The sequence below is a fragment of the Achromobacter sp. B7 genome, assembly GCF_003600685.1.
GTDB lineage: Bacteria > Pseudomonadota > Gammaproteobacteria > Burkholderiales > Burkholderiaceae_B > Achromobacter > Achromobacter spanius_B.
In genome coordinates this window covers 1,254,443-2,166,916 of record NZ_CP032084.1, presented here as the reverse complement: position 1 = coordinate 2,166,916, position 912,474 = coordinate 1,254,443, and the positions used below count along the sequence as shown (strand labels likewise).

Below are 912,474 nucleotides of genomic sequence, written 5' to 3'. Positions count from 1 at the left end.
CGCCCAAGCTGACCCTGGAACAGCGCCTGTTCAAAGACCTGACACCCAACCGCGAGTTCAAGGGCGACCTTAACGGCCAGCCGGTGCACCTGATCGTCAACGATTGCGAGGTCTACCTGAACGAAGCCGATCCGGAAAGTACATCCGGCGGGCGCCGCTGGACCAAGGTGCTGGAACCCGAGTTCTACCCATCGTTCATGGACTGCCAGCGGCAGTCGTTAAGCCGCGTGGGCAAGATGGTGGAAGCCGAGATCGGCGAAATGGCGATGGGCGCGGGCGGATGCTGCGCCACCGGCGGCCGCTTCCGTTCCACGGATGGCCGCGTATGGAAGCCGCAGTAGGCTGCGCGCACCGCTGCCGGATGCCGCGCAGCGTCGCGACCCCGACGCCCCGACGTCCCGACCCGCGTCAGCCCGCCAGGCCCACCGACATCCCGCCACAGACATACAGCAGTTGCCCGGTCATGAACCCCGCCTGCCGGTCCAGAAACATCGCGACGCTGTGCGCAACTTCTTCCGGCTGGCCCACCCGTTGCACGGGAATGGAGGCTTCCAGGGCCAGCGTCTTCGGCGCCCCCGGGGGGTTGGACTGGTTGAACAATTCGGTGGCGATCGGCCCGGGCGCCACCGTGTTGACCGTGATGCCGTCGGCCGCCAGCTCCAGTGCCCAGGTGCGCGTCATGCCGGCCAGCCCGGCCTTGGACGCGCCATAGACCGTGCGCCCGCCCTTGCCCAGCGCCGCGCGGCTGCCGATATTGACCACGCGCCCGTACTTGGCCTGGCGCATCGCGGGCAGCAGCGCCTGTAGCAGCAGCACGGGCGCGGTCAGGTTCAAGGCCAGGGTGCGCTGGAGATCGGCCTCGGTCACGTCCGCGATATCCGCCACCTGGATCATGCCGGCGTTGTTCACCAGATGCAGCACGCGGCGCTCAGCCGCAAGCGCTTGCGCGGCCTGGCGCGTGGCGGCCGCATCGCCCAGGTCGACCGAACGGAAGGTCTCGCCCGGCAGCACCACATCGGGCGGACGGCGGCTGAAATTGACGACCTGATAGCCGTCGCGAAGCAGGCGGGCCACGATGGCGCGGCCGATGCCGCGGCTACCGCCGGTGACAAGTGCGATGGGCGTGTTCATTGCGCGGTGATTCCTTGGTCTTTGATGAGCCCGCCCCATTTCTTGCGCTCGGCGCGTTCGAAGGCGGCCAGGTCGGGGCCGAAAAGCGTACCGGGTTTTGCGCCCATGGTGGCGAAATTCGTGGCCACGGCCGCGCTTTGCAAACCGCTGCGCGCGGCCTCGATCAGCTGCTTGACCACCGGCGCCGGTGTGTCGCGCGGGGCATACAAGGCGAACCACGCCGTCACGTCGAAACCGGGCAGGCCGGATTCGGCAACGGTCGGCAGATCAGGCACCGACGTGTCGCGTTCGGCCGACGTCACGGCCACGCCGCGCACCAGGTTGCCGTCCTTGATCTGCGCCAGCGCGCCGGGCAGGTTGTCGAACAGCAGGTCCACCTGCCCGCCCGCCACGGCCGGCAGCGACGCCGACGTGCCCTTGAACGGCACGTGCAACATCGTCACGCCCGCCATCGCTTCGAAATAGGCGCCGGTCAGGTGCACCGACGAGCCGATGCCCGGCGATGCGTAGGTCAGCTTTTTGTCGGGCGATTGCTTGGCGGCGCGGATGATGTCGGCCACCGTCTTGTAGGGCGACTTTGCGCTGACGGCAATCACATTGGGCGTAGTGGACACCAGGGCAATCGGCACCAGGTCGCGCTCCGGATCGAACGCCATGTTGCTGTACAGGAACTGGTTGATGGTCTGCGTGCCGATGGTGCCCAGGCCCAGCGTATAGCCGTCGGGCTTGGCGCGCGCCACATGAGCCATGCCGATGTTGCCGCCCGCGCCGGGCTTGTTTTCCACCAGCACTGTCTGCTTCAGCCCGGGCTGCAAGGCGTTGGCGATGGCACGGCCGAAGATATCGGCACCGCCGCCCGGCGGATACGGCACCACCACGGTCACGGGGTGGTCGGGATAGCCGGCGGCATGCGCCACGGGCAACGCCAACAACGCCAGGGCGGCCAGCGCCAGCAGGCGCCGCCCGGCGCGCGGGGAAACGGATTGGGTCATGAACTTGTCTCCTGTCGAACCCGCTGTTTGCGGATTTCTTTTGAATTGAACGGCGGCGAAAACGGCAGCTAGTGACGGCGCCTGCTCAAAGTACGTAAATACGTACTATAGTTATAAAAACATAGAAATCGGATAGGAGACAAGCAATGAAACGTTGGACGCAACGCCCGGAAGGATCCACCTGGGGCGACTTCGGCCCGGACGACGAGCTGGGTCGGCTGAACCTGCTGACCGAGGAAAAGGTCTTGCAGGCGGTGCGCGAAGTGCGCGCGGGCAAGGTGTTCTGCCTGTCGCTGCCGCTGGACCTGCCCGGCGGCAACGTGCTCAATCCCCGCCGCCATGCGCCCACGCTGAAACCCACGTTCCGTGAAGGCACGCCGTACCTGAACTTTGCGATGTCGCAGTTGCAGCCCGAGGCCGTCGACGTGCTGTCCGACGACCAGGTCACGCTGTCGATGCAATATTCCACGCAGTGGGATGGCCTGTGCCACGTCGGCGCCTTGTTCGACATCCAGGGCGACGGCGAAGCGCGCCGCGTCTACTACAACGGCTACGCCGCGGGCGTAGACGTGTTTGGCGGCGCTGACCCGGATACGGCTGCCGATGCCTGCTGCCCACCCGGCGGCTCGTTTGCGCGCAAGCTCAGCGTTAGCCGCTATGCCGAAAAGGGCATGCAGGGGCGTGGCGTGCTGGTGGACCTGGAACGCGCGTTCGGCCCAGGTCGCACCTTGGTCGGCCATGAGCAGCTGCAAGCGGCCATGCGCGAACAAAAGGTGCAGGTGGAAACGGGCGACATGCTGGTGCTGCGCACCGGTTTTGCCGACCGTTTGATCGAGATGAACGGCCAGCCCGACCCGCACGCGCTGGAACAGACCGGCGCGGTGCTGGACGGCGCCGACAGCGCCTTGCTGGACTGGATCAGCGCCAGCGGCGTAGCCGCCATCTGCGCCGACAACTACGCGGTGGAATCGTATCCGGCGCGCACGTCCGGCCCCGGCCATTCCATCCTGCCGCTGCATCACCATTGCCTCTTCAAGCTTGGCGTACCGCTGGCCGAGCTCTGGTACTTGAAGGACCTGGCCGACTGGCTGCACGCCAACGGGCGCAACCGTTTCCTGCTGACCGCCCCGCCGCTGCGCATGCCCGGCGCGGTGGGCTCGCCGGTGACGCCCATTGCCACGGTGTAAGCCATGACGCCGCCTTTTTCGACCTTTGCCGCGCACCTGGACGCGCTGGTTGGCAGCCGCCCCGAGTCCCCGCTGCTGATCGACCAGAACGTGCCGATCAGCGCGCGCCAGCTACGCGATCAAAGCCGCGCGTTGGCGGCGGGCTTGGCGCATATCGGCGTGCGCCCCGGCCACCGCGTGGCGGTGTGGTTGCCCAACTGCGCCGCCTGGGTGGAGTCCTTTTTGGCGTGCGCGCATCTGGGCGCGCTGGTGCTGGCCGTCAACACGCGCTTTCGCGCGCTGGAAGTGGCCGACATATTGGGACGAGGCCAGGCCGACTGGCTGGTGTTCTGGCCGGGATTCAAGGGCATCGATTTCGCGGGCATTCTGGCCGATGTGCCCCCACAGGAATTGACGCGCCTGCAAGGGGTCGTGGCCATCGCCGACTCCGACGCGGGCGCCCGCTCCGCGTCCCTGCACGGCAAGCCCGCGCATCGCTATGCCGACCTGCTCGCCACCCAGGCCCCGCCCCCTTCCCCGCACGGCAACGCCGGGGTGCTTTGCTTCACCACGTCCGGCACCACGTCCAAACCCAAATTTGTTTTGCACGACCAGCAAACGTTGCTGCGCCACGGCGCGACGGTGGCCGACGCTTTCGAATACGACGAGGACAGCTGCATCCTGGCCAGCGCACCGTTCTGCGGCGCGTTCGGTTTTGCCACGCTGGTGGGCGGCCTGGCGCGCGGCGTGCCGGTCGTGTGCGCGCCCGTGTTCAACGCAGCCGAATCGGCCGACGCCATCGCGCGCCATGCCGTCACGCACACCTATGCCAACAACGAGGCGCTGGTGGGCATGATGCAGGCGGCGCCGGCCAGCGCTTTCACGTCCGCGCGGCTGTTCGGCTTTGCCAGCTTTACCCCCGCGCTGGACAACATGCTGGACCTGGCGCGCCAGGCGGGCGTGCCGCTGACCGGCCTGTACGGCTCCAGCGAGCTGATCGCGCTGGTGGCGGGCCAGCCCCGCGATCCGGCCGAAGGCGACGTGGCCGCGCGGCATCAGCCCGGCGGCACCCTGATCTATCGGGACGCCCGCGTGCGCGCCCGCGACCCCGACAGCGGCCAAGTGTTGCCGCACGGCCAATCGGGCGAGATCGAAATCCTGTCGCCCAGCCTGATGCAAGGCTATCTGGACAACCCGGATGCAACGCGCAACGCCGTCACCGCCGACGGCTATTTCAAGACGGGCGACCTGGGCTACACCCTGACCGAGCGCCAGTTTGTGTTCCAGACCCGCATGGGCGATTCGCTGCGGCTATCGGGCTTTCTGGTGAACCCGGTGGAAATCGAGCAGGTGGTTGAAACGCTGCCCGGCGTGCGCGCCTGCCAGGTGGTGGGCGCCACGCGCCACGGCAAATTCGTGCCCTACGCCTTTGTGCTGCTGCAAGACGGCGCGCACGCCGATCCCGCCGCCTGGACCGCTGCCTGCAAGGCGGCGATGGCCGGCTTCAAGGTGCCGGTGGGCTACACGGTGCTGGACGCCTTTCCCTCGGTGGAAAGCGCCAATTCGGTCAAGATCCAGAAACATCGGCTGCGCGACATGGCAAACGCTATGCTCTCGGATCCTTCCTCACCGCCCGCGCCCTGACCCCATGCCCGCCCGCAAGCTTTTTTCGCGCAGCCCCCAGCCGCTTTACCTGCAAGCGGCGGCGCTGTTTCGCAGCCATATCCAGAATCGAACCTGGCGGCCGGGCCAACAGATTCCACCGCTGGAATCGCTGATGGAAACCTATGGCATTTCGCGGGCGACCATCCGGCAGGCGTTCGGCCTGCTGGAGCAGGACGGGTTGATCCGGCGTTCACGCGGCTCGGGCACTTTCGTCAACGCCGAACTACCGGAAACGCCCACGCTGCTGATACCCAAGACCTGGGCCGAAACCGTGGAACTGAGCAACCAGCTGGGCACGGTGTCGCTGGTGGAATCCAGCGCCGACTCGCCACTGCCCGACACGCTGGGCATGCCTTGCGAGGCCGACCGCGGCGGGTTGTTCCAGTATTTGCGGCGCGTGCACACGACGGATGCCGGCCCCTTTTGCTACAGCGAGGTGTTCCTGGAAAGCGGACTGTTTCGCAAGCATCGCACCCGCATTCAGAAAAGCACCGTGGCGCCCGTGCTGGACCAGTTCTACGGCACCCGCATCACCGAAGCGCGCCAGGTGTTGAACGTGATTGAAGCCGGCCAGGAGTCGGCCGAATCCTTGCAGATTCCCGTGTCGTCCCCGGTGGCGGAGCTGCGTCGCTACGCCTGCATCGACGGTCGCGTGGTGTATTTCGCGCGGCTGGAATTTCCGTTTCGCAAGGTGCGGATGGAATTCGATTTGCTGGCCCAGCGCTGACGGGTCAACGCCCCCACGCCCCCGACCACCCCGCCCCCGCCCCATCGCCCAAGGAGCCCATCCCCGTCCACGCCACTTTCGCGGCCCGCCCCAAAAAGCCAGAGCGCCATCAAGGCGCCAGCAGGTTTTCACATGATCCGGCACAAGAGGAGACAAACCATGGCTTACGCCAAGATGCCCCGGATTTCCATGCAATGCCGCAGCACGATTACCCGTTTATTTGCCGCTTCCGCCCTGGCGGCGGCCGCCGCCACCCCTGTCTGGGCGCAGCAGCCGGCCGCCATCTCTGACGATATCGTCAGGCTGGGCCTGATCCTGGACATGAGCGGCGTCTACGCCGACGTGACCGGCAAGGGCAGCGCCACCGCCGCCCAGATGGCCATCGACGACTTCGGTGGCACGGTGCTGGGCAAAAAGATCGACCTGATGGTGGTGGACCACCAGAACAAGGCCGACATCGCCGCCGCCAAGGCGCGCGAGTGGTACGACACGCAGAAAATGGACGCCATCATGGACGTGGCGGGGTCCGCGCCCGCGTTGGCGGTGCTGGAAGTGGCCCGGGAAAAGAAGAAGATCGTGGTGTTCAGCGGCCCGGGCACCGAACGCATCACCAACGATTTGTGCTCGCCTTATTCGGTGCACTACACCTACGACACCTGGTCGCTGGCCAACACCACGGCGCGCGCCACTGTCGAGAAAGGCGGCAAGAGCTGGTACTTTCTGACGGCCGACTACGCCTTCGGCCACACGCTGCAAGCGTCCGCCACCGAGGTGGTCAAGGCCAACGGCGGCACGGTCCTGGGCGCGTCACGCCACCCCTTGGGCTCCAGCGATTTTGCGTCGTATCTGCTGCAAGCGCAGGCCAGCAAGGCACAGGTGATCGGGCTGGCGAACGCGGGCGGCGACACGGTCAACGCCATCAAGGCGGCCAGCGAATTCGGCCTGACCAAGGGCGGCCAGAAAATGGCCGGCCTGCTGCTGTACATCAACGACATCCACGCCATCGGCCTGGACGCCGCCGCCGGCCTGACCCTGACCGAGGCGTTCTACTGGGACATGAACGACCAGACGCGCGCCTGGTCGCAGCGCTATTACGACAAGCTCAAGAAGATGCCCAACATGAGCCAGGCGGGCACGTATTCGTCGGTGATGCACTACCTGAAGGCAGTGCAGGCGGCCGGCACCGACGCGCCGCAAGCCGTGATGAAGCAGATGAAGTCCATGCCCATCAACGACTTCTTCGCCACCAATGGCCGCATCCGCGAGGACGGGCGAATGGTGCACGACATGTACTTGTTCGAGGTCAAGCAGCCGTCGGAATCCAAGCGGCCGTGGGACTACTACAAGCTGGTCGCAACGCTGCCGGGCGACCAGGCGTTCATGCCCTTGTCGAAGTCGACCTGCCCGCTGGTGAAAAAGTAGCAAACGAAGTAGCAAACGAAGTAGCACACCCGCTCCAGGCGGTGCCGCGTCCGAATACGCTAGGATGAGCGCCACCGCTTGGAGATTTCCGCATGCCCACCGCCGCGCCGCCCCCCGACTTCCCTTCCAACGCCGCCCCGCCTTCATCCGCTGCCAAGCGTGCAAGCGCGGCCTCGGAGTCATCCACGGCGACCACGCCATCCGATCCCGCCGCCGCTGCGCCCGAGCCGGCGCGCGGCCCGATCGCCGCCACCATCGCCGCCGTCATCCGAGATGGCCACGTGCTGCTGGTGCGCCGCGCCAACCCGCCCGACGAAAATTGCTGGGCTTTCCCCGGCGGCAAGATCCACGCCGGCGAGCCATTGGAAATCGCCACCGCCCGCGAACTGCTGGAAGAAACCGGCGTGGTGGCCGAGCCGCTGCACGTGTTCGACGCCGTCGACGTCTTCGATCGCGACGATGCCGGCGTGCTGCGCCGCCATTTCATTTTGATCGCCATGCTGTGCCGCTGGCAGTCCGGCGAACCTGTCGCCGGCGACGACGCACGCGACGCGCGCTGGGTCCCGCTGTCGGACCTGGAAGGCCACCGCCTGGCCACCAGCTTCGGCGTGGCGCGGCTGGCACGCAACGCGGCGGCATTGATGTCTATGTTGTGAACCCGGGTGTCCATGCCGATGTTGGCTGGACCGGCGCCGCTTGCTGCAATGGGTGGTGGCGTGGTGCGGCTTGTCTGCCGCGTGGTATCTGGCCGACGGTGACGACGCGGCGGTCGACCTGAACATCGCCCACCAGGCCCACGCGCTGCTGCGCGCCTGAACCGCGCCCGCGTCACATGCCGGCCGGGATGATCGGGTAAGGTGTATGCCCTTCACCCCTCATCTCTTCATTCCTGGAGTCCTGAATGACCGGATTGTTTATCGTGGTGGCGGCGCTGGCGTTTCTGATGCTGGCGGCGTATCGAGGCTATAGCGTCATTTTGTGCGCGCCCATCGCGGCCATGGGCGCGGTGCTGTTGACGGACCCTTCCGCGCTGGCCCCGGTGTTTTCGGGCATCTTCATGGAGCGCATGGCGGGGTTTGCCAAGCTGTATTTCCCCGTGTTCCTGCTGGGCGCGGTGTTCGGCAAGCTGATCGAGCTCTCTGGATTTTCGCGCGCCATCGTGCAGGCCGTGCTGCGCATGATCGGGGCCGAACGCGCCATCATTGCCATCGTGCTGGTCTGCGCGGTGCTGACCTACGGCGGCGTATCGCTGTTTGTGGTGGTGTTTGCCGTTTACCCGTTCGCGGCCGAGATGTTCCGCCAGGGCGGCATCCCCAAGCGCCTGATGCCGGGCGCCATCGCGCTGGGCGCGTTCACCTTTACGATGACCGCGCTGCCGGGCACGCCGCAGATCCAGAACATCATTCCCACCACCTTCTTTGAAACCACGACGTGGGCCGCGCCATGGCTGGGGCTGATCGGCGCTGCCTTCACGCTGACGGTGGGCGTGACGTATCTGGAATGGCGCCGCAAGCGTGCGGCGGCGGCCGGGGAAACCTATGGCACCGAACTGCGCAACGAACCCGCCACCCCGGCCACGGAACGCAACCACCACCCGCTGATCGCGTTGCTGCCGCTGGTGGTCGTGGGGGTGATGAACTTCCTGCTGACGCGCTGGATTCCGGGCTGGTATCCCGCCGGTTCCGAAGTGGACCTGCCCGGCCTGGCCAAGCCCATGCCCGTGAACGCCGACGACCAGGTGGCGCTATGGGCCGTCATGGGTGCGCTGATAGCCGGCATTGCCACCATCCTGCTGTTCTCGTTTTCGACCATCAAGGCGCATTTTGCCGAAGGCAGCAAAAGCGCCGTGTCCGGCGCGCTGCTGGCGTCCATGAACACGGCCGCCGAATACGGCTTTGGTGGCGTCATCGCGGCGCTGCCGGGTTTCTTGCTGGTGGCCGATGCGCTCAAGGCCATCCCCGATCCGCTGGTGGGCGAAGCCGTGGCGGTGACGTCGCTGGCGGGCATCACCGGGTCCGCCTCGGGGGGCATGAGCATCGCGCTGGCCGCCATGGCGCAGACGTTTATCGACGGCGCGGTGGCCGCCGGCATCCCTATGGACGTGCTGCATCGCGTTGCCGCAATGGCCAGCGGCGGCATGGACACCTTGCCGCACAACGGCGCCGTGATCACGTTGCTGGCGGTTACCGGCCTGACGCACCGCCAGTCGTACGGCGACATCTTCGCCATCACGCTGATTTCGACGATGTCGGTGTTCGTGGTGATTGCGGTGTACTACCTGACCGGCATCGTCTGATCGAACGCGGTGGCGAACACCTGGACCAGCCACTGCGTGAAGACGCGCACCCGCGCGGACACCTGCCGGTTCTGCGGATACAGCACCGACACCGGCATGGGCGCGGGCGGCAGATACGGCAGCACGATGCGCAGATGGCCGGCCGCCAGTTCGCGCTCGACGCGATAGCGCGGCACCTGCACCAAGCCCAGCCCGGCCAGCGCCGCGCTGGTGTAGAGCTCGGCACCCGTCACACTGACCACCGACGCCGGGCGCGCCGTGACGTTGCGCCCGTCCACCATGAAATCCAGCGCAATGGCCCGCCCGCTGGCGCTGGACACGTAATCCACCGCGCGGTGGTGCGCCAGATCGTCCAGGCCGGCGGGTGTGCCAAAGCGCGCCAGGTAGGCCGGGCTGGCCACGGTTACCTGCGGCATCAGCGCAATCTGGCGGCCCGCCAGCGAAGAATCCTGCAAGGCGCCCGCGCGCAGTACGCAGTCCACGCCTTCGCGCACCAGGTCCACCAGACGGTCGTCTTCGCCCAGGTGCAGGACGATATCGGGATAGCGTTCCAGAAAGCCGGGTAGCCCCGGCATCACGAAATACTTGGCCAGCGTGCCCTGTGCATTGACCCGCAGCAAGCCGGTGGGCGCGGTGTTCAGGAACGCGCCGTCGGCCTCTTCCAGGTCGGCCAACAGGCGCACGCAACGCTGGTAGTAGGCCTCGCCGTCGTGCGTCAGCCGGACCTGCCGCGTGGTGCGTTCCAGCAGCCGCGCGCCCAGCCGCTGTTCCATGCGCTTGATCAGGTTGGTGACGGTGGCACGCGGGATGCGCAGGTCTTCGGCCGCCTGTGAAAAGCTGCGCCGCTCGGCGATGCGCACGAACACCTGCATTTCCTGGAATCGGTCCATGTCTTGGCGGGGATTGTTAATGCAAATGAAATGATGTTAGCGATTATCGGGTAATTATTTTCGGTTTGGAATAGTTCATGATTCGTCTCAAGCCGTACGCCCTGCGGCCTGCGCCCTACGCCCTTTTTGAACCGGAGATTCCCAATGAACAAGCAAGCCCCCGAACAAGCATCGCAACGCGTCGCCCTGGTTACTGGCGGGTCGCGCGGCATTGGCGCCGCCATCGTGCGCCGCCTGGCCGCCGACGGGTACGCCGTGGCCGTCAACTATGCCTCCAGCGCGGCGCACGCCGACACCCTGGTCAGCGAGATTCGCCAGGCCGGCGGACGCGCGTTGGCGGTGCAGGCGGACGTGGCGCGCGCCGACCAGGTGCGCGCGATGTACGACAAAGTGGAAGCCGAGCTGGGCACAGTACACGCGCTGGTCAATTGCGCCGGGGTGTTGATGGTGCAGCCGCTGGCGGAAACCACCGACGAGGCCTACGACCAGACGTTCGACATCAACACGCGCGGCACCTTCAACACGCTGCGCGAAGCCGCCACGCGGTTGGCGGACGGCGGCAGCGTCATCAACGTGTCCAGCACCACCGTGGCAACCAACCTGCCGGGTTACGCCATCTACATCGCCAGCAAGGCGGCAGTCGAAAGCCTGACGCGCGTGTTCTCCAAAGAACTGCGCGGCCGCCGCATCACGGTCAACGCCGTGGCCCCCGGCCCCGTTGCCACCGAGCTGTTCCTGAAAGGCAAAAGCCCCGAATTGATCGAGCACTTTGCCAAGATGCCGCCGCTGGAACGGCTGGGCCAGCCGGACGACATTTCAGGCATCGTGTCGTTCCTGGCCGGCCCGGATAGCGGCTGGATCAACGGGCAGGTGCTGCGCGCCAACGGCGGGCTGGCATAGCGATGCACCGGCGCGGGCGGGTGGTCAGGCGCGTGCATCGTCATGATGCGCGCGCCGATATATGGCCGCCCTGCCCCGCGCCAACCGTGCCTTTTCAGAACAGTGCCTTTCAGAACCGACACTGCGCGGTCGCGACCGTCGGCCGGCTTGTAGGTCAGGAACGCGCTGCCGTTGCGCCGCGCCACGTTGCTGACGCGGTTTCTGCACATTTTCGACCTTGCGCCGTCTGGGCTAGGGCCTGCGGCAAGGCGGATGACAGGGCTAAGGCAAGTGCCCAGGACAGGCGGCGGGGATAAACGGCGGATACATCGCAAAGCCCTTGTTCGATTCAGGTTGACGAAAGCCGATGCTGTCGAGCATCGATTTCATTTACCAATAAGAATTATTTTCCGTTGCCCAAAGGCAACCAGCTCATCCGTCTGCATGACGCACGACGCCGACACGCCCCCGCCCCGCACCGCCCGGAACGTCGCGAATTTGCGAGCTTGCTCATCCGTTGCGGCGATGCGGGCCCTCGCCCGTGAGGGCGAGACCAACCATGCGTTGTTGTGGATTTTGCTTTCTTCACTCGGGAGTTCGACCTACGGCCAAGTCTGGCCAGCCGGACGAGATTTGCATGAGACGGCACCCGGAAGGTCTGGTTTAGGCTGACCCGGCAGTACTCCGACTCACCTTGATCGATTGGACGAAAGCAAATGAATCAACTCATTCATACAGACTGCCATCCCTTCACCGCCGCGGGAAACATGAAGCAGATATCCGCCTTTTATGAGGAGGGACGCCGAGTCATGTGGATGATGCTGCGTGCGCAACCGCGGCCGTGCTTCAACCACGAACTTATCGACGAAATCATGACCCTGGCGCGCGCCGCCAAGGACTCCGGGCTGCCGATCGACTTCTGGGTCACGGGCTCGCTGGTGCCGCAGATCTACAACGTGGGCGGCGACCTGAACTTCTTTGCCGAGGCCATCCGCACCGGCAAGCGCGAAGCGCTGCGTGCCTACGCCCGAGCCTGCGTGGACTGCGTACACGCCGCCTCGCGCGGTTTCGACACGGGCGCGATCTCGCTGGCCATGATCGAAGGCACGGCGCTTGGCGGTGGCTTTGAAGCCGCGCTGGCGCACCACTTTGTGCTGGCGCAGAACAATGCGCGCATGGGCTTTCCAGAAATGGCGTTCAACCTGTTCCCGGGCATGGGTGGCTATTCGCTGGTGGCGCGCCGGTCCGGTATGAAGCTGGCCGAAGAGCTGATCAGTTCGGGCGAATCGCACACGGCGGAATGGTTCCACGGCAAGGGGCTGGTGGACACGCTGTTCGAGCCGGGCGAGGCGTATCGCGCCACCCGCACGTTCATCGATGTGATGCGACCCAAGCTGAACGGCATGCGCGCCATGTTGCGCGCCCGCCAGCGCGTGCTGAACCTGTCGCGTTCCGAATTGATGGACATTACCGAAGACTGGGTCGAAGCCGCATTCTCGATTGACCCGAAGGACCGTGCCTACATGGAACGCCTGGTGCTGGCGCAGAACCGTCGCAGCGCCGTCAGCAGCGACGCCGCGCAGGAAGCCACCATGCACTAAGCGCGGCTGCCCACGGACCCAGCAAGCCTGCCCCTCGGCGCGGGCAGCATCAGGCGATCAGATGCAGCCGGCGCCGTTGGGCCAGCCAGGTGACGAATTCGGACGCGGGCATGGGCTTGGCGTACAGATAGCCCTGCTTGGCGTCCACGCCCAGCGTGTCCAGGAAACCGGCCTCTTCGGCGGTTTCCACGCCTTCGGCGATCACCTTCAGTTCCAGCGTGCGCGCCACCGCCACGATGGCGCGGGCCAAGGCCTGCGACACCGGGTTTTCGTTCACGCCGCGCACAAAGCTGGCGTCCAGCTTGATGGCATCAAGCGGTATGCGCGCCAGCTGCGACAGCGACGAATAGCCCGTGCCGAAGTCGTCCAGGTGCACGCGCGCGCCCAGTTGCCGGAACTGCTTGATCAGGTCGATGGCGGCGCCCTCGTCTTCGATCAGGCAGCTTTCGGTAAGCTCGATATCCAGCATGCACGGGTCCAGCCCCGCGTCGCCGATCGCGCGCATGAAGTCGCTGACCACGCCCTTGTCATCCAGCTGGCGGGCCGACATGTTGATGGCGATGCGAATGTTCAAGCCGTCGCGTTTCCACGCCGCGGCCTGACGCGCCGCTTCGCGCATCACCCACACGCCCAACGGCGAGATCAGGCCGGATTCCTCGGCGTAAGGGATGAAGGTGCCCGGGCAGACCATGCCGCGCTCGGGCGAGCGCCAGCGCAGCAAGGCTTCAACGCTGTGCACTTCGCCGGTGCGGCCGACCAGCTTGGGCTGGTAGTACAGCATCAGATGATTTTCGGCCAAGGCCTTGCGCAGGTTGGTGTCCAGCCACACGTAGTCGGCGTTGCGCCGGTCCATGTCGGGTTGGAACACACGGTAGGTGTGGCGCCCCGCTTCCTTGGCCACGTACATGGCGATGTCGGCGCTGCGCACCACGCTGTCCAGATCGGCGCCGTGGTCCGGGTACATCGCGATACCGATCGAGCAGCTGGTGTAGACCTCGATCAGGCCTTGCCGGAAGGGCTCGCGCAAGCGTTCGATGATGCGCTCGGCGGTGGATTCCAGTTCCCAGGCCTGCGCCTGTTCCTGCAACACGATGAACTCGTCGCCCCCCAGCCGGGCCAGCGTCTGGCCGGGTGACAGGCAGGTGGAAATCGCCACCGATACGGCCTTGAGCAGGCGGTCGCCAAAGCCATGGCCGTAGTGGTCGTTGATACGCTTGAAGTTATCCAGGTCCAGGAACAGCACGCCGCCACGCCCCTCCTGCCCCGCCGCCAACGCCGCCTTCAGGCGCGCGGTGATCGCGTGGCGGTTGGGCAGGTTGGTCAGCATGTCGGTGTTGGCCAGCACGCGCAGGCGTTCCTGCGCCGCGCGTTCTTCGGTGATGTCGGTGCCCGAGCAGATCAGGTAGACGCGTTTTTCACCGCTGCCGCTGGTGACGAATTTATTGCGGAACAGGAACAGGCGCGGACCCTTGACCGTGTTGATCAGGCGTTCCACTTCGTAGGACTGGCCGCGCTTGTAGAACTCGGCGATATTGCGACGCGAGGCAATGGCCTCTTCGCGCGTCATGAACATTTCGAACACGCTGCGTCCGACGATGTCCTGTTCGCGCTTGCCCGTGTATTCCTCGCTAAGCTTGTTAAAGCGCTGCACGCGGCCGTTCTGGTCCACGATGACGATCACCGAATTGGCCTCGGACACCACGGTTTCGGCAAACGACAAGCCTTCGACCAGGTCCTTGGCCACCGATTCAGTATCGGAATGGGCGGACGCGGTACCGGCCCATTCATTCGGATTGATCTTGCGGCCCACCAGGTGCAGGCGCAGCACGTCGCCATACAGGGCGATGTCGATGCGCACGCTGGAGGTAATGCCCGTCATCGTTCGAATAATGTCAGCCTGATCCGGCCTGAGCGCCATCGCGACATTCGTCGCCCCCTTGATGGCGGCCAATTCCATGGCGTCGCTATCGGCCGACAAGCGCCAATAAGGGCTGTGCGTACCGAAGTGCGTGTACAGGATCGACTTTTCGTCTTGATTCTCTGTCATCGTGGTATCCCCCCACTGTCCTAGGCTGGACCGCAAAGAACATTACGGCCTAGTCCGAACAGGGTCAATACCCGGGTGCAGCGCACAAATCCTGTATTGCGAATTATTGCATCGGCTTTTCCGGCGGCACGGCGCACGAAGGACTTCCCGCCCGGAATTAATGCGTGCTTGCCCCCTTCCACGAACGTGTTGTTGCGCGAGGCCGGGTGGCGTTGCACAAAAAATTTCGCCGAAGATTCGCGAGAATCTTCGGCGTGCGATCAAAAACAATAAGGCGACACCAGGTCAATGTCCCGGTCTATGAAGCGGGATCAGTCCCCCTTCACACCTGCCTCGTCGATGACCTTGGTCCAGCGGGCCAGTTCGGCCGAGATCCGGGCCCCGGCATCGGCCGGCGTGGTCCAGGTGGCGATGGCGCCCTGGTTCAGCAACGAGGCCTGCACCTGCGGCTTGGCCAGGATCTTCTTCAGTTCGCCATTCAGACGGTCGATGACCGGCGCCGGCGTATTGGCGGGCGCGACGATGCCGAACATGGAACTGACTTCGAAGTCCTTCAAGCCGGCTTCAGCGGCGGTCGGCACGTCGGGCAGCGCGTCCACGCGCTTGGGCGAGGTCACCGCCAACGCGCGCAGCTTGCCCGCCTTGATGTTGGCCTGCGCGGCGGGCACGGTTTCGATCATGCTCAGCACCTGCCCGCCCATCAGGTCGGTCATGGCGGGGCCGCTGCCCTTGTACGGCACGTGCAGGATGTCGACGCCCGCCGTGCGCTTGAACATTTCGCCGGCCAGATGCTGCGGCGATCCGTTACCGGCCGAGGCCATGGTGATGTAGCCGGGCTTGGACTTGGCCAGCGCGATGAATTCGGACAGCGTCTTGGCCTGCACCGACGGGTTCACCACGAACACCAGCGGCACGGTGCCCACGATGGACACCGGCGCAAAGCTCTTTTCCACGTCATACGTGACGCGGCCGCGATACAGCGCGGCATTGATGGAGTGGCTGGTCAGCGCGCCCATCAGCAGCGTGTAGCCGTCGGGTTGCGCCTTGGCAACCTGGTCCGCGCCGATGTTGCCCGCCGCGCCCGCGCGGTTTTCCACGATGACCGATTGGCCCAGCGCGCCCGTCAGTTCCTGCGCCAGCACGCGGCCGATCACGTCGGTGGCGCCTCCGGGCGGGTACGGCACGATCAGGCGGATGGGCTTGTCGGGATAGGCATCGGCGGACAGAGCCGGGGCGGACACGCCGGCGCACAGAGCCAGCAGGGAAAACAGGACGGCACGGCGCGGCCGCAGACGCAGGTCTGACATATAGGTCTCTCCAGCCGGGATGAGTATAGGAATGGACGGACGCCCGGCTCGTCAACCGCGCCAGTGTAGGAGCCGAAACTTGATTGAAGAATCAGAATTTTTCTATCGACTGATCGGGAATAACGATCAATATTCGTCAGCGCGAAAACCGCTTGCAGCAGCTTTCAAAGGCTGGCTATGATCTTGGACCTGGATTATCAATAATATTATCGGGACTGAAAATGACGGACGAGACCAAGGGCGCCAAGCCCGTGATGGGCCCTTTTGACAGCGACAGCGCCACCGCGCAGGGCGTGGCGCGCGGGCTCACCAACTACGGCGACAAGGGTTTCTCGCTGTTCTTGCGCAAGGCCTTCATCAAGGGCGCCGGCCTGTCGGATGACGCACTGGCTCGTCCCATCATCGGCATCGTCAACACGGGCAGCAGCTACAACCCGTGCCACGGCAACGCGCCGCAACTGATCGAAGCCGTCAAGCGCGGCGTCATGCTGGCGGGCGGCCTGCCGATGGACTTCCCGACCATCTCGGTGCACGAAAGCTTCTCGCAGCCCACCAGCATGTACCTGCGCAACCTGATGTCGATGGACACCGAGGAAATGATCCGCGCGCAGCCCATGGACGCCGTGGTGCTGATCGGCGGTTGCGACAAGACCGTGCCCGCGCAGCTGATGGGCGCGGCCTCGGCCGGCGTGCCCGCCATTCAATTGGTCACGGGGTCGATGCTGACTGGCTCGCACCGTGGCGAAAGGGTCGGCGCCTGCACCGACTGCCGCCGCTACTGGGGCCGCTACCGCGCCGACGAGATCGACGCGCCGGAAATCGCCGACGTCAACAATCAGCTGGTGGCCAGTGTGGGCACCTGTTCCGTAATGGGCACGGCCAGCACCATGGCCTGCATCACCGAAGCGCTGGGCATGATGGTGGCGGGCGGCGCGTCGGCCCCCGCCGTGACCGCCGACCGCGTGCGCGTGGCGGAACGCACCGGCGCCACCGCCGTGGCCATGGCCGCATCGCGCCTGACGCCCGACCAGATCATCAACGGCAAGTCCATCGAAAACGCCTTGCGCGTGCTGCTGTCGATCGGCGGGTCCACCAACGGCATCGTGCACCTGACCGCCATCGCCGGCCGCCTGGGTATCGACATCGACCTGGCCGGGCTGGACCGCATCAGCCGCGAAACCCCCGTGCTGGTCGACCTGAAGCCGTCGGGCCAGCACTATATGGAAGACTTCCACGACGCCGGCGGCATGCTGGCGCTGCTGCGCGAGTTGCGTCCATTCCTGCACCTGGACGTGATGACGGTATCCGGCCGCACGCTGGGCCAGGAACTGGATGACGCGCCCGCGCCCTTCAAGCAGGACGTGATCCGCACGGCGGCTGCCCCCATCTACCCCGTGGGCGGCTTGGCCGTGCTGCGCGGCAACCTGGCCCCGGGCGGCGCCATCATCAAGCAGTCGGCCGCCAACCCCAAGCTGATGGAACACGAAGGCCGCGCCGTGGTGTTCGAAGACGCCGAGGACATGGCGCGCCGCATCGACGACGACGCGCTGGACGTGACCGCTGACGACATCCTGGTGCTCAAGCGCATTGGGCCCACCGGCGCGCCGGGCATGCCGGAAGCCGGCTACATGCCGATCCCCAAAAAGCTGGCGCGCGCCGGCGTCAAAGACATGGTGCGCATTTCGGACGGCCGCATGAGCGGCACGGCGGCCGGCACCATCGTGTTGCACGTCACGCCCGAATCCGCGATCGGCGGCCCGCTGGCTTACGTGCAAAATGGCGACCGCATCCGCCTGTCGGTGGCCAACCGCGAAATTGCGCTGCTGGTGGACGATGCCGAACTGGCGCGCCGCGCGGCGGAAAAGCCCATCACCCGGCCCACCGCCGACCGAGGCTACCGCAAGCTGTTCCTGCAAACCGTAACGCAGGCCGACCAGGGCGTGGATTTCGACTTCCTGCGCGCTGGTGTTACGCATGACACCGTGCCGAAGAAATAAGTGGGCCCGGCGTCAATTACCTGGCTTGAAACCCCTGGCGTAGATCGCCGTAAAGCAAACCGACCCGGCAACCTTCCGACATGAACGCCATCACGCCCGACGCCCTGCAAGCAGAGGCCCCCGACGCCACGCAATCCGCGGTGGCAGCCCTGGAAGAAGACATCGTCTTCGGCCGGCTGCACCCGCGCGAACGCCTGACCGAAGACGAGCTGATGGCGCGCTTTTCCATGAAGCGCCATGCGGTGCGCCAGGTGCTCACCGAGCTGGAACTGTTGGGCGTGGTCGAAAAAAAGCGCAATGTCGGCGCCGTGGTGCGGACATTTTCCGCACGTGAAGTCATGGAGCTGTACGCGTTGCGCGAGGTGCTGGAAGTCCACGCCGCCAGCCAGATGCCGCTACCCATTCCCGAAGCGCGGCTGGCGGCTTTGATCACGGTCCAACGCGAACACGACGCCGCCGTGGCCGACGGCGACGCACGCCGCGTGTTCCGCAGCAACCAACGCTTTCACCGCGAATTCTTCGGCCTGCTGGACAACGCGGTGCTGGGCCAGGCCATCGAGGAATACGCCCGCCGCACCCACCCGATCCGCTTCGGCACCCTGGTCGCCGCCGGCCCTCGCGAACGCGCCAGACAAGAACACTGGGCCATGATCCACGCACTGCGCGACGGCGACCGCGAGGCCCTGATGACAGTCTGCCGGGACCATTTGCTGCCCTCGCGCGATGCGTATCTGGCGTCGGAACAAACGCGGCTGCGGGCGTGATGCGCGCCGCAGGCAGGGCCGATGCGGCAAAAGCCCCGGGTTCGGCCAGGACCCACGGCCTGACTGTTACCCAATTTGGCGACTCGCATCGCAAGCCCTCGTTGAATATACGGATAAGAAGCCTATCCATGATGCCCAAGGGTAAGGTTCAGAAGCCAGTCCTCTGACTTTCCTATTCGCCCTATAGCCACTGTCTGAAAGGCAAAGCGCTTTTCATAATCTTCCTATAGCCCTGCCCCGGCGATGTGGTCGACCATGTCGGCATCTCGCGTCCCGGGGGGGCTATCGTGACTCATCTGTGCGACCTGCGCTTTACCTTTGGCGTCGTTGGCGGCTTGGATTTCGAGCTTGTCGAGTTCACGTTTGACGAGGCGCTTTCCGAACCGTTTCGCCTGGAGCTGGAACTGGCCAGCACCGATGCGTCGATCGACTTTGCCCGAATCCTGGATCAACCCGCGCTGCTGACCATTTGGCGCGACGATGCCCCGTTGCGGTACATCCACGGCGTCGTGTCCCGTTTCGAACAAGGCACGACCGGCTTTCGCCGCACGCGCTACCGCGCCACCGTGGAACCGCAGCTGGCCCGCGCGGGCCTGTGTTCCGATTGGCGCATCTTCCAGCACCTGTCCGTGCCCGAGATTCTGCAAAGCGTCCTGAAAGAGCACGGCATCCTTGATTACGAGCAGACGATCACGCACGAGCACCTGACACGTGAATACTGCGTGCAGGCCGGCGACACGGACCTGCACTTTGTTGAACGTCTGGCCCGAGAAGAAGGATTCTTCTACGCCTTTCACCACCACGCCAAGGGTCACCGGCTGATACACAGCGACCGCCTGCACATACACGGCCGTATCGACGGGGATCCCGTGCTTTATCAACCGGCACCCGGGGGTGCCCAAACTGAACCCGCGCTGCGCCGGTTCTCTTATGCCGAACAGGTCCGTACCGCCCGGCAAACCCAGCGCGACTACACCTACACCCATCCGCGATACGCCCAGGAACACAGTCACGACGGCAGCGACCTGCAACATCAGCACGCCCATTACGAACGCTACGACTACCGCGGTCGCTACAAGCGCGACGAAGCGGGCAAACCCTACACAGAAAACCGGTTGCGCGGCCTGCGGCGTGACGCGCGCGTCGCAACTGTCGAGGGCGACGACCCTCGTCTGGAGCCAGGACTTTCGTTCGAACTGGTCGGCCATCCGCGCAACGACTTGAACCAAGGCTGGCGTCCGATACGCATGCGCCATCATGGCGTCCAGCACACCAGCCAACAAGAAGACGGCGCCGATGCGCAACGCGGCACGCAATACCGCTACACCGCGGAACTCGTGTCAAAGCACGCCGAATGGCGAGCCGAGCCGTTGCCCAAGCCTCGGATCGACGGGCCGCAGGTCGCCACGGTGACGGGCCCCGCGGGCGAGGAGATCTATTGCGACAACTACGGACGGGTCAAGGTGCAATTCCCCTGGGACCGCCTGGGCAATCATGACGAGCACAGCTCATGCTGGATCCGGGTATCGCAAAACTGGGCGGGCGCCACGTGGGGTCACATGGCAATACCCAGGATCGGACAGGAAGTCATCGTGAACTATCTGGACGGCGATGCGGACCAGCCGGTCATCACCGGCAGAACGCACATGGCGCTGCAGCTGCCGCCGTATGAGCTGCCCCGCCACAAGACACGCATGACGATCAAGAGCCAGACCCACAAGGGCCAGGGCTACAACGAACTGCGATTTGAAGATGAGCGGGACCAAGAAGAGATATACGTCCACGCGCAGAAGGACCAGAACATTCACGTCAACCACGACGAGAACACGTTTGTCGGCCATGACCGCAGCGAAAAAGTGGAAAACGACGAAACCATCGTGATCGGCCATGACCGCGAGGAAACGGTGGGCAACGATGAACGCGCCGACATTGGCCGGGATCGCCGGCACCGGATCGGCCAGGACGAGGTGCTGGAAGTCATACGGGACCACAGCATCATCACTGGCAAGGACCGAACAGACGAAGTGGGGAACAATCGTCGCGACAAGACGTTTTCCCATCACTGGATCGAAACCGGCGGCCACCTCGAACACCGGATTCAAGGGCATCACCGCATCGAAGCCGGACAGGCGATTGAACGCGCCACCACCGTCTACCGCCTTCAAACCCGCGAGCGGATCGTATTGCAAAGCCCCGGTGGCTCGATCACGCTTGATGAAGGCGGCATCACGCTGGACGGTGTCGCCGTCAATATCAAGGGCCCGCTTAATCAGCGAGGCTCGGGCGCGGGCGTCGCGCTCAACATTGACGGCACGCCAAACGCCGACGAACCCATTTGCCTAAGCTGCTGGCTCAAAGCGGCGAAAGAGCGCACCGCGCTGATGAAGGTGAGCCCATGATTCCGTCCCAACTGCAACGGGCTCTGGCGGAAGACATACACGGCGCACCGCCCGGGCACGCGCGCTATTCGATGGTGTTGATCGATATGGCGGCGTTATCCGACGCGCAACGCGACAAGGTCCACCGCGACATGGCTGGCATGCTCCATCCGCTGTTGCTGGACCCTGAGTTCGCGGTCTTACGGCCGCTGGGCGCGATGCTGGCTGGCCCGGGCGAAGGCGGTCTTTCTTCGCTGAACGGTTTGGTATCCATAGCAAGCCCCTACGACACCGACATCGCCCAAGCCTGGATCACCAGCACCCTCAGTCCGGCCGACCTGGCCGTCCATTTAAGCCAGGCCAGCTTCGCGGTCGATCAAAACGGCGAACGTTACCTGCTGCGCTTCTACGACCCGTTGATCACCCCCGTTTTGCACAGGCAAGCCGACGCTGCCTGGGTAGACGGCGTGTTTGCGCCCATCATTTCATGGTGGTTTACCGGTGCCGATCTCAAGCATCCGCAATGGCACCGCATTCCGGGCGGTGCAAATGCCCAATGCCGTCCGCCCACGCCCCTGGTGTTGACGGAGGCGCTGTGGACGGCCCTGGCGGCGGATCCGCTTGAGCACCGCTTGCTTGACGCGCTCGAACGAGCCTCGGCTGACCTGTTCTCTTCCTCGTGCCGTGGGGTGCGTTTGGCGCATATTCGGACCCACCTTGCGTCGGCCCATCAGATCGGGCTGCGCCGCCATGACGATTTGATCGCCTTCGTATTCACGGCCTTGTCGCGGCCGGCCGCCAGCCTTCAGGCCGACCGCGCATGGCAGCAGGCGCTGCAGCATGCCGTCGCTGGCGGAACACCCCTAGCCGTCGCCACCTCGATCCCTACTCCGCGCAACAGGACTTCCCGATGACGATGCCGACCCTTGAATCCCTGGTGCCGGAAATTCTCCGCATCGCTGATCAGACGCGCTGCGACGCGGGCCCCAGCGCCGTGGTCGCGTGCAAGAGCGAAGTGGCCATCCTGCCCCTGCGCTATGCCGTTGTGACCGACGCCGGCCCGGACCTGGATACCTTGGCGCCTGCGCTACCGCCCCACCTTGGCGCCGATTTTCCGCCGCTACAGGGCAAGCACGCGCGCTATGCCGTACGCACGATGCGCAGAGGATATCTGTACCTGTTCACGAAGCGCTACATGAAGGACTGGTTCTGCGAAAGTGCCTATCGCACCTATGACACCGGTCTGTTCAAGCGTGTCTTTCCCTATGCGCCCCAGCACCACGCTCTTGAGCCGATTCATGAACCCACAGCCCGTGTGCACGATCTGCACGGCCCGGCCGAAAGCGGCCCCGGTGCCTGGACCGTGTGCCTGAAAGCCCCCGAAGACATCGAAGAACTTCGCGCGCTGTTCACGCCCGATCCCTTGACCAAGCGCATGCTGGACTTGATATCCAGCTTCAGCCCGCTACGCAATCAACTACAAAACTTCGATATCCGGAAGCTGCTGATGTCGTGCTCGCGTACGCCGGACGTGCTGGACCCCAGCATCATCGACGACACGCTGGCGGACGCCATCGCGCAAGAGGAGCCTGACACCGCGTCGGTCCCGGCAGGCCAGCTTTATTCCGATCCCGAGAACCGCTACGCGCGCCAAATCGTCGCCCTGGATCTGAAGGAAAGCGCACGCCGTGCTCGCGGCTTTGGCATCGTGCTGCACGACGCCATCGGGATCACGCAGCAGCTCAATAGCTGGCGCAACGACGCCTATGAAGCCGTGCAGCGGTACTTGGACAAGAAGGACGGCAAAGGCGTTGAGAACCAGCGCAAGGTCTTGGTGGCCCAGGCGTTTACCGACGTCAAGCAGCAGTTCGAAACCCGCTCGGCGGCGCTGGAAGCCCAACATTTCATCGATATCGAGCGCGCCAGGGTTTACGACCCCGGCATGGCGATGGGCCGTAACTGGGTCTTGAACGACGACGAGCGTGAACGCTGGGACAGCGCCGCAGACCAATACATCACCCAGTTCGAAGACGCGATGCGCGCCAAGATGCAGGCGAAGCTGGACAGCGGTGAGTACCGGCGCAGGTTCGACAGCAAGTATCTGTCTCCGGCAAAACCGGGGCAGGCGCTGCGCGTGGCAGACATGGACGTGGAGTTAACGACGTTCGACGCCGTGTCGGCGGCCGCCGAAAACGTCGGCGCCAAGCGCGCCAAGGATCACGAACGATGGCTCACCAGCGAACAACTGCTGAGCGCGCTGGACGTCTACGACGACCGGGATCTGACCAGCGGCTGGCGCTTTGCGGGCCAGACGGGCTTGTGCGTGCTGGGCGCGGACGGGTGCGCAAGCACGGCGGATCTGATCGAACAATGGTGGACGGGAAACCCGACCGACCGCGCCAACCTGGCGATGCGCGGCTTTGCGCTGAACCAAACAGAGATTCAGGCGGAATTGCAACGCACGCTGGACGCGGCGCGCCTTCAAGCGCAAACCCAGGCGCGTGATCCTATTCTGTCTAACGACAGAATGATCCAGCAGGTTCAGGCCGGGTTCGTCGCCGTTCAACATCTGGCTGATCTATTCGACAAGGCGAACGGATTGTTCGAAGCCTTGTCAGCCGCAGGCGAAACGAACCTGGCGGGTGGCGCCCTGGCTTGGTACTCCAGCCTGGGCCGCCAATCCCTGCGCTACGGCTCGACCGGCAAGGAATGGGCCTTCCATGGCATCACCCGAAGCTGGCTGGCGGCCAGCGTCAGCAAGCGGGCCACGAACTTGCGTATCGACGAACTGACCAAACTAGGGCGTAGCGCGGATCCCAAGCAGTTGCGTGCACAGATTGGCCGGAACACCAGATTCGCATTTGCCACCGAACTTGTGGACGCCCATCGCAGCGACTTTTACAAGCTGCGCGCCAGCAGTTGGTTGCTGTTCTTTGAAGCGGCGTTGATTGCAATGCGGGTGCGGGATATGCCGGACGATGAACGCGGCGCGGGGGAGTTGATCGCCCATGGGTTGCTTGCAGGTGCTGCGGGGACGGAAATACTGGCGGCCGGGACGGAGTTGGTATTGCAGCATTACAGCGCCGCCAGCGTCACCGGTACGGGAGCGACGGTCTTTCTGGGGCAGCTGAAGCTGGTCGGTGGCGCGTTGGTGGCGGTGGGTGGGGTGGTGTTGATGGGGTATGACCTCAAGGATGGCCTGGGAGCATTGAAAAAAACCAAGCATGAGTTGGCATTTGCCCATTACCTTAGATTCCTGGCCGCTATTGCGATGGTGGGCAGCCAATCCAGCATTGCCTTCGCCGCCGCCGGTCCGATGCTGAAGATCCTGGCAGAGCGAGGAGGAAAATCATACGCGTTGACCTCGCTCCTTCTCGTGGCGGCAAGGGCTTCCTCATTTCTGGGAAGGCCCGCCATGCTCGCACTATTGCGTAGTCTGCTTCTGCGCAGCACGTTGATTGGGATTGCCGCCACCTTGGCTATAGCCGTTTTTGATGACGACGCGCTAGAAAAATGGTGCAAGCGCTCTACCTATCGCGGCGTCGAGTACCAAGGCAACAGCCCGCACAACGCACTGGAGAATGAGTTAGCCGATTTGTACAGCGCCTTGCTGGAGATAATCTGATGTACCTGATGGAATGGATTTTGTGGCTTTCCGTCATCAAATCCGATGCCTGGCTGCAGGAACAGGCGGATGAGAATCCGAACGACCTTGCCAGCAGGCCTTTGGAACCGGTTTATGAGGATCTACTCGTCGCGGAATATGCACGATTGCGTGCCGCGCGATCTGACCACGCCGAATCCAGAAGCCCGGTATATGCCTGCGACAATACCATCCTCGAGATGCGTTGCGGCGCTATGGAAGAAAAGCGGGGATTCATGACTCTCATGTCCGCGTTTTTCTTTTGGCCCACTCTCGTCGCCATCGAGGGCATTCCTATACTTTTTACTGAGCCAAACGCTGGCCACTGGAGTATCAGCAAGGCGGCCGTTTTGCTTCTTCTTGTCGTAATGAGCGCAGCATCGCTCTACGTCTACTTCAAATACCTCTTCCGCTTCACCCGCCTGGAATCCCTTACGTCCCGCCACCTGCTCATCCGATTCAACCGCATCACCCGCCAGGTCTACCTGCACCGCCCCCCCAGTTGCGGCGGTATCGCCGTGCTGCCCTGGGATGACATTCATCACGATGCAGTCCCCGGCGTGAACCTTGTCGTTGGCTGGTACCCGCCCTATTCCCCGCTGCCTTTTCCCAACATGGTTTTCGTCGGCAAGAAGAGCGTCAGCGAATTCGAGATGAAAGCCGAATGGGAGTACATCCGCCGCTACATGGATGAAGGCGGTCTGGATGCGGTATCCCCGCCGCGCCTGAGTTCGCACCTGCCTTTGCCTTGGCCCGCCTTCGCGGCGCAGTTTGAGGCGTTGGGTCCGTACCTGCGTCACAGCGGCCCGTTGACCTGGCTTGGAATGCTATTGATATCTCCGGCCCTGATGGTTATCGGCCTGGGGCATTGGATGTCGCTCATGTTGTGCTGGCGTCCGCGTTGGCCAAAGATCATTCGGGAAGCCGGCTTGCCCGGCAAGCCGACCCCGCCGTTGACCACTATCGACGACTACCCGCCGGAGGTTCGTGCGGCGCTGCTGGAAAACGCACATCGATGGGTCGTGCGACCGGGTTCGCCGCCACCACGACCCAAGCGATTTTCCTTCAAGGGAAGCTGGGAGAACCGCAAGCGCTGACTGCCAGTCGCTTGCCGCTAACGACCAGCAGCCGACGTTGACGCGGCCCCATGTGTGCCCATAAACGCCCCTATCAACGCCCCATCAACGCCCCATCAACGCCAGATCAACGACTGAGCAACGACTGAGCAACGACTGAGCAACGCCCCATCACCTCCCCTGCAACGCCAAATATTCCTTCAACGTCCCCACCAACGCCGCCGCCGCTGGCGACAGACTGCGGTTGCGTGACGTGACCAGGCCAATCGATCTTTCCGCCACCGGCCCGATCAGCGGGCGTTGCACGATGGCTGTCTGCGACACCGCGCCGGCGGCGATCTCGGGCAGGGCCGCCACGCCGAAACCGCATTCCACCATCGCCACGATGGTCGTCAGGTGTTCGGCTTCGAACGCGGGCGTGAAGCGGATGCGGTTTTGCAGGAAGGCCCATTCCGTGTATTGCCGCACGCTGCTGGGCTGCACCATCGATACGTGCGCGGCGGTGGCGGTGTCGGCCCAGCGCAGCGGGCCACTTGATCTTGCCAAGGCGTGCGACTCGGGAATCAGCAGCAAAAAGCTGTCGGACATCAGCGGCACGTAGTGCAGGTCGGCGTGCTGGGGGTCGGCGGCGGTCAGCGCGAAGTCCACCTCGCCTGCGCGCACAAGGTCGAACGCGGGGCCGGACAAGGTGTCGCGCACCTTCAGGGCGACGTTGGGGTGTTCCTGTCGATACGCCATCAGCACGCGCGGCAGCAGACGCGCGGCCAGCGACGGCAAGGCGGCGACCGACACTTGGCCCTGCTCGGCGCTGGTGACGCCGCTGACGGCGGCAATGGCGTCGCGGAACGCAACCTGCAAGGTGGCGGCCTGCTGCATGAAGACCTCGCCCGCCGCTGTCAGGCGCACCGTGCGCGTCGTGCGGTCGAACAGCCTTACGCCCAGCGCTTCTTCAATGCGTTGTATCTGCGTGGACAGCGCCGACTGCGACAGATGCAGTTGCGCCGCCGCCTGCCGGAAGTTCAGCGTGCGGCCCAGCACTAGCGTGGTATCGATGTCGCGCATCGAAAGATTGATCTGCATGTCCCCAAAACCTCGGTTTGTATTGATCTGGTTTGTCGATCATTCTATCCAAAAAATCTGATTCATCTATCAAACCGGCTTCTCTACACTCGCCCCCAACGACGATGCAATAACAGGAGCAAACCATGCAGACGGACGCAACTGCGCTGCCCAACCCGGGCGCGGCGCATGCAGTGGTGGTGGGTGGCGGCACGATGGGCGCGGACGTGGCGGTGGTGCTGACGCGCGCCGCCTGCCGCACCACCGTGATCGAATCGAACGCCGAACGCGCGGCGGGCCTGCCCGCGCGCGTGGCCGAAAACCTAAAAACGATCGGGCGCGAGGCCAACGCCCCGCTGCTGGCCACGGCTGCCAGCCTGCATGACGTGGACTGGTCCACCGTGGACCTGGTGATCGAGTGCATACCCGAACGGCTGGACATCAAGCAGGCGCTGTTTGCCGACCTGGCGCGGCGCGCGCGCCCGGACGCCATCCTGGCCAGCAACAGCTCCAGCTTTCCGATCAGCGCCATCAGCCAAGGCCTGGACACGCGTGGCCGCATGTTGGGCCTGCATTTCTTCATGCCCGCGCACCTGGTGCCGCTGGTGGAAGTGGTGCTGGGCGAGGCCAGCGATAACGCCTGCGCCGATTCGTTGATTGCGTTCATGCGCCGTTGCGGCAGCGTGCCGGTCAAGGTCAAGCAAGACCTGCCCGGTTTTCTGGCCAACCGCTTGCAGCACGCGCTGTCGCGCGAGGCGTTTGACCTGATCGACCGCGGCATCGCGTCGCCGGAAGACGTGGACGCCGCCGTGCGCTTCGGTTTCGGCTTTCGCTTCCTGGCGGCCGGCCCCGTCATGCAGCGCGATCACGCCGGCATCGACGTACACGCAGCCGCCGGCGCCACCATGTACCCCACGTTCTGCAACGCCGACCACCCCGCGCGCTGCCTGACCGAACGCGCCGCCGATGGCCGCCACGGCATGAAGGCGGGCGAGGGTTTCTACGCCTGGACGCCCGAAACCATTGCCGCCGAACGTGCCCGCTACGATCGCTTGCTGCGCGCTGGCCTAGACCTCATCAACCCGGAACTGCCGGAGATCCAGCCTTGAACGCCTCTGCCCTGCCGCGCGCCGCGCTGGCCGATTCCCCCGTCATCATCACCGTGGCGCCCAACGGCGCCTACAAAAAAGCCGCCGACCATCCGGCCGTGCCGCTGACCGCCGACGACCTGGCGCGCGAAGCACGCGCCTGCCTGGATGCCGGCGCGGGCATGATGCACATGCACGTGCGCAAGCCGGACGGCAGCCATCTGCTGGACGCCACCGCCTATCGCGACGCCCTGGCCGCCGTGGAACGCGCGGTGGGTCGCGAGTTGCTGGTGCAGGTCACCAGCGAAGCCGCCGGCGTGTACAAGGCGGCCGAGCAGATTGCATTGGTGCGCGAACTGCAACCCGAAGCCGTATCGATCGGGCTGCGCGAAATCGCCGTGCCGGACATTCCCGAAGCCGAGCTTGCGGCGTTTCTGGCGTGGCTGGCCGAGCGCCGCATCATGACGCAGATCATCCTGTACGACGAAGGCGACGTGCGGCGCTGGTTGTCGTTGCGCGCGCGCGGGCTGGTGCCGCCCGGCGCGTGGTCGGTGCTGTTTGTGCTGGGCCGCTACAGCGCCGGGCAGACGTCGTCGGCGTATGACCTGCTGCCATTTCTGGGCGCGTACGATCAGTCCTTGCCCTGGGCGGTGTGCGCGTTTGGCGCCGAGGAAAACGCTTGCGTCACGACGGCGGCGGCGTTTGGCGGCCACATGCGCGTGGGCTTTGAAAATAATTTGAAGCTGCGCGACGGCGGCATCGCGCCGGACAACGCCGCGCTGGTGCGTCAGGCGGCGGACGGCGCACGCGCACTGGGCCGCCCGATCGCCACCGCCGCCGACGCGCGCCGCATCTACGGGGCCATTGCCTGAACCCGTAGACGTATCCCCGCCGCTGCCGGATTGTGGATGGCGGATCGCGTGCCTGATGCCTCGCCGGATCAATCCGGCCAGCGCGTCCGGCACGCTTTTTTTATCGCCCGGCAATCGCGCGTGCGTCGCCGCGCCATTGCCGCGTTCTCGCCTGCCCCCGCCGCGATAGCGCCGCGCCGGGCTTGCTTATTGCAGCGCCGCAAAAGTGTTTCGCCGTCATGCAACATTGACGCAATGTAAAAGCACTGCTAAAAACTTCGACATCCGCACGTTCAATGCAATACCCCGACTTTTCAAGTGAGGTGGTGTGTGCAAAACGAGTCTGATGGCTACACCAAGCCTCAGGAGCTGCGAAGTTTTCTGTTCCTGACGGCTGTCATGGCCCCCGTCCTTACGGTCATCATCGTGGCGGGCTACGGGTTCATCGTCTGGTTCTATCAGCTGATCGCCGGCCCCCCGGGCAGCTGATGCCACGCGACGGAAACCCCTCCATGTCCGCGTTCCCCCCCAATGCGCCGCCCCCGGCGCCGCCCGAGCTGCACATCGCCAGTCTGGTTGTGCATGCCCTGCCCCACCGCTTGCCCGACGTGCGCGCCGCCATCCTGGCGATAGCGGGCTCGGACATCCACGGCGCGTCCGACACCGGCAAGCTGGTCGTCACGCTGGAAGCGCCCACCACCGACGACATGATGGCGCGGATCTCCGAGATCCAGCGCCTGGATGGCGTACTGGCTTCGGCGCTGGTCTACCAGCATGCCGACACGCTGGCCGCGATGAACGAGGAGATTGGCGATGTCCATGGCTCGTAGAGATTTCATCAAGCAATCCGCCGCCGCAGCCGCGGCCACCGTGGCGGGCATTCCCATCGTCGGCATGACGCAAAACATCGTGACCGAATCCGAAGCGGCCAAGCTGAAATGGTCGAAGGCGCCCTGTAGGTTCTGCGGGACCGGCTGCGGCGTGAACGTCGCGGTCAAGGACAACCAGGTCGTGGCCACGCACGGCGATTTCAATGCCGACGTGAACAAGGGGCTGAATTGCGTCAAGGGCTATTTTCTGTCGAAGATCATGTACGGCAACGACCGGCTGACCACGCCGCTGTTGCGCATGAAAGACGGCAAGTACGCCAAGGACGGCGAGTTTGCCCCCGTGTCCTGGGACCAGGCCTTTGACGTGATGGCCGAACAGTTCAAGCGCGTCCTGAAAGACAAGGGACCGACTGCGGTTGGCATGTTCGGCTCGGGCCAATGGACCATCTGGGAAGGCTACGCGGCACTCAAGCTCATGAAGGCGGGGTTCCGGTCCAACAACCTGGACCCGAACGCGCGCCACTGCATGGCGTCGGCGGCGGTGGGTTTCATGCGCACCTTCGGCGCCGACGAACCCATGGGCTGTTATGACGACATCGAGAACGCCGACGCCTTCGTGCTGTGGGGCTCGAACATGGCCGAGATGCACCCCATCTTGTGGACCCGCGTGACCGACCGCCGGCTGTCCGCGCCCAAGACGCGCGTGGTGGTGCTGTCCACCTTCGAGCATCGCTCGTACGAACTGGCCGACCTGACGCTGACCTTCACGCCGCAGACCGACCTGGCCATCCTGAATTACATCGCCAACTACATCATCCAGACCAAGCGGGTGAACCGCGATTTCGTCGACAAGCACACCGTATTTCACGAAGGCAATACCGACATCGGCTATGGCCTGCGCCCCGACCATCCCTTGCAAAAGGCGGCCAAGAACGCGGACAAGGCGGGGGGATCCAAGCCCATCACCTTCGATGAATTCGCCAAGTTCGTCTCGAAATACGACTTGGAATATACGTCCAAGCTGACCGGCGTCCCGCAAAAGCAATTGCAGAATCTGGCCGAACTGTACGCCGACCCGAAAATCCGCGTGACCTCGTTCTGGACGATGGGTTTCAACCAGCACACGCGCGGCGTCTGGGCCAACAACATGGCCTACAACATCCACCTGTTGACGGGTAAGATCTCGACGCCCGGCAACAGCCCGTTCTCGCTGACGGGCCAGCCGTCGGCCTGTGGCACGGCGCGCGAAGTGGGCACGTTTTCGCATCGGCTGCCGGCCGACCTGGTGGTGACCAACCCCAAGCATCGCGCCCACGCGGAAGAAATCTGGCAGTTGCCGGACGGCACCATCCCCGACAAGGTCGGCGCGCACGCGGTGTTGCAGAACCGCATGCTGAAGGACGGCACCATCAACGCCTACTGGGTGATGGTGAACAACAACATGCAGGCCGCCGCCAACCTGATGAACGAAGGGCTGCCCGGCTACCGCAACCCGGCCAACTTCATCGTGGTGTCGGACGCCTACCCCACGGTCACGACCATTTCGGCCGACCTGATCCTGCCCACCGCCATGTGGGTGGAAAAAGAAGGCGCCTACGGCAACGCCGAACGGCGCACGCAGTTCTGGCATCAACTGGTGAACGCGCCCGGCGATGCGCGTTCCGACCTGTGGCAGCTGATGGAGTTTTCCAAGCGCTTCAAGGTGGAAGAAGTCTGGCCGGCTGACCTGCTGGCCAAGAAGCCGGAGTATCGCGGCAAGACGCTGTTTGACGTGCTGTACGCCAACGGCAAAGTCAACAAATTTCCCAATAGCGAATTGAATGCGGAATATGAAAACCAGGAAGCCCGGGCATTCGGCTTCTATGCGCAAAAGGGCTTGTTCGAGGAATATGCCGAGTTCGGCCGGGGCCATGGCCACGACCTGGCCCCCTTCGACACCTACCACGAGGTGCGCGGTTTGCGCTGGCCGGTGGTCAACGGCAAAGAGACGCTGTGGCGCTACCGCGAAGGCAGCGACCCCTACGTGAAGGCGGGCGCGGGCTTTGAGTTCTACGGCCACCCGGACGGCCGCGCCATCATCTATGCCCTGCCTTACGAGCCGCCGCCTGAATCGCCGGACAAGGAATACCCGTTCTGGCTGTCTACCGGCCGCATCCTGGAACACTGGCATTCGGGGTCCATGACGCGGCGCGTGCCCGAGCTGTACCGTGCCTTTCCAAACGCGGTCTGTTTCATGCACCCGGACGACGCGCAGGCCATGGGATTACGGCGGGGCGTGGAAGTCGAAATCGAATCGCGCCGCGGCAAGATGCGCACCCGGCTGGAAACGCGCGGACGCAACAAGCCGCCGCGCGGCCTGGTGTTCGTGCCCTGGTTCGACGCCGGCCAGCTGATCAACAAGGTGACGCTGGACGCCACCGACCCGATCTCGTTCCAGACCGACTTCAAGAAGTGCGCGGTCCGGATCGTCAAGGTTTGACGGCCACGGGGAGACAGCCATGAACCACCGCGCCGCCGCCATCGCCATCGCCATCGCCCTAGTTGCGGGTGTGCTGTTGACTTGCGCCGCCCGCGCTGCCCCGCCGCTGGAGGTCGAAGACCCCATGCGGGGCCCCACGCCCATTGCCGACGAGACCGACCCGCCCTTGATCAGCCCCATCGAGAACAAGGACATCAAGCGGATGCGGACGTATTCGATGCAGCCGCCCACCATTCCGCACAAGATCGATGGCTATCAGATCGACAAAAACTACAACCGCTGCCTGTCCTGCCATGCTCGCGTGAACACCGAGGAAACCCAGGCGCCGCCGCTCAGCGTCACGCATTACATGGACCGCGACAGCAACGTGCTGGCCGAGGTGTCGCCGCGCCGGTATTTCTGTGTGCAATGCCACGTGCCGCAGGCCGAGGCCAAGCCGCTGGTGTCCAACACCTATGAGGACATCGACGTGATCCTCAAGCGCCTGACCGCCCCCGCCACAGGCAAGAAGTAACGGACAGGATGCCGCCATGGTCAAGCTTCTGAAGCGCTACTGGAACATCATCCGCCGCCCCAGCGTGCATTTCAGCCTGGGCTTTCTGACGATAGGCGGTTTCATCGGCGGCATCCTGTTCTGGGGCGCCTTCAACACCGCGATGGAGCTGACCAACACCGAAAAATTCTGCACCGGCTGCCATGAAATGCGCGACAACGTCTACGCGGAATTGAAGGGCACCATCCACTTCACCAACCGCTCCGGCGTGCGCGCGCTGTGTTCCGATTGCCACGTGCCGCACAACTGGACGGACAAGATCGCGCGCAAGATGCAGGCGTCCAAGGAAGTGTGGGGCAAGATCTTCGGCACCATCGACACGCGCGAAAAATTCGTGGACAAGCGGCTGGAACTGGCGCAGCACGAATGGGCACGCTTCAAGGCGAACGATTCGCTGGAATGCCGCAACTGCCACAACTACGAATACATGGACTTCACGCGCCAGAGCGTACGTGCGCAGAATATGCATTCCACGTATCTGGCGGACAAGTCCAAGACCTGTATCGACTGCCACAAGGGCATCGCGCACACGTTGCCGCATATCCCGCCGGCACAAACATCGAACGCAGCGCCGGCGGCCGGCGCAACGAAGGAAATCGCCAAGGCCGGGCCAGCCAAGGTGGAGCCCGCCAATGCGGCCCGCTGACGCGCCCGCGCCCCTGCTGGCCGCCAACGGCCTATGCTGCCCGCGCGGCGGTGTGCCGGGGCAAGGCGTGGGCCCGTTGCACTTTGATGTGCATGCCGGGCAGTTACTGCATCTGCGCGGCGCCAACGGCAGCGGCAAAAGCAGCGTGCTGCGCATGCTGGCCGGTTTGCTGCGGCCCATGGCCGGCTCGTTGCAGGCGCTGGGGCGGGATGTGTTCCGCGACCCGTCGTCGTACTACGCGCGCGTGGCGTATCTGGGCCACGCCAACGCGCTGTGCGGCGACCTGACCGCACTGGAAAATCTGCGCTACTGCCTGCATGTGGCGGGCGTGCCGCAAAGCGATGACGCCATCGCGGCAGGGCTGACGGCCTGGCGCCTGAACGCCTGCCTGCACACACCGGCGGCCCGTTTGTCGCAAGGCCAGGCGCGCCGGGTGGCGCTGGCCGCCGTCATGCTGGGCGGCAAGCCGTTGTGGCTGCTGGACGAGCCCGATGGGGGGCTGGACGCGGCCAGCCTCGAACAACTGTGGACCGAACTGAATGCGCACCTGGACGATGGCGGCGCGGCGGTGGTGGCCTGCCATCGGCAGCCCGCCACCGCTTCCAATCGCTTGCAAACCCTGAACATGGATGACTACGCGGATGCTGGCTACGCTGTCTCAGTTGGTGTTGCGTGACATCCAGCTGGCCTGGCGGCGACCCGCCGACACGCTGGGCGCGACGTTGTTTTTCGTGGTTGCCGGATCGCTGTTTCCGCTGGCGGTCGGCCCCGACCCGGCGCTGCTGCGCGCCATCGGGCCGGGGGTGCTGTGGGTGTGCGCGCTGCTAGGCATCCTGCTAAGCCTGCATCGCCCGTTTTCGCAAGACCACGACACCGGCGCGCTGGAGCAGCTGCTGGTCTCGCCGCATCCGTTGCCGCTGCTGGTGGGCGTGAAGCTGGCGGCGCACTGGTTTAGCGGCTGCGTGCCGTTGATACTGGCCAGCCCCATCCTGGCATTGCAATTCGATCTGCCGCCGCAAGCCATCGGCGTGCTGGTGTTGTCCCTGCTGCTGGGCACGCCCACGCTGGCGTTGGTGGGCGGCCTGGGCGCGGCGCTGACGCTGGGCCTGCGCGGCGCTGCGCTGTTGCCCCTGCTGGTGTTGCCGCTGTATGTGCCGGTGCTGATATTCGGCGCGGGCGCGGTGTCTGCCACGCATGCCGGGTTGGGCGCGGGGCCGCAGCTATCGCTGCTGGGCGCATGCCTGTGCCTGGCGATTCTGCTTTGCCCCTGGAGCGCGTCCGCCGCGCTGCGCGTGGCGTTGGAATGAGGGACCCCATGCAGAAGCGACCTGTCTTCGATTCCGGTTCCATTGCAAGGGCGGACGCAAGCGCCGGCTATGGCTGGATGCGCTATGCCTCTGCCGCGCTGTTCTACCCGCTTGCCGGTCGGCTGATTCCCTGGCTGGCGTTGGCGGCCGCGCTGTTTGGTGCAGCGGGCTTGTACGTGGGCCTGGTCGTCGCGCCGCCGGACAGCCAGCAGGGCGAGGTCTACCGCATTCTGTTCATACACGTGGCGGCCGCCTGGATGTCGATGTTCCTGTACCTGGTGATGGCGGCATATGCCACGCTGGGCCTGGTCTACAACACGCGCCTGTCCTTCATGATGATGCGCGCGCTGGCGCCCACCGGCGCGCTGTTCACGTTCCTGACCTTGTGGACCGGCGCGCTCTGGGGCAAGCCCACCTGGGGCGCGTGGTGGGTCTGGGACGCGCGGCTGACCTCCGAGCTGATTCTGCTATTTCTGTACCTGGGCTTCATCGCGCTGCAAGCGGCCACCGACGATGTGCGCCGGGCCGACCGCGGCGGCGCCATCCTGCTGCTGGCCGGCGTGGTCAACGTGCCGATCATCTATTTTTCGGTGCAATGGTGGAGCACCTTGCATCAGGGCGCATCTATCGGCCTGACCACCGCGCCCAGCATGGCGCGCATCATGGTGGCCGCCATGCTGCTGATGGTGGCGGCGTTCTGGCTGTACAGCGCGGCGGTGGCGCTGGCACGCGTGCGTGGCCTGATCGCGCAACGCGAACCGGGCGCCGTGCGCCCCAGCCGACCGGAGGCGCCATGAGCTGGGACGCGTTGTTCTCGCTGCAAGGCCATGGCCCTTATCTGCTGGGCGCCTACGGCGTGACGGCGGCGCTGATGGCGCTGGAGGTATTTTCGCTATGGCGCCGCGCGCGCAAGCGGTCCGGCATGCGCACGCCGCGCCAGCAGTTCAGCCCGCCCCCATCGCGCGGTTTGTCCGACCCGCCCGCTTCGTCGGGGCGCCCATGAGTCCGTCGAGGCCCCGGTCCATGAGTCCCGCACATGCGCCCGTCCATGAGGCCGTCCATGAGGCCCGTCCATGACCTCGCGTAAGCGCCGCGCATGGGCCATCGCGGGCGGCCTGGCGTTGTTGGCGATGGCCACGGCGCTGGTGCTGAACGCGCTGCAATCGAACCTGGTGTTCTTCTTCAGCCCCAGCCAGGTCGTGGCGAACGAGGCGCCACGCAGCGGCAGCTTTCGCGTGGGGGGTTTAGTCGAACAAGGCTCGGTGCGGCGCGAACCGGACGGCGTCACCTTACGCTTCATCGTGACCGACACCGCGCACACCGTGCCCGTCACCTACCAGGGCCTGCTGCCCGACCTGTTCCGCGAAGGCAAAGGCGTGGTGGTTGCCGGCAAGCTGGATGCCGACGGCGTGTTCCGCGCCACGCAGGTACTGGCCAAGCACGACGAAAACTACATGCCGCCGGAGGCCGCCGACGCGCTCAAGCGCGCGCGCAACGCCCCCAGTGGCGTCGATGGCGCCGATGGCAAGGCCGGCGGCACGCAGGGCAGCGGGGCCAACAACCTTGCCGCTGCCGGCCCCTTGCGCCCGGAGGCCCGATGATTCCCGAGATCGGCCTGTTCAGCCTCATCCTTGCCCTGCTGGTGGCGTTGGCGCAGGCGACGCTGCCACTGATCGGCGCGGCCACCGGCTGGCAGGCAGGGTTGCGCGTGGCACGCCCCGCCGCCGTAGGCCAGTTCTGCCTGACAACGCTGGCCTTCGGCTGCCTGGCGTGGTCGTTCGTCGATAACGATTTTTCGGTGTTGTATGTGGCGGGCAATTCGCATGCCGACCTGCCCGCGGCCTATCGCTTTGCCGCCGTGTGGGGCGGGCACGAGGGCTCGCTCCTGCTGTGGCTGTATCTGTTGTCTGCCTGGACGCTGGCGGTTGCCGTCTTCAGCCACCGCCTGCCCCTGCCCTTTACCGGCCGCGTGCTGGCGGTCATGGGCTGGATCAGCGTGGGCTTTCTGCTGTTCATGCTGTTCCTGTCCAACCCGTTCGAACGGTTGATGCCGCCCGCCATGGCCGGCCGCGACCTGAACCCGCTGCTGCAAGACCCCGGCATGATCGTGCACCCGCCGATGCTGTACATGGGCTACGTGGGTTTTTCCGTGGCCTTCGCCTTTGCCATCGCGGCGCTATTGTCCGGTGAGCTGGACGCGCTATGGGCGCGCTGGGTGCGGCCATGGACCTTGGCCGCGTGGACGTTCCTGACCGTGGGCATCCTGCTGGGCAGCGCATGGGCCTACTACGTGCTGGGCTGGGGGGGCTGGTGGTTCTGGGACCCCGTCGAAAACGCGTCGTTCATGCCCTGGCTGGCTGGCACTGCGCTGATCCATTCGCTGATCGTCACCGAGCGCCGGGGCGCATTTCGCAGCTGGACGGTGCTGCTGGCCGTCTGCACGTTTTCACTCAGCATCCTGGGCACGTTCCTGGTCCGGTCGGGCGTGCTGACATCCGTGCATGCGTTTGCCGTGGACCCGGGACGCGGCCTGTACATCCTGGCCTTCATGACGGTGATCGTCGGCGGCTCGCTGGCGCTGTACGCGTGGCGCGCGCCGTCGGTGGGCCTGGGCGGCGGGTTTTCGTTGCTCTCGCGCGAATCCCTGTTGCTGTCCAACAATGTGGTGCTGACGGTGGCGGCGGGCGCGGTGCTGTTGGGCACGCTGTACCCCGTGGTGCTGGACGTATTGGACTGGGGCAAGATATCCATCGGCCCGCCCTACTTCGAAGCGGTGTTCGTGCCGCTGATGACGCCGGCGATCTTCTTGATGGGCGTGGGCCCGGTCGCGCGCTGGAAACAGGCCGAAGTGCCCGACCTGGCGCGCCGCCTGCGAGCGGCCTTCGCCGTCAGCGTCGCAACCGCCGTGGTTCTGCCGCTGGCCATGCCCGGGCCGGCGCGGCTGGGCTCGCCGCTGGTCATGCTTGGGCTGTGGCTGGCCGCCTGGTCAGTAGCCTCCTGCGGCGCGCACGCGTGGCAACGCTTGAACGACGGCGCCCACGGACAATGGCTGCGCCGCCTGGCTCGGCAGCCGCGATCCTGGTACGGCATGCTGCTGGCGCACGCGGGCATCGGCGTCTTCATCGCGGGCGTCACGTTGGCCAACGGCTATGAAGTCAAACACGAGATCCGCATGGACGTCGGCGCCACCCAGGAAGCGGGCGGCTACGCATTCAAGTTTGCCGGCATCGCGCCCGCCACCGGCCCCAACTACACCGCCCAGCGCGCCGAATTCATCGTCACGCGCGATGGCAAACCCGTGGTGACGCTGTATCCCGAAAAACGCCTGTACACCGTGCAGGACATGGCGCTAAGCCAGGCCGACATCGACACCGGCCCCACGCGCGACCTGTTCGTGGCGCTGGGCGAACCGGTGGACGATGCCGGCGGTAACACGGCCTGGACGGTGCGCATCCAGGTCAAGCCCTTCATGACGTGGATCTGGGCCGGGTGCCTGTTGATGGCGCTGGGCGGCTTGCTGGCGGCGGGCGACAAGCGCTATCGCCGGCAGCAGGAAGCCGTCGCACGCCAGAACCCGCCCGCCGTGGCACCGGCCCGGCGTCAAGCCCGGGAGGGCTATTGATGCGCTACGCGCTGCCGCTGGCTGTCTTCATGGCAATGGCCGTGTTCCTGGCGATGGGGCTGTCGCGAGACCCGCGCACCGTGCCATCGGCGATGATCGACAAGCCCGCCCCCGCCATCAACCTGCCCGTGCTGCAATCGCCCGGCGAACGGCTGGACGTGCAAGCGCTGCGCGGGCAGGTGTGGCTGCTGAACGTGTGGGCATCCTGGTGCGCGCCGTGCCAGGAAGAAGTGCCCGTGCTGCGCGAGGCCGCCCGGCAATATGCCATTCCGCTGTACGGGCTGAACTACAAAGATCAGCCGGACGACGCCGCCGCCTGGCTGGCACGCAACGGCAACCCGTACGTCGCGTCGGCCAGCGACACGGACGGGCGCGTGGGCATTGAATATGGCGTGTACGGCGTGCCGGAGACCTTCGTGATCGACGGCGCGGGCCGCATCCGCCACAAGCATCTGGGCTTGATCACACCCGACATCTTTCGGTCGCGGATATTGCCGATCATCGAGGCGCTGAAATGAGACGGCGGCATAAACCCGGGATAGCAGGATTGACGGAGCTAAGGCCAACGCTGCCGTCGGAACCGGCGCGAACATCGACGGCCGTCTTGGCGTTCTTGCCGCCGTTCTTGCCGCCGTTCTTGGTGTCGTTCGTGATGCCACTCGTGATGTCACTCGTGATGCCAGTCTTGATGTCGCTCGTGATGTCATTCGCGTTGTCATTCGGCGCATCAGCTGTGCAGGCCGCTTCGCCGCCCGCCCCTGCCGCCCTGCCCGCGCTATCGCCCGCCGACCAGCAACGCGCCGACAAGCTGGCGCACGGGTTGCGCTGCCTGGTCTGCCAGAACCAGAGCCTGGCTGACTCCAACGCGCCGCTGGCGCATGACATGCGCAAGCTGATCCACGCGCAACTGGCCGACGGCCGCAGCGACGCGCAAATCATGCGTTTCTTTGAAGACCGCTATGGCGACTTCGTGCGCTACGACCCGCCCTTCAAACCCATAACGTGGTTGCTGTGGCTGGGGCCGTTCGCCCTGCTGGCGTTGGGCTTCTGGGTGTTGCTGCGCACCCTGAAGCGGCGCGCCGTGGCGCGCGCGCCGCTGACGGCCGACGAGCGCGCACGCGCCGCGAACTTTCTGGACACCGGCCCATGACCACGCTCTGGATCGTCGTCGTGCTGCTGTTGCTGGCGACCTTGCTATGCCTCATCCCACCTCTGCTGCGCCGCGCGCCGTCCACCGCGCCCGCCGCTGACGAAAGCCTGCGCGCTTTCTATCTGGCGCAGCGCGAGCAATTGCAGCGCGACGTGCGCAGCGGCAGCCTGACGCCCCAGGCCAGGCTGCGCGCGGAAGAAGAATTGCAGCGAGAACTGCTGCAAGACCTGGCGGCCAGGCAGCCCCGCGTGGGACCGGCGGGCGGCCAGCGCGCCGCCTTGGCCGCCGCCTGCCTGTTGAGCGTGCTGGTGCCCGTGGCTGCCGTGTTGCTATACGGCAAGCTGGGCAATCCGCGCGCGGTGGCGGACATGACGGCCACGCGCGCAGCGCCCGCGCATGCCAACATGGCGCGCGGCAACGCGGCGAACGGTGTACAGAACGGTGTGGGGATCGACCCGTCGATTGGTTTGCAGAACGGTGCTGCGAGCGACCCGGCAATCGGTGCGGCGCCGAATAATCCGGCAGCCAATGACAACGACAGTGACAGCGCCAACGACATGGCCATGGCCATCAACGCCTTGGCCCGGCGGCTGCGCGCCGCCCCGGACGATGCCGACGGCTGGTACATGCTGGCGCGGTCCTACGAAACGCTGGGGCGCTATACGGACGCCGTGGCCGCGTATCGGCAGGTGTTGCGCCTGGTGCCGGGCCAACCCGTCGTCTTGGCGGACCTGGCCGACGCGTTGTTGTCCGCCAACCAGGGCAAGCCCGACGCCAACGCCATCGCGGCGGTGGCCGAGGCGCTGGCCAATGACCCGGACCAGCCCAAGGCGCTGGCGCTGGCCGGCATGATGGCGTTGCGTCGGGGCGACGCCGCCGAGGCGCTGGGCCATTGGCAGCGGCTGCAAGCGTTGCTGCCGGCGGACTCCGACGCCGCGCGCCAGATCCAGTCGAACATCGCGCAGGCACGCGCCATGGCGGCCGGCGCATCGGTCTTGCCGACGACTGGCGTCAAAGACGGAGCACCGGTCATGCCGGCAACTGACGCCAAAGACAACGAACCGAGCATGCCGACCCGTGGCGCCCCAGGCGGCGAACCCGTCATGCCGGCCAGCGGCCTTCAGGCCGGCGCACCGTCGGCCAACAACGCAAGCGCTAATGGCAACGCCACGGCTAGCCCCGCCCGTCTATCCGGCACGGCGCGCATCGCCGGCGCGCTTCGCGATCAGGTGCAGCCTGGCGATACCGTCTTCATCCTGGCGCGCCCCGTCACGGGCTCGCGCATGCCGCTGGCCATCACGCAGTGGCGCGTCTCTGACCTGCCGCGCGCCTTTGTGCTGGATGACGGCAGCGCCATGTCGCCGGACGCAACGCTGTCCAAGGCCAGCCGCGTCCGCGTCGAGATCCGCATCAGCCGCTCGGGCAAGGCGGCGGCCCAACCCGGCGACCTGTCGGGCGTGCTGCCCGACGTGGACATCCGGGCCAGCGACCTGGAGCTGGTGGCAGACACCGTGGTGCGCTGACGCGCGCCTCAGACCCGCTCGATCCGCGCCGGCAAGCCCTGGCGCACGGCGGCGCCGGATACCCAGTCGATCCACACGTTGGCGTGCACGCCACGCGTGGCGTCGCCAAAGCCCAGGTCATTCAGGTTGACCCCCGCCGCCAGCGACGCGTCGTGCGGCATGGGTTTGCCGTCAATGAGGTGCGCCCGCGCGCCCAGCTCGGTATGGCCGTATCCGTGTTCGATGCCGACCGCGCCCGGCTGGATGCCATCACGCAACAGCGCCAGCCCGCTCACCGCGCCGCCCGGCGTCACGATGCGCACCGCGTCGCCGTTGCGGATGCCCAGCCGTTCGCCGTCCTGGCGGTTGATCGACACCGGGTTATGCGGATGCACCTGCCGAAGCCGGTTCACCCCGATCGACATCGAGCTCATCAGATTCGACTTGAACGAAGTCAGCAAGAACGGCCAATCCTGCGCGGGATACTCGGCGCGCACGTCGCGGCCATCCGCCAGGCGCGGCGGATACCACGTGGGACAGCCGCTATAACGCTCGCCGGTCATGGCGTGGCGGAACCCGGCAAGGTCCTCGCTCCATACGTGCAGCGGCTTGGTGTACGCGGCGCGCGTCTGCCGGCCCGAACCGCTTTGCACCCAGGCGTCGTCCATCTTGTCGAAACGCCCGCCCCGGCTCATCAGCATCGCCACCTGCCGCCACTCGCCCGGTTTCAGCTTGCGTTGCAGCAGGTCGCGATAGCGTTCCACCCCGGTCAAGGCCATGTCTTCGTCGGTGGCCTCGGGCACGGCGCGTCCGCCCGCGAACGCGATATTGGCCATGCCGCGCAAAAAGAAGTCCTGGGGCGTGTCCAGCGCGTGCTTGCCGCCGTCCTTGTCCGTGATGGCGTTGGCGCCAAAGCCCGGCATGCCCAGGCGTTTGGCGCAGGCGATCAGGAAGGTTTCCAGGCAGACCGGTTCATCGGTGGCGGTGCGCGCCACCAACGGCTGCACGGCCGGCCAGCGCACGGTGGACGCCTTGGCGACCACGTCGGCCCACGGCGCCGACACGCCCCAGCTTTCATAGGTAACGGTGTCGGGCACGATGTAGTCGGCCAGCGCGTTGGTCTCGTTGATGAACGGGTTGATCGACACCGACAGCGGCAGAATGCGCGGGTCCTTCATCTTGTCGGCCAGCAGGGACTTGAAGCCCGCGATGCCGTAGACCGGGTTGCTCATGTGGTTGAACCACACCTTGGCGCGATACGGGTACCCCGCCAGCGCGGAGGCCAGCATCTCGGAACTTAGCCCGCCGGTGGCCGGATACCACGGCGCCGATGCCGGATAGGCAGGCTGGCCCGCCGCCTTCTTGCGCGAGAATTCGCTGGATTTCTCGTAGGGAAAACGGTTGCGCGACAAGGCAACGCCCTTGGGCGTGGCGCGGTTGGCAAAGCCGGCGATGTTGTAGCGCGGGCCCGGGCCGTAAGGCGGGAACGGGCCGGCGTCCAGCACCAGGCCACCGTCCACGTTCAGGTTGCCCACCAGCGTGTTGAGCATGGCGATGGCGTAGGCGGTGTAGAAGCCTGCGCCGCTCATCGTGCCGCCATGCGCGTCGGCCACGGCGCGCTTGCCGTAGCTGGTGAAGCGCTGCGCCAGCTGGGCGATCTTTTCCGCCGGCACGCCGCACAGGTCGGCGTATTCATCCAGCGATTTGCGATGCGATTCCTCGCGCAGCAGGGTCAGCGACGAACAGACGCGCAGCGCATCGGGCGCGCCCGCCAGGCCCGGTGCAGCGATGCGTTCGTCCACGAACAACGTCGCGGGCGATGCGTCCGTGTGCGGGGCCAGCGTGCCATCATCACGACGCACCACGTACACGTCTTCCCACTTGTCGCCGGCGTCCGTGGGGCGCGGCCAGCCCATGTCCGCGCCTCGCAAAAAAGTGCCCAGGCGCGGGTGGCCGGGTTCGGCCACGACCAGATGCGTGGCGTTGGTCCAGGCGGCCTCGCCCGCCGCCTTCATGGCCTGCGGCCCGGGCTGCGCCAGCGCCTTGGCGTCAAAGCGTTCGTTGTCCAGAATCCAGCGGATCAGGCCCATGGCCAACGCCAGGTCGCTGGCGGGATTCACGGGCACCCATTCATTGCCGGAACCGGCCGACAGGCTGGACGAGGCCGGCAATACCGGCGACACGACCACGTAGGTAAAGCTGTCGGCCTGCGGACGCACGCGCGCCTCGGCCAACTGCCGGGCCTGGCGCTGGAACGGATTGCCGGCCTGCGCGGGCGCCGCCCCGATGAAGAGGCCGAAACGCGCGTTGTCCCAATCCGGCTTGCCATGGGGCATGCCCTTCAGGTCGCCCAATGCGGCGCCCGCGCCCACCCGAAAGCTCTGTCCGCAATACGACCCGTGATTACTGAAATTGACGGTGCCGAAAGACTGCGCGGCAAAGCGCTGGATCAGCGGCGTGCGGCCTTCGTTGGACGCATCCGTGAACAGGAATTGGTTGACGCGCGCGCCGTACTCGGGGTTTTCCGGGTCCAGCAGCGTGTCGCGGTCATAGATGGCGCGCAGCCCGTCAACATGGCCTTCGCCGAACAGGTCGCCGCCTTCGCACACTTCCTGCACCAGCTGCTCGAACGAAATGCTTTGCCACTTGCCTTCCCCGCGCGCACCCACGCGCTTTAGCGGTTGCAGCACGCGGTACGGGCTGTGCATCTGTTCAAGCATGGCCGAGCCGCGCGCGCAGGACGTGGCGCGCCCTTCCAGCCCGTTGTCGCCGCCCAGCTGCGCGTAGACCTCGCGCACGGGCGCTTCCATGGCCGCCGGCCGCGTCGTGGCCAAGGGGTGGTATGGGTTGCCGGCCACACGCAGAATGCGGTTTTGCGCGGTGTCCACGCGCAGGCGCACGCCGCACTGTGTCCAGCAGCCCAGGCAGCTGGACGGGCTGACTGTCTGGCCCGGCTGGGCGCTCAAGACGCCGGTCAGCGGGTCGATGCGAAATTCGGGCGTCAACGAGTTGCCGCGCACCGCGTGCGCGGTCGGCACACCGGCCGTGCCCTGGGCCAGGCCCTTGACGGCCCGCGCCACCGTTTCGCCGTAGCCGGCCGCGAAGGCGGCCATGCCACCGGCGACCATGCCGCCGCGCACCATCAGCTTGCGCCGGGCCGTGTCATCCGGCGTGTCCACGCCGGGCTTGTCGTCTTCGTGTTGCTTGTTCATTGCTTCGTGTTCCATTGCGGTCAGCCCGCCAAGCCGCGCTTGCGCGCCGGGTAGCTTTCCAGGGCCCAGGTCACCGCCGTGATCAGCGCCGCGCACAGCCCCAGCACCCCAACCATGCCCAGCAGCCCATCGCTGCCCCACGGCATGTCGTACAGATACAGGCCCGCGCCATACTTGGGCACGCCCTGCACGCTCATGAAGACCACCCAGCGGAAGATCCAGGCGGCGCCCAGCATCATCAGCGCCAACGTGGCCGAGGGCAGCGGTGCGGCAAGCGCTTGGGCCGGCCGTTGCAACAACGCAATCATGCAAAGGCCCGTGATAACCGCGCCCGCCAGGCTGATGCGCCAGATGGGAAAGTCGGCGAACAGCCGCAACGCCGCGTCAAACGACGGGTCCGCGCCCAACAGGCCCAAGCCCGCCCAGGCGCCCGCGCCCACCGCCATCAAAATCACGGCGGACAAGCTCAGCCCGCGCAACGTCTCCACCGGCAAGGCCTTCATGCCGCCGGGCAACCAGCGGCCCACCAGGAACATGGCGCCCAACGCGCCCAGCCAGGCCGTCAACGCGAAGTTCACGGGCAGGAACGCCGTGTGCCACAGGGGCCGCGACCGCAGCACCATGACTTCGGCGCCGGTGTAGACCAGGATGGACGCGGCAGACAGCGCCAGCCCGACCGCCAACACGCGCAGCCAACCGATGCGCCCCCACCACCACGCCGCGCAAAACAGCACCGACAGGCCGACGAATACAGGCAGCAACAAGGCGCCCAGCCACATCCACGACCAGGGCGTCAGGTGCGCATAGAAGTGCCAGAATCGGCCGGGCTGATGCAAGTCGGCTAGCAGAGAAACTGGCGCGGCGATGGCGCTGACCAGCAGCACGGCCACGGCGGCCGGCAACAAACGGCGCAACGGCGACCCCGCCTGGCCGAAAGCGGCGAAGGCGGCGGTCAGCGCCGTGGTGGCCGCGATGCCGATAAGAAAGAAATACTGCACGGCCCAAGGCAGCCAGGCGGCGTCGTAAACCGGCGTGAGCAATTCCGAGATCTGCATGAAAGTCCCCTTTGATGGCTCAATGTCCGCCAGCCAGGCGCACGCCGGCCTGGCCGTCGACCTGGTGGACGAACGCATCGGGCAAGCCGATGTAGTAGACGTGGGGGTCGGTCTTCATTTCAGGTTTCAGCACCTTGATGTCGGCCTTGTGCTCCACCAGCAGCTTCGAGATGGCGCTGTCCGGGTCGTTCATGTCGCCGATGACGCGCGCGCCGCCCACGCAGCTTTCCACGCACGCCGGCAGCAGCCCGGCTTCCAGCCGGTGCTCGCAGAACGTGCATTTGTCGGCCGTTTGCGTGTCGTGGTTGATGAAGCGGGCGTCGTACGGACAAGCTTGCACGCAATAGGCGCAGCCCACGCAGCGTTCGTTGTCGACCAGCACGATGCCGTCTTCGCGCTGAAACGTGGCCTGCACCGGGCAGACCGGCACACAGGGCGGGTTGTCGCAGTGGTTGCACAGGCGCGGCAGCATCACCATGGCGCACGGGCCGCCATCGTCGGGAGTCACTTCGTATTGCAGGACGGTGGTGCGGAACTGGCCGATGGGCGGCAGGTTTTCCAGTGAACAGCTGACCGTGCAGGACTGGCAGCCAATGCACTTGCGCATGTCGACGACCATGCCGTAGCGCTTGCCCGCCATGCCGGGGCGGCGCGGCGGCTGGCCGTTCAGGCCTGTGGCTTCGGCGTGGATGGGGATGACGGTGGCGGCGGCGCCAAGGCCGAGCAGCCCTTTGAGGAAGCCGCGTTTACCCCGCAAAGGGGGGTCGGAAGAGACGGGGGATGGGGGCATTGCGGATAACTCCGGACAGGTAACTTCTTGTTGTTATTACCTTATCACCGCAAGTTATATAGACCGTTGATCTGAATCAAATCGGGGACAGAGATCCGTGCGCCCTTTCCCCCGTAACCGATGGCCGGGATTACAAAGTCAGCGCGGCGCGCCAGGCTGCCAGCTTCATGTCGAAGGACGCGGCGGCATGGGCCGGGCTGGTCGATGGCAGGTCCACGTAGTCCAGCGCGCGTGCCTGCGGCGGCAACGTCGGCAGCACGTACCGCCGATACAGCGCCCCGGCCTTGGCCCCGTTGAAACACACGCGCGCGACGGCCGGGTGGGCGTCGAAAAAGGCCGCGAAATCATTGGGCACCAGGGTGTCGTGGCGGATGTCGGCATCCAGGCTGCCCGGCCGCTCGCAGGCATCCAGCACGTCCCACAGCGCGACGCCCGCGGCGCGCAGCGCTTGCAGCCGCTGCGGGTATTCCAGCGCCGCATCAAAGCCCAGCACCTGGGCCGCAATGGGCCAGAACGCGTTGCGTGGGTGGCCGTAATAGCGCGCCTGGCGTAACGAAGCCACCCCCGGCATAGACCCCAGCACCAACACCCGCGCATCGGGCGCGGCAACCGGCGCAAAGCCCCGGACATGGTCGGTGGGGCCGTCGGGCGCGAGAGTCTCGTCAGGTTTCATGGCGGCAGGATACGCCAGCTGGCCGAAGCGGCGATACGCCGGTCGGATGAAAGCGGGATACCGCCGGCGGGCTCAAGGCGGGATACCGCCGGCGGGCGCAATGCCGGGTCAGGACAGCGCCTGCCACAGCATCCAGATCTTGCCGGTCAGCACCCCCACGGCCAGGGCGACGGCGGCCACGGACAGGTGCGCGGCGTGGGAACGGAGGCGGGAAAGCAGAGGGGTCGTCATGGATCTGGGCGTCAGGTATTGGGTGTCGGATATCGGGTGGCAAGAAGAAAAGCCGGGCCGGGCAACGTCGTGCGTCCGGCGGCAAGGGCTTCACGATAGGGAGACAAGCCCGTGCGAAAAATCGGATTATTCTTAAAAAATGGCGCCTCGTTCTTCTGGCTGATAGCCCTAAGAATGAGCCGCCGTTCTTCAGGATCCGCGCAAGACAAGGCCGGGGGTCGTCCGATTCATGGAACAGTCCTTATCAAAATCCGAACTACTGAAAGCCCTGTTCCGCCCTAACCTTTATCCCCATGACGAACGGCTCCGAAGGGGCCGCGCAATAGGAATAGACGCCATGAAAAAGATCCTCGGCCTGCACGCCGCCCCCCGCCCCCACTGGGTCGGCGACGGGTTCCCCGTGCGCTCGATGTTCTCGTACAACGACAAGGGCAAGAATGTCAGCCCCTTCTTGCTGCTGGATTACGCCGGCCCGGCGAAGTTCGAGCCGGCCGACCACCCGCGCGGCGTGGGCCAGCATCCCCATCGCGGTTTTGAAACCGTCACCATCGTCTACAGCGGCGAGGTCGAGCATCGGGACTCCACCGGCAACGGCGGCGTCATCGGCCCGGGCGACGTGCAATGGATGACGGCCGCCTCGGGCATCCTGCATGAGGAATTCCATTCCCCGGCGTTCACGCGCACCGGTGGCGAGCTGGAAATGGTGCAGCTGTGGGTCAACCTGCCGGCCAAGGACAAGGGCGCGGCGGCGGGCTATCAAGGCATCTTGAACGCGGACATTCCGGTGGCGGCATTGCCGGACGAGGCAGGCAGCGTCCGCGTCATCGCGGGCAACTTCGACGGCCACGCCGGCCCGGCCCGCACCTTCACGCCGATGGACGTGTGGGACGTGCGCCTGAAGGCGGGCAAGTCCGCGACCTTCCCGGTCGCCGCGGGCCGCAACAGCATGCTGGTGGTGTTGCGCGGCACGCTGCTCATCAACGGCGAATCCGTGGCGCGCGACGCGCAGCTGGCGTTGTTTTCACAAGACGGCGAAGACATCACCGTTGAAGCCAACAACGACGCGGTGTTCCTGGTCTTGAGCGGCGAGCCCATCGATGAACCCGTGGTGGGCTATGGCCCCTTCGTGATGAACACGCAAGCACAGATCGTCGAAGCCATCCAGGACTTCAACGCCGGGCGCTACGGGCAGATGCATTGATGCAGAAGGGTGTGACGGGCAAGGGTGGGGATCGCACGCGGGGTGAAGCAGGTGATAGTCTCGCCTTTTTCCCACCTGGTTTCTCTTTCCCGTATTCATGTACACCGCAACCTTCACATTCATGCCCGGCGAGTACGACAGCGCCTTCCACGAAATGGACAACGCCATCGCGGCCATCGCGCGGTCCATTCCCGGCTATCTGGGCGAGGAAGCCTGGGAAAATCCGGCGACGGGCCTGGTATCCAACGTGTATTACTGGAGCAACCGCGAAGCCCTGCAGCAGCTGATCGACCACAAGGACCACCTCAAGGCCAAACGACAGCAGGCCAAGTGGCTACGCGGTTATCAGGTGGTCATCGCCGAAGTCATCACAAGCTATGGCGACGGAGGCATCGCGCATCCGTTGAACCGCCCCGTCCAGTAACCGCGCAAGGCCGTGGAACCGGCTTTGGGCGACCGGCGGCGGGCGACCGGCTTCGGGCGACCGGCGGCGGGAGATCGACTTCGGGCGACCGGCTTCGGGCGACCGGCGCCAGGAAGCCGGCAGTTGAACCCGGCGCCTTACCCCGGACGGCGCCATACCGTCGCCAGCCACGGCTGCTGGTCGCGCGGCAGGCCGTCGGGGCGGTAATAGTGTTCCAGTTCTTCGAAGCCGGCACCCTCCATCAGCGCGCGCCAGCCTTCCAGGTCGTGGTACGCGCCGTAGCGCCCACGGTTCCAGCCTTCCTGGTTGCCGCCACGAGGGTTTGAGCAGAACAGCACGCCGCCGGGCCGCAGCGCGGACCATAGCTCGCGCAGCACGCGCGGCAATTCCTGGCCGGGCACGTGGAACAACACGGCGTTGGCGAAGATGCCGTCAAAACGTTCGGCGGGCAGCGACAGTTGCAGGAAGTCCTGGTGCCAGACCTCGCAGCCGGACGCGGCGCGCGCCATCTTGACGAAGCTTTGCGTACCATCCAGCCCCACCGGCCGATGGCCCAGCGCGGCGAACGCCATCAGGTCGCGGCCGGGGCCGCAGCCCAGATCCAGGATGTCGTACGGCGGCTCGACACGGATGTGGCGCAGCAGCGCGGCAATGTTCTGCGTGACATCGTGTCCACGCGTGTTGGCCGCGAACGCCTCGGCGTTCTCTTCGTAGTTCGCCAAGGTCAGCGCGGTAATCTTGGCCAAGTCTTCCGGATCGAGTTTCATGACGGCATTGTGCTCGATTGCGACGCGCGTTGCTCAAGTCGCGCCCGGGCGCGCCGCGCCGCCTGCTGCAAGCGCTGCGCCAGCACCGCGCGGGGTGGCAGGTCGGTGGGATATTGCGCCGCTTCCACGCCGGACGGCGTCAGCGCAAGCAGCTGGATGTATTCGGTTTGCGTGCCGGCGCACAGGATCATGCCCAGCGGCGTCGCTTCTTCGGCCCGGCGGTCGGATTTGTCCAGCCAGCGCAGGCAAGATTCCATCTGCCGCTCGCTGATGACGCAGGACTCGTCCAGCGTCATGACAAGGGCCACCAGCCGGCGAAGCTTGCGGTGAAAGAACAGCAAGTCCAGGGTGTGGTCGTCGTTGTCGATGCGCAGGCGCTTTTGCCTGGCCACGAACGCGAGGCCGACATCCAGCTGCATCAGGAAGGATTCCATATCCGCCACGATGGCCATGTGCAGCGCACGCGCCGGTGCTGCATCGGCGGGCATTGCGCGGCCTGCCCGACTGCCGGATTCGCCCAGATTCCACTTCGTCACGACGACTACTCCTTAGATTCCCAACGAAGCGCCCATCATGAAATAGAAAAGCCCGCGCGCCTACCGGGCACGCGGGCTTCTAGGACCAAGTCAGACTCAGGCGGCCAGACGGCCTTCGATCTTGGTCTTGGTGGCGGGCAGGTCTTCCGGCAAGCCTTGGGACAATTGGCCGAACAGTTCGTGGTGCAGCGCCAGCTCGTCGCGCCAGGCGTCGGCGTCCACCGACATGACCTGATCGAACTTGTCGGGCGTGAACTCCAGGCCGGTCCAGTCGATGTCCTGGTAGCTCGGCGATACGCCGAACACCTGGTCCACACCCTTGGATTCGCCGTCGATACGGCCCAGCATCCAGCGCAGCACGCGCATGTTTTCGCCAAAGCCCGGCCAGACGAACTTGCCGTCGGGACCCTTGCGGAACCAGTTGACGCAGTAAATGCGCGGCAAGGTGGCGCCGGTGGCTTCCAGTTGCTTGCCCAGCTTGAGCCAGTGGTTGAAGTAGTCGCTCATGTTGTAGCCGCAGAACGGCAGCATGGCGAAGGGGTCGCGGCGCACCACGCCCTGCTGCCCGACGGCGGCGGCGGTGGTTTCCGAGCCCATGGTCGCGGCCATGTACACGCCTTCCACCCAGCTGCGGGCCTCGGTCACCAGCGGCACGGTGGTCGAGCGGCGGCCGCCGAAGATGAACGCGTCGATGACCACGCCCTTCGGGTTTTCCCATTCGGGGTCGATGGACGGGCATTGCGCGGCCGGCGCGGTGAAGCGCGCGTTCGGGTGCGCGGCCTTGCGGCCGGTCTCGCGGGCGATGGCGGGCGTCCAGTCCTGGCCTTGCCAGTCGATCAGGTGCGCGGGCGGCGTGTCGGTCATGCCTTCCCACCAGACGTCGCCATCATCGGTCAGCGCCACGTTGGTGAAGATGACGTTGGCCTTGAGCGTGGCCATCGCGTTGAAGTTGGTCTGCTCGCTGGTGCCCGGGGCCACGCCAAAATAGCCCGCTTCCGGGTTGATGGCGTGCAGGCGGCCTTCGGGGCCGGGCTTGATCCACGCGATGTCGTCGCCGATGGTGGTGACCTTCCAGCCGTCCATGCCCTGCGGCGGGATCAGCATGGCGAAGTTGGTCTTGCCGCAGGCCGACGGGAATGCCGCGGCCACGTGATACTTGCGGCCCTTGGGCGAGGTAACGCCCAGGATCAGCATGTGTTCGGCCAGCCAGCCCTGGTCGCGGCCCATGGTGGACGCGATGCGCAACGCGAAGCACTTCTTGCCCAGCAGCGCGTTGCCGCCATAGCCCGAGCCGAAGCTCCAGATTTCGCGGCTCTTGGGGAAATGCACGATGTACTTGGTGGGGTTGCACGGCCACGGCACGTCGGCTTCGCCGGCGGCAAGCGGCTTGCCCACGGAATGCACGCACGGCACGAAGTCGCCGTCGGTGCCCAGCACGTCGTACACGGCCTTGCCCATGCGGGTCATGATGCGCATGTTCACGACCACATACGGGCTGTCGGACAGTTCGACGCCGATGTGGGCGATGTCCGAGCCTAACGGGCCCATCGAGAACGGCACGACGTACAGCGTGCGGCCGCGCATGGCGCCGTCGAACAGGCCGTTCAACGTGTCGCGCATTTCAGCCGGATCGGCCCAGTTGTTGGTGGGGCCGGCGTCTTCGGCGCGGTCGGAACAGATGAAGGTGCGGTCTTCCACGCGCGCCACGTCGGACGGGTCCGAGCACGCCAGGAAGGAATTGGGCCGCTTGGCGGGGTTGAGCCTGCGCATCGTGCCGGCCTGAACCATCTGTTCACACAGGCGGTCGTATTCTTCCTGCGAACCGTCGCACCAGACCACGCGGTCGGGCTTGGCCAGTGCTACAAAACTGGCTACCCAGTCGATCAGGCCGCGATGCTTGACGTAGGCGGGCACGTTCAACGCAGCCAACCCCCCATCCAATGGCTTATTCATTGGGGCTATCTCCATGCTTAGACGAATGGTGATACGGCCCCAATTGCGTGGGGCCGTATGTAATTTGCGCCATCATACTTGCAGCGCGGGGCAACCCGTCAACCCATCCTCATGGACGAGATTGTCACGGGTTGAGACGAGCTCAACGGTAGTTACCGTCGCGCAACTCCCGGCGGATGATCTTGCCGGTTGCCGTGGTTGGCAAACTGGTTACAAACCGGATGGCGCGCGGGTATTCATGGGCGGCCAGGCGGGTGCGTACATGCGCCTGCAAGTCGCGCACCAAGGCGTCGTCGCCGGTGACGCCATCATTCAACACGACATAGGCCATGACGATCTCGGTGCGCTGCTCGTCGGGCACGCCCACCACCGCCGCCATGCGCACGGCGGGGTGGCCGATCAGGCAGTCTTCGATGGGCGCGGGGCCGATGCGGTAGCCCGCGCTGGTGATGACGTCGTCGTTGCGGCCGACAAAGCGGATAAAGCCACGCGCGTCGCGCACGCCCAGGTCGCCGGTCAGCAGGTAATCACCCACGAACTTTTCGGCGGTGGCCTCGGGGTTATTCCAGTAGCCCAGGAACATGACGGGGTCCGGCCGCAATACGCCGATGTTGCCCTCCTGTCCATCGGCCACTTCAACGCCCTGGTCATCCACAATAGCCACCCGGTGACCGGGCGCGGCGCGGCCGATCGAACCGATTTCCGGGTCGAACAGCGACGAACACGACGACACCAGCATGTTGCATTCGGTCTGGCCGTAGAACTCGTTGATGGTCACGCCCAGCACGCGGCGGCCCCAGTCGATGAGCTCGGCGCCCAGCGACTCCCCGCCGCTGGCCACCGAGCGCAGCGCCAGCGGGCCGGCGCCATCCGGGTAGGCGGACCCGCGCATCATCTTCAGCGCGGTGGGGGGCAGGAATGTGTGGGTGACGCCGTGGCGCGCCATGAGCGCCAGCGCGGCGCTGCCGTCGAACTTCTCGAAGCGGCGGGCCAGGACCGGCACGCCGTGATGCCAGGACGGAAGCAGCACGTCCAGCAGCCCGCCGATCCAGGCCCAGTCGGCCGGCGTCCACATCAGGGCGGCGTTTTCGGGGAAGAATTCGTGCGACATTTCCACGCCGGGCAAGTGGCCCAGCAGGACGCGATGCGCGTGCAGCGCGCCCTTGGGCTTGCCGGTGGTGCCGGACGTGTAGATGATCACGGCGGGGTCGTCGGCGCGCGTGGCGACCGGTTCGAAATCGTCCGATTCCGCGGCCAGTGCGGGGTGGAACGGCACGGCGGCGCCGTCGTTGTCGCCAGCGTCATCGCCGTCGCCATCCCCATCGATGCAATAAATGACCTTCAGGCCGGGCAGGCTGGCGCGTATCTCGCGCAGCTTGCGGCAGCCCTCGGTGTCGGTCACCAACGCCACCGCGCCGCTGTTGGCCAGCCGGTACTGGATGGCGTCCACGCCGAACAGCGTGAACAGCGGCACCGCCACCGCGCCCATTTTGTAGACGGCGATGTGGGTTACCGCCGTTTCGGGCGCCTGGGGCAGGTACACGGCCACGCGGTCGCCGCGCCGCACGCCATGGCGGATCAGGCTGTGCGCCAGGCGGTTCGATTGCGCCTTGATATCGTCGAACGAGTAGCGGGTTTGCGCGCCGTCGCTTTTTTCGAAGATCAGCGCCAGGCGGCCGCTGCCGTCCGCCCATTTGTCGCAGGCGTCCACGCCAATGTTGTAGGTGTCCGGCACCTGCCATTGGAATTCGGACACAAGCTGCTTGTAGGATGCCTTTCGGGACAGCATGGTTTTGTCTCTGATGTTGTTATGGAAATCGCCCAGGGCTTGCTGAACTTGCTTGACCCTGGCTCAATAATAAGCCTCGCCCCACCGCCCTTTTGCCGTTCGCATGGAAAAAACTCCCGTCGTTCCGATCCGCCGCCCGCCCGCCAGCGCCAAGTCCGAACAGCGCATACGGGACATCCTGCACATGGCCCGGCAGGTGTTTTCCGAGGCCGGCTTCCAGGCCGCCACCACCACCGAGATCGCCCAGCGCCTGGGCGTGTCCGAAGCCACGATCTTCACGTACTTCGGCGGCAAGCGGGAATTGTGCGTGCGGGTGATCGGCGACTGGTATGACGAAATCATCGCCAAGGTGGAAGACAACCTGCCACACGTGCACGGGGCGCGGGCGCAGCTGCATTACCTTGTGCATACCCATTTGCGGCATCTGCTGGCCGAGGGGCCGGGGCTGTGCGCCTTCATCCTGTCCGAAGGGCGCGCGCGCAACGACGATTTCGGCGAGGTCTACGCGGCCCTGCAACGGCGCTATACCGCCCCGCTGATGCGCATCCTGGCACAGGGGCAGGCTGATGGCGACATCCGGCAAGACATGCCCCTGCGGTTGTTGCGGTCCACGGTTTACGGCCCGATGGAGCATGTGCTGTGGGACGCAATGTTGCGCGGCGCGCGGGTGGACGTGGCCACCACCGCCGACCAGCTGGTCGGGTTCTTGTGGCAGGCCCTGCAACCGCCACACCGCGACGCGCTGGCGCTGGCGCAGTTTCGGGGCGAGGTGCGCAACGCCCTGCACCGGCTTCACGCGTCGGAAGAATCGGCCGAGGGTTTCGCTTCGGCTGCGCGCGCGGCATCGGTCGCGCCCGCCGCTTCGCCTGCATCTTCTGCACCGCCCCCCTCCCCCGCATCGGCAAACAAGGACGGCGGCACGTACTGAGGAAAGCCGTTGTAGACCTCGCCCCGTTCGGCCGGCTGCAAGGTCCAGGAATGGCGTGCGTTCGGCACGCCGCCATCCACGCGGATGACCGTGCCATTGATGAAGGCGGCCGCCGGCGACAACAGGAACACCACGGCCGCGGCCAGTTCGGCCTCGGTGCCAAAGCGTTGCAACGGCACCTTGGTTTTCAGGTCGCGCAGCACCGCGCGGTAGTGGTCGTCGTAGCTGTCCATGCCGCTGGAGGCAATCCAGCCCGGCGCCACCGCATTGACGCGCACGCCGGCATGCGCCCATTCGCACGCGGCGGTTTCGGTCAGGTTCCAGACCCCGGCGCGGGCAGCGCCCGAATGCCCCATGCCGGGCATGCCGCCCCAGATATCGGCCAGCATGTTGACGATGGCCCCGCCGCGCCGGCGCATGTGCTGGGTGTAGACCTCGCGCGCCATCAGGAAGGTGCCGTGCAGGTTGTTTTGCACGACCGCGTTCCAGCCGTTCAGGCTGATGCGGTCCAGCGGCGCGGGGAACTGCCCGCCCGCGCAATTGAACAAGCCATCGATGGCGCCGTGCCGGGCCAGCACGTCCGCCACCGCGCCGCGCACGCCGGCTTCATCACGAATGTCGCAGGCGTGCAGGCTGACGCGGCCGGCGGCTTCGGGGTAGACGCGGGCGATTTCCGCGCCCACCGCTTCCAGCTTTTCCAGCTTGCGGCCCACCAGCGCCAGGTTCGCGCCCAGCGACGCGAGCTCGTGCGCCGTGCAACGGCCCAGACCGCTGCCGCCGCCTGTCACGACAACAGTCTTGCCATCGAAAAGCCCCGGTCTGAACACCGACGCATAGCGCGACGTGGCGGCTTGGCCGCCCGCTGTCGGGTCTGCTGTAAAGCCCGAGGCGGAGCCCATGGCGGGGTTGGCCTGCACATTCGATTCTGGGTTCATGCCTCGCTCCGTTATTTTTTTGAGGATAACTCAATATTTATATCGAACCCATCCCTGCAATCCCGATTCCGTCCTAGAATCTTTCGGTTGCAGCACCCTATTTCTTGAGCACAAATCAACAAACCAGGAGACCCGCATGACTTCGACAGCCCCGCTGAATGTCTCGCGCGATGGCGCCATCGTTCGCCTGACCCTGAACCGGCCGGACATGCGCAACGCCTTCGACGAAACGCTGATCGCCGCGCTGACCGACGCCGTGCGTGACGCCGCGCGCGACCCCGACGTGCGAGTGTTATTGCTGACGGGTGCGGGCAAGGCGTTCTGCGCGGGCGGCGATCTGAACTGGATGCGCAAAATGGCCACGCATACCGATGCGGACAACCGCCAGGATGCGACCCGACTGGCCGACATGCTGCACACGATCTGGACGTGCCCGAAACCCGTGGTGGCCTGCGTGAACGGCGACGCCTACGCGGGCGGGATGGGGCTGCTGTCGGCGTGCGATATCGCTATCGCGGCGGATGGCGCGCATTTCTGCCTGTCTGAAACGCGCTTGGGGCTGCTGCCTGCCACCATCAGCCCGTACGTGATCCGCGCCATGGGCGAGCGCGCCGCCAACCGGTATTTCCTGACAGCCGAACGCTTCGACGCCGCCACCGCGCTGCGGCTGGGGCTGGTGCACGATGTTGTGCCGGCCGACGCCCTGCCCGACGCGGCCGACGCCCTCTGCCGCGCGCTGTGCGCCAACGGGCCGGACGCCGTCAAGGCCAGCAAGCGGCTGGTGCGCGATTTTGCGGGTCGGGCCATCGACGCCGAATTGATCGCCGACACGGTCGAGCGCATCGCCGCGTGCCGCGCCACCGACGAAGCGCGCGAAGGCGTGGCGGCCTTCCTGGAAAAGCGCGAGCCGTCCTGGCGGCAGCGCTGCTGAGACCATGGCAGGGAGGGAAGCCCGGGAGGCCCAACACGCCATGACATAATCCCTGGCGCATCTTCAGGAATTTTCATGCCGCATCCGACTTCCCCTTCCCCCGCCTTCCCGCCCCTCAATGCCGACCGCCTGTGGTCCCGCGTTGAAGCGTTGTCCCGGTTTACCTTGCCCGATGTCCCCTGGACGCGACGCGCCTTTTCGCCGTTGTTCGACGACGCCCGCGCCTGGCTGCGTGGCCAGTTCGAAGCGGCCGGCCTGGCGACTCGCCTGGATGCGGGCGGCAACCTGGTCGGCACGCGCGCCGGCCGCGACCCGTCGCGCAAGCCCATCGCCACGGGCTCGCACTGCGACACCGTGATGGAAGGCGGACGGTTCGACGGCATCATCGGCGTGCTGGCCGGCATCGAAGTCGCGCATACGCTGAACGAGCACGGCATCGAACTTGACCACCCTTTTGAAGTCATCGACTTCCTGTCCGAAGAACCCAGCGACTACGGCATCTCGTGCGTGGGCAGCCGCGCCCTTAGCGGCCAGTTGTCGGCGGACATGCTGGCCGCCTGCAACCCCGCCGGCGAATCGCTGGCCCAGGGCATCGCCCGCATCGGCGGCGACCCCGCCGCGTTGAGCGCACCGCTGCGTGGCGCGGGCGGCACCGCGGCCTTCGTCGAACTGCACATCGAACAGGGCCCCGTACTGGAAAGCCGTGGCCTGCCGATCGGCGTGGTCACCAACATCGTTGGCATCCGCCGCGTGCAGATCGTGGTGCAAGGCCAACCCGACCACGCCGGCACCACGCCCATGGACATCCGCCGCGACGCCCTGGTGGGCGCGGCACGCATCATCGACGCGGCCAGCCGCCAGGCCAGCGCCGCCAGCGGCAACCCGCATTACGTGGTGGCCACCGTGGGCCGGCTGTCGATGACGCCCAACGCCGCCAACGCCGTGCCGGGCCGCGTCGAGATGACGCTGGAAATGCGCAGCGACAGCAACGCCGTGCTGGACAGCTTCCCCGAAACATTGATGGCCGGCGTCGCCGACGACCTGAAGGCGTGGCGCCTGACGGCCGGCTTCACCCAACTAAGCCGCGCCCAGCCCACCGACTGCTCACCCCTGGTGATGGACGCCGTGAAAGCGGCGGCGGACCAGCTGGGTTACGCGTCCATGCGCCTGCCCAGCGGTGCCGGCCACGACGCCGTCTACATGGCGCCCACCGGCCCCATCGGCATGATTTTCATCCCGTGCCTGAACGGCCGCAGCCACTGCCCGGAAGAATGGATCGAACCGTCGCAGCTGCTGGACGGCACGCGCGTGCTGTATCAGTCCGTGCTGCAACTGGACCGCGTGCTGCGCGGCGCCTGACGCGCCACACCCATTCCGCCCCCACGGTTATCGCCGGCCACGGGGCGGCGCGCTGCCATAATGGCTGCCTTGCCCCGGATGAATCCCCATGGAACAGATAGAACTGAACGACAGCACCGCCGACCGCTTCCTGCTGGACGCGCCCGGCTTGTCGCTGCTGGTCTTCCATAGCCGCACCTGCGGCACCTGCCGCATTGCGCGCGAACAGCTGCCCGCGCTGGAACTGCCGGTGGAACGGGTCTGTTGGGTGGACGCCGGGGACAACCGTGGCCTGGTTGAGCGCTACGAAGTCTTTCACCTGCCCGCCATGTTTGTGACACGCGACGGCGCCTTTTTCGGGCCGGTGCAATCGACGCTGGCCGAATGGGACTTGCGCCAACAGATCGGCCTGGCGCTGGACAGCTACCCCGCCGAATTGCCGTGACGGCGCCCGCGTCCAAACCGCTGCGCTTGCCGCTGGACACGCTGGCCACCACCGGCATGCTGGCCCTGTGCGTGTGCTGGGGCTTTCAGCAAATTGCCATCAAGCTGGTGGCCGCCGACATCGCGCCCATCATGCAGATTGCGCTGCGATCCAGCTTTGCCGCGCTGGTGCTGGCGGTGGTGGTCTGGCACGCCGAAGGCCGGGGCGCCGTGCGCGACGGCACGGCGCTGCCAGGCCTGCTTGTCGGCTTGCTGTTCGGCGCGGAATTCCTGTTCGTGGCGCAGGGGCTGCTGTACACCACGGCCTCGCACATGTCGGTGTTTCTGTACACCGCGCCCATATTTGCCGCGCTGGGGCTGCATTGGTTGCTGCCCGAAGAACGCATGCAGCCGCTGCAATGGCTGGGGGTCGCGATTGCTTTCGGCGGTATTGCGGTGGCGTTCCTGTTCAAGGGCGGCGCACCGCGCGAAGCCGCCGGCGCCGCCAACATGCTGCTGGGCGACGCCATGGGATTGGCGGCGGGCTTGCTGTGGGGCGCCACCACGGTCGCCATCCGCGCAACGTCGTTGTCCGAGGCGGCCCCGTCCAAGACCTTGCTGTATCAGATGGCGGTGGCGGCGGTGGGCCTCTTGGCCTATGCCGTGGTCACCGGCCAGCACACCATCCGCCCCACGACGGCGGCCTTGACCAGCGTGGCGTTCCAGGCGGTGGTCGTGGCCTTGTCCAGTTACCTGGCGTGGTTCTGGCTGTTGCGCCGCTACCTGGCGTCGCGCCTGTCGATCCTGTCGTTCATGACGCCGCTGTTCGGGGTGAGCTTCGGCGTGCTGATCCTGGATGAACCGCTGGACGCGGGCTTCGCCATCGGCGCGGTGCTGGTGCTGTCGGGCATCACCCTGGTCAGCGGCGGCGAAGTCGTCAGGCAGTGGCTGCGCAGGCGGCAGGACTGAGCTGGCAATCCGGGCAAGGGCCGCTTTATCCTGCTGCCCCATCCTGCTGCCCTATCTCGGCACCCCATGCTGTGCTCTCTCGGCGCCCTGGCCCTGCCTACCCCCGGCTCCGGCCCAGGTTCAGCACGATCAGCGCGGCGCCTGCCAGCACAAAGGCAAAGCCCCACCAATCGGCGGCGGCGGGCCGGTCGCCCACCAGGGCCATCGCGCCCAGCACGCCCACCACCGGCACCATCAACGTGGTCAACGCCGCCACCGTAGCGCTGACGCGTTCGCTCAGCACGAACCACAGCCAGTAGGCCACCGCCGTGCCCAGGATGATGTGAAACGACAGCGCCGCCACGATGCGGCCGTTCCAGCCTTGGGTAGGAAATGACTCGCCGGCGATCAACACGCCCGTCAGCGCACAGGCGGCGCCCACGGCCAACTGCCATGCGGTGACGACGATACGGTGGCCGTCCACCGGCCAGCGCTTCAGATACACCGTGCCCGCCGCCCAACCAAACGCGGCCACCAGCGGAAACACCAGGCCACGGGTGGCGGCCAGGTCGTGCTGCCCGAACACCGCGCGCAACACCGGCCAGGCCAGGATGGCCACCCCGATGGCGCCCAGCATCAGCGCCAGCGCGCGCCGTCGGTCCAGCCGTTCGCCCAGCACCAGCCAGGCCAGCAGCGCCGACATCATGGGCATCGTGAAGGTCAGCACCGCCGCGCGCGACGTGCTGGTGCTGAGCTGCGCCCACGCCACCGCCAGGTTGAAGACCGCCACGGCCAGCACGCCGCCCACGACGATGCCCGGCCACGCATCGCGCGGCGGCAACAGGGGCAACCGCTTGGCGCGCGCCAGCAGCAACAGCAGGACCGCGCCGCTGCCCAGCCCCAGCACGCGCAGCGTGAACGGCGGGAAGATGGCGAGGATGATTTTCACCGCCGGCCAGTTCAACCCCCAGAACAGGGCCAACGCCACCGGAATCAGGCGCACGCGGCTTTTTCCCGGGCGGTCAGTTCAGACAGGCTTTGGCGTTGATTGCCTTCGGCGTCGAAGTTGGCGGGGTCCAGCCAGCGCTCGTAGGCGGCGCGCAGCGCGGGCCATTCGCTGTCGATGATCGAGAACCAGGCGGTGTCGCGGCTGCGGCCCTTGTAGACCGTGGCCTGGCGGAAGATGCCTTCAAACTGAAAGCCCAGCCGCGCGGCGGCCTGGCGCGACGGCGCATTCAGGCTGTCGCACTTCCATTCATAACGGCGGTAGCCCAGCTCGTCGAACGCGCGGCGCATCAGCAGGAATTGCGCTTCGGTGGCGATCCGGGTGCGCTTGAGCCGGCGCGAGAACGACACGAAGCCGACTTCAATGACGCCATTGGCCGGGTCGATACGCATCAAGGCCAGCGTGCCGATGGCCCGGCCCGTTTCCAGGTCGATGATGGCGTGATGCAGCGGGTCGTTGCCCGCCTGCGCGGCTTCGGCGAAGGCGCGGTAGGCGTCCGCGTCGGCAAACGGGCCAACGCCCATGTAGGTCCAGTCGCTATCGTCCGGCGCCTGGCTGAAGGCCTGGTACAGATCCGCGGCATGGCGCTCGGCGGACAAGGGTTCCAGGCGGCAATAACGGCCGATGGCCGGCGTCAGCGGCGGGCGCGGGCGTGCCGTCCAGCCGGGTACGTCGGGGCCGATGGGTTGTTGGAATGCATTGACGCGGGCTTGCATTGGGCGGGGCCTCATCCGGTTAAGCGCGCGCCGCCGGCCGTGGCGGACGCAACACGCAGGGCCTCACAATATCGGAATCGTGGCATCATAAAAAGCACCACGGATCCCGAATTTAATAGGGCCACGCCTCAAGCGGCCCGCGATCAGCGCGCCATGCAAACGCCCAGCCGAAGCCTACCCGCCCACACCGCCCTGCTGTCCAGTCCGCTTGCGCGCGGCCCCGGCGCGCCGCCGCGCCAACGCCAGCTTATTCAACGCCTGAAGCAGGCCATCCTGGCCGGCCAATTGCCCGCCGGCGGCAAGCTGCCGTCGTCACGCGCGCTGTCCGAAGAGCTTGAAATCTCGCGCAATACGGTGCTGATCGCCTACGAGCAGTTGACGGCCGAAGGCTATGTCATCGCGGACCGCCAGGGCACCCGGGTGGCGCCGCTGTCAGCCGCCCCGTGGGCGTTGGCGGCCCGCGCCACGGCCAGCGCAACCGCAGCGGCAACCGCGACCGCCGATGCAACGACGGCCCCCACCGCCACCGCCACGCGCTTGTCGCGCATCGTTGCCACCCGTGGCGCCACCGACAGTTCTTTGCCCATGACCCCCGGCACGCCGGCCCTGACGCAGTTCCCCATGAACGCCTGGCGCCGCGCGCAAGACCGCGCGCTGCAAGCCGCCCCCGCCACCACGCTGGGCTACGGCCATCCGACGGGTGAGCCGGCGCTGCGCGAAGCCATCGCGCAATATCTGCGGGTGTCGCGCGGCGTGCATTGCGACGCCTCGCGCATCATCATCACCGAAGGCGCGCAGGGCGCGCTGGCGCTATGCGTGCAACTGCTGACCAACCCGGGCGACACCGCCTGGCTCGAAGAGCCCGGCTATCGCGGCGCCAAGTCGGCCTTTCATGGTGGCGACCTGAACGTGGTGGCCATGCGCGTGGACGCGGACGGCATCGTCATACCCGACGACGCCTGGCGCACGCATCCGCCGCGCCTGATCCAGACCACGCCCACGCATCAATACCCCACGGGCGCCGTGCTGTCGGTGGCGCGGCGGCTGGACTTGCTGGAACGGGCCGGGCGCGCGGGCGCCTGGATCATCGAAGACGACTACGACAGTGAGTTCCGGCATCAGGGCGACCCCATCGCGGCCATGCAGGGGCTGTTGCCCAACGCGCCCGTGCTGTACGTGGGCACGTTCAGCAAGACGCTTTTTCCGGCGTTGCGCCTGGGCTTTTTGGTGCTGCCCGAGGCCCTGGCCCAGACCGCCTTGCCGTCCATTATCGAGATGCTGCGCGGCGGCCACCGGCTGGAACAGCTGACGCTGGCCGCCTTCATCGACAACGGCCAATTCTCGCGCCACCTGGGCCGCATGCGGCGCCTGTACCGCGAACGGCAGTCGGCCTTGCGCGATGCGCTGGCCACGCATTTCAAGGGGGATCACGAGGTCCTGGGCGGACACAGCGGCCTGCACCTGACGGTGCGCCTGCCACCGGATTGCCCGGATCAGGCCATTGTGGCGCTGGCGCGGCAGGTGGGCATGAACCCCAGCGCGCTATCGACTTTCGCCATGGCGCCGCGCGCCGAAGACAACGGGCTGGTGATCGGCTATGGCAACACCAGCGCCGACCGCTTTCCCGCGCTGGTCAAGCGCCTGGGGGAACTGGCGCGGCAAGCCCGGCGCTAATTGACCAGGCCACCCAGCACCAGCACCGCCAGCACCGCCCAGAACAGAAACCCAAGGATGGAGCGGCGCAGCAAGGCCTTGATGGCGGCCCACAGGAACATCAGGCCCAGCACCAGCAAGACAAAATTGAAGATGGACGGGCTCATGCCCATTGCCTTGGACAGCCCGCCGTAGAAGTCGCCCAGCGCACCGCCCAAGCCGCCCAGCAGCCATTTGATGCCGCCCACCACCGCGCGCAGCGCTTCGCCCAGCATGACGCCCAGCGAGCCGAAAAATCCGTCGTCCTGCGGCATCAGCGTCGCGCGTCCATCAACATGCGCACGGCCAGGCCGGCCAGCACGGTACCCATCAACCAGCGCTGAATCACCAGCCACAACGGCCGGCCCGCCAGGAAGCCCGCGATGGACCCGGCGGTAATGGCGATGACGGCATTGACCGACAGGCTGATGACCACCTGCGTCATGCCCAGCGCCAGCGACTGCGTGAACACGCTGCCATGGTCGGGCTGAATGAACTGGGGCAACAGCGACACATACATCACCGCGATCTTGGGGTTGAGCAGATTGGTCACCAGCCCCATCGTGAACAGCGTGCGCGGGCTGCTGCGGGGCAGTTCGCGCACCTGGAACGGCGATCGCCCGCCGGGGCGGATGGCCTGCCACGCCATGTACAGCAGGTACATGGCGCCGCCGATGCGCAAGGCGTCATAGGCGTAGGGCACCGTCAGCAGCAAGGCCGTAATGCCGAAGGCCGCGCAGCACACATAGAAGATGAACCCGACCGCCACGCCGCCCAGGGAGATCAGGCCGGCGCGCGCGCCTTGCGAGATGGAACGGGACACCAGGTAAATCATGTTGGGGCCGGGCGTCAGCACCATGCCCAGGGCCACCAGGGCGAATGTCAGAAGATGAGTCAGGTCGGGCATGATGAGCCGGCGCGAGCCGGACGATGTCGAACAGGGATGCGCACACGTTATCGCAAAACTGTATCGGAACAGGAAACTTTTTGAACGCGGCACGGCCGCCCGGCAAACGTATCGCCCATGCCACACCGGCCCGAACCCGCGCCGTGATTGGCATCCGCAACTTTACGGCCCCGGGCGCGTGGCGATACAGTGAACCGATTCGTTGCACTGCATGGAGCACCGGAAGATGCCGAAACGTCATCCGTCCGTGGTGGAAAGCCCGCCCGTCATTCGCGTCGGCATCGGCGGCTGGACGTACGCGCCGTGGCGCGGCACCTTTTATCCCGAGGACCTGCCCCATGCGCGCGAGCTCGAATACGCCAGCCGGCAGCTCACCGCGATTGAAATCAACGGCACCTACTACAGCACCCAGAAGCCCGCCACTTTCGCCAAATGGCGCGATGAAACGCCGGACGGCTTCGTCTTTTCGCTAAAGGCGTCGCGCTACGCCACCAACCGGCGCGAGCTTGCCGGCGCCGGCGATTCCATCCAGCGCTTCGTCCATAGCGGCATTGCCGAATTAGGATCCAAGCTGGGGCCGGTGGTGTGGCAATTTGCGCCCACCAAGACCTTCAACGCGGAGGACTTCGGCGAATTCCTGGCGCTGTTGCCCGACAAGGTCGATGGCTTGCCGCTGCGCCACGTGCTGGACGTGCGCCACCCCAGCTTCGCCTGCGAGGAATACCTGGAACTGGCCCGCCGCCACCGCGCCGCCACCGTCTATACCGATAGCGAGAACTTTCCGGCCATTGCCGACCGCACCGCCGATTTCGTCTACGCCCGGTTGATGCGCGCCAGCACCACGTTCAAGGCCGGCTATGCGCCCAAGGTACTGGACGCCTGGGCGGACAGGCTGCACACCTGGTCGCGTGGCGACGATCCGGCGGACCTGCCTCGGATCGGTTCCGCGCCGTCCGGGCCACCGCGCGCGCAGGACGTCTACGCCTTCTTTATCAATGGCGCAAAAGAACGCGCGCCGTTTGCGGCGCGCGCCATGATCGAACGCTTGTAGTGCAGGCCGGCGCGCGGCGCGTTTTTTGGCGCCCTTATTGCGCGACCGGCGTGCGCAGGGTGACGAATTCTTCCGCCGCCGTCGGGTGGATGCCGATGGTGTCGTCGAACACCTGCTTGGTGGCGCCGGCCTTGAGCGCCACCGCGATGCCCTGCACGATTTCGCCCGCATCGGGGCCGACCATGTGCACGCCCAGCACGCGGTCCGTCTTGGCGTCCACGATCAGCTTCATCAAGGTCTTTTCCTGCGATTCCGTCAGCGTCAGCTTCATCGGACGGAAGCGGCTTTCGAAAAGCTTGATCTCGTAGCCTGCTTCGCGCGCTTCTTCCGTGGTCATGCCCACCGTGCCGATGTTCGGCAGGCTGAACACGGCGGTCGGAATCAGCTTGTAGTCGACCTTGCGGTATTCCTCGGGGCGGAACAGGCGGCGCGCCACGGCCATGCCTTCGGCCAGCGCCACCGGCGTCAGCGGCACCCGGCCGATGACGTCGCCAATCGCCAGGATGGAAGGTTCGGCGGTGCGGTATTCGTCGTCCACGTCGATGAAGCCGTCTTCGCGCAGCTTGACGCCGGTGTTCTCCAGGCCCAGGTTGTCCAGCATCGGACGGCGGCCGGTGGCGTAGAAGACGCAATCGGTTTCGATGACCGCGCCGTCTTTCAACGTGGCCAGCAGCGAGCCGTCGGGCTGCTTGTCGATGCGCGCCAGGTCGGTGAAAAAGCGCAGGTCGACGCCCTTTTTGGTGAGCTCGTCGCGCAGGTGTTCACGCACGCCCTGGTCAAAACCGCGCAGGAACAGCGGGCCGCGATAGGCCTGCACGGTGTGCGCGCCCATGCCGTTGAAGATCGACGCGAATTCCACGGCGATATAACCGCCGCCCACCACCAGCACGCGGCGCGGCAACCGCGGCAGGAAGAACGCCTCGTTCGAGGTAATGGCGTGTTCCTTGCCGGGAATGTCGGGCACGCGCGGCCAGCCGCCCGTTGCCACCAGGATGTTGGCGGCGGTGTGGCGTTGGCCGTTGATTTCGACGGTGTGCGGGTCGACGATGCGGGCGTGGCCTTCCAGCAGCGTCACGCCGCTATTGACCAGCAAGTTGCGGTAAATGCCGTTAAGGCGTTCGATTTCGCGGTTTTTGTTGGCGATCAGGGTGGGCCAGTCGAAGGACGGCTTGCCTACATTCCAGCCAAAGCCGTGGGCCTGCTCGAAGTCTTCGCTGTAATGGGCGCCGTAGACCAGCAGCTTCTTGGGCACGCAGCCCACGTTGACGCAGGTGCCGCCCAGGTAGCGGCTTTCCGCCACGGCCACGCGCGCGCCAAAGCCTGCTGCAAAACGGGCCGCGCGCACGCCGCCAGAACCCGCGCCGATCACAAACAGATCAAAATCGAATGCCATGTTGTTTCCTTCGCTAAAGCCCGGGGGCCCGCGTTCACTGTCCGGGAAAACCGTATTTAACACTACCGGCGCGCGCCCGGGTTCGCGCGGGCGGCATGGGCGCGGCGCGGACGCACCCATGCCGACGGCGATACGCCCCTGTGCCTAGGGCAAGGCCGCCGACACGGCCTCGGCGTCGATGCCGTATCGGACGATGGCCTGGGCGGCCTGGGCCGGGTCCACCTGCCCGTCATCGGCCAGCGCCTTGAGCGCCGCCAAGGCGATGTGATGGCGGTCCACGCCGAAGAACGAGCGCAATGCCGGGCGCGTATCCGAGCGGCCGAATCCGTCGGTGCCCAGGGTGACGTAGCGCCGGCCCGCCAGGAACGGCCGGATCTGCTCGGGCACCGTCTTCATATAGTCGGTGGCGGCCACCACCGGCCCCACGCTCGCGGCCAGCGCGGTTTCGGCATGACCGCGCCGCGCTTCGGCCTGCGGATGCAGGCGGTTCCAGCGTTCGACCTCGTGGCCGTCGCGCATCAGTTCGGAATAGCTGGTCACGCTCCAGACGTCCGCCGACACGCCGAAATCCTGTTGCAAGAGATTGGCGGCGGCCAGCGTCTCGGCCAGAATCGCGCCGCTACCCAGCAGCTGCACGCGCAAGGCGCCCGGTTCGCCCTGGCGCAAGCGATACATGCCTTGCAGGATGCCGGCCTGGGCGCCTTCGGGCATGGGCGGATGCGCGGTCTTCTCGTTGACCAGCGTCAGGTAATAGAAAACGTCTTCGCCGTCCGTGTACATCCGGCGCAGCCCGTCCTGCACGATCACCGCGATTTCATAGGCGTAGGCAGGGTCATAGGCGCGGCAGGACGGGATGACCGAGGCCAGCACGTGGCTATGGCCGTCGTCGTGTTGCAGGCCCTCGCCTTCCAGCGTGGTGCGCCCCGACGTGGCGCCAAGCAAAAAGCCGCGCGCGCGGATGTCGCCCGCCGCCCACGCCAGATCGCCCACGCGTTGAAAGCCGAACATGGAATAGAAAATGTAGAAGGGAATGGTGGCCAGCCCATGCGTGCTGTGCGCGGTGCCCGCCGCGATCCACGACGACATCGCGCCGGATTCGTTGATGCCTTCCTGCAAGATCTGGCCCTTGCGATCCTCGCGATAGACGCTGAGCTGGTCCGCGTCCTGCGGCGTGTAAAGCTGGCCGACGTGCGAATAGATGCCCACTTGGCGGAACATGCCGTCCATGCCGAACGTGCGCGACTCGTCGGGCACGATGGGTACGACGCGCGGGCCGATATCCGGGTCTTTGAGCAGCTGCGCCAATACCCGCACGAAGGCCATCGTGCTTGAAAATTCGCGGCCGTCGCTGCCCTTCAAATGGGCGGCGAACGCCGTCAGCGGCGGCGTGGACAACGGCCCTGGCCCCGCCGAGCGGTACGGCAGATGGCCGCCGGCGCGTGCGATGGCGGCCTGGAAATAGTGGTGTTCCGCGCTGCCGGGCGCGGGCTTGATATACGGAATCTCTTCAAGCTGATCGTCCGGCACGGCAATGGCGAAGCGGTCGCGGAAGGCGCGCACGGCCGGGTCGGCCATTTTCTTTTGCTGGTGGTTGGTGTTGGCGGCCTCGCCCGCCGCGCCCATGCCGTACCCCTTGACGGTCTTGGCCAGGATGACGGTGGGCTGGCCCCGGTGCGCCACGGCCGCCGCATAGGCGGCATGCACTTTGGCGGGGTCGTGGCCGCCCCGGTTCAGTGCGCCGATCTCGTTGTCCGACAGATGGGCCACGCGGTCCAGCAACACCGGGTCCGCCCCAAAGAAATGCTCGCGCACGTAGGCGCCGCCCCGCGCCTTGAACACCTGGTATTCGCCGTCCACGCACTGCATCATGCGGCGGCGCAGGCGGCCGTCGTGGTCCTGCGCCAGCAGCGCGTCCCAACCGGCGCCCCAGATCACCTTAATGACATTCCAGCCGGCGCCGCGATAGACGCTTTCCAGTTCCTGGATGATCTTGGCGTTGCCGCGTACCGGCCCATCCAGCCGTTGCAGGTTGCAATTGACCACGAAGATCAGGTTGTCCAGCTTTTCGCGCCCAGCCATTGCCACGGCGGCCAGCGTTTCGGGCTGGTCCTGTTCCCCGTCACCCAGAAAGCCCCATACCTTGCGGCCCTGCGCGGCAATCAGCTCGCGGTCTTCCAGGTAACGCATGTAGCGGGCCTGATAGGCAGCCATCAGCGGGCCCAGGCCCATCGACACCGTGGGAAATTGCCAAAAGCCCGGCATGGTGCGCGGGTGCGGATAGGACGCCAGCCCGCCGCCGCCGATTTCGCGGCGAAAGCCGTCAAGCTGGTCTTCGGAAATTCGGCCTTCCAGGTAGGCGCGCGCATAAATGCCGGGCGCGGAATGGCCCTGAATGTAGAGCAGGTCGCCCAGGAAATCGGGCGTGGCGGCGCGAAAGAAATGGCGGTAGCCGGTTTCGTACAGCGTCGTGGCCGACGCGTAGGTGGCGATGTGGCCGCCCACGCCCGAGGTCTTGCCGGCGCGCAGCACCATGGCCATGGCATTCCAGCGCAGGTAGGCGTCCAGTCGCTGCTCGATGCCGATATCACCCGGAAACACGGACTGGCTCGCAACATTGATGGTGTTGACGTAGGGGGTGACGCCCGGCGCCGTATAGCGCCCATTGGCCGCGCGGTCCTGCTGGATCAATTGATCCAGCAAGTAGTGCGTGCGCGGCCGGCCTTCGTGGGCCAACACGGCCTGCATGGCTTCCAGCCATTCCTGGGTTTCCTGCGGGTCGGCGTCGGTGGAATCGATCGGGGTGTCCATGGGAGTTCCTTTGGTGATGGGGCTGCGCCACGCAGCAAGGCGTTGGCGTTCCACGCATTTCACATCGTGAATTGCAATTGCATCATGTGCAATTGCAATCGTATGGCCGCGCCTGAACAATTGCAAGTGCAACTATCTTTGCCAGCCGCTGTTCACGTTTTCCACTTCGATCACGCGATCCCGCAACGCCGCTCTTACAATCGCGGCTGCATTCCCGATATCAAAAAAGGAACGACCGCATGGCCACGGGCAAGCCCGACGCATGGAGCCTCTTCCTGACCGCGCACGCGCTGGTGGTAGAGGAGATTGAAAAACGGCTGTCGGCAGCCGACCTGCCGCCGCTGGCGTGGTACGACGCGCTATGGGCGCTGGAACGCGCCCCGGACGGCACGGCGCGCATGTTCGAAATGGCCGAACGCATGGTGATCGCGCGCTATAACCTGACGCGCTTGATGGACCGGATCGAGGCGGCCGGCCTGGTCGAGCGCTTTCGTTCCGACGAGGACAGGCGCGCCACCTATGCCCGCCTGACGCCCAAGGGCCGCGCGCTGCGGCGCGAGATGTGGAAGGTGTACGGCCCGGCCATCGACGAATTGTTCCTGTCGCGATTGCCCGCCGCGCAACAAGCCGCCATGGCCAAGAGCTTTGTCGACATTGCCCGCCACGTGCGGGCGTTGAACCAGGACCCTGCCTCATGAACAGTGCGCCGATGACCACCAACCCCACGACCACCGGCCCGGTCGCCACCGCCGCCCTGCACATCGGCATCGTTGCCTGTTCGGCCGAAGGCGCCGCGCTGTGCTATCGCACCTTGTGTGCCGAAGGTTCGCAGCGCATGGGGCCGCACGCGCACCCCGAAATATCGCTGCATACCCATTCGCTGGCGGACTACGTGGTGTGCCTGAACAACCAGGACCTGGCCGGTGTGGGCGCGTTAATGCTGTCATCGGCCAACAAGCTGGCGCGCGCCGGGGCTGACTTGCTGATCTGCCCCGACAACACCATCCATCAGGCGTGGGGCCATGCGCTGCCGCGTTCGCCGCTGCCCTGGCTGCATATCGCCGAGGAAGTTGCCTTGCAGGCCGCCGCGCAAGGCTTTCGGCGCATTGGCATCCTGGGCACGCGGTGGCTGGTCGATAGCGAGGTGTATCCGGACAAGCTGGGCGCGCAAGGGCTGCAATGGGTGCGCCCCATCGAAGAAGACCGTCTCACGCTGGGCCGCATCATCATGGACGAACTGGTTTACGGCGTATTCCAGCCCGAGTCGGTCGCGCGCCTGCAAGGCATTGTGGAACGCTTGCGCGATGCCGGTTGCGACGCCGTGGTGCTGGGCTGCACCGAACTGCCGCTGGTGCTGAACGACGGCAACTGCGCCTTGCCCACGCTGGATTCCACACGCATCCTGGCGCGCGCCGCGCTGTCACGCGCGCTGTCCGGCGCCCTGTCGCCCGCGCCCTCACCCGCCCCGGCGCCGCGCTGACGCGGCCCGGTTGGCGCTAGATCTGCTCCAGCCCGAACTGCCGCAGCCGGTTCAAATCCAGCACCTTGATCTGGTGATACGCCAGCGCCAGGATCTGCGCGTCCGCCAGGGTCTGCAACGCCTGGTTCACCCGCTGGCGCGACAGGCCGGTCAGATAGCCTAGTTCTTCTTGCGAAATCGCCAGCGTCAGGTCGGTCGACGGATACAGCTGCGGGTTGAACAGCTGGGCCAGCGACTGCGCCACCCGCGCATCGGCATCCATCAAACGATGGTTCTGGATCGATGCAATGAATTCCCCCATGCGGTCGTTCAGCTGGCCGATGACGAAATGCGAAAACGGCAGGCTGGCGGCCAGCAGCGCATGGAACGTGGCGGCCGGCACCAACATCACCAGCGACGGCTGGATCGCCACCACATCGTATTTGCGCAGCTCGCGCTTGATGACGCTGCCTTCGCCAAACCAGCCGCCACGCGGCACACCGGAAAACGTGCAACTGCGGCCCGACTCGTTATAGATGGCCAGCTTGAGCAAGCCCGTGTGCACGCCCAGCCAATAGTCCGATGGCGCGTTGCGCCGCGCGATCCAGGCGCCATTGGCCACGTGTTCCGCGCGCGCCGTCGCCAGCACCAGTTCCTGGTGGCCGGCCTCCAGTGCGGCGAACCACGAACAGGCGCCAAAGAGCTCGGCCAGCGCGGCGGCGGAAACAACGTTTGAAACATCGGACATGGGCGGAACCGTGTAAAACTGGCAGTTTGCGAGGTCGGCTGGCAGGTCTGTCATGCAGGCGACAGACAGTATTTTCGGCTCGCCCCTACGCTCACGCAAGCGACGGAAATCAAGCTTTCCGCGATCAGCAAACCTCGAACAAGACAGGGGCCACCCACGCGCCCTACTCGGAGACGACGCATGAGCAGCATGTTCGACCACGGCCTGGCGCGCCGCGACGCCAACTACACGCCCTTGACCCCGGTGGACTTCATTGCCCGCGCGGCCGAGGTGTACGGCCAGCGGCTTGCCGTGGTGTACGGCAAGGTTCGCCGCACCTGGGCCCAGACCTATGAACGCGCGCAGCGCCTGGCCAACGCGCTGGAACGGGCCGGCATTCAGCGCGGCGACACCGTCGCCGTGATGCTGCCCAACATTCCCGCCATGGTCGAAGCCCACTTCGGCGTGCCGATGGTCGGTGCGGTGCTCAACACGCTTAACACCCGCCTGGACGCGCCCAGCGTGCTGTTCATGCTGGGCCACGGCGAAGCGCGCGCCCTGATCATCGACACCGAATATGCCGACATCGCCCAGCGCGCCCGCGCCGAATACCCGCACTTGAAGATCGTCTCGGTCCACGACCTGGACGGTGCCCCCGCCACCTCGGCAGGCGCCCGGCATAGGGACGCCCCTGAGCCGGGCGCCCCTGTGCCGGGCGCCCCTATGCCGGGCGCTACCGACTACGAAGCCTTCCTGGCCGACGCGCCCGCCCATTACAACTGGCAGCCGCCGGCCGACGAATGGGACGCCATCGCGCTGAACTACACCTCGGGCACCACCGGCGACCCAAAGGGCGTGGTCTACCACTATCGGGGCGCATACCTGAACGCCGTCAGCAACATTCTTGAATGGGACATGCCCAAGCACGCGGTCTATCTGTGGACGCTGCCCATGTTCCATTGCAACGGCTGGTGCTTTCCGTGGACGGTGGCCGCGCGCGCCGGGGTGAACGTGTGCCTGCGCAAGTTCGACCCCCAGACCGTGTTCGACCTGATCCGCGCCGAAGGCGTCACGCATTACTGCGGCGCGCCCATCGTGCAAAGCGCGCTGGCCAACGCGCCGGCCGAGATGCGCGCGGGCATCACACATACCGTGCGCACCATGGTCGCGGGCGCCGCGCCCGCGCCCGCCGTCATCGCCAAGATGCGCGACATCGGCTTTGAACTGACCCATGTCTATGGGCTGACCGAAGTCTACGGGCCGGCCGCCGTCTGCGCCCGCCAGGAATCGTGGGACGCGCTGGACGACGAACGCCGTGCGCAGCTGACCGCGCGCCAGGGCGTGCGCTACCACTTGCAGGCCGGCGTATCGGTGCGCAACCCCGACACCATGCAGGAAGTGCCCGCCGACGAACAGACCGTGGGCGAAATCATGTTCCGCGGCAACATCTGCATGAAGGGCTACCTGAAGAACGAACGCGCCACCGACGACGCCTTCGCGGGCGGCTGGTTTCACACCGGCGACCTGGGCGTGATGACGGCGGACGGGTACGTGCGCATCAAGGACCGCAGCAAGGACATCATTATTTCCGGCGGCGAAAACATCTCCAGCATTGAAGTGGAAGACGCGCTGTACCGGCACCCCGCCGTTGCAGCCGTGGCCGTCGTGGCCATGCCCGACCCGAAGTGGGGCGAAACGCCTTGCGCGTTTGTCGAACTGAAACCGGGTTGCAGCGCCACCGCCGAAGAGATCATCGCGCACTGCAAACTGCTGTTGCCCGGCTTCAAGGTGCCGCGCGCGGTGCGCTTCGGAGAACTGCCCAAGACATCCACCGGCAAGATCCAGAAATTCGAGCTGCGCGCCGCCGTGGGCTCAACGCAGGCCATTGATGTGGCCGACCCCAACAAAGCCGCCTGAACGCCGGCAGCCCGGCACCTTCATCAAAGGAGTTTTTCGGCCATGACGTACCAAGCCCCCGTGAAAGACATGCTGTTTGTGTTGAACCACCTGGCCGGCCTGCGGCAAGTTGCCGCCCTGCCCGGTTTCGAGGAGGCCACGCCCGACACCGCACAGGCCGTGCTGGAAGAATCCGCGCATTTCGCGGCCGAAGTGCTGGCCCCGCTGAACCACCCGGCCGACCGAGAGCCCAGCACCTGGCGCGACGGCGCCGTCACCACGTCGCCCGGCTTCAAGCAGGCGTTTCGCCAATACACCGAAGCGGGCTGGCAGGGCATGTCGCATCCAGTGCAATACGGTGGCCAGGGCTTGCCCGGCCTGATCGGGTCGCCCTGCTCTGAAATGCTGAACGCCGCCAATCTGTCGTTCGCGCTATGCCCCTTGTTGACCAACGGCGCCATCGAAGCCTTGCTGACCGTCGGCTCGGCGGAAATGAAAACGCGCTTCATCGGGCCCATGATCTCGGGCCAGTGGACCGGCACCATGAACCTGACCGAACCGCAAGCCGGCTCGGACCTGGCCATGATCCGCACGCGCGCGCAACCGGTGGGCGACGGCACGTACCGGCTATCCGGCACCAAGATCTTCATCACCTACGGCGACCACGACCTGACCGAGAACATCCTGCACCTGGTACTGGCCCGGTTGCCCGACGCACCCGAAGGCGTCAAGGGCATTTCGCTGTTCCTGGTGCCCAAGTTCCTGGTCAACGAAGACGGCTCACTGGGCGCGCGCAACGACGTCACCTGCGTGTCCATCGAACACAAGCTGGGCATCAAGGCCAGCCCCACCGCCACCTTGCAATTCGGCGATGCGGGCGGCGCGCTGGGCTATCTGGTGGGCCAGGAAAACCGCGGGTTGGACGCCATGTTCATCATGATGAACGCGGCGCGCTATGCGGTGGGCGTGCAAGGCATCGCCATTGCCGACCGTGCCTACCAGCACGCGCTGGCCTATGCCAACGACCGCGTGCAAAGCCGCCCGGTGGACGGGTCGTCGCGCGATGCCGTCACCATCATCCACCACCCCGATGTGCGCCGCATGCTGGGCACCATGCGGGCGCTGACCGAAGCGGGCCGCGCGCTGGCCTACGTGACGGCGGGCCACGCCGACCTGGCCCACGCCAGCCCCGACGCCGACGAGCGCAAGCGTCATCTGGCCATCCAGGAATTCCTGGTGCCCATCGTGAAGGGCTGGTGCACCGAGATGTCGCTGGACGTGACCAGCCTGGGCGTGCAGGTGCACGGCGGCATGGGCTTCATTGAGGAAACCGGCGCGGCGCAGTATTACCGCGACGCCCGCATCCTGACCATCTACGAAGGCACCACCGCCATCCAGGCCAACGACCTGGTCGGCCGCAAGACCTTGCGCGACGGCGGCGCGGTGGCGCATGCGCTGCTGGAGGCCATCCGCCAGACCGAAACCGAGCTGGAATCGCGCAGCGAGCTGGCCGCCAACCTGGTGCTCAAGCCACTGCGGCAGGCGCGGCTGGCCCTGGCCAATGTCGTGGACTTTGTGCTGGCCAACGCCGCGGGCGCGCCCAACGCAGTCTTCGGGTCGGCCGTGCCGTATCTGCTGCTGGCCGGCACGACGCTGGCCGGTTGGCAGATGGCCCGTGCGCTGCTGGCCAGCCTGGACCACCAGCAGGAAGACCCCGACTTCCATCAGGCCAAGATCGCCACCGCACAGACCTATGCGCTGCACAAGCTGACCCAGGCGCCGGGGCTGGCGGCCGTGGTGCTGGGGTCCAAGGACTACGCGGTACAACCCTGACGCGACGGCGGCGGCGATGCCTTGCGGGGCAACGTCGCCGCCCAGAACAACAAGGCCGTCACGCTGATGGCCGCGCCCAGCGCGCACACACCCAGCCAGCCGGCGCGCGCGTACACCGCCGTGGACGCAATGCCGCCCAGCCCGCTACCCACCGCGTAGAACATCATGTAGCTGCCCACCAGGCGGCTATGCGACTGGGCGCTGATGCTGAAGATCATCGTTTGATTCGTCACGTGCAGCGCTTGCAGCGCCACGTCGAGCACCAGCACGCCCAGCGCCAAGGCCCACAGGCTGTGATCCAGCAAGGCAATGGGCGCCCACGCCAGGCACAGCAGCACCAGGCCCGCGCCCGTGGTGCGCTGCCCCAGCCCGCGATCCGCCCAGCGGCCGGCCCGCGCGGCCATCAACACGCCCAATACGCCCACCAGGCCAAAGCCACCCACCGCCGCGTGCGACAACGAATGGGGCGGCGCGCTCAAGGGCAGCACCAGCGCCGTCCAGAACACGCTGATGGCGGCGAACATCAGCAAGGCGATCATGCCGCGCACGCGCAGCACGGGTTCCGTGGCCAGCAGCGTCGCCATGGACCGCAGCAAGTCCCAGTAGGACAGCGTTGCCGTAGGCAGCCGGCGCCGAGGCAAGCGGCGCAGCAGCACCCACGCCAGCAACGCCGCCATCGCGGCGGACACCACGTACACGGCGCGCCAACCCCAGGCGTCGGCCACCACGCCGGCCACCGTGCGCGCCAGCAACAAGCCGATCACCACCCCGCCCTGCGCGGCGCCCACCACCCTGCCCCGTTCGCCGGGCGCGGCCAGCGCGGCGGACAGCGCCAGCAGGCCTTGCGTCATCGCGGTACCCAACAGGCCCAGCGCCACCATGCCCGCCAGCAGCCACGGCGTATTGGCCGACATGGCCACCGCGCCCAGCGCCAGCACCAGCAGGCCCAGTTGCGCCAGCATCAGGCGGCGCCGGTCCAGCAGGTCGCCAAGCGGCACCACGAACAGCAGCGCCACCGCGCAGCCCAATTGCGTTGCGCTGACGACGACGCCCACGGCGCCTTCGTCCAGCAGGAACTCCCGGCCGATGGCATCCAGCAAGGGCTGCGCGTAATACACGTTGGCCACGCTTAGCGCACAGGCTACGGCCAGCAACATCACCAGCGATGTGGGCAGGGGTGGCGACGCGTCGGCGGCGTCGTTGGCCTCGGCGCCGTCGTTGGCGGCCGGATTGCGCCCCGCATCGGCCGGGGTGCCGCGGGCGGCAGCCGCCGCGGGTTGCGCGCAGGCAGCGCTCAAGGTGTTGGCGCCGGGCGGTGGAGCATCGGGCATGGTACGTCCTTCTAGTTTTATTACGAAACCAGAATGCTAGACCCGAAGGTTTTATAATGCAACCATTGCATCCCAATCCTAGGGTCAGACATGGTCAAACGCACCAGCCTTGAAGGCGCCGCCTGCCCGGTGGCGCGCTCGTTAGACGCCATCGGCGACTGGTGGTCGCTGTTGATCGTGCGCGACGCGTTCGACGGCGTGCGCCGGTTTGGCGAATTCCAGAAAAGCCTGGGCGTGGCCAAGAACATCCTTAGCGACCGGCTGCGCACACTGGTTGCCCACGGCATCCTGGCCGTGGCCCCTGCCTCGGACGGCAGCGCTTATCAGGAATACGTGCTGACGGACAAAGGCCGCGCGCTGTTTCCGGTCATCGTCGGCTTGCGGCAGTGGGGCGAAGACCATTACTACGGCCCTGCCGAAGCGCACTCCACGCTGATCGACCGCAAGCGCGGCCAAGCCGTGCGCCGCCTGGAAATCCGCGCCCAGGACGGGCGCCTGCTGGAACCGGACGACACCGTCGTGCAGAAAACCACGCCCTCGCCCGGCTAGCCCGGCTGCCCCGGCCATTGCCCCGTGCCCAGCGCGGTTGGCGAATACGCGCCGAATTGCCAGCGCAGCGCCAAGGCGCCGGGCCGCCGCAGCACACGGCGCACGTGCACGCGCCACAGCCGTTCAGCGCCCGCAAAGCTTTGGATTTCGGGGCTGTCCAGCACCACCTCGGCGCGGCCCGATACCTGAAGCAGGTCGCCCCGTTCAAAATCCACAAAGACCAACCCCGCGCGCGGGTTCGCCATCAGGTTGCCCAAGGTATTGAAAAAGCGGTTGCCGGAAAAATCGGGAATGGTCAGCACATTGCCGTCCACCCGCACAAAACCGGGTTTGCCGCCGCGATGCGACACGTCAACCGCGCGGCCACCCCGCGCATCATCGTCCACGTAAGAGGCCACGAAAAAGGTGTCGGCCGATTGGATCAACGCGCGCGCGGCATCGTCCAATTGATCGGTTTCCGGCAACGCGGCTGCAAACCGCATGGCGGGCGAACGCGAGAAATGAAAATCGCGCGCCTGGATGTACTGCGGGCAATTGCCAAAGGACTGCGCCACGGCTACATCGAAGCGCTTGCCGTCCCATGCCGCGATGCGACCGTTCATGCGATTTCGCCGGCGCGTGTGCAGCTCGATGCCCAGCAGCCCCACCGCCTGCCCGGGGCCCAGGCCCGCGCGCACCGGATCATCGGCATCCGGCATGACGGTTACCCGCAAGGTGTGCGGGTCGGGCGACATGGCAAAGCCGGGCTGGCCCTCCAGCACGCCGGCCCACGGGTCGCCCTGGGGGTCCACCGTGCCAATCACCAGGAATGGCAACTGCGCGAAAAAAGCGCGGTGCTGGTCGGGCATGTGGTCGCGCACGATCTTCGGGCCGATCTGCGCCATGCGTTCGGCCACGCCGGCGCGCGCTTGCAACAGGCGTTCGCCCGCATGCCAGGGCAAGCCGTCGTCAAGAGGGGTATCAGTGGGGATCATGGTGCGCTCCGGGCCGTGGTGGTGATGGCGGTGTCAGGCGGCCTGCAAGCCGGCGGGCGTGCGGGCCATGGGCACGAAGCCCGGCAGGCTTTCGATGCGGTCGAGCCACGCACGCACATGGGGGTAGTCGGCCAGCGACACATTGCCTTCGGGCGCGTGCGACACGTAGGCGTAGCAGGCCACGTCCGCGATCGTCGGGCGGGAACCGGCCAGGAAGGCACGGGTGCCAAGCTCGGCGTTCATGACGCCCAGCAAGGCATGCGCGCGCGCCAAGGTCGTTTCCACGTCGTAGGGCGCGCCAAATACCGTGATCAATCGGGCCGTTGCCGGGCCGCTGGCCAGGGGCCCGGCCGCCACCGACAACCAGCGCTGCACCGCCGCCGCGCCGGCCGGATCGGCGGGCAGCCAGGCCTGGCCGTCGTAGCGGGTGGCCAGATAGACCAGGATGGCATTGGAATCCGCCACCACCGTGCCGTTGTCGTCGATGACCGGCACCTGGCCGAACGCGTTCAGCGCCAGGAATTCCGGGCGCTTGTGCTCGCCGCCGCGCAGGTCCACGTCGACGCGCTGGTGCGGAACGTTCAGCAGCGACAGCATCAGCGCGACGCGATGCGCGTGGCCGGACAGGGGAAAGCTATAGAAGGTCAACGGGGCAGCGGACATGGGAATTTCCAAGGTGGATGAACATGGCTCCATCTTGGTCCGATGCGCGCCCCGCGTGAACGGCCAGCCGCGACAAGACACTATTGTCGGATTTGAAAGGACGGATGGAAGGCAGCGGTGGCGGGCACGGCCGAAGGCTCCCGGTCAAAGGCACGGTGAAGGCACGGGAAGGCACCGGCCGAAGGCTCCTCATCCCCCGGCAGCGCTGCCCAGCTCCAGCCCGTCAGAGCGGTAATTCGGCCAGATCGCGCCGCAGGGCTTGCACGCAGAATTCGACAAAGCTGCGCACTTTGGCGGAACTGCGGCGGCCCTCTGGGTACACCACATGCACCGGCATGGGCGGCAATTCGAAGTCGCGCAGCACCACCTGCAAGGCACCGCTTTTGAGGTGCCGCGCCACCTGGTACGACACCACCTGCGTCAAGCCCCACCCTTCGCACGCGGCCAATACGGCGGCCTGAAACGACGTGACGGCCAGCTGCGATTCCACGTTCAGCCGGCGCGGCTCGCCGGCTTGCTGGAAGCGCCATTGCGCGCCCCGCCCTTCCATCGCGGCCGTGATGGTGCAGAAGCGGTGCAGCGCATCGGGGTCCTGGGGTTCGCCGTGTTGGCGCAGGAATTCAGGCGTGGCGCACACCACGCGGCGCACGTGGCCGACCGGCACCGCCGTCAACGTGGAATCGGGCAACGCGCCGATGCGCACGGCAACATCCACGCCTTCGTCCAGCAGGTTGACCACCCGGTCCACCAGCAAGGTGCGCACCGACACGGCCCGATGCGCGCGCAGATAGCCCAGCACCACCGGCATGACGTGCAGTTCGCCAAAGAACGCGGGCGCGGTGACGTGCAGCGCGCCACGTGGTACGGCCATCGCACCGGCGGCGGCATCGTCGGCTTGTTCGACGTCTTCAAGAATGCGGCGGCAGTCGGCCGCGTAGCGCTGGCCCGCCTCGGTCAGGCGCAGGCTGCGCGTGGTGCGTACCAGCAGCAAGGCGCCCAGCCGCCGTTCCAGCGCGGCAACGCTGCGCGTGACCGACGGCGCGGACATTTCCAGGCGGCGTGCGGCGGCGGCATAGCTCTGGGCTTCAGCCACGGCCAGGAACACCGACATTTCTTGGAATCGATTCATGCTGGGACCGTGGCGGGCAAGGTGGTGGGCAGGGCGGATGGCGTCGCCCAGGCGGCGCTGCTGTCCCGGACACACTGCCGCACGATATCGGCCAGCGCGGCGGCCACCGGGTCCGGCTGCGCCTGGGCACGATACAGCGACAGCGGGATCGACGGCAAAGGGGGCAGGCCCTGCTCGCCCGCCGCCAGCGCGCGCACGCCGGCGGGCAGGCCCAACGGCGTGCGCACGGCCAGGCCCAGCCCCGCCGACACGGCCGCCCACAAGCCGGCCAGGCTGGGGCTGGTGAATGCCGCGCGCCAGTTCACACCGGCGCGGTCCAACGCGTTGGTGGCACAGGTGCGAAACAGGCAAGGCGCCTCGAAGGCCACCAGCGGCAGTTCGCCATCGCCGTCGCCGCGCGGCGGATCGGCAAGCTGGCTGGGGCCGATCCAGCGCATGGGCAGGTCCAGCAGGCGTTCGGCATGCGGCAGGCGCGCATCAAAGTCCCAGGCCAGCGCCAGGTCCAACTGCCCCAGCGCCATGCGTTCCAGCAGTTCGCCGTTGCGCGCCACCCGTGCTTCGATCCGCACATGGGGATGCGCGCGGGCGAATTGGCCCAGCACGCGGGGCAACAGCATTTCGCCGAAGTCTTCCTGCATGCCCAGGCGCACGCGGCCGGACAGCTCGGCGCCTTGCACGGCGCGGGCTGCCTGGTCGTTCAGCTCCAACAGGCGGCGGCCGTAGGCCAGCATGGTCTGGCCCGCGTCGGTGAGCACCAGGCCGCGGCCGGCCTTGCGCAGCAGCGGCACACCGGCCTGCTCTTCCAGCTTTTTCATTTGCGCGCTGATCGCCGACGTGGATCGGCCCAGGCGGTCGGCCGCCCGGCCGAAGCTACCCAAATCGACGCCCGCAACGAAGCTGCGCAGGATGTCCAGGTCAAAGGTTACGGGTCGCATGGGTCGCCTTGGCTGGTCTTAATAGTCCAGTTTTCCAAAACTATTGAATCAATATTTCCTGATTTTCAGAACCATAGCAGACGCGCAAACTGGCCGGGTCCTTTTTTAAAAGCTCTGGAGTTTCGCATGTCCGACATCCCCGCCCCTGCGATTTTGCTGTCCGCCCCGGCCGCGCCCGCCGCGCACCGCTGGAAAGTGCTGGCGGTCGGCGTGGCCGCCAACGCGGCCTTTTCGGCCGCCGCCGCCGGCCTGCCGACCACGGCGGTGTTCATGCGTGCCGGTTATCGGCTGGACAACGATCAGCTTGGGCTGGCGCTGGGCTTGATGGGCCTGGGCGTGGCCTTGTTTGAATTGCCCTGGGGCCTGCTGACCGACCGCTGGGGCGACCGCCCCGTCCTGCTGACGGGCCTGAGCGCCACGGCAGCCGCGCTGGCCTGGCTAAGCGTGTTCGCCTCGCCCACGGCCGGTGTGGTGCCCAGCTTGTGGCTCTTGGCGGCGGGTCTGGTGCTGGTGGGCGTATTGGGCGGCAGCGTCAACGGCGCCAGCGGCCGGGCCGTGATGGCCTGGTTCGGCGATAGCGAACGCGGGCTTGCCATGAGCATCCGCCAGACCGCCGTGCCGCTGGGCGCAGGCCTGGGCGCCCTGCTGCTGCCTTGGCTGGCGGCACGGTCCGGGTTTGCCGCCGTCTTCGGCGCACTGGCCGCGATGTGCGCAGCGGCGGCGGTGCTGGCGGTGTGCTGGCTGCGCGATCCGGGCGGATTGCGCGGTCCGGGCGGATTGCGCGGTCCGGGCGAACTGCCCGGTCCGGGCGAATTGCGCGGTCCGAGCGGCCCGTTGCGCGATGCGCGCGTCTGGCGCGCGGCGGCGGCGATCGGCCTGATGTGCTGCCCGCAGTTCGCGGTGCTGACCTTCGCCACGGTGTTCCTGCACGACTTCAGCCAGGCGGGCATCGGAACGCTGACTGCCGTGATGGTGGCGGTGCAGTTGGGCGCGATGGTGGCGCGCATCGCCAGCGGCCGGTGGACTGATCGGCACGGCAACCGACGCGCCTTTTTGCGCCGCTGCGCGCAACTGAGCGCGCTGATGTTCGCGGCGTTGGGCGCGGTCGCTTGGCTGGTCAGTGGCGGCCCCACCACGCCGGGCGCGGTGCTTGCCACGGCAGCCCTGCTGACGGCGGCGGGCGTGTGCGCGTCGGCCTGGCACGGCGTGGCATATACCGAACTGGCGACGCTGGCCGGCGTGAACCGGGCCGGCACGGCGTTGGGCATGGCGAACAGCTGCGTCTACCTGGGCCTGTTCCTGACGCCCGTTGCGCTGCCGCACGTGGTGGCGGCCAGCTCGTGGCCCGCCGCCTGGGTGCTGGCGGGCGTGGCGATGCTGGCCGCCCTGCCGCTGTTGCCGCGCGCGTCATGGCGGGCGAGCTGACCACGCGCAGGTCACGGCAGGCGACATTGCCGCGGGCGTTGCCGCAAGCGCCAGTACCGTTTGCATCGCCGCCGGTGACATTGCCACGTGCATCGCCGCCGGCGACATTGCCTGCTAGTTGCGTGTCGACGAGGCTGCAACGCGCATCGCGGCAGGCGACCGCTACGCCTGGAATTCCCGCGTCAGCCACGCCAAAAAGGCCCTGACTGGGGGATGGCGTTCGCGCCCGGGCGCGCACAGGGCCGTGTAGGCTGCGCCGGGCACGCGCACCTGCGGCCGGTACGCGGCCAGGGTGCCGGCGCGCACGCTGTCGGACACCATGACCGAACTGGCCAGCACCAGCCCCTGCCCCGCGATGGCGGCTTGCAGCGCGTAGTGTTCTTCTGCGTAGGCGTGCACGGCCGCGGGTTGGCGCCAAGCGGGCATGCGCGCCGCCTGGCACCACGCCAGCCAGCCTTGTTCGTACAGATCCGAATCGCGCCAGCGCACCGTCACCAAGGCAGGCGCCGCTTTGGCCGCGCGCGTCTTCGCCATCTGCGCGATGAGCCCGGGCGCGCCGTAGACGCCAAACCACTCGGGCAGCGTCGCGGCGGTGTGCAGGGCGGGATAGGCGCGTCGGCTATAGCGCACCGCCACGTCCACGCTGGCGTCTTGCAGCAGATCCACGGGGTCGGCGCCGGTTTGCAGGTTCAGCTGGTATTGCGGAAAGGCCTGATGAAAGCGCCCCAGTCGCGGCACCAGCCACAGGGCCGCGAAGGAATGCGTGGTCGATAGCGTCAAGGCGCCGGAGGCCGGTTCGGGGCGCAAGCCGTCCAGCGTTTGCGCAATGTCCAGCAGCGCGCCGTGCACGCTGATGAAAAGGCGCGCGCCTTTGTCCGTCAGTTTTACGCTGCGTGGCGCGCGGTCGAACAGCGCAAATCCCACCTGCCGTTCCAGCGACTTGATCTGGTGCGACACCGCCGTGGGCGTCACCGCCAATTCAGCGGCGGCCAGCTTGAAACTGCGCAGCCGCGCGGCGGCCTCGAACGCGCGCAGGGCGGTCACCGGCAAGGTCGAAAACATGGGGACTGGACAGCCTTATGGATGAAATGAATTCATCTTAATCAAGGATTCATCATTTGTCGTCGACAAGCCGGATTTCTATATTGAAGGCACGAACTCATTCGGAGCCATCATGAATCAAAATCATCCATCCCAACGCCTGCTGGTCCTGGTCGGCAGCCCCCGCCGCGACGGCAACAGCGCAGCATTAGGCGCCGCCGCGCAACGTGGCGCAAACGCCGCCGGCATATCCACCAGCCTGCTTTTCCTGGACGATTACCTCCACGGATTCCTGTCCGACCTGCGCCACCAACCCGCGCCCAATGACCGCTATTCGGAACTGTTTCTTGAACACTTCCTGCCTGCCGATGGCGTGCTGATCTGCACGCCCATTTATTGGTACGGCATGTCGGCGCAGACCAAGGCTTTCTTTGACCGTTCGTTCAGCCACTATGCCGGCAGCGGCCCCGAGCCGGAACGCGTCAAGGCACGCATGACGGGCAAGCGCCTGGGCCTGGCGGTGGCGTCCGAGGAAACCTACCCCGGGGCGGCGCTGGGCATCGTGCATCAGGTGCAGGAATACGCGCGCTATTCGCATTCCGAATTCGTGGGCTATGTGCACGGCGCGGGCAACCTGCGCGGAGAAATCGCGGCCGATCCGCGCCAGCCCTTATTGGCGGCCGAGCAGCTGGGCGCGTCGTTCTTTACCCGGAAATATTCCGATTACCGCATCGAAACGCCCCGCCCTCACAACGTCTGGGAACCCGCGCGCAGCAGCACGCCGGGCGTACTGCCGTAGACCTGCTTGAACACGCGCGTCAGGTGCGCCTGGTCGGCGAAACCCACGGCCTGGGCCGCTTGCGCCAGCGGCACGCCGCCACGCAACAACACCCGTGCGCGCGCCACGCGCCAATTGCGCAGCCACGCTTGTGGTGGAAGCCCGTAGCGGCGGGCAAACTGCTTGACCAGCGTGGTGCGGTGACGGTCCTGCGCGCGGGCCAGCGCGTCAAGGTCCGGCGCGCAGGCGGGATCGGTCGCCATGCGTTCGCGCAGCAACGCGCAGACGTCGGACGCGTCGCTGTCCGCAGGCGCGGTCGCGTCGCCGTGCGCGCCAAGCAGGCCTAGCAGCGCGGCCGAGATTCGTTCGCGGCGTTCGCCGTCGTCCATGGCGCCGGGCGCCAGCGCGTGTAGCCATTGTGCGCACAACGCGGGCGCGCGGATCACGGGGCCCGATATGCGCGCGGCGCCTCCCAGCATGGCGCGCGCGTGGTCATCGAACCAGGCCGGGTCGATGTACGCCATGCGATAGGCCAGCGGCGCGTCCGACGTGCCGCCCGTGTGCACCTGGCCGGGTGCGATCACCACCAGGTCGCCGGTGGCGGCGACGTGGGTGTGGCCCTGTACGGTAAAAGAGCACCGGCCGCGTTCGATGGCGCCGATCGACCAGGCATCATGAAAGTGCGGCGCGTAGCGATACGCCCGCAGGTCCGCGATCAAGACGTCGCCGGGTAGGCCCGCGCCGCAATGCCAGATATGTTCAGATGCAGCCATCAAAGAGCCAGAAGTGGATAGGCAGAAACGGATAGCGAGAAGTGGATAGCCAGAAATAGATAGCCAGAAATAGAGGGCCAGAAGTCCTTGCGCGACTGCCGCCAGGCCGGACGGCAACGGCGTGGCGTGGCCCATAGCCCGCCGGCCTGTCGCCCCGCCGTCTTATCGCATTCCTCCGCTACGCTAGCCGAAGTACCGTCCATCCGCGGTCAGCGAGCGCGCCAACAGCCACGCATTGGACGGATTTTCGCCGACGCGGCGGATGGCGTAAGGCCACCAGTCGGCACCGAATGGCAGGTAGACCCGGACGTTATAGCCCAGGCCGCGCAGCGCCATTTGCCAGTCGGGGCGCACACCATAAAGCATTTCAAATTCGAACGCGTCGGGCGACCATCCCCGCTCGCGCGCCAACGTCATGATGGCGCCGGCCAGCCTGTCGTCATGCGTGCCGAACACCGGATAAAACCCCGCTTTGCGCGCGTCGTGCGACAGCATGATGGCGGCCGCGTCCAGATAGGCCAGGTCGATCCGGGCGCGGCCCGCATGGTCCAGCGCGCGCTCGGGAAACGCGCCTTTCACCAGCCGCAACGACGTGGGCCGGCGCACGGCCCAGGCCAGGTCTTCGGGCGTGCGCCGCCGCCGCGCCTGCAAGGTCAAGCCGACGGGCAAGCCGTCTTCCAGCAAGGCACGATGTAGCGCGCAGGTGCGATCGCGGATGGTGGAATCTTCCATATCCAACATCATGCAGTTGCGGCGGGCGATGGCGGCGCGGGGGCTTGCGATGGCGTCGGCGATACGGCGCGCGTTGGCGGCGCCCAGCGCGTCGCTGGCCATGTAGCCGATGGCGGTGGGGTCCACGGATACGTGCACGTCCAGCCCGGCCGCGCCCAGCGCGCGACAGGCGTCCAGGGCTTGCGACACGTTGTGTTCGATGGCGGCGGGGTCGGCCACGTATTCGCCCAGGTAGAACAACGATGACCGGATGCCATGGGCCTGCCACAGCCGCAACGCGGTGCGAACGGCGGCGTGCACATCCGTGCCGCCGACAAAGCGCTGCGCCAGCGACGAGCGCGCCGCCACCGCCCGCATTGCGCGCCCCATGACGGGGCTGCGCGCCAGCGCGATGGTGGTTCTTTGGAAAATGCTCATGAGTGCTCCCGCTAGAGAGCCGCACTATGGCGTGGCCGAACGCGCTTGTATTGAACGCCCGTGAACGCGGGGAATGGCGCCTGGGGGACGCGGGCTCAAGGCCGAAACGGCGCCGGGTCCAAGGGCAGTTCCAGCCCGGCCATCTGCGCCGTCAGCAACGCGGCGCTGCCGCAGGCCAGCGTGAAGCCCAGCGCGCCCTGGCCAATGTTCAGCCACAGGTTGTCGGCCGCCGGACTCTGCCCGATCAACGGTTTGCCGGTAGGCGTGGCCGGGCGCAAGCCGGCCCAGGGGATAGCTTGCGTCAGGTCCAGCGCGGGAAACGCCTCGCGCACCTGGCGCTTGAGCAGTTCCACGCGCGCCGGATCGATATCGGCGTTGGCGCTGCCGATATCGACCATGGCGGCAATGCGCAGCACCTTGCCCACGCGCGCATAGACGATGCGGCGCTCGTAATCCGTCACGCTGATACGCGGGGCAACCGTGTCGTCGTCCGCCAAGGGCACGCTCAGGCTGTACCCCTTTAGCGGATACAAGGGCACGTCATGCCCCAGCGGCTTGAGCAGCGCACGGGTGCCGATGCCGGTGGCCAGCACGATGGCGTCGGCGCCGATGTCGCCATGGCGCGTGTTCACCGCGACGATGCGGCGGCCTTCGCGCTGCAAACCCGTCACGGGGTTGGACATGGCGCACTCAACATTGCCCAGCGCTTGCAGGCGGTCGAACAGGCCTTCGGTGAACTGACGGCAATCACCCGCCTCTTCGCTGGGCGTGTAGATCGCGCCCGCCAGGTTGCGGCCCATGGCGGCCAGCGCGGGCTCCATTGCCAGGGTTTGCGCCGCATCCAGCACCTGCTGCTGCGCGCCGTGCCCCGCCTGGTAGGCCACCAGCGCGCGCGCCTTGTCCAACAAGGCGGCGCTGCGGTAGGCGATCAGCTTGCCGTTTTTCAGATGGCCAAAATCCAGGTTTTCCTGTTGCAGCAGCGTGTGCATGACGTCGCGGCTAAGGTAGGACAAGCCCAGCAACTGCGCGGTGGACGCCTTGGCCACCGACGCGCGGCAGGCCAGGGCAAATTGCACGCACCAACGCCATTGGTGGGGGTCCAGCCGGGGCCGGAAGCGCAGCGGGGAATCCTGGCGCAACAGCCAGCCGGGCACGCTGGGCAAGACGCCCGGACCGGCCAGCGGCGCGACGTAGCTGTAGCTGAGCTGGCCGCCGTTGGCGTAGCTGGACACTTCCGCCGGCCGCGGCTGGCTGTCCACCAGCACCACATCGTGGCCCTGGCGCGCCAGGAAATACGCAGACGTCACGCCGACAACGCCCGCACCGATTACGCAAACGCGCATGCCTTCATCCAATCAGACAGGGAATCTCCCATTTTGTAACGGCCATGGGCAGCGCGGCAAATGCCAAACGCCGCAGCATCCATAACAAAACATCATGGGATTGAGGGGGGCAAGCGGGCCGGGTCAAGACAGACGGGCCAAGGCTGACGGGTCAGGCCGTGCGGTGCAGCTTGATGATGGCGGCGGCGGTGGGGTCGCGCACCAGATCGGCCAGCGTGTAGCCGTTAAGCGCGTCGTAGAAGGCGTTCAGGGTCTGGGCCAGCACGCCCGCCAGCCGGCAGGCGCCGTCCAGCGCACAGGGCGGTTCGCGACAATCGATCAGCGGACCCTGCTGTTCCAGCTCGCGGATCAGGTCGCCGACGGGATAGCTGCACGCGTCGCGCGCCAGCCGCAAACCGCCGCCCTTGCCCCGCACGGTACTGATCCAGCCGCGTTGCGACATGAAGTGCACCACTTTGACCAGATGATTGCGCGACACGTCGAAACGCTCGGCGATCTCCGGGATGGTCACGGCGCTGGGCCGGTCTCGGCACTGCGTCAGATACATCAAGACGCGCAGGCCGAAATCGGTGAATCGGGTCAGTTGCATGGCAAGGTTCGGGTGGCCGGGCGGCCCGAAAAGTTCAGGCCGCCAGGATACACCGCTCAGGCTGGAGCGCCGCCGGTGCCAAAGGCCTCGGCGTGAATGCGCGCGGGTTCCACGCCCAGCTCCAGCAAGGCAGAGCGTTGCGCGGCCATGAACGGCGCCGGACCGCACAGGTAATAATCGGCGCCCGGCACGATGGCCTCGTCCGCGATGGCGCGCAGGTTCACGCGGCCACGGTGGTCGTAGTCTTCGCCGGCCTTGTCGGCGTGGCCGACTTCTTCATAGAAGACCGTCTTGCGTACATTGCCGCGCTCTGCCGCGATGCGGTTCACGTGGTCGCGCATGGCGTGCACCGCGCGGTTGCGACAGCCGTGCACGAACCGGATCTGGCGCTTGTCGTCGGTGCGCACCAGATGATTCAGCATCGACACCATCGGCGTCAGCCCGACTCCGCCACTGAGCAGCACCACGGGCGCGTCGCTGTCTTCTTGAAGATAGAAATCCCCTTGCGGCGGCGCCACATCCAGCACGTCGCCCTCTTGCAGCCGGTCGTGCAAAGTGTTGGACACCCGGCCCGCCGGCGTCTGGGCGCCCGCGGCCTCGCGCTTGACCGAAATACGCAGGCGATCTTGCCCGGGCGCGTCCGACAAACTGTATTGGCGCGGCTGCATCAGGCCCAGCTCGGGAATGTAGACGCGCACGGACAGGTATTGGCCGGGGCGATAGGCGGGCACCTTGCCGCCATCGGACGGCGCCAGATAGAAGGACGTGATTTCAGCGCTTTCCGGCTGCTTGCCCACGATGCGAAAGGCGCGCCACCCCGTCCAGCCGCCCGGCTTGGCCGCCGATTCGGCATACAGGCGCGATTCTTCGGCGATCAGCAAGTCCGCCAATTGGCCATAAGCCGCGGCCCAGGCATCCACCAGTTCGTCGGTGGCGGCCTCGCCCAGCACTTCACGGATGGACGCCAGCAAATGCTTGCCCACAATAGCGTAGTGCTCGGCCCGGATACCCAGGCTGACGTGCTTGTGCACGATGCGCGTCACCACGGGGGCCAGCACGGAAGGGTCGTCGATATGTTCCGCGTAGGCGGTCACGGCGCCGGCCAGCGCATGCTGCTGCTGGCCGCCGGCCTGATGGCCCTGGTTGAACACGTGCTTGAGCTCGGGGTTGTGCTCGAACATGCGCGCGTAGAAATGACGCGTCAGCGCCACGCCATGGGTTTTAAGGACGGGGGCCGTGGCTTTGACCAGCGCGCGGACTTCGGGGCTCAACATCTTGCTGCTCCTTGAATTGCGATCGGGCTCGCTTTAAACATATATTCATAATACATCTTTAAGAACGAAGGGTCATCTTCAAGAACCAAGGACACATCCCGGCGCACCCCTTAATCGATGTCGCGTCGCCATTCGCCAACAAGTGTTAGCGCCGGCAAGGCGCAGCCGGCGCCCCCGCGCCAAATTGGATACCTTGTGGCCGGGTCCGGGCCCTGCCACACCACGGAGGCCATCCATGCGTCCCCCACCATCCAGCTGGCCGCCTGCCACGGGCCGGGCGGCGCGCGTAGCCGCCATGTGCCGTCGCCATCCCTGGCGAGGCCAACCGTGGCCATATCCGCTGGAAAAGCCAATTTTGCTGCCTTGATCAAGGCTTCTTTCAAGGTCCACAGCAGGTAAAAACGATGGCATTGGGCCGGCCCCTCCAAGGCGGCCAGCGCCACGGCCTCTTCCTTTGAGCACACCCAAGCGGCCAGCGCGGCAAAATCCCGTGTGCGCAGGCGCTCAAGGTCGGCGCCCACTGCCCAGCCGTCCGGGGCGCGGGCGCAGACGGCGTGCCCGCCGCTGTGGCTTAGCGACGTCACGCCGCCCGCAGGGGTGGACCGGCGCACGTCATGCAGCAAGGCGCGGCTGACCCGCCAGTCTTCGCGGGCCTTGGGGCCGGATCGGGCGGGCGCCAGCAAGGCGTCGTTTTGGGACAGGTCCTGCACCCGATAAAGTTCGGCGGCGCTTTTGTCCGCCCAATACATGAATAGTTCCTGAATTTCCACGGCAATAAGTAACCAATTACATTTCGAAGACGCGAAACCCCTTGCTGTGGCGTCGACACAAAGTTACTACTGAAAACAAATTCCATGAGCGATGACATAGTAGAATCGCGCGCTATGTTGACGTTTTCAATCGCGCAATGGCAAGGTTGGACGCAAGGAATGGAGTCGCCCGAAGACTGGTTTCATTGGGCGCAACACCCTTACTGTCCTCTTGATGACGCACGCGCGCCCCGCCTGGACTTTCTGCCCCCGATGCAACGCCGCCGGCTCAGCCCGCTTGCCCGCGCGGTGTTCGAATGCGCCTGGCCGCTAGCCGCCGGGCGCCCGGCGATGCCGTTCGTGTTTGCCTCGCGGCACGGCGAAACCACCCGCAATTTCGGCCTGCTGCAAGCGCTGGCGGCGGATGAACCGCTGTCTCCCACCGCGTTCGGCCTGTCGGTGCACAACGCCATTGCCGCGCAGTGGTCGATCATACGCGGTGAAACCACCGAATCCGTCGCGCTGTCGGTGGACGACGACGGCCTGGAGCACGCGTTTGTCGAAGCCGCCATGCTGCTCGACCAGGGCCATGACGACGTCCTGGTGGTGCTGGCCGAAGAACGCCCGCCCGCGCCCTATGCCGCCTGGATCGATGACGTGCCCTACACCTACGCCGCCGCGTTTCGTTTGCGCGCCGGCTCGGATTGGTCACTCGCCCTGTCCTCTGGCGCCGGCGGCCACCGCCCGCCACCCACGTCGTCCTTCGACTTGACGGCAGCGGAGCACGCCTGGCCCAACCCCTTGAACCTGCTGCGCCACCTGACGCTGCGCACCCCCACGTGGGGGCACGCTAATCGCGCCCGACGCTGGACCTGGACCCGCACCGCATGACTAGCACCACCCAACCCCGCCAGGACTTCTGGCTTTGGCGCCTGCTGGCCACCGGCATGGCCTTCACGATGTTCGGCGTGGGCGGCGTGCTGTTGCGCGTGCTGGTCTTCCCGCCGCAGCGCCTGCTGCCGGGCGGCCGGATCGAACGCCAGCGGCGCGCGCGCTGGGCGCTGAACCGCACGTTTCGCCTGTTCATCCGATTCATGGTTCGGGTGGGCATCCTGACCGTTGAATTCAAGGGTGCCGACCGCCTGGGCAAGCCCGGCCAGATGATCCTGGCCAACCACCCGTCGTTGCTCGATGTGGTGTTTCTGGTGGGACACGTCAAGAACGCCAACTGCATCGTCAAGCATGGGCTGGCCACCAACCCGTTCACGCGCGGCCCCGTTGCCAATGCGGGCTACATCACCAACGACGAGAGCTTCGACATGTTTGACCGCGCCGCCGATGTGCTGCGCAACGGCGAAACGCTGATCGTCTTCCCCGAAGGCACGCGCACGCCGCCTGACGCATTGCCGCAGTTTCACCGTGGCGCCTGCGCCATTGCGCTGCGCGGTGCGCGCATCGTCACGCCCGTGGTCATCCAGATGAACCCGCGCAGCCTGACCAAGGGCGAACCCTGGTATCGGATTCCCGCGCGCCGCATGCGCTATGTCATCCAGGTGGGCGAGGACATCGACCCGACCGTCTGGAGCAGCGCGCATCCCCTGCCCGCCGCGGGCCGCAAGATGAATGCCTGGCTGCATGCCTATTTCGAAGCCGAGCTGGCGCGCACCGCGCCGGCCGGCGCTGTCATGAACGAACACGCCACCCGGGACGGTGGCAACGGAGTCAAAGCGGGATGAACCAATTGGAACTTGAGCTCAAGACGCTCGTCATCGAATCGCTGGGTCTGGAAGACATCACCCCCGACGACATCGCGTCCGACGCCCCGCTGTTTGGCGAGGGATTGGGGCTGGATTCGGTCGATGCCCTTGAGCTGGGCCTGGCGCTGCAAAAGCGCTACAGCATCGCCATCGATCCCGAAACGCGCAACATGCGCGAGCATTTCACCAGCATCAGCAGCCTGGCGGACTTTGTCGCCGCGCAGCGCCGCGCTTAACGCAGATGGAGTCCACGATGCATACCCGTGAGGACATCTTCAATACGTTGCGCGACGCGCTGGTCGAGCTGTTCGAGATCGAACCCGAACGCGTTACGCCGCAAGCCAATCTATATACCGATCTGGAAATCGACAGCATCGACGCCATCGACCTGATCGACCACGTGCGCCGCCAGACCGGCCGCAAGTTGGACGCAAACGACTTTCGCACGGTGCGCACCGTCGAGGACGTGGTCCAGGCCATGTGGCAAAAGCAGGCTCCCGACGCATGAGGCGCGGCGTTGCGGCCGGCTTGGCCGTGGCCGGCGTCGCGTACCCCTTTGTGGTGCACGCGACGCTGGGGCGCGTCAGTCCCGCCTGGCTGGCCTTGCCGCTGGCGCTGCTGTGGTTGCTGCGTGGCTTGACCGCGCGCGCCGGGCAACCCGGCGCGCGCTTGCTGCCGGCCGTGGCCGTGACGTTCTGCGTCGTGTTGGCGCTTTGCAATTCCGAAGCATGGCTGCGCTGGTACCCCGTGATGGTCAACGCGATGATGCTTGCCATCTTCGGCGCAAGCCTGCGCGTCGGCCGTCCCGTGATTGAACAAATCGCCCGCCTGCGTCATCCGAACCTGCCGCCCGAGGGCGTGCGCTACACGCGTAACGTCACGCGTGCATGGTGCCTGTTTTTTGCGGGTAACGGCGCGGCGGCCGCGGCCCTGGCCGCCTGGGCGCCCTGGAGCTGGTGGGTCGCCTACAACGGCGCCATCAGCTATGGCTTGATGGGCCTGCTGATGGCAGGCGAATGGCTGCTGCGCCCGGCAGCCGCGAAGGCGGTTTGAGCCATGCGCTGGACACCGCTAGAACACCTGCTGCTGCCAGACGCAGCCGCCCACGACGTCCTGCTGGCCGACGAGCCGCCATTGACTCGCGCCGCTTTCGCGCAGGCCAGCCTGCGCGCGGCCGGCGCCTTGCAGGCACGCGCGCCACGCCGCGTGGCGCTGTGGTTCGACGACGCCGTGGCGCTGGCCATTGCGCTGTTCGCCTGCTGGCGCGCCAACGTCATCGCCGTCTTGCCCGGCGATGCGCAGCCCGCCACCTGCGCCACGCTGGACGCGGATGTCGACGCCTGGCTGACCGATACCGCCCTGCCCGTGCCGCCGTCGCGCCAATGGCGGCTGCACGGCTTGCAAGACCATGCGCCGCTTGCGCCCGCCAGCCTGGACCCCGCACGCACTCTGGTGCTGTGCACGTCGGGCTCCAGCGGCGCGCCCAAGCCGCTGCACAAGCAATGGCGCCAGCTGTCGGCCGAGGTCCACGCCTTGCAGCGACAATGGCCGGAACCGAACGCGCCCGTGCTGGGCAGCGTATCGGCACAACATATGTACGGCCTGCCGTTTCGCGTGCTGTGGCCGCTGTGCGCGGGCCGCTTGATCGACCGCCTTCAGCGCCACTATCCCGAGGAATTGCAGCAAGCCAGCCTGCGCTATCCGTCCTTCACCTGGATAGCCAGCCCGGCCATGTTGCGCCGGCTGGGTCAACGGCTGGACTGGGTGCAACTACGCGGCCGACTGCTGCGTATTCATTCGTCGGGCGGTGCGCTGCCGGTGCAGGTATCCGACGACATTGAACGCGAACTTGGCCTGCGTCCCACCGAAATCTATGGCAGTTCGGAAACCGGTGCCGTTGCGTGGCGCACCGGGGCATCTGACTGGCAAGCCTTGCCCGGCGTTGCGCTCAGCACAGGCGCCGACGGCGCGTTGCGCGTGCAATCGCCCTGGGTCAACGCCGCCGACGAACACACCTCGGATGGCGCCCGGCTGACCGGCAGCGGCTTTGAATTGCTGGGCCGCCTGGACCGCATCGTCAAGATCGAAGAAAAACGGATCTCGTTGCCAATGCTGGAACAGGCGCTGATGCGCCACGGCTATGTGGCCGATGCGCGCGTGGGCATCGCGAGCGGCGCCACGCGCCTGACCGGGCTGGTCGCGCTGTCGAGCGCGGGACTGCATGTGCTGCGCAACCAAGGCCGCAAGACGCTGGTGGACGCGCTACGCACGCATCTGGGCACGGGCTTTGAGTCGCTGGCCATCCCGCGATCGTGGCGCCTTTTCAGGCATTTGCCCACCAATGCGCAGGGCAAGATGCCGCAGGTATTGTTCGACGCGGCGGCGGGTCCGCGCCCGGTGAACCCCCATGTGGTCGAACTGCCCGGCCAACCCGGCAACGAACGCCGCTACACGCTGGATATTCCCTACGACCTGGCGTTTTTCAGCGGGCATTTCCCGACGGTGCCCGTGGTGCCGGGCGTCGCGCAAATCAGTTGGGCGCTGTCGCTGGCGCAGCGCGGTCTGTGCCCCGGCCTGCAATTTGGCGGCATGGAGGCCCTGAAATTCCAGCGCTTGCTGCGCCCCGGGGATCGGGCCGTGATGGCCTTGCGCTGGGACGAGGCGAAACAAAAGCTGTATTTCACCTTGACGGTGGACGACGCGCCCTGCTCGTCGGGCCGCATGATTCAAAGGGATGGCCATGCCGCAACCCCATAAGCTGTGCGCGGTCATCCCGGTTTACAACCATGGCGCCACGGTAGCCGCCGTGCATACGCAGATGGCGGCGCAGGGCTTGCCCTGCGTGCTGGTGGACGATGGTTCCGAGCCGGGCTGCGCGGCCGTGCTTGACACGCTGGCCGGGCAGCCGCGCACGCACCTGGTGCGCCGCGCCGTCAATGGCGGCAAGGGCGCGGCGGTACAGGACGGCCTGCGCGCCGCCGCCGCCTTCGGCTATACCCACGCCTTGCAGGTGGACGCCGATGGCCAGCACGCCTTGCACGACGCCATCGCCATGGCCGAGGCGTCGCGCGCCCACCCGCAAGCCGTGATCTGCGGCGCGCCCGTCTACGGCGACGATGTCCCGCGCAGCCGCCTTTACGGGCGCTGGCTGACCCGCGTCTGGGTCTGGATCAATACGCTGTCGATGGACATCCCCGACGCCATGTGCGGCTTTCGTATTTATCCATTGGCGTCCGTGCTGCCCGTCATTGACCGCGCCGGCGTGGGCCGCCGCATGGATTTCGACATCGCCATCCTGGTGCGCCTGCATTGGCGCGGTGTGCCAATGGCGTGGCGCCCTACCCGCGTGACCTACCCGGCAGGCGGGGTGTCGCATTTCAAGGGCCTGCGCGACAACGTGCTGATCAGCCGCATGCACGCGCGGCTGTTCTTCGGGATGCTGGGCCGCGCGCCGGCGTTGCTGTGGCGCCGCCTGGCACGCAGGGCGCACCGCCTGGCAGGAAGGGCGCCATCTTGAGCGCCGCCGATTCCCATTGGGCCCACCAGCGCGAGCGCGGCAGCCCCCTATTGATGCGCCTGACGGCCTGGGCCGCGCGTCGGCTGGGCCGCCGCGTGGTCGCGCCCGTGGTGTGGATCGTGGTGCTGTACTTCTACGCATTCGGTGGCCGCGCGCGCCGCGCCATCGCGCAGTACCAGCAGCGGCTATCCGGCACGACAACGCCCGACATGCCCGACATGGCCAACATGCCGCCCTTGCCGCACGTGCCGCTGCCGCGCACCCTGCCCGTCTACCGCCAATACCTGGCCTTCGCCGACGCCATGCTGGACAAGCTGGACGTGTGGCAAGGCAAGATCACGCTGTCGCACCTGGACATCGCCGACCCCGACGGCCTGCATGCGCAAATGGGCACCGGCCGTGGCCAGATCCTGGTGGGCTCGCATCTGGGCAACATCGAAGTGTGCCGCGCGCTGGCCGAACAGTCGGGCGCGCTGCGCCTGAATGTGCTGGTGCACAGCAAGCACGCCGTGCATTTCAACCGCCTGCTGGATGAGGCCGGCGGTGGCTTGCGCATGATCCAGGTCAGCGAACTGGACGCCGCCACCATGCTGGACCTGGCGCAGCGCCTGGATCGCGGGGAATGGCTGGCCATTGCCGGCGACCGCGTGCCGTTGCAGGGCGACCGCACCACGCGGGTCAACTTCCTGGGTGCGCCGGCCGCGCTGCCGCAAGGGCCCTGGCTGCTGGCGGGGCTGCTGCGCTGCCCGGTCAATGTGCTGTTCTGCACGCGCCATGGCGGCCGCTACCGCGTCGCCATGCAACGCCTGTGCGACGGCATCGAATGGACGCGCGCCACGCGCCAGGAACGCATCGCCTACTGGGCGCAACGCTATGCCGACCAACTTGCCGCGCACTGCCGACTGGCGCCGCTGCAATGGTTCAACTTCTACCCTTTCTGGAAAGACGATGCGTAAACGAGGCCTTATCGGCGCACAGGTCGACATCCAGGTCCCCTTCTTCGACGTCGACTCGCTCAATGTCGTGTGGCACGGCCACTACGTGAAGTACCTGGAGCAGGCGCGTTGCGAACTGCTGGACCAACTGGGCCACAACTACGACGCCATGCGCGCCAGCGGCTACGCCTGGCCGGTCATCGATCTGCATTTGCGCTATGCCCAGCCGGCCGAGTTCGGCCAGCGCCTGACGGTCCGCGCCGAGCTGGTGGAATGGGAAAACCGCTTGAAGATCAATTACCTGATCCTGGATACGGCAAGCGGCAAGCGGCTGACGCGCGGCACGTCGGAACAGGTGGCCGTCTGCATCGCAACTCGTGAAATGCAGCTGACCTCGCCACCCGCGTTCGTGGACGCCGTGCGGCGCAAGCTGCATGCCCTGGAGGCGTCGGCATGAAGGCGCCTGCTGCCAAGTCGTTTGCACTGGGGCTGAAACACGGCTTGAAACGCGGCCTGACACTCGCACGACATGCGGCGCTGCGGCAGTTGCAGTGGCTCTTGCTGTTGCTGATCGCGCTGCCGTGGACCGCGCACGCTTTCAGCCTGGACGACCTGCAAGCCCAGCTGCGTGCCACGCCGGTCGTGCGTGGCCATTTCATCCAGCAAAAATTCCTGCGCTCGCTGCCGCAGCCCCTGACCAGCCGTGGCGACTTCACGCTGGCAGCCGGCAAAGGGCTGTTGTGGCTGCTGCGCACGCCCATCGCCCAGGACCTGCGCATCGACGCTGGCGGCATATCGCGGCGTGATGAATCCGGGGCCTGGCAGGCGTTGCCGCAACAGACCGGGTCGGGCCGCGAGAACAGGCTGTTCCTGTCGGTGCTGGCCGGCGACACCAAAGACCTGCAAGACAACTTCGACCTTGCCCTGACGGGCGACGCCGCGGCATGGCAGCTGATGCTGACGCCGCGGTCCGCTTTGCTGCGCCAGATTTTCGACAACATCCAGATCAACGGCGGCAAGCTGGTCGACCGCATCGAATTGCGCGAATCCCAAGGCGACCGCAGCGTCCTGCAAATGACGGACGCGGTTGCCGCCGACGCCCTGACTTCAGAAGAACAACGTGCGTTTTCCCATTGAGCGCTGGCTGCCCCGGCTGTTCAAGCTGGGTCTGCTACTTGTCCTGTGCGTGGGCGCGTGGCAATGCCGCCATGGCTGGCCGGTGTCGGCCAACCTGATGGAGCTGGTGCCGCACACCCAGACCGACGCCACGCGGCAATTGGCCGAAGCACGCATCCAGGAACCGCTGTCTCGCCAGTTGCTGGCGCTGGTGGCGGCGCGGCCGGGCGCGGACCCGGTGGCGCCCGCGCGCGCCTTGGCCGACCGCCTGCGCGACAGCGTCCTGTTCGCCTCGGTGCAGCTGGAATTGAATGTGGACGTGGCCGCGCTGCGCGCGCAGCTGCTGGCCGGACGCCTGGCCATGCTGCCCTCTGCCGACCGCGACCAACTGGCCGGCGACCCCGCCGCCTACGCCCAACGCCGCGCGCGCGAATTGTCCGACCCGTTTTCGTCGTCGGGACTGGTGCCCGTGGACCAGGACTGGCTGGGGCTGACCCGGCGCGCCGAACAAGCGTTGCGGCCCGGCGGCGTGGTGCAATACGACATGGGCACCGGCACGTTGCAAGCGGAACATGCCGGCCGGCGCTGGGTGCTGGTGCGCGCCGAAACGCGCGCTGACGCGTTCGACACCGACGCGCCGCAGGGCCTGGCCACCCGCATCGATGAAGCCCGCCAGGCGCTACAGGCCGACGGCGCAGAACTATTGGTTGCCGGCGGCCCGCTGTACGCGGCGGCCGGGCGGGCGCAGGCCGTGGCCGAAAGCTCCTGGATCGGGTCCATCGCCATGACCGGCATCGTCCTGGTGCTGTTGCTGGCCTTGCGCCGCGCGCGTGCGTTGCTGGCGTTCATCCCGGTGGCGGTGGGCCTGTTGACCGGCGCCGTAGCCTGCGTGGCGGTGTTTGGCTCGATCCATGTGCTGACGCTGGTGATCGGCGCCAGCCTGATCGGCGTGGCGGTGGACTTTCCCATGCACTGGCTGGGCAAAAGCTACGGCATGGCCGACTGGCATGCATGGCCCGCGCTGCGCCGCGTGTTGCCCGGCCTGACCATCAGCCTGGCGGCCAGCCTGGTCGGCTACGTGGCACTGGCCTTTACACCGTTTCCTGCCCTGACGCAGACGGCCGTCTTTTCAGCCGCCGGGCTGTTGGGCGCCTACGCGTGCACGGTGTGCCAGCTTCCGTCATGGATGAACGGCTGGCATCCGCGCCCATGGCCGCCGCTGTTGCACGCCGCCGAAGCGGCTTTGCGCTTGCGCGAACGCGTGGCGGGCCGACGCCTGCTGCTGGCGGCGGGCGCGCTGGCGCTGGTGGCCGCTACCGTGGGTGGCGTCAGCCGGCTGGTCATCCAGGACGACCTGCGCCAATGGTTGAGCCTGCCCGCGCCGCTATTGCAACAAGCGCGCCAGATCGGCGAGATCACCGGCTTCACGCCAACCAGCCAGTTCTTTCTTGTGCGCGCGCCCGACGCGGACGAGCTGCTGCGCCGACAAGCGCGGGTGGCCCGCAAGCTGGACGCGCTGGTCCAGCGTGGCGACCTTGCCGGTTACAGCGCGCTTAGCCAACTGGTGTCGCCCGTGCAAGACCAGCTGGCGCTAGGCCGGCAACTGACGGCGCAGGCCGCGCGGCCCGACCCCTGGAAGCCCCTGACCGACCTGGGCATACCGTTTGAGGCCTTGCAGCGCGAACTGAATGCCTTCGCCACCTTGCCTGCGTTGACCATCGACGCCGCGCTGCAAGGCCCGCTTGCCGAACGCTGGCGCGGCCAATGGCTGGGCGTGCACGACGGCCAGGCAGCCGGCATGGTCACGCTGCTGGGCCTGCGCAGCGCCGCCGCGCTGGACGGCATCGCGGGCGATTTGCCGGGCGTCGAACTGGTGGACCGCAGCGGCGACTTGAACCGCATGTTCGCCTCAACCCGTATCGAAGCCGCCGAACTCAAGCTGCTGTCCTATGGGGTGGCGGCCGTCTTGCTGCTGCTGACGCTGGGTCGCGCGGCCACCTGGCGCATCCTGGCGGTGCCGCTTGCCGCCACCGCCTGCGCCTTGGCCGCGTTGGGCTATCTGGGCCAGCCCCTGACCCTGTTCAGCCTGTTCGGCCTGCTGTTGGTGTCCGCCATCGGCGTGGACTACGCCATTTTCATGTACGAACGCGTGGCGGGCGCCGCCGCCAGCCTGGTCGGCGTCCTGCTGGGCGCCGTCACCACCTTGCTGTCCTTCGGTCTGCTTGCCGTCAGCCAGACGCCTGCCATTGCGAACTTCGGCATGGCCGTCGCGCTGGGCGTTGCCTTTTCTTTGCTGTGGTCTCCCTGGGTGCGTCCGCCCCAGCGCGGCCGCTCCCATTAGCCCCCCCCTACATGGAATCACCCCACATGGAACATCGTGAAGTCGTCGTCATCGGAGCAGGTCCCGCCGGTGCGGTTGCGGCGGCCCTGCTCAAGCGGCAAGGCCATGATGTGCTGATGCTGGAACGCCAGCAATTTCCGCGCTTTTCAATTGGCGAAAGCCTGCTGGCGCACTGCCTGGAATTCGTTGAAGAAGCCGGCATGATGCCTGCCGTCAACGCGGCGGGCTTTCAGGTGAAAAACGGCGCCGCCTTTGCGCGGGGCGACGACTACACCTACTTTGATTTTCGCGACAAGTTCACCGCCGGCCCCGGCACCACCTTCCAGGTGCAGCGCGCGCAGTTCGACAAAGTGCTGGCCGACGATGCCGCGCGCCAGGGCGTGGACGTGCGCTACCTGCAAGAAGTCACGGCCGCGGATTTCAGCGGCGACCAACCGCTGCTGGACGTGCGCGGCGTCGACGGCGCCAGCTACCAGGTCAAGAGCCGCTTCGTGCTGGACGCCAGCGGCTATGGCCGCGTGCTGGCGCGCTTGCTGGATTTGGAACGCCCTTCCTCGATGCCGCCGCGCAAGGCCATCTTCACGCACATCGAAGACCGCATCGACGACCCCGGCTTTGACCGCGAGAAAATCCTGATCAGCGTGCACCCCGAGCAGCCGGGCATCTGGTACTGGCTGATTCCGTTCTCGAACGGCCGCTGCTCGTTCGGCGTGGTTGGCGGGCAGGATCTGTTCGGTGGCCCCGACCAGGACCTGATGTCGACCCTGCGTGAGATGGCCGCAGCCGCGCCGAACCTCAAGCGCGTGCTGGCCAATGCCGTGTGGGACACGCCGGCCAATACCATCGGCGGATATTCCGCCAGCGTCACCCGGCTGTACGGGCCCGGCTACGCGCTGCTGGGCAACGCGGCCGAATTCCTGGACCCGGTGTTTTCATCCGGCGTGACCATCGCGCTACGCTCGTCCAAGTTGGCCACCGACGCCCTGCACCGCCAGCTGGGCGGCGAAGTGGTGGACTGGCAGGCCGATTTTGCCGACCCCTTGATGCTGGGCGTAGAGACCTTCCGCGCCTATGTGCAAGGCTGGTACAGCGGCGAATTCCAGGACGTGGTGTTCCACAAGAACCCGCAGCCCGAGATCCGCCGGATGATCAGCTCGATTCTGGCCGGCTACGCGTGGGACACCGCCAACCCCTTTGTCGCCAGCCCGCAACGCCGCCTGCGCATGCTAAGCGAGCTTTGCCGCGGCGCCGCCACGCAAGCCGAACCCGCCTGAGACCGATGATGCAAGCCGCTTCGCCACGGCCGCCCGTATCCGTGCACACACATGGCGTTTTTGCACGCCTGCCCCTGCCCGTACCACGCCTTGGCGTGGTGCCGCGCCTGCCCTTGCCCGTACCGCGCCTTGGCGTGGTGCAGCGCCTGCCCTTGCCCGTGCGCAAGTCGGCCCGGCGCGCGCGGGCCACGGCGGCGTTGCTGGCCGTGCTGATCGGGCTGGCCGGCTGCGCCGGCGCGCCACCCTTGCCCGCCCGCGACGCCGGGTTTGCCGTGCCGCGCCAGCTGCACGTCGTGCAGATGGCCGCCGACCAGCCCAGCGTGGACACGATGCTGGTGGTGCAGCGCGAAGGGGCGGCGCTGCGCTGGTCGCTGTTCGACCCGATGGGCGTGCCGCAAGCGCGGCAGATGCTCGAAGGCGGCCACTGGCGCAACGACGGATTCATGCGGCCCAACGCCCAGGCGCGCGATCTGTTTGCCGCACTGATATTCGCGTGGACGCCGCAGGCCCAGCTGGACGCCGCTTATGGCGCGGGCGCATGGCGCGCGCGGCAGCAAGATGACGGCACGGCGGTACGCAGCCTGCTGGATCGCGGCGCGGTGCGCTGGACGGTGCGTTGGGCGCAGCCCTCGCAGCCCGACGTTTTTTCGATTACCGGCGCCGATGGCGTCACCTGGCGCGTCGCGCCGCTCAAGGAACTGCCGTGAACACTTGGCTAGGCACCCCCGGCATCGTCTGCGCGTTGGGCGCAGGCGTGAACGCCGTCGCCCAAGCCGCCTTCGATGGCGACACGCGCGGCATGCGCGCACAGGCCGGCTGGGTCCACGACCGCAGCCTGACGCTGGGCGCTTATGTCGGCCCCTTGCCGGCGTTTCCTGGCACCGCCGCCGACACTCGAGCCCCCACCGCCGCCAACACAGCTGGCGACATCCCACCTGGCACCTCGGCCGCCGCCCCGCGCGACATGCTTGCCAAGGCCACCGCTGGCTCCTCAGACGCCCCGCCCGGCGACATCCTGGCCATGGCCGCGGCCCCCCCCTTGCCCGACCATCTGCACAGCCGCAACAACCGCTTGCTGCTGGCCTGCGCCGAACAGATCGCCCCGCAATTGCGGCGCGCCATCGCCCGCCACGGACCCGGCCGCATCGCGGTGGTGCTGGGCACCAGCACGTCAGGCGTCAACGACAACGCGCCCGCCTTCCGCACCTTGGCGGCGCAAGGCGCCTGGCCCGCCGACTACGACTATCGCCGTCAGGCCCTGTCCTCGCCCGCTGCGTTCCTGGCGGCGCATCTGGGCCTGACCGGGCCGGCTTACACGCTGTCGACCGCCTGCACTTCCAGCGCCCGCGCGCTGCTGTCCGCGCGCCGACTGCTGAGCCTGGGCCTTTGCGACGCGGTGGTGTGCGGCGGCGCGGACACGCTTTGCCGCCTGACGATCAATGGCTTCGCCACGCTGGAAGCGGTGGACGACGCGCTTTGCCAGCCGTTCTCGGTCAACCGCCGTGGCATCAATATCGGCGAAGCCGGCGTGCTGTTCGTGATGCAGCGCGACGCCGATGACGCCAACGCCGTGGCGCTGCTGGGCGGCGGTGCCAGCTCGGACGCCTGGCATATGTCGGCGCCCGAGCCGTCGGGCGCGGGCGCGCGCCAGGCCATGCTGGCCGCCTTGCAGGCCGCGCGGCTGGCGCCTGCCGACATCGGCTGGGTCAACCTGCACGGCACCGGCACCCCGCACAACGACGCGATGGAAAGCCACGCCATGCATGCCGTGTTCCCCGAAGGCGTACCCTGCGCGTCCACCAAGGCGTTGACCGGCCACACGCTGGGCGCGGCCGGCGCCATGGAAGCCGCGCTGGCCTGGATCACGCTGTCCGCCATGAATCCCGACGGCCGGCTCATGCCCCACACCTGGGATGGCCAGGCCGACCCGGCGCTGCCCGCGCTGAATTTCAGCAACGGCCAGCATCGCTATGCGTCGGGCCGCCCCCGTATCGCAATGAGCAATTCCTTTGCGTTCGGCGGCAACAACGCCAGCCTGATCCTGGGAGCCCGCCCATGAAAGCCTGCCCGTGGCCCGTTGCCGCCCTATTGCCGCATGCCGGCAACATGATCCTGATCGACGCGGTGCAAGGCTATGACGCCGACAGTCTCTCCGCCCGCACCGTCATCAAACCCGGCCCGTACTCGCTGCCGGACGGCTCGTTGCCGCCCTGGCTAGGCATGGAGCTGATGGCGCAAGCGGTGGGCGCCTGGGCCGGTTGCCAGGCGCGCGAAGCCGACGCCCCGGTCAAGCTGGGATTCCTGCTTGGCACCCGGCGCTATGACTGCCACGCGGACACCCTGCCCGCCGGCGCGGCCCTGACAATCCATGTCCAACGCGGCTTGATCGATGCCAGCGGCATGAGCGTCTTCGAATGCGAGCTGCGCGACGAATCCCGCCTGCTGGCCCACGCCCGGCTGAACGTCTATCAGCCCAAGGACCCCGACGAATTTACCCAGGAAGCTTCCCTGACATGAACGCAGCCCCCATTCTTGTAACCGGATCAAGCCGTGGCATCGGCCGCGCCATTGCCTTGGCACTGGCCGACGCCGGCCACGCTCTTGTCCTGCACTGCCGCCAGCAACGCGAACAGGCCGAGGCCGTGCAGGCAGAGGTCATCGCGCGCGGCCGCCAGGCGCGCGTGCTGCAATTCGACGTGTCCGACCGTGCACAGTGCGCGACCGTGCTGCAAGCGGACGTAGAAGCGCACGGCGCGTATTACGGCGTGGTGCTCAACGCCGGACTGACACGCGACGGCGCCTTCCCGGCCTTGACGGCCGACGACTGGGACCAGGTGATGCGCACCAACCTGGACGGCTTCTACAACGTGCTGAGCCCGCTGGCCATGCCCATGATCCGGCGCCGCGCGCCGGGCCGCGTGGTCTGCATGGCGTCGGTGTCCGGGCTGGTGGGCAACCGTGGCCAGGTCAACTACAGCGCGTCCAAGGCGGGGCTGATCGGGGCGGCCAAAGCGCTGGCCGTTGAACTGGCCAAGCGCCAGATCACCGTGAACTGCGTGGCGCCGGGCCTGATCGATACCGACATGATCGACGAGCACGTGCCCGTGGAAGAAATTCTGAAAGCGGTGCCGGCCCAGCGCATGGGCAAGCCCGAAGAGGTGGCCGCCACGGTGGCCTTCCTGATGTCGCCGGGCGCCGCCTACATCACGCGCCAGGTCATCGCCGTCAACGGAGGGTTGTGCTGATGAAACGGGTTGTGGTCACCGGCATGGCCGGCATCAGCGCGCTGGGTTCGGACTGGGCCAGCGTGCAACAAGCATTCGAATCGGGCCGCAGCGCCATCCGCGCCATGCCGGATTGGGCGCGCTTTGCCGAACTGAACACGCGGCTGGCCGGGCCCGTGGAAGACTTCAAGGTGCCCTCGCACTGGACGCGCAAGCAATTGCGCAGCATGGGCCGCGTGTCGCAACTGGCCGTGCGCGCCGCCGAGTTGGCGCTGGCCGATGCGTCGTTGCTGGGCGAGCCCAGCATCACCGATGGCCGCATGGGCGTGGCGTGCGGGTCGTCGGTGGGCAGCACCGCCGAGATCCGCGCGTTCGGCAACATGCTGCTGAACGGCGTCACCGACGACCTGAACGCCAATTCCTATGTGCGCATGATGCCGCACACCACGGCGGCCAACGTGGGCATCTTCTTCGAGCTGAAGGGCCGCATCATTCCGACCTCCAGCGCCTGCACCTCGGGCAGCCAGGGCATCGGCTACGCCTACGAGGCCATCCGCTATGGCCGCCAGGACATGATGCTGGCCGGCGGCGCGGAAGAACTGTGCGCCAGCGAAGCGCTGGTGTTTGACGCGCTGTATGCCACCAGCCAGCAGAACGACACGCCGGAACTGACGCCGCGCCCTTACGACCGCGACCGCGACGGCCTGGTCATCGGCGAAGGCAGCGGCATGCTGGTGCTGGAATCGCTGGACCATGCACTGGCGCGCGGGGCGCACATCCATGCGGAAGTGGTGGGATTCGGCAGCAACTCGGACGGCACGCATATCACGCGGCCCGAGGCGGCCACCATGCGCGTCGCCATGCAGATGGCGCTGGCGGACGCCGGCCTGCCGCCGGAAGCCATCGGCTACGTGAACGGCCACGGCACCGCGACCGAACAAGGCGATATCGCTGAAACGCAGGCCACGCACGCGCTGTTTGGCGCGCGCATGCCGATCAGCACGCAGAAAAGCTATCTGGGCCACACGCTGGGCGCCTGCGGCGTGCTGGAGTCGTGGTTCAGCATCGAGATGTTGAACCGCGACTGGTACGCGCCCACGCTGAATCTACGCAACATCGATCCGCGTTGCGGCGACCTGGACTATCTGCAAGGCGAAGGCCGCCGCATGAGCAACGAATACGTCATGAACAATAACTTCGCGTTCGGCGGCATCAACACCTCACTGATTTTCCGGCGCTGGTCCTGAGCCGCGTCGGGCGTTGCCTGGCCGGGCTTGCCGGGTCGGCATTGACCTGTTCCGTCCATTCGCCTTTTTTCACCGACTTTTCACCTTCTTTTCACCTTCTTTTCACCTTCTTTTCGCCTTCTTTCTGCCTTCTTCCCAACTTTCATTCTCGGAAAACGCACTTCATGAAGATCACCCACAAGCTCTTTGGCGCTCTGTCCCTGTCGCTGGCCTGCTCGACCCAGGTACTGGCCGCCGACCGCACCGTCTTCCTGCCCCTGCAACCGGCCATCGACGCCGCCCTGGCCGCCGGCAAGATCGACGGTAGCGTCAAGTTCTACCTGGCGGGCACGGGTCCGAAGGGCCAGGTGCTGGAAGCCAACGTGGTCACCAACCGCAAGACCAACGCGTTTGCCAAGAAAGACCCGGAAGCGTGCCTGTGGGCGGCGCAATCGGCGGTGATCTCGCTGCATGAAGCCGCCAAGAAGGCCGGCGCGAATGCCGTGACGAACATCGTCAGCTACTATCGCAAAAACGAAACCAGCAGCAAGACCGACTACGAGTGCCACGCGGGCGCCGTGGTGGCCGGCGTGGCGCTGCGCGGGGATCTGGCCCGCGTGAAGTAAGCCGGGCCGAAGCCGGCCCGACGCCGGCTAGATGCTGGCCCGATCCGGGCCCGCCCGATTTACACTTGCGAATTGCCGCAACACCACCCAAAAGGTTCACATATGAGCACTGCTACGCTCAAGACCCGCCTGTCCGATGCCGTCAAGGACGCCATGCGCGCCAAGGCTTCCGAACGCCTGACGACCCTGCGTTTCCTGCTGGCCGCCGTCAAGCAAAAGGAAGTGGACGAACGCCGCGACCTGAACGACGCCGAAATCACCGCCATCATCGAAAAGCAGGTCAAGCAACGGCGCGAATCCATCGCCGCCTTCGAACAAGCCGGGCGCACGGAAACCGCCGAACAGGAAAAGGCCGAATTGCTGGTGCTGCAAGAGTTCTTGCCGCAGGCCGCAAGCCCTGAAGAAGTGGCCGCCGCCATCGACGCCGCGCTGGCCGAAGTGGCCGCGCAAGGCGTGACGGGCGCGCCCGCGATGGGCAAGGTCATGGCGCTGCTCAAGCAGGCGCTGGCCGGCCGCGCCGACATGACGGCGTTGTCGCAACAGGTCAAGGCCCGGCTGGCCTGACCCGGCGCCGGGCAGTTAAAACGTGCCGCCGAACAAATCGGGCTGGCGCGACTGCTCGGCGGGATCGGCAAAATTGCTCATCCCGACTCCTGCCAGCCGGTACAACGTTTCCGGCGGCAGTTCCACCCGTTCGCACAACAGCCTGGCCAACGCCGCCAGTTCGGCCGCCGACCCCGGCGGATTCAAGCTGGTCTGGCTGCGCGTCAGGATGCGAAACCGGTCGGTCTTCAACTTCAGGACCACCGTGCGCCCCAGCGCGCCTTTCTTCAACGCCTGGTCCCACACCTTGCCCGCCATGCGGTCGATGGCATCGCCCAACGCGTCCAGCCGGATATCTTCCGAAAACGTGGTCTCGGCCGACACCTGCTGCAAGGGCTGGTCGGTTTGCACTTCGCGATCGTCGATACCGCGCGCCAGCTCGTACAGGCGGCGCCCGTAGCGCCCGAAATAGTGGGCCAGTTCTTCCAGGCTGTGCGTGGCCAGGTCGCCCACCGTGTGGATGCCCAACTGCTCCAGCCGCGCCTGCGTCACCTTGCCCACTCCCGGCACTTTGCGCACTGGCAGCGGTTGCAGAAATTCCAGCACCTTCGTGGGCCGGATGACGAACTGCCCGTCGGGCTTGTTCCAGTCAGAGGCAATCTTGGCCAGGAATTTGTTGGGCGCGATGCCGGCCGACGCGGTCAGGCCGGTTTCTTCGCGGATCTGATGGCGGATGACCTGAGCCACTTCGGTCGCCGAGGGCAGCCCGCCTTTGTTATGCGTCACGTCCAGATAGGCTTCGTCCAGCGACAGCGGTTCGATCAAGTCGGTATGGCGGCCGAATATCTGCCGGATCTGGCGCGACACCTCGCGATAGCGGTTGAAGTCCGGCGGCACGTAGATGGCTTGCGGGCACAGGCGTTCGGCGCGGATGGCGGACATGGCCGAATGAATGCCGAAGCGCCGCGCCTCGTAGGACGCCGCGCAGACGACCGAGCGCGGCCCGGTCCAGGCCACCACCACGGGCTTGCCGCGCAGGTCGGGGTTGTCGCGCTGCTCCACGGATGCGTAGAACGCGTCCATGTCCACATGCACGATCTTGCGCAAGAGTTCAGACATTCCAGTGAAGACGATGCGCCCGTCGCCGTTGCACGCTGGCGGGCACTGCAAAAAAATATATTATGACCGGCTCTATCCGCTTACCCATCTTGCCCACGCTCATGACCGCCTCTGCCCCTGCATCCACTGACTATTTCGGCCTGACGATACCCTTCATGCACTTCATCGGGCTGGTGCCCGAGAGCGTTGCGCCGGGATTCGCCCGCACCACCCTGCCGTGGCGCCAGGACCTGACCAACAGCCGGGGCGACGTGCACGGCGGCACGCTGATGAGCGTGCTGGACTTTACCCTTAGCGCGGCGGCACGCGGGTCCGCCGATGCCACCGAAGGCATGGCCACCATCGACATGAACACCACGTTCCTGTCTCCCGGCACGGGCGACCTGGTCATTGAAGCGCGCTGCCTGCGCCGGGGCGCGTCCATCGCCTTCTGTGAAGGCGACATCCGACGCGCCGACGGCGAACTGGTGGCGCGCGCCACGGCAACCTTCAAGATCATCCGCCGCCGCCCGGGCGGCGATTGAACGGCGCCGCCCTTGGGATGTGACGCGCGCCGCAAGTTGCACAGGTCGCGCGCGGCGCAAGTTGCACAGGTCGCGCGCGGCGCTTAGTTGCACAGGTCGCGCGCGACGCTGAGTCGGGCAGGTCGCGCGACGGCGCTCAGTTGGGCAGGTCGCGCGACGGCTTGACGGGCGGGCGCGGGTCCAGCGGCATGTAGGTGCTGCACGACGTGATGCTGTAGTAGATGGCGTCCTGCATGGCACGCATCGCGGCGGCGTCCCAGGTGCCCTTGCCCCACATCACGATCTTCACGTCGGTGCTTGCCGGGCCATTGGCCTTGAGGTCCACGCGTGACATTTCGTTGTCGGTATATGGGGCCAGCACGCGCACCACGCCCGACTGCGCCGCCTCGTTCAGGTCGGACACCACGCGATAGGCGTTGTCGGTGCTGCGCAGGCAGTTGTTCGACTGCCGGATCACGGTGGCGTAGGCGTCCTTGAACGCGACCGGCGCCTTGAATTCGCTGTGCGGGGATGCGCTGTCCTGCGAGATGCCCAGCGAGCAACCCGCCAGGCCCAGCGCCAGCGCCGATGCCGCGACCAGATTCCTGTACATGTAATTCTCCAGATGAATTGCCGCGATTATCCCGCAAACGGCACGGCGGCATAAGTGGGGTCGGTTCGACACCGCCCGCGCGACTATGGCATTATCGACCGCATTGAAATCGCGGAGGTCCTGCCTTGTTTTCCTTCATGACGCGCACCATTCTGGCCGCCAGTATCGTCGGCACCACGCTGGGCGCCTGCGCCACCCAGCCCCCGCCCCGCGCCTATCCCCTGAAGGACTTTTTCCGCAACCCGGAACGCGGCTTCTTCCGCCTGGCCGACGACGGCCGCACCCTGGCCTTCATGCAGCCCACCAGCGTGGACGGCAACCCGGCCCGCATGAACATTTACGTGCAGCCGCTGCAAGGCAGCCAGCTGGTGGGCGAACCCCGCCAACTGACCAGCGAAACCGCGCGCGATATCTCCAACTACTTCTGGAAGGGCGCCGACGTGGTGCTCTATCAGAAGGACTTTGGCGGCGACGAGAACTTCCACGTACTGGCCGTGAACGCCAAGACGGGCAAGATCACCGACCTGACGCCCTATGAAGGCGCGCGCGCCAGCATCGAAGACGATCTTGAAGACGACCCCGACCACGTCCTGATCAGCCACAACCAACGCAACCCCGAGGTCTTTGACGTCTACCGCGTCAACGTCCACACCGGCGCCGCCGTGCTGGTGGCGCAGAACCCGGGCAACATCGTGGGCTGGCAGACCGACCATGCGGGCAAGGTGCGCGCCGCCGTCACCAGCGACGGCCTGAACACCACCCTGCTCTACCGCGACAACGAAGCGTCCGACTTCCGCCCGCTGATCACCACCGATTACCGCACCAACGTCAGCCCGTCGTTCTTCACGTTCGACGACAAGAAGATCTACGCCCTGAGCAACCGTGGCCGCGACAAGCTGTCGCTGGTGGTCATCGACCCGGCACAACCGGATGTCGAAGAAGAGATCTTCACGCCCGACACCGTCGACCTGGACGGCGCGGGCTACTCACGCAAGCGCCGCGTGCTGACGCTGGCCGCCTACCAGACCGACAAGCCGCAATACAAGTTCTTCGACGCGCAGTCCGAAGCGCTGTTCAAGAAACTGTCCGACAAGCTCAAGGGCTATGACATCGCCCTGCAAGGGTCCAACCGCGACGAAACCGTGTTCATCGTGGCGGCCTACAACGACCGCACGCCGGGCTCGCGCTACTTGTACGACGCCAACACCGACACGCTGACCAAGCTGGCCGACATCAACCCGGCCATTCCGGAAGCCGACATGTCGCAAGTGCGGCCCATCAGCTACCAAAGCCGCGACGGCCTGACCATTCACGGCTACCTGACGCTTCCCGCCGGCCGCGATCCCAAGAACCTGCCTTGCATCGTCAACCCGCACGGCGGGCCGTGGGCACGCGACGGCTGGGGCTACAACCCCGAAACGCAATTCCTGGCCAACCGCGGTTTCTGCGTGCTGCAAATGAACTTCCGGGGTTCGACGGGTTATGGCCGCGCGTTCTGGGAAGCCGGCTTCGGGCAATGGGGCCTGAAAATGCAGGACGACATCACCGATGGCGTTCAGTGGCTGGTCAAGCAAGGCATCGCCGACCCCAAGCGTATCGGCATCTATGGCGCCAGCTACGGCGGCTACGCCACGCTGGCTGGCGTGACGTTCACGCCGGACTTGTACGCGGCGGCCGTGGACTACGTGGGCGTGTCCAATCTGTTCACGTTCATGAAGTCCATTCCGCCGTACTGGAAGCCAATGCTGGACAAGATGCAGGACATGGTCGGCCACCCCGAACGCGATAAGGACCGGCTGGCCGCGACCTCGCCCGCGCTGCACGCGGACAAGATCAAGACGCCGCTGTTCGTTGCACAAGGCGCCAAGGACCCGCGCGTGGCCAAAGACGAAAGCGACCAGATGGTGGCGGCGTTGAAGGCGCGCGGGGTTGAAGTGGAATACATGGTCAAGGACAACGAAGGCCACGGTTTCCACAACGACGAGAACAAGTTCGAGTTCTACGAAGCGATGGAAAAGTTCCTGACGGAACACCTCAAGCCTTAGTTCCCCGCGCCTTCATGAGTCACCAGCGGCGCGTTCGCCGCTGGCGCCATGCCGGCCAGCCCGCCCACGTGCACGCGGCCCGCGCCGCGCGCGCCAAACGCCATTTCCACCCGGTCGCGCCCTTGCTCCTTGGCGCGGTATAGCGCCACGTCGGCGCGCGCCAGGATCACATCGGCGCTATCGCCGGGCTGGTACGTGGCCAGACCACCGCTGGCGGTCATGGGCACTTCCACCCCTTGCAGGTAAAGCGGCGTATCGCGCAGTGCATCGCAGACGCGCTGCGCGTGCACCAGCGCCCGCGCCGGGTCGCAGTCCACCATCAACAGCACGAACTCCTCGCCGCCCAGGCGGCCGAAGCGGTCGGCGCCGCGCACGGCGTGCTGCGCGACCTTGGCGAAATGGCGCAGCGCGGTGTCGCCCGCCGCATGGCCGTAGCGGTCGTTGATGGATTTGAAATGGTCGATGTCCAGCACCAGCACGGCCAGCGGACCGCCGGAGCGGCTACAGCGCTGCAACTCGCGTTCCAGTTCATCCAGGATGCTGCGGCGGGAATAGGCGTGCGTCAGGCTGTCGAACGTCAGGGCCGCCTGCATCTGCTCGGATAGCCACGTCTGCACCAGCAGCAGCAACGCCAGGAACAGCGCCGGCACCGTCACCGAACCGCACACAATGAAGAACAGCCCCCAGGATGACGGTTCAAGCAAGGACACGGGCTTCACGAAACCGAACCCATAGACCACCACCCGCGTTGCGTGCAGCGCCGCCAGCCCGAATATGGCCAGCATCAGATACAGCATCACGCCGGGAGTGCGGATCTTTGCGCGCTGCTGGTAGATGACCCGCCCGGTCAGCAGCGCGCTGATGCAGGTAAAGCCGGAATTGAGCAGCATGCGTTCTGGCAGGTGGTCCGCGCCATACAGCAGCAGCGCAAAGGCCAGCACACCCGCCGCCGTGACGCCGGACGTGCGCGCGATATGCGGCCGCAGCCCGAAGAACTGGCGCACGCCCACATACACCAGGCTGATTGCGCATACCCAAGCCGCGTTCGACGCCATGATGTAGGCGCCCGGCGGCACAAGCTTGGCGGCGGCGAAGGCCAGCAGCGCCAGCACGGCCAGCGTGTTGGCGGCGATGAACGCACGCACGCCCTTGACCCCGCGCGACTGGAACGGCAGCAACAACGGTAGCGCCAAGGCCGTGGCCAGCGCCCACATCAGGAAGAACAAAGAAGTCGTCATGGTTTTTTGCCGGCCGCGCCTTGGGAACAAATGCCGTCGGTTCAGACCTGCCGTTGCACTGGGTTCATGGATGGATACGCGTTACACGTCAGCATGCTTGATGCTTTTTGTTACCAGAAGGACGAAAAGCCGCCGCCCCGCGTGACGGCGATCCGCCGAAGCGAGGGCGCGACGTTGTCCTGAACCTTTACCTCCCGCGCCAAGACGATAGCGCGGCATGTCCAGAAGAATACGCCAAGCCAGGAGCGCCCGGTTCACCCGTTTGCAGTATTTGACAGTTAAACCTTTCAGGTAACTGACAATCGAAAGGAACGAAGGGCAAACCCTAGATTAATTATTGTGGTTCGCCCCCGCCAGTCGGCCAAAAGCACTACCCCGTCGTCCGAAGATCCGTGCTGGTTTGGCGTAGGGAATCAACGCGGGACTGCATCAGCGCGGCTTTTCCACGTTAGGCAGCAAGATTGCCACCACGCCCAACAGCGGCAGATACGCGCACACCTGGTACACATAGCCAATGCTGGTGGCGTCGGCCAGCTTGCCCAGCGCGGCCGCCCCCACCCCGCCCATGCCGAAGGCAAAGCCGAAGAACAGCCCGGCAATCATGCCCACCTTGCCCGGCACCAATTCCTGCGCGTAGACGACGATGGCCGAAAACGCCGACGCCAGCACCATGCCGATCACCACCACCAGCGCCGCCGTCCAGAACAGATTGGCGTGGGGCAGCAGCAAGGTGAAGGGCGCTACGCCCAGGATCGACACCCAGATGACGATCTTGCGGCCGATGCGGTCGCCCACCGGCCCGCCCACCACCGTGCCCACCGCGACTGCGGCCAGGAACAGGAACAGGTACAGCTGCGCCTCGCGCACCGACAAACCGAACTTGTCGATCAGGTAGAAAGTGAAATAGCTGTTCAGGCTGGCCAGATAGAAGTACTTGGAAAATATCAGCACGCCCAGCACCGCCAGCGCACCGATCACCCGATTGCGCGACAGCCCATTGCCGGCGCCCGCCGTGCGCGCGCGCGGCTTGAACATGACGCGGTTGGCGCTGTACCAACGGCCGATACCGATCAGCACCACGATGCCGAATAGTGCCGCGAAGGCAAACCAGGCCACGCTGCGCTGGCCGTGCGGAATGATGAACAGCGCCGCCAGCAGCGGCCCCAGCGCCGACCCCACGTTGCCCCCCACCTGGAACAGCGACTGCGCCAAGCCGTGCCGGCCGCCCGAGGCCATGCGCGCCACCCGCGACGATTCCGGGTGGAACACCGACGACCCCGTGCCGACCAGCACGGCGGCCACCAGCAGCCAGCCGAACGACGGCGCCACCGACAGCAGCAATAGCCCAGCCAGCGTGAAGCTCATTCCCACAGGCAGCGAATAGGGCTTGGGATGGCGGTCGGTGTACAGGCCGATGAAGGGTTGCAGCAGCGAGGCCGCCAACTGATAGACCAAGGTGATCAGCCCGATCTGTGCGAAGGACAGGCTGAACGAATCCTTCAACATGGGGTAGATGGCCAACAGGATCGACTGGATCATGTCGTTCATCAAATGCGCCACGCTGATCGCGCCCAGCACTTTATAGGCGGTGGATGGGGGGGTGGATGGGGTGCTGGACGGGGCGGCGGTCGCCTGCGCAGCGGGCGCGGGCGCCATGGCGTCCGACATGCCGGCAACGGGATTTTGGGCGGGGGTCATGGGCGGCTTTTGCGATGGGGTTGTGTTTGGCTGACAGCCAAAGCCAGCCATCAGTGTAGAAACCGGCCGCTGCGAAGATCTGCCAATTTTCATCGACCAAGTGACAAAATAGCGCCACCCTGCCCGCCGTCGCGGCCTCATCCTTTGGTTGGAAGTGACATCATGGCCACCCGTCTTGCCCCGCCCGACCCCGCCCGCAGCATCAACGCGCAGGACTACCAGGACCGCCCGCGCGTCGTCACCGCGATGGCCAAGGAATTTCGCGCGGGGGCGCAAACGGGCGCGCACTCGCATCCCCGCGCGCAGCTGATCTACGCGGCCGAGGGCGTGATGCGGGTCACGACGCCCAGCGGTTTCTGGGCGCTGCCGCCGCTGCGCGCCTTGTGGGTGCCGGCCGGCGTGCCTCATGGGGTGGACATGGTGGGCGCCGTGTCGATGCGCTCGCTTTACATTCAGGCCGATGCCGCCGCCGGCTACTGGCGGCAACCCCAGGTGGTGGAAGTGAGCGGCCTGCTGCGCGAACTGATCCTGGCACTGACGGCCGAGCCCATCGACTACCCGCTGGGGGGCCGGGCCGAGCAGATCGCCGCGTTGATCCTGTCTGAACTAGCGGCCGCGCGCGTGCTGCCCATACAAATCCCCTGGCCGCGAGACCGCCGCTTGCAGACCATCTGCGCGGCCATCCTGGACCAGCCCGGCCTGCAACGCGGCATGGAAGCCTGGGGCAACGAGGTCGGCGCCAGCGCGCGCACGCTGATCCGGCTGTTCCAGGCCGAACTGGGCCTGAATTACCGGCAATGGGTACAACAGGTGCGCCTGGCCGACGCGGTCTGCCGCTTGTCGGAAGGCGTGCCCGTTGCCCGCATCGCGGCCGACCTGGGATACCGCAGCATCAGCGCGTTCAGCGCCATGTTCCACCGCGCGTTGGGCGCGCCGCCGCAACGGTATCAACAGGGCTCCTGGCGCCTTACCGAAAGCTGAATCACAACAGGCGCATGCAACCGGCCTTGCTGTTTGTCACGGCGCGCAATACATTTCACAGCGCAATTCCCGTCGCTCGCGCACGCAAGCCGCGTCGCGCGTATGCTAGACCCCGTCCCTATATCTACCGCGGCACACGCCCCCCACTTGGCTTCGGCAAGTTTGGTTACTGAAACCTTATGACGCCATGGCCGGTCTATAGCGTTCTGTCCTAGAATCGCCTGCAATGAGCACCCCCCAGCAATCCTCCGCCAACCCGGGCGGCAAATCGGGCCTTCCCTGGAAACGCATCCTGGTCAAGACGGGCATCGTCGCGGCCGGCGTCGGCGCGTGCGGGGCCGTCGTGCTTGGGCTGGCATTGGCCCTGGCCTGGCCCAGCCTGCCCGACCTGCACGCCATGACCGACTACCGGCCGCGCGTGCCGCTGCGCATCTACACGGCCGACAAGGTCCTGATCGGCGAATACGGCGAAGAACACCGCAACGTGCTGCGGTTTGATGAAATCCCGCCGGTGATGCGCCAGGCCGTGCTGGCGGCCGAGGACGACCGCTTCTACAGCCACGGCGGTGTCGACTGGATGGGCGTGGCGCGCGCGGTACTGACCAACGTGGTCAAGGGCTCGAAGTCGCAAGGCGGCAGCACGATCACGATGCAGGTGGCGCGCAATTTCTATCTGTCTTCCGAAAAGACGTATTCGCGCAAGCTGTACGAGCTGCTGCTCACGTTCAAGATCGAAAACGAACTGACCAAGGACCAGATCCTTGAGCTCTACATGAACCAGATCTACCTGGGGCACCGCGCCTATGGCTTCGCGGCCGCGTCGCGCGCCTACTTTGGCAAACCGCTGTCGGAAGTGACCCCGGCGGAAGCCGCCATGCTGGCCGGCATCCCCAAGGCTCCGTCGCGCTTCAACCCCATCACCAATTTCCCGCGTGCCGAAATTCGCCAGCACTACGTGCTGGGCCGCATGAAGGCGCTGGGCTACCTGACGCCCGAGCAGGCCGACGAAGCGCTCAAGCAACGCCTGACGATCCGGGGCGCTGACGGCACCAGCGCGCGCGGCTTCGCCGTGCATGGCGATTACCCGTCGGAACTGGCACGCCAGTTGATGTACGGCGTGTTCCAGGAAGAAACGTATTCCAAGGGCATCGACGTCTACACCACCATCGATTCCAAGGCCCAGGAAGCCGCTTACCGCGCGGTGCGCGATGGCGTCATGGACTACACGCGCCGCGCCGTATATCCCGGCCCGGAAGATCAGATCGACCTGCCTGACGGCGTCGAAAGCGATGCCCAGGCGCTGGACGAGATCCTGGACGGCGTGCAAGACAAGACGCCGGACAGCGAGGACCTGCTGGCGGCGGTCGTCCTGTCGGCCAGCCCTACCGAAGTGAAGGTAGCCCGCAGCGCGCGCGACATCATCACCATTTCGGACAAGAAGGCGCTGGCCGTGGTGGCGCGCGCCTTGAACCCCAAGGCCAGCGACAGCCAGCGCATCCGTCGCGGTTCGGTCGTGTACATCCACAAAACGGGTGGCAAGGACAGCGACACCTGGGAAATCATCAACATGCCGGCGCTGCAAGCGGCGTTGGTGTCGATGGCGCCGCAAGATGGCGCGATCCGCGCCATGATCGGCGGCTTTGACTACAACCGGGGCAACTTCAACCGCGTGACGCAGGCCTGGCGCCAGCCCGGTTCCAACATCAAGCCGTTCGTGTACGCCGCGGCGCTGGAACGCGGCTTTACCCCCGCCACGCAGATCTCCGACCAGCCGTTCATGCTGACGGCCGCGCAAACGGGCTCCAAGGACTGGCAGCCCAAGAACGACGGCAACAAGTACGAACCCATGCTGACGTTGCGCCAGGGCTTGTACCGGTCCAAGAACATGGTGTCGATCCGCATCCTGCAAGCGATTTCGCCGCAGTACGCCCAGGACTACCTGACCCGTTTCGGCTTTGACAAATCGCGCTGGCCGGCGGTGCTGCCGCTGGCGCTGGGCGCGGGTGGCGCCACGCCGTTGCAAGTGGTCAATGGCTATGGCGTCTTCGCCAACGGCGGCTATCGCGTGACGCCGTACCTGGTGGACCACGTCACCGACCGTTCGGGCAAGGTGCTGATGCAGGCGCAGCCCGTCAAGGCGGGCGACGAAGCGGCGCGCGCCATCGACCCGCGCACCGCCTGGGTCATGGACGACATCCTGCGCGGGGTTACGACTAGCGGCACGGCCGCGCGCGCGCACCAGGTGCTGAAGCGCAACGACGTCGGCGGCAAGACGGGCACCACCAACGACGCGGTGGACGTCTGGTTCTCGGGCTTCACGCCCGATCTGGCCACGACCGTCTGGATGGGCTTTGACCAGCCCAAGTCGCTGGGCACCAACGAATTCGGCAGCGGCCTGGCGTTGTCCACGTGGCTGGACTACATGCAGCCGGTCTTGAAGGGCATGCCCGAAGCCAAGCAGTCGCCGCGTCCGGACGGGCTGCTGGTGGAAAACGGCGAATACTATTTCGCGGAATTCCCGCCCGGGCAGGCGGTGGCGTCGCTGGATTTGTCGTCGGGCGATGCGCTGACCGATTTCCTGAACAACAACCGCAGCACGGATGGCGTGGACACGTCCGTCAAGCCGCTGCCGAGCCCCGGTGGCGCCGCGCTGCCGCAAAATTCGAACAACAGCGCCGTGCAGCCGCCATTGCAGCCCATTCCGGTACCCAGCGCTGCGAATGTTGCGCCGGGGGTCATGGCGGGCGTCGCGACGTCTGGACTACCGGCGGCGGGCATACCGGCTGCTGGCGTACCGGCTTCGGGCGTACCGGCGGCGGGCGTACCGGCTTCGGGCGTACGGGCTACGGGAGTACCGGCGGCCACCCTGCCTGCTGCCGGCAGCGCGGAAGATGCCGCTGCGCGCGCCAGCGCGGTAACTACGTCCAGCTCGGTCATCGCCCGGCCGCTGTAACCGACCAACGCTGTAACCGACCAACGCTGAAAAACGACACGGGCGCCCTTTGCGGCGCCCGTGTCGTTTCCCTGCTTTCTCGTTCCACGGTGACCGTTAAACGGCCCCCTCCCTCGTCCCCCGCGCCCGTCGGCCTATTCCTCTACCGCCAGCTCGGTCACGACCTCGCGCGGCCAGGCCGTCAGCGATTCCAGGTCCAGGAACGTGAAGTAGCCGGATCGCCAGCCTTCGGTATCAATGTGATAAACGTTGCCCAGAACCAGCGGCGCGGCCACGGGCGTGTGCCCGGCCACCACCGCCCGAACCCCCTGGATGCCGGTGCGGTTCATCTGCCGCAAGCGGTCGCGCGACCACTGGCACGTCGCGCTGGTGCGCTTGTAGCGATCTTGCAGCGCGAACTCCAGGCGCGGCCAGAACAGCACCGGGCAATCCGCATGCAGCAGGCCCACCGCGCCCTCGCGGGTTTCGACTTCGATCGCGATGGGAAGCTGGGCAAACGCATCGGCAAACACTTGCTGCTGGTCGACGGGCAGGTCCAGGAACCAACCGCCGCCGTAACCGCGCCAATTGGTCACGTCCACCTTGCCGGTGCGCACATGACGAATTGCATAGTCTTCGTGGTTGCCCTGGACCGCGTAAAACCAGGGCTGGGCCAGCCATTGCAGCGCGGCTTCGCTTTCAGGTCCGCGATCAACCAGATCGCCCACGGAAAAGAGCCGGTCGCGGGCCGGGTCGAAACCCAGCCGGTCCAGGCTTTCCTGCAAACGCGAAAAATGACCGTGCACGTCGCCAACCGCGAAATCGCGGCCATGCTCGTTACGCGGGACTTTTAAAAATCGCTGCTCCATGATGCTTCTCGACTGCCGGTTGCGGGGCGAGCAAGACCCGTCCCTTGAAACAAATCGTGGCGGCTCGCGCCCAGTATCTCCCGACCTGTCTTTTTAACCCGCTTTAGTTGACGCCGGCCTTGCACCCCTGACCATCCGGGGGTCAAATATTCCGTTACGAGAATCGCTATTATTCGTGATAATGTTCCGCCTTCCTCACAAACAGCTTAAAGAGGGCCGCGCGCGCCGCCGCCCCCTTCCGCCGCCATGACAGCCGCGTCCACCATCAAAACCTGGTACTGGATCCACAAGTGGACCAGCCTGGTTTGCACCATCTTCCTGCTCATCATCTGCCTGACGGGCTTGCCGCTGGTTTTTCACCATGAAATCGAGCACTGGCTGGATGACGCCAAGCCGCTGTCCAACGTGCCGGCCAACACGCCGCCCGCCAATCTGGACAAGCTGGTCGCCAGCGCCCTGACCATGTATCCGGGCGAAGTGGTTGATTACCTGTTCTTCGACCCCGACGAGCCCCAGGTGTATGTCGGCATGGCCAAGAAGCCAGGTGATGGCCAGGCGTCCGGGCACGCGGTCCGCATGGACGGCCGCACCGGCGACGTGCTGCTGGAAGGCCCGCTGTATACCGAAGACAAGTTCTCGTTCATGGGCATCATGCTGGCGCTGCATGTGGATTTGTTTGCCGGCTTGCCGGGCGAGTTGTTCCTGGGCTTCATGGGGCTGCTGTTCTGCGTGGCTATCGTATCGGGCGTGGTGTTGTACGGCCCGTTCATGAAAAAGCTGGAATTCGGCACCGTCCGCGCCGCCCGGTCCACGCGCCTGAAATGGCTGGACCTGCACAACCTGCTGGGCATCGTGACCCTGGTGTGGGCCTTCGTGGTGGGCTTCACGGGCGTCATCAACGAGCTGTCGACCCCATTGTTCCGCCTGTGGCAGTCCACCGAATTGGTCCGCATTCTGGAACCCTACAAGGGCCAGACCGTGCCCACGCAGTTGGCCTCGGCGCAACTGGCGGCCGACACGGCCAAGAAAGCCATGCCGGGCAACGAGGTGTCATTCATCGCATTTCCGGGCAACGCTTTCGGCAGCCCGCACCACTACATCGCCTGGATGCGTGGCGACACGCCGCTGACCTCGAAGCTGAACACGCCCGTGCTGGTCGACGGCAGAACCGGCGAACTGACTACCGTGGCCAAAATGCCGTGGTACCTGACCGCGCTGGAAGTGTCGCGCCCGCTGCACTTTGGCGATTACGCGGGCCTGCCGCTGAAGATCATCTGGGCCTTGCTTGACCTCATCACCATCGTGGTGCTGGTCAGCGGCCTGTACCTGTGGATTGCGCGGCGCCGCGCCACCGAGGCGCGCATCAACGAGCTGGTGAAAAAGCACCAGGCCGCCGCCGCCCCGCAAAGGAATCCGGCATGAGCGCCCGCCACACCAAAGGCCGCACAGGTCGCGGCTTCATGTTCGTATGGGGCGCGCCCATCCTGCTGGGCGTGCTCAGCGTCTTTGGCCTGTTGGCCGCGCTGTTGGGCACGGGCGCCTGGCACTGGGCGTCGTGGATCACGTTGACCATCCTGCTGGGGGTCATCGTCCGGTACTGGGTGTTCCCGCTGAAACACTAGGCGGTTCATGGGGCCCCGCTGCCCCATCCCGCGCCCCATCCCGCGCCCCGGTCTCGCACCCTGTCCTGGGCCGGTCCTGGACCCGATCCCGGGGCGTTGTCCCCGCCCTTGAGCCAGACCTTGAGCCCGGCCCTTGAGTCCGGCCATTGAGCCCGGCCATTGAATCCGCCTTCCCCAGGCCGGCTATCGGCCGAATTGTTCCGGGTCCGGCCCCAGCCGCGCGCCGCTCTTGATGCCGTCAATCGCGGCCATCTCATCCGCCGACAGTTCAAAATCAAAAATGTCGATGTTCTCGCGGATGCGGGCGGGCGTGACCGACTTCGGGATCACGATAAGGCCGCTTTGCACGTGCCAGCGCAGCGTGACCTGCGCCGGAGACTTGCCGTGCTTGGCGGCCAGGTCCACGATGACTTTTTCTTTCGTCACGCCGCCCTGTGCCAAGGGGCTCCAGGATTCGGTGGCGATGCCGTGCTTGGCGTGGAAGGCCCGTAGCGCCTGCTGGGCGAAGCCCGGATGCAGCTCGATCTGATTGACCGCCGGCGTGACGCCAGACGTCTCGATCAACTGTTGCAGGTTGGCCTGCGTGAAGTTGGACACCCCGATCGAACGCGCGCGGCCGTCTTCCTTCATTTCGACCATCGCGCGCCAGGCATCCAGGAACTGGGTGCTGCCCGCCACCGGCCAGTGGATCAGGTACAGGTCCACATAGGCCAGGCCCAGCTTTTCCAGGCTTTCGTCCATGGCCTTGTGGGCGTCGTCATAGCCGTGCTTGTCGTTCCACAGCTTGGTGGTGATGAACAGGTCCTTGCGCGCCACGCCCGATGCGCGCAAGCCCGCGCCCACGCCTGCCTCGTTGCCGTAGATGGCCGCCGTGTCCACCGACCGGTAGCCGGCCGCCAAGGCTTCCTTGACGCTGGCGGCCGCCTGGTCATCGGGCACCTGCCAAACGCCCAGCCCCAATTGCGGGATGTTGCTGCCGTCGTTCAATTTCACTGCGGGTACCTTCGCCATAAGCCCTCCGAAACATGCAACGCAACGCTCGCACGGCGAATACGCGCCAGGTCGCGCAATCCAGGGGCACAGCCCGGCCAACCCCGGATTGAAGAGATAAAAAAGCGGGCTTGCCGAGCTGCGCCCACATTGCGATACCGGTCCGACATCCCCAGGCAATGGTCCGCAAATACCAGGGGTTATCACCCAAATAATAGCGCCCGTGCCGGATAATGCCCTTCACACCGCTCCACCCCCCGCTTTCGCCCCCCAAGGCCAGCCATGAATTCCCCTGACGCGCCCCCGAAGAATCGCGGCGGTTTTTCTACCTTGCGCACCCTGTTCCCGTACTTGTGGCCGCCCGGCAAGACCGGGCTCAAGGTGCGCGTCGTGGCCGCATTGCTGTGCCTGTTCGCGGCCAAGGCGGCCACCGTTTATGTGCCACTGATCTACAAGCACGCCATCGACGAACTGGGCAAGGGTGCGCCCGGCGCGGTGACGGTGCCGCTGGGCCTGATCCTGGCCTATGGCACCGCGCGCGTGCTGTCGCTGCTGTTCTCGGAATTGCGCGACGCCATCTTTGCCCGCGTCGGCCAGCACGCCATCCGCGCGGTGGGCTTGCAGATCTTTCGCCACCTGCACGCGTTGGCGCTGCGTTTTCACCTGTCGCGCCAGACCGGCGGGCTGACACGGGCTATCGAACGCGGCACCAAGGGCATCCAGACGCTGCTGTCGTTTTTGCTGTTCAACATCCTGCCCACGTTCTTTGAAATCGGGCTGGTGTGTATTGTGCTGTGGAAGATGTTCGACATCTGGCTGGCCGCGGCCACCGGCGCGACAGTCATCCTGTACATGGCCTATACCCTTGCCGTCACGGAATGGCGCGCCAAGTTCCGGCGCCAGATGAACGAAACCGATTCAGAAGCCAACACCAAGGCCATCGAAAGCCTGTTGAACTACGAGACGGTCAAGTACTTTGGCAACGAAGAGCACGAGGCGCGCCGCTACGACGCCTCGCTGACGCGCTACGAGCGCGCCGCCGTGCGCAGCCAGGTCAGCTTGTCGATTCTGAACGTGGGCCAGGCCGCCATCATTTCGGTGGGCCTGACGCTGGTGATGTGGATGGCCGCCACCGGCATCGCCCAGGGCCGCTACACGCTGGGCGATTTTGTCCTGGTCAACACCTACCTGTTGCAGCTGTACCAGCCCCTGAGCTTCTTCGGCTTCATCTACCGCGAAATCAAGCAGGCCATGATCGACATGGAACGCATGTTCGAACTCTTGGGGCAGGACCGCGAAGTGGCCGACCGCCCCGACGCCCTGCCGCTGCGCGTGGCGGGTGGCCAGGTGGAATTTCGCGACGTGTATTTTGGCTATGACGCGCGCCGCCCCATCTTGAAGGGCGTGAGTTTCACCATTGCGGCGGGCAAGACCGTTGCGGTGGTCGGCACGTCGGGCGCGGGCAAATCCACCATCGCCCGCCTGCTGTTCCGTTTCTACGACGCGGACAGCGGCGCCATCCTGGTCGACGGCCAGGACGTGCGCAACGTCACCCAGGCCAGCTTGCGCGCCGCGATCGGCGTGGTGCCGCAAGACACCGTGCTGTTCAACGACACCATTCACTACAACATCGGCTACGGCCGGCCCGGCGCGACCGAGGCCGAGATCCAGGCTGCCGCGCGCTTGGCGCACATCCACGACCTGATCATGACCATGCCGGACGGCTACCAGACCATGGTGGGCGAGCGCGGCCTGAAACTATCTGGCGGCGAAAAGCAGCGCGTAGCCATCGCCCGCACCATCCTGAAGAGCCCCGCCATTTTCCTGTTCGACGAAGCCACCAGCGCGCTGGACACCCACACCGAACGCGAGATCCAGGCGAACCTGCGCGAAGTCAGCCAGGGCCGCAGCACGCTGATCATCGCGCACCGCCTGTCGACCGTGGCCGACGCCGACGAGATCATCGTGCTGTCCGAAGGCCGCATCATCGAACGCGGCCGCCATCCGCAGCTGCTGGCGCAACGCGGCGTCTACGCCGGAATGTGGGCGCGCCAGCAGGACGGCGCGGCGTCCAACGAAGACGCCGATGTCAGCGACGCCCCGGCCAGCAATCCGGTGAACAACCCAGCCAACAGCCCGGCGGATTGACAAGCCCCATCGCCCTGACCGAACATCGCACCCTTTCGTAAAAGGCCCGCCATGCAGGAACCCTCGCTTGCCCCCGAAGTCCGCGTCTGCGCGGCATCCGACCTGGCCAACGGCGGCCTGGGCGTCAAAGTGCCGGTGTCCGACGGCTCGGGTCAGACCACTGCCTTTTTCGTCCGCTACCAGGACCGCGTGCATGGATACCTGAACCGCTGCGCCCACGTGGGCGTGGAACTGGATTGGGAAGGCAGCTTCTTCACCCGCGCGGGCGACCTCATCATGTGCGCGCGCCACGGCGCGACCTATCAGCCGGACACCGGCTTGTGCGTCGGCGGGCCTTGCAAGAACGGGCGCCTGACCGCACTGACGGTGTCGGAACGTGATGGCGCCGTGTACTGGCACCCCACCGGCAAGATCGTTCCGCGCGACGGCGGCTGACAGCTGGCCGACGTTGGCGTTTGGCGTTTCCGACTTGCCGTAACCATCGTCGCTGACGCTACGCCCCCGCCACGGCTGCCTGCGCCGGCGGCTGCCGTTCCGCGTAGCGCCGCGCCAACACGGCGCACACCATCAGCTGCATCTGGTGAAAGATCATCAAGGGCAGCACCACCACGCCCATCTGCGACGTGCCGAACAGCACGGTGGCCAGCGGAATGCCGGACGCCAGCGACTTCTTCGACCCGCAGAACACCAGCGTGATTTCGTTCTCTTTGGACAAGCCCAGCTTGCGGCTGCCCCAGGTTGTAATCATCAGCACCGAGCCCAGCAGCAACGCATTCACCAGCACCATCGTGGCCAGGTCGATCGCCGGAAACGCGTGCCAGATGCCCTGCGCCACCGCCTCACTGAAGGCCGTGTAGACGGCCAGCAAAATCGAACTGCGATCCACCTTGGACAACGTGCGGCTGTTGCGCTGCGCCCAGGCGCCGATCCACGGCCGCAACAGGCTGCCCACCGCAAACGGCAACAGCAGCTGCGCCAGGATGCGGCCCGCGTCGGCCAGCCCGTGTCCGCCGCCCTGCCGATGCAGCAACACCGCCACCAGCAACGGCGTCAACACGGTGCCCAGCAAGTTGGACGCGGTCGCCGCGCAAATGGCGCCCGGCACGTTGCCCCGCGCCATCGACGTAAAGGCAATGGACGACTGCACGGTTGAAGACAGCGTGCATACGAACAGCACGCCCAGCCACAGTGAAGGCGTCAGCAGACCGGGGAACAGGGCCCGCAAGCCCAGCCCCAACGCGGGAAACAGAATGAAGGTGCAGGCCAGGATCAACGCATGCAGGCGCACGTCCTTCACGCCGGCCACGATGGCATCGGTGGAAAGGCGCGCGCCGTGCAGAAAGAACAGCAACGATATCGCCACGTTGCTGGCCACCATCATGAACGTGGCGCCCTTGCCCACGGCGGGGAAAAAGCTGGCAAACGCCACGGTGGCGATCAGGATCAGCGTGAATTGGTCAGGTAAAAAGCGGCGCATGGCTAGGTTTCCAGGAAATTACGGAAAACTATAGGCGCGCCCCTTGCCATCGTGAAGGCCATTGATTACTTTGACTGTCATCGAAAAGTCCTATGACCCTATCGGCTTGCCATGCTTAACCCCTTGTGGCTCAAGACCTTCACGGTGGCCGCCGGCGCCCCCAGCTTTACCGAAGCCGCCCGTCGCCTGGGTCTGACCCAGCCCACTGTCAGTGAACATATCCGACAACTGGAACAGTCCGTGAACCGGCGCCTGTTCTTGCGCGACACGCACTCGCTGGCGCTGACCAGCGACGGCCGAAGTTTGCTGGTGCATGCCGAGATCATTCTGGACGCGCACGAACGCGCCGCGCGGCTGTTCGATGCGCCGCGCCTGCGCGGTCGCGTACGGCTGGGCACGTCGGACGATCTGGCGATGGGGCCGCTGCCGGATGTGCTGGCCGCGTTTCGGCTGGCGCACCCCGAAGTGGAACTGGACCTGACCATCGGCGTCACCAGCGAGCTCTACAAACTGCTGGACGACAACGAGCTGGACGTGATGATCGGCAAGCGGCGCCGCGGCGATCGCCGGGGCCAGACGCTGCACAAGGAAGCGCTACTGTGGCGCGCCAAGGAAGGCCTGCGCTTTGCGCCGGATGCGCCGCTGCCATTGATATTGCTGCGCGAGCCGAGCGTGACGCGCACGCTGACGCTGGACGCCTTGGCGCGCGCCGGCCGCAGCTGGCAGATCGTTTGCACAAGCACCAGCTACGCGGGCTGCCAGGCGGCCGCGCGCGCGGGGCTGGGCATTACCGTGCAGCCTTCGCACCTGTCCACGGCGGGGCTGGCCGCGCCCGGTGGCGCGACGCAACTGCCCGCTTTACCGCAAGTGGAATTCATCGTCATCTCGGCTCCGGCCCCCAACAAGCCCACGCGGGCGCTGACCGACATCCTGATGCGCAGCACCTTGACCTGACCTGGCCACAAGGTGCGGGTGCGGCGGCGGCGGGCCGTCAATACACGCCCGCCCGGCCTCCCGCTTATTCCGGCAGCGGATCCGGCACGCCGTCTTCGTCCACGCTGGTCACGCGGTCCAGCGCATTGCGCGCGGCGGACATCGCTTCGATGGCGCTGCGAAAGCGGCGGCTGACAAAAATTTCGAACGGCTGGCCTTCGGGCGGTGCGGCGGCCGGCTCGGCGCCATCCGGGTCCGCCGCCTGCGGTGCACCGGCCTCGCCTTCCTTGACCTTGGCCACCAGGCGCCGCGTCTCCAAGAACGCCCGGGGCGGCGTGCGCCCTTCGGGTTGCGTCGCGTACGCCACCACCGAAAATCCGTTGATCTTCTTCTCTAGCATTACGGTTCCCTTGCGCCGCGGCCACAGTCGGCGCAGCTTGTTCCTAGCGACAACGGCGCGGCAAACGGAAACTTAAGCGGCATGCAAAAAGCCGGCGTTGATCTGCATCAACGCCGGCTTTTTGCCTGGGCACAGCCACACAAACGACTCTATTTTGTCGACTGTTATGTTGTCGACCGCTACTTGGTCGCCGCAACCGCGTCCATGCGCACACGCACGTAATCGGCCACCTGGGCAAGCACCGTCGTCAAATGCCCGCGCAACAAGTCGAACCCGGCGTTGCGCTCGCGCGTGGCTTCGTCCATATACAAGGGGCGCCGAATCTCGACCTGCAAGCTGTGCCGGTTCAACGCCGGCTGGCCGATCTGCGCAATCAGTTGCACGCCCTTGTAGGGGTCGTTACGCGCCACGGTATAGCCCAGGTCGCGCAGCGCTTTTTCGATCAGCGCGATGAATTCCGGCTCGCACGTTGTACCGTCCCGGTCGCCCAGCACGAAGTCCGCCAGCGGATGTTCGCTTTGCCGGCCCAGGCGTTCGTACGCGTCGTTGGGCATGGAATGCAGGTTCAGGTGCCACACCGCGCCAAAGCGTTGTTCGGCGCTGCTGATGGCCTGCGACAACGCCGCGTGATAGGGCTCGTAGTAAGCCTGGATGCGATGCCGCACCTCGGCCAGGCTCAGCTTGCGATCGTAGATGGGCGTGGCCTTGTCCATGCGGCGCCAGATCAGCCCCTTGCCCAAGCGGGTCTTCTCGCCCGGCGACAGCGGCTGCGGCCACGGTTCAGCCAACAGGTCGGGGTCCAGGTCCTGCAAGGTGCGGTTCGGGTCGATGTACACGCGCGGAAAGTGCGCGGCAATCAGCGTTGCACCCAGCGTGGGCGCCGCCGACCACAACGCGTCCACGTGCGTGTCTTCGCCCTGGCGCAATTGCGCTTGCGTTGCCACCGCCCCGAAATCGTCGGGATAGCGTTCACCGCTATGCGGCGAATCACAGACCAGCGGCAAGGCCGGCCCCTGAGGTTCATGCACGGAAACCACGTTGAAATCGGCAAGCGTCATCGTCAGTCAGCCTGAATGTTGGCGGCTTTGGCCACCTTGGCGTAGCGGGCCAGGGCCTGTTCGATCTGGACCTGGAACTCTTGGGGCGTCGTGGGCATCAGCGTACCACCCACGTCTTCGGCCTTCTTGCGGAACTCGGGGTCTTGCATCGCCGCGCGCACCGCCTGGTTCAGGCGGTCGACCACGGCCGTCGGCGTACCAGCCGGAGCCACCAATCCGAACCAGCCGCCGGTGCCCATGTCGGGATAACCCAGTTCGATATAGGTCGGCACGTCCGGCAGCAGCGGCGAACGGTCGGCGCCCAGCACGGCCAACGCACGCAGCTTGCCGCCCTGCACCTGCGGCAGCGTGGACGACAGGTTGTCGGTGATGGCGTCGACCTGCCCGCCCATCACGTCGTTCAACGCAGGACCCGCCCCACGGTAAGGCACGTGCAGCAGCTTGATGCCGGACAGCATCATGAAATTCTCGATGTTCACATGCCCCAGCGATCCCACGCCGGGCGAGGCGAAGCTGTAGCGGTCAGCCGGCGCCTTCTTGGCCAGCGCCACGAATTCCGCCATGTTCTTGGCCGGGATATTCGGGTTGATGGCAAGGATGCTGGGCACCGCCAGCACGTTCGCCACAGGCGCGAAGTCCTTGATCGGGTCGTAATTCATCTTGCGATACACGGCCGGGTTCGAGCCGTGCGTGCTCATCGTCGCCATGCCGATCGTGTAGCCGTCGGGCGTGGATCGCGCCACCTGTTCCATGCCCATCGAGCCGCCTGCGCCCGCCTTGTTTTCAACCACGATGGTTTGCTTGAGGTCGCGACCGGCATATTCCGCGACCAGGCGGGCAACGATGTCGGTCGAACCGCCCGCGGCGAACGGCACCACCAGCTTGATGGGACGCGAGGGGTAGTCGGCGGCTTGGGCAATGCCGGCAAAGGACAGCGTGGCGAACATGCCGGCAAGCGCAAAGCGCGCGGACCGGCCAAGCAGGCGGCGAGACATGGATCGACTCCGAAAGGGAAACGTTGAAGTAAGGGTCAGAACGGGTTGTCAGACAGAGACAGGCCGCCAGTGTCCAAACTTTACGGTCCCCTTTCAAACGACTATATTGCACTCCTTCATTACCAAAGGTCATGCTAAATGCGGCTGCATTCGCCGTCCATGTCCGAGCTGCACGCCTTTATCGCGGCGGCACGCTTGGGAAGCTTCACCCTGGCGGCCCAGACGCTGTGCGTCACCCAAGGAGCCATCAGCCGTGCCATTGCCCGCCTGGAGGCCCACTTCGGGCAGCCGCTGATGCATCGCAATGCGCATGGTCTGACCCTGACCGAGATGGGCCAGAAGTTGTATGACGGCGCGCACACGCCGCTACAAGCCATCGAAAAGCTCAGTGCCGACCTGCGGGCGGATGACCGCCGGTTGCGCTTGACGCTATCCACCGTGCCGACCTTGGCCAGCGCGTGGCTGGTGCCGCACTTGCCGGACTTTCATCGGCGCTATCCCGATATCCAGCTTAATTTCGCAGCCTATCGGCGCAATGAGGACTTCTCTAGCACCACGCCAGACGCCAGCATCTTGTCCGGCACTCCGGAACAATGGCCCGGATGCCAGGCCGATTACGTCATCGGCCGCGAAGTGGTCGTTATTTGCCACCCCGACCGCTTGGCCGCCCGCCAGGCGCAAGGGCTATGGAGCACCCCGCACGGCCTGCTGGGCGAACCCCTGCTCTTTCACACCAACGGCCAGGACAACTGGGCGCAATGGTTCAACGCAGCCGGCGTGCCACGCCATGCCGTTACGCTGTCCAAGGGGTTTGATCAGGTGTCCATCTTGATCCGCGCGGTCATGGCGGATATGGGGGTCGCGGTATTGCAACGCTGCCTGGTGCGCGACGAACTTCAATCCGGCCGGGTGGCCGCGCCCTTCCCTGATCTGCCCATTCGTCTGAGCCGGGGATACCACCTGTGCGCGCCGGCGCAGCGTCGCGACCATTACGCGCTGGAATGCTTCCGGCAATGGTTGCTGGACACGGCGCAAGCCGACCCCGACGTTATCGCGGCCAGATCGGCGTCGTGAAAACGGCGAAAGGCCGTGAAGTGCGGGACGTCTCCATCGACACTTCTGGTTTCACCGCGCGCGGTATACTTGAAACCAAATAAAACGGGCCTCTTTACAGAGGCCCGACTTTAAGTGCGGCGATAAAACGATCAAGGTGCCAGCTTGAATCCCAGGTCCACGCCCCACTTATCGGTTTCACGCAACCATTTCGCCCCGCAGCTCAGGCACCGGAAGTGATCTTCGCGACTCTCTTCGCGCCCTTTCTGCGTGGGATTGGTGAAACCTTGATGTCCCAGGTGCGAATGCGGCGCGACGCCGGCAAGGCCCGGGTTAATGCGTTGGCAAGCCAAACACATAACGCTCATTGATGCTTCCCCACAAACAGTGTTAGCAAATTGTAAGGGATTTCACCAATGTTTTTCTATCGATTTATAACAATTGAACGACAATAATTGTTAACAAGGGCGTTTAAACAACGTTAGGCATCGCCGCCAGGCAAGTGGCCAAATGGTACGGCGATGTCGACGGCATGTCGGCACGCACGACCTCGCCCTGCCCGTTCAGGCATTCGTACCAACCGCCGTCATGGACGAAATGGGCACGAAAACTGGCCAGCCCCGACTCCAGCGCCGGCCAATCGCCCAGCACCGCCAGCGCCCTCAGGTATTCCGTCTGCGCCCAAATCCGCCGCGTACCGTCCACCACCGCCCCCGACTCATCCAAGGACGCCAGCACGCCCGGGCCTTGTACGTCCACCCCGTGCGCGCGTGCCCATTGCACCGCGCGCGGCAAGGTTTCCACCAGCTCCAGCCCTTCAAACACCTGCGCCGCGCCGTGCACCAGCGACAGCCATTCAAACTGGTGACCCGGTTCAAGCCGGTTGCCCGCCGTGCCTTGCAACGCTTCGGAAATGCACTGCGTGGGACCGTGCACGAAGAACTGGCTGACACCTTGCGCCAGCGTGCGCAGATGCTGGGCAAACAGCGCGGGCTCGGCAACCTGGGCGGCCGCCAGATACGCTTCCGTAAGGTGCATCATGGGATTTTGCGCGGGCGGGCGCAGCGGCGTCAGCCAGTTGGCGCTAAGCGCCGCATGGTAGAGCCCATCATTTGTCTTGAAGCGCGCCTCAATTGCCGACGCCGTCGCCAGCATGAGCTTGCGCGCATCCGCATTACGGCTGCGCTGAAAATACGCCGAACACGCCAGCACCACGAAGGCGTGGGTATATAAGTCCTGGGTGTCGTCCAACGGGCGCGCCTCGGCGTCCACGCTGTACAGCCAGCCGCCATGTTCATTGCGAAACACGCGGCACAAGGACGCAAACAAGCGGTCCGCATGCTGGCCCGCGGCAGCACCAGACGCTTCTGAGAAAACATAGAGTTGACGCGCGCATGCCATGGCCCGATATCGGCTGGGCGGCAGCGGCTTGCCCGTTGCGGCATCCAGCGATTCGTAGGGCAGACCCAATACGCCGTTGAAACCCTGCCCCATCCAGAGCGGCAGGATAACGGAGTCGAAATGTGCGCGTAACGCGCGGACATGCTCCGTCAGAATAGGAGTGGTCTGTGCGGCAATCATCTTGGAACGACCCATACCCGAAAAGGGCCCCAGGTTTTGGAGCAGCAACGATAACCGAAAATTTCGTCGCAAATTTTGGAGTATTTTCCGCAGCCTCATGCACACACAGACCGGTACCACCGATCAGCTCCGTCCAGGGCGGATAAGCCCTATCGGAAGATGTTTTCCTCGACCCAGTTCTGCGCGAATACTTCCGCGCGATCTCGTGCTTCGTCTAATGAAGCGCAGTTGCCCAAGTGGGAAAACGCGGCATCCACTTCGGTGCCGCCCTCGGCCGTTACCGTCAGCAAGACGCCATATCCGCCGGTATCCATGGCCGCTGTGGAAACGTCGATCAGTACTTCCTGGTCACGATGCTGCATGTGCTACCTCCCAGTCGGTTACCTAAACGCGTGAACCACGCGTGACGTGGCGGGACGAAATCCCGCGTAATTGAATAGACCTGAAAGCGTCACGCAAGTTCATCTTACTGGCGAGATAACAAGCGCGATACGTCCGGAAGATGCCAAATCACACATTCCGTCTCAGGAGATTCCCGTACTGCCCTATAAATACCCCCTGCCGTGCGACATAACGCGAAATCATTCGCAAACTATGCGGCAATTGGGCGCAACTTGCTTCAAAGCGCAGCAAGCGCACGCGCATAAGGGGGATCGATATGTGCTGCAAGAAAGCCGGCGAGCGTGCCGGCGGGCAGCGTTCAGCGCACGTGGATGGCGCTGGGCTCTTCCATGCGAAGGGCGAGCTTGCCCTTTTCGGTGATCAGCCAGCGGCCATCTTCGCCGGGCTGAATGCAGCGCAAAGTTTGAAGTGCCTGCGAAATTTCGACAGGCACTTGTGCTTGCGCGGCGCCGGGTTCGCTGTTGTCAGCCACGATGCGCAGCCAATGACCCAGTTCGCCTTTCTGAAAACGATGCAATGCCATGCTGATTCTCTCTTCAATGGCTTTAACGATAGCATGCTCGTCAAGCCCGCCCGGCTATGCAAAAAGCTTGGGCACCGACGACACCAGCAAGGCAATGCCGGACAACGTCAAGAGGCCCAGCACCACGCGCCGAAACGTCACGTCGCTGATGCCGACATACACCCGCGCGCCCAGTAATGTCGGCACCAGCATGGCCGGCACGATGATGGCAAACAGCGGCAGCATGTCTGTCGTTACCACCCCGGTGACGATGTAGCTTGCCATCGTCACCGCCAGCATCGACAAGTTGAAATTCTGAATTACCGAGCGCTGCACGTCGCGCTCGAAGCCGCGCAAGGTGCACCACAACGTCGGGATGACGCCCGTGAAGCCGCCGATGCCGCCCATGATGCCGCCCATCGCCCCCACGACTCCATCCGCCACTTTGCCGCCCGCCGTAATACGCGGCAAACGCGTGGCGAACAACATGATCGGACACCAGACGGCCAGCAAGCCGCCGATGAAGGTCTTGAATATCAAGGGGTCAAGATGCGGCAAGACTTTTACCCCGATGGGGATACCCACCAATCCTCCTAGAACGAACGGCAGCAGGTTCGACCATGAAAAGCCCCGGCGCACGGTGAATGCCGCCAGCAGCTGGCCGGTCAGTGCGCCGAAGACCGTCATCGCGGCAGCCAGGCGTGGGTCGATGGTCCACGCCCAGAACGACATTGCCACCATCCCGAAGCCGAAGCCAGACAATCCCTGAACGAAGCCGGCAGCCACCGCGCCCAACACGACCAGCACATATAGCGAATCCATTTCTGCCCCATTTGCCGCATTTCTGCCGCGCATCCCCACGCGTTGCCAGGCCCCTCCCGGCGCGACATTCTAGTGCGTTCTACGAAGGCCGCAGTGCAAGCGGGCGCTTCACTCGCGCGGCCACCGCCGAGGCGGCGACGCTGATGCCGATCAACGTCAGGCCCAGCGCCAGGTCGGCCGACAGGCGTTCATGAAAGACGACGGACGACACGACAAGGCCGATCACCGGCACGCACAGCATCGCAATGGACGTAGCCACGGGCGGCATTTTTTGCGTCATGCCCAACACCACGATGAACGTCAGTGCCGTCGCAAGCGGACCGGTGTACAGGATGATCGGCCACGCATCGGGCACCGTCAAAAAGCCGGGCGCGCCATCGCTCATCCAGGCCAACGCCGCCAACGGAATCGTGGCAAGCGCGGTTTGCCAGGGAATCATGTCGGCGCCCAGGCGCACGTGACGATTGCCGCGCAGCTGGATGATGTTGCACGCCCACGCGAACGAGGCGCCCAGCAGCATGACCAGGCCCACTACGGTATGCGCCTGCCAGGGGCTGAATGCCGGCGCCACGATCACACCGATGCCCGCATAGCTGAGCGCCGTCGCCACCCATTGGCCGGCGTTCAGGCGTTCTTTCAGAATCAGTGCCGACAAGGGGATGACCCAAATCGACGTCGCGTAGGCGACCACGGACGCTCGTCCCGGCGCCACGTACTGCAAGGCCCACAACGCCAGCGCGGTAAACGCGCCCATCTGCAACAGCGCCACGCCGGCCACCAGCGGCCATTCCTGGCGTGTGGGAAACCGCAGTCGACCCAGCGCCGCCAACACCAGCACGCTGACCACCGCGGCCGACCCGAACCGGCTGGCGGCAAGCCACAACGGGCTCATGTGTGCCAACCCCATCTTCATGACGGGCCAATTTCCGCCCCACACCATGACCGCGCCCACCAGCGGCAAAAACTTGCGCAACGTGCTTTGCTGACTTATCACCACAGGATCTACCGCTTGAATATTCCGCACTTCGGCCCATTTGCCGAAGAAAGAAATAGTCTATAGGGTTAACCCCAGCATATTTCACCTCAATTTGCTCCGATACACTGCTTGCCCAGCACGAACGAATTGCCAAGCAACGACAACTAGGTGACTTATGCCGGAAATCAACCTGGATGCGACCGACATCCGAATCCTGAACGAACTTCAACGCGATGCGCGACTGACCAACGTCGAACTTGCCGCCCGCGTGAATCTGTCCGCTTCGCCTTGCCTGGCGCGCGTGCGGCGGCTGGAAACCGACGGACTGATCGACCGCCGCGTCACCCTGCTCAATGCGCGCAAGCTGGGCCTGAAGGTCAACGTCTTCATCCAGATCTCGCTGGACAAGCAGCGCAAAGCCGCGCTGGACGTGTTCGAACGCGAAATCGCCGTGCTGCCGGAAATCATGGAGTGCTATCTGATGTCGGGCGACGCCGACTATCTGATTCGCGCCTTGGTGCCCGACGTGGACGCGCTTGAACGACTGATCGTCGAGCACATCACGCGCATCCCCGGCGTGGCCAGCATCCGTTCAAGCTTCGCGCTCAAGCAGGTGCTGTACACCACCGCCGTTCCGCTTGCCTGACGGATACCAGGCGACGCGTTCCGAAACTTGCGGGATCAGGCGGCCGCCCGCACAATGATTCGTCGGCGCGGCATGCGCGCCGGCTTCCCTCCCATCGCTTAGCAAGGAGCAACCATGCCCGAAACAGAATGGTCACCCGGCAGCGCGCTACCCGATCGTCAGGGTTACTTCGAAGTGGAATTCGACACAGGCGAAACTGAAATCACCCGATACGGCATGCTGGGTTGGGAACCCGAGGCCGAACGCGGCCGCATACTGCGGTGGCGCGGCCTGGATCCGGCTATTGAAGAAGCCGAAATCCAGCGCGAAAGCGCCGTGCGCAATAACGGCGACACGTTGCTCGGCTAACCCATAGCCCCCGCAAAAAAAACGCCGCGGAGTTGAATCCGCGGCGTTTTTCTTGGCGAAAGGTTTTCAGCCGTCAGGCTTACCAGTCAAGCTTCGAGATCTTGGTGCCGGCCAGCGAAACGCCCGCCATCAAGCCACCGTTGTTCATCACGAAACCCACGATCGGCTGCTGCGCCGTATTGGTATCGATGCGGCCGTTGGCTCCGATGTTCACCACGGCAACCGTGGCGTCCGCGCCGACGGTCCAACCACTGCTGTTGCGGAACTTGTTCAAGGCGTCATCCGTCATGAACAACAACACCATGGCCTTGGACTGCGCGCCGGCCTGGAAGCCGATCGAGCCCGCCGTGGTGCTGTAGTAACCGGCATTGGAGCCGCCCACCCGCAACACGCCGTTGCCATGCTCGGCGCCCACGATGAAGCTGCCGCTCAACACGTCGGGGAACACCAGCACACCCTTGGCGCGCGCCACCAATTCCTTCGATTGCGGCGAAGCCTCGTACAGCTTGGTCAGTGTGGCGTTGGCCGCGCTATTCATGGAATCGCGCTTTTCGGTTGAGGTAGCCGAGGACTTCGGGGTGGTCGTGGTGCAACCGGCAAACAGCACACCGGCTACCCCGATCGTCGCGGCAATACCTACACGACGCAGAACAGGAAAAGTGTCAAGCATGGAACTCTCCTTTATTGTTGTCAGCCAGTACCACTGTACCGGTCAAACCCGCTGAAGCAAGGCACACGATTGTGTAAAACGAAACAAAACCTACCCGCCTTCATCTCGTGCGCAATGGCCCGGATCCAACAGCCATGGGCCTGCGCGGGCCGAAACTCTTGCCTTGCTGCTGCAACATTTAGTAGAGGCTGCCCCGACAGGACCTCATGCCCGGCGTTGCCGCGCGCCTACAGAATGCCGTACCTCGGTTCGCCGGTGGACGCATCCACAGACACGATTCCAGACAGCACCAATTCCGCATGACGCCGCGCCACGTCGGCATCCGCGAACGTGACAAAGCGGGGCAAAGACCAGCGTTGCAGCTGCGCCCCTCCGTTGCCTGGGCGGCTCACGATGACCTCGATAGCCATCACGCCAGCATCCAGACTCACGATCTCACAACCCACTTGAAAACCATCGATATGGCGTTGCGGTCCCGCCCCCATTCCGCACTCCTGAAATCAAACACTCCGCGCGCAATATGCCAAAAAAAAATGGTACTGAAAAGCAGTGCTTTTAGCGGGTCATGAAGCACTAGTACACCTAGTACTCCAGCATCTTGCACACGCCCGCATGACATCGAAATTTCGTCTTTTGAAGCCGATGCGGTCTTTTTTTCATTCATGCGATCACAGCGGGCGATTTGCTCGGCGCGGTCGGGGGGTATATTGCAACGTTCACCAAGAGGCCTTTCGTTCCATGCAAACATTACCTTTTGAACCCGACACAGCCCCCCTCGAAGTCCTGCCCCGCGACCTGTCTGCATACCGCGAAGGCAACACCGGCATCCCGTACGTGCATCGCTTTGAATCCGGCGTCGCGGGTCCTCACGTGCTGATCAACGCCATCACGCATGGCAACGAAATCTGTGGCATGGTCGCCGCCACGCATCTGCTGGACACCGGTGTGCGCCCCAAGATCGGCACGTTGACCGTCAGCTTTGCCCATGTCGAAGCGTATGAAGCCTTCGACATCGAGAACCCGTACGAGAACCGGCAGCTGGTGCATAACCTGAATCGCATCTGGTCGGCGGCCATGTTGGACGGAACAGAAGACAGCCCCGAACTGCGCCGCGCCCGCCAACTGCGACCGGTGCTGGACGCCGCCGATTTTGTGCTGGACATCCACTCGACCCGCGCCCCCGTGCAGCCGTTCTGGGTCTACAACGAGATGGACCGCAATACCGCCCTGGCGGCCGCCGTTGGCGCGCCCGCGGTGCACCTAGTGATGCCGCAGCATAAATTTCCCGGCACAGGCGTCATGGGCTACGGCCATCATGGGGACCCGCTGTCCGACAGCCAGGGAGCCCTGGTTGTCGAATGCGGCCAGCATTTCGCACGCTCGGCCGCCGAATTGGCCACCGACGTGACGATGCGCTTTTTGGCCCACACCGGCCTCATCGATGCGCCCCTGAACGCCCCGCCGCCGCCCGTTCCGCAACGCTTCCGTTTGCTGGAAGTGCACATGGTCAAGTCCGAAGAGTTCCATTTCACTCGCCATGTCATCGGCTTTGAAACCTTCGACAAGGGCGAACTCATCGCGATGAACGGCGACGAGGAAATCCGGTCCCCTTGCGACCGCTGCACGATCTTCATGCCCACGCGCATGCCGATCGTCGGCAGGGAAGCGGTCTACCTTACCGAAGCCATCTAAGCCACCTGGCGCACGATGCGCCTGGTGGCAACGCGGCCTACCTGTCAGGGATCAGGCGCTTGCCCATGCTGATCACTTCATCCAGCTCAAAGCCCAAGCTTTTGTAGAAACCCTGCACGGCGACGTTGCCGGACCGGATCAGCAGATTGATCTTCGGGCAGCCCATCTGAAGCAGCTTGGCTTCGACAGCGCGCATCAGCTCGGTGGCATAGCCCCGCCGCTGGTGTGCGGGCGCCACCGCCAGATAATTGATCCAGGCGCGGTGCCCGTCATAGCCACCCATCAGCGTGGCGACGATCACGCCGCGGATCTCACCAACCAGAAGCAACTCTGGCTGCACGGTCAGCTTGCGGGCAATATCCTTGGTGGGGTCGTTCCAGGGACGCGTCAGGCCGCAGTCGCGCCATAGCTGGATCAGCGCCGCTTCGTCAGCGGGTTGGTAGGGCCGGATGGCCAGGGAATCACAGGTCATGCTTCGTTCCTTCAATCAGGGAAACGAAGGCCCGGCGATACGCCTCGGAAGCTACAGGGCGGCAAAGGACTTACCGCAAAAACAAAAAGGCCACGAGAGGTATCGTGGCCTTCAGGGAAAGCGCCGAAGGGTCGGCGCCTGTGCGTGACTAGCCACTCAACGTAAACGTCGAGCGGCTCGTCGGTTGTCTGCCAAGCATGCGGCAGGAAAATCATGGGGATTCATGCGGGCAAGCTTACACGAGCGCCTGCCCTGGGATCAATACCGGCTTACTGTGAATGCCGGCTTACTGGGCGCCGGGCGCCGGCAACGTGCCTTCCATGACCACCACGGCATGGCCCGCCACCCCGGCCCACACGCCGTCGGTGCGCGGCTCGGCATGGGCCAGCAGCAGGCTTGGCCGCCCCATGTCGACGCCCTGCCCCACGCGCAACGTCAGTTTGCCCTGGTCCCGCAACGCCGCGCGCAGCGCCGTGACAGCAGCCGTCGCGCTACCGGTGGCGGGGTCTTCCGTCATGCGGCCGGTGAACATGCGCGCCTGGATATCGGTGGGCGCATCAATCGTGTCGCTTGAGGTATCGGTGGTGTAGACGTAAATGGACTTTGCGCCATCCAGCGGCAGCAACGCGGCGTAGCCCTGGGAATCCGGCGATGCGCGGCGCAAGGCATCGCGGCTGGCCAGCTGCGCCACTAGAAAAATCAAACCCACCGACACGACTTGCGGCGCATGCTCGGACGTGTCCACGTCCTCGGGGTTCAATTTCAACGCACGCGCCAGATCCGCAGCCGACACTTCGCTGGCGCGTGACAGCGGTTGCGGCGCCAGAAGCTCGACGCTTTCCACACCCTTGGCGCCCGCGCGCAACGTAATGCGCACCAAGCCTGCTTCTTCTTCGAAGACAAACGCGTCCGGCATCGGGCGCCCCGCCGCGACCATCTCGCGCGCCAGCACCACGGCGGTGCCTACGTTGGGGTGCCCCGCGAACGGCACCTCGCGATCAGGCGTGAATATCCGAACCCAGGCCGTATTACCGGCGTCCTTGGGTGGCAGCACGAAACTGGTTTCCGAATAATTGAACTCTCGCGCAATGCGCTGCATCTGCGCGCCATCCAGCCCCTGCGCGTCCAACACGACAGCCAATGGGTTGCCACAATAGGTTTGGCCGGTAAACACATCGGCAGTGACATAGCGGTAGCGCATGCGGTCTTCTCTTTGGCGGTGGTAAGGCGACGAGTATGCGCGCGGTCAGCCACGTTGCAACAGGCACAGAAGACGGAGATTTTCGCCATAACAGCAGGGGCGGAGTCGAGTACTCTGTGGTGCTGGATCGCAATCGCGCGCAGCGGCACTCACGCCAAGCCGCCATTGCGTTCGCGCACTACCGCGCCGGGCCGCAATCGCGCACCCGAACGCGTTTACTTTTGCAAGGAATGCATCATGGAAAACCCCTTTGGCGACGCCGAAGAACCTGCAGTCGGCCACCGGCAATACCTGGTCCTGATCGCGGCATCAAAAGACAACGCGTCACTCGCGCAAAAGCAGCTGGAAAACCTGAAGAAGTTTGTCGACGATCGGGCAGCGCCGCTATGGATCGACGCCAAAGGCATCGGCGTGCTGTTGACCACCGATATGGTCGCCTCGGAAATCTGGCGCGTCATGTTGCCAAAGGACGCCCCGGACCTTGGCGACACCCGCAACATGCTCGTCCTGGAAATTGGCAAAGACTGGGCCGCCCGCCGCGACGACAAGATCGAACACTGGCTGGCCTCACACGTCGGCTCCCCACTACCGCCCATGCCGCGTGGCGCGGGTAAGAAGCGTTAAGCCACCACGGCCGCGCCGCCGATCTTCTCCTCGCTGCCGCGTGAGGATTCGCGATAGGCGACCGCGGCCATCACCGCCGCTATGACCATCATGGCCGTGCAGATCAGCATGCCGAGCAGGCCATAAGCGGTGCCGGACAAGGTAACGCGGCGCGCAACGTCGACGACCAAGGTCTTCGTGACGCCCGCCGACACGACAAGGCCAAACAACACAATGGCCAACGGCCAGCGCCGAAAGATCATGCTTTGGCGCACCTCCTTGAATCCGTATTCGCCTGATGACGCGGCGCGCGGCTGGCTCGGCACATAGACCGCGCCGGCGTATATCGTTGGCACCCAGATCAGACCAAGCAGGCTGAACAACGCGACAAAGAACTTTGCGTCGCCACCGCTATTCAGCGCGAAGTAGAGCCACAGCGGAATGTCGGCGGACGCACGCAACACCGCGCCCGCCACGACGACGAATAGAACCAGCAGCGCCAAGTGCTTTGCCTCGGCATTGGCCGCAAGCTTCGGCTGTTCGATCACGACGTCCCTACTCGCGACGACATCCATCCATGCGAACGTCATACGTGCCAATGCCAGCAAATTGATCAACGCCAGCAGCAGGAACACAAATTGGATCGCGCCCACAGACTTGGACGCCAGCAATGCAAAAGGAAGCGATAGAAAAAACACGCACAAGGACCATGGCGCCGCAGCCACCATGTTCCTGCCGTATTGACCAATGGCATTGAAGGTCAACGCGATAAGACGCCTACCAGCGAGTTTGCGAGCCACGGGAACCCTTTGCGAACGAAGTCGGGACGCTAGTTATACCAGCACATTGATGAACAGAATATGTGGGGGCTGCTGCGCATTTTTTCCTGCCAGCATGCTGTTCGGCCATGATGCCGTTCGGCTAAGCTGCCATAAGGCTGATATCAAAAACGGGATGCCCCTATGCCCTTCGCCCGCACCTACTTCATGAACCAAATCAGCGAAGCGCAGTTTGCACAGCTGCTTTCGAATGCGCTTTTCGACAAGCAGAACTTCTATATGGAAAACGTCCATGACATGGAAGCAACCCTGCTACGCGCGGGCGCATTGGTGGCTCAGGCCGGCCTGAAAAGCCGCGTGGTGGATAGACCGTCGAACCCCTTTCCAAGCTTGCATCACAGCGCAATCTCGTCGATACCTATCATCGGACTGGTATGGACTGCCGCGATGGCAATGATGGCTGGGATGTCAGTGGGACGCCCCACCGCCGACGTGACGTTCGTGCGCACCGCGGATCATTCGCTAAGCGTTGTTTTCAGCAGAAAAATGCGCGCGGGGAAAACGGCGGAGAGCGCGGGCGCAGGATAGTGAATGGGCGATGAGTGCTGGGTATATGTCGGCGCGATAGGTGCAGATATCGATGCAACCAACCTGATTCGGAAATGAGAAAGGCCGTTAGTGATTTCTCACTAACGGCCTTGGAACTTCTGGTCGGGACGGCGGGATTCGAACTCGCGACCCCTTGCACCCCATGCAAGTGCGCTACCAGGCTGCGCTACGCCCCGAAAGAAAAAGAGTATAGCAGAACAAAAATAAGTTTGCACGCATTGGTGCAAAAAAAGTGCTGAATACTCAAAAAAATTTGCGCTTCATGTTCGTCGTCTGCACTAGCTATCTATCAGACGGCGCATGAAGCGCAATGCACTGCTTGTTGCCGCGCGCGAAGCGGATCAGCGACGCGCGTTGCGGATAACGCTTTCTATCAAATGCGGGTTGGCGCGGATGAGGCCAACCGACTTATGCCACCGTGCTGACGGTGCCGCTGCTTGCGCTGGCGGCCACGTTGGTCACGTTGGCGGGCAGGCCCAAGGCGTCTGCCAACATCGTCGAGACGCTGGCAAGCTCGTTGCGCAGGCCTTGCATTTCGGCGCCCGACAAGCGAACGGCGGCGTCTTGATCGTGCGGCATATCGCGCGCATCGCCCAGGCGATTGCGTGCACCGCTGATCGTGAAGCCTTGTTCATACAGCAAGGAACGGATGCGGCGAATCAGCAGCACTTCGTGATGCTGATAGTAGCGGCGGTTGCCGCGCCGCTTGACCGGCTTGAGCTGGGTGAATTCCTGTTCCCAGTACCGCAAGACGTGAGGCTTGACGCCACACAGCTCGCTGACTTCACCAATGGTGAAGTAACGCTTGGCGGGAATGGGCGGCAGGGTAACGGTGGATTCAGTACGTGTCATAAGCGAATTTTATGCCGCGAGTAAGCTGGGTGCCGATAACAATTACCGACAAAGCGTATCACTCCGCGGCGTCGGGTGCAGCAGGGGTCGCCTGCTCTACCACGCTCTTGAGTTTCTGACTCGCGTGGAACGTGACCACGCGGCGTGCGGCGATGGGAATGGTCTCGCCGGTTTTGGGATTGCGGCCAGGTCGTGGCGGCTTGTCGCGCACCTGGAAATTGCCGAAACCCGAAAGCTTCACGGAATCACCGCGAGCCAAGGCGTCACGGATTTCTTCGAAGAAGGTATCGACGATGTCCTTGGCCTCGCGCTTGTTCAAGCCGACCCGCTCGAAGAGCAGTTCGGCAAGCTCAGCCTTGGTCAGGGTGCGTGGCTCGGCAGCAAGCATACTGTTCCCCATGGTTCATGTACGCTGGCGCGCGCCGTGGGCGCCGACCAATGCATCCTTGATGCGGGACAGGCAATCCGCCACACGGGCTTCGTCCAGGGTGACCTCAGTGTCCTGTAGCCAGAAACGGAAAGCAAGGCTTTTCTCCGTGACGGGCTCGCTGCCATGGGCCTTCTCGCGCCACACGTCAAACACGCGCGCGTCCTGCACAACTGCCAGTTGCGCATCCGCCTTGACCGCGGCAAACACCGTGTCCAGCATCGATTGCGTGGACACCGAAGCGTCCACCCACAGCGCCAGGTCGCGCACGACCACGGGCTGGCGCGAGAGCTCGCGCACTTGAGGCAACTCGCCTTCGGACAAGGCTTGAACGTCAAGTTCGAACACGACGGGCGCGTGCGCCAAGTCTGCCTGCTGCGCCCAGCGCGGGTGCAGTTCGCCGACCCAGCCCACTTGCTTGCCATCGAGCTCGATGCGGGCGCTGCGGCCCGGATGCAGCGCGGGATGCGACGCAGCTTCGAATCGCAGACGACGACCGCGGGCGCCAAACAATGCCTCGACGTCCATCTTCACGTCAAAGAAATCGACTTGGCGCGTGGCCACGCCCCACTGCTCTTCAACGGCCGGGCCCCAGGCAGCGCCCGACAAGCGCATCGGTTGGCGCACACCCGCAACTTCCAGCGGACCATCTTGTGCGCTGGCGTCGCGCATGAAGACGCGACCCAGTTCGAACACGCGAACGCGCGACTGCTTGCGGTTGGCGTTGTGGCGGATGTTGGCGACCAAGCCACCAATCAGGCTGGAACGCATGACCGACAAATGGCTGGCAATAGGATTCACCAGGCGAACCGGCGTGTCGTTGCCGGCGTAGTCGCGTTCCCAATCGGCTTCAACGAAGCTGTAGTTCACGACTTCCTGGTAATCCTGGGCGGCCGTCAGGCGACGCAGCGCATGCGCGCCACGATGCACTTCGGGCTGCGAGAACATCTTGGCGCGCGCCATCGGCGGCACATCGGGAATGCTCTCGAAGCCGTAGATGCGAGCCACTTCCTCGATCAGGTCTTCTTCGATTTCAAGGTCGAAGCGGTACGACGGCGGGCTGACGATGAAGTCATCGCCTTCGACCGTGAATTCCAGACCCAGGCTGGCGAAAATCTTGGCGACCTGCTCTTGCGTGACGGGCACGCCAAGCACGCGATGGCAGCGCGCCAGGCGCATGCGGACCGGCGCGCGCGTAGGCAGGTTGACGATCTGGTCATCCACCGGGCCGACCTGGCCGCCGCAGATGTCGACGATCAAGCGCGTAATGAATTCGATGTGTTCGGGAATGCTGGCGTAGTCCACGCCGCGCTCGAAGCGATGGCTGGCTTCCGAGCTGAACTTGTAGCGGCGCGCGCGACCCGCAATGGCCTGCGGCCACCAGAACGCGGCTTCCAGATAGACGTTCTGCGTGTCCAGCGTCACGGACGTGGCTTCACCACCCATGATGCCGGCCAGGCTTTCCACCTGGTCGCCGGCCACCACCACGCCGACCTTCGGATCCAGCGTGATGGTCTGGCCGTTCAGCAGTTCCAGCGTCTCGCCTTCGCGCGCCCAGCGCACGGAGATATCGCCACCGATCTTGTCCAGATCGAACACGTGCGACGGGCGGCCCAACTCAAGCATGACGTAGTTCGAGATGTCGACCAATGCCGACAACGAACGCTGGCCGGCGCGCTCAAGGCGCGTCTTCATCCAGTCTGGCGTTGCGGCGCGAGCATTCACGCCACGAATAACGCGGCCGGCAAAACGGCCACACAGGTCGGGGGCTTCGATCTTGACGGGCAGACGATCTTCAAGCTGCACGGGCACGGCAACGGCCGTGGGCACCGACAACGGTGCGCCCGTCAGCGCAGCCACTTCGCGCGCCACGCCAAGTATCGACAGGCAGTCGGCGCGGTTAGGCGTGAGCTTGAGCGTGAAGAGCGTGTCGTCCAGGTCCAGCGCTTCGCGGATGGACTGACCGGGCACCATGTCGGCGGGCAGTTCCAACAAGCCTGCGTGGTCTTGCGACAAGCCCAGTTCGCGGGCCGAGCACAACATGCCCGACGATTGGACGCCGCGCATTTTTGCTACGCCGATCTTCATGCCGCCAGGCAGTTCAGCGCCCACGCGTGCCAATGGCACCTTCAGGCCGGCCGCCGCGTTCGGTGCGCCGCACACGATTTGCAGGCGTTCGCCGGAGCCATCGTCCACTTGGCACACGCGCAGCTTGTCGGCGTCGGGATGCGGAGCGATATCGACGATGTGACCCACGACAACGCCACTAAAGGCCGGTGCGGCAGGCGCCGTCTCTTCGACTTCCAGGCCGGCCATGGTGAGGCGGTGCGCGAGTTCGTCGGTTGCGATGGGAGGGTTGACCAGCGTACGCAGCCAGGATTCGGGAAATTGCATGATCAGCCGTCTGTTATTCGTTGAACTGGCGCAAGAAGCGCAAATCGCCTTCGTAGAACTGGCGCAGGTCGTTGACGCCGTAGCGCAACATCGTCAGGCGCTCAAGGCCGGAACCAAAGGCAAAGCCGATGTAGCGCTCGGGATCAAGGCCGAAGTTGCGCACCACTTCGGGGTGCACCTGGCCCGAGCCGGAAATTTCCAGCCAGCGACCACGGTTGGGACCCGAGGTGAACATCATGTCGATTTCGGCGGACGGCTCCGTGAACGGGAAGAACGACGGGCGGAAGCGCACGACAAGATCATCGCTTTCAAAGAAGCAACGCAGGAAATCGGTGTACACGCCCTTCAGGTCGGCAAACGAGATGTCCTCGGCGATCCAGAGCCCTTCCACTTGGTGGAACATGGGCGAGTGCGTGGCGTCGCTGTCGACGCGATAGGTGCGCCCGGGTGCAATCACCTTGATGGGCGGCTTGTGCATGCGGGCATAACGCACCTGCATGGGGCTGGTGTGCGTGCGCAGCAGCAGCGGCAGGCCGTCGGCGTCGTTCATGTCGACGTAGAACGTGTCCTGCATGGAACGCGCCGGATGGTCCAGCGGGTTGTTCAATGCGGTGAAATTGGTCCAGTCGTTTTCCACTTCGGGGCCGTCGGCCACGTCGAAGCCAATGGAACGGAAGATAGCTTCCACACGTTCCCAGGTCCGGATCACCGGATGGATGCCCCCCGGCGCGCGACCGCGGCCCGGCAGGGTGACGTCAATGGTTTCAGAAGCCAGTCGGGCGTCCAGTTCCGCCTGCGCCAATGCAGCGCGGCGCGAATTCAGGAGCTCTTCGACTTGTTGCTTGGCCTGATTGATACGGGCGCCCATCTCGCGCTTCTGCTCGGGATCGAGCTTGCCCAGACCCTTGAGCAGCACCGTCAGTGCGCCTTCCTTACCCAGGAATCGAGCCTTTGCGTTCTCGAGCGCGGCGGCATCCGTAGCCGCGGCGAACCGTTCTTGCGCCTGGGAGACCAGGTCGTCAACCAATAGAGTCATGAAATCCAGCCTTCAAAACGCAAACGGGGCTATTACAGCCCCGTTTGCAGCGATGCGCGATGAGTTAAAGCGCGCGATCAGGCAGCCAAGGCAGCCTTGGCTTGCTGCACGATGGCGGCAAAGCCGGCCTTGTCGCGCACGGCCAGATCGGCCAGGACCTTACGATCCAGTTCAATCGAAGCCTTCTTCAGACCAGCGATGAACACGCTGTAGCTGACGCCATGTTCGCGGACAGCAGCGTTGATACGCGTGATCCACAGAGCACGGAACGTGCGCTTCTTGTTACGACGGTCGCGGTAGGCGTATTGGCCAGCGCGCATGACTGCTTGCTTGGCAATACGGAACACATTACCGCGGCGGCCACGGTAACCCTTGGCGGCGGCAATGACTTTTTTGTGACGTGCGCGGGCAGTTACGCCGCGTTTGACGCGAGGCATATTAAGTCTCCCTTATCAAGCGAAAGGCATCATGGCCTTGACGGAGGCCACGTTGGATTCATGAACGGCCGTCGAGCCGCGCAATTGACGCTTGGCCTTCGTGGTCTTCTTGGTCAGAATGTGGCGCTTGAACGCCTGACCGCGCTTGATGGAGCCGCTGCCGCGAACCTTAAAGCGCTTGGAGGCGCTTTTCTTGGTTTTCATCTTGGGCATGATGATTCCCTAAACTTAAACTCGTTGTTGATTTGACATGACGCGAGGTGCTTGGGCGCTGGTGGCTGGCAGCCCGAAGGCTGGTACCGACACAACGGCAAAACTTGTAAACCTGTTGCCACTTCTTGGGGGGTACTGCTGGGTATTGCTGAGGTATTGCTGGGTACTGCTGCCGAGACATTGCTGTACTACTACCGGCAAACGCCTATTGATTTTCAGCGCGGCCAGCTTGGCTTATCTCTTTGCTGCTACTTCTTTGCTGCTACTTCTTTGCTGCTACTTCTTTCCTGGAACGTCTGCCGCTAAAAAGCACGCCAGATCCGGGAAAGCCTTTGATTATATGGTGATTTCCCGGGTGTTGTCGAGCCGGAATGCGGAAAAACCCCAGGTGGACGCACAGCCGGCTTCCAAGGAACCCTACAAACCCGGCCGGCGGTACTGAACCGCCTGGGCAACATGACTGGCAGCCAGCGCGTCGGCCCCTTCAAGATCGGCGATCGTGCGGGCAACGCGCAGCGCCCGGTGCAGCGCCCGCCCGGAACCCGACAAACGCCGCATGGCCTGAAAGAGTAGCGCCTGCGCATCCGCCTGCATCACACAGTGCTGATCCAGCTCGGCGCCGCTCAACGCAGCGTTCAGCTTGCCCTGACGGTCGTGCTGCCGCTGTCGGCAGCGCGTGACCCGTTCAAGCACGTGCCCGGAGGCTTCGCCAGGCGGGCCCGCCATTGATTCGGGGTCAGAGGGTGGCAGTGCCACGTGCAGGTCGATCCGATCCAGTAGTGGCCCCGATATCTTGCCCACATAGCGCGCAATCTGGTCCGGTTTGCATACACAGGCCCGCACCGGGTGCCCGCGCCATCCGCACGGGCAGGGATTCATTGCCGCGATCAATTGAAAACGCGCCGGAAATTGCGCCGCGTGTAACGCCCGGGCGATAACCACCCTGCCCGCCTCCAAGGGCTCGCGCAAGGCTTCCAGCGTGCGCCGACTGTACTCGGGCAGTTCGTCCAGGAACAGCACGCCATTGTGCGCCAGGCTGATCTCGCCGGGGCGGGGCCGGCTGCCCCCGCCCACCAAGGCGGCGACCGAGGCGGAATGGTGTGGTGCGCGAAACGGCGGCTGGCCCATCAACGTTTGCGGCAAGCCCGCCAAGGCGGAGACGGCGGCCGCTTCCAACGCCTGAGATCGATCCAGCGGCGGCAGCAAGCCCGGCAAACGCGACGCCAGCATGCTTTTGCCGGCGCCCGGCGGACCCACCATCAGCAGGCTATGGCCGCCCGCCGCCGCCACTTCCAGCGCCCGCCTTGCACCCGCCTGCCCCCGGACATCCGACAGGCACGGCCCGGGTGGCGCCTGTGGCCATGCCTTGGGGACGGCATCGGCAAGGCGATGCGAGCCGGCCGCATGCGCAGCGACATCGGCCAGGCTGCGCGCGGACAAAACGCGCAGGTCCGGCACCCATGCGGCCTCTTCAGCGCTGCCCGCCGGCAGTATCAGCGTGGCGCCGGGTGCATCCCGCGCCACGCTCAAGGCAATAACCAAGGGTGCGGCAACGGGCACCAGCGCGCCGGTCAGGGATAGTTCGCCGGCGAACACCAGATCAACCAAAGAGGGATCAGGCCCCCTTGGCTGCCCCTCCCCTTGGCCCGCAACGGGCGCGGATAGCTGACCGGAAGCCAGCAGCAGGCCTAACGCGATAGGCAGATCAAAGCGACCTGATTCCTTGGGGATGTCGGCCGGCGACAAATTGACAGTGATGCGGCCGGGCGGGAAATCAAACCCGCTGTTCAATATCGCGGCACGCACGCGTTCACGGCTTTCGCGCACTTCGGTGTCCGCAAGCCCCACGACGTTGAAGCTGGGCAGGCCGGGGCCCAAATGGGTCTCGACCCGAACAGCGTGCGCGTGCATGCCACTGAGCGCGCGGCTGGCAAGTACGGCAAGCGTCAAGACAGTCTCCGTGAATACAAGACCGTCAGTATCGGCAATTCCGTCCGGCGCGATGGGCCGAGCGGGACAATGATGTCCCTTGTTCCTTGCCCCCCGTTCCTGTTCCCCGTTCCTGTTTCCCCCTCCTCTGCCCCCCCTGCCCCCGATCGCCAGGCCCCGATCACTTCTCCGAGATCGCTTGCGCGTGCGCCCCCTTCCCTGTTCCCCAAAGCAAAACGACCGCACGGTGCGGTCGTTCTGCTTTGCTTTGTGACGGGGACTGCCGAGCGGCTCACGGTGAGCGACTCACGGCGAGCGGCTAGCTGCTAACGGCTAGCCCCTGACGGCACATCACTTGTCCAGCGCGGACAAGCGCGATTCCATCTGTTGTACCTGTGCGGCAAGCTGGTCCACGCGGGCGCGCGTACGCGCCAGCAAATCGGCTTGTACGTCGAATTCTTCGCGCGTGACCAAGTCCAGCTTCGAGAACGCCTGCGTCATCATGGCGCGCACATTGCGCTCCACATCCGCAGCCGGGCTGCGGGCAATCAGGTCAGAAATATTTTTCTGGATGTCTTCCATCCACTGGGTGCGATTATTCATAGCGGCCTCTCTGGTTCTTGATGCCTCAAGTGTAGTGCCTTGCCGAGCCGACGCAGCCACGCCTCGCCAGCGCGTGCCAAAAAAAAGGGCGGGCCGCATGCGGTGACCGCCCATCAAAGCACAGGAGAAAACCGGGCTGCCATGGCGGCAACCCCCTACCAACATCGTTACAGGCAACCCATCTGGCTTGCCGATCGCGCATATAAATCCGACGACTGCTTGCATTGCGCCGCTAGCGGCGTCGTGCCAGCAACGGCAGCCCACTGCGATTTGGCCGCCTGACGTTGCTTGCTGCTTACTGCTTGGCGCTTGCCTCAGCCGGAGCTGTCTTGATTCTTCTTCACCCGTCCCCCGGCAACAAGCCGACGCCTGTAATCCCTGGTATCAAGGGAATCCTCCATTTGGCCAATTGAATAGCCGCCCGAATACCGAACACGGCGGCCTTGAAACCCGGGTCACCGTTGCGCCGCAACGCTTCGCGGCCGGTTCACACCGACCGGGCAAAGCGGGCACCGAAGAAAACGGCAATACAAACCGCAACGGCCACGGCATCAACTGGCTACAAATGCCGCTTTTGAAACATATTTCGTTGCATGCACCCAATGGCGCGCATCACGCACCATATTGAGGCCGCTCCGTGGTGCATAACGCCCCATATTGGTGCGTACAGGCACAACATGCGCGCGTGCAGCCCGCATTCCACGCGCCAGGAAACATGGCATGGATATTGCTTGATAGTCGGAGCCAACGTGCAACCATGAGAGGAAATGCCATGAAACTCATCATCGCCATCATCAAGCCCTTCAAGCTCGACGAAGTGCGGGTGGCTCTATCCGGGATCGGCGTCCAGGGCCTGACTGTTACCGAAGTAAAGGGTTTTGGCCGTCAAAAGGGCCATACCGAGCTGTATCGCGGCGCGGAATACGCCGTGGACTTTCTGCCCAAGCTGCGTGTCGAAGCCGCCGTGCCCGATCACCTTGTGGACCAGGTCATCGAGGCGATCGAGCAAGCCGCTCGTACCGGCAAGATCGGTGACGGCAAGATCTTTGCCGCCCCGCTGGAACAGGTGATCCGTATCCGCACAGGTGAAGCTGGCGAAGCTGCGCTGTAAATAAATAAAGAAAGACTCATTGGAGCCTGAAAATGGATAAAGCAGATATCTCCTGGTTGCTCGTCTCTACCCTGCTCGTATTGATGATGGCCGTACCCGGTCTGGCGATGTTCTATGGCGGCCTGGTACGCAGCAAGAACGTGCTGTCTGTGTTGCTGCAAGTGTTGTGCACGTTCGTGTTGGGCCTGGTTCTCTGGTTCATCTACGGTTATTCGCTCGCCTTCACCGAAGGCAATGCATTCTTCGGCGGCCTGTCGCGCGCCTTCTTCTCTGGCATGTTCACACCGGCTGACGGCAAGTACGCCATGTCGAACACCCTGACCGAGCTGCTGTTCGCCTCGTTCCAGGCCACGTTCGCCGGCATCACTTGCGCGCTGATCGTGGGCAGCTTTGCCGAGCGCGCCCGCTTTTCGGCCGTGCTGGTGTTCACGGTGATCTGGTTCACGTTTGCCTACGTGCCGATCGCCCACATGGTGTGGTTCGCGTCCGAAACGGCGCCTGGCCTGCTGAACGCCAAGGGCGCACTGGACTTTGCCGGCGGCACGGTGGTGCACATCAACGCCGGTGTGGCCGGCCTGGTGGGTGCTTATGTGGTGGGTAAGCGCGTGGGCTACGGCCGCGAAGCGATGCAACCGCACAACCTGCCGATGACCTTCGTGGGCGCCGCCCTGCTGTGGGTGGGCTGGTTCGGCTTTAACGCGGGTTCGGCGCTGGCCGCCAACGAGAACGCCACGCTGGCCTTCTTCAACACGATGATCGCAACTGCCGGTGCCGTCCTGGCCTGGTTGTTCACGGAATGGGCCGTCAAGGGCAAGCCGTCGATGCTGGGCGCTGCGTCCGGCGCGATCGCGGGTCTGGTGGGCATCACGCCGGCAGCCGGCCTGGTCGGCCCGGTGGGCGCACTGATCATCGGCGTGATCGCCGGCATCGTCTGCGTCTGGGGTGTGAATGGCCTGAAGCGTTTGCTGCGTGCCGATGACGCGCTGGATGTGTTCGGCGTGCACGGTGTGGGCGGTATCGTCGGCGCCTTGCTGACCGGCGTGTTCAATGCGCAGGTCCTCGGTGGCCCCGGTCTGGCCGAACCCGGCATGATCGCCCACCAACTGTGGGTGCAGCTGGAAGGCGTGCTGCTGACCATCGTCTGGTCCGGTGTGGTGGCGTGGATTGCCTACAAGATCGCCAACGCCCTGTGCGGCCTGCGTGTGCCGGAAGATCAGGAACGCGAAGGTCTGGACGTCACCAGCCACGGCGAATCGGCTTATCACAGCTAAAGCGGTTTGCAAGCCTGCGGCTTGACTGCCGCAGGGCTTGCCAGAAACGGCGTCGGGGGCTGCCCCCCGACGCCGTTTTTCATTGGTGACTCCGGATGCAAAGGCAAAGAAAAACGCCCCGTTCAGGGGCGCTCAACGTCTGGCAGGCTCGGAATGGCCAATACAGGCCAATACAGGCTAATACCGGAAAATTCGGCCCGCCCGGCCGATTCAGGCCGGGTCCAGCGCGTCCAGGTCGACAGGCAAGGCACGGTTGAGCGCGGTGGCCACTTTGATCCGCAAGGCGTTCGAATGCGCGCGCCGCACCTCGCGCTTGACGTCCAGCAACTGCTGCGGGTGCATGGAAAATTCCGTCAGGCCCAGGCCCAGCAACAGGCGTGTCATGCGTGAATCGCCCGCCATTTCGCCGCACACCGCTACCGGCTTGCCGGCGCGCTCGCCCGCGTTGATGGTGTTGGCCACCAGGCGCAGCACGGCGGGATGCAGCGGGTCGTACAGCGCGGCAACATCATGGTCGCCACGGTCAATGGCCAACGTGTACTGGATCAGGTCGTTGGTGCCGATAGACAGGAAATCCAGCGCCTGCGCGAAGGGCTCGATGGCGATTGCGATGGCGGGCACTTCCACCATTGCACCCACTTCCATGTGCGGCGCATACGCCTGCCCACGCGCATCAAGCTCGCGGCGCGCCGCCTCGATGGCAGCCTTGGTGGCCACCACTTCGTGCATGTGCGCAATCATGGGGATCAGCAACCGAACCGGGCCGTGCGCCGATGCCCGCAAGATGGCGCGCAGCTGCGTGGCGAACATTTCCGGACGCGCCAGGCAGTAGCGGATTGCGCGCTGGCCCAGCGCGGGATTGGTAGCCACGGTGGCTTCGCCGTCCAGCGTCTTGTCCGACCCGATGTCCAGCGTGCGGATCGTGACGGGCCTGCCGGCCATGACCTTGACCACTGATGAATAGGCTTCGTATTGCTCTTCTTCGCCGGGCAGGTCCGGCCGGCCCATGAACAGGAATTCGCTGCGGAACAGGCCGATGCCGTGCGCGCCGGACGCCAGCGCCAGCGCGGCCTCTTCCGGCAGTTCGATATTGGCGTGCAGGACGATGTCGATGCCATCCAGCGTCACGGAAGGCTCGTCGCGCAATAGGCCCAGCTCTGCGCGTTCATCGGCGTACACGGCCTGGCGGCGGCGGTATTCCTGAAGAATGCGGTCAGACGGATTGACCACCACCGCGCCGGCCGCGCCGTCGATGATGAGCATGTCGCCATCGCGTACCAGCTCGCGTACGTTGCCCATGGCAACCACGGCCGGCACGCCCATGCTGCGCGCCACGATGGCGGTATGGGACGTGGGGCCGCCCAGATCGGTCACGAAAGCGGCGAAGCGGCCGCCGCGCAAGCGCAGCATGTCCGCCGGAGAAATGTCGTGAGCCACGACCACCAGCGCATCGTCGCCGCCCATGTGGGACATGTCGGGCAGGATGGCGGACGTGCCGGCAAGCACATGCAGCACGCGCTCGATGACCTGGCGTACGTCGGCCCCACGCTCGCGCAGGTACTCGTCTTCCATGGCGTCGAACTGCTGGCCCAGCATCTGGCCTTGCGTGGTCAGCGCCCACTCGGCGTTGTAGTGACGTTCGGCGATCAGGCCCAGCGTTTGCTCGGCCAGCAAGGGGTCACCCAAGAGCAGGCTGTGCACGTTGAGCATGGCGCCCAGCTCGCGCGGCGCGTCGGCGGGCAAGGTGTCGGCCAATAGCCGAAGCTCTTGTTGCGCCGATGCCAGGGCCTCGGTCAGGCGGCTGCTTTCGGCGGGCACATCTTCGGGTGATATCCGGTAGTGCGCCACTTCCAGCGCCGCGGCGCCCATGACGACCGCGCGGCCGATGGCATATCCCTTGGCAACGCCTTTGCCATAAAGACAAACGACGGGGCTGGCGCGGCCAGCCCCGTCGTGGGCGATGTTCAGGGTCGTAGACGGGCCGGCCTCGGCAACGCCAGGGCCGGCGGATTCAGGGGGTGTTCTATTCCTGCTCACCGAATTTGCTGTCGAACAGAGTTTCGATTTCGGAAAGGGCTTGATCGGCGTCATTGCCGGAAGCCTCCAGTTTGACCGTCACGCCAAGCCCGGCCGCCAGCATCATGACGCCCATGATGCTTTTGGCGTTCACGCGTTGCGCGCCACGCGAGATGAAGATCTCGCTGGAGAACTTGCTGGCCAGTTGCGTCAGCTTGGCGGCGGCCCGCGCATGCAAACCCAATTTATTGCTGATGACGATGTCTTTAGTAGGCATAGGAAATATTATGACCGCGGATTAACGCCGCAGTGTTGATCGCAGCAAAGAGGCAAACCGTCAACCGCATTTCGACCGGAAATACCAGCCGACATAATAGGGCAAATTCCTGCCCGTCAGTCTACACGCAAGACACCCTGCACGCCGCCGGCCAAGGCCTTTTCGCGCGTATCGGCAAGCGGTAGATTGCGATAGGTCAAGGCGCGCAGCAGCATGGGGGTATTCAGGCCGGCCAGGACACAGCACTGAATGCCCTGCGCCTGGGCATCGGCCACGGCGCGCTTGGAGATATTGGCGGGGGTGGCGCCGATCAGGTCCGTCAGCACCAGCACACCGGCGCCGTGATCCTGTTCAAGAATATCTTTCAGGACGGCCGGTGCCTGCTCATCGGGCCGGTCCTCGGGCAGGATGTCGTGAATGGCCAGCATGCCGTCAAGGTCGCCCATGACGTGGCTGGCGCATTCGCGCATCGCCGCGCCCAAAGGCGCGTGCACGACGATAACAATACCCGTGGTCATGACGGATTCCAGAAAGATCAGGCTGCCGGGGCAGTATTCGCCACGGCTTTTTCAAGCGCCTGGACGAACATGCCCGCGACATCGAAGCCAGTCTGTTCGGCAATCTCGACGAAACAGGTGGGGCTGGTGACGTTGACTTCGGTGACGTAATCGCCAATGACGTCCAAGCCGACCAGCAGCAGGCCGCGAGCGGCAAGCTTGGGGGCGACGGCTTCGGCGATTTCGCGATCGCGCGGCGACAATTCCTGCGCCACGCCACGGCCGCCGGCGGCCAGGTTGCCGCGCGTTTCACCGGCCAGCGGAATGCGCGCCAGCGAATACGGCACCGGCTCACCGCCGATGAGCAGGATGCGCTTGTCACCCTTGACGATGTCAGGGATGTAGCGCTGAGCCATGATGGTGCGCGCGCCGTTGTCGGTCAGCGTTTCCAGGATGGCGTTCAGGTTGGGGTCTTTGGGTTGCAGGCGGAACACGCCCGTGCCACCCATGCCGTCAAGCGGTTTGACGATCACGTCGTGGTGCGTATCATGAAACGCCTTCAGGCGAGCCATGTTGCGCGTCACCAGCGTCGGGGCGGTGAACTCGCTGATTTCGGTGATGGCCAGCTTTTCGGGATGGTTGCGAATGGCCGCGCCGCTGTTGAACACGCGGGCGCCCTGCGCTTCGGCGTATTCGAGCAGATGCGTCGAATACACGTATTCCATGTCGAAAGGAGGGTCTTTGCGCATCACGACGGCGCCAAAATCGGCCAGCGGCAGATCTTGTGCGGGGGACTCGGTCCACCAGTCGTGGCCGTGCAAGTCGGCATCCGCGACCAGCGCGATCGGCGTGGTAACGGCCTTGACCGTGCCGGCCTCGATGTAGAGATCGCCCTGCATGGCCACGCTAAGCGTGTGGCCGCGCGCCACGAGGGCACGCATCATGGCAACCGAACTGTCCTTGTACGCCTTGAGAAGCGGCAAGGGATCCAAAACGAACAAAACATGCATCGCGACACCCTGAACGTACGCCGCCTTCCCTGGCGGGAAGGCGGCTTTATGACATCGTAGCGCAGAGCCGCCCAATAAGCGAACCCGCCGGTCACGTGACGGACGGCGGGTCGGATGGGAAGCGGCCAAGCCTTCTTGCAAAGGCTATGGCTGGAACTTACGCGGCAGATTCAGGCTTGCCCGCAGCGGGCACGGCCTTCTTCTTGGGCGCCAGCACCATGACCATCTGACGGCCTTCGAGCTTCGGCATGGCTTCGACCTGGGCAAGTTCCAGCAGATCGTCACGCACACGTTCAAGCACACGCATACCCAGTTCCTGGTGAGCCATTTCGCGGCCACGGAAGCGCAGGGTCACCTTGGCCTTGTCGCCCTCTTCGAGGAAGCGGCGCAGGTTGCGCAGCTTGACTTGGTAGTCGCCCTCGTCGGTGGCCGGACGGAATTTGACTTCCTTGACCTGGATGACCTTCTGCTTGGAACGAGCTTCAGCTTGGCGCTTCTGCTCTTGGTACTTGAACTTACCGTAGTCCATCAAACGGCAGACCGGCGGCTCGGCGTTCGGCGCGATTTCCACCAGATCCACGTCGCTTTGCTCGGAAAGACGGAACGCGTCGGCGATCTTGACGATGCCCAGCTGTTCTCCGTCCAGACCTATCAGGCGCACCTCGGGGACGCGGATTTCACCGTTGATGCGATTGGCTTTTTCAGTGGCGATGTTGAAAGCTCCTAGAAATGTTAAGCAGCACTGCTATCAGGTTGATTGACGTCGCGACGGGCAGAAACATCCTCGGACAATCGCGCGACGAATTCGTCGTATGCGATGGCGCCAAGGTCCAATCCACCCAGACCGCGGACGGCTACGGTGCCGTTTTGTTTTTCCTTGTCGCCGACGACAAGAATGTACGGCACCTTTTGCAGGCTGTGCTCCCGGATTTTACGAGTGATTTTTTCACCACGCAAATCGGACTCTACTCTAAAGCCTTGTTTTTTCAGGCTTTGTGTTATTTCAGCCGCATAATCGGCCGAAGGTTCAGAAATGCAGCATACAACGGCTTGCACCGGGGCCAGCCAGGGCGGCATCGCGCCGGCATGGTTTTCGATCAGCATGCCGATGAAACGCTCGAGCGAACCCAGGATGGCACGGTGCAGCATGACCGGCGGACGACGCTGGTCGTTTTGGTCGACATACTCGGCGCCAAGGCGCACGGGCATGGAGAAGTCGACCTGAATGGTACCGCATTGCCAGTGGCGCCCGATGGCGTCTTTCAGGGTGTATTCCACCTTGGGACCGTAAAACGCGCCTTCCCCCGGGGAAATCTCGAATTCGCAACCCGTGCGGCGCAGGCTTTCCGTCAACGCCTGCTCGGCCGTATCCCAGACTTCGTCAGAGCCGATGCGCTTTTCAGGACGCGTGGCGACCTTGTACAGCACTTCGGTAAAGCCGAAATCGCGATAGACCTTCTGTAGCAGGGCCGTGAAGTCGGCGCATTCGTCTTGCAGCTGATCTTCGGTACAGAAGATGTGGCCGTCATCCTGCGTGAACCCGCGCACGCGCATCATGCCGTGCAGCGAACCCGAGGGTTCGTTGCGGTGGCACTGGCCAAATTCGCCATAGCGCAGCGGCAGTTCGCGATAGGAATGCAGGCCGGCGTTGAAGATCTGCACGTGGCCCGGGCAGTTCATCGGCTTCAGGCCATAGACGCGGTTCTCGGACTCGGTCGTGAACATGTTTTCACGATAGTTGTCCCAGTGGCCCGTCTTCTTCCACAGCGAAATATCAAGGATCTGCGGCGCCTTGACTTCCTGGTAGCCGTTGTTGTTGTAGACGGCGCGCATGTATTGCTCGACCTGCTGCCACAACGCCCAACCCTTGGGATGCCAGAAAATCAGGCCCGGCGCTTCATCCTGGAAGTGGAACAGGTCAAGTTCGCGGCCGATCTTGCGGTGATCGCGGCGCTCGGCCTCTTCCAGCATGTGCAGGTAGGCTTCCTGTTCTTCCTTGGTGGCCCAGGCCGTGCCATAGATGCGCTGAAGCATTTCGTTCTTGCTGTCGCCGCGCCAATAGGCGCCGGCCACCTTCATCAGCTTGAACACCTTCAGCTTGCCGGTGGACGGCACGTGGGGGCCGCGGCACAGGTCGATGAAATCGCCTTCGCGATACAGGCTCAGGGGCTCGTTGGACGGGATCGACGCGATGATCTCGGCCTTGTACTTTTCGCCGATACCCTTGAAGAATTCAACGGCATCATCGCGCGACCATTCTTCACGCGTCACAACCTCGTCTTTCTTGGCAAGCTCGGCCATCTTCTTTTCGATGGCGACCAAGTCTTCGGGCGTGAACGGGCGCTTGTACGAGAAGTCGTAGTAGAAGCCGTTGTCGATCACGGGACCGATGGTGACCTGAGCGTCCGGAAACAGCTCCTTCACGGCATAGGCCAGCAAGTGGGCCGTCGAGTGCCGGATCAGATCCAGGCCATCGGCGTCCTTGGCGGTCACGATTGCCAGGCGCGCATCGCCTTCGATGCGATAGCTTGTGTCGACCAGCTTGGACGACTCGCCTTCAAACGTCACGCGGCCGCCCAAGGCGGCCTTGGCCAGGCCCGTACCGATCGACTGAGCCACTTCGGCGACCGTGACCGGCCCCGGATATTGGCGTTGCGAACCATCGGGCAATGTGATCTGTACCATCGGGAGTGCTTCCTGGGGTTCTTGGAACGAGAAAAAAATCAATGAACGAAAACGAAAAACGCGGCCTGATAGCCGCGTTTTCTGGTTGTCTTGCTGAGTCTTACCGCTGACCTGACACGGTGAAACCCGACGCACGAAAAACTAACGCGACATAGGGCGAAAGTTCCGGGTCGTAGTTCGTGCCAGCAGGAAAAGCATGATTCTGAGCCTGTTCAAACGCGCCAGGACGGCGCGTTGCAAGGTTGCGCGATCGATACCAACCAAGACCGGGCCGGGGGCACCCCAGCAACCAACGGATCGACCGAAATTAATGTGTCGATTGTAGCACCCTTTGCGCCTTTTCCGGGCGCCAGTCAAGCGAATATGCCCAGTCTTGCGGCTGATTGAATGCTCGTTCCAGGGTGCAAAGGTCCGATATTCGGGTGATTCCCGTCCGGACAGGCTTTCGAAAACGTAACCTTCCATCGCAAATTTATGACCAGGCGCGGAGCGTGCTCCGGACTTCAACTCTGGCCGAGAAAAGCGCGACGCGGTTCGCGCTACCGGCTTGTGGAGCATCGATGAAAGCTGTCCCAATACGTGTGACCAAAGCAGCCTCTATTTCCAACCCGCCACGCTGCGGCGAAGGCGTGCGCTCAAGCGGACGCAGGCATATGCTGCTGTCGCGGCTGCCGTCGGTTATCAAGGTGGCGATACTGGACGATCACCCCGTCGTCGCCCTAGGCGTGGGTGCATATCTTGAAAGCCGCCCCGGCTTCCGGGTGCTGCACCGAGAGACATCGGCGCGCGAAATGCTTGAGAAGCTGCGTCATACGCCCTGTGATGTAGCGCTGGTGGATTTTTATCTGCCCCAGGAACCCTGGGACGGCGTCAATTTCCTGCGGCGGCTGCGGCGGCACTACCCTGCCCTGGCGCTCATCACGTTTTCGGCGGGCAACCGGCAGGAAACGCAATACGCCGCGTATCGCGCCGGCGCCAACGGCTATTTGGCCAAGCAATGGGGAATGGTGTTGCTGCCCGAAATCATTCGAGCCGTACTCAACAACAAGAAGACCTTTCTGTCCGTGCAGGACGGCAAGGTTCGCCCCGTGCTGCCCGACCACCCCCACGCGATGCTGACCACATCCGAAATCGAGATCCTGCGCCATATCAGCCAGGGCCTGTCCGTCACGCAGATAGCCGCGCGCCTGTCGCGCAGCAAAAAGACGATCAGCACCCATAAGCGGCGGGCGATGCAAAAGCTGCAACTGGCCGACGATCTATCGCTGGCTCTATACCTGCGCGAGAAATTCGCGGAATGAAGCCGCCCCGCGCACGCGCCGCGTCAGATGATGCGGGAATAGCTGGCGCCGCTGCCGGCGCTGCCCAGGTAGCCGTCAAACGCCATGGCGACCGCGCGCACGAAGTACCAGCCCAGCCCGGTAACCTCTACTTCGCCCGCGCGCAGATTGACCAGGCCCAATTCGGCCAGGTTCGCCATTTGCAGCAGTTCGCGGCTGAAGTAGTCGCCAAAGCGCAGGTCGTGGCGCGCCTCGACGGCAGCAAAGTCCACCCGGCCCTGGCACATGATGTCCATGATGACTTCCCGCCGCACCAGGTCGTCGCTGGACAGGCTGAGCCCGCGTTCCACCGCGAAATGGCCGGATTCGACCGCGCCGTAATAGGCGTCCAGCACTTTTGCGTTCTGGCTGTACGTGTTGCCGATGCGGCCGATGGCGGACACGCCCAGGGCGACCAGATCGCGGTCGGGCTGGGTGCTATAGCCCTGGAAATTCCGGTGCAGCTGCCCACGCTGCTTGGCGATGGCCAACGCGTCGGTGTTCAGCGCGAAATGGTCCATGCCGATGTACGTGTAGCCCTGCTGCAGAAAGCCGTCGATGGCCGCGCCAAGCAAGCCCACCCGGGTCTCGCGATTGGGCAGGTCCGCTTCATGGATGCGGCGTTGGGGCTTGAAGCGCTCGGGCAGGTGCGCGTAGGCGTACAGCGCAATGCGGTCGGGTCGCAACGCCACCACCTGTTTGATCGTGCGCGCGAACGATTCCGTGGTCTGCAACGGCAGCCCGTAGATCAGGTCCATGTTGACCGAGTCGTAGCCCAGGGCGCGCGCGCTTTGCATCAGCGCCCGCACGTCGTCAAAAGACTGCACCCGATGCACCGCCTTTTGCACCCGCTCGTCAAAATCCTGCACGCCGAAGCTCAGGCGGTTAAAGCCCAACTGCCGAAGGTGCGCCAGGCGCTGGGGCGTAGCCGTGCGAGGATCGACTTCGATCGAAATTTCGGCATCGTTCTCGAACCGGAATGCCGATCTCAGGTCCTGCATCAAACGGGTGAGCTCCGCATCGGACAGAAACGTAGGCGTTCCGCCACCAAAGTGCAGTTGCGACACCGGCACGCCCGGGCCAAGCTCCTTCACGTGCAAGGCGATCTCTTGCGCCAGCGCTTCCAGGTAGCGCACCGCACGGTCGTGATGACGCGTGACCACCTTGTTGCACGCGCAGTAATAGCAGACCGAATCGCAGAACGGGATGTGCACATATAGCGACAGCGGCTCGGTCGCGGCGTTGGCGCGACGCTGCCGCAGCGCGTTGCGATAGTCCTGCTCGCCGAAATTGCCGTGATAGCGGTCGGCGGTGGGATACGAGGTGTAGCGTGGCCCGTTCTTGTCCAGCCTCGCCAACAATCGAGGGGGAAAGAACGGTTCGGCGGCGGCAGGCGCGGGCGATGAAACGACGGGGCTTAGGGCGGCTTGCATAGCCTGGATTATTCGCCCTTGCGGGTCACCGCAACTTGATCTGGCGCAAACCCGGCGGCGTCTTGGGCGGGCGCCGGGTCACGCCCGTAAAATGCGGCTTTTACGTTGCACAACAAGGACACCTCATGGGCACTGAACTGGACGGCCGCCTGTTGGCCATGCGCCAGGCGGTGGCAATTGCCATCGCCCTATCCACCCGCAGCAGCCCGCAAGCTACCGACATGGCGCTGGAACTGCTTAACGACCTGAAGGCCGGCATGGACAACGCCCCGTCCGACAGCCCCTTTGAAAAGCCCGAATGGGTAGAGGGCGCCCAGGACGAACTGGACGGCATCGCGCGCCTGGTCCGCGCGTTCACGAACGAGCCCTAAACCGGGCATGCAAGCAAGCGGCGCTGGCGCAACGCCAACGCCCGCTTCAGGCCAGACACTAACGTCGCCTAACTGGCCTGACCACCGGATAGGAAGACGTAGATTCCCTCTGATCGTTTTCCCTGAAAACGTAAATTTCCCCTTCTATTTCAAAGGCGGCGTGCCTATATTGGTGGCCTGACCACCAGGCCATGACAACTCCACGCCACGATGAGCACCTTTCAGGCCGTCGCCGCCACCCGCTTGTATCGCATGATTGCCGACCAGATCGCCGGCCGCATCCGGGCGGGTGATTTCCTGCGCGGCGCGCGCCTGCCTTCCGAGCGCGAGCTGGCCGAACAACTGCAAGTGAGTCGGGCCTCGATCCGCGAAGCACTGATTGCGCTGGAAATCGAAGGCTACGTCGAAGTTCGCGTCGGCACCGGGGTGTTCGTCACGACCTCGCCGGACGGCGCCGCGTTTCCCGCAACGGCCGCCATGGGCGCGCCGGCCTTGGCCGAACAGGACGACATCGGGCCATTCGACCTTCTTGAAGCGCGCATGCTGATCGAACCGGAATGCGCGGCGCTGGCCGCGCACCAGGCCACGCCCGCACAGATTGCCGGCATCCGCGATGCCCATGCCGCCATGTCGCTGACCGACTCGCCCGGCCGCCATGACCGCGCGTTCCACAGCGCCATCGGCGCGGCCTGCGGCAACGCGGCGCTGGCGTCAGCCGTGGCGCATCTGTGGAATCTAAGCCAGTCCAGTTCGCTGTATAGCCGCATGCAGGACTATTTCGTCACGACGCAAGCGTGGGTCGCCGCCCATGCCGAGCATCAACGCATCCTGAACGCCATCACGGCGCGAGACCCGATTCGCGCGCGCCACGCCATGCACACGCACCTGCTTGGCATCCTGGCGCGCCTGCGCGAAGACTTCGATCCCCTTACCGACCATCGAGGCAACCCATGACTACGTCTTCCCTGTCCATCAACGGCCAACGCCTGTGGCAGTCGCTGATGGACCTTGCGCGCATCGGCGCCACGCCAAAAGGCGGCAACTGTCGATTGGCGCTGACCGCGCTGGACGGCCAGGGCCGCGACCTTGTCACTGGCTGGATGCGCGATGCCGGCATGACGGTGCGGGTGGACCAGGTGGGCAACATCTTTGCGCGCCGCGCCGGCCGCAATAACGACCTGCCGCCCGTCATGACCGGCAGCCACATCGATACCCAACCCACGGGCGGCAAGTTCGACGGCTGCTACGGCGTGCTGGCCGGCCTGGAAGTCATGCGCACATTGAACGACGCCGGCGTCCAGACGGAAGCGCCGCTGGAAGTGGCGATCTGGACCAACGAGGAAGGCTCGCGCTTTGTGCCCGTGATGATGGGGTCCGGCGTATTCGCCGGCAAGTTCCCATTGGAAACCGCGCTGTCGGCCCGCGACGCGCAAGGCATCTCGGTACGCGATGAGCTGGCCGCGATCGGATACGCGGGCACGGACCCGGTAGGCGGGCGCCCGGTGGACGCCTACTTCGAGGCCCATATCGAACAGGGCCCGATTCTTGAACACGAGAAAAAGACCATCGGCGTCGTGACCGGGTCGCTGGGCCTGCGCTGGTACGACGTCACGGTGACCGGCATGGAAATGCACGCGGGCCCCACACCGATGGCGATTCGCCGCGACGCGCTCTTTGCCGCCAGTTTTCTGGTGCAGACCGTCATCAACATCGCTAACGCGCACCAGCCGCACGGGCGTGGCACCGTGGGCGAGATCCACGCGCACCCGGGATCGCGCAACGTCATCCCCGGCCAGGTTCGCTTTACCGCCGACCTGCGCCACGAAGACGAAGCCACGTTGACGCGCATGGACCAGCAATGGCGCCGGGCTTGCGATGACATCGCCGTGGCCCATGGCGTGCAGGTGGACTTGAAAGACGTGCAGTATTTCCGCCCCACGCCCTTTGATACCGACCTGGTGGACAAGGTCCGGCAAGGCGCCGCCAGTCGCGGCCTGCCGGCGATGAACATCGTGACGGGCGCGGGGCACGACGCCGTCTACATGGCCGCGGTGGCGCCCACCGCCATGATCTTCGTGCCCTGCAAAGACGGCATCAGCCACAACGAAATTGAGGACGCGCAACCCGAGCATCTGGAAGCCGGCTGCAACGTCCTGCTTGACGCCATGGTGGCGCGGGCCAACGCCGCAAGATAGCGGCAACTGTTTCCTCGCGGATCGCCGCGCGGCCGATGCCGACGACACCACGTCTTTCGGCTCGCCGCGCGTGCACCGCCGATTTCGCCGCATTGGTGCGCGGCCTGCCTTACCCAGCACCTGTACGAAGCATGGCGGTAGCGGCTTTACCTGTAGTACCCCTGATAAACCCAGGTGGCACAAGGTTTGCTTGTCAAAGCACGGCATCCGCCGCGCAGCGGCGGTCACCTGTCAGTCCCTTTCCAGCCCGGAGGCTCGCAGTGAAATCGAAGAAATGGTTCTCCCTAAGCATCGGCGCATTGGTCCTTGCGGCCGCGCTACCCGCCACGCAAGCCTTGGCGCAGACCAAAGGCGGCACGCTGAACATGATCGTGCAGCCCGAGCCGCCCGTGATCGTCACGGCCATCAACCAGCAAGGCCCCACGCAATTTGTCGCGGGCAAGATCTACGAAAGCCTGCTGACCTATTCCACCGGCCTGAAGCCGCAGCCCGGCCTGGCCAAATCGTGGGAAGCGGCGGCCGACGGGCTGACCTACACGTTCCACCTGCAAGACAACGTCAAGTGGCATGACGGCAAGCCGTTCACGTCGGAAGACGTGGTGTTCTCGCTTTCCGAGATGCTGCCCAAGACGCATGCGCGCGCCCGCGTCATCTTGAACAAGTTTGTCGATTCGGTGACCGCCCCGGACGCGAAAACGGTGGTAATCAAGCTGAAGACGCCCTTCCCCGCTTTCATGCTGATGTTCGAACCTGGCTTTGCGCCCATGATGCCCAAGCATCTGTACGCCGGCACGGACTTCATGACCAACCCGGCCAACCAGAAGCCCGTGGGCACCGGTCCGTTCATGTTCAAGGAATGGAAGCGCGGCGAATACATCAAGCTGACGCGCAACCCCGATTATTGGAAGCCGGGCAAGCCGTATCTGGATGAACTGGTGTTCAACGTGATTCCCGACGCGGCCTCGCGCGCGGTCGCGTTCGAACGCGGCAGCGTGGACGTGCTGCGTGGCGGTGACGTGGACAACGTCGACATCAAGCGCCTGCGCGCCCTGCCCAAGGTGGAATACACCACTGCCGGCTGGGAAATGTTCTCGCCGCAGGCTTACCTGATCTTCAACATGCGCAAGCCCCCGTTCGACAACCTGAAGGTGCGTCAGGCCATCATGGCCGCGATGAACCGCAACATGGTGGTCAACAATATTTTCTTCGGCCTGGGCAAGGTGTCCACCAGCCCCTTCGTGACGACCGAGATGTTCTACGACAAGAACATGCCGGCGATGCCGTTCGACATGAAGAAGGCGCGCGCGCTGATCAAGGAATCGGGCATCAAGCCCGAGGACTACACGATTCGCCAACTGAGCTTTCCGTACGGTTCCACGTGGGATCGCCTGGGCGAATACACCAAGCAGGCGCTGGAACAACTGGGCTTCAAGGTCAATGTGGAATCCACTGACGCGGGCGGCTGGGCCAGCCGCACGGGCAATTGGGACTTCGACCTGACCACCACGTTCACCTACCAGTACGGCGACCCCGCGCTGGGCGTGCAGCGGCTGTATATCTCGTCGAACATCGTCAAGGGTTCGCCGTTTGCCAACGTGCAGGGCTACAGCAACCCCGAGACCGACAAGCTATGGGAAGCCGCCGCCTCTGAAGTTGATCCGGCCAAGCGCCAGGAAATCTACACCAAGCTGCAAACCACGCTGGTCAATGACGTGGCCAACGGCTACCTGGTGGATATGGAATTCCCGACCCTGTACCGCGCCAACGTGAAGAACCTGGTCAAGACCGCGATCGGGTTGAACGAATCGTTCGACGACGTCTACATCGAAAAGTAAGCGCAGCAAGACGCCGCCGCAAAGCCCTTGCGGCGGCGGATCCCGGCAGCGCATGGGCACGCCCCCGGCCGCCCGCGTTCAGCCCGAGAGGACATCCCAAGCATGAAATTCCTTTCCTTTTTCTTGTCCCGCGTCGGCAAGGCCCTGGTGGTCGTGCTGGGCGTGGTCATCATCAATTTCTTTCTGATCCGGCTGGCGCCCGGCGACCCGGCTGCCGTGCTGGCGGGCCAGGCCGGCGCGGGCGATGCCGCCTATGTCGACCAGCTGCGCGTGGCTTTCGGCCTGGACAAACCCATCCTGACGCAGCTGATGCTGTACCTGAAGGGCGTGGTCCAGCTGGACCTGGGCTTTTCGTACCGCAACCACGTCCCCGTGCTGGACTTGATCGTCGAGCGCCTGCCCGCCACGTTCCTGCTGATGTCCTGCGCCTTTTTGTTTTCCATCGTGCTGGGTGTCTTCCTGGGCGTGGTCGCGGCCAAGGCGCGTTACCGCAACAAGCGCCGCTGGATCGACAGTTCGGTGATGACCGGCGCGCTGCTGCTGTACGCCACGCCGCTGTTCTGGCTGTCGCTGATGGGCATTTTGCTGTTCTCCGTCGTGCTGGGCTGGCTGCCCGCATTCGGCATGGAAACCGTGGGCTCGGGCCTGACCGGCTGGGCGCGCGCCTCGGACATCGCCCAACACCTGATCCTGCCCACCGTCACCCTGGGTTGCTTCTTCATGGCCGTGTACGTGCGGCTGACGCGGGCGTCGATGCTGGAAGTGATCGGCATGGACTTCGTGAAAACGGCGCGCGCCAAGGGCGTGAGCCCCAGCCGCGTGATCCGCGTGCACGTGCTGCGCAACGCACTGCTGCCCGTCATTACGTTCGCCGGCATTCAACTGGGCCAGATGGCGGGCGGCGCGGTGCTGACCGAAACCGTGTTTGCCTGGCCGGGCATCGGGCGCCTGATGTTCGACGCCCTGCTTCAGCGCGACTATCAGCTGCTGCTGGGCATCTTCCTGGTCACCTCCATCATGGTGGTGGTGTTCAACCTGCTGACCGATGTGTTGTACCGCCTGATTGATCCGCGTATCGCCGCGGGCGCGCAGCAAGGAGCCGCCGCATGAAAGCTTTTGCCCGACGTTATATGCGCAACTACGGCGCGGTGGCCGGTCTTGCCATCATGCTGGTCGTCGTCATTGTGGCGCTGGCCGCGCCGCTGCTGTATCAAGAATCCCCCTGGATGATGGTGGCCGACCCGCTGATTCCGCCGTTCACCAATGCCGACTTCCCGTTCGGCACCGACATGCTGGGCCGCGACATCACCGCCGGCCTGGTGTGGGGCGCGCGGGTGTCCCTGATGGTGGGCCTGCTGTCGACGGCGGTGGCATTGCTGTTCGGCATCCTGGTCGGCTCGGTGGCCGGCTACTGCGGCGGCCGCGTGGACGACGCGCTGATGCGCTTCACCGAGTTCTTCCAGACCATTCCGCAGTTGGCCATGGCCGTGGTGCTGGTCGCCATCCTGAGCCCATCGGTCTATTCCATCATGGGTGCAATCGCCGTCGTGTCCTGGCCCCCCGCCGCGCGGCTGGTGCGCTCTGAATTCATGACGCTCAAGCAGCGCGAATTCGTCCAGGCGGCCATCGTCATTGGCCAGACGCCGGCGCGCATCGTCAGCACGCAGATCCTGCCCAACGCCATGTCGCCCATCATCGTGTCGGCCTCGTTCATGGTGGCCACCGCCATCCTGACAGAATCGTCCTTGTCCTTCCTGGGCCTGGGCGACCGCAACCTGATGAGCTGGGGCTTCATGATCGGCGCGGCGCGCACGATGATCCGCGAAGCGTGGTGGATGAGTGTGTGGCCCGGCGTGGCCATCCTGTTGACGGTGCTGGCCATCAACCTGATCGGCGAAGGCTTGAACGACGCCCTGAACCCCCAACTGCGCAAGCGCGGCGAATAGGAGGCCAACATGACGACCGAAGCCACGCCCTTGCTGTCCATCCAGAACCTGAGTATCGCGCTGCCTCGCGGCGGCGACCGGCCCTTTGCCGTGCAAGACGTTTCCTACGACATCCGCGCCGGCGAAATCCTGTGCATCGTGGGGGAATCCGGATCGGGCAAGTCCATGAGCGCCAACGCCATCATGGGCCTGCTGCCGGACTACCTGACGCCGCAGCAGGGCCGCATTCTCTTTCGCGGCAAAGACCTGTTGCAGCAGGACGAAGCCACGTTGCAAGCCATGCGCGGCAAGGACATGGCGATGATTTTCCAGGAACCCCTGTCGGCGCTGAACCCGTTGATGACCGTGGGGGAGCAGATCAGCGAAGTCATGCGCGTACACGATGCCTACCCGGGCGCCGAGCGTATGAAGCGCACGCTTGAATTGCTGGATTTTGTGGGCTTGCCGGACCCGGCAACGCTGTATCACGTGTATCCGTTCCGGCTGTCGGGCGGCCAGCGCCAACGCGTGATGATCGCCATGGCGCTGGCGCTGGAGCCAGCCCTGCTGATCGCGGACGAGCCCACCACGGCGCTGGACGTCACCACGCAAGCGCAGATCCTGGCGCTGATTGCGCGCATCCAGAAAGAGAAAGGCATGGGCGTGATGTTTGTCACGCACGATTTCGGCGTGGTGGCCGAAATTGCCCACCGTGTCGCCGTCATGGAAAAAGGCGTGTTGGTGGAGCAAGGCCCCGCCGAAGACGTACTGAACCGTCCGCGCCACCCGTACACCCAACGGCTGATCGCGGCGGTGCCGCATCGGCGTGGCGAGGAACGCGTGGCCACCGCCAATGACGCGCCCGTGCTGGAAGTGATAGACCTGAAGAAGACGTACGTCATCGGCCACGGCTGGCTCGGCGGCAAACGCGAGGTGCATGCCGTTGACGGCGTCAGCTTCAGCGTACGACGTGGCGAAACACTGGGCATCGTCGGCGAATCCGGGTCGGGCAAATCGACGATCGGCAAATGCCTGCTGAAGCTGGTGGGCATCAACGGCGGGCAACTGATCTTCAATGGCCAGGATATCGCCGCGATGTCGGAATCGCGTTTCCGCCCGCTGCGCCACGATATCCAGATGATCTTCCAGGACCCTTTTGCCTCGCTCAACCCGCGCCACACCGTGGGCCGCATCATCAGCGATGGCCCCGTGGCCAACGGCGTGCCGCGCGCCAAGGCCGAGGCGCGCGTGCGCGAACTGCTGTCGCTGGTGGGGCTGGACCCGTCCGCCTTTGATCGCTACCCCAACCAGTTCTCGGGCGGGCAACGCCAGCGCATCGGCATCGCGCGGGCGCTGGCGCTGGAACCCAAGGTGCTGGTGGCCGATGAATCCGTGTCGGCGCTGGACGTCTCGGTGCAGGCGCAGGTGCTGCAACTGCTGCACGACTTGCAACAGCGCTTGCAGATTGCGCTGGTATTCATCACCCACGATTTGCGGGTCGCGGCGCAGATCTGCAATTCCGTGCTGGTAATGCACCGTGGCAAGGTCGTGGAATACGGGTCGCCGACCCAGATTTTCGACAAGCCGCAGCATGCCTACACGCGCCAGTTGATTGCCGCCGTGCCCGGTCAGCACTGGGACCCCACGCAAGCGACAATGGCCTGATCGCCCCCTACACCCACACCCACACCGACACCACGACGCATGACCACTTCAGGAGCATCCCCCGTGCAACGCCCCGCCGCCATTCCCACCGTGCAGATCGACAACGACCGCGTCACCGTCACCGAATGGCGCTTTCCGCCCGGTGGTGAAACCGGCTGGCATCGCCACGGCATGAACTACGTCGTGGTCCCGCAAACGACCGGCCCGCTGTTGCTGGAAACGCCCGACGGCGAGGTCACCAGCCAACTCACCACCGGCATCGCCTACTATCGACCGGTTGGCGTTGAGCACAACGTCATCAACCCCAGCGACACCGAATTCGTTTTTGTCGAAATCGAAATCAAACAGGCTTGACGCGTCAGCGAGGACCACCATGAAGGCGTTTTTCTCGGAAGAACAATTGCTGCACACCCCGCAGCAGTTCATGCGCTTGGGGCGGATCAGCGCGCCTACCGACCTGCCGTCCCGAGCGGAAAGCCTGCAAGGCGCTTTGACAGCGCGCGGCATCCAGGTCCAGGCGCCTTCGGACTATGGCCGCAAACCGCTGGAAAGCATCCACAGCGCCGACTACCTGAACTTCCTGGAAACCGCCTACACGCGCTGGCAATCGTTGAAGGCGCCCGGCGTGGACCCGGGCCCGGAAGTGTTGCCCAACCTATCGCCTTACTACAACGGCCGCGTGGAGCAGGCGGGGCGCGGGCCCTGCCCGTCTCCGTCCATCGTGGCGCAAGCGGGGTACTACCTAAGCGACCTGTCTTGCCCCATCGGGCCGCAGACCTGGCGTTCGGCGCTGCGCTCCACGCACAGTGCGGTGGCGGCCGCCGATCACGTTGCCGGCACGTCGGGCATGGCGTACGCGCTGTGCCGGCCGTCAGGCCACCACGCACACCGGGATCGCGCCGGCGGCTTCTGCTATCTGAACAGCAGCGCGGCGGCGGCCAGCCGCCTGCTACAGACCTGGTCCAAAGTGGCGGTGCTGGATGTGGACGCCCACCATGGCGACGGCACGCAGAACATCTTCTACCAGCGCGCGGACGTCATGACGGTGTCGCTGCACGCCGACCCCGGCGCCTACTACCCCTTCTACACCGGCTACGCCGAGGAACGTGGCCATGGCGCGGGCGAAGGCTGCAACCTGAACCTGCCGCTGGCGCACGGTTCAGGCAACGACCCGTTCCTGGCCGCGCTGGACACCGCGCTGACGGCACTGTCTGGGTACGCCCCGCAAGCGCTGGTGCTGGCGTTGGGCTTTGACACCTACAAGGACGACCCCATCAGCGTGCTGAAGCTGGACATCGACGCGTACCGCGACATTGGCGCGCGCGTGGCCAGCTTGCGCCTGCCCACCGTCGTCGTGCAGGAAGGCGGCTATATGGTGCAGGCGATCGGGCCTGCGCTGGACGCATTCCTGCAAGGCCTGGGCCACGCCGGCGCCTGACGCGCGGCAAGCACCATGGCCTCTGTTCCCGCCGCCGTCCTGCCTCCCCCTGCCGCCTCGCGCAATGCGGGCATCCTGTTGTTCTTCGCCGCGCTGGTGGCCTTTGCCACGTTCGACGCGGGGTCCAAGTACATGCTGGAACGCTACCCCGCGCCGTTCTTGAATGTGATGCGGTATCTGGCGGTGATTGTTCTGGCCATCACCATGCTATGGCGTCACGGTAGCGGGATGCGCCTGCGCGATGCCCCCGAAAAACCGCTGTTGATCCTGCGCGGCGTCACGCTGGCCACCGTGGCCACGTGCTTCATGACCGCGCTGATCTGGATGCCTTTGTCGGAAGCCACCGCCATCTACTTCACGTCGCCGCTCATCATGGTGGCGCTGTCGCCTTGGCTGCTGGGCGAGCGCGTGCGCCCCGTGCAATGGCTGGCGGTGGCCGTCGGCTTTGCCGGCATGCTGCTGATTGTGCGGCCCGGCGGCGACTTGCCGCTGTTGGGCACGCTGTTGATGGCGGTGTCGGCAATCTGCTACGCGATCTTCCAGGTGCTCACGCGCAAGCTGTCGGGCAAGGTGCCCGGGCCGGTGCAGTATGCGTATACGGCAATCATCTGCCTGATCGTCACGGCGCTGCCGGCGCCCTTCTTTCTGCCCGACCCCTGGCCCACGCCTGGCGACGCCGCGATCATCATCGCGCTGGGCGCATGCAGCGGGTTGGCGCAGGTGTTGTTGATTGCCGCATTCCAACGCGTCTCGGCAGCCACCCTGGCGCCGTTGAACTATTTTCAACTGCTGCTGGCCGTGCTGTTCAGCACCTTCTGGTTCCAACGCCCGCCCGACGCCCTGGCGCTGGCGGGCATGGCGTTGATCATGGCGTCGGGTGTTTTCCTGGCCATGCGTCGTGCAGGCTAAGTCCGCCGTTCAGCTGGTTTCGCGCTGCACCAGCGTGAAACCCAGGTCCACGTGCCGCTGGGCGATAGGCTCACCCGCCAGGTGCTGCATCAGCAAGCCGGCTGCGGACACGCCGATCTGGTAACGCGGCGTGGCAATCGTGGACAACGGTGGGGTCGTCCAGGCTGTGCCGGCCAGGTCATGAAAGCCGACCAGGGCCATCTGCTCGGGTACGCGCACGCCCAGCCTGCCGCACTGAAACACGGCGCCTTGCGCCAAGTCATCGTTGCAGAAAAAGACCGCGTCGCAATCCGGATGCTGCTGGCGCAAGGATTCCAGCAAGGACGCCCCCAGACTGATCGACGACTTCTCCGGCGTCATGATTTCAAGCGTGGCGTCGTAGCAACCCGCATCACGCAGCGCCTGCCGCGCCCCTTCGCAGCGGCGCAATGAACGCGGGTCCAACTGCGCGCCGATGATGCCGATGCGTCGACGGCCACGTTCCACCAAATGGCGGCAGGCGGCATAGCCGGAGTCAAATTGCGAAAAGCCGACGCTCATGTCCTCGGCGCCCGCCAATGTTTCGATGGTGTGCACCGTGGCCATGCGCTGCGTGCGCAGCAAGGCCCATGTGCCGGGGTTGTGGTCGATACCGGTCAGGATCAACCCGTCCGGCGAATGCTGTAGATACTTGCGCAGCAAGGCTTCCTCGGCATCCGGCGAATACCCCGTTACCCCGATCAGCATGTGATAGCCATGCTGGTCCAACACTTCCTTGATGCCGGAAATAATGTCCACGAACACCACGTTGCTGAGCGACGGGATCAGCACAACGATGGTCTGCGAGCGCGCCGAAGCCAGCGCGCTGGCGGCATGGTTGGGCACGTACCCCAGCTCCTGGCAGACGCGCGCGATGCGCAGGCGCAGCGCCTCGGCCACTTTGTCCGGTGTGCGCAACGCGCGCGACACGGTGATGGCGCTGACGCCGGCGCGGCGCGCCACCTCTTGCATGGTGACGCGGCCAGCGTGCGAACTGCGGGGTTTACGGATGGACATTGGCCTTCGTGGTCGGGTGGGAAGCGCGTAGTCTGACTCAAAAAACAGGGGCTTGCCAAAAGCGAAATGTTAGCGCTAACATCCGCCAAAGCATAAGCGAAAAAAGCCCAGAAAAACCGGGCAGGAGACAAACATGCAAGCCTTCCCTTCCGGGCAGCGCGGCGGTTCGCCGCTGGCCCGTGCCGCCGATTGGTGTTTTGCGTTACAGACCTGGCTGATGGTCGCCTGTCTGGTCGTCATGGTCGTGCTGCTGTTCGGCAACGTGGCGCTGCGCTATCTGTTCAATTCCGGCATCAACGCGTCCGACGAGGTATCCCGCCTGGCGTTTGTGTGGCTGATCTTCCTGGGCGCCGTCATTGCATTGCGCGACCACCAGCACATCGGCGTCACCATGCTGGTTGAACGCTTCGGCCCCGCCGCGCGTCGTGTCTCGCACATCTTCTGCCAGTTGTTGGTGTTGTGGGTGCTGTGGCTGATGGCACGCGGCAGCTGGGTACAGACCGTGATCGGCATGGACACGGTGCTGCCCGTCACCGGCATGCGCCTGGCGGTGTTCAACACGGCGGCGCTGTACGCGTCCGTGGCCATGGGCCTGTTGACCGTCATCGACATTATCCGTGTGCTGGCCGGCGGCCCCCTGCCGGCGGAATCCAGTCCCGAAGACCCCTCGGTCTGAGTCGGGCTCCGCCCGCCCCCAACGCGCCCGCCCCCACCCCGCCCGGACCTTTGCAATGATTCTGACCCTCTTCCTGCTTGTACTGCTGGGGCTGATCGCCCTGGGCATGCCGATTGCCTTCGCGCTGCTGCTCAGCGCGCTGGCCATGATGTTCCAGCTGGACTTCTTCGATACCCAAATCCTCGCGCAGAACATGCTGACGGGCGCCAACAGCTTCACGCTGATGGCCGTCCCGCTGTTCATGCTGGCGGGCGAACTCATGAATGCCGGCGGCATATCCCGACGTATCGTGCGCCTGGCCAGCATGTTTGTCGGGCACGTCCAGGGCGGCCTGGGCTACGTGGCCATTTTTGCCAGCGTGCTGCTGGCCGCCTTGTCCGGCTCGGCGGTGGCCGACGCCGCCGCGCTGGGCTCCTTGCTGATCCCCATGCTGCGTGAAAAGGGGTACGACGCCGGGCAGGCGTCCGGGCTGATCGCGGCGGGCGGCATTGTTGCCCCCATCATCCCGCCGTCCATCTCGTTCATCATCTTCGGGGTGGCTACCAACGTATCGATCACCAAGCTGTTCTTCGCGGGCATCGCCCCCGGGCTGATGATGGGCTTGACGCTGGTGGCGGTATGGACATGGGTAGCGCGCAAGCACGGCAGCATCAAGCCGTCGCCGCGTGAACCGTGGCGCAACCGCCTGAAGGCGCTGCGCGAATCGATATGGGCGCTGATGCTGCCCGTCATCATCATCGGCGGGCTGCGCGGCGGGGTGTTCACGCCGACGGAAGCCGCCGTGGTGGCCGCCGTGTACGCGCTGGGCGTCAGTCTGTTCGTCTACCGCGAGATCGGGCTGCGCGACCTGCTGCCGTTGTTCGTGAACGCCGCGCGCACCACCGCCGTCGTCATGTTCCTGGTGGCCGCCGCGATGGTGTCGTCCTACATGATCACGCTGGCCGACATGCCGCAAGACCTGATTGCGCTGCTCGAACCGGTCATGGACCAGCCCAAGCTGCTGATGTTCGCCCTGCTGCTGCTGCTGACATTGGTGGGAACGGTCATGGACCTGACGCCCACCATCCTGATCCTGGCGCCGGTGCTGATGCCCGTGGTCACCAAAGCCGGCATCGACCCCGTCTACTTCGGCGTCATGTTCGTGATGGTGGGCTGCGTGGGCTTGTTGACTCCGCCCGTGGGCACCGTGCTGAACGTGGTGTGCGGCGTGGCCCGCATCAATATGGAAACCATCTGCAGGGGCGTGTGGCGCTACGTCGTGGCCTACACGGGCCTGCTGGTCCTGCTGGTGATCTTCCCCGAGCTGATCACCGTACCCGCACGCTGGATGCACTAGCGGCAAAAAAACCCCAAGGAGGAGCACCATGACCTATCGATTCAAAACCCGTTTACTCGTGCTGGCCACCGCGCTGTCCTGCGCCGTTGCCGGCGTGGCCGCCGCGGCCGACGTCAAGCCGCGCCTGATCCGTTTCGGCTACGGCCTGAACGAAGAAAGCGTCCAGGGCCGCGCCGCGCGCTTCCTGGCGCAAGAGCTTGAAAAAGTCAGCGGCGGCAAGTTGAAGATGAAGACCTTCGGCTCGGCCAACCTGGGTTCCGACGAACAGATGCAAGGCGCGCTGGCGGGCGGCGCCCAGGAAATGATGGTCGGGTCCACCGCGCCGTTGGCCGGGATGGTCAAGGAATTCGGCGTGTTCGACCTGCCCTTCCTATTCAACAGCGAAAAAGAAGCCGATGCGGTGCTGGATGGGCAACTGGGCCAGGACCTGTTGAAGAAGCTGGAAGCCAAGGGGCTGGTCGGCCTTGTCTATTGGGAAAACGGCTTTCGCAACATGACCAACTCCAAGCGCCCGATCGCGCGCGCGGAAGACCTGCAAGGCATCAAGCTGCGCGTCATGCAAAACCAGATCGCGCTGGGCGTTTTCAATACGCTGGGTGCCAATGCCGTGCCCATGCCGTTCTCGGAGCTGTTCACCGCCCTGGAAACGCGCACGGTCGACGGGCAGGAAAACCCCATCACGACAATTCAAAGCAGCAAGTTCTACGAAGTGCAGCCCTTCCTGACCATCACGCGCCACGTCTATACGCCGTGGGTGGTGCTGGCGTCCAAGAAGTGGTGGGACACGCTGTCGCCCGACGAACAGAAGCTGGTGCGCCAGGCGGCCGAGGCATCGCGCGAATTTGAACGCAAGGACAGCCGCGCGGATTCCACCAAGGCCATGACCACCCTTGAAAAGGCCGGCATGAAGATCAACACCGTCAGCCCCGAGGAAGTCGCGCGCATGCGCCAGAAGGTCCAGCCGGTGGTCGACAAATACACGCAGGAACTGGGCCCCGACCTCATCAAGCAGTTGAATGATGAGATCCAGAAGGCGCGCAACTGACGCCTTTTTACTGATCGCCCACGCGAAGCAAGCGAGCTCCATATGTCACAGATACCCCGCAAATTGCGCAGCCAGAAATGGTTCGACGATCCCGCGCACGCCGACATGACGGCCATTTACGTCGAACGCTACCTTAACTACGGCCTGACGCGGCAGGAACTGCAATCCGGGCGGCCGATCATCGGCATCGCCCAGACCGGCAGCGACCTGGCGCCCTGCAACCGGCATCACTTGGCGCTGGCCGAGCGCATCAAGGCGGGTATCCGCGACGCGGGCGGCATCCCCATGGAGTTCCCGGTGCATCCGCTGGCCGAACAGGGCCGGCGGCCCACCGCCGCGCTGGATCGGAACCTGGCTTATCTGGGCCTGGTCGAGATCCTGCATGGCTATCCGCTGGACGGCGTGGTCCTGACCACCGGTTGCGACAAGACCACGCCCGCCTGCCTGATGGCCGCCGCCACCGTCGACCTGCCCGCCATCGTGCTGTCGGGCGGACCGATGCTGGACGGCTGGCACGACGGCCAGCGGGTGGGTTCCGGCACGGTCATCTGGCATGCACGCAATTTGATGGCGGCGGGCAAGCTGGACTACGAGGGTTTCATGACGCTGGCGACAGCGTCATCGCCATCGGTCGGGCACTGCAACACCATGGGCACGGCGCTGTCGATGAACTCGCTGGCCGAAGCGCTGGGCATGTCCTTGCCCACGTGTGCCAGCATTCCCGCCCCCTACCGCGAACGCGCGCAGATGGCCTACGCCACCGGCATGCGCATCTGCGACATGGTGCGGGAAGACTTGCGCCCGTCGCACATCCTGACGCGCGAGGCCTTTGAGAACGCCATCGTCGTGGCCTCGGCGCTGGGCGCCTCCAGCAACTGTCCGCCCCACCTGATCGCCATGGCCCGCCACGCCGGCATCGACCTCAGCCTGGACGATTGGCAACGGCTGGGCGAAGACGTGCCCCTGCTGGTGAACTGCGTGCCGGCCGGCGAACACCTGGGCGAAGGCTTTCACCGTGCGGGCGGCGTGCCCGCCGTCATGCACGAATTGCTGGCGGCCGGCCGCCTGCACGCCGATTGCCCCACCGTATCGGGCCGCAGCATCGGCGACATCGCCGCGGCGTCCAAGACGAGGGACCCCGATGTCATCCGCACCTGCGAGGCGCCGCTCAAGCATCGCGCCGGATTCATCGTGCTGTCGGGCAACTTCTTCGACAGCGCCATCATCAAGATGTCGGTGGTGGGCGAGGCATTTCGCCGCACGTATCTAGCGGAACCCGGTTCGGAAAATGCCTTCGAGGCACGCGCCATTGTTTTTGAAGGCCCGGAGGACTATCACGCCCGCATCGAAGACCCGTCGCTGAACATCGACGAACACTGCATTCTGGTGATACGCGGCGCGGGCACCGTGGGATACCCCGGCAGCGCCGAAGTGGTCAACATGGCGCCGCCGTCGCACCTGCTCAAGCGCGGTATCGATTCACTGCCCTGCCTGGGCGATGGCCGGCAGAGCGGCACGTCGGCCAGCCCGTCGATTTTGAATATGTCGCCCGAAGCCGCCGTGGGCGGTGGCCTGGCGCTGCTGCGCACGGGCGACAAGATCCGCGTAGACCTGAACCAGCGTAGCGTGACCGCGCTGGTGGACGACGCCGAGATGGAACGGCGCAAGCAGGAACCGCCGTATCAGCCGCCGGCTTCGCAAACGCCGTGGCAGGAAATCTATCGGCAAATGGTGGGTCAATTGTCGACCGGGGGCTGCCTGGAACCGGCAACGCTTTATCTGAAAGTGATCGAGACGCGGGGCGATCCCCGGCATTCGCACTGAACGGTCAGGCGATAAGCAGCACGGCCCGGCAAGGGCCGGCGCAACGATACGCGCCATCCAGCGCTATCGTTGCAACGGCCGGCCACCGGCATCGGACACCTTGGGCGCCGGCCGGCTCAATACATAGGCTGCGCTGGCAACGAAGAACAGGCCTACACCAACGGCCAACGGCCACGACGGGTGCGCGCTCCACCAAAACAAAGCGTATCCCACGGCCATTCCCAGGCAGGCGTACGTCTTGCCTTTACGCGACACCGCCTTCTGGTCGCGCCAGATGCGTAGCGGCGGTCCGTAAGTCGGACTGTCCAACAGCCATTTTTCCAGGCGCGGGGACGACCGCGAAAAGCAGCCCACCGCCAATATCAGGAAAATCGTCGTCGGCATGACCGGCAAAAATGCGCCGATGACGCCCAATGCCAGCATCACGCAGCCCAACGCCAACCATAGAGCTTTGATCATGATGGTCAGCAGAATATCGCAAATGCCGCATTGCCGCCGAAGCTGCGCTGATCACCAGGCAGCCGCGAGGCTAACCGCGAGGCTCCGGCATTTGGGCGCGTAGCATTTCCATGAATTTCGGGCTGGGCGATCCGCCCGCCGCGCGCGCCTTGACCACCATTGCCCACGCCTGATCGTATTGCCCGCGCCAGTAGTACGCCGTGGCCCAGGACGAATACAGATACCCCTTGTCGGGCTCGACGGCTTCGCCTTTGCGATACCACTCGTCGGACCGCGCGGTAGCCGCCACTCGCGCCTCTGGCGGCAGCGTCTTATCTTCCGCTGCGCAACGGGCGGCAATGCGGCCCGCGTCGGCGTAAATGCCCTGAAAGGTAGGGGGATCATGGCTGATCGCCAGATCCATCATGCTCATCGCCTGGCAAAACTTGCCCTGGTCGTGCAGCACCGCGGCAAAGCCGGTATAGGCCTCGGGGTTGTCCGGGTTCAACAGCCAAGCCTGATTGAACCGCCGCATCGCCATGCCCAATTGGTCCGCTTGGTAAAACCGGTATCCCTGCGACACCCAGGCCTGCGACGCCTTGGCGGCTGAACCAAATGCCCGGACGGCGTCCTCGGCCAGCTTCTTGTCGCTGGCCTGCAACTCGGCTGCGGCAGACCGATCCATGCCCCCATACATCGGCAATTCGTCAACGCGCGGCTGCGCTTGCGTTGCCGCCGGCGGTTTGATGGCGCAAGCGGCAAGCCAAACGCAGGGAGCCAGCAGGAGTGCTTTGGTGAATGTGTGCATGGTGTAAGCAGGCGGAAGATACGCCGGACCTTATCAGATAAGCCCTGCCTGCGCGAAACGGTGTTCGCTTCCCCGGGCCACGCGTGGCATGTCACTTGCTGAAGAGAAGCGGCTTCTTTTTTTGGGGGAACTGCGATGCAAACCGATGACGTAGTGGAAATGGAACCCGTGGGTCGCGATGACCCATCGCTGACGCGGCAACTGAAAGACATAGACGACCGACGCCCCGACTTCCCGGGCGAGCACCTGATCGTATTTGGCCTGGGCGCGCTATTGATCGTGGCCGGCATGAAAGGCCGCACGCCATTCAAACGCGCCATGCTGACCGCGGCCGGCACGGCGCTGATGGGACGCGCCGCAAGCGGCACCGGCGGCATCGCCAAACTGGCCCGCGTCGTCAAGAAACTGGGCTGATCGCTCACGCCGCAACGGAGGACCCGGCTTACATCATGGACGCGCTATGGAATTTTCTTCAATGGCCCGCGATGGTGACATCGCTGGCCGCCGCATGGCTGGTGGCATCGCAAGGCAAAGCCAAACGCAAATGGGGATTTTGGGTATTTCTATTAAGCAATGCGTTGTGGATTGCGTGGGGATTGCACGACGGCGCGTATGCATTGATTGCGCTTCAGCTGGGCTTGGCGGCGCTGAATATTCGGGGGGTACGGAAAAATCAAAAAAAATGCAAGCAGCTGGAAGCCGTGCCGAAGCCATAAAATCGCTCCTGCACATACACCTGCGCCCTAGGCGACTGCAGGATAATCACGCGACTGCGGGGGCTGCGGCCTGGCACGAGGTGATTAAAATAGAGCCCCCAACAATTCAAAATAATTAGCGCGACGCTACACCACAAAATTAGCTTTGCGCTATGTAATGCCGCACATGAAGACCGTCGAAGAAAGTCGGGTAGCGAGATTACGCATGCTCATCGCGGAGGTTGGTTCAACCGCCGCCCTGAACCGCTTGGCAGAAAGAAATGAGCGTGACTCAACGTTGAGTCAAATTCTGAATGGTGCGTTAGGCAGTAAGACTGGTAAACCCAAAACCATGGGTCCGGACTTGGCGCGGACCTTAGAAATCGCCACCCGGAAGCCTCGGGGATGGATGGATACGGACCCTGACCTTCAACGTGGTTCCTGGCCATTCCCGTCGCTGCTTATCGAACGATTCGAAGCGCTTCCAGATAGATGGAAGGGTCGCGCTGAAGAGCGCCTATTGGCGGTAATAGAGGACTGGGAACGCGAGCGTAAAAGCCTTCAAAGCTCTCCCTCCGGGGACCTCCTACGGACAGACGATCAACTCCTAATCAGTCCCGCAACGTCCGAAAAATAAGAAAATGACTGACTCCGGAGCGGTCGCATATTTACCGTGGTGCACTGTCAGTGTAACGATTTGATTTTTTTTTATTAAACCTTAACTTAGGAGCAGGCTGTGGCAGCAACAAAGCCCAAAAAACCTTTCTACAAAAGCTGGATCTTCTGGCTTATTGTGGTCGTGGTAACGATCGCCTTCAACAGCGGCGACAAAACAGGGGCCCCCACAACAGTAAAGGCTGCGGCGCAACCGTCTGCTCCCCTGCCTGAACCTCAACTGCAATTTGTGCGAACCGTTAGCGACGCCCAAAGCAAAGCGCGCTCGGCCGAAAATGACATGCAGCGAGGCGGAATAAAAGCGGCTCGCGACAAGCAAATGTGTTCGCAATTGCAGACGCGATCAGCCAAGGATTGGATAGGCAAAGTCGAGCGGGTAGGCGCGAACAGCGATGGAAAGGGCGTATTTTCGGTCGAGATCGCCAAGGACGTAGAGGTGAAAACCTGGAACAACGCCCTCTCCGATGCATTTCACAAGACCATGCTGGAGCCCGGAACTCCGCTATTCGACACGGCAGCGTCCCTCAAGAAAGGCCAAATGATAAAGTTCTCTGGCACATTTTTTAGTGCGTCTGACGGCGACTGCCTCGTCGAGTCCAGCCTGAGCCTGTCGGGCAAGGTGAAGAACCCAGAGTTCATCTTTCGGTTTACAGCCATCGAAGCGCTCTAGAACGACAATATTACTTTACAGATTGCCACCCAGAGGGTGGCTTTTTCTTTATCCCAAGACGCTAAGGGTCCGGAGTTAGCGCTACGATGTCTTCAAATAATACGCAGTATGCTACTACCGCCGTGGTGCACCTGGCGCCACGGCATGGACCGTCACCGCCGCTCGGCCCATCATGACCAATTACTGGCGAAGCGTCAGCCGCCCAAGGTTAAAAAGGTCCGGGCCGAATAGCCCCGCTCCAGATTCGCGCACACTGCCCGCTCGGACCTGAAAATCTCAACATCCCTCACATCTGCCAGCGCAAATTCGCTGGCAGATGCAAAAAAGCCGCAAAGTCATAGACTTATGCGGCTTTCATGTCGGTGCGTGGCACCTCTTGCAAGTATTCTGGTAGGCGGTATTGGGTTCGAACCAACGACCTCCACGATGTCAACGTGGCGCTCTAACCAACTGAGCTAACCGCCTGCAAAGAAGAAGAATTATATAGTGCTTTTTTGAACTGTGCAAATCGTCTTTACTGATTTTTTGCTGTGTTCATTGCGCTGTGCGTAAATTGCAGCCTAACCTCGGTTACCGCCAGCTTAACTGGCCACAAACTGCATGACCACACTACTTTTTTCCCTTCATTTTCGCGTCTGCGGCGTGTGCCGCATCAACGAAGAACGAGATTCTATCAGAACTTTTTATTCCTTGCTCAAGCTCGACGCCGCTGCTCACATCGACGGCCCAGGGCCTGACTTGCTCGATCGCCTGGCCGATGTTGTCGCCGTTCAAACCACCCGACAAAATCAGGGGACGCGACACGGGATCAGCGCGCACGTCGTCCAGCAACGCGTAGTCAAAGCCGTGGCCGCTGCCACCGTATCCCGAGCTGTAGCTGTCGAACAACCACCCCGCCGCTTCGCCGAATGCGCGGCAGTACGACGCCAGGTTTTCAGCGGTTTCCAAACCCGGTGCCCCCGCGCGGAATGCGCGCAGGAAGCGTTGGCCGTAGCGGGCGCAATCCTGCGGGGATTCGTCACCGTGAAATTGCAGCAGTTCAGGATGCACTTCGTCCAGCACGGCCTGCACGTCGGAAGGCGCCGGGTTCACGAACAGCGCAACGACGTCCACAAATGCCGGCACCGCACGGCGCAATTGCGCCGCGCGCGTCGGTGTCAGGCAACGCTTGCTCTTGGGGTAGAAGACAAAGCCGATGGCATCGACGCCGGCCGAAACGGCGGCTTCAATGTCCTGTTCGCGGGTCAATCCGCAGATTTTGATGCGTGTACGCATGGCATTAACGATCAGTGGCCCGATGAAAAATCGGTGTATCAGTATATCGCGCAAGGTTTGGGCGGCGATCAGCCGGCCGGCTGGCCCAGTGTGGCGATCATCGAGTCAAAGCCGCCCTCGGCGACGCGGAACCAGGGCACTTCCTTATCTCGGAAAGCGACCATGCTGTCGTAGAGCTTTTTGAACATCGGATCCTTGACGCCCAGCTCTTTATAAGCCGCCAACGAGGCGTCATAGCAGGCTTGCAGCACCGGTTTGGGAAACGCCTTGAGCTGCGCGCCGCGCGAGACCAGACGACGCAACGCGTCCGGATTGCCAGCGTCGTACTTCGCGATCATGTTCGCGGTTGCCATGCGGCACGCCAACGCCAGGGCCGACTGATACGGCTTGGGCAGTTCGTCGTAGGCGTCCTGGTTCACGTACAGCGACAACTGCAAGGTGCCGGCCCACCAACCCGGGAAGTAATAATTGCGCGCCACCTTATACAGCGCAAGGCTTTCATCGTCGTAAGGACCAACCCAGGCCACCGCGTCCACGACGCCCTGCTCCAATGCGGCGTACGTGTCGGCCACCGGCACATCGACAGGCGTGGCGCCCAACCGCGCCAGCACGTGCCGGGCAAATCCGCTGGCCTTGATCTTCAAGCCGCGCAAGTCGTCCACGGTCTTGACCTCGCCCCGGAACCACCCGCCCATCTGCGCACCGGTGTAGCCACAAGGGAAGTTCACGATGTTGTACTTGTCGAACAGCACACGCGTCAGCGCCAAGCCTTCGCCCTGAAGCATCCAGGCGTTCATCTGCCGGGTATTCAGCCCGAACGGAACGCCGGCGTCAAAACTCAGCGCAGGGTCTGTATCGAAGTAGCGCGTCGATGCGGTGTGCCCGCAGTCCACGACACGATGCTGCACGGCTTCAAGCACTTGGCCAGGCTGGACCAAATCGCCTGCCGGGAAAATCTGGATCGTGAAACGACCGTCGGTCACTTCGGACACATACCGCGCAACATCTTCCGCGCCCGCGAACAAGGTGGGCGATTCGCTTGGAAAACTGGACGCAAGCCGCCATGCGACCGTTGGCGCCTGCGCTGTACTGGGCGATGTCTGTTGTGCGACGGGTGCTGTATGTTGTGCGACGGCCGGCGTCTGCTGTGCGACGGCCGGTGTCTGTTGTGCGAGGACTGGCTCCTGTTGTCCGATGGCCGTCGCCTGTTGTGCGATGGCCGGTGCGGCCAACGCGGCACTGCCTGCCGCGCCGAGGGCGGCTTGTTTCAAAAACGCGCGGCGTTGCATGGCAATGGTTCCTTTAAGCGCATGGAAGGCGCGATGGCGACGGCGGCTTCCTGGAAATTCCTAATAAGACTGCGTAAACGGCGACAACAACGTCGAGCCGCCATCAAGCTCTTCCAAGCCGAACTCGGCGGGGTAATCAATGGCCGCCAAGTACAGGCCGTCAGGCGCGAAGGTGGGCGCTCCGCGCGTACGGTCACGCCAGGACAGCAGTTGCGCCATCCAGTCCACCGATTCCCTGCCCTGCCCCACTTGCAGCAGCGCGCCCATGATGTTGCGAACCATGTGATGCAAAAACGCGTTCGCCTTCAAGGTGAAAACCAGGAACGGCCCGCGTTCCGCGATTTCCAGCCGGTGCATCTGGCGCACCGGATGCTTGGCCTGGCATTGCGAAGAACGGAAGCTTGAAAAATCGTGTTCGCCGACCAGGGCCTGCGCGGCGGCACGCATGGCTTGCACATCCAGCGGTTGAAAGCACCAACCGGCCCGCCCGGCCCACAGAGCCGGCCGCACCCGGCCGCGCCACAGCAGGTACACATAGGTGCGGGCGCGCGCGGAAAAACGCGCATGAAATTCGTCGGACACTTGTTGCGCCCATTGCACCGACACGCTGGACGGCAGAAACGCATTCACACCGCGTACCCAGGACTCCATGCGCCGGTCCAACTCGGTGTCCAGGTGTACCACCTGCATCGCGCCGTGCACCCCGGTATCGGTGCGGCCCGCGCATATCGTGGGCACCACGCCCTGCACGCCGGAGAATTTTGCCAAGGCAGACTCCAGTGTGTCCTGCACCGTTTGCCGGTGCGGCTGCGTCTGCCAACCCTGCCAAGCGGAGCCGTCATACGCCAGCCCCAATGCAACTCTAGACATCGTTCAAACCCGTGGACCGCTGACTCGGCGCGGTTCGTCCGTGGGCGGTTCGTCCAGGTCGAGATTGATCGTATCGAGCTTGCGGTTCAGCGCTGCCGTGTCCAGCACCGGCTCGTTAAAGGCGTAGGTATCCTCGTCATCGTCGTCGCGACGCGCGCCGGCGCGACGCAGCAGCCAGGCGATCGCGAAGGCGATCAACGCCAACAAGGCGGTAACGATGACGAGAAGATTGTCCGCCAGCCAGCTGGGCATGCTGCTGGAGAGGTCTTTGGCGTTGTCGGGCGGCGTGCCCGTACGGGCGCTGTCCGAGGAGGATGCACCAGGCGCGCCGGGTGATCCGGTGGCGCCTGGAGAGCCGGTGGCGCCTGGAGAGCCTGCGGCGCCGGTTGCGCCCGCTGCACCTGGAGCTGCGGCGCTACCGGCCCCGCCCGGTGTGCTGGCCGGACCCGCCGCGCCCGCGGGCGCCGTGGCGCCTGCAACGCCGGACGCGGCCGGGCTACCGGGCGTACCAGTCGCACCCGCCGCGCCGGTCGCGCCGGTATTATTCGTCGAACCGGCACCGCCTGGGGTGCCCGCTGCGCCGGGAGTACCTGCGGCGCCGGGAGTGCCCGCTGCACCCGGAGTACCGGCTACGCCGGAACTGCCCGCCGTACCTGGGGTACCAGCTGCGCCAGAAGCGCCCGCTGCACCTGGGGTACCCGCCGCGCCAGAAGCGCCCGTTGCACCTGGGGTACCGGCCGCGCCGGAAGCGCCCGCTGCACCCGGGGAACCGGCCGCGCCGGAAGCGCCCGTTGCACCCGGGGTACCGGCCGCGCCGGGAGCGCCCGTCGCGCCGGGAGCGCCCGCCGTGCCCGGAGCACCAGTTGCGCCCGGAGCACCAGTTGCGCCCGGAGTACCGGCTGCACCCGAACCGCCCGCTGCGCCCGAACCGCCTGCCGCACCGGAACCGCCCGTCGCACCGGAAGCGCCCGTCGCGCCCGTGCCCCCTGCGCTTGCGGAGGCTCCCGCACCGCCCGCCGCGCCGGTGCCGCCCGCGCCCGAGGTTCCCGAACCGCCCTGCTGCGCCACGGCCTTGTTCAACTCGTCCACATTGCTTTGCAGCTGATTCACGCGGCCTTCAACGTCTTTCAGTGCGCGCTCGTTCGATGTCTTCGCGTCGGCTTGCGCATCCGCCTGCGCGACCGCGCCTCCTGCCGCCAGCCCGGTCGACAAGCGCACACGGTCCTGGGTTGGAGCGGGCGTTGCCACGCCCGTATCACCAGGTTGCGCCACGGAGCCGGATGCCGCGTCCTGCCCCTTCACCACCGACGGATTGGCGCCTGCCGCCGCGCCGACCCTGGCGCGGTACTTGGCAAACGCTTCGGCATGTTCGTTAAAGATGCGGCGCGCTTCGGCCGGATCAATCGCCCGAACCGTGGCCGCATCCGGAATCTTCAGCTTTTGCCCGGCGCGCACCAGGTTCATGTTGTTCTGAATAAAGGCGTCTGGATTCGCGCGCCACAACGCCACCAGCATCTGATACACCGAGGCGTTGGGCACGGCGTTGCGCTGCGCAATGGCAAAGAGATTGTCGCCCTGCTTCACATTGACCGTCGCGGTACTGCCCCCCGCGCGCGCCGCGCCGCCCACCGAGGCCGGCGTCACGTCGGCGCCGGTGCCGCGCAGGGGCACCAATACGCTGACCTGCACCTGGCGCTGGCCGGAACTTGAAGTGATGTCCAAGAGCAGGTCGACCGCGCCGCTGGCCGGCGGCTGCGTGCCGCGCACGCGCAGGTTCTTGCGCGTGGCGTCGATGCCGTCTTCAATGCGGACCACCATGCTGGCCAACGGCACCGGCGGCTTCAGGCCGGCGCGCTGCCAGGCGGCTTCATCCGCCACCGACACCTTCAACGACGACACCTCATCGGGCGTCAATTCCTGCAAACCAACCACCGCCTGCAACGGCGCGCCCGGTGCCGACACCACGCGGGAATGCCCGACCCGCATGGCCAGCGCCGAACTGCACATGCTCGACCCAATCGCCAACGCGATCGCCCATTGAAGGGTTTTCAAACGGCGGGCATGCTTCACATGGCGCGAACGCTGGGTCATAAGCTGGAATTCCGTTCTTGTAGTCGAATTACGGGCTGGCCGGGTCGCGCCACATATTAGCGAAACAGGCCTCAATTCACGGGAAAAGTGTAATGGATGATGCCGGTTTCACAAACCTGAAAGGCGCTTCGGCGTTGGCTCTCGGGCACATCCGCCGCTTCCCTTTTACGATTGTCCAAACGTCAAGGGCACCCGAAGGTGCCCTTGCTTGTCTACACGGCCGATCAAACCACTTTTATCGACCGTCCACACCTGCGCGTCAGGCTTCGGCCAGCGCGATGCGCAGCATGCGGCGCAGCGGTTCGGCAGCGCCCCACAGCAGTTGGTCGCCCACCGTGAAGGCGCCCAGGTATTGCGAGCCCATCGACAGCTTGCGCAGGCGGCCAACCGGGATGTCCAGCGTGCCGGTCACGGCAACCGGGGTCAGCGCCGAAACCGTCGCTTCCTTGGTGTTGGGAACCACCTTGGCCCATTGCGTGCCTTGCGCGATCAGTGCTTCGATCTCGTCCAGCGGCACATCGCGCTTGAGCTTGATGGTCAGGGCCTGGCTATGGCAGCGCATGGCGCCGATGCGCACGCACAGACCGTCGATCGGGGTGGCGGGCGTGCCGAAGGCGGCGCCGCGGCCCAGGATCTTGTTGGTCTCGACTTCGGCCTTCCATTCTTCCTTGGACATGCCGTCGCCTAGATCCTTGTCGATCCAGGGAATCAGGTTGCCGCCCAGCGGAACGCCAAAGTGTTCGTGCGGCAGCGACGCATCTTTCTGCTTGGCCAGCACGCCACGATCGATAGCCAGAATGGCCGACGCCGGATCGTCCAGCAAGGGCTTGACGGCCTGGTTGATCTCGCCGAATTGGGTCAGCAGTTCGCGCATGTGCTGCGCGCCGCCGCCGGACGCCGCCTGGTAGGTCATGGACGTCATCCATTCCACCAGGTCGTTGTTGAACAGGCCGGCCAGGCCCATCAGCATGCAGCTGACCGTGCAGTTGCCGCCGATGAAGTTGCGCACGCCGCGCTTGAGCGCCGCGTCGATGACCGGGCGGTTGACCGGGTCCAGGACGATGATGGCGTCTTCTGCCATGCGCAAGGTGCTGGCCGCATCAATCCAGATGCCGTTCCAGCCCGCGCCGCGCAGCTTGGGATAAACCTCGGACGTGTAGTCGCCGCCTTGAGCCGTCAGAATAATCGGCAGTTTTTTCAGAGCATCAATGTCGTAGGCATTTTGCAACGGGCCCGCGCCTTCGGCCCACGTGGGCGCGGCGCCGCCAGCATTGCTGGTGGAAAAGAACACCGGTTCGATCAGTGCGAAGTCGTTCTCGTCGCGCATGCGTTGCATGAGCACCGAGCCGACCATTCCGCGCCAGCCGACAAGGCCTACTGCTTGATTCATTTCAATCGCTCTATAAAGGTGGATACAAGGTCCGGGTAGAAAAAGTCGTGCAATTCAACAATTTATCAGAATGCACGCGCGTATGTTGCGGCGCAGCTAGAAAAAATTGGGGCCGGAAGACCGCCCAATGGCTTTCGCGGCGCCGTCACAACACGGGCGAAAAAAGGGCCGCTACCTGCAGCGGCCCCTTCCAAGATGGGGCGGCGCCGCAAGGGCGCGCCCCTTGCCCGGCGATCAGGCCAAGGCTTTGAGCACGGCGTCGCCCATGGCGGCCGTGGTGACCTTCGTGGCGCCCGCTTCAAAGATGTCGGCGGTACGCAGGCCGTCGGCCAGCACGCGGCGCACGGCGGCTTCGATGCGGTCGGCTTGCGGTGCAAGGTTCAGCGAATAGCGCAGCAACATGGCGGCGGACAAGATGGTTGCCAACGGGTTGGCGATACCCTTGCCCGCGATGTCCGGGGCCGAACCGTGGCTGGGTTCGTACAGGCCCTGGCCGCCGGCGTTCAAAGAGGCCGACGGCAACATGCCGATCGAACCCGTCAGCATCGCCGCTTCGTCCGACAGGATGTCGCCGAACAGGTTGCCCGTAACGATCACGTCGAACTGGCGCGGGTTGCGCACCAACTGCATCGCGGCATTGTCGACGTACATGTGCGACAACTCTACGTCCGGATATTCGCGCGCCACTTCAATGACGATATCGCGCCAGAACTGCGAGGTTTCAAGCACGTTGGCCTTGTCCACGCTGCACAGCTTCTTGTTGCGCTTTTGCGCCGACTCGAAGCCGATGCGCGCGATGCGGCGCACTTCGGATTCGGCGTAGCGCATGGTGTCGTAGCCTTCGCGCTCGCCCGCAAACGAGCCGTCGGGCGACGAACGGGCGCCGCGCGGCGTGCCGAAATAGATGTCGCCCGTCAGTTCACGAATGATCAGGATGTCCAGGCCGGACACGATCTCGGGCTTGAGCGACGATGCGCTGGCCAGCTCGGGGTACAGGATGGCCGGACGCAGGTTGGCAAACAGGCCCAGCGCCTTGCGCAGGCCCAGAATGGCTTGTTCCGGACGGAACTCGCGCGGCAGGCTGTCGTACTTCCAGTCGCCAACGGCGCCGAACAGCACGGCGTCGGATTCCTTGGCCAGCTTGAGCGTGGCCGGGGGCAGCGGGTGTTCGAACTGGTCGAACGCGGCGCCACCAACGGGCGCCTGCTTGATGTCGAACGGCACGTCCAGCGCTTGAAGCACGCGTACGGCCTGTTCGACGATTTCCGGTCCGATGCCGTCACCCGGCAAGACTGCAATGTTGTGGGTCATTTGAAAACGATCCTGTGATCAGAATGGGTTCAGGCGATGGGACGGCTTTCCAGCCACGGGTGGCGGGCCAGGCGTTCGGCCTCAAAGGCGCGGATCTTGTCGGAATGGCGCAGCGTCAGGCCGATATCGTCAAAGCCGTTCAGCAGGCAGTACTTGCGGAACGGTTCGATATCGAAGCCCATCGCGCGGCCGTCCGCGGCGATCACGACCTGGCGGTCCAGGTCGATTTGCAGCTTGTAATTCGGGAACGCCTTGACTTCGTCGAACAGGCGGGCCACTTCCAATTCAGACAGCACGATCGGCAGCAAGCCGTTCTTGAAGCTGTTGTTGAAAAAGATGTCGGCATACGACGGCGCGATGATCGCGCGAAAGCCGTACTGCGTCAGCGCCCAGGGCGCGTGCTCGCGACTGGAGCCGCAGCCGAAGTTCTTGCGCGCCAACAGAATCGAGGCGCCTTGGTAGCGGGGCTGGTTCAGCACAAAATCCGGGTTCAGAGGACGCTTGCTGTTGTCCATGCCGGGCTCGCCGTGATCCAGGTAGCGAAGCTCGTCGAACAGGTTGGGGCCGAAACCGGTGCGCTGGATCGACTTGAGGAACTGCTTGGGAATGATGAGGTCCGTGTCGACGTTTTCACGGTCGAGCGGAGCCACCAGGCCTTCGTGAGTGGTAAATGCTTGCATGATGTCGGTACTCGGTGCGTGATCGCTTAACGGAACGTGCGGACGTCGACGAAGTGGCCGGCCACGGCGGCGGCGGCGGCCATCGCGGGGCTGACCAGATGCGTGCGGCCACCCTGACCTTGCCGGCCTTCGAAATTACGGTTCGACGTCGACGCGCAACGTTCACCCGGTTCAAGGCGATCGGCGTTCATGGCCAGGCACATCGAACAGCCCGGTTCGCGCCATTCGAAACCGGCTTCGATGAAAATCTTGTCCAGCCCTTCGCGTTCGGCTTGTTGCTTGACCAGGCCAGAGCCCGGCACAACCATGGCTTGACGCACATTGGAAGCCACGCGCTTGCCGCGTGCCACGGCGGCAGCCGCGCGCAGGTCTTCGATGCGCGAGTTCGTGCACGATCCAATGAACACACGATCCACGCGGATGTCGGTCAGCGGCGTGTTGGGCTTTAAGCCCATGTATTGCAACGCGCGTTCCATGCCGCTGCGGCGCACATCGTCTTTTTCGCGGTCGGGGTCCGGCACGCGGGAATCAACCGGCAACACCATTTCGGGCGACGTGCCCCAGGTGACCTGCGGCTTGATGTCGCGCGCGTTCACTTCCACCACCGTGTCGAACTTGGCGCCTTCGTCGGTGTGCAGCGTGCGCCAGTACTTGACGGCCTGGTCCCACACCACGCCCGTGGGCGCGAAGGGGCGGCCACGGAAATATTCAACGGTCTTGTCGTCGACCGCCACCATGCCCGAGCGCGCGCCGGCTTCAATCGCCATGTTGCACACGGTCATGCGGCCTTCCACGGACAGGGCGCGGATGGTGCTGCCGGCGAATTCAATCGCGTGGCCCGTGCCACCGGCCGTGCCGATGATGCCGATGATGTGCAGCACCACGTCTTTGGCCGTACAGCCAAAAGGCAAGTCGCCGTCGACCTTGATCAGCATGCTTTTGGCTTTCTTCATCAGCAGCGTCTGCGTGGCCAGCACGTGCTCGACCTCGGACGTGCCGATACCGAATGCCAGTGCGCCCAGCGCGCCGTGGGTGCTGGTGTGCGAATCGCCACAGACCACGGTCATGCCCGGCAACGTGGCGCCCTGCTCGGGGCCGATGACGTGCACGATGCCTTGGCGCAAGTCGTTCATGCGGAATTCGGTAATGCCGTATTTCTCGCAGTTGGCATCCAGCGTGTCCACTTGCAGCCGCGAGATCGGGTCGTCAATGCCCTGTGCGCGGTTTAGCGTCGGCACGTTGTGGTCGGCCACCGCCAGGTTGGCGCCGGTGCGCCAGGGCTTGCGGCCGGCAATCGCCAGACCTTCGAAGGCCTGCGGGCTGGTGACTTCGTGCACCAGATGGCGATCGATATAGAGCAGACAGGTGCCGTCTGATTCCTGGTGGACGATGTGGGCGTCCCAGAGTTTGTCGTAAAGGGTTTGGGCCATGGATGCGCTCTGCAAATAGACAGTCCGGCTCGAGCCTCGCACGGTTGATCAGCAAATCGCTTCCGTGCCGGCCACTGCGGCATGCGGGAATTATGCCCAGGCTCTGAACCTAGTACAACCACACCATACATACTAGTACCACCACTACCATGTTGGTTACGGAATCCGTCACCTCCAGCGCGGCAAACAGTGCGAGAACACTGTGGAAAATTAATCACAAATTACAAATTCGATAAGAGAAATCAGATACAGAATTATCAAACCGATATAATTCTGTTTCACTACAGACACGTCACTTTCGAAATAATACGAAATAAACCGTATTAATAAAGCTGGCACTTTTCACGGTCTGTGAAGTTCGTGCAAATTCAGTCAAATTAGGTGATGTTGCGCGAAGAAACGTTGTGGCGAGTCATTTTGCCTTCTGCAAGACTTAACAAATCTTGACTAGGGAAATATGACATTTACATACAATATGGCCGCCATTCAATCCCACTCCGACACGCGAATAATCACTATGGCTTCGTTTTTGATCAAACGCACGACTTCGCTTTTCGCCTTGGCTTTTGTTCCCGCCGCTTTTGCCCAGCCCACCCCGCCCGCCGCTCAAGGCGCGCCGGCCGCCACCGTATCCACGGTGACGCTGAATCAGGTTGTTGAGCAGACGCTGTTGAGCAACCCGGAAATCCAGGCCAAGTATCACGACTTCCAGGCGTCGCTGGAAGGTCAGTCGGTTGCACGCGCCGCCTTCTTCCCGCAAATCAATGCTCAGGGCTATGTAGGCCGCGAATATCGCAGCAACGTGCCGGACGTGGGATCGCAACGCTGGAGCCGCCCGGGCTACAACGTTGAGCTGCGCCAGTTGATTTTTGACGGCTTCCGCACCAGCAACGACGTCAAACAGGCCGGCTTCGACAAGCTGGCGCGCTTCTATGACGTATTGGCCACCAGCGACAGCACCGCGTTCGCCGCCGTGCAGGCGTATATCGACTTGCAACGCTACCGCGACATGGAACTGCTGGCCCGCCAGAACTATTCGCTGCACGAAGAAACGCTGAAGCAGATCGGCGAACGCACCGAATCCGGCGTGGGCCGCCGCGTTGACCTGGAACAGGCAGGCGGCCGCCTGTCGCTGGCCCAGACCAACCTGATGACCGAAACCGCCAACCTGCTTGACGTGCAGCAGCGCTTTCAGCGCGTGACCGGCGCTTTCCCGCCCGAAGCCATGCAGCCGCCGCCCGACATCGCCGCCAAGCTGCCCGTCAAGCCGGGCGACTTCAACGAGTCGCTGCGCCGCAACCCCAGCTTCCTGTCCAAGCAAGCCGGGTTGCAAGCCGCGCAAGCCGGCGTGGCCTCGTCCAAGGGCGCTTTCTCGCCCAAGTTTGAATTCGTGGCGTCCTCGGGCCGTGACCAGAACGACCCCACGCCGGAAACGCGCGACATCCAAAGCTCCAGCGTGCAAGTTGTGATGAGCTACAACCTGTACCGCGGCGGCGCGGATTCGGCCCGCGTGCGTCAAACCGCCGCGCAGTCGTACGCCGCGCGCGACATCCGCGACTACACCTGCCGCAACGTGCAGCAGGACCTGGCCGTGGCCTGGAACAACATCACCAGCCTGAGCCAGAAGCTGCCGTTCCTGCGCGACCACGAAGTGGCCACGACCAAGGTACGTGACGCATATCGACAACAGTTCCAGATTGGTCAGCGCTCGCTGCTGGACTTGCTTGACACTGAAAACGAACTGTTCGAGTCGCGCCGCGCATTGACCAACGGCTTGTATGACCTCAAGCTTGCGCAGTACCGCTGGCTGGCGCTGTCACATGCGCTGTTGCCCGCGCTGTCGCTGCAACCCGCGCGCAACGAGATGCCCGAGGAAAACGGCAAACTGGAGGTAACCGACGAAGTGATCAAGCTTTGCAATTCGACGGTCCCCGACTCTGCCCGCCTGGCTCCCGTGCGCGTTCAATACAACGAAGGCACGCTGCCGCCCACGCTCGTGCCGCTGAACGCACCCACCGCCAAGCCTTGAAGGCGGCGGGCGCAAGGAGGCCATATGACGCCCCAGGGCAACGAATTTTCGCAGTTGGACGCGGACTTTGTCCGCGTTCTTGAAGACCTGATCGACGCCTTGATCGCCAATGGCACCTTGCGCATGACAGACCTGCCTATCCAGGCACAGCAAAAGCTCTCCCAGCGCAAGCAGCAACGCGCGCGCCTCTCGGAACACCTAGACCTCTTGGATGACGAAGATGGACAAGTTATCTGAAAAGGCGGCGCGTGATTGGCGCGCCGACGCCCGAGCGGCGCATGACGACCCCTTGCTGGACTGCCTGGTTGAAATTACGCGCCTGCATGGCGTGACCGCCACGGCGCAGGCGCTGTCCGCCGGCCTGCCCCTGGAAGAACACCGCCTGACCCCTGCCCTGCTGCCGCGCGCCGCGGCGCGGGCCCAACTTTCCGCGCGCGTGGTCAAGCGCACGCTGGACAGCATTTCCCCCGACCTTCTGCCCGCCATCTTGCTGTTGCAAGGCGAACGCGCCTGCCTGCTGCTGAAAAAAGAAGACGGCAAATATGTGGTCAGCCATCCCGAGCTTGGCGGCAGTTCCGTCGAGATGACGCCCGAAGCCCTGGCCGCGCAATACACCGGCCTGGTCTGCTTCGTGCGTCCGCAATTCCGGTTCGACGCCCGCGCGCCCGAAGTGGCCAAAGTGCGCGAACGCCATTGGTTCTGGGCGGCCATCATGGAAAACCGGCGCCTGTACCGCGATGCGCTGGTCGCCGCGCTGCTGATCAATATCTTCGCCATGGCCATGCCCTTGTTCACCATGAACGTGTATGACCGCGTGGTGCCCAACAACGCCGTCGAAACGCTGTGGGTGCTGGCTATCGGCATCACGCTGGTGGTGATTTTCAACATGGTGCTGTCGACCGCCCGCTCTCATGTGGTGGACAGTGCAAGCAAGCGCGTCGACGTGCGCCTGTCCGCGCAGATCATGGAGCGCGTGCTGGACCTGCGGCTGGAAGGCCGCCCCGTGTCCGTCGGATCGTTCGCGGCCAACCTGCGGTCGTTCGAATCCATCCGCGACTTCATCGCGTCGGCCACCATCACCACGCTGGTCGACCTGCCCTTCATCCTGCTGTTCCTGGCCGCGCTGGCCTGGATATCGCCGTGGATGATCCTGCCGCCGCTGGTTGCCATCGTGCTGATTTTGCTGGTGTCGCTAGCCGCACAGGCACGCATGGAAGCGCTGACGATGGCCAGCTTCCAGGCCAGTTCGCAGCGCAACGCGACACTGGTCGAAGCGCTGACCGGCCTGGAGGCCGTCAAGACGCTGAACGCGCAAGGCTCGGTGCAACGCAACTGGGAACGCGCCACGGAATTCATCGCGCAGACAGGCGGCAAGCTCAAGCTGATTTCGTCGTCCACCGTCGGCTTTGTGCAAGCGATCCAGCAACTGGTGTCGATCGCCGTGGTGATCATCGGCGTGTACCAGGCCCAGGAATCGGCCATGTCCATGGGCGGCATCATCGCCGCGTCCATGATCGCCAGCCGCTGCCTGGCGCCGCTGGGCCAGGTTGCCGGGCTGTTGATGCAATACCAGAACGCCCGCACCTCGCTGGGTTCCATCGACAACTATATGAAGCTGCCGATTGAACGCCCGGCCGAAGCCGAATTCCTGCACCGCCCCGTGTTTCATGGCGGCCTGGAATTTCGCGACGTCACCTTCGCCTACCCCGGCAGCACGCAGCCGGTACTGAAGAAGGTGTCTTTCAAGCTCAAGCCCGGTGAAAAGGTCGGCATCATCGGCCGCATCGGCTCGGGCAAGACCACGCTGGAGAAGCTGGCGCTGGCGCTGTATCAGCCCACCGAAGGCGCTGTGCTGCTGGACGGGGTGGACGTGCGCCAGATCGACCCGGCCGACGTGCGCCGCGCCATCGGCCATGTGCCGCAAGACCCCACGCTGTTCTACGGCAGCCTGAAACACAACCTGGCCATGGGCGCGCCCTACGCCGACGACGCCAGCATCCTGGCCGCCGCCAACCTGGCCGGCGTGACGGACTTTGCCAACCTGCACCCCAACGGCTTCGACATGGTGATCGGCGAACGCGGCGAATCGCTGTCGGGCGGCCAACGCCAGTCCGTCGCCGTCGCCCGCGCGCTGATCAACGACCCGCCGATCCTGCTGCTGGATGAACCCAGCAGCAACATGGACCACCAGAGCGAAGCGCAGTTACGCAAGCGGCTGGGCGAGGCCAGCGCCACCAAGACGATCCTGCTGGTCACGCACCGCACCGCGCTGCTGGACCTGGTGGACCGCCTGATCGTGATCGATAACGGTCACATCGTTGCGGACGGCCCCAAGGAGCAAGTTGTCGAAGCACTGCGTCAAGGACGCGTTGGACGCGGGAGTTAAGGGCGCCATGCTGAAAAATCCTGGAGAGACCCGGCACGGCCTGCTGGGCACCCTGTGGCGCAAATTGCGCAACGTCTTCGTATTCTTCTTTGACCGGTTGCTGGACGGCACCGAAAAAGGCAAGCGGGAAAAGCGCTCGGACTATGTCGGCAATGCCGAATGGGTGATCCAGGAGTCGCAGGCCCGCAGCTCGCGCGTGCTGCTGTGGGTGGCGCTGCTGGCGACCTTCCTGCTGATCGTCTGGGCGGCCACCGGCAGCATCGACGAAGTGGTTCGCGGCGAAGGCAAGGTTGTGCCGTCGCGCCAAGTGCAGATCATCCAAAGCCTGGACGGCGGCATCGTCGAGGAAATCCTGGTCCGCCCGGGCCAGGAAGTCCAGGCCGGCCAGACCCTGCTGAAAATTGATTCCACGCGCTTTGCCTCTTCCCTGGGCGAGAACAACGCGGAATACCTGTCGCTGCTGGCCAAGTCCGCACGCTTGCAGGCCTTGGCCACCGGCGAACCTTTCGTGGCGCCGGAAGAAGTGCTGAAGCAGGCGCCCGGCCTGGCTGAAATGGAACGCAACGCCTGGCAAGCGCGCAACACCGAGCTGAACGCCACCATCAACGTGGCGCGCGAACAGCTCAAGCAACGCCAGGAAGACCTGCGCGAAACCATCGCCAAGCGCGATCAAGCCTCGGCCAGTTGCGCACTGACCTCGCGGGAATTGCAGGTGACCCGGCCGTTGCTCAAGAGCGGCGCCGTGTCCGAAGTGGACCTGCTGCGCCTGCAACGCGACGTGGCGCGGTATTGCGGCGAGCAAAAAGGCGCCGAGGCGCAGATTGACCGGTTCCAGGCGTCGATCAAGGAAGCGCAAAGCAAGCTGGAAGAGTCCGAGCTCAATATTCGCAACCAGGCCCGCAGCGAACTGTCCGAGACCAACACCAAGCTGTCGACCCTGCGCCAGGGCAAGCTGGCCCTGGCCGACCGCGTGAAGCTGGCCGAAGTGCGTGCGCCGCTGGCCGGCACCATCAAGACGCTGTTCAACAACACCGTCGGCGGCGTGGTGCAGCCGGGCAAGGACATTATCGAGATCGTGCCCAAGGACGACACGCTGCTGCTGGAAGTGCGCATCCAGCCGCGCGACATCGGTTTCCTGCATGCCGACCAGAAGGCGGAAGTGAAGTTCACCGCTTACGACTTCTCCATCTACGGCGGCCTGGAAGGCAAGGTCGAACAGATCGGCGCCGACACGGTCACCGACGAAAAAGGCAATTCCTATTACGTGGTGCGGGTCCGCACGGACCGCAGCACCGTGGGCGACAAACTATTGCCCATCATCCCCGGGATGGTGGCCGAGGTTCATATCCTGACGGGTAAACGCACCGTGTTGCAGTACCTGCTCAAACCGATTCTGCGTGCCAAGGCAAACGCCTTCACCGAACGTTAAAGGAGAGCTGCAAGGCTTTATGAAACCCGTTCCCGTCTTGTTGATTACGCACGACGACCTGCTCTGGCAACACTGGCGCGCGTTGGATTCCACGCGCTGGCTGGCTGCCCGCGGGCGCGGCCTGGCCGACCTGCAACGCTGGCGAGAGCAAGGCCGCACGCTGGCCGTGCTGGATACCGACGTGCCGCGCTTGCCATCGTGGCAGGATCCCAGCTGGGGCCCTGCCCTGGCCGGCCTGCATCTGGTGGTCGCCAGCCCCAGCCCCAATGACGAGCAAGGCACGCAAGCGCTGGGCGCGGGCGCCCATGGCTATTGCCACAGCTACGCGCCCGCCGCCGCGCTGTCGCAAGCGCTGGAAGTGGTCTTGTCCGGTGGGATATGGATGGGCCGCTCTTTGGTGGCGCGTTTGCTAAAGCTGGTCACCGAGCGCGCCCAGGATTCGCATTCCTGGGACAACGGCCTGCTGACCGAGCGCGAGATCACCGTGGCGCGCTACGCCGCCAGCGGTCAGGCCAACGCGCAGATCGCCGAGGCCCTGGGCATCACCGAACGCACGGTCAAGGCGCATCTTTCCGCCGTCTTTGAAAAGCTGGGCGTGTCCGATCGCCTTCAACTTGCCCTGCTGGTGCACGGCATTTCGGCGCCGGCCGACACACGCAGCAAAATTACTTCCTGAAACTGTCCTTAAGGACAATATCGCGCCCGCCCGGCGCTCTTTAGTATCTGGCCATCTTGGATAACTCCCTGAAACGGAACCCACATGGCCAACACTACTCCCGCAGTCGTCAATGAAATCTCCGGTCGCGCGTGGATACGCAACAGCGACGGCTCGCTGACCGAACTGCATCAAGGCAGCAAAGTCCCCGCCGGCAGCGACATCGTTACGGCCTCGGGCGCCACGGTTTCCCTTCAGGTTGAAAACGGCATGCCGATCGTGATCGGCGAAAGCCGTGAAGTCGCCGTCAACGGCGACATCACGGGCCCCTTGGCCGACCCCAGCGAAGCCGCGCTGACGCCGCCCACCGGCACGGATTCCGACCGCCTGCTGGCCGCGTTGCAGGCCGGCCGCGACCCGTTTGACGAACTGGACCCCACCGCCGCCATCGTGGCCGGCGGCGGCGATGCCGGCGGCAGCAGCTTCGTGCGTCTGGCCCGCATCCTGGAAACCACCACGCCGCTGGACCTGGCCTACGCCAACCCCGGCCGCGGTGACGACACCCTGCCCCGCGCCGGCGCCGCCGGCGCCACGGGCGACAACAACGGCGATGCCGCTGTCCCGGCAGCGACCAACAGCGCCCCGTCCGCACTGAACGATGCCAGCACGGGCGACCAGAACGCGGTCCAGCGCGGCAACCTGCTCAGCAATGACAGCGATCCCGACGGCGATCCCCTGGCCATCGTGTCGGTCAGCGGCCGGCCCATGACCGCGGGCGGCGTCACCGTCAACGGCTCCAACGGCGGCACCTTTACCGTTCTGCCCGACGGCAGCTACGTCTTCACGCCCGGCACGGGCTTTCAGAACCTGCCCGCCGGCCAGACCGCCACCAGCACGATTTCGTACACGGTCACCGATCCCAGCGGCGCAACGTCCACCGCCACCGTCGAAGTGACGATTGTCGGCGTGAACGACCCGGCCCAGATCACCCCGGCCAACGCCGGCGACGATGCCGGCACGGTCAAGGAAGACACCACCTTCACCGCGAACGGCAAGCTGAACGTCACCGACGTGGACGACGGCGAAGCGCGCTTTGTCGTGCAATCCGGCCAGGCCGGCCAGCACGGCACGTTCTCGATCGACGCCAGCGGCGCGTGGGTCTACAACCTGAACAACAACGACACCCGCGTGCAAGCGCTGGCCGTTGGCGAGACCCTGACCGAGACCTTCACGGTCACCACGGCTGACGGCACGACCGGCACGGTCACCGTCACCATCCAGGGCACCAACGACGTCCCCACGATCAGCGGCCAAGCCGCCGGCGCGGTCACCGAAGACACGGCGCTGGTCGCCACCGGCAAGCTGAACGTGGCCGACGTCGACACGTCCGACACGCACACGTGGTCCGTCAACGACAATGGCGCCGGCCAATACGGCGCGCTGACGATTGCGGCCGACGGCACGTGGACCTACAACCTGGCTAACGCCAACCCCGCCGTCCAGGCACTGATCGCCGGCCAGACCTTGACCGAGACGTTCACCGTCACGGTCAACGACGGCAACGGCGGCGTGACGACGCAAGTGGTCACCGTCACGATCAACGGCACGGACGACGGCGCGATCATTACCCCGGGGGCACCGGGTGCTGACGCGGGCCAGGTCGTCGAAGACGAGAAGCTGTCGGTCGGCGGCAAGTTGGAAGTCACCGACCCGGACGCGGGTCAAGCGGTGTTCCAGGTTCAGACGAACGCCACCACCACGCACGGCACGTTCTCGATCGATGCCAACGGCAACTGGACGTACAACCTGAATAACGGGGATCCGGCCGTCCAAGGCCTGGGCGCTGGCAAGACGCTGTCGGAAACCATTACGGTTACGACGGCTGACGGCACGACGGGCCAGGTGGTGGTCACGATCGTCGGGACCAATGATGTTCCGGTGTTGACGGGCAAGGCCGACGGTGCGGTCACGGAAGACGGCAGCCTTGTCGTCTCCGGCAAGCTGGATGTCGCGGACGTTGATACGACCGATACGCATAGCTGGTCCGTTAACAACGATGGCAAGGGCACGTACGGCTCCTTCTCCGTTGATGGCAACGGCAACTGGACCTACAACCTGGACAACGCCAACAAGGATGTTCAAGGTCTGAAGACCGGCCAATCGATCACCGAGACCTTCACCGTCACCGTTGATGACGGCAATGGCGGTGTGGTCACCAAGGATGTGACCGTCACGATCAACGGTACCGATGACGGCGCGATCATCACGCCTTCTACCCCTGACAGCGACAAGGGCGAAGTCGTCGAAGACAAGACGCTCTCCGTGGGTGGCAAGCTCGACGTCACCGACCCGGACGCCGGCCAAGCCGTGTTCCAAGTTCAGACGAACGCGCCTGGCCAACACGGCACGTTCTCCGTCGACGCCAACGGCGCATGGACCTACAACCTGACCAACAATGACCCGGCTGTCCAAGGCTTGGGTGCTGGCAAGACGCTGACCGAAACGTTTACCGTCACCACCGCTGACGGCACGACGGGTCAAGTCGTCGTCACCATCGTCGGTACCAACGACATCCCGGTCCTGACCGGCAAGGCCGACGGCACCGTCACGGAAGACGGCAGCCTGGTCGCCACCGGCAAGCTGGATGTGGCCGACGTCGACACGACCGACACCCACACCTGGACCGTCAACAACGAAGGCAAGGGCACGTATGGCTCCTTCTCCGTTGATGGCAACGGCAACTGGACGTACAACCTGGACAACGCCAACAAGGATGTCCAAGGTCTGAAGACCGGTCAGTCGATTACCGAGACGTTTACGGTTACGGTCGATGACGGCAACGGCGGCGTGGTCACTAAGGATGTGAAGGTCACGATCAACGGCACGGACGACGGCGCGATCATTACGCCCGCTACGCCTGACAGCGACAAGGGCGAAGTCGTCGAAGACAAGACGCTCTCCGTGGGTGGCAAGCTTGACGTCACGGACGCGGACGCTGGCCAAGCCGTGTTCCAGGCTCAAACCAACACGGCCGGCCAACACGGCACGTTCTCTGTCGACGCAAACGGCAACTGGACGTACAACCTGACCAACAATGACCCGGCCGTTCAAGGCTTGGGCGCTGGCAAGACCCTGACCGAAACCTTCACGGTTACGACCGCTGACGGCACGACCGGTCAAGTCGTCGTCACCATCGTCGGCACCAACGACATCCCGGTCCTGACCGGCAAGGCCGATGGCGCCGTCACGGAAGACGGTTCGCTGGTTGCCACCGGCAAGCTGGATGTGGCCGACGTCGACACGACCGATACCCACACCTGGACCGTTAACAACGAGGGCAAGGGTACGTACGGTTCGTTCTCGGTCGACTCGTCGGGCAACTGGACGTACAACCTGGACAACGCCAATAAGGACGTCCAAGGTCTGAAGTCCGGTCAGTCCATTACCGAGACGTTCACCGTCACGGTGGACGACGGCAACGGCGGCGTAGTGAGCAAGGACGTTACGGTCACGATCAATGGTACCGATGACGGCGCGATCATCACGCCTTCTACCCCTGACAGCGACAAGGGCGAAGTCGTCGAAGACAAGACGCTCTCCGTGGGTGGCAAGCTTGACGTCACGGACCCGGACGCTGGTCAAGCCGTGTTCCAAGTTCAGACGAACGCGCCCGGCCAACACGGCACGTTCTCCGTCGACGCCAACGGCAACTGGACGTACAACCTGACCAACAACGACCCGGCCGTCCAAGGCTTGGGTGCTGGCAAGACACTGACCGAAACGTTCACCGTCACCACCGCTGACGGCACGACCGGTCAAGTCGTGGTCACCATCGTCGGTACCAACGACATCCCGGTCCTGACCGGCAAGGCTGATGGTGCAGTTACCGAAGATGGCAGCCTGGTCGCCACCGGCAAGCTGGATGTGGCTGACGTCGACACGACCGATACCCACACCTGGACCGTTAACAACGAGGGCAAGGGCACGTACGGTTCGTTCTCGGTCGACTCGTCGGGCAGCTGGACGTACAACCTGGACAACGCCAACAAGGACGTCCAAGGTCTGAAGACCGGCCAATCGATCACCGAGACGTTCACCGTCACCGTCGATGACGGCAACGGCGGCGTGGTCACCAAGGACGTGACGGTCACGATCAACGGCACGGACGACGGCGCGATCATTACGCCTTCTACCCCTGACAGCGACAAGGGCGAAGTCGTCGAAGACAAGACGCTCTCCGTGGGTGGCAAGCTTGACGTCACGGACCCGGACGCTGGCCAAGCCGTGTTCCAAGTTCAAACGAACGCGCCTGGCCAACATGGCACGTTCTCCGTCGACGCAAACGGCGCATGGACGTACAACCTGACCAACAACGACCCGGCCGTCCAAGGCCTGGGCGCTGGCAAGACGCTGACCGAGACCTTCACGGTTACGACCGCTGACGGCACGACCGGTCAAGTCGTGGTCACCATCGTCGGCACCAACGACATCCCGGTCCTGACCGGCAAAGCCGATGGCGCCGTCACCGAAGACGGCACGCTGGTTGCCACCGGCAAGCTGGATGTCGCGGACGTTGATACGACCGATACCCACACCTGGTCCGTTAACAACGAGGGCAAGGGTACGTACGGTTCGTTCTCCGTTGATGGCAACGGCAACTGGACCTACAACCTGGACAACGCCAACAAGGATGTCCAAGGTTTGAAGTCCGGTCAGTCCATTACCGAGACGTTCACCGTCACCGTCGATGACGGCAATGGCGGTGTGGTCACCAAGGATGTGACGGTCACGATCAACGGTACCGATGACGGCGCGATCATTACGCCCGCTACGCCTGACAGCGACAAGGGCCAAGTCATTGAAGACGAGACGCTGTCTGTTGACGGCAAGCTCAACGTCACCGATCCGGACGCTGGTCAAGCCGTGTTCCAGGCTCAAACCAACACGGCCGGCCAACACGGCACGTTCTCCGTCGACGCCAACGGCGCATGGACCTACAACCTGACCAACAACGACCCGGCCGTCCAAGGCCTGGGCGCTGGCAAGACCCTTACCGAGACCTTCACGGTTACGACCGCTGACGGCACGACGGGTCAAGTCGTGGTCACCATCGTCGGTACCAACGACATCCCGGTTCTGACCGGCAAGGCTGATGGTGCAGTAACCGAAGACGGCACGCTGGTGGCCACCGGCAAGCTGGATGCCGCGGACGTTGATACGACCGATACCCACACCTGGTCCGTTAACAACGAGGGCAAGGGTACGTACGGTTCGTTCTCGGTCGACTCGTCGGGCAACTGGACGTACAACCTGGACAACGCCAACAAGGACGTCCAAGGTCTGAAGACGGGCCAATCCATCACCGAGACGTTCACCGTCACGGTTGATGACGGCAATGGCGGTGTGGTCACCAAGGATGTGACCGTCACGATCAACGGTACCGATGACGGCGCGATCATTACGCCCGCTACGCCTGACAGCGACAAGGGCCAAGTCATTGAAGACAAGACGCTGTCTGTTGACGGCAAGCTCAACGTTACCGACCCGGACGCTGGTCAAGCCGTGTTCCAAGTTCAGACGAACGCGCCTGGCCAACACGGCACGTTCTCCGTCGACGCCAACGGCGCATGGACGTACAACCTGACCAACAACGACCCGGCCGTCCAAGGCCTGGGTGCTGGCAAGACGCTGACCGAGACGTTCACCGTCACCACCGCTGACGGCACGACGGGTCAAGTCGTGGTCACCATCGTCGGTACCAACGACATCCCGGTGCTGACCGGCAAGGCTGATGGTGCAGTCACCGAAGATGGCACGCTGGTTGCAACCGGCAAGCTGGATGTCGCCGACGTCGACACGACCGACACCCACACCTGGTCCGTTAACAACGAGGGCAAAGGTACGTACGGTTCGTTCTCGGTCGACTCGTCGGGCAACTGGACCTACAACCTGGACAACGCCAACAAGGATGTCCAAGGTCTGAAGACCGGCCAATCGATCACCGAGACGTTTACGGTTACGGTCGATGACGGCAACGGCGGTGTGGTCACCAAGGATGTGACGGTCACGATCAACGGCACGGACGACGGCGCGATCATCACCCCGGGAGCACCGGGCGCTGACAAGGGCCAAGTCATTGAAGACGAGACGCTCTCTGTTGACGGCAAGCTCAACGTCACCGACCCGGACGCCGGCCAAGCCGTGTTCCAAGTTCAAACGAACGCGCCTGGCCAACACGGCACGTTCTCCGTCGACGCCAACGGTGCATGGACGTACAACCTGACCAACAACGACCCGGCTGTCCAAGGCCTGGGTGCTGGCAAGACGCTGACCGAAACGTTTACCGTCACCACCGCTGACGGCACGACGGGTCAAGTCGTCGTCACCATCGTCGGTACCAACGACATCCCGGTGCTGACCGGCAAGGCTGATGGTGCAGTCACCGAAGATGGCACGCTGGTTGCAACCGGCAAGCTGGATGTCGCCGACGTCGACACGACCGACACCCACACCTGGTCCGTTAACAACGAGGGCAAAGGTACGTACGGTTCGTTCTCGGTCGACTCGTCGGGCAACTGGACCTACAACCTGGACAACGCCAACAAGGATGTCCAAGGTCTGAAGACCGGCCAATCGATCACCGAGACGTTCACCGTCACCGTCGATGACGGCAACGGCGGCGTGGTTACCAAGGATGTGACCGTCACGATCAACGGTACCGATGACGGCGCGATCATTACGCCCGCTACGCCTGACAGCGACAAGGGCCAAGTCATTGAAGACAAGACGCTGTCTGTTGACGGCAAGCTCGACGTCACCGATCCGGACGCCGGCCAAGCCGTGTTCCAAGTTCAAACCAACACGGCCGGCCAACACGGCACGTTCTCCGTCGACGCCAACGGCGCATGGACGTACAACCTGACCAACAACGACCCGGCCGTTCAAGGCCTGGGCGCTGGCAAGACGCTGACCGAGACCTTCACGGTTACGACCGCTGACGGCACGACGGGTCAAGTCGTGGTCACCATCGTCGGTACCAACGACATCCCGGTTCTGACCGGCAAGGCTGATGGTGCAGTCACCGAAGATGGCACGCTGGTTGCAACCGGCAAGCTGGATGTCGCCGACGTCGACACGACCGACACCCACACCTGGTCCGTTAACAACGAGGGCAAAGGTACGTACGGTTCGTTCTCGGTCGACTCGTCGGGCAACTGGACCTACAACCTGGACAACGCCAACAAGGATGTCCAAGGTCTGAAGACCGGCCAATCGATCACCGAGACGTTCACCGTCACGGTGGACGACGGCAACGGCGGCGTAGTGAGCAAGGACGTTACGGTCACGATCAATGGTACCGATGACGGCGCGATCATCACGCCTTCTACCCCTGACAGCGACAAGGGCCAAGTCATTGAAGACGAGACGCTTTCCGTCGGCGGCAAGCTCGACGTCACCGATCCGGACGCTGGTCAAGCCGTGTTCCAGGTTCAAACGAATGCTCCTGGCCAACACGGCACGTTCTCTGTCGACGCCAACGGCGCATGGACGTACAACCTGACCAACAATGACCCGGCTGTCCAAGGCTTGGGTGCTGGCAAGACACTGACCGAGACCTTCACGGTTACGACCGCTGACGGCACGACCGGTCAAGTCGTGGTCACCATCGTCGGCACCAACGACATCCCGGTTCTGACCGGCAAGGCCGATGGCGCCGTTACCGAAGACGGCACGCTGGTTGCCACCGGCAAGCTGGATGTCGCGGACGTTGACACGACCGATACCCACACTTGGTCTGTTAACAACGAGGGCAAGGGTACGTACGGCTCCTTCTCCGTTGATGGCAACGGCAACTGGACCTACAACCTGGACAACGCCAACAAGGATGTCCAAGGTCTGAAGACCGGTCAGTCGATCACCGAAACGTTCACCGTCACCGTCGATGACGGCAACGGCGGTGTGGTCACCAAGGACGTTACGGTCACGATCAACGGCACGGACGACGGCGCGATCATTACGCCCGCTACGCCTGACAGCGACAAGGGCCAAGTCATTGAAGACAAGACGCTGTCTGTTGACGGCAAGCTCAACGTTACCGACCCGGACGCCGGCCAAGCCGTGTTCCAAGTTCAAACGAACGCGCCTGGCCAACACGGCACGTTCTCCGTCGACGCCAACGGCGCATGGACGTACAACCTGACCAACAATGACCCGGCTGTCCAAGGTTTGGGTGCTGGCAAGACGCTGACCGAAACCTTCACGGTTACGACCGCTGACGGTACGACCGGTCAAGTCGTGGTCACCATCGTCGGTACCAACGACATCCCGGTCCTGACCGGCAAGGCCGATGGCACCGTCACGGAAGACGGCACGCAGGTGGCCACCGGCAAGCTGGATGTCGCCGACGTCGACACGACCGACACCCACACCTGGTCCGTTAACAACGACGGCAAGGGCGCCTACGGCTCCTTCTCCGTTGATGGCAACGGCAATTGGACCTACAACCTGAACAACTCCAGCGCCAAGGTGCAAGCCCTGGCTGCCGGCCAGCAAGTGACGGACACCATCACCGTGACCGTTAACGACGGCCATGGTGGTACGGCGCAGCAGCAAGTGACCGTTACGATCACGGGCTCCAATGACGCCCCGACGATCTCGGGCACGGCCGTCGGCACCGTCAAGGAAGATACTGCGCCCAGCAGCATCTCTGGCCAATTGTCCAAGTCCGACGTTGACGCGACCGACACCCACACCTGGTCGGTCAACAACGCCGGCAAGGGTACGTACGGCACGTTCTCGGTTGATGCGACCGGCAAGTGGACCTACAACCTGGACAACGCCAGCGCCAAGGTGCAAGCCCTGGCTGCCGGCCAACAAGTGACCGACACCATCACCGTGACCGTTGACGACGGCCATGGCGGTACGGCGCAGCAGCAAGTGGTCGTGACGATCACTGGCACCAACGACGCCCCGACTATCGATGGCGTGGCCAACGGCGCCGTCAAGGAAGACGGCACGCAAGTGGTCACCGGCCAGCTGACCAAAGCCGACGTTGACGCTACCGACACGCACACCTGGTCGGTCGGCAACAACGGCAAGGGTACGTACGGCACGCTGACAGTGGACAACACCGGCAAGTGGACGTACACGCTGGACAACGCCAACGCCAAGGTGCAAGCCCTGGCCGAGGGCCAGCAAGTGACCGACACCGTTACCGTGACCATCGACGACGGCCATGGCGGCACCGCGCAGCAAACCATCACGATCACCGTTACCGGCACGAACGACGCCCCGACCATGGGCGGCGTCATTACCGGCGGCGTGACCGAAGATGGCACACAAGTGGTCAGCGGCCAGTTGACCAAGGCTGACATCGACACGACGGACACCCACACCTGGACGCTGAACAACGCCGGCAAGGGCACGTACGGCGCCTTTGTGGTGGATGCGAACGGCAAGTGGACCTACACGCTGGACAACGCCAGCGCCAAGGTGCAAGCCTTGGCCGACGGGCAGAAGGTGACCGACACCATCACCGTGACCGTCAACGATGGCCATGGCGGTACCGCCACGCAGTTGATCACCGTGACGGTGACGGGCACGAACGACGCCCCGACCATCGCGGGCAACGTCACGGGCGCCGTGAAGGAAGACGGCACGCTGACCGCCAATGGCCAACTGACCAAGTCGGACATCGACCTCACCGACACGCACACCTGGTCCGTCAGCAACAACGGCGCGGGCACGTATGGCACGTTCGTGGTCGATTCCAGCGGCAAGTGGACCTACACGCTGAATAACACCAGCGCGAACGTCCAGGGCCTGAAGGAAGGCCAGCAGGTCACCGACACCATCACCGTGACCGTCAACGACGGCCACGGCGGTACGGCGCAATTGCCGGTCACGGTCACCATTACCGGCACGAACGACGCCCCGGTCATCACCGGCCAGACCTCTGGCACGGTGACCGAGGACTACAGCCTGTCCACCACCGGCAAGCTGACTGTGGTGGACGCGGACGTCGGCCAAAGCGGCGTCCTGGCGCAGACCAACGTGGTCGGCAAGTACGGCACGTTCTCGATCGATGCCAACGGCAACTGGACCTACACGCTGAACAACAGCCTGGCTGTGGTGCAGAACCTGCCGGCAGGCGCCCTGCTGTCCGAGACGTTCAATGTGACGACGGGCGACGGCACGACGGTGCAACCGATCTCGGTGTCGATCGTCGGCACGAACGACGCACCGGTCGCCGCGGACAACTCGGCCAATGTGGAGATCGGCGACAGCCACGTCTTCACCCTGTCCGAATTCAACTTCAGCGACGGCGCCGAAGGCAATGCGCTGCAAAGCGTGATCATCTCGCGCTTGCCGACCGACGGCACGCTGACGTTGAACGGCAACCCCGTGGGCCTGAACACCGCTGTCTCGGCAGCGGACATTGCCGCCGGCAAGCTGATCTTCACGCCTTCGGCCAACGGCCTGGATACCTCGATCGGCTTCCAGGTGCGTGACAACGGCGGTACGGACCACGGTGGCCAGAACACGTCGGGCACGTACAACTTTGTGTTGAACACCAACAATATGGTGACGGGCGAAAACGTCGGCAGCGGCACGGGCACGACGCCGGTGCTGAACGGCGGTTCGGGTGACGACATCATCCTGGGCGACAAGGGCGGTACGGTCGTGACCGTGGAGCCGGGCAAGAACTACAACATTGCCCTGGTCGTGGATACGTCGGGCAGCATGGCGTATGGCCTGAACGGCAGCGAAAACGTCAGTTACGCCAATTCGCGGATGAAGCTCGTCATTGACGCGCTGAAGTCCTTGGCCACCCAGCTGGCGGGACACGACGGAACGGTGAACGTGACGCTGATCGGCTTTGCCGCCGGCGCTCGGCAGAACCTGACGCTGCAAAACCTGTCACAGTCGAACCTGAAGCAACTGACGGACGCCATCGGCGACCTGTCGGCTAATGGTGGCACCAACTACGAAGCCGCATTCAATACGGCGGTGTCGTGGTTCAACAGCCAGGCCACGGCGGGCAAAACCGCGGCGGCAGGCTACGAAAACGTCACGTTCTTCCTGACCGACGGCGATCCGACGTACTACTACGACCGCTACGGCAACCTCGGCGGCACGGGTAGCTCAACCAGCGCCACGACGCTGCAAGAATCCGTCAACGCCTTCGATCCCTTGTCCAAGGTAAGTACCGTGCATGGCATCGGCATTGGCAACGGCGTGAATGCAGACTATCTGCGTCTGTTCGATAACACGGGCGGCGGCGGCACTGCCTACACGACGGTCGGCGACAGCAACGACTCTTCGTTGGCTGCCTTTGGCAGCAGCAGCAACTCGGGCTTGAATAACATCAACAACTGGACAACGACCGGTACGGGTTCGCAGTCCGGATCGGTGTCCAAGACCAACGGCGTGCTCAGGCTTGTGGACTTTGCCGGCGGCAGCAGCACCACCGCGACCAACGACACGAAGATCTCCATCAGCGAATATGGAAAGTTGAGCTTCACGGTTCAGACGTCCAATTTCAGCACGGGCGACCAATTCACCTGGACGTTGCAGCGCTACGATGCCGCGTCCAAGACGTGGGTCGGCGTCGATGGCGGAACATCGAACTCTGGTTTCAGCAGCACGACGACCATCACATCCAAGATGTTGACGTCGGGCGATTACCGCTTTGTTTATGAAGTGGTGGATGGCACGAACAACAACTCGAATGCAACGGTGAACATCGACAATATCTCGTTGGCAGCCTACGCCGCCAGCCAGGTCATCGTCGCCCCCGCGGGCCAAGTCGACATCGTGCTGAAGGGTTCGGACCTGGCTGCCGCCCTGCAAGGCGGCAGCTCCAGCACCGATCCGGCCGTGGTGGGTAATGACGTCATCAACGGCGGTGCCGGCAACGACATCATCTTTGGCGACACGATCAATACCGATCATCTTGCCTGGGGCAATGTGGCCGCCGGTTCGCACGATGGCCAGGGCCTGAAGGCGCTGCAAGACTTCCTGGCTTACCAGAATGGTCATGCGGCAACCAGCGCCGAGGTCTATGACTACCTGAAGGCCAACCACGCGCAGTTCAACATTGCGGATGATCCGCGCGGCGGCAACGATACGGTGCACGGCGGCACGGGCGATGACATCATCTACGGCCAGGGCGGCGACGACTCCCTGTACGGCGATGACGGCAACGACATCCTGTACGGCGGCGCCGGCAACGACCTGCTGCATGGCGGCGCGGGCAACGACACGCTGGACGGCGGCGCTGGCAATGACACCCTGATCGGTGGCAAGGGCAACGACACGTTGTACGGCGGCCTGGGCAGCGACACGTTCAAGTGGGAGTTGAACGACCAGGGCTCGGTTGGCGCCCCGGCCGTCGACACCATCAAGGACTTCTCGGCGGACACCCTGGCCAATGGCGGCGACGTCCTGGACCTGAAGGACCTGCTGATCGGTGAGAAGGACGGCACGCTGACCCAGTTCCTGAACATCCATAAGGAAGGCAACAACACGGTCATCGACATCAACACCAAGGGCCAGATCGCCCAAGGCGTCGACCAGAAGATCGTGCTGGAAAACGTGGACCTGACGGGCAACGGCACCATGAGCAACCAGGCCATCATCAATGACCTGCTGCAGAAGGGTAAGCTGAACGTCGACCACAGCTAAGCCGTAGTCGCGTAAGCACCGGGGGGACGACGGGCAACCGCCATCCCCCCGATATTTTTTTCAGGCGAGCCTTATACGCGCTGGAAAAATGTGAAAATCCGTTTCATGTCTTCGACTCACCGTTTCCGCAGCCTGCGGGGCCTATGCCGGTTGGTGTTGCTGTGCCTGGCTTGCGTCTGGGGCGGAAGTTTCGCCCTGGAGGTCAGCTCGGACCGGCTGCAAAGCCTGGCCGCCAGCCGCTACGGCCCGAAAGGCGCGAAGGCGGTGGGCAACTGGCTACAGCTGTTGCGCAACCCGCCCCCGCGCGAAGAGCGGGACAAGCTGACGACCGCGAACGATTTCTGGAATCAGTCCCTGCTGTCCGGCGAAGACATCACCCTTTGGAAGCAGGCAGACTACTGGGCCACGCCGCTGGAATCCCTGGGCAGGGGCGCCGGCGATTGCGAAGACTACGTCATCGGCAAGTACTTCACGCTGCTTGCGATGGGCGTGCCCGCCAACAAGCTGCGTTTCATTTACGTCCGCGCGCGCGTGGGCGGACCGGCCAGCAGCAGCCAGGTCGCCCACATGGTGCTGGGCTATTACGACACCCCCAACGCGGTCCCGCTGGTGCTGGACAGCTTGATTTCAACCATCCTGCCGGCTACGCAGCGACGCGACCTGACGCCGGTGTTCAGCTTTAACGCGGACGGCGTCTACGTGGACGGCAAGCCCGCCGCGCCGGTTGACCGCCTGAGCCGCTGGCGTGATCTACTTCAACGCATGGAACGGGAAGGCATCCGCCCCTGATGTCCGGAAATAAGACTATGTCCATACTTCGACAGTTACTGCTCAGCGTTACCTTGGCAATCGGCGTCATTTTGCTGGGCACGCTGGCGCTTAGCGTGAATTCGGCGCGGGAATACCTGTCCGGCCAGTTGCAGGTGCAGAGCACCGACGCGGCCGTGTCGCTGGCGCTGTCCTTGTCGCAGCCCGCGAACAACGACCCGGTGTTGCAGGAATTGCTGGTGTCGGCGCTGTATGACGGCGGACATTTCTCGTTGGTGCGGCTGGCGGATCCGGATGGCAAGGTGCTGATCGAACGTCGCTCCACCGCCACGCCGAAGTCGGTGCCGGCATGGTTTCAAAAGCTGGCGCCGCTGGACACGCAGCCAGCCAGCCACGCGGTCAGCGACGGCTGGCGTCAGGTGGGTGAAGTGACCCTGATCGCCAACGATTCTTACGCCTGGGAAGCGCTGTGGCGCAGCAGCTTGAAGATGATCGCGCTGGTGATCGGTGCGGGCGTGCTGTGGGCGGTGTTTGCGTTCGTGCTGGTGGGCTGGATCAAGAACCGCCTGCTGCGCGAAATCAGCGACCACGTGCGCAGCATCGGGCGCGACACGCCGCCCGAACAGGTAGAGGCACGCGTACCCGAGTTGTCGGGCGTGGTGCAGGCACTGAACCAGACGCGCGAACGCGTCTACGCCAGCGTTGAGGAACAGAACGCCAAGATCGAATCGCTGGAACTGGAACTGAACCAGGACCCCGTCACGCGTCTGCCGAACCGCAAGTATTTCGTGAACGAATTCCGCCGCGCGCTGGAAGCGCCTGGCGTGACGGGCGGCCATGTGCTGGTGTTCCGTCAGCGCGATCTGGCCGACCTGAACCGCCACATGCCGCGCGAATTCATCGACCAGTGGCTGCGCGCCGCTTGCGAACGCATCCAGGGTGCCTTGAAGGCGCTGAACGTGTCGGCCCCGTTGCTGGCGCGCTTGAATGGTTCGGACTTTGCATTGCTGCTGCCCGGTTGCGCGGCGCCCCAGGCGATGATGGTTGCCGAACGGCTGCGCACCGATCTGCATGCCACCCGCATTCCCGTTGGCGAAGGGCATTTGTGCCGCTGGGCTCTGGCCATGACGGACTATGGCCAAGGCAGCCAGGCTGGCCCCGTGTTGGCAAGGCTGGACTTTGGATTGATGCGAGCCGAAAGCGCCAATAGCGATCAAGTGGTGATTGCGGGTGCGACCGACATGCAGTCCCCGTCGGAATCGGGTGAACGGGCGTGGAAGGACGCGATTCTGACCGCGCTGGAAGACCACCATTTCGAGCTGGCGACCGAGCATCTGTTGGCTGCCGACGGCACCGCGCTGCGCACCGAAGCGATGCTGATGCTACGCACGGCGCCCGACCAGGTCGCCATTCCCGCCACGCTGTTCATACCGCCGGCGGTGCGCCTGGACCTGGTGGCCGACTGCGATCTGGAATCGGTGCGCCTTGGCCTGGACTGGCTGGCGGACAACCCGGGTGAACTGGCGGTGCGCGTGGCGCTGCCGTCGCTACGGGGCCAGAAGTTCTTCCGTCAATTGGCGCTGTTACTGACCGAACGCCGCCCGCTGGCGCACCGCCTGTATCTTGAAATCGACGCGCACGGCTTGGTGGAATGCCACGAACAGATCGCCACGCTGGCGCGCGTGACCTCCGAGTTTGGCGCGCATATCGGCGTGCGCCGCCTGGCGCAGCAGTTTGGCGCCGTGGCGCAGCTGCACACCCTGCCCCTGTCCTATGTAAAACTGGGCGGCGGTTTTGTGGGCGGGATGTCGCAAAGCCCAGGCAGCCAGCAGTTGACGGCGTCGGTGCTGGAGACGGCACGTTCGCTGAACATCGACGTCTACGCCGAGGACGTGCCCGACGCCGAAACGCAGCGCATCCTGGCCGGCCTGGGCATTGCCGTGATGCGCGGACCGGGCGTCAAACCCGCGGCCGGCGCGGCATCGGCATAGGCGCGGGCATAGACGTAGCCGGCACCTGCATCAACAAATACGCCGCCTGGATCTCCAGGCGGCGTATTTTTTTATTCCCCGCGATCGCAGGACGATGCGGCTATTTCTTTGCTTGCTGATACAGCGGCAGGACTTGCTGCGCGGCAGCTTGCAAGTCGGTGATGCGGGACTCTGCCGACGGGTGCGTCGACAGGATTTCCGGCGGTGCGTTGCCGCTGCTGGCCGCGCCCATCTTCTGCCACAACGTCACGGCGGCGCGCGGATCGAAACCGGCGCGGGCAGCGAGTTCGACGCCCATGCGGTCGGCCTCGGTTTCGTGGGTGCGGCTATTGGGCAGCGAGAACATCACATCGGTCAGTTGGCCGCCCAGGTCAGACGCGGCGCTGGAGCCCGTGGCGATGGACAGCACCGACAAACCCAGGTTCGTGGCCATTTGCTGCGAGACGCGCTCGCGCGCATGTTCACGCAGCGCGTGGGCGATCTCGTGGCCAAGCACCGCCGCAAGCTCGTCATCGGTGGGCTTGATCTTGGTCAGCAAGCCGGTATAGACGGCAATCTTGCCGCCGGGCATGCACCACGCGTTGATTTCATCGCTGGAAATCACGTGTTCTTCCCATTTCCAGCCCACCGCGTCTGGCCGGAATACGCCAGCCTGCGCGATCAGCCGCTGCGAAATGGCGCGCACGCGCGACAGCTGCTGCGCGTCGCGGTCCAACAGCCCCTTGGCCTGCGCCTGCTTGAGGATGTCGGCGTATTGCTGGCTGGCTTCCTGCTCCAGCGCCTGGGACGGCACCAGGCTGGACATGTATTGCGTACGGTTCACGCCGATGGCACCGGATTGCGTGGTGTTCATGCCCGTGCAACCGCCCAGCAGTGCCAAGGCAAGCACGGCGCCGGCGCGGCGCAACAGATGACGATTACGTTTCAAGTCGGCCTCCTGAAGTCGATGGCAAGAGTATCGGGGATCAGAGCGGATCGCCGCACTGGCCGCGATGACGCAGCGCGTGGTCGATCAGTACCAACGCCAGCATGGCTTCGGCGATGGGCGTGGCGCGGATACCAACGCAAGGATCGTGACGGCCCAGCGTCTGCACCATGACGGGCTCGTTCGCACGATTGACCGAGCGGCGTTCAACGCGAATGCTGGACGTGGGCTTGATGGCCAGCGACACCGTGATCGGCTGGCCCGTTGAAATACCGCCCAGCACGCCGCCCGCATGGTTGGTCAGGAAACCATCGGGCGTGATCTCGTCGCCGTGCTCGGAACCGCGCTGTGCGATGCAATCAAAACCCGCGCCGATGGAAACGCCCTTCACGGCGTTCAGGCCCATCATCACGTGCGCGATGTCGGCATCCAGGCGGTCGTAGATGGGTTCGCCCCAGCCGGCGGGCAGGTTTTCCGCGACGACTTCAATGCGGGCGCCGACGGAATCGCCATCGCGGCGCAACTGGTCCATATAGGCTTCAAGTTCCGGCACGATCTGCGCGTTGGGTGCGTAGAACGGATTGTTGGGCACCTCGTCCCAGGACTCGAACGGGATGGCGACGGGGCCCAGCTGGCTCATGTAGCCGCGCACCTTCACGCCATATTGTTCGGCCAGCCATTTCTTGGCGATGGCGCCGGCCGCCACCGTGGGCGCCGTCAGGCGGGCCGACGAACGGCCGCCGCCGCGCGGATCGCGCACGCCGAATTTGCGCCAGTAAGCGTAATCGGCATGGCCCGGCCGGAACGTGTCGGCAATGTTTGAGTAGTCCTTGCTGCGGGCGTCCGTGTTGCGGATCAGCAGACCGATGGGGGTCCCGGTGGTGACGCCTTCGTAGACGCCCGACAGGATTTCGACCTGGTCGGCTTCCTGGCGCTGCGTGACGTGACGCGACGTGCCAGGGCGGCGGCGATCCAGTTCAAGCTGGATATCGGCGACGTCCAGGCTTAGCCCCGGGGGACAGCCATCCACGACGCAACCGATGGCCGGCCCGTGGGATTCGCCGAAATTCGTGACGGTAAAAAGGGTACCTAGGGTATTGCCGGGCATAGGGAGTCAACAGGTCGGATTTGCAAGCAACCCCGATTATGACACCGCCGAAGCCAAAGCCTGGATTTCCGAGGCGGGAGCGGGCCGGCCCAACAGGAAGCCCTGCATCACCCGGCAACCCAGCGACTTCAGAATTTCACGCTGCCCTTCGGTTTCAACGCCTTCGGCCACAACAGGCAGACGCATCGCCTGGCACAAACCGAAAAGAGCGGATACCACTTCGCGGCTGCCGGCATCGGACTCCAGCGCGGAAATGAAGCTGCGGTCGATCTTGACCCAGTCGATGGGCAGATGACGCAGGTGGTTCAGGCTGGAATAGCCGCAGCCAAAATCGTCCAGCGCAATGCCGATGCCCTGCGCGCGCAGCGTGTTCAACATCTTCACGTGGCGCTCGTAGTGCAGGATGAAAATCGACTCGGTAATTTCCAATACCAGTTTGCGAGGCGACAGCTGCGTGGCCTTCAGCACGTCGGCAATCAGCTGCACCAGGCCGTCTTCATTCATCTGCTTGACGGACAGATTCACATGCACGCGCCACGCCGGGGGCCACAGGGCGGCCTGCGAGCATGCACGCTCCAGGATCCAGGCGCCCAACGGCACGATCAGGCCGCTGCGCTCGGCCAGCTCGATGGTTACGGCGGGCGACACGCTGCCCAGCGTGGGGTGATGCCAGCGCAGCAAGGCCTCGCAGCCTTGCACGACGCCGGAGCCGCTATCGCAAACGGGCTGGTAGAACAATTCGAACTGCTCCATGGCCGGCGTGGTCAGGGCCAGGCGCAGATCATTTTCCAGGCCCTGCTCATCGCGATGCCGCGCCAGCAGACGGAAGTCAAAGAGATTCCATCCCGGTCCACCGCGCTCTTTGAGCGGCACCATGGCCACCTGCACGCAGCGTTGCAGTTCTTCGACCGTGCGGCCATGCTCGGGATAGAGCGCCGCCCCCACCCTGAATACCGCAATCAGGGTGCGCCCGCCAAGCGCGTAGGGTTCGCTAAGGTCTTCCAGCAGCTTGGCCGATACCTGGGCGGCGCCCACTTCGTCCACTTCGGGCACGCAAATAGTGAATGAATCCGTACCGCTTCGGGCCACCATGCCGCCCAGCGTCCGGGTGATCAGGCTTAGGCGATCGGCAACCAGCACCAGCAATGCCTGGTCTTCGCCGGCGCGCAGCATGGCGCTGATCTCGGCGTATTGTTCAAAGCTGACCAGAAAAAAAGCGCCTCGGCGCGCGGGCCCCTCTTTTTGCGTCAGCCAGGCACGGGCGCGACGATGCAATTCCTGCTGACTCAAAACGCCGGTCAACTCATCGCGCATCAAGCGACGACGCAGGGCGCGTTCCCTGCGCACGAAAAACAGACTGATCGCCGCCAAAGCGCCTGCGAGCGTCAGACACAGTGCGAGCAGGTAACTCTCACGCACGGAGCCCCCTATCTGGAAACCCTTGGCGTTGCGGTCCAGAAGGAAACCCAAGGGCTGTAACATTTTTTAAATTATGCATTATTTTCGCAAAAAAACGCCACACTTCGAAGGCAACGCGCCTCTTTTCCTTGTATTTCGAAGGTTCTTAGGATGCTCGAGGGGGGTCATGTCGGTCCTTGGATAGCGTTAGCCGGCCGGTCCGCAGACCCATGCCCTACCCTTACTACGACAGGCAAAGCCCAAAAATTAATACGTGGTGTCTCAATAGTTCTCAATGGGACGATTATCACGATCGAAATAATTGCACAGCTTGTCTGACGTGGCGCCTAATTTCGTAATATTCTGTACGTTCTGTGACATGCCGAATTACAGTGTAAGCGGCGCTGCTGAGGTATTAGTAACGTGTGTCACGTTTCTTATCCAGCTTTTTTCGCGCTGGGCACGTTCTTTGCCCGGCGCCCCCTTTACCCGGGCGACCCAGTAATCTTGGCTTGCTTGCTGCCCGCGAAGGGAATTGACCGACATGTCGACATTACGCCGATTACTTTTCTGCACTGCCCTGCTGGTCGGCTTCATTCTGCTTGGCGCACAGGCGCTGGGGATGGTCGCTGCCCATCGCTATCTGAATACGCAACTTGCCCAACAGAGCGAAGGCGGCGCAAGCGCCTTGTCGTGGGCGTTGGCGCACGCCTCGTCCCGCCCCGATGAGCGGGCGGCGTTGGCGGATGACCTGTTTGGACAGGGCCTGTATTCCATGGTGCGCATCGCCGATGAAGGCGGCGCCACGGTACTGGAACGGCACAAGGCCGCAACGGCCGGTCGCGACAGCGACTGGCGTACGGCCTGGCTAAACGTGCAGGCCCCCGCCGTGTCGCGCCCCTACGTGTCGATGGATGGCGGCGCGCGCGGCACCGTCACCGTGCAGGCGGATGGGCGCTTGGCTCGCGACACGCTCTGGCAAGGCGGGGTACGCGTTCTGGGACTGGTGCTGGCGGCCGGCGTGTTCTGGTCGCTGTTTGCCTTCAACCTGGTGCGCTGGATCGAGACGCGCACCTCGCGCGACATCTGTGATCGCGTACGTGCGTTGGCGCCGGGCAGCAGCGCGCCGCCCGTCGGGTCTTGCGAGCTGGCCGGGGTGGATCAGGCGTTCGTCGACGCGCAGCGTCGGGTGGCCGCGACCGTCGAGGAGCAGAACGCAAAGATCGAGTCGCTGCAAAGCGAGATTTACCGCGACCCCATCACCCGCCTGTCCAACCGCAAGCACTTCATCGACCTTTTCCGCGCGGCGCTGGCAGACAAGTCCACCGATGCGGGCGGCCACATCCTGATGTTCCGCCAGCGAGACCTGGCCCAGATCAACCGCCATCTGTCGCGGGCGTTCACCGATCAATGGCTGCGGTCTTCGTCCGACCGTTTGCGCAAACTGGTGGCGGAATTTGGCGGGCCCTCGGCGCAGCTGGCCCGGATCAGCGGGTCGGATTTTGCGTTGTTGCTGCCGTGCACCTCGGCGCCGCAGGCAAGCGTCCTGGCCGAACGCGTACGCCATGAACTGCGCGCGCTGCGCGTGCCCATGGACAAATATGGATGGTGCCGGTGGGCGCTGGCGATGGCCGCTTTCGCGCCCGGCGACAACATGAGCGATACGCTGGCCAGGCTGGATCACGCGCTGATGTGCGCGGAAAGCGCCGACGACGACCAGATCACCCCAGCCAGCCAGGCCGCCGACAGCACGCGCATCGGCGAGTACAGCTGGCACGACGCCCTGGTCACCGCACTGGAGCAACACCGCTTTTCGTTGTCGGTGCTGCCGCTCTACGCCGTGACGGGCGAATTACTGCATCACGAGGCCAGCCTGACGCTGCATGACACCACAGACGGCGACCCGGTCCCCGCCTCGATCTTCATGCCACCGGCGGTGCGGCTTGGCCTGTCGGCGGAATGTGACATCCAGGCGATCCGGCTGGGGCTGGACTGGCTGTTCACCCGTTCTGCCGCGCTGACGGTGCCGGTATCCCTGGCCTCTTTGACCCAGACTTCTTTCCTGTCGCGGCTTGAACGCATGTTGGCGGATCGCCCGGCGTTGACCGGACGGCTGTTCATCGAAGTGGACGCCGATGGTTTGATCGAACAAGCCGGTGACCTGCGTCAGCTGTGCCGCATCGTGACCACGGCGGGCGCCCGCGTCGGCCTGTCCAGGCTGTCGCAGCAATTCGGCGCGATGGAACGGCTGCACGAATTTCCGGTTTCCTATTTGAAATTGTGCGGCAGCTTCATTACGGGTTTGCGCCATAGCCCGGGCAGCCAGCACCTGGCCGCCACGGTCATGGCCACGGCGGCAACGCTGGACATGGCCGTATACGCCGAAGACGTTCCCGATTCCGCCACCCAGCTCATTCTGGAAGACCTGGGCGTCCGCGCGATACGTGGGGCTGTCGTAAACTTCGCCCATACGCGCGAGCTGGCGCCGGATCACCAATGGGTTACTAGTTGAAGGAAGGATTGTTTCTTCGCATCCACGGCCTTTTCGGCGCACGAGGTGAACGCCGCGCCGCGACAGGATCGCAAGCCCTGTTGTCGCCACTGGGGCTATTGCTGGCGTGTGCATTCTTCTTGCCGGCGGTCGCGCGGGCCTACGGTGTCTCTCCCCCAATTGCAGGACTACAGCTTGGCCTGACGGCGGGCGTCGCCATTGCGTGCGGCCTGGCGTGCGCGCTTGTGTGGGCGTGCGCCCGCGCGTCGATTTACGGCGCCGGCCTGGCCTTCGTGACACTGGAAGGCGTGTTTCGCACCTTGCCCACATTGCTGCCGCCGGGCGCCCTGCAAGCCGGCTCTTATGCCGCGTTGCTGGCCGTGACGGCGCCGCTGGTGGCAGGTGCCGGCGTGGCCCGGTCCGCAACCATCGCGTCCGCATGCCGTGCCTTGAGCATGGCGCTGGCCGGCGTGGCCGCATTGGCGCTGATATTCGTCTACGAGACCGAGGATGGGCTGATTCCAACCCTGATCGCGGGACTGGGAGCCGGCATCAGCGCGGGCCTGGCCATCTGGTTCGCCGTCCAGGCCGCAACGCAAAAAAAAGGCCGCCCGCTGGCGCTGACCGTGGCGTGTATTCATGCCACGACCGCGTGGATGCTGGGCGGCGAGGCCTGGCTATCGAACGGCGCAGACACGTCCGGTTCGCTGATTGAAGTGGCGCGGCTGTTGTTGGTGACCGGCGCCCTGCTCGGCTTGGCGCTGATCGGCCAACGTCACGGAAGCGCCGGCGACCGCCGGGCGGGTCAGGACCACGCGGATGCCGAACATGTTGCCCAGGGCGAACTGCGCGTGGCGGAACTGGCCGGCGCGCTGGACACGCAACGCCAGATGAACGCGTTGATTTCGCACGAGCTGCGCGCGCCGTTGGCGACCATCAGCGCGGCCGCGCAATCGCTGGACATGATCCTGTCCGACAGCGGTGAAGCGGTCGACACGCGCCTGGCTCGCATCCATCGGTCCGTTTCGCGGATGACGGAATTGATGGACCAGCTGCTGAACCAGGACCGCCTGGGCGATCAGGCCTGGACGCCCAGGGGCGAGCACACGGATCTGGCGGAGTTGGCACGCGATGTGGTGACGGCGATGCGGCCGGACACCGCGCACGCGCTGCTGCTGGACGCCGACGACCGCTTGCCGGTGTTCTGCGACCGCCCGCTGACCAGCGTGGTCGTGCGCAACCTGATTCACAATGCGATCAAGTATTCACCGGCCAACGAGCCGGTCCGGATTGAAGTGGGTCAGATACGTGAAGGGGATGCGCCGATGGCGTGGCTGGCGGTGGTGGATCGCGGGCCGGGCATCGAAGATCAGGACCAGCCGCGCGTGTTCGAACCGCATTTTCGGCGTTCCGCGCATCGGGAAACGCAAGGCATGGGCATCGGGCTATATCTGGCCCGGCGCATTTGTCAGAACCAGGGCGGCTGGTTGACCCTGCACAGCAAGGTGGGCGTGGGGACGCGCTTTGTAATCACCCTGCCCGTCAATGCCCCCGGAGAACCGGGCGCGGATCAGGCCGCGAAAACGTAACCCTGACCGCGCACCGACAACACCGGCAACTTCAGGCCCGCGCTTTGCGCCTTGGCGCGCAGGCGGCTGACCAATACGTCAATACGGCGCAATTCGAAACCGCCCGGGCTTTCAGGCAAAAACAGTTCTGCCAGCACCTGCCGGCTGACGGCATTACCTGCCGCGTCCATCAGCGCCATCAAAAACGTCCGTTCTTGGGCGCTAAGGTGCAGTGAGGCGCCGTCCGGGGCCACCAGGATCCAGCCCCCGTCTTGCAGGGACCAGGTGCTGTCGGCAGAGGCGCGGGTTTCAGCATCGGCGGGGCGCGGGGCCTTGGCCAGCCGCATCCGGCGCGCCAGGCTGCGAATCACGGAACTGAGTTCCAGCAGGTCGACGGGCTTGGTCATGTAGACGTCAGCGCCGCCTTCCAGCCCGCGCACGCGGTCTTCAAGCGCGCTGCGGCCGGTCAGCATGACAATGCCCACGGGGCTCAAGGCTCGTAAACGCGTCGCGACCGAAAAGCCGTCCTCGCCAGGAAGATGCGCGTCCAGGATGACAATGTCGCACGGCTGTTCCTGCAATCGGCGATAGAACGCCGCAGCATTGTCACAAGCAAACGCTACCCGAAAACCATAGCCGCCCAAGCCTAACGCCAATTCCTCGCGGAAGTCAGCGTCATCCTCGAGCAGACCGATACATAGCAAACCATCTGCGCCAGGCATATTCAGAGTGCTTTATATTGAAAATTGTCGACAAATGCCCCATGGATGCGGTATGCGATCCTGAGTGTCCCGCAGGCGACAATCTTACGAGATTTACAATGGAAACGAATGATTGCAGAGAAAAAAAGCGTGATATTTCGCTCTCTATCATCGCTTTTTCGCGTAAATCGCCGGAAAACGCCCCCGCCACCGCCCACCTTTGCGCGATTCGGGATAATCCGCTCGTCAAGACGAGCAGCTGACTTCCAAACTTCCGGCCCAATCCGGGGGCAACCCGGCGTAACGTTCGTACCCGGCCTGCGCCGTGTACGGGTCGCGCAGCAGCCTCATCAATGTGTCGATTTCGCTGGCGTCGCCCGTCTTGGCAGCCCGGATCGCCTCTTCAGCCAGGTGATTTCGCAATACATATAGCGGGTTCACGCGGTTCATGCCGTCGGCCACTTCTTGCGCGGGGCGGCCCTCTTGTGCGTGGCGCGCCAACAGACGATCCAGCCATGCGCCGGCAGCGGGACGGTCGATGAACAGGTCTTCGAACCCGCTGCGCTGACCCAGCACCGCATCCGCCAATCGGCGCCACGACAAAGTGAAGTCCGCTTGATTCGCGTCCATCAGTTTAAGCAGGTCGTCCAGCAGCGGCTCGTCGGCCGGCTGCCAAGCGGCCAGCCCCAGTTTGGCGCCCATGCGGTCATGGAAAGCGCGCGTGAACACCGCCTCGAATTCGTCCAGCACCGCCCGTAGCGGCTCGACGTCTTGCACCAGCGCGTGCAGGCTTCCGCCCAGGCGATACAGGTTCCACAGGGCCACCGACGGCTGACGATTCCACGAATAACGCCCTTCCGAGTCGGAATGGTTGCAGACGTGCCCCAGCCGAAAGCCGTCCATGAACCCATAGGGGCCGTAATCCAGGGTCAAACCCAGAATGGACATGTTGTCGGTGTTCATCACGCCATGGCAAAAGCCCACGGCCTGCCAATCCGCCATCAGCCGCGCGGTGCGGTGCGTGACGGCACGCAGCAGATTCAGATAAGGGGCAATCTGGGCCTGGGCCGGATCGGCCGGCGCTTCGCGGCATTCAGGGTAAAAGCGGTCGATCACATAATCGGCCAGCGTCTTGAGCAGTTCGGGCTGGCGGCGTGACGACCAATGTTCAAACGAGCCGAATCGCACGAAGCTGGGGGACATCCGGGTCACGATCGCGGCCGTCTCGACGGTTTCCCGCATGACCGGGTCGTCAGATGTCACCAACGCCAAGGCCCGCGTGGTGGGGATGCCCAACCCATGCATGGCTTCGCTGGCCAGGTATTCGCGTACCGAGGATCGCAACACGGCGCGGCCGTCGCCCATACGCGAGTACGGCGTCATCCCGGCGCCTTTCAACTGCAATTCCCAGCCGCCATCCGGCCCTTGGACTTCGCCCAGCAAATGGGCACGGCCATCGCCCAGTTGGCCGGCCCACACGCCAAACTGATGGCCGCTGTAGACCGCCGCCAAGGTGTCGCCGCCCGGCAAGGGTGCGCGGCCGGAGAACACTTCGAGGAATTCCGGCGTATCCAACGCGGCCGGGTCCAGGCCGATCAACGCCGCAGCGTCCGCATTGGCGTGCAACAGGCGCGGATTATTCAGGCCTTGCGGCGCCAGCCGGGTGTAGAAAGCAGCGGGCAACGCGGCAAAGCTGTTGACCGCTTGAAGTTCGGAAAGAGATCTGGCATTCATGCGCGTTGGCTCCTGGCGGCGCGCTTGGCGGGCCGCACATAGAAAATGGCGCTAAGGAAAAAGATAGCCGAAAGAACGATTTCGCCCCAGGCCATCAGGACGGAAAGCGGCGCCGGATCCGACATCGCCCGCACCACGCCTTCCATCAGATATAGCAGCGACAACATGGACGCCCACTGATAGGTATAGAGGTTGCCGCGCAAAATGCCGCGCAACGGAAAGGCCAGCGGCAACGCCTTCAGCAGCATCCAGGACCCGCCCGGCCGCAGCGGCGCCACCACCGTTTCCCAAGTAATGCACAAGACGATCAAAGCGAACAATGACGCCGAGGCCAGCAGGCGTAGACGGGGGTTGAGTTCGGGATTCATGCTGCTATTATCGCCTGATGAATCGCCCCGCCGAGCCCGGCGCCGCTACGCCGGTGGCCCCCGAACCCTCGACCGCGCGCTCTTCATGGGTAGCAAGGGCCGGACGCGTCTTCCGGTTCACGTTGCAACGCGCCGGCGAAGAAAAGCTGCTGCAGGTTGCCTCCAGCCTCACCTTCACGACGGTGCTGGCCATCGTGCCCATGCTGGCAGTGGTGCTTTCCCTGTTCACCGCCTTTCCGGTGTTCCAGGAGTTCCGTGTCGCCCTGGAAGACTTCCTGACCAACAGCTTGATGCCCCCGTCCGTCTCGGACAACATCATGGAATACCTGAACCAGTTCGCACGCCAGGCGTCCCGCCTGACGGCGATCGGCGGCGCATTCCTGCTGGTGACTTCCCTGCTGTTGATCATGACGATCGACCAGGCTTTTAACGACATCTGGCATGTGTCCCGCCAGCGGCCCTTGCCGCAGCGGGCGCTGGTGTATTGGGCCATCATCACGCTGGGCCCCGTCCTGGCAGGCGCCAGCCTGTGGGCGACCTCGTTCGTGGCGCGCGAATCGCTGGGGCTGGTCCGGGACGTGCCGGAAGTCGTCAGCGTCATCGTTTCTTTTATCCCGCTTGTCCTGACCGGGCTGGGCTTTGCGGCGCTATTTGTCGTCGTGCCGAACCGCGACGTGCTGTGGCGCGACGCGTTGGTGGGCGGCGGGGTGACGGCGGTTGCGCTGGAAATCATGAAGTCGGGTTTTGCCTACTACCTGACGCGGTTCCCCACCTACACGGTCATTTACGGCGCGTTCGCGACGCTGCCCATCTTCCTGTTGTGGATTTACCTGTCGTGGCTGGCCGTCTTGCTGGGCGCCACCCTGGCCTCAAGCGCCCCGCTGATCCGGCTGGGCCGCTGGGAAATCAACCGCTACCCGGGCGCGCAATTCGTCGACGCCCTGGATGCGCTACGCGCGTTGCGCCGTGTGCAATCCGCCAACCCGCCCGGTCTGCCCGCCAATGTGCTGGCGTCCCAGTTGCGGCTGCATCAGGACGAACTGAACGAGGTGCTGGAAACGCTAAGCGCAATGGGCCTGGCCACCCGCAGCCCCGACGACCACTGGGTGCTGACCTGCGATGCCCGCGAAACGTCGATGGCGCCGGTGGTCGATAATTTCCTGCTGGACCGCAGCCAGCCCAGGGTCCGTAACGACCCGGAAATTCTGCGAGTCGCTTCGGCCGTTATTTCACAGCAAAATACACCCACGCTGGAAGAACTGTGCGGAGAAGCGCAGAATACCGAAAATGGAATCGCTCCCTTACTGCAATTGGAAGCGAACAAGAAATAGCAAAGCATCAGGGCGCAGTCCGCCCGGGAGGAACCGATGTTGAAGGTCAGTGAGATTTTGCGCGTCAAGGGCGATACGCTCTATACGGCGTCGCCCGACATGCCTGTGTCCCAGGCTGTGCAAACCATGAGCGAGCAGGATATTGGCTCGCTTGTCATCATGGAATTCGGCACCCTGACCGGCATGCTCACGTTCCGCGAGATCATCCGCCACATGCACGCGCACGGCGGGGCCGGCGAAACCACGATTCGGTCGATCATGGACGACGCGCCGGTCAGCGTTTCGCCCAATACCAGCGCCGATGAAGTCCAGCGCCTGATGCTGGAAAAGCATGCGCGGTACATCCCGGTCATGGACGGCCCGACCCTGATGGGCGTGATTTCGTTCTACGACATGGCGCAGGCGATCGTCGCGGCGCAGCAGTTCGAAAACAACATGCTGAAGGCCTATATCCGCGACTGGCCGGCTGAAACTGCCGAACCGGCAAAGTCCTGATTGTTCTGATTAGTTCGGTCAGGCTAGGGTTCAGGCAGCGCTAGCCGCCACCCCGACGCCACGCTACACCCCTGCCGGCGCCGCTTCCAATGCGGCGCCGCGCACGTCAGGCGCCTGCCGCTGGCTGCGCCATGCGTCGTAGATCAGTTCGGGGTTGTTAGCCGAAAGCAGGGCCGGGTCGGACAACATCCGGCGCCAGCGACGCGCGCCCGACTGGCCGTTCACCAAGCCCAGCATCGGCCGGGTCATCACCCGCAATGGCACGCCCTGGGCCACCTGGCGGGCGGCGTATTCCGTCATGGCGTCGACGACTTGCGCGTCACTGGGCAAGCGTACCGACGGCCACAAGCGCAGCGACACCTCGGACAGCACGCGCGGCGTGTGCCAGGCCGCGCGGCCCAGCATCACGCCATCGAATTCGCCAGCCGCCTGCACCGACTGGTCCGCATCCGCCAAGCCACCATTCAACACGAAGGTGCAATCGGGAAAATCCCGCTTCAGCTGCTTGACGACGTCGTAGCGCAGAGGCGGGATTTCGCGGTTGTCCTTGGGCGTCAGGCCCTTCAACACGGCATTGCGGGCGTGTGCGATGAAAACGCGACAGCCGGTGTCGTAAATCTTGCCGACGAAATCTCGGACAAAGTCGTAGGAATTTTCGTAATCCAGACCCAGGCGGTGTTTAACGGTGACAGGAATGTCGACCGCGTCCTGCATGGCTTTGATGCAATCGGCGACCAGGTCGGGTTCCGCCATCAGGCAAGCCCCAAAAGCGCCTTTCTGCACGCGCTCCGATGGACAGCCGCAATTGAGATTGATCTCGTCGTACCCCCATTGACGGCCCAGCTTGGCCGATTGGGCCAGTGCATCGGGCTCGCTGCCGCCCAGCTGCAACGCAACGGGGTGCTCGGCTTCGTCAAAGTCCAGGTGGCGCGGGATGTTGCCGTGCTGCAGCGCGCCCGTGGTGATCATTTCCGTATACAAGCGCGCGCGGGGGGCCAGCAGCCGGTGGAAGAAACGGCAATGGCGGTCGGTCACGTCAATCATCGGGGCGACGCACAGCCGCCAGTCGGGGGAGTCCAAGAATCACTCTACAAAACAAGGGGATGCGGTATTTTACGGGCTTCGCGGCATTATGTCCGGGACGCCCTGCCAGACAGTGCCCGGCGCTTCCGAACGGCCGGACGCTATGTGGTCTAAAATTGCGCCGCCGCCGCCGCACGGGCTTGTCCCAGCGTCCGTTAACCCCTATTCCCTGCATATCAATGGCCGTATTTACTCCCGTATCCGACGACGACGCGCGCGCCCTGCTGGCGCAATTCGATCTGGGCGAGTTCGTCTCGCTTCGAGGGATTACGGCGGGTATCGAGAACACCAACTACTTCTTGTATACGACCCGCGGCGAATATGTGCTGACGTTGTTCGAAGTGTTGACCCACGCCCAACTGCCGTTCTATATCGAATTGATGTATCACTTGGCGGAACGCGGCATCCCGGTGCCTCGGCCGCAGAACCTGCGCGACGGCACCCGCCTGACGACGCTGCACGGCAAGCCCTGCGCCATCGTGTCGCGCCTGCCGGGCGGGTACGAGCCGGCTCCCGGCGCCGCGCACTGCGCCCTTGCCGGCGCGACCCTGGCGCGCGCCCATCTGGCGGCGCAGGACTTTCCCATACACCAACCCAACTTGCGTGGCTTGAACTGGTGGCTGGATACGGCCCCCAAGGTGATGCCGTTCCTGGCGCCCGCGCAAGCCGAGCTGCTGACTGCTGAATTGGCTGCCCAGCAGGCCGCGGTGGCCACGCCCTCCTGGCAAGCCCTGCAAACCGGCCCGGCCCATTGCGACCTTTTCCGCGACAACGTCCTGTTCGCGGGCACCTTCGAAGATCCGCTCATGGGCGGCATCATCGATTTCTATTTCGCTGGCTGCGATACCTGGCTGTTCGACGTGGCCGTCAGCGTCAACGATTGGTGTATCGAACGTGACACGGGCGAGTTCGTCCCCGAACTGGTGCAAGCCTGGCTGTCGGCCTATGCCGCCGTGCGCCCCTTCACCGACGCCGAACGCCAGGTATGGCCGCTGATGCTGCGCGCCGCCGCGTTGCGGTTCTGGGTGTCGCGCCTCTACGACTTTTATCTGCCCCGCCCGGCCCAAACGCTTAAGCCGCATGACCCCCGACACTTTGAAAGAGTGTTGCAGGCGCGCCACCGCCCGGGCTTGCCAATATTGCCGTAACCGTAACGCCCCCCATAATGGGGCTAGCGCGTCCCTTTTTGAGAGCTATCCCTCCTTTAGAGAGCCATGCAAGCAGCATTCCTACCCGCGACATCCGGCTGGCAATGGGTTCGAGACGGCTTCCGCCTGTTCCGCAAGCAACCCCTGGCCATGTTCACCTGGGCCATGTTCATCAGCCTGCTGGTCGTTTTCGCCAGCGCGACACCGCCCGTCGGCCCCATCCTGGTCGTGGCGTTCATGCCCATCATCACCCTCATGACGTTGTCCGCGTGCAAGCACGTCGAAGCCGACCGCGTCATGTTGCCGTCGATGTGGGGCAAGCCGCTGAAGCAACCGGGCGTGTTCAGAAAGCTTTTCGTCATGGGCCTGCTGTACGCCGGTTTGAGCATGGCGGCCGGTTTGCTGACGTTTATGCCGTTCATGGATTCGATGGCGGAAGCTTATCGGATTGCATCGGTCGAACGTTCCCTGGACCCGATCCTGATGGCCATGCGCGTGCCGCTGACCATCTTCGCCATTATTTATGTGGTGATTGCCGCGTTGTTCTGGCATGCACCCGTTCTGGTCGCCTGGCACGGCCTGCGGCTGGTGCAAGCCCTGTTCTTCTCTGGCATCGCGTGCTGGCGTAATAAGTGGCCCTTTCTGGTGTATGGCGCCACGTGGGCCTTGGTGTTTCTTTTCATCGACCTGTGCGCGGGCTTGTTGGTCTACATGGGGTTGTCGCCGCAGTTTGCCGGCACGTTGCAGATTCCGTTCAACATCGCCGCAGGCGGCGCGTTGTATTGCAGCTTCTATCCTGCCTATACCTCCGTGTTCGGCATCAATAACGCCAGCACGCATCTCGACAACGGCAATAGCGCCCAGGCATAGGGCGATGCGGCATGGCGGCAGCGCCCGGCGCACCGCTATCACGCCTAAATCGCGCGACACAAACGCCACGTCGATGGCGTAGCGCATGCCAAAGGTATGCACAGCGGCACAAGGCATCAGCATCACACCGGACCGACTGCCGGGCGGTCGACGCCCGAGCAGTCCGCGCATCCGCCCTTTCCAGTCAAGCACACGCAAGAATCGCAGCCGGGCCAGCGGCAAGGGGCTTTGGCTTTGGCTTTGGCTTTGGCTGTTCCGGTTCATGGAATGCTCTGAAGCAGCTGAACCGCGATCGGAAAGGCCAGCACAATGAACGTGCACGGGAAGATGCAGCCAATCAAGGGCAACAGCATTTTTACCGGCGCCTGCATCGCTTGCTGTTCGGCCCGCACATGCCGGTCACCACGGCACTGCGCCGCCTGCGCACGCAGAACGGGGCCGAGGCTGATGCCCAGCGTCTCGGCTTGAGCCAGCGCCGCAGCCCACGTCCGGGCGATCGGGCTATTGCTGCGGTCAGCCAGCGCTTTGATGGCCACGGTGCGCGTCACGCCCGCCCGCATTTCCGACAGTGCTTCTGACAGGGCATCGCGCAACGCACCCTTCGGCCCGCTTTGCGCCGCAACTTGCAGCGCCCCCTGCACGCTAAGGCCCGCTTCCACGCATAGCGTCATCATGTCGAACACAAAGGGCAAGTCGCGTTCAATGCTGCGGCGCCGCGCTTCGCTCAGCCCATGCAACCACAGGCGTGGCGCCACGCCGGCCACCATGGCCGCCGCTATCGACCACAGCCACCCGCTTTGAAAGAAGGCGTCAAAGGCCGTCGTCAGGGCTGCGCACACACCGCCTGCAAGCAACGCCGCACTGACGCCCAACGCCGCGACGTGCGCGTAGCCAACCTCGGCAGTCAGCCCGGCCAGTTCGACTGCACGGGCCAGGCGGGCACGCAGACGCCACGAACAAAGCGGCCCCACAAGGGGCGCCACGGCCGACACCCACGGCCAAGCCACCCGCCACCACCATGGCAGCCCGGCCAATACCAATCGGTTGCCGCCCAGCAACGGACGCAATGCGGACCAAGTCAACCAGCCCACGGCCGCCGCGGCCATCATCATGCTCAAAGTCAGCAACATGGTTCCTCCCAGTCAGAGTTCGATTCGGACGATGCGCCGGATCAACAGCACCCCGGCCGTTTCCAGCACGGTCAATATCGCGAGGACGCCCCAACCCATCGGCGTGTGCCACAGCACGGCCATCACATCGGGCTCCAGGCGGTCCAGCACAGCCAGCAACAGCACGGGCAACGCGCCGACGATCCACGCCTGCAAGCGCCCTTGAGAGGTCAAGGCGAGCAATTTCGCCTGTAGCTGCAGGCGAGCCCGCAGGGTTTGCGCGATGCTGTCCAATGCTTCTGCCAGGTTCCCGCCGGTTTGCGCCGCGATACGCATTGCCGCCACCACCAATGCAGTGGAATCCCCCGGCATCCGCGCTTGCAGGTTTTCCAGCGCGACGTCCCAGGGCACGCCCAAGCGCTGTTCCCGCAGCATCAACCCGAATTCCTGCGCCAGGGGTGCGCCGCTTTGCTCGACGACATGGCGCAACGCCGTCGTCAACGCGACGCCCGCGCGCAGTGCCGCCGCCAGCATCAACAAAGCCATGGGCAACTGCTGTTCGAAACGTCGTGCCCGCCTTCGCCGCAACAGATCAACTGTCATGCGGGGAGCCCTGGAGGCCACGCCCGCGAACAAGGCAGCCAAAATGCCGCTGCCGGTCAATGAAAAGACCAGCGCCCCCGCCATTGCCGCAAACGCCATGGCGGCGGCCCATAACTGCGCGGGGTCAATGAACAGAAAGACCTCGCTCAGGCGCACCCCCGCGTCCTGCGTATAAAGCGCCCGATAGCGGCGTAACGCTGGCGCAAACCAGGCCTGCGCATGCCAAGCCAGCATCGCTGCGCAGCACATCGCCGCCCCAGCCGCCAACCAGATCATGATGCCCCCCATACGCCATGGGCATCTACCGGCGCGGGTATGGAGGCGGCCTCGGAGAACCATGCCGGTTCCAGCGACACACCCTCGTCGGCCCAATCCTGCATGAAGCCGGGCAAGGCTCCGCATCCGCTGAAGCCGGCTGCACGATCAAACCGAAATAGCTGCTGGATCTGTATGCGACCGCTTTCCATGCCCGCGACCTCAACAATGGATGTCACCACTCGCCGGCCGTTTGCCATTCTTGCCTGCTGCACAATCACGTCCACACTGGCGGCTATCTGTTCGCGCACCACCGACAGAGGCAAATCCAGGCCAGCCATCAAGATCATCGATTCCAGCCGCGCCAGTGCATCCCGGGGGGAATTGGCGTGCAGCGTGGTCAAAGAGCCCTCATGCCCGGTGTTCATGGCCGTCAGCATGTCGAACGCCTCGGCCCCTCGGCATTCGCCTACGACGATTCTGTCGGGCCGCATGCGCAGCGCGTTGCGAACCAATTCGCGAATCGCGATATGCCCCCTGCCCTCTTGGTTGGCGGGACGCGCTTCCAGCGCAACCAGATGATCGTGATTCAGCCGCAGTTCGGCCGCGTCTTCAATGGTGACGACACGCTCGCCCTCGGGGATTTCGTCGGACAGGATGTTCAGCAATGTCGTTTTCCCCGACCCCGTTCCGCCGGATACGACCACGTTCTTGCGCATCCTGACGCATAGCGCAAGGAACCCGGCCATGGGACCGCTTAATGACGCCGCCGCAATCAAATCCGCCATCTGAGGCCGACGCTGCGGAAACTTGCGGATGGTCAGGCTTGCGCCCTTCATCGCGACGGGCGGGATGATGGCATGCACGCGCGAGCCATCCGGCAAGCGTGCATCCACCATCGGGGAGCTTTCGTCGATGCGGCGGCCCAGCGGCGTGACGATACGTTCGATCACCCAACGGACCGACTGTTCGCTGGTGAACGCGGCCGGATGCCGCCATAGACGCCCAGCGCGTTCAACATAGATTTCGTCATAGCGGTTGACCATGATCTCGGTGATATCGGGCGCGGCCAGCAGCGGTTCCAGGGGACCCAGGCCCACAGCCTCGTCCAGCACCTCGGCGCACAGGGCCTGCCTGTCGGCGTCCGGCGGCAGATCGATGTCCGACGCCACGATCCGCGTCAGCAGGCGCTCGGCCTCGGCGCGCAACGTGCCATCGCTCATGCCTGCCACATCGCGCCTGCGCAGGTCCAGCGCGTCCAACAGCGCCGCATGCAGGCGGCGGCGCGCCTGCACCTGCTGTGGCTGAAGTTGAGGTTGAAGTCGAGGTGGGGGCGTTGGCTCCTGTTGCGTTGCCGTAGTCGCTCGGGTTGATGCGTTTGATGCGTTTGATGCGGTCAATGGAGCGGGCGACGGCAGGCTCGATGGCAATGGCGATGGGGATGGGGTTAACCGGGAGACGGCGGCCAGCGGCAAATGGGCGGTTGCAACGCCGCCGGGCGCGGCGTGGCAATGCGCCGAAGCACTGGCGGACGGTTCCGGCAGCGCGGCTGCGTCAGGGGTTGCCAAGCGCACCCTGAGGCGGCACGGTCCAATCAGGATGGCGTCGTCCGGCAGCACCGGCGCATGCCGCACGACACGAGCGCCATTGACAATGGTGCCGGCAAGCGTACCCAGATCCTCCAGGACGATATGGCCGTCCTCGCGCAGCAGTCGGGCATGCTGCCGCCCCACTCGCCAATTGACGATACGAAGGCCGCACTGGGCACCTCGCCCGATCAGTACCGGCGCGGTGGTGGCCAGGCGGCGAACGCCGGCATCTTCATAGGTCATTTCGATGTCCAGCATGGCTTCAGGGCTGATCTGGCGGCTGCGCAGGTTCATCATTCACGGCCCACTGGGAGCCCGCGCCGGAATAGGGATCCCATCCCTGGCTGGCGACCGGAGCCGCCGTTCCCAGGCGGGGCGGATCCGGGAACGCGGCGTCAATAACGCCCCGCCCCCGCTGCACGCGGTCCATCAGGGCCGGCTCGCTTTGCGACACGATTTTTGGCGTCACGAATATGGCCAGTTCCGTTTCGCGCTGCTGGAATCGTCGGGACGAAAACAGCGCCCCCAGAATGGGAATGTTCTTCAACCACGGCAGTCCGGTGGACTCTTGCCCCTGCTCGCGCGACAAGAAGCCGCCAATAACCAGCGTGTTGCCCGACCTGACATTGAATTCGGTAGACGCCCGCCGCGTGCGCAACGCTGGTCCTCCTGCGACGCTTATCGAGCTGTCCACGGAACTTGCCTCGACTTCAATCAATGAACGGATCACGCCGTTGCGGTCGATGCGGGGCGTAATGTTCAGGGACACCCCATACGGTTTGAACAAGGTGGTAGGGTTGCCACGCGAGTCCGTCGATGTGTAGGGGACCTCGCCACCAGCCAGGAAAGTGGCGCTGGCGCCGCTGCGCGCCAGCAATTGCGGCTGAGCCAACATGACGGCCTCGCCGCTTTGGGCCAGCGCGGCGATACGCGCGGACAGCAAGGCGTTGACCCCGAAGTATCCGGCCGCGGTCGACATGGGACCCGGCGTCTCGATCACAGGTTCGCCCGGACGCGTCATGCGTCCTCTGGAGCCGGCGTCCCAGGCGACGCCGGCATTCACGCCCCCCTGCGAAACACCGTCCCAGCGCACACCGAACTCTCGCATCCGCGAGGTGGGGATTTCCACGACTTGAACATCAAGAAGCACCATGCGGTCCCATCCCACCTGCCCGGTGAAGTCCAGGATGGCGGGATAGCGTTCAGCCAGGGCGGCAATGCGCGCTCGGTCGTCGTCAGACAAGTCATCCCCTTCGATCACGATACGGCCACCCACGTGCGTGCTGCGCGCCCCGGGAATTCGAGAAAGCAGCGAGTCGACCTCCGCGCGCAGGCGTGGCGCCCCGGCAGGCACCACGCGCAGCTCGTACGCAGCCGCGCGGCCGGCGGCGGTCCAGACGTGCACCGACGACATTCCTTCCGCGCGCGCGAAGATCACCACGTCGCGGCCCTCGGCGGCAATGGCGCTTAGTACCTGCCCGTTGCCGATCGCCACGCGCTTCACACCAGGGTGGGAAAGAACACGGGTTTCGCCGACCTGTAGCTCCAGCACTTCCGAGTTCGCCAGGGCGGCCGCCGTGCTGGGAGTCAGAAGCGCAGTGACAGCCGCCACGCAGAGAGTCCGCAAAATCACCATGACTTGTCTCATGGCCGCCTCGCGGAATAGTCCGGCGCGTCGACGGCTTCCGGTGGGAACATCACCGACTGCTTGTCCATACGATCTCCATACAAAATGGTCACGTCCGGCGCGCGCTTGGGCTCGGGGTCAAGCCCGATAAGGGACGCCAGGTCCGTTTGAGTCGAATCAGCCACGGTGGCCACATCGTCGCGATGCCGCAGCATGGCGGTTAGCGCGCCTGCCTGCCTGGCAGCAACAAACTTCATTGCTTGATCGGGATCGGCGGCAAGCGTGATGCTGCCGGCCGAGCCGACGATGCCGTCTTCGTCCGCCCCGGCGCCTACGGTCAACACGCGCATCCCTTGCAGCAAGGGCACAGTGACCTCTCGTTGGTGATGGACGAAGGTCACGTAAAGGTCGATCAGGTCGTCGGCGCGCAAGCTATCGGCCAAGCCGCCAAGGTCCGAGGCGCTGACGGTCAGCGCCCGTTGGCCCGATCGCAATCGGGATGCCAACGCGGGCGCCGGCGCCGTGAACGTCACCTGCGACTTCAGCAGGGGTTCGCCCTGGGCGACATCCACGACCAGCGTGCCGCCAAGAAGATGGTTCACGGCCTGCGGCTCCAAACTGGCGGCAGACGCCCACTTCACCGGGATCTCTCGCACGGCCAGGTCGATTTCTTCAAGCTGCGCCCCCGCCGCCAAGTCATACGCCGCCACCAGGCGCTCGACGACAGGCGCCCGAGCTTCGGCTTCCAGCGCTTCCACTCGCTGCTGCACATGCTCGCGCACGGCCCACGCGGATACCAGCCCCGCCGCCAATGCCAGCCCATAAACGCCAACGCGCCGCAACCGCAGAACGCCGTGCATCAGTGCGGCCTTCATGGCGTCCACCTTCTGACGTGGAGCCCGCTGCCCCCATCCAACGCAGTCAATGATATCTGCAGGCGCTCGCCAGCCTGTGCCCACGACTGCTCTGCACCACTTTCGGTTTCGGTTTCAAATACCCATCCTTCGCGGCGCAACGCGCCGTGCAGCAACGGCCCAAGCCGGGCGGGCGGCAGGGCCAGTTGCCAGATGCGATCAGACACTTTGCCTCCCTTTTCCTGCACCGCAAGATCCAGCCTCGGTATTGCGCCCCGCGGCAGCCAGGCCGGTGTCGCAAGGCCTGGAACGGAATTCATGCGCAGCGTAGAAACCGTGCCGACCGTGCGGCTCGGGCCCGCACCTTGCAGCTGCACCGCCCATTGCATGTCGTCGACCCAGCCAGACAAAATGATTTGATCGGGAAGCACATTCAAGTCGACCAAGGCCGGCTGCTGAGTCGACAAGTCGCGGATCAGGTCGGGCACTGCTACAGGCGAGTCGAACACAAGCACCTGGGCAGGAAGCCCATGCAGCCATATACGATCCGCCAACATGTCATGCCGGCTTCCTTCGGGAAAACGTAGTCGGTTCAACGTAACGCCAGGCGATACCGCCGAACGCCCGGACGGCCACGCGACGGAAGATACGGCCATACAGCCAAGCAGCACGCCGGCCGTCAGCGGACGAAGGCCGGCGCTGACAGCGCGCCTTCTTTGTCTCTGAGTAGTGTTCGTAGCCGTGGTCATCGGGATCGTTCCTTTTGTTGGCCCAATCGGCCCGGCGGGACGACGTCGTCCCACGCCGACAACCAATCAGTGTGGATCGCCGCCCTGCCCCATGCGCGGTCCATGCGCTGGACGTACGGCGCCATCCGACGCGCCTCGGCAAGAGACGTTTGTTCGACGTGACGCCATGCCGTGGGCGCGTTGGCGATGCGTCGGCGTGCATCGGCGTCTCCGTGTGCGTGTCCCGTGCCGACCGCCACGTGCGTATGACGCGTGATTAAAGGCGCCGGCGGTCCGTCTCGCCCTGAAGGCGCCGACCGGGCGTACACCGCAAGCAAATGGAGCCCGGCTCCAAACCACTCGTGCTGCAAGCGAGACAGGTTTGGCGCTGCGACGTCAGCAAGGCCGAGTACCCGGCGAGTTTGCGCGGCGGCTGCGAAAGAGTGTCGTGGCGTCACCGGTTCGCCCAACGCGCCGGCCATCGCCGCCTTGCGGCTGGCGTGCGCCAACTGTTGCGCCGAAAACTGCAACCCTCCGATCCAGGTGACACTCCACACTAGCGCCGCCATCAATGGCAGCATCAGCAGCGCTTCAATCATTGCCTGCCCTTGCTGGGCGGCCGGAAAGCCCGCGCGAGTCGACATCGAGCTCATCGTGCCTCCCGGATTCGCAGCGCTTCGTCGCGAGTGATTGCGGATAGACGTGCCCGCCAATAGGGTCGAAACAATGTCGGCAATTCACTTTTTTTGTCGGCTCTAGGTTCCGGCCGCAGAAAGTACGTTTCGGCGGCGCTGACGACGGTGATGGCGCCCGACTGGCCCAAGCCGTCATAGCGAAAGCGACCACGAGGTTGTGCCAGTGCGCTATCCGCATCCGTCGTCTTGAGCCGGGCGCCTGACCAGGCCACGCGCACGGCAAAACGCAGCGGGTCGCGCATACGCTCAGTCGGTATTTCCAGATAAGACGGCAAGCCACCGGCGGGCCAACGCTGCGCTGAAGCCATCGCATAGGAGTTGGCCATGGGATTGGTCGCGCCGCTGAAAATGTCCCACCCGGTGGACTGCTGCACCCATCGCCAAAAATCCTCTTGGGAGAAATCCGCGGGCGCGTCATCCACGTAATCGATGCCGTCAGGCGTCTGGGACTTTTTTCCTTGGGCCGTGCCCCAACCCATGGCGTACTCACGGAAGTAGCACCCAATCCAGCGATTGGAACGCAGCGCATGGAACGATTGCGTATCCAACGCGCCCCATCGCCCGTCCGGGCCAAGCCAGGTCATTCCACGACGGCGCAATTCATGCCTTTTCAACGGACATCGGCGGCTGACCGGCCAGGCATTGCGACGCGTTGCATCGCGGCTATTCAGAAAGCGATAACGTTCGGTGGCCTGCTCCACGGCCGGACGCAGGCCCGCTTCTCGGGTAGCTGCGCTGCGCCCAATGAAGCCGGGCCAGTTGTCGGACAGCAGATCCAGCGCCAAGCCCGACGAACGTGCGCCTACGCCGGAATCGGAACCGGACCCGGAGTCGACCATGTTGGCTTCAAGCACCTTGCGCATGATGCGATCGCGAGTAGCGACAAGACCCGCCCTGGCCGATTCCGCACCCGCCTTCAATACGCGATGTACCGCCCGATCATGTTGAGCAAACGCGCCGGCCAGCCGCGACTGTGCGTCCGATGAGGCTTGCCCGGCCCGATAGGCCAGGCCCATATCCGCGCCGAACAGCATGGCTATCAGGCCCGCCGGCGGATTGCGGCGAGTGTGCTGCGTGTGCAAGGCGCCGCCGTACTGCGCGGCCGCTGCCAGCGTGACCAGATGCGCCATGGCGACCTGGTGGGCAATGTGGGTGCGATTGACGTAGGCGATCGCGTTGAGCGTGCGCGCTTGTTCCAGCGCGCCGCTGTACGCCGCCGCATCCGCGGCATGCGTCAGCCGCACGCGTCCCTCGACGGTCTGGCCCAGGTTGTAAAGCACGACCAGGGACGCCACAGCCACTGACACAACGACCATGCCGAGCACCAGGGCCTGGCCATGTTGAAGGGACTCTGGCGTACGAGTAAACATCTTCACTTCGCTTCCGTCGCATTGCCGGTGAAAGACTTCAACGAGCGGGCCTTTGCCTGCGCGCCCGCCTTCTGAGCCGCTTGCTGCGCCGCGCGCGTCTGCGTCCCGCCGTCTTCTCCGGCCAGCTCGCGCGCCATCGCGGCGGTTTGCGAGCGAACCACTTGTCCGAAGTATTGATAGACGGCGATCGCCGCGACCGCCACAAGCGCTACGACGACGATGTATTCGGTCATGCCCTGCCCAAGCTGACGTTTTCGACTGCTCCACATTTCTGCTCTCCGCTGCATTGAAAGTAGGCGTCAGTGTCGACGTCGCACTCAGGCGCCACAATTCGCACAAGCCGAGGTGGGCAAATGTGTCCCCGGGCCTTGACGCGTTGGAAGAGCGCCACAGCGGGCAAAAAATTCGTTAACGCCGGACGGTCATAACGGGGTTCAGAGCGGAATGAGCTGCGTAAGACCGAGATCTTGTAACCCGCTAATTCTTTTGGGGTTTTCCCTATTGCCGGTCGTTTTTTCCAGCAGTAGATTTGAGTTGCCGGGCTGTCTGACACCCATCGCGTGCGAAGCCGGGCAGGAGCGCCTCAGACTCATCTTGAGCTGGGGCGCTCTTCCGTTTTGGCGTCGACTTTTCAGCCATCGAGGCACGCATGTGTTCCCACTATCAGACGCTGAAAGACGCAGAACTGCTGCTGCAGAAATTCGGCGTTCGCGCCCCTTCCGTCAGCACGAAGTACGACATGTGGCCCCGTTACGAAGGCTTGTTTGTCCGCCGGCCGAAAGAGTGGGATTCAGGTGATGAAGCGGTGCCGGAACGAGAGGCCGTCATCGGCCGATGGGGCCTGATCTCGGCGGCGACGCGCCCGGATGCGGTGGATAAAGCCGCCAAATTGTCCACCTTCAACGCTCGTAGCGAAACCGCAGCAAAGTCATACACGTTCGGCAACGCTTGGCGCCGCGCGCAACGCTGCATCATCCCCGCCCAAGCCATCTTCGAACCCGACTGGCGATCAGGCGCGGCCGTTCCGACTCGGATCAGCCGTGCCGACGGCATGCCGCTAGGCATCGCCGGGCTTTGGGACAGGTGGCGCGACGCCGCGGGCCACCTGTACGAAAGCTACACAATGCTGACCATCAACGCCGACGACGATCCGCTGTTCAGTCGATACCACCGGCCAAACGAGGAAAAGCGGATGGTGGTGATCCTGTCGGAAGGTTCGTACCAAGACTGGCTGAGCGCGCCTCCGGAAGAGACGCGTGACCTTCTGGGCGCCTATCCGGCCCTGAAACTAATTGCCGACGCCGTGAAATGACCCCGTTTCTGGTGGAATATACTGGATATATAAACAGTGTCTTTCGCCATGACGTTCAAAGCCCCCCTCACCCTAGACGACCTCCGGACGATCCGCGAGCGTCAACCCTGGAACTCCGACGTGATCTCGCTGCTTTGGGAGGTCAAGCGCCTAAGGTCGGTGATCCTGCGCGCCTATCAACTATCGGGAGACTTCAAGCGGCCCGCCGGCGTGACGGGCGAACTGTACGATGATTTCGTCAAAAGTCTGTGCGACGAGCCCTGTGTGCAAGAGCGCGACAGCCTGGCGGCCTCGCTGCTGGAGGCTCCTGACAAGCTTCGCAAGGGAATGGCCCCGCGCTGAAAAGGCAAGGCCACAAGCCCCGGAGCGCCGCGCATAGACCCGTCAATCAGTCCTAGTTCCGGGCTTCAGACGATACAGAAGCGAATCCCGTTGCTAGAGTGTCTGAATGAACACATGGCCCTATCCCGATTTCCCGCCCGCCGAATTCCGGGCGCTCTCCGAAGCCGACAAAGAGCTTTGCATAACGATGATCCGAGCGTTCTGCGCAGAGATAGCGTTGCAAGAAGCGAGAGGCATGCGCCCGGATCCGAATGAATAGGCAGGCGACGCCCGCAGGCATTAGATAAGCCCACGGAAACCCACCATACGGATGTGCCTTCAGCAGTTACCGACCTTGAAAAGGCAAGGGCGCGTTTCACACGCTCCCGAACGAGGCGGTAAAGGCCATATCCGTATGACTTTTGCACAATGAAGACTGCGAACGCACCGGCAAAGCCCATAGCTTTTGTCGGGGCCGCCGCATACCTTTCCGCATACCCGCCTTGGCTGCACAAAGAATCAGCCAAGATTCACACGATCTGGTCTGTTGGCCCTGTTGTTAGCCCCCGTGTTAGCCCAAGAGCGAACGCTAGACCGGCCTCACAAACAAAAAGGCCGAATCCATTGTTCCAATGGATTCGGCCCCGCAGCTTGCTACCTACCTGCCCGCCTGACAGCGGGCAAACAGGTTATTAAATCGCTTTGATCATGGTCGCCTGAGGACCTTTCTGTCCTTGGCCGGCGACGAAAGAAACGCGCTGGTTCTCTTCAAGAGATTTGTGCCCGTCACCCTGAATTTCCGAGTAATGCGCAAAGAGGTCTTTACCACCCAGTTCCGGCGAAATAAAGCCGTAGCCCTTGTCGTTGTTGAACCACTTCACGATACCAGTTTCTATCTTCAATGTATGTCCTAGATGTACAGGGAAAAAATATTCCCGCAGCCACTATGGGCGCTTAACGGCAACAAAGATATCGCTGTTTCTCAATGACACATATTCTGCACACACTGAAGGCCCCTCTTCGCTCCAAAAACGAAACAGCCGCCATTGCTGGCGGCTGTACGTACCTGATTACTCAGGATTTTCTTGGTAGGCCCCCCGAGAGTCGAACTCGGCACCAACGGATTATGAGTCCGCTGCTCTAACCAGGCATGAGCTAGAGGCCCAGGAAACGATTACTGCCCTTCGAGGAAGCTTTTCAGCTTATCGGCGCGGCTGGGGTGACGCAGCTTGCGCAGCGCTTTAGCCTCTATTTGGCGGATGCGCTCGCGAGTCACGTCGAACTGCTTACCCACTTCTTCCAGGGTCTGGTCGGTGCTCATTTCGATACCGAAACGCATACGCAGAACCTTGGCTTCACGCGGGGTCAGAGAGTCTAGCACTTCCTTGACCACATCACGCATGGAACCATGCAAAGCCGCGTCCGAAGGCGCCAGCGTCGAGGTGTCTTCGATGAAGTCGCCCAAGTGCGAATCATCGTCGTCGCCGATCGGCGTTTCCATCGAGATCGGTTCTTTAGCGATCTTGAGGATCTTGCGGATCTTGTCCTCGGGCATGTCCATCTTTTGCGCCAGGGTCGCGGGATCCGGCTCAGCGCCCGTTTCCTGCAGAATCTGACGGCTGATCCGATTCATCTTGTTGATCGTTTCGATCATGTGAACCGGAATACGGATGGTGCGCGCCTGGTCAGCGATGGAACGCGTGATGGCCTGACGAATCCACCACGTGGCGTACGTCGAAAACTTGTAGCCGCGACGGTACTCGAACTTGTCCACGGCCTTCATCAGGCCGATGTTGCCTTCCTGAATCAGATCCAGGAATTGCAGGCCACGGTTCGTGTACTTCTTGGCAATCGAGATCACCAGACGCAGGTTGGCCTCGGTCATTTCGCGCTTGGCCTTGCGAGCCTTGGCTTCGCCCGTGGCCATGCGCTTGTTGACGTCTTTCAGGTCCTTCAGCGGCAGCACGACACGCGTTTGCAAGTCGATCAGCTTTTGCTGCAGTTCCTGCACCGCGGGAATCTGACGTTCCAGCGTTTCGGCATAAGGATGGCCGGCGCTGACTTCGTCAACGACCCATTGCAGGTTGGTTTCGTTGCCCGGGAAGACCTTGATGAAGTGCGTGCGCGGCATGCCGGCACGGTCCACACACGTGTGCAGGACGGCGCGTTCAAGCTGGCGTACTTCTTCCACCTGGTTGCGCAACGTGTCAGCCAGCTTCTCGACCATCTTCGCGGTGAAGCGGATGCCCATCAGTTCGTTCTGGATGGATTCCTGCGCGCGCACGTAGATATCCGACTTGTAGCCGTCTTTCTCGTACGACAGGCGCATCTTGTCGAACTGCTTGCCCACTTCGTCGAACTTGGCCAACGCCTTCACGCGCAGGTCTTCCAGCTGCTTGCTGGACATCCCGCCCGCGGGGCCGTCATCGCTTTCGTCTTCGTCTGCGGTCACACCGGCGCCGGCGTATTCTTCGCCGTCTTCCGGATCAACCAGGCCGTCGACAACTTCGTCGATCTGCGCCTGGCCTTCCCGCACGCGCAGGATGTGGGCCAGGATTTCGTTGATCGTGGTCGGGCAGGCCGAAATGGCCATGACCATGTGCTTCAAGCCGTCTTCGATACGCTTGGCGATTTCGATTTCGCCTTCGCGCGTCAGCAGTTCAACCGAGCCCATTTCGCGCATGTACATACGCACGGGATCGGTGGTCCGGCCAAAGTCGGAATCCACGGTGGTGAGCGCGGCTTCGGCTTCGTCTTCGACATCGTCGTCGTTGGACGCAACCGGGGCGTTCTCGCTCATCAACAGCGTTTCGGCGTCGGGGGCCTGGTCGTAGACCGCGATACCCATGTCGCTGAACGTGCTGATGATGCCGTCAATGGCTTCGGCGTCGACCAGGTCGTCAGGCAGATGGTCGTTGATTTCGCCGTATGTCAGGTAGCCGCGGTCTTTGCCCAGCTTGATGAGCTGCTTCAGACGGTTGCGGCGAGCTTCGTATTCTTCAGGCGTGACAGGGCCGCGCGCGATCAGATCCTTGGGATCTGCCTTGCCGCGCTTGCCGCCGCGCTTGGGCGGCTTCAGGTCAGGCAGCACTTCGCCTTCACCGTCCATCGTGTCGTCGAAACCATCGCCGTCGTTATTGGCGTTCTTGGCGGGGCGGCCCGGGCGGCGGCCGCTGGGTACCGGACCCGAACGAGGTGCGCTACCGCCGACCAAGTCGGCGAGTTTGTCCTCAGCCTTCTTGGCGCGAGCCTTGGTCACTTTTTCGGGCTTGTCAGCCGCGGCCGTCTTGGTTGCCTTTTTGGCAGCCGTCTTGGCGGCAGGCTTGGCGACCTTCACCGCCGTCTTGGCGGGCGCTTTTTCCGCCGCCATGCTTACGGCACGCTTGGCCGCGGGGGCCTGAGTTTCAGCCGCATCAATTGCAGAGGAGGATTTGCCGGTGGATTTGGTCATAGTCGCTTCCGTGGTCGTCGCAACCCGTTTGGGCATGTTGCACCGCGCTGGTTCACCCTGGACGGTGGCCCAGCGCGACGCAGATACGGGTAAAACAGATAAACCGGCCAAGATCACGCGGCTGCGTTGTTCGCAGCGCCAGCTCTTGCGAGCCCGCTTGGCGCCTTGCCGGTGCAATACCGTTCGGGCGCTTAACGTGCATAACCTCATCCTGCGGCGGATTCCGGGCGTCGGGGGGGCTGCCTGCCTATAAATAGGCTTTGCTTGCTTATGGGGACGGTTGCCCCTAGCAGCTATGTAGACACAGCACCCAGACCACTAACGCTACGCAAAAATGCTCACCGCTGAACTGCCTGATTCACCGCTCAGCCTTCGGCTCCAGCCGTCGGCCATAAAATCACTTAAAACAAGTACCTTTGATGTACTTCGGTCTTTCTCAATACTGCTTTCGCATCAATCTTCATCACTACGATTCATCACTACGTCTTGCACTGCACATTCATGCACGCCTGCGATGCCGTCCTGCCTGCACCGTCCTGCGGGCCTTACTTCCTGCCAAACCGCTTCAAGCAAAGACGGCGAAAATCTATTAGATTCATCTAGCCGAAATTGATTCCGCCGGCTTGGACGCATCCTTCAGCACGAGCGCTCTCGGGCCAAGTCGTCTTAGGATTCAGAAATATTTCAGGAATCTTTGCGCTGCAAGCATCGATGCATAAAATGCAAGGCTACGGTCGGAAGGCTATGCTTCAAGGCTATATGCTCCAAGGCTATAGTCTCCAAGACTATGCTCGATGGTCGCACCACTCTCGGAACTACACAGCTTCGCATGGCCCTTGCCAGCGGACAACCTTCGATTTTAGCGCATTTACCGTATCCCAGCACCTTTCAACACCGCCAATCGGCTGGACAGCTCCAGATAGCGCTTCCGAGCTTCCTCGGAAGACAGACCCGTCGCCGCCAGTTTGGCCATTTCAAGCTTCGCTGAATCAAATTCAATGCGCCGCAAGGCGTCATCCCACTCGGTTTGGGGATCCGGCAAATCTTCCTGAGACAGGATGTCCGCGCGCAGCCCCTTTAGGACCGTTGCCAGGTCCGAATCGGGCTCGGCTGCCTCCAACAGGGCGCCGACATGGCGCGCGCCGCTGGACTGAGCCAGCATGATCAAGTCCCGTACCAAACCTAGATGGGGGCCATGATCGATGACTTCAAGTTGCTGATCGCCCATCGAGTCGACAAGTTCGGGGTGAGCCAGCAAAAGCCCCAGCAGACGCTTGGCCAGGGACGGCATGGTGCGGCGCCCCTCAAAGCCGCCGACATCATTGTCCCGGCGCCCTTTCCAGTTGCCCTTGCCGCCCTTCCAGTCGCTTTTGCCTTTCCAATCGCCTTTGCTCTTCCATTCGGGCTTCCCGCCGGATCGTTGGCCGGAGCCCGCCGCCGCACCCCCACCCGCCGACGGAAAATGCCCGTAATCGGCAAAATCGGGCTCTTCGGCGGGAATATCGTGGAAATCATGGCCGGCAAAGTCATACCCCATATCGGAGTGACCGCCGTCCTGATCCGAACCCGAATGTCCTGACGGTGCACCGGCCTCGCCTGCGCTGGCTTTCGCCGCGCCAGGCGGGGCAAAAGGTTTGGCCGGCTGCTGCGCCAGGATCTGCGACATTTCCTCGGGCGTCAGTTGCACAAGCTTGGCCATTTCGCGCTCGATCTGGACGCGCAACGCGCATTCCGGAATCGCTGCCAGCAAAGGCTTGGCCTCGTGCAGGCAACTGGCGCGGCCTTCCGCTTCATTCATGTTGTGGCGCGAGGCCAATTCGTCCAGCAAAAATCGGGACAGGGCAACAGCGTCGCCCAGGCATGCGCGGAATGCTTCAGCGCCCAGCTCCCGCACGTACGAATCCGGATCGTGCTCGGACGGCAAGAACAGGAAACGGATCGCGATATCGTCGCGCAGAACGGGCAGACAGGCTTGCAGCGCGCGCCATGCGGCACGCCGACCAGCGCCGTCACCGTCAAAGCTGAATATCACCTTGTCGCTGGCGCGCAGCAGCTTCTTGACGTGGTCCGGCGTCGTTGCCGTGCCTAACGTCGCGACCGCGTTGGCGATCCCTTGCTGCGCCAGCCCGACCACGTCCATGTAACCTTCCACCACGATCACCTGGCCTTCCTGGCGGATGGCTTGGCGCGCCTCCCACAGGCCGTACAACTCATGGCCCTTCGAGAAAAGCGGCGTCTCGGGAGAATTCAGGTACTTGGGTTCGCCTTTGCCGATGATGCGACCGCCAAACCCGATCAGACTGCCTCGCGCGTTGCGAATCGGAAACATGACGCGCTCGCGAAAGCGGTCATAACGGCGCCCATCTTCGGATTCGATGACAAGCCCCGACTCCACGAGCGTGGGGTCGTCGTAATTGGGAAAGACCTGCGCAAGGCCGTGCCGGTCGGTTCCCGACCACCCCAAGCCGAAATGCGCGGCAATTTCGCCCGTCAGGCCACGCTGCTTCAGGTAGCGGATGGCGGCCGGAGAGGCACGCAACTGTTTCAGGTAGTGCGCCTGGGCGGCATCCAGCACCTGCGTATGGCGGGACTCCTCGGCCTTGCGGCGCGCGGTTTCCTGCTGCTGACGTGGACTGCGATTTTCTTCCGGGACCGTCATTCCCGCCGAAGCCGCGAGCGTGCGCACGGCTTCGGGGAAACTGGTACCCGTATGTTCCATCAGGAATGTGATGGCGCTGCCATGGGCTCCACAGCCGAAGCAGTGATAAAACTGCTTGGTGGGGCTGACAGTGAAAGACGGACTTTTTTCGTTATGAAAGGGGCACAGGCCAAGCAAGTTGGCCCCACCCTTTCGCAACTGCACATATCGCCCGACTACGTCGACGACGTCGACTCGGGCGAGTAGATCCTGGATGAATGATTCTGGAATCAATAGATTCGGGAATCAAAAATCAATACAGGCGCGGGGGCAGTTGTTGGCTACGAATGCGCTTGTAGTGGCGCTTCACGGCGGCGGCGTGCTTGCGCTTGCGCTCGGCCGTGGGCTTCTCATAGAACTCGCGCGAACGCAGCTCGGTGAGCAAACCGGTCTTTTCGATGGTGCGCTTGAAGCGGCGCAGAGCGGCTTCAAACGGTTCGTTTTCCTTCAGTCGAACGATAGGCATAAAGTGATTGGCCTGCTTGTAGGGTAACAAAAGTTGATGACAAACCTGGCTTGCTTACCAGCAACGCTGCGCGGGTCCAGGTCCGCGGTAACCAATAACCGCGGAACGAGGAACCTTGAAAGCGCAACCCAAGATCTCGAAAAACGACGTAGCGGGAAAACATGCAGCGCTGCTTTAGCAGTACTGATGCGTACCCACTCTTGCCCGTTTTTTTACGTATTTCTCGGATTTCCGCTGGCTGTTTCCGTTACCCAAAGACTACCCAAAGAGTAACAAGCCAAGTTCGGTTTAGCGATAACCAGCGATTCTAGCATGGTCATGCCCGCTTTGACTACTAGGAGGGACGCTTGACGCATACATGCATCCCTCCTTTCCCGCCTTGGACTTCAGACCGACCGAGCTCAGCTCTTGTAACCCTTGCGGATCCACGCTTCCAGCTGATGTGGTCGCAGGCTGTCGTAATCCTCGAACGGCTGGTGAATCCAGGGGTTCGTCGGCAGCTTCTCGACGTAATAGTCGGGCGTGGCCTGCGAATGCCCTTTCCACCAGAGGACGGCGCTGCGCAATTCCGTGATGTCGGCGAATTGGCTCTTCAGATGGTCGTAGACCTTGCTGAACGTCTTGCCGGTGTCGACCATGTCGTCCACCAGCAACACCCGCCCGGACAATGTGCCGCGCGTGATGGTGATGAACTGCGCGATGTCCATGTCGCCCTGCTTGGTGCCGGCGGCTTCGCGATAGCTGCTGGTGGCCAGAATGCCCAGCGGGACATCAAAAATACGGGACATAACGTCGCCCACGCGCATACCGCCGCGCGCCAGGCAAAGAATCTTGTCGAACTTCCATCCCGACTGGTGCACCTGCAAGGTCAGGCGCTCGATCAGCCGGTTGTAATCGTCCCACGTCACCCACAGATGGCTCTCATCATTGGTCGGTGCGCTCATAGGTAAGCATCTCCTGCTTAAAAATACGAAAAGGCCGCCGCCGGTATGAGACCGGCGGCGGCCTTTGGAATATTAACCCGATCAGCCCTTCAGGGGATGACGCAGGACAATGGTTTCATTGCGATCCGGACCGGTCGACACGAGGTCGATCGGCACGCCGCAAACTTCGGCAACGCGCTCCAGGTAGCGACGGGCCGCGGCGGGCAGCTTGTCGTACTCGGTGATGCCAACAGTGGACTCGGACCAGCCCGGCAATTCTTCCAGCACCGGCTGCGCTTGCGCAACGGCGTGCGCGCCGTAAGGCAGCACATCGCGGAATTCACCGTTGACGCGGTAGCCGACGCCCAGTTGGATCGTTTCCAGGCCATCCAGCACGTCCAGCTTGGTGATGCACAGGCCGGAAATGCCATTCAGGCGAACCGAGCGCTTCAGCGCAGCGCCGTCGAACCAGCCGCAACGACGCGGACGGCCGGTGACCGATCCGAATTCCTTGCCGATGGTTGCCAGACGCGTGCCGATTTCGTCGACCAGCTCCGTGGGGAACGGGCCCGAACCCACGCGGGTGGTGTAGGCCTTGGTGATGCCCAACACGTAATCCAGCTGCTGCGGACCCACACCCGCACCCGCCGACGCCGCGCCAGCCACGCAATTGCTGCTGGTGACGAAGGGGTACGTACCGTGGTCGACGTCCAGCAATGCGCCTTGCGCGCCCTCGAACAGGATGCGCTTGCCTTCCTGCTGCATGGCATACAGGTTGCTGGACACGTCCTTGACCATCGGAGCAATGGCCGGAGCCAGGGCCATGGCCTGATCGCGCACTTCATCAGCGGAAACCGCTTCGGCGCCCAGGTACTTGGTCAACACGAAGTTGTGGTAATCCAGGACTTCGGCCAGCTTCTCGTCAAACAACGACGGGTTGAACAGGTCCTGCACGCGCAGCGCGCGGCGGGCAACCTTGTCCTCGTACGCCGGACCGATGCCACGACCGGTCGTACCGATCTTGCCTTCGCCCTTGCGCGCTTCGCGCGCCTTGTCGATGGCCACGTGATAAGGAAGGATCAGCGGGCAGATTTCGGAAATCTGCAGGCGCGAGCGCACGTCCAGACCGGCGGCTTCCAGCTCTTCGATTTCCTTGAGCAGGGCTTCCGGGGACAGCACGACGCCATTGCCGATAAAGCAGGTGACACCGGGATGCATGATGCCCGACGGGATCAGGCGAAGAATCGTCTTCTTGCCGTTGATCCACAGCGTATGGCCGGCGTTGTGACCGCCTTGGAAGCGGACCACGCCTTGGACGGATTCCGCCAGCCAATCGACGATCTTGCCTTTGCCCTCGTCACCCCATTGGGTGCCGATTACGACTACGTTCTTGCTCATGTTACGAATCAATATCGAGTTTCTCGGGAAATCCGGAAATCTCCCCGCGGCCCTCTCGTTTCCAAGAGGGAGTTAGTCACAGCGTTCTGACCGTCCAGGCACCATCTTGCAGCGCCAGCTCGCGATCGCAAACGAATTCGTCCTGATCCTGCTCGTGACCGGGCAATACCTGAACGACAATTTCCCCTGACCGGCGCAGACGGCGAACCGCCTCGGTCAAGGCGGGGGCCTGCCCCCAGGGCGCGCGAACCGCACGCGCCCGCTCTGCTGGCGGCAAACCCGCCGCCAGTTTGCGTAAATCCAGACTGAAGCCCGTGGCGGGACGGGCGCGGCCGAATGCTCGGCTGACATCGTCATAGCGTCCGCCGCTGACCAGCGCGTCGTGCCACCCTTCGGCGTACAGCGCGAACTTGACGCCGGAGTGGTAGCCATAGCCGCCCACATCAGCCAGGTCGACGCCGAATGCCACGTTGGGCATCGCATCCACCAGAGCCTGCAGCGCATCCAACGCCGCCGCCACGCCAGGCAACAAAGGCAAGTCACGACGTGCGTTCTTCAGCACTTCGGGGCCACCATACAAATTTGGCAGCAACTTCAGCGCATTCAGCGTTTCTTCGCGCATGCCGGGCGCCTTTTCGGCCAGTTCACCCAGCCCTGGCACGTCTTTCTCGCGCAGCAGACGGATGACATCTTCGGCCAAAGCGACGGCGGCAGGGTCGGATTCGACGATGGCGCGCACCACACCCGGATGGCACAAGTCCAGACGGGGGTTGCGCACGCCGGCGATTGCCACCGTTTCCAACACGAGCTGGATAATTTCCAGATCGGCTTCAAACCCGGCATGGCCGTAAATCTCGGCGCCGATCTGCAGAAGCTCGCGGCTGGACAGAAGGTCCGCCGGGCGAGCGTGCAGCACGTTGCCGCAATAGCACAGGCGCGTCACGCCGGCACGGTTCAACAAGTGCGCATCAATGCGCGTGACCTGAGGAGTCATGTCGGCCCGTACACCCAGCGTGCGACCCGTCAGCTGGTCAACCAGCTTGCACGTGCGCAGATCCAGATCGCTACCGGTGCCGGACAGCAATGAATCGATGTATTCGACCAGGGGCGGCGCGACCAGCTCGAAGCCGTATGTACGGTACAAATCGAGAAGTTCGCGGCGCAATTCCTCGATGCGCCGGGCCTCTGCCGGAAGTACGTCGGCAAGGCTCTCGGGCAGCAACCAGTTACCCATGAATGTTTACCTGAATAACGCCAAGTGATGCGTGGGCGTCGCCCAAACGAAAAAGCGGCTGAGGGGGCGTAAGCCCGCTCAGCCGCTGCGGAATGTTTTCTAGCTTACGCGGTATTGTACATGAGTCGGCCGGCAGCGCCAGCCGGGATTATCAGGGCCGAAAGCCGTCCCCGCTTGTTCGAACAAGCGCCGCAGCCCAGCCCTTCAAGGTCTCTTGCTGCAATAAAAAACCCCTTGGACTTCCAAGGGGTTTTCAGTGTGCAAGGCGCGTGGCGACTTACTTGGCGGGCACGGTGACCGGCGCCAATGCTTCGCCCGCCGGGTCCTTCATGAACTGGAAGAAGCTGGAGCTGGGGTCGACCACCAGCACGTCGCCCGGCTTCGAGAACGAAGCGCGGTAAGCCTCCAAGCTCTTGTAGTACGTGTAGAACTGCGGATTCTTGCCGTAAGCCTGGGCATAGATCGAAGCGGCGGCGGCGTCGCCTTCACCCATGATGCCCTGCGCCGTGGCGTAAGCCTGAGCCACAATCACTTCGCGCTGGCGATCCGCTTCGGCGCGGATCTTCTCGCCCTCGGCGGCACCAATGGAACGCAGCTCGTTGGCGACGCGCGTACGCTCCGCTTCCATGCGGCGGTACACCGATTCCGAAATCTCGGGCGCGAATTCAATGCGGCGCAGGCGCACGTCGACGATTTGCACGCCCAGGGGCTCGGCGCGCTTGGCCACGTTGGTCAGGATCTCGGCCATGATCTTGTCGCGTTCGGTCGAAACCACGTCACGCACGGTACGCACGTTGACCGAGGCGTTCAAGGCGTCGCGGATCAGCGCTTGCAGGCGCTCTTGTGCGACGCGCTCGTTGCCACCCGTCGAAACGTAGTATTGGCGAGGGTCCGCAATACGCCATTTCACGTAGGAATCGATCAGCAGGTTCTTCTTTTCAGAAGTCTGGATGCGTTCGGCTTCGTTGGTTTCGATGGTCAGAATGCGCTTGTCCAGCGTCACCACGTTCTGGAACGGCGGCGGCGCCTTGAAGTACAGGCCAGGTTCATTAATGGTCTTGCGCACTTCACCCAGTGAGAACACCAGGGCGTAGTCGCGCTCGCGCACGACGAAGACGCATGACGACAGGGCAGCCAGCACGATAAGCAGGCCGACCAGGATGGGCATAAAACGTTGCATGATCAGAAATCCTCCGGGTTAGCGCGACGTGCGGTCGCGGGGCAGCGTGTTGCTATTGCTGCTGCCGGAAGACTGGGGCGCCGGTGCCGCGTTGCTACGCAACGGCGGTTGGACTGGCGGGCTGATCAACGCAGGCGAACCCGGGTTGCCGACGCTGGACTTGCTGGCGTCCTGGGCAGCCAGATGCATGATTTTGTCCAAAGGCAAATACAACATGTTGTTGTTGCTCTTGGTGTCGACCATGACCTTGCTGGCGCGTGTGAAGATGTCTTGCATGCTTTCCAGGTACATACGCTGGCGCATGACTTGCGGCGCCTTTTCGTATTCGCCCAGGATGCTGGTGAAGCGCGAGCTATTACCCTGCGCATCGCCCACCACCTTGGCCTTGTAGCCTTCAGCCTGCTCGGTCATGCGCGATGCCTGGCCGCTGGCCAATGGCACGACCTGGTTGGCGTAGGCCTGGCCTTCGTTGATCTGGCGTTCGCGGTCTTGACCTGCCTTGACGGCGTCGTCGAAGGCGGCTTGCACCTGTTCGGGCGGCTGCACGTTCTGGATGGCAACGGTGCTGACCTGCACACCGCTTTGATAGCGATCCAGGATTTGCTGCATCAAGGCCTGCACTTGCGTGGCGACAGCGGTACGGCCCTCGTACAGGACGAAGTCCATCGACTGCTTGCCCACGACTTCGCGCATCGCCGTTTCAGAGGCCTGGCGGACGGATTCGTCCGGGTCGCGCGTCTTGAAGAGATAGTCAGGGCCACCGTCGGCACGCAGGCGGTATTGCACGACGAACTGCATATCGACGATGTTCTCGTCCGTCGTGAGCATCAGCGCTTCAGGCAGGACCTTATTGCGCGAACCGCCACGGAAACCGACTTCGAACGTGCGCAGTTGCGACACGTTGACGATTTCCTGGCTTTGAATGGGGTACGGCAAGCGCCACTGGAAGCCGGCTTGCGACGTGCTCTTGTACTTGCCGAACTGGGTCACAACCGCGACCTGGCCTTCTTGCACGATGTAGAAGCCACTGGCCAGCCAGATACCCGCCGCGACCAGGGCGATGACGCCCAGGCCGATGCGCGTACCGCGCGGCGATGGCGGCGTCATGCCGCCTCGGTTACCGGGGCGGTTGTTGCCACCGCCACCGCCCTTGCGACCGAACAAGGAGCCGATGCGATTATTGAAATCGCGCCAGACTTCGTCCAGGTCAGGTGGGCCGTCTCCATTGCCTTGAGGCCGCTTCGGCGGCGGCTCGGAGCCATTGTTGTTCCCACGACCCCAACCGGGGTCATTCAGATTGAAGAGTTTGATAATTCGCGGCATTGTTTCCCACAATCTGTCCGGTCTCCGCAATTGCCCCGCGCAACGCATCCAGACCGGCGCGCTCGGTGGCGCTTACAAATACTCGCGCAATCGTACCATGTGCATCGCGCTCCACCCGGGGTTCCAAACCCGCCCGGTCAATCTTGTTGTATACCAGAATGGTCGGAATCGCGGAGGCTCCGATTTCGGCAAGAACCTTGTTGACTTCAAATATCTGTTCGTCGCGCTGCGGGCTGGCGGCGTCGACCACATGCAGCAGCAGATCGGCGTGAACAGTCTCTTCGAGTGTTGCGCGGAACGCGGCGATCAGGCCGTGAGGCAGGTCGCGGATGAATCCGACGGTGTCTGACACCACCACCGAGCCGGCTCCATCGATCCAGATACGACGCGTGGTCGTGTCCAGCGTGGCGAACAGCTGGTCGGCGGCGTAGCTGTCAGCACGCGTCAGCGCATTGAACAGCGTGGATTTGCCGGCGTTGGTGTACCCCACCAGCGACACCGACAGCGCACCGCCCCTGGCCCGGGCGCGCCGTTGCGTTACCCGCTGGCGCTCGACACGATCGAGCCGCTCGCGCAGCGTCTTGACCTTGGCGCCGATCATGCGGCGATCCATTTCAAGCTGCGATTCGCCCGGACCGCGCATCCCGATACCGCCGCGTTGACGTTCCAGGTGGCTCCACATGCGGGTCAACCGCGTGGCCAGATGCTGCAACTGCGCCAACTCGACCTGCAATTTGCCCTCGTGGCTTTTTGCGCGCAGCGCGAAAATGTCCAGAATGAGGGCCACGCGATCCACCACACGCAGATTGAAAGCGCGTTCAAGGTTGCGTTGCTGAGCTGGCGACAAAGGTTGGTCGAAAAGAACGATATCAGCCAGCAAGGCTTGCGCCATCGCCACGGCTTCGTCCGCTTTGCCCGAGCCGATGAAGAACTTGGCGTCGGGGCGATCGCGCCGAGCAGTCAGCGTACCGACGACTTCCGCGCCCGCACCCTTGGCCAGCATGGTGAATTCTTCGGCGTGGGCAGCGTGGTCCGGGTCACCCAGATCCACGCTGATAATCAGAGCGCGCATACATGCACCATATTGGAGCCAAAGCGAAAATGCCCGCCGACGTCAACCGTCAGGCGGGCAAAAAAAGGTACAGCTGGAGCGAGATTATTCAGCAGGGACTTCCACCTGAAAGTTGACGGCGCGCGCGGGAACGACGGTGGAAATGGCATGCTTGTAAACCATTTGCGTAACCGTATTGCGCAGCAGCACCACGTACTGATCAAAAGATTCGATTTGCCCTTGAAGCTTGATGCCGTTTACCAAGTAGATCGACACGGGCACATGATCCTTGCGCAGCGTGTTCAGAAACGGATCTTGCAGAGTTTGCCCTTTATTGCTCATTGGCCAGGCTCCATTTGTTTGTTATTGAGTGATGATGTGCTTTCTTGTGCTGGTGGAGCACACCGAAACATGTACTCTACAGGGTTTTCCCGGCCCGTGCTACTTGGCCAGGAAGCAAAAGTGACACCAGAAATTTCAAGCTGAAATGCCCCTGAAGATCACGCTTTCAGGACCTCTTCAAGCGCCTTCAAAAGCAGGTTGACCTGCTCGTCAGTGCCCACAGTGATGCGCAAAAACTGATCGATGCGAGCATGACGAAAATGACGCACGATGATGCTGCGCTCGCGCAAGGCGGCGGCCAGGCCCGAAGCGTCTTTTGAGGAATGGCGCGCGAACACGAAATTCGCGGCCGACGGCAAAACCTCAAAGTTCAACGCTTGCAAGCCCGCCGTCATCCGCGACCGGGTTTCGATCACGGCTTGGCGAGTCTTGTCAAAGTACTCTGTATCCTCCAATGCCGCTACTGCGCCGGCCGACGCCAGGCGATCTATCGGGTAGGAGTTGAAACTGTTCTTTACGCGTTCAAGGCCATCGATGAGTTCGGCGCTGCCCACGGCAAAACCAACGCGCAACCCTGCCAGCGAGCGCGACTTGGACAGCGTCTGCACGACCAACAGGTTGTCATAGCGGGCCACCAGGCCCACCGCGGATTCCCCGCCGAAGTCCACATAGGCCTCGTCCACCACCACAACCGCCTCCGGGTTGCCGGCCACGATGCGTTCAACATCGGCCAGGCTTAGCGCCCGGCCGGTCGGCGCATTGGGATTGGGGAAGATGATGGCGCCTGCCTGCCCGTTTGCACCCGGCAGGTAGTCGTCGACATTGATGGAAAAGTCCGCCGCCAGCGGCACCGTTTCGTACTCGATACCGTACAAGCCGCAGTAGACCGGATAGAAGCTGTAGGTGATGTCGGGAAAGCGCAGCGGCTTGTCGTGCTTGAGCAGCGCAAGAAATGCGTGCGCCAGCACCTCGTCGGATCCATTGCCGACGAAGACCTGGTCGGCTTGCACGCCGACGGTGGTCGCGATTGCCTGGCGCAGCCGGTCCGAAGCCGGATCCGGATACAGCTTTAGCGTGTCGTCAGCGGCCGCGCGGATGGCCTCGAGCACCTTGGGCGACGGCCCGTACGGGTGCTCGTTGGTATTCAGCTTGACCAGGTTCTGAAGCTTGGGCTGCTCGCCCGGGACATACGGACTGAGCGTCCCGACCACGGGACTCCAGAAACGGCTCATGGATCAGCTTTCCTGCGCGTAGGGGTTGTGCGACGACTTGAATTCGATGCGCAGCGGCGTGCCGGCCAGATCGAACGCATTGCGGAAACGCGTTTCCAGATAGCGGCGATACGAATCGGGGATGGCATCCAGGGCATTGCCGTGAATGACGACCAGCGGCGGGTTCTGCCCCCCTTGGTGCGCGTAGCGCATCTTGGGGCGGAAGATACCCTTGCGCGGCGGCTGTTGCTGTTCGATAGCGGCCTGAAGTTCACGCGTCAGCTTCGGCGTGGACAGCTTGGCGAACGCCGCGGCGTGCGCCGAGTTGATGGACTTGAGCAACGGCTTGATGCCCTGGCCACGCAGCGCCGAGATGGTATGCATGCGCGCGAACGACAGGAACCGCAGCTTGCGTTGAAACTCGCGTTCGATGCGTTCCTTTTCCTCGCCGTCCAGGCCGTCCCATTTGTTGATGGCGACCACCACGGCACGACCCGTTTCCAGCACGAAGCCCGCAATGTGGGCGTCCTGCTCGGAAATTTCGGTGTGCGCGTCCAGCATCAGCAACACGACGTTGCTGGCCTCGATGGCCTGCAACGTCTTGATGACCGAGAACTTCTCGACAGCCTCAAAGACCTTGCCGCGCTTGCGCAGGCCGGCCGTGTCGATCAGCGTGTAGCGGCGGCCATCGCGATCGAAGTCGATCTCGATGGCGTCGCGCGTCGTACCGGGCAAGTCGAACGCAATGACGCGCTCTTCGCCCATCAGCGTATTGATAAGCGTCGACTTGCCCACGTTGGGACGACCGACGATGGCCAGCTTGATGCGGTGATCGTGCTCGCCCTCGCCTTCTTCGAACGCCTCGTCTTCGGCCGGCGGTTCGGCCAGGTCCTTCAGGGCCAGTTCGATCAGGTCGACGATGCCGTCACCGTGCGCTGCCGAAATCGGAAAGGGTTGGCCCAAGCCCAGTTCGTGGAATTCGGCAATGGCGGGGCCCAAGCCCATGCCTTCGGCCTTGTTCACCGCCAGCAGCACGCGCTGCTGGCCAGACTTGCGCAGCAGTTGGGCGATCTGGTGGTCGTGGGCGTTCAGGCCGGCGCGAGCGTCCACCAGGAACACCACGACGTCAGCCTCGGCGATGGCCTGCCGGGTCTGGCGCGCCATCTCCAGCAGGATCCCGTCCTTGGCGACGGGTTCGAAACCACCGGTATCGATAGCGATGAACGGGATCTCGCCTACCCTGCCCTCACCGTAATGGCGGTCGCGGGTCAGGCCGGAAAAATCGGCCACCAGCGCGGCGCGCGATCGCGTCAGGCGGTTGAAAAGGGTCGACTTCCCCACATTGGGGCGACCGACCAGGGCAACGACAGGCTTGAAAGACACGGTGTAAGGCTTTGTTCTATAGGTTTTTAGTTGGCGCCGATCATGACGAGATTGCCATTGCCCGTCTGGACCAGCACACCTTGGGGGGTGGTTTGCGGCGGCGAAACGACGGCGCCTCCACCCACGGACAGCCGGGCCATCAGGCTGCCATCACTACGCGACAGGAAGTGCAGATAACCTTCCAGGTCGCCCACGGCAAGCGCGCCGCCCAGCATGGCCGGGGCGGTCAGCTGGCGATTCTTCAGCGCCGCTTGCTTCCACACATTGCCGCCATTATCCAGCGCAAACGCGTTGACAACGCTATTTTGATCTGCCGAATAGGCAAAACGGTCATCCAGCGTCATGCCGCTGACGCTGGAGAAGTCCTTGGCCCACAACGGACGGCCGCCGGCGGTCACGTCAAAGCAGACGATACGCCCTTGGTAGGCGACTGCGCAAAGAAGATTGCCCGTGATACGCGGCGTGCCGACGACGTCGGTCAGGCGTTCAAGGTCGCTGGCGCCGCGCGGCGTAGCCACGGTGCCTTCCCATTGCACGTTGCCGCTGTCGGACGCGATTGCCATCAGCTTGCCGCCAGGCAGCCCGGTGATCACCAGGCCTTCGGCCAGGACCATTTGCGACACGCTGCGCAAGGCCAGCGACGGACCGGGGCGTTGCACGTTCCAGACGCGTTCGCCGCTATTGGCGTCGAACGCCTGAATGCGGTAGTCGCCGCTGCGCACGACGACAATGCCATAGCCCACCACCGGCGGGATCGTGACGTCGCTGGTCGCGCGGACCTTCCACTTGACCTTGCCGGTGTCGTCGAACGCGATCACGTCGCCATCGGGCGAGGCGACTGCGGTCGTGGTGCCGTCGCTGCCGGCACCGGCGGACAGCTTGCCTTCGGTCTTGGCCTTCCACAACGGGCGGCCACTTTGCAGGTCGAACTTGCCGACCGAGCCATCCGGCGTGGCGGCGTAGACGGCCGTGCCCAGCACCGTGGGCGCAAAGCCAAGGCCCGAGCCGCTGCCGATCGACGTGGACCAGATCTGGCGCACGGACATGCCGGCCTTGTATTCGGTCAGCGGGGCGGGATCGTATCGGCCGTCATCGTGGGAGAACAAACCGCAGCCGCCCAGGGCAAGCAAGCTTGCCAGGCAGACCGCGCCACGCCACGTACGACCAGGGGCAAATTTACGCATTACAGTTACGCTCCGCTCAGGGCATCCAGTTTCAATTGCACAACCTGGGTCAGCGGATTCGCCGTGCCCAAGCCATCAATGGCGCTTTGCCAGGCCGCACGCGCTTCATCGCGCTTGCCTTGCGCCGCGAGAATATCGCCACGACGGTCAGCAAACAAGGCGGCAAAGGCAGCCGGCGGATTGTTCAATTGCGCAAGCGCTGCATCAAACTGCTTTTGATCCAGCAGCATGCCGGCCAGACGCAGACGGGCCACGGCCTGCATTGACGGATTCTTGCCTTGCGCCGCCAGCCATTCCAGCTGCTCACGCGCGCCGGCTTCGTCCTTCTGGGCTTGCAGGGCCTGAGCCGCCACCAGCGCGCCGCGCGCGGCATAGCCGGTGGCCGGGTACTGCTCGCGCAGCGTGGCGGCCGCCGTCTTGATGCGCACCGCCGAATCGGCGCCGCCCAGGCGTGCCGCATCTTCCAGCGCTTCGAAGTAGCCCATGGCCTGGTTGGCACGGTGCGATTCATAGGCCTTCCAGCCCCACCAACCACCCCAGGCCAGCGCCACCACGGCAAACAGCGTCACGACCAGCGTGCCGTATCGAGCCCACCACGCCTTGATGGCGTCCAGCTTTTCCTGTTCTTCGAGATCGTATGCCATGCCTTAACCCTTGTTGTTCAGTACCGCAGCCAGATCCGCAAGCGGGACCTGCTGCTGCGCCGCGTCGCCTTGGGCATCCGCACGCAAATATTTGACGCTGGCGGTCTGCGATGCGACTTCGTCGGCGCCAAGAATAACCGCAACGCGGGCGCCACTGGCATCAGCGCGCTTGAATTGCGACTTGAAGCCGGCCGAACCGGCATGCACGATCACGGACAGGCCGGCATCGCGCAGCGACTCGCCCACACGGGCCGCCAGGCGCTGCGCGTCTTCACCCTGATGCACCACGTACACGTCGCATTCGGCAGGGGCGTCCAACTGAACGCTCTGTTCCCAGAGGTCCAGCAGGCGTTCCATGCCGATGGCAAAGCCGACCGCGGGAGCGGGCTTGCCGCCCAGCAGTTCAATCAAACCGTCGTAACGACCACCGCCGCACACCGTGCCCTGGGAGCCGAGGCGATCGGTGACCCACTCGAACACGGTCAGGTTGTAGTAGTCCAGCCCGCGCACCAGGCGCGGATTCAGGCTGTATTCAATGCCGGCTTCCGTCAAGCGCTGGCAAACGCCTTCGAAGTGCGCGCGCGATTCGTCACCCAGGAAATCGAACAGGCGCGGCGCGCTGTTAGCCATTTCCTGCATGGCCGGATTCTTCGTATCCAGCACGCGCAGCGGGTTCGTGTACAAGCGGCGCTGGCCGTCTTCGTCCAGAATGTCGCGGTGCTTTTCCAGGTGCTCGATCAGCGCGGCGCGGTGCGCGGCGCGTTCGGCGGGCTGACCCAGCGAATTGAGTTCAAGGCGCACGTCCTTCAGACCCAGCAGCTTCCACAGGCGGGCAAGCATGACGATGAGTTCGGCATCCACGTCGGGGCCGACAAAGCCCAGGGCTTCGACGTCGATCTGGTGGAACTGGCGGTAACGGCCGCGCTGCGGGCGTTCGTGGCGGAAAACCGGGCCGATCGAATAAACGCGTTGCGGGCGGTCATAGAGCAGGTTGTGCTCGATGGAGGCGCGCACGATGCCGGCCGTCATTTCAGGGCGCATCGTCAGCGACTCGCCATTCAGCGCATCGGTGAACGTGTACATCTCTTTTTCGACGATGTCGGTCACTTCGCCGATGCCGCGCGTGAACAGGCGCGTATGCTCAAGCACGGGCGTACGCACGTTGCGATAGCCGTAGCCGCGCAGCCAGCCGCGCACGATTTCCTCGAATTGTTCCCAGCGGGCGCTCGGCCCGGGCAACACGTCATTCATGCCGCGTATGGCGGCGACTTTCTGGAAAGCTTGAGTCATCTTGATCATGCCGCATCACGCGCCTGCCGGCGCGTTTGCGGCTACACCCTTTCTTTTAATGAGAGGCGAGCACGCCGTAACGGCGCGCCACGTAGTCTTCGACGATGGCCTGGAACTCTTCGGCGATATGGTCGCCTTTGAGGGTGACCGTGCGTTCGCCATCCACGAATACCGGCGCCGCGGGCACTTCGCCCGTTCCCGGCAGACTGATACCGATATCGGCATGGCGGCTTTCGCCCGGCCCATTGACCACACAGCCCATGACCGCGACGTTCATGCTTTCGACGCCCGGATATTGCGACTTCCAGACCGGCATCTGACGACGCAGGTAGGACTGGATGCTGTCGGCAAGTTCCTGGAAGAACGTGCTGCTGGTCCGGCCACAGCCGGGGCATGCGACCACCATGGGGGTGAACGCGCGCAGGCCCATGGTCTGCAGGATTTCTTGCGCCACGATGGCTTCGCGGCTGCGGTCGCCGCCGGGTTCCGGCGTCAACGAAATGCGGATGGTGTCGCCAATGCCTTGCTGCAGCAGCACGGCCAGCGCGGCGGTGGAGGCCACGATGCCCTTGCTGCCCATGCCGGCTTCGGTCAGGCCCAGGTGCAGCGGATAATCGCAGCGGGCGGACAGGTCGCGGTAAACGGCAATCAAGTCCTGGACATGGCTGACCTTGCACGACAGGATGATCGCATCGCGGCGCAAGCCCAATTCCTCGGCACGCTGGGCATTGCTGATGGCCGACACGACCAGCGCGTCACGCATCACGGCCTGGGCCTCCCAGGGTTGCGCGCGACGGCTGTTTTCGTCCATCTTGCGCGCCATCAGTTCGTGATCCAGGCTGCCCCAGTTCACGCCGATGCGCACCGGCTTGTCGTAACGGCAAGCCACTTCGATCATCTGCGCGAAGTTGTCGTCGCGCCGCTTGCCGCCACCCATGTTGCCGGGGTTGATCCGGTACTTGGACAGCGCTTGCGCGCATTCCGGGAACTGCGTCAGCAGCTTGTGGCCGTTGTAATGGAAGTCGCCGACCAGCGGCACGTTCACGCCCATGCGGTCCAGCTGTTCGCGGATGGCGACCACTTCGCGGGCCGCCTCGGGCGTGTTGACAGTGATACGCACCAGCTCGGAACCGGCCTGCGCCAGTTCCTTGACCTGGATCGCCGTGGCGATGGCGTCGGCGGTATCGGTATTGGTCATGGACTGCACCACGACCGGGGCATCGCCGCCAACCATGACGACGCGATCACCCCACTTCACCGCCACCGAACGGGTGGCGCGGCGCATGGCGGCCCCCACAGAGGGAGGCGGCGCATCGTGGCAAGGCAGAGAGGAATCTTGCATCGGTGGAACCGGTTTACTTGGTGGGCTTGGGCAGCCAGTCGAACGGCAGCCACTGCTGCGGCAACCAGCCTTGCCAGAAGGCGTACGCCACGCCGGCGGCCAGCACCAGCACAATGGCGATCAACCAGCCCCAGGACGTGGACGACGAACGCTCGTCGTCAGCACTGGATTGGGGAATGGAATGCGCCGAATGCAGGGCGCCCGGGCTCAGCTTGACGGGGCCGGTAACGCGGGCCTTCGGGTCAAGCGAGTCGACGATGGCCTGGGAATCGGCACCCAGCAAACGCGCATAGTTGCGGACCAGCCCGCGCAGGGAAACGCCGGTGGGCAAGTCTGCCCACGCTTCGTTTTCAAGGGCTTCGATCTGCTTCGTGGAAAACTTGATCCGGCTGGACACCTCGTCCAGGGACCAACCCTTGGACTGTCGCAGCGCGCGCAATGCCGAGCCGATATTGCCCGCGGAACCGGCGGGCGTTTCAGAAACTGCAGAAGCGAATTCCTGCGTCATGCATGCACCTGTTTAATTGGTATGGTCTGGCGCTGTGCGGCGTTGCGCTCGGTAATTCGAGTGCGATCGCGCACTTCTCCGGCCAATTGACCACAAGCTGCATCGATGTCGTCGCCCCGGGTCTTGCGCACGGTCGTGATGATGCCGGCGTCCATCAGCCGCTGCGCAAATACCTTCACGCGGGCGGAGTTGGAACGCTTCAGGCCCGACTCGGGGAAGGGGTTGAACGGAATCAGATTGAGCTTGCAGCGCAGCTGGCGTGCAATTTGGATCAGTTCCTTGGCGTGCTGGTCGGTATCGTTGATGCCGTCCAGCATGCAGTATTCAAAGGTGATGAAGTCGCGGGGCGCAAACGCCAGATAGCGCTCGCAAGCCGCCAGCAACTCTTTCAGCGGGTACTTCTTGTTCAGCGGCACCAGTTCGTCGCGCAGCGCATCGTTGGGCGCGTGCAGCGACACCGCCAGCGCCACCGGACAGTCTTGCGACAGGCGGTCCATCATGGGGACCACGCCCGAGGTGGAAACCGTGACGCGGCGACGCGACAGGCCGTAGGCGTTGTCGTCCAGCATCAGGCGCAGCGCCGGCAGGACCTGGTCGTAATTAAGCAAGGGTTCGCCCATGCCCATCATGACCACGTTGCTGATGACGCGCGTATCTTCGGTAGCCTTGGCGCTTTCCAGGCGGGCGGTGCCGATATCGGCTTCCAGCACGCGCTTGGCCCACCACAGCTGGCCGATGATTTCGCTGGTTTTCAGGTTGCGGTTAAAGCCCTGATGCCCGGTCGAGCAAAAGCGGCAATTGACCACGCAGCCGGCCTGGCTGGAAATACATAGGGTGCCGCGATCGTCTTCGGGGATGAAGACGGTTTCGATGGCATTGCCCTGCCCCACGTCGAACAGCCACTTGCGCGTGCCGTCGGTCGAGCGTTGCTCGATATTGACGGGCAAGGCCTCGATACGGCAGTTGGACGCGAGCTGGCTGCGGAATTCGCGAGCCAGGTCGGTCATGGCGTCGAACGAATCGGCGCCGCGCTGGTGCATCCAGCGCTGCAGCTGGCGGGCGCGAAACGGCTTGCCGCCCCACTGCCCGACAAGTTCGGACAGGGCGGAGCCATCCAGCCCCAGCAAATTGATTCGTTCGACGGATTCCATGACCTGGGTAACGCTAAAAAACTAATTCAGTGCTTACGCGAAAATCAACGGCTGTGGATGTTGATTTCGGGGAAGAAGAAAGCGACTTCAACGGCAGCCGTTTCCGGAGCGTCGGAGCCGTGCACGGCGTTGGCGTCGATGCTGTCGGCGAAGTCGGCGCGGATGGTGCCGGCTTCAGCCTTCTTCGGGTCCGTGGCGCCCATCAGGTCGCGGTTCTTCTGGATGGCATCTTCACCTTCCAGCACTTGCACGAACACGGGGCCCGAGATCATGAAATCGACCAGGTCCTTGAAGAAGGGGCGTTCCTTGTGCACGGCGTAGAAACGCTCGGCATCGGCGCGCGACAGTTGCGCCAGGCGGGCAGCGATGACCTTCAGGCCGGCTTGCTCGAAGCGGCCGACGATCTGGCCGATGACGTTCTTGGCGACGGCGTCGGGCTTGATGATCGAGAGGGTGCGTTGGATGGACATTAGGAACTCCGAAAGCTGATTTCTGACTGGTTTCTGATGAATTGCCTGGCGTGGCTCTGCACTTGTCGGTGTCACCCTTGAAGTGTCATCGCGCGATGGGCGCGCGGGCGGTCCGGCGTGTTTGAACGATGTCGTTGAACATTCCGGGCCGGCCCGAACCGCTTGCCAAGGCAGGGATTCGACACTGGCCACCGATCGGACGTGCCGTGGATTCTTACCGAGGATACCGAAACGGGAGCTTTTAAGCGCACATTTCTGAAGGAATCCTCAATGAATTCAGGGACTTCTAAAAGGTTTACAGTAACCCGGTATTCTAACACGCTGAGAAGACCGCATTACATCTTAAAATGAGCGGTTTGCTGCCCGTATCCCTATGCCGGGCGCCCTGTCTGCCGGAACCCTGTAATGACTCAAGCTGCTCCCCCCACCGCCGCGAACCCCGCGAGCGACGCCCCGGAACTCTCCAAGAGCTTCGAACCTTCTGAACTGGAATCGCGCTGGTACGCCGAATGGGAAAAGCGCGGCTATTTCACGGCGGGTCAGCACGTAAAAACGGGGACAGAAAGCCAGCCCTATGTCATCCAGTTCCCGCCGCCCAACGTCACGGGCACGCTGCACATGGGCCACGCGTTCAACCAGACCATCATGGACGGGCTGGTGCGGTATCGCCGCATGTCCGGCGACGACACGGTGTTCATTCCCGGCACCGACCACGCCGGCATCGCCACGCAGATCGTTGTTGAAAGACAGCTGGATGCCCAGAAGGTTTCGCGCCATGACCTCGGCCGCGAAAAATTCGTGGAAAAAGTCTGGGAATGGAAGGAAAAGTCGGGCAACGCCATTACCGAACAGGTGCGTCGCCTGGGCGCCTCGGCGGACTGGCCGCGCGAGTATTTCACCATGGACGACCGCATGTCGCGAGGCGTGGTCGAGACCTTCGTGCGCCTGCATAAACAGGGCCTGATCTACCGCGGCAAGCGCCTGGTCAACTGGGACCCCAAGCTGCTGACCGCCGTGTCCGACCTGGAAGTGCAGTCCGAAGAGACCGAGGGCCACATGTGGCACATCCTCTATCCCTTCGTGGACGGCCCGCAAACCATCGTCGACAAAGACGGCCAGACCGTCACGCTGCGCGGCATGACCATCGCCACGACCCGCCCGGAAACGATGCTGGCCGACGGCGCGCTGTGCGTGCACCCGGACGACCCGCGCTACCAGCACCTGGTCGGCAAGGAAGTCGAGCTGCCGCTGTGCGACCGCAACATCCCGATCATCGCCGACGATTTCGTTGACCCGGAATTCGGCACGGGCTGCGTGAAGATCACCGGCGCGCACGACTTCAACGACTATGCCTGCGCGATGCGCCACGATCTTCCCTTGATCGTGATCTTCACGCTGGACGCGCACATCAACGAAAACGGCCCCAAGCAGTTCCAGGGCCTGGAACGCTACGAAGCCCGCAAGGCAGTCGTTGCGCAGCTGGATGCGGAAGGCTATCTGGTCAAGGTCGAACCGCACAAAATGATGCAGCCCAAGGGCGACCGCACGGGCGTCGTCCTGGAACCCATGCTGACCGACCAATGGTTCGTGGCCATGAGCAAGCCCGCGCCCGAAGGCACGCTGAACCCGGGCAAGAGCATCACCGAAGTGGCCCTTGAAGTGGTGGCCGATGGCCGCATCAAGTTCTACCCGGACAACTGGACCACCATCTACAACCAGTGGCTGAACAACATCCAGGACTGGTGCATCTCGCGCCAGCTGTGGTGGGGCCACCAGATTCCGGCGTGGTATTCGGAAGACGGCCAGATCTTCGTTGCACACGACGAAGCCGGCGCCATCGAGCAGGCACGCGCCGCAGGCGTCACGGGCGATCTCAAGCGCGATCCTGACGTGCTGGACACCTGGTTCTCGTCGGGCCTGGTGCCCTTCACGACGCTGGGCTGGCCTGAAAAAACGCCCGACCTGGAACGCTACCTGCCGTCCAGCGTGCTGGTTACCGGCTTCGACATCATTTTCTTCTGGGTCGCGCGCATGGTCATGCTGACCACGCACATGACCGGCCAGATTCCGTTCAAGCACGTCTATGTGCACGGCCTGATCCGCGATGCCGACGGCCAGAAGATGAGCAAGTCCAAGGGCAACACGCTGGACCCGGTCGACCTGATCGACGGCATCGACCTGGACGGTCTGGTCACCAAGCGTACCTACGGCCTGATGAACCCCAAGCAGGCCGGCGCCATCGAAAAGGCAACGCGCCGCCAATACCCGGACGGCATTCCGGCGTTCGGCACCGACGCGCTGCGCTTCACGATGGCGGCCTACGCCACGCTGGGCCGCAACATCAATTTCGACCTGAAGCGTTGCGAGGGGTATCGCAACTTCTGCAACAAGCTGTGGAACGCCACGCGCTTCGTGCTGATGAACACCGAAGGCCATGACCTGACGGGTTCCGACGCGGGCGAAACCTCGTTTGTCGACCGCTGGATCATCAGCCAGATGCAAACGCTGGAAGCCGACGTGGCGCGCGGCTTTGCCGACTACCGCTTCGACAATATCGCCAACTCGCTGTACCGCTTTGTCTGGGACGAATACTGCGACTGGTACCTGGAACTGGCCAAGGTCCAGATCCAGACCGGCACGCCGGCCCAGCAACTGGGTACGCGCCGCACGCTGATCCGTGTGCTGGAATGCGTGTTGCGCCTGGCCCACCCGATCATTCCGTTCATCACCGAAGAACTGTGGCAGAAGGTGTCGGTGGTGGCGGGCAAGCGCAAGGAAGGCGTTGCCGACAGCGTCAGCGTGCAGCCGTATCCGCAAGCCAATCTGGCCGCCGTGGACGCTAAGGCCGAAGCCGACGTGGCCGAGCTGAAGGCGCAGGTCGAGGCCGTGCGGGCATTGCGCGGCGAAATGAACCTGTCGCCCGCCCAGAAGGTGCCGCTGTGCGCCCAGGGCGATGCGCCCGTGCTCAAGCGCAACGCGCCTTACCTTGCCGCGCTGGCCAAGCTGAGCCAGGTGGACGTGCTGGACACCCTGCCCGACGCCGGCGCACCGGTCCAGGTGGTGGGTGCCAGCCGCCTGATGCTGCACGTTGAGATCGACGTGGCCGCCGAACGCGTCCGTCTGGACAAGGAAATCGCGCGTCTGGAAGGCGAAATCGCCAAGGCCAACGGCAAGTTGTCCAACGCCAGCTTTGTCGAACGCGCACCCGCAGCCGTTGTCGAGCAGGAAAAGGCGCGCATGGCGCAGTTTGGCGAAACCCTGCAAAAGGTGCGCGAACAGCGTGCCAAGCTGGCGGACTGAACCTGATCGGTTCTGGCCAAAACGCCCGCCAAACAAAAACCCCGGAACGCGTTCCGGGGTTTTTTTCTGCTTGGCCGGTGGCCTACGCTTACACGCCCCCGTCCGTCATGCGATACCACGTGACCACCGCGTTCACGTACAGCCGGCGCAAACCATAGAGCGGAAACGGCACCACCGGTGACAAAGGCACGGGCAGCGCGGTTGCGTCGCCCGTGGCCACGTACTGCGCCATCGCGCGCCCCATGCTGGTTTGCAGACCCACCCCGCGCCCCTGGCAGCCGATATCCACCAGCAGGCCAGGCTGCGGCTCGTGCAAATGCGGCAGGTAATCGCGCGTGATGGCCACGCGCCCGCACCAGCGGTATTCAAACGGCGTGCCGGCCACCTGCGGGAACATCTTGAACATCACGCGTTCCAGGTGCGCCCAATCCTGCGGCCCCTTGGGTTCACGAAACGGCCCGCGTCCGCCCATCAACAGGCGGCCCTGATGGTCCAGACGGAAGTACAGCAGCAGGTTGCGCGTATCGGACGTGACATGGCCTTCGGGAAAGATTCCGGCGCGCACCGATTCCGGTAGCGGCGCCGTCGCCACCTGGAAAGTGTTGGCATCGATGATGGACGTCTTCAGGCCGGGCAGCAGGTCGCCACCGTAAGCGTTCGTGCACATGACGACGCGATCCGCCATCACGCTTGCACCGCGTGCCGTCGTGGCTGTCCACTTGCCGCCGTCGCGCTTCAAGCCCGTGACCGGCGTTTCCGTGTGGATCAGCGCGCCCGCGTTCAACGCGGCGCGTGCCAGGCCACGCACATAGCTCAAGGGCTGCACCGCCCCCGCCCGGTTATCGACCCAGCCGCCCAGGTAGCGGTCCGTGCCCAGCAGGCGTGCAACCTGATCCTGATCGAGCGGCTGGGCGTCCACGCCGTGGCGCGCCCATTGCGCCGCGCGGCCATGCGCTATGCGCAAGGCCTCGGCGGTGTGCGCGCCCTGGATCCATCCCCTGCGCACATGCGGCACGTCCATCGCATGACGGTCGATCAGGTTGAAGACTGAATCGGCCGTGGCGCCGGCAAACCGCAACAGCCGCTCGCCCTTGTCGTGTCCGAACATTGAAATCAAATCGTCCGGGTCGTATTTCAGCCCAGGAATCACCTGACCGCCATTACGCCCGGATCCGCCGAAGCCGATCTCGCGAGCCTCCAGCACGATGGTCTTCACGCCCCGCTCGGCCAGGTGCAAGGCCGTGCTTAACCCGGCGTAGCCACCGCCTATCACCAACACGTCGGCTTGCGTCGACGCGGTCAACGGCTCGGTCGGAGGCGGCGGCGCCGCAGTGGCGGCCCATAAGGACGGAGAGAGGGGAAACGGCGCTTGCGGCATGACGGTTCCTTACATGGGATGCAGCACGCGGTGCAGGAAGTCCTGCGTCCGGGGATGCTGCGGATGATTCAGCACTTCGCGGGCGGCGCCCTGCTCTACCATGACGCCGCCATCGAAGAACATGACGCGGTCCGCGACCTCGCGGGCAAAGCTCATTTCATGCGTGACGACCACCATCGTCATGCCCGCTTCCGCCAGCTTGCGCATCACGCCCAACACATCGCCGACCAGTTCAGGGTCCAAGGCGGACGTGGGCTCATCGAACAGAATGGCCTTGGGCTGCATCGCCAACGCCCGCGCGATGGCCACGCGCTGCTGCTGGCCGCCGGACAGTTGATTGGGATGTGCGTCGGCCTTGTCCGCCAGGCCTACGCTGGCCAGCAATTCGCGCCCGCGTTCCATCACCTGAGCGCGGGGCTCCTTTTTGACGAAGATGGGCCCTTCAATCACGTTTTCCAGCGCGGTGCGATGCGGGAATAAGTTGAAGCGTTGAAACACCATCGCCACCTGCGTGCGAATCGACACAATGGACGCCGCGTCGGCATCCACGAGTTCACCATCCACGGTGATGCGGCCGGCGTTATAGCGCTCCAGCCCGTTGATGCAGCGCAGGATCGTGGACTTACCCGAACCGGACGGGCCGATTACGCAGACCACTTCGCCCTTGCGGACTTCGGCGTCGATACCCTTCAACACCTCAAGCGAGCCAAAGCTCTTGCGCACTCCTTGCAGTTCGATCATTTGGTGGCGCTCCTTTTTTCCAGGTGACGCACCAGCAGGATCAACGGCACGCACATCACCAGGTACATCAGCGCCACCAGCGAAAAGACGGTCGCGTTCTTGAAGGTGGAGACCGCAATCAGCTTGCCTTGCAGCGCAAGCTCGGCCACCGTGATCGTCGACGCCTGTGACGAATCTTTCAACATCATGATCATGATGTTGCCGTACGGCGGCAGCACGATCTTGACTGCCTGCGGCAAGACCACGCGCCGCATCGTCATGCTCCAGCTCATGCCCATCGCCATCGCCGCTTCGATCTGACCGCGGTCGATGGCCTGGATACCGGCGCGGAAATTCTCGGCCTGATACGCGGAATACGCGACGCCCAGACCAATGATGGCCGCCTGCACGGCGGTCAACGAGACCCCCATGTCCGGCATCACGAAATAGATGTAGAACAGCAGCACGATAATCGGGATACCGCGCAGCAGGTTGATCACCCCGCCGCTGATCTTGGACAGGATTTTATTGCCCGAGACGCGCATCAGCGCCCACACCAGGCCCAGCACCGTGGACAGCGCCAGCGAACCGAGCGTGACCAGGATCGTCAGCTTGGCGCCTTGCAGCAATATCGGCAGGTACTCCGCCGCGTCGTTGAAGAATTCCGTCATGACCTCATCCACCCAGGCTCGACCGCCAGCAGGGACGCGGGATGCGTCCCGCCCGCCGACGCGCACGCACGCACGCGCGTCAGCTTGGCAGTTGCTAAAACGTTGGTTGCCTGCAAGCAGCCGGCGTTATGCGCCGGACAGCCCCCACTTTTTCAAGATGGCGTCGATGGCGCCGTCGGCCTTGAGCTTGGCCAGCGCTTTATTGATGCGTTCCAACAGCGCGGTATCTTCCTTGCGCGTGGCCAGGCCCAGGCTACCCATCACGGTAGGTTGATAGGCTTGTGCCATCTTCAGATTGGGGTAGTTGCCTTGCGTCAGGATGTAGGCGGCGATCGGGTAGTCCATGAACCCGCCCTGGATGCGGCCGGCGTTGGCGTCGCGCATCATGTCCGGCGGATTGTCGTACAGCTTCACTTCCTTGAACACACCGCTCTTCTGGATGGGTTCGACAAACGCCGTCCCCACCTGCACGCCAACGGTCATGCCCTTCATGTCCGCGAACGACTTGTATTCCTTGTTGTCGGTCTTAAGCACCATCAGTCCTTCGCCATAGCGATAGACCGGTTCGGAAAAGCTCACGACTTGTTGGCGCTGCGGAGTGATGAACATTGCGGCCGACACGATATCGATGCGCTTGGATGTCAGTGACCCAATCAATGCGGAAAACGCCATGGGTTCGATCTGAACCTCGAAGCCGGCCTCTTTGCCCACGGCCTTCACGATGTCCACCATCACGCCTTCGATGCTATTGGCTTTGGTGTCCAGAAACGTAAAAGGACTGCCGGTGGGCGTGGACCCCACCTTCAACACCGTTTGGGCTTGCGCGCCCGCGGCCATGGACAATGCTGCAAATACAGAGACAACAAGAGTCTTGAATTTCATGACATTTCCTCATCGTGGCAAAGAAGTCCGGGCAACGCCCTGCGTGTCCGGTGGCGCGACAATCCCCAGTGTCGTCGCGCGGATGTGGCTGCTGCGCGCTTATGGCGCCTGTTGCGTGTCGTCCCCCGCGGCTGGTGTGATGTTGGAAATGGCCCAGATCACCTCGGTCGTCTGCGAGCCGGGATTGCGCCAGCGTCGCGGCGTGCTGCTGGCATAACAAAAGCTGTCGCCCTCATTGAGCAGGACCACGCGATCGCCCACCCACAATTCCAGAGACCCCTTCAGCACAACACCGATCTGCTCGCCCTGCCCCGTCACGAACAGCTCGTTGCCGGTGGAGCCGCCGGGCTCGATACTGGCGCGGCAAAGGTCCATGCTGCGGCAGGCCGGCGGCGTGTACATCTCTTTGCTGATGCCTTTTTCACTAAGGTCAATGAAGCGGTGCGTGCCGGCTCGCGCCACGCGGCCCCCATCTTCGCCCTGCGTCGGCTCGGCATTGCGCAGCAGCGAATTGACCGAGACATGAAATTCGCGCGCCAGCAGGTGCAGCACTTTGACGGAAGCGGAACTCAGGCCGCGTTCGATCTGGCTGAGCAAGCCCAAGGACATGCCGCAGGCACGCGCCACTTCAGCCAGTGAACGGCCTTGCTCTTTACGCAGCTGCCGCAGCTGTTGGCCCAGCCATAAGTCCACGGCGGACTCGGGCCGATCGGCCGGCAAGGCCTTCGACGCAGGCGACGACTCGGGATGGCTATCAAGGGCGGTCCGCGTCGAACGCGAGCCGCCAGGCTCGGATCTGCTCATGTGAAAATTTCACGGTGGTGTAATTTTCAATACTAAGGAGCACGCGAAAAGCTCACAACCTAGGAACATCCCTAGCGGTTGTGGACGGGTGCCGGACAGCGGATAGGAGCAGCCGAAGTTGGCGGCAACACGCCGGGACGCGGAAGCGAAATGCTCAGGACGCGTCGGGCGCTTCGGGTTTTTTGGAGGGAGATGCGGCGGACCTGCGCCGGCGCTTGGGTGCATCGGCTGTGGGGTCGTACGTGCCGGCCAATTCGGCCAGGTAGCGCTCGTCTGCCTTGTTCAGCCAGCCCTTGGCGCGCGCGGATTCAATCAGCTCCGGGCGGCGCGAGGCCGTCAATGCCAGCGAACGCTCTCGCCGCCAGCGGGCGATGTTCGCGTGATGGCCGCTTAGTAGCGGCGCGGGCACGGATTCGCCCTCGTAGACTTCCGGGCGCGTGTAATGGGGGCTGTCCAGCAGACCGGACAAGGTGTCGTTGAACGAGTCCTGCAATGCGGAATCGCCGTCGTTCAGCACACCAGGCAACAGCCGCACAGCGGCGTCGATGACGGCAAGCGCGGCTATTTCGCCGCCGGACAGAACAAAGTCGCCCAGCGAAATCTCGTGCGTAACGCAACGTTCAATGAAGCGCTGGTCAACGCCTTCGTAGCGCCCGCAAATCAAGATGATGCCGTCGCTGGCAGCCAGGGTTTCGGCGCCCGCCTGGTTATAGCGCTGGCCGACCGGAGCCAGTAGCGCCACGGGGGCACGGCCCAGGCCTTGCGCGGCGCGCGCCTCCTGGGCGGCGTTGACGGCAGCTTCCAGTGGCGCTGCCATCATCACCATTCCGGGGCCGCCGCCGTAGGGGCGGTCGTCCACCGTGCGATGGACGTCCTGCGTGAAATCGCGAGGATTCCACGCATGAAGGGACCACCGGCCCTGGGCATGCGCCCGGCCGGTGACACCTAAATCGCGCACCACCCCGAACATTTCGGGAAAGAGCGTAATGACGTCGAATCGCATCAAAGATCCGCCGGCCAGTCGCTGTCAATGCGGCGAGCAGCCAGATCGACGGCGTGGATGTGCGCGCGTACGAACGGAACGAGCATTTCGGCGGGTCGGCCCTTGGCGTTCAGAATAGGTTCGGGCCCTTCGGCTCCAACCTTCTGGCACAAGACCTTCAAAACGGCATGAGCGCCGTTATCAAGGACTTCGTCCACCACACCAATCAGCGTGGGTTCACCGTCGGCGCTGGTATACAGCGCGCAGCCGATGAGGTCGACCCAGTAGTATTCGTCTTCTTTGGGCGCGGGAAAAGAACCGCGCGGCGCCTGGACGGAATATCCGCGCAAGGCTTCGGCCTGATCGCGGTCCGCAATGCCCGCCAGCTGGGCCACCACTGTGGCGCCCTGTGAACGGGACTGCAATACCTTGATTGCGACAGGCGCAGACGCGACAGCGCCCCGCGCCAATTCAGGCACAGGGCGAGTCAACCACCATTGAGATGCTGAGAGCAGCACTTCGGCATTGGCCGAATGAGGCTGCACCTTAACCCAGCCTTTCACACCGTAGGCTGCAGTGATGCGGCCCAGCTCGATCAAATCCGTAGGCGCCGCGTTAGAGGTTGCGGCATCAGACATGTATCGTGCTCTTGGTAATTATGAAACAGCTAAGAATGGTAGCTTTACAGCTGAACTAACGGTTCGGTTGTACGACGCAGGCAATTAAGCTGCGGCGGAAACCTTAGCCGAGTAGTCCTTGACCAGACGCTCGACGGCGGGCGACAGTTGGGCGCCATTGCCGGTCCAGTACTGCACGCGATCCAGCGCAATGCGCAGGTTTTCCGTGCCTTCGCTAGCTACGGGGTTGTAGAAACCCACGCGCTCGATGAAGCGGCCGTCGCGACGGTTGCGCGAATCGGTGGCCACCAGGTTGTAAAACGGACGCTTCTTGGACCCACCGCGGGCCAGGCGAATCACCACCATAGGTAATCCCTTGAATTAGTTGTGAAAAACGGGAAATTCTAGCACTTAAACAAGCCAGCTGGCAAATGCAGGTGCTGAATCAGTCGGGGCGGCGCAATTTGTATCGTAAAACACCGCATCCGGGTATTCTACAAAACGGGCCGAAGCCCGCCGCAGGCCAAAGTGTAGCCGCCTGGCCGCGCTTTCGCCCGCATTTCCTGCGAATCACCTTAGTGCGTTTGAAGAAATAACCGGTTGGAGAGATCGGATTTATGTCGTCCTACGCCAGACCCCCCGTTTGCCTGCCTTTCGCTGTGCCCCTTCGGCGCGGCATTTCCCCTGTTTTCCAATCTTCATCCTGACGACGGATTTACTCCTTCCGGCATCGTTACGCCTGTTCGTTCGTGTTTTTTCCCCCACACTTCCTCTCTCGGAGGGTGCCACACCATGAAGAACCCGACATCCGTCTTCAAACCCGTCGCACGCCTGGCCTTGACGGGCCTATTGCTAGGCACGCTGGCGATGCCCATCACCGCTTCTGCCCGCATCGTCGGCGCGGCGATGACCACCGCTACGGGCGAGGTCACCGCCGTGGACCCGGCCACGCGCGCCATTACCTTGCAAGGCAACAACGGCAATACGGTCGAGGTCGTCGCCGGCCCCGAGGTCCGCAACTTCCAGCAGATCAAACCGGGCGACATGCTGACCTTGGACTACTACGAATCCGTGGGGGTGGATGTGCGCCCAGCGGGTTCGGGCGCCCCCGAAGTCAAGACTGAAACGGCGGCGACACGCAGCGCCGACGGCGCCAAGCCGGGCGGCGCAGTGGGCCGCCAAACCACCATCACCGCCGAGATCTGGCACATCAACAAAAGCGCCAACCTGGTCACGCTGAAGGGGCCGCAGGGCGGCATGCGCACGATCCAGGTCAAAGACCCCGCCTTGCAAGCGCGCCTGCAACAGCTCAAGGAAGGCGACTTGGTGGATTTCACGATTACCCAAGCCGTGGCCGCGGCCATCCACAAATAAACCGAGCACCGGCAAAGAAAAGGCCCGCTTGATGCAAGCGGGCCTTTTTGCGGGTGCGTATCGGATAGCGGGTAGCGGAGAGCGGACTGCGGACCTAATGGCGCTTCTGCGCGGCGCAATCCGGGAATAAACGGCTGCGCCGGCTATCGGCGGCGCAGGTAATGCACGCCGCGCCCCTCGGCCTCGTGCTGCGCGACCAGCGTATTGCCGGTTTGACGGGCAAACGCCTGAAAGTCTCGGATTGCATTGCGGTCGGTGGTGACAACTCGCAGAACTTCGCCGCTGGCCATCTGCGCCAACGCCTTCTTGGCGCGCAGGATGGGCAGCGGGCAGGTCAGGCCGCTGGCATCGATCTCGTGCTCGAAAGTCGGCGCTTGCACGCCGGCGTCGACACCGGTATCCGCGCTGCTCATCAGAGACGCTCGTCCACCCACTTTTGCACACCGGCGATGGCGGCCGGCAAGGCGGCCAGGTCGGTGCCGCCGCCCATGGCCATGTCCGGACGTCCGCCGCCCTTGCCCCCCACCTGGCTGGCGACGAAGCCAACCAGGTCGCCCGCCTTGATGCGGTCGGTCAGGTCGGCGGTGACGCCGCCCACCACGCTGATCTTGCCGTCGGCCGAGCCGGTGGCAAGCAGCACGACAGCCGGCTTCAGGCGGTCTTTCAGGTTGTCGACCATGCCACGCAGGGCCTTCGGGTCCACGTCGCCAATGCTGGCGGCCAGGACCTTGATGCCCTTGACGTCGACAGCGGCGCTGGTCGCCAGGTCGTTGCCGGCACTGGCCGCCAGCTTGTTGCGGGACTGCTCAAGGTCTTTCTCAAGCGCCTTGATCTGATCCTGCACCTGCGCGATACGCGCCGGCACGTCGGCCGGCGTGCTGCGCAGCATGCCGGCGATCTGGGTCAGCAAGGCGTTCTGGTTCTGCACCCAGGCCAGCGCGTTGTCGCCGGTAATGGCTTCGATACGGCGCACACCCGCCGCCACACCACCTTCGGACACGATCTTGAACAGACCGATGTCGCCGGTGCGGCTGACGTGCGTGCCACCGCAAAGCTCGCGCGAGAAGCCGATATCCAGCACGCGCACCGTATCGCCGTATTTCTCGCCGAACAGCGCCATGGCGCCGCCCTTGACGGCGTCATCGTATGCCATGACCTGGGCAACGGTGGGATGGTTGGCCAACACTTCAGCGTTGACGATGGCTTCGACGCGCGCGATCTGCTCGGCGGTCATCGGCGCATCTTGTGCGAAGTCGAAGCGGGTCTTGTCGGCATCGACCAGCGAACCGCGCTGCTGCACGTGCGCGCCCAGCACCTGGCGCAAGGCCTTGTGCATCAAGTGGGTGGCCGAGTGGTTGCGCACGGTACGCGCGCGGCGCACGGCGTCCACGCGCGCCAGCAGCGTCGTGCCTACCGACAACGAACCCGCTTCCAGCACTCCGTGGTGACCGAACACACCGTTTTGAATCTTCAGGGTGTCGGCGACGGCAAATCGTACGCCGTCGGCTTCCAGCAAGCCGGTATCGCCGACCTGGCCGCCGGACTCAGCGTAGAACGGCGTGGCGTCCAGCACCACGACGGCATTCTGGCCAGCCTGCACCTGCTGGACCTGCGTGCCGTCCACGTACAGGGCCGTGACCTTGACGTTGTCGAGCTCCAGCTTTTCGTAGCCTTCGAAGCGCGTTTCGGCGCCTTCGTAGCTCAGGCCTTCGGCCATCTTGAACTTGCCGGCGGCGCGCGCCTGATCCCGCTGGCGTTCCATCGACACTTCAAAACCCGCCATGTCGACTTCGACTTCGCGTTCGCGGCAGATGTCGGCGGTCAGGTCGACGGGAAAGCCGTAGGTGTCGTACAGGGTGAACAGCGTCGTGCCGTCCAGCACGCCACCCTTGGGCACATTGGCCAAGGCCGTGTCCAGGATGCGCATACCGTGTTCCAGCGTTTCGCCGAAACGCTCTTCTTCCTGCTTGAGCACCTGCGCCACGCGGTCGGCCATGTTGGCCAATTCCGGATAGGCTTCACCCATTTCGGCGACCAGATCAGGCACCAGGCGGTGGAAGAACGGCTTGGTCTGGCCCAGCTTGTAGCCGTGGCGCAAGGCGCGACGCACGATGCGGCGCAGCACGTAGCCCCGACCTTCGTTGCTGGGGATCACGCCGTCGACGATCAGGAACGAGCAGGCACGGATGTGGTCCGCGATGACCTTCAGCGAGTTGTTCTCGAGGTCCTGCACGCCCGTTTCGCGCGCGGCGGCGTGGATCAGCTTTTGGAACAGGTCGATTTCATAGTTGGAATGCACGCCTTGCAAAACGGCGGCGATGCGCTCCAGCCCCATGCCGGTATCGACACAGGGGCGCGGCAGACGCGGCATATTGCCTTCGGCGTCGCGCTCGAACTGCATGAAAACCAGGTTCCAGATTTCGATGTAGCGGTCGCCGTCTTCTTCGGGCGATCCGGGAGGACCGCCCCAGACGTCCGGGCCGTGGTCGAAGAAGATTTCCGAGCAAGGGCCGCAGGGCCCGGTGTCGGCCATCTGCCAGAAGTTGTCCGACGCGTAGCGCGCGCCCTTGTTGTCGCCGATGCGCACGATGCGCTCGGGCGGCACGCCCACTTCATTGGCCCAGATGTCGTAGGCCTCGTCGTCTTCCTGATAGACGGTGACCCAGAGCTTTTCGGCCGGCAGCTTGTAGACCTGCGTCAGCAGCTCCCAGGCGTACTGGATGGCGTCGCGCTTGAAGTAGTCGCCAAAGCTGAAGTTACCCAGCATTTCGAAGAACGTATGGTGCCGGGCGGTGTAGCCCACGTTCTCCAGATCGTTATGCTTGCCGCCCGCGCGCACGCTGCGCTGCGAGGACGTGGCGCGCGTGTACGACCGCGATTCCTTGCCCGTGAACACGTCCTTGAACTGGACCATGCCCGAATTGGTGAAAAGCAGGGTCGGATCGTTGCCGGGAACGAGCGAGGACGACGGGACAATGGTGTGCCCCTTCGACTTGAAGAATTGCAGAAACTGGCGGCGAATCTCGGAGGATTTCATCGTGGATGACGCAGATTTAGGCGAATCTTTGATTATAGAGGGTTAGCGAGAAAGCGCGGAAAAGGCCGGTCCGGCTGCCCTATCTGACACACACATATCCCGTCGTCCACCCTTCGGTTTCCGTCCATTTTCCGCCCGCGGACACGATGACCCCGGCAAAGCCCGGGGGACAGGAACACTGCCCTGTCACGGGATTGGCCGTCGACACGCCGGTGTAATGCCTGCATCCGCGCGGATGATTGAGGCTGTAGGCGCCGCCAAAACCGCTTGATGCACGCTGCCAAACCCCGGACTGGCACGTCAACAATTCACTTTCGTGGGATGACGCCACGGTGCCGACCCCAACGTTGCAGGGGTGGCCGGCCGTGGCGCGGGCGCCCACGGAAAGATACCCGCCTGCGATGATCGAGGATGCCGCGGTGAGCGACCCCGCCAAGCTGGGGTCCCGCGCATCCCCAATCTTTACGTACGGCGTCAGGTCCGGCATGACGGGCTGGACGCTGGTCTCGGCTTGTCCGCCGATGCCCGCCCAGAGCGCCACCGTGCCCGCCGCATAGGGCGGGGCGTTGGCCAAGGGGTTGGGAAAACTGAAGGCCGGCCCCCGCACCCGCCCGGGCGCCTCGGGCCACACCGCGCCCGCATACCCTTGCGCAGCGTCGATGATCGTGGAGATGCCGACCAGGTCCGGCGCATGCGTTCCCTTTTTCAGCACGGGCGTGTCGCTGTAGACCAGGGCATCAAGCCGGCAGCGCGGGCCGGGGCACGCGTCGTGTCTCACGATATGAACCCGCACGCCGAATCCCATCGCCGTGCGCGCCGGAAAATCAGCGGGCAAATATGCCTGCGTGCGCAATTCCGCCACGGTGGGTGCAAACGGGTCCGCGAACAACGGGGCTCCGCCCTCGCCCACCAAAGGGCCGCCCTTGGACAAGGCGTCGAAATGGCGCTGAAGCGTTTGCGCCATCGCCTGTCTGACCTGCATCAGCCACACGCCCGTGGAGCGCGCCGCCGCGTCTTCGATCCGCTGGACGAGCTGGTTTGACGCCCAGATCGCAATCATGGACGTCAATGCCAGCGCCACCGCCAGACCGACCAGCGAGAACCCGCCTTGGGGCCGGCATGCGCGCGGCGACCCGCGCGCGCCCTTGCCAAAGAGCGGCGGCGTCATCTTGCGGTGAAAGTGAAGGTGTTGACTTCACCCTGGCTGCATTGCGCCTGCGCCAAGGCGGCGCGATACGGCACGTCGGGAACGGCTAGCGCGTCTTTCACGACTTTTGCGCCCGTGCCGCCGCCTATGGAGATAGCCTCCGAGACCCGTTGCAGCACCGAGGCCAGCGCTGGGCACGCCGCGTGGCTGACGTTAGTCAGGGTGACGACGAATGCCGACCCCAGCCCGCCCCCGCCGGACGCGGCGGCCGCCACCTCGACCACACCGTTGCGGCCCGTTCCGCTGCCGCCCAGACCGTGCACCACCCGTGCCGACGCCCCACTGCCCACGACAGCCAGCACGCTGGAGTCGCGCAGCGCATTCGCCAGCGCGCCGGTGTCCAGCCCCTCGTACGGCGTCACGCCACCACCCTGGGCATTGATTTTCATGCTGGCAATGAAACGCTGAATTTCCTCCCCGACCTTGGGCACCTTGTTTTCGATGACATAGGCGCCTATCGCCGGAATCCCGACGATGGCGATCAACAACACGATGGCGGTCACGATGGACACCTCCATCAAGGAAAAGCCCCGCTGCCGTGTTATGCGGCATCGACGCCGGTTTTTACTGTTCATGGGTATTCGCTGCATCGCTGCCTCCGTGGATAAATGAAATGTGCGCGAGTGGTGGTTGGGTACAGTCCCGCCCCGCGCTACTGACTTGCATAAAAATTCGTAAGGGCGCGCCGCAACTCGTCAATGACGCCGTAGTGCCAAAGCGTGATGCCCAATACCGTTGCCAGCGAGGCGACAAGCAGCGACCAACGCAATGCGGTCGCCTGTCTGCGCACGCGCGCCAGCAGGCGAGCTTCGACACGCTGGCGTACTCGCGCCAAGCCCGCTTCAAGCCCCAACGCATCCATCATGTCGGCCATGTACCACCAGGTTTCCTGGTCCAGCATGCCGGTGGCGAAGATGTCCGGCCCGCTATCGCCCGCATCAATGTGGTCCAACATGGCTTGCAGATGCGTGTGCAGCCAAGGTGACGCGCCCCCCGCCTGCACCGACAGCGCACGACGAAGCCGGGTGTCCGCGGACCCGCGTTGCCGGATCAGCACAGACAACAGGCACAGAAAGCGAATCGCCTGAAAGTCGCGATACAAGCGCCATAACAGCCATCGGTCCAAAGCGGCTCTGGCGCCGCCGGTCAGATTTGGCAAGGACCAGAGGCTTAGCAAGGCGATGCCCAGGCTCAGCACCAGCCATAGCAGCAGCCACTGATCCAGCGCGCCCGCCAGCCCGAACAGGTTGCGCGTCAAGCGGCCGTAGTCTTCCGGCGGCACCAGCTGGAAGACCGATTGCAGGCGCGGCACGGTGAAGTACGGAATGGCGCATAGCAACGCAAAGGCGACCGTGGCCGCGACCACTCCCGCGGCAGCGGCAGAGGCGACAGCCAGCCACGCTTGCCCCGCCAAGCGGACGGCCCCGGCAAGATCGCGCAACGCAGCGGCAAGGTCACCGCCCTCTTCCTGCACACAACTGACAAGACGACATTCGTCCAGCGGCAAGGTGCCAGACCATGCGACACCAAGATCGCCCCCTTCCTCCTGATAGGAAGACGCCCAACGTCGGGACAGGCGGCCACGCACTGTTCGCGGGCCATAGCGGCGCGCATCGTCCTCGAAGATGTCGCGCAGGCTTTTACGCCCCTGCGTGCCCTCGATAAGATCGGCCAGATACGCGTAATAATCCGCGCGATGAGGCCGAAACCTTAGTGCGTCGAACCATGGCGACATGCCTTGCCCTGTGATTCGCGGCCACCCGCGAGCAAGTGTTTGCGGTCGGTTCATGAGGCGCCTCGCGGGGTTTGACGCACAGCCGCCGCCGGCGCCCCCATGGGGACATCGAAACGCCGCAACAGCGCGCGCGGGTCTACCTCGCCAGTGCTGACCTTAAGCAGTGCACAGTGCAGCGCCCGTGCCCCTCGCGTGGCGGATTCCCGCCAGTCTTGGCCTGCCGCCTCCGGCCCCGTGCGCGACTGAAAACCCGCCTCGCGTACCAGCTTGTCCAGCCCGGCGTTATCACGGGCGCGCACGCGGTCCAGAAATCCGTCCAGGCGCTCGGGCTCGATCATTTCCGCCGCTACACAGCGACCCGACGTGCCGTTCAGCTGCGACAACTGTGGGCGTCGGCACGCCGGGCATCCGTCCGCGTTCCTGACCCGTAGCTGGCCGGCATCCAACTGATAGGTGCCCTGAAGTGCGTGCACCCACGCCCGCCAACCCGCCGCGTCGTACGCCGCGTAGGCGCCTTCGACGCCCCCAACGGCATCAGCTGCCCGCCAGAGCCTGTCCACCGGCAACGCGCACGCGGGACACAAACGCGGCAACAGCGTCTGATAGACCAGTAGTTTCAAAATGCCTGGCGTGGCCAGGAAATCTCGCGACACGCCGATGGCATCCGAAGCAAGGCGTTCGGGAATCATGGCGGCCGCGCCCGCATGGGTCGTGGCGTAAAGGCTGATGCCCGAACTGGCAAGGTCCATGAACGCGCGGCCCGTATTGACGTCACGGATTTCACCGATCAGCAGATCGTTCATGGCCGAGCGCTTGATGGTCTTCAACTTGGCATCGAATGACGCCCAGGCGGATTCCGCCAACGCGCCGCCCAAGGTGTTTTGCAACGCATTGGCGATGATGTATTCCACCGGGTCTTCCAACGTTATGACCTTGCGCGTGGGGTCGATACCGCGCATCAAGGTCGCGATGGTCGTGGACTTGCCCGACCCGACCACGCCGGCCAGCACAATGGCGCCGCCCTCGCGGTCACGGGCGCGTAGCAAGGTGGCGATTTGCCCGGGCGGGTAGCCCAGGGTCTGGAGGTTGCCGTCGGCCGTGGCGTCCAGGCGCAGGATGCGCAAGCACACCGACGGCCCGGCATCGGCGGCCAGAGAGGCCCATCGCAACACGATCGGAATGCCATCGACCACAAAGGCCAACCGCCCTTGCTGTTCAAGCGCGGGGTCGAAGACGGCGCCATTGCCGCCGCGCACGTCCATCCAGGCCACCGCCAGCACCTCCAGCAGCGTGTCGTTCGACAACCCGGCGAACCGGTCCGTGGACACGTAGTCGCCGTTGATCGTGTAGCGGATGTCGCAGGTCTCGTTCCGTCTATTGACGTTGATATGCACATCGCTGGCGCCCTGCAAGACGCCCCAGCGAACAATGTCCAGGAACAGCGCGGCCAGGGCAGATGCGCGATCCGCCTGAGGACCGGCGCCCGATCCGCCCACGCCGGACGCTGTCAATTGGCCCCGCGCAATCATCAGGAGCAAGGGCGCGGGCAACTGGTAACGCAGGGGCACGGCCAGGCGGTAGCCGGCCGCAGCCACCATGCGCTGCAACTCGTCGATGGCATCGCCGTGAACATATTCCTTGACCGCGAAGATGGCCACCTCGCCACTGTCCAGCAAAACCGGGCACAGCCTGCCGGCCAACGAGGCCAGGTCGAACTCGCGGGCCAGCGCCCGCACAAGCGCGGGGGTCAGCCGCGCGATGTCATCGAGCGTGCCCAACAATGGAGGCGGCTGCGAGGGGCTTGGAATAACGCGCGGGATCATGGCGTTGCCGCTCCGATATCGACGCAAGCGGTGTGGTCAAGATCGTCGCGGCGCAAATGCACGCAGGCGCCTTCGACGGCCAGCAGTCGATAAGCGCGCGCAGAGTAGGCGCCAGCGACAGGGGCTTGGTGGCCGGCCCGATAGCGCAATAGCGCGCCGTTGATAACGACGTCGACGTTAAGGCGGCGGGTAGATCCGTAAATGGCCGCCACGCGGATGGCGTCTACCTGCCGGGCGGTGGGCTCGTCGGGCTGTGCCGTCGCGCGGCCCGACGGGCAGATGCCGGGCACACGGCAATCGGCCAGCGCGGCAGCCGCGTCGGCACGCAACAAGGTCTGCACCGTTTCAACCTCTGGCCAGGGCCGGGCGTCTTCAAGCGGCAGCGTTGTTGCATGTGAGGCCCCGCCGCCGCATAGCGCCACGAACGCAATGGCGACAAGTCCCGGCTTAGTCTTGTTCATAGAGATCTCCTTGCAGTTCGGCGACCAGCGTGCTGGCCACCAAGGTGGGCTTGGCCTGTGCTTGGACGTCCACCACAAGACGAGACCAACGCGCGGGCGTAAGCGCGGGGGCAAGCGCGGTGGGGATAAGGCCGATCGACCGTAACGGACCTTGCAGACGCAGCGCGCGCCGTCGCAATACCGGGAGGGTCTGCGACGGGGAGACTTGGGCGCCAACGACCGATGCGTTCGACAACGACAGCGGCAATGCCACCGCCGACGCCAGCGACACTGACGCGAATGCAGGCTGCAAGCGCTGCAATGCGGCCACCAGTTCGGTGTCGACATGCAAGCCGCTAGGCAGCGCCAAGGCAGTCAGAGGAATAGGTTCGGATGCCACGCGCCACGCTAACGTGGCTTCATTCAAGGGCTTGAATGACACCTGCCAGCCAGCGGGCAGCCGCGCGTACAAGCGTTGATTCGTCGCGAAACGGTGCGCGCGCGCATAGACCGCCGCACAACGCCAAACGCCCTCGCCGGCATCGCACTGCGCGCGGCGTAGCGCCCAGCCCTGTACCTGGATGGGCAACAGTCCCACACTGCGTAGCAGCCGCGCGACATCGTTCGGCCCATGCGCGGTCAGGGCGCCCAACATAGCCTGATGGGCGCTTCGCGGATCGGGTGGCACGGAATCCTCAGCAGGCGCTGCCGCCCAATGGGACAGAACATAAGGGACAACCGACCGCCAAACCGGCGGTGCAAGGGCCGCCATGGCGACGCACAGCAGAAACAGACGCAGCGCAAACGGCACGCCCGCCCAGCGCGATGGCAAAGGCGCGAGGCGGGCGCCCGAATCCACCGCGCTGATCAGGCAAGCCCAGATGGAGTCGGGATCGTGCGGCGGTAAGCCAGGGCGTTGTTCTTGCAACCGCGCTTGCGCCTGCAACGCGTCATCGTGAGACACAAACACACGATCCGCCTGGGACAGCACCACACCGTCCTGAGCTGCGACCAGCCAGTACCGACCATCGGGAAGCGCGATGACGCAGTGTCCGCCGGACGGAAACCGCAGCGCGTAAAGCTGCGCGGCAGCCAGGACGAAGGGCCTTGCAGGACGGCGGGCCGCGCGACCAGGCGCGGCGTCCGCTGCCCGATTGCCTACGTGGCCGTCTACGTGTTTGGCTACGCGATTGCGCCACCATTCACCAGCGCGTGCACGCCGCATTCCGCGCAGGCGCCCGTACCCCGCCATCGTTGCAGGCGAACCGCCTACGACGACGTGCGTGGCGCGCAACCGGCGCCCACGCGCGCGCGCAAGGGCCTGCGTGTCGGAGCCGATCAATACCAGCCATCGCAGGCCGAACGCCAGGCGATGGCCGGCGCCGGGGCAGTCAAGCAATAACGGGTCGGGGGCTCGTTTCATGGCGGCTTAGTACCCCTCTTCTACTTGGGCGGTGACGAGCATCAACGTCGTCTCGCGCGCCTGCTCGGCGCTGTCGTGCCCGCCGGTGATCAGCGGTAGCCCCGGGGCCAGGCGCTGGCCTGCATGCTGGTCGGTACTGCGGTCGAAGCCGGACAAAATCACGGGTTGCCCCGGCCGCAGCTCTATTTGCTGAACCGTGCCATTGCCGTCAATCGTGATCTGCTGCACCTGGACCTGATTGCCGCGCTCGCCAAAGGTGATGGTCTTCAGTGGTTGCGCCACCGCGTTGTCATACGCCACGGACAGCAAGATCTGGCCGTCATGCTGGATGTCAGGAACCAGGGTCAGGAACGAGCCCACGGTTTCTTCTTTTTGCGTGATGGACACGGCCGGCAACGTGCCGTTGGCGCCCCCCGCCGTGGTGCCCGGCACCGCGGTGCTTTGTACGCGATCGATGTAGGAAAACGTGGTGCGAATGGCATGAGTGACCGGGCGCCGGTTAAGCGTCAAAACCGGAACCTTGTTGTGCCGGACGATCGCGCCCATTGTGCTCAGCGCAGACACCAGCGCTTGCGACCCTTGCCAGGCGCCCCGCCCCGCCGACACGTCAAGCGTGCTTGCTCCGGCAACCGCCACGGCCGGCATGGCGTAGCGCGCGGAAGCCCCCGCCGCCGCGTATAGCGCGTTCCAGTCCAGGCCACCCGAGGCCGATTGCTTGACGATGACGGTGATTTCTTCGAAGACAAGGCGTACGCGACGCGTCATGACTTTGTTTTCGCGTTCGAGGAAGACCGCGATGCGCTCCAACGCGTCGGGAGTGTCAGTGATGACGAGGGACGATGCGCCGTCCACCGCATCGGCAATGAGGCCCGACCGCGTCAGGAACGGCGCGATGCTGGCCCGCAGCACGGCCAGCGCGTTGTGTTCCTTGGCCGCCAACGTGGTGCTGGAGGTGCTTTCGAAGCCCTCGCCGTCTGCGTTGCCGGACCTGCCCAGGCGCACGTCGACCGCGCTTGCCAACGACAGCGCGCGCACGTCGAACACGCGCGTCTCGGTGCGGTAGAACTCCAGCGCGTTGCGCACGTATCGCCAATGCACCGAAAAGCGCGCGGCCAACGCGTCCAGCAAGTCGGCAAGCGGCAAGGGGCCGTCCCGGACTTCCATGCGGTACGGCGCCGGCACGGACAAGCCGCCCGTTACGGCCAGACGCGGCAGAAATTGCTCCAGCGGCAGCAACGCTTCGGGTTGCACCCGCACCGGGATGCCGGTGGCAGCGCCCAGGCGTTGCGCCAATCCGAAAAGATCGGCGTCGTCCGCAAGCATCAACGTGGTGGGCACGTTCTCGCGCAAAGCGGGCGGCAGCGACACGTCTCGCGCCAAGGGTTGCGGCGTGCCGGCCACCCACGGCGCCGCCACGTCCTGCGCGGCGATGCGCGCCTGGCGGTCGGACAAGCCCTGGGCGAACGCGCGGTGATGGCCGGAGACAACATCAAGCCGTTCGTTCGCCGCCCGATTCAAGTGCGCCACCTGCTCCGTTGCCGCGCAGCCAGCTAGCGCGCAAGTCGCAGCCACCCCAAACCATTGAAGCCGGTTCATGCCCCACCCCCTTGCGCAGGCGCGGCCCGCGAACACGATTGGGCCAGCGGCACCACCCGCAGGACCTGATTGCCGTAAAAGCAAGGCTGCAAGGGCTTGTCGGCCAGCTCGGTGGCGCTCAGCAATTCGCGGACAGCGGATTTGAAATCGCCGGAAAAATCGGCCGAGGCGGACAGGGGAATGTCGACGTCGACAGCCCAGTGTTGCGGGCGAAAGGTCCAGCCCGAATCACCGGCCCACCGCGCCAGCACGGCGCGCAGCGTAGTGTCCGGGGGTGCTGCCCGATACCTGCTGACGGCGGCAGCCGCGTTTGGGCTTGGAATGGCGGATAGGGATACGCCTGAAATTGAAGTGTCTGACGTTGAAGCGGCTCCGCTTGAAACAGCTGCCGTTAAAGCGCCCGCCGTTGAAATGTCCGCCTTGGAATCGCCGGGCAAAGAAGCCGCCAGCGCAGGCGCATCACGCGTGCCCAATGGCCCTTTACCCGCCAGTTGCCCTACGCCCGCGAGCGGTACGGCGACGGCGGCTTCTGCCGACATCGAAACCGGTGCGCCTGGCGCGGCCGCAACATCGGCTGCGCGTTCGGTGTCGCGTTCGGTGTCGCGTTCGGTGTCGCGTCGGGCTTCGCGTTCAGCGCGCGCCATCAAGCGCCCGCCGCGAAACCGCAGCGCGTCCCACGCCCCCGCCACCACCGCATAAGGGTCGCGCCGCGTATAGGGCAGCGCGTGTTCAACATTTGCTCGCACACCGAAGATAGCGGGCAAGGGTTGCCCCGGCGCGAATTGCAGCCAGACGTCCTTGCCGTCGTCGAACACCTGCATGGGCGCAACCGCCGGGTCGCCGGACAAGCGCCAATCAAAACGAAACGCGTGCGCAGCGGACCCGGCAGCCTGCCACCCCACACCGGCGCCATCATTGGCGGGCCAGCCAGTGCAAGCCCCCAGGCAGGACACGCCTGCCACCAGGAAAATGATTCGAACCATGCCTCACCGCAAGCTGAAGGCGCACCGGAATCGGTACGCATGAACGGCATGGTGGACGAGGGCAAAGCGGGCCGCCAGACTGGCATGTACGCATGGATGAATTGATCCACCCCTCCCGGACAGGCGTACCGAAGGCAAAAAAAAACCCGGTCTGAAAGACCGGGTTTTTGCGGTGGCGGCAGGCAGCTACACGCTGCCCAGGCCTAGCGCATGGATTAACGCTGGGCGGCGATGCTGCGCGCCTGCGAAGCCGCATTGTTCAATGCCGACACGGGCGGAACCTTGCCTTCGAAGGCGTCGTTCAGTTGCTGATTCAGAACGGGTTCGATGCGCGCGTAGTTGGTCATGCGGAAGCCGCGGCTGTTGCTGGCCGGACGGTTGCTCATCGACGCGATCACGGCCTGTGCGCCCGGGATGCTCTTGTAGAACGACACGTCAGACGCGCGGAACGCGGCTTCGGTCAGGGGCAGGAAGCCCGTGCGCTGATGCCATTCGGCGGCCACGACCGGCTTGGACAGCCAGGCCAGGAACTGTGCCGTTGCCTTTTCTTCGGATTGCGGGCGGCCTTCCAGCGCCCACAAAGCCGAGCCGCTGACAAACGGTTGGCCGGCGGACTTGGTGGCTTGGTCGTAGTACGGCACCGGCGCCACGCCGAACGACAGCGACTTGGTGTTCAGGAACGTGCCGAATGCGCCGGAATTGGCGGTCAGCACCGCGCATTCACCCTTGGCGAACAACTTGTCGGCCGACGCGTCGCCCGTGTGCGCCATGAACAGCAACGAACGCTTCCAGCTGACCATCAGGGAGATGTGGCGCATGTAGAGCGTGTCGAACTGCATCGCGGGCGCGGCGCTTTTCTTCGTGATCGCGTCCAGGCCGTTGTTGTTGCTGGTGAATTGCTGACCGTTGATCGGGGCCAGGTTCTCCAGGTGCACGGTGACCTGGTCGCTGGACGCGTAGGGGCAATCGATGTCGGCCACGTCGCGCAGCTTCAGCAGTTCGGCTTGCAGGCCGTTCCAGGTGCGCGCGGGGTTGTTGGGATCCAAGCCGGCCTTCTTGTAGGCGGCGGTGTTGTAGAACATCACCGGCACTTCGGCCATCCACGGGAACGCCAGCAGGCGGCCCTTGCTGTCGCGCGTGAAGCTGCTGGTGGCCGGCACGAACCAGTTCAGGTCCTTGATCGGGTACTTGGCCAGCAGTTCGTACATCGGCATGATGGCTTTGTGCTGCGCCACGACTTCCGGTGAATGGTTATCCGTCAGCTGGACCAGGTTGGGCGCCTTTTTGGCCTTGGCGGCCGATGCGGCTTCCTGTTCCAGCGCCTCTTGCGAGGCGAAACCACGCAGCTTGACGCTGACCTGGTCCTGCTCTTTGTTGTACTGCTTGGCCAGTTTTTCGAACTCGGCCTTGTTGGCGTCCGACAGTGTGTGCCAGACCTGGATTTCCACGGGTGCGGCGTTAGCCACCCCCGCCAGCGCCATCGCGGCGCCGAAGACCCATGCACGCCGGCTGGCGAACATCGCGCGGGCAACGCCCGCCAATTGCAGATTCTTCATAGGTTCACAGACCAAGAAAAGGAAATTCCGGTTCCGGCCGCCGTCCGCTGAGCAGATCGGCCAAAGCCCGGCCCGAGCCAACGCCCATCGTCCAGCCGAGCGTCCCGTGACCCGTGTTGATATACAGGTTGGGGATGCGGCTACGGCCGATGATGGGCACGTTCGAGGGAGTGGACGGGCGCAGGCCCGACCAATAACTGACGCGTTCGAAATCGAGCGCGTCGGGAAAAAGTTCTTGCGCCAGGCGCGTCATGGCTTCGCAACGGCCGGTGTTCAGACTGCGCGAATATCCCGAAAGCTCGGCGGTGCCGGCCATGCGAAGACGGTCGCCCAGGCGCGAAAACACAATTTTATGGCTGCTGTCGGTCAGGCTGACCGTAGGCGTGGCTTCCGGTTTCAGCACCGGGAAGGTCGCCGAGTAGCCCTTGGCGGGATACACGTTGCACGGAATGCCCAAGGGACGCAGCAGATTGGGGCTGAAGCTGCCCATCGCGACGACATACGCGTCTGCCGAGAGGGTGCCGTAGCGGCCATCGGGTTCAATGATTTCCATGCCGTGCACGGCGCCGCCTTGCGTCAGCAAACGCGTGACTCGCGTGTTGTAGCGAAATTCGACGCCGGCGCGGGCGCAACGTTCGGCCAGCGCGACCGAGAACAAGTGGACGTCGCCGCTTTCGTCTTCAGGCGTGTAATCACCGCCCACGATGGTCTGGCGGTGCGGGGCCAGGGCCGGTTCGATGGCGATGACCTCGTCTGCCGTGACCACGCGGCGCTCGACGCCGAAATCGCGCATCAGGCCGGCGGCCCGTTGCGAGTTTTCGAATTCGTGGGGATCGCGGTAGAAGTTCAGGATGCCGCGTTCAAGGTGGTCGTATTCGATGCCCAGTTCCGCGCGCATGCTGCGCAGCGTGGCGCGGCTGTACTCGGCCATGCGCACCATGGCCCGAATATTCGGAGCCAGCCGGCCGGGCAGGCACTCACGCAGGAAGGCCAGGCCCCACATCCATTGACGCCAGTCCAGCTGCGGCCGGAACAGCAACGGCGCGTTGTCCTGGAACATCCATTTGAGCAGCTTGAGCGGCGCCTGCGGATTGGCCCAGGGTTCGGCATAGGAAACCGAAATCTGCGCGCCATTGGCAAGGCTGGTTTCCTGGGCGGGACCGGTGCAGCGATCAATGACCACAACGTCGTGGCCGGCCTGGTTCAGCCACCAGGCGCTGGAGATTCCGATAATGCCGCTACCCAATACCGCTACTTTCATGCCCGCATTGCTCCTTGCATGCCAAGTCGGCCACGGACCCGATGTCCGCCCCTTTGGCAAGCCGCTGCGAAGGCAGTTTACCCCGCCGATTTGCCTTCGCCTACGTATAAAAAAGGGGCGGAAGTCACGAAGCTTTTCAGCCTGTGAATTCCCCCCCGATGATTCCCGTGGTCCGATTTACGACGCGGCTTTCGCCAGGTCGGCCTCGGACGTGAAGGCATCCGCGTAGAACTCTTCCGGCGGCAGCCCGTTCTGCACGCTGAATTCGCGACGCGCGGCATCCACCATCAGCGGCGTGCCGCAGGCATAGACTTGGTGGCCGGACAGGTCCGCGATGTCTTGCATGACGGCTTCATGGACGAAGCCGGTGCGCCCCGACCAGCCGTCTTCGGGCAGCGCATTGGACACCACCGGTACGTACTTGAAGTTCGGCAGCAGGCCAGACCAGGACTGCGCCAGTGCGTCCATGTACAAGTCCTGGGGACGGCGGCCGCCCCAGTACAGCGTGACCGGGCGCGCAATGCTCTTGTGGATCATGTGCTCGACGATGGCCTTCACAGGCGCAAAGCCCGTGCCGCTAGCCAGCAGCACGATGGGCTTGTCGCTGTCTTCGCGCAGGAAGAAAGAGCCGAACGGCCCTTCCAGCCGCAGGATCTCGCGTTCCTTCATCTGCGTGGTGCCGGCGCCGAATACATGGTCCGTGAAAAGCCCGCCCGGCATGTGCCGGATGTGCAGTTCAAGCGGGCTGCCGGTATGCGGCGCACCAGCCATCGAGTAGCTGCGACGACGCCCGTCTTTCAGGATGACTTCGATGTACTGCCCCGCGTAATAGCGGAACTGCTCGGAAGCAGGCAGTTGCAACTTAAGCACGGTGACATCGGGCGCCACGCGTTCCAGCGTCTGCACGCGCGACGGCAGCTTGCGAATCTGGATGTCGCTGGCCAGCCGGACTTCGGTGGATTCAACCACCATGTCGGACGCGGGCCTGGCCTGGCAAAACAGCGTGTAGCCGTTGGCCAGTTCTTCCGGCGACAGGATCTGGGCGGGATATTGCCCGGCGTCGAACTCCCCGGACACCACTTTGCCCTTGCAGGTGGAGCACGCGCCGTTGCGACAGCTGTAGGGCAGCACGATGCCGGCGGCCAAGGCGCCGTCGAGCACGGTCTGGCCGGGCTCAACCGGGAATTGATGCTTGCTGGGTTGGATGATGACCTGGAAGCTCATGATGAAATGGTTCAGGGTTGACGAAAGCGCCATCCGGCCAGGCCGAAATGGGGCGTTGCCCGGCCCGGCCTCAGGCCGGGAACTTGCGAATTTCCTTGACGCGATTCGCGTCGTCCACCAGCACGACCTGCGGCTTGTGCTTGGCGGAGTCTTCTTCGGACATCGGCCCGTAGGTGCAGATGATCAACAGATCGCCCACCTGGGCCCGGCGCGCGGCCGCGCCGTTCAGCGAGATGGCGCCGCTGCCGCGGGCCGCCTTGATGATGTAGGTGTCGAAGCGTTCGCCATTGGTGACGTTGTAGAGTTCGATGCGTTCGAACTCGCGCATGCCGGCAGCGTCCAGCAGGTCTTCGTCGATGCCGCATGAGCCTTCGTAGTGAAGGTCGGCTTCGGTGACCGTGACGCGGTGTAGCTTTGCCCGCAGCATGATGCGTTGCATGATGGAAATTCCTGGTTCGCGGTCCGGTCCGCGACGTGTTGCTTAAGTGATGCCCGGCATCCGGTTTTGCCGTTGGAAGCCGGTATTCTATAATTTTTGCCGCAGCGGGACGGCCCGTTGCTGCGCACGGTCAAACGATCGGTGTTTTTTTTATCCGGGGACGACCCCTTATTGCCGGCGCAACGCCGGCAGCGCAACAGAAGGAGTCGTCAATGACCTGGATCATCCTGGTGCTAGCGGGCCTGTTTGAAATCGTCTGGGCCGTGGGCCTGAAATACACCCATGGCTTCACCCGCCTCTGGCCGTCCCTGATTACCGCGGGCGGCATGGCCATCAGCGTGTGGCTGCTGGCTGTCGCCATGAAAACGCTGCCGCTGGGCACCGCCTACGCCGTGTGGGTGGGCATCGGCACCGTGGGCGCCTTCGTGGCCGGTATCGTGCTGTTCGGCGAGTCCACGAGCTGGATGCGCATCGTCAGCGTGGCCCTGATTGTGCTGGGTCTGATCGGCCTGAAGTTGTCTTCGGCGTAATCCGCACAGGTGTCTTCGGCGTGACCGAAGACACCCCCGGCCCGACGACCGGTCAGAAATCCAGTTCGATCTCGACCGCGTCGCCGACTTTCAAGCGCGCGCCGGCCGGCGCGTCCAGAATGGCGTTCTGGCCAAACACCACCCCGATATCCAGATTGCGATAGCCCGCCAGCGTACGGCCGGGCTCGTCGTGCTGCTGGGCGGTGCGCTGGTCGATGTCGGGAATCGAGCAACGGGTGCACGGCTTGACGAACGCCATCCGAACGCCCGCTGCCGTGATCATGGCGGTATGGTCTTCTTCGAAGGGTTCCCATTCGCCCTCGACCACGATGTTGGGCCGGAAACGGTCCATGGGCACCGGCGCCACGCCCTTGGCTTGCAGGCGCGCGTTCAGGTCATCCAGCGAGGCCTGGTTGGCGATCAGCAGCGGGAAACCATCGGCAAAGCCGAAGTGGTGTTCGCCCACGAAGGCGTCCGCCAGATCGGGATGCGCATCCACCCAGCGCGATACCCAGTCGGGCTTGGCGTTGCGCGCGGCAGCGCTGTCCACCTTCAGCAAGCGGCACGGCGTTTTCAGGAATTCAGAAAACCATTGGCCCGTGGCGGCGCTTTCGTGGCGCGCCGATATCGTGTCGGCCCAGACCGCCACGGTTTGCGCGCCGGGCTCGATGCCGGATTCATCCAGGGGCACGTCCAGATCGGGCATGCCGGGCGCGCTGACGCGAAGGGCGTCGGCGGTCAGCGCCGTGCGGATCAGGGCCATCGCCGGCCATTGGCGCTGCGTCATGAACTGCCCATCGGCGCCGATCAGCATCCAGCGACGGTCGTAAGCCAGGCCGGCCCGGACGATGGGCGACTCCGCCAGATCGATGCCGGCGCAGGATTTGATCGGGTAAATGTGCAAGCTCAGGATACGGGCGGACATGGCGGCATCGCTTTGGCGTGAGGGGAATCCGCGCAAGAATAGCAGAGAGCGGACGCCGGCATCGGTCGAATTTCAGGCGCCGCACCGCGCATGAAAAAACCCGGGCAAGGCCCGGGTTTCGGTGTGGGAGGTACAACCCGCCAAGGTCCGACGCGGCGGGCTGAACGCGGTGGATCAGCCGCCCACCAGCTTCAGCGTATCCAGCGGCGTCACCGCCTTGAAGCCCTTGCGCGTCGCGATATGTTCGGGGCGCGGCGTCAGGCCGTACTTGGGCGGGTTCAAGGTGTTCTCCATGCTGTTGTAGACCATGAAGACATTGGCACGCGGCCACGGCGAGATATTGCTGTTCGAACCGTGCATGGTGTTGCAGTCGAAAAACACCACCGAACCCGCCTTGGCGGTCATCGAGCGGATGCCGCCCTGCTCTACCAGCAATTGCAGGCTGACCGGGTCCGGCACCCCGTATTCCTGCTTTTTCAGCGATTGCTTGTAGTGCTCGTTCGGGGTTTCGCCCACGCACGAGATGAACTGGCGGTGCGAGCCGGGCACCAGCATCAACGGGCCGTTGCACTCGTTGTTGTCGGTCAGCAGCACCGAGCAGCTCAGCGCGCGCATCGACGGCATGCCGTCTTCCACGTGCCACGTCTCGAAGTCCGAGTGCCAGTAGAACTCTTTGCCCTTGAAGCCGGGCTTCATGTTGGCGCGCGACTGGTGAATGTATACCTCGGAGCCCAGGATCTGCCGCGCCACGTTGACCAGGCGCGGGTCGCGCACCAGGCGCGACAGCACGGGGTTCAACACATGCACCATGAAGATGGAGCGCACGGCATTGCTGCCGGGTTCAGTGATGGATTCCTCGCGCCGGATGATCGACGGGTCGCGCGTCATGCGCTCGACCTCGGCGGACAGCGCGCGGATCTCTTCTTCGGAAAACAGGTTTTCCAACAAGAGAAAGCCGTCCCGCTCATATTGCCCGACCTGTTCGCCGGACAAGGCGTTGGCGTACTTGCCGTCGCCATAGACCACCGGGTCCTGGCGGGCAATGATGGCGGAGCCCCGGTCCGTACGGGAGGCGTACGGATCCTTTGCAGGTGAGATCATGCGAACCTCCTTGTATCAAGCCGCTTTGGCTTCGGCTTCAGGCAAGGCGTAGACGCCTTCTTTGTCGTGCACTTCCTGGCCGGTCAGCGGGGGGTTGAAGACGCAGATGACGCGCAGCGGCTCTTTGCCGCCGCACAGCCAGTGCTCGTCGTGTTCGTTCAGCGCGTAGACCACGCCGGGGCCCAGGTCATACTTCTTGCCGTCGGCGATGGTCTCGATGGAACCGTCGCCTTCAATGCACCACACCGCTTCAAGATGGTTCTTGTAGTGGATGTGCGTGCGGCCGCCGGGAAAGATGGTGGTCTCGTGGAAGGAAAAGCCCATGCCGTCCTTCTTGAGCAGCACGCGGCGGCTGACCCAGGTGTCGGTACGGACTTCGTCGGCGGTGCCGATCACATCTTTGACATTGCGTACGATCATTGACGTTTTCCTCCAAATTTAAGAATGCGGGCGGACTGGCCTTCTTCTGCCAGCGCGTCGGCCACGCTGGCCTCGATGATGTCCAGGCCCTTGCTCAACAAATCTTCTTCAATCGTCAGCGCCGGCAGCAGCTTGAGCACTTCGTCATGCGCGCCCGAGGTCTCGATGACGACGCCCTTCTTGAATGCCTGCTGCGCGATGCGGTTGGCCAGCGCGGGCGTGGTGTTGCACACCAGGCCCTGGATCAGGCCACGGCCGCGCACCGACAGGCCCGCGTTGGGATAGCTGTGGACCAGGTTTTCCAGCCAGTCACGCACCGTGCGTTCCTTGCGCTGGATGTCGGCCGTGAAGGCGGTGTTGGCCCAATAGGTTTCCAAGGCCTGCGTGGCGGTGACGAACGCCAGGTTGTTGCCACGGAACGTGCCGCTGTGGGCGCCCGGCTTCCAGATGTCCAGCTCGGGCTTCATCAGCACCAAGGACATCGGCAGGCCGAAACCAGACAGCGACTTGGACAGCGTGATGATGTCCGGGCGGATGCCGGCGGCTTCAAAGCTGAAGAAGGTGCCGGTGCGGCCGCAGCCCACCTGGATGTCGTCCACGATCAGCAGCATGTCGTGGCGCTTGCACAGCTTTTCCAGCTCTTTCAGCCAGCGTAGCGTGGCAACGTTGACGCCGCCTTCGCCCTGCACGGTTTCAACGATGACGGCGGCGGGCTTGTCCATGCCGCTGCTGGGATCTTCCAGCATGCGTTCCAGGTAGGCCATCGTGTCCACGTCGGGGCCGAAGTAGCCGTCATAGGGCATGAACGTGGTGTTGCCCAGCGCATAGCCGGACGCTTCGCGGAACTTCATGTTGGCCGTCACGGCCAGCGAACCGCCGCTGACGCCGTGAAAGCCATGCGTGAACGAAATCACATTCGAACGGCCCTTGACCTGGCGCGCGATCTTCAGCGCGGCTTCCACGGCATTGGTGCCGGTGGGGCCGGTGAATTGCAGCGTGTATTGCCAGTTGCGCGGCTTGAGCAGCACGCGATCCACCGTCTCCAGGAAACGCTTCTTCGCGCTGGTCGCCATGTCCAGGCCGTGGACGACGCCGTCCGCCTGCACATACTCCAGCAGTTTTTCCTTGAGAACAGGATTGTTGTGGCCGTAGTTCAGCGTGCCTGCGCCGCTGAAGAAATCGATGTACTCGGTGCCGTCTTCGTCGATCAGCGTCGAGCCTCGGGCCTGGCTGAATATCACGGGGAACGACCGAATGTAGCCCCGCACTTCGGATTCCATCCGGTCAAAGATTTTCAAGTCCATATGATCAATCCTCCCTTTTTCATCTCATAAGTTGAATAGACGGCACGATCCCTCCGGATGCGGTGAACGCATTCGGACAGGCATTGCCATCCCGGTAATTTCGATAAGTCCGCTGGGGTTGCGCTGCCCTACGGGGCAGGCAATGCGAACGGGCCTATCCTCAACAACATCTCGTCGTCATGGTCCGCGCCACCAAACAATTGCCGGTCGAAGAACGGCTGTTCGGAAACGTGGGCGCCAAGCTCGCCGGCCAGGCCGGTAAAGCTGCGGCGCGATGCCTGGTTGTCAGGCCCCACCGTGGTTTCAAGATTTCGAACATGCTCGAGCCCCTTGCGCTGCAAGAGTTCGCGAAGCATGGCGCGGCCCAACCGATGGCCGCGTGCGCGGGTGTGCACCGCAACCTGCCAGACGAACAACACGTCGGGGCGGGTCGGGATCACATAAGCGGAGATAAAACCGTCGATACGTCCGCCGGCACTTTCGGCGATGACGCAGGTGTCGCTGAAATGCTCACCAAGGAGCAAGTAGGCGTAGAGGGAATTCAGGTCGAGCGGCGGGCACTCGGAAATGAGCTGGTGAATGGCGGCGCCGTCTTTGCGGGTGGGCGGACGCATCGTATGGGTCTGCGCGCGAACCGCCGGCGCCACGGCACTTGAGAGATGGGGGGTGTCCAGTTCGTTTTTCTTCATGCAACGATTCCCGATTCTGGGGGTGCCCCGCCCGTGGGCACTTCAAGGATGGGCGACGATACATCGCCGTGCGGTTCCGCTGCGACTGCCTGCCCTTCCTGCTCCATCAGCGCCACGATGCGTTCCAGCGATAGCGTGATGGTGGCTTGCTCGAGCTCGGGCAACGCGTTCAATGCGTCGGCCAGATGCTTTTGCAGGGGAGACGGGGCGCCTTGGGCCAATTCGCGGCCGGCGTCCGTGGCAGTAACGAAAACAATGCGGCGATCTTCGCGGCCGCGTTCACGGCGGATCAAACCCTTGTCTTCCAGGCGGTCCAGGATGCCAACCACCGTGCTGGGGCTGACATGCATTTCACGGCTGATGGCCGTGGCCGTCATCGGGCCATTGGCCATTACCGTGCGCAGACACATCAACTGCGGAGCAGTGATATGGCTGACCGCGGACAACTGTCGCGAGTGCAATGCGATCGAACGCGTGATGCGGCGCAGGGCTCGCAAAATGCGCAGGTCGTACTGCTGGGAGGGATCAGTGTTCGCGGGGCTGGTCATGGAAGAGAAAGGTTCGGTCAAATTCATTTCTACACGAATGATATGCGCCCGATGTATTCACGTCAAACAAAAAACCCGCGCACGATGTAAATAAATGAACACGGATTTGCAGAAGATATAAGCAAATTTCCCGGACTTGCGAGAGGAGCAAGTGGCGTGCTCAAGGCGCGGCCGTGTGGGCTAGAACCGCATCGCCGCACGGGAAATGCCGAACAAAAAAAACAATTGTTTTATTTAAATGCGCGGCTATATCATTTGTTTTTAATCGGTAAACCCGGGCCTTACCTACATGTCATTGCCCCCTGACCTCATCCCGACCTTGCAGCAAAAAATGGAAGGACTGCCACCGGAGCTGCAACGCGCGGCGCATTGGGTGGCGGCGCATCCGGCGCAAGTGGGGTTGTGGTCGATGCGGCGTCAAGCCCAGGCGCTGGGCGTGGCGCCGGCCACCATGCTGCGGCTGGCGCGGGCGCTGGGCTACTCCAGCTACGAAGCATTTAGACAGCCTTTCCAACAAGCGCTTGCCGGCGATAGCGGGCAAGCCCAGCCGGGCCTGCGTGATCGCGCCGCCGCGCTGCAAGCGGCGGCCGGCGATGCCGCCACGCCGGGCCACGACGCCTTGACCGACTACCAGGTCCAGGCGGTGACGTCAGTGTGCGCCCTGAACCAGGCGTCCGCATTCGACGCTGCCGTCCAGACTTTGCTGAACGCGCGGCAGGTGGGCTTTCTGGGCACGCGTTCCGCCTTCGGCATCGCGTTCCAGATGCGCTACGCCTATCAGTTGGTGCGCCGTAACAGCGTGCTGATCGACGGCCTGGGCGGGGCGCCAGCCGAACAGGCCGACGGCCTGGACGCTGGCGACGCGCTCATCGTGATCTCGCAAGCGCCCTACCCCACCGCCTCCGTGCAACTGGCACGCCAAGCGGCGCAGCGGGGCGTGGCGCTGATCGCCCTGACCGACGACCCCTTGTCGCCGCTGGCCGTGGACGCACGCCACACGCTGCGCTTCGCCCCGCCCGACCGCGACGGCGTGCGGGCGAACCCGGCCCGCCGAGGGCCCGGCTCGTTCTTTCACACCACCGCCGGCTTGCTCGGCTTGGCCGAACATCTGATCGCCAGGTTGACGGCTCGCGGCGGCGCGGACGTCCTGAACCGCCTGACCGAAGTGGAACAGCGCCTGCGCGCCGACAACGTCTATTGGACCGCCCCAACGTCCCGCCGCCCCGGCTGACTTCAACCTTCACCTTTGCCAAACGGATTGCCATGAGCCACTCCCACGTTCTGCATCGTTCCCTACGCCAGACGCCCCCTGTCGCCGTCAGCGGCCAAGGCGTGTGGATCCACGACAGCGCCGGCCGTGCGTACCTGGACGGTTCCGGCGGCGCCGCCGTGTCGTGCCTGGGGCATAACCACCCCGACGTCCAGGCCGCCATGCACGCCCAGATCGACGCGCTGGCCTATGCCCACACCAGCTTCTTCACGACCGACGTCGCCGAACAGCTGGCCGCGCGGTTGGTGGCGGACGCGCCGCAGGGCATTTCGCACGCGTACTTCGTGTCGGGCGGGTCCGAGGCGGTCGAGGCCGCGCTGAAGATGGCGCGGCAGTACTTTGTGGAAATCGGCCAACCGCAACGGCGCCATATCGTGGCGCGCCGCCAGAGCTACCACGGCAACACGCTGGGCGCGCTGGCGGTAGGCGGCAACGCGTGGCGCCGCGCGCAATTCGCGCCGCTGCTGATAGACGTGGAGCACGTGTCGCCCTGCTACGCGTATCGCGACCAGCAAAGCGGCGAAAGCGCCGAGCAGTACGGCGAACGCCTGGCGCGGGAACTGGAACAGACCTTTGAGAAGCTGGGCCCCGACACCGTAATGGCGTTCGTGGCCGAGCCGGTGGTGGGTGCGACCAGCGGCGCCGTCACCGCCGTGCCCGGCTACTTCAAGCGCGTGCGCGAGGTCTGCGACCGCCACGGCGTGCTGCTGATTGCCGACGAAGTGATGTGCGGCATGGGCCGCACGGGCACGCTGTACGCGGTGGAACAGGAAGGCATCGTGCCTGACCTCATCACCATCGCCAAGGGCCTGGGTGGCGGCTATCAGCCCATTGGCGCCGTGATGGTCCAACAGCGCATCGTGGACGCCATGCAGCAAGGCAGCGGCTTCTTCCAACATGGGCACACCTATCTGGGCCACGCCATCGCCTGCGCGGCCTCGCTTGCCGTACAAGACGTGATCCGCCGCGACAACCTGCTGCAACGCGCGCGCGAACAAGGCGCGGGTCTGCGACAGCGGCTGGAGCAGGCGCTGGGCCAGCATCCGCACGTGGGCGACATCCGCGGGCGAGGTCTGTTCATGGGGATTGAGCTGGTGCAAGACCGCGCCACCAAGCAGACCTTCGACCCCGCGTTGGCGCTACACGCGCGCATCAAGCGCGAAGCCATGGCGCAGGGGCTGATGGTGTACCCGATGGGCGGCACCATCGACGGGCGCCAGGGCGACCACGTGTTGCTGGCCCCGCCGTTCATCATTTCCGATGACGAGCTGGACCAACTGACCGAACGACTGGTTGGCGCCATCGACACGGCGCTGAACGCGGTCCGCCGCGACGTGTGATCCGGTATGCCGATCAGCCCGCTCGCGCGCGCCGCCAAGGCGGTAACGCCCCGATGGTCAGCGCGCGCAAAAACCACTCTACGGGGCCGTATGCGTGATGCTTTAACCACCATGCGGACCACGGCAGCTGCGCGGCGAATATGGCGGCCGCGATGCCCACGGTTGCCAGCGGCGACACCGACGCAAACAGGCGCAGCCCCCAACCGGTGAACAGGAACGCGCAAATGACCGACTGCATCAGGTAGTTGCTTAACGCCATCCGCCCTGCCGGCGCCAGCCACGCCGCCAAACCGCCCAACGCGCGGGTACGGAACGCCAGCAGAAACGCGGCGGCGTACGACATGCTTAACAGCGGCGCCGTCAGCAAGTCCACCGCCAGCCCGGGCAATTCCCAGGCGGCACCGGCAAACGGCAGGGACGAGGTCGCATACAACGCCGACCCCGCCAGGCCGGGCAGCAAGCCGAACGCGCACAGCAGCCACAGCGCGCGTGGTTGCCGCCACGGGTCGGCCAGCGCTTGGCGCCGGCCCAGCGCGTAACCGGCGAGGAACATCGCGAAGACGAACGGCCCTTGCACGAACAACACCATGAACCACACCGAGGTCGTCAATTCCTTGATGTGCTGCGAGATGGTTGTGCCAATCGTGCCGCGATACGCCTCGATGGACGCCAGCGCGTCGGCCCAGTACTGCGCCTCGTAGCCGGCGGGCACGGGGTCCAGGAAACTGAGCAGGCCCAGCACCCCCCACGCCGTTGCGGCCAGCACGATCAGCCACAGCGCGGTGTGCAGCGCATGCCGGGGTGCGATCCGGCGGCACGCCAGCAAGCCCAGGCCTAACAAGGCGTAGGTCAGCAGGATGTCGCCTTGGTAGAACAGCACGGCGTGCAGTGCGCCCAGCACGGCCAGTCCAGCCAGTCGTCGCACGAAGCGCGGGGCGAAGGCCGCCTGGCTGCGTTCAGCCGCCGCCATCTGCAACGTGAAGCTGTAGCCGAACAGAAAGGAAAACAGCAGGTAGAACTTGGTTTCGAACAGGCAGGCAATCAGCCAGCGCACCACCAAGTCCAGCGGGCGGGAGTAGGTCGGATCGGCCATGCCCGCGCCGTAGAACGGCGACGAGAAAACGCCGATGTTCACGACCAGGATGCCGAAAAGCGCAAAGCCGCGCAGCGCATCCACGTGCGCCAGGCGGCTGGCGGGCATGGCATGCGCGGCGGCGTGAGTCATGGGCGCGCACCCCGGCATGGCCTGTGGCCTTACCCCAGCACGGGCGACAAGACCGGCTGCTTGGGACGCACGTCCAGCTGACGGCCCTTGCGCGCGCGCTTGCCCACATACGGCGCCAGCGCGTCACCCACCAGGATGTCTTCGGTCAGCTTGTTGCGATAGATGCCCGTGGCGCGCAGGCCGCGAGCGCCAATCGGCACGGTCTGGTCCAGCTTGTCGGACGCGTCCAGACCCATCAGGATGGTGCCACGGCCCCCGCCCGACAAGGACTTGCATTCGTCCAGCCCAAACACCAGGAACTTGCCCTTGGCCGACAGCAGCGCCAGTTGCGTGGCGCCGTCGAACAAGGGCACCGGGCGCAGCATTTCATCGCCGGTTTCCAGCGTGATGAACTGCTTGCCGGCGCGCTGGCGGCTGACCATGTCGGACAGCTTGGCCGCAAAGCCATAGCCGCCGCGCGTAGCCAACAGCCAACGCGATTCGGGCGCGGCCGCGATCGTGTGCACGATGCGCGTGCCGGATTCCAGATCGATCATGGTCGTGACCGGCTGGCCGTCACCCCGCGCCGAGGGCAAGCCCGCGACCGGCACCGAATACACCCGACCGTTGTCGCCCATGGCGATCAGCGTATCGGTGGTGCGGCATTCGAAGGCGCCGTACAGGTCGTCGCCCTGCTTGAAGGTGAACTGCGCGGCATCGTGGCCGTGGCCCTGACGTGCACGCAGCCAACCCTTTTGCGACACGATCACCGTCACCGGTTCGTCCAGCACCTTGGTTTCGAGCACGGCGCGTTCGGCCGTTTCGATCAACGTGCGGCGGTCGTCGCCATACTGCTTGGCGTCGGCCTCGATTTCCTTGATCAGCAGGCGCTTGAGCGTCGTCGGATTGTCCAGCAGTTCCTGCAACGAAATCTGGTCCTTGCGCTTGTCGGCCAGTTCCTGCTCGATCTTGAAGCCTTCAAGGCGAGCCAGCTGGCGCAAGCGCATTTCCAGAATGTCTTCGGCCTGGCGCTCGGACAGCTTGAAGCGTTCCATCAGCGCCGCGCGCGGCTCGTCGGATTCGCGGATCGTCTGGATGACTTCGTCCACGTTCAGGTAGACCAGCATGCGGCCTTCCAGCACGTGGATGCGGTCGGTGACCTTGTCCAGGCGGAAACGCGTGCGGCGCACCACGGTGTTGGTGCGGAACGCCACCCATTCGACCAGGATGTCGCGCAGGCCCTTCTGGCGCGGCCGGCCGTCGGTGCCGATACACACCAGGTTGATCGACGAGCTGCTTTCCATGCTGGTCTGCGCCAGCAGCGTGTTGACGAATTCGTCACGGTCCACGCGCGAGGTCTTGGGTTCGAAGACCAGGCGCACCGCCGCATCCTTGCCGGACTCATCACGCACGGCGTCCAGCAGGTTCAGCATCACGGCCTTGGCCTGGGTCTGCTCGGGCGTCAGGCTCTTCTTGCCGGACTTGACCTTGGGATTGGTGATTTCCTCGATCTCTTCCAGCACCTTCTGGCCCGAGGTGCCCGGGGGCAATTCGGTGATGACCAGTTGCCATTGGCCGCGCGCCATTTCTTCGAACTGCCAGCGCGCACGCACCTTCAGGGACCCCCGGCCCGCGCCGTAGATCTGCGCGATATCGGCGGCCGGCGTGATGATCTGGCCGCCACCGGCAAAGTCGGGGCCGGGAATCATGGCGTGCAATTCGGCGTCCGGCAATTGCGGATGCTTGATCAGCGCCACGCAGGCCTGCGCCACTTCGCGCAGGTTGTGCGGCGGCACCTCGGTGGCCATGCCCACGGCAATGCCGGATGCGCCGTTCAGCAGCATCATGGGCAGCCGCGCGGGCAGCATTTGCGGTTCTTGCTGGCTGCCGTCGTAGTTGGGCACGAAGTCGACCGTGCCTTCATCCAGCTCATCAAGCAGCAGCTTGGCGATTGGCGTCAGGCGCGCCTCGGTGTATCGCATGGCGGCGGCGTTGTCGCCGTCGCGCGAACCGAAGTTGCCCTGGCCGTCGATCAGCGGATATCGCAGCGAGAAGTCCTGCGCCATGCGCACCATGGCGTCATAGGCCGCCTGGTCGCCGTGCGGGTGGTACTTACCCAGCACGTCGCCCACGACGCGCGCGGACTTCACCGGCTTGGCGCCGGCGGCCAGCCCCATCGCCTGCATGGCGAACAGGATGCGGCGTTGCACGGGCTTTTGCCCGTCGCCCACGTCGGGCAAGGCGCGGCCGCGCACCACGGACACCGCGTAGTCCAGATAAGCCTGTTCCGCGTAGCGCGCCAGCGTGATGGCGGCATTGGCATCGCCGTCGCCATCGGGCGGGGTGGGGTCGAACAGGCCGGGTTGATTGCTGTCGGTCATGGTTATTCAGGTAGACAATTTCATCGAAACGGCGTCAATGCGCCCTTACGCGGAGGGGGCCAGCTGGGTGTCGGCGACATGCGCGCGCAGTTGGGCGCGCACCGCTGCCAGCGTGGCGGCGTCCTGGCCGCGCTTGGGAATGATCACGCCTTGCAAGGTGCCCAGAATGACGTACAGGTGCTGCGGCGTTTCCTCGACGCGGCGGATATCCGACCATTCCATCCGGCCGGAAGCGCTGCCGGTGGTATCCAGAATGCCGTCGGGGCCAAAGTCCAGCTGATGCCGTCCCAGGAAAAGGTCGTCGGGCTGCTTCTTGAGCATGCGGCGCGTGTTCATCCGGACCAGCGGTGGGAGGACGAATTCATACGCCAGCGCCAACAGCACCAGAATGCCCAGGCCGACCGCCAGCCCTTCGAAATACACGGGCAGCATCTGCGACCAGTTGGGCCCCTTGCCGTCCCAGGTCTGCCAGACCAGATAGGCAAAAAGCGCCACGATCATCAGCACGCCAAAGCGCAGGTGCGAACGATACCGACGCCGGCGCAGTTCGGGCCGCCGGTATACATAGGCGGCGAACTCGGCGTAGTCGTCAGCCGTCATGTCGACGATCATGCGGGCGGAGTCGGAAGCGGGGTCGGGCAAGGTGGACGTCATCAGATGTCCAGCTCTGCCAGGTTGCCCTTTTCCTCGATCCAGGCGCGGCGCTGCGAGGATTCACCCTTGCCCATCAGCATATCGAACATGCGGGTGGTGTCTTCGGGGGTTTGATCGCCGTAGCCCACGGGCAGCAGGCGGCGCGTGTCCGGATTCATGGTGGTTTCCCACAGTTGTTCCGGGTTCATTTCGCCCAGGCCCTTGAAGCGGCTGACGGACCAGGCGCCTTCGCGCACGCCTTCCTTGCGCAGCTTGTCTTGCGCGGCTTCAAGCTCGCCTTCGTCCAGGCAGTAGATCTTGCGGGCCGGGCGCTTGCCCTGCGCGGGCACATCCAGCCGGAACAGAGGCGGCTTGGCCACGAACACGTTGCCGGCTTCGACCAGCTTCGGAAAGTGCTTGTAGAAAAGCGTCAGCAGCAAGACCTGGATATGCGAGCCGTCGACGTCTGCGTCCGACAGGATGCAGATGCGGCCATAACGCAGGCCGGACAGGTCCGGCGTGTCGTTGGGGCCGTGGGGGTCTACGCCGATCGCCACCGAAATGTCGTGGATTTCGTTATTGGCAAAGAGCCGATCCCGGTCCACTTCCCAGGAATTGAGCACCTTGCCGCGCAGCGGCAGGATGGCCTGGAATTCTTTGTCGCGCCCCATCTTGGCGGACCCGCCCGCGGAGTCGCCCTCGACCAGGAACACTTCGGTGCGGCTGGCATCACTGGATTCGCAATCGGTCAGCTTGCCGGGCAGCACGGCCACACCCGAGCTCTTGCGCTTTTCGACCTTCTGGGCCGAGCGCTGGCGCGCCTGCGCCTGACGAATTGCCAGTTCGGCCAGCTTCTTGCCGTATTCGACGTTGCTGTGCAGCCAGAGATCCAGCGCGCTCTTGGCAAAGCCGCCCACCAGACGCACGGCATCGCGGCTATTCAGCCGTTCCTTGATCTGGCCCTGGAACTGCGGGTCCAGCACTTTGGCCGACAAGACAAAGCTGGCGCGGGCGAATACGTCTTCGGGCAGCAGCTTCACGCCCTTGGGCAACAGGCTGTGCAATTCGGCAAAGCCCTTCACGGCGCCGAACAGGCCTTCGCGAAGGCCGGATTCGTGCGTGCCGCCGGCCGGCGTCGGGATCAGGTTGACGTAGGACTCGCGCACGGCGTTGCCGTCTTCGGTCCAGGCCACGACCCACTGGGCGCCCTCGCCTTCGGCGAAGTTCTCGTGGTCGGCCCCGGCGTACTGCTGGCCTTCGAAGAACGGCACCATCAGTTCGGCGCCGGTCAGCGCTTCGGCCAGGTAGCCGCGCAGGCCATCCTGGTATTGCCACGTCTTGGTGTCGCCGCTTTTCTCGTTGACCAGCGTGACTTTCACGCCAGGTAGCAGCACGGCCTTGCTGCGCAGCAGGTGCGTCAGTTCGCCCAGCGGAATATTGGGGCTGTCGAAGTATTTGGCGTCGGGCCAAACGCGCACGCGGGTGCCCGACTTCTTGCGGCCGCCCTGGTCGTACGGCGCCAGGGGTTCGGCAACGTCGCCGCCCTTGAAGACCAGGCGGTTGACCGCGCCGTCGCGCCAGACCACGACTTCAAGCCGGGTCGCCAGCGCGTTGGTGACGGAAACGCCCACCCCGTGCAGGCCGCCCGAGAAGGCATAGGCGCCGCCGCCCGCCTTGTCGAACTTGCCGCCCGCGTGCAGGCGGGTGAAGACCAATTCGACGACGGGCGCGCCTTCTTCGGGATGCAGGCCGACGGGGATGCCCCGGCCGTCATCCTCGACGGACACGCTGCCATCACTGTGCAGCGTGACCTGTATCTGTTTGCCGTAGCCGGCCAAGGCCTCGTCTGCGGCGTTATCTATGACCTCCTGCACAACGTGCAGGGGGTTTTCGGTGCGGGTGTACATGCCCGGGCGCTGGCGCACGGGCTCCAGCCCCTTCAGGACGCGAATGGACGCCTCGGTGTAACGTGGAGTGGCCAAGTTATCCCCAACATCTGTGGAAAAAAACCGACATTTTACGGATAAGCCTAGATTCTGCGCGGCTCCCGGTGGGTTGCGCACGACCTGACCAACTCCGAATTCGGTAGGATGATGACAGTCACAGCCGGCGCGTCAGGGCTTGATGGCCCGGATCGCAAACGACTGCGCCGCAACATCCTACACAAAACCAGCAAACCCTGTTGTTATTAACAGTGGTATGCCTGTTGTTATTGACAGTGGTATGCTTTAGCCCATTCCACATACAAGAACAACGGCAAGGCGCGTCCCTTTTTACGCGCCTTTTGCTGCCGAACCGAGAATCACCATCATGAGCGACCAAATCAAGAACGTCAGTGACGCAAGCTTCGATGCCGATGTGTTGAAATCCGGCCAGCCGGTGCTGGTGGACTACTGGGCTGCCTGGTGTGGCCCCTGCAAGATGATTGCCCCGATCCTGGAAGAAGTCGCCACCGAGTACGCAGGTCGCCTGACGATCGCGAAGCTGAACGTGGACGAAAACCAGGGCACCGCCACCAAGTACGGCATCCGTGGCATCCCCACCCTTATGCTCTTTAAAGACGGCCAAGCCGCCGCCACCAAAGTTGGCGCGCTGTCGAAGTCGCAACTCACCGCATTCCTGGACGGCGCGTTGTAAACCGCGTGCTGTGAACGAAGGCGCCGCCCTGGAGGCGGCGCTCATTCAATACCGCGCGAGCCCGTCCGTGGCGCGCCGCCAGAACCCTCCTTTACTTTTCCCCCACATTCACCGCGATGCACCTCAACGAACTGAAGGCGCTGCACGTTTCGCAGCTGCTCGAAATGGCCGCTGGCCTGGAAATCGAGAACGCCAACCGCCTGCGCAAGCAGGAATTGATGTTCGCCATCATGAAACGGCGCGCCAAGCAAGGCGAGCAGATCTTCGGCGACGGCGTTCTGGAAGTCCTGCCTGACGGCTTCGGTTTCCTGCGCTCGCCCGAGACCTCGTATCTGGCCAGCACGGACGACATCTACATCTCGCCCTCGCAGATCCGCCGTTTCAACCTGCACACCGGCGATTCCATCGAAGGTGAAGTGCGCACGCCGAAAGACGGCGAACGCTACTTTGCGCTGGTCAAGGTGGACAAGGTCAACGGCGTGGCGCCCGAAGCGATCAAGCATCGCATCATGTTCGAGAACCTGACGCCGCTGCACCCGAACCGCACGATGCGCCTGGAACGGGACATCAAGAGCGAAGAAAACCTGACGGGCCGCATCCTGGATGTGTTCGCCCCGATCGGAATGGGCCAGCGCGGTTTGATCGTCGCCAGCCCCAAGTCGGGCAAGACGGTGATGATGCAGCACATCGCGCATGCCATCACCACCAACTACCCCGACGCCGTCATGATCGTCCTGCTGGTGGACGAGCGCCCGGAAGAAGTGACCGAAATGCAGCGCACGGTGCGCGGCGAAGTGGTGGCGTCGACCTTCGACGAACCCGCCACGCGCCACGTGCAAGTGGCTGAAATGGTCATCGAAAAGGCCAAGCGCCTGGTCGAAATGAAGAAAGACGTCGTGATCCTGCTGGACTCGATCACCCGTCTGGCCCGCGCCTACAACACCGTTGTGCCGGCCTCCGGCAAGGTGCTGACCGGCGGTGTGGACGCCAACGCCCTGCAACGCCCCAAGCGCTTCTTCGGCGCGGCCCGTAACCTGGAAGAAGGCGGTTCGCTGACCATCCTGGGTACGGCGCTGATCGAAACCGGCAGCCGCATGGACGAAGTCATCTACGAAGAATTCAAGGGTACGGGTAACTCCGAAGTCCACCTTGAACGTCGTCTGGCTGAAAAGCGCGTCTACCCGTCCATCAACCTGAACAAGTCGGGCACGCGCCGCGAAGAACTGCTGATTGCCCCCGACCTGCTGCAAAAGGTGTGGGTGCTGCGCAAGTTCATCCACGACATGGACGAAGTGCAATCCATGGAGTTCATCCTGGACAAGATGCGCGCCACCAAGACCAACGCCGAATTCTTCGACATGATGAAGAAGAAGTAAGCCCACGTGCGGTAAGCCGACGTTCGGTAAGCCGACGCCTCGCGTCAAAGAAAAACCGCCTGCATTGCATACAGGCGGTTTTTTTATGGGCCTGCTTACCTGGCCCGGCTCTAATGCTCGATGAATTCCGGCATGGCGCCACGCGCGGGGGCCGTGAATGGACGCGGCGTCTGCTTGTCTGCCGGCTTGTCTGCCGGCTTATCACCGGACTTATCGCCCGACTTGCCCGACGCCTCGATGGGCTCGATCTGCGGATCGTCCCAATTACCCGTCACCGAATACTCCATCGTCATCGCGCGCGCCAGCGGCTGCTTCAGCAGCCATTGCGTGACAAAAGCGCCCAGGCCAATCAGTGGGTTCACGGCCAGCGCCGTCACCATGGCGGCCCCGCTGGCGTCCAGATTAGGGATGACCACCGCCTTCAAGTCCCAGCGTTCGCTGATGATGTTGACGCCGCCCGCCAGGACAATTGCCGCCACGGGCCCGTTGATCTTGTAGCCTTCGGTGGACATTTTCCCATCGGCCATCTTCACGCGGCCCCGGATGGTATCGAACGGAAATCCGTCGCGCAGCAGGTTGGTCGGGTTGATGTCCAACCGCGCCAGCCGTTGCAGCGATTGCAGCGACAACAGCTCCAACAGCCGCGCCGTACGAGAGTTCACATGCATGAATCGGCCCTTGTCCAGGCTGATATCGACCTCGCCCGACACGTCCGCCACGTTGTGCGTCCACGGCAGATTGCGCCAGGTTGCCTTGCCCTGCGCCGTGCCCGAGCCAGCGGAGACGACGTTCTCGAAGCCGATGCGGTTCATGAACTTGCCCAGGTCCACGAAGTTGGCGTTGGCGTCCACGCTCAAGCCGCGATCCGGCCCTTCCAGCCGCCACGTGCCGGTGGCGTTCAGATTGGCGGCATCGTTGGTGATCGTCAGTTTGTCCAGCCGCCACTGGCGCCCGCGTTCCAGGTTCGTGCCCACCACCTGAAGCTCGCCCACGTTCTTGCCATATAGAAAGAACTCCTTGGCTTGCAGGTCGATGGCGGGAATATCGGATAAATCGTTGCCTGACGCCAGGGCCTTATCGGCTTCGTTGGAGTCGCCCTCGCCACCGAACGCCAGGTGCTTCATCCGCGCCTTGATCTGGCCCGCAATCGCGCCCGAGGCCTCCTGCCATTCCAATGACCCGGTAGCCTGGCGCGACTGGATGTCCACCCGCCATTGAGACGGCCCGGGACGCATGGCATACAGCGTCAGGTCATTAAGCGTGTAGCCGCTGGCGCGCAACATGCCGGTGGCAAGGCTGATGCGTTCGGGCGGCGGAAAGACCGGCTTCGCAGCGGCTTTTTTGCCGCCGCTTTTGCCCGACGGCGTATCGAAGCCGTTCACTACGGCTTCCCAGCCGTCCATGTCCAGTTCGGGCAGGCTGGCGTTCAGGCTCATTCCGCGGTCCGGCAGGCTGGCGGGCCGGCCGATGCCCAACGCGCCGCGGGCAAAGTAAGACGGAGACGCGTCGGCCGGGTCACGCTCGAACAGCGCGTTGACGTTTTCGCCCAGGCTGGCCGTCAGCCAGCGGCGGTCTTTCGTGCCGCGGTCCTGGGCCGCGCCCCACTGCAATTTCAGTAATTGCGATGACGAAGCCGCTTTGCCCACCGGCGCCGGCATGTCGATAGCCATGCCCGAGAGATTCGATTCCATCGAGATCTCGACCGACCCGCCCTTCTGGTAGCCCAGCCGCCCCTTGTAGGCCGTCTTGCCCGAAAAGCGCGACATCGAGGGCATATTGCCCAGTTGCGTCAATCCGCCCGCCGTCAGTGTCCCTTCAAACTGAAGTGCGTCCGAGTTCTGCGCCAGGGTGCCGAAAATCTTTACGGGCCCGCCCAGGAACTGCGCGCGCAGCTCTTTGGTCTGCACCCCTTTTTCAGAGAATTCCAGATCGCCGTGCATCTCCTTGAGCAAGGGCATTTCCGGCATGAAGGTAAAGCTGTTGTCCGAGAACAGGATGTGCCCCTGCACCTGCGTGTCGTCGGTGTTCAACAACGGCACCTTAAGTTTCAGCGGCACCCGCCAGTCGCCGGTGCCGCGCGCCTCGTCCAGCGCCCCGTCCAGCAACCCGCCAAGCGGGGAATTGGCCGCCATCGCCAGATAGGCCGACACCGGACCGTACGTCTCGCCGTTGAGCAACAATTCCGCGCCCTGGTCCATGTTGGGGATCGTGGCTGTCACCGCCCCCATATTCAGCGTCTGCCCCGGCCCGGTGCTCGCAGTGGCGCCCCCGGCGCTATCCAGCGTCAGGCTGACCTTGTCGATACGGAAATTGCCGGACAGGTTCTCCAACATGGGCCAGCCCTTGCGTCGCTGACCGGGCGGCGCGTAATCGACCTTGGCGCCGGCGTACGCGCCGGCGATGACGAATTCGCCCACGGCGTTCGGCGCGGCGAATGGAAAATCGTCCAGATCGCCCTTGAGCAAGATGGAGGCCGACCGCATTTCGCCTGCGGGCAAGCCCCCCGCCAGCCATTCGCGGGCGTCGGCGTTGACTTCTAGCGGCAGGTAGCGATGGATGGCTGACATGGCGCCACGCACCATCGTGCCGCGCATGTCGACGCTGCCCGCCGCCGTCTTGCCTTCGCGCTTCCACTGGCCCTGCAAGCGCACGTCCAGATCGTCGTTCACCACGTGCAATCGGGCCACATCGACAAACCAGTTCTTGGCATCCGGCCCTTTCACCTGCGCATCCACGGCTAATTCACGCGCGATCAGGGTCGGCTCCTGGAACACGCCCGGAAGCGTCACTTGCAGGTGCTGCGCCGCGCCCTTCAGCGATACATCGGCGGCCCCCGGGCTACGCGCCAACGGCACCCCGTCCACCTGGAAAAAATCCCCGGGCAGCCCCTGCAAACGAAATTGCGCCGATGCGCCGCGTACCGCCGTACCGTCCGTGGCGGCCACCCAGTCCACGCCGCGTACCGCCACGTCGGTCGTCAGGTCAGTGAACTTGCCGCGTTCCAGTTGCAGCCACGCACGGGCGGCGATACGTCCCGAGATGACGGGGGCCGGTACCCACGGCGCCCACGCCTGCGGTTCGACGTCATCAAGCTCTGTATAAAGCTGGCCGCTCCAGTTGGCGGGATTGGCCGAATTCGCCGCGAACAGGCTGCGATTGAATTCGCCACGCAGTTCGACCTTGCGCGCCAACGCATCACCGGCCGAGGCGCGCAGCACGAAGCGATGCGACAGGCTGCCGTTGCGCATGACGAAGTCAACGCCGGTCAACGGCAGCGCGGGCGCGCGGCGTAAATCGTCTTGCCAGATGATGGTCGCGTCGTTGATGGCCAACTCGCGCTGGCGCACCAGCCAGCGCAATGCGGGGTGGTCCAGGTCGGACCGATGATCGCTGGCATTCAGATCGATGTTCTGGCCAGCCACCCACAGATGATTATCGGGATCGCGGCGCAGGGTCAATTCAGGCTTGCGCACCTGCAAGCGCACCAGGCGGGGCGACAAAGTCAGCACGCTGCGCCACGCCAGCACGGCGGATACGGAAGGCAGGGACAGAACTGGCGTGGCGCTGTCGTCCACGACTTGAACCGAGGTCAGGTCCAACCGGGGGTTCAGGCCCTGCCACTCGGCCTTGATGTCCCCGATGGTGACGCGCGCACCCAGTGCTTCGCTGGCGTACGCTTCGATCTGTGGACGCCATTCGCCCACACGGGGCAATACCCAATAGCGCACGCTCAGAAAGCCGACCGCCACCACGCCATAGATGATCAGCGCGGCCCAGAACAGGCAGCAGAGCACGCTACGCGTGCGCGGCACGGGGGCTTTTTTTGAAACAGACACGGATCGGTGGGCAGGAGAATATGTCTTGCGGTATCGTCCCCACTTATACCTGAAACGCGTCCATTCGTCTGCCGCCTCCACGCCATGTCCTCGCCCTCTTTGCTTGCCCCCGCCCTTGCCTGGTCCGGCCATTTGCGCCGCCGACTGGACGCCCATCCCGACCTGGCCGCCTGGCTTGCAGAGGCCGTGCAGCAGCCCGTCACGGCCGCTCGCATGGCGCAATGGCAGGCCGAACTGGCGGGCCCCGACGCGCCGGACATCCTGCCCGTGGACACCTGCCGCATGGTGCTGCGCAAATTACGCGAACGCGTATTCAGCGTATTGATCGTGCGGGACTTGTCCGGCCAGGCCGGTCTGGAAGAAGTGGTGGGCGCAATGACCACGCTGGCGGACATCGCGGTGGCGCAAGCCTACCGCAGTGTGGCCACCGACCTGGCGGCCATGCACGGTGTGCCGCGCGACCCGGCCACCGGCAAGCCCCAGGAAATGCTGATTGTCGGCATGGGCAAGCTGGGCGGGTGCGAGCTGAACGTGTCCTCGGACATCGACCTGATCATGCTGTATGGCGAAGAAGGCGAAACCGACGGCCCGCGCCGCATCAGCCACCACGAGTTCTACGGTAGGCTCACCCGGCGCATGATGCCGGTGATTTCGGAAGTGGATGCGAACGGCCAGGTATTTCGCACGGACCTGCGCCTGCGACCCGACGGCGACGCCGGCCCGCTGGCCTGGAGTCTGGACGCGCTGGAGCACTACTTGATCGGCCAGGGCCGCGAATGGGAACGTTATGCCTGGTTGAAGGCGCGCCTCATGCCCGCCCAGGCGTTTGAAGGCAGCGACAGCGCCGCCCAGGCCCGCCAGTTGGAAAGCCTGCGGGTGCCGTTCGTCTATCGCAAGTATTTTGACTTTGATGCGCTGGCCGCGCTGCGCGCGCTGCGCGAACGTATCCGCCAAGACTGGCAACGTCGCGCCATGGCGCGCAACGGCATCGACAGCGCCAACAATATCAAGCTGGGTGACGGCGGCATCCGCGAGATCGAATTTGTGGTGCAGTTGGCACAACTGATACGCGGCGGTCGCATGCCCGCCCTGCAAAAACGCGGCCTTCTGGAAGCGCTGCACGCCGAGCGCGTGGCCGGGCTGGTGCCGGAGGACGACGCGCGCCGCCTTGAAGAGGCCTATCGCTACCTGCGCCGCACCGAACACGCCTTGCAGTATCGGGAAGACGAACAGACGCATCTGTTGCCCGGCGACGCCGAACAGCGAGCCGCGCTGGCCGCCGCGCTGGGCATGAGCCATGACGATTTTGAAAGCACGCTGGCCGCGCACCGCAAATTCGTCTCGCAAACGTTCCGCAACGTGTTCCGCATGGTCGGCATGGGCGATGCCGAGGACACCGGCACGTCGGGCGAGGCCGCTGACGACGCCGAAGAGCCTGACAACGAATGCGAATTGGCCGAGCAGATCCGCCAGGCTTTCGGCGACGAGGCCCAAGACCTGTTGCGGCGTACCGAGACCCTGCTGGGCAGCCATCGCGTACGCAGCCTGCCCGAAAGCAGCCGCCGCCGCATGGAAGCCCTGCTGCCCGCCGCGCTGCGCGCCGCGCGGCAGACTCCGGCGCCCTTGAACGCCGCTGTCCGCCTGTTTGACCTGATCGAGAAAATTGCCCAACGCAGCGCCTACCTGGCGCTGTTGGCCGAATACCCCGACACCCTGGCGCGCGTGGCGCGCATGGTGGCGGCCAGCCCCTGGGCCGCGCAGTATCTGACGCAGCACCCCTTGCTGCTGGACAGCCTGATCGACTGGCGCACCTTATTCCAACCGCTGGACTTCGCGCAGATCGCGCGGCAGTTGACCGCCGACCTGGATGCTTGCCGACTGCCCGATGGCTCGCCGGACATCGAGCGTCAGATGAACCTGATGCGCGACGTACAGCGCCAGGCCAGCTTCCAGCTGCTGGCGCAGGATCTGGAAGGCGAACTCACGGTTGAAAAGCTGGCCGACCAATTGTCGGCGCTGGCCGACCTGCTGCTGACCGAGACCATTCGCCGCGCCTGGCCGCTGGTGAACAAGCTGGAAGGCGAGCCGCCCCGATTCGCCGTCATCGCGTACGGCAAGCTGGGCGGCAAGGAACTGGGCTACGCGTCCGATCTGGACCTGGTGTTTCTGTTCGACGATGCGCGCGAGGACGCCGCCGAGGTCTACGCCAAGCTGGGCCGTCGCATGACGTCGTGGCTGTCGACGATGACTTCGTCGGGCCGGCTGTATGAAGTGGACCTGCGCTTGCGGCCCGATGGCGACGCCGGGCTGCTGGCCGTATCCGTGGAAGCGTTCGAGCAATACCAGCACAAGCATGCCTGGGCCTGGGAACACCAGGCGTTGACCCGCGCGCGCTTTGCGGCTGGGGATACCAACGTGGGCGCCCGTTTCGAAGCCATCCGCGAAGCGATCCTGGTGCAGCCGCGCGACCCCGCCGCCCTGCGCAACGAAGTGCTGGCCATGCGCGAAAAGATCAACGCCGGCCATCCCAACACCAGCCAGCAGTTTGATTTGAAACACGACCGCGGCGGGATGGTCGACGTGGAATTCGTGACGCAGTACCTGGTGCTTTGCTATGCGGGCACGCACCCCGTGTTTGTGAAGAACCTGGGCAACATCACGCTGTTGCGCCTGGCGGGCGAAGCCGGGCTGATCGCGCCCGAGCTCGCGGCACGCGCCGCCGACGCCTACCGCACCTTGCGCCGCGTGCAGCATCAGCTGCGCATGCAGGGCGTGGAAAAGGCGCGGGTGGGGCCGGATCAGCTGGTGGACGAACGCACGGCGGTGCGCGAGCTGTGGGATTCGGTGATGGGGCCGCAGCCGGGGTCACAGCCGGCGTCACAGCCGGCGTCAGAGCCAGGGTCACAGCTTGGGTGACACGTGACCTTGGGCCGAGTGGTGGCCCGGGTCATCGCCCAAGCGCCGGCCCGGGCGCGGCAACTCGCGGTAAAATAAGGCGTTTTTCGTCTTTTTTCCTTGCACGCCATGTCCGAACTCGTCCGCCCCAAGCTTGACCTTCCCGCCGGCCGGAGCAAAGTGCTGATGCACTCGTGCTGCGCGCCCTGTTCTGGCGAGGTCATGGAAGCCATGACGGCTTCCGGCATCGACTACGCGATCTACTTCTATAACCCGAACATTCATCCGGTAAAAGAGTACGAGATCCGCAAGCAGGAAAACATCCGCTTTGCCGAGCAGCACGGCATCGAATTCATCGACGCCGACTACGACATGGACAACTGGTTCGACCGCGTCAAGGGCATGGAAGACGCCCCCGAGCGCGGCGAACGCTGCACCGCCTGCTTCGACATGCGCTTTGAACGCACTGCCCTGTACGCGCACGAGCACGGCTTTGACACCATCACCAGCTCGTTGGGCATTTCGCGCTGGAAAGACATGAACCAGATCAACGGCTGCGGCGAACGCGCTGCCGCCCGCTACGACGATCTGATCTACTGGACCTACAACTGGCGCAAAGGCGGCGGTTCGGCCCGCATGATCGAAATCAGCAAGCGTGAAAACTTCTATCAGCAGGAATATTGCGGCTGCGTGTATTCGCTGCGCGACACCAACCGCCATCGCCGCGCGCAAGGTCGCGACCGCATTCACATCGGCGTGAAGTTCTACGGCAAAGAAGACCTGATCAACGAAGAGCAGCTGTAAATACCGGCCGACACTTGCGCTGTCGGCCCCTGCCTTCTACCGTCGGCTCAGCCCGTCAACGCCCTTGCCGCCGATATTCCGACGGCGACGCGCCGAAGCGCTTGCGGAAAGCGTGACTGAAGCGCGCCGCATCTGAAAATCCAAAGCGATACGCGATATCACCGATCTGCCGCGCCGACTGCGTGGCATCGCGCAGCACGTCGCGGCTGCGTTGCAGCCGGGTGCCAAGAATGAACTCGGCCGGCGTCGTCGATGCCAGCGCAAACAGGTTGTACAGATAGCGGCGCGACATCCGAAACACCGCCGCGGTCGAGGCCGGCGACAGATTTGGATCGTGCAGATTTTCCATGATGTGCTGCTGCACGCGCCGCAATTGCGCCTGCTTGACCCCGATCTGGTCTTGTTCGAGCTGCCCTCCCGTCCGCTCGCTGATATCCAACCCCATCATTTGCAGCACCGCGTTGGCGGCGTCGCGCGCGGCGCTTTCTGACAGATGGGCGTGCTCGTTCAGCGCCACCCGCAGCAGATCCATCGCCATGCGGCCGCAGCCTTGCCGTGCGCTGAAGCTGCGCGCCACCGCGTTGTGCATGTGCGGCTGCCAGGTCTCGGCATGCTTGCCCGGCACCTGCATCACCAGGAAATGCGCACCCTCGTCAACGTCAATCTCGTAGGGACGCGTCGTGTCGTAGATGCTCCATTCGCCCGGCGTCAGCAAGGCGCTGCGACTGGATTGGCGAATTTCGCTGCGGCCCGACAGTTGCAGCGTGACTTTGTAGCCCGCCTGCTCGGACTGGCCCGCCAGCAGCTTGCTGCGGCGCACGCGCTGCGCGCTGCTGCGCAATTCGCTAACGTGCATCCAACCCAGCGAATCCACCGCCACGCTATTGCGAAAGCGCGCGGAAGATACCGCCGATACTTCCAAGGGTACGAAGGTGCTGCTGATGCTTTCCTGCCAGCTGGCGCAATCCAGAAAATGGCTGGGCGTGCTGCGCAACAAGGACGATGACATGGCGACTCCGGCGTCTGGAAACGGCGTGCCTTTTGTGCCTGGATCGGCTAGCCCCGTGGCACAGCTACAGCGTTCGGTGGATGGATGCTGCCTCTTTCTAGCACCACGCCTGGCGGGCGAGTATCGGTGACAACCCCTAAAAATTGTCCGGACTAGGGCTTTCTGTCATTACCGTAAGAATAATCAGACAAGGTGAAGCCCATTGCCGCCAACGCCTTGGCCAATTCATGCCGAACGGGCACCACATCGTCATAACGGCGCGGCCGGGCCGCGGCCACTTCCGCTTCGTCATAGGGAACAAAATCCGCCGGCAACTGGGCCGGGCTGAATTCGGTCAGCACCCAATTCAGCACGTCGGCAAGCTCGGCATGACTCAGCTGCGAATGCGCGGCGCCCGGCACCCGGACCAGATATTCGCGTCCGGCGGGCAAGTGCACGAACGCACCCACCGACTGCCGAAAATCGGGAATGCCGTGCGGGTTGCTGCCGCGACCATCCCCGCGATGGCAACCCGCGCATTGCAGGACGTAGTCGGCCCTGGCGGCCTGCCGCAGGCGGTCGGTCGGGGCGGTATCGCCCTGGGCCGCCGCCGGCCCCGCCAAGAGCAGGACGAGGGCCGTTGCCAAGCACCGCCGTCGCATGCGCGCGTTGCCGCCCTGCCTCATGGTTTGGCCGGCGCCTTCGGCTGCGGTTTGGCCATGCCCACGATCACCGACGTTGTGCAGTGAAAGATCGAGGACTCGTTCGACATGCACCAGTTCACGTCGTTGTGCAGGAACATCTGATAGCCCGGGCGCTCGCGCTCGGCGGCCGCGCACATGCACTTGCCGCAAGCCGTCTTGCCGCAGCAGTCGTTGTAGCTGATGAGATAGTCCTTGCCGTCCAGCGGGTTATGGCAGGTGCCCACCCACGACACGGCGGACGGCGAGGTGCCGGGCGGGCACGATGTCATGCTGCCGCCGCAGCACGAACATAAAAACCCGTCCACCGCGCAATAGCGCCAGTAGTCGCAAGCCGTGTCGTCGGTTTGCGGCTTCTTCGCGGCGGCAGGCGCCGAGCGGGCCACCGGCAGCACCGGCACCAGAAACGCGGTGCCGACCAGCAGCTTGCCGATGCGATTCAACACGCTGCGCCGCGACGTGGCGTGCGCTACCGAGCGCGTGGCGCGCTCTCCCAATTTATCCAGCCAGTGCATTGCGGCTCTCCTTGCGGGAAATCTGGGTTTCGTCCAGCGTGCCCGCGGCCAGGAATTCCTGTACCGACGCCACGCCAAGTTCCTTGGCCGTGAACAGGCTTTCAAGTTGCTCGCGGGAGTTGATCAGCCCCTTGGCGCGCAGGGTGCCGGTTTCATCCAGCAGCACCGCGTAAGGCAGCTTGCTGATCTGGAACTTCATGCCCAGTTCGGTGGACAGCACGTAGGGGAATCTTTCCAGGCCAGCCTGCTTGTAGAACGCAAGATGCTCGGGCATCTCGCCATCGCTGGCCAGCACGATGCGCAACCACGCGTTTTCCGTGGCGGCCACCGATTTCAGGATGGGCAACAGCTTCTTGCACACCGGGCAGGTGGGCGACAGAAAGAACAGCAGCTGGCTGTGTTGGCCGCGTTCACCGATGGTGATGCGGCGGCCCAGCAGATCGGGCAAGGCAAAGTGCGGCGCGGGCTCGCCCACGGCGGGGCCCTTGTCCATCGTCAGCGCCCCCATCGGCGCCACGCGTTCATACAGCACGCCGATCTGACGCGACAGGGCCAGGATGACCAGCACCAGGCACAGCACCACGCCCCACAACAGGAAATTGGAAATGATCAAGGCATCCATATGAAACTCCTTCAAAGGTTCCGTAGCTTGAGATGCGAGGCCAATAGGTGATTGGCGGTGAAGTACAGGCCCACGGCGGTCATCGCCAGGCCGAACACGGCGGCGGCGTCCGCCCATTGCAGGCCGCGCGCATGGCCCGACAGCGATGCCAGCGCCGGCAGCGTCCATAGCGCAAGCGCGCCGTTGCGCAGCACCAGCCACCCTGTCAGGCCGCCATGCGGCGCACCCGGCGCCTTGGCAACCGGCCCCGAACATCCGCAATCGATATCCCGGTGCCCGCGCGCCAGGTTGATCGCCAGCGCCAGGGTTGCCACGGCCAGCACGCCCAAGGCCAGCGCGGCGCCAAGCGGCTGGCGCCCCGGGATCAGCAGCAACGCGCCCGCCGCGATCTCGGCAAGCACGTAGGCTCGTGCAAACACGCCCACAAGGCCGGCCGGCAGCAGGTCGTAACCGGATACGGCCGCTGTGAACGCCGTCAGGTCCTTGATCTTTTCAAGCGCGCCCAACAGCAGCACGCATGCCAGCGCGGCGCTGGCGCCGTAGAACAGCACGGGGTCATTCATGGCGTGCTCCGGACGGGTTGCGGCTCGACCTGCACCGCGGTTTCACCCGCGGCCTGAATGGTGGTCTTGAACACCGGCGCCGTCGGCACGGCGTCGAACACGCTGACGTTGCTGCCGTCGATGGTGAACAGGCGGGGCTGGTCGTCCTGCGAAACGGACATCGACACGGCGCCCTTGCCCGGCACGCGCGCGATGCGCTTGCGGGATTCCAGGTCGTAGACCCAGATCTCGGCAGCGGGATTCTTGTGCGTGCCTTCCGCTCCGTTGGGATGCATGCCCACGTACAGCCGCTTCAACGCGCGGTTGACGGCCAGCAGGTTGTAGCCGCCGGGCCGCCAGCCGCGATCTTTGCCGGTGGCATCCAGCAAAGACCATGGCGCGCCAAATTGCACATCCTTGCCGCTGAAATCGGCGGTGTAGACGTTGCCGTTGAAAGACACGAAGTAGAAGGTGTCGCCCAGGTTCTCGGTGTGCGTGAAGACGGGGTCTTTTTCCACGTCGAACATCGGCTTGCTGCGCTGCTGGGCGGCGGGCTTGCCCGCGGCGTCCAGGTCGATGGTTAGCAGCGCGCCATCACCGCAGAGGGTGGTGAAGCTGCGCGGGCGGGACGGCAACGGGATGACGCTCCAGCACCCCGCCGTCGCCGTGATTTCGTCGGTGAACTGACGCGTTTTCAGATCGACCACGGTGACTGACGTGGCCGGCGTGGCGTTCTGCGCCAACAGCAGATCACCGTCCGTGGTCTGGCGCAGATAATTGCGATAGTTCAGCGCTTGCGCCCGCTTGTTCGGAATCGGCACTTCGTACTTCGGGGTCAACGTTTCGGCGTCCCACGCTTCGATGACGTCGGTGCGCTTGCCGCGATTGAGCCGCTCGTAATAGGACGTCATGACGTAGATGTCCTGGCCGTTGGCCGATACCGTCATGTGGCCGTTGAGCGATGTGGGCACCAGGCCGAGGAATTTGCCGGTGTCACCGTCGTAGACGTGGATCCGGCTGTCGACCATATGGTTGAAGGCCACGTCCACGACGTAAAGCCGGTGCGCGTTGGCCGGGGGCAAGCGGGTGCCGCCCTTCAGCTCTTCTATGGGCAGGTCGGCCCAGGCTAGGCCCGTGGCGCTGACCAAGGCGGCGCACAGCGCCCATCGGCCCACCCGCAACGCCCGTGATCTGGCTTGCAGCGCAATCATCGATATTCTCCTGGTGTCATGATCCGATTCCCTGGAAGGCGTAGACGTAGCGCAGCTGCACGCCGCGCATCCCAGGCCCGTTCTCGACCTTGAGGTCGTGGATGTACTGCATTTGAATCTGGTTGGCGTCGTTGACCGGGTGGGTAAGCTCAAGCGCCGGTGGGTGGCTACGCGCGATCGCCACGGTTTCGTCGGGCGAAGCGTCCCGCATCCTGCGTGCTAGTACGCGATGCAAACCGACTTCTTCTCCAGATACATCTCAATCACCGCCCTGCCATGTTCGCGGCCGACGCCCGATTGCTTGAACCCGCCAAACGGCATGTTGGGGTCCAGCATGTTGTGCGTGTTGACCCACACCGTGCCCGCATCGATTTGCGGGATCAGGCGCTGCACGCGCGTCAGGTCGTTGCTCCAGATGCTGGCGCCCAATCCGAACGCGCTGTCGTTGGCCAGACGCACCGCGTCATCCAGCGTGTCGAACGATTGCGCCACGACGACGGGCCCGAAGATTTCTTCCTGGGTGATGCGCGCTTGTTGCGGTACATCCGCGAACACGGTGGGGCGCACGAAGTAGCCGTCGCCATCGCCTGCCACGCCCCCGGCCAGTACCCGCCCGCCTTCGGCGCGGCCGATACCGATGTAGTCCATGACACGCTGCTTGTGGCGCGCCGAAATCAGCGGCCCGATCTGCGTGGCGGGATCAAAGCCCGACCCCAGCGTCATGCCGGCGGCCACGTCGGCCAGCCCCTGCACCACCTTGTCATACAGGCCACGTTGCACGTACAGGCGCGAACCCGCCGTGCATACCTGGCCCTGGTTGAAGAAGATGGCGGCGGCGGCGCCTTGCACGGCGCGGTCCACGTCGCAGTCATCCAGCACGATGACGGGGGATTTGCCGCCCAGTTCCAGCGACACGCGCTTCATGTCGTCCATGGCGGCTCGGCCGATCAGCTTGCCGACCTCGGTAGAGCCGGTGAAGGCAATTTTGTTGATCCCCGGATGCGCGACCAGCGCCGCGCCGGTGGTCTCGCCACGGCCAGTGATGACATTGACGACGCCCGGTGGAAAGCCCGCCTGAAGCACCAATTCGGCCAGCCGCAACGCGGTCAGCGGGGTTTCTTCGGCGGGCTTGAGGACAACGGTGCAGCCGGTGGCCAGCGCGGGCGCAATCTTCCACACCGCCATCAACAAGGGAAAATTCCACGGAATGATGGCGCCGACCACCCCGACCGGCTGCGCCAGCGTGTAGGCGCTGTACTGCACGCCGGGGGGAAACGGAATCGACAGCGACAGTGTGTCGCCCGTGATCTTGGTGGCCCATCCGGCCATGTAACGCAGCCACTGTGCCCCCGCGCCCACTTCCAGCCCCTGCGCAATGCCCAGCAGCTTGCCGTTGTTCAACGTTTCCAGACGGGCCAGTTCCGTACCGTGCTGTTCAAGCAGGTCGGCCAGCTTCAGCAGCAGCCGTTCGCGGCCGGCGGGCAGCATGTCGCGCCACGGGCCCGAGGTAAAGGCGCGCCGCGCCGCTTGTACCGCCAGATCCACCTGGGCGGGTCCGGCATCGGGCTGGTGGGCGATGACGCGGCCGGTGGCTGGGTCGTACACGGGGATCGGCTGGCCCTGCCCTTCGTGTACCGGCTGCCCGTCTATCAGCATGAATTCCCGGATGGCGGCCAGTTCCGGGCGGTCGCTGGCGGCGGTGTCGGTGGCGCTGCTGCGTGCTGAAGACATCTGAACGCTCCAACAAAAAGTGTGGGGCCAGAATAGCAACGGCATTGCGCGCAGGCTTGTCGGGCCGTGCATGGGGATTTGTCATTCTGCGCACGGCGCGCGGCAGCAAAAAGGGCCGGGCAAGCTGCGCATTGCGCGTCTTGCCCGGCCCTGGTTCAGCCGGCTACGGCACGATCCGGCCCGAGGGCCGGCAGCCGATTCTGGCGGATCAGTCCAGCATCAGCACGGTGGCGCCGGTGGTCTTGCGCGAGGCCAGCGCGGTCTGCGCTTCGCCCGCTTGCTCCAGCGAATAGCGCTGGTCGATGCGCACCTTGATCTTTTTCTTCAAGACCAGGTCAAACACTTCTTCCGAGGCAGCTTGCAGCTTTTCCAGCGTGTTCACATGCACGCCCAGCGACGGACGCGTCACGTACAGGCTGCCCTTCTGGTTCAGCACGGCCAGGTTGACGCCGGCGACCGGACCGGACGCGTTGCCGAAGCTGACCATCAGGCCGCGCGGCTCGATGCAGTCCAACGAGGTTTCCCAGGTGTCCTTGCCCACGCCGTCGTACACGACCGGCACTTTCTTGCCCTTGGTCAATTCCAGCACGCGCTCGGCGACGTTTTCGCGCGAGTAGTCGATGGTTTCCCAGGCGCCGTTGGCGCGGGCCAGTTCGGCCTTTTCCGGGCTGGACACGGTGCCGATCAGCTTCACGCCCAGGGCCTTGGCCCATTGGCAGGCGATCAGGCCCACGCCGCCAGCAGCCGCGTGGAACAGAATGGTTTCACCGCCTTGCAGGCGATAGGTCTGGCGGAACAGGTATTGCACCGTCAAGCCCTTGAGCATCAGCGCGGCGGCCTCGTCAAAGCCGATGCCCTTGGGCACCTTCACGACCTGGTTGGCGGGCACATTGCGCGCCTGCGCGTACGCGCCGATGGGGCTTTGGCCGTACGCGACGCGGTCGCCCTTTTTCAGGTGCTTGACGTCAGCGCCCACGGCAGTAACCACGCCGGCGGCTTCAAAGCCCAGGCCATGCGGCAACGGATGGGGGTACAGGCCCGTGCGGAAATAAATGTCGATGAAGTTCAGGCCAGCGGCGTGCTGTTCGATCGTGACTTCATTGGCGGCCGGCGCCGGCACTTCCACGTCAACCAGCTTCAGGACTTCGGGACCACCGTGTTGCTCGATACGAATTGCCTTGACGAGATTGCTGGCCATGCTGGCCTCCTTTAAATGAAAGTGATGCGAATAAACCAAGAAAACCAGATTTCAACGCGGCGGCAGCGGGGCCTCGCGCGGGGCGACCGTTGCCGCTTTGCCGGCGCCGCCGCCCATCAATGCGAATACGCCGGTCAACACCAAGGCCGTGCCCGCCATCTGCCATACCGTGATGGGCTCGTCCAGGAACCACGACGCCAGGAACAACACCGACACCGGCCCCATCATGCCCAGCAACGAGGCCGTCGGCGCGCCGATCAGCGATACCGCCCACATCAGCATGAACACCGGCACCACCGTGTTCAAGGTGGCGTGAATAACGGAATATCCATACACACCCGCCGGCTGGATCAACATTGACGGGGGGTGGATCACAAAAAACTGGATGATGCAGGCGATGCACGACACCAGCATGGCGTAGGCCACCAGGCGCGTCGGCCCGACCCGCTTGATCAGTTCGCCCGAACAAATCAGGTACACAGAATAGCTTGCCGCCGAGCCAAAAACGAACAAAGACCCTAACAGCACCTCGTTGCCGGCACCGAAGGACAGGTCGTGGGCAAACACCAGCACCACGCCCGTATAAGACAGCACCATGGCCAGCCACTGCCGGCGCTCGATGGGCCGCTTGAACCAGAACGCGGACAGCAGCACCACCAGCGATGGCGACAGAAACAGGATCAAGCGTTCAAGGCTGGCGGTGATATAGCGCAGCCCCAGAAAATCCAGGAAGCTGGACAGGTAATAGCCCAGCAGCCCCAGCACGATGACCTGCACGCGCTCCTTCGGAGTCATGACGACGATCTCGCCCCGCGCGGCGCGGCGCGACTGATACCAGGCCACCGCCGCGAAGAACGGCATCGCGAACAGCATGCGAAAGGCGATCAACGTAACGGCGTCAATCCCATAGCGATAGGTGAACTTGACGACAATCGCCTTCGCGGAAAACAGCACCGCGCCAAGCATCGCCATGAGGATTCCGGCCACGCGACCGGACGGGCTATAAAGCGGCAAAAGCTTGGCAATACGATTCATGCGATGATTTTAGATTCAGTGCAAGCCGATTTGCACGCCCCAACATCGCTTTTTGGCATCGACACCCCAGGCATGACCCGACAACGCGCTCTAACGAATATCCATATTGCCGCCGTGCTTTTCGGCCTGACCGGCGTTTTCGGCGAGTTGATACAAGCCAGCGCCGCCGTCATCACGCTGGGTCGCGCCCTCTTCGCGGTAATTTCGCTGGGGGTCTTTGCCCGGCTGCGCGGCAAGCCGCTGCTGGGTGTGCTGACGCCCGCGCAACTATTCGTGCTGGTACTGGCCGGCGCGCTGCTGGCCGCGCACTGGGTCACGTTCTTCATTTCGGTCAAGGTCGGGGGCATCGCCATTGCCACGCTGGGCTTCGCCAGCTTCCCGGCCTTCATCACGCTATTCGAAGGCCTGCTCTTTCGCGAACGCATCCGCGCCGGCGAATGGATGTTGCTGGGTCTGGTCACGGCCGGGCTCATCCTGGTCACCCCGTCTTTCGACCTGGCGGACCAGGGCACCATCGGCCTGGCCTGGGGCTTGTTGTCCGGCCTGACGTTTGCACTGCTTGCCCTGAGCAACCGCCGCTCTGCGTCCGGCATGGACCCGATGCAGGTGGCCTGCTGGCAAAACGTCGTCGTGGCGTTGGTGATGGTGCCGTTTGCGGTGGGCCAGCTGCCGGCGCTGCCGGCGGTGGACTGGTTCTGGCTGGCCTTGCTGGGCGTGTTCTGCACGGGGCTGTCGCACTACCTGTTTGTCTCCAGCCTGACGCGGCTTAACGCACGCACGGCCGGGCTGGTGATTGCGCTGGAACCGGTCTATGCCATTGCCTTTGCATGGGCGCTGTTCAGCCAGGAACCCACGCCGCGCATGATGGCGGGCGCGGCCCTGATCGTCGCCGCAATCGTCTGGTCGGGCCTGCGCAAGGGCGCGCCCGAGGCCCATAACGCGCCGAATTCGCAGTCTTGACAATAACTGACTAGGCAGTAAAATTCGGCCCATGAATGCCGAAACTGCCCCGCCCGCCGCCGATTCCCCCGTCCATTACCGCAGCGATCACCGCTGCATGGGGGAAGAGAACGCCGGCTACCTCATCAAGCTGGTCTATCACTCGCTGACCCGAATGCTGGACCAGGAAATGGCCCCGCTTGACCTGACCGCGATGCAATGGCGTCCGCTGGCCATGGTCTTTCTGGGGCGCGCCGACACCCCGGCCGAACTGGCCCGCCTGAACGACATGGACACCGGCGCCATGACCCGCGCGCTTGACCGCTTAGAGGCAAAAGGCCTGCTGCGGCGTAACCGCAGCCAGCAGGACCGCCGTGTCGTGAAGATTGAATTGACGGAACTGGGCGAAGCCAAGGCCCGCGAAATCGCGCCCAACATCGCCCGTTCGCTCAATCATCACCTGCGCGGTTTTTCGGCCGATGAAGTAACGCAGCTGATGCATTTCCTGCGTCGCATGATCGCCAACGGCTCGGCCTCGGGCACGGCGCCGGAACGGTGACGCCGCCAGTCCCCCATTGCTTGCCCCCGGAACCGGGGTTTTTATTTGGCATAATGTTTGCCTAGGCAAATACAGATTAATCAATTACTTTCAGCAAACAGTCAGGATGAAACGCCTTCTTTCTACCGTATTGGTGCTGGCACTTAGCGGCTGCGCACTGATGGAACCCGGGCCCGAACCCGTTGTAGCGCTGGATGCGGCCACACTGGGGCTGACGGCTCACGACACGGCCTGGCCCAACACGCAATGGTGGCAACGCTACGGCGACCGCCAGCTCAACGCCCTGATGGACGAAGCGCTGGCCAACAGCCCCTCAATGAGCGCTGCCCAAGCGCGACTGGCCAAGGCCAACGCCGCCGTCAGCTCTGCCCGCGCCCCGCTGATGCCCCGCGTGGACGCCAACTACTCCCTGAATCGCGAACACCTGTCGGCCGACTACATCTACCCGGCCCCGCTGGGCGGCACCGTCGTCAGCGACAACCGGCTGGCGCTCGATTTCAGTTATGAACTGGATTTCTGGGGCAAGAACCGTTCGCGCCTGAAGTCGGCCGTGTCCGAGCGCGAAGCCGCCACCGCCGACGCCCAGGCCGCGCGCAACATGCTCGCCAGCGCCACCGTACGCGCCTACCTGAACCTGCAAAACGCCTTTGCCCAACGCGACGTGCTCAAGCGCGTGATCGCGCAGCGCGCTGACGTCTTGTCCCTGACCCAGGGCCGTTATAGCGCCGGGCTGGACACGCAGGTGGAAGTGAAGCAGGCTGAGTCCTCGTTGGCAGCCGGCAAGGTTGAACTGACCCAGACGGAAACCACGCTGGCGCAGCTGCGCAACCAGGTTGCGGCGCTGGCCGGCGCGGGCCCGCAGCGCGGGCAGTCGCTGGTTGCGGTGGACCTGACCGCCCCCGCGGGCGTCGTGCCCACGGCCATCCCCCTGGACCTGCTGGGCCACCGGCCCGACGTCGTGGCCTCGCGCTGGCGCGCCGAAGCCGCGCGCAGCGCCATCGATACCGCCAAGGCCGAGTTCTATCCCAACGTCAACTTGACGGCATTCGCCGGCTTCCAGGCATTGGGCACGGGCAACCTGCTTGGCGCTGCCGCCCGCACTGCCGGCTTCGGCCCGGCCGTCACGTTGCCGATCTTCCACGGTGGCGAATTGAACGCCAACCTGGCCGGCCGCCGCGCCGACGCGGACCTTGCCGTGTCTGACTACAACCAGGCCGTGCTGGACGCCGTGCATCAAGTGGCCGACGCGCTGGACGGGCTGCGCCTGTTGGAACAGGAACGCACCCAACAGCGCCAGGCCCGCGAGGCCATCGAAGCCGCGTACGACCTGGCCGTTAACCGCTACAAGGCGGGGCTGGGCAACTACATCACCGTGCTGATCGCGCAAACCGGCGTGCTGACGCAGGCGCGCATGGATACCGATCTGCGTATCCGCGCCTACCAGCTTGACGCCAATCTTGCCAATGCGCTGGGCGGCGGCTACACCCCGCCCGTCCCCACGGACACCGCGCAAGCCGCGCAGGCCGCCCCGGCCACGAACCCCATTCATTGAACGATCCTCGGATTCAGACGTCATGAACGCTGCCACCCCCACCGCCAATCCCGCCCGCAAACGCCTCTTGCTGCTGGCCTCCGGCGTCTTCATTCTTATCGCCATCGCCTACGCCATCTGGTGGTTCCTGTTTGGCTCCCACTTTGAAAGCACCGACGACGCCTACGTGCACGGCAACCTGGTGCAGATTACGCCGCAAGTGCCCGGCACCGTGATCGCCATCGAGGCCGACGATACCGAAACCGTCGCCGCCGGCCAGCCGCTGGTGCGCCTGGACCCGGCCGACACCGACGTGGCCCTGCAACAGGCGCAGGCCAAGCTGGCGCAGATGGTGCGTCAGGTTCGCACCTACTACGTGCAGAACGATGCGCTGGCCGCCGACGTCGATCTGCGCAATGCCGACATCCTGCGCGCCCAGGCCGAGCTGACCCGCGCGCAAAGCGACGTCACCCGTCGCCAGCAACTGGCCAAGTCGGGCGGCGTCAGCGGTGAAGAAATCCTGCACGCCGAAGCCGCGCTGAAGTCGGCGCAGTCCGGTCTGGCACAGGCCCGCGCCGCGCTGGCCGCATCGCGCGCCAAGCTGGCCACCAACCAGGCGCTGACGCAAGGCACGACCGTTGCCAATCACCCCGACGTGCTGCAAGCCGCCGCGGGCTTGCGCAACGCGTGGCTGGCCCAGTCGCGTACGGTGCTGCCCGCGCCGGTGGGTGGCGTCATCGCCCGCCGCAGCGCGCAAGTGGGGCAGCGCGTGGCCCCGGGCACCGCGCTGATGACCGTGGTGCCGCTGGACCAGGTCTGGGTGGAAGCCAACTTCAAGGAAGGCCAGTTGCGCAAGATGCGCATCGGCCAGCCGGTCAAGATGGTGGCCGACCTTTACGGCAGCTCGGTCGTTTATCACGGCAAGGTAGCCGGCCTGGATGCCGGCACCGGCAGCGCCTTCGCGCTCTTGCCCGCGCAGAACGCCACGGGCAACTGGATCAAGGTCGTGCAGCGCGTGCCCGTGCGCATCCTGCTCGACCCCGAAGACCTGAAGACGCACCCGTTGCGCGTCGGCCTGTCGATGGACGTGGAAGTGGACGTCGGCCAACAAGACGGCGAAGCGCTGACGCAAGCCGTGCGCAATGAGCCCGCCTGGTCCACGCGCGCCTTCGAACCCGCGCACGACGACGTCGACGCCATGATCAAGAAAATCATCGACGACAACCTCGCATCATGAGCACGACCGCCCAGCCCGCGGGCGCTGGCGCGCCCCCCGTCGAACCCGCCCGCCCGCCGGGCACCCACCCGCCCCTGGAAGGCGCGGCCCGCATCATCGGGTCCATCGCGCTGTCCACGGCGGTGTTCATGAACGTGCTGGACACGTCGATTGCGAACGTGTCCATCCCCACGATTTCCGGCGACCTGGGCGTGAGCACCAGCCAGGGCACCTGGGTCATTACGTCGTTCGCCGTTGCCAACGCCATCACGGTGCCCTTGACCGGGTGGCTGACTCAGCGTTTCGGGCAGGTGCGTCTGTTCCTGATCTCGACGTTGCTGTTCGTGCTGGCCTCGTGGCTGTGCGGCTTTGCGCCGTCGCTGGAAGCGCTGATCGCGTTTCGGGTGTTGCAGGGCGCGGTGGCCGGGCCGATGATTCCGCTGTCGCAAACGCTGATGCTGGCCAGCTTCCCCAAGTCCAAGGCGGGCATGGCGCTGGCGGTGTGGTCCATGACCACGCTGGTCGCGCCCGTGGCAGGGCCGCTGCTGGGAGGCTGGATTTCCGACAACTACACCTGGCCGTGGATCTTCTACATCAACGTCCCGGTGGGCTTGCTGGCCGCCTGGATCAGCTGGCGCATCTACGGCAACCGCGAATCGGTCACGCGCAAGCTGCCCATCGACAAGCTGGGCCTGGTGTTGCTGGTGGTCTGGGTGGGCGCGCTGCAAATCATGCTGGACAAGGGCAAGGAACTGGATTGGTTCGCCAGCCCGACCATCATCGCACTGGCGGCGACGGCCTTTGTGGCGTTCGTATTCTTCCTGATCTGGGAATTGACCGACGCCCACCCGGTGGTGGACTTGCGCCTGTTCAAGGTCCGCAACTTCACCGTGGGCGCACTGACCTTGGCCGTGGCTTACGGCGTGTTCTTCGGCAACGTGGTGCTGCTGCCGCTGTGGCTGCAAAGCAATATGGGCTACACCGCCACCTACGCCGGCCTGGTGACCGCGCCGGTGGGGCTGCTGGCCATCTTGCTGACGCCTATCGTCGGCAAGATGCTGGCCACGCGCGACCCGCGCCAGATCGTGACCGTGGCGTTCCTGATCTTCGCGCTGGTGTGCTTCATGCGGTCCGGGTTCAACACGCAGACCGACGTGCGCACGTTGATGCTGCCCACCATCATCCAGGGCGCGGCAATGGCGGCGTTCTTCGTGCCGCTGACGTCCATCACGCTGTCCAGCATCGAACCCTGGCGCATACCCGCTGCGTCGGGCCTGTCAAACTTCCTGCGGCTGACGGCGGGCGCGTTCGGCACGTCGATCGCCACCACGCTGTGGGAAAACCGCGCCACCATGCACCACTCGCAGCTGACCGAAATTGCCAAGCCTGGCCAGCAGGCTTTCGACCAGACGGTCGACACGTTGCAAAACGGCCTGGGCGTGTCGCATCAGCAGGCCCTGAGCATGGTTGACGGCCTGATCAACGCGCAGGCGTTCACGATGTCGGCGGTGGACGTGTTCTATGCGTCGGCCGTCATCTTCTTGATGCTGACGGGCCTGGTCTGGTTTGCGCGCCCCCGTTCGTCCAAGGCAGGGGACGGCGGTGCAGCGGAAGCGGCGGCAGGCGCGCACTGACGCCGCGCCGGGCCGCGGTGAAATAAAAAGGGCGCCAGCGATTTCGCTGGCGCCCTTTTTTTTACCCGGCGGTTGGCCGTGCGCGACTATGGCATGTTCAGCGCGTCCGGTTTCAAGAACGCCTGCCAATCGCGCCGTTCGATGATGTCGGCCGACAAGGCGCTGACGGGCGACAGGTTGAATACCGACACGCCGCGCGCTCGCCACTGCGCGGCGGCAAACCGGAACGACGGTTCAATCAGGTGCGCGAAATTGCGCGCCAGTCGGCTGGTCTGGGGACGGCCGCCCTCGTCATAAAAGCGCAGCCCATTTTGCACGGTAAGGTCCAGCCCGTGCACGAACACCTGCCGCGCCCCGCCTGAGACCAGCACCTGCAAGGCCGCGTAGGCCACGGTGTCGGCGTCGAACACGCCTAGCGATGCGTCAAAGCTGTAGCCCAGCCCCTGCTTGGCGTCCAGCAATTGCACGTCCGGCGTGGCGGCGGCAATCCGCTTGAGCACGGCGGGCGCCGCGCTGCGCTGGTAGGCGCGTTCGGAGATCATTTCAATAATGCAGATGCGGCAGCGAATCTGGTCCTGCGGGATGCCCTGCATGATGTAGCGCAGCACTTCCGGGAAGACGTAAAGCGTCAAGTCGCGGGAGACGATTTCGCGCACCAGTTCAATGCGTTCCCGCACGAAATTCTGGTCGATGATGCAGTAGTACTTGAACGGCAGATCAAACTTGCGGGCCAGCGCGATGGCGCCATTCACGCCCATCGCCACGCGTATGTCCAGCTGGTCGTACGGAATCTGGGCGACCGACGGGCCGCTCAGGATCAAGTGCACCGTTTCGTCGGCGCGGTCGTACCCTTGCGACAAGGGCGTCAAGGGCAACGACCGGCCAAAGGCACGGAAGCCGCAAATGGCGCCCGTGCGGTCACGCCAGATCCGCACGAAGGGCCACAGATGCTGGTTATGCCGTTGCGTGCGCGAACGCAGCAAACGGAAAAGCTTGCGCACGAAGCGGTCGGCACGGCCACCGCCCACGTGGGCGGCGGAAGTGGGAGAGATTAATTGTTCCATCAACTAGCCTGATTGGCCGTACCCGCTTAATGCGTTCAACCGGCAGAAATCAGCGACGCAATGGCGTTGCCGACGTCGACGGTCGACGCGGTGCCCTTCATGTCCCGTGTGCGCGGACCCTCCGCCAACACGGTTTCGATTGCCTTCACCACCGCTTCCGATGCCTGCGGGTAACCCAGGAAATCAAGCATCAGCGCGCCGCTCCAGATTTGCCCGATCGGGTTGGCGATACCCTTGCCGTAGATGTCCGGGGCCGATCCATGAACCGGCTCGAACAAGGACGGGAACTTGCGCTCGGGGTTCAGGTTCGCGGACGGTGCGATACCGATCGTGCCCGTGCAAGCCGGCCCAAGGTCGGAAAGAATGTCGCCAAACAAATTCGAAGCCACCACCACGTCGAACCAATCCGGGTGCTGCACGAAATGCGCGCACAGGATATCGATGTGGTATTTGTCCCAACGCACGTCCGGATAGTTCCCGGCGATGTCGGCAACGCGCTCGTCCCACCACGGCATGGAAATCGAAATGCCATTGGATTTGGTGGCAGCGGTCAGGTGCTTGCCGCGCTTTTGGGCAAGCTCGAATGCAAACTTCAGCACGCGGTCCGCACCGATACGCGTGAACACGCTTTCTTGAATGACGACTTCGCGCTCGGTGCCCTCGAACAGACGGCCACCGCTATTGGAGTATTCGCCTTCGGTGTTTTCGCGGACGATGAAGAAATCGATGTCGCCGGGCTTGCGATCCGCCAGCGGCGAGGGCACGCCGGGCATCAGGCGCACTGGTCGCAAATTGATGTATTGATCAAATTCGCGACGGAATTTGAACAGCGAGCCCCACAGCGCCTCGTGGTCGGGCACGGTGGCGGGCCAGCCGATCGAACCGAAGAAAATGGCCTCGTGTTGGCCGATTTGCGCCTTCCAGTCGTCCGGCATCATCTTGCCGTGCTGGGCGTAATAGTCGCAGCTCCAGTCGAAATGATCCCACTGGAATTCGATGCCGAAGCGCTTGGCCACGGCATCCAGCACCTTCAAGCCTTCCGGCACGACCTCCTTGCCAATCCCGTCTCCTGGAATCACCGCAATCTTGTGTTTCTTAGCCACCACGTTTCCTTAAGTTTTCCTTTGATAGACCGCCCAGAATCATAGGCATAAACGCCCACGGCGCAACACCCCCCGTTACAAAACGGTGGTGCCGCGCAGCCTGTAACGTCGAGGATGCCCCGGGCGATTCAGCGCCGGGTCTTTGAGCCCAGCAGCGACCCGAGGATGCCACGTGTCAGTTCACGCGCGATGGAACGGGCCGTACTTTTGGCCATGGTCTGGACAACGCCGTCGCGCTTGCCGCCCCGTGGGCCGGTAGAGCCGAACAGCACGTCGTTCAGACGGCCCATCAGGCCGCCGCCCGCCTCCTCGGCCGGGGCCGGCGCATCGGGTTCAGGGTTCGTATTGCGGCCGGCCGTGGCCGGCGGGTCCGCGGGGACGGCGGCGCGCCCGGCAAGCACCTCATAGGCGGATTCCCGATCGATGGCCTTTTCATACTTGGCGGCCATGGGGCTGCCCTGGCGCAACGCCTGGCGTTCGGCGTCGGTAGCCGGGCCGATGCGGCTGGCAGGCGGCACGATGTAGGCGCGCTCGGTGGGCAAGGGGCGCCCCTTGGCGTCCAGCAACGACACCAGCGCTTCGCCTACGCCCAATTCGGTAATGGCGGCTTCGATGTCCAGCCCCGGGTTGGGGCGCATGGTTTGCGCGGCAGTCTTGACGGCCTTCTGATCGCGCGGCGTGAAAGCCCGCAGCGCGTGCTGCACGCGATTGCCCAGCTGCCCCAGCACGGTATCGGGAATATCCAGCGGATTTTGCGTCACGAAGTAGACGCCCACCCCCTTGGAGCGCACCAGCCGCACCACTTGTTCGATCTTGTTCAGCAACGCGGCAGGCGCATCGTTGAACAGCAGGTGCGCTTCATCAAAAAAGAACACCAGCTTGGGCTGATCCATGTCGCCCACTTCGGGCAACTTTTCGTACAGGTCGGCCAACAACCACAGCAGGAAGATGGCGTACAGGCGCGGGGCCTGCATCAGCTTGTCGGCGGCCAGCACGTTGACCATGCCGCGGCCTTGCGCGTCCGTACGCATCAGGTCGGCGACGTCCAGCATGGGCTCGCCAAAGAACTTTTCAGCGCCCTGCGATTCCAGCGCCAGCAGGCCGCGCTGGATGGCGCCGACGCTGGCCGACGACACGTTGCCGTAGCGGGTCTTGAGCTCGGCCGAGCGGTCCGCCACGTTTTGCAGCATGGCGCGCAGGTCTTTCAGGTCCAACAACAATTGGCCTTCGTCGTCAGCCACCTTGAACACCAGCGTCAGCACCCCTTCCTGCGTGTCGTTCAGTTCCAGGATGCGCGACAGCAGCAGCGGCCCCATATCGGTAATGGTGGCTCGCACCGGCTGGCCTTGCTCGCCAAAGACGTCCCAGAGCGTGACGGGGCTGGCTCCCCAGACGGGTTCGTCCAGCCCCAGGCTTTTCAGGCGTTCGGCCAGCTTGGGGCTGGCCGCCCCCGCCTGCGAAATACCGGTCAGGTCACCCTTGACGTCGGCCATGAACACCGGCGTGCCGATACGGGAAAAGGATTCGGCCAGCACTTGCAGGGTGACGGTTTTGCCCGTGCCGGTGGCCCCGGTAATGCAACCGTGCCGGTTGGCCAGGGCGGGCAGCAGCGCGAGTTCGGTCTGGGCGTTTTTGGCGATGACGATGGGGTTGGGCATGGGGCAACGCTCCGGACCGGGAAGCTAAAGGATGCCCAAGTGTAGAGCCTGCCGCGCGGCTTGTGCGCGTGGCAATATCGACACAGGCGGCCCTGCCCCGGGCGCTAGGCCCGTCGGCACGGTAAAATGCCTTTTTTGCAGCCAATTTATCCTGGGAAGCCATGGCCGGACACAGCAAATGGGCCAATATTCAGCACCGCAAAGGGCGCCAAGACGCCAAGCGCGGAAAGCTCTGGACCAAGATCATTCGTGAAATTACCGTGGCGGCGCGCGCCGGCGGCGCCGACCCGGACAGCAACCCGCGTCTGCGCATGGCGTGGGACAAGGCGACCGACGCCAACATGCCCAAGGACAACATCCAGCGCGCCATCCAGCGTGGCGCCGGCGGTGCCGACGGCGACGCCTACGAGGAAGTCCGCTACGAAGGCTACGGCATCGGCGGCGCGGCGGTCATCGTCGACTGCATGACCGACAACCGCACCCGCACCGTGGCTGAAGTTCGCCACGCGTTTGCCAAGAACGGCGGCAACCTGGGCCAGGAAGGCTCGGTGGCGTTCATGTTCAAGCACTGCGGCCAGTTCGTATTCGCCCCGGGCACGCCCGAAGACAAAGTCATGGAAGCCGCATTGGATGCGGGCGCCGAAGACGTCACGACCGACGAAGAAGGCGTGATCGAAGTCGTTTGCGCGCCGGCCGACTACGCTGCCGTACGCAAGGCGTTTGACGACGCGGGCCTGAAGGCGGAAGTGGACGGCATCGTCATGAAGGCGCTGAACGAAACCGAGCTGGCAGGCGAAGACGCCATCAAGATGCAAAAACTGCTCGACGCCCTGGAAGGCCTGGACGACGTGCAGGAAGTCTATACCACCGTCATTTTCGACGAAGCGCAGTAAATCCCACGGTTTCAGCACGTCGACGGCCCCGGCCGCCGCCGCGCTGGAATGTGAAACGGCCCCGGGTGGTCCCGGGTCCGTCGCCTTCTCCACGGGCTAGAGTGGCAACCTTCAGAATCACGCAACATGAAACTCCTGGTAATTGGCTCGGGCGGCCGCGAACATGCCCTCGCCTGGCGGCTGGCCCGCTCCCCGCGCGTACACAAAGTGTTCGTCGCGCCGGGTAACGGCGGCACGCAACGGGCCGAGCAGATGGAAAACGTCCCGCTGACCAATGCCGAGGAGCTGGCCGATTTCGTCCAGCGCGAAGGAATCGCGCTGACGGTCGTCGGCCCGGAAGCGCCGCTGGCCTCGGGCGTCGTGGACGTGTTCCGTGCGCGTGGCCTGAAGATCTTCGGCCCCACCAAGGCCGCCGCGCAGCTGGAAAGCTCGAAGGACTACGCCAAGGCCTTCATGGTCCGGCACAACATCCCGACCGCGCGCTACGCCACCTTTACCGACCCGGTCCAGGCGCACGCCTATATCGACCAGGAAGGCGCCCCCATCGTCATCAAGGCTGACGGCCTGGCGGCCGGCAAGGGCGTTGTGGTCGCGGCCACACTGGAAGAGGCCCACGCCGCCGTTGACGCCATGCTGGGCGACGGCTCGATGGGCGCCGCGGGCGCTCGCGTCGTCATCGAAGAATGCCTGGTGGGCGAAGAAGCCAGCTTCATCGTCATGTGCGACGGTCGCAACGTGCTGGCGCTGGCCACCAGCCAGGACCACAAGCGCCTGCAAGACGGCGACCAGGGCCCGAACACCGGCGGCATGGGCGCGTATTCGCCCGCGCCGATCGTTACGCCCGAACTGCACCACCGCATCATGCGCGAAATCATCCTGCCGACCGTGCAGGGCATGACGCGCGACGGCATTCCGTATACCGGTTTCTTGTACGCGGGCCTGATGATCGCCCTGGGCGATGATCCCGACCGCGAGATCAAGACGCTGGAATTCAACTGCCGCATGGGCGACCCGGAAACGCAGCCCATCATGATGCGCGTCAAGAGCGATCTGCTTGACGCGCTTGAGCACGCCGTGGACGGCACGCTGAACCAGGCCGATATCGTCTGGGACCGCCGCACCGCGCTGGGCGTGGTGCTGGCCTCGCACAATTACCCGAACACCCCGCGCACCGGCGACGTCATCCGCGGCCTTCCCGCCGATGCCGAGGACTGCATGGTGTTCCACGCCGCCACCGAACTGACCGGCGAAGAAACCAAGACCACCGGCGGTCGCGTGCTGTGCGTTACGGCACTGGGCGATTCGGTCAAGATGGCGCGCGACCGCGTGTACGAAGCCATCGACGGTATCCATTTCGATGGCCGCCAATACCGTAGCGATATCGGCTGGCGCGCCCTGAAGCCGTCGCAACAGAAACCGAAGTCCAACGCGTAAGCGGAAAGCCGATGAACGCCTTGCCCGTCGCCACTGTCCGCGATTACCTCACCGGCCTTCAGGCCCGTATCGTCCAGGCGCTGGAAGCCGCGGAAGGCGGCCCGTTCCGTGCTGACGAATGGGTCCGGCCCGAGGGCGGCGGCGGGCTGTCGCGGCTGCTGGAAGGCGGCCAGCTGTTCGAACGCGCGGGCGTGCTGTTCAGCCACGTCAAGGGCACCAAGCTGCCCCCGTCGGCCAGCGCCCACCGCCCCGAGCTTGCCGGCCGCGCCTGGGAAGCGATGGGCGTGTCGATGGTGCTGCACCCCCGCAACCCGTACGTGCCCACCACCCACATGAACGTGCGCATGTTCGTGGCGGCGGCCCGGCCCGGGCATGACGAAGCCGACATCTTCTGGTTCGGCGGCGGCATTGACCTGACCCCGTATTACCCGTTTGAAGAAGACGCGCGCCATTTCCATACGGTGTGCCGCGACGCACTGGCCAGCCACGGCCCGGACTACTATCCGCGCTACAAGCGCTGGTGCGACGAATACTTCTACCTGAAGCATCGCAACGAAACGCGCGGCATCGGCGGCGTTTTCTTCGACGACCTGAACGCGCCGGGCTTTGACGCCTCGTTCGCCTTGACGCGGTCGGTAGGCGACGCGTTCCTGCACAGCTATCTGCCCATCGTCGAACGTCGGCGCGGCATGGCCTACACAGAGCGCGAGCGCGATTTCCAGGCGTACCGCCGTGGCCGCTACGTGGAATTCAACCTGGTGTTCGATCGCGGCACGCTGTTTGGCCTGCAATCGGGCGGCCGCACCGAATCCATCCTGCTGTCCATGCCGCCCATGGCGCAATGGCGCTACGACTGGCACCCGGAACCGGGTTCGCCCGAAGCCGAGCTCGCGCCCTACCTGACGCCGCGGGATTGGGTTTGAAGCGCATCGGCCTCCTGGGCGGCAGCTTCGACCCCGTCCACGTCGCCCACGTCGCGCTGGCGCAAAACGCCCTGTCCACGCTGGATCTGGCCGCCGTGGAACTGATCCCGGCGGGCAATCCCTGGCAGCGCGCCGCCCTGCATGCCACGGGCGAACAACGCCGCGACATGCTTGAACTGGCCATTGCCGGCCATGAGGGGCTGGTCGTCAACCCAATCGAAATCGAACGCAGCGGCCCCACTTACACCATCGACACATTGCGCGCCCTGCCCTCGGGCGCGCGCTATGTTTGGCTGCTGGGTGCCGACCAGCTTGCCAATTTCTGCACTTGGCGCAGTTGGCGCGACATTGCCAGCCTGGTGGACCTGGCCGTGGCCACCCGCCCCGGCACGGCGTTGACGCCGCCGGCGGAACTGACCGCCTGGCTGCAAGAACAAGGCCACTGCCTGGAAGAACTGCCCTTTGCCCCGATGGCGGTGTCCGCATCCGACATCCGCCGCCGGCTGGCTGCGGGCGAGTCCACGGACGGCCTGCTGGCCCCTTCGGTCGCCGCCTATATTGCGGCGCACCAACTTTACCGATAAACCCACACCCGCCGGGCGCTGAAAGCGCCACGGAGCCGGCATCCGCCGTCCGTCCGCGGGTTATATTTGCAGCTATGGATATAACGAAACTCCAACGCGCCGTCATCGATGCCCTCGAAGACGTCAAGGCGCAAGACATCAAGGTCTACAACACCACGCATCTGACAAGCTTGTTCGATCGCGTCGTGATTGCCAGCGCCACCTCCAACCGCCAAACCCGGGCCCTGGCTTCAAGCGTGGCCGACCGTGGCCGCGCACTTGAACTGACCGGCATCACCATCGAAGGTGAAGACACCGGTGAATGGGTCGTCGTCGACCTGGGCGACATGGTCGTGCACATCATGCAGCCCGCGATTCGCCAGTACTACAACCTGGAAGAAATCTGGGGTGGCAAGCCGGTCCGAGTGAAGCTGCTGCCGGAGTCGACCCGCGTAGCGCCGATCCCCACCGACAGCGGCTACGACGACGCCGAAGCCTGAGTTCCTGCCGTGAAATTGATCGTTGCGGCGGTGGGAACGCGTATGCCGGATTGGGTCGAGACGGCCTGGGCCGACTACGCCAAGCGCCTGCCCGCCGATTGCGCGCTGGAACTGCGCGAGATCAAACCCGAACCGCGCACCACCGGCAAAACGCCCGCCCAGATGATGGCTGCCGAAGCCAAACGCATCGAAGCCGCGCTGCCGCCAGGCGCGCTACGCCTGGCCCTGGACGAGCGCGGCCGCGACCTGACCACGATGGCCCTGTCGCAAAAGCTGGAACAATGGCGAGCCGGTGGCCAGGACGTCGCCTTCCTCGTCGGCGGGCCAGATGGCCTGGACGCCGACCTGAAGGCCTCATGCAGCGGTCAGCTACGCTTGTCGTCGTTGACCCTGCCCCATCCGATGGTCCGCGTGGTGTTGGCCGAACAGCTCTATCGCGCCTGGGCCATCATGACCAATCACCCCTACCACCGCGCCTGACCGCCGGCCGGGCAGCGCCCCATTTTTTACGCGTTCACGCATGTCTCACACCGCCGACACCGACGCTTCCCCCGCCCGCCTTTACCTGGCATCGGCCAGCCCCAGGCGGCGCGAACTGCTAGCGCAGATCGGTCTTGCGCACAAAGTCTTGCTTGTGCCTGCCCCCCCGGGCGAAGACGAACCCCAACACGAAGGTGAAAGCGCCGCCGACTACGTGCAGCGCACCGCCCGTGACAAGGCGCTGCGCGGCCGCGACTGGATGCACGACCACGCACTGCCCGACCTGCCGCTACTGGCCGCCGACACCACTGTCATTCTGAATGGCGCCGTGCTGGGCAAGCCCGCCGATCGTGAAGACGCCTTCCGGATTCTGCGTGCCTTGTCCGGTTCGGTGCACGAGGTGCACACGGCGGTGGCGGTATGCGCGGGCGGGCAGTTGCTTGAAGCCGTGTCCATCACCCAGGTTCAGATGCGCGAACTGGGCGACGACGAAATCGGCCGCTACTGCGACAGCGGCGAGCCCTACGGCAAGGCGGGCGCGTACGGCATTCAGGGGCTGGCCGGCGCCTTTATCTCGCACATCTCCGGCAGCTATACGGGTGTGATGGGTTTGCCACTATTCGAAACGGCAAACCTGCTGCGAACAGCGGGCATTCACGTGCCCTGAACCGGCATCGCATTGTCGATTGGCTGGGCCCGTCCCGCAGCGCCTAAAAAAAAATCCCCCGCATGTCGCAACCGACGCGGGGGATTTTTCATCGCAAGACGTGCTTTAGCTAAGGCCTCAGGCCGTGTGGCTGATCGCCGCATGCGTTTCCGGCGCAGGCATGTCGCCGGCCGGTCCACCGGCCATAGGCTGGCCGTCCAACGCGGCGTGCAATTGCTCTTGATCCAGCTCGCCCTCCCAGCGCGCCACCACGACGGCGGCGGTAGCGTTACCCACCAGGTTGGTCAATGCGCGGCATTCGGACATAAAGCGGTCCACGCCCAGGATCAGCGTCATCCCGGCGATCGGCACCGACGGCACCACCGACAAGGTGGCAGCCAAGGTAATGAAGCCGGCGCCGGTCACGCCCGCCGCGCCCTTGGAGCTGAGCATGGCAACCGCCAGCAGCAGGATCTGGTCGCCCAATGACAGCGGAATGTCGCAGGCCTGGGCGATGAACAGCGCGGCCATCGTCATGTAGATGTTGGTGCCGTCCAGATTGAACGAGTATCCCGTGGGCACTACCAGCCCGACCACCGACTTGGAACAGCCGGCGCGTTCCATCTTCTGCATCAGCGTGGGCAGCGCGGCTTCCGATGAACTCGTGCCCAGCACCAACAGCAGTTCTTCGCGGATGTAGCGCACCAGCTTCAGAATCGAAAAGCCGTTGTAGCGGGCAACCAGGCCCAGCACCACGACGACGAACAGGACCGAGGTCGCGTAGAACGTGCCGACCAGCATGGCCAGGTTCACGACCGACTTGATGCCGTACTTGCCGATGGTGAACGCCATCGCGCCGAATGCACCGATGGGCGCGGCCTTCATCAAAATGGCGACCAGCTTGAAAATCGGCTGGGCCAATGCGGTCATGAAGTTCAGAATCGGCTTGCCGCGCTCGCCCACCATGGCCAGCGAAATGCCGAACAGCACCGCCACGAACAACACCTGAAGAATGTCCCCGCCCACGAATGGGCTGAAGATCGTCGTCGGGATGATGTTCATCAGGAAGCCGGTGATGGTCGAATCATGGGCCTTGGCCACGAAATTCGCCACGGCCTTCTGGTCCAGGGTGCTGGGGTCGATATGCATGCCCGCGCCCGGCTGGACGATATGGCTGACCACCATGCCGATGATCAGCGCAAGCGTCGAGAAAATCAGAAAGTACAGCATGGCCTTGCCGGCCACGCGTCCAACCTTCTTCAGGTCGCTCATCGCCGCGATGCCCGAGGCCACGGTCAGGAAGATGACCGGTGCGATGATCATCTTGACCAGCTTGATGAAGGCGTCGCCCAGGGGCTGCATCTGTTGGCCGAGTTCAGGCTTGAATGCGCCGAGCAGCACCCCGATCACGATGGCGAAAATTACCTGCACGTACAGGATTTGATAGAACTTGAGCTTGCGCGCAGGCGCGCCTTGATCTACTTCGATCATCGGGATTTGTCCCCACCAATGCCCCTTGCCGCAACGGGCGACGGGGCGTTTTCTGTTTTATGGCAATGCGCAGTGGCCGCACGCCGATTTCACCGGGCGCGCGGAAAGCGGCTCGGCTTATGGCTACTTACGCAAGACCCGTGCCAGGTCGTGGGCGGCCTATACACTGACGGCAAGTCATTGATAGTTAAAGGCTTCACCCGATTCCCGTTTGGTATGGGGCGAACCCAATGGCGGATAACCACACAGAATCAAGCTAGAATGTGCGGAAACCCGCACATCATGTCCAAAGCTCCTTCCTCTCGCGCCGCCCGCCCCGCATCCTCTGCCGGTTCCGCGCATTCAAACCTGGCCTGGTCTCCCACCCGCCCAGCGCCCCGGCCTTGGCGCGCGCGCGTGCTTGCCATGCTGGTCGTCATCGGCGTGGTGGCCGGGGTGTTGCAGGCGGCCACCGACTGGGCGCGCGAGAACGCCATCAAAAGCGCCACGCTTCAAGCGCGTAGCGCGGGGCAGATCAACGCGGCCTTGCTGCGCAACAACCTCGACAAATTCCGCGCGCTGCCCTTTGTCTTGACCCGGGACGTGGACGTGCGCGCGGTGCTGCAAGGCGCCTCGGCCGCTCAGGTGGAATCGCTGGATGACAAGCTCGACACGCTGACGCGTGGCGTCGGCGCGTCGGCGATCTACCTGCTGGACAAGACGGGCTTGGCAATTGCAGCCAGCAATTGGCGAGAACCCGCCACCTTTGTCGGAGTGGATTATCAGTTTCGGCCGTACTTTCAAGGCGCGGTTGCCCGAGGCTCGGCAGAACATTTCGCGTTGGGAACGATCAGCCACGAAGCCGGGCTGTACCTGTCCCGTCGGGTGGACGACGCGCAAGGCGCCATGTTGGGTGTGATCGTCTTGAAGGTGGACTTTCGCGACCTGGAATCCGACTGGCGCCAATCCATCGCGCCCATCTTCGTCACGGACGAACATGGCGTGGTGCTGCTGGGCAGCGTGTCGGATTGGCGGTTCGACGTGTTGGCGCCCCTGTCTCCCGACTTGGCACAGACGCTGCGCACCAGTCTCCAGTTCGGTGATGCCCGCTTTCAAACCTTGCCGCTGACGCCACCGCTGTCGTCCGTGGGCAATGGTCAGTTGGTACACACTGACGACGCCTTGCCGCTGATTCCAAAAGGCGCTCCGCTGCTGCACACAACGCTGCCGATCACCGAGTCGCCGGGTTGGACGCTGCACCTTTTGTCGCCAGTCCAGGCCGCCATGAACCAGGCCACCGCCAACGCCCAAATGGCGGCACTGCTTGCGCTAAGCCTCTTGGCCGCGGCGCTGGGCATCGTGCTTTACCGGCGCCAGCGCAATCGCGAGCAAGCCCAGCAGCAAGCGGCCACGCAGGCTCAGCTGGCTGCACTGGTCGGCGAACGTACCGCGCAGCTTAGCGAACTCAATGAGCAGTTAATGGACGAGATGGACGAGCGGCAGCGGGCCGAAGCCCGCTTGCACACCATGCAGGACGAGCTGGTCCAGGCCAGTAAGCTGGCGCTGCTTGGCCAGGTGGCGGCGGGGGTGGCGCACGAGATCAATCAGCCCGTTGCGGCAATCCGCGCCTACGCCGACAACGCGACAGAATTTGTGCGCCGCGACGACATGGCCGCCGTCAATGAGAACCTGGGCACCATCGCCGCGTTGACAGAACGCATCGGCCACATCACCGGCGAACTCCGCGCATTCTCGCGCAAGGCGGGCACCTCAGTGGGGCCGACAAGCCTGAAGGACGCCATGGAAGGCGCACTGCTGCTGATCGGGCCGCGTGCGCGCAGGCAAGGGGTCACCCTGGTACGGCCGCCCGACGACCAGGATGTGCTGGTCCGTGCCGACCGCATTCGCCTCGAACAGGTGTTGGTGAATTTGCTGCAGAACGCAATGGAAGCGCTGGAAGGCGTTGCGGACGGCCGCGTGCTCGTCGCGCTGCAAGACCTGGGCGAAACGGTGCGGCTCTCGGTCAGCGACAACGGCCCCGGCCTTGCCACCGACACGCGCGCGCGCCTTTTCACGCCTTTCTACACGACAAAAGCGGAAGGCTTGGGACTGGGGCTGGTGATATGCCGCGACATCGTCGCCGAATTCGGCGGCGACTTGTTGGCCGTGGACCCGAACGACCCCGCGTTTCCGCCTCTGCCCGGCGCCCTGGGCGGCGCCACTTTCATACTCACATTACGCAAGGCGCCCACCGCGCATTACCGGCCAGCCATTTCGCCATGAACCATCCTTCCGACACCTCCCCCTACGCGGTCGCGCCGCTTGACGACGGTCAGCCCGGCCCGCCGCATGTCGTCTTCATCGACGACGATGAAGACTTGCGCCGCGCCAACGTTCAGACATTGAAGTTGCATGGCATGACGGTAGACGCGCACAACTCGGCGCGCTCGGCACTTCCGACGCTGCATCGCGGGTTTGATGGCGTGGTGGTCACAGACATCCGCATGCCCGACATCGACGGGCTGCAATTATTCCGTCGCTTGCGAGACATCGATCCGGAGCTTCCCGTCATCTTGATCACTGGCCATGGCGATATCGCTACGGCGGTGCAGTGCATGCGCGATGGCGCCTATGACTTTTTGGCCAAGCCGTATGCGCCTGACCGGCTGACGACCGCCATCCTTCACGCTTCGGAAAAACGTCGTCTGGTGCTGGAGAATCGGCGCCTGCGGGAGGCGGCGTTCGCCGTCGAGGCAGACGAGGTCCCGTTTATAGGCTCGACGCCGGCGATGCAACGTATCAAGGAAACGCTGCGCCACATCGCCGACGCAAATGTCGACGTACTCGTAGAGGGAGAGACGGGCACCGGCAAAGAGGTCGTCGCGACTGCGCTTCACCGCTTGAGCCGGCGCCGCCATCGTTCGCTGGTTGCGATCAATTGCGGCGCATTGCCGGAAAGCGTTATAGAAAGCGAGTTATTCGGTCACGAAGCCGGCGCCTTCACTGGCGCGCAGAGGAAGCGGATTGGGCGCATCGAACACGCCAGCGGGGGGACTCTTTTCCTGGACGAGATCGAAAGCATGCCGTTGGCAGTACAGGTGAAGCTGCTGCGCGTGCTCGAATCACGCCAGATCACCCCGCTGGGCAGCAATGAGGTTCGCAACCTGGACCTGCGTGTGGTGGCAGCCACCAAGGAAGACCTGGGCGACCCCTCCATACGTGGCAAATTCCGGGAAGACCTTTTCTACCGGCTGAACGTCGTCACCATCCGCATTCCGCCCCTGCGCGAGCGCCGTGAGGACATTCCTCTGCTGTTCGCGCATTACCTTGGTCACGCGTCACGCCGCTTCCAGCGAGACATCCCGGACATACCAAGCTCAATCACCCAGCATGTGATGACACACGCGTGGCCCGGCAACGTGCGCGAGCTTGCCCACTTCGCGGAACGCCTGGTCCTGGGCGTCCCGGACACAGTGAAATCCAGCCCCGTACAAGCGCCCGACAATAAGCAAACCCTGCCCGAGCGTATGGAGCAATTTGAAGCTCAACTGATACGCGATGCGCTTCAAATCCATCAAGGCGACATCAAAGCCACGCTTGAATCGCTAGGTATTCCGCGCAAGACGTTCTACGACAAACTTCAGCGTCATGGCATAGACCGTCAGCAGTACTTGTCCGCGTCGTAATCAAACTCGTGGTCCGACCAGCGGCGATAAACAGAAAAGCCCCGCTGCGAGCAGCGGGGCTTTTCTCATGAATTCTCAAACTAAAACTTAAACCAAAAACCGAAAACAAAAAAACAAAACCCCACAGGATTACCTGTGGGGTTTTGCGCAATAAAAGCCTGACGATGACCTACTTTCACAGACGTCCGTCCACTATCATCGGCGCGAAGGCGTTTCACTGTCCTGTTCGGGATGGGAAGGAGTGGTACCACCTTGCTATGGTCGTCAGGCGTAACTGGTTGAGCGGCTGCGGGTTAACGCAACGGCTCCAATCTTGGAAGAAACACAACGTGTGGATGATCAGAGGCTAGCTCGATGATCATGCACAGGGGGGGTCGTAATTGGTGTTGGCTGGCTGCTGACGGTGCAGCCAGATTTTGTATTGAACGACACTTGGAACGCTATATCACCAGGTCAATAACCATCAGTGTTATAGGATCAAGCCTCACGAGCAATTAGTATCGGTTAGCTTAACGCATTACTGCGCTTCCACACCCGACCTATCAACGTCCTGGTCTCGAACGACTCTTTAGGGGGATCAAGTCCCCGGGATACCTAATCTTCAGACGAGTTTCCCGCTTAGATGCCTTCAGCGGTTATCTCTTCCGTACTTAGCTACCCGGCAATGCCATTGGCATGACAACCGGTACACCAGAGGTACGTCCACTCCGGTCCTCTCGTACTAGGAGCAGGCTCCGTCAAGTATCCAACGCCCACGGCAGATAGGGACCAAACTGTCTCACGACGTTTTAAACCCAGCTCACGTACCTCTTTAAATGGCGAACAGCCATACCCTTGGGACCGGCTACAGCCCCAGGATGAGATGAGCCGACATCGAGGTGCCAAACACCGCCGTCGATATGAACTCTTGGGCGGTATCAGCCTGTTATCCCCAGAGTACCTTTTATCCGTTGAGCGATGGCCCTTCCATTCAGAACCACCGGATCACTATGTCCTGCTTTCGCACCTGTTCGACTTGTCAGTCTCACAGTCAAGCACGCTTATGCCATTGCACTATCAGCACGATTTCCGACCGTACCTAGCGTACCTTCGAACTCCTCCGTTACACTTTGGGAGGAGACCGCCCCAGTCAAACTGCCCACCATGCACTGTCCCCGATCCGGATAACGGACCAAGGTTAGAACCGCAAACAAACCAGGGTGGTATTTCAAGGATGGCTCCACGTGATCTAGCGACCACGCTTCAAAGCCTCCCACCTATCCTACACAGGCCGGTTCACAGATCAATGCAAAGCTACAGTAAAGGTTCATGGGGTCTTTCCGTCTAGCCGCGGGTAGATTGCATCATCACAAACACTTCAACTTCGCTGAGTCTCAGGAGGAGACAGTGTGGCCATCGTTACGCCATTCGTGCAGGTCGGAACTTACCCGACAAGGAATTTCGCTACCTTAGGACCGTTATAGTTACGGCCGCCGTTTACCGGGGCTTCGATCAAGAGCTTGCACCCCATCACTTAACCTTCCGGCACCGGGCAGGCGTCACACCCTATACGTCGACTTTCGTCTTTGCAGAGTGCTGTGTTTTTAATAAACAGTCGCAGCCACCGATTCTCTGCGACCCCATCATGCTAAGCGCGCAGGCGCTTCACACTACCGGGGTATACCTTCTCCCGAAGTTACGGTATCAATTTGCCGAGTTCCTTCTCCTGAGTTCTCTCAAGCGCCTTGGAATATTCATCCCGTCCACCTGTGTCGGTTTGCGGTACGGTCTCGTACAGCTGAAGCTTAGAGGCTTTTCTTGGAACCACTTCCAATCACTTCGCAAGCAATGCTCGCTCGTGCCATACCCTTGATTTACGCGCCCGGATTTGCCTAAGCGCCATCTTCGATACAGCAACAGGGACATCCAACACCCTGATGATCTTCCGCGATCCGTCCCCCCATCGCACTGTACGACGGTACTGGAATATTAACCAGTTTCCCATCAGCTACGCATCTCTGCCTCGCCTTAGGGGCCGACTCACCCTGCGCCGATGAACGTTGCGCAGGAAACCTTGGACTTACGGCGAGGGGGCTTTTCACCCCCTTTATCGCTACTCATGTCAGCATTCGCACTTCTGATACCTCCAGCAGCCTTTACAAGCCACCTTCGCAGGCTTACAGAACGCTCTCCTACCGCGTGCACTAAAAGTGCACACCCGCAGCTTCGGTTTATCGCTTAGCCCCGTTACATCTTCCGCGCAGGACGACTCGATCAGTGAGCTATTACGCTTTCTTTAAAGGATGGCTGCTTCTAAGCCAACCTCCTGACTGTCTATGCCTTCCCACTTCGTTTCCCACTTAGCGATAATTCGGGACCTTAGCTGGCGGTCTGGGTTGTTTCCCTCTTGAGTCCGGACGTTAGCACCCGGTGCTCTGTCTCCCAAGCTGTACTTGCGGGTATTCGGAGTTTGCCATAGTTTGGTAAGTCGCCATGACCCCCTAGCTATAACAGTGCTCTACCCCCCGCAGTAATACTTGAGGCACTACCTAAATAGTTTTCGGAGAGAACCAGCTATTTCCAGATTTGTTTAGCCTTTCACCCCTATCCACAGCTCATCCCCTAATTTTTCAACATTAGTGGGTTCGGTCCTCCAGCACGTGTTACCGTGCCTTCAACCTGGCCATGGATAGATCATCTGGTTTCGGGTCTACACCCAGCGACTGAATCGCCCTATTCGGACTCGCTTTCGCTACGGCTTCCCTATTCGGTTAACCTTGCCACTGAATGTAAGTCGCTGACCCATTATACAAAAGGTACGCAGTCACCCCACAAGGAGGCTCCTACTGTTTGTATGCATACGGTTTCAGGATCTATTTCACTCCCCTTCCGGGGTTCTTTTCGCCTTTCCCTCACGGTACTGGTTCACTATCGGTCGATCACGAGTATTTAGCCTTGGAGGATGGTCCCCCCATCTTCAAACAGGATTTCACGTGTCCCGCCCTACTTGTCTTACGCTTAGTTCCACACACAAGATTTCATCTACAGGGCTATCACCTGCTACGGCCGGACTTTCCATTCCGTTCGACTATCTTGCGTGCTAAAACGTAAAGGCTCTTCCGATTTCGCTCGCCACTACTTTCGGAATCTCGGTTGATTTCTTTTCCTCGAGCTACTGAGATGTTTCAGTTCACCCGGTTCGCTTCCACTAGCCTATGTATTCAGCTAGGGATACTGCATTGCTGCAGTGGGTTTCCCCATTCGGACATCTACGGATCAAAGCTTGTTTGCCAGCTCCCCGTAGCTTTTCGCAGGCTACTACGTCCTTCATCGCCTGTGATCGCCAAGGCATCCACCATATGCACTTAGTCGCTTGATCCTATAACGCTGTAGGCTATAGGACCTGAGTATTAGCGTTTGTGCCGTTCATAAGTTTCAAAGCAGTCTGAGGTTATTCACCCCAGTCTTGAGAACTTGGAACAAAATAATGCAATCACAACCCGTACTTATTTTCTTCGGCTTGCGCCGAGTACTTAATAAGTACATTTCGTTGTGCTTCTTCCAGATTGTTAAAGAACGAATATAGCTGTTAGGTAAAACCTAACTCATAACGCTGACAACAGCGCTATGAGTTAGCCTCTACATCACCACCGGGGCGATTATGAGAATCAATGGTGGAGGTGAACGGGATCGAACCGATGACATCCTGCTTGCAAAGCAGGCGCTCTCCCAGCTGAGCTACACCCCCATATCCTGCATGGCAGAATACTTGGTGGGTCTGGTTGGATTCGAACCAACGACCCCCGCCTTATCAAGACGGTGCTCTAACCAACTGAGCTACAGACCCAAAACCTTCTCGGATCAGTAGTCAGGTAGCTGAAGACCCAGGGAAGATTCCCTCGACCCAAGCCTACAACTGATCCCAGCTATATCAAACAACCGATAAGAGTGGACGCTTAACACGAGCACTTAAGCTCTGAAAGGAGGTGATCCAGCCGCACCTTCCGATACGGCTACCTTGTTACGACTTCACCCCAGTCATGAATCCTACCGTGGTAATCGCCCCCCTTACGGTTAGGCTAACTACTTCTGGTAAAACCCACTCCCATGGTGTGACGGGCGGTGTGTACAAGACCCGGGAACGTATTCACCGCGACATGCTGATCCGCGATTACTAGCGATTCCGACTTCACGCAGTCGAGTTGCAGACTGCGATCCGGACTACGATCGGGTTTCTGGGATTGGCTCCCCCTCGCGGGTTGGCGACCCTCTGTCCCGACCATTGTATGACGTGTGAAGCCCTACCCATAAGGGCCATGAGGACTTGACGTCATCCCCACCTTCCTCCGGTTTGTCACCGGCAGTCTCATTAGAGTGCCCTTTCGTAGCAACTAATGACAAGGGTTGCGCTCGTTGCGGGACTTAACCCAACATCTCACGACACGAGCTGACGACAGCCATGCAGCACCTGTGTTCCGGTTCTCTTGCGAGCACTTCCAAATCTCTTCGGAATTCCAGACATGTCAAGGGTAGGTAAGGTTTTTCGCGTTGCATCGAATTAATCCACATCATCCACCGCTTGTGCGGGTCCCCGTCAATTCCTTTGAGTTTTAATCTTGCGACCGTACTCCCCAGGCGGTCAACTTCACGCGTTAGCTGCGCTACCAAGGCCCGAAGGCCCCAACAGCTAGTTGACATCGTTTAGGGCGTGGACTACCAGGGTATCTAATCCTGTTTGCTCCCCACGCTTTCGTGCATGAGCGTCAGTGTTATCCCAGGAGGCTGCCTTCGCCATCGGTGTTCCTCCGCATATCTACGCATTTCACTGCTACACGCGGAATTCCACCTCCCTCTGACACACTCTAGCTCGGTAGTTAAAAATGCAGTTCCAAAGTTAAGCTCTGGGATTTCACATCTTTCTTTCCGAACCGCCTGCGCACGCTTTACGCCCAGTAATTCCGATTAACGCTTGCACCCTACGTATTACCGCGGCTGCTGGCACGTAGTTAGCCGGTGCTTATTCTGCAGGTACCGTCAGTTTCACGGGGTATTAGCCCATGACGTTTCTTTCCTGCCAAAAGTGCTTTACAACCCGAAGGCCTTCATCGCACACGCGGGATGGCTGGATCAGGGTTTCCCCCATTGTCCAAAATTCCCCACTGCTGCCTCCCGTAGGAGTCTGGGCCGTGTCTCAGTCCCAGTGTGGCTGGTCGTCCTCTCAAACCAGCTACGGATCGTCGCCTTGGTGAGCCGTTACCCCACCAACTAGCTAATCCGATATCGGCCGCTCTAATAGTGCAAGGTCTTGCGATCCCCTGCTTTCCCCCGTAGGGCGTATGCGGTATTAGCTACGCTTTCGCGTAGTTATCCCCCGCTACTAGGCACGTTCCGATACATTACTCACCCGTTCGCCACTCGCCACCAGACCGAAGTCCGTGCTGCCGTTCGACTTGCATGTGTAAGGCATCCCGCTAGCGTTCAATCTGAGCCAGGATCAAACTCTTCAGTTTAATCTCTGTATTTGTTTCGTATTCTTGGTCCGAATAAATCCGAACCAGGTCATACGTCGCTACTCAAAGGAAGTGAGGTATGTTCTTAAACTTGACGTCTAAGGTACTTCACTTCTAGTGAGCACTTGATTTCATTGTGCTTGTGAAGCAAGCCAAGGTTTAACCCCAGACTTAAATCACAGTGCATCGCATCAAGCGCCCACACTTATCGGTTGTTTAATTGTTAAAGAGCGGTACTGCAAATTCGGTACTACAAACTACTTACTGCTACCTGCTGATCTTGCCAGCGCTGCGCGGCTTTCGCCTTGCGTCGCTTGCTGTTTTCAGCAGCAGAGAGGCGAGATTATGAAGAAGTTTTTATCGCTTGTCAAGTCAGCTTCGTTCGCTTTCGCGCCACCGCTTTCTTGCCTGCGACCTCTTCAGGCCTGCTCTCTTTAGCAGCTATCGAAACATCAGAACACCCATCCGGGTAAACCCTAAGTTTTCGGCAACTGCCAAGCCTGAAACTATAACACGACTTTTGCAGATTATGCAACCGGCTCTTGCCTAATTTGCATCCTATCTTGCAACCCCGCCACCGGCTTTCGCTAGGGCGACCCTGGAAACCAGAGGTCGGTTACTACTCAGGTGGCTTGCGATTTCGATCCGGGTAAACCCTTGCTCGTCATCACCAGCCAAGCCCAAGACTATAGCACGATTTTTGCAGATTGTGCAACTGGCTTTTGCCTGATTTGCACCCTTCCCTGCAATCCCACCTGACTGCCATCGCTGGCGGCTTGGCGGCAGGCCGGAGCCCGTCGTACTGCTTGGCTTCGCGGTTCAAAAATGTCTGAACTGCGAAGGAGCGTGACTATAGCACAGGTTTTTGGGCAGGCCGCCCGGGCTGGCAAGAAAGTTGTGTAAATCTAAATACGCATGAAGTCGGCATCGCAACCGGTGATGCCGCCGTCTATATAGTAGTTGGCGCCCGGGCTTGCCTAGGCGTAGGGTACGTTTACTATTCGCTGTACGCCGCACCTACTTGGAGACGAGCACGCTATGCCCCCCGCCATCGCCCAGCGCGAAGATATTCTGATCAATGTGACCCCGTTTGAAACCCGCGTTGCGCTGGTGGAACAAGGGTCAGTGCAGGAGCTGCATGTGGAACGCAGCATCCAGCGTGGCCATGTCGGCAATATCTACCTGGGGCGTGTGGTTCGTGTGTTGCCGGGCATGCAAAGCGCGTTTATCGATATTGGCCTGGAGCGCGCCGCCTTTATTCATATTGCCGACCTACGTGAGAACCGCGGCGAACGTAGCCAGGGCTTGACGCCCACGCCCATCGAAAAGCTGCTCTTCGAGGGACAGACCATCATGGTTCAGGTGGTCAAGGACCCGCTGGGGACCAAGGGCGCGCGTCTGTCGACCCAGATCAGCATGGCGGGACGGATGCTGGTTTATCTGCCCCATGATCCCCATATCGGGATTTCGCAGAAGATCGATGCCGAATCCGAGCGCATTCAGCTGCGTGAGCGGTTGCAGGCGCTGATGCCGGCGGATGAGAAAGGCGGCTTTATCGTGCGGACGCAGGCCGAAGGCGCTAATGATGAAGAACTAACCGCCGACCTGGAATATTTGCGCAAGCTCTGGAGCAGCGTCCAGGCTGCCGCTAGAACCCAGCCCGCCCCCGCGCTTTTGCATCAAGACCTTACGCTGGCACAACGCGTATTGCGAGACATGGTGGGACCGACGATTGGCGCCATTCTGGTGGATTCGCGCACGACCAGCGCCGCGATGCTGGAATGGGCACGGGTCTACACCCCGTCTGTCGTCGACCGCATTCAACATTACAGCGGCGACCGCCCCTTGTTCGATACCGCCAACGTCGACGACGAGATCGCGCGTGCGCTGTCTCGCCGGGTAGACCTGAAATCGGGCGGGTATTTGATCATCGACCAGACCGAAGCACTGACGACGGTGGACGTGAATACCGGCGGGTTCGTCGGCGGCCGCAACTTTGACGACACCATATTCAAGACCAACCTGGAGGCGGCCCAGGCAATCGCGCGCCAACTGCGGCTGCGTAACCTGGGCGGCATTGTCATCCTGGACTTCATCGACATGGAAGAGCAGGAACACCGCGACACGGTGCTGGCCGAACTCAAAAAAGCCTTGTCGCGCGACCGCACGCGCATGACGGTTAATGGCTTCACGCAACTGGGGCTGGTGGAAATGACGCGAAAGCGCACGCGGGATTCGCTCGCGCATCAGCTTTGCGAGCCCTGCCCCATGTGCGAATCGCGCGGCAATGTCCGCACGCCGCGTACCGTCTGCTACGAGATTCTGCGTGAAATCCTGCGCGAGGCCCGGCAGTTCAATCCCAAGGAGTTTCGGATCCTGGCGTCGCAGGACGTCGTGGATTTATTTTTGGAAGAAGAAAGCCAGCATTTGGCGATGCTCGGCGATTTCGTCGGCAAACGGGTATCCCTGGAAGTCGAGAGCACCTATACGCAGGAAAAATACGACATCATTCTCGTTTAATCTCGCCTGACACGCGCGTATAGCAAAAACCCATCTGACTTTCACATCAATCTTCGCAAATTATGTGACGTAACGATTCGATTGAAATGAAGTTTGAAACGGATGGCGGCGAGTAGCTTCAGCCGATAAGCTCGCGGGCGCTTTGACAGGGTTTACCCTGCCAAGCGCCCTTTTTCATGCTTTCGGAGGTTATTCAATGAAGTCCCTATTCCGTCCGTTCTTGCTGCTGGTTGCGGCGCTGCCGCTGGTGCTGGCCGCTTGCGGCGACAAGGAGCCCGAGCAGCGTGCCGCGTTCATCCAGTACCTGCAAACTCGCATCGTGGACAAGCCCGGCGTGCGCGTGCCCAAGCTGACGGATGAGGAACAGAAGTCGTTCGGCGACTACGCTGCTCATTACGCCGTGATCACCGATTTCAACGCCGGCATGGACGCGTCCGTAAAGCCGTTGTCGGGAATCATCCAAAAAGGCGCCATGCGTTCGTTGAACGATATCGTGACGCGCCGCGAGGATATGAAAGCCGCGCAACAGTCCTTGAGCGATATGGGCGTTGCACTGAAAGATCAGCAGACCAAGGCGGACGCGGCGCACGCGCAACTTAAACAGCCGGCGGACTTGAAGACGGTTTACGACAAGGCCTATGAAAAGACCGTGAGCCTGCCCGCCGACACGTTCCGCGACGTGCTGCCGCAATTGAATGCCACCTTCGACAGCGGCTTGAAAATCGCCGACTACGTCGAGGCGCACAAAGCGCAGATCGAGATCTCGGGTCCGATCGTCAAGGTGAACGACCCGGCGGTGCAAACCGAGTTGAACCAGCTGCTGCAAAACCTGAATGAACAGGCCAAGAACCTGCAACAGGCGCATACCCGCATGCAGGCGTTGATGCTGGGCCGATAAGTCAGGGACCATCAAGCCGAGGCGATTCGATTGCGCCCGGCTTTTTTTGCGCGATACACGGCGGCGTCGGCGGCCTCAAGCAACATCGATGCCGGTTTTGCATCGGTAGGTCTGGCAGTTGCCACACCGATGCTGACCGTGACGATGCCGCCCACATTGTCTTCATGCGGAATACCAAATTCCGCAATCGCTCCCCGTATGGATTCGGCAATGGCCGTCGCGTCGCCGCGATCGGTATCGGGCAGCAGCAGCACGAACTCTTCGCCACCATAGCGGGCCGCCAGGTCGCGAGGCCGCCGGGCTTTACTCTCGAGCGCCCGCGCCAGCCGTTTCAACAGCTCGTCGCCCTCTTGATGGCCGTAGCGATCGTTGTAGCGCTTGAAGTGATCCGCATCCAGAAAAAGCAGTGAGATCGGCGTGCCATTGCGGCGGGCCGATGCCCACTCGCGTTCAAGCGTTTCGTCAAACGTGCGCCGGTTGGCGATGCCGGTCAGGCCATCCGTCTGTGCGCGCTCTCGCAATTGCTGTTCGAATGCCTGACGCCACCGCATTTCACGACGGAACAACACAATCTGGGCCATCACCGAGAAAAACAATGCCAGGGTAACGGGCACGATCAACGCCGCGCGCCGTTCCCAACGCGCCAGGATGTCGTCCACGGATAGCGCCACGTCGATCACCAGCGGCGTCTTGTCGATGGTGTCGAAGGTGTAAAGACGGTTCACGCCATCAGGCGCCCAGTCGCCCACGAAAGTGCTTTCACGCCGGATCAGGAATTGCTGGAACGCCAGCAGCCCGGCCCCGCTATCCGCAACATCCGCAACGGAATAAGGATTACGCACCAGTACCACGCCGTCGTTGCGGAATATCGTGATGGCGTCGTTGTGGCCGATGGATAGCTCTGCGAATCGATCGCGGAAATACGCCATTCGCAACGAACCGGCAACGACTCCGGCGAAACTGCCATCCGCATTCACCAGGCGACGGCTGATTGCGATGCTTTCATCGCCCTGCCGCAGGCGGCTGATATAAGGGCGGCTGACGTACAAGCCCACATCGTGCGCATCGCGGTGCACGCGAAAGTAGTCGCGGTCGGCAAAATTCAACGGCGGGGGATTAATCGAGGTGGAGTCATAACGGATGTTTCCGTCGCGATCCAGCACCACGATGGCGCCCAGGTATTCGGCGGTGGACGACCGGTCAAACAGAAAGCGCTGTAGCGTAGGACGGCTGACGTCCCCGATACCGGGCTCGCCCAGCCGTTCTACGACGCCTTGCAGGGATAAATCGTAGATTTGAAGCGTGCGGCCAATATCAGCGGCAAGCACCCCGGTGATGTTACGTGCCGACTTGTTCGCGGTAGCCCAGGTGGCCTGACGGTCGATCCACAGCAACGCCACTGCCGCCATGCAGATGCCGATGGCCACCAGTCCGGCCAACGCGTACAAGGCGCGGTGCACAAAACTGCGAGACTTCAAACCGGCGCTCCTTGGCGATGCGTGCGGGTGTCGTGGCTGACGTCCTTGCGATATTCAGCATGATGATGCCGCCGCCTGGCGCGGCGCGCAAGGCGGCAAACCCGAGCAACGCTCCGGGCGCCGTACGCCCGGCCTTAGCCGTCAAGAAACCGCCGCCGCGCCGATTCGGAACGGAAACGCGCCCGCGCCCCGGACCCGGTCCGTCTCGCGGTGTGCGCTGATCGCCCATGCAGGCGCAGCGCTGCCCCCTGGCGTGAGCAGCTGACGCATCGCGTCAGCCGAAAACCCGCACTGCAACGCCAAAGCCTGGCGTCGGGCAAGCTCAACCCCTACAGCGTGCGGTGTCAAAAAACCCCGGTCCGAATGCAGCATGGCAGCCCCCTGGCAAATGCTCTTCGTAAGTGAAGAGCCAGTGCTGATAAATCTACCGCAGCCGGGCACCGCCGCGCGTGAAATGAACCGAAAAGTTGTGCAACGATGGCGATATACAGCGTTACGCCAGGGGATTGGTGGCCGCCTCGGCGGCTTCTCGGTCCGGCTTGTCGTTTCGCCCGTCGGCAGGCCCCGTCATATTGCCGTACAGCAACGACCGGCCCGCGAACAGGCCGCCCGCCACTTCCAGGTCGAAGCGTTCGGTATCGCGCCGGCGCACGTCCTGCACCACCTCGGCGGCCTCGTCCGCCGGCACCCCGATGGCGCGCAATGCGGCTTCGCCGAATACCAGCGCCGATTCCAGCGTTTCGCGCACCTGGTAGTCGACCCCTTCCTTGGCGAGGGCCAGGGAATGAATGCGGTCATACGCCCGGACCACCACGCGCACCAAGGGGAATTCGGACTTGATCAGCTTGACCATGTGATTCACGGCCTGCGGGTTGTCGATACAAATCAGGATCGCGCAGGCGTTTTCAGCGCCGGCCGTACGCAACATGTCGATGCGGGTACCGTCGCCGTAGTACACCTTCACGCCCCACTTCGCTGCCGCGCGGATGGCGTCGGTGTCCGTATCCAGAATCGACACTTTCAGGTCGCGCGCCAGCATCGCCTGGGTGACGATCTGGCCGAAACGGCCAAAACCCACGATCAGCGCGCAGCCGTCCAGATCTTGCGCAACATCCACTCCGTCCATCGAAGGAACCGGCGCGGGCAGCAGCCACCGCAACGACAGCACACATAATGGGGTCAGAGCCATGGAAATAATGACGACTGCGGTCAGCACCGCACCGGTATGCGCGTCGAAAATGCCGGCAGCCGCAGCCGCTCCATACAGCACGAACGCGAACTCGCCACCCTGGGCCAGCAACGCCGCCCGCGTCACCGCCTCTGCGTGCGAGGCGCGCAGCAAGCGGGCCACCACGTAGACGCCCAGCGATTTCACGACCATGAACGCGACGACAGCCGCCAGGATCAGCGGCCATTCGCGCACCACGGCCGACAGGTCCAGCGACATGCCGACGCCCAGAAAGAAGAGGCCCAGCAATATGCCCCGGAAGGGTTCGACTTCGGCCTCCAGCTGATGTCGAAACGTGGATTCGGACAACAGAACCCCGGCAAGGAATGCGCCCATCGCCATCGACAAGCCGCCAAGTTCCATCAGCAAGGCGGCGCCCAGCACGACGAGCAGGGCCGCGGCGGTCATGACTTCGCGGGCGTGGGCGGCGGCCAACAGCCGGAACAACGGGTTCAGCAACCAGCGCCCGGCCGCCAGCAGCGCCAGGATGCAACCGAGGGCGATGGCAGTCTGCGTCCACGGGTTGCCGTGATCCGCCGTCGCGCCGCTGGGCGCCAGCAAGGCCACCAAGGCCAGCAGGGGCACGATGGCCAGATCCTCCAGCAGCAAAATGGAGACGATGCGCTGGCCCTGCGCGCTGGTGCTTTCGTCGCGCTCGCCCAAGATCTGCATCACGATTGCCGTGGACGACAGCACGAACCCCATCGCGGCCATGAAGGCGGCCGCGCCCGACAGGCCCGCCAGCAAGCCCACCACCGTCAGCAGCCCGCCGCAGGCCAGGACCTGCGCCACGCCCAGCCCGAAGATTTCACCCCGCAGCTTCCACAGGCGCGAAGGCTGCATTTCCAGCCCGATGATGAACAGGAACATGACAACGCCCAGTTCCGCCACGTGCAGGATGGACTTGGGGTCGGAAAAGAAACCGATGCCGAAGGGACCGATCGCCAAGCCGGCCGCCAGGTAGCCCAACACGGAACCCAGCCCCAGGCGCTTGAAGATCGGTACGGCGACGACCGCCGCGCCCAGCAGGACGACGACGTTCACAAGTTGATTGCCTTCGATAGGCGAAGCCATAAGGCGCTCCTGGTTATACGATGGGCCCGCCATGCAAGGCAGGGCCCGGCCACAGCAGAGGGGCTTGCGCCATTTTCCGGCTATCCGTCGGATTGGCAATCAGAAACTACGGGGCTTGGGCGGTGGACGGGGCGGCGCCAAGAAGCGCCCGCGCCGTGCCCCGGGCGGCACAAAAAAAGCCGCCGCGCTGGTTGCGCGGCGGCTCGGGCCGATAAGGGTCGCGTTCAGTCGTCGCGAAATTGCATCTTGTACAGCGACGCGTACAGGCCATTGGCGGCCAGCAGCTCGGCGTGGGGACCCTCTTCGACAATTTTTCCGGCATCCAGCACGATGATCCGGTCGGCGTTCTGAACCGTGGACAGCCGATGCGCAATGACCAGCGTGGTGCGGCCCTTCATCAGGCGTTCCAGCGAGGCCTGCACCTGGCGTTCGGATTCGTTGTCCAGCGCCGAGGTGGCTTCGTCCAGGATCAAAATGGGTGCGTTCTTGATCAGCGCACGCGCAATGGCCAGGCGTTGGCGCTGGCCTCCGGACAGGCGGGCGGCATTCTCGCCGACCTGCGTGTTGATGCCCTGCGGCAGCCCTTCCACGAATTCCAGCAGGTTGGCGGCCGCCAGGGCGTCGCGCACTTTTTGCTCGCTGGACTTGCCCAGCGCGCCGTAACCGACGTTGGCCGCGATGGTGTCGTCAAACAGCACGACATCCTGGCTGACCAGCGACAGATGCGAACGCAGGCTGCGCAGCGTCAGCTCGTTGATGGGGGTGTCATCCACCAAAATCGACCCGGAGTCGGCCAGCACAAAGCGCGGCAGCATGTTGACCAGCGTGGTCTTGCCGCTGCCCGAACGGCCCACCAGCGCGACCGTCTGGCCCGGTTCCACCACGAAGGAAATGTCGTGGACCGTATCGCGGTCGGCATCGGGAAAGCGATGTTTGACATGGCGAAATTCCACCTTGCCGCGCACCGGTTCGGGCAGTTCCTTGGTGCCGGTGTCGATCTCGGGCGTCTGGTCGATCAGCGTGAACACGCTTTCGGCGGACACCAGCATTTTTTGCATGCGGGCGGCCACGTTGGTCAGGCGCTTGATGGGGTCGAAGATCTGCGCCAGCGCCGCCATGAACGACGCAAAACTGCCCACCGTCAGCGAGCCGCTGTTGGCCTGGCTGAGGGCCACGGCAATGACCGCGCCCACCGAAATCGAAATGCAGACCTGGGTCAGGGGCGTCAGCGCGGCGTCCGCCGTGGCGGTGCGCATGGCAAACCGGCGCAGGCGGCGGCTGACGAAATCGAAGCGACCGCGTTCGACTTCATAGCCATCGAACAGCTTGATGACGCGCTGGCCGTCGATGCCTTCACCGACCACCCGGGTCAGTTCGGCGTTCATGTTGACCGTATCGCGGTTGATGCGGCGCAGGCGCTTGATGAAAAAGCGCGAGATCAGCACCGACACCGGCAACATGATCAGGATGATCAGCGTCAGCACCCACGACATGTACAGCAGGACGCAGATCAGCGCGATGACGACCAGCGTTTCGCGCACCAGCACCGTGATGACATCGGTGGCATAGCCGGTGACGTTGCCCGCGTCGATGGTGAAGCGGTTCAGCAGGCGCCCGGTGTCGCCGCGCTTGAAGTCCGCGTCGGGCAGGCCCAGCAGGCGCTCGAACATGTCGCGGCGCATGCCCAGCAGCACGTTGTTGGCCACCCAGGCCAGCAGGTAGTCGCTGAAGAAGTTGCAGATGCCGCGCAGCAGGATCAGGCCCACCACCGCCAACGGCAGTGCCCAGACATAATAGGGTTTGTTGCCGGAAAAGCCGCCGTCCAGCAAGGGCTTCATAATGACGGCCAGAACCGGTTGGGTCGCGGCCGCGCCCGCCATCAGCAGGACGGCCAGCAACAAGCCCTTCCAGTAGGAACCCACCCGGCTGTAGATCCGGCTCCAGAGTTCAGCCTTGACGGGGGTGGAGTCCGCGGGTGTGTTGCGTGCGGGAGAATTCAAAGGGAACACTCGCTTTTATACAATTGTGCCCAGGATTGTACTGGCTACGCGCCGCCGCGCTGAGCCGCCCTACCCCTAATAAGACTAATTTGCCTTCCCACCCATCCATGTCCGATATCAGCTGTTTATACGTGCGCCTGCCAAATTGGGTGGGCGACGTCTGCATGAGCCTGCCCAGCTTGCGCGCATTGCAGGCCAGTGGCCTGCCCCTGGTGATCTGCGCGCGGCCATGGGCCCGCGACCTGCTCGATGGCGTGCCGAAGAAGGATTTTGTTCCCATGCGCGGCAAGGTTGGCCCGGACCGGGCCGCCGTCAGCGCCCACCGCCGCTCGCTGGGCGCCATGGGCCGCCGCGCGCGGGGCCTGCTGCTGCCCGATTCGCTATCCAGCGCCCTGGTGTTCCGGCTGGCCGGCCTGCCGTGCGCCGGCTACCGCGACGATGGCCGCAGCTTTCTGCTGCGTTGGCCGGTGACCAAGCCGGATGAATCTTTGCACGCCGTGCAGTCCTGGCACCACCTGACCCGCCAGGCCTTGTCGCTGTGGGGCCTGCCCAGCGGCCCGGCGCAGCCCGGCCCCACGCTGGACCTGCCGCTGACCCCGTCGCACCAGCAGGCCGCCAACCAGGCCATGCAGGCCGCCGGGCTGAGCGCGCAGCGTTTTGTCCTGATTGCTCCCACCGCCACCGGCCTGCACAAGGGCAAGATCAAGGTCTGGCCGGGATTCGATACACTGACGCGCGCCTTACAGGCGCAAGGCCATACCGTGGTAATGTGCCCCCCTCCGGCCGAAACCGACGAGGCACGGCGCAACGCCCCAACGGCGCAATTGCTGCCCGCCTTGCCGCTGGGCGCGTTTGCCGCGTTGACGGCGCGCGCGGCGCTGGTGATCTGCAACGACTCCGGGGTCTCCCACGTTGCCGCCGCCGCGTCCGCCCGGGAACTTGCGCTGTTTGGCGTGACCCGGCCGGGCCGAACCGGTCCGTGGTCGCCTCGGGCGGTATGCGTCGGGTCGGAGCATGCATGGCCGACCGTCGACGAAGTAGAACAGCAGGCAATGTCCCTGCTGGGCGGGACGATGTAATCAGGATTGTTTTGACATGACCTTTTCCAGCTACCTTACGAATCTGATCATTCCCTACAACTTGTGCGTGACGCTGGTCATCATCGGTCTGGCGCTGGGATGGTTCCGGCTGCGCAAGACCGGCGCGGCCATCATCGCCGCGGGCTTGCTGTGGGCGCTGGCCTGGTCCCTGCCCGCGACCTCGCTGTGGCTGGGCGGCGCGCTTGAAAACCGATATCCGCATTTGCCCCCCGCGGACTCCCCCACCGCCGACGCCATCGTCGTGCTGGGCGGCAATACCGCCAATGGACGCGCCAACTGGTTCCTGCCCTATGACAAAGACACCGCCGTCGTGCGCGTGGACACGGCCGCCCAGCTGTATCTGGCCGGACGCGCGCCCAAGGTCGTATTGTCCGGTGGCGCGCTGGAAGGCGACGTCAGCGAAGCCCGCGGCATGGCGCATGCCATCCGTCAGCAAGGGGTACCGGAATCGGCGTTGATCCTGGAAAACAGCAGCCGCACCACCTACGAAAATGCGGCCTTGACCGAAGACGCGCTGAAATCGCGCGGCATCGCCAAGGTGCTGCTGGTGACGTCCGCGCTGCACATGCCGCGCGCCATGGCGGCGTTTTCCAAGCAAGGCGTGGAAGCCATCGCCGCGCCCGCGCCGCCGCAAATCGTCGCTCCGGCCGACGGTTCGCTGTCGCCGTGGCTGCCCGACCAGCGCACTTTCGACGCCAGCCGTTCCATCATCAAGGAATACGCCGGCCTGTTCGTTTATTGGCTGCGCGGATGGGTATGAGCCTGACGGCTTCCCACCTGGATTGCCGGGCGGGCTGCGGCGCATGCTGCATCGCCCCGTCTATCACTCGGCCGATTCCCGGCATGCCCCAGGGCAAGCCGGCCGGCGTGCCCTGTATTCAGTTGCTGCCGGACATGCGCTGCGCGATTTTCGGCCAGCCATCCCGCCCCGATTTCTGTGGCGGGCTGCAACCCCAGCAAGAGATGTGCGGCCCGGACCGCGAGCACGCGGTGCGATGGCTGGCGGACCTGGAACGCGCCACCGCGCCCGGCCATTGACCGTCAACGGCCGGCGGTCAATCGCCCGCCGTCAATCGCCGGCCGTCAATCGCCAACTATCGAACGCATCCCCTGCTTCAAGCCTGTTGCCGCGCTTCAAGCACCTTTTCATATAGCGCCTCGTAGCGCGCAGCCACGGTTTCCCAGCTTTGGTCACGCGCGATCGCCAGGCCGCGCTCGGTCAACGCCGCCCGCAGATCCGGTTCCGAACCCAGCCGTTCCAGCGCCTGTGCAAGCTGTGCGCCGTCGCGCGGGTCTTGCAGGATCAGCGCGTCTTTACCCGCGGACAGGTATTGCGCAAACCCGCAGTAAGCCGGCGAGCTCACCACCACGGGCAAACCGTGCGACATGGCTTCCAAGGGCGCCATGCCGTAGCTATCGTTCAGGGTGGGATGCGCATAGATATCCGCCGCGCTGAAATACTGGGCCACTTCTGGCGTGGGGTCGATCAACGTTACGCGGTGGGCAATGCCGCCCGCTGAGCGCACGCGGTCGCGGGTCGCGTCATCGGCGCCCACCACCAGCAGCTTGTATTGCGCCGGCAGTTGCGCCAGCGCGTCCAGCAGCGCCGGCAGGCCCTTGCGTAGCGGGTTTCTTGCCACCAGCAGGCAGCCGATGGTGTCGGCATCCCAGCCCAGACGGGCGCGGGTCGCTTCACGGCGAAGCGCCAGATCAGGCGATGGCAGCTTGACGCCCGGCGCGATGATGTCCACCTTCAGCTGTGGGCCATAACTGCGGTGCAGCTGGTCCATGATCAGCCCGGACACGGCCACCACATGACGCGTGGGCGACTGGCGCACGCGCAGCTTCTCCAGCAGCAGATAGGTGGCCAGGCGCGGGCTGAGCCACGCGCGGAACCCCTGCACCGGGTTGACTCGCGCCACGCGGTTATAACGCACCGGCGTCACGTGCATGACCTGGATTTCGCCTGCCCAGCCGTTCATGTGTGAATGCACGATGTCGAACCGGCCGCGCGTCAGCCGATCGGCGCGCCAGGCAAAATACAGCACCCGCATCCAACTGGGCAGCCACCCGGGAAACCGCACGGGCAGAAACTCGAACGGCAGATCGCTATCAAAATCGCGCGCAACGACGGACACGTCGTGACGCTCGCCCAGCACCCGCATCAGCTCCACGCCGTAAGCCTCGGCGCCACCGAAGCGGTTACCGAAACGGTCCACGAGCAGCGCGATGCGAAGCCGCCGCTCAACGGCGCCGGCGGGTGTCTTCATACCGGGTCAGGCACTTCTGCAGGAAACGGATGATGTTGGTGGAACGCGCCACCGTCACACGCGGCAAGCCGAAGGGATCATCCGAGGCCGCGGCCAGGCCGCGTTGGGTCAGCGTGGCGTTGTCGTAGCCGGCCTCGCGGGCCATGGCGCGATGCTCGGGGCCGTGGTCGCCATAGGGGTAGCAAAACGCGGTGACCGGCGCGCCCAGCGCTTGTTCCAGTTCATCCTTGGATTCCACGATCTGGCGGCGCGCCTCGTCGGGCGCAAGCTCGGGCAGATGCACATGGTCCAGCGTGTGCGAGCCCACTTCGTTGCCGGCCTGCGCCCATTCGCGCATTTCGTTCACGGTCATCAGGGCCGAAAAAGGAATGCCTTTTTGCAAGTCCCAGACGTTGCCGCCGTCGAATTGGCGCGCAACAAAATAGTTGGTGGCGGTAAAGCCCAGCTCGCTCAAGATCGGCATCGCGTTCTGATGCACGTTGCGGTAGCCGTCGTCAAAGGTAATGCCGAATACCTTGCCTTGCCGTTCACCGCGCACATAGGGCATCACGTCGCGCATCGACAAGCCGCGATAACCCAGCCGACGCATCCAGCGCATCTGGCGGGCGAAGCTGTCGGGGTGCACCGTCAGCCCACGAAACGGCGTGCCCTTGGGATTGGGCTCGCCGATCTGGTGGTACATGAGAATGGGAATAGACATAGGACCGGATTATAGAGCCCGACGTCCATCCAGCGTACGCTGGTAGACGTCCACTGTGGCCGCCGCGAAACGTTGCAGATTGAAGTCGCGCAAGCTGGTTTCGCGCGCCCGCGCGCCCATCTCGCGCACCGTGTCCGGATGGTCCAGCATGAAACGCAGTTTGGCTGTAATGGCGGGCACGTCCCGCACCGGCACGATCCAGCCGTCGACGCCGTCATTCACGTTTTCCGGCAGGCCGCCGGCATCGCTCACCAGCGCGGGCAGGCCCAGCGCCATGATCTCGCGGCAGGCGAAAGACAGGGCTTCGCGATACGACAAGACAAAGCCGGCGTGGCAAGACGCCAGCGACGCGCGCACGTCGTCCAGCAGGCCCGGAAAGCGCACTTGGTCGATCATGCCCAGCTCGCGCACGCGAGCCAGCTTGGCTTCGTTGGGCGGGTCGCCCGCCACCATCAGCTGCACGCGCGCTTTGTCTTCGGGCGGCAACGCGGCCACGGCGGCCACCAGGTCCAGCCAGCCCTTATCGTAGTCAGTGCCGCCGGCGCTACCCAGCAGCAGCTTGCCCTGCCAGTCTTCCCCGAAGATCAGCGCACGCAGCTTGTCCAGACTTTCGGGCGGTGGCGGTGCGAAGAACTCAGTGTCAACGCCGTGGCGTATCGTGGTGATGGGGCGCTTGCTGTAGGGCGAGCGCTGCATCAGTCCATGCACGTAATCGCTGACGGCGATGCCGTGGTCCGTGGCCAGCGCCACGCGCAACTTGTGGCCAAAGCTGGAAAGCGGGTGGTCATTGTGCTTGGTAAACACGATGCGGGGCCGGCGCGCCATGCCCAGCGTCGCCAGCATGACCTGCTTGTGATCGGCCGAACCGTTGGCGTGAATGATGTCGAAACGCCCGGTCTTGATCAGGCGGCGCAACTTTGCGCGGTCCTTGAACCAGGACGAGGGGCGCGTCGTGTATAGCATGTCCACCACCGTCACGCCGGGAATCGCGCGGGCGTAGCGATACAGCCGGCTGGTGGGCGGCGCCGCCACGGTGATGTCGTGGTCGCGCGCCAACGCCTTCGCCAGATTGATGATGTAGGTGACGTGCCCCCCGCCGTTGTTCGCGTGGAAGTTCGTGTACAGGATCTTCACTTTTGCTTCTCGGCCAGGAACATCAGCTTGGAATAGCGAAAGAAGCTGCCCGCCGCGGCCGTCACCGCCAGCACCAGGCCGTGCCGGCCATCCAGGAAACCGCGCCGGATCAGGTAGATGCGCACGAACGTCCAGAAGCCGTGGCCCAGCGCGCCGAACACCGACGTGCGGCGCCCCTTGGCGTACATCATGGCGGCGGCATCCGACGAATAGCGATTGACCTTGTTGATCAGCGCGTCCAGGTTGTCGTAGGGATAGTGGTTGAAATAGCCCTGCAATTTCAAGGGATGGCCATTGGCCGGCACCACCCGTTCGTGCACGGCGGCATCGGTGAAGCGCGCCGTGCCGCGTTTGAACAGGCGCAGCACGTAATCCGGCCACCAGCCGCTATGTCGAATGTCCTTGCCGCAAAAATTGGACAAACGGGCAATCTCGTACGCATCGGCGCGCGGGTTGGCCAGCACGTCCTGAATCTCGCGGGCCAGTTCGGGCGTCACGCGTTCATCGGCGTCGATCGACAAGACCCAGTCACCCGTGGCCAGGTCCAGCGCGCGGTTTTTCTGCGGGCCGAAGCCGGGCCAATCAGCCGTGACTTCGACGCGCGCGCCCAGCGCCTGCGCCAGCTCGACGGTGCCGTCGGTGCTGCCCGAGTCAACCACGATGAATTCGTCGGCAAAGGACACGGACTTCAGGCAGGCGGCGATGTTGGCCGCTTCGTTCTTGGTGATGATGATGACTGATAGCTTCATCCGCGATTCCTAAGACGCTTTTTCCAGGCTTTCCAGGCGTGGTAACGCGGGCCCCAAAAAGGGTCGCGCGACAACCAGATGCGCCGGTTTAGCCAGCTTCCGCCCTGATTGCGCACGGCGAAGCGATAGATGTGTTCGGGGTCCGCGCCGGGCGTGTTCTGCCCGAAAGGGTCGGTGGTGTACAGGTGCGCAAAACCCGCCTGGCGCGCGGCGGCGACGTAGTCGGCGTCAAAGTAGCCTTGCGGCCAGCACAAGTGGCTGCTGACCGAGCCCAGACGCTGCACCAGCGTCTGGCGGGAATCGTGCAGCTCGCGGGCGATGTGCTCGCGCTTGGCGTCCACATCGTTGCCGCAGACCTTGTCCCAGCGCGTGTGCGTATGCGTGTGCGAATGGAACTCGAACGTGCCCGCCGCTTGCATCGCTTCGATTTCGCTCCAGCGCAGCATGGCGTCGTCCGTCCGCCCGGCCGCCACCCATTGCTTGCAGGTGTCGTGGTCGGGCGTGGCCGGCAGCACGCCGCCCTGACCGGCGTGCGCGCGCACAGGGCCGTCGCCGATCCAACCCGTGATGGTGAACAGCACGGCGCGCATGCCGTGGCGCGCCAGAACCGGATGCGCGTGTACCCAGTTGTTCAGATAGCCGTCGTCGAAGGTGATCAGCACCGAGCGCTCAGGCGCCGGCTGCCCCGCCAGGTAGGCGGCAAACTGCGCGGCCGTCAGCGATTGATAACCCGCGCGCGCCAGGCGCGACACCTGCGCTTCAAACACGTCGGGCGTCGCCGCGATCATGCCGCCCGCGGGGGTGACATGGTGGTACATCAGCACGGGGACGTTGGGCGCGTTCATGCGGCGCGTTCCGCCAACCATTTCAGGTAGACGGCTTCGGTGGTTTCGGCCAGGCGCACGGGCGAAAACACGGCTTCTTCCCAGACCATCTTGCGGCCGGCGTCGCCCATCTGGCGGCGCAGGGCCGGGTCATCGATCAGGCGCTGCAAGGCGTCGACCAGGGCTTGCGGGTTCTTGGGCGGGACCAGGATGCCGGTTTCGCCATTGCGGAACATTTCGGATACGCCGCCTACATCGGTGCCCACCACCGGCAGGCCGCTGGCCTGGGCTTCGACGTAGACGGTGCCCGAGGCCTCTTGCTGCGTAGCCAGCGCGAACACGTCGAACCCGGCCAGCAGATTGGGCACGTCGCGCCGCATGCCCATCAGGTGGATGCGGTGTTGCAAGCCCAGCTTGGCGACGTATTCCTGCGTTTGCTCAAACACCGGCGAGCCGCCCCCCACAAACACCAGGTGCAGCTTGGGCCGGCTTTGCATCAGCGGCGCCATCGCGTCGATGAGGTCCTTGTGGCCCTTGGTGGCGCGCATGACCGCCACGCAGCCCACGATCACGTCGTCATCGGACAAGCCCAGTTCGTCACGCAACGTGGACCGTTCGACGGGGGCCGGCAGCACGATGGGCGAATAGACGGTGGCGATCTTGTTGGCGGGCACGCCGCGCTGGATCAGGTACTTGCGCACGTGGTCGCTCACGGTCGTCACGCGATGCGGCAGCCACGTGTAGGACCACATCGAACCGACCTTGTTCGACAGGTGCCGCGTGCGCACGATCAGCGGCGTACCGACCAGCCGGCCGGCCATTGCCGCAATGACGGTATCGCGCCGGCTGTGCGTATTGAGCACGTCGAACCGCCCCTCGCGCAGGATACGGCGCACGGCCGCCACGCCCTTGAAGTAATTCACCGGCCCGTCCATATCGACTTTATGCACGGTAAAACCGGCATCCGTCAGACGTTCGACCAGCATTGCCCGCGATTGGACGATGGCTTCAACATGGTGACCACGCGCGCGCATGGCCGTCATTTCCTTGAAGATTCGCCCTTCCTGGCCACCGAAACTGGTAGCCGCTTCCGAATGCACGATACGCAGGCTTCGCATCAATAGGTCACCTCAACTCCATCGGGTTTGGTCCAGGCGTTCAGGTTTTCAAGTAGCGTGTCGGCCATGCGGACGCGCCATTCTTCGCCCAGCCGCACTGTGCATAGAAAATTGTTCTTGGTATAGACGATATCGACGGGCACGCCCGGGATACCGTTTTCCGGTTCGGCGCGGAACGGGTTCAGCATCTGGCGCAAACGCGCCGCGTCCGCCGTGCCGTTCAGCTTGACCCGCAGCGATTTGGCGCGTGCTTCGCGGGCCAGTTGCAAGTCGTACAGTTGTTCGGCAACGATGCGCATGCCGCCTGAGTAATCGTCGTTGCTGACCTTGCCTTGCACGATGACCAGCTGGTCTTCGCGCAAGCGGTTGCGATGCTTTTCGTAGAGCTCGTTGAACACCGAGATCTCGACCTGCGCGGTGCCGTCATCCAGCACGGCAAACACCATCTTGCCTCGCCGCGTCATCATGACCCGCACGCTGGCCAGCACGCCGCACATCCATTGCAGGTCGCGCTGCGGCTCCACCCGCGCCAGCTGCATCGGCACGATGCGGCGCACTTCGTCGCGCCAGGCGTCAAACAGGTGGCCGCTGTAGTAGTAGCCCAGCGCGGATTTTTCTTCCGTCAGCTTCTTGTGCAGGTCCCACGGCGCGACCTTGGCCAGTTCGCCCGCGACCACGTCGCTGCTGTCGTCGCCGAACAGCGATGCCTGGTTGGCGCTGCGGGCGGCCTGTTCGGCCGCTTCCATCGCCGTAGGCACCGAGGCCAGCATCGCCGCGCGGTTCGGTTCGATGGTGTCGAACGCGCCGGCCTTGATCAGCGCTTCGATAGTGCGGCGGTTGACGGCCTGCTTGCCCACACGGCGGCAGAAATCGAACAGGTTCAGGAACGGGCCGCCTTCCTTGCGCGCGCGCAGGATGTCTTCGACCGCGCCCTGCCCCGTGCCCTTGACGGCGCCCAGGCCGTAGCGCATGGTGCGCGGCGGCTTGCCTTTTTCGGTGTACTTGTCCTTGACGGGTTCGAAGCGGTAGCCCGAAAAATTGACATCGGGCGGCAACACTTCAACGCCGTTGTCCTGGGCGTCGCGACAGAAAATCTGGACCTTGTCCGTGTCGTCCATATCGGACGACATGGTGGCGGCCAAAAACTCCGTCGGGTGATAAGCCTTGAGCCACGCGGTCTGGTACGAGATCAGTGCATAGGCTGCCGAGTGCGACTTGTTAAAGCCGTATCCCGCAAACTTTTCCATCAGGTCGAACAGCTTGACGGCCAGGTCCGGGTCGTGGCCCTTTTCCTTGGCGCCTTGCTCGAACAATTCGCGGTGCTTGGCCATTTCCTCGGGCTTTTTCTTGCCCATGGCGCGGCGCAGCAGGTCGGCGCCGCCTAGCGAATAGCCGCCGATGATCTGCGAGATCAGCATCACCTGTTCTTGGTAGACGATGACCCCGTAGGTGCTTTTCAGCGTGCCTTCCAGATCGTTGTGGAAGTAGTCCACCGCGGCACGGCCGTGCTTGCGGTTGACGAAGTCGTCCACCATGCCCGATTCCAGCGGCCCCGGACGATACAGGGCCAGCATGGCGATAATGTCTTCGAACGTGTTCGGCCGCAGCTTCTTCAGCAGCTCTTTCATGCCGCGCGATTCCAGCTGGAACACGGCGGTGGTGTTGGCGTCGCACAGGATCTTGTAGGCGGCCGGGTCGTCCAGTTCCAGCGCCATGACGTCGAAGTCGCGCTTGTCCTCGTTGAACTGGCGCACGTAGCGCACGGCCCAATCCAGGATGGTCAGGTTGCGCAGGCCCAGAAAGTCGAACTTGACCAGGCCGGCGGCTTCGACGTCGTCTTTGTCGAACTGCGAGACGGCGCTGTTTTCCTGCCCCGGCTGGCAATACAGCGGGCAGAAATCCGTGAGCTTGCCCGGCGCGATCAACACGCCGCCCGCGTGCATGCCGATGTTGCGGGTCAGGCCTTCCAGCGGCTTGGCCAGATCGACCAGCGCGCGCACTTCCTCTTCCTGTTCGTAGCGGTCCTTGAAGGCCGGTTCGTCCTTCAGGGTGCGTTCCAGGGACCACGGATCCATCGGGTTGAACGGGATCAGTTTGGACAGCCCGTCGCAGAACATATAGGGCATGTCCAGCACGCGGCCGGCGTCGCGCACCACGGCCTTGGCGCCCAGCGTACCGAACGTGGCGATCTGGCTGACGGCGGCGCGGCCGTATTTTTCCTTGACGTAGTCAATGACGCGTTCGCGGTTGTCCTGGCAGAAGTCGATATCGAAGTCGGGCATGGAGACCCGCTCGGGATTCAGGAAGCGCTCGAACAGCAAGTCATAGCGGATGGGGTCCAGGTCGGTGATGCCCAGCGCGTAGGCCACCAACGAACCCGCGCCCGAGCCCCGGCCGGGTCCGACGGGCACGCCGTTGTTCTTGCCCCAGTTGATGAAGTCTTGAACGATCAGGAAGTAGCCCGGAAACCCCATCTGGATGATGGTCTTGCATTCCCAGCGCAGGCGCTCGTAGTACTGCTCGCGCTTGGCTTCGCGTTCGGCTTCGTCGGGAAACAGGAACGCCATGCGCTTTTCCAGGCCCTCTTCCGACAACTGAACCAGGTAGTCGTCCAGCGTCACGCCGTCGGGCGTGGGGAAGTTGGGCAGGCGCGGCTTGCCCAGCACCAGGCTCAGGTTGCAGCGCTTGGCGATTTCAACCGTGTTGGCCAGCGCCGAGGGCACGTCGGCAAAGCGCCGCGCCATTTCTTCCGAACTGAGCAAATATTGCTCTTTGGTGAACCGGCGCACGCGGCGCGGGTTGGCCAGGATTTCGCCTTCGGCGATGCAGACGCGGGCCTCGTGCGCCTGGAATTCATATTCGTCCAGGAATTGCACCGGGTGGGTGGCCACCACGGGCAGCCCGGCTTCGCCCGCCAGGCGCATGGCGGCCTGCGTGTAGGCTTCGTCGCCGTCCATGCCCGCGCGCTGCAATTCAATGTAGTAGCTGCCCGGAAACAGGTGCGCCCACTGGCGCGCCAGCGCCAGCGCCGACACGGCGTTGCCGGCGTCCAGCGCCTGGCCCACGTCGCCCATGCGGCCGCCCGACAGCGCGATCAGGCCCTGCTGGCCTTGCAGCCATTCGCGGCGGATTTCGGCACGCCCCTTGCCCTGGTTCGTCAGAAACGCCTTGGACAGCAGCTCGCAAAGATTCAGGTAACCCTGATGGTTGCGCACCAGCAACAACAGCCGGAATGGCTTGCCCGGGTCATCGTCGTTGCTTAACCAGACGTCACAGCCGGCGATGGGTTTGACCCCCGCGCCGCGCGCGCCTTTATAGAACTTGATCAGGCCAAAAAGGTTGGACAGATCGGTCAGCGCCACGGCGGGCTGGCCCAGCTTGGCCACGCGCTTGATCAGGTCGGGGATGCGAACAATACCGTCCACCACCGAGAACTCGGAGTGGACGCGCAGGTGCACAAAAGGGGTCGGGTTTGTTACGGCTTCGGACATAGCGGGAATTGTACCCAGGGATCACGGTCCAAGCCCTTGCGTCCGGAATTTTGAGCGTGGCGCCGCATGGAAACTGAAGGGACCCGTCAGGCGAACCTCAGGAAGCTTGTGTAACAATACGAGGTCGATCTGACCTATCTGCCGCAGGACGACGTTCAAGTATGAAATGGTTAATCCCCGGGATCTGGCTCGCCGCCATCCTGTTCGCCCACTTCCGAGGCCGAGTCAAACTGCCGCTGGGCCGGCAACTGCTGGACCACTCGGTGCTGCTCGCCCCCGTCAATGCCTTCATGGTGCTGGCCTCGCGCGTGCCTCCCACCCCGTACCTGACGACCAGCGAAATTGCCGAGCTGAAGGTGCTGGACGACAACTGGGAGACGATACGCGACGAAGCCGTGCAAATGGCGGAAATGCAGCGCATCCGGGCCGCGGACGCCCATAACGACATCGGCTTCAATTCTTTCTTCAAATACGGCTGGAAGCGGTTCTACCTGAAGTGGTATGACGCCCGCCACCCGTCCGCCGAAGAGCTCTGCCCCAAAACCGTTGCCATCCTGAAAACGCTGCCCAAGGTCAAGGCCGCCATGTTCGCCGAGCTGCCCCCGGGCGGCCAGTTGAACCCGCATCGCGATCCGTTCGCCGGCTCGCTGCGCTATCACCTGGGTCTGGTCACCCCGAACGATGACCGCTGCCACATCATCGTCGACGGCGAATCCTATAGCTGGCGCGACGGCGAAAGCGTCGTGTTCGACGAAACCTACGTGCACGAAGCCTACAACCACTCGGAACAAAACCGCATCATTCTGTTCTGCGACGTCGAACGGCCGCTGAAATGGCGCTGGGCCGAAGCATTCAACCGCTGGTTCGGGCGCGTGGTGATGTCGGCGGCCAGCTCGCCCAACGACGGCGGCGACCAAACCGGCGCCATCAACCGGCTGACGCATGCGCACTGGGTCATCGACCAAAAGCGCAAGGCGTTCAAGAACTGGAACCGCACGGTCTACAAGGCCACCAAGTACGGCTTGATTGCGCTGGTGATCGTGGGCTTTATCGCCCTGTAAGGCCAGACGCTATCGGCGGGTGGCCCGCGCCACCCGCCCCTCTCAAGCCCCCCTCAAGCCAGCCTCAGCGCTTGAGCGATTCCCAGCTTTTCATCAGCCGCTTTACCGAAACCGGCATCGGCGTGCGCAGCTCTTGGGCAAACAACGCCACCCGCAATTCCTCAAGCAACCACCGGAACTCGTCCAGGCGCGGGTCCGGCGCCCCCTTCAGCGCCGACCGTGCCCGCTGATATTGCGTCAGCAGCGGCGCCATTTCGGCCACCAGCTTGGCGTCGCGCGCCGGGTCGGCACGCAGCTTGTCGATACGCGCCACGGCGGCCTTCAGGTAACGCGGGTAGTGCGACAACTGGGCATAAGGCGTGTCGCGGATGAACCACTTGGGCATCAGCGCGCTTAATTGCTGTTGCAGGTCGGCGTAGGCGGACGCGTGCGGCTTGGCTTGCGGCAGCTTGCGCTGCACGGCGGCGTACTCGGTCAGCACCGCGCCGGCCAGCCGCGCAACCTCCTGGGCCAACAGCCCCAGCCTGCCCTTGCCTTCCGCGCGGCGTGCATCGAACTGCTGCTCGTTCACCGGCCAGGGTTCGGCCAGGCAGGCCTGGCCCAGCGCGCAGTCGATGATCTGGTCGCGCAATTCTTCCTGCGTGCCCAGCGTCATGTACAGCATGCTGATCTTGGTCAGGTCGGCCAGGTTCTTTTCCAGGAACTTGACCTGCTCGCGCAGGCCCAGACGGAACAGCCGCAGCAGGCCGGCGCGGTGATGCTTGCGCGCCTCGTCAGGGTCGTCGAAAACGTCCAGGTCGCAATGCGTGCCGCGATCCACCAGCGCGGGATAGCCGATCACCGACTGGCCACGCCGCTTGATCTCCATGATTTCCGGCAAGGGGCCGAACGACCACGTCGTCAGGTTTTCGTGCGCCAGCGCCTGGGCCACCTGCGTATCGCTGGCGGCCAGTTGCTGGAACGTGGCCTGCGCCTGCTTGCCGAATTCAGCCCGCAACTGCGCCAGGTTGCGCCCGGCCGCCAGCATGCGACCGTGTTCGTCCACCACGCGGAAGTTCATGAACAAGTGCGCGGGCAAGGTTTCCAGCTTGAAGTCGCCCACGGCCGGACGCACCTGCACCTGGTCCCACATGTCGGCAATGATGGCCTCCACCAAGCCTTGCTGCGGATCGGCCTGGCGTTCAAACCAGCGGTCGTAAAAGCCGGCCGCGTAGTCAGGCAACGGCACGCAATGGCGACGCAGCTTTTGCGGCAACGACTTCAACAGCAGGTGGACCTTTTCCTTGAGCATGCCGGGCACGAGCCATTCGCAGCGCGCCGGGTCGATCTGGTTCAACGCAAACAAGGGCACCGACAGGGTCACGCCGTCGCGCGGGGAACCGGGCTCGAAGTGATAGTCCAGCGCCATCGTCACGCCCTGCCATTCCACCTTTTTGGGGAAGACATCGGTGGTGACGCCCGCGGCTTCGTGGCGCATGAGCTCGTCGCGCGTCAGCATCAGCTTGGCGGCGGCGGCCTTGTCCAGGCTGGACACCCACTTTTCCAGCGTGGCCGTCTGCGAGATATCCGCCGGCAGTTGGCGGTCGTAGAAGGCGAAGATCAGTTCGTCGTCCACCAGAATGTCGGGGCGACGCGTCTGATGTTCCAGCTTTTCGATGCCGGCGATCAGCTTGCGGTTGTGCGCCACGAACGGCAGGCGCGTGTCGATCTCGCCGGGCACCAGCGCCTGGCGGATAAAGAGTTCGCGCGCCTGCGTCGGGTTGACGCGCCCGTATTGAATGCGTCGGCCCGTGTAGATCGTCAGGCCGTACAGCGTGGCGCGTTCATTGGCCACCACCTGCCCGGCCTTCTTTTCCCAACGCGGGTCCGACCAATTCTTGCGAATCAGGTGGGCGCCCACCTTTTCCAGCCACACGGGGTCGATCCGCGCCACGCAGCGCGCATACAGGCGCGTGGTCTCGACCAATTCAGCCGCCATGATCCAGCGGCCGGCCTTCTTGACCAGGCGCGAGCCCGGGTGGATGTGGAAGCGGATTTCGCGCGCGCCCTGATAGTGGCCGCCTTCATCGCTTTTGAAGCCGATATTGCCCAACAGGCCGGACAGCAGCGCCAGATGCAGCTGTTCGTAGGTGGCTTCCGCCTGGTTCACGCGCCAGCCCTGCTCGCCCACCAGCGCGGCCAGTTGCGTGTGCACGTCGTGCCATTCGCGCAGCCGGATCGGCGACAGGAAGTTCTGCCGCAACAAGCCCACCAGCTTGCGCTGGGACGCCTTGTGCTGCACCTGTTCGCCATACCAGCGCCACAACTTCAGGAAAGAAATGAACTCCGATTTGTCATCGGCGAACTTGGCGTGCGCGGCCTCGGCGGCTTCGCGCTCTTGCATGGGGCGGTCGCGCGCGTCCTGCACCGACAGGGCCGACGCGATGATCAGCATTTCGGCCAGGCATTGGTGTTCGCGCGCGGCCAGGATCATGCGGCCGATGCGCGGGTCCACCGGCAGCTTGGCCAGTTCATGGCCGGTTTCAGTCAGCACGAACGACGCGCCGGTGCGGGTCGCCTCGCCTTCGCCTTCGTCGTCGGAAGCGGAGGCCAGTTCGATGGCGCCCAGTTCTTGCAACAGATGGTAGCCGTCGGCCACCGCGCGGCCCGGCGGCGCCTCGACGAACGGAAACTGTTCGATATCGTCCAGCTTCAGCGACTTCATCCGCAGGATGACGGACGCCAGCGACGAGCGCAGCACTTCCGGGTCGGTGAACGGCGCCCGGTTATTGAAGTCCAGCTCGTCGTAGAGTCGGATGCACAGGCCCGGCCCCACGCGGCCGCAGCGGCCGGCGCGCTGGTTGGCCGACGCGCGGCTGATGGGCTCGATGCGCAGCTGTTCAACCTTGTTGCGCCACGAATAGCGCTTGATGCGCGCCAGCCCGCTATCGACCACGAAGCGGATGCCGGGCACCGTCAGCGAGGTCTCGGCCACGTTGGTGGCCAGCACGATGCGCCGCGCATTCGTGCGCGGGTGGAAGATCTGTTCCTGCTCGGCCTGCGATAGCCGCGCGTACAGCGGCAGCACTTCGGTGCCAGCCGGATGGCGCTTGCGCAGCGCTTCGGCGGATTCGCGGATCTCGCGCTCGCCGGGCAAGAACACCAGCACGTCGCCCGGGCCGTGCCGTGCGCACTCGTCCACGGCGTCGACTATGGCGTCGATCAGGTCGCGTTCTTCGTCGCCCGACATGCGTTCGCGGTCGCGGCCCGGCTTGGCGGCGGGCGCGGCGGCGTCTTCGGCCGGTTCTTCCCGCACGGGGCGATAGCGCACTTCCACCGGGTACAGCCGGCCCGACACCTCGATGACCGGGGCGGGCTTGTCTTCCGAGGCGGCAAAGTGCTTGGCAAAGCGGTCGGCATCGATGGTGGCCGACGTGATGATCAGTTTCAGGTCCGGGCGGCGCGGCAGCAGCTGCTTCAGATAGCCCAGCAGGAAATCGATGTTCAGGCTACGTTCGTGCGCCTCGTCGATGATGATGGTGTCGTAGCGGCGCAAAAGCGGATCGCGCTGCGACTCGGCCAGCAAGATACCGTCGGTCATCAGCTTGATGGACGCGTTGGGGCCGGTGCGGTCGTTAAAGCGCACCTGGTAGCCCACCACTTCGCCCAGGGGCGTGTTCAGCTCTTCGGCAATGCGCTTGGCGACCGAGGTGGCGGCCAGGCGTCGGGGCTGGGTATGGCCAATCATCTTCTGACGGCCCCGGCCCAGCTCCAGGCAGATCTTGGGCAGCTGCGTGGTTTTGCCCGAGCCGGTTTCCCCGCTGACGATCACAACCTGATGGCCCGCGATCGCACGCGCGATCTCCTGCCGCCGCGCACTGACGGGCAGGTCTTCGGGGTAATTCACGGCAGGAATCGGCCGCTCGGGGCGATCCGCGCGCGGCGGCCGCTCGGGGCGTGCGGGGCGCTCCGCGCGGGCAGGCCGCTCGGGACGCTCGGGACGTTCGGGGCGCTCTACGCGCGCAGGACGTTCAGGACGTTCGGCGGACGCTGGCCTTGCGGGCCGGCGGGGCGCGCGGGCGGCCTCGGCCGGGGCGGCAGGCGCGTCGGGGGCCCCCGGGGAAGCCGCTTTGGGCGCCCGCGGGCGAGATGAATCAGGCATGTACGATAGTCCGGTTAGCCCGGCATTATAAATTTCTCTGGCGCCCCTGCCGGCGCCCCCTTGGGAACGCATCGAAATCCGGCACTAAATTAGCCTTGATTTTCCGCCTGCGCCCCATCCCGTGGGCCATATAATTTCGCCACGCCGTCATGCGACGGCGCTATGACGCGGCAAGGCGCCGCGTTTTTACCGACTCTCAGGAATCCCTCCGCCCATCATGCCCGACCTGGAACCAGACACCGTCTCCGCCCTTGAAGCCCCGGAATTCGCACCCGCCCAATTCGTCCGATGGTTTCGAGACGTGGCGCCCTATGTGCATGCATTCCGAGGCAAGACGTTCGTGGTGGCGTTTGGCGGCGAACTGGTTCAGGCCGGCGCGCTCAATGCGCTGGTGCAGGACTTGTCGCTGCTGTCGTCCCTGGGCATCCGGCTGGTGCTGGTGCACGGGTCCCGGCCCCAGGTCAATGAACAGCTGCGCCTGAAGGGCTACACACAGCAGTTCGACCGTGGCCTGGCCCCCACCGACGCGGCCGCGCTGGAATGCGCCAAGGAAGCCGCGGGCGAAATCCGCCTGGACATCGAAGCCGCGTTCAGCCAGGGGCTGCCCAACACGCCGATGTCGCATGCGCACATCCGCGTCATTTCCGGCAACTTCGTCACCGCCCGCCCCACTGGCGTGCTCGAAGGGGTGGACTACAAGCACACCGGCCAGGTCCGCAAGATCGACGTCGAGGCATTGAAGTTCGCCATCGAAAAAGGCTCGTCCGTGGTGCTGCTGTCGCCCCTGGGCTTCTCGCCGACGGGCGACGCGTTCAACCTGGCCATGGAAGACCTGGCCACCAGCGTCGCCGTGGCCCTGCGCGCTGAAAAACTGATCTTCCTGTCGACCTCGCAAGGCGTGCTGAACGATGACGGCACGCTGGACACCGAACTGGCGCGCGTGGATGCCGACGCGTTGCTGGCCGGCGGCGAACTTGACGAGGAAACGCACGCTTTCCTGCAATACGCGTCGCTGGCGGTCAAGCGCGGCGTGGCGCGCGCCCACTTGCTGCCCTTTGCGCTGGACGGCAGCGTGCTGCTTGAAATCTTCACCCACGACGGCGTGGGCACCATGGTGGTCGAAGACACGCTGGACGATTTGCGCGCCGCCACGATCGACGACGTGGGCGCCATCCTCAGCCTGATCGAACCGCTGGAAGCGGACGGCACGCTGGTGCCGCGCCCGCGCAGCGTGATCGAGCGCGACGTAGAAAACTTCACCGTGCTGGAGCACGACGGCGTCATCTACGGCTGCGCGGCGCTGCACACCTTTGCCGACGAACAGATGGCCGAGATGGCCTGCCTGATCGTGCACCCGGAATGGCAAGGCTCGGGCGAAGGCGAAATCCTGCTGCGCCATATGGAGTCCCGCGCACGCGCTTCCGGCGCCAAGCGCTTGTTCGTGCTGACCACGCGCACGTCGCACTGGTTCATGAAGCGCGGCTTCGTGCAAGGCGGCATTGCCGACCTGCCGCGTGAAAAGCAGAACAACTACAACCGGTCGCGCAACAGCCTCGTCTTCATCAAGAAGCTGTAACGCTGCCGGCGGGCCGTTCCCACCGTACCGTCCCCAGCGTTCGAAGGGGCTTGGCGCCCTAGCCGCGCCAAGCCCGCTAAAATACGGCGTTATTCCTTATTCGGCAGCGAACCATGTCCCGTATCGTCAACTGTGTGAAATTGAAGCGTGAAGCCGAAGGGCTGGATTTCCCCCCCTACCCCGGTGAACTCGGCACGAAGATCTGGCAGAGCATTTCCAAGGAAGCCTGGGAAGAATGGAAAGCCATCCAGACGCGCCTGGTCAATGAAAACCGCCTGAACCTGGCTGACGCCCGCGCCCGCAAGTACCTGAAAGAACAGATGGAGCGCTTCCTGTTCGAAGACGGCACCGTCGAAGCCCACGGCTACGTTCCGCCGTCGGCCTGATCCGGCACTCCGCGGCCCATCACGAAGCCCCTCGTTCGCGAGGGGCTTTGCATTTTGGCTCGCTGTCGCGTGATCACGGACACGCAAGCTGAAGCTGCCCTTAAGATCGAAGTTTGCCGGCCGTATTAATGCTGTCATGAAAGAAGAATCGCGCTTGCCTCTCCCCGCCGATCCGCCGTCGTCCATTCAGCGCGCCATGCAGATCGAACCCGATCGCCAGACGGGTACGCTGCGCGATGTCCGGCACGTTGTCATCCTGATGCAGGAAAATCGGTCGTTCGATCATTATTTCGGCACACTGCCTGGCGTGCGAGGCTTTGCCGATCCGCATCCCGTGCCCACCATCGCCGGCAACGTGCTGACGCAGACTGACGGCGCGGCCACCTGCCGGCCTTATTCGCTGCGCGCCGAACATGCCAGCGACACGCCCGTCGGCTATATCACGCCGCACACCTGGCTGGATGCGCAAGACGCCTGGAACGACGGCCGCATGGACCACTGGCTGCCGGCCAAGGGCCGCCTGGGGCTGGGCGCCTACAGCAGCCAGGACGTCCCGTTCCAGACCGCCCTGGCCAACGCATTCACCGTGTGCGACGCCTACCACTGTTCATTGCACGCGGGCACCAATCCCAACCGCCTGTTCCTGTGGACGGGCACGAATGACCCCACCGGCACCGCCGGCGGCCCGGCGCTGGTGAACACCTACGACCGGCTGGGGCCAGCCACAGAAGGCTATGGCTGGACCACCTACCCCGAACGCCTGCAAGACGCCGGCGTGGACTGGCGCATCTACCAGGACATGGCCGACAACTTTCACGACAATCCGCTGGCAGGCTTCCGGCAGTATCGCCAAGCCTACGCCAGCAGCGCGGAGTCGGCGCCGCTGCGCGACCGTGCCCTGTCCACCCACACGCTGGATGACCTGGCGCACGACGTGGCCACCGGCCAGTTGCCGGCCGTGTCGTGGATCATCGCGCCCACGGCCGATTCGGAACATCCCGAAGTGTCGTCGCCCAGGCAGGGCGGCGCCTACACCGAGCGCGTGCTGGACATCCTGACCGGCAATCCCGACACCTGGAGCCGCTGCGTTTTCCTCGTTACCTATGACGAAAACGATTGCTTCTTCGACCACGCACCGCCGCCGGCGCCCCCCGCGCGCCACGACGATGGCTATTCGGGCGGCCTGTCCACGGTGGAACTGGACGGCGAATACCACGATGCCCGATGCGGACCCAGCGCCGCGTTGGAAGACCCTGCCGCCCTGCACGGCCGCGCTTTCGGGCTGGGGCCGCGCGTGCCGATGCTGGTGGTTTCGCCCTGGAGCCGAGGCGGCTGGGTCAATTCGCAGGTGTTCGATCACACCTCGGTGATCCGCTTTCTGGAAGCGCGCTTTGGCGTGGCCGAACCCAACATCAGCGCATGGCGGCGGGCCGTGGCGGGCGACCTGACATCCGCTTTCGACTTCAGCGGCGACCGGGGCCCGCATCATCCCGACAGCAACCGCCACGCCTGCGCCCTGCCGTACGCGCTGGAAGCCGTGGGCCGCATGACCGCCGATGCCGAGCACTATCGGCTGACCCTGCGCAACCCCGGCAGCGCAGCGGCCGTTTTGCACGTCTACGATCGCCTTGACCTGGCGCGCGCGCCCCGCCGCTACACCATCGGCCCCGGCGCCCGGCTGGACGATGGTTGGCGTCTGGGCACGGGCGGCGCCTACGATCTATGGCTGCTGGGTCCGGACGGCTTCCATCGCCAATTCAAGGGCGATGCGCAAGATGCCGGCATGCTGGAAGCGCAGCTGGTGCCGGTGACTTCCGGCCTGCGCATCCGGCTGGTCAACCACAGCGATACGCCTCAGCCGGTCAAGCTGGAATCGAACATGGGCGACGGTTGGCGCACGATGGCGCACGTGCAGGCGGGCGGCGCATTGGAGCTGAAGTACGTGGGCTGCGAAGGCTGGTACGACGTGCAGGTCAGTGCGCCCGCCCTGCCGGCTTTCGGGCGCAGGCTTGCGGGACGCATCGACGCCGGCAAGCCCGGCGTGCCCGACCCCCGGCTGTGCCAGGGCGCCGTGCTGCCGCTCTAGCGCGGTGCGCCGCAGTGCGATGCGGGCCATAAAAAAACCCGGCGCGATGTGCCGGGTTTTGTCTATTCGCCTGCGTGGCCGCAAGCCGTTGGTTTACGCGTCCTCTTCCGACTCTTCTTCACCGCGCGCCAGGCGCTCGGTGTTCTTGACGCCCGTGTGACGCACGTCCGCGCCCTTGACCATGTAGATCACGCGTTCGGACATGTTCTTGGCATGGTCGCCAATGCGTTCCAGCGCACGCGCAATGAAGATCATGTCGATAGCGCGCGAAATGGTGCGCGGGTCTTCGATCATGTAGGTGATGAGGTGGCGCAGTGCGCCCTTCCATTCCTTGTCCACTTCCTTGTCGCTGCGCACGACGGCGGCGGCCTGGATCGGGTCAAGGCGCGCAAACGCGTCCAGCGCCTGATGCAGCATGGTGCGCACCGCGGCGGCCATGTGGCGCAGCTCAATCACCGGGATGTGGCGCAGTTCGGCTTCGTGGATGCGACGCGCCACGGTGGCAACTTTCTCGGCCTCGTCGCCCGAGCGTTCCATGTCGGTCAGCATCTTGGACACGGCCATCAGCATGCGCAGGTCGATCGCGGTGGGCTGGTGGCGGGCCAGGATGCGGCTGATGCTCTCGTCGATCTCGACTTCGTGGCGGTTGACTTCTTTTTCCCGCTCGCGGACTTTTTCCACCAGCGACAGGTCGCCGGTGGCCAGCGCGTCGATCGCTTCCTGGATCATGGCTTCCACCAAGCCGCCCATTTGCAAGAACTGCGAACGGACGCTTTCCAGATCGGCGTCGAACTGCTTGTTTGTATGCTCCGTCATCCGGGCTCCCTGCGTGGTTGATCTCATTGCATTGCCCCGAAATAAGAGAGTTACGAGATGGGCCTGCACAACCGGCAAGGTTATGACCCAAGTGTGACAGGATTATGAATCAAGGCGGGCAGCCCGCCGACGTTACGCCGCGCGGTCCAGGCGGCGGATGCCCGACTGCGTGGCCAGCAGCGCCACGTCGGCGCCGGCCAGGGCGAATAAACCGCAGGTGACCACGCCGGGCAGGTTGTTGACCCGCGCCTCGAACGCGCGCGCATCCGAGATAGCCAGGCCCGACACATCCAGGATGATGTTGCCGTTGTCGGTGACGAATCCCTCGCGCAGGCGCGGCTGCCCGCCCAGGGCCGTCAGGGCGCGGGCCACGGATTCGCGCGCCATCGGAATCACTTCCAGCGGCAGCGGAAACTTGCCCAGCGTCTGGACCAGCTTGGATTCGTCGGCGATGCAGATGAAACGTTCAGCCACCGAGGCCACGATTTTCTCGCGCGTCAGCGCGCCGCCGCCGCCCTTGATCATGGACAGGTCCGCGTCGATTTCGTCGGCGCCGTCCACGTAGATGGGCATGGTCGACACATCGTTCAGGTCCAGCACCTTCAGGCCGTGACCCGCGAGGCGGGCCGCGCTGCGCTCCGAGCTGGCGACGGTGCCGCCGATGCGGCCCTTGAAACGCGCCAGGCCGTCGATGAACAGATCGGCCGTAGAGCCCGTGCCCACGCCGATGATGACGTCCGGGCCAGCGACCTGTTCTACGAATTGCAGGGCGGCGTCGGCGGCTTGTTGCTTGAGTTCTTGCTGGGAGAGCATGGCGGGAAGAATGCGGGAAGGTTGTTCAAGCCGGGAAATTTAGCATGCGGCGGCGGGTGGCCAGGCACGCGCCAGGATCGCGGCTGTATCGGTGTCCGGCCCCAGTTCGCCGAACACCCCGCCGCCCGCTTGCAGTCGGCTGGCCACAAAGGCCTCTGCAACGGCCGCGGGCGCATGCTGGATCAGCAAGGCGGCCTGCCACAACCGCGCCAGGCCGCAGGCGATACGGCGTGCCTGGAATTCGGCCTGTGCGGGGTCGGCCAGCAGCGCGCGCCACGCCGACAGAGCGCGCGCAAAGGCCGCATGGCCGGCGGCCGGCGCGAATTCGTGATCCAACGCGGGCAACGCGTCGGGCTCGCGTTGCAAGGCGCGCAGCACATCCAGCGCCATGACATTGCCCGAGCCTTCCCAGATGGAATTGACGGGCGCCTCGCGGTACAGGCGCGGCATCGGCCCTTCTTCCACATAGCCGTTGCCGCCCCACACTTCCATGCATTCCGCGATGGCGTTGATGGCGCGTTTGCATACCCACAGCTTGGCGGCGGGCGTACCCACACGGACCAGCGCTCGGGCCTGCGCGTCAGCGCGTTCGTCCACGGCGCGGGCCAGCCGCAGCGCCAGCACCATCGCCGCCTCGCTTTCCAGCGCCAGGTCGGCCAGCACGTTGCGCATCAGCGGCTGCGCAATCAGCGGTTTGCCGAAGGCATGCCGATACTGCGCATGATGCAGCGACTGCACTACCGCCTGACGCAGCAACGCCGCGCTGCCCAGCACGCAATCCAGCCGCGTGGTGGCCGCCATTTCAAGCAGCACCGCCAGGCCGCGCCCCGGCTCGCCCACCATCACGCCCCAGGCATTTTCAAATTCGACTTCGGCGCTGGCGTTGCTGCGATTACCCAGCTTGTCTTTCAAGCGGCGTACCCGAATGGCGTTGCGCGGCCCGTCCGGTATCCAGCGGGGTACGAAAAAGCAGCTGAGACCTTCGTCCGTCTGCGCCAACACCAGATGGGCGTCCGCTTGCGGCACCGAAAAGAACCACTTATGGCCCACGAGCTGATACGCATTGCCCCGGCCCGGCGTGCCCAGGGGCGCCGCGCGGGTGGTTGCGGCGCGCAGATCGGAACCGCCCTGCTTTTCGGTCAGGCCCATGCCGATCAACGCGCTGCGCTTGGCGGCCAAGGGCGCGTCCGCCGGATCGAAGTCGCGCGAATACAGCGCGGGCAACCATTGCCCGGCGAAGTCCACCGCGCCGGCGGGCTCGCGTTGCAGCAGCGGCACGGCGGCGAACGTCATCGTGGTGGGGCATAGCGTGCCGGCTTCGACCTGCCCTTGCATCAGATAGGCGGCGGCGCGCGCCACCTGTGCGCCAGGCGTCGGTTGCGCCCAGGCGCGGCTGTGCAGGCCGCGCGCCAGGATGCCGCTCATGAGCAGGTTCCAGGCCGGGTGAAATTCCACGTGATCGATGCGGTGCCCGCCACGGTCATAGGCAATCAGCCGGGGCGGGCAGCGGTTGGCTTCGTGCCCGGCCTCCAGAGTTTGCGCGCGCCCCAGCCACGCACCGTGCGCGGCCAGATCACCGTGCCAGGCCTGCGCGCCTTCGCGCCGCACCGCTTCCTGCAAGGCGGGGTCGGTGTCGTACAGCGAATAGTCTTCCAGCACGGGAACCTGGTTCTGCACGGTGTGCGTGGAAAACGTGGCGGACGAGGCAGACGCGGCCGACGTAACCCGCGTGGCAAAGGAAGACATGGCGGCTCCTGAATAAAAGGCTATCTGGCCATGGGCGCCACCTGTGCCCATGGCCGCAAGGCTTCAACCTGCGCCGCCAACTCCAGCAGCAACGCTTCGCTGCCCAAGGGGCCCATAACCTGGATGCCGATGGGCAGGCCGTCGGACGACATGCCGAACGGAATCGAGATGGCGGGCATGCCGGTCAGGTTGGCCAAGGGCGCGAACGGTGAATAGCCGATCACGCCCTTCTTGCCCAGACGGTAGGCCAGGTAGTCGGCGTTGTCCATGGCGTAACGGCCCAGCGGCGCCGGCGGCTGCGCCAACACCGGGCTGAGGAAAAGATCATGCCCCTGGGCGCCATCGCGATGCAGGAAGCGGCCGATGCGGCGAGTGATTTCGTGGCAGGTGTCCACGCACGCCACGTACTGCGCGCCCGAAATGGCCCGGGCGTATTCCCGCGCGCCCAAGGTGGTGGGTTGCAGTTCGTCGGCGGCCAGCCGGCGCCCGCGCGCGGCCACAAAGCCGTCGATGGCGTTGGCGGCGGCGCTGGCAATAAGCGGAAGCATGGGCGAAAGCACCTCTTCCGAGCCCACGGGCGGCAGCGCCGGGACCAGCTCGTGCCCCAGCGACGCAAAAAAGCGCGCGGCTTCATCCACGGTGGCGGCAACCTCGGGGTGGATGGCCCCGCCTTCATAGGTGGTGTTGATGAAGGCGATGCGGCGGCGCGGCGCGTTGTGCGGGTCGGCGGCAACGCGGGCAACGACCGCCCGGTACGAAGGCGTAGCCAGCGCGGGCGCGGCGTAGGGCGCGCCCACGTCAGCCCCTGCGCTGATGTCCAGCGACGCGGCGCAATCACGCACCGAAATCGTCATCATGTGTTCGGTGGCCAGGCCGCCCCACCCTTCGCCCTTCAACGGCCCCAAGGGCATCAGCCCGCGCGACGGCTTCAAGCCCAGCACGCCGCAGCAAGAAGCGGGGATGCGGATGGAGCCACCGCCGTCGCTGCCGTGCGCGATTCGCACCATGCCGCTGGCCAGCGCCGCACCCGCGCCGCCGCTGGAACCGCCCGCGCTATGGCCGGCCTTCCAGGGGTTTTGGGTGGCCGGCCCGTAGACGGGAGATTCAGTGGTGGGGCTCAGGCCCAATTCGGCGCTGGTCGTGCGGCCGAACGGAATCAGCCCGGCGCGGCGGTAACGCTTGACGATTTCGGCGTCCACATCCCATTGCACGTGCCCGTACAGCACCGACCCCATGGCGCTGGGCAAGCCCAGCGCCGCCGTGCCCAGATCCTTGAGCAAAGTCGGCACGCCCAGGAAGGGCCGGGTGTCCAACCGCGCCCGCCGTTGTTCAGGGGACAAGGCGGCAAGCTCGTCGTCCAGCGCCTGGGCCAGCCGCAAGCCGGTCTCGGCCTGGACGCCGCAGGCGGCGTTGATGGAGGGATTGCGCGCCGCCACCCGCTCCACGGCCTGCTGCATTGCAGCAAGCGCGGTAGTGACCCCCTGGGCGATATCGGCGCCCAGCGCCGTCGCGTCGAGGGATGAGGAATCATGGCGGTCAGCGGTGCTCATGCTTGCGATGCTCCAGGGGTTCGACGGCGACATGCCGCACACGCCAGGATATCGACAGTCCGGCTCAGCAACAAGCCGGCGCCGCGAGCGGGGCCGGCGCCATGTCGGCCGGCTACGGCTGGCTGGCTCTGGAAGACGGCCGTTGGGCGGCATCGTCGGTGCCGTCGAAGTCAGCGCCGTCGCCGCCGTCCCCGTTGTCTACCCCATCCGCGCCATCCGCGCCATCCGCCAACAAGCGCAACGCATCCGCTTCAGGCAGCGCTTCAACGTTCCGCAGGTTTTTCAGCATGGCGCGGGTACGCACTTCCGTCTGGCCGATCTTGTTGCTGGCCGTGTCCAGCGTCTTCTTCACGCTGGCCAGCGCGTCGCCAAACTTGCCGAATTCGGTTTTGACGGCGCGCAGCACCTGCCACACCTCGGACGAACGCTGCTCGATCGCCAACGTGCGAAAGCCCATCTGCAAGCTGTTCAGCAGCGCCGCCAGGTTGCTGGGACCGGCGACGTTGATGCGCAGGTCGTGCAGCTTGTCCAGCAAGCCGGGGCGGCGCAGCACCTCGGCGTACAGGCTTTCCGTGGGCAGGAACATGATGGCGAAGTCCGTCGTGTGCGGCGGCGACACGTATTTACCGGCAATCAGCCGCGCTTGCAGTTCCACGGCGCGGCCCAACGCGGCGCCCGCGGCCTTCACGCCTTCCGCGTCGGCCGCGTCCTGCGCATCCATCAGGCGTTCGTATTCTTCCTTGGGAAATTTGGCGTCGATCGGCAACCAGACGGGCTCGCCGCCATCGCCACGACCCGGCAAGCGGATGGCGAATTCGACCACCGCGTCGCTGCCCGGCACCGGCTTGATGTTGCTGGCGTATTGGTCGGGCGTCATGTTGTCTTCGATCAGCCGGGCCAACTGCACTTCACCCCAGGTGCCGCGCGACTTCACGTTGGTCAGCACGCGTTTCAGATCGCCCACGCCGGCGGCCAGGGCCTGCATTTCGCCCAGCCCCTTATGCACGGCTTCCAGGCGGTCGGACACCAGCTTGAAGGATTCGCCCAAGCGCTGCTCCAGCGTGGCGTGCAGTTTTTCGTCCACGGTGCGGCGCATCTCGTCCAGCTTGGCGCTGTTGTCGGTTTGCAGGGATTGCAGGCGCTGGTCGACGGTGGCGCGCACCTCCATCAGGCGGCGTTCGTTGATCTGGATCAGCCCTTGCAACTGCTCGCCAAAGCCGGCCGCGAAACGGGCCAGCGACTCGGCTGATTCGGCGCGCGCGGCCTGCGCGTCGCGCGCCAGGCCGGCGCGCAGTTCGCCCTGCGACTGCCCCAGCTCCACTCGCAACGCGCGGGTCGACTCCGAAAATTCGCTGCGCAGGCCACGCTGGCCTTCCGCGATATCCGCGCGCAGCGCGCGTTCGGTTCTTTCCAGGCCTTCCAGCAGCGCATCCAGCCGCGCATGATCGGCCGACGGCCGCAGCCACGCCAACAAGGCCGCCACACAAGCCAGCACCGCGCCACCCGCGGCGACCCAAAGCAGAATGTCATTCAAAACAGGCATCTCCAAAGGAGCAAATTGTAGGCCGCATCATCGTCGCGTTGTAACCAAACGACAAGCGGTGTCGCATGCCGCCCAACGCCGCCGTCCCAACGGGATTAAACTTCCCGAACCCTGAACACAACGTTCGACCCAATTTGAATTCCGCCAACCCCTTCTCCGCTCAGTCCGGTTCAAGCTTCCAATCCGTATTCGGCCCCCTGGACCTGGATACGCAAAAGCCGCTGGTCACCGGCGGTGATCGCCACATTTTCCAGCACCCGAACTTTCCCGCCTTGCTGGTCAAGGTCATGGACATGCAGGCCCGAGCGGTCTACCTGGAAACGCGGCCGTTCAAGCGTTGGTACAAGCAGTACCAGCGGGAAAGCGCCTACCGCGTCTACCTGAACGAGATTGCCGAATACGTCACCACCACGACGCGCCCCTCGGGCGTCTGGCAGGTGCCGATGGCGCGCATTCTGGGCGTGGCGCAGACCTCGCTGGGCCTGGGGCTGGTCGTCGAGAAAATCACGGACGCCGACGGCAACATGGCCCCCACCGTGGCGGACCTGGCCAGGCAAGGCCGCGTGGACGCCAAGTTCTTCGAACAGCTGGACGAATTCTTCGACGACCTGGCCGACGCGCACGTCGTGCTGCACGACATATCGGCCAGCAATATCGCCTGTGGCCTGAACGCCGATGGCAAACCGGGCATGTATCTGGTGGACGGCTTCGGCGTGTTGCCGCTGGTGCCGGTCTACGCGTGGAGCAAAAGCCTTAACCGCAAGCGCATCGCCCGCAAGTACGGAAGAATGCGCAAGTCGTTGCAGGCGCGCATCGAGGCGGCAAACAAAGCCCGGGCCGCCTCGGGCACCCCAAGCGCCTAGCGCACTTCGGGCATTCCGGGCATTCCGGGCGCTTCGGGCAGCACGACGCCCTGGCGATCCACCCACACATAGTCATGGCCGGCGCGCTGGCCCCGCCGCAAGGGGTTGCGCGTGCAGAACGCGGCGTACGCCGGGTCCACAAAACGGTAATGCAGATGTTCGTCGCGCCCCGGCGGAATGCCCAGGCGCGTGGTGCAGATCAGCGCGTCGGGCGAATCGCCCACGTCTTGCACATACAACGCATCGGGATCAAACCGGCGCGCATCCCATTGCGGCACCTTCAGCCCCAACGACCGGCACAACAGCGTCTGCCCGGCGCACAGCCGCGATGGCGGGCGAGGCTGGCCTTGCGCATCGGGGTTCAACGCCTGCATCCGGGCCAGCGCGTCCGGGCCGGATAGGGCGTCCGTCCAGGGATACCCGGACTTGATCAACACGGCGTTGCCCGGCCCCCCGGCGCTGAAATTGAGCGAATCGCCCCCCCGCGCGTAATACATATAGATGACGCCGCCGTCCATGAAGAGCGCGCGGCGTTTGTGGGTGTAGCCCAGGGACGCGTGGCTGCCCTTTTCTTCAAGGTAATAAGCCTCGGTTTCAGTGATGCGCACCGACAGCCACAGCCCGTCAACCCGATGGCGGATGACCTTGCCCAACAGCTCGCGCGCCAGCGTGCAGGCATCGCGGTCAAAAAACGCATCGGGCAGCGCCTGGCCGGCGCCGCGCGATACCGAGCTGGGGGAAGCCGACTTTGCAGCCGTCATCGCAAGCCGCCTGGCGTCAGGCGAAGCGCTCGCCGTAGCGCTTTTCGCTGAAGCCCACGGTGACTTCGCCGTCGGGTGTCACGGTGACGGGGCGGCGCACCAGCGCCGGGTATTCGGCGATCAGGTCGCTCCACTGCTTGTCGGTATGGGCCGACTTGCGGTCTTCCGGCAAGTTGCGCCACGTCATCGACGAACGGTTGACCAGCTTTTCCCAGCCGCCGACCTGGTCGGACCACGATTTCAGCGTGGCCGCATCCACGGGGTTATCCCGGTAGTCCACAAAGGCGTGGTCAACGCCATGTTCGGACAGCCAGTCGCGCGCCTTGACGCAGGTGCTGCACTTGGTCAGGCCATACAGGGTGGTTTGCTTCATTTGGATTCAGACTCCTTGCGCCATTGCAGGCGGTTGGCCAGGATCACGCACGTGCCCACGGCCAGGATGAACAAGGTGGCCAGCGCGTTGATCTCGGGCTTGAGCCCCAGCCGCACCCGCGAAAATACTTCCATCGGCAGCGTGCTGGAGCTGGGGCCGGACAGGAACGAGGCCAGCACCACGTCGTCCAGCGACAGCGTGAAAGACAGCAGCCAGGCCGACGCCAACGCCGGTGCAATCAGGGGCAGCGTGATCTTGAAAAACACGGTGATGGGGGTGGCGCCAAGATCCAGCGCGGCCTCTTCCAACGAACGGTCCAGGTCACGAATACGGGTCTGGATGACCACGGCCACGAACGCCATGCACAGCGTCACATGTCCGACCCAGATGGTGAACACGCCGTTTTCCGACGGCCAGCCCAGGCTGCCGCGCAGCTCCACGAACATCAGCAGCAGCGAAATGCCCAGCACGACTTCGGGTATGACAAGCGGCGCGCTCAACATGCCCACGTACAGCGCAAAGCCGCGAAACCGCCCCATGCGGCCCAGCACGTAGCCGGCCCACGTGCCGATGATGACGGCGGCGGTGGCCGTCATCGCGGCGATGCGAAACGACAGCCACGCCGCGCGCAGCAGCGCATCGTCATTGGCCAGCGCGTGATACCAGCGGAAAGAAAAGCCTGCCCACGACGTGACGGTGGGCGACTCGTTGAACGAGAACACCATCAGGCTGATGATGGGCACGTACAGGAAGAAATATCCCAGCCCCAGCACCACGGCGCGCAACGTTTTGTTGGGGCCCTTCATTTGCGGCCTCCGTTGGCCAGTTCCTGCTGCTTGACCTGGTTGTACTGGAAGACGACCAGCGGCACGAGCAAGAGCAACACCATCACGCAGGTCACCGCGGACGCCATCGGCCAATCGGCGTTGTTGAAGAATTCGTTCCACATGACGCGGCCCATCATCAGCGTGTTCGCGCCACCCAGCATTTCAGGAATGACGTATTCGCCCACCGCCGGAATGAACACCAGCATGGCGCCGGCGATGACACCCTGGCGCGACAGCGGCACGGTGATTTGCCAGAACGCCTGCCACGGCTTGGCGCCCAGGTCGTAAGCGGCTTCGAGCAGGCGCAGGTCCATCTTCACCAGCGTGGCGTACAGCGGCAGGATGAAGAACGGCAGATACGCATAGACCATGCCGATATACACCGCCACATCGGTGCGATAGATTTCCAGCGGGCTGGAAATGATGCCCAGGCTTTGCAGCAGGTTGTTCAACAGCCCGTCGTTGCGCAGGATGCCGACCCAGGCGTAAACGCGCAGCAGCAGCGACGTCCAGAACGGCAGGATCACGCCCAGCAACAGCAGGTTGCGCACGCGCGGCGAAGAGCGCGCGATGTAATAGGCGATGGGGTAGCCGATCAGCACGCAGATCAGCGTGGTGATGCCGGCGATCTTGACCGAGCTGAGGTAGGTCTTGAAATACAGGCTGTCGGTGAACAACAGGATGTAGCCGCGCAGGTGCAGGCTGAACTGCACGGCTTCATCCTGGAATTCAGCCAGCGACGTATACGGCGGAATACCGAATTTGACTTCGGCAAAGCTGATCTTCAATACCAGCAGGAAGGGCAGCAGCAGGAACAGCACCAGCCAGGTGAACGGCGGCACCACCGCCAGCGCCCGGCCCGACGGCAACCAGTCGCGGGGCGAAAAACGAATCATGACGCCAACACCGTCGCGCTGTCGGCGCCCCAGCTGACGAAGATTTCTTCGTCGATGCCCGGGGCGTCCATCTGTGCCAGCAGCAGGCTGGGCACGCTGGCCTCAACCGTCTTGCCGGAATCCAGCCGGATCTGATACAGCGCGTAGCTGCCCATCCAGGCCATGTGGCTGACCATGCCGTGGGCCCAGTTGTATTCGCCGTCGGGTTGGTCGCGCGAGACCAGCAGGCGCTCGGGCCGGATGGACACGTGCACTTCCATGCCCAGCGGTTCGCTGACGCCGTGGTTCACGAAGAGCGGCCGCGTCAGCTCGGCGCATTCGATGGCGACGTGGTCGGGTTCGTCCACCACGATGGTGCCGGTGAACATATTGGTCGACCCGATGAAGCTGGCCACGAATCGCGAATTCGGAAAGGCGTAGACATCCTGCGGCGTGCCGCACTGGACGATCTGGCCTTCGGTCATGACGGCCAGGCGATGCGCCATGGTCATGGCTTCTTCCTGGTCGTGCGTGACCATGATGCAGGTCACGCCCACCTGCTCAAGGATCTTTACCAGTTCAATCTGCGTCTTCTGGCGAATCTGCTTGTCCAGCGCGGACATCGGTTCGTCCAGCAACAACAGCTTGGGGCGCTTGACCAGACTGCGCGCCAGCGCCACGCGCTGCTGCTGGCCGCCGGACAGCTGGTGCGGCTTGCGGCGCGAATAGCCGGCCATCTGGACCAGATCCAGCGCTTCGAACACGCGGTCGTGGATTTCGGCGCGGTCCACGCCCTCCTGCTTCAGCCCGAACGCCACGTTGGCCTCGACCGTCATGTGCGGGAACAACGCGTACGACTGGAACATCATGTTCACGGGCCGGCGGTAAGGCGGCACGCTGGTGATGTCCTCGCCGTCCAGCAGGATCTGACCCGAGGTGGCGTCCTCGAAACCGGCCAGCATGCGCAGCAAGGTCGACTTGCCGCTGCCGGAGCTTCCCAGCAGCGCGAAGATCTCGTTGCGCTTGACGGACAGGTTGACGGAACGCACGGCGACCACATCGCCAAAAATCTTGACCACATCGGACACCCGGACGAATTCGTCCGGGTCCACCGTATGCGGCGCCGAGTAACGGCTATCGCTCATGACTTATCTTCCAGACTTCAGCTCGGACCACATCCGGTTTTGCAGGCGTTGAATGTTCAAGGGCAGCGCCTTGATCACATACAAGGTCTTGGAGACCTCGGCCGGCGGATAGATCATGGGGTTCTCGGCCACGTCTTTCACCACGTACTGCCGCGCCTCTTTATTGGCGTTGGGGTAGAACATGGTGTTGGTGATGGCGGCGTGCACCTTCGGCGTTTCGATGTAGTTGATGAACGCCAGGGCCTCTTCGGGATGCGGCGCATCCTTGGGGATGACCATCAGGTCGAACCACGCGGGCGCGCCGCCCTTGGGGATGAAGTAGTTCACTTCATACGACTTCTTGGCTTCTTGCGCGCGCTTGCGGGAAATCATCACGTCGCCCGAAAACCCGTAGACCATGCACAGGTCGCCCACGGCAAGTTCGTCGATATAGCCCGACGAACTGAACTGGCGGATGTACGGGCGGATCTGCTTGAGCACGTCCAGCGCGGCCTTGTAGTCGTCCGCGTTGGTGCTGTTGGGGTCTTTGCCCAGGTACTTGAGCACGGCGGGAAACACCTGCGCGGCTTCGTCCAGCATCGAGATGCCGCACTCTTTCAGCTTGGCGGCGTTCTCGGGCTTGAAGATCATGTCCCAGTTGGCCAGGTCGACGTTGGCGCCCATGATCTGCTTGACCTTGGTGACGTTGTAGCCCAGGCCATTGGTGCCGTAGCCCCACGGAATGGCGTACTGGTTGCCGGGATCGACGGAGGCGACCAGCGCCATCACTTCGGGGTCCAGGTATTTCCAGTTGGGGATCTTGGACTTGTCCAGCTTCTGGAACAGCCCGGCCTCGATCTGGCGCGAGGCGTAATGGGTGGACGGTACAACGACGTCGTAACCGGACTTGCCGGCAAGCAGCTTGGCTTGCAGCGTGTCGTTGCTGTCGTAGACGTCATAGCGGACCTTGATGCCGGTTTCTTTTTCGAAACCCGGAATCGTGTCCGGCGCCGTGTACTCGGCCCAGTTGTAGACGTTGACGACCTTGTTCTGCGCGACCGCCGACGATGCCGATGCCGCGACCAACACCGCCCCAAGCGCCCAGCGCATTCCCGCCCTTAGTTCCATTACATGCCCCTTGCCGTATGCCGTGTATGTCAGGACTACCAAAAGGCGAAATGATAAAGCTTTTTAGCGATGACCTGCCCAACTTTACCGGCGAGTTCGCGCAATTAGCGGCCGACCGAGGGCGGGGCCAAGCCCCGGGTCAGGGCTGCACGCCCACGCCCCAGGCGGTCCAGTAGCTGTCGCGCAATTTCATCCAGTAGCGGTCGCCCTCTTCGCCGGCCACCTTGACCAGTGATCGGCGCAGGCGATCCAGGTTGCCCTGGCGCTGGCGCTCGGACAGGGCGCCCTGCGTGCCACGGTCGAAGTCGATCAGCCAGACCTGGTTGTCGGCGCCGATCAGGATGTTGAACGCATTGAGGTCCGCGTGCCAGACGCCCGCGCGATGCATGCGCACGATGGCCTGCCCGACGGCGCCCCACAGCGGCTCGGCCAGCGCATGGGCCAGGGGCCGCACGCCGGGGATGCGTTCCACGATGATGGCCGCGCGGTAGATGGGGCCCTGGCGCCAGTAGGCGGCGGCTAGCGGCGCGGGCACGGCCAGGCCCTGCGCGCGCATCGCGGCCAGCAGGCGGAATTCGCGGAAGCTGCGGGTGCGGTCTTCGCCGTTCCAGAGGTAGGCGTCGCGGCTGATGCGGGCGATCATGCCGCCGCGTCGGTAGCGCCGCAACACGCCCTGCCAGCCCTGCCCTTGCACGAACCAGGCCGCCTGGCGGCCGCCCGCGTCCACGGGCCGGGCGCGGTCGCCATAGTGGCCGGGGTTGAAGATGTCGGGGCCGGCGTTGCCCAGGCGCGCGTCGCTCAGCATGGCGCCGGCCAGCGGCGCTGGCCAGGCCTGGCGCACCGCGCCCGAGCGTGCGTCATCAGCCTTCACGATTGCGCATCCAGTCAGCCACGCCGTAGAACGATTCCAGCAGCCGCTCCACCAGCGCGGGGTCGATGCCCTGGTCTTCCATGGCGCGCCCGATGCACGTCACCCACTGGTCGCGTTCGACCTGGCCGATGGAAAACGGCAGGTGGCGCGCGCGCAAACGGGGGTGGCCGAAGCGTTCGATGTAATGGTCGGGGCCACCAAAGTAGCCGCAGAGGAACCAGAACAGCTTGTTGCGGGCCTCGTCCAGGCTGGGGCCGTGCGCGGCGCGCAGTTCTTTCAGGTCGGGCTCCATGTCCATCAGGTCATAGAAGCGGTCGACCAGCGCGCGCACGCCGGGTTCGCCACCCAGAAGGTCAAAGATACTGCGGGAATTTTCCACGGGTTCGCTAATGGTATGGACTCGGGTTGTCATCAGGTTTCTCGAAGGGTGACCAGCGGCGGCGTGCGCAACACGCCGCGCAGGGCCAGGGCGCCGCCGGCCCAGGCGCCCAGCATGCCTGCCCCGATGCCGGCCAGCCACGGCCACAGGCTCAGGGTAATGGTGAAGTCAAACACCTGGGTCGACAGCGCCCAGGCAATGGCGGTGGCGCCAGCGGCCGCCAACAGCCCCGCCAAACCGCCCACGGCCCACAGCTCGATACGCTGCGACCGGGCCAGTTGCGAGCGCGTGGCGCCCAGCGCGCGCAGCACCGCCGCTTCCCGCATGCGCTCGTCGCGCGTGGCCGTCAGCGCGGCCGACAGCACCAGCACGCCCGCGGCCAGCGTGAACAGGAACAGCAGTTGCACGGCCTTGCCCACTTCGTTCAGCACGGATTGCAGCTGTTGCAGGATGGCGCCCACGTCGAACACGGTCAGGTTGGGAAACTGGCGCACCAGGGCGGGCAGCACGGCCGCTTTGTCGGGCGGCAGGTAAAAAGAGGTGATCCAGCTTTGGGGCATGTCGGCCAGCGCCGAGGGGGTCAGGATGGCGAAAAAGTTGACGCGCATCGTATCCCAATCCACCCGCCGGGTGCTGGTGACGGCGGCTTGGACCTGCTGGCCGGCCACGTCAAAGGTCATCTTGTCGCCCAGTTTCAGGCCCAGCGACTTGGCCAGGCCGGATTCCAGCGAGACCTCGGAAGCGCCGGGCTTCAGCCAGCGGCCTTGCTCGATCTTGTTGGAGGACGGCATCTGGTCGCCGTACGACAGGTTGAATTCGCGGTCCACCAGGCGCTTGGCGCGCGGTTCTTCGTAGTCGTCGGGGCCGACCGGCTTGCCGTTGATGGCGATCAGCCGCCCGCGCACCATCGGTGACAGCGTGATGCCGCCCAGCCCTTCGCGGGTCAGCGCGTCGGTGACGGGCTGGCGCTGGTCGGGCTGCACGTTGATCAGGAAACGATTGGGCGCATCCGCCGGCATCGTGCGCTGCCAGCCCTGGATCAGGTCGGTGCGCGTCATGGTCAAGAGCAGCAGCGCCATCAGGCCCACCGCCAGCGCGCACACCTGCGTGATCGTCGCGGCGCGACGGCGCACCACGCCCGCCAGCGCAAAGCGCAGCGCGGGCAGGCCCGAGGCCAATCCGCGCACACGCGCCAGGCCCAGGATGCACAGCCAGGCCACCAGCGCGAACACGGCAAAGGCGCCCAGGAAGCCCCCGGCCACCACGGTGCCCAGCTTTGCATCGCCCGCGAACCACCAGATCAGCAAGGCGAAGCCGACCGCGCCCACCGCGTAGCCGACCGCGCTGCGGGCGCTGAGCGTGTCCGCGTCGCGGCGCAGCACCCGGGCGGGCGGCACATGGCGCAGCTGCGCCAGCGCGGGCAAGGCGAAGCCCAGCAACAGCAACAGGCCGGTCAGCACCCCTTGCAACGCGGGTATCGCGGACGGCGCGGGCAGGCGCGTGTCGATCAATGAGCCCAGCAGCATCACCAGCACCTGATGCACGGCAAAGCCCAGCAGGCAACCCGCCGCCGACGCAAACAGGCCCACCAGCGCAAATTCCAGCGTCAGCATGCGCGAGACCTGCGATTGCACCGCCCCCAGGCAGCGCATGACGGCGATGCCGTCGCGGTGCCGCGTCATGTAGCGGCCGGCCGCCAGCGCGACCGCCACGGCCGAAATCAGCACCGCCAGCAAGGCGACCAGCGACAGGAAGCGCTGCGCGCGGTCCAGCGTGCGGCGCACTTCGGGCCGGCCCGATTCCAGCGTGGCCACTTTCTGGCCGCGCTTGATGTTCTGGTTCAGCCAGGTGGCATAACCGGCCACGGCGTCCGGCTGGCCGGCCACCAGCATGGCGTAGCCGATGCGGCTGCCGGGCGCGATCAGGCCCGTGGCGGGCAGGTCGCTGGCGCGCAGTAGCACGCGCGGGGCCACGTTGACGAACTGCATGCCACGGTCCGGCTCGTACGTGATGACGCGGTCCACGCGCAGATGGGCGTCGCCCACGTTCAGCGTGTCGCCCACTTTCAGGTTCAACAGGGCCAGCAACTGGGCATCGACCCACACCGCGCCCTGGGGCGGGATGTCGCGGGTGGGCGCGTCCGGCGCGAACGGGGCGTTGGCCACGCGCAACGCGCCGCGCAGCGGGTAGCCAGGTTCCACGGCCTTGAGCGCGGCCAGCTGGGCGCCGTCGCCCGCCCCCACCATGGACGGAAACTGCCAGGTGCTGGACAGCGTCAGGCCTCGTTCGCGCGCCTGGTCCAGAAACGCGGCAGGCACGGGCTCGTCGGCGTCCAGCACCAGGTCGGCGCCCAGCATCTGGCCCGCATCGCGTTCCAGCGCCCGCCCGACGCGGTCGGCCAGAAAGCCCACGCTGGTCACGGCGGCCACGGCCACCACCAAGGCCAGCACCAACAAGCGCAGTTCGCCCGCCCGGGCGTCGCGCATCATCATCCTGGCGCCCAGGCGCAGGGTGGACCAGAAACCGGGGCGCTTGGCCTGTGACATATCAGGGAAATCCATCATTCATCAATGTTAAAAACCGCTTATTGGCCGTCCGAATCCCGATATCATCCCGGGGCGGGCGGCAACGCCGCCCATAAAGATACCTAATACCGGAGAAGACAATGCGTAAATCCTGGCTTGCGGCCACGATTCTGGCCGCCTGCGCGGCCGCCACCTCCCTGCCCTCGGCAGCCCAGACCACCCTGAAGATGGCCTACGCCCTGTCGACCTCGTCGCACTACGGCGCGGGCGCCGACGCCATGGCCAAGTCCATCGAGGCCTCGTCGAACGGAAAATACAAAGTACAGCAATTCGCCAACAGCGCGCTGGGCGGCGAACGCGAAGTGATCGAAGGCTTGCAGATCGGCACGATCGACCTGGCCATCGTTTCGACAGGGGCCACCCTGAACTTTGTTCCCGAGACGGGGGTTTTCGATATCCCCTTCCTGCTGCGCGACCTGCAACACGCGCGCGCCGTGCTGGACAGCAAGATCGGCCAGGACATGCTGGCCAAGTTTCCCAGCCGCGGCATCATTGCCCTGGCCTGGGGCGAGCAGGGCTTTCGCCATCTGACCAACAACGTGCGCCCGGTCAAGACCCCGGCCGACGCCAAGGGCCTGAAGATCCGCACCACGGAAAACCCGATCCACATCACGGCTTTCCGCCAGATCGGCATCCTGCCCACGCCCATGGCCTGGCCCGAAGTGGCCACCGCCTTGCAGCAAGGCACCATCGACGGCCAGGAAAACCCGTTGTCGGTCATCACGTCGGCCAAGCTGTCGCAAATGCAGAAGTACCTGTCGCTGACCGGCCACGTGTACGGCCCGGCGCTGGTGCTGATGTCGGCCAACGTCTATGACGGCCTGTCGGCCGCCGACAAGGCCAATTTCGACAAGGCCGGCAAGGAATCCGCCATGGCCATGCGCGCCTACGTGGACAACATCGAGAAAACCGGCGTTGAACAGCTGAAGAAAGAAGGCATGCAAGTGTCCGAAGTGGACCGCGCCGCCTTTGCCGCCGCCGTCGAGCCCGCCTACCCCGAGTACTACAAGAAGTTCGACAAGAAGCTGATCGACGCGATCCGCGACACCAAGTAAGCGGCGCGCGCCCCGTGCGGGCGCGGCGCCATCAGGCGGCGGGATGCTGATCCCGCCGCCTGCCGTTTTCCACCCTGTGCGTATCACGCCATCGGGATTCATCATGCGTTTGCTCTGCGCTTTCGACCGCGGCCTGTTCAAGCTGGTCTCGGTTCTTGCCCAACTTCTGCTGGTAGCCGCCGCGGCTGCCGCCTTCTACCAGGTCATTGCCCGCTTCGTCCTGCATTCGCCCGCCGACTGGAGCGAGGTGCTGACCCGCGCCCTGCTGATCTGGACCGTGCTGTTGGGCGTGGCGCTGGCCTTTCGCCATGGCGCGATGATCAGCGTTGAACTGCTGCGCAACCTGCTGGGCGGCGCCAAGCGCCGCGTGCTGGAAACCGTGATCGGCCTGATCTGCGCAAGCTTCCTGGGCTTTTTGGCCTGGATCGGCGGCAACATGACCTATCGCGTGCGCTTCCAGACGGTGCCCAGCCTGGATATCTCGATTTCCTGGATCTACCTGGCGATCCCCGTGGGCGCCACGCTGGCCGCCATCGCCGTGCTGGCCCGCTGGTGCGCCGGCGAAGAAGACGACGTGCCCGTGCGCAACGACGCACAAGGCTAAGCCGCCCCCATCGAACCTACGCAGCAGATATCGCCATGTCCCAATTAATGATTGTCTCGATGCTGATCTTCTTCGGGCTGTCCGTACCGGTCGCCGTGTCGATCGGCCTGGCCAGCCTGGCGGGCGTCGGCAGCTCCGGCCTGCCCTGGGTGGTGGTTGCCCAGCAGCTGTACGCCGCGCTGGACAAGTACCCGCTGGTCGCCATTCCCTTCTTCATCCTGGCCGGCAACCTGATGGAAGCCGGCGGCATTTCCGAGCGCATGGTGGAATTTGCCAAGAGCGTGGTGGGCGGCATCCAGGGCGGCCTGGCCTGCACCTGCGTGCTGACCTGCATGATCTTCGCGGCGGTGGCCGGCTCCAGCGTGGCGACCACCTTCGCCGTGGGCGCCATCCTGATCCCCGCCATGGTCCGGCACGGCTACCCGGCGCCGTTTGCCGCGTCGCTACAAGCCAGCGCGGCCGAATTAGGCGTGATCATTCCGCCGTCGATCCCGATGATTCTGTACGCCGTGTCCACCGACACATCCACCGGCGAACTGTTCATTGCCGGCGTGATGCCCGGCATCCTGATCGGCCTGGCGCTGATGTTCTACGTGTGGTTCTACGCCAAGCGCAACAACCTGGGCAAGCGCGACGGCGAAGGCCGCCTGCCGCTGTGGCCCGCGTTCAAGAGCGCCTGGCTGGCGCTGATGATGCCCGTCATCATCCTGGGCGGCATCTACGGCGGCGTGTTCACGCCGACCGAAGCGTCGGTGGTGGCCGTGATGTATGCGGTGGTGGTCGGCAAGTTCATTTACCGCCGCCTGAGCTTCAAGCAGCTGTCCGTTACGCTGCACAAATCCGTGGTGTCCACGGCCGTGATCATGTTCGTGATCGCCAACGCGGGCGTGTTCAGCTTCCTGCTCAATCGCGCCGGCATTCCGGATGCGCTCGGCACGTGGCTGTCGCAGATCTTCGAAACCAAGTTCTCGTTCCTGATGGGCGTGAATGCCGCGCTGTTCCTGATCGGGATGTTCATCGAGACGTCGGCGTCCATCGTCGTGCTGGCCCCGTTGCTGCTGCCCGTGGCGCTGAAGTTTGGCGTGGAACCGGTGCACTTCGGCATCATCATGGTGGTCAACCTGGCGCTGGGCATGATCACCCCGCCCTTCGGCGTGAACCTGTTCGCCGCCTGCGCGGTGGCCAAGCTGCCGCTGGAGCGGATAGTCAAACCGCTGATTCCGTTCGTGGGCGTGGTGATCGTCTGCTTGCTGGTGATTACGTATTGGCCGGGCCTGTCGCTGAGTCTGCGCGACCTGGTCTACGCGAAGTAAAAAAAGGCGGGGTTACCGCCATCACCGCCCATCACCGCAGCGTGCGTGATGGGCGGGTCCTTCAGGCCGCCACCGCGCGTTCCCAGCGCACCGCGTGGCAGCGCAATTGCCGGCCACCGGTTTGCCGGCCACCGGTTTGCGTCCCCCCCATTTGCGTGACCTGCGGCGCTTCGCTGCGGCATTCATCGCGCGCCTCCGGGCATCGCGGATGAAACGTACAGCCCGACGGCGGCCGGATCGGGTTGGGCACCTCGCCACCCATGGGTTCACGGTCGCGGCGGGGCTCGTCCAGGTCGGGAATCGTGTCCAGCAGCATCCGCGTGTAGGGATGCCGCGGCGATTCGAACAATTGATCGGCCGGCGCCTGCTCAACGATTCTGCCCAGGTACATCACCGCCACGCTGTCGGACACGTGCCGCACCACCGACAGGTTGTGGCTGATGAACACATACGTCAGGCCGAATTCCTTTTGCAGGTCGCCCATCAGGTTCAGGATTTGCGCCTGCACCGACACGTCCAGCGCCGAGGTCGGCTCATCGCACACCAGGAATTCCGCCTGGGTCGCCAGCGCCCGTGCAATCGAAATGCGCTGGCGCTGCCCGCCCGAGAACTCGTGCGGAAAGCGGCTGGCGTCGCTGGCGGACAGGCCCACCAGCTCCAGCAGTTCGTCCACGCGGCGGCGCGTGTCGGCGGGCGTGCGGCGCAGGCCCAGGGTGATGATGGGTTCAGCCACGATGTTGCCGACGCGCCAGCGCGGATTCAGGCTGGCGTAGGGATCCTGAAAAATCATTTGCGGATACAGCACGCCGCCCGCCCGGTTGCGCCCGTATTGCAGCGTGCCGCGCGTGGGCGCGACCAAGCCGACCAGCAGCTTGGCCAAGGTGGATTTGCCGCAGCCAGATTCCCCAACGATGCTCAGGGTCGTGCCGCGCGGCACCGCCAGCGACACGCCATCCACCGCCTTCAACGTCTGCATGGGCTGGCGCGACAGCGTGCGTTCCAGCCAGGGTGGCGACACGTCGAACCAGCAGGCCAGGTCGTCGGCCCGCAACAGCACATCATCGTTACGCGGCATGGGCCACTCCTTCCTGGTGCAGCCAGCAGGCGCTGACGGTAGCGCCCGAAGGCGAAGCGGCCAGGGGCGGCCGGGTGTGGGCACAGCGCGGCCCGGCAGACGCGCAACGCGGGTGAAACGCACAGCCATCGGGCATGGCGTGCAGGCGCGGCATGGCGCCGTCGATCTGGTTCAAGCGGGCGGCTCGATGGCGCAGGCCCGGAATGGCGTTCATCAAGCCTTGCGTATAGGGGTGCCCGGGCCGACGCAGCACGTCCAGCACCGGCCCGATCTCGACGATGCGGCCGGCATACATCACCGCCACGCGGTCGGCGGTTTCCGCAATCACGCCCATGTCGTGCGTGACCAGCAGCACAGCCGTGCCCTGCTCGCGGCACAGCCGGCGCAGCAGCGCCGTGATCTGCGCCTGCACCGACACGTCAAGCGCGGTGGTGGGTTCATCCGCGATGATGAGCTTGGGGCGCGCGGCCAGGGCCAGCGCGATCACCACGCGCTGGCGCATGCCGCCCGAGAACTGGTGCGGATAGTGGTCGATGCGCTTGTCGGCCGCCGGAATGCCCACCGCCAGCAGCAGCTCCAGCGCGCGGGCGCGGGCGGCCGGGGCGGACACCTTGTCGTGATGGCGGATGGTTTCGATCAGTTGGTCACCCACCGTGAACAGCGGGTGCAGGCTGGTCAGCGGGTCTTGAAAAATCGCGCCGATTTCTTTGCCACGCAAACGCTGCCGCGCCTTGGCCGGCAGGTTGTCGATGCGCTTGCCCGCCAGCAGGATTTCTCCGGCGCCCAGGCGACCGGGCGGCTCCAGCAGGCCGATCACCGCCATGCCGGTCAAGGACTTGCCCGCGCCGGACTCGCCCACCATGCCCAGGATTTCGCCGGGTTGAATGTCAAAGCTGATGTCGCGCGTGGCCACCAGCGTGCCGTGGCGCGTGGGAAATTCCACCGACAGGCCGCGCACCGACAAGGTCGGCACGCCGACCGGCGCGGCATTAAGGTCGATTGCCATCATGACGGGCTCCTGCTCCTTGTGGGACGCGGATAGCTGGAAGAAAAAATCTGCTGCACCGGGGGATGGCCCCAGGTGCGGTCGGGGTAGCGCGCAACCAGGCCGTCGAATTGCCGCTGCGCCTGCTCTTGCGCCAGGCGCGCGTCAAAGCCGGGAATGCGTCCGTCCACCATGACGAAACGCCCGTCGATGATCACTTGCGACACATCGCGGCCGCTGCCGCTGATCATCAGCGTCTGGATCGGGTCGATCATCTGGCCGTTGCGGTCATGCGAAAAATCGAAGACGACGATGTCCGCCTTGGCGCCCACGGCCAGGCGGCCCAGGTCCGGCCGACCCAAGGCATCCGCGCCGCCGACGGTGGCCGCGTCGTAGTAGTCTTCGGCGCGCACGGCTTCGGTGGACCCTTCGACCACGCGGCACAGCATCATGCCCACCTGCATGTTCTGCACCATGTCCGGCGGCCACGTGTCGGTGCCCATGCCGATGTTGATGCCCAGCTTGCGATAACGCGCAAACGAGTCCAGCGTGGCGCCGTGCCGCGCCGACACCAGCGGACAGTGCACGATGCTGGCGCCCGCATCGCGGATGATGTCCAGGTCATTCCCGGGGCGCGGGATGTGGCGCGAACCGGATACATAGGTGCCATGCGGCAGCAAGGCGCGCGGCGACAGGAAGCCCAGGCTTTGCAACCATTCCGGCGGACTCATGCCGTGCTGTTCCAGCACCAGGTCGTATTCCAGGCGCGACTGGCAGCAATGCAGCCGGATGGGAATATCGCGTTCTTGCGCGACTTGCGCCGATGCACGCAGCAGGTCCGGCGTGCAGGTTTCGATACGGTCCGGCGCCAGCATGGCGCGCACCCGGCCGTTGTGACGTCCGTCGATCTCATCGCAGAACGCAACGGCGTCGGCCAGCCCCGCCATGCCGCGCGCCTCGTCGTAATGGCAGCGGATCTTGCCGTCGGCATCCACATAGGTGTGCCCGCTGCGGTAGGCCGGCCCCAGGTACACGCGCAGGCCGAGTTCGCCCGCCGCGTTGGCGGCCGACAGGAATTCGTCGCGCGTTTCGCCCCACACGCGGTAGAACAGCGACGCAATCGGCAAGGCGGTGGTGATGCCGTTGCGGATCAGCTGCGCAAACGCGTAGCGTTTCTGAAAGGCCAGTTCGGCGGGCGTGTACATCTCGTACGGCCCCTTCTGCATGTACGTCTCGGGCCAGATACGACCTTTGCGCCAGGCGGGTGAATTGTCGAAACCCAGGATGGTCGTGTCCAGGTCCGACAAGGCATCCAGGTCCACGAAGCCGGGGCCGATCACCGCGCGGCCGTAGTCATGGCGGCGCGCAACGCTGCCCGGATAGCGATGGCCCACGTAGACGATGCGGTCGCCGTCGAACACGACTTCGCCGTTCTCGTAGAGGCAATGGCGGCCGTTTTCATGGCCGACCACCCAGCGCGCGGTCAAGAGGATGGGGCCTTCCCTGTTGGGCATCATCGCGGACATCATCGCGGACATCACGGCGCGCTCGCCAAGGCACGCCCGTCGCGCGCCACCACGTGGCCGCGCTTGACGACCAGCTTGCGTACGGGCCGGGCCACGATGGCCTCGGCCACGGTCTCGGCATCGACCAGCACAAAGTCGGCATGGCAGCCCGGCGCCAGGCCATAGTCCCGCAACTGCATCACGCGCGCATTGCCATAGGTGGCTACGTCCAGCGCCATCGCCAGTTCGTCGTCGCGCCGGAAGTTGTTGCGCAGGCCCACCAGCATGGTGCGCTCCAGCATGTCGGGCTTGCCGTACGGGCCCCAGGTATCGCGCATGCCGTCGTTGCCGGTGCAGACGGTGACGCCGGCTTGGCGCAGCCGCGCCACATTGGGCACCGGCCGCGACGAGGACCCGGTGGTCATGATGTGGATGCCGGCGGCCAGCAGCCCTTCCGTCAGCGCTTGCACCGCCTGCGTGTCCGGCATGCCCAGGCAGAACGAATGCGACAAGGTGACCTTGCCCTGCATGCCCAACGCCAACACGCGGTCGATCGTCATCTGCATCGAAAATGCGCCCAGCTCGCCGGCCTCGTGCAGGTGGATGTCGATTGGCTTGCCATGCTTGTCGGCCAGCCCGAAGATGGCGTCCAGATGACCCTTGGGATCGCGGTCCATGCCCGCCGGGTCCAGCCCGCCCACCACCTCCGCGCCCATGCGCAGCGCCTCGTCCATCAGCGCCAGCGTGCCGGGACGGATCAGCAGTCCGCTTTGCGGAAAGGCCACCAGTTCCACGTCGATCTGGTCGCGGTACACCTCGCGCGCGCGCATCACGCCTTCGATGGCGCCCAGGCCGATGTCGGTGTCCACGTCCACATGGCTGCGGATGTGGCTGGTGCCGTCGGCAATCGACATTACGATCTGCCGCGCCGATTGCCGATACGGGTCGATGCCCAGGCGCTTCTTTTCAGCGCGCTCGTTCTCGATCTTGTCGATCAGGCGCGGGCCGACCTCGTTGCGATACCAGGGCATGCCGTACATCGTCTTGTCCAGGTGCGCGTGGGCGTCGATCAGCCCCGGCAGCATCAGCGCACCGCCCCCGTCCACCACCGGCACGCCTGAGGGCGCCTCGGCCCCCAACGCGTGGAAGCGGCCGTCCTTGACCAGCACCGTGGTGATCTCGCCACCCGCCGGGCGGACGTGGGTGTACAGCGTTGCGTTTTCCATGCTTGACCTCTATTGAAGATTGCGCCGTCAGCGCAGACGGGGATTGAGCGCGTCGCGCAGCCAATCGCCCAGCAGGTTCACCACCAGCACGATCAGGCTCAGATACAGCGCGGGGAACACCACCACCCACCACTGCCCCGAAAACAGGAACTGGTTGCCCAGCCGGATCAGCGTGCCCAGCGACGGTTCGGTAGGCGGCATGCCCACGCCCAGGAAGCTGAGCGTGGCCTCGATCAGCACGGCCAGCCCCAGGTTCAGCGTGGCCGTCACCATGACGGGGGTCAGCGTGTTGGGCAGGATGTGCGTCAGCATGATGCGCAGCGAACTGACCCGGATCAGCCGCGCCGCCTGCACATATTCCTTGCCACGCTCGACCAGCGCCGACGCCCGCACCGTGCGCGCGTACTGCACCCAGTTGGTCATGGAGATGGCCAAAATGAGGATCACGGCGGACAAGGTTTCGCGCAGGCCCGGCGGCAGCAGTTGGCGGAACACCGCGGTCACCAGAATGGCGACCAGAATGGTGGGAATACTGAGCAGCGTGTCGCCCACGCGCATCAAGGCGTTGTCGACCCAACCGCCGAAATAGCCCGCCGCCAGGCCCACCAGCAAGCCGATGGCCAGCGACAGCACCACCGTGGCCAGCCCGATCGCCAGCGACATGCGCGAGCCATACAGAATGGCCGACCACACATCGCGGCCCTGCGTGTCGGTGCCCAACAGGAACTGCGGGTCGGCGCCTTCCACCCAGAACGGCGGCAGCTCGGCGTTCAACAGATCCAGCTGCGCCAGGTCGTAAGGATTTTGCGGCGCGATCCACGGCGCGAACACCGCCAGCAACACCACCACCAACAGCACGATGCCCGCGCCCATTGCCACATAATCGTGCCGCAGGCTCCACCACAAATCGCTTTGCAAGAAGCGCGACAGCCGGCTGCGCGCACCGCCCGAATACGGCGTAGAGAAAGGTTTAGTGGCCACTGGCGCCTCCTTTGACGTGCTGGCTGCGCAGGCGCGGATCGACCACGCCGTACATCATGTCCACCAACGTGTTCAGCGCCACGAAGATGAAAGACACGATCACCAGATAGGCGGCCATGACGGGAATGTCCACGAACATGACCGATTGGATGAACAGCAAGCCCATGCCCGGCCACTGGAACACGGTTTCGGTAATCAACGCGAAGGCGATCAGGTTGCCGATCTGCATGCCCGTCACGGTAATGACCGGCATCAGGCAATTGCGCAGCGCCAGCCGAAAATGCACGATGCGATCCGGCAGGCCGCGAGCGCGCGCGAACTTGATGAATTCCGTGCGCAGCGTCTCCAGCATTTCGGCCCGCACCAGCCGCATGATCAGCGTGATCTGGAACAGCGCCAGGGTGATCGACGGCAGCACCAGCGCGGCGCGGCCGGACGGCGTCAACAAGCCCGTTGACCACCCGCCGATCTTCACCGTGTCGCCCCGCCCGAAGCCCGGCAGCCAGCCCAGCTGCACCGAAAAAATCAGGATCAGCATGATGCCGACGACGAAGCTGGGCAACGAGATACCCAGGATGGACACGAACTGCAAGGCCTGCGCCATGCGTGACTTGCGATAGATGGCCGTCAGCACGCCCAGCGGCACGCCGATCGCAAGCGACAGCAGCGTGGCCATCATCACCAGTTCGAACGTGGCCGGGAAACGTTCGGCCACCAGCGCGAACACGTCTTGCTGGTTGCGGTAAGAAATGCCGAATTCGCCCTGCGCGGCGTTGGTGACGAAGTGCACGAACTGCATGCCCACCGACGCGTTCAAGCCCAGGCGTTCGCGCAGCTCGTCGCGCTGGGTTTGCGAAGCCTGCTCGTTAAGCATCATGTCGACGGGATCGCCGACAAAACGAAATATCACGAAGGCCAGCAACGCCACCGCCAGCATCACGCCGACTGCGTTAAAGACCCGTCTAACAATGAATGCCAGCATGTGCGGCCTCCTTCAGACCCGATGTCGGACTGTTGCAACCGCCGCCCCCGACCGGGGCGCGGCGGTTGCATGAACCGCGCGTGCTACTGCATGCGCACCGTCCACAGCCGCGCCTTGTTGTCCGGCATTTGCAGCACGTCGCCCACCTTGTCGCCCACGGCCCAGGCCATGGGCTGCTGGTGCAGCGGCAGGAAGCGCACGTCGTCGTGCAGCGTCTGCAACACTTCGGCCATCATCTTGATGCGCTTGTCGCGGTCCATCTCGGCGGCGGCCGCGTCGATCTTCGCGTCCAATGCCGGGTCGCCCCACTGCCCCCAGTTGAAGACGCCCGCCGGGCCGGTGCGGCTATGCATCACTTGCAGCAGGATCGACAGCGCATCGATCTGCGGCTCGTTGGCCCAGCCGTGGATGGTGATGTCGAACTCGCCACGCGAGCGCTTGGGGTTCTGCAACGACCGCGGCCCGCTGGCCAGCGACGCCTTGACGCCAATACGCGCCCACATCGACGCGGCGGCCTGACACAGTTCTTCTTCGTTCACGAACATGTCGTTCGAACACAGCAGCGACAAGGTGAAGCCGTCGGGGTAGCCGGCATCGGCCAACAACTTCTTGGCCTTGGCCGCATCGAACGGCAGGCGCTCTTCCTGCTTGATGTCGTAGCCGGGAATGGACGGGGCCACCAGCGCGCCGGTGGTGCGCGACAGGCCGCGCATGACGCGCTTTTGCAGCAGATCGGGCGACAGCGCCATGTACAGCGCCTGGCGCACGCGCAGGTCTTTCAGCGGGTTCTTGTCGGTGATGTTCGAGCCGACCAGCTTGTCGCCCAGGTTCATGCCGAAGTACAGCGTGCGCAATTCCGTCGCCGCCAGCACCTTCACGTTGGACGCGGCACGCAGGCGGTCCAGGTCTTGCAGCGGCGCGTTTTCGGTGAAGTTGATGTCGCCGGAAAGCAGCGCGGCCACGCGCGTGGGCGCCGACGCGATGGGCGTGAATTCGATGCGGTCCAGATTGTGGCGGGGCTTGTCCCACCAGTCTTTGTTCACGACCAGCACGGTGCGGGTATCGGGCCGGTATGACTCCACCTTGAAGGGGCCGGTGCCGTTGGCGTTGTGCGTGGCATAGCCTTCGATCTTCTTGGCGGCGTCGGTCGGACGCGTGCTGTTGTTATCGACCAGCCATTGGCGGTTGAAGATGAAGATATTGGTCAGGTCGTTGAGCATCAACGGGTACGGATGCGTCATTTCGATGTCGACGGTCAGGTCGTCTACACGGCGCACGGCCTTGAACGCCGGCAGGTTGCCCTTTAGCGGCGAGGCCTCGTCCGACACGCGCGTCATCGACGCCACGACGTCGTCCGCCGAAAAGGGCGCGCCGTTGTGAAACTTGACTCCCGGGCGCAGCTTGAAGCGCAGCACCGTGGGCGACACCGATTCCCAGGATTCGGCCAGCGCGGGCGTGATGTTGAACTTGTCGTCGTAGCGGATCAACGCTTCGTACACATGGTTCAGGAAAGCCAGGTTGAAGGTGCTGCCGTAGGAATACGGGTCCAGCGAATCCAGGTCGCGCGCGGCGCCCCACTTAAGCGTGTTGGCGGCCGAAGCCCCCGTGATGGCCGACAGCGCGATCACCGCGCCGGCGGTCCATTTAAGCAACGTCTTCATGGCTGCAACTCTCCCTTGTCTATCGGGTTGATACCCGGTTTGATGTCGCCGGGTCGGGCCCGGCGCGGTAGGCATGGCGATCGGACCCGGCGGGGTCAGTTCAATGCGCACAAGCGCTGCGCGCGGTCCAGCGAGGCCAGGGCCAGCATTTGGGCCAGCGCGGCGCGATAGGAATCGATGATCGGAACGAGGGGCCGGCGCGGCAGCACAGGCAGGTAACCGGCCAGGGCGGCCCCAGCCACGATGACCACGTCAGCGCCCTGCGCCACGGCGGCGTCCAGCGCCAGGCTGACTTGCGCGGCGGATTCGGGCGAGCGCGTCACGTAATCCAGCGCGTTGCCGGGCAAGGCGATGATGGCGGCGCAGCGGGCTTCCAGGCCTAGTTGGCGGATCTGTTCGCGCAACATGCCGGGCCAGCGCTGCCCAACGGTGACGATGGCGTAGCGGTCGCCGCGCTGCATGGCGGCCATGATCGACGCTTCGGCCATGCCCACGACGGGCACGTTCAGGCATTCGCGCACGGCGCCGATGCCGGGTTCGCCGAAACAGGCCAACAGGCAGGCATCGAACGGCGCTTCGGCCCGGGCCACTTCCTGCTCCACGGTTTGCAGCACGGCATGCGCGGCCACGGCGGCCTCGACGCGGCTGGCGATATAGGCGGGTCCGAATACGGCGGTGACGGCGTGTATGTGGGCCGCGCCATCGAAAAACGTGCGCGCCTGGGCGGCCAGGCTGCGGGTCAAGTCGGCCGTGGTGTTGCCGTTGACCACCAGCAGGCGGTATGGCGTGAAGGCGGGCCGGTCGACGGTGACGGCGTGGGGCATTGCTGGCATTGCTGGCATCAAACAACCTCGGCGGTTTGTATACAAACAACTCGTACGGATTCGTTCAACGAACTCCGTTTCGTATAAATGTTTGTATACGATTTATGCCGACAATGTACGCGCTTGAGCTCTGGCTTCAAGCTATCGCTAACCCTTAGCGGGCGTTGTAGTATGCTTGCCCACACCCGCAGTGCGCAGCGGCGGCCGGTGCCGCGGCCTATCCCATTACAATGAAAACGCGCACGTCCAGGAGCCAAAGAAGACGATGAAACCTCTCGCGCCGTCGGCCAACGAGCCCGCCAAGAAAGACGTAAACCGCAGCGAAATCGTATACATAAATTTACGCCGCGCCATTATCGAACAGGCCTTGCTGCCGGGCGACAAGCTGCCCGAAGACATCATTGGTGAGCGTTTCGGGGTCAGCCGCACGATTGTGCGCGGCGTGTTGACGCGGCTGTTCAGCGAAGGGCTGGTGGATTTGCGCCCCAATCGCGGCGCGGCGGTGGCGCGGCCCAGCCTGGAAGAAGCGCACGATATCTTCGAGGCCCGGCGCTGCCTGGAACGCGATGTCGCCCGCCGGCTGCTGCAACACATCACCGAAGCCGGGCTGACGCGCCTGGCGCGTCACGTCGAAGAAGAGGAAGCGGCCCGCAAGCGCAACAGCACGAATGAATCCATCCGACTGTCGGGCGAATTCCACATCCTGATGGCCGAGCTATCCGGCAACGCGGTCTATGCCCGCTACGTGAACGAAATCGTGTCGCGCTGCTCGCTGATCCTGGCGCTTTACGGGCGGCCGCATTCCAGCGAATGCGCGGTCAGCGAACACATGGACATTGTGGAAGGCCTGCGCGCGCGCGACGAAAAGCACGTGCTGCATCTGCTGGAACATCATCTGGAATCCGTGACGGCGCGCGCGCTGCTCAGCACCGACGGGTCGGGCGTGCGCGACATCCGCAAGATTCTTGACCGCTACGGCACCTGAGCCGCGCGGCCGACCTCGCCGCGCGCAGGCGCGGCGTAGGCGCTGGCCCGCCCATTCGGGCGTGCCGGTCCGGCACGAATGAGAAAAGCGCCCGGTCGGGGCGCTTTTTCGTTCGGGCACTTAGATTTCGCGTTCTTCCGTCTTGAGGTTGTTGTCGCGAGCGAAATCCACCACGAACTTGTACGCCAGCGGTTCCAGGTCGCGCAAACGCAGGTCGACCACGATTCCGCGCACGCCGTCGATCACGACAGGCAGCACATAGGGCGAATAAGTGAGGTGGTTACCAGCACAGCCGGCGGGCCGGAACTGTGCCATTACGCCAGCGAGCCGCTCCGCCCAATCGCTGGGGCGGAATCGGCTACCGCTTTCGGTAACGCCATGAATTACGAATTGTCTGACGCGAGTTGCCATGAGTTCTTCACTACAGCGCGCCTTTCACGAAAGCCGGATCTTCGGCGTGATCAAACATGCGCCCTGCGCCGCGAATTGTATATGATTGATCCTTTGCCCTCTTCCAAAAGCCGATTCCGCCCCGCTTCGCCCGGGGTCCATCGAATTGAAGGCGGCTTTTTGAAGGCGGCTTTTTGGTAATCCCCCAGGAGGATCCGCAATGACCTCGCCTCTGGCCAATATCTATGCCCGCCTGCCGGTTGCGTTCACGCACGGCCACGGCGCATGGTTGTGGGATGCCCAAGGGCGCAAATACCTGGACGCACTGGCCGGCATCGGCGTGTCGTGCCTGGGACACGCCCATCCGAAACTGGTGGCGGCCATCAGCGAACAGGCCGCGCGCATCATCCACACGTCGAACATCTACGAAATTCCCCAGCAGGCCGCGCTTGCCGCCCGCCTGAGCGCTTTGTCGGGCATGCAGGAAGCGCTGTTTTGCAACAGCGGCTCGGAAGCGAACGAGGCGGCCATCAAGCTGGCCCGCTACTACGCCTACCAGCGCGGCAACAAGCACGCCCACATCATCACCATGGATTCGTCCTGGCATGGCCGCACGCTGGCCACGCTGGCGGCCACGGGCAGCGACAAGGCCCGCAAGGGCTTCGAACCGCTGCCCAGCGGCTTCATCCAGGTGCCCTATAACGACCTGGACGCCGTGCGCGCCGCGGGCGACGCCGAGCCGCGCACCACCGCCGTGTTGCTTGAAGTGCTGCAAGGCGAAGGCGGCATCCGCCCATCCGACATCTCGTACCTGCAAGCGGTGCGCGCGCTGTGCACCGAGCGCGGCTGGCTACTGATGATCGACGAAGTGCAGTCCGGCATCGGCCGCACCGGCAAGTGGTTCGCGCATCAATGGGCCGACATCAAGCCTGACGTGATGACGCTGGCCAAGGGGCTGGCGGGCGGCGTGCCGATTGGCGCGATGCTGGCCGCAGGGCCTGCCGCCGGGGTGTTCACGCCCGGCAGCCATGGCACCACGTTCGGCGGCGGGCCGCTGGTCTGCGCCGCCGGCCTGGCCGTGCTGGACACGCTGGAAGACGACAAGCTGCTGGACAACGCCCACACGGTGGGCACCTACCTGAAGGACGCCCTGGCGCAAGCCTTGGCAGACACGGCGGGCGTTACCGAAGTGCGCGGGCGGGGCTTGATGCTGGGCATAGAACTGGCGCGCCCCTGCGGCGTGCTGGTGCTGCACGCCCTTGAAGCCGGCCTGCTCATCAACGTCACGCGCGACCGCGTCATCCGCATGCTGCCGCCCCTGATCCTTACCCAACAAGAGGCGGACCAGATCGTCGCCACCCTGGTCCCGCTCATCCAACGCTTCCTGTCCGAAAAACCATAATCAACGTACCGACCGGGCCACCAGCCCGGCCGGGCTCAATGACCTGCGACAACACCATGACTCCTCCCACGACTCAAAACGGCCCGTTGCGGCATTTTCTCCAGTTCAAGGATTTCTCTTCCGCTGAAATCGCCTACGTGCTGGACCGCGCGCGCCTGATCAAGGAAAAGTTCAAGCGCTACGAACCCCATATGCCGCTGCACGACCGCACGCTGGCGATGGTGTTTGAAAAGGCCAGCACCCGCACCCGCGTCTCGTTCGAGGCCGGCATGTACCAGATGGGCGGCTCGGTCATCAACCTGACCTCCAACGATTCGCAGCTGGGCCGCTCCGAGCCCATCGAAGACACGGCGCGCGTCATCTCGCGCATGGTCGACATCGTCATGATCCGTACGTTCGAGCAGACCCGCATCGAGCGCTTTGCGTCGCATTCGCGCGTGCCGGTCATCAACGGCCTGACCAACGAATTCCACCCCTGCCAGATCCTGGCCGATATCTTCACCTACATCGAACATCGCGGCCCCATCGCGGGCAAGACGGTGGCCTGGGTGGGCGATGCCAACAACATGGCATACACCTGGCTGCACGCAGCCGAGATGCTGGGTTTTACGCTGCACGTGTCCACGCCCGCGGGCTACGAACTTGAAGCCTCGCGCATCGGCTCGCCGTCGGACAAGGTGCTGCGCCAGTTCAAGGACCCCATGCAGGCGTGCCAGGGCGCGCACCTGGTCACGACCGACGTGTGGACCAGCATGGGCTACGAAGCCGAAAACGAAGAGCGCCGCGCGGCGTTTGCCGACTGGTGCGTTGACGCTGAAATGATGGCGGCCGCCGACCCCGAAGCCGTGTTCATGCACTGCCTGCCCGCCCACCGTGGCGAGGAAGTTACCGGCGAAGTCATCGACGGGCCGCAAAGCGTGGTCTGGGACGAAGCCGAAAACCGCCTGCACGTGCAAAAGGCATTGATGGAATTCCTGCTGCTGGGCCAGATCAACTAAGCCTGCCGGGAAGCGCAAAGGGCCTGGATATCTTCGGATATCCAGGCCTTTTCATTTGGGCTGCTTTGGCGGCAATGCGACGGCTGGGGTTCCGTGGCCGGCCCGCGCCGCATTCAATACACCACAATCAACGCAGCGTACGTTCCCACGCCGCAATGGCGTCCACCACCGCCTGGGGCTTTTCGGGCACCAACGCGTGGCCCGCGCCGGGAACCACGACGACGGACACGCGGTCACCGAACTCATCGCGGATTTCGTTGCGCGTAGCCGGCGGCTTGAACAGATCCAGCTCCGCTTGCAGGTCTAGCAACGGCTTGGCCCCGCCCGACCACCAATCGGACTGGCGCGTGGCCTTGCCGGCCAGGCGCTGGCTCTCGCTGACGTCCGGGTACCAGCCGTTCAACCAGACGCGCGCGTCGTTGCCGGGCGCAAAGAACGCGTACTGGATCGACTTCAGGCGTTCGGCGTCGGGCAACGACAGTTCGGCGCTGCGATCCACGTGTTCGCTCAGACCCTTGGGATATTGCTTGGCCGCCGCCGCCACAATCACCACGCCACGCACCAGCTCGGGGTGGTCGACGCCCGTGGCGCGCGCCACCCAGTTGCCGAAGGCATGGCCCACCATCACCACCGGTTGGCGCGCCACGGTGCGAATCACGGCGGCCTGGTCGTCCGCCAGATCATGCAGCGTGATGCCCGACATCGGCCCGGTACTGCCGCCGATGCCGCGCGGCTGCGGACGCAGCACGCGATAGCCCGCTTGCACGAAGCGTTCGGCCAGTTCGTCGAAATCCTGCGCGCCGCGTCCCCGTGACGGCAGCAGCACCAGCGCGGGCCCCTGCCCCTGGTCCAGCACTTCAATCGACGCGCCGTTGCCGACCAGCACATTGACGCGTTTGGGTGCATCCGCCAGCACAGGCGTCGACGCCACGATCGCGCAGCCGATCGTCAGCCCCGTCAGCAGCTGTTTCATTTTCATCATGCCTCCTTGCCGGCCCATCGCCGGCCCGCCGTCACAGGATTTTCTTGAACATCGTGCGGCGCGTGTTGCGAAACGAAGGCCGCACGCGGCTGCTCCAGTCGGTGGCGCGCACGGCCAGCCACGGCGCGCTGCCGAAGGTTTCGCGGGTGTGCAAGTCGTAGCACGCCAGGTATCGCGGTGATTCATCGCGACATTCAAAGCGCATCGCGCGCACCGTGCCGGGCACGGACGCCAGCCCCGGCAGATGTTCCTGGTCATACCAGGCGTTCAAGTCCTGCTCGGCCTCGGGCAGCACATCGGTTTCAACGATGTAGTGCCACGGCGCGTCCTGGCCTGCCGACGCCCCCGGCAGGTCCAGCGTTTGATGCAACACGCGGGCGCGAGCGCCAGGGAAGCTTTCGGCCAGACGCGCCTGGATTTCGGCCAGCGCGTGGCTCGTGCCGCGCAGGTACACATACGTGTCCGCCTCTTCAACCGCGGCAAACGCGCTGACCTCAACCTTGTCCAGCCCGGCCGTCAGACGCTCTGCCATGTCGGCCGCGCGGGCCTTGTCAAAGCGTTCGCCCAGCGACACCAGCAATACGGATTCCTGCACTGTCATCTCCTTCAATGTCCGACGCGTAGCGCCACCAGGAAGCGCGACACCATGTTGTACGCGCCCACGGTGGCGGCCAGCTCGACCAGTTGCGCGTCATCGTAGCGTGCTCGCACGGGCGCGAACACCGCGTCGGGTACCTCGATGTCGCGCGTCATGGCGTCGGTCAACGCCAGCACCTCGGCTTCGCCGGGGGCCAGCCCTTGCACATCTTGCGGCGCCGGGTTGGAGCGCAAGGCGTCGATCACCTCCTGCGGCATGCCGCCCGCCAAGGCGTGCGGCACATGCGCGTCAAATTCGTAGGGCGCGTTGTTCAGGGTCGCTACGCGCAAGATGATCAGTTCACGCAGACGCGGCGACAGGGACGTCTTCTGGCGGATGGCGGTCAGCATGGCTTCCCAGCCATCCACGACGGCGGGGCTGTTCAGCAGCACCTGGTATAGCGGCGAGATCCGGCCGCGCGCGGCGCTGATACGCGCCTCGATCGCAGCCAGTTCCTGGCGGGTGCCCGGGACAACGGGGGTGACTCGGCTGGCGCTCATGCTTACTCCGGACGGATGTTCTTGCGCTGGATCAGCGCGGTCCACTTGTCGCGGTCGGACGCGATCAGCGCGGCCAGTTCCTGCGGCGAGCTGGGCGCTGCCTGGGCACCAAACTTCTCCAGCTTGGCGCGCACGGCTTCATTGCCTAAGGCGGCGCGCACCGCCTGATTCAGCTTGTCGACAGTGGCGGCGGGCGTGGAGGCAGGCGCGACGATGCCGTACCAGTTATTCGATTCCACGCCGGCAATGCCCTGTTCGGCCAAGGTCTTCACATCGGGCAGCAGCGGGTGGCGCGTGGGCGCGGCGATGCCCAAGGCCTTGAGCTTGCCGCCCTGGATATGGCCGATCAGGCCGGGCACGTCGCCGAAGAAGCCCGACACCTGGTTGCCCATCACATCATTGATGACCGGCGCGGCCCCCTTGTACGGCACATGCAGCACGTTGGCCTTGCTGGCGTCGGCGAACATTTCCATCGTCAGGTGCGGAATGCTGCCAATGCCCGACGAGCCGATCGCCACGGATTGCGACGCCGCCTGCGACTTCTTCACGAAGTCCGCCGCGTCGCTAGCCGGGTTGGACGGGTTCACCACGAACACCGTGGCGTTGTTGACCACCTTGGACACCGGCGCAAAGTCGCGCACGGGGTCGTACGGCAGGTCTTTGTACAGCGCCGGGCTGATCGCCACCGCGCCCACGCTGGTCAGGAACAGCACCGAGCCATCGCCCGGCGCCTTGGCCACATAGGCGGCCGCGATGTTGCCATTGGCGCCCGCCTTGTTTTCGACAATAACGTTTTGCTTGAGCTCTTTGCCCAGCTGTTCGGCCAGCACGCGTCCGACCAGGTCCACCGGCCCGCCGGGCGGGAACGCAATGATCAGGCGCACCGGGCCGTCGGCATGGGCCGCGCCGAAAGCGGACAGACTCAGCACGGTGGCCGAAAGCAATTTCTTGAACATGGTGTCTCCTCGTTGAATCGAATTTTTTTAAGCGACGCGCAACGTCGGGTGTCTACGCGAATCCGTACAGCTTTGCGGGGTTGTCCACCAGCACCCGCTGGCGTACGGCGGCATCGGGGCAGGCCTGAAAGAAGGTATCCACCAGCTCGCCGTCATCGGGCATATCGCCCGCCACGTTGGGATGTGGCCAGTCGGTGCCCCACAGGCAACGATCGGGCATGGCCTGCACCAACGCGCTCACAAAGGGTATGCCTTGGGCAAACGGGCGCTTGCCGGACGCGATGCGGTCGATGCCCGACACCTTGACCCAGGCCTGCGGCACATCGGCCAACGACAGCAATGCGCGCATCGCGGGCGAATCCAGGCCGTCGGCCGCCTTCAATCGGCCCATGTGATCCACCACGAAAGGCACGGGCAATGCCAACAGGCGCGGCAGCAGTTCGGGCAGCATCGCGCCGTCCACATGCAGGCACAGATGCCAGCCCAGCGGCGCAATCAGCGCCACCACGTGGTCGAACACGGCCGGGTTCGGCGCGCCGCCCAGGTGCGGCACGAAGTTGAAGCGCGCGGCGCGCACGCCGCCGTCGTGCAGTTGCCGGACACGCACCGCCGTGGCATCCGCGCCCAGCAACGCCACGCCGCGATAGCGGCCACCGCTTTGCGCCAGCGCATCCAGCAGCGCGCTATGGTCCGAGCCGTGGCAGTTGGCCTGCACCACCACGGCGCGCTCGATGCCCAGGTGCGCATGCAGCGCGGCCATGGCGGCATAGGGCGCATCGGGCGGCGTGTAGGAACGGCCCTCGGCATAGGGAAACACGTTGCCGGGCCCGAAGACATGGCAATGCGCGTCGCAGGCGCCGGGCGGCATGGCGTGGCGCGGACGGGACGGGGACGCAAGCGGTGGGCGGCAATCAGGCACAGTCGGTTCCTGCTGGGAAAACGACATCCTCGCGGATTGCGAGCCGACTAACAATGCTATATCTTTGATTTCAGATATAGAACATATACATAACAGCGCGGGCGCATCGTGGATTTAAAGCAGATCGAATATTTCGTCAGCGTCGCCGAGCGGCGCAGCTTTTCGCGCGCGGCCGAGTTGCTGGACGTTGCCCAGCCCACCCTCAGCCGGCAGGTACGGCTGCTGGAACTGGAGCTGGGCCAGCATCTGCTCTACCGCAACGGCCGCGGCGCCGAACCCACCGAGGCCGGACTGCGCTTTCTGGAACATGCGCGCGCGCTGCTGACGCTGGCCGAACGCGCCAAGGAAGACCTGCAAACGCTGCGCGCCACGCCAACCGGCAAGGTGGTGGTGGGCCTGCCCCCGCGCATTGCGCGCGTGTTGACGCCACCCTTGGTGCAGGCGTTTCGGCGGGGCTTTCCAGAGGCGTCCATTGCAGTGGCCGAGGGCCTTAGCGCCCAGGTGCGGGAATGGCTCTTGGCCGGCCGGGTCGATCTGGCCCTGCTTTACGATCCCGCGCCCTCGCCCCAGCTTGCGTATGAATCGCTGTTCCGTGAAGACCTGGTGCTGGCCGCTGCCGCCGGCCATCAACCGCCCCTGCCCGCCCGCGTTGCCGTGGCGCAGCTGGGCGACTATCCGCTGGTGCTGCCCAGCCTGCCCAACGCGATCCGGACCCTGGTGGAAAGCGTGTGCCGCGCGCAAGGCGTGCGCCTGAAGGTGGCGGCCGAGGTCGACGCCGTGCAGACCATTGTGGAACTGGCGGCGCAAGGCGACGCGTACGCCATCCTGCCGCGCTCGGCCGCGCGCGGACCTGCCGCCGAGCACGCCCTGTCCCTATCGGATATCGGCTCGCCCCGCATCACCAACAACCTGGTGCTGGCCAGCGCCCGCCACCGTCCCGCCACACGCCTGGCCACCGCCACCGCGCAACTGATCCGGCAACTGAAGCTTTCCGAACTGTTTGCCCCGGCCACGTGATGCGCGCGGCCGCCAAAACGCGCCGCGTCTGGCCGCGCAAGGCAAAAGAGTTAAAATGCCGGCTACCTTTCTTGTTTGGCGGCTCGTTGCTGTCAAAGTCCTGTTGGCGTCTCACCTCAAACAATGACCACTATCCTCCCGAACCTTCCTACCGGCCAGAAGGTCGGCATCGCCTTTTCCGGCGGTCTCGACACCAGCGCAGCCCTCCTGTGGATGCGCAATAACGGCGCCATCCCCTATGCCTACACGGCAAACCTGGGCCAGCCGGACGAGTCCGACTACGATGAGATCCCCCGCAAGGCCTTGGCCTACGGCGCCGAAAATGCCCGCCTGATCGACTGCCGCGCGCAGTTGGTGGCTGAAGGCATCGCGGCCCTGCAATCGGGCGCGTTCCATATTTCGACCGCCGGCATCACGTACTTCAACACGACGCCCATCGGCCGCGCCGTCACCGGCACCATGCTGGTGGCCGCCATGAAGGAAGACGACGTCAACATCTGGGGCGACGGCAGCACGTTCAAGGGTAACGACATCGAGCGTTTCTACCGCTACGGCCTGTTGACCAACCCCGACCTGAAGATCTACAAGCCCTGGCTGGACCAGCGCTTCATCGACGAGCTGGGCGGCCGTTCGGAAATGTCCGAATACATGCGCCAAGCCGGCTTCGACTACAAGATGTCGGCCGAAAAAGCCTACTCGACGGACTCCAACCTGCTGGGCGCCACTCACGAAGCCAAGGACCTGGAACAGCTGAACTCCGGCATCCGCATCGTCAAGCCGATCATGGGCGTGGCGTTCTGGCGCGACGACGTGGCCGTCAAGGCCGAAGAAGTCACCGTGCGCTTCGAGGAAGGCCAGCCGGTCGCCCTGAACGGTGTGGAATACAGCGACCCGGTTGAACTGCTGCTGGAAGCGAACCGCATCGGCGGCCGCCACGGCCTGGGCATGAGCGACCAGATCGAAAACCGCATCATCGAAGCCAAGAGCCGCGGCATCTACGAAGCCCCGGGCCTGGCGCTGCTGTTCATCGCTTACGAACGCCTGGTCACCGGCATTCACAACGAAGACACCATCGAGCAGTACCGCGAAAACGGCCGCAAGCTGGGCCGCCTGCTGTATCAGGGCCGCTGGTTCGACCCGCAAGCCATCATGCTGCGCGAAACCGCCCAGCGCTGGGTGGCCCGCGCCATCACCGGCGAAGTCACCATCGAACTGCGTCGCGGCAATGACTATTCGCTGCTGAACACGGAATCGGCCAACCTGACGTACGCGCCCGAGCGCCTGTCGATGGAAAAGGTCGAGAACGCGCCGTTCACCCCGGCGGACCGTATCGGCCAGCTGACCATGCGCAACCTGGACATCGTCGATACGCGCGAAAAGCTGTTCACCTACGTGAAGACGGGCCTGCTGGCTTCCAGCGGCACGTCGCTGCCGCAGCTGAAAGACGCCGCGAAGAAGAAGTAAGCATTCTTGCAGGCAAGGCAACAAAAAGCCCCTCGGTCATCACACCGAGGGGTTTTTTATGGCGCCGCGCCGGGGCCTAAAGCTCGACCTGCATCCCCATTTCCACCACGCGGTTGGCCGGGATCTTGAAGAACTTGGTGCTGCGCGTGGAGTTCCGGGCCATGAACGAAAACACCGCTCGGCGCCAACGCCATAGCGCCGGCTTGCGCGCCGCCACCACGGTCTGGCGCGACAGGAAGTACGACGTGCGCATCGGCTCCAGGTCCAGCTCCGGATACGCTTCGGCCACCAGGCGCAAGGCCTCGGGCACGTCCGGATCTTCCTTGAAGCCGTAGTTCACGGTAGCGGTCCAGCTGGAGGCCGACAGCTTCTTCACCACGAAGCGTTCTTCAGGCGAAATGTAGGGCACGTCCGCCACCAGGATGGTCAGGAACAGCACGTGGTCGTGCAGCACCTTGTTGTGCTTCAGGTTATGCAGCAACGCGGGGGGCACGTTGCCGGAATTCATCGTCATGAAGATGGCGGTGCCCGGCACGCGCGACGGCGGATATTGTTCCAGCTGCTCCATGAATTCCTTGAGCGGCTGGCGGTCGCGCTGCTGCATGTCGGACAACAGGCGACGGCCACGGCGCCACGTCATCATCAGCGTGAACACAACGATGGCGACCAGCAGCGGCAGCCAGCCACCCTCGTGGATCTTGAACACGTTGGCCGAAAACAGCAGCACGTCGAACAGCAGCAGAAAGCCCAGCACACCGAACCACAGCATGCGCTTCAGGCCCGTGGACCCGCGCGGCAAGACGGCAAACGCCAGCACCGAGGTGGTCAACATCGTGCCCGTCACCGCGAACCCATAGGCGGCGGCCAGGTTGTCGGAGTTGCGGAACAGCAGCACCAGCACCAGCACGGCGCACAGCAGCAGCGCGTTGACCTGCGGCAGATAGATCTGGCCCTTTTCCACCGCCGAGGTATGCAGGATCTGCATGCGCGGCCAGAAGCCCAGCTGCACCGCCTGGCGCGTGACCGAGTACGCGCCCGAGATCACGGCTTGCGATGCGACGATGGTGGCAATGGTGGCCAACGCCACCAGCGGCACCAGGCCCCAGTCGGGTGCCATCAGGAAGAACGGATTGCGGATGGCCTCGGGGTCGCGCAGCAGCAGCGCGCCCTGGCCGAAGTAGCACAGCGTCAACGCCGGCAGCACCATGCTGAACCACGCGCTGCGAATCGCGGGGCGGCCAAAGTGGCCCATGTCGGCGTACAGCGCCTCGGCGCCCGTCAATGCCAACACCACGGCGCCCAGCAGCACGAAACTGATCAAGGGAAATTCAACGACGAACCGCAGGCCCCACATCGGGTTCAACGCCGCCAGGACTTCGGGCGTCTGCCAGATCTGCCAGCCGCCCAGCGCCGCCAGCGTGCCGAACCACATCAGCATCACGGGGCCAAAGAGCTTGCCCATCAGGCCGGTGCCATGCGACTGGATGGCGAACAGCCCCACCAGCACGACCAGCGCAATGGGCACGACCCACGCGTCCAGGGTGTGGGACACGATGCCGATGCCTTCCAGCGCGGACAGCACCGAGATGGCGGGCGTAATCATGCTGTCGCCGTAGAACAGCGCCGCCCCGAAGATGCCCAGCACGATCAGCACCCACCGCATCTTGCCGTCGCGGTTGCGCACCGCCAGTTCCAACAGCGCCAGCGTGCCGCCTTCGCCCCGGTTATCGGCGCGCAGGACCAGCGTGACGTACTTCAAGGACACCACCACCATCAGCATCCAGAAAAGGATGGACAGCACGCCCAGCAAGTGGGCGGGCTCCAGGTCGGTGTGCACGCTAAGGCCCGTCAGGCAGGCGCGCAGCGTATACAGCGGGCTGGTGCCGATGTCGCCGTACACCACGCCCAACGCGCCCAGGATCAACGCGGCGCGCGACGACGGCGCATGCACGCCCCCCGCGTGGGGGCCGGTGGGAAGCGGGGCACCCGCCGTGGCTTGGCTCATGATGTGGGTTCTTGACGAGTTAGTTGCGCCCCTTTGCGGGGGCCGGGGAACACGACGGAAAGCCGGGTTCCGGAGAAGTCGGGGCGACTGGTCAGCTTCCACCAGGCGCCATGCGCGTGCGCGATCTCGCGCACGATGGCCAGGCCCAATCCCGAGCCGCCCGCCGTGGCGGTGGGCGATCGGTAAAAGGCTTCAAAGACGCGGTCGCGTTCTTCGGAGGGAATGCCGGGCCCGTCGTCCTCGACCGTCAGGGACGGCGGGTTGGCGCCCACAATCAACGTGATGCGGCCGGTCTCGTTGCCGTAGCGCAGCGCGTTGTCGATCAGGTTGCCCAGCAGTTCGGCCAGCAGCAAGGGGTCTGCATCGATCCAGATGGGCGCATCGGGCGCCACCAGGTCCAGCTCGTAGCGCGCCTCGCGCACCCGAGGAAACCATTCGGCGCCGTGCACGCGCACCCATTCACACAGGTCGATGCGCACAAAGCTGTCTTGCGGGCGGGCATTGGGGTCGGCGCGCGCCAGCACCAGCAACTGCTGACCCAGGCGGATCATCCGGTCGCTCACGGCCTTGATGCGTTCCGCCCGCGCCCGCACGTCGTCCGGCAGTGGGCGGGCCAACATCAATTCGGATTCCAGCCGCAGGCCGGACAAGGGGGTGCGCAGCTGGTGCGCCGCGTGGCCGATGAATCGGCGCTGGGCCGCCAGCGAGGCGTCCAGGCGCAGCAGCAGGTCGTTGGTGTGCGTGACCAGCGGTTCGATTTCGACCGGCACGCCCGCCACTTCCAACGGCTGCATGTCGTCGATGGAACGCTGCCGGATCTCTTCGGACAGATGGTTCACGGACCGCAATCCGGATCGCACGCCCTGCACGACCACCCAGGTGAACAGCGCGATCAGCGCCACCTGCCCCACTACCATCAGCCAGAAGAAGTCTTCCAGCATCCACAGCGACATATCGATCTTGTGCGTGATCACCCAGGTTGCCGCCAGGTCCAGCAGGACGAGCAGCAGAATGGGCGGCATCAAGCGAATGACCAGATGCCGGGCAAGCGAGCGGGAGGGGAGCAAGGGGCGGGACGCCGTAGGAGCGGAAGGAGTGCGATCGTGCATCATGACGCGATACCCTCGCTTGGGTGCATGCAGAAGCGCAGCCGGCGCATACCGGCGGCGCCCGGGCCGTCAGGCCGTTTCCACATCCAGCATGTAGCCGAAGCCGCGCACCGTCTGGATGCTGGCGCCCGTACCTTCCAGGCGCTTGCGCAGGCGGTACACATAGACTTCGACGGCGTTTTCGCTGAAATCGGCATCCCAGGCGGACAGCGAATTCACGATTTGCCGCTTGGTGACGACGCGGCCCACGCGGGCCATCAACATTTCCAGCACGGAAAGTTCGCGCACCGACAGCGACAGGCGCTGGCCATTGGCGCGGACTTCGCGGCCGACTGTGTCGAACACCAGGGGGCCGACTTCGATCAGCGGCTGTGCCTGCCCCGCGCGCCGCCGGCCGAAGGCACGCACGCGCGCCGCCAGCTCGGGCAGTTCAAAGGGTTTGGTGACGTAATCGTCGGCGCCGGCATCCAGGCCCGCAACGCGGTCTTCGATGCCGTCGCGCGCGGTAAGGATCAGGACCGGAACCTGATTGCCGTCTTGGCGCAATTGCCGCAGCACATCAAGCCCGCTCATGCCGGGAAGGTTCAGGTCGAGCAGCATCAGGTCATACGGCTGGCCAGCCAGGGCGCCCAGGACTCGGTCGCCTTCCGTCAGCCAGTCGACCGCATAACCCTGGTCGGCCAGGAATTCCTGGAGCGCATGGCCCAGGGTGGTGTCGTCTTCGATTACCAGAACTCGCATGCCGCGATTCTAGCGCGATCCGAAAAAAAAGGGGCGCGAAATGCGCCCCCTTCCGTGGGATTCGTTCACCGGCCGGACGGCGCCCCGGCGGGAGCCGGGGTTGCGGCGCCCGCGGCAGGTGCCTGGCCGCCCGCTGCGGCACCACCCGAAGGCGGCGTCGTGACAAAGCCGATGCGCGACATGCCCGAACGGCGCGCCGAGGCCATGACCTTGGCCAGGGTTTCGTAGCGCGTGTTCTGATCGGCGCGAATGCGGATCTCGGGTTGCGGCTTGGTGCCGGCGATCGACTTGAAGCGGTTGGGCAGGTCATCGATATTGACCGGCTTTTCATCCCAGAACAATGCGCCGCTGGCGTCAATCGCCAGGTCGACCGTCTTGGGTTCTTCTTCGATCTGCTCGGCCGCCACCTGGGGCATGTTGATCTTGATCGAGTGTGCCAGCAGCGGCGCCGTGATGATGAAGATCACCAACAGCACCAGCATGACGTCGATCAGGGGCACCATGTTGATCTCGGAAACCGTATGGCTTCCGGATCCTTTTCCCTCGAAGCTGCCAAAAGCCATTATTCGCTCCCGCGTTGAACCGCGGCGCCGTTACCGTTCTGGCGGCGCAAGGCGCGGACCTTGCCGTCGGACAGCGCAACCTGCTGGCCGGTGGTCAGGAACGCGAACAGGTCGTGCGCAAAGGCGTCCAGGCGCGACAGGAACACGCGGTTGTTGCGCACAAACGTGTTGTACGCCAGCACGGCGGGAATGGCCACGGCCAGACCCAGGCCCGTCATGATCAGCGCTTCGCCCACGGGGCCGGCGATGCGGTTGATGGTCACGCCGTCGGACAAGCCGATGCCGACCAGCGCGTGGTACACGCCCCACACCGTACCGAACAGGCCGACGAACGGCGCCGTGGATCCCACCGAGGCCAACACCGTCAGGCCGTTTTCCAGCTTGGCGGTTTCTTCGTCGATCACCTTGCGCATCGTGCGCGTGACGAAATCGGAATTGCTGCCGGACTCTTCCAGCTTGGTCGCGCCGAACTTGTTGTGGTGCGCCTGCGCGTGCATCGCGTGGCTGGCCAGGTGCGAGAACGGATCGCGCGCGCCGTGCGTGCTGATCTCGTGCTCGACCTGCTCCAGCGAGCTGGCGTTCCAGAACTTGTTCAGGAAATCGGCCGAACGCCTGCGCATGCTGACGTTGCTGGCGGCCTTGACCAGGATCAGGTACCAGGTCACCAGCGACATCAGGATCAGGATGATGAACAGGCTCTTGCCCACGAAGTCGCTCTGCGCGACAAAGTGCAGAAAGCCCATGTCGGGGGTCGCGATGGGCGCGGTCGGCGGCAACGCGGCGGCGGCGCTTTGCAGCGCGTCAGCCGATTGCTGGACGACACCGGCACCGGTCGTGGCGGCTTGTTGGGCTGCGGGCGCAGCGGCGGCGGCAGCCGGAGCAGCCGGGCTGGTAGTCGCCTGCGCCACCAGGGTGGCGCCATGCAGTGCGTTGGACATCTCAGTTCCTCATTACGAAATCGAACGGAATTTTGGCTTTGGCGGGATAGGCCACGCCGTTACGGGTATAGGGCTTGAACTTGGCCTTGCGAGCCGCGGTCAACGCGGATTCGTCCAGCCTCGGAAAGCCCGAGGACGTGTCGATCGTTGCGCGGTCCACCAGACCCTGCGTGTTGATCTCCACCAGCACCAGCACCCGCCCTTCTTCCCGCATGCGGCGCGAGGCCATCGGGTAGCTGGGCATGGGGCGCGCGCCCTGGAATTCAATGCTGGACACCAAAACGGGCTGATCGGGCGGCGGGCCTTGTTGCGGGCTTTGCGTCGCCTGCGCGCCATCCACGGCGCCGGCGGGCGGCGTCTGCACGGGCGGCGTCTCGGGTTTGACTTCCTGCTTGGGCTGCGGTTTGGGTTGGGGCTTGGGTTTGGGCTTCGGCTTGGGCTTGGGGGCCGGCATCGGCGGCTTTTCAACCACGGGTTCCGGTTCCGGTTCAGGCTCGGGCTTCATTTCCGGTTCGGGCTCAGGGTCGGGCTCGACCACGGGTTCGGGCTCGGGCGGCGGCGGTTCCACGACGGGTTGCGGCGGCTCGGGCGTGGGCTCGGCCTTGGCCACCTGGGGAACGGGCGCGTCGATGAGGCTGACCATGACAGCCTCGGGCTCCTCAAGCTCAGGACGATTCGCGGGTGCCATGAAAATGGCCCCGATTACCGCCGCGTGTAGGGCGACAACCGCAAGACCGGCGCCAGCGCGTATACCAAATGAAGACGGCGAAGAAGAAGTCCAACCGCGTTGAAAACTAGGCATGAATCAGCCAGGGTGCATTGACTTATCCGGCCAGCTTGACGAAAACGCGCGCCAAAAAAAAGCGGCGTGAGCCAGCCGGTACAAGCCGATCATAATATCTTAAATGCGAATGATTCGCACGTCCTATTTCGTCTGGAATAGCGTAACACTGCCCTACCGGGCTCAACCAGAAAGCACAAGACGGCATCAAGAAAGCTTGCGCCAGCGCAAGGGCGCAACGCGTGGAGCAGGCGCAGGAACACGCCCAGGCATCACGCCCATGCGCCACACACAGAGAACGCCAAAACAAAAAACCCGCCACGGTAAGGTGTGCGGGTTTTGCGGGTGATCTGCAAGAAGTACGTTCAAATTCGCGAACGCAACGCATGGGCTTTTGGTGGGTGCTACAGGGGTCGAACCTGTGACCTACGCCTTGTAAGGGCGCCGCTCTACCAACTGAGCTAAGCACCCGATCCTGACACTTTCAGCGCCGCCTCAATGCGATGATTCGCTTGAAGCAGTGACTAACTCGCAGCCAACTCGGGGTACTCAAAAGCAATACGCGGGCCGGAGTATACCGGACCGCGTCATTGTCGGCAAATCGCTTCGGGCCGATGCCCCGCGATCGCCGTGCCGTCCATTAGTTGACGGCGTCCTTCAGGGCCTTGCCCGGACGGAACTTCGGCACCTTGGCCTTCTTGATCTTGATCGTTTCGCCCGTACGCGGGTTGCGGCCAGTGCGAGCTGCGCGAGCCGACACGGCAAACGTGCCAAAGCCAACCAGCGTTACCGTACCGCCCTTCTTCAGCGTGGTCTTGACGGCACCGATCAGGGCGTCGAGCGAACGGCCGGCGGCAGCCTTGGAGATATCGGCCTTGCTGGCGATGTGATCGATGAGTTCGGTTTTGTTCATTCAGGAGTACCCCTCACAAGGTATTGAGTCTGGCGAGGCCGTGCGGTTCATGGCTGTCATGCAGGGACGCCACCAACAAAACGCAAGGCCCGGCAAACGACGAACAGACAGTGGATGGACTTTTTTCTTGCGCTGCAAAGCACAACTTTTAAACTGCTGCGCCGCTTAGGATTCGATGGCATAAATGCCTTCAAACCGTCAGCGACGCAGACGTGTATTAGGCCTTGGCGTAGAGCGGCTGTCAAGCAAAAACCTCACCACAACCCGCGCCAATACTAGCTTTTAGCCATTTTCGCAATAAACAAAAACGCGCATTTCGGGGTTTGCGCGACACCGAAAAAAATCACTTCAAGCCTGAATCAAACATCGGCCCAGCGGCGCAGCAAATTGTGATAAATGCCGGTCAGTTGCACGATCGACGCATGTCCCGCCACGTCCTGATTCAAACGCTGGATGGCCACGTCCATGTCAAGCAACAATGCGCGCTGGCTGTCTTCGCGCACCAGGCTCTGCATCCAGAAAAACGAACTGACCCGCGCACCACGTGTCACCGGATTCACCTTGTGCAGGCTGGTGCCGGGATACAGCACCATGTGCCCCGCGGGCAGCTTCACGGCGCGCGGCCCGTAGGTGTCATCGATGACAAGCTCGCCGCCATCGTAGGAATCAGGGTCCGAGAAGAACAGCGTGGCCGACAAGTCAGTGCGCACGCGCTCGGCCGTGCCGGTGATGCCGCGCACCGCGTTGTCGACGTGATAGCCAAAGGCTTCGCCGCCTTCATAGCGATTGAACAGCGGCGGGAATATCTTGCGCGGCAAGGCGGCCGACATGAACAGGTTGTTGGCGGCCAGCCGTTGCAGGATCAGGTTGCCCAGCTCTTGCGCCAACGGATGCTGCTCGGGCAACTGGCGGTTGCGCTTGACCTCGGCGGACTGGTAGCCCGCCGTGATCTTGCCATCCACCCATTCCGAGGCGTCCAGCCGCTGGCGGATATCCGCCGCCTCTTGCGGCGTGAATACATCTGCGATCTGTATAAGCATGTGCCTGATCCTTTGGCGGATTATCCCTTCAGGCAACCATTAAGCGCCTGATCGAAATCAAACAGCAGGTCGGCTTCGTCTTCGATGCCGACGGACACGCGGATCAGGCTGTCCGCGATGCCCATTTGTTTGCGGCGCTCGGCGCCCATCTCGTAATAGATGGTGTGCGCGGCGGGCAATGCCAGGCTGCGCGTGTCACCCAGGTGCGTAGCCATCAGCACGATGCGCAGGCGGTTCAGGAAATCGAAGCAGTCCACGCCTTCGGCAAGCTCCACACCCAACAGGCCGCCGAAGCGCGAGCCAAAAAGCGCCGCGGCGCGTGCATGCTGCGCGTGGCCGGCCAGGCCGGGGTAATGAACCTTGGCCACACCGGGATGCTCATCCAGAAAGCGCGCCAGCGCCAGCGCGTTGGCGCAGTGCTTGGCCATGCGCAGCGCCAGCGTCTCGGCCCCCACGGCGATGCGGTGCGCGGGCTCGGCGGCCAACGTGCCGCCCATGTCGCGCAAGCCCTTCTTCTTGATCTGGGTCAGACCCCAACTGGTGGACGCCCCCTTGCGGTAGGCGTCGTAGATGTTGGAATAGTTGGCCCAGTCGTACAGGCCCGTATCCGTGACGGCGCCGCCCAGCGCGTTGCCGTGGCCGCCGATGTACTTCGACAGCGAATTCATCACCAGCGATGCATGCACGGTGGACGGGCGGAACATCCACGGCGACGTCAAGGTGTTATCGACGACGTAGACCAGGTTTTTCTCGCGGCAGATTTCACCGATGACCGCCAGGTCGGCCACTTGCGTGCCCGGGTTGGCAATCGTTTCAGTGAAGACCATGCGCGTGTTGGGCTGGATCGCGGCGCGCACTTGCTCGGCATCTGTTGCATCGACGAAGGTGATTTCGACACCCAGCTCCAGCAGCGTGCCAAGCAGGCTGTTGGTGTTGCCGAACACAAACTGGCTGGACACCAGATGATCGCCGCGACGCAGCAAGGTCGTGAAAATGGCCGACAACGCCGCCATGCCGGTGGCAAAGCTGACGGTGCCCTTGCCGCCTTCCATGTGGTTGATCTTGGCTTCCAGCGCCGTGGTCGTGGGCGTGCCCTGGCGCGCATAGGTAAAGCCCGCCTTGCCCTGGAATACCGCCGCCAGCTCGCGCGCGTCGTCATAGGCGAATTCCGACGAGGGATGCATCGGCTTGTGCACCGCTCCGTGCTCGACGGATTGTTGGCGGTCGGAATGGAGGATCGTGGTGGTAAAGCCGTTCTGGTGCATGATGGGCAGACGCGTAAAAGGAAGAGCTACAAGGTAGTCGGGTCGGACAAGGTCAGGCTTGACGCTGGCGCACGGTTTCGTACAGGCACACGGCGCTGGCCACGCTGACGTTCAGGCTTTCAACCGAACCCAACATGGGGATGTTGACGAGCTGATCGCAGGTTTCGCGGGTCAGGCGTCGCATGCCCTCGCCTTCGGCGCCCATGACCCACGCCATCGGCTGGCGGGCGTCAATCTTGTGCATGCTGTCGGTGGCCTGGTCGTCGGTACCCACCAGCCACACGCCACGATCTTTCAGGCTGCGCATGGTGCGGGCCAGGTTCGTGACCATCAGATAAGGCACGGTATCGGCCGCGCCGCACGCCACGCGCTGCACGGTGGCGTTCAAGCCGACGGCGCGGTCGCGCGGGGCAATCACGGCATGCACGCCCGCCGCATCGGCGGTGCGCAGGCAGGCGCCCAGATTGTGGGGATCGGTCACGCCGTCCAGGATCAGCAGCAGCGGCGGGCCCTCGATAACGTCGAGCACTTCGTCCACATCCACCGCCAGTTGGCGCTCGTCGGCCAAGGCGACCACGCCCTGGTGCCGCGTTCCGCGCGACAGACCATCCAGGCGTTCCATCGGCACGGGATGCACACGGCGCCCCGCCTTTTCGGCCTGCTCGATGAACGTCTGCATGCGCTTGTCGCGGCGCGAGGCCTCGACATAGATTTCCTTGATTGAGTCGGGCGCGTGGCGCAGCCGCGCGACAACCGCGTGAAACCCGGCTAGAACTTGGGTCGACGCCATAGATGCAATACCTTTAGATAAACGAATACCCGCCCCAGAGGGGGCGGGCCACCGGACCAAGCCGGCCATCTGCGCAATGTTACCCCTTATGGCCCCGCCGCCCTACAGCGGGCGGGTCATAAAGGCGTCACAAAGCGCGTGTCAATGACGCTTGTGCGTCGCCTTTTTGGCGGGCGATGCGCGCTTGGACGCACGGGGCGGCTTGCCGGCCTTCTTGGCGTCGGCGCGGCGTTCCTTGGCGGTCTGGCCCTTCAGCGCGGCCGGCTTCGGGGCTGCCGCCTTCTTCACGCGGCGCACGGGCTCGTCGGGCCCACGGGCCGCCGCCTTGCGCAAGGCGTCGAAGCTGGTGCCCTGCACCAGGCGGAATTCAATGCGGCGCGCTTCGAGATCGACGCGCGCCACCTGCACCTGGACCTTGTCGGTCAGGCGGTAGCGCATGCCGGTGCGCTCACCGCGCAACTCATGCAGCCCATCATTGAACTGGAAGTATTCGCCGCCCAGTTCAGACACGTGCACCAGCCCTTCGACGTGCAAGGTATCCAGCGTGACGAAGATACCGAAGCTGGCCACGCCGGTGACGGTGCCGCTGAAGTCTTCGCCCACGCGTTCCTTGACGAACCAGCACTTGAGCCAGGCCTCGACGTCGCGCGATGCTTCGTCGGCGCGGCGCTCGGTGGCCGACAACACCAGACCCATCTTTTCCCAGATGGCGTGCTCGTGTTCTTTCTGCGTGCGACCGATGACGACTGCGTGGTCATCCAGGCTGGGCACATAGCGCTGGCCGGCCAACAGGGCCTTGATGACGCGATGGGTCAACAGATCGGGGTAGCGGCGAATGGGCGACGTGAAGTGGCTGTAGCCGGGGTAGGCCAAACCAAAGTGGCCCATGTTGTCAGGGCTGTAGACGGCCTGCTGCATGGAGCGCAGGCACATCGACTGCAACAGCTGGTAGTCGGGACGGCCGCGCACGGTGTCAAGAAAGTCACCGTAGTCCTTGGCCGTGGGCGTGTCGCCCCCGCCCAGCGACAAGCCCATCGTGCGCAGGAATTCGCGCAGCGATTGCAGGCGTTCCGGCGTGGGCCCTTCGTGGATGCGGTACAGGCCGGGATGCTTGCTGCGCGTCATGAAGTCGGCCGCGCAGGTGTTGGCGGCCAGCATGCACTCTTCGATGAGCTTGTGGGCGTCGTTGCGCACGGACGGCACGATCTGTTCGATACGGCCCAGTTCGTTGCAGACGATCTTGGTTTCGACGGTGTCGAAATCAATGGCGCCGCGCTTCTTGCGGCCTTGCACCAGCAGCTGGAACAGTTCGTACAGATGCTGCACATGCGGCATCACGTTGCGCATGGCCGCGGCGGCGGGGCCGCCCGGCTGCTGCAAGGCGGCCCAGATATTCGTGTACGTGGTGCGGGCATGCGAATGCATCACCGCGTTATAGAACTGGTAGGCGGTGACCGTGCCGGCCTTGGCGCCCGTGGCCGGAATGACCATGTCGCAGACCAGCACCAGGCGGTCGACGTCGGGGTTCAGCGAGCACAGGCCGTTGGACAGCGATTCGGGCAGCATCGGGATGACGCGGCGCGGGAAGTACACGCTGGTGCCGCGCTCGATGGCGTCGTCGTCCAGGGCGTCGCCGGGACGCACGTAATGGCTGACGTCGGCAATGGCGACCAACAGGCGCCAGCCTGGACGCTTGCGCTGGCCGGTGCCCAGTTCGACGGGCTCGCAATACACCGCATCGTCGAAGTCGCGCGCGTCTTCGCCGTCGATGGTGATCAGCGGCACGTCGCGCAGGTCGACGCGGTCTTTCAAGTCGGTTTTGCGGACAGTATCGGGGATGCGCGCGGCTTGCTTGCGAGCGGCTTCCGAGAATTCGACGGGCACGTCGAACTTGCGCACGGCGATCTCGATTTCCATGCCGGGGTCGTCGATTTCGCCCAGCACCTCGGCCACGCGGCCCAGGGGCTGCGTATGGCGCGTGGGCTGTTCCATGATTTCAACCGCAACCACCTGCCCATGCTGGGCGCCGTTGGTGTCGCTGGGCGGAATCAGGATGTCGTGCTTGATGCGTTGATCTTCGGGCACGACGATGGACAGGCCATGCTCGTGCAGAAAACGCCCCACCAGCTTATTGGTGCGGCGTTCAATGACTTCAACGATGGTGCCTTCGGGCTTGCCACGGTATTCGCCCGTGGGCTTGACCAGCACGCGGTCGCCATGCAGGACCTTGAGCATTTCGCGCGGCGACAGGAACAGGTCGGGGCCGCCGTCATCACGCAGCAGGAAACCGAACCCGTCACGGTGACCCAGCACCTTGCCTGCGACAAAATCCAATTTGGTCGCCAGCAACAAAACGCCCTTGCGATTGGGCATCAACTGGCCGTCGCGTTCCATAGCGCCCAGGCGGCGCTCGAAACCCACCATCGTCGCGGCTCGCTCAACGCCCATGCGTTCGGCCAGTTCCACCGGAGACAACGGCGAGCCCGCGGCCCGCAGTGCGGTCAGGATGGCTTCACGGGACGGGACATCGGGATCGAAGTCCGGCGGCGCTTCGGGCAAGGGTGTTGATCTGTTGTTTTTCGATTCGTTATTCGATCGTTTTGCCAAAGCTGAAAGTTCCGTATATAATGCGCAGCTTCTGTGGTTCGCCCAAGGCTGAACACTGAAGCAGAAATGGTCAGAAGGGGTTGAAAACCAAAGCGGTTGCTAACCCCAGGTCGAAAGACCCATTGTAAAACCAAGTGCGCTCAGGACGCATGTTTTAGTTAAGTTTTGGTTAAGTCAGTATGTTGAAAACAACGTACGCGCTTAATAGAACAGGGCTAAAACAATGCAACTAGAGCGGCAGCGTATCACAGTGTTCTGACAAGCATGTCTCAGTGCCCAGGTGGCGGAATTGGTAGACGCGCACGGTTCAGGTCCGTGTGCCGCAAGGTGTGGAGGTTCGAGTCCTCTCCTGGGCACCACGGAATTTAAATCGAACTTGCTTGCCGACTACGGTCGCGAACAAGTTGGATAGTAAAAATGCAGTAAAGACTGCCAAAGCAGTATCAGCAGTACTTGCAGTAAACCTGCTAGAGCTCATGGCTCTTACAGTGCCCAGGTGGCGGAATTGGTAGACGCGCACGGTTCAGGTCCGTGTGCCGAAAGGTGTGGAGGTTCGAGTCCTCTCCTGGGCACCACCCGCATAGATGACGAAGCCGCGTTGCGCGGATTCGATAGCAAGACAGAAAGCCCCGAACATCGGAAGATATTCGGGGCTTTTGCTTTGTTGTCGGTGTTTTTACTTGTCGCCGATTTAACTGCACGCCGGGCTATTTCATTTTGGTTCGGCTTTATGTTTCCGGGCGCCGACGTGGCCGGTTTAGCTTGTCAATCGTCACGCCGATATGCCGGCTTCGCGGTATTAATCCCCTACCCTTTTTCATACCGCGCCCGCTTAGCGCCACGGCACCTTGCGCTGCAAATGATGGCGGGCGTACAGATCTTCACCCATGCCCTCGATCTGTCCGTCGATCAACGCCTCGAAGGGACGCAACAAGGCATCGACGTTCATGGGCGCTTCAATGGCGCTCAGGGCATGCGTGACCGCTTCGATTGTCGACAGCGCACCAGGAATATCGGCATGACGAACGCGATAGCGGGTCACCAAGCCGGCGGGCAACATCACGCGCGGCAGCGCAGCCAGTTCGGGGTTGATATGCAGCAGCTTGCGCGCGTGGCCCCACGTGCCGTCCGGCACGATCAGTTGAATCGGCAGGTCCAGGTCACGCCCATAACCGGGAGTCAGGACGTCGGCGGCCAGCCCCGGAAACAATAGACGCGGCGTGTAGCCGGGCTCAGCCCAATCGCTGGTCGTAAAACGTTCGCCCACCACGCGGCGCGCGCCGACCAAGCCCAGCACGGCCAGCCGGGCCGTGTTCAAGGCGTGGCGCGCTTCGCTTGGATGTTGAAGCACCACGACGCGGGTGCGGCATGACAAGGAAGGAATCAGCGCGCACAGGCAATGGGATTCCGGACGCAGGCAGCGCGTGCAAAGGGTACGTGACATGGGGCGACACTATAGCGAAAGCCGCCAACGCCAGGCGCGCGAAAAAGTGAAAAAAAGGCAGGACACCGGCTTGCACACGCAAAAGAAAGTGTGCATAATCTCGCTTCTCTGCTGCTGAACAAGAAACGACGCGCAAGCGACGCAACACGTGAAGCATCAGCGCCCAGGTGGCGGAATTGGTAGACGCGCACGGTTCAGGTCCGTGTGCCGCAAGGTGTGGAGGTTCGAGTCCTCTCCTGGGCACCAATTATTACATCACGAGGTACCTGTCGTGATGCGCCAAGAAAAACCCCGATCGTGAAAACGACCGGGGTTTTTTCTTTTGCATGCGGCCGGCGTCAAGACAATACGCACGGCAATACGCACGGCATTATGCGCCGCACTACTTCAGCTCGCGCGTCATCACGACGTGCGGAATTCCAGCTTCCACGAATTCCTCGCCTTCGACGACAAAGCCGTGCGCCTGATAGAAGCCGGCGGCATGCGTCTGCGCATGCAACACCAGCATGCGGTGGCCATCGCCATGGCCCTGCTCGATCAGGGCATCCAGCAACAGCCCGCCCACGCCCATGCCGCGCGCCCGCTTCTGCACGGCCATGCGGCCGATGTGCCCGTCGGGCAGCAAGCGCCCCGTACCCATTGGCGTGCCGTCCGGCCCGTACGCCACGGCGTGCACCGATAGCGCGTCGTCGTCATCCAGCTCGACCTCGGGCGGCACCTTTTGCTCGACGACGAATACCTCGTAGCGAACCGCACTGGCGTCTTCGCGCAGCCGGTCCCAGGTGCCCAATGCAATACGCACCGCTGATTTTTTTTGGGTCGACATCTTCATTTCCCTCGCGAGCGGCAATCAACAATAAATATCCTACGCCGCATTCTCAAGCGGGAATGATACCGGCACGAAAAGGGGTACGATCGCGGCTTGCCCCCGTTGCCCGCATCCAACATGACACCCGCCGCTCCGCCCTGGTTGAAAGCCGCTCCCGCGCTTTTCCTGTTGCTGTGGTCCAGCGGTTTCGTCGTGTTGAAAATCGGTCTGGCCTATGCCGACCCGCTGACGTTCCTGGCCGTGCGCTACGCCTGCGTGGTGCTGATCCTGGCGCCGTTCATGCTGGTGCTGCGTCCCGCCCTGCCCCGTGGCGCGCGCGCCTGGGGGCATCTGGCGATGGTGGGCCTGCTGCTGCAAGCCGGCTATTTCTGCTGCACCTATCTATCGCTGAAACTGGGCATGCCAGCCGGCGGGCTGGCCCTGATCGCGTCATTGCAACCCATCCTGATCGGCCTGCTGGCCCCATTGATCGCTCACGAGCGCGTCGACGCGCGGCGCTGGGCCGGGCTGGGGCTGGGCGTGGCGGGCGCTGTGCTGGTGATCGTGGCCAAGGCATCCATCGACGTGCTGGCGCCACTGGGGCTGCTGTTCGCCGTTGGCGCGCTGCTTTGCATCACCAGCGGCACGCTTTACGAAAAGCGTTTTGGCGTGGCCACGCATCCGGTCACGTCCAACCTGCTGCAATACGCCGTCGGCCTGGCAGTGACCGCGCCGCTGGCATTCTGGCTGGAACCCATGCGCATCGAATGGACCGGTCCGTTGCTTGCCGCGTTGGCTTATCTCGTAGTGGGCAATTCGCTGGTGGCCATCACCTTGTTGTTGACCATGATCCGCCACGGTGAAGCGTCCCGCGTGTCCGCCCTTTTCTTCATGGTGCCGCCTTGCACCGCCGTGTTTGCGTTGATGGCCCTGGGCGAACCGATACCCATGTTGGCGTGGCCCGGCATGGCGCTGGCCGCCCTTGGCATCCTGCTGGTCACCCGCAACCCGCGCCCGCGCCAAGTAGAATGAGCGCCTTCCCGCGCCCACGCCCCCATCACCACCGATGAACGCCGTCATTACCGCCGCCCTGCCGGTCTTTGCGCTGATCCTGACCGGCTGGCTGGCCGCCCGCGGCAAGGTGCTGGGACCCGGCGCCACCGACGCGCTGAACCGCTATGTCGTCTACCTGTCGCTGCCGGCACTGCTGTTTCGGGCAATGACGCAGGTAGACCTGACGCACATGGCGCATTGGGGTTTTGTCGCCGCCTTCGCGGGCGGCATCGCCGTGACCTTCCTGGTGTCTTTCCTGCCCGGCCGTGGCGGGCGCCGCGCACTGACCGACCGCAGCATCGAAGGTCTGGCCGCGTCGTATGCCAATGCCGGCTACATGGGCATCCCGCTGTGCGTGGCGCTGTTCGGCGCGGAAAGCCTGGCGCCGGCCGCCTTCACCACCCTGCTGACCGCCAGCGTGCTGTTCGGCTTTGCCATCGCGCTGATCGAATTCGACCGGCAACAAGCCCCGAACCCCGCCGCCACGCTATTGAAGGTAGGCCGCGCCTTGATGCGCAACCCCTTGCTGGCCGCGCCGGTCCTCGGGCTGGCATGGGCCGCCACCGGCCTGACCCTGCCCGAAGGCATAGACCGCTACGTCGCGCTGCTGGGCGCGTCCGCCAGCCCCTGCGCGCTGGTCACCATCGGCCTGTTCCTTGCGCAGACTGAAACCGCCACCGCCGGCCCCGGCGTGCTGCGCCTGGTGACCGGGAAGTTGTTGCTGCAACCGGCCGTCACCGCGGTGCTGGCCTTTTATGTTTTTTCGATGCCACCGCTGTGGGCATGGACGGCCGTGCTGATGAGCGCGCTGCCCATCGGCACCGGCCCCTTCATGCTGGCCAAGATGTACGGGCGCGATGCCCGCCTGACTTCGCGCGCCATCCTGGTTTCCACCGTCGCCTCCGTGTTGACCGTCAGCCTGCTGGTCGCGTGGATCAGTGCCCACCCCATTTCTTGATTGATCGTCATGCTGCTTGCCGCCGCCATCTTCATTCTTACCATCACGCTGGTCATCTGGCAGCCGAGAGGCTTGTCCATAGGCTGGAGCGCCGTCATCGGCGCTGGCCTGGCGCTGGCCACGGGCGTGGTGCACCTGGCCGACATCGCGGACGTCTGGCGCATTGTCTGGAACGCCACCGCCACCTTTATCGCCATCATCGTCACCAGCCTGATCCTGGACGAAGCCGGCTTCTTTGAATGGTCGGCCTTGCACGTCGCGCGTTGGGGCGGCGGGCGCGGACGGCTGCTGTTTGTGTTGATCGTGCTGCTGGGCGCGGCGGTGTCGGCGCTGTTCGCCAATGACGGCGCAGCGCTGATCCTGACGCCTATCGTCATGGAAATGCTGCTTGCGCTGGGCTTCGGGCCGGGCGCGTCACTGGCCTTTGTGATGGCGGCGGGGTTTATTGCCGACACGGGCAGCATCGCGCTCATTGTCTCGAATCTGGTGAACATCGTGTCGGCCGATTTCTTCGGCATCGGCTTTGGCGAATATGCGTCGGTGATGCTGCCCGTCAACCTGATGGCCGTGGGCTCCACGCTGGTGGTGCTGCTGCTGTTTTTCCGCAAGAGCATTCCGCCGCGCTACGACGTCAGCCAATTGCCGAGCCCGGCGTCCGCCATTCGCGACCCCATCACCTTTCGTGCCGGCTGGATCGTGCTGGCCTTGCTGCTTGCCGGCTTCTTCGTGCTGGAGCCCATGGGCATTCCGGTCAGCGCCATTGCCGCGGCCGGTGCGCTGGGCCTGCTGGTCATCGCCGGCCGCCAGCACATCGTGGGCACGCGCAAGATCATGCGCGAGGCGCCCTGGCACATCGTGATTTTTTCCTTGGGCATGTACCTGGTCGTCTACGGCCTGCGCAACGCCGGCCTGACCGCGCACCTGGCGCAGGTGCTGGACCGCTGCGCCGAATACGGACTGTGGGGCGCGGCGATGGGCACGGGCCTGATCACCGCGTTCCTGTCGTCCGTCATGAACAACCTGCCCACGGTGCTGGTGGGCGCGCTGTCCATTGCGGACACCAGCGCCACCGGTCCGCTGAAAGACGCCATGATCTACGCCAACATCATCGGCAGCGACCTGGGGCCGAAAATCACGCCGATCGGCAGCCTGGCGACGCTGCTCTGGCTGCATGTGCTGGCGCGCAAAGGGCTGCGGATCACGTGGGGCTATTACTTCAAGGTGGGCATTGTGCTGACGTTGCCGGTACTGCTGCTGACGCTGGCCGCGCTGGTATGGCGGCTGCAATAGCGCAGCGACTGTCCCCCTGCTTTTAATAACTTTTAGTTATTACGCAAGCACAAATAGATGGTTTGAGCCATTAAACCGCCGCCGTAAACTTCCAAGCATCTCCACGGGCGCCCCTACACGCGCCCGTTTGCTTTGAACCGATTCAATCCCCCCGGGATGCCCCATGAGTTCCAACGCCTCGACCTTGCCCCTGCCCTCGGCCCTGCCGCCACTGCACATCAACCGCAAGCCCTTGTGGATTGCGCTGCTGCTGTTGCTGGCCGGCGCGCTCTATCTGCTTCAAACCGTCAGCTGGCGCCAAGGTGCGCTGTGGGTGATTGGCGCTCTGCTGGGCGTCACGCTGTATCACGCATCTTTCGGCTTTACGCAGGCCTGGCGCGTGTTCGTGTCCGACCGCCGCGGCGCGGGCCTGCGCGCACAGATGCTGATGCTGGGCGTGGGCGTGCTGCTGTTCTTCCCGTTCCTGGCCGCCGGCACGCTGTTCGGCCAACCCGTCACCGGCTTCGTATCGCCCCCGGGCGTGTCCGTGGTGCTGGGCGCGTTCCTGTTCGGCATCGGCATGCAGCTGGGCGGCGGTTGCGCGTCGGGCACGCTGTTCGCCGTGGGCGGCGGCAACACGCGCATGCTGGTCACGCTGCTGTTCTTCATTGTGGGCTCGGTCGTTGCCACGGCCAATTTCAGCTGGTGGTCGACGCTGCCCGCCTTGGCGCCCACATCGTTGATCAAGACCTGGGGCCTGGCGCCCGCGTTGATCGCCAACCTGGTGGTTTTTGCCCTGATCGCCTGGGGTACCACCGCGCTTGAAAAGCGTCGCCACGGCCACGTGATTTCCTTTGCCTCGCGCACCGCGCGCCCCGTTTCCCTGCTGCAAGGCCCGTGGCCGCTGATCTGGGGCGGCGTTGCGCTGGTCGTGTTGAACTTCGCCACGCTGGCGCTGGCCGGCCGCCCGTGGGGCATCACATCCGCCTTTGCCTTGTGGGGCGCCAAAGCCTTGAACGCCGTCAGCGGCGATGTGGCCAGCTGGACGTACTGGAGCAAGCAGCCTTCGCTGGGCGCGCCGTTGCGCCAGGACGTCACCACCGTCATGGACATCGGCCTGATGCTGGGCGCGCTGGCCGCCGCCAGCGCCGCCGGTAAATTCGCCCCCGTCTGGAAGGTGCCTGCACGCTCGCTGGCCGGCGCCGTCATCGGCGGCCTGTTGCTGGGATATGGCGCTCGCTTGGCCTTCGGTTGCAACATCGGCGCGTACTTCAGCGGCATCCTGTCGGGCAGCCTGCATGCCTGGCTGTGGCTGCCGGCCGCCTTCGCGGGCAGCGCGCTGGGCGTGCGCTTGCGCCCCGCCTTCGGCCTGGCCGTCGAGAAAACGCCCCCGGCTTCCAGCTGCTGACGGCCCGCTGCTGAAAAACTGTGTTCCACGCATCGCCCCCTTTTCAGGGGGCTTTTCTTTTTTCGGCCGCGCCGGCTGGTGTATGGTGGCGTCACTTGCGCACCCCGGAGAGAACATGAGCTGGATGCTTGGCCGTTACACGGCCTTTTTATTGACCCTTGCCGGCGCTGCCGTCACCGCTTTCCTGGCGGCTACCGATTCACTGTGGTGGCTATGGGCCGCCGTTCCGCTGGCGATGCTGGGCGCGCTTGGCGTCTACGACCTGATCCAGACGCGCCACGCCATCCGGCGCAACTATCCCGTCATCGGCAACCTGCGCTTTCTGTTCGAGTTCATCCGCCCCGAGATCCGCCAGTATTTCCTGGAAGACGACACGCAGGCCGCGCCCTTCTCGCGCGCGCAACGTTCCATTGTTTATCAGCGCGCCAAGCGCGAAATCGACAAGCGCCCCTTCGGCACGCAGGAAGACGTGTACGGCGACCGCTACGAATGGATCAACCATTCCATGTCGCCCTCGCACATCAATGACACGGACTTTCGTGTCACGGTGGGCGGCCCGGACTGCACGCAGCCCTATTCGATGTCTGCCTTCAACGTGTCGGCCATGAGCTTTGGCGCGCTGTCGGCCAACGCCGTGCTGGCATTGAACGAAGGCGCGCGCCAAGGGGATTTTGCGCACGACACTGGCGAAGGCGGCATCAGCCGCTACCACCGCCAGCCGGGGGGCAGCCTGGTGTGGAACATCGGGTCGGGTTACTTCGGATGCCGCGACGAACAGGGGGCATTCTCCGAAGAAGCCTTCATCAAGAACGCCTGTACGCCGCAGGTGAAGATGATTGAAATCAAGCTGTCGCAGGGCGCCAAGCCCGGCCATGGCGGTATCTTGCCCGCCAGCAAGGTCACGCTGGAAATCGCCGAAGCGCGCGGCGTGGCCGCGTGGCAGGATTGCAACTCCCCAGCCAGCCATTCGGCTTTCGACACGCCTATCGGCTTGATGAAATTCGTGGCGCGGCTACGAGAACTGTCGGGCGGCAAACCGGTAGGATTCAAGTTCTGCGTGGGCCACCCCTGGGAATGGTTCGCCATCGTCAAGGCCATGCTGGAAACCGGCATCACGCCGGATTTCATCGTGGTGGACGGCGCGGAAGGCGGCACGGGCGCGGCGCCGGTTGAATTCGTGGACCACGTAGGCACACCGCTGCGCGAAGCGCTGCGCCTGGTGCACAACACCTTGATCGGCGTGAACCTGCGCGACCGCATCAAGATCGGCGCATCCGGAAAAATCATTACGGCCTTCGACATGGCGCGCGTCATGGCGATGGGCGCCGACTGGTGCAATGCGGCTCGCGGTTTCATGTTCGCCATCGGCTGCATCCAGGCCCAGGCCTGCCATACCGGCAAATGCCCCACCGGCGTCACCACACAAGACCCGCTGCGCCAGCGCGCGCTGGTGGTGCCCGACAAGGCCCAGCGGGTGGCCAACTTTCATCGCAATACGCTGCACGCGCTGGCCGAGCTTCTGGCGGCGGCGGGCCTGACGCACCCGGGCCAACTGCGCCCGCATCACATCGCACGCCGCATCTCGTCCAGCGAAATCCGTTTGTTGTCGGCGCTGTTTCCTGAGTTGGCGCCAGGTGAACTGCTGCGAGGCGAATTCCGGCATCAGGTGTTTCGCGTGGGCTGGGCCATGGCCCAGGCGCAATCGTTCCAACCCACGCAAGACATCACCACGGCGCTGGCCGAGCACCGCGCCTAGCCACGCAGCGCTGACCGCTTGAGACAGCTAGGGCCGATGTTCGAACGCGGGCGCTACAGCCAGCGTTCGAACATCCGCGAAAAGAACTCCATGAACCGATCGTCCACCCCACGCTGCCGCCAGGTTTCCGGGGTGATGGGCACGGAATCGGCAACGTCGCGCTGGAACAGCGCTTCCATTTCGCCGGCGAATTCCGGGCCCAGCACGACCGCGTTGATCTCGTAGTTCAGCGCGAAACTGCGCCAGTCCATATTGCTGGACCCCACCGTGGACCAGACGCCGTCCACCACCGCCGTCTTGGCATGCAACAAGGCATCGCGGCGCTCGTAGAGCTTGACGCCGGCTTCCAGCAGATCGGTGTAATGCGAGCGGCCGGCGTTAAAGACCAGCGACGAATCGCTGAACCCGGGCAACACCAACACCACATCGACACCGCGCCGCGCGGCGGCCGACAACACGTCGATAAAGGCCGGGTCGGGCACGAAGTACGCCATGGTGATGTGGATGGATTTCTGCGCGCTTTCAAATGCCGACATCAGCGTCAGATAGACGGTATAGCCGTCGCTGCGATCGGGTTGATTCGCCAGGATGCGCACGGTGGTCGACCCCGTCGGCGGCGCGACATGCGTGCCGCCGCCCTTGATCGGTTCATCCGATTGCGACGCCCAGCCCGCCTGAATCACCTGTTCCAGCTGCGCCACGGCCGGCCCTTCGATGCGCAAGTGCGTATCGCGCCATGGCGCGGCCTTGGCATCGCCCTTGGCCTTCGGGCCGTCTTGTTTTGCATCATCGGGCTTGGCATCAGCCTCTTTACCCGCGCCGCTGCCCGAGCCGCCACTGGATTTACCACCCGACCCGGGGGTCGAGCCCGAGGCCGCCCCCGGCGACGACTCATAAACGCTGCTGACATTGATGCCGCCCAGGTAGCCGACCTTGCCGTCAACCACCAGCACCTTGCGGTGATTACGCTGGTTCGGTGACCACCCCGCGCGCGCGGCGACCGGGTTGACGGGGTTGAACACCGCCACCTGAACGCCTGCGTCGCGCAAGCGTTGAAACAGGGCGTCGGGCGTCTTGATGGTGCCCACCGCGTCGACCATCAAAGACACTTCGGCGCCGCGATTGCGCGCGGCGATAAGCGCCTCGGCAAAGCGCGCGCCTTCGGCGTCGTCTTCAAAAATATAGGTCTCCATGTGCACATAGCGGCGCGCCTGTGCAATGGATTTGAGCATCGCTTGATAGGTCGTGGGCCCGTCGGCCAGCAACTTGACTTGATTGCCGGGCGACAGAGGCGCGCCGCTGACGGCTTGCTCGACCGCCAGGTGACGCGCCAGGAAATCATCCTTCGGCGTGTTGGGGTCGGCCACAATGCCTTGCCCGCGCCGATAGCTTTCGCGTGCGGCCTCGGCGGACAGCCCCGCCTGTTCTTTACGGGCCTGGCGTTCATCGGCGTCCGGCACGCGGGCGCAGGCCGCCAGCAGCGTGGCCGCGCACGCCAGCACCAATGCGTGCGCCCCACGACGCGCGCCGGGCAGCCACGAAGGCGCGCCCGGCGCGCGTACTACCCGGCCCAAGGCCGGTGGTGGTCTCATGGCGACTGCGGCTTAACGCCGGCCGCTGGCCACCAGGCAGCCCAGCAAGGCGCCTACCAATGCCGCCACGCCCACCGACTTCCAGGCATGTTCGTGCACGTATTCATCGGCGTAGGCCTTGGCGCGATAAGCACGTTCGCGTGCCGCGCCTTCCCAATCACCCGCATGGTGGCGCGCTTCGGCAAGTTGCGACTTCAGCCGAGCACGGGCGGATTCAATCTCGGAGCCCGTATAAGAAGCCGTCGAACGCAAGAGGTCTTCGGTTCCAGAGAGCAGATCGCGGAAGCTGTCGTTGACCCGGTCACGGTGCAGAGCCATCTCGGCGCGTTGGTGCTTTCGATTCATAGTCGCTCCTTTGAAGATTGGGGTCGCAAGGGGGGAGAGCCACGCCGCGTTGCCGCAACGTCAACGACGCCACCCCGTTGACCATGTCCCCATTGTGCCGATCATTTGGCGGCGCCGCTCCAGCTTTCGCAACCAGCCGTAATCCGATATTTCAGCGGCCCGAAACTTGCTGTAGGGCTACCGCGAAGCGCCGGGCGGGCGGCATCCCTGGTTCGGCCCGCTGCTTCGATTTCGTAAAAGTCCATTGCATTCAGCGGCTTAGCGCTTGACACCGCAGCCCCCCTGGCCGCCACAATAACCCCCTTGCAATGCGCTTCAACTGCCTCAAAAAAGGAATGAACGCATGGTTTCCCCTTCTGCAATGCTTGCCCCCGCGGCGCCGTCTTTCGTGGCGCACGAGGCCCAGGCCCCCCGTCCCGAACAGGCAGAGCTGCGCGACGGCTTGCTGGATGATCCGGCGCATATCGACCCCAAGTTTTTGTACGACGCGCTGGGTTCGTCGCTGTTCACGGCCATTACCCAACTGCCCGAGTACTACCCGACGCGCTGCGAAGCCGAGATTTTTCAGAATCACGCCCACGACATCGCACGCCACATCGGGCCGGTGCAGTCGATGATCGATCTGGGCGCGGGCGATTGCGTCAAGGCCGAGCGCCTGTTCGCGCGCTTACGCCCCAAGCACTACATCCCCATCGATATCTCGGCCGATTATCTTCAAGCCGCCGTGGAACGCCTGCGCTTGTCGTACCCCGACCTGGAAGTGACTCCGGTGGGCCAGGATTTCTCACAAATTCTTGCGTTGCCGGCGGGCGTTCCGCCTGCGCAGCGCCTGTTCTTCTACCCCGGCTCCAGCATCGGCAACCTGAATCCGGACAGTGCGCTTGCCATGCTCAAGCGCATCCGCGCGCAATGCGCCGGTGGCGGACTGCTGGTGGGGGTAGACCGGGTCAAGCCCAAGCAGGTGCTTGAGCCCGCTTATGACGATGCACTACACCTGACCGCGGCGTTCAATCTGAACTTGCTGCGGCACGTGAACAACGTGCTGGACAGCGATTTCGACGTGGCCGACTGGCGCCACGTCGCCCTGTTCAACAGCGCCCGGTCGCGCGTGGAAATGCATCTTGAAGCGCTACGCGCGGTGCGCGTGTCGTGGCCCGGGGGCCAGCGCGAATTTCGCGAAGGCGAACGCATCCATACCGAAAATTCCTACAAGTTCACGCCGCAAGCGTTCTCGGACCTGCTGCAACGCGCCGGCTTTGGCGACATTGCCCACTGGTCGGATTCGCGCGGCTGGTTCTCGGTTTTCAGCGCCCGTGCATGACGCGGGCAGTTCATCAACGCCACTGGAGGATCGCCATGGAACCTGCCTGCCTGCTGACTCACCCCGCCACCGGACCCTACGCAAGCGGGCAGGCCGGCCAGCATGACCGCTACGACGCGGTGCGGTCCACCAGCACCGCGCTTGCAGCGCCGCTCAGTCCTGAAGATTGCCAGGTGCAGTCCATGCCGGACTGTAGCCCCGTCAAGTGGCACCTGGCGCACACCACCTGGTTTTTCGAAACCTTCCTGCTGACGCATTTCCACCCGGCCTACAGCGTGTTCCACCCGCAGTACCGGATGCTGTTCAATTCCTACTACAACGCCATCGGCGCCAAACATCCGCGACCGCAGCGGGGGCTGTTGTCGCGCCCTGCCCTGTCCGAGGTCCAGCAATATCGGCAGCATGTCGACGCGGCCATGCACGACCTGATTTCGCGGCTGGGCGGCAATGATCCTGCGTTTGATGCCCTGCTTGAACTGGGCTTGAACCATGAACAGCAACATCAGGAATTGATCCTGACCGACCTCAAGCACATGCTGTCCTTCAATCCCCTTAAGCCCGCGTACGTGGCGCCGGGCTCGCCCGCACTGCCACCGGCCACGCCGGCCGGGTGGACGCGCTATGGCGGCGGCATTACGCGCATTGGCCACGACGGCCGAGGTTTTGGTTTTGACAATGAAGGCCCGGCGCATGAGGTGCTGCTGGGGCCTTACTACCTGGCCGACCGCCTGGTCACCCAACACGAGTTCCTGGAATTCATCCGCGACGGCGGCTACAAGCGGCCCGAACTGTGGCTGTCGGCAGGTTGGGACCGCGTGTGCGCCGAGGGCTGGCGCGCGCCGCTTTATTGGCAAGGCCAACGCGACGACTGGCAGGTCTTCACGCTACGCGGCCTGCGGGAAGTGGAATTGCAGGCGCCCGTCACGCACGTCAGCTACTACGAAGCCGATGCCTATGCGCGCTGGGCCCGGGTGCGCTTGCCGCGCGAAGCGGAGTGGGAACACGCCGCGCGCCAGCAGACCGACCCCGTGTTTCCCGGCCGCGCCAACATGCTGGAAAACGGCCACCTGGACCCGCGTCCCGCGCCCGCGCGCAACGCGTCCGGCGGACCGGTCCAGCTATTTGGCGACGCCTGGGAATGGACGGCAAGTTCGTACGACGCCTATCCCGGCTACAAGCCCGACGCAGGCGCGGTGGGCGAATACAACGGCAAGTTCATGTGCAACCAATACGTGTTGCGCGGCGGCTCATGCGTGACGCCGCGCGACCATGTCCGGGCCAGCTACCGCAACTTTTTCCCACCGGAAGCGCGCTGGCAGTTTTCGGGTATTCGGCTGGCCAGGGATGCGTGAAAAGGCACGCTGATTTTTCGCTTGCCGCCCGCTTGCACGCGAAAAAAGTTTTATGCTAGAATTTCGTTCTTCGTTGATCAGCGACACGGATTTGGAAACAAACCGGGCACTGAAAAACGGGGAAAGCAGGACAAGTTGGCGCATTAGCTCAGCCGGTTAGAGCGACGGAATCATAATCCGCAGGTCCCCTGTTCGAATCAGGGATGCGCCACCAAGAATTTAAAAAGGCCCTCACTTCGGTGAGGGCCTTTTGCATTGCAGGACTGCGGCCGGGGCGGGGGGCTTAAGCGCTGCCCCCCCTTGCGCAAAATTAGCGCAAAGCGCCCGGGGCGCTTCCGCCTCCGTCTGCCCCGTCCGCCTGCTTCTGCTTTACAGCTTGCGAAGCGTATCGCGACGCTTTCCGCCCCAGGTTGCGGCCAGGCTGGCGACGAAGGCGCCGATCAGCATCGATGCGAAGCCCCACAGCGCGAACGCGGCGGCTGCCTTGCGCGCCTTGTCGGCCGCTTCCTTGGCCTTTTGCTTGGCGTCTTCGGCGGCCTTTTTGGCGTTGGCGATGGTCTGCTCGACACGGCGCTGCGCCACGGCAGGTTCCTGACCGGTTTGCGCGGCCACGACCTTTGCCACGTAGTCGCGGTCTTCGGGCGTCATGTCACCACGCGCCAGGCTCATGGCCACGATGCGGCCGACTTCCGTGCGGGCGGCGTTACGGTCGCCGGCCGCTTCGGGCCGGTCCGAACGCAGCAACGTATCGGTGAAGTACTCCGTTGCGCGATCCATGCCACCGCCGCTGGCGCCGGCCGCGGCCGTGGCCGTCACCGCCGTGCCTGCACCGGCAGCCACCGACGCGCCCGCCTTGGCCGCGCCGGACGCCAACGTGGCAATGGCCGAACCCAGCAAGGCCGCGCTGACAACCGCGCTCAGTGCCCACACCAGAAAGCCGTGGGCCGTGTCGCGAAAATAGATCTCGTCGGAATGCACGTCCACCCACTTGGTGCGCAGGCGCCCCGCGACGTAGCCGCCGATACCGTACGACACGATCTGCGTGAACAGCATCCACGCAATGATGCTGATGCCCACGGCGGGCGCGGACATGCCCTCATCGCCCCAGGGCGACACCGACAGGAAGCCCAGGCCGGTACCGCCGGCAAACAAGGCCAATGACAGCGCCGCGGCGATTACGGCACCCGCGAATACCGCGGCCCAGGACACCGCCGATATCGCCGACTCGCGTGGCGGCACGGCGCCGTAGGGTTGGCTCAAAGATGATGCGTTTTCCATGGTGATTCCTTGTTCATTGTTATTTCACGCCGGCTGCGTGCAACGCCGCACCGACGCGGATGCACGAGACGGCCAACCGGCATCAATGCCAGAAAAGCGCCAGCAGAATGATGATGGGAATAGGCACGCCAAGCAGCCAAAGCAAAATGGAACGCATGACAGACTCCTTCTCAGGGTTATCGAAAAAAGTGGACGTGGCGCTCAGGCCAGGTCGATCGCGCCCGGCATGCGGGGGTCCGGCGCAGGCGGTGTGGGGTCCTGCAGCGGCGGATCATCCGGGGGCTGATTCGGGTCCGACAGGGGATCGTCGGGCGGCAGGTTGCCGGGCAACGACGGGTCATCCGGCGGCAGATCGTCCGGCAAGCCGGGCTCTCGATGCGGGGACTGGGGCATGATCGGTTCTCCTCTGTGGCGCAAAGTGCACCGCCCTGCCCTTCAGCAAGCGGCGTTCCCGGCACCGGCAACGTCCCACCACCCCGTCCCCGCCGTACCCGCCCTACGCGTCCTCCGCTCCCATTAGCCATTACCACCGCGCGCAAAAAAGCCCTCTTGCGAGGGCTTCCGGTCATTCAACAGCGAGGCGGCTTCACGGCTTGGGTTTGCCGTCCCGGCTTATCGCCACGGCATTATTTCCGTCTTTACCCAGGATTTTCATGATTGCGGCCTTACCGGCAACCGAAGCTTCATCCTGGCTGCCATATCGCTTTTCAGAATAATTGGTGCTGTGCACATTGCCGGTTTCGGGATCCAGCAACGTGATGATCCAGGCGAATTCGCCCGGCAGCAGTTGCCTGACTTGAAGCGTGGCACGCGTGCCAGGGCGCAATCTGTTCGGCATGTTGCCGCCTTTTCCAGGATGGGACGCCGCCATCGTAGCGCAAACCGTGGATGCATGAAGCCCTTGGCGTACACCGTTTGAATTGCTGCAACCGCACACGAATTCATGCTGCGGACCGCGCGGCAAAAACGCCACACCGAGATCCCCGCGCCAGGAAAACCCTAGGGCCAAGTCCGCAAATACAGGCGCACAATCAGTTCACACATACAGACCGTACAACGCGGCGCCGAATCCCTTTAATCAGGCGAGGACGGAGACAACATGACTTACGTAGCAGTGGTAATGAGCTGTTTGATGGTTATGGGTATCGTCGGATTAGTGGTTCAAACGATTCGAAGCGCGGGCCCCGAGCCCTGGCTGAAGATATCGGCGGCGATTGTCAGTTCAACTTTTGCGTCGTTGTTGCTTATCCCGTTGGGATACGCGGTGGCGCAATCCATGCTGATCGACTGATTGTTTTTAACCTTCGGTAATCGCCGCCCCGGGCTACACGCCCCGAGCGGCTTTGCTTTTCGTTGCTGCCCAACACAACAAAGAGCCCGCTGTGACCATCGCCACTCCTTGCCAGAATGACGCGGTCAAGCGGGTAGACAGCCATACGGCTGCGAAAAAGGTGGACAGCACCGGAGTGAAATAGGACGCCGTCGCCAACAAGGTCAAGTTGCCGTTCAGTATGCCCACGTTCCACAGCGCGTAACCGGCAGCCATTGCACCGCCGGTAATAACGAGTTCAAGCGTGGCGGGCACGGTAAACGCCAACGGCGGTTCGGCGCTGAATCCGTACTTGGCCCACAAGGCTGCCGCCGTCAGCATGAAAAACAAGGTCACGCCGTTTTTACCGTCGGCATATCGTTTGGTCACGTTGCAATACACGGCCCAGATAATGGCGCCGCCCAATGCCAATCCATAACTCAGGGGGTTGCTGGAAATGTTTGCCAGTGTGCGTTCCCAAGACAGGCTTGATCCGCCCACGACCCACACGATGCCGCATACCGACAGCAATATGCCGGGCACCACCCAGGCATTGGCGCGCTGCCCGTTCATGGCAATGGCGAACAGCACAGTCAGGCAAGGCCAAAGATAATTGACGATGCCCAGCTCGATAGCTTGGGCGCGGTCCAGCGCAAACCCCAGGGATAGCGACAGGCAGATCTCATACGCAACGAACAGCATGCTGCCCACCCAGAGATAACGCCTCGGAAAACTCCGTAACGTCGGAAACCCAAGCAGACACACAAGGAAGGCTGAACCTACCGTATAAATAAGCGCGGCGCCCCCGACGGCGCCGAAATTCTCACTGACGCCGCGAATCAGGCCGACGACCGTGCCCCAAAGCAAGATCGCCAGCAGACCGAAAAATGTGGCCGTATTCCGGCCGGGAGAGAATCGCATTACCGTTTCCGCTAATTTGCTTGATGCCCCTCGTTTGGCACCCGAGCGGCGGCAGGCGGGCAGTGTAGCGAAAACCAATCGTTATCGTAGTGACCGACCGGGGCGGCCAGTACCGCGCCGGGATACGCGACAGACCCACTGAAACATCAAACAAGAGGGAGTATCAGCGGCATGGCCATTTCCATACGCAGATTGAGCGATGTGCTAGCCAGCACGGAGTCGGGCCGGCTTTACCGGATCGAAGTCTTCTTGCAAGCGGATACGCCCGGTGCGTCCGGCCCGCCCCTGCTTGCGACGTCCCGGTACATCCTCAGAACCTCTGAGGGAGAAGGCGTGATCGCCCTGGGTGAGCGACGATATCAGTTGAATTCCGGCGAGGTCCTGACGGCGCTGGCGCCCCAGCAACCGCCGCGGCCTGATGCGTAAACCGCCTGGCGCCCCGCGCTAGCGATCCCACGCCACCCGCCGCTTGCCTTCGCCTTTGGCCTTGTAGAGCGCCACATCGGCGCGCTCAAGCAGCTGCAACATCGTAATACCGGAGTCGGGATAGACGGCAATACCCACGCTGGCCGACACGCCCACGCTGATGCCCGGATAGGGCAAAGACAAGCTATCGACCAGCGCCTCGGCCACGGACTGTGCCTGTTCCTGGCCCACTCCCAGCAGCAGCACCGCGAATTCGTCGCCGCCCAGCCGGGCTGCCACATCGGACACGCGGATCGCGCGCGCCATGCGGTCCGCGGCCTCTTTCAGCACGGTGTCGCCAGCGGCATGGCCGTGCAGGTCGTTGACCGCCTTGAAGCCGTCAAGGTCGATGGCCAGGATGGCGAAGGATTCGCCGCTGCGCTGCGCCACGGCTAATTCGCGCAGCACGAGCTCACCGAACAGCACCCGGTTGCACAGGCCCGTCAACGGGTCGTAGTGTGCCAGGTGCTGCGCGTGCGCCAGCATGCGGGACGCCTGCAACAACGCCGTGCCGACTTCCTCTGCCTCTTTGACGCTTGTGCCCGCCAGCTCGACGGTGCGCCCCTCCCCCAACGCCAACGCCGGCCCGACCAACCCCTGCACCGCAGACGTCAAGCGGCTGGCAAGACGCAACGCCAGCCACAGCCCCAGGCCGAACGCGAACAAGGTGCCCAGGGCAATCCAGGCAATCGACCGGTACAGATCCGTGGTGACCAGACTCATGGGCGCACCCGCCACAACCGTCCAGTCCGACAACATCGAACGGCTGAACGCCGTGTAGACCGGCGTGCCTTCCTTGGTGATGGATTCGAACGCCCCTTCGCCTTCCTGCTGCACGGCCTGCGCCAGCGCGGGCACGGCCTTCTGGCCGACGAACTTCGCGCCGTCGCGAGTGCGAGCGATGATTGTTCCCGAGCCATCCAGCACCGCGGCCACCCAGCCTTCGGGCAAGGCGCGCCGGGCCAGCGCGTGGCCGATACGGTCGGGGGACAAGCCCACGTTCAGGCTGTAAATCACATTGTCGGCCCGCACCACCGGTACACCCATCGCAATCGTCGGCTTCTTGCTGACGCCGCCGATGAACAGGCTGGTCAGCACCGGCGCCCGCGTAGCGAATACCCGTCGCAGGTCATCGGGCGCACCGCTCAGAGGCAATGGCGCGCCAAAGGGCGCCAGGGTATTGATCAGCTGGCGCCCGTCGTGGTCGGTCAGGACATAACTGTCCACGATCTGAAAACGCAACGAATCCCGCGCGCGCTGATGAAAACTGGCAAGGTCGCCGCTAAGCAGGTCTGGCGAGGTGGCCAGCATCTGCAAGCCGGCTTGAACGCCGGTCAGCTCGCGATCAAGGATGGCGGCAAGGTTGCGAGCCAGGAAAATCGTGTCTCGCAGGATCCGGTCTTTTTGGACGACGTAACTTTCGTACACCGCCACCGACGCCACGACCAGGGCCGGCAAAATACAGGCAAAGACGAGTGTCAGCAGACCGGTGCGCATTGAATACCGGTGTTGAGGGCGCGTCCGCACGCCAGGCAGGCTTTCGCCATCAGCCATCGTCTTCCCCCTTGGAACCATGCGCCTCCCGATACGTCCTGTACGGATCGCCGTCCGGTCAGGATGAAATTCAGAAATTATTGCAGAAGCCGCAACCGCACACTCCGCGCACAGACGCCTTTTCGGGGCGTTATCACGCCTTTGGCGCGCCACATCGCGTCCCCAATTTACTCCGAAAAATCCGCGCCCGCGACGATTTGATGGGGGCGAAACGCGTCTTGTCCGGGCGCGACAGCCAAGCTGTTGCTACTATCGCCGCCATGAACAATCCGTCCCTGAAAAAGACCGTCGGCGCCCGCCTGGACGCGGCGGATATTACCGTGCTGATCCATGGCGCCATCGCCGCGCTGCTGGGCGCGGGCATGCAGCAGTTAATGGCCCATCGGGCCTGGCCCTGGGGCCACCCCTTCGCCTTGTATTTCCTGCTGCAATGGCTGGCGCTGATGCCGCTTGCCGCAGCGTTGCTGTCGGGAATGAAAAGCCGTCGACGGTGGCTGACGGCGCTGGGCATCTTCGGCGTGTTGCTGCCGCTGGTCACTGCTTACGGCATGACCGCTGCCTTTGGATCCATGCCTGATGAACGAGGCGGCTGGGCGGGCCGTGGCGAGACGGCAATGGCGCTGTTGTTGGCGGGCATGGTCGGCTTTGTGCTGCTGGCCTTGGTGCAGGCGCTGGACGTTCACAGGCCTCGCTGGAACTACCCCGCCATTTTCCGCGCTGCATGGCGCAACACGGTCCACCTGGGCTTGAGCCTTGGCCTGGCGCTTTGCGTTTTCATGCTGATGGCGGCGGCCGGGGCGATGTTCGACATGATCGGAATCCGCATCGTGCGCAGTCTGGTCGAGGACGCGACGTTCCGCTTTGCCGTGTGGCCGATGGTCCTGGCCGCCTGCCTGGTCGGCCTGCGCCGCCGGCCGGCGCTGACGAACATCCTGCAACGCGCCTGGCTGACGCTCAATGCGTGGCTGCTGCCGCTGGTGACGGTAGTGGGCCTGGCCTTTACCGTTGCGCTGGCGGCAAGGCTGGCGCTGGGGCTTCAGGCCGTGCAATTATCCGCCGGCGCGCTGATCGCCTTTTTACTGGTCTGGATCAAGCTGATCAACGCGGCCTGGCAAGACGGTCCGCAAGCAGACCCGTTTGGGCCTCGGCTGCGCCGGCTGTTGCGCTGGGCGATGGTGTGTCTGTTGCCGTTGGCGGCCGTCGCCCTGACCGGCGCGGTAATTCGCGTCGAGCAATACGGCTGGACGGTGCTGCGCGCCTGGGGCGTGGGTGCCGCTGCGATCCTGGTGCTGTACGGGGTCGGGTATGCGTGGGCGGCGATACGTGGCAAACACCATCATGCGGCGCTTGCAGCCACCAATCTGGTCGCGGCATTGGCCACGGTGGCGCTGCTGCTGGCGCTTGCCACGCCGCTGGCCAACCCGCTGCGCCTGAGCGCCGAAAGCCAGTTTCAGCGGCTGGTGGACGGGCGCAAGGATCCGGAGGATTTCAGCTTTCATGCCATGGGCAGAGACTACGGCGTGTGGGGGCACGATGCCTTGCGCCGGCTGGCGGACGGCGCTGCCAATGCGCGCGACCCTCGTATTGCCGAAGCCGCCAAAGAGACGCTGCAAGGCGGATATTTCCGCTGGGACGCGCCCTTGGATCCCGCGCGGGATCAAGCCCCCGACCTTGCTGTAACGCTGGCCGTGACACCGGCCGGGCGCGACGTCCCGGTGGCGTGGTGGCGCACTCTGCGACGCGAACATCCCGCGTTGGCACGCGCGTGCGTGCCTGGTGCCCAGGCGCAGGCCCAGGCCCGTGCCGAAGCCTCGGCCGCCGCTGCGTCGGGCGCCGAAGCGTCGGGCGCCGATGCGTCGGGCGCCGCTGCGTCTACTGCCGAGGCACCGCCTGTGTCGCGCTGCCGTGTCATCTTCGCCGACCTGACGGGTGACGGCGCGGACGAACTGGTTTTGTACGTGGCGCCGCAATCCGACACAGACTACCCGGGGCCGGACCGCTTCAGCGCGTTTACGCTGGATGCGGCCGACCAATGGCGTTATCTAGGCGACCTGCACGCCGCCAGCTTTGAACAGCCCATGGAAGACGTCACCGGCGTGGACGATGTGGCGCAGGCGTTAAAGCAGGGGCTGGTGCGCACCCGCCCCCGAGCCGATCGCGACCTGCTCATTGGCGACCAGTTGCTACGTCTGCGTTGATGCAATGGCCAGCCGCCAGGCGCTAGTCGGCCAGCGCCGAATCGTTATTTCGGCGGCGCCACCGGCAGCTTGTCTTGCTGCTCAAGCGTGTTGTCGGTGGGCGAAAAAAGGTCCCAGCACGCCATGAACAGCGCGGCGATCAGCGGCCCGATCACAAAGCCATTCAGCCCGAACAGGGCCATGCCGCCCAACGTGGAAATCAGCACCACGTAGTCGGGCATCTTCGTGTCCTTGCCCACCAGGATGGGTCGCAGCACGTTGTCGACCATGCCGATGACCAGCACCCCGAATGCGATCAGCACCGCGCCCTTGACCACGGCGCCGGTCAGCAGGAAGTAGATCGCGACGGGCGCCCAGATCAGGCCTGCCCCGATGGCCGGCAGCAGCGACAAAAACCCCATGATCACGCCCCACAGCAGCGCGCCCTGGATCGACAGAATCGAAAAGATAATGCCGCCCAGCGCGCCCTGCGCGGCCGCCACCGCGATGTTGCCCTTGACGGTGGCGCGCACCACGGTCGTGAACTTGCGGAACAGATGTTGCTTGTGCGCGTCGCTAAGCGGCATGGCGCGCTTGATGCGCGCCGACAGCTCTGGCCCGTCACGCAGCAGGAAGAACAGCAGGTACAGCATGATGCCGAAGCTGATGACGAACTGGAACGTGTCCTGCCCGATGCTCAGCGCCTGGGTCGCAAGGAACTGGCTGGCCTGCATCGCGCCGGCGCTGAGTTTTTCTTGCAAGCTGGGAATATCGGCCAGATCGAAGCGCGCCAGCACGTCATGCACGGAAGGCGGCAACGCCGCCATGGCTTGCTGGAAATAGGCGCCGAAATTCAGTTCGCCGGACTTGATGCTCTGGTACAGGTTGGCGCCTTCGCGAACCAGGGACCCGGTAATCGCCACCAACGGCAGAATGACCAACAGCAACACGCCCAGCAATGTGATCAGCGCGGACAGATTGCGCCGCCCGCCCATGCGCTTGACCAGACGGCGCTGCAAGGGTCCAAAGATGATGGCAAGAATGGCACCCCAGAAAACGGCGCCGTAGAAAGGCCACAACAGCCAGCCGAACGCGATGGAGACCACCACGAGCAGGAGCAGAAAGGTTCTGTAGTGCAAGCTGGGTGATTGGCTCATGTTCCATTCCAGGCACGGCGATCGCCGCGAGACCGGCATTGTACAAAGCCCATGCACCGGCGCCCTGTCACTCGCCGCGCCGCGCGGCCAACAGGATCGTCCGGCGAGCCTGGGTCAAGGCGTCCGACTGTGCGTTCAGGCCTTGCAGGCGCAGGTTCAGTTCCTGTTGCAGAGTGGGCGTCGCCACGCGCGCCTGGTCGTCCACCAGCTGTATATCGGCGGCATTGGCGGCCACAAAGGCCCCAACGCCCAGCGCATCGCGCGCCACCGAATCCATTTTGGAAGCCGACCGCATGAGCTCGGTGGCGGGCCCGGTCACGGCCTCGTCATACACGCCGTCATACACCGGCGCCAGATCCGCCGGCAATTCCAATTTGGCGCGTGCGCTGTCCGCCTTCGCGCGGGCGTCCTCAAGCCGGCCGGCGCTGTCGGCAAGCGTCTTGCGCGCGGCCTCGAAACCGCTTTGACGCTGGACGATTTCACCGACGGATCGGATCGTTTCCAACTCAAGCACTGCGTGCATGTCCTGGGCCGACTTGGCCATTTTCTGCTGGAAGTCGGTGATGACTTCGTAGGCGTCGGCGTAATCGCCCACCGCTTCCTTTTCCGCCTTGCTCAGGGCGGGCAGGGGCAGCAGCGCATCGTTATTGACCCGCGCTTGCAGCAGCTGGATGAACGCCGCGCGCTCCTGGGGCTCTTTGTTGACGCACGCCGTTGCGAACAACAGCGACGCCGTTGCCAGAACCATCAGGCCGGCTCGCCACAGTGACATGCGTGTCCTCCTCGCCATAGCGGGTTGATGTATAGACCGATCAAAACCGCGCCGCCTTCGAAACGGAAGCCGACGCATGAGGCCAGATTATCCTGAAGCCCTTGCCGCGCGCCGCCCACGGGTGGAATTTGTTGCGATCGAAGCGAGTTGACACAGGGGCCGGCAAACGGACGCCGTGGCTCACCGCTGGACGGGCCGTTGCGCCAAGGGATAAGCCATCGCACAGCGGCGCGCGGGGTCAAAGCCCGCAGCGGCTTCTGCTTGCAAGCGCGCCTGCAAGCCGGACGAATACGACGGCGCCACTACGTCAAAGCCCAGCCGTCGATAAAACGGCGCATTCCAGGGCAGATGCAGGTCGGTGGTCAGCACGACGGCGCGGTAGCGGTCCGCCTGCCGAGCGTGATCCAGCACCGCCCGCATCAATGCGCGCCCAAGACCGCGCCCCTGCTCGGGCATGGCCACGGACATTTCAGCCAGGTAGAGGTCGCCATCAAGCGGCATGGCCAGCGCAAAACCACACAGCCGCTCGCCGTCCACGGCAACCCACAGCAGGCCAGCGGCCAGGGCCTGACGCAACGTGTCCAACGGCAAGGTGTCGCCGTCGGCGGCCCACGCCATGTCCGTGCCAAGAAAGCGTTGGGCGGCGGAGCGTTCGATGTCGGCCAGGCGGGTCAGGTCGCAAGAATGGGCAAGTCGAATCATGATGGCCCGGAAGTATGCATCAAAGGGATGCACGAGAAGAGAGGCACCGAAGGGAACCCGCCCCGGCGGGGCGCGCCGGGTGATGCTTCCGAGGGAAGCCGCCTTGAAGGGGCCGTAAAATGCGAAATCCCGGCCAGCCGGCCTTCGTTACGTGGTACCGCACTTCATGACTCAACCCGCCTCTTCCGCCCCTTGGGGATTCACCCTGCCCGACTGCCGCGGTGCGGCCGCGCTGCTGTATTTCATGAACGACCTGGCTCGCGTGGTGAATCAGTACCTTGGGCAGGGCCAGTTGTCGGAAGACGCCCTGGCGGCCGCCCAAAAGGCCGTGGACGCGCTGGTCCTGCGCTATGCAGACCTTGACGCGGCGCCCGAGGCGTTCAACGACGAAAGCATCGTTCTGGCCCTTGAAACCGAGCGCCAGCCCGACGGATCGATGGGCGCGCAAGTGGCGTTGCGCATGTCTCCCCGCCTTGAAGAGCTGATCATCGAGGCCCAGCGCCGGGCCCGACAGGCCGAGCACTGAGCCCGCCCCGGGGGCCTGGCCTGGCCCCCTTAAAAAACACTTGCACGGCAATAAAAGTCGCGATAATATCGACGACTAATGCATTTTCGCGCCCCATATTTCCCAGAATAAATTGGCCGAAAACATTAGACCAGGGGCTTGAACCCGGGTACCCGCCGCGAAAACCGCGCGCTACCCAGCCTCCCGGCATTGCAGTCTGATTTGCAAGAACTCCAGGTTTCCCAAAACCAATCACGAGAAAAAACGCGCAAATCGCCAGCATCCGTCCGGATACATGGCACTACCCCGCCACATCTTCACCAATCCGCCAGTCCGGCTTGGAAAGAAGCAACAAGACACGTTGCAACCAGGATCGTGATTACCCATCACATTCCAGGTCGCACAGCACCCGCCAGAGTCAACCCGCTCTGTGCGATCCCTTGAGCCCGCAGGCGCATGCACCGACATGGCAGCCCTCTGGCTCGAACCAATGTCGTCCAGGACTGACCGATGGCATTGGGCCGCAGCACCCCCGCAGTACCCCGTTACGCGCGCACGCAAAAAACATGAGAATGCGCAAACTGACGGCAACACTTATGCGTTAGTGTCATGCCTGCCCTGTCAAAACAAAACCCGGTGACAAGGCAACCGCGAGGACGCGAGGCGCTTTTGGTACGTCCGCCCTTCGCAGCATGCGCCAGACGCAGCTTTTCTAATAACTAGAACCTAAGAGAACACACACCATGAATACTCGTTTCACTACCTCGGACCTGATCCGCCGCCCGGCTCACACGACGCTGGACAACACCCCGATCCATATCGGCGACATCGTTCATCTGCAACCGGCCAATGGCCCGGCCATTCGCGCAACCGTCATCTTCAACGCGCCGATCAACGGCACGACGACTTACACGACGGAAGTCGTGGCTTGCGGCAATACCACGCAGAAGGCCCCTGGCCAGCGGATCCGTTTCCGCCACGAACACGTGCATCGCATCGAATCGGTGCGCAACGCTTCGTATTGAACCCATCGGCGCCACGCGCCGATATCGCTGACAGCTTCGCCGCGCCTGGTGCGCGGCGATTTCATTGTTGCGTGATAAAGTCGCTCGCAACGCAGCCCTGGCACGCTTACCATGCAGAACAATCGACTCGCGGTACGGATCTGGGACCTTCCCACCCGCCTCTTTCACTGGGCGCTAGTCGTCTGTATTGTCGGCGCGTTCGTCAGCGTCAAGCTGGGCGGCCTGTATATGGACTGGCACGTGCGCTTTGGCTGTACGGCGCTGGGCCTGATTATCTTCCGCCTGTTATGGGGCATCGTCGGCCCGCGCTACGCGCGCTTTGCCACGTTCGTGCGCGGCCCCGGCGCGGTGGCCAAATACCTCAAGGGCGCCGCCGCGCCCGCCGGACATAATCCGCTGGGCGCCCTGTCGGTACTGGCGCTGCTGCTGGTCATCGGCTTTCAAGCCGTCAGCGGCTTGTTCACCACCGACGACATCATGATGCAAGGGCCTTTGTTCGGTTACGTCAGCGCCGACACCGCCAGCACCCTGACGTCGTGGCACAAGCTGAACGAGTGGGTAATCATCGGCCTGATCGCGCTGCACCTGGTGGCGGTTGCCTGGTACGCGCTGGTGCGCCGCAAGCGCCTGGTGCGATCCATCATCACGGGCGATGTCGACGCCAAGGACCTGCCCGCCGGGACGCCGCCCGCACAGGACGGTTTCGCCGTGTGGTTGCGCGCACTGCTGCTGGGCGCCTGCGTGACGGGCCTGGTGCTGTGGATACGGTCACTGGAAATCATGGCCGACATGTCGTTTTCGTAATCCGCCACGCACGAACGCAGCGCCCGGAAAAACAAAAAGCCCCTCGATGCATCGAAGGGCTTTTTGCTTGGAAAGTATCGATGCCGTCGCCAGACGGCAGCGCCTTACTTCTTCTTGCGGTACGAGTCGTGGCAAGCCTTGCAGCTGGCGCCCACATCGCCGAAGGCCGCACGCAGCTTGTCCAGGTCGCCGGAATCAGCAGCTGCCGATAACTTGACGATATTGTCCTGGAAGGCTTGTTGCTTTTGCTTGAAGCCGGCAGCGTCGCTCCAGATTTCGGGGCGAGCATCACCGCCTTCCGTTCCCGGCCCGAAAGCCGTCCACGGCAACGCCGACAAGGTCTTGAGCACTTCGACGTTGGCCTTGATCTGCGCGGCGTCGTAAGGCGCCTGACCCTTGACCACCGGCGTCATGCGACCAAAGTGCGAGGCCATCAGCGTCAACGCCGATTGGCGGTACTTGACCGCGTCTTCGGGCTTGGCGAACTGTGCCGAGGCGGTCGTCGCGAGCAACGGCGCCACGGTCATACAGGCCAACGCGACTAGCGTGGACAACTTTTGCATTGCAATCTCCCGTAAGAACAACAAGAATGCCGCGCGCATGACGCGCGCGGCATGGCGACTATACCGCCCGGGCCAGCTCGGCGGCCAGTCCGATGTACGAACGGGGGGTCATTGCCAACAGGCGGGCCTTGGGTTCTTCCGGCAACGCCAGGCCCTGGATGAATTCGCGCAGCGCTTCTTCGGTAATGCCCTTGCCGCGCGTCAATGCCTTGAGTTGTTCGTAAGGCTGCGGCAGACCGTAGCGGCGCATCACCGTTTGCACCGGCTCGGCCAGCACTTCCCAGCAAGCATCGATGTCGGCGTCGATGGCTGCCGTGTTCACTTCCAGCTTGCCCAGGCCGCGCATGCAGGCGTCCCACGCCACCAGGCAATAGCCCAGGCCCACGCCCAGGTTGCGCAGCACGGTGGAGTCGGTCAGGTCGCGCTGCCAGCGCGAGATTGGCAGCTTGTCGGCCAGGTGGCGCAGCACGGCATTGGCCAGGCCCAGGTTGCCTTCGGAGTTTTCGAAGTCGATCGGGTTGACCTTGTGCGGCATGGTCGACGAACCGACCTCGCCTTCCTTCAGGCGCTGCTTGAAGTAGCCCAACGCCACATAACCCCAGACGTCGCGGTCCAGATCCAGCACGATGATGTTGGCGCGGGTGATGGCGTCGAACAGGGCCGACATCCAGTCGTGCGGTTCGATCTGGATGGTATGGCGGTTCTGGGTCAGGCCCAGGCCGGCCAGCACGCGCTGGCTGAAGGCGGGCCAATCGATTTCCGGGTAGGCCGACAGGTGGGCGTTGTAGTTGCCGGTGGCGCCGTTCAGCTTGGCCAGCGGTTCAACGGCTTCGACAGCGGCAATGGCGCGATTCAGGCGCGCGGCCACGTTGGCAAACTCCTTGCCCAGCGTGGTGGGGCTGGCCGGCTGGCCGTGCGTACGCGACAGCATCGGCTGGTCGGCTTGCGCCACGGCCATGTCGTTCAGCTTGGCGGCCAGTTCGCGCAGGCGCGGCACCACCACCTGATCGCGGGCGCGCGACAGCATCAACGCGTGCGAGGTGTTGTTGATATCTTCCGAGGTGCAGGCGAAGTGGATGAATTCGGCGGCGCGCGCCAACTCGGCGTCGTCGGCCACTTTTTCCTTCAGCCAGTACTCAACGGCCTTCACGTCATGGTTGGTGACGCGTTCGATGTCCTTGATGCGGCCGGCATCGGCTTCCGAAAAATCCTGCACCAGCTGTTGCAGGCGCTGGCGGGCGGCCTGCGAAAAGGCGGGCAGCTCGGGCAGGCCGGCGTCGGACAGGGCGACCAGCCAGGCCACCTCGACTTCGACGCGATGCGCCATGAAGCCGGCTTCGGACAGCAGGCCGCGCAGCGCGTCGCTCCGGGAAGCGTAACGGCCATCCAATGGCGAAAGGGCATTAAGTTGGCTCAACTGGTCGGCGATTTGCATGGTCTGAAGAAGAAATGGCTACGGATGGGAAAACCCGGCGATTTTATCATCCAGGGGCGTGCAACATTGTGGCAAACTGGCGAAGATTCCGGCCAACGGACGGCTTGACCGTCATACGGCCTGCTATACTTCGGCCGCTTTTCGACTCCGCTTGTGACTCCATGAAACTGATCGGCTCGCTTACCAGTCCATACGTACGCAAAGTGCGTATCGTCATGGCCGAGAAAAAGCTGGACTACCGGCTTGAACTCGAAAACGTCTGGTCCGCCGACACGCAGATCCAAACGTACAACCCGCTGGGCAAAGTGCCCTGCCTGGTCATGGAAGATGGCGGCGCGCTGTTTGATTCGCGCGTCATCGTCGAGTACGTGGACACCTTGTCGCCCGTTGCCCGCCTGATTCCGCAACAGGGGCGTGACCGTGCCGCCGTCAAGTGCTGGGAGGCCATCGCCGATGGCGTCCTGGACGCCTGTGTCGCCATCGTCAAGGAAAACCAGCGCCCCGAGGCCCAGCGCAGCCCGGAATGGATCGAACGCCAATACGGCAAGATCCACGCCAGCCTGGACGCCATGAACAAAAGCCTGGGTGACAACGCCCACTGCATGGGCATCAACTACAGCTTGGCCGACATCGCCGTCGGCTGCGCGCTGGGCTACCTGGACTTGCGCTTCGCCGCGCTGGACTGGCGCGCCAACCACCTGAACCTGGCGCGCCTGCACGACAAGCTGGCGCAGCGGCAGTCATTTATCGACACCGCGCCCAAGACCGCCTGAGCGGTTCCCCGCCTGCCCGTTTTACACGGGTGCTTGATGACCGGCCACCTTGTGTGGCCGGTTTGCATTGCGCGGGCGTCAGACTTGCCGGCGCGGCGGCCAGGGCCGCCGCCGAACTGCCTTATTGCGCCGCGAACGTCTGCCAGGCCTTGAACAGCATGTACGCCGCCAAGGCGAAAAGCAGGCATGCGAACACGCGCTTCAAGGTCTGCACCGGCAGGCGGTGCGCCATCCGCGCGCCCAGCGGCGCGGTCAATACGCTGGTGCACACCAGCGCCAGCAACGCGGGCCAATAGATGTAGCCCAGCATGCCGGGGCGCGTCGCCCCTTCATTCAGGCCCGACACCACGTAACCCACGCTGTTGGCCAGCGCAATGGGAAAACCCAGCGCGGCCGACGTGGACACGGCGTTGTGCAAGGCCACGTTGCACCAGACCATGAACGGGACCGACAGAAATCCGCCGCCCGCGCCGACCAGCCCGGACAGGAAACCGATGCCCGCCCCCGCCGCGCTGGTGCCCACCACGCCGGGCATCTGCCGAGCCGGTTTGGGCTTCTTGTTGCGCAGCATGCTCCAGCCGGAATAACCGACGAACAGCGCAAAGAACAGCGACAGCCACAGCGTGTTCAGGGCCGCGAACACCGCTCCGCCCGATATCAGCCCGCCGATGATGATGCCCGGCGCCATCGCCCACACGATGTTCCATTTGATCGTGCCGCGCTGCTGGTGCGCCCGCACGCTGGAGATCGACGTGAACAGGATGGACGTCATTGACGTTGCGATGGCGGCGTGCACCACCAGTTCGGGCGGCATGCCCTGCCAAGAGAACAACATGGTCAGCAGCGGCACCAGCAGCATCCCGCCACCGATTCCCAGCAGCCCCGCCGCAAAGCCGGCCACCGCGCCCAGCACCAGCAGGCAAATCACCATCGAAACATCCACAACCCTCTCCTCTCGTTTTGATTTCTCAGGTTCATGAACAAGGCCCCGCGGGCGACGCGCCCACGGGGCCTTGCTTGATCGCGCATGTGCCGGTGCGGCGTGTGCGCTACAGGATAATGCCACCGCCCAGGCAAACCTCGCCATCGTAAAGCACGGCCGACTGGCCCGGCGTGACGGCCCATTGCGGGTCGGTGAAGTCCAGCGCAAACGTATCGCCTTCAGCCCGATCCAGACGGCAGGCTGCATCCGCCTGGCGGTAACGCGTCTTGGCGCCGTAGCCGGCAAGCGCGGGCGGATGGCCCGCCACCCAGCTGGCGTCCTGGGCCTGCAACTGGCCGGACAGCAGCCAGGGATGGTCATGCCCCTGCACCACGTACAGGATGTTGCGTTCCAGGTCCTTGCGCGCCACGTACCAGGCCTCGGCCGTGCCGTCCTCGCGCTGGCGGCCCTTCACGCCGCCCACGCCCAGGCCCTTGCGCTGGCCCAGCGTGTAGAAGGACAGCCCCTCGTGGCGGCCCACCTGCTGGCCTTCCGGCGTCAGGATCGGGCCCGGCTCGGTCGGCAGGTAGCGGTTCAGGAATTCGCGAAACGGGCGCTCGCCAATGAAGCAGATGCCGGTGGAATCCTTCTTGGCGGCGTTGTGCAGCCCGATCTCGTGGGCGATGCGGCGCACTTCGGTCTTGTGGATTTCGCCCAGGGGGAACAGCGTGCGCGACAGTTGCGCCTGGTTCAGCCGGTGCAGGAAGTAGCTTTGATCCTTGGACGCGTCCAGGGCCTTGAGCAACTGGAACTGCGTGCCGCCCGCCTCGGCCGGCACTTCGCGCACCCGGGCGTAGTGACCCGTGGCGATGTGCTCGGCGCCCAGCGCCATGGCGTGGTCGAGAAATGCCTTGAACTTGATTTCGGCATTGCACAGCACGTCGGGGTTGGGGGTGCGGCCGGCGGAATATTCGCGCAGGAATTCGGCGAACACGCGGTCTTTGTATTCGGCGGCGAAGTTGACGAACTCGAAGTCCACGCCAACCAGGTCCGCGACGCTGGCGGCGTCCAGCAAGTCCTGGCGGGTAGAGCAGTATTCGGAATCGTCGTCGTCTTCCCAGTTCTTCATGAACAGGCCGACGACTTCATAGCCTTGTTGCTTGAGCAACCATGCGGTGACCGAAGAATCGACCCCGCCCGACATGCCCACGACAACGCGGCCTTTCTTGGTGGATATTTGACTCATGATGCGGCTATTTTAGTTCGGACGCGGCTTCGGGCGCCGGCTCGGCGTTGGGCTGCGGCTCTGCTGCCCGGGACACTTCCATCAGCCAGGCGCGAAACGCCTGCAAGGTCGGCAGGTTGGCCTTCTGCTCGGGGTAACACAGGTAATAGCCCATGCGCGCGCGGATCGGCAGTTTGATGGCCACGGCCAGCTTGCCGTCGCGCAACTCGTCTTCGATCAGGCAACGCGGAATCAGCGCCACGCCGAAACCGGCGGCGGCGGCCTGCGACAACAGCGCGTACTGGTCAAAGCGCGCGCCTTCCAGGCTGCGACGGCTGTCACAGCCGGCTTGCTCGAACCAATCGCGCCAACCCTCCAGCGCCGACGTATGGTGCAGCAGCGGATACGCCAGCAGAGCCTCGGGCGATGGACAGCCGCCCGGAATCAGGCGCGGGCTGCACACGGGCACGATGTCGCGGCCCACGATGTAGTCGGCGCCACTGCCCGGCCAGATGCCTTCGCCGAATCGCACGGCGGCATCCAGTTCAGGCGTGGAAAAATCGTAGCCCTGGCGGTGCGGCAGGAATTCAACGTGGATGTCGGGGCGCAAGCGCATGAAAGCCGTCAGGCGCGGGATCAACCAGCGCGCGCCAAACGTGGGCATACAGGTCAGGTTCAACGTGCCGCCCTGCCCTTGATGCGCAATCAGCTCGACGGTGGCCGCTTCGATCTGGCCCAAGCCCGCCTGAACCTTGGTCAGATAACTGCGGCCGGCCTCGGTCAGCACCAGGCCTTGCCTGATGCGCAGGAATAGTTCAACGCCTACGAACTCTTCCAGATGTTTCACCTGTTTACTGACGGCGCCTTGCGTGACGCACAATTCCTGAGCCGCCCGCGTAAAGCTGCTGTGCCGCGCGGCAACTTCAAATGCTTGAAGATCCGTTAAAGAGGGACAGAAACGTCGCATGATTCGCCCCCACGTCGCGTGGGGCTCCCGCCCCGGCGGGGCTTGATCGGGGATGTTTCCCCGGCCTCGATCGCGTGTGCCAAGTGCGGAAAAGTTACACAAAAGTAACGCCCGAATCGTGTCGGCAAACGGGAGGCATGAAAAAAAGTCATAGCTTACGGAGAAACTTTCGTTTGCGCAAACCGCCCCGCCAGGAAAGAATCGTTGCGTTTGCGACTGCCTTTGCGCATTCGCTTTCCATTTATTAGGGGAATCCATGCAACGCCGTAACGTAGTACTGGGCCTGTGTGTCGCCGCCGCGACCCTGGCCATGCCGCTGACCTCGGGTATCGCGCACGCTGAAGACGCGTATCCCAGCAAGCCCATCCGCCTGATCGTTCCCTTCCCGCCCGGAGGCACCACCGACATCGTCGGCCGCCTGTTCGCGGACAAGCTGGGCAAGGAACTGGGCCAGACCGTCGTGGTGGAAAACCGCGGTGGCGCGGGCGGCTCGATCGGCAGCGCATTCGTTGCCAGCAGCGCACCGGACGGCTACGTCCTGGGCATCGCCACGGTCAGCACGCACGGCATCAACCCGGCCATCTACCCGAACCTGCCGTTCGATGGCGAGAAGGACTTCACGCCCATCTCGAACCTGGCCGCCGTGCCGAACATCATGACGATCAACCCCAAGGTTGACGCCAAGAACATCGCCGACTTCATCAAGCTGGCCAAGAGCCAGCCGGGCAAGCTGACGTACGCGTCGGCCGGCAACGGTTCGGTTTCGCACATGATGGGCGAACTGTTCAAGATGGCCTCGGGCACCGACCTGATGCACGTTCCGTACCGTGGCGTGGGCCCGGCGCTGAACGACGCGCTGGCCGGCCAGGTCGACGTCATGTATGACAACCTGCCGTCCACCCTGCCGCACGTGCAGTCCGGCCGCCTGATCGCCATGGCCGTGGCCTCGCCCAAGCGCGTGGCCAGCCTGCCCAACGTGCCCACGTTCGCCGAAGCCGGCCTGCCGGCTGTGAACGACGCGTCGTGGTTTGGCCTGGTTGCCCCGGCCAAGCTGCCGGAACCCATCCTGGCCAAGCTGAACGCCGCCGTGCAGAAGGTTAGCGCCGACGCCGACGTGAAGTCGCGCCTGGAAGCCCTGGGCGCCGAACCCGCCGCCAACAGCTCGGCCGACTTCGGCAAGCAGATCGCCGCTGAAATCGCCAAGAACAAGCGCATCGCCAAAGAAGCCAACGTGAAGATCGACTAAGCGATCTTCGGCCCGCGCCGCGCCATCACGGGCAGCGCGGGCCTTTCGAATCACGAACGCAACACCTCTATATGCGAATTACCCAACCCCTGTCTTACCGGCTCGACCTTCCGCAGCAATATCCCGATTCGGAGCCCTCGGCCCCGCTCGTGCTGGACTCTCCGCACAGCGGCACCGCCTACCCTCCCGACTTCGCCGCCGCGGTGGACTTTGGCGCGCTGCGCACTGCCGAGGACACCTGGGTTGACGACCTGTGGGGCGACGCGCTCGACATGGGCGTGCCGATGGTAGCCGCCGCGTTTCCGCGCGCCTACATCGACGCCAACCGCGCGGCCGACGAGATCGATGAATTGCTGCTGGACCAAGCCTGGCCGGATGCCGTCAACGCATCGCCCAAGGTCAAGCTGGGCAAGGGCCTGATCTGGCGCATGCTGGACGACGGCACGCCGCTGTACAACCGCAAGCTGACGGTGGAAGAAGTCCGCCACCGCATCAACGCCTGCTGGAAGCCGTACCATGCCGCGCTCGGCCAGGTGCTGGATGCCGCCCACAAGAAGTTCGGCAAGGTCTGGCATATCAATTGCCACTCCATGCCCAGCGTGGCCGGCGCCTTCGCCACCGACCGCCCCGGCCTGGTCCACCCCGACTTCGTGCTGGGTGACCGCGACGGCAGCACCAGCGACCCGGCGTTCCGCGAGTTCATCGCGGCATGGCTGCGCGAGCGTGGCTATAACGTCACGGTCAACGACCCGTACAAGGGTGTCGAACTGGTCCGCGCTTTTGGCCGCCCCCAGGAAGGCCGCCACAGCTTGCAGATCGAAATCAACCGCAAGCTGTACATGGACGAAGTGACGCTGCGTCCGACCGAAAACTATGGCCGCCTGAAGGCCGATCTGCGCGACCTGACCGCCGCGCTGATCAACTGGACTCGCGCGCAAACGGCCTGACGCCGGACGTTTACGCGCAAGTGCCGGCCAGCGGCGTGGTAAGACTGGCCGGAGCAAGTGGGTTGCAAAACCCGGAGCCCCATGGTTCGCCATGGGGCTTTTTTTCGTCCGGCAAATGCCGTAGCCCAAAGAACCTGCCCACCCCCAAGGCGGGCCAGCCCCCTTGGGGGCAGCAAGCGAATGCAATGAGCGCACCGTAGGGGCAACGGCCCACCGCCGGGCCGCCCCAAGGCGGGCCAGCCCCCTCGGGGGGCAGCCAGCGAATGCAATGAGCGCAGCGTGGGGGCAACGGCCCGCCGCCGGGCCGCCCCAAGGCGGGCCAGCCCCCTTGGGGGGCAGCGCGCGAATGCAATGAGCGCGCGTGGGGGCAACATTAACGTGTATAACTACGGCGAACCTTCTGAGGAGAGGCGTCGATGCACATCGGGATACCCAAAGAGACCCGAGACGGGGAAACCCGTGTCGCAGCAACACCGGAGACCGTCAAGAAGTACGTAGGCGGCAAACACACCGTTGTCGTGGAGCGCGGGGCCGGCGTCGCCGCCCGTTATCTTGACGACGCCTACGAGGCCGCGGGAGCCACGCTAGGCTCTGCCCAGGATGCCCTGGGCGCGGACCTGGTCATGAAGGTTCGCGCCCCCTCCGCCGATGAAGTGCCCCACATGAAGCGCGGGGCCGTCATCATCGGCATGCTGGACCCGTTCGACGCCGAAGGCATCGAACAGATGGCCGCCGCCGGCCTGACCGGCTTTGCCCTGGAAGCCGCGCCCCGCATCACGCGCGCGCAAAGCCTGGATGTGCTGTCTTCCCAAGCCAACCTGGCCGGCTACAAAGCCGTGCTGCTGGCCGCCCACCACTACGGCCGGCTGATCCCCATGATGATGACCGCCGCCGGCACCCTCAAGGCCGCGCGCGCCGTGGTGCTGGGCACCGGCGTGGCCGGCCTTCAGGCCATTGCCACCGCCAAGCGCCTGGGCGCGGTCGTCGAGGCGTCCGACGTGCGCCCCGCCGCAAGGGAACAGGTCGAATCCCTGGGCGCCAAGTTCATCGACGTGCCCTTCGAAACCGACGAAGAACGCGAAATCGCCGAAGGCAAAGGCGGCTACGCGCGCGCCATGCCACCCGGATGGATGGCGCGGCAGGCAGCGTTGGTGTCCGAACGCTGCAAGCAGGCCGACATCGTCATCACCACCGCGCTGATCCCCGGCCGCCCCGCCCCCACGCTGGTGTCGGCCGACACTGTCGCGGCCATGCGACCCGGCTCCGTGTTGGTGGACCTGGCGGTCGAACGCGGTGGCAACTGCCCCCTGTCCGAACGCGGCAAGATCGTGGAAAAACACGGCGTGACGATCGTCGGCCTGACCAACCTGCCCGGCCTGGTCGCCACCGACGCGTCCGCGCTCTATGCGCGCAACGTCATGGACTTCCTGAAGCTCATCATCAATGCGGACGGCGCGCTGGCGATCCAGCGCGACGATGAAATCGTGGCGGCCTGCCTGGTGTGCGAAGGCGGCAATGTGATGCAAAGGACCTGAACATGGAAGCGATCAACCCCACCCTGATGAATCTCATCATCTTCGTGCTGGCCATCTATGTCGGCTACCACGTTGTGTGGAACGTCACGCCCGCCTTGCACACGCCGTTGATGGCGGTGACCAACGCCATCTCCGCCATCATCATCGTGGGCGCCATGCTGGCGGCCGCGCTGACCGAAGGCGGCCTGGCGCGCGGCATGGGCGTGTTCGCCGTGGCGCTGGCGGCCGTGAACGTGTTCGGTGGCTTTCTTGTCACGCGGCGCATGCTGGAAATGTTCAAGAAAAAGGATCGCAAGCCTGGCCCGGGCAAGGAGGAAGCGAAATGATCTCGCTTAACCTCGTCACCCTGCTCTACCTGATTGCCTCGGTCTGCTTCATCCAGGCGCTCAAGGGGCTGTCGCATCCGACCACGTCCCGGCTGGGCAACGCCTTCGGCATGGCCGGCATGGCCATCGCCGTGCTGACCACGGCAGCGCTCATCATCGGGCTGGCGCGCGAAGGCACCGCCACCATCGGCCTGGGGTGGGTCCTGCTGGGCCTGCTGGTGGGCGGTTCCATCGGCACCTTGATGGCCCGCCGCGTCGAGATGACGAAGATGCCCGAACTGGTCGCCTTCATGCACAGCATGATCGGCCTGGCGGCGGTCGCCATTGCGGTTGCCGTCGTCGCCGAGCCGCACGCCTTCGGCATCGTGCCGGCCGGCATGCTGATTCCCACGGGCAACCGCTTCGAGCTGTTCATCGGCACCTTCGTGGGCGCCATCACGTTCTCGGGCTCGGTCATCGCGTTCGGCAAGCTGTCGGGCAAGTACAAGTTCCGGCTGTTCCAAGGCGCGCCCGTCGTGTTCCCCGGCCAACACATGCTGAATCTGGCGCTGGCGTTGGTGATGCTGGGCTGCGGCCTGTGGTTCATGCTGACGCAGGAATGGACGCCCTTCATCATCATGACGCTGGTGGCCTTCGTGCTGGGCGTGCTGATCATCATCCCGATCGGCGGCGCGGACATGCCGGTGGTGGTGTCGATGCTGAACAGCTATTCCGGTTGGGCGGCGGCGGGCATCGGCTTTTCGCTGAACAACCCGATGCTGATCATCGCCGGCTCGCTGGTCGGCTCGTCCGGCGCCATCCTGTCCTACATCATGTGCAAGGCGATGAACCGGTCGTTCTTCAACGTGATTCTGGGCGGGTTCGGCGGGCAGGCGGGCAGCGCGGCGGATGCGGGCGCGGCGCAGCAGCGCAGCGTCAAGTCGGGCAGCGCCGACGATGCGGCATTCCTGATGACCAACGCCGAAAGCGTGACGATCGTGCCGGGCTACGGCCTGGCGGTGGCGCGCGCGCAGCATGCGCTGAAAGAACTGGCCACCAAGCTCACGGAACGCGGCGTGACGGTCAAGTACGCCATCCACCCGGTGGCGGGCCGCATGCCGGGCCACATGAACGTGCTGTTGGCCGAAGCCGAAGTGCCCTACGACCAGGTCTTCGAAATGGACGACATCAACAGCGAGTTCGCGCAGACCGACGTCGTGCTGGTGCTGGGCGCGAACGACGTGGTCAACCCCGCCGCCAAGAACGATCCGAAGTCGCCCATTGCCGGCATGCCGATCCTGGAAGCCTACAAGGCGCGCACCGTGATCGTGAACAAGCGTTCGATGGCATCCGGCTACGCCGGGCTGGACAACGAATTGTTCTACATGGACCGCACGATGATGGTCTTCGGCGATGCCAAGAAGGTGCTTGAGGATATGGTGAAGGCGGTCGAATAAACCGCGCCATGCAACGAACGCCTGGCGACAGGCGTTCGTTGCGCGCCTTCATCCGAGCTTCGGACCGGCGCCTTTCTGTACCTACGCCGCCGCCGTCTGGCGCAGCTGTTCGTCCACCACTTCCACCCAATGCCGCACCGGCGTGTCGGTGCCGCTTTGCAGATGGCCAATGCAGCCGATGTTGGCCGACAGGATCACGTCGGGCCCGCCTGCGGCAATGGCCGTCAGTTTGCGGTCGCGCAGCTGCAACGCGATATCCGGATGCAGCACCGAGTACGCACCCGCCGAGCCGCAGCACAGGTGCTTGTCGGCAAACGGCTGCAAATCGAAACCCAGATCCACCAGCAACTGCTCGGACAGCGGCCGCAGGCCCTGCCAATGCTGCAAGGTGCAGGGCGGGTGATACGCGGCCCGCGCGCCGCCGGGCAAACGCGCACGCAGCTGGGCTGCATGCGGGGCGACAATTTCGGCCACGTCCTTGACGCGCGCAACGATATCCGCGGCCTTCTGCGCGTAGGCAGGATCATGCTTCAAATGATGCGCATATTCCTTGACCATCGCGCCGCAGCCGGAAGCGTTCATGACGATGGCCTCCACCGCCCCACCCTGTATCAGCGGCCACCACGCGTCCACATTGGCGCGCATCTGCGCCAACGCGGCGTCTTGCGCGTCCAGATGAAAACTGACCGCGCCACAACACCCCGCACCTGGGGCCAGCCGCGCGCCGATACCCACCGCATCCAGCACGCGGATGGTGGCGGCGTCGATGGTGGGCATCATGGCCGGCTGCACGCAGCCGGTCAGCATCAGCACCTGGCGTGCATGCCCTGACACAACGGGCAAGGCGCCCGCATCGCGGCGCTCGGGCACCTTGCGCTTGAGCGCCTCGGGCAGCATGGCGCGCATCGCCTGCCCCGCTTTCATCGCGGGCGCGAACATGGGCGACAACATCGCACGACGCAGCAGGTTGCGCTTGGTCTTGTCGGCCCATGAACGCGGCACGCGTTCGTCCACGATCTTGCGCCCGATGTCGATCAGGTGCCCGTACTGAACGCCCGACGGGCACGTGGTTTCGCAATTGCGGCAGGTCAGGCAACGGTCCAGGTGTTGTTGCGTGGACTGCGTGGGCTCGGCGCCTTCCAGCACCTGCTTGATCAGATAGATACGCCCGCGCGGGCTGTCCAGCTCGTCGCCCAGCACTTGATACGTGGGACAGGTGGCAGTGCAGAAACCGCAATGCACGCAGCGCCGCAAGATGGCGTCGGCTTCGTTGCCCAAGTCGGTATCGCGGGCCCAGGATGCCAGGTTGGTTTGCATGCGCTATAGCTCCAGAACCAGGCGGCCGGGGTTGAACAGGCTGGCCGGGTCAAGCTCCTGCTTGAGCCGGCGCGTGATCGCCGCGACGCCGGGCGCCAGCGGATGAAATACCCCGTCGACCGGTGGCTTGCTGTTGCCGGGGCGGAACAAGGTGGCGTGCCCGCCCAGCCGCGCGGCGATTTCGCGAAGCTCGGTGGCGTCACGTTGGCCGGACAGCCAACGCTGGCCGCCCCCCCACTCGATCAATGTGGGCCCCAGGCCCAACGCAGCGGCGGTGGGCGGCAGCGCAAGGCGCCACAAAGGCCGGCCGGGGTGAAAAAACGGGTGCGTCTGCTCGCGCAACGAGCGCCACCACACCAGCGCGGCATCCGGCAACAGCGCGTCCCCGCCGATGACGTGGCGCGCGCTGGCCAACGCCGGCGGCGCGCCTGACAGCCGCACGTGCATAAGCCCTTCGCCCCCGTCATCGTCACCCGTCCAGCTGGTGGCGGAAATGGGCAACGGCTTGCCGCGCCACAACGCAAAGCTTGCCAACGCCTGCGCCTGCGTGGCGGGAAGTACCAACGTCAGTTCTTCCATGGGTCGCGGCACCACCTTCATCGACACATCAAGAATCGCGCCGAAGATGCCGTGCGACCCCGCCAACAAGCGCGACACGTCGTACCCGGCCACGTTCTTCATGACTTCGCCGCCGAACGACAGCATGCGCCCTTCCGAGTCCAGCAGCCGGGTGCCCAGGACGAAGTCGCGCAATGCGCCGGCGCTCATGCGGCGCGGCCCGGACAGCCCCGCCGCCACGCAACCGCCCACGGTTGCCGATGCCGCGAAGTGCGGCGGTTCAAACGCCAGCATCTGCCCGTTCTCGGCCAACACCGCTTCAAGCTCGGTCAACGGCGTACCGGCGCGTACGGTCACCACCAGCTCGGACGGGTGATAGCTGACGATGCCGCGATACGGCGTCATGTCGAGCAGGCAGTGGCCGTCTTGCGGCGTGACCGGGCGATAGTTGCCGTAGAACGCCTTGCTGCCGCCGCCCATGACAAACAACGGCTTGTGGCCGGCACGAGCCGTCATGACCTGGTCGCACAATTCCGACAGGACAAAATCCATAGGGGATGCGTCCTAGAAACGGGCGAGATCGGGGAACCGCAACTCGCCCGCATGGACGTGCATCTTGCCGTATTCGGCGCAGCGGGCCAGCGTGGGAATGACTTTTTCAGGATTCAGCAGGCACGGCGGGTCGAACGCCCGCTTGACCGCCAGGAACGCGTCGAGTTCTTCGCGAGAGAATTGCACGCACATTTGATTGATTTTCTCCATACCCACACCGTGCTCTCCGGTCACGGTGCCTCCTACCTGCACGCACAGCTCAAGAATCGCGGCGCCGAATTTCTCGGCGCGCTCGACCTCGTCCGGCTTGTTCGAATCGAACAGAATCAGCGGATGCAGGTTGCCGTCTCCTGCATGAAAAACGTTGGCGCATCGCAAGCCGAATTCGTCTTCCATTTGCTCGATGGCGCCCAGCACCCGCGCCAAGTGGCGACGCGGAATCGTGCCGTCCATGCAGTAATAATCAGGCGATACGCGGCCGGCCGCCGGAAACGCATTCTTGCGTCCCGCCCAGAACTTCAAGCGCTCGGCTTCCGACGTGGACACTTGGCAACGCGTTGCACCGGCATCGCGAAACACCGCTTCCATCCGCGCGATTTCGTGGGCGACCTCGTCAGGGGTGCCGTCCGATTCGCACAGCAGGATGGCTTGCGCATCCAGATCGTAGCCGGCGCACACAAAGGGTTCGACCATATGCGTGGCGCGGCGATCCATCATCTCGAGCCCAGCAGGAATCATGCCCGCCGCAATGACCTGCGTGACCGCATTGCCGGCCGCCTCGACGCTCGAAAAGCTGGCCATCACCACCTGCGCGCAAGCGGGCTTGGGGATGAGCTTTACCGTCACTTCGGTGACCACGCCCAACATGCCTTCTGATCCGATGAAGACAGACAGCAGATCCAGCCCGGGTGCATCGGGCGCCTCGGAGCCCAGCTCGACGATGTCGCCGTCAATGGTGACGACCCGCACGCGCAACACGTTGTGCACGGTCAGGCCGTACTTCAGGCAATGCACGCCACCGGAATTCTCGGCCACGTTGCCGCCGATGGAACAGGCGATCTGGCTGGACGGATCGGGCGCGTAATAAAGGCCATAGGGCGAGGCCGCTTCGGAAATGGCCAGGTTGCGCACGCCGGGCTGCACGATGGCGGTGGCGCTAGCCAGGTCGATATGCTTGATGCGATTGAATTTGGACAAGCCAAGCAGCACGCCCTGGCTATGCGGCATGGCGCCGCCAGACAAGCCCGTGCCCGCGCCGCGCGCCACCAGCGGCGCATTCAGCCGCTTGCAGATCCGCATGACGGCTTGCACTTGTTCTTCGGTTTCAGGCAGGGCCACCACGGCCGGCAGCGCGCGATACAACGACAGGCCGTCGCACTCGTAGGGACGGGTATCTTCTTCGCGGAACAATACGCAGTGCGCGGGCAACGCGGCCGACAACGCCTCGATGAGCTGCTGCAAAGAATAAGGCGCCTGCACTTGTGCCAGGCCGGTTTCGACCAGTGAATTCATGAGCGCAACAATAGCGCGAGCGCACTATGAAAACAGGCCGGGATTTACCCGCATCCATGGGATAAACGCCGTGCCCGACTCGTAACCAGCAGTAATTGCGCGCGGTGCACGCGTAAAAAAGCCGACGGCAATACCGTCGGCTTCAGCAAGGCGCGCGGCCCGCTTGATGTCTTACCAGGACACGATCTTGCCGGGATTCAGAATGTTGTTCGGATCAAACGCGTGCTTCAGGCTACGCATCAGATCCAGCGCATCGTCGCCATGCTCTTCCGCCATGAATTGCATTTTGTGCAAGCCCACGCCATGTTCGCCGGTGCAGGTGCCGTCCGCCGCAATCGCACGGCGAACCAGGTTGTGGTTGATCGTTTCCGACTCTTCCCATTCCTTCGGATTGTCGGCGTCCAGCAGCATCAATACGTGGAAATTGCCGTCGCCCACGTGGCCGACGATGGTATACGGGAAACTGGCGCGTTCCAATTCTTCGACGGTGTCGCGCACGCAATCGGCCAGGCGCGAAATCGGCACGCACACGTCGGTGGTGCTGGCGCGGCAGCCGGGACGCAATTGCAGGCCCGCAAAGTAGGCATTGTGGCGCGCCGTCCACAGGCGGCTGCGGTCTTCGGGGCGCTCGGCCCATTCGAAGTCCATGCCGCCATGTTCGGCGGTAATCGCCTGCACGGTTTCGGCCTGTTCCTGCACGCCGGCCGGGCTGCCATGGAATTCAAACACCAGCAGCGGCGTTTCGCGCAGGCTCAGCTTGCTGTATTGGTTGACCGACCGCACGCTGGCGGCGTCCATGAATTCCACGCGCGCGATCGGCACGCCCATCTGGATGATTTCAATCACGCTTTGCACGGCGGCGTCCAGCGTGGGGAAGTTGCAGACGGCCGCCGACACGGCTTCGGGCTGCGGGTACAACCGCACGGTGACTTCGGTGATGATGCCCAGCGTGCCTTCGCTACCGACGAAGATGCGCGTCAGGTCGTAGCCTGCCGACGATTTGCGCGCGCGGCCGGCCGTGCGGATGATGCGGCCATCGGCCGTCACGACGGTCAACGACATGACGTTTTCGCGCATGGTGCCGTAGCGCACGGCGTTGGTGCCGGAGGCGCGCGTGGCGGCCATGCCGCCCAGGCTGGCGTCGGCGCCCGGGTCGATCGGGAAGAACAAGCCGGTGCTGCGGATCTCTTCGTTCAACTGCTTGCGCAGGACGCCGGCCTGTACGGTGGCGGTCAGGTCTTCGGCGTTGATCGCCAACACCTTGTTCATCTGCGACAGGTCCAGGCTGATGCCGCCCTGGATCGCCAGGATGTGGCCTTCCAGCGACGAGCCGGCGCCATAGGGAATCAACGGAACACGGTGTTCGTTGCACAGCTTGGCCACCGCGGCCACGTCTTCCGTGCTGTGCGCGAAGACCACGGCGTCGGGCAGCATGGCGGGATACGGGGACTCGTCGCGGCCGTGATGCTCGCACACGGCCGAGGATTCAGACAGGCGGTCGCCAAAGCGCGCGCGCAAGGCGTCCAGACAGGCGGCCGGCACCGGACGGCGCAACGTTTCAGCGTGCAAGGGAGCATTCATGATCAGCGTGTTCTCGGGGAATTCGCGGCGAGCGCGGGTTCGTTAATCCGAATATTCTACGCCGCCACGCATGCTGCGCCGCAAACCGCCCCAGGAAGACGGCGTGCGGCGCGCCGGCGTGACCGGCCGCTTACTTGCCCGAGGTCAGCGCAACGCGGCGGCGTTCGCGCACCGCGTGCGCCAGGCGCTCCAGCACGGCAACCGACGCGTCCCAGTCGATGCAGCCGTCGGTAATGCTCTGGCCGTACACGAGCGGCTTGCCCGGCACCATGTCCTGGCGCCCGCCCAACAGGTGGCTTTCCACCATGACGCCGATCAGCCGCGCGTCGCCCGCTTCCATCTGGCGCGCCACGTCGTCGATGACGCGGGGTTGGTTTTCGGGGTCTTTGCTGCTGTTGGCGTGGCTGGCGTCCACCATGATGCGCTGCGCCAGGCCGGCCTTGGACACGTCCTGGCAGGCGGCGTCAACGCTGGCCGCGTCGTAGTTCGGCGTCTTGCCGCCGCGCAGGATGACGTGGCAGTCCTCGTTGCCGGCGGTGGACACAATCGCGGAATGCCCGCCCTTGGTCACCGACAGGAAGTGGTGCGGCTGCGACGCAGCCTTGATCGCGTCGACCGCGATCTTCACATTGCCGTCCGTGCCGTTCTTGAACCCCACCGGACACGACAAGCCGGACGCCAGTTCGCGGTGCACCTGGCTTTCCGTCGTGCGTGCCCCGATCGCCCCCCAGGAGACCAGATCCGCGATGTACTGCGGCGTAATCATGTCCAGGAACTCGCAACCGGCCGGCAACCCCAGGCTGTTGATATCCAGCAGCAGTTCACGGGCCACGCGCACGCCCTTGTTGATGTCGAAGCTGCCGTCCAGATCCGGATCGTTGATCAGGCCCTTCCAGCCCACCGTGGTGCGAGGCTTTTCGAAATACACGCGCATCACGATTTCCAGATCGGCGCTCAGGCGGTCACGCACCGGCTTCAGACGCTTCGCGTATTCAATGGCGGCGCGCGTGTCGTGAATCGAGCAGGGGCCGATCACGACGATCATGCGGTCGTCCATGCCGTGCAGGATGCGGTGCATGCCCTGGCGGGCAGCGAACACGGTGTCGCCCGCCTCCTTGGTGCATGCAAACTCGCGCATCACGTGCGCGGGCGGATTCAGTTCCTTGATTTCTCGGATGCGAAGGTCGTCGGTATTGTGTGACACGGTACTGCTCCTGGGTTGCCCGCCAACGGGTCCATCTCCGATCGGTGGTTTCCGATCCCGGCGGCACAAAAAAAGCCGCCAGTTCGCTGGCGGCTTTTTGGGGGGATTCTTTCCAAACTTCAGATTGAGTGCGTCCCTTCCTCCGCCAGCGGCTTCAGAAAACCATAAAAATAAAAGGTAAAGGCGGGGGACGCGAATTTCATGGGAAATGACTCTAGCACAAAACATTCGGGCCGTCACATCGTTTTTTGGCGACGGTGGCGGCCCGATCTGACGTTCAGGCGGTACCGCCCACGGTCAGCCCTTCCATGCGCACGGTCGGCATGCCCACGCCCACCGGCACGCTCTGGCCGTCCTTGCCGCAAGTACCCACGCCGGAATCCAGCTGAAGATCGTTGCCGATCATGGTGACGCGGGTCATGGCGTCAGGGCCGTTGCCGATCAGCGTGGCGCCCTTGACCGGGTAGGTCACCTTGCCGTCTTCGATCATGTAGGCCTCGGATGCCGAGAACACGAACTTGCCGCTGGTGATGTCCACCTGGCCCCCGCCGAAATTGACGGCGTACAGGCCGCGCTTGACCGACGACACGATTTCTTCAGCAGGCTTGTCGCCGGCCAGCATGTACGTGTTGGTCATGCGCGGCATCGGCAGGTGCGCAAACGATTCGCGGCGGCCGTTGCCGGTGGCGGCGGTTTTCATCAGACGCGCGTTCAGCGTGTCTTGCATGTAGCCGCGCAGGATGCCGTCTTCGATCAGCACGTTGCGCTGGGTGGCATTGCCTTCATCGTCGATGTTGAGCGAACCGCGGCGATCGGGCAGCGTGCCGTCGTCGACCACGGTGACGCCCTTGGATGCCACGCGTTCGCCGATGCGGCCGGAAAACACGCTGGAGCCCTTGCGGTTGAAGTCGCCTTCCAGCCCGTGGCCCACCGCCTCGTGCAGCAGGATGCCGGGCCAGCCGGACCCCAGCACCACCGTCATCTCGCCGGCGGGCGCCGGGCGCGCTTCCAGGTTGACCATGGCTTCATGCACGGCACGTTCGACATAGCCTTGCAGCATTTCGTCCGTGAAGTAGGCAAGCCCCAAGCGTCCACCGCCCCCGGCATGGCCCATTTCGCGGCGGCCGTTGCGTTCGGCGATCACGGTCAGCGACAGGCGCACCAGCGGGCGCACGTCGGCGGCCAGACGGCCATCGCTGCCGGCCACCAGCACGACGTCATATTCGGCACCCAGACCGGCCATCACCTGGATGACATGCGGGTCGCGTGCACGCGCCATGCGCTCGATGCGTTCCAGCAGCGCCACCTTTTCCGGCGCGCTCAGCGTGGCGACGGGGTCGATGTCGGCGTACAGGCTGCGGCCCATTTCGGCTTCGACCTGAGCGGCCACCTTGACCTTGCCGGCGCCGCGCCGGGCAATGCCGCGCACGGCGTGGGCAGACGACAGCAGCGCGTCGGCCGACAGGGAATCGGAATAGGCAAAGGCGGTTTTCTCGCCGCTGACGGCACGCACGCCGACGCCCTGGCTGATGGAAAAGCTGCCGGTCTTGACGATGCCCTCTTCCAGACTCCATCCCTCGCTGCGCGTGTACTGAAAGTACAGGTCGGCGTAATCGACCTTGTGGGTGAAGATCTCACCCAGGGCACGCGCCATATCCGCTTCGGTCAGGCCCCAGGGGTCAAGCAAAAGCGATTTGGCGGTGGCAAGGGAAGCAATAGCGGGATCAGTGATTTTCATAGGCTCTATTCAGGGGGCATCGGCGCGGCACGGGCGCACGCGTTGCGTGGATGCACAAGACCGTATCGTACCGCTGACCGGCCCCCCTCGTCCCGACTTTGGCAAGGCGGCCACTGCCGAGGGGTGAAAGATTATTCACGCGTGAATAAATATGGGGACATCGAATGAAGTATCAAGTTAAGCAAAACAACTAAATATTGTTTCACCACATAACAGTTGGGGAGCCGCTCCGGAACGCGGTTGAACGACTCCTAGGCTCTTGGCATACAAGAGTGAGAAATACCCAGGATTGGTCTGACAAGCGCTGATCAAAATGCGGAAACTCGGCCCGGAAGACACCCTAATTCACCATATCAATCCGCTGAGCGGGCAATGCCAAAATGCATGGCGGCCGCATCGAGGCAACGAAAGTGTCAATTCGGTCACCCTCCTTGGCTCATAAATCGGGGCTGGCATGGCCCGGCTTTAAATCGTCCACGACCAACAACATAAACTCGGCGAAGGCTGTCACAAAACGCGATTCTTTCGCTAATTGAAACAAATGACGCCGGGAACAGCCCCTGTTTGCGGGATTCGTCCGCCTTGTGAACCCAATTCGCGTCTGTTTCAAATCGTCCTAAATTTGGGAATATCCTTCCCAAAACTTGTTCCTGCCCGAGGGCCGCATACCGTCAGGCCTTGCGGCTCTTTTGATACAAAGTAATTAGCTCGAAAATAGAGAAGTCAAGCCGCAACTTATGTATTATGCGAAGCACAACAATTAAACATTACTTCGCCGGCGATTAAAGCAGTTCCATAATCAGGAATAAACCATGGCCCGAGAAACATACGCAGCTCTGCAAGCAAAGATCGAGAAGGAAATCAACAAGCTTCAAAAGAAGGCGGAAGTCCTCCAAACGAAGCGTCGCAAGCCCGTGATCACCTCCATCATCACGTCCATGCGCGAATACGACATCACCCCGGAAGAAATCATTGCGGCATACGGTTCGGGCAAGCCCGCGCGCGTGGCCCCCGGTGGCCGACGCAAGGCTGGCGCGGCGGCACGCCCCGCCACCGCCGCCAAGCGTGCCGTTGCCCCGAAGTATCGTCACCCGCAAACGGGCGAAACCTGGAGCGGCCGTGGCAAAGCCCCGCGCTGGCTCGCGGCTGAAGAAGCCGGTGGCGCGACACGCGACAGCTTTCTTATCAAAGAATAAAACCTATTCTGTAGTAAGAAATAAATCGGCGCACCAATCTGGTGCGCCGATTTATTTTGGAATTCAGCGTCGAAGCGCCGTCAGGGCTTACTGAACGGGGAACTGAATTTCGCGTTCCGCCCCATTATTCCCGGGGAAATTGTCGAATATCGCGCGTACCAGATAGGGCATCGTGCGCATGAAATCATCGCCCTGACTAAGTATGAAGGCCGTGGAACGGTAAACCTCGGCACCCCCACGTTGGGTGTCCCGAATCTTCAAGCTCAGTGTGTTGCGCTGCACCGCCATGGGCACATCGACCCATTCCGGCCCCCAGTACCCATAGGCGCCGCCCCAGGGGCGAGGCCCGTAGAAACCGCCATATCCGCCATAGCCGTAGCCGCCGTAGAAATAGGGATCGTAGGCGCGGCGCACCATTACCTGGGTCTGGCTGGTTCCATAGGTAAACGACACGTCAAAACGCCCCTTGGCGCCGGGCTGGGCTTCGACCAAACCCGTTGCACCGATGCCGGCGCGCACCATGTCCTGATAGGACTGGTATTCCAGATTATTCAGTTGATTCGGATCCGCGGCCACAAATTGGTAAGTCTGCCCTTCAACGCCGGTAGGCCATTGCTGGAACGAAGTCACCCGCGCGGAAACGGACGGCGCGGCGCAACCGGTCAGTGCCAGCGTTGCCGCCACAGCCGTTAATCCTGCCCAACGGCCCACACTGAACAACGACTTTCGGAACATTTTGCGACTCCTGTTGCGCGCGACGGCGCCATCATACTGAGCTTTGACTATGCCCACGGCAAAAAGTTTGCCGTAGCCCGCACGCCCCAGACTGCGCGCCGCGCCCACCTACTACAATAGACCCCTCGTTCAAACCAGGACTGCAACTCCATGCGCACCGACACGCCCATTACCGTTTATCGCAAGGATTACCAGCCCTACCCCTACGACATTCCCGAAGTCGCTTTGGCCTTCGATCTGGCGCCGGACGCCACCGAAGTGCGCTGCACGATGCACGTGCAACGCAAGCCCGGCGCCAGCGCCGACGCGGCCTTGATCCTGGATGGAGAAGACCTGGAACTCGTGTCGGTAGCGGTCAACGGCGCCACCCTGGACGCCGACGCCTATCACCTGTCCGAGCACAGCCTGGCCATATACGGCCTGCCCGCCGACGCCACGGTCGATGTGGTCAGCCGCTGCAATCCATCGGCCAACTCCACGCTGATGGGCTTGTATGTGTCCGGCGGCAACTTCTTCACGCAATGCGAGGCCGAGGGCTTTCGCCGCATCACGTGGTTTGCCGACCGCCCCGACGTGATGTCGCGCTACCGCGTGACGCTGCGGGCGCAGCCGCAATACCCCGTGCTGCTGTCCAACGGCAACCTGATGGCATCGCGCCAGTTGCCCGACGGCCGCAACGAAGTCGAATGGGAAGACCCGTTCCCCAAGCCTTGCTATCTGTTTGCGTTGGTGGCCGGCAACCTGACGCACCGTGAAACCACCGTCAAGACGGCCAGCGGCCGCGACGTGCTGCTTCAGGTCTACAGCGACCCCGGCTCTGAAACCAAGACCGAATGGGCGCTTGATTCGTTGGTGCGCGCCCTGCGCTGGGATGAAACCCGCTTCGGCCTGGAATTGGATCTGGACCGCTTCATGATCGTCGCCGTCCATGACTTCAACATGGGCGCGATGGAAAACAAGGGCTTGAATATCTTCAACGCCGCCTACGTGCTGGCCGACGCCGACAGCGCCACCGACGCCAACTACGAAGGCATCGAATCCGTCATCGGCCATGAATACTTTCACAACTGGACCGGCAACCGCGTCACCTGCCGCGATTGGTTCCAGCTGAGCCTGAAAGAAGGGCTGACCGTTTTCCGCGACCAGGAATTCAGCGCCGACATGATGGCGCACGACATGGATGCCGCCGCCGCCACCAGCGCGCGCGCCGTCAAGCGTATCGATGACGTGGTGGCCCTGCGCGCCGCGCAGTTTCCGGAAGATGCCGGCCCCATGGCCCACCCCATCCGCCCCGAGAGCTACCAGGAAATCGGCAACTTCTATACGGCAACCGTGTACGAGAAAGGCGCCGAAGTCATCCGCATGCAGCACACGCTGCTGGGCGAGGAAGGCTTCCGCGCCGGCATGGACGAGTACTTTCGCCGCCACGACGGCCAGGCCGTCACCTGCGACGACTTTGTCGACGCCATGGAATCGGTCTATGTGCGCCAGCACCCGGGCCGCGACCTGTCGGTGTTCCGCCGCTGGTACCGCCAGGCCGGCACGCCGCGCGTGGCCGTCACGCTTGAACACGACGCCGCCACCCGCCGCTGCACGGTCACGCTGACCCAGCAATGCCAGCCGGTGGGCGTCGAGAAAAAAGCCGGCGCTGACTACGTCAAGGCGCCGTACCACATCCCGTTTGCGATCGGCCTTCTGGACCAGGACGGCCGCGCGCTGCCGCTGCGTCACGACGGCGCCACCCGCGACACCGCCCTGCTGGAACTGACCACGCCCAGCCAACAATGGGTGTTCGAAGATATCGCCGAGCGGCCCGTGCCCTCGTTGCTGCGCGATTTCTCGGCCCCGGTCATCGTCGACTATGACTGGACCGACGAAGAATTGGCGCTGCTGTCCGCGCATGACACCAACCCCTTCGCCCGCTGGGAAGCCGGCCAGGAACTGGCCACGCGCCAGATCCTGGCCTTGGCCGAAGCCCGCCAGGCCGGGCGCACGCTACACGCGGACGCGGCGTTCATCAACGCCTGGCGCGCACTGCTGACCGACCCGGCCCTGGACGCCGCCTATCGCGCCCGCGCGCTGGCCCTGCCGTCCGAGAAGACGCTGGCCGAGCGCATGCAGGCGGTGGACCCGCCCGCGCTGGCTGTGGCCCGCGACTTCCTGCGCGCCGAACTCGGCCGGCAGCTGGCCACGGAATTGCGCCAGGCGTTCGATCAGAACCAGACGCCGGGCGAATACAGCCCCGCGCCGGTGCCCGCCGGCAAGCGCGCCCTGAAGAACCTGGCCTTGAGCCATCTGCTGGCGGCCGGCGAACACGACGCGCAGCGTCTGGCCGAGCATCAGTACGAGCACGCCGGCAACATGACCGACAGCATGGCCGCGCTGTCTGCCCTGATCAATTACGGCCAGGGCGACTTCCCCCAGGAAGCGCTGGCAGCGTTCTATGACAAGTGGCGCGACAACCCGCTGGTGGTGGACAAGTGGTTTGCCTTGCAGGCGGCCGCGCGTTCGACCACGGTGCATACCGCCCGCGAACTCATGACGCACCCCGCCTTCACGTTGCGCAACCCCAACCGCGCCCGCGCGCTGATTTTCCAGTTCTGCCTGAACAATGCGCGCGGCATGCACCACCCGGACGGTTCGGGTTATGCGTTCTGGGCCGAGCAGGTGTTGGCGCTGGACGCCCTGAACCCCGAAGTCGCGGCTCGGCTGGCGCGTGCGCTGGACAACTGGTCGCGCTTCGTGCCGGCCCTGCGCACGCCCATGCAGGCCGCGCTGCAACAGGTGCGCGCCCATGCGGGCTTGTCGCGCAACGTGCAGGAAATCGTATCCAAGGCTTTAGAATTCGCAGCATAGGGAGACCCTCTTGAAACGTAAAACACTTACTCAATACCTGGTGGAGCAACAACGCTCCGCCCAAGCCCTGGCGCCGGAAGTCCGGCTGCTGATCGAAGTGGTCGCGCGCGCCTGCAAGGCGATTAGCCACGCCGTCAGCAAGGGCGCGCTGGGCGGCGTCCTGGGCAGCCTGGAAAGCGAAAACGTCCAAGGCGAAGTGCAGAAGAAGCTGGACGTCCTGTCCAACGAAATCCTGCTTGAAGCCAACGAATGGGGCGGCCACCTGGCGGCCATGGCCTCGGAAGAAATGGAAACCATCCATTTGATTCCGAACCGCTACCCCAAGGGCGAATACCTGCTGTTGTTCGATCCCCTGGATGGCTCGTCCAACATCGACGTCAACGTCTCCATCGGCACCATCTTCTCGGTGCTGCAGGCCCCGCACAACGTGTCGGGCGCTCCGGTCTGCGAAGACGATTTCCTGCAACCCGGCAACAAGCAGGTCGTGGCCGGCTATGCCGTCTATGGCCCGCAGACCATGCTGGTGCTGACCATCGGCAATGGCGTGGTCGGCTTCACGCTGGACCGCGAAATGGGCTCGTGGGTGCTCACGCACGAGAACATCCAGGTGCCGGAAGACACCAAGGAATTCGCCATCAACATGTCGAATAGCCGCCACTGGGCACCGCCCGTGAAGCGCTACGTCGACGACTGCCTGGCCGGCGCCACGGGCCCCTTGGGCAAGGACTACAACATGCGCTGGATCGCCTCGATGGTGGCGGACGTGCATCGCATCCTGACCCGTGGCGGCATCTTCATGTACCCCTGGGATGCGCGCGAACCCGGCAAGGCCGGCAAGCTGCGCCTGATGTATGAAGCCAACCCGATGAGCTTCCTGGTCGAACAGGCCGGCGGCGCCGCGATCAACGGCGTCCAGCGCATCATGGACATCCAGCCGGACAAGCTGCACCAGCGCGTCAGCGTGATCCTGGGCTCGAAGAACGAAGTCGAGCGCGTGGGCCGCTATCACGCCGAGGAAGCGGCGAAGTAATGCCGCGCTGAAAAGCAAAACGCTGAAAAGCAAAAAGCCCCTTGATGCTCAAGGGGCTTTTTTTATTGCGCGCGGCGCAACGGCGGTCACTTGACCTCTTCGATGGACTTTACGTCGTCCTTGTTGATCTGGACTTTCTTGCCGTCCTTGTCGTATTCATACATGCCGGACTTTTTGTCATAAGACGGCGAATCGGGCGTCACGGTCGAGCTACCGTCCCGTTGCTGAATGACCGAGGGCGACGAGCATCCGGCCAGCACCCCAACTCCGGTCACCACCAGGGCCAACGTCATGGTCTTCAGGTTCATGGGCGTGTTCTCCAAGTGTGAATAGGTGATTCCACTGTATCGGGAACCTGGCCCCGATATCGTGTCGGGTTGTCGGCAAATTGAGAAAAAACGTAAACCCCGCAACCCACATCGTAAAAAAACCCCTCACGGGCAAGCCTGTGAGGGGTTTTACGCTTACACAAACCGCAAGCCGTTACAGGTCAGCGCACGGGCTCAGACCTTGGCGTTGGCCTCGATGAAGCGGCGCACCTCGGCCATCGTGCAGTCCATCACCTGTACGCGCTGCGGCAGCGACTCCAGGTTGGCCAGGTTGCCCGGCGGCGTGGCCGGACGGCCCAGCGCTTCTTCGATGGTTTCGGAAAACTTTGCCGGCAAGGCCGTCTCCAGCACCAGCATCGGCACCCCGGGCTCAACGAAGTCGCGCGCCACTTTCACGCCATCGGCGGTGTGCGGATCGACCAGCACGCCGGTCTCGTCGTACAGCGAACGGATGGTGGCCAGGCGCGCCTCGTGCGAGCTTTGGCCGGACACGAAGCCGTAGCGCGATTCGAACTGCGGCTTCAGGTCGGACAGGTCGAACGAGCCCTCTTGCGCCAAGGTGGTCCACAGCGCCTTCACGCGGGAGGCGTCGCGGCCCACCAGATCGAAGACGAAGCGTTCGAAGTTGGACGCGCGCGAAATATCCATCGACGGGCTGGACGTGGCGTACGTCTGCTCGGCCGGACGCGGACGGTAGATACCCGTACGGAAAAACTCTTCCAGCACGTTGTTCTCGTTCGTGGCCAGTACCAGGCGGCGCACCGGCAAGCCCATGCTGCGCGCGATGTGACCCGACAGGATGTTGCCGAAGTTGCCCGACGGCACCGCGAACGAGACCTGCTGGCCCGGCTTGTCGGTGGCGCGCAACCAGCCGTGGAAGTAATACACGACCTGGGCGGCGATGCGCGCCCAGTTGATCGAGTTAACGGCGCCCAGACGGTACTTGGTCTTGAAAGCCAGGTCGCTGGCCAGCGCCTTGACGATGTCCTGCGCTTCGTCGAACACGCCGCGCACGGCGATGTTGTGGATGTTCTCGTCTTGCAGCGAATACATCTGTGCGCGCTGGAAAGCGCTCATGCGGCCATGCGGCGACAGCATGAACACGGCCACGCCCTGCTTGCCGCGCAACGCGTATTCGGCCGCCGAGCCCGTGTCGCCCGAGGTCGCGCCCAGGATGTTCAAGGTGGTGCCGCGCTTGGCCAGCGTGTATTCAAAGACCTGGCCCAGGAACTGCATGGCCATGTCCTTGAACGCCAACGTCGGGCCTTCGGACAAGCCCAGTAGCGACAAGCCGCCGTCCAGCGGACGCAGCGGCACGATGTCTTCGCTGTTGAAGATCTCTTGCGTGTACGCCGCGCGCGTCAGGCGGCGCAGGTCGTCGGCCGGAATGTCGGTGGCAAACAGCGACAGCACTTCAAACGCCAGGTCGGCGTAGGACAAGCCGCGCCACGATTCCAGCGTTTGCTCGGAGACCTGGGGCAGTTGTTCCGGCACGGCCAGGCCGCCGTCGGGGGCCAGGCCTTCCAGCAGGATGTCGGAAAAGGGCTGGGCGGCCATGCCGCCTCGGGTCGAGACGTATTTCATGTCAGGTTCTCCACGCGCAAACGGGTGACCTTGGACCGCACGAACGGCATCTCCTCGATGCGCTCGATGGCCTGATTGATGTTGCCTTCCACGGCTTCATGCGTCAGGAAGATAATGTCGGCGCCGCCGATGTGCGAGGGCTGCTGAATCATCGAACCGATCGAGATCGAGCGGTCGGCCAGGATGCGGGCGATGTCCGCCAACACGCCCGGCTGGTCGTCCACGCGCAGGCGCAGGTAGTACGACGTGCTGACGAGTTCGATCGGCAGGATCGGCGTGTCCGACATGGCATCCGGCTGGAACGCCAGGTGCGGCACGCGGTTGCCCGGATCGGCGGTGTGCAGGCGCGTCACGTCGACCAGGTCGGCCACCACGGCGGATGCGGTGGGCTCTTCGCCCGCGCCCTGACCGTAATACAGCGTGGGGCCAACGGCATCGCCCTTGACCAGCACGGCGTTCATCGCGCCTTCGACATTGGCCAGCAGGCGCTCGGACGGCACCAGCGCGGGATGCACGCGCAGTTCAATGCCGTCGGGGCGACGCTTGGTCACGCCCAGCAGCTTGATGCGGTAGCCCAGGCGCTCGGCATGTTCGATGTCTTCGGCGGCCAGCTGCGAGATGCCTTCGATGTAGGCGCGGTCAAACTGCACCGGCACGCCAAAGGCCAGCGAGGCCAGCAGCGTCAGCTTGTGCGCGGCGTCCACGCCTTCCACGTCGAAGGTGGGATCGGCTTCGGCGTAGCCCAGGCGCTGGGCTTCGGCCAGCACGTCGGCGAACGGCAGCCCGCGCGAGCGCATTTCCGACAGGATGAAGTTCGTGGTGCCGTTGATGATGCCCGCCACCCACTGGATGCGGTTGGCAGTCAGGCCCTCGCGGATCGCCTTGATGATGGGGATGCCGCCGGCCACCGCGGCTTCGAACGTGACCATGACGCCGCGCTCGTAGGCGGCGGCGAAGATCTCGTTGCCGTGCTTGGCCAGCAGCGCCTTGTTGGCGGTGACGACGTGCTTGCCGTTGGCGATGGCTTCCATCACCAGTTCCAGCGCCAGCGTGTCGCCGCCGATCAGTTCAACAACGATGTCGATTTCCGGGTCGCGCACCAGCGCGTGCACATCGGTATCAACCAGGATCGAGTCGCCCACGCGGGCGCGCGCCTTGGCCACGTCGCGCACGGCGGCGCGGGTGACTTCGATGCGGCGGCCGGCGCGGCGGGCGATTTCTTCCGCGTTGCGCGACAGCACGGTCCATGTGCCTCCGCCAACAACGCCAAGACCAAGCAGGCCCACCTTCATGGGACGCATCGCGCCGCCCTCGGGGGCGTGCGCGGCGGGTGAGCGTTCAGGGGTATTCATTTCAGCAATCCGTCCTTGCGGAACATATCTTTGATGCCGCGCACCGCTTGGCGGGTGCGCTGCTCGTTTTCGATAAGAGCGAAGCGTACGTAGTCGTCGCCATACTCGCCGAAGCCGATCCCGGGGGACACGGCCACTTTCGCATCCGACAGGACACGCTTGGCAAATTCCAAAGAGCCCATCGCCCGGTAGGGCTCGGGGATCTGCGCCCAGATATACATGGACGCCTTGGGAATTTCCACATTCCAACCTGCTTCGTGCAGGCCGCGCACGAGCACGTCGCGGCGGCTTTGGTATTGGGCCACGATCTCGCTCACGCAATCCTGCGGGCCGTCCAGGGCGGCAATCGACGCCACCTGGATCGGCGTGAACGTGCCGTAGTCGTGATAGCTCTTGATGCGCGCCAGCGCGCTGACCAGCTCGCGGTTGCCCACCATGTAGCCGATGCGCCAGCCCGCCATGTTGTAGCTTTTGCTCATCGTGAAGAACTCGACGGCGACATCGCGCGCGCCGGGCACCTGCATGATGGACGGCGCGACATAGCCGTCAAAGGTGATGTCGGCGTAGGCCAGATCATGCACCACCAGGATGTCGTGTTCCTTGGCTAGCGCCACCACGCGTTCGAAGAACGACAGGTCCACGCACTGCGCGGTCGGGTTGCTGGGAAAACCCAGCACCATCATCTTGGGCTTCGGGATGGACTCGCGCACCGCGCGTTCCAGCTCTTCGAAGAAATCGACGCCGGGCGTCATGCGCACCGAACGGATGTTGGCGCCGGCAATCACCGCGCCGTAGATGTGGATCGGGTAGCTGGGGTTGGGCACCAGCACCGTGTCGCCGCGATCCAGCGTGGCCAGCATCAAGTGCGCCAGGCCTTCTTTGGAGCCGATGGTGACAATGGCTTCGGAATCCGGATCGAACTCGACCGCGTAGCGGCGCTGATACCAATCACAAATCGCCTTGCGCAGACGCGGAATGCCCTTGGACACGGAATAGCCGTGAGTGGTGGGACGCGAGGTGGCCTCCACCATCTTGTCGACGATGTGCTTGGGTGTGGCACCGTCCGGGTTGCCCATGGACATGTCGATGATGTCCTCGCCCCGCCGCCGCGCCGCCATCTTGAGCTCGCCAGTAATGTTGAAAACGTACGGGGGCAAACGCTCGATGCGAGAGAACTTCCTCATGATGGGAATCCTTAGGGGCGGAAAGGGCGAAAAAACCAGGGCGCGGTCGCGCGAAGGGGAAAGGGGCTTAAAGCCGCGCCAGCACACGATTGCAGCGCAGCAAAACCCTGTAATCTAGCGCAACGACGGCCATGCGGCAAATGGGGCAAAAACGGGTCCGTTTCCCCATTGAAAAGACAGGCTTTTTTTAACCTGTCCACACGCGCCAAAAACCACGTTGTTGCAAGGCAGGGAATCCGCTTATACCGTCAAGCAACGAAGCCCCCAACACTGCAACCCATGGCGAGTTTGATGCGCTATCATCAAGCCCATAAAGCCGGAGTTTTTATTGAAGCTGCATACTGATCCTGCGACGGCCGCCCTGAACACCGTGACTGCTTACGGTGAGGGGTATATCGAGGTCAACCAAGTTCGTTTTTCCTCGTCGGTCGCATTTGGCCCCGAAGGCGAAGTTACCGAATGGCCTGTTGACTCGCCGGCCGACATCACCTCTACCCTGTTGCACCAGGCGGCCGGTTTGACCGAGCCCGTCCGCGACCCGATGGCTTTTCTGGATGAACCGGAAGCCAGCCCCAGCCGCCCGGCCAATGCGCCGGAAGTCTTGCTGGTAGGCACGGGCGCCCGGCAACAGTTCCTGCGTCCCGAAGTGTTGCGTCCCCTGTTGGCCATGGGAATCGGCGTCGAGATCATGGACACGCACGCCGCCTCTCGCACCTACAACATCCTGATGGCAGAGGGCCGGCGCGTGGTCGTCGCCCTCATCCCCCCCAATGGAGATCCACAGAAATGACGCCCAGCATCGGCAAGCCCGCCCCGCAATTCACCGCGGAAAGCACGATTGGTCCGATCAGCCTGGAACAGTGCCAGGGCCGTGCCGTGATCCTGTATTTCTACCCCAAGGACAACACGCCCGGCTGCACCACCGAAAGCCAGGACTTCCGCGACCTGCACGCCGACTTCCTGGCGGCCAGCGCGGTGGTCATCGGAATCTCGCGCGACTCGCTCAAGTCGCATGAGAACTTCAAGGCCAAGTACGAACTTCCTTTCCCGCTCATCTCCGACGCCGACGAAACCGTGTGCAATCTGTTCGGCGTCATCAAGCAGAAGAATATGTATGGCAAGCAGGTGCGAGGCATCGAGCGCAGCACCTTTTTGATCGACGCCTATGGCGTGCTGGTGCAGGAGTGGCGCGGGGTGAAGGTCCCGGGCCACGCCAAGGAAGTCCTGCAGGCCGCGAAAAGTATCGGTTAGCCGTACAGGAATACCCGTCAGGCGCTATTGCCGGCCCACCCTGGAGAGTGACGCATATGCCGCTTCCGAAGTTGCCCACCCGCCCCGCAGCCATCCTGACCTTCCCCTCGGGCGAATCCGCCCGGGCGCAGGCCCGCACTACCAAGACTGCCGCTGCGCAGTCCAGCACCCACGCCGCGCTTGCCGACGACGATGACGAGCTGCTTGTGCAGCCCGAACTTGACGGCATGGCCGAGCCGGCACGCAAGGCGCAGATTCCCGCGCCCGCCCGCCAGGTTCCTCCGCCCGCCCCCGCCGCCCCGGCGGCAACCCGCGCCGAAACGCGCGCGGCCAAGACGGCGCCCGCCCCGGCCAAGCGCGGCAAGCCGCGCGCCCAGAACGAACCCCGCAAGTTGTTCGTGCTGGACACCAACGTACTGCTGCACGACCCCAGTTCGCTGTTCCGCTTTGAAGAGCACGACATCTTCCTGCCGATGATGACGCTGGAAGAGCTGGACCATCAAAAGAAAGGCATGTCGGAAGTGGCGCGCAACGCGCGTCAGGTCAGCCGATCGCTGGACGCGCTGGTGCAAGACGCCACGCAGCTGGACGAAGGGCTGGAGCTGGCCAAGCTGGGCAACAAGGATGCCACCGGCCGCCTGATGTTCCAGACGACCGCCATCCACAGCACGCTGCCGTCCGACCTGCCCATGGGCAAGGCCGACAATCAGATCCTGGGCGTGGTGCGCGCCCTGCAAGAAAAATTCCCGCAGCGCGAGGTCGTGCTGGTGTCCAAGGACATCAACATGCGCCTGAAGGCGCGCGCGCTGGGCATGGCCGCCGAAGACTACTTCAACGACCACGTCCTGGAAGATTCGGACCTGATGTACACGGGCGTGATGCAACTGCCCGAGGACTTCTGGAACAAGCACGGCAAGGACGTGGAATCCTGGCAGCAAGGCGGCACCACGTTCTACCGTATCCATGGTCCGTTGTGCTCGCAGTTCGTCGTCAACCAGTTCGTCTACTTCGAAGGCCAGATGCCGCTGTACGCGCAGGTGCGCGAAGTCAGCGGCAAAATGGCGGTGCTGGCCACCCTGCGCGACTACACCCACGGCAAGAACAACGTCTGGGGCATCACGGCGCGCAACCGCGAACAGAACTTCGCCATGAACCTGCTGATGAACCCGGAGTGCGATTTCGTATCGCTGCTGGGTCAGGCGGGCACGGGCAAGACGCTGCTGGCGCTGGCGGCCGGTATCACGCAGGTGCTTGAGACCAAGCGCTACACCGAAATCATCATGACGCGCGTCACGGTGCCGGTTGGTGAAGACATCGGTTTCCTGCCCGGCACGGAAGAAGAAAAGATGTTGCCCTGGATGGGCGCGCTGGAAGACAACCTTGACGTCCTGAACATGGGCGACGGCGAAGGCAACGGCGATTGGGGCCGCGCCGCCACCATGGACCTGATCCGCTCACGCATCAAGGTCAAGTCCCTGAACTTCATGCGCGGCCGCACGTTCCTGAACAAGTACCTGATCATCGACGAGGCCCAGAACCTGACGCCCAAGCAGATGAAAACGCTGGTGACCCGCGCGGGCCCCGGCACCAAGGTGATCTGCCTGGGCAACGTTGCCCAGATCGATACGCCGTACCTGACCGAAGGCAGCTCAGGCCTGACGTTCGTCGTAGACCGCTTCAAGGGCTGGCCGCATTCCGGCCACGTTACCTTGCAGCGCGGCGAACGTTCGCGCCTGGCCGACTACGCGGGGGATGTGCTGTAAGGTCCGGACGATCACTGCACACGCTCCGCAAAAAAAGCCCCTTGAAGAGACTTCAAGGGGCTTTTTCTTGCCTGGACCAATCAACCGACGGTGCTTATTTGTCGGCCGCGTTGGTGATGGCATTGCCGGCCCGGGACATATCGCGGCCCATGCCCGCTACGGTATTGCAACCGGCGAGCACGAATCCGAATACGACAAAGGCGGTCAGCACGATCTTGCCGCGCATGCTGTCAACTCCTGAACAAAAAAATCGATGCAAGTGTGTGGGGGTGAAGGTCAAACGATCTGCACGCGCAGTTCGCCCAGGCCTTCCACGCCGCCGGTGATGACATCGCCCTGCACCACGGCGCCCACACCCTCCGGCGTGCCGGTGAAAATGATGTCGCCCGGCTGCAATTCGAACAGGCCCGACAGGTACGAAATGCTTTCCGGGATGTTCCACAGCATCTGCGAGATGTCGCTGGATTGCTTGCGCTGGCCGTTCACGTCCAGCCAGATCGCGCCCTTGTCCAGGGTGCCCACGACGCTGCGCGGGTGGATCGGGCCGATCGGGGCGGACTCGTCGAACGCCTTGCCGATTTCCCAGGGACGGCCCTGCTTCTTCATTTCGCCTTGCAGGTCGCGGCGGGTCATGTCCAGGCCCAGCGCATAGCCCCACACGCATTCGTTGGCCTGCTCGACCGGAATGTCTCGGCCGCCCTTGCCCAGCACCACGACAAGTTCCATCTCGTAGTGCAGGTTCGAGGTCTTGGGCGGATACGACATTTTGCCCGTTTCACCGTCGGCAACGGGGCGGACGGCGTCCGCGGGCTTGCAGAAGAAGAACGGGTCTTCACGGCCGGTGAAGCCCATTTCCTTGGCGTGTTCGGCGTAGTTGCGACCCACGCAATAGACGCGGCGCACCGGAAACAACGCGGCGCTGCCGTCCACGGGGACCGCGACGGGCGGCTGGGGAGGTAATACGTAGTCCATGAGCGATCAACCTATGACAAATACGTGACTGAAAACCGGCCAAATATCTTACCTCCGCGCGCGAGGCGCGGCGCGTAAGGTAAAAATCATCCGCGAGTTTATCCCTTTCCCGGCGCCACGGGCGGCCGGGTTTTCGTTCAGGAAAACGTAGGGATTTCACCATCGAAAACCACCAGGCGCTCGATGAAGCCGGCCATATAGGTTTTCATTTCCTGGTGCGCGGGCGACACTTGGTAGCGGTCATGGGCCGCCTCGTCAGCGAAGGCGGCCACCACCGCGTGCGTCAGGCCGTCGGCGCGGCTGGCCTGGTTGGGTCGAAAGGCATAGCCCGCCACCCCATCGCATTCCGCCAGCACCCGATCGCAATACACCTGGACGCGTTCATGAAAGCCGGCATCGGCGGCGGACGACAGTTGCAACATCACCACATGCAGAAACATCAGGACTCCTTCTTCGAACGCGTCGCTGCCAGCCAGGCGCGCGCAACCAATCCCATGATGCCGTCTCGCAACAGCAACACGCACAAGACAAAGATGGCCCCTTGCACGATCAGCACCCACGAGCCCAGCGGCGCCAGGTAGTTTTGCAGGGACACAAACGTGAAGGCCCCGGCCAGCGGACCGAACACGGTGCCGATACCGCCCAGCAGCGCCATCAGCACAACTTCGCCGTTGGCGTGCCAATGCACATCCGTCAACGAGGCCACGCCGAACACCAGTACCTTCAAGCCGCCCGCCAGCCCGGCCACCGAGGCCGACAGCGTAAAGGCCAGCAGCTTGTAGCGCGACGTGGAATAGCCTAATGAGCGGGCGCGCTGCTCGTTGTCGCGCACCGATCGGATCACTTCGCCAAAGGGGGAATTGAGCACGCGCAGCACGAAGGCGTAGCCCAGCGCGAACACGGCCAGCGTGAAGTAATACATGGGCATCACGTTTTGCAGGTCGAAAATTCCGAAGAGCTTGCCGCGCGGCACGCTTTGCAAGCCATCCTCGCCTCCCGTGAAGCCCGCCTGCACCGCAATGAAGTAGACCAGCTGCGACAGCGCCAACGTGATCATCGCGAAGTAGATGCCCTGGCGCCGGATGGCGATGGCGCCGAACAGCAGCCCCAGCAACCCGCCCGTGACCACGCCCGCCAACAACCCGAGTTCGGGTGTGGCGCCCAGCACCTTCATCACGATGCCGGTTGCATAGGCCGCCGCGCCGAAGAAGGCCGCGTGGCCGAAGGACAGCAGGCCCACGTAGCCCACCAGCAGGTTGAACGCCGCCGCGAACAGCGCAAAGCACAGCACCTTCATCAGGAATGTGGGATAGACGAACCACGGCGCCGCCAGCGCCACCACGGCCAGCACCGCCATGGATATCCGCATCGCGCGCCGGCTCAGTTGCACGGGCTGGCGCGTCGCTTCGGCCGCCAGCACGTTCTGCACCTGCAAGGGCTTGCCGAACAGCCCGGCCGGCTTGCACAGCAGCACCAGCACCATGATGATGAAGATCGCCAGGTTGGCGGCCTCGGGGTAGAACACTTTGGTCAGCCCTTCGATGATGCCCAGCCCGAAGCCGCTGACGATGGCGCCCATGATGGACCCCATGCCACCAATCACCACCACCGCGAACACCACGACGACCAGGTTCGATCCCATCATCGGGCTGACCTGATAGATGGGCGCGGCGATCACGCCCGCCACCGATGCCAGCGCCACGCCCAGCGCGTACGTCAGCGTGATCAACAACGGCACGTTGATGCCGAAGGAACGCACGATGGTCGGGTTCTCCGTTGCGGCGCGCAGCATGGCGCCCACGCGCGTTTTCTCGATCAGTACCCAGACCGCCAGGCACAGCACCAGCGACACGGCCACCGCCCAACCGCGATACCACGGCAGGAACATGAAGCCCAGGTTCACACCGCCGGACAAGGCCTTTGGGATGGTGTACGGCAGCCCCGACACGCCATAGGCCTGGCGCAGCCCGCCTTCGATCAGCAGCGCGATGCCGAACGTGAGCAGCAGCCCGTACAGGTGGTCCATGCGATAGGTGCGGGATATCAGCAGGCGCTCGACCACCACGGCAAACACCGCCATGATGAGCGGCACCAGCACCAGCGCGGACCAGTAGTTCACGCCCAGGTAATTGAGCAGCATCCAGGCCAGGAACGCACCGGCCGTGTACTGCGCGCCATGGGCAAAGTTGATGATGTTCAACAGACCGAAAATCACCGCCAGCCCGATCGAGAGCAAGGCGTAGAAAGACCCGTTGATCAGGCCCAGCAACAGCTGGCCGAACAGCGCCGTGGACGGCACACCGAAAATTTCGAACACAGGGATTCTCCTTTCAGACGCCCAGGCGGCGTGCGATCCGGGCAGGATCGCGGCGCGCCTCGTCCGCCGACAACTGATCGACCACGCAACCGTGCTCCATGACGTAGTGGCGGTCGGCCACCTTGGTCGCAAAGCGGAAGTTCTGCTCGACCAGCACGATGGTGAAGCCGCGTTCTTTCAGCGTGCGGATGGCGTGTCCGATCTGCTGCACGATGACGGGCGCCAGGCCTTCGGTGGGCTCGTCCAGCAGGATCAGCTGCGCACCGGTGCGCAAGATGCGCGCGATGGCCAGCATCTGCTGCTCGCCGCCCGACAGGTTGCCGCCGGAACTGGCGCTGCGTTCGCGCAGGTTGGGAAACAGCGTGTAGATTTCGTCCAGCGACATGCCGCCGTCGGCCAGGCGCGGCGGCAGCAGCAGGTTTTCGGTGACGCTCAAGCTGCGGAACACCGCCCGTTCTTCGGGGCAATACACCACGCCCAGCCGCGGGATGCGGTGCGGCGCCATATTCACCGTTTCCTGCCCGTTCAAGCGGATGGAACCGCGCCGCTTGTCCAGAATGCCCATGATGGCGCGCAGCGTCGTGGTCTTGCCCGCGCCGTTGCGGCCCAGGATGGTGACAAGTTCGCCACGCTGAACGTCGATGTTCACGCCGTGCAGCACGTGGGATTCCCCGTACCAGGCGTTAAGGTCGTTGATGGCCAGCATGTCAGTGCGCCTCCTCGTCCGAGCCCATGTACGCGGTGATGACGCGTTCATCGCGCGACACGGCGGCGTAATCGCCTTGCGCCAGCACCGCGCCGCGTGCCAGCACGGTGATGGTGTCGGACAGGTCCGCCACCACGGACAGGTTGTGTTCGACCATCAGGATGCTGCGGTTCACCGCCACGCGCCGGATCAATGCGGCGATGCGAGCCACGTCTTCCTGGCCCAGCCCCGCCATGGGTTCGTCCAGCAACATGATGTCGGGGTCCAGCGCCAGCGTCATCGCGATTTCCAGCGCGCGCTTGCGGCCATAGGGCAGCATGGCCGCCGTCGTGTCCGCCAGATTGGCCAGGCCCACCGCGTCCAGCAGCTCCATGGCGCGTTCGTTCAGGCGGTCAACGCTACGGCGGCTGCGCCAGAAGCGCATGCCGTCGCCATGCTGGCGCATCAAGGCCACACGCATGTTCTGCAACACGGTCAGGCCCAGGAACACGGCCGAAATCTGGAACGACCGCACGATGCCCAGCCGGGCAATCTGCTCGGGTGCCAGCGCCGTGATGTCGCGCCCACGGTAATGGATGACGCCCGCGTCGGGCGTCAAAAACTTGGTCAGCAGATTGAAGCAGGTGGTCTTGCCGGCGCCATTGGGGCCGATCAAGGCGTGGATGGAGCCTTCGTGCAGGGCAAGGGTCACGCCATCGACGGCATTGAAGCCGCCGAAGCGCTTGACCAGCCCCTGTGCGGACAGAACCGCTGGGGTGCTTGGCGTCGTCATGGTGGGCCTCTTACATGCGGGCCAACAGGCCGCCGTCGATCGCCAGGACATGCCCGTTGACGAACGAGGCGGCCTTCGAGGCCAGGTACACCACGGCAGGCGCAACGTCTTGCGGCGTGGCCCATCGGCCCACCGGCACCGAAGCCGACAGGAAGGTTTGGAAGTCGGGGTTGTCTTGCAGCCCCTGCGTGAAATCGGTGCGCACAAAGCCCGGGGCCAGCGCATTACACGTGACGCCGCTGGCGCCGTATTCCACCGCCAGTGCGCGCGTGAAGGCGGCGATGGCGCCCTTGGCGGTGGCGTAGGCGGCAATGTTGGGCATGGTCGCCTGCCCCGCCACCGATGACATCAGCACGATGCGGCCGAAGCCGCGCTTGCCCATGCCCGGCAGCACGGCGCGTGCGCAATGAAACGCGCCGTTCACGTGCACGTTCTGTAAGGCCTGCCACTCGGCCGGCGTCATCTCGACCACGGGCTTGCGATTCTGGTTGCCGGCATTGCTGACCAATACGTCGATGGACAGGCCCGCGTCATCCAGACGCGCCACGGCGTCGGTCACGGCGCTCGCGTCGGCCACGTCAAAAGACACGCCATGAGCGTCGATTCCCAGCGCGGCCAGCTTGGCGGCCGCGGCGTCGCAGGCGGCTTGCGACAGGTCGTTGACCACCACCCGCGCCCCCGCGCGGCCCAGCGCTTCAGCGATGGCGTAGCCCAGGCCCCTTGCCGCGCCCGTCACCAGCGCGACGCGCCCCGCCAGACCGAACGTCTGGTCCAGATAGTCGTGTTTCAAGCTTGTCTCCTTGTTTTATAGGCATCGGATCTCTAGGTCCGGCCTGTGTCGCCCCTGCTTCTTCGTACAAAACACGGTTGACATGAATCTCAATATACGCGACTATTTTTGAACACTCAATAACAAGATTTTTGCTTTATCTTCGATAACGAGTTCTGGCTAGGAGACAATCATGGCCCTCGAAACCCCCGGCTGCCCCGCCGCGAATGCGCTGCCGCCCCTGGCGTCGCGCTTTCTGAAAGTGGCCGACCTGCCCTGGAAACCCACGCAAGTGGAAGGCATCGAGATGAAGGTGCTGATGCAGGACAAGGAAACCGGCTTGCTGACCGCCCTGTTCCGCTGGCAGCCCGGCACCGAACTGCCGCTGCACGAACACGTGGAAGTCGAACAGACCTATGTGCTGGAAGGTTCCATCGTGGACGCCGAAGGCGAAGTCTGCGCGGGCGACTACGTCTGGCGGCCACGCGGCAACCAGCACATTGCGCGCGCCCCTAACGGCGCGCTCGTCCTCAGCTTTTTCTTAAAGCCCAATCTGTTCATCGACGCCTACGCCGGCCAGACGCTGGAGTAAGCCCCGGCTTTTTCAACCCGCACGACCCCGCATGACCGCCCGGCACAGGGCGGCGCGCAAAAGAACAAGCCCCCAAGGAGACACCCCATGAAGACCCGTATCAAGAACAGCCTTGCCGCCTGCGTGCTGGGCGCCCTTTCCATTCCCGCCATGGCGCAGGTATCGGACGACGTCGTGAAGATCGGCGTGCTGGGCGACCAGTCCGGCATGATGGCGGACCTGTCCGGAAAGTTCGGCGTGGAAGCCGTGAAGATGGCCGTCGAGGATTTCGGCGGCAACGTGTTGGGCAAGCCCATCGAGGTGATCTCGGCCGACCACCAGAACAAGGTGGACATCGGGGTGTCGGTGGCGCGCCGCTGGTACGAGAACGACAAGGTGGACCTGATCCTGGACGTGCCCAACTCGGCCATCGCGCTGGCCGTGCAGGACCTGACCCGCCAGATGAAGCGCGTGGTCATCTTCACCAGCGCGGGGTCGGCGGACCTGACGGGCAAGGCGTGTTCGCCCAACGGCATGCACTGGACCTACGACACCTACGCCTACGCCACCGGCGTGGCCAACGGCGTGATCGAGGACGGCGGCAAAAGCTGGTTTTTCATTACTTCCGACTACGCGTTCGGCCACTCGCTGGAACGCGACGCCATGGCGGTCGTGAAGGCCAAGGGCGGCCAGGTGGTGGGCAGCGTGCGCCATCCCATCGCGAGCTCGGACTTTTCGTCTTTCCTGTTGCAAGCGCAAGCGTCAAAGGCGCAGGTCATCGGCCTGGCCAACGGCAGCGGCGACACCATCAACAGCATCAAGCAGGCCTTTGAATTCGGCATCATGGGCAGCAAGCAGCGAGTGGCCGCACTGTTCATGAGCATCGTCGATGTGCGCAGCGTGGGGCTGGAATACGCGCAAGGGCTGAACCTGGTCGAACCGTTCTATTGGGACCAGGATGACAAGGCGCGCCAATGGTCCGAACGCTATTTCAAGCGCACGGGCCGCATGCCGTCGATGGTGCAAGCCAGCAACTACAGCGCCACGATGCACTACCTGAATGCCGTCAAGGCCGCCGGCACAGACGCATCCGAACCCGTGCTGAAAAAGATGCACGAGACGCCCATCAACGACTTCATGACGGAAAACGGCCGCATCCGCGAGGACGGCCGCGTCATGCGCGACCTGTATCTGTTCCAGGTCAAGAAACCGTCGGAGTCCAAGCGCGATTGGGACTACTACAACCTGGTGCGCAAGATTCCGGCCGAACAGGCGTTCCGCCCGCTCAAGGACGGCGGCTGCTCGCTGGTGAAGTCGTGATGGACGGCGCGCTGTCGCTGTTGGCCGGCAAGCGCGCCGTGATCACGGGGGGCGCCAATCCCCGTGGCATCGGCGCGGCCGTTGTCGAGCTTTTCCTGGCGCAGGGCGCCAGCGTCGCGGTGCTGGACCATGCCTATGCCGAAGACGGCCCGGGCGCCTTGGTGGACGGCCGCGTCAACCTGCATTGCGACGTGTCGCGCGGCCCCTCGTGCGAGGCCGCGCTGGCCCGCGCCGTACAGGCGCTGGGCGGCCTCGACGTGCTGGTCAACAACGCCGGCATCGTGGCCGCCACGCGAATCTGGGATCTGCCCGAAGACGAATTCCGGCGCATGGTCGACGTCAACCTGACGGGCACCTACAACGTCACGCACGCCGCCCTGCCCGCGTTGCTGGAAAGCACGCGGCAACCGGCCATCGTCAACTTGGGGTCCACCGCCGCCCTGCGCGGCGGCGGCCTGCTGGGCGGCTCGCATTACGCGGCGTCCAAAGGCGGCGTCATCAGCTTCACCAAGGCGCTGGCGCGCGAACTGGGCCCACGCGGCGTACGCGCCAATTGCGTAGCGCCCGGCATTATCGAAACGGACATGACGCTGGGAAAATTCGGCGAAAATTGGGAACAAGAACTCAAACAGGGCATTCCGCTGCAACGTTTCGGCTCGCCCGCCGAGGTTGCCCAAGCCATTCTGTTCCTGGCCTCGGACCTGTCCTCTTATTCAACCGGCATCGTGGTCGACGTCAACGGCGGCTTCCACATTCACTAGGCACGTCCCCACGCAATGAGCACTCCCGACCGCATGCTGTCCATCCTTGACCTTTTTCGCGACGACACCACCGCCGCGTTCCAGGAGGACGTCATGGCCCATCTGGATTGCTCGCGCGCCACCGCGTATCGCTACCTGAAATCGCTGACGGAAAGCGGGCTGCTGGCGCCCACCGCGGGCGGGGCCTACGTGCTGGGCTCGCGCATCATCGAACTGGACCGCCATCTGCGCCAGCACGACCCGCTGATGCGCGCGGCGCGCGACGTCATGCGCGCCACGGGCGACGAACTGCACGCCAACCTGATGTTGTGCAGCTACTACGGCGACAAGGTCATGTGCGTGGACCGCTACTGGACCGACAACTCGATCGAATCGAGCTATGCGCGCGGCCGGCCGTTCCCGATGTTCCGGGGCGCGACGGCCAAGCCCATCCTGGCGAACCTGCCGCCCTACCAGTTGCGCAACCTGATGCTGTGGCACGCGGCCGAAATCCGCGAGGCGGGCCTGGGTGAAGACTGGGACGAATTTCGCGCCAACCTGAAACGGCTGCGCACGGCGGGCGTATGCGTGTCGCATGGCGAGGTCGACCCCGGCTTGATGGGGATCGGCGCGGCGATCTTCAGCCCCGAGCAAAAGGTGGTGGGCAGCCTGGTCTTCATTGCGGCCCAGGCGAACACGTCGGCATCGCGCCTTGAGGTCTTGCAAGCGCGCATCCAGGTGGCGGCGGCCGAAGTGTCCCAGAACCTGCAAGCCCCACAAAGCAACGGCGCGGCGGCGATCGGCATCATGCCGTCGCGGCCGCGCCGCATCAAGGCCCCCGCCGGTGCAACACCGGCGCGGACCAAAGCCTGATCAGGCCTTGTTGTAGCGTTCGACGCTGTTCACGATTTCTTCGTGAGCGGCGTCCACACCCTTCCAACCCTTGACCTTGACCCACTTGCCCTTTTCGAGATCTTTGTAGTGCTCGAAAAAGTGCTGGATACGCGCGACGTCTTCGGTCGGCAGGTCTTCGTACGACTTGATGTTGCGGTACGGGGGGTACAGCTTTTCAATCGGCACGGCCAACAGCTTGGCGTCGCCGCCCGACTCGTCGTCCATTTCCAGCACGCCGATGGCGCGGCAGCGCACGACGGCGCCGATCTGGATCGGGAACGGGGTCAGGACCAGCACGTCGGCGGGGTCGCCGTCGTCCGACAGGGTTTGCGGGATGTAGCCGTAGTTGCACGGGTAGTGCATGGCGGTCAGCATGAAGCGGTCAACGAAAATCGCGCCCGTGTCCTTGTCGACCTCGTACTTGACCGGGTCGGCGTTCATGGGGATTTCGATGATGACGTTGAAGTCTTCCGGCAGCTTCTTGCCAGGGGAGACGCGATCAAGACTCATGATTCAACCTTGTTGTTTGTCTGAAGAAATGTTCAAAGCGAGCCGTCGTCCTTGAACGGCGGCTTGGTCGTCGGCACCGGCGCCGACGCCGGGGCGGGCGTGGGCTTGGCGGGGGCGGCGGGCGCCGGCGAATACGTAGGCACGGGCTCATCGAAAGCCGCCGCCGGAATCGGGGCGCTGTCGAAGTACTCGTCGATATCCGACGTGCCGCCGGCCAGCGGCGCGTCTTCGGGCGCCAGCGCGCGGTCGCGCTGGTCACGGCTGACGCGGGCGTCCGGGTCCAGCACGTAGTCAGAGGCCGAGGCCGCTACCGCGGGTGGCAACGACGGGTAGTCGCCGCCCACATCGGCATCGCCGTCCGTGTCCGACAAGCCCACCGCATAGCCGCCTTCGGCATCCACGCGGTACGGGTCCGATCCGGTGTCCGCCGCGGGCAAGGCCGCGTCGGCCGCCAGCACCGGCAGCGCCATGCTGGCCGCCGTGGCCAGGCGCCAGTGGCGCACGGCATCGGCGGGCCGATCCAGGCGGTCGTAAAGGCTGCCCAGCAACGCATGTGTTTGCGCATCGCTGCGGCGGCTGAGGCTGCGCAACAGGTATCGCTCGGCCTGGCCCCACAACTGGCCGTTCAGGCACAGCATGCCCAGCGCGGTCAGCAGATCGGGATCGGTCGGACGTTGCTGCAACCAGGTCTCGGCCTTGGCCAGACGGCGCGACACCTGTTCGGCGTCGCAGCGGGCGTAGGCGGCCACCAGTGCGGGGTTGAACTTCACGGCGATGGCAGCTTCCAGCACGCGCGCCGCTTCGTTGGGCTCGCCGGCCGCGTCGAAGGCGGCGGCGCCAGCCAGCGCGATATCGGGCAGCAGGCGCTCTTCGGCCTTCAGATCTTTCCAGATGGCGCGCCACGCGTCGCTGTGGGCGGCCGCGCGCAGGCGTGCGGCGCCGGACGTGTCGATCAACACGTCGGCCTCGGCACGGGCCAGGGCATTACGACGCACCAGCCCACGCGCAAGCGTGAACACCTGTTCCTGGTGATGCAACGCGGTGTGCGCGCGCAGCAGCAGGCGCATCGTGTGCAGATGGCGCGCGCCGCCGTCAGCCAACGGCGCCAGTACCGCCAGCGCGCGCTCGGGGCGGCCCTGGTCCAGCAGCATGTCGGCCGACACGGTTGCCGTGGCTTCCGTCAGTCCAGGGTCGGTGCCGGCCTGTTCTTGCGCAGTGGCAAGCAGGCGGTCGCGCCGGTCGAATTCGCCCAGGCCATGCGCGGCGCGCGCCGCGGACAAGGCCGCCAGCACCCGGCGCGTTTGCACCTTGGTTTGGTCCAGCAGCTTGGTCAGGTCTTTCTCGGCGACCGCGTAGCGGCCCTCAAGCAGGCCGATCCAGCCGCGTTCCAGCAATTCGTGGTCACGCGCCTGTGCGCGCTTGCCGCGCCACACGCGAACGCGATCCGGAATGGCAAGCAGCCACGCCAGCAAACGCAAACCCACATAAAGCACGATGAAGGCGGCCACGATCAGCAGCACGGCCAACGTCAGCGACATCCCAATGCGCCACGGCCAGACCAGCAACAGCACGTTGCCGGAATGCGAGCGCAGCACCACCGCCAGGGCGACGGCGATGACGGCGAGCAGCAGTGTCCAGAACCAGGTACGCATAAGGCTCAATCCTGCCCGCTGTTCTTGAAGCCCGCGGCGCGCAAGGCGGCCACGGCATTCAGGCTGTCGGCCACGTCCGGCATGCGCACGGCGATGTCCGTCTGGGCCAGTTCACGCGCCAACGTTTGCGCGGCGACCGTATCGGGCGAACGGGAATCGAAGTACTTGGACAGGGTGACGCCGACGTTGTCGAGCTCGCTCTTCCAGACGGCGGGCTGACGCATCAGCATGGCCAACTGCACGGTCAACAGGCGCTGGCGCAGCGTGCCGCGCACCTGGTCGGCTTGCTCGGGCGACAGCAGCAACGCAGCGGGTTCGTCAACGCGCTGAATGGTGATCAGGCCGCCAAGCTCGTGCGCCAGGGCCGAACCTGCACGGCCGGGCCACGACGCGACTTCGGCTCGCCAACGCTGCCACCAGGGCGCGTCGGCGGGCAAGCCGGCCTGCGGATCGATCGTCGGCGCGGGCGCGGCGGCGGGTTGGGCATCGCCCGTGGCAACCATGCCCGGCGCGGCGGAATCGGGCACCAGCAGCGGCGCCTTGTTGACCAGCGCCACCAGGCGTTCGATGCGCGCGGATTGCGCGGGAATGTCCACGGTGGAGACGGCGCGCAGGCGGTCCAGGTCGCCGTTGATGGCTTGCTGAAGGCTTGAGAAGCGCGGACGGTCGGCGCGTGCCAGACGGGCTTGCGCGGTTTCCAGCGCAACGATGGCGTTGGACACGTTGCCGGCCAGGCGCAATTGCTGGTTGCCGATGGTCAACAGGCGTTCGACGTCGTTGGCCAGCAGTTCGTCGCTGGCGCTGTCGTTGAAGTTTTGCCAGGCCTGTTGCAGCGCGTTGTACTGGCTTTGGGTTTCGCGGACGGTGTCTTCAAGCTCGCCCACGCGGCCGGCTTGCGCTTGCGCCAGCGCCAGGGCCTCGCGCGTGTCCTTGCGCGCCTGTGCCACATCGGCGGTCAGCGTGTCGATGCGCGTGGCAACCTCGCGGCCGGCGGACACGAATTGGGTGCGTTGCTTCCACAACGCGTAACCCAAGCCCACGGCAAGCAGGATGACGATTATCAGGGCGGTGACCAAGGGGCCATTGCCGCGCTTGGCCGGACGGGCCTTGACGGGATCGGCCGGGGCCGATGCGGGCGCGCTTGCGCCCGGGGCGGCCGTGTGAACGACCGGATCGGTAGCGGGAGTCTTGTCTGTCATGACGCGATTGTATTCGGTGTCAGTCCGATGCAACGAATCAAGCAGCAACAAAAGCCTGGAATATCGACTCGTCGTTGGGCAAGCAGATTTTTACCATTGCTGGCCCGTCGGCGCCATGACAGGCCGGTGGCACGCGCCGCGTCAGCGTTGGATGCGTCAACACAAACTGGCACTGCCGCCACCACGCGGCCAGGCCCGCGGCGTCCAGATTTGCGCGCACGGCGTCGGCCCCTTCGCCGCTCGTGATAAGCCAGGTAGCCGATACGCCCGCCTCGGCCAAGCCGCGCAATCGCGCCAGCGCCGAGGCGTCCCAGACGGCGGGCCGCCGCAGATAGGCGGCGTAGCGCGTCACGGCTGCACCATGGGCCTGCAACTTGTCGCCCAGCCAGTCCCTGCCCTGCGTGCCACGCACGAGCAGCACGCGCGCCGGCAAGGCAGGCAAGCCGCACAACACCGCCCACAAGGCTTCGGAATCGTGGCTGGCAGCCTCGTCGCCAGGGTGCAGAACTGTTGTATTCGCGCCAAACGCGGGGGACTCGCGCAGCGCTTGGGCGCTGGCCGGACCCACCGTGGCGGCAATCACCCCGGCGGGCCAGGGGCGCGGACCGTGCGCGGCAGCAAGTTGGCGCAAGTACTGCTTGGCCGCGTTGCCGCTGACGAACACGACCATGTCGAAGTCGTCCGGACGCGGCAATTGCGCGGCGGGGACATCAAGCGGGTGGATTTCCAGTGCTGGCAGAATGCAGGCGGACCAGCCGGCGTCGGTCAGACGGCCGGCCAGCGCCTCGTTGCGCCCTTCGGGCCGCGTCAGGACGGCGACTCGGGCGGGGGTGGACATCAGTCCGGCCGGGGCTCGGCTTGCAGCAGTTCCTGGAGGATGGCGGCGGCGCCGGCATCCAGCAGCTCTTGTGCGGCGGCTTCACCCAGGGCTTCGGCATCGGCCACCGGGCCGCTACGGGTGGTGTGGACCATGCGTACGCCATCCGGCGAGGCCACCAAGGCGCGCAATGACAAGGTGTCGCCAGAGATCTGGGCAAACGCTGCCAGCGGCACCTGGCAGGAACCGCCCAGCCTGCGGGACACCGCACGCTCGGCCTGCACGCATGACGTGGTGGCCGCGCTGATCAACGGCGCGAGCCACGCGCGCATGTCGTCGCGGTCGTTGCGGATTTCGATGCCCAAGGCGCCCTGCCCGGCGGCCGGCAGGCTGTCGGCCGGGTCCAGCAGGCTGCGGATGCGCGCCTGAAGGCCCAGGCGTTCCAGCCCCGCGGCGGCCAGCACGATGGCGTCGTACTCGCCCTTGTCCAGCTTGCCCAGACGCGTGTCGAGGTTGCCGCGTAGCGGTTTGACCACCAGTTCAGGAAAGCGCGCACGAATCTGCGATTCGCGCCGCAAGCTTGACGTACCCACGACCGCGCCCGCCGGCAGATCTGCCAGACAGGCGTAGCGATTCGATACGAAGGCATCGCGCGGATCCGCGCGATCAAGAATGGCGCAAAGCTCGAACGGGGCTTGCAGATCCACCGGCACGTCTTTCAACGAGTGCACGGCAAGATCGGCGCGCCCGTCGAGCAACGCGTTTTCAAGTTCCTTGACGAAAAGACCCTTGCCACCGACCTTGGACAGGGTACGGTCCAGGATCTGGTCGCCTCGGGTTGTCAGGGTAAGAAGCTCAACCGCGCACGCCGGGTACAGCGTGCGCAGCCGGTCGCGCACATGCTCGGCTTGCCACAGGGCAAGCCGGCTGGCGCGGGTCGCGATGACCAGGCGTTGCGGAAGAGACACGTGCGGTCATCAAACGAAATTGGAGACGATGACCGTCGCGACTACCCCGAGGATGGCCAGCACGAAAAGGCCCTGAAGGAGGCTCAGGCCCGATTCGGATTGCTGGGGATCGACGGATCTACGCAGACTCATGTGCTGATTCCTTGGAAGCGGTTTTGCGGCTTGCCAGCCACCGTCCAAGGACAACAACGAGCAAGGCGCCGATAATTTCTGCAGCGATTTTAACCGTAGTCGGCTGAACACCGAATTGACGTTCGACAACCACATCGGTAATCAGCATGCCACCGGCGATCCAGCCCAGGAGCGCGGCGCCAAACGTAACCACCAAGGGATACTTGTCGATCAGCTTCAGGACCAGGGTGCTGCCCCAGATGATGATCGGCACGCTGACGATCAGGCCGAAGGCAACCAGGCCGATCTGATGGTCGGCGTGGGCGTTCTGGGCCGCGCCGGCGATGGCGATCACGTTGTCCAGGCTCATCACGAAGTCGGCAATGATGATGGTCTTGATGGCGGCGGCGATGGACGTTCCGCCCTTCACGTTGCCATGGGCATCGTCTTCAGGGATCAAGAGCTTGACGCCGATCCAGACCAGCAGCAGACCGCCAACGACCTTCAGGAAAGGAATCGACAGAAGCGTCAATGCGAAAGCAATCAGCACGACACGCAGGATGATGGCGCCCGCGGTGCCCCAAAGAATGCCCTGCATGCGCTGCTTGGGCGCAAGGTTGCGGCACGCCAGCGCGATAACCACCGCGTTGTCGCCGCCGAGCAGGATGTCGATGAGGATGATCTGGAATACCGCTGCCCAACTCAGCGTCTGGAAAAACTCAAGCACTATGAACCCCCGAAGGCATTTATGAAAAGAAAGGCCGGTCCCGAGCCGGCCACCTCGCCGCGCGCTGCGCGGCGAGATCATTCAAACAACTAATTATTGTAATTCAGCTTTCATTCAGCTTTCTGGCGCATCAGCAAAACTTTACCAATTGCCAGCACCAGAATCGCGCCCAATGCACCCGTCATCAGTTCGAAACTGTGATGCGATACGCCCAGGGCCGCGTCGATACGCGCCACCGGCTCTTGCAAGGCGGGATCACCCACCAACAATTCGCCGGCGATAAAGCCCAGCAACGCCGCACCCACCCAGACGATGATCGGGAAGCGCTCGATAACCTTCAAAAGCAACGTGCTGCCGAAGATGACCAAGGGGATGCTGATGGCCAGGCCCAACACCAGCAAGGTCGTGTCGCCCATCGCCGCGGCAGCGACGGCCACCACGTTGTCCAGGCTCATGACCAAGTCGGCAATCATGATAGTGCGGATGGCGGTCAGCAGATTACCCTGCGTCTTGCCCGCGCCGTCGTCTTCGCCTTCCGGCAACAACAGCGTCACGCCGATGTAGACCAGCAGCAACGCGCCGATCAGCTTCAGGTACGGCAACAACAGCAACTTGGCCGCCACCAGGGTCAGCACGATACGCATGATGATCGCGGCGGCCGAGCCGATCGTGATCGCTTTCTTTTGCTGCGCCGGAGGCAGCGAGCGCGCCGCCAGCGCAATAACCACGGCGTTGTCGCCCGATAGCAGAATATTGACCCAAATGATCTGGAGCAGCGCTATCCAGAATGCCGCTGAACTGAGTTCCATGCCTCTCTTTCCTAGGTGTTGATCCCCCTAGGACGAACCAAATTAATGGATGAAAAAAACCAAAAGCCGTACTGACCGTCTTGGTGCGAGCCCGACGGCATTCTTGCTGGGTACGTGCGAAATTTCTTTCATTATAGTTTCGTTCAGCTTTCCGTATGTTTGGACGAACGCAGTTTGGACACGGGATTACCCTAGTAAAACCACAGAAATTTCGATCCGGACACGTGCCGAACGGACAAAAAAAAGCCCGCCGAAGCGGGCTTTCTTAAACGCAATGCTGTAAGACTTACAGCACCGACTTGAGCAGCTTGCCCATTTCGGAGGGGTTGCGCGTGGTGCGGATGCCGCAGGCTTCCATGACTTCCAGCTTGGCGTCGGCCGTGTCGGCGCCACCGGAGATCAGGGCGCCAGCGTGGCCCATGCGCTTTCCAGGAGGAGCGGTGACACCAGCGATGAAGCCGACGACCGGCTTCTTCATGTTGTCCTTCGCCCATTCAGCGGCGTTGACTTCGTCCGGACCGCCGATTTCGCCGATCATGATGACGGCGTCGGTGTCGGGGTCGTCATTGAACATCTTCAGGACGTCGACGTGCTTCAGGCCGTTGATGGGGTCGCCACCGATACCGACGGCGCTGGATTGGCCCAGGCCCAGTTCGGTGACTTGCGCCACGGCTTCGTACGTCAAGGTGCCCGAACGGCTGACGATGCCGATGCGACCCTTGCGGTGGATGTGACCGGGCATGATGCCGATCTTGATTTCGTCCGGCGTGATCAGGCCGGGGCAGTTCGGGCCCAGCAGCAGCGTCTTGCTGCCCTTGGCCTTCATGCGGTTCTTGACTTCCAGCATGTCACGGACCGGGATGCCTTCGGTGATGCAGATCACCAGATCCAGTTCAGCTTCGACGGCTTCCCAGATGGCGGCAGCGGCGCCGGCGGGCGGCACGTAGATGACGGACACGGTTGCGCCGGTGTCGGCCTTGGCTTCCTTGACGGAAGCGAAGATCGGCACGCCTTCAAAGTCTTCACCCGCTTTCTTGGGGTTCACGCCGGCCACGAAGGCGGCTTTGCCATTGGCATACTCACGGCACATACGGGTGTGGAACTGGCCCGTCTTGCCCGTGATGCCCTGGGTGATGACTTTGGTGTCCTTGTTAATCAGAATCGACATTTGTGAATCCTTGGCAATTTCTTTTACCGCCGGGCCGTCCCAAGGTGGAAAGCTCCCCCATGGGGGGCAGCAAGCCACGAAGGGGCGCGGCGAGGGGGCATATTTACTTGACGGCGGCTACGACGCGGGTGGCCGCTTCGGCCATCGTGTCGGCGCTGATGATCGGCAGGCCGGAGTCGGCCAGCATCTTCTTGCCGAGTTCTTCGTTGGTGCCCTTCATGCGCACGACCAGCGGCACGTTCAGGTTGACGGCCTTGCAAGCCGCGATCACGCCTTCGGCGATGACGTCGCAGCGCATGATGCCGCCAAAGATGTTGACCAGAATGGCCTTCACGCTCTTGTTCGCGAGCATGATCTTGAACGCTTCGGTGACCTTCTCGGCCGTTGCGCCGCCGCCGACGTCCAGGAAGTTGGCCGGCTCGCCGCCGAACAGCTTGATGGTGTCCATCGTGGCCATGGCCAGACCGGCGCCGTTCACCAGGCAGCCGATGTTGCCGTCGAGCTGGATGTAGGCCAGGTCGAACTTGCTGGCTTCGATTTCAGCGGGGTCTTCTTCGTCCAGGTCGCGGTAAGCGACGATTTCCGGGTGGCGGAACAGGGCGTTGGAGTCGAAGTTGAACTTGGCGTCCAGGGCGATGATGTTGCCCTTGCCGTCGCGGTTCAGCGGGTTGATTTCAACCAGCGACGCGTCGGTTTCCATGTAGCACTGATACAGCTTCTGGAACACGTCCACGGCTTGGGCGGTGGAGTCGGCGGGCAGGCCGATCGCGTTGGCGATCTTGGTGGCTTGCTCGGCCGACAGGCCGGTCAGCGGGTCGATGTATTCGGTGATGATCTTCTCGGGAGTGGAATGAGCCACTTCCTCGATGTCCATGCCGCCTTCGCTGGAAGCGATGAAGGCAACCTTTTGCGTGGCGCGGTCAGTGACCAGCGACACGTAGTATTCCTTTTGAATGTCGGCGCCGTCTTCGATGTACAGGCGACGGACCTTCTGGCCTTCCGGGCCGGTCTGGTGCGTGATCAGCTGCATGCCCAGGATTTCCGAGGCCAGCTTGCGCACGTCTTCCAGCGAGCGCGCCAGCTTGACGCCACCGCCCTTGCCGCGGCCGCCCGCGTGGATTTGCGCCTTGACGACCCAGACCGGTCCACCCAGCTTTTCAGCGGCAGCCACGGCCTCGTCGACGGAAAGAGCGGGGATCCCGCGCGGCACCGGGATGCCAAATTGCTTCAGCAGTTCCTTGCCTTGATACTCGTGGATTTTCATGTGTTACCTGTCAGGACGTATGAGAAAGAGAAGGTGAATCGGAGGACGAATCGGCCGATGCCTCAGCGCTACCCCCCGTGTACCACTTGGGATAGTGCTCAGCCACCACCGGGCCGCCAGTGCTTAGCGCATGACAGCCGTCCAGTTGGAATGGACGCCGGTTCGGGTTGGTTTCCTGCCGCCGGCGGTTGGCCATGGTCTGGACCGCCGCGGTGGGAAGCACCTGCGACAGCTCGGTCATGTGCGTACAGCCCGCCACGTGCCCGAACCGCTCCTTGACCTGGCGGCGGAATCCCTTAAGCAGATTCATGCCGATCAAATCAGTGTAAGCCGCCTCGATGGCCATGCAATGACCGCCATAAGGGGCCGCATCATAGACAGCCTGCGCGTCCACGATCGAGTATTCCTCGTCGATGGTGATGCGCAGGTGCATATGGTGGATGGGCTGCCCGGCCTTGAACATCTTGCCGTCGCTTTTGGGGAAATCGTACGCCTTGACGTCGATAAGCTCGGCTTCCAGGTCCCAATTGCCGTCCTCGCGCGCATACGACTGCACGCGTATGGAACGCGTGTGCAGCGGTTGGCGAGGGTAATCGGGCGGTGGCAAGGGCATGCTGGGGGCCTGCGGGGCGAAGATGGCCTGCGCATGGTGCGCGGCAACAAAACCTTGAAAGTATAGCGCAGGCGGCCTGGTAACAAATGGCCGGTTTGCGGGGGCGGGCCATGCCGGCGCTCCCGCGCGCCATCCGGCTCACCCCGCCGCCCGCCCTGCCCGGCGCCCTCAGACTGTCCACGGTGTGGCCGGACTGCCCATCCACGCCTGCCCCGCCGGAATCGTCTCGCCCTTGAGCACCAGCGTCAGTGGACCCAGGCGGGCGCCGGCTTGCACGTGGGTGCCGTACAGGATGGTGCTGCGGGGGCCGACGTTCACGTCCGGGCCGATATCGACCGGCCCGATCTTCATGACCCGGTCTTCGAACAGATGGGTCTGCGGCCCCGACCCGGCGTGCAGCACCGCATCGTCGCCGATCGACACGCAGTCGTACTCGGTGACGTCGGTCGTATCCATGAACACCCGCTTGCCGATGCGCGCCCCCAAGCAGCGCAGCGCCAGCGGCAACCACGGGGTGGCGCGCAGGAAATTGAAGAAGTTCGGCACCGCGATGGATTCATACAGGCTCGTCACCGCCTCGCTTTTCCACACAAACGGCGTCCACATCGGCTCGGCGCGCGGCCGGTAGCGGCCCATCAGTGCCCATTTGAGCAACACCACGAAAAGGAAGGTGCCCACGCCGTACAGCACGCCGGCCAGCATCAATTCGTCGAACGCGCCGATAAACCCGTCGACCGCCGCGATGGGAATGACGCGCATGACGGTCAGATAGCCCACCGCGATCACCACCGCCAGCGGCAGGATCATGCGCATGCCCTCGACCGCGCCGCGCGCCACCTTGCGGCCGGTGCTGGGCCGGAAGGTCAAGTGGGCGGGAAAGCCGGCCGTCTGCTCGCGCGCGGGCAGCGCCAGCGGTGGGTTGCCCAGCCATGTCTGGCCGCTGGCCATCGCGGCGTTCGCTGGCGCGCGGCTTTGCACGCCGATCAGGACGTCATCGGGCAACACCGATCCATCCGGCACGTACGCCCCGTTGCCCACAAAGCTGCGGTTGCCGATGACGGTCGGGCGCAAGCGCATCCAGCCCTGGTCGATTTCCTCGTCGCCCAGCATCACGCCGTCGGCAATGAAGCTGTCGCGCCCCAAGGTCAGCATGTCTGGCACGATGCCCATCGCCGTGGAAATCTCGGTGCCGCGCCCTACTTTCGCGCCCAGCAGCCGGTACCACAACCCGGCATAGATGGACGCATACAGGCCGTGCAGCACGCTGAGGCTGGCCTCCTGGATCTGATTGGTCAACCAACGGCGCAGATAGATCTGGCCATATACCGGCCAGCGGCCGGCCGACAGCCTGGGCAGCAGCGACCAGCGCAGCACCGCGCACGCCAGCACGGTCAACAGCAAGAGCAAGGCGCTGGCCGGCAGCGCCAGCAGCAGATAGCACAGGAATGCGATGGGCCACGACGCGCGCGAGCCCATCAGGTCGAGCCAGCGCGCGTCGATCCAATCGATCAACACGAAGCTGGGAAAGACCGGCATGAAGAACAGCGCGGCGATCAGCGTGCCGCCCGCCGCGTAGGCCAGCACGTCCAGCCGGCGCCAGCGCCCTTCGCGCACGGGCCGGGGCGGCAGATCAGACGGCTGCGCGCGCGGGTCATGTCGCGCCGGCGCGCCCGTCCAGGTTTGCCCCGCGGGCACGCGCGTACCGCCGGCCAGCGATGACAGCCCTTCCAGCCGCGCGCCTTCGCCCATCTCGACATCGCCTTGCAGCACCGAATACGAACCGACATAGGCGTTGTCGGCAAGCGTGATCGGGCCGACTTCCCAGATGCCGCCCCGCACGGCGAAGTTTTCAAGATTGACGGCGGCGCCGATGCTGACGCCATCGCCCACCGTAAGCAGGTCTGGCGCACGCACCGACACCCGACTGATGGCAGCGCCGCGGCCGATGCGCGCGCCCAGCGCCCGCAGATACCAGACTTGAAGCGGCGAGCCCGCCAGCAGGTGCGCCGGCGGAATATCCAGAATGCGGTCGACCAGCCACCAACGATAAAAGCGCCAGCCATACAACGGATAGCGGCCCAGCTTCTGGCGGCCGACAATCGCCCATTTACAGGCGACGGCCACGGCAAAGCTCAGCAGGTTGCAGGCCAGGTAGCTGGCGATGGACCAGGCAACGGCACGCCAGACCGAATCGCCATCGTCACCGGTCAGGTAGTGATAGGTGAAAAACGGCGTCAGCCAGATCAGCATGCGCACGCCGATCAACAACGGCAGCGCGGCCAATTGCGCCAGGCCGCACGTCCAGCGGCGCCATTCCGGCGCGCGGGAAAGCGAGGCCTCGTGCGCGGCGCCCCCGGTGGCGGTCGGTGGTACGGTGGACGCCGGGGCGGCTTCGGCTGCCCTAGCCGTTGCCGTTTCCGTTGCCGTTGCCATCAACGCATCCAGGCGCGCCGCCAACGCGCCCACGCCAGCATGCTGATATAGCTCGTGCATGCTCAGCGCTGACAAATCCGGATGCTTGCGCAGCGACGAAACCAGCCGCGCGGCCAGCAGGGAATGGCCGCCCAGATCTCGGAAGAAGTCGCTGGCCAGATGCAGCGGCTGCCCCGGAAACAACGGGCGCAGCGCATCGAACAACGCGCGCTCGCCCGCCGTGACGGGCTCGTCGTCTTCCGTGGACGGTTGCTGCGCGGTGTCCAGCTCGCGCGCCCGCAGCGTCTTGCGGTCGATCTTGCCCGACGTCAGCCGCGGCACCTCGGCCACGAATTCAAAGCGGGCCGGAATCATGTACGCCGGCAGCTCTTGTGACAAGGCGGCGCGCAAGGCGTGCGGATCCAGGCGCGCGTCGCTTTCCGGCATTACGAACGCCACCAATTGGTCGATACCGGCAAGATCGCGCAACACCACGGCGGCGGCGCCCACGCCGGGTTGGCGATACAGCGCCGCCTCGATCTCGCCAAGCTCGACGCGAAAGCCGCGCACCTTGACCTGATCGTCGCTGCGCCCAAGGCAATGGATCTGCCCGTGCTCGTCGATGCGCGCCAGATCGCCGCTGCGATACATGCGCGTGTCATGGCTGCCGCTGGGCCGAGGATTGGCCAGGAATTTTTCTGCCGTGAGCGCCGGCCGACCCAGGTAGCCGTCGGCCACGCCGGGGCCCGTGATGCACAGCTCGCCGACCTGCCCCGCGGGCAGCACCGCGCCGTCATCACCGCGCACCAGCATGCCGTAATTGGGCAGCGGCACACCGATCGTCACCGCTTGCCCCGGCATGAGCTCGGCCACGCTGGCGGACACAGTGGTTTCAGTCGGCCCGTACGTGTTGAACAAGCGACGGCCGGGCGTGGCCCAGCGCGGCACAAGAAAGTCGGGGCACACTTCGCCGCCCAGGTTCACGATGCGCAAGCCGGGCACGTCGCGCGCGAACAAAGCCAATAGCGTAGGCACCGCATGCAGCACCGTGACGCCTTCGCGCACCAGCGCGTCGGGCAGCCCTTCGGGGTCGGTCGTCAACATCTTGGGCGCCACCCACAGGCTGGCACCCACCAGGTAGCTGATCCAGATTTCCTCGAACGACATGTCGAACGCCACCGAGAAGCCCTGGTAGACCTTGTCGTCCTGGCGCACGCCCAACACTTCGTTTTCGCTGCGCAGGAAATGGCAGATGCTGGCATGCGTGATCGGCACGCCCTTGGGCTTGCCGGTTGAGCCAGAGGTGTAGATCACATAAGCGGGGTGTTCAGGCCGCAGCCCTGCGCGCCGGTTCAGTGCGCCCTGGACGGGAACGGCCAGCGCCCACGGCGTCCAGGTGACCAGGCCTTCCAGACGCACGTCCGGGCCGGCGATCAGGCCGTTCGCGCCAGCGTCCTGCAAACACACCAGCATGCGGTCCGGCGGCGTGTCGGCTTCAAAGGGCAGCCAGGCCGCGCCGGCCAACGCGATGGCCGCCTGCATCACCAGCAGGTCGGCGCCGCGCGGCAAGCACAAGCCGACGATATGCCCGGGCCGCACGCCCGCCTGGATCAGATGGTGCGCGGCAAGCGATGCGCGTTGGCCCAGCGTGTCGTAGCTTAGTGTTTGATCCTGCCAGTGGATGGCGATGGCGGCGGGGTGCCGCAGGATCGTGGCTTCCAAAATATCGGGCAGCGTTTCCGCAAGAAGCAGATCCGGCCGATAAGGGCCTTGGAGAATCATAGGGACGGCGACAATCCGGCAGCAAAGAATAGGAGGCAACTAACGCAGCAGCCATGGCATGGGCGGCTGCCGATGCCAGGGTGGCTTAATGGACCAGCGCCGCGAAAATTCGTTCACGCCCGCGCATTAAAAAAACCCCTTGCGCAATGCCGGCGGCATCACGCAAGGGGTTGTTGGCGCCGCCCCGTTTGAAGCCAGGCGGGCCGGTGACGGTTTGGCGTCAGGCCGATTGGCGCAGCGCGCGCGCCGCCTGCACCATGCCGATCAGCGCGGCTTCGGTTTCAGGCCAGGCACGCGTCTTCAGGCCGCAGTCAGGATTCACCCACAGGCGTTCCTTGGGCAGGCGGGTCGCCGCCTTTTCCATCAAGCCAACCATCCAATCGACGTCCGGCACGTTGGGCGAATGAATGTCGTAGACGCCGGGGCCGATGTCGTTTGGATAATCAAAATCTTCAAACGCCTTCAGCAATTCCATGTTCGAACGCGACGTTTCGATTGTGATCACATCGGCGTCCATGGCGGCGATGGATTCGATGATGTCGTTGAATTCGGAATAGCACATGTGGGTGTGGATCTGCGTTTCATCGCGCACGCCCGCCGTCGCCAAGCGGAAGCAATCCACCGCCCAATCCAGGTACGCCTTCCAGTCGGCGCGACGCAGCGGCAGGCCTTCGCGGATGGCAGGCTCGTCGATTTGGATAACGCTGATGCCCGCGGTTTCCAGGTCCACCACTTCGTCGCGCAGCGCCAGTGCCAACTGGCGGCAGGTTTGCTCACGCGGCTGGTCGTCTCGCACGAACGACCATTGCAAGATGGTGACCGGGCCCGTCAGCATGCCCTTGACCGGCTTGTCCGTCAGCGATTGCGCGTACGACGACCAACCCACCGTCATCGGCGCGGGCCGGGCCACGTCGCCAAAAATGATCGGCGGCTTGACGCAACGCGACCCATAGCTTTGCACCCAACCGTTCTTGGTGAACGCAAAGCCGGCCAGCAGTTCGCCAAAATACTCCACCATGTCGTTGCGCTCGGGTTCACCGTGCACCAAGACATCCAGGCCCACCTTTTCCTGGAAGCGGATGACTTCTTCAATTTCCTTGCGGATGGCGTTCTCGTAGCCTGAATCCGTCAGCGCGCCGGCTTTCCAGTCGCGACGCAACGCGCGAATTTCGGCGGTCTGCGGGAACGATCCGATCGTGGTGGTCGGGTACGCGGGCAGGCCCAGCTGTTCTTGCTGGCGCGCAATGCGGCCGGCAAACGGTGCGCGGTCTCGCGACACGGCGGTCGCGCCAGCCATGCGCTGGCTCACGAGCGGGTTGTGAATGCGCGGCGACGAACGGCGAGCAGTCAGCGCGGCGCGTTGCTTGATCAGCCCATCCTGCACAGAGGTGTCGGTGGCGTTGTTCAACGCGCGACCCAACAGGTTCAGCTCTTGCAGTTTTTGCGCCGCAAACGACAGCCAGCTCTTGAGTTCGGCATCCAGCTCCGTTTCATTAGCCAGGTCTACCGGCACATGCAGCAGCGAGCACGACGGGGCCAACCACAGACGGTCGCCCAGTTGTTGCCTGATGGGTGCCAGCGTGGCGATAGCCGCGTCCAGGTCCGTGCGCCAGATATTGCGGCCGTTGATGACGCCGGCCGACAGCACCTGGCCGGCTCGCAAACCGGCCACGACGTCATGCAATTGTTCGGGTGCGCGGACCAAGTCCACGTGCAGGCCCGCCACGGGCAGCGCTTGCGCGGTGGCCAGGTTGTCTTTCAAGCCGTCAAAGTAGGTGGCGATCAGCAGCTTGACCGGGCTGGCCGCCAACGTGGCGTATACCGATTCGTAGGCATCGCGCCAGGCTTGGGGCAGGTCCAGCACCAGGATGGGCTCGTCGATCTGCACCCATTGCACGCCCTGCTTGGCAAAACGCGCCAGCACTTGCTGATACACCGGCAGCAACGCAGCCAGCAGTTGCAGCTTGCCTTCGTCAGCGGCGCCACCGGCGAACGCGTCTCCCTTGCCCTGGTACAGCCACGTCAGCGGGCCGGGGATCACGGGCTTGACCTCGTGGCCCAGCGCCTGCGCTTCCTGGACTTGTTCGAACAGCGATTCGCGGGCGATGCGGAACGTCTGGCCGGGCACCAGTTCCGGCACGATGTAGTGATAGTTGGTGTCGAACCACTTGGTCATCTCGCAGGCGGCGGCGGGTTTGCCCGACGGCGCGCGGCCACGGCCCATGCGAAACAGCGTGTCCAGCGACACAGCCTCGTTGTCCTTCTGACCAAAGCGGGCGGGCACGGCACCCAGCAGCGTGGTCCATTCCAGGATCTGGTCGTACCAGGCAAAGTCTCCCACCGGCACAAACTTCAAGCCGGCGGCGGCTTGCAGCTTCCAGTGCCTGGCCCGCAACTCGCGGCCCGTCTCTTCCAGCGCTTGCGCGGTTTGCTTGCCGGCCCAATAGGCCTCGACCGCGCGCTTCAATTCGCGCTGGGCGCCGATTCGGGGGAACCCCAGATTATGAATAGTAGTCATGAGAACACCGCCGTTAGACAAAGTTTGTTCAAGTGACGACCATTGTGCAGGCAAACATACATGAATCAAAATCAATGTCTACATGGATAAGATGAGGATTTCTCATATACTAGGGCGATCATTCTTCGTCGGCCTGTCCTTCCCATGCTAGAAATCCGCCATCTTGAAACGCTTACCGCCATCCGCGAGGGCGGCAGTCTGCAAGAAGCCGCCGAAAGGCTGCACTTGACGCAGTCGGCCCTGTCGCATCAATTGCGCGACCTGGAAACCCGGCTGGGCACGCCGCTGCTGAACCGCCGCACCCGCCCCGCCCGCCTGACCACGGCCGGCTTGCGCGTGCTGGCGCTGGCGGATGAAGTCCTGCCCCGCATCCGCGCAACCGAACGCGACCTGCAACGGCTGGCGGCCGGCCGCGGCGGCAGACTGCATCTGGCAATTGACTGCCATTCCTGCTTTCAGTGGTTGATGCCGGCGCTGGACGCATTCCGGGTGCAGTGGCCCGACGTCGCGCTGGACCTGTCGGCGGCGTTTTCGTTCGCCCCCCTGCCCGCTCTGGTGCGCGGCGATTTGGACTTGGTGATCACGTCGGACCCGCAACCGCTGGACGCCGTGGAATACCTGCCCTTGTTCAAGTACGAACTGGTGTTGGCGGTGTCGGAAGCGAACCCGTTGGCCGGGAACAAATTCATCATGCCGGACCAGCTGGCGGACCAGACGCTGATTACGTATCCGGTGGACAAACAACGCCTGGACGTCTTCACCGCGTTTCTGGACCCCGCCGACGTCGAGCCCGCCGCCATTCGCAAGGCCGAACTGACCCCGATCATTGCGCAGCTGGTCGCCAGCAACCGTGGCGTGGCGGCCTTGCCGAACTGGGCGCTGACGGAATACATGAACCAGGGCTGGTTGCGGCTGTGCCGGCTGGGACCGCAAGGCGTTTGGCGCACGCTGTATGCGACCGTGCGCAGCGAAGATACGGACGCGTCCTACATCGACGAATTCCTGACCATTACGCGCGACGTATGCTTCAAGACGCTGTCGGGCATCAAGTCGGCCAAGACGTAAAAAAAGCCGCCCGGGGGGCGGCGTCCATGGGGCGGCAGCGACGGGCCATCTTCGCGGGGCCGCGCAAGATCCGGTCAATCGCCGTCGCCGTCGCCTTCGCCTTCGCCCAGGATTCGACGGATGACATCGTGCGCGAAACCCCGGCTAGCCAGAAAGCGCGCCTGCTTGGCGTAGGCCGCGCGGTCTGGCGGCTTGGCGTCGAAGCGTTTTTTCCAGACCTCCAGCGCGCGGTCGTATTCGGTGGCGCGCAGTTGTTCGCGCAATTCGGCCACCTGCGTATCGTCCACGCCGTGCTGGCGTAGTTCCTGCACGATGCGCGCCGCGCCTTGGCGCGACGCACGCCGATGCACCAGGCTTTGTGCGAACCGTTCGGTGGACAGCCAGCCTTCTTTTTCCAGCGCATCCAGCACGCTGTCGATTTCATCGGCGTCTTCGGCGTAGGCGACCAGTTTGCGCGCCAGTTCCTCGCGGGCGTGCTCGCGACGCGACAGATATCCCACCGCGCGCATTTTCAGCGACGGGCCCTTGCGGGCAGGCTTGGCCGCATCCCCGGCGTTGTCACCTGTTGGCGACGTGTCAGAGGTGTCCGACGTATCCGAGGTGTCGGAAGTGTCCTGGGTACGCGATGTCCGCGATGTACGCGAAGTGCCCGACATACCCGACGTACCCGACGTACCCGACGTACGTGACGTGCGGGAAGTGCGGGGCTTCAGCGCGCGCTGCTCGGAACTGCGCTGCCAGACATCTTTGTCAGCGGCGGGCTCGGCCGCTTCCTGTTCGCGCCGCGCGTCCGAACTGCGTCGCAAGCCTTGCGGCTTGGCGACGGTTTCAAACTCGTCATCCAACTTGGCGCGTAGGCGGTCGGCTGACGCGGGGGTCGATTTCCAGCTCATGCGCTTTCTGCCTTGGTCAAGGACGGACGCCGGATCGATAAAGACGCGGCGAACCCTGTCCGACGAATAATGCAAAACGGCAGGCCCGTCATGGCGCCTGCCGTATCTGACTGTGCGGCATCACCGCCCAGCCCCGCTGCGATAAGCCTGTCCGCCGCCCCTGGCGACACTGCGCCCGGGGCAGGCGGAAGGCTTATTCGGCGGTGTCTTCCGCCGTGGGCACGAATTCAGCGGCGCGGCTGACGATGCCCTGGTTCTCGCGAACTCGGTTTTCGATTTCGATCGCCATGTCGCGGTGCTCTTTCAGGTATTCGCGGACGTTGTCCTTGCCCTGGCCGATGCGGTTGCCGTTGTAGCTGTACCACGCACCCGACTTGTCCACCACATTGGCGGCCACGCCCAGGTCGATGATTTCGCCTTCGCGCGAAATACCGGCGCCGTACATGATGTCGAATTCAGCTTGCTTGAACGGCGGCGCCACCTTGTTCTTGACGACCTTGACGCGGGTTTCGTTGCCGACGACCTCGTCGCCCTTCTTGATGGAGCCGATGCGGCGGATGTCCAGGCGCACCGACGCGTAGAACTTCAGCGCGTTGCCGCCCGTGGTGGTTTCGGGGTTGCCGAACATGACGCCGATCTTCATGCGGATCTGGTTGATGAAGATGACCATGCAGTTGGTGCGCTTGATCGTGGCGGTCAGCTTGCGCAGCGCCTGGCTCATCAGACGGGCTTGCAGGCCCGGCAGGGAATCGCCCATTTCGCCTTCGATTTCAGCCTTGGGCACCAGCGCGGCCACCGAGTCGATGACGATCAGGTCAACCGAACCCGAACGCACCAGCGCATCGGTGATTTCCAGCGCTTGCTCGCCCGTATCGGGCTGCGAGATCAACAGGTCCGTCAGGTTCACGCCCAGCTTGTTGGCGTATTGGACGTCCAGCGCGTGCTCGGCGTCGACAAAGGCGCAGGTGCCACCGATTTTTTGCATTTCGGCGATGACTTGCAGCGTCAGCGTGGTCTTGCCCGACGATTCCGGGCCGTAGATTTCGACCACACGGCCGCGCGGCAGGCCGCCGACGCCCAAGGCGATGTCCAGACCCAACGACCCCGTGGAAACCACCTGGATATCGTGCGAGACCTCGTTATCGCCGTAACGCATGATCGAGCCCTTGCCGAACTGCTTTTCGATCTGCGAAAGCGCGGCGGCAAGCGCCTTGGCCTTTTCCGATGCGGCGGCCTTGGTGGTTTTGTCGTCCATGTAAAGTCCTGTCTGTGACGTATCTGGTGGTTGCGGCATGAAGGAGCACCCTTGGACCGCAGCGTTGCTGTTTTGAATCAGGTTCAGATTATTGCATCGGATTGTACTGTACAAAAAACCAGTGTGCCAGAGTTTTGCACGTATTCCCTGAGTGGGCAAGCCTGGCGCCGTATGACAGAATCGAAGCCGACCCCGGCGTTTCGTCCCTATTCCACCGCCGGGCCGCCCACAAGGCGATAGCCCCCTACCCCGGGGCAGCCGGCACGCAAAGCGCCGGCGCCACAGGGACCTTTTTGCAGCTTCCGTGCCGCCCCCATGCGCATCCTGATCGCCGAAGACGACAGCATTCTGGCCGATGGCCTATCCCGGTCATTGCGGCATAACGGTTACGCGGTAGACGCCGTGCGTGACGGGCTTGCCGCCGACTCTGCGCTGGCGGCCCAGGCGTTTGACCTGCTCATTCTGGATCTGGGCCTGCCGCAATTGGCCGGGCTGGAAGTGCTGCGCAGGCTACGCGCCCGCAACTCCGCCCTGCCCGTTCTGATCCTGACCGCCGCCGACAGCATCGAACAGCGCGTGAAAGGCCTGGACCTGGGCGCTGACGACTACATGGCCAAGCCTTTTGCGCTGTCCGAACTGGAAGCGCGCGTGCGGGCGCTGACGCGGCGCGGCGCGGGCGGCGGCGCCACCATGCTCAAGCATGGCCGGTTGCTGTTCGACCAGACGGGCCGCGTCGCCATCGTCGACGACCAGACGCTGGACCTCTCGGCGCGCGAAGTCAGCTTGTTGGAAATCCTGCTGACGCGCAGCGGCCGCATGGTCAGCAAGACGCAGTTGGTGGACCACCTGTGCGAATGGGGCGAAGAAGTCAGCACCAACGCCATCGAGGTCTACGTGCATCGGCTGCGCAAGAAGCTGGAACCCAGCGGCGTGAAGATCGTCACCGTGCGTGGCCTGGGCTACTGTCTGGAGCGGGACCAGGGTGCCGCGTACCTCGCCAGCTGACCCCCGGCCCGAGCCGCTGAATCAGGAAGCGCTGGATATCATGCAAGCCGGGTCCAAGGGCCCGAGCTTTGCGCCGCCGCAGCGTTCGCTGCTGGGCGAAATCCTGGACTGGATGCTGGCGCCGCTGTTCCTGCTGTGGCCCATGAGCGTCGCGATCACGTACGTGGTCGCCCAGAACATCGCCAACGTGCCGTACGACCGGGCGCTGGCCAACAACCTGCATGTGTTGACGCGGCAGGTTCATGCGCAGGATGGCCGGGCCGTGCTGAAGATGACCGACGCCGCGCGCGACGTGTTGCGCGCCGACGAAACCGATAGCGTCTTCTGGCTGGTGCTGGGCAGCCGGGGCGAATACCTGGGCGGCGATCGCGCGCTGCCGCTACCGGCCACCGTGGGCCAGCCGCGCCCGGGCGAAGTCCAATACGAAGACGACACCATGCGCGGTTTCGGCATCCGCCTGGCGTTCACGTGGGTGGACCTGAACCTGCCCAACACGCAGCCCGCGCTGCTGATCGTGGCCGAGACCGTGGAAAAGCGCACGCAACTGGCCAACGACATCATCAAGGGCGTGATCATTCCGCAGTTCGTAGTGCTGCCGATCGCGGTGCTGCTGGTGTGGTTCGGCCTGTCGCGCGGCGTGGCGCCGCTGAACGCGCTACAGCAGCGCCTGCGCGCGCGTCGGCCCGACGACCTGTCGCCCATCGACGAACGCGCGGCCCCTTCAGAAATCGCGCCGCTGGTCGCCGCCATGAACGACCTGCTGGATCGGCTGTCGGCCAACGTGCAGGCGCAGCGCCGTTTCGTGGCGGACGCCGCCCACCAACTGAAGACGCCGCTTGCCGGGCTGCGCACACAGGCTGAACTGGCGCTGCGCGATGCCAGCCCCGAAGAAATGCAATCCAGCCTGCGTCAGCTGGTGACGGGGTCCGAACGCGCCACACGGCTGGTGAATCAGTTGCTGCTGTTGGCGCGCGCCGAAAACCCCAGTGCGATCGGCCTGACGCGCACCGATCTGAACGCCATCGCCTACGAGCAGGCCATGCACTGGGTGCCGCAGGCGTTGTCGCTGAGCACCGACCTGGGCTTCGAGGGCTCTGACGATCCGGTCGAGATCAACGGCAACCCGCTCCTGCTGGCCGAACTGCTCAACAACCTGGTCGACAACGCCCTGCGCTATACACCGCGCGGCGGCCACATCACCGTGCGTGTGCAGCGTCGCGGCAACCAGGCCGTGCTGGAAGTGGAAGATTCCGGCCCGGGCATTGCGCCCGACGAGCGCGAGCGCGTCTTCGACCGCTTCTATCGGGTGCTGGGCACCGCGTCCGACGGCAGCGGCCTGGGTCTGGCCATCGTGCGCGAAATCGCGCAAAAGCATCAGGCGACGGTGCTGATCGACGACCATCCCAACCCCCACTCGGACCTGCCAGGCACCCGCATCAGCGTCGTGTTCCCGCAGTACGCCGACCCGTCGGATCGGCACGAAAGCTAGCGCGGCGCGTGTCGGGCAGCCCCGGCCGGCAGATAAGGACTATCCCTAGCTCCCTGCGGAAAGGTTACGTTCAGTTTCAATTTTAAGATTCGGGTAAGGGTTACGTCAGAACCTCGTCAGGGTCGCGGCTCAATGTTGCGCATAGCTCGATGTCGGCTTGACCGGCAAAGGGCCAAGCACGGCGGAAAACCGCCGGCCAAAAAACGAGGAGACATCATGAGCACAACAACCATGGCAGGCCGCGGTCCTTCCGCGGAACCGCGCCCGATGACCAAGGATGAACGCCGCGTCATCTTCGCATCGTCGCTGGGCACGGTTTTTGAGTGGTACGACTTTTATCTATACGGCTCGCTTGCAGCCATCATCGCGCAACACTTTTTCTCTGGCGTGAACCCCACCGCGGGCTTCATTTTCGCGTTGCTGGCGTTCGCCGCCGGGTTTGCCGTGCGCCCGTTCGGCGCGCTGGTGTTTGGCCGCCTGGGTGACCTGGTAGGGCGTAAATACACCTTCCTGGTCACGATCGTGATCATGGGCTTGTCCACCTTCCTGGTGGGCGTGCTGCCCAGCTACGCCAGCATCGGCCTGGCGGCTCCGGCCATCCTGATCCTGCTGCGCCTGCTGCAAGGCCTGGCGCTGGGCGGTGAATACGGTGGCGCGGCGACCTACGTTGCCGAACACGCGCCGCACGGCCGCCGCGGCTTCTACACGTCGTGGATCCAGACCACCGCAACGCTGGGCCTGTTCCTGTCGCTGCTGGTCATCCTGGGCATCCGCACGGTCATGGGCGAAGACGACTTCAAAGCCTGGGGCTGGCGCATTCCGTTCCTGATTTCGGTCGTGCTGCTGGGCATCTCGGTGTGGATCCGCCTGCAACTGAGCGAATCGCCCACCTTCAAGCGCATGAAGGAAGAAGGCAAGGGTTCGAAGGCGCCGATCGCTGAATCGTTCGGCCAGTGGAAGAACCTGAAGGTCGTGATCCTGGCGCTGCTGGGCCTGACCGCCGGCCAGGCGGTGGTCTGGTACACGGGTCAGTTCTACGCGCTGTTCTTCCTGACGCAAACGCTGAAGGTCGACGCCAACACGGCCAACATCATGATTGCGGTCGCGCTCTTGATCGGCACGCCCTTCTTCGTGGTGTTCGGCGCGCTGTCGGACAAGATCGGTCGCAAGCCCATCATCATGGCGGGCTGCCTGATCGCCGCGGCAACGTACTTCCCGATCTTCCAGGGCATTACGCACTTTGCCAACCCGGCGCTGGAAAAGGCCCAGGCCACCGCCCCGGTCACCGTCATTGCCGACCCCGGCACGTGCTCGTTCCAGTTCAACCCGGTGGGCACGTCCGCGTTCACCAGCTCTTGCGACGTCGTGAAGTCCTTCATGGCCCGCAACTCGGTGAACTACAAGAACGAAGCCGCACCGGCCGGCTCGGTCGCGAAGGTCAAGATCGGCAACGACGAATTCACCTCGTTCGACGGCAAGTCCATGGCCCCGGCCGACTTCAAGGCCAAGGCCGCTGAACTGGACAAGGCGCTGACCACCGCGATCCGCAGCCACGGCTACCCGGCCAAGGCGGACCCGGCGCAAAGCAACAATGTCATGGTGGTGGTGTTGCTGGCGATCCTGGTGCTGTACGTGACCATGGTCTACGGCCCCATCGCGGCCATGCTGGTGGAAATGTTCCCGACCCGCATCCGCTACACCTCGATGAGCTTGCCGTACCACATCGGCAACGGCTGGTTCGGCGGCTTCCTGCCCCCGGTGGCCTTCGCGGTGGTGGCAGCCACGGGCAACATCTACGACGGCCTGTGGTACCCGATCATCATCGCCGTCATGACCCTGGTCATCGGCACGCTGTTCGTGCGCGAATCCAAGGACAACGACATCAACGCGTAAAGACCATCCCCCGCCGGGCGGGACTGCTGCGCCTGCCCGGCCTTGAAAGCTCCTTATGGAGCTTTTTTTTTGCCCGAAACTTCTGCGCATTTTCAGGACGATGTCAGACCCTGGCGCTTAGACTGGCGCCTCAGATTGCGGCCTTGCTTCAGATCGAATGACGATTGATCCCCCTGTCAGACGATTGCAGGGCCAGTGCTCTGACACCGATACCGCGTTCCCCGCGAGCCTTTTATGACGCGGTATTGTGTGCTCCCGTACCGGCCCGGCCTTTATTGAGCCGGGCCGCTTTTTTTTCCGCGCGAAAAAGTCAGCGCGACAAAGTCAGCGCCCAAAAAAAAGATGGCCGCCAGGCGGCCATCATTGTGCGGATGCGGGGCCTGCTTAACGGCGCATGCCCACACCGATAACCAGCACGCCCGCCACGATGGCGGCAATGCCGGCCCACATCGGGATCGGCACCGACTTCTCGGTTTCGGCCGTGGCCTTGACCGAGCCGATCTGCAAAACGGTCTCTTCGGACTTGTAGTTGAAGCCCTTGTAGGCCAAAGCCACAATGCCCAGGACGATCAGGATGGCGCCAATGATTTTCATGTTTTTCCTCTCCGATTCCATGTCGGTGCGCGCAAGTTAACGCAACGCCCGCCCTATGTCAGTGACAGAACGTGTCGCCTGTCGCAACCGTATTGCAGCACTTCGGCAAACCGGCCGCGTCGTATAGAATCAACCCTTTTGGCCGACGCTCATGTGGTTCAAAAACCTCAAGATTTACCGCCTCTCCTCGCCGTGGACTCTCGTTGGCGATCAGCTTGAAGAAACGCTTGCGCGGCACGCCTACCAAGCGGGCAACAACCTTGAAATGCAAAGCCTGGGCTGGGTCCCGCCGCGCGAAAACGGCGGGCTTGCCCACGTCGTGAACGGGCAGATCCTGCTTAGCCTGCGCGCGGAAAAGAAGCTTCTGCCGGGCACCGTCGTGAACCAGGTCGCCAAGGCGCGCGCCCAGGAAATCGAAGAGCAGCAAGGCTACAAGCCGGGCCGCAAGCAGATGAAGGAAATCAAGGAACGCGTCACTGACGAATTGCTGCCGCGCGCCTTCAGCGTCTATCGCGACACGCGCGTCTGGATCGATCCGCAGAACCACTGGCTGGTCATTGACGCCGCCGCTTCCGCGAAAGCCGACGAAGTCATCGGCCTGCTGGCCAAGTGCGTGGACCCCTTCCCGCTTGAAAACCTGTACGTGGCGCAATCGCCCGCGTCCGCCATGACGGGCTGGCTGGCCGAAGACGAGGCTCCCTCGAACTTCAGCATCGACCAGGACACCGAACTGCGTTCGTCGGGTGAAAGCGGCGCGGCCATCCGCTACGTGAAGCACTCGATCGACGCCGACGACGTGCGCCGCCACATCCAGTCGGGCAAGCAGTGCACGCGCCTGGCCATGACGTGGGCCGACCGCATTTCGTTCGTGCTGACCGAAGGCCTGGACGTCAAGCGCGTGTCGCCGCTGGACGTACTGAAGGAAGGCAACGAAGGCGTTGCCGCCAACGACGATGAAAAGTTCGATTCCGACATGATGCTCATGACCGGCGAACTGGCCAAGATGATGGCCGAATTGGTCGAAGCGCTGGGCGGCGAAAAGAAGATCTGATCGCTTACGCGGATCACGCCCCAAGCAAAGACCGCCCATGAATGGGCGGTCTTTTTTTGCGGCTATTTTGCGAGCGCACGAAACCGCCGCGCCCTCTTACGCCGCCACGCTGCGGTCGCGTCCGGCCAGCTTGGCCTGGTACAGCGCCTTGTCGGCCCGGTCGATCAGGTAGGCGTAGTCCGGGTGGCCGTCAAAGGTGGCCACCCCGATGCTGGCCGTGATGCGTTGCGCCCCCGCCTCGGGGATGGTGAACGCGTGGCGGCGGATCTCGGCGCCCAGCTTCTGCGCCGCCGCCAGCGCGGCTTCCCGGCCGGTGTCCACCAACACCACCAGAAATTCCTCACCGCCATAACGGAACACAAAATCGCTGGACCGGCACGACTGGTGAACCACTTCGGCAAACTGGCGCAGGATGTGGTCGCCGCCCGAATGCCCGTGCGCGTCGTTGATGGCCTTGAAGTGGTCGATGTCCAGCAGCAGCACCGAAAAAAGGCTGCTCTGCCGGCTGGAAATGGCAATCTCGCGCCCAATGACCGACGGTAAAAAGCGCCGGTTCAGCACGTTGGTCAGCGGGTCGCTGCCGCTTTCAATCTCGGCCACCATATCGAACAGGCCATTGAGCAGATGCTTGATGCGCGCCACCAGCTCCTGCAATTGCCGCACCTGGTCAGGCATCGACAACTGGCGCTCGCCGTCGTCCATCAGCAGCCGGGGCAGCACCACGTCGTCCAGCTCGGCAACCGCGTCGGTGATCTGGCGCAATGCAGGCGCGCTTTCAAACAGCACACCGCCCTTGTGCTGCAACCACAGGCCGAATTCCGAAGCCGCCAGGCGCGGCAGCGCCTGTTCCGGCGCGCGGTAATGCAGGCCGATCAGCACTGCCTGGCTCCACTCCAGCAGTGCGGCGCGCTGGCGCTCGCGTTCGGTGGAAATGTTCTGCCCCAACGCGAACAGCCGGTAGGCCTCGTCGTTGCGCGCGCCACGGTTGATGTCGCGCATGAAGGCACGGCTCATCTGCTCGATGGCCAGGTCAAACAGATTGCAAACGTATTGCGTGGCGATGGACGCAGCCATGCCGTCCAGATCGCTGGCACGCAGCCGTTCGGCAATCTCGTTTTTCAGCACGCGCGCGCCCGCCATCACCAGATGGATCGGGATATGGACGCGGGCATGCACTTCGCCCACCTTTTTCTGCGTGGCCATCAATGCCACGATATCGCCCTGGTCGCGCACGCAAAGCAGCCCCAGCAGCCAGTGCTTCATGCCTTTGTGCAGCCGCGTCGAGACGATCTCGTGGGACAGGCGCGGGCCGGCTTCAACGTCGGCCAGCAAGGTCGAATAGAACGCGTCCACCAGTTCCTTGGCGCTGTCCGCGACCACGGCGGCCACCTGGCCGCGCGTGTAGGCGTCCACTGACTGGTAGACCGCTTCCCACGCTTGCGCGTTGGATGCGCTGAGGTAGCACGCTTGATCAGCGCCGCTTGTCCAAACCGGCAACGCCGTCTTGCTCGAAGACATAAATCATCCGCCCCAAAAACTTCGCGCGTGCCAAAAGCGACACGCGACGAAAAACCAGCGCGGATTATGCGCTAAAAGAAAGTGGGCCCCTAGAGGGGCCCACGCGCGGCGGCGGTATCGCGGCTTATGACGCCGCTTATTCCAGGCCGTGGAAGACCGAATCGTCCGGGCCCACGTGCGACGGATGCTGCCACGTGACGTCGCGCAGCGAATGCTGCACCAGCCCTTCAACGCCCAGCAGCACCGCGAAGATCGCCATGCGGATCGGAATGCCGTTGTCCGTCTGGCGGAAGATGGCCAGGCGCGGATCATGATTCAGGTCCACGCTCAGGTCGTTGGCGCCCGGTCGGCTGTCGCGCGGCAGCGGGTGCATGACGATGGTTTCCGGGCTGCAATACGCGTCGATGATGGCGCGGTTGATCTGGAAATCGGGCGTGTAGCCTTCGTTTTCCTCGTTGGCGAAGCGCTCTTTCTGCACGCGCGTCGCGTAGATCACATCCGCGCCCGCCAGGCCTTCAGCCAGCGACGTCTTCTGCTCGATGATGTTGCCGTTGCGGCTGGCCTGCTCAATGATGTAGCTGGGCATCTCCAGCCCCTTGGGCGACACCAGCGAAAACTTCACGTTCTTGTACAGCGCCATCAGCTTGATCAGCGAATGCACGGTACGGCCATACTTCAAGTCGCCGACCATGGCGATGTGCGCGCCATCCAGCAACTTACCCAGGCGCGAAAATTCCGTCAGGATCGTGTACAGGTCCAGCAGGGCCTGGCTGGGGTGTTCGCCCGGGCCGTCGCCGCCGTTCACCACCGGAATGTTGGTGGCGCGCGCGAATTCCGCAACCGAACCTTGCTCGGGGTGGCGGATCACCATGGCGTCTACATAGCCGCTCATGACGCGGCTGGTGTCATAGATCGACTCACCCTTGGCCATCGACGAAAACGTGAAGCCCGTGGTGTCGCACACCGAACCGCCCAAGCGGCAGAATGCCGAGCCGAAGCTGACGCGGGTGCGGGTGCTGGCTTCAAAAAACAGGTTGCCCAGCACGGCGCCTTCCAGCACGCGCGACACTTTCTGGCGGCGCGCGATGGGCTGCATCATGTCGGCCACTCGGAACAGGTCTTCAACCGATTCGCGGGTGAACTGGTCCACTGACAGCAACTGGTTCTTGCCTTCCACGGCGATCCTTTCACGCAGGGGGCCGTCTTGTACGCTTTGCGTATATTTTTCCAGCAGCACGCCGTTTTGGACGATCTCGCTGACAAAGCGCTGCACCACTTCCGGCATGGCGCGAAATTCTTGCGACCCCTCGGGCAGCAACCACGTGTCCAGCGCCCGGCGTTTGACACCGATGCGCGTCGCGAACACGTCGCGCGTAAGGTTCAGACGTCGCATGGCGTCGCGCAGGAAGGCTTGCTGGGAGATGGTCATGACGGGCCCCGAGAAAGAGGATTTATATACGCAGCGCGCATATTATTCCCAACACAAGTGCAAGTCCAATATTTTTGCGTACAAGGGTTTACCCTTGTTATTTCCGCGCCACGGCCGCCCGGGCAGCACGCCTTGGCAGCGGCCGATGGGGACGCGGCCCCATGGTCTACCGGCTGGCGTAGGACGTGTTCTGCTGCGCCCCCGGCGCCACCTGACCCAGCGAAAACCAGCAGCCCGCGCAGAACGCCAATGCGCCCAACAGATAGCAGATCATCGCCAGCAGCTGCGCCGGCCAGTGGCCCCGTGTGACGTGGCCGATGTCGCCCTGTCGCAACAAGCTGACCTGCGCCAGGTAGCCGAACAACAGGCCCATGCAAGAGGTCAACAAGCCGGCCAGGAACAGTGCCAACGGCAATTGCAGATCGGGCGCCGCGATGTCGCCGCCCACGATGCCCAGCGAGAACGCGACCAGCGCCAGCGCGGATGCGCCGTTGAGCCAGCCCAAAAATCGGAAGCCGCCCGCGAGCAACGCAAAAGACATCCCCGAGGATCGACGCTGCGGGTTGCGGGCGTCCATGAATCAGCCGCCGTTGCCGGCGCGGCAGGCCGGCGTGGCGCTTTGAATCGAGGCGCGCGCGGCGGCGATTTCGGCCGCGTCCCAGCGGCCCTGTCCCAGCACGGTGACCGTGACCTTGGACTTGGCGGGGCCGTCGGCCTCGGCGGAGATCAGTTCCAGCACCTTGGCGGGTTCGCCCACCTTGTAGACCTGGATTTCATCGGGCGCGCCCTTCTCGCCCAGGGTGTGGCGCCACGCGTACGCCACCCCATACGGATGCTGCACATTCACGTGGCAGGTGCGCACATATTCGCCGCCCCGGCGGAAGGCGGCCTGGTAGTTGGTGTCGACGCTAAAGGTCTCTTTTTGCACGGCGTCGGATTCGTAAACCCCCTTGCTCGCGCAGCCGGCCAACAGCACTGCCAGCGTTACACCCACCCATACAGACTTGCGCATGATTCTTCCCGCATTGAAATTCTGACTTTTGCGATTATGCCAGCGGCCGCAAAAAGGCCACGCGGGAAATGCCTGGGCATTTCGCGCGTGGCCTTGGGCTGACTCATCAGCAACTCGGCGTTGCGGTCTTACTTCGCAGCGCCTTCGATCTTCTCACCGCCTCGTTGAATATCCTTGCCGGCGCCCGCAACAGTATTGCAGCCCGCCGAAAGCGCGGCGATCGAAAGCAGCATGACGAGAACAACTTTGTTTTTCATAAACATCTCCTGTCTGGGCGTGAAAACCGAAGCCAGCATACCGCAAAGGGACAGAGTTGCGCACCACCGGGACGCCCTGACAGCCAGCTTGCAGCAGGTGTCGCATCGGGCCTACAAATTCGCGCCTACAATTCGGCCGCCAGCCAGGCTGCGGGCCGTTGGCCGCACTTTGTAACCCGGCCGGACCAAACCCCGTAACCGCCCTTACGCTGCCGTGACAACCCCGTCCCGGCGCGGTGTCGCGTATTTGCCTGCAATGGATTAGGATTCGCAAATGAACAAAAAACCCGTATCGCAGAACGCTGGCGCCGGCCCACAGGGCTGGGGCTGGGAACAGCCGCAGTGCCGCGGACAAGCGGCTTTGGCGCTGTTTATCGACGATCTGCACCGTATTCTGCAGGCCCACGCGGCGGGCAAGCTTGCCGACAGCAGCACCCTTGCCGACGCACAAAGCCATGTCAATGAACTGCTTGCCCGCTACAACGACATCAACGCCGCGCCCGAGATTTTCCTGGGGCAGTCCGTTGAGCTGAAAGAAGGCGTCGACCGCAATGGCGTGTCGCACACGGTGCCGATCTTTTCGGCGCGCCTGAAGAAATCGCTAGTGTCGATGCTGGGACAAAGCCCCGGCTGACAGGAGACCCACAATGAATTCAGACAACGTCGTAGAGTTTCTCCGCTTGCTGTCCCTTGACGTCACGCTGGGCTCGGCCGCCCAGCATGCCGCGAGCCAGGCGGATGCACCTCTGGCCTTGGCGCGATTGGCCACGGCACACGGCTTGCCTTGCAGCGCATCGGACTGGTCCTTCTTTGCGCGCAGCTGCCTGGATTCTTCCATCGAAACCATGACGGACGCCGGCCCCGCCGACGCCACCGTGTGGCAATTGGTGCAAGATCCGGCGCACGGCACCGGCATTCCCGCCAGCGCCATCACACGCGTGATCGGCATCATTACGCAGCCCGAAGAAGGCGCGCCCCCGGTGGTCGGCCATGTGGTCGGCGACCTGGCTCCGCGCGCGCCGGTGGGCATGTCTCCCTACCCGTCGGGGTCTTGAAGGCAGCGCCAAGAGCGGGCGGCCAGCCTTAGCGCTGGCCAGCCAGGTATGCGCGCACGCCCTGTGCGGCGACCACGCCACTGGCCACGCAGGCCGTCAGCAGATAGCCTCCCGTCGGCGCTTCCCAGTCCAGCATTTCGCCCGCGCAGAACACGCCGGGCGCCGATTCCAGCATCAGACCCGCCGACACCGCATCAAACGCCACGCCGCCCGCCGTGCTGATGGCTTCGTCCATGGGACGCGGCCGCAACAGCATCACCGGCAGTGCCTTGATGCGCATGGCTAACCGAGCCGGGTCCTTGAAGTCTTCCGCCGTCGCGCATTCGCGCAGCAGGCCCGCCTTCACGCCGGTCAACCCCATGCGGCTTTGCAGGTGGCTGGACATGGACCGCGCACCGCGTGGATGTATGACGGCTGCGTTGACTTTGTCCTGCGTCCAGTCGGGCGCCAGGTCCAGCATCGCGACCGCGCGGCCGGATCGGTCGATTTCATCGCGCAACGCCGCGGACAGCGCATACACCAGGCTGCCTTCGATACCGCTTGCGGACACCACGAATTCGCCTTGCCGCGTCGGCATCGCGGCGCACGACATGGACACCGACTTGACGGGCTGGCCCGCGTAACGCTCAACAAAGTGCGCGGACCACGCCACGTCGAAGCCACAGTTGGCCGGGCGCAGTGGCGCAACAGGCACGCCGTGCGCCCGCAATCCCGGCACCCAGGCGCCATCCGATCCCAGCTTGGCCCAGCTTCCGCCGCCCACCGCCAACACAAGCGCATCCGCCGCCCACGTCCGGACCCCGTCGGGCGTCTCGAAGCGCAGCGTTTGCGGGGACATCGCCTGATCTTCCGGCCAGCCCAGCCAACGGTGCCGCATGTGGAAACGCACGCCGCCGGCACGCAACCGCGCCAACCACGCGCGCAACAGCGGCGCGGCCTTCATCTCTTGCGGGAATACGCGGCCCGACGAGCCCACAAACGTTTCGATGCCAAGTGCGTGGGCCCACTCGCGCAGCGCCGTCGCGTCCATGGCTTGCAGCCAGGGCGCGACGTAATCCGCGCGCGCGCCATAGCGCGCCAGGAATGCACTCGGGCCTTCGCTATGCGTCAGATTCAGCCCGCCGCGTCCAGCCATCAGGAACTTGCGTCCGACAGAGGGCATGGCGTCAAACACATCGACCTGCAAGCCCTGTGCGGCCAAGCCTTCCGCCGCCATCAGCCCCGCCGGTCCACCGCCAATGACCGCGACGCGCGGCGCGGTGGAGGACGCCTCCTGGTGCAGGTTCGTCATGGCAGCCGGCCCATCATGGCGGGCGGAAGGAAAGAGAGAAGACAGTGCATGGAGAAGTGGGAACGAGTCGCAGACGACAAAACGCGGGAAGGATTGTCGCATGGCGCTTGGCGCCTGACCGGCTTGCGGGTGCGCGCGGAGTCAGCGCAACGCCGCTATCGGGCAAAGAAAAAGGCCTGGCACCGGCCACTTATTGACCGCAGGCGCCAAGCCTTTGTTATCACTGGACAATTCGGACATGCGCAAAGGCTATCCCAAGGCTTGTCCACAGTCGCTGTGGGTAACTTCCGCCCTCAGGCGTTACCCGCAGCTTGCATGGGCCCCGACCAGGGCTCGGCGTCCATCTCGAAACGTAGCTCCTGATATTCGCCGTCCACGGCCACGGTTCGCAGCAAGCCCGCGCCCATGGCTTGGCCCAGCGCCCGGCGGCACAGGGTTTCGGGATCATCGGGCAAGGACTGGAAGACGCCATCCGGGATGCGCAGGCGCAACAGCGCTTGGGGATCACCGCGTTCCGCAGGCCGGCCAATGTGGATGTGGGCGGGATAACCGTGCGGGCACCAGATGCCGACGTGGTATTTGCCTTCAGCGCCTGTGTCGGCGACAAATCCGGGATGATCGTATTTTGCTGTACCCATGGACCCTCCTCTTGTGCGGCAACCTAGCGCGCGTGACCCATGGTAGCTCAGGGTTGCGGCGCTGTGCGGGCGGGCACATCCGGGAAACTCCGGACTGGAACAAAGGATTGACCCAGGGCAAGTGAACGTGAAAAGAACAGACCATCGGCGCGGACGAAAAGCGCAGACGAAAAGCGCAGACGAAAAGCGCAGACGAAAAAAAGCCGCGATATGCATCGCGGCTTTTTCTTGAAACTGGTTGCGGGGGCAGGATTTGAACCTACGACCTTCGGGTTATGAGCCCGACGAGCTGCCAGACTGCTCCACCCCGCGTCTGATGTGATGAATCATACACCATTATGAAATCTTGTGCAGCGCACCCAGCCGATTATTCGCAGATTTGGCCGTTTTACGGCGAAATATTTTTGTCATAGCGTTCAAAAAGCGAGCAATTGGACCGGGCAGGTCGACGCAGATCACATCCGCGGCCTGAATCGCCGTCACGCGTACCACCCCGCCTTCGGCCATGCCATGCGCTTCACCTGCATTGACGCGCACCGAACGCGGCAGATGCAGGCAGCCCGCGGCTTCCGCGCCCGCCGCCACTTGTTCGACCCGTACGCGGCCAGACACGCAGACCAGCGTTGCCCCCGCCTTCAGGACGAATGCGCGGCTGGCGCCCGAGGCGATTTCGACACGGCGAGAGGGGGCTTGGGAGGGGGTGGGGGAAGCAAGGTCGGGGTGCATGATGTTCTCCAATCGGACAATGACAGGCTACGCCCGCCCTGCTTCGCGCAACAGCCACACAGCGCCGCTTTCTGTACCGATGCAGATGCTCGATTTCGCCGCTGTTATGGTGTACTTTTCTCGAATCTGTGCCTTCCTTCAGTCCAACCACCCGGAGCATGATCGGCACATGGATCCACAACCGCTGTACCTACGCTTGGCGAACCACTACCGGCGCGCCATCCAGACGGGCGTCCTGGCGCCCGAGCAGCGCATGCCCTCCGTGCGCACGCTGGTGCGCACGCACCATGTCAGCTTGTCTACCGCCTTGCAGGCCTGCCGCCGGTTGGAAGACGACGGCTTGATCGAAGCCCGGCCCCGCTCGGGCTATTTCGTCTTGCAGGCGCGCCGCAACAGCATTCCCCCCGTTAGCGAGCCCGACATCCGCCAAGCGCTGGGCGCCGCGCAATATGTCGGCATCCACGATCGCGTCTCGGACTTCATCGCCAAATGCGAGGCCCATCCCGTCAGCGCCAACTTTGCGCTGGCGGCGGCGGTGCCCGAGGCGTATCCGATGGATGCCTTGAAGCAGGCAATGACGCGCGCGCTGCGGGTGTCGCCCCATGTGCTGGTCAGCCCGGTGCCCCCGCAAGGCCATCCCGAATTGCGCACCGTGCTGGCGCGCCGCGCCCTGGCCAACGGCATCAATGCCACGCCGGATGACGTCATCGTCACGCACGGCTGCATTGAAGCGTTGAACCTGGCGCTGCGCGCGGTGGCCCGCCCCGGCGACACCATTGCCGTCGAATCGCCCACCTATTTCGGCCTGCTGCAAATCCTGGAAAGCCTGGGCATGCGGGCGCTGGAAATCCCCACCAGCCCGCAACATGGCCTGTCCATCGAGGCCCTGGACCTGGCGTTTCAGACGCACGGCAATATTCGCGCGGTGGTGGTGGTGCCAAATTTCCAGAACCCCTTGGGCTGCGTCATGCCCGACGCGGAAAAGGCGCGTCTGGTCGCGCTGTGCGAGCGCCAGCAGGTGCCGCTGATCGAAGACGACACCTACGGCGCCTTGACCGATGACGACGCGCCGCTGGCGGCCGCCAAGTCTTGGGACGCCACCGGCAACGTCATCTATTGTTCGTCGATGCACAAAACCTTGGCGCCGGGCATGCGGCTGGGCTGGTTGCTGGGCGGACGCTGGAAGGCGCGCATCGCCATGCTCAAGTACGCACAAAGCCGGCCCAATGAACCGCTGGCGCAGATCGCCGTTGCCGAATACCTGGGGTCGCGCGCCTATGACCGCCACCTGGCACGGTTGCGGCGACATTTAAAAACGCAGCGCGACCAGACAGCCGAAGCCATTGCCGCGCACTTTCCGCGCGGCACACGGCTAAGCGTGCCGCATGGCGGGATGCTGCTGTGGGTGGAAATGCCAGACGGCCGGTCCGGCATGGATGTGTTCGAAGCCGCGTTGCGCCAAGGCATCCGGGTCGCGCCCGGCGCCATGTTTTCCAACAGCACGCGCTACAACCACTTCCTGCGGATCAGCTGCGGCCAGCGCACCACGCCCGACATCTCGCGCGCCTTGCTGACCCTGGCGCGCATTGTCGGTGAAGGCGCCACATGAATGCGTCTCTGCACCAGTTCATAGTCGATTACGGGCTGTGGGCCGTGCTGGCCGGCACGTTCCTGGAAGGCGAGAGCGTCGTGGTATTCGCCGGCTTTCTGGCGCACCAGCATCTGATGCACCTGCCGTACGTGATGCTGTGCGCGTTTGCCGGGTCGTTCATCGCGGACCAGCTGCTTTTTTTCCTGGGCCGCCGCTATCGCGATCACCGCTACGTGCGGCGCATCCGCGAAAAACCCGCCTTTGAAAGAGCGCTTGCCGCCATCGACCGCTACCCGCACGGATTCATCCTCAGCCTGCGATTCCTGTATGGCTTGCGTACCGTCGGCCCGGTGGCGCTGGGCATGTCCCGCGTGCCGCCGCTGCGCTTTCTGGTGCTCAATGCCATTGCCGCCGTCATCTGGGCGGTCTGCTTCAGCCTGGTGGGGTATGCGTTCGGCCAGACGATTGAATCGCTGCTGGGGCGCCTGCATGGCGTAGAGACCAAGCTGGCCGTGGCCCTGGCGATCGGGGTGGTGATCGGCCTGGCCTATCACCTGCTGGCGCGGCGCCGTCGTTGACCGCCGTCGTCAGCTGAATAACCTGCCGCTGGCGCGCAGCACGTGACGGCGGCGGGCCTTGCGGTACCAGCCGCCGATGAAGGGCAGCAGCGCCAGGCGGCGCAGGATGGGATGGCGTTGGTCGAAGTCGTGCCACGCCTTGAAGCCATGGCCCATGCGCTCCCAGCTCTCGCGCGCTTCGGGTGAGAGTTTGCCGGGGTCGAACGCCGCCAGCTTTGCCGCTTCCGAGACACGCGCCAACATGACGCTGCCCGGATGTTCCAATCGATACTGATTCCGCATGGGGCCGCATATTACCCGGCTTGGCGGCCGTGTGGACACCACACAATCGCGCGCTTGAAACGCGCAAATGGAGCCACCTTTGACCGCCCTGTCCAAGCCTTTGTATTTAAAGGAAAATGCGAATCTATGCCCGGACTATCCCAAGGCTTGTCCACAGAAGCTGTGGGTAACTTTCCGGTCGATGCAACGCAGAACAGCCCTTGCCAAGACAGATCCCGAGCGCCCGCCCCCAGGCGCTTATTTCAACGCGGCAATGATCATGTCCCGCACGCTTTCGAAGCCCGCCACATACTGGGGGTTTTCGGAACGGGCCAGCAGGCTGGAGTAGTTCTGTTCCAGTTGCGCCTCGATGGCCTCGCGCAGGCCCGGCGATGCCTTGGCCAGATGCAGCATCGACAGCAGCGTCGAATTCAACGCGTCGATGCGGCCGCCCTGGTGCGAAATGGTGTGGACGATAACGGCGATTTGTTCTTGAGTATCCATGGCTGAAGCCTCCTGGCAGTAATGATCGGCGCAAATCCTAGCATGCCCCCCACCGCCCCCGTACGCCTGGGCCGCGCTAGGCAAGCGCCAGGGCCCGCGCTAGCATAAAGCGTAGCCGCTCAAGCACCGCGGCGCACGCCGCCGGGCGCCATCCACGGCGCACGGGGCCACCGGAGCGCGCGTATGAAGACGATCCAGAACTATGCACCGCCAGATGCCCAATCCTTGCAGCGCTTGCAGGACAGGCTGGGATTCAGTGACGCGCGCATGGCCGAGTTGGCCGGGCTGGATGCCGCAACGCCGTGGTCAAGTTTCGTGGGCGGCCCCGAGCCCCGCACGCTAGGCCGGCAACGCCTGTTCTTCATGATGGCGCGCCTGTCGCTGGATGAAGCGCAATGGCAACGCGTGCTGGACGCCATGCACGACGCCGGCGCCCGCTTCGACTATGACGAGGCCTTGTCAGCCAGCACGCCCCCCGCGCCGGAGCCAGTGCCCGACGAGGAACGCAAATTCGGCATGTTGCTGGTCAGCCGTAACGGCGCCTTCCACGAAATGGAGCAGCTGCGCGAATTCGCGCACTTCGCGCATGAAGCCGACGTCAGCCGCTACGTCAATTCGGTGTTCTATGACAGCGACATCGACCTTTGCCGCTTCCGCTTCGCCGACCACGACGGCCTGACCGACGCCAGCCGCGATCGCATTTTTGACGCGGCCCACAAGACCATCACCCGATTCGAATTCGATGGCCGCATCTACCACGGCGGCATTCCGCCGGAATCGGACGGCTAGCAACGCGTCGTCGCATTGACGCGGGCGGGCCCGCGCCTGTACCGTCGGCTCTTCGCTATTTGCCGCACGCCTTTTGCATGAACGAACGACTCGACGACATCGACCGGCAATTGCTCAGCCTGCTCTCAGCCAATGCGCGCGAACCCGCCGCAATCCTGGCGCGCAAGCTGGGTTTGGCGCGCACCACCGTGGTCGCCCGCATCGCGCGGCTGGAACGCGAGCACATCGTGTCGGGCTACGGCGTGCGCCTGGGTCGCCGGCTGGAAGAAGCCGCCGTGCGCGCCTATTGCTTCATCAGCGTGCTGCCCAAGACACCGGCCGCCGTGATCCGCGAACTGGAACGGATGCCGGAAGTGGAAGAGGTTTCGTCCGTCAGCGGGCCCTATGACTACCTGATTTTCCTGCGCTGTGAAACCCACGAGCAGCTGGACGAGCTGCTGGACCGCATAGGCCTGATCGACGGCGTCAAACAAACGCAGACGTCCATCGTCCTTAGCCGCAAGGTCGACCGCCGGAGCGCCGTGGCCGCCCCCTGAAGGCGCCCCCAGGCGTCTGCTGCCCCCGCCTGGACCGGCCGGCCGTCTTTTCTCGCGGACCGACATGGTGTTGTAATGGCGGATATCGCGTTTTCTGGATGCCCCATGCTTGCACGCCTTGCCCCCGCCGCCGCCCTGCTGACCTTGCTAGCCGCCTGCTCCAGCATGAGCGAGGTCACCTCCGTCGGCAAAGACACTTACAGCGTTACCTATAGTTCGGGCACGCAGTTGCTGACGTGGGTAGAACTGAAGAACCAGACGCTGCAACGCGCCGATCAGTATTGCCAGGACATCGGCCGCAAGCTGCAAAAGCCGAAGGTGACGTCAAACCACGCCACGGGCCTGGGCTCCAAGCGCGCCACGGTCACGTTCGAATGCGGCGTGGTCGAGCCGCCCAAGGACAAGGCATCGTGAACGCCGCATTGCCCGTGGGCATCACCATGGGCGATGCCGCCGGCATCGGCCCTGAAATCGTCGTCAAGGCGATCGCGCAAGGCCTGAGCGCCCCCTGTGTGGTGTACGGCGATGCGGGCGCGCTGCGCCGCGCGGTTGCCCAGCTGGGCGCACGCCTGGACGTTGTCGAAGTTCGCGATGTCAGCCAGGCCGGACCCGATGCGGCGCGCATCCATGTCATCGCCTGTAGTCCGGCCCTGCCTGACGATCTGCCGCTGGGGCAGATCAGCGCAGCGGCGGGACGCGGCGCCTACGACTACGTCTGCGCCGCGATCGACGACGCGCAGGCCGGGCGCATCCGCGCCATCGTCACCGCGCCGCTGAACAAAAAGTCCATGCACGAGGCCGGCATCGATTACCCCGGCCACACCGAAATCCTGGCCGACCGCTCGGCCACGCAGGACTTCGCCATGATGCTGGCCAACGACGAGCTGCGCGTCCTGCTGGTGACCATACACGTGGCGCTGGCCGACGTCATCGCGCGCATCACGCCCGACGCCGAGCTGACCGCCATGCGGCTGGCCGACCGCGCGTGCCGCCAGATGGGCATCGCCGCGCCGCGCGTGGCGGTGGCGGGCCTGAACCCGCACGCCGGCGAAGGCGGCAAGTTTGGCCGCGAGGACGTCGACATCATTGAACCGGCAATCGCCCGCGCGCGCGCCGAGGGCATCGACGCCAGCGGCCCCTGGCCAGGCGACACCATCTTCATGCGCGCCCGCCGGGGCGAATTCGACATCGTGGTCGCGCAGTACCACGACCAGGGCCTGATCCCGGTCAAGTACCTGGGGCTGGACCACGGCGTGAACGTCACGGTGGGCTTGCCCTTCGTGCGCACCAGTGTCGACCACGGCACCGCCTTCGACATTGCCGGCCGGGGTGTGGCCGACCACGCCTCGCTGGTCGCCGCGTTCGACCTGGCGCTGGCAATGACACCCTGAGGCGCACGACGGCGACGGGGACTACAATACGCCCCGTTTCCGACGCATCCCATGCGCCGCCGACTGCCCAGGCTTGATTCGCCGCGGGGTTTTCGCTTGGCTTGCCGCTTGGCTTGCCGCTTGGCTTGCCGCTTGCCTTGCCGCCTGGTTCGCAGCGCGTTGTTCCCGCTTTCGTCTGCTCCTCTCTATCCATCCATGTCACGCCTAGTCCGCCTTCTGCCCGACCGCTTCACCCTCTACCTGATCTGCACCGTCATCATCGCCAGCATCGTGCCCGCGCACGGGCAGGGCGTGGTGATATTTGGGTGGATCACAAACATCGCGGTCGGCCTGCTGTTCTTCCTGCACGGCGCGCGCCTGTCGCGCGAGGCCATCATCGCCGGCCTGACGCATTGGAAGCTGCACCTGACGATTTTCTCTGCCACGTTCCTGATGTTTCCCTTGCTGGGCCTTGCGCTCAAGCCGGTGCTGGAACCCTTGGTCACGCCCGAGCTGTATCTGGGCATCCTGTTCTTGTGCTGCCTGCCCGCCACGGTGCAATCGGCCATCGCCTTCACGTCGATGGCGCGCGGCAACGTGCCCGCGGCGGTGTGCAGCGCGTCGGCCTCCAGCCTGCTGGGCATCTTCCTGACGCCGCTGCTCGTGGGCACGGTCGTGGCCAATGCCGGCAGCGCGCCGATTTCGTTCGACGCGGTAGGCAAGATCATGCTGCAACTGTTGCTGCCCTTCGTGCTGGGCCAGTTCGCGCGGCGCTGGATCGGCGCCTGGGTGCACAAACGCAAGGCCATGCTGAAGTTCGTCGACCAGGGTTCGATCCTGCTGGTGGTGTATACCGCCTTTTCCGAGGCCATCAACGAAGGCCTGTGGAGCACCACGCCCATCCCGGCACTTGCCGGCCTGGTGGTGTGCTGCGCGGTCATCCTGGCGCTTGCCCTGGGCCTGTCGGCGCTGGCCGGCAAGATGTTCGGCTTCAACGTAGAAGACCGCATCACCCTGCTCTTCTGCGGTTCGAAAAAGAGCCTGGCCAGCGGCATTCCGATGGCGCAGGTGCTGTTCGCCGGCCACGCCGTGGGCGCCATCGTGCTGCCCTTGATGCTGTTCCACCAGATCCAGCTGATGGTGTGCGGCGTGTTGGCCGCGCGCTATGGCAAGCGTCCTGAAATCGAAGGCTGATCGCCGCGATTGCTATTGCGCTCAGGGTTAAAAAAACCGCGCCCCATGAAACGGGGCGCGGTTTTTTTTGGGCCGCGACCAAGGCAGTCTTGATGGCGGTCAGTACAGGGTCAGTACCGGGTCAGTACATGTCTCGCGGCTGCGCGCCCGAGAAGTTCAAAAAGCGCGTGCTCGAACCCTGGAATGTCAGTCGCACCGTGCCGATGGGGCCGTTACGCTGCTTGCCGATGATGATTTCGGCCGTGCCCTTGTCGGGCGAATCCGGGTTGTAGACTTCGTCGCGATAGATGAACAGGATCACGTCGGCATCCTGTTCGATAGCGCCCGATTCGCGCAGATCGCTCATCACGGGGCGTTTGTTGGGGCGTTGTTCCAGGCTTCGGTTCAGCTGCGACAGCGCAATCAGCGGGCAGTTCAGTTCCTTGGCCAGGCCCTTGAGCGAGCGGCTGATTTCCGACACTTCGGTGGCACGGTTTTCGCCCGAGCCGTTACCCGACATCAGTTGCAGGTAGTCGATGATGATGAGCCCAAGCTGGCCGCATTGGCGCGCCAGGCGGCGCGTACGCGCGCGCACTTCCATGGGGCTTAGCGCGGGCGTTTCGTCGATGTACACCTGCGCATCCTGCATCAACTGCACCGCGTGCGTCACACGCGGCCAGTCGTCGGCGATCAGCTTGCCGGTACGCATCCGATGCTGGTCCAGCAGGCCGACCGAACCCAACATACGCATCGCCAGCTGCACGGCGCCCATTTCCATGGAAAACACCGCCACGGGCAGGCCCTGCTCAATCGCGACGTGTTCGCCAATGTTCATCGAGAACGAGGTCTTGCCCATGGACGGGCGGCCGGCCACGATGATGAGGTCGCCGCCCTGCATGCCGGACGTCATCTTGTCCAGGTCGGTAAAGCCGGTGGGCACGCCGGTCACGTCCGAGCTGCCTTCGCGGTGGTAGAGCTCGTCGATGCGTTCCACTACCTGGGTCAGCAGCGGCTGGATTTCCTGGAAGCCGGCGGCGCCGCGCGAGCCTTCCTGGGCGATCTTGAACACCTTGGATTCGGCTTCGTCCAGCAGCTGGCGCGCTTCCTTGCCCTGCGGATTCAGGGCGGCCGACGAGATCTCGTCGGCAATGGACACCAGCTTGCGCAGCATGGCGCGCTCGCGCACGATTTCGGCGTAGCGGCGGATGTTGGCGGCCGACGGCGTGTTGTGCGCCAGCGCGTTCAGGTAGGCCAGGCCGCCCGAGTCCTCGGCCTTGCCGGCACTGATCAGCGATTCGTTGACGGTGATGACGTCGGCGGGACGCGCCAGGCCAATCAGCCGGGCGATGTGGTGCCAGATCAGCCGGTGGTCGTGGCGGTAGAAATCTTCTTCGACCAGCACGTCGGCGATGCGGTCCCACGCGGTGTTGTCCAGCAGCAGGCCGCCCAGAACCGACTGCTCCGCCTCGATGGAATGGGGGGGAACGCGCAGGTATTCAAGCTGGGGATCGGCAGGTGTATTCATGACTTCAATAGTAACGGCTGCAGGATGTCCGCAACGCGAAAAAACCCTTGCACATCGCGCGACGGAAGCCGCCGCAACAAGGGACGCAAAGGCGCCGCGACACTGCAAAGAATGCGGGCCAGACGGGTCAGGCGCGCTTTGACGGCGGCATCGGGATTGCTGTCCAGATACACGTCGAGCGCCAGTGTACCCAGCGTGACGGCAACGTCATCGGGCAATTTACGCAAAGACACCAGCGAGGACAACATCTGGAAAAGGTCGTACGCCTGGGCCAGCGGACGCGACAGCGTCGACCCGATGTTCTCTTCGAAGTCGATGCGCCACAGCTCGCCGTCCTGCAGGGTGACGTTACGAATCTGCGCGCCGCCGTGCCACATGCCACGCGCGTGGAAGGCCGCCAGATCGGCGGCCGCCGCGCGGGTCAGCCACAGCTGCGAGGTCGCGTCTTCGTTGCGAATCAGATCAGCCAGGTCGTCGCCCACGTATTCCAGCACCAACAGCCCCTGTTCCTGCCACCACACTTCGGGCACACGGCAACCGGCCTCCAGCAGCATCGACAGGCGCTGGGCTTCATGCGTCAGGCCATTGCGCAGCAACACGCCGGGGCGCGGAAATTCACCCAGGAACAGCTTGCAGCCCACGCCCAGCAGAAAGGCGCGCACATAGCGCAGCGCATAGCTGACGCCACGCCCAAAACTGGGCCGCCGGCGCTTGACGATGCAGCGCACGCCATCGATCGTCACGTCGCGCACCGAAGGTTCGCGCAAGGCGTCGACGCTGTCGAGCCAGGCGCGCAGGCCGGGCGGCGCGTTGTGATGGACGGGCGGGTGGGTCAAGAGGTCCTCTGAGCTGGGCAAGATGGCGCGCGATGCGTAATGCCGACAGGGCGGAACGCAACGACGGCCGGTCAAAAAGAAAAAAAGCCGGCGCGCGGGCCGGCTTCTTTTTACCGCGGGTACGGCTTAGGACAGTTCGCCTTCCACCAGAACCGTGACGTCGACGACAACGTCGGCGTGCAGGGCGACCTGGATCGGGAACTCGCCAACCGACTTCAGCTGGCCGTTGGGCAGACGCACTTGCGCCTTTTCAACGCCTTCGAAACCGGCCTTCTTCAGGGCTTCGGCGATATCGGCATTGGTGACCGAGCCGAACAGACGGCCGTCAACACCAGCCTTCTGGGCAATCTTCAGCTGGTAGCCGGAGATGCGCTCGCCCAGAGCTTGGGCGGCGGCCAGCTTTTCAGCCTGGGCCTTTTCGAGTTCGGCGCGGCGAGCTTCGAATTCCTTCAGGGCGGCGTCGGTAGCACGACGGGCCTTGCGCTGGGGGATCAGGAAGTTGCGGGCGTAACCGTCACGCACACGAACGACTTCACCCAGGTTGCCCAGGTTGACGACTTTTTCGAGCAGAATAACTTGCATTTTCAGTGCCCCGGATTAGTTGTGGTTGTCGGTGTAAGGCAACAGAGCCAGGAAGCGCGCGCGCTTGATGGCCGTGTCCAGCTGGCGCTGGTAGATTGCCTTGGTGCCGGTCAGGCGAGCCGGGATGATCTTGCCGTTTTCTTGCACGAAGTCGCGCAGGGTGTCCAGATCCTTGTAGTCGATCTCTTCGACGCCGGCTGCGGTAAAGCGGCAGAACTTACGACGCTTGAAAAGCGGGTTCTGCTGCGTGAATTTGCGTTTTTCTTTGCGTTTTCCGAAGAAAGCCATGATATGTGCCTCTATGTTTGAGGGGGCGGGTTTTACCCGGGGTTTTTAGAAACCGGGCCCAGCTCCCCATAACCTATCCGTATTCAGAAGGCGCTCTCGCACCCTTTGCTCAACCCGTTCAAGCCACCTGCGGATCGCGTCCTGCGCTACCGCTGATCTTGCGTGCCTGCTGCAAATGCAGCTTGATCTTCACCGAGTCCTTGCGGGCGGGAGCCAAAAACCCCTGCACCAGCAATTCAGACCCTAACGCGGTGTTCTTCAACAGCAACGCCAGATCGCCCAGTGCCACGGCCGTAATCGTCAATTCAACACGGCGCGGATGGCCGGCTTCGATAACTTCGGACTCGTGTGCCAGCACCATTTCCAGTGCGGGCAGGCCGGCGGGAGTGTGGCGCAAAGGCTCGCATTCAAGAACGCGCGCGCTAAGTTCCAGCTGATTCATCCTGCCAGGCACCAAGGGGACTTCATAAGTTGAGCTCTGCGTGAGCCCTGCTTATTCGGGCTGAACCGCGACAGCCTCAGCCGAAGCCTTACGGGCTTCTTCACGCTCAACCGACTTCATCATGATCGAGGGCGTGGTCTGGGCCTTCTTGGTCTTGATGACCAGGTGGCGCAGAACGGCGTCGTTGTAGCGGAACGAGTGTTCCAGCTCATCCAGCGTGGCTTGGCCGCACTCGATGTTCAGGCAGACGTAGTGAGCCTTGACGAGCTTCTGGATCGGGTAGGCCAGTTGGCGGCGACCCCAGTCTTCCAGGCGATGAACCGAGCCGCCTTGGCCCGTAACCAGCGCTTGGTAGCGTTCGACCATGGCGGGCACTTGCTCGCTTTGGTCGGGGTGAACGATAAACACTACTTCGTAGTGACGCATGAGTAAAACTCCTTGAGGATGTCCTGCCGGCCTGGCGTCTTGCACCCGCGCTTTCCATCATGGGTGGTTGTGTAGTGGTTCACAGAAGACTGTGGTGGTACACAGAAGACATCAGCCCGGCAAGGGGCAGCCCGCTACCCAAAAACCATGGGCGGTCGAGCAAGAAAGCCCTCGATTATTACCGATTGAGCATCGGTTCGCAAGCGACTGGGGCGTCAGGAAATCAGGGACGGGGCGTTTTCGCCGCCCTGCCCCGCCGCTTGCGGCAGATCGGCAACAGCGACTTCCCTGGGCCGATTAACCACGCTGACCATCACGTAGCTGATGATCATCAACAGGAACCACGACCCCAGCTTGGCGATGGACACCCATTGCCACGCGTGGGATTGGTTTGGATAGCGCCAAGCATTGGCGAAAGTGCCGATGTTTTCGGCAAACCAGATGAACAAGGCCACCAGCACGAACCCCAGCAGCAACGGCATGCGGCGATAGACGCGCCAAATGCGGAAATACACCCAGGTGCGGGCAAACAGCACGGCGGTCAGCGCAAACAGCAACCACCGGAAATCCATGACGAAATGGTGCGAGAAGAAGTTCACATAGATCAGCGCTGACAAAACCACGGTGGCCACCAGCGGGGGATGCGCGCGAAAACGGAAATCGAACAGGCGCCAGACGCGCGCCAGATAACTGCCCACTGCCGCATACATGAAGCCCGTGAACAACGGCACGCCGCCGATGCGCAGCACGCTGGCCTCGGGGTAGATCCAGGACCCGGCCGCCGTCTTGAAGATTTCCATGCCGGTGCCCACTACGTGGAACATCAGGATCACGCGGGCTTCGCTCCAGGTTTCCATGCGCAGCGCCAACAAGACGGCCTGGATACCTAGCGCCGCAAGCGTCAGGAAATCGTAGCGCGCCAGCAGCGCATCCTTGGGATACCACCAGTGCGTGCCCAGCAACAGCGCGCACATCAACCCGCCGAACAGGCAGGCCCAGGCTTGCTTGACCCCAAAGCGGAAAAACTCGTAGAACGCCACGCCCAAACGGCCGCGGCCGGCCAGGTTATTGGCCAGCCGCGATTCCCAGGCTTGCAGCCTTGCGATAAGCGGCCAATCGGTGGCCGCCGGATGATGCACGGTGGGCTCAGCCTTCCACGACGGCGTAGGCCGAGTGGTTGTGTATCGATTCGAAGTTCTCGGCTTCAACGCGATACCGCGCGATGCCCGGGTGCGCCGTCAAGCGCGCGGCCACGTCACGCACCAGGTCTTCGACGAACTTGGGATTGTCATAGGCGCGTTCGGTCACGTACTTCTCGTCAGGCCGCTTGAGCAGACCCCACAGTTCGCACGAGCCTTCTTCTTCGATCAGGCGGATCACGCCGTCCATGCTGATGTCGTCGCTAAGAATGGCCGACACGGTCACATGCGAACGCTGGTTATGCGCGCCGTACTCCGAGATGGCCTTCGAACACGGGCACAGGCTGGTCACCGGAACCTGGACGACCAGCTCGAATTCGACCGCATCACCCTTGGCGCGCGCGATCCACTGAACTTCGTAGTCCAGCAGGCTTTGCACGCCCGAAATGGGGGCTGATTTGTTGATGAAATACGGAAACGCGGCGGTGATATCGCCGCTTTCGGCGTGCAGCAACGGCAGCATGTCGGCCGCCATGGCGCGGAACCGGGCCGGCGTCATGGGCGTGCTGCGGTACTTTTCCAGCAGCGCCACGAAGCGGGACATGTGCGTCCCTTTTTCTTCGGGCGGCAGCGCAACGGTCAGCGTCCAGTTGGCGACGGTGCCCTGGGGCGCCCCATCACCGCCTTCCACCAGCATGGGATGGCGCACGCCACGAATGCCCACGCGCTGAATCGGGATGTGCCGGGTGTCCGTCGAACTTTGGACATCGGGCATTACCAGGGCGGGGTCGATCGGAGAATTCATGTCAGCGTACCTGTCTAGGCGATCGATCGCTTGCGGACGCGCCTAGGAAACTTGAAGAGGGGGCCATTATCGCCCAAAGCCTTGCCTACGCCTGGGAAAACCCTTCTATGGGTAGGTCGGTGACGGCGGAACAGACTGTTCCAGATTCCGGGCAATGGCGAGGCCATGGCCGGAAAGTACGGCTGGGTCGGCCGCCGAGTGGGAAGATCACGGCAGGTTTCACCCAGCCGGCCAAGTGAAACCGGCTAAGTGCCACCGCCTTAGTCTTTCGCCAGCAGCTCGGCGTAGCGGTTACGGATCGACTGCTCGATACCGGCGGCATCCAAACCGATGCCGGCCAGCAGGGCCGACTGTTCGCCATGGTCAATAAAGACATCCGGCAAGCCCAGTTGCAGGACCGGAATCTGCACGCCAGCAGCGCTCAACACTTCCAGCACCGCGCTGCCCGCGCCGCCCATGATGGACGCGTCCTCGATCGTGACGAACGCATCGTGGCGGCCGGCAAGGTCAAGAATCAGGGCTTTGTCGATCGGCTTGACGAAGCGCATGTCCGCCACCGTGGCGTCCAGCTTGCCGGCTGCGGCCAACGCCGCTTGCACCAGCGTGCCGAAACCCAGGATGGCGATTTTCTTGCCCTCGCGCCGCACCACACCCCGGCCCAGCTCCACCGTATCCAGGCCAGGGGCCTCGACCGCGCCGCAACCCGCGCCGCGCGGATAGCGCACGGACGCCGGGCCGGGATGCTGATAACAGGTCGACAGCAGCAAGCGGGTTTCGCTTTCGTCGGACGGCGTGGCCACCACCATGTTGGGCACGCAACGCAGAAAAGCGGTGTCGTAATTGCCGGCATGGGTGGCGCCATCCGCGCCGACGATGCCGGCGCGGTCCAGGGCGAACGTCACGTCCAGGTTTTGCAGCGCCACGTCGTGGATGAACTGGTCGTAGCCACGCTGCATGAAGGTCGAGTAGATGGCCACGACGGGCTTTTGCCCTTCGCAGGCCACGCCCGCCGCGAACGTCACGGCGTGCTGCTCGGCGATGCCGACGTCGAAATAGCGCAGCGGAAACCGCTTTTCAAATTCGACCAGCCCGCTGCCTTCGCGCATGGCGGGGGTGATGGCGACCAGGCGCGTGTCCTGCTCGGCCGTGTCGCACAACCACTGCCCGAAGACCTGCGTGAACGTGCGCTTGCCCGGCGCCTTCGATTGCAGGATACCGACGGCGGGATCGAATTTGCCCGGGCCGTGATACAGCACCGGGTCCGCCTCGGCCAGTTTGTAGCCCTGCCCTTTCTTGGTGACCACGTGCAGGAATTGCAGGCCTTGCAGCGCCTTCAGGTTCTGCAAGGTGGGCACCAGCGCGTCCAGGTCATGGCCGTCGATGGGGCCGACGTAATTGAAGCCGAATTCCTCGAACAGCGTGGCCGGCGTGACCATGCCCTTGGCGTGCTCTTCAAAGCGGCGCGCCAGTTCAAGCACGGGCGGCACGTGCTGCAAGACCGCGCGGCCCACGTTCTTGGCGGTGGCGTAGAAGCGGCCCGACATCAGGCGCGCCAGGTAGCGGTTCAGCGCCCCCACCGGCGGCGAGATCGACATGTCGTTGTCGTTCAGGATCACCAGCAGGTTGATGTTGGGCGTGACGCCCGCGTTGTTCATGGCTTCGAAAGCCATGCCCGCCGACATGGCGCCGTCGCCGATGATGGCGATGTGCTGGCGCTGCACGCCGGCATTACGCGAGGCCACCGCCATGCCCAGCGCCGCCGAGATCGACGTGGACGAGTGCGCCGTGCCGAAGGCGTCGTATTCAGATTCGCTGCGCTTGGGAAAGCCCGAAATTCCGCCCTGTTGCCGCAACTGCGCCATGCCGGCGCGGCGGCCGGTCAGGATCTTGTGCGGATAGGACTGGTGGCCCACGTCCCAGACGATGCGGTCATGCGGCGTGTCGAACACCTGGTGCAGGGCCAGCGTGAGCTCGACCGTGCCCAGGTTGGACGACAGGTGCCCGCCCGTTTTGGATACCGACTCCAGCACGAAGCCGCGCAGTTCGTCGGCAAGCTTCTTCAGCTCGCGACGATCCAGGCGCTTGAGGTCTGCCGGGGATTGAATGCGGTCCAATAAATCAGTCGTCATGCTTTTTTGGGGTTCGTTGACCCGACCTGGACTCAGGCCGGGCTTGTCACGGATCAGCGGTCTCGAAGGACGATGAAATCGGCCAGTTGCGCCAGGCGCAACCCGGCATCGCCCAGGGGCTCCAGCGCCGCCAGCGCGGCCACACGCAATTGCTCGGCGAACTCGCGCGCCTCGGACAGGCCCAGGAGCGAGACGTACGTCGGCTTGTTTTCCGCCGCGTCCTTGCCGGGCGTCTTGCCCAGGCTGGCCGTGTCGGCGGTAACGTCCAGAATATCGTCCACCACCTGGAACGCCAAGCCCATGGCCTGCGCGTACGCGTCCAGCGCCTGGCGCGAGGCCGAGCTGGCGCCCGCCACGATGCCGCCCAGCGCCACGCTGCACGCAAGCATGGCGCCGGTCTTCATGCTGTGCATGGTCTGGAGTTCATCGCGCGACAACGAATGGCCGACGCTGAGCAGGTCGATGGCCTGGCCGCCCGCCATGCCCTGGCTGCCGGCGGCGCGCGCCAGCGACTGCGTCGCCTGCACGATCAGCGCGGGCGCGATGGGCATGGACGCCAGCAGGTCGAACGCCAGCGGCTGCAAGGCGTCGCCCGCCAGCATGGCGGTGGCTTCGTCGAACTGCACATGGGTGGTGGGCCGGCCACGGCGCAAGGTGTCGTCGTCCATGCACGGCAGGTCGTCATGCACCAGCGAATAAGCGTGGATCAATTCGACAGCGGCGGCCGCGCGGTCCAGCGAGGCCTCGATGGCCAGCACACTGCCGCTTACCGGGCAGGCCTGCCCGGCGGCGTAGACCATGGCGGCGCGTACGCGCTTGCCACCGCCCAGCACGGCGTAGCGCATCGCTTCGTGCAACCGGACGGGTAGCACATCCGCGGGCGGCATCAGGTCGTCCAGCACGTCTTCAACGTGCCGCACGCGCCCCTGCAACCACTCCGCGAAGGGGAGTTGAGTGGTCTTCATCGGTTTCTTATTCGTCATCCAGCGCCGCCGGGTCCAGCGGGCGCAGCAAGTCGCCTTCCAATACCTTGACCTGCTGTTCCGCCTGCGCCAAGCGTTCCTGGCAGACCCGCGTCAGCGCCACGCCGCGCCGGTAAGCGGCCAGCGACTGCTCAAGCGGCAACGAGCCGTCTTCCATGGCCGCAACCAACGATTCCAATTCGGCCAGGGCCGTTTCAAAATCCTGGGGCAAGGGACGGTCATCGATCTGCGGATCGGCTTGTGTGGGGTTGGCCAAACGGGTCTCCGAGGGCGCTAGGGGTGGATCAATTTGTGAATTGTACGAGATAGCCAACGCGGACCCGGATGCGCCGCAAGGATCAGGCCGACGCCCCCGCCAGTCCTGCAATCGCGGCCCGTAACGCGGGGCCGACGCGGGACCGCAGCTCGGGTTCGGGCAAGAGGCTCAATGGCCCGCCGCAGCTCATGACGAAGACGCCTTCGCCGGTGATCGAGGTAAACGGCACGGCGACGGCGTTGATGCCGGATTGCCATTCGCCCAGCGCGAAACAGCAGCCGAATTCCTGTAATTCAGCGCGGGCGCGATCGATGGCGGCCACGGGCGGGGCCACCGGACCCAGGCGCGCCATCACCTCCTGACAAGCGGTGTCGGGCAAGCTGGCCAGGTAGGCCCGACCCATGGCGCTGTCCAGGCTGGCGCGATAGCCAACCGGCAACCGCAGGTACAGCGCTGAGGATCCATGGATGGCTTCGACGTAGGTCATCGCGTCGCCGTCGAACGCGCCCAAGGCCACGGCGCCGCCGGTGTCGCGCGCCAGTTCCGTCATGGACGCCTTGGCCAGTTCGCGCACTTCCAGCCCGGCCAGCAAGCCGAAGCCCAGCGCCAGCACGCCATAGCCGGGCGAATACTTGCCGGTGTCGGGGTGATAGCGCAGGTAGCCCAGTTCGGTCAGCGTGTAGGTGATACGGCTGATGGTGGGCTTGGGCAGGCCGGTCAAGCGCGCCAGGTCCAGGTTGCCCAGCGCCGTCACGCCATGGCGAAAGCAGCGCAAGACGTCCAGGCCGCGCGCCAGGGCGGTAATGAAGTCCGGCGAATTGGCGCCCTCGCCCACGCCGGCCGTGCGTTTGCGGCGTGCCGGCTGGCTCAGTTCCAGCGTTTCGTCCGGTTTGACGGCGGCGTGCACCACGCGCTTGGAGTCAGAAAAAGATTGCATTTCTATTCGCTTCGTTTTTATAGTTTATTTCGAATGACAAAACTAAATTCCAATATACGGAATTTAAAACATCCAAGGAGACCTGGCAAGCCACCGCGCGGCGTCACGCGACGCGGCGGCCAAGCCAGGCCCGGCGATCCACTCATGCACGCGATTTCAAGGGGAAAACATGATTCGCACGAGCCTCAAACTGCTGGCCACCGTCTTGCTCAGCGCCGCCGCGCTGGGCGCCCAGGCCGAGACCTATCCGACCCGCCCGATCAAGGTCATCTCGCCCTTCCCGGCCGGTGGCGCCACCGACGTGCTGACCCGCATCCTGGCCGAGCGCATGGCCAAGACGCTGGGCCAGCCGATGATCGTGGAAAACAAGGCGGGCGCCGGCACGTCCATCGGCGCGGCCTACGTGTCGCGCGAGCAGCCGGACGGCTACACCATCCTGATGGCCACGAATTCGACGCTGGTCACCAACCGCTATCTGTATAAGGAACTGCCCTACGACCCGGACGGTTTTGCCCGTATCGGCATGGTGGGCGTGGGCCCCCTGGTGCTGCTGTCCAGCCCCAAGCGCCCGTTCAACAGCACGCAAGACGTCGTGGCCTATGCCAAGCAGAACCCCGGCAAGCTGACGTTCGCCACGTTCGGCCCCGGCACCTCGTCCCATCTGGCGGGTGAACTGTTCAAGGAACGCGCCGGCATCGACATCCTGCACGTGCCGTTCAAGGGCGCGACCCAGGCGCTGCCCGCCCTGATCAGCGGCGACGTGGACTTGTTCTTCGACATGGTCGCCACCGGAATGCCGCAGGCGGACGCGGGCAAGGTCAAGGTGTTTGCCATCACCAGCCCGTCGCGCCTGGCCACGCTGCCCAAGCTGCAAACGCTGGCCGAAGAAGGCTACCCCGCCTTCGACATGACGGCCTGGTTCAGCTTCGTGGCGCCCAAGGGCACCCCCGCACCGGTGCTTGAAAAGCTGCAAGCCGCGCTGACTGAAACCCTGAAAGACGAAGCCGTCAAGAAGCGCATGCTGGACATGGGCATCGACCCGCGCTCCGGCACGGCCGCCGAGCTGGACAAGCAGATCAAGACCGAACAGCCCATCGTGTCGCAGTTGATCAAGCAAGCCAACATCGTCTTGCAGTAAGGCGGCAATGCCCTGATGCGGCCGCCCCGCCGCCCACGGTTTCGTGACAAATCGTTGGCGCGTGGGCCAAGCCGCCGGACCTTGCCGGGCCCCCGGGCCTCCCCCCCTTTGCACCGACAGCGCCCGCCTGGGTCCTGTCGGTTTTTCATGCCTTGCCTAACCGCTGGATACAGAAGCGCACCCGGGCTCACTGCTAAGGTGAAGATGCGAAAACACCAGCGGGAGCCCGATGCAACCCCCCGAAGACCGTTATGCCCGACTGGACGCCGCCCGCTGGCTGGCGGCCGTAGCCGTGGTCCTGCTGCACAGCGCGGCCTTGATTGTCAGTGACCCTGCCGCGTATGGCGGCGGCGCGTGGCTGGCCGCCAATCTGTACGACTCGGCGGCGCGCTGGTGCGTGCCCGTTTTCGTCATGGTCAGCGGCGCCCTGCTGCTGGACCCGAACAAACCCCACGACGCCCGCAAGTTCTACAGCCGCCGCATGGCGCGCATCTGTGCGCCCCTGCTGTTCTGGACCTTGTTCTATCTGGCCTGGCGCACCGGGCTGGATTGGTGGGACGACGGCCGGGTGGACTTTTCGTTCTGGCCCCGCAAGGTGGCGCAGGGCGAACCCTATTACCACCTGTGGTACCTGTACATGATCGTGGGGCTGTACCTGTTTGCCCCGCTGGCCCGCCTGCTGTACGCACGCAGCACGCCGCGCGGCCGGTCACTATGGGTGGTGGGTATTCTGGGCGTGGCCATTCTTGACGCGCTGTACCGCCGCGCGCTGGGCGCCCCGCACGGGTTCTTCCTGACCTGGTTCCTGCCGTATCTGGGTTATTTCGTGGCGGGCCGGTTGATTTTTGATGGCGACCTGCGCATCCCCCGGCCGGGCCTGGTCCTTGCGGGCAGCGTTGCGGCCACGGCGCTTGGCGTCACCGTGATGTCCGACGGCCACGCGCTGGATACGTACTTTTATGATTACTTCAGCCTGACAGTGCCGTTCATGTCGCTGGCCGCCTTCCAGTGGATCGTGTCTTCACCCTGGCTGCCGCGCCTGTCCGCGCTGGCGCCCTTAACCTTCGGCGTGTACCTGATCCACCCCGTATTCCTGGACGTGGCACGGCGCGCGGGCGCCATCTCGGGCAACCCGCGCGACGCCTGGGCAGTGCCCTTGCTGACCGTTGCCGTGTTCGCGCTGTCGGCGGCCAGCAGCTGGCTGTTAAGGCGTCATCCGGCCACGCGCAAGCTCGTCTGAAAGACCTACGCCGCGAAGGGTTAATCGGACGATGGAACGGGGCCGGCAGGCCCCGCCAACGCTGGATTTAGCCCCGTCCATCTTCCCGGGCGGCAGGGAGGCCCTTGGGGTACAATTCACGGCTTATTTGATCGGCCAGACACCGATTTTTCTTCGCGCCAGCACGTACGTAGCCAAGCTCACGGTTGAGCTCCAAGCAGTTTTCAGACCGTTTTTCGACGCAATTTTCGGATCCGGTCATTAAAACTGCTGGGCTTGAACAAAAGCGCTTGGCAGAGCTCAAACCGTCCTGGCTTTTTTATCCGAGCGGAGGGAATCATGACCGACATCGGTCGGATGGCACATGTCGTGCCAGCTCGCACCCAGCTACCCGTCAGTGCATATTTTGACGAAGCCCTCTTTGCCCGCGAGCAAGAACTCATTTTCAAGCAATCCTCGCAATATGTCGGCCATCAGAAATTGGTGCCTGAAATCGGGGATTGGCGGTCGTTGGTACAGGAAAGCGGGGGACGCGTGCTGGTTCGCAACCAGCAAGGCGTTGAACTCATCTCAAATGTCTGCCGCCACCGTCAGGCTTTGATGCTGGGCGGCGAAGCCGGCAATGTGGCCGGCAACTGCAATACGCACGGAAACCTGAAGGCAACCGGTGGCAACATCGTTTGCCCCCTGCACCGTTGGACGTACAACAACCAAGGCGAGTTGTTGGGCGCGCCTCAGTTCGAGACCACGCCCTGCATGAACTTGCAGAAGTTTCGCCTGCGCGATTGCCACGGCTTGCTCTTCGAAGGCCCGCGCGATCCGGCTTCCGACATGGCGCCGCTGTTCTCGCGCCCGGAATTCAACTTCGGCGACTATGTGCTGGACCATGTCGAGGTGCATCAGTGCAACTACAACTGGAAGACCTTCATCGAGGTCTACCTTGAGGACTACCACGTTGGCCCGTTTCACCCGGGCCTGGGCCGCTTCGTCACCTGCGACGATCTGACCTGGGAATTCAACGACTGGTACAGCCTTCAAAAAGTGGGCGTGCACAACGCGTTGGCGCAACCGGGTTCGGATGTGTACAAGCAATGGCACGACCGCCTGTTGTCGTTCCGCGAAGGCGACGCTCCGGATTTCGGCGCGGTCTGGGTCACGTACTTCCCGACCCACATGATCGAGCTCTATCCGCACGTGCTGGTGCTGTCCACGCTGTACCCGAAAAGCCCGCAGGAAACGGTGAACGTCGTCGAGTTCTACTACCCCGAGGAAATCTCGGCGTTTGAACGCGAATTCGTCGAGGCCCAGCGCGCCGCCTACATGGAAACGGCCATTGAAGACGACGAGATCGCCGAACGCATGGACGCGGGCCGCAAGGCCTTGATGTTGCGCGGCGTGAACGAAGCCGGCCCTTACCAATCGCCCATGGAAGACGGCATGCAGCACTTCCACGAGTGGTATCGCCGGATCATGCAGGACTTGTAGGCATCCTGGCCTTCTTCCATACAGGCCATACCCGCCATACCCGCCATACCCGCCATACAAAAAGGGCTTTGCGTCACACAACGCAAAGCCCTTTTTCTTTTGCCACAAGGGCAATCGGATCAGGGTCGACGACTGCCCGACCGTGATCCGATCAGCGCCGTTAACGTCCCATCACCTGGGCCACCGTGCGTTCGCCGATGGCCAGCCCCACCGTCATGCCCACACCCGAATGCATGACCGCGACGGTGGTGGCTGCGTCCACCGGCATCACCGAAAACGGCGCCGGTCCGTGCGCGCCGTAAACCCCCTGCCAGCGCTCCAGCACACGCAAGCGCGCACCCAGCGCCTGCGAGGCCAGGTCCAGCATCGTGTTGTCGACCGCTTCGTCGTTGAACGGGAACGCGTCCGTCCCATAACGATGCGAATCGCCAATGATGAGTTCGCCGTTGGGCGTAGGGCTGATCAGCAGGTGTATGCCATTTTCCAGCAGCATCGGCGTGCGTTCCTGGATGACCTGGCGCAGCGCATGCGCCGTGGGCAAGTCCGAGAACGCGCCGTAGTGCACGCAGGACAAACCCGTCAACACCGGGCGGTCCAGGGCGATGGGGTTCGTCTCGAACGCCGCGCGCAGCATTTGCAAGCGCGTGACTTCCAGGTTCATCGGCGCAAAGCGTTCGGGCAGCAGCGTCAGGTAATCATGGCCGGGGCACACGAACACATGCTTGCCCTGAAAATCGCCGGCGGTGGTACCCACCAACCCGTTCTCGACCGCGCGCGCCAGGGTGCCGGTGATAAACGTCACGCCCAGCGACTCGGCCAGGTATCGCGTGATGGCCGGTAGCGCATCGCGCGAATAGATTTGCAGGTCGTCATGCCCGCGCAGCGCCAGGCAGTGATGCGCCAGCTGACCGCCATACAGGCCAGCCACCTGACGCGCCGACAGCAGCTCGGCACGGTAGCCTTCCTGCATCAAACGCGTGTCCGCGAATTCCTGCAACACGCTGGCCTCGTCGATATTTCGCGCCAGCACCAGCGCGCCGTTGGCCCGCACATGAAAGCCCGCCTTGGCGGCCAGGTCCAGCCACAGCTCGCGCGCCTGCTGGGCATGCGACAGCATCATGCCGGGCGCCTGGCCGGTCACAATGACCTGGCCGAAGTTGCGGATGGTGGCGCCATGCGCCTGGCGGCTGCGTTCGATCACCGCCACCGACAGGCCGCGCTTGGCGGCCGCCCAGGCGTGGGCGATGCCAAGCATGCCCGCGCCCACCACGATTACGTCGTATGTTTTCATCGCGGGCCGTGCCTTACTTCTTCTTGGGTTCCGACTTGCCGTCGTAGCGGCGCGTCCACTCGGCGATGATGCGTTCGCGGTTGGTCGCGGCCCACACAAAGTCGTTCTTGATCATGCGCTGGGTCAGGTCGGCCGGCAGGTTCGGGTTGACCGTGGCGATGGACGGAATCGCCAGCACCGCGAAGTTGGCCTTGTACAGTTCGTTGGCTTCGCGGCTGGCCGAGAAGTCAGCCAGCTTGCGGGCCGCGTCCAGGTTCTTGGTGCCCTTCATGATGGCGGTGGCTTCGACTTCCCAGCCCAGGCCTTCCGACGGGAACACGGCTTCAACTGGCGCGCCGTCGGCCTTGAGCTTGGCCGCGCGATAGTCGAACGACACACCGATGGGGAATTCGCCGGCGGCCGCCATGTTGCAAGGCTTCGAGCCCGAGTGCGTGTACGACCCGATGTTCTTGTGCAGGGCATCCATGTAGGCCCAGCCCTTGTCTTCGCCAAAGATCTGCAACCAGGCGCTGACATCCAGGAAGCCCGTGCCCGAGGACGCCGGGTTCGGCATGACGATCTTGCCCGCGTACACCGGCTTGGTCAGGTCTTGCCACGACGTCGGCTTGGGCAGCTTCTGTTTTTCGGCCTCGATGGTGTTAAAGCAGATCGCGGCCGCGTAGCCGTCCATGCCCACCCACGACGGCTCGGCCTTGGCGTCGCGCATGTTGGCGGCGATCTGGTCCAGGCCCTTCGGGGCGTACGGCTGCAACATGCCTTCCTTGTCCATCAGGCCCAGCGCCGTCCCGGCCAGGCCCCAGATCACGTCGGCTTTGGGGTTGCTTTTTTCGGCCAGCAGCTTGGCCGCGATGATGCCGGTGGAATCGCGCACCCACTGGATCTTGATGTCGGGGTTGGCCTTCTCAAACGCGGCCTGGTAGACCTTGATCTGATCGGCTTCCAGCGCGGTATAGACCGTCAGCGTGGTCTCGGCGGACGCGGCGCCCATCACGCCCGTCAGGGCGGCGGCCAGTGCAAGCAGCTTGTAGCGATTCATGAAGAACTCCGTGAATATGCGGAAAAACGCGCAAAAAAGGTGAACGTCGCCCCCACTGCCGGCGGATGCCGGCTGCGGTACAAAGGCGCACACAAAGGGAAAGCAGGGCCGGCAGTACCGGCAAGGGGAAGCTAATTCAGGGGCGTTGGCCTCGTGCCAGACGGGCTTCGATGTCGATGATGACGGCCGGCAGATCCGCCACCGTATCGATCAGGTAATGCGGCGCGGCGGTGGCAAGCTCGCGGCTGGCGTCGGCGCGGGCCAAGTCGCGGCCCGCCTCGTCCAGGCTGAGGTATTCGTCCAGGGTCAGGCCGGCGGCGTTGCCGGACAGCAGCAGGCCCACCGACCACATGCCGGCGCGGCGCCCTTCCTCGATGCCGGGCGCGGTGTCGTCGACCTTGACGCACGCGGCCACGTCCGACAGGCCCAGTTCCACCACGTTCTTCAACGCCATGGCCGGCGCCGGACGCGCGCGCGGCACGTCGTCGCTGGCCACGATGCAATCGGGCTCCAGCCCTTCGGACGCGGCGCGTTCGACCACGCGGCGCATCACGCTGTCCGGGTAGCCCGAGCAAGAGCCGATCTTCAGGCCTTTACGGCGCAGCGCGCGCAACAGCTCGGCAGCGCCGGGGATGGCCGCCGAATACTGGGCCACCTTTTCCATCTGCATCGGCAGGAAGCGTTCATAGATGGCCGTCACATCGTCGTCGCTGGGCACGCGGCCGAACTGGGCCTGATACTGGGCGGCGATGGCCGGCTGATTGCACAACGCGCGGATGTGGTCCCACTTGCCCATGCCCATGGGGCCGCGCGCCTCTTTCAGCGACACGTCCATGCCGAATTGCGAGAACGCATCGACGAACACCTTGGTGGGGGCAAATGATCCGAAGTCGACCAGCGTGCCGGCCCAGTCGAAGATCACGGCTTCCAGCTGCACGGGTAAGGAAGAAACAGTCATAAGGGTCATCCTGGAATCAATCGTTCAAAGGGCCACGGGGCGGCGCCAGGCCTGGCTGCGCGACACCAGCGCGCGGCTGGCCAGATGCAGCAGCAGGGCCGCGACGGCGGAGCTGGCCATGATTACCGTGCACATGGCGGCGGCCGGGCCGATGAAGCCGGCGTCGTCCATGTTAAGGACGGCAACGGCGGCCAGCACCGTGGACGGGCTGTACAGAAACACCACGGCCGACACCGTCGTCATGGCGGATACAAACAAATAGCGGGCGACGTCCAGCGCGGCAGGCAAGCACATCGGCAGGGTGACGCGCAGGAACGTCGTCATGCGCGGCACCTTCAGCGACGCGGACGCGGCTTCGAATTCCGGGTCCAGCGCGTTCAGTGCGGTGGCGGCCGTGAGGTGGGCGCTGGTGTAGAAGTGGACGACCGTGCACAGAATCAGCAGCGGCATGGTGCCGTACAGCACGTTCAGCGGATTCATCAGGCTATTGAAAAAGAAGATGTAGCCCAGGCCCAGCACCAGGCCGGGCACGGCCATCGGCATCAGCGCCAGCATGCTGACCGCCCCCCGCAGGCCGCGCCCCAGTTGGCCGCGCGCCGGTACTTTTTCCATCATCCAGGCGCCCACGAAGACGACGGCCGTGCCGATCACGGCGGTGAAGAACGCCAACTGCAAGCTGTTGCGCCACGCCAGCCAGCCACCGCCGTCCATGTTGTCGAAGTCGTAGGACCGCAGCGACATGGACAGGTTGTAGGGCCACATCTTCACAAACGACGCCCACACCGCCACGCCGATGATCAGCAGCAGGAACGCGGCCATCACGCCGGCCAGCGCCAGGAAAGCAGCATCACGGCGGCGGTTCGGATTTGCCGCGTAGGCCTGCGCGCGGCCGCTCATCTGCGCGCCCTGGCGGGCCCGCAGGCGCCGGTCCAGCACGAAGGTCAGCAAGGCGGGCAGCAAGAGCAGGATGCCGATGGCCGCGCCCTTCGGAAAGTTCTGCTGGCCGACCACCGCCTTGTAGGCTTCCATCGCCAGCACGTTGTAGTCGCCGCCCACCACCTTGGGTACGCCAAAATCGGTGACAGTCAGCGTGAACACCACGCAGCAGGCCGAGAACACGGCATAGCGCGTGCCGGGCAGGGTCACGGTCAGGAAGGTGCGCCACGGGCCGGCGCCCATGGCGCGCGCCGCGTCATACAGGCGCCCGTCGGCCAGCGTCAGGCCGGTCAACAAAATCATCAGCGCATGCGGGAAGGTGTAGAACGCCTCGCCGACGACGATGCCCCAGAAACCGTAGATGGTGGCGCCGCCGGTCAGGCCCTTGAGCAGCCCCTGATTGCCCAGCAGGTAGACCAGGGCGATACCGGGCAGCAGCGAGGGCGCCAGCAGCGGCAGCAAGGCGATGGTGCGCAACAGGCCCTTGCCGGGCAGGCGCGTACGCGTCAGTCCATAGGCAAATCCGTAGGCGCACGGCACCACCAGCAACATCGTCACCAGGCCCACCGTCAGGCTGCGGCCGACCATCGCCAGAAAGCCGTCTGCGCCGATGATGCCGGTAAGCACCGACAGGCCAGCCCAGGCGCCGTCGTTGTCCGTCACGGACTTGGCCAGGATGGCCGCCAGCGGCAACGCCAGGAACAGCACAAGGAACAGCAGCAACGCGCCCTGCCCGACGGTCAGGCCCAACGAGCCGATCCAGGCGGGCATGGGGCGGCGGCCCAAGGCCACGGGCGAAGCCGAAGCCGACGGCGTTTCCGCCACGGAAGGAGAACCGGTCATGGGGGAATCAAGCGTAGGCGCGAATCGCATGGCGCGGCAGCTCCACCCAGCAGCGGCTGGCAGCATGAGGACCCAACAGGGCGTCTCCGATTTCGGGGGACACGATGGAATGCACGGTGGACCCGGGCACGCCTTCCAGCCGCAAGGCCAGGCGGTAACCACGGCCCAGGAACACGCCGTCCAGCACGTCGGCCAGCATCGAATTGGGCTCTTCCGGGCGCGCCATGCTGACGCGCACCGCCTCGGGCCGGACGAACAGCTTGCCGAATCGGCCATCCAGCGTGTCGTCCACCGCCAGTTCCTGGCGGCCGACGCGGGCGCGGTGCGCATCCACGCGTTCGAACGGCAGCCAGTTCGCCTCGCCCACGAAATCGGCGATGAAGGCGGATCCCGGCTGGCGGTACAGCTCGCGCGGCGTGCCGTACTGTTCGATCACGCCGCCGTTCATGACGGCGATGCGGTCGGCCATCACCATGGCCTCTTCCTGGTCGTGCGTGACCATCAGCGTCGTAATGGACAGGCGCTTTTGCAAGGCGCGCAACTCAATACGCAGATGCTCGCGCACGCGGGCGTCCAGCGCGGACATCGGTTCGTCCAACAGCAACAGGGACGGCGACGGGGCCAACGCGCGCGCCAACGCCACGCGCTGCTGCTGCCCGCCCGAGATCTGCCCCGGATACTTGTCGGCGGCGCCGGCCAGCCCCACCAGCGTCAGCATTTCCTCGACACGGTGGGCCACGTGCTTGCGATGCGCGCGCTTGCCGCTCAGGCCGTACGCCACGTTCTGGGCGACCGTGAGGTTGGGAAACAGCGCATAGGACTGGAACAGGATGCCGTAGTCGCGCTCTTGCGGTTCGGCATGGGAAATATCGCGGCCCGACAGCACGATGGTGCCGCTGTCCTGGCGCTCCAGCCCGGCAATCGCGCGCAGCAGCGTCGTTTTGCCGCAACCGGAGGGGCCTAGCAGGCACACCAGTTCTCCGGCACGGATATCCAGCGAAACGTCGGCCAGCGCCTTGTGGGTGCCAAACGTCTTGACCAGGTTTCGCACGGTCAGAAAGCCGCCACGCTTTGCCCCTTGCTGGGGCTCTTTGCCCGCAATGGGGTCAAGCCCGCCTTGGGGCGGCCCGGCGGGGTAAAGGTCGTTATCGGCTTGGGGCATGCTGCCTCCGGTCTGGGAACGAAGGCAGTATGGAAGCCGCGTATTGAGCGTTTATGACACTTCGCGCAAATGCAGTAATAAAAACATCAAATTATTTTGGTGTACTGGCGGTCTTGCGCATTGCGTCCCTTTCCCGCCCCCCGTCATCGTGCTTGTCGCCGAACTCAAATCTTTCTACGCCGTGGCCCGCTGCGGCACCGTCACCAAGGCCGCCGCCCAGTTGGGCGTCAGCCAACCCACCGTGACGGGGCAGCTGCGTCAGCTGGAATCTCGCTACGGCATCGAACTGTTCCATCGCCAAGGGCGCGGCATGCGCCTGTCGGATGCCGGACAGAATCTGATGCCCATGGTGGAAAAGCTGGTGCAGCAGGAAACCGAGATCGACTTCCGGCTGCGCGACGCCAGCGACCTGCGCGAAGGCAACCTGCGTGTCGGCGCCACCGGCCCGTTCTACATCATGGACACGGTGCGCCGATACAACCAGCGCTACCCCGGCATTGATCTGACGGTCACGATCGGCAATTCACAGTCGATGCTGCAAGCGCTGCACGATTACCGCATCGAGATTGCCACGTCGTCTTTTCTGATGGATGACAAGCACCTGTATCGGCGGATGATCGCGGCCGACCCGATCCGCGTGGTCACCCACCGCGACCATCCGCTGGCCCGCCGCGGCCGCGTGCGGCTGGCCGACCTTGCCGAGCACGCGCTGCTGGTGCGCGAGCCCGGTTCGATGACGCGCCAACTGACCGAAGACGCCCTGCAAGCCGCGGGCGTCACGGTGCGGCGCACGCTGGAGATCGGCAGCCGGGAATCGATCCGGCAGGCCATCCTGTGCGGCCTGGGGATCAGCCTGATCCCGTCGCGCGAGATTCCGTCCCATCCCGATCTGGCCGCCCTGGACATCGACGGCGCCGACATCGTGATGAATGAATACCTGTACTGCCTGCGCGAGCGCCAACCGGTGCAGCTGATCGCGCGCTTCCTGGAGATGGCGCCGGCAGCCGGCTGACCCGACTGGGTCACTGCCCGCCCCCTCCCCCTTGCGGCCAATCAGGAGACAACCATGGCCTTGACCTTGCAAGACATCGAGCAGATTTTTCTGGAACGCGGACACCGGTCATATCACGGTGAATCCGTCAGCCATTTGCGCCACGCGCTGCAAACGGCATCGCTGGCCGAGCGCCACGGCGCCAGCGCACACCTGATCACCGCCAGCCTGCTGCACGACCTGGGGCACCTGATCGCAGACCGGCCGGGCACCCCGACCCTGCGCGGTATCGACGACAAACACCAGTATTTCGTGCTGCCGTTCCTGCGCGGGCTGTTCAGTTCGGCGGTGCTGGATCCGATCCGGCTGCACGTCGAAGCCAAGCGTTACCTGTGCTACGTGGAGCCGCAATATGAAGCGTCGCTCTCCGAGGATTCCAAGCGCAGCCTGGCATTACAGGGCGGCAGTTTTGATGCGAGCCAGGCGGTGGATTTCGCCAGCATGCCGGGCGCGCCGGACGCGATTCGGCTAAGACGCTGGGACGACATGGCCAAGGTTCCCGGCCTGGCCACGCCGCCGCTGGATCACTTTCTGGAAATCGCGGAAAGCGTATCGGGCCGCGTAAAGCTGGCCGCGATTTGGTAGCGAACCGGGGCGCAGCGCCGGCCCGCACGCAACAAGGGCGCCGCAACCCGCGCTTCCGAGTGCGCGGGCCAGGCGCCTGAGGCTTCAGGCGCCCTTCGCCACCGGGCGTGACGGGTCGCTGCACCATTCGCTCCATGAACCCGGGTACAGCCGCGAGCCGGACAGGCCGGCGATTTCCATCGACAACAGGTTATGGCACGCGGTGATGCCCGAGCCGCACTGATGCACCACGGCCTTGGGGTCGCGGTCGCCCAGCAGATCGGCGAATTCGGCGCGCAGTTGCTCGGGTGACTTGAAGCGGCCATCGGCTTGCAGGTTTTCGCCGTTGGGACGGTTCAGCGCGCCCGGGATGTGGCCGGCCACCGGGTCCATGGGTTCGACTTCGCCGCGATAGCGGTTGGCCGCGCGCGCGTCGATCACGGTAAAGGCCGGCTGGGCGATGTTGTCCAGCACGGCTTGGGCGTTGACCGACCCGGCCAGCGATTGCCCGGGCTCTACCGGCTGGCCGGCTTTGACCGGTGGCGCGGCGTCGGTCGTGGTCGGCAAACCGGCCGCCACCCACGCCTGCCAACCGCCGTCCAGCACGGCCACGCGTTCATGGCCCAACCAGCGCAACATCCACCACAGGTGCGCGGCGTACATGCCGCCGCTGGCGTCGTACGCCACGACCAGCGTTTGCGGCGTCACGCCATGAGCCGCCATCAGGCCGCCGAATTCGGCGCGCGACGGCAACGGATGCCGGCCGTTCTTGCCGGTGCGCGGTGCCGCCAGCTCGGTTTCGTGGTCCAGGTGACGGGCGCCGGGGATGTGTCCGGCGTCGTAGGCCTGGCGGCCGGCGGCGTGGTTGGTCAGGTCATGTCGCACATCGAATACGCGCACGTCGGGCGAATCGAGGCGCGCGGCCAGGTCGGCGGCGGAAATCAGTGTGGTCGTCATTCGGGGTGCTCCTGATCGAAGGGGGCGGGTCAGGTCGGCTTCGGGTCGCGCATGGTGCGCCACACCGACAGCAGGCCCGCGGAAATGATCAAGCCCATGCCGGCCCAGGCCAGGGCGTCCAGATGGTCGCCCCAGAAGCCCATGCCCAGCAAGGCCGCGAAAATAATGGTGCTGTATTGCAGCGCCGCCGTCAGCAGCGCCGACCCCATGCCAAAGGCCCGGGTCATGGCAAGCTGGCCGAACATGCCGGCCACGCCCACGCCGAACAGCGACGCGTAGCCCTGCCAGTCGGCGTGGCCCCAGCCTTCGAACCACAAGCCGGCGATGCTGGACACGCAGACCGCCACGGAGAAAAACAGCACGGTGCGCCATTCGGGTTCGCCGATGCGGCCCAGCTGGCGGATCTGCATCATCGCGATGGCCGACATGGCGCCCGCGCCCATGCCCATGACGGCGGCCAGCCACTGGTCTTCATTGATGCTGGGCCGCAGCACGGCGATCACGCCCAGAAAGCCCAACGCTACCGCCAGGATGCGGACCGGGTCGCGCTGGGCGCCGCCCCACCCCAGCATCCAACAGGCGATGAACAGCGGCGCGGTGTAGTTCAGGCTGGTCGCGGTGGCCAGCGGCAGGTGCGAGATGGCGAAGAAACCCAGCCACATCGACGTGACGCCGGACAGGTTGCGCCACAGGTGCAACTTCCAGCTGGTCGGAACGATGGATTGCCGCCCAGCGCGCGCCCACAGCAGCAAAAGTAGGACGGAAGGCAGCCCGCGAAAAAGCACGATCTGCGGCAGCGACGCGCCGTGTTCCGTGCCGAACTTCACGAACGACCCCATGATGGCGAACATGGCGGACGCCAACAACATCCAGAGAGCCTGCATTGGGGGTCTACGCTAAGGGAAAAGTGAGGGGAAATAGGGGAAAGCGATACTATACTCTTGCCCACCGGGAGCGGTGCCGGCGAGTCGGGGAACTGGCGGGCCGCCGCCATGTCGAACCCGGGTATTTCCCGCTCGCAGAGGAACACAAAAAACATGAAACGCATTGTCTTGTTCGTCATCACCAACCTGGCCGTCATGCTCGTGCTGTCGGCCACGCTGCGCATCCTGGGCGTAGACCGCTACATCACCGCCAACGGCCTGAACCTGAACGCCCTGCTGATCTTCTCGGTGGTCGTGGGCTTTACCGGCGCGATCATCTCGCTGCTGATCAGCAAGCCGATGGCCAAATGGAGCACCGGGGCCCAAGTGCTGGACCCGAACGCCCCCCGCAATCAACGCGAAGCCTGGCTGGTCGACACCGTTCACCAACTGGCCGACCGCGCGGGTATCGGCCGCCCCGAAGTGGCCATCTATGAAGGCGCGCCCAACGCCTTCGCCACCGGCGCGTTCAAGAACGACTCGCTGGTCGCCGTGTCGACGGGCTTGCTGGAAAGCATGAGCGAAGAAGAAGTGGCAGCCGTGCTGGCGCACGAAGTGGCCCACATCGCCAACGGCGACATGGTCACGCTGACGCTGATCCAGGGCGTCGTGAACACGTTCGTGGTGTTCCTGGCTCGCGTCGTGGGTTACTTCATCGACCGCGTCGTGTTCAAGAACGAACGCGGCATCGGCCCGGGCTACTACATCACCGTGCTGGTCTGTGAAATCATCTTCGGCGTGCTGGCCTCGATCATCGTGGCCTGGTTCTCGCGCCAGCGCGAATACCGCGCCGACGCCGGCTCTGCCCACCTGATGGGCGCGCGCGAACCCATGATCCGCGCGCTGGCCCGGCTGGGCGGCCTGGAACCGGGCGATCTGCCCAAGTCGTTCGAGGCCTCGGGCATCACCGGCCGCGGCGGCCTGGCGGCCATGTTCGCCTCGCACCCGCCCATCCCGTCGCGCATCGCCGCCTTGCAGAACGCCCGCGTGGTCTGATCGCCCGCCCGGTTCAAGCAGGCAGCAAAAAGCCCCTGGGGTCAGAAACCCGAGGGGCTTTTTCTATTGAGGCTTCAGCGCTCGGGCATCAGCACTCGACGATGTTCACCGCCAAGCCTCCGCGCGCCGTTTCCTTGTACTTCGTCTTCATGTCGGCGCCGGTTTCGCGCATGGTCTTGATGACGGAATCCAGCGACACGTAGTGCTGGCCGTCGCCGCGCAGGGCCATGCGCGCGGCGTTGACGGCCTTGATGGACGCCATGGCGTTGCGTTCGATACAGGGAATCTGCACCAGCCCGCCAACGGGGTCGCACGTCAGGCCCAGGTTGTGTTCCATGCCGATCTCGGCGGCGTTCTCAACCTGTTCCACCGTGCCGCCCTGCGCCGCGGCCAAGCCGCCGGCGGCCATCGAACAGGCCACACCGACTTCGCCCTGGCAGCCCACTTCGGCCCCCGACAGCGATGCGTTGTACTTGTACAGCAGGCCGATCGCCGCGGCGGTTAAGAGGAACTCGCGTACGCCCTCGCGGCTGGCGCCGGGCACGAAGCGATCGTAATAGTGCAGCACGGCGGGGATGATGCCGGCCGCGCCATTGGTGGGCGCCGTGACGACACGGCCGCCCGCCGCGTTCTCTTCGTTGACCGCCATGGCATACAGGTTGACCCAATCCATGACCGACAGCGGGTCGGACAAGGTGCGCTCTGCGCGCTGGGTCAGATTGCGGTAAAGCTCCGGCGCGCGGCGACGCACGCGCAAGGGTCCGGGCAATTCGCCGTCGGCTTCCGGGTAGTCGATGCCGCAACCGCGCGCCACGCAGTCCTGCATGACCTGCCAGATGCGGTCCAGGCCGCTGTCCGTCTCGGCGGCCTCGCGCCAGGTCAGCTCGTTCTTCATCATCAGCTGCGCCACGGTCAGGCCGCTTTCGCGGCACATCGTCAGCAGTTCGCGGCCCGAGCGGAACGGGTACGGCAGCTGATTGTGCGCGGCGATCACCTGGCTGTTCGAGGCGCCGGCGGTCACGACGAAGCCACCGCCCACCGACAGGTACCGCGATTCGCGCAGCGACTCGCCATTGGCGTCGACGGCGTGGAATTTCATGCCGTTGGGGTGCTCGGCCATGGCTTCGCGACGATAGAACACCATGTGTTCTTTCTCGATGAAGGCGACCGGGTAACGGCCCAGCAGCGGCAACTGGCGGCTGGCGCGCACCGAGGCGATCATGCCGGCAATGGCGGCGGGGTCGACCGTGTCGGGCGCTTCGCCCATCAGACCCAGCAGCACGCCCTTGTCGGTACCGTGCCCCTTGCCGGTCGCGCCCAGCGACCCGTAGAGCTCGGCGCGGACATACGCCACGCGCGACATCAGGCCATCGCGTTCCAGGCCTTGCGCGAAAAGCAAGGCGGCCCGCATCGGACCCACCGTATGGGAACTAGACGGGCCTATGCCTATCTTGAACAGATCGAATACGGAAACGGCCACGCGATACTCCAATACATCAAAGAATAGTCAGGCAATGATACGCGTTGCCACCCCCGCGCGCAGGAATGGACGGCGGGGCGTATGCTGTATCGCCGCCACCGGTTCCGTCACCCGGTCAGGCATGCGATCATTACAGAATTATTACTTGTCATAAAAAGAACGGGAACACCCCTGGATGTCTGGACTTATTACCCTGCTTGACTTCGCCGGCTACGTCGCCCTGCTGCTTTGGGGCGTGCACATGGTCCAAACGGGCGTCCAGCGCGCGTTCGGCGCGGCCTTGGGCGCCGCGCTGGGCCGGGCCCTGGGCACGCGCCTGCGCGCCTTTGCCGCCGGCCTGGGCATTACCGCCGCCCTGCAAAGCAGCACCGCGACGGGGCTGATGATCACAGGGTTCGCCGCGGGCGGCGTGGTGGGCCTGGTGCCCGCGCTGGCCGCCATGCTGGGGGCCAACGTCGGCACGACGCTGATCGTGCAGCTGCTGTCATTCGACCTGACCTCGCTGGCGCCTATCCTTATCCTGGCGGGCGTCTGGATGTTCCGCCGGTATCCCCCCGGCCGCACGCGCGACCTGGGCCGCGTGTTCATCGGTCTGGGCCTGCTGCTGCTTTCCCTGCATCAGCTGGTTGAATTGTTCGAGCCGTTCCAGACGGCGCCCATGCTGGGCATGATTCTGGACGCCTTGTCGACCCAGCCCGTTGCCGCCGTCTTGCTGTCGGCCGCGTTCACCTGGGCCGCGCACTCCAGCGTGGCCGTCGTGGTGCTGGTGATGTCGCTGGCAAGCCATCACATGGTGGCGCCGCACGTGGCCTTTGCGCTGGTGCTGGGCGCCAACCTGGGCACGGCCATCAACCCGATGATCGAAGGCGTCACGGGCGACGATCCCGCCGCGCGCCGCCTGCCGCTGGGCAACCTGCTGACCCGCGTGCTGGGCGTGCTGGCCGGCCTGATCCTGCTGCCCGTGCTGCAACCCCTGATGAGCGACATGGCCAGCGACCCGGCCCGCGCCGTGGCCAATTTCCACACGCTGTTCAACGCGGTCATCGCCATCCTGTTCCTGCCGTTGCTGTCGCCCTACGCGGCCCTGCTGACACGCTGGCTGCCCAAGCGCGCCGACCCCAACGACCCTTCCCGGCCGCAATATCTGGATGAATGGGCGCATGACGTGCCCGCCGTGGCGCTGGGCAACGCCGCCCGCGAAGCGCTGCGCATGGCCGACATGGTGCAGACGCTGCTGCTGTATGCGCGCGCCGGCTTCAAGCGCGACAACCGCCACCGCATGGTGCAGGCACGGCAGCTGGATGCCGCGCTGGACAAGCTGGAAAACGCCATCACGACCTACTTGGCCACGCTGGACCAGGAAAACATGACGCGTGACGACATTCAACGCATGGACGACATCCTGGCCTTTGCCAGCAACATCGGCCACGCGGGCGATATCGCCCACCACGGCCTGTTGAGCCACGTGGCCAAGCTGCGCAAACAGGGCTGGACGTTCTCGCCCGAACAGCGCGCCAGCCTGGATGACACGCTGGGCCAGTTGATCGCAAACCAGCGCCAGGCCGCTGCCCTGTTCGTCAACGACGATCTGCGCCAGGCGCGGGCGCTGGCCGGCGAAAAGGCGCGTTTCCGCACCATCGAAACGCAGGCCGCCGACACGCATCTGCAAAAGATCAAGTCAGGCCAGGTGGACGCGGCCGAAGTCGGCGCGCTGTACCTGGACATCCTGCGGGATATGAAGGGAATCAACTCTCACTTGGTGGGCGCCGCGGCGTATCCGCTGCTGGCCCGCCACGGCGAGCTTCTGCCCAGCCGTTTGCGCGAAGCGGGCAACTAAGCGAAAGCGGGGTCCGGGAAAGCGGCAACCGCGCGCGCAAGCAGGCATTAGACGGAAGCCCACCGACCCAGGTCTGTTGCAGCGGACGGCGGGCGGTTCCCCCGCCCGGCCCCGCGCTTTAGTCAGGACAGCGCAAACTGACCCTGCCCCCGGCGCACATTACAGATAGCGCTGGAACCACGCCAGCATCCGGCTCCAGCCGTCCTTGGCCGCTTCAGGCTGGTAGCTGGCTCGGTAGTCCGCCAGGAACGCGTGGTCCGCGTCCGGGTACACCACAAATTCCGACTGCCTGGCCGCCGCGTTGCCGGTCGCCAGCTTGGTCTTCATGGTCTCGATATCGGCCAGCGGGATGCTGGCGTCCTTGCCGCCGTACAGGCCCAGCACCGGCGCATGCAGCTCGTTGACCACATCGAACGCCACGCGCTTGATCAGCGGGCCGTGGCCCACGCTGAGCTTGCCGTACCAGGCCACGGCGGCCTTCACGTCCGGGTTGTGAGCCGCGTACATCCACGTCAGGCGACCGCCCCAGCAAAAGCCCGTGATGGCCACGCGCTTGGGGTCGCCGCCGTTTTCCGCCGCCCAGGCCACGCTGGCGTCCAGGTCGGAAAACACCTGTTCATCCGGCACCTTGCTGACCAGTTCAGCAATCAGTTTCGGAATGTCGGTGTAGACGGAGGCGTCGCCCTGGCGTTCATACAGGTTCGCGGCCACGGCCAGATAACCGGCCTTGGCGATGCGTCGGCAAAGATCTTTGATGTGTTCGTGCACGCCGAAGATTTCCTGCACCACCAGCACGATCGGCAGGTCCTGGCGGCCTTCGGGCGCGGCGTAATAGGCGGCGATGGACCCGTCTGCCACGGGCAGCTTGAAGTCAGCGTGAACCAGGCCTTCGGTGTCAGTGTGGATGACGGTGGGGGCAACGTTGCCGGCGGCGGCGGAAAAGCTCATGGGGGACGCTCCTGTGGGGGATTGATCGACAGATCGACAAGCAGGCATCCCGTCCGCGCGCGCCCTAATGCGTGTGGGCGTGCTCCGCATGGGGCGCGCCAGTGCCGGCGTCGGCCTCGTGCTCGTGCCCATGGTGCATCAGCGTGGTCACGCTGTAGATCAGCGCGACACCCAAGCCCACCAGCAACAACTGCGGGACGGCATCCGAAAGGGACACCCGTTCATGCATCTGCGGCATCAGGTCGGCCACCGAGATATACAGGAAGCTGCTTGCGGCAACCACCAAGATATACGGCACCCAGTCCTGCGCCTGCTGCAGCACAAAGTACCCTATTATGCCGCCCACGGCTGAACACAAGCTGGTGAACAGGATCAACGAAAACGCACGGCGACGCGGCAACCCGGCATTGAGCAGCACGACAAAATCGCTAAGCTTGTGCGGCACTTCGTGCACGATGATCGACGCCGCCGTCAGCACGCCCAGCAGCGGGTCCGTCAGGAACGCCGCCGCCACCAGCACCCCGTCGCACAGATTGTGCAGCGAACTTCCAATCAGGATCAGCACGCCGCCCCGCCCCGCTTCGTGGTGGTCGTGGCCTTTGTGGTGGTGATGCCCGTCGCCCTCGTGGTGATGGCTATGACGCAGCAGCGCAATCTTTTCCAACACGAAAAAACCGATCAGCGACGCCAGCATCAGGCCGAACAAGGCATGGGCGTTGCCGACCGCGCCCTCGAAGGCCTCGGGCAACAAGTGCAATAGCGCCACCGACAGCAGCACGCCCACCGACAGGCTCACCATGTGATGCAGGTATTGGGCGAACACCTTGTAGGCCAGCCAGCTGGCGACAAAGACGGCAATAAGCCCGCCGGTTATGGTGGCAAGCAGGACCCAGAGCAGCAACATTTGGGGGACGCAGTATAGGCGGGGAGGAAGCGCAACATTATATTGTTGCAATCCCAAAATCGGAAATGGGCCGTCCAAGGACGGCCCATCGGAATTTCCGTGCAGAACCCGCAGCGCTTAGTGCGCCTGTTCCCAGTTCTTGCCCATGCCCACTTCCGCGACCAGCGGCACGCGCAGTTCGGCCACCGAGCACATCAGGCGAGGCACTGCTTCCTTGACCACGTCGATCTCGGCATCCGGCGCTTCCAGAACCAGTTCATCGTGTACCTGCATGATCATGCGGGTTTGCAGTTTTTCGGCTTCCAGCCAATCTTGCACGGCCACCATGGCCAGCTTGATGAGGTCAGCCGCCGTGCCCTGCATGGGCGCGTTGATGGCGGCCCGCTCGGCGCCTTGCCGACGCGGCCCCGAGGCGCCACGGATCTCGGGCAGTTGCAGGCGTCGACCGAAAACCGTTTCGACGTAGCCCTGTTCGCGCGCCAGTCTGCGGGTATTTTCCATGTACATCGCCACGCCGGGATAGCGGGCGAAATAGCGGTCGATGTAGGCTTGCGCGGCGTCCCGGGTGATGCCCAGGTTGGACGCCAGGCCGAACACGCCCATGCCGTAGATCAGGCCAAAGTTGATGGCTTTGGCCGCGCGACGCTGGTCCGTCGACACGTCCGCCAAGGCCACGCCGAACACTTCGGCCGCCGTGGCGCGGTGAATGTCTTCGCCGGCGGCGAACGCGCTTTGCAGATTGGCGTCATCGGACACGTGCGCCATGATGCGCAGTTCAATCTGCGAATAGTCGGCCGACAGCAGCACGCCCTGCTCGGCAATGAAGGCTTCGCGCACGCGGCGGCCCGCCTCGGTGCGCACGGGAATATTCTGCAAGTTGGGATCGGACGAGGCCAAGCGGCCCGTGATGACCGCCGCCTGCGAATAACGCGTGTGCACGCGGCCCGTGGCCGGGTTGATCATGCGCGGCAGCTTGTCCGTGTAGGTGGACTTCAGCTTGGACAGCCCCCGGTATTCCAGCAGCACCTGGGGCAGCGGGTAGTCCAGCGCCAGCTTGGTCAGCACGTCTTCGTCGGTTGACGGTGCACCGCTGGCGGTCTTGCGCACCACCGGCAACTGCATGCGTTCAAACAGGATTTCGCCCAGCTGCTTGGGCGAATTCAAATTGAAGGGCTGGCCGGCCAGTTCATAGGCTTTTTGCTCCAGGCGCAGCATTTCCTGGCCCAACTTGTGGCTTTGGCGGCCCAGCTCTTCGGCGTCCACCTTCACGCCATTGCGTTCGATCGTGGTCAGCACCGCCGACACCTTGATCTCAAGCTGGTAGATGCGGTCCAGGCCCTGGTCCGCCGCCACCATCGGGCGCAGCACACGGTGCAATTGCAAGGTGAAGTCGGCGTCTTCGGCGGCGTAATGCCCCGCCTTGTCGACAGCCACCTCGTCAAAGCCGATCTGCTTGGCGCCCTTGCCGCATAGGTCTTCGTACGACACGCCGCTGCGGCCCAGATAGCGCTGTGCCAGGTCGTTCAGCCCCACGCCGCGATGCGATTCCAGCACATACGCTTGCAGCATCGTGTCGTCGGTGATGCCGGCCAGCGCAATGCCTTCGTTGGCGAACACATGCGCGTCGTACTTGGCGTGATGCAGCAGCTTGGCGCGCGACGCATCTTCCAGCCACGGCTTCAGGCGCGCCAGCACCTCGGCCTTGGGCAACTGCGTGGCGCCGTCCGGCCCGCGATGCGCCACGGGGATGTAGCAGGCAACGCCCGGCTCTACCGCCAAGGACAAGCCCACCAGCCGTGCCTGCATCTGGTCCAGCGACGTGGTTTCAGTGTCCAGCGCCACCAGGGACGCGTGTTGCAGCCGCTCGAACCAGGCGTCGAATTCGGCCCAGTCGGAAATGATGCGGTAGTCCAGCTCGGCGGGCGCCTCCGGCACATCCACCGCGATGCGCGCATCGCCCGCGGGCACGCGCTCGGCATCCCCGGTCAGGTCGCGCAGCCAGGTACGGAAGCCGTAGCGCTCGTACAGCTCGGTCAAGGTGGCGTCGTCGCGCTCGCGCGGCTTCAGGTCGTCCACGCTTTCGACATGGCCGGTCAGGTCGCAGTCGTACTTCACCGTCAGCAATTGGCGGGTCAGCGGAAAGTTGGGGATGGCCTCGCGCAGGTTGTTGCCGGCTACACCCTTGATGCTGTCGGCGCCTTCGATCAGCTTGTCGATCGAGCCGAATTCGGACAACCACTTCACGGCCGTCTTTGGGCCGACCTTGGTCACGCCCGGCACGTTGTCGACGGTATCGCCCACCAGCATCAGGTAGTCGACGATGCGGTCGGGCGGCACGCCAAACTTGTTGACCACACCGGGTTCGTCCAGCACTTCGCCGGTCATGGTGTTGACCAGGGTGACGTGGCTGTTGACCAGCTGCGCCAGGTCCTTGTCGCCCGTCGAGACGATGGTGTGCACATCGTGTTCGGCGGCGCGCTTGGCCAGCGTGCCGATCACGTCGTCGGCTTCTACCCCTTCGATGGCCAGCACCGGCCAGCCCAGCGCGCGCACCGCGCGGTGGATGGGTTCGATCTGCGCGGCCAGATCTTCCGGCATGGGCGGGCGATGCGACTTGTATTCGGGATACAGATCGTCTCGGAAAGTCTTGCCGCGAGCATCGAAAATACATGCGGCATACTCTGCCTTATGATCAGATACAAGCTTGCGCAGCATATTGACCACGCCGTACAGCGCACCCGTGGGTTCGCCTTGCGCGTTGCGCAAATCAGGCATAGCGTGGAAAGCGCGGTACAAGTAGCTTGAACCGTCGACCAGTAATAAGGTTTTTTTCATGGTTACAAAGGCAGATATGGAAACACCCGCCGGCAAACAAATTCCGCTGATTATGTCAGAGATACGGACGGCGGCAGATAAGCTCGCGAACATCGGGCCCGCAGTCAGTGTCTTCGGCAGCGCACGCGTCAGCCGCAACTCCCCCCACTATGAAACCACCGTTGCCATTTCGGCCGCCTTGGCCGGCGCCGGGTTCGCGGTCATTGCAGGGGGCGGCCCCGGCATCATGGAGGCCGCCAACAAGGGAGCCTTCGAAGCAGGCGGCACCAGCATCGGGCTGAATATCAGCCTGCCGCACGAAGCGCACAACAACGAATACCAAACCATCAGCCTGTCATTCGAGTATTTCTTCTCGCGCAAGGCCACGTTCTTCATGCACAGCTTCGCCTACGTGGCGATGCCGGGCGGCTTTGGCACGCTGGACGAGCTCTTCGAAGCGCTGACGCTGATCCAGACAGGCAAAGTGCCGCCCGCGCCCATCGTGCTGGTGGGCAGCGAATACTGGTCGGGCATGGTCGAGTGGCTGGGCGATCAGGTGCTGGGTAACGGCATGATCGGCGCGCACGACCTTGACCTTTTCATCATCGAGGACGACCCCGTCAAAGTGGTGCGCCGCGTCGTGGAATTCCATGACAAAGTCACTTCCGAAGCCCAATACGCGCCGTCCCTGCCCGCCTGAGCCTGAGGCTTGGCCTGAGCTCCGGCCTGAGCCCTGGGCTCGACTTCAAGCATGATGCGGCGGCCGCCCCAGGCCGCCGTTTCAAGCGCATGGCTTCACGCCAGCATCTCGGGTCGTCATCTCAGCCCATCGCCTCACGCCATGGCTTTGACGATGGCTTCGCGCGCCAGGCCGATGAATTCGCTCTCTCCGGGGCGGGCGGGCAATAGCCGAAATTCCACCGACGGCAGCGTCGGCAGGCCGGGCGCGTGCAACCGCGCGATGCCGGGCGCAAGCGCCGACTCGTTCAGGCAGGCCACCCCCAGGCCCGCCGAAATAGCCAGCTGCAAGCCCGCCACGCCGGATGCCACATGCGCCACCGCGTAGGGCACGGCGCGCCGCGTCAACTGACGCTCTACGTACTGGCGCAATGCGCATGTCTCGGGCAAGACCAGCAGCGGCAAGGGCTCGCCAGCGGGCGCCGCGGCGCCTTCCGCCGCCATCCATAGCAGCGGCTCGCGGCGCAGCAATGCACCCTGGGCCCTGGCCCGTGGCGCGCCGCGTTCCTGGATCGACATCGATATGCCCACGTCGATTTCACCTCGTTCGTAGGCAGCCTCGATCGCGCCGCTTTTCATGATCGTCACGTGCAAGCGCACCTGCGGATACTGTTCGTTCAAGCGCCGCAGCATGCGCGCCACATCGCCGGGGCGAAAGTAATCCGTGATGAACAGCCGCAATTCGCCGCGCAGCGCCACGCCGCGTAAATCGCGATAGGCCTCGTCACTAAGCGCAAGAATGGCGCGGGCGTGACGCAGCAGCCGCTCGCCCGCCGGCGTGGCCGTCACGCCGGTTTTGGCGCGTATCAGCAGCGCCTGGCCGGCGCGCTCTTCCAGCTTGCGCATCTGTTCGCTGACCGATGACTGCGACAGAAAAACCTTGGGCGCCGCCGCCGTCAGGCTGCCGGCATCAAGCACGGCGACCAGCGTGCGCAACTGGTCAAGGTCAAATCCAGACATAGCGTATCCAACGGATAAGTCGATGGATGGAATCGTAATTTCCCGCTTTTCCGATGTCAAACGCTTCCCTACACTGGCCTTGTACCCTCACACACAGGAGCCAGTCATGCCCCATATCGTCGTACACATTTCCGGTCAATCGGACCCCGCCATCAATCGTCGCGTGGTCGACTCGGTGGCCGGACTGACACAGTCCGTGCTGGGCAAGAAGCTGCCTGTCATCGCCATTACGTTGCAGCACATTCCGCACGATCTCTGGTTCATCGGCGGCAAGCCGCTATCGGAACTGGGCAAGAACGCCTTCCACCTGGACATCAGCGTCACGGACGAAACCAACACCAAGGCCGAAAAGGCACGCTATATCAAAGAGATCTATGCGTCCTTCCAGCAGATATTGGGCGAGCTGCACGAATGCTCGTACGTGCACGTGATCGACGCGCGGGCAGCAGCCTATGGATACGGCGGCGCCACGCAGGAATACCGGCATCAGCAAAGCGGGGTGTAGTCCTCCGGCGGCGGCCCCGCAGCGGGCCGACGCACGCATGAAAAAAAGCCGCGCACCAACAGGTGCGCGGCTTTTTGCTGCCGAACCGCCAGGGAGGAATATCCCCGGGGGCTCGCCTTAGACCGAGGCTTCGCGCGCGGCGCGCTTGCGTTCGTTTTCCAGCAGATGGCGCTTGCGCAGACGGATCGACTTCGGCGTGATTTCAACGAGCTCGTCGTCGTCGATGAATTCCACGGCGTATTCCAGGGACATCTGAATCGGCGGCACCAGGCGCACGGCTTCGTCGGTACCCGAGGCGCGCACGTTGGTCAGCTGCTTGCCCTTGATCGGGTTCACGACCAGGTCGTTGTCACGGCTGTGAATGCCGATGATCATGCCTTCATACAGCGCATCACCCGGGCTCACGAACATGCGGCCGCGATCCTGCAGCTTCCACAGCGCGTAGGCCACGGCATCGCCTTGGTCCTGGCTGATCAGCACGCCGTTGCGACGCTCGCCGATCGAACCTTCCTTGACCGGGGCGTATTCGTGGAAGATGTGGCTCATCAAACCCGTGCCGCGCGTCAGCGTCAGGAATTCGTTCTGGAAGCCGATCAGGCCACGGGCCGGGATCAGGTATTCCAGACGCGTACGGCCACGGCCGTCCGGCTGCATGTCCTGCAGGTCGCCCTTGCGGCGGCCCAGCTCTTCCATGACGCCACCCTGGTGGGCATCTTCAACGTCGATGGTCAACGATTCGAACGGCTCGCACTTCACGCCGTCGATGTCCTTGAACACCACGCGCGGACGCGACACGGCCAGCTCGTAGCCTTCGCGACGCATCGTTTCCAGCAGAATCGTCAGGTGCAGTTCGCCACGGCCCGACACTTCAAACACCGTGTCGTCGCCCGTGTCGCGCACACGCAGCGCCACGTTGGACTTCAGTTCGCGGTCCAGGCGGTCGCGCACTTGGCGGCTGGTCACGAACTTGCCTTCGCGGCCGGCCAGCGGCGACGTATTAACCATGAAGTTCATGGTCAGCGTCGGCTCGTCGATGCGCAGCATCGGCAGGGCTTCCTGCGTGATCACGTCGGTCACGGTGCAACCAATGCCCAGTTCTTCGATGCCGTTGATCAGCACGATGTCGCCGGCTTCGGCTTCTTCAACCACAACGCGCTCCAGGCCATGGAACTTCTGGACCTGGTTGATGCGGCCCTTGCCGCCTTGGCCGTCGGGACCAAACTTGTAAGCCACTTCCATGCCGGGGCGCATGCGACCACGGTTGATGCGGCCCACGCCGATCTTGCCGACGTAACTGTTGTAGTCCAGCGAGATGATTTGCATCTGCAGCGGGCCGTTGGGATCGTCGTCACGCTGCGGCACGTGCTGCAAAATGGCTTCGAACAACGGGCGCATGTTGCCTTCGCGCACGTCCGGGGTCAGGCCGGCGTAGCCGGACAAGCCCGAGGCGTACACCACCGGGAAGTCCAGCTGTTCTTCCGTCGCGCCCAGCTTGTCGAACAGGTCGAACGTGGCGTTGATGACGAAGTCGGTACGGGCGCCCGGGCGGTCAACTTTGTTGACGACCACGATCGGCTTCAGGCCCAGGGCCAGCGCCTTGCGGGTCACGAAAATGGTCTGCGGCATCGGGCCTTCAACGGCGTCAACCAGCAGCAGCACGCCGTCAACCATGGACAGCACGCGTTCGACTTCGCCACCGAAGTCAGCGTGGCCCGGGGTGTCGACGATGTTGATGTGCGTGCCTTCGTATTCAACGGCACAGTTCTTGGCCAGAATCGTGATGCCGCGTTCTTTTTCCAGGTCGTTCGAGTCCATGACCCGTTCGGTCAGCGCCTGGTTTTCGCGGAAGGTGCCGGATTGGCGCAGCAGCTGGTCGACCAGGGTTGTTTTACCGTGGTCCACGTGGGCGATGATGGCGACGTTGCGCAAGGCGCGAGTCATAGCGAGTCCTTTAAGGTCAGGGTGGAGGGCAGCAAGCCCTCCGGCAATTCGTTCAGTGCAAGCAATGCCTGCTTGGGGTCTGGCATGGCCTGCAAGGCTTCCAGCTCAACGGCGCGTTCCAGAGAAAATGGCCCGACATGCGTGCGCCGCAGCGCCGTCAGGTGGGCGAAACAGCCCAGCACGCGCCCGATGTCCTGGGCCAGTGTTCGGATGTATGTGCCTTTACTGCAAGCCACATCGATCTCTGCCTGCGTTCCCGAAAGGGACAACAGCTCGATGCGGTGAATCGTGATCTGGCGCGGGGCCCGTTCCAGCTCGATGCCGGCGCGCGCGTACTCGTACAGCGGTTTGCCATCGCGCTTAAGCGCGGAGTACATCGGCGGAATCTGCTCGATCGTGCCCGAGAAACGTGACAGCGCGTCGCGCAGCGCCTGTTCGTCAACGGTAAAGCCCGGTTCGGCGGTGGACACGACATTGCCGGTCAGGTCGCCAGAATCGGTTTCGCTGCCAAATTGCAGCGTAGCGCGATACGCCTTGTCAGCGTTAAGCATCGCGCCGGAAATCTTGGTTGCGCGTCCCATGCAGCACACCAGCAAGCCGGTGGCGAAGGGATCCAGCGTGCCCGTATGACCGGCTTTCGCCGCGTCCATGGAACGCTTGGCGCGTTGCAAGGCGTGGTTGCTCGACAAACCTACGGGTTTGTCGAGCAACAGCACACCGTCGAGCAAAAGCCCGCGTCGTTTAGCCATCGTCGGAATCCGGTTGAAAAGCAGTGACGACAGCCCGATCAGGACTGGTCTTCAGGTTCGTCAGGCACGCCCGAGTGCGGGCCGGGCCGGTTTGCGCGGTCGATGAGGATCGACATTTCGATGCCACGGGCAATCTGCTCGTCGTGGAAGAAGCGCAAAGTGGGGACAGTGTGAATGTGCAGCAGCTTGTAAAGCTGGGAATGCAGCCAACCGGCTTTTTCGTTCAGCAAGGCGGTGGCGGCTTCGGGCTCGGCGCCCAAAACCGTGAACCACACCTTGGCATGCGCGTAGTCGGTCGACAATTCCACACCAGAGAGCGTGATCAGCCCGGCGCGAGACATATCGATCTCGCGCTGGATGATCTCGGCCAGATCCTTCTGGATCTGGTCGGCCAGCCGCAAATTGCGGCCGGGGATGGCTTTGGACTTGTGACGGCTCATTAGCAATAATGCCTCGCGACGCTTTACAGCGTACGCGCGATTTCCTTGATTTCAAAGACTTCCAGCTGGTCACCCACCTGGATGTCGTTGTTGCCGCGCAGCGTAAGACCGCAATCGAAGCCCGACTTGACTTCCTTGACGTCGTCCTTGAAGCGGCGCAGCGATTCAAGATGCCCCGTCCAGTGAACCACGTTGTTGCGCAGCAGGCGTACCTGGGAATCGCGGCGGACGATGCCGTCAAGCACCATACAACCAGCGATGTTGCCAAGGCGCGAGATGCTGTAGACCTCACGGATCTCGACCAGGCCGATGATTTCTTCCTTCTTCTCGGGCGCCAACATGCCCGACATGGCCGCCTTAACTTCATCCACGGCGTCATAGATGATGTTGTAGTAGCGCACGTCGATGCCGTTGTTCTCGGCCAGCTTCTTGGCGCTTGCTTCCGCACGCACGTTAAAGCCGATCACGACCGCGTTCGAGGCAATAGCCAGGTTGATGTCGGTTTCCGAGATGCCGCCCACGGCCGCGTGCACCACTTGCACACGGACTTCGTCGGTCGACAGCTTGACCAGCGACTGAACCAGCGCTTCCTGCGAACCCTGCACGTCGGTCTTGACGATAAGGGTAAGCGTTTGCGTGCCCTCGCCCAGGTTGTCGAACATCGATTCCAGCTTGGCGGCCTGTTGGCGTGCCAGCTTGACGTCGCGGAACTTGCCTTGGCGGAACAGCGCGATTTCGCGCGCCTTGCGTTCGTCGGACAGCGCCATCAGTTCGTCGCCGGCGGCGGGAACTTCGGTCAGACCCTGAATTTCCACCGGGATGGACGGGCCCGCCGATTGGATCGGCTTGCCGTTTTCGTCCAGCATGGCGCGCACGCGGCCAAAGCTTGCGCCGGCCAGCACGACGTCGCCGCGCTTGAGCGTGCCGCTTTGCACCAGGATCGTCGCGACCGGGCCACGGCCCTTGTCCAGACGGGCTTCGATGACCAGACCCTTGGCGGGTGCGTCTTCCGGAGCCTTCAATTCCAGCACTTCGGCTTGCAGCAGGAGGTTTTCCAGCAGATCGTCAATGCCTTCGCCGGTCTTGGCCGACACGCCCACGAAGGGCACGTCACCACCGTATTCTTCCGGCACGACCTGTTCGGCAACCAGTTCCTGCTTGACGCGTTCCGGGTTGGCCGACGGCTTGTCGATCTTGGTCACGGCCACAACCATGGGCACGCCCGCGGCCTTGGCGTGGTGGATGGCTTCACGCGTTTGCGGCATCACGCCGTCGTCGGCGGCAACCACCAGAATCACGATGTCGGTCGCCTTGGCGCCGCGGGCACGCATGGCGGTGAACGCCTCGTGGCCCGGGGTGTCAAGGAAGGTCACCATGCCGCGTTCGGTTTGAACGTGGTAGGCGCCAATGTGTTGCGTAATGCCGCCGGCTTCGCCCGCGGCAACCTTGGCGCGGCGGATGTGATCCAGCAGCGAGGTCTTGCCGTGGTCGACGTGGCCCATGACGGTCACGACCGGAGCGCGCGGCAGTTGTTCGGCTTCGGACACCGTGGCGGATTCGTCCAGGAATGCTTCCGGATCGTCCAGCTTGGCGGCGATGGCCACGTGGCCCAGTTCCTCGACCACGATCATGGCCGTTTCCTGGTCCAGCACCTGGTTGATGGTGACCATCTGGCCCAGCTTCATCAGATGCTTGATGACTTCGGCGGCCTTCACGGACATCTTGTGAGCCAGGTCGGCCACGCTGATGGTTTCCGGCACGTGAACTTCGCGTGCAATGAATTCCTGCGGTGCGGGCTCGTTGCGGCGGTCGTTCTGCTGGTTGCGGCCACCACGGCCGCCGCCCTTGCCACCACCCTTGCCACCTGCACGCCAGCCATCACGGCTGGCCGGGGCGGCCGGCTTGTCGGCGGGCTTCTTGCGCGAGGCGTCATCCGACCAGGTCGAAGCAACTTCGGCGGTCTTGATGGTCTTTTTCGCGCCAGGAGCGGCGGGCTTGGCGTCCTTCTTGGCGCCAGGCGTGGCACCCGGCTTGCCGGCCGGCTTGTGCAGCGTGCCGGAAATCGGCGCGGCAGCGGCGGCAGCGGGGGCCTCCGGTTCAGGAGCACGCAGCACCTTGCGCGGACGATTCAGCATCTCGCGCAGCGCGGCGGCTTCGGCCTCGGCGGCACGGCGCGCCTCATCGCGGCCACCCGACGTAGCGGACGCAGCAAGGGGCGGGCCGGCGCGGCGGTTGTCGGCACGGTTGCCCACCTTGACGGGGGGCGCGGCCGGCGCGGGCGCGGCGGTTTTCACGGGTTCGGACTTCGCGGCAGGCTGCGCCTGGGCGATCGGCGCAGTGGCCTCGGGGGAAGGTGTATCGGACTTATTGGCTAGCACAACGGGTTCCGGCTTGGCTTCTTCAGCCTTGGGCTCGGTGGATTCAGTCTTAACTTCGGGCTTGGCCTCTTCGGCCACGGGCTCGGCAGGAGCAGGCGCCGGCGTCGGTTCGGGTTCAGGCTGGGCCTGGACTTCGGCGGCTTGCGCCTCGACGGGGGCGGGCACTTCGGCCGCGACGGGTTCAACAGGCGCGGGCGCTTCAACCGGCGCGGGCGCTTCTACAGCAACGGGCTCTTGTGCCGCGGCAGGGGCCGAAGCCTCGGCCTTGTCGGCAGTGGTCTCGCGGGGCTCGACCACGGCAGGAGCCTCGGGTGCAGCCGGCGCGGACACCTGCTGCTCTTCTTCGATCGCAACTTCATCTTCGGCACGCGCGGACGCGGCTTGCTCAAGGGCGATTTCGGAGGGATCACGCTTGACGAACACGCGCTTCTTGCGCACTTCGACCTGAATCGTGCGCGAGCGGCCGGTGGCATCAGCCTGCCGGATCTCGGACGTCTGGCGGCGCGTCAAGGTGATCTTCTTGCCTTCGGTCGCGCCATGGGCGCGACGCAGCGATTCGAGCAATTTCGCCTTGTCGCTGTCGGTGACGGAATCGTCAACCGATTTGAGGTCAACACCAGCCGAGCGCAGCTGATCCAGCAGCACATTGGCAGGCATTTTCAGCTCGGTAGCGAACTGGGCGACGGTGTTACTCGACATTAGGCTCTCTCTTCCCTATATGCAGCTATTACAAACAACGTGAACTTGCGGTGGATGAATCCAGCACTACCCACCGCAGACCCGTGTCCTTTTGGTTATTCTTCGTCGAACCAATGGGCACGGGCACGCATGATGAGGTCGCTGGCTTCCTGCTCGGTCAAGCCGGCGATTTCCGCCAGTTCGTCCGTTGCCAATTCGGCCAGATCATCACGCGTATGCACTTGACGCTCGGCCAGCTTTGCAGCCAGTTCTTGCGTCATGCCTTCGAGTTCAAGCAAATCCTGTGCGGTCTCAAGACGCTCTTCCTGGGCAATTGCCTCAGTCAGCAGCGCATTGCGGGCACGGGCGCGCAATTCATTGATGGTGTCTTCGTCAAACGCTTCGATTTCCAGCAGTTCCTGCATGGGTACGTAAGCGATTTCCTCGATACCGGTAAAACCTTCGTCGATCAGGATGTCGGCGACTTCCTCATCAACGTCCAACTTGCTCATGAACGTGGTGCGCAGACCCGAACGCTCGACTTCCTGGCGATTCAGGCTTTCTTCCGGCGTCATGATGTTGATCTGCCAGCCCGTCAGCTCGGACGCCAGGCGCACGTTCTGACCCTTGGCGCCGATGGCCTTGGGCAGGTTTTCTTCGTCAACCACGACGTCCATCGCATGCTTGTCTTCATCAACGACGATCGATTCGACGTTGGCCGGCGCCAAGGCGCCAATGACAAACTGCGCGGGGTCTTCAGACCACAACACGATGTCGACCTGTTCACCACCCAGCTCGTTACGAACCGCGGTGACGCGCGAACCGCGCATGCCGACGCAGGTGCCGATCGGGTCGATACGCTTATCGTATGCCACCACGGCGATCTTGGCACGCACACCCGCGTCGCGAGCGGCAGCCTTGATCTCGAGCAGACCCTGTTCGATTTCGGGCACTTCGTTCTCGAACAGCTGGCGAATGAACTCGGGCGAGGTGCGCGACAGGATCACCTGCTGACCACGCGCGGCGTGGTCAACACGCAACACGTAGGCGCGGACGCGGTCGGCAACCCGGAGATTTTCCTTCGGGATCATTTCGGAACGCGGCAGGCGCGCTTCGATCTTGCCGGTTTCGACAATGGCGTCGCCCTTGTCCATGCGCTTGATCGTGCCGGACACAATGGTTTCGCCACGGTCCAGGAAGTCGTTCAGCACCTGTTCGCGTTCAGCGTCCCGGATCTTTTGCAAGATGGCCTGCTTGGCCGCCTGCGCGCCGATACGGCCGAATTCGATGGGCTCAAGCGGCTCTTCGATGTATTCGCCTTCCTGAATATCAGGAACGATTTCTTGCGCGTCCGACAGCATTTCCTGCTTGTCGGGCTCTTGCAGGCCCGCTTCGTCGGGCACCACCAGCCAGCGGCGGAAGCCCTCGTGATCGCCGGTTTCCCTATCGATGGCGACACGAATGTCCGCATCATCCTTGAAGCGCTTTTTCATGGCCGAGGCCAGCGCGCTTTCCAGCGCACCGAACACGACGTCACGCGTGACGTTCTTTTCACGCGCCAAGGCATCGACCAACAGAAGAATTTCGCGACTCATCGCTTTTTGCCCTTGAAATCCAGAACGGGATCCAGTTTTGCACGTTCGATATCTTCGACCGTGAAATTCAACACCTGGATTTCGTTCTTTTTTGCCTCAAATTCGAGACCGAAGACGGTCTTGTGCATCCCAGCGTCGGCTTCCGAGGCGGCGGCGTCGTCTTCGGGCACGGTCAACGTGCCGGAGAAAACCTTACGTCCGTCTAATGCCTCACGCAGCTTGATTTCGATGCGCTCGCCTGCAAACCGGCGGAATTCGGCTTCGTTGCGCAACGGGCGGTCAATGCCCGGCGAACCGACTTCCAGTCGTTTGTAGTCGACGTTTTCGACTTCGAACACCCGCGACAACTGGCGGGAAACCTGTTCACAGTCTTCGATGCGCACACCGCCGACCCGATCGATCGTTACGCGCAAAAGGCCCAGGGCGGCACGCTCGACGTCCACGAGTTCGACGTCCATGCCGGCCAGAGCCTCTTCGGTCAATGCGAATAAATCAGCCATATACTCAAAAAAAATGGGCTGCACGCCCAGCCCACCGATATTGCGCAGAGCCCAGCCGCTTCCCTACTGCACGTAAGGAGCAATGCTGGGCAGCGCCCTATATTGCGACCTAAATTGATGCACCACGGGTCATTCCGACCCTGCCTGCCCCACAACCCGATATTGAAACCTCGGGTCCGGCGGCACTTGGCGCATATCCGATGCCAAACTGCTATTGAACAACTTCGTATTCAACAACCGCTGAGAACCGCAGCTATTGCAAACCCGCTGCGCTTCAATTGCTAATGCAAACTGCTGCCGGCTGCCGGCTATAACACCTGGCAGTCATACCAGCATTCGAACCGGTACTCATACCAGCATTCATACCAGCCGCGACCCCGGCGTTGACTCCGGCTTTGACCCCAGCATTGGCAACAACCAAGCCTGCCAAAGCGGCATCTCGACCCCATCGCCCGGCAAAGGGCAATGACGCGAAGCCATGAAAACCATTGATTTTACCAGATAAACCGGAAAAACGCCTGATTCGTCACGGGCTTACGCTTATACGGGACATATCGGGGTCGGCGGCGCGCCAAACGCGCCGCCAGCAAGCGGATCAGCGGCCCTGACGGCCTCGTCCACCCATCACACCCAACCGCGATTCATGCGCCGAGGCGCCTCGCGGCTGCCAATCGTCGCCGCGCGGGCCCGACGAGGCAGAGGAAGCACTGCGTGGAGCGCGCGGCTTGCCGCCCGCCCCCGGACCCTTGTTCGCAGCCGAGCCGCCGGCATTGCGCGAACCTTCCGCCTTATTGCCGCCACGGCCGCCGGCGCCGGCAGGCTTGCCGTTACCGCTACGCCCACCATTGGCGCCACGCGCGCCCGCCGGCTTGCCACCGGGCTTGCCGCCCGAAGGTTTGCGGCCACCGCCCACGGGCGCTTCGGCCACGTTGCCGGCCCCGACATCAGCCGAAGCCACGTTGCCGCGTTGACCATCTGCCGCCGCCGCGCGCGGACCGCGCGGGCCTCGCGGCTTGCCGCCGGGTTTTCCGCCCGGCTTGCCGCCTTGCTTGCCGCCAGGACGGCCGCCACCAGCTGCGGCCGAACGCTCGCCGCCGGGTTTGCCGCCCTTGCGGTTGCCGCCCGGCCCTTCCGAGGCCAGCGGATGACCGTTGGCATAGCCACCGGCAATCATCAATCCGGTGCCAAAGGGATCGGACGGGCATGCGGCGGTTTGACCCGCGCTACCCAGCCGGCCGCCTTGCAGTTTGCCGCGACGACCGATTCGGGCGCCGTTCATACCATTGCGATCCATCGTGCCGAAGCCGGGAGGCAGCGCGCTGTCATGCGACACGGGCTGCTTCGAACGGCGACGGTTGCCGCCGGATTCGTCGTCATCGCGCAACAGGCCCAGCTGGACCATCAGCGCGGTAACCAGCGAACCATCCAATTCTTCCCAGCGACCACGACGCAATGTGCGCGGCAGGACCACGTCACCGAAGCGAGTGCGGATCAGGCGGCTGACCGTCACACCTACCGCTTCGAACATGCGGCGGACTTCGCGGTTGCGCCCTTCCTGCAAGGTCACGCGATACCAGCGGTTGCTGCCGTCGCCACCCAGGTAATCCAGCGCGCCGAACGCGGCCACGCCGTCTTCAAGTTCGATGCCGTCCACCAGCGACTGGCGCTGCGCTTCGTCCATCTCGCCCAGCACGCGGACCGCGTACTCGCGTTCCGTGCCATAGCGCGGATGCATGATTCGGTTGGCCATGTCGCCCGACGTCGTGAAGATCAGCAGACCTTCCGTGTTCAGGTCAAGACGCCCGACCGACAGCCACTTGCCCGTGCGCAGCTTGGGCAAGCGTGCAAACACGCTGGCGCGGCCGGCCGGATCGTCATGGCTGACGATTTCGCCAGCCGGCTTGTGATACAGAATTACGCGCGGCGGCTTTTTCGTATTCGTGCGCATGATCGGTTTGCCGTTCACGCGGACCTGATCGTTGGGCGCAACGCGTTGGCCGATATGGGCCGGCTCGCCATTGACGGACACGCGACCGGCAACGATCAACTCTTCCATCTCGCGGCGCGAGCCGATGCCGGCGTCCGCCAGCACCTTGTGCAGCTTGGGCATGACCGAATCGCTGTTCAGGTACTTGCCCAGGCGCTGTTCCATGCGATCGGTGTTGTCGAGATACGACAACGCTTGCTCCGCTTCCTGCTCACCACCCCGGGAGTCAGCCGACTCAACCGGTGCCGCGGCCGCAACGGACTGGCCCTCAGCGGGTGCCTGCTCTGCGGCGGCGTCGCCACGGCGACGGCGGAACGGCGTCCTCAGCTTGCGACCGCGCCCACGCGCGCCGGCATCGCCTTCAGCAGAGGGTTCGCGCGCGGCGGAGGCGTCCGGCTGACCGTTGGAAACGGCGTCATCCGAACGGGGATTGTCGTCCTGCATTGCTGTATTCGTTGTCACTGGGACAGCTCCGAATTTCAAACTTGGGTAGGCCTGCCAGGGGCGGGCTCGTCATCATCAGGGGACGCCGAATCAGGATCGGCGCCAGGTTGCGCCGGATCCGCTTCGTCCGAGGCCGTGGAAACGGCATCGGGTTCGGGCCGAACAGGATCATCAAGGCCGAAAGCGGGCTCATGCCCGGCGGCGCCAGGCGCTGCGTGATCGGTCTCGTCAATCGGGTCGGTCGGTTCCGCGTGTTTTGCGTTCGCGACACTTTCCTTTGCAGCACCGGCCGTAGAGGGGTCGGCGGCCATATCGGAAATGTCGTTACCGAACCTGTCGTCGGGAAAACCGGACGGGGTCGGCATATTGGACAAGCCTGCGGCTTGCTCCCGGACGGTGGGTTCGTCGTCGGGATTCGCGCCTTCTTCTGTGCGCGAAACGACGGATTCTACGCTATCGACCGGGTCTATGGGTGCATCCTGTTCCGAAACTGACAATTCCGCAACTGGAACAGGGTCATTTTCTTCGGGGTCGGCCATATTTTCTACGGCAAGCTCGCCTTGGGCATGTTCACCGCCCTCGCCCGCCTCGGCAATGCTGACTTGCCCGTCGGCAGCGGCGTCCGCACCCCCAACTGCCGCTGCCCCTTCCGCCGCCCCTTCTGCCGGCGCCTCAGCGCCCTCGCCCGTCAGTTGCCGGACTTCACCCAGGTCCAGCCCCGCGAGCGCGGCGGCGGCGTGGGCAGACTCCAGAGGCGGCAACTCGTCCAGCGCGCGCAGCCCCAGATCATCCAGGAACTGTCGCGTGGTGCCGAACAGCGCAGGACGACCCGGCGCATCGCGATGCCCGATCACCTCGATCCAGCCACGATCTTCCAAGGCCTTCACAATTTGCGAAGACACCGTCACGCCACGTATATCTTCGATATCGCCGCGCGTAACGGGCTGGCGCCAGGCAACAATCGCCAACGTTTCCATGACCGCGCGCGAATACTTGGGCGGCTTTTCAGGACTCAGGCGCTCAAGGTACCGCTGCATATGCGGGCGGCTCTGGAATCGCCAGCCGCTTGCCAGCTGCACCAGCTCGAGGCCGCCATCGGCCCAATTGGCTTGCAGCGTCTCCAACAGCCCGCGTAGCTTGCTGTTATCGAATTGTTCATCGTCCCCGAATAGCTTGCGCATATCGGACAGTTGCATCGGCTGCACCGCGCATAACAACGCGGTTTCCAGCACGAGTATTGCCTCGCTATCGTTCATCGACATTCAAATTCACAAAGGGCTAACTTGCGCTAGGTTGAAAATAAGGTTAATATTCTTTTCTCAGACGCGGGGTGGAGCAGTCTGGCAGCTCGTCGGGCTCATAACCCGAAGGTCGTAGGTTCAAATCCTGCCCCCGCAACCAAATTTGATGAAGGCCTGGCGAATGCGCCGGGCCTTTTTCATTTGTGCTTCACGGATATAGCTAAAACCAGTTGGTGCGGACACAGCTTGCACGGAAGCGAACGTCACCGCGCCGGCTTTCTCGGCACGCCGAGCCGCCATCAAGACGGGGCTGCAATCGACGGCGTTGATCGGCGTATTGTTCACAAGATTCCTGGGTTGACTGCCAATGACAGGCTGGCGCCACGAAAGGCGAGCGGGTCAAGATAAAGGCGTAGTGTCTGCGCATCGGATATCGCGGCAGACGCTTTAAGCAAATTCTGGAAAAGCCGGCATCAACGGCCAGCAAGCCCGAGGGAAGCGCCGGAACCCGACGCCTGCATTTCACGGCGGTCAGTATCAACGGCCCGAATCCGCGGCCAATGATCTTGGCAATATGGCGACCGGCCACACGCCCGACAATCAATCACCCCTGCACAAGCGAAGACCTGCTTCGTCGCGCCCTGGCCGGACGCTGGCCAGCCTTACGATTCTTGGATATTTTGAAGGTACATGCCAGCGGACACCGATTTGCCAAGACTGACATCAACGCCCATGGCCAGCCGTCCGCGTAATTGGCGAATTATACCGCCATAACGTTGTGCCTCAAGCCTGAAACGCGTGCGCGGGTGGCCTGGATCAGGCACCTGGCTTGTCCCAAGGAGCCGAACCCAAGCGCTCAACCAGAAAGTCCAACATGGAACGCAGTATCAAGGGCATTTGCCTGCGCGACGCATAAACGCCATAAATACCCAATTCCTGGGGTTTGCATTGAGGCAAGATCGCTTTCAAACGCCCCGCCGCAATATATTCATTGGCGTAGTAAGTGGGCAACATCGCAATACCCGCCCCCTCCAACGCGGCATGCAGCAGCACGGACACTTCGTTGGCGCTGATATTGCCGCTGACCGGCACATCCACGGGCAAGCCTTCCCGCTCGAAACGCCACAGGCTTTTACCGAAATAAGAATGCGTCAGACAGTTTCGCAGTGACAGGTCTTCGATTCGAGCTGGCACCCCCTCTCGGGCCAAATATTCGGGGGATGCACACACCACCGACCGGCAAACCGCCAGCTTGCGAGCGATCAGGTTCGGATCCAGGTCATTGGTGATGCGCACCGCGAGGTCGACCCGCTCTTCCACGAGGTTGACGGCGCGCTCGACCAACATCAAGTCGACCGACGTGCCCGGGTGCAGCTTCACGTAATCCGTCACAGCGCTGGCCAGATGCCTTGAACCGAACGACATGCTGGTGGTGATTCGCAACAACCCCCTAGGGGTATCTTCAGGCGTGGATACCGCGCTTCGCAGGTCACCCACCATATCAAGCATCTGGCGGCAACGCGGTAGCGTCTCGGCGCCCGCGGGGGTCAGGCTCAGGCGGCGCGTCGTACGGTGCAGCAAGCGCACCCCGACCCACTGCTCCATTTCAGCCAGATAGCGCGAAACCATGGCGCGCGACATGTCCAGATGAACCGCCGCCGCCGACAGGCTTCCCCGGTCAGCAACCTCTACAAACACCTGCATCGCCTTCAAACGATCCATGATTGTCTCGATTCTTGCATCAGACCGTACCGGTTATACCGTATTTCAGTGCAACATCTGCGCCTAAATGGCGACATTTTGAGCACTCACGCCAGCACGGCAGGCTCAAGCCGGCGACTGCAACAACGCCTCGGCAACGGCCGCGCGAACCTCGGCAACATCCAGGCCACGCACGATATAGACCAGGTGCGATGCGCGGTCGTCTGTTGGCCATTGCGCCAGTGCGCGCAAGGGGTACAGCTCGCCATGCACCCCATGCACCTCGCAAGGCAGCGCCTCCCCTTCGAAGCACACCAGCCCCTTCATCCGCAAAATTCCCGGCCCATAGCGTTCTTGAATGCGGGACACGCCAGCAAGGAACGCGGCACGCCCAAGGGGCGACGACAAGAACAAAGAAAAGCTCGCAACCTGGCCATGCCGGTCGGCGGGTGGCCGGACAAACGCCTGAAGCCAATTCGACAAGGCAGCACCATCGCGGCGCGCTGCCACATCGGGCCCTTCGCGCAAGATGCCGGCCAGCGGCGCATCCTGGCGCTGCACACAGCGCCGTGCCCCCGGATTAATGGCAATGACTGCCTGCTCCACGCGCCGCAACTGCGCCGCGTCGGCCAAGTCGGACTTGCTGAGCACGACGGTGTCTGCCAAGGCCAACTGCCGCGCGGCTTCGGGCTGGTTGGCCAATTGCGATTCACCATGACGCACATCCACCAACACGATTGCGCCGCGATACGCGTAGCGCTCCGCCAGGAACCGGTCGTGCTTGAGCATGAACAGCGTCGAAGCGGGATCGGCCAACCCGCTGGTTTCGATAATCACACGGCGAAACGGCTTGATCCGCCGACTGACCGCCAACATGAAAAGCTCACGCAGCGTATCGACCACCGCCCCGCTGACGACGCAACACAGGCAGCCGCCCTCGATCAGGACGACATTGGCAGGCGCCAAGCGGACCAGATGGTGATCGACCCCGATATCGCCGTATTCATTGACCACGACCACGGTGTCGGCATAGGCGGGCTCGTGAAGCAGGCGGTTCAGCAGCGTGGTCTTGCCGCTGCCCAGGAAGCCTGAAATCACGGTTACGCCGATGCGCTTGTCGTCTTCAATCTGGCCTGCCATCGCACCTTGTCCCGCTCGGTTGTGTTGGATCTGGCGAAGCGTACAACACCCGCACAACAACCGTATCCGCGTGGTAGCGGGGCGCGCAGCAAAAACTAAAAGGGCCACTCGCTTTCGCGAGTGGCCCTTCAGTTCGGCTTGGGTCCCGTGCCATTGCCATGCTTGCGCGCAGCGGCTTGTGACCTTGAATTCTTTTGGCTCCCCGAGCTGGGCTCGAACCAGCGACCTGCGGATTAACAGTCCGTCGCTCTACCGACTGAGCTATCGGGGATCTGCCAAGAACGCAATTATGAACTAAATTTTTGGCGCGCGCAAATTTCGATTTTTTTAGTTCTTTTTGGGCCGACCGTTTCCCATCCCCAAAAAACTCTGATATGATTTCGGTCTTTCCAGATCAGGCCCCATAAACAGGGCGGCGAACTGGAAAGAACAAAGATGTTTTGCTGATCTTTTGTTCGTTGCTCCGCAACCCGGAAAGGCGATCAAATCCCAAGCAAATGGTCTTGCCGGCATAGCTCAGTTGGTAGAGCAGCGCATTCGTAATGCGAAGGTCGTAGGTTCGACTCCTATTGCCGGCACCAAATTCTAAAAGCAGCCCTCTCGGGCTGCTTTTTTCATTTCCGCGCCCCGCCACGTCGGCAAGCCGCTTCCCCCAACGGGAACTCCACCTGCCCGCCGCGCGTCCAACTTGCTGGATTTTCATTCAGCCAAGCGAAGACCACCATGCGCATCCTCCTTGTCGAAGACGACATCATGATTGGTGAAAGCGTGCTGGATTGCCTGCGCGCCGAACACTACGCCGTGGACTGGGTCCGGGACGGCAGCGCTGCCGAATCGGCACTGCGTACCGACCCCTACGACCTCATCCTGCTGGACCTGGGGCTGCCCAAGCGCGACGGCTTGGCCTTGCTGCGCGAGCTACGCGCCCGCAAGGACCGCACGCCTGTCCTTATCGCCACCGCCCGCGACGCCGTCAGCGACCGCATTGCCGGCCTGGACGCAGGCGCGGACGACTACATCGTCAAGCCATACGACGTGGACGAACTGCTGGCGCGCATGCGGGCATTGATACGCCGCAGTGCCGGCCGCGCCGAACCGGTGTTTGAACATGAAGGCATCACGATCGACCCGCAATCGCACGCCGCCATGGTGGACGGCACGCCGGTTGCGCTGACCGCCCGCGAATGGGCCGTTCTGGAACCGCTGATCGCCCGCCCGGGCATGATCTTTTCGCGCGCTCAACTGGAAGAAAAACTCTACAGCTGGAAAGACAGCGTCAGCAGCAACGCGGTTGAGGTTTATATTCATGGCCTGCGCAAGAAACTGGGTCCGAACCTGATCCAGAACGTCAGAGGCGTCGGCTATGTCATCCCCAAAACATGAGCATCAGGCTTAGCTACTCACTGAGAGCCCGCCTGCTGTTTTTTCTGCTGGCCGCCATCGTAGTCGGCGCGTTGGCGCAAGGCGTTATCGCGTATCGCAGCACGCTGGCCCAGGCCGACGACATCTTTGATTCGCTGCTGCAACGCACTGCGCTGTCGCTGGGCACGGGCGATGGCTTGCTCAGCACCGGCCCCACGCAAAGCCTGGGCGCCGCAACGCCCATGGCAGACGATCTGATCATTCAAATCTGGACACCCGACGGCCTGCGCGTTTTCAATTCCCGTTCGCGCCGCCCCCTGCCGGATCAGATCGTCCTGGGTTTTTCCGACGCCAAGATGGAAGGCACCACGTACCGCGTGTACGCGTTGGCCACCCCGTTTCAGGTGATACAGGTGGCGCAGGACATGAACGTGCGCAAGCACATGGCGCGCGAGCTGGCGCTGCGAACCATCGCACCCATCGCGGCGGCGGCGCCCCTGTTGATGCTGGTGGTGTGGTGCGTCGTCAGTTGGTCGCTGCGACCCGTCAAGCGTGCTCGCGCCCAAGTGGCGGCGCGGCAACCCGAAGATCTGTCGCCCGTCAACGTGCAGGGCTTGCCCGACGAGATCCGCCCGTTGATTCTTGAATTGAACCTGCTGCTGGAACGCATGCGAACCGCCTTCGCCCAGCAAAAACAATTCGTTGGCGACGCGGCGCACGAGCTGCGCTCGCCACTGGCCGCACTGCGCTTGCAGCTACAGGCTCTGCAACGGGCCGGCGACGCCGACGGCCGCAAAATCGCGGAACAGCGCCTGGCCTCGGGCATTGACCGCGCCACCCGGCTGGTGGAGCAGATGTTGTCCATGGCTCGCCACGAAAGCGCGTCGGAGCCCACGCCCGCGGCCCCCGTGGACTTGGCCGACGTGCTGCGCCAGGCGCTGTCCGAGACGCTGGCACAGGCCAATACCAAGGCGATCGCCATCGACATGGACGGGGCCAGCGAAGCGCGCGTACAAGGCCATCGGGACGCCCTCACCTTGCTGGCTCGCAACCTGCTGGACAACGCCATCAAGCACAGCCCGGAAGGCGGCCGCATCCGGCTGCATCTGCAATCCGAAGCGGACCAGGCGTCTTTCACCATCGACGACGAGGGCCCCGGCATTCCCCCCGCCGAACGCGAGCGCGTCTTCGACCGCTTCTATCGCGCCGAAGGCAACACGCAGCACGGCAGCGGACTGGGCCTGTCAATCGCGCGAGCCATCGCCGATCGCCATGGCGCCGACATCATTCTTGAGGACGCGCCCGGTGGCCAAGGGCTGCGCGCGCGAGTGCGATTTCCCATTTTGCGTTGATTACGCCGATTTAAGATTCGCCTAAGTGTCAGGCCCGAAGATAGCGCCATGTCCTCAAACATGAACGCAGGAGCCGACATGAAGACCTCGCAAATGAAACCCTCGCGCCTTGTGCTGGCGCTGCTGGCCGCTGGCGCCATTGGCGGCGCCGGCGCAACCGCCGTGACGGGCGGCGTGTCGATGGCGGCAAACGCCCCGACCGCCATCACCGCAACGCCATCCATCAATGCTTCCAGCCCGCCCAACTTCGCGCAGATCACGCGTGACTTTGGCCCGGCCGTCGTCAACATCAGCGTCAGCGGCACGCGCAAGGTATCCGCCGACGACGATGACCCCTTTGCCCAGTTTTTCGGCCAGATACCGGGCTCGCGCGGTCGCATGCCGTCGCGTGAAGTTCCGATGCGCGGCGAAGGTTCGGGCTTCATCATCAGCGCCGACGGCATCATCCTGACCAACGCACACGTCGTGCAGGATGCCAAGGAAGTCACCGTCAAACTGACCGACCGCCGCGAGTACAAGGCGAAAGTGCTGGGCGCGGACCCGCAGACCGATGTGGCCGTGCTCAAGATCGACGCCAAGAACCTGCCGGTGGTCAAGGTGGGTGACGTGAACCAGCTGCAAGTGGGCGAATGGGTGCTGGCCATCGGCTCGCCCTACGGTCTGGAAAATACGGCCACGGCCGGCATCGTCAGCGCCAAGGGCCGCTCGCTGCCCGATGACACGTCGGTGCCTTTCATCCAGACGGACGTGGCGGTCAACCCGGGAAATTCGGGTGGCCCGCTGTTCAATGATCGTGGTGAAGTCGTGGGCATCAACTCGCAGATCTACAGCCGCACCGGCGGTTTCCAGGGTCTGTCGTTCTCGATTCCCATCGACGTGGCCTATAAGATCAAGGACCAGATCCTGGAACACGGCAAGGTGCAGCATGCGCGCCTGGGCGTGACGGTGCAGGAAGTGAATCAGGATCTGGCCAATTCGTTCAAGTTGGATTCGCCGTCCGGCGCGCTGGTGTCCAGCGTCGAAAAGGGCAGTGCCGCCGACAAGGCGGGCTTGCAACCGGGTGACGTGGTGCGCCAGATCAATGGCAGGACCATCGTGTCCTCGGGCGACCTGGCGTCGATGATTACGTTGGCTTCGCCCGGCGAAAAGATCAAGCTGGACGTCTGGCGCGCCGGTGCTCCGAAGGAACTGGTCGCTACCTTGGGCGGCGTTCCGAAGGACAAGACGCAGTCGGCGTCCGGCGATCAAGACGTGCAGCGCGGTCAATTGGGCCTTGCCCTGCGCCCCCTGAGCCCGCAGGAGCAGCAGGCCTCGGGCACCGAAGGGTTGCTGATCGAGCGCTCTGCCGGCCCGGCCGCCAAGGCTGGCATCGAACCGGGCGACGTGCTGCTGTCGCTGAACGGCGTGCCGGTGCACAACATCGGCCAGGTCAAGGAAGCGCTGTCCAAGGCCGGCAAGACCGTGGCCCTGCTGGTTCAGCGCGGCGAAGACAAGATCTTCGTGCCGGTGCAGATCGGCTGACGGCCAGCCGGCCAGCCGGCCGGCCGGCTACCTTATTCCGCGTCGGGCTGCTTGCCCGGCGCGGCGTTTGCGAAAGCCGGCAACTCGCGGCAGGCGGCATCGATACGCGTCACGTTGGGCATCGCGGAAAGGTCACACTCGAAACGCTGCGCATTGGCCACCTGCGGCACCAGGCACAGGTCCGCGATGGTGGGCGTGTCGCCATGACAAAAACGGCCCGTGGCGCTTGAGCGTGCCAGCTGGGCTTCCAGCGCTTCCAGGCCTTGATGCACCCAATGCTTGTACCAAGCGGTTTTTGCCGCTTCGTCCACGCCCAGCGTGTGCTTCAGGTACTTCAGCACGCGCAGGTTGTTCAGCGGATGCGTGTCGCAGGCAATACCCAGTGCCAGATCGCGCACGCGCGCGCGTCCAATCGGGTCGGCCGGCAACAGCGGCGACTGCGGATGCGTTTCTTCCAGGTATTCGATGATGGCCAGGGACTGGCCGATCACCGCATCGCCATCAATCAAGGTCGGCACCAGCGCCGTCGGGTTCAGCTTGCGATAGCCGTCCGACAGTTGCTGGCCGCCGTCCTTCAGCAGGTGTACGGGCAAATATTCGTAAGTCAGGCCCTTCAGATTCAGGGCGATACGCACGCGATACGCGGCCGAGCTGCGGAAGTAGCTGTACAACTGCATGAAGTCTTCTCCTTGTTTTTTTGGGCGCTGTGCCGCCGTGCGGGCGGCGCTTGCTTATTCCAGCGATTCCGTCTGCGCGGACTTGCGCGACAAGCCCTTGGGCAACGGAAAGGCCACATTTTCTTCCAAGCCCGGCATGGTGCGCACAGACACGGCGCCCAATTCCTTGACGCGGTCGATGACCTGCTGCACCAGGATTTCAGGCGCCGAAGCTCCCGCCGTCACGCCGATGCGCTTGCGGTCAACCAACCAGGCCGGGTCAATGGATTGCGCGCCGTCGATCAGGTAGGACGCCACGCCCTTGCGTTCGGCCACTTCGCGCAGCCGGTTGGAATTGGAACTGTTCGGGCTGCCCACGACCAGCACCAGGTCGCACTCGGGCGCCAGCACCTTGACCGCATCCTGGCGGTTCTGGGTGGCGTAGCAGATGTCGCTTTTCTTGGGCTCGACAATGCTGGGAAAACGCGCCTTCAGCGCTTGCGACACCGCCGCCGCGTCATCCACGGACAGCGTCGTCTGCGTCACGAAAGCCAGGTTTTCCGGGTCGCTGACTTGCAGGCCCGCCACGTCTTCCACGGTTTCGACCAGGTACATGCCGCCTTGCGCCTGGCCCAGCGTGCCTTCGACTTCAGGATGCCCCTTGTGGCCGATCATGATGATCTCGCGGCCGGCCGCGCGCATGCGGGCCACTTCAATGTGCACCTTGGTGACCAGCGGGCAGGTGGCGTCAAACACCTGCAAGCCGCGAGCCTCGGCCTCGGCCCGCACCGCCTTGGACACGCCATGGGCCGAGAACACGACGATGGCGCCCGGGGGCGCATCGTCCAGTTCGTCGATGAAGACGGCGCCCTTGGCGCGCAGGTCTTCCACGACATAGCGGTTGTGGACGATTTCATGGCGCACGTAGATCGGTGCGCCATGCAGTTCGATCGCGCGTTCGACGATGTCGATGGCGCGGTCCACACCGGCACAGAAGCCACGCGGCTGCGCCAGCAGGACTTCGGCGTCGGAGGCGGTAACGGCCTTGCTCATCAGAGAACTCCCAGCAGCGCCACGTCCAGTTGCAAGCGGACGCCCGCAAGCGGATGGTTGAAGTCGAACAGCGCCGACTCGTCGTTGATTTCTTTCAGCACGCCCGAGTAGCGGCCGCCGTTGGGGGCGGTGAACTCGACCAGGTCGCCCGGCTCGAACGTGGCGTCGGCGCCCGCGTGCTCGGCAAGCATCGCCCGCGTGACGCGCTGGATCAGTTCGGGGTTGCGGTCGCCGTAGGCGTCGGCGGGTTCCAGGGTGACGCTGAATTTCTCGCCTTCGGCATGGCCGATCAGCGCGGCTTCCAGGCCAGGCGCCCACTGGCCGCTGCCCATTTGCAGCGTGCCGGGACGGCCGTCGAAAGTATTCGTGAACACAGAGTCCTTGCCAGGACCGGACGCAAGCGTGATTCGGTAATGCAGCGTCAGGTAGGAATCCGGACGGACAAAAACGTTCACTTCGTTAGAGGCGATGCTCAAGATCTGCCACCGTATGGATATTGGATAAACCCTGATTTTAGAGCCTTATATGAAATTGTCTGTCCGGCTGGCAAAACACGAGCGTCCCCGAGAGCGGCTGCTACGCCATGGCGCAGCAGCGCTCCAGGACGCTGAGCTGCTGGCGCTGGGGCTGCGCACGGGGATTCCGGGCACCAATGTGGTGGATCTGTCCAACCGGCTGCTTGAGCGTTTTTCCGGCCTGCGCGGCCTTTTGGGGGCCACACCCGAGGAACTCATGGCCGTTCCGGGGCTGGGCGCCGCCAAATCCTGCACCCTGGCCGCCCTGCTGGAGCTGGCGCGCCGCGCCGTCGAAGAAGACCTGACCCGGCCCCATTCTGTGCGCCATCCCGCCCAGGTAAAGCAATATTGCCTGACGGCGCTGGGCCATCGGCGGGTGGAACACTGCATTGCCCTCTACCTGGACAACCAGCTACGGGTGATCGCCACGGGCGAACTGGCGCGCGGAACACTGTCGCAGGCATCGGTTTACCCCCGCGAGGTCGTGCGCGAGGCCCTGCGCCACCACGCGGCGGCCCTGATCGTGGCGCATAACCACCCTTCTGGCATGGCCGAGCCCAGCGCGGCGGATCGGGGCTTCACGCAACAGCTGAAACAGGCGCTGGCCCTCGTGGACGTTAAACTGGTCGACCACCTGATCGTGGCCGGCGCGTCGGTCATATCCATGGCGGAACTGGGCGGGCTGTAGCGGGCGGCAGGGTGCTTGTCGGCACGCCCCAAGCCGCCGGATTTCGTTAGACTGCCGAGCGGAATTGCTTTAGGCTTTAACCTATTCGCGCTGGAACATTTGCTGAACCATTCGCTAGAACACCCGCTGGACCATTCGCCGGAACATTCCGGCCGACACGAAAACGCTTCTGATGAAACGCTTGTGGGACATTTCCCCGCCCGTCTCCACGGCGTCACCGGTTTTCCCCGGCGACACGCCGTACCGCCAGCAATGGAAGTGGTCGCTGACGCCCGGCTGTCCGGTCAACGTCAGTGAAATCACGCTGTCGCCGCACATCGGCGCCCATGCCGACGCCCCCCTGCACTATCAGAACGGCGCTGCCGCCATCGGCGCGGTCTCGCTGGAACCATTTCTGGGTCCTTGCCGCGTCATCCACGCCATTGATTGCGGCCCGTTGATCACCACGGACCACCTGGCGCACGCAGCGCTGAACCTGCCGCCGCGCGTGCTCGTGCGCACTGCCAAGCATGCGGCGCAAGATTGGTGGACGGACGATTTTTCGGCCTACGCCCCCCAAACCATCGAATGGCTGGCCGAACGCGGCGTCATGCTGATCGGGTTGGATACCGCCAGCATCGACCCCGCGTCCAGCAAGACCCTGGACAGCCACCATACGATCTTGCGGCACGACATGCGGGTACTGGAAAACCTGGTTCTCGATGATGTGCCCGAAGGCGATTACGAATTGATCGCCCTGCCGTTGGCGCTGGTCCAGGCCGATGCCAGCCCGGTACGCGCCGTATTGCGCGAACTGTAGGCTGGTCCGCTGGCTTTCGGGCGGCCACCTTATACGGGCCGCCCGCCTTGAAAGACGCACGACCATGAACCTCTCCCCAGATCACGCCGTCGCGCTTGCGCGCGCCCGTTCCTGCGCGCCGGGCTGGCGCGCATTGCCCGCCTCGGCCCGCCGCGCTGCCCCGCCCTGCCACGGAGGCCAAGCATGAGCTGCCCGCACCGCCCCGAAGACATCGTCCACCAGGAAAAAGCGCAGCTCGATTTCACGCGCGACATGACCTACGGCGACTACCTGCATCTGGATCAGGTGCTGGGCGCGCAGCATCCGCTGTCGCCCGAGCACAACGAGATGCTCTTTATCATCCAGCACCAAACCAGCGAACTCTGGATGAAGCTGATGCTGCATGAGTTGCGCGCAGCCATCGCCGCCGTGGCGGCCGACCGGCTGCAACCGGCCTTCAAGATGCTGGCGAGAGTCAGCAAGATCATGGAGCAGCTGGTTCATGCCTGGGATGTGCTGGCCACGATGACGCCGCCCGAATATTCGGCGCTGCGGCCGTACCTGGCGCGCTCCAGCGGATTCCAGAGCTACCAGTACCGCCAGATCGAATTCCTGCTGGGCAACAAGAATGCGGCCATGCTGAAACCGCATGCGCACCGCGAAGACCTGCTGGCCCAGGTGCGCAGCGCGTACGACGCGCCCTCGCTGTATGACGAGTCCCTGCGGCTATTGGCGCGCCATGGCATCGCCGTGCCGGCGGACCGCCTGGAACGTGACTGGACCCAGCCCTATGAATCGTCGGAAGGCGTGGAAGCCGCATGGTTGACGGTGTACCGCGACACCGATCGCTATTGGGACCTGTATCAGCTGGGCGAAAAACTGACCGATCTGGAAGACGCGTTCCGACTGTGGCGATTCCGCCACGTCACAACGGTTGAGCGCGTCATCGGCTTCAAGCGCGGCACCGGCGGCACGTCGGGCGTGGATTACCTGCGGCGGATGCTGGATGTCGTCCTGTTCCCCGAGATCTGGAAACTGCGCACGGAACTGTAAAGGCCCGTCCCCTTTTGCGCCCGGTGGCGGGCTGCCGATTCCGGCCTGCCCGCCCTGGTCTACCGGGAAAAACCCGTGCTAGAATTTGGGGTTACTTTTTGGATACGTGGCTGGAATCCTTGCGTGGGCGTTCTACTGTGAACGGCATAACGCGTCCTGGCTGGCGACCCTACAACTTGAAAGACCCCTTGGCGGGTCCTAGGATAAGCACCATGAAAGAAGGCATTCACCCCGAATACCGCGAAGTCGTCTTCGCCGACCTGCAAACGGGTAACAAGTTCATCACCCGTTCGACCGTGCACACGCGCGAAACCGTCGAAATCGACGGCAAGACGTACCCGCTCTTCAAGTGCGACGTGACCTCCGAATCGCACCCGTTCTATACGGGCGCCCAAACGCGTATCGTCGAAACCGGCCGTGTGGAAAAGTTCCGCGCCCGCTTCGCCCGTACCGCCGGCACGGTCAAGTCCGCTTCCTGATCCTGTTGCTCCTACGGGAGTCACAGCAAAAAGGCAGCCTCCGGGCTGCTTTTTTTTCCTCCCTTGCCTGCTTTTTGCAAGCCAGGGGCTGGCGCAACCTGATCCCTCGGTTACATTAACGCCCGTGTCCCCACTTTCTTTTTCCACTCCTGCCCGGCTCACGTCCGTGGCAACCGCGAAGCTTCCCAGGTTGATCCTGCTGGGCCTGGCGCTGGCCTATATCGTGGCCGGCCTGTTCATGCGCGACCCGTGGAAAACGGACGATGCGGTTGGCCTGGCGACGATGATCACCGCCATCCGGGAAGGCGGCATCACGTGGCTGCTGCCCCAGGTCGGGCTGCTGGCTCATGCCGAAGAAGGCCCGCTGATCACCTGGGTGGGCGCGATCTGCATCTGGTTGTTCGGCCCGTTTATCGGCGACATCACCGCCGGCCGCCTGCCGAATCTGCTGTGGTTCGGCATCACGGCCTCCAGTGTCTGGTACGGCACCTACCTGCTGGGCCGCCGTAGCGAAGCCCAGCCACTTGCGCTGCCCTTCGGCGGCGAACCCGAACCGCGCGACTACGGACGCATGCTGGCCGACGCCGCGCTGCTGCTGCTGCTGGCCACCGTGGGCATCCTTCAGCGCACGCACGAAACCACAGTCGTACCCGCCATCATGGCCTGCCAGGCGCTGGCCTTTTATTCGTTGGCGCGCAGCGTCGACCGGCCGGTTACCGGCACCACCACGCTGGGCATCGCGCTGGCCGCAAGCTTTCTTACGCGCGGTTGGGTGGGCGCGGTTCCCATCATGATCGGCGCACTGCTGGCGTTCTATCCGCGCAGCCAATTGTGGAAGTGCAAGCGCTGGCTGCCGTGGGCGGTGCTGGTGACGGTAGCGCTGATCCTGGCGTGGTGGATCCCGGCCAGCGAAAGCAGCCAGTATTGGATCCGCAACTGGAAGACCTGGAACCTGACGTCATTCGCCCTACCGACCTGGCACGACATGGGCCGCACGCTGCGCGACCTGCCTTGGTACTTGTGGCCGACATGGCCGCTGGCCTTGCTGGCGGTCTGGCGCTGGCGCGAATGGATCTACGCCCCGCACATCTGGCTGCCGTTGATGCTGCTGGTCTGCGCGGCACTGGTGCTGTTCGTACTGGAAGAGGCGTCCGACTCCGAATACGTGATGCTGGCCGTACCCTGCGCCGTGCTGGGCGCGTTCTCGTTACCCACGCTGCGCCGTGGCGTGGTCAATACGCTGGACTGGTTTGCCGTCATGTGTTTTTCGCTGACGGCCGCCACCGCGTGGCTCGGCTGGGTGGCCCTGCACTTCAATTGGCCGGCGCAGATTTCCCGCAACATCGCCCGCCAGACCACCGGCTACGAGCCCGTCATTTCGTGGGGCGCCTTCACGCTGGCGGTGATCTTTACCGTGGCCTGGATTGCGCTGGTGGTGTGGCGCCTGCGCGTACGCCCGCAAGCGCTGTGGCGCGGCACGGTGCTGTCCGCCGGCGGCCTGACCGTAACGTGGATTCTGCTTGTGCTGCTGTGGCAACCCGCCGTGGACTACGCGCGCAGCTATCGCACGGTATCGGGCCAACTGGCGCAGGCACTGGCGCAACATGCGCGACCCGGCGAATGCGTACGTGGCTTGAGCCTGGGCAGCGGCCAGCGCGCATCGTTCCTGATCTTCGACAATCTGACCTTCACGTTCGACGCGAAGTGCACGCTGATCCTGCAACAGACCAACAACCAGAGCCTGCGCGACAACACTGCCGCTTATAGCGACGGGGCCGACGTGTTGTGGCAGGGCGGCCGCCGCGCCGATCGCCAGGAAGTGTTCCGACTGCTGCGAGTCGGCCCGAACCGATGAATTCCGTCAACGCGGCGCCGATATCCTTCGGCGCCACTGTGCGCGGCATCGCCAAACAAGCGTGGCCGGTGCTGATCAGCCAGTGGGCCGGTATTTCGTTCGGCGTGCTGGACACCGCCATGACAGGCCACTCCAGCGCCAGCGACCTGGCCGCGATGGCCTTGTCCGCCTCTATCTACATCACCGTTTTCGTTGGCCTGATGGGCGTGGTACATGCGCTCATCCCCATCCTTGCGCAGCATTTCGGCGCCGGCAACAACGACGAAGTCGGCCGCAGCTGGGGCCAGGGCGTCTGGCTGGCGCTGGGCTTGTCCGTGGTGGGCGCGGTGCTGATGCTGTTCCCGGACGTGTGGTTGTCGATGTCGGGCGACGTGGCGCCGGGCGTGCGCGAACGGATCGGGTCCTACTTGCAGGCTTTGGTGCTGGCCCTGCCGGCGGCGCTGGTGTTTCGCACCATCTACGCGCTGGGCACCTCGGTGTCACGGCCAAAGCTGGTCATGGCAATCAACCTGTCCGCTATTGCATTCAAGGCATTTTTCAACTGGCTGTTCATCTACGGCAACCTGGGCCTGCCCGCGATGGGCGCCACCGGCGCGGGGCTGGCAACCGCCGTGGTGTCGTGGATGAGCCTCGGCCTGGGCCTCTGGGTCATTACGCACGATCGCTTCTATCGCCGCTTCAATCTGCGCGTGGGCAAGCCCGACTGGAAGACGTTGAAGGAACTGCTGCGCCTGGGCATCCCCATGGGCGGCTCGTACCTGGTCGAGGTGTCGGCCTTTACCTTCATGGCCCTGCTGGTGGCGCGCGAAGGCACGTATGTCACGGGCGGACACCAGATCATGTCGAACCTGGCGGCCCTGTGCTACATGATGCCCATGGCGCTGGGCGTGGCCACCGCGGCGCTGACCGCGCAGGCCATCGGCGCGGGCAATCTTGCGCACGCGCATCGCACCGGCATGGCCGGGCTGGCGCTGGGCCTGATCGGCGCATTGTTGACCGCCGCCGTGCTGTTGGTGGGCCGGCCCCTGATCCTTGCCGCATACACGGACGACATCGGCGTGGCTGCCGTGGCAACGACGCTGCTGGCGGTGTTGCCGCTGTTTCACCTGTTCGATTCCATGCAATGCATCAACTCTTACCTGCTGCGCGCCTACAAGGTTGCGGTGGTGCCGCTGCTGTTGCAGGTGGTGGCGCTGGCGGGCGTGGGGCTGGTCGGCGGCTGGTGGTTCGGCTTTGGCCCCGGCCGGGGTGGCCTGGACGGCGTCCGCAACGCGTTGCTGCCCGGCTCACCCGAAGGCGCGGGCAGCATGTGGTTGATGGCAATGGTGGGCTTGGCGCTGTCCGCCATCCTGCTGCACATCTGGTACCGCCGCATCGTTCGCACGTTGGCCGTGGGGCGGTAGCCAACACGGCCCTGCCCTGGCGCCCTCCCCCGGCGCCTTTCCGCGGGGGTTACGGAAATAAAAAAAGCAGCCGAACGGCTGCTTTTTTTGTGATTGACGGCTGAAACCGGAAACAACCGGATCAGACAGCCTCGATCAAACCACCTTCGGTCGCTTGTCGATCACGCGGCGCGCCTTGCCGGTCAGCGTGCGTTCCACATGGCCGGCGTCCGACACCTGGATGCGCGCGCTGACGCCGATGTGCGTCTTCACGGCATGCTGCAACTGCTTGCCCAGGTTATTGCGTTCGGCCTCCGACAGCCCCGAGAACTCGGCGCGCACTTCGGTCAGGATTTCAAGCTCGTCCATATTGCCGGTACGCGACAGGACCAGCTGATAATGCGGCGCCAGCTGGGCGATCTTCAGCACCAGTTCTTCCACTTGCGTCGGGAACATGTTCACGCCCCGCACGATCAACATGTCGTCGCTGCGGCCGGTGATCTTGCCGATGCGGCGCATGCTGCGCGCCGTGGGCGGCAACAGACGAGTCAGGTCGCGAGTGCGGTAGCGGATGATCGGCATCGCCTCTTTGGTCAGCGACGTGAACACCAATTCGCCGGCCTCGCCATCGGCCACCGGTTCGCCGGTGTCCGGATTGATGATCTCGGCGTAGAAGTGGTCTTCCCAGACGACCGGGCCGTCTTTGGTTTCCACGCACTCGCTGGCCACGCCCGGGCCCATCACTTCCGACAAGCCGTAGATATCCACCGCATCGATACCGGCTTCGGCCTCGATATCGGCACGCATCTGGCCCGTCCACGGCTCGGCGCCGAAGATGCCGATACGCAGCGAGCTTTGACGCGGATCAATGCCCTGGCGGCGCTGTTCTTCGAGAATATTGCAGAAATAGGAGGGCGTGACCATGATGATGTCCGGACGGAAATCGTTGATCAACTGCACCTGCTTTTCGGTTTGCCCGCCCGACATCGGGATGACCGTGCAACCCAGGCGCTCGGCGCCGTAATGCGCGCCCAGCCCGCCGGTGAACAGGCCATAGCCATAGGCGATGTGCACCGTGTCGCCCGGCTTGCCGCCGGCCGCGCGGATCGAGCGCGCCACCAGGTTCGCCCAGTTGTCCAGGTCGCCCTTGGTGTAGCCCACCACCGTCGGTTTTCCCGTGGTGCCGCTGGACGCGTGAACGCGCGAAATACGCTCGCGCGGCACGGCAAACATGCCGAACGGATAGTTGTCGCGCAGTTCCTTCTTGGTCGTGAAAGGAAACTTCGAAATATCGGACAGCTGCTTCAGGTCGTCGGGATGCACGCCCGCTTCGTCGAACGCCTTCTTGTAATGCGCAACATTGTCGTACGCATGCTTGAGCGACCACTTGAGGCGCTCGAGCTGCAGCGCGCGCAGCTCGTCCTGGCTGGCATGCTCGATGGGGTCCAGCCCCGGCTTGCTCATGGTGTTGGACATGGTTATCTCTCTCCTGAATTTCTCTTTACGCCGGTCCGCTCGGCGCGCGGGTTCTATCTTTGTTGGATGACGAATGTTCTAGTGGCGTTGGACCGTCATCCTCAGCCTTCGGCGGGAACCCCCACGATCTGGCCCTTGATGCGATAGGACCGCCCGCGAAACAGGGCGACATTGCGGCCGTCCTGGTTGGTAACGGTAACGTCGTACACGCCCGTGCGGCCGGCCAGCGAGCGCTCTTGCGCCACTGCCGTCAGCAAGTCGCCTTCGAAACCCGGCGCCAGGTAATCAATGGTGCAGCCCGACGCCACGGTGCTGACATTGCGGGAATTGCACGAGAACGCGAACGCGCTGTCGGCCAGCGCAAAGATAAAGCCGCCGTGGCAGGTCTTGTGGCCGTTCAGCATGTCGCCGCGCACGCGCATCGTCAGCCGCGCATAGCCGGGCGCCATTTCCTCGACCTTCATGTCCAGGCCTTGCGAGGCTGCGTCGCCCGCGTACATCACGGTGCCAACGGCCTGCGCCAATTCCTGCGGATCGCTGGGCGCTTCAATGGGGGGAACGTGCACGGTCATCATTGCCCCTTGAATTGCGGTTCGCGCTTGCCCAGGAACGCGGCCACGCCTTCGGCGTAGTCGGCGCTACGGCCCAGTTCGCGCATCATGTCGCGTTCCAGATCCAGCTGCGTCGACAGATCATTGCCTAGGCTGGCCTGCATGGCCCGCTTGGTGTATGCCAGACCCTTGGTGGGTGCCGTGGAAAAGTGCTGCGCCAAGCGTTCCAGGGTGGCGTCGAATTCTTCGTCCGCCACGCACTGCCAGATCAGGCCCCATTCCTCGGCCTGCTTGGCGCTGAGCTTGTCGCCCAGCATCGCCAGGCCCATGGCGCGCGCGCGGCCCACCAGTCGCGGCAGCGCGAACGTGCCGCCGGTGTCGGGGATCAAGCCCAGGCGGCAGAACGACTGAATGAAATTGGCCGACGCCTTGGCGATAACGATGTCGCCCGCGAACGCCAGGTTGGCGCCCGCCCCCGCCGCCACGCCGTTCACGCCGACCACAACCGGCATCGGCAAGGCGTTCAAGCGGCGCACCAGCGGCGCGTAGAACTTGTCGACGGTTTCGCCCAGATCGGGCGGCGTACCGTCTTCGGCGGGCTTGCGCTCGCTTAAGTCTTGCCCTGCGCAAAAGCCCCGCCCTGCACCGGTCAGCACCAACACGCGCGCGCCTTCGGTTTCCACGCGCGTCAACGCGTCGGCCACTTCGGCGTGCATGTTCGCGGTGAAGCTGTTCAGCTTGTCCGGGCGGTTCAGCGTCAGTCGGGCGATGCCGCCCGACAAATCAAATTGAATATCCTGATAGCTCATAAGCGTCGCCCTGCTTAGACGTGACGGCGGGTTTGCACCACGCGGAAGCGGTTGGACACGAAGGCGGTGTCGGACAGCGCGGCGTTGGCCGCCGGGTTGGCGCCGGTGCCGTGGAAGTCGCTGAAGGCCGCGGTCTGGTTGACGAACACCGCGCCCGTCAGGTTCAGCGACAGCGACACGCCGGACACTTCGGCCGCGTCCTGCACCTGGTCGGCCACTTGCGGGTCGGTGGTGTAGGCGGACAGCGACAGCGCACCGTGCTGAATGACGCTGTCACGCGCCAGCTGAACGCTGTGGGCGGTGGAATCCGTAGCCACCACGAAGGCGATCGGGCCAAACCATTCCTGGCTGATGGCGGCGTTGCCGGCTTCCGTACGCAGCAGCAGCGGCGTGCGCACGCGGGCGTTTTCAAACTGCGGGTGCGTCAGCGCCTTGCTGTCCGCCACCACCGGCAGGCCCAGCGCGCGGGCCTTCTCGATGCGTTCGACGATGCCGTCATTCTGGATGGCGCCCGTCAATTCCACGGCGCGGGCGGCGTCGGCGCCCAGCTTCTCCAGCGCCACGCCCAGGGCAGCCGCGACGTCGTCAAAACTGACGCGGCCTTCCGGCGTGTTGATGCCGTCGCGCGGCACGTAGATGTTTTGCGGCGCCGTGCACATCTGGCCCGAGTACAACGCCAGCGAGAACGCCAGGTTGCGCGCCACGCCCTTCAGGTCGTCGGTGGAATCGATGATGACCTGGTTGACGCCGGCCTTCTCGGTGTAGACCAGCGCCTGGCGGGCGTTGTCTTCCAGCCAGTTGCCGTTGGCGGTGCTGCCGGTAAAGTCCACGATCTTGACGGCCGGGTCCAGCGCCAGCTTCTGCGCCGTGTCGTCGCCGGCTTCGTGCGCGGCCAACAACACCACATCGGGATCAAAGCCGGCTTCTTGCAGCACTTCGCGCGCGACCTTCACGGTGATGGCCAGCGGCAGAATCGCGCCCGGGTGCGGCTTGACGATAACGGTGTTGCCCGTGGCCAGGCTGGCGAACATGCCGGGGTAGCCGTTCCACGTTGGGAAGGTCGAGCAGCCGATCACCAGCGCCACGCCACGCGGCACCACGGTGAACTGCTTTTCCATGCGGATGGGGTCATTTTTGCCTTGCGGCTTTTCCCACATCGCCACGCCCGGGATACGCGACATTTCCTGCCAGGCGTACGTCACGGCTTCAAAGCCGCGGTCTTGCGCGTGCGGGCCGCCGGCCTGGAAGGCCATCATGAAGCCCTGGCCGGTGGTGTGCTGCACGGCGTAGGCAATTTCAAAACTCAGCTTGTTCAAGCGCGCCAGGATTTCCAGCGACACGCCCACCCAGGCTTGCGGACCGGCACGGCGCCAATCTTCCAGCGCGCGCTTGGACGCGCCGATCAGCTTGTCGACCGGCACATGCGGGTACGTAATGCCTAGGTCGAAACCGTAGGGCGACTTCTCGCCGCCCACCGTGCCGTCGGCGTCGTGCAGGTTCAGGGGAAACGGTTTGCCCTTAAGGGCTTCGAAGGCGGCGCGGCCGTCGTCGTTGGCGGTTTCGCCATAGTTGCGCGGGCTGGGCGATTCGGCAAACGGGCTCCAGTAGCCACGCAGCGCGGCAGCCGCCAGGGATTGTTCCAGCACGGGCTGGTGACGCTCGAAGAATTTTTGGGACACGCTTGTCTCTCCAATGAATTAGGGGTGTCTGACCGGCACGGGCCGCGTCAGGTTTCCTGGTCGAAGTCGATGACCAGGCGGTCGCTGACCGGAAAGCTCTGGCAGCTCAGTACGAAACCGCGCGCCACTTCGTAGTCTTCCAGGGCGAAGTTGGCATCCATGTCCACTTCGCCTTCGATGACCTTGCAGCGGCAGGTGGAACACACGCCGCCCTTGCACGAATAGGGCAGCTCGATTCCCTGCGCCAGCGCCGAGTCCAGCACGCTGTCTTTATTCTTATCAATCACGAACATGCGGCTGTGGCCGTCTTGCACCACGGTCACCTCGCACTGGCCCTTGCCGGGCGCCTGCGGGGCGTCGTGGCCGGTACGCAGTGCGCGCGGCCCCTTGGGCGCGCCGAACAGTTCAAATTTGATGTTCGCCTTGGGAATGCCGCGCGCTTGCAGCCGCTCGACCACGCTTTCTGTCATGGTTTGCGGACCACAGACAAAAGCGTAATCGATGTCTTCGGGGCTCATCCAGGCCGACATCAGCTGGTCGACCTTATCGCCGTCCAGGCGGCCGTTGAACAGTTCAATGTCTTGCGTCTCGCGGCTCATGACGTAGACCAGCGAGAAGCGCTCCATGTACAGGTTTTTCAGGTCTTCGATTTCTTCGCGGAACAGCACGGCCGACGACGCACGGTTGCCAAAGAACAGCGTGAACTTGCTGCGCGGCTCGATCGACAGCGCGGTTTTCACCAGCGAGAACACCGGCGTGATGCCGCTGCCCACCGCGAAGGCCACGTAATGGCGCTGGTTCTCGGGCGAGAAATCCACCGTGAAATTGCCGGCGGGCGCCATCACTTCCAGCGTCTGGCCGGGTTGCAGTTCATGGTTGGCCCAGCTGGAGAACGCGCCTTCGTCGACCTTCTTGATGGCCACGCGCAGCAGCTTGTCGTGCGGCGCGGAACAGATCGAGTACGAGCGGCGCAGCTCTTCGCCGTTCAGCTGCGTGCGCAGGGTCAGGTACTGCCCCGGCAGGAAGGCGAACTCGTCGGTCAGCGTGTCGGGCAGGTCAAAGGTCACGACCACGGCATCACGCGTGTTGCGCGCCACCGAGGCCACCTTCAAGGAATGAAATTGGTTGCTCATCTTGAAACCGCTCTCAGTGAGTCTTGAAATAATCGAAGGGTTCACGGCAAGACACGCAGCGATACAGCGCCTTGCACGACGTGGACCCGAAGTTGCTGACCATCCGCGTATCGCGCGAGCCGCAGCGCGGGCACGCGATAGCGGGCGCGACAGCGCGGCGGCTGATGCCCGAAATGTCGATGGCGCGCTCGGCGGGCGCGGCGATGCCGTAACCCTTGAGCGCTTCGCGGCCCTTTTCGCTCATCCAGTCGGTCGTCCAGGCGGGCGCCAGGCGGGTGTCGACACGGACGTCGGCCACGCCATGGCGGGCCAGCGTCTGTTGGATGTCCTGCGTGATTTCGCGCATGGCCGGGCAGCCGGAATACGTGGGGGTGATGACGACGACACAGGTGTCGCCTTCCCAGTTCACCTCACGCACCACGCCCAGGTCCACCACGGACAGCACGGGAATCTCCGGGTCGGGGACCTCGTGCAGCCAGGCGTAGACCTGGTCGGCGGAAACGGGCGCCAGCGCGTTCACCAGGTGGCTCCCGGGTAGGCGCGCGGCAGGTACTGCATTTCGGCCAGCACGTAGCCCAGCTCTTCGGTGTGCTTGCCCTGGCGACCGCCCCGGTAGGCCAGATGGTTGGCCGCGGTTTCATCGGGAACGGTCAGCGTGGCTTCTTCCAGCACTTCGCGCACGTGCGCCAGCCACGGTTCGCGCAGCGCGGCCAGTTCACAGCCGATGCCGCGCGCGGCCACGTCCTGGTCCACGGCGTCGTCGGCGAACAGTTCGCCGGTAAAGCGCCAGGCGTCGTCGATGGCCGCCTGCATCTTGGCGTGGCTTTCGTCGGTGCCGTCGCCCAGACGCACGACCAGGTCCGACGAGCGGCGCACGTGGTAAGTGACTTCCTTGATGGACTTGGCGGCGATGGCGGCCACGCGTTCGTCGGAGGATTGTTCCAGGCGTTGCAGCAGGAAGTAGTGCCAGACGTCGAACAGGAACTGGCGCGCCATGGTGTCGGCATAGTTGCCATTGGCGCGTTCGACCAGCAACACGTTATGGAACTGGTGAGCGTCGCGGTGATAGGCCAGCGCGTCTTCATCGCGGCCCGCGCCTTCGACTTCACCCGCCAGCGTCAGCCACATGCGCGCCTGGCCCAGCAGGTCCAGCGCGGTATTGGTCAGCGCCAGGTCCTCTTCCAGGATGGGGCCGTGCCCGGTCCACGCGCCCAGCCGCTGCGACAGGATGAGCGACGAATCGCCCAGGCGCAGCAGGTATTCAAACAAAGTCTTGTCCATGTCTGCCTGCCGCCTTACATGTGCTTGATTTCTTCGGGCATCGGGAAAAACGTGGGATGCCGGTAGACCTTGCTGTTGGCCGGCTCGAACAAGGGTTCCTTGTCGCCGGGGCTGCTGGCCGAGATGTCCGAGGCGCGCACGACCCAGATGCTCAGACCTTCGTTGCGGCGCGTGTAGACGTCACGCGCGTGATTGATCGCCATTTCGGCGTCCGGGGCATGCAGGCTGCCGACGTGCTTGTGGGCCAGGCCGTGCTGGCTGCGGATGAACACTTCCCACAAAGGCCAGTCTTTGCTCATGATGGATATCCTTGAAATGCCGGGCGCGCGCGGCGCGCACCGGTATGCAGTGAAGGTTGCGGTATGGGTTGCAGCAAGGGTTGCGGCGCGGGATGCGGACGCGGGTTGCAGGCGCGGGTTGCAGGCGGGCAGGCGTTGCAGACCGCCTCAAGCGGCCTTGCGTTGCGCCTTCTTGTCCGCGTAAGCGACCAGTGCGTCGCGCACCCAGGCGCCGTCTTCGTGCGCCTTGACGCGCGCGGCCAGGCGTTCGCGGTTGCACGGCCCATTGCCTTTGAGCACGGCGTAGAACTCGCTCCAGTCGATCTCGCCGAAGTCGTAGTGGCCGCGTTCCGCGTTCCACTTCAGGTCGGGGTCCGGCACGGTCAGGCCCAGGTATTCGGCCTGCGGCACGGTCTGGTCCACCATCTTCTGGCGCAGCTCGTCATTGGAGAAAAGCTTGATCTTCCAGGCCATCGATTGCGCGCTGTTGGGCGAATCGGCGTCCGACGGGCCGAACATCATCAGCGCCGGCCACCACCAGCGGTTCAGCGAATCCTGCACCATCGCCTTTTGCTCGGGTGTGCCATGCAGGCACATCTGCATCAACAGGTCATAGCCCTGGCGCTGGTGGAAGGACTCTTCCTTACAGACGCGCACCATGGCGCGCGCGTAGGGGCCGTAGGAACAGCGGCACAGCGGAATCTGGTTGATGATGGCCGAGCCATCGACCAGCCAACCGATCATGCCGATGTCCGCCCAGCTAAGGGTCGGGTAATTGAAGATGCTGGAGTACTTGGCGCGGCCCGCGTGCAGGTCGTCGATCAGGTCATCGCGCGACACGCCCAGCGTCTCGGCGGCGCTGTACAGATACAGCCCGTGGCCGGCCTCGTCCTGCACCTTGGCCAGCAAGATCGCCTTGCGCTTGAGCGACGGGGCCCGCGTGATCCAGTTGCCTTCGGGCAGCATGCCGACGATTTCCGAGTGCGCGTGCTGAGAGATCTGGCGCACCAGCGTCTTGCGGTAGGCATCGGGCATCCAGTCCTTGGCCTCGATGCGCACGCCATCGTCTATGCGGCGCTGGAACGTCTGTTCGGGGCCTTCAAGCTGGTCGGCGGTTTTGACCTGCTTGACGCCGGTTTCGACGAGTTGAGCGTACATGTTTGTCTCCTTGAGACGGTTTGCGAAATCGCAAGGCAAACGTTCCGCAGCGCCGTCATGTCATAGGCGGATTATTTAATACAAAAAAACCATTGTCAAACGCAAAGCTGTATCACATTGGATTTATGTATCATATTGCGGATCCTGATATCGGCCGCATGCGGCCCCCCTTATGGCAAACCCTACGTCGCCTTTGGACCGTTTCCTGTCCCGCTTGTTGAAAAGCGACCCGCCTCGCGCCAAATCGCTGTGCGTCAGCTTGCTGGGGGACGCGCTGGCCCCTCACGGCGGCGCCATCTGGCTGGGCGACCTGATCGAATTGCTGGCCCCGCTTGGTATCAATGAACGCCTGCTGCGCACCAGCGTTTTCCGGCTGGTGGCGCAAAACTGGCTGCAATCGGAACGACATGGCCGGCGCAGTCTGTACCTGATTTCGGAACAGGGGCTGCGACATACCGCACATGCCTCGCAGCGCATCTACGAAGGTGCAACGCAGGACTGGAACGGGGAATGGACCCTGGTGGCGCTACCGCGCACGGGCAACGGGCTGGCCGAGCGCGCCGAGTTGCGTCGGGAATTGGTCTGGGAAGGGTTCGGGATGATCGCGCCGGGCCTGTTCGCCCACCCGCACACCGAGGCGCGGGCCGCGCACGACATTCTTGAAAAGCTGGGCATCCCGGATCGGGCGCTGGTGCTGTCCGCCCGGGATCTGGCCGGCGCGGGCGGCCTGCCGATCGCCAGCCTGGCGTCGCAATGCTGGAACCTGGACGACGTGGCCGAGCAGTACCGCCAGTTCTCCCGCAACTTTGGCCCGCTGGAAAAATTGCTGGATGACGCGCCGCCGCCCGCCGACGCGTTCGTCGTGCGGGTCATGCTGCTGCACAATTGGCGCCGGATCGTTCTACACGACCCGCAGCTGCCCGGCCCAATGCTGCCCGACAACTGGCCGGGCCACGCCGCCCGCGCGCTGTGCGGAAGAATCTACTGGAAGGTTTTCGACGCGTCGGAGACGCATCTGAACGCGCGCGCCGGGCAAGATAATGCGCGCTATACGCCGCTGACGGCCGAGGTGGAATCCCGTTTCGGTGGTCGGCCGGCCTGACAGGCGTGGCGGCGGGCGGGTCAAGGACCCTCTGCCCGGTGCAGGCGGCCGAGTGGATGCAGGCCGGCTGAATGCAGGCCGGCTGAATGCAGGCCGGCTGAATGCAGGCCGGCTGAATGCAGGCCGGCTGAATGCAGGCCGGGTGGATGCAGGCCGATGAATGCGCCCCGCTGCATCCCGCTCGATACATGCGCCCCCTGAAAACCGCCCTGCCTACACCTTCAGCAGGTGCTCGCGGTAGTACTTGAGTTCGTCGATGGACTCGTAGATGTCGGCCAGCGCTTCGTGGCGGCTCTTTTTCTCAAAGCCCTTGTACACGGCCGGCGCCCAGCGGCGCGCCAATTCCTTCAGCGTGCTGACATCCAGGTTGCGGTAGTGGAAAAACTGCTCCAGGCGCGGCATGTACGCAAACATGAAGCGGCGATCCTGGCTGATGGTGTTGCCGCACAACGGCGACTTACCCGCCGGCACATGCTGCGCCAAAAACGCCAAGAGCGTATCCTCTGCCTGCGCTTCGGACACCGTGGACGCGCGCACCTTGTCGATCAGGCCGCTTTTGCCATGGGTGGATTTATTCCAGTTGTCCATGGCGTCAAGCAGGCTGTCAGGCTGGTGGACGACCAGCACCGGGCCTTCGGCCACGACCGTCAGGTCGGGTTCCGTCACCACGACGGCCACCTCGATGATGCGTTCTTTCTCGGGATCCAGCCCGGTCATTTCCATGTCGAGCCAGACCAGGCGATTTTCGTTCACAGCCATATAATTTGCCTATAAAACACGCGATTTTCGCACATCCCTACTGAGCAAAACGCTTCGCCCATGTTCACACTGCTGTTCGTTGCTTTCCTGCTGGCCGATATTGCCGTGCGCCTGTGGCTGGCCGGTCGCCAGATCCGCCACGTGGCGCGTAACCGCGATCGCGTGCCGGATGAATTTTCGCCTCGCATCGGCCTGACCAGCCATCAGCGCGCGGCCGATTACACCATCGCCCGCGTCAAACTGGGCATGCTTGAACGCACCTACGACGCCATTTTGCTGGTCTGCCTGACGTTGATGGGCGGCTTGCAATTCATCGACCTGATGGTTGGGCAGCTTACCAGCAATGATTTTTTGCGCCAGATGCTTTTGCTGGTCGTGGTGGCGCTGGTGCTTGGCGTGCTGGGCCTGCCTTTCACGCTGTGGCGGCAGTTCAAGCTTGAGGCGCGTTTTGGCTTCAACCGGATGACGCCCGAGCTATTCATTGCCGACACGGCCAAGGGCCTGCTGGTTGCCGCCGTGCTGGGCCTGCCGCTGGCCGCCGCTGTGCTGTGGTTGATGGGCAGCGCGGGCGCCTACTGGTGGGTCTGGGCGTGGGCGCTGTGGACGGTGTTCAACCTGGCGCTGCTGATCGTCTACCCGATGTTCATTGCCCCGCTTTTCAATAAATTCACGCCGCTGTCCGACCCGGACCTGGCCGGCCGCATCCAACGGCTGGCCCAGCGCTGCGGCTTCGCGCTGAACGGACTGTTCGTCATGGACGGCTCGCGCCGGTCCGCGCACGGCAATGCCTATTTCACCGGCTTTGGAAGGTCGCGCCGCATCGTGTTTTTCGACACCCTGCTGGCGCGCCTGAACGGCGATGAAATTGAAGCGGTGTTGGCCCACGAACTGGGTCATTTCGCCAAGCGTCATATCATCAAGCGCGTCGCCTTCAGCTTTGGCGCCGCGCTGGCCTTTTTTGCCATCCTGGGCTGGGTATCGCAACAACCCTGGTTCTACATGGACCTGGGTGTGGTGCCCCAACTGGGCGGACGCAACGACGCGATGGCGTTGCTGCTGTTCTTCCTGGTCATTCCCGTTTTTACTTTCATGTTCACGCCGTTGGCCAGCTGGTACTCGCGTCGCGACGAATTCGAAGCGGACCGCTATGCGGCCGAGCAGAGTTCGCCGCAACATCTGGTGTCCGCGCTGGTCAAACTCTACGACGACAACGCCGCTACGCTGACTCCCGACCCTGTGCATTCCGCCTTCTACGATAGCCATCCCCCCGCCGCCGAGCGCATCCGCCACCTGATGGCGCCCACCGCATGAGCGCCCCGCGCAATGCCAGAAACGGCGTGGCAGCGCCCATGACCGACGCCGTGGACGGCCAGCTGGACGGCCGCATCATCGCCGCGCACGGACGCCACTACACCGTTGAGCTTGCCGACGGATCGCTGCGCAAGTGCTTTCCCCGCGGCAAAAAGGCCGGCGCCGCCGTCGGCGACCGCGTGCGCATTGCCCCGCAAGGCAAGGACGAAGGCGCGATCGACGCGATCCTGCCGCGCACCAACCTGCTGTACCGGTCCGACGAGATGCGGTCCAAGCAGTTCGCCTCCAACGTCGACCAGTTGTTGATCGTGATCGCGGTGCAGCCGACCTTCTCCGACGACCTGACCGGGCGAGCCCTGGCCGGCGCCTGGAGCGCGGGCATCTCGCCGCTGATCGTCTTGAACAAGACCGACCTGACGGAAGAATTGCCCGCCGCCCGCGCCCGCCTGGCGCCGATTGCGGCGTTGGGCGTGCCCGTGGTCGAGCTCAGCGCGCTGGAACCTGAAAAAGTGCACACGCTGCTGGCGCCTCGTCTGGCCGGGCGCACCAATCTGCTGCTGGGTCAAAGCGGCATGGGCAAGTCCACGCTGCTTAACGCATTGATCCCGGACGCGCGCGCGGCCACGCGCGAACACTCCACGGCGTTGGACATGGGCAAGCACACCACGACCAGCACGCGGCTTTATCACCTGCCCGATCCCGGCGGTGACCTGATCGATTCGCCCGGGTTCCAGGCGTTCGGCTTGCAACACCTGACGCGCGACGACATCATCCGCGGCTTCCCTGAATTTGCGCAGCCTATCGAGGAATGCCGCTTCTACAATTGCACGCACCGCCGTGAACCGGGCTGCGGCGTAGTGGCCGCCCTGCAGGCAGGCAAGATCAACCCGCTGCGCTACGCGCTATACGAGCGCATTCTTGAAGAGAATCTGGCGGGTCAGCAGCGCTATTGATTTTGGGCTGCTCGCGAACGCCGCGATGGCCATAAAGGCCACGGCAACAAAAACGGCCCGCAAGGGCCGTTTTCTATTGCACGGACAAATAGCGCGATGGTCTGGCCCGCTTTCGGCCATACCGTCAGCGCGGCTGCAATCCGTGGCGCAGCAGGTGATAGAGGTTGCGCAACATGCCCGCCGTTGCCCCCCAGATGAAATGCTTGCCGTAGGGCATCCCGTAGTAATTGCGCACGCGTCCGTCGTCCAGCCTGGCCTCGTACAGCCGATGATTGGCCGGGTCCATCAGGAACGACAGCGGCACTTCAAACACTTCAGCTACCTCGAACGCGTCGGGCGCCAGTTCAAAACCGGGCCGCACCAACGACACCACCGGAATGATCGAAAAACCCGTCGCCGTCAGGTAGGGCGGCATGCTGCCCAACACTTCCACATGGTCTTCCGGCAATCCGGTTTCTTCCTGCGCTTCGCGCAAGGCAGCGGCCACGGGTGTAGGGTCGCTGGTTTCGATGCGGCCACCCGGAAAGCTGATCTGCCCCGCGTGGTCATGCAGATGCGCGGCGCGCTGGGTCAGCATGATGTGTACGCCGTCGTCGCGCGTGACCAGCGGAATCAACACGGCCGCGGGCACCGGTGTGCCCTCGCGGCCGGGGTATCGCAGATCGTTGTCGCGCGAAAGCTCCAGCGTCCAGGTGGATGGCTGGTTCAGCGTGCCCCGCAGGCGATCCGGGGTCAACAGGCTGGCAGGTACGGCCGGCAGAGAATCATTGGCCACTACCCACGGTTGCGTTGCCGGATCGAAGCCCGGGCGCACAAGCGGCCGTCGAGGCCGCGCAGAATACGAGGAATCAGACATACGGCTTTGCTAAAAGAAAAAGGCACCCTCGCAGGTGCCTTTTTAACCCGGAAACCTGTGCCGGACGGAAACGCTGAATGGCGCGAACGTCCGACACTGGTAGGGCCGTGTGCCGATAAGCGATCAAGCCGCCGAGGCTTGCTTGCTGACCAGCTTTTCCTTGATACGTGCCGACTTGCCCGAGCGGTTGCGCAGGTAGTACAGCTTGGCGCGGCGCACGTCGCCGCGGCGCTTGACTTCGATGCCGGCGATTTGCGGCGAGTACAGCTGGAACGTACGTTCCACGGCTTCACCCGACGAAATCTTGCGCACGGTGAACGCGGAGTTCAGGCCGCGATTGCGCTTGGCGATAACAACGCCTTCGAAAGCCTGCACGCGCTTGCGGGTGCCTTCAACGACGTTCACGCTCACGATGACGGTGTCACCAGGAGCAAATTCAGGCTTGGCTTGGCCGCCGGTCAGACGGGCAATTTCTTCCTGTTCCAGGATAGCGATAAGGTTCATGAGAACTCCTAGATCATCATGTCTTTGCGGGCTAAAACTTTTGCCGTTCGTTTTTTACCGATGTTGTTACTGGTGCCGCAAGCAGAGGATGAGATTTGGCAAACCAATGATTCTACACCAAAAGTTGGCTAGGCCGTCGGGTAGAATGGCGCCCTTCCGGCAGCTTGCTGTACCCTAGCGGCTTCTGTAACAAACACGTCATTCGGCGCTGTTCCCTCATGTCGTATACGTCCCTGATATTGGTCGTCCTGGCGGCGATGGCCCACGCTACGTGGAACCTGCTTGCCAAGCGCGCGGCCATGGTGGGCGCGCCTTTTGTGTTTGCCTACGGGCTGTGCGCCTCGTTGCTGTACGCCCCCTGGGTCATCTGGGTGCTGATCCACGACGGCATGACATGGACGTGGCCCGTCGTCGGCGCCATCCTGACATCCAGCCTGTTGCATCTGGGCTACAGCCTTTGCCTGCAACGCGGCTATCAGGTTGCCGACCTGTCCGTGGTGTATCCGATTGCGCGAGGCACCGGCCCGCTGCTTTCCACGACGGGGGCATTCCTGCTGCTGGGCGAACCCGCCACCGGCACCGGCATTGTCGGCATGCTGTGCGTGGTGATCGGCGTGCTGATGATCGCCACCCAAGGGCGTCTGACCATCTTCAAGCAGGCCCAAGCGTGGATCGGCGTGCGCTGGGGCGTGGTGATCGGCCTGTTCATCGCCGCCTACACCGTGGTGGACGCCTATGGCGTGAAGGTTCTGTTGATCAGCCCCGTGCTGTTCGATTGGTTCACATGCGTAACGCGCACCGCCATGATGACGCCCCACATGATGGGCCGGCGCGCGCAAGCCTGGCAGTCCATGCGCGGACACTGGCATCTCGCGCTGGCCGTGGGCCTGCTGTCTCCGTTGGGGTACATCCTGGTGCTATATGCGCTGCGCAACGGCGCGCCGTTAAGCCTGGTGGCGCCTGCCCGCGAAATGTCGATGATGCTGGGCACCCTGGCCGGCATGTTCCTGCTGCGCGAAAAGGTCGGGCCGGGCCGGTTGGCCGGCTGCGTATCCATTCTGGTGGGCGTGGTGCTGCTGGGCTCCAGCTAAGCCTGCCACGCTGAGCTCGCCGACGTGAAGCTTGGCGCTCGCCTAGCCTGCCGTGACCGTTCAATGTATCAGTCGTGATTGTTTGAAAATCGAGCCCAGGCGATTCAGAAGCCAGCGGCGGCTCCAAGCCACATCAGGCCGGGGATGATTGCGCCCCACGCCAACACCATCACCACATCCAGCACCATGGCCTTCATGGTGACTTGCGACGTTACGGGTTCAACGGTGGCGTTGCCCAGACTGCGCTCGCGTACCGCCGACACCGGCAAAGCGGGGGCCATGGCAGGTGACAAGGCGGGCGCCATCGTGGGGGTGACGGCAGGCACCGGCAACGGTGTCACGCCCGATGGGATCCCGCGCGTTGCCGCGCGCTCGACCAAGCCGCCCTCTTGGGCCGGCGTGGGCGGGAACGGCCAGCGCGCGGGAGACGTGCCCGAGCGGCTGCGCTGGCGCGGTTCGTCACCGGCGGACGCGGTATTCCACGGCATGGCCAGGCCCGCCAGCTTGGCGCAAGCGGCGCGGGCTCGATACGCGCCACGGCGCAGCGGGTTCAACGAGACGATGAGCTCATCCGACAAAACGGAAAAATCAGCGGTGTTCATGAGAACTCCTTGAAGAAACGATTCCACGCCGCCGCAGCGGCCGACACGGCGAGCGGCCGTGATCAATCGAACAGCGACAACTGGCCGGCCGCCAGCGCCTGCAACTGGCGCGCCCCGCGGCCATAGCCGCCGGAAACTGCCGGCAGGCCGTCAGAAAGGGGGACCCCTGAAGACGCTTGCGCGCCAACCGGGGATAGGAAAGCGGTAGAGGAAGGGGTAGCGGGCACAGTCACCGCAGAGCCGGCCGACGACGCCACTGCTGCGGACACAGCCGAAGAGGCCGTGCCCTGCCCTGCAAGCGGGCCCGCCGAAAACAGAGACGGCGTGGCGCCCGCCGCCAGCGGCGGCTGGAAGCGATCGCAGTCCAGCGCGAGCCTGTGGCGGTTCAGCCCCAGCTTGCGGGTCGCGACGGCGAAGCGCTGGCGCAGCAAGTCTGCCCAGATGCCGGTGCCACGCATGCGCGAGCCAAAATTAGGGTCATTGCGGCGACCGTTGCGCAGGTCTTCTATGCGGTGCAGCACGCGCTGGGCGCGGTCGGGGTAATGGGCGTTAAGCCAATCCTCGAACAGGGTTTTGACCTCCCAGGGCAGGCGCACGACGGTGTAGCTGGCGTAATGCGCGCCGGCCGCCTTGGATTCGTGGAGGATGTGTTCCATGGATTCATCATTGATGAACGGGATGACAGGCGCCACCAGCACGCCGACCGGCACGCCGGCATCCGTAAGGCTGCGCACAGCTTCCAGCCGCCGCCACGGCGCTGCGGCACGCGGCTCCAGCGTGCGCGCCATGCCGGCGTCCAGCGTGGTGATGCTGATATAGACGACCACCAGATTCTGCTCAGCCAGCGCTGCAAGCAGATCGAGATCCCGGGCGACCAGCGCGTTTTTCGTGACGATGGTGACGGGATGCCGGGTTTCCAGCATCAGTTCCAGCATGCCGCGCGTCAGCCGCCAATCGCGTTCGATGGGCTGGTAAGCGTCAGTGGCGGAACCGATATTGATGGGCGACGGCTTGTAGCCGGGGCGCCCCAGTTCGGCGCGCAGCGCATCCACGGCGTTTGCCTTGGCCACCAGGCGGGTTTCGAAGTCCAGCCCGGGCGACATGCCCAAATACGAATGCGTGGGCCGCGCATAGCAGTACACGCAGCCGTGCTCGCATCCGCGATACGGGTTTACCGCAACGTCGAAGGGGATATCGGGCGAGTCATTGCGCGACAGCATCTTGCGCGCTTCTTCGGCCGTGACGGTTGTCTTGGGTGCGGGCGGAGCCAGCCGCGTATCAGGAACGATGGGGATGACTGCGGCGCCGGAGCGCGCGCCAGCCCTCGGCGCGTGCGCGGAGCCGGACCCGGCTTCAGGAGAATCGCCCGAAGCGGAATCCGTGAATGTATCGGAAAAGGAGTCGGAGAAAGAGTCGGGGACGGATTCTACGAAATCCGCCGGCAGGCCTGAACCGGACCAACCGTCGTCGACCTGCACACGGTCATCGCGCTGAAAGCGATGCCGAACATTAGTAACCGCACCCCGACCGCGCAAGGCGGCGGGGGCGGCAGCCGGGGACCCAGAACCGGCGGGAAAAGAATGATCGGTGCGTGCCATAAAAACTACTGTACAAAAACACAGTGGTTTTGACAAGCACCAAAAGCCTTTCCGTAAGACAGCCCCACTTTACCGCAAGACGCGAGGCGCGTCTGAACAAATCGATTTCATCAGGCGATATCGCCCGAAAACCCGCACCAGCATTAGGTTTGGAAGAAATACAACATCAAAAATCGGGCCGAAAGTCCGTTGTTTTCCGGCCCGATTCCACCCTAGCGCAACATGCCCGCCGCAGCCGTCTGATGCGTGGCTTCATCGATCAGAATGAAGGCGCCGGTCGTCGGCACATCAGCGTACCGATCCACCGCCAACGCCTCGCGCGTGGTGAACGTCACGCGACCGATGTCGTTCATCTGCAAGGTGCCTTCGGTGTTCTCGACTTCCTGCAATTCGTGGATGTCGCGATGCGAGAGCACCGCGCGAATCTTTGCCGACGTCAGCCGCGTGCCCGACTTCAACAGATACTTGCGCGCCGGGTTCAACGCTTGCGCATCCAGCCAGCACAGCTCGGCTTCGAACTCGCGCGTGACTTGCGCCGGCGCCGCCGTGTGCACGATGACATCACCGCGCGACACGTCGACATCGCGATCCAGCACCACCGTGACCGAGTCGCCCGCCACCGCCTCGTCCAGCACGCGGTCAAAGACGCGGACTTCGCGCACCACCGCACTGACGCCCGACGGTTGCACGGTGATGGCGTCGCCCGCGCGCAGCACGCCGCTGGCCAACCGGCCGGCATAACCGCGAAAGTCTTCTTTCTGATCACCCCCGTGCCGCGCCACCCACTGCACGGGAAAGCGCAGCGGCAAGGCACGGCCGTCGCTGGCAAGATCCAACGATTCCAACAGCGCCAGCAAAGGCTGGCCCTCGTACCAGGGCGTCTTGGGCGACAGCGTCACGACGTTGTCGCCATTCAGCGCCGACAGCGGCAGCGCATCGAAATGTGCGATGCCAAGCTTGGCGGCGAGTTCGGCATACGCATCGCGAATGCGCTCGAACACGGCGCGATCCCAATCGACCAGGTCCATCTTGTTCACGGCCACCACGATGTGGCGGATACCCAGCAGCCGCGCAATGGTGCTGTGCCGCTTGGTCTGCGGCAGCAGCTTGCCGTCGGCCGCGCGCGTGGCGTCGATGAGGATCACGGCCACGTCCGCCGTGGACGCGCCCGTGACCATATTGCGCGTGTATTGCTCGTGGCCGGGCGCATCGGCAATGATGAATTTGCGCGCGGGTGTAGAAAAGTACCGGTAGGCCACGTCAATCGTGATGCCCTGCTCGCGCTCGGCTTCGAGCCCGTCGGTCAAGAGGGAAAAGTCGATGCCGTCGCCCGCCACGCGCTTGTGCTTGGCGCGCGAGATCGCATCCAGCTGGTCGGCGAATACGCCCTTGCTGTCGTACAGCAGGCGGCCGATCAGCGTGGATTTGCCATCGTCGACGGAGCCCGCCGTGATCAAGCGCAGCACGCCCGTGCCGGCGCCGGAAAGGAAAGAATCGTTCAGTGCGTTCATGGTGCGTCCCCTGCCGCCGGCCGCAGCCGGCGTTGTGCATTCAGAAATAGCCTTCCTTCTTGCGGCGCTCCATCGAGGCCTCGGAAGTCTGGTCGTCCATGCGCGTTGCGCCGCGCTCGGTGATGTCGGTCACCGCCGTCTCGGCGATGATGGCGTAGGTGTCGGCCGCGTCGGAAGCCACCGGGCAGGTGCACGAAATATCGCCCACCGTGCGAAAGCGCACCGGCATCCGCTCGACCTGCTCGCCGTCTTGCGGCGGCGTCAGGCGGGTCACCGGCACCAGCAGGCCCTTGCGCCGGACCACCTCGCGCTGGTGGCTGAAGTAGATCGACGGCAACGCCAGTTGCTCGCGCTGGATGTATTGCCAGACGTCCAGTTCCGTCCAGTTCGAAATCGGGAAGACGCGCATGTTCTCGCCGCGATGCACGCGCGTGTTGAACAGGTTCCACAGTTCAGGGCGCTGTGCCTTGGGGTCCCATTGGCCGAATTCATCGCGGAACGAAAAGATGCGCTCCTTGGCGCGGGCCTTTTCCTCGTCGCGGCGCGCTCCGCCGATGCAGGCGTCAAAGCCGAATTCCTCGATGGCTTCCAGCAGCGTCACCGCCTGCGCCGCATTGCGCGAGTCGGTTTCGCGCCGCAGCACCACGCTGCCACGCTTGATGGAGTCCTCGACGCTGCGCACGATCAGGGTCTCGCCCAATTCGGCTGCGCGCTGATCGCGAAAGGCGATGACTTCATCGAAGTTGTGGCCCGTGTCGATGTGCATCAGCGGGAAGGGAAAGCGGCCGGGGCGAAACGCCTTTTCCGCCAGGCGCAGCAGCACCACGGAGTCCTTGCCGCCCGAGAACAGCAGCACGGGCTTTTCGCTTTCGGCGGCCACCTCGCGCATGATGAATATCGCTTCCGATTCCAGCCAATCCAGGTGGCTGCGTTGGATCACAGCAGACATAGGTTCTTCCCCTAAGACAGAATTTGAATTCATGGACGGCGTCATTCGCCGCGCGTCACGACACTGATGACGCGGTTGCCCGCGTGCAGACCGCATTCCTTGGAATCCGACGATTCCCACCACCATCTTCCAGCTCGCACGTCCTCGCCCGGCCGGATGGCGCGCGTACAGGGCTCGCAGCCGATGGACGGGTAGCCCTGGTCGTGCAGGGGGTTGTAGGGCACATCCAGCGCACGGATCACTGCCCACACGTCGTCCTCGCTCCATTCGGCCAGCGGGTTGAACTTGGTCAGGCCGAACACGGCGTCTTGCTCTTGCAAGGGCAGTTCGCCGCGCGTGGTGGATTGCTGGCGCCGCTGCCCGGTGACCCAGGCGCTGCGCCCGGCCAGCGCGCGTCGCAGCGGCTCGACCTTGCGAATCTGGCAACAGGCTTTGCGCAGATCCACGCTTTCATAGAACGCATAGGCGCCATGCTGGGCAACGTGCTGCTCCACCGCCGCCGCCACGGGCCGGTACACCGTGACATCGCGCCCATAGCGCGCGCGAACGGCGTCCAGCACACCCAGCGTTTCCGCATGCAAGCGGCCCGTATCCAGCGTGAACACTTCCAGGTCCAGGCCCGAGTCGTAGATGGCATGCGTCAACAACATGTCTTCAGCGGCCAGCGACGACGCCAGCGCGGCGTCCGGGTGACGCTGCTGAATATCGGCCAGACGCCGCACCAGCGCCTGCCAACGCTGCGCCAGCGCGGCGTCCTGGATGGAAGGAAAATCAACAGAGGTTGTCATGGTCATGGTTGCACCGCAAAGATCCGGGCGCGCCGGGGACGCGCCAACAACGTATCGCCATCGCGCAGGTCCAGTTCCCGATACAGGTGCTCGGGCACTTCCGCTTCGATGATGGCGTCGGAATCCTGGCGCGCCAGTTCCAGATAGGCGCTGGGGCCGGCCAGATAGGCGTGCGACAGGCGCACCGCAATGCCCTGCCCGCCCGCGCGATAACGCTCGATCTCGAACTCGTGGGGACGAACGTAAGCGGTGGCGCGCTGCGCATGGGCTTGCGCCAGGTCAGGCGCCGGCAGCGACAAGCCGGCGCCTTCCCAGACACCGCCCGTCGCCACGCCTTGAAGCTGGTTCACATCGCCAAGAAAGCCGTACACAAACGGCGTCGCGGGCTGCTCCCAGACTTCACGCGGCGTGCCCACCTGCTCGATACGGCCGGCGTTCATCAGCACCACGCGGTCCGCGACCTCAAGCGCCTCTTCCTGGTCGTGCGTCACAAACACACTGGCCACGTTCAGCTCGTCATGCAGCCGGCGCAACCAACGACGCAGTTCCTTGCGTACCTTGGCGTCCAGCGCGCCGAACGGTTCGTCAAGCAGCAACACGCGCGGCTCCACGGCCAGCGCGCGTGCCAGGGCGATACGCTGACGCTGGCCGCCGGACAGCTGCGCCGGATAACGATCCGCCAGCCAATCCAGCTGCACCAGCGTCAGCAGGTCATGCACCTTGCGCTGGATCTGGTCTTCGGACGGGCGCTGCGACCGGTGCTTCACGCGCAGGCCGAACGCCACGTTCTCGAACACCGTCATGTGCTTGAACAGCGCGTAATGCTGGAATACGAATCCCACCTGGCGCTGGCGCACGTCCACGTCCGTGGCGTCTTCGCCCCCGAACAGGACGCTGCCCGAATCCGGCAATTCCAGCCCGGCGATGATGCGCAGCAGCGACGTCTTGCCGCAGCCGGACGGCCCCAGCAACGCCACCAGTTCGCCGGTTTCGATATGCAGCGACACGTCATTCAGCGCCTGGAACTGGCCGAAGCGCTTGGATAGATTACGTACTTCGATACTCATGCCTGTCTCCGTCTGGGCCGTCGCGCGTTACGCGATGGCCGGCTTGATCGTTGCGGCCGCTGCACCGGGATACTCGACCGGCAGGTCGGCGGCGCGCAGCATGCGCGCGTTGCGCCACTCGACCAGGTTTTTCGCCACCAGGGTCACCAGCGCCAGCAGAGCCAGCAACGAGGCCACGGCGAACGCGGCCGAGTACTGGTATTCGTTGTAGAGAATTTCCACGTGCAGGGTCATGGTGTTGGTCAGCCCGCGCACCTGGCCGGACACCACCGACACCGCGCCAAATTCACCCATTGCCCGCGCGTTGCACAAGATGGCGCCGTACAGCAGGCCCCACTTGATATTGGGCAGCGTCACGCGCCAGAAGATCTGCCAGCCGCTGGCGCCCAGCGTCAGCGCCGCCTGTTCTTCTTCGCTGCCTTGCGCCTGCATCAACGGGATCAGCTCACGCGCCACAAACGGAAAGGTCACGAACAGCGTGGCCAGGATGATGCCGGGCACGGCGTAGACGATCTTCCAGTCGTGGTCCTGCAACCAGCCGCCCAGCCATCCTTGCGTGCCGAACAACAGAATGAAAACCAGGCCGGCCACCACGGGCGATACCGAGAACGGCAGGTCGATCAACGTGATCAGGAACTGCTTGCCGCGAAACTGGAACTTGGTGATGGCCCATGCCGCCGCCACGCCAAACACCAGGTTCACCGGCAACGCGATGGCAGCCACCAGCAAGGTCAGCCGGATGGCGGACAGCGCGTCGGGCTCGACGATGGCATCCAGGTACAGTTGCCAGCCTTTCTTGAAGGCCTCGGCGAACACTGCCGCCAGCGGCACCAGCAGGAACAGGGTCAGGAATGCCAGCGCAACAAACAGCAAGATGCCGCGCACCCAGCGCGGTTCGGTCAAATGGGCGGGACGGTCCGCTGCGCTCATGCCAGCCTCCCAAGGTTGCGGCGGGCTTGCCAGCCTTGCAGCAGGTTGATGACCAACAGCATGACGAAGGACAGCACCAGCATCACGGTCGCGATGGCGGCGGCGCCGGCGTAGTCGAATTGTTCCAACTTTGAAATGATCAGCAGCGGCGTGATCTCGGACACCATCGGCATGTTGCCGGCAATGAAAACCACCGACCCGTACTCGCCGACTGCCCGCGCGAACGCCAGCGCAAAGCCCGTCATCAACGCCGGCACGACGCTGGGCAGCAGCACGCGGCGGATGGTCTGCCAGCGGCTGGCACCCAGGCTGGCCGCCGCCTCTTCGATTTCGCGTTCTACGTCTTCCAGCACCGGCTGCACCGTGCGCACCACGAAGGGCACGCCGATGAAGATCAGCGCGATCACGATGCCCAGCGGCGTGAACGCCACCTTCCATCCAAACCACTCGGACAGCGGCGCGCCCAGCCAGCCTTTTTGCGAATACAGCGCGGTCAGCGCGATGCCCGCCACCGCTGTGGGCAATGCGAAGGGCAGATCCACCAGAGCGTCCAGAATCTTCTTGCCGGGAAAGCGATAGCGCACCAGCACCCAGGCCACCACGGACCCGAACACCAGGTTGACCAGCGCAGCGATCAGCGAGGCGCCAAAGGTCAGTTGATACGACGCCATCACGCGCGGCGCCGTCACGGTGTCCCAAAACCCTTGCCACCCGAGTTCGGCGCTTTTGATGGGCAGCGCAGCCAGGGGAATCAGCACAAGCACGCTTAGGTACAGCACGGCGTAGCCCATGGAAATACCGAATCCGGGCAGCACGCCCGGGCTGTTGCGCCGAACGGCAAAAGGCGCTTGCGCGCCGATTGCCGTCGGGGGGGAGGCAGTTGTCATAGCCGTCGTCCGAAAGTCGTGTCGTTATTTCTTTTGCGGCAGGTAGATCTGGTCGAAGGTGCCGCCATCACTGAAGTGATCTTTCTGCGCCTTGCGCCAGCCGCCAAAGATCTTGTCGTCGATGGTGACGAGCTTGACCTTGGGGAACTTGCTTTCGTACTTGGCGGCCACCGTCTTGTCGATGGGGCGGTAATAGTTCTTGGCGATAATTTCCTGCGCGGCGGGCGTGTACAGGAATTCCAGATACGCCTGGGCGGCGGCGCGCGTTCCCTTCTTGTCCACGATCTTGTCCACGACGGCCACCGGCGGTTCGGCCAGGATGGACAGGGACGGCACCACGATGTCGAACTTGTCGGGACCCAGTTCTTCAAGCGCCAGGAAGGCTTCGTTTTCCCACGCCAGCAGCACGTCGCCCACGCCGCGTTCCACGAACGTGGTCGTGGCGCCGCGTGCACCGGTGTCCAGCACCGGCACGTGCTTGAGCAGGTCGCCGACATAGGCGCGAGCCTTCTCTTCGCTGCCGCCGTTCTTTTCCAACGCGTAGGCCCAGGCAGCCAGATAGTTCCAGCGCGCGCCGCCGGAAGTCTTCGGGTTGGGCGTGATGACTTGCACGCCGTCCTTGATCAGGTCGTCCCAGTCCTTGATGCCCTTGGGGTTGCCCTTGCGCACCAGGAACACGATGGTGGACGTATAGGGCGAACTGTTCTGCGGCAGGCGAGACTGCCAGTTTTCGGGAATGAGCCCCCGGTCGGCAATGGCGTCGATGTCATAGGCCAGCGCCAGCGTCACCACATCGGCTTCCAGCCCATCGATGACCGAGCGCGCCTGGCGACCCGATCCGCCGTGCGACTGGCGTATGGTCAGGTCGACGCCGGCCTTGTCCTTGTACTGCTTGATGAAGGCATCGTCGATGGCGCGATACAGCTCGCGCGTGGGGTCATAGGACACGTTCAACAGCGTTTGCTTTTGCTGCGCTTGCGCCGGCGCCACGGCCGTCAGAGATACCGCCACCGCTGCCAGCGCGGCCAACCAACCTGCTTTTCCGAAAGACATCCCTTGCTCCCTGTATTTTCAATATGGAAGCAAGTGTGCTGGCTGCGCATTCTGAACGGAACGAATCATTATTTGATTGCTCATCGCTCGCAGGCATATAGGACCGCCGTCCCAGCCATGAAAAAACCGCCGCGTTCTCCTATGGAGAAGGCGGCGGTTCGGGCGGCTCAACGCCGCGTTTTTTAGCGGGAGGCTACCCCCCGGAATTCGAATTTACTTATTCGGTTGGGGCGTGATGCGCAGGTAAGGACGCACGGCCTTATAGCCTTTGGGGAACTTCTCTTTGATGACGGCCTCGTCCTGCAGGGACGGAACAATGATCACATCGTCGCCATCTTCCCAGTTGACCGGCGTGGCCACGCTGTGGCTGTCGGTCAATTGCAGCGAGTCGATGACGCGCAGGATTTCATTGAAGTTGCGGCCCGTGCTGGCCGGATACGTGATGATCAGGCGCACCTTCTTGTTCGGGTCGATGATGAACACCGAACGCACCGTCAAGGTGGCGTTGGCGTTAGGGTGGATCATGTCGTAAAGCTCGGAGACCTTGCGATCCTTGTCGGCCAGGATCGGAAAGTTGACCTTGGTGGACTGCGTGTCGTTGATGTCTTCGATCCACTTCGAATGCGAATCGGCGCCGTCCACCGACAGGGCCAGCACCTTCACATTGCGCTTGGCGAATTCGTCAGCGAGCTTGGCCGTGTAACCCAGCTCGGTCGTGCACACCGGCGTGAAGTCGGCCGGATGCGAAAACAGCACCCCCCAGCTATTGCCCAGATATTCGTGGAAGCGAATGGGACCGGCCGAGGAATCCTGTTCGAAATCGGGGGCGGTATCGCCCAGACGTAGATGACTCATGGTGTCTCCTATTTGAGGATTCAGAGGGGAGGATCTGGCCGCCCGCCTTGCAGGGGGCAGCGCAGGATGGCGTTTCAAAGCCGAGCTTACTGCTTGCGAAACGATTCTTCCATCAAACCTTCGGTCGAGGAAATACGCAAGCCATATAACCTTATGCAATATCCGCAGCCGCCCCGCAGGCGTCCGCGACCACGCCCGCGCGCACCGCCGCCGACAGCGCCAGGGCGCGCGGAAGTATGTGGGCGGCATAGAACAGCCCGGTCGCGATCTTGGTTTTGTAAAACGGGTCTGACGAACCGGCAGCGATATGCCGACGGCACGCCAATACGGCGCGTGCCATCTGCCAGCCGCCATGCACCACGCCGGCCAGCATCAGGTATGGCACGCTGCTGGAAAACACCGCGCGCACGTTGGCGGCGGATTGCTCAAGAATGAAACCCACGCCGGCCTCATAGGCCTGGATGGCGCCATCCAGGTTGTCGCGCAACAGGCGTAGCGCATCGCGTTCCGGCGCTGCCGCGCGCGTGGACTCGGCCTCGACGGCGCGCAAGGTCTCGCGCATGGCGGCGATGGCGGCGTAGGCGGTGGCGCCGCCGTCGCGCTGCGTCTTTCGACCCACCAGGTCGTTGGCCTGGATGGCGGTGGTGCCTTCGTAGATCGGCAGAATGCGGGCATCCCGGTAAAACTGCGCCGCCCCCGTTTCCTCGATGAAGCCCATGCCGCCATGCACCTGGATGCCCAGCGACGCGACCTCAACGGCGATTTCGGTCGAGTAGCCCTTCACCACGGGCACCATGTATTCATAGAACGCGCGGTTGCGCGAGCGCTGTTCGGGGTCGGGGTGATGCGTGCCCTTGTCGTGGGCGGCGGCCGTCACATAGGACACGGCACGCGCCGCCTCGGTCAGGGCCTTCATGGTCAGCAGCATGCGCTGCACGTCTGGATGGCGCACGATGGCCACAGGCCCGGCCGAGCCTTCCACCGCGCGGCCCTGCACGCGTTCACGCGCATAGGCCAGCGCATGCTGGTAGGCACGTTCGGATACGCCGATGCCCTGCTGCCCCACCGAATAGCGCGCCGCGTTCATCATGATGAACATGTATTCCAGGCCGCGATTCAATTCGCCGACCTGATAACCGACGGCGCCCTCGCCGACATCGCCCTTGCCCGAGCCATACAACAACACGGCGGTGGGGCTGCCATGGATGCCCAGCTTGTGCTCCAGCGAGGCACACCAGACATCGTTGCGCTTGCCCACGGCGCCGTTGGCGTCGACCAGGAACTTGGGCACGATGAACAGCGAAATTCCCTTTACGCCGGCGGGCGCGTCCGGCGTGCGGGCCAGCACCAGGTGGATGATGTTTTCAGCCAGATCATGTTCGCCGAAGGTAATGAAGATCTTCTGGCCGAACAGGCGGAACGTGCCGTCGTCCTGGCGCACGGCGCGTGTGGCGACCTGTGCCAGATCCGAACCCGCTTGCGGCTCGGTCAGGTTCATGGTGCCCGTCCATTTGCCCGCGATCAGGTTCGGCACGTACTCGCGGCGTTGCGCGTCCGAGCCCACGGTCAGCAGCGCTTCGATCACCCCGTCCGTCAGCATGGGGCACAAGGAAAATGCCAGGCTGGCGGCCTGGATGTTTTCGCCCGGCGCGGCGGCGACCAGCTTGGGCAGGCCTTGCCCGCCCCACTCTTGCGGATGCTGCAAGCCCTGCCAGCCGCCGGCGGCGTAGTCCTTGAAGCCCTGTGCATAACCGGGCGTGGTCGTGACATGGCCGTCTTTCCACACAGGCGGCTGCGTGTCACCGGGCACATTCAAGGGCGCGACGGCCTGCTCCACAAACCGGCCGTTCTCTTGCAGAATGGCGTCAACCAGATCGGGCGTGACGTCACCGAAGCCGGGCAATGCAAGGATGTCGTCCAGGCCGGCCAGTTCGTTCAGCGTAAAGCGGAACTCCTGTAGCGGGGTTACGTAGGGCATGATGTCTCCGTGTGCAAAACGACAGCGAGGCGCCAAGCGCCTCGCCTCTGCTGCGTCTTTCAGATACGCGTCTTAACTCAGATGGTACGCCAACGACACAATGATGGGTCCCAGCACCGGCAGCAGCACGTTGGCGATGGCATAGGTCACGGTGTAACCCAGCAGCGGCACGGAACTTCCGCTGGAGTTCAAGATGGCGCTGATGGCGGGCGTGCTGACGTGCTGCCCGGCAATGGCGCCCACCAGCAGCGGGCCTTCAATCTTCAGTATCTTGTGGCCCACCCACAATGACAGGCAGGCCGGCCCCAGCGAAACCAGCAAGCCGATCAATGGCAGCACGGCGCCGTGTTCGCGGATCAGCGATACGGCTTCTGGTCCGGCCGACAAGCCCACGCAGGCCACAAACACCGCCAGCCCGAGATCCTTCAACAGCTGCACGGCGTGGTCCGGAATGTGGCCCAGCGACGGCCGCTTGGCATTGATCCAGCCACACACCAACCCGCTGACGAGCGCCCCGCCGCCGCTACCCAGCGACACCGGGATGCCCCACATGCGCGCACTGAGGCTGCCGACCATCAAGCCCGCCAGAATGCCGAAGGCCAGGAACACCAGATCGGTGACACCGCTGCGGCGCAGCTCGCTGCCCAGGGCTGCGCCCGCCTGCGACAGTTCGGGTTCGGCGCCCACCAGCGTGACCAGGTCACCATATTGCACGATGGTTGCCGGCGTCAGCGGCAAGGCGTGCCCAGATCGCATGATCGACTGCACGAAGACGCCACGCGCCCGCTTGGCGCCCGGGCGCTTGCCCAGCTCGCCCATGGTGATTCCATTGACGTTCTTTTTGTTGACGATGACCGCAAGCTCGCGCATTTGCAGATCATCGGCGTGCGCTTCCGGCAACTGAATTTCTGGCCCGACCACCGCGCCCGCCCGCAGCGCAAAACGGCGCAAGCCCAGCACTACCACGATGTCGCCCGTGGCAAGCGTGTCCTCGGGAGTAACGTCCAGCGCCGCGCCGTTGCGCAGGATGCGGCTGATCACGGTACGGCCACCCAACTGAGCCTCGACGTCACCCACCTTCATGCCGTCGGCGTCCTTGACCACGTGGGCGCGCCCCACCAGGCGCGGCAAGGTGGGCAGGTTGATGTCTTCGTCTTCACCGGACGCGACGCCCAGCTTGGCCTCCAGCGCCTTGGACGCCTGGCGCAAGTTGATGCGCAACAACGCCGGGGCCACCTGACTGGTAAAAAACACAATGCTGATCAAGCCCACCAGGTAGGTCAGCGTGTAGGCCGTGGCGATGTTGGCCTCCATGCGCTGCACCTCTGCATCCGGCAAGCCCAGGTGCTTGAGCGCTTCGGCAGCGGTGCCGACCACCGCCGATTCGGTTGCGGCGCCTGCCGCCAGCCCCGCCGCCGTGCCGGCATCCAGGCCAAACAGCGGCACGGCCGACAACACGATGGTCAGCACCAGCAACGCTTCAATGATGGGCAGCGCGATATAGCGCAGGCTGGAACGATTCAGGTTGGCAAAGAACTGGGGGCCGCCCGAATAGCCCATGGCGAAGATGAACAGCGCGAAGGCCACCTCTTTCAGGTCCCCGCGCATCTGGCAGCCCGTCTGGCCAATCAGCAGGGCGACGATCAGCGTGCCGCACACGCCGCCCAGCTGAATCGGCCCGACCTTGAGCTTGCCGATCAGGTATCCCAAACCCACCGTGACGAACAACACCGCGATGGGGACACTATTGAAAAACCCGATCGAGCACGTCATAGCTCATGTCGCCTGTGGTTGCCTACTTGCGGGCGGTCGCCTTCTTGGCGGATTTGGCCGCCGTGTCCGCTTGCTTGACGGCTTTCTTCACCGCCTTCTTGGCGACCTTCTTCGTGGCCGTCTTTGCCGCGCGCTTGGCCGCGCCGGCTTTCACCGTCTGGCCCTTGCCGGCAGTCGGACCCGAACGCACCAGTTCGGACGCCTTCCATGCCTCGACGTACTCGGTCGCGCACTCGACCATGTACTTGCCGATCTTGGCATAATCGGCATCATCCAGGTTGGCCAGCGAGATACGGATCGACCAAGGCGGCCCGCCGAAGCCGCCGCCATCCATCAGCACCACGCCCGTCTTCTCGGCCAGCCGGAACAGGAAGTCCACGGGCTCGTAGTTCGACGTCATGTACTTGCAGAAGGCATCGCCATACATGACCTTGGCCCAGACCATGAAGTCCAGTTCCACGTAATACCAGGCGCGCATGGGATCTTCCGGGGGCACCGGGATACCCAGCCCGCTCCACAGCGAGTCGCGGCGCGCACGCACGATCTCCATCGTCAGGTGCTTGTAGGCGTCCTTCAGGTCCAGCAAGTGGGACAGCGCAAAAAAGCACATCTGCACCTGCTGCGGCAGGGACAGGCCCGCCGTGTGGTTCAGCGCCACGTTGCGGCTGTCGGCCACCATGCGGTCGATGAACTTGAGCTTTTCCGGCTCCATCGTCATGGCGCCGTAGCGCTTGTTCAGACGCTGCTTCCACGCCGCGGGCAGTTCGGCGATGCGCCGGTCCATGGTGTTTTTCTCGTGCGTGGCAATCACGCCCAGACGCCAGCCCGTGCAACCGAAGTTCTTGGAAAAGGAATAGACGCAGATGGTGTTGTGCGGCACTTCGGCCATCAGCGAACGGAAGTTCGGCACGAACGTGCCGTACACATCGTCCGTGACCAGCACCAGATCAGGATTCTTGCGGATCAGGCGCACGATCTGCTTCATTTCGACCGGGCTGAACGCCACCGACGGCGGATTGCTGGGGTTCACCGTCACGGCCAGCTTGATCTTGGGATTTTCCAGCTTGGCGATTTCAGAGGCGGGATAGTGCCAGTCGTGCGTGCCGTCGGCCCGCAGGCTGCTGGCGTTGATGGCAACGATCTTGAATTGGAAACGCTCAAGGTGCGCGATTTCGATATAGGGCGTGAAGGTCGGCAGGAACAGCGCGATAGTGTCGCCCTGCTTCAACAGGCCGTTCTGCATCATCGAGTCGAAGATGTAGCACATGGCGGCCGTGCCACCCTCAACCGGGAACAGGTCGAACTTGCCCTTGGGCGGCCGGCCGTCGCACATTTCCTTGATCAGGTAGTCGTGCACGATCTGTTCGGTGTGCACCAGCGCGCGCGGCGGCACGGGGTAGTTGTCCCCGATGATGCTGTCGGTCAGTTCATGGATCCATTCGTCGGGGTCGAAACTCTTGACCTTGACGCCGTATTCAAGCACGCCAACCAGGAAGTCGTAGCCGTCCTCGCCCTTGTGCTTGGACAAGAACTTTCGCAGGCGGTCGGCGCAGCCCTTCTTGGCGGGCATGCCCGCCAGGATGGCGTCGTCACGCACCCGGCGCGCCTCTTTCATGGCGAACTGGCCCATCAGGAAGAAGGCGTCGCGCGGCTCGGTGGCGATCCAATTCGGGTTGCCGCGACCGGCGTTCAACATGGTCAAGGCGGCCGTGTGCTGATTTTCCTTGGCCAAGGTAATCAGATAATCCTTCAGTTCGAAGGGCGACAGCTGTTCAAGGTCGCGTTGACGCGAGCGGGTTGTCTTCAAGGCGGAAGCCAGACTGACAGTGAGAGGCGCGGTGGAAGCCATTTTTAGGTACTCCTGGTTTGCGTTTTGACAAGCGCTGGCGGAGCGGCGCGGGCGGGTACGCCCGCCGCCCCGATGTGCTGCCCGCAAGCCCTGAACAGGCTTGCGGGGCGTCCCACTAAGTCATCAGCATGACAATGACAATGCCCCAGATAATGAGCAGGGTATTGCCGATTGCATAGGGCACCGTGTAGCCCAGGGCGGGCACCTGGCTTTTCGCCGTCTCGGTGATTTGGCCGATCGCCGCCGTCGTGGTGCGGGCGCCAGCGCAGACGCCCAGCACGATGGCGGGATGGAATTTGAAGATATATCGGGCGATGAACACGCCCAGGATCATCGGCACGCTGGTGGCGATGATGCCGGCCACGAAAAGCTTGGCGCCCAATTGTTGGAAGCCCTGCACGAAGCCCGGCCCGGAGGTGATGCCGACCACCGCCACAAACGCCGTCAACCCGACAGACGTCAAGAACCAATGCACGGGTTCCGGCACGCGGCCGAAGGTGGGATGCACGGATCGCAGGTAACCGAAGACCAGGCCCGATATCAGCGCACCGCCGGACGTCGACAAGGTAATGGGAATGCCGCTGACCGTCAGCACCAGCGAGCCGAACAACCCGCCCAGCAAGATGCCGAAGCCGACGAACACCATGTCGGTCTGCTCGGTGGCCCGGTCCACATAGCCCAGCTTGGCCACGACGCGCTCGACGTCACGCTTGGCGCCCAGCACGAACAGGCGATCGCCGCGGTCCAGTTTCAGCCCCCAATTGACCGGCATGTCGTGACCGCCGCGCACAACCTTGCGCAGGAACACGCCCCGGCCCAGCTGACGCACGGTTTCGTTTTCGGCCAATTCCTTGAGCGTCTTGCCGGCCACATTCTTGTTGGTCAGCACCACCTCGACAATCTCGGCGGGCAGGTTGATGACGTCCCTGTCCTCGACTTCGTTGCCGATGATGCCGCCGGCCTGCAACACCAGCGCGTCGTGGCGCCCCGTCACGCCCAGCACATCGCCCGCCTGCAGCACGGTGCTGGAATCGTTATCGATGATCTGGTCGCCGCGGCGGATGCGTTCCACAAACACGCGCGCGTCGACAAAGCGCGCTTCCAGATCGCCCACCGTCTTGCCCACCAGATCGGTGTGATCCAGCTTGTAGGCGCGGGCCGTGAACTTGCGGTAGCCGGACAGTTCCATGGAATCGGCGCCACCGGACATCTTGGCTTCGTATTCCTTGCACTCTTTGACGATGTCCACGCGCATCAGCTTGGGGCCCAGCGAGGCCAGCAACCAGGCGCTGCCGACCGTGCCGAAGATGTAGCAGACGGCGTAGGCCACCGGGATGCTGTCGATCCACTTCTTCTTCGTCGCGGCGTCCACGCCCAGCCCGTTGATCGTGTCCGTGGCCACGCCCATTACCGCCGAAATGGTTTGTGCGCCGGCCAGCAGCCCGGCGCCGGTACCGGCGTCAAAGCCAAATCCGACGGCGGTGGCCCAGGTGACGAGCAAGCAGATGACGCAGATGATGACCGCGAAGATGACCTGGGGAAGGCCATCGCTTTTCATGCCGCGGAAGAATTGTGGCCCGACGCCGTAGCCAAGACCAAAAAGAAAAAGCAGGAAGAACACCTGCTTGAGAATCGGGGCAATGGTGATATCAAGTTGGCCGACCAACACACCTACCAACAACGTGCCTGTTACCGCGCCCAGATTAAAGCCAAAAAGTTTTTTAGCTCCGATCCAGTAGCCCAATCCAAGGGTTAGAAAGACCGCCAACTCTGGGTACTTCCGCAATGTGTCAAAGAACCATTCCATCCCGAATCTCCTTCGTTCTGTACAGGTCGAGCACGTACGCGAAAAATCCTGCTGCGCGCGGAACACATTATCAGAATCTTTCAGAAATTCAAAAGAAATACTACATAGATATCAAACTATCGCGGATCATCGCAGACCAAAAAAAACCCCGCGGACGATGCGTCCGCGGGGTTTTCATACTGACGACGGCGCTGAGTTTTACAGGGCGCCGGTCAGTTCAGGTACGACCTGGAACAGGTCGCCCACCAAGCCATAATCGGCCACGCCGAAAATCGGGGCTTCGGGATCCTTGTTGATGGCCACGATGACCTTCGAATCCTTCATGCCGGCCAAATGCTGGATGGCGCCGGAAATACCAACGGCCACGTACAGCTGCGGCGCAACGATCTTGCCGGTCTGGCCCACTTGCCAGTCGTTCGGCGCATAGCCGGCGTCGACGGCGGCGCGCGAGGCACCCAGGGCGGCGCCCAGCTTGTCGGCCAACGGGTCCAGGATCTTGAAGTTCTCGGCGCTGCCCAAACCACGGCCGCCCGAAACCACGACGCGAGCGCCGGCCAGTTCGGGGCGATCGCTCTTGGCGACTTCACGGCCCACGAAGGTGGACTTGCCCGAATCCGCCACGGCAGCCACGTCTTCCACAGCGGCCGAACCGCCTTGCGCGGCAACGGCGTCAAAGCCCGTCGTGCGCACGGTGATGACCTTGACGGCGTCGGCCGATTGCACGGTGGCAATGGCGTTACCCGCGTAGATGGGGCGCTGGAACGTGTCGGCCGATTCCACGCCGATGATGTCGGAAATCTGCGCGACGTCGAGCTTGGCAGCCACGCGCGGCGCCACGTTCTTGCCCGACGCGGTGGCCGGGAACAAGATGTGGCTGTAGTTGGAGGCCACGGCCAGCACTTGCGCCGCGACGTTTTCCGCCAGGCCGTCAGCCAGTTGCGGCGCGTCGGCCAACAGGACCTTGGCGACGCCTGCGGCGGCAGCGGCTTGGTCGGCCACGGCACGCGCGTTGGCGCCGGCGACCAGCACGTGCACATCGCCTTCGATTTTGGCGGCGGCGGCGACGGCGTTCAGGGTTGCGCCCTTGAGCTGGGCGTTATCGTGTTCGGCAATAACCAGCGTCGTCATGTTCAGACCACCTTCGCTTCGTTCTTGAGTTTGTCCACCAGGGCCGCAACGTCGGCCACCTTGATGCCGGCCTTGCGGGCGGGCGGCTCGCTGACCTTCAGCGTCTTCAGGCGCGGCGCGGGATCAACACCCAATTCTTCGGGCGTAACGGTGTCCAACTGCTTCTTCTTGGCCTTCATGATGTTGGGCAGCGTGACGTAACGCGGCTCGTTCAGGCGCAGGTCGGTGGTGACGATGGCCGGCAGCGTCAGCGTCAGCGTTTCCAGCCCGCCGTCCACTTCACGCGTGACCGTGACCTTGCCGTCGGCCAGTTCAACCTTGCTGGCGAACGTGGCTTGCGGCCAGTCCAGCAGCGCGGCCAGCATCTGGCCGGTTTGGTTGGCGTCATCATCGATGGCTTGCTTGCCAAGGATCACCAGTTGCGGCTGCTCTTTGTCGACCAAGGCCTTCAACAGCTTGGCGACGGCCAGCGGCTGGAGTTCGGCATCGGTCTGAACCAGCACGCCACGATCGGCGCCAATGGCCATGGCGGTGCGCAGCGTCTCCTGGCATTGCGCAACGCCGCAAGAAACCGCCACGACTTCAGCGACGGCACCCTTCTCTTTGAGCCGGGTCGCTTCTTCGACGGCGATTTCGTCAAAGGGGTTCATGGACATCTTCACATTGGCGATATCCACGCCAGTCTGATCCGACTTGACGCGCACCTTGACGTTGTAGTCAACGACGCGCTTGACAGGTACCAACACCTTCATCCCGCTGCCTCCAAATGGAAATAAATACCCGGCATGCGCCGGGATCGCATTGCACAATTTTTTCCTGATTCTACAGCTTCGCCAGCGCTCGTATATGCGCAACGACACTGCGTCCCAGTGCAGATAAGTTGTAACCACCTTCAAGCGTGCTGACGATCCGGCCCTGACTGTGCCGTTCAGCCACCTCGACCAGCTGCTCGGTGATCCAGGCGTAGTCGGCCTCGACCAGGCCCATCTGGCCCATGTCGTCTTCCCGATGCGCATCGAATCCGGCCGACACCAGGATCAGTTCCGGGCGGAAAGCTTCAAGCCGGGGCAGCCACTGATCGGTGACGATCGTCCTGACCGCCGGCCCCACGGTATACGCCGGCACGGGCACGTTCAGCATGTTGTCCGCGGGCTGGTCGGCGCCGCTGTTGGGAAAGAGCGGATGCTGAAAAAAGCTGCACATCAGCACGCGCTCGTCGCCCGCGAAAACGTCCTCGGTGCCGTTGCCGTGGTGCACGTCGAAATCAACGATGGCCACGCGCGACAGGCCATGAAAGTCCAGCGCATGGCGCGCTGCGATCGCGACGTTGTTCAAAAAGCAGAAACCCATGGCCTGCGACCGGCAGGCGTGATGCCCGGGCGGACGCACCGCGCAGAACGCCGTGCGGGCCTCGCCGCCCATGACGGCATCCACGGCCGCGACCCCCGCGCCCGCCGCGTACAGGGCCGCTTCGTAGGTGTGGGGATTCATCAGCGTATCGGGATCGATTGGGTAATACCCTTGGTCCGGCGTATGTTCGCGCAAACTGTCCAGATACTGGACGGTGTGCACGCGCAAAATGTCGTGGCGCGACGCCTGCGGCGCTTGCCGGTCGTCCAGATAGGGCATCAGGCCGCTGGCCAATAGCTGGTCGGAAATGGCATCCAGCCTCTGCGGGCTTTCGGGGTGCCAACTGCCCATTTCATGCAAGCGGCAAGCCGGGTGGGTAAGATACATGGTCTCCATAAGGAAGATTATGTTCATCTGTCGGCGATTACTGCAACTCGGAACGCTTTCCGCCCTGCTGGCGGGCTGCTCCACCACCGCCCCCTCTGCTCCAAATACCCTTTCGGCCCAGCCCGCGGCCGCTTCCGCAAACGCCGCTATCCGCATCGGACCCGCCACGCCGACACCCGGCTCCGAGTTGCCGGATGACGCCCCTGCCACGCTGACCGCCACCGGCGCGCTGCGTCCGGAAGTGCGCAGCTTCGTGCAGGATCTGGCGGCCGAACGCCAATTGCCGCTGGACCCGATGGTCAAGGCTTTGGAAAGCTCGCGCTACAACGCCACGGTATCCAGGCTGATCGCGCCGGCGCCGCCGGGCAAGAAAATCTGGCGCAGCTGGCTGACGTATCGCTCGCGCTTCGTGGAACCCAAGCGCATCGGCTGGGGTGTCGAGTTCTATAACGAAAACCGCGACCTGCTCAATCAGGCCGCCCAGCGCTTTGGCGTGCCGGCCCCCATCATCGCGTCCATCATCGGCGTCGAAACCCTGTACGGCCGCAACATGGGCAACTTCCGGGTGCTGGACGCGCTGGCGACGCTGGCCTTTGACTATCCCGATCCCAACAAGCCCGAGCGCGCCGCGATGTTCCGGGGCCAACTGGCCGACTTCCTGACGCTGGTCATGAAAGACAAGCTGGATCTTGAAACGCAGGGCTCGTACGCCGGTGCCATCGGCATGCCGCAGTTCATGCCCACCAGCATCATGCATTACGCGGTGGACGGCGACGACAACGGCCATATCGACCTGACCAATAACACGCAGGACGCGATCATGTCCGTGGGCAGCTTCCTGGCGCAGCACGGCTGGCAGCGCGGCTTGCCCGTGTTTGCACCGGTGGTGTTGCCGGCGGACCCCACCGCTTTGGTCGACGGCGGTCTTGAACCCAAACAAACCTGGGGCACCCTGTCGGCAGCCGGCGCGCGCTTGCAGCCGGGCGCCAGCAGCAATGGCTGGGGCACCCAACCGCTGGGGGTGGTGGACCTGGTCGAGGAAGCGCGCGGCACGGCGCAATACCGGGTCGGCACGCCCAACTTCTTCGCGCTGACCAAGTACAACCGCAGCTACTTCTACGCGACGTCGGTGGCGGACCTGGCGTACGAGATCGAAGCCCGCGTCACGCGCTGATCTGCCCGTCCGGAAACGAAAATGCCCCGTCGGGATGAACGGGGCATTTTTTTATTGTGGGGCCGCATGCGCCCCGCCACTGCCGTGCGTGATCAGTTGAAAACGCCCGTGGACAGGTAGCGGTCGCCGCGGTCGCAAACGATGAACACGATGGTGGCGTCGTTGACTCTTTCCGCGACACGCAAGGCGGCCACCAGCGCACCAGCGGACGAAATTCCGCCAAAGATGCCTTCTTCGGCAGCCAGCCGGCGCGCCATGGTTTCAGCTTCCGATTGCTCGATGGATTCGTAGGCGTCCACGCGGCTGCGGTCGAAAATCTTGGGCAGATAGGCCTCGGGCCACTTGCGGATACCCGGGATCTGCGAGCCCTCGGCCGGCTGTGCGCCGACGATCTGCACGGCGGGGTTGCGGGATTTCAGGTATGTCGACACCCCCATGATCGTGCCCGTGGTGCCCATGGCGCTGACGAAATGCGTGATGCGCCCTTCGGTTTGCGTCCACAGTTCGGGGCCGGTGGTTTCCACGTGCGCGCGGGGGTTGTCGGGGTTGGCGAACTGGTCCAGTACCACGCCCCGGCCGTCGGCCTGCATTTCGGTGGCCAGATCGCGGGCGTATTCCATGCCGCCCTTGTCTGCGGGCGTCAGGATAAGCTCGGCGCCGTAGGCGGCCATGGCAGCCCTGCGCTCCACGGACAGGTTGTCGGGCATGATCAAGATCATGCGGTACCCCTTCATCGCCGCCGCCATGGCCAGCGCGATGCCGGTATTGCCGCTGGTAGCCTCGATCAGGGTATCGCCTGGCTTGATGTCGCCACGCGCTTCGGCGTGCTGGATCATCGACAAGGCCGGGCGGTCCTTCACGGAACCGGCGGGATTATTGCCTTCCAGCTTGGCCAGGATGACGTTGCCACGCGCGTCGCCCGCGGCACCGGGAATGCGCTGCAAACGCACCAGCGGCGTATTGCCGACGGTCTGCTCGATAGTGGGGTAGGTAGTAGTCATGCAAAAGATAATAACTCTGCCTGGCGCCGGGCGCGGGCAAAAGCCGCGCTCGCGCCAGGGGTTAGCCGCCGACCCGCCTCGTCAGGGCCGGGCGGGCGCCGGTGCCGTGCTGGGCTTGCCCTTGGCCGGTTTGGCAGTGGGCGCCGCCCCGCCCTGGCTCTGGCTTTGGCTTTGGCCCGATCCTGCCGCGCCGTCGCCCTCGCCCACCTGCAAGCCGGCCGCCTTCAAGGCTCGCGCTTTTTTCTCGCCAATGCCGCGCACGCGCTCGGCCAGATCTTCGAACGAATCGAAGCGGCCGCCGCGATCGCGTTCATTGATGATGATCTCGGCCGTGCGCGGGCCGATGCCGCGGATGGTCTCCAACTGCTGCGCGGTGGCTTGGTTGACGTCCACCGCCCGGGCTTCTGGCGCCGTGAAGCCCAGCGCGGCGCTCACCAGCATGACGCCCAGCACGTGTTGCCACAGGCGGCGCCCCTTGTGTGCGCCTGCCGGCGCCTGCGGCAAGCGCGCTTTGCGCCACGGCATGGACGCGCCGCGACGGACGATGGCGGGTACAAGAAAAGGGTTCATGAGGGTCTCCGGAAAATAAGGGTGCGGCGAATGCCGAACCACCCCCGGATCATGGACGTTTGCCCTGCCTGCGGGCCGCGCAGTGAACGGATTGATCCACCTCGGAAACTACGGGTGCAAAAAAAGGCCACCCCGAAGGGCGGCCTGGATTTCGCTCGGTGCGCGGCGTAGGGCCGCGCTTTGGTAGCCCGTTTCAGCGGCGTGCGCGCCAGTAGCGCACGTACTCGGCAACACCAGTCTGCACGTCTCGCATCGGCGCATGGAAGCCGGCGGTGCGCAGCTGGGTGACGTCCGCCTGCGTATAGCTTTGGTAGCGGCCCTTCAGGTCTTCCGGGAACGGGATGTAGCGGATCAGATCCAGCTCGACCAACTGCGCCAACGTCAGCTCGGCCTCGCCGCGTTCGGCACGCAACGTGTTCACCACGGCAGCGGCCACGTCATTGAAGGGCTGCGCCCGACCCGTGCCGCAATTGAAGATGCCGGATTGATCGGGATGGTCCAGAAAATGCAGGTTGACCGCCACGACGTCTTCAACCGAGATGAAATCGCGGCTTTGGCCACCGTCCACATAACCGTCCCAGCCCGCGAACAGACGCACATGGCCGTGTTCCAGAAACTGGTTCATGTTGTGGAACGCCACCGAGGCCATGCGGCCCTTGTGCTGTTCGTGCGGACCATAAACGTTGAAATAACGCAGGCCGACCACCTGCGCGGTCAGGCTGTCCATGCGCTTGCGCAATACCTGATCGAACAACAGCTTGGAGTACCCGTAGACGTTCAGCGGCCCTTCGTTGGCCGGGTCCTCGACGTAGACGGACGAGCCGCCATAGACGGCGGCGGACGAGGCATACAGGAAGGGAATGCGTCGCGTCTGGCAGAACTCGAACAGTTCAAGCGTGACGCGGTAGTTGTTGTCCATCATGTAGCGGCCGTTGCGCTCGGTGGTGTCCGAGCAGGCGCCCTGATGCAACACCGCGCGCACGGCGGGCAGGCTGCCGTCGGCCACGCGGCGGCGGAAGTCGTCCTTGTCCATGTACTCGGCGATCTGGCAGTCGACCAGGTTGACGAACTTGTCGCCTTCGGTCAGGTCGTCGACCGCGATGATGTCATGGATGCCACGGCGGTTAAGCCCGCGCACCAGGTTGCTGCCGATGAAGCCCGCGGCTCCGGTTACGACGATCATGAAATTTCTCCTGCGAGTTCCGCGGCGGTGACGACGGAGGTGCCCAACTTGCCCACGGCGATGCCGCCGGCCTTGTTGGCCCAGCCCATCGATTCGGCCCACGGCAAGCCAATGGCGCGCGACACCGCCAGCGTGGCCAATACCGTATCGCCGGCACCGGACACGTCGAACACTTCGTGCGCCTGCGCATCGATGTGGTCACGTCCCGCATCGGTAAACAATGTCATGCCCTGCTCGGACCGTGTCACCAGCAGGGCTTCAAGATCCAGATCGGCGCGCAGGCGTTGCGCGCGATCGGTAAGTTCAGCTTCGGAATTCCAGCGGCCCACGGCCTGCTGCATTTCGGCCCGGTTGGGCGTGACCAGGGTCGCGCCACGATAGCGCGAATAGTCGTCGCCCTTGGGGTCCACCAGCACCGGTATGCCTGCATGGCGCGCCATGGAGACCAACGTTTCGACGCGCGTCAGCACGCCCTTGGCGTAGTCGGACAACACCAGCACATCGTGGTTGGCCAGATGACGCGCCAGTGCGGCGTCCACGCTGTCCAGGGCGGCTTGCTCGGGATGCTGCTCGAAGTCCACGCGCAGCAATTGCTGCTGACGGCCCAGCACGCGCATCTTCAACGTGGTGTGCAGCGAGGGGTCGGCAATCAGATCGGCACGGATGCCGGCTTCGGCGGACAAGCGGCGGATGCTGTCGCCCGCCTCGTCCTCGCCCAGCACGCCCACCAGCGTCACCTGCCCGCCCAGCGCCGCGACGTTGCGCGCGACGTTGGCGGCGCCGCCCAGGCGGTCTTCACGGCGCGCGACACGCACCACGGGCACCGGTGCTTCCGGCGAAATGCGTTCGACTTCGCCAAACCAGTAGCGGTCCAGCATCACGTCGCCCACGACAAGGACGCGGCTTTGGGAAATGGCTTCGGCGGGAAAAGGCTTCATTCAAGTTCTTCCAGGCGGCGCGGCGCGTAGGTCTCCCAGGCGTTGCAGCCGGGACATTGCCAGTAAAAACGACGCGCTTGAAATCCGCAACTACGACACGCATAGCGGTCCAGGCGTTGCGTATGCTTGTGAATCAGGCTGCGCAGCAGCGTCAGGTCGGCGCCAGGCACCGGCCCGCCTTCGGCGCCGCTTTCCGGGTTGGCCAGTTCGGCTTCCAGCAGGCGGTCCAGGCCGAGCAAGGACGGATGGCTGCGCAACGCACCGCGCGCGAACGCCCACGCCACGTCCGCCCCCTGCTGCACGCGCAGTTCGCGGAACACCACGTTGAACAGGTCCAGCGACGCGTGCCGTTGATATTGCTTGAGCAGGAAATCAAGCCCCGCCACGACCTGATTGGCGGCGCGATAGTTGGCCAGAAGCGGCTCGGCCACCAGCCCGGCGAATTCCGGCGCGTCGGTCATGACCGATTCCAGATAAAGCCGCTCGCGCTTGGGGTCCTGTTCCAGCGACGCCAGGCGCGCACGCAGCATCGCCGTACGCACCTTGGCGCCCTTGCCCACCGCCGCATCGGTGGTGGACAAGGCATGGTCGGCGGCGTCCAGCGCTTTGTGCGCCGCGTCCACGTCGGCCGGCTTGGCCGACAGCGCGGTCTGCGCCTGCTCGCAGTAGTAATGCACGATTTGCGGGACAGGTTCATCGACCAGGCCCTGCAAGGTCTTGACCGCTTCGATTGCGCGCGGCCAGTCGTGTTCGGATTCAAAGATACGGATCAAGGAGCGCAGCGCCGGCAAGGCGTAGCGCGTGTCCTTGAGCTGTTCGAAACCGCTTTCGGCGCGGTCCAGCATGCCGGCCTTCAGGAAGTCCTGCGCCAGTTCATGCTGCGCATGTTCACGCTCGGCCTCAGGCAGATCGGAACGGCTGAGCAAGCTTTGATGCACGCGGATGGCGCGTTCCATTTCGCCACGGCGACGGAACAGGCTGCCCAGCGCGAAGTGCAGTTCGGTTGTTTCCGGGTCCAGCTTGGCCACTTCGACGAAGGCATCGATGGCACGGTCCGGCTCTTCGTTGAGCAGGAAGTTCAGCCCGCGGAAATAGGAATCGGGCAGGCTGCGCGTTTCGCGAAGCATTTGCCGGATGTCAAAACGCGCGGCCAGCCAGCCCAGCGCGAACAACACCGGCACGAAAATCAGCCACCAAGGTTCAAAATCCACGTTTCGGGCTCTTGCTGTTATTCAGTGCGGGATGCGAGTGCGGCACGTAAGGTGATCGGCGCGCCATCAAAGCGGCGACATCGGGGCAACGGCTTCGGGGGGCACGACGGGCGTGGTGCCGTTGACAGCGGCCTGGACGCGGTCCAGTTCGCGGCGCAAGCGCATGGCTTCGCGGCGGCGGCGCATGGCGGCGGGCACAGTCAGCAACAGGCCGAACAACGCGCCGGCAACGAACACGACCAGCATCACGACAATCAGCGGCACATCTTGCACGACGTAGTCAGCGTAGAACTTCACGGCGACCGGGTCGGTGTTCTTCAAGGCGAACATCAACACCGCAATAAACACGAGCAATCGCAGGGCCCAGACTAGATAGCGCATGACGCATGCTCCAGAGAATTCAAGACTGCCAATTGTAAGCGACGTCTTAAGCGTCCAAGAAAAAAAATCCCCGCAAAAGCGGGACGAATCCCAAGCGGAAAAAACAAAGCCCCTTGATTTCTCAAGGGGCCTGTTCTCGGTCCGATCTGCCCGTAGGCAGCCTTACTAGCCGATTCGTCAGTGCATGGCGTGCAAACTTGCCATTGACGTCATCGGTTCACCCGATCCAGAAGACTGGGCGTCCTCGTCATTGCCGCCGACCAGGTCAACCCGTTCGCGCAATTCCTTGCCTGCCTTGAAGTGCGGTACCTGTTTACCAGGCACCAGCACCTGTTCGCCGGACTTCGGATTGCGACCGATGCGGGGAGACCGCTGCGACAACGAGAAGCTGCCAAAGCCGCGGATCTCGATGCGCTGACCCGAGGCCAGGGCCTGGGTCATCGCATCCAGCACGGTCTTGACGGCGTAATCGGTGTCGCGGGCGGCCAGCTGAGGATAGCGGGCCGCCAAGGCGGCGATCAGCTCCGACTTGGTCACGAATTAACCGTCGTTGCGCTGTTGGTCCAGCTTGGCCTTCAGCAGCGCGCCGAGGTTGGTGGTGCCGGACGAAGCGCTGGCGTCGGACATGCGCTGGATCGTATCGGCGGTCTCGGCGTTGTCACGGGCCTTGATCGACAGTTGGATCGAACGCGTCTTGCGGTCGATGTTGACGATCATGGCTTCGATGTTGTCGCCGGCGTTCAGCACGGTGGTGGCATCCTCAACGCGACCCGAGGAGATCTCGGAAGCGCGCAGGTAGCCTTCAACGTCCACGGACAGCGTGACAACAGCGCCCTTGGCTTCGACGGACTTGATGGTGCCCGGAACAACCGCGCCCTTGTCAAACGTGGCGACGAAGTTGTTGAAGGGGTCGCCTTCCAGCTGCTTGATGCCCAGCGAGATGCGTTCCTTGTCGGTATCGATGCCCAGAACCACGGCTTCGATCTCGTCGCCCTTCTTGAAGTTGCGCACGGCTTCTTCGCCCGTTTCCGTCCAGGACAGGTCGGACAGGTGAACCAGGCCGTCGATGCCGCCAGGCAGGCCAACGAACACGCCGAAGTCGGTGATCGACTTGATGGCGCCGCGGACCTTGTCGCCGCGCTTGAAGTTCGTGGCGAACTCTTCCCACGGGTTTTGACGGCACTGCTTCATGCCCAGCGAGATACGACGACGGTCTTCGTCGATTTCCAGGACCATGACTTCGACTTCTTCGCCCAGGGTAACAACCTTGCGCGGGTCGACGTTCTTGTTGGTCCAGTCCATTTCGGACACGTGGACCAGGCCTTCGATGCCGGCTTCGACTTCGACGAACGCGCCGTAGTCGGTCAGGTTCGTGACCTTACCGAACAGGCGGGTGCCTTGCGGGTAGCGACGAGCCAGGCCCACCCACGGGTCTTCGCCCAGCTGCTTGACGCCCAGCGAGACGCGGCTCTTTTCCTGGTCGAACTTGAGGACCTTGGCTTCGACTTCTTGACCCACTTGCAGGACTTCGGACGGGTGACGCACACGACGCCATGCCATGTCGGTGATGTGCAGCAGGCCGTCGATGCCGCCCAGGTCAACGAACGCGCCGTAGTCGGTGATGTTCTTGACCACGCCCTTGACCACAGCACCTTCGTGCAGGGTTTCGAGCAGCTTTTGACGCTCTTCGCCCATGCTGGCTTCCAGCACTTGGCGACGCGACAGCACAACGTTGTTGCGCTTGCGGTCGAGCTTGATGACCTTGAATTCGAGGGTCTTGCCTTCGTACGGGGTGGTGTCCTTGACCGGACGCAGATCCACCAGCGAACCGGGCAGGAACGCGCGGATGCCGTTGGTCATGACGGTCAGGCCGCCCTTCACCTTGCCGGTGATGGTGCCGGTAACCAGCTCGCCGTTTTCCAGGGCCTTTTCCAGTTGCAGCCAGGCCGACAGGCGCTTGGCGCGGTCACGCGACAGGATGGTGTCGCCGTAGCCGTTTTCCAGGGAATCGATGGCCACCGAGACGAAATCGCCGGGTTGCACTTCGAGCTCGCCCTGGTCATTCAGGAACTCTTCCAGGGGGATCAGCGCTTCGGACTTCAGGCCGGCGTTGACGACGACGAAATTATGGTCGACGCGCACGACTTCGGCGCTGATGACCTCGCCGGACTTCATGTCCTGGCTCTTGAGGCTTTGTGCGAAAAGGTCGGCGAAACTTTCGCCGCCGGTGGCGGTAGTGGAAACGGAAGACATGGGGTTGAAATCCATTGGGCCGAAATGGCCGTTAAGAACACACCGCAGCGGATTGCCCGCCACAGTGGAGTCAAAATACCTGCCTGCCGGTTTGCCCTGCGGGGTGGCCCGTGGGGGTTGCGCCTGGCGAGGACAGGGCCTAATCAAATAAAACTAGGCCCGGACGTTGTACGTTCGTAATACGTTGTACCGTCCGGGCGATTTTGCAGCGCAGAATCCGACAAATAGGCTATTTGCCTGGGCTATAGCCTCAGCTATCTGCCTTATTGCCGGCCTGCTGCCAAAAATCCAGTATTGCCTGCACCGTTTCTGCAATCGTCAAATCAGAGGAATCCAGTACGTGTGCGTCTGCTGCGGGAGCCAGCGGCGCCGTGGCGCGTTCGGTATCGCGGGCGTCTCGCTCGCGCATGTCTCGCAGAAGGTCGTCTAGATTAGCAGAAATTCCCTTTTCGATCAACTGCTTACGCCGCCTCTCGGCCCGGGCCACCACATCGGCAACCAGGAACACCTTCAGCGACGCGTCCGGGAAGACCACGGTGCCCATGTCGCGACCGTCGGCGACCAGCCCGGGAGGCCGCCGAAACGCGCGCTGGCGCTCCAGCAGCGCCCGGCGCACGCCCGGAAACGCGGCGATACGAGAAGCGAAATTACCGACTTCCTCGCGCCGGATGTCGTGCCCGACATCGACGCCGGCCAGGTATACGTGCGGGCCGTCAAAGCGGACGTCCAGCGTTTCGGCCACGCGCGCCACACCGGGCTCATCGTCGACGGACACGCCTTGGTTCAAGGCTGCCAGGGCGGTCAGGCGGTACAGCGCGCCACTGTCCAGCACGGCCCATCCCAGCGCCTTGGCAACGCGATGAGCCACCGTGCCCTTGCCGGACGCGGTGGGGCCATCGATCGTGATGACGGCGGCAAAAGAGTCAGTCAATGAAGAGGAAGTCATGGTGAAAGTGCGCTAGGCCGACACGAGGCTTGCGTAAACATCAAAATAACCCGGGAACGTCTTGCTGACGCAACCCGGGTCCAAAATTCGAACGGCGGCGGGCCCGAAAGCCGCCAATGAAAAGCACATGGCCATGCGGTGATCGTCCCAGGTGCCGATGTGCGCGTCGCGCCAGGCGTCCTGGGCCGGTGGGATGACCCGCAGCCAATCGGGCCCGGATTCCACCGTTGCCCCCAGCTTTTCAAGCTCGGTTTGCATGGCATGGATGCGGTCTGTTTCCTTGACGCGCCAGCTGCCGATGTTACGCAGCCGGCAAGGGCCGTCGGCATACAAGGCCAGCGCCGCAGCCGTCATGGCCGCGTCCGGAATCAGGTTGAAGTCGGTGTCGAAGGCCTTCAGACGCGCCCCGTCCGCCACTCTTACGCCGGCAACCTCGATCCAATCGGGCCCGTAGGTGACCGTGGCGCCCATTTGCGCCAGCGTGTCGGCGAAGGCGACATCGCCCTGAATGCTGTCCGCGCCCACGCCGGTCACGCGCAACGGGCCGCCGCCGATCGCGCCCAGCGCAAGAAAGTAGGACGCTGTCGAGGCATCGCCTTCGACCGCGATCTGGCCCGGGCTACGGTAGCCCGCCCCGCCTTCGATCACGAAGCGGCTCCAGCCGTCGCGCTGCACCTGCACGCCAAACCGCGCCATCAGGTTCAGCGTGATTTCGATGTAAGGCTTGGAGATCAGCTCGCCCACCACTTCGATGGTCACGGGCTTGCCACTGCTGCCGGCCTGCAACGGCGCGGCGAGCAACAAGGCCGTCAGGAACTGACTGGAAACCGAGCCCTGCACGCGCGTAACCGCCTCGTCGGCGATCTGGCCGCGGCCGATATGCAGCGGCGGATAGCCGGGCTGGCCCAGATAATCGATGCGGGCGCCCAGCGCATTCAGGGCATCCGCCAGATCACCAATGGGCCGTTCATGCATGCGCGGCACGCCCGACAGTCGGTAGTCACCGCCCATCAGCGCCAACGCGGCGGTCAGCGGACGGATGGCAGTGCCCGCATTGCCCATGAAAAGATCCGCGCTTTCCACCGGGAAACGACGCACGCCCTCTACCGTGACGCGACCGGCATCCAGGCCGGACACCTGCACGCCCAATTGGCGCAAGGCCCCAAGCATGACGCGCGTGTCATCGGAATCCAGCAGCCCGGTGATCAGCGTGCTGCCTTCGGCGATGGCCGACAACAGCAACACGCGGTTGGAAATGCTTTTTGAACCGGGCAAGGCCATTACGCCGTGCGCCTGCCGCACGCGCGGCAGGTCCAGATAAGGCAAAGCGCCCATGTCAGTTACTCCTGTTGCCACTTGCGGCGCGCCTGGGCCGCAGTGTCCAGCAAAGCCAGCAAGGCCGCGTCGTCGCCATTGGCAATGGCGCGTTCGGCTCGGTCCAGCACGGCGCGCACCTCGGCAAGCTCGGCCAGCATCGCGTCGCGATTGGATAAAAAGATATCGCGCCACATCTCGGGCGAACCCGCCGCGATGCGCGTGAAATCGCGAAACCCACTACCCGCCAGCTCAAGGCGCGTGCGGGCATCGGCGGCCGTGGCCACCTGCTCCATATAGACGGCGGACAGCAGATGCGGCAGGTGGCTGACCGACGCAAGCACGCGGTCGTGCGCGTCGGCGTCCATGTCGATGACGCTGGCGCCGCAGGCTTGCCACGCACGACGCACCAGCGCGATGGACGCGGCGCTGTTCTGCGGCAACGGCGTCAAGATGACGGTGCGGCCGCGATACAGCGAGGCATCGGCGGCGTCGGGGCCCGTGCGCTCGGCGCCGGCAATCGGGTGCCCCGGCACGAAGCGCCCGATTTGCTCGCCCAACGCTTGGCGCGCCGCATCGACCACTTCGGCCTTGGTGCTGCCCGCATCGGTGACGACGGTGTTGGCGCCCAGATGGGGAAGCATCCGCGACAACACGTTTTTCAGGCCACCGACCGGTGTGGATAGAAGAACCAGATCCGCGCGTGCGGCGGCATCTTCGGCGCTGACCGCTTCGTCGATCAGTCCCAGCTCAACAGCGCGCGCCAGCGATGCGGCGTTACGCCCCACGCCCAGCACGCGCCCTACCTGCCCTGCCTGGCGCAGCGCGGCGGCAAACGAACCACCGATCAAGCCCACACCCACCACGGCCAATACAGGAATCAGGGGGCCAGCGGCCCCCTGATCGGAAGAAGGTAACGCGTCGTTCATGTGGCCAGGATGTCGGTCAGGGCATCAATAAAGCGGGCGTTCTCTTCAGGCAGCCCGATCGACACACGCAACCATTCCGGCAGGCCATCGCCCGCGACGGGACGAACGATTACGCCACGCTTAAGCAATTCCAGATTGATGCGGGGCGCGTCGCCCACGTGCACCAGCACGAAATTGCCGAAGCTGGGCACATAGCGCAGCCCAAGCCGATCGAAGGCGGTGCAAAGCTGCGCCTTGCCCGACTTGTTCGATGCGTAGGCTTCTTCCAGGTAGGCGGCATCGCCCAAGGCGGCGATCGCCGCTGCCTGTGCCAACGTGTTCACGTTGAACGGCTGACGCACGCGATTAAGCAAGTCAGTCAACGGCGGTTGCGACACCGAAAAGCCCACCCGCAACCCCGCCAGCCCATAGGCCTTGGAGAACGTGCGAGAAATGATCAGGTTCGGGAAACGGCGTGCCAGCGCGGTGCTGTCGAAGCGATATTCCGGATCCAGGTATTCGTTGTAGGCCTCGTCCAGCACCACGGTGACGCGATCGCCGTGAGCGGCGTGCACGCGCTCCAGGAAAGACGCAATCTTGTCGCCAGGCACGAACGTACCGGTGGGATTGTTCGGGTTGGCAATGAACAGCAAGCGCGTGTCGTCGGCAATGGCGTCAAACATGGCGTCAAGGTCATGACCGTAGTCTTTTGCCGGCACCACGATGTGACGCGCACCGCGCGCTTGCGTGGCAAGCCGATAGACCGCAAACGAATGTTGCGCGTAGACGGCCGACGAACCCGGCTCCAGCAGCGCCAATGCCGCGATTTCCAGGATGTCGTTCGAGCCGTTGCCCAACGTGATCCAGTTCATCGGCACGCCATAGCGTTCGGCCAGCGCGGCCTTCAGATCGAAGCCGTTGGGGTCCGGATAACGCGCCAGGGACTCGGCTGCGGCCAACATCGCGGCGCGCGCCGACTTGGGCATGCCCAAGGGGTTTTCGTTAGAGGCCAGCTTGACGATGCCCGCCGGATCCAACCCGAATTCACGGGCCAGTTCTTCAATGGGCTTGCCCGCCTGATAGGGCGCAATGGCGCTGACGTGCGCCGGGGCAACGAGGGGCTTGGATGCGGTGGTCATGGTGTGGGCTCACGGCGCCGGGTACGAACCCAGCACCTTCAGGTAGGCAACCTGCGCCTGCAACGTGGCAAGCGCGCGCTGAACGTTCGGATCATTACGATGACCCAGGACGTCTACGTAAAAATAATATTCCCACTGGCCGGTGCGCGCGGGGCGCGACTCGAAGCGGGTCATCGACACGCCGTTGTCCGCCAGGGGCGCCAGCATTTCGTAGACGGCGCCGGCGCGGTTGGGCACGGCCAGGATCAGGCTGGTCTTGTCCTTGCCGCTGACCAGCGGCTGGATATTGCCGATGGCCAAGAACCGGGTGCGGTTGTGCGGATCGTCCTGAATGCCGGCCGCGATGACTTGAAGATTCCAGGCGGGCGCGGCCACTTCACCGGCAATCGCCGCGATGGTCGGGTCGCCCGCCGAGGCGCGCGCCGCTTCGGAGTTGCTGGACGCGGCAACCCGTTCCACATCGGGATAGTTGCGTGTCAGCCAACCCTGGCACTGCGCCAGCGCTTGCGGGTGCGCGGAAATGGTCTTGATGCCGTCCATGGTGCCCGACTGCGACATCAGGCAATGGCGGATCACCAGCGAGCGCTCGCCCAGGATCGTCAGCGGCGTATTCAGCAGCAGATCCAGGCTGCGGTTGACGGCGCCCTCGGTGGAGTTTTCCACCGGCACCATGCCCACATCGGCCTGCCCGCCCTCGACGGCGCGAAACACCTCGTCAAACGACGCGCAAGGCAGCTTCTGAACGGCGTGGCCAAAATGCTCCAGCGCCGCCTGCTCGGAAAACGAACCTTGCGGGCCCAGGTAGGCAACTGTCATGCCGCGTTCCAGGCCTCGGCAGGCCGAGATGATTTCGGTCCAGACCGACGCCACGCCCGCATTCGGAAACGGGCCGGGGTTGATCTGCTGCAAGCGGCGGATGACTTCGGCCTCCCGCTCGGGGCGCAGCACCGGGCCATCGGCTTGTGCGGCGTGCTTGGCTTCGCCGACTTCCAGTGCGGCGCGGGCGCGCTGCGACAGCAGGTCGAGGATCTGCGCGTCCAGCGCATCGATGCGTTCGCGCAAGGGGCGCAACTTGCGTTGCAGGTCTTCATCCATAGCGGCGCTCGAATTCCTTCAGGTACTCGACCAACGCTTCAACCCCCGCAAGAGGTACGGCGTTGTAGATGGACGCGCGCATGCCGCCCACGCTCTTGTGACCCTTCAGCTGGGTCAGCCCCGCCGCATCGGCGCCTTGCAGGAAGGTGTCGTTGAGCGATTCGTCGCGCAGCACAAACGGCACGTTCATGCGCGAACGCACGGGCGCGTGAATGGGATTGCGGTAGAACCCACTGCTGTCCAGGTAGCCGTACAGCAGATCGGCCTTGGCCTTGTTGGCGGCTTCCATGCCCGCCACGCCGCCGTTGGCCTTGACCCACTTGAACACCAGGCCCGCGACATAGATCGCGAAGGTAGGCGGCGTGTTGTAGCGCGAATGTTCGGCGGCCACGTTGGCGTAGTCGAACGCCGACGGGCAGATGGGCAAGGCGTGGCCGATCAGGTCGCGGCGGGCGATGACCATGGTCACGCCTGCCGGGCCTGCGTTTTTCTGCGCGCCGGCATACACCATGCCGCAGCGCGTGATGTCCATGGGCCGGGACAGGAAATGCGACGACGCATCCACCACCAGTGGCACATCGGGCGCGCCCAGCGCGGCGGTGTCGGGCCAGTCCATGAACTCGACGCCGCCAATCGTTTCGTTGCTGCAAAGATGCAGGTAGGCCGATTCCTGGCGCACGTTCCAGGTGTCGACCGGCGGCACCCAGGTCAACGGCGCCTGCTCGCGGCCATCCAGCTGGATGGCTTGCTCGCTGCTGGCCGCCACGTGGGTGCTGCCGTAGCGAGCCGCTTCCTTGTACGAACGCTTGGACCAATGGCCCGTCACGACGAAGTCGGCGGCCGGCGTGCCGCGGCGCCCCATGAGATTCATGGGGACGATGGCGTTCTCCCCGGAACCCCCGCCTTGCATGAACATGACCGCGTAATCAGCGGGCAAGCCCAGCAGATCGCGCAAATCGGATTCGGCTTCGTCGCAGATCTGCACGAAGTGCTTGCCGCGATGGGACATTTCCATCACCGACATGCCACTGCCATGCCAATCCAGCATCTCAGCTGCTGCTTGCTGCAATACCACCTCGGGCAAGGCCGAGGGGCCTGCCGAGAAGTTCCAGGGGCGGGCCATTATTGCTCCGTAGGTTCCGTCGAATCCGTCGAGTCCGCTGCGCCGTTGCTATCGTCGCCGCCTTCCGCCTGACCGTCTTCGGCCTGGACGTCGTCGTCCAGTTCGCCGTCGTCGTCCGCGTCGCTTTCCACAACACGACGCACGCCGGACAGCGTGCTGCCGTCGTCAACGTTGATCAGCGTGACGCCCTGCGTGGCGCGGCCCATTTCGCGGATTTCCGCGACACGGGTACGCACCAGCACACCGCCGGTGGTGATCAACATGATTTCGTCGGTCGGGTTGACCAGCACCGCGCCCACCACCTTGCCGTTACGCGAGGTGGTCTGAATGGCGATCATGCCCTTGGTGCCACGGCCGTGGCGGGTGTATTCGCCGATCGGGGTGCGCTTGCCGTAACCGTTTTCGGTTGCGGTCAGCACGGTCTGCGTTTCGTCGCCGGCCACCAGCAGCGCGATGACGGTCTGCGTTTCTTCCAGCATCATGCCGCGTACGCCGCGGGCGTTGCGGCCCATCGGACGGACGTCGTTTTCGTCAAAGCGCACGGCCTTGCCCGAATCCGAGAACAGCATGACGTCGTGCTTGCCGTCCGTGAGGTCGGCGCCGATGAGGTAGTCGCCGTCGTCAAGGTCCACGGCAATGATGCCGGCCTTGCGCGGGTTGGAGAAGTCGGATAGCGGGGTCTTCTTGACCGTACCGCGCGAGGTCGCCATGAAGACGTAGTGATCTTCGCTGAATTCCTTGACCGGGAGCACCACCGTGACCTTCTCGCCATCAGCCAGCGGGAACATGTTGACGATCGGCTTGCCGCGCGAGTTGCGCGTGCCTTGCGGCACTTCCCAGACCTTCAGCCAGTACACACGGCCACGATTCGAGAAGCACAGGAGGTAATCGTGCGTGTTCGCGATGAACAGCTGGTCGATCCAGTCGTTTTCCTTCATCGCCGTGGCTTGCTTGCCGCGTCCACCGCGCTTTTGCGAACGGTATTCGGACAGCGGCTGGCTCTTGATGTAGCCACCGTGCGACAGGGTCACGACCATGTCGGTCGGCGTGATCAGGTCTTCGGTGTCGAGCTCGGTCGCGTTCAGTTCGATTTCCGATCGGCGCGAATCCTTCGTGTTCGTCGAGAATTCGGCCTTGATGGCCTGAAGCTCGTCGCTGATGATGGTCGTGATGCGCTCGGGGCGTGCGAGGATGTCGAGCAGGTCGGCGATGGTGGACATGATGTCCTTGTATTCGCCAACGATCTTGTCCTGCTCAAGCCCGGTCAGGCGTTGCAGGCGCATGTTCAGGATTTCCTGAGCTTGCGTGTCGCTCAGACGGTACAGGCCGTCGCCTTGAAGACCGAACTCGTCGCCCAGGTCATCCGGACGGAAGGCCGCGCGGCCTCCCGGCGTGTCGCCATCGGCGCGCGAGAGCATGTCGCGAACCAGCGACGAATCCCACGATTTGGCCATCAATTCCTGGCGCGCGACGGGAGGCGTCGGCGCGGCCTTGATGATCGTGATGAAGTCGTCGATGTTTGCCAGCGCAACGGCCAGGCCTTCCAGCACGTGGCCGCGTTCGCGAGCCTTGCGCAACTGGAACACCGTGCGGCGCGTGACCACTTCGCGGCGATGCTGCAGGAAGTAGTCGATCATCTGCTTCAGGTTGAGCAGGCGCGGCTGGCCATCGACCAGTGCCACCAGGTTCATCCCGAAGGTGTCTTGCAACTGCGTATTCTTGTACAGGTTGTTCAGCACAACCTCGGGCACTTCACCGCGCTTGAGCTCGATGACCAGGCGCATGCCGTCCTTGTCGGACTCGTCGCGAATATCGGAGATGCCTTCGATCTTCTTGTCGTTGACGAGTTCGGCGATACGTTCCTGCAGCGTCTTCTTGTTGACCTGGTAGGGGATGGCGTCGATGACGATGGCTTGGCGGTTGCCCTTTTCCATGTCTTCGAAGTGCGTCTTGGCGCGCATGATGACGCGACCGCGACCCGTGCGATAACCCTCGCGCACGCCGGACATGCCGTAAATGATGCCGCCCGTGGGGAAGTCCGGCGCCGGGATGATCTCGATGAGTTCATCGACCGTGCAGGCCGGATTGCGCAGGCAGTACAGGCAGCCGTCGACCACTTCCTGCAAGTTGTGCGGCGGGATATTGGTGGCCATGCCCACGGCAATGCCAGAGCTGCCGTTCACCAGCAGGTTGGGCAGGCGCGAAGGCAACAGCAGCGGTTCTTGTTCGCTGCCGTCATAGTTGGGGCCGAAGTCCACCGTCTCCTGGTCGATGTCGGCCAGCAGCTCGTGGGCGATCTTCGCCAGGCGGATTTCGGTGTACCGCATCGCTGCGGCGTTATCGCCGTCGATGGAGCCGAAGTTACCTTGGCCGTCCACAAGCATGTAGCGCATGGAGAAATCCTGCGCCATGCGGACGATGGTGTCGTACACGGATTGGTCACCGTGGGGGTGGTATTTACCGATTACATCCCCGACGATACGCGCCGACTTCTTGTAAGCGCGGTTCCAATCGTTGTTCAGCTCATGCATCGCGTAGAGCACGCGCCGGTGGACGGGCTTGAGCCCATCCCGCACATCCGGTAGCGCCCGCCCAACGATCACGCTCATTGCGTAATCGAGGTAACTGCGGCGCATCTCTTCTTCCAGCGAAACCGGAAGCGTCTCCTTGGCAAAGGAATCCATATATATAACGACAGAATCGTGTAAGGAGGAACCCGGGCCGGGTAAACAGGAAATTCTATCATTCGATTCCGTTCCCGTTTGCCCGGCTTGCTTGCGGTGTGCCGCAAGGCGTCGGCCCGGGTGGCCGGTCGGACAGGTCCTTGGACCGCCGGGCCACGCCCTCCGCCCCTGTTGTCAAAAACCAACATGGAAAACCGAACGAGCGCCGAAAACGCCGTATCCAGCATTAATGCGCCTCTCCAGGGAAGCCAAAGGTGCCCAAATGCCTTAAGATTGTTTCCAGCACGCAGGAAACCCAGTAGCTAATCCTTTGAACCAGCTCTTGGCGTTGCTATACTGGCCCCGTTTTCCTGATATGCGGCGGGGGTTCGCTGCGAGTCACTTATCCAGCTTCAAGCTCAACGAGGAGAAACATGAACAAACCCTCCAAATTCGCTCTGGCGCTCGCCTTCGCCGCCGTCACGGCCTCTGGTGTAGCTTCCGCGCAAACCGTGGACAACTGGCGCAACCCGTTCGGTAACGTTTGGAAAAACGGTACGAACGAACTGTGCTGGCGCGATGCTTTCTGGACCCCTGCCACCGGTATCCCCGGTTGCGACGGTGTCCCGGTTGCACAACAGAAGGCGAAGCCGGCCCCGATGGCGGCAAAGGTCGTGTTCAATGCTGACACGTTCTTCGACTTCGACAAGTCGACCCTGAAGCCCGAAGGTCGTCAGCTGCTGGATCAAGTCGCCCAGCAAGCTCGCGGTATCGAGCTGGAAACCATCATTGCTGTTGGCCACACCGATTCGATCGGTACTGACGCCTACAACCAGAAGCTGTCCGAGCGCCGCGCCGCTTCGGTCAAGACCTACCTGGTCAGCAAGGGTATCGACCCCAACCGTATCTACACGGAAGGTAAGGGCGAGTCGAACCCGATCGCTTCCAACAAGACGAAAGAGGGCCGCGCCCAAAACCGTCGCGTTGAAATCGAAATCGTGGGTAGCCGCAAGTAATTGCCGGACTAGCTACAATAAGGGGCCTCGCATAGCGAGGCCCTTTTTTTCGCCCGTCATGCACTAGCTTGGTGCCATGGCCTGCGGCTTGCCTCGCCCTTGCGCGTGAGCCGCCCCTCTATATATATAGCGTCGCCTTTCGCTGGACCTTCCCATGACCACGCAAATTCACGACTCCGACCGCCCTGCCGTCAACGCCGACCAAGCCGAACTGGACAAGTTCAGCGCCCTGGCCAGCCGCTGGTGGGATCCCGAAAGCGAGTTCAAGCCGCTGCATGCCATCAACCCGCTACGGCTGGAATGGATTCAGGAATGTGCGGGCAACCTGGCGGGCAAGAAAGTGCTGGACGTCGGTTGCGGCGGAGGCATCCTGGCTGAAGCCATGGCGCGCGGCGGCGCGGAAGTCACGGGTATCGACCTGGCGGACAAGTCCCTTAAAGTGGCTCGCTTGCACGGATTGGAATCGGGCGTAAAGGTGGAATATCGCAACGTGCCGGTTGAAGAGTTGGCTGTCGAACAGCCCGGGCAGTACGACGTGGTCACCTGCATGGAAATGCTGGAACACGTGCCGGACCCGGCGTCCATCGTGCGCGCCTGCTCAACGCTGGTCAAACCGGGCGGCTGGGTGTTCTTTTCGACACTGAATCGCAACGCCAAGGCCTTCCTCTTCGCTATCATTGGCGCCGAATATGTTCTGCGACTGCTGCCGCGTGGCACGCACAGCTACGACCAGTTCATCAAGCCCAGCGAACTGTCCGCCGCCGCCCGCGCTGCCCAGCTTGAGCCGGTCAGCATGCGTGGCATGGAATACAACCCGATTACGCAGATCTACTCGCTGTCGTCCGACACCTCGGTCAACTACCTGATGGCTACCCGCAAATGAGCGCCCTGATCCTGTTTGATTTCGACGGCACCCTGGCCGACACCGCCCCCGACCTGGCCGCCGCCGCCAACCAGCAGCGCACGCGTCGCGGCCTGGAGCCCATGCCGTATGAAGCCTTGCGTCCGGTAGCGTCGCAAGGCGCGCGTGGCCTGCTTCGGGTGGCGCTGGACCTGGCGCCCGGCGATCCGGATTACGAGCCGACCCGCCTCCAGTTCCTGGAAGACTACGCGGCCAGCTCCACGGTGCACAGCAAGCTGTTTCCCGGCATCGAGCAATTGCTGGCGAATATTCGCGAACGCGGCCTGTCGTGGGGCATCGTCACCAATAAAGTGACGTATCTGACGCTGCCCATCGTCGAGTTCCTGGATCTGACCCGCGACAGCGCCGTGCTGGTCTGCGGCGACACCACCGCCCACGCCAAGCCGCACCCGCTGCCCCTGCAACATGCGGCTCGTGAAGCCGGGTTTGCCACGGACCGCTGCGTCTACGTGGGCGACGACCTTCGCGATATTCAGGCGGCGCACGCCGCAGGCATGCCCGCCGTGGCAGCCGCGTACGGGTACGTGGGCGAAGACGACGACATCATCAGCTGGCAGGCCGAAACCTGCGCCAATACCCCGGAAGAGCTCTGGGCCGCCATCCAACCGTTGCTGCCCAGCGACGTGCGCTGAAGCGGGCTGGTGGCGGACCCAGGGTCCGCCGCCTTTCACGACCGGCCTCACTCCATCGGCCTGTCCCAATCGGCCTGTCCCAATCGGCGTCCCCCAATCGGCCTGTCCCGGCCGGCCTGTCCCAATCGGCCTGTCCCCATCGGCCTCTTCCTTCAGCCTCTCCCTTCAGCCTCTCCCCTCAGCCTGCCTGATTCATCCCCCTTACGCGCCGCCTCCCGGTCGCCCTGCTCGCGCTGATCATCCCAAGCGTCCCGTCCGGCCCGGGGCTGCGCTGGTATTAGCGCTGGTATTAGTTGATCGGGGCGAACAATCTTTCCGCTCGTGCCTGCTTTATCCCGATTTCGAACTCCCTTAAAGTGTGAACCATCCCCGGCAATCAGGAACTTCCCGATAACCGACTCGGCCTTTGCCGGCGCAGGACTGCGGTTTTATCCGCCCCGCTTCCTTCACCGCACACGCATCACCGCACACGCTTTACCGCACACGCCCTTCCGCAGGCGGACATAGCGCCGCCAGCAGCGCGCCACGCTAATTCCGCGGCGCATACCTGACCTTTTCGACCACAACGCCCTGCCCCCGCGCGCCGCCAGTCGGCATCGCGCTAGAGGAATGCCTATGCTTTTGCCCATCCTGCTACTTTCCGCCGCCGGTTTCACCATCCTGACCACCGAATTCCTGATCGTCGGCCTCTTGCCCGGCCTGGCCCGCGATCTGAATGTGACCGTTTCACAGGCAGGCCTGCTGGTCACGCTGTTTGCTTTCACGGTTGCCGCCACGGGTCCCTTATTGACGGCCTTGATGGCCAACGTAGAGCGCAAACGCCTGTTTATCGGCGTCTTGGCGTTGTTCGGCGTGTCAAACGCCGTAGCCGCCATGGCGCCAAACATCTGGGTCATGGCCGTGGCCCGCTTCGTGCCGGCCTTGGCTTTGCCCGTATTCTGGTCGCTGGCCAGCGCCACCGCCGTTGAACTGGTGGGCCCCGCGCGTGCCGGCCGAGCCATCTCGCTGGTCGCCTTCGGTATCGTGGCGGCCACCGTGTTCGGCATCCCGATCGGCGTGCTGATATCGGACGCTTTCGGTTGGCGTGCCGCGTTCTGGGTGCTGTCCGGCGTGGCGTTCGCCAAAGCCCTGCTGCTGCTGCTGACCTTTCCCAGCACCCGTATCCGCGCCGACAGCGTCAAGCTAGTGACACAGCTACGCATCCTGCGCGACCCGATCGTGCTGGGCCATGTTGTGCTGTCGCTGCTGGTGTTTACCGGCATGTTCACGGCCTACACCTATTTGGCCGATATGCTTGAGCGGCTGGCAGGGTTCAACGGCCAGATCGTGGGCTGGACAATGATGGCGTTTGGCGCCGTGGGCTTGATCGGCAACACGCTGGGCGGCCGCATGGTGGACCGCAGCCCCCTGGGTGCAACGGCGCTGTTTTCTTCCATGATGGCGGCCGGGCTGGTGTTCGTCGCGCCGGTGATGCAATCGCACGGTTTGCTTGCGGTGGCCCTGGGGCTCTGGGGTATCGCCCAGGCGGCGCTGTTTATTGTGTGCCACGTCCGGCTCATGAAGGCGGCTCCGCAGGCGCCGGCCTTTGCCGCGTCGCTGAATATTTCCGGCGCCAATATCGGCATCGGGCTGGGCGCCGTGGTGGGCGGCCATGTCATCGATAACTATGGGCTGGCATCGTTGGGCTGGGCGGCCGCGCTGATCGTGGCGATTTCCGTGGGCTTGGCGCTGGCGCTGATGGCGGCTTCACGCGGCCGCGCGCCCGCGGAACCTGCGTGCGCAAACGCCGTCTAAGCCGAGTAAGACACTGGCCGAAACCGCTGTCGCCCCCACGCCACGCCTTGTTTGGCAGGCATGTGGACAGTACAGCAGGCTATGGCATTTACCAGTACAATAGAAAGTTCTTGGGGCCGATCCGGATTCGACGTGGGTCGCGAAACAACTCAGGGCATGCCGAGCACCAGTTCGCTCGTTAAACCACTGGAAACACTACAAACGCCAACGACGAGCGTTTCGCTCTCGCCGCTTAAGCGGTGAGCCGCTGCACTGATCTGTCCTTGGGTCAGGCGGAGGAAGGCAACTTCCTAGGGGGGTAACCCTCGAACCGCAGCAGCGACATTCACAAGGAATCGGTCTGCGCTGGGGTCACACGGCTCAGATTTAAATTACGTGAATCGCTTTGGTCCGGCCTGTCGGTTGGCTAAGTCCAAAGTTAAAACTAAATAAATCGACTACGCATGTAGAACTGATTGCAGAGGGCTTGCGGACGGGGGTTCAATTCCCCCCGGCTCCACCAAATACCCTTGATGCCGGTTTTTCTGATTTTCGACATTTTGATTTTCAGGAATAACGTTTTTGCCGAAAGGCACATTACTGACCGGCACTGACCGCTAGACGCAAAAAGCCGCTCGACATATCGTCGAGCGGCTTTTTCTTTTGGGATTTCCGAAACGGTTTGGCCGATCAACCCGCCGCCTTCGTCGCTAAATGGCGGTCCAGCGCGGCTCGGGCCCGCTGCGCATACGCGGGATCCGCGCGTTCATCCAGAATCTGCCCAAGGTGACGAAGCTGGCCCTCGGTATTGCCCACATTCATGCTAATGCGCATGTGCGCCTGTAACTGCGGTTCAGTGCCCGGCAGTGCCGACAGCATTGCCACCGTGGCGAGCTCCCGGCTTTGCCAATCCAGATTGTCGCGTTCAAAAATATCGCCGAACAGATGCGCACGCAGGTATTCGTTGGCGACGGGTGCGAAGTCGAACAGCGGCCCCGCCACCTCCCCGCCCGACAGCTTGGTTTGATTGGCGGTGCCCGCCGCAAGCAAGGCGTCGCCTTTCGGGATGGGACGGCTGGGTTCGGTGCCGGGTGCGTCGTTGATGCCGCGCTGCTTGCGCGCCTGCTGCACTTTCATCAACTCGCCCAGGGCGTTCAGGCTGCGCGGGAATCCGGCGTACGCGTAAAGCTGCACCAGCACTTCCTTGGCGTCGCTAAGCGTCATGCCGGCATCCAAGCCTTGATTTAAAGCGGCGTTCAGCTTGCCCAGGTCGCCGGCGGCTGCAAAAGCCGCAATCGGCACAATCGCTTGTTGACGGATAGAAAGCGTCTGGTCGGTAAGCGAAGACGCGGTTTGTGCGGGGGACATGGGTGGGGACTCCTGTGGATTCGCGGCGGACCGGGCGGTCGGGGTGGGCGGCGCGGTCGGGGTGGGCGGAGCAGCCTGGACGCCCGTGCAAGCCAGGCTCAGGCTCATCGCCAATGCGCGGCCATAACCCCGCGTAGCGGCGGATTTAGCGCGCGTTATATTGTTCATCGCTGACTTTTTCCATCCAGGTCACGTTCTTGCCTTGAGCCGTGCCGGTGACCGCAAGGTGGGTCATCGCGGTGTGGGGTGCCGCGCCGTGCCAGTGCTTGACATTGGGCGGGCACCAGACCACGTCGCCTGGGCGTATCTCCTGCACGGGGCCGCCCCATTCCTGAGTGAGGCCCACGCCCGACACCACGACCAGGCGTTGGCCTGCGGGGTGCGTATGCCAGGCGGAACGCGAACCGGGCTCGAAGGTGACCAAGCCGCCCGACGCGTTGATGTGCGCGTCGGCCGGCCAGACCGGATCCACCCGCACAGGTCCGGTGAAGTAATCCTCGGGCCCGGCCATCGAAGGCTGACTGCCCGCGCGCGTTAGCTGTTGGCTGCCTTTGGCCGGCTTGGATTCGAGCGCTTCGGCGGGGCCCGCGCCGCTCGCAGGGCCCGCGGAACCCGCGGAACCCGTGTGCAGCGCCGCCAGGCAGATGGCTGTTTTACAAAGCGTGTTCATGGAGGGGTCCTGTTCTGTGTTGGAAAGGCGGCGCAATGCCGTTGCGCCGATCGCTTTTTCACACTGTATGATCCGAACCATTAGCTGAGAAGACTGCAAAATACGCACACACCGGTGTACAAAATTCACCAATGGCGAAAGAAAACCTGAACGACCTGCAAGCTTTCGTGGCCGTGGCTCGCGAACGCAGCTTTACCCGGGCGGCTGCGCAACTGGGCGTGTCGCGCTCTGCGCTCAGCCATGCCATGCTTGCCCTGGAAGCGCGCCTGGGCGTGCGCTTATTGACGCGCACCACCCGCAGCGTTTCCACCACCGAGGCCGGCAAGCGGCTGCTGGACGTGCTGGCGCCCAGGCTTGGCGAGATCGAGCAGGAACTGGCTTCGCTGAGCGCGATGCGTGACAAACCAGCCGGCACGGTGCGCATCACGGCGCACGACCACGCCATCGCCACAGTGCTTTGGCCACGGTTGGCGCCCTTGCTGAAGCAATATCCCGACATCCAGATCGAGTTCAGCGTGGATTACGCGTTCACGGATATTGCCGCGCATCGTTTTGATGCGGGCGTGCGCGTGGGCAACCGGGTGGATAAGGACATGATCGCGGTAGGCATCGCGCCCGAACTGCGCATGGCTGTAGCGGGATCTCCGGAGTATCTGGCGGGCAAGCCGCTGCCGACCACACCGCATGAGCTGACCGAGCATCGCTGCGTGAACTTGCGCCTTCCCACCCATGGCGGCTTGTATGCCTGGGATTTTGAAAAGAATGGGCAGGCTTTGAATGTCCGCGTTGATGGCCAGACCGTGTTCAACAACACCTTCCTGATGCTGCAAGCGGCGCTGGACGGTCTGGGCCTGGCGTACGTTCCGTTTGACTTGATGAAGCCGCATATCGACAGCGGCCGCCTGATCCCGGTGCTTGAGGATTGGTGGCCCCAATTTCCCGGCTACCACCTCTACTACGCCAGCCGACGCCAGATCTCGCCCGCGCTGGCGCTCGTGATCGAAGCGCTGCGTTACCGGGCCGACGACGCGCAGCCGTAGCGCCGCCCCGCAGCAAACCCTTCCTCGCCCGCTCACAAAGTTGGCTTTTTTGCGTCTTAAGAACGGGCCATGACACCTCGCGGTCGTCGTCCCCTGCGTCTCGGAATATTGCAGTTACAGACATAATCCGTCACATATTACGAATACTTTCACGACATAATGGACGCCACCACGCTCTGGGGAGGGTCATCTTGTGATGAAAGTCCTATCCATCTTTGGGACCCGTCCCGAAGCGATCAAGATGGCACCGCTGGTCACCGCGCTTGGCAAAGAGCCACAGATACAGAGCGTGGTTTGCGTGACCGGCCAGCACCGCGAGATGTTGGACCAGGTCCTGGCGCTGTTTGACCTGCGCGCCCAGCACGACCTGGACGTCATGGTCCCCAACCAAACGCTCAACGGCCTGTATGCGCGGCTGATCGCAAGCGTGGACAGGGTACTGGACGCGGAGCAGCCCGACTGCGTACTGGTGCACGGCGACACCAGCACCGCGTCGGCGTGTGCGCTGGCATCTTTCCACCGGCGCGTGCGCATCGGCCACGTCGAAGCCGGTTTGCGCACCGGCAATCTGGCGATGCCGTTCCCGGAAGAGATGAACCGGCGCGTCGTCGATGCCGTGGGCGATTGGTTGTTTGCCCCCACGGCGCAATCGCGCGCCAACCTGATGCGCGAAAACCTTGCCGGAAAAATCACCGTAACGGGCAACACCGTGATCGACGCCCTGGCGATGACCTGCGCCAAGCTGGACCCGGCCGGGCCGCTCGCACAAGGTCTGGACGCGCGCTACGACTGGTTGGACCCAAAGCGGCGCCTGCTGCTGGTCACCGGCCATCGACGCGAGAGTTTCGGCGATGGCTTCAAGAACATTTGCGCGGCGCTGGCGGAACTGGCGCGCCGCAATGATTTGCAGATTGTGTACCCGGTGCATCTGAACCCGCAGGTGCGCAATGTGGTCATGACGGACCTGGCCGGGCTGTCGCATGTCCATCTGATCGATCCCCTGGATTACCTGGATTTCGTGTGGTTCATGCAGCGCGCCCATCTCATCCTGACGGATTCGGGTGGCGTGCAAGAAGAGGCGCCCTATCTGGGCAAGCCGGTCCTGGTGATGCGCGACGTGACCGAGCGCCCCGAGGCCGTGGAAGCCGGCACGGTGGCCCTGGTGGGCACCGACACGAGGCGGATCGTGACCCAGGTCAACCGGCTGCTGGACGACGCCGACCAGCACGCCTCGTTCTCACGGCGCATCAACCCCTACGGCGACGGCCACGCCAGCCAGCGCATCGTGGACGCGCTATGCGGGCGGGAGGTTTCCGAGTTCGATCCGTACCGGGACGCCAACGCGCCCTCGCCCTGACGTAACGCCCCTGCCCCGATCAATAGCCCCGATCAATAGCCCCGACCAATAGCCCTGAACAGAAGCCCGATCAGCCATCCCGAGCCGTTGCCTTAATCCGCCCGACCTTATTCGCGACGCATTCCGCCCCGGAGCCCCCAATGCACCCTAGCGCCCTGCCCGTCCCCGTTGCCCGAGTCCTTTGCCATGCCTTGATGATGGCGGGGTTGGCCATGCCGCTAAGCAGCCTGGCCAGCCCGGCCGGCGATGCGTTGCGGCGCTTGCAGGGCGACGGCTGGATCACGCGCGACACCACCTTGCTGGACCTGGGCGTCAAGGACCCCGTCGTCCTCAGCAACAGCGATGCACGCCAGGAGTTCTATCTGCCCGTGCCGCGGGGCGTGCCGATCTCGGACGCCACACTGACGTTTGATGCCAGATATGCCAAGGGCGAGGCCGGCCGGACCACCTTGGTGCTGTGGCTGGATGGCGTGCCGCAAACGGCGGAGCGCATCGCCGATGGCGACGGGTCGGTCACACGCAGCCTGAACGTTGATAACCGCAACCGCGAGTCCGGGTTCTTGCGCCTGGGCGTGGACTGGCAATCGGAGATCGCGCTGCGCCGCTGCGAAAGCAACCGCGCCACCGCCAATGCGCTGGTCATTTCACCGCAAACGCACCTTAGCTATCGCTACGACGCCTCGGCCATCGGCAATCTGGACGACGCGTGGGGCACGCTGCCCGGCAAGCCAGTGCTGATGGTGGCGGGCGCCAAGCTGGACCAGCAGGCCTTCGACAGCGCCTGGCGCCTGGGGGTGGCGTTGGAAAGGTCGGGCAAGCGCGTCGCGGTTCGTGCGTTCCCATCGGTGGGCGACGAGGTCGATACGCGTGGCCTGCAAGCACCGGCGGGGCTGGAACAGGTTGCGGCATTTGCCGCCGTTGCCAACAAGCCTGCGCACAAACTGGCCGGCCCGGCGGAAATCGGCGCGCTGCTGGTGTTGGGCGCCCCCGCCGTCAGCGGCGACGTCGTGATTGCCGACGCCGCGCTGCGGGGCCGCTATAACGAAGCGCTGGATGCGCTGGCCGCGCAGCTTGCCGGCGACACCGATGCGGCCGCCGCCTTCAAGACCTGGCGCCAGGCGCGCATGCCGCTGGCAGGCACCGACCTGCCCTCGGGCGATATTCGTTTGCTGCCGCTGGGCCGGCAGGCCGTCATCGCCGTGGCGGCGGATGCCGGCGCGCAAGCGGCGGGCGCGTTCGACAGCGCATGGCGCCGCATCCTGGTCACACGGCAGGTCAACGTCAAAACGGCCACCTCGCCGCAGGCTTCCGACGACGGCGCCGTGCGCCTGACCACGCTGGGCGGATCGGCGACCAGCTTCGACGTCGTGGCGCGTGGCGACTGGACCACCACTTTCCCGCTGGGGACCGTGTCCTCGGACGGCCTGATGCCCGACGAGCTTGTGCTGGACCTGGCGGCGGCCCCCGGCGCATCGTCGACGCGGCCCGTGGCATCGGTGTTCTGGAACGGCATCTTGCTGGCCGCCCGGCAGATGGATGCCGACGGCAAACCCGAGCGCCTGACGGCGCGCGTGCCCGGCTATGCCCTGGGGGTGACCAATGCGCTGCGTGTCCAATTCCAACGCCAGCCCGTATCGGTCGACTGCAACGAAATTCCCCAGGGCTACCCGGTAAACGTGCTGCCCACCAGCTACGTAAAGCCCGGCAAGCCGCAGCCGGACGGCACCTTTGTGGGGCTGTTGCCGCTGATGGCCGGCAACCCGCAAGTGATCATTCCGGACAGCTACCTGGCCGACGCGCCGGACAACATCAAGCGGGTGATCGGCATCGCTTCGGCAAGCGGCGTGTCGCCCACGCGCGCGGAATTATCGGTGGCGCCGGCAGGCCAGCCGTTCAAGCCGGCCCGCGCCTTCCTGGCCATGGAAGTGCCGGTGGACGGCGCCAAGCCCATGGTCCAGGTCACCGACCGCAAGCAATTAAAGGTGGATGGCCGCAACGCAAGCTGGCTGGACATCTCCGGGCTGGACCACCTGAGCACCGCCGAAGTGGTGCGCGGCAATGGCCAGGACGGTGTGCTGTGGCACACCGTGGGCCAACACCCGGGCATGCTGGACGCGCCTTTCGTGCTGAACCGCGGCAACGTGGCCGTCGTCGGCGTCAACGGACCGATTGCTTGGATAGACAGCGCCAACCCGCAAGCCAGCAACCCCGCGGGCCCCGGCGGCAGCGCGTTCTTCGAATGGCGCCGCTACATCGCCTGGAGCGTGCCGGCGATCAGCGTAGCGCTGCTGGTCCTGATATTGATCCTGATCGTGGCGCGGCGCGTGGGCCGCAAGAAGAACCGCGGCAACCCGTAAGCCGGACACCGCCATGTCTTCGCTTTATTGGCCGTATTTCATCGCGGACTATTACCGCGGGCTGGAAGTGGTGACCGCCGTCGTGGGGGTCATCATCCTGCTGTCCAGCCTGGATGATCTGTTCATCGACGCCTGGTTCTGGCTGCGCGAACTGCGCCGTTCGCTGACCGTCAAGCGACGCTACACCGCGCTGTCCGCCGAGGAGTTGCGCGCCAAGCCCGAACAGCCGCTGGCAATCATGGTGCCTGCCTGGCTGGAGTACGACGTGATCTCGTCGATGCTTGAAACCATGGTGTCCACGCTGGAATACAAGGACTACATGATCTTCGCGGGCACCTACCAGAACGACCAGCGCACCATCGACGAAGTCGAGCGGATGCGGCGGCGTTACCGCAAGCTGATCCGCGTTGAAGTGCCGCATGACGGGCCTACCTGCAAGGCCGATTGCCTGAACTGGATCGTGCAGGCCATCTTCGCGCAGAACGCGAAGCAGCCCGTGCCGTTTGCCGGCGTCATCCTGCACGACAGCGAAGACGTGCTGCATCCGCTGGAGCTCAAGTACTACAACTATCTGCTGCCGCGCATCGACTTCATCCAGCTGCCGGTCACGTCGCTGGAACGTCACTGGCACGAGCTGGTGGCCGGCACCTACATGGACGAATTCGCCGAATGGCACACCAAGGACCTCGTGGTGCGCGAGAGCTTGTCGAAGATGGTGCCGTCCGCCGGCGTGGGCACCTGCTTCTCGCGACGCGCGCTGGAGGAGCTGGCGGCCGAAACCAACAACCAGCCGTTCAATACCGACACGCTGACAGAAGACTACGACATCGGGGCGCGGTTGGCGCAGCGCGGCATGAAGCAGATCTTCGGCAAGTTCGAAGTGGAATACGTCACGCGCCGCCGCTCGTGGTTCGGCCTGGGGCCAGAAAGAGTTTCCACGATCCGCATGCCGCTGGGCGTGCGTGAGTATTTTCCGAACACGTTTCGCACCGCGTACCGGCAAAAGGCGCGCTGGACATTGGGCATCGGTTTGCAAGGGTGGCAACAAGTGGGCTGGACCGGGTCCCTGGCCAATCGGTACCTGCTGTTTCGTGACCGCAAGGGCCTGGTGACGTCCTTTATCGCCATCCTGGCCTACGTGTTGCTGGCGAACTTCTTCGTGTTCTTCCTGGCCGATAAATTTGGATGGTGGAAGGTGTACTACCCGTCGTATTTCCGGCCCGGAGGATGGTTGGTGATTTTGATGTGGCTCAACGCCGTGGCGCTGCTGCTTCGCGTTGTGCAGCGCGCGTACTTCGTCGGGCGCATGTATGGCTGGGAACACGCGGTGCTGTCGATTCCCCGCATGATCGTGGGCAACTTCATCAACGCCATGGCCGCGGCGCGCGCATGGCGTCTGTTCATCGCACACCTGATCACGGGCAAGCGACTGGCATGGGACAAGACCATGCACGACTTCCCCAGCACGGACCAGTTATCGCAGCAACGCCAGCGGCTTGGCGAATTGTTGTTGTCCTGGCAGGCCATTGACCAGGACACGCTGGCGCGCGCGCTTGAGATCCAGGCGCGCGAAAAAAAGCCGTTGGGACAGATCCTGACCGAGCAAGGCTGGTTGGACGAAGGCACGCTAAGCGAAGCCATCGACTTTCAACAATCAGGACAGGCGACCACACCGCCGCACTCCAAAGACAAACCCGCGCCGACATGACACCGTTGACCCGTTCGCTGATTCTGTCCGCCGCCCTGGCCACCATGGGGGTTGCGCCGCCAGCCAGCGCGCAAAGCGCCACGCCCGCCACCGCGAAAACGGAAGCGCCGCTGGAAGGCGCCGCGTTTCGGTTTGCCGAAGAGGCTTACAAGAATTTCGATGCCGGCAACTATGAGCTGGCTGCGCGGCAGGCCGCATCGGCCATTGTGCTGCGCCCGGACGTGGAACGCTTGCACCTGCTGCGAATCTACGCGCTGCAAAAACAAGGCAAGCTGAAAGAAGCCGACCAAGCCGCCGCCGACGCCATCAAGGAAGGCATCGATACGCCAGCGTTACGGCAGGCCCGCGCCAATCTGCGCGCGGCACCGCCAGCCGCCTCGGCTTCCACGCCCGCCCCGGCGACCGTGCCTGGGCCAGGGCCGGGGCCCGGTACTGCTGCCGCCACCGCGCCCGGCTCCGCATCGGCCGCTGCATCGGCCTCTGCATCGCCTGCCGCATCCCCCGCCGCCTCGGCCTACCGTCGCGGCTATCCCATCGCCACACGCGCCTACGCCGACTACAAGCGCGGCGACTATGCCGCTGCCGCAAGCGGCGCCGAGCGTGCATTTCGCATCGACCCCAAGCAAGGTGCGTGGGCCATGCTGTGGCTGGACGCATTGGAAGCGCAGCACCAATACGCCCAGGCCGACGCCGCCATCGACCGCGCGATTGCGCTGGGCGCTCCGAACAAAAAGGATCTGGCTGCTCGGCGCCAGACGATGGCAGCGCGCATGGCCGCCAAACAGGCCGACGCCGCCTACCAGGCATTAAGCAACAACCGTGTGGATGATGCCGTGCCGTTGGCGCGCCAGGCCGTGGCGGCGTCACCCGACACCGCCAGCTATCGCATGCTGCTGATAACGGCGCTGATGCAAAGCGACCGCCTGGCCGAAGCCGAAGCGGCCGCCACCGACGCCATCAACGCCACCGCAGGCGCCGAAGCCCCCGGCGTCACTGGCGTCACCGGTGTCACTAACGCCACCGGTGTCACTAACGCCACCGCGGTCACTAACGCCACCGGGGTCACCAACGCCACCGTCGGCGCCGAAGCCACCCCCGCCACCCGCGCGCCCAACGGCAACGTTACGGCACTGGTCATGCGCGGCTACCTGCGCCAGCGCCAGGGCAAGACCGATCTGGCGAACGCGGACTTTGACGCGGCGCTCAAGCAAGGACAATTAACCGAAGCCCAGCGCCGCAACGTCCGGCTGCTGGCCGCCGACGCCGCATTGGCCGGCGGCGAAAATGCCCGCGCGCTGGCCTTGATGACGCCATTGGGCAACCAGGACAACGCCGCCGATGCGCGGATAAAACGTGCGCGTTCCCGGCCCGCCGTGCCCGCCACGCTGACGCTGGCCAATTACCCCGCGCCGGTCCAAGACTGCCGCAATGCGCAGCCCGGCGCCTACTGCGAACTGCTGCCGTCCGACGCGGTCGGCAGCGGCGGCCCCGCCGCGCGGGCCTATGCCGCCTATGCGCGCGAAGATTATGCCGAAGCCATCGCTCAGGCCCGCCTGGCCGTCGAGCAAGACCCGGCCAACCCGGAATACCAGCGGCTGTTGACCACCACGCTTGCGGCCGGCAAAGGCGCACAGCTGGCCGAGGCCCATCAACGCATGACCGACGCGCTGGTGGCGCAACCCAACGACCCCACGCTGCTGATGCAGCGCGGCTACCTGCGCCAACGTATGAAGCAGCCGGCCCTGGCATTGCAAGACTTCCAGGCCGCGCGCGCCACCGGCAAGGCGCCGCCCACCGTGATCCTGGACGAAGGCTATGCGCGCGCCGGCGCGGGCGACAAGCGCGGCGCGGTGGCGGATTTAAAGCAGGCGATCGATGAAGCCGATGCCGGCAAACTGGAACTGACACCGCAGCAGCGCTTCGACACGCGCAGCGGCGTTGCCGAGTTGTCGCGTGAATGGGGCGGCTATGTGTCCGCCGGCTATCGCGGCGCACGGCCGGCGTCCTCCGGGCTGGGCGGTGCGGCAATCACGGTGCCTGGCGACGCCGTCTTCAGCACGGCCGAGATCTTCTGGCGCCCGGCTGACTTCCTGAATTCGGCCACGCAGACCTTCGAGTTGTATGGCCGCTTTTCCAACACCTTGTATGACAAAGGCGGCAAGACGACCGGCCAGACCGTCGCCGACCCATGCGGGGGCAGCATCGATGTCGCAGAGACCCGCAACGAAGGCATCGCGGGCTTGCCCACGACGGTCGGGTCGCTGGGCATGCGCTTCACGCCATCCACCGAGGTGGGCCTGACGTTCGGCATCGAACGGCAGTTCAACCTGGGCACTGCCACGCGCCAGGGCACGTTCAGCCCCGCGCCGGCCGCCCTGCGTTGCGCGCTGAATCAGACGAATCAATCGCCCCACTACCAGACCACGGCGGACAACGGCGCGTGGCTGGCCTACATCACCTATGGCTTGTACGAAGGCACGAACCTGCGCATCGACCGCCCCGACTGGTTCACGATGGAAGGCTATTTGCAGGGCGGCTATTCCTGGCAGGACATGCCCGCAAAATTCTGGCTGCGCAACAACGCCACCGGGGAAGACAGCGACAAAGTTTCCGGCCGCATGAAACGCGACCAGGCATTTGGCGCCGGTGAACTGCGGGTGGGCCGCAGCTATCGGATGGATGCCATCAGCGACCGGCTGGTGTTCTTTCCGTATGCGGTCGTGGGCGCCGACTGGCTGTGGAACAAGAACCGCGCCTCCTTCAACATCCAAGGCGATTCATATTCCATCGACCAACAAGGCAATGGCTCGTCATGGTCACTGGGCGCGGGCCCCGGCTTCAACGTGCGTTACTGGTTCCGTGAAGACCACTACAACGCGCCACGATCCTATCTGGACCTGACCACGCAGTACCGTTTCAACATCGGCGGGGGCGCGGCCGACCGGGCGCGCGGGCTGTTCATCAACCTGACGCTGTCGTACTAGACGCGCGCGTCCAGCCAGGCGCGCATCAGCGCTCGCGCCTCGGGCGTGTTGTCGATGACCCAGGGGTCAATCGCAAACGCCACCACCCGCTTGGCGCCATAGCCGCGCGCGACTTCCCACTGTTGCTTGACGCGATCGAAGTCCGCCGAGCGTGCCTTGAAGGTGGAGCCGTCGGTGCTGCCCGAGGGCAGTTCTTCGAACAGTTCCAGGACCAGATCGAACGATGCGCGACGCGCCAGCAGCATGTCGTGCAGCGGCGCAAGCGCCTGGTAGTTGGCCAGGCCGGACACGCCCACGCCATCCTGGATCATGGGATGAACCGCCACCTGGTCCAGGATGGCGCTCCACAGATTCATCAGCGAACCGTCGGTGGGCAGGCGGGAATGGTAGGTGGAAATACAGGGCGGGCGCCCCCGGCTGGTGTCCTGCGCCGCGCGCGACAAGGCGTCCAGCCACGGCATCAGCAACGCTTGCCGCGCGGCAGAGGCCCAGTTGTATTGTTCCAGCTCGTAGGGCAGGTACCACCCACGAAACGACCTGCGCTTGGGCCAGGGCGCGGCCTGCATGTAGGCCACGCCGCGCGTGCGGGTGTGGTCCAGGTAGGCTGCCAATGCCCGCGGGTTGGCATTGCCCAGCATCTCCCACCAGCGTTGGTCGTAAGGCAGGCCCACATGCACGCCCAGGCCCTGGTGTTCGGCCTCGTCGAAAATCATGCGCAGCGTGGCATCGGACGCCATCCAGTCGTCAGGGCGTCCGCCTTCCAGGCCGACCCATTGCAGGAAGATCTCGCGGCATCCCAAGCGCCGATAGGCCGACAGCCGCACGCGCCAGTCTTCAGGCGTCAAATCCAGATGGCTGCGCCACAGTTGCAGAAACGTGGCGTTCAAGGACAGGGGCGGCGCACAGGCGGCCAACGGCGCCAGCGCGCCCACGGCCAGCGCCTGCAACAGGCGCCGGCGGGTGGGAGAGGAAAGCGGTTGACGTATCAGGGGTAAGCCCGTCCCGCTGGGTCAGCCCCGATTGCCGAACATGCCGGATAACGAGGCCAGCAGATCGGTCGGGTTGAAATCCTGGCCAGGCTGGACCTCGCCTTGCGGCGTAGCCTTGTCCACCAGTTGCGGCAACAGCGCCGACAGCGAGCCCAGCACCGAATCGGTGTCCTGCCCGGTCTTGGCGGCCAGTTCGTTGACGACGCCCGGGTCCAGCACGGCGCCCAGCTGGTCGGGACTGACGGGCAGGTTCTGCCCCGTGCCCACCCAAGACGCCACGATTTCGCTCAAGCCGCCCTTCTGAAAGCTGGCGATCAGGCCGGTAAGACCGCCCGGATATTTGTTCAATTGTTCGATCAGCGCCGGCAGCAGCGATGCCGAGCCTCCTTGCTGACCGCCGCCGGCCATCGAGGCCAAGGTATCCAACAAGCTCATCGCGGTGCTCCTGAAAAGTGGGAAAACCAGTATAGGGCCGGGACCGGCGCGCGGCATGTCAAGGCGGTTACCCGAGGCCGGATCTTTGCAAAACTTGTAAATCCGGCCGCTGGGCGGGATCAACGCGGCAGAGTGGGCGCCTGGGATGCCTGCGACGCCCGCAGCGCCCGCAGCGCTTTCTGGCCCGCGCGCCCGTCAGCGGGCAGCCCCAGTTCACGTTGGGCGGCTTGCAAGGCCTGGCGCGTGCGGGTGCCCACCATCCCATCGGGTTCGCCCACGTCATAGCCCTTGGCGATCAACAAGCGTTGCAGGTCGCGGCGTTCCGCCCGCGACAGCCCCGGGTCGTCGGTGGGCCAGGCTTGCAGCAGCGGGCCGCCGCCGCGCAAGCGGTCCGACAGATGGGCGATGGCCAGGGCATAGCTTTCGGCCGCGTTGTACGAATACAGCGCATCGAAATTGCGAGTTACGAGAAACGCGGGGCCTTTTCTGCCGGCCGGCAGCAGCAGGCCGACGGGCGTATCGCCCGCGGGCAGCGCTTGCCCGTCCGCGCGGGTCACGCCTTGTTTTGCCCACGCGGACATTGCCCGTTTGTTCTTGCGCCCCGCCCCGGCCGTATCCAGCGCGGCGGGCAGGCGGACTTCATAGCCCCATATCAATTGCGGATTCCAGCCGGCGCGTTTCAGGAAGTTGGCGGTTGAGGCCAGTGCGTCGGGCACGCTGTCGACCAGGTCGCGGCGGCCGTCGCCATCAAAATCCACGGCCAGCCGCAGATAGGTCGACGGCATGAACTGCGTTTGACCAAAAGCGCCGGCCCACGAACCCGCCAGCCGCTCCGGCGCGATGTGTTCGTCCTGGATGATTTTCAGCGTCGAAAAAAATTCGCCTCGGAAATAGGCTTGCCGCCGACCAAAGCACGACAGCGTGGACAGGGACGTCAACAAGGGGCGCCCGCCCAGCGTACGGCCGAAGTTGCTCTCCACACCCCAGACCGCCGCGATGGTGGCTGGGTCAACCTGATAGCGCGACGCCGCACGCGCCAGGTCAGCCTGCCAGCGCGCCATGCCGGCCTGCCCGTCCGCCACGCGCTCGTCATCCACCAGGCCCGCCATGTAGTCCCAGATGGGCGTCTTGAATTCGGGCTGTGCATCCAGCAGATCGATGACCGCCATGTCGGGCAACAAGCCTTTCGTATGGGTGTCGAAGGTGGCGGCGGACACGCCCGCTTTCTGCGCGGGGCCGCGCAGCTGCGACAGGCAGGCGGCGTAAGGGTCGGCCGCCTGGGCGCCGAAAGCGGGCACGGCAAGCGCCGCGCAGCAAAGTGCCCGGGCCAGGGCGGATGTGGTCGGTAAGGACACTTTCATGTTTAACGTTCCTGCGATGTCGGGGCGTCCACATCGCCTTGCAGGCGGCGGGTCCAATCTTCAACCTGCCCGGCCTGGGCGCGCTTTTCGAACAGCGCCCGCCAGTTCGGCGACAGTTCGGGCAGCGCAGCCAAGGCGTGCAGCACATCCGCGTCCAGCACGCGCCGGTTCAGCACGCCTTGCACGCGGGCAAGCGGCCATTGTGCATGCGGGCGTTCGGACAGCGTCAGCGTGTCGCCCGCGCACAGCCAGCCCTCTTGCAGCACGCGGTAATACCAGCCCGTCATGCCGCTGGCCTGCACGCGGGCCGCCATGCCGCGCCGGGCGAATCGGTGATCCAGTTTCCAGCACGGCTGGCGCGCTTGCGACACCTGGATCAAGGCGGTGCCCGCGCGGAACACATCGCCCACGCAAACGTCGGCTTCGGTCATGCCTTGGGTGGATATGTTTTCGCCGAATGCGCCCGGGGCCTGCAATACCGCGCGTTCGCCCAGCTCGGCTTGCCAGGCGGGATAGTGTTCGCGGGCGTAATGATGCAGCGCCTTTTCCGGGCCGCCATGAAAACGGCGGTCGGCTTGTTCGTCGCCGCGCAGCCCTTCGGCCCCCAGCCACAGGCGCTGGGCAACCGGGTGTTTGTCGATACCGCTATCGCGGCCGGAATCGCCCAGCGGACGCACGGTGCCGGTCAGCAAGGCATCAATGGTGATCGTTGTCATCGGGTGTTCAGTTCCGGCTGGTCGGCTTGCAACGCGGCCAGCTCGGCGTCGTCGAACCCCGCCGCGCGGCGCGCTTCCAGGTTGAACGGGCCGCGCAACCGGGGGGCGTCATAACGCCGCGCCAGGTCGGCGTAGCAGGCCACGGGCTCCAGGCCCGATTGGGCGCATAGGTGCTTGAACCAATGGTTGCCGATGGCCACATGGCCGATCTCGTCGCGCAGGATGATGTCGACGATGGCCGCGCTGGGCGCGTCCCCTGCCCCGGCCAGCTTGTTGCGGATCATGGGCGAGGCGTCCAGCCCGCGCGCCTCCAGCGTACGCGGCACCAGCGCCAGGCGCGCAAGCAGGTCGCCCCGCGTGCGCTCGGCCATGTCCCACAAGCCGTTGTGCGCGGGAAAGTCGCCATAGGCGTAGCCCAGCGCCGCCAACCGCTGGCGCAACAGGTCGAAGTGATAGGCCTCTTCGCGCGCCACGCGCAGCCAGTCGCGATAGAACGCGTCGGGCATGCCGGCAAAACGCCACAGAATATCCAGCGCCAGATTGACCGCGTTGAATTCAATATGGGCCAGCGCGTGCAGCAGCGCGGCGCGGCCTTCGACCGTGGCCATGGACCGATGCCTGACCTGCGCGGGCGGCACCAATTCGGGATGCTCCGGCCGGCCGGGCAAGCCGTGCGGCGCGACGAATTCGCGGGTGCGGTCCAGCGGCGCGCTATCGGCGATAAGGTGCACGGCCGCCAGTTTTTCCGGCCACGTCTTGGCGGCAAGCGCGGACAAGGCCTGCCCGCGCAAGCATTCCGCAATCGGCGCGGCATCTGCCGCGGCGATGGTGTTGCTGTCCATGGTGTTTCCAATCCCAGGCGGCCCGTGCCGCCGCAATCCCTGAAAAAGCCCACGGTTTCAAACCCGCGTGCTGGCGAAGACTTTATCATTCACGGATGGATTCCCTGCGCTTGACCATTGAAACCGACCTGTCCCGCATCGACGCCCATGCCTGGGACGCGCTGGCCGGTGATCAACCCTTTCTGCGGCACGCGTTCTTGTGCGCACTGCATGAGACGGGATGCGCCGCGCCGGCCTCGGGCTGGGCGCCGCATTATCTGGCCCTGTGGCGTGACGGCGCGCTGGCCGCCGCCACGCCGCTTTACCTGAAGTCGCACTCGCGTGGCGAATACGTGTTCGATTACGCCTGGGCCGACGCCTTCCAGCGCCACGGTGTGCGCTATTACCCAAAGCTGCTGTCGGCCATTCCGTTCACGCCCGTCACGGGGCCGCGCCTGTTGGCCACCAACGACGAAGACCGCGCCACGCTGGTGCGCGGACTGGTCGCCTTTGCCGAGAAAATCAAGGTGTCGTCGCTACACCTGCTGTTTCCGGCCGACGCCGACATGCACGTGCTGCGCGGGGCCGGCTTCATGATCCGGGAAAGCGTGCAGTTTCATTGGACCAACCCGGGCTACGCGGATTTTGACGCGTTCCTGGCGCTGATGAGCCACGACAAGCGCAAGAAGATCCGCCAGGACCGCAAGAAGGTCGCCGCCGCCGGCTTGTCTTTCCGCTGGTTGCGCGGTGGCGACATTACCCCCGCCGACCTTGGCTTTTTCTACGATTGTTATTGCCGCACGTATTTCAACCACGGCAATCCGCCCTATTTAAACCGCGATTTCTTTGAACGCGCGCATCGGGAACAGCCGGACGCGTTTGTATTGATCCTGGCCGAACGCGACGGCGTGCGGGTGGCGGCAGCGCTGAATCTGGCGGGCGGCGACGTGCTGTATGGGCGCTATTGGGGCGCCACCGAATACGTGCCGGGCCTGCATTTCGAGACCTGTTATATGCAGTCGATTGCGTACTGCATCGCGCATGGCATCCGCCGTTTTGAAGGCGGCGCGCAAGGCGAACACAAGATGGCGCGCGGCTTGTTGCCGACGCCGACATGGTCGGCGCACTGGGTGGCGCACCCCGGTTTTGCCGAGGCGATCCAGAACTTCCTGGACGAAGAAACCTCGGCGGTCACGGACTATCTGGGCGAACTGGAATCGCACACGCCGTTCAAGGGCAGCGCCTAGCCGCGCCAGCGCGGTATTCCTACAGGAAGCGGTCCAGCAGCTTGCGGCTGTGCTTGTCCAGCGCCAGGATGTCGCGCACCAGATAGAAGATGCCGTGGCTGTCGGCAATCAGCAGCGTCTGCGGGCTGAGCCGGCGGATGTCTTCCTCGCCGCGCAGCGTGAAAGACGTGGGGCCGCGATCCGTTTCAACCTTCCAGGTGCTGGGCGTGGCAAAGGTCGATACGCTGGCCAGCTTGCGGATTTCGGGCATGAATTCACGCCCGGCAAGCTCTTCTTCTATCAACGCCCGTTGCGGCGCCGGCACGTCGGACAGGTGTTCGATCCACAGCAGTTCGTGGCCGTCGCTGGTCACCAGCGACAGGCCGCGTCCCGCTTCGCTGATGGGGAAGGCGCGCACGGGGATGACGCCTTCGTGCGTCTGGCCGTCGGCGGATTGATATTCCAGACGCCCAAAGGCATTGCGGCGTAGCTGAAAGGTCGGCAACGTCATGAAGATAATCCCGGTTCGGCGTCAGGCCACGGCGGCCATGTCTTCGCTGCCCGACGCCTGCGCGTCGGCTTCCGCCTGGCGCGCTTGCGCCTGGTAGAGGCGATAGTAGGCGCCCTCGCGGGCCATCAGTTCTTCGTGCGGCCCTTGCTCGACGATCTGGCCACGGTCCAGGACGACCAGCCGATCCGCCTTGCGCAGCGTGCTCAACCGGTGCGCGATGGCGATGGTGGTGCGGCCACGGACCAGGTTGTCCAACGCCTTCTGAATTTCCTTTTCGGTGGTGGTGTCCACCGACGACGTGGCTTCGTCCAGGATCAGGATGCGCGGGTCGATAAGCAACGCACGCGCAATCGAGATGCGCTGGCGTTCACCGCCGGACAGGGCCTGGCCGCGCTCGCCCACCAGCGAGTCGTAGCCGTGCGGCAGTCGCAGGATGAATTCATGCGCATGGGCCGCACGGGCCGCTGCGACGATTTCATCGCGGGTGGCATCAGGCTTGCCGTAGGCAATGTTCTCGGCAATGGTGCCGAAGAACAGGAAAGGCTCTTGCAGCACCAAGCCGATGTTGCGCCGATAGTCGGTCACGCGCACCGAGCGGATGTCGATGCCGTCCACCAGCACGGCGCCTTCGGATACGTCGTAGAAACGGCAGATCAAGTTGATCAACGTGCTCTTGCCCGAGCCGCTGTGACCGACCAGCCCAATCATTTCGCCCGGGGCGATGGTCAGGTTCAGCCCGCGTATCACCTGGCGGTTGCCGTAGCGGAAACCCACGTCGCGCAATTCGATGCGGCCGTTGATGTGCGGCAGCGTGGCCGGCTTTTGCGGTTCCGGCACGCTGGACACATGGTCCAGCACGTCAAAAATGCGCTTGGCGCCGGCAGCGGCCTTTTGCGTGACCGACACAATGCGGCTCATGGAATCCAGGCGCAGATAAAAGCGCCCGATATACGCCAAAAACGCAGCCAATACGCCGACCGTGATCTGCTTTTGCGACACCTGCCAGATACCGAATATCCACACCACCAGCAGCCCCACTTCCGTCAACAACGTGACGGTGGGCGAAAACAGCGACCACGTGGTGTTGACGCGGTCGTTCACTTCCAGATTGCGATTATTGGCTTCGCGAAAACGCGCGACTTCACGCTTTTCCTGGGCGAATGCCTTGACCACGCGAATGCCGGGAATGGTGTCGGCCAGCACGTTGGTGATTTCGGACCAGATGCGGTCGACCTTTTCAAAGCCGTGGCGCAGGCGGTCACGCACGGCGTGAATCATCCAGATAATGAACGGCAGCGGCACCAGCGTCACCAAGGCCAGCCACGGGTTGATCGACACCAGGATCACCGCCGTCATCACAATCATCAGGATGTCGGTGGCGAAGTCCAGCAGGTGCAAAGACAGGAACACGCAAATGCGGTCGGTCTCGCTACCGATGCGGGAAATCAGGTCGCCCGTGCGCTTTCCGCCAAAGTACTCCAGGGACAGCTGTTGCAAGTGCTCATAGGTAGTGGTGCGCAAATCGGCGCCGATACGCTCGCTGACCCAGGCCAGGATGTAGGTTCGGGCCCACCCCAGCCCCCAGGCCAGGAAGGCGGACGCCAGCAAGCCGCTGAGATACATGCGCACCTTGCTGTAGTCGATAGGCGCGCCGTTCTGGAACGGAATCAACACGTCGTCCATCAGCGGCATGGTCAGGTAAGGCGGCACCAAGGTCGCGGCCGTGCCCAGCAACGTCAGCACGAAACCGACCAGCAAGTGGCCGCGATACGGCCGCGCAAACCGCCAAAGCCGCAACAACGCCCACGTGGACGACGGTGCGGCTTGTTCCTGGTTGCAGGTCGGGCATTCTTCCTCGCCTGCGGGGATAACGTTATTACAGACGGTGCAATTGCGTTCCTGCGGCGCTTCTTCGGCTTTGCCCGAAAGCCGGATCGCCTGCTGCGATTCAAACTGCGCCAGCAGGCGCAGCGCGGCCGGATTGCGGGCCAGCGTGAAACGCCAGACGGCCAGACGCGCCGTGTCGTCGTGCAATTCCAGCACGGCGGCCCCAGCGTGGTCCGTCAGATTAAGTCTTAATTGCGGCCCGTAGGCCCACGAATCCCAACCGTTATCGGCGGAATTTCGGGCTAGAAGGCGCCGGTCAGTCGCGGCGACCAGCCCCGGCTGGAACTTCAGCCGCTGGTCCAGGTCTATTTCAACCCAGGCCAGCAAGGTTTCGCCATCCGCTAATTCAGCGCGGATTTCATCCCGCCAGCGGGCAGGAAAGGCATCGGCAAGGCCGGAAAGCAGGTGTGGTTTTTTCATTGGAACGCATACCGGGCCAGGACTCTGCCCTACTAGGCGGCAACCGGTTTACCACCTATGGCGGCAAACGTGTCCCTTCCTTACAACACAACGAGTTCACGCCTTGAAGGCGTCGTATAGTAGCAGCCGATTTTTCTAATTAGGAATATCTGGGATCCCCCACTCGTTGGCATTATTCTTACAGCGCAACCCCAAAAATTCGCAATAAATTCGCGGTCTTACATAGGGGCGTCCGCGCGTGCCAACCTGCTTCTCAAGTAAATTAAAACATGAAAAAGAAAGACATTGAATTTCTCGATGTCGTGGCTTTGCGCGGCCCGAACATTTGGACGTATCGCCCGGTCCTTGAAGCATGGGTGGATATTGGTGAATTGGAAGACTATCCGTCCAACACCATTCCCGGGTTTTACGAGCGCCTGTCCGAATGGCTGCCGACGCTGATCGAACACCGATGCAGCCCTGGCGTGCGCGGCGGTTTCCTGGCCCGCCTGAAAGAAGGCACCTGGCCCGGCCACATTCTTGAACATGTCACGCTGGAATTGCAGAACCTGGCCGGATTGCGCGGCGGCTTCGGCAAAGCCCGCGAAACGTCGACGCGCGGCGTCTACAAGGTGGTGGTGCGCGCCTGGCAGGAACAGGTCACCCGCACCGCCCTGAACGAAGCGCGCGACCTGGTCATGGCCGCCATTGAAGACCGCCCGTTCGACGTGCCCGCCACCATCGCCAAGCTGCGCAGCCTGGTGGACAAGCACTGCTTGGGCCCCAGCACCGCCTGCATCGTGGATGCCGCCGATGACCGCGACATTCCCTATATCCGCCTGTTTGAAGGCAACCTGGTGCAATTCGGCTACGGCTCGGCCCAGCGCCGCATCTGGACGGCCGAGACCGACCGTACCAGCGCCATCGCCGAAGGCATCTCGCGCGACAAGGACCTGACCAAGGAACTGCTGTCGACCTGCGGCGTGCCGGTGCCCGAGGGCCGCCTGGTGCGCAGCGAGGACGACGCCTGGGAAGCCGCCGAAGACATCGGCCTGCCCGTGGTGGTCAAGCCGTATGACGGCAACCATGGCCGTGGCGTCTTCACCAACCTGACGACCCGCGAAGACGTGGTGTCCGCCTACCGCGTGGCGGTGGACGAAGGCAGCGGCGTCATCGTCGAACGCTTTGTGCTGGGCAACGAACACCGTTTGCTGGTGGTCGGCAACCGCATGGTGGCCGCTGCTGCCGGCGAACCGGCGTGGGTGACGGGCGACGGCAAGTCCACCATCACCGAATTGATCGACAGCCAGATCAACATCGATCCGCGCCGTGGCCGCACCGAAAACCATCCGCTGAACCTGGTCCGCCTGGATTCAGCCGCCCGGCTGGAAATTGCCCGCCAGGGCATGTCGGAAGACAGCGTGCCGGCCGACGGCCAGCGCGTCTTGGTGCAGCGCAGCGGAAACGTGGCGTTCGACGTAACCGACCGCGTGCATCCCAGCATTGCCGCCACCGTCACGCTGGCCGCCCGCGTGGTGGGCCTGGACATTGCCGGCGTGGATCTGGTGGCTGAAGACATCACGCGCCCGCTGGCGGAACAGCGCGGGGCCATTGTTGAAGTCAACGCCGGCCCAGGCTTGCTGATGCACCTGAAGCCGGCCGACGGCGCCCCGCGTCCGGTGGGCCGCGCCATTGTCGACCACCTGTTCCCCGACGGCGACGCCGGCCGCATTCCCATCGTGGGCGTCACGGGCACCAACGGCAAGACCGTGGTGGCACGCCTGGTTGCGCGCCTGTTGCACCTGTCCGGCAAGCGCACCGGCCTGGCGTGCAGCGAAGGGCTGTACCTGGACCGCCGCCTGGTGCAAAAGGGCGACCGCGCCGATTTCGCGTCCGGCACGCGGTTGCTGATGAACCGCAACGTGGACGCGGCCGTCATCGAAAACGACAGCGGCGTCATCCTGGGCCAGGGCCTGGCCTATGACCGCTGCCAGGTCGGCGTGGTGACCAATATCGACGACGCCGACCATCTTGGCGACTTCGACGTCAACGAAACGGAGCGCATGTTCAATGTGTTCCGCACGCAGGTCGACGTGGTGCTGCCGACGGGCGCCGCTGTGCTCAACGCGCGCGACCCCCGCGTGGTGGAAATGGCCGAGCTGTCCGATGGCGCGGTGATCTTCTTCGGCATCGACCCCGCCCTGCCCGCCATTGCCGCGCATGTGCAGCAAGACGGCCGCGCGGTGTTTGTGCGCGACGGCGGCATCATCCTGGCGCAAGGCACCCGCGAAGAACGGCTGGCCGACGTGGCCGCCATCCCGTTGACGCATGGTGGCCGCGTGGCCTTCCAGGTGGAAAACGTACTGGCCGCCGTGGGCGCCGCCTGGGCGCTGGACATTCCCGTGGAGCTGATCCGCGCCGGTATCGAAACCTTCGATATCGATCAGGCCGACGCGCCCTGGCAGTTCACGCTATTTGAACGCAACGGCAGCACGGTGGTGGTGGACGACGTGCACAACGCGTCCGCCCTGCGTCCGCTGATCGCCGCCATCGACCAGTTTCCGTCAACGCGACGCGCCGCGGTGTATTCCGCCGGCGCCGACCGCCGCGACGCCGACCTGATCGAACAGGGCCGCCTGCTGGGCGATGCCTTTGACCGCGTCGTGCTCTATGACGACATGACCGTGCAAAGCAAGCGCCCCGAAGGCCAGGCGCGCGCGCTGCTGCGCCAGGGGCTGTCGCAAGGCAGCCGCGTGAAAGACATCCAGGACGAGCCGGATCATGGCAAGGCCATCGAAAGCGTGCTGAACGGCATTGCAGCGGGCGACTTCGTCCTGCTGCAATCCGACGAAGCCTTTTCGGGCCCCACCATCGATCTGGTCCGCCGCTGGATTCAACAATACTGACAGGAATACCTGCCATGGAAGTTTCCCGTATCCGTGCCCTGCGCGGCCCCAATCTGTGGAGCAAGAACACCGCGATCGAGGCCATCGTTTCGTGCGCCGACGCCGAGTGCTCCATCGATAACCTGCCTGAGTTCGAAGCCCGCCTGCGCGCGCGCTTGCCGCAAACCGGGCTGATGCGGCCGGAAGGCCATCAAGGCGCGGTGTCGATCGCGCACGTGTTGCAGATCGTCGCGTTGACGATGCAGGCGCACGCCGGTTGCCCCGTCACCTTCGGGCGCACCTCGTCCACCGTCGAGCCCGGCGTGTTCCAGGTGGTGGTCGAATACAGCGAAGAAGAAGTCGGCTTGCTGGCCATGGAGCTGGCGCAGCAACTGGTGCGCGCCGCGCTGGACGACACGCCGTTCGACTTGCCCGATGCGCTGAAGCGTTTGCGCGATCTGGACGAAGACGTGCGCCTGGGACCCAGCACCGGTTCTATCGTGAACGCCGCCGTAGCCCGCAACATTCCCTATCGCCGCCTGACGCAAGGCAGCATGGTGCAGTTCGGCTGGGGCAGCAAGCAGCGCCGCATCCAGGCCGCCGAGACCGACCTGACCAGCGCCATCTCGGAATCGATCGCGCAAGACAAAGACCTGACCAAGATGCTGCTGGACGCGGCCGGCGTGCCGGTGCCCATGGGCCGCTCGGTAACGAGCGCCGAAGAGGCATGGGAAGCCGCGCAAGAGCTGGGCGGCCCCGTGGTCGTCAAGCCGCGCGACGGCAGCCAGGGCCGGGGCGTGGCGGTCAACATCGAAACGCGGGAACGCGTGATCCAGGCATTCGAAGTGGCCGAGGAAGTCAGCTCGGAAGTTATCGTCGAACGCTATATTCCCGGCCACGACTTCCGCCTGCTGGTGGTGGGCGGCGCGCTGGTTGCGGCATCGCGCCGCGACCCGCCGCAAGTGACCGGAGACGGGCAGCACACCATCCGCGAACTGGTCGACCAGGTCAACGCGGACCCGTTGCGCGGCGACGGGCACGCTACCTCGCTGACCAAGATCCGCTTTGACGACATCGCGCTGGCCACGTTGCAAAAACAGGGCTTTGACGCGGATTCCGTGCCGCCCCCCGGCACCCTCATCTTCCTGCGCAACAACGCAAACCTGAGCACGGGCGGATCAGCCACCGATGTGACCGACGAAGTGCACCCCGAGATGGCCGCGCGTGCGGTCTCCGCCGCGCGCATGATCGGTCTGGACATCTGCGGCGTGGACGTGGTGGCCGAAAGCGTGCTGTACCCGCTGGAAGAGCAGCATGGCGGCGTGGTCGAAGTCAACGCAGCGCCGGGCCTGCGCATGCACCTGAACCCGTCGTTCGGCAAGGGCCGCGCGGTGGGCGAGGCCATCATCGCCAACATGTACGCGGACGGCGACGACGGGCGTATTCCGGTCGTGGCCGTGGCCGGCACCAACGGCAAGACCACCACGGTGCGCCTGACGGCCCACCTGCTGGGCGCCGCCGGCAACCGCGTCGGCATGACCAATTCCGACGGCGTGTATATCGACAACCTGCGCATCGACACCGGCGATTGCAGCGGCCCGCGCAGCGCGCGCAGCGTGCTGATGCACCCGGACGTGGACGCCGCCGTGTTCGAAACCGCGCGTGGCGGCATCCTGCGCGAGGGCCTGGCGTTTGACCGCTGCAACGTGGCCATCGTGACCAACATCGGCATGGGCGACCATCTGGGCCTGGGCTACATCAGCACCGTAGAAGACCTGGCCGTGGTCAAGCGCGTAATCGTGCAGCACGTGCACCCGTCGGGCACCGCCGTGCTGAACGCCGCTGACCCGATCGTGGCCGAGATGGCCGCCAGTTGCCCGGGTTCAATCACGTACTTTGCGGAAGACCGCAACCACCCCGTCCTGGCCACGCACCGCGCGCAGGGGCTGCGGTCGGTGTACCGCGACGGCGATGCGATCGTGGCGGCGCAAGGCGCCGAAGAAACGCGCTTCCCGCTGGCCGACATTCCGCTGACGCGCAATGGCACGATCACCTTCCAGGTTGAAAACGCCATGGCCTCGATTGCCGCGGCATGGGCGTTGAACCTGGACTGGGACGTTGTGCGCCGGGGCCTGGCCACGTTCGTGAACGACGCGCAGACGGCCCCGGGCCGCTTCAATGTGTTCGACTATCGCGGCGCCACGATCATTGCCGACTACGGCCACAACCCCGACGCCATCCTGGCGCTGGTACGCGCGGTGGACGCCATGCCGGCCAAGCGCCGCTCAGTGGTCATCAGCGGGGCGGGCGACCGCCGTGATGAAGACATCCGCATGCAGACGGAAATCCTGGGCGCCGCCTTTGATGACGTGCTGCTGTACCAGGACCAATGCCAGCGCGGACGCGCCGACGGCGAGGTGCTGGCGCTGCTGCAAGAAGGCCTGGTGGGGGCGCCGCGCACGACGCATATCGAGGAAATTCATGGCGAATTCCTGGCCATCGATACGGCGTTGGGCCGCCTGAAAGCGGGCGATCTGTGCCTGATCCTGGTTGACCAGGTGGAAGAAGCGCTGGCGCACATCGCGCACCGCATCGCCCAGCCCTGAGGGGCGGCGCGGCGGACACGCCGCAATACGCAAACGGGGCGCAGCGCGCCCCGTTTGCATTTCAAGCGCGGCATTTCAGCCGACGCATGCCACTCACCGCATGCCGCCCGCCATGTCTCGCCCGCCGTGCGCAAGACGAGATGGGGCGTGTGATCCCCTGCGTTCAGGTGCTGGGCGTGGCCGCTTCCAGCGCGGGGCCGGTGGCCTGGTACTTGTCCGTCACGTGCGTGCATCCCACCGCCGCCAGCGCGGCCAGCGTCAGCAAGAGAGCGCTGCAAAGTCGTTGCGTCATGCGTACCTTCCTTTTTCGTTGATGAAAAGCTCGAGGGTTGGGCACGACTATACCGGCCGGGCCTTGCCGCCACCAGCGTGGCGAAGGCGGTTGCCCCACGCGCCGCCGGGGAAATCGACGCATCTTCCGTTACCAGCCCCGCTCAAAAGGGGACAAGACATTGCCGGAATGTAACTCCTGCGAGGCGCTTTCCCCCGGGATTTTTCCCTCGAAAAATCGCGTCCGCCAAGCCATCCGGCGCTGTTACATATACCCACAGCCGCGTTTGACAGCCCCTTTGGCCACTCGTAAGTTAGGGGCTAGCTGATCAGCGTTCAAGTCAACCGCGACAGCAGGAACTTATAGGCCATAAGCCCTGTGTCGCACGAAGATAAGAAGAGAGGTCACCATGAATAACGACATCATCGCCGGCAAGTGGAAGCAAATGACTGGCAAGGCCAAAGCCGCCTGGGGTGAGCTCACCGACGACGAACTGACTCGCACGGAAGGCAACGCCGAACGCCTGGCTGGCCTGATTCAAGAGCGTTATGGCAAGACCAAGGATGAAGCGCAAAAGGAAGTCCGGGATTTCTTCGACCGCAATCCCTGAATCCTCCCACCGCCTTGATCGGTCGAACTCACTGGAGAAGCTGACATGTTGCATTACGCCGTAGTTTTCTTCGTCATCGCGATCATCGCGGCGGTTCTCGGCTTTGGCGGTATTGCCGCCGGGGCCGCGGGTATCGCCAAGATCTTGTTCTTCGTATTCCTGGTGCTGGCGCTCTTGTCCATCTTGAGCGGCGCGCTGCGAAAAAAATAGAACACGCCGATAGCACGCATACCCTACTGAAAATTTGATCCTCTGCCGCGCAGACGCATCACGCGGCAGACCATACTAATAAGGAGCACGACTATGGAATTTCGCAAGCTGATCGCCGCCGCCGCACTGGGAACTGGCGCTGTCTTCACTTCCATGGCTTTCGCGGCGGATGATGGCAAGCCCAAGCAATCCGTGGGCGAATATGCCTCCGACGCAACAGTAACGACCAAGGTCAAGGCCGCTTTCGTTGCCGACAAGCAACTGAGCGCGTTGGACATCGCCGTGGAAACCAACAACGGCGTCGCGACGCTGACCGGTACCGTGGGCACGGCGGCTGAAGCCGACCACGCCGCTACCGTCACCCGTGGCGTTGAAGGGGTGAAGCAGGTGAAGAACAACATCAAGGTCGACCCGGCCAAGAACAAGAAGTAAGGCAGGTTTGTCAGGACGGCCGCGTTCCATACCGGGGCCTAGAGAGAGAGGCGGCGCCTGTGGAGACACAGGCGCCGTTTTTTATGGACGGCCACAATGCAGCGGCGGCAATACAGCAGCCACAATGCAGCAGGCGCATCGCAGCCGCACGGCGCCGCAGCCGCAAAGAACCGGCCACCGCACAGCGCCCGCCTTGCCCCGGGGGGGCTGCCCCGGGCGGTACGCCCCGGACCACACGCCCCCAATCAGATCGTCAGATCGTGACGGTGCCCCGCCCGATTTCCAACGCACGGCCGCCCACCTGGATACGGCCGTCGGCATGCACGTCCAGCAGCAAGCGGCACGGCCGGCCCATCTGATCGCCCTGCTCGACCAGGATGCTGCCGGGCAAAGGCTGCTGCTTATGGATCAACCAACCGCCCAGATTGGCGCAGGCCGATCCCGTGCCGGCGTCCTCGTCCACGCCGCCGCCCGCCTTGGCAAAGAAGTAGCGCGCCACGACCACCTGGCGTGCATCGCGCACATTGCCTTCGTCAAACGCGAACAGGTACATCGTCTTGCGGCCCAGGCTGCTGGCTTGCCAGCGGCTTAGCTTGGCGGAGTCGGGCATGGCGCGGCGCACCGCGTCCACGCTGGCCAACGGGACCAGCAATTGGTCCGCCCCGGTATCCACCCAGATGGGATCGCTTGCCAGGTCATCGGCCGACAATCCGACCAGCGACGCGATTGCCGCGCGGTCTTGCTCGGGCGGCGCCGTCTGCACGCCGTTGGGGCACGGCGCGGTGAAGGTCCAGGCGTCACCTTGCGCCTGCACCGGCACCACGCCCGCGGCAAATTCCAGCGTCAACGCATCGCCGGTGCCACGAATGTCGCGCACCGCTTGCGACGTGCCGATGGTGGGGTGGCCGGCAAACTTCATTTCGTAGCCCGGCGTGAAGATGCGCACGCGCGCATCGGCCTTGTCGGACGGCAGGATGAACGTGGTTTCGGACAGATTGAACTGCGCGGCCAGGTTCAGCATGGTGGCGTCGTCCATACCGCGCGCGTCTTCAAACACGCAAAGCTGGTTGCCGCCGAAGGTGGACGACGCAAAGACGTTAAGCAGGCGAAAGGCGTAGGAGGTCATGAGGGGAATCAAGCAGGGAAAGCGCCGGCGCACCCGGCAAGGCTTCCCACTTTATCGCAGCGCCCCGCCGTGATCCATCGCGCATCGCTTACCAGATTGCAAAGAAAAACACCCATGCCATGCAGAACGGTGCCAAGCCCGCGGCCAGCACCACCCACGCCGCTACCTTGCGCGTGGCGGTGACGGGGCGCGGCGCCAGCAGGCGGGCAAACAGGCGCAAGGTCCACAGCACGGCAAGCGTCAACAGCGTGAAGCGCACCGGGCCGGCCCAGCCCGCTTGCACGCCTTCGTGCTTGAGCAGGTTAACGGTGGTGGCGGACAGGCCCAGGAACACGCCGATGCCGGCCGACGGGATCAGCGCCTGCGCCAGCTTGTGCACGCCGGGGCGGATCCAGCGCGTTGCGGCGGCATCGACCGAGGCGGCGTCGACCGACGGCGCAGCGGGCGCCAGGCGGTCGGCCAGCCACAGCGACAGGAAGCTCGCGCCGCCCACGATCACGGTGGCGCCGATGACGAACATCAGGATGCCCGCGCCGTCCAGCCACGAAAAGCTGTCGTTGACGTCGGGGTAGTGCGTCAGGATGAACCAGGGTGCGTTGTCCATCAGCGGCCACATGATGTCGTGCTCGACCAGCCACGTCGCGGCCCATTGCTTGGCCGTCACGTACCAGGGGCTGGCGCTCCAGAGAAACGCGCCGATGGCGATGCCCATCAGGCCGAAGCACAGCAAGGCGGTCTGCCAGGCGTCGCCATCCGAAACGTGCACGATTTCTTCTTCGGGCGAACGCGGCGTCAGGGCGATGGCGCCGCGATAATCGCTGCACCGACCGCACATGTGGCAATCGCCCGCGCCCTTCATGTGGCGCAGCGGCACCAGCGGCGCGCAGTTGATGGGCTCAATGCGGATGACGGGGTGACGCCACTTTTCTTCATCGACCTTGAAGTGCCACGGCGCCAGTTTGGCCAACAGATTGAACACGCCGTTGACCGGGCACAGATATTTGCACCACACGCGCTTGCTGCGGCCATACCGCCAGCCGACGATCATGGCGGCCACGGTGGAACCGCCCAGCACAGCCAGCACCGCCAGCGGGTATTGATACACGCTGACCAGTTGGCCGTACACCGTCGTCAACGCAAACGCCACAAACGGCCAGCCGCCCCAGCGCATCCACTTCGGGATGGCGCGGCCCTGCCCGCGCTCGCTGGCCCATTCGGTCAGCATGCCTTCCGGGCAAAGCCAGCCGCACCACGCGCGGCCCAGGATCGGCATCGAGATCAGCACGAACGGCCACCAGACGCCCCAGAAGGCAAACTGCGCAACGATGGTCAGGTTGTTGAACACCGATGCCGCGTTGTCGGGCAAGGGCATGATTGCGGGCACGATCAGCAGGAACGCGTACAACGCAACAATGCCCCACTGAAGCTTGCGCAACAGCGGGGCATGGTCACGGAGAAAATCGGCGATCCGGGAAGTCACCCTCCCGAGTACAGCAGCCATGGTCAAACCTTCAATGTTCAGTCCGGCATCACGTCGGAATCAAGATGGGTTGCGTGCGGGGACCGGCGCGCGGGCCGGCTTGCCGCCCACCCAGCGCAGCAGCGCCCACACCACGATCCAGTAAGCCACCCACAACAACACCGAAATCAGGGCGGGCAGCGCGCGGTAGCCTGCGAAGTCGGCCAGGACCTTGCCCACGCCGGTGCTGTCGCTCAAGAGCCAAGAGCTATCCCAGACGGGGTCGATGATGGTGGGCAACACGTCCAGCGAAATCAGGTGATCCAGCCCGCCGACCAGCAGCGAACCGGCCAACAGCAGCAGCAGGATTTCGGTCACGCGGAAGAAGCGGCGCCACGTAATCATCTTGCCGCCCAACTGCAACAGCCAGAACGTCAGCAGGGCCACGGCAAAACCGGCCACACCGGCCAGGGCCAGCTTGGCCATGTCGCCGCCGCCCTCGCCCGCCGATACGGTGCCGTACAGAAACACCACCGTCTCGCTGCCCTCGCGCGCCACGGCAATGGCCACCAGCACGAACAGCCCCCACCAGTTGTCATTGGCAACGGAACTGCGCGCACCGCTTTCCAGTTCGCCTTTGAGCGTGCGGCCATGCTTTTTCATCCACACGACCATCTGCACGACCAGCGCGCAAGCGGCTAGCGACATGATGGCCTGGAACCATTCCTGGCCTTCGTCGCTAAGCCAGGACGACACGCCAAGCAACACCAGGGCCAGCGCCACGGCCAGCGCCAGGCCCGCCGCCACGCCGCCGCACAGGTAGTTCAGCCCGCGCTTGCCTTTCGGCGTCGCGCGCAGCCAGGTGTACAAAATGCCTACCACCAGCAGGGCTTCAACGCTTTCGCGCCAGACGATAAAAAGGACCTGTTCCATGTATGGCTACCGCTTATTCCTTGGGCTTGACGACCAGGGTGCCTTTCACGCTTTGGTGAAAGTCATCAAAGAAGGGGTACTCGCCGGGGCGGGAAATGGTGATGACGACGAAGGATTTAACCCCCGGCCCCAACACTTTTTCCTTGCGCAGCGGAATGCTCTCAAATTCCACCGGCTCGTTGCTTTCGTTGATGAGTTCAATCTTGAAACGGCCGGCGGGCACTTCCAGGGTTGCCGGCTCGAACGTGCCGTCCGGTTTGAACCTGAGCGTGAACGTCGGCAATTCGTCCGCCTGCGCGGGCGCCATGCCGGCAAGGCCGGCCAGGCCGATCAGTGCGGCGGCAACAACGCGAAGCAGGCGGCGCACGATCAATATCCGCCCTTCTTGCCGGTGCCGGCGTAGACGAATTCGTATTCCAGTTCAAAGGGCTCGAACCACGGGCCCACGCCGGTTTCCTTGTCGACGTGGCGGCCGAAGTGAGCCATCTTGTTTTCGGACGGCGGCAGGATCGAGTACTTCAGCTTGTACTTGCCCGGGCCTTCCAGCTTGACGTTGTCGCCATAGTGCGGACCGTCGTTGGCGACCATCGGCATGAAGGTGCCTTTCTGCACGTTCTGGCTGCCGACCTTCTGGATCTCAAAATTCACGACCAGGTAAGGCACCCATTCGCCTTCCGGGAAGCCGGTTTTGTTGCCGGCCGTGGCGTGGATATCGGCCTCAAGGTGCACATCGGAATCCTTGGCGGGGCGCATCATCCCGGGCGGGTCCATTTCAATCGGCTGCAAATACACCGCGCCGATTTCCATGCCGCCCTTCTCAACCGGCTTGCCAATGGGGTATTCGGCCGCGTTGGCGGCCGACACGCTCATTGCAACAATGGCCAGCGCCAAGGCTTTCTTGATCATGTGCATCATCCTGAGAGACTCAAATTGGGTATCGGCTCTAAAAACATAAACAAGAACCGTTTGCATTAATGTAACGAAAAAAACTGACATATCCCTGAACCAAAAGGCCCGGGATGCATCAGTTCGTTGCGTTATCTCAAAGGGAAAAGCGGCCACAAAAAAGCCGGCGGGGACGATGCCACACCGGCTGCTGGCAGGGCAAAAAGCGCGGATGCGCCCTTGCCGCTTGGCGCTATTTGCGACCCTGGCCCGGCGTGCTGCCCGGCGTGAACGGGAACGTCGAGAACATCGCGCGCGTCTGGTCCTGCATTTGATCCTGCATCTGCACGAACAGGTTTTTGCTCTGGTCGATGTAGTTGTTCATCATGTTTTGCAGCATGGGCGTTTGCACGTTCATGAACTGCGTCCAGGCTTCCGGCCCGAACTGGCTGCCGTACAGCCCCTTGGACTGTTCCGCCATGCGCGTCTGGATTTCCATGAAGGCCTGGATGTTCTTTTCAAGGTAAGAACCCATGATGCCCTGCATGGCGTGCCCGTAGAAACGGATGATCTGCGACAGCATGTTCGACGAGAACATGGGCATGCCGCCGCTTTCCTCTTCCAGAATGATCTGCAAGAGGATGCTGCGGGTCAGGTCTTCGCCGCTCTTGGCGTCGACCACCTGGAATTCTTCATTGGCCAGGACCAGTTGCTTGACATCTGCCAGAGTGATGTAGGTGCTGGTCCGGGTGTCGTATAGGCGACGGTTGGGGTATTTTTTAATCAGGCGCAGGCTGGCGCCGGTTTGTGCTTGCGTCATGTGTGTCCCCGGATCGGGCGATCTCTAAGACTTCGAATAGGGTGGAGTGTAATGCCGGAAGGCCCTCTCCCCGAGGCCTTCCAGCGCCTTGAGCCGCCGGGGGGCGGCCCGCTAGCCTTCATCAGCCCATGTGCAGGCCGCCGTTCAGCGAGAAGTCCGCGCCGGTCGAGAAACCGGATTCGTCCGACGCCAACCACGACGTCATGGAGGCGATTTCCTCGGGCGTGCCCAGGCGTCGCACCGGAATGGTCGCCACGATTTTTTCAAGCACTTCGGGGCGGATGGCGCGAACCATGTCCGTGCCGATGTAGCCCGGCGAAATCGTATTGACGGTGACGCCCTTGCTGGCCACTTCCTGCGCCAGCGCCATGGTGAAACCATGGATGCCGGCCTTGGCCGTGGAATAGTTGGTCTGGCCGAACTGGCCCTTCTGACCGTTCACCGAGCTGATGTTGATGATGCGGCCCCACTGCCGTTCAACCATGCCCTCGATGACCTGCTTGGTCACGTTGAACAGGCTGTTCAGGTTGGTGTCGATCACCGCGCGCCAATCGTCGGCGCTCATTTTGCGGAACAAACCATCGCGGGTGATGCCCGCGTTATTGACCAGCACGTCGACCCCGCCCAGTTCCGCGGTGACCTTTTCAAAGGCCTTCACCGTGGAGTCCCAGTCGGACACGTTGCCCACCGACGCGTAGAACGTGTAGCCCTGCGCAGCCTGCTCATCCAGCCATTGCTGGTAGTTGCGGCTGGGGCCGCAACCTGCCACGACGCGAAAGCCATCCTTGGCCAAGCGCTGGCAAATAGAGGTGCCGATACCGCCCATCCCGCCTGTTACGTAAGCCAGTTTTCCGCTCATTGGACTTCCTCCTGTGTGCGACGGACGCCTCGTTGATTAACTTCTTATTAGTCCGGGGTAAACCGCGTCGTGCGGTTTCAGGCTGCCCGGACCTTCACATACCTGCCAGGCGCCGGCTCGATCGGCTGGTACTTGGCATTGCCTAATTTTGTGCGCGCCTTCATCTGCTTGCCCGAATGGTCGGCCAGCCAGGCCGTCCAGTCGGGCCACCAGCTGCCCGCGTGTTCGGTGCTTTGCGCGAACCAGGCGTTCGGGTCGCCCGGCATGTCATGGCCTTTCTTGCCCAGCTTGTCCGCGACCCAATAGCTGCGGCGCTTCTTGGCGGGCGGGTTCACCACGCCCGCGATGTGGCCCGAGGCCCCCAGCACGAAGCGCTGCGGTCCGCGCAGCAATTGCGTGGACGCATAGGCAGACACCCAGGGCACGATATGGTCTTCGCGCGAGCCAAAGATGTACGCCGGCATCGTCAGGCGCGTCAGGTCCAGCGATGTGCCGGCCGCTTGCGCGCGGCCCGGCACCTTCAGGTTGTTTTCCAGGTAGGTGTTGCGGAAGTACCAGGAAAAGAACGGCCCGGGCAGATTGGTGCTGTCGCCATTCCAGAACAGCAGGTCAAACGGTGGCGGCTTCTGACCCTTCAGGTAGTTGCCGACCACGTAGTTCCAGACCAGCTCGTTGGGCCGCAGGAACGAGAACGTGGTGGCCAGGTCACGGCCGGGCATCAAGCCGCCGTTGCCCAGTTGTTGATCGCGCAGCAGCGCATGGGCTTCGTCGACAAAGACCTTCAGCACGCCCGTGTCGTGAAAATCCAGCAGCGAAGTCAGCAGCGTCAGCGACGCTACCGGCTGTTCACCGCGCGCCTCGGCCAGCGCCAGCGCCGCGGCCAGCATCGTGCCGCCCACGCAGAAACCCAGCGCGTTGACCTTGGGTTGCTTGGTGATGTCGCTGGCCACGCGCAGCGCTTGCAGCACGGCGTCGTCCAGGTAGTCGGTCCAGGTGGCGCGGTCCACGCCGTCGGTGTCGCTGGCCAGCGGGTTGCGCCAGGAAATCAGGAATACCGTGTAGCCCTGCCCCACTGCGTGGCGCACAAAGGAATTTTCGGGCTGCAAGTCCAGGATGTAGAACTTGTTGATGTTCGGCGGCACGATGACCAGCGGCCGCTCGTAGACCGTGGCGGTCGAGGGCGCGTACTGGATCAGCTGGAACAGCTTGTTCTCGAACACCACTTCGCCGGGCGATACGGCCACGTTGCGGCCGATCTCGAACTGCGATTCATCGGTTTGGGTGATGCGGCCTTTCTTGACGTCGCCAAGCAGGTTGGCCAGGCCTTCATTCAACGCGCGGCCGGCGCTTTCGACGATGGACTGCTGGGCGTCTGGATTCAATGCCAGGAAGTTGGACGGCGACAGCGCGTCCACCCACTGCATGATGGAAAAACGCAGGCGCTCGCGCATGGGTTCGCTGACCTGGGCGGCGTCGACCATGCGCTGCATGGCGCGCGCGGACAGCAGGTACGTGTGGGCCAGCAGCAGGTGCGAGCCATTGGCGGCCCAGGCGTTGCCGGCAAAGCGGCGGTCAGCGGGAGGCACAAGCGCGCCGCGCCGGGCGTCGTCACAAAGGCGCTGCCACTCGCGAGAGAATTCGGCCTGAATTTCGGCCAGGATTTCCGGTGCCACGCTCACCGGAATGGGTCCTGCGGAGAGATTGGCGTTCACTTCCACACCTTGTTATCGACACTGCTCGATTGATGTTGCATTCCGGGTCCATCACTGTCAATGCGGGTATACAAGGAGTTTCGCCGCACGGGTTTGCGCCCTGTGCAGCGGCCTTGCGCCAGATCAAACCGGGTCGAGCCAAGCCAGCAACGCCATGCGTCCGGTTTCGGTATCGCGGCGGTATGAAAAGAAGCGCTGCGGGTCCGACACCGTGCACATGCCGCTCAGGGCCACTTCTTGTACCCCGGCGCGGCGCAGGCGGAAATCGGCCAGTCCGGCGAGGTCGGCCAGCCACTTTCCCGATAGACCGGGACGCGGCGTGAAGAACCGCAGCGTGGCCGGGTCGTCCGCCGTGAAGGCGTCCAGCACGTCTTGCCCCACTTCGAATTCGGTCGGGCCGATGCCGGGGCCGACCCAGGCGCGCCAGCCGCCGGCGTCGGGCGCCTTGGCTTGCATGGCCGCCAGCGTGTGTTCCAGCACCCCGCCCGCTAGGCCACGCCAGCCGGCATGCGCCGCGCCCAGCACCTGGCCCCGACCGTCGGCGATGACGACGGGCAGGCAGTCGGCCACCATGATGGCCAGCACGCGCCCCGGTTGCGCCGTGACGCTGGCGTCCACCGCGGGTTCGTCGGGCAAGTCAGGCGCATCGGCATCGACTACCTCGCTGCCGTGCACCTGACGCAGCCACAGGGGCTCGCCCGGGACGGCGGCGCGCACGCGGCGTCGGTTTTCGGAGACCGTGTCGGGGTTGTCCCCGGCGCGGCGCCCCAGGTTCAGGGAATCATGCGGCGCCACGCCCACGCCCCCGGCACGGGTCGTGCAGAAGTACGAGACGCCCGGCCACGACGGGCCGGTCACAACAGGCAGGCTGGCGATCACGCGGTCCATGCAACGGTTTCCTGAACTAACGCCATGTCGGCCGGAACGTCAGCGGTGAATTGCACGTCGCCGTTGCCGCCGGGGTCATCGAAATGCAGGGCGCGCGCGTGCAGCATCTGCCGCGTGGCCCCGGCAATGTTCTTGCCGCCATAGATGGTATCGGCCAGCAGCGGGTGCCCCAGGCTGGCCATGTGGACGCGGATCTGGTGGGTGCGGCCGGTTTCCAGGCGACACACCACTTCCGTGACGCGACCACCCGGGTCCACCTGCCCGCGCCGGACCGGCGAGTAATTGGTAATGGCGGGTTTCGGGGCAACGGGGCGCTCGACGCTCATGCGCACGGGCACGCGGGCATCGCGCCCGATCGCGCGGTCGACCCGGCCGGCCGCCGCCATCCAGCCATGGGCCAGGGCGACATACTCGCGGCCCATGCTGCGCGCCTGCAATTGGCGCACCAGATGGGTCTGGGCCTTTTCATTGCGGGCCACGACCATGAGCCCCGAGGTGTCTTTGTCCAGCCTGTGTACGATGCCGGCACGCGCCACGGCCGCCAATTCCGGGTAGCGGTACAGCAGGCCGTTCAGCAGCGTGCCGCTCCAGTTGCCGGCGCCCGGATGCGTCACCAGGCCCGCGGGCTTGTTCACGACGATCCAGTCGGGGCTTTCGTCCACAACGGTGAATTCAACGGGTTCGGGGGTGAAGGCGCGCGCGTCAGGGGCGGGCTGGGCCCACACCAGCAGTTCGTCGCCCGGGCCAACGGTCTGGCGAATCTTGCCGGGCGCGCCGTTGACATGCACGTTGCCGGATTCGATCCAGCCTTGCAGCCTGCTGCGGGAATGGTCGGGCAGCAAGCCGGCCAGCACCTTGTCCAGCCGGTCGGCGCGGGTGCTGGAAGGCACGGTTACACGTTGCGGTTCACCCCGGTTTTCGGCGGGGTTTGCCTCGGTGATTTCGTCGGAGTTTTCGTCAGGAAGGCCCAGGAGTTCGTCGTCGGAAACGAGATCTGTGCCGGCGGCTGTATCGGACATGGAGACAAATCATATAATCAGCCTGCCATGCTAACACCAAGGATACGATTCTCGTGATTCACCACCCCGCAGCTCCCTCGAACCCCGCATCCCGAAGCGGGCCGGTTTTGCGCGTGGTTATCGCGCTATTTGCCGTCATCGTCATCGCCGGTTGCGGCTCGACGAACAGCAAATATGACAAGACCACCAACTGGAGCGCCGAACAGCTCTACGCCGACGCCAAGTCGGAAATGTCCTCCGGAGGCTGGAAAGAAGCGCGCGAGCGCCTGACCGCCATCGAAAGCCGCTACCCCTTCGGCGTGTACGCCCAGCAAGCCCTGCTTGAGCTGGCCTACGTCAACTGGAAAGACGGCGAAAACGAGCAGGCCCTGGCCGCCATCGATCGCTTTCAGCAGCTTTACCCGAACCACCCCGGCACCGACTACGCGCTGTACCTGAAAGGCCTGATCAACTTCACGCCCGCCAGCGCGTTCATGACCAACATCACGGGCCAGGACCCCGCCGAGCGCGACCCCAAGGGCCTGCGCGCGTCCTACGACGCGTTCAACGAACTGATCAAGCGCTACCCGGAAAGCAAGTATTCGGTTGATGCCGAAAAGCGCATCGCCTGGCTGGTCAATACCATCGCCATGAACGAAGTCTATGTGGCGCGCTACTACTACGAACGCGGCGCCTACGTGGCCGCCGCCAACCGCGCGCAAACCGTCATCACCGACTTCGAAGGCGCCCCCGCCACCGAAGAAGCGCTTTACCTGATGGTCGAGTCCTACGACAAGCTGGGCATGACCGACTTGAAGAACGACGCGCAGCGCGTCTACGACAAGAACTTCCCCAACAGCGAATTCAAGACCAAGGGCCTGAAGGCCGACCGCAGCTGGTGGAATCCGTTTGACTGATTGATCAGCGGATTTGCCCGCATGGGAAAAAGCCCCTCGGATCCTGGATTCGAGGGGCTTTCAATTGGGCCCGAGGGTTGTGCGTGGGCGGCGTTGACGCAATAAACCTTCGCGCCGCAACGTCGGCGGCAACGCCCCTGCCCTACGCCGCCACGTCGTCGTCGCCCTGCTTGCGCCGGTAGAACGCCAGCACCTCTTCCAGTTCGCGCGTGCGAGCAAACGGCGGCAGGCCTCGCCACAGACGCTTGCCGTAGGGCTTTTCGACCAGGCGCGCATCACCCACCATCAACACGCCCCAGTCCGATTCCGTGCGGATCAAACGGCCCGCGCCCTGCTTGAGCGAAATGGCGGCTTCCGGCAACTGGTATTCCGAAAACGGATTGCCCCCGTGTGCCCGACACGCGCGCAAGCGCGCTTCGATGACGGGGTCGTCAGGCGGCGCGAACGGCAGCTTGTCGATGGCTACCAGCGTCAGCACGTCGCCCGGCAGGTCTATGCCTTCCCAGAAGCTGGCGCTACCCACCAGCACCGGGTGCTTGAGCTTGCAGAAGCGGTCCAGAAGATCCCGGCGCGTACCCTCGCCCTGCTTTAACAGCGGCCAGTCATGGCCGGCGTCGTCAAACGCGTCGGCCAGCAACATAGCCACTTTTTCAACGGCGCGCAGCGTCGTGCACAGCACCAGCGTGCCGCCCGGGCTGGCTTCCAGCAGCGGCATCAGCGTGTCGACAAAGCGATCCAAGAATTGTGGCGACTGCGGCTCGGGCATGCCGCGCGGCACGAATAGCAGCGCCTGTTCGGGATAGTTGAACGGGGATTCCCACTTGCCCGTGCGCGCTTGTTCCAGGCCAAGCTGGCTGGTGAAGTGGGTGAACTCGCCATTCACCGACAGCGTGGCCGACGTCATGATCCAGGCCTGCCCCGGCTTGCGGTATTTGGAAAACGCCTGCGCCACGGACAGCGGCGCGGAATGCAGCCGCACATGATGCAAACCGTGTTCGACCCAGCGCACGGCCGGGCCGGTCCATTGCTGGGCGGCCGCCACGCCTTCCAGGATGGCGGCGGGTGTGGACGGCCCGTCGGCCAGCGCGATGTCGGCGGCGGGCTCGGGCGCCTGGTCATCACGGCCCCAGCCTTCGTCTTCCATGTGGCCACCCGCGCGGCCCGGCGTGGCCCAGCGTTTCAGCCGAATCGATATTTCGGCGCCGCTGCGCGCGGCCGCCATCAGGTCGGGGTGCTTTTCAGCCACCACGCCCAGCGCCTTGGTCGCCGTGTCCACGGCCTCGCGCAAGGCGGCAAGCGCCTCGTCGAATTCCTCGGGGTTGGGGATGGCTTCAAACGTGGCCTTGCGGCCGGGCATCTTGTCCAGCGGCGCACAGGCCAGGCGCAATTCGCGCGCGGCGGTTTCCAGGTGGCGGCTGACGTCGCTCCACTTGGCGGCTTCGCGCGCATACGCCAGCCCGGCCACTTCCAGCGCGCGGCCAAAGTCCATCAATTGGTGCGTGGACACGCTGCTGCCCAGGAAGCGCGTGGCGGTGTCGGGCAGTTGATGGGCTTCGTCGAAGATCACGGTGTCGGCTTCGGGCAGCAGATCGGTAACGCCTTCTTCGCGCAGCACCAGGTCAGCCATGAAAAGCGCGTGGTTGACCACGACGACATCGGCCTCCTGGGCCTGCCGGCGCGCCTTGACGACAAAGCAGTCGCGAATGCGCGGGCATTCCTGGCCCAGGCAGTTTTCGCGGGTCGAGGTCACGCGCTGCCAGATGTCGGCGTCTTCGGGCACTTGCGCCAGATCGCTGCGGTCGCCGGTCTTGGTAATGCCCGCGAACACCTGGATCTGGCGCAGCTGCTGGATTTCGGTGCGCGACTTCAAGGCCCGCTCATCGCCCTGCAGGCGTTCAAGGTGGTAGTGGCAGACATAGTTGCCCCGCCCCTTGAGCAGCGCGGCGGTGACGGGCGCGGCCAGCGCGGCGCGTACGCGCGGCAGGTCGCGCGCGAACAACTGGTCTTGCAGCGTGCGCGTGCCTGTGGAAATCAGCACCTTGCCGCCCTGGATGAAGGCGGGTACAAGATAGGCCCAGGTTTTGCCGATGCCGGTGCCCGCTTCGGCCACCAGCGTGGCGCGGTCCTGGATGGCGTCGCCGATGGCCTGCGACAGCTCCACTTGCGAAGGGCGAGGCTTGTAGCCGGGCATGGCCGTGGCCAACGGCCCGTCCTCGTCAAAGAATTCGGAAATATCCAGGTCCAGCATTACGGCAGCCTAGTGTCGGTCGGAGTCTACGGTGAACCGGTACCGGTAACGGTTCGGGCGCCAGACACTGATGTGGGAAAGGACCAAATGATACCCCTTGCCACGCCGCCTTTCCGGCTGAGCAAGGGACAGATCGGTCCCCCCTGGCACGTTTTGTAATAGCCGCTTATGGCACAATCCGCCCCTTGTTTTTCCTTTTTGCCGTCGTATAGAGATGTCTGAAACTTCCGCTATCACGTACGTCGCCGCCGGCGTCGACAACGCCCGCATCATCGCGCAGCTTGCCACCGAGCTGGGCGCGCGCACCTCCCAAATCGCTTCGGCCGTGGAACTGCTGGATGACGGCGCCACCGTGCCGTTTATCTCGCGCTATCGCAAGGAAGCCACCGGCGGCCTGGACGATACCGTGCTGCGTAACCTGGAAGTGCGGTTGGGTTACCTGCGCGAGCTCGAAGAGCGCCGTGGCGCCATCCTGGAGTCCATCTCGCAGCAGGGCAAGCTGACGTCCGCGTTGCAGCAAGAAATCGCCACGGCCGACACCAAGCAGCGCCTGGAAGACTTGTACGCACCGTACAAGCCCAAGCGCCGCACGCGCGCCCAGATCGCCCGCGAGGCCGGTCTGGAGCCCCTGGCGGACGCCATCCTGGCCGACACCGCCTGCGACCCCGCCGCGCTGGCCGCGCAATACCTGAACCCCGAGGCGTCCATCAACGACGCCAAGGCGGCGCTGGACGGCGCGCGCGACATCCTGGCCGAACGCTACGCCGAAAATGCGGACCTGCTGGCCGACATGCGCGAGCACCTGTGGTCCACCGGCCTGATCTATTCCAAGATGATCGACGGCAAGGAAACCGAAGGCGCCAACTTCCGCGACTGGTTCGACTTCAACGAGCCGCTGCGTACCCTGCCCTCGCACCGCATCCTGGCGCTGCTGCGCGGCCGCCAGCAAGGCGTGCTGGAATTGCGTCTGGGGCTGGAAGCCGAGCTTGAAGCGCAGGTGCCGCACCCGTGCGTCGCGCGCATCGCCAACTTCCTGAAGCTGGGCAACGGCCTGTTCGCGCTGGACGCGACGCCGCGCGCCCGCTGGTTGGGCGAAGTGTGCCGCTGGACCTGGCGTGTGAAGCTGCTGACGGCGTTCGAAAGCGAACTGATCGGCCGCCTGCGCGAAAGCGGTGAAGCCGAAGCCATTCGCGTGTTCGCCGCCAACCTGAAAGACCTGCTGCTGGCCGCGCCGGCCGGCCCCAAGGCCGTGCTGGGCCTGGACCCGGGCATCCGCACGGGCTGCAAGATCGCCGTCATCGACCAGACCGGCAAGGTCGTGGACACGACCACCGTCTACCCGTTTGAACCGCGCCGCGACCGCGACGGCACGATCAACACGCTGGCCGCGCTGGTGGCGCGCCACAACGTGGACCTGATCGCCATCGGCAACGGCACCGCTTCGCGTGAAAGCGAAAAGCTGGTGGGCGACATGATGGAACGCTTCCCCGACCTGAAGGTCACCCGCGTGGTGGTCTCCGAAGCGGGCGCATCCGTGTATTCGGCCTCGGAAATGGCTGCGCTGGAATTCCCGGATCTGGACGTGACGCTGCGCGGCGCCGTGTCCATCGCCCGCCGCTTGCAGGACCCGCTGGCCGAGCTGGTCAAGATTGACCCCAAGGCCATCGGCGTGGGCCAGTACCAGCACGACGTCAACCAGCGCGAGCTGGCCCGTTCGCTGGACGCCGTGGTCGAGGATTGCGTGAACGCCGTGGGCGTGGATGTGAACACGGCGTCGGCCGCCTTGCTGGCACGCGTGTCGGGCTTGAACTCGCTGCTGGCAAAGAACATCGTTTCCTGGCGCGATGAAAACGGCGCGTTCCCCACCCGCGAAGTGCTGCGCAAGGTGCCGCGCTTTGGCGAAAAGGCGTTCGAACAGGCTGCGGGCTTTTTGCGCATTCCCAATGGCGAGAACCCGTTGGATGCCTCGTCGGTGCACCCGGAAGCCTATCCCGTTGTCGAACGCATCGTTGCCAAGATCAAAGCCGAGGTCAAACAGATCATCGGCCAGCGCGAGGCCTTGAAGGGCGTATCGCCGTCCGACTTCACGGACGAACGATTCGGCCTGCCGACGGTGCGCGACATCTTCGCCGAACTTGAAAAGCCCGGCCGCGATCCGCGCCCGGAGTTCAAGACGGCGCAGTTCAAGGAAGGCGTCGAAACACTGAACGACCTGTACCCCGGCATGGTGCTGGAAGGCGTCGTCACCAACGTGGCCAACTTTGGCGCGTTTGTCGACATCGGCGTGCACCAGGACGGCTTGGTCCACATTTCGGCCTTGGCCGAAAAGTTCGTGAAAGACCCGCGCGATGTCGTGCGTGTTGGCCAGACGGTCAGCGTGAAGGTGCTGGAAGTGGACGCGGCCCGCAAGCGCGTGGCGCTGACCATGCGCCTGAACGACACCGCCGCCCCCGCACGCCGCAGCGGCGACGCCCCCAAGGGCGGCGACCGCCCGCGCCGTCCGCAAGGTGACGGCGGCCGTGGCAACGCGGCAGGCGGTGCCGGCGGCATGAACAGCGCCATGGCGGATGCCTTCGCCAAGCTCAAGCGCTGATCTTTTCGCGCGGCGCTAAAACAAAGCCAGGGCTGATGCCCTGGCTTTTCCTTTTCCCGTTTCCTTTTCCCGTTTCCTTTTCCCGTTTTCTTTGCCCGCATCTTTGCCGATCCCTACCCTAGGACTTTCCCCTAGATTGGGCGTTTTCCTTGCGCGCGCTCAATCAGGAAATCTAAAAATAAGGGAAAATATCGAATTGTGTCCAAATAATAAAAGCCGGTGGCGTTGGGGAACACGGCAGACACAAACATCCATGATCAGGCGAACTGCGGCGCGAACCGTCTATCAGGCAAGAAGTAAAAGAAAAAGCGCCCCACCCTGATAGCCCCCCGGAGAGCCATTGAACATGAGCACGACCATTACGCTTGCCGCCAATGAAGCGGCAACGATCACCGAAAAAGAAGTTGGCCACAGCGGCACCTACGCCGAAGTCACGCTGGGCCAATACTCGCACTTGGTCGTTGACGGCGCCGAAGTCGCCTTCAAGCACATCACCCTGGAACGCCTGGGCAGCCGCGTAATTGAATTGCGCAACGGCGCGCAGCTTCAAGTGGGCGCCCTGGGCTTTGCCAGCATGGGCGCCAGCATCGTGTACCGCATCGGCGTGGGCTGCGCGCTGACTTTCGACGCCAGCCAATGGGACCCGGAAGTGGTGGCCAACACAACGTTCGACTTTGCCAGCCAGGGCAGCGGCACGCTGAAGTACTTTCCGTTCATCAACCCGGAATGGCTCGACTGCCCGAACGTGACCGGCTATTCAGAAGGCGATCTGCTGGAAATCGCCGGGCAAGGCAGCGCACAGCGTTTCCAGGTGCGCGATGGGCGCATCGTGGCGGGCGCCCGTACGGCGTAACGGCGCACGGGCGGTAGACGGTGGCGGGCAGCAGGCAGCAGGCAGCAGGCAGCAGGCAGCAGGCACTAACGCGCTGCCCGGCCGCTTATTCTTTTGCCAGTGACGCCAGTGACGCCAGCGCGTCGCGCGTGCGCGTCAGGCGCGACTCTGCATCGCCTTGCGCGCCGGCCGGCGCTTCGGCAACCGTCTCGCCGTCAATGACGGCGGTGTAGGTTTCGCCGGACGCTTGCAGCACGGTGTCAGGCGATTCTTCTTGCAGCCGGCGCATTAAGGCGCCCGCCAGCTTCGGGTCCGCGAAGCGTTGCGACAACAGCAGCTCTTCACCATCAGCCGCCAGCAAGCGGAAGCGGAAGCCGCCCGTTTCATCGCGGAAGCTGACAAAGCGCGCGCCCTTGTCCTTGTCTTTCTTACCCTGCGACTTCGCCGTCGCCGCGCCCGCATTCAGGTTGCGCAAGCCGACGGCCACGCGCAGTTCCTGCATCAGCGGCAAGGCTTGCTTGCGCGCCTTATCGGCGCCCGCCTGAAGAATGTCTTCGATGCGGCCCGGGTTGGCGATCAGGTCCACATATTTTTCGCGCATCGGCGCCAGCAGGTTTTCCAGGTGCTCGTACAGCGCCTGCTTGGCGTCGCCCCACCCCATGCCGTCTTCCAGCTGCTTGCGGAACGCCGCCGATTCCGCCTGCGTGGCGAAGGCACGGTACAGCGTGTACAGGTGCGAATTTTCGGCGTCCTTGGCTTCGCCCGGCGCGTGCGAATCGGTCACGATACGCATCACGGACGCGCGCAGCGCCTTGGCGCCGCCTTCGAACAGCGGGATGGTGTTGTTGTAGCTCTTGGACATCTTGCGGCCATCCAGGCCGGGCAAGGTCGCCACGTCTTCTTCAATGGCTACCTCGGGCAGCGTGAAGTAGTCGCGGCCATAAAGATGATTGAAGCGCTGCGCGATATCGCGCGCCATTTCCAGATGCTGAATCTGGTCGCGGCCCACCGGCACGCGGTTGGCGTTGAACATCAGGATGTCGGCGGCCATCAGCACCGGATACGAGAACAAACCCATCGTGATGCCGTCGTCCGGGTCCACGCCCTTGGCCACGTTCTGGTCCACGGACGCCTTGTAGGCGTGCGCGCGGTTCATCATGCCCTTGGCGGTGACGCAGGTCAGCAGCCAGCTGAGCTCGGGAATTTCGGGAATGTCGGATTGCCGGTAGAACGTCACGCGTTCGTGGTCCAGGCCCACCGCGAGCCAGGTGGCAGCGATTTCAAGGCGGGAACGCGCCACACGCGCCGGGTCATCGCACTTGATCAGCGCGTGATAGTCCGCCAGGAAGAAGAACGCGTCCACGCCAGGCTGGGTGCTGGCCTGCACGGCGGGCCGGATAGCTCCCGCGTAATTGCCAAGGTGGGGGGTGCCAGTGGTGGTAATGCCGGTAAGGACGCGGGTATTCATAAGGCGAAGAGGCGTGTGCTAGGGGAAACAAGCAGTGTAACGTGCCGGCGCATCGGCGCCTTGCCCCGTGGCGACGGCGGGTGGCCACCTGGCGTTGGGCAAATCGCCATCGCGCACGGTGCGCCGGCTTGGCGAGCGACCCACCTACAGAACCGCAAGCACCGGCGCGGCCAGCGCGCAGATTCCGCCCGTGGTCAACGCCGCGCGCGGACGGAACGTCAGGAACCAGATCAGCAGCAAGCCGGCGATGCTGAGGATGCCGATCCATTCCACCGTGCCGTAGCTCCAGCCCCAGACCGTGGCCGATGCGTACAGCGACAGGGCCAGCGCGATCCAGCCGAAGATGCGCAACGGCACGCGGTGGCGGCGTGGGATGGCGCGGTCGAACAGATCTTCGTAGTGGCGGTCCATCCCCAGGCACAGCGCGGAAAAACCGGCGTAGGCCAGGCAGAAAGCGGCAAGCGTCATGGCGTATCACCTCGCGGTTCATAAACGACGGCGCCAGGCGCAGCGGGCGCTGGGGACGTTGGGGACGTTGGGGCCGTTGCGGACTTTCCGGACTTTGCGGACTTTGCGGTCGTTGTGGCCGTTGTGGCCGTTGTGGCCGTTGTGGCCGTTGTGGCCGTTGTGGCCGTTGTGGCCGCAGGGGCCGACGCATTGGTCCGCCCACGGGCTGGGCCCCTGGCCGGCGCACGACGCGCGCGCGCCGCCTTGCGCGACATCCAGGCGAACAACACGGCACTGGCCAGGCAGGTCAGATCAAACCCGGCCATGACCCAATCGCCCTGCGGCAACGACACGCCCAGGTGGCGCGACGTGGTCAACGCGTTGACCACCGGCACCAGGGCCAGCGCGGCGGCGGCAATTCCCAGCAGGTCCTGCCACTTGCGGCGCTGGAACAAAAAGGCATAGACCAATGACACGGCCCACGCCGCGAAGAAGCTACGGGACTCCCACAACTGGCGCCCCGGCAGGTCGGCGGGCAGCAGGCGGTTGGCAAGGAAGAACACGGCAACGCCCAGCACCACCCCAGCGATGGTGCCGGCATTCAGGCCGTCCACCAGCCGCAACGAAAACGCTTCGCGCGCATCCTGGGGCCGCGCCTTCTGGCGGCGCTTGGCGATCCACAGCACCAAGCCCGTGGCCACCATGCCGGTGCCGGCCAGGCTGACCAGGAAATAGAACCAGCGCAGCAAAGGCTCGGCGAACAAACCCAGGTGCAGCCCGGTGATCGTGCCGGCGGTTCTGGCGGTAGCGCCCAATTCGTCCTGCCCTTCCGTAAGCTTGCCGGTCACCCCGTCAAACCGCATCCACGGCGCCATCAAGCCGTACGACACGCCGTCGGCCGCCGCCTGCGTCAACGTCACGGTGGCCCCGGCATCGCCCGGGTTGTTGACCGTGACGCGGCCCAGTCGACCTTGCCACTGCTGCTGCGCCTGCTCCACCAGCGGCGCAATCCGCACCAACGGCGCGGGCTGGTTCAGCGGCGGCGTGACCTTGAACGACTTGAAGACATCATCCGTGTACTGGCGCGGATTGTCGTAGACGGCCTTGATGCCGGCCGGCATCAACATCACCATGAACAGCACCAGGCCGCTGAAAGTAATCATCAAATGAAAAGGCAGCCCCAGCACCGACAGGGCATTGTGGCCATCCATCCAGGCGCGTTGCCCGCCCTTTCCAGGACGGAAAGTAAAGAAGTCGGCAAAGATTTTCTTGTGGGTGATGATGCCGCTGATGATCGCCACCAGCATGAACATGCCCGCGATGCTGGCCAGCCAGCGCCCCCACGGGAACGCGGTCTCAAGTTCGAAATGGAAGCGGTAGAAAAAATCGCCGCCGCGTGTTTCGCGCCCCTGGACCGCCTGGCCGGTGGCGGGGTCCAGCTTCACGCGCACAAACCCGCGCTCGCCCGGCTTGGGCTTGGGCAGTTGGTACAGCAACAGGATCAGCGGCTCGCGATCGGACGGCGGCGTGATGAACCAGCGCTTGGCGTCCGGCGCATGTTCGTCCAGATAGCGCTGCGCCATCTCCACCGACTGCACCGCAGGCGCCGGCTGCACCTGGATTTCGGGCTGCATCCAGCGCGTGATCTCGGGCCGGAAGAATGCCAGCGAGCCGGTCAGGAACATCGCGAACAACACCCATCCGAATATCAACCCGGCCCAGGTGTGCAACCACGACATCGATTGGCGCAGGCCTTCTTCGCCCTGCGCTTTGGGCTTGCGTGCCGTCATGCCATCCCCATCCCGCGCCCTGCCAGAAATAGGCCGCCCAACAATGCGGCCGGCAGCAAAATTCCGATCCAGGCGCGCCACGCGCTACGCGTGGCAAACACCCAGATCACGCCGCACGTGTAGACGACGAACGACAACATCAAGGCGGTGGTGACGGCGTCTGCCCGCCCCATCGGCAGCCAGACGGCCAGGCACGCCGCAGCCGCCGAGGCAAGGGCATAGCCGCCCAGAATGGCGGCTGCCGCCCTGGAAAACACGGCCATGCGATAGCGCATCATGCCTGCGCCGGCTGCGGGAGCTTTCACGGATTCACGTTGAAGGTCAGGGTGGAAACGTAGCGGATCTTGGCGTAGGTCTTACCGTCGGCCTCGCCCGCCTTCTCTTGCATGTGCGCCGCTTCCAGCACGTACTGGCCCGGCCACGGCGTCGTGATTTCGATACGACCGTTTTCATCGGTCCAGAAGCGCTTTTCCCACTTCGGCGGACCAAAGACGGTCACTTCGGTCTTGGCCAGCGGCTTGCCTTCAAAGTTCAGGACAAAAGAGTTGGCGCCGGCGGCGGTGGGCACCAGTTCCAGGTCCAGCTTGGCCTGCGTATCGGTGCGGCCGGCCTTGGCGCCGTACTTGACCAGCGTTTCCTTGAACTGCATCGGCTGGGCCAGGCGTACGTCGCCCTTTCCAGACACCGCGTACTCCACAAAGTCCGTGCCCTTGGCCGAGGCCTTCAGCACGGTGCCGTCAGCGGCGGTCACGACAGGCGCCACCAGGACCTTGCCCAGCAAGCCATCCTGCTTTTCGCGCACGTCGTCGGCCCATTCGCCGAAGTACGCCTTGGCCGCGCCTTCGCCGCCCCGTTCCAGCCAAACAAAGTGTGCCTGCGCAGCGCCCGCGCCCCCCATGAGGGCGATGGCCGCCAAAGTCCTTGCAAGGTTCATTCTGGTTCCTTTGGTTTTTTAGTCTAATAAAGACAACAGACAAGCCCCGCGGCCGATGCCTGTTTTTTATCGGCCTGAATTATAACCATTCTCACTACCACTTCCATCGAAATTTGGGCCGGAACGCCGGGCGCTGGTTAACCCCATTCCTGGTTAACCCCCATTCCTTTAACCTGTGGATTAAATATATTAGCCATATATCTGAAGCCACCCACCGAACGTGAACCCTGGAGTTCCTCATGACGCACCCACGCTGGACAGGCATCTTTCCCGCCATCACCACCAAGTTCCACGCCGATGAACGGATCGACGCCGAAGGCACCGCCAAACACATCGATTTCCAGATCCGCAACGGCATCCATGGGATGGTCACCTGCGGTTCCCTGGGCGAGGCCAGCACCTTGACGCTGGAAGAAAAGCTTGAGGTCACCAAGATCGCACTGGAGGCGTCGGGCGGCCGCGTGCCGGTGCTGGCGAACGTATCCGAGACCAGCACGCGCGAGGCGCTGCGATACATCGAAGGCGCCAACAAGCTGGGCGTGGCGGGCTTCATGGTCATGCCGTCGCTGATCTACGTGGCGGACGCCCGCGAGGCCATGCTCAATGTGCGCACCATGGCCGAGGCCGCGCAGCAACCCATCATGGTCTACAACAACCCGCTGGCCTATCGCGTGGACCTGACACCGGCCCACATGGCCGAGCTGGCCGATTGCAAGTGGATCGCCGCCGTCAAGGACAGCTCGGGCGATACCCGCCGCGTGACCGACCTGCGCAACACCGTGGGCGATCGCTACCAGATCTTCCTGGGCGTGGACGATCTGGCCTACGAAGGTCTGGCGCTGGGTTGCGATGGCCTGCTTGCCGGCGTGGGCTGCGCGTTTCCCCGCGAAACCGTCGCGCTTTACGACCTGATGAAGGCCGGCAAATACGCCGAAGCGTTGTCGCTTTATCAATGGATGACGCCGCTGCTGCATCTGGACGTATCCGCCAAGCTGGTTCAGAACCTGAAGCTGATCGACGCGCTGGTTGGCGTGGGCACCGAGCACGTGCGCCGGCCCCGCTTGCCGGTGATCGGCGAAGAGCGCGCGTTGATCGAACGCGTGGTGGCGCAGGCCTTGGCGACGCGCCCCGCGCAATACCAGTCGGTGCCCTGACCGCCCTTGCCGCCCGGCGATGACTCCGTCCGATGACATCCAGGAATTACCTGCAATGTCATGGAGTTATCGCTGAATCGCCAAGTGAAAAATTGCGTGGCGTTGCGGTCTCTACGACACGACGCCACGCGTTTAATTGCCTAGACTAGCCCGTTCGCTTGTTCGTTCGCTTGTTCGTTCGCTTCTTGTTCGTCCGCCGGCAAGCCACGGCTTGCCGGACCGCTTTCTCGCTGCACGTCCACAACCTCTGCACAAGGCGCGTCAATGAATCAGATCCGTGTCATCGACTCCCACACCGGCGGTGAACCCACCCGGCTGGTCGTCTCCGGTTTTCCCGATCTGGGCGCCGGAGACATGGCGCAAAGGCAACGCCGCCTTGCCGACAAGCACGACGCATGGCGCGCGGCAACCGTCCTTGAACCCCGAGGCAGCGACGTCATGGTGGGCGCCTTGCTGTGCCCCCCACAAAACCCGGCCAATGCCGCCGGCGTGATCTTCTTCAACAACGCTGGCTACCTGGGCATGTGCGGCCACGGCACCATCGGGCTGATCGCCACCTTGGCCTACCTGCGCCGCATCAAGCCCGGCGCGCACGGTATCGAAACGCCGGTGGGCACGATCCGCGCCACCCTGCACGAAGACGGCTCGGTCAGCGTGCGCAACGTACCCGCCTACCGGTTGCGCCAAGGCGTTTGCGTCGATGTACCCGAATACGGCAAGGTCATGGGCGACGTTGCCTGGGGCGGTAACTGGTTCTTCCTGGTCAGCCAGCACACGCAGCGCGTTGCGCCAGACAACCTTGACGCACTCACCGAGTACGCCTGGGCCATCCGCCAGGCGTTGCAGGCGTCGGGCATCACCGGCCGCGATGGCGCGGAAATCGACCACGTTGAACTGTTCGCCCCCGACCCCAACGCCGACAGCCGCAACTTCGTGCTGTGCCCGGGCAAAGCCTATGACCGCTCGCCGTGCGGCACCGGTACCAGCGCCAAGCTGGCCTGCCTGGCCGCGGACGGCAAGCTGGCCCCGGGGCAGATCTGGCGGCAGGCCAGCGTCATTGGCAGCACCTTTCAGGGCAGCTATGAACTGATGGAGGGGCAGATCATTCCCACCATCCGCGGGCGCGCGCACATCTGCGCCGAATCCACGTTGCTGATCCAGCCCGACGACCCCTTCGGCTGGGGCATCCGGCTTTGATCGCCGGCCGTTATTTGCTGCCCGTTATTCGCTGAACGCTGATCGCCGTTTGCTGATCGCTATCGCTAATCGCTAATCGCTAATCGCTAATCGCCACGGAAGCCTACGCATGCCACACCCCTCGAAGGACGTGCTGATCGTCGGCGCGGGCATTATCGGCGCTGCCTGTGCGCACCACTTGGCGGCTGCCGGCCTGTCGGTGCATGTGCTGGATGCCGGCCTGAAAGGGGCCACGCAGGCCGGCATGGGGCATCTGGTCGTCATGGACAGCGACCCCGCCGAACTCGCGCTGAGCAGCCTGTCGATGGACGCTTGGCGGCAATGGGGCCCGCGCATGAACGCAGCGGACCCCGCCTGCGCCTACACCGAATGCGGCACGCTGTGGGTCGCTGCCACTAGCGACGACATGACGGAAGCCGAACGCAAGCATGCGCGGCTTGTCCACCAGGGGGTAGCGGCCACGCTGCTTACCGCGCGTCAACTGGCCGATGCCGAACCATTCTTGCGCAGCGGCCTGGCCGGCGCGCTGCACGTACCCGGCGACGGCCTGGTGTACGCCCCCAACGCGGCGCGCTGGCTGTTGACGCATGCGCCACCCGGCGTGTCATTCGAGGCCGTCCGCGTCGACAAGATCGACGAGCAAGGCGCCATGCTGGCCGATGGCTCGCGGCGCAATGCCAAGGCCGTCGTGCTGGCGGCGGGCATGTTGGCCACCCACCTTTGCGACGACTTGCCCCTCGCACCCAAAAAAGGCCATCTGGCCATCACGGACCGCTACCCAACCGGCATCCGCCACCAACTGGTCGAGCTTGGCTACATGGCCAGCACCCAGCAGCGCGACGGGGCCGCCGTGGCATTCAATGTGCAGCCCCGTCCCACCGGGCAACTGCTGATCGGCTCTTCACGGCAGATCGGGCAAGCCGATTCCGACATCGATCCCATGGTGCTGGCCCGCATGCTCAAGCGGGCCATCGACTTCCTGCCGGGCCTGTCGGGCATGAACCTTATCCGCACCTGGACAGGCGTGCGTGCCGCCACACCCGACGGCCTGCCGCTGATTGGTCCGCATCCCACCCGCGCCGGGCTCTGGCTGGCCTTGGGCCATGAAGGCCTGGGCGTCACCACCGCGCCCGCCACCGCCGCCTTGCTGACCGCCCTGATGACCAACGCAACGCCGCCGCTGGCTGCCGCGCCCTTTGCACCATCCCGCTCATTTGACGAGGTAACGCCATGACGCATCCGCGAGACTCCGCCCGCCTTCGTATCCTGCTGGACGGCCGGCCGATGCGGGTGGAGCCGGGCAGCAGCGTCGCCGCCGCGTTGGCCGCCAGGTCGCCCGGCAACTCGCGCGTATCGGTGTCCGGCGAAAAACGCGCGGCATTCTGCGGCATGGGCGTCTGTCACGAATGCCGGGTCCTGGTCGATGGCCACCTGCGCCTGGCCTGCCAAGCCCGCTGCCACGAAGGCATGCGCGTGGACACGGTACTGGAGCACGGCACCCCGCCTGACGCCCCCCTTGCACAAGACGATGCCGCTAACGCCTGCGACCTGCTCATCATCGGCGCCGGGCCTGCGGGGATGTCCGCCGCGCTGGCAGCCGCGCCCAGCGGACGCGTCATTGTGCTGGTCGACGACAACGCCGCACCCGGCGGCCAGATCTGGCGTGATGGGCCAGGCGCCTCCGTGCCTGCCCTGGCCCGACGCCTGCGGGAACAACTGGCGCGATATTCGAATATCACGCTGCTTGGCGACACCCGTGTCATCGGCATGGCCGGCTTGCCCGGCCAACGGGCGCTGATGCTGGAGAATGCGCGCCAAGGTTGGGCGCAGCACTATGGCGCGCTGATCCTGTGCACCGGCGCTCGCGAGCTTCTGTTGCCGTTTCCCGGCTGGACCTTGCCTGGCGTGACCGGCGCGGGCGGCCTGCAAGCCTTGATAAAGGCGGGCGTAAGGCTGCGCGGCAAGCGCATCGTCATCGCCGGCACGGGCCCCTTGCTGCTTGCCGCGGCGCATGCCGCCCATCGGGCGGGCGCGCGCGTCGTGCGCATTGCCGAGCAAGCAGACTGGCGCGCCTTGCTGCGCTTTGGCTATCGCTTGCACCGCTGGCCCGCCAAGGCCGCGCAGGCCGCCGCGCTGTTCAACCCGCACTACCGAGCTTCCAGCCACGTGCTGGAAGCCACCGGCGATGGGCGCGTGCAACAGGTGCGGCTGCGCCGAGCCGACGGCGAAGAAACCATCGCCTGCCATCGCTTGGCCTGCGGCTTTGGCCTGGTGCCCAACATCAAGCTGGGCCAGATGCTGGGCTGCGACTTGGACACGCACGCAGGCCTGCAAGTGGATGACATGCAGCAAACCACCGTCCCGGGCATCTTCGCGGCAGGCGAATGCACGGGCATCGGCGGCAACGAACGCGCCCGGGTACAGGGCGCGCGCGCCGGCCATGCGGCGGTGGGCGAACTTACCCAGGCCGCGCGCCTGTCGAACGATCTTGCACGTTGGCAGGAATTCGCCGACGCACTGCGCACCCCCTTCGCGCTACGCGCGCCGCTGTTGTCCCTGGCACGCCCCGACACCCTGATTTGCCGATGCGAAGACGTGCCGCAGTCCGCGCTTGCGGCGCATCAAAACTGGACCGACGCCAAGCTGCACACGCGTTGCGGCATGGGCGCCTGCCAGGGCCGCATCTGCGGCGCCGCCACCCAAGCGCTTTATGGCTGGCAGCCCTTACCCCCGCGGCATCTGCTTGCGCCCGCCCGCATCGACACGCTGGCGGCCCTCGCGTCCTCATCCGGCAATTCGCTCGACTAAGGAAACCTTCATGACGAACACCCTGGACGCCCACATCGCGTTTGCGCAAGGCTTGGCTGACGAGGCGCGGAAAATGTACGCGCCGTACCTGCGCGACTCTGTCTACGCCGATAGCGGCAATGCCAGCGCCAGTGCCGACGCCAGTGCCAGCGCCGACGCCGCCACACCCCGCCTGCCGCGCACGGAAATCAAACCGGACCGCAGCCTGGTCACCGCCCTTGACCAGGCCATCGAAGCGCACCTGCGCGAGCGCATTGAAGCCGCCTACCCGCAACACGGCATCTACGGAGAAGAAGGTGGCACCGTCCGGCTGGACGCCGAGTATGTCTGGGTGCTTGACCCCATCGACGGTACCGCGCCCTTTCTTGCCGGCGTGCCGGTCTTCGGCACCTTGATCGCGCTTATGCAGCGCGGCACGCCGGTGCTGGGCGTCATGGATTTCCCCGCCACGGGCGACCGCTGGGTCGGCGCTGCCGGACGCCCCACCCTGCATCACGGCGTGCCCTGCCACACGCGCGCCTGCGGCCAACTGGGCGATGCGATGCTCAGCACCAGCAACCCGGACTTTTACGCGCCCGACGAGCTTCCCGCCTTCCAGGCGCTGCGGGAACGTACCCGCTGGCGCATCTACGGCGGATGCTGCCTGGCGTATGGGCTGCTGGCCGCCGGCCGCACCGACATCGCCATCGACGCCCGCCTGGCGCTTTACGACTACGCGCCTTTCATCCCCGTCATCCAGGGCGCCGGGGGCGTCATTACCGACTGGAACGGCCGGCCGCTCGGGCTGGACAACCCGGCGTCGCGCATCCTGGCCGCGGGCGACCCGGAACGCCATCGGCAAGCCCTGCAGCTGGTGCGCCACGCAATGGCAATGGATTGATTCTTCCACCCCAACACTTGCACGCATCAGGAGCCCCCGGGCATGGACATCCGCATTGAAAAACTCTGCATTTCGTACGGCGATCAGCGCGTCATCGACGGCCTGAGCCTGGATATTCCTCCCGGCGCCTTTTTTACCTTGCTGGGGCCCAGCGGCTGCGGCAAGACCACCCTGCTGCGCGCCATCGCGGGATTCACGCCCATTGCATCCGGCCACCTGCGTTTCGGCGGCAAGGACGTGACCCGCCTGCCCGCGCACCAACGCAACATCGGCATGGTGTTCCAGGACTACGCACTGTTTCCCAACCGCAGCGTGTTCGACAACGCGGCCTACGGGTTGCGCGCAAGAAAGGTGGCGTCCGCCCAGATCCAGCAGCGGGTGACCGCGGCATTGGAACGGGTGGGCCTGGGGCAATACGCGGCAAGACTACCCGCCGAATTGTCCGGCGGACAGCGGCAGCGCGTCGCGCTTGCACGCGCGCTGGTCATCCAGCCGCAGGTGCTGCTGATGGATGAACCGCTTTCCAACCTGGACGCCAAGCTGCGCATCCAGGTACGCCAGACCATCGCCGAGCTCCAGCGCGAGGCCGGCATCACCACCGTCTTTGTCACCCACGATCAGGAAGAAGCGCTGGCGCTATCCGACCAGATCGCCGTCATGCAGCAGGGCCGCGTGGCGCAGTTGGGCACGCCGCGCGACATCTACAGCCAGCCGGCCAGCGGCTACGTGGCGGACTTCATCGGTGCGGCCAACCTGCTGCCCGTGCAATGCCACGCGCATGAGATCGGGCCCGTCCGCTTGCAGGTCGATGGACACCCCGTGGCCGCGCATGCCCCGGTGCCCGTGACGGGCCAGGCCGTTCTGGTGGCGCGCCCCGAAGACATCCTGCTGTCCACCACCGCCGGGGCCGGCGTGCCCGCGCGGATCCTGACGCAGCAGTACCTGGGCATCAAGACAAACTACCGCGTCGAACTGCCCAGCGGCCGCCATATGAACGTGGACGTGCACGGCGACCCGATCGCGGCGCTGGCACGAGGAACCGAGGTGGACCTGGTGTTCAACCCGCAAAAAACCCTGGTCTTGGCATCATGAAGCGCCTGGTCCCCATTCTGCGGTCGCCCTGGACGTGGTTGTCGCTGGCGGTGCTGGCCGTGTTGCTGGTATTCCTGGTGTGGCCCGTGCTGAACATCCTGTCGGCCAGCGTGCTGGCCCGCAACGACGAAGGCCTGTCCGGCTGGCAGATCATGCTGGCGGATCCGCGTTATGTGCGCGCCATCGGCAACACCTTGCTGCTGGGCGCCGGCGTCACGCTGCTGGCCGCCGCCATCGGCGTGCCGCTGGCCTACCTGACCGCGCGACACCGCTATCCCGGCAAGGCCTTGGTGTCGATCCTGCCCTTGATCACGCTCATCATTCCCGAAGTCATCGGGGCGCAAACCTGGCTGATGATCCTGGGCAACAACGGCGTGCTGACGCGCGCGCTGCGCGACGGCCTGGGGCTGGACCCGCCGTCGTTCTACGGCTGGCCGGGCTTGCTGACCGTCATGACGTTCACGTATTACGCGTACATCTACATAGGCACGCTGGCCGCTATCCGTGGCTTTGATGCGCAGCTTGAAGAGGCCGCCCAAAGCCTGGGTACGTCGCCGCCGATATCGCGCCTGAAGGTAATGGCCCCCGTCGTGCTGCCCGCCGTGCTGGCCAGCGCGCTGCTTGTCTTCACCATGGTGGTGGGCAATTTCGCCACGTCGATGATTCTCGGGCATCGGGTCGAACTGCTGTCGGTATTGACCTATCAGGCGTCCGTGTCCGAAACCGGCAGCGACCCGGTCATGCAAAGCACGCTGGCCACCACATCGATTGCCCTGGTGATGCTGGCCCTGTTCCTGCAACGCTGGATCGTGTCGCGTGGCCGCTATGAAATCACGCAAGGGCGCGCCGCGCCCGAGACGCCGATACGCGGGCCGGGGCTGGCGATGGCGGGGGCGGCGCTGGCTGTGATGACGCTGTCCATGTTGCCGCTGGGCACCCTCGCCGTGGGCGCCTTCACGCGCGCGCACGGCCCGGTCATGCGTTGGGGTGAATGGACGCTTGCGCATCTGGAACGCGTGCTGATCAATGCCCCCGGCCCGGTGCTGAACTCCGTCTTGTTCGCCGGCGCCGCCACGCTGATCGCCATTGCCTTCAGCACGCTGGCCAGCTACCTCATCGTCAAGAAGCGCAATGTGTTGACGCCTTGGCTGGATTACCTCAGCTCGATTCCGTTGGCGCTGTCCGGCACGGTAATCGGCATCGGCCTATTGATGACCTTCGGCCATGGCGCGTTCGATTTGTCCGGCACCGCGTCATTGATCGTGCTGGCCTACATCGTGCGGCGGCTGCCGTTTGGCGTGCGCAACGCGTCGTCCACGCTGTTCAACCTGCCCGATTCCATCGAAGAGGCATCCATCAGCCTGGGAGTGCCGCCGCTGGCGTCCTTCTTGAAGGTGGTGCTGCCCTTGATGGCGCCCGCGATCGCCGCGGCCGCCGTCCTGACCTGGACCACCACCGTCTCCGAACTGAGCGCGTCAGTCATTGTGTATTCGCCGGGCCATGAAACGCTGCCCATCCAGATTTTCCGCTTGATCGACAGCGGCCTCATGGCGCAGGCATCGGCCTATGGTCTGGTGCTGATCGCCGTGATTCTGGCGCCGGTGCTGCTGGCGACCCGTGTCTTCAATATCCGGCTCTTTGCCTGAGCCGGGCTCTTACACCTTACCCAACAAGGAACCGCCATGATCCAGCTTCCCTCTTTCAACCGCCGCCAGGTGCTCAAGCTGCTGGCCGTCACCGGAGGCATCGGCGCGCTGCCCGCCCAGGCGCTGGCGCAGCGGGCCGAAAAAGTCGTTCTGTACACCACCTTGAACGCGCAGTCCGTCGAGACCGCCAGCGATCTCGCGCGCGACCTGCTGCCCCATATCAAGCCCAGCACGGTGGCGGGCGGCAGCAGCCAGTTGCTGAAACGAATCGAGGCCGAAGCGGGCCAGCCCAAGGGCGATCTTTTCTGGACATCCAGCGCCAACGTCATGCACGGCTACCGCGCCTTGTTCGAGCCTTACCGCTCAAAGCACATCGCCGCGATTCCCGAACCCCTGCATGGCCCGGACGACCTCTGGATGGCCGCCAACCTGCACGTCGTGGTCGGCATGGTCAATGCGCGGCAGCTGTCCGGCCCCGCGCCCACCTCGTGGGCCGACCTGACCGACCGCCGCTTCAAAGGCAAGGTCATCATCGGCGACCCCGGCAACAGTTCCACAGCCTTTACCGCGTTGTGGGGCATCGAGCGTGTCCTGGGTACCGACGGCTTGCGGGCGCTGGCGCGCAACGTCAGCGTCTCCAGCGCGGCCTCGCATGTGGTTCGCAGCGTGGGCCAGGGGGAATACGCCGTGGGCATCACCTTCGAATCGACGGCGTATCCCTATGTGGCGGGCGGCCAGAAGGAAATCGGCATCATGTACCCGTCGGACGGCACCTTCACCGTGGCCGACAACATGGCCATGGTGAAGAACTCGCCCAACCCGCAGGCCGCCGGCCTGATGTACGACCTGCTGCTGTCGCGCGAGATGCAATTGGCATTGCTGCAAAACGCCTATCGCCGCCCCAGCCGCGACGACATCGACGTCAGCAAGCACCTGGACATGCCGCCGCTTGCCGACATCAAGATCGTGCCGGTCGATGAAGCCGAAGCTTCTGCCGGTCGCGAGGCCTTTCTTGCACGCTGGCGCGCGTTTGTCGCAGAGGCGCGCAGCGCCTGAGGCACGGTGCTTGAAACGCAGCCTCCGGGGTGCAGCCCCGGAAGTGCAGCCCCTGAAGTGCAGCGGGCGGGCCATCGGTCCGCCCGCTGCGGCGCAACCTGCCGCGCTTTGTACTCCCGGTTTACCAGCGATAACGCACGCTGGCCTTCACCGAACGCTGGTAACCGTACCAGCACCAGGACTCACCCAGGCACGACGCGACATACTCCTTGTCGAACAGGTTCTGCACGTTCAACGCCACTTGCATGCCCTTCAACGAAGGCGACACGCGGCCCAGGTCATAGTCCAGCATCAAGTCGAACAGCGTGACGGAAGGCACCTTGTAGGTATTGGCTTCGTCAACGAACGACGAGCCGATATAACGGACGCCGCCGCCCACGCCCATGCCCGCCAGCGGCCCCCCTTGCAGCTGGTAGCGTGCCCATGCGGACGCCTGTTGCGACGGTACGCCGGCCGGCGATTTACCTTTGAGGTTCAAGCCCGCCAGGTTCGGATTGGCCTTGGAATATTCGTTGTCCATCAGCGAATACGCTGCCACCAGCGTCAGGCCGCGCAGCGGCTCGCTCTTGGCTTCCAGCTCGATCCCCTGCGTGCGCAGCTCGCCCGCCTGGATCGAGCAGCGCCCGCCGGCCGTGCCGCACACGTGGGTGGGGTCCGGATCGGTTGTCGTCATGTTCTCGCGTCGGATATCGAAGGCGGCGAAGGTCAGCAACGTTGCGCTGCCCGGCGGCTGGTACTTGATGCCGACTTCGTATTGCTTGCCCTCGATGGGCTTGAACGGCACGTTTTGCCAACCCGTGCCCGACTGCGGCTCGAACGATTCCGAATAGCTGAAGTACGGCGCCACGCCATTATCGAAGTTGTAGATGACGCCCGCGCGGCCCGTGAACTTCTCGGCGGTCAGCGACGACGGGGTGACGCGGCCGCTGGAAATTGCCGTGGTTTCGCCGACGGTGCGGGCCCAGTCATAGCGCCCCCCCAATAACACCGACAGGCGGTCGATCTTGATCTGGTCCTGGAAGTACAAGCCGGCCTGGTACTGCCTGGACGTGGCATCCGACGAAAATGCCGGAGTGGCGATATGCTGTCGGTTATCCGGGTTCAACACGTACAGCGGCGGCGCGCTGCCCGATCCCGACAACGTGTCTGTCTTCACGTGCTGGTAGTCAAAGCCCAGCAACGCGGTGTGACCAAAGCTGCCGGTGTTGAAGCGGGCCTGCACATTGTTGTCGATGGTCAGTGCGCCCACGTCCACGTCCGTGGCGATCGCCGCGCGCTGCTGGTACAGATAGGTGCGGTCCGTATAGCCGTAGTTGTTCGTCATGGCGCCGTACACGCTGCGGTACTTGGCTTCGGAACGGGTCCAGCGCAGGCTTTGCGTGGCTTTGAACGTGTCGTTGAACCGATGGTCCAGCACGTAGCCCAATGAATAGCTCTTGCGGTCGCTCTTTTCGAAATTGGCGTCGCCATCGTAGTAATCCGCCGGCAGGCGGATGCCGTCCGGCGCCGACAACAGCGTACGCATGGACGACACGCTGCCGTACGAACCCATGTCCGGATCGCGCTGGAAATTGGTCAGCACGGTCAGCGAGGTATCGCCACTGGGCTTCCACGTGAAGGCCGGCGACACAAAATAGCGGCGCTCTTTGGTGTCCTTCACCTGGCCGTCCGACATATAGCCGGCGCCGACCAGGCGATACAAGAACTTGCCGTCTTCATCGACCGGCCCGCCAAAGTCGAAGTTGGCTCGGCCATAGTCGTAGTTGCCAACCTGCACCTCCACTTCGCGCAGCGTCTCTTCCAGCGGTCGCTTGCTGACCTGGTTCACCACGCCGCCCGGGCCTCCCTGGCCGTACATGACCGACGCCGGGCCCTTCAGCACGTCCACCCGTTCGAGGCGATAGGCATCGACTTGCGGCAGCGCATCGCGGCCACCAAATACGCGCAAGCCGTCCAGATAAGACGATGCGGAAAAGCCCCGCACATTGAACTGGTCCAGCCGCGTGGCAGTGGCGCCGCGCGATTCGGTCGCCACGCCGGCGGTGTATCGCAGCACCTGGTTGAGCGTCTGCGCGCCCTGCTCCGTGATCTGTTCGCGCGTAATGACCGACACCGATTGCGGCGTTTCAATCAGCGGTGTGTCGGTCTTGGTCGCGCTGACGCTGGCGCTGGCCACATAGCCCACCGTGGGCGCCAGCGCGCTTTCCGCCATGCCGGACACCGTCACCGGCGCCAGCACATGCGCGTCACCTGACGGCGAGGCAGGCGCGGGCACCAGCGTCCAGGTATTGCCGGATTGCGCACGCGCCTGCAGGCCGCTGCCCGACAAGACGCGCGCAAAGCCGGCGCCCACGGAATAGCCACCATTCAAACCGTCGGATCGCTGGCCGCGCACCAAAGCCGGATCGAACGACAGCACCACGCCAGCCGTGCGGGCGAACTGCGTCAACACATCGGCCAGCGCACCGGCGGGAATCTGGTAGCTGCGCTGCGCGTTGGCGGCGGCGGGCGCGGACTGAGCCCACGCACCGGGCATGCCCGCGGCAAGCGCGCCCGCGCAAGTGGCGGTCAGCACGGCCTTGCGGCCGGCCGTCAGTGTGGCGCGCAGGCGCGATTGAGATGAAGCAGACACGAAACTCTCCCTGTACGGTGATCTATCCCTGCCTTTCCGTACGGGAAGCAAAAACCTGCAAGACATCCGGCAAAAAAGTTGTAACGCTCAGATTTGCCGAGGATCGACCTGCAACCAATACTGCGTGTGCCGCGTGACCGTGATGGGCAGCGCGGGCTCAAGCGCCTTCAGCGCCCGTTCCGCATCGTCCAGCGGGAACACGCCCGACAGTTTCAGGGCGGCCACGGCGGGGTCCACGCGGATCACGCCCACGCGCTGGCGCGCCAGATAGCGCGCAAACGCGTCCAGCCGCCACTCCTTGGCCACCACCATGCCGTCCACCCAGGCCAACCGATCGGGGTCGACGGCGCTGCGCACGAGCTCGTCGGCGCCGGCGTCGGGGTCGGTGTAGGCCAGCCGCTCGCCGGCGTCGGCGTGCGTCCAGGCGCCCTGGCGCAGCAGTCCCACGCTGCCTTCGTACACGCCCAGGCGCAAGCCTGCGTCGGTGCGATGCAGATCGAACCGCGCGCGCTCGGCACGCAGTTCGCCATGGCCCGCGATCACGCGCAGCGCATCCACGCCCGCGCGCGGTTGCGTATTTACCAACATCTCGCCGCGCAGCAGGTCGATGCCGCGCGCGGCGCCCGACAGATGCAGGCGCACGGCGCTATCGCTGTTCAGCGTGATGGTCAGGCCGTCGGCCAGCGCCACGGTACGGCGTTCCCCCACGCGGGTGCTAAGGTCAGCCGCCAGGCGTTGCCAGGGCGTGTGCCGATAGCCTGCCCATCCGATGGCGGCCACGCCCGTCAGGCTCAGCAAGCCGCGCAATGCGTTGCGGCGGCCCCGGGAGCTTGGCGAGCTCAACGCGGCATGGGCCAACGCCGCCGGCACGCGGCGCGTATCGCGGCCGATGGCCTCCAGGCGATCCCAGGCTTGTCGATGGGCGGCATCCGCATCCAGCCACGCGCGGCAGGACTCGTGGTCCCGGGCATTCGCCACGCCACTTTGCAAGCGGGCCCACCAGGCAATGGCCTGGCGCACCACGGCATCCGGCGGGGCGCCTCGTGCGGCGTTATTCATAGAATGCGGCATAGCAGGCGGCCATCGCCCGCACCATGTACTGCTGAACGGAACTGAGCGATACGCCCAGACGCTGCGCGATGTCGGGATAGGTCAGCCCATCCAGCTGCGACATCAGAAATGCGGAACGCGCCTTGGGCGGCAAGCCGTCAAGCAGCCGGTCCAGACGCACCAGCGCTTGCAGTTGTTCGGCCTGTGTCTCGGGCGACGGGGCGTAAGCCTGCTCAAGCGTGGCCAGGTAGTTCAGATAAGCGTATTCCAGCGCGGCATGGCGCTGATGGTCCACAACCAGCCCCTTCGCGATCGTGGTCAGCAAGGCGCGTGCATCGGTCGCGCGCACCGCCTTGCGGCCCTGAATCACCCGGACAAAAACGTCCTGCGCCAGATCTTCGGCGCGATGCTCGCAGCCCAGCTTGCGGCGCAACCATCCAAACAGCCATGGCCGGTGCTCGCGATACAGCCCGTCAACTGGCGCGATCGCGGCGTCCGCGCACGTAGCCGGTGGGGAAAACAAAGAGGAAGACACAATTGAGACCGCGGTGCGGAACCTGAAGTGTCAAAATCTTAAGTGATAATGACTTGCATTACCAATGCTATGTACAAGCGGCTCGCCCCAGACGGGCCGCTTGCGGCATTACTACAACGTCGCCGTCAGGCGGCGCTCGGATTCCAGATATTCGCGCGATTGCATTTCAAGAATGCGCGAGACGGTGCGATGGAATTCGTTGGCCAGCGCCCCTTCCGTGTAGATCTCTTCGGGCTCGCACTCAGCCGACATGATGAGCTTGACGCGGTGGTCGTAGAACACGTCGATCAACCAGGTGAAGCGGCGCGCCTCGGATGCCTGGCGCGGGCCCATCCTGGGCACGCCCGACAGGATCACGGCGTGGAATCGGTTGGCCAATTCCAGGTAGTCGTTCTGCGAACGCGGGCCGCCGCAAAGCGTGGCGAAATCAAACCACACCACCGAACCGGCCAGCGCCACGGCGCGGATCTCGCGGTGCTCGATGTGCAGCAAGGGTTCCTGCGGCGGCGTATCGGCAAGGCTGTCGAACGCCTTCTTCAGCGCAGCCTGCGCGTGTTCGTCCAGCGGCGTGTGATAACACTGCACCTGCTCCAGCGAGCGGCGGCGGTAGTCCACGCCCGCGTCCACGTTCATCACGTCCATGCGCGACTGGATCAGCGCAATGGCGGGCAGCACGCGGTCGCGGTGCAGGCCGTCCGTGTACAAGGTGGACGGTTCGTAGTTGGACGTCATGATGAACGACGTGCCGTATTCAAACAGCTTGAGCAGCAGCCGATGCAGGATCATCGCGTCGGCCACGTCCGACACGTGGAACTCGTCAAAGCAGATCAGCCGGTAACGCTTGGCGACGCGCTTGGCCACTTCGTCCAGCGGGTCTTGCATGCCCTTTACTTCTTCCAGCTCGCGATGCACGCCGCGCATGAACTCGTGAAAGTGCAGGCGCGTCTTGCGCACCACGGGCACGGTCGCGTAGAAGGCGTCCATCAGGAAGCTCTTGCCGCGCCCCACCCCACCCCACAGATACACGCCACGCGGCACGTCGGGCCGGTTCAGCAGCTTTTTCAGGGCATTCGAGCGCATCGACTTGAACTTGACCCACTCGTCGTAATAGCGCTGCAAGCGGTCGATGGCCAGCTTTTGCGCGGCATCGGGCTTGTAGCCACGTTCGGCCAGGGCGTGTTCGTAGTATTCGAGGACGTTCATGGGGTTCAGCTCAAGCAACCAAAATGAAAAAAGGGCGGGTCCTTGAACCCGCCCCCTGTCTAGCTCAGGTCAAGGACGCTTAGAAATTCAGCGCGCGCTTGTCCACGGCCAGAGCGGCTTCCTTCACGGCTTCCGACAGCGTCGGGTGCGCGTGGCAGATGCGGGCGATGTCTTCGGCGGCGCCACGGAATTCCATGATGGTCACGGCTTCCGAGATCAGTTCCGAGGCCATCGGGCCCACGATGTGCACGCCCAGGACTTCGTCGGTCTTGGCATCGGCGATCACCTTGGCAAAACCGGTGGTGTCACCCAGGGCGCGCGCGCGGCCGTTGGCCAGGAACGGGAAGCTGCCGGCCTTGTACTCGCGACCTTCGGCCTTGAGCTGCTGCTCGGTCTTGCCGACCCAGGCAATTTCCGGCGACGTGTAGATCACCCACGGCACGGTGTCGAAGTTGACGTGGCCATGCTGGCCGGCGATGCGCTCGGCAACCGCCACGCCTTCTTCTTCGGCCTTGTGCGCCAGCATCGGGCCACGCACGACGTCACCCACTGCCCAGACGTTTTGCAGGTTGGTCTTGCAGTCGCCGTCCACGGCCACGAAGCCGCGTTCGTCCAGCTTCAAGCCCACGGCGTCGGCGTTCAGGCCGCCGGTGTAAGGCACGCGGCCGATCGAGACGATCAGCTTGTCGACCACCAGCTTTTGCTCGGCGCCCTTGGCGTCGACGTAAGGCACGGTCACCGACTTGGCGGTGGCCTTGATCTCGCCGATCTTCACACCCATCTGGATGTTCAGGCCTTGCTTGGTGAACGCCTTCAGCGCTTCCTTGGCCACCTGGCTGTCAGCGGCGGCCAGGAATTCCGGCATCGCTTCCAGGATGGTGACGTCGGAACCCAGGCGGCGCCACACGCTGCCCATTTCCAGGCCGATCACACCGGCGCCGATCACGCCCAGCGTCTTGGGGACGCCGCCGATGTTCAGCGCGCCGTCGTTGGACAGCACAACCTTTTCGTCGAACGGCAGGCCGGGCAGTTCGCGAGCCGACGAACCGGTCGCCACCACCACGTGCTTGGCCACCAGGTCTTCTTCGGCGGTGCCGGTGACCTTGATGGCCCAGCCGCCTTCCACTTGCCCGCTGAACGCGCCCTTGCCGTGGAAGAAGGTGACCTTGTTCTTCTTGAACAGGTACAGGATGCCGTCGTTGTTCTGCTTGACCACCGTGTTCTTGCGGCCGATCAGCGTATCGAGCTTCAGGCTGACGCCCTTGACTTCGATGCCGTGTTCGGCGAAGTGGTGATTGGCTTGTTCAAAGTGCTCGGACGATTGCAGCAACGCCTTGGACGGGATGCAGCCAACGTTGGTGCAGGTGCCGCCGGGAGCCGGGCCGCCTTGGCCGTTTTGCCAGGCGTCGATGCAAGCGACCGACATGCCCAGTTGGGCTGCGCGAATAGCGGCGATGTAGCCGCCAGGGCCTGCGCCGATCACGACGACGTCAAATTGTTTGGACATAGTGTTCTCGCGGATGAGTGTGGGGTGGAACACGCCCCGCCCGACGTTAGTGAGCCGGAGGCCGGCGCCAGGCCGGCCGGGGCGCCGCGATCCGGAAGGCCCGGAGCGGCGCCACGCGGGGCGTCGAGATTACAGGTCCAGCAACAGACGCTGCGGATCTTCCAGGGCGTCCTTCATGGCGACCAGGCCCAGCACGGCTTCGCGGCCGTCGATGATGCGGTGGTCATAGGACAGCGCCAGGTAATTCATCGGGCGGATGACGATCTGGCCGTTTTCGACAACAGCGCGATCCTTGGTGGCGTGCACGCCCAGGATGGCCGATTGCGGCGGGTTGATGATCGGGGTCGACAGCATCGAACCGAACACGCCACCGTTGGAGATCGAGAACGTACCGCCGGTCATTTCTTCAATGCCCAGCTTGCCGTCAGCGGCGCGGCGGCCGAAGTCGGCGATGGTCTTTTCGATTTCAGCGATGGACAGCTGGTCGGCGTTGCGCAGGATCGGCACCACCAGGCCACGCGGGCTGCCGACAGCGATACCGATGTCGAAGTAGCCGTGATAGATGATGTCCTTGCCGTCGATCGAGGCGTTGATCAGCGGGTACTTCTTCAGGGCAGCCACGGCGGCCTTGACGAAGAACGACATGAAGCCCAGCTTGATGCCGTGTTCCTTTTCGAACTTGTCCTTGTACTTGCTACGCAGATCGATGACCGCTTGCATGTTCACTTCGTTGAACGTGGTCAGGATTGCGTTTTCTTGCTGCGATTGCAGCAGGCGCTCGGCGATGCGGGCGCGCAGGCGGCTCATCGGCACGCGCTGTTCCGGACGGCCGTCCAGCGACAGCGTGGTCGGGGCTGGAGCAGCCGGCGCCTTGGCCGGAGCGGCCTTGGCGGCAGGAGCGCCGGCGGCCAGGGCGTCGCCCTTGGTCACGCGGCCGTCGCGGCCGGTGCCCGACACGGAAGCGGCGTCAACGCCCTTCTCGGCCAGGATCTTGGCGGCGGCGGGCGATGCCACGCCGGCGGCAGCCGACGAAGCGGGCGCGGCGGCGGGTGCCGGGGCGGCAGCGGCTTGTTCAGCGGCCTTGGGGGCTTCGGCCGGGGCGGTCGCGGCGGCGGCGGCCTTGGCGGCGGTGTCGATGCGGGCCAGCACTTCGCCCGAGGTCACGGTGCTGCCATCGCCCTTGACGATTTCAGCCAGCACGCCCGAGGCGGGAGCCGGCACTTCCAGCACGACCTTGTCGGTTTCGACTTCGATCAGGATTTCGTCCGCTTCAACGGCAGCGCCCGGCTGCTTCTTCCAGGTCAGCAGGGTCGCTTCGGAGACGGATTCGGAAAGTTGGGGGACGACGACGTCGGTAATAGCCATTTTGTTTGTTCCGTAAAGTGTGTGTTCTGGTCACGCGGCGCGGCAAGGTTCGAAAGCAGGTTCCAAAACGCTTGCCGCGCGCAGCGCGTGCATCAAGTCAGGGTTACTTCGTCAACATGACCTTGAACTTGGGCGCGAAAGCCGTCTCGATCAGGGCCTTCTGCTGCTCCTGGTGCTTGGCCAGGTAGCCCACGGCCGGCGATGCCGACGCGGCGCGGCCGGCGTAGCCCAGCTTCTGGCCTTCCACCATGTTCTCGTACACGTGATGCTGAACGTAGAACCAGGCGCCTTGGTTCTGCGGTTCGTCCTGAACCCAGATCACTTCGGTGGCCTTCGGGTACTTGCGCAGTTCCGTTTCGAACGACTTGTGCGCAAACGGGTACAGCTGCTCGACGCGGACGATGGCGACGTTGTCGGCGCCACGCTCGCGGCGGGCGTTGACCAGGTCGTAGTACACCTTGCCCGAGCAAGCCAGAACGCGCTTGACCTTGCTGGCGTCGATGGTGTCGTCGACTTCGCCGATCACCGGCTGGAAGCTGCCGCCCGCCAGATCGGTCAGGGGCGAACCCGCGTCCTTGTTACGCAGCAGCGACTTCGGCGTGAACAGCACCAGCGGCTTGCGGAACGGGCGGATCATCTGGCGACGCAGAACGTGGAAGATCTGCGAGGCAGAGGTCGGCTGGACCACTTGCATGTTGTTGTCGGCGCACAGTTGCAGGAAGCGCTCGATGCGGCCCGACGAGTGCTCGGGGCCTTGGCCTTCGTAGCCGTGCGGCAGCATCAGGGTCAGGCCCGACTGGCGGCCCCACTTGGCTTCGCCGGAGCTGATGAACTGGTCGATCACGACCTGGGCGCCGTTGACGAAGTCGCCAAACTGGCCTTCCCAGATGGTCAGCGTGTTCGGTTCAGCGCTGGAGTAACCGTATTCGAAGCCCAGCACCGCCTCTTCGGACAGCACGGAGTCGATGACGGTGAACGGAGCCTGGCCTTCCGAGACATTCTGCAGCGGAATGTAGGTGCCGTCGTTCCAGCGTTCGCGGTTCTGGTCGTGCAGCACGGCGTGGCGGTGCGTGAACGTGCCACGGCCCGAGTCCTGGCCCGTGATGCGGATGGCGTAGCCCGAGGAAACCAGGGTTGCGAAGGCGAGGTGTTCGCCCATGCCCCAGTCCAGGTTCATTTCGCCCTTGGCCATCGTGCGGCGGTCGTTCAGCAGCTTGGCAACCAGCGGGTGCACCGTGAAGCCTTCCGGAACCGTCGTGATGCGTTCGCCGATGCGCTTGAGTTCAGCCAGCGGCACGGCCGTGTCGGCCTGGTCCGTCCACTTGGCGCCCAGGAACGGGGACCAGTCGATGGCGTACTTGCTCTTGTAGTCGGTCAGCACGGGTTCAATCGTGCGCTGGCCGTCTTCCATCAGCTGACGGTAGTCCTTGACCAGTTGATCGGCTTCGCCTTCGGCCAGCACGCCTTGCGTGGTCAGCTTGTCGGCGTACAGCTTGCGCGTGCCGGGGTGATGGCCGATGCGCTTGTACATCAGCGGCTGCGTGAGCGACGGGGTGTCTTGTTCGTTGTGACCCAGCTTGCGGAAGCAAACGATGTCCACGACGATGTCGTGACGGAATTGCAGGCGGTAGTCCAGGGCCAGCTTGGTGACGAACACCACGGCTTCGGGGTCGTCGCCGTTGACGTGGAACACCGGGGCTTCGATCATCTTGACCACGTCGGTGCAATACAGCGTCGAACGCGAGTCACGCGGGTCGGACGTAGTGAAACCGATCTGGTTGTTGATGACGATGTGCAGCGTGCCGCCCGTACCGTAGCCGCGCGTCTGGGCCAGGTTCAGCGTTTCCATGACCACGCCTTGGCCGGCAAAAGCCGCGTCGCCGTGCACCAGCACCGGCAGAACGGTCTTGCCTTCGGTGTCACCGCGGCGTTCCTGGCGAGCGCGTGCGCTGCCTTCAACGACGGGGTTCACGATTTCAAGGTGAGACGGGTTGAAGGCCAACGACAGGTGGACCGGACCGCCACGGGTGGACAGGTCGGACGAGAAGCCGTTGTGGTACTTCACGTCGCCGTCGGTCAGGCCTTCGGCGTGCTTGCCTTCAAACTCGGCGAACAGGTCGCCAGGCATCTTGCCCATGATGTTCACGAGCAGGTTCAGGCGGCCGCGGTGGGCCATGCCGACCACGATTTCCTGGACGCCGTTTTCGCCGGCGTGGTTCACCACTTCGTCCATCGAGGCGATGAAGCTTTCGCCGCCTTCCAGCGAGAAGCGCTTCTGGCCGACGTACTTGGTGTGCAGGAAGCGCTCAAGCCCTTCGGACTCGGTCAGCTGCTGCAGGATGTGGCGCTTTTCTTCGACCGAGTAGGCGGGCGCACCCAGCGTGGTTTCCAGGCGTTCCTGGATCCAGCGCTTGGCGGCGGGGTCGGAGATGTGCGTGAATTCAGCACCGATGCTGCGGCAATACGTGTCGCGCAGCGCCTTCAGGATGTCGCGCAGCGTCATGGTGCTGGCGGTCGTGAAGTAGGTGTTGGTGGCCGAGTAGGTCTGGTCCAGGTCGGATTCGGTCAGGCCGTAGAAGGCGGGATCGAGTTCCGGGATCTGCGGACGTTCCTGGCGCTTGAGGGGGTCCAGATCGGCCCAGCGCGAACCCAGCGAGCGGTAGGCGGCAATCAGCGATTGCACCGACACTTGCTTGCTGGCGACGCTCAGGTCGGGTTCGGCGGAGCGTTGCACGAAGGCATTGGCCTTGGCGCGCTGGGCGAACGATTCGACGATGGGAGCGTGGGCCTGGTCGCGAGTGGATTCCTGGCCGTCGGTTGCGGGAGCGTGCTGCAACTGGTCGAAATATTCGCGCCAGTTATCAGGAACCGAACCGGGATTGTCGAGGTAGGCTTCGTAAAGCTCCTCAACATATGGCGCGTTACCGCCAAAGAGATAAGACGTGGATAGAGATTCTATTTCCGAAGACATATCGCTTCACCTTTACGAGTGCTTCACTCGACACGATGCAGGAAAAACCTTCCGCGACACGGGCTTCCCGTTTAGCGGATCGCAGGGGGCAGAAGGCGCGTACAAGCCTTGAAAGCCGTATGCCGAGCAGTATAACCCTTTGAGTTTACGGGCGTCTTGAGACATTTTTGTGGCGCAAAAGCCCTTTCGGAATGCCTGCATGCGGCCGTGGAATGTCCGGCCAACCCCTGACATTGCGACGTCTACGCGCCATCAATTTCCGCCATTCCAAAATGCCGCAGTGCGTCATTGCCGAGCACGTCGATGCGCGAGTGTTGTGCATTAGCTGCGTCACACCGGCAAGACAGTCGTCGACAAGATCTCTTTCAACACAAAAAAGGTGCGAATCTGGCGTACGCCAGGCAGCTTGATGATCTCGCCCGCATGCAGCTTGTTGAAGCGCTCCAGGTCGCGTATGCGCAGCATCAGGAAGTAGTCGAATTCGCCCGCCACCAGGTGGCATTCCAGGCAGCCGCTGATGCCGCGCGCCGCTTCCTCGAAGTCGGTGAAGGAGTCGGGCGTGGAACGGTCCAGCACCACGCCCACGATGACCAGCGTGGCCATGTCGACGTCGGCCGGCTCCAGTAGCGCCACCGTCTTTTTGATGATCCCTTCGGCCTTCAGCTTTTCCACCCGGCGCAAGCAGGCGGCCGGGCTCAGGTGCACGCGCGCACTCAAATCCAGATTGGTGATCTGTGCATCGTCTTGCAAGAGACGAAGGATGTGGCGATCAATACGGTCCAATCCGGCAAGCGCGCTCATTGCATGCGTCCCTAAAAATATTATCTCGTTATTGTTTTTCTTCCGAAAATATTAAATCTAAATTATCTTTCTCTGCTATTTTTAATATCGCGTTCATCCATAAATACGCAATTGACCGCTACCGCCCGCGATTCCTATGATTTTTCCACCCGAGCCTCACTTGCCGGCCGGAATCCCATCACAGGAGCCCGCATGGATCTGCAACGCTTTCCCCGACATCGCCTGACCTTCGGCGACACCCCCATCGAAAAGCTGGACCGCCTGTCCGCGCATCTGGGCGGCAAGGTCGACATCTATGCCAAGCGCGAGGACTGCAACAGCGGTCTGGCGTTCGGCGGCAACAAGCTGCGCAAGCTGGAATACCTGATTCCGCAAGCGCTGGAACAAGGTTGCGACACTCTGGTCACCATCGGCGGCATTCAATCCAACCACACCCGCATGGTGGCCGCGGTGGCCGCCAAGCTGGGGCTGGCTTGCGTGCTGGTGCAGGAAAACTGGGTGGACTATTCCGACGCCGTCTACGACCGCGTCGGCAACATCATGATGAGCCGCCTGATGGGCGCCGACGTGCGCCTGGTGGACCAAGGCTTTGACATCGGCTTTCGCCGCAGTTGGGAAGAGGCGCTGGAAGACGTGCGCAAACGCGGCGGCAAGCCCTACGCCATTCCGGCCGGCGCGTCCGACCACGAACTGGGCGGGCTGGGCTATGTGGGCTTTGCCGAAGAGGTGCGGCGCCAGGAAGCCGACCTGGGATTCAAGTTTGACTACATCGTGGTCTGCGCCGTCACCGGCAGCACGCAGGCGGGCATGGTGGTCGGGTTTGCGGCGGACGGCCGGGCCAACCGCGTCATCGGCATCGACGCATCGGCCACACCGGAACAAACCCGCGCGCAGATCCTGCGCATCGCGCGCCGCACGGCGGATATGGTCGGGCTGGAAGCAGGCATCGCCGACAGCGACGTGGTGCTGGATACGCGCTACGCCTATCCCGCGTATGGCTTGCCGTCAGCCGAAACCAACGACGCCATCCGCACCTGCGCGCGGCTGGAGGGCATGATGACCGACCCCGTGTACGAGGGGAAGTCGATGCAGGGCATGATGGATCTGGTTCGCCGAGGCGAGATTCCGGCTGGGTCGAAGGTTCTGTATGCGCACCTGGGAGGGGTGCCGGCGATCAACGCCTACAGCTTTCTGTACCGCAACGGCTGAGGCCGACGGCCCGCCCGCCGGCTTCGGGGCCATGGGCTGGCCGGCCGGCGACTTGCGCTGACCGGCCCCGCTCCGGCTACCGGGTTTTTGCGCCGGCCTGAAACCACGCGCCAATCAACGCGCGTTCGTCGTCGGTCATGCCGGTGGAATTGGCCATCGGCATGATTTTCGACACCACCACTTGCTGGTACACGGCCTGGGCGTGAACCGCGATCTGCTCAACGGAATCCAGGCGCACGTTCTTCATCTGCACCTGTGCGCCGTGGCATAGCAGGCACCGCTGGTCGAATACATGGCGTACTTCCGCAAACGCCACCTCGGCGGGCGCGGCCACCGCCGCCGAGGCCGCCACGGGCGCGGGCCGCATCCACACGATGGTCAAGCCCAGCACCGCCACCCCTAACAATACATACGGCAGCGGGTTGCGCGCGTTGCCCAGCTTGAAGCGATGGCGCACCACGAAGAACTGCCGGATCGCCGCGCCGCCCAGCATGATCAGCAGCAGAACGATCCAGTTGTACTGATGGGTATAGGTGAAGCTGTAGTGGTTGCTCATCATGGTGAACACCACCGGCAGCGTGAAGTAGGTGTTGTGCACGCTGCGCTGTTTGCCGCGCTGACCATGGACGGGGTCGACGGGCTTGCCCGCCCGCATCGCGGCCACGTTCTTGCGCTGCCCAGGGATGATCCAGAAGAACACGTTGCCGCTCATGGTGGTGGCCATCATCGCGCCCACCAGCAAAAACGCCGCGCGGCCCGCGAACCAGTGGCAGGCCAGCCAGGACGCCAGGGCGATGAACACCGCCACCAGCACCCCCACGATCGTGTCACCGTGCTTGCCGCGCCCGAACAGGCGGCAGATGCCGTCGTAGACCATCCAGAACACCACAAAGAACGCCAGCGCGACGGCCACGGCGGTGCCGGGCTGCCAGTCCATTTTTGACCGGTCGATAAGGTAGGTGCTGGCGTTCCACAGGTACGACATGGTGAACAGCGCAAAGCCGGTCAGCCAGGTGCTGTAGCTTTCCAAGAACGACCAATGCAGATGTTCGGGCAGCTTTTTGGGCTGCACCGCGTACTTCTGCATGTTGTAGAAACCGCCGCCGTGCACGGCCCATTGCTCGCCGCCCACGCCCTTGGCGAGCGATTCGGCGTCTTGCGGTTTTTCAAGGCTGTTGTCCAGCATCACGAAATAGAACGACGTGCCGATCCATGCGATGCCGGTAATGATGTGGGCCCAACGCAGCAACAGGTTGACCCAATCCAGGTAGTAACTTTCCATCCACGCCCCCGCAGTGGGCGGGCCTTGATAGGCTCCGCCGCACTGCCTACCACCGCGGGCGCTGTAAGCAGAAGATAGATCGCGCACAAGGCTAAAGGGCCCCGCACCGCTGCGATCAGGATGGACGAAATTGTATGCAGGTTTTGTTCACAAGGCTATGCGCGCGCAACCGCTGTGGCATCAGGAATACCCTGATGTGAGGGGCCTTGCCGCTTACGAGCCCCGATACGTGGAATAGCTCCAGGGGCTGACCAACAGCGGCACGTGATAGTGCTGGTCCGCGTGCGCCACGCCGAAGTCAAGGCTGACCCGATTCAGGAAGTTGGGCTCGGGCAAGGCAACGCCGCGCGCCTGGAAGTAGGCGGCAACGTCGAACACCAGTCTGTAGGTACCCACTTTCAAGTCCGCGTCGGCAAACAAGGGCTTGGCGCTGCGGCCGTCCTGGTTCAGCGTGAATTGCTGGATCAAGGTGGCGGATTCGCCGCGTGTGGCGTATAGCGCCACGGACATGCCCTGGGCCGGGCAACCGTGCATGGTGTCGAGTACGTGCGTGGTCAGTCCCATGTTGTCTCCTGTGTGCCCCCGAAGGCTGCGGGGCGGTCTCATGGTTATCCTTAATGATGTACATAAATTGTATACAGCTAATTGCTTTCCAGCTATTGTTTAGCCCATCATGAAACCGTCCGTTCATCCGCGCTTGGCCCACTGAGTTCTTTCCTTACCGCTGCGCGCGCCCCCCAGGCTCCATGCCCGCTCTATTCATGAACACCTACGACTCCACGCTTCCCTACCCCCGCGACCTGATCGGCTATGGCCGCAATCCGCCCCACGCGCAATGGCCCGACCGGGCTCGCATTGCCGTGCAATTCGTTTTGAACTACGAAGAAGGCGGCGAAAACAGCGTGCTGCATGGCGATGCGGGTTCTGAACAATTCCTGTCGGAAATGTTCAACCCGGCCAGCTACCCCGACCGCCATCTCAGCATGGAAGGCATCTACGAATACGGGTCGCGCACCGGCGTCTGGCGCATCCTGCGCGAATTTGAAAAGCGGCAGTTGCCCTTGACCGTGTTTGGTGTCGGCATGGCGCTACAGCGCCACCCCGAACTGACGGCGGCGTTCACGGAACTGGGCCACGAAATTGCCTGCCATGGCTGGCGCTGGGTGCATTACCAGAACGTGGACGAAGCCACCGAACGCGAACATATGCGCCTGGGCATGGAAGCTATCACCCAGCTGACAGGCAGCCGCCCGCTGGGCTGGTACACCGGGCGCGACAGCCCGCGCACGCGCCGACTGGTGGCCGACTACGGCGGCTTCGAATACGACAGCGATTACTACGGCGACGACCTGCCCTTCTGGATGCAGGTGAAAAAGAGCGACGGCGCCGTCGTCCCGCAACTGATCGTGCCCTATACGCTGGACTGCAACGACATGCGCTTCGCGCTGCCGCAAGGCTATTCGCACGCCGACCCCTTCTTTCAGTACCTGAAGGACAGCTTCGACGTGCTTTACGCCGAAGGCGACGAAGCGCCCAAGATGCTCAGTATCGGCATGCATTGCCGGCTGCTGGGCCGCCCGGGGCGCATCACGGCGCTACAGCGCTTTCTGGACCACATTGCCCGCCACGACCGCGTCTGGGTATGCCGCCGCCTGGACATCGCCCGGCACTGGAAGGCCACCCACCCCTATCTTCCCAACCGTTGAGCGCACCGACCATGCCCCACACGCTGGAACAACTCAATGCCGCCACGCCCGACGCGGCGCTGGCCATGCTGGACGGCCTGTACGAACATTCGCCGTGGATTGCCCGCCAGGCGCTCGCCGCCCGGCCTTTTCGGTCGCTGGCGCATTTACAGGATCAGCTGCGCCACGTGCTGGATCAAGCTGATATCGACGCACAACTGGCGCTGATCCGCGCGCACCCGGAACTGGCGGGGCGCGCCATGCAGCAAAACAGCCTGACCGCCGAATCCACCCAGGAACAGGATCAGGCGGGACTTACGCATTGCTCGCCCGACGAACTGGCGCGGCTGCAACAGCTGAACAACGACTACAACGCGCGCTTCGGTTTTCCGTTCATTCTGGCCGTGCGCGGCGCGCGCGGCACGGGCCTGTCGCGCCAGCAGATCATCGATGAATTTGCGCGGCGGCTGGATAACCCGCCCGACGTCGAAATCCGAGAAGCGCTGCGCAATATCCATCGCATCGTCGAAATTCGCCTGACCGACAAGTTCGGACGCGACCTGACCTTGGGCAACGACATCTGGGACTGGCAGGAACGGCTCAGTATCCACAGCGATCCCGGTTACGCCGAAAAAGGCCAGCTGACCGTCACGTACCTGACCGAAGCGCACCGCGCCTGCGCGCAGCGCATCTCGCACTGGATGCGAGATTGCGGCTTTGACGAAGTTGAAATCGACGCCGTCGGCAACGTGGTGGGCCGCTATCGTGCCCAGCAGCCCGACGCCCCCACATTGATGACGGGCAGCCACTACGACACCGTGCGCAATGGCGGCAAATACGACGGCCGCCTGGGAATTTTCGTGCCCATGGCCTGCGTGCGTGAACTGCATCGACAAGGTCGCCGCCTGCCCTATCACCTGGAAGTCATCGGCTTTGCCGAAGAAGAAGGCCAGCGCTACCGCGCCACCTTCCTGGGCTCCGGCGCCTTGATTGGCGACTTCAAGCCAGAATGGCTGGACCAGAAGGACGCGCAAGGCGTCACCATGCGCGACGCCATGCTGCACGCCGGCCTGTGCATCGACGACATTCCGAAGCTGCGCCGCGACCCGGCGCGCTATCTAGGGTTTGTCGAAGTCCATATCGAGCAAGGCCCGGTGCTGTATGAAATGGGACTGCCGCTGGGCATCGTCACATCGATCAACGGCAGCGTGCGTTATCAGGCACAGATCTTCGGCATGGCCTGCCATGCCGGAACCACGCCGATGAACCGCCGCCGCGATGCCGCCACCGCCACCGCCGAACTGGCCTTGTATGTCGAACAACGCGCCGCGCGCGATGGCGATTCGGTAGGCACCATCGGCATGCTGGAAGTGCCCAGCGGATCCATCAACGTCGTGCCGGGCGAATGCCGCTTCAGCCTGGACCTGCGCGCGCCCAGCGATGCGCAACGCGACGCGCTGGTCAATGACGTGCTGGCCGAACTTGACGCCATCTGCACGCGCCGGGGCCTGCGCTATGCGCTTGAAGAAACCATGCGCGCCGCCGCCGCGCCCAGCGACCCTGCCTGGCAACAGCGTTGGGAACGCGCCGTCGACGCGCTGGGCGTACCGCTGCACCGCATGCCCAGCGGTGCCGGGCACGACGCCATGAAGCTGCACGAAGTCATGCCGCAAGCCATGCTGTTCGTGCGCGGCCAGAACCACGGCATCAGCCACAACCCCCGCGAATCCACCACCCGCGACGACATCCAGCTGGCCGCGCATGCCATGCAGCACCTGCTGGACGACCTTGCCAATGACATCAAACGCTAACGCCATGACCGATTACGCCCGACTAGACGCCTGGATCGACGCCCACTTCGACGAGCAGGTGAGCTTCCTGCAATCGCTGGTGCGCGTGCCCACCGACACGCCGCCCGGCAATAACGCGCCGCACGCCGTGCGCACCGCCGAACTGCTCAAGGAAATGGGCCTTGAGGCCGAAGCGCACCCCGTGCCCGCGCAAGCGGTGCAGGACTACGGCATGCAATCCATCACCAACCTGATCGTGCGGCGCGAATACGGCCCTGGCCGGCGCATCGCGCTGAACGCGCACGGCGACGTCGTGCCCCCGGGCGACGGCTGGCAACACGACCCTTACGGTGCCGAAATCGAAAACGGCAGCCTGTACGGGCGCGCCGCCGCGGTCAGCAAAAGCGACTTCGCCAGCTTTACCTACGCGGTGCGCGCCCTGGAAGCGGTGGCCAAGCCCAGCCACGGCGCGGTCGAACTGCACTTCACCTATGACGAAGAATTCGGCGGCTTGCTGGGCCCCGGCTGGCTGCTGTCGCAAGGCCTGACCAAGCCCGACCTGATGATTGCCGCGGGCTTCAGCTACGAGGTTGTCACCGCGCACAACGGCTGCCTGCAAATGGAAGTGACGGTACACGGAAAAATGGCGCACGCCGCCATTCCGTCCACGGGCGTGGACGCGCTGCAAGGCGCGGTCAAAATCCTGAACGCGCTGTATGCGCAGAACACGCTGTACCAGAACGTCACGTCCGAGGTGCCCGGCATCAGCCACCCGTACCTGAATGTCGGACGCATTGAAGGCGGCACCAACACCAACGTGGTGCCCGGCAAGGTCAGCTTCAAGCTGGACCGCCGCATGATTCCCGAAGAAAACGCCGTTGAAGTGGAAGCAGACATCCGCCGGATCATCCAGGAAGCCGCTGCCGCCACCCCCGGCATCACCATCGACATCAAGCGCCTGCTGCTGGCCAATTCGATGCGTCCGCTGCCGGGCAACCAGCCGCTGGTCGACGCCATCCAGAAACACGGCGAAGTGCTGTTCGGCGAACCGATCCCGGCCATGGGAACGCCGCTGTACACCGACGTGCGCCTGTACGGCGAAGCCGGCATTCCCGGAGTCATCTACGGCGCCGGGCCGCGCACCGTGCTGGAATCCCATGCCAAACGCAACGACGAACGCGTCGTGTTGGAAGACCTGCGCCGCGCCACCAAGGTGATTGCGCGCACGTTGGCCGACCTGCTGGCACCGGCCTGATCGCGCCGGATCGGGGCGGGGGCCGCCGGGCTCCTGTCCCATCGCGCGGCCCAGCTGCGACAATTCCTACATAACGTAACTAAACATGTTTATATGATGCGGGTTTTCCTCCATTTCGAGGACCGCGCATACCTGTATACATTCCTCGTACACAAGAACGTTTTTCAGGATTTTCCGACCGACATCCCACTCCGCCAGGAGACACTCCCATGCAGGCTGCATCGCCCGCGCCGTCCGGCGCGTCTCAAGACCTCCATCCCGTCGACCAACGCCTGCCTACCGGCAAACTCGCGGCGTTGGGCCTGCAACATGTGTTGGTGATGTATGCCGGCGCGGTGGCCGTACCCTTGATCGTCGGCCGCGCCTTGAACCTGACGCCAGACGAAGTCGCCATGCTGATCTCGGCCGACCTGTTCTGTTGCGGGCTGGTCACGCTGATCCAGACCCTGGGCGCCACGCAGTGGTTCGGCATCAAGCTGCCCGTCATGATGGGTGTCACGTTCGCGGCCGTGGCGCCGATGGTAGCGATGGCCAACGCCAACCCGGGTCCGGGCGGCGCGCAGCTACTGTTCGGCACCATCATCGGGGCCGGCATCATTTCGATTTTGATCGCCCCGGTCATCAGCCGCATGCTGCGGTTCTTCCCGCCCGTGGTCACGGGCACCATCATCACGGTCATCGGCATTACGTTAATGCGCGTCGGCATCAACTGGGTGTTCGGCAACCCGTCCGGCCCCACCGCCCCCGTCATCGTCGACCCCATCTATGCCAAATGGCTGGCCGACGTCACCTCACCGGGCAGCGCCATCCCGCCCGTGCCGCAGGGCTTCGCCATCATGCCGTCGATGCCGAACCCGCGTTATGCCGACCTGACCGGCTTTGGCATTGCCGTGCTGGTGCTGGCGTCGATCCTGCTGATCGTGAAATTCACCAAGGGCTTCATCGCCAACATTTCGGTGTTGCTGGGCATCGTCATCGGCGCCATCGTGGCATCGGCCACCGGCATCATGACGTTCGAAAAAATCGGCCAGGCGGATTGGTTCGACATCGTGCTGCCCTTCCATTTCGGCATGCCCCGTTTCGACCCCATGTTGATCCTGAGCATGGCGTTGATCATGGTCGTCGTGATGATCGAATCGGCGGGCATGTTCCTGGCGCTGGGGGAAATGACCGAACGCGAAATCAGTCAGCAGAACATGGCGCGCGGTCTGCGCACGGACGGGCTGGGCACCTTGATCGGCGGCATCTTCAACACGTTTCCGTACACCAGCTTTTCGCAGAACGTGGGCTTGGTTGCGGTAACCGGCGTGAAGAGCCGCTTCGTGTGCGTCGCGGGGGGCATCATCCTGCTGGTGCTGGGCTTGTTGCCCAAGATGGCCGCGCTGGTGGAATCGTTGCCCACCGTGGTGCTCGGCGGCGCGGGCATCGTCATGTTCGGCATGGTGACGGCGACCGGCATCCGCATTCTGTCTGGCGTGGACTTCAAGCGCAACCGCCACAACTCCATGATCGTGGCCGTGTCGATCGGCATCGGGATGGTGCCGCTGATCGCGCCCAACTTCAAACAATGGATGCCGCATTCGCTGCACACCCTGATCGAATCGGGCATCTTGCTGGCCTCGCTGTCGGCCGTGTTGCTGAACCTGTTCCTGAACGGCGCGACGCACGACCGCCGCGCCATCATCGCGGCGGCCTTGCAGGCCGAGGAACATTGATTTCATGGCGGGCAGCGGCGGGCGCGTCGCGACGCGCCCGTCTCAATGCCCATGGCCCGGCTCAGGCCAGCCGCATCACGCGCCGCCAGAACAGCACCGCCACCCATACAAACACGGCCAAGCCCAGGTACGACGCCGTCACCGCGAAGCCCTCGCCCGCGATGGCCAGCGGCGCATCCGTACCCGCCGCGCCGATGATGCCGGCCATCAACACCCCCACCAGGCTTTCGCCCACGATCAAGCCCGACGCAATCAGCACGCCACGCCGGTTCGCGGCGTCGGCGAATTGCTCGTATGGCTTGCCCGCCGCGGCGGCGCGACGACGCAGCGCGCGTTCCAGCAACCACGCCAGCACCGCGCCGGCCACGATCGGCGCCGCCACCGTGGGCGGCAGATAGATCCCGATGCCCACGGCCAACACCGGAATGCGCGCCACGCGGCAGGTGCGCTTCAGGATTTCGTCCACCACGATCAGCGCCACGCCCACCGCCATGCCGATCAGGATCATCGTCCAGTTCAGTTGGTGCGTGAAGATGCCGCGCGTAATCGCCAGCATCAGCGTGGCCTGCGGCGCCGACAAGGCTTGCGCCGGGTCCATGCCCGCGCGTGGCATCGCATCGGCAAAACCATAGGCGTTGTAAAGCAGTTCCAGCACGGGTGAAATCACCGCCGCGCCCACCACGCAGCCAATCAGCAAGGCTACCTGTTGGCGCCATGGCGTGGCGCCAACCAGCCAGCCGGTCTTCAGATCTTGCAGGTTGTCGTTGGAAATGGACGCCACCGCCACCACCGCCGACGTACTGAAAATGGACAACGCAATCGCCATCTGCACGCCGTTTTGCGCCTGTAGCAGTTCGCCGCCCAACGTCAGCATCAACAAAGACACCAACACGATGGCCACGATGCCCACGCCGGAAATCGGGCTGGTCGACGAACCCACCAAACCCGCCATGTAGCCGCAAGCGGCCGCCACCAGAAACCCAAACACAAAGGCGAACAGCACCGCGTACGCCACCAGCTTCCAGACGGCGGCGGCCGACACGGGCGCGCCCGACAGGAACACCTGGAAGGTCACCACCAACACCGCCACCAGCACCAGCGTCACTATTGAAATCCAGCCGGCCGACAAGTCGCGTTCGGTACGAGGCGCTTTGCCGGCACGGGCCGCGCCCGCGCTGGTCAGCGCCGAGAACGAGGCCTTGACGCCACGCGCCATCGGCATGAACAGGGTTGCCAGCGTCCAGATGGCGCCCACGCCGATCACGCCCGCGCCAATGAAGCGCACTTGCGACGCCCACAGGCCGGTGGCGTATTGCGCCAGCGATTGGCCGGCCGGCATGTCGCCCATCGCGGTCAACACCGGCACGGCGATGCCCCACGAAATGATCAGCCCCGTCAACATGGCCAGGCCCGCCACGATGCCGATCAGGTAACCCGCGCCCAGCAAGGCCAACGAAAAGCCCATGGGCAACCGGAACACCGCGCCGCCCAGCGCGAACCACCCGCTGACGCTATCGCCCAGCACCCGCAAGCCGCTGGCCGCAAAGCTGACCGCCGCCGCCACCACGCCCCCGGCGACGATGTCACCCATGCCGGTCGCCACCGGCTTGGTAGCGGTATTGGTCACCGGCTGCCCCGACGTTGCCTGGGCATCGTCTGCCGCATCTTGTGCGCGTTCGGCACTGCCCACGCGCAGGATTTCGGCCGCCGCCACGCCTTCCGGATACGGCAGATTGCTTTGCACCACCATGACGTGGCGCAGCGGAATCGTGAACATCACGCCCAACATGCCGCCCGCCGCGCAGATGCCCAGCGTCTGCCAGAAAGGAAAGCCTTGCCAGTGGCCCATCATGACCAGCGCGGGCAGGATGAAAATGATGGAAGACAAGGTGCCGGCCGCGGAAGCCTGCGTCTGCACCATGTTGTTTTCCAGGATGTTCGCGTCCTTGAACAGGCGCAACACCGACATCGAAATCACGGCTGCCGGAATCGCGGACGAAAACGTCAGGCCCACCTTCAGCCCCAGGAAGACGTTCGACGCCGTGAAGATCACGGTGATCAGGGCGCCCAGCAAAATGCCCCGGAACGTAAGCTCGGGAAGCGTGACATTTGCCGGGACGCTGACGGGTTGGGTCATTGAAGTCTCCCGTTATGAATGCGAATAAAGCGCGCATTCTAGCGCTTTGGCGTCCACCCAGTGGTCACCACGAGTAAGCGCATGCACACCGCAGAAGCTGCCGGCATTGGAAATGTCCGCAAAATATTATGCTGAAATTCAAGGCGTCTTCCCCGCAATTTGATGACTCATGCCATCCACACAGGTCTAGGATGGAGCGATAACAGGAGACAACACCCCATGCGTGACGCAAGCCACCCCGCCCCGGGGCATGACCACCCCACCGATGCCGACCCGGCCGAAACCGCCGAATGGCGCGACGCCCTGCAATCACTGGTCGACGCGGGCGGAGCAAGCCGCGCGGGCTACGTGCTGGACAGCCTGCTGGGGCATGCCGCGTCCCTGGGACTGCGCGCCAACAGCCAGACGCGCACCGCCTACCTGAACACGATACCGGCCGACCAGGAACCGCCTTTTCCCGGCAACCTGGCCGTTGAAGAACGCATCGCCCGCATCAACCGCTGGAACGCGCTGGCCATGGTCGTGCGTGCCAACCAGGCGCACGGGGAACTTGGCGGCCACATTGCCAGCTATGCATCGGCCGCCGACTTGTTCGAAGTCGGCTTCAACCACTTCTTCCGCGCGCAAACCGCCGACGGCCCGGGTGACCTGGTCTACATGCAGCCGCACTCCGCGCCCGGCGTGTACGCCCGCGCCTTCCTTGAAGGCTTTCTGGGCGAAGACGATCTGGCGCATTTTCGACAGGAAATCACCGCCACCGCGCGCGGCCTGCGCGGGTTGTCGTCCTACCCGCACCCCTGGCTGATGCCGGACTTCTGGCAGTTCCCGACAGGGTCCATGGGCATCGGACCCATCAACGCCATTTACCAGGCGCGCTTCATGCGCTACCTGGAACACCGCTCGCTGGTGCCCGCCGGCGACCGCAAGGTCTGGGGCATTTTCGGCGACGGCGAAATGGACGAACCCGAATCCATCGCCGCGCTGACGCTCGCCGCGCGCGAAAAGCTGGACAACCTGGTGTTCGTCGTCAACTGCAACCTGCAACGGCTGGACGGCCCGGTGCGCGGCAACGGCCGCATCATCGACGAGCTTGAAACCCTGTACGCCGGCGCCGGCTGGAACGTCATCAAGCTGGTGTGGGGCAGCGACTGGGACGCCCTGCTTCGCCGCGACACGAACGGCGCGCTGGCCCGAGCCTTCGCCAACACGGTGGACGGGCAATTCCAGACCTTTGCCGCCAATGACGGCGCCTTCAACCGCGCCCACTTCTTCAACCAGAACCCGGAACTGGCGGCGCTGGTGGCCGACTGGACCGACGAAGCCATCGACCGCCTGCATCGCGGTGGCCATGACATGGTGAAGATCCATGCGGCTTATCACCGCGCCGCGCAGCATCGCGGACAACCTACCGTGATTCTGGCGCAGACGAAAAAAGGCTTCGGCATGGGCGCCGCGGGCCAGGGCAAGATGACGACGCATCAGCAGAAAAAGCTGGACGATGAAGCGCTGCTGGCGTTTCGCGACCGCTTTGCCTTGCCCATTTCAGATGCCGACTGCCTGGCCCTGAAGTTCTACCGCCCGGCCGAAGACAGCGCCGAACTGCGCCACCTGCAAGCCCGCCGCGCGGCGCTGGGCGGCCACATCCCCCGCCGTCGCACCGAATCTCCACGCCTGGCGCCGCCCGCCGTCGAACAGTGGGCGCGCTTCGCGCTGGCCGCCGACGGCAAGGAAATGTCGTCCACCATGGCCATCGTGCGCATGCTGACCGGGCTGCTGAAAGACGCCACGGTGGGCTCGCGCATCGTACCCATCGTGGCTGACGAGGCCCGCACCTTCGGCATGGCAAACCTGTTCCGGCAGATCGGCATCTATTCAGCGCAAGGCCAGTTGTACGAACCCGAGGACATCGGCTCGGTGCTGTATTACCGCGAAGCGCGCGACGGGCAGATCCTTGAGGAAGGCATTACCGAAGCCGGCGCGATTTCGTCGTGGACGGCGGCGGGCACCAGCTATTCGGTCAACGGCTTGCCGATGTTGCCCTTCTATATCTATTACTCGATGTTCGGCTTCCAGCGCATCGGCGACCTGATCTGGGCCGCCGCTGACCAACGCACGCGCGGCTTTTTGATCGGCGCCACGTCGGGCCGCACCACGTTGGGCGGCGAAGGCTTGCAGCATCAGGACGGCTCCAGCCACATCATGGCCGCCGCCGTGCCGAACTGCCGCGCCTACGATCCCGCGTATGCGTTTGAAGTTGCCGTCATCGTCGAACACGGCATGCGCCGCATGCTGGACGAGCAGCACGACGAATTCTTCTACCTGACCGTCACCAACGAAAACCTGGCGCAGCCCGACATGCCCGCCGACCCCGCCGTGCGCGTCGGCATCCTGCGCGGCATGTACCGGCTGCGGGCCGCGCGCGTACAGGCACAGGTCCGGCTGCTGGGCGCCGGGCCCATGCTGCGCGAAGCCGACATGGCGGCCGACCGGCTGCACGCTGACTACGGCGTGGATGCCGAGGTCTGGAGCGTGACCAGCTTTTCTGAGTTGGCCCGCGATGGCCGCCAAGCCGAGCGCGCCCGCGTCCTGGGCCTGGAAGCCGCCGACGACGCGGATTGGGTTCGCACCTGCCTGGGCGGCAGCGACGCGCCGGTGATTGCCGCCACCGACTATGTGCGCGCCGTGCCTGAACAGATCCGCGCCTGGGTGCCCGCGCCATACCGCACGCTGGGCACCGACGGCTTCGGCCGCAGTGACACCCGCGCGCAACTGCGCGACTTCTTCGAAGTCAGCGCCGACTGGATCGTGCTGTACGCGCTGGACAGCCTGGGCCGGCAGGGAGACGCCGACGCCATGCGTCAGCGCCTGAACGCGGGCACGCGCCAGACGCCGCCCTGGGAGTTGTAGACGAGGCACAAACCGGTACGGGTACGGGCTACGGGCTACGGCGGCCGCGTCGAAGCGCGTGCCCGCTCCTCCGGCAAAGGCATCGCCGGCTTTCAGCGCAGCTTCAAATAAATCCGACGGGTTTTTGACCAAACCCGCCTGATCGCTGCACTGCAACAACCAAGCGCCCGCGCTTTCTGGTGAAATACGGGTGTTCCCTAAGCATTTCGCAAAGAAACCGGCGGGCCGCGAGCCCGCCGTTTGTCATCTTCGCTTTTCATCCCGTTTTCTTTCTCAGTTAGTGCCTCAGAGGCCCCGATCCCATGGACGAAACTCTTACCAAACTGGCGTTGGATTACCACGCCTATCCCACCCCCGGCAAAATCTCGGTCGTGCCGACCAAGACGCTGGCCAACCAGGACGACTTGTCCCTGGCCTACTCGCCCGGCGTGGCGGCAGCTTGCATGGCCATCTTCGACCAGGGTGAAGACGCGGCGTCCAAGTACACCTCGCGCGGCAACCTGGTGGGCGTGATCACCAACGGCACCGCCGTCCTGGGTCTGGGCAACATCGGCCCGCTGGCCGCCAAGCCGGTCATGGAAGGCAAGGGCTGCCTGTTCAAGAAGTTTGCCGGCATCGACGTGTTCGACATCGAACTGGCCGAGAACGATCCGGACAAGCTGGTCGACATCATCGCGGCGCTGGAGCCCACGCTGGGCGGCGTCAACCTGGAAGACATCAAGGCGCCCGAGTGCTTCTACATCGAGAAGAAGCTGCGCGAGCGCATGAAGATTCCCGTCTTCCATGACGACCAGCACGGCACCGCCATCATTTCGTCGGCCGCCATCCTGAACGGCCTGAAGGTCGTGGGCAAGGACATCGGCGCGGTCAAGCTGGCTTGCTCGGGCGCGGGCGCTGCCGCCATCGCCTGCCTGGACCTGCTGGTGCACCTGGGCGTCAAGCGCGAGAACATCTATGTGGTGGACTCGCGCGGCGTCATCTGGGACGGCCGCGACGAAAACATGGAAGCCAACAAGAAGCGCTACGCGCAAAAGACCGACGCGCGCACGCTGGCCGATGTGGTCAACGGCGCCGACGTGTTCCTGGGCTGCTCGACCTCCGGCGTGTTGACGGGCGACATGGTCAAGACCATGGCCGACCGTCCGCTGATCCTGGCGTTGGCCAACCCCGAACCGGAAATCCGCCCGGAAGTGGCCAAGGCCGCCCGCCCGGATTGCATCATCGCCACCGGCCGTTCGGACTACCCGAACCAGGTCAACAACGTGCTGTGCTTCCCGTTCATCTTCCGCGGCGCCATGGACGCCGGCGCCTCGCGCATCACGGAAGAAATGAAGCTGGCTTGCGTGAAGGCCATTGCCGAGCTGGCACAAGCCGAACAAAACGATGAAGTGGCCCGCGCCTACGCCGGCCAGGAACTGTCGTTCGGCCCCGACTACATCATCCCCAAGCCCTTCGACCCCCGCCTGATCTTCCAGATTGCGCCGGCCGTGGCCCAAGCCGCCGCCGACTCCGGCGTGGCCGCCCGCCCCATCGAAGACATCGAAGCCTATCGCCAGAAGCTGATGGGCTTTGTGTACCACTCGGGCCAGCTGATGCGTCCGCTGTTCGCCCAGGCCAAGAAGGCGCCCAAGCGCGTCATCTACGCCGACGGCGAAGACGAGCGCGTCCTGCGCGCCGTGCAAACCGTGGTCGACGAAAAGCTGGCGCGGCCGATCCTGATCGGCCGCCCGTCGGTCATCGAAATGCGCATCAACAAGGCCGGCCTGCGCCTGGTGGCCGGCGAGCACTTCGAAATTGTCGACCCTGAAGACGACAGCCGCTTTAACGAAACCTGGAATGCGTACTACCAGCTCAAGGGCCGTGAAGGCGTGACGCCGGCCATCGCCAAGGCGATGATCCGCAAGCACAACACGCTGATCGGCGCGATGCTGCTGCGTCGCGGTGACGCCGACGCGCTGCTGTGCGGCGTGGCCAGCAAGTACGACAACCAGCTCAAGTACGTCGACGAGATCATCGGCAAGAAAGAAGGCCAGACGTACGCCGCGCTGAACGTGCTGATGCTGCCCGACCAGACGCTGTTCGTCACCGACACCCACGTCAACGAAAACCCGACGGCGGAAGAAGTGGCCAACATCACCATCCAGGCCGCGGACGAAATGCTGCGTTTTGGCGTGGTGCCGAAGATCGCCCTGCTGTCGCATTCGAACTTTGGCAGCCGCGTCACGGAATCGTCCAAGAAGATGGCCGCCGCCAGCAAGCTGGTGCAAGACCGCGCGCCGGATCTGGAAGTAGACGGCGAAATGCACGCCGACGCCGCCTTGTCGGAAAAGATCCGTGTGCTGGCCTACCCGGACAGCACGCTCAAGGGTCGCGCCAACCTGCTGGTCATGCCGAACCTGGACACGGGCAACATCACGTACAACATGCTGAAGATGACGGGCAGCAATGGCGTCGCGATGGGTCCGATCCTGCTGGGCGCCGCGCGCCCGGTGCACATCCTGACGACCAGCGCCACCGTGCGCCGTATCGTCAACATGACGGCGCTGGCCGTTGTGGACGCGCAGCAGGAAGCCGCCGACGCCGCCAAGAAGCGCCGTTGATACCGCGCTTGTCCTGACGCAAAAGGCGCCCTTCGGGGCGCCTTTTTTCATGCTGTCTTTTCGACGGCGCCGGCTGATCGCCCCGGTGCGTTTTTTTATATCCACCGCACCACGCGCCGCCACCGGCCAATGGTAAAACCATGCTTCACCCCTACCCTGGAGACGACATGCTGGCCGACGCGCTATACGCCTGGTTCCATTACCTTGCGATATTTGTACTGGTGGTTGTGCTGACCGCCGAAGCCGTATTGCTACGCCCGGACCTGACCGCCGCGGGCGTCAAGCGCCTGGTGATCTACGACCGTCTTTACGGCGTCAGCGCCGTGCTGGTGCTGATTACCGGTCTGCTGCGCCTGACGCAGGGCGCGAAGGGCGCGGCGTTTTACATGAGCAGCCCGTGGTTTCACGCCAAGATCACGCTGTTCGTCATCATCGCGCTCTGTTCGATCCCGCCCACCTTGGCGATTTTCCGTTGGGCAAAACAGTCGCGCCAGCAGGCTGGCTTCGTGCCCACGCTGCCCGAGATCAAGCGCGTGCGTCGCTGGGTGATGATCGAATCACACCTGTTTATCTTCCTGCCGCTGTTCGCGGTGCTGATGGCGCGCCATATCAGCGTGTAGGCGCGGCGGGTGCGACTGCCCGGCTGCGGCGGTGCGCCCGTGCAAGCGCCGCGCCGCTACTGAGGGCAGCGCGCCCGAGCCGGTGCGGTCGGTGCTTCGTCGCCAACGCTGAACGTTGCAAACTTGAAGACGCCGACCTCATCGTTCGTGACGATGCCCAGCAAGGTTCCATCGAACGCCTGCATGACGGACATGCCCGGCGGCACGTCCGCATGGCCTTCCCGCTTGGCCACCTGCCCCGATGACGGGCTGAACACGAGCACGCCGGGAAAGGGTTCCCGCTGCCCATCAATCACACGCCTGATGGTCTTGACCTGCGTGCCCTCGGCGTAGTCAAAGCCGCCGAACCGTACCCGGCAGGCAAGCTCCGAATCGCTGACGCGCAGCAGATGGCGGTCGGCATCCAGATAAATCCTGGGCTCGCTCAACATCAGTCCGAATACCTTGACCGCCACGGGGTCCTTCACTTCAATGCGCCAGCGGTCAGGGTCGGTCGAGCCATCCACGTACACCGTACCGGTCGAGCCATATAGCACCGAGCCCGCGTGAATGGCCATGCCGTCGACGTTGTTGCCGGTACCCAGGCGGCATTGGTCCAAGGCCTTCATCGTGCCGTCGGGCTGGGTATCGAATTCGATGTCGTGCGTACTGTCACAGCGCCATCCCAGCACGGTCTGATCGCCTTGGCCTTTCAGGATGATGCTGCGGGGATACCGGCGGATCAGCGCGTACGTTTCTTTTTCGTATTCGGCGTCCAGATAGCGGCGCGCCAGTGTGGCTTGCACCTCGAAGATCGGGGTGGGTGCCGGGAATTCGGCCGCCACATATGTTTCCCACTGCCCTTCGTCTTGCAGCTTCAGGCGGGTGCCGGCGGGCATGGCCACGCCACCCACTGTGCTTGCCTGTTCCAGCGTGACATTGCGCGCAGCCTCGGCCCGTTCGCTCTCGCGTTCGATCTGGCCGATGATGATCTGCACCCAGGCGAAGAACGCAAAGGGCACCGCCAGCACCACGAACAACGCGGCCGACGTCTTCCAATATTTGCGGACGGTGCGGCGATGGCTGGCGCTGATGGCCAGCACCAGAGCCCACACACCCAGCACGACGCCGGCAAGCATGCCGAACAAAAGCAGCAGGTAAAAATTGGCCGATGGCAATGAGATGGGAATCATGGCCAGCATGATATCCGGATATCAATCGCGCCATCGCCGCTGCCGAGCGCGCAACAAAAAACCGCCCGAAGGCGGTTTCTTGTCACTGACTTGCCGAAACGGAAAGCGGATTAACGCTTGTCCATCGGGGGCACGTCGCGGGTCACCGAACCGGTGAACAGCTGGCGCGGACGGCCGATCTTGTAGTCGGGATCCGACAGCATTTCGTTCCACTGGGCAATCCAGCCCACCGTGCGGGCCAGCGCGAAGATGGCCGTGAACAGCGAGGTCGGGATGCCGATGGCGCGCTGGACGATACCCGAGTAGAAGTCCACGTTCGGGTACAGCTTGCGCTGGACGAAGTACGGATCCGACAGGGCGATGCGTTCCAGTTCCATGGCCAGCTTGAACAGCGGGTCGTTTTCCAGGCCCAGGGCCGAGAGCACTTCCTTGCAGGTTTCCTGCATCAGCTTGGCGCGCGGGTCGTAGTTCTTGTAGACGCGGTGGCCAAAGCCCATCAGGCGCACGCCCGAGTTCTTGTCCTTGACCTTCTCCATGAACTCACCGACCTTGTCGATGCCGCCGTTGGCTTGCAGCTCTTCCAGCATTTGCAGGCAAGCTTCGTTGGCGCCGCCGTGAGCCGGGCCCCACAGGCAAGCCACGCCAGCCGAGATGGCCGCGAACGGGTTGGTGCCCGACGAACCGCACAGGCGCACGGTCGAGGTCGAGGCATTTTGCTCGTGGTCGGCGTGCAGGATGAAGATGCGATCCAGCGCGCGTTCAACAACTTCGTTGACCTTGTAGTCTTCGCACGGCGTGGCGAACATCATGCGCAGGAAGTTGCCCGTGTAGGACAGGTCGTTCTGCGGATAGATGAACGGTTGGCCTTGCGAGTACTTGTACGCCATCGCAACCAGCGTCGGCATCTTGGCGATCAGGCGGATGGCCGAGATGTGACGATGCTGCGGGTTCGTGATGTCGGTGGAGTCGTGGTAAAACGCGGACAGCGCACCGACCAGGCCCGTCAGGACGGCCATCGGGTGGGCGTCGCGGCGGAAGCCACGCAGGAAGAAGTGCAGCTGTTCGTTGACCATCGTGTGATGGGTCACTTGCGAATCAAAGTCGGCCTTCTGTTCCTGGTTCGGCAGTTCGCCGTTCAGGATCAGGTAGCAGATGTCCATGAAGTCGCAATTGACGGCCAATTGCTCGATGGGGTAGCCGCGATACAGCAGTTCGCCCTTGTCGCCGTCGATGTACGTGATACCGGATTCGCAAGCCGCGGTGGACATGAAGCCGGGGTCAAACGTGAACATGCCCGTCTGGCCATACAGCTTGCGGATGTCGATCACATCCGGACCGACCGTGCCCTTGTAGACAGGGAACTCAATGGGTGCGCTGCCATCCGAGAAGGATAGAGTGGCTTTTTTGTCAGACAGGTTCATGTTTATTCCTCTCACATTAATCAGAGTGCGCGCATCTGGCCAATAATGCCCCGAAGCCTGGGAGTATCCAGTTCACCTTCGAGTTCCTTGCGGGCCAGCAGCAGGTCGAGAAGATCGTTGTCTCCCATCTCGAACAGCTGGGTCAATGCGGCCACATCATCATCGGTAAGTTCAGCCTCGTAAGCGTCAAGATACCGAGTGATGATCAAGTCGTTTTCGAGCAGGCCGCGGCGCGCCCGCCAACGCAGACGCGCCCGCTCCAGTTCAGTTAGCCTGCTCATCTTTACACCATAAAAACAAAAGTCTTCACGCTAGATAGACACTAGACCGTACGGCGGACCATCAGTTCCTTGATCTTGCCGATTGCCTTGGTCGGGTTCAGCCCCTTGGGACAGACGTCGACGCAGTTCATGATGGTGTGGCAACGGAACAAGCGGTACGGATCTTCCAGGTTGTCCAGGCGCTCGCCGGTGGCTTCGTCGCGGCTGTCCGCAATGAAACGGTAGGCTTGCAGCAGGCCGGCCGGGCCGACGAACTTGTCCGGATTCCACCAGAACGACGGGCAGGACGTGGAACAGCACGCGCACAGGATGCACTCGTACAGGCCGTCCAATTCCTCGCGTGCCTCGGGCGATTGCAGGCGCTCTTTTTCGGGCGGCGGCGCATCGTTGATGAGGTACGGACGAATCGAGTGGTACTGGTTGAAGAAGTGCGTCATGTCCACGATCAGGTCGCGGATGACGGGCAAGCCCGGCAGCGGACGCAGAACGATGGGTTCCTTCAATTCACGCAGGTTCGTCGTGCAGGCCAGGCCGTTCTTGCCGTTGATGTTCATGGCGTCCGAACCGCACACGCCTTCACGGCACGAGCGGCGCAGGGCCAGGCTGTCATCGACGTCGTTCTTGATGCGCACCAGCGCATCAAGCAGCATCTTGTCGGTGGGCTGGAGTTCAACGTCCAGCTTTTGCATGTAGGGGCGCTCGTCCTTGTCCGGATCGTAGCGGTAGATTTCGAACTTGACGATTCTCTTGGTGCTCATAATGGGCTCTATCCGGACTTAGAAGGTACGCGCCTTGGGCGGGAAGGACTCAACGGTGAGCGGCTTCATCTGCACGGGCTTGTAATCCAGGCGGCTGCCTTCGGAATACCACAGCGTGTGCTTGAGCCAGTTCTCGTCGTCGCGCGTCGGGTGGTCGTCCAGCGCGTGAGCGCCACGGCTTTCCGTACGGGCAGCGGCCGACTTGATCGTGGCGCGGGCCACTTCGGTCATGTTGGCCAGTTCCAGCGCTTCGACGCGCGCGGTGTTGAACACCTTGGACTTGTCCTTGAAGTAGATGCTGTCGGCTTGCTTGGCCAGATCTTCGATCTGCGTCACGCCTTCGTTCAGCAGTTCCAGCGTGCGGAACACGCCGCAGTGGCGCTGCATCGAGAAGCGGATGGCGTTGCCGATGTCTTGCGTCTTTTCGCCGGACGTACGCGATTCCAGCTTGTTCACGCGGTCCAGCGAGAAGTCCACGGCTTCCTTCGGCAGGTCCTGATGCGCGCGCTGGCGCTCGGGATGCGAATTGACGATGTGGTTGCCGGTGGCGCGACCGAACACGATCAGGTCCAGCAGCGAGTTCGTGCCCAGGCGGTTGGCGCCGTGCACGGACACCGCGGCGCATTCGCCGATGGCGTACAGGCCGTTGACGACCTTGTTCTCGCCGTTTTCGCGCGACAGCACCTGGCCGTGGTAGTTGGCCGGAATGCCGCCCATCTGGTAGTGGATGGTCGGAACGACGGGGATCGGTTCCTTGATCGGGTCGACGTTGCCGAACTTGATGGCAATTTCGCGGATCGAGGGCAGACGCTTGTTGATGACGTCGGCGCCCAGGTGATCCAGCTTCAGGACGACGTAGCTGCCGTCCGGACCGCAACCGCGGCCTTCCTTGATTTCCTGGTCCATCGAGCGCGACACGAAGTCGCGCGGGGCCAGGTCTTTCAGCGTGGGCGCATAGCGCTCCATGAAGCGTTCGCCATCCTTGTTCAACAGGATGCCGCCTTCGCCACGCACGCCTTCCGTGATCAGCACGCCCGCGCCGGCCACGCCGGTGGGGTGGAACTGCCAGAATTCCATGTCTTGCAGCGGGATGCCCGCGCGCGCTGCCATGCCCAGGCCGTCACCGGTGTTGATGAAGGCGTTGGTGGAAGCGGCCCAGATACGGCCGGCGCCGCCGGTGGCCAGCACCGTGGTCTTGGCTTCCAGGATGTAGATTTCGCCCGTTTCCATTTCGAGGGCGGTCACGCCCACGACGTCACCGGCTTCGTTGCGCAGCAGGTCCAGCGCCATCCATTCGACGAAGAACTGGGTGCGCGCGGCAACGTTGCGCTGGTAGAGGGTGTGCAACAGCGCGTGGCCGGTGCGGTCGGCGGCGGCACAGGCGCGCTGCACCGGCTTTTCACCGAAGTTGGCGGTGTGGCCGCCGAACGGACGCTGGTAGATTGTGCCGTCGGGGTTGCGGTCGAACGGCATGCCGAAGTGCTCGAGCTCGTACACGGCGTTCGGCGCTTCACGGCACATGAATTCGATGGCGTCCTGGTCGCCCAGCCAATCCGACCCCTTGACGGTGTCGTACATGTGCCAGTACCAGTTGTCTTCGCTCATGTTGCCCAGCGAGGCGCTCACGCCGCCTTGCGCGGCAACGGTGTGCGAACGCGTGGGGAACACTTTGGACAGCACTGCAACGGACAGCCCCGCTTGGGACAGTTGCAGCGAACAACGCATGCCGGCTCCACCGGCGCCAACGACCACCACATCAAACTGGCGGCGCGGCAAGGATTTCATGACAGAGACCACGGCTTAAATGCTCCAGAGGATTTGCGCGAAGTAAACGACCGTACCGACCAGCCAGAGGATCGTCAGCACTTGCAGCAGCAGGCGCAAGCCCACCGGCTTGACGTAGTCCATCCAGATGTCGCGCACGCCAATCCAGGCATGCCAGGCCAACGCAATGAATGCAAGGGAGGCCAGGATCTGGCCAACCGGAATGAAGCCCACGTAGAAATTGAACAGCTTGACCCAGTGTTCATACGTGAAGGCAGGCATCATCAAGATGCCGACGAGCAGCACCAGCGTATACACGGCCATGATGACGGCGGTGATGCGCTGGATGATGAAATCCATGACGCCATAGTGCGCGCCGACGACCAGGCGCTTGGGTCCGTAGTTTTTAGCGGCGGCCATTTACAGCACTCCGAACAGTTTGAGACCGAACACCAGCGTCAGCGCCAGGCTGACACCGAAGACCACGCCGGCGCTTTTCTTGGCCGACAGCTTGTCGATACCGATGTGCAGGTCCAGCAGCAGGTAGCGGATGCCGGCACAGAAGTGGTGCAGGTAGCCCCAGACAAGAACCAGGAAGACAAGCTTGACGATCGGGTTGGTCGCAATGGAGGCGATCCAGGCAAACGATTGCGGTGCGGCCACGCTAGCTGCGAACAGCGGCACGATGACCAAGGGCAAACAGAGGAACAGCAAAATGCCGCTGATGCGGTGCAAGATGGACAGCTTGCCGGCCAGGGGCAGGCGATAGGAGAACGCAACTTGGGCAAGCCCAATATTGCGAAACTGCGGACGTGGCTTGGCAGCGGTGTCGGACATGACGGCCTCGGTGTTTCGGAACTAGGGAATCGTGACGGCGAAATTGCCGTGGCCCTTTCGGGCAAACACGCTATTTTCGCCCAGAGATAGGGTCGGTATCAAATCGTAGTGTAAAAGCTCATCAATTCAGACTATTGCGGTAGTGGTATCGATCGGTCAAGTACAAACCCCGGCGAATTTCCATGGGGCGGTCACCATAGGTGTAAGACACCCGGTCTACCTGCAACAACGGCGTGCCGGCCGGAACATTAAGCAGGGGACAGACTTCAGCCGGCGCAATGACCGCGCGCAGCTTTTCGTCCGCGCGCACCATGCTGACGCCAAATTCGGATTCAAACAGGCCATAGAGCGGCGCCTTGTTGGCGGTCAGAAGCTCCAGGGTAAGGCCACGGAAAATGGACCCAGGCAGCCAGATGTCGTCCACGACGGTGGGCGTCTGCCCCATGGACAGCAGGCGGCGGATCATCACGACGGTTTCGCCGGCGCGCAAGTCCAGCGCACGGGCGACCTCGGCGGGCGCGCGCACGCGGCGGCATTCCAGGATGCGGCTTTCGGCGCGGCCGGCCTCGCTTTCGTCATCGGCGGCCAGGCGCAGGAAGCGATAGCGCACGCGGGCTTCGTGGTGGGTGGCAACAAAGGTGCCCTTGCCCTGGCGGCGCAGCAGCATGTGCTCGGCGGCCAACTCGTCAACCGCCTTGCGCACCGTGCCCTGGCTGACCTGAAAACGGGCAGCCAGATCGATTTCGCTGGGGATGAGTTCGCCGGGCTTCCATTCGCCGCGCTCAAGGCTTTGGACAAGCAGATCCTTGATCTGGCGATAGAGCGGACTGAAAGCGGCCCCCTCGCCCGTTGAACGGGCGGCGCGATTGCGTAAGGAGGTTTCGGGCCGGGGCTCTGCCATGGATCTTCTTGAAAGTGTCATGTTCATCCGGATGATGGGAGGGCAGCGCAAGATGGGTGCGGACCCACATCCAAAAATGCGCTGCCAGGGGTATGAAGAAACGGCCTGTAGCGCATTCGAATAAACGCTCTATTGTGGCATATCGGCCCGGACGCTGTCCAACGTCTTATGTCTTATATAAGATAGAAGAGCGTTTGACGGACCCCTGAAATCGTTCTAGGATTCACGGCTGTCAGGGCCCCGCGCCGGCAGGTTCGTGCGCGCCGTTTTTGATGCCCCAACGATTACACTGATTGGTGAGATTTTTCTCGCCAAACCATTACGGAGAACGTCCATGTCCAAGCCTGCCTTGCGTGTCGCCGTCACCGGCGCCGCCGGCCAAATCGGTTACGCACTGCTATTCCGCATCGCCTCCGGCGAAATGCTGGGTAAAGATCAACCCGTCATCCTGCAACTGCTGGAAATCCCCGACGAGAAAGCGCAAAAGGCCCTGAAGGGCGTCATCATGGAATTGGATGACTGCGCCTTCCCGCTGCTGCAGGAAGTGACCGCCCACAGCGATCCGCGCACCGCCTTCAAGGATGCCGACGTGGCCCTGCTGGTCGGCGCCCGTCCGCGCGGCCCCGGCATGGAACGCAAGGACCTGCTGTCGGTCAACGCCCAGATCTTCACGGCGCAAGGCAAGGCCCTGAACGATGTGGCCAGCCGCAACGTCAAGGTCCTGGTGGTCGGCAACCCGGCCAACACCAACGCCTACATCGCCATGAAGTCGGCGCCGGACCTGCCGGCAAAGAACTTCACCGCCATGCTGCGCCTGGACCACAACCGCGCCCTGTCGCAGCTGTCGGCCAAGTCGGGCAAGCCGGTTGCCGACATCGAAAACCTGATCGTCTGGGGCAACCACTCGCCCACGATGTACCCCGACTTCCGTTTCGCCACCGTCGGCGGCGAATCGCTGACCAAGCTCATCAATGATGACGCCTGGAACCGCGACACGTTCATCCCCACCGTGGGCAAGCGTGGCGCCGCCATCATCGAAGCCCGCGGCCTGTCCTCGGCCGCTTCGGCCGCCAACGCCGCCATCGACCACGTCCGTGACTGGGTCCTGGGCAGCAACGGCAAGTGGGTCACGATGGGCGTTCCGTCGGATGGCTCGTATGGCATTCCGGAAGGCATCATCTACGGCGTGCCGGTCACGACCGAAAACGGCGAATACAAGCGTGTCGAAGGCCTGGAAATCGACGCCTTCTCGCGCGAGCGCCTGGACTTCACGCTGAAAGAGCTCCTGGAAGAGCGCGACGGCGTCAAGGACCTGCTGAAGTAAGCAGCGCTTGAATCAGAATTGGGCCCGTTCATGCGGGCCCAATTCTTCTGTACCCCCCTCATGCCGAAACATACACCTGTCTCTTGGCCCGGCCGCGCCGGGATTGTCGCGTAGGGGACAGATTTATATTCCGGACCCGCGATAAGGTCGTGGGCTAGCCATAAGAACGGAGACCACCATGTCCAGACCCGAATCGCCCGGCGCCCTCTTCCGCCGCGCCCTTGCCGAAGAAAGCCCGCTGCAGATCATTGGCGCCATCAACGCCAACCACGCGTTGCTGGCCAAACGCGCCGGCTACCGCGCCATCTACCTGTCGGGTGGCGGCGTGGCGGCCGGGTCGCTGGGCCTGCCCGACCTGGGCATCAACACCATGGACGACGTGCTGACAGACGTGCGCCGCATCACCGACGTGTGCGACGTGCCGCTGGTGGTGGACATCGACACCGGCTTTGGCCCGTCGGCGTTCAACATCGCCCGCACCGTCAAGAGCCTGATCAAGTTCGGCGCGGCAGCCTGCCACATCGAAGACCAGGTTGGCGCCAAGCGCTGCGGCCATCGCCCGGGCAAGGAAATCGTCACCACCGAAGAAATGGCCGATCGCGTCAAGGCGGCTGCCGACGCGCGCACCGACAGCGACTTCTACCTGATCGCCCGCACCGACGCCATCGCCTCGCATGGCGTGGACGCCGCGATTGAGCGCGCGCTGGCCTGCGTGGAAGCCGGCGCCGACGCGATCTTCGCCGAAGCCGCCTATGACCTGCCCACCTACGACCGCTTCGTCAAGGCCGTCAAGGTGCCGGTGCTGGCCAACATCACCGAATTCGGCAAGACGCCGTTGTTCACCGTTGAAGAATTGAAGAGCGTGGGCGTGGGCATGGTGCTGTATCCGCTGTCCGCCTTCCGCGCCATGAACAAGGCCGCCGAAGCCGTCTACACCGCCATCCGCCGCGACGGCCACCAGAAAAACGTGGTGGACCTGATGCAGACGCGCGAAGAACTGTACGACCGCATCGGCTATCACGAGTTTGAATCCCGGCTGGACGCTCTGTTTCAAAAGGGCAAAGCGTAATCCCGCCCCGCCAGTCCCCCATTGCATCGACCACAGCGAAAGTGAAGGAGTAGAGACATGAGCACGGCTCCCAAAAAGCAAGAAGCCAAGCCGGACGCCAAGCCGGAAGAGAAAGCCGGTTTTAAACCCAAGAAGTCCGTTGCCCTGTCGGGCGTGGTTGCGGGTAACACCGCGCTGTGCACCGTCGGCCGCAGCGGCAACGACCTGCACTACCGCGGCTACGACATCCTGGACATCGCCCACACCAGCGAGTTCGAGGAAATTGCCCACCTGCTGGTCCATGGCAAGCTGCCGAACAAGGCGGAACTGGCCGCCTACAAGCAAAAGCTGAAGAGCCTGCGCGGCCTGCCCGCCCAGTTGCAAGTGGCGCTGGAAGCGCTGCCGGCATCGAGCCACCCCATGGACGTGATGCGCACCGCCGTGTCCGTGCTGGGTTGCGTGCTGCCCGAAAAAGACGACCACAACACCCCGGGCGCGCGCGACATCGCCGACCGCCTGATGGCCAACCTGGGTTCGGCCCTGCTGTACTGGTATCACTACAGCCACAACGGCCACATGATTGACGTACAGACGGACGACGACAGCATCGGCGGCCACTTCCTGCACTTGCTGCACGGCGAAAAGCCCAGCGACGAATGGGTCAAGGCGATGCACATCTCCTTGAACCTGTACGCCGAACACGAGTTCAACGCATCGACCTTTACCGCGCGCGTCATCGCCGGCACGGGCTCGGACATGTTCTCGTCGATTGCCGGCGCCATCGGCGCGCTGCGCGGCCCCAAGCACGGCGGCGCCAACGAAGTGGCGTTCGACGTGCAAAAGCGCTATGACTCGCCCGACGAAGCTGAAGCCGACATCCGCCGCCGCGTCGAGGCCAAGGAAGTCATCATCGGTTTTGGCCACCCGGTCTACACCGTGTCCGACCCGCGCAACAAGGTTATCAAGGACGTGGCCAAGAAGCTGTCCAAGAAGGCCGGCAGCACCAAGATGTTCGACATCGCCGAACGCCTGGAAACGGTCATGTGGGACATCAAGAAGATGTTCCCCAACCTGGACTGGTTCTCGGCCGTCAGCTACCACATGATGGGCGTGCCCACGTCGATGTTCACCCCGCTGTTCGTCATTGCGCGCACGGCAGGCTGGTCGGCCCACATCATTGAACAGCGCATCGACAACAAGATCATCCGCCCCACCGCCAACTACGTGGGCCCGGAAGACCAGAAGTTCGTGCCGCTGGACAAGCGCAAGTAAGGCGGCCGCAACCATAACGAGAACAAGGCGCGGCATGGCCACCTGTATTCACTTCTTCGCTAAGGAGGGTTCGCAATGTCCGCCCCAATCTCAAACGTACGTCCCGATCCCGATCAGGTTTTGGTCGATATCGCGGACTACGTTCTTAACTACGAGATCAAGAGCAGCCTGGCGTATGAGACCGCCCGCAACTGCCTGATCGACACGCTGGGCTGCGGCCTGGAAGCGCTGGAATACCCGGCATGCAAGAAGCTGCTGGGGCCGATTGTGCCGGGCACGGTGGTGCCCCATGGCGCCAAGGTGCCCGGCACGTCGTTTCAACTTGACCCGGTGCAGGCCGCGTTCAACATCGGCACGATCATCCGCTGGCTGGATTTCAACGACACGTGGCTGGCTGCCGAATGGGGCCATCCGTCGGACAATCTGGGCGGCATCCTGGCCACGGCGGATTGGTTGTCCCGCACCGCGGTCGCCGCCGGCAAAGCCCCCTTGACGATGCGCGACGTGCTGACCGGCATGATCAAGGCGCATGAGATCCAGGGCTGCATCGCGCTGGAAAATTCGTTCAACAAGGTCGGGCTGGACCACGTGGTGCTGGTCAAGGTGGCGTCCACCGCCGTGGTGGCGCAGATGCTGGGGCTGGACCGCGACGAGGTCATCAACGCCGTGTCGCTGGCCTGGGTCGACGGCCAAAGCCTGCGCACGTATCGCCACGCCCCCAACACCGGCAGCCGGAAAAGCTGGGCGGCGGGTGACGCCACCAGCCGCGCCGTGCGCCTGGCGCTGATCGCGAAAACCGGCGAGATGGGCTACCCGTCGGTGCTTACCGCCAAGACGTGGGGCTTTTACGACGTGCTTTTCAAGGGCCAGCCGTTCAAGTTCCAGCGGCCGTATGGCAGCTACGTGATGGAAAACGTGCTGTTCAAGATTTCGTACCCGGCCGAGTTCCATTCGCAGACCGCCGTGGAATGCGCCATGGAGCTACACGTAAAGCTCGGTGCGCTGGGCAAACGGCCGGAAGACATCAAGGCCATCACCATTCGCACGCATGAGGCGTGCATCCGCATCATCGACAAGAAGGGTCCGCTGAACAACCCGGCCGACCGCGACCATTGCATCCAGTACATGGTGGCGGTGCCCGTGCTGTTCGGCCGCTTGACGGCCGCCGACTACGAGGACGACGTGGCGCGCGACCCGCGCATCGACGTCTTGCGCGACAAGATCGTATGCGTGGAAGACCCCGCCTTCACCCGCGATTACCACGATCCGGACAAGCGCTCGATCGCGAACGCGCTGACGGTGGAATTCGTGGACGGATCCAAGCTGGACGAAATCGTCTGCGAATACCCGATCGGCCACAAGCGCCGCCGCGCCGACGGCATTCCGTTGCTGGAGGCCAAGTTCCGCACCAATCTGGCGCGTATGTTCCCGGGCAGGCAGCAGCGGCGCATTCTTGACGTGTCGCTGGACCAGCAGGCGCTGGAGGCCATGCCGGTGCACGAATACGTGGATCTGTATGTGATCTAGCGGCGGCGCGGGAGGACCATCCGGCGGCCTTACAATGCGGCTTTCCTAGATTGGATGCCGCCATGGCCATGCTTTGGGTCAAGACCTTTCACATCGTCTTCATCGCTTCCTGGTTTGCCGGGTTGTTCTACCTGCCCCGCATTTTCGTGAATCTGGCGCAGCAGTCGGACGCGTCCGTCCAGGTGACGCTGCTGGGCATGGCGCGCCGGCTGTATCGTTTCACCACCATTTTGGCCGTGGTGGCCATTGTGTTCGGCATGTGGCTGTATCTGGGTTACCGCATCGGCGTGGGCCCGGGCAATGGCTGGATGCACGCCAAACTCTTTTTCGTCCTGCTCGTCATCGGCTACCATCACGCCTGTGGCTTGATGCTGCGTAAATTCGAACAGGGCAAAAACACCCGTTCGCATAAGTTCTATCGCTGGTTCAACGAAGTTCCCGTCTTGCTGCTCTTGGTGGTGGTGGCGCTGGTCGTCGTCAAACCCTTCTGATTCCCCCTACCTTTGCACATTCGCCAGGATTCGTATGTCCTCTGATGAACAGGACCGCCCGCGCAAGACGCTGACGATCAAAAAAACGGCGCGTGACGCCCACGCCGTCGAGGCGCCCAAGCGCACCCGCACGGGCGCCCGCGCCAAGCTGGTCGCGCAGATCTCGCGCACCAAGGAAAACGTCGAACGCCAGAAAGACCCGGAAGGCTATCAACGCCGCCAGGAAGAAGAGGCGCGCCGCAAGCCGGGCGCCGGCGCGCGTGGCCAGGCGCCCCGTGGCGGCGCGGAACGCGGTCAATACGATCGCGGCCAGCCCAGCCGGGGTGAAGGGCGCGGCCCGGCAGGCCGTAGCTCCTCCGAGCGCGGCGCGTCCGGGCGCGGCACGTCCGAGCGTGGCAGATACGATCGCAACCAGCCTTCCCGTGACCGCTCCGACGATACGCGTCGCGACGCCGCACCTAGCGCCCGTTCCGGCCGCCCGCCGCAACGCGCGCCGCGCCTGCGCGATGACCAGTACATTGCACCGGCCACCCCGGCAGGCCGTTTCTACGATCCCTTCGAAGATGACGGCCCCGCGCCCGACTTCCAGGCCGAACCGCCCGTAGAGGCATCGCAACCGGATTACCCCGACGTGCACGACGATTACCAGGACGACGCGCACGATGACCACCAGGATCGCGCGCCCCGCGTCGAGACCCGCAGCCGCCGCCCGCGCGAGCCCCGCCAGGCGGAAGTGTTCACCGTATTCGCGCCCTGCCCTCAAGGCCTGGAAGAGGCCCTGACGGCCGAGATGCAGGCGCTGGGCTATGAAGACGCCCAGGCAGGCCGCGCGGGCTGCTCGTTCACCGCCGACTGGTCGGGCGTGCAGCGCGCCAACCTGTATTCGCGCCTGGCGACCCGCATCCTGGTGCAGGTCGCGCACGCCGAGATCTCACACGAAGACGACATCCTGGACCTGGCCCGCGACACCCCCTGGGAACGCTGGTTCGGCGCCGAACAAACGCTGCGCGTGGACACCTCGGCCATCAAGAGCCCGGTGCAAAGCTTGCAGTACTGCAATCTGCGCGCCAAGGATGGCATCTGCGACCGCCTGCGCGAGCTGGAAGGCGAGCGCCCCAGCATCGACACCGTACGCCCGGACGCCCGCGTCCACCTTTTCCTGACGGGCCACACCGCCACGCTATACCTGGATACGTCCGGCGAATCGCTCTTCAAGCGTGGCTGGCGCCTGGACAAGGGCGAAGCCCCCCTGCGCGAAAACCTGGCCGCCGGCATGCTGGCCCTGGCAGGGTGGGACCCCGCCGCCCCGCTGCTGGACCCGTTCTGCGGCTCGGGCACCATCCTGATCGAAGCGGCCTGGATCGCCCTGGGCGTGCCCCCGGGCATTTCGCGTCCCTTTGGCTTCGAACGGTTGCGCGACCATGACGCCTATCGCTGGCGCGACCTGAAGGACGATGCCCGTTCACGCATCCTGCCTCAGTTGGACGCACCCCTGGTCGGTTACGACCTGGATCCGCAAGCCATTGAATTCGCTCAGAACAATGCCGAACGTGCCTGGCTCACCGCCGACTCGATCCGCTTTAAAATCGGCGACGCCCGCGAAATAACGGCCCCCGCCGACCACGGCTGGATTGTCACCAATCCACCCTACGGCGAGCGCATGCAGACCGAACAGGACGCCGATTTGTGGCGTGACTGGGCCACCTGCCTGAAGCGCAATTTTGCCGGTTGGCAGCTGCACGTCATCACCAGCGACATGACGCTGCCCAACCAGATGCGCCTGAAGCCCAAGCGCCGCGTGCCCTTGCACAACGGCGCGCTGGACTGCCGCCTGTTCGGTTTCGAACTGGTTGCCGCCGGCTACCGCGACGCCTGATCGCCGCCTTGCCCGGGCGGTTCTCGCCCGGGCAGCCCGCTTCCCCGACGCTCACCGCCACGTTGTAAAAGCGCCGCAACATGCCGGCCGTATCTTTGCTTATGGTGCCCCGCCGCCCGGTTTTGGGGCATCATCAGCACCAAGGTGTTGCCGTGTTGCACCAGCTTGCATCTGCCTCTTGCACAGTTTGAGGGTAAACCCCTATAATTCGGGTTATCCCTAGTAGCTAAACAACTGAGCAAGCCCGTGGAGGCTATTGTGATCAACCCGAACAACACCATCCGCCTGACCGACGAACTCGAGCGCCAACTGATGCTCCAGGCAATTGAAGAACAATTCCGTCCGCACCCGATGCGGGCGTTGGCCGCAGGCCTGCGTAAGCTGGCTCACGGCGTGAAGGCCCTGGTTGGCAAGACGAGCGCCAAGAACGCGCACTCCGCCGCCTGAAGCCGGACCGGGCCTGACGTCGCGGCCCAAACGATTTTCCCCTTGGGGGCTGCATAGCCCCTTTTATAGACCCGCCCTTACCGGCGGGTTTTTTTTTGTCGGATAATGGCGACCCATGACGACCGACGCCTTCCTAGATCAGACCCCCAACCGGCTGCGCCGCTTTGCCTGCATGATGTACGAGGCCGTGTTGCTGTTCGGCGTCGTCTTCCTGGCCGGCTATCTGCTGGACACGCTGACGCAAAGCAAGAACGCGCTGGAGTTGCGCGCGGCGCGGCAAGCGTGGTTGTTTGTGGCGATTGGCGCGTATTTCGTGCTGTGCTGGCGTCGGCGCGGGCAGACCCTGCCCATGAAAACCTGGAATATCCGGCTGGTGGACCGTGACGGCAACACGCCGGCAACCGGCCGCCTGATCTTGCGCTACGTGCTTGTCTGGCCGCTGGTGCTGGCCGGCGCGGCCGTGGTGTGGGGCGCCGCCAGCCTCACGGGCTGGGCGTCGATGGACATGTTCATCGTGGCCGCGCCGTTCACGATTTTTATCTGGTCCTGGTTCGACCCGGACGGCCAGTTCCTGCACGACCGTCTGCTTGGCACGCGGCTGCGCAACGCGCCGCAACGCCAGAAATCCCGCTAGCCGTCCCGCGGCGGGGGCCGCGCCCGTCACAACAGCGTCACGATAGCTTCACACGCCCGTCATCGCCGGATGGTTTGATTCCAAGGCATGACGACAGCCCACATGGAAGCGACCGTGAACGAAATCCGCCCCGCGCACTGGCGTGCCCTTTGGATTTCCGATATTCACCTGGGCACTGCCGGGTGCAAGGCGGAATTCCTGCTTGATTTCCTGGACCACAACGACTCGGACACCCTGTATCTGGTGGGCGACATCGTCGACGGCTGGCAACTGCGCAAGCACTGGCACTGGCCGCGCGCGCACAACGACGTCATTCAACGCATCCTGCGCAAGGCGCGCAACGGCACGCGGGTCGTGTTCATCCCCGGCAACCACGACGAATTCGCGCGGGAATTTGCGGGCTACGCGTTCGGCGACATTGAAATCCTGGATGAAGACGTGCACGTCACCGCCAAAGGCTTGCGGCTGCTGGTGCTGCACGGCGACCAATTCGACGGCGTCATCCAGCACAGCCGCTGGTTGGCCCACCTGGGCGACGGGCTTTATCAGCTGGCCCTGTGGATCAACCACCACTTCAACCGGCTGCGGCATCGCCTGGGGCTGCACTACTGGTCGCTGTCGCAATATTTGAAGCACAAGGTCAAGAACGCGGTGTCGTTCATTACCGACTTCGAAGAAGCGCTGGCCGGTGAGGCGCGTCGGCGGGGCCTGGACGGCGTGGTCTGCGGCCACATCCACAAGGCGGAATTGCGAGACGTCGGCGGCATCCTCTACTGCAATGACGGCGACTGGGTGGAAAGCCTGTCGGCGCTGGCGGAGACCCACGATGGCCAGTTGCAGCTGCTGGACTGGGCCGCCATCCAGGCCGAACGCCAGGCCGAGCCCACTGCCCGCCCCCCGCGATCGCTGTCACTACCCGCCCTGCCCTCAGCGCTTCGCCGCCAAAGCAAACACCCGTGATAACCCGTATGCGTCCCCATTACGCAACGGGGATATTGCAGTTCACGGCCCTCTAGGTCATGCTTGCATCTGAGGCAACGGGCGAGCCGGCCCGTTCACGCAGCTGCAACATGCTTACAACATAGGGCCATGAACGACCAATATCAGGCGCTCTACCAAACATTCCGCTGGCTGGTTCCCACCCAGTTCAACATCGCGGAAGCGTGCTGCCACCGCTGGGCATCCAGTAGTCCGGATGCGCGGCGCATCGCCATCTACTACGAAGACGAATCGGGCAACCGCGAAGTCTGGACCTATGCCCGCCTGGCCGAAGCCGTCAATCAGCTGGCCAACGGCCTGGTGAAGATGGGCGTGGGCCGGGGCGATCGCGTCGGTGTGGTGCTGGGGCAACGGCCGGAAACGGTGGTGGCCCACATGGCCATCTACACCGTAGGCGGCGTCGTCTTGCCCCTGTCGGCACTGTTCGGCCCCGAGGCACTGGAAGCCCGTTTGCGCGACTCCGAAACCCGGGTCGCCATCGTGGACCACGCTTCCAGCGCCAATCTGCTGGCCGTCAGCGACAACTGCCCCAACCTGCAACAGATCATCGGCATCGGCTTCGCTGACGAGCGGGTGCTGCCGTGGCGCAGCCTGCTTGCCCGCCAACCCAACGAATTCAAGGCCGTTCCGACGCGTTCGTCGGACCCGGCCATTCTGCTGTATACGTCAGGCACCACCGGCGCGCCCAAGGGCGCGCTACTGCCCCACAGCGTGTTGATCGGCAACCTGCCGGGCTTCGTCGCCTCGCAAGACTGGTTCCCCAAGCCTGGCGACGTGTTCTGGTCGCCAGCCGATTGGGCCTGGACGGGCGGCATGATGGATGCGCTGTTGCCGACCCTGTATTTCGGCCATCCCATTGTGGGCACGCGCGGCCGCTTTTCGCCCGAGCGCGCGTTTGAGCTCATGGAGCGCTACCAGGTCACCAATACTTTCCTGTTTCCCACGGCGCTGAAAATGATGATGAAGGCGGTGCCCAAGCCCCGCGACCATTACCAGCTGGCGCTGCGTTCGATCATGAGTGCGGGCGAAAGCGTGGGGGAAACGGTATTTGAATGGTGCCAGTCGGCGCTGGGCGTGACGCCCAACGAGATGTTCGGCCAAACCGAAATGAACTACGTGGTGGGCAATAGCCAGAAGCGCTGGCCCGCCCGCGCGGGCAGCATGGGCCGCCCGTATCCCGGCCATCAGGTGTCGGTGCTGAACGACGATGGGCAGCTGGTGGCGCCTGGTGAAACCGGGGAAATTGCCGTCAACCGGCTGGACATCCATGGCTTTCCCGACCCCGTGATGTTCCTGGGCTATTGGCGCAACGAAGCCGCCACCCAAGCCAAATTCAAGGGCGACTGGTGCCTGACGGGCGACCTGGCCACCGTCGACGCGGACGGCTACCTTTGGTACGCCGGGCGTGCCGATGACGTGTTCAAGTCGGCCGGTTACCGCATCGGTCCCGGCGAAATCGAAAGCTGCCTGGTCGGCCACCCCGCCGTGGCCAACGCCGCCGTGGTGCCCAAGCCGGACGCCGAACGGGGCGCGCTGGTCAAGGCCTATGTCGTGCTGACGCCCGAATTCGCCCAGCGCGACCGCGGCGAGATCATCGAAAACCTGCAAGAGCATGTTCGTGAGCGCCTGGCGCCGTACGAATACCCGAAAGAGATCGAGTTCGTCGACGAATTGCCGATGACCACGACCGGGAAAATCCAACGCCGCATCCTGCGTCAACGCGAGCAAGAGCGCGCGCACATCGCGGCGACGGCACCGGCAGCGGCGCCTGTGGCAACCGGGGCACCTGGGACGGTCGCGACGCACGCGGCAACCGTGGCACCGAAGGCGTCCACGCCGCCAGCGCCCACCGCCGCGCCGCCAGCGCCCAAGCCGTCCGCACCCGCCGATACGTCCAAGGTGTCCGCGCCCGCCACGCCCGCCGCCGTGCCGAAATCGCCCACGCCACCACCCTCGCCCGCCGCCACGCCCGGCCATGCCGACGCCGCCGCACCCGCCGAGAACGTCGCGCCTGCCCCTGCGGGCCCTGAAAAATTATCGGAAACCTAGGCAATGCCCATCTACCAGCTTGACGACCTGATCCCCCGCATCGACCCCGCCGCCTATGTCGCCGACAGCGCCGACATCATCGGCAATGTCACGCTGGAAGCCGGCGTCAGCATCTGGTCGCACGTGTCGATCCGGGGCGACAACGACGCCATCCTGATCCGCCATGGCACCAATATCCAGGAATCCAGCGTCCTGCACGTCGATAGCGGCTGTCCCATGACCATCGGCCCGAATGTCACTGTGGGCCATCAGGCCATGTTGCACGGCTGCACCATCCACGAAGGCGCGCTGGTGGGCATGCAGGCCATCGTGCTGAACAACGCGGTGATCGGGCGCAACTGCCTGATCGGCGCCGGCGCCATCATCCCGGAAGACCGCGTCATTCCCGACAACTCATTGGTGATCGGCATCGGCAAGATCGTGCGCGAACTGTCCGAAGAAGAAATCGCCAATCTGCACAAGAACACCGCCCATTACGTGGCGCGCGGCCAACACTACAAGACGGCCCTCAAGCGCCTGGCGTGAGCGCCCGGGGCAGTTGCCGTAGCCCTGCTGGCAGCAGGGGGAATTGGGTGGCCTGATCGGCTAACATTCCCCCATGACCGATCAGCTCAAAAAATACCTTACCGAAGACCGCAGCGTCCGCATCCAGGCCGTCCGCCTGGACGCGACCTGGAAGGCCGTCCAGGCCAACCACGACTACCCGCCCGCCATCACCCATCTGCTGGGCGAATTGGTGGCGGCCTCTACCCTGCTTGCCGCCAACATCAAATTCGATGGCTCGCTGGTGCTTCAGATCCAGGGCGACGGCCCCATCGCCCTGCTGGTGGTGGAATGCCGTTCGGACCTGAGCCTGCGCGCCACCGTCAAAGTGCGCGAAGGCCACGAAGTGCCGTCCGATGGCACCATGCAAAGCCTGCTGAACCCGGGCGGCAACGGCCGCTTCATCGTCGTGCTGGACCCGCAGCGCAAGCTGCCGGGCCAGCAAACCTACCAGGGCATTGTGCCGCTGGAAGGCGACACGGTGGCAGAAGCGCTGCAACACTACATGAAGGCCTCCGAACAGCTGGACACGCGCTTGTGGCTGGCCGCCGATGCCGACAACGCCGCCGGCATGCTGGTGCAACGCCTGCCGTTCCATGGTGGCACCGACGCCCCACTGTTGACCGAGCAAGCCGCCGCCGAAACCTGGGACCGTGTGGTCGCCCTGGCCAGCACGCTCAAGCGCGACGAAGTGCTGGAAGCCGACATCGACACCTTGATCCATCGCCTGTTCTGGGAAGACACCTTGCTGGCGTTCGACCCGGCGCCCGTGCGCTGGCATTGCCCTTGCACGCGCGAGCGCGTCGCCAGCATGCTGCGTTCGCTGGGCGAAGAAGAGGTCAACAGCGTCCTGGCCGAGCGCGGCCAGGTGGATGTGTCATGCGACTTCTGTGGCAAGCCCTATAAGTTCGACGCCGTGGATTGCGCCACGTTGTTCTCGCCCAACCAGCCTGCCGCCGACGACGCGCCGCCCACGGTGCACTGATAGCGCCGCGTCCCGCCCTGCGGGACATTTTCATCACCTCGGATTGTCCGTATCGACAGGCGGTCATGCCCGCGCCACACTGCGCAGCCATGACCGCCTTTTTCTTTGCCGCCTCGCGCCAGCGGGGCGCCGCCGCCATTGAATTCGCCGTGGCGGGCGCCATGGTGTTGCTGATGGGCCTGCTGGGCATTGAAGCAGCACGCTGGCAAGCCGTGCGCCAAATGGCGCACGTCGCGCTGATGGAAGCCGCGCGCGCCGGCGCCACGGCCCATGCGCAACCGGCCCCTATGCGCGATGCCTTCATTCAAGGCTTGCTGGCCCTGCATGCCGGCGCCGACGGCGAAGCCGGTGCGAGGCGCAGGCTGGCGCGCGCACATGCCGACGCCTCGGCGGGCACGGGCCTTGGCGCGTGGCGAATCGAAGTCTTGCAGCCCAATGTCAGGATGTTCCGCGACCATGGCCGCAAGGACCTGGCCGTCCCGGCCGCGCCCGGTCGACGCGCCATCGATAACGACTACCAGGACTTGCAGCACGCCAGGCGACCGCCGCGCCCCGGCGCGGCCACCATCTTCGACGCCAACACCCTGAAGCTGCGGCTGACTTATCTGTACAAGCCTTGGCTGTTCCCCGTACGAGCGGTGCTCGCCGCGCTGGGGCGCAACGACGCCAGCTATGCGGGCATGGCTCGCAGGCATGGGTTGTTGCCGATTCACGTTGAACTGGAAATGGAGATGCACACGCACCCGGTCGATTGGACGGGCGCGCGGCCAAGGCCGGCGGAAATCGTGATGGGAGCATGCCGCGATGCCCGCTGCGATTGACGCGGGGCATCGGCTATAAGTTAGCGGCCATGAGTTAGCGGCTATGAGTTACCGGCGATCAGCTGTCAACGACCAGCAAGCCGTTGCCGGCCGCCGCAAGCTTACTGACGCGTGCTGTTGGCAGGCTTCGGTGCGGCGGCGGGTGTGGCGCGAGCAGCCGGCGGCTTGGCTGCCGGGGCGCTGGTGCGTGCCGGCGTGGCGGGCTTGGTGGCCGCGTCGGTCGCCAGCGTGGCGCCACCGGCGGGCGGCTGCGCATTCTGCGGCAGGATGTGAACGAACACTTCACCGTCGCGCATCATGCCCAACTCGCCGCGGGCGCGCTCTTCAATGGCGCCAGAGCCGCCTTCAAGGTCTCGCACTTCGGCTTCCAGCGCGGCATTACGCGCGCGCAGGCCTTCGTTGGTCTCGCGCTGCTCGGCCACTTGGCGTTGCAAATCCCAGACCTTGAACCAGCCGCCCTTACCCAGCCAAAGCGGGTATTGGATCAAGCCTACCAGCACGAACAGCACCAGGAACAACAGGCGCATACGCGAGAACCCTCAGAGCAGTCGTGGCGCGGATGCGATGGCGGCGCCGGGCGTCGCCATCGCGCTTCCCATCAACGCAGGTTGTAGAAAGCTTCCAGGCCAGGATACGACGCCACTTCAGCCAGCTCTTCTTCGATACGCAGCAGCTGGTTGTACTTGGACATGCGATCCGAACGGGACAGCGAACCCGTCTTGATCTGCATGGCGTTGGTCGCCACGGCGATGTCGGCGATGGTGGAATCTTCGGTTTCGCCCGAACGGTGCGACACGACGGCGGTGTAGCCGGCGCGCTTGGCCATTTCGATGGCGGCGAAGGTTTCGGTCAGCGTGCCGATCTGGTTGATCTTGATGAGGATCGAGTTGGCCACGCCCTTCTGGATGCCTTCACGCAGAATCTTGGTGTTGGTGACGAACAGGTCGTCGCCCACCAATTGCACCTTCTTGCCCAACTGGTCGGTCAACAACTTCCAGCCGTCCCAATCGTTTTCGGCCATGCCGTCTTCGATCGAGATGATGGGGTACTTGTCGCACCAGGTGGCCAGCAGGTTGGTGAATTCCTGCGAGGACAGCGAGATGCCGCCTTCGCCGGCCAGCGTGTACTTGCCGTCGCGGTAGAACTCCGAGCTGGCGCAATCCAGGCCCAGGGCGATCTGCGTGCCCGGCTCGTAGCCGGCTTCGGTGATGGCCTTCAGGATCAGCTGGATGGCGGCTTCATGGCTGGGGACGTTGGGGGCAAAGCCGCCTTCGTCGCCAACGGCCGTGGACATGCCCTGGCCGTGGATCAGCTTTTTCAGCATGTGGAAGACTTCAGCGCCCCAACGCAGGGCTTCGCGGAAGCTGCCCGCGCCCACCGGCAGAATCATCAGTTCTTGCAGGTCCAGCGTGTTGTTCGCGTGCGCGCCGCCGTTGATGACGTTCATCATCGGCACGGGCATGCTCATGGGGCCGCTGCCGCCGAAATAGCGGTACAGCGACAGGCCCGATTCGTCGGCGGCGGCGCGGGCCACGGCCATGCTGGCCGCCAGGATCGCGTTGGCGCCCAGGCGTTCCTTGGACTCGGTGCCGTCCAGCTCGATCAAGGTGCGATCGACGAAGGTCTGTTCCTGGGCGTCCAGGCCCATCAAGGCTTCGGAGATTTCCGTATTCAGGTTCTCAACGGCGCGCAGCACGCCCTTGCCCAGATAACGGCTCTTGTCCCCGTCGCGCAGCTCGATGGCTTCGCGGGCGCCGGTGGATGCGCCGGACGGCACGGCCGCACGGCCCATGGCGCCGGATTCCAGCAGCACATCGCATTCCACGGTGGGGTTGCCGCGCGAATCCAGAATCTCGCGGCCGATGATGTCGACGATTGCACTCATGACTTTACATTCCCTGAACGATAAACATATTCATGACGGCCGCGCCCTCGCGGGCGTTGCGGGCACGGCGGTACTGCCAGGAGTCGTAGAAGGCCTGGGCGGCGGTCATCGACGGAAATTCCATGACGACGGTGCGGCCAGGCTTACGGCCCTCAAGGTGCTTGGTCTCACCGCCCCGCACCAGGACCTTGGCATCGTACGCGCGCATGGCGAGCGTGGACAGACGCTTGTAGTCCTCGTATTGCGCGGGCTTGGTCACCGTGACTTCGGCGATGATGTAAGCACTCATGGGGTTCCTTCAGAGCAGTGGCGTTGAAAGGGGGTGGGCGCCGGATACGGCAAAGCCGCCAGTGTCGCGCAAAGCGGCCTGGCGACACCTGTCCGATGCTAATTGGTTGTATCCGAAAGAAGCGCCGCCGCCTAGTGCGGCGCTGGAGAAATGGGCCGCGGCCCCGAGGATCCGCTTACGGAACTCGAGACCGCGAACCGGCATTACGCCTCCTGACCGCGACGAGACTTCTGCTCGATGGCGGCGCGGATATAGCTGGAGAACAACGGGTGGCCATCACGCGGGGTCGACGTGAACTCCGGGTGGAACTGCACGCCCACGAACCACGGGTGGTCGGGCAATTCCATCATTTCCGGCAGGTTTTCGGTCGGCGTGCGGGCGCTGATCACCATGCCGGACTCTTCCAGTCGCGGCACGTAGACGTTGTTGACCTCGTAGCGGTGACGGTGACGCTCGTTCACTTCGTCGCCGTAGATGGTCTGCGCGCGGGTGCCCGGCTTGATCGGCACGCGCTGCGCGCCCTTGCGCATGGTGCCGCCCAGGTCGGACGAGTTGTCGCGCTTTTCGACCTTGCCTTCGCGGTCCATCCATTCGGTGATCAGTGCCACCACCGGATGGGGCGCCGACGGGTCGAATTCCGTGCTGTTGGCGCCGCCCAGGCCGGCGACGTGGCGCGCGAACTCGATGACGGCCAGTTGCATGCCCAGGCAGATGCCCAGATACGGCACGCCGTTTTCACGGGCGTAGCGGATCGCGGCGATCTTGCCTTCGGTGCCGCGCTTGCCGAAGCCGCCCGGGACCAGAATGGCGTCCAGATGCTTCAGTTGGTCGGTGCCGCGGGTTTCGATGTCTTCCGAATCGATGTATTCGATGTTGATCTTCGAGCGCGTGTGGATGCCGGCGTGAACCAGCGCTTCCGTCAGCGACTTGTACGATTCGGTCAGGTCGACGTACTTGCCGACCATGCCGATCGTCAACTGGTGCTGCGGGTGCTCCAGCGCTTCGACCAGGTTGTCCCACATGGACAGATCAGCCGGCGGCGGGGTCAGGCCCAGCGCTTCGCAGACGATGTTGTCCACGCCTTGCTTGTGCAGCATGGCGGGAATCTTGTAGATGGAATCGGCATCCCAGACGGAGATGACGGCGTCCAGCGGCACGTTCGAGAACATCGAGATCTTGGCGCGCTCGTCGTCCGGGATGGGACGGTCGGCGCGGCACAGCAGCGCGTTCGGGTAGATACCGATTTCGCGCAGCTTCTGGACCGAATGCTGCGTAGGCTTGGTCTTGAGTTCGCCGGCGGAAGCGATGAACGGCACCAGGGTCAGGTGCACGAAGGCCGCGTTGTTGCGGCCCATGCGCAGGCTCATCTGGCGCGCGGCTTCCAGGAAAGGCAGGGACTCGATGTCGCCCACGGTGCCGCCGATTTCGACGATGGCGACGTCCGTGTTGCCGTTCCAGCCCGCTTCGGCGCCACGGGCGATGAAGTCCTGGATTTCGTTGGTGATGTGCGGAATCACCTGGACAGTTTTGCCCAGGTAGTCGCCACGCCGTTCCTTGCGCAGCACCGATTCGTAGATCTGCCCGGTGGTGAAGTTGTTCACCTTGTGCATGCGAGCGGAAATGAAACGCTCGTAGTGGCCCAAGTCCAGATCGGTTTCGGCGCCGTCTTCCGTGACGAACACTTCTCCGTGCTGGAAGGGGCTCATCGTGCCCGGATCGACGTTGATGTACGGATCGAGCTTCAGCATGGTGACCTGCAAACCACGCGACTCGAGAATGGCGGCGAGCGACGCAGCGGCGATGCCCTTGCCCAGGGAAGACACCACTCCGCCGGTGACAAATACGTATTTGGTCATCGTAATGAGCACCCGGGACGAGCGGGCGCGTGCGGGAAATTTGGATTATAGCCGGGAGGCGGAAGTTATTTGGGTTTTCCCCTAGCGATGACGCGTAACATTTGGCAGCACTCAAATGCCCGCCCCTGGCGCGCCGCATTCACGTGGCCCGAAGGCGCCGTGATATGTTCGATCCCTAATTTTCGACCCCGCTTTTCTCAACCTTCCGCCACCGTCGATGACCCCTTCCACGTTTCCCGCATCCGCTTCGCCTTCCCCGGCATCCCCTCCCGCGGCCCCTGCTTCGACCCATGGCCGCGCTTCGCTTGCCTGGTGCCTGGCGTTGACCGCCGTCATCGTGCGCCTGGCTTATGGTGCGCTGGTGCAGGGCTACACCATGCTGGCCTTGCCGCAATTCGACCAAATGCGCGAGATGTACAGCCAGCCGCAATACCTGATGCCGCTGCTGACCAACATCCTGGCGTCCGCCGTCATGGTCGGGTTGACCGTGTGGGGCACGATGCACGGCTGGCTGCGCCGCCACAACACCACGGCGGTGGACGAGCCGCGCAAGCTGTTCGGCACCTTCATCGCCTTGCAGCTGATCTACACCTTGATGGTGTCGGCCGCCACCGCCTACCTGCACAACGTGGGCATGCACTTCGTCATGGAGAACCGCGGCGCGCTGACCCAGCAGTTCGGCCTCGAGCTGACCGGCCAGTTCCTGACCATGGCCCTGCTGTTTCGCGTCGTGAATATCGTGCTGGAAATCGTCGGCATGTGCCTGGTCGTGCGCATCGCTGCCTGGACCGTGCAACGCAAGGGCGCGCCGGGCGCACCCGCCTACGGTCGGCGGCATGCGGCCTGGATCGCCGGGTTGTCCATGCTGGCCTGGCAGTTGACCGTATCGATCGCCGCGGGCGGTTACCTGCAAATGATGTTTCTGGATGCCGGTTGGACGGCCTTCGTGTCGGGCTACATGGTGCTGCCCGCGCTGCTGCTTGCGCTGTGCGTCGTCACGTGCCTGAAGGCTTTGCCGCGCCACATCGGCCGCGCCCGGATGGGGCGCGCGGTGGCCCATGGCAGCCTGGCCTTCTGGCTGGCGCAGGCGGCCGGCATCGGCCTGGCCTATCTGGCCGTCAACGCCATGACATGGAGCCAGATGATGCGCGCCGCACAGTCTTATTCGGCAAGCGCCGCCGTGCTGGCAATCTACGCCGCGCTGCTGGTGATGGGGTGCATGGCCGGCGCCCTGGCGCTGTACTGGGGCGCCAGGCAGGCGGCGAAGTCGGCCTGAGCGTTGTCGCAGCCCCGCCTGGCGACCGTCCTATGCGCTGATCGGCGCGGTGCTGCGTTCAAGCCAGGCCAGGGCCTCGCCTTGCACCAGCGGCGACAGTCGCTCGAACACCGTCTTGTGATAGTCGTTCAGCCACGCGATTTCGTCGGCGCGCATCAGCGACACCTCGATGCAGCGCGTGTCGATCGGGCATAGCGTCAGCGTTTCAAAGCACAGGAATTCGCCCAATTCCGACGTCAGCCAGCTGCGGTTGGCAACCAGGTTTTCAATGCGCACGCCCCAACGGCGCGGGCGATAGATACCGGGTTCGTTCGACGTGATCATGCCCGGCTCCATCGCGGTGTGCGGGCCCGGCATGGCGCGGTACGAGATCACTTGCGGGCCTTCGTGCACGTTCAGGAAATAGCCCACGCCGTGACCGGTGCCATGGCCGTATTCCGCCCCGCCTTCCCAGATGGGCGCGCGCGCAATGGCGTCCAGCATGGGCGACGGCGTGCCGCGCGGGAACGACGCGCGCGACAACGCGATCATGCCCTTGAGCACCAGCGTGAAGTCCACTTTCTGATCGGCGCTGGGCGTGCCCACCGCGACCACGCGCGTGATGTCGGTGGTGCCGCCCAGGTACTGGCCGCCCGAATCGATCAGCAACAGGCCATCGCCTTCGATGGTGGCATGCGATTGCGGCGTGGCGCGGTAATGCGGCATGGCGCCGTTGGCGTTGAAGCCGGCGATGGTGGCAAAGCTGGGGCAGACGTAGGCCGGGCGGCGGGCGCGGGCGGCGGTGATCTGCTCGTCGATCGTCAGTTCGGTAATGGTTTCCTTGCCCAGCGCGCCTTCAAACCAGGAAAAGAATTCACACAATGCGGCGCCGTCTTGCGCCATCGCCTGGCGCACATGGGCCAGTTCGGCATCCGTCTTGCGCGACTTGAGCAAGGTGGACGGGTTGATTGCTTCAATGCGCGGCACGGCGGGATCCATGGCGTGGAACACGCCGCAGGTCACACGCGCCGGATCGATCAGCAAGGTCTGGTCCAGTTCCAGCGAGGCCAAGGCGTCGGCGGCTTGCGCATAGCCCGCCACTTCGACGCCATCGGCGGCCAGCGTGGCGCGCAGGGCGTCGTCGATCTTGCCGTCCGCCACGAACAGCGTGGCGTGGTCCAGGCCGATCAGCGCATGGCCAACGAACACCGGGTTGTAGTCCACGTCCGCGCCACGCAGGTTCAGCAGCCAGGCAATGTCGTCCACCGTGCAGATGAAATGCACATCGGCGCCGTGCTCGCGCATGGCGTCGCGCACTTGCGCCAGCTTGTCGGCGCGAGTCACGCAGGCTTCGGGCGCGACGTGCTCATAGATCCTTGCGTCGGGCAGGCCGGCGCGGTCGGTCCAGATGTCGTCCAGCAGGTCTATGCGGATTTCCAGCGTGGCGCCGGACTTGGCGGCAGCGGCCGACAAGGAACGGAAGGCGCCCAGGCCCAGCACCTGGCCGTCCACGCCGATGACGTCGCCCGCGCGGGTGTTGGCGGCCAGCCAGTCGACATGGCCGGGCGTGGACGCCAGCGCAATCTTCATCAACTGCACGCCGGTGCCGGCCAGTTGCGTCTCGGCCTGCACCCAGTAGCGGCTGTCCACCCACAGGCCGGCAAAGTCCGCCGTGACGACCAGCGTGCCAACCGACCCCGTGAAGCCCGACAGCCAGCGCCGCCCTTGCCAGCGTGCCGGCAGATACTCGGACAGGTGCGGGTCCGAGGACGGGACGATATAGGCGGACAGGCCGCGGCGGCTCATGGCCTGCCGCAGTTGGGCGATACGGGCGTCGGTGCTAGACATGGGGGATGGGATCCTTAGCGCAACATGAAAGACATGGCGGCCAGGCTGTTCAACGTGCGGACGGCCGACTGCATGCTATCCACGTTGAATCGCACGGTGACGCCGTCCACGCGTTCCAGCGTGGGCCACATGCAGAACAGGTCGGCCAGCGCCGCGCTCTGTGTCTGCAACCGGCATTCTATAGGGGCGAGAATGCGGAAAGGAACGGGTTTCGGATCGGCGGCGGAAGTGGCCTTGCCCTTGAGCTTGCGCACCGCGGTTTCGGCCGCGGCGGCGATGGCGCGGCGCGAGGCGGCGGGCGACAAGGTCACGCCGCTGCCCTGGCCGTGCGCCACTTTGGTCTGCACCCATTCAGCGCCGGGGAACGTGTCGCGCGTTTCCGCGATGAACACGTCGTCGCCCGTGCCCAGGATCACGGGCACGCCCATTTCGCCGGCCAGCGCGCCGTACAGGCCCGCTTCGCCCAGCTCCATGCCGTTGATCAGCACGCGCGCGAAGGCAAAGCTGTTGATCGTGTGCGCCAGGATGCCGCGCCCTTGCGAACGCGAGTGGTAGCCGATCATGAAGACGGCATCGCAGCCCTCTTCCAAGCCGCCCATCATGCCCAGGTAGCGCGGCTTGCCCAGCACCAGGCGCGCGCGTTCGTCCAGGCCATCGGGCAGCAGGTTGCGAAACCCCCCGTGCGAATCGTTGACCAGGATTTCTTCGGCGCCACCAGCAATGGCGCCTTGCACGGCCGCGTTGGCCTCGGCGGTCATCCAGGCGCGAGCGCGCTCGTATTCGCCATTGCCGGCGCGGACTTGCTCGGCGTGAAAGACGCCGGCGACGCCTTCGATATCGGTGGAAATCAGGATCTTCATGGGGTCAGCCTTCAAGGATTCAGAATGCGGAGTCGGACAGCCATTGGCGCCACTGCGGCGCTGCGTCGCGGATGGCCGCGCGGTGATGGCCGCTGCGCCCGGTCACGGCGTCGGCGTGCCACAGCGCGGCGATGATGGCTTGTTCGCAGGCCTCGGCGGCGGCTTCGAACAAGGGGTCGATACGGGTTTCGTGCAGCATCGCCACGGCGGGCATCGGCTGTTCGGCCAATTGCGGCACGGTGTACGCGGTGGAAAAAGCCAGCGCGATGTCGCCGCTGCCGTGGCCGAACACGGACCCGGTGCGCGCCAGGCCCGCGCCCGCGCGCAGCGACAAGCGGCGCAATTGGCGCGAGTCCAGCGGCGCGTCGGTAGCCAGCAGCAAGATGATGGAGCCCTTCTCCGGCACAATCGCGGCGTTCTCGCCTTGCTGTGCCAAGCCCTGGTCCAGCTGGTCGGCCAGACGACGCCCAAACGGGCGGCCCGCCACGGTCAGGTTGGGCAAGCGGCCGAAGTTGGCCAGCACCAGCGCGCCAACGGTGTGACGCAGGCCGGGCTGGATGGACGCCACGCGGGACGCCGAGCCGATACCCCCCTTGAACGAGAAGCACGACATGCCGCGCCCGGCGCCTACCGCCCCCTGCGCAAACGATTTCGCGGCGCTGGCATAAGCGTCGGCGTAATGCGATTCCTGCACGGCCAGCGCCTGGATGTCGTTCAAATAGCCGTCATTGCATTCGAACACCAGCGGGTTCACGGTGGCCATGCCGCGGCCGATCTCGGGGTTGGCCGCGATGGCCTGGCGGATCTGCGCGTTGGCGACGGTGCCCACGCCAAAAGTGTTGGTCAGCGCGATGGGGGTTTCCAGCACCCCCAGCTCTTGTACCTGAACCAGGCCCGTGCTTTTGCCAAAGCCGTTCAGCACGGTTGCCGAGGCAGGAACCTTGTCCAGAAATGGGTCGCGGGCATGTGGGCGCACGACGGTGACGCCCGTCTGCCGCGCGCCGTCGGCCAGCGTGTGATGGCCGACGGTGACGTCGCCGACGTCGCAAATCGAATCCAGCGGCCCTGACGGCAGTACGCCGATGCGGGGCATATCCAGCGCTTGTTTGTTCATGATTGCCGCGTGTTGCCACGCTCCTTAATGCAAAACGCCGCCGCCCTTCGGGAAGGGGCGACGGCGCGGATAGTGCCCCACGCCGCACCGCTTTGGGCGGTCCGGCGCTCCGGCGGTCCGGCGGCCCGGCAGTCCGGCGGCCCGGCGGCAGGGCTTTCCTATTTACCCGCGGGTATCACTTGCGGTCGATCTTCGGATCGAGCGCGTCGCGCAGGCCGTCGCCCAGCAGGTTGAACGCCAACACCGTCAGGAAGATCGCCAGGGCCGGGAAGATGGCCACGTGCGGAGCGATGACCATGTCGGCGCGCGCCTCGTTCAGCATGGCGCCCCACTCGGGCGTCGGAGGCGATGCGCCCATGCCCAGGAACGACAGGCTGGCGGCGGTGATGATCGACGTGCCGATACGCATCGTGCCGTACACCACGATCGGCGAGATCGTGCCGGGCAGGATGTGGCGCATGATGATCGTCCAGTCGGACGCGCCCACGCTCTTGACGGCTTCGACATATGTCATCTGCTTGATCGACAGTGTGTTGCCGCGCACCAAGCGGGCAAACGCCGGCACGCTGAACACGGCCACGGCCACGATCACGTTGACCATGCTGGAACCCAGGATGGCCACCACGCCAATCGCCAGCAGCATGCCCGGAAACGCCAGCAGCACGTCCGAGATACGCATCGTGATGCGTTCCCACCAGCCTTCGTAGTAACCGGCCATCAAGCCCATGAAGGTGCCGACGATGGCGCCCATGGCCACCGACAGGAAGCCCGCGGCCAGCGAGATCCGCGCGCCCATGACAATGCGGCTGAAGATGTCGCGGCCCAGCGAATCCACGCCCAGCCAGTGGGTCAGCGACGGGCCGGCGTTAAGCGCGTCGTAGTCGAAGAAATTCTCGGGGTCGAAGGGCACGATCCACGGCGCAAACGCCGCGACCACAACCAGCAACAGCACGAACATGCCCGCGCCCACGGCCAGCTTCTGCTTCTTGAATTTGCGCCAGAACTCGGTGGCGGGCGTACGCACGTCGTTCTTCGGAACGGCGGCGACCATCGTGGCGGGTGTCGGATTGCTCATGGCCGCCTCACTTGTAACGGATGCTGGGATTGATGACGCCATAGAGCACGTCGACAATCAGGTTGATCAAAATGAATTCCAGCGAGAACAGCAGCACCAGGCCCTGGATCACCGGATAGTCCCGCTGGGTCACGGCATCAACCAGCAGGCGGCCAAGGCCGGGCCAGTTGAAGACGGTTTCCACCACGATCGAGCCGCCCAGCAAGAAGCCGAACTGCAAGCCCATCATGGTGACTACGGGAATCAGCGCGTTGCGCAGCGCGTGCTTGATGACGACGCGGCGCTCGGTCAGGCCCTTGGCCCGCGCCGTGCGCACGAAGTCTTCCTGGATGACTTCCACGAACGAAGCGCGGGTAAAGCGCGCCATCACGGCAGCCACCGCGGCGCCCAGCGTGATGGACGGCAGGATGTAGTGTTGCCAGGTCGAGGCGCCCACGGTCGGCAGCCAGCCCAGGTTCACGGAGAACACCTGCATCAGCATCATGCCCAGCGCGAACGCGGGGAACGAAATGCCCGACACCGCCAGCGTCATGCCAAGTCGGTCAGGCCAGCGATTGCGCCAGACCGCCGACACGATCCCGATGATCATGCCGAAGGTCACGGACCACACCATGCTGGCAAGCGTCAGCCACAGCGTGGGCATGAAACGGTCGGAAATCTCGGTCGAGACGGGGCGCTTGGTACGCAGCGAGGTACCCAGGTCGCCTTGCAACATGTGGCTGAAGTAGCGCACGAACTGCTGCGGCAGGGGCAGATCCAGCCCAAGTTCCTTGCGCACGAGCTCAACGGTTTGCTGGTCGGCCTCCTGGCCCGCGGCCAGTCGCGCCGGGTCGCCCGGAAGCATGTGCACAAACAGGAACACGACCACGGCTACCAGCAGCAGCGTGGGGATCATGCCCAGAAGACGTTTGACGATGTAGGTCAGCATTGAAATTCCTGCAACATCGGCGGGGACACCGCGCCCCCGCCGTATGTGGCCTTACAAGGGCCCGAAGGCCCCAAGAGTGACTGCTAGGTTTACTGCTTCAGGTCGATGTCGCCGAACCAGAACGAGGTGTCCGGTTCCACGTACACGCCCGACAGGTTCTTGGACTTCACGTACAGGTTGTTCTGGGTCACCAGGAAGGCCCACGGGGCGTCCTTCCAGATGGTTTCCTGAACGCCCTTGTAGATTTCAGTCTTCTTGGCGCGGTCGGTCGTGGCCAAGGCTTCCTGAACGCCGTCGTCCACCGCCTTGTTCGAGTAGTACGACACGTTGTTCAGCACCGGCGGGAAAGCGGCGGTGGTCAACAGCGGACGCAGGCCCCAGTCGGCTTCACCGGTCGAGGACGACCAGCCGGCGTAGTACATGCGAACCTTGGCATCTTCCGGCTTCTGCACTTGCTGCACTCGCTGCACGCGCTGACCCGATTCCAGCACTTCAACCTGCACCTTGATGCCGACTTGCGCCAGCTGCTGTTGCAGGAACTGAACCACCTTCACCGAGGTGCCGTCGTTATAGGCGGACCACAGGGTGCTTTCGAAGCCATTGGGGTAGCCGGCTTCAGCCAGCAGCGCCTTGGCCTTCTTGATGTCGTACGGCCACGGGCCGGTCTTGTGGGCAAAGTCCACGCCCTTGGGCACCACGCCGTCCACGATGGTGGCGTAACCCGAGAAGGCGACCTTGGCCAGCGCTTCCTTGTTGATGGCGTAGTTGATGGCTTCGCGCACCTTGACGTTGTCGAACGGCTTTTGCTGCGTGTTCATCGACAGGTAGCGGGCCATGATCGAGTTCTGGTGATCGACCACGTCCAGCTTGTCGTTCTTCTTGAGCACGGCGGCTTGTTCGAACGGCACCGGGAAAGCGAACTGCGCTTCGCCCGTCTGCACCACGGCGGCGCGGGTGTTGTTGTCGGTCACGGTACGGAAGGTCAGCGTGTCGACCTTGGGGTATCCCTTCTTCCAGTAGCCGTCGAACTTCTTGACCTTCAGGTATTCGGCCGGCTTCCATTCGACGAATTCGAACGGGCCGGTGCCCACCGGGTGGAAACCGATTTCCTTGCCGTACTTGGCCAGCGCGGCCGGCGAGATCATCATGGCGGCCGGGTGGGCCAGCGCGTTGATGAAGGCCGAGAACGGCTTCTTCAACGTGATCTTGATGGTCATCGGGTCAACCACTTCGGTCTTGTCGATGACGCTGAACTGGATGTAGCGCGACAGGCGGTTTTCCGGGTTGGCCGGACGATCGAAGTTGATCTTGACCGCTTCGGCATTGAAGTCGGTGCCGTCGTGGAACTTCACGCCGGGACGCAGCTTGAACGTGTAGACCAGGCCGTCTTCGCTGACGGTGTAGTCGGTGGCCAGCACCTTCTGGACCTTCAGGTCTTTGTCGAATTCGAACAGGCCTTCGTAGTAGGCCTTGCCGGCAGCCTGGTTCAGCGTGCTGTTGGTGTTGTACGGATCAAGCGTTTCCAGTGCGATGGAGACGGCAAACGTCACGTCCTTGGCAGCATGCGCCAACGGCGAAGTGAGCACACCGAAGGCCACCGCGGCGGCGGCCATCAGCTTGGTGGGGCGCAGAACTTTCATCATTGCAACTCCTGGTTCCAAAACGGAATTAGGGGGTTTGGTGGAAGAAAAATAGGTACGACAACGGAATCAATACGCGCCGCCGACCGGATGGCGGGCAACGAAGTGATCGGTTCCAACCTGCACCAGCGGCTGCACCACCGGCTCGTCGCCGAGCTTGCGGATCGGGCTGGGGATTTCATCGGACAACAAGGTGCGCTTCAGGTGGCGACGCGCCGGATCGGCGATCGGCACGGCCGACATCAGCTTCTTGGTGTACGGGTGCTGCGGATTTTCAAAGATGGCGCGGCGCGGGCCGATCTCAACGATCTGGCCCAGGTACATCACCGCCACGCGGTGGCTGACGCGTTCCACCACGGCCATATCGTGCGAGATGAACAGGAACGAAATGCCCATGTCGCGTTGCAGGTCGATCAGCAGGTTCACGATCTGGGCTTGAATCGACACGTCCAGCGCCGACACCGACTCGTCCGCGATCACGACCTTGGGGTTCAGCGCCAGCGCGCGCGCGATGCAGATGCGCTGGCGTTGGCCGCCCGAGAATTCATGCGGATAGCGCTGCGCCATTTCAGGCGGCAGGCCCACGCGTTCCAGCAATTCCGACACGCGGCGTTCGGCTTCCTTGCCCTTGGCCACGCCGTGCACCAGCAGCGGCTCCATGATCGAGAAGCCGACGGTGACGCGCGGATCCAGCGAGGCGAACGGGTCCTGGAACACGAACTGGATGTCGCGGCGCAGGGACTGCAATTCGTTGTTCTTCAGGCTGACGATGTCGCGCCCGCCGAACTTGATCTCGCCCGCCTGGCTATCGACCAGGCGCAGCAGCGACCGGCCGGTGGTGGACTTGCCGCAACCGGACTCGCCCACCAACGACAGCGTTTCGCCGGGGTACAGGTCGAAGCTGACCTGTTCGACCGCATGCACGCGGCGCTGCACGCGGCTGAGAATGCCGCCGCGCAGGTCAAAGCGGGTCACCAGGTTGCGCACCGACAGAATCGGTTCGCGCTTGGCGGCCGGCACTTCCTGCGTGCTGGTGATGCCAGGCTCGGCCACGGGCTGGGCCTGGCCTTCCACTTGCAGCAGCGGGAAGCGCGCGGGCAGATCGGTGCCTTCCATGGCGCCCAGCTTGGGCACGGCCGACAGCAGCGCCTTGGTGTAGGTGTGCTGCGGCGCCGAGAACACTTGTTCAGACGGGCCTTCTTCAACCTTGTCGCCGCGGTACATGACCAACACGCGGTCGGCCACTTCAGCCACCACGCCCATGTCGTGGGTGATGAACACCACGCCCATGTGCATTTCTTCCTGAAGCTGACGGATCAGTTGCAGGATCTGCGCCTGGATGGTGACATCCAGCGCCGTGGTCGGTTCGTCGGCGATCAGCAGCGCGGGCTTGCAGGCCAGCGCCATGGCGATCATCACGCGTTGGCGCATGCCGCCCGACAGTTGATGCGGGTAGCGGTCCAACACGGACTTGGCTTCCGGGATGCGCACCTGTTCCAGCATGCGCAGCGCTTCGGCGCGCGCGGCGGCGGCGTCCTTGCCCTGGTGCTGGCGGATCGATTCGGCGATCTGGTCGCCGGCGGTGAACACCGGGTTCAGCGACGTCATCGGCTCCTGGAAAATCATGGCCATGTCGGCGCCGCGCACATTACGCATGACGCGCTGGCTGGAATTGGCCAGGTCGATCACGGCACCGTTGCGGCGGCGCAGCGCCATGTGGCCCTGGGCGATGCGCCCACCGCCATGTTCCACCAGACGCATGAGCGCCAGGGACGTCACCGATTTGCCCGAACCCGATTCGCCCACGATGGCCAGGGTTTCACCCCGGTCCACATGGAACGACAGGTTGCGCACGGCTTCGACCGTGCGCTCGGAACCCACGAAGCGCACCGTCAGGTCGTCGACCTGGACCACGCGGTTTTCCGGCAGCGCCAGGCTGTTTGCGCGATCAACCATCTTTATTAATCCCCAAAATCAAAACAGAACCCGTCACGCTTATCGGTAGATAGCGGTGACCGGCTTTTCGCCAACGCGGGCGTAACCGCGATACATGCCTTCCGTGTTGAACGGCAAGGCCACATTGCCCTGGGCGTCAACGGCCACCAGGCCGCCCTTGCCGCCGATGGTGGGCAGTTTTTCCATCACGACGCGGTCGGCCGCCTCTTGCAGCGACGCGCCGCTGTATTCCATCTGTGCCGCCACGTCGTAAGCGGCGACCATGCGGATGAACATCTCGCCGGTGCCCGTGGTGGATACCGCGCAGGTCTTGTTGCTGGCGTAGGTGCCGGCGCCGATCAAGGGCGCATCGCCCACGCGGCCGACCTGCTTGTTGGTGATGCCGCCGGTCGAGGTGGCCGCGGCCACGTTGCCTTGCGCGTCGACAGCCACCGCGCCCACCGTGCCGAACTTCTTGTCGGCGTCCAGCGGGTCGGCGGGTGCGGGCTGGCCGCGCGCGACCATGGCCTGGCCGTCGTGGTCGAGCACGGCGGCGTCAGGCGTTTCGCGCTGCACGCGCAGCAGTTGTTCGCGGCGGGCGTCGGTAGAGAAATAGGACGGGTCCACGATCTCCAGGCCTTCGGCCTTGGCGAAGGCTTCAGCGCCCTCGCCCACGAACAGCACGTGCTTGCTGTTTTCCATGACTTTGCGCGCGGCAAAAATGGGGTTGCGCACGCAATTGACGTTGGCAATCGCGCCCGAACGCAGCGTGGCGCCGTCCATGATGGCGGCATCCAGTTCGTGCGTGGCGGCGCTGGTGAACACGGCGCCGTGGCCCGCGTTGAACAGCGGGCAATCTTCCAGCAGGCGCACGGCTTCGGTAACGGCGTCCAGGGCGCTGCCGCCACGGGCCAGCACGGCCTGGCCGGCCGTCAGGATGGACTCCAGGGCGGCCAGGTATTCCTGTTCTTTCTCGGGCGACATGGCCGCGCGGGACATCGCGCCGGCGCCACCGTGAATGGCAATCACGGGTTGAATCATCGTTTACCTACTCCATGGATAAGCCACGGCATCACGGACTGGGTCACCCCAGCGGCTGCCGCAACGGAATTCTTGGCCCGATAGGCCACGGCCGCGGACAGGGCTTCGATGAGGCCCAGCGCGGCGGTTTCGGAATTGGGAATCAGCTGGCGCGCGGAAAACGCGTACAGCACAACGGAGGCCGTCGGCGCCAACGGCGATGTGGGCTTGTCGGTCAGCACCAGCACCGGCACGCCGGCCTGCTTGGCGGCGGCGGCCAGCGTGACCGTGTCGGCCAGATAGCGAGGGAAACCGATCGCGATCACCAGGTCGTTGGACGTCATGCGCGACATCTGCCGAGCCGCGTGCGACACGCCGCCGGGGCCTGCCAGCGATTCAACGGAATGCAGGTGCATGCACAGGCCGCGCTGCAGCAGGCCGGCCAGGAAACCGCTGGCGCCAAAACCGATGATGAACACGCGTTCGGCCGCCAGGATCGCCTGCACCGCCTGCTCACAGGCCGCGGAATCCAGCGACTGCAAGTTGCGTTGGGCGTTGCGGATGTCTTCTTCCAGCGTGGCGGCAAAGATTTGCACGGCACTGGCGGAATGGGCCAATTCGGTGCGCAGCTTTTCCACGGGTTCCAGTGCGGCTTCGAAGCCACGCGCCAGTTCGGCACGGAACTGGGGGTAGCCGGGCAGATCCAGCGCGCGCGCAAAGCGATTCGCCGTGGCCACGGATACGCCCACTGCCGCCGCGAATTCGTCGATGGTCATGGTGGCGACGCGAAACTGGTGCGCCAACACGTATTCGGCCATCTTGTGCTGCGTCCGGCTCAGCGCGGGCTGGGCCCGGGCGATCCGATCAGCGATCGTAAGTACGGCCTTGTTCATCGTTTGCGGGGGTTCGGCTTATCTGGCGATTGTGTAAATCTGTTTACACGCAAATTTTAAATAAGAAAATTCCTTTTCATACTCAGGGTATACCCGTGAATTTATGTAACAACGGTGGATAGGTCGGGATGGGCGGCGAAGCGGAAGCCGGATAGACACGGAAAAAAACGGGGCCGCTTTGAGGTACGCTATCGGCGCTCTGCTTTTCCCTTATCGACCCGCTGACTTGGACTGCCGCAATGCCCGACTGGATCTGCAAACCCCACCAGGAACTCACCGTGCCGGAGATCTACGCGATCCTTCGGCTGCGCACGGAAGTGTTCGTCGTTGAGCAAAATTGCGTTTTCCAGGACATCGACGGCAAGGACCTGATGGGCCAGACGTCGCACCTGATGGCATGGCAGGACGGGCAGCTGGCCGCGTATTGCCGCATCCTGGACCCGTCGCTGAAAGACGGGCAGATTGAAGTCGGCCGGGTGATCACCGCACCCTGGACGCGCGGCCAGGGCCTGGGCCACGAGCTGATCCGCCACGCCATGGCCGAAGTGCGCCAACGCTGGCCGGGCCGCGCCATGTATCTGGGCGCGCAGGCGCGGCTGCGCAACTACTACGGCGGGCACGGCTTTGTGCAGGTCACCGAGGAATACATTGAAGACGGCATCCCGCATGTGGGGATGCGCCTGGACGCGGCGGCGTAGCGCCTCGCGCCACGCCCCCCCCTACCGCGGAAATGAAAACGCCCCTTTGCGGGGCGTTTTCATTGGTGCATCCAGGGTCGCCTACAAGGGCCGCCTACAAGGGTCGCCTACAAGGGTCGCCTACAAGGGCCGTTTACTTGACCGAAGACACGTCCAGCTTGGCCAGCGTCTTGGACTGGATTTCGTCCACCGTGACGCCCGGCGCCGTTTCCAGCAGCTTCAGGCCGTTTTCGGTGACTTCCATCACGCCCAGGTCGGTAATGATCAGGTCGACTACGCCCACGCCCGTCAACGGCAGATTGCATTCGGGCAGCAGCTTGATGTCTTCCGTGCCGTCCTTCTTCTTGGCCACGTGCTCCATCAGGACCACGACGCGGCCGACGCCGGCCACCAGGTCCATCGCGCCGCCCATGCCCTTGACCATCTTGCCGGGAATCATCCAGTTGGCCAGGTCGCCCTTTTCGGACACCTGCATCGCGCCCAGGATGGCCAGGTTGATCTTGCCGCCGCGGATCATCGCGAACGAATCGGCCGACGAAAAGATCGACGAGCCCGGCAACGTCGTTACCGTCTGCTTGCCGGCGTTGATCAGGTCGGCATCGACTTCATCATCGGTGGGGAACGGGCCAATGCCCAACAGGCCGTTTTCGGATTGCAGCCACACCTCCACGCCCTTGGGCACGTGGTTGGCAACCAGGGTCGGCAAGCCGATACCCAGGTTCACATAAAAACCGTCTTGCAGCTCGCGCGCGGCGCGCGCCGCCATTTCATCGCGGGACCATGCCATGTCGTCTTCTCCTTAGGCCGGGCGAGTGGTGCGTTGTTCGATGCGCTTTTCCGGCGTCGTGTTCAGCACGATCCGTTGCACATAGATGCCGGGCAGGTGGATCTGATCGGGATCCAGGCTGCCGGTGTCAACGATCTGTTCAACCTCGACCACCGTGAACTTGCCAGCCATCGCGACGTTCGGGTTGAAGTTGCGGGCCGTCTTGCGGAACACCAGGTTGCCGCTGCGGTCGGCGATGTGCGCCTTGACCAGCGACACGTCCGGCACCAGCGAACGCTCCATCACGTATTGCTGGCCGTCGAATTCGCGGATTTCCTTGCCGTCGGCCACGATGGTGCCCACGCCCGTGCGGGTGAAGAAGGCGGGAATTCCCGCGCCGCCTGCGCGCAGCTTTTCCGCCAACGTGCCCTGCGGGGTGAATTCAAGTTCGAGCTCGCCGGACAGGTACTGGCGTTCGAATTCCTTGTTCTCGCCCACGTAGGACGCGATCATCTTGCGTACCTGACGCGTGTTCAGCAACTGGCCCAGGCCAAAGCCGTCGACGCCCGCATTGTTGCTGATGCAAGTCAGGTCCTTCACGCCCGAATCGCGCAGCGCGGCGATCAGGGCTTCGGGAATACCGCAAAGGCCGAAACCGCCCACGGCGATCATCTGACCGTCCTTGACGATGCCTGCCAGCGCCTCCTGGGCGCTTGCAAAAACCTTGTCCATCGCTCCAACTCCTAGTTAAGGTCTAACCGAAGAGAGCCCGCCCCGCCGCTTGCGCGGTGTGTCCCATGGGATCAAAGAAAGCCGGGGTGAGCCCTGTTTTTCCTGGAGCGCGGCTGCCGGCGTCGGCCCCAGATGGCATCAAGACACTGCCCGATGTCTCTGGGTTGCGGCGCCGAGGGTGGCGCGCCCCTTTATTTTTCGTGATTTTGCGCTTGATTTTAACGGTATGACGGGCGTTTTAGCGCCGTTATTCTGACGCCGCCGCCTGGAATTGCGTCGCCATTTGGGCCAGCACTTCGGGCGGCCACGGTGCGGACGTATTGGCCACGTAATCCATCCAGACTAGCACGTTGCGACCGCGCGCATAGGGGCCGGCGTCGTCGCCGACCTTCTCAAGCAGCAGCTCGAATTCGGCGCTTGAGCGGCCAATGCGCGTGACTTTGTGCGTGACCCGGACCGTAGCCGGGTAGGTCAGCGGGCGCAGGAAATCGCACGAGGCGTGGGCCAGGATCGCGCCGTTATCGGCGGGCAACGCAAAGCCCGCGTCGTACAGGATCTGCATGCGGGCCTCTTCCATGAGGCGGAAATACAGCGTGTTATTCAGATGATTCAAGGCGTCAGAGTCGCCCCAACGCAAAGGCAATTCGGTCTGATGGGTATCGCCCACCGCCAGAATCCGCGCAGACAGATTGTCCGGGTTCACCAATTACTCCTGAAGACTAAAAGAAATACGAAGGCATACACGGCCTCCGCCTGCAATACAATCGCCGATATTACTTCCAGCCAAATATGGAATACATACGGGGAGCTTTGCAAATGTCTGAACGCGAGTCGATGGAATATGACGTGGTCGTGGTTGGCGGTGGACCCGCCGGCCTGGCCACCGCAATCCGTCTAAAGCAGCTGGCCGCTGAAAAGAATCAGGAAATCGGCGTATGCGTGCTTGAGAAGGGCGCGGAGCTGGGTGCGCACATCCTGTCCGGCGCCGTCATGGACCCGTTGGCGCTGACCGAGCTGATTCCCGACTGGAAAGAAAAAGGCGCGCCGCTGAACGTGCCGGTCACGCAGGACAAGTTCATGTTCCTGTCCCAGACCGGCGCGCGCACCACGCCGAACTGGCTGCTGCCGCCCTGTTTCCACAACGAAGGCAACTACATCGTCCGTCTGGGCGACGTCGTCAAGTGGATGGGCGAGCAAGCCGAAGCGCTGGGCGTGGACATCTTCCCGGGCTTTGCCGCGGTTGAAGTGCTGTACGACGAAAACGGCGCCGTCCGTGGCGTGGCCACCGGCGACATGGGCGTGGCCCGCGACGGCTCGCACACCGACCACTACCAGCCCGGCATGGAACTGCATGCCCGCTACACCGTGTTCGGCGAAGGCTCGCGCGGCCAGCTGGGCCGCCAGCTGATCGAACGCTTCAAGCTGGACGACGGGCGCAACCCGCAGTCCTACGGCATCGGCATCAAGGAAATGTGGGAAGTGGACCCGGCGCAATCCAAGCCCGGCCTGGTTATCCACACCGCCGGCTGGCCGCTGGATTCCGACACCTACGGCGGTTCGTTCCTGTACCACCTGGACAACAACCTGGTGGCCGTCGGCATGATTGTCGGCCTGGACTACGCCAACCCCTGGCTGTCGCCGTTCGAAGAATTCCAACGCTACAAGACGCACCCCGCCATACGCGGCACGTTCGAAGGCGGCAAGCGCATCGCATACGGCGCGCGCGCCATCACGGCGGGCGGCTTGATGTCGCTGCCCAAGCTGACCTTCCCGGGTGGCGTGCTGGTGGGTTGCGAAGCCGGTTTCCTGAACGCCTCGCGCATCAAGGGCAGCCACGCCGCCATCAAGTCGGGCAAGATGGCCGCCGAAGCCGCGTTCGACGCCTTGCTGGCCGACCGCCGCCAGGACGAACTGGCCGCGTATCCGCAGGCCTTCGAAGCGTCCTGGCTGCACACCGAATTGAACAAGGCCCGCAACTTCAAGCAGTGGTTCAAGAAGGGCCGCACGGTGGCCACCGTGATGACCGGAGTCGAGCAGTTGCTGCTCAAGGGCAAGATGCCCTGGACCTTGCGCCACAACAAGCCCGACCATGCCTGTCTGCAACCGGCGTCGGAATGCGCGCGCATCGACTACCCCAAGCCCGACGGCAAGCTGACGTTCGACAAGCTCAGCTCGGTGTTCATTTCGAACACCAACCATGAAGAAAACGAGCCCGTCCACCTGACCTTGAAAGACCCGTCAGTGCCGGTGCAGGTGAACCTGGCCAAGTACGGCGGCCCGGAATCGCGCTACTGCCCGGCCGGCGTGTACGAGTTCATCAAGGACGATCACGGCGAGGACCGCTTGCAGATCAACGCGCAGAACTGCGTGCACTGCAAAACCTGCGACATCAAGGACCCCACGCAGAACATCGTCTGGGTGGCCCCGCAAGGCGGCGAAGGGCCGGTGTATAGCGGTATGTAATCCTGGCCGGGCGCATCCCCAGCAACAAGGCACCTCTTGGGTGCCTTTTTTTTCAGGCGGCACATCATGACTGAACGCGTATTGCTCATTGGCTGCGGTGACCTTGGCCAGCGCGTGGCCCGGCGTTTCCTGGCGCGCGGCGACCACGTGCACGCGCTGCGCCGCCAACCGCCCGACGACGACAGCGGCATCCAATGGCTGCAAGGCGACATTACCCGCGCGGATTCCCTGCCCGCCTTGCCATCAGGCGTGACACGGCTGATTCACCTGCCCGCCCCCGGTGGGCGCGACCCGGCCTTGTATCGCGGCGTCTTCATCGATGGGTTGCAGAACGTGCTGAACCTGTTGGACACGTCGCGGCTCAAGCGCGTGGTGTTCGTGTCATCCAGCGCCGTGTATGGCGAACACCATGGCGACTGGGTCACCGAAGACACGCCGCCCGCGCCGCAAGGCTTCAACGGCAAGATTCTGCTTGAAGCAGAAGCCGCGCTGGCCGCGCGCGGCCTGTCGTCTACCGCGCTGCGGCTGGCGGGTCTGTACGGGCCTGGCCGGCTGCAATTGATCGAGCGCCTGCGCAGCGGCGCGGCGGGCGCGCCGACGCAGCCTGAACATTGGGCCAACCGGATCCATATCGACGACGCGGCCGCCGCCGTGCTGCATCTGGCGCTGTTGCCCAAGGTTGAACCGTTTTATATCGGGTGCGACGACACCCCGCTGCCGCTGCACACGCTTTACGCCGATCTCGCTGCCATGATAGGCGCGCCCGCGCCACGTATCGCCCCGGCCCCCGCCAATGTGGGCAGCAAGAAGCTCAGCAACGCGCGGCTGCGCGCCAGCGGCTTCACGCTGCAATGGCCGGACTCACGCCAGGGCTACGCGGCGGTGCTGCGCGTAGCGGGCGCCCGCGTACCGGACACGCCGCAGGCATAGTTCGGCCGGCATCGAATCGTTGCATGCCCGGGCGGCGGATACTGGCAGCCGGATTTCCTATCGGACGCGCTGCTCCATTTGCTGCACGCAGGCGCCGACGCGGCCGCCCTGGCATCCCGTTTCCGGTATCGGCCGCTGCCCAACGCACGCGTGCCGCAGTTTGCATTTTCAAAGGAACCCGCACCATGATCGCCGTGATATTCGAAGTCGAACCCGCCAATGGCAACCCCGATCCCTATCTGCACATTGCCGCCGGTTTGATCGACGAGCTCAAGGCCATCGACGGCTTCATCTCGGTGGAACGCTTTCAAAGCCTGAGCACGCCGGGCAAGCTGCTGTCCCTGTCGTTCTGGCGCGATGAAGACGCCGTCAAGCGCTGGCGCTCGCTGGAGTCGCATCGCCGCGCCCAGGAAGCGGGACGCGGCGGCGTGTTCCAGAACTATCGGCTGCGCGTCGCGCAGGTGCTGCGCGACTACGGCATGAACGCGCGCGACGAAGCGCCCGCCGACAGCCGCAGCCGGCACGGCTGACGCTCAGGCGGCCACCGTTTCGGCCAACGCCACGCCGGCTGCCAGCGCAACGCGATGCGTGGCGCCGGATGCCACCACCGGCGTCATGGCAGGCGCGGCCTCGTCCGCGCTGCGGGACGGATCAAAGTAGTCCGCATCGGCGCGGCGCGTGCCGGCGGGCAGCTCGCGCACTTGCACACGGAATCCGTCTGCCGCATTGCCGCGCAATTCGGGCACGGCCTGCAACAGCCGGCGCGTGTACGGATGCGTCGGATGGTCGAACACCTCGTCGCGCGATCCCTCTTCGACGATATGCCCGCGCAGCATGACGACCACGCGGTCGGCGATCTGTTCGACCACGCCCAGGTCATGGGAAATCAACAGACACGCAAAGCCATAGGAACGCTGCAAGGACATCAGCGTTTCCAGAACCTGCTTCTGCACGGTCACGTCCAGCGCCGACACGGGTTCGTCCGCGATGATCACTTCCGGCCGCATCACCAGCGCCCGCGCAATGGCGACGCGCTGGCGTTGCCCGCCCGACAGCTCATGCGCATAGCGCTCGGCATAGCCGTCGCCCAAACCCACATCGCGCAACGCCTGGTCCACGCGCTGTTGCCGGGCATCCGGCGTGATGCCCGCTTCCAGCCGCAGCCCCTCGCCCACCAGTGCGCCGATGGTCATGCGCGGATCGAGCGACGAGTACGGGTCCTGGAAGACCATCTGAATGCGGTGGCGCGCCGTGCGCCAGATGCCGCCCTCGCCGCCCGGCGGCAACGCTTGCCCATCCAGCGCAATGCGCCCCTGCGCCTGCGGCACCAGGCCCAGAATCGACATCATGACGGTCGTCTTGCCGCTGCCGGATTCGCCCACGATGGCCAGCGTTTCACCGGGCGCCACGTGAAAACTCGCCTGATGCACCGCGCGCACGAATCGCTTGCGGCGCCAGCCACCGCGTACGGCGTAGTCGATGGCCAGTTGATCCACCTGCAAGATCGGCGCACCCGTCACAGGCGCGCGCGCCGGGCCGCGTTTGGGCAGCGCGTCCAGCAAGCTCAAGGTGTACGGGTCCGCCGGACGCGACAGCACTTGCGATACTTCCCCCGTTTCCACCGCGCGCCCCCGGCACATCACCAGCACGCGCTGCGTGTACGCGGCCACCAGCGCCAGATTGTGGCTGATGAAGATCAGCGCCGTGCCTTGCTCGCGCGTCAGCTCGACCATCAGGTCCAGGACTTCTTTTTGCACCACGCAGTCCAGCGCGGTGGTGGGTTCATCGGCGATCAGCAGGCGCGGCTTGAGCAGCATGACGCCGGCCAGCAGGATGCGCTGCCGCATGCCGCCCGAGAACTCGTGGGGATACCGCTTCATGCAATCGCGCGCATCGCGCACCCGCACGCGTTCCAGCATCTGAACGGCCGCATCCCAGGCCGCGCTGCGCGTCATGCCCCGGCGCAGGACCAGGGCTTCTGTCAGCTGTTCGCCCACGCGGAACGCGGGGTTCAGGGACACCATGGGTTCCTGGAACACCATGCCAATACCGGTGCCGCGCGTGGCTTGCCAGTCGCGCGCACTTTGCGGCAGCACGTCGCGGCCGTCGAACAATGCCTGCCCGTTAGTCATGCGCGCGGCATCCGGCAACAGGCCCAACAGCGCCTTGCCGATCAGCGTCTTGCCGCTGCCGGATTCGCCCACGATGGACAGCGATTCACCCGCCTTCAGGTCAAAGGACACGCGGTTTACCACCGGTGCGGCATCGCGCTTGCCGGGAAAGCGGATTTCCAGATCGCGCACCGACAACAAGGGCGCAGTGTCGGCCAGGGAATGGTCAGGTGCGTTCATGCGGTCACCCCGCGCATGCGCGGATCCAGGCGGTCGCGCACGGCGTCGCCCAGCAGGTTGATGCCCAGCAGGCTTAGCGAAATCATCGCACCCGGAAACAGCGCCAGCCAGATCGCCTGGTCCATGGCGTTGCGGCTTTCGGACAGCATGCCGCCCCACGTCGCCAACGGTGGCGGCACGCCGAGCCCCAGAAAGGACAAGGCGCTTTCCGCCAGCAGCGCCGACCCGAAGATGGACGTTGCGAAGATCAGCAGCGGCGCCACGCAGTTGGGCAGCACGTGGCGGAACACCGTCCACAGGCCGCTATGCCCGGTGGCGCGCGAGGCGATGACGAAGTCACGCTGCCGCAGCGACAGCGCCGTGCCGCGCGCAATGCGCGAGACGGATGGCGAATACGCCAGGCCCAGCGCCAGCACCACGCCCCACTTGGACGGGCCCAACACCGTCATGATGCCCAGCGCCAGCAGCAAGCCGGGAAACGCCATCATGGAATCGACCAGCACGCTGATGCCACGGTCCACCCAACCGCCCGCATAACCCGCCGCCACGCCGATGGTCGTGCCCAGCACCAAGGCCAGCAGCACCGAGAACACGCTGACCGCCACGCTGACGCCCGCGCCCGCCATCAGGCGCGACAAGACGTCGCGACCAAACTCGTCGGTGCCCAACCAATATTCGGACGACGGCGGCGAAAAGCGCGCCAGCAGATCGCCTTCCAGCGGATCGTGCGGCGTGTACACCAGCCCCACCAGCGCCAGCAGCACCACGCCCGCCACCAGCGCGCCGCCCACCACGGCATTGGTATGTTTGAAACCCGGTTTGAAACTCGCTTTGAAACCCGTCATGACGTTCCTATTGAAGCTTCACGCGCGGATCGAACAGCGGATACAGCAGATCCACCACCAGATTGACCGCCACGTACAACAACGCAATAAACAGCAGGCAGCCCTGCACCACCGGGTAGTCCCGTGCATAGATGCTTTCCACCAGCAGCCGGCCGATGCCGGGCAAGGTGAAGACGGTTTCGATCACCGCCGCGCCCGACAACAGATGGCCCAGCATCAGGCCGATGACGGTGAGCGTGGGGCCGAAGGAATTGGGCAACACGTGCCGCAGCATCACGCGCTTTTCGGGCAGCCCCTTGGCGCGCGCATGCGCCACGTATTCCAGCCGCAACGTTTCGATAGTGCTGGCGCGCATCATCCGCGTGATCGCGGCAATCTCGGTCAACACGATGGCGCATACCGGCAGCACCAAGTACTTCAACGCGCCCAGGCCGCTTTGCGCCATCGACTCAAAGCCATACACGGGCAGCCAGTTCAGCTTCACGCCAAACAGCCAGATCAGCAGAATGCCGACCCAGAAGCTGGGCATGGACACGAACAATATCGAGGTGGAAACGATGGCCGTATCCGCGCGCCGGTTTTGCCGCCACGCCGCTATCATGCCGGCGGGAATGGCCACCAGGCAGGCCAGCAACGTTGCCGTCAACACCACCTGCGCCGTCACCGCGAAATGCGTCAGGACCAGGTGCATGACGGGCTCGCGGCGCGCGATGGACATGCCCAGATCGCCATGCAGCGCATTGCCGACCCAGATCAGGAACTGCTCGCCCACGGGGCGGTCCAGGCCCAGGGCGTGGCGCATTTCGGCCAGCAGCGCGGGGTTGTCGATGTCGCCCAGCATCAGCGATGCGGGGTCGCCGGGTATGGCGCGGATCATGCCGAAGACCAGCACTGTCACCACGATGATCGTGGGCACCGCCGCCGCGAAGCGCTTGGTTAGATAGCCCAGCACGGCGCCTCAGTTCTTGGTGACGTTGAAGAAACGCGGCTTGCGCAGCGGCCAGCCGGTAAAGCCGTGAAGCTGGCTGGATACGACGACGTAGCCGGGCTTGTTGTAGTACATCAGCAGCGGCGTATCGCGCAGCATCAGCGCGTGCAGCTTGTCGAACGCCTGCTTGCGCGTGGCCGTGTCGGACTCGGCCTCGATGCCTTCAAGCAGGGCCGCGGCCTCGGGGCTTTCCCATTGCGCCATGGGCGTCCTGGACTTGTCGCCGATCACGTCGCGATACATCAGCGCGGGCTCGGTGCGCGCCGAATACGCAAAGGCCATCAGCTGGAACTTGCCTTCGCGAAAGTTCGTGACCTGCGTGCCCCATTCCAGCATGTCCAGCTCGGTCTTGATGCCGGCCTTGTTCAGCAACTGCTGGGTGACCACTGCCACGCGGTACAGGTAGGGATAGCGCTTGTTGGCCTGCAACTTCAGCGTTTCGCCTCGATAATTGGCGGCCTGCAACAGGCGCTTGACCTCGTTCAGGTTCTTTTCGTAGCCCGCCTTGTCAGCCTCGGAGTAGTACACGCTTGCAATCGGCACCAGCGACGGGTTGTACGCCGCCTGACCGTTGTTCAGCGCGCGGGCGATGGCGGGAAAATCCAGCGCCAGCGCGATGGCGCGGCGCATGTTGACGTCGGACAGTAGCGGCGCGCGCGTCTGCATCAACAGGTTGACGGTGTCCAGCCCTTGCTCGGTGACGATGGACCAGCGCGGGTCGTTCGCCGGCAGGTTGTCTTCGTCGGCGTTGTAGGCGTCAACCTGGCCGGCCATCAGCGCGGCCTTTTGCGCGGCGGCGTCCGGAATCACCACAAAGCGCACGTTGGCGGATGCCACCTTCTTGCCGGCCATGCCGCTGGCCGCCTCGCTACGCGGCACATAGCCGGCATACGGCGTCAGCAGCACGTATTGTTCTTTCTTCCATTCGGCCAGTACGTACGGGCCGGTGCCGATGGGCTTGATCCACTTGCCGTCGGCGTCGACGCTTTTCGGGCTGAGCACCGGCATCGGGCATTGCACGCTGGCCATCTGGTCCAGGAACAGGGCATAGGGCGCATCCAGCGTGAAGACCACGGTGGCGGGGTCGGGCGTTTGCACGTCCACCACCTTGGCGCCCTTGCTACCGTCGTAAAGGTTCTTGCAGGCGTATTCGGATTGCGCGCCGGTCAGGTAGCCGTACGTCCATTTGACGTCGCTTGACGTCATCGGCGAGCCATCGTGGAAGGTCACGCCCTGGCGCAGCTTGAAGGTATAGCTGCGCTTGTCGTCGGACAGCGTCCAGCTGTCGGCCAGCATGGGGCCCACGCTCATGTCCGCGCGCAGCGCGACCAGCGATTCGACCACGTGAGCCAGCACGTTGTCGGTGGACGTGTTGCGCGAGCGGCCGCCGGGCACGGACGTGGGCGTGCCCGAGCCTTCGGCGTAGCGGATCTCGGGCAGCGGGGACGACGCGGGGGTTTGCGTTTGGCTCAGCCCCGGCAGGCCCGTCAAGGCGCCGGCCAGGGCAGCGGATAACATTAGCGCGCGCTTGCCGCGCAAGACTTTCGACGTCATGAAATGGTCTCCTGGCGCGGCTTAGAACAGCCGGTATTCAGCAAAATTGCGGCCTTCATAGGGCTTGCGCGCAATCCACATCACGCCGCTTTCCGGCTCCATCAGCGTGGTGGCCACGGTGGCCGAAATGCTGTCGAAGCTGGCCGGCTTGGGCGAACGCAGCACGCCGTCGGGCGCGGCGAAATCATCGGCCAGGATGCGCTTGACGGCATCCCAACCGACCTTGCCGCCCTGGCGCGCAAGCAGGTCCTCAACGCGTCGCTGGCGATAGATGGAATCAGGGTTGGCGGCCAGGCCCTTGTCGAACAGCTTGGCGCGCGCCGGCGGGCTGATCCAGTGGTTGGCATGCACCAGCAGGCCGTCCTGCGGCGTGATCCAGAAGATTTCGTCCGGCGCGCATTCCAGGTCCACGGCCTCGCCCTGTGCCTGGGCCAGCATCAGGTTGTTGGAGCAGAAGCGGCGCGACGCCCACAGCACTTTCATGGCGTTGCAGATGTTGGTGGCTTCCAGCATCTTGCGGCGCACCAGCACCAGCGGCACCTGCGCGGGCCGTTGATAGTCTTGTTCGCATGACAGGAAGTTGCCGGACAGCGATACGCCCGCGCTGTTGAAACCGTGGCGCGCCAGGCTGCCCGCCTCGGTGAACATCAACAGGTCGGGACCGTCTTCACGGCGCATGCGCACGACGATGCCGGTGTCGACGCATTCTTCGCGCCAGTCCCAGTTGTGGGCGTGCATCAACTTGCCCTCGGCGCTGGCTTCGGGCAATACGACCAGGCCGGTGCAGCCGTCGTCCAGCCCCTTGCGGGCGCGCCCCAGTTCCGCATGGCCGAACATCATTTCGGTGCGGCAGTTGATGACCACCACATCTTCCAGCGACTGTCCGGCGCCATCGGCGATGCCGCGCAATTCTTCCAGGTAGGCAGCGTCGTAGTCGCCCACCACCGGCACCATGGCAGCGGCCAGTTCCTTCAGGCGGGCGGCGTCCACGCCACGGCGTTCCAGCTGGCCCCGATACAAGGCCACGCTGCGCGCCACGTGTTCCGGCACCGCCGAGCCATGCTGGCGGCCGCGTTCATAAGGACTGCCCTGGACATCGACCAGGGGAAACGGGGTAGGCATCGTCACGCTAGCAAAACTCCGGATAGGGCCGAACGGCGGCCTGGGTGATACGGTCAGAATCGACGGCCAAATTTTGTACTAATATAGTAAAAAGTTCAATATTAGGGTTTGCCCGGGCCTGGTTCAAAAGCGATGGCGCTCCGGTACCATTGCCCTACGATCCTTGCCTGCCCTTTTCCCCTCTGACGCGCCATGCCCCCCGCCGCTCCTGCCCGCCCCACTCCGCTGCAAGTCGACCTGGCGCGACACATCGCCGAAGACATCGTGGCGCGGCGGCACGAGCCCGGCGCACACCTGTCGGAAGAAACACTGGCGGCCGCCTACGAGGTGTCGCGCACGCCAGTACGCGGCGCGCTGCGCCTGCTGGCCGCTCAAGGCTTGATCACGCATCGGCCCAACAGCGGCTATACCGTGTCCGACCATGCTGCGGCGTCAGCGCCCCCGGCCATTGAAGGGGCCGGCCCCACGCAGGAAGAGCTGACGCGCCAGTTGATCGATGACCGCGCGTCGCGCCAACTGCCCGAGACCTTTACCGAACGTGATCTGTTGCAGCGCTATGACGCGCCGCGCAGTGTGCTGGCCAAGACCTTGCTGCAACTGTCGGCGGATGGCCTGATCGAGAAGCGCAAGGGGCATGGCTGGCAATTTGCCCCGTCGCTGGAAAGCGCCGAAGCGCTGAACGAAAGCTATCGTTTCCGCATGACGGTGGAATGCGCCGGGCTCCTGGAGCCCACATTCCGCGTGGACAAACCGGCGCTGGCGCGCATGCGGGCCGCGCATGAGGCCTTGATCCAGCGCGACGACGCCGACATTTCGGCTACTGAATTTTTTGGCCTGAATGCGTCGTTCCACGAGCTCCTGGCGCGCTTCTCCGGCAACCGCTACATCCTGCAAGCGGTACAGCAGCAAAACCATCTGCGCCGGCTGGAAGAGCACGCTGCGTTCTATCGCGACGCGCGTTTCGTCAATTCCAGCAACGAACACCTGCAAATCATCGACGCGCTGGAATCCGGCGACCAGGAGTGGGCGTCGCAATTGATGCGCCGCCACCTGAAAGCGTCGCTCCAAGCCTCCTGACCCGCTTATCCCTCCGCCTGCGCCCGCTTCGGCCAGGGTGGGCTCGCGCGCGACTGCATGATGTGCCGCGGATGGGCGTGCGCGACGACCCGTATTGTATTTATCGTTGTATTAATACAAAATAGACGAACCTGAACTCTCCTTGAAGCAGGATCGTCCCCATGTCCTCGTCCCCCTCCGCCCTTTCTCAAACCGACGCCTATTGGATGCCGTTTACCGCCAACCGGCGGGTCAAGCGCAACCCGGTACTGTTTGCCGCCGCCGAAGGCATGCACTACATCCGGCCGGACGGCCGCCGCGTCCTGGACGGCATCGCCGGCTTGTGGTGCGTGAACGCGGGCCATCGCCGCCCGGAAATCGTGGAGGCCATCGCGCGGACCGCGCACGACCTGGATTACGCACCGTCGTTCCAGATGAGCCATCCCCTGGCCTTTGAACTGGCGGACGCGCTGTGCGCCGAGGCGCCCGATGGCTTTTCCAATGTGTTCTTTTCCAATTCGGGATCGGAAGCGGTGGACACCGCGCTGAAGATTGCACTGGGCTATCACCGGGCGCGCGGCCAAGGCCAGCGCGTGCGGCTGATCGGGCGCGAACGCTCGTATCACGGCGTGGGGTTCGGCGGCCTGTCCGTGTCGGGCATCGGCGGGCACCGCAAACCCTTTGGCAATCTGCTGCCCTATGTGGACCACCTGCCCCACACCTATGACCGCCAGCAGATGGCGTACACGCGCGGTCAGCCGGATTGGGGCGCGCACCTGGCCGACACGCTGGAGCGCATTGTGGCGCTGCACGACGCCTCGACCATCGCGGCCGTCATCGTCGAACCGGTGGCCGGTTCCACCGGCGTGATCGTGCCGCCGCGCGGCTATCTGCAACGGCTGCGCGAGATCTGCGATGCGCACGGCATCCTGCTGATTTTCGATGAGGTGATCTGCGCATTCGGACGCATCGACGGCGCGTTCGCATCGCCCTATTTCGGCGTCAAGCCCGACATCATCACCAGCGCCAAGGGCCTGACCAACGGGGCGATTCCGATGGGCGCAACGCTGGTGCAGCAACACGTGTACGACGCCTTCATGCAAGGGCCGGAAAGCGCCATCGAGCTCTCGCATGGATACACGTATTCGGGCCACCCCGTCGCCTGCGCGGCGGGCTTGGCGACGCTGGACATCTGCCGTCGCGAGGGCTTGTTCCAACGCAGCCAGGAACTGGCGCGTTACTGGGAAGACGCCGCGCACGGCCTGAAGGGGCTGCCGCATGTGGTGGACATCCGCAACATCGGCCTGCTGGCCGCCATTGAACTGGCGCCGCTGGAGGGTCAGCCGGGGCAGCGCGCCTATGCCGTGCACAACGCCTGCCTGGAACGCGGCTGCCTGATCCGGTCGGCGGGCGACACGATGCTGCTGTCGCCCCCGCTCATCATCGAACGCGCCCAGATCGACGAGCTGTTCTCGGTGCTGGCGGACGTGCTGCGCGCCGGCGCCTGACGCTGCCCGCCGCCCCCTGGGCCGCTATCAGCCGCTATCAGGCGAGGTGGCGCGCCACGGCCTGCACCACGCGCTGGACGTCGTCGGCCGACACGTCCAGGTGCGTGACCAGGCGCGTCGGCCCACCGTACACCGCGCGCATCAGGATGCCTTGCTTGCCCAGCGCTTCGGTCAGCGCATCGCAACGGGACGGCTGGAATTCCACGAACAGCATGTTGGTGTCCTGGCTCAACACCTTGACGCCGGCAATGCCGCGCAACCCTTCGGCCAAGGCGCGGGCATTCTCGTGGTCTTCTGCCAGGCGCGTCACATGATGATCCAGCGCATACAGGCAGGCCGCGGCCAGCACGCCGGACTGGCGCAAGCCGCCGCCCAGCATCTTGCGCCAGCGGTGCGCGCGACCGATCAGTTCCGCGCTGCCGACCAGCACCGAGCCCACGGGCGCGCCCAGGCCTTTTGAAAAACAAATGGAAACCGAGTCGAAGGGCTGGCACATGTCGGCCAGCGGCTTGCCACTGGCCACCGCTGCGTTGAACACACGCGCCCCGTCCAGGTGCGTGGCCAAGCCTTCTTTGCGCGCCCAGTCGGTGGCGGCCTGGATGTAGCCGGCGGGAATCAGCTTGCCGTGAAACGTGTTTTCCAGCGCCAGCAAACGCGTGCGCGCAAAGTGCGGATCGTCCTGGGGCTTGACGGCGGCCGCCAGCTTTTCCAACGGCAAGGAACCATCTTCGGCGTGCTCGATGGGCTGCGGCTGGATGCTGCCCAACACGGCCGCGCCGCCGCCTTCGTACTTGTAGGTGTGCGCCAGCTGGCCCACCAGGTATTCGTCGCCACGATCGCAATGCGCCATCAGCGCGGCCAGGTTGCTTTGCGTACCCGACGGAAAGAACAGGCCGGCCGCCTTGCCGGCGCGCTCGGCCACGGCAGCCTGCAACTGGATCACGGTGGGGTCGTCGCCCATCACGTCATCGCCCAACGGGGCGGAAACCATGGCCTGCAACATGGCGGGCGTCGGCCGGGTGACAGTGTCGCTACGCAGATCGATCATGGGGAATCCTTGAGAGGGAAAAAGGAGATCGGGAAGGGAAATCGAAAAGCCCGCGGGTCACGCGGCGCGGGCGGCGGGCGCCGCGCGGCTGACCACGAAGATGCCGGCCAGGATAAGGACCATGCCGCCCACCTCGCCCAGCGACGGCCGTTCGGACAGGATGGCCCACGCCAGCAACATGGCCACAACAGGCACGCCCAGGCTGGACAGGCCGGCGATGGATGCGGGCACGCGGCGCACCACTTGCAACCACAGCAGCCAGCCGGCGGCCGTGGCAATCAAGACGATGTAGGTCATGCCCGCCCACAACTGCCAGCCCCACTGCGCGCTGATCTGCGGCACGAGATACGCCACGGGCACCATGACCAGCCCGCCAAACAACATCTGCCAGGCCGTGAATGTCATGACGTCGGGCGCGTGCCGTTCGAACATGCGCTTGGACAGCACTGTGCCCACGCCCCAGCACAGGCCGCTGCCCAGGCCCAACAGCACGGGCCGGATATCGCCCAGGCCATTCCAGGGCTCCACGAAACAGATCAGGCCGATCGCCGCCAGGCCGATGCCCACGCCATGCTTGGCCGATGGGCGTTCGCCCAGCAGCCACCACGCAAACAGCACCACCCAGAACGGCATGGTGTAGGCCATCAGCGATACCTTGCCCACGCCGCCCGACACCAGCGCCGTCTGCACGAAGCCCTGGAATCCGGCCGTTTGCGTCAAGCCGATCAGCAAGGTCAGCTTCCAGGGCGGCATGCCCAGCGGCCGGCGCGTGGCGATGGCAAGCGCGAACAGCACCAAGGCGCCCACGACGTATCGCAACGCCACGAAGTCGAACGGGCCGATGTAGGGCACGATCAGTTTCATCGCTATCCAGCTGCCTGCCCAGACCACGATGGTGCTGAACATCAGGGCTAGCCCTGCGCGATCGAAACTGCTGCGGCTCACGTCCATGGCTCCGTCTTGTGAGGGGAATAAAAGAAAAGACGCCCGGACCGGCGCTTACCGGTGCGGGCGTCTGACATTATGCTCCTGTCGCCAGGACGTCGATCGGCCGCTGATGGCCGATCGTGCTTACAGCGGTTTGGCCAACTGTTCCAGAATGGCGGGGTTTTCAAGCGTGGAGACGTCCTGCGTGACTTCCTCGCCCTTGGCCACTACGCGCAGCAGGCGGCGCATGATCTTGCCCGAGCGGGTCTTGGGCAGGTTGTCGCCAAAGCGGATGTCCTTGGGCTTGGCGATGGGGCCGATTTCCTTGGCGACCCAGTCGCGCAACTGCTTGGCGATGGCTTGCGCCTGTTCGCCTTCGGGGCGCGCCTGCTTGAGCACCACGAACGCCACCACGGCTTCGCCCGTGGTGTCATCCGGGCGGCCCACCACGGCGGCTTCGGCCACCAGTTCGTGCGCCACCAGCGCCGATTCGACTTCCATCGTGCCCAGGCGGTGGCCCGACACGTTCAGCACGTCGTCGATGCGGCCCATGATCCAGAAATAGCCGTCCGCGTCGCGCTGCGCGCCGTCGCCGGCCAGGTAGTACCCGCGCAGTTCGGACGGGAAGTAGCTTTTCTTGAAGCGCTCGGGGTCGCCCCAGATGTTGCGGATCATGGCGGGCCACGGGCGCTTGATGACCAGGAAACCGCCATTGCCCTTTTCGACATCGCCACCGGTTTCATCCACGATGGCGGCAGCGATACCGGGCAGCGGCAGCGTGCACGAACCGGGCTTGGTGGGCGTGGCGCCCGGCAGCGGCGTGATCATGTGGCCGCCGGTTTCCGTCTGCCACCACGTGTCCACGATGGGGCAGCGTTCGCGGCCGATGTGCTTGTGATACCACATCCACGCTTCGGGGTTGATGGGTTCACCGACCGTGCCGATGATGCGCAGGCTGTCCAGGTCGTAGTTTTTGGGATGAGCCTCCGGCGTGGCTTCGGCGGCCTTGATCAGCGAACGGATCGCGGTGGGCGCCGTGTAGAACGTGGTGACCTTGTGGCGCGCGATCATGTCCCAGAAGCGGCCGGCGTTGGGATAGGTGGGCACGCCTTCGAACACCACCTGCGTCAGCCCGGCGGCCAGCGGGCCGTAGGTAATGTAGGTGTGGCCGGTAACCCAGCCCACGTCGGCGGTGCACCAGTAGACGTCGTCTTTACGGGCGTCAAAGGTCCACTTCACCGTCAGCAGCGCCCACAGCAGGTAACCGGCCGACGAGTGCTGCACGCCCTTGGGCTTGCCAGTGGAACCGGACGTGTACAGGATGAACAGCGGGTGTTCGGCGTTGACCGGCACGGGCTCGCAGGTGTCGGGCTGGTTGGCCTCGACATCGTGCATCCAGAGGTCGCGCGCCTCGTTCCATTGGACTTTGCCGCCGGTGCGGCGATACACGATCACCTTGGACACGGCTTCGCAGCCGCCCATGGCAATGGCGTCTTCCACGGCCGGTTTCAGCGGAATGGTCTTGCCGCCGCGCACCTGTTCGTCGGCGGTGATGACCAGCGATGCGCCCACGTCCACGATGCGCTCTTGCAGGCTCTTGGCGGAAAAGCCGCCGAACACCACCGAGTGCGTCACGCCCAGGCGCGCGCAGGCTTGCATCGCCACTACGGCTTCGATCGACATGGGCATGTAGATGATGGCGCGGTCGCCTTTCTTGTAGCCCAGGCCGGTCAGCCCATTGGCAAAGCGGCACACGCGCGCCAGCAGTGCGCGGTAGGTGACCTTGTTGACCGTGCCGTCATCGCCTTCGAAGATGATGGCGGTCTTATCGGCGTTGCCGTTGGTCAGGTGCACGTCCAGGCAGTTGGCCGATACGTTCAGTTCACCGTCGCCGAACCAGCGGTAGAACGGCGCGTCGGATTCGTCCAGCACTTGCGTGAACGGCTTGGTCCATTGCAGATTGTCCCGGGCCTGACCGGCCCAGAAACCGTCGAAGTCGTTTTCAACCTGGGCGCACAGGGCGTTGTAGGCGTCCATGCTGCGAATCGCCGCTCCGTTGGCCGCGCGCTCGGGCGGCGGGAACACGCGGGTTTCTACCAGGACGGACTCAATTGCTTTCGACATGATCTTGTCTCCAAACGGTGATTTTGTTGTTGATGCCGCTGTTTTCGCCTTGGCCGCCGCACCGCGGGCTTCACAAAGGAAGTGCGGCGCAGGGACAGTTTCTTTATCTACCCACCACCGTATCGCCACGCTCTTACGGGCACCTTACGCAAAATGCGGGCCAGAGCCCGCAATGCCGTATCCCGCAGTACCGCTGCAACCCGGCGGCATCGGCCATCAGGCCAACATGCCGGCAATCAACGCAAGGCATCGCGCATCACGCGCGATGCCTTGAAGGCAGTGCATAAGGATAGCAGCCCGGCGGCGCCCTGGCAGGCCGGCGGCCCGGCAAATTCAGGCGGCGGGGCTGCGCGCCAAGCCGCGTTTCATGTCCACGCGCGACAACAGGGCGAGGCCACCCACGAAGAACAGCCCAGTCACCAGGATGGCCAGACGATGATTGCCATCGGTGGCCCAGGTGACCACGCCGTAGGTCAGCGGCCCGATCACGGCGGCCAGCTGCACGGCAAAAGTCCATAGCGAATAGAACTCGGCCAGGCGACCAGCGGGGGCAAGCGCGCCCGTCATGGCGCGGCCCGCGCTTTGGGTGGTGCCCATGCACAACCCGGCCAGCGTGGCGGCCACCCAGAACACGGGCGCGGTCACGGCCGAATAGGCCACCAGCACCATCACGATCCAGCCGCCCAGGGTAATGGCCAGCGCCGGCTTGTGGCCGATGCGGTCTTGCACATAGCCGAACGAAAACGCGCCCACCGCCGCGCCGATGTTCACGGTGAACACCAGCAGCATGATTTGCGGCGTCGTGAAGCCCATGACTTCGGATGCATACACGGCGGCCAGCGTGATGACTACCGAAATGCCCGCCTGATAGCAGGCGATGCACATCAGCAGGCGACGGAATTCGGGAAAGTGCTGGCCGGTGTCGCGCCACGCGTAGGCCAGGCGGCGCAGCATGTGCAGCGCTTGCGGCTTGACGGCCTTGGGCCGTGCGCGCTCTTTCAGCAACAGGAAGGACGGCAGCGCCGCCAGCGCGAATACCGCGCAGGTCACAACGATGACCCAGGGCACGAAATGTTCGGCGCTCATGCCGTCGGCTTCGGCCGAGGTCACAACCAGCAGCGACAGGCCCAGGGTAAGCATCCCGCCGCAATAGCCGAAGCTCCAGCCCCATCCCGACACGCGGCCCAGCGCGGCTGGCCGGGCCAGTTCGGGCAGGAATGCCGCCACCACGGATTCACCCACGCAGTAGCAATAGTTGGACACCACGATGGCCGCCAGCGCCAGCCATACATCGCCGGGGCCGGCTTGCGTCAAGACCAGCGTGGCGGCCACGCAGCCAATGGTGCTGGAATACAGCAGCCGACGCTTGCTGCCGGCGGCGTCGGCGCGCGCGCCCAGCGTGGGCATCGTCAACATGATGAGCAAATAGGACAGCGACAGCGCCGCGGTCCAGGCCAGCGTGGCCCACGGCGCCTTGCCGCCGACCACGCCAACAAAATAGGTGCTGAACACCGCCGTGAGAATGACGGTGGTGTAGCCGGAATTGGCGAAGTCGTACATGGCCCAGGCCCAGACCTCGCGCTTGGCCACGCCGGGATTCAAGGCGCTGTCGCGCCCTGCTCCGGCGTCCGGCGTGGAACCGCCCGTGGGCGGTTCCGGCAATTGCGTCTGGCTCACAGGCCCAGCGCGGCAATGCCTGCTTGGGCGATCAGCACGTCTTCGGTCGATTTCACGCCCGACACGCCGACCGCGCCGACCACCTGGCCATTGACGGTGACCGGCACGCCGCCTTCCAGCATGCCTTCGATCAACGGGGCCGACAGGAACGACACGCGGCCGTTGTTGATCATTTCTTCGTAGATGCGCGACTCGCGGCGGCCCAGCGCGGCGGTCTTGGCCTTGGCCGGCGCGATGTGCGCCGAGATCGGGGCCGCGTCGTCCAGGCGCAGCATGCCAAGCAGGTGGCCACCGTCATCGACCACCGAGATGGTCACGGCCCACTTGTTCTGCACGGCGTGTGCTTCGGCCGCGGCGAGGATCTTCTTGACGTCTTCGGCGCTCAGCACGGGTTTGGTATTCATTGCAGCGACTCCTTGATCTGTTCCAGGGCGGATGGGTCTTCAATGGTCGTCAGGTCTCCGGGCTCGCGTCCTTCGCACACGGCGACGATCGCGCGGCGCAACACCTTGCCGGACCGGGTCTTGGGCAATGCGCCCACGAATCGGATCCGGGCGGGCCTTGCGACGGCGCCCAGCTGATCTTCCACCAGGCGCATGATATCGCCTTCCAGCTGCTTTGCCCCGGCGGGCGTGCCGGCCATGTCGGGATTCTTCAAGACCGCGAACGCCATGGCCACCTGCCCCTTCAACGGATCGGCCACGCCCACCACCGCGCATTCGGCGATGGCGCTGTGGCTGTTGACGGATTCTTCGATCTCGCGCGTGCCCAAACGGTGCCCCGCCACGTTGATCACGTCGTCCGTGCGGCCCAGGATGAACCAATAGCCATCGGCGTCCACGCGCCCCCAATCAAAGGTGGAATACACCTGCCGCCCCGGAATCGACGTGAAATACGTCTGCACGAAACGCGCATCGTCGCCCCAGATGGTGGACATGGCGCCGGGCGGCAGTGGCGGCACGATGGCCACCACGCCCTTTTCGTCCGGGCCCAGGTCTTCGCCCGTGGCCTCGCTGACGATGCGCGCGTCAAAACCGTAGACGGGAAAGGACGGGCTGCCGAACCGGGTCGGCACGTTCTCCACGCCCGGCTGCGCGGAAAGAATCGGCCAGCCGGACTCGGTCTGCCAGTAGTTGTCGATGATGGGCTTGCCCAGGCCTTGCGATATCCAGGTGGCAGTGGGCTCGTCCAGCGGCTCGCCGGCCAGATACACCGCGCGCAGGGTGGACAGGTCATGGCGCTGGAGCAGCGCGGGGTCCTGGCGCTTGAGCACCCGCACGGCGGTAGGCGCCGAGAACAGCGTGTTGACCCCAAAGCGTTCCACCAACTGCCACAGAATGGCGCCGTCGGGGCGCACCGGCGTGCCTTCGTACAGCAGCGTGGTCTGCCCGCCGATAAGGGGGCCGTACACAATATAGGAATGCCCGACCACCCAGCCGATGTCGCTGGTGCAGAAAAAGGTGTCGCCCGCGCGACCGTTGAACAGATATTCCATGGACGAGGCCAGCGCCACGGCATAGCCGCCGGTGTCGCGCTGAACACCCTTGGGCTTGCCGGTGGTGCCGGAGGTATAGAGGATGTAGCTGGGTTCGGACGACTCCAGCCATTGCACCGGCACCAGGGCGCCGCGGTGGCGTTCGCGCAGCGTGGCGTAGTCATGGTCGCGCCCGGCCACGGGCTCGAAGGGCGACAGGCCCCGGTCGAACACCACGACCGAGGCAGGCGGGGATTTCGCCAGGCTCAGCGCCTTGTCCAGCAAGGGCTTGTAGGGCACCACCTTGCCGCCGCGCGAGCCGCCATCCGTGCAGACCACCACCTTGGGCGCCGCATCGTCGATGCGCTGCGCCAGGTTGACCGACGCAAAGCCCCCGAACACCACCGAATGCACCGCGCCGATCCGCGCGCAGGCCAGCATGGTGAACACCGCCTCGGGCACCATGGGCATGTACAGCAGCACGCGGTCGCCGCGCGCAACACCCAACTCCACGAGCATGGCGGCGGCCGCGTTGACCTCTTCGTAGACCTCCTGCCGGGTATAGACACGTTCTTGGTCGACCTCGGTGGACACCCAGATCAGCGCGGGCTTGTCGCCCTGCGTGGGCAGCCACCGGTCGACGGCGTTGTAGCAAAGATTGGTCGTGCCGCCCACGAACCACTTGGCGAATGGCGGGCGCGAAAAATCCAGTACAGACTCAAAGGGCGTATCCCAATGCACACGCCCGGCCTCCTCGCGCCAGAACGCATCACGGTCATGCAATGATCTGTAATGGAAATCCCGGGTTTTTTGCATTTGTGTCTCCTGGTATTGTTCGTACGCCTTAAGGCTGATTGATTTCTTAGCGAATCATTCGGTCATTCTGGTAGGCAAACCTTGCACGAGGCTTGCCACAAGTCAAAAAGTTCTGCCAAATGTCCACGCGGCATGGAACCATTACCGATCAGGCAATGATTGGTAATGAAAGTTTGGTAGAATCCCCGCGAAGTTGTAGATAATTGTTGATTCTGCTGACATTTCGGCCCGATCCACGGCTAATCCCGTGGCTTTTGCTGTCAAAAAGCAGGTCATCCCCAGGCGAATGCATCGACACTCCATAATCGCGCGATTAAATTCATCCACTGGCCAGGCAAAGCGCGGTCTGCGTACGCTCGCGTTGATGGCTTGTGTAGCGACCCTGGCAGGTTGTGCAGGTACCGGGCAAAAGTCAACCGCCCATACGTCCGAGATTGATCCGTACGAAATGGAATGGGTTGCCACCGCCGATGACCCCATCGGCCTCTTGGTAACGCAAAAGTTCAAGCGCGACCGCCAGCAAGCCAAAGGCATCCACTCGGGTGTCAACGGCGACAACGCCATGGTCAGCGAAGCCCTTAACTACCTGGGCATCCGCTACCGCTTCGGCGGCAGTTCCCCCGACACCGGTTTTGATTGCAGCGGCCTGGTTGCCTATTCGGCAGAACGTTCGCTGGGCCTGAAGCTGCCCCGCAACGCCGCAGAAATCGCCCAGCAAGGCGTATCGGTCGACAAAAACGAACTGAAAGCCGGCGATCTGGTCTTCTTCAACACGATGGGCCGCCGTTACTCGCACGTGGGCATCTACCTGGGCGATGACCGCTTCGTGCACTCGCCCAGCGCCGGTGGCGTGGTGCGTGTGGAGAGCATGACCATGGCCTACTGGACCAAGCGCTACAACGGCGCCCGCCGCCTGGACAACAGCCTGATGGCCTCTGCCCGCGCCGCGAACTGAGCGCAAGATCAATTCCTGATTTTCCGCCTCGGGCATCGTCACACAAAACGCCACCCAGGCGCCATCCCCCAAAAAGAAAACGCCGCCAGACTTCTGTCTGGCGGCGTTTTTCATTATGCGTGCTTCAGTGCTTGGTGTTCATTGCTCTTTCGCGGCATGAAGGCCGCAGGCCGTGTCGGCCTCCCCAGTATTTTTTGGTCCAGCGATGAATGGCATTGCGGTGGTTCAGTGCACCGTACCCGCGCGCGGGCACAGGCCGCATTGTTGCAGGGCTTGCTGCATGCTGCATACCGAACGGCGACAAGCCACGACCCGGATGCCACCGCGCTGCGCGGCGTTGCGGAACGTCTTCATGACGTTGTGACCCAGGAAGTCGGTCAGCAAAATAACCAGTTGCGTGCCCGACGGCAGTTGTAGCGTTTTCTTCTGGTGCGAGGGGTCTCGGCCGCTGATGTGATGCGTGATCGAGATGTTGTGTCCTTTAAGCAGATCCGGGATATTTCCCAGACGATCCGCGCCAACCACTACTGCACTGAGTCCTGCCGTCATGATGAACCTCACTGGTCGTTGAGCCTGGATGTAATGATAATGATTCCTATTTTTTAGTCAATTCAAATGAGATCGGTTCTTATTTAATTATTTATATGAGCTAGCTGGAAGGGATAGCGAGATTTGTTCAAGCCCAGGGAACTCGCGGCTCTCCGGCCGGTCGGGGCCCGCACTTGGCGGATGTTGCGCGCAAAAAAAAGCGCGCCGTCCAGAAGACGCCGCGCTTTTTTGTTGGTGCGAACTCAGGTCTATTTAGGCGCGCCCTGCACTGCTTCGGTCACGACCGCGCGCGTCAGCGACGGCGCCAGCATTTCCAGGAACGTGTAGACGTAGTCGCGCAGGAACACGCCGGACTTCACCCCCACCCGCGTCGTGTGCGTGCCGAACAAATGGCCCACCGGCAGCCCGACCAGGTTGGAATCGCGCCGGGGGTCGTACGCCACGCCGGCAATGATGCCGATGCCCAGGCCCACGTCCACATAGGTCTTGATCACGTCGGCATCGATGGCTTCCAGCACGATGTCGGGGTGGATGCCCTGGTTGGCAAACACTTCGTCTATCGTGCTGCGGCCGGTAAACGCGCGGTCATACGTGACGATGGGGTGTTCTGCCAGCTGCGCCAGCGACAGGCGTTTGGCGGCGCTGGATGTCAGCTCGGCCAAGGGGTGATCCGGCCGCACGACAACAGTGTGCTCCCAGGCGTAGACCGGCAGCGTGGCCAAGCCCGGCGTCAACGCCAGGGACTCGGTGGCCAGCGCCAGGTCGGCTTGCTCGTGCAGGACCATTTCAGCCAACTGCGCCGGGCTGCCTTCGGCCAGGGACAAATGCACTTTGGGAAACTGCTTGCGGAACGCGGGAATTACGCGCGGCAGCAGATAACGCGCCTGCGTGTGGGTGCAGGCAATGACCAGCCCGCCTTCGTCACGGCGCGCGAACTCGTCGCTGACTTTTTTCAGATTGTCGACTTCGCGCATGATGCGGTCGATAACCTGCGACACCGCCAGGCCCGGCTTGGTCAGGCCCTTGATGCGCTTGCCATGCCGTTCGAAGATCTTGATGCCCAGCTCGTCTTCGAATTCGATGATGGCCTTGGAGACTCCAGGCTGCGAGGTATAGAGCATCCGGGCGGCCTCGGTCAGGTTGAAGTCGCGCCGGATGGTTTCACGCACAAAACGAAATTGCTGGAGGTTCATACATTGGCCCTTAATAGATCGGCCAATTATAAGTAATAAGGACGCCTCATCATATAACTTATTCGTATAAGCTTAGGAGCAAGGCGTCCCCCCTTTCAGCGCATCGAAATGGTGGTGTTCACCGTCTTGGCATGGGCGGACCAGCGCGCCGTGACCGTCTTGGTCTGCGTCCAGAACTGCACCGCCTGCTTGCCGTTGGGGCCCAGGTCGCCCAGCTTGGAACCGCGCGATCCGGTGAAGCTGAACCACGCCACCGGCACGGGGATCGGCACGTTGATGCCCACCTGGCCGACGTCGATATTGTTCTGGAAGTAGCGCGCCGCGCCGCCATCCTGCGTGAACAGCGCCACACCGTTGCCGTTGGGGTTGCGGTTGATGAAGGCCACCGCGTCTTCCAGCGTTTCCACGCCGACGCAGCACAGGACCGGCCCGAAAATTTCTTCGGTGTAGATGGTCATGTTCTCCGAAACGCCGTCAAAAATCGTGGGGCCCACGAAGTTGCCTTCTTCAAAGCCCTTCACCTTCAGGTTGCGGCCGTCCAGCAGCAGCTTGGCGCCTTCGTCCACGCCCTTTTGAATCAGGCTTTCCACGCGCTTCTTGGCATTGGGCGACACCAGCGGGCCCAGATCGGCTTCGCGGTCGGTGCCCGAATTGACCTTGAGCTTTTTCGAGCGCTCGACAAAGTCCGGCAGCCAATTGCGCGCGTCGCCCACCAGCACAGCCACCGACGAGGCCATGCAACGCTGGCCCGCCGCGCCAAAGGCCGCGCCCACCAGCTGATTCAGCGCCACTTCGGGGTCGGCATCCGGCAGGATCACGCAATGGTTCTTGGCGCCCATCATCGACTGGCAGCGCTTGCCGGCGGCCGATGCGCGGTTGTAGATCTCGGTGCCCACGCGGGTCGACCCGATGAACGACACCGCCTTGATGTCCGGGTGTTCGCACAGGCCGTTGGCCGTATCCGGGCCGCCGTGCACCACGTTCAGCACGCCCGGGGGCAGGCCGGCTTCCAGGGCCAGCTGCGCCAGGAACAACGACGACGTCGGGTCCTGTTCAGACGGTTTCAGCACGAAGCTGTTGCCGCACGCCACCGCGATGGGGAACATGAAGCAAGGCAGCATCACGGGGAAGTTGAACGCGGTGATGCCCGCGCACACGCCCAGCGGCTGGATCAGCGTGTAGACGTCGATACCCGACGCGGCATTTTCGGCGTACTCGCCCAATTGCAGGTTGGCGATCGAACACGCGTGCTCGACCACTTCCAGGCCACGCCCGATCTCGCCTTCTGCGTCGGGCAGCGTCTTGCCGTGTTCACGCGTGATCATCTCGGCCAGCTTGCCGGTGTTGGCGCGCAGCAGTTCCTGGAATTTCAGCATGACGCGCATGCGCGCGCCCTGGCCGCTGTTGCGCCAGGTCTTGAAGGCTTCCTTGGCATTGGAGACGGCCAGGTCCAGCTCTTCGCGCGTGGCGAAGGGCACCTTGGCAACGACTTCCTGGGTGGCGGGGTTGATCACGTCACGCCATTCGGTGGATTTGGACTGCACGAGCTTGCCGCCGATCAATAGCGGAACGCGGGGGACTTCACTCATTTGATGCTCCTCACACTGCGTAGTCGATGCGGATGAATCCGCGTTCATGGATCTTGCAACGCGCCTGCCAGGCAAGGGCCGGGCAGGCGCGCCGTGTTATTTCGTCACCAGCGGGCAGGTCGAGTCGGCCAGTGGCTGGAAGGCTTCGGCCGCTGGAATGGTGGCCACCAGCTTGGAATAGTCCCAGCCGCCCTTGGAATCCGCGGGCTTCTTCACTTCGTACAGGTACATGTCGTGGATCACGCGGCCGTCGGGCCGGATCGATGCGTTGCGCATGATCGGATCCTTGATTGGCAGTTCGCGCATCTTGTCGGCCACGACCTTGCCATCGGTGCTGCCGGCCGCCGCCGTGGCGCGCAGGTAATGCAGCACGCTGGAATACACGCCCGCTTGCGTCATCGTCGGCTTCAAGCCCCGGAAGGCTTTTTCGAAACGCGTGGACCACTGCCGCGACGCGTCGTCATAGTCCCAATAAAAGCCGTCCACATAGGACAAACCTTGCGCGCTTTCCAGGCCCAACGCCCGCAGGTCCGACAAGAAAATCAGCAGCGACACCAGGCGCTGCCCGCCCGACACGATGCCGAATTCGCGCGCCTGCTTGACGGCGTTGACGGTGTCCTGCCCGCCGTTGGCCAATGCCACCACCTGCGCCTTCGAGCTTTGCGCCTGCAACAGGTACGAGGCAAAATCCGGCGCGTTCAAGGGATGCCGCACACTGCCGGCCACCGTGCCGCCCAGCGCCTTCACAGCCTTGACCGTGTCGGCTTCCAGCGAATGGCCAAACGCGTAGTCCACCGTGATGAAGTACCAGGACTTGCCGCCCGCCCGCACCGTGGCCTTGGCGCCACCGGCCGATTGCGAATACGTGTCGAACATCCAGTGAAAGCCGACGGGCGAGCATTCCTTGTTGGTCAGCGCCGTCGTGGCCGGACCCGAGAACATCACCACTTTGTTCTTTTCGCGCGCGATGCCTTGCACGGCCAGCGCCACCGCAGAATTAGTCAGGTCGGCAATGGCCGTGACGCCATCGCGGTCGAACCATTCGCGCGCTTTCGCGGCGCCCACGTCCGCCTTGTTCTGGTTGTCGGCCGACACCAGTTCGATCTTCATGCCCTTGCATTCCGCGGCCAGGCAGTCATCGATGGCCAACTGCGCCGCCGCCACCGAACCGGGTCCGCCCATCCCGGCATACGTGCCGGACATGTCCGTCAGGATGCCGATTTTCACTGGTGGCTTGTCGGCCGCTTGCGCCTGGCTTACCAATATTGCGCCCAGACACAAGCCTGCGGCCAGCCCGCGTGCGTGCAATTTCATGGATTTGTCTCCTGAGTGTTATGCGCTGATTGATAGCGTGATGCCGTCTTTGCGGCCTGCGACTCCCAGGGCAATGCCCCGAGGCCTGCCGGCCCAGTGTAGATGTGTGAAAATCAACAAGCAACACCAGAAATGCACATTCCTTGTGCATTAATGCACAGCGCAGAAAGGCCGCCCCAGGCCCGTGGGCGCGCGGATCCGGAGATCGAAATCGTGTTGGATTGGGACAGCCTGCGGTACTTCCTGGAGGTGGCCCGCACGCAGCGGGTCAGCGCGGCCGCGCGCAAGCTCGGGGTCGAGCACACCACCGTGTCGCGCCGCATCCGCGCGCTGGAAACCGAGTTGGATACGCTGCTGTTCGAAAAGTCGCGCAGTGCGGGGTTTGTGCTGACGGACGATGGCCAGCGCCTGTTCGTTCACGCCGAGCAGATGGAAAGCACGGTGCACACCGCGCGCGAGAACTTGTCGGGCATCGGCCAGGCCCTGTCCGGCCATTTGCGTATCGGCGCCACCGAGGGCTTTGGCAGTTATGTGCTGACGCCGCTGGCGGCGGACTTCCAGCGGCGCTATCCCCACATCACCTTGGACATTTTGCCCGTGCCGCGCTTTGTCAGCCTGTCCAAGCGCGAAGCGGATCTGGCCATCACCATTGAACGGCCGCAGCGCGGCCCCTACGTGTGCAGCAAGCTGTGCGACTACACGCTGCGCCTGTACGGCACGCCGGGTTATCTGGCCCGCCACGCCCCCATCGAGACGCGCGCCGACCTGGCGCATCACACCTTCATTGGCTATGTGGACGAACTGCTGTTCAGTGAACGCCTGCGTTACCTGGAAGATGTGCTGCCCGCCAGCAATGTGGTGCTGCGCAGCACCAGCGTGGTCGCGCAGTACCACGCCGCGCTACAGGGCCAGTCTCTGGCGGTGCTGCCCTGCTTTATCGCCGCCCAGGACCCGCGCCTGAAGCCGGTGCTTCAGACCGAAATCGAAATCACGCGATCGTTTTGGATGTATTGCCACGAAGACCTGCGCAAGCTAAAGCGCGTGACGGTGCTGTGGGAATTCATCCGCAAATCGGTGCTGAAAAACGCCGACCTGCTGGCGGGCAAGCGCGGCACGATGAAGTACCTGCCCTGACGCGAAGCGGGGGCCAGATAGGCCCCCGCTTCGTTGCAGCGTTATCGGCACTCAGGCCGGCTTGGCGTCCTTGGGTGCTTTGACCCGCAGGCGGCGCATCAGCAGGAACACGGTCAGCATCGCCACCGCGCCGTGAATCGCCCACACCCCCACGCCGAAACTGAGCTTGCCGTTGGAAATCCAGGCGCGCGACAGGTTGATCAGGTTCATATAGAGCAAGCCGACCAGGCCTGCGATCAACAGATCGCCCGAACGGCCCAGGCGCGGGTTCACCGCCCCGAGCGGAATCGCCAGCAGCGCCAGGTTCAGCGCGGCCAAGGGCAATGAAATGCGCCACATCACCTGCGACCAGCTGCTGTTCGTGTTGTCCGCCACCAGTTGCATCGTGGCACGGGCTTTCGACGAGCGCTCGGCCGCGGCACGCGCTTCGCCGATCGGGTCGTCACCGGCCTTGCTTTCCAGGCGCAGACCATATTTGTTGAAATGCACCAGGCGGATTTCGGGCGTGCCCGGCTTCAGGTCGTAGCGATGGCCTTCGCCCAGCACCAGGAAGCGGTCGCCATTGGGCAGCGTTTCACTGTGCGCGCTGCTGGCCGTCAAGACGCTCAGCCACTCAGGGCCGGTTTCACGCGCGAACACGTTGCCCAATTCATCCGTCGGCGTAACCGGGTCTTCAGAGAAAAACACGCGATTGCCGCCCGACGATTCAGCGAACTGCCCCGCCGTGACCTTGGACAGATCCGAGCGCTGCTCGAAGCGTTCATGGTATTCGCCGATTTGCCGATACGCCCAGGGCGCGGCCACCAACGTCAAGCCCGCCACGGCCAGCGCCACAGGCACCGCAACGCGCAGAACGGGCTTTAACCAGTCGGCCAATGACAAGCCGCTGGCAAACCACACCACCATTTCGGATTCGCGGTAATTGCGCGTGACGGTCGTCAGCACGGCAATGAAGATCGACACGGCCAGGATGGTCGGCAAGGCGGTGATCGTGGACAGCGCGGCCAGCACCAGGACGACGTCGGCTCCGATGTTGCCGCCCGCTGCTTCACCCAGCAGGCGCACAAGAAGCACGCTGAGCCACACGATGAGCAACGTGGAAAAGACAACGCCAGCGTGACTGGTGATCTCGCTGACGACAGAGCGTTTAAATAGAGACATGGGAGAATATGCGGGATAATCGACCGCATCATACACAGACGTACACGGGAAACCCTCATGGAATTTAGCACACAGACCACTGCTTCCCTGCACCAGGTTAAAACCGCCGCCCTGGCTGTCGGGGTGTACGCGGACGGCGTGTTGAGCCCCGCCGCCGACATCATCGACCGCGCTTCCAACGGCGCCGTGCGCGCCGTGGTCAAGACCGAGTTCCGCGGCCGCGCCGGTTCCACGCTGACGCTGCGCACCCTGCCCGGCGTGACCGCGCAGCGCGTGGTGCTGGTGGGCCTGGGCAAGCAGGAAGAGTATTCGGCCCGCGCCCACGCGTCGGCTGAACAGGCATTCGCCTCGGTCTGCGTGGCTGCACAACTGACGGAAGGCGTGTCCACGCTGGCCGCCAACTCTATTGCCGACGTCGCCATCATTGCCCGCGCCCGCAGCGCCGCCATCGCGGCCGGCGGCGCCACCTATCATTACGACGCCAGCTTCGGCAAGCCCGATCGCGACGCCCGCCCCAAACTCAAGAAGATCGTGCAGATCGTCGAGCGCGCCGACGCCGCCCAGGCCCAGAAGGGCCTGCGCGAAGGCGCGGCCATCGCCAACGGCATGGAGCTGACCCGCACCCTGGGCAACCTGCCCGGCAACATCTGCACGCCCACCTACCTGGGCGACACGGCCAAGCGGCTGGCGCGCGAATTCAAGTCGCTGAAAGTCGAAGTGCTGGACCGCAAGCAGGTCGAAGCGCTGGGCATGGGTTCGTTCCTGTCGGTGGCTCGCGGCTCGGCCGAAGCGTTGCGCTTCATCGTGCTGCGCCACGCCGGCGCCAAGGCCGCCAAGAAAGGCGCCAAGAATGCGCAAGGCCCGATCGTGCTGGTCGGCAAGGGCATCACGTTCGACGCCGGCGGCATCTCGCTCAAGCCCGCCGCCACCATGGACGAGATGAAGTACGACATGTGCGGCGCAGCCAGCGTGTTGGGCTCGTTCCGCGCCCTGGCAGAGCTGGAACTGCCGCTTGACGTCGTCGGCCTGATCCCCGCCTGCGAAAACCTGCCGAGCGGCACCGCCAACAAGCCGGGCGACGTCGTCACCAGCATGGCCGGCCTGACCATCGAAATCCTGAACACCGACGCCGAAGGCCGCCTGGTCCTGTGCGACGCCCTGACCTACGCCGAACGCTTCAAGCCGGCGGCCGTCATCGACATCGCCACGCTGACCGGTGCCTGCGTCGTTGCCCTGGGCAACGTCAACAGCGGCCTGTTCTCCAAGGACGACGCCCTGGCCGACGCCCTGGCGGCTGCCGGCCGCAAGTCGCTGGACACGGCATGGCGCATGCCGATGGACGACGCCTACCAAGATCAGCTGAAGTCCAACTTTGCCGACCTGGCCAACATCGGCGGCCCCCCGGCCGGCGCGGTCACCGCCGCCTGCTTCCTGTCGCGCTTTGCCAAGGCTTACCCGTGGGCGCACTTGGACATCGCCGGCACCGCCTGGCGCGGCGGCAAGGACAAGGGCGCTACGGGCCGCCCCGTGCCGCTGCTGATGCAATACCTGCTGGATCAGGTTTGAAACCTTCGCAACGGAAACGGGCATGACGCGGATCGATTTCGCCTTCGGCGCGCCCGACCGCTTGCGCATGGCCTGCCAGGTCGTGCGCAAGCAATTTTTGGCGGGCCAGCGGCTGGTGGTGTACTGTAAAGACGGCTCGCGGCTGGCCGCTTTCGACCGCATGCTGTGGGCGTTCGACGACACCGCCTTCATCCCGCACGTGCTGGCCAACGACCCCCTGGCGCCTGAAACGCCGGTTGTGCTGACCGCAGGCGATCCGCAGCAGGCCGCCCAGGCGGCCCAACCCAACGCGGGTGCCGACGCGCCCGCGCTGTGGCTGCTGAATCTGGACAACGACAGCCCGCCGGGTTTCGACACCTTCGAACGCGTGCTTGAAATCGTGTCGGACGACCCTGACGACAAGCAGGCCGCTCGCCAGCGCTGGCGCACGTACCAGAACGCAGGCCATACGCCGCAAAGCCACGATCTCAGCCGCCAACAGGCCGGCGGTTGACCCGCCCAATCCGTCCGGTGGGCCCTGCGCCCACTGCGGCAATCTGATATTCGGGAGCCCCCATGCCCTCTCGCCCCAACGACCCTGGCATTCCCACCCTGACTCAACGGGCCGAACCGACGCTGTACGCGCCGCCGGCCCCTGCCGATGAGCCCGACGCCCCGGTGCTGACCGAGCTGGCCGACGACGCCGGCGCTGCCGACCCCAACGACGCCTTCCCCTTGCTGACGGACATCGCCGACGACAACGGGCAGGACTGGAACGTGGATGAAGCGCCCGCCGTTCATTCGGCCGCCACGCAGGCTCCCGCTGCCGCGCTGCCTGACCCGTCGGTCGTGACGGCCCGCCTGCAAGCCGAAGTCGAACAGCTGATGCGCCGCGCGCTGGCCGACGCCATCGAGCAGATCCAGACGCGCATGGACGCTGAATTACCGGGTATCGTTTCCCGGGTACTGAATGAAGTCCGACCCGGCTGAAACCGGCGCTTTGCCGCAGGTGTAAATCTTCCAAAAACTGGATTCTTCAGGGAACTGTAAGGTATCCTTCCCATCTAAGCTTTCAAGCTATCTTTTTTGGCGCATACAGGAGTTCTCCATGAACGAATATCGTCCGTCCCCTTTTAATCGTTCCGGCGCAGTCGCTGGCGCGCCGGGCGAGGTCGCTCGCAACCAGGTCCTGCGCAACACTTATTGGCTCTTGGCCCTATCGCTGATCCCCACGGTGCTGGGCGCGGCGGTCGGCATGTACACCGGCATCAACCGCGTCATGGGCGCCAGCCCGGGCCTGTCCGCCATCGTCTTCCTGGTGGGCGCGTTCGGCATGATGTTCGCCATCGAGAAAAACAAGAACAACTCGATGGGCGTGGTGCTGCTGCTGGCCTTCACGTTCTTCATGGGCATCATGCTGTCGCGTCTGTTGGGCTTCGTCATGGGGTTCAGCAACGGCTCGCAGCTGGTCATGACGGCGTTCGGCGGCACGGCAATCGTGTTCGGCACGATGGCCACGCTGGCCACCACCATCAAGCGCGATTTGTCCGGCATGCAGAAGTTCCTGTTCATCGGCGCGGTCGTGATCCTGATCGCGGCGCTGGCGAACATCTTCCTGCAACTGCCCGCGCTGATGCTGACCATCTCGGTCATGGCCATCCTGGTGTTCTCGGCCTTCATGCTGGTTGACCTGCAACGCGTGGTCAATGGTGGTGAAACCAACTACGTGTCGGCCACCCTGGCCATCTACCTGGACGTCTACAACGTCTTCTCGAACCTGCTGATGCTGCTGGGCATCTTCGGCGGCAACCGCGAGTAATCGCGCACCGCCAGTCCGGTCCAAAGGCCTACATTCACGTGTAGGCCTTTTTCTTTTGGAGCGCTACCGATGCAAGACCGCCGCCGCTTCCTCCAGACCGCCGCTTGCGCCGCCCTGCTGGGGCCAGCGGGCGCCGTGCAAGCACTCAGCATGAAGCAAGCCATGTGGACCCGCGCCATTCCGTCCTCCAAAGAGCAGATTCCGGTGATCGGCCTGGGCACGGCGGACACCTTCAACGCGTCGCCTGATGACGCCGCCGCCATGGCACCGCTGGCGCAGGTGCTGGAGGTGTTCACCAAAGAAGGCGGCACGCTGATCGACACCGCCCCCAGCTACGGCCAGGCCGAGGCCGTGGTGGGCGCACTGCTGGCCCGCCAGGCCACCACGGCGCCCCCGTACTTTCTGGCCACGAAGATCGGCGCGCAAGGGCGGGAGGCCGCGATGGGCCAGATCCGCGAGTCCCAACGGCGCTTGGGGCGTGACAAGCTGGACCTGATCCAGGTGCACAACCTGATCGACACCCGCAACCAACTGGCCCTGCTGCGCGAACTGAAGCAGCAAGGCGTCACGCGCTACATCGGCATCACGCACTACACGGACTATGCCCATGACGAGCTGACCGAACTGGTCGAACGCGAAAAGCCCGACTTTCTTCAGGTGAACCTGTCCGTGGGCGCCCGCAGCGCCGAAAAGCGCCTGTTGCCGGCCTGCCAGGCCAACGGCGTGGCGGTGCTCATCAACCGCCCGTTCCAGGACGGCGCGCTCTTTCGGCAGGTCAAGGGGCGCCCCCTGCCCGCTTTGGCCGCGGAAATCGGCTGCACCTCCTGGGCACAGATCTTTCTGAAATTCATCATCGGGCATCCGGCCGTCACCGCCGTCATCCCCGCCACGTCCAAGCCCGCCAACATGGCGGATAACGCGCTGGCCGGGTTCGGGCGGCAGCCCGACGCCGCGCTGCGCGACCGCATCGCGGCCCTGCTGGCATAAGGCCATGGCCTGGGCCTGGCTTGAGCCCGCGCGCGCGCGCATTGCACGAACGCTGGGCATCCATGACGCCGACATCGCCCCGGCCGCCTGCGGCTTCGCGTTCTTTTTCTTTTTGTTCTGCGGCTATTTCATGCTGCGCCCCATCCGCGAAACCATGGGGATCCAGGCGGGCGTCAACCAGCTGCAATGGCTGTTCACCGCCACCTTTGTCGCCACGCTGGCGGTCGTGCCTTTGTTTGGCGCCCTGTCGGCCCGCGTCCCGCGCGCCACCTTGCTGACCTGGGTGTACAGCATTTTTGCGCTGACCATGGCGGGCTTCGCGGCCCTGTTGTACCTGCAACCGGGCAGCGTCTGGGCGGCGCGTGCATTCTATGTGTGGCTGTCGGTTTTCAACCTGTTCGTGGTGTCGATCGCCTGGAGCTTGATGGCGGACGTGTTCCGGATGGACTCCGCCAAACGCCTCTTTGCGCTGATTGCCGCCGGGGCCAGCGCGGGCGGGTTGTGCGGCCCGTTGCTGGGCGCCCTGCTGGCCGGCGCGCTGGGCCCGGCCGGCTTGCTGCTGTTATCCGCGCTGCTGCTGACCGCCACGCTGCCGCTCAAACAATGGTTGTTGCGCTGGCGGGCCGCCACACGCCCCGAGACCGGGCGGCAAGACATGCAGCGTCCCATCGAAGGCGCGCTGCTGGCCGGCATCCTGCGCATTTTCCAGTCGCGCTATCTGCTTGGCATTTCGCTGCTGGTGGTGTTGCTGGCCACGCTGAACACCTTTCTGTACATGGAGCAGGCGCGCCTGGTGGCCGATACCTTTCCCGACACGGCCCAGCGCATCCGCGTGTTCAGCGCGCTGGACGTCACCGTGCAGACGCTGGCGCTGCTGTCGCAGCTGTTCATCACGGGTCGCGTGGCCGCCCGGCTGGGGGTGCGCTTTCTGTTGACGGCGGTGCCGCTGGCGGTAGGGCTGTCGTTCCTGTTCCTTGCCGCGTTTCCGGTCTTTGGCGTCCTGGCCGCCGCGATGATCCTGCGCCGTGCCGGCGAATATGCGTTGATCCGGCCGGGCCGCGAAATGCTGTTCACGGCGGTGCCTGCCGAAGACAAATACAAAACCAAGAACGTCATCGATACGGTCGTCTACCGGGGCGGCGATGCGGCCAGCGGATGGGTCAAGGCCGGCGTCGACATGCTGGGCCATGGCGCGGCGCTGATCGCCCTGCTGGGCGCCGCGGTGGCGCTGGGCGCAGCCGCCGTCGGCTATGGGTTGGGCAAGCGGGCGGATGCCAGGGCTTGGCAGGACCAAGACAAGGACAACGACAAGTGTCAAATCCCTTAGGTTTTCTTGAACACCCATGTTATTGAAGCAAACGGATTCTTAGGGCCTGCCGCGCACAATGGCGCAGCTCTCAACGCCTGGGGAATCGTCATGAAACGCACCGCCTGCCTTGCCGCCCTGCTGCTTTGCCTTGCCGCGACCACCGCGCAAGCCGACTATCCGGAACGCGCGATCACGCTGATCGTGCCAGCCGCCGCCGGTGGCAACGCCGACATCACCGCACGCTTGATCGGACAAGAAATGAGCCGACAGCTGGGCCAGCCCGTCGTGGTGGAAAACCGCGTTGGCGCGGGTGGCCGCATCGGCACGCAGGCCGTGGTACGCGCCCCTGCCGACGGCTACACCATCGGCTACGCGCACGTCGGCACCCTGGTGTTGCATCGCTTCCTGTTCAAGCAACAGCTCTACAACCTGGACCGCGACGTAACGCCGATCGGCTTGGTGGCCGAAACGCCCAACGTGATCGTGGTGAATGCCGCATCGCCCTATCGCGACTTAAAGAGCTTTATCGAGGCCAGCCGCGCCCAGCCGGACCGCTTGACCATGACATCGGCCGACCCCGGCACCACCAGTGAAGTCGGCGTCAAGCTGTTCATCGCCCAGACAGGCGCCGCCGTGCGTCAGATCCCTTACAAGGCCACGGCCGCGCAGTTGTCGGATCTGTTGGGCGGCCACGTGGACGCCATGATGGAAAACCTGCCGCCCTTGATCGGCAACCTGAAGGACGGCCGACTGCGCGCATTGGCCGTCACCACCAAGTCCCGCGCGGCATCCAACCCGGATGTGCCGACGGTGGCCGAACAAGGGTATCCAGCCTACGAGCAGTCTGCCTGGAGCGCGCTGATCGCACCCGCCGGCACGCCCCCCGCCGTGATCAATCGATTGAATGACGCGATGAACAAGGCACTGCAATCGGACAACGTCGCCAAGGAACTGCGTAGCCGGTCGCAAGAGCCGCTGGGCGGCACGCCGCAGGACGTCCAAACCCAAATTCGCAAGGAGCTGCCCAAATGGGAAAGCATCATCAAGGCCGCCACGCTGGATTGACCGGCGCGCGCCCCGCCACCAGAGCCGCCGGAGCCGCCGGAGCCGAAGCATGGTCCGCGTAAGCCGGGAAGACTTCTCTGTTGCCGCCGCGACCAATGACTCGGCTTATCGCCGCGTCACCGTGCCGGTACTGCGCATCGAGGCCGGACCAGGCCCGGCCGTGGCCTTGATTGCCGGCGTGCATGGCGATGAATGGGAAGGCCAGGCCGCCATCCTCGACCTGTGGCAGCAACTTCCCGGCATGCTGCAACATGGCACGGTATACCTGCTGCCGGCCGTCAATGCCGAGGCCTCTCTGGCCGGCACGCGTCTGTCGCCCAGCGACGGCGGCAACTTGAATCGCGCGTTCCTGGGCGCGCCGGCGCGCGGCTATACGGAAAGCGTGGCGGCGGCCCTGGAAGCACGGCTGCTGCCCCGCATCCAGGCCATGGTCGACGTGCACAGCGGCGGCGCCTCGCTCTGCTACCTGCCTTCATCGGTGATCACGCGTTACGGCAACGACGCCTATGAGGAACGCCTGCCAGCCCTGGCCCGCGCGTTCGGCTTTCCCGACTGTGTGTTCTTTCGCGGCAACGAGGCAGGTTCGATGCCCGCCACCGCCAGCCGCCACGGCGTGCTGCGTCTAAGCGCCGAAATCGGCGGGGGCAGGCAGACTCGCGGCGCGCTGGTCGACGGCTGCCGCAACGGCTTGCTGGGCTGCCTTGCCGAACTGGGGCTATTGCCCGCCCCCCCTGTTCCGGCGAATCGGGACGTCCGCCTCTATGACCTGGACGCGCCGGCCGCCACGCTGCGCGCCGGCGAACCCGGCGTGTTCGTGCCCGGCGTCGAGCTTGGGCAGGCGGTGACGGCGGATCAGCCGATCGGCCGCCTGATCGAACCCGCGCGCCCGGATATCCCCGCGCGGCCGCTCTACGCGCCGCAAGCCGGCACGGTGGTTTGCCTGCGCGCCATCGCGCGCAGCGACGACGGCGACTGCCTGCTGCAAGTGGCCCCCGCCCTACCCCTGGACTCCCTAGCGTCAAAATACTGACTATGCAGATGAACCCCAGATTGACCGACCTGCGCTGCATCCGCTGCGCCACCCTGTGGGCGCCCGGCGACTACGCCGAAGGCTGCCCCAGCTGCCTTGCCGCCGGCCACCCCGCCACGCTGGAATGCCGCTACGACGCCACGGAGAGCGGCAACGTCATGCCACTGCCCGTTCTTCAAGCGGTGACCTTGGGCGAAGGCGATACGCCTTGCCTGGAGGCGCCCGACCTTGCCGACGCCGAAGGCATCGGCAAGCTATGGCTCAAGTGCGAAAGCGCCAACCCCACAGGCAGCCACAAGGACCGCATGGCGGCCCAGTTGATATCACGGGCCCTCTTGGCTGGGGCGACGCGCGTGGCTGCGGCTTCCAGCGGCAACGCCGGGGTATCGATTGCGGCCTACTGCGCCGCCGCCGGCTTGCAGGCGGATATCGCCATTACCCAAAACTGCCCGCCCTTGCAGCGTGAAGCCATGGAACGCTTCGGCGCCCGTCTTCGTGCGTTCGAAGACAGCCTGGCGCGCTGGCCCTACGTTGAGGACCTGTGCCGCAATCACGGCGCGTTCGCGGGCACCAATTATCTGAATCCCCCCGTCGGCACGCATCCCTATGGCGTCGAAGGCTACAAGCCCATCGCCACCGAAATCCTGAACGTTTGCGCCACGCCCACCGACATCATCGTGCCCACCGCGCGAGGCGATCTGCTGTGGGGCATCTTGCTGGGCTGGCAGCATTTGCTGCAAAGCGGACGCATCGCGCGCCTGCCTCGCCTGCACGCCGTCGAGCCCTATGCACGCCTGTCGCGCGCGCGCGCAACGGGCGATGCGCGCGGCCTGTGGGAAATGGCCACCCAGCAATACTCCATCGCGGGCGGCACCTGCACGTTGCAATCACTGGAAGCCTTGGCCCGCTCGGGCGGCACCCCGGTGGACGTTTCCGATGCCGCTGCCGCCGCCGCGCAACAACGGCTTGAGCGCCGTGGCATCAGCACCGAACTGTCATCGGCCGCGGCGTTGGCGGCGGTGTCGCAGCTACGCCGCTCGGGCGTGCTGGACGCTGAATCGTCAGTGGTGTTGATGTTGACATCCGACGGGCGCCGGGGCTGACGGCCCCCACTGGCCGGACTGACGTCGGGCCGCTACGGGGCAGAAGTCTTCGGCCACGCGCCGAAGCTGAATTTCCCGGCCAGCAACGACGTCAAATCAAACGCCAAACCGATCCACCAGCGGGGCCAGCGCGCCGCGCAGGCAAGTGGCCCAGAATTTCCCGGCTTCGGACAAGGGCCGGCTGCCATGCAGAATCATGTGGCATTCAAAATGCACGGGTGCCGTCAGCGGGCGATAACACAGGCCCGCGGCTTCCATGCCTACCGCCGTCGCGGGGTTGGCGATGCCGACCCCGTGCCCGGCCAAGGCCAACTGGCAGACGGTGCTGGAATACGGAGTTTCAATCGCCACCTTCAGGCTGTGACCCGCTTGCCGCAACAGCGCATCCAGGCGCTTGCGCGACCCGTCCTCGGCGTTCAAGGCAATCACATCGACGTCGGTCAGCTGGGCAAAGTCCACCTGTTCCAGGCGCGCCAGCGCGTGTCCGGCGGGAAACACCGCCACCGCGCGCAAGCTTGCCAGCCGATGGCCGCGCAGGCCTTCCAGTTCGGATTCGTCCGCCACCACCGCCAGGTCCAGCTCGCCCGACACCACCATGTCGCGCAAGGTATTGGAGTCGCGGATTTGCAAGTACAGCGGCGTGTCGGGATAACGCGTGCGAAAGCGCGAGATCGACTCGCTGACGATAGCCCCGCCGTAGGCATGGATGCAGCCGATGCGAAGCCGCGGTTGCGCGGCCCCGCGTATGGCCCGGATCTTGCGGCCCAGGCTTTCCAGGCCGACGTTCAGGCGGCGGATTTCTTCGTAGAGCAAAGTGGCTTCGGGCGTGCGCTGCATGCGTTGGCGCACGCGTTCGAACAGGCGCAGTTCAATGCTGGCTTCCAGCGCGGCCAAGGTGGCGCTGACCGTGGCGGGCGACACATCCAGTCGCCGTGCCGCAGCCGTCACGCTTTCCGTTTCGTAGACAGTGCGAAAGGTCTCGACCTGTTTTAGCGTGAAGGTCATGGTGCCGCGCCGCGCGCTAGATGCGTTGCAGGTCCATCAGGACGCGGCGGGTCGACAAGGGGCGGCCGGCCAGGATCTCGGCCAGGCGCTCTCGCAGGTCACGCCGCAGCGCGGGCTCGATCGTGGTGTCGTCGAAATCCGGTGCTTGTTCATCCACGCCATAACCCGTTTCGCGCAGCAGCGTCCATTCAAAGCGGCGCAGCGCGCCGGCGGCACGCGTGCCGTTGGACAACTGCTGCAACGCCATGTCGTAGGCGTCGAACAGCAAGGGGTGCGCGTCTTCGCGAGGCAGCAAGCGCAGCAGTAGCTCGTTCATGTACCAGGCGGACATCAGCGCTGTGCCCGTCAGCGGACGGATGCCAGCGATCTCGGCGCGCGTCAGTGTCTTGACTTCGCCATTGCCGGTCCAGGACAGCAGCAAGGGCTGAAAGGCCGACAACACAGGACGCAGCACCGAATAAGGGCGCTTGGCGCCCTTGGCGACCATGGCCACACAGCCATGATCGCGGGAAAAAGTCTGAACAATAAGGGAGGTTTCACGCCACGCGGTGGCGTGCAACATAAAGCCCGGGCGATCCTGGACGCGAGGCGCCCGTCTACTCATAACCCAGATCGCGGAGCGCACCCTCGCGGTCGGACCAGCCCTTGCGCACCTTGATGTAGACCTCCAGGTGCACGGGCTTGTCCAGCAGCTTGGCGATGTCTTGCCGCGCCTCCGTGGCGATACGCTTCATGTGCATGCCGCCCGCGCCCAGCAGAATCGGCTTGTGGCTGTCGCGCTCGACCACCACGCAGGCGTTGATGCTGGCACCCTTGGCGGTTTCTTCCCATTGCTCGATGACAACGGTACAGCCGTAGGGCAGTTCGTCGCCGACCAGGCGGAAGATCTTCTCGCGCACCAGTTCGGCGGCGATGAAGCGCATGGGGCGGTCGGTCAGGGTGTCTTCTTCGAACATCGCCTCGCCTTCCGGCAGGCGCGTGGCGATTTCTTCCAGCAACTGGTCCAGCTGCTGGTTCTTGGTGGCGCTGACGGGCACCACGGCGCCAAAGGGGTGCAGCGCCATGATCTTGGAGACGAACGCGAACAGGTCGTCGCGGTTCTTCATTTGGTCGATCTTGGAGACGACCAGAATGGTGCGCTCGGGGTTCGGCAACAGCGGCAACAGCTTCGCATCGCCTTCGGACCATTTACCGGCTTCCACCACGTGCACCACCACGTCGACGTCGGCCAAAGCCTGCGTCACCACGCGGTTCATCATGCGGTTCATGGCGCCGCCATGACGCGTCTGGAATCCCGGGGTATCAACGAAAACGAATTGCTCGTGCTCGCGAGTCAGCACGCCGTGGATACGGTGGCGCGTGGTCTGCGCCTTGCGCGACACGATGGAGATCTTGGAACCGATCAGGGCATTGGTCAGCGTGGACTTGCCCACATTGGGACGGCCAACGATGGCAACAAAGCCGGTACGAAAAGGGGTATCGCTCATTTAGTCTCTTGAGCCACTGCCACGGGCAGCGACAATTGCGCGGTTTTGCGCGCCTTGCCCGACTTGCGGGCAGCCTTGGTGGCGGGGCTGATAGCCAGCGCAGCCTCCAAAGCCAGCTTGGCCGCCGACTGCTCGGCGGCGCGGCGGCTGGCGCCGGGCGCCGTAACCTTGATCTCGAGCGCCGGGATGGCGCACTCGACTTCGAACTGCTGGCTGTGGGCCGCGCCATGCGTGGCCACCACCGTGTACAACGGCAGCGCCAGCTTGCGGCCTTGCAGGAATTCCTGCAGCAAGGTCTTGGCGTCCTTGCCCAGCGTTTTTGGGTCAACCGAGGCCAGCACCGGTTGGTACTGGCGCACGATCACGCGGCGCGCGGCCTCAAAGCCAGCATCCAGGAAGACGGCGCCAAACAGCGCCTCGACCGTGTCCGCAAGAATCGATGGCCGACGGAAGCCACCGCTTTTCAATTCACCTTCGCCCAGGCGCAGATACTGCGACAGTTCGAGGCGTTGGGCGATGTCCGCCAGCGAGGCCTGCTTGACCAGGTTGGCCCGCAGCCGCGACAGATCGCCTTCGTCGATTTTGGAATAGCGTTCAAACAGCATCGCCGCCACGACGAAGTTCAGCACGGAATCCCCAAGGAATTCCAAGCGCTCGTTGTGGCGCGCACCGTGACTGCGATGCGTCAGTGCCTGTTCAAGCAAGGCTGGATCACCGAAGTGGTGATCCAGGCGGTTTTCTAGCGTGGCTAGCGACATAATCAGTTGAACCGGCCGATGCGGCTGAGATCGCTGAAATTCATCCAGATGAAGAACGCGCGTCCGACGATATTGGCCTCAGGTACGAAGCCCCAATAACGGCTGTCCGCGCTGTTGTCCCGATTATCGCCCATGGCGAAATAACTGCCTTCGGGTACTTTGCAGCGTACCCCATTGCGGCTGTATTGGCAGTTTTCGCGGTGAGGAAATTGCCACATGGGCGAATAATCCTGCGGCTTGTTCTCATCTAGCAGTATCTTGTGCTCAACGTCGCCCAACTTCTCTTTATATTGTGCGATATACGACACACGATCCGGCTCGAAGTAGTCGCCGTCGCGAACGTGAGGCACCAGGGTGCCGTTCACATACAGTTTTTTGTCCAGATAAGCGATCTCGTCGCCCGGCAGGCCGACCACGCGCTTGATGTAGTCCACGTCCGGATCCACGGGATAACGGAACACGAAGACGTCGCCGCGCTGGGGCTTGCCGATATCCACGACCTTCTTGTCGATCACCGGCAGGCGCAAGCCATAGCTGAACTTGTTCACCAGGATCAGGTCGCCCGATTGCAGCGTCGGCAGCATCGAGCCCGAAGGTATCCGAAACGGCTCGACCACGAACGAACGCAGCATGAACACGAACAGGATGACGGGGAAAAAGCTGACGGCGTATTCCACCCACCAGGGCACGCGGCGCGCCACGTCACCGGCTTCGCGGCGCAGGCGTTCGGCTTCTTGCGCGTCCCCGATCAGCGCCGCATCGTACTGCGCCATTGCCGCTTGGGCCCGCGCTTCACGGCCACGCCGCAGCACCGCCAGATCAAGCACCCAGATAATGCCGGTCAAGACCAGCAGAACAAACAGGATCAGGGCAAAGTTCCAACTCATCAGCTAACCGCCTTCTTTTGGTTCTACTTGTCTTCCACTTGCAGGATGGCCAGGAACGCCTCCTGCGGAATCTCAACGCTACCCACCTGCTTCATGCGCTTCTTGCCGGCCTTCTGCTTTTCAAGCAGCTTCTTCTTGCGCGAGATGTCGCCGCCGTAGCACTTGGCCAGCACGTTCTTGCGCAACGCCTTGACGTTTTCGCGGGCGATGATTTCGGCGCCGATTGCGGCCTGGATCACCACGTCGAACATCTGGCGCGGAATCAGGCCGCGCATGCGGGTCACAACGTCGCGAGCGCGATGGCGCGCGTTGCTGCGGTGGACGATCACGGCCAGCGCGTCGACGCGGTCGTTATTGATTAGCAGGTCCACACGCACGACGTCGGCCGAGCGGTATTCCAGGAATTCATAGTCCATCGAGGCGTAGCCACGCGACACCGACTTGAGCTTGTCGAAGAAATCCAGCACGATTTCGGCCAGCGGAATCTCGTATACCAGGTGCACCTGGCGGCCGTGGTAGCTCATGTTGACCTGCGAGCCGCGCTTGTTATTGCACAGCGTCATCACCGGGCCGACATAATCCTGCGGCATGAACAGCGTGACCTTCACGATAGGTTCGCGAATGTCCTGGATCTTGCCGACTTCAGGCATGCGCGACGGGCTCTCCACGGTAATCACGGAGCCATCACGCTGCTCGACTTCATACACCACCGACGGCGCGGTAGTGATGATGTCCATGTCGAATTCGCGTTCCAGGCGCTCTTGCACGATTTCCATGTGCAGCAGGCCCAGGAAGCCGCAGCGGAAACCAAAGCCCAGCGCTTGCGAGACTTCGGGTTCGAACATCAGCGCGGCATCGTTCAGCTTGAGCTTGTCGAGCGAATCACGCAGCTGGTCGTATTCGGAGCTTTCGACGGGATACAGGCCGGCGAACACCTGGGGCTTCACTTCCTTGAAACCGGGCAGCGCGGACGGCGCGGGCTTGTTGGCCAGCGTGACCGTGTCGCCTACCTTGGCGTCTTCCAGCTGCTTGATGCCGGCGATGATGAAGCCGACCTCGCCCGCCGACAGGTGCGGGCGCTGCTGCGACTTGGGCGTGAACACCCCGGTCTGCTCGCACAGGTGGGTGGCGCCGGACGCCATCAGCAGGATCTTGTCCTTGGGCTTGAGCACGCCGTTGATGATGCGCACCAGCATGACCACGCCCACGTAGTTGTCGAACCACGAGTCGATGATCAGCGCTTGCAGCGGCGCTTCCGGGTCACCCTTGGGCGCCGGCACGCGGGCCACGATGGTTTCCAGGATTTCGTCAATGCCCATGCCGGTCTTGGCGCTGGCCAGCACGGCTTCCGACGCATCGATGCCGATGACGTCTTCCACTTCCTGGCGCGCGCCTTCGGGGTCGGCCTGGGGCAGGTCCATCTTGTTCAGGACGGGCACCACTTCCACGCCCAGCTCGATGGCGGTGTAGCAGTTGGCGACCGTCTGCGCTTCCACGCCCTGGGACGCATCCACCACCAGCAGCGCGCCTTCGCATGCCGACAACGAGCGGCTGACTTCATACGAGAAGTCCACGTGCCCCGGGGTGTCGATCAGGTTCAGGTTATAGACCTTGCCGTCGTTCGCCTTGTATTGCAGGGCGGCGGTCTGGGCCTTGATGGTGATGCCGCGCTCGCGCTCGATTTCCATGGAATCGAGCACCTGCGCCGACATTTCGCGATCCGCCAATCCGCCGCAGCGCTGGATCAAGCGATCGGCCAAGGTCGATTTGCCATGATCGATGTGGGCAATGATGGAGAAGTTGCGAATATGCTGCATGCTTGAAATTATAAGGGACGGAACACTCGGCAATAAGCCGGAAGACGCCGCCGCCTGCGAGGACACGGCTGACGAGAGGGGCGCTGACGGGACGAAACCCGGGCAAAACGAGGGGGCGCCCAAGCGCCCCCTCTTGCGGCAACCAGCCATTTTAGCCGGTCTTGGGCAAATTTTTCTGCCGGTGGGCCGCCCCCGGGTAAAAAGGCGGTCCAACCGGCCGAAGCCGCCCTACTTCGATGCGGGCACCGCGACCCACTGAGTCTGCTCGCCACGGCGGACCAGCAAACCGGCGGAACGGCTCTTGTCCAACTTGGCCACCAGTTCACCGAACTGCTTGGCGCCGGTGACATCGGTGTCGTTCAGAGCCAACACAATGTCGCCTTCCTGCAAGCCCGCCTTGGCCGCCGCGCCCTCGGCAACCTTCACCTGAACGCCGCCCTTGATGCGCAGCTTCTTTTGGACATCGGCCGGCACATCGACCACGCCCAGGCCTAGCGCGTTGGTTACTTCAGGCGCCGGCGCAGCCTTCTTCGCGGCAGCGGCCGCCTTCTCGGTCGGAATCTCGCCCACCTTGACCGACAGCGTCAGGTTCTTACCCTTGCGCCACACTTGCATGTCAGCGCGCGTGCCGGGCTTGGTTTCGCCGACGATACGGGGCAGATCGGACCAGCGCTTGATCGGCTCGTTGTTGAACTTGAGGATCACGTCGCCCGGCTGCACGCCCGCTTGTTCAGCGGGGCCGTCAGCTTCCACGCTGCTGACCAGTGCGCCTTCGGCCTTGGGCAGGCCGATGGCTTCGGCCACATCCTTGCCCACTTCGCCGATCTGCACGCCGACGCGTCCGCGCGTGACCTTGCCGGTGGCGCGCAGTTGGTCAACCACGCGCATCGCTTCGTCGATCGGGATGGCCAGCGAGATGCCCATGAAACCACCGCTACGCGAGATGATCTGGGAATTGATGCCCACCACTTCGCCGTCCAGATTGATCAGGGGCCCACCCGAGTTGCCGGGGTTGACGGCAACGTCGGTCTGGATGAAGGGCAGGTATTCGCCGGTATCGCGGCCGATTGCGCTGACGATGCCGGAGGTCACGGTGGAATCCAGGCCGAACGGCGAGCCGATCGCCAGTACCCATTGGCCCTTCTTCAATTTCTTGGGGTCGCCAATGACCAGCGGAATCATGTCCTTGGCTTCGATCTTGATGAGCGCCACGTCGGTGCGTTCGTCGGTACCGATCACCTTGGCCTTGAATTCGCGGCCGTCGGTCAGCGTGACGTAGATGTCGGTTGCGTCAACCACCACGTGGTTGTTGGTCAGGATATAGCCGTCGGTCGAAATGAAAAAGCCGGAGCCCACGCCACGCGGCACGGTGCGCTCTTCAGGCTGGGGCGGCTGCGGACGCTGGCGCGGCATGGGCGATTGCCCCCCGCCCGGCGGCTGCAGGTCTGGCCCGAAGAACCAGCGGAACAATTCGTACGGATCACTGCCGCCGCCCGGACCGGGGCCGCGCACGGGCACCGTGGCGGTCGTGCGGATGTTCACGACCGCGGGGTCCGCTTTTTCAACAATGCCCGTGAAGTCGGGCAGCGCGACCGTCGGGGTCTGCGCCGTCGCAACGGGCACGTAGGCCGTGGACATGAATACGCCCGCCGCCACGGCCACCACAAAGCGCCGGAAAAAAGCGTTCGACACCGTCATTGCTTTCATAAATTACTCCGAAGTTGCTGCTTGCTGCTTGTGGCTGTGGCGTGCGTCACTTGGGGGTGGCGGCCGGCGGTGCGGCCGTTGCCGCGGTCGGCACGTATTCGGTCGCTTGCGCCAGCTGTTCAAGCGTGGCCACGGGCACCTCGCCCACGGCCGTCAGCCAGAAATCAGCAATGCGCGTGCCATACACCGTGATAGAGCCACGCTGCGCGGGGCCCGGCGGAGGATGATGCCCGCGCTCACTGTCATAAGGTTCGATAAACACCGAGATGGCGGCCAGGCCATCGGACAGCACCATCTGGCTGACCGTTGCGCCGCGGCCCATTGATCGCGCCACCTGCATGATGACCTTGAAGCCCTTGGGCGCCGGAATGCGCCACCCCTGGGCCATCAGGTCCACTGGGGTCATCGAGGGTTCCAGCACCTTCCAGTCGCGCGTGCTCCAGCGGGAACTGAGCTGTTGCGGATCCACTTCGGAACCCAGGCGCAGCGACGTGAACGAGACCTGCTCAACCACACCCCGGGCGGCGTTGAGCGTTTGCGCCTTCAGCAGCAAATTCGTTTCAACGTCAGCGCACAGGCGGTAGCCATAACGCAGCTTGTCCAGCGGTTCGATCGTGATCAGGCGGCATTCACGGCCTGCCACCCGATGCAGCTTGGACTCGGTACGGATTTTGTAGTGTTCGGAAAGATTGGCCGGGTCGCCCAGCAGCAGGCCGGGAAACCGGTCGCCACGACGGCGCTCGATCAGCACGGTCTTGCGTTCCGGGATCAGGCATTGCACGTCGTCGTTGTGCCGCAGGTATTCGCGCGGCTGGCCATCCAGGATCTCAAGGCGCTCGCGCTCGCCGGTGCCGTCCAGCACATGCACCAGGCGCGATGACTGAATCATCTCGCCTTGCTGATACATGAAGACGCCCGCGTAGTCCTGCTTGCGCGCGGCCTGCTGAATGCGGGTCAGCAGTTGGACCACATCGTCCGTGGCCGGGGCCGCATCGGCGGCGCGCGCCGGCTCATGGGCGGACAGGAAAGCGGTCAGAAGCGTAGCGGCGAACCATCCCGCGCGATGGGCATGCCAGGAACCTGCGCGCGGCCAACGTGTCGGTAACGCTATCGCCATCAACGTCCTGCTCCGACGTCGAACGACACTTGACGCACCGCGCTGGGGCCCGCCATCTGGCGATGGGCCTCAAGGTAGTCGCGCAGGCCGGCGTCATCGGCGGCGGTGGCGGAAGCGGGCGTGCCGCTGGCATCGGCCAGCACACGCACTTCCGTTGCCGGCGTGCCAGTCAGGTAAGGCTGTGCCACCCAGGCAACCGTGGCAACCGCGGCCGCCACGGCCAGGCCCGACAGGCCGACCCGCAACGGCGAGCGGCGCCGGGGCGCCGCCACAATCGGCAGCTCCGCGTCCAGCGCGCGCGCCAATCGCGATTGGAACGCGGCGCTAGGGGTCAATGCCAGATCGGCATTGCGCAGGGAATCACCGATCAAATGATAGGTGTCCCAGGTCTGACGTCCTTCCTTGGACAACAGACTGGGAAGAATATCGTCGGAATCTTCTCCGTCCATCCAGGCGGAAACCGATTCCTCCCAGGAGGCCTCGGCGATTTCAACGGACTTGGCTGCTGTTTGCATGACTGCCACTCCTTACCAGCGACGCTCGGCATCGGTGCCAAGCAATGGACGCAATTTGGTTGCAATGGCCTCGCGCGCACGAAAAATGCGGGAGCGCACCGTACCAATAGGGCAGTCCATGCTCTGGGCGATGTCTTCGTAACTCATACCTTCGATTTCACGCAGGACAATTGCGGTGCGCAATTCTTCGGGCAATTCCTCGATTGCCGCGTTCACCGTCTCGGCGATTTCGCGGCTGGCGACCATGGATTCCGGCGTGCTTATATCGGTTAGGTTGTCGGTTTCGTTAAAAGTTTCACCGTCTTCCGTTTCTATCGCATTGGGTGCGCTGGGGCGCCGGCCTTGCGAGGCCAGCCAGTTGCGCGCCGTGTTGATGGCGATACGATACAACCAGGTGTAGAAGGCGCTGTCGCCCCGAAACTGGGGCAAGGCTCGGTACGCTTTGATGAAAGCTTCCTGGGCCACGTCTTCGATTTCCGATGGGTCGCGGATCATCCGGGCCAGCAGGCGCAGGATCTTGCGCTGGTACTTCAGCACCAGTAGATCAAACGCCTTTTTATCGCCTCGTTGAACGCGCGCGACCAACTCCGCGTCGACTTCGCGTTCGCTCATGACGCCTCCTGCGGGCGTGCCGCCTGCCGCGCTCGTTGCGCCGTGCCCGTCAGCAGGCATAACCGCCGCCAGGACTCGGGTTGCAACGTCCGCTGCCAGACGGTGAGGGTGATTGTGCTATTTGTAAAGACCGTACTCCCGGTGGGCAAAAGCTGCAAAGTGAGCGTAAGCCAGCGGGGGCCGCGCTGCTGATCCAGCAACCGCGCGTCTTGCCAGCCTTGCGGCTGACGCACCTGCCAACGCCCTGCCCCGGTTGCCGTACGTAATGCCGATACCGGGGACAGGCCGCTCCGTGCCGAGTGTAACAGCCCGGCCGGCACAAGCAGCAGCGCAACGAATGCCCAGCCGCCCATGCCTTGCCAAAGCGCTGCTACCGACGCGCAAGCCGCAGCGGCGGCGCCGGCCACCGCGCACAGGACGTGGCCATTGGCCGGCCGCCCGACGGGCACCCGAAATGACCAGCGCCCTGCCTCGGAGCCTTCCAAATCAGACCCGGCGAACGGCCATCGAGCCGTTGGTGCCGCCGAAGCCGAACGAGTTGGACAGGCCGATGTCGATCTTCATCTGCCGCGCTTCGTTCGCGCAGTAATCCAGATCGCATTCCGGATCTTGATTGAAGATGTTGATCGTGGGAGGGGAAACCTGGTTGTACACGGCCAAGGTCGTGAACACGGCTTCGATGCCGCCGGCCGCGCCCAACAGGTGGCCCGTCATGGACTTGGTCGAATTCACCACCAGCTTCTTGGCGTGATCGCCGAACGCCAGCTTCAGCGCGTCGGTTTCGTTCTTGTCGCCCAGGGGAGTCGACGTGCCGTGCGCGTTGACATACTGGATGTCGTCAGCGTTCAAGCCGCCGTTGCGCAGCGCGTTGATAACGCCGCGACGCGGGCCGTCTTTGTCCGGAGCCGTGATGTGGTGCGCGTCCGAGCTCATGCCGTATCCGGCGAATTCGCCATAGATGCGCGCGCCGCGCTTCTTGGCATGCTCGTACTCTTCAAGGACCAGAACGCCGGCGCCCTCGCCCAGCACGAATCCGTCGCGGTCGCGGTCCCAGGGACGCGATGCCGTTTCCGGGTCATCGTTACGGGTCGACAAGGCGCGCATGGCGGCAAAACCGCCGATACCCAGCGGCGACACGGTCGATTCCGCACCGCCAGCAACCATGACGTCCGCGTCGCCGTATTCGATCAGGCGCGCTGCGTCGCCGATGCAATGCAGACCGGTCGTGCAGGCCGAAACGACGGCGTAGCTGGGACCCTTCATGCCATAGGCAATGGACAAATGACCGGAGATCAGGTTGATCAGCGAACCCGGCACGAAGAACGGCGAGATGCGCCGCGGACCCTTGGCCATGTATTCGACCTGGGTTTCTTCAATGCGCGGCAAACCGCCGATGCCGGAACCCACGATGACACCAATGCGCTCGGCATTGGCTTCGGTGACTTCCAAACCGCAATCACGCCATGCCTGCATCCCCGCGGCCAGGCCGTAATGGATGAACGTATCCATCTGGCGGGCTTCTTTGCTTGAGATATAGGTGCTGATGTCGAAGTCTTTGACTTCGCCAGCAATGTGCGTGGTGATGGCCGAGGGATCGAAACGGGTGATGCGGCTGATGCCAGAACGTCCGTTGACGATATTGTCCCAAGCGGTGGTCAGGTCGTTTCCAACGGGAGAAACAATACCCAGGCCGGTGATGACGACACGTCGCTTCACGGATGACTCCTCAAACAGACAAAAGAAAGGCGGCTTTCGGGATGCGCTGCACGTGTGGCCCGCGCGAAAGCGGGTCGGGCATTACAACGCCCTTCCCGCACGCGGACCACACGGCAAATTCCTGAAACCGCCCCGTTTCCCGGCTGGCCCCGAATGTCGGGCAACCGGAACGATATAGGTTGAGCTTACTGCTTACCGTGCGAATTGATGTAGTCAATCGCTTGTTGCACGGTCGTGATCTTTTCGGCCTCTTCGTCGGGGATCTCGGTCTCGAATTCGTCTTCGAGCGCCATGACCAGTTCGACCATGTCGAGCGAATCGGCACCGAGGTCGTCAAGGAAGGAGGATTCGTTCTTGATCTCGGCTTCGTTAACGCCAAGTTGTTCAGCGACGATCTTCTTGACGCGCTGTTCGATGCTTTCCATGCAGATCTCCAATTGGGAAAAATCCCGCGAATTATAGCCAAGCGTAGAGGAAAGCAACGCCTGGCCGTGACAAAAATAACACCGCGCACTGGTTCTGTCGCCCGCAGGCACAGGAATATCGGTATGCGGCGTTTCCGGTTGAACTGCGCGACGGCCTGAGCCGCCTGGTGCGCAATTCGTGATTTATTGCATGTACATCCCGCCGTTGACGTGCAGGGTGGTGCCGGTAATGTAACCCGCTTGCGGCCCGGACAAAAAGGCCACCGCATGGGCGATGTCTTCGGGCGAGCCCAAACGGCCCAGCGGAATCTGTTGCAGCAGCGCCGTGGTCTGGCTCTCGGCCAGCGCGCGCGTCATGTCGGTGTCGATGAAACCCGGCGCGACGCAGTTCACGGTAATGTTGCGGCTACCCAACTCACGAGCCAGGGCGCGTGACATGCCCGACACGCCGGCCTTCGCGGCGGCGTAGTTGGCCTGGCCCGCATTTCCGCTGGAACCGACGACCGAGGTGACGTTGATGATGCGTCCCCAGCGGGCCTTCATCATGCTGCGCATCACGGCGCGCGACAGGCGAAAAACGGAGGTCAGGTTGGTGTCCAGCACAGCCGACCAGTCGTCGTCTTTCATGCGCATCGCCAACGTATCGCGGGTAATGCCGGCGTTGTTGACGAGGATGTGCGGGCCACCGCCGTCCTTGCCAAGCGCGTCAATCAGCGCGTCGCAGGCTTCGGCGTCGGTCACGTTCAGCACCACGCCACGGCCGCCCAGGGGCGCCAAGGCTTCGGTGATGGCGGCCGCGCCGGATTCCGTGGTGGCGGTTCCAACGACGGTTGCGCCGCGCGAGGCCAATTCCTGGGCAATGGCGCGGCCGATCCCGCGCGTGGCGCCGGTCACCAGCGCGATCTTGCCTTGCAGTTCGATCGAGTTGTCCATGTCTTTAATTTCCGTTAACGACGGCCAACGCGGCTTCAAGTGAAGCAGGATCGGTGATGGCCAGGCCGGTAAGTTCGGGGTCGATACGCTTGGTCAGTCCGGCCAGCACCTTGCCGGGACCGCATTCGATAACGTGCGTGACGCCTTGCGCCTTCATGGCGCGCAGGGTTTCCACCCAGCGCACAGGGTGCCATGCCTGACGCACCAGCGCATCGCGGATCGCGCCAGGTTCCGTGGGCGAGGCCACGTCAACGTTGTTGATGACCTGAATCTGCGGCACGGACACGGTGGCGTTCGCCAATGCGCCGGCCAACACGTCGGCGGCGGGCTTGAGCAGGCTGGAATGGAAAGGCGCGGACACCGGCAGCAGCAGCGCGCGTTTGGCGCCGGCGGCCTTGGCCAGTTCGCAGGCGCGTTCGACAGCGGCCTTGTGGCCGGCGATCACGACTTGCGCGGGCGCGTTGAAATTGACGGCTTCGACCACTTCGCCCTGGGCCGCGGCAGCGCAGGCATTGCGCACCGCGTCATCGTCCAGGCCCAGGATGGCGGCCATGGCGCCGGTGCCGACCGGCACGGCGGCCTGCATGGCGTCGGCGCGCACGCGCACCAGGCGCACCGCGTCTTCAAGCGCCAGCGAACCGGCGGCGGTCAGCGCGGCATATTCGCCCAGGCTGTGGCCGGCGACAACGTCCGGCTTGCGACCGCCAGCAGCGGTCCAGGCAGCGTAGAACGCCACGCCGGCCGTCAACATGGCGGGCTGCGTGTTCGTCGTCAGGTTCAGCTGTTCCACCGGGCCCTGCGCGATCAACGCGCCCAGGTCCTGGCCCAGCGCTTCAGAAGCACGCGCCACGGTATCCGTGACGGCAGCGACGCCCGACCAGGCATCCAGCATGCCGAGAGCTTGCGACCCTTGGCCGGGAAAGACAAAAGCAATTTTCATGATTGACCGGTTGGATTGATTCAGTATCTGTGTGGGATGTCAGGCGTGCCCTCGCGGCGGCGGCGCGCGATGCGCCATCCGCCGGGACGCGCACTTACATGCGAGCGAGTACCGAGCCCCAGGTGAATCCGCCGCCCACGCCTTGCATCAGGATGAGCTGGCCGGGCTTGACGCGGCCATCGCGGCGCGCGGCATCCAGTGCCAGCGGCACGCTGGCCGCGGAGGTGTTGGCGTGGCTATCAACGGTAATGACGACTTTCTCGACCGGCACGGCAAGCTTGCGCGCCAGGAAGTTCAAGATGCGCACGTTGGCCTGGTGAGGAATCAGCCAGTCGACGTCGGCGACCTCGATGCCGGCTTCGGCGCAGGTGTCGCGCGCCGAGCGATCCAGCACGGTGACGGCCTGCTTGAACACCGCTTGCCCGTCCATGCGCAGGAACGGGTCGCCGGTGACGTCGCCATAGGCTACGTTGCCCGCAGCGCTGAGGATCTTCATCTGGCTGCCGTCGGCATGCAACTGCGCGGCCATGATGCCGGGTTCGTCGGACGCCTTGAGCACCACGGCGCCCGCGCCGTCGCCGAACAACACGCACGTGCTGCGGTCGTTCCAGTCAAGAATGCGCGAAAACACTTCGGCGCCGATCACCAGCGCGCAACGGGCGCGGCCGGCGCGCACGAAGCTGTCAGCAGTGGTCAGCGCGTAGACGAAGCCGCTGCACACGGCCTGGACGTCGAATGCCGCCGACCCCTTGGCGCCCAGGTTGGCTTGCACGAGGCAGGCCGTGCTGGGAAACACGAAATCGGGGGTGGAGGTGGCGACGATGATGAGGTCGACCTCGGAGGCGTCCACGCCCGCATCGGCCAGCGCGCGGCGCGATGCTTCCGTGGCAAGCTGGCTGGTCGTGACGCCACGCTCGGCAAGGTGGCGCTGACGGATGCCCGTGCGCTCGACGATCCATTCATCGGACGTGGCGATATCGCGCGTCGCCAGTTCCGCAGCCAGTTCGTCATTCGAAACCACGCGTTCCGGCAAGAAACTGCCGGTGCCCGCGATTGCGGAATATTTCATTGCGGTATCCATCAAGCGGTGTCCCCAGCCACGTTCGCGGGAGGCGTTGCGGCGCCCTCTTCCGACTGAACGCGCTTGGTAATCTGAGCGACCGTCTGAGCGGTGCGCTCCAGCAGTTTACTCACTACGGCTTCACGGGCGCGCTGCAATGCAAAACCGTAGGCGTAGACATCCGCGGAACCGTGGCTCTTGATGACCACGCCGCGCAGGCCCAACAACGCCGCGCCGTTGTAGCGGCGGTTATCGACGCGGTTGCGCAGGCGGTTCAGCACGGGCTTGGCGATAGCCCCGGCCAGCAACGTGAAAATATTGCGTTTGAACTCTTCGTGGATGATGCTGGACAGCATCTTCGCCAGCCCTTCAACGGACTTGAGCACGACGTTGCCGACAAAGCCGTCGCAAACGACGACGTCGACCGTGCCCTTGAAGATGTCGTTGCCTTCCACGTTGCCGTAGAAATTCAAGGGGCTGCCGCGCAGAAGCTCGGCGGCTTCCTTGACGACTTCGTTGCCCTTGATGACTTCTTCGCCGATGTTGAGCAAGCCCACGGTCGGGCTTTCACGGTGGTCGACGGCTTGTGACAGCGCGGCGCCCATGATGGCGAATTGCAGTAGGTGCTCGGCCGTGCAGTCCACATTCGCCCCCAGGTCCAGCACCGTGGTGGCGCGGCCCGTCTGGTTGGGAATGGACGTGGCGATAGCGGGCCGGTCAATGCCGTCCAGCGTCTTGAGCACGTAGCGTGAAATGGCCATCCATGCGCCGGTGTTGCCCGCGGAAACGCAGGCGTCGGCACGCCCGTCCTTGACGGACTGGGCGGCCAGGCGCATGGAGGAGTCTTTTTTGCGGCGCAGGGCGACCTCGACCGGGTCGTCCATGGTGACGACTTCAGAAGCCGCCACGATTTCCATACGATCGCGCGCAACGTCGCGGTGCTCGGAGAGCGCCGCTTCGATCGCGTCGGGAAGCCCGACCAGCAATAGCCGGGTATCCGGAAATTGCCGGGCGAACTCGATCGCAGCCGGAATCGTGACGGGCAGACCGAAGTCTCCGCCCATACAGTCTATGGCGATGCGTATCACGGGTGCCAGGTATCAGCGTTCAGCCGAATTGGTCCGAGTACGAGTTCGGCCCGGGGGCCTTATTCGTCGGCCTTGGTCTTCAGGACCTTGCGGCCACGATAGAAGCCATTGGGGCTGATGTGGTGGCGCAGGTGCGTTTCACCGGTGTTCGGCTCGATGGCGGTCGACGGAGCAACCAGAAAATCGTGCGAACGGTGCATACCGCGCTTGGAGGGGGACTTCTTGTTTTGTTGAACGGCCATGATGACTCCTAGAAACGGGGCGCATTGTACGCGATGCGGCCCGATGTTGATCTCAATCTTTGTGCTTCAGTTGTTCCAGCACCGCAAACGGCGACGGACGCTTGACAGCGGGTTCTTCAGGAACTTCGCTGACTTTGGCCTGCGCGCCCGGGCATACATCATGCTTGGGCACATACGGAACGCTCAGAATGAGCTCATCTTCGACCTGGGCCAGCAGATCAAAATGATGTGAACCCACCACCTTTTCGGGTTGGTTGGACACAAAACCATTTCCTTCTTCGTCTTCGTCGTCGCTGCCGGCGGAATGACCGTCGGTAACATCACCGTTGGTAAAACCATCGTCAAGGTCGGCTTCAGACTTAACCAGCTGCAAGAGGACTTCGCTATCGACCGGATACACGAACGGCGCATTGCACCGTTGGCATACCAGCACCGGATTCGCCTGCACGTGAACATGCAGAAGCGGCCGGCCAAGCAACAGCCCTGACTTGCCAATCTCACCGCGCACGGACCACGTCACAAGCCCGGCATCGCCCGGCGGTTGTTCGGGTAACCCTTCAACCGCGCGCGTAAACCGCACAAGAGGTATGGTGCCTTGCGCTTGCTTGCCGCTATGGGCAAATGCGAATGCATCGATGCGCTTGATGATCAAATCCTTTGCATTTGCGAGATTCCACCGCACTAAGGCCACTGCACTCAGAGGCTTAAAGCTTTCGCCTTCGCGCTGCAAAAATCCCGCAAAACGTTAGATAATACTGCGACTTACGCTTTAACGTCAAATACCGCATGCCTTCAAAGCCTAGCCTGATCCTCGCTTCCAGCTCGCCTTACCGCAAAGAATTGCTATCGCGCCTGCGCCTGCCCTTTACCGCCGTTTCTCCCGATGTGGACGAAACGCCACAACCGGGCGAAACGCCCGACGCGCTGGCCTTGCGGCTGTCGGTGGCCAAGGCCATGGCCGTGGCGGCGAACCATCCGGGCAGCATCGTTATCGGGTCGGATCAGGTGGCGACCATCGACGGCCAGCCTATCGGAAAACCGGGCGACTTCCCGCGCGCCCAGGCGCAATTGCGGGCCCTGTCGGGCCAGATCGTGGAATTTCATAGCGCGCTGGCGGTTACGGACGGCCAGCGCATCGAGCAAGCCGACATCGTCACGCGTTGCCACTTTCGCCAGCTGTCAGAACGCGCCATCGACGCCTATCTGCGCGCCGAAGAACCCTACGATACCGCAGGCAGCGCCAAGGCGGAAAGCCTGGGTATTGCACTAATGGAAAGCATCCAGAGCGATGACCCGACCGCCATTATCGGGCTGCCGCTGATCGCGCTGACGCGCATGCTGGCGCAGTTTGGCCTGGATCCGCTGGACGCACCGGGCGGGCCGGCATGAGCGGCGCCCTGCACCTGATTCCCGTGGGCCTGGGCGATGCCCCGCCCGAACGCTGGTTGCCCGCCGACGTGCGTGCGCTGGCCGGACGCCTGGACACCTACATCGCCGAAAATGCCAAGACGGCACGCGCCTTTCTCAAACTGATCGGCACAACCCGCCCACTTCAGGAAATCACGATTCACACCCTGACGGACAAAATTGACGTCGGGCAGATCAACGCCTGGTTGGCGCCGGTCAAGCACGGCGCCGAAATCGGCTTGGTGTCCGAAGCCGGCTGTCCTGCCGTGGCGGACCCTGGCGCAAAAGTCGTGGACGCTGCGCACCGCCTGGGCATCACGGTCAAACCGTGGGTGGGCCCGTCGTCCATCCTGCTGGGTCTGATGGCCAGTGGGCTGGACGGGCAGCGCTTTGCCTTCCACGGGTACGCCCCGGTGGACCCGGCCGAGCGCGCCAAGCAGTTGAAAGCCTGGGAGCAGCATTCCGCCAAGCACAACCAGACGCAGTTGCTGATCGAAACCCCCTATCGCAACGCGGCCATGTTCTCCACCCTGCTGGCCGCGCTGAAAGGCGATACCAAGCTGTGCGTGGCCCGTTCGGTCACCACCGCGGACGAGTGGGTGGTCACGCACACCGTGGCCGACTGGAAAAAACTGCCGGCACCCCAACTCGACAAGCTGCCCACGCTTTTCCTCTATCTGGCCCGCTAACTCATGTTTCGCCTTATCACCACCCTGCTGGCCACGGCAGTGCTAGCCGGCTGCGCCGCGCGTGGCCCGGCCGGCCTGGATCTAGACACATCCATAACCGCCGTCGGCCAGGCCAGCCGCGTACGCAGCATCGTTCTGCACTACACCACGGTTGACGACGCCACCTCGCTCAAGCTGCTATCGCAGGGCAAGGTCAGTTCGCACTACCTGATCAACGACGCCGGGCGCGCCTATCGGCTGGTGGATGAAAATCGTGCCGCATGGCACGCCGGGGCCAGTTCCTGGTACGGCAATATCGCCATGAACAGCACGTCGATCGGTATCGAAATCGTCAACCCGGGCTGGACCGAAGGCGCCGACGGCAAACCCGTCTGGCACGCCTACAACGACCGTCAGGTGCGGGCGCTGACGATCCTGCTGCGCGATCTGATCCAACGCCATGGTGTGGCGCCCGAAAACGTCGTGGGGCATAGCGACATCGCGCCGCAGCGCAAGGTCGATCCCGGCCCACTGTTCCCTTGGAAGGCCCTGGCGGCGGCCGGTATCGGCCGCTGGTACGACGAGGCCGGCGCGGCCCAGCATCTGGCTCGGTTGCAGGCCCAAGGATTGCCCGACGTGGCATGGTTTCAGCAGCAGTTGCAGCGGCTGGGCTACGCCTGCGGGCAGGACGGCAAGCTGGACCCCGCCACGATCAATACGCTGGCCGCATTCCAGATGCACTACCGGCCCAGCTTGCACGACGGCCAGCCAGACCTGGAAACCGCCGCGATCATGTTTGCAATGCTGTAGGCGCGTCAGCGAGCGCGGCGGCGCCACCACGCCACGATGCGCCAGCCTAGCAGCAGCGCCAGCACGGCGGCGTACAAGGCCGGCTGGGTCAGGTCATTCTTGCCCGCCTTGTGCCACCAGTAATGCAACACCGCCAGCAGGCCGATCGCATAAATGGCGCGGTGCAATTGCTGCCAGCGTTTGCCCAGGCGGCGCATCGCCCACTGGGTGGACGTAGCCGCCAGCGCCGTCATCAGCACGAACGCTGCGAAACCCACGGTGATGAAGGGACGTTCGCCGATATCCTGCAACATTGCCGCGGGGTCCAGCCCTCGGTCCCACCAGACCCAGGCCATGAAATGCATGGCGCCGTAAAAAAACGCGAACAGGCCGCACATGCGGCGCACGCGCACCAAGGCGGGCTGCCCCGTCAGGCGACGCAGCGGCGTGATCGACAGCGTCACCAGCAGGCAGACAAGCGTCCAGGTACCGGACGAACGAGTCAGGAATTCGACCGGGTTGGCGGTCAGCCCGTTATCCATGCCCAGCCACACCCAGCGCGCGAACGGCGCCAGGCCCAGCAGGAACAGGACCGGCTTGAAGCGCCCGAAAGTCTTGGCGGAAAGCTGCGTCTTGGCGGGCGGTGCGGCGGCTCGCCGGGAGGAAACCTCGGACATGGCGTTATTCAGTAATTCGCCTTCAGGTCCATGCCCTGATAAAGCGATGCCACCTGTTCGCCATAGCCGTTGAACATCAGCGTCTTGCGCTTAGGGCTGAACAGGCCGTCTTCGCCAATGCGGCGCTCGGTTGCCTGGCTCCAGCGCGGATGCGGTACGTTCGGGTTCACGTTGGCGTAGAACCCGTATTCCTGGGGCGCCGCCTTGATCCAGGAAGATTCCGGCATTTTTTCCACCAGACGGATCTTGACCAGCGATTTGGCCGACTTGAATCCATACTTCCAGGGCACGGCCAGGCGCAGCGGCGCGCCGTTCTGGTTCGGCAGCACCTTGCCGTAGACGCCAAACACCAGCATGGCCAGGGGGTTCATGGCCTCGTCGATGCGCAACGCCTCGACGTAGGGCCATTCCAGGATCGCGGCGCGCACGCCGGGCATGTTCTCGCGCTGCACTGCCGTGACGAATTCCACGTATTTGGCATTGCCGGTGGGTTCCACCTGCTTGAGCAACTCGGACACCGAATAGCCCACCCACGGAATCACCATCGACCAGCCTTCGACACAGCGCAGCCGATAGACCCGTTCTTCCATGGGCGCCAGCTTGAGCAGATCGTCGATGGAGAATGTGCGCGGCTTGCCCACCTCGCCTTCGACGCTGACCGTCCACGGACGCGTCTTCAGCTTGCCGGCATTGGCGGCAGGGTCGCCCTTGTCGACGCCGAATTCGTAGTAGTTGTTGTAGGACGTGATGTCGGCAAGCGATGTCTGCTTGTCCATGACGCTGAGCGACCCGTTGGGCTTGCCGGTCAGTGTGCCGGCGTCTTGGGCGAACGCGCTGCGCGCAGCCCAGCCGGGCAGCCCCACGGCGGCGGCCGTGAGCCCCGCGCGCAACATGAGGTCGCGGCGCGAACGCCAGACCGCTTCGTCGGTAATTTCGGACGGGGCAATATCGTGGGGCTTGCGTATCAACATCGTGGTCTCCGGTTCACCGACCGTCGGCCGTAGCCGCCGGGTACAAGTCATAGACGCTGCGCCGCCCCATGATATTCCGCGGCGGCGCGCCCCGTGTGCGATCTTTCCCGGATCAGGCGCCGGCCGACACCCGGGGCAGCAGCCATTCACGCACCAGCGGCACGCTATCGAGCACCGCCTGTGGCGCACAACCCTGAAGCTCCTTCACGGTATGCGCGCCATAGGTCACGCCCAGGCCGTGCACGCCCGCATTGACCGCCATCTGGAGATCATGCGAGGTGTCGCCCACCATCACCACGCGAGCGGGGTCCACGTCCAGCTCCTGCATGAGCTCGTGCAACATCGCGGGATGCGGCTTGCTGAAGGTTTCGTCCGCCGTGCGCGTGGCGTCAAACAGCGGACCCAGGCCCGTTGCCGCCAGCGCGCGGGTCAGGCCGACCCGGCTTTTGCCGGTGGCCACCGCCAAGCGCACGTTCTGGTCGGCCAGGGTCTGCAACAGTTCGGGAATGCCGTCGAACAGGCGCAGTTCGGGGTCGCGCAGCAGGTAGTGGGTGCGGTAGCGCTCAAGAAAGCGCGGCATCATCGCCTGCGTCAGCTCCGGCACGGCACGACGCAACGCGCTTTCCAGGGACAGACCAATCACCCAGCTAGCCTCGGACGCCGACGGCACCGCCAATTCCAGGTCCCGGCAAGCGCCCTGGATGGCGGCCACGATGCTGTGCGTGGAATCCATCAGGGTGCCATCCCAGTCAAAAACGACCAGCGAATACGACGACATAATCAGACCGACTCCAGTTGTTTCAGTATTTTTTGGCAGGCGGGCGGCAGCTCGGCGGTCAGGGTCATGGGCTCGCCGGTGACCGGGTGGGCCAGAGTCAATTGATGAGCATGCAGGAACATCCGACCGAAACCCATGCGCGAAAATTCCGCGCGCACGTCGTCATGCCCGTATTTGTCATCACCCACAATGGGAAAGCCGCTGGCCGCCAGGTGCACCCGGATTTGATGCGTACGACCGGTGCGCAGTTCCGCGTCGACCAGACTGTAACCGCCGAAACGCTGCTTGAGCGTGATGATGGTGTGCGCGGTCTGGCCGTCGGGGTCGACCTTAACGCGCCGCTCGCCGGATTGCGTCGTCCATTTGGACAGGCCCAGCTTGATGTGCTGGCGGTCATTCACCCAATCGCCCTGGACCAGCGCCAGATAGTGCTTGTCGCCCTTGCCTTCGCGCAGCATCGCGTGCAGCGCCAGCAAGGCGCTGCGTTTCTTGGCCACCATCAACAGCCCGGACGTTTCGCGGTCCAGGCGATGCACCAGTTCCAGGAACTTGGCATCGGGCCGAGCGGCGCGCAGTTGCTCGATCACGCCGAACGACACCCCGCTGCCCCCATGCACCGCCACGCCGGCGGGTTTGTCCACCACCAGCAGGGCGTCGTCTTCGAACACCACGGGGAACTCGGCGCCCGGCACCGGGCGCGGCTTGCCCGGGTCGGGCAAGCGCAAGGGCGGGATGCGGACGATGTCGCCGGCGACGATGCGATAGTCGACCGAGATGCGTCCCTTGTTGACGCGCACCTCGCCGCCACGGATGGCCTTGTAGATGTGGGTCTTGGGCACGCCCTTGCACAAGCGCATCAGGAAGTTGTCCAGACGCTGGCCGGCGTGTTCGCCATCGACCTCCACCATACGGACGGCGGGGGCGGCTTTAGAGGGGGATATGGGGGAGGAAGTTTCTTTGCGCATTGCGGAAAGCGACATATAATCGGGACAGCCTTAAGGGGCTGAACTAGCCGCCTGGCGTAGAGATGCAAACAAGTACGCAACTCCGTCGAGCGCGCGGGCCGCTATTGTACTGCCTGCTGATTCAACCCCTGGGTCTCTTGGTCGCCGGCGCAACCGCGCCCTGCCGGATAGTGGTGTGGCATTCACTTTGCCCGCTGTCCCAGCAGGTCCGTTGCATGCCGCAAGCGGCTCTGAAGCACTGCAAGAATCGTCGCATATTTAAAGCACCAGCTGCGTGTAGGCAACCAATCCGACCGCAACTGCCGTTCACAGCAATTTTTCCGTCAAACCACATTCAGTGAAGCTGACCCTCCTGCTGACAGAACCCCGTGCCCCACGGCACGACGTGCCCGCCTGACCCGCGGCGGATACGCCTGGGCGCCGCCCAGGTACGGTCCGCATTTCTTGCCCGCTTCAGCCGCAGCCCGAGTGACCCGAGGTCACGCGCCGATATCGGCGCGTCATGACAACGGAGAAACCCTCTCATGAAGCGCATGCTGTTCAATGCGACGCATCAGGAAGAATTACGCGTCGCTATCGTTGATGGGCAAAAACTCATCGACCTCGACATCGAGACTGCCGGCCGCGAACAACGCAAAGGCAACATCTACAAAGGTGTCATTACCCGGATCGAACCCGGCCTGGAAGCTTGCTTCGTCAACTACGGTGAAGACCGTCACGGCTTTCTGCCCTTCAAGGAAGTTGCTCGCAGCTTCTTCAAGGAAGGCGTCGATGTCCGTAGCGCCCGCATCCAGGATGCGCTGCGCGAAGGCCAGGAACTGATCGTTCAGGTCGAAAAAGAAGAACGCGGCAACAAGGGCGCAGCCCTGACCACGTTCATCTCGCTGGCTGGCCGCTACTTGGTCCTGATGCCCAACAACCCCCGTGGCGGTGGCGTTTCGCGCCGCGTCGAGGGCGAAGATCGCCAGGAACTGCGCGACACGATGGAGCAGCTTGAGCTGCCCCAGGGCATGAGCATCATTGCCCGCACCGCCGGCATCGGCCGCAATGTCGAAGAGCTCCAGTGGGACTTGTCCTACCTGTTGCAGCTGTGGACCGCCATCGACGGCGCTGCCCGCGACAACTCCGCGCCGATCCTGATCTACCTGGAATCCAGCCTGGTCATCCGGGCCATCCGCGATTATTTCTCGCCCGAAATCGGCGAAATCCTGATCGATACCGACGAGATCGCCGATCAGGCCACCGCCTTCATGAGCGTGGTGATGCCGGACAACGTCCAGCGCGTCAAACGCTACCGCGACGACATCCCGCTGTTCTCGCGCTTCCAGATCGAACACCAGATTGAAACGGCGTATTCGCGCACGGTGCAACTGCCGTCCGGCGGCGCCATCGTGATCGACCACACCGAAGCACTGGTTTCCGTTGACGTGAACTCGGCCCGCTCCACGCGCGGCGCCGACATCGAGGAAACCGCGCTGCGCACGAACTCTGAAGCGGCCGACGAAGTGGCCCGCCAGTTGCGCTTGCGCGACCTGGGCGGCCTGATCGTCATCGACTTCATCGACATGGAAGACAGCAAGAACCAGCGCGCCGTCGAACAGCGCCTGCGCGATGCTCTCCATTTCGACCGTGCCCGCGTGCAGATGGGCAAGATTTCGCGCTTTGGCCTGATGGAACTGTCGCGTCAGCGCCTGCGCCCGGCCCTGAACGAAGGCTCGCACATCACCTGCCCGCGCTGCAACGGCACCGGCGTGATCCGCGATGCGGAATCCAGCGCCCTGCACGTGCTGCGCCTGCTGCAAGAAGAAGCCATGAAGGAAAACACCGCGGCGGTCCACGCCCAGGTGCCGGTGGATGTTGCCACCTACCTTCTGAATGAAAAGCGCGCCGACATCACCAAGATGGAAGCCCGCCTGAAGGTCAACCTGATGCTGATCCCGAACAAGCATCTGGAAACGCCGCATCACCACATCGAACGCCTGCGCCATGACGACCCGCGCCTGGAAGAGCTGAAGACCAGTTTCGAACTGGTGGAAGCTCCCGCCACGAACGCGCCGTGGCAACCGCGCGAAAGCGAAATCAAGGCGCGCCCGGAAGCTCTGGTCAAGGGCATCACGCCCTCGCAGCCGGCCCCGGTCTCGTCCACGCCGGCCGCGCCCGCCGTTGCGCCCGCCGCACCGGCTGCCGCAACGGGCGGCCTGGGCGGCTTGTTCAAGCGCCTGGTCGGCTGGCTGACCGGTGGCTCCGAAGCCGCCAAGCCGGCCCCCACCGCCCAGGAAGACAGCGCCAAGCGCGCCGCCTCTGGTCGCGGCAAGGGTCGTGCCGGCCATGATGGCCAGGAACGCCGTGGTGAACGCCATGGCTCGGATCGCAACCGCAACAATCGCCGTGGCGAATCGCGCGGTGAAGGTGCCGAGGGCGGCGAAGGCAGCCGCCACCACGCCCGTGGCAACCGCCGTGGCGAAGGCGAACGCGGTGACCGCCAGGATCGTGGCGATCGCAGCAACCGCGGTGAAGGCCGTGGTGATCGCGAAGGCCAGGCGGCGCAAGCCGTCTTGGCGTCCAACCGCCCCGACCAAGCTGAACTGGCCAATGGCGACGATACCGGCGCCGGTCGTAACCGCCGCCGTGGCCGTGGCCGCAACCGCCGCGAAGAAGGCCAATCCGACGCGCCGATGAGCGAACAGGAAAGCATGGTGGCCGCGCTGGCGCAGTCCGTTGCGACCGCCCTGCCCGATACCACCAAGCCCGCCGCCGAACCGTCGACGGACGCCGCTGACGCCGCCGAGCAAACCGCCGATGGCATGCCCCTGGCCGAAGGCGCTGAAGGCGCCGCCGATCCGGAACGCAAGCGCCGCCGCCGCCGCAGCCGCCGTGGCCGCCGCAGCCAGGACGAAGCAGGTCTGGCCGGTAGCGACGAGCAACTGGACGACGGTTCCGACGACGACATCGCCGATCAAGCTGAAGGCATCGCCGCCCAGGCAGCGCCGGTAGAAACCGCTACCGCCGCGCCGGTGCAGACGCAGGCCGTCGACACCAAGGTGACGGAAGCACAAGCCGTCGAAGCGCAGCCCGCCAAGGTCGAAGCACCGGCTCAGGCGCCGGTTCAGGCTCCGGTGGAAACGCAGACCCAAGCACCCGCCCACGCCCCGGCTCAAGCCCCGGCCCAAGCTCCGGTCCAGGCCCCGGCTGAAGCCCCGATCCAAGCCGCCGCTGTGGACGCTCCTGTCGAGGCCACCAAGCCCGCCGCCGTACAAGCCGCCGAGCCCGTGGTCCAGCCCGTACAAACGGCTGCTTCGGTGACCGAGCCGGTTGCCGTGCAGGCCGCTGAGCCGGCCCAAGCTCCGGCTGAAACGCCGGTGAAGGCCGCCGAGGTGGAACCCGTCGTGACGGCGCCCGCTCCGGTTGGCGAACGCGAAGCCCCGGCCGCAGCACCGGCTGCCGCAGCACCAGGTGCCGCAGCGACGGCTGCCGCAACCCCGGCTGCCTCCCCAGCCCCCACCGTGTCGCAGCCTATCGTGGTACCGGCAGCCACGCCGTCGGCCAAGGCCCAGGCCTTGCATGACGTCGTCAACGCCGCTGGCTTGAAGTGGGTGGAAACCGATCCGGACCGCCACGCTCAGACCCAGCTGCGCATTGCCGCCGCGCATACGCCGACCCGCCTTGGCCGCGAGCGCAAGCCGGTTGCCACCGTGTCGAACGAACCCCTGGTTCAAGTCGAAACGCGCCACTAAGCCGCTGGCACGCCAAAAAGCCTCCGTCGCATGACGGGGGCTTTTTTTCGTCCGTCGCCAACACCCCCACGATCCACAGACGAAAAAAAACCCTCGGTGACGAGGGTTTTATGGTCTTGCCGGAAAGCGGCTTAGAACTGGTACGTGTAGGTCAACTGCACCAGATCCAGCCCGGGATTCGGGCGCTTGATGCTGGCGTTCGAAAAGTGCGAATAGCGCACGCCGATGCGGTTGTTCGGCGTCAGCAGAAAGCCCATGCCGACGTGGTCGCCAAACTGGAAGGCGGTACTGATGTTTTCGTCCGCGAAGCGCGTGCTGGAAAACACCGTCGCGCCGATACCGGCTTCGAGGTAGAAACGTTCGCCGGTCCACCAGCGGAACATCGGGATAGCATTGAGCTGCCACACATGGCCCGGGGAACGCGAGCCGTCCGCCCACCAGTACGAGGCGCCCAATTCGGGCGTGAGGTCAAGGCGACCCCAGTTGCCGCCGAACTGATGCGTCCAGACCGACGGCGTTTCGTAGTTCAAGGTAATGCGCTGGTAATGGTCGCCGATGCCGTAATGCATGCTCACGCCACCCTGCGTACCTTCCGACGATTGGGCGCTGGCCACCGTGGCGGCGCCTGCCATTGCCAAACCGACGAGGCTTGCGAGCAGTTTCTTGTTAGTCAACAGCATGGGGTAACTCCGAAGATTTGGGTCTAACCGGCAACATAGCAAAATACGGGTCGGATGGCTTGAGCCTTGTAGCAATAAGGCAACAAATTTGCCGTGGAAAACACTGTTCCGAAAAGCGCCGTCACAATCGATACGAGATCCGGTAAGCAGCGTCACAAACCGGTGGCGGCTCAAACGGAAAATGCCGTCGAAAGCGAGAGCTTTCGACGGCATTATTTGTTGCGACTACCCGTCAGGCAGTAACGACGTCCGCCGGCTGGTTCGTCAGCAGCGCCAGCAGACGCGCAATTTCCTCACGCAGCTGGCGGCGGTCCACCACCATATCGATAGCGCCCTTTTGCAGCAGGAACTCCGAGCGCTGGAAGCCTTCCGGCAGCTTTTCGCGCACGGTCTGCTCGATCACGCGCGGGCCGGCAAAGCCGATCAGCGCCTTGGGCTCGGCAATGACCACATCGCCCATGAACGCAAAACTGGCCGACACGCCGCCCATGGTGGGGTCGGTCAGTACGCTGATAAACGGCAGGCCGGCCGCCGACAGGCGGGTCAACATGGCGTTGGTCTTGGCCATCTGCATTAGCGAAAGCAAGCTTTCCTGCATGCGCGCGCCGCCAGATGCGGCAACACAGATAAACGGCGTCTTGTTGTCCAGGGCGGCTTGGGCGCCGCGCGCGAAGCGCTCGCCCACCACCGAACCCATCGAACCGCCCATGAATTCAAATTCAAAGCAGGCCAAGGTGGCCGGCACACCGCGAATCGAACCGCTCATGACCACCAGCGCATCGGATTCACCGGTTTGCTTGACGGCCTCTTGCAGGCGCTCGGGATACTTGCGCGTGTCCTTGAACTTCAGCGAATCCACGGACCGCGTGTTCTGGCCAATTTCAACCCGGCCTTCCATATCCAGCAGCGAATCGATCCGCGCGCGAGCGCCGATACGCATGTGGTGGTCGCACTTGGGGCACACGTGCAGATTGGCCGCCAAGTCTTCGCTGTACAGCACCGATTCGCACGACGGGCATTTCACCCACAGGCCTTCGGGAACGCGGCGGGCGCCGCTGTCGCTGGTTTTATTGATGCGAGGAGGCAGGAGTTTTTCGATCCAGCTCATTGATTTTTCATCCCGTTAGAGGGCGCGTCCGGCCGTTCAGGCCGACGCGCCGTCTCGTTTTACTTGATCCAGCGCGAGCCGGATGGTGCGCAGCCAGCCGCTGGCGGCGGTGACTGCAGCGTTGGTTTGCTGGGCAGCCGGGGCGTTCGCCACCGCCTGCTCCATCGTTTCAATCAGTTTGCTGCCGATGACAACGGCGTCCGCCACGCGAGCCACGCGCTGCGCGCTTTCAGCGTCGCGGATACCGAAACCCACGCCAACCGGAATGTCGCCCATGTGGCGGCGAATGACGGCCACGCGTTCGGCCACATCTTCGGTATTGAGCGACCCGGCGCCCGTGACGCCCTTGAGCGACACGTAATACACATAGCCGCGCGCCACTTTTGCCACGGCCTGGATGCGCGCTTCGGTGGAGGTGGGCGCCAGCAGGAAAATGGGGGCAATGCCGTGCGCGCCCAGGGTGGCCGCGAAGTCGATGACCTCTTCAGGCGGATAGTCCACGACCAGCACGCCGTCTACACCCGCGCGTTCGGCGTTGGCGGCAAATTCAGCCTGGCCCATGCGTTCGATGGGGTTGGCGTAGCCCATCAGCACCACCGGCGTGGTGGTATCGCGCTGACGGAACTCGGCCACCAGTTCCAGCACACGGGCCAAACCCACGCCTTGCGCAATGGCGCGGTCAGCGGCGCGCTGGATCACGGGGCCGTCGGCCATCGGGTCGGAGAACGGTACGCCGAGTTCGACGATGTCGGCGCCGGCTTCCACCAGCGCATGCATCAGGGCAACCGTAGCCGCGGGCGACGGGTCGCCGGCCGCGATGTAGGGAATCAGCGCGGCCGAACGGCCGGATTCGGCGGTACGCGCGAACGCGGCCGCGATACGATCAGTGCGAGTTGTCATGGTGTTAGAGCTCGATACCGGCACGTTCGGCGACGGTATGCATGTCTTTGTCGCCACGGCCCGACAAATTGACCAGAATGACGGCGTCGCGCGGCAGCGTGGCGGCCATCTTCACGGCCTGGGCGATGGCGTGGGACGATTCCAGCGCCGGCATGATGCCTTCGATACGGCAGCAGTCATGGAACGCCTTCAGGGCCTCATCGTCGGTGATCCCCACGTATTCCGCACGGGCCGAGTCCTTCAGCCACGCGTGCTCGGGACCCACGCCGGGGTAGTCCAGGCCGGCCGAAACCGAATGCGTTTCCTGTACCTGGCCGTCGGCGTTCTGCATGACGTAGGTGCGGTTGCCGTGCAACACGCCCACCTGCCCCGCTGCCAGCGAAGCGGCGTGCTTGCCGCTGTCCATGCCCTCGCCCGCCGCTTCGACACCGATAAGGCGCACGTTTTCGTAGGGGATGTAGGGGTGGAAGATGCCCATGGCGTTGGATCCGCCGCCCACCGCTGCCACGACGTAGTCGGGCTGGCGGCCGATGGCTTCGGGCATCTGCGTCAGGCATTCGTTGCCGATCACGGTCTGGAAATCACGCACCATGCGGGGATAGGGGTCGGGACCCGCCACCGTGCCGATGATGTAGAACGTGTTTTCGATGTTGGTGACCCAGTCGCGCATGGCTTCGTTCAGCGCGTCTTTCAGCGTGCGCGAACCGGAGGTAACCGGCACCACCGTGGCGCCCAGCAGCTTCATGCGGTAGACGTTAGACGCCTGGCGATGAATGTCTTCGCTGCCCATGTAGACCACGCATTCCATGCCGTAGCGCGCGGCCACCGTGGCGGTTGCCACGCCGTGCTGGCCGGCGCCGGTTTCGGCGATGACGCGCGGCTTGCCCATGCGCTTGGCCAGCAATGCCTGGCCGATGCAGTTGTTGATCTTGTGTGCGCCGGTGTGGTTCAGGTCTTCACGCTTGAACCAGATTTGCGCGCCGCCCACCATTTCCGACCAGCGTCGGGCGTGGTAGATCGGGCTGGGCCGGCCGACAAAGTGCTTGAGTTCGTAGTTGAACTCTTCCAGGAAGGCGGGATCGACACGGTAATGGTCATAGGACGCGCGCAGCTCGTCGAGCGCGTGCATCAGCGTTTCCGCCACGAAAACACCGCCATAGGGGCCAAAATGGCCCTGGGCATCCGGAAAGTCGTAAGGTTTCACCAAGCATCTCCCCCGGTATCGCGACAGGCCACTGCCAGCCGCAAATCCGGTTTGCAACCCGTCATTTTACCTGAGCCGGCCGGGGCCGGGGTCCGCGCAGCGGTCCCCTCCCCGCCCGCCACCCGCTTACAGCGACTGGCCCAGGCGACGCAGGAACGTCTCGCAAGACGCCATTTGGTCGATGGCCACGAATTCGTTGGGCTTGTGGGCCTGTTCGATATGACCCGGGCCGCAGACCACGGTGGGGATGCCGATGCCCTGGAACAGACCCGCTTCGGTGCCATACGCCACCTTGCGCGTGCTGCGATCTTCGGTCAGCGCCCGCACCAGCTGGGTAATGGCGGCTTCTTCGGAGGCCTCCAGCGCGGGGGCCGCAGCGCCCGTCTCGATCTCGATGGTAGCGCCGTCAAATTCGGCCTGCATGCGCGGCAAGAGCTCATCACGCACGTATTTCTCGACTTCGGCCTGGATCTGGTCGGGTTGCATGCCCGGCAAGTTGCGGAATTCGTAGGTGAATTCGCACAACTCCGGGATGGTGTTGACGGCGATGCCGCCCCGGATCTGGTTGGTGGTCATCGTGGAGAACGGCACGTCGTAGAACTGGTCGTACGGGCCGTTGGCCTTGAAGCTGTCTGCCAGGTCGCGGATGCGGCAGATCAGGCGGGCGGCGTATTCGATGGCGTTGCAGCCGCGCGGGGTCAGCGACGAATGCGCGGCCTTGCCGTGGACCTTGCAGCGAAACAGGTTGATGCCCTTGTGCGCCACCACCACCTGCATGCCGGTGGGTTCACCCACCACGCAGCCTTCGGGGCGGATGCCGCGTTCGTGCAGGTCGGCCAGCATGTACGGCGCGCCGGCGCAACCGACTTCCTCGTCGTACGAGAACGCCAGGTGGATCGGCTTTTTGCGCGGCATGGCCATGAATTCCGGCACCAGCGCCAGCGAACCGGCGATGAAACCCTTCATGTCGCAGGCGCCACGCCCATAGAGAAGGCCGTCTTTTTCAACGAGCTTGAACGGGTCCGTGCTCCAGTCCTGGCCATCCACGGGCACCACGTCGGTGTGGCCCGACAGGACGATGCCGCCCTGCTGGTTGCCGTCTTGCGCCGGCAAGGTGGCGAACAGGTTGGCCTTGGTGCGCTCGGGGTTGTGCGCCAGCCACGCGTCCACGCCCTGGCCCTTGAGCCAATCACGGACGGTTTCGATCAGGGCAAGATTGGAATTGCGGCTGGTGGTATCGAAACCCACCAGCGTTTCCAGCCAGGTGCGCGCGTTCATGTCACTTCTCTTTGGGGGGAAAAGCGACAAGTGTAAAGCCAGGAAGCGCCCGCGTCTTGGACGGTGGGGCCGACCGTTCACCGGTTAAGCGCCTAGAATGTCGCCGGATTGAATTACGCCCCCAAGGAGAAACCGTGCAGCACAAAGCAGTTCCCACACGCAACATCGTGGCCGCAGTCATAGGCAACGCCCTCGAATGGTATGACTTCCTGGTCTTCGCGTTCATGACGCCGATTATCGCGAAGCTGTTTTTCCCCACCGACCCCAACCTGCCCGGCAGTGAACTGAACGCCATCCTGATGACCACGGCCATCTTCGGCGTCGGCTTCTTCATGCGCCCGGTGGGCGGCATCATCCTGGGGATGTACGGCGACAAGAAAGGCCGCAAGGCCGCCATGGTGATGGTGACCTCGCTGATGGCCGTGTCGATTGCGCTGATCACGGTGGCCCCGACCTACCACGCCGCCGGCATCCTGGCCCCGATCTTCATCCTGATCGCGCGCCTGTTGCAGGGCTTCTCGGCGGGCGGCGAATTCGGCACGTCGACGGCCTTGCTGATCGAAATGGCGCCCAACGGCAAGCGCGGCTTCTACGGCTCGTGGCAAATGGCCGGCCAGATGCTGGCGCTGCTGATCGGCGCGGCCTGCGGCACGCTGATCACCGAGTTCTTCACGCAAGAGCAGATCGCGGCCTGGGCCTGGCGCATTCCGTTTGCCTTCGGCCTGGTCATTGTTCCTATCGCGATCTATATCCGCAAGAACATCGACGAAACCGAAGTCTTCAAGCAGATGCAGGAAGAAGACCGCCAGGCCGCCGCGCGCGGTGAAGTGCAACGCCTGAGCCTGGTGCAGATGGTCAAAACCCACACGCGTGAAACGCTGATCGGCGTGGGCCTGGTGGTGACCGCCACCGTGTCCATCTACATCACCTTCACGTATCTGGTCACGTATTCGACCCAGATTCTGAAGCTGCCGCTGAAGGACACCTTCATGGTGCAGATGGCTGGCGCCGCGCTGATGGTGCTGATGACGCCGTTCATGGGCGCCTGGTCCGACCGTATCGGCCGCCGCCCGCTGGTGATCGGTTCGCTGATCGGCTACCTGATCGTGCTGTATCCGCTGTACTACTGGCTGTCGGATGCGCCGTCGATCGGTCGCCTGCTGACCGTGCAAATCGTGGTCTGCATCTTCGTGTCGGCCTTCTTTGGCGTGTTCAGCACGGTGATGGCGGAATTGTTCCCGGCGCGCGTGCGTTCCGTGGGCTTGTCCCTGGCCTACAACGTGGCCGTGATGATCTTCGGCGGCTTCGCCCAGTTCATCGTGACCTGGCTGATCAAGACCACCGGTTCGCCGATGGCCCCGGCCTACTACGTGATGTTCGGCGTGGCGCTGGGCCTGATCGCCTCGTTCTTCATGCGCGAGCGCGCGCACGAACAGCTGGATCACTAAAGCACGCCCCCCAGGGCCGCCCGGCCTTGGGGGGTGTCCTAGCGGCGCGACGCCGAGGACACGCCGGCCACCTCGGCCAGGGCGTCCAGCGCGCGGGACAGCGATTCGCCCCCGCGCACTTCTACCGTGAACACCATATGGGCCAGCGATTGCTTGCTTTGCGTGTTCACGCCCACCACATTCAGGCGCAAGCGCGCGAACACTTCAGACAGGTCGCGCAACAGGCCGGGACGGTCGTGCGCGCGCACGCTGATGTCCACGGGATAGAAGGTGTCCGACGTCTCGCCCCAGGCGACCTCGATGACGCGTTCGGGTTCACGCGCGGCCAGCGCCAGGTAGCTGTGGCAGTCGCAGCGGTGGATGGACACGCCGCGACCGCGCGTCACGAAGCCGGCGATGGCGTCGGGCGGCGCGGGGCGGCAGCAACGCGCCAATTGCGTCAATAGCGAGCCCACGCCCACCACCAACACGCCGCTCTTGCCGCTTTTCTCGGCGCTGCCCGCGCTGGCGTGGCGCAGCGCGGCCGGTTGCGGTTCGGTGGCCGGCGCTGGCTGCTGGAACACACTGTCGATCTGGCGCAGGCTGAATTCTTCCTTGGCCGCCGCCACGTACAGGTCATCGGCGCGGGCAAAGCCCAGGTTCTGCGCCAGTTGTTCCAGGTTGACGGCCGTCTTGCCCAGCCGTTGCAGTTCTTTTTCAACCAGTGCCTGGCCCTGCGTAATGCGCTGCTGCAATTCAATGGCGTTGAACCACATCCGAACCTTGGCGCGCGCCCGCGGGCTGGCCAAAAAACCCAGCTGCGGGTTGAGCCAATCGCGCGACGGCCCGCCCGACTTGGCGGAGATGATCTCGACGGTCTGGCCCGTGGACAAATGCGTCTGCAACGGCACCATCTGGCCATCAACGCGTGCACCCCGGCAGCGGTGGCCCAGATCGGTATGCAGGTGATAGGCAAAATCCACCGGCGTGGCGCCGGCGGGCAACTCGATCACGCGCGCCTGCGGGGTCAACACGTAGATGCGCTCGTCGGTGTGGGCCGGCGGTTTGACCAGGTTGCGGTTCTTGCTGGACCCGGGTTTGCCGGACGCGGGCTTGCCGGTTTCCGCCTTGGCGGGGTCGGGCTTGCCGGGCTCCTGCCCAGGCTGGCCGCCGCCTTCCACATCGGTGTTCCAGGCTAGCAGCTGACGCATCCAGGCCAATTGGCGATCGTATTCGCTGGACGCGGCCACTTGCCCGCCCTTGGCGCCGGCTTCTTTGTAGCGCCAGTGCGCGGCCATGCCGTATTCGGCGAACTGGTGCATTTCGCGCGTGCGGATCTGCACTTCAAAGGGCCGGCCGTCGTCATCGGCCACCACGGTGTGCAGCGACCGGTAGCCGTTGGGCTTGGGCCGCGAGATGTAGTCATCGAACTCGTTGGACAGCGGCGTCCACATCTCGTGCACCAAGCCCAGCGCCGTATAGCAGGCGCGCACGTCCTCGACGATGATGCGCAGCGCGCGCAGGTCGTACATCTGGGCAAAGTCCAGGCGCTTGACGCGCATCTTGTTCCAGATGCTGTAGATATGCTTGGGCCGGCCGCTGACTTCGGCATCGATGCCCGCCTTGGTCAGCGCCGTTTGCAGGCGGTCGATGGCGCCGGCAATGAAGGCCTCGCGCTCAACCCGCTTTTCTTCCAGCAGGCGCGCAATCTGCTTGTAGCGGTCGGGCTCCAGGAAGCGGAAAGACAGGTCTTCCATTTCCCATTTGATCTGCCAGATGCCCAGGCGGTTGGCCAGCGGGGCGTACAGGTCCAGCGTCTCGCGCGCAAAATCGGTAGAGCATGGGGCCTTGCTTTCGGCATGCCAGCGCAAGGTGCGCAGCCGCGAGGCCAGACGCATCAGCACAATGCGCAGATCGGCCGCCATGGCCAGCAGCATCTTGCGCTGCATTTCTTTTTGCGAGCCGCTTTCGGCTTCGGCATCGCTGGCTTGCCGTGCCACCACGCCCAAGCGCAGCAGCGCGCGCGTGCCCTGGACCAGCCGCGCCACTTCGGCGCCGAACGCCGCCGCGACCGGGTCGTTGCGTAAGGCGGGCGCGGGCGCCATCAAGTCAGTGGGCAAGGCAGCCAACAGCGCGGCGGCGCGGGTGGCGGCGTCGGTGTGCAGCGCGGCCAGGATGCGCACGACGCCGGCGCCGTGGCTGGCCAGCGGCTCGCCGGTCAGGGCGTGCTGGCCTTCAAATCGGGGGATGGCCCAGGTCACGGCCTGGTCGATCAGCGCAACGCCATCGGCGTCCAGGCCCGCGCCTACCTCCTGCCGCCAGGAAGCGTCGAAAGGCGAAGGCGCGTCGATAACAGGCGGGGCGGACATGACTGGCGCAATGCACGGGTTGGTTGATATCCCGACACTCTACACTAGCGTTTGATCGTGCTGAATCCCCTGCCATATCCGGCATATACAAGGAACCAAAGCTTATGTTGCGCTGGCTCAAGGGCCGGGGCGCCCGCCCCTCGGAAGTGGCCGAAATGCAAGCCCGCATCGCGCCGCAGCTGTGGCGGCAGGTGCTGGATGCCTACCCGTTCCTGGCGGCATTGAACGCCGACGAGACCGCGCAATTGCTGGCGCGGTCCGCCTGGCTGCTGGCCAGTAAAACCATCAACGGCGCGCAGGGCCTGGAGGTCTCGGACTTCATGCGCCTGTCGATCGCGGCGCAAGCCAGCCTGCCCATCCTGAACCTGTCGCCCGAGCTGTACGAAGGCTGGGACGAAATCATCGTGTATCCGGCCAGCTTCCGTATCCCGCGCACGCGCCAGGATGAAGACGGCGTGGTGCACGAATTCATCGAAGACGCCGCGGGCGAAGCCTGGGAAGGCGGCCCGCTGGTGCTGTCCTGGGAAGACACGCAGTTTTCTGACGGCGGCTTCAACGTCATCATCCACGAATTCGCCCACAAGCTGGACTTGCGTTCGGGCATGGCTGACGGCATGCCGGCGCTGTCCGCGCACCCCGACCTGAAACCGCAGGTGTGGCGCCGCGTGCTGGACGACAGCCTGGACCGCTTCATTGCCGCGCTGGAAGCCGTCGAAGCCGCCATCCCGCCCGACGTGGACCCGGAAAGCGAAGAGGCGGACGCCTGGTACGGCCAGCTGCCGCTGGACCCCTACGCGGCCACCGACGAGGCCGAATTCTTCGCCGTCAGCTCCGAACATTTCTTTGTCGACCCCGCCCCCTTGCATCAGGCGCTACCCGAATGGCACGCGCTGCTGCGGGCGTATTACCGGCAGGACACGCTGGGGCGCTACGCATGAAACAGCTGCTGATCGCCTGGCACTCGCGCACCGGCGCCGCACGGCAGATGGCCGAAGCGGCAGCGCGTGGCGCAGCGGCGGCGGCCACGCAGCTGGACCAGGCGGGCGAACTGCACATTGAAATGCGGCGCGCGGCCGACGTTGACGCCGACGTCATCCTGGCCAGCCATGGCTTTTTGTTCTGTGCGCCCGAAAACCTGGCCAGTCTCAGCGGCGAAATGAAAGAGTGCTTTGACCGCAACTACTACGCGGTGCTGGACCGCATCCAGGGCCGGCCCTACGCGTGCGCGATCAGTGCGGGCAGCGACGGCACGGGCGCGGCGCGGCAGGTCGACCGCATCTGCACGGGCTGGCGGCTCAAGCCGGTGGCGCCCGCGCTGATCGTCAACCTGGGCGCGCAGTCGGCGCAGCAAATCCTGGCGGACAAGGTCGTACCCCAGGCGGATCTTGACCGCTGCGAGGAACTGGGCGGGCTGCTTGCGGCGCTGGTTTTGACGGGCGGCTGAGGGCAGCGGCGCACATAAAAAAGCCCTTCGGCATGCCGAAGGGCTCTTGCTGGCGGACGGATGTCGCCTAGATCGCTTAGATAGCGGCCGTCACGATGATCTCGACCTTGAAGTCGGGATTGGCCAGGCGGGCTTCGACCGTGGCGCGCGGGGGCGAATTGCCGTCGGCAACCCAAGCGTCCCAGGCCTTGTTCATGCCATCGAATTCCTTGATGTTGGCCACGTAGATCTGGGCCATCAGGATCTTGGTCTTGTCGGTGCCGGCTTCAGCCAGCAGGCGATCGATCGTGGCCAGCACTTGTTCGGTCTGGCCGGTGATGTCCAGCTTGGCGTCGTCCGGCACCTGGCCGGCCAGGTACGCGACACCGTTGTACACGGCCATGTCCGACAGGCGCTTGGCTACGTGAAAGCGCTTGATGCTGCTCATGAATATTCCCCTTGGATTCGAGTGGTGGGTTGGATCAAAACAAGAAACCAGCAATTTACCCCGAGCCGCTTTCAGGCGGGAGGCAGCTGGAACACCTGGCGCAAATAGGCCAGGTAGGCGGGATCGTCACACATGGTTTTTTCGGGCGCGTCCGACACCTTGGCCACCGGCTGGCCGTTGCAGCGGACCATCTTCATGACGATCTGCAAAGGCTCGTGGCCCAGGTCGTTGGTCAGGTTGGTGCCAATGCCAAACGACACCTTGCAGCGGCCGGCAAACTGGCGCGCCAGTTCGATGGCGCGTGGGAAGGTCAGCGAATCCGAGAACACCAGGGTCTTGGCGCGCGGGTCCACACGGTTCTTGCGGTAGTGCTCCAGCAGGCGTTCGCCCCAGACGAAAGGATCGCCGGAATCGTGGCGGGCGCCGTCGAACAGCTTGCAGAAGTACATGTCGAAGTCACGCAGGAACGCGTCCATGCCGTAGACGTCCGACAGCGCAATACCCAGGTCGCCGCGATATTCCTTGGCCCAGACTTCCAGCGCAAACACTTGCGAATCGCGCAGGCGCGGGCCCAGCGCCTGGCAGGCTTGCAGGTATTCGTGGCCCATCGTGCCCAGCGGCAGCACTTCATGCTGCTTGGCCAACAGCACGTTGCTGGTGCCGGCGAAGTGCTCGCCCATCTGGGCCTTCATGGTGGACACCACTTCCTGGTGCCAGACCTTCGAGAAGCGGCGGCGCGTGCCGTACTCGGCCACGCGGAAATCCGCCAGCGCGGGGTCGTCCAGCACCAGGTGCATCTTGGACTGCAAGCGCTGACGCCCTTCTTCCCAATCGGGATTCTTGCGCGTGTTGCGGAAATAGACCTCGTTGACGATGGCCAGCACGGGGATCTCGAACAGGATCGTGTGCAGCCACGGGCCTTTCACTTCGATGGAGATCTCGCCGGGCGCGTCGCCTTCGCTGATGTGGATGCAGCGCTCGGGCAGGTGGAACAAGCCGAGGAAGTCGACAAAGTCACTTTTGATGAAACGCAAGCCGCCCAGATAATCCAGTTCGTCCTGGGTGAAGCGCAGCTGGCACAGCTGGTGCACTTCTTCGCGGATTTCATCCAGATAGGGGCGCAGGTCGGCCCCGGCGGTGCGGCACTTGTAACGGTACTCGACCTGTGCAGCGGGAAACTGATGCAGTACCACCTGCATCATGCTGAATTTATACAGATCGGTGTCGAGCAGCGAAGTGATTATCATGGTTGCGCGTATCGTTTCGCGACACCATAGCATAGAGAACCCGGCGTTCAGGGCCATGGGCCACGATGTCAATACGGGTATTACCGGCACATCCGGCGCGCATTGGGTAAAATCCGCCCAACAAGACACAAAAGCCGCCGATCCCGGAGTTCCTGAATGACCCACGTTGTCACCGAAAACTGTATTAAGTGCAAGTACACCGATTGCGTTGATGTGTGCCCGGTGGACTGTTTTCGTGAGGGTCCGAACTTCCTCGTGATCGACCCGGACGAATGCATCGACTGCGCCGTCTGCATTCCGGAATGCCCGGCCAACGCGATCTACGCCGAAGAAGACGTACCGCAGGACCAACTGAATTTCATCGCGCTGAACGCCGAACTTTCCCCCGAGTTCGCCAGCATCAGCCGCGCCAAGAAGCCCCTGCCGGACGCCGACGACTGGAACGGCAAGCAGGACAAGCTGCAATACCTGGAAAAATAATCCGCGACGGCCGGCGCCCCCTGGGCAGCCGGCCTCGTGCGATGCCTCGATGACCGACGACTCCAAATACACGCGCCAGACCGTAACCCATGTCCACACCTGGGTGCCCGACAAGCTGTTCTCTTTGCGCGTAACGCGCGATGACGCGTATACGTTCGTGCCGGGCCAATTTGCCCGTGTCGGTTTGCCCGGCGCCGACGATCCCCATGGTCCGCCCACCCTGTGGCGCGCGTATTCCATGGTTTCCGCCCCCCAGGAGTCCGGGCTGGAGTTCTATTCCATCGTTGTGCCCGACGGCCTGTTCAGCCCGCGCATGGCGCAATTGCGTCCCGGCGACGCGCTCTACGTTGAAAAAACGCCCTACGGCTTCCTGACCCTTGAGCGCTTTGCGCCCGGCGGCGACCTTTGGCTGCTGGCCTCCGGCACGGGGCTGTCCGCCTACCTGTCTTTGTTGCGCGATCCGGCCACCTGGCGCGCCTACCGCCGCATCGTCCTGGTGCACGGCGTGCGCACCGTTGCGGAACTTGCTTACCGCGAAGAGATCGAATCATCACGCAATCGCCCCGAACTGGCTGACCTGTTCGCGGCTGACCCGCAAAAGCTTGTCTACCTGCCCATTGCCACGCGGGAAGCCTTGCCCGGCATGCCGCAAGAACGCCTGACCACGCTTATCGCCGATGGCCGGCTGGAGCAATTGGCCGGGCTGCCCCTGGATCCGGAGCAGGCCAAGATCATGCTTTGCGGTAACCCCGACATGCTGGCGGACGCCCGCAAGCTGCTGGGCGAACGCGGTTTCAAACCAGGCCGCCGGGGTATTCCCGGCAACCTGGCGGTGGAAAATTACTGGTGATCCCGCACTGCCTGGCGTAGTGCATAAATCCTCCGTTTGGTCTCTGTGCAAGGCGGTAAAACGCCCTAAACTGGTGCTTAATGGGATGACGGGTCTCTTTTTAGCAACATATTCCCGGTTCTTGCGGCAGTTTCTTTAGGCTGATTGGATATATCTTTAGTCCTCGGCGCAATAATCGGGGCACACGCACGACCCAGAAGGACATCACCCAAATGCTGTACCAATTGCACGAAATGCAGCGCGCCTTCCTGACTCCGTTCGCTGCATTCACGGATGCCGGTTCTCAGCTGTTCTCCAGCCCCTACAGCCCCCTCGCTTACACCCCGATTTCCCGCCAAATGGCCGCCGGGTATGAGCTGATGACGCGTATCGGCAAGGAATACCAGAAGCCCGCCTGGAATCTGCCCGCCACCGACATCAACGGCAAATCGGTCCGCGTGACCGAAACCGTTGCGCTGGACAAGCCCTTTTGCCGCCTGGTGCACTTTCACCGCGACGTGCGCGGCGCCGGCAAGGACGACCCCAAAGTGCTGCTGGTGGCGCCGCTGTCCGGCCACCACGCCACCTTGCTGCGCGACACCGTGCGCGCCCTGCTGCCCGGCCATGACGTCTACGTGACGGATTGGGTCGACGCCCGCATGGTGCCGCTGTCCGCCGGGCCGTTCCATTTGAACGACTACGTCCGCTATGTGCAGGATTTCATCCGCCATCTGGGTCCCGACGTGCACGTGATTTCGGTTTGCCAACCCACCGTGCCGGTGCTGGCCGCCGTGTCGCTGATGGCCACCGCCAACGACCCCTGCCAGCCGCGCAGCATGGTGATGATGGGCGGCCCCATCGACCCGCGCCAGTCGCCCACGCAGGTCAATCGCCTGGCCACCACCAAGCCGTATTCGTGGTTTGAAAACCAGGTGATCCACCCGGTGCCGCCGCGCTATCCGGGGGCCGGCCGCAAGGTCTACCCCGGCTTCCTGCAGCACGCCGGGTTCATGGCCATGAACCCCGATCGCCACATGAAGTCGCACTACGAGTTCTACCTGGACCTGCTGCGTGGCGATGACAGCGACGCCGAAGCGCATCGCCGCTTCTACGACGAATACAACGCCGTGCTGGACATGCCGGCCGAGTTCTACCTGGACACGATCAAGATGGTGTTCCAGGACTTCGCCTTGCCCAGCGGCACCTGGGAAGTGGACGGCCAGACCGTGCGCCCCGCCGATATCAAAAAGGTTGCCCTGTTCACCATCGAAGGCGAGCTTGACGATATTTCGGGCCAGGGCCAGACGCGCGCCGCCATTAAGCTGTGCAAGAACATTCCGGCCGAGCGCAAGTCGCATTACACGGCGCCCAATTGCGGCCATTACGGCATTTTCTCGGGCCGCCGCTGGCGCGAAATGATCTGTCCTAAAATTGCCGAGTTCATCCGGCAATCGGCTTGACGACGGCAAGGCGCCGTCCTGCAACTGACGCGCGGGCCTGGCCCGCGCCTTCTCAAGCCTGATCCGTATTCCACGGGGCCCGAGTGGCCCCTTTTTCTTTTATTGGCCTTACATGTCCTGTCGTTCACTTGCCGACCGCATCGACGCCTTATTGCCGCAGACGCAATGCACCAAGTGCGGCTACGACGGCTGCCGGCCCTACGCCGACGCCATCGCGCAAGGCTCGGCGCCCATCAACCGCTGCCCGCCGGGCGGCGACGACGGCATTGCCGCGCTGTCCGAACTGCTGCAAACCCCTGCCCTGCCGCTGGACCTTGAGCGCGGCGAACCCGGCCCGTTGCTGGTCGCGCGCATCGACGAGTCGCACTGCATCGGCTGTACGCTGTGCATCCAGGCCTGTCCCGTGGATGCCATCGTGGGCGCCAACAAGCACATGCACACCGTGCTGGCCGATTGGTGCACCGGCTGCGACCTGTGCGTGGCGCCTTGCCCGGTGGACTGCATTCAGATGGTGCCCGCCGGCCGCGCATGGACGAATGCGGACGCCGACATCAGCCGCCAACGGCATCGCAGCCATCTGGCGCGCGCCGAGCGCCTGGCCGCTGATAACGCGCGGCTGATGGCGCCGGAAGCGCCCGCCGCCGCCAGCGCGCAGCCAGCCCCCGAGGACGACGCGCAAAGCCAGGACCGCAAGCGCTCCGCCATTGAATCCGCGCTGGCCCGCGCCCGGGCCCGCCGCAATCCAACGCAGTCATGAACGCAGCCAAACGCCGTGAGATCTTCGCCCGCCTGCAAGCGGCCAACCCCAACCCGACCACCGAACTGGAATACGACACGCCGTTCCAATTGTTGATTGCGGTGCTGTTGTCGGCGCAAGCGACCGACAAGTCGGTGAACATCGCCACGCGCAAGTTCTTTCCGCAATACGGCACGCCGCAAGCCTTGTTGGCGCTGGGCGAAGAAGGCCTGTCCGACTACATCAAGACCATCGGCCTGTATCGCACCAAAGCCAAGAACACGATTGCCACCTGTCGGATCTTGCTGGAGCATCACGGGGGCCAGGTGCCCACCACGCGCGAGGCGCTGGAATCACTGCCCGGCGTGGGCCGCAAGACGGCCAACGTGGTGCTCAACACCGCGTTCGGCCAGCCCACGATGGCGGTGGATACGCACATCTTCCGCGTGTCCAATCGCACCGGTATCGCGCCCGGAAAGAACGTGCTGGAAGTTGAAGAAAAGCTCGTCAAATTCATCCCGCGCGAATATATCCAGGACGCGCACCATTGGTTGATTCTGCACGGCCGCTACATCTGCGTGGCGCGCAAGCCGAAATGCCCGCAATGCGGTATTTCGGACCTGTGCGAATTCAAGCAAAAGACGCCGGCCTGATGCGGCGCCGGGCGGTGCCGCCATGGGCGCCGCCTTCCCACGATTGCATGACGCGTGGATAACAATCAAAGCAAATTTGCTGCAACGCATTGCGTCGTAAAAAGGGTTTTCCCGCCTTGCGCGGCGTGTATTGTCGGCCTGCCGACAATTGCCCTTTCCGCACTGCAAAACCTATGTAAAACCCTCATGGAATTTTAATAAAGAGGTCCGCATACTCGCCGGCAACTCATCGGAAAACTACGAAAGATCCTTAGGATGTTCGATAGGATTTCCGCCCTTCGGGGGCTTGGCGCAATGACGGCAGGCAGAGACCATATAAATACAACGCTGGTGCAGCGGACATGGATGACACAATCCTGGAGACAAAAGGCCTCACCAAGGAGTTCCGCGGATTCGTCGCGGTCAATGGGGTCGATTTGCGTATCAAGCGAGGCCAGATTCATGCCTTGATCGGGCCTAACGGCGCGGGCAAGACGACATGCTTCAACCTGCTTACCAAGTTCTTATCCCCCACGTCGGGAACCATCAAGTTCAACGGCATCGACATCACCGGCGAGCGCCCCGCGCAGATCGCCCGGCGCGGTGTGATCCGTTCGTTCCAGATATCGGCGGTGTTTCCCCACCTGACCGTGCTGGAGAACGTGCGCATCGGCTTGCAGCGCAAGACCGGGCTGTCGTTTCACTTCTGGCAAAGCGATAAGCGGCTGGCGTCCTTGAACGAGCCGGCGCGCGCGCTGCTCGAACAGGTGGACCTGGGCGCCTTCGCGGACGAGACCACGGTGAACCTGCCGTATGGCCGCAAGCGCGCGCTGGAAATCGCCACCACGCTGGCCATGGAACCCGAGCTGATGCTGTTGGACGAACCCACGCAGGGCATGGGCCACGAAGACGTCGACCGCGTCACTCAACTGATCAAACGCGTCAGCGCCGGCCGCACGATTCTGATGGTGGAACACAACATGAATGTCGTGTCCTCCATCGCCAACACCATCACCGTGTTGGCGCGCGGGTCGGTGCTGGCCGAAGGCACGTACGCCGAAGTCTCGCGCCATCCCGCCGTGATGCAAGCCTATATGGGCACCACCGACGGCGAACTCCAAGGAGCGCACGCATGAGCACCCCGGCACTTGAAATCTCGGGCTTGCAAGCCTGGTACGGGGAATCGCATATCCTGCACGGCGTGGATATGCGCGTGGGGCAAGGCGAAGTCGTCACGCTGCTGGGCCGCAACGGCGCGGGCCGCACGACCACGCTGCGGGCCATCCTGGGCCTGACCGGCTCACGCAAGGGTTCGGTGCGCATACACGGCACCGAAGCCATCGACCTGCCGACCTACAAGATCGCGCACCTGGGCGTGGGTTACTGCCCGGAAGAACGCGGAATTTTCGCCAGCCTGTCCTGCGAAGAAAACCTGCTGCTGCCGCCCGTCGTTGGCTCGCTGGGCGGGGGGATGTCGCTGGCCGAAATCTACGACATGTTCCCCAACCTGCAAGAGCGCCGGAATTCGCCGGGCACGCGCTTGTCGGGCGGTGAACAACAGATGCTGGCGGTGGCGCGCATCCTGCGCACCGGCGCCAACCTGCTGCTGCTGGACGAGATCTCGGAAGGCCTGGCTCCTGTCATCGTGCAGGCGCTGGCCCGCATGATCACGACGCTCAAGCAACGTGGCTACACCATCGTCATGGTGGAACAGAATTTCCGTTTCGCCGCGCCCTTGGCCGATCGCTTCTATGTGATGGAGCACGGCCAGATCGTCGAGCATTTCGAAGCCGCGGAACTTTCAGAAAAACAGGACACGCTCAACGAACTGTTGGGCGTCTAAAACAACCTGTCATCCGCCGGAACCCCGGCAACACAACACCGTAGGGAAGAGGAGTCATCCCATGAAGCTGCACACCATCACTGCTGCACTGGCCATGGCGGGCCTGGGATTTGCAGGGGCAACCGCCCACGCGCAAGGTATCTCCGACGATGTCATCCGCATCGGCTTCATCACCGACATGTCGGGCGTGTATTCCGACATCGACGGCAAGGCCGGTCTGGACGCGATCCGCATGGCGATCGAAGACGCCGGCGGCAGCATCAACGGCAAGAAGATCGAAGTGGTCTCGGCCGACCACCAGAACAAGGCCGACGTTGCTTCGGCGCGCGCGCGCGAATGGTTCGACCAGCAGAAGGTCGACGTCATCGTCGCGGGCACCAATTCGGCCACCAGCCTGGCCATGGCGGCCGTGGCCGCTGAAAAGAAGAAGCCGTTCATCGCGGTGGGCGCGGGCGCGTCCGACCTGACGAACGCGCAATGTTCGCCCTACACCGTGCACTACGCCTACGACACCGTGGCGCTGGCGCGCGGTACCGGCTCGGCGGTGGTAAAGGACGGCGGCAAGAGCTGGTTCTTCCTGACGGCCGACTATGCCTTCGGTCACGCGCTGGAACGCGACACGATGGCGGTGGTAAAAGCCGCCGGCGGCGAGATCAAGGGCCAGGTGCGCGCACCGCTGGGCGCGTCTGACTTCTCTTCGTTCCTGTTGCAAGCGCAGGCGTCCAAGGCCCAGATCCTGGGCATGGCCAACGCCGGCGGCGACACCATCAACACCATCAAGGCCGCCAATGAATTCGGCGTGACCAAGACGATGAAGATGGCCGGGCTGCTGGTGTTCATCAACGACGTGCACTCGCTGGGCCTGCAAGCCACGCAAGGCATGTACCTGACCGACGGCTGGTACTGGGACCAATCCGACGCCTCGCGCGCCTGGTCCAAGAAGTTTGAAGCCAAGGTGGGCCGCAAGCCGTCGATGCTGCAAGCGGGCGACTACTCGTCGTTGTCGTTCTACCTGAACGCCGTCAAGGCCACCGGCACCGACGACGCCGACACCGTCATCAAGTGGATGAAGTCGAACAAGATCAACGACTTCTTCACCCAGGGCGGCTATGTGCGCGAAGACGGCCGCATGGTCCACGACATGTACCTGATGCAAGTGAAGACCCCGGCCGAATCCAAGGGCCCGTGGGACTACTACAAGGTCGTGGCCACGCTGCCCGGCGACGAGGTCTACACCAAGTTGTCCGAATCCACCTGCAAGCTGGTCAAGAAGTAATTTCGGCTCATGTGACCCCAGGGTGCGGCCCGGCGCGGGCTGCGGCCGCACCTTGAATTCGCTCACTTTTATCCGTACGCGCAGGATTTTCACAAGATGACTGACCTTTTCGGCATCCCTATACAGGCCTTGTTTGGCCAGCTATTACTGGGCCTGGTCAACGGTTCCTTCTATGCCATGTTGTCGCTCGGGCTTGCCGTTATCTTCGGGCTGCTGAACGTCATCAACTTCGCGCACGGCGCGCTCTACATGCTGGGCGCGTTCATCGCCTGGATGGGGCTGTCGTACCTGGGGTTGAACTACTGGGTCATGCTGATCCTGGCGCCGCTGGTCGTTGGGCTGTTCGGCATATTGATCGAAAAATTACTGCTCAAGCATCTGTACAAGCTTGATCACCTTTACGGGCTGCTGCTGACCTTCGGCCTGACGCTGTTGATCGAAGGCCTGTTCCGCAGCTTCTACGGCGTGTCGGGGCAACCGTATCCGACGCCCGAGGCATTGCGCGGGGCGACCAACCTGGGCTTCATGGTCCTGCCGAACTACCGTGGCTGGGTGGTGGCGGCGTCCGTGGTGGTGTGCCTGGCAACCTGGTTCGTGATCGAACGTACCCGCCTGGGCGCTTTGCTGCGTGCCGGCACCGAAAATCCGCGCCTGGTCGAAGCCTTCGGCGTGAATGTGCCGCGCATGATTACGCTGACCTACGGCTTCGGCGTGGCGCTGGCCGGGTTTGCAGGCGTGCTGGCCGCGCCGGTTTTGCAGATATCGCCGCTGATGGGGTCCAACCTCATCATTGTCGTGTTCGCCGTGGTCGTGATCGGCGGCATGGGGTCCATCATGGGCGCCATCGTCACCGGTCTGGGCCTGGGTGTGATTGAAGGACTGACCAAGGTGTTCTGGCCCGAAGCGTCCAGCACCGTGGTGTTCATCATCATGGCCATTGTTCTGTTGATCCGCCCGGCCGGGCTGTTCGGAAAAGAAAAATGAATCGTCAATTCCTGGGCTATGCGGTATTGGCCGTCGTGGTGGCCGCTCTTCCCTTTCTGGGGGTGTACCCGATCTTCGTCATGAAGATCATGTGCTACGCGCTGTTTGCCTGCGCATTCAACCTGCTGCTGGGCTTTACCGGGCTCTTGTCGTTCGGGCACGCCGCCTTTCTGGGCAGCGCGGCCTACGCGGCCGGGCATGCGATGAAGGTGTGGGGCTTGCCCACCGAAATCGGCTTGCTGTTCGGGGTGGGCGTGGCGGCGCTGCTGGGGCTGGCGATGGGAGCCATCGCCATTCGCCGCAGCGGCATTTACTTCGCCATGATCACGCTGGCGCTGGCGCAGATGGTGTTCTTCTTCTTCCTGCAGGCCAAGTTCACGGGCGGTGAAGACGGCCTGCAAAGCGTGCCGCGCGGCACCTTGCTTGGAATGCTGGACTTGTCCAAGGACATCAACCTGTACTACGTGGTGATGGCCATTTTCGTCCTGGGTTACTTCATCATCTGGCGCACGGTGAACTCTCCATTCGGACAAGTGCTGCAAGCGCTGCGCGAGAACGAGCCACGCGCCATTTCGCTGGGCTATGACGTCGACCGCTTCAAGCTGCTGGCCTTCGTGCTGTCGGCCGCGCTGGCCGGGCTGGCCGGGGCCACCAAGACGCTGGTGTTCGTATCGGCCACCCTGTCGGATGCCACCTGGCAGATGTCGGGGCTGGTCATCCTGATGACGCTCATCGGCGGCTTGGGCACCTTGACCGGACCGATCCTGGGCGCCTTCATCGTGGTGCTGCTGGAAAACAAGGTGGGCGACTTCGGCCAGATGATGGCCAACCTGACCGGCGTGGAATGGTTCCTGCGCCTGGGCGAATCGGTGACCATCGTGATCGGCCTGATCTTCGTTATCTGCGTGCTGGCGTTCCGGCGCGGCATCGTTGGCGAGGTCGGCGCGTTCATCGACAAGCGCCGCGCTGCCCGGGCCTGAACCCCGGCGGTGGGTTCTTCCTTCGGGGCCGCATCACGCGGCCCCGATTGCATTGGGCGTCGGCGCCGTGGCCCGTACAATAAAACGCACCCAACCCCACAGGTGCCTGACCATGCGCAATCTGCATCCGCTCGCCCCCGTTCTTGGCGCAATCTCGCTGGCCGCCGCGCTGGCCTCATCCATCATTGCCCCCGCTGCCAACGCCGCCCCCGCCTCTGCCCCATCGGCCACTTGCGAAGTCGACCGCCCCATCCGCTTCAGCGGCTTGAACTGGGAGTCCAACCTGGTGCTGGCCGGCATTGAACGCTACGTGCTGGAACACGGTTATGGCTGCAAGACCACCGTCGAAATCGGCGAAACGCTACCCATGCTGGCCGCCCTGCAACGCGGCGATGTGGACGTCACACCGGAAGTCTGGCCCGGCCAGATCGAAGGGGCCTGGAAGAAGGCCTTGGCCAGCGGCAAGGTGCTGGGCGTGGGCCACGTGTACGACGCGGGCGAAGGCTGGTACGTGCCGCGCTATACGGCCGAACGCCACCCGGACCTGAAGGCGGCATCCGACTTGGCCCGCTTCAAGGACGTCTTTGCCGACCCCGAAGACCCCGGCCGCGGCCGCATCTACGGGTGCCCGGCGGGCTGGGCCTGCGGCACGCTGAACGACAACCTGCTGCGCGCGCTGAAGCTGGACAAGGACTACGCGCTGTTCGCGCCCGGCTCGGGCGCCGCGCAAAAGGCGGCCATCGTGTCGGCCTACAAGCGCAAGCGCGACATCGTCTTCTATTACTGGACGCCCACCTCGCTGGTCGGTGCGCTGGATCTGGTCAAGCTGCAACTGCCCGCATTCGACCAAGCCGCCTACACCTGCATGACAGACCCCAAGTGTTCCAACCCCGTGGCCACCGAATTCAAGCCCAACCCGGTGGTGACTGGCGTTAACGCCGCCTTTGCCAAACAGGCGCCGAAGGTCACTGAATTCCTGACCAAGCTGACCGTGCCGGACGACGCCATCAACGCCACGCTGGGCTGGCTGGAAACCGAGGGCAAGGAACCCGAAGACGCCGCGCGCTATTTCCTGAAGCAGTACGGACCCGTGTGGCAGCAATGGGTGCCGGCCGACGTGGCCGAGCGCGTGCAGGCGTCTCTCGCGCGCGAATAAGCGCCCGGTCGCTGCCGGCTCCTCATGTATCCTGACGTTTCGGCGCCGCTGCCGCGCCCCCCCAATTCGAGTAAAGGAAGATAGACATGGACGCCCTGTATTGGCACAACGGTCACTGGACCACCGACAACCCCAAACTGCTGGGCCCGGCCGACCACGCCTTCTGGATGGCCAGCATGGTGTTCGACGGCGCCCGCGCGTTTCGCGGCCTGACGCCCGACCTGGACCTGCACTGCCAGCGCGTCGTGCGGTCGGCCGAAAAAATGCTGATGAAGCCCCAGATCAGCTGGGAAGAGATCCAGAAGCTGTGCCTGGAAGCCGTATCCCGATTCCCGGCCGGCACCGAGCTCTACATCAAGCCGATGTTCTACTGCGCCGACGGTTTCCTCCTGCCTGACGCCGACAAGACGCAGTTCGTGCTGCACGTGTTCAAGGTGCCCATGCCCGGCGAGCAAGGCTTTTCGGCCTGCTTTTCCAGCTACGCCCGCTCTTGGCCGAACATGGCGCCCACCGACGCCAAGGCGTCCTGCCTGTATCCGAACGGCCAGCGCGCCATTCGCGAAGCCGCCGACAAGGGCTTTGACAACGCCATCATGCTGGACGGCGCGGGCAACATCGCCGAATTCGCCACCAGCAACCTGTGGATCGCCAAGGACGGCGTCGTGTCCACGCCGGTGGACAACGGCACCTTCCTGAACGGCATCACGCGCCGCCGCGTGCTGGCGCTGCTGAAGGCCGATGGCGTTGACGTGCAGGAACGCAGCCTGACCCGCGCCGACATCGAAGCCGCCGACGAAGTGTTCTCGTCCGGCAACTACGGCAAGGTCGTCCACGTGAACCGCGTCGAAGACCGTGCGCTGGAATACGGCCCCATGGCCCGCCGCGCTCACAAGCTGTACATGGACTACGCGGAAAGCACCGGCAGCAAATAAGCTCGCGCACATCTGGCGCCATCGCCGTTGCCGTTACCGTCAGCCAGATAAAAGGAAAGGCGCGTAGGCTATCGGGCTTCGGACCGTAAGGTGAGCCAATGCCCATACACAGCAGACGCGATTTCCTGCGCAACAGCGCGGCCCTTGCCGGGGCCGGCAGCGCCCTGGCCATGTTTCCCGCCGCGATCCGGCGCGCCCTGGCCATTCCGGCCAACCAGCGCACGGGCACGATCCACGATGTTGAACACATCGTGATCTTCATGCAGGAAAACCGGTCGTTCGACCACTACTTTGGCGCGCTTGCCGGCGTGCGCGGGTTTGGCGACCGCTTTCCGATTCCAGTGCCGGACAGCCCCGACTATCGGCATCGCACGGTCTGGGCGCAATACAACGACAAGCCCGACGAGGGCGCTCCGCGCACGGTGCTGCCCTATCGGCTGAATACGCAGGAAGCCTTCGAAACCGTGCGCGTAGCCAGCACGCCGCACACCTGGTCCAACGCGCAAGACGCCTGGGATGCCGGCCGCATGGGCCGCTGGCCCGCCGCCAAGAAAAACCATTCCATGGCGTACTACGAAGCGGCCGACATGCCGTTCCAGTACGCCATGGCGCGCGCCTTCACCGTTTGCGACGCCTATCACTGCTCGTTCACGGGCGGCACCAACACCAACCGGCTGTTTGTGTGGACAGGCACCAATGACGGCGCGGGGCGCGGCAACGGCCCGGCGTTGGGCAACGTCTATAACAAGCTGACGGGCGGGGACCCCGCCGGCGCCTACACCTGGACCACCTACCCGGAACGGCTCGAAGCGGCCGGTGTCAGCTGGCGCATCTACCAGGACATGGCCGACAACTATTCCCTGAACCCCACCGCCGGCTTCAAAGCCTATCGCGACGCCTATCACGGCGTGCCGGGATCGCTGGCCGCGCTGAAGGACAAGGCGCTGACGACACGCGGCCTGGACCTGTTGCGCCAGGATGTGCTGGACGGAACGTTGCCGCAGGTGTCCTGGATCTGCGCCACCAAGGCCGGGTCCGAGCATCCCAGCCCGTCCAGCCCGGCGCAGGGCGCGGACTACACGGCGCGCGTGCTGGACGCGCTGACCGCCAACCCGGACGTCTGGAGCAAGACCGTCCTGTTGCTGATGTTCGACGAGAACGACGGCTTCTTCGACCACATGCCGCCCCCTGCCCCGCCATCGCGCGATGCCGGCGGCGCGCTGGCCGGTGCGTCCACGGTAGACACGCAGGGCGAATACCACGAGCACATCACCGGCGTGGAAAAGGACGACACCCCGGCGCACCTGCACGGCGTATACGGGCTAGGGCCGCGCGTGCCGATGTACGTGCTGTCGCCGTGGACCAAGGGCGGCTGGGTCAACTCGCAGGTGTTCGACCACACCTCGGTGCTGCGCTTTGTTGAACAGCGCTTTGGCGTGGCCGAGCCGAACATTTCCGCATGGCGCCGGGCCGTGTGCGGCGACCTGACGTCCATTTTCGATTTCGCCACACCTAACAACAACGACGAGCTGCTGCGCGCCTTGCCGCCCACCGCCGAGCGCGCGGGGCAGGCATCCGCGCTTGCCGGCACGGTGGTCCCACCGGCGCCTGCGCAGCCCTCGCCGGCTCGCCAGCCGCCCGGCACGCGGCCGTCGCGCGCCCTGCCCTATGCGCTTCAGACCCACGCGCGTATCGATGGCGAAAGCGTCACCCTGGAATTCGACAATATCGGGATGGCGGGCGCGGTGCTGCACGTCTATGACCGCCTGCGCCTGGACGACGGGCCGCGTCGGTACACGGTGCAAGCGGGCAAGCGCCTGCAAGGTCGATGGCTGGCGGCGGAAGGCGACCGCCGCTACGACTTGTGGGTGTTGGGGCCTAACGGTTTCCACCGCCACTGCACGGGCCGCGCCGCGCCGAATGCGCCGCCCCCGCTGGAGGTCACGGCTGCCTACGCGGGAGCAGGTGCCGTATTGCAGCTATCAGTGCGCAACGCGGGCGCCGCGCCACGGGCATTTCGCATCGAAGCGAATGCCTATGATTTCCCGCGCAAGACGAGCGCCAACTTGGCGGCAGGCGAATCGGTCAGCCTGTCCTGGGACATGGGGGCAAGCGGGGGCTGGTACGACATTACGGTGCATGACGAAGACGATCCGTCTTTTACGCGCCGATTGGCGGGCCGCATCGAAACGGGTGCCCCGTCCACATCCGATCCCGCCATGGGGCAGGCGTTGATTCTGCATTGGAAGCCGGCGGCCTGACGGCGCGGTGCGGGACAAGCCCGCGCGAAAAAAAACCGGGCGCCAGCCTGAGCCGGGCGCCCGCTTTCATGTCGGCACAGGCGGCCTATTCTTTCTCGGCGCCCTTGCCCAGGCCCAGATAACTTTCAATGACCTTCGGGTCGCCCGCCAGTTCACGTGCCGGGCCGTGCAGAATGACCTCGCCCGTTTCCAGCACGTAGCCGTAGTCGGCCACTTGCAGCGCCGCGCGGGCATTTTGTTCGACCAGCAAAATCGCCACGCCCGTTTCCCGCAAGCGCGCGATGATGTGGAAGATCTCGCGCACGATACGGGGCGCCAGGCCCAGGCTGGGCTCGTCCAGCATCAGCAGGTTGGGTTTGGCCATCAGTGCGCGGCCCACGGCCAGCATCTGACGTTCACCGCCCGACAGGGTGCCGGCCTGCTGGCCACGCCGCTCGCGCAGGCGCGGAAACAGGTCGAACACTTCGTTCAGCGTGTCGCGCCAACCGGCTTCGCGGGCGCGGTAACGACGGAAGCCGCCCAGCAGCAGGTTGTCTTCAACGGACATGGTGCCGAATAGTTCGCGGCGCTCGGGCACCAGCGACATGCCGGCCGCCACGCGCTTTTCGACTTGCCAGCCGGACACATCGGCGCCCGCATAGTGCACGGTGCCGGCGGCATGGCCGGTGTGCGGCAGCGACCCCATCATCGCGTTCAGCATGGTGGACTTGCCCGCGCCGTTGGCGCCGATCACGGTCACGATGCTGCCGGCGGGCACGGTCAGCGACGCGCCGACCAATGCGCCAACCTTGCCATAACGGGCCGACAGATTGCTGACTTCCAGCACGGGCGATTGCGTCGCGCTCATTGCACACCTCCTGCCGAAACCGGCTTGGCCTGATCCGCTTCGGGCAGGTCGTCATCGATGCCGCCCAGATAGGCTTCCAGCACCGCCGGGTTCTTTTGCACGTCGGCCGGCACGCCTTCGGCCAGCTTGGTGCCGAAATCCATCACCACCAGGTGGTTGGTCAGGCGCATCACAAAATCCATATCGTGTTCGACCAGCAAAATGCTCATGCCTTCCGAGCGCAGTTGCTCCAGCACGCGCGCCAGGTCTTGTTTTTCCTTGTAGCGCAGGCCGGCGGCCGGCTCGTCCAGCAGCAGCAAGACCGGGTCGGACGCCAGCGCCCGCGCAATTTCCAGAATGCGTTGCTGGCCCAGCGCCAGGTTGCCCGCCTGTTCGTACAGGTATTCGCCCAGTCCCACGCGCTTGATCTGTTCGGCGGCTTCGTGCAGCAGCTGCGCTTCGCGGGCACGGTCCGAATGCAAGGCGCCGGCCAGCACGCCCACGTCAGAGCGCAGGTGCGCGCCCAAGGCCACGTTCTCCAGCACCGTCATGCCCGGCAGCAATTGCACGTGCTGGAACGTGCGCCCCACGCCCAGCTTGGCGATCTCGCGCGCGGAACGATTGTCGATGCGCTGGCCCATGAACGTGACCTTGCCACGGGTCACGGGCAGCACGCCGCTGATGAGGTTGAACGTGGTGCTCTTGCCGGCGCCGTTGGGGCCGATCAGACCCATGATTTCGCCGGAACGGACCTTGAACGTAATGTCATTGACGGCAACCAGACCACCGAATTCCTTGCGGATGGCATCCACTTCCAACACCACCTGCCCGGCTTCAGGACGCATGCGTGTCGGCAGCGCGGGCGCCGGCGCGGGCGGCGCCAGATTGCGGCGCGAACCGTCCGCGCCGGTGATGCGGCTCCACCAGGTAGCCAGGATGGGCCAGAGGCCGTTGCGGGCGTATTGCAGCATCAGGATCAGCAGCACGCCAAAGACGATCATTTCAAAGTTGGCGTTGGTGTCCAGCAGCTTGGGCAGCCAATTTTGCAATTGGTCCTTCAGCACCAGGATGACGCCCGAGCCCAGCAAGGCGCCCCACACGTAGCCCGCACCACCGACCACCGCCATGAACAGGTATTCAATGCCGTAGTTCACGCCGAACGGGCTGGGGCTGACGGCGCGCTGCATGTGCGCGTAGAGCCAGCCCGAAATGCAGGCCAGCAAGGCCGCCCAGACGAAGATCACGACCTTGTACGCCGCCGTGTTCACGCCCATGGATTCGGCCATGCCCGCGCCGCTCTTCAGCGCCCGGATGGCACGGCCCGGCCGCGAATTGAGCAGGTTGCGGGTAGCCCACAACGCCAGCAGCACGAAGATCCAGATCAGGTAATAGATGTTGCGACCGCTGGCCAGCGACACGCCGAAGATGCTGATGGGTTCGATGCCGGCAATGCCGTCATGCTTGCCCAGCCAGTCGATATTGCCGAACAGGAAATACAGCGACAGGCCCCACGCGATGGTGCCCAGCGGCAGGTAGTGCCCCGACAGGCGCAACGTGATCGCGCCCAGCAGGTAGGCCACCACGGCGGTCAGCACCAGGCCTGCGGGCAGGGCCAGCCACGGCGACACGTCGTACTGCGTCGTCAGGAAAGCGGTGGTGTAGGCGCCCAGGCCCACGAACGCGGCCTGGCCGAACGAGGTCAGCCCGCCCACGCCGGTCAGCAGCACCAGGCCCAGCACGACCAGGCTGGCAAGACCGATGTAGTTAAGTTGCGTCACCCAGAATTCGGGCGTGACCGGCACCAAGGGCAGGCCCGCCAGGACGACGATGAAGACGGCAAGCAAAATGCGGTTCATGGCGTTTATTCCTCTTCGTCCACGTGATGGGTGCTGAACGAACGCCAGACCAGAACCGGGATAATCAAGGTAAAGACAATCACTTCTTTATAGGCGCTGGCCCAGAAGGACGAGAAAGATTCCAGCACGCCGACCAGCAGTGATCCGGCGGCGGCCACGGGGTAGCTGGCCAGGCCGCCGATGATGGCGCCCACGAAGCCCTTCAGTCCGATCAGGAAGCCGGTGTCGTAATAAACGGTGGTGATCGGCGCGATCAACATGCCGGACATGGCGCCGATGGCCGTGGCCAACGTGAAGGTCAGGCTGCCGGACATGGTGGTGCTGATGCCGACCAAGCGCGCGCCGCGGCGGTTCACGGCGGTGGCGCGCAACGCGCGGCCGTACAAGGTCTTGCCGAAGAACAACCACAGGGCGGCGATCAGCAATGCGCAGGTGGCGACAACGAACAGGCTTTGCGCGGACCAGGTCATGAAGCCCAGGTCGACTTGCCCGCTGACGAACGCCGGGGTGCGCCAGCCTTCGGCGCCAAAGAACACCAGCGCCAGGCCGGTCAGCGCGAAGTGCACGGCGACAGAGACGATCAGCAGCACCAGCACGGTGGCTTCGGCCAAGGGTTGATAGACGATGCGATAGACCATGGGACCCATCGGGATCACCAGCAGCAGCGTCAGCAGCATGTTCAGCCACAACGAGTTGTCGGGGCCGATGTAGCTTTGGGTCACCCAGAACAGCGCCAGCGGCAGGACGACGCAGGTGACCAGCGTTTTGGGCAGGCCAGCGAAACTGCGGGTGCGCAAGGCGCGCACCAGCTCCATCGCCAGGCACAGGGCGCCCAGCAGCGGCAGCAGGTAGGCGGTGCCCGGCATCTTGCCGTCGACCAGCATGGCCAGGGTCAAGGCGCCGAACGCCACGAACTCACCCTGGGGAATGAAAATGACGCGCGTAACGGCAAACACCAGCACCAGCGCCATGCCCAGCAGGGCATAGATGGCGCCGTTGACGATACCGTCTTGCAGCAGGATCAGCGCAATTGAGGAATCCATCTAACAACCTTATTGATTCTTGGTGTTCCGGCCCCGCCCGGGACACTGATACGACACACCGGCCGGAAAGGCCGGTGCGAAGCATTGCTCGGGTGCCGCAAGACACGCGCCAGCGGTTGGCGCGGCCTTGCAGGACACATCCGTGGATCGGGCAATCCGAAGGGAATTACAGGCCGGGCTGATAGACCCACTTGCCGCCTTCAACCTTGACGATGACGCGCGAACGCTCGTCAAAGCCGGCGTGGTCGGTGGGCGACATGTTGAACACGCCTTGCGAGGCGGCCAGGTCCTTCACGTTTTCCAGCGCATCGCGCATGGCGGCGCGGAACTCCGGCGTGCCGGGCTTGGCGCCCGTCTTCAGCGCCACGGGCACCGCGGCCACGACCAATTGGCCGGCGTCCCACATGTGGCCGCCAAACGTGTTGGTCGAGTTGGCGCCGTTGGCCTTCTCGTAGGTTTCAACATAAGCCAGGGCCGACTTCTTGACCGGGTTGGAATCGGGCAACTGGGCGGCGACCAGCAGCGGGCCGGCCGGCAGGAACATGCCGTCGCAGTCCTTGCCGCAAACGCGCAGCACGTCGTTGTTGGCGGCGCCGTGGGTTTGGTAGATGGTGCCGCCGTAGTTGCGGGCCTTCAGTTCCTTTTGCGGCAGCGCAGACGGGGTGCCGGCGCCGGCGATCAGGATGGCGTCCGGCTTGGCGCCGACCAGCTTGAGCACCTGACCCGTCACGCTGGTGTCGGTACGGCTGTATTTTTCGATGGCGACAATTTCAATGCCCTTGGCCTTGGCGGCCTTTTGCATCACGTCCAGCCAGCCGTCGCCGTAGGCGTCGGCAAAGCCGATGAAGCCCAGGGTCTTGACCTTGGACTTGGCCATGGCGTCGGCCAGGGCGCCGGCCATCAGCGCGTCGTTTTGCGGAGTCTTGAAAACCCAGCGGCGCTTGTCGTCCACGGGTTCCACGATCTTGGCGCTGGCGGCCACGCTGATCATCGGCACCTTGGCTTCAGCGGCCACGTCGACCATGGCCAACGAGCCCGGCGTGACCGACGTGCCGATCAGCACGTCGACCTTGTCGTCGGTAGCCAGCTTGCGCGAGTTCTTGACGGCTTGCGTGGTGTCGGTGGCGTCATCCAGCACGATCCATTCGATCTTCTGGCCGGCCACTTCCTTGGGCAGCAATGCCACGGTATTGCGTTCGGGGATACCCAGCGACGCAGCGGGGCCGGTGCTGGACACCGTGACGCCGACCTTGACCTGCGCGCTTGCCAGGAGCGGCACGGCCAGGGCGAAAGCGGCAGCCGCCGCGGACAAGCCGAAGTGCTTGCGCATATTTTTTGTCTCCTGTGGTGGCTCTTATGTGCCTCGATCGAGGCGAAGCGAGCCTAGTTAAAGTTATACAGAAAAAAATATTATAGGGTTAAAACAGTATCAGATGACGTCACGCAACTACGGTAAATCCCTGATGTGCTATGGAAACCTTGTTTCAGCAAACGCATTCGTTAATGGCGAACTTGATGGCGAACTTGTACTAGAAAAACTTTCGGCGCGTCAGTTGGGGGATTCCCTTGTAATGGGCAGCATGCCCCAAAGCGCATCGCCAGCTGGTTACCTTACTGTCACGGAGCACTGACAAATCTGTCAGCGGCCCAACATCGGCCACACCCTTTCCACGCGCGAAGCCACCCAGGCGGCGATCACGACTTTGATCAGGTCGCCCGGCAGGAACACCGCCACGGCGGCGGCCGCCTTGGGCAGACCCATCTTGGTCACCGAGGCCAGCCACGGCACGCCAAACGCATAGACGACCACGATGCCGCCCACCCCGCAGGCCACGACATACGCGCCCAGCTTCGCCCAGTCGCGGTGGGCCCGGCCCACCAGCGTGCGGGTCAGCCAGCCGATGACAAATGCGCCCACCACCATGCCCACCAGAAAGCCGCCCGTGGGCCCCATGAACGCGCCCAATCCGCCACGACCGCCCGGCAGCACCGGCAGGCCGATCGCCGCCAGCAGCAGGTAAAGCAGGCAGGCCAGCGCGCCACGCACGGGGCCCAGCATGGCGCCCGCCAGCATGACGCCCAGCGTCTGCAAGGTGATCGGCACCGGAATGCCGGGCAGAGGTATCGGCGGGATCAGGCTCAGGACGACGATCAGCGCGGCAAACAGCGCAATCAGCACGGTGTTATGGGATTTCATGGCATTACCTATTGGGTGGGGTGGGGGCGCCCGGCTGAGGGGCGCCCGGCTCAGGGGTGCCCGGCTGAGGGGCGCCCGGCTCAGGGGCTGCGCGCGTCGATGGCTTCGGCCACTTCCTGGGCGCGCTTTAATGTCAGCACGATCAAGGGCACGATCAGGGCAACCGGATGGGCGCCCAGCCCGCGCGCCGCCTGGGCCTCGCGGATGTCTTGGAAATTGCGCCAGATTTCAGGCACGAACCGCAATGTCAGCGCCAATGCCAGCGCCACTTTGCCGGCGTCGACCAGCCCGATCCGCTCAAACGGCGTCAACGCCCGTTCGCAGACGGCGATCAGGTCCGACGTGCGCGTGGCCAGCGTGACGGCCAGCGCCAGCCCCACCATCGCGCCCACTCGCAGCACGACGGCCAGGGCGTCGATCAGCCCCTGGAATACGCCCGTGAACAGCGCCACGGCCAGCAGCACCCACAGCAGCCCGCGCACCTGGCGCCAGACGGCGGCGGCCGACACGCCCGTGGACCAGACCAGAATGGCCGAAACGGTAAACGCCGCGCCCAGCCACCTCGGGTCGCGCAGCATGAACAGCCCCGCCCCGGCGGCCACCAGCGCCACCAGCTTTACCCAGGCAGGCAGCCGGTGCAGTGGACTGCGGCCGGCGACGTAAAGAGGTTCGATCATGCGCAGTGCTCCCGGTACCAGCGCAAGGCCGGCGCGGGCGCGTCGTCGGCGGCAATGACACCATCGCGCACGACCAGCACCCGGTCAAAATCCTCCAGCAGGTCCAGGTCGTGGCTGACGACCACGGCATCATGGGGCAGCGCGGCAATCGCGTCTCGGACCCGGTTGCGGTTGCGCAGGTCCAGCTGCGTGGTGGGTTCGTCGAAGACGACCAGCGCCGGCGCCATGACCAGCACGGCCGCCAACGCCACCAGCTGGCGTTCGCCGCCCGACAGCGTGTGGCTGCTGCGGTCGGCCAGATGCCCGACCCCCAGCGCATTCAATTGGGCGTCGATGCGCGATTCACGCAGCGCCTTGTCCGGTTCCAGCCGCTTCAGCCCGAAGGCCAGGTCTTCGCGCACGATCGGGAAAACAATCTGGTTTTCGGGGTTTTGAAACACAAAGCCCACACGGCGGCGCACGGCTTTCAAATCGTCCCGAGTGTCCAGCCCATCCACCCGAACACTGCCCGACGATGGCAGCACCAGCCCGTTCAGCAGGCGCGCAAGCGTGCTCTTGCCGGCGCCGTTGGGCCCGACGATGCCGATGCGGCGCTCGGCCAGCGTCGCGCTCACCCCGCGCAACACTTCCGCCTGGGGCGTGGCCACTACCGCCTGGTCAAACTCGATTAACATGGGGCGGGATTATGCCCGAACCATTTCGGGCATCGGGACTCCAAGAGCTGATATGGAAAAAGTACGCAAATCCGACGCCGAATGGCGCGCACAACTTTCCCCCGAAGAATACGTGGTCACCCGCGAAAAGGGTACCGAACGCGCATTCACCGGGCGTTACTGGAATACGACCACGCCGGGCATTTACCGCTGTGTGGGCTGTGGCACGGCCCTGTTCGCATCCGACACCAAATTCGACGCCGGCTGTGGATGGCCCAGCTACTTCCAGCCGCTGGACCCCGAACTGGTGCGCGAAGAGCGCGACGTCAGCCACGGCATGGTCCGCACCGAAGTCCTGTGCAACGTATGCGATTCGCACCTGGGCCACGTCTTCCCCGACGGCCCGCCGCCCACCGGGCTGCGCTATTGCATCAATTCCCTGTCGATGACGTTTGAACCCATAGAAGACTGAATGAAGAAGTTTCTGTTCGACCTGTTTCCGCTGTTCCTGTTCTTCATTGCTTATCGGTACACGGACATCTTCGTCGCCACGGGCGTCGCCATGGCGGCAGCCGTGCTGCAGATCGTGTGGCTCAAGCTCACGGGCCGCGCCACCGAGGCCATGCACTGGATCAACCTGACGGTCATCCTGGTCTTTGGCGGCGCCACCATCTGGTTGCACAGCGATGTCTTCATCAAGTGGAAGCCCACCGTGCTGTATTGGCTGTTTGGCGGTGCGCTGCTGATTTCCCGCTGGGTGTTCGGGCGCAACCTGATTCGTCGGCTGATGGAAAAGCAGATTCAACTGCCCGACGCCGCCTGGGACAAGCTGAACCTGGTCTGGGCAGCCTTCTTCCTGGTCGCCGGCGCGCTGAACCTGTATGTGGCGTTCTCGGGTCATTTCACCGAATCGCAATGGGTCAGCTTCAAGGCATTCGGCCTGATGGGCTTGATGGTCGTCTTCGTGATCGGCCAGTCGGTATGGCTGGGCAAGCATATCCAGACCGACGACACCGCCGGTTCCGGCACGCCGCCGGGCAAGCCCTGACGCGCCAGCCGGCCCGACCACACGGTCCAATCATAGGCGCGCCCACTCTCGTGGGCGCGTCGGAACTTTCATCAAGCCGCCATGTCCGACAACACCGATCGCATCACCCTGATCCGAGAGCGCCTGGCCGCCCTGGAACCTGTAACGCTGGACATCCTGGACGACTCGCATTTGCATGCCGGCCACGAAGGCAGTAAAAACGGCGCCGGCCACTATCGCGTCCATATCGTAGCGCCTTGCTTCACGGGGCTCTCCGCCGTGGCGCGACATAGGCTGGTGTATCATCATTTGCAAGATTTGATCCCCTATCCGATTCATGCGCTTGCGCTAGATGCCCAGGCTCCCAAATAGAAAGTAAAAGGATATTCATGAAACGCATCGTCATGCTGGCTGCGGCCTGCGTCATCGCCGTGCCCGCTTTCGCGCAAAACGTGGCCACCGTCAACGGTAAGGCCATTCCGCAAAAGAATTTGGATCAATTCGTCAAGCTGCTGGTCAGCCAGGGCGCGACCGATTCGCCGCAATTGCGCGAACAGGTCAAGCAAGAAATGATTAACCGCCAGATCTTCGTGCAAGCCGCCGAATCCAGCGGCATCGCCAAGCAAGCCGACGTTCAAACCGAAATCGAACTGGCCCGCCAAGGCATCCTGGTGCGCGCCCTGATGGCCGACTACCTGGCCAAGAACCCGGTTTCGGACGCCAAGGTCACCGCCGAATACGAGAAGATCAAGAAGGAACAAGCCGGCAAGATGGAATACAAGGTCCGTCATATCCTCGTCGAAGACGAGAAGACGGCCAATGACCTGCTGGCCCAGATCAAGAGCAACAAGAGCAAGTTCGACGATCTGGCCAAGAAGAACTCGAAGGACCCCGGCAGCGCCGAAAAGGGTGGCGATCTGGGTTGGGCTCCCCCGACCAACTACGTCCAGCCGTTCGCGCAAGCCGTGACTCAGTTGAAGAAGGGCGAACTGGTCGACAAGCCGGTCCAAACTCAATTCGGCTGGCACATCATCAAGGTTGAGGACACCCGCCCGGTGGAATTCCCGCCGCTGGATCAAGTGCGTCCGCAACTGGAAGAAATGCTGCGCCAGCAAACCCTGGCCGACTACCAGAAGCAACTGCGCGACAAGGCCAAGATTCAGTAAGCCTGCCCTGCGCCAAAATCAAAACTGCCCGCTATCGCGGGCAGTTTTTTTTGGGGCAGGACATTCCCTTTGGGCTAGGACATTCCCAATAGGGCTTTCAACGCATCTTCATCCAACACGGTCACGCCCAGTTCCTGCGCCTTGGTGAGTTTGCTGCCAGCCTCTTCGCCGGCCACCAGATAAGCGGTTTTCTTGGAGACCGATCCGCTGACCTTGCCGCCCGCGGCCTGGATGTGCATTGATGCTTCCTCGCGCGTCCAGTTGGGCAGGGTGCCGGTCAACACGAAAGTCTTGCCCGCCAGCGTCGTGCCTTGCGGCGCGGCGTCGGCCACGGGGTTCACCCCCTGCGCCTTCAATTGCTCGATGACGTCCCGGTTGTGCTGCTCGGCAAAGAAGCGGCGGATGGATGCCGCCACCACGGGGCCCACGTCCGGCACGGACGACAAGGCGTCTTCATCAGCGTCCATGATGGCGTCGATGCTGCCGAAATGCCGTGCCACGTCGCGCGCGGTGGTTTCACCCACGTGACGAATACCCAGCGCAAACAACAGGCGGTTCAAGCCCGGGGCGCGCGCCTTGTCGATGGCCGCCACCAGGTTATCGGCCGACTTCTGGCCCATGCGATCCAGGCCCACCAGCTCGAGCGGACGCAGGCTGTACAGATCGGCCAAAGTCTTGACCCGGCCGCTGTCGACCAACTGGTCCACCAACTTTTCGCCCAGCCCTTCGATGTCCAGCGCCTTGCGGCTGGCCGCATGCCACAGCGTCTGCTTGCGCTGCGCGGCGCAGAACAGGCCGCCCGTACAGCGCGCAATGGTCTCGTCTTCCAGCCGTTCAATGGCCGAGCCGCAGACCGGGCAGGCCGTGGGCATGACGAATTCCTGGGCGTCGTCGGGCCGCTTTTCAAGCACGGGGCCCAGCACTTCGGGGATCACATCGCCCGCGCGGCGCACGATGACGGTGTCACCCTTGCGCACGTCCTTGCGGCGGATTTCGTCTTCGTTGTGCAGCGTCGCGTTGGTGACGGTCACGCCGCCCACGAACACGGGTTTTAGGCGAGCCACGGGCGTGATCGCGCCCGTGCGCCCAACCTGGACTTCAATATCCAGCAGCGTGGTGGTGGCTTCTTCGGCGGCAAATTTGTGCGCCAGCGCGAAGCGCGGCGCGCGCGCCACGAAGCCCAGCACTTTCTGCGCGGGCAGCGAATCTACTTTGTAGACCACGCCGTCGATGTCGTAAGGCAGGCTGGCACGCAGCTCGCCCACCTTGGCATAAAAGGCCATCAAGCCTTCGGCGCCCGTCGCGCGATGGTTGTGCTTCAAGTTGACCGGCAGGCCCAGCTCGTGCAGCCAGGCCAGCATGGCACCATGCGACGCTTCGGGCAGTTGCGAGGCCTGACCGGCGCCGGCCGTGGCCTCGTCGAACAAGCCGCTTTGCTTGCCGGGCAGGCCCTGCACTTCGCCCCAGCCATACGCAAAGAAGCGCAGCGGCCGCTTGGCGGTGATGCGCGGGTCCAGCTGACGCAGGCTGCCGGCGGCGGCATTACGCGGGTTGACGAAGATCTTTTCGTCACGCTTGGCCTGCGCCGCGTTCAACTTTTCAAAGTCGGCGCGATTCATCAGCACCTCGCCGCGCACTTCCAGCACTTTCGGGGCGGACCCTTTCAGTTGCAGCGGAATGGCCTTGATGGTGCGGATGTTGGAGGTGACATCTTCGCCCGTCTGGCCGTCGCCGCGCGTGGCGGCCTGCACCAGACGGCCGTCCTCGTAACGCAGGCTGATCGCCAGCCCGTCCAACTTGAGCTCACAGAAATAATCGGCTTGCTGCGCCGGCCCCAGCAGGCCTGCGCCGCGCAACGTGTCCGTGACACGGCGGTCGAACGCCCCCACTTCTTCTTCGGCAAAGGCGTTGTTCAGCGACAGCATCGGCACGGCATGGCGCACGCTGCCAAAGGCGGAGACAGGCGCAGCGCCCACGCGTTGCGTGGGCGATTCCGGGGTGATCAGTTCGGGATGCTCGGCCTCTAGGGCTTCAAGCTGCCGCATCAGCCCGTCGTACTCGGCATCCGAGACGGAGGGCTCGTCGTAGACGTAATAGCGGACGTTGTGCTGTTCCAGCTCGGCGCGCAGGCGCGCCGCGGTTTCCGCCGGGTTGACTTCACCAGACGCGCGGCTCATTTATGCAAACACCCGTTGAGCACGCTCGCTTCCGGCGGGCAGGCCCGCTTGTTCAAGCTGTTCGAACAGCACTTGGAGGCGTTCGTCGATAACCGTTTCGGAACCATCCGCCAGCGGCTTGCCCTGGTCGTCGACCAGCTCGGCGCGCAGGCGGGCGGCCAGGTCGCGGCCCACGTCGACCATGCGGCCAAAGGCACGCGTATCGGCCGGCGCACAAGGCACGTCCAGCAGCAGGTACAGGCGTTCGACGCCACCCATGCCGGCGTCGAAGGCGGCGCCATCGGCGCGCGACAGCGTGAAGCGGGTCACACCGTTTTCGGCGGGCCACGCCAGGCGATTGCCATCCGCCACGAAGCCCGTGTCGCGGGCCACGGACAGCACTTCGGCGGCAGGCTGGGCCGCGCCCAGCAGCAGCGTCAGGCCAACCTGGGTATCCAGCGCGGCGCAGGTGTCGTCCAGGCGGGCGCCCTGCTCCAGCACGGCTTGCTGGTCGGGGCCTTCGATGGTGGCGTCGAAACGTTCGGCCATGTCCTGGGCGCGAGCCCAGGCTTGCGACCATTCAATGGCAGTCAGGGGGCCGCTGCGATTAGCCAGCAGCACCGCCAGTTGCATCGACGCATACGATTCGCCGGCATGCACGCGGGCACGATGGCGGCGCTGGTCGGTTTCGGCGAATACGCGCATCGGCTTGCGGCCTACGTGGCGCAGGCTTTGCATGTAAGGCAGCAGGTCGGCGCCACGCACGGGTTCGGCAAAATTGATTTCGATGACCACTTCGCAGGCGGGATCGGGTTCTTCCGTGTCGTCGGCATCGCTACCCGGGTCCACCGGCGCGGGCTGGCCCGGGTGCGCGCGCGGCGCATCGCCGCCCATGCCGGGCTCGCGACGGCTCGCGCCCGCGGCAGTGGCCGAAGCGGCTGCGCCGGCAGCGCCGGCGCCCAGCAACGGATCCTGTTCAGACGTGGGGAAATGGCTTTGCATCTTGCGCCGGACGCGCCGGTCCTGCCACCAGTTGAATCCCAACACCAGCAGTATCAGCAAGACGCCCAGGGCTATCAGCCCGATCTGCAAATCACTCATGTGTACATCCCGCGCCAGGAGGGCGGCGCCTTTCTAAATATGGGGTTTATGCCGCTTCGGAGGCCATCATTTGCACGGCCGAATCTATGTCTACCGCAACGATACGCGAAACCCCTTGCTCTTGCATGGTTACGCCGATCAGCTGCTTGGCCATCTGCATGGCGATCTTGTTGTGCGAAATAAATAGGAATTGGGTTTGCTCGCTCATGTTGGCGACCAGGTTTGCGTAGCGTTCGGTGTTGGCGTCGTCCAGCGGCGCGTCCACCTCGTCCAGCAGGCAGAACGGCGCCGGGTTCAGCTTGAACAACGCGAACACCAACGCGGTCGCGGTCAGCGCTTTTTCGCCGCCGGACAAGAGGTGAATCGTGCTGTTGCGCTTGCCGGGCGGCTGGGCCATGACCTGCACGCCCGCGTCGAGAATTTCCTCGCCTGTCATGCTGAGCTTGGCTTCGCCCCCACCAAACAGCTTGGGGAACAGCTCGCCAAAGTGGCCGTTCACGATGTTGAAGGTTTCTTGCAGCAGCTCGCGCGTTTCGCGGTCGATCTTGCGGATCGCGTCTTCCAGGGTTTCGATGGCGGTCATCAAATCCTGGTGCTGGGAATCCAGGAAACCCTTGCGTTCGCGCGACGTGTTCAATTCGTCCAGCGCCGCCAGGTTGACCGAGCCCAACGATTCAATCTGGCGCGAGATCCGGCCCACTTCCTGTTGCAGCCAGCTGGCGCGGCGCCATTCCTCGGGGCGGGTGGCCAGGTCCTGGGCCAGCGCCTCGCGGTCGACTTCGCGGGCGTTCAGCTGTTCGGTGAACTGCTCTTCGGCCAAGCGCGCGGCCTGCTCTTGCAGCTGCAATTCCATGATGCGCGCACGGCGCGGTTCCAGCGTCTGTTCCTGCTGTTGCCGGTCTTCATCGGCGCCGCGCAACAGAGCCGCCAGGTTTTCCATTTCCTGGCGCGCGCGCGACAGCGCTTCTTCGCGCTCGGCACGGGCTTCCAGGGCATCCTGCAACCCGGCCTGCGACGCGGACGCGTCCAGCTCGGCCAGATCGCCCATCAGTTGTTCAAGCTCGACCGTGCCGCGCTGGCTTTGGTCGGCGGCCAATTGCTGGTTGCGTTGCAGGTCGGTAATGCGGACCTGAATGCCGCGTTCGGCAAATTCGGCTTCTTGCGCGGCACGCTCAAGCTCGCGCAGGCGCGTACGGGCGGCTTCGGCCTGGGCGGCCAGCGTTTCGCCGTCCATTTCAGCATCGGCAAAGCGGGATTGGTGCTCGGCCAGTTCTTCGTCCAGCGTCTCGAAGCGGGCTTCGGCTTCTTCGCGGGTGGCGCGCAGGTCTTCTTCCTGGACCTTGATTTCTTCCAGATCCTGGCGCAGGCGCGATGCCCGTTCGCCGGATTGCTCGGCCTGCTGTTGCAGCCGGGAATGTTCAAGCTGGATGTCGTGCACGCGGCGCGTGACCTCGGCCACGCGCGTGCGCGCCGGGGCGATGGCCTGCGAGACCTGCTGCCAGGCTGCTTCGGCGCGGGCAACCGCGGCGCGCGCCTGGTCGGCGATCAGCTGCTGGGCCTTGATTTCGCGCTGCAGGTTTTCAATTTCCTGCTGGCGGGCCAGCAGGCCGGCCTGTTCGGAATCCGGCGCGTAAAAGCGGACGCTATGGGCATCGATCAGATGGCCGGCCTTGACCACGCAGGCGCTGCCGGCGGGCAAGGTCGCTCGCATGGCCAGGGCCTGCGTCACGTCGGTGGCGGTGTAGATGCCGGCCAGCCAGTCGTTCAGCAGCGTGCGCAGGTCCGGGTCGGTGATGCGCAGCAGGCTGGCCAGCGGCGTCAGGCCGGCCGGGGCGGCCGGCGCGGGCGCCGCGACGGGCAGTTGATAGAAAGCCAGCCGGGCGGGCGGCGCGTCTTCGGCGAACGCGCGGGCCCAATCCAGATTGCGCACTTCCATGGACGCCATGCGCTCGCGCAGGGCGGATTCCAGGGCGGTTTCCCAGCCCGGCTCCACGTGCAGCTTTTGCCACAGGCGCGACAGCCCGGCCAATTCGTGCTTGGCCAGCCAGGGTTCCAGCGCGCCCTGCTTCTGCACGTCTTCCTGCAGCTTCACCAGCGCGGACAGGCGGGCTTCCAGACGGGCCAGGTTCTGAGCGTCGGTCTGGGCGGCGGCCTGGGCGCGGCTGCGCTCGGCATCCGCTTCCGGCACGCGGCCTTCCAGCGTGGCCAGTTCTTCCTGGGCTTCTTGCAGCTGGTCTTCGCCGGCTACCCGGTCGCCGGCCAGTTGCTCCAGGCGGACGGGGTCGGGCGCATGCAGCTCGCGTAGCTCTTGTTGCAGGCGTTCGCGGCGCTGCTCCAGCACCTGCATTTGGCGGTCGGCGTCGCGCTGGGTCTGGGCGACCAGCGCCAGGTTCTGTTCGACCCGGGCCAGGGCGGCGCGCATTTCGTCGCGGCCCGAGGCGGCCTCGCGCACACGCTGCTCGACGGCGGGCAACCCCGCCTGAGCGTCTTCGGCGGCGGCCCGCGCCTCTTCGGTGCGGGCGGCGGCGGTGGCCAGGTCGTCTTCGGCCTGGGCGATTTGCTCAGTGCAGTGCTCGCGCTGGCTGGTCCATTCCGCGATCTGCTGCTGCAGCTGGTCGCGGCGCGATTGCAGACGGTTGCGCGAATCCACCACGTGGCGGATCTCGGCTTCCAGGCGGCTGACCTGCGCGTTGGCTTCGTACAGCGCGCCCTGGGCGGTGTGCACGGCGTCGCTGGCCGCGTAGTGGGCCTGACGGCGCGATTCCAGCGCCGCTTCGCCTGCCCGCAGGCCGGCGATGGCGGCTTCCAGCTCGTTTTGCGCCTGCGCCATTTCCTGGGCTTTCTTGGCGCGCTCTTCGCGAGCCCCGGTTTCCTTCAGGAACCACAGGGAATGCTGTTTCTTTTCGCCGTCGGCCTGAAGCTCGCGGTATCGCGTGGCGACTTCGGCCTGGGCTTCCAGCTTTTCAAGCTGGCTGTTCAGTTCGCGCAGAATGTCTTCCACGCGAGTCAGGTTTTCGCGCGTGTCGGACAGGCGGTTTTCGGTCTCGCGGCGGCGTTCCTTGTAGCGCGACACGCCGGCCGCTTCTTCCAGGAATACCCGCAGTTCTTCAGGGCGCGCCTCGATCAGGCGGTTGATCATGCCCTGCCCGATGATGGCGTAGCCACGCGCGCCCAGGCCGGTGCCCAGGAAGATATCGTGGATGTCGCGGCGCCGGACCTGCTGGTTATTGACGAAATAGCTGCTGGTGCCGTCCCGGGTCAGGACCCGGCGCACGGCGATTTCGGCGTAGGTGCTCCATTGGCCCGCAGCCCGCCCTTCGCTGTTGTCGAACACCATTTCCACCGACGCACGGGCCGCTGGCTTGCGGTTGCCCGAGCCGTTGAAAATGACGTCCTGCATGGACTCGCCGCGCAGTTCCGAGGCCTTGGCCTCGCCCAGCACCCAGCGCACCGCATCGATGATGTTCGATTTCCCGCAGCCGTTCGGACCCACCACGCCAACCAGTTGACTGGGCACGGGAATCACGGTGGGATCGACGAAGGACTTGAAGCCGGCGAGTTTTAGCTGAGTAAGACGCACAGTACGATGACGACGGGGTGGGTTGACGAAAGGCGTTAACGGACCTGCCGCACAGATTGCAAACCGGCCCACGAAGGGCCGGCTCACATATGGGTCGTATGATACCGCAGGCAGTCTGTCGCTAAACGTCAGTAATGGTCAACCCACGGGCAAACGCGCAATGGTGCGCCTTCGGGCACCGGCTATACTCCCTGACACTTTTTGGCACGACACATAATTTTCACGCGGACTGGCCGGGCTCAGGCCAAAGAACGGGGACATTCTTGAAACGTGGTTTCTATCTGGTCATGGCCGCGCAGGCCTTCTCGTCATTGGCGGACAATGCGCTGTTCATCGCAGCCATCGCCTTGATACAGGAGCTGCACGGCCCCGACTGGTTGGCGCCCATGATGAAATGGTCGTTCGCGCTGGCCTACGTGGTGCTGGCGGCCTTTGTCGGCGCCCTGGCGGACTCTTTCCCCAAGGGCCGTGTGATGTTCTCCACCAACGCGCTGAAGGTGGCCGGCTGTCTGCTGATGTTCTCGTACGCCAGCATCGGCGTTGCCCCCGAATACCAGACCTACCTGGTCTGCGCCGCCTATGCCGTGGTCGGGATCGGCGCGGCGGCCTATTCGCCCGCCAAGTACGGCATCGTCACCGAAATGCTGCCGCCGCACATGCTGGTCAAGGGCAATAGCTGGATCGAAGGGCTGACGGTGTTTTCCATCATTTTGGGCACGGTGCTGGGCGGCCTGTTGATTTCGTCCTCGGTGTCGACCGCCCTGTTGAGCCATTCGTTCATCGGCAGCCTGGTGCACACCCCCGCCGAAGCCGCCATCCTGGTCATTGCGTTCGTCTACCTGCTGGCGGCGCTGTGCAACCTGATGATTCCGCGCACCCATGTGCGCTACCCGCCGCAGCAGAAAAACCCGGTGCGCCTGATCCGCACGTTCTGGGGCTACGTCTGCGTGCTGTGGAAAGACAAGCTGGGCCAGATTTCGCTGGCGGTCACCACCCTGTTCTGGGGCGCGGGCGCCACGCTGCAACTGATCGTTATCGAATGGGGCCGCAGCCACCTGGGCTATCAGCTGGACAAGGCGTCGATGCTGATGGGCGTGGCGGCGCTGGGTACCGTGGTCGGCTCGATCCTGGCCGGCCGCATCCCGCTGCGCCGCGCGCTGGCCGTGCTGCCGGTAGGCGCCGCCATGGGGCTGGTCGTGTTGCTGATGCCGCTGGTCTATTCGCCCTGGAGCGTCTACCTGCTGCTGCTGATCACGGGCGGGCTGGCCGGTTTCTTCGTGGTGCCGATGAATGCGCTGCTGCAACATCGCGGCCACGTGCTGCTGTCGGCGGGCCATTCCATCGCGGTGCAGAACTTCAATGAACAGCTCAACATCCTGCTGATGGTGGCGATGTACACGCTGCTGCTGTGGCTGCAACTGCCGATCAACATCATCATCGTGATTTTTGGCTCGGTGGTGGCGGTGCTGATGGTGGTATTCATGCGCTGGAGCAAGCGCAACATGCAGGCCAACCCCGATCTGCACGACCAGATCGGGCAGGAAGGCCATGGGCGTGCGCTGGATTCGAACACCCACTAAGACGCCAAGCCGTTGATCGGAAACGAAAAACGGGCGATAAAGGCGGGCAATACAAGATGCGCAATACAGGACGCGCAATGCATGACGCGCAATAAAAAGCCGGGCCCAAGCCCGGCTTTTTATCGTCCGCCGCCAGCGGCAAGCCAGCGCGGTCAGATCTGGCGGGACGCCAGCTTAAGGTCTTGCCAGGCCCGCGCCTTTTCGGACGGGCTGCGCAGCAGGTACGCCGGGTGATAGCTGACGATCAGCGGAATCTGGCTGCCGTCCTCAGTCTTGAGCGTATGCACGCGGCCACGCAGGCTGCCGATGGTGGCGTCCGTACCCAGCAACGTCTGCGCGGCAAACCGGCCCAGGACCAGGATGCGCTCCGGCTTCAGCAAGGCGATCTGGCGCATCAGATACGGGCTGCAAGCGGCAATTTCCTCGGGCTTGGGATTGCGGTTGCCCGGCGGGCGGCACTTGATGACGTTGGTGATGAAGACGTCGGTGTCGCGGCTCATGCCCACGGCGGCCAGCATGGCGTCCAGCAGTTGGCCGGAGCGGCCGACAAACGGGTGGCCCTGCCGGTCTTCTTGCTCGCCCGGGGCCTCTCCCACGACCAGCCAGCGAGTAGGCGTTGCCCCATGGCCAAAGACCGCGTGGCGGCGCCCCTGGCACAGCCCGCACGCCGTACACGCCACCACCTGCTCGCGCAGTTCGTCCAGATTGGCGTTTTTCACCGCCTCGGCCACGGGGATGCGAGGCGCTTCGACGGCTTCTTCTTCGGCCGTCTTGGGAACCGGACGCGGCGGCGGGCCGGTGCGGTTCAGGATGGAAGCGGGAATGCCCGGGCGTCCAGAACTGCGTTCGCTTGCGACGGCGGCCGGAGCAGCGACCGGCGCGGCAGTCGACGCAGCAGACGAAGCAGACGAAGCAGTAGCCGATGCGGCAGCCGGCATCGGGGCGGAAGCCGGCACCGCGGCGGGCGGCAGGGCCGCCACCGGGGCCTGCACAGCGGCAGGCTGACCGGACACGTTGACATGCCCGACGGGGGCATTCGGGGCACGGGCCGCCACCCCGGAATCCAACAAAACCGGTTTTGAAACAGGGGCTTGCGGCGCAACGGGCGCACGAGCATCGGCCGGAGCCGGGCGCAGCCACAGCCTTTCCATGCCAATTTCGCGCAGCCAGATGCGCTGAAGCGGATTGACGCGGGGCGCCACGGCGGGCGTCGGCACGGTCATGCGAGCACCTCCGGCGTGGCGTCAAAGCGTTTTTGCATGACCAGAGCGTCTTCGCGCGTGCCTTTTTCAGCGGGGTAGTACCCACGGCGCACACCGATCTGCAAATAACCGTGGTCGCGGTAAAAGCTGACGGCGGAGACGTTGGACGGGCGCACTTCCAGCAGCACGCCCTCAAGCCCCCGTTCCCGCGCCTGCGCCTCGCACCATTGCAGCAGGATGCCGCCCAGCCCTTGCCGATGCAGGTGTTTGGACACGGCAATGACGAGCAAGTGCGCGACGTCCGGCGCAAACATCAAAATGCAGAAGGCAGCGACTTTGCCGTCGCGGCGAAGTACCCAAGCGCCGTAGCCCGCCGCCAGTGCGTCGACGAAGTTGCCGCGCGTCCAGGGAAACGCCTGCACGTGGGCCTCCAGCGCGGCCACCTCGTCCAGGTCGTCGTGCGTCAAGGGCTGGGGTTGTTCGGCGGGCGCAAGGTGCCCGGAACGTTCCGCCACGCGGCCCTGCTGCGGCCGATCGGCGGGCTCTGGCTGTGCACCACGCTGCGATGAGTCGGTGAGCTGGGATGGGTCGTTGCGCGGTGATTGCTTGGCCTCCGACGCCAGCGACGGCGCGGCTTTCGGGTTGCCGCCTTCGCCCCGCATGCGCTCGGCGGTGGTAAAGGCAACCTTGTCGCGCACATAAAGCGGCGCGGCCTCTTCCGGAGGCAGCGCTTCACCGCGCAGCCAGCCTTGTCGCGCCAGACGCGCCACGCTGGCGGCTTCGGGGCGCAACGCATCGGCCGCGCGCGCCCACCCATCCGGCGCAATCATGTCCGACGCGTAGGCATCCCAGGCGTCGCCCGCCAGCAGCGGGCGCAAAGCCTGGCCCTCGGAATCCGACCATTGGGCAAGGTGATGCGCCGTCCAGGGCACGACCTCGGCAGCCGCGATCAACAGCGGGGCTTGCAGGACCTGCCAGGCGGACTCTTCGGCCCCCTGCGCGCCCAACGGGCGATAAACCGCCAGATAGACCTCGTTCATGCGCGCGTCCAGCGCCACCACAATGGCGTTGGCGGGCGTGGCCTCGGCCACCTGCGCGGCGACCGCCTGGTGGGACACGACAGGCAGCACCGGAATCCCCAGCCCCAGGCCCATGCCCTGGGCCACGCCGCAAGCGACACGCAGGCCGGTAAAGCCGCCCGGCCCCTGGCCAAACGCCACGGCGTGCAGGGCCGTGGGTGCAATGCCGGACTCGGCAAGCAGCTCGTTCGCCATCGGCAAGAGTCGTTCCGCATGCTCTTGGGACCCCTCGTGCTCGCGGGTAATCACCTGCAAACGGCCATCGACCGTTCGCAGTAAAGCCACCCCGCAACGGGACGAAGACGTTTCCAAAGCCAGCAGGTTTAGTTCCATAGGTGCAGATTGTACGAAATACGCGGCTCCGCCCCCGGTTGTAAGGGGGATTTCAACCATGGTTCGCAATGTGTAATATCTTGTGAACGCCCACTAGCCGCTGGTTCTTGTCACTGTTACATTTCCGGCCATGAATACGCAAAACACCACCCCCACCCGAAAAATCCTCGTCGTTGACGATGATCCGCGCTTGCGCGATTTGCTGCGCCGGTATTTGTCCGAGCAGGGATTCAACGTTTTCGTCGCCGAAGACGCCAAAGAGATGGGCAAACTCTGGCAACGCGAGCATTTTGACCTGCTCGTGCTGGATCTGATGCTGCCCGGCGAAGATGGTCTGTCCATCTGTCGTCGGCTGCGCGGTGGCCACGACAATACGCCCATCATCATGCTCACGGCCAAGGCGGAAGAAATCGACCGCATCGTGGGCCTTGAAATGGGCGCGGACGACTACCTGTCCAAACCGTTCAACCCCCGGGAACTGCTGGCACGGATCAACGCGATCCTACGCCGTCGCGGCACCGAAGAACATCCGGGCGCTCCCAGCCAGGAAAACGAGTCGATCGCTTTCGGCCCCTACGTGCTGAACTTGTCCACCCGTACGCTGACGCGCAACGGCGAACAAGTGCCGATCACCACCGGCGAATTCTCGGTGCTCAAGGTGTTTGCGCGCCATCCGAAGATTCCCCTGTCCCGCGACAAGCTCATGGAACTGGCTCGCGGCCGCGAATACGAAGCTTTCGATCGCAGCCTCGACGTGCAGATCTCGCGCCTGCGCAAACTGATCGAACCCAATCCGTCCAAGCCCGTGTTCATCCAGACCGTTTGGGGTCTCGGATACGTGTTTGTGCCGGACGGTGGTAGCTGATCGGCTCGCCCGCCCTGGGCAGGAGCGCAGCCTCGTGCCCCGCTTGCGCAGAACCTTCAGGAACCTGACTTCACGTTTGCGGCTCGGCTTGTTCGGCCGCACGTTCCTGCTGCTCGCAGCGCTGATGCTGGTCAGCCTGGGCGCGTGGCTACAAGTATTTTTCAGCATGGAGCTGGGACCGCGCGCCAATCAAATGGCGCAGCGGGTGATCACGGCCGTCAATATCACGCGCACGGCCCTGATCTACTCTCATAACGGCGAACGCAGCAAGCTGCTGCTGGACCTGGCCACCAACGAAGGCATTCAGGTCTACCCGCGCGAAGTCACCGACTTTGCCGAAGCCCTTCCCGACGACGACTACTGGCAGCGTGTGGCGCAGCATATCCGCACGCGCTTTGGCCCGGAAACGCAGATCGCCTGGGGCGTCAACCAGGTGCCCGGCTTCTGGGTCAGCTTCCAGATCGAAAAAGATCTGTATTGGCTGGTGTTCGAGCGAGAACAGATTGGCTTGACGGGTGGTATCGAATGGCTGGGATGGGGCGCCACGGCGTTGCTGCTTTCCCTTGTCGGTGCGGCGGTCAGCGTGGGGTTCGTGAACCGGCCCCTGTCCCGGCTTGCCCGCGCCGCGCAGGTGTTGTCGCGCGGCGAGACGCCCGCGCCACTACCCGAACAGGGTCCTTTGGAAATCCGCGACCTGAACGCCTCGTTCAACCGCATGGCTAAAGACCTGCGGCAGGCCGAGGCCGACCGAGAGCTGATGCTGGCAGGGATCTCGCACGACCTGCGCACCCCGCTGGCCCGCATGCGCCTGGAAATCGAGCTTAGCGGCGTGTCGGAAGACGCCCGCCAGGCCATCGACGAAGACCTGGGTCAGATCGACCACAGCATCGGCCAACTGATGGAATATGCACGGCCCGCCGGCACCCTGCCGCAGCTGGCCACCGACATTTCCGCGGTACTGGCCGAGCTCTATGAACGTGAACGCAGCCACACCGCGTCGTTGGGCGGCGAGCTGGAAGCGTCGTTGGAACCCGGGCTGCGCGCCCGGATCACGGCACTGGACCTGAAGCGGGTGGTCAGCAACCTGATCGAAAACGCGCGGCGCTATGGTCGGTCCAGCGACGGCATGGCGCACCTTGTCATGACGCTGCAAGCCGAAGGCGGCATGATCGTGATCGAAGTGTGCGACCGCGGACCGGGCATCGCGCCCGAAGACGTCGACCGGCTGCTGCGGCCTTTCTCGCGTGGCGAAGCGGCGCGTACCGGTGTCAGCGGCGCGGGCCTGGGTCTGGCCATTGTCGAACGCCTGCTCAAGCACGTGGGCGGCACGCTGCGGATGCTGCCTCGCGAAGGCGGCGGGCTGACCGCGCGCATAGAGTTGCCCAAAGCCAAGTTTAGGAATTATCAATTAGACAACGATAATCCATAGCGTAGAATTTATGGTTTAAGGCACTGCCTTATCTCCACCAACAACTACTGGGAGTAAACATGAAAACTGTTGGCGACAAACTCGAGCCCTTCAAGGTCACCGGCGTCAAGCCCGGCTTCAACCAGCACGAAGAGAATGGCGTGTCGGCGTTTGAAGACATCACCGAAAGCTCGTTCCCCGGCAAGTGGAAGGTGATCTACTTCTACCCGAAAGACTTCACGTTTGTGTGCCCGACCGAAATCGTCGGCTTCAACAAGCTGGCCAAGGATTTCGAAGACCGCGACGCCGTTCTGCTGGGCGGCTCCACCGACAACGAATTCGTCAAGCTGGCATGGCGCCGTGAGCACCCGGACCTGAACAAGCTGGGCCACTACCAATTCGGCGACACCACCGGTGCCCTGATCGACCAACTGGGCGTCCGCGAAAAGGGTGCTGGCGTTGCTCTGCGCGCCACGTTCATCGTTGACCCGGACAACACGATCCAGCACGTTTCGGTGAACAACCTGAACGTCGGCCGTAACCCGGAAGAAGTTCTGCGCTTGCTCGACGGTCTGCAAACCGACGAGCTCTGCCCGTGCAACCGTACGGTTGGCGGCGCTACGCTGTAATTTCCAGCCCGGCCCAGGGCCTGTACGCAGGCCCGGCGCCGGGCTTTACTTGCTCTAGATTATAGGTAAAAACTATGGAATTTCTTACGACCATTAAGGAACAGCTGCCGGATTGGGCCAAGGACATCCGCCTGAATCTGGACGCCGTCATCGCCCGTTCCACGCTGGCGCCTGAAGATGCCGTTGGCGCCGCCCTGTCCGCCGCTTACGCCGCGCGCAGCCCGGTGCTGGTCGAAGCCTTCAAGAGCGGCCTGTCGGAAGGCGACGCCAATGCCGCCCTGACCGCTTCCGCACTGATGGGCATGAACAACACCTGGTATCCCTACGTCGAAATGACGGGCGACGCCAACCTGAAGAGCCTGCCCGCGCAGCTGCGCATGAACGCCTACGCCACCCATGGCGGCGTCGAGAAAAAGCGCTTTGAACTGTTCGCGCTGGTTGCTTCGATCATCGGCAAGTGCCATTTCTGCGTGGCCTCGCACTATGAAAACCTGAAGAACGACGGCCTGTCGACCGAACAGCTGCGCGACGCCGGCCGTATCGCCGCCGTCGTCAACGCCGCCGCTCTGGCGCTGGCCGCCCAAGGCAAGTAAGCCTCGGTCTGAAGATGGAAAAAAGCCCGCCTGTGCAAACAGGCGGGCTTTTTATTGCCGCGCGCCAAGGTGATGGCGCCGACGGGGACTGCTCGATTAGTTCTGCGCCGGCTTCACGGGCGAGGTCGGCAAGCCGTTGGCCACCCAGGCTTCCAGGCCGCCGCGATACCAGTAGGCGTCCCAGCCCAAAGTGCCGACGCGCAACGCCGCGTTGTACGACGAACGGTCGTTCATGCCGGCGCCCATCAATACGATCGGCACGCCCCGGTTGCCGCCCGACTTCTTCATCAGCCAATCGTCCAGCGGACCTTGCAGGCTGTCCTTGACGCTGCCGTCCGACCCCGCGTCGGCCAGCGGATAGGCGATGGGCAAGGTGTCGCGCAGCCCGCTGCTGTCCACGATGATCAAATTCTTGTTGTTCTTAATCAGCTGGACCAAATCGCCGGTGGTGATGACCTTGGCGCGGTAGTGCTGGACCGGCGTGGGTCCCTTGTACGGCGCCGAGAACAGCAAGGTCGTGGCCGGCACGCCGCTGTCCTTCAATTCATCGAAACCGCCGGTCGGGGCGGCGGCGCCCTGCCCTTGGCCCGCGGGTGCCTGCTGCTGGCGGGCAGGCGGCGCCGAGCCGTCCTTGGCCACGATTTCACCGCCCACCGTGCCCATTTCGATGTCCGAAATCATCACGGCAATGTTCTCGATCAGCTCATAGCACATGGTGATCGAGCCTTCGCGCGGGCTGTACCAGGCGTTGAGCTTGCCGCAGTCCTTGAAGACCACGTTCACCGGCCGGGGCAGCACATACGTCTTGCCCAGCAGCTTGATGTTTTCGCCGATGGCGGCCGACAGGTTGTTCGCGAACAGGTTGCCGATCTTGCGCTTGGACGGCTCGAACACCACGTTCACCGGCGCGCCGGGCGCGTTGGCCGGTTGCTCGCCGTCCGGCGTCCAGGTACCGACGCGCGTGTACGGCGCCAGAATCTTGCGCCACGCGCGGTTCTGCTTGTTGAATTCGTCCGTGCAACGGGCCTTGGTGCGGTCTTCGAATCCGGTTTGTTGAACCACCGTTTCGAACACAGCGGGGTTGCCGCCGTACATGATGCAAAGCATGTTGCGGAAGCGCTTCAGGTCGCCCGTGTGTTCGTCCTGCCATGCCGAGGGCGCCTGGCCGCGGCTTTCCGACAGCTTGCCGCTGTAATACCACTGCAGCGCGGCGTAGGTGGCCGCTTCGCGCGCCATGCGGTCCACGTCCTTGCTGCCCGACGGGTACATCGTGGGTTCCACGATCTGCAACGCCGCGTAAATATCCACCGCATCCTCTTCGGCGCCGGTGGACGGCAATTGCAGTTCGCCGATCAGCGCGTGGCCGAACTCGTGCATGAAGATGCTTTTCATCAAGCCGATATACACGGCGACGATGCGTTCGGTATCGCCACCGAAACGGGGATACGGACCCGAGCCCGGCAAGCCGGAATTATTGCCGCCCGGAGACGGGGCAGCCTGGGGCGTATTGACGCGCGGCTGGGTGTTCTGTGGGCTTGCGCCCGTGGCGCCGCCGCGCGGAGGCAGGCCCGCGGGCGGCGGGCTGGCCGCGCCACCGCCACGAGGCGGCAAGCCGGTGGACGGCGGTGCGGCCGGCGGCTGCTTGGACCCTTGGTTGGTCGTGATGGAAAAATCCGCGATGCCGAACGTGCCGACGTCATACGCCATGATGCCGATATCCGCGCCCAGCGCCGACACGTCCGCCACGTCGCCGATCTTCTGGCCGTTCACGATGAAGCGCGCGGCGCCCGGCACCTCGACCACCTTGATGCGGTCCGACCCGTCCAGCTTGGCGACATTCGGCACAGAGCCGAAATCACGGCGGTTCTGCCCTTCCAGGCAAAACAGCTTCGTGTTTTTGTCGGCCATGATTTCAAGCAGGCACAGGCTCTTGGTGGCGCGGTTGTTCATCACAACGCCGATGGACGCCTTGGGATTCTGCGAATTGACGACCACATTGACGTCGGTGATGCGGCCGGCGTCCGGTGCGGGGCCTGCCGTGACGTACAGCGTTTGCTCACTGCCCGGCGTGCCCTTGTTCTGCAAGGTGAACCAGCCGTCCTGCAAGCCCGCCGTCCAACCCTGCAACAGCTGCTGTCGGACCCCGCCAGCCAGCGGACCCAACTGCTGTTCAAACTCCGCGTGCGCGGGCGCACATACTGCGGCAAGGGCTAAAAGCAGGGCTGCGCCACGTAGATGCATCCGAATATCTCATGTGATCCGATTTAGATAGCGCGCAGAATATTCCGAATCATATGGACCCGCTTATTTATTTGTTAAAGATGTATGCCAAAGTAAATGACGCCCTTGCAAGGGGCCGGCACACGCCTCAACTGTCGACACGCGCCAACAACGCCACCACGGTCGCCGCGATGCCTTCCTTGCGGCCCAGGTAGCCCAGGCCCTCGTTGGTCTTGGCCTTGATGTTCACGTCGGCTTCGGGCAGACCGGTGTCGGCGGCAATGTTCCTCACCATGGCAGGCGCGTGCGGGCCGATCTTGGGCGCCTGCGCGTGCAACGTCGCATCGATGTTGACGGGCGCCCAGCCCGCCGCGCGCACACGCGCCATGGCTTCGCGCAGCAGCACGCGGCTATCCGCGCCCTTGAAGGCCGGGTCCGTGTCCGGGAAATGCCGGCCGATATCGCCCAAGCCCGCCGCGCCCAGCAGCGCGTCGGTGATGGCGTGCAACAGCACGTCCGCATCGGAATGGCCCAGCAGGCCGTGCGTGTGCGGGATCGTCACGCCGCCGATGATCAGCGGCCGGCCCGCCACCAGCGCGTGCACGTCAAAGCCCTGCCCGACGCGAAAAGGAATGCTCATAGCCATTTTTCCATCAGTTCAAAATCATCCGGCCAAGTCACCTTGAAGTTGCGCAAGGCACCGGGGACCAGCAGCGGCGCATAGCCGGCGGCCTCCAGGGCCGAGGCCTCGTCGGTGACCGTGACGCCATTCACAGAGGCCGCCGTCAGCGCATCGCGCAGCACGCCGGCCCGAAACATTTGCGGGGTCTGCGCCAGCCACAGCCCATTGCGATCCAGCGTGCGTTCGACCCGGTCGCGCCCGCCCTTGACGGTGTCGGCGACCGGTAACGCCAACAAGCCGCCCACGGGGTCGGCCAGACAGGCGTCGATCAGGCGGCGCAAGGCGGCCTGGGGCAGCCCGGGCCGCGCCGCATCGTGCACCAGCACCCAGGTGTCGTCGGCCACGCCGCTTTCGGCCAAGGCGCCCGCCACGGTGTCGGCTCGCGTAGCGCCGCCGCAGGCCCGCCACACCGTGCGCGGCAAGCCGGCCAGCGCCGCGTCGACCCAGCCGTCGCCGGGCGTCACGGCCACGCGTACCTGCGAAACGCGCTCATCGGCCAGCAGCGCACTCACCGCATGGCGCAACATGGGCTGTCCGGCCAATGGACGGTATTGCTTGGGAACGGGTTCGACGCCGGGCTGGCTGGCGCGGGCGCCAACGCCCGCTGCGGGAACGATCGCAATGATTGAGTCAGACATGGTGCGGTGATTTTATAATCTTCCGCTTGATGCCTGCTTCCACCCTGATGCCCACCGCCACTTCCCCCGTCACCGCCGCGCCGCCCGTCCCCGCGACCGCCCCTACTTTGTCCGCGCTGAAACCCGGCGCGCGCTATGCGCAGCCCCGGCCGCCCGGCTCCGGCGACGCCTGGTTGCTGGCAGACTTGGCCCGGCAGGCACAGGCGCCGCTGGTCATCCTGACGGCCGAACCGGTAGAGGCCCAGCGGCTGGCCGAAGAAATCCAGCTGTTTGCCCCCGACCTGCGCGTGCGCCAGCTGCCCGACTGGGAAACCCTGCCCTACGACGCGTTTTCGCCCCACCAGGACTTGATTTCCCAGCGCTTGCATACCCTGCATTCGCTGATGATGAAAACGGTGGACGTGCTGACGGTGCCGATCACCACCGCGCTGTATCGGCTGGCGCCGCCCTCGTTCCTGGCGGCCTACACGTTTTCGTTCAAGCAGAAAGACAAGCTGAACGAAGCCGCCTTGCGCGCGCAATTGACGCTGGCCAACTACAACCACGTCACCCAGGTCACGGCGCCGGGCGAATTCTGCCTGCGCGGCGGGCTGATCGACCTGTTCCCGATGGGGTCGGTGGTGCCCTACCGGCTGGACCTGTTCGATGACGAAATCGAAACCATCCGCAGCTTCGACGTGGATACGCAGCGCAGCCTGTACCCCGTGCGCGAAGTGCAGCTGCTGCCCGGGCGCGAATTCCCGATGGACGAAGATTCGCGGACCCGCTTTCGCGCGCGCTTCCGGGAAGTGTTCGAAGGCGACCCGTCGCGCGCCCTGCCCTACAAGGACATCGGCAACGGCATCCCGTTCGCCGGCGTGGAATACTACCTGCCGCTGTTCTTCGAAGAAACCGCCACGCTGTTCGACTACCTGACCACGGGCACGGTCACCGTCACCGTCGGCGATATCGATGACGCCATCCAGCGCTTCAACCAGGACACGTCCAGCCGCTACGGCTTCTTGAAGAGCGATCGCGAGCGCCCCGTCCTGCCGCCTTCGGCTCTGTTCCTGGATAGCGAAACGCTGTACACGCGCTTGAAGGAATTCCGCCGTCTGTCGTTGACCGCCGGCGACCCGCACCCGGACTTTCGCGCCGTGCCCGATGTGAGCGTGGCGCGCCGTTCCGACGACCCCATCGCCAAACTTCGTGCCCTGGTGCAAACGCGTCAGACCCGGGTGCTGCTGTGCGCCGACTCCGCCGGCCGGCGCGAAACGCTGGTGCAGATGCTGAACGAGTTCGGCGTTACGCCCGATGCGCAGCCCGACACCATCGAAGCGTTCCTGGCGTCCGACGCCAACTTCGGCATCGTGGCCGCGCCGCTGGCCACGGGCTTCGGCCTGCCCCAGGCGAATCTGGCCTTCCTGACCGAAAACGACCTGTACCCGGGCCACGCCGGCACGGGGCGCCGCGGCAAGCGCGACCAGGAACGGGCCAGCAACGTCGAAGCCATGGTGCGCGACCTGTCCGAACTGCGCGCCGGCGACCCCGTCGTCCACGCCCAGCACGGCATCGGCCGCTATCACGGGCTGGTCAACATGGACATGGGCGAAGGCGAGATGGAATTCCTGCATCTTGAATACGCCAACGGCAGCACGCTGTACGTGCCCGTATCGCAGCTGCACGTGATCGCCCGCTACAGCGGCGCGGACCCCGATGCGGCGCCGCTGCATCAGCTGGGTTCGGGCCAGTGGGACAAGGCTCGCCGCAAGGCCGCCAAGCAGGTGCGCGACACGGCCGCCGAGCTGCTGGCGCTGTATGCGCAGCGCGCCGCGCGCGAGGGCTTTGCGTTCAACTTGCCGCTGAACGACTATCAGGCCTTCGCCGAAGGCTTCGGCTTTGAAGAAACCGTTGACCAGGCCGCCGCCATCGAAGCCGTGATTGCCGACATGACGTCGGGCCGCCCGATGGACCGGCTGGTGTGCGGCGACGTCGGTTTCGGGAAAACGGAAGTTGCCTTGCGCGCCGCCTTCCTGGCCGTGGCCAACGGCAAGCAGGTCGCCCTGCTCTGCCCGACCACGCTGCTGGCCGAACAGCACGCACAGACGTTTTCCGACCGCTTCGCCGATTGGCCGGTGCGCGTCGTTGAGCTGTCGCGTTTCCGTTCCGGCAAGGAAGTGGCGGCCGCCGTCGAAGGCATCAACGACGGCCGCGTCGACATCGTGATAGGCACGCACAAGATCCTGTCCAAGGACGTGAAGTTCAAACGCCTGGGCCTGGTCATCATCGACGAAGAGCACCGTTTTGGCGTCCGGCAGAAAGAAGCGCTGAAGGCGCTGCGAGCCGAAGTCGACGTGCTGACGCTGACGGCCACGCCGATTCCGCGCACGCTGGGCATGTCGCTGGAGGGCATCCGGGACTTCTCCGTGATCGCCACCGCGCCCCAGAAGCGCCTGGCCATCAAGACGTTCGTGCGCCGGGAAGACGGCAGCACGCTGCGCGAAGCGCTGCTGCGCGAGCTCAAGCGCGGCGGCCAGTGCTACTTCCTGCATAACGAAGTGGAAACCATCCACAACCGGCGCGCCCGGCTGGAAGAACTGGTGCCCGAGGCGCGCATCGCGGTCGCGCACGGGCAGATGCCCGAGCGCGAGCTGGAACAGGTAATGAAGGGCTTCTACCAGCAGCGCTACAACGTGCTGCTGTGCACCACCATCATCGAAACGGGCATTGACGTGCCCAGCGCCAACACCATCGTCATCCACCGCGCCGACCGCTTCGGGCTGGCGCAGCTGCATCAGCTGCGTGGGCGCGTGGGCCGGTCGCACCACCAGGCGTACGCCTACCTGCTGACGCCGGGCGAAGACGCCATCACCACCAACGCGAAGAAGCGCCTGGAAGCGATTCAGGCCATGGAGGAACTGGGTTCCGGTTTCTACCTGGCCATGCACGACCTGGAAATCCGCGGCACCGGCGAAGTGCTGGGCGATTCGCAGTCGGGCAACATTCAGGAAGTGGGCTTCTCGATGTACAACGAGATGCTCAACGAAGCCGTGCGCGCGCTGCGCGTGGGCGAAGAACCCGACCTGGACGCGCCGTTCAACCTGGCGTGCGAAGTCAACCTGCACGCCCCGGCCCTGCTGCCGTCCGACTATTGCGCCGACGTGCATGCACGCCTGGGCATCTACAAGCGCCTGGCTCACGCGGCCGATGAAGACGACCTGATCCACATCCAGGAAGAACTGATCGACCGCTTCGGCAAGCTGCCCGAAGCCGCGCAAACGCTGCTGACGACGCATCGCCTGCGTCTGGCGGCGCAACCGCTGGGCATCGTCAAGATCGACGCCAGCGAGACGCAGGCACTGATTCAGTTCGGCCCCAAGACCAGCGTTGACCCCGCGCGCATCATTGAACTGGTGCAGCGCCAACGCAACATCAAACTGGCAGGACAGGATAAATTGCGCGTTGAGATCAAAGCCGCGCAGATCCCCGCCCGCTCAGACGCCATCCGCGCCGTGCTGCGTGCCTTGAAGTAATTCCCCCGACCCTTCCTTTTTCTTATGACCACCCATCACTTAGTCGTCCAATCCCCCGGCCTGACCGTCGAACACGCGGAACAGCTGGCCGCGTTGGCCCAGGCCCAGGGCGTGGCGCGCATCAGCAACACCGCCGCCCGCCTGCTGGACGTGCAGCACGATGCGCTGACCCGCGCCGAAGTGGTGGCCTGGGCCGACCGCAACGGTGTCGACGCGGCGTTCCTGCCCGCCGGGCTGAAACTGTCGCAGTGCAAAGTGCTGGCGATGGACATGGACTCGACGCTGATCAACATCGAATGCATCGACGAGATCGCGGGCGTGGTGGGCGTCAAAGACAAGGTGTCGGAAATTACCGAAGCCGCCATGCGCGGCCAAATCAAGGACTTCGCGGAAAGCCTGCGCCGCCGCGTCGCGCTGCTCAAGGGCGTGCCGGCCGCAGCGCTGGAACAGGTCTATGTGGAAAAGCTGCGCCTGAACCCGGGCGCCGAACGCCTGGTTTCCACCGCGCAAGCCGCGGGCATCAAGGTCCTGCTGGTTTCGGGTGGCTTCACCTTCTTCACCGATCGCCTGCGCGAACGCTTGAACCTGGACAGCGCCCACGCCAACACGCTGGAAATCGACAACGGCGTGCTGACGGGCCACGTGCTGGGCGACATCCTGGACGCCCAGGCCAAGGCCGTCTACCTGCGCGAATTCGCGCGCACGCACGGCGCCACCAAAGACCAGATCATCGCCATCGGTGATGGCGCAAACGACCTGCTGATGCTAGGCGCCGCGGGCTTCCCGGTGGCCTATCACGCCAAGCCGGTCGTGCGCGAGCAGACGCGCTTTGCCTTGAACGTCACGGGGCTGGATGGGGTGTTGAACTGGTTTGAAAGCTGATCGGGTCAGAAGCCGATCGCGCCGTAGCGCCAGGCAGCAAAAAAATAGCCACCTTCCGAGGTGGCTATTTTTCATCCCAGCGTCTGATTTTGGCGTTTGATTTCGCCTCTGATCAGTAACGCATCTTCAGCGTCAGCAACGCCGCGCGCCCCGTACCCAGCGCCGCATAGTGCGCCGCGTAGGCCTTGGTGTAGTACGTTTCATCGAACAGGTTCAGCACGTTCAGCTGCGCCGAATAGTGTTCGTTGAATTCGTACGCTGCCATGGCGTCAAAGCGCCAGTACGACGGCACCCAGCGCGCCTTGGGCGTGCCGTCCGCGTTGCGGGTGGCATCCGAATTGCCGTAGACCTTGTCTACGTAATAGGCGCCGCCGCCCACCGTCAGCTTGGGCAGCACCTTGTAGGTGGTCCACAGGCTGAAGGCGTTGCGCGGGGTGTTGGGCAGGTCCTGGCCGACGGCGCCGCTGTTGTAAGCGCCCTTGGTCATTTCGCTGTCCATGAAGGTATAGCCGCCAAACACGTTCCATCGGGGCGTGATGTTGCCCGAGAAGCCCAGTTCGATGCCGCGCACCTTGGCCTCGCCCACCTGCGCGACTTCGGTGGCCGACACGGCCACGCTGGTGTTCTTGCGGGTGTCGTGGAAAGCCGCTGCCGACAAGGTCAGCCGGTCGTCGAAGACCTGCCACTTGGTGCCCACTTCCACGGTGCGGCTCTTTTCGGGTTCAAGCGACGAATTGCTGATCGACGTGGCATCGCTGATCGCGCCCGCCGCAATGGCCGATGGCGTGGACGAGGTGCCGTAGGTGGCGTAGATGGTGCCGTTGGGCACGGGCTTGTACGCCAGGCCGACCTGATAGTTGAACAGGCTGTCGTCGCGGCTGGTGCTGTAGAAGGCCGGGGTGCCGGCCGGGTCGTTGCGGCCGGCGGCGATGTTGCTGCCGCTGGTGCGGTAGTTGTCCCAGCGCGCGCCCAGGCTGGCCTGCCACTGTTCGTTGAACTTGATGGTGTCGAAGCCGTACAGGGCCAGCGTGTCGGTGTTGTAGCGGGCGGGGTTGTTGTTGCGGTTCAGCTTGCCCGGATAGTCGGTCCCCGGGTCCGGGTCCCACAACGACGCGCACAACGCGGGGTTGGCGTAGGTGTTGCGGCCATTGGTGGTGGCGGTCACGCAGTTGCTGCCGCCGGCGGGCACGCCCGACTCGGTGTAGCCGTCTTTGTTCTGCTTGATGTTGCTGTATTCGAAGCCCAGGTCGAACGAATGCTTGAGGCTGCCCGTCTCGAATTCACCCGTCAGGTCGGTCTGGTTGGCGAAGCTCTTGGTGACGTAGTAACCCGACTTCAAGGCACGGTACACCAGCCCATTGGGCACATTGCCCTTGCTGTCGTCCGGGTTGGTGGCGGCGAAGTCCGTCGTGCCACGGCCATAGCGGGTCACGTTGCGCAGTTGTAGCTTGTCGGAAAAATCATGCTGGAAGTCCACGGTGGCCACGTCGTCGCGCGTCTTCATGAAGTCGCGCCCGGTCAGGCCGTAGAACGACTTGCGGCTGACGCCCATGGTCTCCGTCACCGGCTGCCCCGTCTTGGGGTCATACGGGATGGAGTAGTCCGGCATGCTGTCGTCTTGATAGTGGTAGTAGCTCAGCGTGATGCGCGTCGGCGTACCCACGCCCAGCATCAAGGACGGTGCCACGCCCCAGCGTTCGAAATCCACGGCATTGTCGCGGCCGGCCACATCGCCCTTGTTGCCCATCACGTTCAAGCGGAACGCGGCCTTATCGGCCAGGCGCCAGTTGCTGTCGATGGTGGCGCGATAGTTGTTGTCGGTGCCGATCTGCGCGGTGGCTTCAGTGAAGTCCGTCACCTTGGGCGCCTTGCTGACCATGTTGATGCTGCCGCCCGCGCCGCCCCGGCCCGAATACACCGAGTCCGGGCCCTTGATGACTTCCACCTGTTCCAGGTTGAAGGTGTCGCGCACCTGCGTGCTGCTGTCGCGGATGCCGTCCAGGAACAGGCTGCCCGCGGAATTCTGACCACGGATAATGGGCAAGTCGCCGCCCGGACGGCCGCCTTCGCCAGCGCCGAACGTGATGCCCGGCGAATTGCGCAGCACGTCTTGCAGCGTTGATGCGGCCTGGTCCTGGATCACCTGCTTGGGCACCACCTGCACCGTGCGCGGCGTGTCGAGCAGCGGCGCCGTCATTTTGGGCGACGGCACCGTGCTGGTCTGGTACGAAGACCCTTCGCCCTCCACCCGAACCGGCGAAAGCTGCGTCACCCCGGAATCCGCGGACTGCGCGGCGGCGTACGGGCTGATGAACAGGGCGGGCGCCGCAATGGCCGCGGCAAGCGAGGTAGCGAGCGTATTCAGCGAATACGAATCTTGGGGCTTCAAACCAGCTTCTCCAGAATGTGAATAGCAACGATTCTTGTTTTTTTACAGGTTGCGATTTTGATCCTGGCGGCTGAATGACACCTGAATGAAAGCTGAGTGGCGCGCGAAAAGATGAAAAAACAACAGTGGCGGCCCATAGGGGGACACGGTCGCCGCCGCCGCCATAGCCTCTCCAAGCCGCGAGGCCTGAAGTGTGATGAGTTTCAAGCACCCAAAAGAAAAACGCCCCGTAGGGCGTTTTCAAGGCACTGGCGGGGCTTTTACACCCGCAAGCGAGGGTGACGCTTGAACAAATAGCGGTACACAAAGCCTGGATAGGCCAGCACCAGATACAGGCTAAGGGTAATCGCGTAGAACTCCCACGTCTGGGCAAACCGATTGCCCAGCGTGGACTCGAAGGTGAAACCCAAGGCGCCAACCAGCGCGTAGAACACCAGCACTTCCACCAGTCGCATCCAGAACGGCTTGACCGTCACCGCCCCGCCCTGCTTGAAGGGCAAGACGGCGAACACGCGTTCGGTCAGGAACGGCAGGTTGGCGCTGACCAAAGCCAGCGCGATCAACAGCCATACCGCCAGCGTCTGGTTCATGGCCGGGTTCCGCTTACAGGCTCAGCGACGAACGAATCGCCTGCACGCACAGCGCCATCAGACCACCAGGCAACAGGCCCAGCAGCAGCATCATGGCGCCGTTGATGGACAGCAGACCGCGCTGGCCAACCGTGGCGACGATCGGGGCAACATCAGCCACCGGCTCGTCGAAGTACACCACCTTGACGACACGCAGGTAGTAAAACGCACCGATCAGCGAGAACAGCACGGCCACCACGGCCAGCGTCACGTGGCCGGCGCTGATCAACGCTTGCAACACGGCCAGCTTGGCGTAGAAGCCCACCAGCGGCGGAATGCCGGCCAGCGAGAACATCAGCAGCAGCACGATGAAAGCGTGCCACGGGCTGCGGCGGTTCAGGCCCTTCAGGTCGTCGATGTGCTCGCACTCGAAACCCTGGCGCGACAGCAACAGCACGATGCCGAAGCTGGCCAGCGTGGTCAGCACGTAGGTCAGCATGTAGAACAGCGACGCGCCATAGGCGGCGGACGACAGTTCCGGCTTGCCCGCGACCGACCCCGACATCAGGCCCAGGAGCACGAAGCCCATGTGCGAGATGGTCGAATAAGCCAGCATGCGCTTGAAGTTGGTCTGCACAATGGCGGTCAGGTTGCCGATGGCCAGCGACAGCACCGCCAGGATCATCAGCATCGGCTGCCAGTCGGCGGCCAGGCCATGCAGGCCATCCACCAGCAGGCGCAGCGTGATGGCGAAGGCGGCCAGCTTGGGCGCACCGCCCAGGATCAGCGTGACGGCGGTCGGCGAACCTTGGTAGACGTCCGGCACCCACATGTGGAACGGCACGGCGCCCAGCTTGAAGGCCAAGCCCGACACCAGGAACACGATGCCGAACACCAGCGCCATCTTCTCGGCCTTGCCGGCGGCGATGACCTTGGACACTTCGGCCAGGTCCAGGTGACCCGTGGCGCCGTAGACCATCGACATGCCGTACAGCAGGAAGCCCGAGGCCAACGCGCCCAGCACGAAGTACTTCATGGCGGCTTCGGTGGCCACGACGTCGTCGCGACGCAGCGCGATCAACGCGTACAGCGCCAGCGACATCAGTTCCAGGCCCAGGTAGATGGAAATGAGGTTCCCGGAGGAAATCATGACCATCTGACCCAGCAGCGCGAACAACGTCAGGACGTAGAGCTCGCCGCCCTTGAGCATGTCACGCACTTGCGCGTAGACACGGCCATAGACCAGCGTGGCGCCCACGGCGATGTAGGACGCGATTTTCAGCAGGTGCGACAGTTCGTCGGTGACGTACAGGCCATTGAACGTTGCGCCCGCAACGCCGTTCTTCCATTGCACGGCCGACACAACGGTCAGCACGCCCAATACCAGCATGGTCAGCAGGAACGTCGGCTTGCGCTCGGGGTGATTGCTGACCGCGTCGACGAGCAGGATAGCCAGGCCGGAAACCAGCAGAAGGATTTCCGGCGCCGCCAGGGCGAAATCGATTTGGGATTGCATCATTGTCTTGTCTTACAGTTTCGAGACGGCAACGTGTTGCAGCAGGGCCTCGACCGACACGTGCATGACGTCGGTAAAGGGCTTGGGATAGATCCCCATGTACAACACGGCGATCGCCATCACGCCAAGAATCACAAATTCGCGGCGGTTGATATCGGTCAGCTCGCGGACGTGGTCGTTGGCGATGTCGCCCAGGACCACACGCTTGACCATCCACAGCGAATACGAAGCACCCAGGATCAGGGCGGTAGCCGCCAACAGGCCGATCCAGAAGTTGTGTTCGACGGCGCCCATGATCACCATGAACTCGCCGACGAAACCGCTGGTGGCCGGCAGGCCGCTATTGGCCATCGAGAACAGGATGAAGAACGTCGCGAAGCGCGGCATCACGTTGACCACGCCGCCGTAATCGGCGATGCGGCGCGAGTGCATGCGGTCATAGAGCACGCCGATACACATGAACATGGCGCCCGACACGAAGCCGTGGGAGATCATCTGCACGATGGCGCCTTCGACGCCGGCCGTGTTGAAGATGAAGAAGCCCAGCGTCACGAAACCCATGTGGGCCACGGACGAATAAGCCACCAGCTTTTTCATGTCTTCCTGGATGATCGCGACCAGGCCGATGTAGATCACCGCGATGAGCGACAGCGTGATCATCAGGCCCGCCAGGCTGTGCGAGGCGTCGGGCGTGATCGGCAGCGAGAAGCGCAGGAAGCCATAGGCGCCCAGCTTCAGCATGATCGCGGCCAGCACGATGGAGCCGCCCGTGGGCGCTTCCACGTGAGCATCCGGCAACCACGTGTGCACGGGCCACATCGGCACCTTCACCGCGAACGCCGCCAGCAGCGCCACGAAGATCAGGATCTGCGGTGTCTGGCCAAGCTTGACCTGGTGCCAGGTCAGGATGTCGAACGAACCGCCCGATGCGTGCCACAGGTAGATGAACGCGATCAGGGTCAGCAGCGAACCCATCAACGTGTACAGGAAAAACTTGAATGCCGCATACACGCGGTTCGGTCCGCCCCAGACGCCGATGATGATGTACATCGGGATCAGCGTGGCTTCGAAGAACACGTAGAACAGCATGCCGTCCAGCGCGGCGAACACGCCCACCATCAGACCCGACAGGATCAGGAAGGCGGCCATGTACTGCGACACGCGACTGGTGATGACTTCCCAGCCGGCCAGCACCACGATGATGGTGATGAACGCGGTCAGGAGGACGAACCACAGCGAAATGCCGTCGATGCCCAGGTGGTAATTGACGTTGAAGGCTTCGATCCACGAGGCCTTTTCCACGAACTGCATGGCGGCCGTGGTGTTGTCAAAACCGGTGTAGAGCGGAATCGTGACGAGGAAGCCGGCAAAGGCGCCGACCAGCGACAGGCCGCGCGTCAGACCGGGACGGTCGTCACGGCCCACCGCCAGCACCAGCAGGCCGAATACGATCGGGACAAAGATCGCAAGCGTGAGCCAGGGGAAAGTGTTGGATGCCATCTCGCTTGCCATCATTGGGGAATCAGCACAAAGAAAGTCACCAGCGCCATGATGCCGATGATCATCGCGAACGCGTAGTGATAGATGAAGCCGGATTGCAGGTGGCGGCTGACCGCTGCCACCCAACCCACGACGCGGGCGCTACCGTTTACCAGCAGGCCATCGATGATGCCGCGGTCGCCGGTATTCCACAGGCCACGGCCCAGGGCGCGCAGGCCGCGAGCGATGATCTGCTCGTTGACCCAATCCACGTAGTACTTGTTTTCAAGCACTTTGTTGACGCCGGACAGGCTGGACTTGATCGCGGCCGGAACCTTGGGATTGATCAGGTAGCAGTACCAGGCAATGACGAAACCGGCAACGACCAGCCAGAACGGCAGCGTCTGGAAGGCATGCAGGCCATAGGCGACCCAGCCGTGCCATTCTTCTTGCAGTTCGTGCATGGCCGGATGCTGCGGCAGCACCGTGATCACGCCGTTGAAGAACTTGCCGAACAGCATCGGGTCAACCGCCCAGGCGCCAACCAGCACCGACGGAATCGCCAGCAGGATCAGCGGCAGCGTCACCACCCAGGGCGACTCATGCGGCTTGCCGCCATGATGGCCGTGGCCATGGTCGTCGTGACCGTGGTCGTCATGCCCATGCGCGTCGTGGCCATGGCCGTGACCGTGGTCGGTGGTGTCAAAGCGTTCCTTGCCGTGGAAGACCAGGAAGTACACGCGGAACGAGTAAAGCGAGGTCACGAACACACCGATCAGCACGGCGTAGTACGCGAAGCTTGCGCCCCAGACGTTGGCGTGGCCAGCGGCTTCGATGATGTTCTCCTTCGAGTAGAAACCCGAGAAGAACGGCGTGCCGACCAGGGCCAGCGTGCCCAGCAGGAAGGTGATCCAGGTGATGGGCATGTACTTGCGCAGGCCGCCCATGTTGCGGATGTCCTGGTCGTGGTGCATGCCGATGATGACCGAACCGGCGCCCAGGAACAGCAGTGCCTTGAAGAACGCGTGGGTCATCAGGTGGAAAATGGCCACCGAGTAGGCCGAGGCGCCCAGCGCGACGGTCATGTAGCCCAGCTGCGACAGCGTGGAATACGCGACAACGCGCTTGATGTCCGTCTGGATGATGCCCAGGATGCCCAGGAACAGCGCACCGATGGCGCCGATCACGATGATGAACGACAGCGCCACGTCCGACAGTTCGAACAGGGGCGAGAAGCGCGCCACCATGAAGATACCGGCCGTCACCATGGTGGCGGCGTGGATCAGCGCGGAGATCGGGGTCGGGCCTTCCATCGAGTCAGGCAGCCAGGCGTGCAGCGGAACCTGGGCCGATTTGCCCATGGCGCCGATGAACAGGCAGATACACGCGACCGTCAGCAGCATCCAGTCGGAACCCGGCAGGGTCATCGTGGCCAGCTTGTCGGCTTGGGCGAAGACGTCGCCGTAGTGCATCGTGCCGGCATACGCGAACAACAGGCCGATACCCAGCACGAAGCCGAAGTCGCCGACGCGGTTGATCAGGAATGCCTTCATGTTGGCGAAGATAGCCGTCGGGCGGGTGTACCAGAAACCGATCAGCAGGTACGACACCAGGCCCACCGCTTCCCAGCCGAAGAACAGCTGCACCATGTTGTTCGACATCACCAGCATCAGCATGGAGAACGTGAACAGCGAGATGTACGAGAAGAAGCGCTGGTAGCCGGGATCATCGGCCATGTAGCCGATGGTGTAGATGTGCACCATCAGCGATACGGACGTGACCACGACCATCATCATGGCCGACAGGGGATCGATCAGGAAGCCGATTTCCAGCTTGGTCTGGCCGATCAGGCTCCAGGTGTAGACCGCGCCGTCAAAGCGCAGGCCGTTGAGCACGTCGCCCAACACCACCACCGAACCGATGGCGGAGATAAGTACGCCAAGAATGGTGATGACGTGGGACGCGCGGCGGCCGATGGGACGGCCCAGGAAGCCGGTGCCGAAAAGGCCCGCGAGAATTGCTCCGGCCAGCGGTGCCAGCGCGATGAGCAAGTAGAGATTGGGTGAGCTAGACATTTTCTTCCAATACCCCGTCAGCCCTTCAGGCGATCGAGTTC

General features: G+C 64.2%; 805 protein-coding genes, 14 tRNA genes, 3 rRNA genes, 1 other RNA gene and 5 pseudogenes (2 of these 828 only partly in view). 331 read left to right on the top strand and 497 right to left on the bottom strand.

The features are described 5' to 3' along the window. Window positions 1-341 carry the 3' portion of a hypothetical protein gene (locus DVB37_RS09790; protein ID WP_240434071.1) on the top strand. The gene continues 106 nt to the left of window position 1, outside the view, so 341 of the gene's 447 nt are visible here — the last part of the coding sequence; its start codon lies beyond the left edge, outside the window; the stop codon is at window positions 339-341. Window positions 342-408: 67 nt separating this feature from the next. On the opposite strand, the gene DVB37_RS09785 is transcribed toward DVB37_RS09790, so the two are convergent. Together DVB37_RS09785 and DVB37_RS09780 are read right to left on the bottom strand one after the other, a co-directional pair. After that, window positions 409-1,131 carry an SDR family oxidoreductase gene (locus DVB37_RS09785; protein ID WP_120154866.1) on the bottom strand — a complete coding sequence of 241 codons (723 nt, stop codon included), beginning with the start codon at window positions 1,129-1,131 and terminating at the stop codon, window positions 409-411. Continuing rightward, the gene (locus tag DVB37_RS09780) at window positions 1,128-2,123 is read right to left on the bottom strand and encodes a tripartite tricarboxylate transporter substrate binding protein (RefSeq protein ID WP_120154864.1); all 996 of its coding nucleotides are present in this window, start codon (window positions 2,121-2,123) and stop codon (window positions 1,128-1,130) included. The genes DVB37_RS09785 and DVB37_RS09780 overlap by 4 nt, the downstream gene beginning before the upstream one ends. A gap of 146 nt (window positions 2,124-2,269) precedes the next feature. Here DVB37_RS09780 and DVB37_RS09775 point away from each other — a divergent pair, with 146 nt between their 5' ends. The 6 genes from DVB37_RS09775 to DVB37_RS09740 all read left to right on the top strand — a co-directional run bounded on the left by DVB37_RS09775 (window position 2,270) and on the right by DVB37_RS09740 (window position 9,399). Next, window positions 2,270-3,310, top strand: a complete 1,041-nt coding sequence (locus DVB37_RS09775; protein ID WP_120154862.1) for a cyclase family protein — start codon at window positions 2,270-2,272, stop codon at window positions 3,308-3,310. Between the two features lie 3 nt (window positions 3,311-3,313). Further along, entirely contained in the window at window positions 3,314-4,933 is a 1,620-nt protein-coding gene (locus DVB37_RS09770; protein ID WP_120154860.1) for an AMP-binding protein, read from the top strand. A gap of 4 nt (window positions 4,934-4,937) precedes the next feature. Continuing rightward, complete coding sequence (locus DVB37_RS09765) at window positions 4,938-5,681, top strand: GntR family transcriptional regulator (protein WP_046804777.1); 744 nt, start codon at window positions 4,938-4,940, stop codon at window positions 5,679-5,681. Window positions 5,682-5,840: 159 nt separating this feature from the next. Beyond that, window positions 5,841-7,103, top strand: coding sequence for an ABC transporter substrate-binding protein (locus tag DVB37_RS09755; RefSeq protein ID WP_120154857.1), 1,263 nt, complete (start codon window positions 5,841-5,843; stop codon window positions 7,101-7,103). 242 nt (window positions 7,104-7,345) lie between these two features. Next, a complete protein-coding gene (locus DVB37_RS09750; RefSeq protein ID WP_046807877.1) occupies window positions 7,346-7,759 on the top strand; it encodes an NUDIX hydrolase in 414 nt (137 codons plus the stop codon). Between the two features lie 245 nt (window positions 7,760-8,004). Continuing rightward, window positions 8,005-9,399: a GntP family permease gene (locus DVB37_RS09740; protein ID WP_104144893.1), complete on the top strand. Its 1,395-nt coding sequence runs from the start codon at window positions 8,005-8,007 to the stop codon at window positions 9,397-9,399. Here DVB37_RS09740 and DVB37_RS09735 read toward each other — a convergent pair. Further along, a complete protein-coding gene (locus tag DVB37_RS09735) occupies window positions 9,378-10,289 on the bottom strand; it encodes a LysR family transcriptional regulator (protein WP_120154855.1) in 912 nt (303 codons plus the stop codon). The genes DVB37_RS09740 and DVB37_RS09735 overlap by 22 nt on opposite strands. 144 nt (window positions 10,290-10,433) lie before the next feature. Here DVB37_RS09735 and DVB37_RS09730 point away from each other — a divergent pair, with 144 nt between their 5' ends. After that, window positions 10,434-11,189, top strand: coding sequence for an SDR family oxidoreductase (locus DVB37_RS09730; protein WP_120154852.1), 756 nt, complete (start codon window positions 10,434-10,436; stop codon window positions 11,187-11,189). A gap of 695 nt (window positions 11,190-11,884) precedes the next feature. Continuing rightward, complete coding sequence (locus tag DVB37_RS09725; protein ID WP_104144890.1) at window positions 11,885-12,769, top strand: crotonase/enoyl-CoA hydratase family protein; 885 nt, start codon at window positions 11,885-11,887, stop codon at window positions 12,767-12,769. A gap of 49 nt (window positions 12,770-12,818) precedes the next feature. Here the strand turns inward: DVB37_RS09725 and pdeR are convergent, their stop codons facing one another. Further along, window positions 12,819-14,816, bottom strand: a complete 1,998-nt coding sequence (pdeR, locus tag DVB37_RS09720; protein ID WP_120154850.1) for a cyclic di-GMP phosphodiesterase — start codon at window positions 14,814-14,816, stop codon at window positions 12,819-12,821. A 311-nt stretch (window positions 14,817-15,127) separates the two neighbouring features. Then, complete coding sequence (locus tag DVB37_RS09715; RefSeq protein WP_104144889.1) at window positions 15,128-16,123, bottom strand: tripartite tricarboxylate transporter substrate binding protein; 996 nt, start codon at window positions 16,121-16,123, stop codon at window positions 15,128-15,130. Window positions 16,124-16,344: 221 nt separating this feature from the next. On the opposite strand from DVB37_RS09715, the gene DVB37_RS09710 reads away from it, so the two are divergent. The 6 genes from DVB37_RS09710 (at window position 16,345) to DVB37_RS09685 (ending at window position 26,002) form a co-directional block, all read left to right on the top strand. Next, on the top strand, window positions 16,345-18,120 hold the full coding sequence (locus DVB37_RS09710; protein ID WP_162941188.1) for an IlvD/Edd family dehydratase: 1,776 nt from the start codon (window positions 16,345-16,347) through the stop codon (window positions 18,118-18,120). Between the two features lie 80 nt (window positions 18,121-18,200). Beyond that, window positions 18,201-18,884 (top strand): GntR family transcriptional regulator, encoded by a 684-nt coding sequence (locus DVB37_RS09705; RefSeq protein WP_162941187.1) that lies wholly within the window; start codon window positions 18,201-18,203, stop codon window positions 18,882-18,884. A gap of 287 nt (window positions 18,885-19,171) precedes the next feature. Then, window positions 19,172-21,283 (top strand): type VI secretion system Vgr family protein, encoded by a 2,112-nt coding sequence (locus DVB37_RS09700; protein WP_120154848.1) that lies wholly within the window; start codon window positions 19,172-19,174, stop codon window positions 21,281-21,283. After that, window positions 21,220-22,176 (top strand): DUF4123 domain-containing protein, encoded by a 957-nt coding sequence (locus DVB37_RS09695; protein WP_162941186.1) that lies wholly within the window; start codon window positions 21,220-21,222, stop codon window positions 22,174-22,176. The genes DVB37_RS09700 and DVB37_RS09695 overlap by 64 nt, the downstream gene beginning before the upstream one ends. Next, complete coding sequence (locus DVB37_RS09690; RefSeq protein WP_162941185.1) at window positions 22,173-24,887, top strand: T6SS effector BTH_I2691 family protein; 2,715 nt, start codon at window positions 22,173-22,175, stop codon at window positions 24,885-24,887. The genes DVB37_RS09695 and DVB37_RS09690 overlap by 4 nt, the downstream gene beginning before the upstream one ends. Next, the gene (locus DVB37_RS09685) at window positions 24,887-26,002 is read left to right on the top strand and encodes a hypothetical protein (RefSeq protein WP_120154842.1); all 1,116 of its coding nucleotides are present in this window, start codon (window positions 24,887-24,889) and stop codon (window positions 26,000-26,002) included. Before DVB37_RS09690 ends, DVB37_RS09685 begins: the two co-directional genes overlap by 1 nt. A 150-nt stretch (window positions 26,003-26,152) precedes the next feature. Here the strand turns inward: DVB37_RS09685 and DVB37_RS09680 are convergent, their stop codons facing one another. Next, entirely contained in the window at window positions 26,153-27,061 is a 909-nt protein-coding gene (locus DVB37_RS09680) for a LysR family transcriptional regulator (RefSeq protein WP_120154840.1), read from the bottom strand. Between the two features lie 125 nt (window positions 27,062-27,186). Here DVB37_RS09680 and DVB37_RS09675 point away from each other — a divergent pair, with 125 nt between their 5' ends. From DVB37_RS09675 to ccmI, 16 genes are all read left to right on the top strand, one after another. After that, on the top strand, window positions 27,187-28,149 hold the full coding sequence (locus DVB37_RS09675) for a 3-hydroxyacyl-CoA dehydrogenase family protein (RefSeq protein ID WP_120154838.1): 963 nt from the start codon (window positions 27,187-27,189) through the stop codon (window positions 28,147-28,149). Beyond that, on the top strand, window positions 28,146-29,000 hold the full coding sequence (locus tag DVB37_RS09670) for a 3-keto-5-aminohexanoate cleavage protein (RefSeq protein WP_120154836.1): 855 nt from the start codon (window positions 28,146-28,148) through the stop codon (window positions 28,998-29,000). The genes DVB37_RS09675 and DVB37_RS09670 overlap by 4 nt, the downstream gene beginning before the upstream one ends. Before the next feature lie 309 nt (window positions 29,001-29,309). Next, a complete protein-coding gene (gene napE / locus DVB37_RS09665) occupies window positions 29,310-29,468 on the top strand; it encodes a periplasmic nitrate reductase, NapE protein (protein ID WP_035212934.1) in 159 nt (52 codons plus the stop codon). A 23-nt stretch (window positions 29,469-29,491) separates the two neighbouring features. Beyond that, entirely contained in the window at window positions 29,492-29,809 is a 318-nt protein-coding gene (locus tag DVB37_RS09660; protein WP_046804581.1) for a chaperone NapD, read from the top strand. Further along, window positions 29,793-32,288, top strand: coding sequence for a periplasmic nitrate reductase subunit alpha (gene napA / locus DVB37_RS09655; protein ID WP_120154834.1), 2,496 nt, complete (start codon window positions 29,793-29,795; stop codon window positions 32,286-32,288). Before DVB37_RS09660 ends, napA begins: the two co-directional genes overlap by 17 nt. Before the next feature lie 19 nt (window positions 32,289-32,307). After that, on the top strand, window positions 32,308-32,802 hold the full coding sequence (locus DVB37_RS09650; RefSeq protein WP_104145341.1) for a nitrate reductase cytochrome c-type subunit: 495 nt from the start codon (window positions 32,308-32,310) through the stop codon (window positions 32,800-32,802). 16 nt (window positions 32,803-32,818) lie between these two features. Next, window positions 32,819-33,487 (top strand): cytochrome c3 family protein, encoded by a 669-nt coding sequence (locus DVB37_RS09645; protein ID WP_104145342.1) that lies wholly within the window; start codon window positions 32,819-32,821, stop codon window positions 33,485-33,487. Continuing rightward, window positions 33,474-34,163 (top strand): heme ABC exporter ATP-binding protein CcmA, encoded by a 690-nt coding sequence (gene ccmA, locus DVB37_RS09640; RefSeq protein ID WP_104145343.1) that lies wholly within the window; start codon window positions 33,474-33,476, stop codon window positions 34,161-34,163. The genes DVB37_RS09645 and ccmA overlap by 14 nt, the downstream gene beginning before the upstream one ends. Beyond that, the gene (gene ccmB / locus DVB37_RS09635; RefSeq protein WP_104145344.1) at window positions 34,129-34,794 is read left to right on the top strand and encodes a heme exporter protein CcmB; all 666 of its coding nucleotides are present in this window, start codon (window positions 34,129-34,131) and stop codon (window positions 34,792-34,794) included. The genes ccmA and ccmB overlap by 35 nt, the downstream gene beginning before the upstream one ends. An 8-nt stretch (window positions 34,795-34,802) precedes the next feature. Continuing rightward, entirely contained in the window at window positions 34,803-35,591 is a 789-nt protein-coding gene (gene ccmC / locus DVB37_RS09630) for a heme ABC transporter permease CcmC (protein ID WP_120154832.1), read from the top strand. Then, on the top strand, window positions 35,588-35,797 hold the full coding sequence (gene ccmD / locus DVB37_RS09625) for a heme exporter protein CcmD (protein ID WP_120154830.1): 210 nt from the start codon (window positions 35,588-35,590) through the stop codon (window positions 35,795-35,797). The genes ccmC and ccmD overlap by 4 nt, the downstream gene beginning before the upstream one ends. A 70-nt stretch (window positions 35,798-35,867) precedes the next feature. Continuing rightward, window positions 35,868-36,395, top strand: a complete 528-nt coding sequence (gene ccmE, locus DVB37_RS09620; protein ID WP_240434070.1) for a cytochrome c maturation protein CcmE — start codon at window positions 35,868-35,870, stop codon at window positions 36,393-36,395. Further along, on the top strand, window positions 36,392-38,416 hold the full coding sequence (locus DVB37_RS09615; protein ID WP_120154827.1) for a heme lyase CcmF/NrfE family subunit: 2,025 nt from the start codon (window positions 36,392-36,394) through the stop codon (window positions 38,414-38,416). Before ccmE ends, DVB37_RS09615 begins: the two co-directional genes overlap by 4 nt. After that, a complete protein-coding gene (locus DVB37_RS09610; RefSeq protein WP_120154825.1) occupies window positions 38,413-38,934 on the top strand; it encodes a DsbE family thiol:disulfide interchange protein in 522 nt (173 codons plus the stop codon). The genes DVB37_RS09615 and DVB37_RS09610 overlap by 4 nt, the downstream gene beginning before the upstream one ends. 182 nt (window positions 38,935-39,116) lie before the next feature. Continuing rightward, window positions 39,117-39,566: a cytochrome c-type biogenesis protein CcmH gene (locus tag DVB37_RS09605; protein WP_370512743.1), complete on the top strand. Its 450-nt coding sequence runs from the start codon at window positions 39,117-39,119 to the stop codon at window positions 39,564-39,566. Then, window positions 39,563-41,089, top strand: a complete 1,527-nt coding sequence (gene ccmI, locus DVB37_RS09600; protein WP_120154823.1) for a c-type cytochrome biogenesis protein CcmI — start codon at window positions 39,563-39,565, stop codon at window positions 41,087-41,089. Before DVB37_RS09605 ends, ccmI begins: the two co-directional genes overlap by 4 nt. Window positions 41,090-41,097: 8 nt before the next feature. Here ccmI and DVB37_RS09595 read toward each other — a convergent pair whose 3' ends face one another. The 5 genes from DVB37_RS09595 to DVB37_RS28835 form a co-directional block, all read right to left on the bottom strand. Then, window positions 41,098-44,280, bottom strand: coding sequence for a tetrathionate reductase subunit A (locus DVB37_RS09595; RefSeq protein ID WP_120154821.1), 3,183 nt, complete (start codon window positions 44,278-44,280; stop codon window positions 41,098-41,100). A gap of 20 nt (window positions 44,281-44,300) precedes the next feature. After that, window positions 44,301-45,335 carry an NrfD/PsrC family molybdoenzyme membrane anchor subunit gene (gene nrfD / locus DVB37_RS09590; RefSeq protein ID WP_120154819.1) on the bottom strand — a complete coding sequence of 345 codons (1,035 nt, stop codon included), beginning with the start codon at window positions 45,333-45,335 and terminating at the stop codon, window positions 44,301-44,303. 19 nt (window positions 45,336-45,354) lie between these two features. After that, window positions 45,355-46,125: a sulfate reduction electron transfer complex DsrMKJOP subunit DsrO gene (dsrO, locus tag DVB37_RS09585; protein ID WP_046804567.1), complete on the bottom strand. Its 771-nt coding sequence runs from the start codon at window positions 46,123-46,125 to the stop codon at window positions 45,355-45,357. A 130-nt stretch (window positions 46,126-46,255) separates the two neighbouring features. Then, entirely contained in the window at window positions 46,256-46,696 is a 441-nt protein-coding gene (locus DVB37_RS09580) for a DNA-deoxyinosine glycosylase (protein ID WP_240434138.1), read from the bottom strand. 210 nt (window positions 46,697-46,906) lie between these two features. Beyond that, window positions 46,907-47,029 (bottom strand): hypothetical protein, encoded by a 123-nt coding sequence (locus tag DVB37_RS28835; protein WP_256374250.1) that lies wholly within the window; start codon window positions 47,027-47,029, stop codon window positions 46,907-46,909. Window positions 47,030-47,366: 337 nt separating this feature from the next. Here DVB37_RS28835 and DVB37_RS09575 point away from each other — a divergent pair, with 337 nt between their 5' ends. Further along, window positions 47,367-48,230, top strand: a complete 864-nt coding sequence (locus DVB37_RS09575) for a pirin family protein (protein WP_046804566.1) — start codon at window positions 47,367-47,369, stop codon at window positions 48,228-48,230. Window positions 48,231-48,327: 97 nt separating this feature from the next. Continuing rightward, complete coding sequence (locus DVB37_RS09570; RefSeq protein ID WP_046804557.1) at window positions 48,328-48,654, top strand: antibiotic biosynthesis monooxygenase; 327 nt, start codon at window positions 48,328-48,330, stop codon at window positions 48,652-48,654. A gap of 137 nt (window positions 48,655-48,791) precedes the next feature. Here the strand turns inward: DVB37_RS09570 and DVB37_RS09565 are convergent, their stop codons facing one another. The 4 genes from DVB37_RS09565 to DVB37_RS09550 all read right to left on the bottom strand — a co-directional run bounded on the left by DVB37_RS09565 (window position 48,792) and on the right by DVB37_RS09550 (window position 53,699). Beyond that, window positions 48,792-49,421: a class I SAM-dependent methyltransferase gene (locus DVB37_RS09565; RefSeq protein ID WP_120154815.1), complete on the bottom strand. Its 630-nt coding sequence runs from the start codon at window positions 49,419-49,421 to the stop codon at window positions 48,792-48,794. Then, window positions 49,418-49,957, bottom strand: coding sequence for a PDDEXK nuclease domain-containing protein (locus DVB37_RS09560; RefSeq protein ID WP_162941184.1), 540 nt, complete (start codon window positions 49,955-49,957; stop codon window positions 49,418-49,420). The genes DVB37_RS09565 and DVB37_RS09560 overlap by 4 nt, the downstream gene beginning before the upstream one ends. Window positions 49,958-50,053: 96 nt before the next feature. After that, a complete protein-coding gene (locus tag DVB37_RS09555) occupies window positions 50,054-51,910 on the bottom strand; it encodes a phosphoenolpyruvate carboxykinase (GTP) (protein WP_120154811.1) in 1,857 nt (618 codons plus the stop codon). A 142-nt stretch (window positions 51,911-52,052) separates the two neighbouring features. Further along, complete coding sequence (locus DVB37_RS09550) at window positions 52,053-53,699, bottom strand: acyl-CoA synthetase (protein ID WP_120154808.1); 1,647 nt, start codon at window positions 53,697-53,699, stop codon at window positions 52,053-52,055. Window positions 53,700-53,802: 103 nt separating this feature from the next. On the opposite strand from DVB37_RS09550, the pseudogene DVB37_RS09545 reads away from it, so the two are divergent. Beyond that, window positions 53,803-54,519 (top strand): annotated as a pseudogene (locus tag DVB37_RS09545) (TetR/AcrR family transcriptional regulator); the annotation flags it as partial. Here DVB37_RS09545 and DVB37_RS09540 read toward each other — a convergent pair. After that, window positions 54,492-55,526: an SDR family oxidoreductase gene (locus tag DVB37_RS09540; RefSeq protein WP_240434137.1), complete on the bottom strand. Its 1,035-nt coding sequence runs from the start codon at window positions 55,524-55,526 to the stop codon at window positions 54,492-54,494. The pseudogene DVB37_RS09545 and the gene DVB37_RS09540 sit on opposite strands and share 28 nt — an antisense overlap. Before the next feature lie 172 nt (window positions 55,527-55,698). Between DVB37_RS09540 and DVB37_RS09535 the strand changes: the two genes are divergently transcribed. The 4 genes from DVB37_RS09535 (at window position 55,699) to DVB37_RS09520 (ending at window position 59,223) form a co-directional block, all read left to right on the top strand. Next, a complete protein-coding gene (locus DVB37_RS09535) occupies window positions 55,699-56,493 on the top strand; it encodes an enoyl-CoA hydratase/isomerase family protein (protein ID WP_120154806.1) in 795 nt (264 codons plus the stop codon). Between the two features lie 75 nt (window positions 56,494-56,568). Then, window positions 56,569-57,852, top strand: a complete 1,284-nt coding sequence (locus DVB37_RS09530; RefSeq protein WP_120154804.1) for a Zn-dependent hydrolase — start codon at window positions 56,569-56,571, stop codon at window positions 57,850-57,852. Between the two features lie 88 nt (window positions 57,853-57,940). Next, entirely contained in the window at window positions 57,941-58,276 is a 336-nt protein-coding gene (locus DVB37_RS09525; protein WP_046804551.1) for a co-chaperone YbbN, read from the top strand. Window positions 58,277-58,332: 56 nt separating this feature from the next. Then, window positions 58,333-59,223 (top strand): DMT family transporter, encoded by an 891-nt coding sequence (locus DVB37_RS09520; RefSeq protein ID WP_162941316.1) that lies wholly within the window; start codon window positions 58,333-58,335, stop codon window positions 59,221-59,223. A gap of 97 nt (window positions 59,224-59,320) precedes the next feature. Here DVB37_RS09520 and DVB37_RS09515 read toward each other — a convergent pair whose 3' ends face one another. Further along, a complete protein-coding gene (locus DVB37_RS09515) occupies window positions 59,321-60,205 on the bottom strand; it encodes a DMT family transporter (protein ID WP_120154800.1) in 885 nt (294 codons plus the stop codon). Then, complete coding sequence (locus tag DVB37_RS09510) at window positions 60,196-60,924, bottom strand: GNAT family N-acetyltransferase (protein WP_120154798.1); 729 nt, start codon at window positions 60,922-60,924, stop codon at window positions 60,196-60,198. The genes DVB37_RS09515 and DVB37_RS09510 overlap by 10 nt, the downstream gene beginning before the upstream one ends. A 153-nt stretch (window positions 60,925-61,077) precedes the next feature. Between DVB37_RS09510 and DVB37_RS09505 the strand changes: the two genes are divergently transcribed. Next, window positions 61,078-62,598 (top strand): PLP-dependent aminotransferase family protein, encoded by a 1,521-nt coding sequence (locus DVB37_RS09505; RefSeq protein ID WP_120154796.1) that lies wholly within the window; start codon window positions 61,078-61,080, stop codon window positions 62,596-62,598. On the opposite strand, the gene DVB37_RS09500 is transcribed toward DVB37_RS09505, so the two are convergent. Beyond that, complete coding sequence (locus DVB37_RS09500; RefSeq protein ID WP_046804547.1) at window positions 62,595-62,891, bottom strand: hypothetical protein; 297 nt, start codon at window positions 62,889-62,891, stop codon at window positions 62,595-62,597. The two genes, DVB37_RS09505 and DVB37_RS09500, sit on opposite strands and share 4 nt — an antisense overlap. Next, the gene (locus DVB37_RS09495; protein WP_046804546.1) at window positions 62,891-63,523 is read right to left on the bottom strand and encodes a LysE family translocator; all 633 of its coding nucleotides are present in this window, start codon (window positions 63,521-63,523) and stop codon (window positions 62,891-62,893) included. The genes DVB37_RS09500 and DVB37_RS09495 overlap by 1 nt, the downstream gene beginning before the upstream one ends. A 226-nt stretch (window positions 63,524-63,749) precedes the next feature. Here DVB37_RS09495 and DVB37_RS09490 point away from each other — a divergent pair, with 226 nt between their 5' ends. Beyond that, window positions 63,750-64,574 carry a DUF72 domain-containing protein gene (locus tag DVB37_RS09490; protein WP_104145361.1) on the top strand — a complete coding sequence of 275 codons (825 nt, stop codon included), beginning with the start codon at window positions 63,750-63,752 and terminating at the stop codon, window positions 64,572-64,574. Between the two features lie 34 nt (window positions 64,575-64,608). Here DVB37_RS09490 and gorA read toward each other — a convergent pair whose 3' ends face one another. Further along, entirely contained in the window at window positions 64,609-65,967 is a 1,359-nt protein-coding gene (gene gorA, locus DVB37_RS09485) for a glutathione-disulfide reductase (protein WP_046804544.1), read from the bottom strand. Window positions 65,968-66,111: 144 nt separating this feature from the next. Beyond that, window positions 66,112-68,775, bottom strand: coding sequence for a pyruvate dehydrogenase (acetyl-transferring), homodimeric type (aceE, locus tag DVB37_RS09480; RefSeq protein WP_120154794.1), 2,664 nt, complete (start codon window positions 68,773-68,775; stop codon window positions 66,112-66,114). Window positions 68,776-69,014: 239 nt separating this feature from the next. On the opposite strand from aceE, the gene DVB37_RS09475 reads away from it, so the two are divergent. Beyond that, window positions 69,015-69,473: a MarR family winged helix-turn-helix transcriptional regulator gene (locus tag DVB37_RS09475; protein ID WP_046804542.1), complete on the top strand. Its 459-nt coding sequence runs from the start codon at window positions 69,015-69,017 to the stop codon at window positions 69,471-69,473. Then, window positions 69,470-70,255 carry an aspartate/glutamate racemase family protein gene (locus tag DVB37_RS09470; RefSeq protein WP_240434069.1) on the top strand — a complete coding sequence of 262 codons (786 nt, stop codon included), beginning with the start codon at window positions 69,470-69,472 and terminating at the stop codon, window positions 70,253-70,255. The genes DVB37_RS09475 and DVB37_RS09470 overlap by 4 nt, the downstream gene beginning before the upstream one ends. 16 nt (window positions 70,256-70,271) lie before the next feature. Here the strand turns inward: DVB37_RS09470 and DVB37_RS09465 are convergent, their stop codons facing one another. Next, window positions 70,272-70,982 (bottom strand): Crp/Fnr family transcriptional regulator, encoded by a 711-nt coding sequence (locus DVB37_RS09465; protein WP_046804541.1) that lies wholly within the window; start codon window positions 70,980-70,982, stop codon window positions 70,272-70,274. A gap of 180 nt (window positions 70,983-71,162) precedes the next feature. On the opposite strand from DVB37_RS09465, the gene DVB37_RS09460 reads away from it, so the two are divergent. Both DVB37_RS09460 and DVB37_RS09455 read left to right on the top strand, forming a co-directional pair. Then, window positions 71,163-72,878 carry an acyl-CoA synthetase gene (locus DVB37_RS09460; RefSeq protein ID WP_120154792.1) on the top strand — a complete coding sequence of 572 codons (1,716 nt, stop codon included), beginning with the start codon at window positions 71,163-71,165 and terminating at the stop codon, window positions 72,876-72,878. A gap of 42 nt (window positions 72,879-72,920) precedes the next feature. Beyond that, window positions 72,921-74,690 carry an acyl-CoA dehydrogenase gene (locus tag DVB37_RS09455; protein ID WP_120154790.1) on the top strand — a complete coding sequence of 590 codons (1,770 nt, stop codon included), beginning with the start codon at window positions 72,921-72,923 and terminating at the stop codon, window positions 74,688-74,690. On the opposite strand, the gene DVB37_RS09450 is transcribed toward DVB37_RS09455, so the two are convergent. Next, window positions 74,672-75,847 carry an MFS transporter gene (locus tag DVB37_RS09450; RefSeq protein ID WP_240434136.1) on the bottom strand — a complete coding sequence of 392 codons (1,176 nt, stop codon included), beginning with the start codon at window positions 75,845-75,847 and terminating at the stop codon, window positions 74,672-74,674. The two genes, DVB37_RS09455 and DVB37_RS09450, sit on opposite strands and share 19 nt — an antisense overlap. 264 nt (window positions 75,848-76,111) lie before the next feature. Here DVB37_RS09450 and DVB37_RS09445 point away from each other — a divergent pair, with 264 nt between their 5' ends. After that, window positions 76,112-76,570, top strand: a complete 459-nt coding sequence (locus DVB37_RS09445) for a helix-turn-helix domain-containing protein (protein WP_046804538.1) — start codon at window positions 76,112-76,114, stop codon at window positions 76,568-76,570. Here DVB37_RS09445 and DVB37_RS09440 read toward each other — a convergent pair. The 4 genes from DVB37_RS09440 to DVB37_RS09425 form a co-directional block, all read right to left on the bottom strand. Beyond that, window positions 76,567-77,544 (bottom strand): pyridoxamine 5'-phosphate oxidase family protein, encoded by a 978-nt coding sequence (locus tag DVB37_RS09440; protein ID WP_104145366.1) that lies wholly within the window; start codon window positions 77,542-77,544, stop codon window positions 76,567-76,569. The genes DVB37_RS09445 and DVB37_RS09440 overlap by 4 nt on opposite strands. Before the next feature lie 33 nt (window positions 77,545-77,577). Then, entirely contained in the window at window positions 77,578-78,207 is a 630-nt protein-coding gene (locus DVB37_RS09435) for a glutathione S-transferase family protein (RefSeq protein WP_120154786.1), read from the bottom strand. Window positions 78,208-78,430: 223 nt separating this feature from the next. Further along, on the bottom strand, window positions 78,431-79,336 hold the full coding sequence (locus DVB37_RS09430; protein WP_120154784.1) for a LysR family transcriptional regulator: 906 nt from the start codon (window positions 79,334-79,336) through the stop codon (window positions 78,431-78,433). After that, on the bottom strand, window positions 79,333-80,271 hold the full coding sequence (locus tag DVB37_RS09425) for a LysR substrate-binding domain-containing protein (protein WP_120154782.1): 939 nt from the start codon (window positions 80,269-80,271) through the stop codon (window positions 79,333-79,335). Before DVB37_RS09425 ends, DVB37_RS09430 begins: the two co-directional genes overlap by 4 nt. 126 nt (window positions 80,272-80,397) lie before the next feature. Here DVB37_RS09425 and DVB37_RS09420 point away from each other — a divergent pair, with 126 nt between their 5' ends. Then, window positions 80,398-81,696 (top strand): MFS transporter, encoded by a 1,299-nt coding sequence (locus DVB37_RS09420; RefSeq protein ID WP_162941183.1) that lies wholly within the window; start codon window positions 80,398-80,400, stop codon window positions 81,694-81,696. Between the two features lie 162 nt (window positions 81,697-81,858). Here DVB37_RS09420 and DVB37_RS09415 read toward each other — a convergent pair whose 3' ends face one another. Next, on the bottom strand, window positions 81,859-82,758 hold the full coding sequence (locus tag DVB37_RS09415) for a LysR substrate-binding domain-containing protein (RefSeq protein WP_120154780.1): 900 nt from the start codon (window positions 82,756-82,758) through the stop codon (window positions 81,859-81,861). Window positions 82,759-82,870: 112 nt separating this feature from the next. On the opposite strand from DVB37_RS09415, the gene DVB37_RS09410 reads away from it, so the two are divergent. After that, window positions 82,871-83,536, top strand: a complete 666-nt coding sequence (locus DVB37_RS09410) for a flavodoxin family protein (RefSeq protein WP_120154777.1) — start codon at window positions 82,871-82,873, stop codon at window positions 83,534-83,536. Here the strand turns inward: DVB37_RS09410 and DVB37_RS09405 are convergent. The 6 genes from DVB37_RS09405 to DVB37_RS09380 form a co-directional block, all read right to left on the bottom strand. Continuing rightward, a complete protein-coding gene (locus tag DVB37_RS09405; protein ID WP_120154775.1) occupies window positions 83,485-84,288 on the bottom strand; it encodes an AraC family transcriptional regulator in 804 nt (267 codons plus the stop codon). The two genes, DVB37_RS09410 and DVB37_RS09405, sit on opposite strands and share 52 nt — an antisense overlap. Window positions 84,289-84,471: 183 nt before the next feature. After that, a complete protein-coding gene (locus tag DVB37_RS09400) occupies window positions 84,472-85,437 on the bottom strand; it encodes a proline dehydrogenase family protein (RefSeq protein ID WP_120154773.1) in 966 nt (321 codons plus the stop codon). A gap of 95 nt (window positions 85,438-85,532) precedes the next feature. Then, entirely contained in the window at window positions 85,533-86,780 is a 1,248-nt protein-coding gene (locus DVB37_RS09395; protein WP_120154771.1) for a D-amino acid dehydrogenase, read from the bottom strand. Window positions 86,781-86,931: 151 nt separating this feature from the next. Further along, window positions 86,932-87,369, bottom strand: coding sequence for an Rrf2 family transcriptional regulator (locus DVB37_RS09390; protein WP_120154769.1), 438 nt, complete (start codon window positions 87,367-87,369; stop codon window positions 86,932-86,934). A 56-nt stretch (window positions 87,370-87,425) separates the two neighbouring features. Further along, window positions 87,426-88,643: an NO-inducible flavohemoprotein gene (gene hmpA, locus DVB37_RS09385; protein WP_120154766.1), complete on the bottom strand. Its 1,218-nt coding sequence runs from the start codon at window positions 88,641-88,643 to the stop codon at window positions 87,426-87,428. 110 nt (window positions 88,644-88,753) lie between these two features. Continuing rightward, window positions 88,754-89,392 carry a 4'-phosphopantetheinyl transferase superfamily protein gene (locus DVB37_RS09380; RefSeq protein ID WP_240434068.1) on the bottom strand — a complete coding sequence of 213 codons (639 nt, stop codon included), beginning with the start codon at window positions 89,390-89,392 and terminating at the stop codon, window positions 88,754-88,756. A 135-nt stretch (window positions 89,393-89,527) separates the two neighbouring features. Between DVB37_RS09380 and DVB37_RS09375 the strand changes: the two genes are divergently transcribed. From DVB37_RS09375 to DVB37_RS09285, 19 genes are all read left to right on the top strand, one after another. Then, on the top strand, window positions 89,528-90,283 hold the full coding sequence (locus DVB37_RS09375; RefSeq protein ID WP_120154762.1) for a beta-ketoacyl synthase chain length factor: 756 nt from the start codon (window positions 89,528-89,530) through the stop codon (window positions 90,281-90,283). Next, complete coding sequence (locus DVB37_RS09370; RefSeq protein WP_104145427.1) at window positions 90,280-91,128, top strand: 1-acyl-sn-glycerol-3-phosphate acyltransferase; 849 nt, start codon at window positions 90,280-90,282, stop codon at window positions 91,126-91,128. The genes DVB37_RS09375 and DVB37_RS09370 overlap by 4 nt, the downstream gene beginning before the upstream one ends. Next, window positions 91,125-91,385, top strand: coding sequence for a phosphopantetheine-binding protein (locus DVB37_RS09365; protein ID WP_046804525.1), 261 nt, complete (start codon window positions 91,125-91,127; stop codon window positions 91,383-91,385). The genes DVB37_RS09370 and DVB37_RS09365 overlap by 4 nt, the downstream gene beginning before the upstream one ends. A 17-nt stretch (window positions 91,386-91,402) precedes the next feature. Beyond that, window positions 91,403-91,657: an acyl carrier protein gene (locus DVB37_RS09360; protein ID WP_039883125.1), complete on the top strand. Its 255-nt coding sequence runs from the start codon at window positions 91,403-91,405 to the stop codon at window positions 91,655-91,657. Further along, complete coding sequence (locus tag DVB37_RS09355) at window positions 91,654-92,202, top strand: hypothetical protein (RefSeq protein ID WP_120154760.1); 549 nt, start codon at window positions 91,654-91,656, stop codon at window positions 92,200-92,202. Before DVB37_RS09360 ends, DVB37_RS09355 begins: the two co-directional genes overlap by 4 nt. Before the next feature lie 3 nt (window positions 92,203-92,205). Then, window positions 92,206-93,906, top strand: a complete 1,701-nt coding sequence (locus DVB37_RS09350) for an AMP-binding protein (protein ID WP_120154757.1) — start codon at window positions 92,206-92,208, stop codon at window positions 93,904-93,906. After that, complete coding sequence (locus DVB37_RS09345; protein WP_120157433.1) at window positions 93,890-94,666, top strand: glycosyltransferase family 2 protein; 777 nt, start codon at window positions 93,890-93,892, stop codon at window positions 94,664-94,666. Before DVB37_RS09350 ends, DVB37_RS09345 begins: the two co-directional genes overlap by 17 nt. Continuing rightward, window positions 94,663-95,622, top strand: a complete 960-nt coding sequence (locus tag DVB37_RS09340; RefSeq protein ID WP_046804522.1) for a glycosyl transferase — start codon at window positions 94,663-94,665, stop codon at window positions 95,620-95,622. Before DVB37_RS09345 ends, DVB37_RS09340 begins: the two co-directional genes overlap by 4 nt. Next, window positions 95,615-96,058 (top strand): thioesterase family protein, encoded by a 444-nt coding sequence (locus DVB37_RS09335; RefSeq protein ID WP_120154754.1) that lies wholly within the window; start codon window positions 95,615-95,617, stop codon window positions 96,056-96,058. Before DVB37_RS09340 ends, DVB37_RS09335 begins: the two co-directional genes overlap by 8 nt. Beyond that, complete coding sequence (locus DVB37_RS09330; protein ID WP_120154752.1) at window positions 96,055-96,738, top strand: outer membrane lipoprotein carrier protein LolA; 684 nt, start codon at window positions 96,055-96,057, stop codon at window positions 96,736-96,738. Before DVB37_RS09335 ends, DVB37_RS09330 begins: the two co-directional genes overlap by 4 nt. Continuing rightward, window positions 96,722-99,058: an MMPL family transporter gene (locus tag DVB37_RS09325; protein ID WP_120154749.1), complete on the top strand. Its 2,337-nt coding sequence runs from the start codon at window positions 96,722-96,724 to the stop codon at window positions 99,056-99,058. The genes DVB37_RS09330 and DVB37_RS09325 overlap by 17 nt, the downstream gene beginning before the upstream one ends. A gap of 26 nt (window positions 99,059-99,084) precedes the next feature. Continuing rightward, a complete protein-coding gene (locus DVB37_RS09320) occupies window positions 99,085-100,332 on the top strand; it encodes an NAD(P)/FAD-dependent oxidoreductase (protein WP_120154747.1) in 1,248 nt (415 codons plus the stop codon). A gap of 5 nt (window positions 100,333-100,337) precedes the next feature. Continuing rightward, window positions 100,338-101,039, top strand: coding sequence for a hypothetical protein (locus tag DVB37_RS09315; protein ID WP_240434067.1), 702 nt, complete (start codon window positions 100,338-100,340; stop codon window positions 101,037-101,039). Beyond that, a complete protein-coding gene (locus DVB37_RS09310; protein ID WP_240434066.1) occupies window positions 101,036-102,391 on the top strand; it encodes a beta-ketoacyl-ACP synthase in 1,356 nt (451 codons plus the stop codon). Before DVB37_RS09315 ends, DVB37_RS09310 begins: the two co-directional genes overlap by 4 nt. Next, window positions 102,388-102,849 carry a hotdog family protein gene (locus DVB37_RS09305; RefSeq protein WP_120154745.1) on the top strand — a complete coding sequence of 154 codons (462 nt, stop codon included), beginning with the start codon at window positions 102,388-102,390 and terminating at the stop codon, window positions 102,847-102,849. The genes DVB37_RS09310 and DVB37_RS09305 overlap by 4 nt, the downstream gene beginning before the upstream one ends. Beyond that, window positions 102,846-103,577 (top strand): 3-oxoacyl-ACP reductase FabG, encoded by a 732-nt coding sequence (gene fabG, locus DVB37_RS09300; RefSeq protein ID WP_120154742.1) that lies wholly within the window; start codon window positions 102,846-102,848, stop codon window positions 103,575-103,577. Before DVB37_RS09305 ends, fabG (DVB37_RS09300) begins: the two co-directional genes overlap by 4 nt. Continuing rightward, complete coding sequence (locus DVB37_RS09295; protein ID WP_104145382.1) at window positions 103,577-104,803, top strand: beta-ketoacyl-ACP synthase; 1,227 nt, start codon at window positions 103,577-103,579, stop codon at window positions 104,801-104,803. Before fabG (DVB37_RS09300) ends, DVB37_RS09295 begins: the two co-directional genes overlap by 1 nt. A 164-nt stretch (window positions 104,804-104,967) precedes the next feature. Next, window positions 104,968-105,408 carry a hypothetical protein gene (locus DVB37_RS09290; RefSeq protein ID WP_046804514.1) on the top strand — a complete coding sequence of 147 codons (441 nt, stop codon included), beginning with the start codon at window positions 104,968-104,970 and terminating at the stop codon, window positions 105,406-105,408. A gap of 102 nt (window positions 105,409-105,510) precedes the next feature. Then, window positions 105,511-105,972 (top strand): GatB/YqeY domain-containing protein, encoded by a 462-nt coding sequence (locus DVB37_RS09285; RefSeq protein WP_046804513.1) that lies wholly within the window; start codon window positions 105,511-105,513, stop codon window positions 105,970-105,972. A 15-nt stretch (window positions 105,973-105,987) separates the two neighbouring features. Here DVB37_RS09285 and dinB read toward each other — a convergent pair whose 3' ends face one another. Continuing rightward, on the bottom strand, window positions 105,988-107,070 hold the full coding sequence (gene dinB, locus DVB37_RS09280) for a DNA polymerase IV (RefSeq protein WP_120154739.1): 1,083 nt from the start codon (window positions 107,068-107,070) through the stop codon (window positions 105,988-105,990). A 101-nt stretch (window positions 107,071-107,171) separates the two neighbouring features. Between dinB and DVB37_RS09275 the strand changes: the two genes are divergently transcribed. Beyond that, entirely contained in the window at window positions 107,172-107,594 is a 423-nt protein-coding gene (locus tag DVB37_RS09275; RefSeq protein WP_120157430.1) for a PaaI family thioesterase, read from the top strand. 136 nt (window positions 107,595-107,730) lie between these two features. Here the strand turns inward: DVB37_RS09275 and DVB37_RS09270 are convergent, their stop codons facing one another. Then, a complete protein-coding gene (locus tag DVB37_RS09270) occupies window positions 107,731-108,186 on the bottom strand; it encodes a BPTD_2524 family lipoprotein (protein ID WP_046804510.1) in 456 nt (151 codons plus the stop codon). Between the two features lie 137 nt (window positions 108,187-108,323). Here DVB37_RS09270 and DVB37_RS09265 point away from each other — a divergent pair, with 137 nt between their 5' ends. Then, a complete protein-coding gene (locus tag DVB37_RS09265) occupies window positions 108,324-110,231 on the top strand; it encodes a prolyl oligopeptidase family serine peptidase (RefSeq protein WP_370512740.1) in 1,908 nt (635 codons plus the stop codon). Here the strand turns inward: DVB37_RS09265 and DVB37_RS09260 are convergent. Both DVB37_RS09260 and DVB37_RS09255 read right to left on the bottom strand, forming a co-directional pair. Continuing rightward, a complete protein-coding gene (locus tag DVB37_RS09260) occupies window positions 110,228-111,469 on the bottom strand; it encodes a GGDEF domain-containing protein (RefSeq protein WP_120154737.1) in 1,242 nt (413 codons plus the stop codon). The genes DVB37_RS09265 and DVB37_RS09260 overlap by 4 nt on opposite strands. 429 nt (window positions 111,470-111,898) lie before the next feature. After that, window positions 111,899-113,167 (bottom strand): MFS transporter, encoded by a 1,269-nt coding sequence (locus tag DVB37_RS09255; protein WP_120154735.1) that lies wholly within the window; start codon window positions 113,165-113,167, stop codon window positions 111,899-111,901. 162 nt (window positions 113,168-113,329) lie between these two features. Between DVB37_RS09255 and DVB37_RS09250 the strand changes: the two genes are divergently transcribed. Then, window positions 113,330-114,148, top strand: coding sequence for a helix-turn-helix domain-containing protein (locus DVB37_RS09250; RefSeq protein WP_120154733.1), 819 nt, complete (start codon window positions 113,330-113,332; stop codon window positions 114,146-114,148). 226 nt (window positions 114,149-114,374) lie between these two features. Further along, a complete protein-coding gene (locus tag DVB37_RS09245) occupies window positions 114,375-117,101 on the top strand; it encodes a PBP1A family penicillin-binding protein (RefSeq protein WP_120154731.1) in 2,727 nt (908 codons plus the stop codon). A gap of 134 nt (window positions 117,102-117,235) precedes the next feature. Here DVB37_RS09245 and DVB37_RS09240 read toward each other — a convergent pair whose 3' ends face one another. Further along, the gene (locus tag DVB37_RS09240; RefSeq protein WP_046807405.1) at window positions 117,236-117,949 is read right to left on the bottom strand and encodes a metallophosphoesterase; all 714 of its coding nucleotides are present in this window, start codon (window positions 117,947-117,949) and stop codon (window positions 117,236-117,238) included. 246 nt (window positions 117,950-118,195) lie between these two features. Here DVB37_RS09240 and DVB37_RS09235 point away from each other — a divergent pair, with 246 nt between their 5' ends. Further along, entirely contained in the window at window positions 118,196-119,371 is a 1,176-nt protein-coding gene (locus DVB37_RS09235; RefSeq protein WP_046807406.1) for a PepSY domain-containing protein, read from the top strand. After that, window positions 119,368-119,571 (top strand): hypothetical protein, encoded by a 204-nt coding sequence (locus DVB37_RS09230; RefSeq protein WP_046807407.1) that lies wholly within the window; start codon window positions 119,368-119,370, stop codon window positions 119,569-119,571. The genes DVB37_RS09235 and DVB37_RS09230 overlap by 4 nt, the downstream gene beginning before the upstream one ends. 183 nt (window positions 119,572-119,754) lie before the next feature. Here DVB37_RS09230 and DVB37_RS09225 read toward each other — a convergent pair whose 3' ends face one another. Next, window positions 119,755-120,582 (bottom strand): aldo/keto reductase, encoded by an 828-nt coding sequence (locus DVB37_RS09225; protein ID WP_120154729.1) that lies wholly within the window; start codon window positions 120,580-120,582, stop codon window positions 119,755-119,757. Window positions 120,583-120,843: 261 nt separating this feature from the next. On the opposite strand from DVB37_RS09225, the gene DVB37_RS09220 reads away from it, so the two are divergent. Further along, entirely contained in the window at window positions 120,844-122,709 is a 1,866-nt protein-coding gene (locus DVB37_RS09220; RefSeq protein WP_120154726.1) for an ABC transporter ATP-binding protein/permease, read from the top strand. Between the two features lie 51 nt (window positions 122,710-122,760). Further along, window positions 122,761-123,144, top strand: coding sequence for a Rieske (2Fe-2S) protein (locus DVB37_RS09215; protein ID WP_046807410.1), 384 nt, complete (start codon window positions 122,761-122,763; stop codon window positions 123,142-123,144). A gap of 58 nt (window positions 123,145-123,202) precedes the next feature. On the opposite strand, the gene DVB37_RS09210 is transcribed toward DVB37_RS09215, so the two are convergent. Further along, window positions 123,203-124,186, bottom strand: coding sequence for a bile acid:sodium symporter family protein (locus tag DVB37_RS09210; protein WP_120154724.1), 984 nt, complete (start codon window positions 124,184-124,186; stop codon window positions 123,203-123,205). Between the two features lie 111 nt (window positions 124,187-124,297). Between DVB37_RS09210 and DVB37_RS09205 the strand changes: the two genes are divergently transcribed. Further along, window positions 124,298-125,140 (top strand): LysR substrate-binding domain-containing protein, encoded by an 843-nt coding sequence (locus DVB37_RS09205; protein WP_046807412.1) that lies wholly within the window; start codon window positions 124,298-124,300, stop codon window positions 125,138-125,140. Between the two features lie 64 nt (window positions 125,141-125,204). Here the strand turns inward: DVB37_RS09205 and DVB37_RS09200 are convergent, their stop codons facing one another. The 3 genes from DVB37_RS09200 to DVB37_RS09190 all read right to left on the bottom strand — a co-directional run bounded on the left by DVB37_RS09200 (window position 125,205) and on the right by DVB37_RS09190 (window position 127,572). Next, complete coding sequence (locus DVB37_RS09200; RefSeq protein ID WP_120154722.1) at window positions 125,205-125,519, bottom strand: hypothetical protein; 315 nt, start codon at window positions 125,517-125,519, stop codon at window positions 125,205-125,207. A gap of 179 nt (window positions 125,520-125,698) precedes the next feature. Continuing rightward, window positions 125,699-126,577 (bottom strand): N-formylglutamate amidohydrolase, encoded by an 879-nt coding sequence (locus DVB37_RS09195; protein WP_046807414.1) that lies wholly within the window; start codon window positions 126,575-126,577, stop codon window positions 125,699-125,701. A gap of 2 nt (window positions 126,578-126,579) precedes the next feature. Beyond that, window positions 126,580-127,572, bottom strand: coding sequence for a tripartite tricarboxylate transporter substrate binding protein (locus DVB37_RS09190; RefSeq protein WP_120154720.1), 993 nt, complete (start codon window positions 127,570-127,572; stop codon window positions 126,580-126,582). Window positions 127,573-127,710: 138 nt separating this feature from the next. Here DVB37_RS09190 and DVB37_RS09185 point away from each other — a divergent pair, with 138 nt between their 5' ends. Continuing rightward, the gene (locus DVB37_RS09185) at window positions 127,711-128,646 is read left to right on the top strand and encodes a LysR substrate-binding domain-containing protein (protein WP_104145394.1); all 936 of its coding nucleotides are present in this window, start codon (window positions 127,711-127,713) and stop codon (window positions 128,644-128,646) included. Window positions 128,647-128,777: 131 nt separating this feature from the next. Here the strand turns inward: DVB37_RS09185 and DVB37_RS28915 are convergent, their stop codons facing one another. The 6 genes from DVB37_RS28915 to DVB37_RS09155 form a co-directional block, all read right to left on the bottom strand. Continuing rightward, window positions 128,778-128,993, bottom strand: coding sequence for a hypothetical protein (locus DVB37_RS28915; RefSeq protein WP_025135384.1), 216 nt, complete (start codon window positions 128,991-128,993; stop codon window positions 128,778-128,780). A 103-nt stretch (window positions 128,994-129,096) separates the two neighbouring features. Continuing rightward, complete coding sequence (locus DVB37_RS09175) at window positions 129,097-130,206, bottom strand: AGE family epimerase/isomerase (protein ID WP_120157429.1); 1,110 nt, start codon at window positions 130,204-130,206, stop codon at window positions 129,097-129,099. Window positions 130,207-130,355: 149 nt separating this feature from the next. Further along, window positions 130,356-130,568, bottom strand: coding sequence for a hypothetical protein (locus DVB37_RS09170; RefSeq protein WP_008159938.1), 213 nt, complete (start codon window positions 130,566-130,568; stop codon window positions 130,356-130,358). 338 nt (window positions 130,569-130,906) lie between these two features. Further along, on the bottom strand, window positions 130,907-131,131 hold the full coding sequence (locus DVB37_RS09165; RefSeq protein WP_046807417.1) for a hypothetical protein: 225 nt from the start codon (window positions 131,129-131,131) through the stop codon (window positions 130,907-130,909). 54 nt (window positions 131,132-131,185) lie between these two features. Next, window positions 131,186-131,932 (bottom strand): sulfite exporter TauE/SafE family protein, encoded by a 747-nt coding sequence (locus DVB37_RS09160; protein ID WP_046807418.1) that lies wholly within the window; start codon window positions 131,930-131,932, stop codon window positions 131,186-131,188. 79 nt (window positions 131,933-132,011) lie between these two features. Then, window positions 132,012-132,923 (bottom strand): DMT family transporter, encoded by a 912-nt coding sequence (locus DVB37_RS09155; RefSeq protein ID WP_120157428.1) that lies wholly within the window; start codon window positions 132,921-132,923, stop codon window positions 132,012-132,014. A gap of 160 nt (window positions 132,924-133,083) precedes the next feature. Between DVB37_RS09155 and DVB37_RS09150 the strand changes: the two genes are divergently transcribed. Together DVB37_RS09150 and DVB37_RS09145 are read left to right on the top strand one after the other, a co-directional pair. Continuing rightward, entirely contained in the window at window positions 133,084-133,554 is a 471-nt protein-coding gene (locus DVB37_RS09150; protein WP_006218755.1) for an Lrp/AsnC family transcriptional regulator, read from the top strand. Between the two features lie 114 nt (window positions 133,555-133,668). After that, window positions 133,669-133,902, top strand: a complete 234-nt coding sequence (locus DVB37_RS09145) for a hypothetical protein (protein WP_046807419.1) — start codon at window positions 133,669-133,671, stop codon at window positions 133,900-133,902. A 79-nt stretch (window positions 133,903-133,981) separates the two neighbouring features. Here the strand turns inward: DVB37_RS09145 and DVB37_RS09140 are convergent, their stop codons facing one another. Both DVB37_RS09140 and DVB37_RS09135 read right to left on the bottom strand, forming a co-directional pair. Continuing rightward, on the bottom strand, window positions 133,982-134,572 hold the full coding sequence (locus DVB37_RS09140; RefSeq protein WP_046807420.1) for a YSC84-related protein: 591 nt from the start codon (window positions 134,570-134,572) through the stop codon (window positions 133,982-133,984). 227 nt (window positions 134,573-134,799) lie between these two features. Continuing rightward, complete coding sequence (locus tag DVB37_RS09135; protein ID WP_240434065.1) at window positions 134,800-135,003, bottom strand: hypothetical protein; 204 nt, start codon at window positions 135,001-135,003, stop codon at window positions 134,800-134,802. 307 nt (window positions 135,004-135,310) lie between these two features. Here DVB37_RS09135 and DVB37_RS09130 point away from each other — a divergent pair, with 307 nt between their 5' ends. Then, window positions 135,311-136,264: a succinylglutamate desuccinylase/aspartoacylase family protein gene (locus DVB37_RS09130; RefSeq protein ID WP_120154718.1), complete on the top strand. Its 954-nt coding sequence runs from the start codon at window positions 135,311-135,313 to the stop codon at window positions 136,262-136,264. A 37-nt stretch (window positions 136,265-136,301) separates the two neighbouring features. Here DVB37_RS09130 and DVB37_RS09125 read toward each other — a convergent pair whose 3' ends face one another. Beyond that, window positions 136,302-136,736 (bottom strand): GNAT family acetyltransferase, encoded by a 435-nt coding sequence (locus DVB37_RS09125; RefSeq protein ID WP_120154716.1) that lies wholly within the window; start codon window positions 136,734-136,736, stop codon window positions 136,302-136,304. Between the two features lie 286 nt (window positions 136,737-137,022). Further along, window positions 137,023-137,937, bottom strand: coding sequence for a PhzF family phenazine biosynthesis protein (locus tag DVB37_RS09120; protein WP_120154713.1), 915 nt, complete (start codon window positions 137,935-137,937; stop codon window positions 137,023-137,025). A gap of 237 nt (window positions 137,938-138,174) precedes the next feature. On the opposite strand from DVB37_RS09120, the gene DVB37_RS09115 reads away from it, so the two are divergent. Then, complete coding sequence (locus DVB37_RS09115) at window positions 138,175-138,561, top strand: hypothetical protein (protein WP_046807431.1); 387 nt, start codon at window positions 138,175-138,177, stop codon at window positions 138,559-138,561. Here the strand turns inward: DVB37_RS09115 and DVB37_RS09110 are convergent. Beyond that, window positions 138,558-139,304 (bottom strand): hypothetical protein, encoded by a 747-nt coding sequence (locus DVB37_RS09110; protein ID WP_120154711.1) that lies wholly within the window; start codon window positions 139,302-139,304, stop codon window positions 138,558-138,560. The two genes, DVB37_RS09115 and DVB37_RS09110, sit on opposite strands and share 4 nt — an antisense overlap. Before the next feature lie 198 nt (window positions 139,305-139,502). Between DVB37_RS09110 and DVB37_RS09105 the strand changes: the two genes are divergently transcribed. Beyond that, complete coding sequence (locus DVB37_RS09105) at window positions 139,503-139,907, top strand: hypothetical protein (RefSeq protein ID WP_120154709.1); 405 nt, start codon at window positions 139,503-139,505, stop codon at window positions 139,905-139,907. A gap of 120 nt (window positions 139,908-140,027) precedes the next feature. On the opposite strand, the gene DVB37_RS09100 is transcribed toward DVB37_RS09105, so the two are convergent. The 9 genes from DVB37_RS09100 to DVB37_RS09060 form a co-directional block, all read right to left on the bottom strand. Beyond that, window positions 140,028-140,104 (bottom strand) — tRNA-Pro (locus DVB37_RS09100). Between the two features lie 232 nt (window positions 140,105-140,336). Then, window positions 140,337-140,780 carry a MerR family transcriptional regulator gene (locus DVB37_RS09095; protein WP_046807426.1) on the bottom strand — a complete coding sequence of 148 codons (444 nt, stop codon included), beginning with the start codon at window positions 140,778-140,780 and terminating at the stop codon, window positions 140,337-140,339. 58 nt (window positions 140,781-140,838) lie between these two features. After that, window positions 140,839-141,180, bottom strand: a complete 342-nt coding sequence (locus tag DVB37_RS09090; protein WP_006218744.1) for an integration host factor subunit alpha — start codon at window positions 141,178-141,180, stop codon at window positions 140,839-140,841. 3 nt (window positions 141,181-141,183) lie between these two features. Next, on the bottom strand, window positions 141,184-143,601 hold the full coding sequence (pheT, locus tag DVB37_RS09085; RefSeq protein ID WP_120154706.1) for a phenylalanine--tRNA ligase subunit beta: 2,418 nt from the start codon (window positions 143,599-143,601) through the stop codon (window positions 141,184-141,186). 13 nt (window positions 143,602-143,614) lie between these two features. Further along, complete coding sequence (gene pheS, locus DVB37_RS09080) at window positions 143,615-144,637, bottom strand: phenylalanine--tRNA ligase subunit alpha (protein WP_006218742.1); 1,023 nt, start codon at window positions 144,635-144,637, stop codon at window positions 143,615-143,617. Between the two features lie 77 nt (window positions 144,638-144,714). Further along, entirely contained in the window at window positions 144,715-145,074 is a 360-nt protein-coding gene (gene rplT, locus DVB37_RS09075; RefSeq protein ID WP_006218741.1) for a 50S ribosomal protein L20, read from the bottom strand. Between the two features lie 15 nt (window positions 145,075-145,089). Then, entirely contained in the window at window positions 145,090-145,287 is a 198-nt protein-coding gene (gene rpmI / locus DVB37_RS09070) for a 50S ribosomal protein L35 (protein ID WP_006218740.1), read from the bottom strand. Between the two features lie 417 nt (window positions 145,288-145,704). After that, window positions 145,705-147,237: a YifB family Mg chelatase-like AAA ATPase gene (locus DVB37_RS09065; protein WP_104145402.1), complete on the bottom strand. Its 1,533-nt coding sequence runs from the start codon at window positions 147,235-147,237 to the stop codon at window positions 145,705-145,707. Window positions 147,238-147,567: 330 nt separating this feature from the next. Further along, complete coding sequence (locus DVB37_RS09060; RefSeq protein ID WP_006218738.1) at window positions 147,568-147,819, bottom strand: accessory factor UbiK family protein; 252 nt, start codon at window positions 147,817-147,819, stop codon at window positions 147,568-147,570. A gap of 409 nt (window positions 147,820-148,228) precedes the next feature. Here DVB37_RS09060 and DVB37_RS09055 point away from each other — a divergent pair, with 409 nt between their 5' ends. The 3 genes from DVB37_RS09055 to amt all read left to right on the top strand — a co-directional run bounded on the left by DVB37_RS09055 (window position 148,229) and on the right by amt (window position 150,201). Then, window positions 148,229-148,447: a hypothetical protein gene (locus DVB37_RS09055; protein WP_120154703.1), complete on the top strand. Its 219-nt coding sequence runs from the start codon at window positions 148,229-148,231 to the stop codon at window positions 148,445-148,447. Window positions 148,448-148,591: 144 nt separating this feature from the next. Beyond that, a complete protein-coding gene (locus DVB37_RS09050; RefSeq protein ID WP_006218735.1) occupies window positions 148,592-148,930 on the top strand; it encodes a P-II family nitrogen regulator in 339 nt (112 codons plus the stop codon). Between the two features lie 32 nt (window positions 148,931-148,962). Then, window positions 148,963-150,201, top strand: a complete 1,239-nt coding sequence (gene amt, locus DVB37_RS09045) for an ammonium transporter (RefSeq protein ID WP_046807729.1) — start codon at window positions 148,963-148,965, stop codon at window positions 150,199-150,201. A 210-nt stretch (window positions 150,202-150,411) separates the two neighbouring features. On the opposite strand, the gene ptsP is transcribed toward amt, so the two are convergent. The 6 genes from ptsP to thrS all read right to left on the bottom strand — a co-directional run bounded on the left by ptsP (window position 150,412) and on the right by thrS (window position 156,686). Then, window positions 150,412-152,070 (bottom strand): phosphoenolpyruvate--protein phosphotransferase, encoded by a 1,659-nt coding sequence (gene ptsP, locus DVB37_RS09040; protein WP_046807728.1) that lies wholly within the window; start codon window positions 152,068-152,070, stop codon window positions 150,412-150,414. Window positions 152,071-152,224: 154 nt separating this feature from the next. Next, complete coding sequence (locus tag DVB37_RS09035) at window positions 152,225-152,494, bottom strand: HPr family phosphocarrier protein (RefSeq protein ID WP_046807727.1); 270 nt, start codon at window positions 152,492-152,494, stop codon at window positions 152,225-152,227. A gap of 116 nt (window positions 152,495-152,610) precedes the next feature. Beyond that, window positions 152,611-153,012 carry a PTS sugar transporter subunit IIA gene (locus DVB37_RS09030; protein WP_120154701.1) on the bottom strand — a complete coding sequence of 134 codons (402 nt, stop codon included), beginning with the start codon at window positions 153,010-153,012 and terminating at the stop codon, window positions 152,611-152,613. 17 nt (window positions 153,013-153,029) lie between these two features. Continuing rightward, window positions 153,030-154,001 (bottom strand): glutathione synthase, encoded by a 972-nt coding sequence (gene gshB, locus DVB37_RS09025; RefSeq protein WP_120154699.1) that lies wholly within the window; start codon window positions 153,999-154,001, stop codon window positions 153,030-153,032. Between the two features lie 157 nt (window positions 154,002-154,158). Then, a complete protein-coding gene (gene infC / locus DVB37_RS09020; RefSeq protein ID WP_081451529.1) occupies window positions 154,159-154,713 on the bottom strand; it encodes a translation initiation factor IF-3 in 555 nt (184 codons plus the stop codon). 20 nt (window positions 154,714-154,733) lie between these two features. Further along, a complete protein-coding gene (gene thrS / locus DVB37_RS09015; protein WP_120154696.1) occupies window positions 154,734-156,686 on the bottom strand; it encodes a threonine--tRNA ligase in 1,953 nt (650 codons plus the stop codon). Between the two features lie 560 nt (window positions 156,687-157,246). Between thrS and DVB37_RS09010 the strand changes: the two genes are divergently transcribed. Next, window positions 157,247-157,987: a response regulator transcription factor gene (locus DVB37_RS09010; protein ID WP_052946146.1), complete on the top strand. Its 741-nt coding sequence runs from the start codon at window positions 157,247-157,249 to the stop codon at window positions 157,985-157,987. 23 nt (window positions 157,988-158,010) lie between these two features. On the opposite strand, the gene hemN is transcribed toward DVB37_RS09010, so the two are convergent. Beyond that, window positions 158,011-159,438 (bottom strand): oxygen-independent coproporphyrinogen III oxidase, encoded by a 1,428-nt coding sequence (gene hemN, locus DVB37_RS09005; RefSeq protein WP_162941182.1) that lies wholly within the window; start codon window positions 159,436-159,438, stop codon window positions 158,011-158,013. A 125-nt stretch (window positions 159,439-159,563) separates the two neighbouring features. Here hemN and DVB37_RS09000 point away from each other — a divergent pair, with 125 nt between their 5' ends. The 10 genes from DVB37_RS09000 (at window position 159,564) to DVB37_RS08955 (ending at window position 169,776) form a co-directional block, all read left to right on the top strand. Beyond that, complete coding sequence (locus DVB37_RS09000) at window positions 159,564-159,809, top strand: hypothetical protein (protein ID WP_046807731.1); 246 nt, start codon at window positions 159,564-159,566, stop codon at window positions 159,807-159,809. 210 nt (window positions 159,810-160,019) lie between these two features. Beyond that, window positions 160,020-160,763, top strand: a complete 744-nt coding sequence (locus tag DVB37_RS08995) for a FadR/GntR family transcriptional regulator (RefSeq protein WP_120154692.1) — start codon at window positions 160,020-160,022, stop codon at window positions 160,761-160,763. Next, window positions 160,760-162,004 (top strand): Zn-dependent hydrolase, encoded by a 1,245-nt coding sequence (locus DVB37_RS08990; RefSeq protein WP_120154690.1) that lies wholly within the window; start codon window positions 160,760-160,762, stop codon window positions 162,002-162,004. The genes DVB37_RS08995 and DVB37_RS08990 overlap by 4 nt, the downstream gene beginning before the upstream one ends. Window positions 162,005-162,264: 260 nt before the next feature. Further along, entirely contained in the window at window positions 162,265-163,839 is a 1,575-nt protein-coding gene (locus DVB37_RS08985; RefSeq protein WP_120154688.1) for an ABC transporter substrate-binding protein, read from the top strand. A 102-nt stretch (window positions 163,840-163,941) separates the two neighbouring features. Continuing rightward, a complete protein-coding gene (locus tag DVB37_RS08980; protein ID WP_162941181.1) occupies window positions 163,942-164,949 on the top strand; it encodes an ABC transporter permease in 1,008 nt (335 codons plus the stop codon). Further along, window positions 164,946-165,785 carry an ABC transporter permease gene (locus DVB37_RS08975; protein ID WP_104145406.1) on the top strand — a complete coding sequence of 280 codons (840 nt, stop codon included), beginning with the start codon at window positions 164,946-164,948 and terminating at the stop codon, window positions 165,783-165,785. The genes DVB37_RS08980 and DVB37_RS08975 overlap by 4 nt, the downstream gene beginning before the upstream one ends. A gap of 9 nt (window positions 165,786-165,794) precedes the next feature. After that, window positions 165,795-167,429 (top strand): ABC transporter ATP-binding protein, encoded by a 1,635-nt coding sequence (locus tag DVB37_RS08970; RefSeq protein ID WP_120154686.1) that lies wholly within the window; start codon window positions 165,795-165,797, stop codon window positions 167,427-167,429. A 63-nt stretch (window positions 167,430-167,492) separates the two neighbouring features. After that, window positions 167,493-167,783, top strand: a complete 291-nt coding sequence (locus tag DVB37_RS08965) for a cupin domain-containing protein (protein ID WP_162941180.1) — start codon at window positions 167,493-167,495, stop codon at window positions 167,781-167,783. A gap of 19 nt (window positions 167,784-167,802) precedes the next feature. After that, entirely contained in the window at window positions 167,803-168,867 is a 1,065-nt protein-coding gene (locus DVB37_RS08960) for a histone deacetylase family protein (RefSeq protein ID WP_104145409.1), read from the top strand. A gap of 15 nt (window positions 168,868-168,882) precedes the next feature. Beyond that, the gene (locus tag DVB37_RS08955; RefSeq protein ID WP_120154681.1) at window positions 168,883-169,776 is read left to right on the top strand and encodes a DMT family transporter; all 894 of its coding nucleotides are present in this window, start codon (window positions 168,883-168,885) and stop codon (window positions 169,774-169,776) included. A 9-nt stretch (window positions 169,777-169,785) separates the two neighbouring features. Here DVB37_RS08955 and DVB37_RS08950 read toward each other — a convergent pair whose 3' ends face one another. Continuing rightward, entirely contained in the window at window positions 169,786-170,811 is a 1,026-nt protein-coding gene (locus DVB37_RS08950; protein WP_046807713.1) for a LacI family DNA-binding transcriptional regulator, read from the bottom strand. 133 nt (window positions 170,812-170,944) lie between these two features. Here DVB37_RS08950 and DVB37_RS08945 point away from each other — a divergent pair, with 133 nt between their 5' ends. From DVB37_RS08945 to DVB37_RS08930, 4 genes are read left to right on the top strand one after another with little or no spacing between them, the layout of a single operon-like run. Further along, window positions 170,945-171,487: a TRAP transporter small permease gene (locus tag DVB37_RS08945; RefSeq protein WP_046807712.1), complete on the top strand. Its 543-nt coding sequence runs from the start codon at window positions 170,945-170,947 to the stop codon at window positions 171,485-171,487. Between the two features lie 55 nt (window positions 171,488-171,542). Continuing rightward, window positions 171,543-172,823, top strand: coding sequence for a TRAP transporter large permease (locus tag DVB37_RS08940; protein WP_104145411.1), 1,281 nt, complete (start codon window positions 171,543-171,545; stop codon window positions 172,821-172,823). Window positions 172,824-172,851: 28 nt separating this feature from the next. Then, entirely contained in the window at window positions 172,852-173,868 is a 1,017-nt protein-coding gene (locus tag DVB37_RS08935) for a TRAP transporter substrate-binding protein (protein WP_120154679.1), read from the top strand. A 42-nt stretch (window positions 173,869-173,910) separates the two neighbouring features. Further along, the gene (locus tag DVB37_RS08930; protein ID WP_046807547.1) at window positions 173,911-175,692 is read left to right on the top strand and encodes an IlvD/Edd family dehydratase; all 1,782 of its coding nucleotides are present in this window, start codon (window positions 173,911-173,913) and stop codon (window positions 175,690-175,692) included. A gap of 63 nt (window positions 175,693-175,755) precedes the next feature. On the opposite strand, the gene DVB37_RS08925 is transcribed toward DVB37_RS08930, so the two are convergent. Together DVB37_RS08925 and DVB37_RS08920 are read right to left on the bottom strand one after the other, a co-directional pair. After that, window positions 175,756-176,151, bottom strand: coding sequence for a YbaN family protein (locus DVB37_RS08925; RefSeq protein ID WP_205571607.1), 396 nt, complete (start codon window positions 176,149-176,151; stop codon window positions 175,756-175,758). Between the two features lie 70 nt (window positions 176,152-176,221). Then, entirely contained in the window at window positions 176,222-176,815 is a 594-nt protein-coding gene (locus tag DVB37_RS08920; protein ID WP_223264994.1) for a tetratricopeptide repeat protein, read from the bottom strand. A gap of 258 nt (window positions 176,816-177,073) precedes the next feature. Here DVB37_RS08920 and DVB37_RS08915 point away from each other — a divergent pair, with 258 nt between their 5' ends. The 3 genes from DVB37_RS08915 to DVB37_RS28305 all read left to right on the top strand — a co-directional run bounded on the left by DVB37_RS08915 (window position 177,074) and on the right by DVB37_RS28305 (window position 178,978). After that, window positions 177,074-177,352 carry a hypothetical protein gene (locus DVB37_RS08915; RefSeq protein ID WP_052946133.1) on the top strand — a complete coding sequence of 93 codons (279 nt, stop codon included), beginning with the start codon at window positions 177,074-177,076 and terminating at the stop codon, window positions 177,350-177,352. 35 nt (window positions 177,353-177,387) lie between these two features. Continuing rightward, on the top strand, window positions 177,388-177,654 hold the full coding sequence (locus DVB37_RS08910) for a hypothetical protein (RefSeq protein ID WP_104145413.1): 267 nt from the start codon (window positions 177,388-177,390) through the stop codon (window positions 177,652-177,654). 715 nt (window positions 177,655-178,369) lie between these two features. Further along, a complete protein-coding gene (locus tag DVB37_RS28305; protein WP_146073938.1) occupies window positions 178,370-178,978 on the top strand; it encodes a hypothetical protein in 609 nt (202 codons plus the stop codon). A 388-nt stretch (window positions 178,979-179,366) separates the two neighbouring features. Here the strand turns inward: DVB37_RS28305 and DVB37_RS08900 are convergent. The 9 genes and pseudogenes from DVB37_RS08900 to leuC form a co-directional block, all read right to left on the bottom strand. Continuing rightward, window positions 179,367-179,443 (bottom strand) — tRNA-Val (locus DVB37_RS08900). 144 nt (window positions 179,444-179,587) lie between these two features. Beyond that, on the bottom strand, window positions 179,588-180,253 hold the full coding sequence (locus tag DVB37_RS08895) for a phosphoribosylanthranilate isomerase (protein ID WP_046807550.1): 666 nt from the start codon (window positions 180,251-180,253) through the stop codon (window positions 179,588-179,590). Between the two features lie 68 nt (window positions 180,254-180,321). Next, a pseudogene (locus DVB37_RS08890) lies at window positions 180,322-181,335 on the bottom strand (TRAP transporter substrate-binding protein); the annotation flags it as partial. Between the two features lie 267 nt (window positions 181,336-181,602). Next, window positions 181,603-182,412 carry a tRNA pseudouridine(38-40) synthase TruA gene (truA, locus tag DVB37_RS08885; RefSeq protein WP_046807552.1) on the bottom strand — a complete coding sequence of 270 codons (810 nt, stop codon included), beginning with the start codon at window positions 182,410-182,412 and terminating at the stop codon, window positions 181,603-181,605. A gap of 3 nt (window positions 182,413-182,415) precedes the next feature. Next, window positions 182,416-184,503, bottom strand: coding sequence for a FimV family protein (locus tag DVB37_RS08880; RefSeq protein ID WP_240434063.1), 2,088 nt, complete (start codon window positions 184,501-184,503; stop codon window positions 182,416-182,418). Window positions 184,504-184,762: 259 nt separating this feature from the next. Continuing rightward, window positions 184,763-185,893 carry an aspartate-semialdehyde dehydrogenase gene (asd, locus tag DVB37_RS08875; protein WP_046807554.1) on the bottom strand — a complete coding sequence of 377 codons (1,131 nt, stop codon included), beginning with the start codon at window positions 185,891-185,893 and terminating at the stop codon, window positions 184,763-184,765. 234 nt (window positions 185,894-186,127) lie between these two features. After that, window positions 186,128-187,204 carry a 3-isopropylmalate dehydrogenase gene (leuB, locus tag DVB37_RS08870; RefSeq protein ID WP_120154675.1) on the bottom strand — a complete coding sequence of 359 codons (1,077 nt, stop codon included), beginning with the start codon at window positions 187,202-187,204 and terminating at the stop codon, window positions 186,128-186,130. Window positions 187,205-187,233: 29 nt separating this feature from the next. Next, the gene (gene leuD / locus DVB37_RS08865; RefSeq protein WP_006218698.1) at window positions 187,234-187,884 is read right to left on the bottom strand and encodes a 3-isopropylmalate dehydratase small subunit; all 651 of its coding nucleotides are present in this window, start codon (window positions 187,882-187,884) and stop codon (window positions 187,234-187,236) included. A gap of 26 nt (window positions 187,885-187,910) precedes the next feature. Next, complete coding sequence (gene leuC, locus DVB37_RS08860; protein WP_046807556.1) at window positions 187,911-189,314, bottom strand: 3-isopropylmalate dehydratase large subunit; 1,404 nt, start codon at window positions 189,312-189,314, stop codon at window positions 187,911-187,913. A 517-nt stretch (window positions 189,315-189,831) separates the two neighbouring features. On the opposite strand from leuC, the gene DVB37_RS08855 reads away from it, so the two are divergent. The 8 genes from DVB37_RS08855 to DVB37_RS08820 all read left to right on the top strand — a co-directional run bounded on the left by DVB37_RS08855 (window position 189,832) and on the right by DVB37_RS08820 (window position 211,259). Then, window positions 189,832-191,343 (top strand): TolC family outer membrane protein, encoded by a 1,512-nt coding sequence (locus DVB37_RS08855; protein ID WP_120154672.1) that lies wholly within the window; start codon window positions 189,832-189,834, stop codon window positions 191,341-191,343. A gap of 24 nt (window positions 191,344-191,367) precedes the next feature. After that, window positions 191,368-191,580 carry a hypothetical protein gene (locus DVB37_RS08850; protein WP_006218695.1) on the top strand — a complete coding sequence of 71 codons (213 nt, stop codon included), beginning with the start codon at window positions 191,368-191,370 and terminating at the stop codon, window positions 191,578-191,580. Beyond that, window positions 191,564-193,729 (top strand): type I secretion system permease/ATPase, encoded by a 2,166-nt coding sequence (locus tag DVB37_RS08845; protein ID WP_162941179.1) that lies wholly within the window; start codon window positions 191,564-191,566, stop codon window positions 193,727-193,729. The genes DVB37_RS08850 and DVB37_RS08845 overlap by 17 nt, the downstream gene beginning before the upstream one ends. Window positions 193,730-193,736: 7 nt before the next feature. After that, entirely contained in the window at window positions 193,737-195,158 is a 1,422-nt protein-coding gene (locus tag DVB37_RS08840) for an HlyD family type I secretion periplasmic adaptor subunit (RefSeq protein WP_104145421.1), read from the top strand. Window positions 195,159-195,177: 19 nt separating this feature from the next. Then, window positions 195,178-195,834 carry a response regulator transcription factor gene (locus DVB37_RS08835; protein WP_046807560.1) on the top strand — a complete coding sequence of 219 codons (657 nt, stop codon included), beginning with the start codon at window positions 195,178-195,180 and terminating at the stop codon, window positions 195,832-195,834. Window positions 195,835-195,918: 84 nt separating this feature from the next. Continuing rightward, window positions 195,919-208,500 (top strand): VCBS domain-containing protein, encoded by a 12,582-nt coding sequence (locus tag DVB37_RS08830; RefSeq protein ID WP_120154668.1) that lies wholly within the window; start codon window positions 195,919-195,921, stop codon window positions 208,498-208,500. A 105-nt stretch (window positions 208,501-208,605) separates the two neighbouring features. Then, complete coding sequence (locus DVB37_RS08825) at window positions 208,606-209,289, top strand: transglutaminase-like cysteine peptidase (protein WP_046803731.1); 684 nt, start codon at window positions 208,606-208,608, stop codon at window positions 209,287-209,289. Between the two features lie 17 nt (window positions 209,290-209,306). Further along, window positions 209,307-211,259: a LapD/MoxY N-terminal periplasmic domain-containing protein gene (locus DVB37_RS08820; RefSeq protein ID WP_120154666.1), complete on the top strand. Its 1,953-nt coding sequence runs from the start codon at window positions 209,307-209,309 to the stop codon at window positions 211,257-211,259. Between the two features lie 100 nt (window positions 211,260-211,359). Here the strand turns inward: DVB37_RS08820 and DVB37_RS08815 are convergent, their stop codons facing one another. Genes DVB37_RS08815 through DVB37_RS08805 form a run of 3 tightly spaced genes read right to left on the bottom strand, consistent with a single transcriptional unit; the run spans window position 211,360 to window position 214,606 of the window. Next, entirely contained in the window at window positions 211,360-212,187 is an 828-nt protein-coding gene (locus tag DVB37_RS08815; protein WP_120154664.1) for a M48 family metallopeptidase, read from the bottom strand. Window positions 212,188-212,224: 37 nt separating this feature from the next. After that, window positions 212,225-213,292: a chorismate synthase gene (gene aroC / locus DVB37_RS08810; RefSeq protein WP_046803557.1), complete on the bottom strand. Its 1,068-nt coding sequence runs from the start codon at window positions 213,290-213,292 to the stop codon at window positions 212,225-212,227. 36 nt (window positions 213,293-213,328) lie between these two features. After that, window positions 213,329-214,606, bottom strand: a complete 1,278-nt coding sequence (locus tag DVB37_RS08805; protein WP_223265054.1) for a bifunctional diguanylate cyclase/phosphodiesterase — start codon at window positions 214,604-214,606, stop codon at window positions 213,329-213,331. Here DVB37_RS08805 and DVB37_RS28625 point away from each other — a divergent pair. The 3 genes from DVB37_RS28625 to DVB37_RS08795 all read left to right on the top strand — a co-directional run bounded on the left by DVB37_RS28625 (window position 214,562) and on the right by DVB37_RS08795 (window position 218,770). Next, a complete protein-coding gene (locus tag DVB37_RS28625) occupies window positions 214,562-214,771 on the top strand; it encodes a hypothetical protein (RefSeq protein WP_240434193.1) in 210 nt (69 codons plus the stop codon). The genes DVB37_RS08805 and DVB37_RS28625 overlap by 45 nt on opposite strands. Window positions 214,772-215,234: 463 nt before the next feature. Next, window positions 215,235-217,202: an EAL domain-containing protein gene (locus tag DVB37_RS08800; RefSeq protein ID WP_120154662.1), complete on the top strand. Its 1,968-nt coding sequence runs from the start codon at window positions 215,235-215,237 to the stop codon at window positions 217,200-217,202. Window positions 217,203-217,210: 8 nt separating this feature from the next. After that, window positions 217,211-218,770 carry a sensor histidine kinase KdpD gene (locus DVB37_RS08795; protein WP_120154659.1) on the top strand — a complete coding sequence of 520 codons (1,560 nt, stop codon included), beginning with the start codon at window positions 217,211-217,213 and terminating at the stop codon, window positions 218,768-218,770. Here the strand turns inward: DVB37_RS08795 and DVB37_RS08790 are convergent. Next, a complete protein-coding gene (locus tag DVB37_RS08790; protein ID WP_006218682.1) occupies window positions 218,752-219,471 on the bottom strand; it encodes a response regulator transcription factor in 720 nt (239 codons plus the stop codon). The genes DVB37_RS08795 and DVB37_RS08790 overlap by 19 nt on opposite strands. Window positions 219,472-219,569: 98 nt before the next feature. Between DVB37_RS08790 and DVB37_RS28300 the strand changes: the two genes are divergently transcribed. Next, window positions 219,570-219,713, top strand: a complete 144-nt coding sequence (locus tag DVB37_RS28300; protein WP_162941178.1) for a hypothetical protein — start codon at window positions 219,570-219,572, stop codon at window positions 219,711-219,713. Here the strand turns inward: DVB37_RS28300 and DVB37_RS08785 are convergent. Together DVB37_RS08785 and DVB37_RS08780 are read right to left on the bottom strand one after the other, a co-directional pair. Continuing rightward, window positions 219,697-221,184: a YdiU family protein gene (locus tag DVB37_RS08785; RefSeq protein WP_104145896.1), complete on the bottom strand. Its 1,488-nt coding sequence runs from the start codon at window positions 221,182-221,184 to the stop codon at window positions 219,697-219,699. The genes DVB37_RS28300 and DVB37_RS08785 overlap by 17 nt on opposite strands. Continuing rightward, complete coding sequence (locus tag DVB37_RS08780; RefSeq protein WP_046803560.1) at window positions 221,181-221,552, bottom strand: DUF2069 domain-containing protein; 372 nt, start codon at window positions 221,550-221,552, stop codon at window positions 221,181-221,183. The genes DVB37_RS08785 and DVB37_RS08780 overlap by 4 nt, the downstream gene beginning before the upstream one ends. A 17-nt stretch (window positions 221,553-221,569) precedes the next feature. On the opposite strand from DVB37_RS08780, the gene DVB37_RS08775 reads away from it, so the two are divergent. Further along, window positions 221,570-222,883 (top strand): YihY family inner membrane protein, encoded by a 1,314-nt coding sequence (locus tag DVB37_RS08775; RefSeq protein WP_046803561.1) that lies wholly within the window; start codon window positions 221,570-221,572, stop codon window positions 222,881-222,883. A 36-nt stretch (window positions 222,884-222,919) separates the two neighbouring features. Further along, window positions 222,920-223,378 carry a CBS domain-containing protein gene (locus DVB37_RS08770; protein ID WP_006218678.1) on the top strand — a complete coding sequence of 153 codons (459 nt, stop codon included), beginning with the start codon at window positions 222,920-222,922 and terminating at the stop codon, window positions 223,376-223,378. A gap of 63 nt (window positions 223,379-223,441) precedes the next feature. On the opposite strand, the gene dusA is transcribed toward DVB37_RS08770, so the two are convergent. Next, window positions 223,442-224,422, bottom strand: coding sequence for a tRNA dihydrouridine(20/20a) synthase DusA (gene dusA, locus DVB37_RS08765; RefSeq protein ID WP_240434134.1), 981 nt, complete (start codon window positions 224,420-224,422; stop codon window positions 223,442-223,444). A 218-nt stretch (window positions 224,423-224,640) separates the two neighbouring features. Here dusA and DVB37_RS08760 point away from each other — a divergent pair, with 218 nt between their 5' ends. Both DVB37_RS08760 and DVB37_RS28620 read left to right on the top strand, forming a co-directional pair. Then, window positions 224,641-225,609, top strand: coding sequence for a homoserine kinase (locus DVB37_RS08760; RefSeq protein ID WP_104145893.1), 969 nt, complete (start codon window positions 224,641-224,643; stop codon window positions 225,607-225,609). Window positions 225,610-225,675: 66 nt separating this feature from the next. Beyond that, complete coding sequence (locus tag DVB37_RS28620; RefSeq protein WP_046803619.1) at window positions 225,676-226,479, top strand: BPSS1780 family membrane protein; 804 nt, start codon at window positions 225,676-225,678, stop codon at window positions 226,477-226,479. Window positions 226,480-226,485: 6 nt separating this feature from the next. Here the strand turns inward: DVB37_RS28620 and DVB37_RS28910 are convergent. The 10 genes and pseudogenes from DVB37_RS28910 to DVB37_RS08710 form a co-directional block, all read right to left on the bottom strand. Next, window positions 226,486-226,596: pseudogene (locus DVB37_RS28910) on the bottom strand (DUF192 domain-containing protein); the annotation flags it as partial. Window positions 226,597-226,739: 143 nt separating this feature from the next. Continuing rightward, window positions 226,740-227,609, bottom strand: a complete 870-nt coding sequence (locus DVB37_RS08750) for a type II secretion system F family protein (RefSeq protein WP_104145892.1) — start codon at window positions 227,607-227,609, stop codon at window positions 226,740-226,742. A gap of 12 nt (window positions 227,610-227,621) precedes the next feature. Then, window positions 227,622-228,467 (bottom strand): type II secretion system F family protein, encoded by an 846-nt coding sequence (locus tag DVB37_RS08745; RefSeq protein WP_104145901.1) that lies wholly within the window; start codon window positions 228,465-228,467, stop codon window positions 227,622-227,624. Then, a complete protein-coding gene (locus tag DVB37_RS08740; RefSeq protein ID WP_120157426.1) occupies window positions 228,464-230,278 on the bottom strand; it encodes an ATPase, T2SS/T4P/T4SS family in 1,815 nt (604 codons plus the stop codon). The genes DVB37_RS08745 and DVB37_RS08740 overlap by 4 nt, the downstream gene beginning before the upstream one ends. Before the next feature lie 19 nt (window positions 230,279-230,297). Continuing rightward, window positions 230,298-231,671: a type II and III secretion system protein family protein gene (locus DVB37_RS08735; protein WP_371683128.1), complete on the bottom strand. Its 1,374-nt coding sequence runs from the start codon at window positions 231,669-231,671 to the stop codon at window positions 230,298-230,300. Between the two features lie 8 nt (window positions 231,672-231,679). Further along, entirely contained in the window at window positions 231,680-232,537 is an 858-nt protein-coding gene (gene cpaB, locus DVB37_RS08730; protein WP_120157425.1) for a Flp pilus assembly protein CpaB, read from the bottom strand. Further along, a complete protein-coding gene (locus tag DVB37_RS08725; protein WP_240434061.1) occupies window positions 232,534-233,073 on the bottom strand; it encodes a hypothetical protein in 540 nt (179 codons plus the stop codon). Before DVB37_RS08725 ends, cpaB begins: the two co-directional genes overlap by 4 nt. Window positions 233,074-233,261: 188 nt before the next feature. After that, window positions 233,262-233,897, bottom strand: coding sequence for a TadE/TadG family type IV pilus assembly protein (locus tag DVB37_RS08720; protein ID WP_120154652.1), 636 nt, complete (start codon window positions 233,895-233,897; stop codon window positions 233,262-233,264). After that, a complete protein-coding gene (locus DVB37_RS08715; RefSeq protein ID WP_240434133.1) occupies window positions 233,894-235,255 on the bottom strand; it encodes a hypothetical protein in 1,362 nt (453 codons plus the stop codon). The genes DVB37_RS08720 and DVB37_RS08715 overlap by 4 nt, the downstream gene beginning before the upstream one ends. 56 nt (window positions 235,256-235,311) lie before the next feature. Continuing rightward, window positions 235,312-235,578 (bottom strand): hypothetical protein, encoded by a 267-nt coding sequence (locus DVB37_RS08710; protein WP_046803667.1) that lies wholly within the window; start codon window positions 235,576-235,578, stop codon window positions 235,312-235,314. Between the two features lie 380 nt (window positions 235,579-235,958). Between DVB37_RS08710 and DVB37_RS08705 the strand changes: the two genes are divergently transcribed. Further along, on the top strand, window positions 235,959-236,621 hold the full coding sequence (locus tag DVB37_RS08705; protein ID WP_120154648.1) for an SOS response-associated peptidase: 663 nt from the start codon (window positions 235,959-235,961) through the stop codon (window positions 236,619-236,621). 48 nt (window positions 236,622-236,669) lie between these two features. Further along, a complete protein-coding gene (locus DVB37_RS08700) occupies window positions 236,670-236,963 on the top strand; it encodes a hypothetical protein (protein WP_046803669.1) in 294 nt (97 codons plus the stop codon). 671 nt (window positions 236,964-237,634) lie between these two features. On the opposite strand, the gene DVB37_RS08690 is transcribed toward DVB37_RS08700, so the two are convergent. The 21 genes from DVB37_RS08690 to ndk all read right to left on the bottom strand — a co-directional run bounded on the left by DVB37_RS08690 (window position 237,635) and on the right by ndk (window position 260,191). After that, window positions 237,635-237,838 (bottom strand): cold-shock protein, encoded by a 204-nt coding sequence (locus tag DVB37_RS08690; RefSeq protein WP_172616244.1) that lies wholly within the window; start codon window positions 237,836-237,838, stop codon window positions 237,635-237,637. 190 nt (window positions 237,839-238,028) lie between these two features. Further along, window positions 238,029-238,107, bottom strand: a tRNA-Ile gene (locus tag DVB37_RS08685). 9 nt (window positions 238,108-238,116) lie between these two features. Further along, entirely contained in the window at window positions 238,117-240,393 is a 2,277-nt protein-coding gene (gene rpoD / locus DVB37_RS08680) for an RNA polymerase sigma factor RpoD (RefSeq protein WP_046803671.1), read from the bottom strand. 868 nt (window positions 240,394-241,261) lie between these two features. Then, entirely contained in the window at window positions 241,262-243,325 is a 2,064-nt protein-coding gene (dnaG, locus tag DVB37_RS08675; RefSeq protein ID WP_120154646.1) for a DNA primase, read from the bottom strand. A 19-nt stretch (window positions 243,326-243,344) separates the two neighbouring features. Next, window positions 243,345-243,557 (bottom strand): 30S ribosomal protein S21, encoded by a 213-nt coding sequence (gene rpsU / locus DVB37_RS08670; protein ID WP_006218592.1) that lies wholly within the window; start codon window positions 243,555-243,557, stop codon window positions 243,345-243,347. A 401-nt stretch (window positions 243,558-243,958) separates the two neighbouring features. Continuing rightward, the gene (locus DVB37_RS08665; RefSeq protein WP_046803673.1) at window positions 243,959-244,501 is read right to left on the bottom strand and encodes a phosphoribosyltransferase; all 543 of its coding nucleotides are present in this window, start codon (window positions 244,499-244,501) and stop codon (window positions 243,959-243,961) included. An 81-nt stretch (window positions 244,502-244,582) separates the two neighbouring features. Then, the gene (locus DVB37_RS08660; protein WP_162941177.1) at window positions 244,583-245,878 is read right to left on the bottom strand and encodes an adenylosuccinate synthase; all 1,296 of its coding nucleotides are present in this window, start codon (window positions 245,876-245,878) and stop codon (window positions 244,583-244,585) included. A 76-nt stretch (window positions 245,879-245,954) separates the two neighbouring features. Beyond that, window positions 245,955-247,112 carry an ATP phosphoribosyltransferase regulatory subunit gene (locus tag DVB37_RS08655; protein WP_046803675.1) on the bottom strand — a complete coding sequence of 386 codons (1,158 nt, stop codon included), beginning with the start codon at window positions 247,110-247,112 and terminating at the stop codon, window positions 245,955-245,957. A 277-nt stretch (window positions 247,113-247,389) separates the two neighbouring features. Then, a complete protein-coding gene (gene hflC / locus DVB37_RS08650) occupies window positions 247,390-248,292 on the bottom strand; it encodes a protease modulator HflC (RefSeq protein WP_046803676.1) in 903 nt (300 codons plus the stop codon). 18 nt (window positions 248,293-248,310) lie between these two features. Next, window positions 248,311-249,615 carry an FtsH protease activity modulator HflK gene (gene hflK / locus DVB37_RS08645; RefSeq protein ID WP_046803677.1) on the bottom strand — a complete coding sequence of 435 codons (1,305 nt, stop codon included), beginning with the start codon at window positions 249,613-249,615 and terminating at the stop codon, window positions 248,311-248,313. Then, the gene (hflX, locus tag DVB37_RS08640; RefSeq protein WP_046803678.1) at window positions 249,581-250,687 is read right to left on the bottom strand and encodes a GTPase HflX; all 1,107 of its coding nucleotides are present in this window, start codon (window positions 250,685-250,687) and stop codon (window positions 249,581-249,583) included. The genes hflK and hflX overlap by 35 nt, the downstream gene beginning before the upstream one ends. An 84-nt stretch (window positions 250,688-250,771) precedes the next feature. After that, on the bottom strand, window positions 250,772-251,008 hold the full coding sequence (gene hfq, locus DVB37_RS08635; protein ID WP_006218585.1) for an RNA chaperone Hfq: 237 nt from the start codon (window positions 251,006-251,008) through the stop codon (window positions 250,772-250,774). 158 nt (window positions 251,009-251,166) lie between these two features. Continuing rightward, the gene (hisC, locus tag DVB37_RS08630; protein WP_120154644.1) at window positions 251,167-252,240 is read right to left on the bottom strand and encodes a histidinol-phosphate transaminase; all 1,074 of its coding nucleotides are present in this window, start codon (window positions 252,238-252,240) and stop codon (window positions 251,167-251,169) included. A 3-nt stretch (window positions 252,241-252,243) separates the two neighbouring features. Further along, on the bottom strand, window positions 252,244-253,602 hold the full coding sequence (gene der / locus DVB37_RS08625; protein ID WP_046803680.1) for a ribosome biogenesis GTPase Der: 1,359 nt from the start codon (window positions 253,600-253,602) through the stop codon (window positions 252,244-252,246). Between the two features lie 26 nt (window positions 253,603-253,628). Next, window positions 253,629-254,786, bottom strand: a complete 1,158-nt coding sequence (bamB, locus tag DVB37_RS08620) for an outer membrane protein assembly factor BamB (RefSeq protein WP_046803681.1) — start codon at window positions 254,784-254,786, stop codon at window positions 253,629-253,631. 5 nt (window positions 254,787-254,791) lie between these two features. After that, window positions 254,792-255,430, bottom strand: a complete 639-nt coding sequence (locus DVB37_RS08615) for a tetratricopeptide repeat protein (protein WP_046803682.1) — start codon at window positions 255,428-255,430, stop codon at window positions 254,792-254,794. Window positions 255,431-255,433: 3 nt separating this feature from the next. Continuing rightward, window positions 255,434-256,720, bottom strand: coding sequence for a histidine--tRNA ligase (hisS, locus tag DVB37_RS08610; protein WP_120157424.1), 1,287 nt, complete (start codon window positions 256,718-256,720; stop codon window positions 255,434-255,436). 55 nt (window positions 256,721-256,775) lie between these two features. Beyond that, a complete protein-coding gene (gene ispG, locus DVB37_RS08605) occupies window positions 256,776-258,062 on the bottom strand; it encodes a flavodoxin-dependent (E)-4-hydroxy-3-methylbut-2-enyl-diphosphate synthase (protein WP_046803684.1) in 1,287 nt (428 codons plus the stop codon). 13 nt (window positions 258,063-258,075) lie between these two features. Further along, the gene (locus DVB37_RS08600) at window positions 258,076-258,570 is read right to left on the bottom strand and encodes a helix-turn-helix transcriptional regulator (RefSeq protein WP_046803685.1); all 495 of its coding nucleotides are present in this window, start codon (window positions 258,568-258,570) and stop codon (window positions 258,076-258,078) included. Next, entirely contained in the window at window positions 258,567-259,721 is a 1,155-nt protein-coding gene (rlmN, locus tag DVB37_RS08595; RefSeq protein ID WP_046803686.1) for a 23S rRNA (adenine(2503)-C(2))-methyltransferase RlmN, read from the bottom strand. Before rlmN ends, DVB37_RS08600 begins: the two co-directional genes overlap by 4 nt. Window positions 259,722-259,765: 44 nt before the next feature. Then, window positions 259,766-260,191: a nucleoside-diphosphate kinase gene (gene ndk, locus DVB37_RS08590; RefSeq protein ID WP_006218576.1), complete on the bottom strand. Its 426-nt coding sequence runs from the start codon at window positions 260,189-260,191 to the stop codon at window positions 259,766-259,768. 405 nt (window positions 260,192-260,596) lie between these two features. Here ndk and DVB37_RS08585 point away from each other — a divergent pair, with 405 nt between their 5' ends. Next, window positions 260,597-263,491 carry a valine--tRNA ligase gene (locus DVB37_RS08585; RefSeq protein ID WP_120154642.1) on the top strand — a complete coding sequence of 965 codons (2,895 nt, stop codon included), beginning with the start codon at window positions 260,597-260,599 and terminating at the stop codon, window positions 263,489-263,491. 88 nt (window positions 263,492-263,579) lie between these two features. Here DVB37_RS08585 and DVB37_RS08580 read toward each other — a convergent pair whose 3' ends face one another. The 8 genes from DVB37_RS08580 to rpsP all read right to left on the bottom strand — a co-directional run bounded on the left by DVB37_RS08580 (window position 263,580) and on the right by rpsP (window position 269,911). Beyond that, window positions 263,580-264,869 (bottom strand): FAD-binding oxidoreductase, encoded by a 1,290-nt coding sequence (locus tag DVB37_RS08580; RefSeq protein ID WP_046803688.1) that lies wholly within the window; start codon window positions 264,867-264,869, stop codon window positions 263,580-263,582. A gap of 9 nt (window positions 264,870-264,878) precedes the next feature. Beyond that, the gene (locus tag DVB37_RS08575; protein ID WP_046803689.1) at window positions 264,879-265,610 is read right to left on the bottom strand and encodes an amino acid ABC transporter ATP-binding protein; all 732 of its coding nucleotides are present in this window, start codon (window positions 265,608-265,610) and stop codon (window positions 264,879-264,881) included. Beyond that, window positions 265,607-266,260 carry an amino acid ABC transporter permease gene (locus DVB37_RS08570; RefSeq protein WP_046803690.1) on the bottom strand — a complete coding sequence of 218 codons (654 nt, stop codon included), beginning with the start codon at window positions 266,258-266,260 and terminating at the stop codon, window positions 265,607-265,609. Before DVB37_RS08570 ends, DVB37_RS08575 begins: the two co-directional genes overlap by 4 nt. A 126-nt stretch (window positions 266,261-266,386) precedes the next feature. Beyond that, a complete protein-coding gene (locus DVB37_RS08565) occupies window positions 266,387-267,142 on the bottom strand; it encodes an ABC transporter substrate-binding protein (RefSeq protein ID WP_046803691.1) in 756 nt (251 codons plus the stop codon). 99 nt (window positions 267,143-267,241) lie between these two features. Further along, the gene (locus DVB37_RS08560) at window positions 267,242-267,946 is read right to left on the bottom strand and encodes a helix-turn-helix domain-containing protein (RefSeq protein WP_046803692.1); all 705 of its coding nucleotides are present in this window, start codon (window positions 267,944-267,946) and stop codon (window positions 267,242-267,244) included. Between the two features lie 154 nt (window positions 267,947-268,100). Next, a complete protein-coding gene (trmD, locus tag DVB37_RS08555) occupies window positions 268,101-268,949 on the bottom strand; it encodes a tRNA (guanosine(37)-N1)-methyltransferase TrmD (RefSeq protein ID WP_120154640.1) in 849 nt (282 codons plus the stop codon). Then, a complete protein-coding gene (gene rimM, locus DVB37_RS08550) occupies window positions 268,949-269,566 on the bottom strand; it encodes a ribosome maturation factor RimM (protein ID WP_046803694.1) in 618 nt (205 codons plus the stop codon). Before rimM ends, trmD begins: the two co-directional genes overlap by 1 nt. Before the next feature lie 84 nt (window positions 269,567-269,650). Then, complete coding sequence (gene rpsP, locus DVB37_RS08545) at window positions 269,651-269,911, bottom strand: 30S ribosomal protein S16 (protein WP_006218566.1); 261 nt, start codon at window positions 269,909-269,911, stop codon at window positions 269,651-269,653. 426 nt (window positions 269,912-270,337) lie between these two features. Between rpsP and DVB37_RS08540 the strand changes: the two genes are divergently transcribed. Next, window positions 270,338-270,919, top strand: coding sequence for a hypothetical protein (locus tag DVB37_RS08540; protein WP_120154638.1), 582 nt, complete (start codon window positions 270,338-270,340; stop codon window positions 270,917-270,919). A gap of 143 nt (window positions 270,920-271,062) precedes the next feature. On the opposite strand, the gene DVB37_RS08535 is transcribed toward DVB37_RS08540, so the two are convergent. The 14 genes from DVB37_RS08535 to panD all read right to left on the bottom strand — a co-directional run bounded on the left by DVB37_RS08535 (window position 271,063) and on the right by panD (window position 287,643). After that, window positions 271,063-271,332 carry a sulfurtransferase TusA family protein gene (locus DVB37_RS08535; protein ID WP_120154636.1) on the bottom strand — a complete coding sequence of 90 codons (270 nt, stop codon included), beginning with the start codon at window positions 271,330-271,332 and terminating at the stop codon, window positions 271,063-271,065. After that, the gene (alaS, locus tag DVB37_RS08530; RefSeq protein ID WP_046803697.1) at window positions 271,332-273,956 is read right to left on the bottom strand and encodes an alanine--tRNA ligase; all 2,625 of its coding nucleotides are present in this window, start codon (window positions 273,954-273,956) and stop codon (window positions 271,332-271,334) included. Before alaS ends, DVB37_RS08535 begins: the two co-directional genes overlap by 1 nt. Before the next feature lie 79 nt (window positions 273,957-274,035). Further along, on the bottom strand, window positions 274,036-275,124 hold the full coding sequence (locus DVB37_RS08525) for a type II secretion system protein J (protein WP_240434060.1): 1,089 nt from the start codon (window positions 275,122-275,124) through the stop codon (window positions 274,036-274,038). Continuing rightward, on the bottom strand, window positions 275,121-275,681 hold the full coding sequence (locus DVB37_RS08520; protein WP_240434059.1) for a type 4 pilus major pilin: 561 nt from the start codon (window positions 275,679-275,681) through the stop codon (window positions 275,121-275,123). Before DVB37_RS08520 ends, DVB37_RS08525 begins: the two co-directional genes overlap by 4 nt. A gap of 134 nt (window positions 275,682-275,815) precedes the next feature. Beyond that, the gene (locus tag DVB37_RS08515; RefSeq protein ID WP_120154632.1) at window positions 275,816-276,898 is read right to left on the bottom strand and encodes a general secretion pathway protein; all 1,083 of its coding nucleotides are present in this window, start codon (window positions 276,896-276,898) and stop codon (window positions 275,816-275,818) included. 50 nt (window positions 276,899-276,948) lie between these two features. Beyond that, window positions 276,949-278,721, bottom strand: a complete 1,773-nt coding sequence (locus tag DVB37_RS08510) for an ATPase, T2SS/T4P/T4SS family (RefSeq protein WP_120154630.1) — start codon at window positions 278,719-278,721, stop codon at window positions 276,949-276,951. Continuing rightward, entirely contained in the window at window positions 278,718-279,182 is a 465-nt protein-coding gene (locus DVB37_RS08505; protein ID WP_120154628.1) for a hypothetical protein, read from the bottom strand. Before DVB37_RS08505 ends, DVB37_RS08510 begins: the two co-directional genes overlap by 4 nt. Beyond that, window positions 279,169-280,584, bottom strand: a complete 1,416-nt coding sequence (locus DVB37_RS08500; protein ID WP_162941175.1) for a type 4b pilus protein PilO2 — start codon at window positions 280,582-280,584, stop codon at window positions 279,169-279,171. Before DVB37_RS08500 ends, DVB37_RS08505 begins: the two co-directional genes overlap by 14 nt. A 6-nt stretch (window positions 280,585-280,590) precedes the next feature. Further along, window positions 280,591-282,180 (bottom strand): type II secretion system protein GspD, encoded by a 1,590-nt coding sequence (locus DVB37_RS08495; RefSeq protein WP_120154626.1) that lies wholly within the window; start codon window positions 282,178-282,180, stop codon window positions 280,591-280,593. Beyond that, entirely contained in the window at window positions 282,177-283,163 is a 987-nt protein-coding gene (locus tag DVB37_RS08490) for a TcpQ domain-containing protein (RefSeq protein ID WP_120154625.1), read from the bottom strand. The genes DVB37_RS08495 and DVB37_RS08490 overlap by 4 nt, the downstream gene beginning before the upstream one ends. Before the next feature lie 215 nt (window positions 283,164-283,378). Then, window positions 283,379-284,719: an extracellular solute-binding protein gene (locus tag DVB37_RS08485; protein WP_120154624.1), complete on the bottom strand. Its 1,341-nt coding sequence runs from the start codon at window positions 284,717-284,719 to the stop codon at window positions 283,379-283,381. Between the two features lie 4 nt (window positions 284,720-284,723). Further along, complete coding sequence (locus tag DVB37_RS08480; protein ID WP_120154622.1) at window positions 284,724-285,980, bottom strand: D-amino acid dehydrogenase; 1,257 nt, start codon at window positions 285,978-285,980, stop codon at window positions 284,724-284,726. A 177-nt stretch (window positions 285,981-286,157) separates the two neighbouring features. Then, window positions 286,158-287,204, bottom strand: coding sequence for a CDP-6-deoxy-delta-3,4-glucoseen reductase (locus tag DVB37_RS08475; protein ID WP_120157421.1), 1,047 nt, complete (start codon window positions 287,202-287,204; stop codon window positions 286,158-286,160). A gap of 70 nt (window positions 287,205-287,274) precedes the next feature. After that, complete coding sequence (gene panD / locus DVB37_RS08470; protein WP_039883066.1) at window positions 287,275-287,643, bottom strand: aspartate 1-decarboxylase; 369 nt, start codon at window positions 287,641-287,643, stop codon at window positions 287,275-287,277. A gap of 212 nt (window positions 287,644-287,855) precedes the next feature. Here panD and sugE point away from each other — a divergent pair, with 212 nt between their 5' ends. Then, window positions 287,856-288,173 carry a quaternary ammonium compound efflux SMR transporter SugE gene (gene sugE, locus DVB37_RS08465; protein WP_046803706.1) on the top strand — a complete coding sequence of 106 codons (318 nt, stop codon included), beginning with the start codon at window positions 287,856-287,858 and terminating at the stop codon, window positions 288,171-288,173. 52 nt (window positions 288,174-288,225) lie between these two features. Here the strand turns inward: sugE and DVB37_RS08460 are convergent, their stop codons facing one another. The 6 genes from DVB37_RS08460 to DVB37_RS08435 all read right to left on the bottom strand — a co-directional run bounded on the left by DVB37_RS08460 (window position 288,226) and on the right by DVB37_RS08435 (window position 293,160). Next, entirely contained in the window at window positions 288,226-289,098 is an 873-nt protein-coding gene (locus DVB37_RS08460) for an MOSC domain-containing protein (protein WP_120154620.1), read from the bottom strand. Between the two features lie 174 nt (window positions 289,099-289,272). Next, on the bottom strand, window positions 289,273-290,199 hold the full coding sequence (gene thpD / locus DVB37_RS08455; protein ID WP_046803707.1) for an ectoine hydroxylase: 927 nt from the start codon (window positions 290,197-290,199) through the stop codon (window positions 289,273-289,275). Between the two features lie 15 nt (window positions 290,200-290,214). Beyond that, entirely contained in the window at window positions 290,215-290,619 is a 405-nt protein-coding gene (locus DVB37_RS08450; protein ID WP_006218546.1) for an ectoine synthase, read from the bottom strand. Beyond that, on the bottom strand, window positions 290,616-291,923 hold the full coding sequence (gene ectB / locus DVB37_RS08445; RefSeq protein ID WP_104145719.1) for a diaminobutyrate--2-oxoglutarate transaminase: 1,308 nt from the start codon (window positions 291,921-291,923) through the stop codon (window positions 290,616-290,618). Before ectB ends, DVB37_RS08450 begins: the two co-directional genes overlap by 4 nt. A gap of 128 nt (window positions 291,924-292,051) precedes the next feature. Further along, window positions 292,052-292,612, bottom strand: a complete 561-nt coding sequence (gene ectA / locus DVB37_RS08440) for a diaminobutyrate acetyltransferase (protein ID WP_120154618.1) — start codon at window positions 292,610-292,612, stop codon at window positions 292,052-292,054. Continuing rightward, window positions 292,609-293,160: a MarR family winged helix-turn-helix transcriptional regulator gene (locus tag DVB37_RS08435; RefSeq protein WP_046803710.1), complete on the bottom strand. Its 552-nt coding sequence runs from the start codon at window positions 293,158-293,160 to the stop codon at window positions 292,609-292,611. Before DVB37_RS08435 ends, ectA begins: the two co-directional genes overlap by 4 nt. Window positions 293,161-293,449: 289 nt before the next feature. On the opposite strand from DVB37_RS08435, the gene DVB37_RS08430 reads away from it, so the two are divergent. Together DVB37_RS08430 and DVB37_RS08425 are read left to right on the top strand one after the other, a co-directional pair. Beyond that, on the top strand, window positions 293,450-294,391 hold the full coding sequence (locus DVB37_RS08430; protein WP_120154615.1) for a MurR/RpiR family transcriptional regulator: 942 nt from the start codon (window positions 293,450-293,452) through the stop codon (window positions 294,389-294,391). 32 nt (window positions 294,392-294,423) lie between these two features. Further along, window positions 294,424-295,770: an aspartate aminotransferase family protein gene (locus DVB37_RS08425; protein ID WP_120157420.1), complete on the top strand. Its 1,347-nt coding sequence runs from the start codon at window positions 294,424-294,426 to the stop codon at window positions 295,768-295,770. Between the two features lie 13 nt (window positions 295,771-295,783). Here DVB37_RS08425 and DVB37_RS08420 read toward each other — a convergent pair whose 3' ends face one another. The 4 genes from DVB37_RS08420 to parE are packed head-to-tail and all read right to left on the bottom strand — an operon-like array spanning window position 295,784 to window position 301,970. Then, the gene (locus DVB37_RS08420; protein WP_240434058.1) at window positions 295,784-296,995 is read right to left on the bottom strand and encodes a DUF418 domain-containing protein; all 1,212 of its coding nucleotides are present in this window, start codon (window positions 296,993-296,995) and stop codon (window positions 295,784-295,786) included. Between the two features lie 29 nt (window positions 296,996-297,024). Beyond that, complete coding sequence (gene parC / locus DVB37_RS08415) at window positions 297,025-299,355, bottom strand: DNA topoisomerase IV subunit A (protein ID WP_046803712.1); 2,331 nt, start codon at window positions 299,353-299,355, stop codon at window positions 297,025-297,027. 45 nt (window positions 299,356-299,400) lie between these two features. Then, on the bottom strand, window positions 299,401-300,009 hold the full coding sequence (locus DVB37_RS08410; RefSeq protein ID WP_046803713.1) for a YcxB family protein: 609 nt from the start codon (window positions 300,007-300,009) through the stop codon (window positions 299,401-299,403). Then, the gene (parE, locus tag DVB37_RS08405; RefSeq protein ID WP_046803714.1) at window positions 300,009-301,970 is read right to left on the bottom strand and encodes a DNA topoisomerase IV subunit B; all 1,962 of its coding nucleotides are present in this window, start codon (window positions 301,968-301,970) and stop codon (window positions 300,009-300,011) included. Before parE ends, DVB37_RS08410 begins: the two co-directional genes overlap by 1 nt. A gap of 328 nt (window positions 301,971-302,298) precedes the next feature. On the opposite strand from parE, the gene trxA reads away from it, so the two are divergent. Together trxA and rho are read left to right on the top strand one after the other, a co-directional pair. Continuing rightward, on the top strand, window positions 302,299-302,625 hold the full coding sequence (gene trxA / locus DVB37_RS08400) for a thioredoxin TrxA (RefSeq protein WP_006218534.1): 327 nt from the start codon (window positions 302,299-302,301) through the stop codon (window positions 302,623-302,625). Window positions 302,626-302,741: 116 nt separating this feature from the next. Next, complete coding sequence (gene rho / locus DVB37_RS08395) at window positions 302,742-304,001, top strand: transcription termination factor Rho (protein WP_006218533.1); 1,260 nt, start codon at window positions 302,742-302,744, stop codon at window positions 303,999-304,001. Between the two features lie 110 nt (window positions 304,002-304,111). Here rho and DVB37_RS08390 read toward each other — a convergent pair whose 3' ends face one another. Beyond that, window positions 304,112-307,813 (bottom strand): YhdP family protein, encoded by a 3,702-nt coding sequence (locus DVB37_RS08390; protein ID WP_305782038.1) that lies wholly within the window; start codon window positions 307,811-307,813, stop codon window positions 304,112-304,114. 108 nt (window positions 307,814-307,921) lie between these two features. Between DVB37_RS08390 and glnE the strand changes: the two genes are divergently transcribed. Continuing rightward, a complete protein-coding gene (glnE, locus tag DVB37_RS08385; protein ID WP_240434057.1) occupies window positions 307,922-310,753 on the top strand; it encodes a bifunctional [glutamate--ammonia ligase]-adenylyl-L-tyrosine phosphorylase/[glutamate--ammonia-ligase] adenylyltransferase in 2,832 nt (943 codons plus the stop codon). Between the two features lie 108 nt (window positions 310,754-310,861). Then, a complete protein-coding gene (locus tag DVB37_RS08380) occupies window positions 310,862-311,536 on the top strand; it encodes an epoxyqueuosine reductase QueH (protein WP_006218530.1) in 675 nt (224 codons plus the stop codon). Between the two features lie 55 nt (window positions 311,537-311,591). On the opposite strand, the gene DVB37_RS08375 is transcribed toward DVB37_RS08380, so the two are convergent. The 10 genes from DVB37_RS08375 to DVB37_RS08330 form a co-directional block, all read right to left on the bottom strand. Next, window positions 311,592-312,545: a helix-turn-helix domain-containing protein gene (locus DVB37_RS08375; protein WP_120154613.1), complete on the bottom strand. Its 954-nt coding sequence runs from the start codon at window positions 312,543-312,545 to the stop codon at window positions 311,592-311,594. A 152-nt stretch (window positions 312,546-312,697) separates the two neighbouring features. Then, window positions 312,698-313,171, bottom strand: coding sequence for a cytochrome c (locus DVB37_RS08370; RefSeq protein ID WP_240434056.1), 474 nt, complete (start codon window positions 313,169-313,171; stop codon window positions 312,698-312,700). A gap of 35 nt (window positions 313,172-313,206) precedes the next feature. Continuing rightward, entirely contained in the window at window positions 313,207-313,740 is a 534-nt protein-coding gene (locus tag DVB37_RS08365; protein WP_046803719.1) for a methylamine dehydrogenase light chain, read from the bottom strand. Continuing rightward, window positions 313,724-314,362, bottom strand: a complete 639-nt coding sequence (gene mauD, locus DVB37_RS08360) for a methylamine dehydrogenase accessory protein MauD (protein ID WP_104145726.1) — start codon at window positions 314,360-314,362, stop codon at window positions 313,724-313,726. The genes DVB37_RS08365 and mauD overlap by 17 nt, the downstream gene beginning before the upstream one ends. 11 nt (window positions 314,363-314,373) lie before the next feature. Next, the gene (locus DVB37_RS08355; RefSeq protein WP_046803721.1) at window positions 314,374-314,925 is read right to left on the bottom strand and encodes a MauE/DoxX family redox-associated membrane protein; all 552 of its coding nucleotides are present in this window, start codon (window positions 314,923-314,925) and stop codon (window positions 314,374-314,376) included. Further along, complete coding sequence (locus DVB37_RS08350) at window positions 314,922-316,115, bottom strand: amine dehydrogenase large subunit (RefSeq protein WP_120154609.1); 1,194 nt, start codon at window positions 316,113-316,115, stop codon at window positions 314,922-314,924. Before DVB37_RS08350 ends, DVB37_RS08355 begins: the two co-directional genes overlap by 4 nt. A 16-nt stretch (window positions 316,116-316,131) precedes the next feature. Next, window positions 316,132-316,350 (bottom strand): hypothetical protein, encoded by a 219-nt coding sequence (locus DVB37_RS08345; protein ID WP_240434055.1) that lies wholly within the window; start codon window positions 316,348-316,350, stop codon window positions 316,132-316,134. Next, window positions 316,335-317,846, bottom strand: a complete 1,512-nt coding sequence (gene styD / locus DVB37_RS08340; RefSeq protein WP_046803724.1) for a phenylacetaldehyde dehydrogenase StyD — start codon at window positions 317,844-317,846, stop codon at window positions 316,335-316,337. The genes DVB37_RS08345 and styD overlap by 16 nt, the downstream gene beginning before the upstream one ends. A gap of 208 nt (window positions 317,847-318,054) precedes the next feature. Next, the gene (locus DVB37_RS08335) at window positions 318,055-319,044 is read right to left on the bottom strand and encodes a quinone oxidoreductase (RefSeq protein ID WP_046803725.1); all 990 of its coding nucleotides are present in this window, start codon (window positions 319,042-319,044) and stop codon (window positions 318,055-318,057) included. Between the two features lie 51 nt (window positions 319,045-319,095). Further along, a complete protein-coding gene (locus DVB37_RS08330; protein ID WP_104145730.1) occupies window positions 319,096-320,079 on the bottom strand; it encodes a DMT family transporter in 984 nt (327 codons plus the stop codon). A gap of 72 nt (window positions 320,080-320,151) precedes the next feature. On the opposite strand from DVB37_RS08330, the gene DVB37_RS08325 reads away from it, so the two are divergent. The 5 genes from DVB37_RS08325 (at window position 320,152) to DVB37_RS08305 (ending at window position 325,958) form a co-directional block, all read left to right on the top strand. After that, a complete protein-coding gene (locus DVB37_RS08325; RefSeq protein WP_120154607.1) occupies window positions 320,152-321,039 on the top strand; it encodes a DMT family transporter in 888 nt (295 codons plus the stop codon). A gap of 31 nt (window positions 321,040-321,070) precedes the next feature. Continuing rightward, on the top strand, window positions 321,071-321,577 hold the full coding sequence (locus tag DVB37_RS08320; protein ID WP_082134389.1) for a MarR family winged helix-turn-helix transcriptional regulator: 507 nt from the start codon (window positions 321,071-321,073) through the stop codon (window positions 321,575-321,577). 106 nt (window positions 321,578-321,683) lie between these two features. Beyond that, entirely contained in the window at window positions 321,684-323,129 is a 1,446-nt protein-coding gene (locus DVB37_RS08315) for an efflux transporter outer membrane subunit (protein WP_120154605.1), read from the top strand. Between the two features lie 22 nt (window positions 323,130-323,151). Continuing rightward, window positions 323,152-324,345, top strand: a complete 1,194-nt coding sequence (locus DVB37_RS08310; protein ID WP_120154603.1) for an efflux RND transporter periplasmic adaptor subunit — start codon at window positions 323,152-323,154, stop codon at window positions 324,343-324,345. Further along, window positions 324,342-325,958 (top strand): DHA2 family efflux MFS transporter permease subunit, encoded by a 1,617-nt coding sequence (locus tag DVB37_RS08305; RefSeq protein WP_240434054.1) that lies wholly within the window; start codon window positions 324,342-324,344, stop codon window positions 325,956-325,958. The genes DVB37_RS08310 and DVB37_RS08305 overlap by 4 nt, the downstream gene beginning before the upstream one ends. An 86-nt stretch (window positions 325,959-326,044) precedes the next feature. Here DVB37_RS08305 and DVB37_RS08300 read toward each other — a convergent pair whose 3' ends face one another. The 3 genes from DVB37_RS08300 to DVB37_RS08290 form a co-directional block, all read right to left on the bottom strand. Next, window positions 326,045-327,022, bottom strand: coding sequence for a hypothetical protein (locus DVB37_RS08300; RefSeq protein ID WP_104145733.1), 978 nt, complete (start codon window positions 327,020-327,022; stop codon window positions 326,045-326,047). A 35-nt stretch (window positions 327,023-327,057) separates the two neighbouring features. Next, window positions 327,058-328,125, bottom strand: coding sequence for a tartrate dehydrogenase (locus tag DVB37_RS08295; RefSeq protein WP_120154601.1), 1,068 nt, complete (start codon window positions 328,123-328,125; stop codon window positions 327,058-327,060). 128 nt (window positions 328,126-328,253) lie between these two features. Beyond that, a complete protein-coding gene (locus DVB37_RS08290) occupies window positions 328,254-329,783 on the bottom strand; it encodes a helicase HerA-like C-terminal domain-containing protein (RefSeq protein WP_120154599.1) in 1,530 nt (509 codons plus the stop codon). A gap of 161 nt (window positions 329,784-329,944) precedes the next feature. Here DVB37_RS08290 and DVB37_RS08285 point away from each other — a divergent pair, with 161 nt between their 5' ends. The 7 genes from DVB37_RS08285 to DVB37_RS08255 all read left to right on the top strand — a co-directional run bounded on the left by DVB37_RS08285 (window position 329,945) and on the right by DVB37_RS08255 (window position 335,243). Beyond that, entirely contained in the window at window positions 329,945-330,676 is a 732-nt protein-coding gene (locus tag DVB37_RS08285) for a YebC/PmpR family DNA-binding transcriptional regulator (RefSeq protein ID WP_046807830.1), read from the top strand. Window positions 330,677-330,802: 126 nt separating this feature from the next. Continuing rightward, window positions 330,803-332,110 (top strand): phosphoribosylamine--glycine ligase, encoded by a 1,308-nt coding sequence (purD, locus tag DVB37_RS08280; RefSeq protein WP_120154597.1) that lies wholly within the window; start codon window positions 330,803-330,805, stop codon window positions 332,108-332,110. 11 nt (window positions 332,111-332,121) lie between these two features. Further along, window positions 332,122-333,033, top strand: a complete 912-nt coding sequence (hemF, locus tag DVB37_RS08275) for an oxygen-dependent coproporphyrinogen oxidase (protein WP_120154595.1) — start codon at window positions 332,122-332,124, stop codon at window positions 333,031-333,033. Continuing rightward, window positions 333,030-333,617: a nicotinate (nicotinamide) nucleotide adenylyltransferase gene (gene nadD, locus DVB37_RS08270; RefSeq protein WP_120154593.1), complete on the top strand. Its 588-nt coding sequence runs from the start codon at window positions 333,030-333,032 to the stop codon at window positions 333,615-333,617. Before hemF ends, nadD begins: the two co-directional genes overlap by 4 nt. Before the next feature lie 74 nt (window positions 333,618-333,691). After that, the gene (rsfS, locus tag DVB37_RS08265; protein ID WP_046807834.1) at window positions 333,692-334,096 is read left to right on the top strand and encodes a ribosome silencing factor; all 405 of its coding nucleotides are present in this window, start codon (window positions 333,692-333,694) and stop codon (window positions 334,094-334,096) included. A gap of 9 nt (window positions 334,097-334,105) precedes the next feature. Further along, a complete protein-coding gene (gene rlmH / locus DVB37_RS08260) occupies window positions 334,106-334,576 on the top strand; it encodes a 23S rRNA (pseudouridine(1915)-N(3))-methyltransferase RlmH (protein ID WP_006218506.1) in 471 nt (156 codons plus the stop codon). Between the two features lie 40 nt (window positions 334,577-334,616). Further along, on the top strand, window positions 334,617-335,243 hold the full coding sequence (locus DVB37_RS08255; RefSeq protein ID WP_120154591.1) for a nucleoside triphosphate pyrophosphatase: 627 nt from the start codon (window positions 334,617-334,619) through the stop codon (window positions 335,241-335,243). A gap of 117 nt (window positions 335,244-335,360) precedes the next feature. Here DVB37_RS08255 and DVB37_RS08250 read toward each other — a convergent pair whose 3' ends face one another. Further along, window positions 335,361-336,713, bottom strand: a complete 1,353-nt coding sequence (locus DVB37_RS08250) for a dicarboxylate/amino acid:cation symporter (protein WP_046807836.1) — start codon at window positions 336,711-336,713, stop codon at window positions 335,361-335,363. Window positions 336,714-337,118: 405 nt separating this feature from the next. Between DVB37_RS08250 and DVB37_RS08245 the strand changes: the two genes are divergently transcribed. Both DVB37_RS08245 and DVB37_RS08240 read left to right on the top strand, forming a co-directional pair. Beyond that, on the top strand, window positions 337,119-338,975 hold the full coding sequence (locus DVB37_RS08245; protein ID WP_120157416.1) for an ATP-binding protein: 1,857 nt from the start codon (window positions 337,119-337,121) through the stop codon (window positions 338,973-338,975). Then, the gene (locus DVB37_RS08240; protein WP_223265035.1) at window positions 338,972-340,378 is read left to right on the top strand and encodes a sigma-54 dependent transcriptional regulator; all 1,407 of its coding nucleotides are present in this window, start codon (window positions 338,972-338,974) and stop codon (window positions 340,376-340,378) included. The genes DVB37_RS08245 and DVB37_RS08240 overlap by 4 nt, the downstream gene beginning before the upstream one ends. Window positions 340,379-340,534: 156 nt before the next feature. On the opposite strand, the gene rrf is transcribed toward DVB37_RS08240, so the two are convergent. The 5 genes from rrf to DVB37_RS08215 form a co-directional block, all read right to left on the bottom strand. Continuing rightward, window positions 340,535-340,647 (bottom strand): 5S ribosomal RNA (gene rrf, locus DVB37_RS08235). A 204-nt stretch (window positions 340,648-340,851) separates the two neighbouring features. Beyond that, window positions 340,852-343,736, bottom strand: a 23S ribosomal RNA gene (locus DVB37_RS08230). Between the two features lie 293 nt (window positions 343,737-344,029). Next, a tRNA-Ala gene (locus DVB37_RS08225) sits at window positions 344,030-344,105 on the bottom strand. A gap of 22 nt (window positions 344,106-344,127) precedes the next feature. After that, window positions 344,128-344,204, bottom strand: a tRNA-Ile gene (locus DVB37_RS08220). A gap of 132 nt (window positions 344,205-344,336) precedes the next feature. Continuing rightward, window positions 344,337-345,867: ribosomal RNA gene (locus DVB37_RS08215) — 16S ribosomal RNA — on the bottom strand. The 16S, 23S and 5S rRNA genes sit together here with 2 tRNA genes alongside, the layout of an rRNA operon. A gap of 1,038 nt (window positions 345,868-346,905) precedes the next feature. On the opposite strand from DVB37_RS08215, the gene rng reads away from it, so the two are divergent. Then, entirely contained in the window at window positions 346,906-348,387 is a 1,482-nt protein-coding gene (gene rng, locus DVB37_RS08210; RefSeq protein ID WP_104143317.1) for a ribonuclease G, read from the top strand. 196 nt (window positions 348,388-348,583) lie between these two features. After that, window positions 348,584-349,285, top strand: coding sequence for a DUF3053 domain-containing protein (locus DVB37_RS08205; RefSeq protein WP_120154589.1), 702 nt, complete (start codon window positions 348,584-348,586; stop codon window positions 349,283-349,285). Between the two features lie 11 nt (window positions 349,286-349,296). Here the strand turns inward: DVB37_RS08205 and DVB37_RS08200 are convergent, their stop codons facing one another. The 3 genes from DVB37_RS08200 to msbA form a co-directional block, all read right to left on the bottom strand. Further along, on the bottom strand, window positions 349,297-350,763 hold the full coding sequence (locus tag DVB37_RS08200; protein WP_120154586.1) for a sensor domain-containing diguanylate cyclase: 1,467 nt from the start codon (window positions 350,761-350,763) through the stop codon (window positions 349,297-349,299). 493 nt (window positions 350,764-351,256) lie between these two features. Then, the gene (locus DVB37_RS08190) at window positions 351,257-353,065 is read right to left on the bottom strand and encodes a monovalent cation:proton antiporter-2 (CPA2) family protein (protein WP_046807763.1); all 1,809 of its coding nucleotides are present in this window, start codon (window positions 353,063-353,065) and stop codon (window positions 351,257-351,259) included. A gap of 224 nt (window positions 353,066-353,289) precedes the next feature. Further along, a complete protein-coding gene (gene msbA, locus DVB37_RS08185; protein WP_046807762.1) occupies window positions 353,290-355,065 on the bottom strand; it encodes a lipid A export permease/ATP-binding protein MsbA in 1,776 nt (591 codons plus the stop codon). A 107-nt stretch (window positions 355,066-355,172) separates the two neighbouring features. Between msbA and DVB37_RS08180 the strand changes: the two genes are divergently transcribed. Genes DVB37_RS08180 through DVB37_RS08170 form a run of 3 tightly spaced genes read left to right on the top strand, consistent with a single transcriptional unit; the run spans window position 355,173 to window position 357,203 of the window. Then, the gene (locus DVB37_RS08180) at window positions 355,173-356,144 is read left to right on the top strand and encodes a glycosyltransferase family 9 protein (protein ID WP_120154584.1); all 972 of its coding nucleotides are present in this window, start codon (window positions 355,173-355,175) and stop codon (window positions 356,142-356,144) included. Between the two features lie 16 nt (window positions 356,145-356,160). Next, entirely contained in the window at window positions 356,161-356,925 is a 765-nt protein-coding gene (locus tag DVB37_RS08175; RefSeq protein ID WP_046807760.1) for a YdcF family protein, read from the top strand. Further along, window positions 356,922-357,203: a YkgJ family cysteine cluster protein gene (locus DVB37_RS08170; RefSeq protein WP_371683126.1), complete on the top strand. Its 282-nt coding sequence runs from the start codon at window positions 356,922-356,924 to the stop codon at window positions 357,201-357,203. Before DVB37_RS08175 ends, DVB37_RS08170 begins: the two co-directional genes overlap by 4 nt. Window positions 357,204-357,280: 77 nt before the next feature. On the opposite strand, the gene DVB37_RS08165 is transcribed toward DVB37_RS08170, so the two are convergent. Genes DVB37_RS08165 through dnaE form a run of 7 tightly spaced genes read right to left on the bottom strand, consistent with a single transcriptional unit; the run spans window position 357,281 to window position 366,451 of the window. Beyond that, window positions 357,281-358,435, bottom strand: coding sequence for a glycosyltransferase family 4 protein (locus DVB37_RS08165; RefSeq protein WP_120154579.1), 1,155 nt, complete (start codon window positions 358,433-358,435; stop codon window positions 357,281-357,283). After that, on the bottom strand, window positions 358,410-359,135 hold the full coding sequence (locus tag DVB37_RS08160) for a polysaccharide deacetylase family protein (protein ID WP_120154577.1): 726 nt from the start codon (window positions 359,133-359,135) through the stop codon (window positions 358,410-358,412). Before DVB37_RS08160 ends, DVB37_RS08165 begins: the two co-directional genes overlap by 26 nt. Window positions 359,136-359,144: 9 nt before the next feature. Further along, the gene (locus DVB37_RS08155) at window positions 359,145-360,269 is read right to left on the bottom strand and encodes a glycosyltransferase family 4 protein (protein ID WP_120154575.1); all 1,125 of its coding nucleotides are present in this window, start codon (window positions 360,267-360,269) and stop codon (window positions 359,145-359,147) included. Next, window positions 360,266-361,018, bottom strand: coding sequence for a glycosyltransferase family 2 protein (locus DVB37_RS08150; RefSeq protein ID WP_120154573.1), 753 nt, complete (start codon window positions 361,016-361,018; stop codon window positions 360,266-360,268). The genes DVB37_RS08155 and DVB37_RS08150 overlap by 4 nt, the downstream gene beginning before the upstream one ends. Then, window positions 361,015-361,863: a polysaccharide deacetylase family protein gene (locus DVB37_RS08145; protein ID WP_046807754.1), complete on the bottom strand. Its 849-nt coding sequence runs from the start codon at window positions 361,861-361,863 to the stop codon at window positions 361,015-361,017. Before DVB37_RS08145 ends, DVB37_RS08150 begins: the two co-directional genes overlap by 4 nt. Then, a complete protein-coding gene (locus DVB37_RS08140; protein ID WP_046807753.1) occupies window positions 361,860-362,960 on the bottom strand; it encodes a glycosyltransferase family 4 protein in 1,101 nt (366 codons plus the stop codon). Before DVB37_RS08140 ends, DVB37_RS08145 begins: the two co-directional genes overlap by 4 nt. Next, window positions 362,960-366,451 carry a DNA polymerase III subunit alpha gene (gene dnaE / locus DVB37_RS08135; RefSeq protein WP_104143301.1) on the bottom strand — a complete coding sequence of 1,164 codons (3,492 nt, stop codon included), beginning with the start codon at window positions 366,449-366,451 and terminating at the stop codon, window positions 362,960-362,962. The genes DVB37_RS08140 and dnaE overlap by 1 nt, the downstream gene beginning before the upstream one ends. A gap of 161 nt (window positions 366,452-366,612) precedes the next feature. Here dnaE and lpxO point away from each other — a divergent pair, with 161 nt between their 5' ends. After that, window positions 366,613-367,512 carry a lipid A hydroxylase LpxO gene (gene lpxO, locus DVB37_RS08130; protein ID WP_046807751.1) on the top strand — a complete coding sequence of 300 codons (900 nt, stop codon included), beginning with the start codon at window positions 366,613-366,615 and terminating at the stop codon, window positions 367,510-367,512. A 64-nt stretch (window positions 367,513-367,576) separates the two neighbouring features. On the opposite strand, the gene hrpA is transcribed toward lpxO, so the two are convergent. Then, a complete protein-coding gene (gene hrpA / locus DVB37_RS08125) occupies window positions 367,577-371,653 on the bottom strand; it encodes an ATP-dependent RNA helicase HrpA (RefSeq protein ID WP_240434053.1) in 4,077 nt (1,358 codons plus the stop codon). A 217-nt stretch (window positions 371,654-371,870) separates the two neighbouring features. Here hrpA and argA point away from each other — a divergent pair, with 217 nt between their 5' ends. The 3 genes from argA (at window position 371,871) to DVB37_RS08110 (ending at window position 375,701) form a co-directional block, all read left to right on the top strand. After that, window positions 371,871-373,229, top strand: a complete 1,359-nt coding sequence (gene argA, locus DVB37_RS08120) for an amino-acid N-acetyltransferase (protein ID WP_046805463.1) — start codon at window positions 371,871-371,873, stop codon at window positions 373,227-373,229. A gap of 113 nt (window positions 373,230-373,342) precedes the next feature. Continuing rightward, a complete protein-coding gene (locus DVB37_RS08115) occupies window positions 373,343-373,615 on the top strand; it encodes an oxidative damage protection protein (RefSeq protein WP_006218476.1) in 273 nt (90 codons plus the stop codon). 136 nt (window positions 373,616-373,751) lie between these two features. Continuing rightward, entirely contained in the window at window positions 373,752-375,701 is a 1,950-nt protein-coding gene (locus DVB37_RS08110) for a phosphocholine-specific phospholipase C (protein WP_120154571.1), read from the top strand. A 93-nt stretch (window positions 375,702-375,794) separates the two neighbouring features. Here DVB37_RS08110 and phoU read toward each other — a convergent pair whose 3' ends face one another. The 5 genes from phoU to rmuC all read right to left on the bottom strand — a co-directional run bounded on the left by phoU (window position 375,795) and on the right by rmuC (window position 382,169). Continuing rightward, window positions 375,795-376,517: a phosphate signaling complex protein PhoU gene (phoU, locus tag DVB37_RS08105; RefSeq protein ID WP_046805464.1), complete on the bottom strand. Its 723-nt coding sequence runs from the start codon at window positions 376,515-376,517 to the stop codon at window positions 375,795-375,797. A gap of 132 nt (window positions 376,518-376,649) precedes the next feature. Then, window positions 376,650-377,330: a ribose-5-phosphate isomerase RpiA gene (gene rpiA / locus DVB37_RS08100; protein WP_046805465.1), complete on the bottom strand. Its 681-nt coding sequence runs from the start codon at window positions 377,328-377,330 to the stop codon at window positions 376,650-376,652. A gap of 39 nt (window positions 377,331-377,369) precedes the next feature. Continuing rightward, window positions 377,370-379,076 (bottom strand): isovaleryl-CoA dehydrogenase, encoded by a 1,707-nt coding sequence (locus DVB37_RS08095; protein WP_120154568.1) that lies wholly within the window; start codon window positions 379,074-379,076, stop codon window positions 377,370-377,372. Between the two features lie 20 nt (window positions 379,077-379,096). Further along, on the bottom strand, window positions 379,097-380,626 hold the full coding sequence (locus tag DVB37_RS08090; RefSeq protein ID WP_120154566.1) for an amidase: 1,530 nt from the start codon (window positions 380,624-380,626) through the stop codon (window positions 379,097-379,099). Between the two features lie 112 nt (window positions 380,627-380,738). Further along, entirely contained in the window at window positions 380,739-382,169 is a 1,431-nt protein-coding gene (gene rmuC, locus DVB37_RS08085; RefSeq protein WP_240434052.1) for a DNA recombination protein RmuC, read from the bottom strand. A 134-nt stretch (window positions 382,170-382,303) separates the two neighbouring features. Between rmuC and DVB37_RS08080 the strand changes: the two genes are divergently transcribed. Then, window positions 382,304-383,032, top strand: a complete 729-nt coding sequence (locus DVB37_RS08080; RefSeq protein ID WP_223264789.1) for a PhoP regulatory network YrbL family protein — start codon at window positions 382,304-382,306, stop codon at window positions 383,030-383,032. Here the strand turns inward: DVB37_RS08080 and DVB37_RS08075 are convergent. The 9 genes from DVB37_RS08075 to DVB37_RS08035 form a co-directional block, all read right to left on the bottom strand. Beyond that, complete coding sequence (locus DVB37_RS08075; RefSeq protein ID WP_120154562.1) at window positions 383,029-383,793, bottom strand: DNA-3-methyladenine glycosylase; 765 nt, start codon at window positions 383,791-383,793, stop codon at window positions 383,029-383,031. The two genes, DVB37_RS08080 and DVB37_RS08075, sit on opposite strands and share 4 nt — an antisense overlap. Window positions 383,794-383,809: 16 nt before the next feature. Beyond that, window positions 383,810-384,166, bottom strand: coding sequence for a Spx/MgsR family RNA polymerase-binding regulatory protein (locus DVB37_RS08070; protein WP_046805471.1), 357 nt, complete (start codon window positions 384,164-384,166; stop codon window positions 383,810-383,812). Next, a complete protein-coding gene (locus tag DVB37_RS08065; RefSeq protein ID WP_046805472.1) occupies window positions 384,163-384,972 on the bottom strand; it encodes an ABC transporter permease subunit in 810 nt (269 codons plus the stop codon). Before DVB37_RS08065 ends, DVB37_RS08070 begins: the two co-directional genes overlap by 4 nt. Then, window positions 384,969-385,889: an ABC transporter permease subunit gene (locus DVB37_RS08060; RefSeq protein ID WP_046805473.1), complete on the bottom strand. Its 921-nt coding sequence runs from the start codon at window positions 385,887-385,889 to the stop codon at window positions 384,969-384,971. The genes DVB37_RS08065 and DVB37_RS08060 overlap by 4 nt, the downstream gene beginning before the upstream one ends. Continuing rightward, window positions 385,886-387,013: an ABC transporter ATP-binding protein gene (locus tag DVB37_RS08055; RefSeq protein WP_046805474.1), complete on the bottom strand. Its 1,128-nt coding sequence runs from the start codon at window positions 387,011-387,013 to the stop codon at window positions 385,886-385,888. The genes DVB37_RS08060 and DVB37_RS08055 overlap by 4 nt, the downstream gene beginning before the upstream one ends. A 3-nt stretch (window positions 387,014-387,016) precedes the next feature. Further along, window positions 387,017-388,120, bottom strand: a complete 1,104-nt coding sequence (locus DVB37_RS08050) for a polyamine ABC transporter substrate-binding protein (protein WP_120154560.1) — start codon at window positions 388,118-388,120, stop codon at window positions 387,017-387,019. A gap of 139 nt (window positions 388,121-388,259) precedes the next feature. After that, entirely contained in the window at window positions 388,260-388,991 is a 732-nt protein-coding gene (locus DVB37_RS08045; protein ID WP_120154558.1) for a 3-deoxy-D-manno-octulosonic acid kinase, read from the bottom strand. Next, window positions 388,981-389,403: a group II truncated hemoglobin gene (locus DVB37_RS08040; RefSeq protein ID WP_082134514.1), complete on the bottom strand. Its 423-nt coding sequence runs from the start codon at window positions 389,401-389,403 to the stop codon at window positions 388,981-388,983. The genes DVB37_RS08045 and DVB37_RS08040 overlap by 11 nt, the downstream gene beginning before the upstream one ends. Beyond that, on the bottom strand, window positions 389,403-391,934 hold the full coding sequence (locus tag DVB37_RS08035) for an ABC transporter permease (protein ID WP_104143285.1): 2,532 nt from the start codon (window positions 391,932-391,934) through the stop codon (window positions 389,403-389,405). Before DVB37_RS08035 ends, DVB37_RS08040 begins: the two co-directional genes overlap by 1 nt. A gap of 101 nt (window positions 391,935-392,035) precedes the next feature. Here DVB37_RS08035 and DVB37_RS08030 point away from each other — a divergent pair, with 101 nt between their 5' ends. From DVB37_RS08030 to DVB37_RS08020, 3 genes are all read left to right on the top strand, one after another. Further along, window positions 392,036-393,010 (top strand): TRAP transporter substrate-binding protein, encoded by a 975-nt coding sequence (locus tag DVB37_RS08030; RefSeq protein WP_046805478.1) that lies wholly within the window; start codon window positions 392,036-392,038, stop codon window positions 393,008-393,010. Between the two features lie 103 nt (window positions 393,011-393,113). Continuing rightward, complete coding sequence (locus DVB37_RS08025) at window positions 393,114-393,614, top strand: TRAP transporter small permease (RefSeq protein ID WP_046805550.1); 501 nt, start codon at window positions 393,114-393,116, stop codon at window positions 393,612-393,614. Between the two features lie 35 nt (window positions 393,615-393,649). Further along, window positions 393,650-394,927 carry a TRAP transporter large permease gene (locus tag DVB37_RS08020; RefSeq protein ID WP_046805479.1) on the top strand — a complete coding sequence of 426 codons (1,278 nt, stop codon included), beginning with the start codon at window positions 393,650-393,652 and terminating at the stop codon, window positions 394,925-394,927. Window positions 394,928-394,988: 61 nt separating this feature from the next. Here the strand turns inward: DVB37_RS08020 and DVB37_RS08015 are convergent, their stop codons facing one another. The 8 genes from DVB37_RS08015 to DVB37_RS07980 all read right to left on the bottom strand — a co-directional run bounded on the left by DVB37_RS08015 (window position 394,989) and on the right by DVB37_RS07980 (window position 404,166). Next, on the bottom strand, window positions 394,989-396,002 hold the full coding sequence (locus DVB37_RS08015) for an ABC transporter ATP-binding protein (RefSeq protein ID WP_120154556.1): 1,014 nt from the start codon (window positions 396,000-396,002) through the stop codon (window positions 394,989-394,991). Next, window positions 395,992-397,011: an ABC transporter ATP-binding protein gene (locus tag DVB37_RS08010; RefSeq protein ID WP_120154554.1), complete on the bottom strand. Its 1,020-nt coding sequence runs from the start codon at window positions 397,009-397,011 to the stop codon at window positions 395,992-395,994. Before DVB37_RS08010 ends, DVB37_RS08015 begins: the two co-directional genes overlap by 11 nt. Further along, complete coding sequence (locus DVB37_RS08005) at window positions 397,008-398,504, bottom strand: amidohydrolase family protein (RefSeq protein WP_240434051.1); 1,497 nt, start codon at window positions 398,502-398,504, stop codon at window positions 397,008-397,010. The genes DVB37_RS08010 and DVB37_RS08005 overlap by 4 nt, the downstream gene beginning before the upstream one ends. A gap of 20 nt (window positions 398,505-398,524) precedes the next feature. Continuing rightward, window positions 398,525-399,718 (bottom strand): amidohydrolase family protein, encoded by a 1,194-nt coding sequence (locus DVB37_RS08000; RefSeq protein ID WP_120154552.1) that lies wholly within the window; start codon window positions 399,716-399,718, stop codon window positions 398,525-398,527. A 27-nt stretch (window positions 399,719-399,745) separates the two neighbouring features. Continuing rightward, complete coding sequence (locus DVB37_RS07995) at window positions 399,746-400,699, bottom strand: ABC transporter permease (RefSeq protein WP_052946039.1); 954 nt, start codon at window positions 400,697-400,699, stop codon at window positions 399,746-399,748. Continuing rightward, on the bottom strand, window positions 400,689-401,681 hold the full coding sequence (locus tag DVB37_RS07990; RefSeq protein WP_046805483.1) for an ABC transporter permease: 993 nt from the start codon (window positions 401,679-401,681) through the stop codon (window positions 400,689-400,691). Before DVB37_RS07990 ends, DVB37_RS07995 begins: the two co-directional genes overlap by 11 nt. Window positions 401,682-401,764: 83 nt before the next feature. Then, window positions 401,765-403,342, bottom strand: a complete 1,578-nt coding sequence (locus DVB37_RS07985; RefSeq protein ID WP_120154550.1) for an ABC transporter substrate-binding protein — start codon at window positions 403,340-403,342, stop codon at window positions 401,765-401,767. Between the two features lie 95 nt (window positions 403,343-403,437). Next, window positions 403,438-404,166 carry an aspartate/glutamate racemase family protein gene (locus DVB37_RS07980; protein ID WP_240434050.1) on the bottom strand — a complete coding sequence of 243 codons (729 nt, stop codon included), beginning with the start codon at window positions 404,164-404,166 and terminating at the stop codon, window positions 403,438-403,440. A 265-nt stretch (window positions 404,167-404,431) separates the two neighbouring features. Here DVB37_RS07980 and DVB37_RS07975 point away from each other — a divergent pair, with 265 nt between their 5' ends. Further along, window positions 404,432-405,151, top strand: coding sequence for a GntR family transcriptional regulator (locus DVB37_RS07975; RefSeq protein WP_120154547.1), 720 nt, complete (start codon window positions 404,432-404,434; stop codon window positions 405,149-405,151). A gap of 120 nt (window positions 405,152-405,271) precedes the next feature. Here DVB37_RS07975 and DVB37_RS07970 read toward each other — a convergent pair whose 3' ends face one another. Next, window positions 405,272-405,562: a DUF3579 domain-containing protein gene (locus tag DVB37_RS07970; RefSeq protein ID WP_013392635.1), complete on the bottom strand. Its 291-nt coding sequence runs from the start codon at window positions 405,560-405,562 to the stop codon at window positions 405,272-405,274. Window positions 405,563-405,761: 199 nt separating this feature from the next. On the opposite strand from DVB37_RS07970, the gene DVB37_RS07965 reads away from it, so the two are divergent. Both DVB37_RS07965 and argF read left to right on the top strand, forming a co-directional pair. Next, complete coding sequence (locus DVB37_RS07965; protein WP_120154545.1) at window positions 405,762-406,943, top strand: aspartate aminotransferase family protein; 1,182 nt, start codon at window positions 405,762-405,764, stop codon at window positions 406,941-406,943. Window positions 406,944-406,999: 56 nt separating this feature from the next. Continuing rightward, the gene (gene argF, locus DVB37_RS07960) at window positions 407,000-407,941 is read left to right on the top strand and encodes an ornithine carbamoyltransferase (protein ID WP_046805553.1); all 942 of its coding nucleotides are present in this window, start codon (window positions 407,000-407,002) and stop codon (window positions 407,939-407,941) included. A gap of 127 nt (window positions 407,942-408,068) precedes the next feature. On the opposite strand, the gene DVB37_RS07955 is transcribed toward argF, so the two are convergent. Genes DVB37_RS07955 through DVB37_RS07935 form a run of 5 tightly spaced genes read right to left on the bottom strand, consistent with a single transcriptional unit; the run spans window position 408,069 to window position 411,935 of the window. Further along, a complete protein-coding gene (locus DVB37_RS07955; protein WP_120157413.1) occupies window positions 408,069-408,920 on the bottom strand; it encodes an alpha/beta fold hydrolase in 852 nt (283 codons plus the stop codon). 34 nt (window positions 408,921-408,954) lie between these two features. Continuing rightward, window positions 408,955-409,518 (bottom strand): DUF4286 family protein, encoded by a 564-nt coding sequence (locus DVB37_RS07950; RefSeq protein WP_120154543.1) that lies wholly within the window; start codon window positions 409,516-409,518, stop codon window positions 408,955-408,957. 11 nt (window positions 409,519-409,529) lie between these two features. Next, on the bottom strand, window positions 409,530-410,060 hold the full coding sequence (locus tag DVB37_RS07945; protein WP_046805489.1) for a carboxymuconolactone decarboxylase family protein: 531 nt from the start codon (window positions 410,058-410,060) through the stop codon (window positions 409,530-409,532). 2 nt (window positions 410,061-410,062) lie between these two features. After that, window positions 410,063-411,016, bottom strand: a complete 954-nt coding sequence (locus DVB37_RS07940; protein ID WP_120154541.1) for a tripartite tricarboxylate transporter substrate binding protein — start codon at window positions 411,014-411,016, stop codon at window positions 410,063-410,065. A 52-nt stretch (window positions 411,017-411,068) separates the two neighbouring features. Then, the gene (locus DVB37_RS07935; RefSeq protein ID WP_205571606.1) at window positions 411,069-411,935 is read right to left on the bottom strand and encodes an amidohydrolase; all 867 of its coding nucleotides are present in this window, start codon (window positions 411,933-411,935) and stop codon (window positions 411,069-411,071) included. A 108-nt stretch (window positions 411,936-412,043) separates the two neighbouring features. Between DVB37_RS07935 and DVB37_RS07930 the strand changes: the two genes are divergently transcribed. Beyond that, window positions 412,044-412,952 carry a LysR family transcriptional regulator gene (locus tag DVB37_RS07930; RefSeq protein WP_120154537.1) on the top strand — a complete coding sequence of 303 codons (909 nt, stop codon included), beginning with the start codon at window positions 412,044-412,046 and terminating at the stop codon, window positions 412,950-412,952. Between the two features lie 123 nt (window positions 412,953-413,075). Then, window positions 413,076-414,416: an argininosuccinate synthase gene (gene argG, locus DVB37_RS07925; protein WP_046805493.1), complete on the top strand. Its 1,341-nt coding sequence runs from the start codon at window positions 413,076-413,078 to the stop codon at window positions 414,414-414,416. Window positions 414,417-414,492: 76 nt separating this feature from the next. Here argG and DVB37_RS07920 read toward each other — a convergent pair whose 3' ends face one another. The 12 genes from DVB37_RS07920 to rnr all read right to left on the bottom strand — a co-directional run bounded on the left by DVB37_RS07920 (window position 414,493) and on the right by rnr (window position 427,168). Beyond that, window positions 414,493-416,421 (bottom strand): potassium transporter Kup, encoded by a 1,929-nt coding sequence (locus DVB37_RS07920; RefSeq protein WP_046805494.1) that lies wholly within the window; start codon window positions 416,419-416,421, stop codon window positions 414,493-414,495. After that, window positions 416,418-417,443: a HAMP domain-containing sensor histidine kinase gene (locus tag DVB37_RS07915; protein ID WP_104143268.1), complete on the bottom strand. Its 1,026-nt coding sequence runs from the start codon at window positions 417,441-417,443 to the stop codon at window positions 416,418-416,420. Before DVB37_RS07915 ends, DVB37_RS07920 begins: the two co-directional genes overlap by 4 nt. A gap of 156 nt (window positions 417,444-417,599) precedes the next feature. Then, entirely contained in the window at window positions 417,600-418,271 is a 672-nt protein-coding gene (locus DVB37_RS07910) for a response regulator transcription factor (RefSeq protein WP_006218435.1), read from the bottom strand. Window positions 418,272-418,336: 65 nt separating this feature from the next. Further along, complete coding sequence (locus DVB37_RS07905) at window positions 418,337-418,834, bottom strand: biopolymer transporter ExbD (protein WP_120154535.1); 498 nt, start codon at window positions 418,832-418,834, stop codon at window positions 418,337-418,339. Further along, on the bottom strand, window positions 418,834-419,772 hold the full coding sequence (locus tag DVB37_RS07900) for a MotA/TolQ/ExbB proton channel family protein (protein WP_120154533.1): 939 nt from the start codon (window positions 419,770-419,772) through the stop codon (window positions 418,834-418,836). The genes DVB37_RS07905 and DVB37_RS07900 overlap by 1 nt, the downstream gene beginning before the upstream one ends. 1 nt (window position 419,773) lies before the next feature. Next, on the bottom strand, window positions 419,774-420,574 hold the full coding sequence (locus DVB37_RS07895; RefSeq protein WP_104143265.1) for an energy transducer TonB: 801 nt from the start codon (window positions 420,572-420,574) through the stop codon (window positions 419,774-419,776). Window positions 420,575-420,948: 374 nt separating this feature from the next. Then, a tRNA-Val gene (locus tag DVB37_RS07890) sits at window positions 420,949-421,024 on the bottom strand. A gap of 169 nt (window positions 421,025-421,193) precedes the next feature. Continuing rightward, the gene (locus DVB37_RS07885; RefSeq protein ID WP_003812968.1) at window positions 421,194-421,466 is read right to left on the bottom strand and encodes an HU family DNA-binding protein; all 273 of its coding nucleotides are present in this window, start codon (window positions 421,464-421,466) and stop codon (window positions 421,194-421,196) included. Window positions 421,467-421,825: 359 nt separating this feature from the next. Further along, complete coding sequence (locus DVB37_RS07880; RefSeq protein ID WP_104143264.1) at window positions 421,826-422,506, bottom strand: Fe2+-dependent dioxygenase; 681 nt, start codon at window positions 422,504-422,506, stop codon at window positions 421,826-421,828. 20 nt (window positions 422,507-422,526) lie between these two features. After that, entirely contained in the window at window positions 422,527-423,771 is a 1,245-nt protein-coding gene (locus DVB37_RS07875) for a cystathionine gamma-synthase family protein (RefSeq protein WP_046805499.1), read from the bottom strand. Between the two features lie 52 nt (window positions 423,772-423,823). Continuing rightward, on the bottom strand, window positions 423,824-424,561 hold the full coding sequence (rlmB, locus tag DVB37_RS07870) for a 23S rRNA (guanosine(2251)-2'-O)-methyltransferase RlmB (RefSeq protein ID WP_046805500.1): 738 nt from the start codon (window positions 424,559-424,561) through the stop codon (window positions 423,824-423,826). Between the two features lie 141 nt (window positions 424,562-424,702). Next, window positions 424,703-427,168 carry a ribonuclease R gene (rnr, locus tag DVB37_RS07865; RefSeq protein ID WP_046805501.1) on the bottom strand — a complete coding sequence of 822 codons (2,466 nt, stop codon included), beginning with the start codon at window positions 427,166-427,168 and terminating at the stop codon, window positions 424,703-424,705. 274 nt (window positions 427,169-427,442) lie between these two features. On the opposite strand from rnr, the gene DVB37_RS07860 reads away from it, so the two are divergent. Both DVB37_RS07860 and DVB37_RS07855 read left to right on the top strand, forming a co-directional pair. Then, a tRNA-Leu gene (locus DVB37_RS07860) sits at window positions 427,443-427,527 on the top strand. Between the two features lie 131 nt (window positions 427,528-427,658). Beyond that, a tRNA-Leu gene (locus tag DVB37_RS07855) sits at window positions 427,659-427,743 on the top strand. A 257-nt stretch (window positions 427,744-428,000) separates the two neighbouring features. Here DVB37_RS07855 and DVB37_RS07850 read toward each other — a convergent pair. Further along, window positions 428,001-428,612 (bottom strand): tRNA-uridine aminocarboxypropyltransferase, encoded by a 612-nt coding sequence (locus DVB37_RS07850; protein WP_120154531.1) that lies wholly within the window; start codon window positions 428,610-428,612, stop codon window positions 428,001-428,003. 161 nt (window positions 428,613-428,773) lie between these two features. Here DVB37_RS07850 and DVB37_RS07845 point away from each other — a divergent pair. Further along, a tRNA-Leu gene (locus tag DVB37_RS07845) sits at window positions 428,774-428,858 on the top strand. Between the two features lie 136 nt (window positions 428,859-428,994). On the opposite strand, the gene DVB37_RS07840 is transcribed toward DVB37_RS07845, so the two are convergent. Then, window positions 428,995-429,438 carry a GNAT family N-acetyltransferase gene (locus tag DVB37_RS07840; RefSeq protein WP_046805555.1) on the bottom strand — a complete coding sequence of 148 codons (444 nt, stop codon included), beginning with the start codon at window positions 429,436-429,438 and terminating at the stop codon, window positions 428,995-428,997. A 120-nt stretch (window positions 429,439-429,558) separates the two neighbouring features. On the opposite strand from DVB37_RS07840, the gene DVB37_RS07835 reads away from it, so the two are divergent. The 5 genes from DVB37_RS07835 (at window position 429,559) to DVB37_RS07815 (ending at window position 435,864) form a co-directional block, all read left to right on the top strand. Further along, a complete protein-coding gene (locus tag DVB37_RS07835) occupies window positions 429,559-430,452 on the top strand; it encodes a DMT family transporter (RefSeq protein ID WP_120154529.1) in 894 nt (297 codons plus the stop codon). A gap of 34 nt (window positions 430,453-430,486) precedes the next feature. Next, window positions 430,487-431,431, top strand: coding sequence for an AEC family transporter (locus DVB37_RS07830; protein WP_104143255.1), 945 nt, complete (start codon window positions 430,487-430,489; stop codon window positions 431,429-431,431). Between the two features lie 9 nt (window positions 431,432-431,440). Beyond that, a complete protein-coding gene (locus tag DVB37_RS07825) occupies window positions 431,441-432,721 on the top strand; it encodes an arsenic transporter (RefSeq protein ID WP_120157412.1) in 1,281 nt (426 codons plus the stop codon). A 163-nt stretch (window positions 432,722-432,884) separates the two neighbouring features. After that, the gene (locus tag DVB37_RS07820; RefSeq protein ID WP_046805504.1) at window positions 432,885-434,108 is read left to right on the top strand and encodes a YeeE/YedE family protein; all 1,224 of its coding nucleotides are present in this window, start codon (window positions 432,885-432,887) and stop codon (window positions 434,106-434,108) included. Window positions 434,109-434,223: 115 nt separating this feature from the next. After that, the gene (locus tag DVB37_RS07815; protein ID WP_104143252.1) at window positions 434,224-435,864 is read left to right on the top strand and encodes an FMN-binding glutamate synthase family protein; all 1,641 of its coding nucleotides are present in this window, start codon (window positions 434,224-434,226) and stop codon (window positions 435,862-435,864) included. Between the two features lie 53 nt (window positions 435,865-435,917). Here DVB37_RS07815 and DVB37_RS07810 read toward each other — a convergent pair whose 3' ends face one another. Further along, complete coding sequence (locus tag DVB37_RS07810; RefSeq protein WP_371683122.1) at window positions 435,918-437,456, bottom strand: phosphatidylserine/phosphatidylglycerophosphate/cardiolipin synthase family protein; 1,539 nt, start codon at window positions 437,454-437,456, stop codon at window positions 435,918-435,920. 12 nt (window positions 437,457-437,468) lie between these two features. Beyond that, window positions 437,469-437,801: a YqjD family protein gene (locus tag DVB37_RS07805; protein ID WP_046805506.1), complete on the bottom strand. Its 333-nt coding sequence runs from the start codon at window positions 437,799-437,801 to the stop codon at window positions 437,469-437,471. A 343-nt stretch (window positions 437,802-438,144) separates the two neighbouring features. Between DVB37_RS07805 and egtD the strand changes: the two genes are divergently transcribed. From egtD to DVB37_RS07790, 3 genes are all read left to right on the top strand, one after another. Further along, window positions 438,145-439,122 carry an L-histidine N(alpha)-methyltransferase gene (gene egtD, locus DVB37_RS07800; RefSeq protein WP_120154526.1) on the top strand — a complete coding sequence of 326 codons (978 nt, stop codon included), beginning with the start codon at window positions 438,145-438,147 and terminating at the stop codon, window positions 439,120-439,122. 35 nt (window positions 439,123-439,157) lie between these two features. Further along, window positions 439,158-440,474 (top strand): ergothioneine biosynthesis protein EgtB, encoded by a 1,317-nt coding sequence (gene egtB, locus DVB37_RS07795; protein WP_120154524.1) that lies wholly within the window; start codon window positions 439,158-439,160, stop codon window positions 440,472-440,474. 137 nt (window positions 440,475-440,611) lie between these two features. Then, window positions 440,612-440,688 (top strand) — tRNA-Met (locus tag DVB37_RS07790). A 155-nt stretch (window positions 440,689-440,843) separates the two neighbouring features. Here the strand turns inward: DVB37_RS07790 and DVB37_RS07785 are convergent. From DVB37_RS07785 to DVB37_RS07775, 3 genes are all read right to left on the bottom strand, one after another. Next, window positions 440,844-441,752: a hypothetical protein gene (locus DVB37_RS07785; protein ID WP_046805509.1), complete on the bottom strand. Its 909-nt coding sequence runs from the start codon at window positions 441,750-441,752 to the stop codon at window positions 440,844-440,846. A 201-nt stretch (window positions 441,753-441,953) separates the two neighbouring features. Next, window positions 441,954-442,145 (bottom strand): hypothetical protein, encoded by a 192-nt coding sequence (locus tag DVB37_RS07780; RefSeq protein WP_046805510.1) that lies wholly within the window; start codon window positions 442,143-442,145, stop codon window positions 441,954-441,956. A 193-nt stretch (window positions 442,146-442,338) separates the two neighbouring features. Further along, window positions 442,339-442,590, bottom strand: a complete 252-nt coding sequence (locus DVB37_RS07775) for a hypothetical protein (protein WP_046805511.1) — start codon at window positions 442,588-442,590, stop codon at window positions 442,339-442,341. Between the two features lie 261 nt (window positions 442,591-442,851). Here DVB37_RS07775 and DVB37_RS07770 point away from each other — a divergent pair, with 261 nt between their 5' ends. Further along, the gene (locus DVB37_RS07770; RefSeq protein ID WP_046805512.1) at window positions 442,852-443,043 is read left to right on the top strand and encodes a hypothetical protein; all 192 of its coding nucleotides are present in this window, start codon (window positions 442,852-442,854) and stop codon (window positions 443,041-443,043) included. Window positions 443,044-443,076: 33 nt separating this feature from the next. On the opposite strand, the gene yddG is transcribed toward DVB37_RS07770, so the two are convergent. Continuing rightward, complete coding sequence (gene yddG, locus DVB37_RS07765; RefSeq protein WP_120154521.1) at window positions 443,077-443,982, bottom strand: aromatic amino acid DMT transporter YddG; 906 nt, start codon at window positions 443,980-443,982, stop codon at window positions 443,077-443,079. Window positions 443,983-444,426: 444 nt separating this feature from the next. Beyond that, window positions 444,427-446,001 carry a sensor domain-containing diguanylate cyclase gene (locus DVB37_RS07755; protein WP_104143248.1) on the bottom strand — a complete coding sequence of 525 codons (1,575 nt, stop codon included), beginning with the start codon at window positions 445,999-446,001 and terminating at the stop codon, window positions 444,427-444,429. A gap of 260 nt (window positions 446,002-446,261) precedes the next feature. On the opposite strand from DVB37_RS07755, the gene DVB37_RS07750 reads away from it, so the two are divergent. After that, window positions 446,262-448,199: a DUF4153 domain-containing protein gene (locus DVB37_RS07750; protein ID WP_120154519.1), complete on the top strand. Its 1,938-nt coding sequence runs from the start codon at window positions 446,262-446,264 to the stop codon at window positions 448,197-448,199. A 44-nt stretch (window positions 448,200-448,243) separates the two neighbouring features. On the opposite strand, the gene DVB37_RS07745 is transcribed toward DVB37_RS07750, so the two are convergent. The 3 genes from DVB37_RS07745 to DVB37_RS07735 form a co-directional block, all read right to left on the bottom strand. After that, window positions 448,244-449,335, bottom strand: coding sequence for an AI-2E family transporter (locus DVB37_RS07745; protein WP_046805517.1), 1,092 nt, complete (start codon window positions 449,333-449,335; stop codon window positions 448,244-448,246). Between the two features lie 67 nt (window positions 449,336-449,402). Continuing rightward, complete coding sequence (locus DVB37_RS07740; protein ID WP_120154517.1) at window positions 449,403-450,107, bottom strand: DUF3053 family protein; 705 nt, start codon at window positions 450,105-450,107, stop codon at window positions 449,403-449,405. A 180-nt stretch (window positions 450,108-450,287) separates the two neighbouring features. Then, window positions 450,288-450,809, bottom strand: coding sequence for a GNAT family N-acetyltransferase (locus tag DVB37_RS07735; protein WP_120154515.1), 522 nt, complete (start codon window positions 450,807-450,809; stop codon window positions 450,288-450,290). Window positions 450,810-450,975: 166 nt separating this feature from the next. Here DVB37_RS07735 and DVB37_RS07730 point away from each other — a divergent pair, with 166 nt between their 5' ends. The 3 genes from DVB37_RS07730 (at window position 450,976) to DVB37_RS07720 (ending at window position 453,143) form a co-directional block, all read left to right on the top strand. Next, a complete protein-coding gene (locus tag DVB37_RS07730) occupies window positions 450,976-451,335 on the top strand; it encodes a hypothetical protein (RefSeq protein ID WP_120157410.1) in 360 nt (119 codons plus the stop codon). A gap of 722 nt (window positions 451,336-452,057) precedes the next feature. After that, the gene (locus DVB37_RS07725) at window positions 452,058-452,339 is read left to right on the top strand and encodes a hypothetical protein (protein WP_046805520.1); all 282 of its coding nucleotides are present in this window, start codon (window positions 452,058-452,060) and stop codon (window positions 452,337-452,339) included. A 111-nt stretch (window positions 452,340-452,450) separates the two neighbouring features. Next, complete coding sequence (locus tag DVB37_RS07720) at window positions 452,451-453,143, top strand: cytochrome b/b6 domain-containing protein (RefSeq protein WP_104143242.1); 693 nt, start codon at window positions 452,451-452,453, stop codon at window positions 453,141-453,143. A gap of 104 nt (window positions 453,144-453,247) precedes the next feature. Here the strand turns inward: DVB37_RS07720 and DVB37_RS07715 are convergent, their stop codons facing one another. Beyond that, on the bottom strand, window positions 453,248-453,706 hold the full coding sequence (locus DVB37_RS07715) for a cytochrome c (RefSeq protein WP_046805522.1): 459 nt from the start codon (window positions 453,704-453,706) through the stop codon (window positions 453,248-453,250). Between the two features lie 58 nt (window positions 453,707-453,764). Then, entirely contained in the window at window positions 453,765-455,141 is a 1,377-nt protein-coding gene (gene purB / locus DVB37_RS07710; protein ID WP_046805523.1) for an adenylosuccinate lyase, read from the bottom strand. Between the two features lie 161 nt (window positions 455,142-455,302). On the opposite strand from purB, the gene DVB37_RS07705 reads away from it, so the two are divergent. Next, complete coding sequence (locus DVB37_RS07705; protein WP_104143238.1) at window positions 455,303-455,914, top strand: glutathione S-transferase; 612 nt, start codon at window positions 455,303-455,305, stop codon at window positions 455,912-455,914. Window positions 455,915-456,035: 121 nt separating this feature from the next. Here DVB37_RS07705 and DVB37_RS07700 read toward each other — a convergent pair whose 3' ends face one another. From DVB37_RS07700 to DVB37_RS07690, 3 genes are all read right to left on the bottom strand, one after another. Further along, window positions 456,036-456,857: a sulfite exporter TauE/SafE family protein gene (locus DVB37_RS07700; protein ID WP_046805525.1), complete on the bottom strand. Its 822-nt coding sequence runs from the start codon at window positions 456,855-456,857 to the stop codon at window positions 456,036-456,038. A gap of 106 nt (window positions 456,858-456,963) precedes the next feature. Further along, window positions 456,964-458,082: a tRNA 2-thiouridine(34) synthase MnmA gene (gene mnmA / locus DVB37_RS07695; protein WP_120154513.1), complete on the bottom strand. Its 1,119-nt coding sequence runs from the start codon at window positions 458,080-458,082 to the stop codon at window positions 456,964-456,966. Between the two features lie 7 nt (window positions 458,083-458,089). Next, on the bottom strand, window positions 458,090-459,028 hold the full coding sequence (locus DVB37_RS07690) for a LysR substrate-binding domain-containing protein (protein ID WP_046805527.1): 939 nt from the start codon (window positions 459,026-459,028) through the stop codon (window positions 458,090-458,092). Window positions 459,029-459,284: 256 nt separating this feature from the next. On the opposite strand from DVB37_RS07690, the gene DVB37_RS07685 reads away from it, so the two are divergent. The 5 genes from DVB37_RS07685 to DVB37_RS07665 all read left to right on the top strand — a co-directional run bounded on the left by DVB37_RS07685 (window position 459,285) and on the right by DVB37_RS07665 (window position 464,518). After that, window positions 459,285-460,274, top strand: a complete 990-nt coding sequence (locus tag DVB37_RS07685; RefSeq protein ID WP_046805528.1) for a tripartite tricarboxylate transporter substrate binding protein — start codon at window positions 459,285-459,287, stop codon at window positions 460,272-460,274. A 71-nt stretch (window positions 460,275-460,345) separates the two neighbouring features. Beyond that, on the top strand, window positions 460,346-461,221 hold the full coding sequence (locus DVB37_RS07680; RefSeq protein ID WP_120154511.1) for an N-formylglutamate amidohydrolase: 876 nt from the start codon (window positions 460,346-460,348) through the stop codon (window positions 461,219-461,221). A gap of 416 nt (window positions 461,222-461,637) precedes the next feature. Further along, window positions 461,638-462,756, top strand: coding sequence for a Re/Si-specific NAD(P)(+) transhydrogenase subunit alpha (locus DVB37_RS07675; RefSeq protein WP_120154509.1), 1,119 nt, complete (start codon window positions 461,638-461,640; stop codon window positions 462,754-462,756). A gap of 2 nt (window positions 462,757-462,758) precedes the next feature. Then, window positions 462,759-463,082 (top strand): NAD(P) transhydrogenase subunit alpha, encoded by a 324-nt coding sequence (locus DVB37_RS07670; RefSeq protein WP_046805531.1) that lies wholly within the window; start codon window positions 462,759-462,761, stop codon window positions 463,080-463,082. Continuing rightward, the gene (locus tag DVB37_RS07665) at window positions 463,079-464,518 is read left to right on the top strand and encodes an NAD(P)(+) transhydrogenase (Re/Si-specific) subunit beta (RefSeq protein ID WP_046805532.1); all 1,440 of its coding nucleotides are present in this window, start codon (window positions 463,079-463,081) and stop codon (window positions 464,516-464,518) included. Before DVB37_RS07670 ends, DVB37_RS07665 begins: the two co-directional genes overlap by 4 nt. A gap of 81 nt (window positions 464,519-464,599) precedes the next feature. Here the strand turns inward: DVB37_RS07665 and glcF are convergent, their stop codons facing one another. From glcF to tldD, 6 genes are all read right to left on the bottom strand, one after another. After that, a complete protein-coding gene (gene glcF / locus DVB37_RS07660; protein WP_046805533.1) occupies window positions 464,600-465,835 on the bottom strand; it encodes a glycolate oxidase subunit GlcF in 1,236 nt (411 codons plus the stop codon). A 3-nt stretch (window positions 465,836-465,838) separates the two neighbouring features. Further along, complete coding sequence (glcE, locus tag DVB37_RS07655) at window positions 465,839-466,945, bottom strand: glycolate oxidase subunit GlcE (protein ID WP_120154507.1); 1,107 nt, start codon at window positions 466,943-466,945, stop codon at window positions 465,839-465,841. Between the two features lie 12 nt (window positions 466,946-466,957). Continuing rightward, entirely contained in the window at window positions 466,958-468,457 is a 1,500-nt protein-coding gene (locus DVB37_RS07650) for an FAD-linked oxidase C-terminal domain-containing protein (RefSeq protein WP_046805535.1), read from the bottom strand. A 171-nt stretch (window positions 468,458-468,628) separates the two neighbouring features. After that, the gene (locus DVB37_RS07645) at window positions 468,629-470,038 is read right to left on the bottom strand and encodes an FAD-binding oxidoreductase (protein WP_104143232.1); all 1,410 of its coding nucleotides are present in this window, start codon (window positions 470,036-470,038) and stop codon (window positions 468,629-468,631) included. Window positions 470,039-470,168: 130 nt separating this feature from the next. Then, window positions 470,169-471,242 carry a 3-deoxy-7-phosphoheptulonate synthase AroG gene (aroG, locus tag DVB37_RS07640; RefSeq protein ID WP_046805537.1) on the bottom strand — a complete coding sequence of 358 codons (1,074 nt, stop codon included), beginning with the start codon at window positions 471,240-471,242 and terminating at the stop codon, window positions 470,169-470,171. Between the two features lie 277 nt (window positions 471,243-471,519). After that, window positions 471,520-472,980, bottom strand: a complete 1,461-nt coding sequence (gene tldD / locus DVB37_RS07635; protein WP_006218381.1) for a metalloprotease TldD — start codon at window positions 472,978-472,980, stop codon at window positions 471,520-471,522. An 812-nt stretch (window positions 472,981-473,792) separates the two neighbouring features. On the opposite strand from tldD, the gene DVB37_RS07630 reads away from it, so the two are divergent. Then, window positions 473,793-474,176 carry an H-NS family nucleoid-associated regulatory protein gene (locus DVB37_RS07630; protein ID WP_104143230.1) on the top strand — a complete coding sequence of 128 codons (384 nt, stop codon included), beginning with the start codon at window positions 473,793-473,795 and terminating at the stop codon, window positions 474,174-474,176. 87 nt (window positions 474,177-474,263) lie between these two features. On the opposite strand, the gene DVB37_RS07625 is transcribed toward DVB37_RS07630, so the two are convergent. Next, complete coding sequence (locus DVB37_RS07625; protein WP_104143229.1) at window positions 474,264-474,911, bottom strand: DUF4136 domain-containing protein; 648 nt, start codon at window positions 474,909-474,911, stop codon at window positions 474,264-474,266. Between the two features lie 150 nt (window positions 474,912-475,061). Here DVB37_RS07625 and pepN point away from each other — a divergent pair, with 150 nt between their 5' ends. Together pepN and DVB37_RS07615 are read left to right on the top strand one after the other, a co-directional pair. Next, window positions 475,062-477,767 (top strand): aminopeptidase N, encoded by a 2,706-nt coding sequence (gene pepN / locus DVB37_RS07620; protein ID WP_120154504.1) that lies wholly within the window; start codon window positions 475,062-475,064, stop codon window positions 477,765-477,767. 10 nt (window positions 477,768-477,777) lie between these two features. Further along, complete coding sequence (locus tag DVB37_RS07615; RefSeq protein WP_104143226.1) at window positions 477,778-478,797, top strand: class 1 fructose-bisphosphatase; 1,020 nt, start codon at window positions 477,778-477,780, stop codon at window positions 478,795-478,797. 86 nt (window positions 478,798-478,883) lie between these two features. Here DVB37_RS07615 and DVB37_RS07610 read toward each other — a convergent pair whose 3' ends face one another. The 4 genes from DVB37_RS07610 to alaC all read right to left on the bottom strand — a co-directional run bounded on the left by DVB37_RS07610 (window position 478,884) and on the right by alaC (window position 483,246). After that, complete coding sequence (locus DVB37_RS07610) at window positions 478,884-479,105, bottom strand: YgdI/YgdR family lipoprotein (RefSeq protein WP_046805542.1); 222 nt, start codon at window positions 479,103-479,105, stop codon at window positions 478,884-478,886. Window positions 479,106-479,300: 195 nt separating this feature from the next. Next, window positions 479,301-480,710, bottom strand: a complete 1,410-nt coding sequence (thrC, locus tag DVB37_RS07605) for a threonine synthase (RefSeq protein WP_104143224.1) — start codon at window positions 480,708-480,710, stop codon at window positions 479,301-479,303. Then, window positions 480,707-482,011: a homoserine dehydrogenase gene (locus DVB37_RS07600; RefSeq protein ID WP_120157409.1), complete on the bottom strand. Its 1,305-nt coding sequence runs from the start codon at window positions 482,009-482,011 to the stop codon at window positions 480,707-480,709. The genes thrC and DVB37_RS07600 overlap by 4 nt, the downstream gene beginning before the upstream one ends. A gap of 47 nt (window positions 482,012-482,058) precedes the next feature. Next, on the bottom strand, window positions 482,059-483,246 hold the full coding sequence (gene alaC, locus DVB37_RS07595; protein WP_120154502.1) for an alanine transaminase: 1,188 nt from the start codon (window positions 483,244-483,246) through the stop codon (window positions 482,059-482,061). Between the two features lie 328 nt (window positions 483,247-483,574). Between alaC and DVB37_RS07590 the strand changes: the two genes are divergently transcribed. The 3 genes from DVB37_RS07590 to DVB37_RS07580 are packed head-to-tail and all read left to right on the top strand — an operon-like array spanning window position 483,575 to window position 486,260. After that, window positions 483,575-484,036 (top strand): Mth938-like domain-containing protein, encoded by a 462-nt coding sequence (locus tag DVB37_RS07590; protein WP_046805544.1) that lies wholly within the window; start codon window positions 483,575-483,577, stop codon window positions 484,034-484,036. Further along, on the top strand, window positions 484,033-484,497 hold the full coding sequence (locus tag DVB37_RS07585) for a peroxiredoxin (protein WP_046805545.1): 465 nt from the start codon (window positions 484,033-484,035) through the stop codon (window positions 484,495-484,497). Before DVB37_RS07590 ends, DVB37_RS07585 begins: the two co-directional genes overlap by 4 nt. Window positions 484,498-484,553: 56 nt before the next feature. Further along, on the top strand, window positions 484,554-486,260 hold the full coding sequence (locus DVB37_RS07580; protein ID WP_120154500.1) for a PhoH family protein: 1,707 nt from the start codon (window positions 484,554-484,556) through the stop codon (window positions 486,258-486,260). A 94-nt stretch (window positions 486,261-486,354) separates the two neighbouring features. Here the strand turns inward: DVB37_RS07580 and DVB37_RS07575 are convergent, their stop codons facing one another. From DVB37_RS07575 to DVB37_RS07545, 7 genes are all read right to left on the bottom strand, one after another. Beyond that, on the bottom strand, window positions 486,355-486,486 hold the full coding sequence (locus tag DVB37_RS07575) for an entericidin A/B family lipoprotein (RefSeq protein WP_006218367.1): 132 nt from the start codon (window positions 486,484-486,486) through the stop codon (window positions 486,355-486,357). 50 nt (window positions 486,487-486,536) lie between these two features. Continuing rightward, entirely contained in the window at window positions 486,537-487,232 is a 696-nt protein-coding gene (locus DVB37_RS07570) for a fumarylacetoacetate hydrolase family protein (RefSeq protein ID WP_046802843.1), read from the bottom strand. A gap of 137 nt (window positions 487,233-487,369) precedes the next feature. Next, on the bottom strand, window positions 487,370-487,672 hold the full coding sequence (locus DVB37_RS07565) for a Dabb family protein (protein ID WP_120154498.1): 303 nt from the start codon (window positions 487,670-487,672) through the stop codon (window positions 487,370-487,372). Continuing rightward, window positions 487,672-489,549, bottom strand: a complete 1,878-nt coding sequence (locus DVB37_RS07560) for an ABC transporter permease (RefSeq protein WP_120154496.1) — start codon at window positions 489,547-489,549, stop codon at window positions 487,672-487,674. The genes DVB37_RS07565 and DVB37_RS07560 overlap by 1 nt, the downstream gene beginning before the upstream one ends. Window positions 489,550-489,562: 13 nt before the next feature. Continuing rightward, window positions 489,563-490,255 carry an ABC transporter ATP-binding protein gene (locus tag DVB37_RS07555; protein ID WP_046802840.1) on the bottom strand — a complete coding sequence of 231 codons (693 nt, stop codon included), beginning with the start codon at window positions 490,253-490,255 and terminating at the stop codon, window positions 489,563-489,565. A 1-nt stretch (window position 490,256) separates the two neighbouring features. Next, the gene (locus DVB37_RS07550; protein WP_104143218.1) at window positions 490,257-491,027 is read right to left on the bottom strand and encodes an ABC transporter ATP-binding protein; all 771 of its coding nucleotides are present in this window, start codon (window positions 491,025-491,027) and stop codon (window positions 490,257-490,259) included. A 10-nt stretch (window positions 491,028-491,037) separates the two neighbouring features. Beyond that, the gene (locus DVB37_RS07545; protein ID WP_120154494.1) at window positions 491,038-491,817 is read right to left on the bottom strand and encodes an SDR family NAD(P)-dependent oxidoreductase; all 780 of its coding nucleotides are present in this window, start codon (window positions 491,815-491,817) and stop codon (window positions 491,038-491,040) included. Between the two features lie 172 nt (window positions 491,818-491,989). On the opposite strand from DVB37_RS07545, the gene DVB37_RS07540 reads away from it, so the two are divergent. The 4 genes from DVB37_RS07540 (at window position 491,990) to DVB37_RS07525 (ending at window position 495,300) form a co-directional block, all read left to right on the top strand. After that, window positions 491,990-492,388: a cupin domain-containing protein gene (locus tag DVB37_RS07540; protein WP_104143215.1), complete on the top strand. Its 399-nt coding sequence runs from the start codon at window positions 491,990-491,992 to the stop codon at window positions 492,386-492,388. 87 nt (window positions 492,389-492,475) lie between these two features. Next, window positions 492,476-493,687 carry an ABC transporter substrate-binding protein gene (locus DVB37_RS07535; protein ID WP_046802836.1) on the top strand — a complete coding sequence of 404 codons (1,212 nt, stop codon included), beginning with the start codon at window positions 492,476-492,478 and terminating at the stop codon, window positions 493,685-493,687. Beyond that, a complete protein-coding gene (locus DVB37_RS07530) occupies window positions 493,687-494,448 on the top strand; it encodes an SDR family NAD(P)-dependent oxidoreductase (RefSeq protein WP_120154492.1) in 762 nt (253 codons plus the stop codon). Before DVB37_RS07535 ends, DVB37_RS07530 begins: the two co-directional genes overlap by 1 nt. Before the next feature lie 15 nt (window positions 494,449-494,463). Then, window positions 494,464-495,300, top strand: a complete 837-nt coding sequence (locus DVB37_RS07525) for an IclR family transcriptional regulator (protein ID WP_046802834.1) — start codon at window positions 494,464-494,466, stop codon at window positions 495,298-495,300. Here DVB37_RS07525 and ppa read toward each other — a convergent pair whose 3' ends face one another. The 12 genes from ppa to metE form a co-directional block, all read right to left on the bottom strand. Next, complete coding sequence (gene ppa, locus DVB37_RS07520; RefSeq protein ID WP_046802833.1) at window positions 495,301-495,831, bottom strand: inorganic diphosphatase; 531 nt, start codon at window positions 495,829-495,831, stop codon at window positions 495,301-495,303. It lies immediately after the preceding gene. A 32-nt stretch (window positions 495,832-495,863) separates the two neighbouring features. Beyond that, the gene (locus tag DVB37_RS07515; RefSeq protein ID WP_046802832.1) at window positions 495,864-497,483 is read right to left on the bottom strand and encodes a heme biosynthesis HemY N-terminal domain-containing protein; all 1,620 of its coding nucleotides are present in this window, start codon (window positions 497,481-497,483) and stop codon (window positions 495,864-495,866) included. 5 nt (window positions 497,484-497,488) lie between these two features. Continuing rightward, a complete protein-coding gene (locus tag DVB37_RS07510) occupies window positions 497,489-498,682 on the bottom strand; it encodes a uroporphyrinogen-III C-methyltransferase (protein ID WP_046802889.1) in 1,194 nt (397 codons plus the stop codon). A 37-nt stretch (window positions 498,683-498,719) separates the two neighbouring features. Continuing rightward, window positions 498,720-499,520 (bottom strand): uroporphyrinogen-III synthase, encoded by an 801-nt coding sequence (locus DVB37_RS07505; RefSeq protein ID WP_046802831.1) that lies wholly within the window; start codon window positions 499,518-499,520, stop codon window positions 498,720-498,722. Beyond that, window positions 499,520-500,467, bottom strand: coding sequence for a hydroxymethylbilane synthase (hemC, locus tag DVB37_RS07500; RefSeq protein WP_046802830.1), 948 nt, complete (start codon window positions 500,465-500,467; stop codon window positions 499,520-499,522). The genes DVB37_RS07505 and hemC overlap by 1 nt, the downstream gene beginning before the upstream one ends. A 118-nt stretch (window positions 500,468-500,585) precedes the next feature. Continuing rightward, window positions 500,586-501,305 carry a TerC family protein gene (locus tag DVB37_RS07495; RefSeq protein WP_039883011.1) on the bottom strand — a complete coding sequence of 240 codons (720 nt, stop codon included), beginning with the start codon at window positions 501,303-501,305 and terminating at the stop codon, window positions 500,586-500,588. Window positions 501,306-501,415: 110 nt separating this feature from the next. After that, on the bottom strand, window positions 501,416-502,114 hold the full coding sequence (locus DVB37_RS07490) for a TerC family protein (RefSeq protein WP_046802829.1): 699 nt from the start codon (window positions 502,112-502,114) through the stop codon (window positions 501,416-501,418). 286 nt (window positions 502,115-502,400) lie between these two features. After that, on the bottom strand, window positions 502,401-503,282 hold the full coding sequence (gene sucD / locus DVB37_RS07485) for a succinate--CoA ligase subunit alpha (RefSeq protein ID WP_006218345.1): 882 nt from the start codon (window positions 503,280-503,282) through the stop codon (window positions 502,401-502,403). Between the two features lie 103 nt (window positions 503,283-503,385). Continuing rightward, window positions 503,386-504,546 (bottom strand): ADP-forming succinate--CoA ligase subunit beta, encoded by a 1,161-nt coding sequence (sucC, locus tag DVB37_RS07480; RefSeq protein ID WP_046802828.1) that lies wholly within the window; start codon window positions 504,544-504,546, stop codon window positions 503,386-503,388. 10 nt (window positions 504,547-504,556) lie between these two features. Then, window positions 504,557-505,159, bottom strand: a complete 603-nt coding sequence (locus DVB37_RS07475) for a DUF2889 domain-containing protein (RefSeq protein WP_046802827.1) — start codon at window positions 505,157-505,159, stop codon at window positions 504,557-504,559. Between the two features lie 168 nt (window positions 505,160-505,327). Beyond that, window positions 505,328-509,353, bottom strand: coding sequence for a Pls/PosA family non-ribosomal peptide synthetase (locus DVB37_RS07470; protein WP_120154490.1), 4,026 nt, complete (start codon window positions 509,351-509,353; stop codon window positions 505,328-505,330). A 220-nt stretch (window positions 509,354-509,573) separates the two neighbouring features. Further along, the gene (metE, locus tag DVB37_RS07465; RefSeq protein WP_104143207.1) at window positions 509,574-511,871 is read right to left on the bottom strand and encodes a 5-methyltetrahydropteroyltriglutamate--homocysteine S-methyltransferase; all 2,298 of its coding nucleotides are present in this window, start codon (window positions 511,869-511,871) and stop codon (window positions 509,574-509,576) included. Between the two features lie 144 nt (window positions 511,872-512,015). On the opposite strand from metE, the gene DVB37_RS07460 reads away from it, so the two are divergent. Beyond that, window positions 512,016-512,936: a LysR family transcriptional regulator gene (locus DVB37_RS07460; protein ID WP_104143206.1), complete on the top strand. Its 921-nt coding sequence runs from the start codon at window positions 512,016-512,018 to the stop codon at window positions 512,934-512,936. A gap of 74 nt (window positions 512,937-513,010) precedes the next feature. Here DVB37_RS07460 and recX read toward each other — a convergent pair whose 3' ends face one another. Both recX and recA read right to left on the bottom strand, forming a co-directional pair. Further along, entirely contained in the window at window positions 513,011-513,829 is an 819-nt protein-coding gene (gene recX / locus DVB37_RS07455; RefSeq protein WP_120154488.1) for a recombination regulator RecX, read from the bottom strand. A 193-nt stretch (window positions 513,830-514,022) separates the two neighbouring features. Next, window positions 514,023-515,084 carry a recombinase RecA gene (gene recA / locus DVB37_RS07450; RefSeq protein ID WP_006218338.1) on the bottom strand — a complete coding sequence of 354 codons (1,062 nt, stop codon included), beginning with the start codon at window positions 515,082-515,084 and terminating at the stop codon, window positions 514,023-514,025. Between the two features lie 315 nt (window positions 515,085-515,399). On the opposite strand from recA, the gene DVB37_RS07445 reads away from it, so the two are divergent. The 3 genes from DVB37_RS07445 (at window position 515,400) to DVB37_RS07435 (ending at window position 519,471) form a co-directional block, all read left to right on the top strand. Next, window positions 515,400-516,089: a response regulator transcription factor gene (locus DVB37_RS07445; protein ID WP_006218337.1), complete on the top strand. Its 690-nt coding sequence runs from the start codon at window positions 515,400-515,402 to the stop codon at window positions 516,087-516,089. Window positions 516,090-516,201: 112 nt separating this feature from the next. Beyond that, a complete protein-coding gene (locus tag DVB37_RS07440; RefSeq protein ID WP_104143362.1) occupies window positions 516,202-517,578 on the top strand; it encodes a sensor histidine kinase in 1,377 nt (458 codons plus the stop codon). Window positions 517,579-517,809: 231 nt separating this feature from the next. After that, window positions 517,810-519,471: an MFS transporter gene (locus DVB37_RS07435; protein ID WP_046802821.1), complete on the top strand. Its 1,662-nt coding sequence runs from the start codon at window positions 517,810-517,812 to the stop codon at window positions 519,469-519,471. Between the two features lie 384 nt (window positions 519,472-519,855). Here the strand turns inward: DVB37_RS07435 and DVB37_RS07430 are convergent, their stop codons facing one another. After that, the gene (locus DVB37_RS07430; RefSeq protein WP_046802820.1) at window positions 519,856-520,065 is read right to left on the bottom strand and encodes a hypothetical protein; all 210 of its coding nucleotides are present in this window, start codon (window positions 520,063-520,065) and stop codon (window positions 519,856-519,858) included. Window positions 520,066-520,216: 151 nt separating this feature from the next. On the opposite strand from DVB37_RS07430, the gene DVB37_RS07425 reads away from it, so the two are divergent. Then, window positions 520,217-521,116 (top strand): recombination-associated protein RdgC, encoded by a 900-nt coding sequence (locus tag DVB37_RS07425; protein ID WP_006218333.1) that lies wholly within the window; start codon window positions 520,217-520,219, stop codon window positions 521,114-521,116. A gap of 96 nt (window positions 521,117-521,212) precedes the next feature. Here DVB37_RS07425 and DVB37_RS07420 read toward each other — a convergent pair whose 3' ends face one another. The 5 genes from DVB37_RS07420 to DVB37_RS07400 all read right to left on the bottom strand — a co-directional run bounded on the left by DVB37_RS07420 (window position 521,213) and on the right by DVB37_RS07400 (window position 525,332). Further along, the gene (locus DVB37_RS07420) at window positions 521,213-522,634 is read right to left on the bottom strand and encodes a diguanylate cyclase (RefSeq protein WP_104143201.1); all 1,422 of its coding nucleotides are present in this window, start codon (window positions 522,632-522,634) and stop codon (window positions 521,213-521,215) included. Window positions 522,635-522,770: 136 nt separating this feature from the next. Then, on the bottom strand, window positions 522,771-524,063 hold the full coding sequence (locus tag DVB37_RS07415; protein WP_046802818.1) for an aspartate carbamoyltransferase: 1,293 nt from the start codon (window positions 524,061-524,063) through the stop codon (window positions 522,771-522,773). Between the two features lie 166 nt (window positions 524,064-524,229). Continuing rightward, a complete protein-coding gene (locus DVB37_RS07410) occupies window positions 524,230-524,640 on the bottom strand; it encodes a hypothetical protein (RefSeq protein WP_046802817.1) in 411 nt (136 codons plus the stop codon). 3 nt (window positions 524,641-524,643) lie between these two features. Then, window positions 524,644-525,075: a BPTD_2524 family lipoprotein gene (locus DVB37_RS07405; protein ID WP_046802816.1), complete on the bottom strand. Its 432-nt coding sequence runs from the start codon at window positions 525,073-525,075 to the stop codon at window positions 524,644-524,646. Between the two features lie 128 nt (window positions 525,076-525,203). Then, a complete protein-coding gene (locus tag DVB37_RS07400; RefSeq protein WP_039883990.1) occupies window positions 525,204-525,332 on the bottom strand; it encodes an entericidin A/B family lipoprotein in 129 nt (42 codons plus the stop codon). A 274-nt stretch (window positions 525,333-525,606) separates the two neighbouring features. On the opposite strand from DVB37_RS07400, the gene DVB37_RS07395 reads away from it, so the two are divergent. Then, window positions 525,607-525,966: a hypothetical protein gene (locus DVB37_RS07395; protein ID WP_046802815.1), complete on the top strand. Its 360-nt coding sequence runs from the start codon at window positions 525,607-525,609 to the stop codon at window positions 525,964-525,966. A 13-nt stretch (window positions 525,967-525,979) separates the two neighbouring features. Then, on the top strand, window positions 525,980-526,387 hold the full coding sequence (locus DVB37_RS07390) for a hypothetical protein (RefSeq protein WP_104143198.1): 408 nt from the start codon (window positions 525,980-525,982) through the stop codon (window positions 526,385-526,387). Between the two features lie 28 nt (window positions 526,388-526,415). Here the strand turns inward: DVB37_RS07390 and DVB37_RS07385 are convergent, their stop codons facing one another. From DVB37_RS07385 to DVB37_RS07370, 4 genes are all read right to left on the bottom strand, one after another. After that, window positions 526,416-527,603, bottom strand: coding sequence for a TIGR03862 family flavoprotein (locus DVB37_RS07385; protein ID WP_240434132.1), 1,188 nt, complete (start codon window positions 527,601-527,603; stop codon window positions 526,416-526,418). A gap of 368 nt (window positions 527,604-527,971) precedes the next feature. Beyond that, window positions 527,972-528,316 carry a hypothetical protein gene (locus tag DVB37_RS07380; protein WP_046802813.1) on the bottom strand — a complete coding sequence of 115 codons (345 nt, stop codon included), beginning with the start codon at window positions 528,314-528,316 and terminating at the stop codon, window positions 527,972-527,974. Between the two features lie 235 nt (window positions 528,317-528,551). Next, window positions 528,552-528,628, bottom strand: a tRNA-Met gene (locus DVB37_RS07375). Window positions 528,629-528,652: 24 nt separating this feature from the next. Further along, the gene (locus DVB37_RS07370; RefSeq protein WP_162941173.1) at window positions 528,653-529,042 is read right to left on the bottom strand and encodes a hypothetical protein; all 390 of its coding nucleotides are present in this window, start codon (window positions 529,040-529,042) and stop codon (window positions 528,653-528,655) included. 169 nt (window positions 529,043-529,211) lie between these two features. On the opposite strand from DVB37_RS07370, the gene DVB37_RS07365 reads away from it, so the two are divergent. Continuing rightward, window positions 529,212-530,651 carry a PLP-dependent aminotransferase family protein gene (locus DVB37_RS07365; protein WP_046802811.1) on the top strand — a complete coding sequence of 480 codons (1,440 nt, stop codon included), beginning with the start codon at window positions 529,212-529,214 and terminating at the stop codon, window positions 530,649-530,651. Continuing rightward, window positions 530,648-531,211, top strand: a complete 564-nt coding sequence (locus DVB37_RS07360; protein ID WP_046802810.1) for a DedA family protein — start codon at window positions 530,648-530,650, stop codon at window positions 531,209-531,211. The genes DVB37_RS07365 and DVB37_RS07360 overlap by 4 nt, the downstream gene beginning before the upstream one ends. A gap of 9 nt (window positions 531,212-531,220) precedes the next feature. Here DVB37_RS07360 and DVB37_RS07355 read toward each other — a convergent pair whose 3' ends face one another. Continuing rightward, on the bottom strand, window positions 531,221-531,493 hold the full coding sequence (locus DVB37_RS07355; protein ID WP_223264785.1) for a hypothetical protein: 273 nt from the start codon (window positions 531,491-531,493) through the stop codon (window positions 531,221-531,223). A gap of 237 nt (window positions 531,494-531,730) precedes the next feature. Then, complete coding sequence (locus tag DVB37_RS07350; protein WP_046802809.1) at window positions 531,731-531,976, bottom strand: hypothetical protein; 246 nt, start codon at window positions 531,974-531,976, stop codon at window positions 531,731-531,733. A 183-nt stretch (window positions 531,977-532,159) separates the two neighbouring features. On the opposite strand from DVB37_RS07350, the gene DVB37_RS07345 reads away from it, so the two are divergent. The 5 genes from DVB37_RS07345 to DVB37_RS07325 all read left to right on the top strand — a co-directional run bounded on the left by DVB37_RS07345 (window position 532,160) and on the right by DVB37_RS07325 (window position 535,865). Beyond that, window positions 532,160-532,765, top strand: coding sequence for a hypothetical protein (locus DVB37_RS07345; protein WP_120154482.1), 606 nt, complete (start codon window positions 532,160-532,162; stop codon window positions 532,763-532,765). A gap of 77 nt (window positions 532,766-532,842) precedes the next feature. Continuing rightward, the gene (locus tag DVB37_RS07340) at window positions 532,843-533,301 is read left to right on the top strand and encodes an Lrp/AsnC family transcriptional regulator (RefSeq protein WP_046802807.1); all 459 of its coding nucleotides are present in this window, start codon (window positions 532,843-532,845) and stop codon (window positions 533,299-533,301) included. A gap of 105 nt (window positions 533,302-533,406) precedes the next feature. Then, entirely contained in the window at window positions 533,407-533,715 is a 309-nt protein-coding gene (locus tag DVB37_RS07335) for a hypothetical protein (protein WP_052945921.1), read from the top strand. Then, window positions 533,712-534,692, top strand: a complete 981-nt coding sequence (pdxA, locus tag DVB37_RS07330) for a 4-hydroxythreonine-4-phosphate dehydrogenase PdxA (RefSeq protein ID WP_120154480.1) — start codon at window positions 533,712-533,714, stop codon at window positions 534,690-534,692. Before DVB37_RS07335 ends, pdxA begins: the two co-directional genes overlap by 4 nt. 195 nt (window positions 534,693-534,887) lie before the next feature. Continuing rightward, window positions 534,888-535,865 (top strand): bile acid:sodium symporter family protein, encoded by a 978-nt coding sequence (locus tag DVB37_RS07325; RefSeq protein ID WP_046802804.1) that lies wholly within the window; start codon window positions 534,888-534,890, stop codon window positions 535,863-535,865. Between the two features lie 121 nt (window positions 535,866-535,986). Here DVB37_RS07325 and DVB37_RS07320 read toward each other — a convergent pair whose 3' ends face one another. From DVB37_RS07320 to DVB37_RS07265, 12 genes are all read right to left on the bottom strand, one after another. Next, window positions 535,987-537,369: a replicative DNA helicase gene (locus DVB37_RS07320; protein WP_006218311.1), complete on the bottom strand. Its 1,383-nt coding sequence runs from the start codon at window positions 537,367-537,369 to the stop codon at window positions 535,987-535,989. After that, window positions 537,366-538,205 carry a hypothetical protein gene (locus DVB37_RS07315; RefSeq protein WP_120154478.1) on the bottom strand — a complete coding sequence of 280 codons (840 nt, stop codon included), beginning with the start codon at window positions 538,203-538,205 and terminating at the stop codon, window positions 537,366-537,368. The genes DVB37_RS07320 and DVB37_RS07315 overlap by 4 nt, the downstream gene beginning before the upstream one ends. Before the next feature lie 126 nt (window positions 538,206-538,331). After that, window positions 538,332-538,787, bottom strand: coding sequence for a 50S ribosomal protein L9 (rplI, locus tag DVB37_RS07310; protein ID WP_046802802.1), 456 nt, complete (start codon window positions 538,785-538,787; stop codon window positions 538,332-538,334). A 15-nt stretch (window positions 538,788-538,802) separates the two neighbouring features. Further along, window positions 538,803-539,075 (bottom strand): 30S ribosomal protein S18, encoded by a 273-nt coding sequence (gene rpsR / locus DVB37_RS07305; RefSeq protein ID WP_006218308.1) that lies wholly within the window; start codon window positions 539,073-539,075, stop codon window positions 538,803-538,805. 118 nt (window positions 539,076-539,193) lie between these two features. Then, window positions 539,194-539,517 carry a primosomal replication protein N gene (priB, locus tag DVB37_RS07300; RefSeq protein WP_046802801.1) on the bottom strand — a complete coding sequence of 108 codons (324 nt, stop codon included), beginning with the start codon at window positions 539,515-539,517 and terminating at the stop codon, window positions 539,194-539,196. A gap of 51 nt (window positions 539,518-539,568) precedes the next feature. Beyond that, window positions 539,569-539,943, bottom strand: a complete 375-nt coding sequence (gene rpsF, locus DVB37_RS07295) for a 30S ribosomal protein S6 (protein WP_006218306.1) — start codon at window positions 539,941-539,943, stop codon at window positions 539,569-539,571. 215 nt (window positions 539,944-540,158) lie between these two features. Further along, entirely contained in the window at window positions 540,159-541,082 is a 924-nt protein-coding gene (locus DVB37_RS07290; protein ID WP_120154476.1) for a DUF817 domain-containing protein, read from the bottom strand. Between the two features lie 7 nt (window positions 541,083-541,089). Then, window positions 541,090-541,887 (bottom strand): GTP cyclohydrolase FolE2, encoded by a 798-nt coding sequence (gene folE2, locus DVB37_RS07285; RefSeq protein WP_120154474.1) that lies wholly within the window; start codon window positions 541,885-541,887, stop codon window positions 541,090-541,092. 260 nt (window positions 541,888-542,147) lie between these two features. Then, window positions 542,148-544,016 carry a 1-deoxy-D-xylulose-5-phosphate synthase gene (gene dxs / locus DVB37_RS07280; protein WP_104143192.1) on the bottom strand — a complete coding sequence of 623 codons (1,869 nt, stop codon included), beginning with the start codon at window positions 544,014-544,016 and terminating at the stop codon, window positions 542,148-542,150. 53 nt (window positions 544,017-544,069) lie between these two features. After that, the gene (locus DVB37_RS07275) at window positions 544,070-544,981 is read right to left on the bottom strand and encodes a polyprenyl synthetase family protein (protein WP_104143190.1); all 912 of its coding nucleotides are present in this window, start codon (window positions 544,979-544,981) and stop codon (window positions 544,070-544,072) included. 7 nt (window positions 544,982-544,988) lie between these two features. Then, complete coding sequence (locus DVB37_RS07270; protein ID WP_046802796.1) at window positions 544,989-545,255, bottom strand: exodeoxyribonuclease VII small subunit; 267 nt, start codon at window positions 545,253-545,255, stop codon at window positions 544,989-544,991. A gap of 82 nt (window positions 545,256-545,337) precedes the next feature. Beyond that, on the bottom strand, window positions 545,338-546,192 hold the full coding sequence (locus DVB37_RS07265; RefSeq protein WP_046802795.1) for an IclR family transcriptional regulator: 855 nt from the start codon (window positions 546,190-546,192) through the stop codon (window positions 545,338-545,340). Between the two features lie 169 nt (window positions 546,193-546,361). Here DVB37_RS07265 and DVB37_RS07260 point away from each other — a divergent pair, with 169 nt between their 5' ends. The 3 genes from DVB37_RS07260 (at window position 546,362) to DVB37_RS07245 (ending at window position 550,034) form a co-directional block, all read left to right on the top strand. Continuing rightward, window positions 546,362-547,330 (top strand): tripartite tricarboxylate transporter substrate binding protein, encoded by a 969-nt coding sequence (locus DVB37_RS07260; protein WP_046802794.1) that lies wholly within the window; start codon window positions 546,362-546,364, stop codon window positions 547,328-547,330. Between the two features lie 229 nt (window positions 547,331-547,559). Continuing rightward, window positions 547,560-548,570, top strand: a complete 1,011-nt coding sequence (locus DVB37_RS07255; RefSeq protein ID WP_120154472.1) for an acyltransferase — start codon at window positions 547,560-547,562, stop codon at window positions 548,568-548,570. A 318-nt stretch (window positions 548,571-548,888) separates the two neighbouring features. Beyond that, a complete protein-coding gene (locus DVB37_RS07245) occupies window positions 548,889-550,034 on the top strand; it encodes an aromatic ring-hydroxylating dioxygenase subunit alpha (protein ID WP_046802791.1) in 1,146 nt (381 codons plus the stop codon). 160 nt (window positions 550,035-550,194) lie between these two features. Here the strand turns inward: DVB37_RS07245 and DVB37_RS07240 are convergent, their stop codons facing one another. The 5 genes from DVB37_RS07240 to DVB37_RS07220 all read right to left on the bottom strand — a co-directional run bounded on the left by DVB37_RS07240 (window position 550,195) and on the right by DVB37_RS07220 (window position 556,260). After that, window positions 550,195-551,325, bottom strand: coding sequence for a TIGR03364 family FAD-dependent oxidoreductase (locus DVB37_RS07240; RefSeq protein WP_120154470.1), 1,131 nt, complete (start codon window positions 551,323-551,325; stop codon window positions 550,195-550,197). Window positions 551,326-551,338: 13 nt separating this feature from the next. Continuing rightward, the gene (locus DVB37_RS07235; RefSeq protein WP_104143189.1) at window positions 551,339-552,361 is read right to left on the bottom strand and encodes a putative 2-aminoethylphosphonate ABC transporter substrate-binding protein; all 1,023 of its coding nucleotides are present in this window, start codon (window positions 552,359-552,361) and stop codon (window positions 551,339-551,341) included. 136 nt (window positions 552,362-552,497) lie between these two features. Next, window positions 552,498-553,328 (bottom strand): phosphonoacetaldehyde hydrolase, encoded by an 831-nt coding sequence (gene phnX / locus DVB37_RS07230; protein WP_120154468.1) that lies wholly within the window; start codon window positions 553,326-553,328, stop codon window positions 552,498-552,500. 15 nt (window positions 553,329-553,343) lie between these two features. Continuing rightward, the gene (locus DVB37_RS07225; RefSeq protein WP_371683119.1) at window positions 553,344-555,098 is read right to left on the bottom strand and encodes a putative 2-aminoethylphosphonate ABC transporter permease subunit; all 1,755 of its coding nucleotides are present in this window, start codon (window positions 555,096-555,098) and stop codon (window positions 553,344-553,346) included. A gap of 7 nt (window positions 555,099-555,105) precedes the next feature. Then, window positions 555,106-556,260, bottom strand: a complete 1,155-nt coding sequence (locus DVB37_RS07220) for a putative 2-aminoethylphosphonate ABC transporter ATP-binding protein (RefSeq protein ID WP_240434048.1) — start codon at window positions 556,258-556,260, stop codon at window positions 555,106-555,108. A 148-nt stretch (window positions 556,261-556,408) separates the two neighbouring features. Between DVB37_RS07220 and DVB37_RS07215 the strand changes: the two genes are divergently transcribed. Together DVB37_RS07215 and DVB37_RS07210 are read left to right on the top strand one after the other, a co-directional pair. Then, window positions 556,409-557,272, top strand: a complete 864-nt coding sequence (locus tag DVB37_RS07215) for a LysR family transcriptional regulator (RefSeq protein ID WP_046802885.1) — start codon at window positions 556,409-556,411, stop codon at window positions 557,270-557,272. 54 nt (window positions 557,273-557,326) lie between these two features. Next, on the top strand, window positions 557,327-557,896 hold the full coding sequence (locus tag DVB37_RS07210) for a phosphonate degradation HD-domain oxygenase (RefSeq protein WP_006218288.1): 570 nt from the start codon (window positions 557,327-557,329) through the stop codon (window positions 557,894-557,896). Window positions 557,897-557,980: 84 nt separating this feature from the next. On the opposite strand, the gene DVB37_RS07205 is transcribed toward DVB37_RS07210, so the two are convergent. Next, window positions 557,981-558,832, bottom strand: coding sequence for a sulfurtransferase (locus DVB37_RS07205; RefSeq protein WP_120154466.1), 852 nt, complete (start codon window positions 558,830-558,832; stop codon window positions 557,981-557,983). Between the two features lie 29 nt (window positions 558,833-558,861). Further along, window positions 558,862-559,716: a DMT family transporter gene (locus tag DVB37_RS07200; RefSeq protein ID WP_046802785.1), complete on the bottom strand. Its 855-nt coding sequence runs from the start codon at window positions 559,714-559,716 to the stop codon at window positions 558,862-558,864. A gap of 153 nt (window positions 559,717-559,869) precedes the next feature. Here DVB37_RS07200 and htpX point away from each other — a divergent pair, with 153 nt between their 5' ends. Further along, the gene (gene htpX / locus DVB37_RS07195; RefSeq protein ID WP_046802784.1) at window positions 559,870-560,751 is read left to right on the top strand and encodes a protease HtpX; all 882 of its coding nucleotides are present in this window, start codon (window positions 559,870-559,872) and stop codon (window positions 560,749-560,751) included. 88 nt (window positions 560,752-560,839) lie between these two features. On the opposite strand, the gene DVB37_RS07190 is transcribed toward htpX, so the two are convergent. Continuing rightward, complete coding sequence (locus DVB37_RS07190; protein WP_046802884.1) at window positions 560,840-562,231, bottom strand: L-serine ammonia-lyase; 1,392 nt, start codon at window positions 562,229-562,231, stop codon at window positions 560,840-560,842. Between the two features lie 175 nt (window positions 562,232-562,406). On the opposite strand from DVB37_RS07190, the gene DVB37_RS07185 reads away from it, so the two are divergent. Further along, on the top strand, window positions 562,407-564,068 hold the full coding sequence (locus DVB37_RS07185; RefSeq protein WP_046802783.1) for a Na/Pi cotransporter family protein: 1,662 nt from the start codon (window positions 562,407-562,409) through the stop codon (window positions 564,066-564,068). Window positions 564,069-564,227: 159 nt separating this feature from the next. Here the strand turns inward: DVB37_RS07185 and DVB37_RS07180 are convergent, their stop codons facing one another. The 3 genes from DVB37_RS07180 to polA all read right to left on the bottom strand — a co-directional run bounded on the left by DVB37_RS07180 (window position 564,228) and on the right by polA (window position 568,755). Continuing rightward, window positions 564,228-565,016 carry a dienelactone hydrolase family protein gene (locus tag DVB37_RS07180; RefSeq protein ID WP_046802782.1) on the bottom strand — a complete coding sequence of 263 codons (789 nt, stop codon included), beginning with the start codon at window positions 565,014-565,016 and terminating at the stop codon, window positions 564,228-564,230. A gap of 64 nt (window positions 565,017-565,080) precedes the next feature. Then, on the bottom strand, window positions 565,081-565,920 hold the full coding sequence (locus DVB37_RS07175; protein ID WP_046802781.1) for a ZIP family metal transporter: 840 nt from the start codon (window positions 565,918-565,920) through the stop codon (window positions 565,081-565,083). Window positions 565,921-566,037: 117 nt separating this feature from the next. Further along, on the bottom strand, window positions 566,038-568,755 hold the full coding sequence (gene polA, locus DVB37_RS07170) for a DNA polymerase I (protein ID WP_120154463.1): 2,718 nt from the start codon (window positions 568,753-568,755) through the stop codon (window positions 566,038-566,040). 52 nt (window positions 568,756-568,807) lie between these two features. Between polA and DVB37_RS07165 the strand changes: the two genes are divergently transcribed. Then, window positions 568,808-569,434 (top strand): TIGR00730 family Rossman fold protein, encoded by a 627-nt coding sequence (locus tag DVB37_RS07165; protein WP_046802883.1) that lies wholly within the window; start codon window positions 568,808-568,810, stop codon window positions 569,432-569,434. 134 nt (window positions 569,435-569,568) lie between these two features. Here DVB37_RS07165 and DVB37_RS07160 read toward each other — a convergent pair whose 3' ends face one another. Then, complete coding sequence (locus tag DVB37_RS07160; protein ID WP_046802779.1) at window positions 569,569-570,432, bottom strand: LysR family transcriptional regulator; 864 nt, start codon at window positions 570,430-570,432, stop codon at window positions 569,569-569,571. Between the two features lie 106 nt (window positions 570,433-570,538). Here DVB37_RS07160 and DVB37_RS07155 point away from each other — a divergent pair, with 106 nt between their 5' ends. Further along, window positions 570,539-570,937, top strand: coding sequence for a 4-oxalocrotonate tautomerase (locus tag DVB37_RS07155; RefSeq protein ID WP_104143182.1), 399 nt, complete (start codon window positions 570,539-570,541; stop codon window positions 570,935-570,937). A 117-nt stretch (window positions 570,938-571,054) separates the two neighbouring features. Here the strand turns inward: DVB37_RS07155 and typA are convergent, their stop codons facing one another. The 8 genes from typA to scpB form a co-directional block, all read right to left on the bottom strand. Further along, on the bottom strand, window positions 571,055-572,878 hold the full coding sequence (gene typA / locus DVB37_RS07150; protein WP_046802777.1) for a translational GTPase TypA: 1,824 nt from the start codon (window positions 572,876-572,878) through the stop codon (window positions 571,055-571,057). Beyond that, on the bottom strand, window positions 572,875-573,627 hold the full coding sequence (truB, locus tag DVB37_RS07145; RefSeq protein WP_046802776.1) for a tRNA pseudouridine(55) synthase TruB: 753 nt from the start codon (window positions 573,625-573,627) through the stop codon (window positions 572,875-572,877). The genes typA and truB overlap by 4 nt, the downstream gene beginning before the upstream one ends. Window positions 573,628-573,665: 38 nt before the next feature. After that, window positions 573,666-574,067: a 30S ribosome-binding factor RbfA gene (gene rbfA, locus DVB37_RS07140; protein WP_006218273.1), complete on the bottom strand. Its 402-nt coding sequence runs from the start codon at window positions 574,065-574,067 to the stop codon at window positions 573,666-573,668. Between the two features lie 23 nt (window positions 574,068-574,090). Beyond that, window positions 574,091-577,144, bottom strand: coding sequence for a translation initiation factor IF-2 (gene infB / locus DVB37_RS07135; RefSeq protein ID WP_120154461.1), 3,054 nt, complete (start codon window positions 577,142-577,144; stop codon window positions 574,091-574,093). Window positions 577,145-577,239: 95 nt separating this feature from the next. Next, on the bottom strand, window positions 577,240-578,718 hold the full coding sequence (gene nusA, locus DVB37_RS07130; protein ID WP_006218270.1) for a transcription termination factor NusA: 1,479 nt from the start codon (window positions 578,716-578,718) through the stop codon (window positions 577,240-577,242). Further along, complete coding sequence (gene rimP, locus DVB37_RS07125; protein WP_104143179.1) at window positions 578,715-579,218, bottom strand: ribosome maturation factor RimP; 504 nt, start codon at window positions 579,216-579,218, stop codon at window positions 578,715-578,717. The genes nusA and rimP overlap by 4 nt, the downstream gene beginning before the upstream one ends. Window positions 579,219-579,813: 595 nt before the next feature. Further along, window positions 579,814-581,649 carry a 23S rRNA pseudouridine(2605) synthase RluB gene (gene rluB, locus DVB37_RS07120; protein ID WP_162941170.1) on the bottom strand — a complete coding sequence of 612 codons (1,836 nt, stop codon included), beginning with the start codon at window positions 581,647-581,649 and terminating at the stop codon, window positions 579,814-579,816. Window positions 581,650-581,684: 35 nt separating this feature from the next. Further along, the gene (gene scpB / locus DVB37_RS07115; RefSeq protein WP_120154456.1) at window positions 581,685-582,911 is read right to left on the bottom strand and encodes an SMC-Scp complex subunit ScpB; all 1,227 of its coding nucleotides are present in this window, start codon (window positions 582,909-582,911) and stop codon (window positions 581,685-581,687) included. 62 nt (window positions 582,912-582,973) lie between these two features. On the opposite strand from scpB, the gene DVB37_RS07110 reads away from it, so the two are divergent. Then, window positions 582,974-583,050, top strand: a tRNA-Met gene (locus DVB37_RS07110). Here DVB37_RS07110 and DVB37_RS28295 read toward each other — a convergent pair. The 4 genes from DVB37_RS28295 to DVB37_RS07095 form a co-directional block, all read right to left on the bottom strand. Continuing rightward, entirely contained in the window at window positions 583,029-583,235 is a 207-nt protein-coding gene (locus DVB37_RS28295) for a hypothetical protein (RefSeq protein ID WP_162941169.1), read from the bottom strand. The two genes, DVB37_RS07110 and DVB37_RS28295, sit on opposite strands and share 22 nt — an antisense overlap. A gap of 471 nt (window positions 583,236-583,706) precedes the next feature. Beyond that, on the bottom strand, window positions 583,707-584,612 hold the full coding sequence (locus tag DVB37_RS07105) for a LysR family transcriptional regulator (protein WP_104143175.1): 906 nt from the start codon (window positions 584,610-584,612) through the stop codon (window positions 583,707-583,709). 105 nt (window positions 584,613-584,717) lie between these two features. Next, on the bottom strand, window positions 584,718-585,731 hold the full coding sequence (locus DVB37_RS07100) for a GTP-binding protein (RefSeq protein WP_120154454.1): 1,014 nt from the start codon (window positions 585,729-585,731) through the stop codon (window positions 584,718-584,720). A 195-nt stretch (window positions 585,732-585,926) separates the two neighbouring features. Further along, window positions 585,927-586,002: transfer RNA gene (locus tag DVB37_RS07095), tRNA-Asn, on the bottom strand. Window positions 586,003-586,236: 234 nt separating this feature from the next. Between DVB37_RS07095 and DVB37_RS07090 the strand changes: the two genes are divergently transcribed. The 4 genes from DVB37_RS07090 to DVB37_RS07075 all read left to right on the top strand — a co-directional run bounded on the left by DVB37_RS07090 (window position 586,237) and on the right by DVB37_RS07075 (window position 589,966). After that, window positions 586,237-586,312 (top strand) — tRNA-Thr (locus tag DVB37_RS07090). Between the two features lie 142 nt (window positions 586,313-586,454). Beyond that, complete coding sequence (locus DVB37_RS07085) at window positions 586,455-587,114, top strand: response regulator (protein ID WP_046802770.1); 660 nt, start codon at window positions 586,455-586,457, stop codon at window positions 587,112-587,114. Further along, entirely contained in the window at window positions 587,111-588,445 is a 1,335-nt protein-coding gene (locus DVB37_RS07080) for an ATP-binding protein (RefSeq protein WP_104143173.1), read from the top strand. The genes DVB37_RS07085 and DVB37_RS07080 overlap by 4 nt, the downstream gene beginning before the upstream one ends. Window positions 588,446-588,523: 78 nt before the next feature. Continuing rightward, on the top strand, window positions 588,524-589,966 hold the full coding sequence (locus DVB37_RS07075; protein WP_120154452.1) for a DegQ family serine endoprotease: 1,443 nt from the start codon (window positions 588,524-588,526) through the stop codon (window positions 589,964-589,966). Window positions 589,967-589,998: 32 nt separating this feature from the next. Here the strand turns inward: DVB37_RS07075 and maiA are convergent, their stop codons facing one another. Genes maiA through DVB37_RS07060 form a run of 3 tightly spaced genes read right to left on the bottom strand, consistent with a single transcriptional unit; the run spans window position 589,999 to window position 592,151 of the window. Continuing rightward, window positions 589,999-590,643, bottom strand: a complete 645-nt coding sequence (gene maiA / locus DVB37_RS07070; RefSeq protein ID WP_120154450.1) for a maleylacetoacetate isomerase — start codon at window positions 590,641-590,643, stop codon at window positions 589,999-590,001. A gap of 54 nt (window positions 590,644-590,697) precedes the next feature. Beyond that, window positions 590,698-591,675, bottom strand: a complete 978-nt coding sequence (gene ispH / locus DVB37_RS07065; RefSeq protein WP_046802766.1) for a 4-hydroxy-3-methylbut-2-enyl diphosphate reductase — start codon at window positions 591,673-591,675, stop codon at window positions 590,698-590,700. Continuing rightward, complete coding sequence (locus tag DVB37_RS07060; RefSeq protein WP_006218259.1) at window positions 591,675-592,151, bottom strand: peptidylprolyl isomerase; 477 nt, start codon at window positions 592,149-592,151, stop codon at window positions 591,675-591,677. The genes ispH and DVB37_RS07060 overlap by 1 nt, the downstream gene beginning before the upstream one ends. Before the next feature lie 49 nt (window positions 592,152-592,200). Between DVB37_RS07060 and radC the strand changes: the two genes are divergently transcribed. The 6 genes from radC (at window position 592,201) to DVB37_RS07030 (ending at window position 598,446) form a co-directional block, all read left to right on the top strand. Beyond that, window positions 592,201-592,878 carry a DNA repair protein RadC gene (gene radC, locus DVB37_RS07055; protein WP_104143170.1) on the top strand — a complete coding sequence of 226 codons (678 nt, stop codon included), beginning with the start codon at window positions 592,201-592,203 and terminating at the stop codon, window positions 592,876-592,878. A gap of 172 nt (window positions 592,879-593,050) precedes the next feature. Next, entirely contained in the window at window positions 593,051-593,677 is a 627-nt protein-coding gene (gene kynB / locus DVB37_RS07050) for an arylformamidase (protein ID WP_006218257.1), read from the top strand. Between the two features lie 183 nt (window positions 593,678-593,860). Then, the gene (kynA, locus tag DVB37_RS07045; RefSeq protein WP_104143169.1) at window positions 593,861-594,709 is read left to right on the top strand and encodes a tryptophan 2,3-dioxygenase; all 849 of its coding nucleotides are present in this window, start codon (window positions 593,861-593,863) and stop codon (window positions 594,707-594,709) included. A 212-nt stretch (window positions 594,710-594,921) separates the two neighbouring features. Continuing rightward, window positions 594,922-595,188, top strand: a complete 267-nt coding sequence (locus tag DVB37_RS07040) for a type B 50S ribosomal protein L31 (RefSeq protein WP_006218255.1) — start codon at window positions 594,922-594,924, stop codon at window positions 595,186-595,188. A 124-nt stretch (window positions 595,189-595,312) separates the two neighbouring features. Further along, complete coding sequence (locus DVB37_RS07035; protein ID WP_104143168.1) at window positions 595,313-597,043, top strand: glycosyltransferase family 39 protein; 1,731 nt, start codon at window positions 595,313-595,315, stop codon at window positions 597,041-597,043. Further along, window positions 597,040-598,446, top strand: a complete 1,407-nt coding sequence (locus DVB37_RS07030; RefSeq protein ID WP_104143167.1) for an MATE family efflux transporter — start codon at window positions 597,040-597,042, stop codon at window positions 598,444-598,446. Before DVB37_RS07035 ends, DVB37_RS07030 begins: the two co-directional genes overlap by 4 nt. 135 nt (window positions 598,447-598,581) lie before the next feature. On the opposite strand, the gene paaK is transcribed toward DVB37_RS07030, so the two are convergent. From paaK to paaA, 9 genes are all read right to left on the bottom strand, one after another. Next, window positions 598,582-599,901 (bottom strand): phenylacetate--CoA ligase PaaK, encoded by a 1,320-nt coding sequence (paaK, locus tag DVB37_RS07025; protein ID WP_104143165.1) that lies wholly within the window; start codon window positions 599,899-599,901, stop codon window positions 598,582-598,584. A gap of 101 nt (window positions 599,902-600,002) precedes the next feature. Continuing rightward, window positions 600,003-600,473: a hydroxyphenylacetyl-CoA thioesterase PaaI gene (gene paaI / locus DVB37_RS07020; RefSeq protein WP_046802881.1), complete on the bottom strand. Its 471-nt coding sequence runs from the start codon at window positions 600,471-600,473 to the stop codon at window positions 600,003-600,005. Then, window positions 600,473-601,261 carry a 2-(1,2-epoxy-1,2-dihydrophenyl)acetyl-CoA isomerase PaaG gene (gene paaG, locus DVB37_RS07015; RefSeq protein ID WP_046802760.1) on the bottom strand — a complete coding sequence of 263 codons (789 nt, stop codon included), beginning with the start codon at window positions 601,259-601,261 and terminating at the stop codon, window positions 600,473-600,475. The genes paaI and paaG overlap by 1 nt, the downstream gene beginning before the upstream one ends. Window positions 601,262-601,275: 14 nt before the next feature. Further along, entirely contained in the window at window positions 601,276-602,940 is a 1,665-nt protein-coding gene (gene paaN, locus DVB37_RS07010; protein ID WP_104143163.1) for a phenylacetic acid degradation protein PaaN, read from the bottom strand. 47 nt (window positions 602,941-602,987) lie between these two features. Next, on the bottom strand, window positions 602,988-604,073 hold the full coding sequence (gene paaE, locus DVB37_RS07005; protein WP_046802758.1) for a 1,2-phenylacetyl-CoA epoxidase subunit PaaE: 1,086 nt from the start codon (window positions 604,071-604,073) through the stop codon (window positions 602,988-602,990). A 13-nt stretch (window positions 604,074-604,086) separates the two neighbouring features. Further along, window positions 604,087-604,593: a 1,2-phenylacetyl-CoA epoxidase subunit PaaD gene (gene paaD, locus DVB37_RS07000; RefSeq protein WP_046802757.1), complete on the bottom strand. Its 507-nt coding sequence runs from the start codon at window positions 604,591-604,593 to the stop codon at window positions 604,087-604,089. Then, the gene (gene paaC, locus DVB37_RS06995; RefSeq protein ID WP_120154447.1) at window positions 604,590-605,354 is read right to left on the bottom strand and encodes a 1,2-phenylacetyl-CoA epoxidase subunit PaaC; all 765 of its coding nucleotides are present in this window, start codon (window positions 605,352-605,354) and stop codon (window positions 604,590-604,592) included. The genes paaD and paaC overlap by 4 nt, the downstream gene beginning before the upstream one ends. 14 nt (window positions 605,355-605,368) lie before the next feature. Continuing rightward, window positions 605,369-605,653: a 1,2-phenylacetyl-CoA epoxidase subunit PaaB gene (gene paaB, locus DVB37_RS06990; RefSeq protein WP_006218245.1), complete on the bottom strand. Its 285-nt coding sequence runs from the start codon at window positions 605,651-605,653 to the stop codon at window positions 605,369-605,371. A gap of 147 nt (window positions 605,654-605,800) precedes the next feature. Continuing rightward, entirely contained in the window at window positions 605,801-606,790 is a 990-nt protein-coding gene (gene paaA, locus DVB37_RS06985) for a 1,2-phenylacetyl-CoA epoxidase subunit PaaA (protein ID WP_050447890.1), read from the bottom strand. 172 nt (window positions 606,791-606,962) lie between these two features. Between paaA and paaX the strand changes: the two genes are divergently transcribed. Together paaX and DVB37_RS28905 are read left to right on the top strand one after the other, a co-directional pair. Continuing rightward, window positions 606,963-607,892 (top strand): phenylacetic acid degradation operon negative regulatory protein PaaX, encoded by a 930-nt coding sequence (paaX, locus tag DVB37_RS06980; protein ID WP_104143160.1) that lies wholly within the window; start codon window positions 606,963-606,965, stop codon window positions 607,890-607,892. Further along, window positions 607,876-608,052, top strand: a complete 177-nt coding sequence (locus DVB37_RS28905) for a hypothetical protein (protein WP_120154445.1) — start codon at window positions 607,876-607,878, stop codon at window positions 608,050-608,052. Before paaX ends, DVB37_RS28905 begins: the two co-directional genes overlap by 17 nt. 53 nt (window positions 608,053-608,105) lie before the next feature. Here the strand turns inward: DVB37_RS28905 and orn are convergent, their stop codons facing one another. Next, window positions 608,106-608,651, bottom strand: coding sequence for an oligoribonuclease (orn, locus tag DVB37_RS06970; RefSeq protein ID WP_046802753.1), 546 nt, complete (start codon window positions 608,649-608,651; stop codon window positions 608,106-608,108). 60 nt (window positions 608,652-608,711) lie between these two features. Between orn and DVB37_RS06965 the strand changes: the two genes are divergently transcribed. Then, entirely contained in the window at window positions 608,712-609,962 is a 1,251-nt protein-coding gene (locus tag DVB37_RS06965) for a M48 family metallopeptidase (RefSeq protein ID WP_046802752.1), read from the top strand. Between the two features lie 38 nt (window positions 609,963-610,000). Continuing rightward, window positions 610,001-610,915 (top strand): ribosome small subunit-dependent GTPase A, encoded by a 915-nt coding sequence (rsgA, locus tag DVB37_RS06960; RefSeq protein ID WP_104143357.1) that lies wholly within the window; start codon window positions 610,001-610,003, stop codon window positions 610,913-610,915. Between the two features lie 124 nt (window positions 610,916-611,039). Here the strand turns inward: rsgA and DVB37_RS06955 are convergent, their stop codons facing one another. Next, a complete protein-coding gene (locus DVB37_RS06955) occupies window positions 611,040-611,771 on the bottom strand; it encodes a CoA pyrophosphatase (protein ID WP_046802751.1) in 732 nt (243 codons plus the stop codon). A gap of 123 nt (window positions 611,772-611,894) precedes the next feature. Further along, the gene (rplS, locus tag DVB37_RS06950; protein ID WP_006218237.1) at window positions 611,895-612,275 is read right to left on the bottom strand and encodes a 50S ribosomal protein L19; all 381 of its coding nucleotides are present in this window, start codon (window positions 612,273-612,275) and stop codon (window positions 611,895-611,897) included. Window positions 612,276-612,493: 218 nt separating this feature from the next. On the opposite strand from rplS, the gene DVB37_RS06945 reads away from it, so the two are divergent. Next, on the top strand, window positions 612,494-613,366 hold the full coding sequence (locus DVB37_RS06945; RefSeq protein ID WP_104143159.1) for a DMT family transporter: 873 nt from the start codon (window positions 612,494-612,496) through the stop codon (window positions 613,364-613,366). A 104-nt stretch (window positions 613,367-613,470) separates the two neighbouring features. On the opposite strand, the gene DVB37_RS06940 is transcribed toward DVB37_RS06945, so the two are convergent. The 17 genes from DVB37_RS06940 to DVB37_RS06855 all read right to left on the bottom strand — a co-directional run bounded on the left by DVB37_RS06940 (window position 613,471) and on the right by DVB37_RS06855 (window position 633,887). Then, window positions 613,471-613,968: a hypothetical protein gene (locus DVB37_RS06940; protein WP_120154442.1), complete on the bottom strand. Its 498-nt coding sequence runs from the start codon at window positions 613,966-613,968 to the stop codon at window positions 613,471-613,473. 62 nt (window positions 613,969-614,030) lie between these two features. Then, window positions 614,031-615,566 (bottom strand): PA0069 family radical SAM protein, encoded by a 1,536-nt coding sequence (locus DVB37_RS06930; protein WP_371683115.1) that lies wholly within the window; start codon window positions 615,564-615,566, stop codon window positions 614,031-614,033. 212 nt (window positions 615,567-615,778) lie between these two features. Further along, a complete protein-coding gene (locus tag DVB37_RS06925; protein WP_120154439.1) occupies window positions 615,779-617,077 on the bottom strand; it encodes a sulfate adenylyltransferase subunit 1 in 1,299 nt (432 codons plus the stop codon). Window positions 617,078-617,117: 40 nt separating this feature from the next. Further along, entirely contained in the window at window positions 617,118-618,026 is a 909-nt protein-coding gene (cysD, locus tag DVB37_RS06920) for a sulfate adenylyltransferase subunit CysD (protein ID WP_120154436.1), read from the bottom strand. Between the two features lie 41 nt (window positions 618,027-618,067). Beyond that, window positions 618,068-618,814, bottom strand: coding sequence for a phosphoadenylyl-sulfate reductase (locus DVB37_RS06915; RefSeq protein ID WP_120154434.1), 747 nt, complete (start codon window positions 618,812-618,814; stop codon window positions 618,068-618,070). Window positions 618,815-618,816: 2 nt separating this feature from the next. Further along, on the bottom strand, window positions 618,817-619,881 hold the full coding sequence (locus DVB37_RS06910; RefSeq protein ID WP_046802744.1) for a sulfate/molybdate ABC transporter ATP-binding protein: 1,065 nt from the start codon (window positions 619,879-619,881) through the stop codon (window positions 618,817-618,819). A gap of 27 nt (window positions 619,882-619,908) precedes the next feature. Further along, on the bottom strand, window positions 619,909-620,811 hold the full coding sequence (gene cysW / locus DVB37_RS06905; RefSeq protein WP_046802743.1) for a sulfate ABC transporter permease subunit CysW: 903 nt from the start codon (window positions 620,809-620,811) through the stop codon (window positions 619,909-619,911). Further along, window positions 620,808-621,698: a sulfate ABC transporter permease subunit CysT gene (cysT, locus tag DVB37_RS06900; protein ID WP_371683114.1), complete on the bottom strand. Its 891-nt coding sequence runs from the start codon at window positions 621,696-621,698 to the stop codon at window positions 620,808-620,810. The genes cysW and cysT overlap by 4 nt, the downstream gene beginning before the upstream one ends. Before the next feature lie 24 nt (window positions 621,699-621,722). Then, a complete protein-coding gene (locus DVB37_RS06895; protein WP_104143150.1) occupies window positions 621,723-622,751 on the bottom strand; it encodes a sulfate ABC transporter substrate-binding protein in 1,029 nt (342 codons plus the stop codon). Window positions 622,752-622,964: 213 nt separating this feature from the next. Beyond that, on the bottom strand, window positions 622,965-623,606 hold the full coding sequence (locus DVB37_RS06890; RefSeq protein ID WP_046802740.1) for a peroxiredoxin: 642 nt from the start codon (window positions 623,604-623,606) through the stop codon (window positions 622,965-622,967). Window positions 623,607-623,757: 151 nt separating this feature from the next. After that, window positions 623,758-625,584 carry an acyl-CoA dehydrogenase gene (locus tag DVB37_RS06885; protein ID WP_104143149.1) on the bottom strand — a complete coding sequence of 609 codons (1,827 nt, stop codon included), beginning with the start codon at window positions 625,582-625,584 and terminating at the stop codon, window positions 623,758-623,760. Window positions 625,585-625,656: 72 nt separating this feature from the next. Beyond that, window positions 625,657-627,357: an aspartate-alanine antiporter gene (gene aspT / locus DVB37_RS06880; protein WP_120154432.1), complete on the bottom strand. Its 1,701-nt coding sequence runs from the start codon at window positions 627,355-627,357 to the stop codon at window positions 625,657-625,659. Window positions 627,358-627,379: 22 nt separating this feature from the next. Continuing rightward, the gene (locus tag DVB37_RS06875; protein ID WP_046802737.1) at window positions 627,380-629,206 is read right to left on the bottom strand and encodes a bifunctional aspartate transaminase/aspartate 4-decarboxylase; all 1,827 of its coding nucleotides are present in this window, start codon (window positions 629,204-629,206) and stop codon (window positions 627,380-627,382) included. Between the two features lie 115 nt (window positions 629,207-629,321). Beyond that, entirely contained in the window at window positions 629,322-631,013 is a 1,692-nt protein-coding gene (gene aspT, locus DVB37_RS06870) for an aspartate-alanine antiporter (protein ID WP_046802736.1), read from the bottom strand. Window positions 631,014-631,211: 198 nt separating this feature from the next. Further along, window positions 631,212-632,141 (bottom strand): electron transfer flavoprotein subunit alpha/FixB family protein, encoded by a 930-nt coding sequence (locus DVB37_RS06865; protein ID WP_120154430.1) that lies wholly within the window; start codon window positions 632,139-632,141, stop codon window positions 631,212-631,214. 2 nt (window positions 632,142-632,143) lie between these two features. Continuing rightward, complete coding sequence (locus tag DVB37_RS06860; RefSeq protein WP_046802734.1) at window positions 632,144-632,893, bottom strand: electron transfer flavoprotein subunit beta/FixA family protein; 750 nt, start codon at window positions 632,891-632,893, stop codon at window positions 632,144-632,146. Between the two features lie 70 nt (window positions 632,894-632,963). Beyond that, window positions 632,964-633,887, bottom strand: coding sequence for a histone deacetylase family protein (locus tag DVB37_RS06855; protein WP_082134324.1), 924 nt, complete (start codon window positions 633,885-633,887; stop codon window positions 632,964-632,966). A 10-nt stretch (window positions 633,888-633,897) separates the two neighbouring features. Here DVB37_RS06855 and mltB point away from each other — a divergent pair, with 10 nt between their 5' ends. Next, a complete protein-coding gene (gene mltB / locus DVB37_RS06850; protein WP_120154428.1) occupies window positions 633,898-635,052 on the top strand; it encodes a lytic murein transglycosylase B in 1,155 nt (384 codons plus the stop codon). 92 nt (window positions 635,053-635,144) lie between these two features. Here mltB and cysM read toward each other — a convergent pair whose 3' ends face one another. The 15 genes from cysM to gyrA all read right to left on the bottom strand — a co-directional run bounded on the left by cysM (window position 635,145) and on the right by gyrA (window position 651,798). Beyond that, entirely contained in the window at window positions 635,145-636,053 is a 909-nt protein-coding gene (gene cysM / locus DVB37_RS06845; protein WP_046802732.1) for a cysteine synthase CysM, read from the bottom strand. Window positions 636,054-636,134: 81 nt separating this feature from the next. Beyond that, window positions 636,135-636,623 carry a DUF655 domain-containing protein gene (locus tag DVB37_RS06840; protein ID WP_120154426.1) on the bottom strand — a complete coding sequence of 163 codons (489 nt, stop codon included), beginning with the start codon at window positions 636,621-636,623 and terminating at the stop codon, window positions 636,135-636,137. A gap of 193 nt (window positions 636,624-636,816) precedes the next feature. After that, window positions 636,817-637,806 (bottom strand): ADP-glyceromanno-heptose 6-epimerase, encoded by a 990-nt coding sequence (gene rfaD, locus DVB37_RS06835; protein ID WP_046802731.1) that lies wholly within the window; start codon window positions 637,804-637,806, stop codon window positions 636,817-636,819. Beyond that, a complete protein-coding gene (gene rfaE1, locus DVB37_RS06830; RefSeq protein WP_046802877.1) occupies window positions 637,803-638,744 on the bottom strand; it encodes a D-glycero-beta-D-manno-heptose-7-phosphate kinase in 942 nt (313 codons plus the stop codon). The genes rfaD and rfaE1 overlap by 4 nt, the downstream gene beginning before the upstream one ends. After that, window positions 638,741-639,955, bottom strand: coding sequence for a lipopolysaccharide assembly protein LapB (gene lapB, locus DVB37_RS06825; protein WP_046802730.1), 1,215 nt, complete (start codon window positions 639,953-639,955; stop codon window positions 638,741-638,743). Before lapB ends, rfaE1 begins: the two co-directional genes overlap by 4 nt. 66 nt (window positions 639,956-640,021) lie before the next feature. Then, entirely contained in the window at window positions 640,022-640,336 is a 315-nt protein-coding gene (locus DVB37_RS06820) for a lipopolysaccharide assembly LapA domain-containing protein (protein WP_006225143.1), read from the bottom strand. Window positions 640,337-640,513: 177 nt separating this feature from the next. After that, on the bottom strand, window positions 640,514-640,873 hold the full coding sequence (locus DVB37_RS06815; RefSeq protein ID WP_046802728.1) for an integration host factor subunit beta: 360 nt from the start codon (window positions 640,871-640,873) through the stop codon (window positions 640,514-640,516). Window positions 640,874-640,876: 3 nt separating this feature from the next. Beyond that, window positions 640,877-642,589 (bottom strand): 30S ribosomal protein S1, encoded by a 1,713-nt coding sequence (gene rpsA / locus DVB37_RS06810; RefSeq protein WP_046802876.1) that lies wholly within the window; start codon window positions 642,587-642,589, stop codon window positions 640,877-640,879. A 250-nt stretch (window positions 642,590-642,839) separates the two neighbouring features. Further along, entirely contained in the window at window positions 642,840-643,535 is a 696-nt protein-coding gene (gene cmk / locus DVB37_RS06805) for a (d)CMP kinase (protein ID WP_104143140.1), read from the bottom strand. A gap of 12 nt (window positions 643,536-643,547) precedes the next feature. Then, on the bottom strand, window positions 643,548-644,870 hold the full coding sequence (aroA, locus tag DVB37_RS06800) for a 3-phosphoshikimate 1-carboxyvinyltransferase (RefSeq protein ID WP_120154424.1): 1,323 nt from the start codon (window positions 644,868-644,870) through the stop codon (window positions 643,548-643,550). A gap of 5 nt (window positions 644,871-644,875) precedes the next feature. Continuing rightward, on the bottom strand, window positions 644,876-645,778 hold the full coding sequence (locus DVB37_RS06795) for a prephenate dehydrogenase/arogenate dehydrogenase family protein (protein WP_120154422.1): 903 nt from the start codon (window positions 645,776-645,778) through the stop codon (window positions 644,876-644,878). After that, complete coding sequence (gene hisC / locus DVB37_RS06790; protein ID WP_046802724.1) at window positions 645,775-646,896, bottom strand: histidinol-phosphate transaminase; 1,122 nt, start codon at window positions 646,894-646,896, stop codon at window positions 645,775-645,777. Before hisC (DVB37_RS06790) ends, DVB37_RS06795 begins: the two co-directional genes overlap by 4 nt. A gap of 9 nt (window positions 646,897-646,905) precedes the next feature. Next, window positions 646,906-647,991 (bottom strand): prephenate dehydratase, encoded by a 1,086-nt coding sequence (gene pheA / locus DVB37_RS06785; protein WP_046802723.1) that lies wholly within the window; start codon window positions 647,989-647,991, stop codon window positions 646,906-646,908. After that, window positions 647,984-649,114, bottom strand: a complete 1,131-nt coding sequence (gene serC / locus DVB37_RS06780) for a 3-phosphoserine/phosphohydroxythreonine transaminase (protein ID WP_162941167.1) — start codon at window positions 649,112-649,114, stop codon at window positions 647,984-647,986. Before serC ends, pheA begins: the two co-directional genes overlap by 8 nt. Next, window positions 649,114-651,798, bottom strand: a complete 2,685-nt coding sequence (gyrA, locus tag DVB37_RS06775) for a DNA gyrase subunit A (RefSeq protein WP_104143133.1) — start codon at window positions 651,796-651,798, stop codon at window positions 649,114-649,116. Before gyrA ends, serC begins: the two co-directional genes overlap by 1 nt. Window positions 651,799-652,211: 413 nt before the next feature. On the opposite strand from gyrA, the gene ompA reads away from it, so the two are divergent. The 5 genes from ompA to ssrA all read left to right on the top strand — a co-directional run bounded on the left by ompA (window position 652,212) and on the right by ssrA (window position 656,643). Beyond that, on the top strand, window positions 652,212-652,793 hold the full coding sequence (gene ompA / locus DVB37_RS06770) for an outer membrane protein OmpA (protein ID WP_006225153.1): 582 nt from the start codon (window positions 652,212-652,214) through the stop codon (window positions 652,791-652,793). A 154-nt stretch (window positions 652,794-652,947) separates the two neighbouring features. Further along, a complete protein-coding gene (gene ubiG / locus DVB37_RS06765; protein ID WP_046802720.1) occupies window positions 652,948-653,676 on the top strand; it encodes a bifunctional 2-polyprenyl-6-hydroxyphenol methylase/3-demethylubiquinol 3-O-methyltransferase UbiG in 729 nt (242 codons plus the stop codon). Next, window positions 653,673-654,347 carry an HAD-IA family hydrolase gene (locus tag DVB37_RS06760; protein WP_120154420.1) on the top strand — a complete coding sequence of 225 codons (675 nt, stop codon included), beginning with the start codon at window positions 653,673-653,675 and terminating at the stop codon, window positions 654,345-654,347. Before ubiG ends, DVB37_RS06760 begins: the two co-directional genes overlap by 4 nt. Before the next feature lie 615 nt (window positions 654,348-654,962). Beyond that, window positions 654,963-656,141 carry an MFS transporter gene (locus tag DVB37_RS06755; protein WP_120154418.1) on the top strand — a complete coding sequence of 393 codons (1,179 nt, stop codon included), beginning with the start codon at window positions 654,963-654,965 and terminating at the stop codon, window positions 656,139-656,141. A gap of 112 nt (window positions 656,142-656,253) precedes the next feature. After that, window positions 656,254-656,643: a transfer-messenger RNA gene (gene ssrA, locus DVB37_RS06750) on the top strand. 167 nt (window positions 656,644-656,810) lie between these two features. Here ssrA and DVB37_RS06745 read toward each other — a convergent pair. Both DVB37_RS06745 and DVB37_RS06740 read right to left on the bottom strand, forming a co-directional pair. After that, window positions 656,811-657,488, bottom strand: a complete 678-nt coding sequence (locus tag DVB37_RS06745; protein ID WP_120154416.1) for a carboxymuconolactone decarboxylase family protein — start codon at window positions 657,486-657,488, stop codon at window positions 656,811-656,813. A gap of 145 nt (window positions 657,489-657,633) precedes the next feature. Continuing rightward, window positions 657,634-658,158 carry a cupin domain-containing protein gene (locus DVB37_RS06740; protein ID WP_046802716.1) on the bottom strand — a complete coding sequence of 175 codons (525 nt, stop codon included), beginning with the start codon at window positions 658,156-658,158 and terminating at the stop codon, window positions 657,634-657,636. 131 nt (window positions 658,159-658,289) lie between these two features. Here DVB37_RS06740 and DVB37_RS06735 point away from each other — a divergent pair, with 131 nt between their 5' ends. From DVB37_RS06735 to DVB37_RS06715, 5 genes are all read left to right on the top strand, one after another. Further along, window positions 658,290-659,198 carry a LysR family transcriptional regulator gene (locus DVB37_RS06735; RefSeq protein WP_120154414.1) on the top strand — a complete coding sequence of 303 codons (909 nt, stop codon included), beginning with the start codon at window positions 658,290-658,292 and terminating at the stop codon, window positions 659,196-659,198. A gap of 196 nt (window positions 659,199-659,394) precedes the next feature. Beyond that, a complete protein-coding gene (gene wecB / locus DVB37_RS06730) occupies window positions 659,395-660,555 on the top strand; it encodes a non-hydrolyzing UDP-N-acetylglucosamine 2-epimerase (protein ID WP_120154412.1) in 1,161 nt (386 codons plus the stop codon). Window positions 660,556-660,695: 140 nt separating this feature from the next. Beyond that, on the top strand, window positions 660,696-662,912 hold the full coding sequence (locus DVB37_RS06725; protein WP_120154410.1) for a cellulose biosynthesis cyclic di-GMP-binding regulatory protein BcsB: 2,217 nt from the start codon (window positions 660,696-660,698) through the stop codon (window positions 662,910-662,912). Between the two features lie 13 nt (window positions 662,913-662,925). Then, window positions 662,926-664,620, top strand: a complete 1,695-nt coding sequence (locus tag DVB37_RS06720; protein ID WP_120154408.1) for a glycosyl transferase family protein — start codon at window positions 662,926-662,928, stop codon at window positions 664,618-664,620. Continuing rightward, on the top strand, window positions 664,617-667,604 hold the full coding sequence (locus tag DVB37_RS06715; protein ID WP_120154406.1) for a tetratricopeptide repeat protein: 2,988 nt from the start codon (window positions 664,617-664,619) through the stop codon (window positions 667,602-667,604). The genes DVB37_RS06720 and DVB37_RS06715 overlap by 4 nt, the downstream gene beginning before the upstream one ends. Here the strand turns inward: DVB37_RS06715 and DVB37_RS06710 are convergent. The 5 genes from DVB37_RS06710 to DVB37_RS06690 form a co-directional block, all read right to left on the bottom strand. Next, entirely contained in the window at window positions 667,601-668,551 is a 951-nt protein-coding gene (locus tag DVB37_RS06710; RefSeq protein WP_120154404.1) for a DUF4434 domain-containing protein, read from the bottom strand. The genes DVB37_RS06715 and DVB37_RS06710 overlap by 4 nt on opposite strands. A gap of 63 nt (window positions 668,552-668,614) precedes the next feature. Beyond that, entirely contained in the window at window positions 668,615-669,028 is a 414-nt protein-coding gene (locus tag DVB37_RS06705) for a YidB family protein (protein WP_120154402.1), read from the bottom strand. Window positions 669,029-669,147: 119 nt separating this feature from the next. After that, window positions 669,148-670,389, bottom strand: coding sequence for a lytic murein transglycosylase (locus tag DVB37_RS06700; protein WP_120154400.1), 1,242 nt, complete (start codon window positions 670,387-670,389; stop codon window positions 669,148-669,150). 2 nt (window positions 670,390-670,391) lie between these two features. Next, entirely contained in the window at window positions 670,392-671,105 is a 714-nt protein-coding gene (locus tag DVB37_RS06695; RefSeq protein WP_120154398.1) for an MOSC domain-containing protein, read from the bottom strand. Then, window positions 671,102-671,947 (bottom strand): ferritin-like domain-containing protein, encoded by an 846-nt coding sequence (locus tag DVB37_RS06690; RefSeq protein ID WP_120154396.1) that lies wholly within the window; start codon window positions 671,945-671,947, stop codon window positions 671,102-671,104. The genes DVB37_RS06695 and DVB37_RS06690 overlap by 4 nt, the downstream gene beginning before the upstream one ends. A gap of 95 nt (window positions 671,948-672,042) precedes the next feature. Between DVB37_RS06690 and DVB37_RS06685 the strand changes: the two genes are divergently transcribed. Beyond that, window positions 672,043-673,173: a GNAT family N-acetyltransferase gene (locus tag DVB37_RS06685; RefSeq protein ID WP_120154394.1), complete on the top strand. Its 1,131-nt coding sequence runs from the start codon at window positions 672,043-672,045 to the stop codon at window positions 673,171-673,173. Between the two features lie 19 nt (window positions 673,174-673,192). Here DVB37_RS06685 and DVB37_RS06680 read toward each other — a convergent pair whose 3' ends face one another. Together DVB37_RS06680 and DVB37_RS06675 are read right to left on the bottom strand one after the other, a co-directional pair. Continuing rightward, window positions 673,193-673,663 carry a DUF1854 domain-containing protein gene (locus DVB37_RS06680; RefSeq protein WP_046802705.1) on the bottom strand — a complete coding sequence of 157 codons (471 nt, stop codon included), beginning with the start codon at window positions 673,661-673,663 and terminating at the stop codon, window positions 673,193-673,195. 21 nt (window positions 673,664-673,684) lie between these two features. After that, window positions 673,685-675,970 carry an ABC transporter ATP-binding protein gene (locus DVB37_RS06675; RefSeq protein ID WP_120154392.1) on the bottom strand — a complete coding sequence of 762 codons (2,286 nt, stop codon included), beginning with the start codon at window positions 675,968-675,970 and terminating at the stop codon, window positions 673,685-673,687. A 269-nt stretch (window positions 675,971-676,239) separates the two neighbouring features. On the opposite strand from DVB37_RS06675, the gene cphA (DVB37_RS06670) reads away from it, so the two are divergent. Together cphA (DVB37_RS06670) and cphA (DVB37_RS06665) are read left to right on the top strand one after the other, a co-directional pair. Then, window positions 676,240-678,855 carry a cyanophycin synthetase gene (cphA, locus tag DVB37_RS06670; protein WP_120154390.1) on the top strand — a complete coding sequence of 872 codons (2,616 nt, stop codon included), beginning with the start codon at window positions 676,240-676,242 and terminating at the stop codon, window positions 678,853-678,855. Window positions 678,856-678,869: 14 nt separating this feature from the next. Continuing rightward, on the top strand, window positions 678,870-681,440 hold the full coding sequence (gene cphA, locus DVB37_RS06665) for a cyanophycin synthetase (protein WP_120154388.1): 2,571 nt from the start codon (window positions 678,870-678,872) through the stop codon (window positions 681,438-681,440). A gap of 163 nt (window positions 681,441-681,603) precedes the next feature. Here the strand turns inward: cphA (DVB37_RS06665) and DVB37_RS28830 are convergent, their stop codons facing one another. Further along, window positions 681,604-681,732: a hypothetical protein gene (locus DVB37_RS28830; protein ID WP_255593987.1), complete on the bottom strand. Its 129-nt coding sequence runs from the start codon at window positions 681,730-681,732 to the stop codon at window positions 681,604-681,606. A 388-nt stretch (window positions 681,733-682,120) separates the two neighbouring features. Here DVB37_RS28830 and DVB37_RS06660 point away from each other — a divergent pair, with 388 nt between their 5' ends. From DVB37_RS06660 to DVB37_RS06650, 3 genes are all read left to right on the top strand, one after another. Further along, on the top strand, window positions 682,121-682,321 hold the full coding sequence (locus DVB37_RS06660; protein WP_046802701.1) for a CsbD family protein: 201 nt from the start codon (window positions 682,121-682,123) through the stop codon (window positions 682,319-682,321). A gap of 45 nt (window positions 682,322-682,366) precedes the next feature. Further along, complete coding sequence (locus tag DVB37_RS06655; protein ID WP_006218179.1) at window positions 682,367-682,531, top strand: DUF1328 domain-containing protein; 165 nt, start codon at window positions 682,367-682,369, stop codon at window positions 682,529-682,531. Window positions 682,532-682,624: 93 nt separating this feature from the next. Next, the gene (locus tag DVB37_RS06650) at window positions 682,625-682,963 is read left to right on the top strand and encodes a BON domain-containing protein (RefSeq protein ID WP_046802700.1); all 339 of its coding nucleotides are present in this window, start codon (window positions 682,625-682,627) and stop codon (window positions 682,961-682,963) included. 253 nt (window positions 682,964-683,216) lie between these two features. Here DVB37_RS06650 and DVB37_RS06645 read toward each other — a convergent pair whose 3' ends face one another. The 10 genes from DVB37_RS06645 to DVB37_RS06600 form a co-directional block, all read right to left on the bottom strand. Then, complete coding sequence (locus DVB37_RS06645; protein WP_120154386.1) at window positions 683,217-684,089, bottom strand: PhzF family phenazine biosynthesis protein; 873 nt, start codon at window positions 684,087-684,089, stop codon at window positions 683,217-683,219. 88 nt (window positions 684,090-684,177) lie between these two features. Beyond that, entirely contained in the window at window positions 684,178-685,590 is a 1,413-nt protein-coding gene (locus tag DVB37_RS06640; protein WP_046802698.1) for a 4Fe-4S binding protein, read from the bottom strand. A gap of 39 nt (window positions 685,591-685,629) precedes the next feature. After that, window positions 685,630-686,481, bottom strand: coding sequence for an FTR1 family protein (locus DVB37_RS06635; RefSeq protein ID WP_120154384.1), 852 nt, complete (start codon window positions 686,479-686,481; stop codon window positions 685,630-685,632). Between the two features lie 13 nt (window positions 686,482-686,494). Next, a complete protein-coding gene (locus tag DVB37_RS06630) occupies window positions 686,495-686,788 on the bottom strand; it encodes a cupredoxin domain-containing protein (protein ID WP_054424672.1) in 294 nt (97 codons plus the stop codon). A gap of 62 nt (window positions 686,789-686,850) precedes the next feature. Further along, window positions 686,851-687,387 (bottom strand): iron transporter, encoded by a 537-nt coding sequence (locus DVB37_RS06625; RefSeq protein ID WP_046802873.1) that lies wholly within the window; start codon window positions 687,385-687,387, stop codon window positions 686,851-686,853. A gap of 232 nt (window positions 687,388-687,619) precedes the next feature. Then, a complete protein-coding gene (phaR, locus tag DVB37_RS06620; RefSeq protein WP_006218172.1) occupies window positions 687,620-688,186 on the bottom strand; it encodes a polyhydroxyalkanoate synthesis repressor PhaR in 567 nt (188 codons plus the stop codon). A 121-nt stretch (window positions 688,187-688,307) separates the two neighbouring features. Next, window positions 688,308-689,045 carry an acetoacetyl-CoA reductase gene (gene phbB, locus DVB37_RS06615; protein ID WP_120154382.1) on the bottom strand — a complete coding sequence of 246 codons (738 nt, stop codon included), beginning with the start codon at window positions 689,043-689,045 and terminating at the stop codon, window positions 688,308-688,310. Window positions 689,046-689,122: 77 nt separating this feature from the next. Then, window positions 689,123-690,757 (bottom strand): alpha/beta hydrolase, encoded by a 1,635-nt coding sequence (locus tag DVB37_RS06610; RefSeq protein WP_120157406.1) that lies wholly within the window; start codon window positions 690,755-690,757, stop codon window positions 689,123-689,125. Window positions 690,758-690,880: 123 nt separating this feature from the next. Continuing rightward, window positions 690,881-691,645 (bottom strand): peptidoglycan editing factor PgeF, encoded by a 765-nt coding sequence (gene pgeF, locus DVB37_RS06605; RefSeq protein ID WP_120154379.1) that lies wholly within the window; start codon window positions 691,643-691,645, stop codon window positions 690,881-690,883. Then, the gene (locus tag DVB37_RS06600; protein ID WP_162941166.1) at window positions 691,633-692,664 is read right to left on the bottom strand and encodes an RluA family pseudouridine synthase; all 1,032 of its coding nucleotides are present in this window, start codon (window positions 692,662-692,664) and stop codon (window positions 691,633-691,635) included. Before DVB37_RS06600 ends, pgeF begins: the two co-directional genes overlap by 13 nt. Before the next feature lie 107 nt (window positions 692,665-692,771). On the opposite strand from DVB37_RS06600, the gene DVB37_RS06595 reads away from it, so the two are divergent. After that, entirely contained in the window at window positions 692,772-693,560 is a 789-nt protein-coding gene (locus DVB37_RS06595; protein ID WP_046802694.1) for an outer membrane protein assembly factor BamD, read from the top strand. Window positions 693,561-693,702: 142 nt separating this feature from the next. Here the strand turns inward: DVB37_RS06595 and DVB37_RS06590 are convergent, their stop codons facing one another. Then, complete coding sequence (locus tag DVB37_RS06590) at window positions 693,703-695,808, bottom strand: ATP-dependent DNA helicase (protein WP_120154377.1); 2,106 nt, start codon at window positions 695,806-695,808, stop codon at window positions 693,703-693,705. Between the two features lie 214 nt (window positions 695,809-696,022). Here DVB37_RS06590 and tex point away from each other — a divergent pair, with 214 nt between their 5' ends. Together tex and DVB37_RS06580 are read left to right on the top strand one after the other, a co-directional pair. Then, on the top strand, window positions 696,023-698,401 hold the full coding sequence (tex, locus tag DVB37_RS06585; protein ID WP_104143105.1) for an RNA-binding transcriptional accessory protein Tex: 2,379 nt from the start codon (window positions 696,023-696,025) through the stop codon (window positions 698,399-698,401). 346 nt (window positions 698,402-698,747) lie between these two features. Next, window positions 698,748-699,254 (top strand): hypothetical protein, encoded by a 507-nt coding sequence (locus DVB37_RS06580; protein ID WP_046802691.1) that lies wholly within the window; start codon window positions 698,748-698,750, stop codon window positions 699,252-699,254. Between the two features lie 85 nt (window positions 699,255-699,339). Here DVB37_RS06580 and DVB37_RS06575 read toward each other — a convergent pair whose 3' ends face one another. The 5 genes from DVB37_RS06575 to DVB37_RS06555 form a co-directional block, all read right to left on the bottom strand. After that, window positions 699,340-700,701 (bottom strand): tryptophan--tRNA ligase, encoded by a 1,362-nt coding sequence (locus DVB37_RS06575; RefSeq protein WP_120154375.1) that lies wholly within the window; start codon window positions 700,699-700,701, stop codon window positions 699,340-699,342. Between the two features lie 144 nt (window positions 700,702-700,845). Further along, entirely contained in the window at window positions 700,846-701,169 is a 324-nt protein-coding gene (locus DVB37_RS06570) for a DUF3325 domain-containing protein (RefSeq protein WP_046802689.1), read from the bottom strand. Beyond that, complete coding sequence (locus DVB37_RS06565; RefSeq protein ID WP_240434047.1) at window positions 701,166-702,938, bottom strand: PepSY domain-containing protein; 1,773 nt, start codon at window positions 702,936-702,938, stop codon at window positions 701,166-701,168. Before DVB37_RS06565 ends, DVB37_RS06570 begins: the two co-directional genes overlap by 4 nt. Then, window positions 702,935-703,216, bottom strand: coding sequence for a DUF3649 domain-containing protein (locus DVB37_RS06560; RefSeq protein WP_046802687.1), 282 nt, complete (start codon window positions 703,214-703,216; stop codon window positions 702,935-702,937). The genes DVB37_RS06565 and DVB37_RS06560 overlap by 4 nt, the downstream gene beginning before the upstream one ends. A 23-nt stretch (window positions 703,217-703,239) precedes the next feature. Continuing rightward, window positions 703,240-703,872, bottom strand: a complete 633-nt coding sequence (locus DVB37_RS06555; protein ID WP_120154373.1) for a DUF4198 domain-containing protein — start codon at window positions 703,870-703,872, stop codon at window positions 703,240-703,242. A 239-nt stretch (window positions 703,873-704,111) separates the two neighbouring features. On the opposite strand from DVB37_RS06555, the gene DVB37_RS06550 reads away from it, so the two are divergent. The 8 genes from DVB37_RS06550 (at window position 704,112) to DVB37_RS06515 (ending at window position 713,705) form a co-directional block, all read left to right on the top strand. After that, window positions 704,112-705,026, top strand: a complete 915-nt coding sequence (locus tag DVB37_RS06550; RefSeq protein WP_046802685.1) for a dihydrodipicolinate synthase family protein — start codon at window positions 704,112-704,114, stop codon at window positions 705,024-705,026. A 264-nt stretch (window positions 705,027-705,290) separates the two neighbouring features. Next, a complete protein-coding gene (locus DVB37_RS06545; RefSeq protein WP_120154371.1) occupies window positions 705,291-706,223 on the top strand; it encodes a 4-hydroxyproline epimerase in 933 nt (310 codons plus the stop codon). Window positions 706,224-706,332: 109 nt separating this feature from the next. After that, window positions 706,333-707,457, top strand: coding sequence for an FAD-binding oxidoreductase (locus tag DVB37_RS06540; RefSeq protein WP_120154369.1), 1,125 nt, complete (start codon window positions 706,333-706,335; stop codon window positions 707,455-707,457). Beyond that, entirely contained in the window at window positions 707,454-709,031 is a 1,578-nt protein-coding gene (locus DVB37_RS06535; protein WP_120154367.1) for an FAD-dependent oxidoreductase, read from the top strand. The genes DVB37_RS06540 and DVB37_RS06535 overlap by 4 nt, the downstream gene beginning before the upstream one ends. A gap of 10 nt (window positions 709,032-709,041) precedes the next feature. Beyond that, a complete protein-coding gene (locus DVB37_RS06530) occupies window positions 709,042-709,911 on the top strand; it encodes an inositol monophosphatase family protein (protein ID WP_120154364.1) in 870 nt (289 codons plus the stop codon). A gap of 42 nt (window positions 709,912-709,953) precedes the next feature. Then, complete coding sequence (locus tag DVB37_RS06525) at window positions 709,954-711,003, top strand: ABC transporter ATP-binding protein (protein WP_046802681.1); 1,050 nt, start codon at window positions 709,954-709,956, stop codon at window positions 711,001-711,003. Beyond that, on the top strand, window positions 711,000-712,649 hold the full coding sequence (locus tag DVB37_RS06520) for an iron ABC transporter permease (RefSeq protein ID WP_120154362.1): 1,650 nt from the start codon (window positions 711,000-711,002) through the stop codon (window positions 712,647-712,649). Before DVB37_RS06525 ends, DVB37_RS06520 begins: the two co-directional genes overlap by 4 nt. 36 nt (window positions 712,650-712,685) lie before the next feature. Beyond that, window positions 712,686-713,705 (top strand): extracellular solute-binding protein, encoded by a 1,020-nt coding sequence (locus tag DVB37_RS06515; protein WP_052945919.1) that lies wholly within the window; start codon window positions 712,686-712,688, stop codon window positions 713,703-713,705. 121 nt (window positions 713,706-713,826) lie between these two features. Here the strand turns inward: DVB37_RS06515 and DVB37_RS06510 are convergent, their stop codons facing one another. The 8 genes from DVB37_RS06510 to DVB37_RS06475 all read right to left on the bottom strand — a co-directional run bounded on the left by DVB37_RS06510 (window position 713,827) and on the right by DVB37_RS06475 (window position 725,769). Beyond that, window positions 713,827-716,241, bottom strand: a complete 2,415-nt coding sequence (locus tag DVB37_RS06510) for a TonB-dependent siderophore receptor (RefSeq protein ID WP_240434130.1) — start codon at window positions 716,239-716,241, stop codon at window positions 713,827-713,829. 183 nt (window positions 716,242-716,424) lie between these two features. Beyond that, a complete protein-coding gene (locus DVB37_RS06505; RefSeq protein WP_120154358.1) occupies window positions 716,425-717,396 on the bottom strand; it encodes a FecR domain-containing protein in 972 nt (323 codons plus the stop codon). Further along, complete coding sequence (locus DVB37_RS06500; protein WP_120154356.1) at window positions 717,389-717,922, bottom strand: sigma-70 family RNA polymerase sigma factor; 534 nt, start codon at window positions 717,920-717,922, stop codon at window positions 717,389-717,391. The genes DVB37_RS06505 and DVB37_RS06500 overlap by 8 nt, the downstream gene beginning before the upstream one ends. A 111-nt stretch (window positions 717,923-718,033) precedes the next feature. Beyond that, window positions 718,034-719,125: a cell division protein ZapE gene (gene zapE / locus DVB37_RS06495; protein ID WP_046802676.1), complete on the bottom strand. Its 1,092-nt coding sequence runs from the start codon at window positions 719,123-719,125 to the stop codon at window positions 718,034-718,036. Between the two features lie 79 nt (window positions 719,126-719,204). After that, window positions 719,205-720,632 carry a dihydrolipoyl dehydrogenase gene (gene lpdA, locus DVB37_RS06490; RefSeq protein ID WP_046802675.1) on the bottom strand — a complete coding sequence of 476 codons (1,428 nt, stop codon included), beginning with the start codon at window positions 720,630-720,632 and terminating at the stop codon, window positions 719,205-719,207. A 129-nt stretch (window positions 720,633-720,761) separates the two neighbouring features. Beyond that, window positions 720,762-721,997 carry a 2-oxoglutarate dehydrogenase complex dihydrolipoyllysine-residue succinyltransferase gene (gene odhB / locus DVB37_RS06485; protein WP_046802674.1) on the bottom strand — a complete coding sequence of 412 codons (1,236 nt, stop codon included), beginning with the start codon at window positions 721,995-721,997 and terminating at the stop codon, window positions 720,762-720,764. Between the two features lie 103 nt (window positions 721,998-722,100). Beyond that, window positions 722,101-724,968 (bottom strand): 2-oxoglutarate dehydrogenase E1 component, encoded by a 2,868-nt coding sequence (locus tag DVB37_RS06480; protein ID WP_046802673.1) that lies wholly within the window; start codon window positions 724,966-724,968, stop codon window positions 722,101-722,103. A 330-nt stretch (window positions 724,969-725,298) separates the two neighbouring features. After that, the gene (locus DVB37_RS06475) at window positions 725,299-725,769 is read right to left on the bottom strand and encodes an Lrp/AsnC family transcriptional regulator (protein ID WP_046802672.1); all 471 of its coding nucleotides are present in this window, start codon (window positions 725,767-725,769) and stop codon (window positions 725,299-725,301) included. 192 nt (window positions 725,770-725,961) lie between these two features. On the opposite strand from DVB37_RS06475, the gene DVB37_RS06470 reads away from it, so the two are divergent. Then, window positions 725,962-726,978: a 1-aminocyclopropane-1-carboxylate deaminase gene (locus tag DVB37_RS06470; protein WP_046802671.1), complete on the top strand. Its 1,017-nt coding sequence runs from the start codon at window positions 725,962-725,964 to the stop codon at window positions 726,976-726,978. Window positions 726,979-727,054: 76 nt separating this feature from the next. Here the strand turns inward: DVB37_RS06470 and DVB37_RS06465 are convergent, their stop codons facing one another. Both DVB37_RS06465 and uraH read right to left on the bottom strand, forming a co-directional pair. Further along, window positions 727,055-728,260 carry a urate hydroxylase PuuD gene (locus DVB37_RS06465; protein ID WP_120154354.1) on the bottom strand — a complete coding sequence of 402 codons (1,206 nt, stop codon included), beginning with the start codon at window positions 728,258-728,260 and terminating at the stop codon, window positions 727,055-727,057. 213 nt (window positions 728,261-728,473) lie between these two features. Further along, window positions 728,474-728,824 (bottom strand): hydroxyisourate hydrolase, encoded by a 351-nt coding sequence (uraH, locus tag DVB37_RS06460; protein ID WP_120154352.1) that lies wholly within the window; start codon window positions 728,822-728,824, stop codon window positions 728,474-728,476. 197 nt (window positions 728,825-729,021) lie between these two features. Between uraH and puuE the strand changes: the two genes are divergently transcribed. From puuE to DVB37_RS06440, 4 genes are all read left to right on the top strand, one after another. Then, window positions 729,022-729,966 carry an allantoinase PuuE gene (puuE, locus tag DVB37_RS06455; RefSeq protein WP_046802668.1) on the top strand — a complete coding sequence of 315 codons (945 nt, stop codon included), beginning with the start codon at window positions 729,022-729,024 and terminating at the stop codon, window positions 729,964-729,966. 11 nt (window positions 729,967-729,977) lie between these two features. Continuing rightward, window positions 729,978-731,756, top strand: coding sequence for a 2-oxo-4-hydroxy-4-carboxy-5-ureidoimidazoline decarboxylase (gene uraD, locus DVB37_RS06450; protein WP_046802868.1), 1,779 nt, complete (start codon window positions 729,978-729,980; stop codon window positions 731,754-731,756). Window positions 731,757-731,760: 4 nt separating this feature from the next. After that, window positions 731,761-732,990: a M20/M25/M40 family metallo-hydrolase gene (locus DVB37_RS06445; protein ID WP_120154349.1), complete on the top strand. Its 1,230-nt coding sequence runs from the start codon at window positions 731,761-731,763 to the stop codon at window positions 732,988-732,990. A gap of 209 nt (window positions 732,991-733,199) precedes the next feature. Beyond that, window positions 733,200-734,705 carry a nucleobase:cation symporter-2 family protein gene (locus DVB37_RS06440; RefSeq protein ID WP_120154347.1) on the top strand — a complete coding sequence of 502 codons (1,506 nt, stop codon included), beginning with the start codon at window positions 733,200-733,202 and terminating at the stop codon, window positions 734,703-734,705. Between the two features lie 61 nt (window positions 734,706-734,766). Here the strand turns inward: DVB37_RS06440 and DVB37_RS06435 are convergent, their stop codons facing one another. After that, entirely contained in the window at window positions 734,767-736,842 is a 2,076-nt protein-coding gene (locus tag DVB37_RS06435) for an OPT family oligopeptide transporter (RefSeq protein WP_120154345.1), read from the bottom strand. A gap of 219 nt (window positions 736,843-737,061) precedes the next feature. Here DVB37_RS06435 and mdeB point away from each other — a divergent pair, with 219 nt between their 5' ends. The 3 genes from mdeB to DVB37_RS06420 all read left to right on the top strand — a co-directional run bounded on the left by mdeB (window position 737,062) and on the right by DVB37_RS06420 (window position 742,969). Further along, window positions 737,062-739,749, top strand: coding sequence for an alpha-ketoglutarate dehydrogenase (mdeB, locus tag DVB37_RS06430; RefSeq protein WP_120154343.1), 2,688 nt, complete (start codon window positions 737,062-737,064; stop codon window positions 739,747-739,749). Window positions 739,750-740,051: 302 nt separating this feature from the next. After that, window positions 740,052-742,349: an NADP-dependent malic enzyme gene (locus tag DVB37_RS06425; protein WP_046802663.1), complete on the top strand. Its 2,298-nt coding sequence runs from the start codon at window positions 740,052-740,054 to the stop codon at window positions 742,347-742,349. 167 nt (window positions 742,350-742,516) lie between these two features. Next, entirely contained in the window at window positions 742,517-742,969 is a 453-nt protein-coding gene (locus DVB37_RS06420) for a DUF2214 family protein (protein ID WP_120154341.1), read from the top strand. 56 nt (window positions 742,970-743,025) lie between these two features. Here DVB37_RS06420 and DVB37_RS06415 read toward each other — a convergent pair whose 3' ends face one another. The 8 genes from DVB37_RS06415 to DVB37_RS06380 form a co-directional block, all read right to left on the bottom strand. Next, window positions 743,026-744,141: a hypothetical protein gene (locus tag DVB37_RS06415; protein WP_120157404.1), complete on the bottom strand. Its 1,116-nt coding sequence runs from the start codon at window positions 744,139-744,141 to the stop codon at window positions 743,026-743,028. Window positions 744,142-744,251: 110 nt separating this feature from the next. After that, window positions 744,252-745,562, bottom strand: a complete 1,311-nt coding sequence (locus DVB37_RS06410) for a citrate synthase (RefSeq protein WP_006218129.1) — start codon at window positions 745,560-745,562, stop codon at window positions 744,252-744,254. Between the two features lie 20 nt (window positions 745,563-745,582). Further along, window positions 745,583-745,843, bottom strand: a complete 261-nt coding sequence (locus DVB37_RS06405) for a succinate dehydrogenase assembly factor 2 (RefSeq protein ID WP_046802661.1) — start codon at window positions 745,841-745,843, stop codon at window positions 745,583-745,585. A 41-nt stretch (window positions 745,844-745,884) separates the two neighbouring features. Further along, window positions 745,885-746,601, bottom strand: a complete 717-nt coding sequence (locus DVB37_RS06400) for a succinate dehydrogenase iron-sulfur subunit (RefSeq protein WP_006218127.1) — start codon at window positions 746,599-746,601, stop codon at window positions 745,885-745,887. An 18-nt stretch (window positions 746,602-746,619) separates the two neighbouring features. Next, window positions 746,620-748,398: a succinate dehydrogenase flavoprotein subunit gene (gene sdhA / locus DVB37_RS06395; protein WP_046802660.1), complete on the bottom strand. Its 1,779-nt coding sequence runs from the start codon at window positions 748,396-748,398 to the stop codon at window positions 746,620-746,622. Window positions 748,399-748,401: 3 nt separating this feature from the next. Further along, complete coding sequence (sdhD, locus tag DVB37_RS06390; protein WP_046802659.1) at window positions 748,402-748,785, bottom strand: succinate dehydrogenase, hydrophobic membrane anchor protein; 384 nt, start codon at window positions 748,783-748,785, stop codon at window positions 748,402-748,404. Beyond that, the gene (sdhC, locus tag DVB37_RS06385) at window positions 748,786-749,202 is read right to left on the bottom strand and encodes a succinate dehydrogenase, cytochrome b556 subunit (RefSeq protein WP_046802658.1); all 417 of its coding nucleotides are present in this window, start codon (window positions 749,200-749,202) and stop codon (window positions 748,786-748,788) included. It abuts the gene before it with no gap. A gap of 121 nt (window positions 749,203-749,323) precedes the next feature. Then, window positions 749,324-750,103 (bottom strand): GntR family transcriptional regulator, encoded by a 780-nt coding sequence (locus tag DVB37_RS06380; RefSeq protein ID WP_104143076.1) that lies wholly within the window; start codon window positions 750,101-750,103, stop codon window positions 749,324-749,326. A gap of 334 nt (window positions 750,104-750,437) precedes the next feature. Between DVB37_RS06380 and DVB37_RS06375 the strand changes: the two genes are divergently transcribed. From DVB37_RS06375 to DVB37_RS06315, 13 genes and pseudogenes are all read left to right on the top strand, one after another. Next, the gene (locus tag DVB37_RS06375) at window positions 750,438-751,427 is read left to right on the top strand and encodes a malate dehydrogenase (RefSeq protein ID WP_006218122.1); all 990 of its coding nucleotides are present in this window, start codon (window positions 750,438-750,440) and stop codon (window positions 751,425-751,427) included. Window positions 751,428-751,605: 178 nt separating this feature from the next. After that, on the top strand, window positions 751,606-752,496 hold the full coding sequence (gene prpB, locus DVB37_RS06370) for a methylisocitrate lyase (RefSeq protein WP_006218121.1): 891 nt from the start codon (window positions 751,606-751,608) through the stop codon (window positions 752,494-752,496). Window positions 752,497-752,553: 57 nt separating this feature from the next. Beyond that, complete coding sequence (gene prpC, locus DVB37_RS06365) at window positions 752,554-753,747, top strand: 2-methylcitrate synthase (RefSeq protein ID WP_104143074.1); 1,194 nt, start codon at window positions 752,554-752,556, stop codon at window positions 753,745-753,747. 75 nt (window positions 753,748-753,822) lie between these two features. After that, window positions 753,823-755,274 carry a bifunctional 2-methylcitrate dehydratase/aconitate hydratase gene (locus DVB37_RS06360; protein ID WP_120154339.1) on the top strand — a complete coding sequence of 484 codons (1,452 nt, stop codon included), beginning with the start codon at window positions 753,823-753,825 and terminating at the stop codon, window positions 755,272-755,274. A 62-nt stretch (window positions 755,275-755,336) separates the two neighbouring features. Continuing rightward, window positions 755,337-755,765, top strand: coding sequence for a CopD family protein (locus DVB37_RS06355; protein ID WP_185975319.1), 429 nt, complete (start codon window positions 755,337-755,339; stop codon window positions 755,763-755,765). A 499-nt stretch (window positions 755,766-756,264) separates the two neighbouring features. Continuing rightward, window positions 756,265-757,641 (top strand): class I SAM-dependent RNA methyltransferase, encoded by a 1,377-nt coding sequence (locus tag DVB37_RS06350; protein WP_371683137.1) that lies wholly within the window; start codon window positions 756,265-756,267, stop codon window positions 757,639-757,641. 258 nt (window positions 757,642-757,899) lie between these two features. Then, the gene (locus DVB37_RS06345; RefSeq protein WP_046802652.1) at window positions 757,900-758,088 is read left to right on the top strand and encodes a hypothetical protein; all 189 of its coding nucleotides are present in this window, start codon (window positions 757,900-757,902) and stop codon (window positions 758,086-758,088) included. A 115-nt stretch (window positions 758,089-758,203) separates the two neighbouring features. After that, window positions 758,204-758,722: an RDD family protein gene (locus DVB37_RS06340; RefSeq protein WP_120154335.1), complete on the top strand. Its 519-nt coding sequence runs from the start codon at window positions 758,204-758,206 to the stop codon at window positions 758,720-758,722. A gap of 87 nt (window positions 758,723-758,809) precedes the next feature. Then, window positions 758,810-759,682: a UDP-2,3-diacylglucosamine diphosphatase gene (locus DVB37_RS06335; protein WP_120154333.1), complete on the top strand. Its 873-nt coding sequence runs from the start codon at window positions 758,810-758,812 to the stop codon at window positions 759,680-759,682. A 129-nt stretch (window positions 759,683-759,811) separates the two neighbouring features. Continuing rightward, window positions 759,812-761,458: pseudogene (locus tag DVB37_RS06330) on the top strand (acyl-CoA synthetase); the annotation flags it as partial. 315 nt (window positions 761,459-761,773) lie between these two features. Further along, complete coding sequence (locus tag DVB37_RS06325) at window positions 761,774-762,295, top strand: gamma carbonic anhydrase family protein (protein ID WP_006218111.1); 522 nt, start codon at window positions 761,774-761,776, stop codon at window positions 762,293-762,295. A 73-nt stretch (window positions 762,296-762,368) separates the two neighbouring features. Further along, window positions 762,369-763,298 (top strand): Hsp33 family molecular chaperone HslO, encoded by a 930-nt coding sequence (hslO, locus tag DVB37_RS06320; protein ID WP_046802650.1) that lies wholly within the window; start codon window positions 762,369-762,371, stop codon window positions 763,296-763,298. An 89-nt stretch (window positions 763,299-763,387) separates the two neighbouring features. Continuing rightward, window positions 763,388-764,119 (top strand): TadE/TadG family type IV pilus assembly protein, encoded by a 732-nt coding sequence (locus DVB37_RS06315; RefSeq protein ID WP_120154330.1) that lies wholly within the window; start codon window positions 763,388-763,390, stop codon window positions 764,117-764,119. A 101-nt stretch (window positions 764,120-764,220) separates the two neighbouring features. On the opposite strand, the gene ftsB is transcribed toward DVB37_RS06315, so the two are convergent. The 4 genes from ftsB to DVB37_RS06290 form a co-directional block, all read right to left on the bottom strand. Beyond that, complete coding sequence (ftsB, locus tag DVB37_RS06310; protein WP_046802648.1) at window positions 764,221-764,646, bottom strand: cell division protein FtsB; 426 nt, start codon at window positions 764,644-764,646, stop codon at window positions 764,221-764,223. A gap of 71 nt (window positions 764,647-764,717) precedes the next feature. After that, window positions 764,718-766,004 (bottom strand): phosphopyruvate hydratase, encoded by a 1,287-nt coding sequence (gene eno / locus DVB37_RS06305; protein ID WP_046802647.1) that lies wholly within the window; start codon window positions 766,002-766,004, stop codon window positions 764,718-764,720. A gap of 4 nt (window positions 766,005-766,008) precedes the next feature. Continuing rightward, window positions 766,009-766,293, bottom strand: coding sequence for a DUF1330 domain-containing protein (locus DVB37_RS06300; protein WP_046802646.1), 285 nt, complete (start codon window positions 766,291-766,293; stop codon window positions 766,009-766,011). 203 nt (window positions 766,294-766,496) lie between these two features. Continuing rightward, window positions 766,497-768,149, bottom strand: coding sequence for a CTP synthase (locus tag DVB37_RS06290; protein ID WP_046802645.1), 1,653 nt, complete (start codon window positions 768,147-768,149; stop codon window positions 766,497-766,499). Between the two features lie 322 nt (window positions 768,150-768,471). Between DVB37_RS06290 and DVB37_RS06285 the strand changes: the two genes are divergently transcribed. Then, the gene (locus tag DVB37_RS06285) at window positions 768,472-769,425 is read left to right on the top strand and encodes a hypothetical protein (RefSeq protein WP_240434046.1); all 954 of its coding nucleotides are present in this window, start codon (window positions 768,472-768,474) and stop codon (window positions 769,423-769,425) included. A gap of 30 nt (window positions 769,426-769,455) precedes the next feature. Here DVB37_RS06285 and DVB37_RS06280 read toward each other — a convergent pair whose 3' ends face one another. From DVB37_RS06280 to DVB37_RS06240, 9 genes are all read right to left on the bottom strand, one after another. Further along, window positions 769,456-771,252: an aminopeptidase P family protein gene (locus DVB37_RS06280; RefSeq protein WP_120154326.1), complete on the bottom strand. Its 1,797-nt coding sequence runs from the start codon at window positions 771,250-771,252 to the stop codon at window positions 769,456-769,458. Between the two features lie 14 nt (window positions 771,253-771,266). Continuing rightward, window positions 771,267-772,112: a M55 family metallopeptidase gene (locus DVB37_RS06275; RefSeq protein WP_120154324.1), complete on the bottom strand. Its 846-nt coding sequence runs from the start codon at window positions 772,110-772,112 to the stop codon at window positions 771,267-771,269. A 19-nt stretch (window positions 772,113-772,131) separates the two neighbouring features. Then, a complete protein-coding gene (locus DVB37_RS06270; RefSeq protein WP_120154322.1) occupies window positions 772,132-773,226 on the bottom strand; it encodes a P1 family peptidase in 1,095 nt (364 codons plus the stop codon). 175 nt (window positions 773,227-773,401) lie between these two features. After that, entirely contained in the window at window positions 773,402-774,301 is a 900-nt protein-coding gene (gene gsiD / locus DVB37_RS06265; RefSeq protein WP_046802641.1) for a glutathione ABC transporter permease GsiD, read from the bottom strand. A gap of 7 nt (window positions 774,302-774,308) precedes the next feature. Beyond that, window positions 774,309-775,229 (bottom strand): glutathione ABC transporter permease GsiC, encoded by a 921-nt coding sequence (gene gsiC / locus DVB37_RS06260; RefSeq protein ID WP_046802640.1) that lies wholly within the window; start codon window positions 775,227-775,229, stop codon window positions 774,309-774,311. Between the two features lie 89 nt (window positions 775,230-775,318). Then, complete coding sequence (gene gsiB, locus DVB37_RS06255; RefSeq protein ID WP_046802639.1) at window positions 775,319-776,872, bottom strand: glutathione ABC transporter substrate-binding protein GsiB; 1,554 nt, start codon at window positions 776,870-776,872, stop codon at window positions 775,319-775,321. A 66-nt stretch (window positions 776,873-776,938) separates the two neighbouring features. Continuing rightward, the gene (locus DVB37_RS06250; RefSeq protein WP_120154320.1) at window positions 776,939-778,825 is read right to left on the bottom strand and encodes a dipeptide ABC transporter ATP-binding protein; all 1,887 of its coding nucleotides are present in this window, start codon (window positions 778,823-778,825) and stop codon (window positions 776,939-776,941) included. A gap of 39 nt (window positions 778,826-778,864) precedes the next feature. Continuing rightward, the gene (locus tag DVB37_RS06245; RefSeq protein ID WP_046802637.1) at window positions 778,865-779,845 is read right to left on the bottom strand and encodes an isoaspartyl peptidase/L-asparaginase family protein; all 981 of its coding nucleotides are present in this window, start codon (window positions 779,843-779,845) and stop codon (window positions 778,865-778,867) included. Further along, window positions 779,842-780,717 (bottom strand): MurR/RpiR family transcriptional regulator, encoded by an 876-nt coding sequence (locus DVB37_RS06240; protein WP_046802636.1) that lies wholly within the window; start codon window positions 780,715-780,717, stop codon window positions 779,842-779,844. Before DVB37_RS06240 ends, DVB37_RS06245 begins: the two co-directional genes overlap by 4 nt. Before the next feature lie 239 nt (window positions 780,718-780,956). Between DVB37_RS06240 and DVB37_RS06235 the strand changes: the two genes are divergently transcribed. Continuing rightward, on the top strand, window positions 780,957-781,415 hold the full coding sequence (locus DVB37_RS06235; protein WP_046802635.1) for a GNAT family N-acetyltransferase: 459 nt from the start codon (window positions 780,957-780,959) through the stop codon (window positions 781,413-781,415). Window positions 781,416-781,548: 133 nt separating this feature from the next. Here the strand turns inward: DVB37_RS06235 and DVB37_RS06230 are convergent, their stop codons facing one another. From DVB37_RS06230 to DVB37_RS06220, 3 genes are all read right to left on the bottom strand, one after another. Next, a complete protein-coding gene (locus DVB37_RS06230) occupies window positions 781,549-782,202 on the bottom strand; it encodes a CoA transferase subunit B (protein ID WP_046802634.1) in 654 nt (217 codons plus the stop codon). Window positions 782,203-782,214: 12 nt separating this feature from the next. Continuing rightward, the gene (locus tag DVB37_RS06225; RefSeq protein ID WP_046802633.1) at window positions 782,215-782,913 is read right to left on the bottom strand and encodes a CoA transferase subunit A; all 699 of its coding nucleotides are present in this window, start codon (window positions 782,911-782,913) and stop codon (window positions 782,215-782,217) included. A 247-nt stretch (window positions 782,914-783,160) separates the two neighbouring features. Next, complete coding sequence (locus DVB37_RS06220; RefSeq protein WP_046802862.1) at window positions 783,161-783,616, bottom strand: thioesterase family protein; 456 nt, start codon at window positions 783,614-783,616, stop codon at window positions 783,161-783,163. Between the two features lie 113 nt (window positions 783,617-783,729). On the opposite strand from DVB37_RS06220, the gene DVB37_RS06215 reads away from it, so the two are divergent. The 3 genes from DVB37_RS06215 (at window position 783,730) to DVB37_RS06200 (ending at window position 786,836) form a co-directional block, all read left to right on the top strand. Continuing rightward, on the top strand, window positions 783,730-785,376 hold the full coding sequence (locus tag DVB37_RS06215) for an electron transfer flavoprotein-ubiquinone oxidoreductase (RefSeq protein WP_046802632.1): 1,647 nt from the start codon (window positions 783,730-783,732) through the stop codon (window positions 785,374-785,376). A gap of 66 nt (window positions 785,377-785,442) precedes the next feature. After that, complete coding sequence (locus tag DVB37_RS06210; protein ID WP_120154318.1) at window positions 785,443-786,306, top strand: NAD-dependent epimerase/dehydratase family protein; 864 nt, start codon at window positions 785,443-785,445, stop codon at window positions 786,304-786,306. A gap of 185 nt (window positions 786,307-786,491) precedes the next feature. Continuing rightward, on the top strand, window positions 786,492-786,836 hold the full coding sequence (locus tag DVB37_RS06200; RefSeq protein ID WP_120154316.1) for an antibiotic biosynthesis monooxygenase: 345 nt from the start codon (window positions 786,492-786,494) through the stop codon (window positions 786,834-786,836). Window positions 786,837-786,839: 3 nt separating this feature from the next. Here the strand turns inward: DVB37_RS06200 and DVB37_RS06195 are convergent, their stop codons facing one another. The 5 genes from DVB37_RS06195 to DVB37_RS06175 are packed head-to-tail and all read right to left on the bottom strand — an operon-like array spanning window position 786,840 to window position 793,166. Then, window positions 786,840-788,657 (bottom strand): ABC transporter ATP-binding protein, encoded by a 1,818-nt coding sequence (locus tag DVB37_RS06195; protein WP_120154314.1) that lies wholly within the window; start codon window positions 788,655-788,657, stop codon window positions 786,840-786,842. After that, window positions 788,654-789,502: an ABC transporter permease gene (locus DVB37_RS06190; RefSeq protein WP_120154312.1), complete on the bottom strand. Its 849-nt coding sequence runs from the start codon at window positions 789,500-789,502 to the stop codon at window positions 788,654-788,656. Before DVB37_RS06190 ends, DVB37_RS06195 begins: the two co-directional genes overlap by 4 nt. A gap of 7 nt (window positions 789,503-789,509) precedes the next feature. Then, window positions 789,510-790,454, bottom strand: a complete 945-nt coding sequence (locus DVB37_RS06185) for an ABC transporter permease (protein ID WP_120154310.1) — start codon at window positions 790,452-790,454, stop codon at window positions 789,510-789,512. 6 nt (window positions 790,455-790,460) lie between these two features. Beyond that, window positions 790,461-792,044, bottom strand: coding sequence for an ABC transporter substrate-binding protein (locus DVB37_RS06180; protein WP_120154308.1), 1,584 nt, complete (start codon window positions 792,042-792,044; stop codon window positions 790,461-790,463). Between the two features lie 21 nt (window positions 792,045-792,065). Next, window positions 792,066-793,166 carry a C45 family peptidase gene (locus tag DVB37_RS06175; protein WP_120154306.1) on the bottom strand — a complete coding sequence of 367 codons (1,101 nt, stop codon included), beginning with the start codon at window positions 793,164-793,166 and terminating at the stop codon, window positions 792,066-792,068. 192 nt (window positions 793,167-793,358) lie between these two features. Here DVB37_RS06175 and DVB37_RS06170 point away from each other — a divergent pair, with 192 nt between their 5' ends. Continuing rightward, window positions 793,359-794,243, top strand: a complete 885-nt coding sequence (locus tag DVB37_RS06170) for a GntR family transcriptional regulator (RefSeq protein ID WP_046802625.1) — start codon at window positions 793,359-793,361, stop codon at window positions 794,241-794,243. 161 nt (window positions 794,244-794,404) lie between these two features. Continuing rightward, complete coding sequence (locus tag DVB37_RS06165) at window positions 794,405-795,730, top strand: aspartate aminotransferase family protein (RefSeq protein ID WP_120154303.1); 1,326 nt, start codon at window positions 794,405-794,407, stop codon at window positions 795,728-795,730. Between the two features lie 37 nt (window positions 795,731-795,767). Here DVB37_RS06165 and ltaE read toward each other — a convergent pair whose 3' ends face one another. From ltaE to DVB37_RS06135, 6 genes are all read right to left on the bottom strand, one after another. Beyond that, entirely contained in the window at window positions 795,768-796,778 is a 1,011-nt protein-coding gene (ltaE, locus tag DVB37_RS06160) for a low-specificity L-threonine aldolase (RefSeq protein WP_120154301.1), read from the bottom strand. Between the two features lie 57 nt (window positions 796,779-796,835). Then, complete coding sequence (locus DVB37_RS06155; RefSeq protein ID WP_120157402.1) at window positions 796,836-797,723, bottom strand: DMT family transporter; 888 nt, start codon at window positions 797,721-797,723, stop codon at window positions 796,836-796,838. Window positions 797,724-797,849: 126 nt separating this feature from the next. Further along, window positions 797,850-799,829, bottom strand: a complete 1,980-nt coding sequence (gene acs / locus DVB37_RS06150) for an acetate--CoA ligase (RefSeq protein WP_120154299.1) — start codon at window positions 799,827-799,829, stop codon at window positions 797,850-797,852. Between the two features lie 333 nt (window positions 799,830-800,162). Further along, window positions 800,163-801,506 carry an MFS transporter gene (locus DVB37_RS06145; protein WP_120154296.1) on the bottom strand — a complete coding sequence of 448 codons (1,344 nt, stop codon included), beginning with the start codon at window positions 801,504-801,506 and terminating at the stop codon, window positions 800,163-800,165. Beyond that, the gene (locus DVB37_RS06140) at window positions 801,503-801,910 is read right to left on the bottom strand and encodes a heme-binding protein (protein WP_120154293.1); all 408 of its coding nucleotides are present in this window, start codon (window positions 801,908-801,910) and stop codon (window positions 801,503-801,505) included. The genes DVB37_RS06145 and DVB37_RS06140 overlap by 4 nt, the downstream gene beginning before the upstream one ends. Next, the gene (locus tag DVB37_RS06135; RefSeq protein WP_120154291.1) at window positions 801,907-803,796 is read right to left on the bottom strand and encodes a propionate--CoA ligase; all 1,890 of its coding nucleotides are present in this window, start codon (window positions 803,794-803,796) and stop codon (window positions 801,907-801,909) included. Before DVB37_RS06135 ends, DVB37_RS06140 begins: the two co-directional genes overlap by 4 nt. Window positions 803,797-804,082: 286 nt before the next feature. Here DVB37_RS06135 and DVB37_RS06130 point away from each other — a divergent pair, with 286 nt between their 5' ends. Next, window positions 804,083-804,751, top strand: coding sequence for a C40 family peptidase (locus tag DVB37_RS06130; RefSeq protein WP_189371466.1), 669 nt, complete (start codon window positions 804,083-804,085; stop codon window positions 804,749-804,751). A 225-nt stretch (window positions 804,752-804,976) separates the two neighbouring features. Here the strand turns inward: DVB37_RS06130 and DVB37_RS06125 are convergent, their stop codons facing one another. From DVB37_RS06125 to DVB37_RS06110, 4 genes are all read right to left on the bottom strand, one after another. Then, window positions 804,977-805,300, bottom strand: a complete 324-nt coding sequence (locus DVB37_RS06125) for a DUF2325 domain-containing protein (protein ID WP_035212827.1) — start codon at window positions 805,298-805,300, stop codon at window positions 804,977-804,979. Window positions 805,301-805,548: 248 nt separating this feature from the next. Further along, entirely contained in the window at window positions 805,549-806,493 is a 945-nt protein-coding gene (locus DVB37_RS06120; RefSeq protein ID WP_006218069.1) for a CysB family HTH-type transcriptional regulator, read from the bottom strand. 95 nt (window positions 806,494-806,588) lie between these two features. Continuing rightward, on the bottom strand, window positions 806,589-808,082 hold the full coding sequence (locus DVB37_RS06115) for a CoA-acylating methylmalonate-semialdehyde dehydrogenase (RefSeq protein ID WP_046802619.1): 1,494 nt from the start codon (window positions 808,080-808,082) through the stop codon (window positions 806,589-806,591). A 96-nt stretch (window positions 808,083-808,178) separates the two neighbouring features. Next, window positions 808,179-809,396 carry an ABC transporter substrate-binding protein gene (locus DVB37_RS06110; protein ID WP_120154289.1) on the bottom strand — a complete coding sequence of 406 codons (1,218 nt, stop codon included), beginning with the start codon at window positions 809,394-809,396 and terminating at the stop codon, window positions 808,179-808,181. A gap of 213 nt (window positions 809,397-809,609) precedes the next feature. On the opposite strand from DVB37_RS06110, the gene DVB37_RS06105 reads away from it, so the two are divergent. Further along, window positions 809,610-810,530, top strand: a complete 921-nt coding sequence (locus DVB37_RS06105) for a LysR family transcriptional regulator (protein WP_046802858.1) — start codon at window positions 809,610-809,612, stop codon at window positions 810,528-810,530. Window positions 810,531-810,581: 51 nt separating this feature from the next. Here the strand turns inward: DVB37_RS06105 and lptF are convergent, their stop codons facing one another. Beyond that, a complete protein-coding gene (gene lptF, locus DVB37_RS06100) occupies window positions 810,582-811,691 on the bottom strand; it encodes an LPS export ABC transporter permease LptF (protein ID WP_120154287.1) in 1,110 nt (369 codons plus the stop codon). Between the two features lie 57 nt (window positions 811,692-811,748). On the opposite strand from lptF, the gene DVB37_RS06095 reads away from it, so the two are divergent. The 9 genes from DVB37_RS06095 (at window position 811,749) to DVB37_RS06055 (ending at window position 820,549) form a co-directional block, all read left to right on the top strand. After that, window positions 811,749-813,257 carry a leucyl aminopeptidase gene (locus tag DVB37_RS06095; RefSeq protein ID WP_120154285.1) on the top strand — a complete coding sequence of 503 codons (1,509 nt, stop codon included), beginning with the start codon at window positions 811,749-811,751 and terminating at the stop codon, window positions 813,255-813,257. A 22-nt stretch (window positions 813,258-813,279) separates the two neighbouring features. Continuing rightward, complete coding sequence (locus DVB37_RS06090; RefSeq protein ID WP_046802616.1) at window positions 813,280-813,750, top strand: DNA polymerase III subunit chi; 471 nt, start codon at window positions 813,280-813,282, stop codon at window positions 813,748-813,750. Window positions 813,751-813,812: 62 nt separating this feature from the next. Further along, window positions 813,813-814,226, top strand: coding sequence for a hypothetical protein (locus DVB37_RS06085; RefSeq protein ID WP_120154282.1), 414 nt, complete (start codon window positions 813,813-813,815; stop codon window positions 814,224-814,226). A gap of 118 nt (window positions 814,227-814,344) precedes the next feature. After that, on the top strand, window positions 814,345-815,055 hold the full coding sequence (locus DVB37_RS06080; protein ID WP_006218060.1) for a Bax inhibitor-1/YccA family protein: 711 nt from the start codon (window positions 814,345-814,347) through the stop codon (window positions 815,053-815,055). A gap of 69 nt (window positions 815,056-815,124) precedes the next feature. Continuing rightward, window positions 815,125-816,042 (top strand): aldo/keto reductase, encoded by a 918-nt coding sequence (locus tag DVB37_RS06075; RefSeq protein ID WP_120154279.1) that lies wholly within the window; start codon window positions 815,125-815,127, stop codon window positions 816,040-816,042. Between the two features lie 4 nt (window positions 816,043-816,046). After that, window positions 816,047-817,369, top strand: coding sequence for an NTP/NDP exchange transporter (locus DVB37_RS06070; RefSeq protein ID WP_120154277.1), 1,323 nt, complete (start codon window positions 816,047-816,049; stop codon window positions 817,367-817,369). 90 nt (window positions 817,370-817,459) lie between these two features. Then, window positions 817,460-818,416, top strand: coding sequence for a tripartite tricarboxylate transporter substrate binding protein (locus DVB37_RS06065; protein WP_120154275.1), 957 nt, complete (start codon window positions 817,460-817,462; stop codon window positions 818,414-818,416). A 49-nt stretch (window positions 818,417-818,465) separates the two neighbouring features. Continuing rightward, on the top strand, window positions 818,466-819,446 hold the full coding sequence (locus tag DVB37_RS06060) for a succinylglutamate desuccinylase/aspartoacylase family protein (protein ID WP_120154273.1): 981 nt from the start codon (window positions 818,466-818,468) through the stop codon (window positions 819,444-819,446). A 2-nt stretch (window positions 819,447-819,448) separates the two neighbouring features. Then, window positions 819,449-820,549 (top strand): pyridoxal-phosphate dependent enzyme, encoded by a 1,101-nt coding sequence (locus DVB37_RS06055; protein WP_120154271.1) that lies wholly within the window; start codon window positions 819,449-819,451, stop codon window positions 820,547-820,549. Between the two features lie 96 nt (window positions 820,550-820,645). Here DVB37_RS06055 and DVB37_RS06050 read toward each other — a convergent pair whose 3' ends face one another. The 18 genes from DVB37_RS06050 to DVB37_RS05955 all read right to left on the bottom strand — a co-directional run bounded on the left by DVB37_RS06050 (window position 820,646) and on the right by DVB37_RS05955 (window position 837,510). Further along, window positions 820,646-821,554, bottom strand: coding sequence for a LysR family transcriptional regulator (locus DVB37_RS06050; protein WP_120154269.1), 909 nt, complete (start codon window positions 821,552-821,554; stop codon window positions 820,646-820,648). Between the two features lie 16 nt (window positions 821,555-821,570). Next, complete coding sequence (gene recO / locus DVB37_RS06045) at window positions 821,571-822,158, bottom strand: DNA repair protein RecO (protein ID WP_046802609.1); 588 nt, start codon at window positions 822,156-822,158, stop codon at window positions 821,571-821,573. Continuing rightward, a complete protein-coding gene (gene era / locus DVB37_RS06040; protein WP_120154267.1) occupies window positions 822,151-823,041 on the bottom strand; it encodes a GTPase Era in 891 nt (296 codons plus the stop codon). The genes recO and era overlap by 8 nt, the downstream gene beginning before the upstream one ends. After that, window positions 823,038-823,799: a ribonuclease III gene (gene rnc, locus DVB37_RS06035; protein ID WP_046802607.1), complete on the bottom strand. Its 762-nt coding sequence runs from the start codon at window positions 823,797-823,799 to the stop codon at window positions 823,038-823,040. Before rnc ends, era begins: the two co-directional genes overlap by 4 nt. A 2-nt stretch (window positions 823,800-823,801) precedes the next feature. Continuing rightward, window positions 823,802-824,686, bottom strand: a complete 885-nt coding sequence (gene lepB / locus DVB37_RS06030; RefSeq protein WP_104143027.1) for a signal peptidase I — start codon at window positions 824,684-824,686, stop codon at window positions 823,802-823,804. 23 nt (window positions 824,687-824,709) lie between these two features. After that, a complete protein-coding gene (lepA, locus tag DVB37_RS06025) occupies window positions 824,710-826,503 on the bottom strand; it encodes a translation elongation factor 4 (RefSeq protein ID WP_006218049.1) in 1,794 nt (597 codons plus the stop codon). A gap of 228 nt (window positions 826,504-826,731) precedes the next feature. Beyond that, window positions 826,732-828,141, bottom strand: a complete 1,410-nt coding sequence (locus DVB37_RS06015) for a DegQ family serine endoprotease (protein WP_370638769.1) — start codon at window positions 828,139-828,141, stop codon at window positions 826,732-826,734. A 115-nt stretch (window positions 828,142-828,256) separates the two neighbouring features. After that, window positions 828,257-829,327 carry a MucB/RseB C-terminal domain-containing protein gene (locus DVB37_RS06010; RefSeq protein WP_104143024.1) on the bottom strand — a complete coding sequence of 357 codons (1,071 nt, stop codon included), beginning with the start codon at window positions 829,325-829,327 and terminating at the stop codon, window positions 828,257-828,259. Further along, window positions 829,327-829,842 carry a sigma-E factor negative regulatory protein gene (locus DVB37_RS06005; protein WP_046802603.1) on the bottom strand — a complete coding sequence of 172 codons (516 nt, stop codon included), beginning with the start codon at window positions 829,840-829,842 and terminating at the stop codon, window positions 829,327-829,329. Before DVB37_RS06005 ends, DVB37_RS06010 begins: the two co-directional genes overlap by 1 nt. Window positions 829,843-829,854: 12 nt before the next feature. Then, window positions 829,855-830,454, bottom strand: a complete 600-nt coding sequence (gene rpoE, locus DVB37_RS06000) for an RNA polymerase sigma factor RpoE (RefSeq protein WP_006218045.1) — start codon at window positions 830,452-830,454, stop codon at window positions 829,855-829,857. A 486-nt stretch (window positions 830,455-830,940) separates the two neighbouring features. Then, a complete protein-coding gene (fabF, locus tag DVB37_RS05990; RefSeq protein ID WP_046802601.1) occupies window positions 830,941-832,170 on the bottom strand; it encodes a beta-ketoacyl-ACP synthase II in 1,230 nt (409 codons plus the stop codon). A gap of 185 nt (window positions 832,171-832,355) precedes the next feature. Then, window positions 832,356-832,595, bottom strand: coding sequence for an acyl carrier protein (gene acpP / locus DVB37_RS05985; protein ID WP_003813816.1), 240 nt, complete (start codon window positions 832,593-832,595; stop codon window positions 832,356-832,358). Window positions 832,596-832,778: 183 nt separating this feature from the next. Then, window positions 832,779-833,528: a 3-oxoacyl-ACP reductase FabG gene (gene fabG / locus DVB37_RS05980; protein WP_046802600.1), complete on the bottom strand. Its 750-nt coding sequence runs from the start codon at window positions 833,526-833,528 to the stop codon at window positions 832,779-832,781. Window positions 833,529-833,532: 4 nt separating this feature from the next. Beyond that, window positions 833,533-834,468 carry an ACP S-malonyltransferase gene (fabD, locus tag DVB37_RS05975; RefSeq protein WP_120154263.1) on the bottom strand — a complete coding sequence of 312 codons (936 nt, stop codon included), beginning with the start codon at window positions 834,466-834,468 and terminating at the stop codon, window positions 833,533-833,535. Between the two features lie 94 nt (window positions 834,469-834,562). After that, window positions 834,563-835,549: a beta-ketoacyl-ACP synthase III gene (locus DVB37_RS05970; RefSeq protein ID WP_046802598.1), complete on the bottom strand. Its 987-nt coding sequence runs from the start codon at window positions 835,547-835,549 to the stop codon at window positions 834,563-834,565. Continuing rightward, window positions 835,549-836,616, bottom strand: a complete 1,068-nt coding sequence (gene plsX, locus DVB37_RS05965) for a phosphate acyltransferase PlsX (RefSeq protein ID WP_046802597.1) — start codon at window positions 836,614-836,616, stop codon at window positions 835,549-835,551. The genes DVB37_RS05970 and plsX overlap by 1 nt, the downstream gene beginning before the upstream one ends. Window positions 836,617-836,675: 59 nt before the next feature. After that, window positions 836,676-836,858, bottom strand: coding sequence for a 50S ribosomal protein L32 (gene rpmF / locus DVB37_RS05960; RefSeq protein WP_006218037.1), 183 nt, complete (start codon window positions 836,856-836,858; stop codon window positions 836,676-836,678). 52 nt (window positions 836,859-836,910) lie between these two features. Continuing rightward, window positions 836,911-837,510, bottom strand: coding sequence for a DUF177 domain-containing protein (locus DVB37_RS05955; protein ID WP_046802596.1), 600 nt, complete (start codon window positions 837,508-837,510; stop codon window positions 836,911-836,913). A 134-nt stretch (window positions 837,511-837,644) separates the two neighbouring features. Between DVB37_RS05955 and DVB37_RS05950 the strand changes: the two genes are divergently transcribed. Genes DVB37_RS05950 through DVB37_RS05940 form a run of 3 tightly spaced genes read left to right on the top strand, consistent with a single transcriptional unit; the run spans window position 837,645 to window position 839,743 of the window. Further along, window positions 837,645-838,247: a Maf-like protein gene (locus DVB37_RS05950; RefSeq protein ID WP_046802595.1), complete on the top strand. Its 603-nt coding sequence runs from the start codon at window positions 837,645-837,647 to the stop codon at window positions 838,245-838,247. Continuing rightward, window positions 838,244-838,954: an SAM-dependent methyltransferase gene (locus DVB37_RS05945; protein ID WP_046802594.1), complete on the top strand. Its 711-nt coding sequence runs from the start codon at window positions 838,244-838,246 to the stop codon at window positions 838,952-838,954. Before DVB37_RS05950 ends, DVB37_RS05945 begins: the two co-directional genes overlap by 4 nt. A gap of 3 nt (window positions 838,955-838,957) precedes the next feature. Beyond that, the gene (locus DVB37_RS05940; protein ID WP_120154261.1) at window positions 838,958-839,743 is read left to right on the top strand and encodes an N-acetylmuramoyl-L-alanine amidase; all 786 of its coding nucleotides are present in this window, start codon (window positions 838,958-838,960) and stop codon (window positions 839,741-839,743) included. A gap of 5 nt (window positions 839,744-839,748) precedes the next feature. Here DVB37_RS05940 and msrQ read toward each other — a convergent pair whose 3' ends face one another. From msrQ to DVB37_RS05920, 4 genes are all read right to left on the bottom strand, one after another. After that, complete coding sequence (gene msrQ / locus DVB37_RS05935; RefSeq protein ID WP_120154258.1) at window positions 839,749-840,399, bottom strand: protein-methionine-sulfoxide reductase heme-binding subunit MsrQ; 651 nt, start codon at window positions 840,397-840,399, stop codon at window positions 839,749-839,751. An 8-nt stretch (window positions 840,400-840,407) separates the two neighbouring features. Further along, window positions 840,408-841,370, bottom strand: coding sequence for a protein-methionine-sulfoxide reductase catalytic subunit MsrP (gene msrP / locus DVB37_RS05930; RefSeq protein ID WP_046802591.1), 963 nt, complete (start codon window positions 841,368-841,370; stop codon window positions 840,408-840,410). Window positions 841,371-841,482: 112 nt separating this feature from the next. Next, window positions 841,483-842,148 carry an HAD family hydrolase gene (locus tag DVB37_RS05925; protein ID WP_104143016.1) on the bottom strand — a complete coding sequence of 222 codons (666 nt, stop codon included), beginning with the start codon at window positions 842,146-842,148 and terminating at the stop codon, window positions 841,483-841,485. A gap of 2 nt (window positions 842,149-842,150) precedes the next feature. After that, window positions 842,151-843,113, bottom strand: a complete 963-nt coding sequence (locus tag DVB37_RS05920) for an RluA family pseudouridine synthase (protein WP_185975318.1) — start codon at window positions 843,111-843,113, stop codon at window positions 842,151-842,153. A gap of 524 nt (window positions 843,114-843,637) precedes the next feature. On the opposite strand from DVB37_RS05920, the gene DVB37_RS05915 reads away from it, so the two are divergent. Beyond that, window positions 843,638-846,847 (top strand): Rne/Rng family ribonuclease, encoded by a 3,210-nt coding sequence (locus DVB37_RS05915; RefSeq protein WP_120154256.1) that lies wholly within the window; start codon window positions 843,638-843,640, stop codon window positions 846,845-846,847. A gap of 131 nt (window positions 846,848-846,978) precedes the next feature. On the opposite strand, the gene DVB37_RS05910 is transcribed toward DVB37_RS05915, so the two are convergent. The 5 genes from DVB37_RS05910 to argE form a co-directional block, all read right to left on the bottom strand. Continuing rightward, complete coding sequence (locus DVB37_RS05910; protein WP_104143011.1) at window positions 846,979-847,527, bottom strand: acyloxyacyl hydrolase; 549 nt, start codon at window positions 847,525-847,527, stop codon at window positions 846,979-846,981. A gap of 232 nt (window positions 847,528-847,759) precedes the next feature. Beyond that, complete coding sequence (gene accD, locus DVB37_RS05905) at window positions 847,760-848,635, bottom strand: acetyl-CoA carboxylase, carboxyltransferase subunit beta (RefSeq protein ID WP_046802586.1); 876 nt, start codon at window positions 848,633-848,635, stop codon at window positions 847,760-847,762. Window positions 848,636-848,671: 36 nt separating this feature from the next. Continuing rightward, window positions 848,672-849,535 (bottom strand): tryptophan synthase subunit alpha, encoded by an 864-nt coding sequence (trpA, locus tag DVB37_RS05900; RefSeq protein WP_120154254.1) that lies wholly within the window; start codon window positions 849,533-849,535, stop codon window positions 848,672-848,674. 4 nt (window positions 849,536-849,539) lie between these two features. Further along, complete coding sequence (trpB, locus tag DVB37_RS05895; RefSeq protein ID WP_104143339.1) at window positions 849,540-850,739, bottom strand: tryptophan synthase subunit beta; 1,200 nt, start codon at window positions 850,737-850,739, stop codon at window positions 849,540-849,542. Between the two features lie 126 nt (window positions 850,740-850,865). After that, window positions 850,866-852,017 carry an acetylornithine deacetylase gene (argE, locus tag DVB37_RS05890; RefSeq protein WP_104143008.1) on the bottom strand — a complete coding sequence of 384 codons (1,152 nt, stop codon included), beginning with the start codon at window positions 852,015-852,017 and terminating at the stop codon, window positions 850,866-850,868. 134 nt (window positions 852,018-852,151) lie between these two features. On the opposite strand from argE, the gene DVB37_RS05885 reads away from it, so the two are divergent. Beyond that, window positions 852,152-853,465: an MFS transporter gene (locus DVB37_RS05885; protein WP_104143007.1), complete on the top strand. Its 1,314-nt coding sequence runs from the start codon at window positions 852,152-852,154 to the stop codon at window positions 853,463-853,465. A gap of 38 nt (window positions 853,466-853,503) precedes the next feature. Here the strand turns inward: DVB37_RS05885 and DVB37_RS05880 are convergent, their stop codons facing one another. Continuing rightward, window positions 853,504-855,813 carry a bifunctional (p)ppGpp synthetase/guanosine-3',5'-bis(diphosphate) 3'-pyrophosphohydrolase gene (locus tag DVB37_RS05880; protein WP_120154252.1) on the bottom strand — a complete coding sequence of 770 codons (2,310 nt, stop codon included), beginning with the start codon at window positions 855,811-855,813 and terminating at the stop codon, window positions 853,504-853,506. 104 nt (window positions 855,814-855,917) lie between these two features. Here DVB37_RS05880 and DVB37_RS05875 point away from each other — a divergent pair, with 104 nt between their 5' ends. Together DVB37_RS05875 and DVB37_RS05870 are read left to right on the top strand one after the other, a co-directional pair. Further along, window positions 855,918-856,751 carry a zinc-dependent peptidase gene (locus tag DVB37_RS05875; protein ID WP_046802581.1) on the top strand — a complete coding sequence of 278 codons (834 nt, stop codon included), beginning with the start codon at window positions 855,918-855,920 and terminating at the stop codon, window positions 856,749-856,751. Next, window positions 856,748-857,257, top strand: a complete 510-nt coding sequence (locus DVB37_RS05870) for a flavodoxin family protein (protein ID WP_120154250.1) — start codon at window positions 856,748-856,750, stop codon at window positions 857,255-857,257. Before DVB37_RS05875 ends, DVB37_RS05870 begins: the two co-directional genes overlap by 4 nt. A 76-nt stretch (window positions 857,258-857,333) precedes the next feature. Here DVB37_RS05870 and DVB37_RS05865 read toward each other — a convergent pair whose 3' ends face one another. Both DVB37_RS05865 and pncB read right to left on the bottom strand, forming a co-directional pair. Next, window positions 857,334-857,684, bottom strand: coding sequence for a RidA family protein (locus DVB37_RS05865; RefSeq protein ID WP_006218017.1), 351 nt, complete (start codon window positions 857,682-857,684; stop codon window positions 857,334-857,336). 71 nt (window positions 857,685-857,755) lie between these two features. Further along, entirely contained in the window at window positions 857,756-858,931 is a 1,176-nt protein-coding gene (gene pncB, locus DVB37_RS05860) for a nicotinate phosphoribosyltransferase (RefSeq protein WP_006218016.1), read from the bottom strand. Between the two features lie 156 nt (window positions 858,932-859,087). Between pncB and fdxA the strand changes: the two genes are divergently transcribed. The 13 genes from fdxA to DVB37_RS05795 all read left to right on the top strand — a co-directional run bounded on the left by fdxA (window position 859,088) and on the right by DVB37_RS05795 (window position 872,500). Beyond that, window positions 859,088-859,411 (top strand): ferredoxin FdxA, encoded by a 324-nt coding sequence (gene fdxA / locus DVB37_RS05855; RefSeq protein ID WP_006218015.1) that lies wholly within the window; start codon window positions 859,088-859,090, stop codon window positions 859,409-859,411. Between the two features lie 49 nt (window positions 859,412-859,460). Beyond that, complete coding sequence (locus DVB37_RS05850; RefSeq protein ID WP_046802578.1) at window positions 859,461-860,261, top strand: ferredoxin--NADP reductase; 801 nt, start codon at window positions 859,461-859,463, stop codon at window positions 860,259-860,261. 212 nt (window positions 860,262-860,473) lie between these two features. Beyond that, window positions 860,474-861,700 (top strand): polyhydroxyalkanoate depolymerase, encoded by a 1,227-nt coding sequence (locus DVB37_RS05845; protein ID WP_046802577.1) that lies wholly within the window; start codon window positions 860,474-860,476, stop codon window positions 861,698-861,700. Between the two features lie 112 nt (window positions 861,701-861,812). Next, on the top strand, window positions 861,813-862,457 hold the full coding sequence (gene rsxB, locus DVB37_RS05840; RefSeq protein ID WP_120154248.1) for an electron transport complex subunit RsxB: 645 nt from the start codon (window positions 861,813-861,815) through the stop codon (window positions 862,455-862,457). Continuing rightward, window positions 862,454-863,089 (top strand): endonuclease III, encoded by a 636-nt coding sequence (nth, locus tag DVB37_RS05835; protein ID WP_104142999.1) that lies wholly within the window; start codon window positions 862,454-862,456, stop codon window positions 863,087-863,089. Before rsxB ends, nth begins: the two co-directional genes overlap by 4 nt. 341 nt (window positions 863,090-863,430) lie before the next feature. Further along, window positions 863,431-864,204, top strand: a complete 774-nt coding sequence (locus DVB37_RS05830; RefSeq protein ID WP_046802574.1) for an ABC transporter ATP-binding protein — start codon at window positions 863,431-863,433, stop codon at window positions 864,202-864,204. After that, on the top strand, window positions 864,201-864,911 hold the full coding sequence (locus tag DVB37_RS05825) for an ABC transporter ATP-binding protein (RefSeq protein WP_006223796.1): 711 nt from the start codon (window positions 864,201-864,203) through the stop codon (window positions 864,909-864,911). Before DVB37_RS05830 ends, DVB37_RS05825 begins: the two co-directional genes overlap by 4 nt. Window positions 864,912-864,972: 61 nt before the next feature. Beyond that, window positions 864,973-866,187, top strand: coding sequence for an ABC transporter substrate-binding protein (locus tag DVB37_RS05820; RefSeq protein WP_104142997.1), 1,215 nt, complete (start codon window positions 864,973-864,975; stop codon window positions 866,185-866,187). Between the two features lie 96 nt (window positions 866,188-866,283). Further along, window positions 866,284-867,171, top strand: coding sequence for a branched-chain amino acid ABC transporter permease (locus tag DVB37_RS05815; RefSeq protein WP_104142996.1), 888 nt, complete (start codon window positions 866,284-866,286; stop codon window positions 867,169-867,171). Continuing rightward, window positions 867,168-868,151 carry a branched-chain amino acid ABC transporter permease gene (locus tag DVB37_RS05810; RefSeq protein WP_120154246.1) on the top strand — a complete coding sequence of 328 codons (984 nt, stop codon included), beginning with the start codon at window positions 867,168-867,170 and terminating at the stop codon, window positions 868,149-868,151. The genes DVB37_RS05815 and DVB37_RS05810 overlap by 4 nt, the downstream gene beginning before the upstream one ends. A gap of 112 nt (window positions 868,152-868,263) precedes the next feature. Next, window positions 868,264-869,307, top strand: a complete 1,044-nt coding sequence (locus tag DVB37_RS05805) for an ABC transporter substrate-binding protein (protein ID WP_120154244.1) — start codon at window positions 868,264-868,266, stop codon at window positions 869,305-869,307. 86 nt (window positions 869,308-869,393) lie between these two features. Beyond that, entirely contained in the window at window positions 869,394-870,239 is an 846-nt protein-coding gene (locus DVB37_RS05800; protein WP_046802569.1) for a branched-chain amino acid aminotransferase, read from the top strand. Window positions 870,240-870,343: 104 nt separating this feature from the next. Beyond that, a complete protein-coding gene (locus DVB37_RS05795; protein ID WP_120157401.1) occupies window positions 870,344-872,500 on the top strand; it encodes a phosphocholine-specific phospholipase C in 2,157 nt (718 codons plus the stop codon). An 85-nt stretch (window positions 872,501-872,585) separates the two neighbouring features. Here the strand turns inward: DVB37_RS05795 and DVB37_RS05790 are convergent, their stop codons facing one another. The 5 genes from DVB37_RS05790 to DVB37_RS05770 form a co-directional block, all read right to left on the bottom strand. Beyond that, window positions 872,586-873,347: an ABC transporter ATP-binding protein gene (locus DVB37_RS05790; RefSeq protein WP_046802568.1), complete on the bottom strand. Its 762-nt coding sequence runs from the start codon at window positions 873,345-873,347 to the stop codon at window positions 872,586-872,588. Beyond that, window positions 873,344-875,182, bottom strand: a complete 1,839-nt coding sequence (locus DVB37_RS05785) for an ATP-binding cassette domain-containing protein (protein WP_052945917.1) — start codon at window positions 875,180-875,182, stop codon at window positions 873,344-873,346. The genes DVB37_RS05790 and DVB37_RS05785 overlap by 4 nt, the downstream gene beginning before the upstream one ends. Before the next feature lie 5 nt (window positions 875,183-875,187). Further along, window positions 875,188-876,225, bottom strand: a complete 1,038-nt coding sequence (locus DVB37_RS05780) for a branched-chain amino acid ABC transporter permease (RefSeq protein WP_104142991.1) — start codon at window positions 876,223-876,225, stop codon at window positions 875,188-875,190. Window positions 876,226-876,391: 166 nt separating this feature from the next. After that, window positions 876,392-877,555 (bottom strand): ABC transporter substrate-binding protein, encoded by a 1,164-nt coding sequence (locus DVB37_RS05775; protein WP_046802566.1) that lies wholly within the window; start codon window positions 877,553-877,555, stop codon window positions 876,392-876,394. Between the two features lie 309 nt (window positions 877,556-877,864). After that, entirely contained in the window at window positions 877,865-878,422 is a 558-nt protein-coding gene (locus DVB37_RS05770) for a biotin transporter BioY (protein WP_104142990.1), read from the bottom strand. Here DVB37_RS05770 and DVB37_RS28900 point away from each other — a divergent pair. Further along, a pseudogene (locus DVB37_RS28900) lies at window positions 878,421-878,483 on the top strand (hypothetical protein); the annotation flags it as partial. The gene DVB37_RS05770 and the pseudogene DVB37_RS28900 sit on opposite strands and share 2 nt — an antisense overlap. Before the next feature lie 19 nt (window positions 878,484-878,502). Here DVB37_RS28900 and DVB37_RS05760 read toward each other — a convergent pair. Then, complete coding sequence (locus DVB37_RS05760) at window positions 878,503-879,099, bottom strand: energy-coupling factor transporter transmembrane protein EcfT (RefSeq protein ID WP_046802564.1); 597 nt, start codon at window positions 879,097-879,099, stop codon at window positions 878,503-878,505. Beyond that, window positions 879,096-879,773 carry an energy-coupling factor ABC transporter ATP-binding protein gene (locus DVB37_RS05755; RefSeq protein WP_120154242.1) on the bottom strand — a complete coding sequence of 226 codons (678 nt, stop codon included), beginning with the start codon at window positions 879,771-879,773 and terminating at the stop codon, window positions 879,096-879,098. Before DVB37_RS05755 ends, DVB37_RS05760 begins: the two co-directional genes overlap by 4 nt. A 52-nt stretch (window positions 879,774-879,825) precedes the next feature. On the opposite strand from DVB37_RS05755, the gene msrB reads away from it, so the two are divergent. The 4 genes from msrB to DVB37_RS05735 all read left to right on the top strand — a co-directional run bounded on the left by msrB (window position 879,826) and on the right by DVB37_RS05735 (window position 881,945). Continuing rightward, window positions 879,826-880,224 (top strand): peptide-methionine (R)-S-oxide reductase MsrB, encoded by a 399-nt coding sequence (msrB, locus tag DVB37_RS05750; RefSeq protein WP_046802562.1) that lies wholly within the window; start codon window positions 879,826-879,828, stop codon window positions 880,222-880,224. After that, on the top strand, window positions 880,225-880,800 hold the full coding sequence (locus tag DVB37_RS05745) for a septation protein A (RefSeq protein ID WP_120154240.1): 576 nt from the start codon (window positions 880,225-880,227) through the stop codon (window positions 880,798-880,800). 81 nt (window positions 880,801-880,881) lie between these two features. Continuing rightward, window positions 880,882-881,151: a BolA family transcriptional regulator gene (locus DVB37_RS05740; RefSeq protein WP_046802560.1), complete on the top strand. Its 270-nt coding sequence runs from the start codon at window positions 880,882-880,884 to the stop codon at window positions 881,149-881,151. A 17-nt stretch (window positions 881,152-881,168) separates the two neighbouring features. Continuing rightward, window positions 881,169-881,945, top strand: a complete 777-nt coding sequence (locus tag DVB37_RS05735; protein WP_046802559.1) for a peptidylprolyl isomerase — start codon at window positions 881,169-881,171, stop codon at window positions 881,943-881,945. 74 nt (window positions 881,946-882,019) lie between these two features. Here the strand turns inward: DVB37_RS05735 and ligA are convergent, their stop codons facing one another. The 3 genes from ligA to smc are packed head-to-tail and all read right to left on the bottom strand — an operon-like array spanning window position 882,020 to window position 888,782. After that, entirely contained in the window at window positions 882,020-884,122 is a 2,103-nt protein-coding gene (ligA, locus tag DVB37_RS05730) for an NAD-dependent DNA ligase LigA (RefSeq protein WP_120154237.1), read from the bottom strand. Further along, entirely contained in the window at window positions 884,123-885,202 is a 1,080-nt protein-coding gene (locus DVB37_RS05725; RefSeq protein ID WP_104142985.1) for a cell division protein ZipA C-terminal FtsZ-binding domain-containing protein, read from the bottom strand. A 46-nt stretch (window positions 885,203-885,248) separates the two neighbouring features. Continuing rightward, window positions 885,249-888,782 carry a chromosome segregation protein SMC gene (gene smc / locus DVB37_RS05720; RefSeq protein WP_046802556.1) on the bottom strand — a complete coding sequence of 1,178 codons (3,534 nt, stop codon included), beginning with the start codon at window positions 888,780-888,782 and terminating at the stop codon, window positions 885,249-885,251. 263 nt (window positions 888,783-889,045) lie between these two features. On the opposite strand from smc, the gene lplT reads away from it, so the two are divergent. Next, window positions 889,046-890,362, top strand: a complete 1,317-nt coding sequence (gene lplT / locus DVB37_RS05715) for a lysophospholipid transporter LplT (protein ID WP_046802555.1) — start codon at window positions 889,046-889,048, stop codon at window positions 890,360-890,362. A gap of 152 nt (window positions 890,363-890,514) precedes the next feature. Here the strand turns inward: lplT and DVB37_RS05710 are convergent, their stop codons facing one another. Continuing rightward, window positions 890,515-891,585 carry a uracil-DNA glycosylase gene (locus DVB37_RS05710; protein WP_120154235.1) on the bottom strand — a complete coding sequence of 357 codons (1,071 nt, stop codon included), beginning with the start codon at window positions 891,583-891,585 and terminating at the stop codon, window positions 890,515-890,517. Next, on the bottom strand, window positions 891,582-892,976 hold the full coding sequence (tsaB, locus tag DVB37_RS05705) for a tRNA (adenosine(37)-N6)-threonylcarbamoyltransferase complex dimerization subunit type 1 TsaB (RefSeq protein WP_120154233.1): 1,395 nt from the start codon (window positions 892,974-892,976) through the stop codon (window positions 891,582-891,584). Before tsaB ends, DVB37_RS05710 begins: the two co-directional genes overlap by 4 nt. Before the next feature lie 130 nt (window positions 892,977-893,106). Between tsaB and ompR the strand changes: the two genes are divergently transcribed. From ompR to DVB37_RS05685, 4 genes are all read left to right on the top strand, one after another. Then, the gene (gene ompR, locus DVB37_RS05700) at window positions 893,107-893,841 is read left to right on the top strand and encodes a two-component system response regulator OmpR (RefSeq protein ID WP_003813882.1); all 735 of its coding nucleotides are present in this window, start codon (window positions 893,107-893,109) and stop codon (window positions 893,839-893,841) included. 34 nt (window positions 893,842-893,875) lie between these two features. Further along, a complete protein-coding gene (locus tag DVB37_RS05695) occupies window positions 893,876-895,270 on the top strand; it encodes an ATP-binding protein (protein WP_006217983.1) in 1,395 nt (464 codons plus the stop codon). 59 nt (window positions 895,271-895,329) lie between these two features. Continuing rightward, the gene (locus DVB37_RS05690; RefSeq protein ID WP_006217982.1) at window positions 895,330-895,878 is read left to right on the top strand and encodes a peroxiredoxin; all 549 of its coding nucleotides are present in this window, start codon (window positions 895,330-895,332) and stop codon (window positions 895,876-895,878) included. 74 nt (window positions 895,879-895,952) lie between these two features. Further along, a complete protein-coding gene (locus tag DVB37_RS05685; RefSeq protein ID WP_006223770.1) occupies window positions 895,953-896,471 on the top strand; it encodes a carboxymuconolactone decarboxylase family protein in 519 nt (172 codons plus the stop codon). 96 nt (window positions 896,472-896,567) lie between these two features. On the opposite strand, the gene DVB37_RS05680 is transcribed toward DVB37_RS05685, so the two are convergent. From DVB37_RS05680 to ispD, 3 genes are all read right to left on the bottom strand, one after another. Next, window positions 896,568-898,634: a DUF4344 domain-containing metallopeptidase gene (locus DVB37_RS05680; RefSeq protein ID WP_240434045.1), complete on the bottom strand. Its 2,067-nt coding sequence runs from the start codon at window positions 898,632-898,634 to the stop codon at window positions 896,568-896,570. Window positions 898,635-898,839: 205 nt separating this feature from the next. Continuing rightward, a complete protein-coding gene (gene ispF, locus DVB37_RS05675; protein ID WP_120154229.1) occupies window positions 898,840-899,331 on the bottom strand; it encodes a 2-C-methyl-D-erythritol 2,4-cyclodiphosphate synthase in 492 nt (163 codons plus the stop codon). Continuing rightward, window positions 899,328-900,011 carry a 2-C-methyl-D-erythritol 4-phosphate cytidylyltransferase gene (ispD, locus tag DVB37_RS05670; RefSeq protein ID WP_104142975.1) on the bottom strand — a complete coding sequence of 228 codons (684 nt, stop codon included), beginning with the start codon at window positions 900,009-900,011 and terminating at the stop codon, window positions 899,328-899,330. Before ispD ends, ispF begins: the two co-directional genes overlap by 4 nt. Window positions 900,012-900,040: 29 nt before the next feature. On the opposite strand from ispD, the gene mfd reads away from it, so the two are divergent. Together mfd and serB are read left to right on the top strand one after the other, a co-directional pair. Beyond that, window positions 900,041-903,523 carry a transcription-repair coupling factor gene (gene mfd / locus DVB37_RS05665; RefSeq protein WP_162941165.1) on the top strand — a complete coding sequence of 1,161 codons (3,483 nt, stop codon included), beginning with the start codon at window positions 900,041-900,043 and terminating at the stop codon, window positions 903,521-903,523. Between the two features lie 24 nt (window positions 903,524-903,547). Further along, window positions 903,548-904,405 (top strand): phosphoserine phosphatase SerB, encoded by an 858-nt coding sequence (gene serB / locus DVB37_RS05660; protein WP_120154227.1) that lies wholly within the window; start codon window positions 903,548-903,550, stop codon window positions 904,403-904,405. Window positions 904,406-904,517: 112 nt separating this feature from the next. On the opposite strand, the gene DVB37_RS05655 is transcribed toward serB, so the two are convergent. The 6 genes from DVB37_RS05655 to nuoK form a co-directional block, all read right to left on the bottom strand. After that, entirely contained in the window at window positions 904,518-906,794 is a 2,277-nt protein-coding gene (locus DVB37_RS05655) for a TonB-dependent siderophore receptor (protein WP_104142972.1), read from the bottom strand. A gap of 260 nt (window positions 906,795-907,054) precedes the next feature. After that, window positions 907,055-907,384 (bottom strand): DUF2818 family protein, encoded by a 330-nt coding sequence (locus tag DVB37_RS05650; protein WP_104142970.1) that lies wholly within the window; start codon window positions 907,382-907,384, stop codon window positions 907,055-907,057. 13 nt (window positions 907,385-907,397) lie between these two features. After that, window positions 907,398-908,882 (bottom strand): NADH-quinone oxidoreductase subunit NuoN, encoded by a 1,485-nt coding sequence (gene nuoN, locus DVB37_RS05645; RefSeq protein ID WP_046802546.1) that lies wholly within the window; start codon window positions 908,880-908,882, stop codon window positions 907,398-907,400. 9 nt (window positions 908,883-908,891) lie between these two features. Beyond that, a complete protein-coding gene (locus DVB37_RS05640; RefSeq protein ID WP_046802545.1) occupies window positions 908,892-910,394 on the bottom strand; it encodes an NADH-quinone oxidoreductase subunit M in 1,503 nt (500 codons plus the stop codon). Next, complete coding sequence (gene nuoL, locus DVB37_RS05635; protein ID WP_046802544.1) at window positions 910,391-912,433, bottom strand: NADH-quinone oxidoreductase subunit L; 2,043 nt, start codon at window positions 912,431-912,433, stop codon at window positions 910,391-910,393. The genes DVB37_RS05640 and nuoL overlap by 4 nt, the downstream gene beginning before the upstream one ends. A 17-nt stretch (window positions 912,434-912,450) precedes the next feature. Beyond that, window positions 912,451-912,474 carry the end of an NADH-quinone oxidoreductase subunit NuoK gene (gene nuoK / locus DVB37_RS05630; protein ID WP_006217969.1) on the bottom strand. 285 nt of this gene lie beyond the right edge of the window, so only the last 24 of its 309 coding nucleotides appear in the window; the start codon falls outside the window, past its right edge; its stop codon occupies window positions 912,451-912,453.

What these genes read in the sequence shown, in the direction of transcription:
- DVB37_RS07235 (WP_104143189.1), bottom strand. Translation starts at nt 552,361, where the DNA reads ATGAATCGCTACAAGCTGCTTGCACTGGCCGCCGCCCTGACGGGCGTG.
- rpmI (WP_006218740.1), bottom strand. Translation starts at nt 145,287, where the DNA reads ATGCCCAAGATGAAAACCAAGAAAAGCGCCTCCAAGCGCTTTAAGGTT.
- aroA (WP_120154424.1), bottom strand. Translation starts at nt 644,870, where the DNA reads ATGGGCGCTTTGCCTTATCTGGACCTGCCGCGCGTGCGGCAGGCGCAC.
- hrpA (WP_240434053.1), bottom strand. Translation starts at nt 371,653, where the DNA reads ATGCCTGATTCATCTCGCCCGCGGGCGCCCAAAGCGGCTTCCCCGGGG.
- DVB37_RS08435 (WP_046803710.1), bottom strand. Translation starts at nt 293,160, where the DNA reads ATGACCAGCCCCGCGAACACTGATCCCTCCCAGCAGTACGACCTGCGC.
- DVB37_RS06210 (WP_120154318.1), top strand. Translation starts at nt 785,443, where the DNA reads ATGACTGAACGCGTATTGCTCATTGGCTGCGGTGACCTTGGCCAGCGC.
- rbfA (WP_006218273.1), bottom strand. Translation starts at nt 574,067, where the DNA reads ATGAGCCGTCACAAGTCCAAAGCCATCCCCGGCCGCAATTTGCGGCTG.
- DVB37_RS07835 (WP_120154529.1), top strand. Translation starts at nt 429,559, where the DNA reads ATGACACCCGCCGCTCCGCCCTGGTTGAAAGCCGCTCCCGCGCTTTTC.
- DVB37_RS07030 (WP_104143167.1), top strand. Translation starts at nt 597,040, where the DNA reads ATGAATTCCGTCAACGCGGCGCCGATATCCTTCGGCGCCACTGTGCGC.
- prpB (WP_006218121.1), top strand. Translation starts at nt 751,606, where the DNA reads ATGTCCAGACCCGAATCGCCCGGCGCCCTCTTCCGCCGCGCCCTTGCC.
- DVB37_RS07555 (WP_046802840.1), bottom strand. Translation starts at nt 490,255, where the DNA reads ATGCTGGCCATCAACGACCTTAACGCCTGGTACGGGGAATCCCACGTG.
- DVB37_RS07650 (WP_046805535.1), bottom strand. Translation starts at nt 468,457, where the DNA reads ATGAATTCACTGGTCGAAACCGGCCTGGCACAAGTGCAGGCGCCTTAT.
- DVB37_RS09290 (WP_046804514.1), top strand. Translation starts at nt 104,968, where the DNA reads ATGAAGATCACCCACAAGCTCTTTGGCGCTCTGTCCCTGTCGCTGGCC.
- DVB37_RS09215 (WP_046807410.1), top strand. Translation starts at nt 122,761, where the DNA reads ATGCAGGAACCCTCGCTTGCCCCCGAAGTCCGCGTCTGCGCGGCATCC.
- DVB37_RS06065 (WP_120154275.1), top strand. Translation starts at nt 817,460, where the DNA reads ATGAAACGCACCGCCTGCCTTGCCGCCCTGCTGCTTTGCCTTGCCGCG.
- DVB37_RS07570 (WP_046802843.1), bottom strand. Translation starts at nt 487,232, where the DNA reads ATGGACTACGTATTACCTCCCCAGCCGCCCGTCGCGGTCCCCGTGGAC.
- ompR (WP_003813882.1), top strand. Translation starts at nt 893,107, where the DNA reads ATGAATACGCAAAACACCACCCCCACCCGAAAAATCCTCGTCGTTGAC.
- DVB37_RS06505 (WP_120154358.1), bottom strand. Translation starts at nt 717,396, where the DNA reads ATGAATAACGCCGCACGAGGCGCCCCGCCGGATGCCGTGGTGCGCCAG.
- puuE (WP_046802668.1), top strand. Translation starts at nt 729,022, where the DNA reads ATGAACACCTACGACTCCACGCTTCCCTACCCCCGCGACCTGATCGGC.
- DVB37_RS08420 (WP_240434058.1), bottom strand. Translation starts at nt 296,995, where the DNA reads ATGACTCACGCCGCCGCGCATGCCATGCCCGCCAGCCGCCTGGCGCAC.
- DVB37_RS06060 (WP_120154273.1), top strand. Translation starts at nt 818,466, where the DNA reads ATGGTCCGCGTAAGCCGGGAAGACTTCTCTGTTGCCGCCGCGACCAAT.
- DVB37_RS09030 (WP_120154701.1), bottom strand. Translation starts at nt 153,012, where the DNA reads ATGACCACGGGTATTGTTATCGTCGTGCACGCGCCTTTGGGCGCGGCG.
- DVB37_RS07165 (WP_046802883.1), top strand. Translation starts at nt 568,808, where the DNA reads ATGTCAGAGATACGGACGGCGGCAGATAAGCTCGCGAACATCGGGCCC.
- DVB37_RS07085 (WP_046802770.1), top strand. Translation starts at nt 586,455, where the DNA reads ATGCGCATCCTCCTTGTCGAAGACGACATCATGATTGGTGAAAGCGTG.
- DVB37_RS09565 (WP_120154815.1), bottom strand. Translation starts at nt 49,421, where the DNA reads ATGAAACTCGATCCGGAAGACTTGGCCAAGATTACCGCGCTGACCTTG.
- DVB37_RS07575 (WP_006218367.1), bottom strand. Translation starts at nt 486,486, where the DNA reads ATGCGCGGCAAGATCGTGCTGACCGCCTTTGTCGTATTCGGATTCGTG.
- cmk (WP_104143140.1), bottom strand. Translation starts at nt 643,535, where the DNA reads ATGACTTCCTCTTCATTGACTGACTCTTTTGCCGCCGTCATCACGATC.
- asd (WP_046807554.1), bottom strand. Translation starts at nt 185,893, where the DNA reads ATGAATCAAGCAGTAGGCCTTGTCGGCTGGCGCGGAATGGTCGGCTCG.
- DVB37_RS07440 (WP_104143362.1), top strand. Translation starts at nt 516,202, where the DNA reads ATGCTGGCGCCGCTGTTCCTGCTGTGGCCCATGAGCGTCGCGATCACG.
- alaC (WP_120154502.1), bottom strand. Translation starts at nt 483,246, where the DNA reads ATGAGGAAGTTCTCTCGCATCGAGCGTTTGCCCCCGTACGTTTTCAAC.
- ispH (WP_046802766.1), bottom strand. Translation starts at nt 591,675, where the DNA reads ATGAGCAAGGCCGTTACCGCCTCCGACGCCGAAGTCCTGCTGGCGCAG.
- rfaD (WP_046802731.1), bottom strand. Translation starts at nt 637,806, where the DNA reads ATGATCGTCGTAACCGGAGCCGCGGGCTTCATCGGCAGCAACCTGGTG.
- DVB37_RS06240 (WP_046802636.1), bottom strand. Translation starts at nt 780,717, where the DNA reads ATGAACAAGGCCGTACTTACGATCGCTGATCGGATCGCCCGGGCCCAG.
- DVB37_RS09115 (WP_046807431.1), top strand. Translation starts at nt 138,175, where the DNA reads ATGGAAAACCCCTTTGGCGACGCCGAAGAACCTGCAGTCGGCCACCGG.
- DVB37_RS06375 (WP_006218122.1), top strand. Translation starts at nt 750,438, where the DNA reads ATGTCCAAGCCTGCCTTGCGTGTCGCCGTCACCGGCGCCGCCGGCCAA.
- leuD (WP_006218698.1), bottom strand. Translation starts at nt 187,884, where the DNA reads ATGCAAGCATTTACCACTCACGAAGGCCTGGTGGCTCCGCTCGACCGT.
- mfd (WP_162941165.1), top strand. Translation starts at nt 900,041, where the DNA reads ATGCCTGCTTCCACCCTGATGCCCACCGCCACTTCCCCCGTCACCGCC.
- DVB37_RS06675 (WP_120154392.1), bottom strand. Translation starts at nt 675,970, where the DNA reads ATGAAAAAACCACACCTGCTTTCCGGCCTTGCCGATGCCTTTCCTGCC.
- DVB37_RS09530 (WP_120154804.1), top strand. Translation starts at nt 56,569, where the DNA reads ATGCCGCATCCGACTTCCCCTTCCCCCGCCTTCCCGCCCCTCAATGCC.
- DVB37_RS09770 (WP_120154860.1), top strand. Translation starts at nt 3,314, where the DNA reads ATGACGCCGCCTTTTTCGACCTTTGCCGCGCACCTGGACGCGCTGGTT.
- DVB37_RS09780 (WP_120154864.1), bottom strand. Translation starts at nt 2,123, where the DNA reads ATGACCCAATCCGTTTCCCCGCGCGCCGGGCGGCGCCTGCTGGCGCTG.
- accD (WP_046802586.1), bottom strand. Translation starts at nt 848,635, where the DNA reads ATGAGCTGGATCGAAAAACTCCTGCCTCCTCGCATCAATAAAACCAGC.
- DVB37_RS09200 (WP_120154722.1), bottom strand. Translation starts at nt 125,519, where the DNA reads ATGCTAGAGAAGAAGATCAACGGATTTTCGGTGGTGGCGTACGCGACG.
- radC (WP_104143170.1), top strand. Translation starts at nt 592,201, where the DNA reads ATGAAATTGTCTGTCCGGCTGGCAAAACACGAGCGTCCCCGAGAGCGG.
- DVB37_RS07350 (WP_046802809.1), bottom strand. Translation starts at nt 531,976, where the DNA reads ATGGATACTCAAGAACAAATCGCCGTTATCGTCCACACCATTTCGCAC.
- DVB37_RS06190 (WP_120154312.1), bottom strand. Translation starts at nt 789,502, where the DNA reads ATGACGGGTTTCAAAGCGAGTTTCAAACCGGGTTTCAAACATACCAAT.
- DVB37_RS08945 (WP_046807712.1), top strand. Translation starts at nt 170,945, where the DNA reads ATGCAAGCCTTCCCTTCCGGGCAGCGCGGCGGTTCGCCGCTGGCCCGT.
- hslO (WP_046802650.1), top strand. Translation starts at nt 762,369, where the DNA reads ATGACCGATCAGCTCAAAAAATACCTTACCGAAGACCGCAGCGTCCGC.
- DVB37_RS09265 (WP_370512740.1), top strand. Translation starts at nt 108,324, where the DNA reads ATGACGCGCACCATTCTGGCCGCCAGTATCGTCGGCACCACGCTGGGC.
- DVB37_RS05915 (WP_120154256.1), top strand. Translation starts at nt 843,638, where the DNA reads ATGAAGCGCATGCTGTTCAATGCGACGCATCAGGAAGAATTACGCGTC.
- hisC (WP_120154644.1), bottom strand. Translation starts at nt 252,240, where the DNA reads ATGAGCCGTTTCTGGAGTCCCGTGGTCGGGACGCTCAGTCCGTATGTC.
- DVB37_RS06445 (WP_120154349.1), top strand. Translation starts at nt 731,761, where the DNA reads ATGACCGATTACGCCCGACTAGACGCCTGGATCGACGCCCACTTCGAC.
- DVB37_RS08140 (WP_046807753.1), bottom strand. Translation starts at nt 362,960, where the DNA reads ATGCGAAGCCTGCGTATCGTGCATTCGGAAGCGGCTACCAGTTTCGGT.
- hflX (WP_046803678.1), bottom strand. Translation starts at nt 250,687, where the DNA reads ATGCGCGCTCTGATTATCAGCGTGGATCTGGGTGACCCGGACCACGCT.
- DVB37_RS09250 (WP_120154733.1), top strand. Translation starts at nt 113,330, where the DNA reads ATGGCCACCCGTCTTGCCCCGCCCGACCCCGCCCGCAGCATCAACGCG.
- DVB37_RS09305 (WP_120154745.1), top strand. Translation starts at nt 102,388, where the DNA reads ATGAAAGCCTGCCCGTGGCCCGTTGCCGCCCTATTGCCGCATGCCGGC.
- DVB37_RS08705 (WP_120154648.1), top strand. Translation starts at nt 235,959, where the DNA reads ATGTGTTCCCACTATCAGACGCTGAAAGACGCAGAACTGCTGCTGCAG.
- DVB37_RS07945 (WP_046805489.1), bottom strand. Translation starts at nt 410,060, where the DNA reads ATGAGCGCCAGCCGAGTCACCCCCGTTGTCCCGGGCACCCGCCAGGAA.
- DVB37_RS06570 (WP_046802689.1), bottom strand. Translation starts at nt 701,169, where the DNA reads ATGACGCTTGCCGCTTTCTGCCTGGCCTACGCCGGTTTTTCCGCGCTG.
- rimP (WP_104143179.1), bottom strand. Translation starts at nt 579,218, where the DNA reads ATGGCTGATTTATTCGCATTGACCGAAGAGGCTCTGGCCGGCATGGAC.
- DVB37_RS08490 (WP_120154625.1), bottom strand. Translation starts at nt 283,163, where the DNA reads ATGGTTCGAATCATTTTCCTGGTGGCAGGCGTGTCCTGCCTGGGGGCT.
- DVB37_RS06555 (WP_120154373.1), bottom strand. Translation starts at nt 703,872, where the DNA reads ATGAACCTTGCAAGGACTTTGGCGGCCATCGCCCTCATGGGGGGCGCG.
- argE (WP_104143008.1), bottom strand. Translation starts at nt 852,017, where the DNA reads ATGAACGCGCGCACCTGGCTGGAAACGCTGGTGGGTTTCGATACCACC.
- DVB37_RS07370 (WP_162941173.1), bottom strand. Translation starts at nt 529,042, where the DNA reads ATGCACCCCGACCTTGCTTCCCCCACCCCCTCCCAAGCCCCCTCTCGC.
- DVB37_RS08935 (WP_120154679.1), top strand. Translation starts at nt 172,852, where the DNA reads ATGACCTATCGATTCAAAACCCGTTTACTCGTGCTGGCCACCGCGCTG.
- DVB37_RS06235 (WP_046802635.1), top strand. Translation starts at nt 780,957, where the DNA reads ATGCCCGACTGGATCTGCAAACCCCACCAGGAACTCACCGTGCCGGAG.
- DVB37_RS07550 (WP_104143218.1), bottom strand. Translation starts at nt 491,027, where the DNA reads ATGACGACGCCAAGCACCCCAGCGGTTCTGTCCGCACAGGGGCTGGTC.
- DVB37_RS06700 (WP_120154400.1), bottom strand. Translation starts at nt 670,389, where the DNA reads ATGAAAGTGTCCTTACCGACCACATCCGCCCTGGCCCGGGCACTTTGC.
- DVB37_RS08005 (WP_240434051.1), bottom strand. Translation starts at nt 398,504, where the DNA reads ATGATGCCCAACAGGGAAGGCCCCATCCTCTTGACCGCGCGCTGGGTG.
- DVB37_RS06550 (WP_046802685.1), top strand. Translation starts at nt 704,112, where the DNA reads ATGACGCACCCACGCTGGACAGGCATCTTTCCCGCCATCACCACCAAG.
- DVB37_RS05945 (WP_046802594.1), top strand. Translation starts at nt 838,244, where the DNA reads ATGAGCGGCGCCCTGCACCTGATTCCCGTGGGCCTGGGCGATGCCCCG.
- purD (WP_120154597.1), top strand. Translation starts at nt 330,803, where the DNA reads ATGAAACTCCTGGTAATTGGCTCGGGCGGCCGCGAACATGCCCTCGCC.
- DVB37_RS07690 (WP_046805527.1), bottom strand. Translation starts at nt 459,028, where the DNA reads ATGCGACGTTTCTGTCCCTCTTTAACGGATCTTCAAGCATTTGAAGTT.
- DVB37_RS05830 (WP_046802574.1), top strand. Translation starts at nt 863,431, where the DNA reads ATGGATGACACAATCCTGGAGACAAAAGGCCTCACCAAGGAGTTCCGC.
- paaB (WP_006218245.1), bottom strand. Translation starts at nt 605,653, where the DNA reads ATGAGCAAAGACTGGCCTTTGTGGGAAGTGTTCATCCGCAGCCAGCAC.
- DVB37_RS08970 (WP_120154686.1), top strand. Translation starts at nt 165,795, where the DNA reads ATGACGACCGAAGCCACGCCCTTGCTGTCCATCCAGAACCTGAGTATC.
- cphA (WP_120154390.1), top strand. Translation starts at nt 676,240, where the DNA reads ATGAAAAAGAAAGACATTGAATTTCTCGATGTCGTGGCTTTGCGCGGC.
- DVB37_RS07435 (WP_046802821.1), top strand. Translation starts at nt 517,810, where the DNA reads ATGGCAGGCCGCGGTCCTTCCGCGGAACCGCGCCCGATGACCAAGGAT.
- odhB (WP_046802674.1), bottom strand. Translation starts at nt 721,997, where the DNA reads ATGGCTATTACCGACGTCGTCGTCCCCCAACTTTCCGAATCCGTCTCC.
- thrS (WP_120154696.1), bottom strand. Translation starts at nt 156,686, where the DNA reads ATGGTACAGATCACATTGCCCGATGGTTCGCAACGCCAATATCCGGGG.
- rplI (WP_046802802.1), bottom strand. Translation starts at nt 538,787, where the DNA reads ATGCAAGTTATTCTGCTCGAAAAAGTCGTCAACCTGGGCAACCTGGGT.
- DVB37_RS06755 (WP_120154418.1), top strand. Translation starts at nt 654,963, where the DNA reads ATGCTTTTGCCCATCCTGCTACTTTCCGCCGCCGGTTTCACCATCCTG.
- DVB37_RS06090 (WP_046802616.1), top strand. Translation starts at nt 813,280, where the DNA reads ATGACGCGGATCGATTTCGCCTTCGGCGCGCCCGACCGCTTGCGCATG.
- ectA (WP_120154618.1), bottom strand. Translation starts at nt 292,612, where the DNA reads ATGAAGAAAAACGAACTGGACACCCCCCATCTCTCAAGTGCCGTGGCG.
- DVB37_RS06325 (WP_006218111.1), top strand. Translation starts at nt 761,774, where the DNA reads ATGCCCATCTACCAGCTTGACGACCTGATCCCCCGCATCGACCCCGCC.
- pheS (WP_006218742.1), bottom strand. Translation starts at nt 144,637, where the DNA reads ATGACTCTATTGGTTGACGACCTGGTCTCCCAGGCGCAAGAACGGTTC.
- DVB37_RS06340 (WP_120154335.1), top strand. Translation starts at nt 758,204, where the DNA reads ATGACGACCGACGCCTTCCTAGATCAGACCCCCAACCGGCTGCGCCGC.
- DVB37_RS08315 (WP_120154605.1), top strand. Translation starts at nt 321,684, where the DNA reads ATGAAACGCCTTCTTTCTACCGTATTGGTGCTGGCACTTAGCGGCTGC.
- DVB37_RS07460 (WP_104143206.1), top strand. Translation starts at nt 512,016, where the DNA reads ATGCTAGAAATCCGCCATCTTGAAACGCTTACCGCCATCCGCGAGGGC.
- bamB (WP_046803681.1), bottom strand. Translation starts at nt 254,786, where the DNA reads ATGCGTAAATTTGCCCCTGGTCGTACGTGGCGTGGCGCGGTCTGCCTG.
- DVB37_RS06560 (WP_046802687.1), bottom strand. Translation starts at nt 703,216, where the DNA reads ATGATGCGCTATCGCATGGCCGTGTTTTCCAGGGCGGCAGCCGCCATT.
- DVB37_RS07685 (WP_046805528.1), top strand. Translation starts at nt 459,285, where the DNA reads ATGCAACGCCGTAACGTAGTACTGGGCCTGTGTGTCGCCGCCGCGACC.
- aspT (WP_046802736.1), bottom strand. Translation starts at nt 631,013, where the DNA reads ATGGAATGGTTCTTTGACACATTGCGGAAGTACCCAGAGTTGGCGGTC.
- DVB37_RS08350 (WP_120154609.1), bottom strand. Translation starts at nt 316,115, where the DNA reads ATGATTGCGCTGCAAGCCAGATCACGGGCGTTGCGGGTGGGCCGATGG.
- DVB37_RS08205 (WP_120154589.1), top strand. Translation starts at nt 348,584, where the DNA reads ATGAAGTCCCTATTCCGTCCGTTCTTGCTGCTGGTTGCGGCGCTGCCG.
- DVB37_RS07675 (WP_120154509.1), top strand. Translation starts at nt 461,638, where the DNA reads ATGCACATCGGGATACCCAAAGAGACCCGAGACGGGGAAACCCGTGTC.
- DVB37_RS07775 (WP_046805511.1), bottom strand. Translation starts at nt 442,590, where the DNA reads ATGCCGAACAGATTGCGCCCTGGCACGCGTGCCACGCTTCAAGTCAGG.
- DVB37_RS09125 (WP_120154716.1), bottom strand. Translation starts at nt 136,736, where the DNA reads ATGACCTGTGATTCCCTGGCCATCCGGCCCTACCAACCCGCTGACGAA.
- DVB37_RS09415 (WP_120154780.1), bottom strand. Translation starts at nt 82,758, where the DNA reads ATGTTTTCGACCTTGCCGGTGACCGCCCTGCGCGCGTTCGAGGCCGCC.
- DVB37_RS07780 (WP_046805510.1), bottom strand. Translation starts at nt 442,145, where the DNA reads ATGCCCCAGTCCCCGCATCGAGAGCCCGGCTTGCCGGACGATCTGCCG.
- DVB37_RS09190 (WP_120154720.1), bottom strand. Translation starts at nt 127,572, where the DNA reads ATGTCTCGCCGCCTGCTTGGCCGGTCCGCGCGCTTTGCGCTTGCCGGC.
- DVB37_RS09570 (WP_046804557.1), top strand. Translation starts at nt 48,328, where the DNA reads ATGTACACCGCAACCTTCACATTCATGCCCGGCGAGTACGACAGCGCC.
- DVB37_RS08775 (WP_046803561.1), top strand. Translation starts at nt 221,570, where the DNA reads ATGAATCGCCCCGCCGAGCCCGGCGCCGCTACGCCGGTGGCCCCCGAA.
- DVB37_RS08035 (WP_104143285.1), bottom strand. Translation starts at nt 391,934, where the DNA reads ATGATGGATTTCCCTGATATGTCACAGGCCAAGCGCCCCGGTTTCTGG.
- DVB37_RS08015 (WP_120154556.1), bottom strand. Translation starts at nt 396,002, where the DNA reads ATGCCGCGTAACGATGATGTGCTGTTGCGGGCCGACGACCTGGCCTGC.
- DVB37_RS09490 (WP_104145361.1), top strand. Translation starts at nt 63,750, where the DNA reads ATGCCGAAACGTCATCCGTCCGTGGTGGAAAGCCCGCCCGTCATTCGC.
- DVB37_RS08160 (WP_120154577.1), bottom strand. Translation starts at nt 359,135, where the DNA reads ATGTCTATTCCCATTCTCATGTACCACCAGATCGGCGAGCCCAATCCC.
- DVB37_RS08520 (WP_240434059.1), bottom strand. Translation starts at nt 275,681, where the DNA reads ATGGAGGTGTCCATCGTGACCGCCATCGTGTTGTTGATCGCCATCGTC.
- DVB37_RS08425 (WP_120157420.1), top strand. Translation starts at nt 294,424, where the DNA reads ATGAGCCACTCCCACGTTCTGCATCGTTCCCTACGCCAGACGCCCCCT.
- DVB37_RS07720 (WP_104143242.1), top strand. Translation starts at nt 452,451, where the DNA reads ATGCAGAACAATCGACTCGCGGTACGGATCTGGGACCTTCCCACCCGC.
- DVB37_RS09330 (WP_120154752.1), top strand. Translation starts at nt 96,055, where the DNA reads ATGAAGGCGCCTGCTGCCAAGTCGTTTGCACTGGGGCTGAAACACGGC.
- DVB37_RS08745 (WP_104145901.1), bottom strand. Translation starts at nt 228,467, where the DNA reads ATGATCTGGTTGGCGGCTGGGGCGGCGATGTGCTGCGCAGCGATGCTG.
- DVB37_RS06405 (WP_046802661.1), bottom strand. Translation starts at nt 745,843, where the DNA reads ATGAGCAGGCTAACTGAACTGGAGCGGGCGCGTCTGCGTTGGCGGGCG.
- DVB37_RS06245 (WP_046802637.1), bottom strand. Translation starts at nt 779,845, where the DNA reads ATGATTCAACCCGTGATTGCCATTCACGGTGGCGCCGGCGCGATGTCC.
- DVB37_RS09690 (WP_162941185.1), top strand. Translation starts at nt 22,173, where the DNA reads ATGACGATGCCGACCCTTGAATCCCTGGTGCCGGAAATTCTCCGCATC.
- infB (WP_120154461.1), bottom strand. Translation starts at nt 577,144, where the DNA reads ATGTCGAGTAACACCGTCGCCCAGTTCGCTACCGAGCTGAAAATGCCT.
- egtB (WP_120154524.1), top strand. Translation starts at nt 439,158, where the DNA reads ATGGAACCTGCCTGCCTGCTGACTCACCCCGCCACCGGACCCTACGCA.
- DVB37_RS07810 (WP_371683122.1), bottom strand. Translation starts at nt 437,456, where the DNA reads ATGAGACCACCACCGGCCTTGGGCCGGGTAGTACGCGCGCCGGGCGCG.
- DVB37_RS06855 (WP_082134324.1), bottom strand. Translation starts at nt 633,887, where the DNA reads ATGGAGACCATGTATCTTACCCACCCGGCTTGCCGCTTGCATGAAATG.
- DVB37_RS08780 (WP_046803560.1), bottom strand. Translation starts at nt 221,552, where the DNA reads ATGAATCCCGAACTCAACCCCCGTCTACGCCTGCTGGCCTCGGCGTCA.
- fabG (WP_120154742.1), top strand. Translation starts at nt 102,846, where the DNA reads ATGAACGCAGCCCCCATTCTTGTAACCGGATCAAGCCGTGGCATCGGC.
- DVB37_RS08660 (WP_162941177.1), bottom strand. Translation starts at nt 245,878, where the DNA reads ATGAGCAAGAACGTAGTCGTAATCGGCACCCAATGGGGTGACGAGGGC.
- DVB37_RS07705 (WP_104143238.1), top strand. Translation starts at nt 455,303, where the DNA reads ATGAAACTGATCGGCTCGCTTACCAGTCCATACGTACGCAAAGTGCGT.
- mdeB (WP_120154343.1), top strand. Translation starts at nt 737,062, where the DNA reads ATGCGTGACGCAAGCCACCCCGCCCCGGGGCATGACCACCCCACCGAT.
- serC (WP_162941167.1), bottom strand. Translation starts at nt 649,114, where the DNA reads ATGGCCCGCCCCTGGAACTTCTCGGCAGGCCCCTCGGCCTTGCCCGAG.
- DVB37_RS08115 (WP_006218476.1), top strand. Translation starts at nt 373,343, where the DNA reads ATGTCCCGTATCGTCAACTGTGTGAAATTGAAGCGTGAAGCCGAAGGG.
- hemF (WP_120154595.1), top strand. Translation starts at nt 332,122, where the DNA reads ATGAACGCCTTGCCCGTCGCCACTGTCCGCGATTACCTCACCGGCCTT.
- DVB37_RS06660 (WP_046802701.1), top strand. Translation starts at nt 682,121, where the DNA reads ATGAATAACGACATCATCGCCGGCAAGTGGAAGCAAATGACTGGCAAG.
- DVB37_RS09370 (WP_104145427.1), top strand. Translation starts at nt 90,280, where the DNA reads ATGACTAGCACCACCCAACCCCGCCAGGACTTCTGGCTTTGGCGCCTG.
- DVB37_RS09605 (WP_370512743.1), top strand. Translation starts at nt 39,117, where the DNA reads ATGTCATTCGCGTTGTCATTCGGCGCATCAGCTGTGCAGGCCGCTTCG.
- ccmB (WP_104145344.1), top strand. Translation starts at nt 34,129, where the DNA reads ATGCTGGCTACGCTGTCTCAGTTGGTGTTGCGTGACATCCAGCTGGCC.
- DVB37_RS07445 (WP_006218337.1), top strand. Translation starts at nt 515,400, where the DNA reads ATGCGCATCCTGATCGCCGAAGACGACAGCATTCTGGCCGATGGCCTA.
- gsiD (WP_046802641.1), bottom strand. Translation starts at nt 774,301, where the DNA reads ATGAGCAATCCGACACCCGCCACGATGGTCGCCGCCGTTCCGAAGAAC.
- DVB37_RS07815 (WP_104143252.1), top strand. Translation starts at nt 434,224, where the DNA reads ATGAGCTGGATGCTTGGCCGTTACACGGCCTTTTTATTGACCCTTGCC.
- DVB37_RS06820 (WP_006225143.1), bottom strand. Translation starts at nt 640,336, where the DNA reads ATGCGCTATCTAGTCTGGGCCCTGCGATTGCTCGTGTTTATTGCGGTG.
- thpD (WP_046803707.1), bottom strand. Translation starts at nt 290,199, where the DNA reads ATGATCTCACCTGCAAAGGATCCGTACGCCTCCCGTACGGACCGGGGC.
- amt (WP_046807729.1), top strand. Translation starts at nt 148,963, where the DNA reads ATGGATAAAGCAGATATCTCCTGGTTGCTCGTCTCTACCCTGCTCGTA.
- DVB37_RS09555 (WP_120154811.1), bottom strand. Translation starts at nt 51,910, where the DNA reads ATGAATAAGCCATTGGATGGGGGGTTGGCTGCGTTGAACGTGCCCGCC.
- DVB37_RS05940 (WP_120154261.1), top strand. Translation starts at nt 838,958, where the DNA reads ATGTTTCGCCTTATCACCACCCTGCTGGCCACGGCAGTGCTAGCCGGC.
- tex (WP_104143105.1), top strand. Translation starts at nt 696,023, where the DNA reads ATGTCTGAAACTTCCGCTATCACGTACGTCGCCGCCGGCGTCGACAAC.
- DVB37_RS07040 (WP_006218255.1), top strand. Translation starts at nt 594,922, where the DNA reads ATGAAAGAAGGCATTCACCCCGAATACCGCGAAGTCGTCTTCGCCGAC.
- DVB37_RS08410 (WP_046803713.1), bottom strand. Translation starts at nt 300,009, where the DNA reads ATGACGTCCACCTTGCCCGACCCCGCTTCCGACTCCGCCCGCATGATC.
- folE2 (WP_120154474.1), bottom strand. Translation starts at nt 541,887, where the DNA reads ATGAATTCTCCGATCGACCCCGCCCTGGTAATGCCCGATGTCCAAAGT.
- DVB37_RS07645 (WP_104143232.1), bottom strand. Translation starts at nt 470,038, where the DNA reads ATGAATGCTCCCTTGCACGCTGAAACGTTGCGCCGTCCGGTGCCGGCC.
- DVB37_RS09000 (WP_046807731.1), top strand. Translation starts at nt 159,564, where the DNA reads ATGGGCACTGAACTGGACGGCCGCCTGTTGGCCATGCGCCAGGCGGTG.
- ltaE (WP_120154301.1), bottom strand. Translation starts at nt 796,778, where the DNA reads ATGATCGATCTGCGTAGCGACACTGTCACCCGGCCGACGCCCGCCATG.
- DVB37_RS05910 (WP_104143011.1), bottom strand. Translation starts at nt 847,527, where the DNA reads ATGCTGTTGACTAACAAGAAACTGCTCGCAAGCCTCGTCGGTTTGGCA.
- DVB37_RS06275 (WP_120154324.1), bottom strand. Translation starts at nt 772,112, where the DNA reads ATGAAGATCCTGATTTCCACCGATATCGAAGGCGTCGCCGGCGTCTTT.
- maiA (WP_120154450.1), bottom strand. Translation starts at nt 590,643, where the DNA reads ATGCAGTTGTACAGCTACTTCCGCAGCTCGGCCGCGTATCGCGTGCGT.
- DVB37_RS09380 (WP_240434068.1), bottom strand. Translation starts at nt 89,392, where the DNA reads ATGTATTGGGCGGACAAAAGCGCCGCCGAACTTTATCGGGTGCAGGAC.
- truB (WP_046802776.1), bottom strand. Translation starts at nt 573,627, where the DNA reads ATGGCTAAACGACGCGGGCTTTTGCTCGACGGTGTGCTGTTGCTCGAC.
- DVB37_RS08245 (WP_120157416.1), top strand. Translation starts at nt 337,119, where the DNA reads ATGCTGGTCGTCATCGGCGTGGTGGCCGGGGTGTTGCAGGCGGCCACC.
- DVB37_RS06740 (WP_046802716.1), bottom strand. Translation starts at nt 658,158, where the DNA reads ATGAACACGCTTTGTAAAACAGCCATCTGCCTGGCGGCGCTGCACACG.
- DVB37_RS06015 (WP_370638769.1), bottom strand. Translation starts at nt 828,141, where the DNA reads ATGTCCACGGCCTACGTGCCCGTTGCGACGGCGCAGACCCCGACGGTC.
- rpoE (WP_006218045.1), bottom strand. Translation starts at nt 830,454, where the DNA reads ATGAGCGAACGCGAAGTCGACGCGGAGTTGGTCGCGCGCGTTCAACGA.
- rpsF (WP_006218306.1), bottom strand. Translation starts at nt 539,943, where the DNA reads ATGCGTCACTACGAAGTAGTGTTTATCGTTCACCCCGACCAAAGCGAG.
- DVB37_RS08665 (WP_046803673.1), bottom strand. Translation starts at nt 244,501, where the DNA reads ATGAGCGCACCGACCAATGATGAGAGCCATCTGTGGGTGACGTGGGAC.
- hfq (WP_006218585.1), bottom strand. Translation starts at nt 251,008, where the DNA reads ATGAGCAATAAAGGGCAAACTCTGCAAGATCCGTTTCTGAACACGCTG.
- DVB37_RS09315 (WP_240434067.1), top strand. Translation starts at nt 100,338, where the DNA reads ATGATGCAAGCCGCTTCGCCACGGCCGCCCGTATCCGTGCACACACAT.
- DVB37_RS09390 (WP_120154769.1), bottom strand. Translation starts at nt 87,369, where the DNA reads ATGCAACTGACCCGATTCACCGATTTCGGCCTGCGCGTCTTGATGTAT.
- DVB37_RS06795 (WP_120154422.1), bottom strand. Translation starts at nt 645,778, where the DNA reads ATGAACGACGCGTTACCTTCTTCCGATCAGGGGGCCGCTGGCCCCCTG.
- nuoL (WP_046802544.1), bottom strand. Translation starts at nt 912,433, where the DNA reads ATGTCTAGCTCACCCAATCTCTACTTGCTCATCGCGCTGGCACCGCTG.
- DVB37_RS06885 (WP_104143149.1), bottom strand. Translation starts at nt 625,584, where the DNA reads ATGCCCTACGTAACCCCGCTACAGGAGTTCCGCTTTACGCTGAACGAA.
- DVB37_RS07965 (WP_120154545.1), top strand. Translation starts at nt 405,762, where the DNA reads ATGACCTCGCCTCTGGCCAATATCTATGCCCGCCTGCCGGTTGCGTTC.
- DVB37_RS07490 (WP_046802829.1), bottom strand. Translation starts at nt 502,114, where the DNA reads ATGGAACTCAGTTCAGCGGCATTCTGGATAGCGCTGCTCCAGATCATT.
- DVB37_RS08910 (WP_104145413.1), top strand. Translation starts at nt 177,388, where the DNA reads ATGGACGCGCTATGGAATTTTCTTCAATGGCCCGCGATGGTGACATCG.
- dsrO (WP_046804567.1), bottom strand. Translation starts at nt 46,125, where the DNA reads ATGCCCCCATCCCCCGTCTCTTCCGACCCCCCTTTGCGGGGTAAACGC.
- DVB37_RS07875 (WP_046805499.1), bottom strand. Translation starts at nt 423,771, where the DNA reads ATGCACCAGAACGGCTTTACCACCACGATCCTCCATTCCGACCGCCAA.
- DVB37_RS08090 (WP_120154566.1), bottom strand. Translation starts at nt 380,626, where the DNA reads ATGAGCACCGCTGACCGCCATGATTCCTCATCCCTCGACGCGACGGCG.
- DVB37_RS05770 (WP_104142990.1), bottom strand. Translation starts at nt 878,422, where the DNA reads ATGAAATCCCATAACACCGTGCTGATTGCGCTGTTTGCCGCGCTGATC.
- DVB37_RS06420 (WP_120154341.1), top strand. Translation starts at nt 742,517, where the DNA reads ATGCTGGCCGACGCGCTATACGCCTGGTTCCATTACCTTGCGATATTT.
- nth (WP_104142999.1), top strand. Translation starts at nt 862,454, where the DNA reads ATGAACGCAGCCAAACGCCGTGAGATCTTCGCCCGCCTGCAAGCGGCC.
- DVB37_RS08540 (WP_120154638.1), top strand. Translation starts at nt 270,338, where the DNA reads ATGAAGAACCCGACATCCGTCTTCAAACCCGTCGCACGCCTGGCCTTG.
- rlmN (WP_046803686.1), bottom strand. Translation starts at nt 259,721, where the DNA reads ATGGAATCCGTCGAACGAATCAATTTGCTGGGGCTGGATGGCTCCGCC.
- sdhD (WP_046802659.1), bottom strand. Translation starts at nt 748,785, where the DNA reads ATGGCCGCCGCTAAAAACTACGGACCCAAGCGCCTGGTCGTCGGCGCG.
- DVB37_RS08850 (WP_006218695.1), top strand. Translation starts at nt 191,368, where the DNA reads ATGACGCCCCAGGGCAACGAATTTTCGCAGTTGGACGCGGACTTTGTC.
- DVB37_RS08325 (WP_120154607.1), top strand. Translation starts at nt 320,152, where the DNA reads ATGACCCGACAACGCGCTCTAACGAATATCCATATTGCCGCCGTGCTT.
- DVB37_RS07740 (WP_120154517.1), bottom strand. Translation starts at nt 450,107, where the DNA reads ATGTCACTGTGGCGAGCCGGCCTGATGGTTCTGGCAACGGCGTCGCTG.
- DVB37_RS07630 (WP_104143230.1), top strand. Translation starts at nt 473,793, where the DNA reads ATGGCCCGAGAAACATACGCAGCTCTGCAAGCAAAGATCGAGAAGGAA.
- DVB37_RS09335 (WP_120154754.1), top strand. Translation starts at nt 95,615, where the DNA reads ATGCGTAAACGAGGCCTTATCGGCGCACAGGTCGACATCCAGGTCCCC.
- DVB37_RS09765 (WP_046804777.1), top strand. Translation starts at nt 4,938, where the DNA reads ATGCCCGCCCGCAAGCTTTTTTCGCGCAGCCCCCAGCCGCTTTACCTG.
- DVB37_RS06590 (WP_120154377.1), bottom strand. Translation starts at nt 695,808, where the DNA reads ATGCTGGACCTGGATATTTCCGAATTCTTTGACGAGGACGGGCCGTTG.
- DVB37_RS06640 (WP_046802698.1), bottom strand. Translation starts at nt 685,590, where the DNA reads ATGGCTGCTGTACTCGGGAGGGTGACTTCCCGGATCGCCGATTTTCTC.
- rlmB (WP_046805500.1), bottom strand. Translation starts at nt 424,561, where the DNA reads ATGGCGTCGACCCAAGTTCTAGCCGGGTTTCACGCGGTTGTCGCGCGG.
- msrB (WP_046802562.1), top strand. Translation starts at nt 879,826, where the DNA reads ATGGAAAAAGTACGCAAATCCGACGCCGAATGGCGCGCACAACTTTCC.
- DVB37_RS06515 (WP_052945919.1), top strand. Translation starts at nt 712,686, where the DNA reads ATGATCCAGCTTCCCTCTTTCAACCGCCGCCAGGTGCTCAAGCTGCTG.
- aspT (WP_120154432.1), bottom strand. Translation starts at nt 627,357, where the DNA reads ATGACGTGCTCGATCGGGTTTTTCAATAGTGTCCCCATCGCGGTGTTG.
- DVB37_RS07160 (WP_046802779.1), bottom strand. Translation starts at nt 570,432, where the DNA reads ATGTCTGGATTTGACCTTGACCAGTTGCGCACGCTGGTCGCCGTGCTT.
- DVB37_RS08330 (WP_104145730.1), bottom strand. Translation starts at nt 320,079, where the DNA reads ATGAATCGTATTGCCAAGCTTTTGCCGCTTTATAGCCCGTCCGGTCGC.
- DVB37_RS09145 (WP_046807419.1), top strand. Translation starts at nt 133,669, where the DNA reads ATGCCCGAAACAGAATGGTCACCCGGCAGCGCGCTACCCGATCGTCAG.
- DVB37_RS06685 (WP_120154394.1), top strand. Translation starts at nt 672,043, where the DNA reads ATGGATTCCCTGCGCTTGACCATTGAAACCGACCTGTCCCGCATCGAC.
- DVB37_RS07985 (WP_120154550.1), bottom strand. Translation starts at nt 403,342, where the DNA reads ATGAAGACGTTGCTTAAATGGACCGCCGGCGCGGTGATCGCGCTGTCG.
- DVB37_RS06475 (WP_046802672.1), bottom strand. Translation starts at nt 725,769, where the DNA reads ATGAGCGCGCTTGCCGGATTGGACCGTATTGATCGCCACATCCTTCGT.
- cysD (WP_120154436.1), bottom strand. Translation starts at nt 618,026, where the DNA reads ATGTCTGCTGTGATCCAACGCAGCCACCTGGATTGGCTGGAATCGGAA.
- DVB37_RS09455 (WP_120154790.1), top strand. Translation starts at nt 72,921, where the DNA reads ATGACGTACCAAGCCCCCGTGAAAGACATGCTGTTTGTGTTGAACCAC.
- DVB37_RS09505 (WP_120154796.1), top strand. Translation starts at nt 61,078, where the DNA reads ATGCAAACGCCCAGCCGAAGCCTACCCGCCCACACCGCCCTGCTGTCC.
- DVB37_RS09140 (WP_046807420.1), bottom strand. Translation starts at nt 134,572, where the DNA reads ATGCTTGACACTTTTCCTGTTCTGCGTCGTGTAGGTATTGCCGCGACG.
- DVB37_RS09440 (WP_104145366.1), bottom strand. Translation starts at nt 77,544, where the DNA reads ATGATCCCCACTGATACCCCTCTTGACGACGGCTTGCCCTGGCATGCG.
- DVB37_RS07735 (WP_120154515.1), bottom strand. Translation starts at nt 450,809, where the DNA reads ATGATTCGACTTGCCCATTCTTGCGACCTGACCCGCCTGGCCGACATC.
- cpaB (WP_120157425.1), bottom strand. Translation starts at nt 232,537, where the DNA reads ATGAAGGCCGCACTGATGCACGGCGTTCTGCGGTTGCGGCGCGTTGGC.
- DVB37_RS07535 (WP_046802836.1), top strand. Translation starts at nt 492,476, where the DNA reads ATGAAGACCCGTATCAAGAACAGCCTTGCCGCCTGCGTGCTGGGCGCC.
- DVB37_RS07840 (WP_046805555.1), bottom strand. Translation starts at nt 429,438, where the DNA reads ATGTCGACCCAAAAAAAATCAGCGGTGCGTATTGCATTGGGCACCTGG.
- DVB37_RS09060 (WP_006218738.1), bottom strand. Translation starts at nt 147,819, where the DNA reads ATGAATAATCGCACCCAGTGGATGGAAGACATCCAGAAAAATATTTCT.
- ccmA (WP_104145343.1), top strand. Translation starts at nt 33,474, where the DNA reads ATGCGGCCCGCTGACGCGCCCGCGCCCCTGCTGGCCGCCAACGGCCTA.
- DVB37_RS08375 (WP_120154613.1), bottom strand. Translation starts at nt 312,545, where the DNA reads ATGTCATCGTCCTTGTTGCGCAGCACGCCCAGCCATTTTCTGGATTGC.
- DVB37_RS07770 (WP_046805512.1), top strand. Translation starts at nt 442,852, where the DNA reads ATGACTTACGTAGCAGTGGTAATGAGCTGTTTGATGGTTATGGGTATC.
- DVB37_RS06520 (WP_120154362.1), top strand. Translation starts at nt 711,000, where the DNA reads ATGAAGCGCCTGGTCCCCATTCTGCGGTCGCCCTGGACGTGGTTGTCG.
- fdxA (WP_006218015.1), top strand. Translation starts at nt 859,088, where the DNA reads ATGACCCACGTTGTCACCGAAAACTGTATTAAGTGCAAGTACACCGAT.
- DVB37_RS07940 (WP_120154541.1), bottom strand. Translation starts at nt 411,016, where the DNA reads ATGTTCAAGAAATTGCTTTCGGCCACCGTGCTGAGTCTGTCCGCTTTC.
- ccmE (WP_240434070.1), top strand. Translation starts at nt 35,868, where the DNA reads ATGACCTCGCGTAAGCGCCGCGCATGGGCCATCGCGGGCGGCCTGGCG.
- msrP (WP_046802591.1), bottom strand. Translation starts at nt 841,370, where the DNA reads ATGTTGATACGCAAGCCCCACGATATTGCCCCGTCCGAAATTACCGAC.
- DVB37_RS09425 (WP_120154782.1), bottom strand. Translation starts at nt 80,271, where the DNA reads ATGCGACCCGTAACCTTTGACCTGGACATCCTGCGCAGCTTCGTTGCG.
- DVB37_RS07980 (WP_240434050.1), bottom strand. Translation starts at nt 404,166, where the DNA reads ATGCCCCACGCCGTCACCGTCGACCGGCCCGCCTTCACGCCATACCGC.
- DVB37_RS07610 (WP_046805542.1), bottom strand. Translation starts at nt 479,105, where the DNA reads ATGAACCTGAAGACCATGACGTTGGCCCTGGTGGTGACCGGAGTTGGG.
- DVB37_RS06940 (WP_120154442.1), bottom strand. Translation starts at nt 613,968, where the DNA reads ATGAACACCGCTGATTTTTCCGTTTTGTCGGATGAGCTCATCGTCTCG.
- DVB37_RS09395 (WP_120154771.1), bottom strand. Translation starts at nt 86,780, where the DNA reads ATGCGCGTTTGCGTAATCGGTGCGGGCGTTGTCGGCGTGACGTCTGCG.
- DVB37_RS09090 (WP_006218744.1), bottom strand. Translation starts at nt 141,180, where the DNA reads ATGGGGAACAGTATGCTTGCTGCCGAGCCACGCACCCTGACCAAGGCT.
- paaK (WP_104143165.1), bottom strand. Translation starts at nt 599,901, where the DNA reads ATGTCCAACACCATGAGCAAGCCGGGGCTGGACCCCATCGAGCATGCC.
- ccmC (WP_120154832.1), top strand. Translation starts at nt 34,803, where the DNA reads ATGCAGAAGCGACCTGTCTTCGATTCCGGTTCCATTGCAAGGGCGGAC.
- paaG (WP_046802760.1), bottom strand. Translation starts at nt 601,261, where the DNA reads ATGAGCTATCAGGATATTCAATTTGATTTGTCGGGCGGCATCGCCCGA.
- DVB37_RS28300 (WP_162941178.1), top strand. Translation starts at nt 219,570, where the DNA reads ATGGAAACGAATGATTGCAGAGAAAAAAAGCGTGATATTTCGCTCTCT.
- DVB37_RS09050 (WP_006218735.1), top strand. Translation starts at nt 148,592, where the DNA reads ATGAAACTCATCATCGCCATCATCAAGCCCTTCAAGCTCGACGAAGTG.
- DVB37_RS09580 (WP_240434138.1), bottom strand. Translation starts at nt 46,696, where the DNA reads ATGCCGGGGGTGGCTTCGTTACGCCAGGCGCGCTATTACGGCCACCCA.
- DVB37_RS08735 (WP_371683128.1), bottom strand. Translation starts at nt 231,671, where the DNA reads ATGGTGATTTTGCGGACTCTCTGCGTGGCGGCTGTCACTGCGCTTCTG.
- rng (WP_104143317.1), top strand. Translation starts at nt 346,906, where the DNA reads ATGCCCCCCGCCATCGCCCAGCGCGAAGATATTCTGATCAATGTGACC.
- lepA (WP_006218049.1), bottom strand. Translation starts at nt 826,503, where the DNA reads ATGCAGCATATTCGCAACTTCTCCATCATTGCCCACATCGATCATGGC.
- ndk (WP_006218576.1), bottom strand. Translation starts at nt 260,191, where the DNA reads ATGTCCATCCAACGCACCCTCTCGATCATCAAGCCCGACGCCGTCGCC.
- DVB37_RS09685 (WP_120154842.1), top strand. Translation starts at nt 24,887, where the DNA reads ATGTACCTGATGGAATGGATTTTGTGGCTTTCCGTCATCAAATCCGAT.
- DVB37_RS06270 (WP_120154322.1), bottom strand. Translation starts at nt 773,226, where the DNA reads ATGAACAAACAAGCGCTGGATATGCCCCGCATCGGCGTACTGCCGTCA.
- DVB37_RS06410 (WP_006218129.1), bottom strand. Translation starts at nt 745,562, where the DNA reads ATGAACCTGTCTGACAAAAAAGCCACTCTATCCTTCTCGGATGGCAGC.
- DVB37_RS09350 (WP_120154757.1), top strand. Translation starts at nt 92,206, where the DNA reads ATGCGCTGGACACCGCTAGAACACCTGCTGCTGCCAGACGCAGCCGCC.
- DVB37_RS08495 (WP_120154626.1), bottom strand. Translation starts at nt 282,180, where the DNA reads ATGAACCGGCTTCAATGGTTTGGGGTGGCTGCGACTTGCGCGCTAGCT.
- recX (WP_120154488.1), bottom strand. Translation starts at nt 513,829, where the DNA reads ATGAGCTGGAAATCGACCCCCGCGTCAGCCGACCGCCTACGCGCCAAG.
- DVB37_RS09285 (WP_046804513.1), top strand. Translation starts at nt 105,511, where the DNA reads ATGAGCACTGCTACGCTCAAGACCCGCCTGTCCGATGCCGTCAAGGAC.
- DVB37_RS07410 (WP_046802817.1), bottom strand. Translation starts at nt 524,640, where the DNA reads ATGGACGCCCGCAACCCGCAGCGTCGATCCTCGGGGATGTCTTTTGCG.
- DVB37_RS08725 (WP_240434061.1), bottom strand. Translation starts at nt 233,073, where the DNA reads ATGTTGGCGGATCGTATATGGCTGCATGGGCTTCCTGCCCAGGTGCTT.
- DVB37_RS08880 (WP_240434063.1), bottom strand. Translation starts at nt 184,503, where the DNA reads ATGACCCAGCGTTCGCGCCATGTGAAGCATGCCCGCCGTTTGAAAACC.
- DVB37_RS05690 (WP_006217982.1), top strand. Translation starts at nt 895,330, where the DNA reads ATGAAAACTGTTGGCGACAAACTCGAGCCCTTCAAGGTCACCGGCGTC.
- gsiB (WP_046802639.1), bottom strand. Translation starts at nt 776,872, where the DNA reads ATGATGAAAGTTCTGCGCCCCACCAAGCTGATGGCCGCCGCCGCGGTG.
- DVB37_RS06140 (WP_120154293.1), bottom strand. Translation starts at nt 801,910, where the DNA reads ATGAATACCAAACCCGTGCTGAGCGCCGAAGACGTCAAGAAGATCCTC.
- DVB37_RS08895 (WP_046807550.1), bottom strand. Translation starts at nt 180,253, where the DNA reads ATGCGTACACGCATCAAAATCTGCGGATTGACCCGCGAACAGGACATT.
- DVB37_RS09270 (WP_046804510.1), bottom strand. Translation starts at nt 108,186, where the DNA reads ATGTACAGGAATCTGGTCGCGGCATCGGCGCTGGCGCTGGGCCTGGCG.
- DVB37_RS08060 (WP_046805473.1), bottom strand. Translation starts at nt 385,889, where the DNA reads ATGATTCGTTTTTCGCCCCGCGACTGGTTGCCGTCGGGCCGGGCGCTG.
- DVB37_RS08980 (WP_162941181.1), top strand. Translation starts at nt 163,942, where the DNA reads ATGAAATTCCTTTCCTTTTTCTTGTCCCGCGTCGGCAAGGCCCTGGTG.
- DVB37_RS06530 (WP_120154364.1), top strand. Translation starts at nt 709,042, where the DNA reads ATGACGAACACCCTGGACGCCCACATCGCGTTTGCGCAAGGCTTGGCT.
- ppa (WP_046802833.1), bottom strand. Translation starts at nt 495,831, where the DNA reads ATGAGTCTTGATCGCGTCTCCCCTGGCAAGAAGCTGCCGGAAGACTTC.
- DVB37_RS28835 (WP_256374250.1), bottom strand. Translation starts at nt 47,029, where the DNA reads ATGACGACCCCTCTGCTTTCCCGCCTCCGTTCCCACGCCGCGCACCTG.
- DVB37_RS06580 (WP_046802691.1), top strand. Translation starts at nt 698,748, where the DNA reads ATGAGCACGACCATTACGCTTGCCGCCAATGAAGCGGCAACGATCACC.
- ispD (WP_104142975.1), bottom strand. Translation starts at nt 900,011, where the DNA reads ATGTCTGACTCAATCATTGCGATCGTTCCCGCAGCGGGCGTTGGCGCC.
- DVB37_RS05760 (WP_046802564.1), bottom strand. Translation starts at nt 879,099, where the DNA reads ATGATCGAACCTCTTTACGTCGCCGGCCGCAGTCCACTGCACCGGCTG.
- DVB37_RS09150 (WP_006218755.1), top strand. Translation starts at nt 133,084, where the DNA reads ATGCCGGAAATCAACCTGGATGCGACCGACATCCGAATCCTGAACGAA.
- lptF (WP_120154287.1), bottom strand. Translation starts at nt 811,691, where the DNA reads ATGTCTCTATTTAAACGCTCTGTCGTCAGCGAGATCACCAGTCACGCT.
- DVB37_RS08000 (WP_120154552.1), bottom strand. Translation starts at nt 399,718, where the DNA reads ATGGAAAACGCAACGCTGTACACCCACGTCCGCCCGGCGGGTGGCGAG.
- DVB37_RS06930 (WP_371683115.1), bottom strand. Translation starts at nt 615,566, where the DNA reads ATGGCACGCACCGATCATTCTTTTCCCGCCGGTTCTGGGTCCCCGGCT.
- DVB37_RS05810 (WP_120154246.1), top strand. Translation starts at nt 867,168, where the DNA reads ATGAATCGTCAATTCCTGGGCTATGCGGTATTGGCCGTCGTGGTGGCC.
- DVB37_RS05865 (WP_006218017.1), bottom strand. Translation starts at nt 857,684, where the DNA reads ATGAGCAGCATCAAGCGCTTTCACGTAGCCAAGCGCCTGTCGGACATG.
- DVB37_RS08070 (WP_046805471.1), bottom strand. Translation starts at nt 384,166, where the DNA reads ATGAAGCAAACCACCCTGTATGGCCTGACCAAGTGCAGCACCTGCGTC.
- aceE (WP_120154794.1), bottom strand. Translation starts at nt 68,775, where the DNA reads ATGGACACCCCGATCGATTCCACCGACGCCGACCCGCAGGAAACCCAG.
- DVB37_RS06230 (WP_046802634.1), bottom strand. Translation starts at nt 782,202, where the DNA reads ATGGCATGGTCCCGCGATGAAATGGCGGCGCGCGCCGCGCGCGAGCTG.
- DVB37_RS06510 (WP_240434130.1), bottom strand. Translation starts at nt 716,241, where the DNA reads ATGCCCGGTGCGTGGGCTCAGTCCGCGCCCGCCGCCGCCAACGCGCAG.
- trxA (WP_006218534.1), top strand. Translation starts at nt 302,299, where the DNA reads ATGAGCGACCAAATCAAGAACGTCAGTGACGCAAGCTTCGATGCCGAT.
- DVB37_RS06945 (WP_104143159.1), top strand. Translation starts at nt 612,494, where the DNA reads ATGTCGTATACGTCCCTGATATTGGTCGTCCTGGCGGCGATGGCCCAC.
- DVB37_RS08800 (WP_120154662.1), top strand. Translation starts at nt 215,235, where the DNA reads ATGTCGACATTACGCCGATTACTTTTCTGCACTGCCCTGCTGGTCGGC.
- DVB37_RS07970 (WP_013392635.1), bottom strand. Translation starts at nt 405,562, where the DNA reads ATGGCAACTCGCGTCAGACAATTCGTAATTCATGGCGTTACCGAAAGC.
- kynB (WP_006218257.1), top strand. Translation starts at nt 593,051, where the DNA reads ATGAAACGCTTGTGGGACATTTCCCCGCCCGTCTCCACGGCGTCACCG.
- DVB37_RS08960 (WP_104145409.1), top strand. Translation starts at nt 167,803, where the DNA reads ATGAAGGCGTTTTTCTCGGAAGAACAATTGCTGCACACCCCGCAGCAG.
- hisC (WP_046802724.1), bottom strand. Translation starts at nt 646,896, where the DNA reads ATGACCACCGCATCCAAGCCCCTCGTTGCCCCGGCGCACGTCAGCGCC.
- DVB37_RS07830 (WP_104143255.1), top strand. Translation starts at nt 430,487, where the DNA reads ATGAACGCCGTCATTACCGCCGCCCTGCCGGTCTTTGCGCTGATCCTG.
- DVB37_RS08175 (WP_046807760.1), top strand. Translation starts at nt 356,161, where the DNA reads ATGACCTTTTCCAGCTACCTTACGAATCTGATCATTCCCTACAACTTG.
- DVB37_RS07515 (WP_046802832.1), bottom strand. Translation starts at nt 497,483, where the DNA reads ATGCGTACCTGGTTCTGGACACTGCTGCTCGCCGTCATCGCCGTCGCC.
- DVB37_RS09240 (WP_046807405.1), bottom strand. Translation starts at nt 117,949, where the DNA reads ATGGAGCAGCGATTTTTAAAAGTCCCGCGTAACGAGCATGGCCGCGAT.
- DVB37_RS08485 (WP_120154624.1), bottom strand. Translation starts at nt 284,719, where the DNA reads ATGAAGAATCTGCAATTGGCGGGCGTTGCCCGCGCGATGTTCGCCAGC.
- DVB37_RS07360 (WP_046802810.1), top strand. Translation starts at nt 530,648, where the DNA reads ATGAATGCGTCTCTGCACCAGTTCATAGTCGATTACGGGCTGTGGGCC.
- DVB37_RS09275 (WP_120157430.1), top strand. Translation starts at nt 107,172, where the DNA reads ATGACCGCCTCTGCCCCTGCATCCACTGACTATTTCGGCCTGACGATA.
- DVB37_RS09710 (WP_162941188.1), top strand. Translation starts at nt 16,345, where the DNA reads ATGACGGACGAGACCAAGGGCGCCAAGCCCGTGATGGGCCCTTTTGAC.
- DVB37_RS09785 (WP_120154866.1), bottom strand. Translation starts at nt 1,131, where the DNA reads ATGAACACGCCCATCGCACTTGTCACCGGCGGTAGCCGCGGCATCGGC.
- DVB37_RS09645 (WP_104145342.1), top strand. Translation starts at nt 32,819, where the DNA reads ATGGTCAAGCTTCTGAAGCGCTACTGGAACATCATCCGCCGCCCCAGC.
- DVB37_RS06335 (WP_120154333.1), top strand. Translation starts at nt 758,810, where the DNA reads ATGACGACAGCCCACATGGAAGCGACCGTGAACGAAATCCGCCCCGCG.
- DVB37_RS09550 (WP_120154808.1), bottom strand. Translation starts at nt 53,699, where the DNA reads ATGCTGTCCCGAAAGGCATCCTACAAGCAGCTTGTGTCCGAATTCCAA.
- DVB37_RS06695 (WP_120154398.1), bottom strand. Translation starts at nt 671,105, where the DNA reads ATGACAACGATCACCATTGATGCCTTGCTGACCGGCACCGTGCGTCCG.
- DVB37_RS08740 (WP_120157426.1), bottom strand. Translation starts at nt 230,278, where the DNA reads ATGACCTATGAAGATGCCGGCGTTCGCCGCCTGGCCACCACCGCGCCG.
- DVB37_RS05815 (WP_104142996.1), top strand. Translation starts at nt 866,284, where the DNA reads ATGACTGACCTTTTCGGCATCCCTATACAGGCCTTGTTTGGCCAGCTA.
- DVB37_RS08500 (WP_162941175.1), bottom strand. Translation starts at nt 280,584, where the DNA reads ATGAAACGAGCCCCCGACCCGTTATTGCTTGACTGCCCCGGCGCCGGC.
- paaE (WP_046802758.1), bottom strand. Translation starts at nt 604,073, where the DNA reads ATGAGCAACCAATTTCATTCCTTGAAGGTGGCCTCGGTGGCGCGCAAC.
- DVB37_RS09260 (WP_120154737.1), bottom strand. Translation starts at nt 111,469, where the DNA reads ATGACGACTTCTTTGTTCTTCCTGATGTGGGCGCTGGCCACGGCCTTG.
- DVB37_RS06005 (WP_046802603.1), bottom strand. Translation starts at nt 829,842, where the DNA reads ATGCAAACAGCAGCCAAGTCCGTTGAAATCGCCGAGGCCTCCTGGGAG.
- priB (WP_046802801.1), bottom strand. Translation starts at nt 539,517, where the DNA reads ATGAATCAGCTGGAACTTAGCGCGCGCGTTCTTGAATGCGAGCCTTTG.
- hmpA (WP_120154766.1), bottom strand. Translation starts at nt 88,643, where the DNA reads ATGTTGAGCCCCGAAGTCCGCGCGCTGGTCAAAGCCACGGCCCCCGTC.
- DVB37_RS06655 (WP_006218179.1), top strand. Translation starts at nt 682,367, where the DNA reads ATGTTGCATTACGCCGTAGTTTTCTTCGTCATCGCGATCATCGCGGCG.
- rho (WP_006218533.1), top strand. Translation starts at nt 302,742, where the DNA reads ATGCACCTCAACGAACTGAAGGCGCTGCACGTTTCGCAGCTGCTCGAA.
- DVB37_RS09320 (WP_120154747.1), top strand. Translation starts at nt 99,085, where the DNA reads ATGGAACATCGTGAAGTCGTCGTCATCGGAGCAGGTCCCGCCGGTGCG.
- DVB37_RS09210 (WP_120154724.1), bottom strand. Translation starts at nt 124,186, where the DNA reads ATGCGCCGCTTTTTACCTGACCAATTCACGCTGATCCTGATCGCCACC.
- scpB (WP_120154456.1), bottom strand. Translation starts at nt 582,911, where the DNA reads ATGTCGATGAACGATAGCGAGGCAATACTCGTGCTGGAAACCGCGTTG.
- DVB37_RS06095 (WP_120154285.1), top strand. Translation starts at nt 811,749, where the DNA reads ATGGAATTTAGCACACAGACCACTGCTTCCCTGCACCAGGTTAAAACC.
- DVB37_RS05710 (WP_120154235.1), bottom strand. Translation starts at nt 891,585, where the DNA reads ATGACCGTGCCGACGCCCGCCGTGGCGCCCCGCGTCAATCCGCTTCAG.
- DVB37_RS08335 (WP_046803725.1), bottom strand. Translation starts at nt 319,044, where the DNA reads ATGGCCAGCAATCTCGTCAAGGCAATTCGTATCGAGCAACACGGTGGT.
- DVB37_RS08040 (WP_082134514.1), bottom strand. Translation starts at nt 389,403, where the DNA reads ATGACAACCCGAGTCCATACCATTAGCGAACCCGTGGAAAATTCCCGC.
- hflC (WP_046803676.1), bottom strand. Translation starts at nt 248,292, where the DNA reads ATGCAACGTTTTATGCCCATCCTGGTCGGCCTGCTTATCGTGCTGGCT.
- DVB37_RS06480 (WP_046802673.1), bottom strand. Translation starts at nt 724,968, where the DNA reads ATGTCTTCGGAAATAGAATCTCTATCCACGTCTTATCTCTTTGGCGGT.
- argG (WP_046805493.1), top strand. Translation starts at nt 413,076, where the DNA reads ATGACCACTATCCTCCCGAACCTTCCTACCGGCCAGAAGGTCGGCATC.
- prpC (WP_104143074.1), top strand. Translation starts at nt 752,554, where the DNA reads ATGAGCACGGCTCCCAAAAAGCAAGAAGCCAAGCCGGACGCCAAGCCG.
- DVB37_RS05970 (WP_046802598.1), bottom strand. Translation starts at nt 835,549, where the DNA reads ATGGATACCGCAATGAAATATTCCGCAATCGCGGGCACCGGCAGTTTC.
- DVB37_RS09675 (WP_120154838.1), top strand. Translation starts at nt 27,187, where the DNA reads ATGCAGACGGACGCAACTGCGCTGCCCAACCCGGGCGCGGCGCATGCA.
- DVB37_RS28620 (WP_046803619.1), top strand. Translation starts at nt 225,676, where the DNA reads ATGCAAGCAGCATTCCTACCCGCGACATCCGGCTGGCAATGGGTTCGA.
- DVB37_RS09230 (WP_046807407.1), top strand. Translation starts at nt 119,368, where the DNA reads ATGAGCGCCCGCCACACCAAAGGCCGCACAGGTCGCGGCTTCATGTTC.
- DVB37_RS08525 (WP_240434060.1), bottom strand. Translation starts at nt 275,124, where the DNA reads ATGACGCCGCCGCTCTTTGGCAAGGGCGCGCGCGGGTCGCCGCGCGCA.
- DVB37_RS08700 (WP_046803669.1), top strand. Translation starts at nt 236,670, where the DNA reads ATGACGTTCAAAGCCCCCCTCACCCTAGACGACCTCCGGACGATCCGC.
- DVB37_RS07175 (WP_046802781.1), bottom strand. Translation starts at nt 565,920, where the DNA reads ATGTTGCTGCTCTGGGTCCTGCTTGCCACCATAACCGGCGGGCTTATT.
- DVB37_RS08010 (WP_120154554.1), bottom strand. Translation starts at nt 397,011, where the DNA reads ATGATGGCAATCGACCTTAATGCCGCGCCGGTCGGCGTGCCGACCTTG.
- DVB37_RS08030 (WP_046805478.1), top strand. Translation starts at nt 392,036, where the DNA reads ATGCGTAAATCCTGGCTTGCGGCCACGATTCTGGCCGCCTGCGCGGCC.
- DVB37_RS07525 (WP_046802834.1), top strand. Translation starts at nt 494,464, where the DNA reads ATGAGCACTCCCGACCGCATGCTGTCCATCCTTGACCTTTTTCGCGAC.
- pncB (WP_006218016.1), bottom strand. Translation starts at nt 858,931, where the DNA reads ATGATAATCACTTCGCTGCTCGACACCGATCTGTATAAATTCAGCATG.
- DVB37_RS06215 (WP_046802632.1), top strand. Translation starts at nt 783,730, where the DNA reads ATGTCTGAACGCGAGTCGATGGAATATGACGTGGTCGTGGTTGGCGGT.
- nusA (WP_006218270.1), bottom strand. Translation starts at nt 578,718, where the DNA reads ATGAGTCGCGAAATTCTTCTGTTGGTCGATGCCTTGGCGCGTGAAAAG.
- DVB37_RS05875 (WP_046802581.1), top strand. Translation starts at nt 855,918, where the DNA reads ATGTTGCGCTGGCTCAAGGGCCGGGGCGCCCGCCCCTCGGAAGTGGCC.
- DVB37_RS09775 (WP_120154862.1), top strand. Translation starts at nt 2,270, where the DNA reads ATGAAACGTTGGACGCAACGCCCGGAAGGATCCACCTGGGGCGACTTC.
- rimM (WP_046803694.1), bottom strand. Translation starts at nt 269,566, where the DNA reads ATGTCTGATGCCGCAACCTCTAACGCGGCGCCTACGGATTTGATCGAG.
- DVB37_RS07205 (WP_120154466.1), bottom strand. Translation starts at nt 558,832, where the DNA reads ATGACGACCACACTGATTTCCGCCGCCGACCTGGCCGCGCGCCTCGAT.
- DVB37_RS08975 (WP_104145406.1), top strand. Translation starts at nt 164,946, where the DNA reads ATGAAAGCTTTTGCCCGACGTTATATGCGCAACTACGGCGCGGTGGCC.
- DVB37_RS08300 (WP_104145733.1), bottom strand. Translation starts at nt 327,022, where the DNA reads ATGGAACAATTAATCTCTCCCACTTCCGCCGCCCACGTGGGCGGTGGC.
- DVB37_RS09365 (WP_046804525.1), top strand. Translation starts at nt 91,125, where the DNA reads ATGAACCAATTGGAACTTGAGCTCAAGACGCTCGTCATCGAATCGCTG.
- DVB37_RS09735 (WP_120154855.1), bottom strand. Translation starts at nt 10,289, where the DNA reads ATGGACCGATTCCAGGAAATGCAGGTGTTCGTGCGCATCGCCGAGCGG.
- DVB37_RS08430 (WP_120154615.1), top strand. Translation starts at nt 293,450, where the DNA reads ATGTCATTGCCCCCTGACCTCATCCCGACCTTGCAGCAAAAAATGGAA.
- lepB (WP_104143027.1), bottom strand. Translation starts at nt 824,686, where the DNA reads ATGAGTTGGAACTTTGCCCTGATCCTGTTTGTTCTGCTGGTCTTGACC.
- leuC (WP_046807556.1), bottom strand. Translation starts at nt 189,314, where the DNA reads ATGGCCCAAACCCTTTACGACAAACTCTGGGACGCCCACATCGTCCAC.
- DVB37_RS07075 (WP_120154452.1), top strand. Translation starts at nt 588,524, where the DNA reads ATGAAGACCTCGCAAATGAAACCCTCGCGCCTTGTGCTGGCGCTGCTG.
- DVB37_RS07340 (WP_046802807.1), top strand. Translation starts at nt 532,843, where the DNA reads ATGAACGAACGACTCGACGACATCGACCGGCAATTGCTCAGCCTGCTC.
- DVB37_RS09130 (WP_120154718.1), top strand. Translation starts at nt 135,311, where the DNA reads ATGCAAACATTACCTTTTGAACCCGACACAGCCCCCCTCGAAGTCCTG.
- trmD (WP_120154640.1), bottom strand. Translation starts at nt 268,949, where the DNA reads ATGCGATTCGACGTCATTACGCTCTTTCCCGAAATGTTCGGGGTGGTG.
- DVB37_RS05725 (WP_104142985.1), bottom strand. Translation starts at nt 885,202, where the DNA reads ATGAGTGATTTGCAGATCGGGCTGATAGCCCTGGGCGTCTTGCTGATA.
- DVB37_RS09295 (WP_104145382.1), top strand. Translation starts at nt 103,577, where the DNA reads ATGAAACGGGTTGTGGTCACCGGCATGGCCGGCATCAGCGCGCTGGGT.
- DVB37_RS08075 (WP_120154562.1), bottom strand. Translation starts at nt 383,793, where the DNA reads ATGACGGCTGCAAAGTCGGCTTCCCCCAGCTCGGTATCGCGCGGCGCC.
- DVB37_RS06565 (WP_240434047.1), bottom strand. Translation starts at nt 702,938, where the DNA reads ATGACGGCACGCAAGCCCAAAGCGCAGGGCGAAGAAGGCCTGCGCCAA.
- DVB37_RS08355 (WP_046803721.1), bottom strand. Translation starts at nt 314,925, where the DNA reads ATGAATGACCCCGTGCTGTTCTACGGCGCCAGCGCCGCGCTGGCATGC.
- DVB37_RS07155 (WP_104143182.1), top strand. Translation starts at nt 570,539, where the DNA reads ATGCCCCATATCGTCGTACACATTTCCGGTCAATCGGACCCCGCCATC.
- DVB37_RS06195 (WP_120154314.1), bottom strand. Translation starts at nt 788,657, where the DNA reads ATGAACGCACCTGACCATTCCCTGGCCGACACTGCGCCCTTGTTGTCG.
- DVB37_RS07565 (WP_120154498.1), bottom strand. Translation starts at nt 487,672, where the DNA reads ATGTTTCTGCATGTGGTGATGTTGCAACTGTCGTCCGCCGCCGATGCC.
- nrfD (WP_120154819.1), bottom strand. Translation starts at nt 45,335, where the DNA reads ATGCAGATCTCGGAATTGCTCACGCCGGTTTACGACGCCGCCTGGCTG.
- DVB37_RS07265 (WP_046802795.1), bottom strand. Translation starts at nt 546,192, where the DNA reads ATGCAATCTTTTTCTGACTCCAAGCGCGTGGTGCACGCCGCCGTCAAA.
- DVB37_RS08995 (WP_120154692.1), top strand. Translation starts at nt 160,020, where the DNA reads ATGAGCACCTTTCAGGCCGTCGCCGCCACCCGCTTGTATCGCATGATT.
- DVB37_RS07920 (WP_046805494.1), bottom strand. Translation starts at nt 416,421, where the DNA reads ATGAGCCAAGCCACGGCGGGTGCCCCGCTTCCCACCGGCCCCCACGCG.
- DVB37_RS06745 (WP_120154416.1), bottom strand. Translation starts at nt 657,488, where the DNA reads ATGTCCCCCGCACAAACCGCGTCTTCGCTTACCGACCAGACGCTTTCT.
- yddG (WP_120154521.1), bottom strand. Translation starts at nt 443,982, where the DNA reads ATGCGATTCTCTCCCGGCCGGAATACGGCCACATTTTTCGGTCTGCTG.
- DVB37_RS09680 (WP_120154840.1), bottom strand. Translation starts at nt 27,061, where the DNA reads ATGCAGATCAATCTTTCGATGCGCGACATCGATACCACGCTAGTGCTG.
- DVB37_RS08305 (WP_240434054.1), top strand. Translation starts at nt 324,342, where the DNA reads ATGAGCACGACCGCCCAGCCCGCGGGCGCTGGCGCGCCCCCCGTCGAA.
- DVB37_RS07755 (WP_104143248.1), bottom strand. Translation starts at nt 446,001, where the DNA reads ATGGCTGATGGCGAAAGCCTGCCTGGCGTGCGGACGCGCCCTCAACAC.
- DVB37_RS07245 (WP_046802791.1), top strand. Translation starts at nt 548,889, where the DNA reads ATGACCGACATCGGTCGGATGGCACATGTCGTGCCAGCTCGCACCCAG.
- DVB37_RS06425 (WP_046802663.1), top strand. Translation starts at nt 740,052, where the DNA reads ATGGACGAAACTCTTACCAAACTGGCGTTGGATTACCACGCCTATCCC.
- lpdA (WP_046802675.1), bottom strand. Translation starts at nt 720,632, where the DNA reads ATGTCCAAACAATTTGACGTCGTCGTGATCGGCGCAGGCCCTGGCGGC.
- DVB37_RS07260 (WP_046802794.1), top strand. Translation starts at nt 546,362, where the DNA reads ATGATTCGCACGAGCCTCAAACTGCTGGCCACCGTCTTGCTCAGCGCC.
- sucC (WP_046802828.1), bottom strand. Translation starts at nt 504,546, where the DNA reads ATGAAAATCCACGAGTATCAAGGCAAGGAACTGCTGAAGCAATTTGGC.
- dinB (WP_120154739.1), bottom strand. Translation starts at nt 107,070, where the DNA reads ATGTCTGAACTCTTGCGCAAGATCGTGCATGTGGACATGGACGCGTTC.
- styD (WP_046803724.1), bottom strand. Translation starts at nt 317,846, where the DNA reads ATGTCTTCAGCACGCAGCAGCGCCACCGACACCGCCGCCAGCGACCGC.
- DVB37_RS09170 (WP_008159938.1), bottom strand. Translation starts at nt 130,568, where the DNA reads ATGCAGCATCGTGACCAGGAAGTACTGATCGACGTTTCCACAGCGGCC.
- DVB37_RS07345 (WP_120154482.1), top strand. Translation starts at nt 532,160, where the DNA reads ATGAAGACGATCCAGAACTATGCACCGCCAGATGCCCAATCCTTGCAG.
- cysW (WP_046802743.1), bottom strand. Translation starts at nt 620,811, where the DNA reads ATGAGCGCAGCGGACCGTCCCGCCCATTTGACCGAACCGCGCTGGGTG.
- DVB37_RS09010 (WP_052946146.1), top strand. Translation starts at nt 157,247, where the DNA reads ATGAAAGCTGTCCCAATACGTGTGACCAAAGCAGCCTCTATTTCCAAC.
- zapE (WP_046802676.1), bottom strand. Translation starts at nt 719,125, where the DNA reads ATGAACGTCCTCGAATACTACGAACACGCCCTGGCCGAACGTGGCTAC.
- DVB37_RS09160 (WP_046807418.1), bottom strand. Translation starts at nt 131,932, where the DNA reads ATGGATTCGCTATATGTGCTGGTCGTGTTGGGCGCGGTGGCTGCCGGC.
- DVB37_RS07225 (WP_371683119.1), bottom strand. Translation starts at nt 555,098, where the DNA reads ATGACCGGTTCTCCTTCCGTGGCGGAAACGCCGTCGGCTTCGGCTTCG.
- DVB37_RS06120 (WP_006218069.1), bottom strand. Translation starts at nt 806,493, where the DNA reads ATGAACCTCCAGCAATTTCGTTTTGTGCGTGAAACCATCCGGCGCGAC.
- DVB37_RS08790 (WP_006218682.1), bottom strand. Translation starts at nt 219,471, where the DNA reads ATGCCTGGCGCAGATGGTTTGCTATGTATCGGTCTGCTCGAGGATGAC.
- argA (WP_046805463.1), top strand. Translation starts at nt 371,871, where the DNA reads ATGCCCGACCTGGAACCAGACACCGTCTCCGCCCTTGAAGCCCCGGAA.
- DVB37_RS08825 (WP_046803731.1), top strand. Translation starts at nt 208,606, where the DNA reads ATGTCTTCGACTCACCGTTTCCGCAGCCTGCGGGGCCTATGCCGGTTG.
- DVB37_RS06125 (WP_035212827.1), bottom strand. Translation starts at nt 805,300, where the DNA reads ATGACGGCAGGACTCAGTGCAGTAGTGGTTGGCGCGGATCGTCTGGGA.
- DVB37_RS09595 (WP_120154821.1), bottom strand. Translation starts at nt 44,280, where the DNA reads ATGAACAAGCAACACGAAGACGACAAGCCCGGCGTGGACACGCCGGAT.
- DVB37_RS09520 (WP_162941316.1), top strand. Translation starts at nt 58,333, where the DNA reads ATGCTGGCCCTGTGCGTGTGCTGGGGCTTTCAGCAAATTGCCATCAAG.
- DVB37_RS09730 (WP_120154852.1), top strand. Translation starts at nt 10,434, where the DNA reads ATGAACAAGCAAGCCCCCGAACAAGCATCGCAACGCGTCGCCCTGGTT.
- mnmA (WP_120154513.1), bottom strand. Translation starts at nt 458,082, where the DNA reads ATGAGTCAAATATCCACCAAGAAAGGCCGCGTTGTCGTGGGCATGTCG.
- leuB (WP_120154675.1), bottom strand. Translation starts at nt 187,204, where the DNA reads ATGACCCACAACATTGCAGTCTTGCCGGGTGACGGCATCGGACCGGAA.
- ligA (WP_120154237.1), bottom strand. Translation starts at nt 884,122, where the DNA reads ATGAGCCGCGCGTCTGGTGAAGTCAACCCGGCGGAAACCGCGGCGCGC.
- uraD (WP_046802868.1), top strand. Translation starts at nt 729,978, where the DNA reads ATGCCCCACACGCTGGAACAACTCAATGCCGCCACGCCCGACGCGGCG.
- DVB37_RS07320 (WP_006218311.1), bottom strand. Translation starts at nt 537,369, where the DNA reads ATGAATACACCTGCCGATCCCCAGCTTGAATACCTGCGCGTTCCCCCC.
- DVB37_RS07715 (WP_046805522.1), bottom strand. Translation starts at nt 453,706, where the DNA reads ATGCAAAAGTTGTCCACGCTAGTCGCGTTGGCCTGTATGACCGTGGCG.
- DVB37_RS05740 (WP_046802560.1), top strand. Translation starts at nt 880,882, where the DNA reads ATGTCCGACAACACCGATCGCATCACCCTGATCCGAGAGCGCCTGGCC.
- DVB37_RS08855 (WP_120154672.1), top strand. Translation starts at nt 189,832, where the DNA reads ATGGCTTCGTTTTTGATCAAACGCACGACTTCGCTTTTCGCCTTGGCT.
- purB (WP_046805523.1), bottom strand. Translation starts at nt 455,141, where the DNA reads ATGCAAATCGCCGACCAGTTGAGCCAACTTAATGCCCTTTCGCCATTG.
- DVB37_RS08760 (WP_104145893.1), top strand. Translation starts at nt 224,641, where the DNA reads ATGGCCGTATTTACTCCCGTATCCGACGACGACGCGCGCGCCCTGCTG.
- DVB37_RS06075 (WP_120154279.1), top strand. Translation starts at nt 815,125, where the DNA reads ATGCAAGACCGCCGCCGCTTCCTCCAGACCGCCGCTTGCGCCGCCCTG.
- DVB37_RS09420 (WP_162941183.1), top strand. Translation starts at nt 80,398, where the DNA reads ATGTCCGACATCCCCGCCCCTGCGATTTTGCTGTCCGCCCCGGCCGCG.
- wecB (WP_120154412.1), top strand. Translation starts at nt 659,395, where the DNA reads ATGAAAGTCCTATCCATCTTTGGGACCCGTCCCGAAGCGATCAAGATG.
- recO (WP_046802609.1), bottom strand. Translation starts at nt 822,158, where the DNA reads ATGAGTAGACGGGCGCCTCGCGTCCAGGATCGCCCGGGCTTTATGTTG.
- DVB37_RS05825 (WP_006223796.1), top strand. Translation starts at nt 864,201, where the DNA reads ATGAGCACCCCGGCACTTGAAATCTCGGGCTTGCAAGCCTGGTACGGG.
- rpsA (WP_046802876.1), bottom strand. Translation starts at nt 642,589, where the DNA reads ATGTCTTCCGTTTCCACTACCGCCACCGGCGGCGAAAGTTTCGCCGAC.
- DVB37_RS08615 (WP_046803682.1), bottom strand. Translation starts at nt 255,430, where the DNA reads ATGGCATACGATCTCGAAGAACAGGAAAAGCTGGACGCCATCAAGGCG.
- uraH (WP_120154352.1), bottom strand. Translation starts at nt 728,824, where the DNA reads ATGGGACTGACCACGCACGTACTCGACACCATGCACGGTTGCCCGGCC.
- DVB37_RS07580 (WP_120154500.1), top strand. Translation starts at nt 484,554, where the DNA reads ATGCCGCTTCCGAAGTTGCCCACCCGCCCCGCAGCCATCCTGACCTTC.
- DVB37_RS07080 (WP_104143173.1), top strand. Translation starts at nt 587,111, where the DNA reads ATGAGCATCAGGCTTAGCTACTCACTGAGAGCCCGCCTGCTGTTTTTT.
- DVB37_RS09410 (WP_120154777.1), top strand. Translation starts at nt 82,871, where the DNA reads ATGAATCAAAATCATCCATCCCAACGCCTGCTGGTCCTGGTCGGCAGC.
- tldD (WP_006218381.1), bottom strand. Translation starts at nt 472,980, where the DNA reads ATGAAAATCACTGATCCCGCTATTGCTTCCCTTGCCACCGCCAAATCG.
- DVB37_RS06200 (WP_120154316.1), top strand. Translation starts at nt 786,492, where the DNA reads ATGATCGCCGTGATATTCGAAGTCGAACCCGCCAATGGCAACCCCGAT.
- DVB37_RS06525 (WP_046802681.1), top strand. Translation starts at nt 709,954, where the DNA reads ATGGACATCCGCATTGAAAAACTCTGCATTTCGTACGGCGATCAGCGC.
- DVB37_RS08820 (WP_120154666.1), top strand. Translation starts at nt 209,307, where the DNA reads ATGTCCATACTTCGACAGTTACTGCTCAGCGTTACCTTGGCAATCGGC.
- DVB37_RS09430 (WP_120154784.1), bottom strand. Translation starts at nt 79,336, where the DNA reads ATGAATCGATTCCAAGAAATGTCGGTGTTCCTGGCCGTGGCTGAAGCC.
- DVB37_RS08600 (WP_046803685.1), bottom strand. Translation starts at nt 258,570, where the DNA reads ATGACGCAGGAATTCGCTTCTGCAGTTTCTGAAACGCCCGCCGGTTCC.
- DVB37_RS06635 (WP_120154384.1), bottom strand. Translation starts at nt 686,481, where the DNA reads ATGGAACAGGTCCTTTTTATCGTCTGGCGCGAAAGCGTTGAAGCCCTG.
- egtD (WP_120154526.1), top strand. Translation starts at nt 438,145, where the DNA reads ATGGTTTCCCCTTCTGCAATGCTTGCCCCCGCGGCGCCGTCTTTCGTG.
- DVB37_RS07505 (WP_046802831.1), bottom strand. Translation starts at nt 499,520, where the DNA reads ATGTCCACCCCCGCCCGAGTCGCCGTCCTGACGCGGCCCGAAGGGCGC.
- gorA (WP_046804544.1), bottom strand. Translation starts at nt 65,967, where the DNA reads ATGGCATTCGATTTTGATCTGTTTGTGATCGGCGCGGGTTCTGGCGGC.
- DVB37_RS09375 (WP_120154762.1), top strand. Translation starts at nt 89,528, where the DNA reads ATGTTGACGTTTTCAATCGCGCAATGGCAAGGTTGGACGCAAGGAATG.
- DVB37_RS07325 (WP_046802804.1), top strand. Translation starts at nt 534,888, where the DNA reads ATGTCACGCCTAGTCCGCCTTCTGCCCGACCGCTTCACCCTCTACCTG.
- rpsU (WP_006218592.1), bottom strand. Translation starts at nt 243,557, where the DNA reads ATGCCTATCGTTCGACTGAAGGAAAACGAACCGTTTGAAGCCGCTCTG.
- napA (WP_120154834.1), top strand. Translation starts at nt 29,793, where the DNA reads ATGTCCATGGCTCGTAGAGATTTCATCAAGCAATCCGCCGCCGCAGCC.
- DVB37_RS09175 (WP_120157429.1), bottom strand. Translation starts at nt 130,206, where the DNA reads ATGATTGCCGCACAGACCACTCCTATTCTGACGGAGCATGTCCGCGCG.
- DVB37_RS06175 (WP_120154306.1), bottom strand. Translation starts at nt 793,166, where the DNA reads ATGCCTACCCCGTTTCCCCTGGTCGATGTCCAGGGCAGTCCTTATGAA.
- paaC (WP_120154447.1), bottom strand. Translation starts at nt 605,354, where the DNA reads ATGGACAAGACTTTGTTTGAATACCTGCTGCGCCTGGGCGATTCGTCG.
- DVB37_RS06760 (WP_120154420.1), top strand. Translation starts at nt 653,673, where the DNA reads ATGAGCGCCCTGATCCTGTTTGATTTCGACGGCACCCTGGCCGACACC.
- DVB37_RS08535 (WP_120154636.1), bottom strand. Translation starts at nt 271,332, where the DNA reads ATGAGCAGCGCGGATACCGGTGTCGACGCCGGCGTGCAAGCGCCGACT.
- gshB (WP_120154699.1), bottom strand. Translation starts at nt 154,001, where the DNA reads ATGCATGTTTTGTTCGTTTTGGATCCCTTGCCGCTTCTCAAGGCGTAC.
- DVB37_RS06955 (WP_046802751.1), bottom strand. Translation starts at nt 611,771, where the DNA reads ATGTCTGATTCCTCGTATTCTGCGCGGCCTCGACGGCCGCTTGTGCGC.
- DVB37_RS06680 (WP_046802705.1), bottom strand. Translation starts at nt 673,663, where the DNA reads ATGACGTTGCCGACCTTTCAGCTACGCCGCAATGCCTTTGGGCGTCTG.
- paaX (WP_104143160.1), top strand. Translation starts at nt 606,963, where the DNA reads ATGGCAAACCCTACGTCGCCTTTGGACCGTTTCCTGTCCCGCTTGTTG.
- DVB37_RS06435 (WP_120154345.1), bottom strand. Translation starts at nt 736,842, where the DNA reads ATGACCCAACCCGTCAGCGTCCCGGCAAATGTCACGCTTCCCGAGCTT.
- DVB37_RS05790 (WP_046802568.1), bottom strand. Translation starts at nt 873,347, where the DNA reads ATGAGCGCGACGCAATCGCCCGTGCTGGAAGTCAGCAATCTGTCGGCC.
- DVB37_RS07365 (WP_046802811.1), top strand. Translation starts at nt 529,212, where the DNA reads ATGGATCCACAACCGCTGTACCTACGCTTGGCGAACCACTACCGGCGC.
- DVB37_RS06720 (WP_120154408.1), top strand. Translation starts at nt 662,926, where the DNA reads ATGTCTTCGCTTTATTGGCCGTATTTCATCGCGGACTATTACCGCGGG.
- DVB37_RS06440 (WP_120154347.1), top strand. Translation starts at nt 733,200, where the DNA reads ATGCAGGCTGCATCGCCCGCGCCGTCCGGCGCGTCTCAAGACCTCCAT.
- DVB37_RS06360 (WP_120154339.1), top strand. Translation starts at nt 753,823, where the DNA reads ATGTCCGCCCCAATCTCAAACGTACGTCCCGATCCCGATCAGGTTTTG.
- DVB37_RS08930 (WP_046807547.1), top strand. Translation starts at nt 173,911, where the DNA reads ATGTCACAGATACCCCGCAAATTGCGCAGCCAGAAATGGTTCGACGAT.
- DVB37_RS09740 (WP_104144893.1), top strand. Translation starts at nt 8,005, where the DNA reads ATGACCGGATTGTTTATCGTGGTGGCGGCGCTGGCGTTTCTGATGCTG.
- eno (WP_046802647.1), bottom strand. Translation starts at nt 766,004, where the DNA reads ATGAGTGCAATCGTCGACATCATCGGCCGCGAGATTCTGGATTCGCGC.
- DVB37_RS07240 (WP_120154470.1), bottom strand. Translation starts at nt 551,325, where the DNA reads ATGAAAACATACGACGTAATCGTGGTGGGCGCGGGCATGCTTGGCATC.
- DVB37_RS07475 (WP_046802827.1), bottom strand. Translation starts at nt 505,159, where the DNA reads ATGCCCTTGCCACCGCCCGATTACCCTCGCCAACCGCTGCACACGCGT.
- DVB37_RS06630 (WP_054424672.1), bottom strand. Translation starts at nt 686,788, where the DNA reads ATGGCGCCCGCGCAGGCGGACGAATTGCCGACGTTCACGCTCAGGTTC.
- era (WP_120154267.1), bottom strand. Translation starts at nt 823,041, where the DNA reads ATGAGCGATACCCCTTTTCGTACCGGCTTTGTTGCCATCGTTGGCCGT.
- DVB37_RS07380 (WP_046802813.1), bottom strand. Translation starts at nt 528,316, where the DNA reads ATGGGTACAGCAAAATACGATCATCCCGGATTTGTCGCCGACACAGGC.
- mltB (WP_120154428.1), top strand. Translation starts at nt 633,898, where the DNA reads ATGTTCATCTGTCGGCGATTACTGCAACTCGGAACGCTTTCCGCCCTG.
- DVB37_RS09345 (WP_120157433.1), top strand. Translation starts at nt 93,890, where the DNA reads ATGCCGCAACCCCATAAGCTGTGCGCGGTCATCCCGGTTTACAACCAT.
- glnE (WP_240434057.1), top strand. Translation starts at nt 307,922, where the DNA reads ATGTCCTCGCCCTCTTTGCTTGCCCCCGCCCTTGCCTGGTCCGGCCAT.
- DVB37_RS08510 (WP_120154630.1), bottom strand. Translation starts at nt 278,721, where the DNA reads ATGATCCCGCGCGTTATTCCAAGCCCCTCGCAGCCGCCTCCATTGTTG.
- DVB37_RS07820 (WP_046805504.1), top strand. Translation starts at nt 432,885, where the DNA reads ATGAGTTCCAACGCCTCGACCTTGCCCCTGCCCTCGGCCCTGCCGCCA.
- paaI (WP_046802881.1), bottom strand. Translation starts at nt 600,473, where the DNA reads ATGACCGTGCACGTTCCCCCCATTGAAGCGCCCAGCGATCCGCAGGAA.
- DVB37_RS09715 (WP_104144889.1), bottom strand. Translation starts at nt 16,123, where the DNA reads ATGTCAGACCTGCGTCTGCGGCCGCGCCGTGCCGTCCTGTTTTCCCTG.
- DVB37_RS07910 (WP_006218435.1), bottom strand. Translation starts at nt 418,271, where the DNA reads ATGCGAGTTCTGGTAATCGAAGACGACACCACCCTGGGCCATGCGCTC.
- DVB37_RS06690 (WP_120154396.1), bottom strand. Translation starts at nt 671,947, where the DNA reads ATGGACAGCAACACCATCGCCGCGGCAGATGCCGCGCCGATTGCGGAA.
- rpmF (WP_006218037.1), bottom strand. Translation starts at nt 836,858, where the DNA reads ATGGCCGTTCAACAAAACAAGAAGTCCCCCTCCAAGCGCGGTATGCAC.
- pepN (WP_120154504.1), top strand. Translation starts at nt 475,062, where the DNA reads ATGCGCACCGACACGCCCATTACCGTTTATCGCAAGGATTACCAGCCC.
- DVB37_RS06050 (WP_120154269.1), bottom strand. Translation starts at nt 821,554, where the DNA reads ATGACCTTCACGCTAAAACAGGTCGAGACCTTTCGCACTGTCTACGAA.
- DVB37_RS28915 (WP_025135384.1), bottom strand. Translation starts at nt 128,993, where the DNA reads ATGAGCGTTATGTGTTTGGCTTGCCAACGCATTAACCCGGGCCTTGCC.
- DVB37_RS08110 (WP_120154571.1), top strand. Translation starts at nt 373,752, where the DNA reads ATGAAAGAAGAATCGCGCTTGCCTCTCCCCGCCGATCCGCCGTCGTCC.
- DVB37_RS09435 (WP_120154786.1), bottom strand. Translation starts at nt 78,207, where the DNA reads ATGTCCGCTGCCCCGTTGACCTTCTATAGCTTTCCCCTGTCCGGCCAC.
- DVB37_RS06860 (WP_046802734.1), bottom strand. Translation starts at nt 632,893, where the DNA reads ATGAAGGTGTTGGTACCTGTCAAGCGCGTCGTTGACTACAACGTCAAG.
- DVB37_RS09400 (WP_120154773.1), bottom strand. Translation starts at nt 85,437, where the DNA reads ATGAGCATTTTCCAAAGAACCACCATCGCGCTGGCGCGCAGCCCCGTC.
- DVB37_RS05775 (WP_046802566.1), bottom strand. Translation starts at nt 877,555, where the DNA reads ATGCGCAAGCACTTCGGCTTGTCCGCGGCGGCTGCCGCTTTCGCCCTG.
- ccmD (WP_120154830.1), top strand. Translation starts at nt 35,588, where the DNA reads ATGAGCTGGGACGCGTTGTTCTCGCTGCAAGGCCATGGCCCTTATCTG.
- rnc (WP_046802607.1), bottom strand. Translation starts at nt 823,799, where the DNA reads ATGTCGCTAGCCACGCTAGAAAACCGCCTGGATCACCACTTCGGTGAT.
- DVB37_RS07335 (WP_052945921.1), top strand. Translation starts at nt 533,407, where the DNA reads ATGCTTGCACGCCTTGCCCCCGCCGCCGCCCTGCTGACCTTGCTAGCC.
- sugE (WP_046803706.1), top strand. Translation starts at nt 287,856, where the DNA reads ATGACCTGGATCATCCTGGTGCTAGCGGGCCTGTTTGAAATCGTCTGG.
- DVB37_RS06895 (WP_104143150.1), bottom strand. Translation starts at nt 622,751, where the DNA reads ATGTCTTTCGGAAAAGCAGGTTGGTTGGCCGCGCTGGCAGCGGTGGCG.
- DVB37_RS08710 (WP_046803667.1), bottom strand. Translation starts at nt 235,578, where the DNA reads ATGTGGAGCAGTCGAAAACGTCAGCTTGGGCAGGGCATGACCGAATAC.
- rpiA (WP_046805465.1), bottom strand. Translation starts at nt 377,330, where the DNA reads ATGCTCTCCCAGCAAGAACTCAAGCAACAAGCCGCCGACGCCGCCCTG.
- DVB37_RS07275 (WP_104143190.1), bottom strand. Translation starts at nt 544,981, where the DNA reads ATGAAGACCACTCAACTCCCCTTCGCGGAGTGGTTGCAGGGGCGCGTG.
- panD (WP_039883066.1), bottom strand. Translation starts at nt 287,643, where the DNA reads ATGCAACGCATCATGCTGCGGGCAAAGCTACACCGCGTCACGGTCACC.
- rplT (WP_006218741.1), bottom strand. Translation starts at nt 145,074, where the DNA reads ATGCCTCGCGTCAAACGCGGCGTAACTGCCCGCGCACGTCACAAAAAA.
- DVB37_RS09165 (WP_046807417.1), bottom strand. Translation starts at nt 131,131, where the DNA reads ATGGCATTGCATCGTTTTCAGAAAGGCGAACTGGGTCATTGGCTGCGC.
- DVB37_RS06725 (WP_120154410.1), top strand. Translation starts at nt 660,696, where the DNA reads ATGCACCCTAGCGCCCTGCCCGTCCCCGTTGCCCGAGTCCTTTGCCAT.
- hisS (WP_120157424.1), bottom strand. Translation starts at nt 256,720, where the DNA reads ATGACTCAAGCTTTCCAGAAAGTCGCCGCCATACGCGGCATGAATGAC.
- rsxB (WP_120154248.1), top strand. Translation starts at nt 861,813, where the DNA reads ATGTCCTGTCGTTCACTTGCCGACCGCATCGACGCCTTATTGCCGCAG.
- DVB37_RS08835 (WP_046807560.1), top strand. Translation starts at nt 195,178, where the DNA reads ATGAAACCCGTTCCCGTCTTGTTGATTACGCACGACGACCTGCTCTGG.
- DVB37_RS05800 (WP_046802569.1), top strand. Translation starts at nt 869,394, where the DNA reads ATGGACGCCCTGTATTGGCACAACGGTCACTGGACCACCGACAACCCC.
- DVB37_RS09540 (WP_240434137.1), bottom strand. Translation starts at nt 55,526, where the DNA reads ATGGGCTCCGCCTCGGGCTTTACAGCAGACCCGACAGCGGGCGGCCAA.
- typA (WP_046802777.1), bottom strand. Translation starts at nt 572,878, where the DNA reads ATGACTCGCGCCTTGCGCAACGTCGCCATCATCGCCCACGTGGACCAC.
- DVB37_RS08255 (WP_120154591.1), top strand. Translation starts at nt 334,617, where the DNA reads ATGTCTCACACCGCCGACACCGACGCTTCCCCCGCCCGCCTTTACCTG.
- ptsP (WP_046807728.1), bottom strand. Translation starts at nt 152,070, where the DNA reads ATGGGCGCCGCGGCGCTGGAAGTGGCGCACTACCGGATATCACCCGAA.
- DVB37_RS06915 (WP_120154434.1), bottom strand. Translation starts at nt 618,814, where the DNA reads ATGACAACCTCTGTTGATTTTCCTTCCATCCAGGACGCCGCGCTGGCG.
- DVB37_RS08580 (WP_046803688.1), bottom strand. Translation starts at nt 264,869, where the DNA reads ATGCCGCAAGCGCCGTTTCCCCTCTCTCCGTCCTTATGGGCCGCCACT.
- DVB37_RS05780 (WP_104142991.1), bottom strand. Translation starts at nt 876,225, where the DNA reads ATGGATTCCTCAATTGCGCTGATCCTGCTGCAAGACGGTATCGTCAAC.
- DVB37_RS07470 (WP_120154490.1), bottom strand. Translation starts at nt 509,353, where the DNA reads ATGATTCTCCAAGGCCCTTATCGGCCGGATCTGCTTCTTGCGGAAACG.
- ispG (WP_046803684.1), bottom strand. Translation starts at nt 258,062, where the DNA reads ATGCAAGATTCCTCTCTGCCTTGCCACGATGCGCCGCCTCCCTCTGTG.
- glcE (WP_120154507.1), bottom strand. Translation starts at nt 466,945, where the DNA reads ATGGATTTTGTCCTGTCGGAATTGTGCGACCAGGTCATGACGGCTCGT.
- DVB37_RS09355 (WP_120154760.1), top strand. Translation starts at nt 91,654, where the DNA reads ATGAGGCGCGGCGTTGCGGCCGGCTTGGCCGTGGCCGGCGTCGCGTAC.
- DVB37_RS05950 (WP_046802595.1), top strand. Translation starts at nt 837,645, where the DNA reads ATGCCTTCAAAGCCTAGCCTGATCCTCGCTTCCAGCTCGCCTTACCGC.
- DVB37_RS08095 (WP_120154568.1), bottom strand. Translation starts at nt 379,076, where the DNA reads ATGTCTTCCTTTGCCACGCGGGTTACGTCGGCCGCGTCTGCCTCGTCC.
- pheA (WP_046802723.1), bottom strand. Translation starts at nt 647,991, where the DNA reads ATGGATGAAGACCTGCAACGCAAGTTGCGCCCCTTGCGCGAACGCATC.
- DVB37_RS09245 (WP_120154731.1), top strand. Translation starts at nt 114,375, where the DNA reads ATGAGCACCCCCCAGCAATCCTCCGCCAACCCGGGCGGCAAATCGGGC.
- DVB37_RS07975 (WP_120154547.1), top strand. Translation starts at nt 404,432, where the DNA reads ATGAAACCTCTCGCGCCGTCGGCCAACGAGCCCGCCAAGAAAGACGTA.
- DVB37_RS08940 (WP_104145411.1), top strand. Translation starts at nt 171,543, where the DNA reads ATGATTCTGACCCTCTTCCTGCTTGTACTGCTGGGGCTGATCGCCCTG.
- polA (WP_120154463.1), bottom strand. Translation starts at nt 568,755, where the DNA reads ATGAAAAAAACCTTATTACTGGTCGACGGTTCAAGCTACTTGTACCGC.
- DVB37_RS08170 (WP_371683126.1), top strand. Translation starts at nt 356,922, where the DNA reads ATGAGCCTGACGGCTTCCCACCTGGATTGCCGGGCGGGCTGCGGCGCA.
- DVB37_RS06650 (WP_046802700.1), top strand. Translation starts at nt 682,625, where the DNA reads ATGGAATTTCGCAAGCTGATCGCCGCCGCCGCACTGGGAACTGGCGCT.
- DVB37_RS08480 (WP_120154622.1), bottom strand. Translation starts at nt 285,980, where the DNA reads ATGAAAGTAGCGGTATTGGGTAGCGGCATTATCGGAATCTCCAGCGCC.
- DVB37_RS08925 (WP_205571607.1), bottom strand. Translation starts at nt 176,151, where the DNA reads ATGATCAAAGCTCTATGGTTGGCGTTGGGCTGCGTGATGCTGGCATTG.
- gsiC (WP_046802640.1), bottom strand. Translation starts at nt 775,229, where the DNA reads ATGCTGACCTACATCGTCAAACGTCTTCTGGGCATGATCCCCACGCTG.
- DVB37_RS07750 (WP_120154519.1), top strand. Translation starts at nt 446,262, where the DNA reads ATGAACAATCCGTCCCTGAAAAAGACCGTCGGCGCCCGCCTGGACGCG.
- DVB37_RS09235 (WP_046807406.1), top strand. Translation starts at nt 118,196, where the DNA reads ATGACAGCCGCGTCCACCATCAAAACCTGGTACTGGATCCACAAGTGG.
- DVB37_RS07540 (WP_104143215.1), top strand. Translation starts at nt 491,990, where the DNA reads ATGGCCCTCGAAACCCCCGGCTGCCCCGCCGCGAATGCGCTGCCGCCC.
- DVB37_RS07220 (WP_240434048.1), bottom strand. Translation starts at nt 556,260, where the DNA reads ATGCCCCAAGCCGATAACGACCTTTACCCCGCCGGGCCGCCCCAAGGC.
- fabG (WP_046802600.1), bottom strand. Translation starts at nt 833,528, where the DNA reads ATGGACAACTCGATCGAACTGCAAGGCAAGATCGCGCTGGTGACCGGC.
- DVB37_RS09095 (WP_046807426.1), bottom strand. Translation starts at nt 140,780, where the DNA reads ATGACACGTACTGAATCCACCGTTACCCTGCCGCCCATTCCCGCCAAG.
- rmuC (WP_240434052.1), bottom strand. Translation starts at nt 382,169, where the DNA reads ATGCCTGTTTTGAATGACATTCTGCTTTGGGTCGCCGCGGGTGGCGCG.
- DVB37_RS09120 (WP_120154713.1), bottom strand. Translation starts at nt 137,937, where the DNA reads ATGCGCTACCGCTATGTCACTGCCGATGTGTTTACCGGCCAAACCTAT.
- DVB37_RS07180 (WP_046802782.1), bottom strand. Translation starts at nt 565,016, where the DNA reads ATGAGCTTTTCCGCCGCCGCCGGCAACGTTGCCCCCACCGTCATCCAC.
- DVB37_RS06400 (WP_006218127.1), bottom strand. Translation starts at nt 746,601, where the DNA reads ATGAGCACCAAGAGAATCGTCAAGTTCGAAATCTACCGCTACGATCCG.
- DVB37_RS07530 (WP_120154492.1), top strand. Translation starts at nt 493,687, where the DNA reads ATGGACGGCGCGCTGTCGCTGTTGGCCGGCAAGCGCGCCGTGATCACG.
- DVB37_RS09205 (WP_046807412.1), top strand. Translation starts at nt 124,298, where the DNA reads ATGCTTAACCCCTTGTGGCTCAAGACCTTCACGGTGGCCGCCGGCGCC.
- ectB (WP_104145719.1), bottom strand. Translation starts at nt 291,923, where the DNA reads ATGGACTTGAAAATCTTTGACCGGATGGAATCCGAAGTGCGGGGCTAC.
- DVB37_RS07900 (WP_120154533.1), bottom strand. Translation starts at nt 419,772, where the DNA reads ATGTCCAACGCACTGCATGGCGCCACCCTGGTGGCGCAGGCGACTACC.
- DVB37_RS09705 (WP_162941187.1), top strand. Translation starts at nt 18,201, where the DNA reads ATGAACGCCATCACGCCCGACGCCCTGCAAGCAGAGGCCCCCGACGCC.
- DVB37_RS06540 (WP_120154369.1), top strand. Translation starts at nt 706,333, where the DNA reads ATGCCACACCCCTCGAAGGACGTGCTGATCGTCGGCGCGGGCATTATC.
- DVB37_RS07100 (WP_120154454.1), bottom strand. Translation starts at nt 585,731, where the DNA reads ATGGCAGGCCAGATTGAAGACGACAAGCGCATCGGCGTAACCGTGATT.
- DVB37_RS06705 (WP_120154402.1), bottom strand. Translation starts at nt 669,028, where the DNA reads ATGAGCTTGTTGGATACCTTGGCCTCGATGGCCGGCGGCGGTCAGCAA.
- argF (WP_046805553.1), top strand. Translation starts at nt 407,000, where the DNA reads ATGACTCCTCCCACGACTCAAAACGGCCCGTTGCGGCATTTTCTCCAG.
- DVB37_RS06280 (WP_120154326.1), bottom strand. Translation starts at nt 771,252, where the DNA reads ATGTCTAGCACCGACGCCCGTATCGCCCAACTGCGGCAGGCCATGAGC.
- DVB37_RS06715 (WP_120154406.1), top strand. Translation starts at nt 664,617, where the DNA reads ATGACACCGTTGACCCGTTCGCTGATTCTGTCCGCCGCCCTGGCCACC.
- DVB37_RS06300 (WP_046802646.1), bottom strand. Translation starts at nt 766,293, where the DNA reads ATGAGTGCTTACATCATCGCCGAAGTCACGGTGACCAAGCCCGCGCAA.
- DVB37_RS08915 (WP_052946133.1), top strand. Translation starts at nt 177,074, where the DNA reads ATGCAAACCGATGACGTAGTGGAAATGGAACCCGTGGGTCGCGATGAC.
- DVB37_RS06355 (WP_185975319.1), top strand. Translation starts at nt 755,337, where the DNA reads ATGGCCATGCTTTGGGTCAAGACCTTTCACATCGTCTTCATCGCTTCC.
- kynA (WP_104143169.1), top strand. Translation starts at nt 593,861, where the DNA reads ATGAGCTGCCCGCACCGCCCCGAAGACATCGTCCACCAGGAAAAAGCG.
- DVB37_RS09035 (WP_046807727.1), bottom strand. Translation starts at nt 152,494, where the DNA reads ATGCCTACTAAAGACATCGTCATCAGCAATAAATTGGGTTTGCATGCG.
- parC (WP_046803712.1), bottom strand. Translation starts at nt 299,355, where the DNA reads ATGACCGACAGCAATCAACCCGGCCTGTTCGACCCCACCCCGCCCGAT.
- DVB37_RS08025 (WP_046805550.1), top strand. Translation starts at nt 393,114, where the DNA reads ATGCGTTTGCTCTGCGCTTTCGACCGCGGCCTGTTCAAGCTGGTCTCG.
- DVB37_RS09220 (WP_120154726.1), top strand. Translation starts at nt 120,844, where the DNA reads ATGAATTCCCCTGACGCGCCCCCGAAGAATCGCGGCGGTTTTTCTACC.
- recA (WP_006218338.1), bottom strand. Translation starts at nt 515,084, where the DNA reads ATGGACGACAAAACCACCAAGGCCGCCGCATCGGAAAAGGCCAAGGCG.
- DVB37_RS05820 (WP_104142997.1), top strand. Translation starts at nt 864,973, where the DNA reads ATGAAGCTGCACACCATCACTGCTGCACTGGCCATGGCGGGCCTGGGA.
- DVB37_RS08065 (WP_046805472.1), bottom strand. Translation starts at nt 384,972, where the DNA reads ATGAAGGGCCCCAACAAAACGTTGCGCGCCGTGGTGCTGGGGCTGGGA.
- rpsP (WP_006218566.1), bottom strand. Translation starts at nt 269,911, where the DNA reads ATGGTGGTGATTCGCCTGGCCCGCGGTGGGTCCAAGAAGCGTCCGTTT.
- DVB37_RS08505 (WP_120154628.1), bottom strand. Translation starts at nt 279,182, where the DNA reads ATGAACAAGACTAAGCCGGGACTTGTCGCCATTGCGTTCGTGGCGCTA.
- DVB37_RS05845 (WP_046802577.1), top strand. Translation starts at nt 860,474, where the DNA reads ATGCTGTACCAATTGCACGAAATGCAGCGCGCCTTCCTGACTCCGTTC.
- DVB37_RS05850 (WP_046802578.1), top strand. Translation starts at nt 859,461, where the DNA reads ATGACCGACGACTCCAAATACACGCGCCAGACCGTAACCCATGTCCAC.
- sdhC (WP_046802658.1), bottom strand. Translation starts at nt 749,202, where the DNA reads ATGTCCGACACCGCTGCCAAGCCACGTCCGCAGTTTCGCAATATTGGG.
- DVB37_RS08805 (WP_223265054.1), bottom strand. Translation starts at nt 214,606, where the DNA reads ATGCGCGATGAGTTGACCGGCGTTTTGAGTCAGCAGGAATTGCATCGT.
- DVB37_RS07420 (WP_104143201.1), bottom strand. Translation starts at nt 522,634, where the DNA reads ATGTCTTCGAGCAAGACGGCGTTGCCGGTTTGGACAAGCGGCGCTGAT.
- DVB37_RS08585 (WP_120154642.1), top strand. Translation starts at nt 260,597, where the DNA reads ATGACTCAAGCTGCTCCCCCCACCGCCGCGAACCCCGCGAGCGACGCC.
- pheT (WP_120154706.1), bottom strand. Translation starts at nt 143,601, where the DNA reads ATGCAATTTCCCGAATCCTGGCTGCGTACGCTGGTCAACCCTCCCATC.
- phoU (WP_046805464.1), bottom strand. Translation starts at nt 376,517, where the DNA reads ATGACGGAGCATACAAACAAGCAGTTCGACGCCGATCTGGAAAGCGTC.
- rfaE1 (WP_046802877.1), bottom strand. Translation starts at nt 638,744, where the DNA reads ATGAAGCCTTTTCCCGCCGAAGCCATTTCCCAAAGCCGCGTCCTTGTC.
- DVB37_RS08055 (WP_046805474.1), bottom strand. Translation starts at nt 387,013, where the DNA reads ATGAGCGATAGCCGTTACTCGGCGCCGCATACGGTGGACCCGGACGAA.
- DVB37_RS07355 (WP_223264785.1), bottom strand. Translation starts at nt 531,493, where the DNA reads ATGCGGAATCAGTATCGATTGGAACATCCGGGCAGCGTCATGTTGGCG.
- DVB37_RS28625 (WP_240434193.1), top strand. Translation starts at nt 214,562, where the DNA reads ATGCAATTCCTGCTGACTCAAAACGCCGGTCAACTCATCGCGCATCAA.
- DVB37_RS07955 (WP_120157413.1), bottom strand. Translation starts at nt 408,920, where the DNA reads ATGAAAATGAAACAGCTGCTGACGGGGCTGACGATCGGCTGCGCGATC.
- DVB37_RS08720 (WP_120154652.1), bottom strand. Translation starts at nt 233,897, where the DNA reads ATGAGCTCGATGTCGACTCGCGCGGGCTTTCCGGCCGCCCAGCAAGGG.
- mauD (WP_104145726.1), bottom strand. Translation starts at nt 314,362, where the DNA reads ATGGATGCCTTGATCATTTCCAATTTCCTGTTGTGGGGCGTGGTGCTG.
- cysT (WP_371683114.1), bottom strand. Translation starts at nt 621,698, where the DNA reads ATGACAACTGCCTCCCCCCCGACGGCAATCGGCGCGCAAGCGCCTTTT.
- htpX (WP_046802784.1), top strand. Translation starts at nt 559,870, where the DNA reads ATGAAACGCATTGTCTTGTTCGTCATCACCAACCTGGCCGTCATGCTC.
- DVB37_RS06735 (WP_120154414.1), top strand. Translation starts at nt 658,290, where the DNA reads ATGGCGAAAGAAAACCTGAACGACCTGCAAGCTTTCGTGGCCGTGGCT.
- DVB37_RS07415 (WP_046802818.1), bottom strand. Translation starts at nt 524,063, where the DNA reads ATGACCATCTCCCAGCAAGCCTTCCTGCGCGACGCCATGCGACGTCTG.
- DVB37_RS07400 (WP_039883990.1), bottom strand. Translation starts at nt 525,332, where the DNA reads ATGAAAAACAAAGTTGTTCTCGTCATGCTGCTTTCGATCGCCGCGCTT.
- DVB37_RS08840 (WP_104145421.1), top strand. Translation starts at nt 193,737, where the DNA reads ATGCTGAAAAATCCTGGAGAGACCCGGCACGGCCTGCTGGGCACCCTG.
- DVB37_RS09510 (WP_120154798.1), bottom strand. Translation starts at nt 60,924, where the DNA reads ATGCAAGCCCGCGTCAATGCATTCCAACAACCCATCGGCCCCGACGTA.
- DVB37_RS06865 (WP_120154430.1), bottom strand. Translation starts at nt 632,141, where the DNA reads ATGACGACGCTGGTTATTGCCGAACACGATAACGCCCAGCTCAAGGGC.
- DVB37_RS06115 (WP_046802619.1), bottom strand. Translation starts at nt 808,082, where the DNA reads ATGAGTGAAGTCCCCCGCGTTCCGCTATTGATCGGCGGCAAGCTCGTG.
- dusA (WP_240434134.1), bottom strand. Translation starts at nt 224,422, where the DNA reads ATGATTGACGTGACCGACCGCCATTGCCGTTTCTTCCACCGGCTGCTG.
- DVB37_RS08785 (WP_104145896.1), bottom strand. Translation starts at nt 221,184, where the DNA reads ATGAATGCCAGATCTCTTTCCGAACTTCAAGCGGTCAACAGCTTTGCC.
- DVB37_RS06070 (WP_120154277.1), top strand. Translation starts at nt 816,047, where the DNA reads ATGGCCTGGGCCTGGCTTGAGCCCGCGCGCGCGCGCATTGCACGAACG.
- DVB37_RS08770 (WP_006218678.1), top strand. Translation starts at nt 222,920, where the DNA reads ATGTTGAAGGTCAGTGAGATTTTGCGCGTCAAGGGCGATACGCTCTAT.
- DVB37_RS08655 (WP_046803675.1), bottom strand. Translation starts at nt 247,112, where the DNA reads ATGGGTAACTGGTTGCTGCCCGAGAGCCTTGCCGACGTACTTCCGGCA.
- DVB37_RS06170 (WP_046802625.1), top strand. Translation starts at nt 793,359, where the DNA reads ATGCCCCCCGCCGCTCCTGCCCGCCCCACTCCGCTGCAAGTCGACCTG.
- DVB37_RS07425 (WP_006218333.1), top strand. Translation starts at nt 520,217, where the DNA reads ATGTGGTTCAAAAACCTCAAGATTTACCGCCTCTCCTCGCCGTGGACT.
- DVB37_RS28830 (WP_255593987.1), bottom strand. Translation starts at nt 681,732, where the DNA reads ATGACGCAACGACTTTGCAGCGCTCTCTTGCTGACGCTGGCCGCGCTG.
- ftsB (WP_046802648.1), bottom strand. Translation starts at nt 764,646, where the DNA reads ATGCGCCTGTTGTTCCTGGTGCTGTTCGTGCTGGTAGGCTTGATCCAA.
- DVB37_RS06225 (WP_046802633.1), bottom strand. Translation starts at nt 782,913, where the DNA reads ATGGACAAGGTTTTTGCAAGCGCCCAGGAGGCGCTGGCAGGCATCGTC.
- DVB37_RS06180 (WP_120154308.1), bottom strand. Translation starts at nt 792,044, where the DNA reads ATGACGTCGAAAGTCTTGCGCGGCAAGCGCGCGCTAATGTTATCCGCT.
- DVB37_RS07200 (WP_046802785.1), bottom strand. Translation starts at nt 559,716, where the DNA reads ATGCAGGCTCTCTGGATGTTGTTGGCGTCCGCCATGTTCGCCATCATG.
- glcF (WP_046805533.1), bottom strand. Translation starts at nt 465,835, where the DNA reads ATGCAAACCAACCTGGCATCCTGGGCCCGCGATACCGACTTGGGCAAC.
- DVB37_RS05650 (WP_104142970.1), bottom strand. Translation starts at nt 907,384, where the DNA reads ATGAACCAGACGCTGGCGGTATGGCTGTTGATCGCGCTGGCTTTGGTC.
- DVB37_RS09615 (WP_120154827.1), top strand. Translation starts at nt 36,392, where the DNA reads ATGATTCCCGAGATCGGCCTGTTCAGCCTCATCCTTGCCCTGCTGGTG.
- DVB37_RS07730 (WP_120157410.1), top strand. Translation starts at nt 450,976, where the DNA reads ATGACTCAACCCGCCTCTTCCGCCCCTTGGGGATTCACCCTGCCCGAC.
- DVB37_RS08845 (WP_162941179.1), top strand. Translation starts at nt 191,564, where the DNA reads ATGGACAAGTTATCTGAAAAGGCGGCGCGTGATTGGCGCGCCGACGCC.
- DVB37_RS08475 (WP_120157421.1), bottom strand. Translation starts at nt 287,204, where the DNA reads ATGAGCTTCCAGGTCATCATCCAACCCAGCAAGCATCAATTCCCGGTT.
- DVB37_RS05870 (WP_120154250.1), top strand. Translation starts at nt 856,748, where the DNA reads ATGAAACAGCTGCTGATCGCCTGGCACTCGCGCACCGGCGCCGCACGG.
- DVB37_RS09460 (WP_120154792.1), top strand. Translation starts at nt 71,163, where the DNA reads ATGAGCAGCATGTTCGACCACGGCCTGGCGCGCCGCGACGCCAACTAC.
- DVB37_RS09225 (WP_120154729.1), bottom strand. Translation starts at nt 120,582, where the DNA reads ATGGCGAAGGTACCCGCAGTGAAATTGAACGACGGCAGCAACATCCCG.
- DVB37_RS07990 (WP_046805483.1), bottom strand. Translation starts at nt 401,681, where the DNA reads ATGCTGGCATTCATTGTTAGACGGGTCTTTAACGCAGTCGGCGTGATG.
- DVB37_RS08380 (WP_006218530.1), top strand. Translation starts at nt 310,862, where the DNA reads ATGTCCGAACTCGTCCGCCCCAAGCTTGACCTTCCCGCCGGCCGGAGC.
- DVB37_RS07905 (WP_120154535.1), bottom strand. Translation starts at nt 418,834, where the DNA reads ATGGCTTTTGGCAGCTTCGAGGGAAAAGGATCCGGAAGCCATACGGTT.
- DVB37_RS09575 (WP_046804566.1), top strand. Translation starts at nt 47,367, where the DNA reads ATGAAAAAGATCCTCGGCCTGCACGCCGCCCCCCGCCCCCACTGGGTC.
- DVB37_RS06965 (WP_046802752.1), top strand. Translation starts at nt 608,712, where the DNA reads ATGTTCACACTGCTGTTCGTTGCTTTCCTGCTGGCCGATATTGCCGTG.
- DVB37_RS09470 (WP_240434069.1), top strand. Translation starts at nt 69,470, where the DNA reads ATGAACAGTGCGCCGATGACCACCAACCCCACGACCACCGGCCCGGTC.
- DVB37_RS08990 (WP_120154690.1), top strand. Translation starts at nt 160,760, where the DNA reads ATGACTACGTCTTCCCTGTCCATCAACGGCCAACGCCTGTGGCAGTCG.
- dnaE (WP_104143301.1), bottom strand. Translation starts at nt 366,451, where the DNA reads ATGTCCGAAGCCGTAACAAACCCGACCCCTTTTGTGCACCTGCGCGTC.
- DVB37_RS07385 (WP_240434132.1), bottom strand. Translation starts at nt 527,603, where the DNA reads ATGGCGGCGGAAGGCTTGGCCGCACAGGGCTTGCAGGTCGATGTGTTT.
- DVB37_RS08560 (WP_046803692.1), bottom strand. Translation starts at nt 267,946, where the DNA reads ATGAGCAGATCCGAGCCTGGCGGCTCGCGTTCGACGCGGACCGCCCTT.
- DVB37_RS06085 (WP_120154282.1), top strand. Translation starts at nt 813,813, where the DNA reads ATGCCCTCTCGCCCCAACGACCCTGGCATTCCCACCCTGACTCAACGG.
- DVB37_RS08365 (WP_046803719.1), bottom strand. Translation starts at nt 313,740, where the DNA reads ATGCACTGGCTGGATAAATTGGGAGAGCGCGCCACGCGCTCGGTAGCG.
- DVB37_RS06645 (WP_120154386.1), bottom strand. Translation starts at nt 684,089, where the DNA reads ATGACCTCCTACGCCTTTCGCCTGCTTAACGTCTTTGCGTCGTCCACC.
- DVB37_RS09255 (WP_120154735.1), bottom strand. Translation starts at nt 113,167, where the DNA reads ATGACCCCCGCCCAAAATCCCGTTGCCGGCATGTCGGACGCCATGGCG.
- DVB37_RS06890 (WP_046802740.1), bottom strand. Translation starts at nt 623,606, where the DNA reads ATGAGTCATCTACGTCTGGGCGATACCGCCCCCGATTTCGAACAGGAT.
- DVB37_RS08310 (WP_120154603.1), top strand. Translation starts at nt 323,152, where the DNA reads ATGAACGCTGCCACCCCCACCGCCAATCCCGCCCGCAAACGCCTCTTG.
- DVB37_RS07210 (WP_006218288.1), top strand. Translation starts at nt 557,327, where the DNA reads ATGGCCTTGACCTTGCAAGACATCGAGCAGATTTTTCTGGAACGCGGA.
- DVB37_RS06415 (WP_120157404.1), bottom strand. Translation starts at nt 744,141, where the DNA reads ATGATTCCCATCTCATTGCCATCGGCCAATTTTTACCTGCTGCTTTTG.
- DVB37_RS09475 (WP_046804542.1), top strand. Translation starts at nt 69,015, where the DNA reads ATGGCCACGGGCAAGCCCGACGCATGGAGCCTCTTCCTGACCGCGCAC.
- ompA (WP_006225153.1), top strand. Translation starts at nt 652,212, where the DNA reads ATGAACAAACCCTCCAAATTCGCTCTGGCGCTCGCCTTCGCCGCCGTC.
- DVB37_RS09755 (WP_120154857.1), top strand. Translation starts at nt 5,841, where the DNA reads ATGGCTTACGCCAAGATGCCCCGGATTTCCATGCAATGCCGCAGCACG.
- DVB37_RS08460 (WP_120154620.1), bottom strand. Translation starts at nt 289,098, where the DNA reads ATGTCCGCCCGTATCCTGAGCTTGCACATTTACCCGATCAAATCCTGC.
- DVB37_RS07390 (WP_104143198.1), top strand. Translation starts at nt 525,980, where the DNA reads ATGAATTCAGACAACGTCGTAGAGTTTCTCCGCTTGCTGTCCCTTGAC.
- dxs (WP_104143192.1), bottom strand. Translation starts at nt 544,016, where the DNA reads ATGACGACTGATTTATTGGACCGCATTCAATCCCCGGCAGACCTCAAG.
- DVB37_RS06010 (WP_104143024.1), bottom strand. Translation starts at nt 829,327, where the DNA reads ATGGCGATAGCGTTACCGACACGTTGGCCGCGCGCAGGTTCCTGGCAT.
- gyrA (WP_104143133.1), bottom strand. Translation starts at nt 651,798, where the DNA reads ATGGATTCCTTTGCCAAGGAGACGCTTCCGGTTTCGCTGGAAGAAGAG.
- DVB37_RS06910 (WP_046802744.1), bottom strand. Translation starts at nt 619,881, where the DNA reads ATGAGTATCGAAGTACGTAATCTATCCAAGCGCTTCGGCCAGTTCCAG.
- DVB37_RS08240 (WP_223265035.1), top strand. Translation starts at nt 338,972, where the DNA reads ATGAACCATCCTTCCGACACCTCCCCCTACGCGGTCGCGCCGCTTGAC.
- fabD (WP_120154263.1), bottom strand. Translation starts at nt 834,468, where the DNA reads ATGAAAATTGCTTTTGTCTTTCCCGGCCAAGGGTCGCAAGCTCTCGGC.
- DVB37_RS07880 (WP_104143264.1), bottom strand. Translation starts at nt 422,506, where the DNA reads ATGCTTATACAGATCGCAGATGTATTCACGCCGCAAGAGGCGGCGGAT.
- DVB37_RS06130 (WP_189371466.1), top strand. Translation starts at nt 804,083, where the DNA reads ATGCATCGACACTCCATAATCGCGCGATTAAATTCATCCACTGGCCAG.
- rpsR (WP_006218308.1), bottom strand. Translation starts at nt 539,075, where the DNA reads ATGGCTTTCTTCGGAAAACGCAAAGAAAAACGCAAATTCACGCAGCAG.
- DVB37_RS06250 (WP_120154320.1), bottom strand. Translation starts at nt 778,825, where the DNA reads ATGGTTGATCGCGCAAACAGCCTGGCGCTGCCGGAAAACCGCGTGGTC.
- DVB37_RS08950 (WP_046807713.1), bottom strand. Translation starts at nt 170,811, where the DNA reads ATGTCCATCCGTAAACCCCGCAGTTCGCACGCTGGCCGCGTCACCATG.
- cysM (WP_046802732.1), bottom strand. Translation starts at nt 636,053, where the DNA reads ATGACTACTACCTACCCCACTATCGAGCAGACCGTCGGCAATACGCCG.
- DVB37_RS07670 (WP_046805531.1), top strand. Translation starts at nt 462,759, where the DNA reads ATGGAAGCGATCAACCCCACCCTGATGAATCTCATCATCTTCGTGCTG.
- DVB37_RS07785 (WP_046805509.1), bottom strand. Translation starts at nt 441,752, where the DNA reads ATGGAAAACGCATCATCTTTGAGCCAACCCTACGGCGCCGTGCCGCCA.
- DVB37_RS08565 (WP_046803691.1), bottom strand. Translation starts at nt 267,142, where the DNA reads ATGAAATTCAAGACTCTTGTTGTCTCTGTATTTGCAGCATTGTCCATG.
- DVB37_RS05755 (WP_120154242.1), bottom strand. Translation starts at nt 879,773, where the DNA reads ATGTTAATCGAGTTTGACCAGGCGGTAGTGGCCACGCCCCAGGCGGAA.
- phaR (WP_006218172.1), bottom strand. Translation starts at nt 688,186, where the DNA reads ATGACGCAAGCACAAACCGGCGCCAGCCTGCGCCTGATTAAAAAATAC.
- metE (WP_104143207.1), bottom strand. Translation starts at nt 511,871, where the DNA reads ATGACTACTATTCATAATCTGGGGTTCCCCCGAATCGGCGCCCAGCGC.
- ispF (WP_120154229.1), bottom strand. Translation starts at nt 899,331, where the DNA reads ATGAGCATTCCTTTTCGCGTCGGGCAGGGCTTTGACGTGCACGCGCTG.
- DVB37_RS09405 (WP_120154775.1), bottom strand. Translation starts at nt 84,288, where the DNA reads ATGGCTGCATCTGAACATATCTGGCATTGCGGCGCGGGCCTACCCGGC.
- DVB37_RS07625 (WP_104143229.1), bottom strand. Translation starts at nt 474,911, where the DNA reads ATGTTCCGAAAGTCGTTGTTCAGTGTGGGCCGTTGGGCAGGATTAACG.
- DVB37_RS09650 (WP_104145341.1), top strand. Translation starts at nt 32,308, where the DNA reads ATGAACCACCGCGCCGCCGCCATCGCCATCGCCATCGCCCTAGTTGCG.
- DVB37_RS06135 (WP_120154291.1), bottom strand. Translation starts at nt 803,796, where the DNA reads ATGCAAAAAACCCGGGATTTCCATTACAGATCATTGCATGACCGTGAT.
- phnX (WP_120154468.1), bottom strand. Translation starts at nt 553,328, where the DNA reads ATGACCCTTATGACTGTTTCTTCCTTACCCGTGCAGCTGGAAGCCGTG.
- DVB37_RS08830 (WP_120154668.1), top strand. Translation starts at nt 195,919, where the DNA reads ATGGCCAACACTACTCCCGCAGTCGTCAATGAAATCTCCGGTCGCGCG.
- DVB37_RS09525 (WP_046804551.1), top strand. Translation starts at nt 57,941, where the DNA reads ATGGAACAGATAGAACTGAACGACAGCACCGCCGACCGCTTCCTGCTG.
- serB (WP_120154227.1), top strand. Translation starts at nt 903,548, where the DNA reads ATGACCACCCATCACTTAGTCGTCCAATCCCCCGGCCTGACCGTCGAA.
- DVB37_RS06600 (WP_162941166.1), bottom strand. Translation starts at nt 692,664, where the DNA reads ATGTCCGATACAGCCGCCGGCACAGATCTCGTTTCCGACGACGAACTC.
- DVB37_RS06625 (WP_046802873.1), bottom strand. Translation starts at nt 687,387, where the DNA reads ATGATCAAGAAAGCCTTGGCGCTGGCCATTGTTGCAATGAGCGTGTCG.
- DVB37_RS06110 (WP_120154289.1), bottom strand. Translation starts at nt 809,396, where the DNA reads ATGAAATTGCACGCACGCGGGCTGGCCGCAGGCTTGTGTCTGGGCGCA.
- DVB37_RS08575 (WP_046803689.1), bottom strand. Translation starts at nt 265,610, where the DNA reads ATGATCGAACTGCAAGGAGTGCGCAAGAGCTTTGGCTCGCTTGAGGTG.
- DVB37_RS07255 (WP_120154472.1), top strand. Translation starts at nt 547,560, where the DNA reads ATGCAACCCCCCGAAGACCGTTATGCCCGACTGGACGCCGCCCGCTGG.
- DVB37_RS08955 (WP_120154681.1), top strand. Translation starts at nt 168,883, where the DNA reads ATGGCCTCTGTTCCCGCCGCCGTCCTGCCTCCCCCTGCCGCCTCGCGC.
- DVB37_RS09660 (WP_046804581.1), top strand. Translation starts at nt 29,492, where the DNA reads ATGTCCGCGTTCCCCCCCAATGCGCCGCCCCCGGCGCCGCCCGAGCTG.
- tsaB (WP_120154233.1), bottom strand. Translation starts at nt 892,976, where the DNA reads ATGGAACTAAACCTGCTGGCTTTGGAAACGTCTTCGTCCCGTTGCGGG.
- DVB37_RS07825 (WP_120157412.1), top strand. Translation starts at nt 431,441, where the DNA reads ATGCTGCTTGCCGCCGCCATCTTCATTCTTACCATCACGCTGGTCATC.
- DVB37_RS07405 (WP_046802816.1), bottom strand. Translation starts at nt 525,075, where the DNA reads ATGCGCAAGTCTGTATGGGTGGGTGTAACGCTGGCAGTGCTGTTGGCC.
- DVB37_RS07105 (WP_104143175.1), bottom strand. Translation starts at nt 584,612, where the DNA reads ATGGATCGTTTGAAGGCGATGCAGGTGTTTGTAGAGGTTGCTGACCGG.
- DVB37_RS06165 (WP_120154303.1), top strand. Translation starts at nt 794,405, where the DNA reads ATGTCCTCGTCCCCCTCCGCCCTTTCTCAAACCGACGCCTATTGGATG.
- DVB37_RS06380 (WP_104143076.1), bottom strand. Translation starts at nt 750,103, where the DNA reads ATGGCAGAGCCCCGGCCCGAAACCTCCTTACGCAATCGCGCCGCCCGT.
- aroC (WP_046803557.1), bottom strand. Translation starts at nt 213,292, where the DNA reads ATGCCCGGCAATACCCTAGGTACCCTTTTTACCGTCACGAATTTCGGC.
- DVB37_RS09360 (WP_039883125.1), top strand. Translation starts at nt 91,403, where the DNA reads ATGCATACCCGTGAGGACATCTTCAATACGTTGCGCGACGCGCTGGTC.
- DVB37_RS06080 (WP_006218060.1), top strand. Translation starts at nt 814,345, where the DNA reads ATGAACGAATATCGTCCGTCCCCTTTTAATCGTTCCGGCGCAGTCGCT.
- DVB37_RS06875 (WP_046802737.1), bottom strand. Translation starts at nt 629,206, where the DNA reads ATGGCTTCCACCGCGCCTCTCACTGTCAGTCTGGCTTCCGCCTTGAAG.
- DVB37_RS08190 (WP_046807763.1), bottom strand. Translation starts at nt 353,065, where the DNA reads ATGGCTTCGCCTATCGAAGGCAATCAACTTGTGAACGTCGTCGTCCTG.
- alaS (WP_046803697.1), bottom strand. Translation starts at nt 273,956, where the DNA reads ATGAAATCCTCCGAGATTCGCCGCCAGTTTCTGCAATTCTTCAAGTCG.
- acpP (WP_003813816.1), bottom strand. Translation starts at nt 832,595, where the DNA reads ATGGAAAGCATCGAACAGCGCGTCAAGAAGATCGTCGCTGAACAACTT.
- DVB37_RS07915 (WP_104143268.1), bottom strand. Translation starts at nt 417,443, where the DNA reads ATGCCGCCCATTCTGCTGCTCGTCCTGCTGGACCTGGCGGCAACCTGG.
- DVB37_RS08320 (WP_082134389.1), top strand. Translation starts at nt 321,071, where the DNA reads ATGAATGCCGAAACTGCCCCGCCCGCCGCCGATTCCCCCGTCCATTAC.
- DVB37_RS08050 (WP_120154560.1), bottom strand. Translation starts at nt 388,120, where the DNA reads ATGGAACTAAGGGCGGGAATGCGCTGGGCGCTTGGGGCGGTGTTGGTC.
- sucD (WP_006218345.1), bottom strand. Translation starts at nt 503,282, where the DNA reads ATGTCGATTCTGATTAACAAGGACACCAAAGTCATCACCCAGGGCATC.
- DVB37_RS06315 (WP_120154330.1), top strand. Translation starts at nt 763,388, where the DNA reads ATGACCGCCTTTTTCTTTGCCGCCTCGCGCCAGCGGGGCGCCGCCGCC.
- thrC (WP_104143224.1), bottom strand. Translation starts at nt 480,710, where the DNA reads ATGAAATACGTCTCGACCCGAGGCGGCATGGCCGCCCAGCCCTTTTCC.
- DVB37_RS06925 (WP_120154439.1), bottom strand. Translation starts at nt 617,077, where the DNA reads ATGAACGCACTGAACGATTCTTTCCTTTCCGGCGCCGGCACGGGCGTG.
- DVB37_RS06545 (WP_120154371.1), top strand. Translation starts at nt 705,291, where the DNA reads ATGAATCAGATCCGTGTCATCGACTCCCACACCGGCGGTGAACCCACC.
- DVB37_RS08515 (WP_120154632.1), bottom strand. Translation starts at nt 276,898, where the DNA reads ATGTCGCCATGGTTCGACGCACTAAGGTTTCGGCCTCATCGCGCGGAT.
- DVB37_RS05880 (WP_120154252.1), bottom strand. Translation starts at nt 855,813, where the DNA reads ATGTCCGCCCCGCCTGTTATCGACGCGCCTTCGCCTTTCGACGCTTCC.
- DVB37_RS09105 (WP_120154709.1), top strand. Translation starts at nt 139,503, where the DNA reads ATGCCCTTCGCCCGCACCTACTTCATGAACCAAATCAGCGAAGCGCAG.
- DVB37_RS06470 (WP_046802671.1), top strand. Translation starts at nt 725,962, where the DNA reads ATGGATCTGCAACGCTTTCCCCGACATCGCCTGACCTTCGGCGACACC.
- hflK (WP_046803677.1), bottom strand. Translation starts at nt 249,615, where the DNA reads ATGCCGCGAATTATCAAACTCTTCAATCTGAATGACCCCGGTTGGGGT.
- DVB37_RS07745 (WP_046805517.1), bottom strand. Translation starts at nt 449,335, where the DNA reads ATGAGCCAATCACCCAGCTTGCACTACAGAACCTTTCTGCTCCTGCTC.
- DVB37_RS06290 (WP_046802645.1), bottom strand. Translation starts at nt 768,149, where the DNA reads ATGACCAAATACGTATTTGTCACCGGCGGAGTGGTGTCTTCCCTGGGC.
- DVB37_RS05735 (WP_046802559.1), top strand. Translation starts at nt 881,169, where the DNA reads ATGAAACGCATCGTCATGCTGGCTGCGGCCTGCGTCATCGCCGTGCCC.
- rpoD (WP_046803671.1), bottom strand. Translation starts at nt 240,393, where the DNA reads ATGACCAAATCCACCGGCAAATCCTCCTCTGCAATTGATGCGGCTGAA.
- DVB37_RS08020 (WP_046805479.1), top strand. Translation starts at nt 393,650, where the DNA reads ATGTCCCAATTAATGATTGTCTCGATGCTGATCTTCTTCGGGCTGTCC.
- DVB37_RS07680 (WP_120154511.1), top strand. Translation starts at nt 460,346, where the DNA reads ATGCGAATTACCCAACCCCTGTCTTACCGGCTCGACCTTCCGCAGCAA.
- DVB37_RS05920 (WP_185975318.1), bottom strand. Translation starts at nt 843,113, where the DNA reads ATGCGCAAAGAAACTTCCTCCCCCATATCCCCCTCTAAAGCCGCCCCC.
- pgeF (WP_120154379.1), bottom strand. Translation starts at nt 691,645, where the DNA reads ATGGACCGCGTGATCGCCAGCCTGCCTGTTGTGACCGGCCCGTCGTGG.
- DVB37_RS06575 (WP_120154375.1), bottom strand. Translation starts at nt 700,701, where the DNA reads ATGAATACCCGCGTCCTTACCGGCATTACCACCACTGGCACCCCCCAC.
- DVB37_RS09185 (WP_104145394.1), top strand. Translation starts at nt 127,711, where the DNA reads ATGCGGCTGCATTCGCCGTCCATGTCCGAGCTGCACGCCTTTATCGCG.
- DVB37_RS08920 (WP_223264994.1), bottom strand. Translation starts at nt 176,815, where the DNA reads ATGGATCGGTCTGCCGCAGCCGAGTTGCAGGCCAGCGACAAGAAGCTG.
- DVB37_RS07850 (WP_120154531.1), bottom strand. Translation starts at nt 428,612, where the DNA reads ATGTCACGTACCCTTTGCACGCGCTGCCTGCGTCCGGAATCCCATTGC.
- DVB37_RS07665 (WP_046805532.1), top strand. Translation starts at nt 463,079, where the DNA reads ATGATCTCGCTTAACCTCGTCACCCTGCTCTACCTGATTGCCTCGGTC.
- rplS (WP_006218237.1), bottom strand. Translation starts at nt 612,275, where the DNA reads ATGAACCTTATCGCTATCCTGGAACAGGAAGAAATTGCCCGTCTGACC.
- paaA (WP_050447890.1), bottom strand. Translation starts at nt 606,790, where the DNA reads ATGTACGCTCAACTCGTCGAAACCGGCGTCAAGCAGGTCAAAACCGCC.
- lpxO (WP_046807751.1), top strand. Translation starts at nt 366,613, where the DNA reads ATGAAATGGTTAATCCCCGGGATCTGGCTCGCCGCCATCCTGTTCGCC.
- DVB37_RS05925 (WP_104143016.1), bottom strand. Translation starts at nt 842,148, where the DNA reads ATGTCGTCGTATTCGCTGGTCGTTTTTGACTGGGATGGCACCCTGATG.
- DVB37_RS08715 (WP_240434133.1), bottom strand. Translation starts at nt 235,255, where the DNA reads ATGGTCGTTGTGTCAGTGGCTGTGGCGTCCCTGGTCGTGCTTTACAAC.
- DVB37_RS07510 (WP_046802889.1), bottom strand. Translation starts at nt 498,682, where the DNA reads ATGACAGACAAGACTCCCGCTACCGATCCGGTCGTTCACACGGCCGCC.
- pdeR (WP_120154850.1), bottom strand. Translation starts at nt 14,816, where the DNA reads ATGACAGAGAATCAAGACGAAAAGTCGATCCTGTACACGCACTTCGGT.
- DVB37_RS06535 (WP_120154367.1), top strand. Translation starts at nt 707,454, where the DNA reads ATGACGCATCCGCGAGACTCCGCCCGCCTTCGTATCCTGCTGGACGGC.
- DVB37_RS09535 (WP_120154806.1), top strand. Translation starts at nt 55,699, where the DNA reads ATGACTTCGACAGCCCCGCTGAATGTCTCGCGCGATGGCGCCATCGTT.
- DVB37_RS08165 (WP_120154579.1), bottom strand. Translation starts at nt 358,435, where the DNA reads ATGAAGACACCCGCCGGCGCCGTTGAGCGGCGGCTTCGCATCGCGCTG.
- DVB37_RS07430 (WP_046802820.1), bottom strand. Translation starts at nt 520,065, where the DNA reads ATGAAAATCATTGGCGCCATCCTGATCGTCCTGGGCATTGTGGCTTTG.
- nuoN (WP_046802546.1), bottom strand. Translation starts at nt 908,882, where the DNA reads ATGATGCAATCCCAAATCGATTTCGCCCTGGCGGCGCCGGAAATCCTT.
- DVB37_RS07395 (WP_046802815.1), top strand. Translation starts at nt 525,607, where the DNA reads ATGAACAAAAAACCCGTATCGCAGAACGCTGGCGCCGGCCCACAGGGC.
- DVB37_RS09725 (WP_104144890.1), top strand. Translation starts at nt 11,885, where the DNA reads ATGAATCAACTCATTCATACAGACTGCCATCCCTTCACCGCCGCGGGA.
- cphA (WP_120154388.1), top strand. Translation starts at nt 678,870, where the DNA reads ATGGAAGTTTCCCGTATCCGTGCCCTGCGCGGCCCCAATCTGTGGAGC.
- DVB37_RS08285 (WP_046807830.1), top strand. Translation starts at nt 329,945, where the DNA reads ATGGCCGGACACAGCAAATGGGCCAATATTCAGCACCGCAAAGGGCGC.
- DVB37_RS08150 (WP_120154573.1), bottom strand. Translation starts at nt 361,018, where the DNA reads ATGAAGCTATCAGTCATCATCATCACCAAGAACGAAGCGGCCAACATC.
- DVB37_RS07585 (WP_046805545.1), top strand. Translation starts at nt 484,033, where the DNA reads ATGACGCCCAGCATCGGCAAGCCCGCCCCGCAATTCACCGCGGAAAGC.
- DVB37_RS05685 (WP_006223770.1), top strand. Translation starts at nt 895,953, where the DNA reads ATGGAATTTCTTACGACCATTAAGGAACAGCTGCCGGATTGGGCCAAG.
- DVB37_RS05745 (WP_120154240.1), top strand. Translation starts at nt 880,225, where the DNA reads ATGAAGAAGTTTCTGTTCGACCTGTTTCCGCTGTTCCTGTTCTTCATT.
- orn (WP_046802753.1), bottom strand. Translation starts at nt 608,651, where the DNA reads ATGGCTGTGAACGAAAATCGCCTGGTCTGGCTCGACATGGAAATGACC.
- DVB37_RS09465 (WP_046804541.1), bottom strand. Translation starts at nt 70,982, where the DNA reads ATGTCCGATGTTTCAAACGTTGTTTCCGCCGCCGCGCTGGCCGAGCTC.
- DVB37_RS07895 (WP_104143265.1), bottom strand. Translation starts at nt 420,574, where the DNA reads ATGCCTAGTTTTCAACGCGGTTGGACTTCTTCTTCGCCGTCTTCATTT.
- truA (WP_046807552.1), bottom strand. Translation starts at nt 182,412, where the DNA reads ATGTCTAGAGTTGCATTGGGGCTGGCGTATGACGGCTCCGCTTGGCAG.
- rluB (WP_162941170.1), bottom strand. Translation starts at nt 581,649, where the DNA reads ATGCAGGACGACAATCCCCGTTCGGATGACGCCGTTTCCAACGGTCAG.
- phbB (WP_120154382.1), bottom strand. Translation starts at nt 689,045, where the DNA reads ATGAGCGGAAAACTGGCTTACGTAACAGGCGGGATGGGCGGTATCGGC.
- DVB37_RS08290 (WP_120154599.1), bottom strand. Translation starts at nt 329,783, where the DNA reads ATGCCCAACCCCATCGTCATCGCCAAAAACGCCCAGACCGAACTCGCG.
- DVB37_RS08145 (WP_046807754.1), bottom strand. Translation starts at nt 361,863, where the DNA reads ATGAACGCGCCCAACGTCCCCGTGCTGATGTACCACCATGTCACCCCC.
- DVB37_RS05805 (WP_120154244.1), top strand. Translation starts at nt 868,264, where the DNA reads ATGCGCAATCTGCATCCGCTCGCCCCCGTTCTTGGCGCAATCTCGCTG.
- DVB37_RS08250 (WP_046807836.1), bottom strand. Translation starts at nt 336,713, where the DNA reads ATGATCGAAGTAGATCAAGGCGCGCCTGCGCGCAAGCTCAAGTTCTAT.
- DVB37_RS07885 (WP_003812968.1), bottom strand. Translation starts at nt 421,466, where the DNA reads ATGAACAAAACCGAACTCATCGATCACATCGCCAGCAAGGCCGATATC.
- DVB37_RS06840 (WP_120154426.1), bottom strand. Translation starts at nt 636,623, where the DNA reads ATGAACCCTTTTCTTGTACCCGCCATCGTCCGTCGCGGCGCGTCCATG.
- DVB37_RS09495 (WP_046804546.1), bottom strand. Translation starts at nt 63,523, where the DNA reads ATGCCCGACCTGACTCATCTTCTGACATTCGCCCTGGTGGCCCTGGGC.
- rsgA (WP_104143357.1), top strand. Translation starts at nt 610,001, where the DNA reads ATGACCGACGCCGTGGACGGCCAGCTGGACGGCCGCATCATCGCCGCG.
- hemN (WP_162941182.1), bottom strand. Translation starts at nt 159,438, where the DNA reads ATGCAAGCCGCCCTAAGCCCCGTCGTTTCATCGCCCGCGCCTGCCGCC.
- trpA (WP_120154254.1), bottom strand. Translation starts at nt 849,535, where the DNA reads ATGACAACTCGCACTGATCGTATCGCGGCCGCGTTCGCGCGTACCGCC.
- DVB37_RS07600 (WP_120157409.1), bottom strand. Translation starts at nt 482,011, where the DNA reads ATGCGTCCCATGAAGGTGGGCCTGCTTGGTCTTGGCGTTGTTGGCGGA.
- DVB37_RS08570 (WP_046803690.1), bottom strand. Translation starts at nt 266,260, where the DNA reads ATGACGGAATTCTTCAACGACGCGGCGGAGTACCTGCCGATATTGCTG.
- ccmI (WP_120154823.1), top strand. Translation starts at nt 39,563, where the DNA reads ATGACCACGCTCTGGATCGTCGTCGTGCTGCTGTTGCTGGCGACCTTG.
- DVB37_RS06465 (WP_120154354.1), bottom strand. Translation starts at nt 728,260, where the DNA reads ATGGAAAGTTACTACCTGGATTGGGTCAACCTGTTGCTGCGTTGGGCC.
- acs (WP_120154299.1), bottom strand. Translation starts at nt 799,829, where the DNA reads ATGTCGAAAGCAATTGAGTCCGTCCTGGTAGAAACCCGCGTGTTCCCG.
- msrQ (WP_120154258.1), bottom strand. Translation starts at nt 840,399, where the DNA reads ATGTCCGAGGTTTCCTCCCGGCGAGCCGCCGCACCGCCCGCCAAGACG.
- DVB37_RS09450 (WP_240434136.1), bottom strand. Translation starts at nt 75,847, where the DNA reads ATGTTGCTGGCCGTAGCCTGTGCGCTAAGCGTGGCCAACGTGTATTAC.
- ubiG (WP_046802720.1), top strand. Translation starts at nt 652,948, where the DNA reads ATGACCACGCAAATTCACGACTCCGACCGCCCTGCCGTCAACGCCGAC.
- DVB37_RS07725 (WP_046805520.1), top strand. Translation starts at nt 452,058, where the DNA reads ATGAATACTCGTTTCACTACCTCGGACCTGATCCGCCGCCCGGCTCAC.
- DVB37_RS08180 (WP_120154584.1), top strand. Translation starts at nt 355,173, where the DNA reads ATGTCCGATATCAGCTGTTTATACGTGCGCCTGCCAAATTGGGTGGGC.
- DVB37_RS07805 (WP_046805506.1), bottom strand. Translation starts at nt 437,801, where the DNA reads ATGAATCGAAAGCACCAACGCGCCGAGATGGCTCTGCACCGTGACCGG.
- DVB37_RS09500 (WP_046804547.1), bottom strand. Translation starts at nt 62,891, where the DNA reads ATGCCGCAGGACGACGGATTTTTCGGCTCGCTGGGCGTCATGCTGGGC.
- rsfS (WP_046807834.1), top strand. Translation starts at nt 333,692, where the DNA reads ATGGATATAACGAAACTCCAACGCGCCGTCATCGATGCCCTCGAAGAC.
- DVB37_RS08750 (WP_104145892.1), bottom strand. Translation starts at nt 227,609, where the DNA reads ATGTTGCTGACTTTGAGCATGATGATGGCCGCGGCGGCCGTGGGCTGG.
- DVB37_RS06055 (WP_120154271.1), top strand. Translation starts at nt 819,449, where the DNA reads ATGCAGATGAACCCCAGATTGACCGACCTGCGCTGCATCCGCTGCGCC.
- DVB37_RS05785 (WP_052945917.1), bottom strand. Translation starts at nt 875,182, where the DNA reads ATGAACCGCATTTTGCTTGCCGTCTTCATCGTCGTCCTGGCGGGCCTG.
- DVB37_RS07185 (WP_046802783.1), top strand. Translation starts at nt 562,407, where the DNA reads ATGTCTGGACTTATTACCCTGCTTGACTTCGCCGGCTACGTCGCCCTG.
- DVB37_RS09195 (WP_046807414.1), bottom strand. Translation starts at nt 126,577, where the DNA reads ATGACGCTTGCCGATTTCAACGTGGTTTCCGTGCATGAACCTCAGGGG.
- DVB37_RS05640 (WP_046802545.1), bottom strand. Translation starts at nt 910,394, where the DNA reads ATGATGGCAAGCGAGATGGCATCCAACACTTTCCCCTGGCTCACGCTT.
- DVB37_RS08450 (WP_006218546.1), bottom strand. Translation starts at nt 290,619, where the DNA reads ATGATCGTACGCAATGTCAAAGATGTGATCGGCACCGCCGACGAAGTC.
- DVB37_RS09445 (WP_046804538.1), top strand. Translation starts at nt 76,112, where the DNA reads ATGGTCAAACGCACCAGCCTTGAAGGCGCCGCCTGCCCGGTGGCGCGC.